The following is a 909849-nucleotide window of genomic DNA, read 5'->3' as shown; positions in this document are numbered from 1 at the left end:
CGCTGCTCGCGATGACCGAGGATGCCAAGGAAGGCTTGAAGGCGTTCGCCGAGAAGCGCAAGCCGGTGTGGCCGGGCAAGTAGCCCGCCGCCGTTGGACGTTTGACGGCTGCTCGGTTGTTGTCGCTGTCATGCTCCGCGAAGGCGGAGCATCCATGATGCGCAAACGCGTTCGTGGATTTGGGATGGACGTATGAGGGCTTCCCACACCCGTGCAACCGATGGTCTCACCATCCGGCCGATGCATGCCGATGAGATTCCGCTGGCCGTCGACTGGGCGGCGGCCGAGGGCTGGAATCCTGGTTTGTCGGATGCGGCCTGTTTCGCGGTGGTCGATCCCGATGGCTTTCTCGTGGCCGAGCGCGACGGCGTGCCGGTCGCGACGGTGTCCTGCGTCAACTATGACGATCGCTTCGCCTTTCTCGGTTTCTACATCGTCCGCCCCGAGCTGCGCGGGCGCGGCTACGGCTTGCGGCTCTGGCAGGCGGCGATGGCGCATGCGGGATCGCGTGTTGTTGGGCTCGACGGCGTGGTGGCGCAGCAGGACAACTACCGGACATCCGGCTTCAGCTATGCGCATGCCAATATCCGCTATGGTGGGCGACCTGTCGCCCTGCCGCCACCAGGGGGCTCATCACGGATCGTCGCCCTGAGCGATGTGCCGTTGGCCGACATCGAAGCGTCAGATGCGACTGTGTTTCCCGCCCCACGCCGTGCATTCCTGCGGGCCTGGATCGACGCGCCCGGTCATGTCGGCCGGGCGCTGATCCGCGATGGCGCGCTGGCCGCTTGGGGCGTGATCCGTCCATGTCGCGCCGGCTCCAAGATCGGTCCGCTGGTGGCCGAGAGGCGCGAGGATGCCGAGACCATGGTCGCAGCGCTGCTGAGCGCAGCCGGCGACTCCGAGGTGTTCCTCGACGTGCCGGCGATCAATCCGGCGGCTTTGGCGCTCGCCGAGAGCCTCGGCCTCAAGCCGGTGTTCGAAACCGCGCGCACGTACACCGGGCCGATCCCGCCGCTACGGATCGAGCGCGTATTCGGCATCACCACATTCGAGCTCGGCTAGCTCAGCGCCCGAGCGGCCGCGCGAAGCTCAGCTCATGGCCGTCGGGATCGGTGAGGTGGAAGTAGCGCTCGCCCCATTCGGCGTCACGCGGGGTGGTCGATGGCGCAAAACCAGCGGCCAGCGCCTTCGCGTAAACGGCGTCGACATCCGCGACGTGGAAGATGATGCGGCCCCACCAGCTCCATTGTTTGTCCTCAGGCATGGCGATCAGGTTGAGATAGCCCGTACCGACGCGGAAGGTCGTGAACGGGGCGTCGCCGCCGCCATACGGAATGTCGTCGAATCCGAGCGACCGATAGAAGGCGACCGCGCGGGCCATGTCGTGGGTGGCGATGGTGATCGCGCTAATGCTCTCGATGGTCATGGAGGCGCTCCGGACCTGTATTGGAAGTCGCAGTGCAGAGAAGCGCATCTCGCTGGCGTGGTGCAAGAGCGGCCTCGTGGCCTGCGGCCTAGCGCCACCGCCGGCTCATCGTCGCCCCCAAGGCAAAGAAGATCGCGGCCCCGATGGCGACGGTCGCCGCGCGTGCCACGTCGCCCGGGATGAGCATGGCCTGCTGCGCTGCGCCCTGGCTGAACGAGCCACGCGTGCGATGCAGGCGCGTCACGGGTTGGTCGAGGTTATCGGGGCGGTCGGGCACCAGCGGGACATCGGTCTGCTGCCCGGCGATCGCCTTGGCGGCAAGATAGCGGTCGAGCAGTGCCGGCGCGACGGCGTTGCCGAGGATCGTGAGCAGTGTCGGCCAGCCGATCCAATATTCGCGGAAGCTGCCGTCGGCGACGCGGTGGACGGCGTCCGCGATCACCTCCGGTTCCACGGGCCGGCCCATCGGCCGCGGCGTATGTGCGAGGTGGGCGCGGGCCCAGTCGAATTGCGGCGTGTTCACTGCGGGCAGATCGACCATGCAGAGCGTGATGCGCGACCGCTCATGCATCAGTTCGGCGCGCAGCGAGTCGGTGAAGCCGCGGATCGCGTGCTTGGCGCCGCAATAGGCCGCCTGCAGCGGAATTCCGCGATAGGCGAGCGCCGAGCCGATCTGGATGATCCGGCCTTCGCCGCGCCGGCGCATCGACCGCAGCGCCGCCATGGTGCCGTGCACGAAGCCGAGATAGGTCACCTCGGTGACGCGGTGGAACTCCTCCGGCGTGATGTCGGCCACCGTCGAGAACACGGTCTCCATGGCGTCGTTGATCCAGATGTCGACCGGACCGAGACGCTGCTCGAGCCGCTCGGCGGCCTCGAACAGCGCCGGCGCGTCGGCGACATCGACGGCCTCGTATTCGGCATGCGCAAAGCGCCCCTGCAGCTCGCGCTGAACGCCGCGAAGCGCCTCCTCGTCGCGTGCGAGCAGACCGACGCGGTCGCCAGCCTCGCCGAAGCGCTTGGCGATGGCGCGGCCGACACCGGCGGAGGCGCCGGTGATGATGATCGTGCGAGCTCGTCTGCGAGGCATGTCCGGGTTCTCCACGCGCCCCCGTTGTACAAACGTGCGGCCGCCGGCAATGTTTCGGGCGGGGAGAACCGCGCTGATGAATCCTTGGTAAGCTCCTGCGCCGCGGTCAGCCCGGCCGCATGTGGTGGCGCCTGTCGTCGGGAACTACAACGGTGTCGAAGTCTCGCGCGAGCTCGGCCAGTGCGCCTATCGGCGTCATGGTCTTGGCGAGCGCCGATGCCGGCAGCGGAATCTGGGACATGTGGCCTCCTCGGTGAGATCACCAAGGAAGCCGCGATCGCCGGAAAGGTTGCCAAGAGGACGAGGAGGCTCAGCCCGCATTCGGCTTGAGGCCGGCGGCCTCGATGCCGGCGATGGCGCAGATCTCGTCATTGTCGCTGGTGTCGCCGGAGACGCCGACCGCGCCGAGCAAAGTGGTGCCGTCCATGATCAGCACGCCGCCGGGTACCGGCACCATACGGCCCTGCGCCAGCGTGTTCACGGCATCGATGAAATAGGCCTGCTCCTGGGCACGCTGGAACAGCGCGCGCGAACCGAGACCGAGCGCCAGCGCGCCATAGGCCTTGCCATGTGCGACCTCGGCCCGCATCAGGCTGGTGCCATCCTGCGCTGCGGCGGCCTTCAGGCAGCCGCGCGCGTCCAGCACGATTACGGCGAGCGGCTTCAGCTTCTTCTCGATCCCCTTGGCCAGCGTCGCGTCGAGGATCTTGCGGGCAGTGTCGAGCGTGAGATCGGCCATATCGGTGTCCTTTGTGATTTGTGATGAATAGTCGGCTTTATCATCCGTCATTGCGAGCGAAGCAAAGCAATCCTGGGCGAAAGAAAAGATCTGGATTGCTTCCGCCGTCACCCTCCGGGCTATGGCGGACAAGTCGTCGCTTCGCTCCTCGCAATGACGACAGTGAGATCATGCTCTGCGGCTTCCAGTCTCGGGAGCTACTGAGATGCCTGCGTACGCTCCAGGCTCATCGCCAGGAGTTGCGCAGCGTGCACGGCGCCGCGGGCCGCGCCGTCCTGAATCTGGTGACGGCAGGAGGTGCCGTCGGCAACGATGAAGGTCGTGCTATCAGCTTTGCGAACAGCCGGCAGCAATGAGGCTTCCGCCATCTGCAGCGACACTTCGTAGGTGTCCGCGCCATAGCCGAACGCGCCGGCCATGCCGCAGCAGGAGGATTCGATCGTCTCGACCTCGAGCTCGGGGATCAGCCGCAGCACCTGTTCGACCGGTTTGAAAGCGGCGAAGGATTTCTGGTGGCAATGGCCATGCAGCAGCGCTTTGCCGGGCAGGGGACCGAGCGGCAGTGCCAGCCGGCCGCTCTCCGCCTCGCGCGCCAGAAACTCCTCCAGCAGCAGCGCATGCGCGCTGATCGTCCGGGCTTTGGCGTCGCTGCGCAGCGACAGCAGCTCGTCGCGCAGCGTGAGAAGACAGCTCGGCTCCAGGCCGATGATCGGCACGCCGCGGGCGGCGAACGGCGCGTAGGTCTCGACCAGCCGCTGCAACTCGGACTTGGCTTCATCGACGAGCCCGGCGGAGAGGAAGGTGCGGCCGCAGCACAGCGCGCGGCCGCCATCGACCGGCCTCGGCACATAGACGCGGTACCCCCCGGCGATCAGCACGCGCAGCGCGGCGTCGAGATTCTCGCGCTCATAGATGCGGTTGAAGGTGTCGCCGAACAGCACGACTTCGCGGCCGTTCTCGGGGCCGAACGCCTCGGCGTCGACGCGGAACGTGTCGCTGCGGAACGCCGGCAGCTTGCGCTTGGCGCTGATGCCGGCGACGCGCTCCATCAGCGCGCGCAGCGGTGCGCTGTGATTGCGCAGGTTCGCGAGCGGTGCGAAGCGTGCAGCGAGATCAGCATAGCGCGGAAGATAAGCGACGATCCGGTCACGCAAGATGAGGCCATGGCTGGTCGCCCGTGCCGCCAGCACCTCGATCTTCATCTTGGCCATGTCGACGCCGGTCGGGCACTCGCGGCGGCAGGCCTTGCAGGAGACGCAGAGCTTCAGCGTCTCCATCATCTCGTCCGACGACAGCGCGCCTGGACCGAGCTGGCCGGAGATCGCGAGCCGCAGCGTGTTGGCGCGGCCGCGCGTGACATCCTTCTCGTTGCGGGTGGCGCGATAGGACGGGCACATCACGCCGCCGTCGAGCTTGCGGCAGGCGCCGTTGTTGTTGCACATCTCGACCGCGCCCTGGAAGCCGCCGGCAGCGCCGGGATAGGCCGACCAGTCGAGCACGGTCTTGATGTCGTCGATGCGATAATCCGGCGGATAGCGGAACAGCGAGCGATCGTCCATTCTGGGCGGATCGACGATGCGGCCGGGGTTGAGCACGTTCGCCGGGTCGAAGCGCTGCTTCACTTCCTCGAAGTCGGCGACAATACGACTGCCGAACATCTGTTCGTGGAATTCCGAGCGCACGATGCCGTCGCCATGCTCGCCGGAATGCGAGCCCTTGTACTCGCGCACCATGGCGAAGGCTTCCTCGGCGATGGCGCGCATCGCCTTGACGTCCTTCTCCAGCTTCAAATTCAGGACGGGGCGGACGTGCAGGCAGCCTTCGGAGGCGTGCGCATACATCGTGCCGCGGGTGCCGTGTCTGGCGAAGACCTCATTGAGGCGCGCGGTGTAGTCGGCAAGATGCGGCAGCGGCACCGCGCAGTCCTCGACGAAGGACACCGGCTTTCCGGCCTCCTTCATCGACATCATCACGTTGAGGCCGGCGGCGCGGAAGTCGGCGACGGCCGTCTGCAGGGCAGGCTCCGATATCTCGACCACGCCGCCCCATTTGCGCGGTTCGTTGGTCCAGGAGAAGCCGAGATCGCCCATCAGCTCGGAGAGCAGCTTCAGCTTGGCGAGGTTCGCGTCGACAGTCTCCTCGGCGAACTCCACCACCAGGATCGCATCGGGATCGCCGCGCACGGCCGCCGCAATCACCGGCTGGAACATTGCGATGTCGCGGCCGAGCCCGATCATGGTGCGGTCGACCAGCTCGACCGCGATCGGCTTCAGCTTGACCAGATGCTGGGCCGCGTCCATCGCCTCATAGAAGCTGCCGAAATGGCAGACGCCGAGCACCTTGTTTCGGATGAGCGGCCACAGCTTCAGCTCGATCCGGGTGGAGAAGGCCAACGTGCCTTCGGAGCCGACAAGGAGATGGGCGAGATTGTTGGCGGCGTTGCGCGGCGTCAGCGCGTCGAGATTGTAGCCGCCGACGCGGCGCTGCACCTTGGGAAATCTGTCGCCGATCTCGGCCGCCTCACGCTCGCCGAGCGCCAGCATGTCACGAAACAGGGCGCGGGCCTTGTCCGGCGCGTTCACGTCGGCGAGGTCGCGCGGCACCTCGGCGAAACGCGCCTGCGTGCCGTCGGCCAGCGCGGCGTCGATGGCGATGGTGTTGTCGCGCATCGTGCCGTAGCGCAGCGAGCGGCCGCCGCAGGAATTGTTGCCGGCCATGCCGCCGATCGTGGCGCGCGATGCCGTGGAGACGTCCACGGGAAACCACAGGCCATGCGTCTTCAGCTGGCGATTGAGGTCATCGAGCACGATGCCCGGCTCGACCACGCAGGTCCGCCCGGCGACGTCAAGCGAGACGATGCGGTTGAGGTGCTTGGAAAAGTCGACGACGATTCCCTCGTTGACCGTCTGGCCGCATTGCGAGGTGCCGCCGCCGCGCGGGGTGACGATGCGGCCGTCATCGCGGGCGATGGCCAGCGCCCGTAAAGCCTCGTCCATCGTGCGTGGCACGACCACGCCGGCCGGGATGACCTGATAAAATGAGGCGTCCGTGGCGTAGCGGCCACGATTGAAGCGATCGAAAAAGACGTCGCCGGTGATCTCGGCGCGGAGCTTCTGTTCCAGCCTGGACGGACCGGCTTTGGCGTTCGGCATGATGGTCCCTGGTCGGCCCTGGTCTGGTCGCGGTTCCCCACGCCTCGGCCCGGTGTCAATCATTTGCAGCGTACCGTCAACCAGATTGCATGCAATTTGAGAAGGCCATTCTCAACCTTAGTCTACTCCAACCGGCTTTCCGCCGGGTGGGGCGGCGACGGCCTGCCCCTCGGCAAAGTAGGCGATCGCGGCCGCCCCCTTGTTGCGCAAATGCTGGAAGAGGATGTCGGACAGCTCGCTGCCGGCTCGGCGGCGCAACGCGTCGAGGATCTGCTCATGCTCGCGCATGGCCTCGCTCCAGCGTTCGCGCTTGCGGGCGAAATTGGCTGAAAAGCGGACCCGACGGATGCGTCCGGCGAGGCTCTCATAAGTCGCGTGAAGGGTCGCATTGGCGGCGGCATCGACGATCGCGCGATGGATGAGCTGGTTCACATGAAAGTAACCATGCATGTCCTGCCGAATGTAGAAGCCGTACATATCGTGATGAAGTTGCTCGATATTTTTGATGTCTTCATCCGACATTTTCTCGCAGGCGAGGCGTCCGGCAAGACCCTCCAGGCCGCCCATCAGGTCGAACAATTCGCGAATGTCTGCGGCGCTCAGGGGGCGCACCCGCGCGCCGCGATTGGGCAGCAGCTCGACCAGCCCTTCCGCCGCGAGCACCTTCAGGGCTTCACGCAAGGGCGTGCGGGACACCCCCAACATCTCGCAGAGCTGCCGCTCGGACAACCGCCCGCCGTCGGGGACATGGCCCTCGACGATGTAGTCGCGCAGCCTGGCCAGGATCTCGTCATGCAACGAGGTCTCGTCCCGCGCTGATGTCGTGCGGCTGCCTGGCTCGGCAGAGGGGGGCATTTCGATGTCGGGAATCATGGAGCTCATGCCACAGCATTGTAGCGGTGATTACAGATTGGGTCGATCTCATATATGAATTCGTTATGTGCCTTGCGCAGTCAAAAATTGCATGCAATCATAGGTGCTGCAATGCCGCTGTCGTCTGGAGTTTTCCTTTGACCCGTCACCAAGGCCGCCATTTCCTGCACATTCCGGGACCGAGTCCGGTGCCCGAGCGGGTGCTGCGGGCGATGGACATGCCGGTGATCGACCACCGCAGCGCCGAATTCGGCGAACTCGGCAAGGCCGTCCTCAGCGGGTCGCAGAAGATCTTCAAGACCGCGAGCCCGGTGATCATCTACCCGTCCTCCGGCACCGGTGCCTGGGAGGCTGCGATCGTCAACACGCTGTCACCCGGCGACAAGGTGCTGATGGTCGAGACCGGCCATTTCGCCACGCTGTGGCGGCAGATGGCGGCGCGCTGGGGGGTAGAGGTCGACTTCATTCCGGGCGACTGGCGGCGCGGTGTCGACCCCGCAATGATCGAAGAGAAGCTCGCGGCCGACACGGCGCATCAGATCAAGGCCGTGATGGTCGTGCACAATGAGACCTCGACCGGCGCGACCAGCCGGATCGGCGAGGTCAGGGCAGCGATGGATCGCGCCAAGCATCCGGCGCTGCTGATGGTCGATACCATCTCGGGCCTCGCCTCGGCCGACTTCCGCTTCGACGAGTGGAAGGTCGATGTCGCTGTGTCCTGCTCGCAGAAGGGTTTCATGCTGCCGCCGGGGCTCGGCTTCAATGCGGTTTCGGACAGGGCGCGGGCGGTTGCCAAGACCAACAAGATGCCGCGCTCGTTCTGGGATTGGGAAGACATGCTGAAGCTGAACGCGAATGGCTTCTTCCCCTATACGCCTGCGACGAACCTGCTTTACGGCTTGCGTGAGGCGATCGCGATGTTGCTCGAGGAAGGCCTCGACGAGGTATTCGCGCGCCATCAACGGCTGGCAGCGGCCACCCGTGCCGCGGTCCAGCATTGGGGGCTGGAGGTGCTCTGCCAGGAGCCGAGGGACTATTCGCCGGTCCTGACCGCCGTGCTGATGCCGCCGGGCCATGATGCAGATCAGTTCCGGCAGGTCGTACTGGACAATTACAACATGTCGCTCGGCTCGGGCCTCTCCAAAGTGGCCGGCAAGGTGTTCCGTATCGGCCATCTCGGCGAGTGCAACGAGTTGACCCTGATGGCCGCGTTGAGCGGTGTCGAGATGGGGCTGCGTGTCGCCGGCGTGCCGCATCGTGCCGGCGGCGTCGATGCTGCGATGGCGCTTCTGGAGCAGCCCATGCCCGGCAATGCGCCGCGGCACCTCGCAGTTGTGAATTGAGGCGAAATCGCGTGCGGTTGCGGGTCAAATCCGCCGGTGCCGCGCTGCACAGCAGAAGGAAGCCCGTGTGCATCTGAGGGATGTCAGCCCGAAGCGATCGGTGCTTGCGTCTTCTGTGTTGACGCCAGCGGTCTGGCGGGAGAAAAGCGCGGCGAGCGCGTGGCATGCCACGTCCGCGCACCAACCAAACGACCGGGGATGGACGCCAATGACTGTGCACACAGGACGGCATTTTCTTCAAATTCCGGGGCCGACCAACGTGCCCGACCGCGTGCTGCGCGCGATGGACATGCCGACGATGGATCATCGCGGTCCCGAGTTCGCCGAGCTCGGTTTTGCTGTGCTGGCGGCCAGCCAGCGGATCTTCCGCACCAAGCAGCCGGTGATCATCTATCCGTCGTCCGGCACCGGCGCCTGGGAAGCGGCGATCGTCAACACGCTCGCGCCCGGCGACAAGGTGCTGATGGCCGAGACCGGCCAGTTCGCGGTGCTGTGGCGTGGCATCGCCGACAAGTTCAAGCTCGACGTCGACTTCATCTCCGGCGACTGGCGTCATGGCGCCGACATCGCGGCCATCGAGCAGCGCCTCGTCGAGGACAAGGCGCACAAGATCAAGGCCGTCTGCATCGTGCACAACGAAACGTCGACCGGCTGCCTCACGCCGCCGCTCGAGGTGCGCAAGGCGCTCGATCGCGCCGGCCATCCGGCGCTGCTGATGGTCGACACCATCTCCGGCCTCGGCTCGATGGAGTACGAGCATGACGCCTGGGGCATCGACGTCTCCGTCGCGGGCTCGCAGAAGGGCCTGATGCTGCCGCCGGGACTCGGCTTCAATGCTGTCTCGGAGAAGGCGCTCGCCGCCGCCAAGGCCAATCCGGGCATGCGCTCGTATTGGGATTGGCAGGAGATCATCAATTTCAACAAGCTCGGCACCTTCCCCTACACGCCAGCCTGCAATCTCTTGATGGGCCTCAACGAGGCGCTGAAGATGCTGGAGGAGGAGGGCCACGAGAACGTGTTCGCCCGTCATCGCCGCCACAGCCTCGCCACCCGCGCCGCCGTGAAGGCCTGGGGTCTCGATACGCAGTGTCAGGATCCGCAGGCGCATTCTCCGGCGCTGACCGGTGTCGTGATGCCCGAGGGCCATGATGCCGACCAGTTCCGCAAGCTCGTGCTCGAGCACTTCGACATGTCGCTCGGCACCGGCCTGAACAAGATCAAGGGCAAGGTCTTCCGCATCGGTCATATCGGTCACTTCAACGACCTGATGCTGATGGGCACGCTCGCCGGCGTCGAGATGGGCCTCGCGCTTGCCAATGTGCCGCATCGGGCCGGTGGCGTGCTCGCGGCGATGGACGTCCTGAAGGCGCGCGAGGCCGCGCCGATTTCGAAGGTGGCCTGATGAACGCACCTGCGACCGGATCCGACGATCTCATCTATGCCGTCGACGACGGCATCGCCAAGATCACCTTCAACCGGCCGCAGGCGCGCAACGCGATGACATTCGCGATGTACGACCAGATGGCCTCGATCTGCGAGGCCATCAATGCCGACCGGTCGATCAAGGCGCTGATCCTGACCGGCGCCGGCGACAAGGCGTTCGCCTCCGGCACCGACATCTCCCAGTTCCGTGCCTTCAAGACCGCGCAGGACGCGCTCGACTATGAGGCGCGGATCGATCGCGTGCTCGGCACGCTTGAGCTCTGCCGCGTGCCGGTGATTGCGGCGATCGCCGGCGCCTGCACCGGCGGCGGCGCCGGCATCGCCGCCTGCTGCGACATCCGGATCGGCACCGAGACCACCCGCATCGGCTTTCCGATCGCACGCACGCTCGGCAACTGCCTATCGATGTCGAACATCTCGCGCGTGGTCTCCCTGATCGGACCGGCGCGGACCAAGGACCTGATCTTCAAGGCGCGGCTGGTCGAGGCGCCGGAGGCGCTTGCGCTCGGCCTGCTGAACGAGATCGTTCCCGACGTCGAAACCCTGCAGACGCGCGCGCTTGAGACGGCGAAGCTCGTCGCGTCGCATGCGCCGATCACGCTCGAAGTGACCAAGGAGGCGGTCCGCCGCATCCGCCGCACGTTGACGCGCGACGAGGGCGAGGACCTGATCCTGCGGGCCTATATGAGCGAGGATTTCCGCGAGGGCATGGACGCGTTCCTCAACAAGCGGACACCGAACTGGAAGGGCAAGTAGCGCATGCCGCGGCTGCGACCTTATGCGGACATCGCGATGCGGCATTTTCCTTGTCATCTTGAACTCATCACAATAAGCCAGCAGTATCCTGGTAGGATGCAAGCAGGCGCTTCGAACGGGGAAGAAAACACGTGCGCAACCTGATCAAAATCGCGGCCGCAACGGCGGTTCTTTTCGGAAGTGCGCCGGCCTTTGCCGGCTGGGAACCGACCAAGCCGGTCGAAATCGTCGTGGCTGCGGGCGCCGGTGGCGCATCCGACCAGATGGCCCGCATGATGCAGGCTGCGATCCAGAAGAACAATCTGCTGAAGCAACCGGTCGTCGTGTCGCTGAAGGGCGGGGCGTCCGGAGCCGAGGCGCTGATGTACATGAAGTCCAGCGATGGTGACGCCAACAAGGTCCTGATCGCCTATTCGTTGATCTATATGCTGCCGCTGTCGGCCAAGCTGCCGTTCGACTGGCATGAGCTGTCGCCGGTCGCGGTGATCGCGCTCGACCAGTTCGTGTTGTGGGACAATGTCAATGGTCCGAAGACGGTGAAGGAGTTCATCGAAGCCGCCAAGGCATCGAGCTCGCCGTTCAAGCTGGGCGGCACCGGCTCGAAGCGCGAGGATCACGTGCTCACCGTGTTCCTGGAGAAGAAGACCGGCGCGAAATTCTCCTATCTGCCTTACAAGTCGGGCGGCGAGGCTGCGACGCAACTGGTCGGCGGCCATACCGAGGCGAACGTCAACAATCCCTCCGAGAACCTGGAGGTCTGGCGCGCCGGCCAGGTGCGTCCGCTCTGCGTGTTCGACAAGGAGCGCATCTCCTACACCGCCAAGGTCACGGAGACGCAGTCCTGGAATGACATTCCGACCTGCAAGGAGCAGGGCCTGGACGTGCAGTACCTGATGCTGCGCGCGATGTTCTTGCCAGGCAAGGTGACCCAGGAGCAGCAGGAGTTCTACGTCGACCTGTTCAGCAAGCTGGTGCAGACGCCGGAATACAGGGACTACATGGAGAAGCAGGCGCTCAAGCCGATCTTCCTTACCGGCAAGGACATGGTGCAGTTCCTGGAAGAGGACGGCTCGCTGAACAAGCAACTGATGACGGAAGCCGGCTTCGTCGCCAAGTGAGGCCGGGCGAGGCGAGGGGATGAGGAGGATCGATGTCCAACGCTGAGCTCGAGATCGCGGTCGACGATCCGACCGCGCCTGAGGAGGATTCTCCTTCCGTCACCTCCAACCGGACCGTCGACGTCGGTGTGTCGCTGCTGCTGCTCGCGCTCGCCGTCGTGCTCGCCTGGGACAATTGGCGGACCGGGGCGTCCTGGGACTCCACCGGTCCGGAGCCCGGCTACTTCCCGTTCTATCTGTCGGTGATCCTCGGCGGCGCCAGCCTTTACGGCATCGGCGCGGCCTTCCTGTCGCGCAAGGAGGCGGTCGAGACCTTCGTCACGCGGGCGCAGTTGCGCCGCGTGATGGCGGTGTTTGTGCCGACGCTTCTGTTCTGCATCGCCATGCAGTTTCTTGGCATCTATGTCGCGAGCTTCCTGCTGATCGCCGGCTTCATGCGTATCGTCGGCAGAATCGCGATCTGGAAATCTCTGCTCACGGCGTTCCTGTTCAGCGCCGTGATGTTCGTGACCTTCGATATCGTCTTCGACGTGCTGATGCCCAAAGGACCGCTCGAAGCGGCGTTCGGGTACTGACACTGCTATCTCTCCCTGTCATTGCGAGGAGCGAAGCGACGAAGCAATCCAGGGCTTCACACGCGACTCTGGATTGCTGCGCTCGTAATGACGGAAACCGAGCTGGAATGAAATCATGGAAGCCTTGGGTCTGCTGCTGCATGGGTTCGCGGTCCTCCTGACGTGGAAGACGCTGGCGCTGATGATGGTCGGGCTGGTGCTCGGCGTGTTCGTCGGCGTGCTGCCGGGACTTGGCGGCCCCAACGGCGTCGCGATCCTGCTGCCGTTGACCTTCTCGATGGATCCGACCTCGGCCATCGTGATGCTGTCCTGTATCTATTGGGGCGCGCTGTTCGGCGGCGCCATCACCTCGATCCTGTTCAACATCCCCGGCGAGGCCTGGTCGGTGGCGACCACCTTCGACGGCTATCCAATGGCGCAGCAGGGCAAGGCGGCCGAGGCGCTGACGGCGGCTTTCACCTCGTCCTTCATCGGTTCCCTGGTCGCCGTGCTGCTGATCACCTTCCTGGCGCCGTGGATCTCGTCCTTCGCGCTGAAGTTCGGCCCGCCCGAGTTTTTCGCCGTCTATCTGCTCACCTTCTGCTCCTTCGTCGGTCTCGGGCGTGAGGACAAGCACAAGACCGTCATTGCGATGGCGCTCGGGCTGCTGCTTGCCGGTGTCGGCATGGACACGGTCTCGGGCCAGCTGCGCATGACCTTCGGCTCGACGGATCTGCTCCGCGGCATCAACTTCCTGGTCGCCGTCATCGGCCTGTTCGGCATCAGCGAGATCCTGCTGACGATGGAGGAGCGCCTCGCGCTGCGCGGTCACGCGGCTTCGATCTCGCTGCGCACGGTGCTTGCGGTGTGGAAGGACCTGCCGAAATACTGGATGACCCTACTGCGCTCCTCGGTGATCGGCTGCTGGCTCGGCATCACGCCGGGCGGCGCGATCGCCGCGTCCTTCATGGGCTACAATCTCGCCAAGCGCTTCTCCAAGGACCCGGACAGTTTTGGCAAGGGCCGCATCGAGGGCGTGTTCGCGCCTGAGACCGCCGCGCACGCCTCGGGCACCGCGGCGCTTTTGCCGATGCTGGCGCTCGGCATTCCCGGCTCCGGCACCGCGGCGATCCTGCTCGGCGGTCTGATGGTGTGGGGCCTCAATCCTGGACCGCTGCTGTTCGTCGAGCACAAGGATTTCGTCTGGGGCCTGATCGCCTCGATGTATCTCGGCAACGTCGTCGGCCTCGTGCTGGTGCTCTCCACCGTGCCGATCTTCGCCTCGATCCTGCGGGTGCCGTTTGCGGCGGTGGCGCCGATGATCGTGGTGTCCTGCGCCATCGGTGCCTATGCGATCCAGAACGCGATGTTCGACGTCTGGCTGATGCTCGGCTTCGGCGTCGTCGGCTACGTCTTCAAGAAGATCAAGATTCCGCTGGCGCCGTTCACCTTGGCGCTGGTGCTCGGCAGCCGCGCCGAGGACGCGTTCCGCCAGTCGATGATCATCTCCGGCGGCAACATGAAGGTGTTCTGGGCGAACGGTCTCGTCGGCACCATCACGACGCTCGCGATCCTGCTGTTGTTCTGGCCGCTGATCGATCGGCTGGTCGCGAGCGTCAGCAAGTCGAGCGCGCCGGCTGCGAAGGCCGAGGCGTAGGCGGCGGACCGCAGGCCGCGACGTTCGGGGCCTCATGGTTCGAGACGCTCCGCGCGCAACAGTTGGTGGAGTCCACTACCTTTTGAGGCGCGGCGCTCCTCACCATGAAAGGTGAGATCGTGCTGCGCATTCACACCTGGTCCGGAGGAGCCCGCCGCAGGCGGGCGTCTCGAAGGACGGCCGCAGGCAAGATGAGCCGCGCCGACCACGCGTTCTGCGCTGGGGCGGAGGCGCCGCCGCTGGAATGGCAGGACGCCACAACAAACACGCAAGAATTCGCGTGATTGCGACCACTGGCTCGATTGGGCCTTGGCGTGGATCGAACTGGACCGTGGCACCGTTGCCACATCAGGGAGGAGGCTGGCTTCGCTGCGACGGACCGTTGTTCAAATCCTTTCCGCGCTTCTCCAGAGGTTGTGTCTTTGCGATGACAGCTTTTTAGGCAGGGCGGTGGTAGGCTTCATTCATGGGCAGACGTTGTGCTGCTCACGCGCGGTGCCTGATCTCTGGTCATCGCGTCCTGATGTTTCCTCCCGAGACGATCCCTTGCCCGGCGCTTGCGTCGGGCTTTTTTTGCGTTCGGCGTGTTCTGACAAGGATGCCTGTTCGCTCCTTGCCTCATTCTGCGGTCCCGAATGAAAAAGCCTTCGTCCGGATTGTCCGAACGAAGGCCTCGGGACGCGTTGATATCAGACGAGAGCGTTGAACTCAGGCAGCTCAGCCTCAGTTCACCTTCTCTGCGACGGGCATGTGGTACCAGTCGGACTCGTTATCGAGCATCGTCTCGTCGAACAACAGAGCACCAGGAGCAGTCACAGCGGCCGCGTTGACGTCGCGTACGATGTCCATCGCCGTCAGGAATTCATTCAACTCGGTCGCGCTCATGGTCCGCTACTCCTCACGCGCGCGGGCCCCATGAGGTCCGCGATCAACTGATGCGAAGAGGTTAACGCGGTCTTGCCTTGGCCTCAATCCGGCCAAGTTGGAAGTTCCAACGTGGTGACATCTTGGCCACAGCGGCGGGATGCCGCAGCTTGGTCATATTGCACCTGCTCACACGACGCGATGCAGGCGAAGATCAGCGATTTCGCCGTCGGTGAAGCCGAATTCGGAGAGGATCTCCTCGGTCTGCTCGCCGAACTCCGGCGGCCGCGCCGCCATGCGACTCGGCGTGCGCGACAATGTGAAGGGCTGCGCCACCAGCGTGATGTCGCGGCCGTCGTCGCTGGCGACCTGCTGCGCCATGCCGAGGTGCTTGACCTGCGGGTCCTCGAACATCTGATCGATGGCGTAGATCGGGCCGCAGGGCACGCCGGCGGCGTTGAGTTCGGCGACCCATTGCTCGCTCGTCTTCGCCACCGTTCGCTGGTTGATCTCGGCGTTCAACGCGTCGCGGTTCTTGGAGCGTGCCGGCGCGGTCGCGTAGTCGGGATTATCGATCCATTCCGGTGCGCCCAGCGTGTGGCATAGCCGCTCCCAGATCCGGCCGCCGGTCGCCGCGATGTTGATGTAGCCGTCGGAGGTCTTGAACACGCCGGTCGGGATGCTGGTCGGATGGTTGTTGCCGGCCTGCGGTGCGACGTCCTTCTCCATCAGCCAGCGCGCGGCCTGGAAGTCGAGCATGAAGATCTGCGCCTGCAACAGCGAGGTCTGCACCCACTGGCCTTCACCGGACACCTCGCGCTCGAGCAGCGCCGTGAGAATGCCCATCGCGCAGGACAGGCCTGCGGAGAGATCGGCGATCGGGATCCCCGCGCGCATCGGCCCTTCGCCGGGCGCGCCGGTGATCGACATCAGCCCGCCCATGCCCTGCGCAATCTGATCGAAGCCCGGCCGCTTGGCATAGGGGCCGTCCTGGCCGAAGCCGGAGATGCTGCCATAGACGATGCGCGGATTGACCTTGCGAACGGCCTCGTAATCGATACCGAGCTTGGTCTTCACATCCGGCCGGTAGTTCTCGATCACGACGTCCGCCTGCTTGGCCAGCCGCATGAACACGTCGACGCCCTTGGGGTCTTTCAGATTGAGTGTCATCGCGCGCTTGTTGCGATGCAGGTTCTGGAAGTCGGCCCCACGGCGCGGGCCGCCGAGCGCCTCGCCGCCATCCTCCATCATGGCATCGATCTTGATAACGTTGGCGCCCCAATCGGCAAACTGCCGCGCGCAGGTCGGGCCGGCGCGCACGCGCGTCAGATCGAGCACGGTGAAGCGGGACAGGGCTTTGGACGCGCGCGGGAAGGCCATGCGGACGAACTCCGAGAGAGCGTGACATGGCTGTATAGGAGAGGGCGCGGGAGGCGACAATTGCGCATGGTCCGTGCGCACCCCGCCGCTCATGCCGCTGCTGCAGGGCTACGCTTCGAGCTGGAACCTGGCTCAGCGCTCGTCTGCGATCACCTTGCCGTCGTTGGGCAGCGTTCCCGGCGCGACCAGCTCGACCTGGCCGCCGAGCTTGGTGACGCTGCGCAGGCTGGTGGCGAGCGCGTCCTGCAGGCCATCAGATGGCGCGGCGCATTCGGCCTTCAACGTCATCGCGTCGGTTTCCCCGGCGCGGGTGACGACCAGCCGCAGCCGGCCGAGCTCCGGATGGCGCTTGCCGATCTCGGCGATCTGCTCGGGTCGCACGAACATGCCCTTGATCTTGGTGGTCTGGTCGGCGCGGCCCATCCAGCCCTTGATGCGCATGTTGGTGCGGCCGCAGCGGCTGACGCCGGGCAGGGCGGCGGTGAGATCGCCGAGTGCGAGGCGAATCCAGGGATGGGCAGGATCGAGCGAGCTGACGACGATCTCGCCGACGTCGCCCTCGGCCACGGGATCACCCGTGCCGGGGCGGACGATCTCGAAAATGAGATCCTCGTTGACCACCATGCCCTCGCGTGCCGAGGTCTCATAGGCGATGATGCCGAGATCGGCGGTGCCAAAGGCCTGGTAGGCATCGATCCCGCGCGCCTTGATCTCGGCCTGCAAGGACGGCGGAAAGGCCGCGCCCGACACCAGTGCACGCTTGATCGAGGAGACGTCGCGGCCGGCGCTCGCCGCGCCATCGAGCAGGATCTTGAGGAAGTCGGGCGTGCCGCTGTAGCCGATCGGGCGATAGGCCTCGATCAGCTCGAACTGTGCCTCGGTGTTCCCCGGTCCGGCCGGGATCACCGCGCAGCCGAGCGCGCGCGCCGAGGCATCGAAGATGAAGCCGCCGGGCGTCAGATGATAGCTGAAGGTGTTGAGCACGACGTCACTGCTGCGGAAGCCGGCCGCGAACAGCGCGCGCGCGCCGCGCCAGGGATCGGTGTGGGCCGCCTCTGGCTCGAAGATCGGGCCGGGCGAGGTGAACAGACGGGAGAACGCGCCAGGCGCCTGCGCGACGAAGCCGCCGAACGGGGGAGCGGCCTTGTGCAGGGCCGGCAGCTCCGACTTGCGCAGCACGGGCAATTGCGCCAGCGCGGTGCGGCTCGTGATGTCCCGGGGATCGATGCCCTGCAGCAGCGCGGCATAGGCGGGCGCCTTGATCGCTGCATGCAGCACGTCGGGCAGGCGGCCGAACAGATCCTGCTCGCGTTCGGCGGGATCACGGGTCTCGAGGGCGTCGTAGTGGGTATTCATGCCCAGTCCTTCGGTCTTGCACCGTCATGCCCGGGCTTGTCCCGGGCATCCACGTCGTTCGTCGTTCCGGCTCGCGCGTGGATGGCCGGGTCAAGCCCGGCCATGACGAGCAGATAGTTCGCTACAGCCACCGCTTCCGCCGCTTGAAACTCTTCAGGTTCTTGAAGCTCTTGCGCTGGTCGCCGGCGCCGCCGAGGTAGAATTCCTTGACGTCCTCGTTGTCGCGCAAACTGTCCGCGGTGCCGTCGAGCACGACTTTGCCCTGCTCCATGATGTAGCCGTGGCTGGCGACCGACAGCGCCGCGCGCGCGTTCTGCTCGACCAGGAGGATGGTGACGCCGAGATCACGGTTGATCTCCTTGATGATCGCGAACACCTCCTTCACCAGCAGCGGCGACAGGCCCATCGAGGGCTCGTCCATCAGGATCATCTTCGGCCGGGCCATCAGCGCGCGTCCGATCGCCAGCATCTGCTGCTCGCCGCCGGAGAGATAGCCGGCGAGGCCCGTCCGCTCCTTCAGCCGCGGGAAATAGTTGAACACCATCTCGATGTCGCTGTTGACCTCACGGTCGCTGCGGGTGAACGCGCCGAGCTTGAGGTTTTCGAGCGAGGTCATGTCGGCCACGATGCGCCGGCCCTCCATGACCTGGAAGATGCCGCGGCGGACGATCTTCTCCGGATCGATGCCGTCGATGCGCGCGCCGTCGAACATGATCTCGCCGCGCGTCACCTCGCCATCCTCGGTCTTGAGCAGGCCGGAGATCGCCTTCAACGTCGTCGATTTGCCGGCGCCATTGGCGCCGAGCAGCGCGACGATGGCGCCCTTCGGCACATCGAGGCTGAGCCCGCGCAGCACCAGGATGACGTCGTCATAGACGACCTCGATGTTGCGAACGGAGAGCAGGGGGGCGGCTAAGGCGCTGCCTGCGCCGGCTCGCGGAGTGTCGAGTGTCTCGGTCATTGTGGTTGTCCACCGCTGTCGTCCCCCGCGAAGGCGGGGGACCCAGTATTCCAGACACGCCGATGCTTCACCGAGAAGCCGCGGCGTCCTGGATCCCCCGCTTTCGTGGGGATGACGATCGTGCGTGGAGTTGCTGCCGAGCTCATTCGGCATCAGCTCAGCAACTTACCAACCCGCCCATTCGGCCTTGCGCGGCAGTTCGATGGTCTTGACCTTCTCGAGCTTGATCACGCCCTTGGCCATCAAGTCGTTGAGGTCGCCATCGGTCGGTCCCGTCACGCGAGCGCGATAAAGGTCGACCTTCATCGTGCCACGGTGGTCCTTCTCGGTCCAGGTCGAGGGGCTGCAGACGCCTTCCATGCCGGCCGGCACCCAGTCCTTCTTCTGGTGGAAGCCCTTGGCGACGTTCTCGCCGGTCGGGCCGCCATTTTTCACCGCCCACTCGATTGCTTCCTTCATGTAGAGCGAGGAGCAGACCGCGGCGACGTAGTGCACCGGCCGATAGACCTTGCCGGTGGGATCGGACATCTTGGCGATCTCCTGCACCGTCTTCATGCCCGGTGCATCGCCGCCCCAGCCGACCGAGGTGCGCAGCGGGAAGATCACGCCATCGGCGGCATCGCCCGCGGTCTTGGCGGCGTTCTCATCCATGCCCCAGACGTTGGACAGGAACTGCACATCGACGCCGGCGTTCTTGCAGGCCTTCATCACCGAGATGTTGGAAGCGGCAGTGTTGCCGAGATAGGCGTAGTTGGCGCCGGAGCTCTTCAGGCTCAGGCATTGCGCACTGTAGTCGCCGGGCGCCAGCGCGAACACCAGCGGCGGCAGCACCTCGAAGCCGAGCTCGGTGGCGAGCGCTTCGCCCGCGGCCTTCGGCGCGTTGGGGTAGGGATGGTTGGCGCCCATGTGCACGAATTTGGGCTTGCCGGGCTTGCCCTTGGCCTTCCAGTCCTCGGCCGCCCAGGTCAGCTCGGCGCGCAGCGCGTCCGAGTAGCTCGGTCCGTAGAAGAAGTTGTACGGCGCCGGCTTCGCCTTGCCGCTGGTGCCTTCCGGATCGGTCAGCGCGGCGGCATAGGAGCCGGACATGTCCGGGATCTTGTCATTGGCGAGGAAGCCGGTGAGCGCCTCGGTGTCGGCCGTGTCCCAGCCCATGATCGCGGCGACCTTGTTGTCCGGCGCCGACCACTTCTTGTACAGCGCGATCGCGCGCGGTACCTGGTAGCCATAGTCGTTGCTGTCGACCGCGAGTTGCTTGCCGCCGATGCCACCGTTCTTGTTGACCCAGGCGAAGGTGTCGACGACGCCCTGGCCATAGGGCGTGCCGACGTCGGACGTGCCGCCCGACAGATCCTGCAGATGGCCGATCGCGATCTGCTGCGCGTTCGCCGATGCGGCGAAGGTGCCTGCGAGCAGCGCGAGCGCCGCCGAGCCGAGCCATGATTTGATCGTCATAGTGCTTCCTCCTGTGGTGCATCCGGGCCGGATTGTCGCCGGTCCCTGTTGGTTGGAATCAATGTGAGAACGGGTAGAGCTTCCAGTATGTCTTGATCTGTCGCCAGCGATGCGCGAGCCCGTCCGGCTCGAACATCAGGAAGGCGATGATGATCAGGCCGATCGCGATCTCGCGCAGGAAGGTGATGTTGTTGTTGAGCGCAAGCGCCTTGTCGATGGAGCTGCCCTTCAGATTGTGGCTGAGCCACTCCATCGACTCCGGCAGCAGCACGACAAAGGCAGTTCCCATCAGGGTGCCCATGATCGATCCGGTGCCGCCGATGATGATCATGGCCAGGAACAGGATCGAGCGCTCGATGCCGAAGCCCTCCTGTGAGATCACCAGCTGGTAGTGCGCATAGAGCGCGCCGGCGATGCCGGCGAAGAACGCGGCCAGGCCGAACGACAGCGTGCGGTACTTGGTCAGGTTGATGCCCATGATCTCGGCCGAGAGATAGTGGTCGCGGATCGCGATCAGTGCGCGGCCGTCGCGGGTGCGCATCAAATTGGTGACGAGCAAATAGCAGACCAGCACATAGGCCAGCACGACGTAGAAATATTGCCGGTCGCCGCGCAGCGTATAGCCGAAGATCGAGAACGGATTGGCCGAGGCCGGCACCGAGCCGCCGGAGAACCATTCGGCGCGGGAGAAGAAGTCGAGCAGGATATATTGCGCGGCGAGCGTGGCGATGACGAGATAGAGGCCCTTCAGCCGCGCCGCGGGAAGGCCGAACACCAGCCCGACCAGCGCCGTGATCACGCCGGCCAGCGGGATCGCGAAGAACACCGGAATGGCATAGGTGTTGTTGATATAGGCCGAGGTGAAGGCGCCGAGCAGGAAGAAGCCGGCCTGGCCGATCGAGATCTGCCCGGTGAAGCCGACCAGGATGTTCAGCCCGAGCGCCGCGATTGCGAAGATGCCGATCTGGATCGAGACCGACAGCCAGTATTCGGAGAACACAAGCGGCGCGAAGCACAGCAGGATCACGCCGGCGATCGCGAAATTGCGGCTGGTCTTGGTCGGGAAGATCGTGGTGTCGGCCGCATAGGAGGTGCGGAAGTCACCGGCGGGGATGGTGGAACGTGCGACCATGGCGGCCCTATCTCGCCTGAAGCTTGAGTTGCGTCATGGGCTCGCCCTTCGCTTTGGCTTGAGCATGATCGTTACCGAAAACCGGTCTCCACTTTTCGGCGATCATGCTCATATCCGCTCGATGTCTTTGGTGCCGAACAGGCCGTAGGGCTTGATCATCAGGATGAGGATCAGCACGTAGAACGGCGCGATCTCGTAGAGATTGCCCCAGTGCAGGTATTGGCTGTCGACATATTGCGCGATGTTTTCGAGCAGGCCGATGATGATGCCGCCGAGCACGGCGCCGCCGACCGAGTCGAGGCCGCCGAGGATCGCCGCGGGAAACACCTTGATGCCATAGGCGGACAGTCCCGACGACACGCCGTTGACGACGGCGACGACGACGCCGGCCACGGCGGAGACGGTTGCCGAGATCGCCCAGGCCATCGCGAACACGTTCTTGACGGAGATGCCGAGCGATTGCGCGACCTGCTGGTTGAAGGCGGTGGCGCGCATCGCGAGGCCGTATTTCGAGGCTTTGAAGAACCAGGCCATGCCGAGCATCATCGCGACCGAGACCGCGAGGCTCATGACATAGACGGTCTGGATCTGTAGCCCGAACAGATCGACTGCCTTGCTCGCGAACACCGGCGGGAACGGCTGCGGATTGACGCCGAACATCCATTTCAGCGCCGCCTGGAACACCGTCGACAGGCCGATCGTCACCATGATGACGGAAATGATGGGCTCGCCGATCATGGGACGGAGGATCACGACCTGCACGGCGATGCCGAACGCGAACATGAAGACGAGCGTCAGCGGCATGCCGACCCAGAACGGGACTTGATATTTCGTCAGCAGCAGCCAGCACACCCAGGCGCCGATCAAAAGCAGCTCGCCTTGGGCAAAATTGACGACCTGCGTCGCCTTGTAGATCAGCACGAACGACATCGCGACCACGCCATAGAGCGTGCCGACCACGAGGCCGTTGACGAGGAGCTGGATAAGGAAGGAGGTGTTCATGATCGTTCTCACGCGTCACCGCCGGGCTTGACCCGGCGATTCATCGCGAAGGAGGTTTTCGGAAGAGGATGGATGCGCGGCTCAAGCCCGCGCATGACTGTCTCTTGTGACGGAAGGCGCATCACTCCGCGGCCTCCGCCATGGGTCCGTGGCCTCCGAGATCCACCACCCTCAACGTCGTGCGGATGCGCTGGGTGGTGCCGTCCTGAAAACGGATGACGGTGTCGACAGGGATAGCCGGCTTGCCGCCATAGATGCCGTCGATAATATCGGCGTATTTCTCGTTGATGACGCTGCGGCGGACTTTGCGGGTGCGGGTCAGTTCGCCGTCATCGGCGTCGAGCTCCTTGTAGAGCAGCAGGAAGCGGGCGATACGCTGCGCAGCCGGCAGATGCGCGTTGACGGTCTCGACCTCCTTCTGCAGCAGCGCATAGACCTCGTTGCGCGAGGCGAGATCGGAATAGGTGGTGAACGCGATGCGGTTCTTCTCCGCCCATTTCGAGATGATGGAGTAGCGGATGCAGATCATCGCCGCGAGATGCTCGCGGCCGGCGCCGAGTACGACCGCTTCGGCGATATAGGGCGAGAACTTCAGCTTGTTCTCGATATATTGCGGCGAGAAGCGCTCGCCGCGCGCGGTCTCGGCAAGATCCTTGATGCGGTCGATGACGACCAGCTGCTTGTGGTCGTTGAAATAGCCGGCATCGCCGGAATGCATCCAGCCGTCCTTGACGTCGGCGGCCGAGGCTTCAGGGGCCTTGTAGTAGCCTAAGAACATGTTGGGATGGCGCACCAGGATCTCGCCGATGCCCTGGCTGTCGGGCTGGTCGATCCTGATCTCGATGTCCTCCGACATCGGTACGCCGGTCGTGTCGGGATCGACCTTGTCGGCAGGGTGCAGCGTGTAGGCCCCCAGCAGCTCGGTCTGGCCGTAGAGCGTGCGCAGCGGCACGCCCATGGCGCGGAAGAACTTGAAGGTGTCAGGCCCGAGCGCGGCGCCGCCGGTCGCGGCCGAGCGCAGCCGGGTGAAGCCGAGACGGTCGCGCAGCGCGCGGAACAGCAGCATATTGGCGAAGCTCGAATGCTGGCCTTTCTCCAGCGCCGCGAGACCGGTCGACATGCCCAGATGATACAGCCGCTGCTTCAGCGGCGAGGCGTCCATGACGGCGGCGCGGACGTCGGCCGCGATCTGCTCCCAGACCCTTGGCGCGAACAGCACGAAGGTCGGCGCGATCTCGCGGAAGTCGTTCATCATCGTATCCGGCTCTTCGACGAAGTTGACCTTCATCCGGCAGAGCAGACCTTTGCCGAGCACATAGACCTGTTCCATGATCCAGGGCAGCGGCAGCACCGAGACATATTCGTCTTCGGGCCCCTTGGGGTCGAAGGCGAGATAGGTGGCGCAATGCTTGAGCACGCGCGCGGCTGAGAGCATCGCGAGCTTCGGATGCGAGGTCGTGCCCGACGTGGTGCAGAGGATCGCGACGTCGTCGCCCTGGGTGGCATCGACCATGCGGTCATAAAGATCCGGCTCGCGGGCGGCCCGGTTGCGGCCGAGCTCGGCGAGCTTGTCGGCCGGCATCAGCCTGGGATCGTCATATTTCCGCATGCCCCGCGGATCGGAATACACGATGTGCTTCAGCGCCGGCACGCGATCGGCGAGATTCAAGAGCTTGTCGACCTGCTCCTCGTCCTCGGCGAATACCAGCCGCGCTTCGCCATAATTCAGGAGATAGGCGGCCTCGTCGTCGAGCACGTCGCGATAGAGGCCGAGGCTGAACGCCCTGATCGCATGGGTGGCGATTTCGGCTGCGACCCAGTCCGGCCGGTTGTCGCCGATGATGCCAATGACGTCGTCCTTGCCGAGCCCGAGCGCGACCATGCCGAGCGCGAAATCACGGACGCGGGCCTGGTAGTCGGCCCAGGTGAAGGTGCGCCAGAGGCCGAGATCCTTCTCGCGCAGCGCGATCTCCTGGCCGTGCTCCCTGGCATTCAGCCGCAGCAGCTTCGGATAGGTGTCGGCCTGTCTGACGCGACCCGCATAGTCCATCATGCCGCGTCCTCCGCAATGGAGGGCGCCTCGTCGGGATCGACCAGCAGTTCGTCCTCCTCGCCGAGATAGGCGCGCTTGACGTGGGGATCGGCGAGCACGGCGGCCGGATCGCCCTCTGCGATCTTGCGGCCGAAATCGAGCACCATGACGCGGTGGGAGATGTCCATGACGACGCCCATGTCGTGCTCGATCATCACGACGGTCATGCCGTATTCCTCGTTGAGGTCGACGATGTAGCGCGCCATGTCCTCCTTCTCCTCGAAGTTCATGCCGGCCATCGGCTCGTCGAGGAGGATGAGATGCGGCTCGAGCGCCATGGCGCGGGCGAGCTCGACGCGCTTGCGCAGGCCGTAGGAGAGGGTGCCCGCCGGCGCCTTGCGCACCGACTGCAGGTCGAGGAAGTCGATGATCTCTTCGACCTTCTCGCGGTGCTTCAGCTCCTCGCGCCGCGCGCCGGTGAGCCAATAGAGCGAGCCGGTGAGGAAGTTGTTCTTCAACAAGTGATGCCGCCCGACCATGATGTTGTCGAGCACGCTCATGTGGTGGAACAAAGCGAGGTTCTGGAAGGTGCGGCCGATGCCGATCTTGGCGCGCGCATTCGGCGGCAGACCGGTGATGTCGTGGCCGCGATGGAACAGGCGGCCTTCGGTCGGCTTATAGCGCCCGGAGATGCAGTTGACGATCGAGGTCTTGCCGGCGCCGTTCGGGCCGATGATCGAGAACAGCTCGCCCTCGCGCACGCCGAAGCTGACGTCGGTCAGGGCTTTCACCCCACCGAAACGCAGCGACACCCCGCGCGCTTCCAACGTATAGTCCAAGTCGTCCTCCCGAAGTCCTTGCCGGCGCTTGTTGCGCTCTTCAAGCCCTGGTGTCGCGACGTAGGCTCGCCGCTGTCGTCGAACTCTATCCCGCCCGCCTGTTCCGCGCCATCCGACGAATGACGGGCGGTTACGGCAGGCGCATTTTGCCGCATGCCGGTCTTTCGCGTCATCCGGGCTGGGGATGAACCCGAGAGGCCCGAGTCGAATGCGGTGGTCCTGGATAAGGGAAAGCGCTATTAGGAACTGTCTTGCGCCTGACAATTCCCGGGCAAAATTCAAGACGTGATTGTTGCGATGCAATACGGTCGCGGGATTCGAAGTAACGAGACGACGGCTTGATCTCCTCCGACACCCTGCTGCGCATCGCGCCCTGGTCGCGCCATCTCAAGCCCGAGGAGATCGACGCTGCCTCGGCCGGCATCGTCGAGCGCTCCTTTGCGGCCAACGAGCACATCTTTTTGCGTGGCGATCAGTTCGATTATTGGACGGGCATCGTCTCGGGTCTGGCCCGCATGAGCACGGTATCGCGGGGCGGCAAGGCGACGACGTTTGCGGGCATGTCGGCCGGCGCCTGGTTCGGCGAGGGCAGCGTGCTCAAGAACGAGCCGCGCCGCTACGACGTGGTCGCGCTGCGCGATACCCGCGCGGCGCTGATGGAGCGGCAGACCTTCATGTGGCTGTTCGAGAACAGCGTCGGCTTCAACCGCTTTCTGGTCACTCAGCTCAACGAGCGGCTCGGCCAGTTCATTGGCCTCGTCGAGGTCGGCCGCACGCTGGATGCGACGGCGCGGCTGGCCCGCAGCATTGCCGCGCTCTTCAACCCGATCCTCTACCCCAACACGACCCGTCACCTCGAAATCACCCAGGAGGAGATCGGGGCACTCTCCGGCCTGTCGCGGCAGAACGCCAATCAATGCCTCAAGACCTTGGAGCGCGACGGCCTGTTGCGGGTGGAATATGGCGGGGTGACCGTGCTCGATCTCGACCGCCTGCGCTGCTACGGGGATTAGACCTACCTTTGCATCCTATTTCTACGCCATTGATCTGACATATGTTTTCCATTGAGCTTGACCGGCGGCGGCGGCTATGGACTGCTCGTGGGGAACGCGGCCTGCAGGGGCGGTGGCGATGTTGGAGTGGTGATGGCGGGCAAGGATTGCAGCGGCCGGGTGGCGCTGATCACCGGCGTGACCGGGCAGGACGGCGCTTACCTCGCCGAGTACCTGCTCGGGCTCGGCTATACCGTGCATGGCATCAAGCGACGATCGTCGTCGTTCAACACCGGACGGGTCGATCACCTCTACCAGGACCCGCACGAAGGCAATGTGCCGTTTCTGCTGCATCATGGCGACATGACCGACTCGACCAATTTGATCCGGCTGGTGCAGCAGATCCGTCCCGACGAGATCTATAATCTCGCCGCGCAGAGCCATGTCGGCGTCAGCTTCGAGAGCCCGGAATACACTGCCAATGCCGACGCGCTCGGTGTTCTTCGCCTGTTGGAAGCCATTCGCATTCTCGGCATGGAGAAACAGACCCGGTTCTATCAGGCATCGACGTCCGAGCTTTACGGGCTGGTCCAGGAGATCCCGCAGCGGGAGACGACGCCATTCTATCCGCGCTCCCCTTACGGCTGTGCCAAGCTCTACGGCTACTGGATCACCGTGAATTACCGCGAGGCCTACGGGATGTTCGCCTGCAACGGCATCTTGTTCAACCATGAGAGCCCGATCCGCGGCGAGACCTTCGTGACGCGCAAGATCACCCGCGGCGTCGCCCGCATCGAGGCCGGTCTGGAGGAGGCCATCTATCTCGGCAATCTCGAGGCCAAGCGTGACTGGGGCCATGCCCGCGACTATGTCGAGGGCATGCACCGGATCCTGCAGGCGGATGTGCCGGATGACTTCGTGCTGGCGACCGGCGAGACGCATTCGGTGCGCGAGCTGGTCGAGCTTGCCTTCGCCGAGGTCGATCGCCGGATCGAATGGCGCGGTGAGGGGGTCGAGGAGACGGGTATCGACTGCCGGTCCGGCAAGGCGGTGGTGCGCATCGATCCCAATTATTTCCGGCCCACCGAGGTCGATCTCCTGATCGGCGATTGCAGCAAGGCGCGTGACAAGCTCGGCTGGACGCCGAAGACCAGCTTTGCACAACTGGTCAAGGAAATGGTTGCGAGCGACCTCGTCGCGGCGCGGCGGGAGGCGGCTCGTGGCAGCAACACGCTTTGAGCTCGCGGGAAAACGCGTCTTCGTCGCCGGCCATCGCGGCATGGTCGGCAGCGCGCTGGTGCGGCGTCTGGTGCGCGAGAACGTCGCGCTCATGACGGTGCCGCGCAGCGAGGTCGATCTGCGCGACCAGGCCGCCGTGTTCGCATGGTTTGCCCGCGCCAAGCCGCAAGTGGTGTTCCTGGCTGCGGCAAAGGTCGGCGGCATCGTCGCCAACAACACGCTGCGGGCCGAGTTCATCTATGACAATCTCGCGATTGCGACCAATGTCATTCACGCCGCGCATGTGAACGGCGTCGAGAAGCTGATGTTTCTCGGCTCTTCCTGCATTTACCCGAAGCTCGCCGCGCAGCCCTTGCGCGAGGACGCGATGCTCACCGGCGCATTGGAGCCGACCAACGAGCCCTATGCGATCGCCAAGATCGCCGGCATCAAGATGGTCGAGGCCTATCGCAGCCAATATGGCGCCGACTTCATCAATGTGATGCCGACCAATCTCTACGGTCCGGGCGACAATTATCATCCCGAATACAGCCATGTCGTCGCGGCGCTGATCCGGCGCTTCCATGAGGCGAAGCGAAGCGACGCCGCCGAGGTCGTGGTGTGGGGCACCGGCACGCCGCGGCGCGAATTTCTCTATGTCGACGACATGGCCGATGCCTGCCTGCATCTGATGAAGACCTTTTCGGCGCCCGAACTGGTCAATATCGGCACCGGCGAGGACATCACCATCGCCGATTTCGCCCGTGTGGTCGCGGCCGCGGTGGGCTATCGGGGCCGCATCAGCTTCGATCCGTCAAGGCCGGATGGCACGCCGCGCAAGCTGCTCGACGTCTCGCGCCTCGCCGCGCTCGGCTGGCGCGCGACGACGCCCCTGGAGGAGGGGATCAGGCTCGCCTACCAGGCGTTCCTGCGCGAGACGGGGCAGGGCTAGTTCTCCGTCATTGTCATTGCGGGGCGAGATTGCGCCGACGCAATGACGCCTCCAACTGCGGGATCAGGTCCGCTGCGCCTTCACACCCAGCGCCGTCGCCATCGCCGAGATCAGCGGCTTCATGAAATAGGCCTCTCCCGCCGGCACGATCGATGGCGCAAGCCCGTGCGCGGCGAGCTCCTCCGTCACCACGGGCCCCACGGACGCAATCTGCGTGCGCGCCAGACCCTGTCGCAGCCGGTCCTCGACGCCATGCGCCTTGGCGACGTCGAACAGCCGACGCGGCTGGCCGGAGCTGGTCAGTGCGATCGCATCGACCTTGCCGGCGGTCATCTCGTCGATCGCGGTCAGGATGTTCGCGTCCGCCGCCTTGGCATCATAGACATAGGGCAGCACCGGGTCGACGTCGGCCCCTTCCGCCTGGATGGCGCCGATCAGCGCCGAATGATCCTTGTCGGGATAGAGCTGCAAGCCAAGGCGATGGCCTTTCAGATCGTATCGCGCCAGCAGTTCGGCGACGCCTTCCGACGTCGGTTTCTCGGTCGTCACCTGGGACTCGAGCCCGAGCTCGCGTAAGGCGCGCCCCGGCTTCGGCCCGCGGGTGAATTTGCGGGCCTTGCCCAGCGCCGCGATGAATGCGGGCTCGACGCCGATTCGGCGCACCACCGTCATCAGCCGCCGCAACCCCTCGCCGGTCATCAACACCAGATCGTCAAGCGGCCGTTCGATGCAGCGATGGATCCAGGCCTCGACCGGAGCCGGGTCCGGCGCGTCCTGGATCGTGAACATCGGACATTGCAGCACGTCGGCGCCTTGCTCGGCGAGCAGCCGGGAGAACTGCGCCTCCTCGCGGGTTTCCAGGATCAGGATGCGGTTGCCGGTCAGCCGGTCTGCCATGGCCATGCTCGAAGCTTGAGGAGTGATCTTTTGTTCATCCTGCCCCCGCGCCGAGCGTTGGCGCAAGCGTGCAGAGGGTGGTAGAGCAGGGCCCGAACGGGCGCCAAGCTCGGCTCCTCATTCATCTTCAGCTCATCCGTCCGGTGACGTCATCGCCATGTCCGACCACCAATATGTCCTGACCCTGTCCTGCCCGGATCGTCCCGGGATCGTCTCGGCCGTTTCGACCTTCCTTGCCCATAACGGTCAGAACATTCTTGACGCCCAGCAGTTCGGCGACTTCGAGACGGATCACTTCTTCATGCGGGTGGTGTTCACGGCCGCCGATCTCGCTGTCAACCTGCCGGCGCTGCAGACCGGATTCGCGGCGATCGCCGAGCGCTTTTCGATGGACTGGCAGATGCGCGACCGCGCCGCGCAGCGCCGGGTGATGCTGCTGGTCTCGAAGTTCGACCATTGCCTGGTCGATATCCTGTATCGCTGGCGTACCCGCGACCTGTCGATGATCCCGACCGCGATCGTCTCCAACCATCCGCGCGAGACCTATGCCGGGCTCGATTTCGGCGACATTCCGTTTCATCACATGCCGGTCACCAAGGAGACCAAGCGCGACCAGGAGCAGGCGATCCTGAAGCTGGTCGAGGAGACCAAGACCGATCTCGTCGTGCTCGCCCGCTACATGCAGATTCTCTCCGATGAGATGTCGGCAAGCCTGTCGGGCCGCTGCATCAACATCCACCACTCGTTCCTGCCGGGCTTCAAGGGCGCCAAGCCTTACCACCAGGCCTATGAGCGCGGTGTCAAACTGATCGGCGCGACGGCCCATTACGTGACCCGCGATCTCGACGAAGGCCCGATCATCGACCAGGATGTCGAGCGCATCAGCCATCGCGATACGCCTGATGATCTCGTCCGCAAGGGGCGCGACATCGAGCGTCGGGTGCTGGCGCGGGCGATCCGCTACCACCTTGAGGACCGCGTCATTCTCAACGGCCGCAAGACCGTCGTGTTCATGGATTGACGCAGCCGTCAGCGGCCGGAGCCGGTCGCCTGGGCGTTGGCGTCGGGCTGCGTCCCCTTGTCGCGCTCGGCGGCCGGCAGCTGCCGTTGCCGCTCGCGCTCCTGCATGAAGCGGTCGTATTCGGCGGTGCCGGGGCGGGGTGGGGCGCCAGCCGGCAGGCCGCCCGCCCATTGCGGCATCAGGTCGCCCATGCCGGCGCCGACCGTCGCGTTGATGGACGAGCAGCCGGATAACGCCGGGACGAGGGTGGTCAGCACCATCATGGCCGTAGCCATTCTTATTGCGGATCGGCGGCTGGCCGGCATCGACGGATGACCTCTCATGCTGCGGGCACCCCGCGGCCCCGACCCTAACGGCTTGCCATCAAATGGTAAAATTTGGCCGATCCATGGTGAGAGTATCATTATACCTCGTATAGCTCCGCTGGTCGGTTTCAGAAACCGATCGTCCACGAAGCCTCCCATGATCGCCATTGACAAGAACGTGCCGAGTCCGCAGCGATGCGCGCGCGATATCGTGAACGAGATCGCACAGGTGAGACAACAATGGCCGGGGGCTGCGGTCCTGATCCGACCAGGGAGGTAGTTTCAATGTTCGTGCGAAACAAGACACTGACGCTCGCTAGTGCGGCATTGGCCGCGGCTGCGCTCGCGTCCGGTGCGGCGCGGGCCGAGGACGTGTTCAAAATTGGCCTGATCGTGCCGATGACCGGCGGCCAGGCGTCGACCGGCAAGCAGATCGACAACGCGATCAAGCTTTACATGCAGCAGAACGGCGACACCGTCGCCGGCAAGAAGATCCAGGTCATCCTCAAGGACGACGCTGCGCTGCCCGACAATACCAAGCGGCTGGCGCAGGAGCTGATCGTCAACGACAAGGTCAACGTCATTGCCGGCTTCGGCGTGACCCCGGCGGCGTTCGCTGCCGCGCCGCTCGCCACCCAGGGCAAGATCCCGGAGGTCGTGATGGCCGCGGGGACTTCGATCATCACCGAGAAGTCGCCTTACATCGTCCGCACCAGCTTCACGTTGCCGCAGTCCTCCACCATCATCGGCGACTGGGCGGTCAAGAACGGCATCAAGAAGGTCGCGACCCTGACCTCGGACTATGCGCCGGGCAATGACGCGCTGGCCTCGTTCAAGGAGCGCTTCACGGCCGGTGGCGGCGAGATCGTCGAGGAAGTCAAGGTTCCGCTCCAGAACCCGGACTTTGCGCCGTTCCTGCAGCGCATGAAGGACGCCAAGCCGGATGCGATGTTCGTGTTCGTGCCGGCCGGGCAGGGCGGCAACTTCATGAAGCAATATGCCGAGCGCGGTCTCGACAAGAGCGGCATCAAGGTGATCGGGCCGGGCGACGTCACCGACGACGACCTGCTCAACGACATGGGCGACGCCGTGCTTGGCGCGGTGACGGCGCACATCTATTCGGCGGCGCATCCGTCGGCGAAGAACAAGGAGTTCGTCGCGGCTTACAAGAAGGCCTACAACAGCCGTCCGGGTTTCATGGCGGTTGGCGGCTATGACGGCATTCACCTGATCTATGAGGCCCTGAAGAAGAGCGGCGGCAAGAGCGATGGCGACTCCCTGCTCGCGGCGATGAAGGGCATGGCCTGGGAGAGCCCGCGCGGCCCGATCTCGATCGATCCGGAAACGCGGGACATCGTCCAGAACGTCTATATCCGCAAGGTCGAGAAGGTCGACGGCGAGCTCTACAATGTCGAGTTCCAGACCTTCGAAGCTGTCAAGGATCCGGGCAAGGCGAAGAAGTGAGGCTGCGCTCGTAGCGTCGGGCGCACGGGCGGCGCTCCCTCCCCCCGCTTGCGGGGGAGGGCTGGGGTGGGGCGCTACACGGCACATGGGTCGTGTGGAGAGACGTTCCCCACCCGTATCGCATCTGTCGATGCGATCCGACCTCTCCCGCACGCGGGGGAGGCGCAGACCGAGCAAGCGTTGTAGGCGTTCCCTTCGTAGCAAGGGATGAGACCGGGGACTGAACCAGACTCCATGACCGCCATCCTCACCAATCTGTTCGACGGCGTCGCCTATGGCATGCTGCTGTTCGTGCTGGCCTGCGGGCTGGCCGTGACGCTCGGCCTGATGAACTTCGTCAATCTGGCGCATGGCGCCTTCGCCATGGCCGGCGGCTATGTCTGTGCCGTGCTGGTCAACCGGGTCGGCTGGCCGTTCTTCGCCGCGCTGCCGCTGGCTTTCGTCGCGAGCGCCGTGATCGGGGCGCTGCTGGAGCGGACCCTTTATCAGCATCTCTATGCGCGCAGCCATCTCGATCAGGTCTTGTTCTCGATCGGGCTGGTGTTCATGACGGTCGCCACGGTCGACTACATCATGGGCTCGTCGCGCATCTTCATCAAACTGCCCGAGATTCTGCAGGGCCAGTTCGACATCTTCGGCGTCGGCATCGGCCGCTATCGGCTGATGATCATCGTGATCTGCGGCCTGCTCACGGTGGGGCTGCAACTCGTGCTGTCCAAGACCCGGTTCGGCAGCCGGCTGCGCGCCGCGGTCGATGATCCGCGCGCCGCCAGCGGCCTCGGCATCAATGTGCCGCAGGTCTTTGCCTTCACTTTCGCCTTCGGCTGCGGGCTCGCCGGCCTCGGCGGCGCACTCAGCGCGGAAATCCTCGGCCTCGATCCATATTTCCCGCTGAAGTTCATGATCTACTTCCTGATCGTGGTCACTGTCGGCGGCTCGTCCTCGATCACCGGGCCGTTCCTGGCTTCGCTGCTGCTTGGCGTCGCAGACGTCGCCGGGAAATATTACGTGCCGAAGCTCGGCCCATTCGTCATCTACACCATCATGATCGTGATCCTGATCTGGCGCCCGAACGGCCTGTTCGGTCGCACGGCGACGCGGTGAGGATCGCATGACCACGAACGCACAAACCGAGGTCGGTTTTCATGCCAGGCAGCACGGCCGCTGGCACTGGAGCGAGTTCGCCTTCTGGATCGTCGTGCTGGCGGTCGGACTGGCATTCCCGTCGCGCTATCTGATCATGACCGAGATCCTGCGGCTGGCGCTGTTCGCGCTGTCGCTCGACCTGATCCTCGGCTATGCCGGCATTGTCTCGCTGGGCCACGCCGCCTTCTTCGGCGTCGGCGCCTATTGCGCCGGCCTGCTGTCGGTGCACGGCCTCATCAATGAGCCGGTGCTGGCGTTGATCGTGGCCGGCCTGGCCGCCACGGTGCTCGGCTTCGCCACCAGCTTCCTTGTGATCCGCGGCGCCGACCTGACGCGGCTGATGGTCACGCTCGGCATCGCACTGTTGATGGAAGCGCTGGCGGAGCGCTTCTCCAACATCACCGGCGGCACCGACGGCCTGCAAGGGATCGACATCCAACCGATCTTCGGCGTGTTCGCCTTCGACATGTTCGGCAAGACCGGCTTCTTCTATGCGCTCGCAGTGCTGTTCGTGCTGTTCCTGCTGGCGCGGATGATCGTGCATTCACCGTTCGGCCTGTCGCTGCGCGCGATCAAGAACAATCCGTTGCGGGCGGCTGCGATCGGCATTCCCGTCAACAAGCGCCTGATCGCGATCTACACCGTCGCGGCGTTCTATGCCGGCATCGCCGGCGCGCTGTTCACCCAGACCACGGCGCTCGCCTCGCTCGACGTGTTCTCCTTCGAGCGGTCCGCCGATCTGGTGCTGATGCTGGTCATCGGCGGCTCCGGCTATCTCTATGGCGGGCTGATCGGTGCTGCGGTGTTCCGGATGCTGCAGGAGCTGTTCCAATGGATCACGCCGCAATACTGGATGTTCTGGATCGGCCTGGTGCTCGTCGTCATCGTGCTCGTCGGCCGCCATCGCATTCACGCTTATGCGCTATGGTTGCCCAATCTCGTCCTCCGGCAGATCGCCGGCCGCAAGGCCGCGGTGGCTCTCACCGATAACGAGGCGCCATGACCTACGCCTTGGAAACGCGCGGCCTCGACAAGCATTTCGGCGGCCTCCACGTCACCCGCGATCTGTCGCTCAAGATTGCGCCCGGCGCGCGGCACGCGCTGATCGGCCCGAACGGCGCGGGCAAGACCACCGTGATCAATCAGCTGACCGGGGTGCTGGAGCCGAGTGCAGGGCGTATCCTGCTGGAAGGGCAGGACATCACCGATCTGCCGGTGCACAAGCGGGTGCTGCGCGGCCTGTCGCGCACCTTCCAGATCAACCAGCTCTACCCTGACCTGACTCCGTTGGAGACGATCGGGCTGGCTGTCTCCGAGCGGCTTGGCGGCGGCGGCAATTGGTGGCGGCGCATGGGGACGCGCGACGACATCAATGCCGAGATCGCTGAGACCCTGGAGCGCTTCCGGCTGCTCGACGTGATGAATGACCGCACCTCGACCTTGCCCTATGGCAAGCAGCGCCTGCTGGAGATCGCAGTCGCGATCGCGGCCAAGCCACGCGTGCTGCTGCTCGATGAGCCCGCCGCAGGCGTGCCCGAGGGCGAGCGCAAGGACATTCTCGCTGCCGTCGCCGCGCTGCCGCGTGACGTGACGGTGCTCTTGATCGAGCACGACATGGACCTCGTCTTCTCCTTCGCCGACCGCATCTCGGTTCTCGTCTCCGGTGCGCTGCTGGTCGAGGGCGCGCCCGATGAGGTCGCGCGCGACCCGCAGGTCAAGGCCGTCTATCTCGGCGAGGCCGCGTGATGACCGATCTGCTCGCCATCGAGAACCTGCGTGCCGGCTACGGCCAGGCGGTCGTGCTGCCGAACATGTCGCTGAGGCTCCCGGAAGGCCAGGTGCTGGCGCTGCTCGGCCGCAACGGCACCGGCAAGACCACGCTGATCAACTCCATCGTCGGCGTGACCCGGCGCTTTTCCGGCAAGATCGCGCTTGCCGGCACCGACATCTCCGGTCTGCGCGCCGACCAGCGCGCCCGCGCCGGCATCGGCTGGGTGCCGCAGGAGCGCAACATCTTCCGCTCGCTCACCGTGGAGGAGAACATGACCGCGGTGGCGCAGCCGGGACCATGGACGGTGGAGCGCGTCTACGCGATGTTCCCAAGGCTCAAAGAGCGCCGCAACAATTTCGGCAACCAGCTCTCGGGCGGCGAGCAGCAGATGTTGGCGATCGGCCGCGCGCTCACCCTGAACCCGAAGGTGCTGCTGTTGGACGAGCCGACCGAGGGGTTGGCGCCGATCATTGTCGAGGAACTGCTGACGGCGATCGGCACCATCAGCCGCGCCGGCGGGCTGTGCTCGATCATCGTCGAGCAGCATGCGCAGAAGCTGCTCACGCTGGCCGATCGCGTCGTGATCCTGGAGCGCGGCACCATCGTTCACGACGCGCCCTCCAGTGCGCTGAAGGCAGATCCCGCGCCGCTGGAGCGGCATCTGGGGGTTGCGAGCGCGGCGGCGCACTGACGCTCAGGCGCCTCGGGTGGTCCACCGGACACCGGGGCAGGACCATCGCAGCGAGAGGCGAGGGGTATTCTGTATACCGGAACGGAGGCCCAGATGATCGCCGGGTACGCGCGTCCTGGCAGCGGAATTACGGAATGAGGCGTAGGGCCAGGATCCGAGCCGCTGTCCTGTGCGGAACGACCGCAGCGTGCACAATCCTGATCGGAACGGAATTGTATACTGACCGGATACGCGGTAGGGCTGCCCGTGGCCTTGAGGACGCGCAGGCACCGGCCAGGAGCAGCTCGTCTAGGTAGATGATTTAACCGATCCAACAACCACATCCAAGACGTCGACACTTCCAAGGAGTGAAGAGATGCAACGCACCAAGCCCCCGTTCCGCGCCGATGAAGTCGGCAGCCTGCTGCGCCCGCAGAAGATCAAAGAGGCCCGCGCCAAGCTCGAGAAGGGCGAAATTTCGGCCGACGATCTCCGCAAGATCGAGGACATGGAGATCGAGAAGGTCGTGCACCGCCAGGCCTCGACCGGCCTGAAGCTTGCGACCGACGGCGAGTTCCGCCGCTCCTGGTGGCATTTCGACTTCCTGGCCAAGCTGACCGGCTGCGAGCTGTTTCATCCCGACACCGGCATCCAGTTCACCGGCGTGCAGACCCGCCACGACTCGGTGCGCGTGATCGGCAAGCTCGACTTCCCGGACGATCATCCGATGCTCGATCACTTCCGCTTCCTCAAGAAGCACGCCGACACGGCGCATGTGACAGCGAAGATGACCATCCCGTCGCCGGCGGTGCTGCACTTCCGTGGCGGCCGCAAGTCGATCTCGAAGGAAGTCTATCCCGATCTCGACGCCTTCTACGAGGATCTCGGCAAGACCTACCGCAAGGCCGTGAAGGCATTCTACGACGCCGGCTGCCGCTATCTGCAGTTCGACGACACCGTCTGGGCCTATCTGTGCTCGCAGGACGAGCTGAAGAAGGCGCGGGAGCGCGGCGACAATCCGGACGGCCTGCAGCAGATCTATTCGCGCATCATCAACTATGCGATCGCCGAACGTCCGGCCGACATGACGATCACCACCCATGTCTGCCGCGGCAATTTCCGCTCGACCTGGATCTCCTCGGGCGGCTACGAGCCGGTCGCCGAGACCATGCTCGCCAACACCAACTACGATGGCTACTTCCTGGAGTATGACAGCGAGCGCGCCGGCGGCTTCGAACCGCTGCGCTTCCTGCCGAAGGGCAATAAGGTCGTCGTCGTCGGCCTCGTCACCTCGAAGGTCGACGAACTCGAGAAGAAGGACGACATCAAGCGGCGCCTGGAAGAGGCGTCGAAGTTCGCCCCGCTCGACCAGCTCGCGCTGTCGCCGCAATGCGGCTTCGCCTCGACCGAGGAAGGCAACATTCTGAGCGAGGAAGAGCAGTGGGCCAAGCTGCGCCTCTGCGTCGAACTCGCCGAGGAGATCTGGGGCAAGTAGATCTCACGCTGGGTGAGGGATGATGAGGCCGGATCAGGCGCTGCCTGGTCCGGCCTTTTTTCGTGTCTTGGGTCATGATGAGTTTCCATAGAAGCGCATCATGACCCAGACTCTGCTTGAGCATGATCCTTTCGGGAAACCGGCTTTCCGTCAGTTCGCCCGCGTCCAGGTCGAGGATCGGCAGATCACGCCGCCGAAGGCACAGCCCGCAGTCGTCAGCGTGCTTCCCGACAGCGTCATCTTGGCATCGTAGGTCTTGCCGTCATCGGGATTGTTGTAGCTGCCCGCCCAGGCGTTGGGGCCGGTCGACTTCATGTCGGAGAACAGCCGCTGGCCGACCTTGGCCGGTGTATCCGTGCCTTCCTTGATCCAGACCAGCGTGCCGCAGACGGCGCCGCCGCAGGGCGCGAATTTCACCTTCGACGCGCCGCTCTCGCGCAGCCAGACGCCGGCGACGTCGTCGGCGCGTGCCTGGCCTGCGGCCAGCGCGAGCGAGACACCCACGCCAAGACCTACGCCAAGGATCAACCGACCGATCATGCGAGCCTCCCTGCAATATTCGCGACGCCAACATTGCCGGCGGATCGTGTCGGCAGAGCGGCATGCCGACGCCGCTCGCGTCGTCTTTCATGGCGCGTCAGGGATAACAGGATTCGGTCGTTCCGGGCGATGACGGTGCGGCGACCGGGGCGGCGGGCGGGTTTCGGTTCCGGAGCGCTGAGTCCTATCCGGTGTGTTGCGCCCGGAGAGGCCCGGGGGCAGGCCCTTTCCAAAGGTGGGCAGAAGGTGCTAGGACGTTGGGCCAGCGGGCTCTGGCCCACCCACATTTCCCACCGTTGTGGCCGGATGAAGAACGACCAGCTGCTCGCTCAGATCACGGAGTTCTGCCGCCAATCGGACATGGCGGAATCAACGTTTGGCCGCCGCGCGGTCAACGACGGCAAGCTCGTGCACCGGCTGCGCGAGGGCAAGCGCATCACCATCGACACGCTCGATCGCATTCAGGCCTATATCGCGGCGTCGACCGGTACCCTGCCGCCGCCGCGGCTCGATGTTGTTCCCGAGAAGCGCGATCCCAAGAGCAATTTCCGCTTCTTCGAAAACCGCCAGAAATACCTCCTGTTCGTGCACACCTGTAGCGAGAAGCGGGTGGTGGCCGAGCGCGTCGGCCTCGAGCTCGCCAGCATCCATCCCAGGCCGCCGGCGCTGCGGCTGTTCGACGCTGGCGTCGGCGACGGCACCGTGCTGTCGAAAGTGCTGCGCACCATGCACGGTCGTTTTCCACACATTCCGTTCTATGTCGCCGGCAAGGAGCTGAGCCTGGAGGATGTGCGGCTGACGCTGGAAAAGGTGCCGGACCGGCTGTTCGAGCATCCGGCCTCGGTGTTCGTGATCACCAACATGAACTATGCCGAGGCGCCCTGGCTGACGCCGGCCTCGCCATCGGTCGCCGCCTCGATGATCTGGCACGAGGTCGTGCTGCAGGGCGATTCGTCCGGGGATTTCGAGGCCCAGATCACTGCGCTGAAGCCGTTCCTGGAGCAGAATTGGCGCGCCAATGTCTCGCCGCGGACCGGCATGCCGGTCTATGAGCGCCCGGTGGCGCTGGTGCTCTACCGCGAGGACCACCGCTTCCTGCTCGACGGCATCATCCCGCGCGCCGGCCGGGTCGAGGCCAATTTCGATCTGATCATCGCGTCGCAGCCCTACCGCGCCCGTTCCTCGGTCAATTTCCGCGCCAAACGCATCATCGCGCCGCTGGCGCGGGCCTTGAAGCCGGGCGGCCGCCTGATCGGAATCCACTCCCACGGCCATGATCCGGGGTTGGACATCATCCAGGCGGTCTGGCCTGGAGAAAATCCTTTCTCGGTCAGCCGTCATGAGCTATTGCGCGCCGTGAAATACGAGCTGGGCTCCAGTGGGCGAGACCTAAATTTTAACGCCTATGCGGACAATCGCTCGATTTTCAGGTATGAGATGGAGGCTCTGCCCAACGAGGTCACCGGTGCGATCGGAACCTCGACGGCCTTTGCAGCCTGGAACGCGGCGGTGTATGTCGCGCAGATCGAGGAAGACCGCCTGACCGAGGTGGCCCACTCGTCTCGTGCGCTCGACGCCGCCAGAGAGGTTCTGCGAAAGCACAACGGGCTGTGGTTCTACGACGAATCCTACGTCATCTCGCGGCGTCGCGACTGACATCCTTGGGATTACTTGGGATCAATACAACGACCGCCGTGGGCGGCGAAGAAGGGGTTGCTTGATGCGCGCGTCATATCTGTTCACCTCGGAGTCGGTGTCCGAGGGCCATCCGGACAAGGTCTGCGACCGGATTTCCGACGAGATCGTCGACCTGTTCTACCGCGAAGGGCCGAAGGCCGGCATCGACCCCTGGCAGATCCGCGCCGCCTGCGAGACGCTCGCCACCACCAACAAGGTCGTGATCGCCGGCGAGACCCGCGGCCCGGCCTCGGTGACCAACGAGCACATCGAGCACGTTGTCCGCGAGGCCATCAAGGACATCGGCTACGAGCAGGCAGGCTTCCACTGGAAGACCTGCGACATCGAGATCCTGCTGCATCCGCAGTCGGCCGACATCGCGCAGGGCGTCGATGCGCTGCAGCCGGGTGAAGTGAAGGAAGAGGGCGCCGGCGACCAGGGCATCATGTTCGGTTACGCCTGCAACGAGACGCCTGATCTGATGCCGGCGCCGATCTTCTACGCCCACAAGATCCTGCGCCTGATCGCCGAAGCCCGCCACTCGGGCGTCGAGAAGGTGCTGGGCCCGGATTCCAAGAGCCAGGTCACGGTGCGCTACGAGAATGGCAAGCCGGTCGGCGTGCGCGAAATCGTCGTCTCGCATCAGCACCTGGTCGAGGACATGACCTCGGCGCAGGTCCGCGAGCGGGTCGAGCCCTATGTGCGCGAGGCGCTGCCGAAGGACTGGATCACCAAGGACACGATCTGGCACATCAACCCGACCGGCAAGTTCTTCATCGGCGGTCCCGACGGCGACACCGGCCTGACCGGCCGCAAGATCATCGTCGACACCTATGGTGGCGCGGCCCCGCATGGCGGCGGCGCGTTCTCGGGCAAGGATCCGACCAAGGTCGACCGCTCGGCGGCCTATGCCGCGCGTTACCTCGCCAAGAACATCGTGGCCGCCGGCCTCGCCGACCGCTGCACCCTGCAGCTCGCTTACGCCATCGGCGTGGCGCGGCCGCTGTCGATCTATATCGACACCCATGGCACCGGGAAGGTCTCCGAGGACAAGCTCGAGAAGGCGGCGGCCGAGGTGATGAACCTCACCCCGCGCGGCATCCGCAGCCATCTCGACCTCAACCGTCCGATCTACGCGCGCACCGCGGCCTACGGCCATTTCGGCCGCACGCCCGACAATGAGGGCGGCTTCTCCTGGGAGAAGACCGATCTCGCCGAAGCGTTCAAGCGCGCGGTGTAATTGTTGCCAACCTCTCCCCGCTTGCGGGGAGAGGTCGGATTGCATCGTGAGATGCAATCCGGGTGAGGGGGACTCTCCACGCCCCGAGCTCGTGGAGACTCCCCCTCACCCCGACCCTCTCGCCGCAAGCGGGGAGAGGGAGCAGACCGCGTCGTGAGGCGTGCGGCGTGCCTTGTGCTGCCAATCTCAATTCATCCGACCAGGAAAGTTTCACATGACCGCCAAGCCAGGTTTCAACGACTACATCGTCAAGGACATTTCGCTCGCCGAGTTCGGCCGCAAGGAGATCTCGCTCGCCGAGACCGAGATGCCCGGCCTGATGGCGACGCGCGAGGAGTATGGCCCGAAGCAGCCGCTGAAGGGCGCGCGCATCGCTGGCTCGCTGCATATGACCATCCAGACCGCTGTGCTGATCGAGACGCTCGCAGCGCTGGGCGCCGACATCCGCTGGGTGTCCTGCAACATCTATTCGACCCAGGACCATGCGGCCGCGGCGATTGCCGCCGCCGGCATTCCGGTGTTCGCCGTCAAGGGCGAGACCCTGGCCGATTACTGGGACTACACCGCCAAGCTGTTCGACTGGCATGGCGGCGGCCATCCCAACATGATCCTCGATGACGGCGGCGATGCCACCATGTACGTCCATCTCGGCCTGCGCGCCGAGAACGGCGACACGGCGTTCCTCGACAAGCCCGCCTCCGAGGAGGAGGAAGTGTTCTTCGCGCTGCTCAAGAAGCAGCTCAAGGAGAAGCCGAAGGGCTATTTCGCGGCAATCGCCGCGTCCATCAAGGGCGTCTCCGAGGAGACCACCACCGGCGTGCATCGTCTCTATGACATGCAGAAGGCCGGCACCCTGCTGTGGCCGGCGATCAACGTCAATGACAGCGTCACCAAGTCGAAGTTCGATAACCTCTATGGCTGCCGCGAGTCGCTGGTCGACGGCATCCGTCGCGGCACCGACGTGATGATGTCGGGCAAGGTCGCGATGGTCGCCGGCTTCGGCGATGTCGGCAAGGGCTCGGCCGCCTCGCTGCGCCAGGCCGGCTGCCGCGTCCTGGTCTCCGAGATCGATCCGATCTGCGCGCTGCAGGCGGCGATGGAGGGCTATGAGGTGGTGACGATGGAGGACGCTGCGCCGCGCGCCGACATCTTCGTGACCGCCACCGGCAACAAGGACATCATCACCATCGAGCACATGCGCGCGATGAAGGATCGCGCCATCGTCTGCAACATCGGCCATTTCGACAACGAGATCCAGGTCGCCTCGCTCAAGAACCTGAAGTGGACCAACATCAAGCCGCAGGTCGACGAGATCACCTTCCCCGACGGCAAGCGCATGATCCTGCTGTCGGAAGGCCGGCTCGTGAACCTCGGCAATGCGATGGGCCACCCGTCCTTCGTGATGTCGGCGTCGTTCACCAACCAGACCTTGGCGCAGATCGAGCTCTACGCCAACAACAAGGACGGCAAGTACAAGAAGGAAGTCTACGTGCTGCCGAAGTCGCTCGACGAGAAGGTTGCGCGCCTGCACCTCGCGAAGATCGGCGTCAAGCTCACCGAGCTGCGCCCCGACCAGGCCGCCTATATCGGCGTCAAGCAGGAAGGCCCGTTCAAGTCGGACCACTACCGCTACTGAGATCCGGCACCACGCGCGGCGGCGGAGACGACGAAGGCCGGGGCATTGCCCCGGCCTTTTCTATTTGCGTCCCTGACGCTCCGACAATAAGGCGCCGTCATTGCGAGCCGCCGGGTCCGCGGGGATGCGCGGCCTGATGACAGGCTCTGTGTTCAGCCCGGGGACATGGCTGACAGGTGTTCGGAGACATGGTTGACACCTCAAAATCGGCTCGATTCGTCAAGCAAAGGGGCGAGCGATGCCGTGGCGAGAGGTGTCTGTCATGGACCAGCGACGAGAGTTTGTGATGCTTGCCAAGCAGGAGGGCGTGAACCGGCGGAAGCTGTGCCGTCAGTTCGGCATCAGCGCCGAGACCGGCTACAAATGGATCCAGCGGTATGACGCCGGCGATACGACGCTGGCGGACCGGTCGCGGCGGCCGCATCGGAGTCCGGAGCGCACGGCGGCTGCGACTGAGCAGCAGATCGTCGCGTTGCGCGACGCTCACCCGGCCTGGGGCGCGCGCAAGCTCGCACGTCGTCTCGCGCGCGACGGGCAAACTGTCCCGGCGATATCCACCGTGCACACCATCCTGCGCCGCTACGATCGCGTGAGCGAGCCTGCAGGCACGCCGGGGCAGCCGTACAGGCGTTTCGAGAAGGATGCGCCCAATCAGCTGTGGCAGATGGACTTCAAGGGGCACAGTGCGCTGGAGAACGGCGTGTCCTGTCACCCGCTGACTGCGCTGGACGACCACTCGCGCTTCTCCGTGTGCCTGGCGGCGTGTGACAACGAGCGCGGCTCTACGGTCAAAGGACATCTGGAGACGACGTTCCGCCGCTATGGACTGCCGGATGCGATGTTCGTCGATAATGGTGGTCCCTGGGGCTTTACTCTCGAAGACCCCTGGACCGCGCTGACGGTCTGGCTTCTGAAGCTCGGCATTCGAACGATCCACAGCCGGCCGTATCATCCTCAGGGCCGCGGCAAGAACGAACGCTTCCACCGCAGCCTGAAGGCCGAAGTCTTTGCCTTCAAGCGCTACAGGGACCTTGACGACGTCCAGCGGGCGCTCGACGAATGGCGGGCCGTCTACAATCTCGACCGGCCCCACGAGGCTCTCGACTTCGATGTGCCGGCGAGCCGCTACCGGCCCAGCCCGCGAACGATGCCGGATCGCCTTCCGACGGTGGAATACGACGAGGGTGAGATCGTCCGTTCGGTGTCGAGCACCAAGGCCTATGTCAGTTTCGAGGGACGGCTCTGGAAAGTCCCGCAAGCCTTTCGCAGCGAGCGGCTCGCTATTCGCCCGCTCAGCCAGGACGGAAAATTCGGAATTTTCTTTGCCGCGCATCAGATCGCAGCGATCGATTTGCGCGACCCCAAAAGTGTCAACTATGTCCCCGAACAGGTGTAAGCCATGTCCCCGGGCTGAACACTCTGCGAAGCAATCCAGAGTCGTGGGCGGGACTCTGCTTCGTCGCTGCGCTCCTCGCAATGACGGAGACTGCGTCGCGCGCTACGACATCACTCGAGAGTCGCCACGCGCTGCGACGAGATGATCACCCCGTCCGCCGCGACGCCAGGGCCGAGGCGCGCACGGCCTTCGCACGCTTCGCCGCATGATGCTCCGGCCGCGCGGCGATCCGATTGTGCTTCTTGGTCTCCGCCGCCGCCACCTTCACGGCCGGCGCGCGGTGCTTGGCATATTCCTGGCCGTCGACAGGTCCGACATGCGGCGGGTCGCGATCGAGATAGGGGCGGCCGACGCCAAAACTCTTGCCGTTGGCGTCGACCCATTTCCACAGCTGCTCCGTCGCCACCCAGCGCTGCGCGCGCGTCGCGCCGTTGACGCTGACGATGTCCGCGGCGAGGCCATGGCCGTAGCCGCCGCGCAGGCTGCCGCCGTGATAGGAGCGGTTGGTGGCGGCTTTCAGCCCGCTGGCGATCTCCTGGCGGTAGTCGTCGCGGAACGCGCTGGTGATGCCAGGTGCGAGCCCGGCGGCTTCGGCGGCATGCAAGGTGTGAAACAGCTTCAGCTTGAAGCTGCGGTCCATGCCGCCGATCACGTAGTCCTTCATGCTGAGGCCGACACGCTCGGCGGCCTTCGGATCCTTCCAGGTAAAGTCGTTGTCGACCAGCCTGGTAAAGCTGCGCGTCACCTTGACCATGCGGCCCTTGCGCTTGACCGTGACGACGCGCCGCTCGGTCTCCTTGATCTTGTCGAGCTTCGGCGCGCGCTCATACAGCGCCCACAAATAGCGGTCGATACAGGCGTCGATGTCGAGGCATTCGTCGAGGATCTCGATGCGGTCGGCGCTGGCCACGGTAGGCTTGGGCGCATCATCAGCCGCCTTGGGCGCGGCCAGCTCGTCGGCAGGCAGATTGGCCGAGGGCGCGATGGAGGCCGTGGTGAGCGCGGCGTCTGCGGCCGGCGGCTGCGCCGAGCTTGCAACCGGCTCGGTGACGACGGGCGGCGTCGCCGCCTCGATCTCGGCGGCCCAAGCGGGCCACGCCGCGATGGAAGCTGCAAGGACGACGGACCGATACAACGCACGCGTGACAACCGACGGCGAGCTCATCATCCGGTCTCCTAAAATCCAGGCCCCTGCGAACAGGCGCGGTCAGGCATCCGATACCTGCGATTGTTCGGCGCTTGGCGGCGGGGCGCAATAACGCAGCGCGTGTCGTCAGCAGCTTTTGCGGGAACTGTGGCTTGTGCGCAACGATGCGGGATTGTGAGTTCCGGGTGTCGCTTATGAGCCCGCTTTCGGGCTCGACACCGGCGCGCCACGAATGCTCCGCCGCAGCAGCTTGCGCCCGGTGAGCATGGCGCGCGCGAGATTCTCGCGCTGCAGCCGGCTGACCAGCACGACGCCGGCGACGTGTAGGACGACAAGCGGGATCAAGATATACGACGTCACCTCGTGGGTGTCCTCGACCCACCAGATACCGAAGAAGCGCACGGTGACCTGCATCGCGCCTGATACGGCCGAGACGATGAGGAGCAGCAGCAGCGCAAGCTGCATGGCCGTGCCGGCCGGGTTGAGGCCGAGATAGCGGCCGGTCCTGCCGCGCCGCAGATTCCACAGATAGGCCGGCGTGGCGCGCAGCCGGGCACGGAGGCTGCGAAAGCGTGAATGACGCGTGCCGATCAGGCCCCAGATCAGGCGGAAGGCGAGCAGCCCGAGGATCGCATAGCCGGCCAGCCGATGCAGCTCGTCATGGACGTTCGGCGTCACCCAGGCGACGAGCACCAGCACAGCCAGCAGCCAATGCCATAGGCGCAACGGCAGATCCCAGACCAGCACGGTCTCGGCCGGGTCCGGGTCTTTCACGGTGGATCTCGGAGCTGTGCCGTGCATGGCCGTTGCGTCACGGCGTGCAGCGGTGCTGCACGCCGTCTGCCGGGGATCTGGAAGCTTACTTGGCGATCGTGTGCTTCAGGCTGAGATCCTCCGGGCTGTAGAACAGCTCGTACAGCTTGCCTTCCTTGACGCCGTAGACTTCGTAGCAGGTGCCCTCGACCTTGGAGCGGCGCACCTCATAGCCCAGCGCCTTCGCCTTGGCTTCCGCCTCGGCCGCCGGCTTCCATGACGCCTTGTCGAGCTTGGTGCAATCCTTGTAGCCGTCGGCCAGGGCCGGCGAGAAGGCGAATCCGGCAAGTGCGGCGCCGAGCACGGCGGCGGTGGTCAGTCTCATCAATCCCTCCAATGAGCAAATTCAAACACGATGCATCGTGGGATCAGGGAAGACGGCAACCGGCCGAATGTGTCAACGGAGCGGCCGCTGGAATCGCTCTTAGAGCTTTTCCAAATTTGTGTCGGGCCTATAAAACAATGGTCTCGGCGACGATCATCGGATCCGCGACGTTAGGTCTCGCTCCCACGCTGCTGCACGTCAGCAGGCGGGCGGCTGACCCCACGACGGCTTCGGCAGCGCTCCTGTCGATCTGCGGCTGGACTGGATTACTTCGCTTGCAATGCTGCGTGCGGCACCAGCTTCATCACCTCGGCGTGCCCGACGAGATCTGCAAGGCGGGGCTGCGCGCGCGCAATGCGGAGGGACAGCATGGGTTCACTGTGACGGACGAGGCGTTCGATCTGTTCACCTTTTACTTGGTGGCGCCCGCGCCCGAGGAGGGATTCGATGTCGTCGTCCATCGGCCGGAGAGCTGAGGCTGGGGCCGTCGCCCGGATGAGCTCAGCGATATCCGGGTTCAGCGTGACGGCGCGTGAGACCCGGATGTCGCTGCGCTCATCCGGGCTCCGCGTCGCGAGCCGATGCGCGACGCGTCTACGCGCCCAGCATCCCGATTCGAAGCCGCCGGTTCTGCCGGCCCTTGTTGTCGACCTTCAGAATGCGAATCCGCCGCGCCCGCGCGGTCGACGCCAGGTGCGTGCCGCCGCAGGCCTGGCGGTCGAGACCGTCGATGTCGACGATGCGGATCAGGCCGTCGGCTTGGCGCGGCGGGGCGACGGATTTGGCGCGGAACAGGCCGGCGGTGGTCTGTGCAGTGTCGTAATCCATGTCGAAGGTGCGCACCGGACGATCGTCGGCGATTGCGGTGTTGACGGCATCCTGGACGGCGCGCAGCTGCTCTGGCGCCACCTTCGGCAGATCGAAGTCGACGCTGAATTCGTCGGTTTCGGTCATGCGGACGCCGGTTAGCAATGCGCCGTCGAACAGCGTGTAGACGGCGCTATTGACGAGATGCGCCACCGTGTGCTGTTCGCACATCCGCTGGCGGAAGGCTTGGTCGACGCGCAGCTCGATCATCCCGTCGGGAATGGCGTCGTCCCCGATCAGGTGCCAGAGGCCGTCAGCCGTCACCTCGAAGCCCACCACTTCGCGCACGATGCCATTCCAGGCGATCGTGCCGCGGTCCGGCAATTGGCCACCGCCGCCCGGATAGAATGGTGACCGCGCCAGCAGCACGGCGCCGGGGCGCGCGTCCAGCGTCGCGACGTCGAGCGCCAGGACCTCGGGATGGTCGACGGAGAAGGGGCGCGGAAGAAAGTCCGTCATGCGAAACGATTTGCCGCCGTGGCCCGGACGAGCGCAGCGACATCCGGGTTCACCGAAATCGCGTGAGACCCCGCATGTCGCTGCGCTCATGCGGGCTACGAATTCTACGCAGCGTCGTTCGTCCGTGCAATGTGCCTGCCGCCCTCACCGGCACGCCGCCACGCCGAACCACGCCATCCGAAACGCCCCGTCGCGCAGACGCAGGCACACGGTGTCGCCGGGCTGCAGCTGCTCGTACAGCGCCTGCGGCACATGGGCCTCCGAGGGCCTGGCGAACGGCCCCCAGGGCTCCAGCGTCACCTGGTAGGTGGCGAGCCTGCTATGGCCGAGATGCTTGGCGAGCACCCGGCTGCGCAGCAGCGCCGGGGCCGAGCGGTCGAGCGCGGTGTTGAACTGGCCGAGCGCGCCGAACGCATAGGCGCCGACGAACAGCGCCGCGAGCAGCAGCCGCCAGCCGCGCCGGCGCAGCTGGGTTTCGAACCGTGCGGCGACGATCAGGAAGATGATCGCGACCGCGATCGCGAAGGCCGTGAGCGGCAGCCAGCTGACGAGGTTGATGTCCGACAGCGTGCGCGCGGCGAGCGTGCCGGCGGCCACGATGCAGCCGGTGCCGAGATTGGCCGCCGCGTAGCCCGCGCCGAGACCGATGCGGAACCGGCCGGGAAAGCGCAGCGTGAGGATCAGTGCCAGCAGCGGAATGACGGTCACGACCGCGATCAGCTGCCCGGCCGGAAAGCTGGGGAAGAGCGACCATCCCGCCAGCCCGATCGCGGCGAGGGTGAACCCCAGGGCGATGCGCTGCGCCTGCGCGCTCCCGCGGTCCCGGCTGACGTCGTTGCCGGGCGTTTCGTGCTGCGGGGCGAGGTCGTTCATCACGAGATCCGTCTGAGGATGATCCTGTTGATAGAGCAGGAGGGTTGATCGAATGCGAACGCGCGCACGATTTGACAGGAACAGGCAGGGTTGCGACTGTCCGCCACCGGCGCAAGACGCTGGACCAGGGAACGCCAGGACCGCCTCATGTCAACAGAGCATGTCGACGTGCTGATCGTCGGCGCCGGACTGTCCGGCATCGCCGCTGCCTATCACCTGCAGCACAAATGTCCGGGCAAGCGCTTCGCCATCCTGGAGGGCCGCGGTGCGATCGGCGGCACCTGGGACCTGTTCCGCTATCCCGGCATCCGCTCCGACAGCGACATGTACACGCTCGGCTATTCGTTCAAGCCGTGGACGGATCCGAAGGCGATCGCCGACGGGCCGCAGATCCTGAACTATGTCAAGGACACCGCGACCGAGAACGGCATCGACCGCCACATCCGCTTTCATCATCGCGTCCGCCGCGCTGCGTGGTCGAGCGCAGACGCGCGCTGGACGGTGGAGGTCGAGCGCCGGACCGAGCAGGGGACAACGGAGACGGTGCTGATCACCTGCGGCTTCCTGTTCATGTGTTCCGGCTATTACCGCTACGAGGCGGGCTATCTGCCGGACTTCAAGGGCATGGCCGATTTCAAGGGCCGCATCGTGCATCCGCAGGCCTGGCCTGAGGATCTCGATTATGCCGGCAAGCGCGTCGTCGTGATCGGCTCCGGTGCCACCGCCGTGACCCTGGTGCCGGCGATGGCCAGGACCGCGGCGCATGTGACGATGCTGCAGCGCTCGCCGACCTATGTGGTGTCGCGCCCGGCGCAGGACGCGCTCGCCAACAAATTGCGCCGGCATCTGCCGGCCAGCCTCGCCTATCACCTGATCCGCTGGCGCAACGTGCTGTTCGGGATGTATTTCTTCCAGCTCAGCCGGCGCAAGCCGCAGCGTGTCAAGCAGCTGATCCTGGGCGGCGTGCGGGCCGCGCTCGGCCCCGACTACGACATCGCCACCCATTTCACGCCGCGCTACAATCCGTGGGACCAGCGGCTCTGTCTGGTACCGGATGGCGACCTGTTCAAGACCATCCGCGAGCAGCGGGCGTCGGTGGTGACGGCCGGGATCGAGAGCTTCACCGCGCGCGGCCTGCGCCTGTCGGATGGCCGCGAGCTCGAGGCCGACGTGATCGTGACCGCGACCGGGCTGGTGCTGCAGGTGCTCGGCGGGATCGAGGTGATGGTCGACGGCCGCAAGGTCGATTTTGCCAAGACGCTCAACTACAAGGGCATGATGTATTCCGACGTGCCGAATCTCGCGGCCACGCTCGGCTACACCAACGCGTCCTGGACTCTGAAATGCGACCTGACCTGCGAATATGTCTGTCGTCTGCTCAATTACATGGATCGGCACGGCTATCGCCAATGCATGCCGCATAATGACGACGCCTCGGTCACGCCGCTGCCGTCGCTGAGCTTCAGCTCGGGCTATGTGCAGCGCGCGGTCGCCGACCTGCCGAAGCAAGGCTCGAAGCGGCCGTGGCGGCTGTACCAGAACTACGCGCTGGACATCATCTCGCTGCGCTTCGGCAAGGTCGATGACGGCGTGATGCGCTATTCGTGAGGGCCGGGGGCAGGCGTACTGAGGTCGAACCTGCTTCTCTCGGCGCCCCGACCTCTCCACCCTCATCCTGAGGAGCCCGCCCGAAGACGGGCGTCTCGAAGGACGAGGCCCGTGTCACCTCGGCCTCATGGTTCGAGATGCGCCGCCATTGAGAGCCTGCGCTGTCGCGGTGTTCGGTGCGCGGCGCTCCTCACCATGAGGATGTGGCGTCGGAACGGCGCTGCCCACGGACCATGAGCGGCGTGATCACCGCTCGCTTGCTCCCTCGCGTAACGGCGCGCGGCTGAGCTCGTTGCCGGCGGCGATCGCCTTCTGCATCAGGCGGACCAGCTCGCGCGCCTCCGCATCGCTGAGGCCGCGCACCATCAGCCGCTGCGCCGCCTCGACCGCCGGCGTGATCGCGTCCAGCGTCCGCCGCCCTTCATCGGTGATCAAGAGCTCGCGCGAGCGGCGGTCGCGCGCGCTCGCCTGGCGGACGACCAGGCCCTTCTGCGCCAGCCGATCGATCACCCCGGTGATCGTGGTGCGGTCATAGGCGATCAGCCCGGCCAGCGTGATCTGGTCGATCGACGGGTTGGCGGCGATCGCCGCCAGGGCTGCGTATTGCACCGGCGTCAGGTCGAAGCCGGCCGCCTCGACCTCCGCCAGGAATACCGCCACCGCGATTTGCTGAAACCGGCGCGCCAGATGGCCCGGCATGTCCTTCATCTCGCTCAACCCGGTTCTCCCCCACGCTTGCTTGACAAGCATACTGATGATCAGCATACTGATCAATAATGAATGTGAGGGAGGGTGGTCACGTGCAGTTTCATCTCAATGGCTTCCAGCCGGGCGATCCCGAGATCTTCGATGCCGCCGAGCGTGTCACCAGCCACGGCGCGACCGGTCCATTGCCTGCAGAGGTCGACGTCCTGATCGTCGGCTGCGGTCCTGCCGGGCTCAATCTCGCCGCTCAGCTCTCCGCCTTCCCGGACATCAAGACCTGCATCGTCGAGCAGAAGCCGGGCCGGCTGCTGCTGGGCCAGGCCGACGGCATCGCCTGCCGGACGATGGAGATGTTCCAGGCCTATGGCTTCGCCGACCGCGTGCTGAAGGAAGCCTGCTGGATCAACGAGACCACGTTCTGGAAGCCGGACGACGCCAACAGCGCGCACATCGCCCGCAGCGGCCGCGTGCAGGACGTCGAGGACGGCCTGTCGGAAATGCCGCACGTGGTGCTCAACCAGGCCCGCGTGCACGACTTCTTCCTCGACGTCATGCGCCGCTCGGCGGCGAAGCTCGAGCCGCATTATGCGCGGCGGCTGCGCGATCTCGAGATCGATCATGCCGAGGACGCCGGCGATCACGGCGTGACCGTCCGCTTCGACCGCATCGATCCGGCGCATGAGGGCGAGGTCGAGACCGTGCGTGCGCGCTATGTCGTCGGCTGCGACGGCGCCCGCAGCATGGTGCGCAAGGCGATCGGCCGTGAGCTGCACGGCGATTCCGCCAATCATGCCTGGGGCGTGATGGACGTGCTCGCCGTCACCGACTTTCCCGACATCCGCTTCAAATCGCTCATTCAGTCCGCCCATGACGGCAGCCTGCTGGTGATCCCGCGCGAGGGCGGCTATCTCGTCCGGCTCTATGTCGAGCTTGCCAAGCTCGAGGTTGGCGAGCGCGTCGCGGGACGCAACATCACCGTCGACGAGGTGATCGCCAAGGCGCAACGCATTCTCGTGCCCTTTACGTTGCAGGTGAAGGAGGTCGCGTGGTGGTCGGTCTATGAGATCGGCCAGCGTATCACCGACAAGTTCGACGACGTGCCGGCGGCCGAGGTCGCGACGCGGCTGCCGCGCGTGTTCATCGCCGGCGATGCCTGCCACACCCACAGCCCCAAGGCCGGACAGGGCATGAACGTGTCGATGCAGGACACGTTCAATCTCGGCTGGAAGCTCGCAGCCGTGCTGGGTCGACGCTGCGCGCCCGAGCTGCTGCACAGCTACTCGGCCGAGCGCCGGGCGATCGCGCAGGAGCTGATCGACTTCGATCGCGAATGGGCTGCGATCCTGGCGTCGGCCGCCAAGCAGGGCGGTGCCGATGCCGCCAAGACGCAGGATTATTTCGTTCGCCACGGCCGCTACACCGCGGGAACCGCCACGCATTATCGTCCGTCGGTTCTCACCGGCGACGCCACGTTCCAGCAGCTCGCCACCGGCTTCGTCATCGGCAAGCGCTTCCATTCGGCTCCGGTGATCCGGTTGGGCGATGCCAAGCCGCTGCAGCTCGGGCATGTCGTGCAGGCGGACGGCCGCTTCCGCCTGTTCGCCTTCGCGGGCGCCGAGGATCCGACGGCTCCGAACGCGGCCATCCGCCGCCTGTGCCGATTCCTGAGCGACGATCCAGCGTCGCCGCTGCGGCGCTACACGCCTGATGGCGCCGACATCGATTCCGTCATCGATCTGCGGGCGGTATTCCAGCAGGGACATCGCGATCTCGCCATCGAGGCGATGCCGGAGCTGCTGCTGCCGCGAAAAGGGCGCCACGGCCTCATTGACTACGAAAAGATGTTTTGCCCCGATCTCAAGGGCGGCCATGACATCTTCGCGATGCGCGGCATCGACCGTGCCGCCGGCTGCCTGGTGATCGTGCGTCCGGACCAATACGTCGCCGACGTGCTGCCGCTCGACGATGTACAACGGCTGGCCGCGTATTTTGCCGGCTTCATGCGGCCGGTGCGTTGAGGCGCGCGCGGAGACGGTAAACGAAATGCAAATCGCTCCGCCGGATTCCCGGCCCTCACGCTAGCCAGTTCCAAATCTTTGCCCGTTAGAAACGATGTCTCCGGATGGACGACTGAGTGGGTGAGACCTCGAGATGTTGATGTTGGCGAACCGTCGCAAGAGCGAACGTCGGCTGTGCCGGAGGCTTGCGAAGATCTATTGGGGCACCGGCACCTTGCCGCGGGACTGCACGATCACTGATATTTCCGATGGCGGCGTCAAGGTGGTCGCGGAATTCGTCGAGATTCCTCCCGAATTCACGATCATTTTTGCGCCAGATCACCAGCGCAAGTGCAGGTTGCGGTGGCGGATCGGCTGTGAGTTCGGCGCCGAATTCATCGATTGAGGCGCCAACGACGGACCGCTTAACGGGACCTTAGGGTTAAACTGCCAGCCTGCGCGGCATCTGGTCCCGAAGTAGTTCAGTTGCATGCGTATGCGGCCCTCTCGTTGTTCTCCTGTGTTGCGGCCGGCTGCGTTCGCGCTGTCCTTTGCCGTCGTGCTGCTCGGCCTCGGCGCCTGCCAGACCACCGATCTGCAAGAGGTCACGGGGGCGCTCGGCGGCGGCGCCGACAAGACGCGCGCGCCGGGCGGCGATCCGCGCGCCGAGCTCGACCAGCTGCGCGAGCGCTTTCGTGCCACGCCGAACGATCCCGATGTGGCGCTGCGCTACGGCACCGCGCTGCGCGGCACCGGCCAGCGGTCGCAGGCGGTCGCCGTTCTGGAGCAGGCGACGATCGCCAATCCCAGCAACAAGGCGCTGCTGGCGGCGTATGGCCGCGCGCTGGCCGACAACGGCAATTTCCAGCAGGCCTTCGACGTGCTGAGCCGGGCGCATTCGCCCGAGGATCCCGACTGGCGCATCCTGTCGGCGCAGGGCGCCACGCTCGACCAGCTCGGCCGCCATGACGAGGCCCGGCAGTATTACGCGACGGCGCTGAAGATCGCGCCCGACGATCCCTCGGTGCTGTCCAATCTCGGTCTGTCCTACGCGCTTTCGAACGAACTGCCCAAGGCCGAGGAGCAGCTGCGCAGGGCCAGCGCGAACCCGGATGCGAGCCCGCGGGTCAGGACCAATCTCGCCGTCATCGTCGGGCTGCAGGGCCGCATGGGCGAGGCCGAGAGCATTGCGCGATCAGGTCTGCCGCCGGCGCAGGCCAACGCCAATGTCGCTTATGTGAAGCGCATTCTCGAGCGCCGGCAGGTCGCCCAGCGCGAGCTGGCGACGCGGCGCGATCGCCCCGCCGCGGGCCAGACCGACAAGGCACTCGCGCGCGCGCTCAGCCGCGCCGACGACTGAGCCTATTTCGCCCCGAGCAGCCTGGCGATCGGCGCCAGCAGCGAGCTGCGCTGCGGCTTCGGGTCGACGCGGCCGGTGAGCCGGTTTGCGATCTCCAGGAACAGCTTCGGCGTGCGGTTGAGCGCTGCGATCTCCGCGATCATCTGGCCGTTATTGGCGGCGGTGCCGAACAGCTTGCAGTCGAACGGAATCACCGCGACCGGCTCGGCCTCGACGGTCTTGGCGAAGCGCTTGAGGTCGATCTCCGGCCGGCGAGGCATGCCGACCTGGTTGAGGCAATACAGCGGCGGCCGGTCATTGGGCCGCGACGCCTTGAGCACGCCGAGCAGGTTCTTGGCGTTGCGCAGATTGGCGAGGTCGGGCTCGGCGACGACCAGGATGTCGTCGGCATTGATCAGCGCATGCCGCGTCCAGGCCGACCATTGATGCGGCACGTCGAGCACGATGCATTGCTGGGTCATGCGCAAGGTGTCGAAGATCGCGTCGAACGCATCGGCGCCAAAATCATACACGCGCTCAAGCGTCGCCGGCGCGGCGAGCAAATTGAGATGCTCGGTGCATTTGGCGAGCAGGCGATCCATCAGCGCCGTGTCCGGCCGGTCGGGCTGGAACACGGCATTGGCGATGCCCTGCATCGGATCCTGGTTGTAGTCGAGCCCGGCGGTGCCGAACGCCATGTCGAGGTCGATGACGACCGAGTCCAGCGTCAGATCGCGCGCCATGCTCCAGGCGACGTTATGCGCGACGGTGGATGCGCCGACGCCGCCCTTGGCGCCGATCACGGCGATGATGCGGCCGGTGATCACCGCTTCCGAGGCCGAGAACAGGCTGCAGATCGAGCGGATCACGTCGATGGTCTCGACCGGTCCGACCACATAATCGTTGACGCCGCGCCGCACCAGCTCGCGATAGGCGACGCCGTCGGCCGGGTTGCCGATCAGCACCACGCGGGTGCCGGGATCGTAGACGCTGGCGAGATCGTCGAGCCCGCCCAGGATGTCGCCGCCGGGCTTCGTCTCCAGCACGATCACGTTGGGCGTGGGCTGCGAATGGTAGGTCTCGATGGCGCGCGGCATGCCGCCCGCCTTGATCGTGATATGCGCCTTGCCGAGCCGGCGGTCCTGGCTGGCGGCGAGGATCGCCGCCGAGGTCTGATCGGTTTCGCAGAATGCCTGCACCGAGACGCGCGGCACCGGCGCGATATGGTCGTTGAGCGCCGCGCCGCTGGGGCCGGCGGTCTCCTCCTGGCTCTGACGGGACGCGTTGATCATTTGCCTGTATCGCTGAGCTTGGCCTTCTCGGCTTCCGGATAGGTCACGGCCGTCGATTCGCCCTTGCGGTATTTCTCGAACAGCGCGGAGCGGCGCGGCGTATAGGCCGCCACCTCGGCGCGCGGCTGCTCGAGATCGGCGGGATTGTCGATCATCGCAGCCAGGTTGCGCTGCGTGGCGCAGCCGAAATTGTGATAGTGCTGATTGTTGCTGTAGCTGGGATTGTCGATGTTGGGTCCGAGATCATCGGGCCACAGGCCGCAGGGACCGGCGACGGCCGCGATCTTCGGATAGCTCAACCGCACCGCGGCCAGCAGGCGGGGATCGTCCGGCGTATAATGCCGCAGCGTGATCGACCGCGAAGGCACGCCGCCGCTCGTCAGCATCGCATGGATCTCGCGATAGGTGTCGGCGGCGGCCCGGGCGTTCGGCGTGTCCGCGGGCACTTCGGCGACGATGGCGCCCGTGCCTTCGCGCTGCCAGGAGCGCGCGAGCCCGGCCACATCGGCGCGCTGCTGATAGGTCAGGCCGCCACGTCCGCTGCCGACGAACACGACGATCGATTGCCGGCCTTCCTCGACCGCGATCGGATGGCGGATCTTGTAGTCGTCCGGAATGGTCGCCACGACCTCGCCGGTCGTGGCGTTGCAGGCGCCGAGCGTCAGCGCGAGACCGATGATGGCACCACACCGGCGCATTGCGCGGCGGCCATTCTCTGCGTTTGTGTTCGACATGATCATTCCCCCGTCCCCGTGATCCCGCCGTCTCAGTCGATGATGAAGCCGAAGCCGGCCGGCTCGCCCGTGGCCGTGTCGACTTTTGCGGCGATGCCGTAGAGCCGGTTCATGCGGCCGAGCAGCGCCGATTCCGAATCCGTCGCCGGCGCGAAGCCGTCATCCGGACGCGCCAGCTCCTTCTGCGCCACGGCGCGCACGACATAGGGCGTCACCAGCACCATCAGCTCGGTCTCGTTGTTGACGTAGTCCTTGCTGCGGAACAGCTGGCCGAGCACCGGCAGCTGGTCGACGCCGGGCAGGCCGTTGATCGCCTGCTTGGTCTGGTTCTGGATCAGGCCGGCCATCGCCATCGAGCCGCCGGACGGAATCTCCAGCGTGGTTTCGGCGCGACGGGTGCGGATCGCGGGGATCGTGACCGACGAGCTCGACGTCGAGGTCAGCGCATACGACACGGTGATCGCGTTGTCGTTCGACAGTTCCGAGACTTCGGTCATGACGCGCAGGCTGATGCGGCCTTCGCTGAGCACGACCGGCGTGAAGTTGAGCGAGATGCCGAACTTCTTGTAGGTGATCGAGGTGGTGCAGACCCGCGTGGTCGGATCGCAATTATAGCCGCCGGGAACCGGGAATTCGCCGCCGGCGATGAAGGTGGCGGATTCGCCGGATATCGCGGTCAGATTCGGTTCGGCCAGCGTCTTGGTGACGCCCGCCGTCTCCATCGCGCGCATCGTCGCCGAGACCGACGACAATCCGCCGCCGGAAACGTTGAGGGCGTTGCCATTGACCAGCGACTTGCCATAGGCCGTGAACGGATTGGTGTTGTTGAAGTTCACCACCGCGGTGCCGTAGGTCATGCTGGCGCTGAGATCGATGCCGAGCTGCTTGACGATCTCGCGCCGCACTTCGGATACGTTGACCTTCAGCATCACCTGGTCGCGGCCGCGCACGACGATGGAGTTGACGACCTTGTCGGAGCCGCCGACCAGCCTGCTTGCGATCTCACCGGCCTGCTGCGCCTCGACGGGGCTCGACACCGAGCCGGTCAGGATGACACCGTCGCCGACGCCATCGATCTTGACGCCGGGAATGCTCTGGCTCAGCGCCTGGCGCACGCCGTTGAGATCGCGCTTGATCGCGATGTCATAGGCCGCGACCTGCTGTCCCTCGCCGTCGAAGAACACGACATTGGTCTGACCGACCGCGGCGCCGATGATGTAGGCGCGCCGCGCCGAGCGCACCACGGCGTTGGCGATCTTGGGGTCGGCGACGAGTACGTCCTTCACGTCCTGCGGAAAGTCGACGACGACGGACTTGCCGATTCCGAGCGACAGATAATGCACCTTGGACGAGCCGACCGAGACGACCGGCGTGTCCCGGTCCTCGGCCGCGTGGACCGGCGCCAGCGCCGGATTGATCGCGAGGCCGATCGCCGCCGCGGTCGAGAATGCGCGGACGAGCCAGGTCGCCGTCCTCACACGATGCTGATACCCACCCCTCATGGTCCCCGTCCTTTCGATCACTTCTGCGCCGTGAGCGAGCTGGTGATCCCGTAGCGAATGATCTCGATGGCGTTGCCCCGTCGCGCCATCTGCGTCTCGTTCTTGTTGCCGTCGGCCGCGTTCACGTCGGCGATGCTGCGCAACGCCAGCGCCAGCGAGCCGGACTGTCGCGCGCGCGCCAGCGTCTCGGCCTGCTCGGGCTTGAGCTCGAGCGTGACCGTCTTGCCGACCACCGTGTTCTGGCCTTCCTTCTCCTTCGGCGCCTGGTCGATCGCGAGCACGCGCACATTGGAGAGAATGATTTCGGAGCTGACGTAGTCCGGCCCGCCAGGCTTGTCCGGGTTCTTGTCGCGCTTCGACAGGATGACGTCGACGCGGTCGTTCGGCAGGATGAAGCCGCCGGCGCCGGTTTCGGGCGATATCTCGGTGGAGATCGCGCGCATGCCCGCAGGCAGGATCGCCGCCATGAAGCCCGATCCATCGGACTTCACCAGCTTCTGCTCGCGGATCGGCTCGCCGATCACGAACGGCGCGCGCGCGATGGTGCCAACGAGCTGGTTGGCGGCTTCCGGACGATCGCCGCGGCGGATGAAGATGTTGCTCGCCGCTTCCGGCCAGGTCTGCCAGACGAGGTCGCCGGGCTTGATCGCCTGTCCAAGGCCGATGTCGTTCTTGGCGACCAGTACCTCGACCGTCGGCAGCTGCGCGACCGGCGCGACGGCAACAGGCTGCTGGCTTTCCGAGGTGCTGACGAGATAGGCCGCGACGCCGCCTGCGCCGAGAGCGATGGTCAACACCACGATGCGTGCGGTCATCATACGCGTTACTACTTTCAACTCATGCGCCGGAGCAGCCGATCATCAGCTAACAGCGCGTGCCGTCCTTCATGACTAAGCGGCAATGGTATAAGCGAACTTGCACAAGGCAGGGCGCAGCGGCCGGCCAAAGCACCGATTGCGCAAGTGGTGAATCCGGCGTTAGCAGGCTATTCGTACAATTTGTCGAGCATGTTAGATGATTAACGCTGGCCGCGTCTGCGCGGGGAAGTAGTTGGTTCCGGTGCTTCGGCAAACCAGGGGTTGCCAAGCGTGACGAGCGGCGCGCCGGCGCGGTGCCTCGTTAAGCTTGTTGGTACAGACGCGCGATCCTCGGACCACCGTAGTCGGACGGGATCGCATCTTCAGCAACCGGAAACGGGTCGGACATACGATTCCGTTGGCCGGAAATCTCACCTCAAAAAACAGACTTTCTTAGCAATTATGCGCGCAGGTTCCGCGCATGATGGCTGGTACCTTTCTACTTATGATGGTGCGTTCAAAAATACACGCAAGGATTGCAAGATGCGTGTCGCACTGCTGCGAAAGCGGGGCAAGCGCCAGCCGGAGGACATGCAGGGCGATCGCATGTTGAGAGCAGCGCGGGTTGGCTGGACCTCGCTTCCGCTCTTCGGGCCGCCCGCCTTTGGCGGGCGCCCGAGGACGCGGGCAGATGTTGCGATGAGATCCAGGAGGCTGATGGTCGGGAGCGCCGTGCACGGCGCGGTGAGGCGACGCGGTTGCATCGCCCTGAGAACCATGAGGCCGGCAGCTGATTGCGCCTGCCGACACATTACACGCGATGGCCCCATCACATTTTCGGTTGGTTCATGGGGAGGCGTGGGATGTCGGTTGCCCGATTCCTGAAACAGCGCGCGGTCAGGATTCAGACGGTTGGATCGTATACGCTGCCGAACTGGTACGATCCGGAAGGAAAGCTGCGGTCATTCGCGTGTCGCACCACGCGCGTGTCGCCGTTTCGCGCCTTGCTGGACGTGCCTGTCGTCGGCAAGATCGGCGACCGCCTCACCAGCTATTTCCGCGAGTTCGGCAAGTTCGAGGGCCAGATCAGCGACACGGTTCATGGCGGCTTTCTGCTCGAGCTGGAGATGACGCGCGCCGAGCGCGCCAAGCTTGCGGAGAAGCTGGTCTGGCTGGAGAAGAGACAGCGCGATCCGACCATTCGCGACGCGCGCCGCGATGCGCGCTACGTGCCGGACAGTCCGCATTCGGCGCTGATGCTGGCCGATGGCAGCAGCATTCCCTGCCTGGTGATCGATGCCTCGATGTCCGGCGTCGCCGTCTCCTCGGAGCTGCAGCCGGAGATCGGCACGCCCCTGGCGGTGGGCAGCTGTGTCGGCCGCGTGGTCAGGCATTTTCACGACGGGTTCGCCGTCCGCTTCGTCGACCCGCTGGCGAGCATGACCGAGCTTGAACGGCGCGTGGTCACGCAGCCGACGCGGCCGACGCGGCAGCGGCTCGCCGCCCATGCCGATGACATCGTCGAGTCCGCTGACGAGTTTTTCGTGGTGTGATTGCGGCGGCCTCGTGCCGCCTTCGTCATGCGGTCGGTCCGGCATCCGCGGTTTCGCGTATTGGGGACGGGCGGGAATCGAGGCATGGAACGCCGAGCCCTGTGCACGGTTAACGCGGTGTTAAGCCCGACCGTGGACGCTTGCAGGGCCGGGTTCGCACGCCAGGAGGATTGAGTCCCATGGAGGCCCAGAAGACCGCAGTGGACGCCATCGTCGTCCTGACCGGTTGCGATCGCGACGCCGTGGCCGCCTGCATCAGGCGCATGTATCAGGCCGGCGTCCGCGACCCCAAGCGCCTGACCTTCAAGGGGCTGCAGGAGATGGCCAGGGGCTAGCTCTGGCGAGCTCCGGCGTCACGACCACTCAGGGCTGTTGCAGCCAGGGCACGCCCAAACAAATTTACCGGATCGTTCTGTTCACAACTTGCATCCGAGGGATGCAGCCCGCGGGGCTTCCCGCTATGCTGCGACCTTGCGGCTGCATCAGGTACCGTTTCAATCGTCGTCCGGGATGGCGACGTGGTTCTGCGCACTACGCTCTGAGCGGCCGGGTCATGGGAACCGGATATGCTGAGACAGCTTTTTGCGCCCCAGCTCGTGGGGCTGTACATCCTGATCGGGGCAACCATCTACGTCCATTTCCGCGGCAAGCAGCGGCTTCGCTTCGCCCGGCAGCTCGGCGATCACTCCACCTATCTCGCGCCTTACAATGTGCTGATGTATGCCGGCTCGGCCGTGCCGAACACGCCGGTCATTCCGGTCGAGCAGTTTCCGGAGCTCAAGAAGCTGACGGACAATTGGCAGGAGATCCGCGAGGAGGCGGTGCGCCTGTTCGACGAGGGTTTTATTCGCGCCGCCGCCGCCAATAATGATTGGGGCTTCTACTCGTTCTTCAAGAGCGGCTGGAAGCGCTTCTATCTGAAATGGTATGACGACTTCCTGCCCTCGGCGCGCACGCTGTGCCCGAAGACCGTGGAGCTGCTCAACTCCATTCCGAATGTGCACGGCGCGATGTTCGCGATGCTGCCGCCCGGCGGCAAGCTCGGCGCCCACCGCGACCCCTTCGCCGGCTCGCTGCGCTATCACCTCGGCCTGGTGACGCCGAACTCCGACAAGTGCCGCATCCTGGTCGACGGCGTGCCCTGCGTCTGGCGTGACGGCGAAGCCTTTATGTTCGACGAGACCTTCATCCACAGCGCCGAGAACGGCACCGACCAGAACCGCATCATCCTGTTCTGCGACGTCGAGCGCCCGATGAAATACGGCGTGATGACCGCCATCAACCGCTGGGTCAGCCACCACATCGTCAAGGCCTCGGCGACGCAGAACGTCGAGGGCGAGCACGTCGGCGTGCTGAACAAAGTGTTCGGCAAGCTGTATGAGTTTCATCTGGCCACGCGCAAGGTGAAGGCATGGAACCGAACGGTGTACTACGCGGCGAAGTACACGCTGACGGTGGCGATCGTCGGCGCGATCGTGGTGTCGGCGTTTCGGTGATGGACGGAGGAGTAGGGCGGGTTTGCGGAGTGTAATCCGCCGACCTTCGTCATGAAAGACGGCGGATTGCGCCTTCGGCTAATCCGCCCCACGCTTGCTAACGGGACCAGCGTCAGGCGCCGCCGTCCTCTTTGGTCATATCCAAGAGGTCGGCTTCCTGCTCATCGATTGGGTACTTGGAAAGCAAGTAGGTCTGCTTAAACGCGAGGTCAGCCAGCATATTCTTGTATTCATGTGCCAAATCCAGGAACTGGGCTGTTGCCCATTCGCTCTGCTTCACGATGAATACGCTAGCTAAAAAATCGCAACGCGCCCAGAGATACTGGAAAAAGGCTGTTTTTAGTTTATCGAGAGATGTGTGCTGACGGTCGTCGCACTGAGCTTTGATGTGGTCAAATGCGCCTTCAATTTCCGCACATACTCGTTGAACCGCTTCGTCAGTGCTCTCGTTGTCCTTGATCGAGCCGTACTTAGGGCTAATCAAAACATCGCTGTACTGTATTTCAAATTGAGAGGTCAACCAAAGTGCATCCTCCACGCACTGAAGCGGGTCATCATCGCTATCTTTGAGAAAGCCGAGAACGTCAGTTTCGTGAATAAGCTTGTGGCGCGCATCGAAGACACGCTCTAAGCGGTCAAGCTTCGCTGCATACTCCTTATTCAGCGAAATGTCGCCGTCTGTGTGGATGTTCACGGAGTCCCATGGAAAATCGTGCGGTTTGCCGAGGAGTACGGTAAAGAAGTGACACGCTCTATCGCGATAAGCCGCCAAGCTCGAAACCGAAATGTTTGCCGCGACGATGTCAGCTAGGCCAAAAGTCTTAGTTGTTGCTGAAATCAACGTATCGGTGTCGACGTGAATGTCCTTGTAAAGTTCCCTAAGCATATCCGGAAAATCATCGAATACTTCCGCTGCGGCTGCGTAAAAGTACCTAATGTGGCTTTCTAGGCAGGTGCAGATACCGACAAGAAGATACTTTCGGTACGAGGCTGGAGCGTTTGCATAATCCTCTTTAAGTTGCCAAAGACGTTCTTCTGCAGCTCCGGCAGCATCATGGTAGCTAGCACCACCTCTGCGTTTAGCGAACTCGGCGATCTTTTGTTGAGATGCGAGACGCTTCGGACTTTTAGACATGGACGCCTCTCAAGTGGTGGTAGATCTTCATTGATCATCCCAACAGGTCAGGCAGGTACCATCCATGGAGATCACATTAGATTTACACTCAGGATGAGCGCAAGCTTGTCGTTGTATTTCGTGAATTTCGTCGCACGCCATACAAAACAGAGTTCGGCTTTTAGAACTGTTAGGCCGGAGATGCGCTGTTCGATAGGGGTCGGCTTCCGAATAGCGAGCGCAACTTGGGCAGTAATATCGACGAGCTTTCTTGTCGAAACCAAAGAAGAAGTTGAGTTTGGCTGCTCCAAGGAGATCAATTACGGCTGCTGCCTCGCTGCAGAGTTCGTCTGATACGTGGTCGCTGGAGTATGCAACCGAAAAGTGATCACTATTCTTGTATTCAGATCGCTGTTTCATCCAGCGAGTTGACGGTGCAAGCCGCGCGACGCATGTCAAGATCGCCTCTAGTAGTTCGGTAATCTGGATGGGTCGTCGATCTTTTCCGTGATGTATGATTTGATTTCGTCTCTTTCGAATGAGATCGAATCGCTCGATAAATGCTGGCTCCAATTGGTCTGCAGAGATGCTATTGTGAAGCTTGATGAGGTCTGCCGAGTCAATCGTCCGAAAATCGGAAAATGAGATGTCTTTCTTGTCGGAGGCGGGCCAGTCTCTTAGATCCTTGGATAGGAGAAGGTAGGGGCTTACTGCGGCGATTCTCGATTTAAGCGATAGTTCGAACCCTTGTTGAACGAGAATTAGAGCGTTGCCGAGGGGGGCTTGCGATTTCTGCCAATATTCATCGGTGACATCGCCGTCTGAATCCCAGTCCGAGACTTTTGCGTTTTTGAGTTCGAAGTGAAGTTGAATTATTATGGACCATGCTAAGTTGAGTGAATTCAAAGATGCGGTCATAAAGTCAGACGATGTGGGGACCTCAATGATCAAATTGCAGCTCCTTGAGGGTCGATCCGCTTAAACTTACAAACCGTCGCAGGTGGTCAGCGACAGCTCCGTTTGTCGACCGTCGGGCAAATCACATCCCCGACTTGATAACCTGTCAATGGCTTCCGAAAAACATAAATCACTTTACCGCTTCGCCAAATCAGCACTATTGTCCCCGCCATCCCGTTGCACGGTAGGGGACGGTTCGCGGTCGTCACGGACGTTGGCAGCGGGGAGCGGTGGACGCGGGTCGGCGCAGTGCTGTCAGCACGGACGAACGTCGGCTCGCGGACGGTGAAGGCGCGTGGTTCTGATACTCCGACGCTAGTATCAACCTGGCGATGATGCCTAACGGCATCGCGTTGGGGATGGTGGCCAGAAAGCCCGGTGCACCAGGAAGAGCGCGCTATAGCCTGTTAAAACTATCGCGTGGGGAAGGCCGGGTCTGTCCGGCTGTACCTGTGGTGACTGCCGCCTGCTTTTTTGTCTAGCAGGCGGGCCACGGGCCTCAGCCGAGGTCCGGCCTTCCTCGCGCCCTCCATTCTCAAGAGGGCGGGACTTTCGGGCATCACTCGGGCGCGGGATGCGTCGCGAGAATGTGGGTGCTCGTGTCTCTGATCAGCCCGATGCTGTTTGAGATTGTGGATCAGACGAGACTGCTTGCGCGGTGCTCACCCTCCCCTGGAGGGGGAGGGTCGCTCGCGCGCGCAGCGGGCGAGCGGGGTGGGGTGATCTCTCCGCGGGCGCCGGTGCCAGAGGAGAGATCACCCCACCCCGCCTCACGTTTCGCTTCGCTCCTCGTGAGGCGACCCTCCCCCTCCAGGGGAGGGTCATCCCGGTGCTTGGCTGCGATCTCGGGCGCGAGACCAAAAAAAGCCGCGCAGGGCGCGGCTTTTGGACTTGTTGCGAGGACCGTCGGCGCCGCTTACGCCGCCGCAGGCCCGATGCTCACCTTCAGCGTGCCGACGCCGTCGACGCCGCATTCGATGTTGTCGCCGGCGACGAGCGCCGCGACGCCGGCGGGGGTGCCGGTCATGATGATGTCGCCGGCGGCGAGTTCGACCTGCTGGGAGAGCTTCCAGATGATCTCCGGCACGTTCCAGATCAGCTCGGAGAGGTCGCCGGTCTGCTTCTCGGCTCCGTTGACCGACAGCCAGATCTTGCCCTTCGCCGGATGGCCGATCTTGGCCGCCGGCTGGATCGCGGAGCAGGGCGCCGAATGGTCGAACGACTTGCCGACCTCCCAGGGGCGCTGCATCTTGCGGGAGGCGAGCTGCAGGTCGCGGCGGGTGAGGTCGATGCCGACGGCGTAGCCGTAGACGTGGTCGAGCGCCTTGTCGGTCGGGATGTTCAGGCCGCCGCTCTTCAGCGCCACCACCAGCTCAACCTCGTGATGCAGGTCCTGAGTCAGCGGCGGGTAGGGGATCACGGCGCCCTCGGGCGCCAGCATGTCGGCATGCTTGGCGAAGAAGAACGGCGGATCGCGCTCGTCATTGCCCATCTCGCGGATGTGCTCGAGATAGTTGCGGCCGACGCACCAGATGCGGCGGACCGGGAAGACACCGGCTTCGCCGACGACGGGAAGAGAAGGCTGCGGGAAGGCCGGAATGACGGTGGAGGCGCTCATGAAATGGATCTCGGGTGCGGTGAAATAAGCGGGTCAGGAGGTCGCGGTCACGATGTCGCAGTCATGGGGATGACGTTCGGCCCCATGTCACGCTGTTGCAGGCGGAAGAACGAAGCATAGCGGCCGCCCCGGCGCAACAGATCGTCATGCCGGCCGCGCTCGACGATCTCGCCGGCCTCAACCACCAGGATGGCATCGGCGTTCATGATAGTGTGCAGGCGGTGCGCGATGACGAGGGTGGTGCGGTTCTGGCAGAGATGCTCGATCGCCTCCTGCACCTGGCGCTCGGATTCGGAGTCCAGTGCCGCGGTGGCTTCGTCGAGCAGGATGATCGGCGCGTTGCGGATCAGCGCGCGGGCGACCGCGATGCGCTGGCGCTGGCCGCCGGAGAGCTGGGTGCCGTGCTCGCCGACCGGCGTGTCATAGCCGAGCGGGAAGCTCATGATGAAATCATGCGCGCAGGCCGCCTTTGCGGCCTCGATGATCTCGGCCTCGGTCGCGCCCGGCTTGCCGAAGGCGATGTTGGCGCGGATCGAGTCGCGGAACAGATAGACGTCCTGGCCGACATAGGCCGTCTGCTCGCGCAAACTGCGGCGCGAGACCTGCGCGATCGACTGGCCGTCGATCAGAATGTCGCCCGCGGTCGCCTCGTAGAAGCGCAACAGCAGCGCCAGTACCGTCGACTTGCCGCCGCCGGACGGGCCGACCAGCGCGGTGACCTTGCCGGGCTCGGCGACAAAGCTCATGCGGTTGAGCACCGGCTCGTTGTCGCGATAGGCGAAGGAGATGTCGCGCAGCTCGATCTTCGCCTGCGTCAGCTTCAGCGCCGGCTTGTCGTCGTCGGGCTGCTCGCTCGCGGGGCTGTCGACCACTTCGAGCAGCATGCGGGCGCCGACCAGCTGGCTGTTGAGGTCGATGTTGAGGCGTGCGAGCCGCTTGGCCGGTTCGGTCGCCATCAGGAAGGCGGTCATGAAGGAGAAGAACTGGCCGGGCGTGGCGTTGAGCGCGACCACGGCATAGCCGCCATACATCAGGCAGCCCGCGACCGCGAAGCCGCCGAGCATCTCCATCAGCGGATTGGAGCGGTTGGAGACGCGGGCCATCTTGTTGGCGTTGCGCTCGACCACAGCGATGTTCTCGGCGATGCGCGCGCGCATCGCGTCCTCGAGCGTGAAGGCCTTGACGGTGCGGATGCCCTGCAGCGATTCCTGCATCGTCTCGAGGATGTCGGCATTGCCGGTGAACTGGCTGTGCGCCAGGCCCTTGATGCGCTTGACCAGCTTGCGCAGCACCAGCATCGCCGGCGGCACGACGACGAGGCCGAGCAGCGACATCCAGGGGTCCTGCGCGACCATCACAGCGATCATGCTGATGAGCAGCAGGAGGTCGCGGCCGATCGCGTTGATCAGCATGGTCAGGACGTCGGTGATCGACTTGGCGCCGGCGGTGAGGCGGGCGAGGAACTCCGACGAATGGCGCTCGGAGAAGAAGCTGATGCTCTCGCTCATCAGCTTGGCGAACAGCTGGCGCTGATTATTGGCGAGGATCGCGTTCGAGATCTTCGACAGGATCACCGCATAGCCGTAGGTCGAGACGCCCTTGACGAACAGCAGCAGCACGGTGACGCCGGAGAGCATGGCGATGCCCGGAATGCTCTTGTCGACATAGGCCTTGTTGATGACCTGGCCGAGGATGTACGCCGCGCCGGCGCTGGCGCCGGCCGAGACCGCCATCAGCGCGAAGGCGGTGAGATAGCGGCGCCAGTAGACGATGCCCTGTTCCATCACCAGTCGGCGGATCAGGATCGCGGCGCCATAGGGATCGTCGGTGATCTTCTTCGGAAAGTCGGCCATTCTGGTCCCTGGCCGCCGGGACAAATCGCCGGGCGGCCAAGTGTGCTTGCCCGCTCGGGGCGGCTTTTTCAAGCCCCCCGGCGTCCGGCTAAGTCGTTGATTCTAGGCCGTGGCCCGCTGCAGGGCGCCGCTGTGGCGTTCCAGGAACAGTTTCTCCTCCCAGGCCAGCGCGTGGTCGGCGATTGTTTCCAGATTGTCATAGGCCGGGGTCCAGTCCAGCAGCGCCTTGAGACGCGTGGTATCGGCGACCATGGTCATGATGTCGCCCGGACGGCGCGGCGCGTATTGGGTGGGGATGGCGCGGCCGGAGACGCGGCGGACCGCCTCGATCGTTTCCAGCACGGAATAGCCGCGGCCATAGCCGCAATTCAGCGTGACCGAGGAGCCGCCGGTGCGCAAATAGGCAAGCGCCGCGCGATGCGCCTGGGCGAGGTCGCTGACATGGATGAAGTCGCGGATGCAGGTGCCGTCGGGGGTCGGATAGTCGGTGCCGTAGATGTCGATCTTGGCGCGCTGGCCGGTGGCGACCTCCATCGCGATCTTCATCAGATGGGTGGCGCCGACGGTGGCAAGCCCGACCCGGCCCTGCGGATCGGCGCCGGCGACGTTGAAATAGCGCAGCACGACGTAGTTGAGCTCATGCGCCGTGGCAACGTCATGCAGCATGATCTCGGCCATCAGCTTCGAGGTGCCGTAGGGCGAGGTCGGCCGCGTCGGTGCGGTTTCGGTGACCGGAACCTGCTCCGGATTGCCGTACACGGCCGCGGTCGAGGAGAAGATGAAGCGGCTGACGCCGCGCTTGACCGCGGCGTTGAGCAGGCTGCGGGTGGTCATGGTGTTGTTGCGGTAATACAGCAGCGGATCGCGCACCGATTCCGGCACCACGACCGAGCCCGCGAAATGGATGATGCTGTCGACGCCGTGCTGGCTGATGACGCCATCGACGAGATGTTCGTCGCCGGCATCGCCGATGAACAACGGCACATTCTCCGGCACGAAGGCGGAGAAGCCGGTCGAAAGATTGTCGATCACCACCACGTTTTCGCCGGCTTCCGCCAGCGCAAGCACCATGTGACTGCCGATATAGCCGGCGCCACCCGTCACGAGCACGGTCATTGTTTGACGCGATCCCTGGTTTGTTTTCCGGCACACTAGCGCCAGCGAGATGAAGGACGAGTTGAGCGGGATGCGAACTGGCGGGGGTGCCTAATCTTGCGTATAGGGAAACGTTACAATTGGAGTGAGTTGTGCCTGCCGAGCCGTTTTCCGCCGCCGATCTCGACGTGATCGTGCCGAACCTGCACCGGCGCTATTCCGGCGTGACGGCGACGAACCGCATGGTGGCGCCGAAGCTCGCGCGCCGGGTGCGTGCGGCATGGCTCGGCACCTACGCGCCGGACGGGATTGCGCGCATGCAGGCGAGCGATCTCGTCATGCTGTGGCGCCGCCGCCGTCCGCTGATCTGGCATGCGCGCCGCAACAACGAAATGATTGCCGGCGTGATCCTGCGCGCGCTCGGCTGGCCGCTGAAGCTGGTGTTCACCTCGGCGGCGCAGCGTCATCACAGCTGGATCACGCGCTGGCTGATCCGCCGCATGGACGCGATCATCGCCACCAGCGACATCTCGGCGTCCTATCTGAAGCGCGAGGCGACGGTGGTGACGCATGGCGTCGATACCGACATCTACGCGCCGCCTGCGGATCGCGCCGCCGCCTTCGCCGAGAGCGGCCTGCCGGGACGATACGCGATCGGCTGCTTCGGTCGCGTGCGTGCGCAGAAGGGCAGCGACGTGTTCGTTGCCGCGATGTGCCGGCTGTTGCCGCGCTATCCGGATTTTTCGGCCGTGCTGGTCGGCGCCGTCACGCCGGAGCAGCTGCCGTTCGCGGGCGAGTTGCGCAAGCAGATCGCCGCGGCGGGCCTGGAGCAGCGCATCGTCATCACCGGCGAGCTCGACATCGCCGAGGTGCAGCGCTGGTATCAGCGGCTGACGATCTACGCCTTCACCTCGCGCAATGAAGGCTTTGGCCTGACCTTGATCGAGGCGATGGCCGCCGGCGCGGCGCTGGTGGCGGCGCGCGCCGGTGCTGCAGAGATCGTGGTCGAGGAGGGCGTCACCGGCGTGCTGGTGCCGCCCGGCGATGTCGAGGCGCTGGTTGCGGCGCTCGAACCGCTGATGCGCGATCCAGCCGCGGCGCGCGCGATGGGAGAGCGGGCGCGGACACGCGTCATCGAGAGGTTCAGCCTCGAGGCCGAGGCCGACAAGATCGCCGCCGTCTATCGCCGGCTGGTCTGAGCGATGATGTCGGCGACGAACGCATCGAGGTCGCCGCCGGCGAACAGAAAACCGGGCAGGCCGGCGGCCTCGGCGGCCGCGATGTCGGAGGCACGGTCGCCGATCACGAAGCTGCCCTCGCGCTGGACCGGCCAGTGCTGCATCAGATCGAGGATCATGCCCGGCGCCGGCTTGCGCCAGGGATGCTCGCGCAGATACCGTTCGACGGTGCCTTCGGTGTGATAGGGGCAGTAGCGGATGTCGTCGATCACGGCGCCCTGCGCCGTGAGCTCCGTGCGCATCCAGTCATGCAGGCTGAGGACATCGTCCTCCGTAAATAGCCCGCGGGCGACGCCGGACTGGTTGGTGAACAGGAAGACGTGATAGCCGGAGTCATTGAGCCGCCTGATCGCAGGGGCCACATTCGGCATCCAGCGGATCCGCTCAGGGCTGCCGATGTAGTTGTCGTCATGATTGATGACGCCATCGCGGTCCAGGAATGCCGCCGGCTTGAGCTGGGCTTTCGTCATGTCAGCTGAGATCCTGCATCAGCGCCGCCTCGATCGTCTCGCAGATGCCGTGCGCAGTCGCCAGGTGGATCTGCTGGATCAGCGGTGTGTCGTCGCTCGGCGCCACGAGCAATTCGTCGCACAGTTCGCCCATCGCAAGGCCGTTTGCGCCGGTGAATCCGATGGTGGTCAGGCCGCGCTCGCGCGCCTTGCGCAGCGCGTTGAGGATGCTCGGCGAGCGCCCGGAGGTCGAGATCGCCAGCAGCACGTCGCCGCTGGTGCCAAGTCCCTCGACCTGCCGGGCGAAGACGTGATCGAATCCGTAATCATTGCCGATCGCGGTCAGCGCCGAGGTGTCGGTGGTGAGCGCGATCGCGGCAAAGGCAGGTCGCTCCTGCTTGTAGCGGCCGACGATTTCCGCGGCAATGTGCTGCGCATCCGCCGCGCTGCCGCCATTGCCGACGATCAGGAGCTTGCGGCCGCTGCGCAGGGCCGTAACGATTTTGGCGGCGATCCGCCCGGCGCTGGCCAGCAGCGCCGTATCCTGGGCGGCGCGCGCCATCGCCGCGTGAGAGCGGGCGAGATGGCTGGCAATGAGATCGTCGGCTGCGCGGTTCACGATGGCGGCTCGGGCTGTGGTGAGGCCGGTGTATTGGGCGGGCGGCCGCTTCGCAAGCTAATGCGCGACGCTCGCCGCCGCATCCGCCAGCACCTGCCGGGCAATGGCCGCGACATCGCCGGCGGGGATGTCGCGCATGCAGCGGTGGTCGTTCATCCGGCAGACCGGACGGTGGCACGGCTGGCAGGGGACCTGCGTCTTGGTCTGGACGGTCGCCGCTAGGCCGTTCAGCGGCGCCCAATGGTACGGGCTGGTGGGACCGAAGATGCCCATGGTTGGCGTGCCCAGCGCGGCGGCGATGTGCATCAGGCCCGAATCGTTGGAAATCGCTACACCGGCCGCGGCCATGGCGAGAATGCCGTTGCGCAGGTCGGTCCCGGTCAGATCACGGACGGCAGGTCCGCCGGAGGCGACGATCTCGGCGGCGAGCGGCTTCTCGCCGGGGCCGCCGACCACCCAGACGTCCAAGCCGGCGTCGCGCAGCAGCCGCGCAGCCTCGCCGTAGAACGGCCAGCGCTTGGCCGCGCCGACCGAACCGGGCGCCAGCGCCACCGCCGGCCGGCTGCCCAGCCCCTGGGCTTCGCGCCAGCGTGCGACCTGCTCCGGAGGTACCCGCAGCTGCGGGACCGGCCATTCGGGCGGCAGCCCCGCACCGTCAGGCAGGGCCAGCGCGGCGTTCTTGTCGATGAAGCGGGGCAGGGCCTTCTCGCCCCAGCGCCACTGGTTGAGCAGCCCGAACCGGGCCTCGCCGACGAAGCCCACCCGCTCAGGGATGCCGGCAAGCGCCGGCGCAAGTGCCGCCTTCCAGGTCCGCGGCATCACCAGGGCGGTCCGATAGTGGCGTTGGCGCAACAGGCTGGCGAGCTGCCACTGTTTAGCGAGCGCCAGCCGGCTGCGCGGCAGGTCCCAGACAATGCCGGAGCGGACGCCGGGCATGTAATCGACCAGCGGGGCGCAGAGCGAGGTCACCAGCAGGTCCACAGGACGGTTCGGCCAGCGCTCCTTGAGCACCCGCACCACGGTGTGGCCGCGCACGAAATCCCCGATCCACATATAGGGAATGATCAGGATCGGGCTGGTGTCCGTCTCGTCCACCTCGATTTTGGGCGAATTGGAATTCATTCTTTGATTGCCTAGCTTCGGGCCGCTGGTAGCCGCTCGGCCGCCGCAGGTAAAGTGGGCCCGGCGCGTCGTCACCAAAGCGCTTACACTTTGCCGCCGCATGCGCTACGCGAGGGCCGGGTTTTTCGGGATCAGGGACTGGTTACGGAATGTTGCTGGTGACCGGCGGCGCCGGCTTTATCGGATCGAATCTGGTTGCGGCGCTGAACGATGCCGGCCGCACCGACGTCGTCGTGTGCGACACGCTCGGCAGCGAAGGCAAGTGGCGCAATCTCGCCAAGCGTCAGCTGGCCGATGTGGTGCCGCCCACCGAGCTCGACGCCTGGCTGAAGGGCCGGCGGCTGGATGCGGTCCTGCACATGGGCGCGATCTCCGCCACCACGGTGACCGATGGGGACCTGGTGATGGAGCGCAATTTTCGGAGCTCGCTTCGCCTGCTCGACTGGTGCACCGCGAGTTCCACCCCGTTCATCTATGCGTCATCGGCCGCGACCTATGGCGATGGTCGCCAAGGCTTCCAGGACGATCCGTCGCTCGCTGCGCTCAAGGCGCTGCGGCCGATGAATCTCTACGGCTGGAGCAAGCAGCTGTTCGACACCGCGATCGCTGCGCGTGCCGAACGGGGCGAGGCGCTGCCGCCGCAATATGCCGGATTGAAATTCTTCAACGTGTTCGGTCCCAATGAGTACCACAAGGGATCGATGATGAGCGTGCTCACCCGTCGCTTCGACGACATCAAGGCCGGACACACGCTACAGCTGTTCAAGTCGCACCGCGAGGGCATCGCCGACGGCGACCAACGCCGCGACTTCATCTATGTCGACGACGTCGTGCGCGTCATGATGTGGCTGTTGGCCTCGCCGTCGGTGTCCGGCCTGTTCAACGTCGGCACGGGCCAAGCCCGCAGCTTCAAGGAGATGATGCTCGCGGCCTATGCCACGCTCGGAGCGACACCCCGGATCGAGTATATCGACATGCCCGAAGCGATTCGCGGCAGCTACCAATACTTCACCCAGGCCAAGATCGACCGTCTGCTGGCCGCCGGCTACAATGGCGGCTTCACGCCGCTCGAGGACGCGGTCGCCCACTATATCAGGGGCTATCTCGATTCCGCCGACCGCTTCCGATAGACGAGTCCCGATTGGTCCCACTTGCACCGAGACTGCCGCTGATGTTCGACTTTGACGATCTCTCGCAAGCGATCGCCCGCCAGACGGTGCTGTGCGTCGGAGACCTCATGCTGGATGAGTTCGTCTATGGCGAGGTGTCGCGGATCTCTCCCGAAGCGCCAGCGCCGGTGATTGCCGTTCAGCGCAGCGAGATCAATATCGGCGGTGCCGGCAACGTCGCACGCAACATCGCAGCGCTTGGCGCACGCTGCATCTTCGTCGGCCTCGTCGGCGATGACGCGGCGGCGGCCCAACTCGAGGCGGAACTGGCCAGGGAGCCGGGCATCGAGACCGTGCTGGTGCGCGATGCGTCGCGGCCGACGACGCGCAAGGTTCGCTTTGTGTCCGAGCATTTCTCCGCCCACATGCTGCGCGCCGATTGGGAGCGCGCCGCGCCGGCGTCCGGCGAGATCGAGCAGAGGCTGATCGATGCGATCGTGCCACGGCTGGCAAGGGCGGATATCGTGTTGTTGTCCGACTATGCCAAGGGCGTGCTGACGGCGCGCGTGCTGCGCAACGTGATCGATGCCGCGCGCCGGGCCGGCAAGCGTGTGATCGTCGATCCCAAGAGTGCGAATCTTGCGATCTACCGCGGAGCGAGTGTGTTGACGCCGAACCGCAAGGAGTTTTCCGAAGCAACCCGCAGCCGTGCCGAGACGGAGCAGGAGATCGCTGCGGCGGCGCAGGATGCGATCTATCTCGCCGATTGCGAGGCCATTCTGGTGACGCAGAGCGAGCGCGGCATGACCTTGGTGCCGCGCCAGGGCGATGCAATCCACGTCCCGGCCTATCCGGTGAAGGTGCGCGACGTCTCAGGGGCTGGCGACACTGTGGTTGCCGTCCTCGCCGCGACGCTTGCGGCCGGTGCGGGCTGGGAGGAGGCCTTGCGCATGGCGAGCGCCGCAGCGGCCGTGGCGGTCAGCAAACAGGGAACTGCCAGCGTGACATCGGCCGAACTGCGCCGGAAGATTCTTCCTCACGCCTATCGCGCGGCCGAGGAAAAGATCATCGCGGGCGACGGCGAAATCCTGGCTCGGGTCGAGGGCTGGCGGAGCGAGGGACTGCGCGTCGGTTTCACCAATGGGTGCTTCGACATTCTGCATCCAGGCCATGTCAAGGTGCTCACGGCTGCCCGCGCCGCCTGCGACCGGCTGGTGGTCGGGCTGAACAGCGATGCGTCGGTCAAACGGTTGAAGGGCGAGAGCCGTCCCGTTCAGGACGAGCGTGCCCGCGCCGAGGTGCTGGCTGCGCTCGAGGCGGTGGATCTCGTCGCCATCTTCACGGAGGATACGCCGCTTCGCCTGATCGAGCTGGTTCGCCCGAGCGTGTTGGTGAAGGGCGGTGATTACACGCGTGAGCAGGTGGTCGGACACGAGGTCGTGGAGGCGGGCGGCGGTGAGGTGATCCTGATTGACATCCTGAAGGGGCACAGCACGACGGCGCTGGTCGATCGGGCACGGAGCGACGGCCGATGAGCGCCTTGGCTGGTCATCCCGCTCCGACGCTGCTGGCACGCCGTTGGCGCGATCCCGCGGCGTGGCGAACCACCGTCGATGTCGTTGCCATCCTGCTGGCGGCCTCTCTGCCATGGTCGACATCGCTGGTCTCGATCCTCGGCGTCGTGATGTTGATCACGATGCTGCCGTTCCTCGACCTGGCACGTCTGCTGCAGATCCTGAAGCGTCCGATTTCGCTGGCACCGATCGCTCTGTTCCTGCTCGCCCTGGTCGGAACGCTGTGGTCGGATGCGGCGTGGGGAGCGAGGCTCTATGCCGTCGGGCCTGCAGCCAAACTTCTGGTGCTTCCCGGCTTGTTCTACCATTTCGAGCGGTCCGAACGCGGCCTCTGGGTGTTCACCGCGTTTCTGGCCTCCTGCGTGCTGATGGTCGGGATGTCGACGGCCGTGGCGTTCAATCCGGCGCTGGCGCTCAAGGCCAATGCGGATCGCGGCATCTTCGTGAAGAACTATATCGACCAGGGCCAGGAATTCTCGCTCTGTGCGGTGGCGCTGGCCTATCCGATCGCGCAGCTGCTGCGCGCCCGCCGGTTCGCGCCGGCCGCCCTGCTGACCGCGATCATGATTGCCTTCCTGGCCAACATGATCTTCATCGTCGTCTCGCGCACCGCGTTGGTGACGATCCCGATCCTGCTTGCCGTGTTCGGCCTGATCCACCTGAAATGGCGGGCCAATCTGCTGATTGCGGTCAGCGCGCTCGCGCTTGGTCTGGCGGCGTGGTCGGTGTCGCCGCAACTGCAGGCCAAGGTCGCGACCTTCACGAGCCAATATCAGGACTACAGGAACGACCGCGGCGTCACCTCGATCGGCGAACGGCTGGAATTCTGGCGCAAATCTCTGCGCTTCTTCGCCGATGCCCCGCTGATCGGACACGGCTCAGGCTCGACCCGCCATCTGTTCGAGCTGGCGGCAAGCGAGCGCTCGGACCTCGCCGCCGGAACGGTGGTCGGCAATCCCCACAACCAGACGCTCAACGTCGCCGTCCAGTGGGGGACGCTTGGGGTCATCATCCTCTACGCCATGTGGGCGGTGCATCTGCTACAGTTCCGGGGCGATGGCCTCGTGCCCTGGATCGGGCTTCTCGTCGTCGTGCAGAACATCTTCACCTCGTTGTTCAACTCCCATATTTTCGATTTCCACGAGGGATGGATGTATGTGATCGGCGTCGGCGTCGCTGGCGGTATGCTGCTGCGATCGAAGCCAAAGCCCGATGAGACCCAGGGACCGGCCGTGACATGACGCGCCTGTCCCAACTAACCTCCCGCAACCTGCTGATCGCCGTCCACGACCTGCTCGTCAGCGTCGTCGCGCTGTTTGCCGCGTTCTATATCCGTTTCGAAGGCGCCAGCAGTTTCTGGGAGCGGGTCCCGCTGCTCCTGCAGCTCCTGCCTTATTTCATCGTCTTCAGCTTCGTGGTCTTCTATTTCTCCAACCTGCTGACCACGAAATGGCGCTTCATTTCGCTGCCGGACGCGCTCAACATCGTGCGCGTCGCGACGGTGCTGACGCTGGCCCTGCTGGTGCTGGACTACATCATCGTCGCTCCGAATGTCCGCGGCACCTTCTTCTTCGGCAAGCTCACGATCATCCTGTACTGGTTCCTGGAGATCTTCGCGCTGAGCACGCTAAGGTTTGCCTATCGGTATTTCCGCTACACGAGGGTGCGCCACCACGCGAGATCCGAGGATGCCGCGCCGGCGCTGCTGATCGGCCGCACGGCGGACGCCGAGGTGGTCTTGCGTGGCATCGAAAGCGGCGCGGTCAAGCGGATCTGGCCGATCGGAATCCTGTCGCCTTCGATGGCCGACCGTGGTCAGTTGATCCGCGGCGTGCCGGTGCTGGGCGGCATCGACGACATCGAGGACGTCGCCACGGACTTTGCCCGCAGGGGCAAGCCGATCGCGCGCGCGCTGATGATGCCGACCGCGTTCGAGCCGGACTGCCATCCGGAGACCTTCCTGATGCGCGCCCGACGGCTGCGCTTGATCATCAGCCGGCTGCCTTCGCTGGAGAGCGGCGATGCTCCGCGACTGGCGCCGGTGGCGGTCGAGGACTTGCTGCTGCGGCCGAGCGAGAAGATCGATTACGGACGGCTCGAGGCGCTGGTGAGAGGCAAGGCGGTCGTCGTGACCGGCGGCGGCGGCTCGATCGGCGCCGAGATCTGCCAGCGTGTGGTGGCGTTCGGCGCGGCGCGGCTGCTCATCCTGGAGAATTCCGAGCCGGCGCTCTATGCGATCACCGAGGTACTCGCGGCCGCCCCCGAGGCCAAGGTCGCCGTCGAGGGACGGATCGCCGACATTCGCGATCGCGACCGGGTGTTCGCGCTGATCGGCGAGTTCAAGCCGGATCTCGTGTTTCACGCGGCCGCCCTGAAACATGTGCCGATCCTCGAGCGTGATTGGAGCGAGGGCGTCAAGACCAACATCTTCGGCTCGATCAACGTCGCCGATGCCGCGGTGGCGTCGGGCGCGGAGGCGATGGTGATGATCTCGACGGACAAGGCGATCGAGCCGGTGTCGATGCTCGGACTCACCAAACGTTTCGCCGAGATGTATTGTCAGGCGCTCGACCGCCAGCTTGCGGAGCGCCCGATCGGCCGGCCGCCGATGCGGCTGATCTCCGTGCGCTTCGGCAATGTGCTGGCGTCGAACGGCTCGGTGGTGCCGAAGTTCAAGGCCCAGATCGAGGCGGGCGGCCCGGTCACGGTGACTCATCCGGACATGGTGCGCTACTTCATGACCATTCGCGAGGCCTGTGACCTCGTGATCACCGCGGCCTCGCATGCGCTGGCACCGGAGCGGCCGGGGGTCTCGGTGTACGTGCTGAACATGGGCCAGCCGGTCCGCATCGTCGAACTGGCGGAGCGCATGATCCGCCTCTCCGGACTGCAGCCGGGCTACGACATCGAGATCGTGTTCACCGGGATTCGTCCAGGCGAGCGCCTGAACGAGATCCTGTTCGCGAGCGAGGAGCCGCCGGTCGAGATCGGCGTCGCCGGCATCATGGCCGCCAAGCCGAACGAGCCGCCGATGCAGACTCTGAAGGGATGGATCGCGGCGCTGGACCAGGCCATTGCGCGGAACGATCCGGTGACGATCAAGGCGGTGCTGAAGGACGCGGTGCCTGAGTTCGGTTCAAGCGCCGCCTGACGGCCGGACGCGCGGCTGCGAGAACCGACGCAGCACGACGGCCACAGCGCCGAGGCCGACGACGATCAGGATCACGTCAGCCGCAACCGAGCGCATCACGACCGACGTGCCGGCCAGCACTGCGAGGCCGATGTTGAGCACGAACACGTCGCCGACGACACCGGCTACGGTGAAGCCGTTGTCGGTGGCACGCTGATAGAAATGCGTGCGGTGCGCGGCCCAGAACGGCTCGCGCCGCGCCATCCGCCGCAGCAGGGTGAGAGTAGCATCGACCAGATAATACAGCGGCAGCAGCAGCGCCGCCGCGATGGATCCCTGCCAGGCCAGTTGCAGCAGCGACCAGCCGAGCAGCAGCCCGATCGGCAGGCTGCCGACATCACCGAGGAAGACCTTGGCCACGGGCCGGTTGAACGGGGCGAAGCCCAGCATGGCGCCGCCGAGCGCCGCGGCGATCGCCGTTACCGGCCATGGCAGCAGGCCGAAGATGCCGAACAGCACGAGCATCGCGGTGACCGGCACCGCTTCGGCCACGGTCATCAAATCGAGCCCGTCCATGAAGTTGACGAGGTTGACGAACCAGAGACCGGCGATCAGCAGCAATGTGCGCTCGATCGCCAACGGGATCGGCAGCAGCCTGAGATCATCCGGCGCGGTGAAGACGACCAGGCCGACGGCCAGCCCTTGCAGGACGAACCGCGGCAGCACCGGGATCGGCCGGATGTCGTCGACCAGGCCGACGAGTGCCAGCAGGGGCACCGCGACGAACAGGGATGTCAGCGGCGCAAACCCGTTGACCGACGCAAAAGCGCCGCCGCCGACGAGGGTTGCGCCGATCACGGCAATCCCGGCGCCCTGGGGCGTTGGGATCTTGTGCGAGGAGCGGGCGTTCGGCCGCGCCAGCGCGTAGCGCTGCAGCACCGGCCGCAGCAGTACGATCAGCACCGCGCAGATTGCGGCCGCAAGCAGAGTGACGGAAACAGCGATGGCGGCGGGGTTGGCGATCATCGATGCGGACCCGATGCGGTTGCGAGGCCGTCATAGAGTGCGACCACGGAGCGCCCGATGATCGTCGCAGAGAGTTTGTCCTCGACGAGCTGCCGCGCGGCTTTGCCATAGCGGGCGCGCAATTCCGGCGAGGTCGCAAGCTGCGTCATCGCCTGCGCCAGGGCGGCCGCATTCTCGATCGGGACCGACAGGCCGGTCTGGCCGTGGATCGCGATCTCCCGACAGCCGGGCGCGTCGGTTGAGATCAGAGGGCGGCCGCAGGCGGCCGCTTCCAGCAGGCTCACAGGAAGTCCTTCACGATGTGACGGCAGCACGGCGATATGGCTCCGTCGCCAGAGCTCGGCGATGTCCTTGACGTGGCCGAGCAGGGTGATGCCCGGCTCGTGCCGCCAAGCCTCGATCTCCTCGGGGGAAACCGAGGCCGGGTTGGCCGGGTCAGGGGAGCCTGCGATCAGCAGCTGATCGTCGCGGCCCTGCTGGCGCAGCATCCGGTGGGCGGCGACCAGGGCGCGGATGCCCTTGTCGGTCAGGAGCCGCCCGGCAAAGCCGAAGGTGATCGGTCCGCTCGGTTCGGGCAGTGGCCGGAAGCGGTCCGTGTCCACACCGGAGCCCGGGATCAGCGTGATCTTGTCGCCCCGGACGCCCATGGCCTTCAGGGCCTCGCGGTCATCCGGGTTCTGCACCAGCACACGGCTCGGTGCGCGGTTCATGAGCCAAGGCATCAGCCACAGCATGCCCTGCTTGAGAAGGCGCGAGCGCCAGCTCGCCGAGGTGAAGATATAGCCCAGGCCGGTCATGGCGTTGACGACCGGTGTGGCGCGCCCGAGCGCGGCCAGCGAGCCGAGCACGCTGGATTGCAGTCCGGAATGGTGCACCACGTCCGGACTGATGGCCGCCTCGACGGCGCGGATGGCGCGGATCGTGGGCAGCGCCGACGAGGGGGACAGGCCGCCGCGCTGGAATGGAATCGGGTGCAGGACGAAGCCCTCGGCCCTTATCGCAGCAGCGCCCGCATTCACATTGGTCGCCACATGCACCTCGTAGCCGGCGTCACGCGCGGCACGCGCCATCGGCAGGCGATGCATCAGGAAGGCGTAATCTTCGTTGGCCACGTAAAGCAGGCGTCGCGGCGAAGCGGAGCGGGGCGAGGGCATCAAACTCACGGTCTTGGACGGTCGGACCGCCGTATAGGCCAAGTGCGAGCGTTGCGCGAGCCGTTATCTGCCTGCCCCCGCGAAGCAGCAGCCGCGGCCCCTCGGGATGTTACCCTGCGGCTGCCGATCGTCTTCCTGAATGCCGCTTGCCCGGTCAGACCAGGTGGAAGCTCGACTGATGCGACAACAACTCGGCCGTGGACACATGCTGGACAGTGATGGTGTCCTGTGCCGCATCGGTGATGACGGCGTTGCCGGAGGCGTCGTCGTGGATCGCAGCCACGAGCGCAGACTGGTCGGCAAACAAGTTGTGGCTGATCATGATCGTGTCGATTCCGGGGGTGAAGCCGGAGAGGCTCGCTTGTCCGAAATGGTCGGCGAAAACGAAGGCGTCATGCCCCTGCAGCACAACGGACTGCGGAGCCGTGCCGCTTGCCGAGGTCTGGATCCCTGCGCCGGAGATCAGGGTGCCCCCCTGTCTGTCTGCCGCGAAGTGGAAGCTATCCTGCGACAGCTGGCCGATGAAGTGCAGGGAGGTGCTGTGGGTGCCATCGGTCAAAGACAAGACCCCATCGGGGGCGCCGAACTGCGTCCGCAGGGAGGCAAAGGTCACGTCCTTCACATCGATCTGGTCAGCCGTGCTCCCGAAGCCGATCAGCTCGCCGCTGAAGCCGGACGATATGACGAGCGTATTGCCGGAGGCCGCTGGCTGGGTGGCGGATTGCGCGGCAGCCGGGATCGCCGAACTTGGCGATCCGATGACGCCGTCGCCGTTCAGATCTTGGTGAAAGATCGTCTCGAAGGATTTCACGCTCGTCGTCGACCCGTCGACGAGACCGGTCAAATTCCCGCTGTAGCTGCCGTTGGCATCGGTGGCCCAGAACGTGAACTGAGTGGTGCCTGGAATCTTCCAGGCAACGTCAAAACCGGTGGCTGTCTTGATTGCGCCGACCGGCGCGATCGATCCAAACTGCCCGACGGTCACCGCTGCTCCGCCATATTTGAGCTGCGGGCCGGTTCCGTTGACGTACATGTAGTAGTTGTCTGCAATATGGAGCAGATTCGTCGTATCGTTTGTCTGCACCAGCGACGCGGTTACGCCGATCGTGCCGTCGCCGTTGAAATCCTGACCGAAGGTCGTTTCCATCGATTCGGTCGCGAAGCTGCCGCCGGACACCAATCCCACGAGGTTGCCGGTGTAGTTGCCGTTCTTGTCGGTGGTCCAGAAGGTGAACTGGTTTGTCGCCGAGTCCTTCCAGGCGACGTCGAATGTGCTGCCGACCTGGATTGCTGCGATGGGCGAGATCGTCCCGAACTGGCCGACCGTGAACTGACCTCCGCCATACATCAATTGCGGGCCGGATCCGTTCACATACATGTAGTAGCCGTCAGCAATCTGCAGCAGACTGGTCGCGCCATTGGAATGCACGAGCGATGCGGTGACGCCCACCGTGCCGTCGTGATTGAAATCCTGGCCGAACGTGGTTTCCAGCAACTCCGAGGTCAGGCTGCTACCGGAGACGAGCCCGGAAATGTTGGATTTGAAGTTGCCGTTGCTGTCCGTCATCCAGAACGTGAACTGATTGGTGCCCGGGATTTGCCACGCGACGTCATATCCGGAGCCGGTCTTGATTGCTCCGATGGGTGCGATGCTGCCGAACTGCCCCGAGGCGACGGCCGTGCCGCCATACTTCAGCGTTGGTCCGGTGCCGCCGGAAACGCTGTTCAGATAATAGGAGCTTCCGACCAGCGTCAGGCTCGTATCACCATTCGTCTGGATCACCGTTCCCGTGGGGCCGGTCAGATGAAAGCCGAGCGCGACGAGTTGCTTGAGGTCGACGGATGTCAGCGTCTGTATCGTGCTGCCGGTGTAGAACTCGTTGAACGGGTCGTTGCCACCTTGAACGCCGCTGTTGAGGAAGTCGCTCGGGTCGGAGGATTGGCCGTAATCCCCGAGCTTGGTGTAGCCGCCATCGACCGAGAAATAGGCGGTCGATGCCGTCGCGCCGCCCGTCATCAGCCGGTTGCCTGCGCTCGAGAAGCGGAACAGATCGAAGATGTCGGGCTGCGGCCCGTAGGGGACGCGGCCGAAGGCGTGGGTCAGCTCGTGCAGTGCGACGCCGACCAGCAGGTTCGGATTGATGTCTGTTGCAAAGGTGGCTGCGCCATCGTCGGTCGTCGCATCGTTGGCGCCGAGACCGCCCCACAGCTTCAGCTGCGAATTCCACACCGCAACGTAGGACTGGCCCTGGATGCTGGAGCCGGCCGGCAGCGCATTGAACGTCGTATCGCCAGGGGTGGCATTGTTGATCAGATTGCTCCGGACGCTGGAGTAGCTCATCCACTGTCCGCCGTCGGGACCGGCCGCGGCGCCGCCGCCCGTTCCGCTATAGTCGATCTTGAGGTTGACCGTGATCCGATCGGAGATCATCGAGGTGAGGATCGCGGCGGCCTGCTGGATGCCGGCCCGAAAGCTCGCGGGGGCATTCATCGCCGCCGTATCGAACAGCAGGTTGATCGTCAGTCCGCCGGAACTAACGGCGGTCACGGCGCCGATCCCGGCGAAATCGCCTTGCGCCAGCTGGGCTTCGACCGCCTCTTCGGGCAGCTCGACGGGGTCGGTCGGAGGCAGTTCTATTGGGGGCGAGTAAGCCACATCGGGCGGGGACACTTGCGAGTTGGTCGCCTGACTCATACCACAGCTCCAGCCATCCGCGCGAACGGTGCAGGGGGACCGGGTTCGACTGGCTGCCGAGCCGATTGCGACCGTACCGGCCTAGTTATGAGATCAGCTGTCTTGCCTGCCGGTTAATGAGTATCGCGGGTTCCAGAGGAACGACCGGCATTTGCCTGGTCCGGGCGCAGATCGAACCGGGACTCGGCGCTGCGTTCAGTGCAGCAGCTCGGGCAGCCGGTCGAGGAATGCCGGAACCGGTAGCGCGGCACCGAAATTGTAGGGATTGTCGGCGAGGGCGGTGCGGTAACGGTCGAGCAGGCTGCCGCCATTCCGCAACGGCTGGCAGGCCTCATCGAGGCAATCGAGCTTGTAGCGAACCGCTTCCGTGATGTCCTGCCGGGTGTTGGGATGAATCTCGAGCCCGTGACGGCCGAGCACCGCGGTGTCGATCAACAACGCCTGCAGCGGTTGGCGATAGGTTTCCCGCAGCGACAGATAGCGCCGGGCGCGGCGGTCATAGACCGGACGTACGGTGAAGTCGGTGCGCTCGTGCCAGAACTGGCAGTCGTTGGAGATGCAATTGACCAGCAGCATCGGCGTTCCCAGCGCCTGCACCGCCGTTGTCAGCCCCGATGTCGTGCCGACGAAGAAGCGTGCGGCGGCACAAAGATAGAGGTCCATCTCCGCTGATTTGATGTCGCTGTGAGCGTAGTCGAATACGCCGGTGACGCCACCGAGCGGCGTCATGCTGCGATCGCCGAGGCGGACGACAACGCCGCCGCGCGCGGTAATGGCGGCGATCGCGTCCATGTAGTCGCCGACATTGGCTGAGCGGTGCTGGCGCGTCGTGCCTGGACCGTCACCATGATAGCCGCCCTCGCGGATGTGCATCGCGACAAACCAGTCAGCGGTGACGCCGGCCGCGCGCAGCCTTGCTGCGCCGGCCTCCATCAGGTTCGACGGAACCTTCACGATGGGGCCGCGCCTTTGTGCGGCCCAGGCGACTTGCGCGCGGGAGGCGGCGTGAGCCCACGGTTCGGCCAGGCCTTCCTTGCCCCGGACGGCGATGAACTGATCGCCGACCAGCCGCTGATAGGGCAGGAGATCGTCGACCAGAACGGGGTCCTCGACGATCGTCACATGCGGTGCGAACAGCCTGAGAAAAGGCTGGTTGACCACTTTGTCCGCCGGTGCGAGCAGGACGTAATTGGCGCGCGGCAGCATGCCCAGTGCGGCCATGCGCAGGTGGCAATCGATGAAGCCGATATGGCCGATCAGCGTGACCCATTCATAGCCGAGCAGCCGCACCGGCAGGTCAGCCTTGAAATGGCCGCTGACGGCGGCGATGCGCTGGATCAGCGCATCGGGGATCGACCATTTGTCCGCCAGCGCGTCCTGATGATCGAGCGCGGCTTGATAGCAGCGGAACGTATCCTCGTAGCGGCCCTGGTGATAGAAGTTCTCGCCGAGCTGGATCAGATTGTCGTAGATCAGGAGCTCGCCGGCATGCTCCAGCTCCCACGCACTCGGGCTGTACGTCGATGGATCGTAGCCGCCGGCATAGTTCTGGTGCGCCATCACCGAGCGCGGATCGCGGGCGACGGAAGCGTTGAAGCAGGCTGCGGCCTGCGCAAGCTCCCCCGCCAGGGCGTGGACCGCGCCGAGCTTGCGCAGCGCGTTGCTGTCGCCGGACGCCGATGCCACCTGCAGGAAATGCGCGGCAACGGGAAGGTTGCCGCGATACATGTGGGCAACACCGACCGCGAAATTGATCGCGAAGCTGCCGATCGACTCGGCCTGCGGAACGTCGCGAACGATGCGGTCATAGGCGCTGCAGAGAGCGAGGGTGGCGAAATAGGCCTGTGCACCCATCCCCGTCCGCGACTGCACGTCGCTGCGAAAGATCAGGTTCAGAATGCGGACTGCGCGCAACGCGCTCGGCTTGCGGCTGGCGGCGAGATGAAGCTGGGCTGACGCGGCGAGCGTCGTCAAGGTCAAACGCGCCAGCAGCCGGCCGAGCAGCGTTCCGCGCGCAAGCTGCCGGTCCATGAGACGGAGCAGTCTCGTGCCCGCAGGCGCGACGATGAGCGTGCGGTCGACGATGTTGGCGGCGCGCGTGGTGAGCGGCAGCAATTGGCGGCGCCGGGCGCTCAGAAAAGCATAGAGGCGGAACGCGGAGCCCGTCAGCCAGGCCTTCAGGGGCGATGTGCGGCGCGCGCCAGCCTGTGTCGGACCCGCGGTGGGGACGGCCGGACGGTCTGTGGCCGCAGTCTTCCGCGGCTTGCGCAGCCGATGCCGGAGAGAGCCGAAGGGAGCAACGGGCGTCATGGTGCGCGGTAGCCCGGCGTTGCCGACACGATCGCGCGCCGCGCACGCCGCTGCGCAACCAGGCGCGTCAGCGACATGGGCCGTGTCCGCAGGGTGACCCATGCCAGCGCGGCAAGCCGGCCGCCGGCGCCCAGACGCAGGAGCGACTGCAGCAGATGCCTGTCGAACGATGTGCCATCGAGCAGCGCTGCGGCGCGCTCGGCTTTGGCCGAGCGAGCTGTCTGGCTGCCGAGCACCATCCGCACCGCGCCGAAGCGGTTGCGCCGCGCGAACAAGGCGGCATAGTTGTCCGGGAACAGCCCGCTGTCGGTGATGAGCGCGCCGATCTCCTTGAGCTTGGCATCGAGCGATCTCGGGTCGGTCGCCGTGGCCGTCGAATAGTTCTGGCCGTGGATGCGCCAGTAGCCCAGGATTTCGGCGATGAAGTAGCAGCCAAAAGTCAGCGCGAGGCGTCGCGCGAGAAATGCGTCCGAGAACGAGCCGAGCTTGACGTCGAAGCCGCCGAGCGCCTGCAATGCGCCGCGCCGATAGAGCGACGTGGTGCCGGAGAAGTAGTTGTCGCCGACGCGCAGGATTCGTCCGACGTCCGCAGGCGTCAGCATGGTCGATAGGGCGGCGGGGAGCATCATCGGTCGCAACATCCGTCTTCCGGAAGCGCCGTTCGGTCCGATGATCTCGCAGCAGGCGACGATCAGCCCTGCATCGGGGTGATCCGCCGCGTGTGCCATGGCCCTTTCGAGATAGCGCGGGTGCAAGGCGTCGTCGGCACCGAGAAAGCCGATCCAATCGGTATCCGCGATCGCCAGCGCTTCGTTCTGGCCGCGCACGACGCCCTGGTTCTTCTCATGGCGGATCAGTTGCCAGCTCGGTCGGTCCGCGAGAAACCGGGAAATCACCTCGATGCTGTGATCGGTCGAGCAGTCATCGATGATGATGACGCGGTCCGGCGCCCGGGTCTGCCGGACGATGCTGCCGAGCGACTCTGGCAGGTAATGGGCATGATTGAAGTTCGGAACGACCAGGGTCGCGGTCGGCGAGGCGGCAGGGCTGGTCGTCATGGTCATGGCTCAGCGAACATCCTGCCGCAACATGGTCGGTTCGGCTGCTCAGGCCGGCGGCAGTTCCTTCAGAACATCGTCCAGCGCTCCGAACGCCCGCACGCGCCCGCCATCCAGATACAGGCCGAGATTGCAAGTTTCGCGGAGCAGCCCGAAATCGTGGGACGCCAGCACGACGATGCCCGAACGTTGCGTGATCTGCTGCAGCCGGTCGTGCGTCTTCTTGCGGAATTGTGCATCGCCGACCGCGATCCACTCGTCCATCAGGATGATGTCGCCGTGGATCGAGGCTGCGATCGAGAACACCAGGCGCAACAGCATGCCCGAGGAATAGGTTCGGATCGGTAGCTCCAGATAGTCACCGAGTTCGGCGAACTCGGCGATCTCCGGCACACGCTCCTCGATCTCTTCGGGACTGAGGCCGAGAATGAGGCCGCGGGTTCGGATGTTCTCGTAGCCCGACGCTTCCTCATCCATGCCGAGGCCGATGTCGAACATCGGGACGTTCCGGCCGACCACGCGCAATGAACCTCGCGTTGGCTCGTAGATGCCGGCCAGCACGCGGATCAGCGTGGTCTTTCCGGCGCCATTGTGGCCGACGAGGCCGAGCCGATCTCCCTGCTTCAGGCTGAAGCTGATCTCGTCGAGGGCCTGCACGAACTGGAACGAACCCTCGCCCTTCGAGACCCGGCCGCCGACGCGCGACGCGGCCTTGATCGCAAGATGCCGGAAGGAGCGCGCATTCGGTGGCGCGACAGGAAATTCGATGCCGATCTGCTTGGCTTCAATCAAAGGCATGAGAGGTGAATCCAGAGAACTTGGCCGCTCCGACGTGACGTCGTCCCGTTGCCGATCGGAAGTGCCGCAAAGCGTGCTGCGAAACAAAGACGGGGCAATGGATCAGGCCCAGTACACGACGCGCGAGCGATAGCGCGTGTAGATGTAGATCATCGCAGCCGTCAAGACGGCTACCGATCCGATGGCACCGGCCCAGGTCGCGAGGTTGGGGACGTCTCCCATCAGCGGGCCACGCGTGACCGCCAATAGATAGGCGATCGGATTGAGGGCGACAACCAACTCGCCTCCCTGGATCTTCGACGGCTCCCAGATGATCGGAGAGATGAAGAACAACAGCTGCAGCACGGCTGCCATCACCGGCGGCACGTCGCGATAGCGCACGCAGATCATCGATACGATCACCGACGCGCTGACGACGAAGACGTAGACGATCATCAAGCCGGCGATCGCGAGCACGGCACCGTATCCGACCGACCAGGGGTAGACGAGCCAGATGAAAGGAATGACGGCGATGTTGTGCAGAAAGATGATCAGATTGCGCTGAACCATGCGCATGACGTGGATCAGGATCGGCATATCCACCGCTTTGATCATGCCGCCCGCATTGATCATCGTGAAGCAGGATTCGCTGAGCGACGAGGAAATGAAGCTCCAGATCGTCATGCTGACCATGAAGTGCGGCAGATAGGTCTTCATGTCGGCGCCGAGGAACCGGCCGGCCACGGTGCCCATGATCAGCGCCGTGATCGCGTTCGTGGCCGTGATCCACCACGGGCCGAGCAGCGTGCGGCGGTATTTCGAACGGATATCGCCGGCGGCGAGTGCGCGCCAAGTGACGTGACGGGTGACGAACGGGGCGATGTCGTTGCGGCAGCGCGCCCAGGAAAAGCGGCGCTGCTCCGCAACCACGAGCCGCTCGACCTGTCCATCGGTCAGGGTGGTCATCCTGCTACCTCGCGAGTGCCGTAAGCGTCTGTTTCACCAGCCGAAAATCGTCCGCCCCCGGCATGCCGGCAGCCGATTATCAGGGTTTGCTGGACCATGTTATGGACAGGCTGTCAACCTGTCAGCTTGGCATGGGCCAGCCGCCGCCCGTTTGGCCTGCTCAGATCGCGCGTGTCCCCGAAGCGTCGACGATGCGCGGTTCCGGAAGCGGCACCAGGAAGCGGCCGCCGGCGTCGAGATAGGCCTGATTGCGCTTGAGGATCGGCTCCGCATAGATCCAGGCCAGGATCACCACGACGTCAGGTTTCCTGGCTGCAAGCTCGCTCGAGGGCAGCACCGGAATGTGCGCGCCGGGGCTGAAGCGGCCGTGCTTGAGCTGATTATCGTCGACGATGAACTTGACCCGATTCTCCAACTCGAAGTGGTAGAGCAGGGTGGTGGTCGTGGTCGATGCGCCGTAGGCGGCGATCAGCTTGCCATCGCTGGCGGCCTTTTCGAGATAAGCGAGCACCTTGTGCTTGCACTGTTCGATGGCGGCAAACCAGTCGCGGTAGATCTGTGGCTTGGTGACGCCGCGGCGTTCCTCCTCGGCGATCAGCTGCGACAGCTCCGCCGAGCGCGGGCGTTTGGCGGTCGATTTCGGCTGGGCGAAGGCCCGGATGGATCCGCCTTTTGTGCCGGTGCGCGCGACATGGAACAGCGTCATGTCGTGCCGGTTCAGGAAGGTCTCCAGCGGGATCAGCGCATGATGCGACACATGCTCGTGGTAGATGGTGTCGAACACCATGTTGTCGATCATGTCGACGATGTAGGACACTTCGAACACGAAGGCGCCGTCATCGGCGAGCAGCAGCCGTATGCCCTTCACCACATCCGACATGTTGTCGATATGGGCGAACACGTTGTTGGCGCAGAACAGCTTGGCTTCGCCCTGTTCCGATTTGATCTTGGCCGCCAGCGCGCTGGTGAAGAAGTCCGGGATGGTCGGAATGCCCTCGCTGGTGGCGGTTGCGGCGATGTCACGCGCCGGGTCGATGCCCTGCACGCGCATGCCTTCATTCTTGAAGGCCTTGAGCAGCGATCCGTCATTGCTGCCCATCTCGACGACGAGGCTGTCCTTTGGAATGGCGAGTGACGAGACGACGGATTGAGCGTAGCGCTTGAAGTGCTCGACGAGTCCGAGCGACACGGACGTCCGATAGGTGTAGTCACGGAACAGCACGTCGGGATCGACGACGTCGAGGTTCTGCAGGTGACCGCAGGTCAGGCACAGATAGCAATCGAGCGGATAGAGGTCCTGCTTCTCGCTCAGCCGGTCCGCCGTGACGAAGGCATCGCCGATTGCGGAGGCCCGGATCGGCAGGACATGCTCGAGCGAGGTCGAACCGCACAGGCGGCAATCGGTCTTGTGCTTCACGTGCTGCATGAATAGGCGATCCTTGGTTGGCGATCCCTGCGGGGGGAAGGTGGCCGAAACGAGATTTGCGGCGCGTTTTACAGGCCCGCGAAGCTCTTGGCGACCTCTTCTTGCCAGACTGTGGACACGCCCCCATCCAGGAACAGGCTCTGCCCGTTGATGAAGGACGCGCGCTCACTGCACAGGAAATCGAGCGCGTCGGCGCATTCTTCCGCCGTTCCGAGCCGGCCAAGCGGGACCAGCCGGCGGTAGGTGTCCATCAGCCGCTCATTCTGCTCGTAGAAGACGCGCGATTCGCGCTTTAGATATGTCAGCGGCATGATCGCGTTGACGCGAATGCCCTGGCGGCCAAGGGTTGCCGCGTAATGACGCACCATGGCATTTAGGCCGCCCTTCACGACATGGTAGCCGACGGGCTGGGAGCTGCCGACGAATTCGGCATAGACGGAGCTGACGACGCCGATCGCGCGGTCACCGGACGGGGCAAAATGTCCGGAAAACCCCTCGATCAGGTCGCGAGAGGCGGTCAGGCCGACCTGGATCTCGCCCGCCCAGGGATCGCCCTGGCCACGGAAGCGCTGGCTCAGCACCAGATAGCGGATGGGGCCGCCAGCCTCTGCGATCCGGGTCCACAATCCGGCATAGCCTTCGCTGTGCTCCAGATCCGCCGGGAAATGGCGCAGGCCGGGCTGGTCGGGAAAGTCGGCCGGGCGCTGGCGCGAGACGACGCTGACCGCACAGCCGCGGGCCAGCAGGCGCTCGACCACCGCGCGGCCAAGACCCCGGGTGCCCCCGATGACGACGGCATGCACGGTCATGCGCTGGCGCCCTGCAGCGCGGCGACACGCTGGACCAGCTCGGCCTGATAGGCTTCGGCCTTGTCGGCGTCGCGGTCCTCTGGCGCGAAATCCGCGAACACGGTGGCGGACGGGCGAAACGGGCCGTTGGTGATCTCGTGCACGATCAACAGATCGCTGCGGATGATCAGCGTGTGGAAAAAGGCATTCGACATCCGATAATAGAATGGACGGCGGCCGCCGGGCGGTCCCAGCTCCACGATCCGCTCGATCTCGCCGTCATCCTTGAACACGACGATATCGACCTCGCCCTCGACGATGTGGAAGGCCTCGCTCTTGCCGGGATGTTTGTGCGGCCGGATGTAGGAGCTGGCATCGATCGCGATGATCATCTCGTGCAGCGAATCATCGCCGTCGGGATGGGCATTGATGCGGGCGCGCCGCTTGGGGCTGGCCTCGACCGCAGCCTTGAGGGTCTCGATTTCGGCCGGCCCGACGGCTGCGATCGGTCCTTCGGCCAGGAACACCTCCGGAGATTTCTGGACGAGGCTCATGGGGCAGGGTCCTTCATGATGGAATTGTCGAGCGCTGCATAGATCGATCGGAATGCCACGCCGCGCGCCGTAAGAGCTGCGAGCTTGTCGCGCACCTTGCCCTCGATATGCGGCGCCACGGCGAACAGGCACAGCCTGATCCGCTCATCCGCTAGCAGCGCCTCCGATCCTACCACAGGGACGCGCCAGCCCGGCGGGAAAAAGCCGTTTTTGTCCGCGTCATCATCCACGGCGAGCGCGATCAGGTCCGAAAGGCCGAAGGCGTTGACGAACATGATGGCGTGGTGGCCGACGCCGAACAGCGCGATGCGGTCGCGATCTGGACCAGCCAAGGCTGTCAGCTTGCTGCGCACCCCGGCGCGGATGCCGGCAAATTCGTCACGATAGGTTTGGAACAGGCGTGAAGGTCCCTGGGGCGCGACCGGCGGCGGCGGTCCTTCCGCAGTGGTCAGGACTGCAACCAAAGCGTCCTCTAGGGCACCCGGATAGCGCAGCAGAGCCAGCACGCGACAGCCGCTGACCTCGGCCAGACGACGCAATGTGTCCTCGACAAAATAGCTGCTGTGTTCCTCCCACAGGAAACAGTAGTCGCGGGCAGCCAAGAACTTGCTGCTGTCGGGAACCTCGATCAGCAGCAGCCCGTCGGGCTTGACCAGAGGTTTCAGGGCCCGGAGCGCGCGCACCGGGTCCGGCGTATGCTCGATCAGGTAGCGGCACGAGACGATGTCGAACGGTCCATGCCGCGCCGCTGCCGCCGACAGCTGCGCCGCATCGAGCCTGGCCTGCCAGGTCTCGAGATAGGGATAGCGGCCGGGCGGGGAGGCGCCGTCGAGGGGCAGCAAGTCGGTGGTGAAGTGACGCGTCTGCAACCTTGTCAGCAAGGGCTGTTCGAACGGGCCAGCGCCGAACGCCGTCGTTGCCTCGGGTCGTAATCGGATCAACTCGTCGACGAGCGCGTCGAGATGGCCCTCCGGTTCGCGGTAGCGAATCCAGGGCACCTCCGGCATCAGGCTTTCAGGGCCAGGCGCGGCAGCGAGCTGGATCAATCCGCAGCTCTCGCATTCGACGATGTCCAGGTCGACTTGCCGCTCGACGCGGCCGTCCTGGCCAAACGCGTTGCATACTGGAAGGCGGCCGAGAGCCAGGGCAGGGACCGTGGTGGAGGTGCTACACATGCGGCATCGGAAAGACATTGCAGCGCCCGTAGCTTCGACAGTCGGTGTCATCTCGCAGAGCTCAGCAAGAAGGTGCCGCCGTGGTGTCTTGTTTCCCTATCAATCCCCCATGCGGGAGGCAGGAAGGCTCTTTACGATGTCCTCGCCGGAAAGGCAATTCATCAGCTCCCTGCGCAATTTGGTACATTGTCTGACGCCCCGACCGGGATGGCTGTTGATCAGGCTGCCGTGCCGAAGTAATCGTTTCGAATGAGTCTTGAGTGACGGCCATGTGGCGGAGTAGCGATTGTCGATACGATCCCAGACGGGGATCGCCGCTTTGGCTGCTTGCAGAGGCAACTCAGGAGCCGGGCAAAGCGGGGGTCTGCGGCTTGCCCGTATCGCCTACCGCGCCGTCGCCGATCATATCGTCGCAACCAACCGGTTGCAACTATCGGATGCTGAATGTGGATATTCTCTCATGCGGCGAGCTAACATGTTCATGAGAACGGTCTCAGGCTCTGTCTACGTCGCCAAGAGCTTTGTCATTCTGATGGCCATGGTTCACGCGCTGAGTTTTTTGGATGTCTGATTTTTTTGGGGGGCCGTTGTGGTCGAGCTACACCTGCTTCAACGCAGCAGGTACCCATTTCGAAGCGACATGATCGAATGTTCGGCTCGAACAGTTTGAAAACGCCTTCGAGCTGAGGCCTGCACACGCTTTCCGAGCTGATCTTGCGCGTTCGTCTCAGTGAGAGCTTCGACATAGATTGATGACCGGCTTCGCCTGCTGGTCTTCTGTTGCATGAATCTGCAGTGGCAAAAGGGGAGCAACTGCGTGAGAGAGACGGTTCTTGTCCTAAGGACAATTCTACGGATGATCTGCGTGAGCACGGCGTGCTTTTCCGTGTTCCTGGCGCTGGGGGGGGGATTCTTCAACTCCGCCCTGGCGGGGCTTACGACGTTCATCTTCATTTCAGTCGGACTCGGCCGGAGGGTGCTCGAGCGGCTGGTTCTATGGTCCACCATCCTGCTCATTGTTGACCGGGCAGGCCTCTTGCCGATTGCCGCGTGGTTGCATCGGATAGTTGCAATAGTTGATCGTACGTTGACTTGATGGCGCAATCGAGAGGGCGGCCACATTGCTCGTTGGCTGTTTTGAGGCGCCGCTTTCAATGCTGGCTTGGCTCTTGAACCCGCACAAACGCCTTGATGGCGTTCCAGTCCTGGTCCTCGACGGGGACTGACGAGTTTCTTGAGAGACAGGCCAAGTCGTCAACCGGAGACAGAGTTGGAGCATCCGATGCAGCTCTTAAGGGCGAGCTTCGAATTTATGAGCCCAAAGCGTACACACGGATTAGCTGAGCGGTCGCCCGCGATCATGGCCTTGTCGGCCGGACTTGCGCGTTCGAGAGAGTTGTACTCGCTGAAGTCACAGCAATGGGCACGCATGTTGAGCGCCTGGGCCGCCAGGATGCTCGGCCTTCTGCCGCCTCGTCTGGCTTTCCTGGTCCTCGTACTGCTCGAAATCGAGCAACTGCGGGGCCGGCATCTGCTCGAAAAGGCTTATCGGGTGCACGTCGCCGCGATGCTGGCGCAGAAGCCGGACCAGACCTTTTCGGGACTTGCGCGGCGATACTTCCCGGTCCAGTCGGCGGAGATCCTGTTGCGGCTCGGAGCCGATCGCGAGGCGTATGATCTCATCGTGCAGGATCAGCTCGCGGCTCGCTCGCTGGACTTGGCAAACACGATGATTCGTTCGCTGATCGAGCTCGCAGAGTTCGAAAAGGCGCATCAGGTTGCCTCACAGCTTCCTCTGCTCGCGGGGCCTGAGCTGGTGGCCCATCTGACTTTTCTCAAGGCCATGCTGGAAATCATAGCCGGCGACGAGACCTGCGCGATCGAAAGCATGACCAGCGCCTGTCAAAGCCTTCCCAGCTACATGCGTCCTCATCAGAACATGGCATCGCGGCCAGCGCGAAACTACCATCCCAATCCACTCGACTTTGCCTGCGGCTCTTTGGGCAGATTGTTCGATCTCTGCAACTTCGTAGGCCAGCGCGTCACTCATGTCGGCCGAGGCGAACTCGGTATCGACCTGTTTGCAAGGGCGCTTGCGGCGCAATCAGAGTTGCGCAGCAAGATCGTGCCGCCCTTGTCGGCGGAAACCAGCTATGTGTTGAGAAGGCTGTCCATTCCACTGGACGAATTGCGGGTCATTCCGGAGGAATGGACGACGCAAATCGGTCACCTCGGGATGCTCGACATCCTGTTCCGGATGCGTGACCTGGGATGGTGGTCGGGGAGGGCGCTGATCGTCGTGCGTTCGAACCTCGTTGCTAACAGGACGTTCTTTCGCCTGTTTGAAGGATTGGCCGACGTCGTGGTGATCGGAGAGACCGTCTCGCACGCGGTCGGTGAGGAGCTGCTGTCACTGCAACGATGGTACGGCATGAACTTCAATGTGTTTCGGCTGCCGAATGGCGAGGTCGTGCCGTGGCAGGAAGCCGGCGCTCTCGCCATCATGCAATGGGAGACGGAAGGGCGGGGCCACGTTTTGCGCGACGCATATGACCGGATTTTCGGGGCGACGCCGCAGGTCCAGGACGTGTTTCGACGGATGCGCAAAGCCTGGGGCATGAAGCCGGACGATTGGTATGTGTGTCTGCATACCCGCGACGCGTCTCACTATGCCGAGGTCGATGGGACCGGTCAGACCCATCGCAACTCGCCGATCGAGACCTACCTTGATGCGATCCGCGCGGTCACCGACAAGGGAGGCTGGGTGATCAAGCTCGGTGGTCCGAATTCGCCCAGGCTGCCGTCCCTCGATCGCACAATTGACTATGCATTGAGCGACTTCCGCTCCGAATTGATGGACATCTGCCTGATCCGGAACGCCAGGGCGTTCATCGGCACGACCTCTGGATTGACGAATGTTGCGATCAGCTTCGGTGTTCCGAGCGCCCTCGTCAACTGCATCACGACAGATCCGCAGTTATGGAACCGCGACGTTCGATTTGCGCTAAAGCCCGTGCGCCTGGCGGACGGCACGATGCTGACGCAGGCGCAACTGACAACGGCCCCGTGGCGGTGGCGGCTGTTCGATGCCGGTGTTCTCGATCGTAATGGCGCGCATCCGCAGAACAACACCGCGGACGAAATTCGCGCTGTAGCCGAAGAGGTGGTCGATCTGGCCTCGGGGCGTCACGTGAATGGCGGCTCGCAACGTCTCTTGGCGCGCTGGCAGGAACAGCTGCCCACACCCCACTATTACGGCACCAGCAGAATCAGCGCCTATTATCTCAGCAAGTATGAAGCCGCCCTCCTGTAGCCGCCGCGGAGGGGTCGATCTGCCCAGGGGTCTCTCAGCAGGTTTCGGGCGTGCTTCTCCAGGAAATATTTGCTCGGCCGCGAGCTGCCGAAGAAACCTGGCACCTGAACGTGGCGCTCCCAGCCGACGTCCACCTCGGGGACAGGGCCTGTGCGCTGGGGATCCGAGATGTCGAGGACCTCGCGTACGGTCTCCAGGATCTCGTCCGAGCTGCTCTCGCTGACGACGAGTTCGGCGCGCGCTACGGACTCATATGTCGGGTAGGCCCAGCGATACTGCTCTGACGTCCACTCGCTGAGGGACAGCATGCGGCCGTCCGTCCTGTGCACCGGCTTGAGCGCGAAGCGGGTGTCCGTTGACCACAACAGGCCGATCGAGCTCAAGGCGTTCACCATGGCCGTCGGGATGCCGAAGCTCGTTGCCACATAGGCAAAGCCGGAGGTGGTTCCAATGAACATGCGGGCGCGGCGCATCAGATGGATGTCCATCGCCGGAAACTGGTCATCGCTGCGGGCATAGTCGATCACCCGCGCCATCTTCGGAAACGGGGGGACCTTGCGACCGCCCATCCGCACCACCCAGCCGCCGCATTCGGTGATGTGGCGGACCGCCTCGATATAGGTTGCGAGCGAGGCGTTGCGGATGGATTCGCCGACGCCCTCGGTATCGTTGCGCGTCTGGGCATCCCGCACATGGAGGCAGACGAACCAGTCGCCGTCAGCCATGCCCCATCGCCGTCGATAGTCCTGGTAGGTTTGCTCGATGCGAGAGTCGGCGAGCAAGCGGCGGTCGTAGATGTCGCGCAGCGGAAAAGTGCGTTGCCGGCTTTCCCACTGCTTGAGCGCCAGTGATCCCGCATCGTTCCAGTACACGGCGCGTCCGTCCTCGAAGCGGAAGGCCTGGTGCGAATCGCCGAGGAAGGGCGTCAGGCTGGCGAGCTCGTGCCAGACGCCCGGACTGGCGTTCTCGCCCAATGTGAGCGTCGGGCAGATGTCGGAGAACAGCGACAGGAACGGCTTGTTGGCGATCCGGTCCTTGTCGGCGAGCAGCAGGGGCTGACCTTGCCACCAGCCCATTTCCCGCATCATCAGGTGCACGTTGAGATGGCCATTGTGGCCGATGAGCGCGCTCCAGTCCGGAGAGAGCAGCTTGACGTCGGGCAGATCGGTCTCGAGCTTCTTGAGAAGGACCTTGAGCTCGGCGCTGGGAGCCGGCAAATGACGGCGCAGCCGCTGCTGGGTATCGGTCAGCTTGATATAAACCTGGGGGACATGAAAGCCCTCGCCGCTGTGATAGGTCGTCAGCAGCAGGTTGCGATAGGCGTAGAACAGGTTGATCTCCGCCAGGACCTCCCGCTGGGGATGGTCGGCAGGAAACCGCTCCCAGTACTGGCCGTGGTCCTCGCGTGCGACAAGGATGTCGTCGTGCCTGGGCAGGTCGAGCTGATGGACCAGCGTCTCGATCAATTCCTTGTCGCAGAAGTATTCCGGGACGTAGCGGTCCAGAGGGGCTTCGAACAGCTCGGGGTCGCCGTCTCGGCGGGCGTCGGCCTGTCGCCCCTCGAAACTCTTCTGCTCGAACCGGAAACTCCGGTGCTCGAGCATAACTTTGATCATCCCGGCAAAGCGGCGCAGGTGCTGCGGGCGGAGCGCAGTCCAATTGATCGTGTGGGCCTGCGCGAGCAGCTCCATGAAATAGCCCGACATCAGCTTCTTGATCAGCTGGCCGATCGACTCCATGAACTCATCGTCGACCCGCTCCCAGTCGATGTTGGGAAACAGCTCAAGAACGCGCTTTTCCTTCTCGCAGATCAGCAGGAACAGGATCAGCTCGTTGCAATACTGATCCGAGCGCGGCTTGGAGAGCACCCATTGCATTTCCTTTTCCAGATGGGGGCCGCAGAAATAGCGAAACTGCCGGTCGAACTCGTTGCGATGCGCATGGCGGCGAAAGATCAGGGCGACCATGAAGGCCTGTCGGAACGTCAGCAGCGCAAAGATCAGGTCCTTGAACGGTTCGGCACGGTCTCCGGCTGCATTGAGGTACCAGCTGATCGCCTTCACGACACGTGCGGCCAGGCTCCCCTTCCATGATCGGATCACACCCGTCGGGCTTGGCGCGGGCTGGCCGGCCGGAATTGGAGGAGCGGACACGAAGGACATTTTGGAGCCCCATACATGAGCGCGACAGTTGTATAATTCATGATTATACTCGTTTTTGAATATAGAGCTATTCAGCTGACCGCAAGCCGCGGGGCAGCGAGGCTCGGCGCAGCGAAAGAGGTGGACGGCATGGAGATCAGTCTTGACTGTCGCCGTGGTGATGGCGGTTCCTTCGGTATTGTCATGCTTGTCAGGGAACCGGCCGACCGCTAGCTTTTGCCGGCGTTTCATGAGTTGTGGTCGGCGCCAGCCGTTGCGGAGGTCGCCTCGCAATCAGGAGGCTGCCGCTCTTGCGACGCCGGTCGGCCAAAGAGGGCGAGGGCATCCTGACGTATGCCTATGGATCCACAGACCGCCGGCCAAGCCTGTTGTTAGCAGCGCTGATTGCCACCAGGACGGTCGATGAGTTCCTGGAAAAGCGTGTGAATATCTCCGAACTTGTCAGCAGCCGGCGGCTGTCGCGCTGCGTCCTTTGGACGCAATCGATTGTTCTCCCGAAGTTGTCCTGGAGCGACCCGAACCGATGAACTTTGTTCAGCCGAACCTTGCCTTTGACAAGGCCCGCGCGACGCCGCTCGGCTATCGCAAGGATATTGACGGCCTGCGCGCGATCGCCGTGCTGCCGGTTCTCATTTACCACGCATTTCCCACCGCAGTCCCGGGTGGCTTCTACGGGGTCGATATCTTCTTCGTCATCTCCGGCTATCTGATCACCGGAATCATCCACAAGCAGATGCTGTCGAGCACGTTCAGCATCGCGGATTTCTATGTCCGCCGGGTCCGCCGCATCTTTCCGGCGTTGATCACGGTGGTGCTGGTCACGTTTCTGATCGCATGGTTCGTGCTGCCGCCGCGCGAGCTGAAATCGCTCGGCACCAACATCGCGGGCGGCGCCGTCTTCATCCAGAACTTCATTCTGCTCGGGCAGGTCGGCTATTTCGATCTCGCCGCCGAAAAGAAGCCGTTGCTGCATCTCTGGTCGCTCGCGATCGAGGAGCAATATTACATCGTCTGGCCGATCCTGTTGTTGTTGATCGGGAGCCGGCGCCGCAGAAGCCTGGCGATCACGCTTGCGCTGGCGGCGGCGTCGTTCATTGCCTGCCTGATCGTGCAGCCTCGTGCGCCCGATTACGCGTTCTATTTGCCGGTGACGCGGGCGTGGGAGCTGCTGGTCGGCTCCGGTCTGGCACTCTGGCTGGATGGACGCGATGCGGAGGCTCGCCCGCAGCGGCTGATCGACCACCGGCTCGTGCGCGAGCTCATCGCATGGGCCGCGTTGCTCGCGATCGTGGTCGCGTTCTGGCGCTACGGTCGCCCGACGCCGCATCCGGGCGTTCACACGCTGCTGCCGGTGCTCGGCGCCGCCGGCCTGATTGCGACCAGCGGCACACTGGTGCATCGCTACATTCTCTCCTCGATGCCCGCCGTCTTCGTCGGCCTGATCAGCTATCCGCTCTATCTCTGGCACTATCCGCTGATGGCCTATGCCCGCATCCAGTTCGTCGATGCGGTGCCGGCGTGGGTCATGATCGCCATCATCGCAGCCAGCCTGGCGTTGGCCTGGGCGACCTACCGCTTCATCGAGCGGCCGATCCGCTTCGGTCGCCAGCTGGTGCCGCTCAAGGTCGGCGGCCTGCTCGGAGCCATGGCGGCCCTGGGCATCCTCGGTGTCGTGGCTGACCAGACCAATGGTTTGCCGGTCCGGATTCCGGCCGAGCTCCGCGGCTTCATGCTCGACGGCAGCGAAACTGCGCGCTTCTGGCGGTCGGAAAAGTGCCTGCTGAAGCCGGATCAGAGCGCGTCCGAGTTTTCACCGGACTGCGCAGGCACTGGCCGGCATCCTCTCATCCTGGTGTGGGGGGATTCCTATGCGGCATCGCTCTATCCGGGACTGGCCCATTTCGGTGCAGAGCGCGGATTCGAGGTCGCGGAGTTCACGGCTTCCGCCTGCCCGCCGCTGCTCGGTTTCGTCCATCCGGAGCGGCGGTTCTGCAAGGGTGCGAACGACTTCGTCATCCAGAAGGTGGCGGAGCTCAAGCCGGATCTGGTGCTGTTCTATTCGACCTGGAGCTACAGCCCGGACGCCCTCCGCGACGGACTCGATAAGACGGTGTCGGCGTTGAAGGCGCTCAATGTCCCGCGGATCGCCCTGCTCGGACCGCCGGCGACCTGGCTCGGCGACAGCCTGCCGGCGAATATTCTCGACTATTATTTCCGGACGCACACCGTGCTGCCGGCGCGCACCAAGTTCCGCTCGAACGACAACTGGACGCGGGCGCTGGATGAATTTCTGGAGGCGCAAGCGCAGCGCGTCGGCATCCAATACATCTCGGCGCGCCGGATGATGTGCAACGACGACGGATGTCTCGCGCGGATCGGCGCGGATGGAGCCGACCTGACGGCCTATGATTCCGGCCATCTGACCAATCCAGGCTCGGTCTTCATTGCCAGGCAGACGCTGGAGGCGTTGCCTGGCTTCGATAAATAAGCCGTCGTCCGAGCGCCTGGGGCCGCGATGGATGATCCGATGGAGCTGACCGGTCGCGCCGGCGAGAAGGCCAGGGCCGGGGGCCTCGGTCCAGCTGGACGACGCTATCTCGGCTGCCTGCTCGGACTGACCGCGGCGATGCTGGGCGGCCTCGGCGTCTGGCTGGGGGCGCAGGGCGGCGACCATTTCAGTGCGATCAGCAGGGCGGACGACCGGGCGTGGTATCGCAATTTCGGCGGCGACAGCGTCACCGAGATCCAGGACCAGGATCTGTTCTATCATCACATCGGCCGCTCGATCGACCATGCGCGCCAGGCCGACGTCATCATCCTCGGATCATCCCTGGTGTCGTTCGCGGTCGACCAGGCCATCATGCGCGAGCGCCTCGAACAGCGCTACGGACTGAAATTCTACAACATGGCGTTTGTCGGCGTCGCCAGCGGCGAGTTCGTGCGGCAGATTGCGAACAAGCATCACATCCGTCCGCGGCTGTGGATCGTGAATGCCGATGACGGCGGAGGCGGCGGCAACTTCTTCCACCGGAACCTGATGCGGTCCTTCGGCGCCGACGCCCGCCAGATCCCGAGCATCAGGCTCAGCCGCTTCGGGGCGTATTATGAGGTGTTAAGGCGCAATCTGCGATGGCGGCTGGAAGACGCGACGCGGGATGTTCGTCGCTCGTTCGCGGCGCCGAGAGCCAACGCGATTCCGCCTTTCGAACGCGACGACCGGACTGGAGCCGCTGACATGCGCGCGTTCCCGCGCTTTCTCGCCGACGGCAATCCGGGTGTGAAGATGACGCGCGATCCGGACTGCCATACCACGCCGGACGTGATTGCCAATGCGCGCGAGTTCGTACGGTCGCTCGGCGCGCCCGTCGTGATGACCTTGGTGCCGAACTTCCACGGCTGCAGAACTCAGGTACGCGAGGTCGCGGACGCGATTGGCGTCGAGATGGCGATGCCGGCACGCAACGACTATTCGAGCTGGGACGGCGGTGGCCATCTCGACCACAGGGGCGCCGCCGACTTCACCCTTGATCTCGTCAGCGCGCTGGAGAAGACGAGCGCGTTTCAGCGGATTCGCGAGAATGACGATCGCCAGCAGCGTTGAGCTCCGAGCCGCGGGCTCCGCCTCGTCGTCGCGCAGCACGGCGCAGGCGTTGACCTATCGGCCCGACATCGACGGGCTGCGCGCGGTCGCGGTGATCGCGGTGCTCATCTACCACGCCTTTCCGCAGCTGCTGCCGGGCGGCTTTGCCGGCGTGGACGTCTTCTTCGTGATCTCGGGCTATCTGATTACCGGGATCATCGATCGGCAATGCGCCGAGAAGAGCTTCAGCTTTGCAAGGTTCTACGCCCGCCGCATCCTGCGGATCTTTCCGGCTTTGATCGCCGTCGTGCTGGCGACATTCCTGATCGCGTGGTTCGTGCTGTCGGTGGCCGAGATGGAAGCGCTCGGGACCAACATCAAGGGCGCCGCAGCGTTCGTCGAAAACTTCATGCTGAACGAGCAGATCGTCGGCTATTTCGATCCTGGCGCCGAACGCCTTCCGCTGCTGCACCTGTGGTCGCTGGGCATCGAGGAGCAATACTACATCATCTGGCCGGCTGCCTTCGTGCTGATTGCCCGATGGCCGTCGCACAAGGTGGCCATCATTGCAGCCTTGGGGATCGGCTCCTTCGTGCTCTGTCTCGCGACACCGGCGCAAGATGCGGCCTGGGCGTTCTACTCCCCGACCACGCGGGGGTGGGAGCTGCTGGCGGGCTCGCTTGTGGCGGTCTGGAGGACTCCGCGCCCGATTGTTCAAGCGGCCCCGTTGGCCGGCAACCTGCTCGCCGGCTTCGGCGCGGCCGGACTCCTCGTCGCATTTTTCCTCGTCAGCGGCAACTCGCCCTGGCCCGGCGTTCGCACCATCGTCCCCGTGGCGGCGACCATGGCACTGATCGCGACCGGCGGCACATTCGTGCATCGCATGCTGGCTCAGCCTCCGCTGGTCTTCGTCGGCCTCATCAGCTACCCGCTCTATCTCTGGCATTATCCGCTGATCGCCTTCATGAAGCTTCAGGTCGGTGGAGCCGCCCCGGCTTGGATGCTGCTGATGATGCTCGGGCTGAGCGCCGTGCTGGCATGGCTCACCTACCGCTTCATCGAGCTGCCGATCAGGTTCGGCGCGGCGCCCATGTCCTGGCGGGTCTGGCCGTTGCTGGCCGCCATGACGGCCACGGGAGCGGTCGGAATCCTTGCGACGAGCACGCGCGGCCTGCCGGTCCGGTATGCCCCTGAGATCAGGGGCTTCTTGCTGTCCGGCAGCGAGACGTGGTCGCACTGGCGTCGCGGCCGCTGTCTGCTTGTTCTGCAGCCGGCTTCGGCCTTCGGCGCCGACTGCGCCGGGCAGGGCGGTCGGCCGCTGCTGCTGATCTGGGGCGATTCCTATGGCGCGGCGCTCTATCCAGGCTTGCTCCATTTCTCAGTGGAGCGCGGCTATGACGTCGCGCAGTACACCGCGTCCGCCTGTCCGCCGCTGATCGGCTACACGCTGGACGCTCGGCCGTTCTGCAAGAGCATCAACGACGACGTCGTGCTGCGGATCGGGCGCCTGAAGCCCGACGTCGTCATTCTCGACGCCACCTGGGGCTATGCCGAGGCGGTGCTGCGCGAGGATCTGCCGCGTACGGTCGCTGCGCTCAGGGCAAACGGCATTGCCAGGATCGTGCTGATGGGCCCGCCGCCGAGCTGGCTGGGCGGCGGCCTGTCCGCCAACGTGCTGGACTACTACCGGCAAACCGGACAGCTGCTGCCGGAGCGGACCCTGTTCCGCTCCAACGATGAATGGACGCACGGCCGCGACGCCCTGTTCCGCGAGCTCACCCGTGAGCTCGGCATCGACTACATTTCGGTGCGCGACGTGTTCTGCAACGACGAGGGCTGTCTCAGCCGCATCGGTCCCGGCGCCTCGCAACTGACGGCATTCGATCCGGGGCACCTCACGGTGCCAGGTGCCATCTTCTTGGCGGGCCACACGATCGGCGACCTCTTAGGTTCCGCCCGGCGGCCGTCGCCGTAAGCCGGGTCAGATCGGATCGGCCGGAATGCCACGATAGGAATGGATCAGGAAGCGCGTGCCGCCGACCGAGTAGTCGCCACTGTTGGAGGCCTCGATCGCGAACATCTCGACCAGCTCCTTCCAGGCTTGCCGCTCGCCGGTGGTCGGGATCGCGCGATTGGCATTCCAATCGTCGAAGCAGATGACGGCGCCGATCGAGATCATGCCGCGCTCGAACAACGGGACCAGCGCATCCATGGTCGACTGATACAGGTCGCCGTCGAAATGGATCATCGCAAAGCGCGTCTCCGGCGGCAGCGTCTTCACGGTATCGGCGAACCAGCCCTCATAAAGTTCGAAACGGTGCGGCGGCAGGATCTTGCCGATGCGCTCGCGCAGCTCGGGCGCCGCCAGCACCTTGCAGCCGCCCTTGGCCCACGCGCCGGAAATCACATGCGGCGCGACCTGATCGATCGGAGAGGTGATCTCGGGCAGTCCCTCGAAGCTGTCGAACAGCCGCAACACGCGAAACGGGTTTTCGCCCGAGGCGCTCTTGGCAAGCGGCTGACGCTGAAGATCAAACACCATCGACATCGCCAGCGTTGCCGCGCTGAAGCCGCCCATCGTGCCGAATTCCGCGACGTCGCCGTTCACATGCGCGCTGTTGATGTATTGAACGCTGAGCGTGAGCGCCTTGGCGATCTCCTTGGCGGGCAGGATCAGCACGTCCTCATAACCGTAATAAGACGCAGGCGAGGGGAGCTGCTTGGCCTTGTATTTCTCGAGCGCAATGTCCTGGATCACCCGCCCGTCGTCGCTGCCGTGAAAAGCGGGAGCTGCGATCGCGATGGCCGGTGTGATGGCGGACGCGCTCGCTTCATCCGGACCATATGGCCAGGGCAACGGCGGCTCGAACATGATGGCGCGCTTGACCGACCGCAACCAATAGAGCGCCGGCGGCGGCAGCACATTGGCAAGCCCATTCTTCAACGCGGTAAGCATTGACACATCTCCGATGCGGTCCAAGCCAATAGCCACGCGACCTTACAACAAGCGGCTGTTGCGCGAGCTGCGGCCTAGCCATCTCGCTTAACGGCCCCAGGAGGGCTCTGCAAGGGAAAGGTCAGTCGGCGGCCTAGCAGCTGCGGACCGCGGTCCGTTTCATTTCGCAGGAAAGGCAGTGCGTTGTCGCGCTCCTGGGGCGCATTCTCTCGACACGTCCGGGCATTGGACAAGTCTCCGGAGACCTGCGACAACAAGGTCGTCGACAGGCATGGCGACCGGGAGGGGCAATGGGACTGATCGCAGCCGGAAAAAATGCCACTAACCAGATGTTGCGCTCGTTTGGTTTGCAGTTGGTCCGAACCGAGACGATCGACCGGCTTGCAGCGGTCGCACGCGCCCCGGTGGTGCCAGAACCGCAGCCGCCGGCTGCAGCCGTGGTTACCCCTGCGGCGCCTGTCGTGGTGGACCCCGTTGCTCAACAGGTGGAGATAGCGTTTCAGAGCAGCGTCGAGGCCAACAAGTTCCGCATGACTCCCCGGGATGGCGAACCTGTAGAGACCGTCAGCCGGGCCTATCTCACGACGTTGCAGCGTGAGTCGGCTGCGCTCCGTGCACAGGGCGACGAACTGGTGCGCCTGCGCCGTACGGTCGAACTCTTGTCGGCCGGAGGAGCGTCCGCGCAGTCGCCATCTTCGCCCTCGGTCGAGGTCGAGCGTCCGGCGGGCGACGGCATATATGTTCCGGTCTACGATTTCGACGGGTTGCGCAACGATCCCTACATTGTTCACAACCACGACTTCATGCGGGATCCGCGCTTCGTTGCCGCCTACAAACGCGCCGTCCAGGCGACCGTCATCGATCATCGCTATTACTGGCGCGTCCATGTCGCGCTGTGGTGTGCGAGCCTGGCGCTGCGGCTGGACGGCGACTTCGTCGAATGCGGCGTGTGGAAGGGACTCCTGAGCACCGCCATTGCCTCCTATTACGATTGGAACAAGGTGGGCCGGAAGTTCTTCCTGTTCGACACGTTCCGGGGCGTCGACGAGACTCAATTGGCGGACGAGGAGCTGATCAACATTCCGCATTTCCGCATCGGCTATGGTGAGGACATCTATGACCACGTCGTCCGTAATTTTGCGGAATTCAAGGACGTCGTGATCACCCGCGGCAGCGTTCCGGAGACGCTGACCAGCGTCGACATCGGCAAGGTCGCCTACCTCTCGATCGACATGAACAATGCGGCCCCCGAGATCGCCGCCGCGACCTATTTCTGGGACAAGCTGTTGCCGGGCGCGCCGATCCTGCTCGATGACTACGGGTTCGTGCGCTACGAGGCCCAGAAGGAAGCGTTCGACAAGTTTGCAGCGGAGCGGGGCGTCGCCATCCTGGCGCTGCCGACCGGACAGGGCCTGATGATTAAACCCTATTCCTGATCCCAGACGAGCGGACGCCGCGTCAGTCCATCCGCGGCTTCATGCCGCGGTAGGAATGGATGATGAACTTCGTGCTCTGGATCGCGTAGTCGCCGGAGTGGCTGGCGACGATATTGAAACGACTGACCAGATCGGCCCAGGCCTTGCGCTCGCCGGCGTCCGGGTCGGCTTCGTTGCAGTTCCAGTCGTCAAAGCAGATCACGGCGCCCTTGGAAATGAAGCCGCGTTCGAAACACGGGACCAGCGCATCCATGGTCGACGAATACAGATCGCCGTCGAAATGGATCAGGGCGAGGCGCGTATCGTCAGGCAGCTGCTTGACGGTATCAGAGAACCAGCCTTCGTAGATCCGGACCCGGCTCGGTGGAATGATCGCCTCGACCATGGTCCGCAGTTCGTTTGCACTGAGGATCCGGCAACCGCCTTTTGACCAGGTTCCGGACTTCACGTGCTGCGACTCGAGGTCGACTTTGTCGGTGATCTCCGGCAGCCCCTCGAAACTGTCGAACAAACGCAAGGTGCGCAGCGGATGGTTCGGCTGGTAGCGCGGATCGAACACCATCGCGTTGGCCAGCGTTCGCGCGGTGAAGCCGCCCATGGTGCCGAATTCGGCGATGTCGCCCTTTACGTCGGCGCTGTTGATGTACATCACGCTCAGGGTCAGCGTGCGCGCGATCTCCTTGGCCGGCAGGATCAGCACGTCATCGACGTCGAAGAACAGATACGGCGCGCTGATCTTGTGGGCGTCGAGCCGTTCCAGCGCCTCGGTCTGTCTCGTCCGCGGTTCATGCGCAGCCGGTTGCACCTCATCAGTGGGCGCGGAGACGGCTTCGGATGCAGGCGCGGGCGCTTCGGCCGCTTGCGGGCGCTCCGGCGGCGGCTGCCCCATCAGGGCGCGCTTGATCGAGCGCAGCTTGAAGAGCGTTTGAGGTGGCAGTCCTTCAGCAATCGCAACCTTCAATGACTTCGTCATTGGCAGCCCCGTCCCGTGCTCTTGCCTCTGGAAGCACATTTATAGAGACATTCTGCAGAGATCGCAAAAGCGCCATCCCCCCCAGACGGTGTGGGTCTGCTTTCGCTCCGCCGACACCTGCCGCGGGGCCTTCACGAGGCGGACTATGCTCGATCGACCGGAATTCGCCGGGTCGTCAGCGCGATGAGCCCTGTGCCGCCCTCGCGCCCTCCCGGTGAGAGGGCGAGGGCCAGCTTGTCGGGCGACGGTGGAAGAGCCGGCCGCCGCCCGTCGTTCCGTCTCATTCGAAGAAAATGAATTCGTGGTCGCCGGTGTAGCCCGAGCGCTTGAACTCGAACGCCCATTCCTCGGGGGTGTGGAAGATGCGGCAGGTGAGCTGCCAGTACATCAGGTTCACCTTCTCGCGCTCGTTGCGGTAACCCTCGACGCAGAGATATTTGGCGCCGCGACTGACGCGCTCCATCTCGCGCAGCGCGGCATCGAGATCGTAGTTGTAGAGATTGTGCAGCGTGTTGATCGAGATGACGAGATCGAAATACTTGTCGGGGTAGGGCAGCTTGGCAGCGCTGCCGACCTGGCAGAACGGCTTCACGCTTTCCATCGTATGCTCGACTCCATAGGAGGAGATGTCGATGCCGGCGACCTCGAGATCCGGGATGGCCTCGCGGAAATCGTGCAGGATGAAGCCCTTGCCGGAGCCGACGTCGAGCACGCGCATGCCCGGCTTGATGCCGTAGGTCTCGATCATGGCGTCGGCGACCTTGCGCCAGCGGCCGTCATATTTATAGCCGCCATAGCCGGTCTCGCGGCTGCCGTCCCAATAGTCATAGTCGAACTTGATCGCCATCTCGGCGACATCGGCCTTGTCGCGCTGGGTGACGCGCGCGAGATAGTCGCGCTTGGTCGATTTGTGGACGAGACTGACGAACTCGCGATAGGCCATGAAGATCTCCGGGCGTTACGATATCGGTTAGTCGGATGTGGCGCCGATCAGGCCGAGCTGCGCTTCGGCCTTGGCGAGCTGCACGGCGCAGCGTTGCGCCCAGGCGCCGGTGTCGGCGAAGGCGCGTCTGACGGCGCCGAGCGGCAGGAAGTCGTTCAGGATGATGCAGGTCCACTTGACCTGGTAGGCGTCGAGCAGCAGGCGGCAGCGTGCGACGCTGGCCGCGTCGAGTCCGAGGCCGTCGGCCAGCCGGTCGATGAAATGCTCGTGCGCGGCGAGCGGCACCGGCACCTCGGGCTGGCAGAAGAAGTCCGACACCAGCTTGGCCGGGTCGTCGCGGCCGGCATATTCGAAATCCAGGAAGGTCAGCTTGCCCTGGTCGTCGATCAGCGCGTTGTGGAAGCCGAAGTCGGATGGGGACAGGCAGACCTGATCGGCCGGAATGGCTGCATCGAGGGCAAGGCCTTCGGCCGCGGCGCCGCGCAGAATGGTTGCCTTCACCTCTGCCCAGGCCGGCTGCAGCCGCGTTGCGACGAACTGCCTGGCCTCGGACACGTGCGGCACGTCGGCATCGAGCGTCGCAAGCCGGGCCACGCGGCGCTCGACGGTCGCGATGTGCTCGGCGAGCGAGAAGCAGGCTTCCGATCCCGGCGCCAGAGTGGGGCGCGGCGGGGCATTCACCGCGAGCACGAAGTCAATCGCGGCATCCACATGAGCCGGCGCCAGCTCGGCGGCGGTCAGCTTGCGTCCTTCGACGAAGCTGTAGAGCCCGGCCTGCACGGCGCGGTCGCAGGCCATCGGCTCGGGCACGACGCGAACACCGCGCGACCAGGCATGGCTGATGAAGCTCCACTCGGCGCCCAGCCGGTCGCGGCTGTCGCGGGCGTCGGTGAAGTAACGCTTGAGGACGAGGGGGCCAGCCTCGGTGTCGACGCGAAAGACCTGATTGTTGCGGCCGCCGGCCAGACGCGTCAACGCCGTGGGGGTGGCCTTGCCGGCCTGCGCAGCGAGGCGCTGCGCCAGCGCCAGCAGGGCGGCATCGGTGTCCGCGCCGGCCTCAGCCGCGGTCACGGACGACATCCGCCGCGATCTCGACCCAGGAGGCGCGACGCTCGTAAGGCACGGGCTTGGCTGCGAACTGGTTTTCCGGATCGAACAGCACCTTGCGCATCCCGTCCGGAAATCCGCTCATCGCCAGGATCTCCGGCAGATCGTCGACGAACAGCTCGCAGGCCAGCGCATGGGCGCGAGCCACCTTCTCGTCCTTGGTCAGTTCGAAGAACACCCTGTCGGGCGCGATCTGGCCGGACGCTTCGCCCATCAGGCCGCGGTCGGTCAGGAAGCCGCGCGCGGCGGCATGCATGTCGTGCTTCGGGCCCAGAATGGGGTGCTTGGTCTTATGGCTGACGATGAACAGGTCATGGCCGGCGGCCCGCGCCGCGGCGACGAACTCCGCGAAGCCGGGGTAGGGCGACACCAGGTCCATGCGGGCGCCGTAGACGTAGCCCTGCAGCTCGGTGAAGTCGTCCTTGCGGCCGCTGCCGTTGAGATGGTCGCGGACGCTGTTCTTGTCGCGGCCGAGATCGGCCGGGATCAGGCCGCGCTCGAGGGCTGCCGCATGAAACACGCCGTCATAGCAGGCGATCGTGTTGTCGAAGTCGATCCCGATCCGCATGGCCTGGACTTAACGCAGCGACATGTCGATCAGCGGACGGCCGACCTTGCCGGCGGCGAGATCCTGCAGCGCCTGATCGGCCTGGGCGAGGCTGTAGGGCTTTGACAGGAGGTCCCGCACCGGGAAACGGCCGGAGTTCAAGAGCCGCCCGTAGCGCCCGTAGTCGCGATCCGGCATGCTGTCGCCACCCCAGGTGCCGAGCAGGCTCTTGCCCTGGTTGAAGACGCCCGGATTGAGCGACAGCACGGCGCCGTGCTTGGCATTGCCGATGACCACCGCTCGGCCGCCCTGCTGGCGGGTGGCGTTGATGGCCTGCTCCATCACGGCCGGAATGCCGGAGGACTCAACCGCGAGATCAACGCCCTGCGGCACGATCTTCTTGATCTCGGCCAGCACGTCGCCGGAGGCGTCGATCACATGGGTCGCGCCGTAGATCTGGGCGAGCGCACGTCGCGTCGGGTTGGGGTCGATGCCGATCACCGGCATGGCGCCGGCGAGTGCGGCGGCCATCAGCGCGTTCAGACCGATGCCGCCGGTGCCGAACACGGCGACCGCATCGCCGGGCTGGACCTTCAGCACGTTGTAGACCGCGCCCATGCCAGTCGGAGCGGCGCAGCCGAGCAGCACGGCGACATCCATCGGCAGGTCCGGCGGCAGCAGGGTCAGGCGGTTTTCGCTGACCACGGCATGGCGCTGGAAGGTGGTGACGCCGCCGGCGTTGACCTTCTTGCCGTCCCAGTCATAGACGGCGCCGCCCGCCTCGATGCCCGTGCCCTTGATCCAGGACAGTACGACCTTGTCGCCGACCTTGACCTTGGTGACGGCGCTGCCGGCTTCGATCACCGTGCCGGTGCCTTCATGGCCCAGGCAATGCGGCACCCATTTGTCCTCGCCCTTGTCGCCGCGCCACTCCATCACCTGCGTGCCGCAGGCGCCGGAATAAGCGATCTCGACCAGGACCTGCCCCGGCTTCAGGGCCGGCGTCTCGATCTCGGCCAGGACGAGCGGCTGGCCGGTCTGGACCAGGAGGGCAGCTTGGGTCTTCATGTGATGTCTCAGCTCAACGCGTGGATGATCTTGTCCGCGATCTGGTGGCCGGTCAGTCCCAGCACCTCGCGAGCATATTCCTGTTCGCCTGATTTCTTGAAGAAGGCGTCCGGCGTGCCGAAGCGCAGGAACTTCTGGTGCTTCGTCTCGGTATCGGCAAGCCATTCGGACACGGCCGAGCCGAAGCCGCCGATCAGCGAATGCTCCTCAATGGTCGCGACTAGCTTGAAGCGGCTGAAGGCCTGCTTGAGCTTGTCCTCATCCAGCGGCTTCACGGTGTGAAAGCTGACGACCTCGGCGGAGATGCCCTTCTCCTTCAACTTGTGTGCGGCCTCAATGACTTCCGGCAGCATGTTGCCGGTCGAGAGCAGACACACATCGCTGCCTTCCTCGATCGTGATCGCCTTGCCGATCTTGAAATCCGCAATCGGTCCCTTGTGAACGACCGGCTCGCCCTTCTTGCCCATGCGGATGTAGACCGGCCGGTCCTGCTGCATCGCCGCGCGCAGCGCACCGCGCACCTCGAAAGCGTCGCCGGGGCAGATCACGACCATGTTCGGGATCGAGCGCAGGAACGAGATGTCCTCGCAGGCGTGGTGGGTCGGGCCGAGACCGGAATAAGCGAGGCCGGCGCCGACCGCGACGATCGTGACTGGCGCCTCGTGATAGCAGACGTCGGTGCGGATCTGCTCCAGGCAGCGCGTCGTCACGAAGGGGGTGATGGTGTAGGCGACCGGGCGCAGGCCGTTCATGGCCATGCCGGCGGCAACGCCCATCATGTTGGCTTCGGCGACGCCGCAGTTGAAGAAGCGGCTCGGATGCTTGTCCTTGAACTTGTCGAACAGCCGGTTGCCGATGTCACCCGACAGCATGACGACGCGGCTGTCCTCGTTGCCGAGCTTGGTCAGTTCGTCCGCGAATGCGTTTCTCATGACAGGCCGAGCTCCTTGAACGACTTGACGACTTCCTCAGCGGTGGGGGCGCGGTAATGCCAGTTGTTGTCGTCCTCCATGAACGACACGCCCTTGCCCTTGACCGTGTGGGCGATCAGCGCCACCGGCTTGCCCGACCCGTTCGGAATGTTCTGCATGGCCTCGGCGAGCGCGCCGACGTCATGGCCGTCGATCTCATGCGCGTCCCAGCCGAAGGCGGCCCATTTGTCGCGCAGCGGCGCCAGCATCAGGGTCTCGTTGGAGCGCGCGGTGGCCTGCCACTTGTTGTAGTCGACGACGACGCAGACATTCTCGAGTTTCTGGGCGGCGGCGAACATCGCGGCCTCCCACACCGAGCCCTCATTGTTCTCGCCGTCCGACAGCAGAGCGAACACGCGGAAGCTCTCGCCCTTGATGCGGCCCGCCAGCGCCATGCCGCAGCCCAGCGGCAGGCCGTGGCCGAGCGAGCCGGTCGCGGCCTCGACGCCGGGCAGAAGGTTCGCCGGCGGATGTTCGGCGAGCCGGCCGCCGTCCTGGCAATAGGTATCGAGCTCCTCGATCGGGAAGTAGCCCTTCATCGCCAAGGTCGCGAACAGCGCCGCGGCGGCATGACCCTTGGACAGGATGAACCGGTCGCGCAGCGGATCGGTGGGGTTTTTCGGGTCGATGTTCAGCACGTGCCAATAAGCAGCAGTCATCGCATCGGCGCAGGACAGCGACGAGGCCAGATGCGCGGCCTGGGCCTTGTGCGACATCTCGATGATCTTGCCGCGCAGCCTGGCGGCCTGCGCCTTCAGGGCGGCGACGTCGGGCTTGGCCGCGGTGCTCCGGACTGCAACGTTCATCGTGCTCTCCAGTCGCGCTTCCCGTCAGGAAGCGCAGGGGTCGATCAGGGTGTCGATCAGGGTTTATGTTCGTACTTGGTCGGCAGCTTGGCCATGACATTCTCGAAGCGTCGCGCCCAGGCGATGACGTCGTCGATGCCCTGTTCCAGCGAGTAGGTGTCGCGCCAGCCGAGCTCGGTGCGCAGCTTGAAGCTGTCGAGCGTATAGGCGGTATCCTTGCCCGGCCGCTCCGGGCCGATCTCGACGCAGTCTTCGAACGACTTGCCCAGCCGGGCCAGGATCATCTCGACCAGGGTGCGGATCGAGACCAGCTCATAGCCGGAGATGTGGTAGGTCTCGCCGAGCTTGCCGCTGCGGCCGATCTTCACCGTCGCGTCCGACACGTCGGTCATGTGGATGAACACGCGCACCGACTTGCCGCCCCCGTCGAGCCGCAGCTTCTGCCCGGTCATCGCGGCGACGATGGTCCGCGGCACGATCCGGTAGAGCTGCTGGCCCGGGCCGTAGACATTGGCGGCGCGGGTGAAGACCACGGGGAATTGGTAGTTGGCGAAATAGGTGCGCAGGCTCATGTCGCCAGCCGCGCGCGACACCGCGTAGGGCGTCGACGGGTTGAAGGCTGCGTCCTCACGGACCCAGCCCTCGGTCGAGCCGTAGACTTCCGGCGTCGTGACGTGGACGTAGCGGTCGAGGCCGTCATAGTTGCGCAGGATGTCGTGCAAGCGGACGGCCGAGACGACGTTGGTCATCATCCAGTGGTCTGGATACAGCCAGCTCTCGCCGACCATGCTTTGGGCTGCGAAGTTCACGACATGGGTCGGCCGCTCGGCCGCCAGCAGCGCCTTCAGCGCATCGAGATCGTGGTTGAGATCGACGCGCTTGAAGCGGACATTGCCGGGACGCTTCTGCCACTTGTAGGGCAGGAACGCCTCATGCGGCTCGTCCGAGCGGCTGGTCGCGATGACGTCGTGACCGGCCGCAGCCAGGAAATCGACGAAGGTTGCGCCCGAAAACGAGTTCGAGCCGAGGATCAGGTACTTTTCGTTCGCAGCCATCGTCCTTGCCCGTCAGACCTCGCGCGTCGTGATGATCTCGCCGCGCTGGGCGTACAGCCACTGCATGATCATGTGGCCGATCACCATCTGCGCATCCTCGGCGATCTGCATGTCGTTGACCGCGAAGTGGATCGGCACGTCGGCAAGCGCCTTGGCCTTGCCGCCGGAGAAGCCGAGCACGGCATAGCTGGTCATACCGACCGTCTTGGCCTCTTCGAGCGCCTTCAGGATGTTCGGCGAGTTACCGGAGCCGGAGAAGGTGATCAGCACGTCGCCCTTGCGCGCGAGCACCGCGAGCTGCAGCGAGAACACCTGGTCGTAGCCTTCGTCATTGGCGAGGCAGGTGATCACGGACGGGTTCGACGACAGCGAATGCACGCGCAGGCCCGAGCCCGGCGTCTTCGACAGCGCGTAGAGGAAGTCGTTGGCGAGGTGGTTGGCGTTGCCGCCGCTGCCGCCATTGCCGCAGAAGAACACCTGCCGGCCGGTCTGCCAGCAGTCGCGCAGATCATAGGCGAGCTTCTCGACGGGAGACCAGTCAAAGTCCTTCAGCACGGTGCTGAAGCGGCTGGTGTAGTCGGCGAACAGGCTGCTGGGGGTCTTGAAGGTGAGGGCGTTCATTTCACGACCTCCTTCTCCATCCATTTCAGATTGTACCAGCGGTCGTCATTCTTCAGCTGGCCCTGCGAATACATGCCGATGATTTCCTTGATCGCGTCCTCCACCGTCTTCTTCGGGCGGAAACCGGTCGCGAGCAGGCGATCGGAATTGACGCGGTAGCTGCGCGGATCGTTCGAGGGCGTCACGACGACCTCGGCCGGCACGTGCTTGGTGACGAGCTTGGCGATGTCGAGGATCGAGATGTTCTCGAAGCCGGCATTGTAGACGCCGGTGTGCTCAGGATGATCGAGCAGGAACAGATAAAGGTCGGTGATGTCGTCGATGTGAATGTTCGGCCGGGTCTGGTCGCCGCCGAACACAGTGATTCGGCCATTCATCAATGCCTGCATCGTCAGCATGTTCACCGACACGTCGAGGCGCTGGCGCGGAGAATAGCCGCACACGGTGGCAGGACGGACGATCTGCACCACCATGTCGTCCTTGTAGGACAGCACAATGCGCTCGCCGCACATCTTGGTCTTGTTGTATTCGGAGATCGGCAGCAGTTCGAGATCCTCAGTCACCTGCTCCTCTTCCTTGACGCCATAGACGCTGCCGGAGGAGGCGTAGATGAAGCGCTTGATCCCGTGCCGATAGGCGCGATCAGCGAGCTGCATCGTGGCGAGGCAGGAGATCTCCCAGGTGAGCTTCGGATCGAGATCGCCGCAAGGGTCGTTGGCGACGCTGGACAGATGAATGATCGCGTCGACGCCGGTCAGGTCGATCGCGTCCGGATTGCGGACGTCACCCTGGACGACCGTCAGGTCCGGATGTGGCTCCAGGAAATTGCCGAACCACATGATGTCGAACGCGACGACCTTGTGGCCGGCCTTCAAGAGCTTCGGCACCAGCACGCTGCCCTTGTAGCCGCACGCTCCGGTCACGAATATTTTCATCTGCAGAATCCCCGTGGCTCGCCTGTCGTCTCGCCGGCTGGTGCGTCGTTCGCACCCTTATACAAATTGGCAGAGGTGGGCGACCAACCCAGCGGCCAAAGCCGCCCGTCAAGCGTCCTCGCCACGGCGCGGTCTGTGATTAAACTCCAAATGGGCCCGGCGCAAGCTTTCCGGGTTACCGATATCCCGATGATAACCGCTCGTTTCCACGCATAAAATGCGTCCCAGATAGTTGGGGATGACCTCGGTCGAGAGATCGACGACGCTCTTTCCGAGCGCCGCGATGTCGTCGATGACAGCAGGCTCGAACACATAGACCGCGCCATTGGCGAGGTTCCCAGGCGGATTTTTGACCTTCTCGTGGAAGGCGAGCACCCTGTTCTGCTGATCCAGCTCGAGGATACCGCATGAACTCGGATCGTCAGTTCGGAATGCGAGCATCGTCATGATACAGCCGGACGGCCGGTTGCGATGCGCCGCGAGCAGCCCCTCGACGTCGAAATCCGTGAGATTGTCGGCATGGGCCACGAGAAATGGCTGGTCGGCGAACCAGGCCCGGTTGGCGAGCACGGTGCCACCCGTGCCGAGCAGTTCATCTTCGTGAACGAGGTCGATCCTGTCGCGCCACCGCGACTGGGCGACATGAGCTTGCACCTGCTCTGCGAGCCAGTGGGTGTTCAGGAGCGCCCGCTCGACGCCGCCCTCAAAAACGAGGTCGAGCCAATAGTCCAAAAGCGGCCGGTCGTGCACACGGACCAAGCATTTCGGCGTCGTGTTGGTCAGCGGGCGCAGCCGGCTTCCGATGCCGGCGGCGAGCAGAAGGGCACGCATGACGGCATCCTACTCGTGGCTGAAGCCGGTTTCGTCGATTTCCTTGACCAGTTCCGCGGTCGTCAGCGGCAGGTTGCCGACCCGGGAGACCTGGAGAGCTGCGGCCAGTGAGCCGAGATAGGAGGCTTCCCAGATATCGGCTCCCGCGCGCAGGCCCATCGAGCAGGCCATGAAGAAGCTGTCGCCCGCGCCGGACACATCCTTCGGCGACGGATTGAACGCGGGCAGGCGGTCGGAGGTGAAGATACCCTCAGCCATGGTGTTGATCAGCGCGCCTTCGGCGCCCAGCGTAATCACCAGGTTCTTGGTACGGGCCCGTTCGACCAGCCGTTCGCTGATGACAGCCAGGCCCGAGATGAAGTCGTTCAACGCAACGCGTGCCTCGCGCTCGGTCGGGGTCAGCAGGGTCATGCCCTTGAAACGGGAGACGTCGCCGGTCTGCGACGACACCTGGCTGTCAGCCGCCATCATCACGCCCTTGGAGCGGGCGCGATCCGCCACCGCGTCGACCAGATCCTGCGGCAGGCAGCCGTAGTTGAAGCAGGAGAACAGCAGCAGATCACAGGTCTTCAGGGCGCGCTCGACCGAGGTCAGCATCTGCCGCTGCAGATCCGCGTCGGAGGCGTGCTGGCGCAGATGATTGACCCGCAGCAACGTCTTATTCAGCGCGCGAAAGCGCTGCTTTCGCGTGGTCGGGCGCGTCTGGTCCGTGAAAGCGTTGAAACTCACGCCATGCTGCTCAAGCGTGTGACGGGCGAAGCGCGCCGCCTCGTCGTCACCGACCAGCGTGAAGAACTGCACGTCGGCGCCGAGACCATGTGCATGCGCTGCCACTGCGCCGGCGCCGCCGACAAAGGTACGGGTCATCAGCGGCGTCACGACGATGGTCGGATCCTCCTGGGACATGCCGACGGCGTCGCAGGTGACGTACTCGTCCACGATCAGGTCGCCGATGACGGCCACCCGCATGCCGGCAAGCTTGCCAAGCAGATCCTTCAAGGCCCCGATCTCGAAACCGTGGCGCTTGGGGAATTCCTGCGGCTTGCGGACGGTTGAGATATCGACGTTTGCGTCCCGTTCCAAAAGGGACAGGGAGGCGAAACGCAACTCGCCGGATGAGAAGATCAGCCGGCCGCCATAGGAGTCGACTGCCTCCTGTTCGGGATTGGCGCGGTCCTCGAACTCCTTGCCCTTGACGACGACGGTCGGCTTCAGGTGCGAGATGAACTCGGACGCGGACGTTTCCAGCCGCACGGCATGGTGCACAAAGGCGATGGAGCGTACATTTTCCAGGCGCATGTCCTGCGCCAAAGTCACGCCCGGTGTGGAATCGGGGTTGACCCCGACGACGAGCACATCTGCCTGTTCAGCCGCGAATTTCAGCAGTCGCAGATGTCCGGGGTGCACGACGTTGAAATTGCCCGATACGAAGGCAATCGTCTGCCCAGGCTCACAGGACGTGCGAATAGTCTGACAGGCCAGATCCGTCTGGGTCATATCGATCACCTGATCCAAGATTCGTCTCCGGCTCAGCCGCGCTGCGACAACTGAGATGACATTGCAGGTCTCACGCGAGCAGGATGACCGAATCGCTGACGTGAAATGCATGACCGGCTTGGCGTCCCGGCGTCGGGACACGCCGTTCCATCAAGCACGTGGCTGCTCGCGGACGTTGATTTCATTGTAAAAAGTCGAAGCATTCTCATGATCTGAAGCAATGAACCGGCGGCATCCAGGTTTTTCGGCCCATCTCTTTAACAGGTGTGCGCAGCAGCACAAACCCCTGGGCACAACGGACTGAGATTCGGGCTGCCACTGCAACGGATGGTTGTTTCACCTGCTTACGCGAACATGACATTCGGCACACTGCGGCATTCGCCAAGAAAATTGTGGTTTTGCTAAGGGATGATAGCGCCTCGAGGGAGCGGCCGCTGGTCCAGCTGATGCCGCGGCGACGCCGCTGGTTGCATTCGCTGCGATCTCGCGCGAAAATCCCGTCCCGGCACCGGATCACCAGCTTTGCCGCGGGCTTGCCTGTAACGGATCGATCGAGGCCAAGCGCAGTGCTCACCCGCCACTGGTCCCGTGGCGACCGTACTCATGCTGGTTCCGCGGGACCAGACTTGGAGGTGGCGTCCTCGTCGCGGGCGGCGAATCAGCTGATTCGCGGTGTGAACGCGCCGGGGCAACTCAGTGGTAAAGGTCGAACTGCTCGTTCTGTCCGCGGTCGAGGTCTGCCGCCAAGCTGCTGCGGTCAATCCGCGGAAGGTATTTGGCGAAGTCGGGCTTTTCCAGCAAAGCGAGATACGTCTTCAACATGCCCCGTTCGGAGGGATGCGCAGGATCAAAGAAATTGTTGGGGTCCTGCGAGGTCTGTGTGCGACTCATACCGAAGAACGAAATTCCGAGCCTGGCGAATCTGTTTGCCGTCTGCTCACTCTTGAGGTCGCGCCAGATCCCTGAATAGGGCCAATAGGACTCGTTTGTATCGAGGAAGGCTGCGGCGCTTTCAAGAAACGGATATTGGATCGCGATGACCTGGAACTGGCGTTCATGCGCGAGGCGTGACAGACGCTCGATCTCGCCGAACTGCCGTTCGCTGAGCTGCGGGGCTCCAGGAAACGAGGACGTCACATATTGGGGGCCACGTGACAATGTCTCGTCCGCTATTCGCCGATAGGGGGGAGCAACCATCACCGAACCGTCCTGTCGGAAGCCGAACTTGCCGCGGATCGCCTCTGTTCCAACCAGCCTGTTGCCATCCACCGGTTCGGTCTGCGGCGCCGTGACAGCCGCCAGGATCGCATCGCGATCTCCGTTGTTCCGGATCACGAAGTCGGCGACGTCGTGCAGCTTACGCCGATGAGAGTCGAGGCCCTGGCTGAAATCCATCGTCCGCTCCTTCTGCCAGGCTTCGGCGAGAAAGTCGCCGAACAGGAAGTAATCCAGAGCGACAATGACGATTCGGGGCTTCGCGACCCGGGTTGCGCGGTCAATGAAATCGACGACATGCGTCAGTGGCCACGCCGTGAGGCAGGCGTTGTAGGCGACATAAGGACGGAACATCTGCGCGCGAGCCTGACCGCAGCGCGAGCTTCCGACCAGCAGCACCTCAGGCTGGACCCGCTTGATGCGTTCGAGCTTGTAGGGAGCATAATCCTTGAACGAGCCGAGCCAGACAACCCGTTCAGTTTGCGACTGCTCGGAGGCGATCGTCGACAGCGGGATCGTTGCGCCCAATCGCCAGCCCGCCCACTCCAAGACCACCAGCAGCGGAATGAACGCGGCGACGAAAAGCGCAATGACGATCGCAACATATCGCGCCACAACAAACGTCCAATTTGCCGGTATCGTTCGCTTCTAATTGCGGACAATTAGGCCCGCAATCCGTGTTTCTCCGGGCTTGATTGTGGCGGCAGTTACGAGGTCGGGAGCGCCGGCTCACGCAGATGGCTACCGAGCTGCGCGGCATTCGATCAGGTCAGAATGCAACTCGATCCGGATCGATCCTGGGAAACAATGCTCGAAAATCCGGATTCTTCAGCAGATGAAGCATGACCCTGGCTGCACCGTCTTCGGCGAGATGGTAAGCGTCGACGAAGCTGGAGGGCTCGTCGGCCATCGTGAGTCGAGCCAGGTCGAACAGCGGAACTCCAAGGCTGCGTAGCCAGACACGGGTTTCCTCAGTCGCGAATTCACGCCAGGCTCCGAAGCCGTTGGCTGCATTCTGCTCGCGATCCAGCAACGCGACCCCCGAACGGATGAATGGCAGCTGGACGCCGACGAGCCTCACCCCGCGCTCCCGCGCGATCTCGGCCATTCGAACGATCGGCTGCTTGAGCCAGGATGACAGGCCTGGTGCGCGCGGCAGGGTCTCCGCGAGCGTTTCGGCGTTCATATAGCGCGACCGGGCATCGGCGAGGTGGGCGGGCGAATAGACGTAAGAGCCGTCATTGCGGAACCCCTCCTGGTGAAGGATGGACTGGGTCCCGACGAAGGCGCTCGGCGCGGTCAGATAATCTCTGAACGTCCCGGGATGACGCGTCGCGGTGCGGGCGAAATCCAGCAGGCTTCCCCTCAGATAGGTGAGGGGATGATCGTATTGCATCTCTCGCTTGATCGCGAACCACTCTTCCCAACGGTCGGCAAACAGGAAATGGTCCAGCGAGAGAATCGCAGCCCGTGGTCGGTGCAGCCTGGTGGCGCGCTCGAACAGTTCGGCCGTCTGGCCCGTGGTCCATGCCGTGAAGGACAGGTTGTAGAAGCTGTACGGGGCAAACAGGTCCGCGCGAAATGTTCCTGCGCGCGAGGTGCTGATCCAGACGACCTCGGGGCGTTCCTGCGCCATCCTCGCCAGCTTGAATGCCGCGTTGTGGCGCAGATCGTAAGGCAGGACGATCTGCTCCGGATGATTTCGTTGCGAGTCCGCCAGGTCCTGCAAGCTGGCTGCTGCACCGAACGGATGTGCCGCCTGAAACAGGCAAGCCGGCGGCAGATAGCCCGCAACGGCCGAAGCGGCCAGAACACCCATGAGATATCGCCGTGTCACACCGGCAGCTGGCAGGGCATCTGTTGAGCCTGGCGGATCGATCATGCGGCGGTCACTTGCACCGTTGCTGGTCGTGATCGCGCCTTGGTTACGCGGTTTGCGACTGTTCGCGAATTAGAACTGAAAATACAGGAACTGGGACGTATCCCCCGCGATGATGTTCATGAGTACCGCGGCAACCAGCGCCACCGACGTTCCCACCGCCCACGGCAGGGATGGCCGCCAGTTCAGGCTCAGGATGCTCCAGGGCCGCGGATTGTGATAGGTCTCGAGCCCGACCTTCCAGCGTTCGAACATCCCGTTGACGTTGGGCAGTGCGAGGCATGCAACGTAGCCCAGCAGGATCGCGATCATCACCCGGCCATCGACCAGGTTCGTCATCGTGATCTTCTCGGGGTTCGACAGGCCGATCATGCCCTTGATCAGCCGGACGGCCGCATTCGGATTGTCGGCGCGGAAGAAAACCCAGGCCAGCACGACCATGATCTGGGTCAGAACCAGCGCCGCCGCGGCGTAAGAGAGGGTTCCTGACCAGCGGGCAAGCGCCGGCTGCCTCTCCACGAACTTGCTCCAGCGATGATTCACAATGAGGAAGAGGCCGTGCAGCGCTCCCCAGATGATGAAGGTGAAGCCGGCGCCGTGCCAAAGGCCGCCGAGCAGCATCGTCATGAACAGATTGACGTTGCGCCTGTGCTGGCCGTGGCGGTTGCCGCCGAGCGGAATGTACAGATAGTCTCGTAGGAAACGCGATAGCGAGATGTGCCACCGACGCCAGAATTCCACGATGCTTTGCGACTTGTAGGGCGAATCGAAATTGAAAGGCAGCTTGATGCCGAACATGATCGAGATGCCGATCGCCATGTCCGAGTATCCGGAAAAGTCGAAATAGATCTGAAGCGAGTAGGCGAGCGCGCCGCCCCAGGCGTCCATAAGATGGAGATGGCTTGAATTGGCGGCCTGGAAGACCGGATTCGCGACCAGCCCGAATCCGTCGGCGATGAATGACTTCTTGAACAGGCCGATCGTCAGGATCGTGAGGCCGATTGCCACGTTCTCGATGGAGATCTTTCTGCTGTCCTCTGAGCCGAACTGCGGCATCATCTCGCGATGATGGAGGATCGGTCCCGCAACCAGATGCGGAAAATAGGTGACGAAAAGACCGTATTTGACGAAGCTCCGCTCGCTGGCGTAGCCGCCATAAACGTCGGCAAGGTAGGCGATCTGGGTAAAGGTGAAGAACGAGATACCCAAGGGCAGCACGATGGCAAGCGAAGGGTACTTCGATGCCGTGAGCGCATTGAGGATCTGAATGCCGAAATTCGTGTATTTGTAGAAAGCGAGCGCTCCCAGGTTGAGCGCGATCGCAGCCGCAAACAGTCCGTTGCGCGCCTTGCCGCTCTGTCCCGCGATCAACAGGCCCATTGTGTAATTGAACACGATGGAGACCAGGATGATCGGGACAAAATGGATGTCCCAGTAGCCGTAGAAGGTCAGCGACGCCGCGGCGAGCCAGCTCAGCCGCGCGACCGGCGACACGAAAAAGCGCGCAAGCAGGAAGTATCCGGCGAAGGTCACCGGAAGGAACAGGAACAGAAACTCAAACTGCGTGAAGAGCATAACAAGTTTCTTGATGTTGCGGCGCGTCGCGTTGCTTTACCAATGATTACCGACGCTGCCAAGTTGCTCCTGGGATCAAGCCAGGAAAGTCTGTGGGATTGTGTCATCGCCGCAGACTGTTGTGCCCCGCTAAAAAGACGCTGAGGTCGCATTTGGCCGCTTTTCGGCTCAACATGCGAAGCTGCCCCCCCCTGGATTGCGGGCAAATGGATTTGCCGTTCGGGGTCATGCACCCAGGCGTGTTGCTCCGGATGGGGCGGTGCTTCTTCCTATCCGGTACGATGCCTTGGCAGGACTTTTCCGCGCTGTCCTTCTCGTTTCAGTGACGCACCCACAGGCATCTGGAGCCTTGGCTTGAGTTGACTGGGCTGCCGCTGTATTCGAGGCCGGGTAAAGTGTTCCCTTGTGGGTCCAAAGTCAGTCTAAGCGAGATCTTGCGATGTCGACAGTCACCGGGGCGGGCCTGAAGGCAACGTCGGGAACGCTCGCGGCCGGGCGCTATCTTGCCGTCGTCGGTGTTTGCGGACTTGCTCTGCTCTTCATCTTCTCCGCCAGCCTGTCGTTGCTCTCGCATGACGGCTGGATGTTCGGCGACTACTTTTCGCAGATTCCTCGCGATGGCAACGCGGAGTGGTATCGCAACTTCGGGGGGCGCAGCGTCCCGCAAATCCAGGATCAGGATATATTCTACAGCAATGTCGGGTCCTCGGTGGCCGCGGCCAAGAGTGCAGACATCATCTTCCTGGGTCCGTCCTTCGTCAGTTATGCGCTCGACAGGCGAACTCTCGAAGCCGCTCCTCAGTTCGACCAGCTGAAGATCTACAATATGGCGTTCGTCGGTCTGCGGGGCGGCGAGTTTTCGCGCCGGGTGATCAACCGCTGGAAGATTCATCCGCCGCTTTGGGTGATCAATGCAGATGATCAGTTCGTCCATTTCTTCAGCAATGATCTGAATGTGACCCTTGGCCCGCAGAAAATGCCGATCGTTGCGGTCGAGCGCAGTCGGCTGCGCGGTTACTTGACCGTGGTTGGGCGCAATCTGCACTGGCGGATCGAAGATCTGGTGGCCGCATTCAAGAGCGGGCAGTTCACGCAGACCGGACTGTACCGCAACATCGCTAACGGTGACATGGGGCTGGATGCCAACCCATCCTACGTCGCCCAGGGCAACAAGCCGATGTTGTCCGCGCGCGATCCCAACTGTCACACCACTCAAGCCATCATCGATTACGCAAGGACACTCTTGAAGGAGATCGGCGGCCGCGTCGTGCTCACCCTGGTTCCGCATAGCCAATCCTGCGTGCAGCAGGCGGACGAGCTGGCCAAGGCCCTGAACCTGGAGTTGGTTGCGCCGCCGTTTGATGGAATGACCACGGTTGATGGTGGTGGCCATCTCGACCGGAATGGCGCGGAACGGTACACCAGCTTTCTCGTCCGTGAGATCGTCAAGACCGAGGCGTTCAAGCAGGCGTTCCCAAATTGGTTCAGCGCGACCAAGTGACTTCCTGAGGAGCCAGGGCGCGCTTATCCGGTACGCCTACGGACAGGGCGCTTAAGGCTATCAGCGCGGCGATCCCGACCGGCAGCGATCCGGCTGAATCAGGCTGGCAGTCTAGGGGGAACCGATCCGCAAAGCCGGTCGGCTTTCTGAGGTGACTTCTCGAACATGCTGCTCGGTCCTGACCGGGTCGATGTCCGGAAAGATCGCGCGAAATCCAGGAAGGTCGAGCAGTCGTTGGATGACGCGCAGCGCTCCGAGCTCGCTGACATGATAGGAGTCGACGAAATTCGCCTTATCATCGTTGATCGGCGAGCGTGCCAGGTCGAAAAACCGAATGCCGAGTGTCTCGAGCCGGTTGCGATTTCGATCACTTTCGAACTCGCGCCACACGCCCGCGTAGTCCCGGTAGGATTCGTTGTGATCAAGATAATCGATTCCGGCGCGAATGAATGGCAACTGCACGCCGACGAGCGTGATGCCGCGCTGCTTCGCCATCTCGGCGATCCGGCCGATTGCCGCCATCTGGCGCTCCGACATTTCAGTGCCCCCGGGGATCGCCTGTACCAGCGTTTCCGCGGTCTGATGGCGTTGGCGTGCATCGTCGATATGGGACGCGGAGAACTGATACGAGCCGTCCCGGCGAAACCCTTCTTCCTGCAGAAGCGCCTGCGTGCCGACAAACGGCCCCGCCTCAAACAACGCCTTCTGCAGAATTCGCGGGTGCTTGAGTGCAGTTTGGAGGAAATCCGCGATGCTCGAGCGCAGATAGGTCCATGTCTGTCCGTAGATCATTGTCCTGGAGCCGGCATTTGCCTGCTCCCAGGCGTCGGTAAAGAGAAAATAGTCGAGAGAGAGGATCACGACGCGAGGCTTGGTGTCCCGGGTCGCGCGTTCGAAGACGTCCGCGATCTGGTCGGTCGTCCACGCAGTGAACGACATGTTGTAGAAGCTGTACGGCTGGAACGCATTCGAACGGAAGGTGGCGGCGCGCGAAGACCCGATCCAAAGGATATCCAGGCCGTGCGACGGCAGGCTGTGCAGCTTGTAAGCACCATTGTATCGGAGATCGAACGGCAGAAAGATCGCATCGGAACTGGTCGAGCCGAACGGTCTTGCGGCGAAAAACAGAACTGCTCCTGCGATTGAAGTAAGCGCCAGTATAACCACCAAGTAGCAATTCGCGCGGCGCATGTAGGCTTCTCGTCTCGATCAACGCCACGCAATTTAGGCGGCGGAAGGTGGCATTGCCGATATCGGCATCTGTCGCGTCGTTGTCGACGTCAAGAATGAGGTCAACAAGCGTTGGATAGATTCAGGGGAGCGATCCTAAGTCGATTGCGGCTTCGGAACAAGCGATTCGGGCTTGCGTCGGATCTGCTTGAGAGGCTAGCTCCGGCGTGATGAAGCCCGTATGCCGAGCTAATATCGTCGACAATGGTGTTCCCATGGGGGTCTGTCCAGGATGGCCGTTAGCAGAATGCAGGGAAGGGGCCGCCTTGAGGGAGTCGGCAAATGCCTTGGGCGGGCAGTGGCCCAGATGAATGATGCTTCAGAATTCGACTGGTGAGGGCGAACCGATCCTCAGGCATGTTGTCGTCAAGGGGGGAGGCGAAGACCATTGGCTGAAACCGTCAAGCGCGTCCTCGGCCGTCCAGGATCTCCGTTCCCATCTCGCTCAGGGGGCCGTGCCTTGTGTTGTCAACAGCGGTCCAGGACGGTCGCTCGATCGGGACCGCGGGAATGGCGGTCATGGATTGTGCAGCATACAAAACGGATTGGTTCTGATCCGTAGGTCCGGCTTGGCTTGGCAGGACCCGCTCTGCTATAGTTCTGCTGGCACGATCGATGCAGCTCTTGATCACCCCCCGCCAAGCCGACCATCTCGGCAAAGACGCTTTCGCTTGGACTATGCGCGTTCATTATCTCAACATCGATAGTGATTTCGAGCAGGGCCTTGCTCCGCAACGCGCTGGGTAGGTCTTCCAATCTCGGTCTCGCTTCGGACGCTAGAGAATGAAGAGCCTTGGCTCTGTTGGGACTTTGTTGGATGAAATCGCTTCAGATATTCAAGCGCGCTCGCTATCGCCGGTTCGTCTATCTTGTATTCGTGATGTTCGGCACGACGCTCAATCTGCTGCCGAGGCGTGCCGTATTTCTTGGTCTTGTCATCGCTGAAGTCGTGAGAGTTCCGCTTCGCGAGCGCATGTATCAAGCCTATTTTCCCTATGCCACCTCTCATCTGGCAGACGAGCCGGGTTTTCGCTTTTCGACGGCTTTGAGCCGTCGCTTCTATTTTGCATGCGTTCATGTTCTGCATAGGGTTGGCGCCTATCGGGAGGTCGTCGACGTGGTCCGCCGCGAGACGCTGCCGCGGGATGAAACGAGCGTCCGCTATGCACTCGTCCGGTCGCTGTTCGAGCTCGGTGAGTTCGAGGCCGCGCGGGACGCCGCGTCCGGCGCGACGAATGATGAGCTGTGCTCGATGACCGATCTCGCCTACCATAAGGCGATGGTCGACATGATCTGCGGAGACGAGCAAAGCGCGTTGGACGCGATGTTCTGGGCGTGCAGGAGCAGCTTGCACTTTTTCCGCCCGCATCAGAACATCGCCGCGCGAGGTTCGATGCTCTACCGTCCCAACAGCTTCGATGTGCTGTGCGGCTCGGAGGGCCGCTTGTTCGATTTGTGCAATTTCACGGGACAGCGGGTGACCCATGTCGGTCGCGGAGAGCTCGGAATCCGGCTGTTCGAACGTGCTCTGGAGGCGCAGCAGCGTCTCCGCAAATCGCCTCCGCCGCTGTCGGCGGAGTTGACGCAGCTGTTCGAGCGGCTTGATGTCAGCTTCGACGAATTGCGGCTGGTTCCCGAGGAATGGGCCACCCAGATCGGCCATCTCGGGATGCTCGACATTCTGTTCCGGATGCGTGAGCTCGGCTGGTGGTCGGGCAAGGCGGTGATCGTCGTACGTCCGGGATTGATCGCCAACGCCGCGTTCTTCGAGCTGTTCAAAGGGTTCGGCCGGGTCCTCGTCATCGGTGAGACGATCTCCGAGCGTGTGGCTGAGGAGTTGTTGTCGCTTCAGCGCTGGTGCGGTCTGAGCTTCAATGCTTTCCGGCTACCGGACGGCCGAGCCGTGCCTTGGCAGGATGCGGGCGCGATCGCGCTCGAACAATGGGAGCGGGAAGGACGATCGCATCCGCTGCGCGACGCCTACGATGCATCCATTTCGGATGTTGCCGCCGAGCGGTTTGTTCAGCTCTGCTCCAGGTACGGCATGAAGGCCGACGACTGGTATGTTTGTCTTCACACGCGCGACGCTGCCCATTATTTCGAGTTCATTGGAACCGGGCAGACGCATCGTAACGCGCCGATCGAAGCATCCCTCGACGCGATTCGCCTGATCACCTCACGCGGGGGATGGGTCATCAAGCTCGGAGGTCCGAACTCTCCCAAGCTGCCGCCGCTGGCGCGGACCATCGATTATGCTCTGAGCGAATTCCGCTCCGAGCGAATGGACATTCACCTGATCCGACATGCCCGCGCCTTCATCGGCACCACGTCGGGCTTGACGAATGTGGCAGTTAGCTTCGGCATTCCCTGTGCCATCGTCAATGCGATCACCACCGACGCTCAGTTGTGGAACGCGAATGTTCGTTTCGCGCTCAAGCCAGTCAAATTGGCTGACGGAACCATGCTTACGCAACGGCAGCTGACAATGGAGCCGTGGCGATGGCGGGTGTTCGATGCCGCAGTGCTGGGCCGCAGCGCCGCTCACCCTGAGAACAACTCGGCTGAAGAGATCTGTCAGGCCGTAGAGGAAGTCCTGGCGCTGGCGGAGGGGCGGTCTGCGGCATTCGAGACCGGTTATGATACCGAGCGGCTTCTGGCGCGTTGGAAGCGGGCGCTTGCGCTGCCCTATTTCTATGGCCCGAGCCGCCCCAGCCTTGCGTTCCTCGCCAGGCACGAAAAACACTTCCTTCCCGAAGTGGCCGAGGGCGGGTGAGCGATGCCACTGAGCGACGGCGCATCTGAGGGCGCGTCATGTGCGGCATAGCCGGCCTGTTCAGACCGGGAGGGGCGGACGACAGCGCGCTGGCCGGGATTGTCGGGCGGATGACAGCCGCGCTGGCGCATCGCGGTCCCGATGCGTCCGGCAGCTGGGTCAGCGGCCGGCAGGGCATTGCGTTGGGACAGCGGCGCCTTGCGATTCTCGATCTGTCGGAGGCCGGCGCGCAGCCGATGCACAGTGCTTGCGGCCGCTATACGATCACCTTCAACGGCGAAATCTACAATCATCTCGATCTGCGTGCCGAGCTCGAGGACGCCGCCGCCGCGCCGAACTGGCGTGGCCATTCCGACACCGAAACGCTGCTCGCCGCCATCAGACAATGGGGTCTCGTCCCGGCGCTGCAGCGCCTGATCGGGATGTTTGCCTTCGCGTTGTGGGACGCTGAAACGAGGCAGCTGATCCTGGCGCGGGATCGGTTCGGCGAGAAGCCGCTGTTCTATGGCTGGAGCGGCGCCGACCTGGTGTTCGGCTCCGAGCTCAAGGCGCTCGCGGCCCATCCCGGATGGGCACCGTCGCTAGATCGGGCCGCGCTCACCGATTTCATGCGCTATTCTTACGTGCCGGCGCCGGCTACCATCTGGCGCGACGTGCGCAAATTGCCACCCGCTTCTTTCGTTGCCTTCGTCGCCGACGCTGGACCTGGGACGTCGCCCACCGCGCAATCCTATTGGTCGCTGCGTGATACCGTCGTCGCCGCCCAAGGTGATCGGATCAGCGGCGAAAGCGAGGCGATCGCGCGGCTGGAGCAGCTGTTGTCGACGGCGGTGAAGCGGCAGTGCCTGTCGGATGTGCCGCTCGGCGCCTTCCTGTCCGGCGGCGTCGACTCCTCGACCATCGTGGCGCTGATGCAGGCGCAGGCGAGCCAGCCCGTTCGCACCTTCAGCATCGGCTTTGCCGAGGGCGGTTACAACGAGGCCGAGGACGCGCGCAAAGTCGCGCAGCATCTCGGCACCGATCATACCGAGCTCTATGTTGATGCGCGGACCGCGATGGAGGTGGTGCCGAAGCTGCCGCGGATTTACGACGAGCCGTTCGCCGATTCCTCGCAGATCCCGACCCATCTTGTGGCGCAGCTGGCGCGCCGGCACGTCACCGTCGCGCTGTCGGGCGATGCGGGTGACGAGCTGTTCGGCGGCTACAACAGGCATGTCTGGGGTAGCGCGCTGCAGGCGCGTCTCGGTCGCGTGCCGATGCCGTTGCGGCGGGCGATCGGAGCCGCGCTCGGCGCCATCGCTCCGGAGCCGGCCGATACGCTGCTCAATATGTTGCAGCCGGTGTTGCCCGCCCGGCTCAGGGTCCGGCATGCTGGTGATCAGGTCGCCAAGCTCGCCCGCATCGTCGCCGCCGACGGCTTCGATGGCCTGTATCGGACGCTGTGCTCGATCGACCAGGATCCGCGCGCGACGGTCGTCGCGGGCGAGGAGCGGGCGAGCTGGGCTGCGAGCGAGATGAAACAGCTGAGGGGGCAGATAAGCCTGCTCGATCGCATGACGCTGGCGGATTCCCTGAGCTATCTGAGCGATGACATCCTGCAGAAGGTGGATCGTGCCGCGATGGCCGTGGCATTGGAGACGCGCGTGCCCTTCCTCGACAGGGATGTCGTCGAATTCTCGACCCGGGTGCCTGCGAGCATGAAGGTCCGCGACGGTCGTGGCAAATGGCTCGTCCGACAGGTCCTGTATCGCCATGTTCCTGCTGACATGATCGACCGGCCGAAGACCGGTTTCAGCATTCCGCTCGATGCCTGGCTGCGCGGGCCGCTGAAATCATGGGCCGGCGATTTGCTGTCACCCGCACGACTGAAGCGGCAGGGCCTGTTCGCTCCCACGCGCGTGACGCGCATGTTCGAAGAGCATCTCAGCCGCCGTCACAATCATGCGTACTGGCTCTGGAACGTGCTGATGGCCGAGGCCTGGTACGACGAATGGGGCCGCGCCGGATAGCCTTACTCTTCGACGGTCGCCGGAACGGTCAGGCTGCCCGCGCCTTTTTCGGCGCTGAGAATCCACACCAGGCCGCCCATGCCGCCGACGATGAAATAGACCGCGCCGAACAGGATCGAGACCACCGTGCCGTCGGCCGGCGCGAGGCCGGCATAGCCGAAGGCCACCATCATGGTCGCCTCGCGTACGCCCCAGCCGGCGATCGAGATCGGCAGCATGGTGATGAGCATGATCGGTGGCGTCAGCAGGAATAGTTGTTCGAAGGCAGCCGGGGCTGCGATCGAGCGCACGGCGCACCATGCGATCACGACGGCGAGCACATGGATCGAGAGCGACAGGACTGCGATCTTGGCGGCCGTCGTCCTGCCCAGGATCACCTTCCTTGCGATCACCGAGCAGGCATAGACGTGCCGGGTCGGCCACCACGCCTTCATCCACGCGGCTGGCAGATAGCCGATCGTGAGAAAGCCGACGCCGGCAGCCAGCGCGGCCGCATCGACCAGCACCAGGGCCAACCGTCCCTTGTCGTCGGCGATCATGCCATAGCTCCACGGCAGGCTCGCCACGATGATGAGGGCCAGGGCGATGAAGCCGACTGCGCGATCGGTCAGGATCGAGTAGCTGGCGGCACGCCAGCCGGCACCGGTCCGGCCGATCAGCCACAGGCGCACGGCATCGCCGCCGATGGAGGAGGGCAGGGTCTGATTGAAGAATGCCCCGATCATGTTGTAGCGGAATGCCTGCAAATCCGTCAGCGGCGCGCCGCACAGCGCTGAAATCTCCCGCCATCGCAGCGCGCCGATGAAGATCTGGAACAGCGTGATGCCGACCGCCAGCACGATCCAGCCGATGTTGATCTGGCTGAGCCGCTCGCCGATCGCCGCGAAGTTGATCCCGCGCAGCGCGAGATAGAGCAGGGCGAGCGACACCACGATCCGGAGGAGGAGAATGAGAATCGCACGCATGCCGGCTCGGCTTCGCTGTCTGGTTTGAAAACGGCCCAAGCCGAGTGCGAGACGCGCAACTCCCCGTCCTGGCAAGGTGACCGGACCTCGGTGGGGAGCCGAGCCGTGATGGCGGCGCCCCCTTGCGGTCCATGAGCCCCGGTGGCTAAACAGTCGCAGGGGTGGCGTCAATGGCCTCCGAAACGACCGGAATATCAATTTATGTCTCATGGCCGGAAGATCGCGGTGATAGGCCTTGGTTACGTCGGCCTGCCGGTTGCCGCAGCGTTTGCACGCGCAGGCGGCCCCGTCCTTGGGTTTGACATCGATGCCAAGCGGGTCGCCGAACTGAGGGATGGGCAGGACCGGACCTGTGAGGTCGATGCCGCCGATCTCCGCCATCCCGGGCTGCGCTTCACCAGCGACCCGGCAGATCTCGGCTCTGCCGATTTTTTCATCGTCACGGTTCCGACCCCGATCGACAGCGCGCGGCGGCCGGATCTCGGCGCCATGCTCGCCGCCACCCGAAGCGTGGCCGCCGTGCTGAAGCGGGGCGACATCGTGGTCTATGAATCGACCGTCTATCCAGGTGCCGTCGAGGAAGACTGCGTGCCGCTGCTGGAAAGCGGCTCGGCGCTCAAGGCCGGGACCGATTTCAATGTCGGCTATTCGCCGGAGCGCATCAATCCTGGTGACAAGACCCATCGCTTCGAGACGATCACCAAGGTGGTGTCGGCGCAGAACCCGCACACCCTGCAAATTGTCGCGGAGGTCTACGGATCGGTCGTCATCGCCGGGATTCATCGCGCCCCCTCGATCAAGGTGGCGGAGGCGGCCAAGGTCATCGAGAACACGCAGCGCGATCTCAACATCGCCTTCATGAACGAACTGTCGCTGATCTTCCAGGCATTGGAGATCGATACCGGCGACGTCCTCGCGGCGGCCGGCACCAAATGGAACTTCTTGCCGTTCTCGCCCGGACTGGTGGGCGGGCACTGCATCGGTGTCGATCCCTATTACCTGACGTATCGCGCCGAAAAGGCCGGGTATCATCCCGAAGTCATCCTCGCCGGACGTCGCATCAACGATGAGATGGGCCGTCGCATCGCGCGGGAATGTATCCGTGGGCTGCTGAAGCGCAGAGGGCGAAGCGGCGTCGTCACCATTCTCGGCATGACGTTCAAGGAGAACGTGCCGGACATCCGCAATTCGCGTGTGATCGACATTGTCCGCGAACTGCAGTCGTTCGGTGTCGAGGTGCAGGTCGCCGACCCTCTCGCCGATGCAGCGGCGGTGCATGAGGAATACGGCATCGACCTCACCGCGTTCGCGGCGCTGCGCCCGGCCGATGCGGTCGTGCTCGCGGTGTCCCACGATCAGTTTCTGGCTGGCGGCTGGTCGTTGGTTCAGGCTCTCCTGCGCGAAGGCCATGGCCTTGTGCTCGACGTCAAGATGAAGCTCGACCGCGCGAGCAAACCCGGCGCCATCGAGCTGTGGCGGCCCTGAGAGAGCGATATGGCAGACGATCCCATCCTTGTGACCGGCGCGGCCGGCTTCATCGGCTTCCACCTGGCGCAGCGGCTGCTCGCCGAGGGGCGGCAGGTGATCGGCATCGATAACATCAACGCCTATTACGACCCGAAGCTGAAGCAGGCGCGCCTCGATCGTCTGGCCGCCCAGCCCGGCTTCATTTTCCACAAGCTCGATCTGGTCGATCGTGCCGGCGTCAAGGCGCTGTTCGCAGCCCACCATTTTCCGGCGGTTGTGCATCTCGCCGCCCAGGCGGGCGTGCGCTACTCGCTGGACAATCCGCACGCTTATGTCGATGCCAATCTCGAAGGCTTCATCAACATCCTTGAGGGCTGCCGGCATCACGGCTGCGCGCACCTGCTGTTCGCCTCGTCCTCGTCGGTCTATGGCGCCAACACCAAGCTACCGTTCTCGGTGAAGGACAATGTCGACCATCCGATCAGCCTCTATGCGGCGAGCAAGAAGGCCAACGAGCTGATGGCGCATTCCTACAGTCATCTGTATCGGCTGCCGGCGACGGGCCTGCGCTTCTTCACCGTCTACGGGCCCTGGGGGCGGCCGGACATGGCGATGTTCATCTTCGCCAAGGCCATCCTGGCGGGCCAGCCGGTCAGACTGTTCAATCATGGCCAGATGCGGCGGGATTTTACCTATATCGACGACATTGTGCAGGCGATTCATCGCCTGATCGGCCGCCCTCCGCAGGGCAATCCGGACTGGGACGGAACCCGGCCCGACCCCTCCAGCAGCCGGGCGCCCTGGCGAATTTACAATATCGGCAACAATCACCCCGAACAGCTGATGGACGTGATAACGCTGCTGGAGAAGGAGTTTGGGCGGCCGGCGATCAAGGAGATGCTGCCGATGCAGCCGGGGGACGTCGAAGCGACCTATGCGGACGTGAGCGATCTCGAGCGCGATATCGGCTTCCGGCCGGCAACCCCGATTGCCGACGGCATCGCGCGGTTCGCGCGTTGGTATCGCGAGTATCATCAGATTTGAGGGCATCATTTCATGACCAGACGCATCATTCCTCTCATCATGTGCGGCGGCGCCGGAACCCGGCTTTGGCCGGCCTCGCGGGAAGTGCGGCCCAAGCAGTTCCTGCCGCTGTTCGGCACCCGGTCGACCTTCCAGGATACGCTGCTGCGTGTGTCGGATGCGGATCTGTTTGCCCGCCCGATCATCATCACCAATGCGGCCTATCGTTTCATGGTGCTGGAGCAACTGGCCGAGATCGGAATCGAAGCCGACGTGCTGCTGGAGCCGATGCGCCGCGACTCCGGACCCGCCATCGTCGCCGGAGCCGCCTTCGCGCAGACGCGTGATCAGGACGCGGTGGTGCTGGCGCTGGCGGCCGACCACGTCGTCCGCGACAGCGCGGCCTTCCTCGCAGCCTGCCGCGCCGGGCTGGCTGCGGCCGAGACCGGCCTCATCGTGACCTTCGGCATCAATCCCGAACGCGCCGCCACCGAATACGGCTATATAAGCCCCGGCGCGCCGGTCTCGGGAGACGTGCGGGCGGTCGCAAAGTTCGTCGAGAAGCCGGATCAGCCGACCGCCGAGCGCTACATCCGCGAGGGGTATCTCTGGAACAGCGGCAACTTCATGTTCCGGGCCGGCGTCCTGCTCGATGAGTACCGAAAATCCGATGCGGGCAGCGTGCAGACGGTCACCGATTCCGTGACCAAAGCCGGCCGCGATCTCAGCTTCATCATCCTGGAGTCCGATGCCTTTGCCGCGGCCAAGCCGATCTCGATCGACTACGCCGTGATGGAGAAGACCGAACGGGCGGCCGTGGCGCCGGTCTCCTGCGGCTGGTCGGACGTCGGCTCCTGGCATGCGGTGTGGGAGCTGTCCGACAAGGACGAGCAGGGCAATGCCGCGCGGGGGACCGCCGTGTTCGAGGATTCCCGCAACTGCAACGTGGTCACCGACAAGGCGCTGGTCGCGCTCGAAGGCGTGGACGATCTCGTCGTGGTGGCGGCGCAGGACGCGGTCCTGGTCTCGCGCCAGCGCGATGCCAACGGGCTGAAGCGGCTCGTCGCGAAGCTGAAGACGGTAGCGCCCGAGGTGACCGAGGCGCACATCAAGGTGCACCGCCCCTGGGGCAGCTATCAGTCGGTCGACAATGGCGAGCGCCACCAGGTGAAGCGTATCGTCGTCAAGCCCGGCCAGCGCCTGTCGCTGCAGCGGCACTATCACCGCTCGGAGCACTGGATCGTGGTGCGTGGAGCTGCCCGGGTCACGGTCAACGAGACGGTCAAGACCGTTCACGAAAACGAATCGATCTACATCCCGATGGGCGCGGTGCACCGCCTGGAAAATCCCGGTAAGATCCTGCTGGAGCTGATCGAGGTCCAGACCGGCTCCTATCTCGGCGAGGACGACATCATCCGCCTCGAGGACGATTACCGTCGCGAATAGGGCGCAGATCGCCTCGAATCACGCGAGCCGTGCTAGATAGCTCCCCGACGTCGTCCGCCGGAGAGCTTCCTTGCAAAGCACGATCGGATCGCGCGCGTTCCAGAACGCGCGCATGCAGAAGAAGAACCGTAAGCAGGCCGACGGCCTGCTGACGCAGGCGGTCGCAGCCTACCGCGCCGGCCGGCATGCGGACGCGCAGGCGGTCTGCGGGCAGATCCTGGCCCTTGTGCCGGATCATTTCGACGCCCTGCATCTCCTCGGCGCTTCGGCGCTCGACAATGGTCGGCTGGATCTGGCTGAGCAGGCTCTGACCCGGGCCGTCGCCGTCGAGCCGCGCAATGCCGAGGCCCAGGCGAATCTCGGCCTCGTACTCTCCAGCCTGAAACGTTACGAGGAGGCGCGCGCCGCCCAGGAGCGCGCCATCGCGCTCAAGCCGAATTTCGCCACCGCGCTGACCGGCCTCGGCAACACCCTGATGAACATGCGGCTGTTCGCGCAGGCGATCGAGGCCCACGACCGCGCCATCGCGCTCAAGCCCGATTTTGCCGATGCCTATTGCAATCGCGGCATGGCGCAACTTCTGCTCCTCCGAAACGAGGAAGCCCGCCAGAGCTTCGAGCGCGCTTTGGCGCTGGCGCCGCGGCATATGCAGGCGACTTTCGGAAAGGGGCTCGTCAGCGTCAACCTGCGGCATTTCGATCAGGCGCTCGTGGCGTTCAACGCGGCGCTTGCGCTGAAGCCGGGGGCCGCGGCCGTCATCGCCCAGCGAGGGCGCCTCTACGTCCAGATGGGGCGGTTCAAGGAGGCCGAAACCGATTTCGACACGGCCCTGACCGCCGAGCCGATGCTGGAAGCCGCGCTGCTCGGCAAGGCCCATGTGTGCGTGCTCACCGACCGGATCGCGCCGGCCATGGCGGCGTGCAAACGGGTGCTGGAGCATAATCCGGCCTCGGAGATCGCGCTGGCCTGGCTCGGCGCCTGCTTTGCCAGGCAGGGCGATACGGCCGCGGCCATTCAGCATTTCGACCGCGCGCTGGAGATCAAGCCGGATTTCGATGACGCGATCCTCAAGAAGATCTTCGCGCTCGATTTCTATCCCGAGGCCGATGTCGCCATCCACCAGGCCGCCAGGCGCGAATGGTGGGAGCGTATCGGCGCGCCTATTCCGCGACGTCAGCTCGCGGCTGTCGACCGCGATGCCGATCGTCGCGTCACGGTCGGTTACGTGTCGTCGGATTTTCGCAGCCATTCGGCCGCGCTGACCTTCCTGCCGGTGCTCCGGCATCACGATCACACAGCCTTCCGGGTCATCTGCTATTCCTGCTCGCCGCTGGTGGATTCCGTGACGGAGCAGTGCAAGGCCGCGGCTGATGGTTGGGTCGATGCTTGGCAGCTGTCGGATGATGAGCTCGCCGATCGAATCCAGGCGGATCAGGTCGATATTCTGGTCGACCTCTCCGGGCATTCGGCCGGCAACCGCCTCGCCGTGTTCGCGCGCAAGCCGGCGCCGATCCAGGTCACGGCCTGGGGGAACGCGACGGGGACCGGTCTGCCGACCATGGACTACTTCTTCGCCGATCCGGTCACCGTGCCCCCAGCCGTTCGGCCGCTGTTCGCCGAAGAGGTCTATGACCTGCCGGCGCTGATCACGACCGATCCGCTGCCCGGCGCTGAACCGACGCCGCTGCCGATGCTTCGCAACGGCCATGTCACCTTCGGCGTCTTCAACCGGATCGACAAGATTTCGGCCCAGGTCCTCAAGGTCTGGGCAACGCTGCTGCAGGCGCTCCCGTCGGCTCGTGTCGTGATAAAGAACGGTGCGCTCGACGACGCCTTCCTGCGTGACGGCCTGATCGCGCGCTTCGTGGCGCATGGCATCGACGAGAGCCGGCTGACGTGTCTCGGCTCGTCGATGCGGCAGGAGCACATTGCGGCCTTTGCCGACATCGACATGTCGCTGGACCCGTTCCCGCAGAATGGCGGTGTGAGCACCTGGGAGTCGCTGCAGGCCGGGGTGCCCGTGGTGGCCAAGCTGGGCAACAGCTCGGCCTCCCGCGCCGGCGGCGCGATCATCAAGGCGATCGGGCTCGATGAGTGGGTCGCCGAGGACGATGATGGCTATGTCGCGATTGCCATCAAATATGCCGGCCAGCCCGCTGAACTGGCCAGGCTGCGTGCCGAGCTGCCGGCGCGGGTCGCGAACTCTCCGGCCGGCGACGTCAAGACCTACACGCGCAAGGTCGAGGAGGGCTACCGTCAGTTCTGGCGTCGGTATTGCGCCGCCGGCTAGCGCGGTTTCGGGCGGCATCAGGCGATCCGCAAATGCACTAATCTGCTGCGTAGATCTATGCGTCACCTCGGGAGACCGCCTTTGGCAAGCGACGTCGGTTCACGCGCGTTCCAGAATGCGAGGCTGCAGAAGAAGCACCGCAAGCAGGCCGATGCGCTCATGCCGCAGGCTGTCGCCGCCTATCGCAGCGGTCGCCGCGCCGAGGCCCAGGCGATCTGCGGACAAATTCTCGCATTGCTTCCTGATCATGTCGATGCGCTGCATCTCCTCGGCGTCACGGCTCTCGATGGCGGCCAACTGGATCTGGCCGAGCAGGCGCTGGCGAAGGCGGTGGAGGTCGATCCGCGTCACGCCGAGGCGCTGTCCAATCTCGGCCTCGCCCTGTTCAGCCGCAAGCGCTTCGAGGAGGCGCGGAAGTGCCAGGAGCGGGCGGTCACGCTGAAACCCAACCTTGTGGTCGCGCAGACCGGCCTCGGCAATACGCTGATGCGCCTCGGCCGTCCCGATGAAGCCGTCGCGGCGCACGACCGCGCGATTGCGCTGAAGCCGGACTACGCGGACGCCTATTGCAATCGCGGCATGGCGCTGCTCACCCTCAACCGCAATGCCGAGGCCAATCAGAGCTTCGACCGCGCGCTGTCGCTCAATCCGCGCCATATGGAGGCGATGTTCGGCAAGGGCCTCGCCAGCGTCAATCTGCGCCACTTTGCCGACGCGCTCGCGGCGTTCGATGCCGCCCTGGCCTTGAAGCCCAATGCCGCGCAGGTGCTGGCGCAGCGCGGCCGGCTGCATCAGACCGCCGGACGTTTCGACCAGGCGCGGGCGGATTTCGCGGCTGCGCTGGCCCATGATCCGATGCTGGAAATGGCGCTGCTCGGCTCGGCGCAGCTCGGCCATTTCAGCAATGTCGCGCAGTCGATCGATGCCTGCCGCAGGGTGCTGGAGCAGAACCCGTTGTCCGAGGATGCCTGGCTGTGGCTCGGCGTCTGCTGCGGCAAGCAGGGCGAGGTCGCTGCCGCCGTCGCGCATTTCGATCGCGCGCTCGAGATCCGGCCCGATTTCGCCGAGGCGATGACCGCAAAGATCTTCACGCTCGAATTCATGCCCGATGCCGATTTCGAACTGCATCAGGCCGTCAGGCGCGAGTGGTGGCAGCGGATCGGCAGCCGCATCCCGCGGCGGGCCTTGCCGCCGCGCGACCTCGATCCGGAGCGGCGTCTCACCATCGGCTATGTCTCGTCGGATTTCCGCAATCATTCCGCGGCGCTGACCTTCCTGCCGGTGCTGAAGCATGCCAACCGCCAGGATGTCCGGATCTGCTGCTACGCCTGCTCGCCGGTGCAGGACGCGGTGACGGCGCAGTTCCGCGCCTGCGCCGATGTCTGGGTGGATGCCTCGCAGATGTCCGACGACGAGCTCGCCGATCGAATCGAGGCGGATGCGGTCGATATCCTCGTCGATCTCTCCGGCCATTCCGCGGGCAACCGACTGCCGTTGTTTGCGCGCAAGCCCGCTCCGGTTCAGGTCTCCGCCTGGGGCAGCGGCACCGGCACCGGCCTGCCGACGATCGACTATTTCTTCGCCGATCCGGTCACGGTGCCGATGGCTGCGCGGCCCTTGTTCGCGGAGCAGGTCCACGACCTGCCTGCCGTGATCACCACCGAGGCGCTGCCTTGCATCGCGCCGACGCCGCTGCCGATGCTGCAGAACGGGCATGTGACCTTCGGCGTCTTCAATCGCCTGGACAAGATCTCCGATCCGGTGCTCCTGGTCTGGACCCGCCTGATGCGGCAGCTGCCGGACTCCCGGATCGTGATCAAGAGCGGTTCGCTCGACGATCCGCTGTTGCGCGATCGGTTGCTGGCGCGCTTCGCCGCTCAAGGCGTCAGCCAGGACCGCATCACCTGTCTCGGCTGGTCGACGCGCGAGCTGCAGATCGCGCAATTCGCCCAGGTCGACATTTCGCTCGATCCGTTCCCGCAGAACGGCGGCGTCAGCACCTGGGAATCCTTGCAGGCCGGCGTGCCGGTGATCGCCTTGCTCGGGCGCAGCGCCGCCTCGCGCGCCGCCGCAGCGATCGTCACGGCGGTCGGGCTTGAGGACTGGGTTGCGGAGGACGACGACGGCTACATCGCGATGGCCATCAAGCATGCGAGCCGGCCCGATGTGCTGGCGAGGCTGCGTGCCGAGCTGCCGGGGATGGTTGCCAATTCGGCGGCCGGCAATGTCGAGACCTATGCGCGCAAGGTCGAAGAGGGCTATCGCCTGTTCTGGCGCCGGTTCTGCGTGGCCGCAGGATGAAGGTGGCCTGTCCGGCACGGTGCGATGCCGGGGACAAGTTGGTTCGCGTATCCAGTTCTTGACGTCACGCCGGGAGGTCATCATTTGGCCAGCAATGTCGGGTCTCGCGCGTTTCAGAATGCGCGGCTGCAGAAGAAGCATCGCAAGCAGGTCGACGAGCTGCTGCCGCGGGCCGTCGCGGCCTATCGCGCCGGCCGCCCAGCCGAGGCGCAGGCGATCTGCGGACAGATCCTGGCGCTCTTGCCCGAGCATTTCGATGCGTTGCATCTGCTCGGCGTCGTCGCCCTCGACAGCGGCCAGCTCGATATGGCCGAGCAGGCTCTGACCAAGGCGGTCGAGGCTGAGCCGCGCCATGCCGAGGCGCTTTCCAATCTCGGCCTCGCGCTGTTCAACCGCAAGCGCTACGAGGAGGCGCGCAAATGCCAGGAGCTGGCGGTCGCGCTGAAGCCCAATCTCGTGGTCGCGCTCACCGGCCTCGGCAACACGCTGATGCGCCTGGGACGGCCGGAGGAGGCCATCGTTGCCCATGATCGGGCGATCGCCCTGAAGCCGGACTATGCCGACGCCTATTGCAATCGCGGCATGGCGCTGCTTCCGCTCAATCGCAATGCCGAGGCCAATCAGAATTTCGATCGCGCGCTGTCGCTCAATCCGCGCCACATGGAGGCGATGTTCGGCAAGGGGCTGGCCAGCATCATTCTGCGTCACTTCGACGATGCGCTGGCGGCGTTCGATGCCGCGTTGGCGATCAGGCCCAGAGCCGCGCAGGTGCTGGCGCAGCGCGGCCGGCTGCACCAGCAGGCCGGGCGGTTCGATCCGGCGATGGCGGATTTCCAGGCGGCGCTGTCGATCGATCCCCGCCAGGAGGTGGCGCTGCTCGGCTTTGCCCAGCTCAGCGTGATCAGGGACAATGTCGCGCCGGCGATGGACGCTTGCCGCAAGGTGCTGGAGCAGAATCCGGCCTCCGAAGTCGCCTGGACCTGGCTCGGCGAATGCTTTGCCAAGCAGGGCGACCTCACGACGGCCTTGCAGCACTTCGAGCGCGCGCTCGAGCTCAAGCCCGATTTTGGCGATGCGATCACCGCCAAGATTTTCCTGCTCGACTTCATGCCGGAGACCGATTTCGTCCAGCATCAGGCCGTGAGGCGGCAATGGTGGAGCCGGATCGGTGCCCAGATCGCGCGCCGGCCGCCGCCGCTGCGCGACCGCGATCCCGAACGGCGGCTGACCATCGGCTATGTCTCGGCGGATTTCAGGACGCATTCGGCCGCCTTGGTGTTCCTGCCGGTGCTGCGCCATCATGACCACCAGGCCTTCAAGGTCGCCTGCTATTCCTGCTCGCCGCTGCAGGACGTGATGACGGCGCAATGCCGCGCAGCCGCCGATCTGTGGGTCGATGCCTGGCAGATGTCCGACGAGGAGCTGGCTGACCGCATCGAAGCAGACGGCGTCGACATCCTCGTCGACCTCTCCGGCCATTCCGCCGGCAACCGCCTGCCGGTGTTCGCGCGCAAGCCGGCGCCGGTCCAGGTCACGGCCTGGGGCAGCGGCACCGGCACCGGCCTGCCGACCATGGACTATTTCTTCGCCGATCCGGTGACGGTGCCCGAGGCGGTACGCCCACTGTTTGCCGAGCAGGTCTACGATCTGCCGGCCGTCATCACCACCGATCCGCTGCAGGGATGGCAGCCGACATCGCTGCCGATGCTGCGCAACGGCTACGTCACCTTCGGTGTCTTCAATCGCATCGACAAGATCTCGGAGCCCGCGCTCGCGCTCTGGTCGCGGCTGATGGCCGCGTTGCCGGACGCGCGGATCGTCATCAAGAACGGAGCGCTGCAGGACCCGTTGCTGCGCGATGGCCTGGTCGCCCGCTTCGTGGCGCATGGCATCGCGCAGGATCGCATCACCTGCCTCGGCCTGTCGACGCGCGACCAGCACATCGCGCAGTTCGCCGCGATCGATATGTCGCTCGATCCGTTTCCGCAGAATGGCGGCGTCAGCACCTGGGAAACGCTGCAGGCCGGCGTGCCCGTGGTCGCCAAGCTCGGCCGCGGTGCGGCGGGGCGGGCGGCTGCCGGCATCATCACGGCAGTGGGGCTGCATGATTGGGTGGCCGAGGATGATGACGGCTACATCGCGATCGCCTTGGCGCATGCGGGCCGGCCGGCCGACTTGGCGAAGCTGCGCACGGAGCTCCCGTCGATGGTCGCGAGCTCCGCCGCCGGCAATGTCGAAACCTACACCCGCCGCGTCGAGGAGGGCTATCGCCTGTTCTGGCGCCGCTACTGCGCCTCTGGCTGAACAGGCCGGCGTCCATCACAGCCGCGCGGCCCCGACGATGCGTCCGTCTGCGGTTTCGAGAAGCACGGCCGCATCCTCGCCCTCCGGCAGTGGCGCGACGAGACGCAGCGCGGTGCCGGTCCACTCGCCGAGGGCGCGGACCGAGCGGACCACGTTCAGCTCCTCGAGCGTGCGGCCGTCATTCTCTCCGCGCCGGATCGCCGTCTCATGCCGGTGATCGAATCCGACCAGCACGACGCGTCCGCGTCCTTCTCCGCCGCCGACCTCCACCGTGAGCGTCTCGCCGCTGCGCGCGAGCTTGACGATGGCCGCGGAGGACGCTTGGCCGCGTGCGCGGTCGATCGCCGGTCCGATCTCGGCCCTGTTGGAGCCGACATGGCTGCTGAGGCCGTCGACGACGATCTCTGGCGTGTAGGAGCCGTCGCCGAAACGGCTGCCATAGCGGGCCTGGCGATCGGTGGCGGCTGCAAGCGAGAATGGATCCTTCCAGCCGAGCCGATCCCAATAAGTGACGTGAAAGGCGAGCGGCAGCACGTCGCGTCGCTGCCGCACCATCTCGTTGAGATAGGCATTCGCCGGCGGGCAGGAGGAGCAGCCTTGCGAGGTGAAGAGTTCGATCACCACGGGCCGGTCCACGGCTGCGGCCGAGGGCGCCCAAGGGGCAAAAGCCGCCAGCATCACGGCGAGGTGAGCGATGTGGCGGAACGAGACGAGGCTTCGGACCATGGGCGTTCTCCAGCGATTGGGTCTCAGCTCCTTCGCTCGCCGCGCCATCGTGTTACCTCCTCACGCGAGCTACACGCAGCTGTGACAACAGCTCACGCGTTGCAGCGGCTCCCTGCATCGCGGCGTGAGGAGCGGCCTGCCGTACGCGAAGTCCGCCCCGCAGCTCGTTCAAAACACACCGTTTTTTCCCGGTGTCGAATGTAACTTTCTGAATCAAATCGTGTCCTGAAAGAGGTTTCCGCATTCGCCTCGCTTGAGGCGACATGCTAGGAGAACTGCGTCCGGCTGATTTGCAGTTCGTTAACTGTTATGGCCAGTCCGTGGCATCGCAATTCCGGAATACCGATGGGGTCGTCGATATGAGTTCCAAGGGGGCAGGCCACAAGGCCGATCTGAGGCAGGCGCTGCGAGTCGGCGTGATCGGAGCCGGCGTGATGGGCAGCAATCATGCCCGCGTGCTTGCCGGGTTGCCCGATGTGCATCTCGTCGGCGTCGTCGATCCGCTTCCTGCCCATCGCAGCCGTGTCACCGAGCTCGCGAACTGTCCCACATTCGAGACCCTCGACCAGCTCGTCGCCGAGGGAGTCGACGCGGTCACCGTGGCGGCTCCGACCCATCTGCATCACGAACTCGCGCTCGCTTGCATTGCGCGTAAGGTGCATCTGATGGTTGAGAAGCCGATCGCCTCCACCGTGGAGGAGGGCAAGGAGATCGTCACGGCCGCGCATCGCGCCGGCGTCACCTTGATGATCGGCCATGTCGAGCGCTTCAATCCGGCGGTCGCCGCGATCAAGAAGGCGATCGCGGGCGAAGACCTCCTGTCCATCGCGATCACCCGCGTCGGCCCGTTCCCGCCGCGCATGTCGAATGTCGGCGTCGTCATCGATCTCGCCGTGCACGACATCGACCTGATCCGCTGGTTCACCGAATCCGACATTGTCGAGGTGCAGCCGCAGCTGTCGAGCGCGGTGGCCGAACGCGAGGACATCGCGCTCCTGCAGTTCCGCACCGCCTCCGGCGTGCTCGCCCACATCAACACCAACTGGCTGACGCCGTTCAAGGCGCGCAACGTCACGGTGGCGACGCGCGGCAAATATATCATGGGCGATCTCCTGACCCGCCAGGTCACCGAGTGCTTCGGCTTCAAGCCGGACGGCAGCTACTCGATGCGGCATCTGCCGGTCGGGCATGACGAGCCGCTGCGCGCCGAACTGATCGCGTTCCTGCACGCGGTGCGCTCGGGCACCTCTCCGGCCGTCACCGGCGACGAGGGCGTCGCGAGCCTCGCCATCGCCACGCAGTGCCTGGAGACGTCCAGCCATCGGCCGGCCGAGGCCGCCGCCACCAAGCGTCGCGCCGCCGGCTGATCGACCCGGCTGCCGCTTCACCCATTTTTTCTTTTGCGAAACTTTGTCAGACCTCATGAACCAGCACCTGCGTCATCAGCCCATTCCGTTCATCGACACCGCCGCGCAGCGCCAGCGGCTCGGCAAATCCCTCGATGAGGCCGTCGCCCGTGTCCTGGCGCATTGCCAGTTTCTCGGTGGCCCCGAGATCATCCAGCTCGAAGCCGAGCTGGCGGCCTATTGTGGTGCCAAATATGCCGTGAGCTGCTCCAGCGGCACTGACGCGCTGCTGATGGTGCTGATGGCCCAGGGCATCGGCCCGGGCGACGCGGTGCTGTGCCCGTCCTTCACCTTCTGCGCGACCGGCGAAGCGGTCGCGCTCACGGGCGCCACGCCTGTCTTCGTCGACGTGCTGGAAGAGACCTTCAACATCGATCCGGCCTCGCTGCGGCGTGGCATCGTCACCGCGAAGCGGCTCGGCCTGAAGCCCAAGGCCGTGATCCCGGTTGATCTGTTCGGTCAAAGCGCGGACCACGACTCGGTCGCCGCAATCGCCGAGGCGGAAGGGCTGTTTGTGCTCGACGATGCCGCGCAGGGGTTTGGCGCCAGCTACAAGGGGCGCCGCATCGGCACCTTCGGGCTGGCGACCGCGACCAGCTTCTATCCGGCCAAGCCGCTCGGCTGCTTCGGCGACGGCGGCGCCATCCTCACCGACGATGCCGGCCTCTTGGAGCGCCTGCGCAGCGTCCGCGCCCATGGCGGCGGCAGCGACAAATACGACAATGTCCGTCTCGGCCTGACCGCACGGCTCGACACCATCCAGGCCGCGGTCCTGATCGAGAAGCTCAAGATTTTCGAGGACGAGATCGTCGCGCGCAACGTGGTGGCCGAGCGCTACACGGCCGCGCTGGCGGATGTCGTGAAGGTGCCGCGCCTCGCCGAGGGCTGCACCTCGGTCTGGGCGCAATACACCATCCGCCTGCCCAAGGGCGTCGACCGCGATACCTTCGCAGGTGCGCTCAAGGCGCAGGGCATTCCGACCGCGATCTATTATCCGAAGTCGATGCATCAGCAGACCGCCTACCGCATCTTCCCGAGCGCCGATGGCGGCCTGCCGGTCAGCGAGCAGCTGTCCGCCGACGTCATCAGCCTGCCGATGCACGCCTATCTCGACGAGCCCACGCAAGCCCGCATCATCGACGTCGTTCGCAGCGCATTGGCGGGTTGAAGCCTCACGCATCACTCACCTCACCCCTACGCTGCGCAGGCGGCAACGCGGTGCAGGTGATCTGCCCCGCGGCAGCCCCAATGACCATATCGTCCGTGCGAATGCAGGGACCTTTGCGCGTGATGTCTGAAAGGGGCAGGCGGTCCGATCCGCGCGCCCCATCGACTGCACGCGGGATCCCGGATCGGCGTCCGCCGACGCGTTGTGCCAGCAGGGTTGTTCCGGGTGACAGCGTCGTGTGGGAGCCGCTCTCGTGTGCCTCGTCGGCGAGGACGATCGGCATCAACTGAGCGCCCATTTCAAAATGCACAGTTGCGTCGGATTTGCAGCCGCATGGTGACTATGTAGCCATGGGATCACGCGTAAGTTGTGCGGCAACTAAAAGAAACAAGCGTACACAATAGCTTACTTCGGAATCCAATTCCCTAGTGCAACCAAGAGTCATCATTTACAAAAATTGCTCCATTCATAATAGTCCTGGCCGGCAGAAGCCCAGAGGTTAGGCGCACGAATGAATCTCGTCCTCAATTATGAAAGTTCCGCTCTTGCGGCTCCGCAGAGCTTCAGGGACGCGATGCAGACTGCGGCCAACATTCTGGACGTAGAAATCCTCGACAACATCACAGTTACAATTCTTGTCGGGTACGGCGATTGGAACAACGGCGCGTTCACAACCAAAAAGGGACAAGCGCTCGGCGGATCTTTGGACGACCTTTTCGTTAATTATTCGGATCTGAGGTCCGCGCTCGCAGCCCACGAGACCTCGGTGCTCGATCAGTCGGTCGTGAACTCATTGCCGAACACGTCGACCATCGATAACCACTATGCTTTTGGCGTAAGCTCTGCGGTTGCGAAAGCTTTGGGTCTGATGTCGCCAACGGCCTCCGTCATAGATGGAGCCGTCGGCTTTGATCCCTCGATTCCGACCAATCTGCTGGTCGGCGCCGCTCTGCACGAGTTGACCCATGCGATGGGACGGGAGCCCAGTTCTGGCGTATCTGGTTCCGGCGCCGCAATTGCCGCAGGTACTTTTGATTTTGTACGTTTCACGAGTGCGGGCAACCACCTTTATTCGACAGACGGCACGGCGGTCCCCGCCTATTTCTCGATCGATGGCGGGAACACGAAGCTGGCCGATTTCGGTCAGACCTCGGATTCGAGCGATTTTCTGAATAGCGGCGTGCAGGGACCGAACGATCCCTTCAACGAGTTTGGCAATTCGAAAACAATCCAGTCGCTCACTGCGGTGGATAGGGAAGTGCTCGATGCGATCGGCTTCAACACGACGCCTGCTATTCTTCAGACCGATGGATCAACGAGCCTTGCTCAAGGTGGGAACCACTACCTGCTGATTAGTGGCAGCACCGAATCCGGGCTCATGTACAGTGGCGCGCCAGTTACCGCGGGCCAGTTCGGCAGCATCAGTCCGATCGGTGCGGTTCAGACCGCGAACGGCTACGACATCGCCTGGAAGGTTCCCGGCAACAATGAGTTCACGTTCTGGTCGACAGATATCAACGGCAACTACACCTCGAACCTTTCAGGCTTGGTGTCGGGCAACAGTTTCGCAGTCGAGCAGTTTGAGACCGTCTTCGGTCAGGACCTGAACGGCGATGGTACAGTCGGCGTTACGTCATCGCTGATCCAGACCGCCGGGTCGACCAGCCTGCTGGCGATCGCGGACAATTACTATATCTACACCCATGGTTCGGGGCCTGAACTGAACTACGGCGGTGCCCCGGTGGTCGCCGGCGAGTTCGGCAATATCAATCCTATTGGAGCGATCGCGACCTCCAACGGCTATGAGATCGTCTGGCAGATTCCCGGCACCACAGAGTTCACTTTCTGGACGGTCGACACGAACGGCAACTACGTCGGAAACATCACTGGCTTGGTGCACGGGACCGCCTTCCTGGTCGAGTCGGCGGAAGCTGCCTTCGGCCGGGACCTGAATGGCGACGGCAGCACTGGTGTCACGTCATCGGTGATTCAGACCGATGTAGCGACCAGCCTGCTGGCGATCGCCGACAACTATTACATGTACATCAACGGATCGGGGCCCGAGTTGAAATATTCCGGCGCTCCCGTGGTTGTCGGCGAGTTCGGCAGTATTGCTCCCGTTGGAGCGATTCAGACCGCGAACGGCTACGACATCGCCTGGAAGATCCCAGGCACCAACGAGTTCACGTTCTGGTCGACGGATAGTAACGGCAACTATACCGGCAATTTGACGGACCTCGTATCCGGGACGAGCGCCGTCGCCGAACAATTCGAGACGATCTTCCACCAGGACCTCAACGGCGACGGCGTGATTGGCGTGCCGAGCAGTTCCAGCGTCGCAAGCTCGGCGACCTTCACGCCTGTTTCAGGGTCATCAGCGGACGTGACGCTCAAAGGAACGAACCCTCCGGTTACGCCGTCTGCGTTGAGCGCTGTTATCGTCGGAAACGGCTCCGCGGGGGCCGATCAGATCGAGCTTCGCGGCCTCGACTCTAGTAAGGCTCACTCCACCTTCGACAATTCCTCCGGTACACTTTCCGTGACCGACGGCTTGACCACGGCGTCTCTCCATGTCCTCGGCCTGTATTCGCAGGACAGCTTCCATTTCGCGAGTGACGGCAACGGCGGAACGCTGATCGCTGTCGCGCCATCTTCTGGGCCGACCGGAGCCGCAAGCCAGGTCGCCGACTCGACCGCGCACGACACGTTCGTGTTCGCACCGAATTTCGGTCAGGTCATCCTTGCGAACTTTGCGCCCGCAACGGATACTCTTCAATTCAGCAAAACCGTATTTTCGGACGTCACCGCACTGCTGGCAGCAACACATGATGATGCACTCGGCAACGCCGTGATGACAGACGCCGCGCACGATACGATCACGCTGCAGCATGTCACGACCGCGCAATTGTTCGCGCATCAGAGCGACTTTTATTTTGCATAGAAGATCGCTGGCTCGGTCCGAATTGGCGGGTCCCGGTTCTCCGGTCTCTCGGGCGCGGTCGAGCGCGGCCACGGACAGTCGTCGTCGGCCGCGAGCGCGCCAGGGATTGCTTTCGCCTTGGCCCTGCGGGTTGAGGAAGCCCGTCAGCAGCCTTTCCCCGCTCGGTTTGAGGGCTCATTGGGAACGAGCGGCGCCGCAAACATCGGTCGAGCTCGATATTGCGTTCCCCGAAGCTGACATAGGCGCGGGCCATGCTCCAAATGGGGTGGCCTCTTCAGCCAAGGCCGCCCGCGGGAGCCGCGGGCTCGTTGCCACACTCTCGCCGCAAGCCGGACCAGCCCACGTTCTCTGCTTCAAACTCCCCGCCCAATGCTCTAGAAGCCCCCCATGCTTGGACGGATCTTCACGGTTGGTGGCTATACGCTGCTGTCGCGGCTCACCGGCTTTGCCCGCGACATCATGCTGGCGGCGATACTTGGCGCCGGGCCGGTGGCGGACGCGTTTTTCATTGCGTTCCGGCTGCCGAACCATTTTCGGGCGATCTTTGCCGAGGGCGCGTTCAACGCCGCTTTCGTGCCGGCCTATGCGCATGTCCATGGCGAGAAGGGGCCGGCACAGGCCGGCCTGTTTGCCGACCGCATCTTCACTTTGCTGCTGGCCTCGCAAATCGTGCTGCTGATCCTGGCCTGGGCCTTCATGCCGCAGGCCATGACGGTCCTGGCGCCTGGCTTCACCGACGATCCGGCACAGCGCGAGCTTGCCATCACGCTCACCCGCATCACCTTTCCCTATCTGCTCTTGATCACGCTGGTGACGCTGTATGGCGGCATGCTCAACGTGATGCAGCGCTTCGCCAGCGCCGCGGCGGCCTCGATCTTCCTCAACCTCGCGATGATGGCGACCCTGGCGCTGGCAGCGTTCTTCCCCGGCGTGGGCCATGCCGCGGCCTGGGGCGTGCTGATCTCGGGCTTCCTGCAGTATTTTCTGCTCGCCGGCGATCTCGCCCGCCATGGCGGTCTGCCGCGCTTTGCGTCGCTCAAGCTCGACGACGACATCCGCGCCTTCTTCCGCGCGCTGGGACCGGCCACGTTGGGCTCGATGGGCACGCAGGTCGCGATGTTCGCCGACACCATCATCGCGACGTTCCTCCCCGCCGGCGCGATCTCGGCGTTGTATTATGCCGACCGTCTCAACCAGCTGCCGATCGGCGTGATCGGCATTGCCATCGGCACCGTGCTGCTGCCGGAAATGTCGCGGCGGCTGACGGCTAATGACCACGAAGGCGCCATGGAGCAGCAGCGCCGCGCCTTCGAGTTCACGCTGTTGTTCTCGGTGCCGTTCGTGGCCGCCTTCCTCGCCGTGCCCGATGTCATCACCCGCGCGATGTTCGCGCGCGGCGCCTTCACCAAGGGCGATGCCGCTGCGGCCGGGGCAACGCTGGCCGCCTATGCCGTCGGCCTCATTCCCTTCGTGATGATCCGCAGCGCGGTCTCGACCTTCTATGCCCGCAAGGACACCGCGACGCCGGTCAAGGCGTCGCTGACCGGCCTCACCGTCAACGTGCTGCTCAAAGTGCTGCTGATGGGGACCTTGGCCCAGGTCGGGCTGGCCCTGGCGACGGCGGTCGGCGCCTGGATCAATCTGCTGTTGGTGCTCGGATTCGCGGTGCACAAGGGCTATCTGCGGTTCGACCGGCGGCTCACCTCGTCGCTGCTGAAATTCGCCGTGACCGGCCTCGTGCTCGCCGCGGCCCTGTGGTCGACGGCCTTCTTCGCGGCGCCTCATCTCGCATTTCTGGGCCGCCTGCAGGACGAGGCCGTGCTCGGCCTGCTGATCGCGGCCGGCGCCGTCATCTATGCCGGAGCGATCCTCGCATTGTTCGGTCCGCGCTGGCTCAAGGCGCTGGTGCGGCGCTGATCAGACGGCGTCGTGTGGCGCCGACGGTGGCCGCCGCGCGAACTCATCAGAAACCACGCGCGTCGTTGTTGCCGGCTTGCGCGTGCGCAGCGCGCCGAATATGGTCCCCGGTGGGGAGATCGGTGTGTGAGACGACGGCGACACAATGTAGCGTGGGCGAGGAGGGCGGTCAGCATCATGGCCGCCTATCTGATCGCGCTGCAGATGGTGCTCGCCGGCGCGATGTCGGCGCAAATGGCCGCGGCGGCCTCCAGCGATCTCGGCGTCATCTGTACGGATGCGCAAGGCGGCACGACGCATGATCCAAGCGCGCCGGCCTCAGCCGTTCTCCACAAGGATTTCTGCGCCGTTTGTGCCTTTGCCGCCCATGCCGCGCCTGTACCGACAGCGGCCGCGGAAACGCTGGCGCGCAGCGCCGCGGAATTGCGGCTCGCCACCTTCGTGGCCTGGGCCGCGCGCGACTCCCGCCTCCGTGAACCGCGACTGTCGCAAGGACCTCCCGCGAACGCCTGATTGAATTTTCCATCAGGTTTCGTTCGTCCAGAGGTTCATCATGTCCCGTTCCGTAACCGCGCTGTGCGCGGCGACGTGCTTTGTCACGTTGTCTTCTCCATGTTTCGCCCAGGCCCAGCAGGCCCCGACGCTTCCGACGGTCACCGTCGACCCGGTCAAGCGCACCGCCGCGCGCCCCGCCAGACCCGCCACCGATCGACCCGCGCCGGGCCCGCGGGTGCCGCGGGTGGGGGCCGCGCCGCAGACCGCGGCCGCTGGTCCTGCTGGCCCCGCGGGTTCGGCGCCGAGCCTGACCGCGCCGACCACGCAAACCGCGACGCAGCGCATCCAGCAGACGCCGGGCGCGGTCGCCGTCGTGCCCGACACCTCGTTCAGGAATGCTCCGGCTCAGACCATCAAAGATGTGCTCGACTACGTGCCCGGCGTGTTCGCGCAGCCGAAATGGGGCGACGACACACGGCTGTCGATTCGCGGCTCCGGCCTGTCGCGCAATTTCCATCTGCGCGGCACCCAGCTCTATCTCGACGGCATTCCGATCAACACCGCCGACGGCTATGGCGACTTCCAGGAGATCGACCCGACCGCCTACCGCTATGTCGAGGTCTATAAGGGCGCCAATGCGCTGCGCTACGGCGCCAATTCGCTCGGCGGCGCGGTCAATTTCGTGACGCCGACGGGGCGCGACGCGTCCGCGTTCGACAGCCGGCTCGACGGCGGCGCCTTCGGCTATCTGCGCGGGCAGGCCTCGACTGGCGGCGTCAGCGGCCCGCTCGATTACTTCGTCACCGGCTCGGCCTCGCGCACGGATGGCTATCGCGATCATAGCTGGGGCACGGCCGAGCGCGGCAGCGCCAATGTCGGCTATCAGGTCTCGCCGGATTTCGAGACCCGCTTCTATCTGAATGCCAACTCGGTGCGGCAGCGCATCCCGGGCGAGGTGACCAAGACCAGCGCGCTCAACTCGCCGCAGACCGCTGCGGCCAACAACGTCCTCAACGACTGGCAGCGCAACATCGACACGGTCCGGGTCGCCAACAAATCGACCCTCCGGCTCGACAACACCGACATCGAGTTCGGCGTGTTCGCGGTCGACCGGCATTTGATGCATCCGATCTTCCAATGGCTCGACTACCGCTATCACGACTATGGCGGCTTCGTGCGCGCCGTCGACGACCGGGAGATCGGCGGCCATCGCAACCGCTTCACGGTCGGGCTCAACATCCAGAACGGCACGACGGACGCGAATCAGTACGTCAACATCGGCGCCAACAAGGGCGCGCAGACGCTCGCGGCCGTGCAGCGTCCCGAGAACTACACCCTCTATGCAGAGAATGCATGGTACGTCACGCCCGCGGTGTCTCTGATCGCGGGGGCGCAATATCTGCATGCCGTGCGCGAGCAGCAGGTCGACTTCACGACCAATCCGGCGACGAAGTCCGGCACCAGCACCTTCGACCTGTTCAGCCCGAAGATCGGCCTGCTGTGGGATGTCGATCCGGGCTGGCAGGTGTTCGCCAACGTCTCGCGCAGCGGCGAGGCGCCGAGCTTCGGCGAGGGCAACGGCACGGCCGTTCCATTCTACAACATCAAGGCGCAGACGGCGACGACCTACGAGATCGGCACGCGCGGCCGGCGTCCCGACGTCACCTGGGACCTCGCGCTCTATCACGCCGATATCAAGAACGAGCTGCAGTGCTTCTTCTCGACGTTCGGCACCTGCAACGTCACCAATGCCGACAAGACCATGCATCAGGGCGTCGAGGCCGGGCTCGGCATCAGCCTGTTCAAGGGATTGGCCGTCAACAGCGATACGCCCGACCGGGTCTGGCTCAATCTGGCCTATACGTACAGCGACTTCCGCTACAGCAATGATGCGACCTGGGGCAACAACCGCCTGCCTGGCGCGCCGCCGCACTTCCTGCGCGCGGAGCTGCTCTACAAGCATCCCGCCGGCTTCGCCGTCGGCCCGAATGTCGAATGGGTGCCGGAGTCCTATTTCGTCGACAGCGCCAACACGCTGAAGACAGAGCCCTATCTGTTGTGGGGCCTGAAGGCGACCTACGACGATGGCAAGCATTTTTCGGCCTATCTCGAGGGCCGCAACCTCGCCAACAAGGCCTACATCGCCACCACGAGCATCATTGATCGCGCGACGGCGACGTCCACTCTGTTCAATCCCGGCAACGGCCGCGGCGTCTATGCCGGCATCCGCTACAAACTGTGAGGGGCGCGCGATGCGCAATGACGAATCTCATCTGACAACTGAAAGGACATCCGTCGTGAAAGCGATGCTGGTTGGTCTCATGGCCTTGTCGGCTGCCGTGTGCGGAGCCGCGGCGCATGCCCATGTCGTGCTCGACAAATCGGAGGCGCGGATCGGCAAGTCGTTCAAGGCGGTTCTGGCCGTCCCTCATGGCTGTGACGGGTCCGCGTCGGTGCGGCTGACCGTGCAGGTGCCGGAGGGCATGATTGCGGTGAAGCCGATGCCGAAGCCGGGCTGGTCCATCGACATCAAGAAGGGCGCGTATGCGCGCGCCTACAATTTCATGCATGGCGCGCAGCTCGGCGAAGGCGTCAAGGAGATCAGCTGGAGCGGCCGCCTGGAGGATGGCTTCTATGACGAGTTCACCTTCACCGGCTATATCGCCGATGCGTTCAAGCCCGGCGATACGATGGCCTTTCCCGTGGTCCAGGAGTGCGAGACAGGCGTGGCCAAATGGGTCGAGACGGCTGCCGCCGGACAGGACCCGCATACGCTCAAATATCCGGCGCCGTTGCTGCGTCTCACTGCGGCCGATGCGCCGCGCGGCGTGTCAAAGGGCGACATCACCGTGTCCTCGGGCTGGAGCCGCGCCACGCCGGCGGGCGCCAAGGTCGGCGCCGGCTATTTCGCCATGACGAATACCGGGCGTGAGCCGGACCGCCTGGTTGCGGCCAGCAGCGATTTGGCCGAGACGGTCGAGATCCACGAGATGTCGACGCGCGACGGCGTCATGGTGATGCGGCCGCTCGATCAGGGGCTGACGATATCAGCGGGACAGACTGTCGCGTTGACGTCGGGCGGCATGCATCTGATGCTCACCGGCCTCAAGACGCCGCTCGTCGAGGGCAAAACAGTGGCCGTGACGTTGCAATTCGAGCGGGCCGGCAAAATGGCCGTGCTGCTCGACGTGCTCGCGGTCGGCGCGCAGGGACCGGGTGGTCAGCAGGGCATGGCCGGCAAGGCGGAACATGCGCAGCATTGAGTGCTGATGGCGGGGGCTCCGGGCCATGTCGAATCGGCCCGGAGCTCCGACCGCAGCGCAACATGCCGCGCGTGGCGCTGGCCGAGAGTTGACCGCGCCGCGGCGAATGACGTTTGCGCAGGCTCGCAATCCGCTGCAAGATGGCGTCAATATCGCCAAAACGAAGCGGGACGTGAAACCAGATGGCAGCTCCAATCAAGTTCGGTGTCGGACAAAGCGTTCTCCGGAAAGAGGATGACGCGCTCATCCGCGGCAAGGGCCGCTACACCGACGATCTTGCGCCGTCTGCCGCGTTGCATGCGCTGGTGCTGCGCTCGCCGCATGCGCATGCCACGTTCACCATCGATGTCGCCGCGGCGCGGCTGCTGCCCGGCGTGGCGTTGATCCTGACCGCCGAGGACACCGCTGAACTCGGCGGATTGCCGTGCCTGTTCAACCTCGAAACCGATCCGTTCACCGCGCCGCCTTATCCGATCCTGGCCAAGGAAGAGGTGCGTCACGTCGGCGATGCCATCGCCTTCGTCGTCGCCGATTCGCTCGACCATGCGCGCGACGCCATCGAGGCGATCAAGGTCGAGTGGACGACCTTGCCGGCCGTCACCGGCGTCGTCAACGCGATCAAGCCGGATGCGCCGCAGGTGTGGGCCGAGCACAAGGGCAATGTGCTGTTCGACGTCTCGATCGGCGACAAGGCGGCGGTGGACGCGGCCTTCGCCAAGGCGCACGCCGTCGCCGAGATTCGCATCGTCAATCCGCGCGTCGTGGCGAGCTTCATGGAGACCCGCGCTGCGGTCTGCGAGTACGACACCAAGCGCGACCATCTGACCCTGACGGCCGGCAGCCAGGGCAGCCATCGGCTGCGCGACATTCTCTGCCAGAACGTGCTGAAGATGCCGACCGAGAAGATGCGGGTGATCTGCCCGGATGTCGGCGGCGGCTTCGGCACGAAGCTGTTTCCCTACCGGGAATACGCGCTGCTCGCGGTGGCCGCGCGCCGCCTGCGCAAATCGGTGCGCTGGGCCGCCGATCGCTCCGAGCATTTCATGGGTGATGCGCAGGGCCGCGACAATGTCACCATCGCCCGGATGGCGCTCGCCGAGGATGGCAAGTTCCTGGCGATGGACGTCGATCTGATGGGCGACATGGGCGCCTATCTCTCGACCTTCGCGCCCTACATCCCGCATGGCGGCGCCGGCATGCTGCCGGGCCTTTACGACATCCGGGCCTTCCACTGCCGTGTACGCACGATCTTCACGCATACCGTGCCGGTCGATGCCTATCGCGGCGCCGGCCGCCCCGAGGCGGCCTATGTGATCGAGCGCCTGGTCGACGCCTGCGCGCGCAAGCTCGACATGACGGTCGATGCCGTCCGGCGCAAGAACTTCATTCCGCCGCGCGCGCTGCCCTACAAGACCGCGACCGGCAAGGTCTACGATTCCGGCGATTTCAGCGCGCATCTCAAGCGCGCGATGGAGATCGCCGAGTGGAAGGAATTTCCGAAGCGCGCCAAAGCGGCCAAGAAGCACGGGCTGATCCGCGGCATCGGGCTTGCGAGCTATGTCGAGGTCTGCGGCACCATGGGCGAGGAGACCGCCAATGTCCGGCTCGACCCGAATGGCGACGTGACCATCCTGATCGGCACGCAGTCGAGCGGGCAGGGCCATCAGACCGCCTACGCCCAGATCGTCGCCGAGCAGTTCGGCCTGCCGCCGGAGCGCATTCACATCCATCAGGGCGACACCGAGGAGATCGCGACCGGCCTCGGCACCGGCGGCTCGGCCTCGATCCCGTCGGGCGGCGTCAGCGTGCAGCGCGCCACCCATGAGCTGGGCGACAAGCTCAAGCAGATCGCCGCCGAGGCGCTTGAGGCCGGGCTCGGCGATCTCGAGATCGCCGACGGCGTGATCCGTGTCGCCGGAACCGACCGCGCGATCTCGTTCGCCGATCTGGCCAAGCGTGCTGGCGCTGATCCCGCCAAGCTCAATGGCAGCGCCACCTTCGCCAGCGCCGACGGCACCTATCCGAACGGTACCCATGTGGCGGAAGTCGAGATCGATCCCGCCACCGGCATCATCAGAATCGTCAACTACGTCATCGTCGACGATTTCGGCGTCACGCTGAATCCGCTTCTCCTGGCTGGCCAGGTGCATGGCGGCGCGGTGCAGGGGATCGGCCAGGCGCTGATGGAGCAGGTGGTCTACAGCAACTCCGACGCCCAGCTGGTCACCGGCAGCTTCATGGACTATGCGCTGCCGCGCGCCGCGGATGCGCCGTCCTTTACCTTCGAGACCCATAACGTGCCCTGCAAGACCAACCCGATGGGCGTCAAGGGCGCGGGCGAAGCGGGCGCCATCGGCTCATGTCCGGCGGTGGTCAATGCCATCGTCGAAGGGCTCTGGCGCGAGTACAAGATCGATCACATCGACATGCCGGCGACCCCCGAGCGGGTCTGGATCGCGATCCGGGAGCAGCATCGCCGTCACAGTCTCTGAGTACCCTTCCTCCGTAGCCTCTCCGATATCCGCCTCAATTCCGGAATAACCCGCGGGCTGAGGGGTTGACCGAACCGAACGATCCGTTCAGGTGGGCTGGATGGATTGTGACAACAAAGGAGCGAATTGATGAAGCGGACTGTCGTGGCAGCAGCAGCGTTGCTGCTCGGGGCCGGCGCCGTGATGGCACAGCAGGATCTGGTCAAGCAGAGCCAGGACACCATGAAGGCGAACGCCAAGAATCTCGGCGGGGTCCTGATCGCCATGGTGAAGGGCGAGAAGCCCTACGACCAGGCCGCCGTCAATGCCGCTCTGGCGCAGCTCGACGAGACCGCCAAGAAGCTGCCGACGATGTATCCGGCCAGCCTGAAGGCCGCGAAGTTCGAGGGCGATTACGGCCCGTCGCCGAAGATCTGGGAAGACCAGGCCGGCTTCAAGGCCAAGATCGAGAGCTTCGCCAAGGTCGTGACCGAGGCCAAGGCCAAGATCAAGGATCTCGACAGCCTCAAGGCGACGGCGCCGGCGATCGGCAAGGAATGTGGCGGCTGCCACGAGACCTTCCGCGTCAAGAACAGCTGATCCGACATGATATCGACCGGGGCGGACGCGGTGGCGCGTTCGCCCCGTTTGTTTGGGTGTCTCGGGCATCCTATGCTCATGGCTGCCGCATGATCCGGACGTGAAAGCCGGTCTTCCGAACAGATCGTGATCCAAGGTCCGGGACGATGCACGATTGCGCTGACGACGTCCTTTCGCCGTGACGGAGCCCCCATGCGACGACGCCTCCTGCTTGCCTTCTGTGTGCTCGGTGCCGCAGGACTTGCGACGTTCTGGTGGCTGACCCGGCCGACGACCGTCGCGCTCGCGGCGGCGACGCGCGCGCCGGATCTCGCCAACGGGCAGGAGATCTTCAACATCGGCGGCTGCGCGTCCTGCCACGCGGTGCCGAACCAGCAGGATCGTCTGAAGCTGGGGGGCGGGCTGCCGCTGGCCTCGCCGTTCGGCACATTCTATGCGCCCAACATCTCGCCGGATCCCAAAGACGGGATCGGGCGCTGGAGCGAAGCCGATTTCGTCAATGCGGTGCTGAAGGGCGTCTCGCCCGGCGGCAGTCATTATTATCCCGCGTTTCCCTATACCTCCTATGCCGGCGCCAAGATCGATGATGTCCGCGATCTCTTCGCCTATATGAAGACGCTGCCGCCGGTCGCCGGCCCGTCACGCCCGCACGATCTGCCGTTCCCGTTCAACATCCGCCGCACCGTCGGCGTCTGGAAGCTGTTGTTCTTCGCCGACAAGCCGTTTGTGGCGGACAGTGCGCGCTCGGCGGAATGGAATCGCGGCGCCTATCTGGTGAATACGTTCGGCCATTGCGCCGAATGCCACAGTCCGCGCAATCCGCTCGGCGGCATCGTCACCGCGCAGCGCTTTGCCGGCGGCCCCGACCCGGAGGGGCAGGGCTTCGTGCCGAACATCACCCAGAAGGGCCTGTCCGACTGGAGCGAAAGCGACATCAGCTATTTCCTGGAGACCGGCCAGCTGCCTGACGGAGACAGCGCCGGCGGATCGATGGCGCGCGTCATCCGCAACACGTCCCAGTTGACGCCCGACGATCGCAAGGCGATGGCGGTCTATCTGAAATCACTGCCGCCGGTCGAAGGTCCGCCGAAGCCGAAGAAGCCGGCGAACTAATCGAGCCAGTGCGGGCTTTCCGATCTTCTTCGACCAGGCCTAGCTAGATCGGCTTGAAACTGCCGTCGCTCTGGATCACCGTCAGCGTGACCTGCGGCGGATTGTCTTTGCGCGCGCTGCCGAAGTTGACGACCAGGCCGCCAATATCGAACTGCCCGACCTCGTTGATGATCCGGAGCAGATCGGCGCGGGTCGGATTGGGTCCGGTCATCGCCAGCGCTCGCGCGACCAGACGGCCGGTGATGTAGCCCTCCAGCCCGATGAAGTCGGGCGTCTGGCTCGGATCCAGGGATTTCATCGCGGCCTGATAATCTGAGACGACGCGGCGGTCGGTGTCCCACGGGAACGGAACGACCTCGGACACGATGACGCCGCGGCCCTCGGCGCCGAGCTCTTTCGCCAGTGCATTGGCGCCGACGAAGGAGACCGCCGTGAAGGTCGGATTGAAGCCACTGCGATGCGACATCTTGATGAACTCGGCGCACGGCCCGTAGGTGCCGACGAGGATCACCGCCTCAGGCTCTGCGCGACGGATCACCTTCAAGGCCGCGCCGACGGCGCGCGTGTTTCGCTCGAAGGTGCCTTCGGCCGCAAGCTCCAGGCCCCGGCGGTCGAGATGGGTCTTCACGCCCGCCAGCACGTCGCGCCCGAACGCGTCATCCTGATAGAAGATCGCGATCCGCGTCAGGCGGAGCTCTTCCGTGAGATGCTTGATCGAGGCTTCGGCCTCCGCGGCGTAGCTGGCGCGGATGTTCACGATGTTCTGGAAGTCCGGTGTCCGCAGGAACTCTGCGCCGGAGACCGGGCCGATGAAGGGCACGTCGTTGGAGGCGGCGATCGGCGCTGTCGCGATCGAGGTCGGTGTGCCCACGGCGCCGATCAGCGCGAACACCTTGTCCTCGTAGATCAACTTGATGGTCTCCACCACCGATCGATCGGGATCGTAGCCGTCGTTGCGGCTGGCGAGCTTGAGTCGTCTGCCATAGACGCCGCCTTTTGCGTTGAGCTCGTTGAAGGCGGCCAGCAGGCCCTGCCGCGCCGCCTGACCTAACGCGGCCGACGGCCCCTCCAGCGCGGCCACCTGTCCGAACAGGATGGAGTCGCTGGTGACGCCGAGCTCGTCGGCACGCGCGGCGCCGGCATGCAGCGCGCCAGCCAATAGCACGAGGGTGAGAGAACTACGGAGTTCCGAAAGCCACTTCATAGCGATGTTCAACACGCACGGGACAGACTGACCATGCCGCAACCTAACCGCTTTCAATGAAGACCTCGCTAAAGACGCATTGCGGCCTTGATCGCGTTTTCGGCGGCACTCAACAGTGAGGTGTTAACCAAGCCGCGGCGTCCGATCCCGAACGCGTGATCTTCTTTGACCGTCCTTAACTTCGAAGATGTCTCATCCGCTGGATCGGAATGAGGGGCAGCCGTTTGGCGGGGGCCATATTGCAGGTTGAAGAGTACAGTGCATCAACCCTGACTGAGAGGAGCGAGACTCGCGTCGGCAGCGGCCGCGAGAAGTTGCTTTCGTCCTTATCACGCTACCGCCTCTATCGTCCTGCGGTCATCGCCGCATGTGTCGGCGTGGTGCTGTCGGTGGTCGAAACGGTCGCGGTCGGACGCTGGGAGAACCGGCTCGCGCGCGCCGATTTCGAAGCCGTGGCCGAAGCCCAGGCGATCCTGGTTCAGAACGGCGTCAATGAGTATGTCAGCCGGCTGACCGCGCTGCGCACGCGGTTCGAGTCGGCCAATGACGACATCACGCGTAGCGAGTATCAGACCTTCAGCGCGCGGCTGTTCGAGGCGCATCGCGGCATGCTGCGCCTGGCATGGCTGCCGCGGATCAAGCGCAAGGAACGCGGCGAATACGAAGCGGCGGCGATCACCGACGGCGTTCCGGCCTTCCGCATCAAATCCTTCCCCGATGGCACGGTCGCACCGGAGAGCGACGAATATTATCCGGTCTACTTTTCGACCGAGGCGAAGACCTCCCCGGTCTATGGTCTGGACTATTGGAGCATCCCGGACCACCGGGCCGTGCTCGAGCAGTCGCGTGACTACGACATGATCGGCGCGTTGCGGACGCGGCAAAATCTCATCAATCAGAACGAACGTCCCAACGCCGTGATGATCGGTATCCCGGTCTACGCCAAGGGCACCTCGCGCACCACGGTCGCCGATCGACGCCGCAACCTCACCGGTTTCATTATCGGCGTGTTCGATCTGCCGATGCTGCTGCAAGCCGTGCGGACCAACAATCCCAACAGCTCGGCGCTGGCGATCAACCTGCTTCCGCCCGAGCGGGTCATCAACGCCTCCGGCGTGGACCCGCAGCGCTGGCCGGCTGATCCCAATATCTGGTCGACGACTTTGCGGATCGGCGATGCCGATTGGGTGTTTCAGGCCGCACCTGCCGGCGGCGCGCTGATGACCACGCATAATCGGGCGCTTGCCTTCTATGCCGCGGGCATCGCGACAACGCTCTTCTTCGCCGTCTATCTTGTGCTCTCCAGCCGTAACGCGCGGCAGCTGGCACTCGCCAATCGCCGCGTGCTCGAACTGGCGCAGACCGATGCGCTGACGGGGCTTGCGAACCGCGCCTTCTTCCTGGAGGAGATGGAGCGCATCAACGACGAGAAGGGCGGCCGCTTCACCGTCTTCCTGCTCGACCTCGATCGCTTCAAGAACGTCAACGACTCGCTCGGGCATGGGGCGGGAGACGAACTGCTGGTGCAGGTCGCCCAGCGCCTGAGATCGCAGCTGCGTGAGGAGGATGTGCTGGCCCGGCTCGGGGGCGACGAATTCGCGTTGATCCAGGCCGGGTTCTCGGATCAGCGAGCGTCCGCGACCGAACTGGCGCAGCGGATCACGCGGCTGATCGCCGAACCGTTCCAGATCAGCGGCCAGCGCGTCGAGATCGGCACCAGCATCGGCATCTCGCTCGCGCCGCAGCACGGCCGCGACCAGGAGCATCTGCTCAAGAAAGCCGATCTTGCGCTGTATCGCTCGAAATCCGCGGGGCGCAGCTGCTATACGATGTATGACGACGTCATGTCGGCGGAGCTCGAGGCGCGCAACACGCTCGAGGGCGATCTGCGTGACGCCATCGCGCAGTGTCAGTTCGAGGTTCACTACCAGCCCTTCTACGACGCCGAGACGCGCCAGCGCCGCGGCGTCGAGGCGCTGGTGCGCTGGCGCCACCCGGTCAAGGGGCTGGTGCCGCCCGACAAGTTCATTCCGCTGGCGGAAGCCACCGGCCTGATCGTGCCGCTCGGCGAATGGATCATCGGCCGGGCCTGTGACGACGCGACGTCATGGCCCGACGACATCAAGGTGGCGGTCAATCTGTCGCCCGTTCAGTTCAAGCAGGCGGAACTGTTCGACGTCATTCAATCGGCGCTGGCGCGCTCCGGGCTCGATCCGAAGCGGCTGGAGATCGAGATCACCGAGTCGGTGCTGCTAGAGCGGGCGGCCGAGAACGAGAGCTTCATCGACAAGCTCAAGGGGATCGGCATTTCGCTGGCGCTCGACGATTTCGGCACCGGCTATTCGTCGCTGCGCTCGCTGACTGCATTCCCGTTCAACAAGATCAAGATCGACAAATCCTTCATCGCCAATCTGAGCGTGCGCGAAGAAAGCGCGGCCGTGATCTCCTCCGTGGTGACGCTGGCGCGCGGGCTCGGAATTCAGATCACGGCTGAAGGCGTCGAGACCGAGGAGCAGCTTCGGCACCTCTGCACGCTGGGGGTCAACTTCGCGCAAGGCTATCTGCTGGGGCGGCCAATGCCTGTGGAGCAGCTCGAGCAGCATCTGGAGATCACGCGCGCCGCGCCCGAAACCGACGAGCTGATCGGTGAAGCGTCGGAGGAGGCGGATCCGCGCTCTGCCGAAGTCGTCGCGCTCATTCCCCGGTCCGGGGCGCCGCTATCCTTCGCATCCAACGGCTGATCGGCGAGGCGACGTCGTCCTGCCCGCGGACGGGCGGATGCCGCAGTCCGAGCGTCGCCGCCTCGCGTGCGGCCCGCGGCGTGATGCCATAGGCGGTCTTGAACAGCCGGGTGAAATGCGCGTCGGTGCCGAGCTGCCACCGCCGTGCCACTTCGCTGATGCGCACAGTGCGGGATCCGGTCGCGGCGAGATCGAAAAACGCACGGTGCAGCCGACGGCTGCGGATATAATCGGCGATGCCGCCGAGCGGCGCGAACAGCCGATAGAGCGAGGCCCGCGATAGGCCGAAATGCGAGGCCACGGTATCGGCGCTGAGCTCGGGGCTGGCCAGCTGCGCCTCGATATATTGGCGGATGCGCAGCAGCGAGGCATCAGCGGTGACGCTGCGATCGGCGGCGCGGCGTTCGAGCTCGCCGCGCAAACAGGCCGCGATCAGCGCGATCGTGCCGTCTATGGCGGCCTGGCATTCGTCCACGCTCATGCGGGGGGCAAATTCGAACAAGGCGCTCAAGTGCCGCGCCAGCAACGGCGCGAGCGCGCCGTCGTGCGGCAGCACCAGGCCATGCAGATCCTCCACCTGCGGCAGGCGCGCGTCGAACATCGGTCGCGGGACGACCAGCGTGATGGCTTCGAACGGCGTGGCGCGGGTTTCCAGTGTCTGCGCCAGATCGAGCACGCAGAGATCGCCAGCTTCGACCTGGATCGGATGAGGCCCTGCGACGCCGTGATAGCCGCCCGTCACATAGAGCTGCAGAATGATGTGATCGACGCCGCTGCGTGCGATCGTCTCGGCCGTCCGTCGGAAACGCTGGCCGCTGGCACGCGCCGAGCCGAGCAGGACCGGGCCGAGCGCATAGGACAAGACGTCGGCGTGAAAGGGCGCGACCTCGCCTCCGGCGAGTTCGTCGACGTCGAAGAACGTCGAGGTGGCCTCGCGCCATGCCGCGATATTGGCCTCGGGGTCCATCTGGCTGGCCGAGAAGCCGTAGCTCGGCAACAAAGATGAAATGGGTTGAATGTCGCTGTTCACGCTGCGCGCCGCCGGCTCGTCTTGAGCTTTCGTCTCAACTTCTTGACCGATCGTCTCGATCGGCTCACCCGCATTGACCCGGTGCGCCAGCACCGTCAATAGAGCCGTATCGCCAAGTTGCTGAAAAAGAAAGCCGGCCGCTTCGACGGTCCCCTATGCCCCTCACTCGCGAAGGGGCCGGCTTTCCCAGCGCATCAGCTGCGCCACGGAGACGTGGCGGGGGATATTCAGAGACGGTCCGACATCGAACGATCGGCCGCAGCAATCGGGACGCCCGGCGTGGGTTTTCGATCAGCTATCGCCCTTTTATGACGAAACCATGCTTGTCTGATTTCAAAAACCTCGGCGCCCGTCGGCAACGACGGGCGCTTTTATCTGCCTGGGCGTGCCCATTTCGGCCGGCGCTTTGCGGCTAGACCGCGCCGAACGCCTTGAAGGTGATGATGGTGTGGGTGTCCTGGATGCCGGGGAGCACCTGGACCTTCTCGTTCACGAAGTGGCCGATATCGGTATCCTTGTCGACGTAGAACTTGACCAGCAGGTCGTAATTCCCGGCAGTGGAGTAGATCTCGGACGCGATCTCGGCCTCTGCCAGCGCATTGGCCACGACGTAGGACTGGCCGAGCTTGCACTTGATCTGGACGAAGAAGGGAACCATTGCCGATTGTCTCCGGACGACGTTTCGGGCCTCAATATAACCTTTTCCGCCGAAGTCGATACGCTTTCTCGACGGCCGGGCGGCTTGTCGGGAACGACCGGCGCGCGCTAGGAAGGCGGCATGAGCACGCCCGTAGCCCTTACTATCGCAGGGTCCGACTCCTCGGCAGGAGCCGGCATCCAGGCCGATCTGAAGACCTTTGCAGCCTTGTCGGTCTACGGCGCCTCGGTGCTGACCGCGCTGACGGCGCAAAACACCAAGGGGGTGACCGGGGTGCACCTGGTGCCACCGGATTTCGTCAGCGCTCAGATCGACGCCGTGTTCGACGATCTCGCCGTCGGCGCGGTCAAAATCGGCATGGTGGCGCAGGCACCGATCGCCGAGGCGATCCATGCCAGCCTGGCACGCTGGCGGCCGGCGCATGTGGTGCTCGATCCGGTGATGGTCGCGACATCGGGCGCCCGGCTGCTGCCCGAGGAGGCGATCGAGGCGCTCCGCAGCCGGCTGATCCCGCAGGCGTCGCTGATCACGCCGAATCTGCCGGAGGCGGCTGCGCTGCTCGGCGAACCCATCGCGACCTCAGAGCAGGCCATCGCGGAGCAGGGCCGCCGGCTGCTCGCGCTCGGCTGTCCGGCCGTCTTGATCAAGGGCGGGCACGGGCAGGGCGCGGAGAGCATTGATTACCTGATCACCTCAGGAACCAGCATCGCGCTGCCAGCGCCGCGCGTCGCGACCAAGAACACCCATGGCACCGGCTGCTCGCTGTCGTCAGCGGTGGCCGCGGGGCTGGCAAAGGGCGAGAGCCTGGAGACGGCGATCCGCCATGCGAAGGATTTCATCTCGGGCGCCATCGCCGCCGCTGATCGCTTCACCGTCGGACACGGCCATGGGCCGGTGCATCACCTCTACCGGTTCTATTGATCGCATGGCCGACTTGGCGGGCCATGCTGCGGTTTCCGTTACTCAGCAAAGGATCTGACACGATGCGACAACTTCTGATCGCGATGACGCTGGCGGCTGTGGCAGCGATGTCTGCGCCGGCCATGGCCCAACGCGCCTACACCCCCGAAGAAGAGCGTAACAAGGCGATCGTGCTCGACTTCTACGACCAGGGCCTCAACCGCAAAGACTTTGCGGCCGCCTCGAAATATCTCGGCACTTACATCCAGCACAATCCGAATGCCGAGGACGGCCCTGAAGGCTTTCGCAAATTCATCGAGTTTCTGAAGGCGAAGTATCCTCAATCTCACAGCGAGATCACGAATGTGCTGGTCGACGGCGATTTCGTCATCCTGCGCGTGCATGCCATCCGTGAGCCTGGCACCCGCGGCAACGCCATCGTCGACATCTTCCGTCTCAAGGACGGCAAGATCGAAGAGCATTGGGATTCGGTGCAGCCGATTCCGGAGCAGTCGGCCAATTCCAACGGCATGTTCTGAAGCCAGCCTGCTGATACGTCCCGCGGACGCAAGCTAGGCCCCGCGCGCGAGCGATTTGTCCTGGCGGTGGCCGTTCATCACGCGCGTGCGGTATTCGCCCGGCGACTCGCCGAACCATCGGTTGGAGGCCCGGAAGAACGTGCTCTGGTCGGAATAGCCGAGCAGATAGCCGATGTCGGTCAGCGTCAGGCGCGGGTCGGCGAGATGACGCTGCGCGAGTTCGCGCCGCGTGCCGTCGACGAGATCGCTGAAGGACAGGCCCTCGTCGGCAAGGCGGCGCTGAAACGTGCGATCGCTCAGGCCGAGCGCGGCCGCAATCGCCGAGCGCAGCGGGCTGCCATCGGGCAGCAGCCGCGCGATTGCGGCCCGCGCGCGGTAGGCCGTATCGGTCTTGACCAGCCGCTCCAGCGCTTCGTCGGCGATGCGATCATGGATCGCGGTCAGCTCGGGGGCTGATGTCGTGAGCCTGCAGGCGAGATCCTGCTCCGATACCAGAAAGCCGTTGAACGGCGCATCGAATTCCAGTGGTGACTGGAAGGCGTTGTTGTAGGCGGCAATCGAGAGCGGCACCGCGTGCGAGAAGCGGGTGGCGAGCGGCGTCAGCGGACGGTCCAGCATCCACCGGCAGAGATTGAGCAGATTGACGACGCCGTAGTCGTAGCGCTGTCGCGGGATCGGACATTCGCCGCCGAACACGTCGGTCCGTACCCAGCGCCCGCCGTGGCCGTGCTCGAGCGTAATGGTCACGGCGTCGCTCACCAGGCACATATAGCGGATCAGGCGCGTCAGCCCGGTCAGCAGGTCGGGGCTCGACATCATGGCGTAGCCCGCGACGCCATAATGATCCGGCCGCGGCGCGTCGACATTCGCCAGCCCGATATCGGGATTGCCTGACCGTTCCGCCGCCAGCACCCACAACCGGCTCAGCGCCTCGGTCGGCCAGCGCCGATCGCAATCGTCGAGATCCTCGATCGACAGGCCGACTTCCGCAAACAGCATGGCCGCATCGAGACCTTGCTCCTTCAGCGTGGTCGCCACGCCACGCATCCAGGACGACGATGTGGTTCGGATCTGCTGCGCCATCCCTTGGCCTTCTGAAGCCAGTCCTTTGGCACCCTCGGATCATTGTGCAGGTGCATATGAGACTGCATAGCACCTGGGATTGGCGATCGCGATACGAAATTTGTCGAAGTGGTCGCGCGGCTGGCGCTCGGGAGAAGATCATGCCTGTTCTGAAAACCAATGACGGCACGGAGATTTACTACAAGGATTGGGGCTCCGGTCAGCCGATCGTGTTCAGCCATGGCTGGCCGCTGTCATCGGACGATTGGGATGCGCAGATGCTGTTCTTCCTCAATCACGGTTTTCGCGTCATCGCCCATGACCGCCGCGGCCATGGCCGCTCCAGCCAGGTGTCCGACGGCCATGACATGGACCATTATGCCGACGATCTCGCGGCGCTCACGGCGCATCTCGATCTGAAGGGCGCGGTTCACGTCGGTCACTCGACCGGCGGCGGCGAGGTCGTGCACTATCTCGCGCGTCATGGCGAGAGCAGGGCGGCCAAGGCCGCGATCATCGCCGCGGTGCCGCCTCTGATGGTGCAGACAGCCGCCAATCCGGGCGGCCTGCCGAAATCGGTGTTCGATGACTTCCAGGCCCAGGTCGCCACCCGCCGCGCGGAATTCTATCGCGATGTCGCGGCCGGCCCGTTCTACGGCTACAACAAGCCCGGCGCCAAGCCGTCGGAAGCCGTGATCCAGAACTGGTGGCGGCAGGGCATGATGGGCAGCGCGAAAGCGCATTATGACGGCGTCGTCGCCTTCTCGCAGACCGACTTCACCGAGGATCTGAAGAAGATCTCGTTGCCGGTGCTGGTCATGCACAGCGAGGACGATCAGATCGTGCCTTACGCCGATTCCGCGCCGCTGTCGGCCAAGCTGCTCAAGAACGGCACCTTGAAGACCTACAAGGGTTTTCCGCACGGCATGCCGACCACGGAAGCCGCGACCATCAACGCCGACCTGCTGGCCTTCATCAAGGGCTGACGCCCGCATCCCATCGCTGTCACGGAGATCCCATGTCGAAGCTCGAAATGCTCACGCCGCAGAACTGTGCGGTCGCTCTGATCGACTATCAGCCGGCCATGTATCAAGGCGTCCAGTCGCACGACCGTCTGGGCGTGTTCAACAACATCCAGATCGTCGCCAAGGCGGCCAAGCTGTTCAAGATTCCGACCGTGCTCACCACCGTCGCCAAGGACTCGTTCTCCGGCCCGTTCATGCCGGAGGTGACCGAGCTGTTTCCCGATCACGACATCGTCGATCGCACGGCGATGAACTCGTGGCTCGATGCCGGCTTCCGCAAGCAGGTCGCGGCGACCGGCCGCAAGAAGTTCATCATCGCGGGACTCTGGACCGAGGCCTGCGTGCTGTTCCCGACGCTGGACATGCTGCGCGAGGGCTACGAGATCTACATCCCGGCCGATGCATGCGGTGATCTCTCGCTCGAGGCGCATAACCGCGCGATGGATCGCGCGGTGCAGGCCGGCGCAGTCCCGATCACCTCATGTCAGTTCGCCTTCGAGCTGCAGCAGGATTGGGCGCGCGCCGAGACCTATGACGGCATGATGGAGATCCTGAAGGCGCATTCGCCCTACGGGATCCAGATCCGCTTCTCAAAATGGGCGCTCGGCGAGCACGCTTCCGAGGGCGGCGCCAAGGTGGCCTGAGGCACGTCATGAAGATCTATCTGTTCTCGCTCGGGGCAGGGCTGCTGGTCGGCGTGATCTACAGCCTGCTTCAGGTCCGCTCGCCGGCGCCGCCGCTGGTGGCGCTGGTCGGCCTGCTCGGCATCCTCGTGGGAGAGCAGGTGATCCCGGTCGGCCGGCAGCTGCTGACCGGCACGAGCCTCGCGGCGGCCTGGCAGAAGGCCGCCTGCGCCACGCACATCTTCGGCCTGCTGCCCGGCCATCACGGCCGGGCAGCGACGACCGACTCTCCTGCACAAGACAAGAAGGCCTCATGAGCGATCATCCCGATCTCATCCTGCATCGCGGCCTGTTCACGACGCTCGACCGTTCCAACCCGCAGGCCAACGCTGTCGCGATCAAGGACGGCGTGTTCACAGCCGTCGGCCACGAGCAGGACGTGATGAAGCTCGCCGGTTCCTCGACGAAGCTGATCGACCTGAAGGGGCGGCGGGTTCTGCCCGGGCTGATCGACAATCACCTGCATATCATCCGGGGCGGGCTCAATTTCAACATGGAGCTGCGTTGGGACGGCGTGCGCTCGCTCGCCGACGCGATGGCGATGCTGAAGGCGCAGGTCGCGATCACCCCGCCGCCGCAATGGGTGCGCGTGGTCGGCGGCTTCACCGAGCATCAGTTTGCCGAGAAGCGGCTGCCGACCATCGACGAACTGAACGCCGCAGCGCCTGATACTCCGGTGTTCCTGCTGCATCTGTATGACCGCGCCATCCTCAATGGCGCCGCCTTGCGCGCCGTCGGTTATGACAAGGATACGCCGCAGCCGCCGGGCGGTGAGATCGTGCGCGATGCGAACGGCAATCCCACCGGGTTGCTGCTCGCCAAGCCCAACGCCGCCATCCTCTATGCGACGCTCGCCAAGGGCCCGAAGCTGCCGTTCGACTATCAGCTCAATTCGACGCGGCACTTCATGCGCGAGCTGAACCGGCTCGGCGTCACCGGCGCGATCGATGCTGGCGGCGGCTTCCAGAACTATCCGGACGACTATGCCGTCATCCAGAAGCTCGCCGATGACGGCCAGCTCACCATCCGCCTCGCATATAATCTGTTCACGCAGAAGCCGAAGGGCGAGAAGGACGATTTCCTGCGCTGGACGCAGAGCTCGTCCTACAAACAGGGCAATGACTATTTCCGCCACAACGGCGCCGGCGAGATGCTGGTGTTCTCGGCCGCCGACTTCGAGGATTTCCGCGTGCCGCGGCCGGACATGCCCGCCGAGATGGAAGGCGAGCTCGAGGAGGTCGTGCGCATCCTGGTGCAGAACAAGTGGCCGTGGCGGCTGCATGCGACCTATGACGAGACCATTTCGCGCGCCCTCGACGTGTTCGAGAAGGTCAATCAGGATACGCCGCTCGACGGACTGCATTGGTTCTTCGACCATGCCGAGACCATCTCTGACCATTCGATCGACCGGATCGCCGCGCTCGGCGGCGGCATCGCCGTGCAGCACCGCATGGCCTATCAGGGCGAATATTTCGTCGAGCGCTACGGCTTTGGCGCAGCAGAGGCGACGCCGCCGGTGAAGACGATCCTGGAGAAGGGCGTCAAGGTCTCCGCCGGTACCGATGCGACCCGCGTCGCCTCCTACAATCCCTGGGTCTCGCTGTCCTGGCTGGTCACCGGCCGCACCGTCGGCGGCCTGCGGCTGTACCCGCAGCGCAATTGCCTCGACCGCGAGACGGCGTTGCGGATGTGGACGGAGAACGTCACCTGGTTCTCCAACGAGGAGGGCCGGAAGGGCCGCATCGAAGTCGGGCAGTTCGCCGACCTGATCGTGCCGGATCGCGACTACTTCGCCTGCGCCGAGGCTGAGATCGCCGACATCAGCAGCGATCTCACCATGGTCGGCGGCCGCATCGTCTACGCCGCGTCCGACTTCAAGTCGCTCGACGCCGCCGCGCCGCCGCCGGCGATGCCGGATTGGTCGCCGGTGCGCCGCTTCGGCGGCTACGGCGCGTGGCTCGCGAAGGGCGATGATGGCGCCGTCCGCGCCCAGGCGATGCAGATGTGCGGCTGCGCCAATGCGTGCGGGGTGCACGGTCACGACCACACACGCTCATGGTCGAGCAGGCTGCCGGTCTCCGATCTCAAGAGCTTCTGGGGCGCGCTGGGCTGCGCCTGCTGGGCGGTCTGACATGACGGCAACATCCGACACGCCGCGGTCAATCGCTGCGGTGCTGGATTGGCGGTGGCTGTGGCCGCTGGCCCGGCTCGCGCTGGTCTCGGCCTATCTGATCGGCGGGGTCCAGAAGCTTGCCGACTTTTCCGGAGCGATCGCCGAGCAGGCTCATTTCGGCCTGCAGCCGGCCTGGCTGTGGGCCGTGATGGCGATCGTCGTCGAACTGATCGGCGCGGGGCTCGTGGTGGTGAATCGGTTTGTCTGGCTCGGCGCCGGCGCGCTGGGCGTGCTGACATCGGTCGCGATGCTCACTGCCAACGACTTCCGGCACATGGACGGCCACGACCGCTTCATGGCGCTCAACGCCTTCTTCGAGCATCTCGGCCTGATCGCCGGGCTGGTGCTCGTTTCCATCCTCTCCTGGCGCGCGCGCCGCGCCTGATCCGTTTTATCTGACCGAGGTCGTCATGATCAATTCCCGCCATCTGCTCGGCGCCGTCGTCGCCACCACGCTGCTCGCCGCGCCCGCGCTCGCCAAGGATGCTGCGTCGCTGATCGGGGTCGGCGCGCAATACGACACGACGCATGTCTACGTCGCGCCCGATGATGTCGACAAGTTCGTCGCCAGCTTCCTTGCGACGTTCGGTGGCCAGAGCACGAAACAAGTGATCGCGACGGTGACGCCTGCGCCGAGCAGCACGACCTCGCAACTCGTGCAGACGCCGGTCGGCACGGTGTCGCTGTTCGGCTTCAAGACGCCGATTCCCTATCCATTCGGCGCGGAGCGTACCGGCTATCTCGTCAACGACATGGATGCAGCGATCAAGGCGGCCAAGGCCGCCGGCGCTGACGTCGTGGTCGCGCCGTTCCCCGATCCGATCGGCCGGGACGCGGTCATCCAATGGCCCGGCGGCGTCAACATGCAGCTGTATTGGCACACGACCAAGCCGTCCTACGCGGCGTTTCAGACCGTTCCCGAGAACCGGGTCTATGTTTCGCCCGATCGCGCCGAGGCCTTCACGCGCGCGTTCCTGCGCTTTGCCAAGGGCAAGGTCGTCTCCGACGAGGCCAAGGCGCCGGGCGTCGAGATCGGCCGGCCCAACGGTCACTACCGCCGCATTCGCATCGAATCGGTGTTCGGCCGCATGACGGTGCTCGTCACCGACGGCCATCTGCCATATCCGTTCGGCCGTGAGATGACCGGCTATGAGGTCGCAGATCTCAAGACGACGCTCGACAAGGCCAAGGGCACGGGTGTGACGGTGCTGGTCGAACCGTTCACCTCCGACAGGCGTGAACAGGCATTGGTGCAGTTTCCAGGTGGCTATGTCGCGGAAATCCACGCGCTGTTAAAGTAGGCCGATCGGCGGATGGCGGTGCGCGTGCGGATGGGGCAGGCATTGACGAGGACGGTAGCCGCGGCGGCGCTGCTGGCGGCGCTCGGGCCCGCCGGTGCGGCTCTCGCCGAGGACGCCGCCACACGTCCCGCGATCCGCACCAATCGCTGGCAGGAGGATTGGTCCGCCCTGGCCAATCCGGCGCTGCGGACCGCGGCATTCGATCCGATCAAGTACATCCCGCTGCGGCCGGGCGCGCCGCAGAGCTACGTCTCGTTCGGCATGACGCTGCGCGAGCGCTTCGAGAGCCTCGATGCGGCGAGCTTCGGCATCGGTGGGACAAGGCCGGATTCGCATCTCCTGCAGCGGCTGCAGATCCATGCCGACGCGCATCTCGACGCGCATTGGCAGCTGTTCGTGCAGTTCGAGGACGACCGCGCTTTCGGCAAGGCCGCTATCACAGCGGTCGACCAGGATCCGCTCGATCTCCGGCTTGCCTTCCTGGCCTACGTCAACGCGACGGAGCAGGGGACCTTCAAGGCGCGTGTCGGCCGGCAGGATTTCGACTTCGACCTGCAGCGCTTCGTGTCGTCGCGCGACGGCCCGAATGTGCGCCAATCCTTCGATGCGATCTGGGGCGATTGGGAGACGGGGCCCTGGCGCTTCATCGGCTTCGTCAGCCAGCCGGTGCAATACAATCTGTTGCATCCGTTCGACGACATGTCGAACGGGCGCGTCCTGTTCCACACCTTCCGCGTCGAGCGCCAGGTGCTCGGCAGCAACGAGCTGTCATCTTATTATTCCTATTATCAGCGCGACAATGCGCGCTTCCTCGATGCAGGGGGCACCGAGCAACGCCACGTGCTCGACATCCGTTTCGCCGGCAAGCTCGCGGGCTTCGACTGGGATCTCGAAGCGATGGGGCAGGCGGGTTCGGTCGGGTCGAAGCAGATTCGCGCCTGGGGTGCCGGCGCGCGTGCTGGCTATACCTTTGCGGATGTCGCCGGGCAGCCGCGCATCGGCCTGCAGGTCGACGGTGCCTCCGGCGATCGCCACCCCGGCGATGGCCGGATCGAGACGTTCAATCCGCTGTTCCCCAACGGCTATTACTTCACGCTCGCCGGCTTCACCGGGTACACCAACCTGGTCCATGTCAAGCCGTCCCTGACGGTGAAGCCGATGGCCGATCTGTCGGTCATGGCGGCGATGGGCCTGCAATGGCGGGCGACGACGGCGGACGCGATCTATGTCCAGCCCAATGTCGCGGTCGCCGGCACGGCCGGGCAGGGCAGCCCCTGGTCCGGCGTCTACGCGCAATTGCGCGCCGATTATCGCTTCAACGCCAATCTGACCGGCGCGCTCGAAGCCGTTCACTACCAGATCGGCGATACGCTGCGCCGCGCCGGCGGCCACGACAGCGACTACATCGGCATCGAACTGAAATACGCGCTGTGAACAAGGAGGCATTCCATGGCTGCGACTGAGTCCCGCATCGTGCCGCTGCTGCTCAGCGTCAATGCCGGCTATGTCGATACCGCGGGTTTCCTGGCGCTGCAGGGCCTGTTCACGGCGCATGTCACCGGCAATTTCGTCACGCTCGGCGCGGCGCTCGCCTTGGGCACGTCCGGCGCGGTGGCCAAGCTGCTGGCGCTGCCGGTGTTCTGCGCGGTGGTGATCGCGACCCGCCTGACCGGTACGCTGCTGTCGCGCAGATGGCCGCGGGCTTTCGAGATCCTGCTGGGGGTGAAGCTGGTGCTGCTGGTGCTCGGCGCCGCGCTCGCGATCCATTTCGGCCCGTTCCATGAAGGCGACAGCCGCGAGGCGATCATCACCGGCATGGTGCTGGTGGCGGCAATGGCGATCCAGAACGCGGTGCACCGGATTCACCTGCCGAGCGCGCCGCCTTCGACCTTGATGACCGGAACCACGACCCAGGTGATGATCGATCTCGCCGACCGGATCTATGTCGGTGACAAGGGCCCGGCGGCGCCGCCAGCGCGGCTCGTGCAGATGGCGGTGAATGTGCTGGCCTTCGCCCTCGGCTGCGGCGCGGCCGCGCTGTTGTTCGTCCGTCTCGGCAGCTGGTGCTTCGTCGTCCCGCCCGTTGTCGCTGCGCTGGCCCTCGTTGCCCGCATGGCCGGTCCGCAGCCCGCGCGCTGAGTTCCCCCGACCGGCATCGGGGGCGTCATCTCATCGTTGCCCAAGATGAGATGACGGAAATTTTAGGTAGGGATCACAAAAGTTATCGATCCTGAAGCCGGGCTGAGGGCTTGCCTGTCCAGAACCATCCCCCATTTAAGAACGAAACAGTATCGTTCTGTTCGGAGCGCCGTATCGCTATGCAGTCGTCGTCCACCACCGAGTCCACGCCACCGTCCAGACCAACCGATCAGGCCGTCCCGGCGCGCGAGCGCGCGCTGAAGCAGTGGCGTGGCGATGCCGCGACGGAGCTTCGTCGCGAAGCCGACAAGGAGGCGCGCCAGCCGGACAGGCCGGCGCACGCACCGGATGGACAGAGCGGGCCGGACGGCCAACCCCGGCGGGGTCTGCTGCGGCGCCATCCCATGAGCGCGGCGCTCGGGCTCGTTCTGCTACTGGCCGCGGCGGCTGGAGGTTATGTCTATTACGACGCGGCTCGCCGTTTCGAGAGCACCGATGACGCCTTCATCGCGGCCCGCCAGTTCTCGATCGCCCCGAAGGTGTCCGGCTACATCACCTCCGTTCCGGTCACCGACAACCAGCACGTCAGGGCTGGCGACGTGATCGCGCGCATCGATGAGCGAGACTACCGAACCGCGCTGGCTCAGGCCGAGGCGCAGGTGAGGTCGGCGGAGGCGGCGATCCACAACATCGACGCCCAGATCGCGGTTCAGCAGGCGCAGATCAGGGCGGGGCAGGCCCAGGTGGAGCAGGCCCAGGCGGCCCTGACCTTCGCCGAGCAGCAGGCCAAGCGTTATCAGGACCTCGCCCGCACCGGCTCCGGCACGGTGCAGAGCGAGCAGCAATATACGTCGCAGCTCGAGCAGCAGAAGGCGGCGCTGACGTCTGCGCAGGCCAACCTGCAGGTTGCGCAGCGGCAGCTCGAGTCTCTGAATGCTCAGCGCGAGAGCGCCGACGCCAATCTCGCGCAGGTGCAGGCGCAGCGCGACCAGGCGCAGCTCAATTTGTCCTACACCACCGTCACCGCCGCGCAGCCGGGCCGAATCGTCAATCTCAGCGCCGCCGACGGCCAGTTCGCCGCCCAAGGCACGGCGCTCTCGATGTTCGTGCCCGACGACGTCTGGGTCACCGCCAATTTCAAGGAGACACAGCTTGACCAGATGCGTCCCGGTCAGCCGGTGACGTTGCAGATTGACGCCTATCCGGAGCGCGAGATCCGCGGCCATGTCGCCAGCGTGCAGTCCGGCTCGGGCCCCGCGTTCTCGCTGCTGCCGCCGCAGAACGCGACCGGCAATTACGTCAAGATCGTCCAGCGCGTCCCGGTCAAGATCGAGATGGACGATCCGCCGGCGGACGTCGCGCTTGGGCCGGGCATGTCGGTCGTTCCCACCGTGCGCGTCAATCCCAAGCCGTCGCTGTATGAGCGGCTGAGGGCCTCGCTATGAGCGGGGCTGCTGCCCTGTCTCAGCCGCGATCCGCCACCAATCCGTGGCTGATCGCGGTGCTCGTCGCGCTGGCGACCTTCATGGAGGTGCTCGACACGACCATCGCCAATGTCGCGCTGCCCTACATCGCCGGTGGCATGGGTGTGAGCCAGGACGAATCCTCCTGGGTGGTGACGACCTATCTCGTCTCGAATGCCATCAGCCTCACGGCATCCAGCTATCTGGCGAAACGCTTCGGCCGGAAGTCCTTTTTCCTGATCTGCCTCGGCCTGTTCACGACGAGTTCGGTGCTGTGCGGCTTCGCCTGGAATCTGAACACGCTGCTGGTCTTCCGCATCCTGCAGGGCCTCGGCGGTGGCGGCATGGTGCCCGTTGCGCAATCGATCCTCGCGAGCTCGTTCCCGCCAGCCAAGCGTGGCCAAGCCTTTGCACTGTTCGGAGTCGCCGTCGTCGTGGCGCCGGTGGTCGGTCCGACCCTTGGCGGCTATCTCTCCGACAACGCGTCCTGGCACTGGTGCTTCCTGATCAACGGTCCGGTCGGCGTCGCCGCGATGCTGCTGATCGGATTGATCCTGCAGGAGCCCGCAAGTGAGCCTGGCAAGCAGCAGAATGAGGGGTTCGATGTCATCGGCTTCGTGCTGGTGGCGACCTTCCTCGGCGCGCTGGAACTGATGCTCGATCGCGGCCTGGAGGACGACTGGTTCGATTCGCGCTTCATCATCGCCACAGCGGCGGTCTGCGCCGCTGCCTTCGTTGCGATGATCCCGTGGGAGATGAATCACAAGAATCCCACGGTGGACGTGCGCATGCTGGCGTCGCGCCAGTTCGGCGCGAGCTTCCTGGTGATGCTGGCGACCGGCGCCATCCTGCTCGGTACCACCCAGATGCTGCCGCAGATGGTGCAGCAGGATTTCGGCTATACCGCGACCTGGGCCGGTCTCGTGCTGTCGCCGGGCGGCCTCGTCACCATGGTGATGATGTTCGTCGTCGGGCGCCTGTCGGGCAAGGTGCAGCCGAAATACATGATCATGGCCGGCGCCACGATTGTCGCGCTGGCCATGTATGATCTCACTCGCGTCTATGCCGATGTCGGTTTCTGGTTCTTCGCCGATTCGCGCATGCTGGTCGGAATCGGGCTGCCGCTGATCTTTCTCTCGATCACCACGGCGTCCTACAATGGCATCCCGCCCGAGAAGACCGACCAGGCGTCGGCGCTGATCAATGCCGCGCGCAACACCGGCGGCTCGATCGGCGTCTCGCTCGCCGCCAACATCCTGTCGCATCGGGCCCAATTCCACCAGAACCGGCTAGTGGAGACCGTGATTCCGTCGAACCCGGCCTATCAGGACACTCTGCATCAGATGACGAACTACTTCACCGCCCATGGCAGCTCGCTCGTCCAGGCGCAGCAGCAGGCGATCGCATGGATCGGCCAGACCGTACAGATGCAGTCGTCGCTGCTCGCTTATGTCGACGTCTACTGGGCCTTGATGCTGATTTCGCTGTCGGCGATTCCGCTGGCGCTCACCTTGCGCAAGGTCAAGCTCGGCGGCGGCCCGGCCATGGCACATTGAGGAGCGCGACTACGGTGGTGATGAACAGGCCCTCTCCCACAAGGGGCGAGGGCGCTGCATTGTACAGTGCGCCGGACGGCTCGTTGGTCCGGAGTATCTCTCTGCCAGGCGGGGCACGCTGCCGCTTGGCGGCGGCTTTGCCTACCCGACATGATCACGTCGCGCTCAGGCCTGTTCGTCCGCGATGCCGTTGCGCAACAGGCCGATACGGTCGATTTCGACCTCGACGACGTCGCCGGGCTTCATCCAGAGCGGGGGCGTGCGGCGGGAGCCGACGCCGCCGGGCGTACCGGTGGCGATGACGTCGCCCGGCTCGAGCCGGGTGAAGGACGAGCAATATTCGATCTGGCGCGGGATATCGAAGATCATCTGGCTGATCGTCGCCTCCTGCACCACCTCGCCATTGAGCCGGGTCTGCAGCTTGAGCGGGCCGAGATCGTCGATCTCGTCCGATGTGACCATCCAGGGGCCGAAGGCGCCGGTGTCGGGGAAGTTCTTGCCCGGTGTGAACTGATGGGTGTGGCGCTGGAAGTCGCGCACGCTGCCCTCATTGTAGCAGGCATAGCCGGCGATGTGCTGGAAGGCCTCGCTGCGCGGAATATAGCGGCCGGGCTTGCCGATGATCACGGCGAGCTCGCCCTCGAAATCGAGATCGGTCGAGACGCGCGGTCGAATGATATTGCGGAGGTGCCCGGTCTGGCTGTTGGCGAAGCGGCCGAACACCGTGGGATTCTCGACCTCCGAGCGACCGGTCTCCTTGCGGTGGGTCTCGTAGTTCAAGCCGATGCACAGGATCTTGTCCGGGTTCGGGATCACCGGCAGGAAGGTGATCGCTGAGAGCGCATGCCGTGTGGCCTTGGCCGCCGCAGCCGCCGCCTCCGTCAGCGCGTTGGCCGCGATCGCCGATTTCAGGTCTGGGAAGCGGTCGCGCAGGAGGGCCCCGAGATCGGCGATCTCGTCACCTTCGACCAGTCCCCAGGACGGCGCGTCGTGAATTGTGAAGCTTGCAAATTTCATCTGATGTCCTTTGGTCAGGTCGAGGCCGCCGCGACGGCGGAGGAGGAAGACGGGTCCTGCGTCGTCCTCGCGAAGCGCGCAATCGTGCGCTCCGGGAAGATCAGCGCAAAGGCCGAGATAGCGCCGGTGATCAGCACGCTGGCGGTGAAGGTCATGGCATGGGCATAGCCGAGCGGGACGTTGCTGCCGGCCTCGCCGACGATCCAGCCGGTGAGCGCGTTGGAGACCAGCGCCGAGGCAGCATTGCCGGAGTAGATCACGACGATCAGCCGGCCGCGCTGCACGGCGGGCGCGATCGCGCCGAGCGCAACCGGGCCGAAGATCGTAGTGAGGCTGGGCGCGGCGAACGCGATCGCGACGCAGGCGAGCTGCAGCGGGCCTGTCGTGACGATGCTGAGCAGCAGCGCGCATCCGGCGGCGAGCAATGCCAGACCCGAGGCATGGCCGAGGCAGGCGCGCAGGCTGAACCCCTTGCGCTGCAGATATTGCGTCAGCCAGGAGCCGCCGAGCAGCAGCGGCGACTGGAACAGATAGATGCCCGAGATGACCCAGCCGACGTCGACCTGCTTGTAGCCGAGCCCGAGCTGCAGAAAGGGCGGCAGCCAGGTCGCGGACATGCCGACGATCCAGTACGACGCGGTGGACATGATGATGACGCCGATCACGGTCGCATCGCCCCACAGCACGCGCACGGGCAGCGCCTTGTCCTTGGCGGCCGTGGCTTCAGGGCCGTGCGCGGCCGAATAGGGGCCTTCGCCGCCGATGAAGAACCAGCCGGCCATCCAGACGAGACCAAGCAGGCCGCAGAACAGGAAGCCGGTGCGCCAGCCGTAATTGACGATGACATAGGTCAGGATCGGACCGCCGGCCAGGAGACCGACGCTGATGCCCTGCAACACGACGGCGCTCGGCACGCTGCGCCGGTCGGCTGGAAACCAATTGTAGCAGGCATGCAGCGCGGTCGGCAGGCCCGGGCCTTCGCCGGCACCGAGGATGATGCGGCAGAGCACCAGCACGGCGATCGAGCTCGAGAAGAAGATCGGGAGCTGCGTCGCCGACCACACGCCGGCCATGATCAAGAGCAGCCATTTCACCGGAAAACGTCCGACGACGAACATGCCAACCGCCATGCCGGACAGCGAGAACAACAGAAAGAAGCTGCTGCCGATCAGGCCGAACTCCTTCGGGCTCAAGCCCAGTTCCTTCATCATCGGCACGGCCGACAGGCCGAACACCAGCTTGTCGAAGAAGTTGAGCGTCTGGAACAGGAACAGCATGATGAGGACGGCGATCGCACGTCCTCCCATCAGTCCGCTTCTGGCCTCGGTTGATGTCGTCATGGCGCTTCCCCGTTTGATATTCTTGTTGTGATTAGTTCAGTCGTTCGGTCAGCTCGCTCAGCAGTGCCGCGAGTTCCGGCGTGTCCTTGGCGACGCCGTAAACATAATGGTCGGGCCGGACCAGCGCGGCGCTGCAGCCGTGGCGCTCGAACCAGCGTGCGACCACGCCGCTTTCTTCGGGCAGGCCGCTGCCGCCGATACTGACCGTATGGATGCCGGCCGCGCCGGTTGCAGCATCGCTCGCGCGGAGCTCGCTGCGTCCGTCGAGGATCAGCCGCCATCCGGCGCCGGCCAACCGATCGAGCAGGGCCCGTTCGCCGTCGCACAGAATCCAGGGCTGCGGAAACAGCGTGCCGTTGGCCGCGTTCGGCTTGGTCGCCAGCAGGCCGGTGGTCAGCGGCGGCACGATCTCCTGACGGGTGATGGTGCGCGGCACGCCGCCGCCCTCGGCGAGGATGCGCGCATCGCGGGCCGCGGCGGCTGCCGGATCCTGCTCGCAGATGACGCGGCCGATCGCCTTGATGCGGGTGGTGAGCTCGCGCACATGGGTGCTGCGCTCGGCCTCATAGCTGTCGAGCAACGTTTCGCGCGACTGTCCGCGCAGCACGCGGCTGAGCTTCCAGCAGAGATTGGCGGCATCGCGCAGCCCCTGGCACATGCCCTGGCCGATGAAGGGCGGCTGCTGATGCGCGGCGTCGCCCGCGAGCAGCACGCGGCCCTGGCGCCAGCGGCTCGCGACCAGCGCATGGAAGCGGTAGCTCGCCGCGCGCCAGAGTTGGCCGTCTTGCGGCGCGAGCCAGGGCGACAGCAGCTGCCAGACGTGCTCCGGCTGCGCCATCGCATGGCGGTCTTCGCCCGGCCGCAGCATGATCTCGAAGCGCCGATGGTTGCCGGGGCCGAGAATGTAGGTGGTCGGGCGCGCCGGATTGCAGAATTGGGCCGCGGTTGCCGGCAGCTTGCGCACGCCGCTGTCGTTGACCCTGATGTCGACGACCAGCCAGGGTTCGTCGAAGTCGAGATCATCGAAGGTGATGCCGAGCTTCTGGCGCACGGTGCTGGAAGCGCCGTCGCAGGCGATGACGTAGTCGGCCGTGACCTCGCGCGTGGCGCCGTCCTCGCGTGTCAACACGACGGTGGCGGCGTTCGCGTCCTGGCGGATGTCGACCAGGGTCGTGCCGAGCTCGACCGTCACGGACGGAAGGCCGGCGACATAGTCGCGCATCACCTGCTCGACCGGCGGCTGCGTGAACACCATGCTCGGCGTGTAGCCGAGCGGGTAGGGCTCACCGATCATGTCGATGCGCCGGATCAACTGGCCCTGGGCGCCGAAATGCTCCGATGCCGGAAACGGCGCGACGTAGCGGCTCACCTGCTCGGCGATGCCGAGATTGTCGAACAGCCGCATGATCTCATGATCGAGCGCGATCGCGCGCGGCTTGTCGTAGATCTCGCGGGCGCGGTCGATCGCGAGCGTCGTGATGCCGTCGCGGCCGAGCAGGCTCGCCGCGATGGCGCCGGTCGGACCGAAGCCGACGATGACGACCTGATAATGGTTTGCGTCTGACATGAATGACATGAGTCCCGGCGCTCTCGGCGTGAAGAAGGATCAGGCGGCGAAGCCGACCGCGAGCTGCGCGGCCTTGACGTGTTCGGCCTTGGGCGGCGCGATGCCCCATTGATCGGTGCGGCCGGGCGGCCAGACCCAATGCTCGGGCCCGCGCACGACATAGTCGTCGTCGACCTGCAGCACCTCGGCGGTGTATTCGATGACGGTGCCGACGGGATCGATGAAATAGGCAAACACATTGTCGCCCGGGCCATGGCGGCCGACGCCCCAGGCGATCGGATAGCCGGCATCGATCATGCGGCCCGATCCGCGCATCACGCCCTCCCAGGTCGGCATCAGGAAGGCGACGTGGTTGAGTCCATTGACCTTGGCCGCGGCGATCACGACAGCATGGTGGTCGGAATTGCAGCGAACGAACGCCATCGCCGCCGAGCGGTCGGTCAGCTTGAAGCCGAGCGCCCGCGCGTAGAATGCGGCGGTGCGATCGACATCGGTGCTGTTGAGATTGACGTGGGCCAGCCGCTCGGGGAGCTCAGGCCGTGACGGCCTGGCATCGTGCCTGATATCGCCATGGACAAAGCGCAGCAGGCCGCCCTCGGGGCTGCGGAGCGTCATGATCGTCCCGCCGTCGGGCGCCATATTCGCCGCCGGCGCGGCGATCAGCGTCGCGCCTTGTTCAATGGCATTGCGAGAGATCGCCTCGAAGTCATCGGCGTCGGCAACGCGGAAGGTCACCGCTCTCAGCTCGGTGCGCGCGCTCCGATGCAGCGCGACGACGTGATGATCGCGTCCCGTTGCGCGTAGATAGACGACGCCACCTGCCGTCCCGACGCGCTCCAGCCCCCAGACCTCCCGATAGAACGCTTCCGAGCGTGCGAGATCGGGCGTGCCGAGATCGACGCTGCGCAGAGCCGTGACCGGAAACCGGGTCATGAGCGTGTCCTCCCGCGCAATCACCTCAGGCGACGCGCCATGTTTCTTATGCCGTGGGCCAGCGAGCCGGCTGGAGCGTTTTATTACATAAAAAATCGAAATCAACCAGAATTTATAAATTTTACGTTCTCGGATCGGGCTCTATATATGTTGCGCGATTCAGAGGAGATCGAACGTGGACGCAGCGGTAGCTGTCGAGGGGCAGGTCCCGGCGACCCAGGCAAGCCATGTCTATGATCGGCTGCGCGAGGACCTACTGTCCGGGCGGCTTGCACCGTCGCGCAAGCTGCAGATGCGTTTCCTGACCGAGACCTATCAGACCGGGCAGACACCGCTGCGCGAGGCGCTCAACCGGCTGACAGCTGACGGCTTGGTCGAGGTGCGCGAGCAGCGCGGCTTCTACGTCAAGGACATCAGCCGCGCCGAGCTCGCCGAACTGACCAAGACGCGCTGCTGGGTCGAGGCGCTGGCATTGCGCGAGTCGATGGCGGCGGCGACGCCGCAATGGGAGGAGCAACTGGTGCTGGCCCAGCATCGCCTCAGCCGGGCGCCGCGCTCGCTCAATGCCACCGCGTTCGAGGACAATCCGGAGTGGGAGCGGCTGCACCGCATCTATCACCGCGTCCTGATTTCGAACTGCGGCTCGCAATCCCTGATCGGCTTCTGCGGCCAGCTCGCCGACCAGCTCTACCGCTATCGGCGGCTGTCGATCCGCAAGGCGTTTCCGTCACGCGCGGTCGGCGACGAGCACGCTGCGATCGTCGAGACGGTCCTGAACGGGGATATCGAGCGCGCGGTGCAGCTGTTGACGGCGCACTACCAGCGCACCGCCGACGTCATCCTGCAGGACGAGACCATCTTTCCGGAGCTGCGAGACCGCGGCCCCGGGAAAGGTGAGTAGTTGCTCACGTTGATGCGGCCAGGAAGAAGTCGACGCGCTCTTCGACATAGGTCTGCGCTTCCTTCTTCAGCGCGCGCACGTCCTCACCGAGCAGGGCGCGAAACAGCATGGAGAAGACTGCGAGGTCGATGAAGATCCTTGCGGTCTCCTCGATCCGCTCCGCCGCGAACGCGCCCCTGCCGTACAGCCCCTCTGCCCGCGCCAACTCGGCGATGACATGGCCGACATTGCGCGTGGCGCGCTGGCGCGCCGAATCCTGGACTTCCAGCGTGAGGTCGGGAAAGCGCGGACTCTCGGCAATGGCCGTGCGCATCAGGCCGATCGTCTCGTCCGCAAAGGCGCGTTCGATCAGCGTCACAGCGAGGTTGACGAGCCGCGCGCGGAAGGTGCGGCCCTGCGGCACCAGATTCTCATATTGTGTGTTGTTCGCGGCCTGACGGCCGATGACCGCCGCGAACAGCGCCGCCTTGCTGGGGAAGCGCGCATAGATCGTGGGCTTTCCGGCGCGGGCGGTCTGCGCGATCACGTCGACGCTCGCCCCTTCGAAGCCATGGGCCAGGAACACCGTCTTGGCGGCATCGAGAATGCGCTCCTCGACCTCGCCAGCCCGTTCGAGCGGCGGCCGCCCGACCTTGCCACGCGCCGTCTTGGGAACTGCCATCCGATCTGCCATCGCTTTCTATCGAGCTCGTTGAGATTTCAGCCCTCTTTGGCACACCAGCCGGGATTGATCAATCAAGGGCGCTGCTGCGGCGCGGGCTTTGGCCAGTATCGCCTTGCATCGCCCTTCCAGGGCGTCCTCGCCCGCCAGACCGCTGAATACGGCTGTGGACCCCCTGCATCCGCCAACGCTCAGGCCGCCTTGTCAGGCGCAGGGCTCGGCATCGGCGTGTCTGCGCGCTCTGCCGAGAGCAGCATCAACGCCGCCAGCGCCGACAGGCTGAGGCTCGCTGAGACGAGCAGCACCATTCGGCCGAGCGCGTCGATCAGCAGGCCGAACACCAGCGGCGCAAAGGCCTGGCAGATCCGCGATGGTGCGCCGATCAGGCCGAGCCGGTAGGCGTAGTTGGCCGGGCCGAAGATCGCGAGTGGCAGCGTGCCGCGGGCGATGGTCAGGATGCCATTGCCGGAGCCGTGCAGCAGCGCGAACGCCGCGGCCGCTCCGCCGCCGAACAGCGCGATGGTCAGGGCGCCGATCGGATGGGTGATGCAGGCCAGCCGCGCCGAGGCGAGCGGATGAAAGCGGCTGAGAAAGCCGGCCTCGACCACGCGCGCGGCGACCTGCGCCGGCCCGATCATCATCCCCGCAAACAAGGCCTGCGCCGGCGTCGCGCCGAACGCCTGCATCAGCCGCGGTAGATGCACGGCCATCGCCGCGGTCACCGTCCAGGCCGCGGCCATCGCGAAGGCGATCAGGACCATCGGGCGGTCGAGCGGGATCTTCGGCTTGGTGGTCTGCTCCTCGCCCGCCGCGATCTGCGTCGCGCGCGGCAGCGAGAGATTGAGCGGCAGGCCGATGACGAGATGCGCGATGGCCCAGGCAAAGCAGGTCTCGCGCCAGCCGATCGTCGCCAGCCCCCAGGTGCTCAGCGGCCAGCCGACCGTCGAGGCGAAGCCGGCGATCAGGGTGATGCCGGTGATCGCGCCGCGGGCGTCCTTGCCATAGATGCGCCCGAGCGTGCCGAACGCGGCGTCATAGAGGCCGAGCCCCATGCCAACGCCGAGCCACAGCCACGCCACTGCCATCACCCAGAGCGAATGCGACAGGCCGAGCAACGCGAGTCCGATCGCGAGCACGATGTTGGAGGCACACAGCACCTGCCGGCCCCCGACGCGATCGATCTGGCGGCCGATCCGCGGACCCAACAGGCCGGAGATGATCAGCGAGGCGGAGAACGCGGCGAAGAACCAGTTGTTGGACAGGCCGAGATCCCGGGCGATCGGATCGGCCAGGATCGCCGGCAGATAGTAGCTCGAGCCCCAGGCCAGGGTCTGGGCGGTGCCGAGAGCGATGACCACGCCCAGCCGTCGTGCCTGCATTGTCAGATCTTTCGCCAGTTCGCGTTACGAGCAGCCACAGCCCGCGCGCCCCGCCGCCTTGGCCTTGGCGTCGTCTGCGCAACAACTGTCTACGCGCGACGGAGCAGGGCCGCCACAGCAGCCGGACAAGGCAGCAATGCTCTCCAGTCCGCCGCGGGTGCAGACACCGGTCTCGGGCAGTTGCAGCTCGACCCGTGCGGCCGCCGCCTTGTCGCCGGCGATATCTGCGGTGATCGAGCGGACCTGCTCATAGCCGGTCATCATCAGGAATGTCGGCGCCCGGCCATAGCTCTTCATGCCGGCGAGGTAGAGACCCGGTTCATCGGCTTGCGCCAACTCGCGTGCGCCGTGCGGCCGGACCGTGCCGCAGGAATGTTCGTTCGGATCGATCAGCGGGGCCAGCGCCACCGGAGCCTCGATCGCCGGATCGAGCCGGACGCGCAACTCCGACAGCAGCGACAGGTCGGGGCGGAAGCCGGTGGCCACGATCAACTCGTCGGTGCTGACGGTTCGGCCGCTGCTCGCGACGACCTGCAACTGGCCATCCTGTCCGGCGATCTGCGTCACATGAAATCCGGTCTCGATCCGGATGCGTCCTGAACGCACCAGCGCCGCAAACGCCATGCCCAGCTCGCCGCGTGCGGCGAGCTGGTCGGCGCTGCCGCCGCCAAAAGCGCGCGTCGGATCGTCGCCGCGCAGCAGCCAGATCGCCTGCGTTCCCTGCGCCTCTTCGGCGAGGGCGGCGAGCTCCATCAGCGTGCCGATCGCCGAATGGCCGCTGCCGAGCACCGCGACGGTCCTGCCGGCATAGCGGCCGCGCTGCGCGTTCAGCACGTCGGGCATTGCATAGGCGATATGGTTGCGATGGTCGATCTCGCCGCGCGCGGGCAGGCCATTGCTGCCGGCCGGATTGGGCGAGAACCAGGTCCCGGACACGTCGATGACGGCATCGGCCTGCATGGCCGCCTCGCCGTCGCCGTTGCGATAGCGGACCTCGAACGGCACCGCCGCGCGTCCTTTCGACTTGGCCTTGTCGAAGCCGACGCGGCTGATCGCGGTGACGCGATGCGAGGTATGCACGACCTCGCGCAGCGCCGTGCGGGTCGCCAGCGGCGCAAGATACGCCTCGATCAGTTCGCGCCCGGTCGGATAGACCTCGGGAGCGGGCGGAGTCCATCCGGTCGCGGAGAGCAGCCGCGCCGCCGCCGTATCGATGTTGTATTTCCACGGCGAGAATAGCTGCACATGCTGCCATTGCCGGACCGCATGGGCAGCCTCCGGACCTGCTTCGAGCACTACAGGTAACAGACCGCGCGCGAGCGCATGCGCCGCAGCCGCGAGTCCGACCGGCCCGGCGCCGATGATCGCGATCGTCTTTACTCCCGTCATGGCTTATCCTTTTATATTTCTAGAATTATCGAATAATGAGGCAAATGATCACGCCGCCGGTCTGGCCGAGCCACAGCCGCTTTCGTCCACGCAGCATTCCGAGACCAGAAATCCGACCAGTGAGCGCATCATGTCGTACTCGGCATGGCAGACCAGGGTGGTGCCCTCGCGCAGTTGCGAAATCAGCCCGACCGCGACCAGCGTCTTGACGTGATGCGACAGTGTGGATGCGGGGATCTTCAGCCGCTCCTGCAGTCGACCGACCGGCATGCCGGCATGACCGGCGCGCACCAGAGCCCGGTAGATCTTCAGGCGCGTGGTGTTGCCGAGGGCTTCCAGGCGGGCGGCGGCATCGTCGAGCTTCATGATCCCAAGCTTGCCGCACGCGGCCGGTGGGAGTCAACGCTATTTCTAAAATATTCGAAATAGCGGGTGAGAGTGCCAGTCTGGGAGGCTTGACCTCCGGTCATTATATCGGTAATTCTGGATATATGGAAAACGAACAAGCCGTCCTTGCTTTGGCCGCGCTGGCTCAGCCGACCCGGCTGCAGGCTTTCCGCCTGCTGGTGCAGAACGAGCCGCAGGGGCTGCCGGCGGGCGAGCTCGCGCGCCTACTTGAGGTGCCGCAGAACACGCTGTCGGCACATCTGGCGGTGCTCGCCCGCGCCGGGCTCGTCCGCTCTCAGCGGCACAGCCGCTCGATTGTGTACCGCGCCGATCTTACTGAGCTCCAAGCGGTCACCTTGTTCCTCCTGCAGGATTGTTGCGGTGGCCGGCCTGAGATCTGCGCCCCCGTGATTGAGAGCCTCACCCCGTGCTGTCCGCCCAAACGCAAGGACAAGAGCCGTGCCTGATCGCATCTACAATGTGCTGTTTCTCTGCACCGGAAACTCGGCGCGCTCGATTCTGGCGGAATCGATCCTGCGCAAGCAGGGCGCCGGCCGCTTCCGCGCGTTTTCGGCCGGCAGTACGCCGAAGGGCGCTGTGCATCCACTGGCGATCGAGCTGCTCGCGCGCATGGATTATCCGACCGATGATCTGCGTTCCAAAAGCTGGAGCGAGTTCGCCGTCGCGGGCGCGCCGGTGATGGACTTCGTCTTCACCGTCTGCGACGCCGCGGCCGGCGAGGCCTGCCCGATCTGGCCGGGGCAGCCGATGACGGCGCATTGGGGCATCGAGGATCCGGCGGCGGCCGAAGGTACGGAGCTGGAGCGGCTCGCCGCGTTCACCACCGCCTTCCGCTATCTGAACAACCGCATCGGCGCCTTCATCCAGCTGCGGCTCGATCGCATCGACAGGCTGTCGCTGGGGACGCGGCTGCGCGAGATCGGAACCCGTGAGGGGGCTACATCCTCGCGCTCCGACGTCGCGTGATCCGATGACAGTGTTCGAGCGCTATCTGACGATCTGGGTCCTGCTCTGCATCGTTGCGGGCATCGGCTTTGGCCATCTGATGCCGGACGTCTTCGCTGCGGTGGCGGCGGCGGAAATCGCCCGGGTCAACTTGCCGGTGGCGGCCCTGATCTGGCTGATGATCATCCCGATGCTGTTGAAGATCGATTTTGCCGCGCTCGGCGGTGTCAAGGCGCATTGGCGCGGCATCGGCGTCACCTTGCTGGTGAACTGGGCCATCAAGCCGTTTTCGATGGCGCTGCTCGGCAGCGTCTTTATCGGCCATGTCTTCGCGCCGATGTTGCCGCCCGGGCAATTGTCGTCCTACATCGCCGGTCTCATCCTGCTCGCCGCCGCGCCATGCACGGCCATGGTGTTCGTGTGGTCGAATCTCTGCGAGGGTGAGCCGCATTACACGTTGAGCCAGGTCGCGCTGAACGACGTCATCATGGTGTTTCTGTTCGCGCCACTGGTCGGCCTGCTGCTCGGCGTCGCCTCGATCACGGTGCCCTGGACCACGCTATTGCTGTCGGTGCTGCTCTACATCGTGGTGCCGGTCATCGTCGCTCAGCTTTGGCGAGCGGCCTTGCTGCGGACGAAACACGGGGCGTTAGAGCGCACCTTGCAGGTTTTGCAGCCGGTCTCGCTGGTCGCGTTGTTGGCGACGCTGGTGCTGCTGTTCGGCTTCCAGGGCCAGCAGATTCTCAGGCAACCCGTGGTCATTGCGATCCTGGCCGTGCCGATCCTGATCCAGGTCTATCTCAATGCGGGCATTGCCTATTGGTTGAGCCGTCGCCTCGGGGTTGCCTGGTGCGTCGCCGCGCCGGCCGCCTTGATCGGCGCCAGCAATTTCTTCGAGCTGGCGGTTGCGGCTGCGATCAGCCTGTTCGGGCTCGATTCTGGTGCCGCTCTGGCGACGGTCGTCGGGGTTCTGGTCGAGGTCCCCGTGATGCTGTCGGTCGTGCGCATCGTCAAGGCGAGCCGCGGCTGGTACGAAGCGGGGCAGGCGGCGTAGCGACGTCTCACTTGGTGCAGGATCCGGAAAAGCGGAAACCGGTGCTCCGAACCGATCATGCTCGAACAAGAGTGAGATCTGATGCGCTTTTGTGGAAACGCCTCATGATCGAGGCCGAGCGACCCAGCAGGCCGTCTCAGCGGCGCGGCTCGTCCTCGTCGTCATCGTCACCTTCGTGATCTCGCTTGCTGGGCTCGTAACGCAGGTCTGGCTCCTCCGGCAAGGTGTGCAGCGCCGCCAATTGCAAGTAGGCCGGTCCAGCTGGATCGATGCGGGCCACGGGCACGAGATTGGGGGAGCCATCTGCTGCAGCCAAGGTAAAGGCCAGCATGCCGCCAAGTCCCGCCACCAGCGTGGCGAGTGTCAAAATATCCCGCACGACTACCCTCCTCATGACCAGGGCAGGCATCGATACAGCCGTCGATACCTGCGCCGGTAGGATTGTGTCGCACCGACCCTTACCGTAGCCTGTCGCGCGGCGTCAGCGAATTGTAAGCTTCCCTGGGGCAGGATGCCGCTGTGGACGACATTTCGCCGCCTGCATTGGTTGAGCTCAATTCCGACATCGGAAAATCAAACTAATATCCGTACCAGCTCCCTAGCATTTGCAAATGCGCCGCGATCCGAGTTCGGCAACCGGGAGCGGTGCAAGCCATGACCGTTTCGATAACTTCGATAACCAAGGCGCTACGTCCCAGGAAGTCCATGCATTTGCCTCAAATTGGACAGTTCATGCGCATCATGATGCTGGCGATGTTGATCTCGACGGCGGCATCGGCGGCGACGGTCGCGCGCGAGGACGATCGCGAGCGTCGCGACGCGATGCGCCGCGCGGTTGAATCTGGCGATGCCATGCCGCTGTCGCAGATTCTTCCCAAGCTGCGCAGCCGGATTGCCGGGGATGTGACCGGCGTCGACGTCGAGCGCCAGCGCGGCCGCTGGCGCTATGAGTTTCGCATCATCGGCCGGGATGGCCGCGTGCGCGATGTCTATGTCGATGCGCGCAGCGGCGAGATCGAGCGGATCGAGGAAAAGTAGATGCGTGTGCTGCTGGTCGAGGATGATCCGCGGCTGTCGTCCGACCTGTCGCGGACGCTGCAGGCGGCAGGTTATCTGGTCGAGACATCCGATAATGGCGAGCAGGCCTGGTTTCTCGGCGATACCGAGGATTACGGTGCCGTGGTGCTCGATCTGGGCCTGCCGGGCATGGACGGCCTCTCGGTCCTGAAGCGCTGGCGCACGGCCGGTCGGCACATGCCGGTGCTGATCCTGACGGCACGTGCGAGCTGGGCCGAGCGGGTCGACGGTATCGATGCCGGCGCCGACGATTATTTGCCGAAGCCGTTTCGCAACGAGGAGCTGCTCGCGCGGCTGCGGGCGATCGTGCGGCGCTCCGCCGGCCATGCCGCTCCGGTGCTCTCGTCCGGCGATCTCATGCTCGACGAGCGCCAGATGAAGGTCAGCCTAGCCGGCGTGCCGGTGCCGCTGTCTCAGCTGGAATATCGTCTCATTGCCTATCTGCTGCGGCAGAGCGGCCGGGTCGTGCCGCAGCATGAGCTGGAGGAGAATGTCTATGGCCTCGGCCATGATCACGACTCCAACGCGCTGGAGGTGCTGATCCGGCGCGTGCGCAAGAAGCTCGGCGCCGAGATCATCGAGACCCGGCGCGGTTTCGGCTACATGATCCCGGAGACGGCTGAATGAGGTGGGGCTCGCTGCGGCTGCGGCTGGTGGCGGCGGGCACCATCGCCCTTCTGGTCGCGCTCGGTGTCGCCGGCTTCGGCATGGTCGTGCTGTTCAAGCGCCACGTCGCGCGGACGCTCGCCGCCGACCTCGATATCCACTTGCGGCAGCTGTTGAACGGTCTCGAGCTCGATCCGGAGGGACGGATCATGGTGTCCCGCCCGCCGGCGGATCCGCGTTTCACGGTGCCGCTGTCGGGGCTGTACTGGCAGATCTCGGACGATCGCGGCCAGCTGCTGCGCTCGCGCTCGTTATGGGACGCGATCCTGCCGCTGCCGATCGATGAGCCGGGGCCGACCGACGTGCATCAGCACGAACTGGCCGGCCCGGACGGCGCGCGCGTGCTGGTTGCCGAGCGCGGCATCCTGATGAATCCGGAGCGCCAGAGCCGGGTGCGGGCGGCCGTGGCCTACGATCTCGATGGCGCCACCAGCGCGGTGCGCACCTTCGCCAAGGATCTCTCGATTGCGCTCGCCGTGCTCGCGTTCATCCTGGCCGTGGGCACCTCGGTTCAGGTCAGTCTCGGTCTGCGTCCGCTCGCGGTGCTGCGCCGGGGCGTTGCCGAGATCCGCAGCGGCAAGCGCCGGCATCTTCCGGTCGAGGTGCCGACCGAGGTGGCGCCGCTGGTCGAGGAGGTCAACGCGCTGCTCGACGCCCAGCAGCGCGAGATCACGCGGTCGCGCAGCCGCGCCGCCGATCTTGCGCATGGCTTCAAGACACCGCTCGCGGCGCTGGCGGCGGACGCCGCCCGACTGAGGGAGCTCGGCCAGCTGGAGCTCGCACGCAATGTCGAGGATGTTGCCGACGCGATGAGCCGGCAGGTCGATCGTGAACTGGCGCTGGCGCGGCTGCGCGGCAAGGTGCGTGGCGGGCCCGAGGCTGCGACGGAGCTGGCGCCGCTTGTCGATGCCCTGCTGGGGACGCTCGGCCGCACGCCGGCCGCCGCTCACGTCAGCTTCGACGGTGCGGTGCCTCCGGGCATGCGCTTGGCGATGGATCGCACCGATCTCGCCGAGGTGCTCGGCAATCTCCTGGAGAACGCCGCGCGACATGCGGTGAGCACGGTTCGCATTTTCGCCAGTGTGAGCCCGCTGTTCGTATCCGTCGAGGACGACGGACCAGGAATTCCGGATGCGCAGATCGGCCGCGTGCTCGAGCGCGGTGGTCGGCTCGACGAGCAGGGGCCTGGGAGCGGATTAGGGCTCGCGATCGTGCAGGACGTGCTCGAGGCCTATGGCTGGCGGTTGCAGATCGGCCGCTCCGAGCTCGGCGGAGCCAGGATCACCATCGCGCCGGCGCTGACGTCAGCGGCGGGCCGGCCCGCGCCGAGCCGGCAGCGGAAGGAAATGCGGTCCATCCTGACAGCAGGCTGACGTCCCGCGTCAGCGCCGCGACGCCTGCGCTGCTTTATCCCTCGGACATGCCACCCCGCGCCTCGGCTCGCCAGCACGGAGGTGCTCCACGCATCGACGAAGGATCTGTCTCATGCGCCTACGAAACTCTGCCAAAACCTACGGATCTGTCGCAATCGGACTGCACTGGATTGTCGCAGTTCTGGTGCCCGCCGCCTGGATATCCGGTCATCTCGGCGACATGCTGCCGCGCGGGTCGCACGATATGGGCCTGTTCATGCACGTCTCGCTCGGACTAGCGATGCTCGGCTTCGCGCTGGCGCGCCTGGCGTGGCGGCTGGCCGATCCGCCGCCGACGCCGGAAGCGACCAAACTCGGACCGTGGACCGTTCATGCCGGCGAGATCGTGCATCTCTTGATCTACGGCATCATGTTCGCAATTCCGATCCTGGGGATTCTCACCCAGTTCGCGCGTGGCTACGGGCTGCCGGTGTTCGGCCTGTTCGAGATCGCCTCGCCCTGGGTCGGTGATCGCGGCTTCGCCCATGACATGAAGGAGATGCACGAGGCCTTGGCCAACGGCCTGATGATCCTGATCGGCCTGCATGCCGGCGCGGCCCTGCTGCACCATTATTGGCTGCATGATCGGACCTTGAAGCGGATGGTGCCGGGACTGCGGTGATCCTTCCTGTCATACAGGCAGGCTAGAAGCTTCGGTCGAGGACCGAACCGGAGGACTGCATGCCTGCGACGCCGCATCTCGAAAAGCACTTCACCGCTACAGAAGCCGTTCGTGACGTGGTGATCGGGATGGCGGATGGGCTGACCGTTCCGTTTGCGCTGGCGGCCGGTTTGTCGGCCGCCGTCACCTCGACCGGCGTGATCGTGACGGCCGGCCTCGCCGAGGTCGTCGCGGGTGCGATCGCGATGGGGCTGGGAGGCTATCTCGCGGCCCGGACCGACGCCGAACATTATGCGGCCGAGGAGAGGCGGGAGAATGACGAGATCGACCGCCTCCGTAGTCGGGAAATCGAAGAGGTGGCGGCGATCTTCAGAGATTACGGGCTCAAGGGCGACGCCCTGACGACGGTGGTCGAGGCGATTGCGGCCGATCGCAAGCGCTGGGTCGACTTCATGATGCGCTTCGAGCTCGGCCTCGAACGTCCCGATCCCAAGCGCGCGCCGGTCAGCGCGGTGACGATCGGCGGCTCCTACGTGATCGGAGGGCTGATCCCGCTGATCCCCTACATGCTGGTCCACGACATTTCGGGCGCGCTGCGCATCTCCGTGATCGCGACCGGCGCGGCGTTGCTGATCTTCGGCGCCATCAAGGGCCACTTCACCGGCGTCAGCAAGGTCAAGTCGGCCTTGCAGACCGCGCTCGTCGGCGGCCTCGCCGCCGGCGCCGCATTCTGGCTGGCCCATCTGTTCGGGTAGGCAGGGGCGGCCAGCCTCGATTCCAGGCCGCTGCCCGTCGCTGCCGGGAACCAAACTCCGCAGCCACGGTTAGCTGGCATGCAGGAGGACTCCCATGCGCCGCGCCAAGATCAAGCCGACCCGCAACAAGCTCGACATGACCGACGAGGCCCAGGTCCGCGTTGTGACCAAGCGGCTCAAGATGTCGCCCGCCGAGCTGGCTGAGATGGTCGGCCGCATCGGCAATTCCATCACCGCGATCAACAAAGAGGTCACGCAGCAGCGCGCCGCGAAGCTGGCAGCGCCGGCCGGCGCGGTGATCGCCTCGGTGACCGTGACCGAGACGAAGGCGGAAGTCATCATGCCGGACGACACGCCGCCGGCCACCTGACAGCCGGCAAGTCCTAGTCGACACCTGATATCCGCATTCGGGCTTTAAACAAGGGGCAGACGATGGATCAGCGCACCGATCGGGGTGACGCGTTGACGCGGGCAGCACTCAACCTCCGCAAGGCCAAGATCAGCGAAGGGCGGCCGTTTCCGCTGGGCGCCACTTGGGACGGTCTCGGCGTCAACTTTGCGATCTTTTCCGCGCACGCGACCAAGGTCGAGCTCTGTCTGTTCGATGAGACCGGCGACACGGAGCTCGAGCGCATCGAGCTGCCCGAATACACCGACGAGGTCTGGCACGGCTATCTGCCGACGGCGCGCCCGGGGACGGTCTATGGCTATCGCGTGCATGGACCTTATGAGCCGGATGCCGGCCACCGCTTCAATCCCAACAAGCTGGTGATCGATCCCTATGCCAAGCAGCTGATCGGCAATCTGCGCTGGGGTCCCGAGCTGTTCGGCTACCAGCTCGACCATGCCGACAAGGATCTCTCCTTCGATGATCGCGACAGCGCGCCCCTGATGCTGAAATGCCGGGTGATCGATCCGGCCTTCACTTGGGGCACCTCGCGCAAGCCGGAGATTCCGTGGGAGCGGACCATCTTCTATGAGATGCACGTCAAGGGCTTTACCAAGCTGCATCCGCTGGTGCCGGAGGCCGACCGCGGCACCTTCGCCGGCCTCGCGCATCATGACATTCCAGCCTATTTGCGCTCGCTCGGCATCACCTCGGCCGAGCTGCTGCCGATCCATGCCTTCATCGACGACAGCTATCTGATCGAGAAGGGGCTGCGCAATTATTGGGGCTATAATTCGATCGGTTTCTTCGCGCCGGAACCGCGCTATTTGAAGACGCCGCTCGCGACCGAATTCAAGACCATGGTCAACCAGTTCCACGCCAACGGCATCGAGGTCATTCTCGACGTGGTCTATAACCACACCGCCGAAGGCAACGAGCTCGGTCCGACCTTGTCTTTCAAGGGCATCGACAACGCCAGCTACTACCGGCTGATGCCGGAGCAGAAGCGCTACTACATCAACGACACCGGCACCGGCAACACGGTGAACCTGTCGCACCAGCGCGTGCTGCAGCTGGTGGCGGATTCGCTGCGCTATTGGGCGACGGAGATGCGGGTCGACGGTTTCCGCTTCGACCTCGCTACCATCCTGGCACGCGAGCCCTATGGCTTCGACGAGGGCGGCAGCTTCCTGGACGCCTGCCGTCAGGACCCGGTGCTGTCGAGTGTCAAGCTGATCGCCGAGCCCTGGGACATCGGTCCCGGCGGCTACCAGGTGGGGCAGTTTCCGCCGGGCTGGGCAGAGTGGAACGACAAGTTTCGCGACACTGCGCGGGCGTTCTGGAAGGGGGACGGCGGCACGCTCGCCGATTTCGCGAAGCGCATCTCCGGCTCGGGCGACCTCTTCAACAAGCGCGGCCGTCGGCCCTGGGCGAGCGTGAACTTCATCACCGCCCATGACGGCTTCAATCTCAACGACCTCGTCTCCTACAACGACAAGCACAATGAGGCGAACGGCGAGGACAATCGCGACGGCCACAGCAACAACCATTCCTGGAACTGCGGCGTCGAGGGACCGACGGACGATCCCCAGATCATCGGCTTGCGCGAGCGGCAGAAGCGCAACCTGCTCGCCACGATGCTGCTGTCGCACGGTACGCCGATGCTGCTCGCCGGCGACGAGTTCGGCCACTCGCAGGGCGGCAGCAACAACGCCTATGCGCAGGACAACGAGACCACCTGGCTCGACTGGATGGGTATTGCGCCGCAGGGGCGGGCTCTGCGCGAGTTCACACGCAAGCTGATCGCGATGCGCAAGGCGTTTCCGATTCTCTACCGCAGCCGTTTCCTGGTCGGCTCGCACAATGAGGACCTCGGCGTCAAGGACGTGACCTGGCTCGCTCCCTCAGGCGAGGAGATGACGACCGAGCAGTGGACCGACGACAACGCGCGCTGCTTCGGCATGCTGCTCGACGGCCGCGCCCAGGAGACCGGTGTCAAGCGCCGCGGCTCGGACGCGACGCTGCTTTTGATCTACAATGCGCATTTCGACGTGGTGAACTTCACGCTGCCCGCGGTGCCCGAAGGACACAATTGGCTGGCGCTGATCGACACCAACCAGCCTGATGCGCAGCTCCAGTCGTTTTCCTTCGGCCATGTCTATGCGGTCACGGGACGGTCGATGCTGGCGCTCGGCCTGTCGTCCGAGCAGCAGCCGATGCGCAGTCTGCGCCACGGCCTCGGTGCCCTGCTCGACATCGCGGAGGCGCCGCTGCCGGGGTAGGGGTCTTCGCGGGAGATCGCGGTTAAAGGACGTGGAGGCCAGACGCTTGCGGCCGTCCGAGCCATGAGGCCGAGCTGCCGCGGCATCAGCCGGCGGCCGCTGTCCGGCGTGCTTCACGCCCCCCGCGCGTATTTCGCAAGCCGCGCGTCCAGCACGCCGAGCATGGCCTCGCGCGCCGGATCGCGCGAGCCGCGCAGCCATGCCGCGGCCAGCGGCAGTCGTCCCGCGGTGCCGCCGCGCTGCAGCCGCAGCGGCACGAAGCGCACGCCCGACACCGCGAGCCGCGAGGTCCAGCGCGGCACGATGGCGATGCCGAGCCGGGCCGCGACGAGATGCACGATGGTCTGCTTCTCGTCGGCGAATTGCGCCACGTCGGGCGACAGCCCGGCCTGGGCGAACAGCTTCATCGTGAGGTCGTGGCTATGCGGGCGCGATCTCCGGTCCGGGACGATCAGCGGCTGGTCGGCGATGTCGGCGAGCGAGACCGAGGCGCGCCCGGCCAGCCGATGCCGCTGCGGCAGCGCCACAACGGCGCTCTCGCTGAGCAGAGCACGGAATTCCAGCCGGGGGTCGGTGCGTTCGGGCGGCCGCACGAAGGCCAAATCGAGAGCACCCGAGAGGATCTTGGGCAGCAGCCGGATGGTCTTCTCCTCCATCAGCTGCACCGCGATGTCCGGATGGGCCTCGCGGAAATCATGCAGCAGCTGCGGCAACAATCCGGCGGCGGCGCTGTCGATGGCGCCGACCCGCAGCCTTGGTGCCTTGGTGCTGCGGGCGCGGCGGCGGAAGGAGGTCTCGACCGCCTCGACCTTCGCCAGAATGCTGCGGGCGTCGCGCAACAGCATCGTGCCGTGTTCGGTCAGCGATACCGCCCGCGTCGTGCGCGCGAACAGCGGCGTCGCCAGATCCTCCTCCAGCAGCTTGATCTGGCGTCCGAGCGCCGAGGGCAGCATCTGCAGCCGCTGCGCGGCCTTGCCGAAATGCAGCTCCTCGGCAGCAGCGATGAAGCAGCGGAGTTGGTGCAATTCCATCAGCAGCGATCCCGGGCAACGACGATTATATCATTTTTTTGTATAATGCCGCCGACATTGAAGCCAGTCCCTTTTACCGCCTACGGTCCCTCGATCAACGACAAGACGGGACGAGGGAGGTGACGATGGCCGGAGAGCTGGAGACGCGCGTGCTGCGCAAGATCACGTTGCGCATCGTTCCTTTCATCATGCTGCTTTACTTCGTGGCCTTTATCGACCGCGTGAATGTCGGTTTCGCGGCGCTGACCATGAACAAGGATATCGGTCTGTCGGCGTCCGCGTACGGCTTCGGCGCTGGCATCTTCTTCTGGGGCTATTTCCTGTTCGAGGTTCCCTCCAACCTCGCGCTCGACAAGTTCGGCGCACGGATCTGGATCGCGCGGGTCATGATCACCTGGGGCCTCGTCTCCGGCGCGATGGCGTTCGTGCAGGGCCCGATGAGCTTCTACGTGCTGCGCTTCCTGCTCGGCGCCGCCGAGGCTGGATTCTTCCCCGGCATCATCCTCTATCTCTCCTACTGGTTTCCGGCGCGGCAGCGCGCCGCCGTCACCGCGCTGTTCATGGCGGCCGCGCCGCTGTCGACGGTGCTTGGATCGCCGGTCTCGGGTGCGCTGTTGGAAATGGACGGCATTCTCGGCTTCAAAGGCTGGCAGTGGCTGTTTCTGATCGAGGCGCTGCCGGCAGTGTTGCTCGGCTTCGTCGTGCTCGGCTACATGACGGACCGCCCGGAGCAGGCCCGCTGGCTCGCCGACGAGGAGCGCGACTGGCTGGTGCGCACGATGAATGCGGAACTCGCGAGCAAGGCTGCGACCGCGAGCCACAGCATCTGGCGTGGCCTCGCCGACATCCGTGTGCTGGCCTTGGCGTTGGTCTATTTCGGCACCTCTGCCGGCCTCTACACGCTCGGCGTCTGGGCGCCGCAGATCATCAAGCAGTTCGGCCTGTCGTCATTTGCGGTCGGCTTCCTCAATGCCGTGCCGCCGACCATCGCGGTCGTCGTCATGATCCTGTGGGCGCGGCATTCCGACCGCACCGCCGAGCGCACCTGGCATGTCGTGCTGGCCTGCGTCGTCGCGGCCGTCGGCCTCTGGCTGGCCGGACTGTCGACCAGCGTCGCCGCGGTGCTCGCAGCGCTCACTTTGGTCAATGTCGGCATCTCATCGTCGAAGCCGCCGCTGTGGAGCATGCCGACCATGTTCCTGTCCGGTTCGGCTGCCGCGGCCGGCATCGCCACCATCAATTCGATCGGCAATCTCGGCGGTTTTGTCGGTCCGGCCATGATCGGATGGATCAAGGACCAGACCGGCAGCTTCAACGGCGGCCTCTATTTCGTCGCCGGCCTGCTGGTGGTATCGGCAGTGCTGACCCTGTTGCTGGCGCGATCACAAAGCGCGAAGGCCGAGCAAGCGGCCACGCAGTCCTGACCCTCATACGGAGCCTCTTGTCATGCGCACTCATTCCATCGCCGCCATTCCCGCCGACGGCATCGGCCCCGAAGTGATCTCGGCCGGCGTCCGAGTCCTGGAGGCGCTCGCCAAGCGCTCGGGCGACATCAGCTTCAACGTCAAGACCTTCGATTGGGGCTCGGACTACTACAAGAAGAACGGCGTGATGATGCCGGCCGACGGCCTCGCCGAGCTGAAGAAATTCGACGCGATCTATTTCGGCGCGGTCGGCGCGCCTGACGTGCCCGATCACATCACGCTGTGGGGCCTGCGGCTGCCGATCTGCCAGGGCTTCGATCAATATGCCAATGTGCGCCCGACCAAGATCCTGCCCGGCGTTTCTTCGCCGCTGCGCAATGTCGGCGTCGGCGATCTCGACTGGGTGATCGTGCGCGAGAACTCCGAAGGCGAATATGCCGGCATGGGCGGACGTGCGCATCGCGGTCTGCCGGAGGAGGTGGGCACCGAGGTCGCCGTCTTCACGCGCATCGGCGTCACCCGCATCATGCGCTTTGCCTTCAAGCTCGCGCAGTCGCGGCCGCGCAAGTTCCTCACCGTCGTCACCAAGTCGAACGCGCAGCGCCACGGCATGGTGATGTGGGACGAGATCGCCGCCGAAGTGGCGCGCGAATTCCCCGACGTGACCTGGGACAAGATGCTGGTCGATGCGATGACCGTGCGTATGACCCTGCAGCCGAAGAGCCTCGACACCATCGTTGCGACCAACCTGCACGCCGACATTTTGTCGGATCTGGCCGGCGCGCTCGCCGGCAGCCTCGGCGTGGCGCCGACCGGCAACATCGATCCGGAGCGCCGCTTCCCGTCGATGTTCGAGCCGATCCATGGCTCGGCCTTCGACATCACCGGCAAGGGCATCGCCAATCCCGTTGCGACATTCTGGACCGGCGCACAGATGCTCGAACATCTCGGCGAGAAGGAGGCCGCGACACGGCTGATGGCGGCGGTCGAGAAAGTGTGTGCGGCCGGCATTCTGACGCCCGATGTGGGCGGCAAGGCGACCACCAAGGAGGTGACCGACGCTGTCATCGACGCGATTCACGGCTCCAACGTCTGAGGCGAGCCGGTCTCCCGTACAATCTCGGCGTGTTCGGGGTTGCGCTTGCAATGGACACTGCGGGGCGTATATCAGCGCTTCCGCTGCGTCCGCGCATGCCAATCACATGCACGTCATACAGACGCGACAAATGAAGCGGGGGAGAAAGGACACATCATGCGTCGTCACCGTCGAGCCAAGATCGTCGCAACAGTTGGTCCCGCCAGCAATTCTCCGGAGATGCTGAAGGCGCTGTTCCTCGCCGGTGTGGACACTTTCCGTCTCAATTTCAGCCATGGCACGCAGGCCGACCACGCCAAGGTACACGCCGCGATCCGCGCGCTGGAGAAGGACGTGCAGCGGCCGATCGGCATTCTGATGGATCTGCAGGGGCCGAAGATTCGTGTCGGCACCCTGCGCGACAAGAAGATCCAGGTTGAATCCGGCGAGACCATCCGCTTCGTATTGAACGGCACCGAGGGCGACAAGACCTCGATTCCGTTGCCGCATCCGGAGATCTTTGCGGCGGTCGCGCCCGGTCACGATCTTCTGATCGATGATGGCCGCGTGCGTGTACGCGTCACCGGCCTCGGCGACGACTGGATCGAGGCCAAGGTGATCGTCAGCGGGACGATCTCCAACCACAAGGGCATCAATCTGCCTGGCACCATCCTCGAACTGTCGCCGCTGACACCGAAGGATCGTTCCGATCTCGCTTTCGGCCTCGAACTCGGCGTCGACTGGGTGGCGCTGTCGTTCGTCCAGAAGCCGTCGGACGTGCTGGAGGCGAGGGGCCTGATCAACGGCCGCGCCGGAATCATGTCCAAGATTGAGAAGCCGGCGGCGCTCGACCGCATCGATGACATCATCCAGCTGTCCGACGCGATCATGGTCGCGCGCGGCGATCTCGGTGTCGAGATTCCCAATGAGGACGTGCCGGGCAAGCAGAAGGAGCTGGTGCGCGCCTGCCGGCTGGCGGTGAAGCCGGTGATCGTCGCGACGCAGATGCTGGATTCGATGGTGGCGACGCCGACGCCGACGCGCGCCGAAGTGTCCGACGTGGCGACTGCGATCTATGACGGGGCCGATGCGGTGATGCTGTCGGCGGAATCGGCCAGCGGCCAATATCCGCGCGAGGCGGTGGCGATGATGGACAGCATCATCAAGGCGACCGAAGGTCACAAGATGTATCGCTCGATCGTCGAGGCGACGCAGCCGGGCGAGGAGCAGACGCCGCCGCACGCCGTCGCGACGGCCGCGGCCGATCTCGCCTCGGCGATCCATGCCAAGGCCATCGTGGCCTACACGTCGAGCGGCACCTCGGCGTCACGCGTCGCGCGCAAGCGGCCGAGCCTGCCGATTCTCGCGATCACGCCGAACGAGGATACGTCGCGCCGCATGTGCCTGCTGTGGGGCGCGCACAGCGTCCTGTCGCAGGACGTGCAAAGCTACGAGGAGATGGTCGAGCGCGCGACGTTCTTCGCGGTCCAGGAAGAGTTCGCCCAGACTGGCGACCTGCTGGTTGTCGTCGCCGGCATCCCGTTCGCACAGGCTGGCACCACCAACAATCTGCGTGTCGTGACCGTGCCCAGATAGGAGGCAGCGAAAATCCCGTGCGTGCGGGCCGCCTGTCGCCTGTTTGTCGCACCCCGCTGGTATCGCGGGAATGTGACGAGGACATCGCGAGTCGTCATACGAGCGGCGTCAGCAGCAGTCCGAAAGGGTCAGCTCTGTGATGCGGCCGGTCGTCATCGCAGTGTCATCAGGGACTGTTAGGTGGGCGCGCATGGGACTTGAGACTGCTGGTGAAGAAAGCCCGACCCGGCGCTTTCGTACGCTCTTCATCTCCGATGTTCATCTCGGAGCCCGCGGATCGCAGGCCAATCTGCTCGTCGATTTCCTGCGCCATCACGACGCCGACACCATCTACCTGGTCGGCGACATCATTGACGGCTGGGCGCTGAAATCGAGCTGGCACTGGCCACAGTCACACAACGATCTCGTCCAGAAGATGCTGCGCAAGGCGCGCAAGGGGGCGAAGATCGTCTACGTGCCTGGCAATCACGACGAGTTCCTGCGCGGCTATTACGGCACCCATTTCGGTGGCATCGATGTCGTCGAGAACATCGTGCACACCGGCAAGGATGGGAAGCGCTACCTCGTCATTCACGGCGACATCTTCGATCTCGTGGTCCAGAACGCCCGCTGGCTCGCCCATCTCGGCGACAAGGCCTACGACTTCGCGATCCAGATGAACCGCCTGGTGAACTTCTTCCGTCGCATGTTCGGCGTGCCCTATTGGTCGCTGTCGCAATGGGCCAAGCAGAAGGTCAAGAACGCCGTGAACTATATCGGCGCGTTCGAGACCGCGCTGGCGGCCGAGGCGCGGCGGCACGGCGCCGATGGCGTGATCTGCGGTCATATCCACTGTGCCGTGATCCGCGACCAGGACGGGATCCGCTACATGAATTGCGGCGACTGGGTCGAGAGTTGCACGGCGCTTGTCGAGCACGAGGATGGCAGCTTCGAGATTCTGACTTGGACCGATCCGTTGAAGCAGGCAGCCCCGGTTCCACAACTGACGGCCCGCGCCGCCTGAGACGATCTGAGCCTTCCCTTGATCTGAGCCTTCCCTTGCCTCCCGGCGATGGGGCGCGGTAAAATGGGGGATGACAGCCCATTCCCCGATCCTGCCCGTGACCGCTGCCGACATCGATGCCGCGGCGGCCACGCTGGCGCCCGTGGCGGTGCGGACGCCGCTGCTGCCGGCCCCTGTGCTCAGCGCGCAGTTCCAGGCGAATGTCTTCGTCAAGCCGGAGGTGCTGCAGCGGACCGGCTCCTTCAAGTTCCGCGGCGCCTACAACAAGCTGGCGTCGATCCCGCAGGCAGAGCGTGCCAACGGCGTCGTCGCATTCTCCTCCGGCAATCATGCGCAGGGCGTCGCTCATGCCGCGACGCTGCTCGGCATGCACGCGACGATCGTGATGCCGTCGGATGCTCCGGTGGCCAAGCGCCAGCGCACCAAGGCGTTCGGCGCCGACGTGGTGCTGTACGACCGCGACCGCGACGATCGCGAGGCGATCGCCCGTCACATCGCCGGCAAGCGCGGCTCGACAATGGTGCCGCCCTATGACGATCCCTACGTCATTGCCGGGCAGGGCACGGTGGGGCGCGAGATCGCCGAGGATCTCGCTGGGCTCGGCCTGTCGCCCGACGTGGTGATCGTGCCGGCCTCTGGCGGCGGATTGCTCGCCGGTGTGTCGACGGCGGTGAAGGCACGCTTTCCAGAGACGCAGATGATCGTGGCCGAACCCAAGGGCTTCGACGACCATGCCCGCTCGCTGCGGGCGGGCCACCGCGAGGCGCATGAGGCCAAGGGGCGCACGATCTGCGATGCGTTGATGGCGGCGATCCCCGGTGAGATCACCTTCGCCATCAACAGCCGGCTGTTGTCGGCGGCGGTCGAGGCCTCCGATGAGGAGGTCGGGCGCGCGGTCGGTTTCGCCTTCCGTGAATTGAAGCTCGTCGTCGAGCCCGGCGGTTCGGTCGGGCTCGCGGCGCTGCTGGCCGGCCGGCTCGACGTCGCCGGCAAGACGGTGGTGATCGTCTTGTCAGGCGGCAATGTCGATGCCGATCTCTACGCCCGTCTGATCGCTTGAGGATGGATGATGGTCTCAGCGGAAGCTGAGGCCACCCCGCGCCAATCCTCCACCACCTGGACGCGGTCCGGTCTGTGCGAACTGCGGCGTGCTGGGGCCTCGCATCGGACCGCGTGCCAGCGCGGGACGTTGCGCGGTGAAGCCCGGCTTGAATGGCCCGGAATTGCCAGGGAAGGGATGCCGGACGTCGCGGCTGTCGAACCGACGGCCGGGCGCGCGCTTCAGCGGGTCGCGCTGGATCTTCGCAACCGCAGGAGGGATCGGTGTCGGCATGGTCTTGTCGCCGATCTTGCTCGGACCGACCGGCCGTGGGTCGACGATCTTGCCGGCGGCGGGGGTGGCGATGGGCTTGCCGTTGGTGATGACGGTGGGCGGCAGCGTCGGGCGCGGCGGCAGAGTATTGGCCGGCGGATTGTTGTTCGGCAATTGCGGCAACGGGCCGGGACGCGCCTGCATCTGAGCGCCAGGGTTGAAGGGACGCGTCACCGGCCCCATCTGCGGCGGCATCATCAGGCGGCTCGGCTGCAGCACCGGGATCGGACGCGGCTGAGCCTGCAGCCGCAGCGCGACCGGCGCATACGGACTGTCGGCATAGGTCTCGCTGAAGCTCTTGTAGGCCTCGGGTGAATTAGCGAGCACCGTCCGGTGCCACGCTGCGGCTTGCACAAGGCCGGTGAGCAGGGCGCGGATGCGGTCGGCAAGCGGATCGCGCGGATACATCTCGATGAACTCGCGATAATATTGCGGGCGGTTCTCGGATAGGACGTAGTCGTAGGCCTGCCGCACGGACCGGCTAGGCAGGTTGGCTGCCATCTGGACCACCGGCGCGTTGTCGGCCGGACGCGCCGCGGCGACCAGCGTGTCGCCAAAGAATGTGAAATCGCTGGTGAGCGACGAACTCTCCCACGGCGTCTGCCGCCCATCGGTCACCTGGTTCACTTGCAGACGAATGCGCTTGAACAACTGCTCGATCGGCAGGTTCGGCTGTCGTGCCAGATTCAGGAAGGCCTGCGTATAGGGGCTGTGCTCGCCACGTCCGTCGAGCGCCTCTTCCCCGGGCGAGGTGGAGTAGCCGACGATCGAGCCGTTGGGCGCATCGACGATGGCGAGTCCGCGCCCGGCATCGCTGACGGTCGGGAACGGGTTGTTGCGGCAGGCATCGAGCACCACGATCCGCATGCGGCTCGGAATGGCATCGAGCGTGGCCATGAGATCGACCAGTCGGATCGTGCTCGTCGTCAGATCGGAGGGCGCGGAGATGCGGGCATCGATCGGAATCAGATAGTTCTCGCCCGCAAGCTGAATGCCGTGGCCGGCATAGTACACCATGGCCACCGCGTTCGGTCCATGCGCGGAGACGCGGCTTGAAAAATCCTGCACGACCTTCAGCATCTCGCTCTGCGTCAGGTCGGTTGCGGTGATGACCTCGAAGCCGGCCGAGTGCAACAGCCTGGCGACCGCATGGGCGTCGTTGTCGGGATTCGCAAGTGGCGGTGCATTTTGATAGTTCGCATTGCCGATCACGAGGGCGACGCGCGGTTCGACCGCTTGGCCGGTGTCCAGCTTTGTGGTGTCAGCTGTCCCCGGCGTGGCGGTGGCCAAGGCACGCGGCGGCGTTTGCAGGCTGTCGATGTCATTGGCGGCGCGAGCCAAGCTCGGGCCGAAGCAGGCGATCAGGCTCACCAGCCCGATGACGAGCAGGGAGTTCCAACCCGGCAAGCGAAAGCGGGACAGCGGAGCGGACACGGCGTTCTCCTCAAGCAGCGCGAAATGGCGCGAGAAGCACGCTACGTGGCTCGAACGGAGACGTACGTGACCGATGTCACCCAGCGGATATCGGCGGATCTGCCCCGGCCCATGACAGCCGGGCGGATCTCAGGAGAAGAACGCGATCTTCTCCGGCTGGCTCATGCGGCGGATCGGCGTCAGCGGATCGTTGCCGGACGGTTGTTGGCGCTGCAGCAGGCCGTTCGACAGCAGGGTCGAGCCCAGCGAGGGTTCATAGGCCGGCTTGGGCATTGCCTGGGCGGTGGAGCTGACGAGTGTCGCGAGCGCTTCCCGGTCGAGCGCGGCATTTGAAGGCTGCGGCACGGGCGTGCGCTGCGCGGCCGGGACGACTTCGACGCTGATTTCCGTGTCGACCGCGACTGATACTTCGAGGGTCGACGGTCCGACACGAGCCGCTGGCGTGCTCGGCGCCGGCATCGGCGCAACGGCCGGAGCTGGCGATTCGACAAGAGGCCTCGCTGCGGCGAGCTTCGCCGGTGCAGGCGCGGGCTCCGGCGCCATGGGTTCCAGCGCTATGGGCTCGGGCGCCAAAGCAGCCGCCATCAAGGGGGCCGCTGCCAAGGGCGCCGGCGTCATCGGGGCTTGCGTCGTCGGGGCAGGTGTCACCGGCGCATCAGTCATTGGAGCAGGCGTCAGCGGAGCAGGCGTCAATGCGGCTGGTTCGCTGAAGCTTGCGACGATGTCGTCATCGATTGCGGTGGGTTCCTCGATGTCAAAGCCCAAAGTCCGCGCGCGGCTGAACTCCTCGTCCTCGAACGGATCGGGCGCACCCATCTCGGCGGCGACCAGTTCCAGGATGGCCTGATCCTGCGCCTCGGCTGCCGCGGCCTCGTCGAGAGCTTCAGCGGGCACCGGCTCCGCGATCTGCTCCAACTCAGGCTCGAGCGCCGGGATCGTCTTGGCAGCCTCGCGCTGTGCGACATCGCTGTCGTTCGATGCGGGCGCCGGGGCCGGATCGGCAGGGGCGGCCGGCATGGCACCGGACGCTGTGGGCGGGTTGTCGGCCTGTTCGATCGCGGCGACGGCCGCGACGAGCTGGGACATGGCGGCCTGGACCTTCTGCGCGGCCTCCGGCTGCGTGGCCGGCTGGGCGGCCTCCTCGGTTGGAGGCGCTGCTGCCATGTCGGCGGTCGCCGTTGCCGCGGCCGTCTCAGGTGTCCGGGCCGCATCCGTCTGGGGGGATGCGCTCTCATCGCTCCCAGGCGTGATCGGCCCGTCGCCGCGATCCAGCTCCGCGAGGCGGGACTTGATGATCTCGAAGGCTGCCATCAACGCAACCTTCGGGTCGGTGCTGGCGAGCTGCTCGCAGGCCGCCTCGATCGACGTCACCTGCGAATCGATCAGATCGCAGATTCGCGAGTCCGCGCCGATCTCGCGCCAACGCCAGGAGATCTCCTTGATGATGCGGGTTCCCTTGCGCACGGGCGCGAGGTTCTGCTCAACAGCCAGGCTGTCGACCGCCGACGCAGCCGCAAGCGCGGCATCCTCAACCGCCGCGCGGATCGCGGCCAGCGCTTCCGGCAGCGCTTTGTCGTCGGTGCGTTCGAACTCCTGCTGCTGCTGACGTTGCGAGGCCAGGGCATGTTCGATGCGTGCGACCGCGTCGAGCACCATGCTGGTGTCGGCATTGCGGTTGCGCTTGGCGTACTCGCCGAGGAACCAGCGGCCGCGCGAGGTCTCCATGAAGGCGTCCCGGATCGCCTCGTAGTCGGCCTCGTTCGGCTGTGCCGCGCGGGCGGAGATAGGCGAGAGGGCGAAGACTTCATCGACCATGGCAAACCCATCGCGCAAATTGCTGCGCGTTGGCATAACGATCACCATGATATTGACCGAATCGCAATTGAATTGATGCCACTATCCCGACAAATCTCCACCACATCGCCGGCCGTGGCGCGGCGATTCGCCGGCCGCCTGGGACTGTTTTACGGCGCGGTGTTTGCGTTGTCGGGCACGCACCTGCCGTTTTTTCCCGTGTGGCTACGGGCGATCGGGCTGGATGCCGCCTGGATCGGCATCGTCATCGCCGTCCCCGCGCTGACCCGGTTCACCGTCCTGCCATTGATCACCACATTGTCCGAGCGCCGCCAGGCGCTGCGCGGCGCCATGCGGCTGACCACTTTCGCAACGGCGTCAGGCTTTGCGATGCTCGGCTTTCAGCACGATCCCTGGCTGGTCTTCCTGGTCTATGTGGCTACCTGCAGCCTATGGACACCGGTCGTTCCGCTGACCGATGCGTATGCGCTGTGCGGCGTGATGAGCTACGGCTTGAACTATGGACGGCTGCGGCTGTGGGGCTCCGTCGCTTTCATCGTTGGAACGCTGCTCTGCGGCGCGCTGGCTGACGTTGTTGCGGCGCCGGACCTGATTTGGATCATCGTCTCGATGGCGCTGGTCGGGGTCGCGAGCGGCCTGCTGCTCGAGCGGCTGCCGCCGTTGCCGCGCGGCAGTGGCCCGGCGCGGGAGGGACGGCATCTGCTGAGCGATCCCGCCTTCCTGTGCATCATCATCGCGTCGGCCCTGATCCAGGGCAGCCACGCGGCCTATTACACGTTCTCCGCGATCGAATGGAAAGCACAGGGGCTCAGCGGGCTCATGATCGCCTGGCTTTGGACCATGGGCGTGCTCGCTGAGATCGTGGTGTTTGCTCTGTCGTCACGCTTCACGCTGGCGCCTGCAAGCCTGGTGATGATCGGTGCTGTCGCGGCCGTGCTGCGCTGGACGCTCACCGCCATGGAGCCGCACGCCATCGGGCTCACCGCGGTCCAGCTCAGCCACGGCTTCACCTTCGGACTGACCCTGGTCGGGACCATGGGGCTGCTGATCCGCCAGGTGCCGGCGCACGTGACCGCCCGCGGCCAGGGCTATTACGCAGCTGCCAGCGGCATCGTCGGCTCGGCCGCTTCAATGGTGTCGGGGCCGGTCTATGCGCAATACGGGCCCGGCGTCTATTTCCTTATGGCGGCGATGGCCGGATCCGGCGGCCTTCTGGTCTGGGTCGCGCGGCATCGCCTGGCGCATCAGCCCCACAGCGCTGCATCGGGCGGGTAGACGAGGCTGTCCTGATAGTACAGCCCGTGCTCGCAATCCTCGGCCAACAGCAGCGGCCCATCCAGATCGACAAAGCGCGCGAGCGGGGTCAGCAGCATGGCCGGGGCCATCGACAGCGACGTGGCGACCATGCATCCGACCATGATGTCAAAGCCCAGCGCACGCGCCGCATCGGCCATTGCGAGCGCCTCGGTCAAGCCGCCGGTCTTGTCCAGCTTGATATTGACGGCGTCGTAGCGACCGCGCAACGCTTCGAGCGAACCGCTCGCATGAACACTCTCGTCGGCGCAGATCGTGAGCGGGCGCGTCATCTGGGCCAGGGCATCGTCTCGTCCCGCCGGCAGCGGCTGCTCGACCAGCGTGACGCCGGCGGCGACGCAGGCGGCGAGATTGGCCTCCAGGTTCGCCTCGTTCCAGGACTCGTTGGCGTCGACGATCAGTTGCGATTGCGGTGCCGCCGCACGAACCGCGGCGATCCGCGCTGGATCACCATCTCCGCCGAGCTTGATCTTCAGCAGCGGGCGGTGCGCGGCCTTGGCCGCCGCCTTGGCCATGACCTCGGGGGCGCCAAGCGAGATCGTGTAGGCCGTCACGCAAGGCTCGGGCGCTGGACGTCCAAGCAAGTCCCAGATTCGCCGGCCGCTGCGCTTGGCCTCGAGATCAAGCAGCGCGCAATCGAGCGCGTTGCGTGCGGCGCCGGGTGGCATCGCCGACTGCAACGCGTTGCGATCGAGGCCGGAACTGACGGCGTCGCGCATGGCCAGCAGGGCGCTCAACGATGTCTCGGGCGTCTCGCCATAACGCGGATAGGGCACGCATTCGCCACGGCCTGTGAGCGCGCCGAGCCGGACCTCGGCCATGATGGTGACGGCTTCGGTCTTGGCGCCGCGGCTGATCGTGAAGCTGCCGGCGATCGGCCAGTGGCCGAGACGTGCGTCCAGTATTGGGAAACCGTTGGAAGTCATCTGGAAATCTGGCGATTTGTGAACCGGGATGAGGCGCTGGGGACTTGCGCGAGCGGAGCGACTATGGCTGTTGATGGGGGTCTCCGGCAAGGTGGTGGCGACGCGGTGGGATTTCTCTCGTCAAGGAGCGAACGTCCTGGGCTCCGAGGATGGTCGTCGTGACGGGCGACCCTGATCTGCAACGCAGTGGCGAGGGCAGTGCACTGTCGCTGCGCGCGACGGGCGCCTGGACCGCGCCGTTTGCGCCGTCGCTCGAGCGGCTCGTCGCCGATGCGGAGAAGCTCGCCGGCAAGAAGATCGATGTGTCCATCGATGTGTCGGAGGTCTCCAGGCTCGATACGTTCGGCGCCTGGCTGATCGAGCGGCTGCGCCGCAGCTTCACGACGGGAACCGCCGAGGCCAGGATCGATGGCCTGTCGGCGAACTATGCCAGTCTGGTCGACGAGGTCCGCCGCGTCAGCGCCGCGCCCGACGGCGATGCGACGGCGGTGACCATCACCGGCATGCTCGGCCAGATTGGCCGCAGCGTCGCCGGCATCTTCGGCACAGTGGCCGCCCTGATCGACATGCTCGGCGCCGTGATCGTCGCCAGCGGCCGGGTGTTCATCCATCCGCGCAGCTTCCGCCTGACCTCGACGATCCATCATCTCGAGCAGGTGTGCTGGCGCGCTGTTCCAATCATTGTGCTCATCACCTTCTTGATCGGCTGCATCATCGCCCAACAGGGCATCTTTCATTTCCGCAGGTTCGGCGCCGACATCTTCGTTGTCGACATGCTCGGCGTGCTGGTGCTGCGCGAGATCGGGGTGTTGCTGGTCGCGATCATGATCGCGGGCCGGTCGGGCAGCGCCTATACGGCCGAACTCGGCTCGATGAAGATGCGCGAGGAGATCGATGCGCTCAGGACCATGGGCTTCGATCCGATCGAGGTGCTGATCCTGCCGCGCATGCTGGCGCTGGTGATCGCGCTGCCGATCCTGTCCTTCCTGGGCGACATCGCTGCGCTCTATGGCGGCGGGCTGGTGGCGTGGTTCTATGGCGGCGTCGATCCCGAGGCGTTCCTGCTGCGCCTGCGCGAAGCGATCTCGATCGACCATTTCACCGTGGGCCTGCTCAAGGCGCCGGTGATGGCGGCGGTGATCGGGATCGTTGCCTGCGTCGAGGGGCTCGCGGTGCAGGGCAGTGCGGAGTCCTTGGGGCGCCACACCACGTCCTCGGTGGTCAAGGGAATCTTCTTCGTCATCGTGATGGACGGCGTGTTCGCGATCTTCTTTGCGACGGTCGGGATGTAACATGACGCAGGACGTGACAGATCCGATCATCCGCGTCCGCGGCGTCACCGTGCAGTTCGGCGCGACGCGCGTGCTCGACGAGCTCGATCTCGACGTCAAGCGCGGTGAGATCCTCGGCTTCGTCGGTCCATCGGGGGCGGGCAAGTCGGTGCTGACCCGCACCATCATCGGCCTGGTGCCGAAGCTGGCGGGGCGCATCGAGGTGTTCGGCGTCGATCTCGATGCCGCGGACCGCGCCAGCCGCCGCGCCGTCGAGCGGCGCTGGGGCGTGCTGTTTCAGCAGGGCGCATTGTTCTCCTCGTTGACGGTGCGGCAGAACATCCAGTTTCCGGTGCGGGAGTATCTCAGGGTCTCGCAGCGCCTGCTGGACGAGATCATGGTCGCCAAGCTGGTGATGGTCGGATTACGGCCCGATGTTGCTGATCGTTTCCCGAGTGAGCTGTCCGGCGGCATGATCAAGCGCGTGGCGCTGGCGCGCGCCTTGGCGCTCGATCCGGAACTCGTGTTCCTCGATGAGCCGACCTCGGGGCTCGACCCGATCGGCGCCGGCGATTTCGACGAACTGGTACGCACTCTGCAGCGCACTTTGGGACTGACTGTTTTCATGGTAACGCATGATCTCGACAGCCTCTACACGGCCTGCGACCGCATCGCCGTGCTGGGCAACGGCAAGATCATTGCCGCGGGATCGATGGCTGACATGCAGGCCTCGGAGCATCCATGGCTCCGGCAGTATTTTCACGGCAAGCGCGCCCGCGCGGTGGTGGGGGAGAGTGCCGCGACTGCGGTTCGTTAATTTGTGAGCGGGAGTGGCGACTCCCGCGACAAAACAGATGGGGCAGGTGCCGAACCCGGCGCCGACCGAAAGGCACGGCAGCGCGGGACATGATCGTCGCCGCGACATGCCGGTACCGGAGTTGATAATGGAAACGCGGGCGAATTACGTCCTGATCGGTTCATTCACGCTGGCGGTGATCGCTGCGGCGGTCGGGTTCGTCCTCTGGTTCCAGAGCCTGCATACGACCAAGCAGCGCAGTCCCTTGCGGGTGGTGTTCGAAGGCCCGGCCGCCGGCCTGCGCAATGGCGGCAGCGTCAATTTCAACGGTATCCGGGTCGGCGAGGTGATCTCGGTCAAGCTCGACAATCCGCGCCGCGTGGTGGCGCTGGCGATGGTTGAGAACAATGCGCCCATCCGCAAGGACACGCTCGTCGGGCTTGAGTTCCAGGGTCTGACCGGAGTCGCCGCGATCGCGCTCAAGGGTGGGGAGGAGGCGGCACCGCCGCCGCCCCTGGATGAAGACGGTGTGCCGGTGCTGCGCGCCGACCCGACCCGGCTACAGGATGTGACCGAAGCGATCCGCGCCACGCTGCAGAACATCAACAAGGTGGTGGCTGACAACCAGGATGCTGTGAAGAACTCGATCAAGAATCTCGAGGTCTTCACCCAGTCGCTGGCGCGCAATTCCGAACGCATCGACGGCGTCATGAGCCGGGTCGACGGCATCATGGGCAAGGCCGATACGTTGATGCTCGGGCTCAATTCGCTGGCCGGCGGCAAGGATGGCGGCGAGTTGTTCCTGACAGTGAAGTCGATCCGCGAGCTCGCCGAAGATTTCGACAAGCGCTCCGGCGCGCTGATGGCTGACGGGCGGCGGACCTTGTCCGACATCAGCCGGGCCGTGAACAATTTCGACCGCAACCCGACCCGCGTCCTGTTCGGCGCCAGCAATTCAAGTCCGAGCAATGCCCAGGCCTCGCAGCCCGCACCGGCGCCCGCGCCGCCGGCCAGCAGCAGGCGATGAGACCCGGCGAAGAGCAGGCTTCGTGGTCGCAAATCGTACGGGGCCTGCCGCGCCGACCTCGATTGATTGCTCCCGGCCGGCTCCCTTAGTGACCTCGCGGTCCTGCTGAAGCAGGGCGTGACTGGCGGGGCCGATTCTATTGCAGTCCCCAAAGCGAAACGGAGGCCTTGCGGCCTCCGTGTGTTGTCGTTGCGCGGCGCGCTACTCGCCCATTCGCTACTCGCTCTTCGCCCCACCGATCACGCCAGCCGGCCGGCGGCGTGGGCGAGCAGGGTGTAGACGAGGCCCGTCTCCGAGGTCAGCTGGCCGCGCAGAGCCTGCGGATTGCGATCGTCGCGCGCGACGTCATCGAGCAGCCGCTCGAACTCGGTGATGTAGCGGTCGACCGTCTGCTTGAAGGTGCGGTCGGCGCGATATTTGCGGGCGACCTCGTCGAACGCCTTCTGACCGGCCGGCGTATACAGGCGCTTGGAGAACGCCTTGGTCTCGCCGCGCTGATAGCGGTCCCACATCTCGGCTGCGAGATTGCGGTCCATCAGCCGCGCAATGTCGAGCGACAGCGATTCCAGCGGATTGCCCGGCTGGGCCGTCGCCGATCCGCGGCCGCGCGGCGCCGTCTGTCCGGCCGTGCTGTTGTCGGCGCGGTTGAGCAGGTCGGACAGCCAATTGTCGCGCCCCTGATCGGCGACCGGACCCATCGGCGGCGCCTCGACCCGGCGCGGCTGGGGCGGCGGAGGCGGCGCCGGCGGCTGCATGCCGAGATCCGGAGGCGGCAGGTTGGTGACGCTGGTCGAGCTCGACTCGCGCAGCCGCATCTCGGGCCGTGCGCCGACGGCGGCTGCCGCCACGATCGGCTCCTCCTGGCGCACGACGGCAGCGGGCGCGACTGCGACGGCAGCGGGGCGCGCCGTGCTGACGACATCCAGGCCGCGGCCGTGATGCGCGACGATACGGTTCAGCTCCGCCAGCGCCTCGATCTGGTCGACGATCACCTTGCGCATCTGCGCGGTGCTCTCGGCCGCTTCCTGAGGCATTTCGAGCACGCCGCGGCGAAGCTCGCCGCGGGTCGCTTCGAGCTCGCGGTGCATCTCGGCCGTCATCTGCTTCATGCTCGAGACCAGCGCGGCGAACTTCTCCGCCGACTGCTTGAACATCGCTTCGGCTTCCTGCGTGCTCTGCTGGTAGATCTCCTGCATCGAGGAGGTGGTCAGGCGGCGTTCCTCCTCCGCATTGGCGCGGATGGCTTCGAACTGACGGCTGATCGCGGTCGAGCCGGCGCCGGCGGTCTCGGCCACCACGCGCGCGATGTCGCGCGCCCGCTCCTCGGCCGCGGCCAGCGACTCGTCGAGCAGGGAGGTGAAGCGCGACAGGCGCTGATCGAGGTCCGCGGTGCGCAGATCGATGGTGGTGATCAGCGATTCCAGCGTCGACTTGCGCTCCGAGATCGAGACCGTCGCATCGCGGTTGCTCTGTTCGACCACCGCGGCCGCCTCGATCAAGGCCTTGCCATGGGCGTCGAACTGGCTCGACAGCGAGTTGAGGTCTTCCAGCGCCCGCGTCGTCTTCACGTTGAAGACGTTGAGCTGATCCTCGAGGTTCTGCGTCGCAGTGCCGTTCCGCGAGGTCACGTCGTTCATGGCGGTGACGAAGTCGGCGACGCGCGTCACCAGCGCCCGTTCGAGCGAGTTGAGGTTGTCGTGGGCGCCGGTGAGGACTTCCTGAAGCAGGATGTTGCCCTCGCGCAAACGCTCGAACAGAGCGACGGTATCGGTGCGCAGGATCTTGCTGGTTTCCTGCATTTCGGTGACGGCCGCGACCGAGACCTGGCGCGACTGCTCGATCGCCGCGCGCGAAGCCTGCTCCAGCTCCCGCAGCGACTTGGTGATCGCCGTGGTCGCGAGTTCGCCGGCCGAGGTGATGTTGCGGGCCACGTCCGAACCGTTGCCGCTGACCGCCTGAGCGAAGGCCTGGCCGCGCGCCTCGATCGACTTCAGTGCGTCCGCCGTGACGCGATCGACCTCGATCGTCAGCTGGTTGGTCTTCGAACTCAGCGTCTCGACCAGGGTGCCGCGCTTGCCATCGAGGATCTGCGACAGACGCTCGGTCTGCTGCTGCACATAGGTGACGATCTCGTCGGTCTTGCCGGTCATCGCCGAGCCGAACGAGTTGCTGGCTGCGAGCACCGAGCGCTCGATTTCGGTCGAGGTCGATTTCACGCGCGTGGAGACCTCGTTCGAGGCGGCGACGAGCGCGCTCTGCGCGTTCAACGCACTGTTCTGGATCGCATCCGTCGTGTTCGCCGCGACGCTGTTGATCGAGCGCTCGATCTCCGAGGAGATCGCCTTGAGCTGGCCGGCGGTGTCCGTCGAGGTCGCGGTCAGCATGTCCTGCGCCTCGCGGGCGCCGCTCACGATCACCGAAACGGTCTCGGTCGTGGTCGTGGTCAGGATGGTCTGCGCCTCGCGCGCGCTGCCGACCAAGGTCGCCGCCGTGTCGGCCGAGGTTGTCGTCAGCGACATCTGGGCCTGACGTGCGCTGTTGAGGATCGAACTGGCCGTGTCGGCGCCCACCGAGGACAGCGTCCGCTCGACGTCGACGGCGAGCGATTTGACGTGCTCCGCCGCCTCGGTCGAGGCCGAGATCAGCTTGGACTGGACGTCGCGGGCGCTGTCGATGATCACGGTGGCCGTGGTGGTGCCCACCGTCGCCAGCGTCCGCTCGACATCGATGGCCAGCGACTTGACGTGATCGGCCGCCTCGGTCGAGGCCGCTACCAGCTTTGACTGGACGTCGCGCGCGCTGTCGACGATCGTCGCAGCGGTGCTGGTGCCGACGGAAGCGAGCGTCCGCTCGACATCGGCCGCCAGCGACTTGACGTGATTGGCTGCGTCCGAAGAGGCGCTGATCAGCGTCATCTGGGCTTCGCGCGCGCCGCTGGTGATGGTTTCGGCCGTCGTGGTGCCCGCGATCGAGAGCGAGCGCTGCACATCGACGGTGAGCGCCTTGACCTGGGTGGCGGCCTCCTGGGAGGCGGCGAGCAGGGTGGACTGGGCTTCGCGGGCGCCGGCGGTGATGGCTTCGGCCGTCGCGGTTCCGACGCCGGTGAGCGAGTGCTGCACGTCCGCCGCGAGCGATTTGACGTGGTCGGCGGCGTCCGAGGAGGCCGATACCAGCGTGCTCTGGACTTCGCGCGCGCCGGCAAGGATCGAGGCTGCGGTGGCAGAGCCCGCCGCGGTCAGCGTGCGTTCAACGTCGGCCGTCAGCGACTTGATCTGGGTCGCCGTCTCGCCGGAGGCCGTCAGCAGGGTCGCCTGGGCCTCGCGTGCGCTCGACAGGATCGCATCGGCCGCGTTGCTGCCGGCGCCGGCAAGGGCGCGCTCCACCTCGGTCGAGGTCGTCTTCAGCTGCGAACCGACATCCGTCGAGACGTTGAGCAGGGCCTGTTGCGCATTGCGTGCGCCGGTCTGGATCGTCTCGCTCGTGTTGACCACCAGGTCGGTGAGAGCGCGCTCGGCGTCCTCGACATGCGACCTGATGCTGGCCGACAGCAGCTCCGCGCGGGTCATCAGTTCGTCGCTGGCCTGGCGGCCGCTGCTTTCGATGCGGCCGGCCACGGCCTCGACGCGCGATCCCAGCAGATCCTCGAATTGCGACACGCGCTGGTCGATGTCCCGCGCGATCGAGCCGACCCGGGTCTCGATGCTCTGGTGAATGTCCTGGAACCGTGCGGTGACGGTCTCGGTCAGCTCGGAGCTGCGGCCGTCGATGATGTTGGACAGGCTGACGATGCGCCCATCGATCGCTTCAAGCGCCTTCTCGGTGCCGTCGGCCAGCGATGAGGTCAGAACATTGAGGCGGGAATCGATCGACTGGATCGCCTGGGCCGAGCCGTCGGTCAGCGAGGTGGTCAGCACGGTCAGCCGCGAGTCGATCGCGCTCAGCACCTGGGCCGCGCCGTCGGTCAGCGAGTTGGAGAGGGTGCCGAGGCGTCCTTCGATCGTTGCGGTCACCGAGGTGGCGCGGTTGTCGAAGCTTTCCTCGAGCGTCTTCAGGCGTCCCCCGACAGTATCGTCGAAGGTCTTGATCTTCGAATCGAGCGAGGAATCGAAGCTGGTGATGCTGGTCTGCAGGTTGGTCTCGAACTGGCTCAGCCGCTGGTCCAGCGTCGCCGTGATCTCCCCGCTGTTGGTCGACAGCCTTGTATCGAACGTATCGACATAGGTCTTGAGATTCTCGGAGATCTCCTGGGTGCGCTGGCCCATGCGCTCGACGATCTCGCCGCCATAGGTCTTCACGGTGCGGTCGAATTCGGTGATGTGCCGGGTGATCAGCGCGCCGAGTGTCGAGCTGTCGCGCGCGAAGCGCTCTGCGAGCTCGGTGCCCTGGTTCTTCACCAGCTCATCGAAGGCACTGATCTGCGTCGAGAGCGTGTCATGCGTGCTCTCGGTCTGGCTCACTACCTTTGCCACCAGCGTGTTCACGGTGGCATCGAGGGATTCGCTCGCCTTCTCGCCGCTCGCCAGGATCTGGCTGGACAGGCGCTGGCTCGCCTCATCGATCTTGCTGACGAGGTCGCCGCCGCGCAGCTCAAGCTCGAGCAGCAGCGAGTCGCCGGAGGCCTTGAGCGAATCGTGAACCTGTTCGGTGCGCACCGAAATGCCGTCGACGATGGCCGCCGTGCGCTGCTCGAATTCGCTGGTGATGCGGTCGATGCGCTCGTTGAGCATCTCGTGGACGCGGTCGGACAGGTCGGCAAACTCGTCGTGGACGTGGCCGGTCTTGAAATTGAGGCTGGTCGTCAGCCGCTCGGACGCGTCGAGCACGGCGCGGGTGGTTTCCGCGCTGGCCTCCTCGAGCCGGTCCAACAGATCGCCGCCGCGCTCGCCGAGCGCGAGGATCATGTTGTCGCCGGCATTGCCGAGGGCCGCCGTGATGTGGGCGCCGCGTTCTTCCAGCGCGCCGGTGATGCTCTTGGCGACTTCGTCGACGCGCGAGGCGATCGCGTCCGAGATCAGCGCGATGTCGTGGCGCAGGTCGATCTGCACGCCCGAGATGGCGCTGCGCACCTGTTCCGCCTGGCCGACGAGATTGTCGCGCTGATGGGCGATGTCCTGGAGCAGGGCGCGGATGCGAACCTCGTTGTCGCTATAGGCGCGCTCGAGCGCGGCGACCTCGTTGGCGACCAGCGTTTCCAATTCGCCGGCGCGCGCGATCGCGCGCTCGACACCGTCGCCCATCGCGGCGACCTCGCGGCGGATCGCCTGGCCGACGGTGACGATCGAATCGCTGGCGGCCCCTTCCGGCTCCGAGAAGCGGATCGCAACCTGCGCCATCGACTGCGCGATCATGCGCAGCTCCTGGCCCCGCCAGGCGAGGCTGGCGAGGAAATAGAACAGCAGCACCGGCGCAAAGAACACCGCGGAGAGGCCGGCGAGCACGAGCACGCCGCCGCTCTGTCCCAGCAGCGCCTGCAGCGACGGCAGGAAGCCGATCGTGATCAGGGCACAGCCGACGATCCAGATGCCGGCGAACGCGGTGGCCAGCGTGTAGACGCTGCGCGTCGGGCGGCCCTTCTGGATGGCCTGGAGAAGCTGGCCGATGGTTTCGCGGTCGTCATTGGCCGGCCGTCGCACGGCCAAAGGCGGTGGTTCGATGTCGTCCAGCGTCCCGCGGTCGGCGCCCGGACGGTTGTCGAACGAATCATAGGAGGAGGCGCCGGCGGACTTCCCCGACGCGGCCCCGTCAGCTTGGACCGGACCCTGCTGTTCCAGGGGCGCGGACGTGTCGCTGATGTTCAAAGCCTCCTGAATGGCGGACAGCGCAACTTCAGTCGGGTCTTTGACCTTTTTAGGGGTGTTCGCCATGTTGAGTCCGAGCCCTCGTCTTAATTTCGATCCGGCGAGCCGCACACGAGTGCCCCCTCGAATGGCTCAAACCGGACGTCATCCCTCTACAGGGCAACCTGAGGTGGCAAATTCCGCCAGGTGGCCCATTCCATCCGAAGGAGCATCCTATTGGCTGCGCCATTTGAAAGAAATGGGCGTGGTTAAGAGATTCTTAATCATCGTTAACAGCAGCTGTCGTTAACACTTTAGAAGTCCTGCGAATTCTCGTTTCAGCCGCGATTGGGGCGGAGCGAGGTCGAAATCGCGGCAAACCCGCGGCAATTGGGGCGCTAACGAAGCGTTAACCATTGTCGTGCTTGGCTTGCGGACAGAGGCGCCATCGGCGCCGCCGCACCGGACCGCCGCCATGATTCCCGACCTGCAACGGATCGAATGGATGCCTTCGCCCCCGCTGGTGCCCGATGATGGGCCGATCAGCCTGGACCTGTTGCGGCGCATGACGCTGGGGGACGCCGACCTTGAGCGGGAGGTCCTCGGCATGTTCTCCAACCAGGCGGTTCGCCTGTTGGAGCGGCTACAGGTGATGCCCGAAGACGCCGCCGCTGTGGCCCACACCTTGAAGGGCTCGGCCCGCGCCATCGGCGCACTCGATGTCGCCGACGCCGCCGAGGGCCTGGAAGCGGCGCTGCGCGACGGCGATCCGGCCGGCGCGTTGGCCTGGCTCGGCACCGCGGTCGCACAGGCGCGCGCGGCCATTGCCGACATGCTCGGCGTCGCCTGAGCCGCCGGCCGCAGCACTAGCGCGGAGCGGAGCGGTCCGTTATAGGACAGCCCGACTTCATTTCCTCCGCAGCATGAGCGCACATGGCCAAGATCACCTTTGTCGACCATACCGGCGAATCCCGAACCGTTGAGATCGAGAACGGCGCGACCGTCATGGAAGCGGCGATCCGCAATGCCATTCCCGGTATCGAGGCCGAATGCGGCGGCGCCTGCGCCTGCGCGACCTGCCATGTCTATGTCGACGAAGCCTGGCGCGAGAAGGTGGGTCCGCCGACCCCGATGGAAGAGGACATGCTCGATTTCGGCTATGAAGTGCGGCCGAATTCGCGTCTGTCCTGCCAGATCAAGGTGTCCGACGAGCTGGACGGCCTCGTGGTCGCGACGCCCGAGCGTCAGGCCTGACCCGTCCGGGGGCCGTCCGCCGGGACGGCCTGTCCTGAGCCTCGCTCCCGCGCTCATGCCGACGGCGTCAGCGTTACGCCCCGCCGGGCCCAGGGCTGCAGCGCCTGGACCAGCTGCACCGCCAGCGGCGCCGGCTTGCGTGTCACCTCGTCGATCAGCACCATCACCGCGGTGGCCGAGGCCACGCAGCGCCCCTCCGAGAACACGACCTGCTCGCAGGTCACCGAGGTGCGCCCCAATCTGACCACGCCCAGCCCGAGCTCGATCGTCCCCGGCCAGCGCAGCTCGGCGCGGAAATGCATGTCGAGCCGCACCATGATCCAGGCCAGCCCCTCCTGCAGGAGGCCATGGCGCGGGTCCTTCATCAGCGTCACTCGGCCGGTCTCGAAATAGGTCGCATAGACCGCGTTGTTGACGTGCTGGTTGGGGTCGAGATCGCCAAACCGCACATTGTCCGTGAGACGGTACGGGAAGTCTTCAAGGCGGGGCGTCTGGTCGCGGCGGGCCGTCTCTGTCACCGATTGATCTCCATCATTTCACCTCTCCTTCAAACCCCGCTACGCTCGGCGCTGCAAGCGGCGGCCGGCGAGGGGGGCTTTTGTGCCTTCCCTGACACTGGCCCGTTGGCTACAAATTCGGGACCGCCACCTGCCGCCACCACCGAGCGGCGCCTCTCAACGAGAAGAGCGACATGAGCGAAGCGATCAAGACCGACGTGCTGATCATTGGCGCGGGCCCTTGCGGACTGTTTGCCGTGTTTGAACTGGGGCTGCTCGACATCAAGGCGCATCTGATCGACATCCTCGACAAGGTCGGCGGCCAGTGCGCCGAGCTCTATCCGGAAAAGCCGATCTATGACATTCCGGGTGTGCCGATGGTGACGGGGCAGGGGCTGACCGATCAGCTGATGGAGCAGATCAAGCCGTTCAGCCCGACCTTTCATCTCGGCGAGATGGTCGAGAAGGTCGAGAAGATCGGCGATCCCGGCTTTCGCGTCACCACCGACGCCGGCAAGGTGTTCGAGTGCAAGGTCGTGGTGATCGCCGCAGGCGGCGGCTCGTTTCAGCCGAAGCGGCCGCCGGTGCCGGGCATCGAGGCTTATGAAGGCACCTCGGTGTTCTACGCCGTGCGCAAGATGGAGCAGTTCCGCGACAAGAATGTCGTCATCGTCGGCGGCGGCGATTCCGCCCTCGACTGGACGCTCAATCTGCATCCCCTGGCCAAGCGCATCACCCTCGTGCATCGTCGCGACGATTTCCGCGCGGCGCCTCACAGCGTCGAGCAGATGCGCGCGCTCGTCGCAAGCGGCAAGATGGATCTGCGGATCGGCCAGGTCAGTGCGCTCGAAGGTGCCAACGGCGTGCTCGCCGCCGCTTCCATCAAGGGCAACGACAATTCGGTCGAGACCGTCGCCTGCGATATGATGCTGCCGTTCTTCGGATTGACGATGAAGCTCGGTCCCGTCGCCGATTGGGGCATTGCACTCGAGAACAATCTCATTCCGGTCGAGACCTCGGCGTTCGAGACCAGCGTGCCCGGCATCTTTGCGATCGGCGACATCAATACTTATCCGGGCAAGATCAAGCTGATCCTGTGTGGATTCCACGAGGGCGCGTTGATGGCGCAGAAAGCGCACCGCTACGTGTATCCGGAGAAGCGGCTGGTGTTCCAGTACACGACGTCGTCGTCGAGCCTGCAGAAGAAGCTCGGCGTCAACTAATTCGTTGGTGAGGTGGAACCCGACGTCGTCCATCCAACTCAAATGTGAAGAAATGTTTCCTTTGTGCGCCGGTTTCACCGGCGCGCAAGACCTGTTATGGGCTGGAGCGACGCTCGAAAGGCCCGGACTGGCGGGCCATTCGATTTGTGGATTGGTCAAGGTGAGGTGATGATGCTGAATGCGTTTTCCCGGCTTCGGTTGGCATCTGGCGTGGCGAAGCTCGCGATCGGCGCGCTTGTCGTTGCCGGTGCGCTGCTGACGCGGCCTGCGCTCGCAGCGGAGCCGTCCGCGGCGGGACTGTGGCAGAAGGTCGAGAACGGTCAGCCGGTGCTCTACGTGCTTGTCGTCGACCACAACGGGGTCTTCGAAGGCGTGATGGCAAAGCTGTTTCCCAAGCCGACCGATCCGCCGAACCGGGTCTGCGACAAGTGCACCGACGATCGAAAGAATGCGCCCTGGCTCGGTCTGTCCTTCATCCGCGACATGAAGCGCGACGGCCTGAAGTACGAAGACGGCAATGTGCTCGATCCCCGCGACGGCAAGATCTACAGCGCCAAGATGACCTTGAGCCCCGACGGCCAGTCGTTGACGCTGCGCGGCTATATCGGTTTCTCGCTGCTCGGCAGGGACGAGACCTGGGTGCGCCTGCCTGATACGGCCATGGCGCAGATCGATCCGGCGGTCATCGCCAAATATCTGCCGCCTCCCGCGGCCCCCGCGATTCCGGCGGCGAAGCAGGCAGCCCCGCCGATGATGAAGAAGCCGGCGCCAGCGAAGTAGTCCGCTGCCGGGCCGCGGCTCGGCGGTTGCTGATGAGCATGGTGTCGCGATCTCGCGGCGCATGGCGTCCGAGCCTTGCAGCACTTTCACCCTCTGAAAGACGAGGGCGCGGGGAATGCCGGGTGAAGGCCTCACCCATGGCCCGCCTGCAACAAGATAAGCAGGCGGCAGTCACCACAGGTTCAGCCGATCACCGGCATTCCCCGCGCGATGGCTTGACGGCTTATACGGACTCTCCCCGGGGACCGGCTTGTTTGCCCCCGTCACAGGCGGATCATCATCACCGCCGGCTTGGCCTCAGCATCGGGAGACCAGGACCATACGATTTCACCGTGCGCCGCCGATCGTTCGTCGGCATGATCGGATCACGCTGCGACCGGTGGCGCCCACCGCATCCCGCGCTCCACGTTCGTGACGATCGCGACGCGCCCCTCTGTGAGCACGGGATGCGTGAGCAGAGCATAATTTCTGTAAAAACGAAAGGGCGAAATTCGGCCCGGCGCCAGCGGACAGGATGATCCTTCTGACGAGGTTGCCGATTTTCGTTCATGGGCGCGCACGACGCGCGGCGTGTTCGCGGCGCTTGGCGGCCGGTCGACCATCCCAAGCGCATGCACGGACGCCCGACGGGCAAATCGATGTCAGGCCGGCGTCACTGCCGCACCCCGCCAGCGGGTGGCAGCGGCTGGCTGGTAATCTTGGGCTCCGGGGCATCGAGGTCGAGCACTTCCGCCGCGGCCGGAAACGCCGCGTCTGCCATCGCGGCATGGCCTTCGGCGCTCGGATGCACAGCGCCGCCATAGACCGCCGACAGCACGCCCCAGCTCGCATCGTGAATGTCGGCCGGCTGCATCGCCGCGGGCAGGCCCTGCGGATAGGTCATGGCCGAGAAGTAGCTGTCATTGGCGTCGCGGATCCAGCGTGCGCGCGGCAGATAGGGACGATACTCGCTGGCGCCGCGACCGCACAGCAGCGGTTCATTGGCGGCGCTGACGATATTCGGATCGAAGCTGTCGCCGGCCTGCGAGAAGCATTCGCGGTCGAAGGGCGGGTCCTGGGGCGAGCGCGCGCAGAAGCCGTGCTGGGCGAAGGCGGCCTGATGCGCATCGACGAACGTCATGCGATCGGTGCCGGGATCGCGGCACAGCACACCCGCGGTGCATTGCGCAAGCCCGCGCAGCGACGGCAGGAACTCGTTCTCGACGAACCCCGCGACCTTGGCGAGCCGCTGCGGATTGGCATTGAACGAGGGATGCACCTCGAAGCCGGCCGGACCGCCGGGGCAGGGAACCCCAGGCCCGCTCAGCGCCGGATTGCCGTAGGCGGTGTAGATGACGTGCGAGAGGTCGCCGACCAGCGGCTTCAACGCCTCGCGCAGCTTGGCGAAGCCCTGCGGCAGGTCGCGCGCCAGCTCGCTGCGCGACTCCTCCACCGAGCCGATGACGCCTGAGCGCTTGAAGAGAGTGCGTTCAGTCGGCGTGTCGACGATGACGTCGGCGACGAGGCCGGAGAAGTTGATGTCGTTGGCGCCGATCGACAGCAGCACCAGATCGAGCCGCCGATCCGGCTGGCGGCGCTTGGCCGCGGTGAGCGCCTCGCGCAACTCGCCGATCTGGCCGTTGACGCCGCCGGCGCAGGTGGTCACCGAGCGGCCAGGCGTGCATTCGCGCGCGCGCTGGCTGCCGAACAGGCCGTCGGCAATGGTCGCGCCGGTGCAGGCGAGCGGCAGATAGGTGACGGCGACGTGCGGATAGCGCACCGCGAGCGCCAGCGCGGTGCGGGTCTGGTAGCTGTAGAGCGAGCGGTGGCAGGCGGCGTTGAACCACACCGCACTGTACTTCTGCCAGTTCTGCAGCGTGTCCGGCGCCTCACAGGCGCGGCCACCTTTGAAGCCGGCGCGGCTCGGCCGATAATATTGCGCGGTCGGCCCGCCGAGATAGGAGCGGAAGCAGAAACCCTCGTCAGCGAGCGCGATCGGGCGGTCGGGATTGCCTTCACCCGACGCGATGCTGTCGCCGAGACCGGCGATGAAGACGTCGCGGACCTGGATGCCGGTCGAGACCTGTCGCGTGCCTTCGGCGCTGGTCACATCCACGCTGGCAACGGTCTGGCGGCCATAGCGGACGCGCAAATTGACCGGCTCGGCGCAGTCGAAGGTCGATGTCTGCGGCCCGTCGCCATCGTCGAACGACCAGGCGCAGGTGGCGCCGACCGGCACCGGCCCGGTGAGGCGCACCGTGACGGGATGGTCGATCGGCGTGAGATAGCTTTCTTTCACGTTGTCGCGCGTGCACGGTTCGTTGACGTGGCCGGCCAGGTCGATGCACAGCCGGTTGACGACGTTGCGGGCCCAGCCGCGGCCGTCGCTCTGCACCCCCAGGCCCTGCTCGGCGGCGAGAATCGAGCGATCGCGCGTGCTCTCGGCATGGAGCAGAAAGTCGCGCTCCTCGCGGAACAGGCGGAAGCGATTGCGCACCTCCCAGCTGATCTGCAGCGGCGGGGCACCGAACTGCGCAGCCGCCTGGGTGGCCGCGAAAGGGGCGAGCAGGCCGGCCAGCACGCCGGCCGCGAGCATCGGACGAAGGGACATTCGGGTCATACGCGAGGATTCACGTCAGCGATGGGGCGGAAATAAGAGGCCAGCGCGCAACGTCAACTGCGCCTATGTCCTCTCGCTGCGGGCATGATGCGATATCACGGGATCGCATAAGGCTCTCAGCCCTTTGTTTGAGCATGATCGCTGCGGAAACCTGTTTCCACGACCTCAGATCATGCGCGCGGGCGTCGCTCACCCCTGGGAGTGCCGTCGCTTGATGCGATGGGGAACGGCCGCCGTAGCTGTCGCAGCCGCGCGCTTGGCGGCGACCTCGTCGTCGCAGGCGGATTGCAGCCGGCGCCGCTCCTGCCAAGGCTTCACGACGTTGAGCCAAAGCTCGCGCACGCCCATGATCGAGATCGCCGTCGCAAACGGAATGACGAAATACAGCACGCGGAACACGAGCAGGGTGGCGAGCAGCTGCTCGCGGCCGAATTGCGGCAGCGCCACGAGCATCGCCGCATCGAAGACGCCGATGCTGCCCGGCGCATGGCTGGCGAAACCGAGCAGGGTGGCAAGGATGAACACCACCGACAGCGACAGGAAGTCGATCGGCGGATTGGACGGCACGAGCAGGTACATCGCCAGTGCGCAGAAGCCGAGATCGACCACGCCGATCAGGATCTGCACCAGTGTCAGCTGCGCCGAGGGCAGCACAACCTTCCAGCCGTTCTGGCCGAGCTGGCGGCGGTTCTTGCCGGCGGCGAGCCAGCCGAGATAGGCGAAGATCGCACCCAGGATGCCGATCGCGATCAGCTGGTTCACGGCCGGGGGCAGCTGGTCCATCGACGAGGCGGCGGCCGGATGCAAGGTCATGCCGATGCCGAGCACGAACAGATTGCCGAGCCAGAAGGTCAGCCCCGACAGGAAGCAGATCTTGGCGACGTCGATCGCCGAGAGCCCGTAATCCGAATAGATGCGGAACCGGATCGCGCCGCCGGTGAACACGGTAGCTCCGATGTTGTGGCCGATCGAATAGCTGGTGAAGGCGCTCATCGCCGCGATGCGATAGGGCACATGTTTTTTGCCAATCGTTCGCAGTGCAAAATAGTCGTAGAAGGTGAGCGTGCAGAATGCGCCGATCACACACAATGCCGCGAGCGCGATGTGACCGGGCGGGATTTCGGTCAGGGCGGTCAGGATCACGCTGCCGTCAACGCCCTTCAGCGTGCGGATGAGCGTCGTGACCGCGAAGGCGATGATCGCAAGGCTCGCTGCAATCCCCAGCCGCTTCCAGCCGATCCATTTCTTGAAGCCACGCGAGAGCGTGGTCAGCAGGCGCTGCATTCATCCTCCCGGCGGGGCGGCACTAGGTCTTGGAAGAGAGACGAGATCATTGATCGATGAGGGCGGGCAATCCGTGACAGCCTGTTCCTTAAGCTAAAACGTGCGTCTTGTGCAGTCCTTGACACAGCGCAGCTCCGACTTCGTCCTGCGGGTCTGTCACACTCCAGTCACATAGCTGCGACCGCCTTAGTTCGGTCTCAAAGGTTACCCGCGCGGTTCAGTCGCAAACGTCCCGCCGTCGGCACGAGTTCCGCTCAGCCCCGGGGGCGCAAAGCCGGAACAACCGGGTCCTCAACCGGTTAGCCGCAGGCAAGACCTACAGCGAACATGGTCGCGACGGGTCGGGGAGGGACCGCCATGTTCCGAACCGAGAGGACGTGAGGAAAATGGGACTGTTCACCAAAGACATCAAGACAATGAATGACCTGTTCGTGCATCAGCTGCAGGACATCTATTACGCCGAGAACCAGCTGGTCAAAGCGCTGCCGAAAATGGCCGAGAAGGCCACTGATCAGCAGCTCAAGCAGGGCTTTCTGACCCATCTCGACGAGACCAGGACGCACGTGCAGCGGCTCGAGCAGGTGTTTCAGATGCAGGGCATCGCTCCCAAGGCGGTCGATTGCCCGGCCATCGACGGCATCATCGAGGAGGCCGAGGAGGTCGCGGGAGAGGTGGCGGACAAGACGGTGCTCGACGCTGCCCTGATCAATGCCGGCCAGGCCGCCGAGCATTACGAGATCACCCGCTATGGCAGCTTGATCGCCTGGGCCAAGCAGCTCGGCCGCAGCGATTGCGCCGCCGTTCTCCAGAAGACCCTGGACGAGGAGAAGGCGACTGACATGAAGCTGACCAAGCTTGCCGAGACCACCGTCAATCTGCGCGCGGCCAGCTGATCACCTGATCGCGTCACGACAGCTCATGAGACAAAACGCCGCGCCCTTGCGCGGCGTTTTTGCGCCGCACTGGCCGTGACGGGCAGGAGATCTTCCATCATTCGATCGATATCGAAGCATGCTTGTCTTTGGTGGGGTAGAGTAAGGCGGTCTTTCGGCGCCAGCAGGAGGTCCGGCATGAGACGAGCATCAACTGCGACAACAGCCCGCATGGCCGCGGCGCCCGCGCTGCGGCCCCCTCGGGGTCTACGGCCTGCGGCTGTCGCTGGTGATCTCCGGTACGCTGATGCTTACGGCCGCCGGCGTGATCCGCTGGGGTGCGTCGACGCGCCCGCCACAATGAAGCCTCAGGTCTTGAGCTTCAGGTCTTAAGTCTCAGGTCTTGCGGAGCGCGAAATTGGCGCCGCAGAACGCCATCAGCGCGCCGAGGCCGAGCGCGGCGAGGCCGGCCAGCACGCCGGCCGCCGAGGGCACCGGGCTCGGTCCGGAGATCGCCTGGCCGATGCCGGCGAGCATCAGGACGCCGACCACGACCAGGAAATTGCGCATGCGCTGCGGAATCTCGCCCGACACCGCACTGTGCATGATGTTGGCGATGAAATAGCCCGACGAGAAGCCGACGGTGGCGATCAGCCACCAGGCGATCGCCGACCCGGCCGGCATGAAGGCGCCGTCCTCGGTCTGCCACAAGCCGCCGAGATCGAGCCCGTAGCGGGCGCCGAGCATGTGCACGGCGAGCGCCAGCAGCACGCCGGCCGCCATGGCGCCGGCCAGGATCAGATGGCGGGGGAAATAGACCGTTTCGCTCATGGCTCGTTTGTAGGATAAGGCGCGCGGGCCACGCAACAGGACCGAGCCATTTCCGGGGACACTACCACAGCCGACGGCCAATTGATCCGCTACGCCTATAAGGCGTCGCTGATCGGCGCCGCGCAGCAGTTCGAGCTGACGGAGGAGGGCCTGTCGTGGCGGTTCGCGGGCCGCACGGGTCTGTGGCCCTATGCCGATATCACCGCCATCCGCCTGTCCTATCGCCCGGTGTCGATGCAGGCGAAGCGGTTTCGCGCCGATGTCACCAACCGCGATGGCCGCCGCCTCAGCATCATCTCGACGTCCTGGCAGACCGCGGCATTGATGGCGCCGCAGAGCGAGGCCTATCGGGCTTTCGTCGTCGGTCTGCACGCGCGGCTCGCCGCAAGCGGCAGCACTGCGCGGCTCACGGCCGGCCTCGGCCGCTTCGCCTATGGCGCGGCGCTGGCCGCGATTGCGCTGTTCGCGCTGGCGATGGTCGGGCTTCTGCTCCGCGCGCTGCTGATCGGCGAGTGGCCGGGTGCGCTGTTCCTGGTCGGCTTCGCCGCCATGTTCGCCTGGTATGTCGGCGGCTTCCTCACCCGCAATTTGCCGCGCAGCTACACGTTCGCCGACATTCCGCCGGCGCTGCTGCCCTGATCACGCGGCGTCATCCCGGGTCATCGAATGTGACCGCGCGATGCCGTCGCGCCATGCGAGAATGAGCGGCCCGCCTCAGGGACAAAGAGGACAATGATGGCTGATCGCACGCTGCGCATGCCCGACGACGTCGAGATCGCGGCGATCTCGACGCGGCACTTCGCCGACACGCCGCTGCGTCCCGCCGACCTCCTGTTCGTGTTCGGCACGCGGGTCGAGGAGGAGCTGCGCGCGGCCACGGCCGCGCGGCTGTGGGAGCAGGGCTATTTCCGTCACGCCATCGTCAGCGGCGGGGTCACACCGGGAGCTGAGGCCTCCGAATGTGCGCTGATCAAGGATGCGATGGTCAGGCGCGGCGTTCCCGCCGACCGCATTCTCGAAGAGCACCACGCCATGAACACCGGCGAGAATGTGCTGCTCTCGCTGCCGGTGATCGACACGGCGCTCGGCCTCGCCAATGTCCGGACCGTGATCTGCCTCGGCAACAGCTGGACCGCGCGGCGCTATGCGATGACGCTGCAGCGGCACTGGCCGGAAGTCGAGAAGATGCTCCTGACGGTGGATAGTTTCGGCGTGCCGCGCCAGCTCTGGCACACCCATCCCGAATTCCGCCGCCGCGTGCTCAGTGAATGGGACAAGATCGCGCCGTACAAGGCGAAGGGTTTCATTGCGGATTGGCCGTGATCTCAGAGGCGAAGCGTGAACGGCAGCAAAAATCCCCGTCATTGCGAGGCGCGATGCGACGAAGCCATCCAGGGTTTCGCGCGCGGCCCTGGATGGCTTCGCTGCGTTCGCAATGACGCCGTGGAGCTCGGAGCAGGTCGCGAGACAGCCGCGATTTGCTGATCCTGGGGGCCGACGAAGCCGCGCGCCTACGGCCTGACCACCAGCACCGAACATTTCGCGTAGCGCACCACGTGCCCCGCGTTGCTGCCGAGGAAATAGGTGCGCATCGCCGGGCGGTGCGAGGTCATCACGATCAGGTCGGCCTTGACCTTGGCCGCCTCCTCGAGGATCTCGTGATAGATGCCGCCCTGGCGGACCGCGTAGCTGACGCGCTCGGCGGGGATGCCGGATTCGCGCGCCACGATCGACAGCGCTTCCTCGGCGGTCTCGCGCTGCTGCGTGTCGAAATCGGCCGGGACATATTCGGCCAGCATCACCGGCGTCATCGGCATGACGTTCAGCAGATGCACCGTGCCCGCCCATGTCTCCGCCAAGGTGGCAGCGGTCGCGATCGCGGGCTTGGCAAGGTCGGTATCGGCCAGATCGATGGGAACCAGAATCGATTTGAACATCGCGAGGCCTCCTCACTGCCGTGACATTACGCGCCCCGGGAGGCCGGCCTGTCAATCGGAGCCCTGCTTGAGGAGCTTCGGGGTCACGAACATCAGGAGATTGCCGCGCGTGAAGCTCACATCGCCCCAATCCTCGGTGTCGAAATCGAGCACGGCGAGCCCCGCCGTCGGCATGTTGCGCATCAACTCGTGCCGGCCGTCCGGGTCACCCTGGCCGGTGAGCGCCAGCGCGAGCTCGTGCATGCCCGGATTGTGGCCGACGACCAGCAATTGCTTCGGATCGAGCGCGGCCGCGAGCCGGATGTGATGCAGGATCTGCATCGGCTCGGCGCCGTAGAGCTCGGGCACCGTCTCCACCTGCGGAGCGGCGACGCGTCCGTTCATCGCCGCCCAGGCGAGTTCCCAGGTTTGCTGCGCCCTGACCGCGGTCGAGACCAGCACGAGCTCCGGCATGGGCGGATGGCTCGCGATGAAATCGCCGATCATGGCGGCATCCTGGTGCCCGCGTTCGTCGAGACGGCGGTCCTGGTCGCGGCCGGTCGGTGCGTCAGTCTCGGTCTTGGCGTGGCGCAGCAGCATCAATCGGCGCATGGAATCCGGTCTCGAATCGTTCAGGCTATGTCAGGCTGTACCACGTCTCTTTATCGCCACTAAAAGCGTCATGACGTCCGGCGCAGGGTTGGCTAAGAAAACGCCATGAGCGAGACTTTCACAAGCGCGAACGATGACGCGGGTGCCGCAGGCGCAATCGGCCGCATCAGGCTGAATTTCGACCTCGACGTCGATGTCTGCGTGGTCGGGGCGGGCCTGGCCGGTTTGACCACGGCGCTGTGCGCGGCCCGGCAGGGGGCCAGCGTCGCGGTGCTGGAAGGCCGTCATGTCGGCTGGAACGCATCTGGCCACATGGTCGGCACCGTCCTGCCTGGATTCGACCTGCCGCTGCCCGATCTGATCGAGCGCATCGGGCTGGCGCATGCCCGGGCGCTGTGGGCGTTGTCCTGGGCGGGCTGCGAATTCATCCGCGCCCAGGCCAGCGAGGCGTCGATGCCGGGCATCGGGCTCAGCGAGGGCGCGCTCGAAGTCTCCAATGTCGATGCGGGCGATGCCTTGATCCGACGCCTGCAGATGCTGCACGAGGATTTCGACACCGACGTCGAAGGCTGGCAGGTCGAGCGGGTCAGGACCGAGCTCAAGACCGATCGCTATTTCCACGGCGTGTATTACCCGAAGGCTTTCCAGCTTGACGGCCGCAAATATGTCCACGCGCTGGCGCGGCTCGCCCGCAAGGCGGGCGCACGGATCTTCGAGGACACGCCGGTGGTCAGCATCGACCCGTCAGGCGTGCGCAAGCGCATCGTCACGCCGTCGGCGCGGATGCGCGCCTCGCATATCGTGCTGGCCGGCAACGTCCATCTCGGCGCGCCGCTGCAACGATTGTCGGATACGCTGCTGCCGGTGTGGCGCTATGGCGGCGTGACCGCGCCGCTCGGTGAGCGCCTCGCGGAGGCCATTGCCTTCAAGGGCTCGGTCAGTGACGCCGACGGCGTCGACCATTTCCGCGTCGTCGATGGCGACCGGCTGATATGGGCGAGCCCCGAGACCACCTGGAACGCGCGGCCGAGCGGGTTCGCCTCGGCGCTGCAGCGCCGCATCCGCACCGTGTTTCCGCAGCTCGGCAATGTCGAGATCGCCGAGACCTTCGGCGGCGTCACCGGCCAGACCGTGCACGGCATGCCGCAGGTCGGTCAGCTGCGCAAAGGCCTGTGGGTCGCGAGCGGCTTCGGCCGGCAGGGGATGAACACGTCGGCCATGGCGGGGCAGCTGATCGCGCAAGGAATCCTCGCCGGGGATGACCGCTGGAAGCTTTTCTCGCCGTTCGAGCTGGTCTGGGCCGGCGGCGTCAGCGGCCGGGTGGCGGGTCACGTCGTCAATCTCTGGGTCCGCGGCCGGGCGGCGGCCGCGGGGACGCTGGCGCGGCACCGCGAGCGGGCGCGGGCGCAGGAGCGGGCCCGCGAGCTCAGGGCGGCCGAGGCCCGTCGCCAGGCGGCCCAGCGCCCGGGCGCGCGGCTGCCGCTGCGGCCGCAGCCATCCGACCTCACCCGTCGTCCCGATGCCGGGGAGGGCTGAGACCTCGCAAGAAAGTGAGGCGCCGGACCGGCGCCTGACGTAACTTCGCGGCATCCCATCCGTAATTCCGGCAACCCCCGCCGCACGGAGACCGCCATGATCGACCGCCGCCTGATGCTCACCACCGCTGCCGGACTGTTCGGTTTCGCCGCCTTGCGCTGGTTCGGCGGCTCCGCGCCCGCCCGCGCCGCCGAGAAGTTCGAGATCGAGAAGACCGAGGCCGAGTGGCGCGCCCAGCTGACCCCGCAGCAATATGAGATCCTGCGCGAGGAGGGCACCGAGCGGCCCTGGACCAGCCCGCTGCTCAAGGAGCACCGCAAGGGCATCTTCGCCTGCGCCGGCTGCGACCTGCCGCTGTTCTCCTCGGAGACCAAGTTCGACAGCGGCACCGGCTGGCCAAGCTTCTTCAAGCCGCTCGACAATGCGGTGGGCACCCGCCAGGACAAGACCTACGGCATGGTCCGCACCGAGGTGCATTGCCGGCGCTGTGGCGGCCATCTCGGCCATGTGTTCGATGACGGCCCCAAGCCGACCGGCCTGCGCTACTGCATGGACGGCCTGTCGCTGGTGTTCCATCCGGCCAATCCCTCCTCGACCTGACGAATCTGCGCCCGGATTCGCCGGCGCGCCCGTTCAAGCCTGGACAAGCGGGTCTGACGACGCGCCGGCGCGTGCAACATGCAGCTGAGCCGGGGCGCGATTGCGCGCGTCTGGCCCGGCAAGAACTGCCGGCTCGGCAATTGTTCACCACTTTTGATACTCGTTTTTTGACGTTGTCATTTCGCAAGTCGCTGATTTCGCAGCGAATTCATATTTGGCACGGCGATTGCGACACTCTCCACGAAAACGCGGCCAGGGGCGGACCGGCGGCCGGGTCAATGTGGAGAGAATGGTATGGGTATCTTCGACGCGATGAACACCTCGGTGAGCGGTCTGTCCGCTCAGTCATTCGCGCTGCAGAACATTTCCGGTAACATCGCGAACGCGTCGACCGTCGGCTACAAGGGCATCGGCACCAGCTTCGAGGACCTGATCCCCAACGCCACCAACCCGACCCGGCAGAATGCCGGCGGCGTGACCGCCTTCGCCAAAGCGACCATCACCACCCAGGGCACCGTCTCGACGTCCTCGGTCGCCACCAACATGGCGATCAATGGCGACGGCTTCTTCAACGTCCAGAAGGCCTCGTCGGTGGTCGACAACGTGCCGGTCTTCACCGGCGTCACCAACTACACCCGGCGTGGCGACTTCCAGCTCAATGCCAACGGCAACCTGATCAACGGCGCCGGCTACTACCTGATGGGCGTGGCGGTCGACCCGAAGACCGGCAACGCCACAGGCAACGTGCCGACCGTGCTGCAGTTCGCCAACAATTTCGTGCCGGCGCAGGCGACCACCGCGATCCAATATGCTGCCAACCTGCCGACGCAGCCGAAGACCGGCGCCAGCGGCAACGCGGCCACGGGCACGCTGGTCGCGGCCGGCGGCCTCAACTCGGCCGACCTCTCCAACGTGCCACTGCCGGTCGGCACCAATTTCTACGCCGACTCCACCGTCACCGGCGGCACCGCCGTCAACAAGAATGCGGCGAACATCACCACATCGACCTTGCTGTCGGGCGCGGCGGCGACCGACTCGATCACGACCAACTTCACCGCCGGCGACACCATCACTCTGACCGGCAGTGCTGGCGACGTCGTCACCTTCACCTTCGTCGCCTCCGGCGCTTCGGGCACCCAGATCAATGTCGGCGATTCCGTCGGCACGCTGCTGGCGAAGATCGCCGCGGTGACCGGCGTGCAGCCGACCATCACCGCCGGCAAGATCACGCTGCATTCCGGCAGCGGCGAGAATTGGAGCCTGAGCAGCGCCTCGGCCGGCTTCACCGCGCTCGGCTTCACATCGCCGGTGGCGCTGAACCGCACGGCGAGCGCCGGCACCGGCATCGTGATCGGCAACGACCTTACCAATTTCAACAACGAGACGATCTCGGGCGGCGCGGTCACCGCCTACAACTCCGCCGGTACGCCCGTGAACGTGCAGCTGCGCTGGGGCAAGGTCGACAGCTCGACGCTCGGCACCGGCCACAAGGATATCTGGAACCTGTTCTATCAGACCAATTCGAGCGCGACCGGCTCGACGGTGGCCTGGCAGAATGTCGGCACCAATTTCACCTTCGCCTCCGACGGCTCGCTGACCTCGCCGACAACGTCGTCGATCTCGATCCCCAACATCGTGGTCGACGGTACCACGCTCGGCACCGTCAGCCTCAACATCTCCTCCGGCGCGCTGACGCAATATGCCAGCACGATCGGCTCGGCGACCATCAACAACATCACGCAAAACGGCTTCGCCGCCGGCCAGTTGCAGTCGGTCGCCGTCAACAACAGCGGCATCGTCACCGGCACCTTCTCCAACGGCCAGACCATCAACCTCGCCCAGGTGACGCTGTCGCACTTCAACGGCACCAACTATCTGAAGGCGCTCGACGGCGGCGCCTATGAGGCGACCGACCAGTCCGGCCAGGCCATCATCGGCGCGTCCGGCAAGATCTCGGGCGGCTCGCTGGAAGGGTCGAATACGGACATCGCCGACGAGTTCACCAAGCTGATCGTGACCCAGCAGGCCTATTCGGCCAACACCAAGGTGATCACGACGGCCAATTCGATGGTGCAGGATCTTCTGAACGTGCTGCGCTGATCGCGCTGAGACGTGGCAGTTGAATTGACATAAGGCAAACGAACATGGGTTTGAGTTCAGCCCTCTCGACCGCGATGTCCGGCCTGCGCTCGACGCAGGCGGCGCTGTCGATCATCTCGTCGAACGTCGCCAACGCGAACACGCCTGGCTACGTCGCGCAGAACCCGAACCAGATCGAGGTCGCCAGCGGCGGCTTCGGCTCGACGGTGATGACGACCGGCGTCAACCGTCAGCTCGATTTGTTCGTCCAGAACCAGCTCCGCACCGAGACCTCGGGCGGGGCCTATGCCGATCAGATCGCCAACATCCTGAAGCAGCTGCAGAGCGTGTATGGCACGCCTGGCGGCAGCGGCACGTTGGAGACGTCGCTCAACAATTTCACGACGGCGCTGCAGTCGCTGTCGAACAATCCGAGCAACCAGTCGGCGCAATCGGTGGCCATGTCCGCCGCGCAAGGCCTGGCGCAGCAGCTCAATGCGACCACCAAGGGCATCCAGACCCTGCGCAGCAATGTCGAGCAGGACATCGGTAACTCGGTGACGCAGGCCAATGCGGCAATCTCCCAGATCGCCACGCTCAACACCCAGCTGCAGGGCCTCAACACCTCCGATCCGCTGTCGGCGACGCTGCAGGACCAGCGCGACAACGCCATCAATACGCTGTCGAAATATGTCGACATCCGCGTCGTCTCGGACGGCAGCAACGGCGTCAGCGTGTTCACCAATTCGGGCGTCCAACTGGTCGGGGCGGGCCTCAGCTCGCAATTCACCTTCTCCTCGCCGGGCACGCTCGACGCCACGTCGCAGTACAACAGCAATCCGACCAAGAGCGGCGTCGGGCAGCTCAACATCAAGCTTTCAAACGGCGTCTCGCTCGACGTCGTGTCCAACAATCTCCTGAACTCCGGCCAGATCGCGGCCGATCTCAAGCTGCGCGATCAGACCCTGGTACAGGCGCAGACCCAGGTCGACCAGCTCGCAGCCACCATGGCCTCGGCGCTGTCCGACAAGACCACGGCCGGCACGGCGGTCGCTGGTCCTCCGGCCGGCTTCGACGTCTCGACCACGGGGCTGCTCGCGGGCAACACCATCAATCTGACCTACACGGATTCGAGCAACGTTCAGCGTCAGGTCAAGATCGTCAACGTCAACGATCCCGCGGCGCTGCCGCTGCAGAACGCCACCAATGCCAATCCCAGCTATGTCGGCGTCGATTTCTCGCTCGGCATGGCCTCGGTGGTGTCGCAGCTGAACAGTGCGCTCGGCAGCGCGCATCTGCAGTTCTCGAACCCGTCGGGAACCACGCTGCGCATCACCGATGACGGCACCAGCCAGGCGACCGTCAAATCTGCCTCGGCGACCACCACGGTGCAGACGCTCGCCAGCGGCAGCGCGCAGCTGCCGGTGTTTACCGATGGCGGGGCGCTCTACACCGGCACGATCACCGCGTCCGGCTCGCAGATGACCGGACTGGCCGGGCGGCTCAACGTCAATCCGGCGCTGCTCAACGACCCGACCAAGCTGTCGACCTATTCGACCTCGCCGCAGACCGCGGCCGGGGATTCGACGCGGCCCGATTTCCTGTTCGCGCAGCTGACCTCGGCCACCTTCACCTATTCGCCCAAGACCGGCCTCGGCTCAGCAGCCCAGCCGTTCCAGGGCACGGTGTCCGGCTATCTGCAGCAGGTCGTCAGCCAGCAGGGCAGTGCGTCGACGCTTGCGACCCAGCTCAGCCAGGGGCAGAGCGTGGTCGTCAGCACGCTGAAGGAGAAGTTCAACTCGACGGCCGGGGTCAACATGGACAGCGAAATGTCCAACCTCATCCAGGTCCAGAACACCTACTCGGCCAACGCCCATATCATGTCGGTCGTGCAAAGCATGATGCAGAGCCTGCTCCAGGCCTATCAGTAAGGCGCGTGTAAGATGTCGATCAGCAGTATCAACTACGGAAGCTCTCTGCTCGGCCTGTCCGTGCGGAACATCACGAGCCAGCTCGCGGACCTTTCGACGCAGCTGTCGAGCGGCACCAAGGCGAACAACTATGCCGGCATGGGGCCTGACGAGGGCTTTGCGATCGCGGCGCGGGCGCAGCTGTCGAACATCTCGGCGTTCTCGCTGACCATGACGCATGTCAACACGGTCATCGGCGCGGTCAACACCTCGCTGCAGTCGTTGTCCAAGATCGGCGGCCAGGTGCAGAGCGGGGCTTCGGCCACGCCGCAGAACCTGACCAGCAGCGGACAGACCACCGGGCAGCAGACTGCATCGTCGAACCTGTCGGCCATCGTCGGCATCCTCAATACGCAGGTCGGCGACCGCTTCATCTTCTCCGGCAGCGCCACCGACCGGCCGGCGCTGGCTTCGGCCGACGACATTCTGAACGGCACCAATACCCAGGCCGGCCTGAAGCAGGTGATCGCGGAACGGCGGCAGGCCGATCTCGGGCTGAACGGTCTCGGCCGCCTCAACCTGTCGGCATCCGCCACCATGCCGATCACTCTGTCGGAAGATGTCGCGGGCTCGCCCTTTGGCTTCAAGCTCGGCTCGGTGACCTCGTCGCTGACCAATGCCACCGTGACCGGCCCCTCCGGCTCGCCGGCCGGCATCTCTGTCGATCTCACCGCCGGCAATCCCAATGCCGGCGACCAGATCAGCTTCACCTTCAAGCTCCCGGATGGAACGTCCGAGTCGATCAAGCTGACGGCCTCGACCACGACGCCCGCGCCGGCCAATACATTCGCGATCGGCGCGACGCCGGCGGCGACCTCGGCCAATCTGAACGCGGCGCTGAACACGGCGCTGTCGACCCTCGCGGGCACCTCGCTGGTCGCAGCCTCCGCGGTGACGGCCGGCGACAACTTCTTCAATACGGCAAGCTCTGTGTCGGGCACCGCCGTCAACAACAAGGCCGCGACGCCGGCGCCGATCACCGGCGCCACGCTGCTGTCCGGTGCGGCCAGCACCGACTCGATCGCCACCAATTACACCGCCGGTGATACCATCACCGTCAACGGTCAGACGCTCACCTTCGTCGCCTCGGGGGCGAACGGCAACAACCAGATCAACGTTACCGACAGCGTGCAGACGCTGCTGTCGAAGATCGATGCGCTCAGCGGCACCTCCAAGCCTTCGACGGTGAGCGGCGGCGTCATCACCCTGCGCACCGACGATGCCGCGAGCTTCTCTGTCTCCAGCTCCAATGCGGGTGCCTTCGCCGCGCTGGGGTTCTCAGGCACCGTGACGGCGGCGACACCGCCGCTGCGCGTCTCCGGCTCGCCGCTGGGATCGGCGACTAGCCTCGTCAACGGCTCCGCCACCACGGTCAACTGGTACACCGGCAATAGCGGACCAGGCACGGCGCGGTCGAGCTCGACCATCCGCATCGACACCGCGCAGAGCATTCAGTTCGGCGCCCAGGCCAATGAACTCGCCATCCGCAATCTCGTGCAGCAGACCGCGGTCTACGCCGCGGTGAACACGCCGCCGGCCGCCACCAATGCCGGCCCGCAGATCGCCGCGCTCAGCCAGCGGATCGCGGCCAACCTGACGCCGCAACTCGGCCAGCAGTCGATCTCGGACATCCAGACCGACTTCGCCAACGCCCAAACCACGATGAAGGATGCCACCGCGCGCCAGACCCAGGCGAAAGCGGCGATGCAGAGCCTGGTCGACCAGACCGAGGGCATTTCCCAGAACGAGGTCGCGAGCCAGATCCTGCAGCTGCAGACCAACCTCCAGGCGTCCTACCAGACGACCGCGATGCTGGCGCAGCTGTCGCTGGTGAAGTTCCTGTAAAATAGCGGGAGGCGTCGGTTAGGCTTTCGTTAACCACGTCTCTTTAGCTTTTATTCAGATCCGGGGCGGGAGCCTCTTCATCTGGAGGCTGACGTGAGCGACGTGACCGACGAGCGGATTCATTTGGTGATCGCGACCCCGTGCTTCGGCGGCCAGGTGTCGAGCATCTATGCGAGCTCGTTGTTCGCCCTGCAGCGGGAGCTGCGAACCACGTCGAATGTCGACCTCACCGTTCACATGCGCGACGGCGACGCGTTGATCACGCGGGCCAGGGCCAATCTGGTTACGCTGTTTCTCAACGATCCGACTGCCACGCATCTGCTGTTCGTCGATGCCGACATCGGCTTCACGCCCCGGCAGGTGTTCCGGCTGATCGAGTCCGGCGGCGACATGGTTGCCGGTGTCTATCCGATCAAGAAGGTCAACTGGACCAAGGCGCGTCGGGCCATCAGCGACAACCGCATGGACGTGCCGGCGGCGGCGCTGGATTACGTTCTGGAGATCGACAATCCGGATCACGTCGCGGTGGTCAATGGTTTCACCCGCGTGCGATACGCCGGCACCGGCTTCCTGATGATCCGCCGCCGCGCGATCGAGGCGATGATCGCCCATCCGGGCTATGCGCCGCTGCGGTTCTTGCGCGAGCATTCGCAGGATGCGCTGGCCGGCAGCCCCAACCGTTTCGCACTGTTCGAATGCATGATCGAGCCGGAGACCGGCACCTATCTCAGCGAGGATTTCGCGTTCTGCAGGCGCTGGACCGATCTCGGCGGCGAGATCTGGGCCGATCTCGACAGCCGGCTCGATCACGTCGGCCCAGCCGTATTCTATGGCAATGTCGCCTCGCAATTCGCGTCGGCAATGGCGGTCCCGACCGCTGCTGCAGTCGATGCGGCCTGATGATCGCGCGATGAATTCGGCTGCGACCCGGTCGGAAATCAGGGACTCGTCGGGGGCCGATCGGCCGCCGCAGCGCGCCGGGGGTGGGCTGCGCGACCTGTTCGCCTTGCTCGGCGATCTTCTGATCGATGGCGGCGACACCCGCCTTGCCTTGGACCGGCCCTGGGGCCGCAGCGCCTATGGCTGCGGGCCGGCGCCCATGCCCGACCTGCTGTGCTTTGCCTCGAGCACGGCCTCGCCGATTTCCGAGCGCGCTTATGCCCATGTGGAGCGCGCACGCGAGCAGCTGATGCATGCGGCGATCTCGATCGGCCTGGAGGCGGCGCTCGACCGGCGCACCGAGGAGATGCGCTGCGAGTTGCGGCAGCATCTCGCTCTGCCCGATGATGTCGACATCGTCTTCTCGCCATCCGGAACGGATTCGCAGCTGCACGCACTGGCGCTGACGCGGGCATTGCTCGGTGATGCCGTGACCAGCGTGATCGTGGCGTCCGACCAGACCGGCAGCGGGACGGCGGCCAGCATGCGCGGCAGCCATTTCAGCACGCGGACGGCGAATGGCGTGGCTGTGACCAGGGAGGCGCCGATCGAGGGCCTGTCCGGTGAGGCCGTGCCGCTGCCGCTGTTGGACGGCGGCACGCTGCAGCCGCGCAGCGACATCGACGCGGCGGTGCTCGGCGCCGTCGATGCCCTGGTTCGCGATGGACGCCACGTGCTGCTGCAGGTGATGGACGCCTCGAAGCTCGGCTGGCAGGCGCCGGGGCGTGAATGCCTCGAGGAGGTGGCACAGCGCTGGCCCGGCCGCGTTCAGGTCGTGGTCGATGCGTGCCAGATGCGGCTTGGCGGGCCGCGGCTGCGCGACCATCTCGCGCGCGGCCATCTGGTGCTGATCTCGGGCTCCAAATTCTTCGGCGGTCCGGCCTTCAGCGGAGCGCTGCTGGTGCCGCGCGCCGTGTCGTCGGCGTTGCGCGACGGCGGTCCGGTGGCGTCCGGCGTGTTCGACTACGTCAATCGTTCTGACTGGCCGGTGAACTGGACCGATCTGCGGGCGCGCTCGGTGCCGCGCGCCAATATCGGTCAATGGCTGCGCTGGGAGGCGGCCCTCGAGGAGATCGCGGCCTATCACCGTGTGCCCGTCGCATTTCGCCGCATGGCGATCAGGCAGCTCGGCGAGGCGATCGACAGCCTGCTGGTGCTGTCACCCGTGCTGCGTCCGATCGCGCGCCGCGAGCTGGCTGCGGACGACGACAATGGTGAGTTCGGCTTTGCCACCATCTTCCCGTTCGCGCTGCAGCGCCACGGGCAACTGCTCGGCGTCGGCGAAACTCAGGCCGTCTATCGCGCGCTGCAGTTGGATTTGAGCAGCCGCTTCAGCGGGCGCCTGGCCGGTGTCGCGGCCCGTCAATGTCTCGTCGGCCAGCCGGTCCGCATCGAACGTCCCTGCGAAGCGCCGATCGCCGCGCTGCGGCTGTGCATCGGCGCTCGCCAGGTGACCGAGGCGTGGTGTGACGACATCACCGGCTGCCGCATCAATCTCGAAGCCGAGATCGACCATATCGTCGACGTCGTCGCCAAAACAGAGCTGCTCGTGTCGGATGTGAGCAGCCAGGATCTCAGGGATATCTGCAATGCCAATTGATTTGCTCGCGCTCGCAGACTCGGCATGCGCAGGGTGTGCCGACCGGATCGGCATGGCCAAGATCGCCAAGGCCGCGTTCGACGGCCAGGATCTCGAGCCGCAATGGACCGCATTGCTGGCCAAGCTGCTCGGCGGCACCGCCGCGCCGGGGGAAGGGCTCGACCTCGCGCTGATGGCGCAGCTGCGCGGCGACAAGGCATCCGGACTGGCGATCCAGCACGACGTGCTGCAATCGCATCAGCTCTATCGCGTGGCGGGCGGCAATGCGCCGCCGCGGCTGCGCGTGCTGGCGCTCGCGGCCGCCACCGACATGGGCAGCAACACGCCGATCGAGTTCCTGCTCGAAGACAGCGACATCGAGTTGATGCTGCTCTACATCGTCCCGGGTGCGGAGCTGCCGTCGCCGCTGCCGGCCCACGACGTCGCCATCGTCATCGCCTCGGATTCGGACGATTGCCAGCATACGCTGCGCGAAATCGACGCCGTCGCGGCGCGCTGGCCGCGCCCGCTGCTCAATCCGCCGCAGCGCATCTGGCATCTCGATCGCGACAAGCTGCATGCGCTGCTCGAAGGCATCGAGGGTCTCTCGATCCCGGCCACCATTCCGGTCAGCCGCGAGCGGCTGAACGAGGTCGCGGAGGAGCGCGAGCCGATCGAGGACGTCGCTGCCGCGCTCGGCTTTCCGATTATCGTCCGGCCGCGCGGCTCGCATGCCGGCGTCGGCCTGGAGAAGGTCGATGAGCCGATCGAGCTCTCGCTTTATCTCGACGAGCGCGAGGAGCAGGAGTTCTTCGTGTCGCGCTTCATCGATTATGCGAGCGAGGACGGCCTGTTCCGCAAATATCGCGTCGTCTTCGTCGATGGCGTGGCTTACGCCTGCCACATGGCGATCGCGCGGCGCTGGGACATCTGGTACCTCAACGCCGGCATGGCCGCCAGCGAGGCCAAGCGCCTCGAAGAGGCGGCGTTCATGCAGACGTTCGACATCGGCTTCGGCCGCCGTCACCGCTCCGTGCTCGCGGCCATCGCCGAGCGCATCGGCCTCGATTATTTCATCATCGATTGCGCAGAGACCAAGAACGGGTCGCTGCTGGTGTTCGAGGCCGACAACACGGCGGTGGTCCACAACATGGATCCGCCGGACGTCTTTCCCTACAAGCCGCCGCAGATGCAGAAGATCTTCGCGGCGTTCGCCGCCATGATCGCCAAGCGGGCCGCTGCGGCGGCCGAGCGCGCCGCGTGAGCACCGCCGCGCGCATCGATCATCTGTCGCGGCCGGCGGCGACGCTGGACCCGCAGGACTGGGACGAGCTGCGTGCGCAGGGGCACCGCATGCTCGACGACATGATCGATTACGTCGCCGGCATCCGCGACCGCCCGGTCTGGCAGCCGATGTCCGAGGCGACACGGGGGCGCTTTCGCAGCGAGTTGCCGCGCGCTCCGACCGATCTCGCCGACGTCTATCGCGACTTCAACGAGCTCGTCGTTCCCCACGCCACGGGCAACGTCCATCCCGGCTTCATGGGCTGGGTGCATGGCGGCGGCACAGTGGTCGGCATGCTTGCCGAGATGCTGGCGGCCGGATTGAACGCCAATCTGGGCGGCCGCGACCATGCGCCGATCGAGATCGAGCGGCAGGTCGTCGATTGGACGCGGCAGCTGTTCGGCTTTCCACAGGGCGCCAGCGGACTTTTCGTGACCGGGACCTCGATGGCCAATCTGATGGCCGTGCTGGTGGCGCGTCGCGCGGCGCTCGGTGCCGCGGTCCGGCAACAAGGGCTTGGCGAGCCCGGCAGGAGGCTGCGCGCCTACACGTCGACCGCCGCGCATGGATGCATCGCCAAGGCGCTGGACATTGCCGGCCTCGGCAGCGATGCGCTCGGTTGCATCCGGACCGACGCCGCGCACCGCATCGACATTTCGGCGCTCCGGACCGCGATCGCGCAGGACCGCAACGCCGGGCTGCATCCGTTTCTCGTGGTCGCTTCGGCGGGCACGGTGGACATCGGCGCCATCGATGATCTGGCGGCCGTGGCCGAGTTCTGCCGCGGCGAGGGCCTGTGGTTTCACGTCGACGGCGCCTTCGGTGCGCTCGCGATGCTGTCGGCCGAGCTCGCACCGAAGCTTGCCGGGATCGAGCAGGCGGATTCCATCGCGCTCGATTTTCATAAATGGGGGCAGGTGCCCTACGACGCCGGATTCCTGCTCGTGCGTGATGGCGAACGGCATCGGGAGACGTTCGCGTCGCCGGCGGCCTATCTGCGGCGCGAAACGCGCGGTCTCGCGGCGGGCGCCGAATGGCCGTGTGATCTCGGGCCGGATCTGTCGCGGGGTTTCCGGGCGTTGAAGACCTGGTTCACGCTGCGGACCTTCGGGGGCGATGCGCTCGGCACGATGATCGCGAACAGCTGTGCGCTTGCACGCGAGCTCGAGGCGCTCGTCCTGGCCGAGTCCGAGCTGGAGCTGCTTGCGCCGGTCAATCTCAACATCGTCTGCTTCCGCTACCGCGCCGACGATGCTGACTTGATCAATCGAGAGATCGTCGCCGACATCCACGAATCCGGCATTGCCGCACCGTCGACGACCACGCTGGACGGACGGCTCGCAATTCGTGCGGCGATCGTGAATCATCGGACGCAGCGCGCCGACATTGCGAGGCTGGTCGCTGCGGTGCTGAGCTTCGGACGGCAGCGCGCCGCCGGCCTCACGCCGCTGTTGCAGATCGAGTCGCCGCCGCTGGCCTTGTGATCGCGTCGCGCATCGCACCGTGAAAGGCGCTTGGTGCGGGAGCGCTCGGAACCTCTTCAAAGGTGGTTTACGGGACGTGAAGAACCGGCCTGTTTGGTAAATCCGTGAGCCTTTTCAACGGGCCTTCGTGGCCGGCGCGGATGCGCCTGACCGCACTAACTACCTGTCTGTGGAATTGAAACGGAAAGTCGCTGCAACCGCTTCAGCGTTTGTTAGCCACTGCCGTTCACCGTGACGCCCGTCGCCAAGGTCGACACATTCGGCCCGCAACGACGCTCGATCTCGAAGGGATCGGGTCATTTGCTTCACACCAGAAGGGTATGAAAATGTCAGGTATCGTTCTCTCGGCGTCGGTGCGCCAGAACCTGCTGTCGCTCCAGTCGACGGCGCAGCTTCTCGCCACCACCCAGAACAATCTCTCCACGGGCAAGAAGGTCAACTCGGCACTCGACAATCCGACCAACTTCTTTACCGCCCAGGGCCTCGACAACCGCGCTTCCGACATCTCCAATCTGCTCGATGGCATCGGCAATGGCGTGCAGGTTCTGCAGTCTGCCAACACCGGCATCACCTCGCTGCAGAAGCTCGTCGACAGCGCCAAGTCGATCGCCAACCAGGTGCTGCAGAGCGCGGTCGGCTATTCCACGAAGTCGAACGTGACCTCAGCTGCGCTGACCGGCGCGACCACCACCAGCCTGATTGGCGCCAGCTCGACCGCCGTCACCGGCTCCGTCGTGCTGAACGACAACACCTCGACCGCGGTGGCGATCACCGGCTCGACCAAGCTGTCGGGTACGCCGAGCACCTCGTCGAACGACCTGGCCTCCAGCATCACCACCGGCGACACGCTGGTCGTGAACGGCACCACCTTCACCTTTATCGCCGGCACGTCCTCGTCCGGCACCAATATCGGCGTCGGTGACAGCGTTACGAACCTGCTGTCGACCATCCAGAGCGCGACCGGCGTCACCTCGTCGATCACGGCTGGCGCGATCACGCTGACGCCGCCGGCGGCAGGGCTGACATTGTCCGGTACGTCGCTGGCCAAGCTCGGTCTCAGCGCGGTCGGCAATTCGCTGTCCGGGCAGACGCTGACAATCGCCGCCACAGGAGGTGGCACGGCGACCAGTGTCACGTTCGGTCTGGGAACAGGGCAGGTCAACTCGTTGAACGACCTCAATGCGAAGCTTGCGGCCAACAACCTGCAGGCATCGTTCGACACGGCCACCAGCAAGATCACGATCTCGACCACGAACGATGCGGCCTCGGCGACGATCGGTGCGATCGGTGGTACGGCGGCGGCGTCCAGCCAGTCCTTCAACGGTCTGACGGCGGCGGCTCCGGTGGCTGATGCGACCGCGCAGTCGCAGCGGTCGAGCCTGGTCGCGCAGTACAACAACGTGCTGGCGCAGATCAACACGACCGCAGCTGATGCCTCGTTCAACGGTGTCAACCTGCTCAACGGCGACACGCTGAAGCTCACCTTCAACGAGAACGGCAAGTCCACGCTGTCGATCACCGGCGTGACCTTCAACACCGGCGGCCTGGGTCTGTCGACCCTGACCGCAGGCACCGACTTCCTCGACAACAACTCGGCGAACAAGGTGATCGGCGTGCTCAACACGGCGAGCTCCACGCTGCGCAACGAGGCGTCGACCTTGGGTTCGAACCTGTCGGTGGTGCAGATCCGTCAGGACTTCAACAAGAACCTGATCAACGTGCTGCAGACCGGCTCGTCGAACCTGACCTTGGCCGACACCAACGAGGAAGCGGCCAACAGCCAGGCGCTGTCGACCCGCCAGTCGATCGCGGTGTCCGCGCTGTCGCTCGCCAACCAGTCGCAGGCAAGCGTGCTGCAGCTGCTGCGCTGAGGCACGGTCGCATCATCGAAGAAAACCGAAAGCGGCGGGGGAAACCCCGCCGCTTTTTTCATGCGCTCGCCGTCGAGGAGAGGGCCGGTTCCGTCGCGGGGCCGCGCCCTTGCGATTGGGAAGAGAGGCGGCTCAGGCCGCCGAGCTTACAGGCTTGTTCTGCGCCTCGGCTTCGGCCTGCTGTTCGGCTTCGGCCTGTTCGATCAGCTTCTTCTCGTAGGCGACGAGCTTCTTGGCCTCCTTCAGCGCCTGATAGAGGTCGCCGTTGAGGATATGGCCGTTGATGGCCTCGATGATCGGCCACGCGCTCGGCACCGTCGTGATGATGTCGCGCAGCAGATTGAAATAGGTGCCGTGATTGGTGTCCGTTCCGGGGGAGATGTACATCAGCTGGACCGCCAGATAGACGAGCTTGGCCGGCGTATCGGCGGTCTCGGGCGTCAGAATATCCTTCTCGCGCAGGATCGGAATGTTGTCGCCATCGATCAGGAGCCGCGCGCGCTGGTCGGTGTTGGTGATCACGCAGGAGCCGATGATGATGCGTTCATGCGGCTTCAGTTCGACTTTCAAGGCCATTCTCGTTCTCCGTTGCCGCGATCGGTGCGGCGCCGAACCTGCTTCCTCGAGGCCGGCGGCCATGCGGCGGCCGGTGCAGAATGTGCGAAGAGCCTGCGGCGCGATCAGTCGGCGCGCAGCAATCCTTTCCGAACATGGTTAATGATCGGTAAACATCAGCATTTGCCGCGAAAAATCGCTGATTTTTGAGACGATTGGTTGCGTGCGGCCGACTTGGCGGGGCTTCGCACCCGCACCCGGAACGGTCTGCGCGAGGGCAGGGTTTCACCTTTTGTTAGCTACCCCTGTTTACCTTAACGGACGTCGCCCGGTCGCGCAGACGATCGCGGGCGTCGCCTTGATCCTGAAGGGATCGGGCAGTTTGTTTCACACCAGAAGGGTATGAAAATGTCAGGTATTGTTCTCTCGGCGTCGGTGCGCCAGAATCTGCTCTCGCTCCAGTCGACGGCTCAGCTCCTCGCCACCACCCAGAACAACCTCGCCACGGGCAAGAAGGTCAACTCGGCACTCGATAATCCGACCAACTTCTTCACCGCCCAGGGCCTCGATAACCGCGCTTCCGACATCTCCAATCTGCTCGATGGCATCGGCAACGGCGTGCAGGTTCTGCAGGCCGCCAACACCGGCATCACCTCGCTGCAGAAGCTCGTCGACAGCGCCAAGTCGATTGCCAACCAGGTGCTGCAGAGCTCGGTCGGCTACTCCACCAAGTCGAACGTGACCTCGGCAGCGCTGGCCGGTGCGACCGCCTCGAGCCTGATTGGCGCCAGCACCACCGCCGTCACCGGTTCCGTCGTGCTGAACGACAACACTTCGAGCGCGGTGGCGATCACCGGCACGACCAAGCTGTCGGGTACGCCGGGCACCTCGTCGAACGACTTGGCCTCCAGCATCACCACCGGCGACACGCTGGTTGTGAACGGCACCACCTTCACCTTTATCGCCGGCACGTCCTCGTCCGGCACCAATATCGGCGTCGGTGACACCGTTACGAACCTGCTGTCGACCATCCAGAGCGCGACCGGCGTGACCTCGTCGATCACGGCGGGCGCGATCACGCTGACGCCGCCGGCGGCAGGCCTGACATTGTCCGGTACGTCGCTGGCCAAGCTCGGTCTCAGTGCGGTCGGCAATTCGCTGTCCGGGCAGACGCTGACAATCGCCGCCACAGGAGGTGGCACGGCGACCAGCATCACGTTCGGATTGGGAACGGGACAGGTCAACTCGCTGAACGACCTCAACACGAAGCTTGCGGCCAACAACCTGCAGGCCTCGTTCGACACGTCGTCCGGCAAGATCTCGATCACCACGACCAATGATGCGGCCTCGGCGACGATCGGTGCGATCGGTGGTACGGCGGCGGCGTCCAGCCAGTCCTTCAACGGTCTTACGGCGGCGGCTCCGGTGGCCGATGCGACTGCACAGTCGCAGCGGTCGAGCCTGGTCGCGCAGTACAACAACGTGCTGCAGCAGATCAACACCACCGCAGCCGACGCCTCGTTCAACGGCGTCAACCTGCTCAACGGCGACACGCTGAAGCTCACCTTCAACGAGACCGGCAAGTCCTCGTTGTCGATCACCGGTGTGACCTTCAACATCGCAGGTCTCGGCCTGTCGAACCTGACTGCGGGCACCGACTTCCTCGACAACAACTCGGCGAACAAGGTGCTGAACGTGCTCAACACGGCCAGCTCCACGCTGCGGTCGGAGGCGTCGACCCTGGGTTCGAACCTGTCGGTCGTGCAGATCCGTCAGGACTTCAACAAGAACCTGATCAACGTGCTGCAGACCGGCTCGTCGAACCTGACTCTGGCCGACACCAACGAGGAAGCGGCCAATAGCCAGGCGCTGTCGACCCGCCAGTCGATCGCGGTGTCCGCGCTGTCGCTCGCCAACCAGTCGCAGGCGAGCGTGCTGCAGCTGCTGCGCTGAGGCACGGCCGCATCATCGAAAAATCAAAGGCGGCGGGGGAGACCCCGCCGCTTTTTTGCGCCTGATCCGGGGCGCTGGCCCGTATCAATACTGGTTCGACGACGAAGCGCGGGCAGCAGGGAGAATGGTAACCATTCATTAAGCAACAAATTTAAAGCGCCATTAACCATGTTTTAAAAGTGGGTGGATTAGAACCTCCTGGTGAATAACTAGGAAGGTTTCACACACATGTCCGGTATTGTTCTTTCGGCTTCGGTTCGCCAAAACCTGCTGGCCTTGCAAAATACGGCATCGCTGCTGGCCACGACACAAAACAACCTGGCCACCGGCAACAAGGTCAACACTGCGCTCGACAATCCCACCGAATTTTTCACTGCGCAATCACTCAACAATCGTGCGAGCGACATCGCGAACCTGCTCGATAGCATCGGCAACGGTGTGCAGGTTCTGCAAGCCGCGAATACCGGCCTGACCTCGCTCCAGAAGCTGGTCGACAGCGCCAAGTCGATCGCGAGCCAGGTCCTCCAGGCCCCCACGGGCTACACCACAAAGTCGAGCATCACGTCAGCTGTCATCCCCGGGGCGACGGCGAACAACCTGCTCGGCAGCTCGTCGAACAATTTCGTGACCGGCAGCACGGTCAACAATGACAATCTGAGCTCCGCCGTCGCGATCACCGGTTCGACGCGACTGTCCGGTACCCCGAGCTCGACCTCGAACGACCTGGCCTCCAGCATCACGACCGGCGACACCCTCGTGGTCAACGGCGTGGTGTTCACCTTCGTCGCCGGGTCCGTGTCGGCCGGCACCAATATCGGCGTCGGCGACACCGTCAGCAACCTTCTCGCCGCCATCGACTCGGTGACCGGCGCGACGGCCACCCCCTCCAGCGTCACCGGCGGCAAGATCGCGCTGGCGACAGGCACGGCGCAGGATCTGACGGTCTCGGGCACGGCCTTGGCCAAGCTCGGATTGACGGCCGCAACGACGACACGCAATGCACCGGCATTGTCAGGACAGACACTGACAATAGCCTCGACAGGAGGCGGTGTCGCGACGAACATCACCTTCGGCACCGGTGCGTCGCAGATATCGACCCTGGCGCAGCTCAACACCGCGCTTGCCTCGAACAATCTGCAGGCCAGCCTGAGCACAACCGGTCAGCTCACGATCCTGACGACCAACGAGGCGGCCTCGTCGACGATCGGCGCGGTCGCCGGTTCGTCGACCGCTTCCAGCATGGCCTTCAACGGCGTGACTGCATCGACCCCGGTGGCCGACACCAACTCGCAGACCACGCGAGCCGGCTTGATCGCGCAGTACAACAACGTGCTCGCGCAGATCAATACGACCGCGCAGGACGCTTCGTTCAACGGCATCAACCTGCTCAACGGCGATACGTTGAAACTGGTCTTCAACGAGACCGGCCGCTCGACACTGAACATCACCGGCGTGACGTTCAACAGCACCGGCCTCGGCCTGTCGGCGCTGGTGGTCGGCACCGACTTCCTCGACAGCAATTCGGCCAACAAGGTCCTGAGTACCTTGAACAGCGCTTCGACCGCGATCCGCTCGGAAGCGTCGTCGCTCGGTTCGAACCTCTCGATCGTGCAGATCCGTCAGGACTTCAACAAGAACCTGATCAACGTGCTGCAGACTGGCTCGTCGAATCTGACCTTGGCCGACACCAACGAGGAAGCGGCCAACAGCCAGGCGCTGTCGACCCGCCAATCGATCGCGGTGTCCGCGCTGGCGCTGGCCAATCAGTCGCAGGCAAGCGTGCTGCAGCTGCTGCGCTGATCGTCTCGATCTCCTTCTTCGAAGCGGCGGGCATGGCCCGCCGCTTTTGCTTTGTCTGTGACGCTGATGCGGCTGGCGCGGCGCAGACGCGAGCGCGCGAGCGGCGCAATATGCGACGAAATTCGTGTGGCTGAAGGCGGTCAGGCCGCGCTGCACGGCATCCTGTTCGTGAGATTTTGTCTCACGGCGTTCGCAACAAATTAAGACGTCCAGCAGGGCCGGCGATTCCGCGGTGTCCTGCAACGGTTGGATGTGAAATGCGCTAACAGCTGCTAACCATATTTTAAAGGCAGCCAACGTACAAAACCTGAGCAGTTTGGTCGTGTCCCCGCGTCAGTCCGGAGTATTTGATGTCATATGCCGCTCAAGCCTATGCACGCACGTCGCAGACGACGGCATCACCACGGGAGATCGAAGCTCAGGCATTGTTGAAGGCGGCGCGGCAGCTGCAGGACGTGCAGGCCAATTGGAATGGTCCTGACCGCAACATGTACAAGGCACTGCTGTTCAATCGTCGTCTCTGGACGATCTTCATGAGCGCAGTGGAGATGAACGATAATCCGAATTCGATCGAGATTCGTCAGAACATCGCCAATATCGGCGTGTTCGTCATGAAGCAGACGATCGAAATGCAGATGGATCCCGATCCGGCGAAGCTGAAATCGCTGATCGACATCAACTGCCATATCGCCGCGGGCCTGTCCGGACGCAGCTGATCGATCGGGAGCGGGCAGAGGAGAGGCATAGCCATGGCTGATATCACCGGCATCCTGTCCGCATCCTACAAATCCAGCGTGCTCAATACCGCGCATGGCAGCGGCAGATATGTCGCGGTCGATCCGAGCCTGTATCAAGGCAGCTGGAGCGGCAAATACGCCAACGGCAAGTCGTTCACGGTGTCGGTCTCCAATGTCGACGGCTTCCGCGCCAAGGTTCGCTATCAGAGCGAGGGCGTGAGCAAATATCAGGAAGTTCTGATCAAGGACAACGCGTTCAGGGTCGGCGATACCAAGTTTACCTTGACGGCCAAAGGCAAGGCCCAGATCAAGAACGTGGTGACGGACGCGGCCTCCGGCCAGACCTATCTCGACACCGCCTACGCCACCCAGAGCAGTTGATCCGGCCGGCATTGCAGCCGTGCCAGAACGCAGACGTCGCCCGTTGGGGCGGCGTTTTTGTTGCGGTGGGCGATGACCAATGCGGCTCAGGCGGTTCGGTCGGTGGGCATCACCCGCGGCAGATCTTCCTTCTGCAAGTCCTTCTGCATGTCCAGCGTGTTGAAGTAGGCGCGGCGTCGCAGAACGGCCTCGTCGGGATATTGGGCCACGACTTGATCGGTCTTGCGGTTGACGACCTGGAACACCAGCGCGGCAGCGGCACGATCATAATAGGCCTGATGCGACACCGAGAGGTCGTTGGCAACGTTGGTCGGCACGTCGTTGCGCACAGGAGTGCTGCCCTCGGCCGCGGTCACGGTCTGGCTCGGAGGAAGATCCGTCGGAACAGCGTTCACCACCGCCTGGCTCGACGGTTGGAGTATCGGAGCAGGTGAAGGCGCTCCTACCGGTCTCACGCTGAAGTCGGAACTCATGGCAGCCTCCTCATGGCCATCGAGTCAATTCCCAACCCATCCCGAGTGCAACTATGCACGTGACCAATCAACGTTATGTTAGGAAATAGAATGAACGTCGCGTTGCTACACCTGCCGGGCTTTTAAGCTTATCCGACCATTCAACGGCAACAGCCGCGCGGCCTTGGCGGCGGCGCGGCTGTTGAACGTCGAAGCCGGAAGGGCGTAGCAGGGATCAGAGCGTCCGGCTCACCGCGAGCGGAGTGAGGTGCCGCGCACCGGGTGCAGCGCGCCGGCCACCGGCCGTATAGGTGTTGGGGACGTTGCGCCGCTGGATCTCCGCGTTGACGCCGCGAACGATCTTTTCGGAGATCGCGTGCGCGGTGGCCAGCACGGTCAGGTTCACCTGGAGCATCGCGCGGAAGGTATCGTGGTGGCGGTGCAGGGTTCCCAGCAGCTCGGGCGTCGTCTGCTTCATGAAGGGCTGGCTGGCCTTCAGACGGCCCACCGTGGTGACGTAGTGACGCGAGAGCTCGGTCTTTCTCGGACCGAACGCCATGCCCTCACGCAGCTTGCCGGCGCGGACCAGCTCGGTCTCCTGCTCGATCACGGTGAGCAGTTCGCTCATCACGCCGATCATCTCGTCGGCGAGCGCGCGCGCCTCGGCCGCGCTGGCGGTAGCTGCATAGGTGGTTGGCTTCGCCTGGCCCGGTGCGGTCATCTCGTAACTCCTGTCGGCGCGAGTCGGCACGGACTCCCGCGATGTGAACGCCTACGTCTACGCTTTGCCATTGTCGGCGCCCGAACCGCTGCTCTTGGCCTGCTGCAGGATCAGGGTGCGGAAGACGTCGTTGGAAAGGCCGACGCCGCCGGCTTTGGCGAAGTTCTTCGAATATTGCTCCATCAGCATCGAACGCCATACGCCGGTGCTGGGGGTGTCGCCGAACGGGCCGTCACCCTTCACGCCGCTGGTCATCTGCGCGAACATCGAGTTGAGGAACATGGCCTCGAAATCGGTCGCGGTCGCCTTGGCTTTGGCCTGCGCTTTTGGCGATACTTTGGTCAGGGCGTCGGCGAGATCGAGATCGGCGTGCGGCTTGGTCATGGCCGCGGCGCTCGGCATGCTCAGCGGAACGCGACCGCCGTAGGAATCGACGAAGGAGGTGGCCATTACATCACCTCGATGTCGGCTTCGATGGCGCCGGCCGCCTTGATCGCCTGCAGGATGCTGATCAGGTCGCGCGGACCGATGCCGAGACCATTGAGGCCGTCGACCAATTGCTGCAGCGACACGCCATCCTTGACGACCGCGAACTTCTTGCCGTCCTCGGTGACGCCGACGCTGGTGCGCGGGGTGACCACCGTGCGGCCCTGCGACAACGGGTTGGGCTGGCTGACCTGCGGGCTCTCGGAGATCGTGACGGTCAGATTGCCCTGGGCCACAGCGACGGTGGCGACGCGGACGTCACGGCCCATCACGATGATGCCGGAGCGTTCGTCGATGACGATCTTGGCGGCCAGATCGGGATCGACCTGCAATTGCTCGATCTCGGTCAGGAAGGCGACGACGTTGCCTTTGAATTCCGGCGGAATGCTCAGCTGCACCGTCGACGGATCGATCGGCTCGGCGGTCTTGACGCCGAGAAAATCGTTGATGGCGGCGGCGATGCGCTTGGCGGTGGTGAAGTCGGCATTGCGCAGCGCCAGTCGCACGTTCGGTAGCCGGTTCAGCGCGAACTCGATCTCTCGCTCGATGATGGCACCGTTGGCGATGCGCCCGACCGTCGGCACGCCGCGCACGATCTTGGCGGCCTCGCCCTCGGCCTGGAAACCTGAGATCGCGAGCGAGCCCTGCGCCACGGCATAGACATTGCCGTCGGCGCCGAGCAGCGGCGTCACGAGCAGGGTGCCGCCCTGCAGATTCTTGGCGTCGCCGAGCGCCGACACGGTGACGTCCATGCGCGTGCCCTGGGTGGCGAATGGCGGCAGGTTGCCGGTCACCATGACTGCCGCGACGTTGCCGGTGCGGATGGTGGCGCCGCGGATGTTGACGCCCATGCGTTCGAGCATCGCCTGCAGCGACTGCTTGGTGAATGGAATGTTGTTCAGCGTATCGCCTGTGCCGTTGAGGCCGACCACCAGGCCGTAGCCGATCAACTGGTTCTGGCGCACGCCTTCGATATTGGCGAGATCCTTGATCCGCGAGGTCGCATGCGCGGACATGGCAGAAGATGCCAACGCCACAATAGCGGCGCAGGCGACCTGAAACAGGCGCGTAGTACGGACGCGGCGCATCCTATGCTCCCCTCGAGCTCTTCAAGAGATCAATTGGCCACTCCCATGACCGCATGATCGGAGTTAACTATGCGAGGGTCGTGCCAGGCGGATGCTCCTGGCTAACTCATTGAAAGAGTGTGAAATCAATCGTGAGCTTTGTCGCGATCCAGGGTTACTCCGGGGGAACGAAGCTGCCGCCCCGGCAGAATTTGCCGGGCCGTTTACGCCGCATTAACCACGGCGCAGCCAATCTCCGTGCCGACACGCAAAGCTTGCGGGGAGCCATCGATGCGCATCTACGGTCCGAACGGCACGACGCTGGGCACGTCCACGAGCTCCACGCGTAAGACCTCGTCGGGCGGGTTCAAGTTGCCGGATGCCGGCACGACGCAGGAGACGCGCGCAACGCTGGCGCCGAAGCAGACCGCGAATATCGACGCGCTGCTGGCGCTGCAAGGGATCGAGGAGGATCCGGCGGAGCGGCGCAAGCGCTCGGTCCAGCGCGGCAAGCGCGCGCTCGATGTGCTCGACGATCTCAAGCTCGCGCTGTTGTCCGGCAAGCTCGACACGCGGATGGCGCTGCGGCTGCGCGACGCCGCGGCCGACCTCAAGCAATCCTCGGGCGATCCGCGGCTCGACACCATCCTCTCCGAGATCGAGCTGCGCGTCGAGGTTGAACTCGCCAAGGCCGGGCAGGGCTGAGGTCGAGACGCGCTTACGCCGCCTTCGAGGTCTGCTGCGCGTCATAGCGCCGTTGTGCGGCGCTGACGTCCTTCAGATGCCGCTCCGCCCAGTCGCGCAATGGATCGACCGCGGCGGCCAAGGTCAGACCGAGCGGCGTGATCGAATATTCCACCGTCACCGGCACCGTCGCGATCGCGCGCCGCCGCACCAGCCCGTCGCGCTCCAGGCTCTTCAGCACCTGCGACAGCATCTTCTGCGAAATGCCTTCGATTGTTCGGCGCAACTGGTTGAAGCGCAAGGGTTGGTTGCGAAGCAGGATCAGGATCAGCACCGCCCATTTGTCGCCGACCCGATCGAGGATCTGGCGGGTCGGGCAGTCGGCCGAATAGACGTTCGCGGCTCTCATCGGTTACTCCGGCGTGACCAGGTGATCTTGAAGTGCGCTCTTAACACCAGCAGTCGTTCAGCTATCTAGTTCCTATCGGAAACCGGGGACGCCCGTCCAGGGCTCCGCTCCGAGCGAACCAGACCGAACCTAAGGAGTTGCAAGATGAAGATCGCCGTCGCCGGCGCGTCCGGCCGTGCCGGATCCCGCATTACTGCCGAGCTCGCCGGCCGTGGCCATCAGGTCACGGGCATCGCCCGAAATCCCGACAAGATCCTGGCGCACCCCAATGTCACGGCAGTCAAGGGCGACGCCAATGACCGCGCCGAGCTGGCGCGGCTCTGGGCGGGCCACGACGTCGCGATCAGCTCGATCCATTTCTCGGCCAGCGATGCCGAGACCCTGATCGGCGCGGCAAAGGACTCCGGCGTATCGCGTTACCTCGTGGTCGGCGGCGCCGGCTCGCTCGAGGTCGCGCCGGGCGTGCGGCTGGTGACGACGCCAGGCTTTCCGGCGGCCTACAAGGCCGAGGCCGAGAAGGGCGCGGCGTTCCTTGACCGTCTCCGACAGGAGAAAGAGCTCGACTGGACCTTCCTGTCGCCGTCCGCAATGATCGATTTCGGCAGCCGGACCGGCAAGTTCCGCCTCGGAACGGACCAGCTGCTGGTCGATGCCGAGGGCAAGAGCTTCATCTCGTTCGAGGACTTTGCCGTGGCCATGGCCGACGAAATCGAGCGTCCGGCGCACCGGCGGGCCCGTTTCACGGTCGGTTATTGAGGTTGCCCCACAGCCCCCGCCGGCAGGCCGCGAATTTGCCTGTGCAACGGCGGGGTGCCCGTCTCGATGGAAATATTGTCTGTCACATGAGGCCGCTATATAACGCGGCCGCGAACGGGCGTATTCCGTCCGCCGGTGCCGAGACCGGCGCCAGCACGTACAGATGGGCTGACCTTGGAAAAGTTGAAGAACTACAAACCTTCCGAAAAAGAGCCTTTCATGAACGAACGCCAGCGCGAGTATTTTCGCGCCAAGCTGCTGGCATGGAAGGAGGAGATCCTGCGCGAATCGAAGCTCACCCTGCAGGCTCTGCAGGAGGAGAACGTGAACCATCCCGACCTCGCCGATCGTGCGTCGTCGGAGACGGACCGGGCGATCGAGCTTCGCGCCCGTGATCGCCAGCGCAAGCTGATCTCCAAGATCGACGCTGCGCTTCAGCGCATCGAAGACAATACCTATGGCTATTGCGAGGAAACCGGCGAGCCGATTTCGCTCAAGCGGCTCGAAGCCCGGCCCATCGCAACGCTGTCGGTCGAGGCGCAGGAGCGCCACGAGAAGCGCGAAAAGGTCTATCGCGACGAGTAATTCGCGAGGCCGGTGAGAGCAAGCGGGGATTGCGGCCGCCCGCCGGGTGCGGTCGTATCGCTGCGCTCTGGGTCTGACGGTATTTTCGTGGGCTGAATCGAGCGCAGTCCCGCAGGGGGCGTCCCCGCCGTTCCCCTTGGTTCAGCCTTTCCCCACGTTGCAAGGAACCTTTCGGCTATTCCCGAGTTGGTGGCAGTTCCATCTGGGAACACGCCGCGGGGGATCATGCGCGAGCCGGAAATGCCAAGGCGCTTGCTCGGGCGCTTACTCCCGATGCTGCAGCGTTCCTATGGCGGGATGAGCATCAAGGGACGGCTGCTGTTGCTGGCGGGCATTCTGTTCCTGCCCTGCGTCGGCCTGATTGCCTATGTCATCGCCTCGCTGGCGCAGTCGGCGGACGATTCGATCCGGCGCGGCCTTTCTTATGCAGCCCAGACGATCTCCGGCGCCGTCGATGCCGAGTTGCGCCGCTATATCGCGCTGGCGGAGGTGCTTGCAAAGTCGCCCGAGCTCAGCGCAGCGGATCTCACCGACTTCGAGGCGGAGGCGCGCCGCGTCGGTGCCGTCAGCGGGGACGGCTGGATCATCGTTTCGGATGTGGATGGCCACCTCCTGCTCAACACGGTGTCCGCGCCGGGCAAGCCGCTCGGAGAGCGCACGCCGGAGGGCCGCCGCTCCCAGGACCGCGCCTTTCGATCGGGACGGCCATCGATCTCGGACATCTTCACGGGGCCGAACTCCGGCGCGTGGGTCGCAACCGTCGATATTCCCGTCTTCAAGGACGGCAAGCCGTTCCGTTGCCTGTCGATCGCCATGCCCGAGTCGAATTATACCCGGCTGCTGGCCCAGCAGCAGCTGCCGGCCGATTGGCTGGTCGGCATCATGGACGAAAGCGGCCGCTACATCACCCGTATCCCGAAGAACGCCACGAGCACGGGCCAGCTCGCATCGGCCGGCTGGCGGGCGCATGCGTCGGTCGACGGCATCGCGGAGTTTACCTCGATCGAGGGGGATCGCGTCATCAATGCCAATGCGCACCCGCAGCTGAGCGGCTGGACGGTCGGAGTCGGCATCAAGCAGGGCGCGTTCACGCAGGCGATCTCATCGACCGTCAAGACCGCCACGATTGCGGCAACGACCATTTGCGGGCTCGCGCTGCTGCTCGCGGCCGCGATCGCCGCCAGCATCGCCAGGCCGCTCGGCAGCATCGCGGTCAGGAACTCCATTCCCGGCGAGGCTGCGGCGTCCGATCCACCAGAGGTGCGGGCGCTGAACGCACGCCTTGCCGCAGCCGAGCGGGCACAGGCGGAGAGCGCGCGCATCCTTCAGGAGAACTTCAGGATGCTGGCCAAGGCCAGGGACGATGCATCGCGCAGCGCAGAGCAGCTTCGGCTTGCAGCCAAATATGGCCGGCTCGGGACGTTCATCTGGGACGGCAAGTCCAACACCAGCCATTGGTCTGCGGAGATCGAGGAGCTCTACGGTCTGGCTCCGGGGACCTTCCCCGGCACCTATGACGACTGGCTGGCGCTCGTGCACCCCGAAGACCGGGACCGCGCCGACCGGGATAATCGGAAGGCCCTGATCAGCGGCGAGCTCGATTCGGAATGGCGGGTGCCGCTGCCGGACGGTTCGGTGCGCTGGATCGAGGCGCGCGCCCGCATGCTGTCCGGGGAGGGCAGCAGCGATCTGCAGATGATCGGCGTCAATATCGATGTGACCGCAGCGAAGGAGGCCGACCGGAGGCGCGAGCTGCTGGTTCACGAGCTGGCGCACCGCGTCAAGAACAGCCTCGCCGTGGTCCAGTCGCTGGCGCATCAATTGCTGCCGCGCCAGGACGTCAAGGTCCGCAATTTCATCTCGCGCCTGCATGCGCTGGCCACGGTACACACCAGCCTCGCCGAGAACGACTGGCAGGGCGCCGATCTCGCGGCGCTGATCCAAAGCCAGGTCGCGCCCTTCGCCAGCACGCCCGATCAGCTCGTGATCCACGGTCCGACCATCCTGGTCCCCGTCGAGCTGACGACCCAGCTGGCGCTGGTCGTTCATGAGATGGCCTGCAACGCCAGCAAATATGGCGCGCTCTCCACCCCGGACGGCCACGTCAACGTCAGTTGGTCGCTCGGTGCCGACGTTCTGCACGTCCGCTGGCAGGAAAGCGGCGGCCCGCCGGCACGTGAACCGCCGGTGGTCGGCTTCGGCAGCCGGTTGCTGACGCGCACCGTCAGACATCTGCAGCGCAGCTTTGGCGAGACCGGGCTGACCTGCCAGTTCGACATGCCCTGGCTGGAAACGCTCGGCCAAGGCCCGGCCGCGGCCGTTGGCGAGGCGACCTGACGGCCCGCGCAGCTGTGGATGGTGGGTGACGGCTCTGACATGGAGGCGCCATCGCGTTCTGTCACAACATGGAGCTCGCAGGAGGACAGGTGAGGGGCAGGCGCAATGAGCGAGGTTCTGGTTACCGGCGGCTCCGGCTTCATCGGGACGCATGTGATCCTGCAGCTTCTGGCCGCCGGCCATCGCGTCCGCGCCACCTTGCGCACGCCCGCTCGGCAGAGCGAGGTGCTGGCGATGCTTCAGCGCGGCGGGGCGACGGACACCGGCCCGCTGTCGTTCTACGCGGCCGACCTCACGCGTGATGATGGCTGGGCCCAGGCCGCAACCGGCTGCGATTACGTGCTTCACATCGCCTCGCCGCTGCCGGCCCATGTGCCGAAAGACGAAAACGAGCTGATCGTGCCGGCGCGCGAGGGCACCTTGCGGGTGCTGCGAGCCGCGCGCGATGCCGGCGTGAAGCGGGCGGTCGTGACCTCGTCCTTTGCCGCGATCGGCTACGGGCACGTGAGGCGCAGCCATCCGTTCGACGAGACCGATTGGAGCGAGCTCGATGGTCCGGCCGTGCAACCCTATCCGAAGTCGAAGACCTTGGCGGAGCGCGCCGCCTGGCACTTCGTTGCGCAGGAAGGTGGCGGCCTGGAGCTGGCGACGGTCAACCCGGTGGCGGTGCTCGGTCCGGTGCTGGGGCCGGACGTCTCGACCTCGATCGCCATGGTGCAGGCGCTCCTCGCCGGGCGGATCCCGGCCGTGCCCCGCATCAGCTTCGGCCTGGTCGACGTCCGCGACGTCGCCGATCTGCATCTGCGGGCGATGACGGCGCCGGCCGCCAAGGGCGAGCGCTTCCTGGCCATCGCCGGCCCCCCGATGTCACTGCGTGAGATCGCCGAGCTCCTGCGGGTGCGGCTGGGGGCGTCAGGGCGACGGGCGCCGCGCTACGAATTGCCAGACTGGCTGGCGCGCGCGCTGGCCCTGGCAGTCCCGCAATTGCGCGCCGTGTTGCCGCTCGTGGGGCGCTATTGCGAGACCAGCGCCGACAAGGCGAAGCGTCTGCTGGGGTGGAGCCCGCGGTCCAACGAGGAAGCGATCCTGGCCACCGCGGAGAGCTTGATCGGGCAGCTGGCGCGATGACCTGCGTTGCGACGCCGGTTGCGCCGTCGGGCTGCGTCTTCAGGCTGCAGATGAAGCTGAGACGGGATTCGAAATCTCGTTTATAAACAATCTCTTCACCATAAATCCTGCAGCGCCGGTTGGAGCTGTCGGCAAGCGGAGTTGAACGTCCATGGAAGCTGATGCCGCGGCTGCCGCAGCTGCAATGATCGCCCGCGCCAGGGCCGCATTGACACCGCTCGGAGCCTTGCCGCCTGAGCTTCAGCCTGAAGATGAAGCCGCAGGCTATGCCGTGCAGCGCGCTTTGCATGAGCAGGTTGCGGTCCGCCAGGGCGCCCGCGTCGGTTACAAGATCGGCTGCACCAGCAAGGTGATGCAGGACTATCTGCAGATCCCGCACCCATGTGCCGGCGGCGTGTTTGCCACCGGGGTCCATAGCAGCGGCGTGAGCCTGCCGACGACCGGCTACGTCCGGGTCGGTGTCGAATGCGAGATCGCGACGCGGCTCGCGCGGAACCTGCCGCCCGAGGCGGCGCCGTTCACGGCGGAGCGCGTTGCGGCCGCCGTCGGCGCCTGTCACCCGGCCATCGAGGTCGTGGACGATCGCTACGTCAGATGGGAAACGTTGGGGGCACCGACCCTGATCGCGGATGATTTCTTCGCCGCCGGCTGCGTGCTCGGCGCCGCGGTTGCACACTCCGCTCTGCCGGATCTGCTCACCGTGAGGGGACGCGCCATGATCAATGATGAAGTGGCGGGCGAGGGCACCGGAGCGGATGTGCTGGGCCATCCCTTCCATGCGCTCGCTTGGCTCGCCAACCATCTTGCCGCGACCGGGCAGGGGCTGAAGGCCGGCGAACTGGTGCTGACCGGGAGCCTGGTGAAGACGGTCTGGCTGAAGGCTGGCGACCGGGTGCGCATGGAGCTGGACGGGCTCGGTGTGGTCGAGGCCGCCTTCGTGTGAAGGGGACGTCGCAAGCCGGCGTCCGCTCGGCAGCGCCTTCGATCAGTGATGCGCGCAAACGAACACGGCCTCCGGCAGGGGAGCTACCGGAGGCCGCGTATACATTGCCCGCTGCGCCTAGGTTCGCGTTGGACAATGTGGGAGCTCGTGCTCAGGAGAAGGGCGGCGGCTGCGGGAGATGATCCGTGTCGCGCTCGGCCGTTCCTTGCCTGACCCTCCCGCAGGGGGAGGGATTTTCATGCGGGTCCTTCGTTGTTGTCCCGGCGACCGACCGCGGATCGGATCAGCTCGGCGGTGTCTTCATGCGACCGGGCGTGGTGCATCCGCCCGGTCGTCCGCTCATGATCTCTGCCTCAGAACGGCAGCAGGATGTCCATCACCTGCTGGCCGTAGCGCGGCTGCTGCACGTCCGTTATCTGGCCGCGGCCGCCATAGGAGATGCGCGCCTGGGCAATCTTGGTGGAGTCGATCGTGTTGTCGCTCTGGATGTCTTCCGGGCGCACGATGCCGGCCACGATCAGCTCGCGGATCTCGTAATTGACCCGGATCTCCTGCTTGCCTTCGACGACCAGATTGCCGTTCGGCAGCACCTGGGTCACGACTGCGGCGACGCTGGTGGTCAGCGATTCCGAGCGCTGGATGGTGCCCTTGCCGTCGGAGGACGAGGTGCCGTCGGCGGTCAGGATGCGGCCGGGCAGAATGTTCTTGCCGGTGGCGCCGAGCGTCTTCGAGCCGACGAAATCGGTGATCCCCGAGTCTTCTTTGTTGGTGCGGCTGCGCTGCGTTTCGTTGGCGATGTTGGCCTTGTCGGAGATGCTCACCGTGACCGTCAGGAGGTCGCCGACCTGGCGGGCGCGCTGGTCCTTGAAGAAGGCCCGCGAGCCGTTGCGCCACAGCGAGTTCGGCGCGTAGGACACCACCTCCGGCTTCGGCATCGGCATCTGCACCGGCTTGTAGCCCGGCTGTGTCGTCGGATTGTCGATCTCGGTCAGCTTCGGCCGCTCGCCGATCTGCGAGATGCGGTCGATCGAGGAGCAGCCGCCGGCGAAGCTCAGCACTGCGAAGGACACCGAGACCAGCGCGACCCGCCGCAAGCCGGAAGAGTTGTGCGCAACAAGCTTGAACATGGACATGGAAGTTACTCGGCTTTCGGGGTGGCGGAGGCTGGAAGGCGGCTGGCGACGGCGACGGGCGCCGGCATCACGGCTTCCGACGTCTGCGCGGGCTTCGCGACGGCGATGTCGACCGAGACCTGGCCGCGGCCGGTGACGCGGCCGGTCACCGTGCGCTTGGACTGCAGATTGAGAACGCTGACGACGTCGCCATCGGTGCCGGCTTCCAGCGCCTTGCCGCGGGTGGTGAGGTAGATGCCGGCGGTCTGGTAGATCAGGGTGACGGTCTGGTCGCGCTGCACCAGGTCGGGCTTGGCGAGGTCGGTCGTCTTCAGCGCCTGGCCGGCGCGGACCGCCCGGCGCATCTGCATGCCGACCGCGAGCTCGCGCGAGGCGGGCTCGCCGCCGGCGAGCTCGGCGCGGGGCCGCCGCTCGATCTGCAGGTCGGAGGAGCGGATCATCTCGTTGCGATCGACATTGCGGATCAGCACGACCGTCTCGACCGTCTCGACCGCGACGCCGGTGTAGCGCAGCTTGATCGGGGTCGCGCCGTTGCCATTGCCGAGCTCGAAATTGACGTCGAACCGGCCGCTGCGCGGATCGAAGCGCACGCTCGTCGGCGCCAGCGTGCCGCTGGCCGAGGCATCGAATTTCAGGTCCTGCACCGGCTGGTCGAAGCTGACGCTGAGGCTGGCCGCGTCGCCCAGTCCGTTGCGGTGCTCGAGCGCCTGGGCCACGGCGGCGCTGACCTCCTTGGCATCGATCGCACGGGCCAGACGGCTGACCGCGACCTCCTTGATGTCGCGGACATCGACGCCGATGACCTGGTGATTGCGCAAGGCTGCGATGACCTGGGCCGTCGGCAGCAGGCCGGTGGTGCCGAGATCCGGGGCGCGATAGACGGCGATGTTGGCCGCTGCCCCGGCATTCTCGATCAGATCGCCGACGCGGACAATATCGCCGGTGACGTTGACGGTGGCGCGCAGGACGGGAGCCTTGATCTGCGTGTCGGCATCGCCGGCGAGCGCCGACATCGCAGTCGAGGCGAGCAGGGCTGCGGCGAGGACGAGCGAGTGGGCGGTTCGGGTCATCATGGCGATCTCCCTTCAGGCCTCAGCGGAACAGCGCGGTGGTGGACTGCATCATCTGGTCGGCGGCGGAGATGACCTTGGCGTTCATCTCGTAGGCGCGCTGGGCGGCGATCAGCTCGCTCATTTCGCTCACGACGTCGACATTGGCCTGTTCGAGGCTGCCCTGGGTGATGCTGCCGAGACCATCCTGGTTGGCGACGCCGTCCTGCGGCGCGCCGGAGGACGGCGTGTCGGTGAACTGGTTGTTGCCGACCGGCTGCAGGCCGGCCTTGTTGATGAAGCGCGTCAGCTGGAGCTGGCCGACGATGTTCGAGGTCGTCGACCCCGGCAGCGTCACCGACACCTGACCCTGCGCATTGACCGTGATGCCCGACGCGTTCTGCGGGATGCTGATCGTCGGCTGCACCGGGTTGCCCTGGGCCGTGACGATGCGGCCCTGATTGTCCATCTGGAACGTGCCGTCGCGGGTGTATTGGAAGGTGCCGTCGGGCATCAGGATCTTGAAGAAGCCTTCGCCTGAGATCGCGAGGTCGAGGCTGTTGCCGGTCTGCGACAGCGTGCCTTGCGTCATCGAGCGCGGCGTGCCGACGGTCTTGACGCCGCCGCCGATGTCGATGCCGACGGGCAGGATCGTGCCCTGGTCGGAGGACTGCGCGCCGACGCGGCGCACATGGTCGTAGATCAGGTCCTGGAACGCCGCCGTCTGCTTCTTGAAGCCGGTGGTGCGGAGGTTGGCGATGTTGTTGGAGATCACCTGAACATTGAGTTCCTGTGCCGCCATTCCGGTTGCCGCGGTGTGAAGCGCCTGCATGTCACGTCTCCTTCAAATCTGTCGCGGTCAGGCCGGAACGTCGGCGAGTTTCTCGATCGCATTCTTGCGCATGTCGCTCTGGACCTGCAGCATGTTGGCGACCTGGGTGTAGCTGCGCATCACTTCGACCATCCTGCTCATCTCGCCGACCGCGCTCACGTTCGACTTTTCGATGTAGCCCTGCTGGACGGTCGACTTCGTATCCGGCTGCGGCGTCACGCCGCCGGCGGCGGAATAAAGGTTGTTGCCTTGCTTCTGCGCCTGTTGCGGGTCGGCGAAGCTGACGAGCTTCAGCTTGCCGCGGATCGAATCGGTGCGGTTGACGCCCTCGACCACCGTGACGGTGCCGTCGGGGGAAATGTTGATGTCGTGGTCGGTCGGCTGCAGCACGATCGGGCCGCCGGTGCCGAGCACGAGATCGCCCGCGGCGGTGACGAGCTGGCCGAGATTGTTCATGTGCAGATTGCCGTCGCGGGTGTAGCGCTCGCCGGCGGCGGTCTGCACCGTCAGGAAGCCGTTGCCCGAAATGGCGACGTCGAGCGCGTTGCCGGTGTGCTGGGCCGAGCCCTGCGAAAAGTCGCGATAGGTGCCGCGGTCCTGGACATAGGACACCTTGCGGCTCGCGCCCGGAAAATTGTCCTCGTGAGCCTTGGAGGAGAGATACTCCTCGAAGAGCTGCTGATCGGCCTTGAAGCCGTTGGTGTTCACGTTGGCGACGTTGTTGGCAACGACGTCGAGTTGTCGCTCCAGCACCATCTGCCGCGACAATCCGATGAGAAGCGCATTCTCCACCGGTCGATCTCCCCTTTTAACGAATACCGCTTTCGGTGCCTCTCCCAAGGCGGCGTCCAGCGGGTCTTCCTGAACCGTTCAGCTCTCCCAAGCCGGCGGGTTCGAGAGGAGTACAGCGAATGTCGTGCCAACTCTAAAAGTCTAGTAATTTCAATGGTTTGAATTTCTCGCCGCGCCCGAAACACCCGGCAATAACGGCTTATCAACCATAATTGCCCGGCAAGATTTTCCCACCGCCTCAACAAAAGAAAGCTTCCGTTAACCATTGTTACCGTAGCGTTCCCTCAACGAAGCGCAGATGCGCTGGGAGCGTTGGTTTCGCGTCATTGTGCTTTCTGGCGGCATCGGTTCGACTTCCCGTGATTTTCCTTGGGGATCCCGAAGGCCATGGCTGAGAATGAAGGCGGAGCAGGCGAAGGCGAAGAACAAGCCGGCGCGCCGAAGAGCAAGCTCAAGCTGATCATCATGATCGTCGGTGTCCTGGCGCTGCTCGGCATCGGCGGCGCTGCGTATTTCTTCTTCTTCAGCCACAAGAACGACGAGCATCACGCCGAGGCGGCGCCGGCGCCGAAGCCGCCGGCCTTCGTCGAAGTGCCGGATCTCTTGGTCAACCTCGTCGGTAATCCCGGCGACCGCGTCCAATATCTAAAAGTGAAGATCGTGCTCGAGGTGAAGGAGGAGAAGCAGGTCGAGCATATCAAGCCGACGCTGCCGCGCGTCACCGACATCTTCCAGACCTATCTGCGCGAACTCCGCCCGAGCGATCTCAATGGCTCGGCGGGCCTGTTCCGGCTGAAGGAGGAGCTCACCAAGCGGGTCAACGTCGCGCTGGCGCCCAACCAGGTCAACGCGGTGTTGTTCAAGGAAATCGTGGTCCAGTAAGGCACGGAAGCGCAAGATCATGGCAGGCAACGATCCAGTCGACCAAGATGCGATAGCCGCGCAATGGGAAGCCTCGCTCGATTCGGAGGATCCCGCAGAGGCCGCGGAAGCCGCAGCAGCTAACGAGCTCACCGAATCGATGGCCCTGCAATGGGCCGCGATGGTCGAGGACGGCAGCCGCGATTTCGGCGCCACCAAGAACGGCGGCGAGCGGGTGCTGTCGCAGGAGGAGATCGACAACCTCCTCGGCTTCACCGCAGGCGAGGTCAATCTCGACGACCATTCCGGCATTCGGGCGATCATCGATTCGGCGATGGTCTCCTACGAGCGTCTGCCGATGCTCGAAATCGTCTTCGACCGCCTGGTGCGGCTGATGACGACGTCCTTGCGCAACTTCACCTCCGACAACGTCGAGGTCTCGCTCGACCGCATCACCTCGGTGCGCTTCGGCGACTACATGAACTCGATCCCGCTGCCGGCCGTGCTGTCGGTGTTCAAGGCGGAGGAGTGGGAGAATTTCGGGCTCGCGACCGTCGACTCGACCCTGATCTATTCGATCATCGACGTGCTGCTGGGCGGCCGCCGCGGCAATACCCAGCTGCGCGTCGAGGGCCGGCCCTACACCACGATCGAGACCAATCTGGTCAAGCGCCTGATCGAGGTGGTGCTGAGCGACGCCGAGCAGGCGTTCCGGCCGCTGTCGCCGGTGCGCTTCACGATCGACCGTCTGGAGACCAATCCGCGTTTCGCCGCGATCAGCCGGCCCGCCAATGCCGCGATCCTGGTGAAGCTGCGGATCGACATGGAGGATCGCGGCGGCAATATCGAACTCCTGCTGCCCTATGCGACGATCGAGCCGATCCGGCCGGTGCTGTTGCAGATGTTCATGGGCGAGAAGTTCGGCCGCGACCCGGTCTGGGAAGGCCATTTCGCCACCGAGATTGCCCAGGCCGAGGTCGCCGTCGACGCGGTGCTCTACGAGGCCGACGTGCCCCTGAAGCAATTGATGCGGCTCAAGGTCGGCGACACCCTGCCGCTCGACATCCGCCCGGATGCGCTGGTCGCGGTCCGTTGCGGCAGCACGATGCTGACGGAGGGACGCATGGGCCGGGTCGGCGACCGCGTCGCGATCCGTGTCACCAAGAATTTGCGCAAGCCCAATACTACACTCGCAATGTTTGAAGGCGCCGAAGGCCAGAACAAATTGATGGAGGCCCAATGAACCACTCGCTCGGATTGATCATCGAAAGCCTGGTGGCGGTCCTTCTGGTGCTGACCATCGGCTATTGCATGCTGCTGAACTCCAGACTCAAGCGGCTGAAGGCCGACGAACATTCGCTCAAGGCGGTCATCGCCGAGCTGATCACCGCGACCGAGATCGCCGAGCGGGCGATCGGCGGCCTCAAGCTTGCGGTACGCGACGTCAACGAGAATCTCGGCAACCAGCTCGCGGCCGCGACGCAGATGTCGGATCAACTGCGCAAGCAACTGGCCGAGAGCGACGGCGTCGTGCGCCGGCTGTCGCGCATCGCCAGCGCCGCGCGGCCGATCACCGCGCCTGAAGCCGCGTCGGAGCCTGCGCCCGCGCCGGTGCCGGCGATCACTGCCGAGCCGGTCCGCGTCTCCAGCGCCAAGGCGGTCGCCGCAGCGGCTCAGGCATTCTCTGAACGTCGAAGGACCGGTGGCCTCGCTGCATGAATGCGTTTCGTAACATCCGAGTCATTCCCGTCGTCCTGATTGCGGTGGCCTGCCTCGCGGTCCTGAAGGTGGCCGGCCTCGTGATCGATGGCGGCTACGTCTTCGAGTACAATCCGCAGGCGACCAAGCGGTCCTGGGCGCAGGAAAACCTGGGCTATCCGGGCCGCGAGGACAATGACCTCGTCACCGGCTCGACCCATGGCGAGCCGAAGGAGAAGAAGGAAGAGGCGCCGAAGCCGGCCGCCCCGGCGACCAAGCCGGACGGCGTCGTCATCAAGCCGGAAGAAAATCAGCAGCAGGTGTCGCCGGCAGAGAAGGCGATCCTCGAGCGGCTGCAGTCGCGCCGCCAGGAGCTCGACGCGCGCGCCCGCGAGATCGACATCCGCGAGAGCCTGTTGCGCGCCGCCGAGCAGCGCATCCAGTCCAAGACCGAGGAGATGAAGGCGATCGAGAGCCGGATTTCCGGTGCGCAGGCGGCGAAGACGGAGGCCGACAACGCCCGCTTCAAGAGCATCGTCACGATGTATGAGGGCATGAAGCCGAAAGACGCCGCCAAGGTGTTTGACAGGCTCGACATGTCGGTGCTGATCGAGATCGCGTCCCAGATCGCCCCGCGCAAGATGTCCGACATTCTCGGCCTGATGACGCCGGAGGCGGCCGAGCGGCTCACGGTGGAGCTGGCGCGCCGGGCGGGCGCGGACAAGCCCGACACCAGCGCCGAACTGCCGAAGATCGAAGGCAAGATCGTGCCGGTCAGGACCAATTGAACCGCATGTTTAATGCGCCCTTAAACGCCGGCTCCTAGACTTCCGGCGTGGCGGGGCAGGCGTATCCGTCGCGTTACGGATGACGAACTGGAAGCTTGTGACCATGGCGCGCATGACTCCCATCGGATTGCGGTCGCAGGTCCGCGCGCGCATGCGCGCCGGCATTGCGTTGGCGTCGGCCATCATCATCGGAATGCTGCTGTCGACGGTTGCGGCCGGCGCGGCGCCGGTGTCCGGCGAGGCGAGCCTGTCGGCCCAGAACGGCTATGCGCGTCTGGTGCTGAAATTCGCCGAGGACGTCGGCGCCGAGGTGACCACGGCCGGATCGATCCTGCTGATCAGGTTCGATCGGCCCGCGAATATCCCGATCGATCGCTGGACGGATGCGGCGCCGGACTACATCGCCTCGGCGCGTGGCGACCCGGACGGCTCGGCGTTGCGGCTATCGCTGTCGCGCAAGGTGCGCGTCAACACCATGACCGCGGGCGAGCGCGTCTTCATCGACCTGTTGCCGGACAGCTGGACCGGCCCGCCGCCGCCGCTGCCGGCCGAGGTGGTGCGCGAGCTCGCCGAGCGCGCCCGCGCCGCCGAGCGTGCGCTGCGGCTGCAGCGCGCAGAGGCGGAATCCAAGAAGCGCCCGCCGATCCGGGTGCGCGCGCTGGTGCAGCCGACCTTCGTGCGCTTCGTGTTCGAGATCCCCGACGGGGTCGGCATCTCCTCGGTGCTCAACGACCAGAAGCTGTCGCTGTTCTTCACGGCGCCCCTGTCGTTCGATCTCGCCGACGCCAAGATCGTGGCGCCGCCGAACGTCGCCGCGATCAATCAGCGCATCGACGGCACCAGGACCGTGGTCGAGATCGGCATGATCGGCGAGGTCGACGTCCACGCCTTCCGCGACGAGAAGAACTACAATATCGACGTGGCCTATGTGCAGCCGGACAAGAAGGTGGCCGCGGTCTCCTCCGATACGCTGCCGGGCGCCAATGCGGCCGCCGCCGAGAAGCCCAATGGTGACAAGCCGAATGGCGAGAAGCCGAAGCAGGCCACCCTGCCGGAGATCGTGCCGCCGACCTCCGAGACGATCGCGAAAGAGATGAAGGCCGAGGCCAAGCCCGCGCCGGCCATGGCCACGCCAGCGACCGAGACCGCCGCCGCGCCGGCCATGGCCGAGAAGGCCGAGCCGGCCAGGCCCGAAGCTGCCAAATCCGAGCCGCCGCAGGCCGAAGCCGCCAGGGCCGAGCCGAAGCTTGAGGCTGCCAAGCCCGAGACGATGAAGTCCGAGACGACGAAGTCCGAGACGGCAAAGTCCGAGGCAGCGAAGCCCGACATCGCCAAGGCCGAACCCGCCAAGCCGGTCGAGAAGATGGCCGAGAAGCCCGTGGAGACGACCGCGAACGGGGCCGCCACGCTCGAAGCGCTGCGCGACAGCGACGGCCTGCGGCTCACCTTCGGCTTCGGCCAGGTCACGCCGGCGGCGCTGTTCCGCCGCGGCGACACCGTGTGGATGGTGTTCGATTCGACCAAGCCCGTCGATGTCGAGCCGATCAAGGCCAAGGGCGGCGCCATCGTCGGCGAGGCCAACCGGATGCCGCTCGACAAGGGACAGGCGATCCGGATCAGGCTCAACCGGCCGCAGATGCATTCGCTGTCCAGCGACGATGGCGGCCGCAGCTGGACGCTGGCCTTTGCCGACAAGGGCCAGAGCAACCAGCAGCCGCTGATGGTGATGCGCAATGTCACCGATCCCGCGCTGGCCAATGTCATGGTGCCGCTCGCCAATCCCGGGGCAGGGTTGCTGCACCGGCTGACCGATCCCGATGCCGGTGACACGCTGCTGGTGGTGACCGCGCCACCGCCGATCCGCGGCTTCATCAAGCGCCAGGATTTCGTCGACCTGTCGCTGCTCGATTCCATTCACGGCATCGCGGTGCGCCCGAATTCGGAGGATGTCGCTGTCGAGATCGCGCCCGACAAGGTGATCCTTGGCCGTCCCGGCGGCCTGACTTTGTCCTCGATCGGCTTCTCGCCGGAGCGCGCGCCGACCGCCGTACGGCCGATGTTCGACATCGACGAGTGGCAGCGCAACCAGAACCAGCCTTTCCTGGCGCGCCAGGACGCGCTGATCAAGGCCGCCGCCGATGCGGAGCCGGAGCGGCGCGCCCAGGCGCGGCTCGCGCTGGCGCGCTTCTACATGGCGCGGGCGATGTATCCAGAGGCGCGCGGCGTCACCAACCTGATGATCTCGGACGGTGATCCGCGCACCGACGAGACCGCGATGCTGATGATCCATGCGGTCGCCAGCATCCTGATGGGGCGGCCCGATCAGGGCCTGAAGGATCTCGCGACGTCCTCGATCGGCAACAATTTCGACTCGCAGATGTGGAAGGGCCTCGCTTATGCGCGGCAGGGCAAGTTTGCCGACGCCCGCGAGAAGCTGAAGAATGTCGAGTTCGCCATCGCCTCGCTGCCGCTCGATCTGCAGCGCATCGTGATCGCGGATGCGATGAAGTCGGCGCTCGAGATCAAGGATTTCGCCGGTGCTGCCAAGCGGCGGGCCGAGCTCGACGTGACCGGCGTGTCGCCCGACATGAAGCCGGACGTGGCCGTGCTGCGCGGCCGGCTGGCCGAGGCCATGGCGCAGGAGAAGGATGCGCTCGACGAGTATCGCGCCGCGATCAATTCCAGCGACCGGATGGCCGCGGCCGAAGCCAAGCTCCTGGAGATCAAGCTGCTGCAGAAGCGCGGTGAGATCAAGCCGGCCGATGCGCTGAAGGAGCTGGAGACGCTGCAGGCGATCTGGCGCGGCGACGTGGTCGAGGTGCAGGCCTTGCAGATGATGTCGCAGCTCTATGAGGAGGCCGGCCGCTATGCCGACTCGCTCGAAGCCGCGCGCATGGCGACCCGCCTGATGCCGAATTCGGACATGGCGCGCCAGGCCCAGGACAATGCATCACGGCTGTTCTCGCAGCTGTTCCTCAGCGGCAAGGCCGATGACCTGCCGCCGGTCGACGCGCTCAGCATCTTCTACGGCTTTCGCGAGCTGACCCCGATCGGCCGGCGCGGCGACGAGATGATCCGCAAGCTGGCCGATCGCCTGGTCGGCATCGATCTGCTCGATCAGGCCGCCGAGCTGCTGCAGTACCAGGTCGATCGCCGTCTCGAAGGCGCGGCGCGGGCCCAGGTGGCGGCGCGCCTCGCCATGGTCTATCTGACCAATCGCAAGCCGGATCGCGCCATCGAGGCGCTGCGCACGACCCGCATTGCCGATCTCTCGGGCGAACTGCGCCAGCAGCGGCTGCTGCTGGAGGCACGCGCCAACAGCGACATCGGCCGTCATGATCTCGCCCTCGACATCATCACCAACGTGATCGGTCGCGAGGCGATCCGGCTGCGCTCCGACATCTACTGGGCGTCGCGGCGCTGGCGCGAGGCTTCCGAGCAGATCGAGCTCTATTACGGGGACCGCTGGCGCGATTTCCGCCCGCTCAATCCGGCCGAGCGCGGCGACATCCTGCGCGCCGTCGTCGGCTATGCGCTGGCTGACGACGCCATCGGCCTGGCTCGCTTCCGCGAGAAATATGCGCCGCTGATGACCGGCGAGGCCGACAAGCTCGCCTTCGACGTCGCCAGCAAGCCGGCGAGCGGATCCAGCGCCGAGTTCGCCCAGATCGCCAAGATGGCGGCGAGCGTCGATACGTTGGACGGCTTCCTGCGCGATATGAAGGCGCGCTTCCCCGACGCGACCGGCAAGTCGTCGCCGGAAGGCGGCAAGGATGCCGCCAAGGTCGAGCCGGAGACCACCGGGAGCCTGCCGCGCATCAAGGGCGTCAAGCAGGCGATCGTCGGCCGTTGAGGTCGACGCATGGCGCACGGGCGGGAGGACATGATCAGATGACCAAGCCGACCAAGACCGAAGCCGAGCTCATCGCGATGGCCAAGGAGGAGCTGAAGGCGCGGGTCGATTGTCCCGCCGGCATGGCGATCTCGGTGCTGCGCTGGGGCACCAAATGGGAGTTCCGCGCCAAGGCCGACCCGGGCACGGCGACGCTGCCGGGCTATCCCGAGAGCGTCGCGATGCTGGTGAAGATCGGCGATCAGCTGAGCAAGCAGTACGACGTCGCAGGCTGAGGCGAAGCAGCTGCTCGCAGCTGGGGCCGGGGGCCGCATGACCAGGGCGCGGGCGCCCCGGTGCGGTGGACCAGGCCAGGCATGGAGAGCTACTTCTTCGGCCGGATGGCGTCGGCCGTGGCCTGGATGAAGGCTTGGATCTTCACCACGTCCTCCTCCTTGAGCTTGTCGGTGAAGTCGGGCATGCCGCGCTCGCGGAACGGTCCGTTGAAGACGATGTCCTTCAGCTTGGTGATCTCTTCGGCCGGCACGTAGCCGAGATTGCGGATGTTGCCGCCCTTGTCCACGCCGGGCACGCCGTGGCAGGTGGCGCAGGCGGCGATGTAAAGCGCGGTGCCCTCGGGCACGTCCTTGGGATCATATTTCACGCCCTGCAGCAGTCCCTCGGTCTGGTACTTCACGAACTCCGGCAGCTTGGCCTTGGCGCCGACGGCAAAGGTGTAGACCGTGCCCGGAGTCCGCAGTTCGGTGGCGCGCTGCGCCAGCCCGTAGACACCGCCCCAGCCGACGGCGATCGAGACATATTGCACCCCGTCGATCATGTAGGTCGAGGGGGCCGCGACGACGCCGGTGCCGGTGGGCGTCTCCCACAGCATCTTGCCGTTCCGCGCATCATAGGCCACGAAGCGGCCATCGGCGGTGCCCTGGAAAACCAGATTGCCAGCCGTCGTCAACGTGCCGCCATTCCAAGGCGAGACGTGCTCAATGCGCCAGACTTCCTTCTGCTGCACCGGATCCCAGGCCAGTAGGCGTCCGAACGCCGGGGCCTTCGGCGGCGTCGCGTTCAGCATGAAGCCGAGATTCCACGCCGTGACCCCGCCGAACTTGCCCGGCGTCGGCGCATTGTTCACGAAGCTCTTCTCCGGTGTGAGGTTGACCGGAATGTTCTGCGCCGGGAGATACACCAGCCCCGTCTGCGGATTGAACGACATCGGGTGCCAGTTGTGGGCCCCGTAGGGGCCGGGAACGGAGTCGTAGGGATCATCGCCGCGCGCGGCGGGCACTTCGATCGGACGGCCATTGGCGTCATAGCCGGTGGCCCAGTTCACATCGACGAAGTTCTTGGCCGAGATGAACTTGCCATTGGTGCGGTCGATCACGAAGAAGAAGCCGTTCTTCGGCGCGTGCAGGATCACCTTGCGCGGGGTGCCGTCGATGGTGATGTCGGCGAGGATCATCGGCTGGGTCGAGGTGTAGTCCCAGTGATCGCCGGGCGTCTCCTGATAGTGCCAGACATATTTGCCGGTGTCGGCATTCAGCGCGACGATCGAGGCGAGGTAGAGATTGTCGCCGCCGGACGGGCTGCGGATCTTGCGATTCCACGGCGCGCCGTTGCCGGTGCCGAGATAGACCATATTGAGGTCGGGGTCGTAGGTGATCGTGTCCCACGGCGTGCCGCCGCCACCATTGATCCAATATTTGGTCGACGGATCCCAGGTCTTGGCGGCCGTCGCCATCGACTCGTCCTCGAACGGCTTCGATGGATCGCCGGGGATGGTGAACCAGCGCCATAGCTGATTGCCGGTCTCGGAGTCATAGGCGGTGATGTAGCCCCGCGCGCCATATTCCGCGCCGCCCTGGCCGATCACGACCTTGCCGTTGAAGGCGCGCGGCGCGCCGGTGATGGTGTAGGAATGCTCGTGGTCGATCAGCGTGTCCTTCTCCCAGACCTTCTGACCGGTCGCAGCATCGAGCGCGATCAGTCGGCCGTCATAGGCGCCGACGAACACTTTGCCCTTGTAGACCGCGACGCCGCGATTGACGACGTCGCAGCATCCTTTGTAGCCCAGCTCGCGTTTCACGCCGGGATCGAAGGTCCAGATCTTCTTGCCGGTGCGGGCATCGATCGCATGGACGACGCTCCACGAGGCGGTTTGATACATGATGCCGTCGACGACGACCGGCGTGGCTTCGACGCCGCGCTCGGAGTCGAGATTGTAGCTCCACGCGAGCCCCAGATCCTTGACGTTGTCGGTGTTGATCTTGTCGAGCCTGCTGAAGCGCGTCTCGGCATAATCGAGGCCGATCGTCGGCCAGTCCTTCGATGTCGCGGTATTGGCCTTGATCATGGTGCTGTCGACGGCGGAGATCGCTGCCTTGATGCGATCGGCCGACAACTCCTCCGCAGTCGCGTGGTCTGCCGGCATCGTCACAGCGACACATAAGGCCGCTGCCGTGCTCCAGGCAGCATGAATCCAGGCCGGACGCGGGCACTTCGTCACTTCCATATCGTTCCTCCGTGGATCTCTCGCGGATCCTGCGATGATCGTAGAGGGCGATCAAAGTCTGCGTCAAGAACGACACGCCCGATGCAAGGCTGAAGTTGCGCGCTGAGACTATTTGTTGATCGTGTAGTTGCGGACATCGCGCGTCATGTCCGAGCCTCCCTGAATTGTTAGGAAAAATTCCCGATCATGAGATGTAATAACTCCGCCGTTTTCGTCTCCAATTTCTGGCTTCACGATCGCCGTACGACCAGCTAGTGTCTTCGCATCATCTTTCCGAACCACTCACCTTCGTCTCCGGCCTCCCAGTCCGGAGACTTTTTCTTTTGTGGGGGGAATGCCGAGCTTTCACGCTCAGCGATGCGACGCGCTGCTGATTCAATGAAGGCGTGCTGACCGCGGGTGGTTGTGATGCAGAAATTGTGACGCAGAAATGGAGGCGCGGCGCGTCGGTCTCGACCGGAGCCGCTCAGCCGTGAGTGCCAAGGATGAAGTCGCGGATCACGGCGAATGCGCGCTCCGGCTGATCGGACACGACGCCATGTCCGCAATCGGCGAAGCGTTCGAAGCGCACGAGGTCGGGACGCAGCGCGGCGGCGATGTCGACCTGGCACGCGATCGGCGTCATCGGATCGTCCTCCCCGCCCATCACCAGCGTCGGGCAGCTGATGCGATGAAGATCGGGCACGAGGTCGAACGACGTCACCTCGCCGCCCGGCCGGGTGAACCATTGCAGCACCGCGGGCCGGCGCAGGGCGCGGGCCATCATGTCGGGATCGTGCCCCTTGCGGGTGTAAAGCGGCAGCGCGAGGCGCTGCCACGCCTCGACCGACGCCTGATCCTTGTGTCCGCCCGTTTCGAGGAAGCGGCGCCGCGCCAGCGCGCCGACCTCCGGTCCGCCCAAACTCTCGAACAGCGCCACGCGCTGTTCGAGGTAGGACTGGCCCTTGGCCTCGGTCGAGATCAGGATCAGCTTGGCCGGGTGCTCCGGATGCCGGGTCGCATAGGACATCGCGACGAAGCCGCCGAACGAGACGCCGAGCACGATCGGATCGACGATGCCGACGATGTCGCAGAACGCTTTGACGTCGTCGCCCCATTGGGCGAGCGTCCAGAGCTCCTGCGGCCCGTCCTCGCTGCGGCCGTTGCCGCGGTGGTCGAGATAGACGAGCTGGGCAATGTCGGTGAGCGCGGAGTAGGCGGGCTTGTAGCTGGTGTGGTCGAATCCGGGGCCGCCATGCAGCAGCAGCACCGTCGGCTTCTGCCGCATCGCCGGACCGTCGGGGACGAGCGCGGCCCCCTCGACGTCGAAGTATAGCCTGACGCCATTGACGAGAACGCGCATGTAGGCCTCCCGGAGGTGTCGGGATAGGCTACGCGATCCTGGGGGGCGACGATAGCGGCGCGCCGCGGTCTACCCGCCGTAGCTCTGCACCAGGCTCCCGGCCACCAGCGACCAGCCGTCCACCAGCACGAAGAAGATCAGCTTGAACGGCAGTGACACCACCACCGGCGGCAGCATCATCATGCCCATCGACATCAGCACGGAGGCGACCACGAGGTCGATGATCAGGAACGGCAGGAATAACAGGAAGCCGATCTCGAAGGCGCGTTTGAGCTCCGAGATCATGAAGGCGGGCACCAGGATGCGCAGCGACAGCTCGTCGGGCGTCGCCGGCGGCGCCTCGCCCGAGAGATCCATGAACAGCTTGAGGTCCTTCTCGCGCACGTTCTTCTGCATGAAGCCGCGCAGCGGCACCGAGGCGCGCTGCAGCGCGTCCTCGACGCCGATCTGGTTCTCGATCAGCGGCCGGACGCCGTCGTCATAGGATTTCTGCAGCACCGGTCCCATGACGAAGGCGGTCAGGAACATCGCAAGCGCGATGATCACCGCGTTCGGCGGCGCCGTCGCGGTCCCCATCGCGGTGCGCAGCAGCGATAGCACCACGACGATGCGCGTGAACGACGTCATCATGATCAGGATCGACGGTGCGATCGACAGCACCGTGAGCAGCGCGATCAGCTGGACCGCGCGTTCAGTCACGCCGCCATTGCCCGGCCCAAGATTGATGCTGATGTCCTGCGCAGCCGCGCTCCCCGCCAGTGCGCCGGCGGCCATCAGGACAGCAATGAAAAGAACTCTACGCGGGGCGAAGCCGCCTCTCACTGAGACGACTTCGGACGGCCGAGCAGCGAGGCCATCTCGTCTTCCAGATTCTCAAAGCTCGTCTTGGCCGGCGGTGTCGGCGCCGGCTCGGCGCGCGCCGCCTGGCGCAGCGGCGTGCCTTCGGCCGGCGCGGCCGGTGCATCGGCGGAGGGACGCCGCAAAGCGGCCTCGAGACGTTGTGCCATCTCCGCGAGGTTGGCTTCGGCGCTCTGCTGCGACGGTGGCGGCGCTGGCGGGGGCGGCGGAGGTGCGGCGGGCATCTGGGCGACCGGGGCGGGAGCCGGGGCCGGCGGCGCTGCGGGCGGCTCGGGCCGCATCGGACGCCGAAGCGGCGGTAGCTTCGCCGGTGCCTCCGGCTGACGTGCTGCCTCGCTCTGCTGCGGCGACTCGGCCGGCCGCAGCGGACGCGGGATCAACGGCTCACGCGGCGCCTCACTGCGCGGCAGACGCTCGGGACGCGGCTCAACGCGCGTCTCCTCCGAACGCGGCTCAGGGCGTGGCTCCGCCCGCGGCTCGCCGCGACGGGCGAGTGGCGGCGGCTCCGGCGCAAACGCCGCCGGCTCGCGCCGTTCGGCCGCGGCCGGGGCGGTGCGGCGGACCTCGTCGATGAAGGATGGCCGGGCCGGGCGCGGCGGCAGCTCCGGCATCTGCGGCTCGGGCAACTCGACCGGCTCGCTCTTCGGCTCAGCATCGGGCCATGGAGCGGGCTCCGGGAGCGGAGCGATCCGCGCGGCCTGCGGCTCGGCGCTGAGGCCAGGGCGCTGCGGCAGCTGCTCCCGCGCCGGCATCGCACGCACAATGTTCGATTCGACCACGATGTCGGTCGGTCCGCCGATCATCAGAAGATGCTCTATGTTATCACGGCGCACCAGCACTAGGCGGCGGCGGCCATCCACAGCGGCGGCGTCGATCACGGCGAGACGGGGCATCCGGCCGCGATTCGGGTTGGTTCCCAGGCGATTCCCGGCGAATCGACGAACCAGCCAAGCGGCCAGGCCGATCAGCGCCAGCACGGCTACGAATGCAAAAAAGAACGTCAGCGCCTGCATCTCTGTCCCCGGCAAATACCGCGTCCTTTCGAAGTCTCTCGTCTGTCCAACGCATCGCCGGCAGCGAACGGAGCTTCAGAACCGGAACCACCTGTTAACGCATGACGGCAGGAACTGCCGCCCGACATCTTAATAGCCCATGAATCGGCGGGGCCAAAACGACTTCTTGGCCGGGGCTGCCGTCCCGATTTGATGCATAGCTCGGCGGCGAGCCCTGCAGATTCCTAAGAAAGCGTCAAAAACCCGGGTTTCTCCCGGGGTGCAGCGCACCGCTTTTTAACTGTTCGTTAACCATATGCACGGCAATTTCTACCTACCGAATCCGTCCGATAGTCGGACAGAACTGAGCAGCGCCATGTCCATCAACGATCTGCCCGTGCTGTCGGCGTTGCGTACCAAGATGCAATGGCACCAGGAGCGCCAGCGCGTGCTGGCCGAGAACGTGTCGAATTCCGATACGCCGAACTTCAAGCCGAAGGACCTGGTTGAACCGAAATTCGATGCAACCGGGCAGGCCGTCGGCGGCTTCGCGCCGCTCTCGCTGGCGCGCACCAGCACGGCGCATATCGCGCCGGCGTCGGGCGAGAGCGCAAGCTTCGACCAGAACCGCAAGGTCGGATTCCTGACGCGGCCGGCCGGCAATGCGGTCAGCCTCGAAGAGGAGATGCTGAAGGTCTCCGCCAACCAGATGGACTATGCCGCTGCGACCTCGCTCTACGGCAAGAGCCTGCGTCTGCTGAAGACGGCGATAGGCAAGGGCTGAGCCCGATTGAGGATGGAGACCGACTCGCATGGCCAATGACACCAGCGACTTTGTACGCTCGATGAGCATCGCAACCTCCGGCCTGCGCGCGCAGGCGGGGAGGATGCGCGTGATTTCCGAAAACATCGCCAATGCCGATTCGACAGCCGCCAAAGCCGGTGGCGACCCGTATCGCCGCAAGGTCCCGACATTCTCTTCGGCGCTCGACCGGGCGCTGGATGCCAAGGTGGTCACTCTTGGCAAAGTCGTCCCTGATCAGTCTTCGTTCCGCGTCAAATACGATCCGAGTAACCCGGCCGCGGATGCGTCCGGCAATGTCAAGTACCCGAACGTCAATCCGCTCGTTGAAATGACCGACATGCGCGACGCACAGCGGTCCTACGAAGCGAATTTGAACATCATCGGTGCCACGCGCCGGATGATCCAACGCACGCTCGACATTCTCAAGACCTAGGATAGGAACGAACGTCATGGCCTCCCCAATTTCCGCAGCGAACGCCTATGCAAATTCCGCCCGCGTGCTGGACACCGGCGGTTCGAGCAATGCCTTCGGCAGCCTTGCACGCGTGCGCGATGTGCTGGGCAATGGCAATGGCGCCGACAAGGGCGGTCCGTCGTTCAGCGCGGTGCTGAAGGATGCGATCGGCAGCGTCATGGAAACCGGCCGCAAGTCCGACAGCCAGGCCGTCGCGATGGCGGCGGGCAAGGCGAATGTGATGGATGTCGTCACGGCGGTCGCCGAGACCGACGTCGCGGTGTCGACCCTGGTCTCGGTGCGCGACCGCGTGATCCAGGCCTATGAAGACGTGATGAAGATGACGATCTGAGCTCGCTCGGATCGTGCAGGCCGATGGCGCGCGAGGGGGCGCGTCACGTTCTATCAGTTGACATGACACGGAGGGGCCGGATGTGCCGGAGCCCCACGCAATCCGAGGGCGCCAAAGCGCCCGCTGACGATGAGGGGCGGTTGGGACATGACCGGGGCTGAAACGCTCGACGTGGCGCGCGATGCGATCTGGACCATCGTGCTGGTGTCGTCGCCGCTGATGGTGGTCGGACTCGTGGTGGGCGTGGTCGTGTCGCTGTTCCAGGCGCTGACGCAGATCCAGGAGCAGACGCTGGTGTTCGTGCCGAAGATCATCGCGATCTTCGTGACGCTGCTGCTGGCCCTGCCGTTCATGGCCGATGCGCTGCATTCGCACATGATGCGGATCTCGTCGCGAATCATCGGCGGATGAGGCAATGTGCGGCGCGGCAGAGCTGTCCCTTGCAAGGGCGCTGCGACCGGTCGTGACGCGCGGCGCGGGGGGCGCTGCTGCTTTCGATCGGGCGCGAGCGGCCGTTGTGCTCGGCGCCTCTCTGGTCGCCTCGTCGCAGGCGATTTCTTCGCAGACCGGCGAGCCGCAGCATCCTGCGGCGGTCCGGGCCGGGGCGGCCGACGATGCGTATCGACATCTCGTTTCTTCCGACCCTGGCGGCCGTGTTCATGCTCGCCTTCGCCCGCATCGGCGCGATGGTGATGCTCCTGCCGGGGCTGGGCGAGGTCAATATCCCGGTCCGCATCAAGCTGGCGACCGCGCTGCTGCTCACGATGATCGTGCTGCCGCTGCATCGCCAAGCCTATCAGGTCGACCTGCAGGCCCTGTCACCGCTGCTGGTGATGATGGTGCACGAGATCGTGATCGGGATCGTGCTCGGCGCGACCGCGCGGGTGACGCTGTCGGCGCTGCAGGTCGCCGGCTCCGTGATCGCGCAGCAGATGGGGCTGGGCTTCGTCACCGCGGTCGATCCGACGCAGGGTCAGCAGGGCGTGCTGATCGGCAACTTCCTCACCATGCTGGGCGTGACGCTGCTGTTCTCGACCGACAGCCATCACCTGGTGATCGCGGCGCTCAGCGACAGCTACAAGATCTTCGCGCCGGGGGAGGTCATCCCGAGCGGCGACGTCGCCTCGCTGGCGACCCGGGCGTTCGCCGCCGCCTTCAAGATCGGGCTGCAACTGTCGGCGCCGTTCCTGGTGTTCGGCCTCGTCTTCAATATCGGGCTCGGGGTGCTGGCGCGGCTGATGCCGCAGATGCAGGTCTATTTCGTCGGCGCGCCGCTCTCGATTCTGATCGGATTCCTCATCTTCGGTCTGGTTCTGGCCGCGATGATGGGCACGTTTCTCGGCTATTTCGAAGGCGTCATTCACGAGATGATGCCGCGGTGAGGAGTGCCTGACCGATGGCCGATGAGGACGATTCCGAGGACAAAACAGAAGACCCGACGCAAAAACGCCTCGACCAGGCGCTCGAGCGCGGCGATGTCGTCAAGAGCCAGGAGCTGAACACCTGGTTCGTGATCGCCGCCGCGACCTTGGTGATGTCGACCTTCTCCGGCTCGATCGGCACCGCGGTGCTGGTGCCGATGCGCAACCTCATCGCCAATTCATGGATGATCCATACCGACGGTGCGGGCCTGCTGGCGCTGGCGCGCAGCCTGTCCTTCGCGGTGATCGCGGCCATCGGCGTGCCGATCCTGATGGTGATGCTGGCGGCGATCGCAGGCAACATGATGCAGCATCGCCTGGTCTGGTCCGGCGAGCCGCTGAAGCCGAACTTCGGCAAGATCTCGCCGCTGGCCGGGGCCAAGCGGCTGTTCGGCAAGCAGGCCGCGGCCAATTTCGCCAAGGGCATCTTCAAGCTCGTCCTGCTCGGCACGGTCATGGTCATGATCCTGTGGCCGGAGCGGCTGCGCCTCGAATCGCTGCTGCATATGGACGTCAGCGAATTGCTCGGCGTCACGATCTCGCTGACCAAGCATCTGATGGGCTCGGTGGTCGCGCTGCTCGCGCTGGTCGCGATCGGCGACTACCTGTTCCAGTACCGGCAATGGTACGAGCGCCAGAAGATGTCGGTGCAGGAGATGAAGGAGGAGTTCAAGCAGTCGGAAGGCGATCCGCACGTCAAGGGGCGCATCCGCCAGATTCGCCAGCAGCGCATGAAGAAGCGCATGATGGCGGCGGTTCCCAAGGCCTCCGTGATCATCACCAACCCGACCCACTATTCAGTCGCACTGGCCTATGAGCGCGGCATGTCGGCGCCGGTCTGCGTCGCCAAGGGCGTCGACAATATCGCCTTCAAGATCCGGGAGATCGCCAAGGCGCACGACATCCCGATCGTCGAGAATGTTCCGCTGGCGCGCGCGCTGTATGCCACCGTTGAGATCGATGCCGAGATCCCGGTGGAACATTATCACGCGGTCGCGGAGATCATCAGCTATGTGATGGGACTGCGGCGCACGCTCTCGGGGCATCCGCGATGACCGTCGATTCGGTTCGAGATCCAGCCGCAAAATACGGATAAATCATGGAATATCGGCTTGACGGGCTTGCGCTTGACCCGTCGATTCAGGCAGGTGGAAGCGGGGGCCGCCCGGATCGACCGAGGCTCCCAGCCGACAGGTCGCGTCCTTTTGCCATGAGCGCCGAACCAGACAACGATGCGTTACAGGACCAGGTGAACCTGCCGGAGCGGCCGCGCCGCAGCGGCAGCATTCTCTTGATCCTGCTCGTCGCGTTCGGCCTGGTCGCCGTGGCGATCGCGCTGATGACGATCGGCCGCGCCCAGGCGCAGCCCTATATTCTAGGCCTGCTGTCGCTGCTGGCCACCGTGGGCCTGTTCAATCTGTTCGCTTTCGCCGCGGGGATCGTCCGCTTCGCCGACAAGACGACCGACGATCCGGTGATGGGCGCGATCGCCGACCACGCCTTTGACGGGCTGGCGGTCACCGATCCGCGCGGCCACGTGGTCTATGCCAACGCCGCCTATCTCGCCATGACAGGGGCGGCGAGCGCGCAGGAGGCGCGTCCGGTCGAGCGCGTGTTCATCGGCAATCCCGACGTCTCCGAGGCCGTGTTCCGCCTGCTCAAGGCCGCGCGCGAGGGCAAGCGGCAGCAGGAGGAGGTGCGTATCACCGCTGCCGAGGGCGGCCAGGCCCGCTGGCTGCGGATGCGCGTCCGGCCGCTGGGCCAGACCAAGCGCTATGCGCGATATGCGGTGTGGTCGATCGCCGACATCACCCGGGATCGCGAGCGCCAGGAGGACGTCTTCCAGGAGCTGCAGCATGCGATCGAATATCTCGACCATGCGCCCTGCGGCTTCTTCTCCGTCAGTCCGGAGGGCAGCCTCGTTTATGTCAACGCGACCCTTGCCAACTGGCTGGATTACGACCTTGCCGAGATCGCGTCGGGGGGCCTGAAGCTGTCGGACGTGGTCTCCGGTGACGGCGCGTCATTGCTGACATCGATCGTGGCGGTGCCGGGCGAGGTTCGGACCGAGGTATTCGACATCGACCTGAAGATGCGCAGCGGCAAGACCATGCCGGCGCGGCTTTATCACAAGCTCGCCTTCGGCGCCGACGGCAAGCCGGGTGCCTCGCGCACCCTGGTCATCAGCCGCGCCCGCGACGAGCGTTCCGATCCGGAGCGCGCCGCCGAGGTGCGCTTCATGCGCTTCTTCGACCACACGCCGATGGCCATCGCGACCGTCGACCGCGGCGGCGCGGTCGTCAGGGCCAATGCGCGCTACGCCAAGCTGGCGCAGAGCGTCAGCGGCGATGCGGCGGCGGCGAAGTCGATCTTCCGCACCGTCAGCCAGCGCGACCGGCACCTGTTGATCGCCGCGATCAATCAGGCGGCGGAAGGGCAGGCCGACATTCCGCCGGTCGAGGTGATGCTGGACGGCGCCAAGGAGCGGTTCGGCCAGTTCTTCGTCACCGCCGTCGAGGAGGACGAGCGCGAGACCGAAGCCGCGATCGTCTACATGCTCGAGACCACCGAGCGCCGCGCGCTGGAGAACCAGATCAACCAGTCGCAGAAGATGGAGATGGTCGGCCAGCTCGCCGGCGGCATCGCCCACGACTTCAACAACGTGCTCTCGGCCATCATGATGGCCAACGATTTCCTGCTGAACGCGCATAAGCCGACCGACCCGTCGTTCCAGGACATTATGCAGATCAAGCAGAATGCGACCCGCGCCGCCACCCTGGTGCGGCAGTTGCTCGCTTTCTCCCGCCGCCAGACCTTGCGGCCGCAGGTGCTGGATCTCGGTGACGCGCTGTCCGATCTGACGATGCTGTTGCGCCGGCTGATCGGCGAGAAGGTCAAGCTCGACCTCGTGCACGGCCGCGATCTGTGGCCGGTCAAGGTCGACGTCTCGCAGTTCGAGCAGGTGGTCGTGAACCTCGCGGTCAATGCCCGCGACGCCATGCCGGACGGCGGCAAGCTCTCGGTTCGCACCGCCAATGTGTCGGCGGACGAGGCGGCGCAGGGCGCCTATAAAGGCATGCCGGTCGCCGACTATGTCCGCATCGAGATCAGCGATACCGGCACCGGCATTCCGGCCGAGATCCGCGAGAAGATCTTCGAGCCGTTCTTCTCGACCAAGGAGGTCGGCAAGGGAACCGGCCTCGGCCTGTCGACCGTCTACGGCATCATCAAGCAGACCGGCGGCTTCATCTATGTCGACAGCGAGGTCGGCAAGGGCACCACGTTCCAGATCTTCCTGCCGCGCCATCACGTGGTGGCGGAGGTCCCGGCCGAGCCGCAGGCCAGCAATGGCGCCGCCAAGGAAGCGCCTGCCGCCGAGGCGCCGAAGCCGCGGACCGATCTGACCGGGCAGGGCACGATCCTGCTGGTCGAGGACGAGGAGGGCCTGAGGGCGCTGAATGCGCGCGGCCTGCGCTCGCGCGGCTACAGCGTCATCGAGGCCTCCAATGGCATCGAGGCGATGGAGGCGCTGGAGGAATGCAACGGCGCGCTCGATCTCGTGGTGTCCGACGTGGTGATGCCGGAGATGGATGGGCCGACGCTGCTGAAGGTGATGCGTGAGAAGAATCCCGACATCAAGATCATCTTCGTCTCGGGCTATGCCGAGGACGCGTTCGAGAAGAGCCTGCCGGAGAACCAGCAATTCGCGTTCCTGCCGAAGCCCTTCACGCTCAGCCAACTGGTCGCGGCGGTGAAGGAAACGATGGCGCCGCAATAGGTTAGGGGAAGGGTCGGACAAGGCGGTCGAGGGCATTCAAGCCGCGACCCAGCGTCGCAGCCGCGCGGCCTCGTGCCGCCTTTCTTTTTGGCCCGCAGTGCCCATCTTACGGGCATCCCCATTCCGGGGAGTCATGGGAAACAAAGATGAGCTTCATGCAGCGCAAAAGCGGCCTCCTCAAGGCGATGGCCGTGGCCCTTTCAATCGCGCTGCCGACGGTGCTCGCCGTCTCGGCAGCTGACGCCCGGATCGGCGGCGGCTCCAGCTCGGGCTCCCGCGGCACGCGTACCTTTTCCGCGCCGCCTCCGACCACGACGGCGCCCGGATCGGCGTCACAATTCAATCGCACCATCACCCAGCCGGGTCAGCCGGGCGGCTTCAACACGGCTGCGCCCGCGCGTGGCGGCCTGTTCGGCGGTCGATTCGGCGGCATGCTCGGCGGTCTCGCCGCGGGCTTCCTCGGCGCCGGCCTGTTCGGCATGCTGTTCGGCGGCGGCCTGTTCTCGGGGCTCGGCGGCTTCGCCTCGATCCTCGGCCTGATCCTGCAGATCGTGCTGGTGGTGTTCCTGGTGCGGATGGCGATGGCCTGGTGGCAGCGCCGTAACCAGCCGGCTTACGCCGCTGGCCCGTCGCCGGCCGACGGACAGCAGAGCTTCCGGTCAGGCCTGAGCGGGCTTGGCAGCGGTCTCGGCGGCTTCGGTGGCTTCGGCGGTGGCAGCAACCAGCCGCCGCTGCAGATCCAGCCGGCCGACTATGAGGCGTTCGAGCGCCTGCTCGGCGAGATCCAGCAGGCTTGGTCGAATGAAGATGTCGGCCGCCTGCGGCTGTTGTCGACGCCCGAGATGGCCTCGTATTTCGAGCGCGATCTCGAACAGAACCAGGCCCGCGGCGTGGTCAACAAGGTCTCTGGCGTCAAGCTGTTGCAGGGCGACCTCGCCGAGGCCTGGCGCGAGAACGGCGCCGACTATGCGACGGTCGCGATGCGCTTCACCCTGGCCGACAAGACCACCGAGCGCGCCTCGGGCCGCGTGGTCGAGGGCTCCGACCAGCCGCAGGAGGTCACGGAGATCTGGACCTTCCTGCGCCATCCCGGCGCCGACTGGCAGCTGTCGGCGATCCAGCAGGTCAGCTGAGCCGAAAGGTCGGACGATCATCATCAAGCGCCGCGGAGCCATCCGCGGCGCTTTTGCGTGTGCGCCCGGCGCGGAATATTCCAGCGTGTCATGGGTTCCTGAAGACGCGAACGACATCGCGCCCAAGCGATGCGCCGGCATCACGTCCACCAGGGAGGACACCATGACATCGATCCGCAGCATCCTGATCGGCAGCGCGCTGCTCGCCGTCGCACCCGGCCTGATCGCGACTGCGTCGGCTGACGGCGCGGACATGAGCTTCTTCCTCACCAGCAACGGCCCCGGCCAAGGCGGCAATCTCGGCGGCCTTGCTGGTGCCGACAGGCATTGCCAGACCCTGGCCCAGGCGGCTGGCGCAAGTGCCAAGATCTGGCGCGCTTATCTGTCGACGCAGGCCACCGACGGCCAGCCGGCGGTGAACGCGCGCGACCGCATCGGCAAAGGCCCGTGGCGGAACGCCAAGGGCGTCGTCATCGCCAAGGACGTCGCCGAGCTGCACAGCGGGTCGAACAATCTCACCAAGCAGACTGCGCTGAGCGAGAAAGGCGAGGTCATCAACGGCCGCGGCGATACGCCGAACCGCCACGATGTGCTGACCGGCTCTCAGGCCGATGGAACCGCCTTCGCCCCCGGCGAGGACCGCACCTGCCGCAACTGGACCAGCGCGACAACCGGTGCGGCCATGGTCGGCCATTCCGATCGCATCGGGCTGCGCGACGACGAGCCGTCGAAGTCCTGGAACGCGTCGCATCCCTCGCGCGGCCCCGATGGCGGCTGTTCCCAGGCCGATCTCAAGAGCACCGGCGGCGACGGGCTGCTATACTGCTTTGCGGCGAACTAACAACCCGCGTCCTCTCCGTCGCAACACGTATGGGCGCATCAGATCGAGGATGGCCCATGCGCTACGAGCTGTATTACTGGCCGATGATCCAGGGCCGCGGCGAATATGTGCGGCTCGCGCTGGAGGAGGCCGGCGCAGCCTATCGCGACGTCGCGCGCGAGGAGGGCATCGCCGCGATGACGACGATGCTGCAGGCGGACAGCGACACGCCGCCCTTCGCGCCGCCGTTCCTCAAGGCCGGCCGCCGCGTCATCGGCCAGACCGCCAACATCCTGTTGTTCCTTGGCAACCGCCATGGTCTTGCGCCGAAAGCCGAAGCAGGGCAGCTCTGGGTGCACCAGCTGCAGCTGACGGTGACCGATTTCGTCGTCGAGATCCACGACACCCATCACCCGCTCGGACCCACCTTGTACTACGAGGACCAGCGCGCGCCGGCCAAGAAGCGCACCGCCGAGTTCTGGAACGAGCGGGTGCCGAAATTCCTCGGCTATTTCGAGCAGATCCTGGCCAACAGCGGTGGCGCCTACGTCACCGGTCGTCGCCTAACCTATGTCGACCTGTCGCTGTTCCAGATCATCGCCGGCCTGCGCTATGCGTTCCCAAATCGGATGGCAGCCTTCGAGCGCTCCATCCCGGGCCTGGTCGCGCTGCATGACCGCGTCGCGGCGCGACCGAACATATCAGCCTATCTCGCCAGCGAGCGCCGCATCGCCTTCAACGAAGACGGCATCTTCCGCCATTACAAGGCGCTGGACGCGTGAAGCCGGGCGCGCGCGGCGCTCTTTATCGAGCGAAGGATGAACGTGGCCGCCGGTGTCGAACAAAGAGGCCCCCGACGGCCAAGCGCGCTACGCCCACACGTATAGCGGCGGACGCTTGACGCGCCGCCGCTATACGAAGTTGGCCTGATGGAGTGGGGTCGTCAGGCGAGAATGTCGACGCGCGTGCCCTGGCCGGGCGGAAGCGGCGGACGGGAGGCCTGCTTCTCGGCAGCGGCTTCGTCGCCGGTCTTCTCGGGCTTGAAGGACTGAGTCTCTTGGCTCTGCGTCTGTTGGGTCTGCGGCTTGTTCGTCTCGGTCGAGACCGGCGGCGGTGAGGGCGGCGGTGATGACGTCGAAACGCTCGAAACGGACATGGTCCAGCTCCTCGCTTGGTGTTGGACCAAGCGTGAGCATGGGGCGCGAAAACTTCGTCAATTGGATCGTTCGAATTGTCTGCAACTGTGGGCGGCGGCCACGATAGTGAATGGGGCGCTGACACGCGTAAAGAAAGGCTGCGGTATCAGCGTATCCAGGCCTATTGATCCTTGCTGCGTGTGATCGTGATCGACGACTCCGTCTTGGTTCGCGCGCAACGCATGTCGAGTCGCCGGTAGCGGCTTGCGACATCGTCGCCGCGGAAGATCCCGAGCCGGCGGTAGCAGCGGGTGACGCCGCGCTGCATGTCGTCCTTGGGCAAGGTGAATACGATCGCGGCCGCGCTCGCCATCAGCTCGACGAAGGCCGGCGTCGGCTTGCGGTCGGATTTGCCGAACAACTGGTTGCTGAAATTCTTCGATGAGCAGCCGAGCGTGATCTCGCGCGCTTTGGGATGCGCCAGATAAACCGTGCCGGCCGCCGTCTGGCCGATCCTGATGCCCTCGATGCCGTTCTTCAATTCCTTGGCGAGGTCGTCGCAACGGTCCGCGCGGGCCGGTTGCGACGTCAGCGCCATGCTCAGCGCAACGAACGTGGCGAAACCAGCGGCCCGGCCAAATGCCCAATGATATGAATGCATTCCAAATACCCCCGCGGCATTGAAGCGTGCACGGGCCGGTGATGCAAGCGCTTGGGCGGATCGCTGCGGCAGCCAACAGTCAGGTGTGGCAAACCGGCCGTGCGTGCAGGGCAGCCGATCGCCAGGCTCGATGCCGCCATGGCGCGTGGAGCCGCCGGCTCGACCGGCGCGCGACGCGCGAGCCTCGTCGGCCTTGTCACTCCCGGCCAGACGTGTTCTACTGTAGGTATTTATTAGGTCGTTTGCAGCTATAGATTTATCAGTGGAGTTGCGACATGGCCGCTCCCCCCGTCAAGCTTCATTACGTGCCCGCGATCGCCGCCGAAGCGGCCAAGCGGTTCAAGTCGCGCAACGAGCCGCGCCGCAGGCGGATGACCGCTGCCAACAAGGGCGAATACACCAAGGTCGAATCCAAGGAGCGGCTGGTCAATCACGTTAACAGGCTGCTGAGCGAGCTGGCGAGTTCGACCGCCGCGCCGGATCCGGCGAGCGCGCAGGAGACGTTGCGGCGCGAGGCCCCAACGTTGAAGGGCCTGCCGTCACCGGGCCAGGTCACGGCGAGCGACATCAACGATCGTTTTGTGGAGCGCGTGATCGGCAAGACGCGCGACTTCCTCGCGGTGCAGTTCTTCGATCGCGGTGCACGGGCGAGCCGCGCGGTGTGCCGGATAGTCACGACCTTTCCTGAGGGCGAAGCCTTCGGCACCGGTTTCCTGGTCACGCCGCGGCTGCTGATCACCAATCATCACGTGTTCACCGATGATGACGTGGCGCGGCGCAGCAGGGCCGAATTCAACTATCAGCTCGGGGGCGACGAGACGCTCGCGGTCGAGACCTTCGCCTTCACGCCCGACGTGTTCTTTCTCAATGACAAGGGGCTCGATTTCGCGCTGGTCGCGGTGGCCCCGAGCTCGGCCAAGGGGACGCCGCTCGATCATTTCGGCTTCTGTCCGCTGATCGGCGCCGAAGGCAAGATCATCACCGGCCAGCCGGTCAACATCGTGCAGCATCCGAGCGGCGGGTTGAAACAGGTCGTCGTGCGCGATAACCAGCTGATCGACCTGCCGGAGAACGGCTCGGCGGTGGATCAATACGCCTATTACGAAGCCGACACCGAGCCGGGCTCGTCGGGCTCGCCGGTCTTCAACGATCAGTGGGAGGTCATCGCCCTGCATCATTCGGGCGTGCCCAAGACCAACCGCAGCGGTCAGGCGCTCGACGCCAGCAACAAGGTGGTGCCGTCCGACGGCGACCAGACTCGCGTCGAATGGATCGCCAATGAAGGCATCCGCACCTCCCGTCTGGTCAAGTTCATCGCCAATGCTGGCGTGGCGCGCGGCAAGGAGCTCAAGGACGAGTTCGTCAATATCAGCGCCGGGCAGGTGGTTCGGCCGCCTCCCAACCCGCCGGTGGAGAGCACGCCAGTGACGCCCGAGCCTCCGCCATCGCCGCCGCCTCCCGCGCCTGAGCCCGTGGCGGCGTCGCCAGCCGGCACGGTCTCGATCACGGTGCCGCTGAACATCACGATCAGCCTTGGCGCGGCGGCTGGCGCCACCATCGCCGCGCCGGCGGGAGTGCTCACGGCGCCGGCCGGCTCGGATCTGCTGGAGCAGGCGCGGCCCGAGCCGTTCTCGACGCCGCGCCCGGGGTTCGATGCGAAGTTTCTCGGCTTCGATGCGCCATTGCCCAGGCTTGCGCCGCCCGCAGCGGCGGCGGCGGCGAAGCTCGCCAATGGCGGCATCGAGCTGACCTACTTCCACTACAGCGTCATCATGAATGCCCAGCGCAGGCTCGCCTTTGTCTCCGCGGTCAATCTCGACACAAAGGCGAAATTCCAGGTCAAGCGCGACGGCAAGGACAAATGGTACTATGACAGCCGCATCCCGCGCGAGGCGCAAGCGGGCCCCGAGCTCTACGCCGACAACCCGCTCGACTTCGGCCATTTGACGCGCCGCCAGGACGCGGCCTGGGGCGCCGACGAGGACGAAGCCAACGCCGCCAACAGCGACACCTTCCATCTGACCAACTGCTCGCCGCAGCATTCGGTGTTCAACCAGAGCAGCCTCGCCAGCCACAATGGCGTGCTGCTGTGGGGCAACCTCGAAATGTATGTGACGGCGCAGGCGAAGAAGGACACGCCGCGGCTGTCGATCTTCAACGGCCCGGTGTTCCGCGCTACCGACCAGCTCTATCGCGGCATCCTGTTGCCGCGCGAGTTCTGGAAGCTGATCGTGTTCACGCGCGCCGATGGCCGGCCCGGCGCGGTCGCCTTCGTGCTGAGCCAGGAGAGCCTGATCCGCAATCTGCCGGCCGAGGAATTCGTGGTCGGGCCCTACCGTCCGTTCCAGCTCCGTATCGCCGATCTCGCCGCGCGCACCCAGCTCGATTTCGGCAAAATTCAGAGCTACGACCGCATGGGCGATGTCCGCCAGGAGAGCCTGATGGAGGGCGCGCGCAGTCCGGTGGTGTCGATCGGCAGCTTCGCCGACGTGGTGATCTGAGCGGGCAGGGCGGCCGGCAATTCAGACCAAAGTAGGCATGGTTCGGCCCCGGTGCCGCCATGCCGATACATAGGTTGCGCGCCTGGAAGATGGTCGATATCAGACCTGTCAAGACCGCTTTGGGCGGCCCTTTTTAGAACCCCACGAGCTCGCCATGAACGCGCCCACCGCCTTTCCCGACCAGTCCAAGCCCGTTCCGCCGTACAAGCACACGCCGTTGTTTCCGCTGGGGCCGGACACCACGCCCTACAAGAAGATCACGAGCGAGGGCGTGCGGGTCGAGAAGGTGCTGGGCCGCGACATGCTCGTGGTGTCGCGTGAGGCGCTGCGGGCCTTGTCCGAGGCCGCCTTCGGCGAGATCAACCACTTCCTGCGTCCCGGCCATCTGAAGCAGCTGCGCAGCATCCTGGAGGATCCGGAGGCCAGCCCGAACGACAAGTTCGTCGCGCTTGATTTCCTGAAGAACGCCAACATCTCCGCCGGCGGCGTGCTGCCGATGTGCCAGGATACCGGCACCGCGATCATCATGGGCAAGAAGGGCTGCAACGTCATCACCGATGGTGACGACGAGGCGGCGTTGAGCGAAGGCGCCCGCGACGCCTATCTGCGCCGCAATCTGCGCTACTCGCAGGTCGCGCCATTGTCGATGTATGAGGAGAAGAACACCGCCAACAACATGCCGGCGCAGACCGAGATCTACGCCGAGGGCGAGGACGCCTACAAATTCATGTTCATGGCCAAGGGCGGCGGCTCGGCCAATAAGAGCTTCCTGTTTCAGGCGACACCCTCGGTGCTCACCAAGGATCGCCTGCTGGCCTTCCTCAAGGAGAAGGTCCTGACGCTCGGCACGGCGGCGTGCCCGCCCTATCATTTGGCGATCGTGATCGGCGGCACCTCGGCCGAATTGTGCATGAAGACGGTGAAGCTGGCGTCGGCGCGTTATCTCGACGCGCTGCCGACCCAGGGATCGGCCGATGGCAATGCGTTCCGCGATCTGGAGATGGAGCAGGAAATCCATAAGATGACGCAGAGCCTGGGCGTAGGCGCCCAGTTCGGCGGCAAATATTTCTGCCATGACGTCCGCGTCATCCGCATGCCGCGCCATGGCGCCAGCTTGCCGATCGGCCTCGGCGTATCCTGCTCGGCCGACCGCCAGGTGCTCGGCAAGATCACCAAGGACGGCGTCTATCTCGAGGAGCTCGAGCATCATCCGGCGCAATATCTGCCGGAGGTCGAGCAGGCGCTCGGCGGCGAGGTCGTGAAGATCGACCTCAACCAGCCGATGAAGGACATCCTCGCGACGTTGTCGAAGAACCCGATCAAGACCCGGCTGTCGCTGACCGGCACCATGATCGTGGCGCGCGACGCCGCGCATGCCAAGCTGCGCGAGCGGCTCGATCGCGGCGAGCCGCTGCCGGACTACTTCAAGAACCATCCGGTCTACTACGCCGGTCCCGCCAAGACGCCGGATGGCTACGCCTCCGGCGCGTTCGGTCCGACCACCGCTGGCCGCATGGATTCCTTCGTCGATCAGTTCCAGGCTGCCGGCGGCTCGATGGTGATGGTCGCCAAGGGCAACCGCGCGCCGGCGGTGCGCGAGGCCTGCAAGAAGCACGGCGGCTTCTACCTCGGCTCGATCGGCGGCGCCGCGGCGAACCTCGCCGAGCACTGCATCAAGAAGGTCGAGGTGGTGGAATATCCCGAGCTCGGCATGGAAGCGATCTGGCGCATCGAGGTCGTGGATTTCCCGGCCTTCATCATCATCGACGACAAGGGCAACGACTTCTTCAAGGAGCTGAACCTGGGTTGAGGTTCTCCGAGACGGATGCGAGGACCGCATGGTCGAATGGTTCGATGACCTCACGATCGGGATGACGTTCAAGAGTGGTGAAGCGGTGGTGTCGCGCGAGGACATCAAGCGCTTTGCCGCCGAATTTGATCCGCAGCCGTTTCATATGGATGAGGAGGCGGCGGAGAAGACCATTCTCAAGGGGCTGGCCGCTTCCGGATGGCACACCGCGGCGATCGCGATGCGGCTCGCGGCAGAAGCCCGCCCGTTCGGTCCGCATCCTCTGTTCGGTGCCGGAGTCGACGAGTTGCGTTGGCTGAAGCCGGTGCGGCCCGGCGATACGCTTCATCTCGAAGGCGAGGTGGTCGATCTCGTACCGTCGCAAAGCAAGCCGCAGGGCATCGCGCGCATCCGATGGACCGCCTATAACCAGCACGGCGAGGCCGTCTATACCTTCAATCCGATCGCGATCGTACCGCGGCGTCCGGCCTGATCGGCACGCCGGCGGAGCGCGAGCTGCATCGAGACAGCATGTTTCTCGGGCTTGATGGTTTCCGCAACGGCTGGGTCGCTGTCCGGATCGACGGCGAGTGTCGGGCGATCGAATTCCGTCCTGACGTCGCGGGGGCACTGGCGGCGCCCTTCGTGCGCGCGGCCATCGATATTCCCATCGGCATGCGTGACGACGGCGCGCGCGCCTGCGACCTGCTCGCGCGCGACAGGCTCGCGCCGCATCGGTCCCGCGTCTTCACCGGGGCGCGGCGCTGGTTGTGGGAGGACTACACCGATCCCGATCAGGCCAATGCCGAGGCCTCCCGGCGCGGGCAGACGCGCGCCTCGCGCCAGCTTTGGCATCTCGGCCGCAAGATCATGGAGGTCGACGCCTTCGTGCGCGGGCATCGCGAGCTCGACATCCGCGAGGCGCACCCTGAAATGGTGTTCCTGCGCCTGCACGGCGCGCCGCTGCCGCCGAAGAAGACGCATGAGGGCGCCAGGCTGCGGCGCGACCTGTTGTTTGCGGATGGTTTTCACGACATCGACGAGTGGGTCAGCCGCGCCCACATCGGCACCGGCGCCAAGGCGGACGACGTGCTCGACGCCTGTGCCGTGGCACTCGCTGCCCGCGACTGCGCCGGCTGCGTGCCGGAGGGCGATCCGCCATGCGACGCGCATGGCCTGCCGATGCAGATCTGGTTTTGAGAGCTGCTGCTTCGCCGCCGCAGGGCGGTGGCGTGCCACTGTCGGCCGGCGGATGTTCGAGCGAATGGTGGGCATGGCGCGCGACAGGCCGTCACGTGATCGGGACGGCGAAGCGCGCCTTTGCCAAGGCTACAGACAAGGCTACTGAATAGGGTTCAGCCCCGCGCGCCAGTGAACGGGAAGCTGCCCATGAAGCCGATGCCCATCTCGCCGGAGATGGTGTCGCCGGCCACCTTGCCCTTGAAGTCGAGGGTCAGCGGCATCGGGCTGGTGATGGAGACCTTCCAGGCGACGTCGTCGCCGTTCACGGTGCCATCGAAAATCTCAGCGGAATCGCCCTCCGCGGCCTGGGTGCCGGTCAGCGTCGTGCCGGAGCTCTTCAAGCTCAGGGTCGCGCTGCGCTCGCCCATCGGCGTGTTCAAGGTCAGATTCCAGTTGCCGTCCACTGCCATCGATCGTTCTCCTGGCGTTGCCATCCCGCGCCCCGAAGCCGCCTTCGAGGGTGCCTTGGGGCGCCCCTATAGCGCATCTTTGCGCGTAAGCCCAATACGACGATCGCGAGGCCTCAGGCGCGGGCCGCGCGCAGGCGATTGGCCACCACAAAGCGGAAGGCGATGAACTGCAGCGCGAAGGCCGCGACCTTGGCGCCGCCAGCGATCACGGTGATGTAGAGCACCCAGAGCTTGATGTCGCCGTGCATCGCCATGGCGACGGTGCCCAGGCCGAGCGCGAACATCAGCGCCGCCCAGGCGTAGCCGGCGGCCGTGACATATTCCGGGATGGTCTCGGAGACGATCGGCGGCACGTAGCGCAGCATCCAGCCGCGCTTGAGCATGATGAGGCCGATCGCGAAATGGCCGATCGCAGGTTTGGCGAACATGAAGCGCGGATCGTTGGTGAGCAGCGTGACGCCGCCGAGCACGATCACGAGGCCGACGCTGGCATAGGCCATGAAACTCAGGCTGACGCCCCTGACGCGGGCATAGACCACCTGGACCACAGCCACGGCGACCGCGGCGGCTGTCGCCAGCACGACGTCGTCGGTTGCGATGTACAGGATGAAGAACACCGCGGCAGACAGGAAGTCGGCCGTCAGCTTCGCAAACACGTCTTTCACGCACGTCCCCCTGGGGCAGAATCGTCAGGAATCTTGGCCGGACATTACGGCAGCACTCTGCGCCGCCATGTCCTTCGTCCTACGGTACTCAGGATACCAACGCGTGAAGTAAAGTGCACTGTTGCGCGCGGCAAAAGCAATGGCGAGGCCAGTCCAATAGGGCAGCCCGGGAACGTAGAGCGTCATCAGATTGCCGATCATCATCAGCAGGGCCGCCAGCGTCCAGGCGCCGGTGATCACGTAATTTGCGCGCATAAAGCCGGGAATCGCGGCAATTTCCGGCGGGACCTTCTCCAGCGCATATTGCAGGGTGAATGGCACGCGCAGCAGCATCGACCCGAGCGACAGCGCGAAAATGCCGCAGTCGACCGCAAGACGCACCCCGGAGACGCTCATGCTTGGGTCGATGAGATTGAGGTACGCTGCTACGCCGGCGAACACGATGGCAGAGCCGAGGCCGAGGATCTTGACGGAACGCCCGTTGATCATGTCGAGCGCAACCACGGCCAGGCACAGCCCGGTAGCCACAGCCAGGCTGAGGGTCGCAGAGACCATCGTCAGCAACGCGGCGTAGACGCCGTAGGGCGCGAGAATGAATAAAAGCGTCATTGACGGCTGCTCCCGAGCCAATCTTTACACCGACAAGATGAATAGAGGCGGCACGGCTTCCGGTCAAGCCAAATCTTGACAGTGTCAAAATATCGTGACGGCGCAGGTTAATGGTGGACAGTCAATGACTTGTCGTCAGGCGCCGACCCAATTGCCGTGAAAGCCGTCGGGGACGCGATGGCCGAGATGGACCAGCGCCACCGGTCCGCTGGCGATGTCGGTGGCGTTCAAGACCGCGAGGTCGGAGGTGTTGGTCGCAGCGCGCCACACCACCGTGAGCAGCCAGCCGTCACCTTCCGCCGCATCGGCGCGGCGCGGCACGAACACCGGCTCCGACAGGCTGTCGCCATCCGGCAGCAGGTAGGTCGCACGCCGCGTGCCCGCGGCGCCGTCGACCTGCGCAAGGCCGGAGAGGGCGCCGAACAGCGGGCCGTCCGGATTGGCGCAGGCGTACCAGCCGTGGCGGCTCGGAAGTCCGGCGCGGCGGTCGTCGATGCGGGGGAATTCGCCGGTGAGATCGTCGAGATAGGTCTGTGTGAAGCGTTCGCTGGTGCCGGCGAGGTCGAAGCTCCAGCGGCAGAGCCGCGCGCGCGACTTGGCCGGATCGGTCGGCCGGCCGTCGGGGTGCGGAAACAGCGGCGGCTCGTCGAACTGCATGACGTCGGCGATGATGTGGTGGCCGTCCTCCCAGGCGTTCATGACATGAAAGACGTAACAAGCCTCGCCGCGATACCAGACGATGTCCTTGACGGCGCCGCCGCGCTTCATGATGCCGACATAGGCACCCTTGTCGGGCTCCCAGGCATAAGGCGGCCTGCCGGACATTGCGCGCTCCAAGCTTCCGGTGAGCGGCATGATCGGAAACAGCACGTGATCAGCGGTGACGACGAAATCATGCACCATGCTGGCATAGGGGGCGTCGAAGCGATCGAGGCGCGTCAGCCGGCCAGAGGCGTCGACGGTGCCGTAGGTCAATGCCGGCGTCAGCGGCCCGGCGGCGTTGTAGCCGAAGAACAGCAGCTCGCCGCTGACCGGATCGGTCTTCGGATGCGCGGTGAAGGCGCCGCGCAGACGGCCGCCGAAATCGTGATAGCCCGATGTCGCCAAAGTGCCCGGCTCGATCTCGGTCGGCAGATGCGCCTCCTCCAGTGCAAGCAGGCGACCGGCATGGGCGATGATGTTGGTGTTGGCGACGCCGCCATCCGTGACGTCGGCCGGCGCGTCCGGGAGTTTGCGGCCGAAGCCGCCGAACAGCGCGCGTCCCGCGCGGCGCTCGGCCTCGAATTTCGGCGTCCGGACCCAGCGGTTGCGATAGGAGGCGCGGCCGTTTTCGAGATGGAACGCGTGCAGCATGCCGTCGCCGACGAACCAATGTGCGCCCGGCGACGAGAATTGCGGGTTCGGACCGTTGCGATACAGCGTGCCGTTGAGCTCGCGCGGCAGCTCGCCGCTGATCTCGAGGAACGGCGCATCGCATTCGAACGGGATCGGCGCGAGGTTGCTACGGTCCGTCCGGGGCGCGGCAGGCGTCTGCGTCATGGCCGTTCCTCAGCTTATCTTTACGATGTAAAGATAAGCTAGCGGGACTTCCTGAGCTGGTCAAGTTCAATCTTTACGATGTCAAAATCGCGAGTATAAGGAGTCCATGACGATCAAACCGGAACAGGGGCGGACGCGCACACGACGCCCGACCGCAGCAACGACACGCGGCAAAGCGCGCCGCGGGGCCGGCACCGCCGGCGATGCGGTCGCACCCTATCATCACGGCGCGCTGCGCGATGCGCTGCTCGAAGCGGCCGAGCGCGTGCTGGAGCGCGACGGTCTGGCGGGGCTCACATTGCGGGCGGTGGCGCGGGAGGCCGGCGTGTCGCATGCGGCGCCGACGCATCATTTCAAGGATCTCACCGGTCTGGTGAGTGAACTCGCCGCGATCGGCTTCACGCGCTTCAATGCCGCAATGAAGGCGGCGGGCGAGGGGCCGGGCACGCCGATCGAGCGCGCGATGGCGCGGGCGCATGCCTATGTCGCCTATGCGCAGGCCAATCCCGGCATGTATGGACTGATGTTCCGCACCGAGCGGCTCGACTATTCGCGTCCCTCGCTGCACGAGGCGGCCGAGGCGTCCTTCGCCGGTCTTGCTGGTTCGGTGGCCGCACGCAGCGGAGACCAGGTCGGCAATGAGGAGCTGACGATCGATCAGGCCGCGGCGATCGCGCGCGCCTGGTCCCTGGTGCACGGCTACACGATGCTGCTGCTCGACGGCCGTCTCGCCGACATCCTGCGCCGTTCACCGCCGGGCACCAATGCCGAATCGCTATTGGAGGCGATGCTGCGGGCCACGGTGCCGAAGCTGCCGCCGGGCGCGTAGCTCGACACAGCGGAAACCGGGCGGCGGATTGCGCGTTGGTGGGGCATGGCACGAACACCACGCGCTCCCTGGACGAAGCCCAATCCGCGCAAGCGCGCCGGCAAGGCTTCGACGCATCTCACCCCCGCCGAAAAGGCGACGGCCAAGGCGCGCGCCCGCCGCGCCGGACGGCGCTATCCCAATCTGGTCGACAATATGCGGGTGGCCGCCAACAAGGCGGCCAACACCAAGACCAGCGGGCGCAAGCGCGCCGCGACGTCAAAGACCAAGCGGCGCCCTGCATCGTCTGCCAAGAAACCGTCCGCCAAACCCGCCACGAAACGCGCCGTCCCCCGCGCCACAGCGAAAGCGCGCAAGACAAGGGGGCACGCGCAGGAGAAGGATCCGCGCGGCGGCTTGACCGCAGCGGGACGCCGGGCGTTCGCCGAACGCGACGGTGCGCATCTGAAACCGGGCGTCAAGAAAGCGGTATCGCAGATGACGCCCTCCGAGATGCGCCGCAAGGGCAGCTGGGCGGTGCGGTTCTACGGACGCAAACAACTGCCGCCCTTGGTCGACGCAGAAGGGCGGCCGACCCGGCTCGCGCTGTCGGCGCATGCCTGGGGCGAGCCGGTGCCGCGCACGGTGAAAGCCGCGCGCCGAATTGCGGCCAAGGGCGAGCGGCTGCTCGCCCGCTATCATCGCATCAAGGACCGCGGTGCGCGCAGCCCGCGCTAGGGTCGCGCCAGGCCGATGACGCGGCCGCGCGTGCCGACGATTCTCACTTCGTCCTTGCTGCAGATGAAGCTCCGTGCGGTCTCATCGGCGGCCTGCCGCGCCAGTTCATTGGCGTTCGCGTTGGCGGTCGCATCGACATAGGCAACGTGGCACACCGGCCCTGGCGGTAGACGCGTCACCACCAGCATCGGCTTGTCCTTCGGCCCGCTCTTGCCCTGGTCGTCATTGTCGGCGATCTGCCAGCGCTGGATGATCGCGAACGGCCTGCCGTCGGCCACGCGCCATTCGACGGTGTTGCCGGCGGAATTGAACGGACCGAACCAGGTTTCGGCTGCGGGCTCCTTCGCGGCGGCGCGCGCACTACGTCCCACCGAGACCGTCTGGCGAAGATCGCCCTCGTTGACGAGCAGGATCAGCCCGTTCTTGCCGGGGCAGATCTGCGTCGAACTGTCACCGTCCTTCTTGCCGCTGATGGTACGGCAATCCTTGGCGGCGGCCGAACTGTAGATGCTTCCGATTGTCTCGGCTGTAGCCTGGCTGCCGCACGCGCCGGTGAGGAGGAGTGCTGTGCCGATCCAGGCCAGGACCTGTGAGGCGGAGAGGGCGGTCAGTTGTTGGGCAGGAGACATCAGGAACTCGCCGTTAGGCCTGCGCAAGCTGGGGAAGGATCGGCGCGACGGCTTGAAACACCTGACAGCACCATGAATTTGTCCTAGAACGACCGCCTTGTACCATCCACTTATCAGCTCTCGGTCATGCCTGCCATCCCGCCGACCAAACCCTATCGCATCGGCCGCTCCAAGACGGGGCTCGGCCTGTTCGCCACCAAGCCGATCAAGAAGGGCACCAAGATCATCCGCTATTTCGGTCCGCTGCTGGATTCGAAGAAGGCGGATGAGGACGCGATCGAGAACAAATATCTGTTCGAGCTCGACAAGCGCTGGACCATCGACGGCTCGATTCGCGAGAACGTCGCGCGCTACATCAATCACTCTTGCAAGCCGAACGCCGAATCCGACGTCAAGCCGCGCAAGAAGAAGATCTTCATCCGCGCCATCAAGGACATCGAGCCGGGCGAGGAGATCAACTACGATTACGGTACCGACTATTTCAAAGCCTATCTGAAGCCGATCGGCTGCAAATGCGAGGCCTGCGAGAAGAAGCGGGCAAAGAAGAAGGCTGAGGCGCGGGCCGATCGCGTTCTTCAAAAGGCGAAGGACGAGCGCAAGGCCAAGAAGAAGGCCGAGAAGCTCACCAAGGACACGGCGAGGGATCCAGCGAAGGACAAGGCCAAGCAGCGTTCCAAAGCCAAAGCGAGCACCAAGGCCGGAGGCGATGCCCAGGCGCGCGGCAAGGCCAAGAGCCGGCGGCCGGTGCCGACCGTCGGCAAGCGCGTGAAGACTAGGTCCACCGTCAAGACGCTGACCAGCCGCGCCAAGGCGGCCTGAGGCGGTCAGCCTGCGTTCCTTGCCTCGTCACGCGGGCTTCTGAAAGCCAGCGTCGTCCAGGTGACGCCCGCGGCGCGGTTCTCGGCGCCGCGCGACGCGCCATCTTGGTTGAACACGAGGCTCATCCCGAGTTTTCGCGCAGGCTCGATGATCGCCTCGGCATCGATCTCGAACATGCGGCGGCCCGGAGGCACCGGCCCGTGCCGCAAGGTCATGATCAGCAGGCCGCCGGGAGCGATTCGTGCCGCGATGTTGGGAAGCGCTTGTCGCCGCTGCGCGTCGTCGAGATGCATCAAGACGGCGGTCGACATCACGAGATCAAACTGTTCTCCGCGAGCGGCCAGAACTGCGAGGTCCGGGAGGCTGTCGTCGATCCAGGTGATGGCGGGGCAGGCATGCAGCTCGATTGCGCCGATGCGCAGCTCATGAGTCGGCTCGACGGCCACCACCTGATGTCCCAGGCTCGCAAACCAGGCGGCGTCACGCCCCGTGCCCGCGCCGATGTCGAGCACGCGGGCAGGAGTCTCCGGAAGCAGATGACGCACGGCCGCATGGACCTGCTCCGCGGGGATGCTTTCATAACGGATCAGGAGAGTGTCGGCCTCGGCGGCGTAACCTTCCGTTCCGCTCACATGCGGCTGCATCGCTGCGCTCCCCCTTACGTTTTCGATCCTGCAGGGGACAGTTTCGCCGCCCATGTGCAGCCGTCAACCGGGTAGGAACGCCGGCCATCCGATCGCCATGGCCGGCGCCCATCTGCGTTTGCCTCATGCCATGATCGGACCCGCACTGCGGCGCACACCATATATTGCAGCTCGGCGAACACGCCGGTGCCCACCGCCTGGGCCGCGACAAAGATCTCGCCGAGCGCGTTCGGGGCAACCAGGCCCGAGAACAAGAGGCCGATGCTGCCGACCGTCCACGCCGCGTTGCCGGCGATGACGAGCAGCACCAGCGGCCTGGGCGCCGTTGCGCGCGAGGCGAGCCAGCCGACGAGGATCGTGTAGGCGATCAGGAACAGGCCGGTCTCCCGCAGCAGCGCGTCAGGCAATTGCATCAGCGTCGCGAGGGGACCAGCGTCGACCGTGAGGACGAGGCCGGCGACGCCGCTGAAGATGGCGTCGGCGAGCAAGGCGCGGCGGAGCAGGGTGGACGAGGTGATCATGTTGTGTCTCCTTCGGTTGGGGGAACGGCATGGTTCAACGGAACCAGGCGAGGAGCTGACGGCGCAGGCGCCTCGGGCACAGCGAGCGTGCCGCCCGCGTCTCGATGGCGTAGACCTGCGCGAAGACGAGGCTGCCCGTGGCGTGCAGCAGCGGCTCCGGCATGTTCAGCGAGCGTGCCAGCAGAGAAGTCGCGAGGCCCGCCAGCCAGCTGCTGTGCGCCGTGAATGGAGTGCTCTCGGGATCCTGCTGCCTGCTCATGGTCTGCTCCTGTGAGCATCACGATGATCGGTCGCGGGAGGCTTTTCGATTACCTCGCACGTCATGGTGGCGCTGACGTCTGCGTGATAGATCTCCGCTCATGATGAACCAGCTCGCTTCGGCGCGCGCCGACCGCGCCAAACCCGTTCATGTCGGCGAGCATCTGCGGCAATGGCGGCAGCGGCGGCATCTCAGCCAGCTCGATCTCGCGCTCGATGCGGAAATTTCCGCCCGGCATCTGAGCTTCGTGGAGACCGGCCGGGCGGCGCCGTCGCGCGACATGGTCCTCAAACTGGCGGAGCGGTTGGACGTGCCCCTGCGTGAACGCAATGTGCTGCTGGTCGCGGCGGGCTACGCGCCCGCCTTTCAGCAGCGCCCGCTGGACGATCCGGCGCTGAAGCCGGCGCGCGAGGCAATGAACCTGGTGCTGACGGCGCATGAGCCCAATCCCGCGCTCGCGGTCGATCGGCATTGGAACCTGGTCGCGGCGAACCGCATGATCGCGCCGCTACTCGCCGGCATCCCGGATCACCTGGTGGCGGCGCCGCTCAACGTGCTGCGGGTGGCGCTTCATCCGGAGGGCCTGGCGGCGCGGACGGTGAACCTGGCCGAATGGAGCGGACATCTGCTGGAGCGGCTGCATCGGCAATGCGAAGCCACGGCCGACGCCGATCTGCTGGCGCTCTATCAGGAGCTGCGATCCTATCCGTTCCCGGCGCGATCCGGGCCGCTGGCGGCCGACAGCGTCGCGATTCCGCTGCGGCTCCGGGTCGGCAATGATGTGCTGAGCTTCTTCTCGACCACCATGGTGTTCGGCACGCCCGTGGACATCACCCTGTCGGAGCTGGCCCTGGAAACCTTCTTCCCGGCCGATGAGCTCACGGCGAGCAAGCTCAAGGAGATGGTTACCCTGCTGTGACCCCGGCTTGTGCTGGCGGGGCACGGGTTTATCTTGGGCGAATGCAAGCGAACCCGGAGCGACGCGCATGAGCCCCTTGAAGCCGCTGACCATCGATGTCGTGTCCGACGTCGTCTGTCCCTGGTGCTACATCGGCAAGCGGCGGATCGAAGAGGCGTTGAAGCTGGTGCCGGACGTGCCGGTCGAGGTGAACTTCCGCCCGTTCTTCCTCAATCCCTGGGTTCCGCGGGAGGGCATCAGCCGCGAGCAATATCTGACGACCAAGTTCGGATCGGTCGAGGCCTACAAGGGGATTGCGGGCCGGGTGGTCGCGGCTGCCGCGCAGGAAGGGCTGAGCTATCATCCCGAGCTCGTCGCCCGTCAGCCCAACACGATCGATTGTCATCGCCTGATCCGCTGGGCTGGCGACATCGGCAAGGCGCCCGAGATGAAGCAGCGGCTGATGGAATTGTATTTCCGCGACGGCGGCGATCTCACCGATGTGAACGTCCTGGTGCAGGCCGCAGCGGATTGCGGGCTGTATGCCGACGTCGTCCGCAAGATGCTCGCCACCGACCAGGATGTGGAGCTGGTCTCGGCGCAGGCCCAGGAAGCCGCAGAGAAAGGTATCTCGGGCGTGCCTACCTATGTGTTCGCGCAGAAATACGCGGTTTCCGGCGCACAGGATCCGCAGATGCTCGCACGGGCGATTCGCCAGGTGTCCGCCGAGGTCAACGCTGCGGCTGCGGAGTAGCGGCCCGGTTCTTTCGGCTGCCGCGCAGCGCATGCACAGTTCGGCGTGCAGCGGCGAGGCCGCCGCGGCGAAGCACCAACGCCGCATGGATGATCTCGGCCACCGGATCGCGCCTGTAGAGCGGAATCAGCACGTCGCCGATGGCCAGGCGTCCGCGCCAGATCGGATTGATCATCGGATGGTCGGGACCGGCGGTGGAATCGGCAGAGTTGATAGCCGGGTCACTGCAGAGGTGCCGTGTCAGATCAAGCGTCAGCTGCACGCCTGGGGAATATCTCGCGAAATGCTCGTCGACGCCGAGCTTGAAGAAGAAGGCGCGGTGCGCGTGGCGTAGCACGATGCCGGCGGCCACCGTCGTGTCTCCGGCCACGAGGCTGATGATCTCGCAATCGCCGTCCTGAGCCAATGCTGATGCCGCGCGCCGGATGAAGGCCGCGTCGCCATCGTGCTGAACAAGCGCCGTGCCACGGCGTCCCTTCCAGCCGCTCGCCTCCAGCCTCAGAAACGTCTCGAGCGCAGGAGCAATCTCGCCAGCCGACCGCGCGACCTCGAACCGCACGGGACCGTGCTCGGCCAGTCGATGCCGCTGGCGGCGTAACTCCTTCAGCTTCTTGGGGCCGAGAGCGTCCTGGAGCACCTTCTCACCATTGCCGGTCGCATCCAGGCACGCCCGCTCATAGGATTGCAGGATTCGCGGCGACAGGCCGTCACGACGAAGAGCCGTCGTGAACGCCTGCATCACGGGCCCCGCGATCGACATGTCACGGAGCAGGATCGCGCGTGCGCCGGTGCGTCGTGCCTCGTCGAGCAGTCGGGCCGCGGCCGGTTCCGCATGCTCACGATCGAGCAACGGCGTGCACAATGTGCCGTAGGGATGGCCGCTGGCGAGGGCAGGCAGGGGCAGCTTGCAGGCCTTCCATAGCGAGGTGACCGGCATCAGACCGGCGAGAGAAGAGGGCTGAGCCTCATCGGAGGCGCAGAGCGCCGAGGTGCCGGTGCGGCCGCGGGCAGAGGCGTTGACCGCGAGCTCCCATCCGGGAAGATAATAGCCGTTGGGCTCTAGGGCGCGCGCGGCCAGATCCCGCCAGGCCTGCGGCGCTACGCTGTCGAGCGGAAGCGGCCGCGCGATCGGCGCGCGCCGTTCGCGATCCATGCCACGGTCCTCCGCTGCCGAAGGCGCATGGGCAATCGTACGATCGATGATCTCGGTCACGTCCCGCTGGTCCCCTCGCTGCACGCACATCGCGCAGCTTGGTCGAATGGTAATTGCGAAGCTGCCAAGATAGGCCTTGCCGATCAGCTCGAATTTACCCGGCCGACTTCACAGTGCATTCACCACCCGGAGCAGCTGGGATCAGCGGATCAGGGCCACGTCGCGGAACGCGCCGATCAGCGGCTTCTCAAGCTTGCCCTCCATGCTCTGCAGGATCTCATAGGCCTTGTCGCGGGCCATCACCGGCTTGTAGCTGCGATATTCGATCAGCGCCGAGAAGATGTCGGAGATGGTGAGAATGCGCGTGAGGTCCGGGATGCTGTCGGCCATCAGCCCATCGGGATAGCCGCTGCCATCGAGAAACTCGTGGTGATGACGGACCGCATCGAGCACCTCGGTCGTGATCGCCGGGGTGCCTTTCAGGGCGTCATAACCTGCCGCCGGATGGGTCTCGACCAGCGCGCGTTCCTTGGTATCGAGGCGGCCCGGCTTGTCGAGAATGGCCAGCGGGATCTTCGCCTTGCCGATGTCGTGAAACATCGCGGCCATGTAGAGCCGCTCCAGATCCGTACTATGAACGCCAAGGCTCAGGCCAAAATCGACGGTAATGCCGGTGACCAGCAGACAATGCTGATAGGTGCCTTCATGATGACGGCGAACCGTCGCAAGCCAATCCGACAAGCCGTTCTCGGCGATGCAGTCGGCGATCCGCTTGCCGGCACGTCGGGTCTCGTCGACGTCGATCGCGGCGCCGCCGAGCACCGCCGCGAACATCGAGGCGATGCATGAAGCGCCTGCAAACGCGGCCTGGCGATCGTCGGCCGCAACGCTCTTCGCATTGGATTGCGGGCGGGCATCGAGCAGTTTTCCCAGCAGCTGATTGCGGGTCGGCGTACTCGACAAGACGCTCGTGGCACCGAGCGCATAGGCCTGCACGGTCGACAGGCGTGACTTGTGGTTGGTCAGGAAGATGCGGCGCGGAATGCGCGCCAGCCGGTCGGAAATTTCTTTCAACGCCGTGATGTTGTCGACATCGCGCAGATCTGCGGATACGACGATCGCGTCAATGTCACCGCCGCGTATATCGGCGTCACCAATCAATTCAGATGTGAGCGAGCAGCGTTCGGCCAGCATGCCGCGTAGCAATGCGAGCTTGGCTGTATCGTCGCCAACGAGGTGAACGTTCATGTAGAACAGGTCCAGTGATCGTTCTGCACTTTAATGGGACCTGATGTTCCGCGAGAATCGTTAAATTTGAGCCATTCGTTCGGTCTCCGGCTACGGGTTTACGTTAGCTAAGAACTAACACTATTCTCTTTGAGCGGTAGCTGGTTCCGCCGCATCGTTGCTGCTGATCAGTTCAGGTGAGCGTCTTTGGCGTGTCTCGTCTGTAGGTTGTATTATTTGCTCGCGAGGACGGCGTTGTATTTTTGCGACATGCAGTCGTCGCCGGAGCCAGCGCGTCGGCGGTCGATGATCTCGTTCTGCTTGATCGTGAGCCGATACGTCTGGCGGCGGAGGGGAGCTCCGCTCGCGGAGATGATCTGGGCGCGCACACAGGCCGTCCATGCGTCACTCTCGTCGGCCCGCCGGGCTATGGAAGCTTCCAGCTCGCGGGGCTGCGTTGTCGCGACGAAAATCATGTCGAGGTTCTTGCGGACCAGGAGCGGAACGTCGGGGGGACTCTCGGGCGGCGACGGGGCGGCCTCCTTGGCGCGCATGAACGCCGGAAGACTGGAATGGCTGTCCGCGGCGCAGCCTGCGAGCAGCAGGGCAGCCAGTAGCGCCAATCGCGATGTGATCCGCCTCACTTTCGACCCGCCTCGCATCACCCGGGCGATCTAATCGGCGATCACGGCAAGGATGGGGGGATCTCGTGTCTGAACACGTCTGAACCATTGCGCTTTGCGTCCAATGTCGCGGCGGCGACGCGGCGGAGTTGCTCGCCGCAATGAACCGGGCCGCAAGCGACGTCGACCAACGGACATACCGCGCCCAGATTGGAGATCGTCATGTTCCGCCACGCTCTCGCAGCCGCCTTGCTTGCGGGCAGTCTGCTTGCCGGGCTGACGCCGGCTTTGGCCGAAAGCAGCCGGCTCGCGCTGGTGATCGGACAGTCGGCCTATCGGTCCGTGATGCCATTGCCGAACCCGGCGAATGACGCCAATGCCATGGCCAAGATGCTGGGAGAGGCCGGTTTCGATGTGACGATCGTCGTCGATCTTTCGCAGAAGGATCTCAACCGCGAGGTCGGTGATTTCGCGGCCAAGATCGCAACCAAGGGGCCCGAGACGGTGGCGCTGGTCTTCTATGCCGGCCATGGGCTGCAGATCGACGGCGAGAATTACCTGGTTCCCGTCGATGTCGATCCGCGGCGCGAAGCCGACATTCCTTTGCAGGCCGTGCGTCTCAACGATGTTCTCAACACGCTCAATTCAGTGCCGAGCCGGATGCGCATCCTGCTGCTCGATGCCTGCCGCAACAATCCGTTCCCGTCGATCAGCCAGAGCGCCGGCCGCGGTCTCGCGTTGCTCGATACGAAGAGCGGAGCACCCGGCACGTTTCTGTCCTATTCGACATCACCGGGCGCAGAGGCCGAGGACGGCAATGGCGCCAACAGCCCTTACACCACGGCCGTGCTCCAGGCCGCGCGCGAACCGGGCTTGCCGATCGAGGAGGCCTTCAAGCGGGTGCGCGTCGCCGTCAACAAGGCGACCGAAGGCCGGCAGACGCCCTGGGATTCCTCGTCGCTGACCGAGGATTTTCGTTTCGTCGGTGCAACCGACGCCAGCGCGGCCAATGCCGGGCCGCGGCCGGTGGTCGCCAAGCGCAGCGTCGACGAGTGGAAGCGCAACCTGCAGGGCAAGCCGATCGAGGCTGCGAACGAGATGATCGTCGGTGACGGCAGCGTCGAGGCCTACGAAGCTTTCGTCACGCTCTACACCGCGCCGCCTTTTGGCCCGCAGGCACGGCAATGGCTGGACCTTCACAACCGGATGGCGGCCTGGAACGAGGCCGTGCTGATCAACACGGTTGCGTCATATCAGACGTTTCTCGACCGTTATCCCGACAGCGACCTGACGCCGACCGCGCGCAAGCTGATTGAACGGCTGCGCAACCGTCCGGTGGTGACGCCGGTCGCCGCCGTAGCCAATGCGGCCATCCCCGTGAGTCCGCCCGTCGTGCCGACCAATGCCGCCCTCGGGCCGACCTGTCCGTGCTCTCCGTCACCACGCAAATTGGATACGCCCAAGCGGGCGGAAGAGAAGCCGGCGAAGAAGCGTGTCGAGGATCCGCCCAACAAGCGCGCCAGCCGCGCCCCGCGCTACCGCGATCCCGGCGATGATGTCGTGGTCTACGCGCCGCCGCCGCGGGACTATTATCCACCTCCGGTGCGGGTGGTGCCGCCCGCCGGCATCAGTATTGGCATCGGAATCGGTGGGGGCTATGGCGGCGGTGGCTACGGGCGGGGCCCCGTGACCTCCCCGACCCAGCGCGGCTACGGATATTGATGCCGGCTGACATCTGTGCCGTCGCGGTGGCCGTCCGAAGGGGCGGCCATTTTCGCGCGGCTCAACAGACGCCTCATCCAGCGATCCCGGTGGGTCTGCCAGCCGCCCCGCAATGATTCCGCTCGTCCCGCAGGCTCCGCCGCCCGTCCCATTGATGTCGACGCCGGGCTTGCCGCCAGCATCATGGTGCTGCGCGCCGCTCGCGGCGTTGTTCGCGACAAGGGAAAAGACATGGCGTTACGTCGGGATGCGATCGCAATTGTTGTCATCGTGGCGCACGGCCTTTTGGTGCAGGCGGCGGTTGCCTCAGCGCGGGCGTGGCCGCAATGGGGCGGTGATGCTGGCGGCACGCGGTTCTCACCGCTGGCGCAGATCACGCCGGCCAATGTCGACAAGCTGGTGCGGGCCTGGGACTACCACACCGGGGACAGCACGGTCCGGCCGCCTGCAGCGGCCCTGCGCACCAAATTCGAGGCGACGCCGCTGCTGATTGACGACAGCCTGGTGTTCTGCTCGCCGTTCAACGAGGTGATTGCGCTGGATCCTGGCACGGGCGTCGAGAAATGGCGCTTCGATCCGAAGCTCGCGAACGATCTGAGGCCGGCCAATCGATACGCCTGCCGCGGCGTCGCTCACTGGGTCGATGCGCAGGCGCCGGCTGACGCGGTCTGCCGCAGCAGGCTGTTCATGGGCACGGTCGACGCGCGGCTGATTGCGCTGGACGCCCGGACGGGCCGGCCCTGCGCGGGCTTCGGCGTCGGCGGAGAGGTGCGTATCGACCTCGGGACGGACCTGCTCTGGCCGGGCGAGTTTCAGATCACCTCGGCGCCGGCGGTCGGCCGCAATATGGTCGTGGTCGGCTCGTCGATCGCCGACAATCAGCGAGTCGCGGCGCCCCCCGGCACGGTGCGTGGCTTCGATGCGCGCACCGGCGCGTTGCGATGGAGCTTCGATCCGTTGATCCATGACGGCATCACGGCCGGCCACGCCAATGTGTGGGCGTCGATGTCGGTCGATGACGAACGTGGTCTCGTGTTCCTGCCGACGTCCTCGCCAAGCCCCGATTTCTTCGGTGGCGCGCGTCCCGGCGACGATCGCCACTCCGACTCCGTCGTCGCGCTGCGGATCGAGACCGGCGCGCTCGTCTGGTCGTTTCAGACCACGCATCACGACGTCTGGGACTACGATTTGCCGGCGCAACCGGCGCTGGCGAGACTCGAGACCGGGCAGGGCGCGCGCGACGTCGTCATGCAGCCCACCAAGCAGGGCTTCGTGTTCGTGCTCGATCGCGACACGGGAGCGCCGATCTGGCCGGTGGAGGAGCGTGCGGTGCCGCAGGGCGCTGTCGATGGCGAACGGCTGTCGCCGACGCAGCCATTCCCGACCCATCTGCCGCCGCTCCTCGCGCAGCGTTTCACATCGGAGGACATCTTCCGTGTCGTGCCGCGCTTCGTCGATTCCTCCTGCGAGGATCAGCTCGCGCCGTTACGGAATGATGGCCTCTACACGCCGCCGACCACGCAAGGCACGTTGATCTATCCGATGACCGGCGGCGGCGTGAATTGGGGTGGCGCGGCGTTCGATCCCGTCCGCCAGATCCTTTACGCCAATGTCAGTCGGGCCATTCACATCGTCAGGCTGATCCCGCGTGACCAAGCCGACCGCATGCGATCTTAGCCGGGGATCGAACTGGGTCTGCAGCGCGGCGCGCCCTTCGCCGTGACGCGGGCGATCGCGATGTCCAAACTCGGCCTGTTGTGCAATCGGCCGCCCTGGGGCGAGATGGTCGCGCTCGACCTCAAGGCGGGCAAGGTGCTTTGGCGGTCGACGGTCGGCACCACGGAAGACCGCGCGCCACTCGGGCTGGCCTTCAAATGGGGGACCCCGCTCGTGAACGGCCTCGTCGTCACCGCCGGAGGACTCATCTTCACCGGCGCGATGGATGCGTATTTGCGCGCATTCGATGCGGGCTCGGGCGAGGAGCTGTGGCAGGGGCGGCTGCCGGCCCCTGGTGTCGCCAATCCAATGACCTATCAGTGGAAGGGCGAACAATATGTGGTGATTGCTGCGGGCGGCCATTCCGAGGCGGGTACGACGCTCGGCGACGGCGTCGTGGCGTTTCGGCTGGCGCGGGTTGGCGAGTCGCCGTCCCTCTGGTCCCGCACCATCGACAGGCCGGGCGGCCGGCTCGCCGGCAGCGCGATGATGGCGGGCTTCGTCCTCGCCGCGCTGCTGCTGGCATGGTGGCAATGGCGTCGACGTCGCCGGCGCGCCTAGCGCATGATCCGCAAAGATGAAGACTGGCTCTCCGACGAGATCATGCTCAAAAAGAGCGATGAGATCGTGATGCGCGTCTGCGGAACGCATCATCATCGAAGTCCAGCCTCGCCGCGCCGCGCGGTCAGTCGAATGCGACGCCGATCCGCTTGTCGTGGCTCCACACCGCATGGCAGCGCCGCGTGAACTTGTCGGAGGGGATCACCAGCGTGAAGGCTCCGGGCAGGCCGACCGGATTGACAACCTCGACGCGCGCGCCGGTATTCGACATGTTGCGGACCATGCAATCGACGGCGCCGCCGCCGTCGAACGCCAGCCTGCCTTGCTTCAGCACCCGGTGCCGGGGTGCGATCCGTTTCTCGTCTGTCTCGCTCATGGCCGTAACCCGATGCCGCTTGGCGCCGCCTTTCGCTTCAAATGCGCCTAAAATAAACCAGGGCCGGGTTTCATCGAGATAAATGCGGCTCGCGAAGATCGGCGTGCGATCTTCATCTTCTGTTAACGCCCGTAGCTTCCCGGATCAGAGCATCGCGAATGCGCTCGACACCATCGCGACGGGCTTGCCGTCAGTGGCGCTCGTCAGCGTGACACGGCCGAAGCTCATGGTGCGGCCGAGTCGGACAACGCGCGCATCGGCGAGCACATCGGAGGAGGCGACCGCGCGCATGAAATGCGTGGTCTGGTCGACCGTGGTCATCGGCCGGTAGCCGCTATTCGCCGTGACCATGGCGATCACCATCGCAGTGTCGGCGAAGGCCATCATCGCCTGTCCGCAGACGACGCCATTGTCCCGGCACAGACGTGACGAGAACGGCATGCGCAGAATGGCGCCGGGCTCGCCCTGCGGCGTCGGCGCAATGTCCTCCACGGTCAAGGCAAGATCCTTGATCCAGGGCGCGAACACGTCGTCCAGGATTCGGCGCGCGTCATCGAGGGTGAAGTTCAGGGCGTCAGTCGGCACGTACGGAGCCTCCCATGTCGTGTCATTTCGCCAGCCTTGATCGGGCGGGCAGCCGACCGATTGCCGCAGGCTGGCGGCTTGAAAAGGTCGGAGTTCGAATCCTATGATGAATGGCGGGCCGATGACAGCCGGCAGTGGATGGCCGGATTCGGCGCGGCGGCGTGGCTTGGCGCAGGGCGAAAGACTTGGCGCATGGCGAAGCGATGCTATAAGGCCCGCCACTATCGGGAGTAACCAATGAAGAAGCTGATTGTGACGATGGCGCTCGCCGTGGCTGCTGGCTGGGCTGTCCCGGCCGTGGCGCAGATGCCGAACATCAATCTTCTCGCTGACGGTCCCTCCAAGACGCCTGAGGAGAAGGAAGCCGAGGCGGCGCGCGAGAAGGCCTACAAGGACACGATGCGCAAGATCCCCGACGCCAAGACCTCCGCTGACCCATGGGGCAATGTTCGCGCCGTGGAACAGCCGAAAACGGCGCCGGCCGTGAAGACCACGGCGGCCAAGAAGCCCAAGGCGAACCCTACGACCAACTGAGCGCTGCCGCACTCGGCCGCCTGTGCCGTCCAGGCAAGATCGGCGATAGGCCCGGGTGGCAGTATGCCGGACTCGGATTCCGCGCGGCCTCGTCTATATTGACGGGGTGTAACGCGCTGGAGTTCGTCGATGGGATTGCGTCCGCGTGACATTGCCAGCCGGATGGCGGCCCGGCGCCGTATGGGCGACGGCTATGTCCGTGACACGTTCAAGTTGCCGCGCGAGGAAGCACGCGCCAAGGCTCGCGACTATCTCACCCGATATCCGAAGGCGGGCTATATGAGCGCCGTCGAAAGCTGGCGCGAGCTGCCCGACGGGGCCATCGAGTTTACGATGCGGCGCCTGCCGAGCGCCGACTGAGCCGCTGCGAGACGATCATTCTTTTTCGCCCAGCAGTTTGCGCGTGTCGCGATTGATGAAGTGAAGCCGGGTACAGGCCTTGCAGACCACCGTTTCATACGCGCAGGCCGGGTCGCCTGGCTTCGGCTCTTCCAGCCAATGCTGCACGTTCATCCCGGTTCGCGGACATTTGAAGATCAGATTACCCATACAAATTTAAATGTCTGCCAGGACGGGAACAGGCATTTTGATCTAAATCAAAGTCTCACGAAGAATGGCCGGTCGCTCTACGTTCGCAACAGGCAATGATTGAATCTCAATTGCTGTTTCTACCTGGGAGATATGAATGGCCGCTATCACGCCTGATCGAGGGATTCCGCGACGATCCTGATCCGGAATACGGGCTGCCTCGCTTCGTCGAGCAACTCCATCTGCCATTCGGAGTTTTCGGCAAGCTTTCGCGAGATGCTGCTCGCCATGTCGGCGCAGACAGTGGTCATCTCTTTCCAGGCTGCATTCCGATCGGCACATTCGGTGCCATACTCGGACGCGCCGGAGAAGTGGCCATTACGGATACGAAAGAAATAGAGCGGCATTGCCAAAACCGTTGACCCCTGACCGCCCCAGGCCGCTGGGTTTGATGAACGCAGGGTAAATGGATGCGGAAAACCCAATCGGATCAATTCCGGTAAAATACGGTCGATGACGACCGCACCGGCACAGCGGAAACGTGTCCGCGGTGAAGCCTCACCCCTGATCTGCTGTAATCTTGGGCGGCCTGTGCACTGAAACAAGTGAGCCTCGGACCGCTGCGGTCCGAGGCTCCGCGTCAACGTCGTAGCTTCCCGACGGGGCAGTTCGGCAATGACAATTGCAACTATATGACAGGGCGTGCGCGCATGCTTTGCGACAGGTCAACGCTCGTCGCATAGGGGACCGACACCACATCCGCCGCGGCGTTTTCCCGAAACAGTCAGGGCCATCAACCGGTCTCAGCGATCGATGATCCGCTCCGGCGCGACCGCCAGGCGGTACGCGACGGCGGTCGAACCATCCGGCGTTTCGAGCAGCGCGTCGCATAGAGGGCAGCGCACGTCACCCGGTGGGCACGCATATGACCGCAGTTCGATGCGCTGCAAACCGGCTCTGCAGGAGAGGCACATGACCTCATCTTGTTTCATCCCCTCATGATGCACGAGCGGCACGATCAGTTCCGCGCGGATTGCGCCGGGCTGTATGACAACACCGTGCGGGGAGGCGGACGATCCAAAACGTCGAAAGCCCCGGACGGGGTCCGGGGCTTTCTCTCGCCCTTTGGCGCGGATGGTTTCAGGGCCGTGCGCCTAGAGGTGACAAAGCGCGGCCGTAAATCATGTGCTGATATCGGCCAGCTATCATCGCAACAAACAAACAAATTCGGGGCTGATCAAAAATCTGTTCGTGTCCGACAACCGAACCCATATATCGCAACCAAGAGTTTATGACAATGCTTGTTGTCCGATCCACTCCAGAGCGACTTGCGGGTCAGTGTTGCGCAGCGCGCGGTTCCGCCCCCGGGGCCATCCCTTTCGGCTGGCGTGGAAGAGATCGCTCTTTGCGGCCTGCGGCGCTTTATCTGCTGACCATCATATCGCGGCCATGGAACAAGCTGAGGGGGGCGCGGGGCGCATCGCATGGAGCGCATGACCGATGAAGCTCAGGCAGAAACGGATCGGATTGCACGAGAAATAAGCTGTCGCACGCGCTACGAGCCGAACAAAAGCAGAAGAGCGGTTGGAACTTCGTTCTTCTCAGGAGAACCACGGAGGTGCGGTCAGCGCACGCGCGCAGAAGTTGGTTGTTTCAAGGAAAAGTCTTGACCAGCACGATCGGACCGACAATGGCCGCATTGAACTCAGCAAGGTGCTCGCTCGGAATCCAGTACTCGAGATGATCGCGTCCGCCGGCCTCGCGTACCTCATAGCGATCGACGAAAGTGCGCAGCACCTCGAAGCGCAGCACGTGACCGCTGCCGCTCGCCGGCACGTTCCAGTCGCGCGCGATCTTCACCGCGTAGGCCTCGGTCAGCACGGGATAGAAGATCGGCTGCTCCGGCAGCCGCGGCGGAAACGCACGCATGCCCGACGCCGCGATCAGTGCGAGTTCCTTCGGACCCACCGGGCGCCATAGGGTGATCGTCGGGTTGGCGATGGTCATGTGGTTTCAAGGGAGGCCGGTGATCTGGTCTCTCCAGACCAAGCAGAACGGCACGGCTCCGGCAAGTTTTTCGTCATTGTCTCAATCTGTGATTGTCGTTCGATCTGCTTCGGTGGGGAGATGTGGCACCGAGCCTGCGGTCTTGTCCTGATCAGCGCCCGCCGATCATGCCCCCGCGCAGCGCCTGTGCCTCAGCGGGCAGCCCTGGCGCTGGGAACCGGTGCGTACTGCCGGGCGCGAGCGCGCGCCGGTCTGGCTCAGGCTCGGGATGTCCAGCGACCAGGGCACCTGGCTCTCTCGGGGCGCTATGAGCCGAAGCTGTAAATGCCCCCGAATGCGAGAAAGAACATATTGCGAACAAAGAACAGATCGGGTACATTCACCTCAAGATTGTTGCCCGGCCTCGTTAACCATTTGTCCATCCCGCGAATCCCCGCCATAAGGAGCGCCAATGTCCGCCACCGCCCTGCGTATCGTCGAAGGTTCCTCAATGGATAAGAGTAAGGCGCTCTCCGCTGCGCTGTCCCAGATCGAGCGTCAGTTCGGCAAGGGCTCGGTGATGAAGCTGGGCAAAAACGACCGCTCGATGGATGTCGAGACGGTGTCGACCGGTTCGCTCGGGCTGGACATCGCGCTCGGGATCGGCGGTCTGCCGAAGGGGCGGGTGATCGAGATCTATGGGCCGGAATCGTCGGGCAAGACCACTCTGGCCTTGCACACCGTCGCCGAGGCTCAGAAGAAGGGCGGCATCTGCGCCTTCATCGATGCCGAGCATGCGCTCGATCCGGTCTATGCGCGCAAGCTGGGCGTCAACATCGACGAGCTGCTGATCTCCCAGCCGGATACCGGCGAGCAGGCGCTGGAGATCTGTGACACCCTGGTTCGTTCCGGCGCGGTCGATGTGCTGGTGGTCGACTCGGTGGCGGCGCTGGTGCCGAAGGCCGAGCTCGAGGGCGAGATGGGCGAGTCGCTGCCGGGCCTGCAGGCCCGCTTGATGAGTCAGGCGCTGCGCAAGCTCACAGCCTCCATCAACAAGTCCCATACCATGGTGATCTTCATCAACCAGATCCGCATGAAGATCGGTGTGATGTACGGCTCGCCGGAAACCACCACAGGCGGCAACGCGCTCAAATTCTACGCCTCGATCCGTCTCGACATCCGCCGCATCGGCGCGATCAAGGAGCGCGATGAGGTGATCGGCAACACGACCCGCGTCAAGGTGGTCAAGAACAAGCTGGCGCCGCCGTTCAAGCAGGTCGAGTTCGACATCATGTATGGCGAGGGCGTGTCGAAGATGGGCGAGATCCTCGATCTCGGCGTCAAAGCCGGCATCGTCGAGAAGTCCGGTGCCTGGTTCTCCTATGACAGCCAGCGGCTCGGGCAAGGGCGCGAGAATTCGAAGTCGTTCCTCAAGGCCAACCCCGATATGACGGCGAAGATCGAGGCCGCGATCCGCCAGAACTCCGGCCTGATCGCCGAGCAGATCCTGGCCGGCAACGCGGAGCGCGATGCCGACGGTGAGGAGCCGGCGGAGGAGTAGGGGGACGACGGCGGCGGGGGCCGTGGACGTGAGTAGCCGACGTTCCGGCGCCCGCTTGCAGATGTGTGGTGCTCTATCGAAAACCGCGGCTGCTGCGTTCCCGAGTGCCGCGAGTATCCGTTTCTGAGCGCCGGATAAGATCTTCAACGCGACTAACTTAAAGTGCGCGCGGGCGGACCGGATCCGCGCGGCGGCGTTGCGATTTCCGACGCCAATCCTGGGCGTCGGGCGTCGATCGCGAACGTGTTGCTCGCGCCTTGAGCCAATCAGGTCGTCCCGGAGCCAACAGCATGACGCGTTTGTTTCTAGTGGCTGACGATCCCAGCGCCGGAGCGCTTCGGAGGAGCGGCTTTGCCGATCTGGTGGTACCAATTCTCCATCGTTTCGTGTGGGGACCGTTGCCATCCGACGCCGAGTTGTCGGCCAATCTCGCCCAGCGCACCGCGCGACGGAAGCGGGGGCATTGGTTGGACTTCGCCTCGCGTGGCGACTTCAAGGCGGTCGGCGGCCGAAGTCACAGTTTTCTCGAACTTGTCGACCGTTGCGATAGCGTCGAACTGTGGATGGGGACCCGTCCGAACGACCAGTTGGTGCTGATTTGGCTCTTGGACTATCTGCGCGATCACGCGGAGATCGCGACGAAGATCGTATTGCGGCATGTCGATGTCCCGCTATTCGATGCCCCGGCCGGGCGACGCGCCGGTCGGATGATGGCCGGCGTCGAGCTTGCACGTGCGCATCTCGACCTGGGTCATCTGGCATGGCAGGCGTTTCGTGCGCCGACGCCGCAAGCCTGGTCCGATCTGTTGAAGCAGGATCTCAGTGCGCTGCCGCAGCTTCGCCGCTGCGTGCAGGAGATGCTCGATGAGCTTCCCGGTGTTGCGACGGGCCTCGGAGCATCGGAGCTGAGAATCCTCGAATTGCTGTCAGCCGGCTATCAGCACCCGTTCGACCTGTTGCCGCATCATCGGGATCGCTTTCAACGCCGCGTCTATGACTATTGGGAAGGAGGCACGTTGCTCGACGGTCTGGCGCTGGCACGGGTGCCTGCAATTGCCGGCCTTGCCGAATGGCCATTCTCGGTCGAGATGCACGACCGCCGTGAAAGCCTCGAGCGCTACACGGCCAGCACCCTGTCGCTGACACCGCTCGGCAAGGCAATCCTCGCCGGCGAGGAGGATTTCAGCAGCCATAATCCGATCCGGCGCTGGTGGGGCGGCACCGAATTGACCAACGCCAATCTCTGGCGTTGGCATGCGGTGCTCGTCGCGCCGGATCCCGGCATGCCTGACCTCATTGATTGTCGCGAGCCGTGGCGCGCGATCTCTTGGGACATGCGTGAGGAGGCTTACTCCGCGGCCTGTGCGTAGTCGCCAATCGGCGGACACGAGCAGACCAGGTTGCGATCGCCATAGACATTGTCGACGCGTCCGACGGGGCACCAATATTTGTCGGTGCGCGAGGTGCCCTCTGGGAAGCAGCCCTCGCTGCGTCGATAGACGCGGTTCCAATCGTCATCGGCGATGTCGTGCACCGTGTGCGGCGCGTGGCGCAGCGGTGAGGCCTCGATGGTGAAACGGCCCTGTTCGACCGCGGCGATCTCCTTGCGGATCGCGATCATGGCATCGCAGAAGCGGTCGAGCTCGGCTTTCGATTCCGACTCGGTCGGCTCGATCATCAATGTGCCCGCCACCGGGAAGCTCATCGTTGGCGCATGGAAGCCATAGTCGATCAAGCGCTTGGCGATGTCGTCGACGGTCACCCCGCAGGTCTGCTTCAGCGGCCTGGGATCGATGATGCATTCATGCGCGACGCGGCCGCGTTCGTTGCGATAGAGCACCGGGAAATGCGGATCGAGGCGCGCCGCCACGTAATTGGCGTTGAGGATCGCGATTTCGGTGGCGCGGGTGAGGCCTTCGCCGCCCATCAGGAGCATGTAGATGTAGGAGATGGTCAGGATCGAGGCCGAGCCGTAGGGCGCGGCCGAGACCGGTCCGACGGGAGACGGCGTCGCGGCGTCGGTCGCGGGGTGACCCGGCAGGAACGGCGCCAGGTGCGCCTTGACGCCGATCGGGCCCATGCCCGGGCCGCCGCCGCCATGCGGAATGCAGAACGTCTTGTGCAGGTTGAAATGGCTGACATCGGCGCCGTAGTCGCCGGGCCGGGAGAGGCCGACCTGCGCATTGAGATTGGCGCCGTCGAGATAGACCTGGCCGCCATGGGCATGGACGATGTCGCAGATGTCGCGGATATGCTCCTCGAACACGCCGTGGGTCGAGGGATAGGTGATCATGATCGCCGCGAGCTTGGCGCTGTGCAGCTCGGCCTTGGCCTTGAGATCGGCAAGATCGACATTGCCGTTGCTGTCGCAGCCGACGACGACGACCTCCATGCCGACCATGTGCGCAGAGGCCGGGTTGGTGCCGTGGGCGGAGGAGGGGATCAGGCAGATCGTGCGATGACCCTCGCCGCGTGCGGCGTGATAGCCGCGGATCGCGAGCAGGCCGGCATATTCACCCTGTGCGCCCGAATTCGGCTGCAGCGACACCGCGTCATAGCCGGAGATCCGGCACAGCCAGTCCTGCAGATCGGCGAACATCGTGTGATAGCCGGCGGCCTGCGCGCGCGGCACGAACGGATGCAGGCTGGAGAATTCCGGCCAGGTCAGCGGAATCATCTCGGTGGTCGCATTCAGCTTCATCGTGCAGGAACCAAGCGGAATCATCGCGCGGTCGAGCGCGAGATCGCGGTCGGCGAGCTTGCGCAGATAGCGCAGCATCTCGGTTTCGGAGCGATGCGCGTGGAACACCGGATGGGTCAGGAACGGCCGCTGCCGCTTCAGCTCGGCCGGGACAGCGTCGCGCGCCTCGGCTTCGATGGCCGCGTAGGAGAGCTCGCCGCCAAAGGCGCGCCAGACGGCTTCGACGACATCGGCTGTCGTGGTCTCGTCGAGCGCGATCCGCAGCCGGCTGCCGTCGCGCCCGAGATTGATCCGCTGGCTTTCCGCACGCGCGATGATCTCATCGCAATTGGCGCCGGCCTCGACGAGGACCGTATCGAAGAAGCTGTCGCTCGCCGGTGCGAAGCCGAGCTTGCGCAGCCCGGCTGCCAGCACCGCAGCTCGGCGATGCACGGTCCGGGCGATCGATTTGAGCCCGTCGGGACCATGATAGACCGCGTACATCGCGGCGATCACCGCGAGCAGCACCTGCGCGGTGCAGATGTTCGAGGTCGCCTTCTCGCGCCGGATGTGCTGCTCGCGGGTCTGCAGCGCCAGGCGATAGGCGGGAGCACCGCGCGAATCGACCGAGAGGCCGACGATGCGGCCGGGCAGCGACCGCTTCAGCGCGTCGCGCACCGCCATATAAGCGGCATGCGGTCCGCCATAGCCCATCGGTACGCCGAAGCGCTGCGCCGAGCCGATCGCGATGTCGGCGCCGAGCTCGCCGGGCGAGGCGATCACCGTCAGTGCCAGCAGGTCGGCGGCGAGAATCGCCAGCGCACCCTTGTCGTGCAGCTTGGCGATATCGGCGCGCGGATCGCGCAGCGCGCCCGTGGTCTCCGGATATTGCAGCAGGCCGCCGAACACCTCGGCGCCGTCCAGATCCTTGACCGGATCGCCGACGATCAGCTGCCAGCCCAGCGGCTCGGCGCGGGTGCGCAGCACGGCCAGCGTCTGCGGATGCACGTTCCTGTCGACGAAGAACGCCTTGGTCTTGGCTCGCGCCGAACGCTCGGCGAGCGCCATCGCCTCGGCCGCCGCAGTGCCCTCGTCGAGCAGCGAGGCGTTGGCGACGTCGAGCCCGGTGAGGTCGCAGATCATGGTCTGAAAGTTGAACAGCGCCTCCAGCCGGCCCTGGCTGATCTCGGGCTGATACGGCGTATAGGCCGTGTACCAGGCCGGGTTCTCCAGGATGTTGCGCTGGATCACCGCCGGCATGATCGTGCCGGAATAGCCTTGGCCGATCAGCGAGGTGAACACCTGGTTCTGTGCGGCCAGCGCCCGCATGTGGCCGATCGCCTCGACCTCGCTCAAGGCCGGTTCGAGCGTGAGCGGCGTGGCCTGGCGAATCGTGCCGGGCAGGGTCTGCGCCATCAGTTCGGCGACGCTCTTGGCGCCGACGGTCTCCAGCATCGCCGCGACATCACGGGGCGATGGACCGATATGGCGGCGGGCGAAGCTGGTGGCGGCATCATCGAGCGGCTTGAGCGGCGTGGTCATGAGGGCCTCGCTGGAAGATCCAAAGTTGGTGTCATCGTCCGTCCCACGGTCTCGCCTGCGGCGAGCCCGTGGACAGGCTGCAGCGGACGATCCAGTACGCCGAGGCGTCTCTGGTCGACCGCTGCCGCTGGTGAGTACTGGATGCCCCGCCTGCGCGGGGCATGATGGCGGGTGTGGTGGCCCGCAGGGGTCTCACGCCGTATGCGCCTTGTAGGCGGCCTCATCCATCAGGCCGCCGAGCTCGCTTTTGTCGGCGATCTTGAGCTTGAAGAACCAGGCCTTGCCGCCGGCGTCAGTGTTGACCAAAGCGGGCTCGTCGACGATGGCCTGGTTGACCTCGACCACCTCGCCGGTGATCGGCGCGTAGACGTCGGAGGCGGCCTTGACCGATTCGACCACGGCGGCGGCCTCCGTCTTCTTCAGCGCGCGGCCGATCTGCGGCAGTTCCACGAAGACGACGTCGCCGAGCTGGGCCTGCGCGAAATCGGTGATACCGATGGTGGCGACATCGCCCTCGATGCTGAGCCATTCATGGTCGGAAGTGTAGAGCGTGGTCATGGACGTCCTTCAGCGCTTTGCAGGGGTCAACGTTTGTAGGTGTTGGGAACGAACGGCGTGGCGGCGACGCGCAGCGGCAGTCGCTGGCCACGCACGTCGGCGAAAAGCACGGTGTCCAGTGCGGAGAGAGCGGTCGGCACATAGCCCATCGCGACCGGTGCATTCAGCGTCGGACCGAAACCGCCGGAGGTCACCTTGCCGATCGGCTCGGCCGAATCGGCCGTCGCGAACAACGTCGCGCCCTCGCGGACCGGCGCGCGGCCTTCGGGCTTCAGACCCACGCGGCGGCGGGCCGCGCCACTATCGAACTGCGCCAGGATCTTGCCCGCGCCCGGGAAGCCACCCGCACGGGCGCCGCCGCTGCGGCGGACCTTCTGCACCGACCATTCCAGCGCCGCCTCCACGGGCGTCGTAGCCGTGTCGATGTCATGTCCATAGAGACAGAGCCCGGCTTCGAGCCGCAGGCTGTCGCGGGCCCCGAGCCCGATCGGCAGCACGTCCTTGTCGGACAGCAGCGCTTCGGCGAGTTGCTCGGCCTTGTCGGCCGGGACCGAAATTTCGTAGCCGTCCTCGCCGGTATAGCCGGAGCGCGAGACGTAGCAGGTGAGCCCGTCGACGTTGCGCGGCCCCGCATCCATGAACCGCATGGCCTCGGCGTCCGCACAGAATTTCGCCAGCACGGACGCCGCCTTCGGGCCTTGCAACGCCAGCAGCGCCCGGTCGGCGAGAGGCTGCACGTCGCAGACGTCCGAAAGTCCGTCGCGCAGCAGCTGAATGTCGGCGTCCTTGCAGGCAGCGTTAACGACCAGCACCAGATGCTCGCCGAAATTCGCCACCATCAAGTCATCGAGAATGCCGCCCTCGGCATTGGTGAACTGGGCATAACGCTGGCGCCCGGGCGGAATACCGATGATGTCCTGCGGCACCAGCCGTTCCAGCGCGGCTGCGGCGTCGGCGACTGTGCCGGATTTCGGCACCACAGCGACCTGGCCCATATGGGACACGTCGAATAGTCCAGCCGCGGCGCGGGTATGGAGGTGCTCCTTGAGCACGCCGGGCGCGTATTGCACGGGCATCTCATAGCCCGCGAATGGCACCATCTTGCCGCCGAGGCTGACATGCAGCGCATAAAGCGGCGTTCGCTTGAGAGGAGAGGCGGGAGTAGCAACGGGTTCAGCCATGGATCAGGGGTCCTCGCGCGGTTCCTCGGGACCAGTCCCGAAAAACGCCACCGAAGCCCCATCTGTCGCTGTGCCTGAGAGTATTATCCCGTCGGCGGACGCTTCCCGGGATCAGGCCCGGCCAGCGTCTCTTTCCAGATGCAGTAGCAGTCGCGAGGGTCCTTTTGCCTGAGAGTTTCCGGGGCGGTTGCTCCTTCGGCGCCGATCCTTGAAGTTCAAGCAGAACCTCAAGAGAGCGGTCTCTCCCGACGCGACTGTCGTCAACGCCGCCGACCAAACACCAGGGCGCGCGAACTGTCAACGCGTCACGCTGGCTTTCAACCAGCTTTAGGAGCCGTGCAGCAAGCCCATGATGTTTCTGCACAGTTTCTGGACAGGCGAAGTCCGCTTGTCTAAAAGCAATGCCGCCGAATTCCCGGACTTCTTCGATTGGATTGCTATGAGCGGCGTCAACGAGATCAGGTCGACCTTCCTCAACTTCTTCGCCGCGAACGGCCACGAGATCGTGCCGTCCTCGCCGCTCGTGCCGCGCAACGACCCGACCTTGATGTTCACGAACGCCGGCATGGTGCAGTTCAAGAACGTCTTCACCGGCGTCGAGAAGCGGCCGTACCACCGCGCCACCACGTCGCAGAAATGCGTTCGTGCCGGCGGCAAGCACAACGATCTCGACAATGTCGGCTACACCGCCCGGCATCACACCTTCTTCGAGATGCTCGGCAACTTCTCCTTCGGCGACTACTTCAAGGAGAACGCCATCGAGCTCGCCTGGAAGCTCGTTACCAAGGAGTTCGGTCTCCCCAAGGACAAGCTGACCGCGACCGTCTATATCGACGACGACGAGGCGTTCGGCCTCTGGAAGAAGATCGCGGGCCTCCCTGAGTCGCGTATCATCCGCATCGCGGGCTCGGACAATTTCTGGCAGATGGGCGACACCGGCCCGTGCGGCCCGTGCTCGGAGATCTTCTACGACCATGGCGACAAGGTCTGGGGTGGCCCGCCTGGCTCGCCGGAGGCCGATGGCGACCGCTTCATCGAGATCTGGAACCTCGTGTTCATGCAATACGAGCAGCTCGAGGGCGGGGTCCGCAATCCCCTGCCGAAGCCGTCGATCGACACCGGTGCGGGCCTCGAGCGCGTCGCCGCGGTGCTGCAGGGCAAGCACGACAATTACGACATCGACCTGTTCGTCGCCCTGATCCGCGCCATCGCCGACCTCACCAATGCCGATCCGCAGGGCCCGCAGAAGGCGAGCCTGCGCGTCATCGCCGACCACCTGCGCGCCTCGTCGTTCCTGATCTCGGACGGCGTGCTGCCCTCCAATGAAGGCCGCGGCTATGTGCTGCGCCGGATCATGCGCCGCGCGATGCGCCACGCCCAGCTGCTCGGCGCCCGCGAGCCGTTGATGCACAAGCTGGTCGGCGCGCTGACCCGCGAGATGGGCCAGGCCTATCCGGAGCTGATCCGCGCCGAGGCGCTGATCAAGGAGACGCTGCGGCTCGAAGAGACCCGCTTCCGCAAGACCTTGGAGCGCGGCCTTGCGATCCTCGACGAGAAGTCGTCCACCCTGAAGAAGGGCGACATGTTCGACGGCGACGTCGCCTTCACCCTTTACGACACCTATGGCTTCCCGCTCGACCTCACCCAGGACGCGCTGAAATCGCGCGGCATCAGTGTCGACCAGGCCTCCTTTACCGACGCGATGGAGCGTCAGCGCGCCAAGGCGCGCGCGGCCTGGGCCGGAAGCGGCGAGGCGGCGACCGAGAATGTCTGGTTCCCGCTGCGCGAGAAGCTCGGTGCGACCGAGTTCCTCGGCTACGAGACCGAGACGGCGGAGGGCGCCGTCACCGCGCTGGTCAAGGACGGTGCCGAGGTCGAGGGCCTCAAGGCCGGCGAGAGCGGCGCGATCGTGCTGAACCAGACGCCGTTCTATGGCGAGTCCGGCGGCCAGGTCGGCGACACCGGCGTGATGAGCGGCGACGGCGTTCGCGTTCGCATCACCGACACCCAGAAGAAGGCCGGCGACCTGTTCGTGCATATCGGCACCGTGGAGCAGGGCACGCTCAAGCTCGGCGCCGCGCTGCAGCTCGAGGTCGATCACGGCCGCCGCTCCGCGATCCGCGCCAACCATTCGGCGACCCACATCCTGCACGAGGCGCTGCGCCAGGTGCTTGGTGACCACATCGCGCAGCGCGGCTCGCTGGTCTCGCCCGACCGGCTGCGCTTCGACTTCGCCCATCCCAAGCCGATCTCGGCGGAGGAACTCGCCCGCGTCGAGGACATCGCCAACGACGTCGTGCTGGAGAATGCCGAGGTCACGACCCGGTTGATGGCGCTCGACGATGCCCGCGAGGCCGGCGCAAGGGCGCTGTTCGGCGAGAAATATGGCGACGAGGTTCGCGTCGTCTCGATGGGCAACGCCGCGCGCGACCAGGCCTCCAATGCGCAAGCCTCCAATGCAATGGGCTGGTCGGTCGAGCTGTGCGGCGGCACTCATGTCAAGCGCACCGGCGATATCGGCCTGATCGCGGTCACCTCGGAGAGCGCGGTGTCATCCGGCGTTCGCCGCATCGAGGCGCTGACGGCGCGCGGCGCCCGTGCCCATGCCAACCACAATCTCTCGCTCGCCAAGGCCGCCGCGGCCGAGCTGCGCACCACCGTCGACGAGGTGCCGGCGCGCATCGCGGCGCTGATGGAGGAGCGCAAGAAGCTCGAGCGCGAGCTGTCGGATGCGCGCAAGAAGCTTGCGATGGGCGGCGGCGCCGCGGCCGGCGGGTCCGCTTCCGGCATCCGTGAGGTCGCCGGCGTCAAGCTGATGGCCCGCGCCGTCGAGGGCGTCGAGATGAAGGATCTCAAGTCGCTGGTCGACGAGGCCAAGAAGCAGCTCGGCTCCGGCGTCGTGGCCATCGTCGGCCGCGCCGAGGACGGCAAGGCCGGCGTGGTCGTCGGTGTCACCGCCGATCTCACCGCGCGCTTCAACGCGGTCGAGCTGGTGCGCGCGGCATCGGAGGCGCTGGGCGGCAAGGGCGGCGGTGGCCGTCCCGACATGGCCCAGGCCGGCGGTCCCGATGGTTCCAAGGCGGAGGCCGCGCTCGCCGCGATCGAGAGCGCGATCAGCAGGGCGGGCTGATCGTGCCGCCGCTCGGGCCGGGGCAGAGCATTCGCGATCCCGACCTGCGGGACCGGCTCTACGAGCTGCTCGAGCACGACCATCTGCCGCTGTCGGTCGGTTCGCGCCTGGTGCGGGCGGTCGTCATCGTGATCTTTGCCGACGTCCTGGCGACGGTCCTGGCCTCGGTGCCGCATCTCGACGCCCGCTTCGGCGCGACCTTCACCACGGTGAAGGTCATGGCCGTGCTGGTGTTCGGCTTCGAATATGTCGCCCGTCTCTGGAGCGTCGCCGGCCATACGCCGCTGCATGTGTCGCCGTTGCGCGACCGTCTGCAATACGCCTTCTCCGCGCTCGGCCTCATTGATCTCTGCGCCTTCCTGCCGGCTGCCCTCGTGCTCGCCTTCGGCGATCACGCCACGCTTGCAGTGCTGGTCGTGCTGCCCTTCCTCAAGCTGGTGCGCTATTCGCCGGCGATGCGCTCGCTGCTGGCCGCGATCCAGGCCGAGCGCCGCACCTTGGTCGGCTGCATCGCGATCCTGGCCGGCGCCGTGCTGCTGTTCGCCTCGCTGCTCTACGCGATCGAGCGCAACGTGCAGCCCGACAAGTTCGGCACCATCCCCGACGCGATGTGGTGGGCGATCGTGACGCTCGGCACCGTCGGCTATGGCGACGTGGTGCCGGTGACGCCGCTCGGCAAGGCGATCTCGGTGTTCACCATCGTCGGCGGCCTCGCCATGATCGCGCTGCCGGTCGCGATCATCTCCAGCGCCTTTGCTGATGAGGTGAAGCGGCGCGACTTCGTCGTCACCTGGGGCATGCTGGCGCGGGTGCCGCTGTTCTCGCATCTCGCCGCCGCCGAGATCGCCGACATCATGCGGCTGTTGCGCGCGCGCACCATCGAGGCCGGCGAGATCCTCGTCCGCCGCGGCGATGTCGCCTCGTCGATGTATTTCATCACCGCGGGCGAGGTCGAGATCGAGCTGCCGACGCAATGTGTGCGGCTCGCCGACGGGACGTTCTTCGGCGAGATCGCGCTGCTGCATCGGACCAAGCGCTCCGGCACCGTCAAGGCGACGCGCAAGACGCGGCTGCTGGTGCTCGATGCGCAGGATTTCCACGCGCTGATCGCGCGCATGCCGGCGCTCGCCGCCCACGTCACCACCACGGCGAAAGCGCGCATGGCCGATTCCGGCGACCTCGCCATCGCCGAACTGTCGCAGGTCGAGCACGACGACCAGCCGGGCGGGTAGGGAACGCGACACGTCCGCTGCCATCCTCCCCTGGAGGGAGAGGGTCGGCTCACATGAGCGCAGCGCATGTGAGCCGGGGTGGGGTGGTCTCTCCACGCGCACCAGCGTTCCCGCCATCCACGTCGTTCGGCGCCCTGAGAGCGACGTGGATGCCCGGGACGGAGCCCGGGCATGACGCCTTGGAGGCCGGTTCGCGAAACGACTCAGATCGTCCTGTGGGACAGAATGAGATATGCGTTTCGACGCGAGCCCAGGGCGGCGCCGACACAGGCGAACGCATCCCATCTTCCAACCAGTCAAACAGCCGGGCGTGCAGGCGCGATCCCGCGGCGCGTGGCGTCCGGGAGATGCAGCGGCGTCCGCCCTCGACAATGATGAGGGCGCAGGGAATGCCGGGCGAAGGCCTCGCCCATGGCCCGCCTGCGAACAAAAATGCAGGCGGCAGGTACCACAGGTTCAGCCGAACATCCGGCATTCCCTGCGCGGCAGTTTTAACGCTTATACGCGATCTCCTCGGTGCACCGGGCTTGTTGGCCACCGTGGCGACGACGCGCGTCACGCACGCCATCGCGGGACACCAGCATCGGGGTGTCAGGACCACGCGACTTCACGTCCGCAAGCGCATCATTCGTCCGCACCATTGAGGTGCGCTGATGCCCTCACGTCCACCGCATTGCCGGCCCAACGTCTCGTGACGACGCGTACGCCCCTCATCCGGACCGGAACGCGCGCAGCATATGCATGGAATGCTGATTTTCGGAAGATATTTATTTCTCCGCGAAGCTCTTGAAACGGACGATGGCGTTGAAGCTGCGGATGAAATACGCCGTTCGCCGCGAGGTGATCCGGGGGCAATCGGGACCAATTTCGCTGCGCACACGGCAGGCACGCTGCTCGTCGGGCAAATCGGCGAACGGCAGGTCACTGCAGGACCTGCGTCCAACTCGAGCGATGACAAGACCGATTGTGAGGCAAGCGGACCAAACCGCGATTTGCCAGTGACGGTCGCTTGTGACCAGCCGTCTTGGTGACCCGGTCTTAGCCTTGGCAATCGCCCTTGACCAAATCATCGGATATCGTAGGACGGAATAGGGTCTCGTGAGGGGCGAATGAGACGGCGCCGGTTTATCTCACTTCTGGGCGGAGCCGCGTTGGCGCCGTTCAACGCAATGCCAGTGTTCGCGCACCCACCCGATAGCTGCGGCGTCCCGCTTGCGCGGGAGGACGGCTGGCCCATCGCTCTCGTTGGCGAGGACAAACTCATAGACCACGCCGCGCTGTGCCGGATAGCGGAGCGGCTCGCCGCCCTCGGCAACCCCAATGTACATGCCGTGCTCGTCGTCCGCGCTGGCAATTTGGTGTTTGAACAATACTTCAAGGGTTCGGACGAGGTGCCCGGCCGCTTTTACGGCAGCAGGGTGGCAGATATCAACTTCGACGCCGATACGCTGCATAACGTGAAGTCGGTCTCGAAGAGCGTCGCGTCTCTCGTCCTCGGGATCGCGGTTGACCGCGGGCTGGTAAACAGCGTCAACGATCCGATCTTCAGCTTCTTTCCCGAATTGTCTGACTTGCGATCTCCCGAAAAGGAACGCATTCAGTTGTCGCACGCGCTCTCCATGTCGATGGGTCTAGAGTGGGTGGAGGCGACCCCGGCCACTGGAGACAATAACGACGAGGTGCGCATGCATAGGTCGCCCGATCCGTGTCGTTACGTCCTCGGTCTTCCAGTGAAGACTCCAGCCGGAACAGAATTCTTGTACAACACCGGCGCGCTCACTCTGGTGTCTGCCATCATCCGCAAGGCGACCGGACGCCCGCTCGACGAATTTGCCCGAGAGAACTTGTTCGAGCCGTTAGGCATCACCAAGGTCGAGTGGACGCGGATAAAGGGGGATACCGATGCTGGCGGAGGATTGCGCTTGCGACCGCGCGATATGGCAAAAATCGGCCAGCTAGTTCTTGCGGGCGGCTGCTGGAACGGCCGCCAGATCGTGTCCAAGGCATGGATCGAGACCTCGACAGCCCCTAGGATCAAGATCTCGGACGGTCGATCTTATGGATACCTTTGGTGGCTTGGTCGTTCCCTGGTCAACGGGCGCATGTTTCACCGGGCTGAGGCGCTTGGCCGAGGCGGGCAGCAGATTCGCATCGTTCCCGAACTCGATCTCGTTGTGGTGGTCACCGCAGGGTACTACCAGGACTATAGTCCCCGAGCCTTTCAAGTGCAGTCCGATGTTTTCAGAGACGTCTTACGGGCGATTTCGTCTTCTGGCTGACATACAAGCGCCACCACCAGCCTGCGTGCCGGATTTCCGCTTCTGGACCCAAAGGCGACATAGTCGCTTGGTCCAACGTGCCTTATTGTGAAGAGTCTTAGGCTATCGGAGCCAATGATGCGTAGCACTAAATTCGTGTTCGCCATCTGCTTCCTCTTCGGACTGACAGCGGCGAAAGCCGCGGGGGTCAGAAACTTTGACATTCCCGCTGGCGCGACGGGGCCGGCGATCAGACTGCTGGTCTGGACGCCGTGCGCGGAGTCGCCACAAGAAATGGACGCACGTGGAGCCATTTTCTTCGCCGTGCCCGGATGTCCAGTGACGGGCGAAAAACTCCCGCTCATCGTGATTTCGCATGGCAGGCGCGGATGGTTCGGCGGTCACCATGACACGGCCGCGGCGCTGGCCGATGCCGGTTTTGTCGTCGCCGCGCTCAACCATCCTGGTGACACCTGGCGCGACACCAGCCGCACTGACAGCCTTTCGGTGCTCGTCGAGCGCCCGGCGGATATTAGCCGGCTGATCGACTACATGCTCGATGGCTGGCCGGATGCGCCACGCATCGACGCCCAACATATTGGTCTCTACGGCTTCTCGTTTGGCGGCTATACGGGGCTTGCTGTCATCGGCGGCAATCCCGATTTACGAAAGGGTCTGCCCAATTGCGCGACGTCGAGCCTGTTGGCCTGCAAGCAACTCGAAAGCGGCGAGGCGCCCGGTCAGCTGATCAAGCCTGATCCGCGCGTCAAGGCCGCTGTCATCGTTGATCCATATCCCGCTTTTGTCTTCCCCGAGAAGAACCTGAAGAGAACAACGATTCCCGTGCAACTGTGGAGTTCCGATCCGGCCCAGAATGCTGACGGTCTGTCAGGATGCTGCGCGGCAGCGGTCAAACAAGGGCTCCCGGTGCCAGACTATCACTTCGTGGCAAACGCCAGGCACTTCTCGTTCCTTGCCACCTGCACCCTAAAGGAAGCGCAGGCAAATCCCGCCGTTTGCACCGATGCGCCGGGTTTCGACCGCGTCGATTTTCATCGGAATCTCCACGCTGATATCGTGGCGTTTTTCCGCAAGCACTTCGCTGAAAGCGCGAACCCGTAGTCATCTCGCCGTGGCTGCCCCGACATTGGGGTTCTCACACACACGTCACCCTTCGTGTTCTGGTCGTGCAAACGTGGCGCGATCTCTCAGCGGTTCGGTCTCGCGGTCTCTCGATGTCGCCTGTTGGCCCAGGACGTAAGTGCTGGCCCGGATGGGGGATTTACGGAGCTGGGGGCACACCGGCCGTGCCACCGGCCGACCGGCCACAGCCGCCCTTGACCCGGACCAGACATTTGGCGAGCTTTGAGCATCACAACATCCATGCATTCGTATACCATCGCTTGCCTAACGGGGGAGATAGATGGGTAAGCTCGATGTCGAGATTGATGCGGTTTTCGCCGATATGGATAAACCGCAGCATCCTGGCGCTGCGCTTCTCGTCGTCGATCGTGGGGAGATAATCTGCCGCAAGTGTTATGGCCTTGCCGATCTGGAAGCAGATCGGCCAATTACGACGGACACTTCGTTTTATCTGGCGTCGATCTCCAAGCAGTTCACCGCCATAGCGATCATGCTGTTGGTGAATGATGGGAGATTGAGCTACCAAGATCGCCTATCGACTTTCTTCCCGCAGCTTCCCGCTTGGGGCGCCGAAATTTCGATACGTAACCTGCTGCATCACACGGCGGGGCTTCCCAATTATCTGGAGTTCCTCAATTCCAGCGGACGGACACCTGAGTGGACCGGTGATGTCCTTAGCGTGACCAACGAGGCCGTGCTTGAATGGATCACCCGGCTGCCGACACCCGACTTTCCTGTCGGATCCCGGTTCACCTACAGCAACACGGGCTACGTCCTGCTGGCGATGATTGTGGCCACTGTTTCTGGTCAATCCTTTGCAGCTTTCCTGAAAGCCAATGTGTTTGATCCGCTCCGCATGAGGCATACGGTCGTCTACGATGCGACCCGCCCCACGCTGTATAGGCTAGCGCATGGCTACTTGAACGAACATGGACTATTCAAGCGGTGGGATTATCCCCTGTTGACGGCGGGCGACGGAGGTCTTTTCTCCACGCTTGATGATTTATTGCTCTGGGATCAGGCACTAAATGCCGAACTCTTGCTCCCAAGAGCCGCGCTCTTACAGAGCTTCACATCCGGCGCAAGCAACGATGGCACATCAGTCGGCTATGGATTTGGCTGGATCACGAATGTCTTTCCCTATTGCTCTGCCGCTGAGCGTGAACAATTGCTCGCACTGGGCGTTGATTTCCGACACGTCGCTCACGGGGGCAGCTTGGGCGCCTACTGCAACTACATCATCCGCTTTCTCGACGCCCAACGCACAATCATCGTTCTGTCGAACGATAAAGGCCTATCTCCGCGCATCCGGGCGCATCAGGTTGCGAAGATTGTTTTTAGCAATTCTACAAAAGCAGGAGTTGAGCCTGGCTGAACGTCTGCTATTGGCGCCAAAGGCGAATAGCCAGAGGCCAGCCCTGTTGGTCGGCTGTCCGGGGCAGACCGGGCGTTGTCTCGGGATGCTCGGCCGCCGGCCGTGACCCAACGCAGACCACTATCAGACCGCACGAGGTGCATCAGTCTCAGTAAGCCGATCTCGCCCGTGAGCAAACGCCTTGCACAAAGCAGCCTCAATTTGGATGCGCATGTAGTCCGCACGATGCTCTTCGGGTAAAGGAAGTCCCACGTCACCCAGCGCAGATCGAGCTTTTCGAGACGTGGAAGCTCGATCAGCGTTTCCGGCAATGCGGCGAGAGGGGTCCCTCTCAAATCGATCTGGCGCAGCTCCGCCATTGAACCGATCTCTTCCGGCAAATGGGGCAAGCTGTTGGTCCTGCGATACAGCTCACGCAGCCTTGAATCAGCTGTCCCTGACTCCAGGGGATTATCCAGCACGCCGCCGTTCCAACGACGCGCTCTCCTTGTCGTTGCGAGCGCAGCAGCGAGGCAGCCCAGACTGTCTCGCCTGAGAGGGGATTCTGGATTGCTTCGCTCGCGCTCGCAATGACGCGTGGAGACATCGTGCTTCCAGGCCAGCCGCCCGTGACCCGTCGCCTCACGCGAACTGCGCGAGGCCGTGGCCGACCGACCAGTTTTCCTTGGCGGCGTCGAGGATGACAACGAAGACGTCCTCGGGCCGGAGGCCGGGGCTGTCGCCGAGCAGCGCGGCGATGCGTCGGAACAGCGCCGTCTTCTGCTCTGGCGTGCGGGTGTCGAAGACGGTGATCTGGATGTAGACGAGATCGTCACTGCGGTTGACGTCGAAGGCGTTGCCATAGCGGAAGTTGGAAGGATCGTGCTCGGTGATGATCATGAACTGATCGTCCTCCGGCACGTCGAGCGCCTCGCGCATCGCCCGGTAGAGGCTGTCGAAGATCGCCTGCCGGTAGGCCTCCGGCTTGCCCGCGCGCAACGAGATGTGAAGCAGCGGCATCCCTGGTCCTTTCATCCGCGACGTCGGCTGATCATCCGCGACGTCGGTTGAGAGATTAGATGCGGCGGTGCGGTTCGGGTATGCTGAGGATCGAGATATCAGTCATAATGGCTGGAAATGACCGAACATCCGCTCGACCTGGACGAGGTCCAGGCCTTCGTCCGTATTGCCGAGCTCGGCAGCTTCACCCGCGCCGCCGAGGCGATGCAGACGACGCAGGCCGCGATCAGCCTGAAGCTGCGGCGGCTCGAGAACCGGCTGGGGTGCCGGCTGATCGAGCGCACGCCGCGGCATGTGCAGCTGTCGGAGCGGGGCAGGGTGTTTCTCGATCCGGCCCGTCAGCTGCTGGCGGCGCACGACCACGCGCTCGCGGCGTTTGCCGGCGTGCGGCAGCGCCTGATCATCGGCATCAGCGACCATGTCGCCGGGCCGGAGCTGCCGGCGCTGATCGCGCGCATGAACGACCATGATCCGCATCTCGTGGTCGAGATCCGCATCGGATCGTCGGGCGATCTGTTGCAGAGCTACGACCGGCGCGAGATCGAGGCGGTGATCGTTCGCCTGCATGCCGGGCGCAGCGATGGTGACCTCGTGACCGAGGAAAAGTTTGGCTGGTTCGCGAGCCCGAACTGGCAGCCGCGCGCGGGCGAGCCGCTGCCCGTCGCGACCATGGCGGAGTCCTGCGGCGTGCGCGCGATGGCCGCGCAGCATCTCGACGCCGCCGGCGTGTCCTGGACCGAAATCTTCGTCGGCGGCGGCGTTGCGGCGGTCGTGGCCGCTGTCACGGCCGGGCTCGGCGTCGCCGCGCTGGCGCCGCGCATGCTGCCATCGGGCGCGGTCGATGTCGGCGCAAGGCTCGGACTGCCGGAGCTGCCCCGGCTGCCGGTCCTGCTGCACACGCGGGTGCGGGAGGGGCGGGCGCGCGCGGCGCTCGATGCCCTGGTGGACGCCTACCGAAGCGCGGTGCAGGCGTGACCCATGCGGCGTCGGGGAGGGATCCTGGAGCTGATCATGGCTGCGGATCCTGCCTCGTAAATTTCCGTTGGCTTTGCTATAAGTTAGCAGGCGGCTCTGACCGGGCGTCGCGTCCTGGAAACCACCGATGTCTGAAACCAAAGCCCGCGTAATGCCCTCGGCGCTTCCGTCCAGCGAGGTGGAGCTCGCGGAATGGAACGCGTTGACCCGCGAAGAGCAGATCGCACGCGTCAGTGGATTCTTCGCGCATCCCGATTGTGAAACGTTCACCGACGAGACCGCTCAGGACATCATTGCGGCCGCTCGGCAGCGAGCTGCGGCGCGTCGTGGGTCGCTACCGGCTCTCGGTCCGCGCGCGAGACCAGCTCGCGCAGATCTTTGACTATACTGAGATCGAGTTCGGTCTCTATCAAGCCGAAGCCTATGCATCCGGAATGATCCGAGTTGCTCGCGGATTTTCCTGCCGTCGGTCAAGCCGACGAAGAGTTTCGGCGCGGACTGCGTCGGTTTCGTTTCCAGGCGCACGTCATCTACTACACGGTGTCGATCGACATGGTCGAGATTCGAGGCGTGTTGCACCATGCGCGTCGGATCAGGCCAAGCATGTTCGACTGATGCATTGGTTATGGACGGCCGCTTCAACTCGTCGGCGATAGTCCCCTGCAACTGCTCGGCCTGGCGCTGTTGTATCGCGAGCGGGGTGCCGATTGGTGTGCGGCCGACGAGGACATTGAAGCGTTCCTAGCTCGTTTCTGTTCCTGATCGCACGTCGGAACAAGGCGGCAGTGCACTCATGAAAATCATCTTTGATCCCGACCTCGGCGCGCTCCGGAGCAGTCGCCTCGGCAGGCGACTGGGTGCACGTCAAATTCCGCATCGCAGCATGTGACACTCATGTCACAGTTACTTTTATACCGACTCCCAAATATAATATGACTATTCAAAGGCATCTCGACGCTTGCTAGGGTCGCAGTCCAATCTCAGGTTGATGAACTTGCTCAGCTAACGAGCGACGCCGGGATTGAGCCGAGGGGAAGCGCGCACCGGGACGACGGCTTTGGGGCCGGGGCGCGACATAAAAACAACCAGAGCCTGGGGCGCTGCGAGGAGCAGAGAAGATGAATGGGTTTGTGACGACCGCACGCATGTGCGGCGTGGGTGTTGCTTTGTCTCTGGTGGGGTGTGGGGCGTATGCGGCGGATATGCCGACCAAGGCGCCGATTCCCTATGCCGGTGTCGATGATTTCTGGACGCGGCCATATCTGTTCGGCGATCTCGGCCGGACCAAATTGAAGGAGCAGGGCATCTCGCTCGCGCTCACGCTCGGCGACGAAGCCGTCACCAATCTCTCCGGCGGCTCGCGCAACACTTCGGCCAATGCCGGGCAGTTGTGGTTCCAGGCCAAGTTCGACATGGCCAAGCTCGCCGGAATCCCCGGCGGCACGATCGGCATCACGCTGGTCGATCGCTTCGGCAAGAACCTCAACAGCGAGGCCGGCATCCCGGCGCTGCAACTGACCAACGAGGTGTTCGGCCGCGGCAACATCCTGCGCCTGACCGAGTTCTACTACTCGCAGAAGCTGCTCGGCGACCGCCTCGAACTGAAGGGCGGCCGGCTGCCGGTCGGCTCCGACTTCTTCTTCGGCCAGTGCGAGTTCATCAACCTGACCTTCTGCGGCGGCCAGCCCGGCAACATCCAGGGCGGCTACATCTACAACTGGCCGGTCAGCCAATGGGCCGGCGTCGTGCACTACAATTTCACCAAGGAGTGGAAGCTGTCGGTCGGCGTCTACGACGCCAATCCGAACTATCTCACGACGTCGGATGCGGGCGTCTATTTGGCGCCGGGCATTCCGCGCTCGAACCCGGCCGCGGGCGTGCTGGTGCCGGTCGAAGTGGTGTGGGAACCGAGCGGTCCGCTGAACGGCACCTGGCGCTTCGGCGGCTGGTATGACAGCGCCTCGTCGATCGACGGTGGCCTGCCCGGCATCATCGGCGTTGTCCGCGGCGGCCCCGGCGTCGGCGACCAGAACCTCAGCAGCCAGCGCGGCCGCTACGGCTTCTACGAATCGATCCTGCAGCGCCTGACGGTCGACGGTCCCAAGGCTCAGGGCTGGTACACCTTCCTCAACACCAGCGTCGCCGATCACCGCACCTCGTATCAGGACTACCAGATCGCCTGGGGCATCAAGCACACCGGCACCTTCTCGTTCCGTCCCGAGGACGAGGTCGGCTTCGCGGTGGGCACGACACACGTCAATTCCGCGGCGCTGACGCCGAATGCCGGCGGCAACGAGATCCCGCTCGAAGCCTGGTACGGCTGGCAGGCGACCGGTTGGATGAACATCAAGTTCGACGCGCAATATGTCATCAATCCCGGCGGCCGCGGCTTCAACGGCGCCGGCGTGAAAACCAACAATGCCGTGGTGCTCGGCCTGCGCACCGTGGTCCACTTCTGATCCGATGCTCAATCGAGGGGCGGATGGCCACATCCGCCCCTCAGCGGCGCTGGAGCGCGCGATGGCGTTGCTGCGCGGATGAGCCGCCGCAGGGCTGCCCATCCGGGCAGGGGCGCGATGCGCGGACGCCGATTGACTCTTCCACACTGCGGCACGACATCTCCTGAAGCGCCGAGCGCGAGTCCGAGGGAGATCGCATGACCGTTTCAGACGCCCATTTCGTTCCCGGTCAACTGGTTCCCAGCCAACGCCGCGGTGACGACGTCGTGGACTGGCTTACCAACGGCACCCGCGACGAACGCTTCATCGACAACATCTTCGCCCAGATGTGTATCCGGCTGCAGCGTGCCGGCATCCCGGTGAAGCGCGCCTCGCTGCACGTCCAGATCAATCATCCGCTCTGGCTCGGCGCGCGCATCCTGTGGAGCGACGGCATGGAGGGCTCCGAGATCGACCGCATCGACTACGACGTCGGCGCGCGGTCCGAATTTATCGGCAGCCCGGTGAGCGAGATTTTTCATGGGGCCGACGAGATCCGCGAGACTCTGACACGCGACCGCGCGCTTGGCCGCCAGCATGCGGTCTATGACGACATGCGGGCCCAGGGTCTGACCGACTATGTCGCCTGGCCGATCTTCCACACGCTCGGCAAGCGGCACTGCGTCACCTTCGCGACCGACCGCCGCGACGGCTTCGATGAGGCCGATATCGATGCGTTGAAGCAGCTGCTGCCGGTGCTGGCGCTGGTCAGCGAGATCCGCATCAAGAACCGCCTGGCGCGCACCCTGCTCGAAACCTATGTCGGGCCGCATGCCGGCGAGATGGTGCTCGCCGGCGCCACGCGGCGCGGCAGCGGCACCACGGTGCGCGCGGCCATCATGATCTGCGATCTGCGCGACTTCACCAGGATCTCCGACAATTGGCCGCGCGACGACGTCATCGATCTCCTCAACGGCTATTTCGACGCGATGGTGGAGCCGATCACCCAGCATGGCGGCGAGATCCTGAAATTCATCGGCGACGGCCTGCTCGCGATCTTCCCGCTCAGCGACCCGCAGGCCTGTGCCAAGCTGCTGTATGCGGTGACCGATGCGCGCAAGGCGATGGCGGCCCTCAACGCACGCAATGCTGAAATCGGCCGCGCGCCGCTGAACTACGGCATCGGCGTGCATCTCGGCGACGTCATGTACGGCAATATCGGCTCGCTCAGCCGGCTCGATTTCACGGTTATCGGCCCCGCGGTGAACATGGCCTCGCGCATGGAGGCGCTGACCAAGCAGGTCGGCCGCAACGTGCTGCTGTCGCGCGCCTTCGCCGAGCACCTCGAGGGCGAGTTCGCGCTGGAGCGCGTCGGCGAATATCCGGTGCGCGGCTTCAGCGAACCGATCGAGCTGTTTGCGTATGAGGGGTAGGGGACGCGCGTATCCCGGATGAGCGCAGCGACATCCGGGTTCAACTAACGAAATCGAGCATCGCGAGGCTTCGCCGTCAACTCTCATCCAGATACGGCGCCACCACCTCGCGGGTCTCGGCGCTGGTGACCACCGGCACGATCTCGAAGGTCATGCCGGTGTCGCGGGCATTGGCGAGAATCCACTGTTGCAACAGCCGTGCGTCGTCGCATTCCATCAGCTGGAAGCAGCGGTCGAAATTCGGCTCGATCCAGCTCCCGAGATATTTCAGCCCGTCGGGAAATTTGATTCCGGGATCGCGCACCCGGCGATAGACCGGGATCGGATCGCGGTCCTTGAAACGTTCGATGACCATGAACAGCATGCGCGCCTCCCTCTGGGTCGCGCGCATTGTGAGCGGGATTCAGCTCTGATGCCAGATCGCACCGGTTGTCTCGCTGTTCGACCAGGCCGGGCTGCAGCCGCGCGGCGTCGTCCGCTCACCGCCGTCCGGCCATCATCCGGCCGATGCGAGGAGATGGCCTGAACCATCTCCCCCTGAGATCGCGCTGTCCTCCGCATGATGAGAACCGCGCGTTGGTCCGCAAGAACGCAGTCGCGTGTCAGTCCTTGACGATGCGCACGGCGCCCTTGGCGGCGCTGGAGGCGAAGGCCGCATAGGCCTTGAGCGCGGTCGAGACCTTGCGGGCGCGCGTCTTCGGCTTCCAGGCCTGGTCGCCTTTGGCCTCCATCGCGGCGCGACGCCTGGCCAGCTCCTCATCCGACACCGCGAGATGGATGGTGCGGTTGGGAATGTCGATCTCGATGCGGTCGCCGTCCTGCACCAGCCCGATCAGGCCGCCTTCGGCGGCTTCCGGCGAGACGTGGCCGATCGACAGGCCCGAGGTGCCGCCGGAGAAGCGGCCATCGGTGATCAGCGCGCAGGCCTTGCCCAGGCCCTTCGACTTCAGATAGCTGGTCGGATACAGCATCTCCTGCATGCCGGGGCCGCCGCGCGGGCCTTCATAGATGATGACGACGACGTCGCCTTCCTTGATCTTGTTGGTGAGGATCGCTTCCACCGCGGCGTCCTGGCTCTCCATGACGCGCGCCGGACCTGCGAATTTCAGGATCGAGGCATCGACGCCGGCGGTCTTCACGATGCAGCCGTCGCGCGCGATGTTGCCGGTCAGCACTGCAAGGCCGCCGTCCTTCGAATAGGCATGGTCGATGTCGCGGATGCAGCCTTTCTCGCGGTCGAGATCGAGCTCCTGGTAACGGCGGTCCTGGCTGAAGGCGACTTGCGTGGGCACGCCGCCGGGGGCGGCCATGTAGAAATTCCTGACGCTGTCGCTCGCCGTGCGGCGGATGTCCCAGCGCTCCAGCGCAGCCTCCAGCGAGGCCGAATGCACGCTCGGCAATTCGGTGTGCAGCAGGCCGGCGCGGGCGAGCTCGCCGAGGATGCCCATCACGCCGCCGGCGCGATGCACGTCCTCCATGTGCACGTCGGCGACAGCGGGCGCGACCTTGCACAGGCAGGGGACCTTGCGCGAGAGGCGATCGATGTCGGTCATCGTGAAGGGGACCTCGCCCTCATGCGCGGCGGCGAGCAGATGCAGCACCGTGTTGGTCGAGCCGCCCATCGCGATGTCCATGCTCATCGCGTTCTCGAACGCCTTGAAGTTGGCGATGTTGCGCGGCAGCACGCTGGCATCGTCCTGCTCGTAATAGCGGCGGGCGAGGTCCACGATCAGATGCCCGGCCTCGACGAACAGGCCGCGGCGGTCGGCATGCGTCGCCAGCACCGAGCCGTTGCCGGGCAGCGACAGGCCGAGCGCCTCGGTCAGGCAGTTCATCGAGTTGGCGGTGAACATGCCCGAGCAGGAGCCGCAGGTCGGGCAGGCCGAACGTTCCATCACCTCGACATCCGCATCCGACACCTTGTCGTCGGCGGCCACAATCATCGCGTCGATCAGGTCGACCTTGCGCAGCTTGCCCTGGATGTTGACCTTGCCGGCCTCCATCGGACCGCCCGAGACGAACACCGCAGGAATGTTCAGCCGCATCGCGGCCATCAGCATGCCCGGCGTGATCTTGTCGCAATTGGAGATGCAGACCATGGCGTCAGCGCAATGCGCGTTGACCATGTATTCCGTGCTGTCGGCGATCAGCTCGCGCGAGGGCAGGCTGTAGAGCATGCCGTCATGGCCCATCGCGATGCCGTCATCGACCGCGATGGTGTTGAACTCCTTGGCGACGCCGCCGGCCTTCTCGATCTCGCGGGCGACCAGCTGGCCGAGATCCTTGAGATGCACATGGCCGGGCACGAACTGGGTGAAGGAGTTGACGACGGCGATGATCGGCTTGCCGAAATCCTCATTGGTCATGCCGGTGGCGCGCCACAGGCCGCGGGCGCCGGCCATGTTGCGGCCATGGGTGGAGGTGCGGGAGCGATAGGCGGGCATGACGGTTTCCTCAGGCGTTCCTCGAGAACAGGCAATGTTGGTCCGGACAGGCGGGCAGCAGGCCACGGCCGCCGTCCGGCCAAGGACGCCGCGAGGCATACAGCGAAGTCCTTGACGATTCGACCCTAAATTTCGCCGCATCGGGGATGCCAAGCGGGCAGGGCGGCGGTCCGCTGCCCGCCTGTCCGGCGGCGGCCGTCCACAGGCTGGCGGCGTGGTCACAACTTTGTGCCTATTTGTGGAACGCGCGCACGCCGTACATTAGAACGGAGCGGTTCTGTTCCTGGCCGGGAAAGCCGGACAGGTCCGCCATCAGCCTCGGTCGTTTGACTCCAGCTTCTAGAAACCAGCCGTTTGAGCCCAGTCGCTTGATCCCAGTCGCTTGATCCCATGTCGTGCATCACCCGATCCCTTCACCTGCCCGTCATTGCCGCATTGCTGCTGGCCTGTCCCGGCACGGCGTCCGCGCACGCCATCATCGTCACCTCGCAGCCCGCATCGGGCGCGACCATCGACAAGGACGCGGTCGCGATCCGGCTGCGCTTCAACAGCCGCATCGATCACGCCCGGTCGCGGCTCAAGCTGCGCGCCCCCGATGGCGCGGAGCAGGCGCTGATTCCGGCCGCGGATGCGCCGGCCGACGAGATCGATGCCGAAGCCCGGGCGCTTCGCCCCGGCGCCTGGCACCTGCAATGGCAGGTGCTGAGCGTCGACGGCCACATCACCCGCGGCGACATCCCGTTCAACGTGCGCTGAGCGCGCCATGGCGCTGTTCCTCGACATTTTCGGCTATCTCTCGGTGGTGCTGCGCGGGCTGACCTTGCTGGCGCAATCCTTCACCATCGGCGGTCTCGCGTTCCAGCTCCTGCTGCTGCGGCCGCTGCAGGCCGAGCTCTCCGCCGCGGCGATCATCGTCGGCAAGCGCGGCCAGCGGCTGCTGCGCCTCAGCGCGTTCGGGTGGTTCGCCATCGTGCTGGCCGCGCTTGCGGTCAACATGGCGGCGCTCACCGGCACGCTGGAGCTCTCGCTGGGCGAGGCCGCAGGCGCCGATTTCGCGCGCTCCGGTTTCGCCGTCGCGGCCTGCGCGCTCGGCATCGCGTGGCTCGCCCGCACCGGCCATTGGGGGAGAGCGCGCGCGATCATGCTGGTCGCGCTGGTGGGTCTCGCGCTCGCGATGCAGCTCAATCTCACCCATGCGGCGAGCCGGCTCGACGTGCGCTGGCCGCTGCTCGCCGCCGACTTCCTGCACATGCTCGGCGCCGGGATCTGGATCGGCGGCCTGCCTTATTTCCTGCTGGCGCTGAACGGCTGCAGGTCAGAAGACGACCAGCGCCGGATCGGCCGGCGCTATTCGCTGATGTCGATGGCCTCGGTCGCCGCCATCGTGCTCGGCGGCACCATCATGGCGATGGCCTATCTCGGCTCGTTCGCGGCGATCTATGGCACCGCCTATGGCGTGATGACCTCGGCCAAAGTGGCCATGCTGCTGATGCTGCTGGCGCTCGGCGCCGGCAATTTCCTCGCCGTCGAGCGCCTGCGCCGCCGCGATCCGGCAGCACCGCTGCTGCGGATGAAGCGCTTCGTCGAGGTCGAGCTCGGCATCGGGCTCACGGTGCTGCTCACCGCGGGATCGCTGACCTCGCTGCCGCCCGGCATCGACCTCAGCCAGGACCGGCTGAGCTGGAGCGAGATCGTCGAGCGCGCCACGCCGCAATGGCCGCGGCTCTCCAGCCCCTCGGTCGACCAGCTGACGATCTCCCAGCTGCAGGCCAAAATCGACGCCGCCGACGCCCAGCGTGTGACCGCGCCGCAGGCCTATGTGCCGGGCGAGGGCATGATCCTGCCGCGCAGCGCCGCAGACATTGCCTGGTCGGAATACAACCACCATTGGGCCGGGATCTTCGTCGTGCTGATCGGCGTGCTGGCGCTGATCGAGCGTTTCTCCTGGGGCCGGTGGGCGCGGCATTGGCCGCTGCTGTTCCTGGTGATGGCGGCGTTCCTGTTCTTCCGCGCCGACGAGATGGCCTGGCCGCTGGGCCCGATCGGCTTCTGGGCCTCGTGGCGCGATCCCGAAGTGGCGCAGCACCGGCTGTTCGTGGTGCTGATCATCCTGTTCGGCCTGTTCGAATGGCGGGTGCGGCTGCGCGGGCAACAAGCCGGCCGGGCGGCGCTGGTGTTTCCGCTGACGGTCGCCGCCGGCGGCGCGCTGCTGCTGACGCATTCGCACGCCATCGCCAACATCAAGGACCAGCTGCTGATCGAGATGAGCCACACGCCGCTGGCGCTGTGCGGCATCACCGCCGGCTGGGCGCGCTGGCTGGAATTGCGCCTGGATGGCCGGATCAGCCGCGCCGCCGCCTGGGTGTGGCCGGTGGCCTTCGTGATGGTCGGCTTGATCCTGCTCGATTATCGCGAGGCCTGAGGCGATGGGACGGCCGCGCCCGTGCCAGCCTCAGGCCATACGATCTCGATATGCTCGTTGTTGAAGTCGGGGTCGTTCTCGTCGCCGCGCCGCCAGCAGGTCATTCCGGCCGGCAGCCCGGCCAGCCGGATCGGCTGGCCGTCCGGCACCCGCGCGCCGAAGGCGAGCAGGTCGATGAAGCGGTTGACGAGGTCGAGAATGGCCTCGCGATGCTCTGTGCGGACCCGGTGGATGCTGAGGTCGGGACGGCCGAACTTGCGCATGCCGCGGGTGTGGACCCACTCCGTGCCGTCTCCGTCCGGAGAGATCAAGGTCACGACGTGATGCCGGGGTGCGCAATGCCCGACATTGAAGGCGCGCGTGCGCCATTCGGTCGGACTCCACCATTTCAGCATCTGCGGGTCGTAGATCGCGACGCCGCCCACATCCAGGCAGAAGGCCAGGAGGCCGATCACATCGCGGAAATAGCTCAGCGTCGGCGGATCGGCGATGTCGCCTTTCACCACCAGGCAGCAATCCTGCGCGGCCACGATCGCCGCCAGATCGGGATCTTCGGCGATGAGCCGGGTCCAGGGATGTCCGGTGCGAAAGCGCCTCACGACGTCGGGATGCTCGGTCGGACCGTAGGACAGCAGGTCGATGCCGTCAGGCACGCCGCTCGACCGATAGGCGCTCCTCGACAGCGGCCGATCGAGATCCACCCAGCCATAGACGACGTAGATCAGGAACGGGTTGTTGCCGCCCGCCACATAGTGAGTTCGCGGCCACTCGGCGAGCAATGGCGTCATGCGCGATGCTCCTGACATGGTGCCGGCTTGGCTTCGGCCTGGTCGCCCGCGCCACGTTGCATCCGCTCACTCCTTGCGGAGGAAGACATAGTCCGCGGAATAGGCCACGCTGCGGAACTGCCCCGCGGTCTCGCAGGCGCCTTCCAGTTTGCCGCCGGCGGTGTTGATCCGCTGCACCGTGGTGACGTCGGAGAGCACGCCCTTTCCGCCGCGGTGCGGGACCACTTCGAGCTTCAGCCAGGGAATGTCGTTGTCGGTGGCGCCGATCGCGGTGCCCTGCACCCGGCCGCCGATGATCGAGCCGTCCTGATGCTCCCAGCTCGGCCCGGCAGAGTGGCGGCCGACGGTCTTGCCGTCGGCGACCAGCGTGGCGATCGGCTCGCGGAACGTCCAGGCGAGCTTGCCGTCCTTATCGGTCTTGCATTCATAGACCTGGGCGCCCTCGGCATGCAGCGTCAGCACCGGCTTCTCGCCGGCGGCGACGAGGGCATCGGGAAGCGCGGTCTCGGCGGCATAGACCTGGACGGTCAGGGCGCCCAGCAGCAGCAGCGACAGCGTGGGGATCACGCGCATGGTCAAGTCCTCGATCATAGCGAAAACGGAAACGGGCCGCGCTTGCGGCGCGGCCCGTCGATAGGTGACCAAACCAGAAGGCGAAAGTGGGGAGACTTACGCCGCCGCCATCGCCTTGGTCAGGTTCTCGGCGATCTTGTCGAGGAACCCGGTGGTCGACAGCCAACGCTGGTCGGCGCCGACCAGGAGCGCGAGGTCCTTGGTCATGTAGCCGGCTTCGACGGTGTCGACGCAGACCTTCTCCAGGGTGGCGGCGAACTTGGCGAGCTCGGCATTGTTGTCGAGCTTGGCGCGGTGCGACAGGCCGCGGGTCCAGGCGAAGATCGAGGCGATCGAGTTGGTCGAGGTCTCCTTGCCCTTCTGGTGCTCGCGGAAATGGCGGGTCACCGTGCCGTGGGCGGCCTCGGCCTCGACGGTCTGTCCGTCCGGCGTCATCAGCACCGAGGTCATCAGGCCGAGCGAGCCGTAGCCCTGTGCCACGGTGTCGGACTGCACGTCGCCGTCATAGTTCTTACAGGCCCAGACATAGCCGCCCGACCATTTCAGCGCCGCGGCGACCATGTCGTCGATCAGGCGGTGCTCGTAGGTGATTTTCTTGGCCTCGAACTTGTCCTTGAACTCCTTGTCGTACACCTCCTGGAAGATGTCCTTGAAGCGGCCGTCATAGACCTTGAGGATGGTGTTCTTGGTCGAGAGGTAGACCGAATAGTTCTTGGCGAGGCCCATGTTGAGCGAGGCGCGGGCGAAGTCGTAGATCGACTCGTCGAGATTATACATCTCCATCGCGATGCCCGGGCCCGGCGCCTTGAAGACCTCCTTCTCGATCACCGTGCCGTCGTCGCCGACGAACTTCATCGTCAGGACGCCCTTGCCGGGGAATTTGAAGTCGGTGGCGCGGTACTGGTCGCCATAGGCGTGGCGGCCGATGATGATCGGCTTGGTCCAGCCGGGGACGAGGCGCGGCACGTTCTTGCAGATGATCGGCTCGCGGAACACGACGCCGCCCAGGATGTTGCGGATGGTGCCGTTCGGCGACTTCCACATCTCCTTCAGGCCGAACTCCTTCACCCGGGCCTCGTCGGGGGTGATGGTGGCGCACTTCACGCCGACGCCGACCTTCTTGATGGCGTTGGCGGCATCGATCGTGATCTGGTCGTTGGTCTTGTCGCGGCTCTCCATCCCCAGGTCGTAATACTGCAGGTCGATATCAAGGAACGGGTTGATCAGCTTGTCCTTGATGTACTGCCAGATGATCCGGGTCATCTCGTCGCCGTCGAGCTCGACGACCGGGTTGGTCACCTTGATTTTTGCCATGATCGATGGGGCCTTCTTGGGAACAGCGCGCCAGGAATGGAAAGCGCTTGTGAAATCAAGCGCGTCATAGCACTGCTGCACCGCGGGCGGAAGCGCACCCGGTATGCGCACGGTGCTGATTTTCGCGGCCCGCTCATGCAACGGGCGAAGACGGCGGGGCGGCCTCCCTCCGGCTTCGCGCAAACTGCAAAAATCCGGCTTAAGCCGATTATTTTGCTTGAGAATTCTCTCCAGCCGGGCCAACGGAGCGGATCGGGCGCCGCGCCGGCGCTTGACCATGATGTGGAAGTTGAGGATCGACCGTGTCGGGCACCGACAAGACCAAGGCAGGAATGGAGATCGCAGGCCCGGTGGTGATCCTGGTCGAGCCGCAGCTCGGCGAGAACATCGGCATGGCCGCCCGCGCGATGGGCAATTTCGCGCTCACCGAGCTGCGCCTGGTCAATCCGCGCGACGGCTGGCCGAACATCGCCGCCCAACGGGCGGCGGCGGGTGCCGACCACATCATCGACCACGTCCGGCTGTTCGCGACCCTGCCGGAGGCGATCGCCGATCTCGACCTCGTCTTCGCGACCACCGCCCGCTCTCACGACCAGGCCAAGCCGGTGATGGGGCCGGAGGCCGCCGCCCGCGAGATGCAGGGCCAGATCGCCGCCGGCGGCCGGGCCGGCATCCTGTTCGGCCGTGAGCGGTCGGGCCTGACCAATGAGGAGGTCGCCCGCGCCAACCGCATCATCACCTATCCGGTCAATCCAGGCTTCGCCTCGCTCAACCTCGCCCAGGCCGTGCTGCTGATGGGCTATGAATGGTTCAAGCTGGTGACCTTCGGCGCGCTGCCCTTCACGATGCCCGAACGCTCCGAGCGCGCCACCCAGGAGCAGCTGGAGGCGTTCTTCGAGAACCTCGTCCGCGAGCTCGACCGGGTCGAATTCCTGCGGCCCGCCGAGAAGCGCGAGACCATGCTGGTCAATTTGCGCAACATCTTCTTCCGCATGGAACCGACGAAGCAGGACATCCACACTTTGCACGGCGTGGTCATGGCGATCGCCGAAGGGCGCAAAGGACCGGCCAAGGGCGGCGTGCTCGACAGCACCCAGGCGAGCCGGCTGCGGGCGCTGATCGCCGAGCAGGGCACGGTGGCCAATTTGCCGGATTCGCGCGGCTCGCTGCGCGGGCTGGCGCGGCTGCTCCGCCGCAACCCGACCGACGCCGAGCGCGCGTTGTGGCACGCGCTGTCGCGCGACCGCCGCTTCGCCGGCCAGTTCAAGCGCCAGACCCCGGTCGGCCGCCACATCCCCGACTTCGTGTCCTTCATCCACCGCCTCGCCATCGAGCTGGTGGGCGACGACGAGAGCGAGGGCGTGGTTGCGGATCGCGCCCAGCGCCGGGCGTGGCTGGAAAGCCGCGACTACCGCGTGACCGAGGTGAAGGGCGCGGACGTCGAGGGCGATCTCGAGGCGGAGCTGAAGCGGCTGCAGGCGCTGATCGCGGAGCGAAGATAGAGTAGAGACCATTCGGGCACCGTACGACTACGGCCTCCGTATCATTTGCCGCCGATCTGTAAGATCCCACCGATCGAACGGTCGTAAGATACAGTTGATCGCGACAAATCCCTAAAATTCGAACGGATCGCGCAGCTTTGCCGCAAGGCCTGGTGCGAACGATGGCGGGCCGATCGCAATGCCGATCGCCCGAAGATCACATCGTTCACGGAGAGCCTCGACCAATGCCGATCCAGCCGCAGGGCCTACGCAAGCCGCAGACCGACCCAACCAGCGACCAGACCGGAATGTTCGAGACCGACAGTTGGCTCACAGCTGATCTGACGCCACTCTGGCTGGCCGCCCGGACCGCGGCGGCAGCGCCGACGGCAACGTCGAGCGCCGATCCATCGGCCGCCATCGCGATCTATGGTAATTTCTGCAGCGTCGCGGCGACCTTGACCACGACGTCGAGCACGACCTCGAGCGTCACCGCGAAAACCACCACCTCGACGGTCGCCGCCACATCCACCACCAAGACGACGGTGCCGGCCTGGGTCAACACCCTGACCAATGCTGCGATCAAGGCCGACATGACGGCCGCGATCACCAATGGCACGGTGACGTATGCCGGCCTGCTCAAGGTGTTCACCGACATCGATGCCTCGTTGGCCGCGACCAAGACCAAGCTGAGCGCCAGCCAATTCGCCGATCTCAAGACGATCGTCGCCAATCTCAACAATGGCGTCTCGACGTCGAGCTATCTGACCTACATCGCCCAGTCCTTCGTCAACGGCAACGCCGCGAACGCGACCTGGACCGGCGGAGCCGCCAGCGCGGTCGCCCTCGGCAATCTCGCCGCCGGCGCGACCGAGCTGCAATTCGCCGAGCTGATCGGAAAGTGGTTCCTCGGCACCGACCTGCCGTCTTCGAAGGTGATCCTCGGCAGCACCCAGTTCTCGGTGTCCTATTCGAACTCGACCAAGCCGCTGTTCTCGGCCGCCGGCGCCAGCATGAACGACATCAACCAGGGCTATCTGGGCGATTGCTATCTGCTCGCAGGCCTCGCCGAGGTCGCCTACAAGGAGCAGTCGGTGATCTCGTCGATGTTCACGGCCAATGGCAACGGCACCTATGGCGTGCGCTTTTACGTCAACGGCGCTGCGCGTTACGTCACCGTCAACAGCGCGCTCGCCAATGGCGGCACCATCTTCAACAATGGCGGAACCGCCATCTGGGCGAGCCTCGCCGAGAAGGCCTATGCCGAGCTGCAAGCCAGTGGCGTCTACACCGGCAACTCGATCAACTACGGCAATTCCTACACCACGATCGGCAATGGCGGTGCCCCCCAGATCGCCCTCGAGGCGATCACCGGCGCCACCCAGATCACCGACTTCCGCGCCATGGGCGGCTCCTGGGGCAAGGTGGTCTACAACTCGTCCTTCGGCGTGACCGGCTATACGACCGGTAATTCGACGTCCAGCGTGCTGGCAACCATCGCCGCCAGCCTCGCCGCGGGCGACGACGTCATCCTGTCATCCTACACCAATGCCAAGGATTCGACCGGCAAGACCACGCTCGTGGCCAGCCACGCGATGTCGATCTACGGCTACAACAGCGCCAACGGCATGCTGCAGGTCCGCAATCCCTGGGGCTCGGCGGCCGGCCAATATTGGCAGACCACCTTCGAGGTCAGCCTGGCGACCCTGCTGGCCGCCGGCGACACCATCACCATCGACAATGTCGGCGACGCCAAGAAGCTGGCGGCGAGCACCACCACGTCATCCTCGGGGCTGAAGCTCGTCTCCGACATCAGCGATCTCTCGGGAGCCGCATCCGGCTTCGTCCAGGCGATCGCCTCGCTCTCCGATGGCGGCGCGTCGAACGTCGCGTTCACGCAATCGCTGGCCTCGCAGCAGCACACCTTGGCGATGCCGCTGGCGGCGTGATCCGCCCCTGATCGCCGGGACGCGCACATGTGACGGATTCGCGATCGGCTCTCTGCACACGTCATGGCCGGGCTCGTCCCGGCCATCCACGTCGCGCGGCTTCCTGGGAGGGACGTGGATGCCCGGACAAGCCCGGGCATGACGAGCAACTCATTAAGAGGTTGTCCGTGTGCGCGGGCGCTCGTCCGTGAGTTTGCGGCCGGTTCGGCGGTGCAGCCGGCACGGTCTCTTCGTACCAGACCGCCGCCGCCATGCGTCACCTGTTAAGCATCCGATTTAACGTCGCGCCAACGCGAGCCGCGGAGGGTGTCGCGGGGATGTCGAACCACGAGGCGGGATCATTCGATGCAGGCGTGTACGGATCAGGGCGCATGGGCGCTGGCGCTGTCGCTGCATCTGCTCGGCATCGTCGCCGATCCCGGCCGCATCCAGCACGAGGCTGGCCGCAGCGACGCACTCTCGGTTGATGATCTCCTGCGCGCCACCGCGCGCTTTCCGGTCAAGGCGAGGCTGGTCACATCGAAGATCGCACGCCTGAAGACGACGCCGCTGCCGGCGCTCGCCGTGCTCAAGGATGGCGGCTTTGCCGTGATCGGCAAGGTGACCGAGACCGCTGTCCTGATCCAGGGGCTTAGCGATGCGGGGCCGCGTCTGCTGGCCTTTGCCGAGTTCGAAACGCTGTGGTCCGGCCAGCTCATCCTGATCGCCAAGCGCGCGGAGCTGTCGGACACCGCGCGCCGGTTCAATCTTGGCTGGTTCGTTTCAGCCATCGGCAAGTACCGGCGTATCCTGATCGAGGTGCTGCTGGCGTCGTTCGTGATCCAGCTGTTCGGCCTGGCGACGCCGATGATCTTCCAGGTCGTCATCGACAAGGTGCTGGTGCATCGCGGATTGTCGACGCTTGAGGTGATGGTTGCGGGCCTCGCGCTGATCGCGCTGTTCGAGGCGGTGCTGTCGGGCCTGCGCACCTATCTGTTCACCCACACGTCCAACCGCATCGATGTCGAGCTCGGTGCGCGGCTGTTCCGGCATCTGATGCGGCTGCCGCTGGCCTATTTCGAGAGCCGTCGCGTCGGCGACAGCGTCGCGCGGGTGCGTGAGCTGGAGACCATCCGCCAGTTCATCACCTCGTCCTCGATCACTTTGGTGCTCGATCTCGCCTTCGCCGCCGTCTTCATCGGCGTGATGTTCCTCTATAGCTCCACCCTGGCCTGGATCGTCTGCGCGACCCTGCCGGTCTATGCACTGCTGTCGCTCGCCACTACGCCCGCGTTCCGGACACGGCTGGACGAAAAATTCCGTCGCGGCGCCGAGAACCAGGCGTTCCTGGTCGAGAGCGTCACCGGCGTCGAGACCATCAAGGCGATGGCCGTCGAGCCGCTGATGCAGCGGCGCTGGGAGGAGCAGCTCGCGAGCTATGTCGGCGCCTCCTTTTCGGCGTCGCAGATCGGCAATTGGGCGAGCCAGGCCGCCAGCCTGCTCAACAAAAGCGTCGGCGCTCTGACGCTGTTCGTCGGCGCCGGCCTCGTGATCGCCAATCGGATGACGGTCGGCGAACTCGTCGCCTTCAACATGCTCGCCAACCAGGTCTCAGGCCCGGTGCTGCGGCTGGTGCAGGTCTGGCAGGATTTCCACCAGGTGCGGCTGTCGGTCGAGCGGCTCGGCGACATTCTCAACACGCCGGTCGAGGCGCAGAGCGGCGGCGCCGAGCAGAACCTACCGCCGCTGCAGGGCGCGATCGAGTTCGAGCGCGTGACTTTCCGCTACGGGCTCAACACTCAGCCGGTGCTGCGCGATGTTTCCTTGAAGATCGGGGCAGGGCAGGTGGTCGGCATCGTCGGTCCCTCGGGCTCCGGCAAGAGCACGATCGCCAAGCTGGCGCAGCGGCTGTACCTGCCGGAAGCGGGCCGGGTGCTGGTCGACGGCGTCGACACCGCGGTGCTCGATCCGTCCTGGCTGCGCCGCCAGATCGGCGTGGTGCTGCAGGAGAACGTGCTGTTCAACCGCTCGGTGCGCGAGAACATCGCGCTCGCTGATCCAGCGTTGCCGATGGAGAAGGTCGTCGAGGCGGCCAAGCTCGCCGGCGCGCATGAGTTCATCTGCCGGATGCCGCAGGGCTATGACACGGTCATCGGCGAGCGCGGCGTGTCGCTGTCCGGCGGCCAGCGCCAGCGCATCGCGATCGCGCGCGCGCTGGTCGGCGATCCCCGCATCCTGATCTTCGACGAGGCGACCTCGGCGCTCGACTACGAGTCCGAGAGCATCATCCAGGCCAATATGCGCGACATCGTGCGCGGCCGCACCGTGCTGATCATCGCGCACCGGCTGTCGACGGTGCGCAGCGCCGACCGCATCCTGACGATCGAGAACGGCGTGATCATCGAGGACGGCACCCACGATCAGCTGGTGGCCGGCGGCGGGCGCTATGCGACCTTGCACAGAATTCAGTCCGCGGGCCGCTGAGGAGAAGGCAATGAGCACACCTGCAAGCCTTCTGCGAAGCCTGTCGTTCGGCGGCGGCAACGTGTCGGAACGCGAATTCCTTCCCGCGGCCCTCGAAATCACGGAGACGCCGCCCAATCCGCTCGGACGCATCACGGCGCTGGCGCTGTGCACCGTGACCTTTGCGGCGCTCGGCTGGGCGTTCCTCGGCAAGGTCGATATCGTCGCGGTCGCCAGCGGCAAGGTGATCTCTCACACCCGGACGCAGGTGGTGCAACCGTTCGAGACCGCAAGCGTCAAGGCGGTGCTGGTGCAGCCGGGGCAGCGCGTGCGCGCCGGCGACGCGCTGATCGAGCTCGACAAGACGTCGGTGAGCGCCGAGGCCGATCGCGCCCGCAGCGACCTGATCGCGAGCCTGCTCGACGAGGTACGGCTGGCGGCGTTCCTCGACGGCGTGAAGATCGGGCCATTCGACCTCGTGGTCGGCGTCGATCCGCTCGACCGCGCCCGCGCCCAGGCCCAGCTCACGGCGCAGCTGGCAATGCGCGCCAGCCAGTTGGCGGCGCTCGCGCAGGAGCGCGCCCAGCACATCGCCGAGCGCGAGGCGCTGCAGCAGACGGTTGCCAAATATGAGCAGACCCTGCCGATGGTCGCCGAGCGCGCCGAGATCCGCACCAAGGCGAGCGAGATCGGCAATGCCTCGATCATCGCCCGGCTGGAAAGCCAGCAATTGCTGGCCGAGACCCGCGCCGAGCTCGCGATCAACAAGGCCAAGATCATCGCGCTCGACGCCACGATCGCCGGGCTCGATCAGAAGATCGCCGCGACCGAGGCCGAGATCCGCGACAAGGCGATGCGCGACCTCGCCACCGCGCGCGAGCGCGCCCGCGCCGCCGGCGAGGCCTTGACCAAGGCGACGCGCCGCGCCGAGCTGCAGACCCTGCGCGCGCCGATCGACGGCACCGTGCAGCAGATGCACGGCGCCGCCGCGGGCGCCGTGGTGACGCCGGCGCAGCAGCTGCTGTCGGTCGTTCCCGACGACGACAGGATCGAGGTCGAGGCGGTGGTCGAGAACCGCGATGTCGGCTTCGTCGAGGCCGGCCAGCGCGTCGAGCTCAAGGTCGACGCCTTTCCGTTCACCCGTTATGGCCTGCTCGGCGGCCAGGTGACCTCGGTCGATCGCGACGCCGAGGCCGCGCCGGTCAATCCCAATGGCGTCCAGGGCGCCGAGCGCCAGGCCGACCAGACCGACCGCGTCGAAGCCAGCGAGCGGCTGCGCTACATGGTGCATATCGCGCTCGACCGCAGCACGCTGGACGTCGATGGCCGCACGGCGGCGCTGGTGCCGGGCATGTCGGTGAAGGCCGAGATCCTGACCGGCAAAAGGCGCATCATCGATTTCCTGCTGGCGCCGTTGCGGGAGCACCTCCACGACGCGATGCGCGAGCGCTGAGCAACGGCCCGGGCCGCCGGGCATGCTTAACGCGCCCTTGCGCATTTGACCGAAAAACCACGATCAAATCGTCACGCGCCCCGTTACGGAACACTCGCGTTCCGGCGGTATGAGTGCCGTACTACATTTTTTTCGCTGTGGCTGGCGGCTTTGATCATGAACGAAACACATTCCATATTGCAGGATCTTGAGGATGCGATCGCGCGGGGGACGGCTGACAGCCGCGAGCGCGCGCTGTGGCACGCGACCGATCTTTTGATCGCGGGACGTTATTGCGAAGAGGAGATCGCCACGTTCGGCGAGGTGATCGGCCGGCTCGCCGACGAGATCGAGACGGAAGCGCGCGCCAAGCTGGCGCATCGGTTGGCGAGGATCGAATATTCGCCGGCCAGCGTCGTTCGCAAGCTCGCTTTCGACGACGCGATCGAGGTCGCCGGCCCGGTGCTGCGCGAATCCGAACGGCTCGACGATGTCGCGCTGCTGGAGAACGCCCGCACCAAGAGCCAGGCGCATCTGCTCGCGATCGCCGAGCGTAAGAGCCTGAGCCCTGCCGTGACCGACGTGCTGGCCTCGCGCGGCAACAGCGCCGTCGCCAATGCGGTTGCGCGCAATCAGGGCGCGCAATTCTCCGGCTCGGGCTTCCTGCACATGGTGCAGCGTGCCGAGAACGACTCCATCCTGGCCGAGCATCTCGGCCGGCGTCTCGACATCCCGCGCCATCTGTTCCAGCAATTGATCGCCAAGGCCTCCGACGACGTCGGCAAACGGCTGGCGGAGGAACGGCCGGAGCTCGTCGGCGAGATCCACAGCTCGGTCGCCAATATCGCCGGCGATCTGCAATCCAAGTTCGGCCCGGGCTCGCGCAACTACTTTGTCGCCAAGCGCACTGTCTCGATCCAGCATCGCCTGGGCAATCTGCACGAAAGCACCATTGCCGGCTACGCCGTCGCCCACAAGGTCGAGGAGGTGATGATCGGCCTGGCGCTGTTGTCCGGCCTGCCGGCCGATGTCGTCGAGCGGGCGCTGTTCGACCGTAATCGCGAGATGCTGCTGATGTTGGCCAAGGCGCTGCATTTCAGCTGGGACACGACCATGGCGCTGGCGTTCCTCGGCGCCCGCGAGCATCGAATCACCGCCGGCGAGCTGCAGGATCTGGAGCGCGACTATGCCCGCCTCGACATGCAGGCCTCGCGCAGCGTCATCGATTTCTATCAGTCACGGAAGAATCCCGCCAAGACCGGACGCGAGCCGCGTGCTCTCGCCCACTGACGTCGTCATCGAAGGACGGTGTTATGAACAGCATGGATCTACACGGCTCCGCACGACGACCGCTCCGCCGCGAGCCGGCGGCCGACCGCAGCGTGGCGGAGGCCGCCTGGCTCGTGCTCGAAGCCGCCAACGAACTCGGGGATGAGGATGCGGTGGCGGCCTGCCGGCGGGTCATCGACGCGGGCCTGAACGGGGCAAAGCCTCTGCCGCGCGACCTCGACCTTGTCGGCGATTATTTCCGCTGAGGGCGGCAGCCGCGGCGGCTACACCGCGGCGAGCTGAGCATCCGGCCTGCTGCTGCGCTTTCCGGCCTTCAGCCTGACCGGCTCGAACAGGGTGCTCGCGGCCAGGCCCGCGGTGTCGGCGACCTCGGGATTGCGCGACACCATGGCGGCGACGATCGCGCCGTCGATCAACAGCGCCAGCTGATGCGCGAAGCTTTCGGGATCCTGAGCGCCCATCTCACGGGCCAGTTTTTCGATATGGGCAAGCACCACCTTCTTGTGGCGCATCGCGATGGTGCGGAACTGCTTCTGGTCCTTGTCGTGCTCGCCGACTGCGTTGATGAAGGGGCAGCCATAGAAGCGCTCCTCGCCGAACCAGCTCTTCAACGCCGGAAAGATCCGCGCCAGCTTGGTCTCGGCATCGCCGCCGCCGGCCTCGATCGCGCCGATGAACCATTCCCGCCATTGCTTGCCCTCGCTCTCCAGCACGGCGGTGACGAGCGCGGTCTTCGATCCGAATAATTTGTAGAGTGTGGTCTTCGCCGTCCCAGCCTCGCTGATGATGGCGTCGATGCCGGTGGCGTTGATGCCGTTCTTGCAGAACAGCCGCGTCGCCGCGCCGAGCAAGCGGCCACGCGCCGAGTCCTCGTCAACCGCCGCAATCGTCCGCACGATCGCCGGCTTCTTGCTTGTCTGTTTGCCCGCAGCTGACTTGCCCATGCGCGCGAGCTTAATCGCTGTGCGCGTGAGCAAGCAAGTGTGCTCGCGGCCAACAGGCGGACTTGCGCTCAATTTCATCGTGACGAGCAGCATTGTGCATCGCGCTTGGGCAGACAAGGTCGGGCCACGTTCTGCCATCTTGTCCTAAGCCGCGAGGATCATTCCGCCTTTTGATTTCCAGCCTCCCTGGCACGCTTCGTGCAGGAAACAGACCGTTCGGTATCCTCGATCCCAGGGAGAGAAATCAGATGACCGCTGTTGTTCAGAAGACGGCCCTCACGGGCTGCCTCGCACCGATCGATAAAGGCGGGCTCGAACAGCTCATCGCCAACGGCAAGGCCAACCCCAAGGTCATCAAGACCCTGAAGTGCAAGACCGTCGCGGAGGGCAAGTTCCGCCACGCCAACTACATCCGCAATCTCGCGCCTTACATCGTCGACGAGCCGCCGGGGCTGCTGGGCGACGACACCGCGCCGAATCCGTCGGAGGCCTCGCTCGCCGCGCTCGGCTCCTGCCTCGCGGTCGGCCTGCACGCCAATGCCGTGCATCGCGGCTGGATCGTCAACAAGCTCGAGCTGGAACTCGAGGGCGATCTCAACATCACCGCGGTCTGGGGCACGGGCGACGTCAGCGAGAAGCCGGTGGGCTTCACCGATGTGCGGGTCAAGGTCGACATGGAATGCGAGGGCATTTCCAAGGAAGAGGTCCAGGCCCTGATCGATCACGTCAAGAAGTGGTCGCCGGTGGCCAACACCTTCACGCGTCCGGTCAATCTCGAAGTCGGAATCTGAGTTGGGCTGACGGCCTGAAGCAGCGGAGGACGCGTCATGGGTTCACTCGGACAGCATCTGGCGGTCGATGGGGCGGGCGTGATGCCCATGCCGTCGACCGTCGAGCAGGTGGCGGCGATCGCGCGCAATGAGCTCGCGCCGCTGGCCGCTGGCATCGACGCCGGCACGGTGTATCCGGCCGAGGTGCTCCGCCGCTTCGGCGAGGTCGGCGCCTGGAGCAGCCATGTGCCTGACAATGGCGAGGCTGATCTGAACAGCGCGATCGCCGCGATCGCGGCGATCGGCGAGGTCTGCGGCGCCTCGGCCTTCATGGCGTGGTGCCAGAACACGCTGGTCTGGTACATCGCGAATTCGAGCAACCGGGCGCTGGTCGATCGCCTGCTCGACGATGCGGCCTGTGGCCGGCTGCTCGGCGGCACCGGGCTCTCCAACCCGATGAAGAGCTTTTTCGGCATCGAGAAGCTGAAGCTGAAGGGGCGGAAGGTCGAGGGCGGCTATGTCGTGCGCGGCGCGCTGCCCTGGGTCTCCAATCTCGGGCCCGACCACATATTCGGCACGATCTTCGAGCGCGAGGATGCGCCCGGCGAGATCGTGATGTTCGTGGCCGATTGCGCCGATCCGGCGGTGACCCTGCAGCCATGCCAGCCGTTCCTGGCGATGGACGGCACCGGCACCTATGGCATCCAGTTCCGCGACCTGTTCGTGCCGGACGAATTGATCCTCGCCGATCCCGCGGGGCCCTTCGTCAAGAAGATCCGCGCCGGCTTCATTTTGCTTCAGGCCGGCATGGCGCTCGGCCTGATCAAGGACTGCATCAAGATCATGCAGGAGGTCGAGGCGCCGCTCGGCCACGTCAACCGCTATCTGCCGCAACAGCCGGTCGACTTCAGCGCGCTCGCCGACGAGCTCGCCAAGGAGACGGCCATCCTGGCCAGTGACCCCTACAACACAGACGAGACCTACTGGCGCAAGGTGGTCGCGCTGCGCCTGCGGGCCGGCGAGGCCAGCGTTGCTGCGGCTCACGCCGCGATGCTCCATTGCGGGGCGCGCGGCTACATCAAGGGCAATCGCGCCGAACGTCGCCTGCGCGAGGCCTATTTCGTCGCGATCGTCACCCCCGCGACCAAGCAGCTCCGCAAGATGCTCGCCGACGGCTGACGCCGGCGAGAACGGCAAACCAACACATCCACCAGGAGAGGCCTGCCATGACGGACGTTCTGATTACTGCCGGCGAACTCGCTGAACTCATCAAGACCGAGCCGTGTGTCGTCATCGACACCCGCAATCCCGATGCCTATGGTGCGGGACATCTTCCCGGCGCCGTCAACGTCCATGAGATCTTCACCTATCTTGCGACGTCGACGCCGGAGGGCATCGAAGAGCTGAAGACGAAATTCGCCGACGCCTTCGGCGCGGCCGGTCTGTCGGGCGCCGAGACGGCCGTGGTCTATGAGCAGTCGATGAACTCCGGCTTCGGCCAGTCCTGCCGCGGCTATTTCCTGCTGACGATGCTCGGCTATCCCAAGGTGAAGGTGCTGCATGGCGGCTACGACGCCTGGGTCGCGACGGGCTTGCCGATCACGACCGATGTGCCGACGCCGGCGAAGGCTTCGTTCAAGATCGTGCCGGAGGCGGGCAGCATCCTGATCGATGCCAAGGCCATGCTGGCGGCGGTCGGCAATCCTGCGATCGCGATCCTCGACGTCCGCGACGTCGATGAGTGGATCGGCGATTCATCCTCGCCCTACGGCAAGGATTTCTGCCCGCGCAAGGGCCGCATCCCCGGCGCCGTGTGGCTCGAATGGTACCGCATGATGAAGCCGACCGGCGAAGGCCCGCGCTTCAAGTCGAAGGACGAGATCCTCGCCGAATGCGCCACCGTCGGCATCAACGTCGACACGCCGGTCTATCTCTACTGCTTCAAGGGCGCGCGGGCGTCGAACACGTTCCTCGCGCTGAAGAACGCCGGTGTGAAGGATGTGCGGATGTATTTCGGCTCGTGGAACGAGTGGTCGCGCGACCCGTCGCTGCCGATCGAGGAAGGCCTGCCGATGCCGGCGATGACCAGCAAAGCGGCATAGAAGCTGCATGTTATGCACGTCCGGCCGCTGAAAAATGCGGCCGGACGAGCTGTTCGAAGGCGCTGATAGCGCGGGTGTGACAAAGGGGCGCAGCACATGTCGATTTTCGATGATCCGTTCGATGCCGATTCACGCGTGAATGCCGGTTGTATTTGCGGCCAGCATCGCAGTCCGGCCGAACATGAGCACGCCCTGCGCGCGTTGCGCTGTGAGCCGGTGGTGGAGTCCGCGGAGAAGCGCTACGAGAACGTCGTCGCCTCGGCGGTGCTGCGCGCCGTCTTTCCGCAAGCCGCCACGCGCCGCGCGTTCCTGAAATCGGTCGGCGCGGCCACCGCGCTGGCCGCGGTGTCGCAATTCTTCCCGCTGAAGACCGCGACCGAAGCCTTCGCCGAAGCGGGGGCACCTGAGAAGAAGGATCTCAAGGTCGGTTTCATCCCGATCACCTGCGCCACGCCGATCATCATGGCGGCGCCGCTCGGCTTCTATGCGAAGGCTGGCCTGAATGTGGAGGTGGTGAAGACCGCGGGCTGGGCCGTCATCCGCGACAAGACCATCAACAAGGAATACGACGCCTCGCATATGCTGGCGCCGATGCCGATCGCGATCTCGCTGGGGCTCGGCGCGCAGCCGATCCCCTTCACCGTGCCCGCGATCGAGAACATCAACGGGCAGGGCATCGTGCTGTCGATGAAGCACAAGGACAAGCGCGATCCGAAGGATTGGAAGGGTCTCAAATTCGCGATTCCCTTCGACTATTCGATGCACAATTATCTTCTGCGCTATTATCTCGCCGAGCACGGCATCGATCCCGATACCGACGTGCAGCTGCGTTCGGTGCCGCCGCCGGAGATGGTCGCCAACCTCAGGGCCGACAACATCGACGGCTTCCTTGCGCCCGACAACATCTGCCAGCGCGCGATCTATGACGGCGTCGGCTTCCTGCATATTCTGTCCAAGGAGATCTGGGACGGCCATCCCTGCTGCAGCTTCGCCGCCAGCCGCGAGTTCATTACATCCGCGCCGAACAGCTTCGCCGCGCTGACCCGCGCCATCGTCGATGCCACGGCCTACGCGTCGAAGGCGGATAACCGGAAGCAGATTGCGGAGGCGATCGCGCCGGCCAACTACATCAACGCGCCGGTGACGGTGCTGGAGCAGGTGTTGACCGGCACCTATGCCGACGGCCTTGGTGGCGTGAAGACCGACCCGAAACGAGTCGATTTCGATCCGTTCCCGTGGCAGTCCTTTGCGGTGTGGATGCTGACCCAGATGAAGCGCTGGGGCCAGATCAAGGGCGATGTCGACTACAAGGCGGTCGCCGAGCAGATCTATCTGGCCACCGACACCCGCAAGGTCATGACCGAGATGGGCCTGACGCCGCCGAAGGACTCCTACAAATCGTTCTCGGTGATGGGCAAGCCGTTCGATCCGACCAAGCCAGATGATTACGTCGCCAGCTTCAAGATCAAGAAGGCCTCGTGATGGGGGCGATATGCGCGGCGCTGCTGACCTCCCCAATGGTGTCGTCCCCGCGAACGCGGGGACCCCTACGCAGTGACCTGCCTTGGGGCAGGGGCGGTCGCGATTGTCTTATCCATCAACTGACGACGGTGGCCATGGGTCCCTGCGTTCGCAGGGACGACACCGTGGGTGGAGCGACGGCATGACCGCCTCCCTCCGTCTGCGCGCCGCCGTCGTCTCGATCGTACTGCTGGCCGTCTTCCTCGGTGCCTGGCATCTCGCCACGCGCAGCACGGGGACGGCGGCCAATATGAGCCCCGAATACGCCAAGCTGATGGGCATGACCGCCACGCAGGGCAAGTCGGCGATGCCCGGGCCGCTCGATGTCGGCGCCAAGCTGTGGGAGCATCTGAAGCGGCCGTTCTATGATAACGGGCCGAACGACAAGGGGCTCGGCATCCAGCTCGCCTTCTCGCTCGGGCGGGTGATGCTGGGCTATCTGATCGCGGTCGCGATCGCGATCCCGCTCGGCTTTCTGATCGGCATGTCGCCCTTGATGAGCAAGGCCCTCGATCCGTTCATCCAGATCATGAAGCCGATCTCACCGCTCGCCTGGATGCCGCTGGCGCTCTACACGATCAAGGATTCGAGCCTGTCGGCGATCTTCGTGATCTTCATCTGCTCGGTGTGGCCGATGCTGATCAACACCGCCTTCGGCGTCGCCAGCGTCCGCAAGGAGTGGATCAACGTCGCGCGCACGCTCGAGGTCGGCAATGTCCGCCGTGCCTTCACCGTTATCCTGCCGGCGGCGGCGCCGACCATCCTCACGGGCATGCGAATCTCGATCGGCATCGCCTGGCTCGTCATCGTCGCCGCCGAGATGCTGGTCGGCGGCACCGGCATCGGCTACTTCGTCTGGAACGAGTGGAACAATCTCTCGATCACCAACGTGATCATCGCGATCCTGCTGATCGGCGTCGTCGGCATGGTGCTGGACCAGATCCTGGCCCGCGTGTCGCGGCTCGTGACGTTTCCGGAGTAGGCGAGCCATGACCGACAAGTTCATCTCGATCGAAGGCATCGCCAAGCGCTACGACGGCGCGCGCAGCACGACGATCTTCGAGAATCTGTGGCTCGGCATGGCCCGCGGCGAGTTCGTCTGCGTGATCGGGCATTCCGGCTGTGGCAAGACCACCGTGCTCAACATCCTGGCCGGGCTGGATGTGCCGAGCGAGGGCGCTGTCATTGTCGACGGCCAGGCCATCGAGGGACCGAGCCTCGACCGCGCCGTGATCTTCCAGAGCCATGCGCTGTTGCCGTGGCGGACGGTGCTCGGCAATGTCGCCTATGCGATCTCGTCGAAATGGCGCAGATGGGATCGCGCCAAGGTCAAGGCGCATGCGCTCAAATATATCGAGCTGGTTGGCCTCGCAGGCTCCGAGCACAAGCGGCCGTCCGAACTGTCCGGCGGCATGAAGCAGCGCGTCGGCATTGCCCGGGCGCTGTCGATCACGCCGAAGATCATGCTGATGGACGAGCCGTTCTCGGCGCTGGACGCGCTGACGCGCGGCACCTTGCAGGACGAGGTCCGGCGCATCTGCGTCGAGACCGGCCAGACCGTGTTCATGATCACCCACGACGTGGATGAGGCGATCTATCTCGCCGACAAGATCGTGCTGATGACCAATGGGCCCGGTGCTGTCCTGGCCGAGATCGTCGAGAATCCGCTGCCGAAAGACCGGCTGCGCGGTGACCTGCATCGCCATCCGCTGTATTACGCGCTGCGCAACCACATCATCGACTTCCTGGTCAGCCGCAGCAAGATCTTCACCGCCGAGACGCCGGATCATGATCCGCGCAAGGTGCCGGTGGTGAAGATCGGCCGGACGGAGCCGACGATCGTCGCATCCAAGCCGGTCGACAGCGATGCGCCGCAGGCGGTCGCGCGCTGACAATCAGAAGAAACCCGTCAACGAAGGCCCAGCAAGGGAGACCAAGCATGAAGCGATCCGACCTCACCGAGAAGCTGCTCGACATCAAGCGCGAGAAGGGCTGGAGCTGGAAGTACATCTGCGAAAAGATCGGCGGCTATTCCGAGGTGCTGATCGTCGGCGCCATTCTTGGCCAGATGAAGCTGACGAAGCCGCAGGCCGCGAATGCCGGCGAGCTGTTCGGCCTGTCGAAGTCCGAGATCGCGATGCTGAACGAGACGCCGATGCGCGGCGAGGGCGTGCAGATGCCGCCGACCGATCCTTTGATCTATCGCTTCTATGAGCTCGTGATGATCAACGGTCCGGCCTGGAAGGAGCTGATCCAGGAGGAGTTCGGCGATGGCATCATGTCGGCGATCGATTTCGACATGGTGATGGAGCGCCTGCCCAATGCCAAGGGCGACCGGGTCAAGATCACGATGTCGGGCAAGTTCCTGCCCTACAAATATTACGGCGCCAGCGGCAACGTGCCGGAGTACGGCTTCAAGGAAGAGTGAGCCAGGGGCGAATAGGGAGCGGCGAATAGGGGGACTCTATTGGCCGCTCGGTTGCGTGACGTCGACGTGGTTAAGCGAGACTGAAGTGGCCGATGAGTTTGACAGCATGTCGATTCGTCAATCTGCAATCCGCAATTGATAGGAGATGAACGCGCCACCTCAATGTCGGAGTATCGAATGCCGCGCCTTCAATTCTCGCTTGCTGCTGCAATCGCTTTGCTTGTCGTTGCACCTGCCGCAAGCCAGGCACAGGGACAGCGCATCATTGTCGAACAAGCCGGCGCCAGCCCGCGTCAGGAAGGTCTTGTACGGGTCCAGAGTTCAGTGAACTTCTTCGTCGCAGGGCCGACCGGAGACGGCGACGAGGCCCAGAAACTGCGCGATCGCGCGCGCCGCACGGTGTACGAGATGGCGGCGCGCGAATGCGACCTCTTGCGCGAGGTCCTCGCCAAGGACTGCCGGATGGAGTCGGTCAGCACCAACATCAACCGGCAGTACGGCCAGCAGCAGCAGGAGGGCTTTAACGTGAACGGCGCGATGAATTTTCAGATCAGCATCAAATAGCCGTTCCGTCGCAGGGCGATTATCCCGCCTTGATCTGGGCGACCGCGGTCGCCAGCAACTCGCTCATCTTGGCGCGGACCTCGGCCTCGGTCACGGCCGCGCCCTTGGCGGAGAGATCGCCGAGCACCTTGCGCAGCACGTCGGCGTCGCCCGCTTCCTCGAAATCGGCCGCGACGACCTCCTTGGCATAGGCATCGGCGTCAGCGCCGCTCTTGCCGAGCTTTTCGGCGGCCCAGAGGCCGAGGAGCTTGTTGCGGCGGGCTTCCGCCTTGAATTTCAATTCCTCGTCATGAGCGAATTGCTTCTCGAACGCGTCCTCGCGCTTGTCGAACGTGGTCATAGCCGGAACTTCCAGTGTTGCCGAAAAGGGTTAACCGCGCAGGCGGTTGCGGGGCGGTGGCCGCACGCCTAAATAATTGGAACACCTTGTCAATACAACGGGCACGAGGCCGCAGGGAAGGGCGGTAAAACTCCGCTTCCGTGGTCTGGATCGATTGTGCTCGGGACACCAATGGGATAGGTTTCCCACAGGCCCGGTTCCTGTTCTGTTTCCGTCAGAATCCAGGCCCTCGCGGCAGCTCCGTCGTGGTCCTGTCCAAAGTCATCCGGAGCCCACCATTTCATGGATTTCAACAAAACACGGTACATCCCAATGAGCCGTCGGCGTCGCATTTATGAAGGCAAGGCCAAGGTCCTTTACGAAGGTCCCGAGCCCGGCACCCTGATCCAGCACTTCAAGGACGACGCCACCGCCTTCAATGCCAAGAAGCACCAGGTGATCGAAGGCAAGGGCGTCCTCAACAACCGCATCTCGGAGTACCTGTTTCAGCACCTCAACGACATCGGGGTGCCGACCCACTTCATCCGCCGGCTCAACATGCGCGAGCAGTTGATTCGCGAGGTCGAGATCGTGCCGCTCGAGGTCGTGGTGCGCAATGTGGCGGCGGGCTCGCTTTCGCAGCGCCTCGGCATCGAGGAAGGCACCCAGCTGCCGCGTTCGATCATCGAATTCTATTACAAGAACGACCAGCTCAACGACCCCATGGTGTCGGAGGAGCACATCACGGCGTTCGGCTGGGCTACTCCCCAGGAGATCGACGACATCATGGCGCTGGCCATTCGCGTCAACGACTTCCTGACCGGGCTTTTCCTCGGCATCGGCATCCGTCTGGTCGATTTCAAGATGGAATGCGGCCGGCTGTTCGAGAACGAGATGATGCGGATCATCGTCGCCGACGAGATTTCCCCCGATTCCTGCCGGCTGTGGGACATCAAGTCGAACGAGAAGCTCGACAAGGACCGCTTCCGTCGTGATCTTGGCGGCCTTCTGGAGGCCTATACCGAGGTCGCCAAGCGGCTCGGCATCCTGATGGAGAACGAGCGTCCGGCGGGCTCCGGCCCGGTCCTGGTCAAGAGCTAAAGGGAAGCAAGACGTGAAAGCGCGTGTCACGGTGACGCTGAAATCCGGCATCCTCGATCCCCAGGGTAAGGCGATCGAGGGCGCCCTCAAGTCGCTCGGCGTCGACGGCGTCGCCAGCGTGCGCCAGGGCAAGGTGTTCGACATCGAGCTCGCAGGCGACGACAAGGCCAAGGCGGAGGCGGCGCTGAAAGCCGCCGCCGACAAGCTGCTCGCCAATACGGTGATCGAGAATTACCGGGTGGAGCTGTTGGGGTAGGCGATGGTCGTGACCGACCGCGAGATCTACGAGCTGGTGCTTGAGGTCTCGCGTGATCTGGTCCGGGTCGAAGCTTCAGTCGATGAGCTGCTTGCTGGTGTGCGAGCGTTGAACCGGGAGCTCTCGTCAGACTCACATACTCTCGCGACGCTGCGAGGGGATCATTCTCGAGCAAGCACGTAGAACATGAAATCCGCCGTCCTCGTCTTCCCAGGCATCAACCGCGAACGCGACATGGCGCGGGCCTTGCGCATGATCTCCGGCCATGAGCCGGCGATGGTCTGGCACGCCGAGACGGCGCTGCCGAAGGGAACCGACCTCGTCGTGGTGCCCGGCGGCTTCTCCTATGGCGATTATCTGCGCTGTGGCGCGATCGCCGCGCGGGCGCCGGTGATGGATGCGGTGCGCGATCACGCCGCCAAGGGTGGCCTCGTGCTCGGCGTCTGCAACGGCTTCCAGATCCTGTGCGAGTCGGGCCTGCTGCCGGGCGTGCTGATGCGCAACGACCGGCTGAAGTTCATCTGCAAGGACGTGCATCTGCGCGTCGAGCGCTCGGACTCGCCGTTCACCCGCGGCTACAATGCCGGCCAGGTCATCCGCGTGCCGGTCGCCCATGGCGAGGGCAATTACGCGGCCGATGAAGAGACGTTGAAGCGGCTCAATGGTGATGGGCGCGTGCTGTATCGTTACTGCTCGGCCGATGGCGAGGTCGGCGACCTCAGCAACATCAACGGCGCCGCGCATTCCATCGCCGGCATCGTCAACGAGAGCGGCAATGTGCTCGGCATGATGCCGCATCCCGAGAATCACGTCGAGGACATCATGGGCTGCACCGACGGCCGCGGCCTGTTCGCCGGCCTCGTCGCGCATCTCGACCGCGCGGCCTGATCCTCTCTCAGCAGCAGCGCCCGTCACGTCCGGGGCGGGACGCTCGGCAGCCGGACCAACAAACGATCGATTGGCGGCGGAGGGATGAGGGACGTTCCTCCAACTTTGGATCGTCCATGACCTCCGCCCTTGCCTTGATCCCGACGGTGCCTTGATGTCGACGCTGCCTGCTACCCGGCGCACTCTGCGCTGGCCTTTCGTTCTGATGTTGCTCTTGGCCGTCCCGGGCCTCGATGCCGTCCGGGCTGAGACTCCGTCGCCTGCTGCGCCGAGTCAGCCGGTGGCTGTGCGCGGCTGGACACCACAGCGACCGAACGGCACCGACGTGACCTTCTTCCTGTGCGAGGATGCCAAATGCGGCCCGGGCTCGAAAGTGAGCTATCGGCTCTATGCGCCCAACACGACCTTGACGATCGAGCAATTCCGCGCGTCACAGGAACAGACGGTCAAGCTGCTGGACCAGCGCGTGCCCGGCCAGAAGACCACAATTCTGCGCGTGGAGGGCGACAACGGCACCGGCGTGCCGCGGGTGTTCCGGGTGCGCCGTCTGAAGGTGGCGCCGGATGGGACCAAGGAATATCAGGTCAGCGGCGTCCTGTTTGGCGCAAAGGGCAGCGCAAGTCTGATCAGCACGGCGAGCAGCGAAACGGGCAGCACCGCCAACTTTGCCCAGTTTGCCATTCCCGTCATGGCCCTGCTCGGCCCGTCGTCGCGGTAAGGCGTGCGAACGCTGCCGCTCCATAGAGCGGCGGCCCGCGCGGCCGCAGGCGGTTCTTGGCGGTCGATGAAGACGCCGTTCATCGAAATCGTTCCGCAGTTTTTTCTCGCGCCGCCCGGCAACGCCGAGCGGCTGTTCGCGTTGTCCGCCCGCGAGTGGGGCAGGGAACCAAGGAGGTTCTCTTATGACGACGAAACATTGGCTGGGAACGGCCGCGATCATCCTGGCGATCGGCACGGCATCAGGTGCTGCATCGGCGCAATCGGACACGAAGCGCGAGGGCGGTGCTGCCGCTCCCACGGCGCGCGAGGCGACTCGGCCCGGCAGCGAAGCCAAAGGCGAGGTCAAAGGCGGCGGCGCCGCGGCTGCTGAACGCGGCGCATCCGAGACGCGGCAGAGCGCTCAGGAGCCGCGCCGGGGCGAGCCGTCCTCCGCGGCGGGCCGCGAGCAGGCCCAGGAGCGTTCCTCGGAGCGTTCCTCGGAACGGTCGGCGCCTGATGCGAAGCAGAGCGCCGAAAGCAAGGGCGAGCGCGGGCCAGCTGCCGCCGAGCGCGGCCGCGACGCCAAGGAGAGCGCCGAGACGAAGTCGGCAACCGACAGCAAGCAGGCTGACAAGCAGCCGGACAGCAAGACCAAGGCGGAGTCCAAGCCGCAGCAGGGACGCGCCGAGGATCAGCGCAAGGGCGAGGACCGCGCCGCCGAAACCAAATCGGGCGCGACGGAGCGCAAGTCGGATCGCGAAGCCGATCGCAACGACCGCAACGGTGCCGACAAGAACCGGCAGAGCCAGGACGAGCGCAAGCCCGGCACCTCCGACCAAGCGGCCGGCAAGCAGGCGACGGACAAGCAGTCGACTGACCGCAACAAGCAGGCCAATCAGCCGACTGGCGCGGACAAGGCTTCCACCGCGCAGCAGAACCAGCAGCCGGGTTCGACCACGGCCGACACACGTCAGCAGAATGCGACCGGACAGGCCAACAATCCAGCCCAGCCCGGCGCCAACCGCTCCAGCACGCAGGTCTCCGTCAACGCGCAGCAGAAGACCCGCGTGGTCGATCAGCTCAAGCGCGATCACGACTTCGATCAGGCGCGGACCAATGTCGACATCCGCATCAATGTCGGCGAGCGCCTGCCGGAACGCGTCCGGCCGCGTCCGCTGCCGTCGGACATCGTGACCATCGTGCCGGAATATCGCGGCTACGAGTACACCGTCGTGCATGACGAGATCGCGATCGTCGATCCGCGCAGCCGCGAGATCGTCGACATCATCCCGCAGAACGGCATGCGCGCTGATCGGGGCTACGATCGCGGCGGCTATGGCGTGGGCTCGACCCGTATCGTGCTGTCGGACGACCAGCGCCAGATCCTGCGCCGCGCCGCCACCGAGACCAGCACGGTGGGCTCGACCACATCGTCGTCCTCTTCGTCCGGCGCGAGCTGCCTGAGCCTGCGTCGCGTGCCCGACGAGCTCGCCCGCGCCAATCCGGAGCTCGCCAACTACCAATATCTGGCGATCGGCGATCAGGTCGTGCTGGTCGACCCCCGCGACCAGAAGGTGGTGCAGGTGATCGACCAGCAGCAATAGGCGCGCTGCGGAGACCGAGTGGAGGGGCGGGAGCGCAAGGCGGCGCTTCCGCCTTTTTCCTTTCCTTGGTGCTGACGAGCAGCCCTATCGTGCAACGCTCCGCTACGGCGAATTCGCCGCGTCCGGTGTGCGCCGCTTCACCCGCTTGATCGTGCCGGAGAATGAGAACAGCGGCCGGGTGCCGGAATGCAGCATGCCGCGGAGGAAGATCAGCGAGGCGCCGGCGCGGGTGACCTCGCCGGTGGCTTCGATCAACTCACCCTCGCGTGCGGCGTCGAGGAATTCCGACGAGAACGACACGGTCACGCCCGGGCCCTGCAGGATCGGCGCGGCGAAGGCGAACAGGCAGTAATCGGCGAAGGTCATCAGGCAGCCGCCATGGACGTTGCCGCCGCCATTGAGATGCTTCTTCTCGACCCGGAAGGCGCAGCGGATCGAGCCATCCTCCTCCATCCGGTGCCAGAACGGACCGGTATGGGATTCGTAGCTGTCGCGCAGCCAGGTGCGCCAGCCGGCGAACTCGCCGTCGGTCGCGATGTGGATGCCGGGTCGGTTCTCGAAGGCGGAACGGGACAGGTCGTGCACGTGTCAGGGCCTTTAATTGTTGATTTACCGTCTTAAATCCGATTGGCCGCCAATCTGCAAATATCCCGCCTGGCGGGGCGGGCCAAAGCTCTGGACAGGGCGGAATAGGGCCGTAAAAGGCCTTTTCCGCTTCTGACTCTGTATCTATGAAGCAGGGTTTAAGGGACCAGCGGCCCACGGGGCAAAGGCATTTCTCCATGCGCAATGAACCGCAGATCACCCCCGACCTCGTCGCCGCCCATGGCCTGAAGCCCGACGAGTATGAGCGCATCCTGAAGCTGATCGGGCGGGTGCCGACCTTCACCGAGCTCGGCATCTTCTCGGCGATGTGGAACGAGCACTGCTCGTACAAATCGTCGCGGATCCATCTGCGGGGCCTGCCGACCAAGGCACCCTGGGTGATCCAGGGTCCGGGCGAGAACGCCGGCGTGATCGACATCGGCGACGGCCAGGCGGTCGTGTTCAAGATGGAGAGCCACAATCACCCGAGCTATATCGAGCCGTACCAGGGTGCCACCACCGGCGTCGGCGGCATCCTGCGCGACGTCTTCACGATGGGCGCCCGCCCGATCGCCTGCCTGAACGCGCTGTCGTTCGGCGCGCCGGAGCATCCCAAGACCCGGCACCTGGTGTCCGGCGTGGTCGCCGGCATCGGCGGCTATGGCAACTCGTTCGGCGTGCCGACGGTGGGCGGCCAGACCCGTTTCCACACCCGCTATGACGGCAACATCCTGGTCAACGCGATGGCGGTGGGCCTCGCCGATGCCGACAAGATCTTCTATGCGGCGGCCTCCGGCGTGAACATGCCGATCGTCTATCTCGGCTCCAAGACCGGCCGCGACGGCATCCACGGCGCCTCGATGGCCTCCGCCGAGTTCGACGACTCCTCCGAGGAGAAGCGCCCCACGGTGCAGGTCGGCGATCCCTTTGCGGAGAAGCTGCTGCTCGAAGCGTGCCTCGAGATCATGGCCGCCGACTGCGTGATCGCGATCCAGGACATGGGGGCGGCGGGCCTGACATGCTCGGCGGTCGAGATGGGCGCCAAGGGTGATCTCGGCGTCGACCTCGATCTCGACGCGGTGCCGACCCGCGAGACCGGCATGAGCGCCTATGAGATGATGCTCTCGGAAAGCCAGGAGCGCATGCTCATGGTGCTGAAGCCGGAGAAGGAGAAGGAGGCCGAGGCGATCTTCCGCAAATGGGGGCTCGACTTCGCCGTCGTCGGCTACACCACGCCGAGCAAGCGCTTCGTCGTCAAGCACGGCGGCGACGTCATGGCCGACCTGCCGATCAAGGAACTCGGCGACGAGGCGCCGCTCTATGACCGTCCGCACGTGGCTTCGCCAGCGCTGCCGGTGATCCATGCCCGCGAGGTCAAGGCGCCCATGGACATCATCCCGGCGCTGGAGAAGCTGATCGCAACGCCAGACCTGTGCTCGAAGCGCTGGATCTGGGAGCAGTATGATCACGTCATTCTCGGCAATACCGTGCAGCGTCCGGGCGGCGATGCCGCCGTCGTGCGCGTCCAGGACGGGCCGAAGGGCCTGGCGCTGACCGTCGACGTGACGCCGCGCTATTGCGAGGCCGATCCTTATCAGGGCGGCATGCAGGCGGTGGCGGAGGCCTGGCGCAACATCACCGCGGTCGGCGGCCGGCCGCTCGCGATCACCGACAATCTGAATTTCGGCAATCCGGAGCGGCCCGAGATCATGGGGCAGTTCGTCGGCTGCCTGAAGGGCATCTCGGAAGCCTGCCGCGCACTCGACTTCCCGGTCGTGTCCGGCAACGTCTCGCTCTACAACGAGACCAACGGCCGCGCGATCCTGCCGACGCCCTCGATCGGCGGCGTCGGCCTGCTCGACGATTTCACCAAATCGGCCAGCATCGCCTTCGAGGCCGAAGGCGAGGCGATCCTGCTGATCGGCGAGACCCATGGCTGGCTCGGTCAGTCGGTGTATCTGCGCGACGTCTGCGGCCGCGAGGAGGGCGCTCCGCCGCCGGTCGATCTCGCCGCCGAGAAGCGTATCGGCGACGTCGTCCGGGGCATGATCCATGCGGGCACGGCGACCGCTGCGCACGATCTCTCCGACGGCGGCCTGCTGGTGGCGCTGGCCGAGATGGCCATGGCGTCCGGCATCGGCGCCCGGCTGCTGGCCGCCCCCGCTTCGATCGTGCCGCACGCTTATTGGTTCGGCGAGGACCAGGCCCGCTATCTGGTGACGGTGCCGGAGACCGAGGCCGGCCGCGTGCTCGCCAAGATGCGCGGTGCGGGCGTGCCATGCACCCGTATCGGCACCACCGGCGGCTCGGCGCTTGCCATCGCCGGCGAGGCGTCGGTCGAGGTCACCACGCTGAAGACCCGGTTCGAGAGCTGGCTGCCGGGCTACATGGGCGGCGCTGCCTAGTCCATCGCGGTCGTCCCGGACAAGCCACGGCGGCGCCCCGCGCCGACGGGGCGCCGATCCGGGACTCATACGCCGTGCGCACGAACGCGTTGCGCGGGCTGATCGTTGACCCACGCCAACAACAAAGTCCTGTGGCGATGGGGACCCGCTTTCGCAGGGACGACAGCGGAGTTCGTTGTCCGAGCAGTGGTTACCCTTGGCGTCATTGCGAGCGAAGCGACGCAATCCGGAGTTCCGGCGGGACCCTGGATTGCGTCGTCGCTTCGCTCCTCGCAATGACGGACGAGACAGGGGCGTCCTACAACACGTTCTTCGCGCCCGGAATTTGCCGTAACACCCAGGTCGCGCCCCAGCTCAACAACACGCTGCCGACAAAGGCGATCGTGGCCTTGACGATGGCCGGCAGGCTGAGGTCGAACAACCAATATTGGATCCACAGCACGATCGGATAGTGCACCAGGAACATGCCATAGGCGTCGGCCTGCAGCCGGTCGAGCACGGAGAATTCCGAACGGCGGTTGTTGAGGAAGTAGGACAGGATCGCGAACATCATCGCGGCGCTGAAGATCACGAAGAAGAAGCCATATGCCGCCTCGTACCAATGCGGCAGCTCGGGCGGATTGCCGAGCACCTGACGCTTGATCGTGATCAGCACCCAGAGCAGCGCGTAAGGCACGATCGTGACCACGATCCATGCGCCGAGCCCACGCTGCGACATCTGCCCTTCGGCAGCCAGCAGGCCGCGCTCGAAATTGGCCGAGCCGATCCCGGCGCCGACGAAGAAGTAGGCGGCGTAGAGCAGCACGCGGCTGGCCTGGACCGAGAGCGGACCAAGTTCGAACCAATGCGTCGGTCCAAAATACAGCCGCGCCGGGATGTAGAGCACGCCGGTGATCAGCAGGAAGATGAAGAAGAAATCGCGCGGATGAGCGAAGGCGCGCAGCGACAGCCGGTTGATCGGATCGAGCAGGTGCGGCGAGACGCGGTAGAGCAGCGCGGCCGCAAGATCGAACGCCAGGAGCACCCAGATGAACCAGATCGGCCCGCTCGGCCAGGGGCCGACGGTGACGGTCTTCCACCAGAATGCGGCGAAGGTCGCCTCGGGATTGGCGCGCAATTCGATCGCATAATAAGCCAGCGGAATAACGGTCAGGGCAGCGATCACGAAGGGCAGACCAAGCCGCAGCAGCCGGTCGCGCAAGTGCTGCAAGGTCGATTTGTGGGCAAGGCCGGACCACACGAACAGGCCCGACAGGAAGAAGAACATCGCCATGAAGAAGCTGTCGGTGGCCAGCACGATGCCATCGAAGCCGATGAACGAGGTCGGATCGGTGTGGCCGAAATAGGTATAGGGAATCACGGCGTGATGCAGCAACACCACCAGCGTCAGGAATGTTCTTGCATGGTCGAGCGCTGCATTGCGCGCCCGGGCCCGAGGCCTGGCCTGAAGCTCGACCTTCGCGGCCGCCGCCGATTGCGTAACCGATATGACCATATACCCCCCTCAAATGCCCCTGCGTCAGTTCGCCGACCTCGCTGGACGATTGCATCCGCCCTCATCGCCAAGGCCGTCGGCAAGATCGGTCCGACCTGCGTGAGCAAGAATTGAATGATCGCGTGCAACATTGGCAGCACTCGCGCCGAGCAGCGGATGACCCCGCCGGGACACCCGATCTCATCGCCGATGCTGCAAATCAGCAAGCGCCGCGACCCGCAAGCCGATTTCTCACACAGTTGAACATTTCTCGTCATCGATCATTACGACGAGCGGCGCTCAAAGTTACGGGCCGGCGGTCCCGGTTGCGAGATTCTTCCGTCCGAGGCGCGATCGCTCCAGGAACCGGTTCCAGGCACCGTCGTTAGTGAGGCGAACGCGCCGGCACGGCGCCGGACTGGAGGACCATACCGTGACTATTCTCAAATGGGCGCTGCTGTTCTTCGTGATCTCGGTGGTTGCCGGTATTCTCGGCTTCACCGGCATTTCAGCAGCTTCCGCCGACATTGCGCGGATCCTGTTCTACATCTTCCTGGTGATCTTCCTCGTGCTCCTGATCCTCGGATTGACGATCTTCAGGGTCTAGACATTCAGGGTCGAGGCACCATGACGTCAACGACACCGCGTGCGGTTCGGCCCCTGCGCCGCCCGCGCGGCATATGACGATCAATCAGCCACTTCCTCGATCCGCACCTTGTCCGGATAGAACGCCAGATGACCCGCAATCTCGGTCATCGCGGGGAAGGGGGCCTCGTAGCTCCAGATCGCATTGTCCAGAGTGGTGCCATTGGCGGCGATGCTGAAATAGCTGGCATCCCCCTTATACGGACAGTGGGTGACGCGAGCCGTCTTCTGGAGGGCTGCCATGTTGGCGTCGGCCCGCGGCACATATTGGACAGCCGGGTAGCTCGCCTCTTTCAGCGTCAAGGCGCGGGTGGTGTCGGCAATCACGGCCCCGCCGGCAAGCACGCGCACGCGCTTCGGATTGGGCGTGATGGTGATCGGGTGGTCCGGACCGGGAAGCTTCATGTTGCGCGTCCTCATCTGGTCGACCGGGTGCGGCACCCGGTCCTGCCATTTTGTTGTATCCAGCTATATAGTGGCTCCGGACGTGACCTCGAAAGCAGTTCGCGCTAATTTCGGCCATCACGGTCGCGCGAGAGTGCCTTGATTCGTTGCATTCGACGGCCCACGCCAGGGTCGGGCGCTGTATCACCAAGGTGCCCTCGGACCGAGCACAGAAGGAGATTGATCGGATGCCCATGGATGCCCACGATATCGAGCAGATGATCAAGGCCGCCATCCCCGATGCGCAGGTGACGATTCGTGATCTCGCAGGCGATGGCGATCATTACGCCGCCACGGTGATCTCGGAGACCTTCCGCGGCAAGTCCCGCGTGCAGCAGCATCAGCTCGTTTATCAATCGCTGCGTGGCCAGATGGGAGACGTGCTGCACGCCCTCGCCTTGCAGACAGGGGTCCCAGATCAGCGCTGACGCCGCGGCGCACACCTTGGGGGAGGTGGGAGTGGAGAATCCGCGAGGTGCGCTGTTCCGGGTTCTGGAGCCGAACCGGCATAGCCGTGTGACGTTCGTCGAGCTGTTCTTCGATCTCGTCTTCGTCTACGCGGTGACGCAGATCTCGCATTATCTGATTGGCCATTTCACGCCGCTCGGCGCCGCGCAGACGGCGATGCTGTTCCTCGCGGTCTGGTGGGTCTGGGTCTATACCGCCTGGGTGACCAACTGGCTCGATCCTGAAAAAGCGCTTGTTCGCGGCCTGCTGTTTGCGTTGATGCTGGCGGGCCTCGTACTGTCGATGTCGATCCCGCGGGCATTCGAGGATCGCGGCCTGTGGTTCGCGATCGCTTACGCCGCGATGCAGGTCGGCCGCACCGCCTTCTGGTTGACAGCGACGCCGCCGCAGCGATCGGCCGTCCGCCGCAACGCCGCCCGCATTCTGGCCTGGCTCTGTGCATCCGCCGTGCTCTGGCTGCTCGGCGGCCTGGCCGAGGGGACATCGCGAATGGCGCTCTGGGGCGCTGCGCTTACGCTGGAATACATCTCGCCGGCCGTTCGCTTCTGGGTTCCGGGTCTCGGCAGCTCGACCGTGGAAGACTGGATGGTCGAGGGCGGCCATATGGCGGAGCGCTGCGCGCTGTTCATCATCATTGCGTTGGGAGAATCGATCGTCGTCACCGGTGCCACTTTCGCGGAGCTCGACTGGTCCGGCGCCAACATCGCCGCCTTTGCCAGCGCCTTCATCGGTACGGTCGCGATGTGGGCGGTGTATTTCAATCGCGGTGCCGAGGCAGGCTCCGAGATGATCTCGCGATCCACCCAATCCGGGCTCGTTGCCCGATCGGCCTACACCTATCTGCATATGCCGATCGTCGCCGGCATCATCGTGTCGGCCGTGGCTGACGAGATTGTCCTCAAGCATCCCCTCGGACATAGCGACTTCAAGACCGTCGCCGTCACGATCGGAGGACCATTCGTCTTTCTCGTCGGGACCATCCTGTTCAAGCGCGAAGCGCGCGGATTCCTCCAGCTGTCTCACGGCGCGGGCCTGCTTGCGCTGGTCGGACTCGGCTGGTTAGCGCCTGCGCTGTCGCCGCTGCTCCTCTCCGCGCTGACGAGCGCGCTGCTCGCGATCGTCGCGCTGTGGGAGACGCTGTCATTGCGAGCGAAGCCGGAGCCTCACGCCTCGGCGACCAGCGCCTGAACCGAGAACATTTCGCTGGCATCTGTCCACACGGTCTGCACGCTCCAGCCCGAGCCGCGCGCCAGCGCGCCAAACCGCGCGATGCTGTATTTGTAGCTGTTCTCGGTGTGAATGCTCTCGCCGGCCCGGAACGCGATCGTTGTGCCGAGCAGGCGCACGGTCTGCGGCTTGCGCGCAACCAGATGCATCTCGATGCGGTGCTGCTCGCGATTGTAGATGGCACGGTGGGCGAAGGCGGACAGGTCGAAATTGCCGCCGAGCTCGCGGTTGATCCGCAACAGCAGATTAAGATTGAAGCGGGCGGTCACGCCGGCTGCATCGTTATACGCCGCATGCAGGATCCGCTCGTCCTTCTCAAGGTCCACGCCCACGATCATCAGGGCGCCGGTGCCGAGGATCTCCCGCGCGGAGCGCAGGAAACGGCAGGCTTCATGCGGCTCGAAATTGCCGATCGTCGACCCCGGAAAGAAGCCGACCTTCGGCTTGCCGTCGATTGCGCGGGGCAGACTGAAGGCCGTGGTGAAGTCGGCGATGACGGGGTGGACCGCCAAATCGGGGAAATCGTGCCGCAAGCTCTCGGCCTGCGCGGTCAGGAAGTCGCCGGAAATATCGACGGGGACGTAGGCTGCAAAGCTGCAGTTTTCGAGCAGCAGCCGCACCTTGGTGGTCGCGCCGGCGCCGAACTCGATCAGGGCCGCATCCTCTGGGATGATCGCGGCAATCTCGGCACCCCGATCTCTGAGAATGCCAAGCTCGGTGCGCGTCGGGTAATACTCCGGCAACCGTGTGATCTGCTCGAAGAGATCCGATCCGGCGGCGTCGTAGAAGTATTTCGGTGACAATTGCTTGGGCTGCTGCGTCAACCCAGCCAACACATCTGACGCGAAGGCCGATGTCTTGGCGTCCGGGAGATGAGCATTGGCCAAAGCATTGACGTGGACGTTCATGATACTCTCCAGGACGCGCATGGGCGCGGTTGTCGGGATTTGACGCTGACGGCTAGTCGTAATCGGCGAGCCTCAGCCCCGTGAATTGCCAGCGATGATGCGGATAAAAGAAGTTGCGGTAGGTGACGCGGCTGTGGCCCGCCGGCGTCGCCAGCGATGAGCCGCGCAGCACCAGCTGGTTGACCATGAACTTGCCGTTGTACTCGCCGAGCGCCCCTTCGATGGCCCGATAACCGGGGTAGGGGCTATAGGCGCTGCGCGTCCATTGCCAGACCGTGCCGAAGGCATCGTTGAGGTGATGGCCGCGCGCGGCGACTTCCCACTCCATCTCCGTCGGAAGATGCTTGCCGCGCCAGCGCGCGAAGGCGTCCGCTTCGTAATAGCTGACGTGGCAGACCGGTGCGTCGGGGGCGACGGGCTGCAGGCCGCCGAGCGTCATGATGCGCCATTCGCCCTCGACCTTGTACCAGTGGCCGGGTGCCTGCCAGCGTTCGCGCGTGGCGGTGGCGAAGCCGTCCATCAACCACAGCGTCGCCATCTCGTAGCCGCCGGCGTCCATGAAGGCGAGCCACTCGGCGTTGGTGACGAGGTTGCGCGCGAGTTTGACCGGCCCAACCAGCGCCCGATGCGCCGGACCCTCATTGTCGAAATGATAGCCCCCGCCAGCATGGCCGACGGTGTGGATGCCCTCCGGGAGGTCAACCCACGTTTCGCCGGTGGCCGCCTGGCCGGGGAAGCGCCAAGCCGGATCATAGGCCGGGGCCGTCGGATTCTGTGCGAATGCGTGCAGGATGTCGGTCAGCATCAACTCCTGATGCTGCTGCTCATGATTGAGGCCGACCTCGACGAGCGGTGCGACCGCCTGCAAGGTGGCCGCATCGGCGCGGCCCAGGAAGTCGACCATGGCGGCATCGACATGGCGGCGGTAGGCGGTGATGTCGGCCACTCCGGGGCGAGTGATCAGCCCGCGCTCGCCGCGGGTATGCCGCGGGCCGGCACTCACATAATAGGAATTGAACAGGAAGGCATAATCCGGGTGGAAAGGGGCGTAGCCGCGGCAATGCCCGCCGAGCACGAATTGTTCGAAGAACCAGGTCGTATGGGCCCGGTGCCATTTCGCCGGGCTGGCATCCGGCATCGACTGGATCACCTGATCTTCGGGGCTGAGCGGTGCGGCCCGTCGCTCGGTTTCGCCGCGGACCACCAGAAAAGCCTCGATCAGGCTTCCGGCCAGGGAGCCGTGGCTCGATGTCGGCAAGGTGGCTGGGGCGGGGGACGAGGCCGTGGCGGAGGCTGAACTGGTCACGCGGGTCTCCGTTTGGGTGGAGAGAACGTTGTTCGCAGGAACAAGTTCCTCCGGACAGTTCGTCCTAAATGGGGGCTTGGTTACGGGATGAAACCCTCGCGGCGGCTATAATATTGCTGCCGTCAGCCCATGGCGGGGCGGGGGCTGGCCTTGGGGTGGTTGATCCTCGGCATTTTACTATGGCTGAACAACGGTTTGCGCTACATATAGGGGAGTGGCCTGTCAGCCGGGACGGAATGCGTCCCTGGTGCAGGACGGCACCGAGCCCCAGGCGTTCCTTGAGGCGCCCTAGAGGAAGCGAAGATGAGCATTGAGCAATTCATTGACAACGAAGTGAAGTCGAACGACGTCGTCCTGTTCATGAAGGGGACGCCGCAATTTCCGCAGTGCGGATTTTCCGGCCAAGTCGTCCAGATTCTCGATCATGTCGGCGTCGGCTATAAGGGCCTGAACGTGCTGGAATCCGCCGAGCTCCGCAACGGCATCAAGACGTTCTCCAACTGGCCGACCATCCCCCAGCTCTATGTGAAGGGTGAGTTCATCGGCGGTTGCGACATCGTGCGCGAGATGTTCCAGAGCGGCGAGCTGCAACAGCTGTTCACCGACAAGGGCATTCCGGTCGGCACGGCAGCCTCGGCCTGAGCTATCCAGTCCGAAAGATCGGCGCGACCCGGTTCGAGGTCATCACAGCCGACATCACCAAGCTCGGCGTTGACGCCATCGTCAACGCCGCGAACTCGTCGTTGCTCGGCGGTGGCGGCGTCGATGGCGCAATCCATCGCGCGGCGGGGCCGGAGCTCGTCATGGAATGCCGCATGCTCCATGGCTGCAGGACCGGCGAGGCCAAGATCACCCGGGGCTACCGGTTGCCGGCCCGCCACGTGATCCATACGGTGGGTCCGGTGTGGCAGGGCGGCGAGCGCGGCGAGCCGGAATTGCTGGCGTCGTGCTATCGTCGCTCGATCGAGCTGTGCCACAAGCATTTGCTGGACTCCGTCGCGTTTCCCGCGATCTCGACCGGAATCTTCCGCTTCCCCGCCGATCTTGCCGCCTCGATCGCGGTATCGACCGCGGTCGATGCGACCCGCGAGGAGACGTCGCTGTCGCAGATCGTGTTCTGCTGCTTCTCCGAACAGAGTGCCGAGCTGCACGACCAGGCGTTGAGCGAGGCCATCATCGACCGCGGCCACGCGACGTGAATGCGGCCGATCGCTGACGAACCCGCTTGCAAGATCCGGCTGCTCTCGCGCCGCGCGCTGCTCGGTGGGCTTGTCGCGGCGCCGATGCTGCCGGTCCTGGCGCGGACGGGCGGGGCCTCGCGCCAGCTCGATCGGGCGCGGCTCGATCGCGTTTCCGACTATTTCCGAAACGAGGTCTCCTCCGGCAACATTCCCGGCGCGGTCGTTCTGGTGCAGCAGCACGCCGCTCCGGCGTTACTGCAGAGCTTCGGCTTGCGCGATCCCGCGACCCGCGCGCCGATGACGGCGGATGCGATCTTTCGCATCTACTCGATGACCAAGCCGGTCACGTCGGTGGCGGCGATGATGTTGGTCGATGACGGCAGGCTCAGCCTGAATGACCCGCTGTCGAAGTTCATCCCTGCCTTTGCCGAGACGACGGTCGAGGGGGCGCCGCTGGCGCGCCCGATCACCATTCTCGATCTGCTGCGTCACACCTCGGGCATCACCTACGGGTTCTATGGCGAGACGGCGGTGCGCCGACTCTATGCCAATGCGCATCTGTTCGATGGCGACATCGACAACGCCGCCTTCGTCGCACGCCTCGCCAGGCTGCCGCTCGCCGAACAGCCCGGCACGTTGTGGGACTACGGCCACTCGACCGACGTGCTCGGGCGGGTGATCGAAATCGTCTCCGGCCGCTCGCTGTTTCAGTTCGAGACCGAGCGGCTGCTTGGGCCGCTCGGCATGCGCGAGACCGCGTTCGTCCTCGCCGACCCGAGCCAGCGCAGCCGCGTTGCCGAGCCGTCGCCGCGCGATTGGTTCGATCGGCCGATTGCCGGCCTCGACGATCCCATTCGGCCGCGGCGCTGGGAGTCCGGCGGAGCGGGCATGATCGGCACCATCTCCGACTATGCGCGGTTTGCGCAGATGCTGCTGAATGGCGGCGCGCTCGACGGCAAGCTCTATCTGAAGCCCGAGACCGTCGCGTTGATGGCGCAGGATCATGTCCTGGCGGCGGGAATTCGTCGTGATGATCTTTACTTTCCGGGCGCGGAGAGCGGTTTCGGTCTGGGATTCTCGGTGCGCCTTGTTGAGAAGCCGCCGCGGCCGCGAGGCGAATATGGCTGGGACGGCGTCGGCGGAACGTTCTTCTTCATCGATCCCGCCGACGATCTGTTCGTCATCGTCATGATGCAGGCGCCGTCGCAGCGGGGCCGCATCGCCAACGAGGTGCGGCAGCTGGTCTACGAGGCTCTGACGTAGCCCAGGTGAGCGGAGCGTCCCCCGGGCTCCTTCATGCCCCGCGCACGATCTCCCTGACATGGCCGATCGTTTCCTCGATCATGGCGGCTGAGACGTCGAGATGGGTGCAGGCGCGGATGCGGCCGTCCATCATCGCGAGCAGCACGCCGCGCCGGCGCAAGTCACTCACCATCCTGTCGCCGGAGACGCCGGCGCCGTCGGGCCTGAAGAATACGAGATTGGTCTCGGGCTCCTGCACCTCGATGCCCTGGATCTGCGCCAGCCCGCGCGCCAGCGCGCGCGCATTGGCGTGATCCTCGGCCAGCCGGTCAACGTGATGATCGAGCGCGTGGATGCAGGCGGCTGCGATTACCCCGGCCTGGCGCATCGCGCCGCCGAGCCGCTGCTTCCAGCGCCAGACCTCGTCGATGAAGGCGGCGCTGCCGGCGAGCACGCCGCCGATGGGGGCGCCCAAACCCTTGGAGAAATCGATCCAGGCCGAATCCCAGCCTGCGGTCATCTCGGCCGCCGGAATGCCGGTGGCGACGGTGGCATTGAGCAGCCGCGCGCCATCCATATGCGTCGCCATGCCATTCGCCTTGGCGATCGCGACGATCTCGTCGAGTGCGGCCTTCTTCCAGATCGTCCCGCCGCCGATATTGGCGGTCTGCTCGACGCTGACCACGGTCTGCGGCGGCTGATAGCGCGAGCGCGGATGCAGCGCGGCGCGGAACGTCTCCGGCGTGAACTGGCCGTCCGGTCCTTTCAGCTGCGTCACCTGGAAGCCGCCGAGCGCGGCATGCGCGCCGCCTTCGCGCGAGATGATATGAGCGGTCTCATGCGCCAGGATCTCGTCGCCGGGCCGGCAATGCACCAGCGTCGCGGCGACGTTGCACATGGTGCCCGACGGCATCAGCACAGCGGCCTCCTTGCCGAGCAGCGTGGCGACCCGCCCGCACAATTCATGCACGGTCGGATCGTCGCCGATCTGCTCATCGCCGACCTCGGCCCGCGCCATCGCCGCGCGCATCGCGGCGGTGGGGCGGGTCTGCGTGTCGGACAACAGGTTGACGCGCACGGGCGGCGCCTTGGGATCGCGCGGGGGCGGGGTGTAGTACATCGGCAGTCCTCGTTCGGCTTTCAGACTGCGACCTTACCCAACTCGTGCCCTCCCGGCAAAACGCGCCGCCATCCCGGTCATGCTGCGAGCCAGATATCCGGCCGCAGCGGCCTGGAGATATCGATGGGCTTGGTCACCAGCAGCGGCGCCTTCGCACAATCGAACACCCAGGACTCCAGCGGGCTGCGTCGGGACGGTGAAAGAAGCAGAGCGGCGCCCGGCCGCTGCCGCTTGATGTTCCAGCCCATGTTCACCGCGGCCCAGCCGACCAGCATGGTCTGCCAGTCGTCGGGCTGGTCGTGGGCCTCATCGAAACAATGGAGAAGCTCGAGCGCGAACGGATCATAGCCGAGTTGCGCGTCGGCAAAGGTGAGCCCGGTGCCGAGATGGCGGATCACATGGGCTGTCGCATCGGACTGGACGTGCCAGCAGGAGCGTTCAAGAATGTCGAAGACGGTCGAAGGATAGACGCCGTCGTTGAACCGGTAGCGGATCCCCGACGGCCGTGCGCGTAACGGTGGCGAACGCAACGGCGGAAGAGCCGGAGCGCCGACCGCATCGGTCGGCAATGCGCCGAAGATGATAGTGCGCCTGTTGAACTCCATGGCGAACGCCCCGCTACTTTACAACTGGCGACAGTGAATCACGGGACGGCGGAGCTGTCAGCCCAGGGTGAGGCGAATTCGTGGCAAGTGTGGCATTCGGGAATCTGTTCGCCTCATCCGAAATTCCAAAAGACAAAGGCCCCGGCGCGTGCCAGGGCCTTCGGAATATCAGATGTGATCGGACCTGGGTCCGGTCAAGATCAGCGCGAGTAGAACTCGACGATCAGATGCGGCTCCATCTGCACCGCGAACGGCACGTCCGACAGCGCCGGGATGCGGATGAACTTCGCGGTCATCTTGGAGTGATCGGCCTCGATATAGTCGGGCACGTCACGCTCGGCGAGCTGGGTGGCTTCGAGCACGATGGCGAGCTGCTTCGAGGCTTCCTTGACCTCGATCACGTCGCCCGGCTTGACCTGGTAGCTCGCGATGTTGACCTTGCGGCCGTTCACCTTGATGTGGCCGTGGTTGATGAACTGGCGCGCGGCGAACATGGTCGAGACGAACTTGGCGCGGAACACCACGGTGTCGAGACGGCGCTCGAGAATGCCGATCAGGTTCTCGCCGGTGTCACCCTTCAAGCGGCCGGCCTCGACATAGATGCCGTGGAACTGGCGCTCGGAGATGTTGGCGTAATAACCCTTCAGCTTCTGCTTGGCGCGCAGCTGCACGCCGAAATCGGAGAGCTTGCCCTTGCGGCGCTGGCCGTGCTGGCCGGGGCCGTATTCGCGGCGGTTCACGGGGCTCTTCGGGCGGCCCCAGATATTCTGGCCCATGCGGCGATCGATCTTGTACTTCGCCTCACTGCGCTTAGTCATCGCGTCCTCTTCAAGTCTTGCGTTCGGGTTTGAGGAAACGCGCCCTCCTGTGTGTCCGGGAACCCCGGTCCACCGACAGGCCGATCCCCAAAGCGTGAGGAGACGAGGCCACGGGTCGCGAAACGCAACGCGGGCCGAAAGCGGCCCGCGAGCAGGGCGGTTCTTAAGGGAGAAACCGCTGACTTGTCAAACCTTAACCGCCGCGCCGGCCGGTAAATCACCGCTCCGGCGCCTGCGGGACGGCGATTTTCTCCCGCGCGGCGGTGCAATTCCGGCCAGCGTCCGCTGCTCCGCGGCCGGCCGCCCTCAGCTCGGCCGCGAGCTCGCCGTTCAGCACCTGGGCGAGCCGGATGGCCGTCCTGGCGATCATGGCCCCATCGGTGACGCGGTGGTCCCAGCGGATCAGGAGGCGGATCGTCTGATCCGGCTGGACGAGGTCGAAATTGATGATGAACGGCCCCGGGCTCAGCGCCAGCAGCTCACCGCCGCCACAGGCGGCGACGCTGGTCACGGAGAAATTGCCGAACCAATTGGCCCGTTGCCGGCCGAAACTGAGCCCTACCCACCAGGCGAAGCGGCGCAGCGGCAGCGGTAACCGGGTCGCCCGCATGATTTTGCGGAACATCGGGACGTCGCCGAGCGGCGCCTCCTTGCCCTGCCGGATCATGGCATCGATCTCGGCCAGGGTCATGTTTTCCGGTCCGGCGATGCGCTGCGGCAGCACGCAATCCTCGCCATTCTCGACCCGGGCGATGGTCACGGTCGCGACGCTGCGCGGCAGCTCGTAGAAGCAGGGCCACGGCCATTTGACATAGAGCGTGCGCAGCACCGGCTCGTCGCGGGCGACCAGCGCGAAGGCCTTGACGAACAGCGCGGCGAAGCCGGGCGGGCAGGCGGTCGCGGCCCGCGCGTCCAGCAGAGGGCCGATAGCAATCGAGCGGGACAGCGACACGAAGGGCACGTCGCGCGAGGCACGCATCAGATCGATGATCAGACGGCGGTGCAGGGAAATCGGCCTGGTTGTTCCGCGCATCCTGAACCCGTCACTCCCGATCCGTATTTTGTGGCCTGTCCGTCGCCCCGGCGGCGGCTGCTGTTAGCACCTAGCGACGGGGCAACGAAAGCCCTCGCCTATGGCGCGGGCGAGGCGAGCGGCCTGGTCTTGTCGACGACGTAAACACCGAGCACTTTCAGGCCCTTGTCGCCATGAACCTTGGCGTCATGGACCACGCCCGCGGGAATCTGGAACGAATCACCCGGTTTCAGGCGTCGGTCCGGCTGTCCCTCGACGATCAGATCCGCCTCGCCCTCCAGGATATAGGCGGTCTCGACGCCCGGATGGGTATGCCGGCCCGCGGCGCCGCCGGCCGCCACCTCGGCGATCGCCTGGACGATGGTATAACCGTCCGGAAAATCGGTCTTCTGCAGCAGCGTGCGCTTGATCGCCGGCTGCTGGGCCAGCGCCGCGCCAAGTCCGAACACGGTCAGCGACAGGCCGAAAATCGTCTTTTTCATCATGGTCTTCTCCCCAAATGTTGTTTTTCGTTGGAAAGTTGAGGCGCGCCGCAGACGGCACCGAATCAGCGTTTGATCCCTTCGAAGCTTGCGGCAATGCCGCGCTGGAACAAGGACCAGTCGAAACCCAGCGCCAGCGCCACATAGCCGCGTTCGATCATCGCATTGGCCTGCTCGGCCGAGCGCGCCGCGCCGCCGATCGGCACGCCGGATTTGAGGATGCCGGCCTCGGCACGGGCGATCAGGGATGTCACTGCGGGATCATCGAGCTGGCCGCGCTTGTTGATCGAGGTGGCCAAGTCGCCGGGGCCGATCACCGCGATGTCGATGCCGGGCGTGGCCATGATCTCGTCGATGCGCTCGACGGCCTCGACATGCTCGATCGTCACCATGCAGACCATGTCGTCATCGGCGGTCGCCATGTACTCGGCCATCGACACGTTCCAGTGGAACGGCGCGTGGAACGGTCCCCACAGCCGGTCGCCGCGGGGCGGATAGCGCACGCTGCGCACCGCCTTCTCGGCCTCTGTGCGGCTGGAGATCATCGGGAAGTTGATGCCGAGGGCGCCGAGATCCATCGGCGCTTTCGCCAGATGCGGCTCGTTGGCCGCGATGCGCACCAGGGGGACGCAGGGTGTGCCCGATGTGGCCGTGATCATCGCATGCGCGGTGGAAAGATCGATCGGCCCGTGCTCGAGGTCGACGATGATCCAGTCGAGCTGCTGCGCCATGATGCGCACGGTCTGAATGCTCGGGATGGTGGCGATCGCGCCGAAGGTGGGTCTCTTGTCGCGCCAGGCCTGTTTGAGGCGGTTGAGCGGTTTGGGCGTCGCAGACATCGCAAGGTCTCCGTCAGGCCGGCACGCGGCCGCCGAAATAGGACGTCAGCGCCTGGCTGAGTTGATGCGGCTTTTGCGAGGTGAAGATCATGGTGGCGCCGCAATCGCCGGCGCTCGCGGTCGCCGGCCCCAGCAGATCCACGACACGGCGCGCGATGGCCGGCGCCGGGTCGATCCAGGCGACCGGCCATGGCGCCAGCCGTTCAAGGCGATCGAGCAGCAGCGGATAATGCGTGCAGGCGAGTACGACCGTGTCGGTGCGGCCTGCGGGATCGGTGGCATCGCCGACGAAGCAGGGCGCGATCTCGGCCGCGATGGCCGCGTCGCTGACGCTGGTTCCGCTGAGCGCCGCTTCGGCCAGCGAGGCCAGCTCCGGCGAGCCGACCAGGGTGACGGCGCAGCCTTGCGCAAAGTCGCGGATGAGGGCGTGGGTGTATTCGCGCTGCACGGTCGCCTTGGTGCCGAGCACCGACACGCGTTTGGTCCGCGACTGCGCGCAGGCCGGCTTGATCGCCGGCACCGTGCCGACGAACGGCGTGGCGTAAGCGGCGCGCAGCGGCGCCAGCGTCTGCACCGACGCGGTGTTGCAGGCGATCACGATCAGGTCCGGCCGATGTCCGGCGATCAACTCGCCCATCAGCGGCACCACGCGGGCGATCAGCGCCTCCTGGCTGTGATGGCCGTAGGGAAAGAACGCGTCGTCGGCGACATAGACGTAATGCGCATCCGGGCGGGCGCGCACCACCTCGCGCAGCACGGAAAGGCCGCCGAGGCCGGAGTCGAAGACGAGAATCGTAGGGCGGTTTGTCACGTCGCAAGTGTACCGGATCGGGGAGGGTGGTTCAGTCGGTTTTTCTGCGGGGTTGGGCAGGAGTGAGGCGTCTCGGTGTGTTCCGATGGCGGGAGTAAAGGTTCAAGCATACATCCGTGAGCCCCCCGCAGCCCCCAAACATTCGGTGTCATCCCGGCGCACGCCGGAATCCATAACCACCGTCTTGCATGGGGCGAAGGCTGCATGCTCCATCATGCCTCACACGACCGCCGCGGAGTCCGGGTCCCGGGTCGGCGCCGCGCCGCTGCGCGGCGTCGCGGCTTGCCGGGACGACGACAGTAGAGAGGGGCGCCATTGCGAGCGAAGCAATCCAGAGTCCCGCGACGACGCTGGATTGCTTCGTCGCTGCGCTCCTCGCAATGACGGTGGTGAAACATGCGTTCTCATCCTCGCACCCGCTTTCGCGTCCGAGTGTTGCTCATCTGATCGCCCTCTCGAGAATGAGGGCGCGGGGAAGGCCGGGTGCCGGTCGGCACCCATGGCCCGCCTGCAGCAGAAAAAGCAGGCGGCAGTCACCACAGGTACGGGCCGGATCATCCGGCCTTCCCCGCGCGATGGTTGGAACGGCTTATACGTGCTCTCCCCGGGGACCGGCGTTTTGCCCCCGTCGCCCGCGCGCTCGTCGAACGTGGCAGCGCGAACTTGGTCTCAGCACCGGGAGACCAGGACCACACGATTTCGCCGTGCGTATCGGATCGTTCGTCGGCATGATCGCTCACGCTGCAACCCGACACGCCCACCGCATCCCGCACCCCACGCTCGTGACGATCGCGATGCGCCCCTCAAGTGAGGCGGGATGGCGAGATCATAGCATTGATTTCCGAAAAACAGAAGGTGTATAATTCGGATTTTCGGTTGGGGTCTGCTGATCGCGCCGGCCCTGCGGGCGGCCCGTGCAGGGGACGGGCAATCGCATATGGCGATTCTTGGTTCGCGCTCGTCTGCTTCCCCGCCGTCATGGCCGGGCTTGTCCCGGCCATCCACGTCGGTTTGGCGTGGAAAGAAAGCGTGGATGCCCGGGTCAAGCCCGGGCATGATGCAGTAACTCATTGTCGGGCTCCCTCGGAGCGCGCCGATGTCTGCTCATATCCGACAGCCCTGCTGGAAGGGGTAGGCGGATCGCGAGGGGAGGTCGTCAGGGGGCCGTCGCTCCGATAACAATAGTATTAACTAATTAATTAGTGGCGGCTATTTATTCGGCATGATCCAGGTATTACGGTGACAGTGCATTTAATTTGACATCCGTCGCCCGAACGCGCAGGATGGCACATGGCCCGCCTTGCCCGTGTCGTCGTCCCCGGTCTGCCGCATCATGTCACCCAGCGCGGCAATGGTCGCGCACGCACCTTTTTCGGTGACGACGATTACGCGCTCTATCGTGACCTGCTTGCGACCCATTGCCAGGCGGCCGACGTTGCGGTGTGGGCGTGGTGCCTGATGCCGAACCATGTGCATCTGATCCTGGTGCCGTCGGATGCCGATGGCCTGCGTCGGGCGCTGGCGCGGGTGCATCGTGTCTATGCCGGAATCATCCAGGCGCGCCGCAAGCGCAGAGGGCATTTCTGGCAGGGGCGGTTCGGCGCGGTGGCGATGGACGAGGCGCATCTGGCGGCGGCGCTGCGCTATGTCAGCCTCAACCCGGTGCGGGCGCGGCTGGTGACACGCGCCCAGGACTGGGCGTGGTCGAGCACGCGCGCGCATCTGCGCGGGCGCGACGACGGCGTCACCGCGCGTGAGCCTGTCAAGACGATGTTTCCGGACATGGTCGGCCTCCTGAGCCGCGCGCCCGAGGATGAGGAGGAGCTGTTCGCCCGCCTGCGCGCCGCCGAGAGCATCGGCCGTCCGATCGGCAGCGACCGTTTCCTCACCCGAATCGAGAAAATGACCGGGCGCGTGCTCAAGCCGGCCAAACGCGGGCCGAAGCCGGCAGCGGAGGATTGAGCGGAGACAGGCCGCGCAACGAGACTTGCGCAGTTCTGTGCACTGTCTCCGTAAACTTGCACCGTAACAACCCGTAATAGCGCCGAGATCAACACGATCCCGGGAGCACGCAGACCCAAACCGGTCCGCGAAACGTATCCGACTTAAGGGCTGAGATCGGCCGTTCCCGAAGGAGATCCGGATGGAGCCGGAGCGCGCGACGTCGACCGTTTATTATGACGGATCCTGCCCGCTGTGCAGGGCGGAGATCGGTTACTACAGCCGCACGGACCAGGACGGCGCGCTGTGCTTCGTCGACGTCTCCGCGGCGGGGGCCGCGCCTCCGGAGGGACTGACCCAGCGCGAGGCCATGGCGCGGTTCCATGTGCGCGCCGGTGACGGACGGCTGCTCTCGGGCGCGGAAGCATTCGTCGAGGTCTGGCGGCGGCTGCCGCGGTGGCGCTGGGCGGCGCGGCTGGCGTCGCTGCCGGGCGTGCTGGCGGTGCTGGAATTGGGCTACCGGCTGTTCCTTCCCGTGCGGCCGTTCATCTCCCGCGGCGTCGCGCGCCTCCAGCAGCGGGCCGCTGGCTCGGAACGCGGGTGACAGGGCGGGGGGAGGGGGCCAGCGCATGGAACGACACGCGCCGCTTGAATAAGTCTGAGGGACATCCATATACCATCCATGCACCATCCAGTGGGATGGCAAGATGGATGCCGTCACGATGCCCGATAACGTCCAGCCGCTCCGCGCCAAGGCGCCCGACACCGAGAAGATCACGGTCAATCTCGGCTATGTCGATCTCGGTCAGATCGACCTGATGGTGCAGGAGGGGTTCTATTCCAACCGCACCGATTTCATCCGCACCGCGATCCGCAACCAGCTCGACCGGCATGGCGACGTGGTCAAGCAGTCCACGCTGCGCCACAGCCTGGATCTCGGCCTGCGCAACTTCAGCCGCGCCGATCTCGAAGCGGCGCAGCGCGCCGGCCAGATGCTGCAGATCAACGTCCTGGGGCTCGCCACCATCGCCGCCGACGTCACGCCCGAACTGGCCCGCGCCACCATCGCCTCCGTCGCGGTGCTGGGCGCGCTCCATGCCACCCCCGCGGTCAAGGCCGCTCTCGCCGACAGAATGAGGTAGCGTCATGCTCGATCAGGATATCATGCGCGAAGCGACGCGACTGACGCGGGCCGGTCAACTCATCGAGGCCACGGCGCTGCTGCAGCGGATGCTGCGCGGCGCCGGCGCTCCGGCTGCGGCCTCGTCCGCGGCTGCGCGGCCGGCGCCAAGGCGGTTGTCGGCGCCGACCATCGACGGCGAGGCGACGCGTATCGGCGAGCGCGCGCGTTCTGCCGCGCCGGACGCGGCGGCGCAGGTGCGCACTGCGGAACGCACGGCAGCGCAAGACTCCGACATGCCATTGCGAGGCGCGTCCGCTTTGGCGCGCAAGCGCTTCGTCCGTCGTGACGGCCTTCGCGACCTCCCGGGCATCGGCTTGCGAGGTCCTGCTCTGCGCATGCCGGCCGCGCATGAGATCGCGCCGGAGGGCGCGCGCTTCATCCAACGCAGCTTCAGCAATGCGGCCGGGCACAGGTCCTACAAGCTGCTGATCCCGAGCAGGACGCACGGACATCCGTTGCCGCTGATCGTCATGCTGCATGGCTGCACGCAATCCCCCGACGATTTCGCCGCGGGCACGCGGATGAATTTTGCGGCCGAGGCGCAGGGCTGCTTCGTGGTCTATCCCGAGCAGCCGAGCGGCGCCAATCCGTCGAGATGCTGGAACTGGTTTCGTACCGGCGATCAGCAGCGCGACGGCGGCGAGCCGTCGCTGATCGCCGGCATCACGCGCCAGGTGATGCAGGACCATGCGATCGATCCCAAGCGCGTCTACGTCGCCGGCCTGTCGGCTGGAGGCGCTGCGGCTGCCATCATGGCCGCGACCTATCCCGACCTTTATGCAGCCGCCGGCATCCATTCGGGCCTCGCATGCGGCGCCGCGCGCGATCTGCCCTCGGCGCTGATGGCCATGCGTCAGGGCGGCGCCGCGCCGGCGGCCGCGCGCAGCGCGGTCGTGCCGACCATCGTCTTTCATGGCGACCGCGACACCACCGTGCATCCGGCCAATGGCGACCAGATCGCGCAATCCACCAATGGGCGCGGGACGGCGTCGGTCGCGCGCGGCCGCGTGCCCGGCGGCCATGCCTACACGCGCACGGTTCTGACCGACCGCGGACAGGTGACGTCGGAGCACTGGATCATCCATGGCGCCGCTCATGCCTGGTCCGGCGGCAGCCCGGCCGGCTCCTACACCGATCCGAACGGCCCGGACGCCACGCGCGAGATGCTCCGCTTCTTCCTCGCGCATGCGCGAGGCTGATGAAATCAGGGGCGCATGACGGTGATGCCGTACTGAATTGCGCCCGCCGCCAAGCAGCTCATTCACATCGAACGCCGGTGGTGCGATGCGCCGATTGCTGGATTGGTTGTTCCGAAATCGCCAGACCGGCGAGATCACGATCGCACAGATGCCGAACCCCGCGCTGTGGATCGTGCTGGTGGGAAGCGTTGTCAGCTGGGTCTGGCATCCGCCAGGGCGGATGGGTCTCAATCTGGACGGCCTGGTCAAGGCCAGCCTTGTCGTGTGGGCCGTCGACGAACTCTGTCGCGGCGTCAACCCGTGGCGACGCTGCCTCGGCGCGGCCTTGCTGGTCTATGTGATCGCAACCGTCGAATGGACATAGGGAGGCGTGAGTTCAAGCCTCGGCGCCGGGAATGCCGACCGCTTGACCTGCATCAACGGACATTGGCGCCTGCTGGCCGATGCTTGGTGATGTTGTCCGGTGTCACGGGAACATGCATGGGACGTTCGACGCGTGCCTTGCGGCAGGAACCACAGTTTGATGAGTCCCTCGATCATCAACGACATGAACGCTGCCGCGCGCTTCGAGGGGCCGGGCGTCTCGCCGGTGTTTCGCGCCCGCAAGCTCTCCAAGACCTACCGCATGGGCGAGGTCGAGGTGCATGCGTTGCGCGACGTTGATCTCGACATCATCGAGGGCGAATTCGTGGTGCTGCTCGGGCCCTCTGGTTCAGGCAAGTCGACGCTGCTGAACATCCTCGGTGGGCTCGACAGTCCGACGTCGGGCGACGCGCAATGGCGGGATCATCAGCTGGTCGGCGCCGGCGATGCCGAGCTGACGCGCTACCGGCGCGAGCATGTCGGCTTCGTGTTCCAGTTCTACAACCTGATCCCCAGCCTGACCGTGCTCGAAAATGTCCAGCTGGTCACCGAGATCGCCGACAGGCCGCTCGATCCGCTGGAGGTGTTGAAGCTCGTCGGCCTCGAGCGGCGGATCGACCATTTTCCTTCGCAACTGTCCGGCGGCGAGCAGCAACGGGTCGCGGTAGCCCGCGCCATCGTGAAGTCGCCTGACGTGCTGCTGTGTGACGAGCCGACCGGTGCGCTCGACTACGAGACCGGCAAAGTGGTGCTGGCCGCGATCGCGCGCGCCAACGAGCAACTCGGCACCACCACCATCGTCATCACCCACAATGCGGCGATCGCCGGGATGGCCGACCGCGTGCTGCGGCTCGGCGGCGGCCGCATCGTCGGCGAGACGCGCAATCCGCGGCGGCTCTCGGCCGAGGAGGTGACGTGGTGAGCCTGCTCAACCGCAAGCTCTGGCGCGATATCGGCGCCATGCGCGGGCAGGTGATCACCATCGCGCTGCTGGTTGCGGCGGGTGTCGCCGTGTTCGTCGGCTCGGTCTCCACCTATCAATCGCTGCGCGCCGGCTGCGAGCTGTTCTATGCAGAGGCGCGGTTTCCGCAGGTCTTCGTCACCTTGAAGCGCGCGCCGCTGACGCTGGTCGCCCGCCTCAACGCTGTCGCCGGCGTCCTGGCGGCTGAGCCGCGGATCGTGCGCGAGGTCATCGTTGACGCGCCCGCCGCGGCGCAGCCGGTGTCGGCGCGCCTCGTCTCGCTCAGCCGCGCCGGTGATGAGCCGCTGGCGCGGTTGCATCTGCGCCGCGGCACGGCGCCCGCGCCTGGCGACGCGCGCAGCGCCGCGGTCAACGAGGCCTTTGCGGATGCCAATGGCGTCAAGCCGGGCGACGAGATCCGCGTGCTGCTCAACGGCCGGCTGCAGGCGTTCCGGGTTTCCGGCATCGTGCTGTCGCCGGAATATGTCTATGCGGTGCGTCCGGGATTGCCGATCCCGGACGATCGCCTCTATGCGATCCTGTGGGTCGACCGCAGCGCGGCCGAGGCCGCCTTCGACATGAAGGGCGCGTTCAACGACGCGGTGGTCGCGCTGGCACCGGGGGCCGATGCACAGCCCGTCATCGAGGAGCTCGACCGGCTGCTCGAGCCCTATGGATCGATCGGCGCGATCGCGCGGCGCGACCAGCCGTCGAACCGGTTTCTCGAGGACGAGCTGAACCAGCAGAAGGTGATGTCGATCACCATTCCGATCATTTTCTTCGGCGTCGCCGCCTTCCTGCTCAACAGCGCGCTCGGGCGGCTGGTCGCCGCGCAGCGCGAGCAGATCGCAGCCCTGAAAGCGCTCGGCTTTCCGACCTCGGCCTTGACCCTGCATTACCTCGCGCTGATGCTGGTCATCGTGCTGATCGGATCGGCGCTCGGCATCGTCGGCGGCCTCGGCTTCGGCCAGGCCATGATCACGAGCTACCACGGCTTCTTTCGCCTGCCGGAGCTGCCGTTCCGGCTTGCGCCGTGGTCGATCCTTGCTGGCGTTGCGATCAGCACGGCGGCCGGGTCGCTCGGTGTCATCACGGCGCTGCAGGCGGTCGTCGGACTTGCGCCTGCGGAAGCGATGCGGCCGGCCGTCCCGATGGGGTTTCGCCGCTCCTGGATCGAGCGGATCATGCCCGGCGTGGCGCGCCGCGCACGGCGGATGATGATGCTGCGCAACGTCGCGGGGCGTCCGTTCCGCTCGCTGTTCACCGTCGTCGGTATCGCCTTCGCGGTGCCGATGATGGTGCTCGGAATCTTCTGGCGCGATGCGATCGGCGAGATGATCGAACTGCAGTTCAACCTGGTCGAGCGCGGCAACGCCTCCATCACCTTCCCGCATCCGGTGGATCGCGCGGTGTTGCGCGACCTGGCGCGACAGCCGGGCGTGCTCCTGGCCGAAGGTCAGCGTATCGTGCCGGTGCGGCTGCGCGCCGGCCAGCGCAGCTACCTGACCTCGGTGATCGGGTTGGCGGCGGCGGACGAGCTGCGCCGTCCGCATGATGCGGCGCGCCGCCCGATCGTGGCGGCGCCCGACGGCATCACGCTGACGCGGCGGCTCGCCGAGCGGCTGGCCTTGAGCGCGGGCGATCTCGTCACCGTGGAGGCGATGGAGGGCCGCCGGCGCCGCCGCGATGTGCCGGTGAGCGCCATCGTCGACGAGGCGATCGGGATGGCGTCCTACATGGACATCGACACGCTGAACCGCTTCACCGGTGAAGGCAAGGTCATCTCGGCCGCCAGCCTGCATGTCGATCCGGCGGCGCTGCCCGCGCTCGGCGCGCGGTTCAAGAATCTGCCGATGATCGAATCCGTCTCGATGAAGGCCTATGCCGTTGCATCCTTCATCGACAAGATCGCGGGCCTCGTCTTCGTCACCGCGGGAATCCTCACCGGCTTCGCTGCGATCATCACCGTCGGCGTGGTCTACAACAGCGCCCGCATCAGCCTGCAGGAGCGCGCCTGGGAGCTCGCCAGCCTGCGCGTGCTCGGCTTCACCCGCGGCGAGGTCGCCGGCATCCTGTTCGGTGAATTCGCGCTCGAGATCGCGCTGGGGATTCCGCTCGGCCTGTTGCTGTCACGCGGCATCATCGCGCTGATCGCGCGGCTGCATTCGAGCGAGAGCTTCCAGATTCCCGGCGTGATCGCGCCGCGGACGTACCTGATCGCGACAGCGGTGGTCTTGGCCAGCGCCGCGATCAGCGCCATCATCGTGCGCAGGAGGGTCGATCGGCTCGATCTGGTCGCCGCCCTCAAGACCAGGGAATGAGCATGCGTCCTGTGTTGCGCCGTGTCGTCATCGCGTCGATCGCTCTGGCGGTCGCTGCCGCCGTCGGCTGGATGGCGATGCCTGGTCCCATTCCGGTGGAGACGGCTGTGGTGACCAAAGGGCGGTTCGTCGCGACCGTGGAGGACGACGGCAAGACGCGGGTGCGCCAACGCTATGTCGTGGCCGCGCCGCTCGCCGGACGGCTGGGCCGTCTCCGCTTCAAGGCCGGCGATCAGGTCAAGGCCGACGACGTGGTCGCCACCATCACGCCGGCGCCGGCACCCTTGCTCGATCCGCGCGCCCGCCGCGAGGTCGAAGAGCGGCTCGGCGCGGCCGAGGCCAATGTCGAACGCGCCAAGGCGGTGGTGGCACGGGCGCAGGCGCAGAGCGCGCAGGCGGCGGCCGATCTCGCGCGCACCATGGCCCTGGCCGCAAGCGGGGCTGCGACGATTCAGGCGAAGGAGCGCGCCGAGCTCACGATGCGCGTCGCCGAACGCGACCTGCGCGCCGCCGAATATGTCGACCACGCCGCCCAGCACGAACTCGGACAGCTCCGGGCGATGCTGGCGCGTTACGGCAGCAACACCGATGCGGACGTGCCGGCGGACAGCTGGAACGTGACGGCGCCGGTCGGCGGGCTGGTGCTGAAGGTGACCCAGGAAAGCGAGACCATGGTGCAGCCGGGCACGGCGCTGCTCGATCTCGGCGATCCCCATGATCTCGAAGTGGTCGTCGACGTGCTGAGCACCGATGCAGTCGAGATCGCTCCCGGCGCTGACGTCACGATCGACCGTTGGGGCGGCGCGGGCCGCCTGCCGGGGCGGGTTCGCCGCGTCGAGCCGGCGGCCTTCACCAAGATCTCCACGCTCGGCGTCGAGGAGCAGCGCGTCAACGTGCTGATCGACATCGTCTCGCCGGCCGACCAATGGCAGCGGCTGGGCGATGCCTATCAGCTCGATGCGCAGATCGCCGTCTTCACCCAGGACGATGCGACCATCGTGCCGACCGGCGCGCTGTTCAAGCGTGGCGACGACTGGTCGGTGTTCGTGCTCGAGGACGGCCGCGCCGCGTTGCGCAAGTTGCGGATCATCCGCCGCTCGGGCCGGTTCGCGGCGGTGGCCGAGGGCGTGTCCAGCGGCGACGTCGTGATCATCTATCCCGGCGACCGGGTGGCGGATGGCGTCAAGGTCGCGCCGCGTTGACGTGACGCGCGCAGAAGCGTCCTCAGCGCTGTGACGCCAGCTGCCTCAGCCGCGCATGCCGCGCCAATGCGTGCGCGATCAGGGCGTCCATCAGCGCCGGCTGGGGCAGGCCGGTGGCCTCCCACATCTTTGGATACATGCTGATATTGGTGAAGCCGGGCAGGGTGTTCACCTCGTTGACGTAGACCTCCTCGCCGTGGACGAAGAAGTCGACGCGCGCGAGGCTCTCGCAGCAGAGCACGCCGAACACCTCGGTCGCCATCTTGCGGATGCGCTGCGCCAGGCCAGGCTCGACCTGCGCCGGGACGTGCAGCGAGGCCCCCGATGCATCGGTGTACTTCGCCGCGTAGGAATAGAAACCGTGGCTGCTCGCGGGCACGATCTCGCCGAGCTCGGAGGCTTTGACCTCGCCATCGGCATGCTCCAGCACGGCGCATTCGATCTCGCGCACCGGGGAGATGCAACGTTCGATCAGGATCTTGCCGTCGAAGCGCAATGCGAGATCGCAGGCGGCGGCGAACTCCTGCGGGGTGCGCGCCTTGGAGATGCCGACCGATGAGCCGAGATTGGCCGGCTTGATGAACAGCTCAGAGCAGCCCACGGCATGGACGGCGTCCTCGTAGCTCACCGGTGCCGCTGCCGTCATCGTGACGAAGGGCACGATCGGCAGGCCGGCATCGCGCAGCAGGCGCTTGGCGACGTCCTTGTCCATCGCCGCCGCCGATCCCATCACCCGCGCGCCGACATAGGCGACATCGGCGAGTTCCAGCGCCCCCTGCATGGTGCCGTCCTCGCCGTTGGGACCATGCAGCACCGGGAAGATGACATCGAAGGTGAGTTCGCGCGGTGCGGCCGCGCCGTCGCCGAGCACCAGCGCGCGGCCCTGGCCGGCCGGCAGCAGCACGATCTGCGGACCGTCCGGCGGCACGGTCAAAGCCTGGGCTGTCCTGGCGTTGACGGCGTCGGCCAGCACCCAGCGCCCCTCCGGCGTGATGCCGATCAAGGTGACGGCGTATCGGCTCGCATCGAGCGACCGGAAGATGTTGGCGGCCGAGGCGCGGGACACGTCATGCTCGGCCGAGCGCCCGCCGAACAGGATCGCCACGCGCGTCGTGTTGTGTGCCATGACGTCAATCCATCCCACCAGCTTCAGCCTCTGCGCCGCAGCGTATCGCGGCTGACCCGAACGTGGCAATCACCGCGACGAGATCCGCGCTCGCAATGACGGATGATGCAGAGTTCGCTCTGATGGCGACGTCTCGCCCGCACTCATCGCCAGCCGGTCGCGCCTTCCGAGCAGACGGACCGCGTGCCGGCGGCGTGCATGCAGCTGCGATAGAGTGACGGCTCGACGAAGCGGCCGGACCACACGCCGCGCCCGGCACGGCGGGCTGCGACCTGATCGGCCGCGTAATGACCGTGGGAATATTGCGGCTCCTCCAATGCAAGCCCGCGCGACACCATGAACTGGCCGAGATCGACACCGCCGGCCGCGCAGCGCGCGACGACGCGGCCATAACGGTCGCCATCCACGGGCATGCAGCGGATGGTCTTGCCGCGGGTGAACGCGTCGAGCGTGTTGGCGGCGAGCGCGCCGCAGCGATATGGCTTGCGGTCGCGGCCGCGGCACAATTGCGCGCTCTCCGGCGCGTCGATGCCCCACAGACGAATGCGCTGATCGTGAAGATCCAGCGTATCGCCATCGACGATGCTGCCGCGGCCAACAAGGTCGCGCGCGACGGCAGAAGGCGCGGCAGCCAGCAGCAGAGCCCCGCAGACGAAGAGAAGTGAATATCGCAAGATCGGCACCGTGCACTGGGGCGTCAATTCGCCGAGCGGCGAATCAGATGCTGCCCGTGAGGTCTTATAGCGAATAGCTAAGCCGAGCAGCGCGATCCTATGGCTGCCGAGCGAGATCACGCCAAGATGCGCCACATCGCGCGCGTTCGCGGTGCGGACGTCATGGGGGGAGGCGACATGCGGCCGTGATGCCACATCGCCGTTGGGATCAGCTCGCCGGGGGGATCAACTCGCCGGCCTGCTGCTCCGCGCCGCATGCTCCACGTCGGCGGCCAGCGCGCTCAGATGCGCGGCGAGGCGCGCGAACAGCTCGCGCTTGTCGCGGTCGGTGGCGAGGTCACGAATGATGGCGCATTCTGCCGCGTCGGCCCGCAGCTTGTCGGGCTCGGTCATCAACTCTGACATAATTCGCTTCCCTGCCGCGCTGGCGAAATGTCGAAACGACGAGCAGGCGAGATTGTTCCGGGGGGCCGAGAAAGAATTTCGGGCCTCACTCGTTGTCGGATCTGAATACCGTCGCACGGCTATCGCTCTCCGGGCCACCATGTCGAGGCGGGATGGGCGGCCGAGATCTTGGTCTCGCGCAACGCCACCAACGCGCTGCGCTTGTAGGGATGACCGCGCAGCCGCGAGCAATCCTGGCACCGCATGTAGCGCTCCAGCTCGTGGATCGGCGTCGTCTTGGGCCGTCTGATGATGTCGAGCGCGACGGTCTGGTTGGTGTCGCAGCCGAGGCAGCGCACTTCGAGATAGAAGTAGCCGGCATTGAGGGCATCGCCGAGCAGCGGCGAGGGTTGCGCCGGCCCCTTGTAGCCGAGCATCCGCTTGTTCCAGGCCGCGCAGGCGAGGCGGTCCGCTTCCTTGCGCGCGCGGGCGGCCTGTTCTTGCGCGATCCTGATGCCGGCGCCGTAGAGTCTCTCGCGCGATCTGGTGGTCATGAGCGCCATGATCGATCCCGCGGCGTCGCGCAGCAAGCCGCTAGGTTTGGGGCTGCAGGAACCGTGGGACTACAAGCTCATCCACAGGGGAGCGTCATGATACCGCATTCATTGCCGCCACGCGTCGGATCGCGCGCGGGCTGCGCGTGAAGGCAGGTGACATTCTTAATGATCGGCGGTCACGATCGTCACTGCCGGCCGCACGCGGCGTCTTATTCTGCAACATGAGCGGTCGGTGAGATGCCTTGCGCGCGGCTGCAGGCCGCGGCCCGCAAGTTCCATGGCGCGCCTCGTAACGCAACTACTTAGGAAAAGTTCCAAAGTTTTTCTCGCGCATCGGCAGTTCCTTCAGCTTGTTCCCCTCGGCGCGGGACGATAGACGTGAATGCGGTGTCGAACGTGCGCGCGGGTCGGAGTTTGTCAGATTGGGTGTTGAGACGCAGGCCGTGGTCAGCGACCACGTTTCTGCTGACACTTCTTGCTGTCGCCCTATCGAGCGCCGCGCGCGTTGCGTTGGATCTGCTCGGTGCGAGCCTGCCTTACGCCACCTTCTACCCCGCGGTCGTGTTTTCGGCGTTGTTCGGTGGCATCCCCTCGGCGATTTTTGCCACGTGGTTGTCGGCGACGGTGGTGCTGGTCGCTTTCACCGACCGGCCGGGACATGGTGAAGCCGTCAATCTCGTCGCATTCCTCGGCACGGCTGCGCTGGTCATCTGGCTGGCCAATCTCTGCCGGAACGCGCTGCTCGAGCTCAAGCGTAGCGAGCATGCGCGCGAATTGCTGCTTGGCGAGCTCCGCCATCGCGTGAACAACCAGCTCGCGGTGTTTCAGTCGATCGTCCGGTCGAGCCTGTCGGGCGAGGATCATGACAAGGGCGAGGCGATCTCGCTCAGGCTCGAGGCTGTGGCGCGTGCCAACACGCTCGCCTGGTCCGACCACCGCATCATGACGCTGCGCATGCTGATCGAGATGGAGCTGCAGCCCTATCGGGTGCCGGGCGTGATCGCGGTGGAGGGAGCCGATGTGCAATTGGGGCCGGACGCGGTGCGCAATCTTGCGCTGGTGTTCCACGAACTCGCGACCAACGCCGTCAAATATGGTGCGCTGCGCGGCGATGGCGGCCGGCTCGAGGTGCAGCTGGCGCAAGACGGCGGTCGCACGGTCGTGACCTGGCGCGAGCTGTGTGCGCATGCGGTCGAGCCGCCGCTGCGCGAGGGATTTGGCATGCGCATGATCCGCGCAAGCCTTGCCGCGATCGGCGGCAGTGTCGAGCAGGATTTTCGCGCCGACGGACTGCTCTGCCGGATCAGGTTCGAAGCGGGCGCATGAGGCGCGGGCTGCGATCAGCTGCGACGGATGTCGCGGATTGAATGCGAGCAGCGATGTCGCCCGCGGATCATCCGGTAAGCCGATCGAGAGCCGCAGGCGCGGGTTCCAATGGTTGACGCCGCAAATCGATGCGGCCGGCCTGAAACGGCCGCAGCGCTGCCGCGTAGTTCTTCAATGAATCGACGCGACATGTTGCTCTTGGCCGCGCTGCTGCTGATCTCGCTGATCGTGACCTGGCTGGGCACGGACTATGTGCTCAACCATGTGGTGATCCCGCTGATCGAGGATCGGCAGCCTGGCCCTGACCTGCCGGCATCGTGACGAGTCGATGCGCGATCGACCGCCATTGCGCACTGCGCTTGCCGCATGTTTGTCCGCCGCGCGGAACGCGGCGCGGCTTGATCGCCGGCGCGAAACGCTCCACCATCCCGCGACGAAGCGCGAAACGCGCCGCGGGCAGGAGACGTCGGATGAAATGCTATGAGCTGCAGGGACCGGGCGGCATCGAGGCGCTGGCACTGGTCGACAAGCCCGTGCCCGCGCCGGGCCAAGGCGAGGTGCTGGTGCGGCTATCTGCCGCCAGCATCAACTATCGCGACCTGCTGACGGTGAAGGGGGGCTATGGCGCGCGGCAGAAATTTCCGCTGGTGCCGCTGTCCGACGGCGCCGGCGTGGTCGAGGCGGTCGGCGACGGCGTGGTGGGGGTCGCGCCCGGCGAGCGCGTGATCGGCAGCTTCTTCGAGAGCTGGAGTGCTGGCGAGCCGAGTGAAGCGAAGATGCGGGCCGCGCTCGGCGGCGCGGTCGACGGCACCTTGAGCGAATATCGGATCTTTCCCGCGCATGCGCTGGTGAGGACACCGGCGCATCTCAGCGATATCGAGGCGGCGACCTTGCCCTGCGCCGGCGTCACGGCCTGGAGCGCGGTGGTCAAGCTCGGCGGCATCCGGCCGGGCCAGACGGTGCTGACGCAAGGGACGGGCGGCGTTTCCATCTTCGCGCTGCAGATCGCCAAGATGGCCGGCGCGCGAGTGATCGCGACGTCCTCGAACGAGGCCAAGATCGCGCGGCTGGAGGCGCTCGGGGCCGACGTCACGCTGAACTACAAGACGTCGCCGGATTGGGGCAAGAAGGCGCGGGAGATCACAGGGCAGGGCGTCGATCTCGTGGTCGAGGTCGGCGGTGTCGGCACGCTCAACGAATCGATCCGGGCCACCCGTATCGGCGGCACCATCGCCTTCATCGGCGTGCTCGCCGGCGCGCCGGCCGCCGAGCTGCGCCTGCCTTTGATGGTGATGCAGCAGCAGCGGCTGCAGGGTGTCACGGTCGGCTCGGTCGAGGATCTGCAGGCGCTGGCCAATGCGCTGGCGCTGCACCAGGTCAAGCCGGTGGTCGATCGTGTGTTTCCGTTCAGCGAGGCGCGCGCGGCGTTCCACTACATGTCGAGCGGCGCGCATCTCGGCAAGGTGGCGATCGCGATCGGCTAGATCATGATGCGTTTCCACGGAAACGCATCATGATCTTTCCTTTTGTTTGAGCATGATCTTTTCGGAGAACCGTTTTCCACTTTTTCAGATGATGCTCTATGCCGCCTTGCGCGCCGGCAGCGTCATTGCGACGACGCCGACGACGACGCAGGCGAGGCCGATCCAGGCCGTTGGTGCCAGCTGCTCGCCGAGCCCGGCCACGGCGATGGCGACGCCGATCGGCACGCGCAGATAGGATTGCGCGGTCGCGCCGATCGAGCCGAGGGTCTGCACCAGGCGGAAATAGATCACCATCGCGGCGGCGGTCGAGACGGTCGCCAGCGCGACCAGCGCCAGCACCGAGCGCAGCGACGGCTGCAGCGTCCAGGGATGGTCGACGATGAGCGCGAGCGGCATCAGGATCACGGCGCCCGACAGCAGCGAGCCGGCCGCGGGCAGCATCGGGTCGAGCCCCTTGAAGCGCTTGCCCATGATTGCCGCTCCCGCATAGCAGATGGTGGCGGCGACGATCGCAAGCTGGGCCCACAGCTCGCGGCCAAGCCCGCCCAGCGCCTCGGTCCCCACGATGAGGCAGGTGCCGGCAAGGCCGGTGGCGATGCCGCCGAGCTTGCGCCGCGTGACCGGCTCGTGGCGCGTGACCAGCGTCGTCAGCAGGAAGGCGAAGATCGGCGAGGTCGCGTTCAGGATCGTGGCGAGCCCGGCCTCGACGGTGCGCTCGGCCCAGGCGATCAGCGTGAAGGGCACGACGCTGTTGAGGCCGGCCTGAATCAGAAAGCGGCGCCAGGTCGCGCGCTCGCGCGGCCAGCCGAGGCCGCGGCTGCGGATGATCGCGGCGAGCAGCAGTCCTGCGATCAAGGTCCGTGCAGCGATCAGGGTCAGCGGCGGGATGGTCTCGACGCCGATCTTGATGAAGGTGTAGGAGGCGCCCCACAAGGTGGACAGCACGAGCAGGAGGGCGAGCTCGCGGGTGAGATCGGAGCGGGTCTGCATGTGGCCTCGCGGGCGGGAGAAGGATCACCTTCTCCTAGCCGCGAGGCCGCGCTCGACGTTTCGATAGGGAACGAACCGTTCTGGTCTGGAATGAAGTCCGCGCCATGCCGGTTCGTGCACTGGGCCCCTGGACCGCTTCGCTGACGCTCGCGATGACGGAGCTTGTGGGGCTTCCGGTGCTCGCCACGGCCGCCATTGCGAGCGCAGCGAAGCCATCCAGGCTGTCGATCCGATGACGATCCTGGATGGCTTCGTCGCCTGCGGCTCCTCGCAATGACGCTGCGGGGAACTGATGGGATTGCCCCCGATCAGTTCGCCGGCATGCTCTTCTCGACCAGCTTCACCCAATAAGAGGCGCCGGCGCTGAGGATGTTGTCGTTGAAGCGGTAGGCCGGGTGGTGACATTCATTGCCCGGACCCATGCCGATGAACACGAACGCGCCGGGGCGCGCTTCCAGCATGAAGGCGAAATCCTCGCCGCCCATCAAGGGCGTGGCGCGGTCATTCACGCGCTCATTGCCGGCGACGTCGCGGGCCACGTCGGCAGCGAAGGCGGCCTGCGCGGCATGGTTCATCGTCACGGGATATTTGCGCTCATAGATCGCCTCGGCCGAGCCGCCATAGGCCCGGGCAGTGGCCTCGGTGACCTCGATGATACGCTTCTCGACGAGGTCGCGGATGTCCGGATCGAGGGTGCGCACGGTGCCGAGCATCTCGACCGTCTCGGGGATGACGTTGAAGGTGGTGCCGCCATGGATCGAGCAGATCGAGATCACCGCCGATTTCAGCGGGTCGACATTGCGGGCGACGATCGACTGCAGCGCGTTGACGATCTGCGAGGCGATCAGGATGCTGTCGACCGCCCGGTGCGGACCGGCGCCGCCGTGGCCGCCCTTGCCGGTGACCTTGATGTGGATCGCGTCCGCCGACGCCAGCATCGCGCCGGGTGAAATCTCGAAATGGCCTTCGGGAATGCCGGGCATGTTGTGCATGCCATAGACCTCCTGGATACCCCAGCGCGTCATCAGCCCGTCATCGACCATCGCCTTGCCGCCGGCGCCGCCTTCTTCCGCAGGCTGGAAGATGACGACCGCGGTGCCGTCGAAATTGCGCGTCTCGGCGAGATATTTTGCAGCGCCGAGCAGCATCGCGGTATGGCCGTCATGACCGCAGGCATGCATCAGGCCGGGCGTCTTGGAGGCGTAGGGAACGCCCGACGTCTCCTCGATCGGCAGCGCGTCCATGTCGGCGCGTAGGCCGATGGTCTTGCCGGAGGCCGATTTGCGGCCCCGGATCACGCCGACCACGCCGGTGCGGCCGATCCCGGTCACGACCTCGTCGCAGCCGAATTCGCGCAGACGGTCCGCGACGATGCCGGCGGTGCGGTGCACCTCATAGAGCAGTTCGGGATGCTCGTGAAAATCGTGCCGCCAGGCGGCCATTTCATCTGACAATGCGGCGATGCTGTTGAGGATGGGCATGAGGAAGGAACTGCTCGCGATGTGGAATTTGGACGCTGCGGTCCACGCGGCCAAGGACGGCCGCGCGGGGCTCTCCGCACGATCGGACGACTATGACGTGGTCCAAAAATCCCGGCAAGCTGCTGCCCGCCATGGCGCCATGCAGAGATGCGCGGCAACGGGGCCACGTCGCATTGCGCGTTCCGGATTCCGGAACGAAGCTGTCAGGCGAAGCAGGACGGGGTCGGCACGCGCGGATATTTGTGCTCGGGCGGCACCACGAGCCGGAAGGCGCGCAGGCTCGGCTCCTCCCACGCGACCAGCAGCGTTCCACAAACGCCGCAATCGGCCTGGCCGGGGCTGCCCAGGGCGGATGTCGATTCGGCGATCTCGTAGGCCGCATGGCAATGCGGGCAGGTCACGCTGGATATCTTCATAAGTTCACACTGACACACATCGCGATCATGCGTCTTGAAGCAGATCAATGCGATCACAATGATGACTATGCCGGCGGCCCTGGCGCTACGCCTCCTCGGAGCCCCAGGGAGTCGGCGCTTTCGCGAATGCACGCCACGCCTCGCGTAGCGGTTGCTCGACGCCGGCCATCGCATGGGCGTGCCAGCCGGTGATTGCGGCCGCGGCGATCGCCGCATCGGTCGAGGTCGTGCCGAGATCGGCGATGACGCCGGCGGTCACCGCCATGTCGTTGTAATAGCCGAGCTGCTCCTGCAGGTCGGCGAGGGTCCTGGCATATTTCCTGGCCGGCTTGCTTGCGCCGTAGAGCGGCAGCAGGAAGTCGATGCTGTAGCGCAGCTTCTTCAGCGCCAGCCGCACCCGATGGCGGCGCTCGGCCGGCAGCTTCTTGAAACGTCGGCCGCGCTTGAGCACCGTCTGATGCCGCTCCGCCAGCACGTGTCCGGCAAAATCGAGCGCCGGCCCCGCGAGCCGCCCAAGCTCGTCTGGAGAGACGTCGTTGCGCCAGCCACGCGTCGCGATCAACGCGCCGAGACCGAGCACGAAGGCGGCGCAGCGGCGGTCGGCGACCGCCATGCGCAGCTTGCGATAAGCAAGCGCGCGCTGCCGCTCGGCCAGGCTCTGCAGCGTGTCGAAGCCGGCGACCGTCGGACAGGCTTCGGCGATCTCAGGCAATGTCTCGGTCAGGAAGACGTCGAGATCGCGCGCCGTGGACAGATTCTGTGCGAGCCAGCGTGCATCGGTCTCGAGGCTCTCCAGCGTCGCCGAAACCCCGAGCGGCCGCATCAGATGCAGCGCCGCGCGGAGCCGCCGCAGCGCCACCCGCATCTGATGAACGCCTTCCGGATCGCGGCCATCCTCGGCTGCCGGCAGCGCCTGCAGCAGATGATGGAAGCTGCCGCGCAGGATCACCGCGAAGGCCTCGTCCAGCGAGACCGCGGGATCCAGATGAAGCTTCTGCGGTTTCTCGGCGCCTGGCGCTACGCTTGCGGCGAGATCGAAACCGCGTGCCGACTTGCTGCGGATCGAGGGCCGCACCGGACCGTGCTCGGCGAGCCGCAGCGCCGCCTCGTAGATCGTCGCGGGGTTGCCGCTCTTGAGTTCCAGCTCAATCTCGCTGACCGTCTCGCTGTGCTCACCCGCCTTGATCACGCCGCTGTCAAAGGCGACCTCGAGGGTTGCGTTGGGCAGATCGAGCAGCCGCGCATGACGATGCACGTCTGCCGTGAACACCGGCTCGAGCGGCGAGTCGGTCACGGCTGCGCGCAGTTCCTCGGGCAGCAGTGCCGCCGCCAATGCCGTGTCCGGCGCGAGCGAGGTGACGCTCGCTTCCCATTCGCCGCGCTTCAGCGGGTCGTCGCTCTGCTGGGACTTGACGGTCTGCACGAAACGCGAGCCGCTCTGGCGCACCCGCAGCGTGAAGCCGTTCTTCCAGAGCTGTCGTCGCGGCGTATCGTAATAGACGGATGTGAGATGCTTGCGCGTGCCCTTGTTGCGCGCATGCGCTACGACGATCGGCGCATTGTTGAAATCGGCGAGCTGCTCGGGGACGACGAGCAGCTTCAGCTCGATCTCTTCGCCGGAGATTGCGGGATCGGGCAATGCGGGTCGCGCGGGATCGAGAGGCGCCGCGCCCGCATCTGCAGCTGCCGGATCCGCAGCCCCCGAATCCACAGCCAAAGAGACCGGCTGGCCAGCAGTGTCGATCCGACGGGAAGGTGCAATCCCACTTGGAGGGTCCGCCGTGCAGTCTGCGTTGCTGCTCGTCGCATCTTGTACGCTTGATCCAGGCATAACGCAATCGCTGCCTTGGATCGACGCGGCGTTCGAATCCGGCATGTGTTGGTTCATTGACGGTTTGATGACTGTTGCCCCGAAACATAACCGAAATTAGCAGGATGAGACAGCAGGAATTGTTCAGCGTGATGACGGGCATTGGCATACCATATGACATCAAGCTGATTTTCCCTCATTCCATCAATGCCAACGCCCTGCGGCCGGGCCGCGAGGCGCCTCACGAAAAAATGTTTGCGGCGCGAGAACCCCTGTGGCGGGACGTCGCGTCTGGCGGGGGACCGCTCAAATCCAGGCCGTCAGCATCAGGCGCGTGGCGATCAAGATCGCCGCCGCCCCCGTGGCGATGGTCGCGGCCGCGACCAGGCCACGCCCGCGCCGCGCCATCGCGCGCGAGCGCTCCCGCGGGTCCTCCGTCGGATCGAACAGGCCGCGCCGGCGACGCCGGTGACGCGCCGCCTGAACCCAGAAGGCCAGCGCGGTGAGCCCGGCCGCGACCGCGCACCCGGTCGCAACGCCGGCAGCGAGGCCGAGATCGACGCCCAGACTCTGCATCATGCTGCGCAGATGAAGGCCCAGATGCGTCAGCAGCGTGGCCGCGTAGTCGGCTGCGGCCGCGCCGGTGTAGAGCAGCACCGCCGTCCACACCACGGCGGCCATCGCGATCAGCATCGACACCAGCACGGCCAGGCCGTCGCCGGCCATGAAGCCGATCGAGGCGGCGATCAGCGCCAGAGCCGGCATTACATTGCCCATCGGGATGGGAAGAATGATCGTGACCGCCATCAACAGCAGCGGTAGCGCCAGGACCATGCGCGCGGTGCGGCCGGTCAGCCAGACCAGGCGGTCCTCGCGCAGGGCGCGCTCGGCAACGCCGGCCCAGTCGAGCCCGGCCCGGATGACCTTGCGCAGCAGCCGCTGCGGGACTGGCCGGCGCCGCACCGTCTCCGGCAACCATAGTCGCTCGGCGCCGAACAGGATCTGCAGCGCCACCACCGCGACGAAGGTGCCGAACACCATGCCGAACGGGCCGGGCAGCGGGATCAGCGCCGGGATCGTCAGCAGCAGCAAAGTGAGGCCGAGACCTTCCGACTCCAGGCGGTCGAACAACTCGCCGACCGACGGCTCCTCCGATCGCACCGTGCGCGCGATCGCGAGCAGCCGCCGGCTGATCGGGCCATTGTGCCGGCGTGGCGCCGCCGAGACCTCATCATTGGATGCGCCATCGTTCATCGCCACGCCGTGACCTCGTGTCCTCTGCGTGTTCTTACTTCACCTGCTCGGCCGCGGGCCGCGTCTTCCACAATGAATAGCCGATGCCGGCGCCGAGCAGGCCGAAGGTGATGCCGAGCGACAGCGCCGGCGGAAACTTCTCCAGCCCGAGCAGGTCGGCGAGGAAGATCTTCGAGCCGATGAAGATCAGCACGGCCGCAAGCGCCAGCTTGAGATACTGGAAGCGATCGACCATCGCGGCCAGCGCGAAATAGAGCGCACGCAGACCCAGGATCGCGAAGATGTTCGAGGTGTAGACCACGAACGGGTCGGTCGAGATCGCGAAGATCGCGGGCACCGAGTCGACGGCGAAGATGACGTCGGCGAACTCGATCAGGATCAGCGCCAGGAACAGCGGCGTCATGAACCAGGTCATCTTGCCGCTGGCGTTGGGCTGACGCACGAAGAAGTGCTCGTCATGCAGCCGGTCGGTGACGTCGAAGCGGCGCCGCATCCAGGCCAGCGCCGGGTTGGAGCCGACGTCATGCGGCTTGTCCTTGAACACCAGCATCTTGACGCCGGTCGCGACCAGGAAGAGCGCGAACACGTAGAGCACCCAGCTCGCCTGGGCGACGATCGCGGCGCCAAGACCGATCATGATCGCGCGCAGCACGATGACGCCGACGATGCCCCAGAACAGCACGCGATGCTGATAGGCGCGGGGGATCGCGAAATAGCTGAAGATCATCGCGATGACGAAGACATTGTCCATCGCCAGCGCCTTCTCGATCGTGAACGCGGTCAGATAGGCCGTGCCGGCCTCGCCGCCGAGCTGCCACCACACCCAGCCGCCGAAGCCGAGGCCGAGCATGATGTAGATCGCGCTCATCACGAGGCTCTCGCGCACCGATATTTCGCGCGTCTTGCGATGCACGATGCCGAGGTCGAAAACGAGCAGGGCGAGCACGATTGCGAGAAAGGCAAGCCACATCCAGACAGGCTTGCCGGCAAACGCGATGAACAGGAAATCCACGACGGGTCCTCTTTGAGCCAGTGTGATTGATGTCGTCAGGTCCGACATCGTGAAAGCACCGGCAGCTTCACCAGAGGGGCCCGGACCAGGGTTACCCCACCATGTATTCGCCTGCCGCGCGATTTCAAGGGGACGCGAGGCCGCGCCGCTGAATGTGACGCCACCGAATGCGACCTCACCGAATGCGACAGAGTGTCATGCGCCTTGCGGCGCTGAAAACCCGAACTAGGTGTGATGAACCGGAGATCCGGGCCCCTCTGATAGTCTGCACGGCTATGATGTCGGACTCTCTTTCGTAACAAATACCAATGACGGTATTTCGCTCTTCGGAGCGCAAATGGGAGTTTGATGAGATGCGGCCACACGTGTCGCTTGTGACCATGGACCTTTGCTGCTCTTGCTCTCCGTATGCTTCGACCAACGCATCTTGTAACGTCGCACGACCGTCGCCGGATCGGGGCACCAAGGCCGATCGTGATGGAACCCGAACGGCTGCTCGCCGCTTTGTGAGGCAATCGCGCCTGGATACCCGGGCGTGCTGGTATGTGGTGTACGGGAGCAGGTCGTGACGGCGGGGGATGAGAAGGTATTGGTTGCGACGGCGCCACCGTCCCGACCGCCAGTCGCAACGCGCCGACTGCTGGTGATCATCAACCGCGGCAGCCGCTCCGGCGGCACGGCGGCCGGAGTGGCCGTGTCGCGGCTGAGCGGGGCGGGCTACGATCTCGTGATCTCGGCGCCGCATAGTCCGCGCGAGGTCGCGCCGTGGATCGAAGCCCATGCCGACGGTGCGCACGCCGTCGTCATCGCCGGCGGTGATGGCAGCCTCAACGCCGCCGCACCCGCGCTGGTGAAGACCGGGCTGCCGCTCGGCATCATTCCCGCCGGCACCGCCAATGATCTCGCGCGCACGCTCGGCCTGCCCGAGGACATGGAAGCGGCGGCCGACGTGATCGCGGCCGGCCATCGCCGCAATATCGATCTCGGCGACGTCAACGGGCACCCGTTCTTCAACGTTGCGAGTCTCGGCCTCAGCGCCGATCTCGCGCGCCAGCTGACCAAGGAGACAAAGCGCCGGTTCGGACGGCTCGGCTACGCGATCACGGCGCTCAAGGTGCTCACCAATGCGCGGCCGTTTCGCGCCATGATCGTGTCCTCGGATGGCGCGGTGCGCGTGAAGACATTGCAGATCGCGGTCGGCAACGGCCGTTATTATGGCGGCGGCATGGCCGTCGAGCACAGTGCGGAGATCGACGATTCTCATCTCGATCTCTATTCGCTGGAGATCGGCCGCGTCTGGAAGCTGCTGGCCATGGCCTATGACTTCCGCAAGGGCCGCCACGGGCTGTGGCAGGAGGTGCGGGCCTCGCGTGACACCGCGTTCGAGATCCGCACCCGGCGGCCGCGTCCGATCAACGCCGATGGCGAACTCGTCACCTTCACTCCGGCACGCTTCAACGTGCTGCCGCGCGCGGTCACCGTGTTCGTGCCCGAGACGCCATCCCAGGACCGCAACTGACCGCCGGCCAATCCGCAGCCTGCGGTCACGCGTTACTTATTCGTTCACTCCGTTGAGAGACCCATGACCAAGCAGACCCGCTTCAATCTCTGGTATGCGATCATTGCGATCTTCGTCGCGATGATGATCCACAATGCGTGGACGAGCTATCGCCAGGTCGCCGTGATTCCCTACAGCCAGTTCCAGGACCTCCTGGCCGCCGGCAAGGTGAAGGAGGTCGGCGTTTCCGAGAACTATCTCGAAGGGACGTTGAAGGAGCCGCTGCCCAGCGGGCAGACGCGCTTTGCGACAACGCGCGTGGACCAAGAGTTCGCCAAGGAGCTTGCCAAGGCCAACGTCACCTTCACCGGCCGGGTCGAGAGCAACATTCTCGGCGACATTCTCTCGCTGGTGATGCCGATCGCGCTGTTCTTCGGCGTCTGGTACTGGCTGTCGCGGCGGATGATGGGCGGCGCAGGTGGGCTCGGCGGCGGCCTGATGCAGATCGGCAAGAGCAAGGCCAAGGTCTATGTCGAGGCCAATACCGGTGTGCGCTTCGAGGACGTCGCCGGCGTCGACGAGGCCAAGGACGAGCTGCGCGAGATTGTCGCCTTCCTGAAGGATCCGAAATCCTATGGCCGTCTCGGCGGCCGCATGCCGAAGGGCGTGCTGCTGGTCGGCCCGCCCGGCACCGGCAAGACCTTGCTCGCCAAGGCGGTCGCGGGCGAGGCCGGTGTGCCGTTCTTCTCGATCTCGGGCTCGGAGTTCGTCGAGATGTTCGTCGGCGTCGGTGCGGCGCGCGTGCGCGACCTGTTCGAGCAGGCGCGCGCCAAGGCGCCCGCGATCATCTTCATCGACGAGCTCGATGCGTTGGGGCGCGCCCGCGGCATGGGCCCGTTCGCCGGCGGCCATGACGAGAAGGAGCAGACCCTGAACCAGCTGCTGGTCGAGCTCGACGGCTTCGACTCCTCGGTCGGCCTTGTGCTGCTGGCGGCGACCAACCGCCCTGAGATTCTCGATCCGGCGCTGCTGCGCGCCGGCCGCTTCGACCGCCAAGTGCTGGTCGATCGTCCGGACAAGCCGGGCCGCATCCAGATCCTCAACGTGCATCTGAAAAAGGCCAAGCTCGCCGCCGACGTCGATCCGGAGAAGGTGGCGGCGCTGACGCCGGGCTTCACCGGCGCCGATCTCGCCAATCTCGTCAACGAGGCGACCTTGCTGGCGACGCGGCGCGGCGCCGATGAGGTCACGCTCGACGACTTCAACAATGCGATCGAGCGCATCGTGGCCGGCCTGGAGAAGCGCAACCGGCTGCTCAATCCGAAGGAGCGCGAGATCGTCGCCTATCACGAGATGGGCCATGCCATCGTCGCGATGAGCCTGCCGGGCACCGATCCCGTGCACAAGGTCTCGATCATTCCGCGCGGCGTCGGCGCGCTCGGCTACACGATCCAGCGGCCGACCGAGGATCGCTTCCTGATGACGCGGGAGGAGTTGGAGAACAAGATGGCGGTGCTGCTCGGCGGCCGCGCCGCGGAGCTCGTGGTCTATGGCCATCTGTCGACGGGGGCGGCCGACGATCTGCGCCGCGTCACCGACATCGCGCGCTCGATGGTGACGCGCTACGGCATGTCGGAGCAACTCGGCTCGGTGGCCTATGAGCGCGACAACCAGTCGTTCTTGGCGCCCGGCACCTCGCGCAGCGCCGACTATGGCGAGGCCGCCGGCGACGCGATCGACGCCGAGGTGCGCGCGATCGTGACATCGGCGCTGGAGCGCACCCGCAAGCTGCTGCAGGACAAGCGCGACGTGCTCGAGCGCGCCGCCCGCCGCCTGCTGGTCAAGGAGACGCTCGACGAAAGCGAGCTCGCCGCGCTCCTGAAGCAGGACCAGCGCGCCGGCGACCTCGTCGCGGCGGCGCAGCCGGTGTAGGTTCGTCGTCTGCATGAGCGATAGCCGACGCCCGGAGGGCGTCGGCGACAGCGACATGCAGGGTCTCACGCGGTGCTGCGATGACCCCGGATGTCGCTGCGCTCATCCGGGCTACAGCACCTCCTTTCACCGCCGCGGCCACATCCGGGCCAGTGTCTCGTCCTTGACGATGAACGCGTGCCAGAGCGTCGCCGCGATGTGCAGGCCGATCACGAGATAGACCAGATAGGCCAACGTATCATGCGCGATCTCGCCGGCATGGGCGATCGCCTTGTCGCCGGCGAATAGACGCGGCCAGCTGAAGGTCCAGAAATAGCGCAGCGAGTAGCCGCCGGCCGACGAGAACATGTAGCCGGTCACCGGCATGATCAGCAGCAGCGCATAGAGCGCCCAATGATTGAGCTGTGAGAGCGCCCGGACGAGCGGACCGAATGTGGCAGGCGCTGGCGGTGCCGTGGTTCTCGACCTCACGACCACGCGAAGCAGCGTCAGCAGAAACAGCGTGATGCCGAGCGATTTGTGGATCTCCAGCAATTCGCGGCGCGGCGACGTTCCCGCGGGCTGCAGGCCGCAATACAGCCCGATCAGCATGGCTGCGATGAACAGCACGGCTGTGACCCAATGGATCCATCGTAGCAGGGGATCATAGGCTTTATTCGTTTCAGTCACGATTGCATCTCGCCTGGACAAAGCAGGCGCCTGGATAGAGCGACGCGTCCACGTTGTCGAAGGACCAGAGGTCGACGGCGCGCGGCGCGGCAACTGGATGAGGAGGTCTTGCGATCATTTTTGGGTGATGCGCCTGGCATGGGTCGTCTCGGCAGAGGGCTCGCATGATCCGCCCTTGCGGCGGGCGCGATTGGGAGGCGCGCCGGCGGTGGCCGCTCATGACGGTGTCGCCCCTCGCTCAATGATTGTGTCTTGCTTTTCCTGCAATTGGGGACCAAGCTCGACACGACATTCTGGTCGGGGGGCCTCATGTCCAACGCTGCGCCGAGAAATATCGTGCTGCTGTCGGATGGGACCGGCAACAGCGCCAAGGCTGTGTTCAAGACCAATGTCTGGCGGCTGTTCCAGCTCCTGGACCTGCGTGATCCGGGCCGGCAGATTGCATTCTATGATGACGGCGTCGGTACGTCGTCGTTCAAGCTGTTCGCGGCGCTTGGCGGCATCTTCGGCTTCGGCCTGAAGCGCAACGTGATCGCGCTCTACAGCTTCTGCTGCCGCAACTACCGTCCCGGCGATCGCATCTACTGCTTCGGCTTCAGCCGCGGCGCCTTCACCATCCGCATCGTGGCGGCGATGATCGCGGGGCAGGGGCTTGTCGACTACAACAACAACGAGGCCGATCTGGCGCGCTTCGCCGGCGATGCCTATCGCCGCTACCGCCAACGCTACAACAGCGGCATCCTGAAATATCTCGGCAAGATCGGACTCGATCTGCGCGGCATTCGCGACTGGGGCATCCGGGAGCTCCGCAGCTGGCGCGGTCTGTTGCCCGAGCCGCCGCCGATCGAGGTGGAGAGCGTGCACTTCGTCGGCATCTGGGACACGGTCGATGCCTATGGCGGACCGATCGAGGAAATGATCCGGGCGATCGACTACTGGGTCTGGCCGCTCTCGATGCCCGACCGGTTCATGAGCGCCAAGATCCATCGGGCCTGCCATGCGCTCGCATTGGAGGAGGAGCGTGACGCGTTCCGGCCGGTGATCTGGGACGAGCGCTATGTGCGCGCCCGGGCCGTCGTTGACGGCAGGCCCGACAAGACCGACTGGCTGTTCGACATCGACCATGATCCGCGCAGCGCGGCGGCGAAGCTTGCCGAGCCGGCGCCGCGGCTGCGCACCGATTTGCCGCCGCGCGACCGCGAGCGCATCAGCCAGGTCTGGTTCACCGGCGTGCATTCCGACATCGGCGGCGGCTATCCGCAGGATGGGCTGTCCTATGTGACGCTCGACTGGATGCTCGACCGCGCCAAGGCGTATGGCCTGATCTATCTCGACGAACGACGCCGGGTGCTCTACGACCCCGAGATTGACGCCAACGACAAGCTCAACAATTCGCGCGAGGGGCTCGCGGCCTATTACCGCTATAAGCCGCGCAATCTCCTGGAGATCTATGCGGCGCCGCCGTACAAATTGTCGTTTCGTGCCGACGTCAAGCGCGTCTGGCGCCTGATCAGGAAACAGCCCGATCCGCAGGTCGAGATTCTCGCCGATCTGCATCCCAGCATGTCGCAGACGGTGCTGCCGCCGCCAAAGCCGACGATCCATCGCACCGTGTTCGAACGCATCGCAACGGGCACCGATCGCTACGTTCCGGTGGTGGTGCCGAAGACCTACCGCGTCACCGACGCGACCGACACGCCGGTCGATACATTGCACCCGGCGGACCCGGGCGCCGCGCGATCGAAGGTGCAGGACGACGTCTGGAACTGGGTCTGGCTGCGGCGCGTGGTCTATTTCTCGACGATGTTCGCGCTGCTGTTCGTAGCGGCGATTCCCCTGTTCGTGATCTATGCGCCACGCTTCGGACACGACACCTTCGGTCCCTATGTGAATCCGATCGTCAATGCCGCGGCGTCGTTCCTGCCGAAGCTGCTTGATCCCTGGTTCGTGGCGTTCCGCGACGGCCCGGGGTTCGTTCTGATCGGTGTCATCGTGCTCGCCGTGCTGAGCCTGTGGGGCACGAGGCTGCAGCAATCGCTGCGCGACGTCGCGCGCATCGCCTGGCATGAGCCTCACACTTTTCCGGCGCTCAGCGGCTGGCACAGCGCGGTCTATCGCCTGCGACGGCTTGGCATCTACAAGGCGTTCTTCTACGTGCTCACGCATTGGATCTTTCCAACCGCGATCATGTGGTGGCTGTTCTGGTGGCTCGCATTCGGCACCGCCAACACGCTCGGCCTGTTCTGCAAGGGGACGGGCGAAGGCATTGAGGTCGGTGATACGCCGATCGAGGCCAGGAAGAGCGTGCGCTACAAGAATGGCTTCGAGACCAGCCAGCTCTGCTACGCGACCGGACTGAGCGTTGCCCAGGACGAGACTTATGTGATCACGCTGGATGTCGCGACGCCGTGGTCGGATGCCGAGATTCCGGCGTCACCCACCGGCTTCGGATACGGGACGCTGGCCCAGGTGCCGGGCATCCCGTTCAAGCGGCTGATCTGGTCGAACTGGTTCGCGCCGATCGTCCGGGTCGGCGGCACCGGGCTGGAGGAGCATCTGCCGGAATTCAAGCAGGATCCGGCGAACGCCAGTCGCTGGACCGCCGAGTTCATCGCCCGCAGCAACGGCGAGGTGTTCGTCTATGTCAACGACACCTCGATCTTCCTGCCGTGGTTCTGGCACGCGTTCTACGACAACAACCACGGCAGCGCTACGGTGTCGCTGCGCCGGAAGGCGACCGAGCAATAGGCTCTTCAGCCTTCGCCGAACACGCGGCGGAAGATCGTGTCGACGTGCTTGAGGTGGTAGCCGAGGTCGAACTGCTCGTCGATCTCGGCGTCCGTGAGATATTTCTTCACGTCGGCATCGGCCTTCAGCAAGGTCTTGAAGTCACCTTCGCCGCGCCACACCGGCATCGCGTTGCGCTGGACCAGCTTGTAGGAGTCCTCGCGGCTGGCGCCCTTTTGCGTCAGCGCGATCAAGAGGCGCTGCGAGTGGACCAGGCCGCCGAGCCTGTCGAGGTTCTTTGCCATGTTGGCGGGATAGACCAGGAGCTTCTCGACCAGGCCGGCGAGGCGCACCAGCGCGAAATCGAGCGTCACCGTGGCGTCGGGGCCGATCATGCGCTCGACCGAGGAATGCGAGATGTCGCGCTCGTGCCAGAGCACGACGTTCTCCATCGCCGGCGTCACATAGGCGCGCACCATGCGGGCGAGGCCGGTGAGATTCTCCGACAGCACCGGGTTGCGCTTGTGCGGCATCGCGGAGGAGCCCTTCTGCCCCTCGGAGAAGAACTCCTCGGCTTCCAGCACTTCCGTGCGCTGCAGGTGGCGGACCTCGGTGGCGAAGCGTTCGACCGAGGAGGCGATCACGCCGAGCGTGGCGAAGAACATCGCGTGGCGGTCGCGCGGGATGACCTGCGTCGAGATCGGCTCGGGGCTGAGGCCCATCGCCTTGGCGACGTGCTCCTCGACGCGCGGGTCAATCTGGGCGAAGGTGCCGACGGCGCCGGAAATGGCGCAGGTCGCGACCTCCTTGCGGGCCGCGACCAGGCGCTCGCGGGCGCGGCTGAACTCGGCATAGGCATAAGCGAGCTTGAGGCCGAAGGTGACCGGCTCGGCATGGATGCCGTGCGAGCGGCCGATGGTCGGCGTCATCTTGTGCTCGAAGGCGCGCGTCTTGAGCGCGGCCAGCACGCGGTCGAGATCGGCCAGCAGCAGGTCGGCGGCGCGCGTCAGCTGCACGTTCAGGCAGGTGTCGAGCACGTCCGACGACGTCATGCCCTGGTGCACGAAGCGCGCCTCAGGGCCGACGATCTCGGCGAGATGGGTGAGGAAGGCGATGACGTCGTGCTTGGTCTCGCGCTCGATCTCGTCGATGCGGGCGACGTCGAAAGTGGCGTCCTTGGCCTTGGCCCAGATCGTCTTGGCGGCGTCCTTCGGGATCACGCCGAACTCGGCCAGCGCGTCCGCCGCATGCGCCTCGATCTCGAACCAGATCTTGAACCGGGTCTGCGGCTCCCAGATCGAGGCCATTTCGGGGCGGGTATAGCGGGGGATCATCGATGGCGCTCCAGGCGGGAGGGAAGGCGGGCCGGAAGCGGCCAAAGCGGCCCCGGCAGCGTTTTACGCCGTGCCTTAGCAGAGGGATGTTCGCGACACAAACGGTGGGTGACGGCGGGGTGGGGTGGCTGAAAACGGGATTGTGATACCAATTTTTGAGAATCTCGCTGACAGATATTGAAATCTGTCAGCGAGACGGTGTATGTTGATCTCAGCGAAGGATTACTGTCTGACCATGGGTTCAGCGGTTTGAACTGCGAAGGACCGCTTCGATGAAGATTGAAAAGCGACTATTGCACACCCAATTCCAGGACTGGTTGAATCAGCAGATCGCCCGTCATCTGGAGGCCCAGGCGGCCCGGTTGGGGGCTGATCCGGCCACCGCGACGGCTAAGCCGATCCAGATCAAAGCGCATCCGGCGGATGCCGATATGGTGCACGCATGAATGAGGCCGTGGTTCTGACATCCGAGCGCATCCTCGAAGTCACCGAGGACGTGTTGCGCCGTTACGGGCTCGCCAAAGCGACGGTCGTCGACGTCGCAAGGGCGCTCGATGTCAGCCACGGCTCCGTCTACCGTCATTTTCCGAGCAAGGCGTCGCTGCGTGAGGCAGTGGCGAAACGCTGGCTCGAGCGCGTCAGCAAGCCGCTGGCGCAGATCGCCGCCGAGCCGGGGCCGGCCCCGGCCAAGCTGGAGCGCTGGCTGCGCGAGCTGTTCGGCGCCAAGCACAAGCGGGTCTGCGAAGACCCCGAGATGTTCGCCACCTATCTGACCCTGGCGCGCGAGGCGTGTTCGGTGGTCAAGGCGCACAAGCAGGATCTGATCGCCCAGGTCGAGGGCATCATTGCCGAAGGCGTCGCCCAGGGCGCGTTCGAGGTCGCCGATCCGAAAACTGCGGCCGCTGCGATCTTCGACGCGACCAGGAGCTTCCATCATCCGGCTCACGCCGACGAGTGGGGCGAATGCACCTGCTCGGCCCGGGTCGATGCCGTTCTGACCCTGTTGTTGCGCGGATTGCAGGCGCGATAGCCGACGGGCACGAGACCTGTCGGTGAGCGCTCGCTGCAGGCGTCCGATGTCCGTGTGGCGACACTCTCCTTACAACGTCATTGCGCGCGCAGCGACGCAATCCAAGGGGTGTCCAAGGGGTGGGCGTGACTCTCGATTGCTTGGCTGCGCCGCTGCGCTCGCAATGACGGGTTGAGAAACGTCGCCTGCCAACGACCGGCGTGCTAGGATGAACTCCGCTACAGATCCGTCAGGCCGCTGGTCACCGCCAGCCGCACGAGTTGCGCGTCGGTCTGCAGCCCGGTCTTGGCCTTCACCAGATAATGATAGTTCTGCACCGTCTTGACGCTGAGGTGCAGATTGGTGGCGATCTGTTCGGTGGTCAGCCCCGAGGCGAGCTGGCGCAGGATCTCGATCTCGCGCTCACCCAAGCGGTCGAGCACCGTCTGCATCGGATCGAGGCTGTCGGCTGCCAGGACATGAGCGACGTCGTCGCTGAGCGCGCGCTCGCCGCTGATCACCATGCGGATGGCGCGGACCAGGGCGGAGGGTTCGCTGCTCTTGGTCACGAAGCCGCTCGCGCCGGCCGCAAACGCCGCCTTCACCAGCGGCGCCTCGCCATGCATCGAGAACACCAGGATGCAGGCGCGGTTGTCGCGGGCGCGGATGTTGCGGATCGCCTCCAGCCCGCTGGCGCCCTTCATCGAGATGTCGAGCACGACCACGTCAGGCGCATGGACCTTGAACGCGGCATAGGCTGCGGCGGCGCTGTCGGCCTCGGCGATCACGCGAAAACCGTCCTGGCTTTCCAGCACACGGCGATAGCCCTGGCGCACCACCGGATGGTCGTCGACCAGCAGAATTGAAATTGCTGTCGGCTCGGCCATTCAGTGACCTCAGGCCGCGAGCGGGATGGTCGCCGACACGCTGAGCCCGCGGGCGGCCGGCGCGATCGACAGCGAGCCGCCGACGGCGGCGATACGCTCGCGAATGCCGGTGAGGCCGAAGCCGGAGGATTGCGCCAGCTGCGTGGCGTCGCCGCCGCCATCATCCTCGATCGAGATCAGCAGCGCGCTGTCAGGGCCGGGGCGCCGCTCGACCCGCAGCGACACCTCGCTGGCATCGGTGTGACGCAAGGCGTTGGTCAGGCATTCCTGCGCCATGCGATAGGCGGTCACCGCGACCGGACCCTGGATGTCGGCGAGATCGCCGTGCAGGTCGAGCCGGATCGCGGGGCGTGCCGCGTGCTGGTAGTTCTGCGTCAGCGCCACCAGGCCGGCTTCGAGGCCGAGCTCCTCGGCGAGCGGCCGGCGCAGCCGGCTCAAGGTGCCGCGCAGGCAGGCCATCAGATGGGTGACGGACTGCGTGATCATGCGCGCATCCTGCGCCATCTGGTCGTTGCGGTCCTTGCCGGCGCTTTCGATCGTCGAGGCGAAAGCGAGGATGGCGGTGAGGTTCTGGCCGAACTCGTCATGCAGCTCGCGGGCGAGCGCGCGCCGCTCCTCGTCGCGGATGTCGAGCAGGCGCTCGGTCAACGCCGCGCGCTGCTCATTGGCCTGCGCCAGCCGGTCGCCGAGCTCGCAGACCGCGCGGCCGATCATCGCGAGCTCCATCGAGCGGAAGCGCGGCAGCGCCGGGCGGTGCTCGCCCTCGGCCAGACGCCGCAACGCCTGCACGATGCTGCGCGCGGGCGCCAGCGCATGGGCGATCGCCAGCGACGCGAGCACACCGATGGCAACCGCCATCGCCAGCGCCACGCCGAAACTGTCCTGGATGCGCAGCCAGGCGAGCTGGATCGCGGCATCAGGATCGGCCACGGCCGACACGGTTCCCGCCGTCGTCGCCCGTGCGCTGATTGCTTGCGCCACCGCCGCGTGATCGCCGAGGATCGTCTCGACCAGCCCTGAGAACCAGCGCGGCGGCACCGCGCCGAGGCCCTTGCTCTGGCCACACAGCGGCTTTTCGAAGGCGGCTTCCGGCTTGAACTGCACGCAGATGCCGGGCGCGATCAGCTTCATCGTCTCGGTCGTGCGCCAGTCCGGCACCGGCAGCAGATGGTCGCGCGTCCGGTTGCTGCGCAGCAGCAGCTCGCGCCAATACAGCGCCTCCAGCGCCTGTGAGACGCGTTCGGCGGAGGCCGTGGTGGCGCGATCGACGCTGCGATAGGCGTCGACGGTGACCCAGATGGCTGCGGCCGCCAGGCAGAGCAGAACGATCAGCGCCAGGCGGGCGATGAGCTGGAGCACGAGACGCATGCGATCTCTCCACGGCTTCGGCCGCAGCGTAACAACGTGCCGCTGCGCCGCCAAGCAAATGCACTGCAGCAAGCGCAAGCTTGGGAAATTTTCCCAAGGGCAGCGAGGCAGATGTCTTTGGACGCTGTTCCGCCGCTCTGCTTAACTTCGCTGTCAAGGCGCCGGCCGTCACGGCGTGTCACCGGGGAGTTCATGCATGAGCGTGGTCAGCAGTGCCGACAGAGTGGAACCTGCGCGGGACGCAGCCGAGCGCGGTCCGCTGCTGCTCTGGATGATCTTTACCGGGCTCACCGTGTTCGCCGCCGTGGTGCTGGCGCGCTACGGCTATTTCCATCTGATGGTCGCCTCCGACCGTACCTACATCTCCAGCGTCGTCGCCGTGCTCTATCTCGTGACCTGCTGTCACTGCTTCTGGCGGACGAGGGCGATCGCGCGCGAGGCGGATGCGGCGCGGCGCTGCCGTGCGGTCTTGATCGGGGCCGATGCCGAGCGCGCGCTCGAACCCGATGCGCAATTGCTGCCCAAAGGGCTCGTCACCAACCACATTTACAGCCTCGTCACCAAGGCGCGGACGCAAGGGGCAGGGCGGCTCGACCAGACACTGCTGTTGCGCACGCTGGCCGACCGGCTGCGCGGCTCCAACGGCTTCGGCGGCTTCGCCTCGGATACTTTGATGAAGCTCGGCCTGCTCGGCACCATCATCGGCTTCATCATCATGCTGGCGCCGATCGCCGGCCTCGACGTCAACGACAAGCTGGCGATGAAATCGTCGATGGGGCTGATGAGCGACGGCATGGCGGTGGCGATGTACACGACGCTGGCCGGCCTCGTCGGCTCGATCCTGGTGCGTATCCAGTACTACATGCTGGACGCGGCGACGGGGCGCGTGTTCTCCGATGCCGTGATGCTGACGGAAACGCGGGTGACGCCGCGGCTCGAGCGCGCGATGGACCGCGCCGCGGAGCAGGGCGCATGATGGACGATTTCGGACTCTTTCCGCGCGAGGAGCAGTTCGACCCGTTCAGCGTGATGCTGTTCAAGGCGCTGCAGATCGTCGCGTTCTTCTTCTTCATCGCGGTGCTCGCGATCTCGCCCGACGCCAAGGACGGCAAGGTCGACTCGAAGGCCGAGTTCCTGATCACGATGGACTGGCCGGACAACCACCCCGACGATCTCGACCTGTTCGTGCAGGACCCTGTCGGCAACATCGCCTGGTACAGGCATCGCGAGGCCGGCTTTCTCACCCTCGACCGCGATGATCGCGGCGGCGCCAACGACTTCATCCTGGTCAACGGCCTCAAGATCCCGTCGCCGATCCGCGAGGAGATCGTGACGATCCGCGGCATCGTCGCCGGCGAATACACCGTCAACATCTCGCATTTCCAGAATGTCAGCGGCGCGCCGGTCGAGGCCAAGGTGAAGGTGCAGAAGCTCAACCCGACCGCGCAGGTGATCTTCGACGACAAGGTCGTGCTCGATCATTCCGGCGATGAGAAGACGGCGCTGCGCTTCAAGCTCGACGCGACCGGCAAGGTGATCGACGTGCAGCGCCGGCCGAAATCGCTCTTGGAGACGTTCCGCAATGTCCGCGCCAACGGCGCCGATATCGATCCCAAGACCGGCGTCAGGATGATCAGCCGATGATGAGCCATTTGCAGACCGTCATCGTCACGCTCTCCGTGTGCTATGCGCTGATCGGCGCGCTGCTGCTGCTGGTCTTGGTCTATGCGCGGCTGCCCTGGCAGGCCAAGGCGGCTGCGGTGATCGTCACCAGCGCGTTCTATGTCGGCAGCTTCGTCGGCGCCCGCGGCCTGCTCGGCTGGGCCAGCATCGACCGGCTGCCGAAGACCTTCAAGGTGCTGCAGGTGCGCATCGTCGATCCGCACACACTCGATGGCGATCCCGGCGCGGTCTATCTGTGGGTCGAGGCGCTCGACGCCGACAACCGGCCAAGCGGCGTGCCGCGCGCCTACAGGATTCCCTACAGCGATGCGCTCGCGGAGAAGGCCCAGCACGCCGCCGACCAGATCGCCGCCGGCCATCCGCAAGGCGGCCGTGCCGCCGATTTCGGCACCGGCGACGGCGGGGTCATCGATGCCGCGCGCGAATACATCCTGCCCAAGACCATCATCGAGACGGCCGGCGGCGATCCCTCGACCGGCGAGTTCAAGGCCGCGCTGAAGGCCGGCGACGGCGTCTCCTTCACGCCATTGCTGCCGCCGCGCATGCCGCCGAAGGATGAGCAGTGATGCGGCCGGCGCGGTGGTCTCCCGCGTTTGCGCGCGTCACTCCGTTCGGCGCGAACGACGCCAAGCCGCTATTGCAACATCAACGTGCGCTTTTGGGCCATTGGCTGAGCGCGATCGCCGCGACGCGGCGCAGCTCCGCGTGGCTGGCGCCGCCGACGGACTGCACCGCCATGCCGTAGATCACCACCGAGAGATAGCGCGCAAGATCTGACGGACTTGCATTGGGCGGCAGGTCGCCCTCGGCCTTGGCCCGCGTCAGACGCCGGCGGATGGCCGCCTCCCCGGCGATGCGATGCGCGCTCATGTCGCGGCGGATCATGGCGGCCTCGTCGCTGCAGGCCAGCGCGCCGTGCACGCCGAGGCAACCGACCGGATTTGCCTTGTCGCCGTGGAGCTCCGCTGCGCCTTCCAGGAGTTGCCGCGCGACCTCAAGGGCCGTCGGCGCCTTGAGCGCCTTGGTGCGGTAGGCGCCTGCCTTCGCCTCGTAGCGTTGCAGTACCAGGCGGAACAAGGCTTCCTTGTTGCCGAAGGCGGCGTAGAGGCTCGGCCGCGTGATGCCCAGCGTCTCGGTCAGATCGGAGAGCGATGTTCCTTCGTAGCCCTTTTGCCAGAACAGCGAGGTCGCCAGTTCAAGGGCCCTTTCAGTGTCGAATTCGCGCGGCCGTCCGGTCGGCATGGAGAAGGTTCCTCATCGATATTCAGCTTGACTTCGCCCGTCCACTGCGGAGACTAATATACCGATCGATATAGAACGATGCGAGGGTCGAACATGAGCTGTATTAGCATATCCGGGACCCGCAAGTGGGCCACGGAATTGGCGTATGTCCTGCTGACGTCCCTCGCGGCGATGCTCGGCGCGTCGCCGGCGTTTGCCATCGAGCCGTTTCCAGCGGAGTTCAAGACCCAGAGCATCGCGGTGAACGGCGCCACACTGCATGTCCGCGTCGGCGGCAAGGGCCCCGCCGTGGTGCTGCTGCACGGCTTCGCCGACACCGGCGATATGTGGGCGCCGCTCGCCGGGGCGCTCGACAAGGACCACACCGTCATCGTTCCCGACCTGCGCGGGATGGGTCTGTCGTCGCAGCCGGCCGGCGGCTACGACAAGAAGACGCAAGGCGTCGACATCGCCATGGTGATGGACAAGCTCAACGTCCAGAAGGCCGATCTGGTGACGCACGACATCGGCAACATGGTCGGCTACGCGCTCGCTGCGCAATATCCCGATCGTATCACCAAATGGGTGGTGATCGATGCGCCACTGCCCGGTATCGGTCCGTGGGACGAGATCCTGAAGAGCCCGTTGCTGTGGCATTTCAATTTCCGCGGGCCCGATGTCGACCGGCTCGTCAAAGGCCGTGAGCGGATCTATCTCGATCGCTTCTACAATGAGCTGTCGGCCGACCCGAAGAAGATCGACGAGGCGACGCGCAGGCATTATGCAAAGCTCTATGCGCGGCCGGGCAACATGCACTACGCCTTTGAGCAGTTTGCTGCCTTCAACCAGGATGCCAAGGACAACAAGGTCTTTGCCGAGAAGAAGCTGCCGATGCCGATCCTGGCCCTCGGCGCCGAGAAATCGTTCGGCGATCAGGAGGCGGCGGTCATTCGCAACGTCGGCAGCAACGTCCAGGGCGGCATCATCACCGGCTCAGGGCACTGGATCATGAAAGAACAACCGGCGCAGACCGTGCAGAAGGTTCGCGCCTTTCTCGAGGGCAAATGAGCGGCCGTCGCCAGGACGCCGCCCCATGAGGATCATGCGTCGACGCCCGGTTGCGGCTGTTCCGTGGAGGTGTCAATAATCCCAGAACGCCGTCACCCAGCGGAAGACATCGCCGCCGCCGGCTATGGACTGGCAATGGCGCGCCACCGCGCTGAATGCGGCCGACCGGTGAGCGATCGGCAGGCGAGGGCGCGGCATGTGACCCGGTGACTACGTTCAGCCTCTCGCACGGCGAAATTGCCAAGTGCCCCTGTTCGCGTTAGCCTGCGGATCATTTGCTGATTGCATGAAATTCGTTGTTCGTTTGATTGGATAGTGAGGGAGCGTTGCGATGCGCAGGCTGACGATCGCATTGGCCGCTGCGTTGCTGTGGCCGGCCGGACAGGCGCTCGCCTGGTGGGACGAGGGCCATATGCAGATTGCCTATGTGGCCTACAAGAAGCTGACGCCCGCGGCGCGGGACAGGGCGGATGCGCTGCTCAAGCTCAACCCCGACTATTCCAGCTGGATCGCTGGCGCGCCGGCGGGCCAGGAGAAGCTGTACGCCTTCGTCCACGCGGCGACCTGGCCCGACGACATCAAGATGAAGACGGACTATTATGACGATCAGGTGACGGATTCGACGGCCAGGCAGCTCGTTCCCTATGGCCACCTCAAGCACGCTTATTGGCACTACAAGGATACGCTGTTGTCGGCGGACGAGACGCCGCTGCCGCGCCCGGATCCGGTCGACGCGGTGTCGCAGCTCAAGCTGATGATCGCCAAGCTGCCCGCGAACAGCGACGCCTCCGATGCCCTGCGTTCATATAGTCTGAGCTGGATGATCCACCTGGTCGGGGATCTGCACCAGCCGCTGCACGCCATCGCCCGCTATTCGGCCGCCTTGCCGGACAAGGGCGGCGACCGCGGCGGCAACGAAGTGCAGGTCGTCGCCGCCAACGGCGAGAAGCTACCGCTGCACTTTTATTGGGACAGGATCTTTGGCGGCTATTCCTCCGTGTTCGGCGCGATCCGTGACGCCGACCAGGACAGCGGCCTGTCCGCGGTCGCGCCGGATGCCGGAAAGGCCCAGATCGTCGATCCCGCGACATGGGCGCAGGAGAGTTTTGAGCTCGCCAAGACCGTCGCCTACGCCCCGCCTGTGCGCGCCGACAAGCAGCCGGCCGAGCTGACCCGCGACTACGAGACCAACGCCCGCGAGACGGCGCGCAAGCAGGCCGCGCTCGCCGCCGCACGGCTGGCCAATCTGCTCGAGGCGTTGCTGCGGTAGGCGGGCGAGGGGGCCGAAGAGGAGTATGACGGCTTGAGGAGATCTGTTCGTCTCCGTCCGTCGGCAGCGTGACCGGCTGATGCCGTCGGCTTGGCGCCTAGTCTGATCTGCCGGGCGGCGCTCCGATCAATGTGATCGCCAGTCCGCACGACCGCATGCGATCGATGCTCATCGAATTCACCCAACAACGCTCGATCTGATCCGCGCGTCTCGTGACAAACAAACCAAATCGATGCCGTGGTGTGGTTATTCGATTTCGGTGACAGTGCGTTCCACTTCAAACGCCGAGCAGGTGGCTGCCACACGGGTCAATTGCACGATCACCGAAATCCTGAATCCGGCTGCTGCGGCGTGTCCGCGCGCAGCCAAGGCGAGGGCCGGGTTAGTTCGGACGCTTTGATCGCCTGGCTTCGGCGACCTGGACCTGGAACTTGTTGCCGGCCGAGAGGCTGCTGCAGATCCAGTAGGCTCGGTTGCGGTACTCGCCCAGGAACACCTTGGTCTCGACGCAATCCACGTAGGATTTGTAGGTGAGGCTGTCCCGGCACGTCGGCGAGAACGGGGCATTTGTCTGTCCGCCGCCGGACTCGCTACAGCCGACCCAGGGATCCTTGCCGTGTGGCATGCTGGATTCGCAGCCGCCGTTGCAATTGCTCGCGACTTTCTCGTACTTCGCAATCCTGCCCAACACGGTGTCTGGCGCCGGCGACGCTGTCCGCGCGGCTGATGTCGACACGCGCGTGGTCGACGACGTCCGGTGGGACGTCCGTGTGTCTGTGCCACGCTCCACCCGGTGTGGCCTCGCCGCCGGCTTCGGTGCATCGACCGTGACCGGGGGCAGCGTGGCAGCGGAGCCTGTTGGAACTTGCGATACTGCCGGGCCGCTGAGCAACACGGCAGACACGACAACGATGGCGGACGACGCGACAAAGCTCGACGACAATCTCATGCGCCGTGTCCTCCCAAGGCCGGAGCGGTGGTCCCGGCCGATGAACGATAACATACATCCATGGACGAACAACCTTCGATTGCGGGAGTGCCCGGCGCATGACACGTCGTCGTCGAGCTGTCAGCTCAGCGATGCACGAGCTGTCGTCACGACATATGGGGCGGGTTGATGGACCAAGCGCAGCCGTGACAGCCTTCATTGTCGTCGTCTAGCATGTGGCGATGATCCAGCAGGCGATACGAACCGCCACGACGAGTGCCGAACATGTTCGCCGCTTCGCCAAGGGGCGCACTCATCAAGCCTTGCGATCATTGCCTTGTAGACCCCTCCTGATTATTGAAAGAGTTCCGGGGGAACGAGGATTGGGGGGGCGTGATGTTCAGGCTTTGGGCGGGGCTGTGTTTGACCGCAGTGCTGTTATCAGGATGCGCGACCGACAAGGTCGTGACGGATGTTGCGGCCACGATGCAGCGAGTTGGACAGCCGGCGGCGGGAAAATCCCGTGTCGTCGTGCTGGCCGCACAGAAAAGGGGCCTTCTTTTCCAGGGGACCGTCTGTGATGTGACGCTTGATGGGGCGCCGCTTGGGGAGCTCAAGATCGGCACTTATATGCACATTGATGTTCCCGCCGGACGTCATCAACTCGGAGCGACGCAGACCCTGTTTGCGGGGCAGACTCAGACCGACGTGACAACCCAGGCTGGTCGAGCCTATTACTTCCGTGTCCAGCCCAGCCAGCGCTCCAAGGCCATTTCGGCAGGCGCGATGGTTGGTGGTGTTGCCGGTGCGCTGGTCACCTCGGCGGCCTCGTCCGGAAGCGACAACCCCGGACCCGTCGATTTTGTGCCGCTGGACGAAGCGGCGGCCCGGGCCATGATCGAAGAATTCCAATTGGTGGATGCAGAAGGCAGGGGCGGGTGAGCCGGAGGCGGGCTGCCCCGTCGGGCCCCGCTTGAGTCACGGGTCTCGTCTATTCGCGCGTGAACAATCAAACGCCCGCGACAGGGCGAATAGCGTCGCGCCTGCTTCTTCCCCCGCAGCACCCAAGCAGCCTGTCCGGCGATACGGCCTGCAGGCGCTGGTGTACGGCGCGCACGGGCAAAGGCGGTCGACGCTGACGGGACGCTTCACGTCGGCTCTTTCACTCCTCGTCGTGCCTGCCCGCAAAAACCGCTTGCTCCGGCGCGTCCGGTTTGATGTTGCTCAAATTCCGTGCGAAGCCGGCTTGTACGGTGCAACCGGGAGGACAGGGTGCTGCTGGCGATATTCACCGACATCCATGCCAACCGGCAGGCCTTTGCTGCCTGCCTGGAGGCGGCGCGCGCCCGGGGCGCCGACCGCCTGATCTGCCTCGGGGATATCGTCGGCTATGGCGCCGATCCGGAATGGTCTGTCGACACCGTGATGGAGATGGTCGCCGCTGGCGGGCTCGCCGTGCGCGGCAACCATGACAACGCCGTCTCCACCGCGAGCGAGACCATGAATGCCGAGGCACAGGCGGCGATGGAGTGGACGCGCGGCCGGCTCAGCGCCGAGCAGCGGCGCTTTCTCGCCGAGCTGCCGATGAGCGTCGGGGACGAGGACCGGCTGTTCGTGCACGCGGAGGCGTCGAGCCCGCCGCGCTGGCGCTATGTGCAGAGCTCGGCCGATGCCGCGCGCAGCATGATCGCGACCGAGGCGCAGGTCACGTTCTGCGGCCACATCCACCGTCCTGCGCTGTACTCGATGTCTGCCACCGCCAAGATGACGAGCTTCACGCCGACGGCCAACATGCCGATTCAGCTTTTGCGCGGCCGGCAATGGCTGGCCGTGGTCGGTTCGGTCGGCCAGCCGCGCGACGGCGATCCGGCGGCGTCCTTCGTGACGTTCGACACGAAAAGCCGCGAGCTGACCTATTGCCGTGTGCCCTATGACGTCGAGGCGGCGGCGCAGCGCATCCGCGACAACGGCCTGCCGCCCTGGCTGGCGCAGCGGCTGTCGATGGGGCGCTAGCGCATGCCGAGATCAAAGCTCCAGCCGGGCGTTGTCATCGACGGTTTCACGGTCGGCGAATGCGTCCATTCCGGCGGCATGGCGACGTTGTGGAGCGTCACCCGGCCGGACATCGACCGCCCCGTCCTGATGAAGGTGCCGCGCGTCTCCGAGGGCGAGGATCCCGCGGCGATCGTCAGCTTCGAGATGGAGCAGATGATCCTGCCAAAACTGTCCGGCCCGCATGTGCCGGCCTGTTTCGGCACCGGCGATTTCGCCACGCAAGCCTATGTCGTGATCGAGCAGATTCCGGGCGAGACGCTGTACAAGCGGCTGCCCGAGCTGCCGCTGGGTTATGAGGAGGCGCGGGGGCTGGTCGCGAAGATCGCCACCGCGCTCGCCGACATTCACCGGCAGCATGTCATCCATCACGACATCAAGCCGTCGAGCATCATGTTCCGTCCCACGGGCGAGGCGGTGCTGATCGACTACGGCCTGTCCTGCCACAAGCATCTGCCGGACCTGCTGCAGGAGGAGTTCCGCCTGCCTTATGGCACCGCGCCCTATATGGCGCCGGAGCGCATGATGGGCACGCGCAGCGATCCGCGCAGCGATCTGTTTTCACTCGGCGTGCTCTTGTACTTTTTCACGACCGGGGTGCGACCGTTCGGCGAGACCGAGACCCTGCGCGGCATGCGCCGGCGTCTCTGGCGCGATCCTTATCCGCCGCGCCAGTTGAAGCCGGACTATCCGCCATGGCTGCAGGAGATCGTGCTGCGTTGCCTGGAGATCGAGCCGGTCTGGCGCTATCCGACCGCGGCGCAGCTCGCCTTCGATCTTGGCCATCCCGACCAGGTCAAGCTCACCGCGCGCGCCGAGAAGGTCAAGCGTGATCCGATCACGACCGTCTGGCGCCGCCGCTTCAATCGTGGCCTGGTGCAGCCGGAGCAGAAGACATCCGACGTCGCGCTGCAGATCGCCTCGAGCCCGATCGTGGCGGTGGCGATCGACACCTCGGAAGGCGGTGAGGAGCTCAACGGCGCGCTGCGTCTGACCGCCCAGCGTATTCTCGCCACGCTCCCCGCGGCCCGGCTCGCCTGCGTCAACGTGCTGAAGCTCGGCCGCCTGACCATCGACCGCACCCTGGACGAGGAGGGCAACAACAAGCATATCGACCGCATGGTGGCGCTGAAGCACTGGGCGACGCCGCTCAAGCTCGACGCCGGCCGGCTGACGGTGCACGTGCTCGAAGCCGTCGATCCGGCCGCCGCCATCATCGAATTCGCCGAGGTCAACCAGATCGATCACATCATCATCGGCGCCCGCCGCGACTCGGTGCTGCGCTCGCTGCTCGGCAGCGTGTCGGCGAAGGTGGCCGCCGAAGCCGGCTGCACGGTGACCGTGGTGCGCACGCGCCACGCGGCGCGCGAGGCGGAAGACGACGATGATGACGTGCCGGCGAAGGTCGTGTCGGGCGAATGAAGGAGGCGACTTGTCCTCTCCATGAGGGGCAAAAGCCGAGGCACTGCACACCTCGTGGTTTGTATGCAGCGCCAGTTGGCGCACGCGACTCATGGTGAGGAGCGCCGCTGGCACGTCTCGAACCATCAGGCCGATCCTGGCCGCGCCTTCCGAGACGCCCGCCTTCATCGGATCGATTCTTTCACCTTTCAACCATGACGTCCGAAGCGGCATCTCCCGCATGAATTTGAGGCGCAGCTGCGATTGCCTTTCCCAAGTTCCGCCGCCACAGTGACATTGTGACGCGCGTCGGGCGCGCCGTTTCTGTTTGACGAGGGGGAGATCGATGGCGGCAACGGATGTGAGCATGGCGGGGACAGCTGCGCCGAAGCGAGGCCTGTTCGGCTCGCTGTTCTTTCAGGTCGTGGCTGCGCTTGTGCTCGGCATCCTGATCGGCGTCTTGGCACCCGAGACTGCACAGAGTCTCAAATTCTTCAGCGACGCGTTCCTGCGCCTGATCGCCATGGTGGTGGCGCCGATCGTGTTCTGCGTCGTCGTGCATGGCATTGCGAGCGCCGGCGATCTCAGGAAAGTCGGCCGCGTCGGCGTCAAGTCGCTGGTCTATTTCGAGGGCATGACCACGATCGCGCTGGCCTTCGGCCTGGTGCTGGCGCTGGTCTTCGGCCCCGGCCACGGCATGGACATCGACGTCGCCAAGCTCGACGCCAAGCAGCTCGCGAGCTTCGCCGACAACGCCCACAAGCTGCAGGGCGGCGGCTTCGGCGGCTTCATCCTCAACATCATTCCGCCGACGGCGTTCGACGCCTTCGCCCGCAACGACGTGCTGCAGGTGCTGTTCTTCGCGGTGATCTTCGGCGTCAGCCTGGCGCTGGTCGGCGAGCCCGGCAAGCCCGTGGTCGACCTGATCGAGTCCATCGCCAAGGTGCTGTTCAAGGCGATGGGGCTGATCGTGCGCGTGGCGCCGCTCGGCGTGCTCGGCGCCATCGGCTTCACTGTCGGCAAATACGGCGTCGGCTCGCTCAAGCAGCTTCTGGCGCTGGTCGTGCTGTTCTACGTCGCGGTGGCGCTGTTCGTGGTCATCGCGCTCGGCCTCGTGATGCGCATGGCCGGGCTCAGCCTGTTCAAGTTCCTGCGCTACTTGAAGGAGGAGCTGCTGATCGTGCTGGCGACGGCGTCGTCCGACTCCGTGCTGCCGCAGATCATGCGCAAGCTCGAGGCGATGGGCGTCAAGCAGGAGGTCGTCGGCCTGGTCATCCCGACCGGCTATTCCTTCAACCTCGATGCGTTCTCGATCTACCTGACGCTCGCCGTCGTCTTCATCGCCCAGGCGACCAACACGCCGCTGTCGGTCAGCGACCTCTTGCTGGTGCTCGGCGTGTCGCTGGTCACGTCGAAGGGCGCGCATGGCGTGCCGGGCTCGGCCATCGTCATCCTCGCCGCGACCCTCGGCGCGGTGCCGGCGATCCCCGCCATCGGTCTCGTGCTGGTGCTGTCGGTCGACTGGTTCGTCGGCATCGCGCGCGCTGTCGGCAATCTGATCGGCAATTGCGTCGCCACCGTCGTGGTGGCCGCGTGGGAGGACGATCTCGACCTCGCCAAGGCCAAGGTCGTGCTCGACCGCGGCACGGCGGAAGAGGTGGAGTATCAGGGAGCGTGATTGCTCCACGCGTCATTGCGAGCGAAGCGGAAGCAATCCAGAGCTACGCCAGACGACTCTGGATTGCTTCGTCGCTACGCTTCTCGCAATGACGGAGCAACAGGACCGCCCCGCTTCTCATCTCACCGGAACGGCCGCAGCTTCATGTGGCGGTTGGAGTCCTTGTAGAGCAGGTAGCGGAAGCGGCCGGGGCCGCCGGCGTAGCAGGCCTGCGGGCAGAAGGCGCGCAGCCACATGAAGTCGCCGGCCTCCACCTCGACCCAGTCGCGGTTGAGCTTGTAGACCGCCTTGCCTTCGAGCACGTAGAGGCCGTGCTCCATCACATGGGTCTCCAGGAACGGGATGACAGCACCCGGCTCGAAGGTGACGATGTTGACATGCATGTCGTGGCGGACGTCGAGCGGATCAACGAAGCGGGTGGTGGCCCAGCGGCCATCGGTGCCCGGCATCCCGACAGGCGCGATCGCCGCCTCGTTGGTGACGAAGGCGTCCGGCGCGGGGATGCCGGGGATGGCTTCATAGGCCTTGCGGATCCAGTGGAAGGTCGCGGGCGCCGCGCCGTCGTTCGTCAGCGTCCATTTGCAGCCCGGCGGCAGGAAGGCGTAGCCGCCTTTGCCAAGGCGATGCGCGGTGCCGGCGATGGTCAGCGCGATCTCGCCTGACACCACGAACAGCACGCCTTCGGCCTCCGGATCGGGCTCGGGCTGGGCGCTGCCGCCGCCGGGCGAGACCTCGACGATGTATTGCGAGAACGTCTCGGCGAAGCCCGATAGGGGACGCGCGATCACCCAGGTCCGGGTCTTGTCCCAGAACGGCAGCACCGACGTCACGATGTCGCGCATCACGCCCTTGGGAATGACGGCATAGGCCTCGGTGAACACGGCGCGCCCGGTGAGCAGATCGGTCTGCGGCGGATGGCCGCCCTGCGGCACGAAGTAGTTCGGCTTGTCCATCATCGTCTCTCCAAAACGCGCGCGAATCGTTCCATCGGGCGCGCCGTCAGTCGTCAGGGAATGCTCAAGACCAGCGGTCGCTCGAGCCACACTTCCTCAAGATTGTCGGAGGTCATGCGATCGACGACCATGAAGCGCGAGGCCTCGTCGAACACCAGCAGCGGATGGTGCCAGACGTTGCGGGCGTAGTTCACGCCCTGTCGCCCGGTGGCCGTGAAAGCCTGATAGCTCGCGGCATCGCGCGGATCGTGGCAGACGAGCACTAGCCAGGGCCGGTCCTGCAGCGGCATGAACAGCTGGCTGCCGAGCGGGTGCCGCTCCATCAGCTTGATCTCGATCGGCAGCGGGCGGGGCTTCGCCTCGAACAGGCTGATGTTCACGGCGGCGCCGCCCGAGGTCACGTCGATATTGGCGAGGCCGTTGCAGCGGCGGGCAAAACCCTGGTTGATCTCGATCGGCGCGGCGCCGTCGGTTTCGACAACGTCGCCGAAGGCAGCGAAGGCTGCCTTCGTCAGCGGTTGCGGCGTGAGGGAGGGCATCCGTCGTCGCGCGTCTCAGATCGCTTCGCCGCGCGCCGACGCCGCGGCGCTGCGGATGGCGGAAATGTTGCCGCGATAGGCCTCCATCGTGCCACCCTTGAACACGGCGGAGCCGGCGACGAAGGCATTGGCGCCAGCCGCGGCGAGCGCGCCGGCATTGTCGCGGCCGACGCCGCCATCGACCTCGATATCGATCGGCCGGCCCGCGGTCATCGCGCGCAGATCCTGGATCTTGCCGATTGCCGAGGGGATGAAGGCCTGGCCGCCGAAGCCGGGGTTGACCGACATGATCAGCACGAGGTCGACCAGGTCGAGCACATACTCGATCACGTTGAGCGGGGTCGACGGGTTGAGCGACACGCCGGCCTTCTTGCCGAGCGCGCGGATCGCCTGCAGCGAGCGATGCAGATGCGGGCCGGCCTCGGCATGCACCGTGATGTGGTCGCAGCCGGCCTTGGCGAAGGCTTCGAGGTAGGGATCGCACGGCGTGATCATCAGATGTGCGTCGAAGATCTTCGTGGTGTGCGGGCGCAGCGCCTTGATCACATCGGGGCCGTAGGAAATGTTCGGCACGAAATGGCCGTCCATCACATCGAGATGGATCCAGTCGGCGCCGGCGGCATCGACGGCGCGCACCTCCTCGCCAAGCTTGGAAAAATCGGACGCCAGGATCGATGGCGCGATGACGAGCGGACGCGGCGTGAAGGACTGGGTCATGGGCAAGCTGTTCCAGTGCGATCGGGTCTGTCGCCGTATCATGCAGGGGCGGCTGCGGCAACGCGAGCGGGAAAAATCTGCCGGGCGCGGCATGAATTGCCCGGCTCTTGCGACCGCAACATCGCGAAATATCCGGACATATCAGCACGTTGGTGCTGGCACGGCGATTGCGAGCGTCGTGGGGAGAAGGTTTGCCGCGCAAGTTGCGGCATTGCAGGAGTTTCGCCATGTGGTTTGCGCTGGGGGCCGCCTCGTCGGTCCTGGATGGCCTGCAGTCGTTGGGATCGACCAAGTCGGGATCCGGCAAGTCGGGAACCGGCGGAGGCCTGTTCGGCCTGAATGCCGGCGGCTCCGGCAGCTCGGGCCAGGTCAGTCCGTGGTCGAGCTCGTCGAGCAGCGGTTCCGGACAGATTGCGCCGGAGACGATGAATGCGCTGCTCGCGGCGCAGAGCCAGTCCGGTACGTCATCCAGTGCAGGCGCGGCCGATCCGCTGCAGGACCTGTTCTCGCTGATCGACGGAGATGGTGATGGCAAGATCACCAAGTCCGAATTCGAGTCTGCCCTCGGCGCCGGCGGCACCAATCTGGCCAATGCCGACAAGGTGTTCGGAAAGCTGGACCGCGACGGCGACGGCAATGTCAGCTTCAACGAGCTGGGGTCGGCGCTGAAGGGCGGCCATCACGGCCGCCGTCACCAGGCGGGCAATGCGGGTGCGGGCACCGGCGCGAGTTCGTCCGTGGGCGGGTCCAGCAGTGCGGGCGCCGATGCGCTGATGCAAGCGCTCTCGGGCGCATCAAGCTCGTCGTCCACCAACAGCGACGGCTCGACAACCACCACCATCACCTATGCCGATGGGTCCAAGACGACGCTGATTACGCCTGCGGCAACCACCGGGTCGAATGCCGCGATCTCGTCGTACAATATGATCGAGCAGCTGATGCAGCGGCAGCCCAAGCTGCGGGGCTCCACCACATCGACGACGTCGGTGACCGCGTAACGTTCAGCCGCCGAAGCGGTCCTGCCAGGAGGGCAGGGCGCCTGCGAACGGCAGCCGCTTGGCGTGATAGACACCGCGCGCGATCGCCCGCGCCAGCACGTTGGCCGCCACCATGCCGAGTTCGCTCAGCTCGACCAGCGGCTCGATCGGCCTGGCGCAGGTCGCCGCCGCGAACACGATATCGCCGTCGAGCGGCAGATGGACCGGATAGATCGCGCGCGCCATGCCGGTCTGCGCCATCATCGCGAGCCGCTTGGCCTGAGCCTTGGTCAGGACGGCATCGGTCACGACCAGGCTGATCGTCGTATTCTCCGCGCTCGATGCGGCCGGACCGCCCTTGATGCGCATCGCCAGCATGTCCGGCGTGAACGCCGCCGGCAGGCCGCGGCCACCGAACTCGCCATCCACCTCATAGGGCGCGGCCCAGAACCACGGACCATCGCCGACGGTGACGCTGCCGACCGCATTGACCACGGCGATCGCCGCGACCTTGACGCCTTTGGTGGTCGTGGCCGATGCCGAGCCGAGGCCGCCCTGCAGGTTGGCGGTGGTGGCGCCGAGCCCGGCGCCGACGCTCCCCAGCGCGAAGCCGGGGCCGGCGGCGGCCGCCGCCCGATAGCCGAGCTCGCGATACGGCGCATAGCGGCCCCAGGCCTTGTTGCCGCCATTGAGCAGGTCGAACACGATCGCGCCGGGCACGATCGGGATCAGCGCATCGCGCACCGCAAAGCCGCGGCCCTGCTCGGCAAGCCAGGCCTGGATGCCGCTCGCGGCCTCCAGCCCGAATGCCGAGCCGCCTGACAGCGCAATGGCGTCGATCCGCTCCACCGTGTTGGCGGGATCGAGCAGGGCATCCTCGCGCACGCCCGGCCCGCCACCGCGAATGTCGATCGCGGCCACCGCGGGCTGATCGAACAGGATGGCGGTCACGCCGGAGGCAAGCGCGGCATCATCGGCGTGGCCGACGCGGACGCCTGCGATATCGGTGAGGAGGTTCTGCACGGTCGACCTCGGCAGCAGATGATGATGCCGAATGGATAGCGCGGCCGGCGCAGCGTCTCAATGCCGCGCGCACGCGATGGCCAGCCTGGTGCAGCTGTGGGGAGTGCCGCGCGAGCCTCCGCCGCCCCTGCGGCCTCACGCGTCCAGGGCGATGCGGATCATGCGGGCGAGTTCCGGCTTGCGATAGGGCTTGGCGAGCAGCAGCACGCCGGCGTCGAGGCGGCCGTGATGCACGATCGCATTCTCGGTATAGCCGGACGTGAAGAGCGTTTTCAGGCTGCGCCGCTGCTTCTGGGCCGCCTCGGCGAGCTGCCGCCCGTTCATGGCGCCGGGCATGATGACGTCCGTGAACAACAGGTCGATCTCCGGATGGCGCTCCAGCACGTCGAGCGCCTCGGCCGCGTTGCCTGCCGCCAGGGTGCGGTAGCCGAGGCTCGTGACCTGGGCGATGACGTGTTGCCGGACCAGCGGGTCATCCTCGACCACCAGGACCGTTTCGTCGCCGCCGCGATAATCCGGCGTGTCATGACGGGCAGTGGCGGCCGTTGAGGACGCGGCCGAGCGCGGCAGATAGAGCTTGATCGACGTGCCGTGGCCGACCTCGCTGTAGATCTTGATATGGCCGCCGGATTGCTTGACGAAGCCGAACACCATGCTGAGGCCGAGTCCGGTGCCCTTGCCGACGCCCTTGGTCGAGAAGAACGGATCGAACACCTTGTCGAGATAGGCCGGCGGAATGCCGCAGCCGGTGTCGCTGACCGCGATCATGACATAGTCGCCGATCGCGACCTCGCTATTGGCATTGGCGTAATCCTGATCGAGCGCGACATTGGCGGTCTCCAGGGTGAGCTTGCCGCCTTGCGGCATCGCGTCGCGGGCATTGAGCGCAAGATTGACGATCGCCGTGGCAAGCTGGTCCGGATCGGCCAGCGCCGTGCACGGATCGTCCGCTAGGATGCGTTCGATCTCGATCTGCTCGCCGAGTGTCGGTCGCAGCAAATCGGCCGTCTCGACCAGAAGCGCATTCACGTCGATATCTGCTGGCTGCAGCGGCTGCTTGCGTGCGAAGGCCAGCAATTGCTGCGTGAGGCGGGCGCCGCGGTCGGCGGAGTCGTCGATCAGCTTCGCCAGCGACGCCAGCTCCGGGCGATCGGCGACGGACTCGGCAAGGATGCCGATGCTGCCGGTGATCACGGTCAGGATGTTGTTGAAGTCGTGCGCGACGCCGCCGGTGAGTTGACCCACCGCTTCCATCTTCTGGGCCTGGCGAAACTGCGCTTCGGCGGCCCGCTTCTCCGTGAGGTCGCGCCCGATGAAGAAATGGCGTTGCACCGGCTCGGACCAGCTCGCCATCCAATTCAGGATGACCGCACGGCCTTCCTTGTGCAGGAACTGGGCCTCGAAATTGTGGATGTCGTGTCCGCCCCGACAGGCAAGCATCTGGCTGCGAAACGACTCCAGCTCGGGCGGATAGACGAAGTCGCCGGCGTCGCGACCGACCATCTCCTCGGGCCGATAGCCAAGGATGGCGTTCGCGCTCGGGCTCACCTGGATCAATGTACCCTGCGAATCGGCAATCAGGATGAGATCCTGCGACGTCTCGAAGATGCGCCGTCGCTCCTCGGTTTCGCGGCTCAGCGCGTGACGAGTCCGCTTGCTCTCGGTGATATCACGGGCAACCTTGGAGGCGCCGATCACGGTGCCCCGTGCGTCGAGAACAGGAGAGACGCTCAACGACACGTCGAGCTCGTGGCCATCCTTGTGACGGCGCATGGTCTCGTGATGCTCGATCTTCTCGCCCCGGCCAATGCGTTCGAGGAGTCGATCGACCTCGCCGCGCCGCTCGGTAGGCACGATCAGCCCGATGTCGCTGCCCAGCGCCTCGCTGCCGTCATATCCGAACAGCTGCTCCGCGGCGCGATTCCACGACGTGATCTTGCCGTGCAGGGTCAGCGTGATGATCGCGTCGTTGGACGATTCGACGACGGCGCTGAGCAGCCTTTCGCGGGCGATGAAATGCGCCCGCTCGTTCTGGCTTTGTCGGTGCTGCTGCTGCAAGAGGCGGGTGAGCTTCGACTGCAGTCCGACATTGTCGGCGAGCAGAACGCCCAGCACGAAGCTCGCTGCCAGCAGCCCGTAGAGCCGGCCGGCATAATAGCCGAGATCGAACCGCGCGGCGTTGAGCAGCGAGGACAGCGCGAGATCGAACAGCCAGGCGCAGAGCACGACCATCACCCAGAGATCGAGGATGGTGTAGGGCCGTCGCTGAGCGAGCAGCAGCAGCGCGGCCAGGGTCACGCACCAGATCGCGCCGACCACGACCTTCAAGGCAAAATTGGCGGTTCCGCCGCTGATGAGCGCGGGAAGCGCGGCCTCATAGGTGATCACGAACCAGACCAGGGTCGTCAGCGCGATCGAGACCCCGACAATCGCGAGCAGCAGCGATCTCGACACCGACGCGACTTGGAACGAGCGCTTGATCGAGTCTTGGACCGACTCGTGGATCGAGCGGCGGCTGTGCAGCGCATAGGCGGCGACGAACAAGGGAAAGCCGCCATGCCAGATCATGTAGATCCACACCGCCGTCTGCGGTCCGGAGCCCATCAGGCCGGTCGGCGAAAACAGTCCAGGAAATGCCAGCGTGTGCAGAAACGCAGCCGGCGCGGTGAACAGATAGCCGCTGGCGAGCCAGAGAAGGGCCCGCGAGCGGAGCAGGACGAATTGAGAGAACAGCAGAAGCGCCGTGATCAGATCGTTCAGCGCCAGCGCCGATTGATAGCTCGCCACGAATGCAGGCATCGCCGCGAGCTGCACCTTGGCAAAGGGAGCGGCGGCAACGAACAGGCTTGCGGAAATCGCGACAGCGGCGAGGGCAACGAATTGGTCACGGCGCGTCGCAGGGCTTGCTGATAGAAAAATCTCCCGCGTATCTTCGACGTTTTGCATCTACAGGGCCCCGCGCGACAGGCATTAACGTGCGAGCCGTAGCTCTGACGCAGCGCTTGCGCGAAAAAAGATTATTCAAATAGAGGTTGCATAATACCCCGCATGGAACCGCGGTGGTCCGACTCGAAAACTGAAGTAACTGTACCTTTACTGCAAAAGGGATAAATATACCGGTAGTTGTAGCTGATTTCTTTTTATGTTGTAGGCTGTCCAACGAAAAAGTTTTGGAGAAGTTGATGTCGCGGATTCTGGTGGTCGACGATCAGAAGGATGTGCGGGCCATGATCAGCATGGTGCTCCGCGTCAATCAGTTCGAGGTGGTCGAGGCGGGAACCGCGACCGCTGGGTTGCAGCTGTTCCGCGACCAGGCCTTCGATGCCGTGATCGTCGACATTTACCTCGATGATTCGAATGGTCTCGATCTGGTCAGCGGGATGCGGGCCCTGGTTCCCGATGTGCCGGTCGTGGCCGTCTCCGGCATGAGTGCATTCGATGGGGCGGCGATGTCGGAGGAACTGACCCGTGTGGTCTATCTGCAGAAGCCATTCCGGCCGAACGAACTGATGCGCGCTGTCGAGACGGCGCGCAAAGCGGTGCGGGACAGGCCTGCAGCGACGCTCGCTGCCTGCGCGGGCTGATCACGCTGGCGCCAAGCAGGCGATCGCGATCCAACTCATCTCAGCAGAACGCCCCGGCCGATGACCGGGGCGTTTGCATTTGCGTGGGTGACCGGGCAACAATCAGGGATCAGGAGCCCTTGCTGCCGAGCTCGGCGTAGCCGCCCTTGGCGTCCCACTTGTAGACGACGTAGTCGATCTGCTTGATGTCGCCCTTGGCGTCGAAGCCGAGCTTGCCGAGAACCGTGTCCCACTCGCCGGCCTTGATGGTGTCCATCACCTTCTTGGCGTCGGTGGTGTTGGCCTTCTTCACGGCCTGCGACCAGACCTGGATGGCGGCGTAGGTGTAGAGCGTGTAGCCCTCGGGGTCGATGTTCTTGGCCTTGAACTTGTCGACGATCGCCTTCGCGGTCGGCTTGTTGCGCGGCTCGGGGCCGAAGGTGAACAGCGTGCCTTCGGCGGCCGGGCCGGTGATCGACGCGAATTCCTTGTCGTTCATCGCATCGCCCGCCATCAGGATGGTCTTGAGGCCCTGATCGCGCATCTGGCGCAGGATCAAGCCGGCTTCCTGATGATAGCCGCCGACATAGACGAGGTCGATGTTCTCACGCTTCAGGCGCGACACGATCGCGTTGAAGTCCTTGTCGCCCTTGTTGTACGACTCGAACATCTTCTCGGTGACGCCGGCCTTGTTGAGCGCCTTCTTGGTCTCGTCGGCGAGACCCTTGCCGTAGGTGGTCTTGTCGTTGAGGATCGCGATGTTCTTGCCCTTGAAGTTCTTCGCGATGTAGTTGGCGGCGACGAGGCCCTGCTGATCGTCACGGCCGCAGACGCGCGCCACGTTCCACAGCTTGCGCTCGGTGAACAGCGGGTTGGTCGAAGCCGGGGTGATCTGCAGCACGTTGCTGTCGGCATAGGCCTCGGAGGCCGGGATCGACGACGACGAGCAGAAATGGCCGGCGACGAACGGAATGCCGGAGCCGGCGAGCTTCTCGGCGACCGAGCGGGCCTGCTTCGGATCGCAGGCGTCGTCACCCACCTGCAAAGCGAGCTTCTTGCCGAGCACGCCGCCTGCAGCATTGAGATCGGCGATCGCCATCTCGGCGCCGTTCTGCATCTGGCGGCCGAAGGCCGACTCGCCGCCGGTCATCGGGCCGGCCACGGCGATGGTGATGTCTTCGGCGTAGGCGGCGGTCGAGAGCGCAAGCGACGCGCCCAGCGCCAGACCAATGAGTTTGAGTGGTTTCATGAGAAATCCTCGCGGGGGTAGGTCGACACGGAACGGCCCGAACGGCGGGCCGCAGACCGCGCGCATTGTGGCTGATTTTCCGCCGAAGTCACCGGCATTTTTCGGGCAGATCGACGAAGGGCTAAGGCCATTTCGGCCGGAATGCGAGGGCCCGCCTCAGTGGCGGCCGCCCTCGAGATAGGCGGCGCGGATCTCCGGGCGCTGCAGCAGCTCGGCGCCGCTGCCCGACAGCGTGATCAGTCCGTTGACCAGCACATAGCCGCGATGGGCGAGCTTCAGCGCGTGATTGGCGTTCTGCTCGACGATCAGCACCGTCAATCCATCCTGCCGATTGAGCGTCCGAATGGCGTCAAAAATCTGTCGCGCGATCAGCGGCGCGAGCCCGAGCGAGGGCTCGTCGAGCAGCAGGAGCCGCGGCCGGCTCATCAGGGCCCGCCCGATCGCCAGCATCTGCTGCTCGCCGCCGGACAGCGTGCCGCCGCGCTGCTCGAAACGCTCCTTCAACCGCGGGAACAGCGCGAACACGCGATCCAGCGTCTCGGCGCGCTGCGCTTCGGTGGTGGCGCCGGCGTCCGCGCCCATCTGCAGATTTTCCGCAACGCTCATGCGCGGGAAGATGCGGCGGCCCTCCGGCGATTGCGCGATTCTGAGCCGGGCGATCTGATGCGTCGGCACCTGCGTGATGTCGCTGCCATCATAGACGATGTGTCCGGAGCTGGCGCGCGGCCGGCCGAAGATCGACATCATCAAGGTCGATTTGCCGGCGCCGTTGGCGCCGATCAGCGCGACGATTTCCCCGGCCTTGATGTCGAGATCGACGCCCTTGAGCGCTTCGATCTTGCCGTAGGAAGCACGCAGATTGCGAATCTGGAGCAGGGACGCGCTCACGCCTCGGCCTCCAGGACGGCTGCGGCCTCTTCCTCGTCAGTGCCGAGATAGGCGGCGATGACCTTGGGATCATCACGGATGTCGCGCGGCGTGCCTTCGGCGATCTTGACGCCGTAATCCATCACCACGATGCGGTCGGAGATTTCCATCACGACGCTCATGTCATGCTCGATCAGGAGGATCGACGTGCCGTGATCGCTGCGGATCGACAGCAGCAGCTCGCTCAGCGCGGCGCTCTCGCGCGCGTTCAGGCCGGCGGCGGGCTCGTCGAGGCAGAGCAGGGCGGGTCCGGTGCACATCGCACGTGCGATCTCCAGCCGCCGCTGATCGCCGTAAGCAAGATTGCCGGCAGCATCGTCGGCGCGGTCGAGCAGGCCGACGCGCTTCAGCCAGAACACCGCATTGTCGATTGCGCTCTGCTCGGCCGTGCGCCACGAGGGGACGCCGAGCAGTCCGAGCAGCGTCAGGCCGGAAGCGCGCATCAGCGCGTTGTGCTGCGCCACCATCAGGTTCTCCAGCGCCGTCATGCCGGGAAACAGCCGGATGTTCTGGAAGGTGCGCGCCACCTTGGCCTGCTTGGAGATGTTGAAGTCCTTCAGCTTCTGCATCTCGTATTGCGTGCCGTCATCGTGCGTCAGGCGGATCACACCCGACGTCGGCTTGTAGAAGCCGGTGATGCAGTTGAATACGGTGGTCTTGCCGGCGCCGTTGGGGCCGATCAGCGCCGTGATCTGCTTGCGCTGGGCGGAAAACGACAGCGCATTGACGGCGACGATGCCGCCGAAGCGCATGGTGAGGTTCTCGAGCGCGAGAATGGGAGCGGAGCTCATCCGTGGCCTTCCTTGACGAGGTCCGAAGAGATGCTCTTGGATTTTTCGAGGAACACGGTCGGCGAGCGATGGCCGACGATGCCGCGCGGACGCCAGATCATCACCAGCACCATGGCCAGACCGAACACCAGCATGCGGTAGACCTCGAGGCTTCGGAACAGTTCGAAGCCGCCGATCATGGCGAGCGCCGCCAGCGCCACGCCGAGCTGCGACCCCATGCCGCCGAGCACGACGATCGCGAGCACCAGCGCCGATTCCTGGAAGGTGAAGGACTCGGGACTGATGAAGCCCTGGCGGGTGGCGAAGAAGGCGCCGGCGAAGCCGCCGAACATGGCGCCGGTGGCGAACGCCGTCAGCTTGGTGGTGGTGATGTTGATGCCGAGCGCGCGGCAGGCAACCTCGTCCTCGCGCAGCGCTTCCCAGGCGCGGCCGATCGGCAGCCGGCGCAGCCGGATCGTGACCCAGTTGGTGAGCAGCGCCAGCGCCAGGATCAGATAGAACAGGAACACGATGCGATGCGTCGGCGAGAACGGAATGCCGAGCATCGCGGCGAGTCCATCGGGGCCGGGCGTCAGCGGAATGCCGAACAGGCTCGGGCGCGGAATGCCGGAGATGCCGTTGGGGCCGCCGGTGACGTCCTGCCAGTTGATCAGCACCAGGCGGATGATTTCGCCGAATGCGAGGGTGACGATCGCCAGATAGTCACCGCGCAGGCGCAGCACGGGGAAGCCGAGCAGCACGCCCCAGAACGCGGCGAGGATGCCGGCGAGCGGCAGGCAGATCCAGAACGACAGGCCGAACGTGGTCGAGAGCAGCCCGTAGGAATAGGCACCGACCGCGTAGAACGCGACATAACCGAGGTCGAGCAGGCCGGCGAGGCCGACCACGACATTGAGGCCCCAGCCCAGCATCACATAGGTCAGGACAAGGATGCCGAGGTCGAGAATGTAGCGCTGATTGTAGAAGATCACCGGCACTAGCAAGGTGAAGATCAGCAGCGCCGGGGCGAGGTAGCGGCCGGCGACCGACAGGCCGCTCTGCACGGAGGCGGGCACAAAACTGCCGAGGCCGCCGCGCGGGCCGAGCCACAGCCGCAGCAGCTCGACCACGATCGAGCCGACGAAGACAGCGCCGACCAGGCTCGCGAGCTCGCCGAAGCGGGTCCAATATTCGAGCTGCCCGCTCTGGCCGGCCTCGGTACGGACGCCGACCATCAGCGAGAACAGGCCGAGCGCGACGAGCGCGCTGAGGACGGCCTTTTTGAGGATGAAGCCGGCTCCGACCGGTTCGGAGCCATTCGAGGCGGGGGGCGAAGAGGCTGGAAGGGACGCGCTCACACGGGCTCCGTCGTCAGACTTTTTCGACTTCGGGACGGCCCAAGAGGCCGGTCGGCATGAAGATCAGCACCACGATGAGGATCGAGAACGCCGCCACGTCCTTGTACTCGACCGAGAAATAGGCCGACCAGAACGTCTCGATCAGGCCGATCGCGAGACCACCGAGCATCGCGCCGGGCAGCGAGCCGATGCCGCCGAGCACGGCGGCTGTGAAGGCCTTGATGCCGGCGACGAAGCCCATGAAGAAATCGACCAGGCCATAATATAACAGGTACATCATGCCGGCGACGGCGGCGAGCGCCGCACCGATCACGAAGGTCATCGAGATGGTGCGGTCGACGTCGACGCCGAGCAGTGCCGCCATCGTCTGGTCCTGCTCGCAGGCGCGCATGTCGCGGCCGAGCCGGGTGCGCGACACCAGCCAGGTGAACAGGCCGAGCAGCACGATCGTAGTGATCACCACGACGATCTGGATGTTGGACAGCTGGACGACAAAGCCGCTCTCGCCCTCGTGCAGCGTGTAGCCGCCTGTGACGATCGGCGGGACCGGCTTGACGCGCGCGCCCTGCGACACCTGCGAGAAATTCGTCAACACGAACGACATGCCGATCGCCGACAGCATCGGCGCCAGCCGGAAGGAGTGGCGCAGCGGACGATAGGCGATGCGCTCGATGGTCCAGCCATAGAGCGCGGTGATCGCCATCGAGACCAGCAGCACGATCAGCAGAATGACCGGCACTGCGGTGAGCCCGACCGACACCAGGACCAGGAACGAGATCAGCGCGATGAAGCCGCCGATCATGAACACGTCGCCATGGGCGAAATTGATCATGCCGACGATGCCGTAAACCATGGTGTAGCCGATGGCGATCAGGCCGTAGATCGAGCCGAGGACGAGGCCGTTGATGAGCTGCTGGGCGAAATAATCCATGAACTGCCGTGACTGAGAAGAGCTGGAACGTCCGAGACTGGTTCGCAACGCGGCGGGGGCCTTCCGGTCGAGTGCTGGCTGGCCATACACCCGCGACGGGAGGCGACGCGTCTTGCAGTACTAACAGCTAGGAACCGGGTGCCGCAACAGCGTGCAGTGCCGCAATTGCGGGCTTATCCCGCCTGCTTTGATGGCGTGGTTCCATCGCCATGATTGAGGCAGACGACCGCGAGCGAATCCAGGCCGAGCGTGCGCGGCCCTGCAACACCGCACCCTGTTCCCGCATTGGTTGTGACTGCGATCACCCAGGGAGCCTCGCATGAGCAGCCTTACCGACAAGAATCAGGGTCACCAAAATCCGGGACAGAATCAGCAGGGCCAGACCCAGGGCAAGGCGATCCGCCAGGACGAGGGTCAGGCGCCTGATCCACAGCGGCACGATCCACAAGGCGGGGAGTGTGGCAGCACGTCGCGCGGTTGAGCCGCTGCCGGCGCGGGCAGGGCGCAAAGCGGCGGCGACGTCGGGGTGCATCGCGGCGGGGCATGAGACCCCGCATGTCGCGTTCGCCTTCGCCCTTTCGGGCTGCGGCTGTCGCTCATGCGGGCTACGGGCTTCGGCTCCGGAACCACCGGCGCGTCACGGCCGCCCATTAAGGTAAACAAAGGGTTTAAATTGCCCGGTGCGTTTGCCGCGCGTTAGCTCGTCAGGAACCAGCCCGAGGGGCGGGAGCGTGACGCGGGGCGTGACATGATCAAGATCGACGCGATCAGGAACTGGCGGCTGAGCTGCGTCAACGGTGTGCTGCTGGCGCTCTATTTCATTCCGGTCTGGACCATCATTGCCTTCCACATCATGGTCGCGCCGGTCCAGGGATTGTTCGAGCGGCCCAACATCGCGGTCGCTCTGTTCATCAGCGATCACCTGCATCTATCGGCCATCGACACGGTCCGTGCCGCCTGGTTGCTGGCGCTGGCGCGGCTGACGGTCGCAGGCTTCTTCGCGATGTTCCTGGTTCTGATCCTTGTGCCGCAGGTGCGAAGGGTGGCGGGCTATGTCGAGGCGCTGTCGATCGGGCTTGGTCTGGGCAGCGCGCTGAGCTTCTTCAGCATGATCATGGCGGCACAGATCGGGGAGGCACAGGCGTTGCGCCTGCATGCCACCGAGCTCCTGATGCTGTTGGGCACGGCCATCGTCCTCTTGGTGGAGAAGCCGGTCAGTCAGTCCATGCCGGCCTCTGCAATCGTCCCCGCGAAGTCGCTGCAGCCGACCGCGGCGCATGGCACCGCCGGCGCCAAGGCCTGATCCCGGCAGCGCTCAGCGCTGCGTCAGAAAGCCCAGCACGGCGTCGTTGAACGGACCTGCCGCCTCGACATTGGAAATATGCGCGGCGTCGACGATCGTCATGCTGGCGCCGGGGATCCGACTGCGAATCGCTTCGGCCATCGCGATCGGCGTCGATTTGTCGTAGCGGCCGGCGACGACGAGCGTCGGGCTTTTGATCCCAGGCAGGTCCTCCCGCAGATCGAGCGCCCGCAACGCCTCGCAGCAGGCGAGGTAACCTTCCACCGGTGTCGCCACCAGCATCGCTTTCATGCGATCGGCAACGTCCGGATTACGGTCGCGGAACTCTTGGGTCAGCCAGCCTGCGATCACCATGTCGGCGATGCCGGCGAGCCCTGTCTCCTGAACAGCCTTGATGCGCGCACCCCAGATCGCCGGATCCGGGTAGTAGCAGGTGGTGTTGGCCAGCACGAGCTTGCCGATCCGCCCGGGGGCGTGGGCCGCGAGCCATTGCCCGACCATGCCGCCCATCGAGACGCCGCACCAATGCACCTTCTCGATGTTGAGATCGTCCAGAATGGCCAGCGCATCGCGGCCGAATCGTTCGATGGAGTAGGGGCCGGGCGGCACCTGCGATTTGCCATGGCCGCGCCGATCATAGCGGATGACGCGAAACACCTGGGTGAAGGCGCGCATCTGCGGCTCCCACATCTGCAGGGTCGAGCCGAGTGAGTTCGACAGCATCAGGGTCGGCCCGCCGTCGCGGCCCTCGACGGTGACATTCAGCAGGCAACCGTCGGCATCGATCATCGGCATGGGCGTGATCCTTCGTCGCAGGCGGCCGCGCCGCCGGAGGAATCGTGCAGATTTGAGGGCGAACTAACCACTGCCGCAGCCGTCTGCCAATCAAAACCCTGGGGCGACGGACCCGCAATGCTGCGGTGCTCCTGCGAATCTGCAACGCTTCCTGGCGCTGCTTGCCCTTCCTTTTGGGCCCCCGGTGCTTTACTTGAATGCCTCTAACCGCGCCAATCGGGGGGAGATGCACATGGCAATGACGATGACGGGCGAGGTCCAGCTGGCGGCTCCGCGAGAGTCGGTCTGGGCCAAGCTGAACGACCCGGAGGTGCTCAAGGCCTGCATTCCCGGCTGTGAGGAACTGGAAAAGACCGAAGACGGCGGCTTCCGCGCCGTCGCCAAGATGAAGGTCGGGCCGGTGTCCGCGCGCTTCAAGGGCAAGGTCACCTTGAGCGATCTCGATCCGCCGAACGGCTACAAGATCTCCGGCGAGGGCGAGGGCGGCGTGGCCGGATTCGCCAAGGGCGGCGCAGTCGTCGCGCTGGCGGAGAAGGACGGCGGCACGCTTCTGACCTACAATGTCGAGGCCCAGATCGGCGGCAAGCTCGCGCAGCTCGGCCAGCGCCTGATCAACGGCACCGCCAAAAAGCTCGCCGACGAGTTCTTTGCGAACTTCGCCAAGGCCGTCCAGGGCTGACCGCAGACCTCAGGCGCGTCCGGTGGCCAGGTTGCCGGCTGCCGGGAGCGCCCATATGATGGTTTTCGAATGATTTTGCTGGGCTGCGCTGCAGTGCAACGCTGTGGCGCGGATAATAGAGAGTCCTGAATGGCCAAGATTTCCATGATTGTGAACGGTAATCCCGTCACGGCGAATGTCGATCCGCGGACGCTGCTCGTGCAGTTCTTGCGCGAGAATCTGCGCCTCACCGGCACGCATGTCGGCTGCGACACGTCGCAATGCGGCGCCTGTGTCGTGCATCTCGACGGCAAGGCGGTGAAGTCCTGCACCACCCTCGCGGTGATGGCCGATGGTCATGAGGTCAGGACCATCGAAGGGCTGGCAGCCGACGGCGCGCCGTTGCATCCGATGCAGGAGGCCTTCCGCGAGCACCACGGCCTGCAATGCGGTTTCTGCACGCCGGGCATGATCATGACGGCAGTCGACCTCGTTCACCGCAAGGGTCACGATCTCAGCGAAGAGGTCATCCGCGAAGAGCTCGAGGGTAATCTCTGCCGCTGCACCGGGTATCAGAACATCGTGCAATCGATCGCCGCCGGCGCCAAGGCCATGGCGAAGTCGGACCTCGCCTAAGCCGCCCGCCGCGCACAGGACATCCCCATGTACGAATTCAAATATCACCGGCCGGCCACCGTGCGCCAGGCCGCCAATCTCCTGACCAAGAACGAGGATGCCAAGCTGGTCGCGGGCGGCCACACGCTGGTGCCGGTCATGAAGCAGCGGCTCGCCAGCCCGCCGCATCTGGTCGATCTGTCGCATATCGAGGGGCTCGATACGATCGAGCTGAAGGGGCGCAACCTGGTGATCGGCGCGATGGCGCGTCACGCCGATGTGGCGAACTCCGCCACGGTCGGCGAGGCGATCCCCGCGCTCGCGCATCTGGCGGGCCTGATCGGCGATCCTGCCGTGCGCCATCGCGGCACCATCGGCGGCTCGATCGCCAACAATGATCCGACGGCGGACTATCCGGCGGCCTGCCTCGCGCTCGGTGCCACCATCGTCACCAACAAGCGCAAGCTGAAAGCCGAGGAGTTCTTTCTCGGCCTGTTCACCACCGCGCTGGAGCCGGACGAGATCATCACCAAGGTCAGCTTCCCGCTGGCGAAGAAGGCGGCCTATGTGAAGTTCCGCAACCAGGCCTCGCGCTACGCGCTGGTCGGCGTATTCGTGGCGCGCCGCCCGTCGGATGTGCGCGTCGCCGTGACCGGCGCCGGCGGCAATGGCGTGTTCCGCGTCACCGCCTTCGAGGAGGCGCTGCAGAAGCGCTTCTCGCCGAAGGTGCTGGAAGGCATCCACGTTTCGCCGGAAGGTCTCAACAGCGACATCCACGGCAGCGCCGAATATCGCGCCCATCTGATCGGCGTGCTTGCGCGTCGCGCTGTCGATGCGGCCAATGCCGAAGCCAAGGCCTCGACCGGATCGGACGCCACCGAATCCGATTCGGCTGCGCCCGAGGCTCCGGCGTCGTGACGGGCGAGGGCGGTCAAGGAAGGCGGTCTCGCTCATGAGTGCTGCAGCGCTGCCGGCATCGGTCGATGCGATGCTCGAATTGTTGTCGTCGCGCGGCTATCTGGCCGAGCGATCGCTGGCGACGGTGACCTATCTGTCGCTGCGGATGGGCCGGCCGCTGTTTCTCGAAGGCGAGGCCGGCGTCGGCAAGACCGAGATCGCCAAGGTGCTGTCGGCGGCGCTTGGCCGCAAGCTGATCCGGCTGCAATGCTATGAGGGCCTCGACGTCGCCTCCGCGGTGTATGAGTGGAACTCGGCGGCGCAGATGATCGCGATCCGGCTGGCGGAAGCCGGCGGCGAGGTCGACCGCGACCAGTTGTCGTCGGACATTTTCGCCGACCGTTATCTGATCAAGCGTCCGCTGCTGCAGGCGTTGGAGCCGGATGTCGCGGGCGCCCCCGTGCTGCTGATCGACGAGCTCGACCGCGCCGATGAGGCGTTCGAGGCCTATCTGCTCGAAATTCTCTCCGACTTCCAGGTCACGATCCCCGAGTTCGGCACCGTCAAGGCGCCGCATCCGCCGATCGTCATCATCACCTCGAACCGCACCCGCGAGATTCACGACGCGCTGAAGCGGCGCTGTCTGTATCACTGGGTCGACTACCCATCGGCCGAGCGCGAGCTCGCCATCGTCAAGACGCGGCTGCCCGGCATCTCGCAGCGGCTCTCGCAGCAGATCGTGCGCTTCGTCCAGGCGCTGCGCAGCCAGGACTTCTACAAGTCGCCGGGCGTCGCCGAGACGCTCGACTGGGCCACCGCGCTGACCGAGCTCGACGCGCGCTCGCTGAATGCCGAGGTGGTCGGCGACACGCTCGGCGCATTGCTGAAGTATCAGGACGACATCGCGCGCATGCAGGGCGATGCGTTGCAGAAGGTGATCAAGGACGCGACCAGCGAAACGTAGGTCACGCTGGTGCCCACAGGGGGGCGTGTTGCCGGGGCACAGCGAGGTCGGCCCGTCTCACGCCCTAACAAAAGTCGTCATTGCGGGATGCGCCGCAGGCGCAGGCCCGGAATCCATAGCCACGATCGTGAGTATGGATTCCGGGCTCGCCCTCCGGGCACCCCGGAATGACGAACTCAATTTGAGGCGTGTGCGAAGCGACGAGGGATCAGAACGTGCCCACCAGCATCAATCACCTCGCACCACCCACCGGCGGCATTGCCGACAACATTGCAGGCTTTGCGCGGGCGCTGCGTGCAGCAGGTCTTCCGGTCGGGCCAGGCGCTGTGATCGATGCCATGACCGCGCTCGAGGTCATCGACATCGGCAAGCGCGCGGACGTCTTCACCACGCTGGAATCGATCTTCGTCAAGCGCCATGAGCACGCGCTGATCTTCGCCCAGGCCTTCGACCTGTTCTTCCGCCCCGCCGAGGAGTGGAAGTCGATGCTCGATTCCGTGCCGCTGCCGGATCACGCCAAGAAGAAGCCGCCGCCGGCGTCGCGCCGGGTGCAGGAGGCGATGGCCCAGCCGCAGATGCATGAGGAGCCGAAGGCGCAGGAGCAGGATCTGCGGCTGTCGGTGTCCGACCGCGAGGTGCTGCAGAAGAAGGATTTTGCCCAGATGAGCGCGGCCGAGATCGCCGAGGTCGCGCGCGCGATCGCCAAGATGCGGCTGCCGCAGGCCGAGCTGAAGACGCGCCGCCACACCACAGATCCCCGCGGCCACCGCATCGACATGCGCAAGACCTTGCGGCAGGCGCTGCGCACCGAGGGCGAGATCATCAACTTCCATCGCCTGGGACGGATCGAGAAACCGGCGCCGATCGTGGCGCTGCTCGATATCTCCGGCTCGATGAGCGAATACACCCGCCTGTTTCTGCATTTCCTGCACGCCATCACCGACGCCCGCAAGCGCGTGTCGGTGTTCCTGTTCGGCACCAGGCTGACCAACGTGACGCGGGCGCTGCGGCAGCGCGATCCGGACGAGGCGCTGGCGAGTTGCTCGGCCAATGTCGAGGACTGGGCCGGCGGCACCAGGATCGCCACCTCGCTGCAGACCTTCAACAAGCAATGGGCGCGGCGCGTGCTCGGGCAGGGCGCGATCGTGCTCCTGATCTCTGACGGGCTCGAGCGCGAGGCCGACAGCAAGCTCGCCTTCGAGATGGACCGCCTGCACCGCTCCTGCCGCCGCCTGATCTGGCTCAACCCGCTGCTGCGCTATTCCGGCTTCGAGGCCAAGGCGCAGGGCATCAAAACCATGCTGCCCCACGTTGACGAATTCCGCCCCGTACATAACTTGACCTCGATCGAGACGCTGATCTCGGCGCTGTCATCGCCGCTCCCGCCGCACATCAGCCGCGTGATCCGGCCCGCCGCCTGAGACCCGTCCTTCCGAAGGAGACAGCCATGCTGAACCGCGACGAAGACATCCTCAAGGCCGCCGAGGACTGGCGCACATCCGGCCATGGCGTGGCGCTCGCCACCGTGGTCGAGACCTGGGGCTCGGCGCCGCGGCCAGTCGGCTCCAATCTGGTTATCAATGACGATGGCACGTTCCTGGGCTCGGTATCTGGCGGCTGCGTCGAGGGCGCCGTCGTCACCGAGGCGCTCGACGTGATCTCCAGCGGCCAGCCGAAGATGCTGGAGTTCGGCGTCGCCGACGAGACTGCCTGGAATGTCGGACTGTCCTGTGGCGGCACCATCCGCGTGTTCGTCGAGAAGGTGGGCTGAGAGATGCAGCTTTCAACGCTCGCCGAACTCAACGCCGAGCGCGCCGCGCGCCGCCCGGCCATCCTCGTGACCGACATCGCCTCCGGCGAGCAGCGCCTGGTCAAGGCCGCCGACATCGCGGCTGATCCCCTGCGCAACGAGCTCGCCACGCATCTGCGCATGGGCAAGAGCGGCATGGTCGAGGCCCAGGGCAAGCGGCTGTTCCTGAACGTCTACGCACCGACGGCGAAGCTCGTCATCGTTGGCGCGGTCCATATCAGCCAGGCCTTGGCGCCGATCGCCAAATCGCTCGGCTATGACGTCACGGTCGTCGATCCGCGCACCGCCTTCGCCAGTCCCGAGCGCTTTCCCGATGTGCCGCTGATCGCCGAATGGCCCGACGTGGCGCTGCCGCCGCTGAATGTCGATCACTACACGGCGTTCGTGGCGCTGACGCATGATCCGAAGATCGACGATCCGGCGCTGCTGCACGCCTTCTCGCGCGACTGCTTCTATATTGGCGCGCTCGGCTCGCGGAAGACCCATGCCAAGCGCGGCGACCGGCTGCGGGCGCAGGGCGCCAGCGACGCCGACATCGCCCGCATCCATGCGCCGATCGGGCTGGCCATCGGCGCGGTGTCGCCGTCGGAGATCGCGGTGTCGATCATGGCCGAGATCACCGCCACGTTGCGGCTGCCGGCCAAGGAAAAAGAGCAGGCGGCATGAAATTCGGTCCTGCCAGTCCGGCTGAGGCGATCGGCGGGGTGACCGTGCACACCCTGCGCAAGGGATCATTGGTGCTCAAGAAGGGCACCTTGATCGGCCCCACCGAGGTCGAGGCGCTGGTCAGGGAAGGCGTCAAGGAGATCGTCGTCGTGAGGCTCGAGGCTGGCGACGTCTCCGAGGACGAGGCCGCCGCTGACGTCGCCAAGGTGGTGGCGGGCGAGGGCATTCATGTCGATCGCGCCTTCACCGGGCGCGCCAATCTGTTTGCGGCGCAGGCCGGCGTGCTGGTCGTCGACCGCGCCGCCGTCGATCGCATCAACGAGGTCGATGAGGCGATCACCTTCGCGACCCTGCCGGCGTTCAAGCCGGTGGTCGAAGGCGAGATGGTCGGCACCGTCAAGCTCATTCCATTCGGCGTCGAGGGCCGCCTGCGCGATGCCGCCGTGGCGGCGGCCGGAAAGGGTGCGCTGAGGGTCGCGCCCTATGTCGTCAAGCGCGTCGGCGTCGTGTCGACCATCTTGCCCGGGCTGGCTCCGAAGGTCATCGACAAGACGCTGCGGGTCACCGCTGAGCGTCTGGCGCCGGCGGGCGCGGCCGTCATCGCCGAGCGCCGCGTGCCGCATGAGCAGGCCCCGCTGGCCGCTGCCATCAAGGACCTGCTCGGCCTTGGCGCCGAACTCGTCATCGTGTTCGGCGCCTCGGCGATCGCCGACCGCCGCGACGTGATCCCGGCGGCCATCACCGGCATCGGGGGGGCCATCGCGCATTTCGGCATGCCGGTCGATCCCGGCAATCTGCTGCTGATTGGCAGCGCCGCTGGCGTGCCGGTGCTGGGCGCCCCCGGCTGCGCCCGCTCACCAGCCGAGAACGGCTTCGATTGGGTGCTGATGCGGCTGCTCGCCGGGATCAAGGTGACGCGGGCGGAGCTGACGGCGATGGGCGTCGGCGGCCTGCTGATGGAGATTGTGACGCGGCCGCAGCCGCGGGCCAAGCCGGAGGTCGAGGGCGAGCGCAAGGTCGCCGCCATCGTGCTCGCGGCCGGGCGCTCGACCCGAATGGGCGGACCGAACAAGCTTCTGGCCGAGCTCGACGGCAAGAAGCTGGTGCGGATCGTCACCGAGCAGGCGCTGGCCTCGAAGGCCAGCGAGGTCATCGTCGTCACCGGGCATCAGGCCGAGCTGGTCGAGCAGGCGCTGTCGGATCTCGACGTCCGCTTCGTCCGCAATCCCGATTTTGCCGGCGGTCTTGCCAGCTCGGTGAAAGCCGGCATCGCCGCGGTGCCCGATACGGTTGATGGCGCGGTGGTCTGTCTCGGCGACATGCCGATGGTGTCGTCGGGCCTGCTCGACCGCCTGATAGCCGCCTTTGCACCGGATCGCGGCAATTTGATCGTCGTGCCCGTCTCCGAGGGGCGTCGCGGCAATCCCGTATTGTGGTCGCGCCGCTTCTTCGCCGAGCTGATGACCCTCGATGGCGATGTCGGCGCGCGGCATCTGATCGCCAAGCACACCGAGGCCGTCGCCGAGGTGCCCGTCGACGGCGACAGCGCCTTCCTCGACATCGACACGCCGCAGGCCCTGGAAGCCGCGCGACGCGGCTGAATCGTGTAGATGGGGTAACGGGCCGACCACCCGAGCGGCACGCTCACTCCTGCGCTATTTGGGAGCGCGTTCGCGTGCCGCCCGGTTGGCGGAAAGGTGGTCGTCCCTCAAATTGATGGTGTTCAACGGAGTCGGGCAAGCCCGCTCCTCGCATCATTAGGGGACGACCATGAACCACTATGCCGGAATTGACGTGTCTTTGAAATCCTCGGCGGTCTGCATTGTCGATGGGGCGGGCAAGATCGTTCGGGAAGCGGCAGTCGAGAGTGAGCCGGCAGTCTTGATCGGCTGGTTCAAGCAGTTCGGCATCGAGGTTGAGCGGATCGGTCTGGAGGCAGGGCCGCTGTCGCAATGGCTGTATGCGGCGATGCAGGAGGCGGGTCAGCGGGTCGAACTGCTGGAGACGCGGCACGTGCGTGACGCCTTCAGGGCGATGTCGGTGAAGTCCGACCGCAACGATGCAAGGGGTATTGCCCAGCTGATGCGGCTTGGCTGGTTCCGTCCGGTTCATTGCAAATCGATCGAGGCGCAGGAGATGCGTGCGGTTCTTACGGCACGCAAGCTGCTGCAATCGAAGCTGCACGACGTCGAGAACTGTTTGCGCGGCGTGCTACGGGGCTTCGGCTTGAAGGTCGGCAAGACCACCGATCGCAGCTTCGCGACGCGAATCGAGGCGCTGGTGGCTGGCCATTCGGGACTGACGCTGGTCGTGCAGGCGCTGCTCGAGGCTCATACGGTGCTGCTGCGCGAGTTCAAGAAGCTGGACAAGCAGGTGCAACAGCTCGCGAAGGCCCATCCGCAGGCCAAGCTGTTGATGACCACGCCGGCCGTCGGCCCGATCGTCGCGCTGACCTACATGTTCGCAATCGACGACCCCAAGCGCTTCCGATCCTCCAAGGCGACAGGCGCGCATTTTGGCCTCACGCCGAGACGGTACCAGTCCGGCGAGACCGACTATAGCGGCCGCATCACGAAGGTCGGCGATGCGTCGGTGCGCGAGGCGCTCTATCAGGCGGCGCACATCATGCTGACCAAGCCGGTCAAGAACTGCTCACAGCTGAAGAGCTGGGCGATGCGGGTCGCCAGGCGCGCCGGCCCGCGCAAAGCCAAGGTGGCTCTGCCGCGCAAGCTTGCCGTGATCCTTCACCGCATGCTCGCCGACAACATGCCGTTCAACCCCGCGGCCAAGGCTGCCGCGACCTAGGGGAGCATCGATCGAGTTCTGGGCGGGCCACGACACCAGGCTCTCCCCGAGCAGGGTCCCTTCGCCGGGACGATGGATCCGGTCAGGCCGCCATCCGGGCAGTCGGTTCAAAACCACGCTCTCCGTAGATTGGCCGGCCGGTTCCTCTTACGCAGCCCAACAGGTGGCGGCCATGCGCCGACCCCGTACAGAAGCAAGGGCCCGGCGAGAGGACATGCAGAATTGGGATTGACAAACCAAGGCCCGTTACAGAAGCCCGGATGAGCCGCTCATGCGGGCTACGGACCTCGTCACCGAGACTCGCGCTCGCCCCTCAACCTCTCATTCACCAAGTCTCAACAACCCCCGGCTAGATTTGCCGACATTGGGCCTCGGGGGAGGAGAGAGTGATCGTTTCGACGGCCGCGCGACGTTTCGCGCTGTTTGCATTTGGATTGACCGTGATCGTCGGTGCCGCACGCATTGTGAGCGACGCCGCCATCAGCCCGGCGCATGCCGCCGGCGCCTTTGCCATCGGCCGCTGTGCCGCCTTTGGCCAGGCCTTCGACTATCCGGCCGAGCATCTCGCCAAGGCCGCGGCGCTCAAGCAATGCAAGGGCGAATGCACCGCCGTGACGATGAAGAAGGCCTGTGCGGCGTTCGCCGTCGACCTGACCAATCCCTGCGGTCCACACGGCTATGCGGTCCGGCCGAAGATCTCGGCCTCGCTCAACGACGCGACGCGCGAATGCTACAAATATGGTGGCAAGGAATGCGTGATCCGCGCCTGGGTCTGCGACGCCAAGGGCTGATCCAGGCGCTGCCGGCCGGGGACTATCAAGTTCCACGGCCATCGCTTGCATTGTCGATGCTTCACGCCCGGAATGGCTCGGCTATTCTGGGCGCTTGCGCATATCGAACCCTTGGAAGTGACATGCAATTCGATACGAAGATCGCACTCATCATCCGCAACGACCTTGCGGCCTGGCAGAAGTTGAACGTGGCGGCGTTCCTCGCCAGCGGCATCGCCGCTGCCTTTCCCGAGTGTATCGGCGCGCCCTATGAAGATGGCTCTGCGACGAACTATCACGCGCTGATCGGACAGCCGATTCTCATCTATGGCGCGCCTGATCGCGCGGCGTTGGCGCGAGCTCTGGATCGCGCATTGGCGCGCGAGGTGAAGCCGGCGCTCTACACCGAGGACATGTTCACGACCACGCATGATGAGGCCAACCGGGCGGCCGTGAAGGCGGTGGCGCGGATGGATCTCAACCTGGTGGGACTGGCATTCCGCGCCGAGCGCAAGGTGGTGGACAAGATCGTCGACGGGCTGAAATTTCACGCCTGAGATCGCCGGCCGCACGGTGGCGCTGTCATGAGATTGTTACATGCTGCGCATCAAAGCAGCACCGTCTTTTGATACCGATCAAGACCGCGACAGGTCGGCTTGGATAGTTTGCGCCTCAACATGAGGAGCAGACAGATGCAGACCATGAAAGCCGCCGTCGTCAAAGCCTTCGGCAAGCCGCTCGTCATCGAGGACGTCCCCGTTCCTGTGCCGGGGCCGGGCGAATTGCTGGTGAAGCTGAAAGCCTGCGGCGTGTGTCATACTGATCTTCACGCGGCCTCCGGCGATTGGCCGGTCAAGCCGGTGCCGCCGTTCATTCCTGGCCATGAGGCCGCCGGCGTGGTGGCAGCACTTGGCCCGGGCGTGACTGATTTCAAGATCGGCGACGCCGTCGGCGTGGCGTGGCTGCACGATGCCTGCCTGCGCTGCGAATATTGCGAGACCGGCTGGGAAACGCTGTGCGAGCATCAGCACAACACCGGCTACAGCGTGAATGGCGGCTTTGCGGAATATGTCATCGCCTCGGCGGCCTTCGCGGCGCGCCTGCCGGCGAATGTGAACTTCGCCAAGATCGCGCCGATCCTCTGTGCCGGCGTCACCACCTACAAGGGCCTGAAGGAGACGGATACCCGTCCGGGCGAATGGGTGGTGATTTCCGGCGTCGGCGGTCTTGGTCACGTCGCGATCCAATATGCAAAGGCGATGGGGCTGAAAGCGATCGGTCTCGACATTGCCGAGGACAAGCTGAAGTTGGCGCTGGAGGCAGGCGCCGATCACGCCGTCAACGCGCTGGACAAGGATGCGGTCGAGCGGGTCATCGCCTTCACCGGCGGCGGAGCCCATGGCGTGCTGGTGACGGCGGTGTCGACGCCCGCTTTCGCGCAGGCGCTGAAGATGGTCCGTCGCAAAGGCACGGTCAGTCTGGTGGGGCTGCCGCCGGGTGAGTTCCCGACGCCGATCTTCGATGTCGTGCTCAAGCGCATCACCGTGCGCGGCTCGATCGTCGGCACACGACGCGATCTCGATGAGGCCGTGGCCTTCGCGGCAGAAGGCAAGGTGAAGGCCGAAATCACGACAGCGCCGCTGTCGGAGATCAACACCATCTTCGATCGCATGAAGGCCGGCAAGATCGACGGGCGCGTGGTGCTGGATTTCACCTGAGACGAGGTGCGTGGCCCGGATGCGCTGGCGCCTGCGAAGGCGGAAGCGCATCCGGGCCACTGCCACAGGAGCGTCCTCGTTGACGGGCTCTCGCGACGCGTCATTGCGAGCGCCGTGACGCAATCCAGCTATTGCCGATGTGGAATTGCCGATGGCTTCGCTGCGATCGTGACCCCGCATGGAGGCAAAGTAGCGATCGTCGTCGGCCGTGTGGGCGGCGCGCGTGCAATTGCGCTCGGAGCCAAAGCCGGACCGATCGTGGACATGCCCGATCCGAGGAGGCAGTTCCGCAGCGTTCAAAGCTTCCTTGACAATGACTGACCGGTCAGTCATACATGTTTCATGTCGGACTCCTCACCATCAATCAAGCGGCGGGGGCGCGCTGCGGGTGGCTCCGCCGCCTCGCGCGCCGATCGCGCGGCCGAGCGACGCGCGGCGATCGTCCAGGCGGCGATGGACGAGTTCATCGCCCGCGGCTTTGCGGCGACCCGGCTCGACGACATCGCCAGGCGCGCCGGCGTCGCCAAGGGCACGATCTACCTGCACTTCAAGGACAAGGAATCGATGTTCGAGGAATTGATCCGGACCGCGATCGTGCCCTTCGTCAGCCGTCTCACCACACCGCCGGCGCCGGGCGGCTCGGTGCGCGACATGGTCGAGGCGCTGGCGAAGATGTTCCTTCAGGAGGTCGCGGGCACGCGGCGCGCCGATCTCGTCCGGCTGATCATCGCGGAGGGGCCGCGCTTCCCGGCGATTGCCGACTTCTACTATCGTGAGGTCGTCTCGCGCGGTCTCGCCGCGATGCGCGCGCTGATCCAACTCGCGATCACGCGCGGGGAAATCCGCGAGCCAAACCTCGTCGCGTATCCGCAATTGATGATCGCACCGATGATGGTCGCGGTGCTCTGGAAGAGTCTGTTCGAGCGCCATGCGCCGCTCGATGCGGAAGCGATGCTGCAGACCCATCTCGATCTGATCTTTGGCGCAAGGAGGCCGCAATGAGCCTGCTGCACTGCCTCGCCGTGCTGGTCACGGCCTTCACCTTCAACGGCTGCAAGGAGACGCGCGATCCTGGTTATCAGGGCTGGGTCGAGGCTGACATGATCTTCGTCAGTCCTGACGAGGCGGGGCGCGTGACCAGGCTGAACGTCCGCGAGGGCGACGAGGTCAAGGTCGGCGATCCCCTGTATGCGGTCGACGACGATCTGCAGCAGGCCGATCTCAACCAGACCAAGGCCACGCTCGCCAACGCGCAGCAGACCTATGATCGCGCCGCCGCCTTGAGCAAGACGGGAGCCGGCACGCAGGCCACGCTGGATTCCGCGGTCTCGGCCCTGCGCGTGGCCGAGGCCCATGTCGTGACCTCGCAGACGCGATTGGCGCGGCGCAAGGGCGTTGCGCCCGTCGCCGGGACCATCCAGCAGATCTATTTCCGCGAAGGCGAGATGGTCGCGGCGCAGCGCCCCGTGCTGTCGATCATGCCGCCCGGCAACATGAAGCTGCGCTTCTACGTGCCGGAGACGGAGCTGCCGAAATTCGCCATCGGCGACGAGGTCCGCGTCACCTGCGACAATTGCGCCGCCGATCTCACCGCGCGGGTCTATTTCCTGGCGACGACGGCGGAGTATACGCCGCCGGTCATCTACAGCCTCGATGAGCGCAACAAGCTCGTCTATCTGATCCAGGCCCGGCCATCTCGGCCAGATGCGCTGCGCGTCGGCCAGCCGGTCAGTATCTATCCCAATCCGAAGACCCCGGTGGCGGACCAGCGATGACCGAAGCGGCGGCCGAGATCGCGATCGACGTCAAGGGACTGAGCAAGTCCTTCGACGGCCGCGAGGTTGTGCATGATCTGTCGATGCAGGTGAAGCGGGGATCGATCTATGGCTTTCTCGGTCCGAACGGCTCCGGCAAGACGACGACGATCCGGATGCTGTGCGGGCTGCTGACCCCCGATAGCGGCGAGGGCACCTGTCTCGGCTTCGACATCCGCCGCGATGCCGACAAGATCAAGCGCCGCGTCGGTTACATGACGCAACGTTTCAGCCTCTACCAGGATCTCTCGGTGCGGGAGAATCTCGAATTCGTCGCGCGTCTCTACGGAATGCCGAATCCGCATCAGGTGGCGCGCGACATGGTACAGCGGCTTGGCCTCGGCGGACGCGAGCGGCAGCTCGCCGGCGAATTGTCGGGCGGCTGGAAGCAGCGGCTCGCACTCGGCGCCTGCACCTTGCCGAATCCGCAATTGCTGTTGCTGGACGAGCCCACCGCCGGCGTCGATCCCAAGGCGCGGCGCGACTTCTGGAACGAGATCCATGCGCTGGCGGGCGAGGGGCTGACGGTGCTGGTCTCAACCCACTACATGGACGAGGCCGAACGCTGTCACGAGATCGCCTACATCGCCTATGGCCATCTGTTGGCGCATGGCACGGTCCCCGAGGTGATCGCGCAATCGGCGCTGGCGACATACACGGTCAGCGGCAATGACCTGCGCGACCTCGCGGCCGATCTCGCCGGCAAGCCGGGCATCGACATGGTGGCGCCGTTCGGCACCAGCCTGCATGTCTCAGGGCGCGACCATTCGGCGCTGGAGGCCTCGATCGCGCCCTGGCGCGAGAAGCCGGGATTGCACTGGCAGTCCGCCGCGCCCTCGCTCGAGGACGTCTTCATCGATCTGATGAACCGCTCGCGGGACAATTTCCGATGAAGGGCGCCTCCGTCCAGCATCGCTTCTCCGAGCCGCGCTTCGGCTTCTGGCGCCGGACCTATGCGATGCTGGTCAAGGAGTTCATCCAGCTCAGGCGCGACCGGGTGTCGTTCGCCATGATCGTGATGCTGCCGGTGATGCAGCTGATGCTGTTCGGCTATGCGATCAACACCACGCCGCACCATCTTCCCGCGGCAGTGCTTCTGCAGGAGGACAGCGATCTCGGCCGTTCGATCCTCAAGGCCATGGAGAATACCGCCTATTTCCGCTTCACCCGCGAGGTGCATGACGTTGCCGAGTTCGACGATCTGCTGCTCTCGGGCAAGGTGCTGTTCGGCGTCGAGATCCCGCGCGGCTTCGAGCGCGCGGTCCGCCGCGGCGATCGTCCGGCGCTGCTGGTGGCGGCCGATGCCACCGATCCCGTCGCCGCATCCTCGGCGCTGTCCTCACTCGGCATGATCGTGCAGACCGCGCTGGCGCATGATCTCTACACCGGGGACCCGGTCTCGGCGCCGTTCGAGATCCGGGCTCATGCCCGCTACAACCCAGCCGCGTCGTCGCGGCTCAACATTGTGCCGGGCCTGGTCGGCACCATCCTGACCATGACCATGCTGATCTTCACCGCGCTCTCGGTGACGCGGGAGATCGAGCGCGGCACGATGGAGAGTCTGTTGTCGATGCCGATCACGCCGGTCGAGGTGATGCTGGGTAAGATCATCCCCTACGTGCTGGTCGGCTTCCTGCAGGCCTCGATCATCATCGGCATCGGCGTGTTCCTGTTCGGCGTGCCGGTGATGGGCAGTCTGCTGCTGCTCGCGCTGCTGTCCACGCTGTTCATCGCGACCAATCTCTCGATCGGCTACACGTTCTCCACCTTGGCGCAGAACCAACTGCAGGCGATGCAACTGTCGATGATGTTCTTCCTGCCAAGCATTCTGCTGTCCGGCTTCATGTTCCCGTTTCTGGGCATGCCGCAATGGGCGCAGATCGTCGGTGAATGCCTGCCGCTGACGCACTACCTGCGGATCGTCCGCGCCATCATGCTGAAGGGCTCGACTCTGGCGAACCTGCAGCACGATACGATCGCCCTGTTCGGCCTCATGCTGTTCGCCATGACCGTGGCCGTCCTGCGCTTCCGCCGCACCCTCGATTGAGGCACTATGCCCCGGAGGAGCAGGGGGCGCCGGGGGCATGATTCGGATCCGAGGAATGGCAGAGGCCGCAGGGCCTGCGGACGCGTCGGCCGAGTTCAACGCTGCGCTGATGCGCCAGACGTTGAACACCGAGCTGTTGCGGGTGAAGGCCCTGATCGCGACGGCGCTGATCTTCCTGGCGATATCGGCCGTCACGGACGTCTTCGAGCCGCGGATCGTACAATGGATCTGGCCGAGCACCGTCGGCGTGCTCGCCGTCTACGGGATCATTGCGGCGTTCGTCGCGTTCGAGACGCTCGTCCTGTTCAGGATCAAATCCGACATCCGTCATGGCCGCGACGTGCCGATCGTCTGGCGCTATGTCAGCGTGCTGGTCGAGACGTCGCTGCCGACCTTGGTCCTGATGATGCAGATCGAGGGGATCGGACCGGACAAGGCGCTCGGATTCGGTGCGCCGCTGGTCTACTTCATCTTCATCATTCTTTCGACGCTTCGCCTGGATTTCTGGCTGTCGAGCTTCACGGGCCTGGTCGCGGCGGCGGAATTGCTGACGGTGGCGCTTTTGGACCGGCCGTCGATCGATGTCAGCCAGAATCCCGAGATCTATTATCATGGCGAGCGCAGCTTCATCATTTTCCTGGGTGGCATCCTGGCGGGAGCCGTCGGCGTGCAACTGCGGCGCCAGTTCGCGGCGAGCATCGCGGCCGCCTCAGCGCGCGACCGCGTGACCGATCTGTTTGGTCAGCACGTCTCGCCCCAGGTCGTCGAACGACTGATGAAGGAGGGGACCGCGGAAGCGCGCGACATCCGCGAGGTCGCGGTCATGTTCGTCGATTTCCGCGGCTTCACCGCGGCCTCGCGCTCGAAGACGCCGCAGGAGATCGTCGAGCGGCTCGACGGCGCCTTCGCCGTGCTGGTCGACATCCTCGAGCGCCATGGCGGCATCGTGAACAAGTTTCTCGGCGACGGGTTCCTGGCGCTGTTCGGTGCACCGTTCGAGACCCGCGATGCGGCGCCGCAGGCGGTCGCCGCTGCGCGCGAGATGGTCGAGGCGATGGATCGCGTGAACGTCACATCGTCCTGGCCGCTGCGGATCGGGATCGGCATTCATCTTGGCGAGGTGGTGGCCGGCAGCGTCGGCTCGCCGCGGCGCAAGGAATACACCGTGATCGGCGACACCGTGAACTTCGCCTCGCGGCTGGAAGCGCTCAACAAGGAGTTCGGCTCGCATCTCCTGATCTCGCGCGAGGTGCGGGACGCGGCCGGCGATGGCGCGCGCGATGCGGTCTTCCACGGCGAGGTGGCGGTGCGCGGCTACGACCGCAGGTTCGAGGTCTGGCAATTGCAATGATGAAATAGCTTTCTGGAAAAATCGGGCAACACAACAGGCGGCCGAGCGAGCGTGAAGCGGACCAGCGGAGATCGATTCCAGCGAAACATCACGATTCCTGTCCGCGGCGCGCGGTCGATCCGGGTGGGCACGCGTCATGCCTGTTCGCCGATTTACATCGTCGCGGCTTCGGGCTTAATTGCCGGCAACGAACAGGAAGGACAGGGGGAGACGGCATGATCCGAACTGGGGCGTGGGTGTTGGCGGGATTGAGCCTGGTCGGCACTGCGACGACGGCTCGGGCCGAGGAGGGCGGCTGCAGCAAGGTGACTGCGGAAGCGCTCAACATGCCCGGCCTGACCTTGACCGGATCGAAGCTGCAGGAGGCGGGCGACGGCCTGCCGCGGCACTGCATCCTCTCCGGCAAGGTCAACGAGCGCACGGGTCTCGACGGCCATGCTTATGCGATCCAATTCGAGATCCGCCTGCCCGAAAGCTGGAACGGTCGCTTCCTGCATCAGGTCAATGGCGGCAATGACGGCGTCGTGCTGCCGGCTCTCGGCGACAAGGCGGACGGCTTGGTGAGCGGTGGCGTGACGCCGCTCGCCCGCGGCTTCGCCGTGCTATCCTCCGACAGCGGTCATTCCGGCAACGATCCCGCCAACAAGCCGCGCGGGCTCGCAGCCGGCTCGGCCTTCGGGCTCGATCCGCAGGCGCGGCGCGACTATGGCTATGCCGCCGACATGACACTTGCCCCGATCGCCAAGGCGATCATCGCCGCGCATTACGGCAAGAAGCCCGATTATTCCTACATCGCGGGATGCTCCAATGGCGGGCGTCACACGATGGTGGCGGCCGAGCGCATGCCCGAACAATATGACGGTTTCCTGGTCGGCAATCCCGGCTTCAACCTGCCGCGTGCGGCCGTGCAGCACGCCTGGGACGTGCAGGCGCTGACCAAGGCTGATGCCGACATCCGCAAATCGATCACCCGCGAGGACGCCAAGCTGATCTCGTCCAAGATCATCGAGGCCTGCGACGGGCTCGACGGCGCCAGGGACGGGCTCACGGCAAACCTGAAGGCGTGCCAGAAGACGTTCAGTTTCGACAGCCTGCGCTGTGTGGCCGGCAGCACCGAAGCGTGCCTGCCGTCCGCCAAGGTCGATGCCTTGAAGAAGGTCTTCGCCGGGCCGCAAAATTCGAAGGGCGAGGCGCTCTATTCGGATTGGCCGGTCGATGGCGGCGTCGGCACCGGCAATTGGCGCGCCTGGAAGGTCGAGAGCCCGGTCGCGCCTTGGAACAATCTGCCGATCATCGCCACCATGGGCGGGGCCTCGCTCAACTACATCTTCTCGACGCCGCCGGTCGAGGTCGAAGGCTCGCCCGACAAGCTCGTCGAGAAGCTGCAGAGCTACGACTTCGACAAGGATGCGCCGAAGATCTTCGCGAAGGAAGGGCCGTTCACGGAGTCGGCGATGGAGTTCATGGCGCCGCCTGCGGTCGACAATCCGACCCTGCCGGCGTTCCAGGGCGGTGCGCGCAAGATGCTGATCTATCACGGCCAGGCCGATCCGGTGTTCTCGGTCAACGACACGATTCGCTGGTATGAAAAGCTGAATGCCAATGTGGCGGGCAAGGCCGACGGCTTCGCCCGCTTGTTTGCATTGCCGGGCGAGACGCATTGTGGTGGCGGCGTCACCTTGGAAAAGTTCGACGCGCTCGGCGCGTTGATGGACTGGGTCGAGAAGGGCAAGGCGCCAGAGGCGATCACGGCCTCGGTCAGTGCCGCCAACAAGGAGCTGCCTGCGGGCTGGAGCCCGCAGCGGACGCGGCCTCTGTGCCCGTGGCCGAAATTCGCCAAATATACGGGCGGTGATGTCGAGCAGGCGTCGTCCTTCACCTGCGCCACGGAGTAGGGCGGTGGCGCATCAAACCTGCGGCGCGACCAGATTCTCGACCCGGACCTGATCGCGGTCCTCGATGATCTCCGCAATCCATTGCCGGTGGCAATGGGCATGGTCGCGCTCATAGCACAGCAGGCACACCGGGCCCGCGCTCTTCACAAGCGCGGCCAGCTCGTCCATCTGCTCCCTGGCCTGTGGCGTCTTCAGATGCGCGCTGTAGATCTTGTGCAGCGTGTCGTATTGGCCGCTGCGGGCGGCCTCGCGGCCTTCCTTCGGCGTGCCGAGCCTGCGCAGATGGACATAGGCGATGCCGCGCTCGTCGAGCCCCGCGGCCAGTTGGCTCTTGGAGAAGCCCGGCCGGCGCGACGCCGCCACCGCGCGCACATCGACCAGCAGCTTGACGCCGGCCGCCTGCAACTCGTCGAGCACGGCCTTGGCGGGGGTGTGCTCATAGCCGATCGTGAAGAGAGTTTTGGTCGCGCTCTTGGTCGCCGTCCTGGTCGCAGCCTTGGCCTTGGTCATCATGGTGCACCTCAGCTGACACGTTCGATCAATTCCATCGCGCCGGCCGGCGCGCGCACCTTTCCTTCGTGAATGACATAGGCGAAGACATCGCGCGGCGTCTTGTTCGCCGGCGTGTCGTCGACCCGCGGCAGATCGTCCGGCTCGCCACCCTCGGCCCACATCTGCAGGCGCTTGGCCCAGGCGTCGAGCTGCTTCGGCGGGTAGCACGTCTTCAGCTCGTCATTGCCCTTCTGCAGCCTGACATAGACGAAGTCCCCGGCGACATCGGCGATCGCGGGATATTTGCCGTGCTCGGCGAACACGACCGGCGTTGCAAACTCGCGCAACAATTTCACGAAGCCGGGCACGCAGAAACTGTCGTGCCGGACCTCGACGACATGGCGCAGCTGACGGCCGTCGAGCTCACGCGGCAGGAGCTCCAGAAACTTGCCGAAATCGGCCTCGTCGAACTTCTTGGTCGGCGCGAACTGCCACAACACCGGGCCGAGCCGGTCGCCGAGTTCGAGCACGCCGGTGTCGTAGAAGCGCTTCACGGAATCGCCGGCCTCGGCGAGCACGCGGCGGTTGGTGGCGAAGCGCGGCCCCTTGAGCGAGAAAATGAAGCCGTCGGGCACCTCGCGCGCCCATTTGCGAAAGCTCTCCGGCTTCTGCGAGCCGTAATAGGTGCCGTTGATCTCGATCGATGTCAGTTGCGACGCCGCATACTCCAGCTCCTTCGATTGCGGCAGCCTGTCCGGATAGAACACGCCGCGCCAGGGCGCGAAGGTCCAGCCGCCGATGCCGATATAGATGTGGCTTTTGGGATGCGCTGCGCGTGCAGGAGCTTTGCTCACGACCGGTTCCAATGCTGATGCGAAGGGGACGACTGCGACACTAGTCAAGCCGATCGGTTCTGGCCAGTTCGACGCCGCGCGCTGGCACTCTTCCAGCCGCCGAAAGGCTCGTGTATCCAGGGAACAGGGCCGGGTGAGGAGATCAGCACATGAGAGCAGAATCGGTTGGTGGCGCGCTGGGCGCGATTGTTGCAGCCGCCGTGCTTGCGGCCGCGTTCTATTATGTTCCCGTTGGGCCGATGGCGCGCCCGGTCCAGCCCGCCAGGGTCGAGGTGCCGCCGACGCAGGTGCAGACGGTTCCGGTGGCGCCGGCGCCGCGTGGACCTGTCGTCCGCGAGGTTCCGAACTAGGCCGTTTCGGCCCTTGCAATCCGGCCGGGGCACCCCATCTAGAGAGAGACGGTGACGTCGAGCTTTGGGGCTCCGGCACCGAGACGACCACGGCAGAGCGGTTGCGCCGGATGTACGCGCGCCCTTTGATTGTGGTCGTTGGCATTTGTGGCGCCCGCATTGGGGCGGTGCAAGGCGGCACCACAGGCCGGTCTTTTGCACCTCCCGTCGGCTGTAGCGCTTGGCAGTGTGGGATGCGGCAGATATACGCATCCGCACCATGAACGAAGCCCTCAGACCGGCCCCGCCTGTGTCGCCGCAACCCTCTGATATTCCGATCGTTTCGGTGGTCGTCCCGACCTTCAATGAGCGCGACAATGTCACCACGCTGTACCGGCGGCTGGAGACGGCGTTCAAGGATGTTCCCTGGGAGGTCGTGTTCGTCGACGATAATTCCCCGGACGGGACCTGGCAGGTGGTGCGTGACTTGTCGCGCAATGACCCCCGTGTGCGCTGTATCCGCCGCATCGGCCGCCGCGGCCTGTCCGGCGCCTGCATCGAGGGCATTCTTGCCGCCAGCGCGCCGTTCGCGGCGGTGATCGACGCCGACCTGCAGCATGACGAGACCCAACTGCCGAAGATGCTGGCGCTGCTTCAGAGTGGCGCGGCCGAACTGGTCGTCGGCAGCCGCTATATCGAGGGCGGCAGTGCCGCGAGCTTCGACAGCAAGCGGGCCGGGGCCAGCGCCTTCGCCACCGAGATCGCGCGGCGCGCGCTCAAGGTCGAGGTCAACGATCCCATGAGCGGCTTCTTCATGATCCGCCGCGATCGCTTCGAGGAGATCGCGCCGAAGCTGTCGACGCAAGGGTTCAAGATCCTGCTCGACATCATCGCCAGCGCCGAGGGCGGCCTGCGCACCGTCGAGGTGCCCTATACGTTCGGCTCGCGCCTGCATGGCGAGAGCAAGCTCGATTCCATGGTCGCGCTCGACTTCCTCGGTCTCGTCCTTGCCAAGATGACCAACGACGTGGTGTCGCTGCGCTTCCTGCTGTTCGCGATGGTCGGCGGCACCGGCCTGGTCGTGCATCTCGCCACGCTGTTTCTCGGTCTCAATCTGTTCGACCTGCCGTTCGCGGAAGCGCAGGCGCTCGGTGCTTTCGTCGCGATGACCTCGAACTTCATCCTCAACAACTTCCTCACCTATCGGGACCAGCGGCTGAAGGGTCTCGCCATCCTGCGCGGCCTGCTGATGTTCTATCTGGTCTGCTCGGTCGGCCTGCTCGCCAATGTCGGTGTCGCCTTCTCGGTCTATGATCAGGAGCCGATCTGGTGGCTGGCGGGCGCGGCCGGCGCGCTGATGGGCGTGGTCTGGAATTACGCCATCTCCGGACTGTTCGTCTGGCGCAAGCGATGACTCCTGCGGCAGGCGCCGACGACGCCCGCTTCGTCCGTAATGTCTGGCTGACCGTTGCGGGCCTCGTCGTGCTCCGGTTGATCGCCGCAGCGGTCACGCCGATCACCTTCGACGAAGCCTATTACTGGATGTGGTCGAAGCATCTGGCGGGCGGCTATTACGACCACCCGCCGATGGTCGCATGGGTGATCCGGCTCGGCACACTGCTCGCCGGCGACCGCGAGCTTGGCGTGCGCCTGGTCTCGGTCCTGCTCGGTCTGCCGATGACCTACGCGGTCTATCGCAGTGCTGAGATCCTGTTCGGCAGCGTGCGGGCGGCCGCGACTGCGGCGCTGTTGCTCAACGTCACCTTGATGGCGGCGGTCGGCACCCTGATCGTCACGCCCGATGCGCCGCTGCTGGTGGCATCGAGCTTCGTGCTGTTCTTCTGCGCCAAGGTCCTGGAGACCGGCAGGGGCGTCTGGTGGCTCGCCGTCGGTGCGGCGGTCGGCGCGGCGCTGCTGTCGAAATACACCGCGATGTTCTTCGGCGCGGCCATCCTGATCTGGCTTGTGGCGGTGCCGAAGCTGCGGCCCTGGCTGGCGTCGCCCTGGCCCTATCTCGGCGGCCTCTTGGCGTTTGCGATCTTCTCGCCGGTGATCCTGTGGAATGCCGATCATCAATGGGTGTCGTTCATCAAGCAGCTCGGCCGTGCCCGGATCGAGGACTTCCGTCCCGTCTACATCGCTGAGCTGATCCCGACCCAGTTCGCCTTCGCAACGCCGCTGGTCTTCATTCTCGGCGTCATGGGGCTGTATGGACTCGCGCGGCGCCGGGCAGGCGAGGCGCCTGCGCGCGTGCTGGTCGAAGCCATGGTCTGGCTCATCGTGGCCTATTTCTGCTGGCATTCGCTGCATGCCAGGGTCGAGGCGAACTGGTTCGCGCCGATCTATCCGGCGTTCGTCGTGGCGGCGGCCGCCGCCGCGCACCTCGTCGTCTGGCACCCGCGCGAGCAGCGCACCGTGGCGTTCTGCCTGCGCTGGGCCGCGCCCGCCGGCATCGTGATGTTCGTCGCGCTGATCGTGCAGGCCAATACCGGCTGGCTGTCAGGCTACCGGCGCGATGCGACCGTGCGCAGCGTCGGTGTCGGCTGGCAGCCGCTGGCCGCCGCGGTCGAGGACGCGCGCAAGCGCGCCGGCGCGTCCTGCGTGCTGGCGATGGATTATGGCACCACGGCGTGGCTGTCGTTCTATCTCCCGAAGGGCACCTGCGTGCTGCAGCCGATCCAGCGCATCCGCTGGGTGAATTTTCCGGAGCCCGATCCGCGACAGCTTTCAGGCACGCAATTGTTCGTCGATGAGGCGCAGATCGGCCTGCGGTTCTACGTCACCGAGACCTTCGCCGCGATTGCCAAGATCGGCGAAGCCGAACGCCGGCGCGGCCCGCTGACGATCGAGACCTACGCATTCTATGCGGTCAGCCGGCCGCAGCGCGAGGTCCTCGACCGCACGCCGCCGCCGGAGCTGCAGCGCTGACCTGCCTCAAGCCTGCTGCGGAATGATGTCGGGCAGCGCCTTGTCCTGCCCATGGATCGCGACCATGTTGATGCCGGCGTCGACGATTCTGTAGCCGCGGCGATCGAGCCATTGCCGCAGCGCCTCCGCATCGGTCTTGATCTTCTCGATCAGCATGATCGGCGCGCAGTGCTCGATCGTCGCCGCAGCACCTTCGAGTGCCTCGAGCTCCATGCCCTCGACATCGAGCTTGATCAGGTCGCAGCGCGGCAGGTTGAAATCGTCGAGCGGAAGCCTGCGCACCTGCACGGTGTCGTTGGCGTAGTCGATGGCCTGGCCGATGAATTCGGTATTGGGACGTTGGCGGAGCTCGAGGCTGCCGAAGCTCGATGGCGTCAGATAGTTCGGGCTGGGGATGTCGAGCACGCCGCCCTCCGAGGACACTGCCGCGTGGATGGCGATCGCGTTGAAGCAGTTGTTGATCGCGATGTTGCCGGCGAGCGCGTAGTAGATGCGCTCCTGTGCCTCGATCGAGAGCACCGATCCCCAGCCGGTCATCGCCTTCGCCCATTCGACGGTGTGGACGCCGATATTGGCGCCACAATCGATCGCGACCGCGCCATCACCATAATGACGACGACGCACGCCGAGCATGCGGACCGCGAGCTGGATCTCGGCGGGATCGAAGGCGCCGGTCTCGAGCATCTGATAGCCGACGCCGTAGCCTCGGTTGGCGTCGACCATGCGATAGTCGAGCCGGTTGACGATCATGGTGCCGTGATTGGTGGCGGCGAGCACAAAGGCAAGCTTGCGGTCGGCGGTCTGCATGAGGGCCTCTTCAATGGTCGCGGCAGGGGCGGACGCAATACGATTGCCGACGGAATGTTGTTGGGAATCGTTCACTACCATATTGCCGCGGCTGGTCGCAGCTCCGGGACTCCGGATTGTTACGGATGGTCCCCCGCGCGGCCGTCGTCGTCATGGCTCCGCGACTGTCGCCGCTTGTCGAGAGCCGATCGCTGGTGTCCGCCGCGCTGGCTCATTGGTTAACGAGACCGGTGGCTTCTGATGAATGCTCTGGGACAGAAAACAGCCGCGACTCCGCAATTGTCCGGGCGGTTTTCTGGGGGCTCACGGTCGTTTTGCCCTGTTTCTGCCCTGTTTTCCGGCAAAACAACCCTTCATGGTTAACTCGCCCCTAATTCGCCAAAACTTAATCAGCATTTAACTAAAAGTCGCCTTAATGAAGCTCTGTGCTTCTGCGAGATGCAAGTGGTAACCCGCGACGCATCGAGCCGAATAGTCAAGTCTTCGTTCGGGCGTGAGTGATGAGTAACAGTCGAGCTGCGTTGGCCGCACGAAACCGCAGGAAGTCCTCCCTGACAGCGTTCTCTCACAAATTGATCGGTGGCGCGGCAATCGCATGCCTGATCGGGGGCTGCGCTGTGACGGTCTACACCAAGATCATCGCGGCCGATGCCTATCCGACCTTGGGCAGTATCGAGCAGGATGAGCCGGTCGTGCGTCCGGCGCCACGGCTGGCCACGCGCAGCGCGTCGGATGCCGTCAGCGACGCGTTCTCCGCCTTCCCGCAATCGGCGCCGGTGACCAGCGTCGCAGCGATCACTCCGCAGATGTTCAACGACCGCTTTGGCGCGGCCGTGCCACAGGGTGTCGCCTCCAATGCAGCCGCTGGCGCGCCGCCGCTGCCGAAGTTCGCCGAGGCCGCCCCGCTTCAGCCTGAGACAAAGCAAGCTGAGACAAAGCAAGCTGAGACAAAGCAAGCGGAGACCAAGCAGGCAGAGACGAAGCCGGCCGAGCCCGCCAAGGTCGCCGAGGCCCCGAAGAAGGACGCCCGCCCGCCGATGCGGCTGGCGCTCGCCAACACCAATGCCAAGCCGACGGCTCAGCCGCAGGCCGCCACGCCTGCCCAGGCAGCCGAGGCCAATGGGCCAAAGGACGGCTTCTCGCTGCGGGCGATGACCGAGCGCGCGAAGGCCGCGGTGCTGTCGATCGCCGGCGAGCGGCATTCGATCCAGGAGAAGCTCTGGGGCAAGCCGGAGACCCAGGATGGCGGTCTGCTGGCCTATGCCTCGGCTGATTCCAACATCACCGCGACGATGGCCAAGGACCCCACCAGAGGCGGCCGTCCGCCTTATGATCTGAGCACCGCGGTCTATGACATCTCGGCCAAGGCGGTGTACCTGCCGGACGGCACCAAGCTCGAGGCGCATTCGGGCCTGGGCGATAACCTCGACAATCCGCACTCGGAAAAGATCAAGATGCGCGGCGTCACGCCGCCGCACATCTATGAGCTCAAGCCGCGCGAGGCGCTGTTCCATGGCGTGCCGGCGCTGCGGCTGAACCCGATCGGCGGCGAGGACGCCATCCATGGCCGTAACGGCCTGCTGGCGCATACCTTCATGCTCGGACCGAACGGTGACTCCAACGGCTGCGTGTCGTTCCGCGACTACTACGCCTTCCTCGATGCCTACAAGAACAAGGGCATCCGCAAGCTCGCCGTCCTCGCCCGCATCGACTGAGCGCACACGCGTTCTTCGGTCGGCATTCCGTGACGGGCCAAAGCGCGCGGGCTCTCGACGGGGTGTGGGACTTTGACGCGACGCCAGTCGCGTCGGCGACGCTTATCAGGAACAGTGCTGGGGAGGGGAGTGTCGGCGCCGGACAGATGTCGCGGCGGCGTTGTGATTCGCCTGCAGCTTGACGGCTTCAAAGAAATCTGCGCATAGCTCTGCCCCATCGCAATGACCGCCGACATTGTCGGCGCGCTCTTGAGGACCACGACCGTGTTGAGCCTACGCTCACATCTCGCGAACGCCGCCACCAACGAACGACCGTTTAATCGGTCGGGCGATTGGTCGGGCATGCGTGTCGCCTGTCAAGGTCCGAAAGGTCTGTTGACGGTCCTGACCTGGTCGGGACCCCGGATTCCAACAAGAGCATAACAGCGGCGGGACCTCACCCTCCGCACCATCGAGCGGAGGGTCCGATGACCCGGACAAGCAGCGAACACATCGACACTTGCGACATTGCGCGCCTGCTGGCTTCGCCGGTGGCGACAGCCTTCGTGCGCATCGTGATGTCGTGCCGCGGCGTCACCGAGGCACGCGCCCGGCAGATCTATCTCGACTACATCAACCGGGTCGGGCCCGCCGGCGCGCCGTCGGCGCCCGACTGATCGCTCGCGTCCGGACCGTCATCCGCGCGCCAACGAATCTCGTTACGGTTCAATGCAAAGGAGGTCGACGATGTCAGTGCCTCATCCAGCTCTCGTTCTCAACGCCGACTTCCAGCCGCTGAGCTACTTCCCGCTCTCGGTGTTCAGCTGGGAAGACGCGATCAAGGCTGTCGTCAGCGAATCTCACGTCGTCGTCGCGGAATACGATCGCGTCGTTCGCAGCCCGAGCGTCACGATGCGGCTGCCGTCGGTGATCGCGCTGCGCGATTATGTCAGGCCGGCGATGCGCGTGCCGTTCACGCGCTTCAACGTCTTCCTGCGCGATCGCTTCACGTGCCAATATTGCGGCGGCCGTTATCTCCATGGCGAGCTGACGTTCGATCACGTGGTGCCGCGCGCCGATGGCGGCGAGACATCGTGGACCAACATCGTTGCCGCCTGCAGTCCCTGTAACGCGCGCAAGGACCGGCGCCACCTTAAGCCGCGGCGGCCGCCGTTCGAGCCGACGCGGCACGAGCTGATGGCAGCACAGCGCCTGTTCCCGCCGCGATTCCTGCACGACACCTGGCAGGACTATCTGTACTGGGACGCGGAGCTGGAGCGGTGACCGCCGCGTAGCCCGGATCAGCCCACGCCGCCGACCGAAAGCGGCGGTGTGGGCGACATCCGGGGTCTCACGCGGCGCGCGTGTGAGCCCGTATGTCGCTGCGCTGATGCGGGCTACGGGGCGCATGCCATCCCGCGATCGTGGATGGTGAATGGTTCTAATTCGTCAGATGATGGAGCGGATTGGCATCGCCGTAAATTCGGTCTCATTATTTCGGATGAACCCGCTACGCGGCTGCCCCCGGAATCCATAACCACAATCGCTTGTGATGTGCGCCGACGATGCCACATCGGCACGATGAAACGTCCGCCACGCGCGTCTCAGTTTACAAACTCAATAATTCCTGTAAGAGCACGCGCCAATATTCGTCAGCGGACATCCGCAGTGAGAGAGCCATGCCGAACCTGAACGCAGGACTGATACAGACCATCGCGCTGCCGCATTGCGGCCGCCGTGATCTGTTCGTGCGCGTGCCGGCGGTCTCCGCAAGCGCCGCGCTGCTACGCACCGATCAACCAGCAGCATAATTGAGGCAGCGGTCCGTCCCTCTGCCTTCGAGGCCAGAGAGACGATCCACTGGACGACCTCCCTTCGCGGGACAGCATCCTCAAAATCATCTCTCTGCATAATTGGTCATCCGGCCCCGGGGCCGTGTGACGTCAATCGCGGCGGCGCCTGTTGGCGTTGTCGTGTCATGCATGAACGAGACGAGGAGGATCCGATGCGAGCCGATCCCTACAAAGACCGTGCGCGAGAGCTGGCCATCGAGGCCGGGCTCGATCCGGATGCGCGGATCGAGCGGCCCGGGCAGCGCGCGATGCCGTTGTGGTGCACGTTCCGCGACGCCGCGCGCAAGGAGCAGCTCGCGCGCGAGGCCAAGGCGCTGGCCGATACGGTCGCGAGCCGGCCGCAGGCGGCGCAGTATCAGAACAGCCCGCTGAAGGTGTTCGGGAGCCACGAGGAGGCAACCATCGCGCAGATGAAGAACTGCATGAGCGTCGGCAATGCTGTCGCCGGCGTGATCTGTGCCGACGGTCACCTCGGCTACGCCCAGCCGGTCGGCGGCGTGATCGCCTATGAGAAGCAGATCAGCATCTCCGGCGTCGGCTTCGACATCGGCTGCGGCAACATGGCGGTGCGGCTCGACACGCAGTTCACCGCGATCGAGGACAAGGTCGGCACGATCATCAAGGACGTGTCGAAGGTGATCTCGTTCGGCGTTGGCCGCAAGAATGCTGAGCGTGTCGAGCACGAGCTGTTCGACGATGCCGATGCCTGGCGGGAGTCCGACATGGACGCCTACCGGCAGAAGGCGGTGGCGCAGCTCGGAACGGTCGGCTCGGGCAACCACTATGTCGATCTGATGCGCGACGAGAAAGGCTTCGTCTGGGTCGGCGTGCATTTCGGCAGCCGTGGCCTCGGCCACACTTCGGCGACGCGCTACCTCAAGGCCGCCGGCGGCAAGGACGGCATGAACGTGCCGCCCGCCGTCGTCGACGAGGAGTCGGAGATCGGGCAGCGCTACATCGCCGCAATGCAGCTCGCCGGGCGCTATGCCTATGCGGGCCGCGAGTGGGTGGTGGAGCGCGTGCGCCAGATCATCGGCGGCGCGGTCACCGACAGCGTGCACAACCACCATAACTACGCCTGGCGTGAGACCCACGACGGGCGTGATCTGTGGGTGGTGCGCAAGGGCGCCACGCCGGCCTTTCCGGGCCAGCGCGGCTTCGTCGGCGGCTCGATGGGCGACGACGCGGTCATCATCGAGGGCGTCGAGTCGGAGGAGGCGAAAGCCTCGCTGTACTCGACGGTGCACGGTGCTGGCCGTCTGTTCGGACGGCGCGAGGCGAAGCGCCGCTTCACGCGTGTGGAGATGGACGAATGGCTGCAGAGCCGCGGCGTCACCCTGATCGGCGCCGACCTCGACGAGAGCCCGATGGCCTATCGCCGTCTGCCCGAGGTGCTGGCCGAGCACGCCGGCTCGGTGAAGGTCGTGCACACGCTGCAGCCGTTCGCCGTGGTGATGGCCGGCGAGGGCGAGTTCGATCCGTTCAAGGATTGAATGGATCCAAGTAGCCCGCGTAGCCCGCATGAGCGCAAGCGACATGCGGCTTCACCGACGCGGCGCGTGAGACCCCGGATGTCGCCTCCGCCTGCGCCCTGAAGCGCGCAAGCGGAGGCTCATCCGGGCTACGCAACTACGATGTGTTGTGAAGAGGATACGATCATGACCGAGCTGACCTGGCGCGTCGAGAACATCGAGACGATTGCGAATTTCCTCTCGGCGGCAGAGTGCGACGACTATGTAAGCTGGGGCGAGGCCATCGGCTTCAAGGACGCGCCGATCTCGACCTCCATGGGCATGATCATGGCGAAGGACGTGCGCAACAACGAGCGGGTCATGGTCGACGATCGCGACCGTACGCAGGCGCTGTATCAGCGGCTCGCCGGCCACCTCGCACCGTCCTTCCAGCACCGCTGGCAGCCGGTCGGGTTGAACGAACGGCTGCGGCTGTATCGCTACGATGTCGGACAGAAGTTCGACTGGCACCGCGACGGTCATTTCGCGCGCGACAATGGCGAGCGCAGCCAGTTCACCTTCCTGATCTATCTCAACGACGATTTCGAAGGCGGCGCGACGTCGTTCTGCGACGACACCGGCCTGATGCCGGATGGTCCGCTGCGGGTGACACCGGAGAAGGGGATGGCGCTGCTGTTCCATCACCCCATCATGCATCGTGGCGATCGGGTCACACGGGGACGCAAATACGTCCTGCGGACCGACGTGATGTATCGGCGGATAAAGTAGGAAGACGCCATCGGATACATGAGCAGCCGCGGACGGCGCATGAACGCGGTCGCCGCCTGCGGCAGCCCATGGGATGGGCCGCATAGGTTGAAGCGTAAACAGGCCGAGCCGATGAAGACGACGCGCCCTGGAGGAAGCAACGAGACGCCGGACTGCGTCAGCAAGGCTCCTTCGACAATGCCAATGCAGCGCTACGCCAGGGCCGTGCTGTCGCGGGCGATGATGGCAAAGCGGTCGGACAGCTCGGCCAGCGCGACGTCGTGCACCAGGGCGGCCGCAAGCATGCCGCCGCGGCCGTCGGGCAGATCCCGCGTCGCGCAGCTGTCGGCGTCGATGGTGACGCGGTAGCCGAGATCGAGTGCGGCGCGCGCGGTCGACGACACGCACATATGCGTCATGAAACCGGCGAGCAGCAGGTTCTTGCGGCCCGAGGCGGACAGCCGCGCCGACAGATCAGTGCCGGCAAACGCATTCGGCAGCGTCTTCTCGATGACCGGCTCGTCGGCGCGCGGCGCCAGCGCATCGACGATCGCGCCGCGCGGGGCGGTGCGGTCGAACAGGCCGCCCTCGCGGCCCTGATGGGCGATATGAAACACCTGCGCGCCGGCCGCCCTTGCGCGGGCCAGCAGCCGCGCCGCGCAGGCGATCGCGGGCTCGGCGCCGGGCAGGGCGAGCGGCCCGTCGCGGTACTCGTTCTGGATATCGATCAGCACGAGGCAGGACTCGGCGAGGGACGGCAGGCTGAGGTCGGCGCCGGCGAGCTCGAGCAGGGTCTTGGGGGCGGTCATGGATATCGTCTCCGGGGAGCGGTTGGCATCATCCTAGGCCGGGGCGCGCCTGCAGCAACGCAGGATCATGCAGCCGATGGCTGCGGATTTGCAGGTAGGCCGCAAGGCGTGTTACGGCTCCTGGATGAACTGGGACGATCTGCGCATCATCGCGGCGGTGCGCGACGCCGGCAGTTATGCTGGCGCCGGCGGCCGGCTGCGCATCGACGAGACGACGGTCGGGCGACGGCTGTCACGCATCGAGGCCGCGCTCGGCGTGCGCCTGTTCGAAGCCGTGGATGGCGCACGGCGCCCAACCGCGGCCTGCACAACGGTGCTGGCGCATGTCGATGCGATGGCCGGTCATGCCGCGGCGATCGCGCGGAGTGCGGCGGATCAGTCGGGACCGAGCGGCCGGTTCCGGATTGCCACGACCGCAGCGGTTGCAGAGAACGTGCTGGCGCCGCGCCTGGCATCGCTGCTCGCGGCTCATCCCGGTCTGCTGCTGCATCTTCTGACCGCCAGCCAGAATGTCAGCTTCTCGCGCTGGCAGGCGGATTTCGCGATCCGGCTGCGCAAGCCGGAGAAGGGCGATTTCACCATCACCCGGCTCGGCACCATCGCGCTCTTTCTGATCGAGCCTGCCGGCGCCGCGCCGAGCTTCGTCTGCGCCTATCCGGACGATCTCGACGGCATCCCGGAGCAGCAGGTCCTGAAACAGCGCGGGCTGTTCGCTGCGGCCCGCTGCGTCACCGACAATGTCCGCGTGATGTCGGAGCTGCTGCGGAGTGGCCACGCCGCTGCCGTGCTGCCTGAACATGCCTGCCGCGATCTGCTCGCCGATCAATCATTGCGCGTGACACAGCTGCCGCGTCGGCGCGATGTCTGGCTGCTGGTGCAGACCCATCTGAAGCGCGATGCGGCGGCGCGGATCGTGATTGGCTGGCTGCGCGAGTGTCTTGCAGCGTATCAGGCGCGGGATTGAGGCCTGCTCAAGGTCGACGGCGACGGCGACGTCGGTCGCGGTGCGCGGCGTGTCAGGCGGCGTCGCGTGGCACGATCTTCTTGTAGTTCTGGGTCTGCTCCGCCTTCGAGAGGTCGTGGGCGGTCTGCAGGTTCATCCAGAAGCGCGGGTCGTCGCCGAAATAGCGGCCGGGCCGGATGGCGGTATCGGCCGCGTGACATCGCGGGTGCCGCGCATGATCTCGGTGATTCGGCAGGCAAAGAAAAAGGGCGCAGCTTGCGCTACGCCCTTCCTGTCTCAGAGAGGAACAGACCTTAGAAGTCCATGCCGCCCATGCCGCCGCCCGGAGGCATCGCGGGGCCGCCAGCGTTCTTCTTCGGCAGCTCGGCGACCATCGCCTCGGTGGTGATCAAGAGGCTCGCCACGGAGGCGGCGTTCTGGATCGCGGTGCGCACGACCTTGGTCGGGTCGATGATGCCCTTGGACACCATGTTCACGTAGTCACCGGTCTGCGAGTCGAAGCCGTACGCATACTGCTCCTTCTCGAGGATCTTGCCGACGATGACCGAACCGTCCTCGCCCGCGTTGATCGCGATCTGGCGGGCCGGAGCGGAGAGCGCCTTGCGGACGATCTCGACACCGGTCTTCTGGTCCTCGTTCTTGGTGCGCAGGCCCTTGAGCTGCTCGGAAGCACGGAGCAGGGCGACGCCGCCGCCCGGCAGGATGCCTTCCTCGACAGCCGCGCGGGTCGCATGCATCGCGTCATCCACGCGATCCTTGCGCTCCTTGACCTCGACCTCGGTCGCGCCGCCGACGCGGATCACCGCGACGCCGCCGGCGAGCTTGGCGAGACGCTCTTGCAGCTTCTCACGGTCGTAGTCCGAGGTGGTCTCCTCGATCTGCGCCTTGATCTGGGCCACGCGCGCCTCGATGTCGGCCTTCTTGCCGGCGCCGTTGACGATCGTGGTGTTCTCCTTGTCGATCATCACCTTCTTGGCACGGCCGAGCATCGAGAGGTTGACGTTCTCGAGCTTGATGCCGAGGTCTTCCGAGATCGCCTGGCCGCCGGTCAGGATCGCGATGTCCTGCAGCATGGCCTTGCGGCGATCGCCGAAGCCCGGAGCCTTGACGGCCGCGACCTTCAGGCCGCCACGCAGGCGGTTGACGACGAGCGTGGCCAGAGCCTCGCCCTCGACGTCCTCAGCGACGATCACCAGCGGCTTGCCGGTCTGCACCACGGCCTCGAGCAGCGGCAGCAGTTCGTTCAGCGACGACAGCTTCTTTTCGTTGATGAGGATGTAGGCGTCGTCCATCTCAACGCGCATCTTGTCGGCGTTGGTGACGAAGTAGGGCGAGATGTAGCCGCGATCGAACTGCATGCCCTCGACGACGTCGAGCTCGGTCTCGAGCGACTTGGCTTCCTCGACCGTGATCACGCCCTCATTGCCGACCTTCTTCATGGCGTCGGCGAGGAACTTGCCGATCTCGGAGTCGCCGTTGGCGGAGATGGTGCCGACCTGGGCGATCTCGTCGTTCGACGTGACCTTCTTCGAGTTCTTGACGAGGTCGGCCACGACCGCCTCGACCGCGAGGTCGATGCCGCGCTTCAGATCCATCGGGTTCATGCCGGCGGCAACGGCCTTGGCGCCCTCGCGGACGATGGCCTGGGCCAGCACGGTCGCGGTGGTGGTGCCGTCGCCGGCCGCGTCAGCGGACTTCGAGGCGACCTCGCGCACCATCTGTGCGCCCATGTTCTCGAACTTGTCGTCGAGCTCGATCTCCTTGGCGACGGTGACGCCGTCCTTGGTGATGCGCGGCGCGCCGAACGACTTGTCGAGGACGACGTTGCGGCCCTTCGGACCGAGCGTGACCTTCACGGCATTGGCGAGAATGTCCACGCCGCGCAGCATGCGGTCGCGGGCTTCGACGCCGAACTTTACGTCTTTCGCTGACATATTGGGTTTCCCTGGGTTGAACTTTGCTCCTCGTCCTGAGGAGCCTGCCATGGTCGATTGAACCTTGGGCAGGCGTCTCGAAGGACGAGATGGGGAGGTGGTCGAGGCCTCATCCTTCGAGACGCCGGCTGCGCCGGCTCCTCAGGATGAGGGGCAACAGCGCTTAGGCGGCCTTCTTCTTCGACGCGGTGTCGGTGAGCACGCCCATGATGTCGCTTTCCTTCATGATGAGCAGCTCCTGGCCGTCGATCTTGACCTCGGTGCCCGACCACTTGCCGAACAGCACGCGATCACCGACCTGGACGTCGAGCGGGACCAGCTTGCCGCTCTCGTCGCGGGCGCCCGGGCCCACCGCGATCACTTCGCCCTGCGAGGGCTTTTCCTTGGCCGAGTCGGGGATGATGATGCCGCCAGCGGTCTTCTCTTCGGCGTCGATGCGCTTGACCACGACGCGGTCGTGAAGCGGACGGAAAGCCATACAGTCCTCCTAAGCTATTGAGGCGATTGTCAGTTTCTGGAATTTTGGCAGTCGCTGCCGGCGAGTGCCAGCACGCCGGCTGGATTTAGGGGAGAGTTGGGGGCCGGGCAAGGGTGTGTAGCAGAAAAATTAGCAGTCAACTGCGCGCTCTGCCAAAGCGTTCCGATAGCGTTAACAGGGCCGGAACAGATCGTGAAACCCCGTATTAGCACCCGGGCTAAGTCGCTGCTAATGCAGCATTTTTCAACATGCCGTTAAACATTTAAGCTTGAGATGGATTGAGAACATGCGTCACATTTCGAAGCAGTGAGCGCATCTTTGCCGGGTGGCTCCATCCCGGTTGGCCACACGGACATGCGCTCCAGAAACGGAGGTTGGCATGGTGTCGAGGGTTGAGGTTTCCGAGGACTTTCGGAAACAGGTCTTGGGTTACGGGCTGACGACCGCGCAGATCCTGTATCGGATGCCGGACCATCGCTCGCTGTTGCAGACCTATGTCTGGCAGAACTACGACCTGTTTCCGAAATTTCCGGCGCTGCAGGATTTCCTGGCGTTCTGGCAGGAGAAGATCGAGGGCCCGCTGTACTCGGTCACGGTGGCGCATTCCAAGCTGATCAAGCCCGCCGAGCTGCGCGCCGTCGACGGCGTGTTCCGGCTGAATTGAGCTGACAGCCGATCAGACGCCACAACCGCCGTTGTCATTCCGGGGCGCGCGCAACGACGAGCCCGGAATCCATCGCGCGGCAACACGTGCGAAGGAATGGATTCCGGGCTCGTCGCTGCGCGCCGCCCCGGAATGACGACCTCTTGCGGAGCTCCTGCGGAGTTCTTCCAACTGTGATAGCCTCAGAGCGAGGAACGCAGGGGAGCGCCATGGCCAAGAAGAGCCGGACCACCAAGTCAGCATCACGCGCCGCCGCGAAGGCCGCGCCGCGCAAGACCGCAAAGACCAAGCCGACTGCAAAAGCCGCAGCCAAGACGCTCGCGAAGCCGGGCCGGGCGGCGTCGTCGGCGCGCAAGGCGCTTGCCAGCCAGGGACGGCCGGCGCCGGCACCGCGGCGGCCGAAGCAGAAGGTCGCGATCAGCCATCTCAACGAGGCGGACTTCAAGGCCGACGGCCTGCGCGCCTATGCGCATTACCGCGATCTCGGCATTGCGGCGGCCACCCATGGCCTGGCGCGGGCGCATGTCATCCGCATGCTGCCGCCGTGCAACCCGCAGGAGGTCTCGAAGCTGCACACCCATGCCGTCGACTTCCAGATGGTCTACGTGCTCAAGGGATGGGTGAAGAGCTATCTTGAAGGCGTTGGCGAGACGCTGATGAAGGAGGGCAGCTGCTGGACGCAGCCGCCGAAGATCCGGCACATGATCCTCGATTATTCCGACGACGTTGAGCTGCTGGAGGTTATCCTGCCGGCCGACTTCAAAACGGTCGAACTTACGACGTAAAGCCGACAGAAACGGATGGAAACAATTCGCGCGCGATGGACGGCGGTCGCATCGCACGTGTGTTGACGTCCCGCTCGACCGGGCGGGATGGGCTCAGGGCAGATGTGTGCGCATGCCGCATTCGCCTGTGGGCTTGTCCGGGGCATGTCCATTCCGTTGCCGCCGCTTGTGTCCAGATTTCGTCAGGCTGCGATTTTCAGCTCGGCGGCCGGCCGGCCGGGCCCCGCCCGCGTCGCGGGCGCCAGCACGGGGCTGGGCCACCGTGAGGATATCGACTGGCTGCGCGCGATCGCGGTGCTCGCCGTGGTCGGCTTCCATTTCGAGGCGCCGGCGATCTTCGGCGGCTTCGTCGGCGTCGACATCTTCTTCGTCATCTCCGGCTATCTGATCACGGGAATCATTTCGGCCGAGATCGTAAGCGGCCAATTCTCGTTCGCCCGCTTCTACGAGCGCCGCGCACGGCGGCTGCTGCCCGCCCTCTATGTGATGGTCGCATGTGCTGCGATTCCGGCGTCGCACGAGCTGCTCAGCTCCGAACGCGCCGAGTTCTTCGAGTCTGCCGCCGCCGTCGTCACCTTCACCTCGAACGTCTTCTTCTGGCTGCGGTCCGGCTATTTCGACCATGCGGCGGTCGAGAAGCCGCTGCTGCACACCTGGTCGCTCGCGGTCGAGGAGCAGTTCTATCTGGTGCTTCCGGTCGTCGTCTGGGGGGTGCGGCTGCTGGCGCAGGGGCGCAGGCTGGTGCTGCCTGGGGTCCTGGCGCTGTTCGCCGCGGGGTCGTTTGCGCTCGGCTTGCTCTTGTTGCGTAACGGCGCATTTGCGAGCGCTTTCTTTCTCAGCCCGCCGCGGGCGTGGGAATTCCTGCTCGGCAGCCTGCTGGCCGTGTCGCGCCTTCCTGCGCCACCGCCAGGCGTGGTGCAGCGCGCGGCGCGCGGGCTGTCGCTCATCCTGATGGCGATCCCGATTCTGGCGTTGCGTCCCGGGCCAGGCTCTCCCGGCCTCAACGCACTCGCGCCCTGTCTCGGCGCGGCGCTGTTTCTGTGGAGTGGGACTGGCGTGGCCAACGTGCCGCGCCACCGGATGTCACCGCTCAAATGGGCGGCGTTCGTCGGCCGCATCTCTTACTCGCTGTATCTCTGGCACTGGCCGCTGTTTGCGTTCGCGCGCTTCGCCAAGCCCGGCCTCGCGCTCGACGGCTGGGAGCGGGCGGGCCTGTTCGTGCTGACGGTGGCCGTGGCCACGCTGTCCTGGCGCTATGTCGAGCAGCCGTTCCGGACTCGTCAGCTCGGAGCCACGCCGCGCGCCGCCTTCAGCCTTGCGGCGCTGGCGAGCCTGCTGCTGCTGGCGGGCAGCGGCGTGGGGCTGCTGGGTAGTGGTGCGGTGTCTGAGGCCGACCGCGCCGCGCAGCGCTTCGATGCCTATAACAGCTACGACATGAAGCCGGTCTATCGCTATGGCGCGTGCTTCACGACGCCGGATGGGCGGGTCGCCGAGGACTGCCTGCGTCCTGTCTCGGGCAAGACCAACATACTGCTGTGGGGCGACAGCTTCGCTGCGCATTATTTTCACGGCCTCAGAGCTCACCTTGATCCGAAGACGGTCCATATCATGCAGGCGAGCCAGCCCACCTGCATGCCGACCTTCAGCGCCGAGACTCAGGGCGTCGGCGTGTGCCGGGCGTTCGCGGTTCAGATGGGCGAATATTTCGCGCAGGCACGACCTGACCTGGTCGTGATGTCGGCGGATTGGCTCGAGAATGCCCGGCCGCCGCGCTTCGCGGGTATGGTGCGGGACCTCCGGCGAACCATCGGGCGTCTGCGCGAAGCTGGCATTCCGGTGGTTCTGTTCGGTCCTTCCGTGCAGTTCCGGGCGCGGCTGCCATCGATGCTGGCGCGCGCCACGCTGCGCGGCGTGACACCGGAGTCCGCGGCGTTCGTCCGCTCGGACATCTTCGCGCTGGACGCGGCGATGCAGGCGGCATTGCCGCCGCGAGAGGGACTATCCTACGTGTCGATCCTGTCAGCCATCTGCGAGGACCGGCGCTGTCCGCTTACGGCCAGCAACGTCCCGCTGTCCTTCGACCATGCGCATCTGACGGCCGAGGGCTCGGAGCATGTGATGGCTGCGGTGGCGCCACGCCTGTTGCCTGACACGACCGACTTCAGCTCACGTGAGCAGGCCCGCGAGCGCTCCGATCAGGCAGGTGATAGCGGAACCCGAGACGATTGATTGGAAGGCGAACACATCGTTGGCGCTGGGGCCATCGTGCTCGAGTGTCACGCATCGATCGCGACAAAGCACGATATCCGCGCAACCGGGCGGTTACCAATCGGATAATTTCAACCGCTGTCACAGGGCACGACACCAATTTTGCGAAAGTATTCCGCGCTAGGTCAATCCTGTCAGAATGCGGGGAAGCTTTCATGGCGACGAACACGTTTGGCCGACGCGGTGTCGTGGCATCGCCCCCAAGAGCCGCGTTTCAGCCCGTCGCCGCGCCGATTGCTCCAGCCGCCGTGACCGATCGCGATGCGTCCGATGAGGAAACGCTGTTTCGCGGCAACAAGCTTCTGGCCGATATTCCTTTCGTCACCATCAGCCTGATTGTCGTTCTGCTCCTGATCTTCGCGCTGCAACGCCGTCTGGCGATCGACGTTGCGCCGGACGGTTCGCTCGATGTCCGCTCGCTGATTGCGTATGGCGCATCCAGCTACGACTTGATCGTTGGACGGGGAGAGTGGTGGCGGATCGGCCTTGCGCCGCTTCTGCATGGCAGCGAGGGGCACCTGATCGGCAATTGCGTCGCGCTGTTCATCGTCGGCGTCAGGCTGGAGTCGCTGATCGGCCGGGGCTGGTTTTCGCTGATCTTTGTGGCCAGCGCGCTGGCCGGGACGGTGGGCTCGCTCTCGGGCAATGCTCCCGGCATCGTCAGCGTCGGCGCGTCCGGCGCCATTACCGGGCTCATCGCCGCGCTGTTCGTCGCGAGCTTCGATCCCGAAGCGGACGCCGATCAGACGATGTCGAGACTGAAGACGTCGCTGTTCTTCGGCGTTCCTGCCTTGCTGCCGTTGGCCTTTGGCGCCTCCGGCAATGTCGACTATTTTGCCCATGCGGGTGGGGCGCTGGCCGGCGGCGCGCTTGCCGTCATGCCGTGGCTCGTCTTCTGGTCCTATGACAGCCTGCCGCGGCGCTGCAGCATGACCCTGCTCGCCGGATGCGCTGTCTGTCTCGTGTGCGCCGGTTTCGCCGCTGCGCATTATTCGTTCTATATGGCCGATGCCCAGAATTACATCCGCGCGTCGGAGCTGCCGGCGAATGGCAGCGAGATCACCAGGCGGTCTCTCGATCTCGTCACCCGCTATCCGAAGGATCCGCGAAGTCATTTGTTCCGTGCGATCTACTTCATGGACAAAGGCAGCTTCGCATCCGCCGAGACGGCAGCGCGCGCCGCGATATCGCTCTCGGCGTCGGATGTGGCGGGCGGGCCGGTGCGTTCCGGGGCGTCGGCCCTGATGGCCCTGGCACTGTACGCGCAGGGACGGGACAAGGAGGCGAAGGCTCTGGCAGCGGAGTCGTGCCGTGCCCAGCTCGGCGACATGCGTCGGATCCTGAAGAAAACCAAGCTGTGCGCTTGACCGGACCGTGGAGCTTTCGAGCATGATCCGCAAAATTGGGAGCCGGTCTTCCGAAACGATCATGCTCCAACAACGAGATAAGATGTGGATGCGTTTTCGTGGAAGCGCATGGTGATCCGGAGCAACCTTGTTTGTCGCTGATGCCTCTCTGAATTGCGCCAGCTGTCGCTCGTCCGTCCCTGACGGACACGCGGTTGCGCATGCCATCGCGGGCGAAGAGGTGCGTTGCTACGTCAACACCCCCACGATCGCCCCCATCAAGCATGTCGTCAGCGTGCCTGAGACGATCGATTTCAGGCCGAGCGCGTTGATCTCGTCGCGCCGCGTCGGCGCCATGGTGCCGAGGCCGCCGATCATGATGCCGAGGCTGGCGAAGTTGGCGAAACCGCACATCGCATAGAGCATGATCAGCCGTGCGCGTGGATCGAGCGCCGCGGCGTCGAGCTTGGACAGCTCGACATAGGCGATCAGCTCGTTGAGTACCGTCTTGGTGCCCATCAGGCTGCCGGCGGTGACGGCCTCTGACCATGGCAGGCCCATCAGCCAGCACACCGGCGCCATCACCAGGCCGAGCAGCCGCTGCAGCGAGATGGCGGCGCCGCCGATCGCGGGCAAGAGCGACAGGATGGCATTGGCGAGATGCACCATCGCCACCAGCACCAGCAGCAGCGCGATGATGTTCATCAGCAGCTCGAGCCCGGCGCCGGTGCCCTTGACGATGGCGTCCATAGTCGAGGAGGCCTGCATGTCGGGATCGCCGAGCGCGCCACCGGTCAGCTGCTTCGAGGTTTCCGGCACCATGATCAGGCTGATCAGGATCGACGCCGGTGCGCCGAGCACCGAGGCGATAACGAAATGCGCGGCGGCGTCCGGGATGAGCGGCGCCAGCAACGTCGCGTACAGCACCAGCACGGTGCCGGCGATTCCGGCCATGCCGCCGGTCATGACCAGAAACAATTCGCTGCGCGTCATCTGCGCCAGATAAGGGCGGATGAACAGCGGCGCCTCGACCATGCCGAGAAAGACGTTGGCCGCCGTGGAGAGGCCAACGGCGCCGCCGACGCCGAGCGTGCGCTCCAGCAGCCAGGCCATGCCGCGCACCAGCGGCGGCAGCACCCGCCAATAGAACAGCAGGGTCGTCAGCACGCTCATGACCAGCACGATCGGCAGCGCCTGGAAGGCGAGCACGAAGTCGGCGCCGGGTGCCTTCAGATCGAAGGGCAGGGCGCCGCCGCCGACATAGCCGAATACGAACGAGGTGCCGGCGCGCGAGGCCTGCGAGATCGCACCGACGGCGTCGTTGATGGCGCCGAAGGCGCGGGCCACCGCGGGCACCTTCAGCAGGACGACTGCGGTGAGGATCGTCACCATCAGTCCCAGCGCGGCCTGCTTCAGCGACACCGCGCGACGGTTCTCGCCGAGCGCCCAGGCGATCGCGAGCAGCGCGACGATTCCGAACGCCGATTGCAGCTGAAGCATCAAATCCCCCAAACCACCTGGTGAATTATGAGCGCAGGGAACCGCTCCGCGCAACGCCATGCCGCCATGCGGGACTTGCGATTGACAAGCATCTGGGCCTGCGTCACGCAGGCCCATCATGTCGACCACCGTCCCGATCGGCGCGCGCGATCTGTTGAAGCAAAGCGCGTTCCTGTTCTTCCTGTCGTCCCGCAGCCTGTCGCGCTTCGCGAGCCAGATCGCGGCGGTGGCGATCGGCTGGCAGATCTACGATCTGACGGGACGGGCCTTCGATCTCGGCATGGTCGGGCTGATCCAATTCCTGCCCACGGCATTGCTCGTTTTCGTCGCCGGCAGCGCCGCCGATCGTTTTCAGCGCAAGCGCGTGGTGCAGCTCTGCCAGCTCGCTGAGGCGCTCACCGCGCTTTATCTGTGCTGGGGGGCCTCCGCCGGCCAGCTCGGCGAAATCCAGCTGTTCGCAGCCACCTTCGTGCTCGGCATCGCCGGGGCATTCGAGAGCCCGGCGACCGCGGCGCTGCTGCCGCTGATCGCGCCGGAAGGCACGTTGCAGCGGGCGAGCGCGCTGTCGAGCGGTGCAGCGCAGCTCGCGACCATCGCCGGCCCTGCCATCGGCGGCTTCGCCTATGCGGTCGCGCCCGGACTGCCCTATGGCGTCATGATGCTGTTCTGGCTCGCCGGCATGGCGCTGACCGGCCTGATGCAGGTGCCGGACGACGTGCCGGCCGAGCGCCTCGATGGCAGCAAGGATGACCTGTTCGCCGGCGTCCGCTTCATCCGCGCCAACCCGGCGATCCTCGGCACCATCTCGCTCGACCTGTTTGCGGTGCTGCTCGGCGGCGTCACGGCGCTGCTGCCGATCTATGCGCGGGACATTCTCGACACCGGGCCGTTCGGCCTCGGCGTGCTGCGCGCGGCGCCCGCGGTCGGCGCGCTGGCGATGACGGCTGTGCTGGCGCGCTATACGATCAGGCGGCGTGTCGGCCTGCGCATGTTCCAGGCCGTGATCGTGTTCGGTGCCGCCACGGTCGTGTTCGCCCTGTCGCATGTGATGTGGGTGTCGGTCCTCGCACTCGCCGTTCTCGGCGCCGCCGACACGATCAGCGTCGTCATCCGCTTCTCGCTGGTGCAGCTCGCCACGCCGAACGAGATGCGCGGCCGGGTCGGCGCGGTGAACTTCCTGTTCATCAACGCCTCCAACCAGCTCGGCCAGTTCGAGAGCGGCGTCACCGCCGCGCTGTTCGGCGCCATGCCCGCCGCCGTGCTCGGCGGCCTCGGCACCATCGCGATCGCGCTGTTGTGGATGAAGCTGTTTCCAACGCTGCGCAAGGTCGAGCGGCTGGAGTAGCACTCGTAGATGGGGTAACGGGCCGACCACCCGAGCGGCACGCTCACTCCGGCGCTATTTGGGAGCGCGTTCGCGTGCCGCTCGGGCGGTCGGCCCGTTACCCCATCTACAAAGCTGTCACCCCCGTCCGACGAACGGCATCTTGGTGGCCATCACGGTGATGAACAGGACGTTGGCGCTGAGCGGCAGGCCGGCCATGTAGGCGACGGCATCGCCGACGGCCTTCACGTCCATGCGCGGCTCCGGCATCATGCGGCCGTCCGGCTGCAGCACGCCGCCGACCATGCGCTCGGTCATCGGTGTCTCGGCATTGCCGATGTCGATCTGGCCGACCGCGATGTCATAGGCACGGCCGTCGAGATTCGACGCTTTCGTCAGGCCGGTGATGGCGTGCTTGGTCGAGGTGTAGGGCGAGGAGAACGGCCGCGGCGCATGCGCCGAGATCGAACCATTGTTGATGATGCGACCGCCACGCGGCGACTGGTCCTTCATGATGCGGAAGGCGTGCTGCGTGCACAGGAACGGCGCGGTGAGGTTGGTCGCGACCACCGACTGCCACTGCTCCATCGTGAGATCCTCGAACGGGACCGGCGGCGCGCCCATGCCGGCATTGTTGAACAGAACGTCGAGTCGGCCATAGGTCGACTTGACCATGTCGAACAGCGCCGCGATCGAGGCGGGGTCCATCATGTCGGCGGAGACGGGCAGGCTCATGCCAGCCGGGCCGAGCTTGGCGGTCTCCTCCAGCATCTCCTTGCGGCGGCCGGCCAGCACCACGGTGAAGCCGGAATTCATCAGCGCCAGCGATGCGGCGCGGCCGACACCCGTGCCTGCGCCCGTCACCAGCGCGATCTTCTTTGCCGCTTCAGCCATGTTTCCTCACCTTCAGTTTTCACGTTTTGCAGTTTTGAGCGTTGTGCCGCGTCAGTGCTTCACTTCGCTCTGAGTCTTATAGGGCGGCCGCGGAATGTTGTTATGCGCAGCGCGCAGGGCCGCCGACCAGCGCGAGCGGAGGTCATGGAAATAGGGCTCACCGGCCTCGATGCGATGGTTGAGGTCGGCCTCGCAGGCGTCGGCGCGCACCACCAGCACGTCGATCGGCAGGCCGACGCCGAGATTGGAGCGCATCGTCGAATCCATCGAGATCAGGCCGGTCTTCAGCGCCTCGTAGAGTTCGACATCGTAATGCATGGCGCGGTCGAGCACCGGCTTGCCGTATTTGTGCTCGCCGATCTGCAAATACGGCGTGTCGGTGGTGCATTCGATGAAGTTGCCGGCGGTGTAGACCATGAACAGCCGCATCCGCGAGCCCTTGATCTGGCCGCCGAACAGGAAGGAGACATCGAAGGAGATGTCCTCGGCCTTCAGGGCCGGACCTTCGGTCGCGTGCACCATGCGGATCGCCTTGCCGATGCGCTGCGCGGCCTGGAACATGGTCGGCGCGTTCATCAGCGTCTCGACCTCGCCGGTTTCGGGGTCTTCCATGCCTTCGGTCAGGGTCGATAGCACGGACTGGCTGATGGCGAGATTGCCGGCGCTGGCGACCGCCACGATGCGCTCGCCGGGATTGGAGAAGATGTGCAGCTTGCGGAAGGTCGAGACATTGTCGAGACCGGCATTGGTTCGGGTGTCCGCGATCATGACGAGCCCGTCACGCACCAGAATTCCGCAGCAATAGGTCATCGTCAGTCCCCCGAGCCAGAGCGCGAATTAGTAGCGAAATTCGGTCGAACGTCCAACCCTGCAATGCCGTAGCCCGCATGAGCGGCAGCCGGCGCCCGGCAGGGCGCGGGCGGGAGCGATATCCGGGGTCTGACGTGCTGTCTTGGCGAACCCGCATGTCGCTTCGCTCATGCGGGCTCCGAGAGCCGTCCCGGATTTCAGGACTGCCGCTGCGACTGCGATTGCGACTGCCCGCCGCGGCCGACCTGCTCGACCTTCACCTTCACGGTCAGCGTCTCGGTCCCGCCGCCGTAACGGGTGCCGCGCACCGGCGTCGCGCCGAGATAATCCAGCCCGATCGCCACCCGAACGTGGGCGTCGGTGGTGCAGATGCAGTTCGCGGCGTCGAAACCCACCCAGCCGAGATTCGGCACATAGGCTTCGGCCCAGGCGTGGCCAGCTTCCTGATGCACTGCACCATCGGAGCGCAGGAAGTGGCCTGACACGAAGCGGGCCGGGATGCCCGCGGCGCGTGCGCTGGCAATGAAGATGTGGGCGTAATCCTGGCAGACGCCCCGCTTCAAGGCAAAAGCCTCGGCTGCCGAAGTGCCGCTGTGGGTCGGGTCTTCGTCGAAGGTCATGTGCTCATAGACCTGCGTCATCAGGGTGTGCAGGAAGCCGAGCGCGTCGCTCTCGGATTCCGCGCGCAGGTCGCGCACCACGGCAGCCATGGCGGCATTGGCCGCCGTCAGCGGGGTGGTTCGCAGGAAGAAGCCGGGCGGAAACCGCTCATCCGCGCCTTTCAGCACACCGCCGGTGTCGTGCGTCTCGACCAGGCCTTCGGCGGTGATCGTGAGGTCCTGCAGCGCGCCATGGGTGATCACATGGGTCACGTTGCCGAACGCGTCCTCGTGCATATCGAGCCGGGAATCGGTCGACACATCGATCTGCCACTCCGCCACATATTGGCCGTCATGGCTGCCGGGCGTCATGCGGATGATCTGGATGGCGCCAGTCGCCGCCGGCTCGTAGCGGTAAGTGGTGGAATGGGAGATACGCAGGCGCATGGCGGTCGACCGGTTTTCGTCAGTGTGCTGTCCGCGGTAGCTCGTTTCAACTCTCCCTGAAAGGGGGAGAAGGGTCCTCAAGCGGAGGGATTGGTGCCAAGCCCGGGGCCGTGGTGTTGCGGACACAGCTCGGCAGCACGCCTTTTCGTCTTTCTGGCGGCAGAGCCCAGGGCTCGGCCGTACAGCGGCTCAGATCAGATATTGCTTGGTGATGATCTCCCCCAGCCGCGAATTGTCGCCGATGAACTCCTGGATGAACTCGTGGACGCCGCGCTGGAAGATGTCGTCCATGTTGGAATGCTCCAGCCGGTTGCGGACGCCGCGGGCATGGCGCTGCGCCGCCCCCTGGCGGCCATAAGCGACGCCGATCTGGTCGAGGTTGCGCACGAGGTTGCCGTAGCAGCTGGCGAGTGAGCGCGGCAGCGTGTCGTTGAGGATCAGGAGGTCCGCGATCAGCCAGGGTTTCAGCGTCTCGCGATACACCCAATGATAGGCGGTGAGCGCCGAGACCGAGCGCAGGATCGAGGTCCATTGGTAATAGTCCAGCGGGCCGCCGACATGTTCCTCCTCGGGCAGCAGCACGTGATATTTCACGTCGAGAATGCGCGCGGTGTTGTCGGCGCGCTCCAGATGCAGCCCGAGCCGCGAGAACCAATAGGCGTCGTTGCGCAGCATGGTGCGGTAGGCCGAGCCGTCGAAGCGCAGCGAGGTCTCCTGCACGAAGCGCAGGAAGCGCGCCAGCTCCTCGCGCGTCTTGGTGCCCTTGCTCCATACCTCCTGAAGCTCGATCCAGGAGCCGTTCAGGGTGTCCCACATCTCGGAGGTGAGCGCCGTGCGCACCGAGCGGGCATTGAGGCGCGCAGCCTCGATGCAGTTCTTGATCGAGGACGGGTTGGACTGGTTGAAGGACAGATATTCGATGACGTTCTGCTCGTTGGCCTCGGCATAGACCTCGTAGAAGCTGACATTGACGCCGGCGGTCATCAGCGCCGATTCCCACTCATTGGTCTTGCCGATATAGGCCGCGGGAAGGGCGGTGACGCGCAGGGTGGCGTCGATGGTGCGGGCGAGATACTCGGCGCGCTCGACATAGCGGGCCAGCCAGTACAGGTTTTCGGCGGTGCGCGAGAGCATGGGCAATCTACAAGGTGCGGAGTGAAGCTGCCCCGGCGACGGGGAAGGCAGGCACAGATCCGGGGAATCGTGTGGTCGAGCGTTTGCGACGAACGCGCCTGCGGCCGTCCTTCGCGACGCACGCCTGCGGCGTGCTCCTCAGGACGAGGGCTGCAGGTGAAGCGGGATCCGAGGCCCTCATGGTGAGCAGCGCCGCTTGCGGCGCGTCTCGAACCATGAGGCCCTGGTGCGTGTTCTCCGCCGCGGGCCGGAAGAGGTGAGAGCGAGCTGGCGGCTCCACGCGCGCAAACCGACACTCACTCATCCAGCACCCATGTGTCCTTGGTGCCGCCGCCCTGGCTGGAATTCACCACCAGCGATCCCTCCTTCAGCGCCACGCGGGTCAGGCCGCCAGGCACGATGGTGGTGCGGTCGCGCCCGGTCAAAACGAACGGACGCAGATCGACATGCCGCGGCGCAAGCCCGGAGGTGACGCAGGTCGGGCAGGTGGACAATGCGAGCGTCGGCTGGGCGATGAAGCCCTCCGGCTCGCGCTTCAGCTTGTCGCGGAACGCCTCGATCGTGGCCTTGGTCGCGGCCGGTCCGATCAGCATGCCGTAGCCGCCGGAGCCGTGCACCTCCTTGACGACGAGCTCGCCGAGATGGTCGAGCACGTAGGACAAATCCTGCGGCTCGCGGCAGCGCCAGGTCTGGACGTTCTTCAGGATCGGCTCCTCGTCCAGGTAGAACTTCACGATGTCCGGCATGTAGGAATAGATCGCCTTGTCGTCGGCGATGCCGGTGCCCACCGCATTGGCGAGCGTGACGTTGCCGGCGGCATAGGCCGACATCAGGCCGGGCACGCCCAGCGCCGAATCCGGCCGGAAGGTGAGAGGATCGAGGAAGTCGTCGTCGACGCGGCGATAGATCACGTCGACCCGCTTCAGGCCCTCCGTCGTCCGCATGAAAACCTCCTCGTTCTTGACGATGAGGTCGCGGCCCTCGACCAGTTCGATGCCGAGCTTGTCGGCCAGGAACGAGTGCTCGTAATAGGCGGAATTATAGATGCCGGGCGTCATCAGCGCGACCGTCGGCTCGGCCGAGGCGCTGAGCGGCGCCACCGAGCGCAGCGCCGACAACAATTCGTCCGGATAACGCTCGACCGGGGCGACGCGGTGGCGCGCGAACAGGTCCGGAAACAGCCGCATCATGATCTCGCGGTTTTCCAGCATGTAGGACACGCCCGAGGGCGTGCGCGCGTTGTCCTCGAGCACGATGAAGTCGTTGGCGTCGACGCGGACGATATCGATGCCGGCGATGTGGACATAGACGTCGTGTGGCACGTCCTGGCCGTTCATCTCCGGACGGAATACCGGGTTCTGGAAGATCAGGTCGTCCGGCACGACATCGGCGCGCAGGATGTCGCGGCCGTGATAGATATCGCGCAGGAACATGTTCAGCGCCTTGACGCGCTGCTTCAGCCCCTTCTCCAGCAGCGCCCATTCCTTGCCGGAGAGGATCCGCGGGATGACGTCGAACGGGATCAGCCGCTCCTGCGCCTCCGCTTCGCCATAGACGGCGAAGGTGATGCCGATTCGGCGGAACAACAGCTCCGCTTCATGGCGGCGATATTCCAGCGCCTCCGGTGGCGTTTCCTTCAGCCACCGCGACAGCTCCTGATAGGCCTGACGGACGTCGCCGCCCGGCTCGTTCATTTCGTCGAACGCAACTGCCATAGATGCCCGTGTGTCCCAGCTTCGTCATACACTGCATGACTCTGCATGATGGTAGCAAGGGCTGGGCCAGCGCGATATGCATTCTCCTGCGGCATTTCGTGGGGTGCCGGGAAGCCTGCCTTAAAAACCGGCTGCATGATGCTCAAATCCGCGGCATAAGCCGCGACGTTACGGATGACATTGGCTTCGGCGCGGGCCAAAAGAGACGTCAGATGCGAGGAGAAACCATGAGCGAGATCGTCACCGCGGGGTTGCTGGTCATCGGCGACGAAATCCTGTCCGGCCGGACCAAGGACAAGAATATCGGCTTCATCGCCGAATACCTGACCAATCTCGGCATCGACCTGAAGGAGGTGCGGGTCGTCGCCGACGAGGAGCCGGAGATCATCGCAGCCCTCGACGCACTGCGGCACCGCTACACCTATGTGTTCACCACTGGCGGCATCGGCCCGACCCATGACGACATCACCGCGGACGCGATCGCCAAGGCGTTCGGCGTCGGCATCGACCATCATCCCGAGGTCGTGGCGCGATTCCGCGAGCGCTGGAGCGAGCAGGACCTCAACGAGGCACGGCTGCGCATGGCGCGCATTCCCGACGGCGCCGAGCTGATCCAGAGCGCGACCATCCTGGCGCCGGGCTTCAAGCTCGGCAATGTCATCGTCATGGCCGGCGTGCCCTCCATCATGCAGGCGATGATGGACATCGTCGCGCCGAAGCTGAAATCGGGCGTGCGCATGCTGTCGGAGACCGTGCGCGCCAATGCGCGCGAGGGCGACATCGGCGGCCCCTTGCGCGAGATCGCCAAGGCGCATCCCGACACCATCATCGGCAGCTATCCGTTCATCGACGAGGACCAGAAGCCGAACACGCATCTGGTGGTGCGCTCGCGCGACCAGGACAAGCTGTCGGCGGCGATGGCGGCGGTGAAGGAGATGCTCGCCGGGCTCAACGTGACGCGCTAAGCAGAAGGCGGCTTCGAGAACAGACGGACCAGACGAGATGGCGGACAAGACGTTGACGGCAGAGGAGCGGGCGGGGCGGGCCTTCCCGGTGTCCTGGGACCAGTTCCACCGCGATTGCCGGGCGCTGACCTGGCGGCTGAACGATGCCGGTCCGTTCGCCGCGATCATCGCCATCACCCGCGGCGGGCTGGTGCCGGCGGCGATCGTCGCGCGAGAGCTCGGCATCCGCGTGATCGACACGGTCGGCATCGCCAGCTACGACCACACCCGCCAGGGCGAGCTGAACATCCTCAAGGCCATCTCCGAGGATACGCTCAAGCTCGGCAGCGGCACCGGCAAGGGGCTCCTGATCGTCGACGACCTCGTCGACACCGGCAAGACCGCTCAGCTGGTGCGCGAAATGCTGCCTGACGCCCATTTCGCCACCGTCTACGCCAAGCCCAAGGGCCGGCCGCTGGTCGACACCTTCATCACCGAAGTGTCGCAGGACACCTGGATCTTCTTCCCCTGGGACACCGCGCTGTCCTTCGCGCCGCCGCTGCGCGACGGGGCGGCGTGATGAGGGGGGAATAGGGAGTAGGGAGCAGCGAACAGGGGGGCGGGAGGGCGGCCGAATCATGGGTTGCTCGCCATTTGCCGCTCCGCAGCCGCAGGCGGAGGAGCCGATGCCTCTGCAGAACCGTGTCACGCCGACAGGCGAGATTGTCGCCACGCCGCACCGCGGCCTGTTCACTGGCAATCGCGGCATCATCCATGATCCCGCGACGAGGACGTTGTTGCGGAAGCGCTGGTCGAGCCAAGCATGGCTGGTCTGCCTGTGCGATTTCCGCGGCCGCCGCCGCGAGGTGATGGCGACGCAGAGCTGGACCGAACTGTTCTTCCTCGACGAGGCCACGGCCCTGGCCGGCGGACATCGGCCATGCTTCTATTGCCGCCGCGATGACGCCAACCGGTTTCGTGCGGCGTGGCAGCAGGGCAATGCTGTCAGCGGTGTTCGCGCCGCCGACATCGACAGGGTGCTGCATCGCGAGCGGCTCGACCATGGCCGCAAGCGGCTGCACCCGCTGACGGTGCCGGTGGCCGATCTGCCTGACGGCACGATGGTGCAGGCGGGCGAGGAGAGTCTGCTGATCGTTGCGGGCCGCAGCCGGCCATGGTCCTTCGCCGGCTACGGCGACCCCCGCGACGACGTGACGGCAGTGTGTCTGCTGACCCCTCCGTCGACGCTTCGCGCGCTGCAAGCCGGCTATCGCCCGGTGCTCCATCCGAGCGCTTAAGCCCCGTGGCCCCAATCAGCGGACGCCTGCGCCCGCAAGGCGAAGGCGGCAGCGACATCCGGATTCTGCGACATGGCGCATCAGACCCCGCATGTCGCTGGCGTCGTCGCGCATGCGGCGCGCCAGCTGTCGCTCCTGCGGGCTACGGACTACGACGGCCGAGGGACTGCGCGGCCCTCGCGTCACCATGCGTAGCGCACGACGCCCTTGCCGGCGTAGCTGCGGGTCACGTCCGAGAACTCGCCTTCGAAGCTTGCTGCGGCTGACCAGCCGTTTCTCCACTTCATTTCCGCGGCGACCGTCGTCAGCGCCGAGTTCTGCGCCAGCCGCGCGCCGTTGACGACGAAGGATGCGCCGGGGAGTGTCTGGAACGTGGCTCCGACCGAACGGCTGGGATTGAAGTCATAGGCCCAGGCGAAGCGGCTGCGCAGCGTGAACACGCCGTCCGTCAGCGCATAGGCCTTGTCGGTGCGAACACCCAGCTCCGACCTCGTATCGGTCAAGCTCTGCGATCCGAAACGGAGCGCGAAAGTGTTGGCGCCGGCGACCGCGCTCTCGGCATAGCCCGGCAGGTTGAAGGTGGTGAACTGCGCGGCGGCGTAGGGCGTGATGCCGAACCCCATCCATGGCGAGATGAAGCGATAGCCGCCTTCGAGCCGGCCGGCGAAGGTGTTGGCATCAAAATTGGCTCGCAACTGATCGACGCCAGCCACCGTCACCGTGCGGTTGGTGGTGACGTTCTGCCATCCATAGGCCAGTGCCCCCGAAACATAGCCTGCGCCGATCATGTGCCTGACGAAGGCGCCGGCCTGGAACAGGTCGGAGCGCCCGCTGCCGCCATTGGCGACGTTGAATGTGGTGCCGCCGCCCGCCAGCGAAAAGCCGGCGATCGTGAAAGGCGAGAAGCGATAGTCGGCGCCGACGGCCGTGCCGTAGATGTTGCTGGTCGTGTTGTTGGAGCCGAGCGCGGTGTTGCCGTCGGTGCTCTGCGAGCCGCCGAAGCCGGCCGCCCACACGCTCCAGTTCGGCCTTGCCACCGGCGCGGCCGGCGCCTTGGTATAGATCGCCGCCAGGGCGTCGTTCGGATTGCGCTTGGTCGCATAAGCGAGCGCTTCTTCGGCATAGCCGATCGCGCCGGCGGGCGCAGAGCCCTGGTCGCCGCGGCCGCCGAGGAACGGATCGGTCATGATGCCCATGAACTGGGTCATCGCAGTAAAGGTCGTCTGCTGCGAGCCGGTCGAGGTCTCGCCCGAGATCTGTGTCAGCCCCGTCGGAGTCAAGCCGGTGAATACGACCGGAATGCTGCCGTTCCTGTTGAAATAGTTGGTGAGCGCGTTGCTGACGTTCTGCTGGTTGATGCTGCCCGACGCCGTGTTCATCGTGAGGTCGATGAACGCATTGTTGCTGTCATAGCTCAGCGTGGAGGAGAAGCCTGCCGGCAGGTTGGTGTTGGTCACGCCGCTGAAGGTGCCGCTGACGCCGCCGGTCGCGGTGAGAATGGTGTACTTCTTGGAGATGTAGGTGCCGTTGGCGTAGTTCGCAGTGACCGCAGCGCCGGTAAGATTGGCGGTGCCGGTGATCTGGGCAAGTGAGGCGGTCGTCGGGTTGAGCTGCACCAGATAGACCGCACCCGACTGGAATGCGAGGTTTCCGGTGATTGCCATGGACGAGGCCGGGTTGCCATTGCCGGGCGTGAAAGTGCCGGCGATCGTCACATTGGCGCCGGTCACGGCGCCGTCGCCGCTCAGCGTGCCGAAGGTCTTGTTGAAACCGTTGAGATCCAGCGTGCCGCCGGACAGCACGCTGAAGACGGTGCTGGCGCCGAATGCGTTCGCCGTACCCGCGCGCAGCGTACCGCCGATGACGTTGGTCTCGCCGGTGTAGGTGTTGGTGCCCGACAGCAGCAGGATGCCGCCGCCCGCTTTTACCAAGGTGCCGGCGGAAGCGCCGTTGGAGACAATGCCTTGCAGCGTGGTCGTGGTCGCTGAGGTCACATCGATCGTCGACAGGCCGGCAATCTTGAAGTCGCGACCATTGGCGAGGGTGGTCGTGCCAGTGACCGCTAGCGTGCCGCCATTGGAAATGATCACGTCATTGGCAACGTTGCCGAGGTTCGCGGTGGCGCCGATCGAAACAGTGCCTGCGCTGATGTTGACGTTGCCGGTGAAGGTGTTGGTCGCTGACAGCACCAAGGTGCCGGCGCCGGTCTTGTTGATGGCGGTGTTGACGCCGCCGGTCGTCAGTCCGGTGCCGCCGATGGAGTCGCCATAGGTCACGCTGCCGCCGGACACGCCGATATTGGCCGTCACGCCGCTCAGGAAGATGCCGGCGCCCTGCGCTGCGCCTGCCGCTGCTGAAAATCCATTGATGGCGCTTGGCCCGATCCCGATGCCGGGGGTGCCGGCGGCGCCACCGGCGACGGTGTTGCCGGAAATCGGCGAATCGAGAATCGTCAGCGTACCGCCGGTGGCGACGTAGATGGCGCCGCCATTGGCGGCGCCGCCATTGCCGCCGGCGCCGCCGTCGGAGCCGGGCCCGGGGCCGCCCGCGCCGCTGGCATTCGTCGCGCCGTCGCCGCCGCTGCCGCCGTTGCCGCCGTTGGCGTTGCCGCTGCCGCCGGGATTGTTGTTGGTGTAGGTGGTGCTGTTGGTGGTGCCGGAGCCGCCGCCGCCGCCGCCGCCGTCACCGAGCGAGGCGCCCGCGGTGCCGGCCGTGCCTTGTCCGCCGGCATGTCCGCCGGTGCCGCCCGCGCCGCCGCCGCCGCTGGCGCCGCCATTGTTGGCGGCGCCGCCCGCGCCACCATTGCCGCCATTGACCGGGTCAGCCGCCGCGTTCTGAGCGCTGCCGCCGTTGCCTCCATGGCCGCCGGTGGCGCTGTTGCTGGTAAAGGTCACCGCGGCAATCGTGACGTTGGCGCCGCTGCCGACCAGCAGGCCGCCGCCTGCACCGAGACCGCCGCCGCCGCCGCCGCCGGAGCCATAGGCCAAGCCGCCGCTATAGTAACCGTTCTGGCCATTCTGGCCGTTGCCGCCGATCGCAGCGGTGTTGGTGATCGACAGGCTGGAGATATTCACGGTCGGCGCATTGGCACCGTTGACGACGATGCCCTGAAACGAGGAGGCGCCGTTGATCGTCTGGCCATTGCCGGTGATGTTCACCGTGACGTTGCTATTGGCGGCTTGCAGTTGCGCAAGCGAGCTGGACAGGGTGAAGCCGCTGGTGATGTTGATTGTCACGGTCGAGTTGGCGCCTGCGGCTGCGACCGCCGCCACTGCCGTATTCCAGTCGGCCTGATTGGCGACGTCGATCGCCAGGGCCTGGGTGCTCAGAAACGTGCCTGCAAGGAGGAAAGAGAGCGCGAGCCAGCGCCGCGGCTTTGAATTCGGCACAGCAAAGTTCGTTCTCGCAAAGCAAGTCATCCCCATCCCCAGCAATGAAGGCAAGTGAAATCAGAAGCCGATTCGAGCGGCAGGCTTGGCCGCGACTACACCAAACAGTAGCAATCAAATGAAATGCCCGGACATCAATTGTCAAGCGCAGCAGAGACACAGCGCGTCTCGAAAACTGTGCGCGGGGTATCGCCGAAAGAATCGTGGGAGATTTGCCAGTAAGACAAACGCATGTCGTGCTGGTCAGCGCTGTTCAATGTACAACAAGCTGCACAAGAAAAGCCGCTGGTGGCGACGTCGACGTCGCGCGCGTGACTTCATCCGTTGTCTTACGGGGTCTTGCGAGACCGCACGTCGCACGCTGCGCGTCCGCGCGCGATTCGTATGAATCGCTTGAGCGATGACGCCAAGACCTGCACGCAATTCACCACATGCCGGCGGTGAGACATGGGCAGCAGGCGCTGACGGAGCGCTCGCGTCTGCCGCCCGCAGCCGATCAAGCGAACCTTTGACGCGCCAGCTTCGCGCCGGTGCCGAGCGCACTCAGCTTGGCTTCGGCGACCTCGCGCCGCATCGGGGCCATGCCGCAATTTGTGGTGGCGATGATGTTCTCCTTCGGCACCACCTTCATGACGTCCTCGATGGTCTTGCAGACGTCCTCGGCGGTCTCGATCTCGTCGCTGGCGACATCGATGACGCCGGCCTGCACAATCTTGTTCTTCAACAGGCCGAGCAGCTCGATCGGCACCTTAGAATTGCGGCATTCGACCGCGACCTGCTGGATCGAGCTGGCGTCGATGACCGGGAAGGTCTCCTCATACTGTCGCCACTCGCTGCCCAGCGTCTCCTTCCAGTCGGTGTTGGCCTTGATGCCATAGCCGTAGCAGATGTGGACGGCGGTCGGGCAGGTCAGTCCTTCGGCCGCGCGCTCCAGCGCCTTGATGCCCCAATCGCGCACCTCGTCCATGTAGACATTGAAGGCGGGCTCATCGAACTGGATCATGTCGATGCCGTCGTCGTGCAGCGCCTTGGCCTCCTGGTTCAACAGTTCGGCGAAGGCGAACGCCATCTTGACGCGGTCGCCATAATAGTTGTCGGCGATGGTGTCGATGATCGTCATCGGACCGGGCAGCGTGAACTTCAGCGCGCGCGTCGTATGCGTGCGCGCGATCCGCGCTTCATCGCCGTGGACGCGGCCCTTCAGCGCCAACGGCGCCACCACCTGCGGCACCATCGCCTTGTAGCGGTCCTTGCGGATTCCCATCTCGACCTTGTGGGCGAAGTCGATGCCGTTGACGCGCTCGAGGAAGCCGTGCACGAAATGCTGCCGCGACTGCTCGCCCTCGGTGAGGATGTCGATGCCGGAATCCTCCTGTAGCTTGAGCGCCAGGATCGTGGCATCGCGTTTGGCGCGGGCGAGCTCCTCGCCCTTCGCCTTCCACGGGGCCCACAGCACGTTCGGCTCGGCCAGCCATTCCGGCTTCGGCAGCGATCCTGCAATGGTCGATGGAAACAGCATGGTCGAACTCTCCGGCACAGGGGGCGGTCAGGCTTGAGCGCCTGTGTGCCATGGCTTACCCTTCAGGTACAGAAGAACGAAGCCGGCGCTTGCGTTCCGCAGCGCGGCATAATGGTCCGGGCTGTACAGAGGCGGGACAACGGGAAAGGGAAGCGGGAAGGCATGATCGATCTCCATTACGCACCGACGCCGAACGGCTGGAAGATCTCGATCATGCTCGAGGAACTCGGGCTGCCTTACAAGGTCATTCCCGTCGACATCCGCGCCGGCGACCAGTTCAAGCCGGAGTTCCTGGCGATCAGCCCCAACAATCGGATCCCTGCGATCCTCGATCATGCGCCGGCCGATGGCGGGGCACCCTTCTCGGTGTTCGAGACCGGCGCGATCCTGATCTACCTCGCCGACAAGACCGGGACGTTCCTGCCGCAGGAGATGCGGGCGCGCTCGCGCGTGATCCAATGGGTGATGTGGCAGATGGCCGGGCTGGGGCCGATGATGGGCCAGCATGGACATTTCGCGCTCTATGCGGCCGAGAAGATCCCTTACGCGATCCAGCGCTATCGCGACGAGGTCGCGCGTCTGTTCCACGTGCTCGATGTGCAGCTCGGCAGGACCGGCGCTTATGTCGCAGGAGACGACTACTCGATCGCCGACATCGCCTGCTTTCCCTGGATGATGACGCACAAGGCGCAGGGGTTCACGCTCGACGACTTCTCCAACATCAAGCGCTGGTACGCGACCTTGCGGGCCCGGCCGAAGCTGCAGGCCGGGCTTGCGATCGGCAAGTTCGTCAAAGAGCCGTTTAACGAGAAGACACGCCACGTGATGTTCGGTGGGCAGGCGAAGGAGATGATGGGGAGACAGTGAGCAAACTTTGCGTTGCTGCGAGGAAGGCAGCGACAAACCATTCAGACCCTTTGTTGCCGCCCCTGGATTGCTTCGCTGCGCTCGCAATGACGGTGGAGCGAACTGGCCTCACGCTCTCCATCATTGCGAGGAGCGCAGCGATGAAGCAGTCCAGGGGCGGCACGACCAGTCTGCGTTGTTTGCCGCGCACCGTCGAACCTGTTGAGACATTGAGGACAACCGATGATCGAATTCTTCTTCGACTGCTCCAGCCCCTGGACCTATCTCGCCTTCCACAACATCCAGCCGCTCGCGAAGGAATTCGGCGTCGACATCGTCTGGCGGCCCATTCTGGTCGGCGGCATCTTCAACACTGTCAATCCCAGCGTCTACGCCCAACGTGAAAAGCCGGTGCCGGCCAAGGCGGCCTACATGCTGAAAGACCTCGGCGACTGGGCGCGCTCGGCTGGGCTCAAAATCAAGATGCCGCCATCGGTGTTCCCGGTGAACAGCGTCAAGGCGATGCGCGGCTGCATCTGGCTGGGGCAGGACATGGTGCCGTTCGCGCGGAGCGTGTTCGAGATCTACTGGGGCGAGAACCAGGACATTTCGCAGGACGCGGTGCTGACCGAGGCGTGCCGGCGCGTCGGCATCGATCCGCAGGCGTTCTTCGACGGCATCGCCCAGCAGGGCATCAAGGACCAGCTGCGCATCAACACCGAGGAGGTGGTGAAGCGCGGCGGCTTCGGCTCGCCGACCATCTTCGTCGATGTCACCGACATGTATTTCGGCAATGACCGGCTGCCGCTGATCCGCGAGGCGCTGGCGAAGCGGCGGACGGCCTGATGCCGCGGGCGATCGTCTGTCGCGAGCTCGGGCCACCGGAGGCGTTGCGGCTCGAAGATCTGCCGCCGCGCGCGCCAGGTGAGGGAGAGGTGCGGGTGAAGATCCGCGCCGCCGGCATCAACTTTCCGGACATTCTGATGGCGGCGGGCGAGTATCAGCTCAAGCCCGAGCTGCCGTTCACGCCGGGCGTGGAAGCGGCCGGCGATGTCATCGAGACCGGCACCGCTGTGACGGGGCGTTCCGTCGGCGACCGTGTCATCGTGCGCATGCGCTTCGGCGCCTATGCAGAAGAGGCGGTGGTCGCAGCCCGCCAGCTCACGCCGCTGCCCTCGACCTTCGACTACGCTGAAGGCGCGACCTATCTCGCCGGCCACGGCACCGCGTATCATGCGCTGGTCGATCGCGGCCAGCTCAGGTCCGGCGAGACGCTGCTGGTGCACGGCGCCGGTGGCGGCGTCGGCCTGGCCGCGGTCGAGCTCGGCAAGCTGCTGGGCGCCACCGTCATCGCGGCGGCCTCGTCCGAAGAGAAGCTCGCGGTGGCCCGCGCGCGCGGCGCCGATCATCTCGTGCTGTATGCGCGCGAGCCGTTTCGCGATGCGGTCAAGCGCATCACCGATGGCCGAGGCGTCGATGTCGTGTTCGATCCTGTCGGTGGCGAGGTGTTCGAAAACAGCGTCCGCTGCATCGCCTGGGGCGCGCGGCTGCTGGTGATCGGCTTCACCGGCGGCATCGGGCTGGCCCGCACCAATCTGATTTTGATGAAGGGCGCCAGCGTCCTCGGCGTCCGCGCGGGCGAGGCCGTGCGCCAGGATCCCGCGCTCGGCGAGCGCCGCATGGCCGCGTTGCTCGATTTTGCGGAGCAGGGCAGACTGCGCCCCAATGTCTCACACCGCGTACCGTTTGCGGATTATGCGCGCGCGATGCGACTGCTGATCAACCGCAAGGCCATCGGCCGCGTCGCGCTGGTGATGGATTGAGGCGCGGCGCGCGCGTGCTTGTCCGGGACGACAGCTCCTGTTTGGTGCCGTCATTGCGAGCGCAGCGAAGCAATCCAGGGGCTTCGGAAAGAGTCTGGATTGCTTCGTCGCAAGTGCTCCCCGCAATGACAGCGCGTAGCCCGCATGAGCGTAGCGACATGCGGGGGCTCACGAGCTGGGTCGATGAACCCGGATGTCGCCGCGCTCATCCGGGCTACAAGCTGCGCCGCTCCTCGCAATGACAAAGGAGGCTATTTGTACTCCCGCTCGTCCCACCACGGGAAATAGTCGGGCATGTCGGCAGTGACGGTGTTCTTGAACTGGGCCGGGCGTTTCTCCAGGAATGACACCACGCCTTCCTTGACGTCATCGGAGCGGCCGCGCGCGTAGATGCCGCGGCTGTCGATCTTGTGCGCCTCCATCGGATCGTCGGCGCCCATCATGCGCCACATCATCTGGCGGATCAGCGCGATCGACACCGGCGCCGTCTTGTCGGCGATCTCGCGCGCCAGGGCACGCGCGGTCGGCAGCAGCTCGTCCGGCGGCACGACCTTGCTGACGAGACGGCCTGCGAGCGCCTCCTGCGCCGGAAAGACGCGACCGGTGTAGCACCATTCCAGCGCCTGCGAGATGCCGACGATGCGCGGCAGGAACCAGCTCGACGCGGCTTCCGGCACGATGCCGCGCTGGGAGAACACGAAGCCGAACCGCGCCGCGTCCGACGCAATGCGGATGTCCATCGCGAGCTGCATGGTGACGCCGATGCCGACGGCGGGGCCGTTGACCGCGGCGATGACCGGCTTGAGCGACTTGAAGATCCGCAACGTCACCTGGCCGCCGCCGTCGCGCACCTGCGGATCGGAATAGTCGACGCGGCCATCGGCATGGCGCTTCACCGGTCCCCGTTTGGCATCGCGATCGAACGTGTCGGCGCCGGAGGAGAGGTCGGCGCCCGCACAGAATGCGCGGCCCGATCCTGTGACGATGATCGCCCTGATGCCGTCGTCCCTGTCGGCGCGATCGAAGGCATCGATCAGCTCCTGCTGCATCGTCGCGGTGAAGGCGTTGAGCTTCTCCGGGCGGTTCAAGGTGATGGTGAGGATCTTGTCGGCGACGTCATAGAGGATGGTCTGGTAGGCCATGGGGGTTTCCTGATCCGTTGTTGTTCTTAGTTAGGCGAGCCAAAAATGCCGCTGTCATTCCGGGGCACGGCCCGTAGGGCGTGAGCCCGGAATAACGACGCAACCAAGACCCGCGACATGAACACAATAGTTCAGCGTGACGCCGTGGCAAAGTCCCGCGGAATCATTCCGCAGCATGGAACGGCGCGCGACGGCGTGCCCATCCGCTGGCCGCAGGACGCGCCGAAAAGCTCGGTGCCATCCTGTACTTCTGCGAACGGGGCCGTAGCGATGCGCCATGCTCTCTCCCGGTCATTGCGACACGACGCTCGCAATGACGCGTGGAAACATCTCCTTCTCAAACAAAAAGCCTAGTGCACGCAGGAGCGTCGCGACATGCGGGGTCTCACGCGCTGCGTCGGTGAACCCGGATGTCGCTGCGCGCATCCGGGCTACAAGGCCGGCGGCGCCGGCCACGGCCGCTGCTCGCCACGCAGGCCCTCGAACGTCTTCGCCAATCCCAGCACGCCGACATCGTCGAAGCGGCGGCCGACGATCTGGAGGCCGATCGGGAAGCCGTCGGCGTCGTAACCGGCATTGACCGAGATCGCCGGGTTCTCCGACATGTTCCACGGCACGGTGTACGTGATGTGTTCGAACGGCGCCTGCGGATCGTTGACGGGGGACGCGAACTCGGCCGGAAACTTCACGCCGGGCGAGACTGGCGAGATGATGTAGTCGTATTCGGTGAACAGTCTGGCCGCCGCCGCGCGCAGGGTCATGGTGACGTTGAAACCCCTGATCACCTCCACGCCGGACAGTGTCGCGCCGCGCTCGGCCCATTGCAGGATGTAGGGCAGGGTCTTGGCGCGGACCTCGGGCGCGAGCCGGGCCAGATCGTCCCACAGCCGCGCGCGCCAGAAATTGTCGAGGCCGTCGAGCATCTCGCGCGTCAGGAAGCCCTTGACCTCGCTGACGACGGCGCCGGCGTCCGCGAAGGCTTTTGCCGCGGCCAGCGTCGTGGCCCGCACCGGCTCTTCCAGCGCCTGGCCGACGCCGCCGACATCGAGCATCAGGCCGATGCGCAGCTTGCGCACCGGCTTCTCCGCGATCTTCCAGTGCAGGTCGGACGGCGGCAGGCTGGTGCCGTCGCGGCGGTCCGGCTTCGACAGTACGCTCATCATCAGCGCGGCGTCGTCGACGATGCGGGTCATCGGGCCGGCGACGCGGCCGACATAGGGCGGATCGAGCGGCACCCGGCCGAAGCTCGGTTTCAGCCCGACCAGGCCGCACCACGACGCCGGCAGCCGGATCGAGCCGCCGATATCGGTGCCGACATGCAGCGGGCCATAGCCCGCCGCCGCGGCCGCGCCCGCGCCGGCGCTGGAGCCGCCAGGGTTCATCCGGAGATCCCACGGATTGCGCGTCAGCGGATGGAAGCTCGACAGGCCCGACGACAGCATGCCGTAATCGGGCATCGTCGTCTTGGCGAAGATGATCGCGCCGGCCTCGCGCAGCCGTGCCGCCGGCGGCGCGTCGGCCGCGAGCGGCGCGCGCGTGACGCTGGCGGCGCCGAGCGGCATCGGCTGGCCCTTGGTGGCGATGTTGTCCTTCACCGTCGCCGGCACACCGTCGAGCACGCCCGTCGGCTCGTCATTGGCCCAGCGCTCGGTCGAGAGCTTGGCGGCGGCCCGCGCGGCGTCGACGTCGAGCAGGTACAGCGCCTTGATGTGCGGCTCCCAGGCCGCGACATGCGCCAGCACATCCTCCATCACCTCGGACGGCGAGAACTGGCGCGCGCGGTAGCCGGCGATCAGATCGACCGCGGAGAGGTCGTGCAGCGAGGTGACATCATCCGAGGCGGGCTTGTGCATGCTGAAACTCCGTTGCCGAACTTCGTATGAGATCGCCACCCGCTCATGGACGCATGTCAGATCATGCTAAGCTGCCGGCATACGGGTTTCGATGATGCGGGCGAACATGCTGGCGCCGATCGGCAGGATCTTGTCGTCGAGCACGTAGCCTGGATTATGCACCGGCACCGAGCCGTCATGGCCGACCCAGAAATAGGCGCCCGGGATGGTCTGCAGCATGTCGGCGAAATCCTCGCTGCCCATCTTCGGCGTCGAGCGCGTCAGCACCTTGGAGGGCTCGACCACGGTGCGCGCGACCTCTTCGACGACCTTGGACTGTTCCTCCTGGTTCACCAGGACGCTGAACGTGTCGCGGATGTCGACATCGATCTCGCAGTTGAACGCCGCGGCCATGCCGGCGCAGATCGCGCGCATGCGCTCGCGCACCAGCGCACGGACGGAGTCCGAGAACGCGCGTACTGTGCCGCACAGCCAGGCGTCGCCCGGAATGACGTTGTAGGCCGAGCCGGCATGGATCTGGGTGATCGAGACGACGGCGGCCTGCAGCGGCTCGACATTGCGGCTGACGATGGTCTGGATCGCCTGCGCCACGCTGGTGGCGATCACCACCGCGTCCTTGGAGCGTTCGGGCATCGCGCCATGGGCGCCATAGCCGGAGATCTTGATGTCGAAGAAGTCGGCGCCGGCCATCGCCGGGCCGGGCAGGATGGCGATCTCGCCATGCGCGAGATCAGGCGCATTGTGCAGGCCGTAGAGCTCGTCGCAGGGGAATTTCTGGAATAGGCCGTCCTTGATCATCGCCCGCGCGCCGCCGAGGCCTTCCTCGGCCGGCTGGAAGATGAAATGCACGGTGCCGTCGAAATTGCGCGTCTCGGCGAGATAGCGTGCGGTGCCGAGCAGCATCGTGGTGTGGCCATCATGGCCGCAGCCGTGGAAGCGGCCGGGGATGGTCGAGCGCCAGGGCAGGTTGGTGTTCTCCTCCATCGGCAGCGCGTCCATGTCGGCGCGTAGGCCGATGCGCTTGCCGCTGTCGCCCTTGCCCTTGAGCACGCCGATCACGCCGGTGCCGCCGAGGCCGCGATGCACCTCGATGCCCCATTGCGACAGCTTCTCGGCGACGATGCCGGAGGTGCGCGTCTCCTCGAAGCCGATCTCGGGATGGGCGTGCAGGTCGCGGCGGATGGCGGTGAGTTCGTCGGCGTAAGCCTGGATGCGGTCGATGGTGGGCATGTGGGGTTCCGTTGGAGCTTGGTGAGATGTTCTTATGATGTGAGGAGTGGCTGGTCTGCGAGCGCGCTTGCGGCCCAGCCTGCGAGACGCCCGCCTGAAGGCGGGCTCCTCAGGATGAGGATGGGTATGCGGAGATGGGGCCCCCGAACGCCGGGCCGTTCGGCTTGAGGCGGATGCCCGGGCGAAGCCGCGTCCAGGGCAAAGTGGAGGGATCGGCGGGCATCGCGCCGGGCGCGGCGCAGATCAGCAGGGCTTCGGCGATCGGTTCGAAATCGGCGCGGAAATGCACCGAGCTCTTGTTGACCAGGATCGCCTGTTCGGTGGGCTCGATGCCGACGAAGCGGTACATCTCCTGGTCCGCGAGCTGGGATTTGTGCGAGGCCACGACGACGCGGACATCGCCGATGCGCAGGCACGCCGACGGGCCCATCTCCATCCTGCGGCCGCCATAGAACGGGCCGGGCGCGATGAAGCGGCCATCGGAGATCGTCTCGACGATGAAGCTCTCCTCGAACGGCGCATCGCCGGGAATGCCGCTCTTGCCGCCGAGCGACAGCGTGACCGTCGCGCCTTCGCCGGCGGCATGCGCAGCCAGTGCGGCCTGCGGATCGTAGATCATGCCGATCGCCGCGCGGCTGGCGCGGTTACGTACCAGCGCGCGCAGCATACCCGTCGTATCGGAATCGCCGCCGGCGCCGGGATTGTCCTGGGTGTCGGCGATCACGATCGGGCGGCGCGCCGTCTTGGCCAGCATCATCGCATGGCGCACGCCCTCATCCGGGGTGTAGATGCGGCCGTCGAAATCATTCTCGTGGCCGGTGACGATCGCCGCGATCGCATCCGCCGCCGCGTCCGCGTCCGCCTGTGTCAGGCCATAGGCGAACACGCTGGGGCCGCAATGGGCGAAGTCGGCGGCGGGAAAGCCAGGGGCGAAAGACAGCGTCGGCACCGCCTCGCTCTGCAGCGCCGCGAGCTGCTCATAGATGCCCTTGGTCGGCTGGTCGTTGGTGCACTGCCAGCTGATCGGGATCAGGAACGGCAACTGCCGGAAAGCCTTCGCCAGCGGCGCGCGCGTGCGCAGCAGCCGTGCGAGATGCTCGGCGCAGGCGCGGCCGGTGTCGGCCATGTCGGTGTGCGGATATTTGCGATAGGCGATCAGCGCATCGGCCTGCGCCATCATCTCGGGCGTGACATTGGCGTGCAGATCGAGGCTTGCGACCAGCGGCACGTCGGGACCGATCACTTGGCGCACGCGGGCGAGAATCTCGCCCTCGCCATCCTCGCGATGCTCGGTCACCATGGCGCCGTGCAGATCGAGATAGACGCCGTCGAGCGGGCCGGCGGCCTTGATGCGGTCGACCATCGTTGCAGTGATGCGCTCGAACGCCTCCTCGGTCACATGCGCCGAGGGGCTGGCCGCGCAGGCGATGGTCGGAACGATGTCCCAGCCATTGGCGTCCGCGACCGCGATGAAACCGGCCTGGCCGGCATTGATGCCGCGCATGGTCGTGAGCACGCTGGCTGCATCGTCGATCGAGGCGCGGCCGCCGCCATGCATGAAGGCGTCGTAATCAGCCTTGGTCGGTGCGAATGTATTGGTTTCGTGCAGGAAGCCGCCAATCGCGACGCGCGCCATTCCTTAACCTCAGGCCGTTGATTTGGGCTTGACGTTAGACCGGCGCTCGCGGCGCAGGCAAGCGAAGGAGCGATGCCGTTTTGCATGCGGGCCACGATGATGGAACGTGCAGTGACGTGTAGGGTGGGCATAGCAGCCGCCGCAGGCGGCAGCGTGCCCACCGTCGATCAGCGTGTTCGGCGGCGAGACGGTGGGCACGGCGCCACCGTGATCTCGCGCGTGGAAACGGCACGGCAGCGCCTTTGCCCATCCTACGGCACCGGCGATGTCGTGCGTTTCGTAGCCCGGACGAGCGGACGACGGAGCCCGCAGGGCGGAGGTGGGAGCGATATGCGGGGTCTCACGAGAAGCGCGTGAGACCCCGCATGTCGCTATCGCCTGCGCCCTTCGGGCGCACGCTGTCGCTCATGCGGGCTACGCGACTTACGCCACGGCCTCCGACACCGGGCGGAAGTTGGCGAAATCCCAGTGGCGGCCGGGTGCGGCTTCGAGCAGGGACCTGGTGTAGGCTTCCTTCGGATGGGTCAGGATCTCGCCGGCCGGACCCTGTTCGACGATGCGGCCCTTCTGCATCACCACGACGTCATCGCAGATCTGGGCGGCGACACGCAGATCGTGGGTGATGAACAGGATCGCGATCCCGAGCCGGCGCTGGATCTCGTCGAGCAGCTCCAGCACCTGGGCCTGCACCGAGACGTCGAGCGCGGAGACCGCTTCGTCGGCCACCAGCACGTCCGGATCGAGCGCGAGCGCGCGCGCGATCGCGATGCGCTGGCGCTGGCCGCCGGAGAACTGGTGCGGGTAGCGCGAGATCGCGTCCGCGGGCAGGCCGACCAGCTCGAGTAGCTCGCGCGCCCGCGCCATCGCCTTATCGTGCGAGGTGCCGTAATTGACCGGGCCCTCGGCGATGCTCTCGCCGACCGTCAGCCGCGGGTTGAGCGAGCGGTAGGGATCCTGGAACACGATCTGGATGCGCTTGCGGTGCGGCTGCAGCAGCCGGCGCGTCAGGATCGAGATCTCGTTGCCCGCCAGACGGACGCCGCCCGAAGTCGGATCGATCAGGCGCACGATGCAGCGCGCCACCGTCGACTTGCCGGAGCCGCTCTCGCCGACGATGCCGAGCGTGCGGCCCTTGCGCAAGGTGAGGGTGACGTTCTGCGCGGCGACGACCTCGCGCGCTTTGCCGATGAACGAGCGCTCGCGATAGACCTTGCCGAGCTCGTTGGTCTCCAACACCACCGGCTCGCTGGTCTCGGGCCGCGGCGGCCGCGGGATCAGGCTCGGCACCGCGGCGAGCAGGTTGCGCGTGTAGTCCATTTCCGGGCTGCGCAGGATCTTGTCGAGCGGGCCGGTCTCGACCAGGCGGCCCTGGCGCATGACGGATACGCGATCGGCGATCTCGGCGACGACGCCCATGTCGTGGGTGATGAACAACACCGCCGTGCCGTGATCGCGCTGCAGTTCGCGGATCAGCGAGAGGATCTGCTTCTGCGTGGTGACGTCGAGGGCAGTCGTCGGCTCGTCGGCGATCAGGAGCTTCGGCTCCAGCACCAAAGCCATCGCGATCATGATGCGCTGGCGCTGGCCGCCGGACAGGCGGTGTGGGTAGGAGGCGAAGATGCGCTCGACGTCGGGCAGGTGGACCTGCTCCATCATGTCGAGGATGCGCTTGCGGCGCGCCCTTGCGTCGAGGGACGTATGCGCGCGCAACACCTCGTCGATCTGGCGGCCGACCGGAACGACCGGATTGAGCGCGGTCATCGGCTCCTGGAAGATCATCGCCATCCGTGTGGCGCGCAGTTCGCGCAGCCGGCGATCGCTGGCGGTGAGCAGTTCCTCGCCGACCAGCTTGACGCTGCCGCCGACGGCATGCAGCGCGTTCTTCGGCAACAGGCCCATCGTGGTCAGCGAGGTCACGGACTTGCCCGAGCCGCTCTCGCCGACGACGCACAGCGTCTCGCCCTTGGCGACCTTGATCGACACGCCGTCGATGATGCGCGGCCCGTTCGGGTTCTTCGTCTTGCCGACGGTGACGACGAGATTGTCGATGTCGAGGATGGTGTCGGTCATGTGTTCAGGCCTCAGTCGCCGTGGCGAAGAATGCGTAGCCCGGATGAGCGCAGCGATATCCGGGGTCTCCTGTTTCCTCCGTCATTGCGAGGAGCGAAGCGACGACGCAATCCAGAGTCCCGGGTGCGGCCCTGGATTGCTTCGCTGCGCTCGCAATGACGGCAATAACGTTGGTCACTTGCCGGCCTCGCGCTGCTTCATGCGCGGGTCGAGTGCGTCGCGGGCGGCGTCGCCGATCAGGTTGATCGAGAGAATGGCGATCGACAGCAGCAGGCCCGGCCAGAAGATCAGCGACGGCTTGATCTGGAAGTAGGAGCGACCCTCGGCCATGATGTTGCCCCAGGTCGGCGTCTCCGGGCTGATGCCGGCGCCGAGGAACGACAGGATCGCCTCGGTCAGGATCGCGGCGGCGCAGATATAGGTGCCCTGGACGATCAGCGGCGCGATCGTGTTCGGCATCAGATGCCGCCACATGATCTTGGGCATCGAGGTGCCCAATGAGATCGCCGCTTCGACATAGGGCTCCTCGCGCGCGGTCAGCACGACCGAGCGGACCAGGCGCGCGACGCGCGGAATCTCGACGATGGTGATCGCGATCATCACGGTGGCGACGCTGGCGCCCGACAGCGACACCACGGCGATCGCGAGCAGGATGCTCGGGATCGCCATCAGGCCGTCCATCACCCGCATCATGATGGCGTCGACCCAGCGGAAGAAGCCGGAGACGAGGCCGATCACCAGCCCGATCGCGATCGAGATAACGGCGGCGCCGACGCCGACCAGCAACGAGATCCGGCCGCCATAGATGGTGCGCGACAACAGGTCGCGGCCATAGGCGTCGGTGCCGAGCAGGTATTGCGCGCTCGACGGCTTCAACCGCTGTGCCGGCGCCAGCAGCACCGGATCATGGGGCGCCAGCAGCGGCGCCAGGATCGAGACCAGCACGATCAGCGACAGGCAGATCGTGGCCACGGCGATGATCGGGGTCGAGGTGAGAAAGCCGAATTTGGGCCCCAGTCGCGTGGTGACCGGAATCGACGGCTCAGGAGTGGTGACGATTGCCATCGGAACAAGGCCTCAGTAGCGGATGCGGGGGTCGAGCAGCGTATAAGCGAGGTCGATCAGCAGATTGACCGCGAGATAGATGAAGGAGGTCAGCAGGATCATGCCCTGAATGACCGGATAGTCGCGCGCCAGCACGGCGTCGACCGTGAGCCGGCCGATGCCCGGCAGATTGAACACGCTCTCGGTGACGACGACGCCGGAGATCAGCAGCGCGAAGCCGGAGCCGATCACGGTGATGACCGGCACCGCGGCATTGCGCAGCGCGTGGCGCAGCAGCACGGCGACCTCGCTGACGCCCTTGGCGCGCGCGGTGCGCACGAAATCCTCGCCGAGCACGTCGAGCATCGCGGCGCGCGTCATGCGTGCGATCAGCGCGACGTAGATGAAGGACAGCGCGCAGGTCGGCAGGATGATGCGCTCGAAGAACGGGCCGAAGCCGACCGTGATGCTGCGGAAGCCCTGGACCGGGACCCAGCGCAGATTGATCGCAAACATCTGGATCAGGATGTAGCCGATCACGAAGACGGGCACCGAGAAGCCGAGCACCGACAGGCCCATCACGAAGCGGTCGATCCAGGTGCCGTGCTTCCATGCGGCGATGACGCCGAGCGGGACCGCGACCAGGATCGAGAGGATGATGGTCGAGATCGCAACCGAGATCGACGGCTCGACGCGCTGGCCGATCATCTGCAGCACCGGCACCTTGGAGATCAGCGACACGCCGAGATCGCCATGCAGCAGCTGATTGATCCAGGTGAAGAACTGGATGTAGAGCGGCTCGTTCAGGCCGAGCGTGGTGCGGATGCGCTCGAGCTGCTCGGGCGTTGCGTTGTCGCCGGCGAGAATCGCTGCGGGATCGCCGGGTGTCAGGCGCAGCAGCAGAAAGACGAACAGCGCCACCACGCCCATCACCGGGATGGATGCGAGAATGCGGCGAAGCAGATAACCGATCATCGTGAGAGAACCGTGTTCATGATCCCTGGGGAAGGCAGATTGCGCGACCGAGTCTGCATGTCACTGATGTCCATCGCTTTCAAGGTCTCCGCTGTCCGGCCGACGGATGCGACATTTCGCGATCATAGCGCTTCATCGCATGTGCGAAGGAGCTCGCGCAAACTTTGCAAGGCCCATGCCATTACTTGCGCGCCGACGCGAGAATGTCCACCGGCGCTGTCGCCGTCCCGTAAAATGAAACTAAACTGCTGCGCAGCAGCGCCCGGAGTTGCGTGGTGCCGTTTGGCATGGCCGCGCGTCAATCAGCGTTGGCGAGAGGATGAGCGCGCCGCCTCATCCATGCACAGCTGCAGGGCTGCTGCGGCGCGTCCAGCGTCATGATCTCGTCACGATCTAGGCGAGCGTGGCGAGCAGGCCGGCCATCAGGCGGCCGCGCTCGGCAAGGCTGTCGACCTCGATGTGCTCGTTGAGCGTGTGCATGTCGCCACCGCGCACGCCCAGACCGTCAAGCGTCGGGATGCCCAATGCGCCGGTGAAATTGCCGTCCGAGCCGCCGCCGGCCGAGCCATGCGGCAGTGACAGGCCGAGCTGCTCGGCGATGCCGCGCGCGTGTTCATACAGCGCCATGGTTCCGGAATCCGGCTCCCAGACCGGACGCGTGACGCCGCGGGTGACCGTGAAGCTGACATCGTCATGGGTGCCGGACAGCGCCAGCATGCGTTCGACGCCGCGATCGAGATCGGCCTGTCGCTTCGCCATGCTGAGCGCCTCGCCGGTGCAGGTGGTGGCGACGCAATTGACCCATTGGCCGCCATGCACGATGCCGACGGATAAGGTGCAATCCTCGCCGGTCATGGCGTCGATCGCCAGGATCTGGCGGGCCATTTCCCGGATGGCGGAACGGCCGGCGCCGAGCCGGGCGCCGGCGTGGCTCGGCCGGCCGACCGCTTCGAGATTGAAGCGTGCAATCGCATAGCGGCCGGTCACCACGCCATTGTCGGGGCGGCCGGGCTCGGGCACCAGGACGTATTTGTTGCGCTGCGCCTCGGCCTCGATGATGTCCCGCGTCGACGGCGTGCCGACCTCCTCGTCGGGCGTGAACAGCACGGTGATCGGCAGCGGCGTCGTCACCGACGCCTTGATGAGCTGGCGGATGGCCTCCAGCGTGATGTAGTTGCCGCCCTTCATGTCACAGATGCCGGGACCGTAGCATTTGTTGCCCTCGCGGCGAAAGGACAGCTTGGCGAGGGTGCCGACGGGGTGAACCGTGTCCATGTGGCCGGCGATCAGGATGCCGGGCTGCCCCTGGTTCGGATGCGGGAAGCGGGCGCGGACGCAGCCGGCGAATCCCTGGCGTCCGGCGATGCGCTCGATCGTCGCACCCATGATCGCCATGTCGCGCGCGGCGAGGTCGAGCATCCGTTCGACGGCGGCCGCATCCCAGGTCGGACTTTCGCACTCCACCCAGCCGCGCAAACCCTGCAGCATGGCCTCGGTATCGAACGGAAGATTGGCTGGATTCATGTTGCTCTCTTCAAGGTTTGGTCACGATCGGCGCACACGAGATGGAGTCGCGCAAGCTTTGTAAAGCGAAAGCTATGCAGTCGTTAACGGCGTTGCCGGCCATTGTTGCCATGCAGCGAATGCGGATTGACGAGCAGGGCAGCCAGTGCAAGTGTTGAATCTCAGCGGCTTGCGTCTGTTAGTTCGCACAAGGATTGACCGCTCCGCTCAACGAATGATCTGGCTCTGATCAGTTTGGCATCAAAATATCCCCGTCAGGAGACTCCGTAATGTTCCACATCCCGCGCTGGAAAGGTCTTACGCTCGCCACGAGCCTGGCCGTTTCCGTGCTTTCGCTGTCCACGGCGCTGAGCACCCAGGCGCTTGCCGCCGCCAAGAAGACGATCACGGCGGTGATGCATTCCGACCTGCGCGTGATCGATCCCGGCTTCACCACCGCCTATATCACCCGCGACCATGGCTACATGGTCTACGACACGTTGCTGGCGGTCGATTCGAACTTCAAGATTCAGCCGCAGATGGCGGACTGGAAGGTCTCCGACGACAAGCTGACCTACACCTTCACCCTGCGCGATGGCTTGAAATGGCATGACGGCACGCCGGTCACGGCGGAGGATTGCGTCGCCTCGCTGAAGCGCTGGGGCCGCAATGACGGCATGGGCCAGAAGCTGATGGACTTCACCGCGAGCCTGGAAGCTCCGGACGCCAAGACCATCGTGCTGAAGCTGAAGGAGCCTTATGGCCTGGTACTGGAGTCGATCGGCAAGCCGTCGTCGCTGGTGCCGTTCATGATGCCGAAGCGCCTCGCCGAGACGCCGCAGGGCCAGCAGATCCCGGAGCAGATCGGCTCCGGCCCGTTCAAATTCGTCAAGGCGGAATTTCAGCCGGGCGTGAAGGCGGTCTACGAGAAGAACACCGACTACGTGCCGCGCAAGGAGCCGGCGAGCTGGACCTCCGGCGGCAAGGTGGTGAAGGTCGACCGCGTCGAATGGATCACGATGCCGGATGCGCAGACCGCGGTGAACGCGCTGCAGTCGGGCGACATCGACTTCATGGAGAACCTTCCCTACGACATGATGCCGGTGCTGGAAGCGAACCCGGATCTGAAGATCGATGTGCTGAACAAGTTCGGCTACCAGACGCTGGGACGGATGAACTTCCTCAATCCGCCGTTCGACAATGTGAAGGTGCGCCGCGCGGCGTTCCTGGCGCTGAACCAGAAGGACGTGCTCGACGCGCTGGTCGGCAATGCCAAATATCAGAAGATCTGCGGCGCGGTGTTCGTCTGCGGCACGCCGCTGGAGACCGATGTCGGTGCGGAGACGCTGATCAAGGGCAACGGCATGGCCGAGGCCAAGAAGGCGCTGGCCGAATCCGGCTATGACGGCACGCCGATCGCGATCATGGCGCCCGGCGACGTCACGACGTTGAAGGCGCAGCCGATCGTGGCCGCACAGCTCTTGCGCGAGGCCGGCTTCAAGGTCGACCTGCAGGCGACGGATTGGCAGACCGTGGTGACGCGCCGCGCCAGCCAGAAGCCGGTCAAGGAAGGCGGCTGGAACATGTTCTTCACCAACTGGGTCGGCGCCGACGTCGCCAATCCCGTGGTGAACGTGTCGATCGGTGGCCGCGGCACCAAGGGCGGCTGGTTCGGCTGGGCCGAGGATGCCGAGATCGAGAAGCTGCGCGACGCCTATGCGCGCGCGTCTTCGCCGGACGAGCAGAAGAAGATCGCGACCGAGATCCAGAAGCTGAACTATGAGCGTGTGATCTACATCCCGCTCGGCCAATATCTGCTGCCGAGCGGCTGGCGCAAATCGCTGACCGGCGTGCTGGACGGCCCGGCGACGCCGATCTTCTGGAACATCGACAAGAGCGAGTAGGGCGCCACCACGGCTCTGCCATCAGCACACGACCCTGCGGCGGAGGCAACTCCGCCGCATTTGTTTTCGGTGACCGTGAGAGTAGACAAAGCGGCTGCGATGCGTGCCTCTCGCTGCAATCGCAAGATGGCCTGCACCATTGCGAACGCAGCGACGCACCGCAGAACCCCTCCGCCGAGGCCGTCCACATTGCAGCGCGCGCTGCGCTCGCAATGACAACGGAGCCAGCGCATCGGTCCGGATGGTACGGGGAGACCCGCAGGTCGCCTTGCGTCGGCCGACGACGGGGCCGCCGCCCTGCATGGCGCCCGTTCAAATGGCATGCCTGTACCAATGCTCATCTTGCGGGAGCGGCGGGGCGCTGGCCGTGCGGCCTGCGCCAGCAAAGCCGATTGACGGGCACCAGAACTGTTGCAACTCTTCGGCTGCGGAATGAACGCTGAGCCGAGGATCGCAGAACGCGGCCGCGACGCTCGGCGGATCGCCGTGTCTCGCTGAGTTCCGAGGCAGTCGTTCACCCCGTCACGTCAAGAGAGATCGCATGTCACCTCATCCGCGCCGGGCTCATTCCGTGCTCGCATCCTGGCTTGTTGCGTCCGCTGTTTTGCTATCGCCCTGTCTTGCGCCGCAGGCGCTCGCCGCTGGCAAGACAACCATCGCCGCCGTGATGCATTCCGACCTGCGGGTGATCGATCCCGGCTTCACCACCGCCTATATCACCCGCGATCATGGCTACATGGTCTATGACACGCTGCTCGCCACCGATGCTAACTTCAAGATCCAGCCGCAGATGGCGGATTGGAAGGTCTCGGACGACAAGCTGACCTACACCTTCACCTTGCGCGATGGCTTGAAATGGCATGACGGCACGCCGGTCACGGCGGAGGATTGCGTCGCCTCGCTGAAGCGCTGGGGCCGCAATGACGGCATGGGCCAGAAGCTGATGGACTTCACCGCGAGCCTGGAAGCTCCGGACGCCAAGACCATCGTGCTGAAGCTGAAGGAGCCTTATGGCCTGGTGCTGGAGTCGATCGGCAAGCCGTCGTCGCTGGTGCCGTTCATGATGCCGAAGCGCCTCGCTGAGACGCCGCAGGGCCAGCAGATCCCGGAGCAGATCGGCTCCGGCCCGTTCAAATTCGTCAAGGCGGAATTTCAGCCGGGCGTGAAGGCGGTCTACGAGAAGAACACCGACTATGTGCCGCGCAAGGAGCCGGCGAGCTGGACCTCCGGCGGCAAGGTGGTGAAGGTCGATCGCGTCGAATGGATCACCATGGCCGATGCGCAGACCGCGGTGAATGCGCTGCAATCGGGCGACATCGATTTCATGGAAGCGCCGCCCTATGATCTGTTGCCGGTGCTGGAAGCGAACCCGGATCTGAAGATCGATGTTCTCAACAAGTTCGGCTTTCAGACGCTGGGCCGGATGAACTTCCTCAATCCGCCGTTCGACAATGTGAAGGTGCGCCGCGCGGCGTTCCTGGCGCTGAACCAGAAGGACGTGCTCGACGCGCTTGTCGGCAATGCCAAATATCAGAAGATCTGCGGCGCGGTGTTCGTCTGCGGCACGCCGCTGGAGACCGATGTCGGTGCGGAAACGTTGATCAAGGGCAACGGCATGGCCGAGGCCAAGAAGGCACTGGCGGAATCCGGCTATGACGGCACGCCGATCGCGATCATGGCGCCCGGCGATGTCGGTGCACTGAAGCCGCAGCCGATCGTGGCCGCGCAGCTGCTGCGTGAGGCCGGCTTCAAGGTCGACCTGCAGGCGACGGACTGGCAGACCGTGGTGACGCGCCGCGCCAGCCAGAAGCCGGTCAAGGACGGCGGCTGGAACATGTTCTTCACCAACTGGGTCGGTGCCGACGTCGCCAATCCCGTCGTCAACGTCTCTGTCGGCGGCCGGGGCACCAAGGGCGGCTGGTTCGGCTGGGCCGAGGATGCCGAGATCGAGAAGCTGCGCGACGCCTATGCGCGCGCGTCTTCGCCGGACGAGCAGAAGAAGATCGCCGCCGAGATCCAGAAGCTGAACTATGAGCGCGTGATCTACATCCCGCTCGGCCAGTACCTCCAGCCGAGTGTCTGGCGCAAATCCTTGACCGGCGTGCTGGACGGTCCGGCGACGCCGGTGTTCTGGAACATCGACAAGAAGGAGTAGGCCGGCGTCGTGATGTGGATGAGCAGCGGCTTTCGCCGGTGATGGCGCAGGCTGTTGCTCATGCGGAGACCGATCTGACTGGATCGACGCGGCCTGCTTGGAGCCAAGATCGCGCCCCGCGTCATTGCGAGCACAGCGACGCCGCGCTCGCAATGACGGCGGAGAGCAGGCGGGAGCCCGCAATCGCGATCGCCCACGCGACTTCGCACCCTGTCGCCCATGAGCGACCAGGCCCTCATCAACAATGTGGATCGCGGACGGCCTCCACGCCGTCGACGATCAGTGGCGGCGTGACCGGATCCTGGGATGGCGGCCGAGGCGGCGGCGGTGTCGGGCGATTGCGCTCGGGGGCGGCGGCTTGGTTGGGCATCAAGAGCTCCTTGCGTTGGCTGGAAAACGAGCGAGCAGCCGCCGAGTTCCAGAACGCGGGACGTGATCGTCACGCCGGCATGCCATGCATCGTTGGTCGTCGCCGCCCATGCGTCTCTGGCGATTGACGCGCGGGGGAACTGCTGCAAGTCTCGGCGACGAAGGACGGCTTGCGCCTGCGCCAAGCGGTTCGATGAAAGCTTCACGTCAAGAGAGATCGCATGTCACATTCTCCGCGCCGGTCGTCCTCCGCGCTCGTTTCATGGCTCGTCGCCTCAGTCATGGCGCTGTCCTCGGCAGGGCTCGCGCCGGGGGCACTCGCGGCCGGCAAGAAGACGATCACGGCGGTGATGCATTCCGATCTGCGCGTGATCGATCCGGTGTTCACGCCGGCCTACATCACCCGCGATCACGGCTACATGGTCTACGACACCTTGCTCGGCACCGACGCCAATTTCCAGGTGCAGCCGCAGATGGCGGAATGGAAGGTCTCGGACGACAAGCTCACTTACACTTTCACTCTGCGCGACGGCCTGAAATGGCACGACGGCCCGCCGGTCACTGCGGAGGACTGCATCGCCTCGTTGAAGCGCTGGAGCGTCAATGACAGCATGGGCCAGAAGCTGATGGAGGCGACGGCCTCGCTCGAGGCCACCGATGCCAAGACGATCACGCTGAAGCTGAAGCAGCCTTACGGCCTGGTTCTGGAATCGATCGGCAAGCCGTCGTCCTACGTGCCGTTCATGATGCCGAAGCGTCTGGCCGAAACGCCGGCCAATCAGCAGATCACCGAGCAGGTCGGTTCCGGCCCGTTCAAATTCGTGAAGAGCGAATTCCAGCCCGGCGTGAAGGCGATCTATGAGAAGAACACCGACTACGTGCCGCGCAAGGAGCCGCCGAGCTGGACGGCCGGCGGCAAGGTGGTGAAGGTCGACCGCGTCGAATGGATCTCGATGCCCGATGCGCAGACGGCGGTGAATGCGCTGCAGGCCGGCGACATCGACTTCATGGAATTTCCGCCGATGGATCTGGAGCCGGTGCTGGCCGCCAATCCCGATCTCACCATGAACGTGCTGAACAAGTTCGGCTATCAAACGCTGGGCCGGATGAACTTCCTGTTTCCGCCATTCGACAATGTGAAGCTGCGCCGCGCGGCGTTCCTGGCGCTGAACCAGAAGGACGTGCTCGACGCGCTGGTCGGCACGCCGAAATTCTACCGCGTCTGCGGCGCGGTGTTCGGCTGCGGCACGCCGCTCGAGACCGATGTCGGCTCAGAGACCCTGGTCAAGGGCAATGGCGTCGAGCAGGCCAAGAAGCTGCTCGCCGAGGCCGGCTACGACGGCACGCCGGTGGTCATCCTGGCGCCCGGTGATGCGATCACCTTGAAGGCCCAGCCGGTCGTCGCCGCGCAGCTGTTGCGCGCCGCCGGCTTCAAGGTCGATCTTCAGACCACCGACTGGCAGACCGTGGTGACGCGCCGCGCCAGCCAGAAGCCGCCGAAGGAAGGCGGCTGGAACATGTTCTTCACCAATTCGGTGATCGCCGATTCCGGCAATCCGATCGGCAGCACCTTTGTCAGCGCCCGCGGCCAGAAGAGTCCGTTCGGCTGGCCGAACGATCCGAAGATCGAGGAGCTGCGCGACGCCTTTGCCCGCGCTCCCGGCCTTGCCGAGCAGAAGAAGATCGCCGCCGATATTCAGCAGGAGATCTACGATCAGGTGATCTACGTCCCGCTGGGCCAGTGGTTCGCACCGAGCGCCTGGCGGAAATCGATCACCGGCATGTTGGAAGGGCAGGCGGTGCCCGTGTTCTGGAACGTCGACAAGAGCGAATAAGGTGGCCTTGCTTGCGAGCAGGGGCATTCCCGGCCGATGGGCGCGGCCGTGACGGCCGAACCCCGGCGCCTGGCGATGCGGATGGTACAGGGAGACCCCGCATGTCGCTGTCGTCAGCGCGGTTCGCGCGCGCTGGCTATCGCTCATGCGGGCTGCAAGAGACTATGCGAGACGAGGCTTATACTCTGATCTGATCCAGCGCCGCCAGCACCTCGGTCGAGGCGATCTCGACCTTGCCGATCTCGTTGAGCGCCTCGTCGATGTGGCCCGCGCTGAACAGCCGCGCGGCTTCCTTGCCGTGGCGGTGCACCGCTTCATGCGGGCGTTCGAGGCGGCGGAATGCGGCGTCGCCGGCGAGGCGCTGGCCGGCCTCGCCATAGTACCATTTGCCGAGACGGCAATTGTGATGGTCACTGAGTTCGTCGGTCCTGAGCTGCAGCCGACCGACGGACATGTCGACCAGCCGCTTCTTCCAGATCACGTGGTCGGCCTTGGCGAGCCGCACCACCTGATTGTCGAGTGAGAGCTTGGCGATCTCGTTCAGCATGTTGCCGACCTTCGCATCGGTCTTGCCCATCGTGTCGGCCAGCGACATCACCTCGTTCGCATTGGCCGTGGCCAGATCCGCGATGAGGGTGATGCCCTGCGCCACCTCGTCGGTGGCCGCGTTCTGCTCGGTGAGAATGCCGGAGATCTCGTCCATCTTGGCGCTGACCATGGCGGTGCGGGTTCCGGCCTCGTCGATGGTCTGTGCCAGATTGGTCATTTCGGTCATGCCGATCTCGACGGCCTTGGCTCCGCCGGCCATCGCCTCGACGATGCCGCTCATCTCCGCCTGCAGCCGTTCGATGCGGCCCTTGATGTCCTCGGTGGCCTTCGTGGTCTGCTGTGACAGGTTCTTCACCTCGGCGGCGACGACGGCAAAACCCCTGCCGAACTCGCCCGCGCGTGCGGCTTCGATGGTGGCGTTCAGCGCCAGCAGATTGGTCTGATTGGCGATCGCATCGATGGTGCCGACGATCGAGCCGATCTCTGCCGAGGCCGCGCTGAGATCGGCGATCTTGGACGAGGTGTCCCGCACCGAGCTCGCAATTCCGTTCATGGTCTGCAGCGTGTGACGCACCGCCGTCACGCTATCCTCCACCGCCCGCCTGGTCGCGGCCGCCTCATTGGCTGCTACGGTCGTCGTCGCGCTGATGGTCTGGACCGAGGCCTGCAGCTCGACCGACGCGGAGGCAAGACTCTGGCAGCGCTCCGATTGATTGTTCGAGGCGCCGATCAGGCGCGCGGCGCTGATCGAGGCCTCGTTGCTGTTGATGCAGAGATCGACGATGGAATCCAGATCCTGGGAGGCGCGCGCGGCAAGCGCAGTGCTCAGGCGATGGATTGCCTCGATGAGTTCAGGCTTGATCTTGGCGCGCAGCGCTGCCGCGTTGAGATCGGCGACGTCGCGGTCGAGCTTGCCCGCGGCCCAGTCGTCGAGGCACTGCGCCAAAGTGTCCTGGAAGGCCTCGAGCGCGGCGTCCAACAGGGCAGGAGCATCCGTTTGGTCGTTCTTGCGGCTGCGGAAACCCAGCATGTGTCCTCTCCAGCGATGACCGCTGCACGCGTTGCATGCCGTCGACTCGGCTGGCGGCGACCCTCGGCTCCAACTTGCTGGCAGTTTGGTTACCAAATGGTTTCCCGCTGCAACTGCCGGTGGTGAGATCTGCTCGGCCTTGCTTTGGCGACGCGCTTGACATGATGTAAGCCGTAACTTACGGTAAGTCATGGCTTACGGAACGGCATTGACCGTGCTTGCAGATCCGACGCGGCGGCAGGTGTTCGAGCGCCTTCGCGACGGCCCTCGGCCGGTCAACGCCATTGCGGCGGGATTGCCGGTGTCGCGGCCCGCGGTGTCGCAGCATTTGAAGGTGTTGAAGGACGCTGGCCTGGTCGAGGAGCACAGCGAAGGCGCCCGTCGCATCTACGCGCTGCGAAGGGAAGGGCTCGCCGAGCTGCGTGAGTGGCTCGATGGCTTCTGGGACGATGCCCTGCTGGCGTTCAAGATCGAAGCGGAGCGATCGCACCGGCAGATGAAAGGCAAGACGGATGAATGAGCGAGCGATGATCGCGCCGGTGCAGAAGCAGGTCCGTGTCAGGGCGCCGATCGACCATGCCTTCGCGGTCTTCACCAGCGGTCTGACGCAATGGTGGCCGCATACGCATGGCGTCGGCCGAAAGCCGATCAGCAAAGTGCTGATGCAGCCCAGGCTCGGCGGCCGTTGGCTGGAGATCGCCGAGGACGGTACCGAGACGGCGGTCGCGACCATTACGCTCTGGGAGCCGCCGCATCGCTTCGTCATGCTGTGGCAGGTCGATGCGCAATGGAAGCCGGATGCGGCGATGCGTTCGGAGGTCGATGTGCGCTTCTTCGCCGAGACCGCCGAGACAACGCGGGTCGAGCTGCTGCACCACAGATTCGAGACGATGGGCGAGGCGGCCGGCGCATCGATGCGCAGGGATGTGGATGGCGGCTGGCCGGGCCTCCTGCAGCGCTTCGTGGCAGAGGCGGAACACCAGGCTAGGCCGTCTTGAGCAACTCATCATCAACGTGGAGATCGTGATGTCCGAGTTCGTCGTTCACTCCGTGCCGGGAAGTCCGTTTGGGCGCAGCGTGCTGATTGCGCTGGAAGAGAAAGGCGCACGGTATCGGCTCGCGGCGCTGGCGCCGGGCGACTCCAACACGCCGGCTCATCTCGCGCGCCATCCGTTCGGCCGCGTGCCGACGCTCGATCACGACGGCTTCGTGCTCTACGAGACCCAGGCCATCCTGCGCTATCTCGATCGCGTGTGTCCCGAGCCTGTCCTGACGCCCGCCGATCTGAGGCAGGCGGCGCGGATGGATCAGGTGATGAACATCAGCGACTGGTACCTGTTTCAAGGTGTCTGCAGCGTCACCGCCTTTCAGCGCATCGTCGGCCCGCAGCTCTTCGGCACCACGCCGGATGAAGCTGTGATCGAGCGTGCCATGCCGCAGGCCCGGACCGTGTTCGCGGAGCTGTCGCGGCTGCTCGGAGACCAGCCCTTCATGGCCGGCGGGCAGCTGTCGCTCGCCGACCTCCAGGTCGCGCCGCAGGCGAGCTTCTTGTCGTTGACGCCGGAATGGACGAGCTTGACCGCCGCTTATTCCAATCTCGTCGCGTGGATCGAACGGCTGGAGGCACGGCCGAGCTTCCAGGCCACCACCATGGCGCGCTTGATGGCCGGTGCGGGAGCGGCCTGAGATCAGCACGCCGCGGCCGTGCTGATGAGAATGATCCGGCCGCGGCGGCGGGACTCTTGATGAGCCGAGCCGGTGCGGACTGATCCCTGCAGTTGCAGGCGCACAAGAGAGGTGCATTGCCGCCTCGCCCGGGGCGCGGTCCGTGCGCTCCTCGCACCCTGCGCCAGCCCCGATCGGCGGTGTTCCGGCCTTATTGATTATTGCTGGCATCAAGGCTAGCGTTTGCGATCGGCATCCGGACTTCAGGATCCGCATCTGCGTCGAGCTGGGGGCGCTTTGCTGATCGCCGGAGAGTTGAGCGTGCAACTCGCATGACCATGCGGAAAAGCGCCCTACGACCGGAGGGACTGTCAGTGCCGCCTGAATCCCAGCCTCTACAGACGTTCGCGCCACGCTTCGTATTGCGGCAATCGGAGGATGCCCTCGATCAGGTGAAGAGTCTGGGCGGATGGAAAATTCGCCTGCAGCAACTCTCGCCGGGGCGGCTGAAAGCCGAGGTTGCTGGGCTGCATCTCGACAATATTCAATTCATTCGCGAGCGGACGACGCAGGCGCTGTTGAAGGAAGTGGAGACAGGCGACGATCAGATCGTTTTCTCGCAGCCTCTGCAGGCGTCCGGGCCGGGCTACGTCAATGGCCACATGATCGGGTACCCAGACCCTTGTCTGCTCGGCGGCGGAATCCTTCCGTCCATTCGGACCCCGCAATATCTCGATGTCGCGAGCTTGGCGGTCGACAAGGCCCACCTCCTGCGTTGGTTGACAGAGCTCGGCGAATCCGAATTGGCCGACACGCTGATCAGCAAGCGACAACTTGCTTGTCTGCAACTCGAGCCGACGAGTCTGTCGATCGTCAAGGATGTGAGTCTCCAGCTTTGCGGCGACAGCGGCATCACCGAGCGGGTTTTGGATTTCGAACAATGCCGGCGCACGCTCGAGGACGATTTGTTGCATGCCTTTATGCGATCTTTGCGCGTGTCGCGACGACGGTCGTTGACGAGCTTGACCTTGCAACGCCGCTTGGCAGATCGCGCCCGGGAGCTCGTTCTGGCCTGTCCAGACGCGGCGCCGACCATTTCCGATCTGTGCCGGCAACTCGGTGTCAGCCGCCGGAGCTTGCAGGACGGCTTTCAGGGAGCATTCGGGTTGGCCCCGACGCAATTCCTGCGTGTGGTTCGACTCAACGCCGTTCGCCGTGAACTGCGGGCATTGGCCGGCAACAGCGTGCAGCCCTCGATCGGAGATATCGCGGCGCGGTGGGGGTTCTGGCATTGGAGCCGCTTTACGTCCTACTATCGTGGGTTGTTCGGCGAGCTGCCCTCCGAAACTTTTCGGCGGTTCGGGGCACGGGCGAAGCGGGACTAATCGTCGTTTCACGCCGGCTCGACCGCAAAACATGATGTGCGCGGCCCCGCGCTCCATGCCTGCTGCGGTGCGCGCCTCTCCCCACGGGCCATCGCCGCTTCGATCGGCTCCTGGAGGATTTTTCGCTGATGCAGCGATCCGTTGCCGATTTCGGATAACACGTCTGTGTGGTCCGTTCATAACTTCGTCATCTTGAGAGCATGCGTATGGCGCGGCCGCCCAGGGGCGAGCCGCGACCGGGAAAGCGCGTCTGTCAAGCCGGGGCGCCGGCGAGCTTGCATTCGACCAGATCTCTGGGGAGAACATCCGTGGGTGATATGATCAAGTCTTCGACGAAGGTGGGCCGCCGCATGAGCCGCCGGCAGTTGCTCAAGGCGGCGGGTGCGCTCGGGCTCGCCGGCTCGGGCAGCGTGACGTTCGCCAACATTGCCAATGCCGCCTCGAGCACGATCAAGATCGGTTGGGTGGGGTGCTTGTCAGGCATTCGTGCGCCGTTTGCGGAGCCGGATCCCTGGATTCAGGAGCGCATGAAGACCCATCTCAAGGATGGCCTCAAGATCGGCGGCAAGACCTACAATGTCGAACTTGTGATCAGGGACAATCAGTCGGAGCCGAACCGATCTGCGACTGTGGCGAGCGAGCTCGTGCTCAGAGAGAAGTGCGATCTCATTCTCGTGCAGGATGGCGATGCGCAGATCCCGGTCGGAGAACTCGCCGACGCGCGTGGTGTTCCGGCGATCTCCACGATGTTGCCCTGGCAGGCCTGGATGTTTCCCCGCAAGTCGACGCCGGACAAGGGTTTTCCCTACACGTTCCACTTCTTCTGGGGGGCAGATGATGTTGTGAAGAACTTCATCGGCATGTGGCAGTCCGTGGAGACCAACAAGAAAGTAGGAACGCTGTACATCGACAATTCGCCCGGTGTGGCCTTTGCAGATCCAAGCGAGGGTCTGCCAGCGGGACTCGCGCAAGCCGGATATCGCGAAGTTCCGGCAGGCCTCTACAAATTGACGACCGATGATTTCTCCAATCAGATCTCGGCGCTCAAGAATGAAGGCGTCGATATCGTATCCGGATTTGCCTATGGCCCGCATTGGGTGACGCTGTGGAATCAGGCGGCGCAGGCCGGTTTCAAGCCGCAGATCTGTACGATCGCTGCGGCGTTTCTGTTCCCCAGCGCGGTCAATGCCCTGGGCGACCGGGGCGACGGAATGTCGACCGAAGTCTGGTGGACGCCGGCCTATCCGTTCAAGTCGTCCCTGACCGGGCAGAGCGCCGCCGAGCTCGCCGCCGATTGGGAGAAGACGACCGGACGGCAATGGACGCAGCCGATCGGCTACGCGCATGCGCTCTGGGAGGTCGGGATCGCCGCGCTTCGCAACAGCGATCCGAAGGACAAAAAATCTCTGCGCGATGCGATCGCCGGCCTCGACCTGCAGACCGTGGTTGGTCCCGTTAACTTCAAGGACAGCCCGATCAAGAATGTTGCCGTGACCTCGCTGGCCGGCGGTCAGTGGCGCAAGGCGAAGACAGGCAAGGCGCCATATGAATTGCTGATCGTCCATAACGGGACGGCGCCGTTCATTCCCAAACAGTCGGATCTCACTCTGCTGTCAAAGCTCTCGTAAGCGGCCGGCGGCAGAGCGCGATACATGGTCGAAGTGTTGAACGTCAGTTCGCTGAGCAAGAGCTTCGGCGCCATCAAGGTCGCAGACGATCTCAGTTTTCAGCTCGAACTGGGGGAATGTCTCGGCGTGATCGGTCCGAACGGCGCCGGAAAGAGCACGCTGCTGAACCTGATCGTGGGCTTGATCCGACCTGACTCGGGTCGCATCATCCTCGACGGCAGCGACATCACCGGGCTGCGGCCGCACCTTCGGGCGCGTCGCGGCATCGGCCGGGCTTTTCAGATCCCGCAGCCTTTCCCGCATCTGACCGTCTACGAAAACGTTCTCGCAGCAGCCACCTTTGCCGGCGGAATGCACGAGGATGCTGCTGCGGAAGCGGCCATCGAGGTGCTGCAACTGACGGCGCTGTTCGCCAAGGCGGAACTGCTGGCTGGCGGGCTGCCATTGATTGATCGCAAGCGGCTTGAATTCGCCAAGGCGTTGGCATCCCAGCCGCGGCTCATCCTGCTGGATGAAATCGCGGCCGGCTTGACGGAGCCGGAGGTCGCGCGTCTCACCGAGGTGATCGGCGGGGTCAAGGCCGGTTACGCCATGATCTGGATCGAGCACATCCCGCACGCACTGCGCGCGGTGGCGGACCGCATTCTCGTGCTCGATTTCGGTCGCAAGGTGCTCGAAGGCGCGCCGGGCGAGGTCATGGACAGTCCCGCGGTCAGGCGGATCTATATGGGGTTTGCGGCTGATGACGTTGCTTGAAGTGTCCGGGCTGAACGTCTTTCACGGTGATCTCCAGGCCATCTTCGATCTTGACCTTCGCGTCGGCGAAGGTGAGGTGGTTGCGCTTGTCGGTGCGAATGGCGCCGGCAAGACAACGATGATGCGCGCGCTTGTCGGCCTGATTGCCAGCAAGCAGGGACGAATCCGCTTCGATGGCGCCGAGATTTCCGCTGCATCCGCGGAGGACATCGCGCGCGCAGGACTCTGCATGGTGCCCGAAGGGCGCATGTTGTTCGACAGCCTCACCGTGTTGGAAAATCTGATGATGGGGCAGGTGCTCAGGCGCCGCGGGTATTGGACCTTGGAGCGGGTCTTCGAACTGTTTCCGATCCTGGCCGAGCGGCGTAGCGCGATGCCGCGTCACCTCTCGGGCGGCCAGCAACAGATGGTCGCGATCGGCAGGGCGCTGATCTGCAACCCGCGGCTCCTGCTGTGTGATGAGATTTCGCTCGGGTTGGCACCGCTCATGGTCGAGCAGATTTATGCGGCATTCGCGCAGATCGGCAAGCAGGGCACGGCCCTTGTGCTGGTCGAGCAGGATGTGAAGCGCGCCTCCGCCGCCGCTGACAGGCTTTATTGCCTGCTCAAGGGCAGGATTTCGCTGGAGACCGCCGCAGGTGCCGTGAGGGTCGAGGATCTGACACGCGCCTATTTCGGCGCTTGAGAGCGGGGCAGGTTGGCATGGCGTGGATCGAAACCGTGGTGAACGGTCTGCTATTGGGTGGCCTTTACGGCCTGATCGGAATCGGGCTTGCCCTCGTCTTTGGAGTCATGCGGGTGGTCGACGGCGCCCAAGGCGAGTTCATGGTGATGGCGGCCTTCTTCGCGGTGATCGTCTTAGCGGCGGCACCGGATCTTCACCCACTGATCATTTTTGGCCTCGCCATCCTATTCTCCTTCTGTGTCGGCTATGTGTATCAGAGCTGGATCGTCAATCGATCCATGCAGTCTTCGGATCCGCTCGCGCCGCTGCTACTCACCTTCGGGGTGTCGATCATCCTGCGCAGCGTGATGGTGGAGGTGTTCGGCGCCGATCTGCGCGGGCTGCAACTCGGGTCGCTGTCGCGCGCCAGCATCGCGATCTTCAATATCAACATCGGTGTCATGCCGCTGCTGACGCTCGCCACCTCGATCGCGCTGTTTCTGCTCCTGCAATGGATGCTGAAACGAACGTCATTCGGACGGATCATTCGCGCAACAGCCGATCGCCGCGACATCGTTCGACTGTTCGGCGTGAAGCCCGACCGGGTGTACGCCTGCGTGATGGCGATGTCTGTGGCGCTCAGCGCAATCGCCGGCCTCTTTCTCGCAGCGCGTGCGAGCTTCACGCCATTTTCCGGCGTCGAACGCTTGCTCATTGCGTTCGAGGTCGTGGTGCTGGGCGGCATCGGCTCGTTCTGGGGGCCGTTGATCGGTGGTCTTGCGCTGGGCGTCACGCAGCTCGTCGGTCTCAAATGGGATCCCAATGCTGGCCTGCTTTATTGTCACTTGCTGTTCTTCATCATGATCCTGATCCGCCCGTCCGGGCTGGTGGCGAGCCGGAGCTGACGATGCATCTCCGTCTGGTATCCGGTGTCGTCGCGTCGATCCTGCTCAGCGCCGGTGCACCCTTCGTGCTCGGCGACGGCGCGCTGCGCCTGTGGACAGAGGCTCTGCTCATTCTCACGATGGCGCAGATGTGGAACCTGCTCGCGGGCTATGCGGGTCTTGTCTCGTTCGGCCATCAGGTTTTCGTGGCGGCCGGTGCTTACGCTCTGTTCCTCGCAGCTGAGGCGTTGAACGTCTCGCCCTATTGGGTGTTGCCCTTGGCCCCGCTGGCGGCCGCGTTCCTGGCAGCGCTGGTCGCGCTGCCGCTGTTTCGGTTGCGCGATGCCTATTTCTCAATTGGGATTTGGGTGTTTTCCGAGATCGTCGCCACTCTCGTCACGAAGTCATCCCTGACCGGCGCGACGGCCGGCCTGCCGCTCAAGACCAGCAGCCTGATGGACCTCGACTGGTTCGAGCCGACGCTGTTCTGGATTGCGAGCGTGCTGGCGCTGGCGGCGACGGCGGGGCTCTTGCTGTTGATGCGATCGGAATTCGGTCTCGGGATCATGAGCGTGCGCGACAATGACGTTGCGGCCATGAGCGTCGGCGTCGACGTCCAGCGCAATCGTCTCATCGTCTTCGTCATCTCGGCTGCCGGATGCGGCGCGGCGGGCGCCGTCAACTTTCTCAGCAATCTCTATCTCAGTCCCGCTTCGGCGTTCGACGTCAGCTGGGTCGTCAATATGATGTTCATCGTCGTGATCGGCGGCATTGGAACGTTGGAGGGGCCGATCATCGGCACGCTGCTGTTCTTCGCGCTGCGCGAGATCGTCACCGGTCAGCTCGGACTGTCGGGAGGCTGGTATCTCGTTGCCCTGGGGAGCGTCGCGGTGGGCACGATGCTGTGGTCGCCGCGCGGCCTCTGGCCGGCGCTGAGTGCGCGCTGGGGCCTGCGTTTCATGAGCGTCGAACGCAAGGCTCCGCGCCTTGCGCTGCAGGACAAACCGAACAACGACTGACCAGGGAATCCCGGATTATGACGAACACGTATTATCTCAGCGCGACGGCGCAGTTGAAGATGCTGGCGGAGCGGCGCATCAGTGCGACCGAACTCCTGGACCTGCATCTCGACCGCGTGCAGCGGCTCAATCCGGAGTGCAATGTGGTGGTTGCACTCGATGAGGAGGGCGCGCGGCGTAGCGCGCGCGCCGCCGACGAGGCCATCGCCCGAAACCCGACCGCCGGGCGTCTGCTTGGTCTGCCGATGACGATCAAGGACTCGTTCGCGGTGACGGGAATGGCGGTGACCTGTGGCATGGAGGAATTTCGCGACTACCGGCCGCAGCGGGACGCTGCGGCGGTGGCGCGGATCCGGGCGAACGGAGCGGTCATCTTCGGCAAGACCAATGTCCCGGCCGCGGCCAAGGACCATCAATCCTACAACACGCTGTTTGGATTGAGCCGCAATCCGTGGGATCTGACGCGCACCGTGGGCGGCTCGTCCGGTGGCTCGGCTGCGGCCTTGGCTGCAGGCTTCACCCCGCTGGAACTCGGCAGCGACATCGGCGGTTCGATCCGCGTCCCGTCTCATTTCTGCGGCGTCTATGGACACAAGTCGAGCTACGGTCTGATCGATATCGCAGGACACCTTCCGCCCCCGCCTGGACATGTTGCGCCATCCGGGCTCTCCGTGGTCGGACCTCTCGCGCGCAGCGCCGAGGATCTGGAGCTGCTGTTCGACATCCTGCTCGGACCTGCGGAGATCGAGCGCGCAGGAGCCGAGCTGCGATTGCCGGCCCCGCGTCACGACGACCTGAAAAGTTTCAGGGTCGGGGTGTGGACGGACGCCTTTCCGCTCGATCCCGGTTATGCTGCGGCGATCGACCAGCTTGTCGGCCGTCTCAGGCGCTGCGGAGTTCAGGTCGATGAAGCGGCCCGGCCGGCCATCGACGCTGCAGCCAGCCACCGGGCCTACATTCAGACCCTGTTCGGGATCATCGGGGCCGGCCTTCCGCCCTCGGCCAAGGAGGCCCTGTTCGCGGAAGGGGATGCGGCCGAAGCCGGCAGCTATCCGCGCCAGGTGGCCGATGCCATTCGGCAGCCGTTGCAGAGCTATCTCGCGATCAGGGAGGAGCGCCATCGGCTCCGCCAGGCGTGGAGCTATTTCTTTGCCGATTACGACATCCTGATCTGCCCGGTGACGCCGACTGTGGCGTTCCCGCATGACGTCGAGCGCTCCGATTTCGCGGCCCAGTTCGTCCGCACCTTGGCGGTGGGCGATCGCCGGATCCCCTATCTCGACAATCTGGCATGGCCGGGCCTCGCCACGGTCGCCTATCTGCCGGCGACCGCGATGCCCACTGGCGCGCTGGTCGGTTCGGTGCCGGCAGGCGTCCAGATCATCGGACCGTTCCTGGGCGACCGCACCACTTTGCGGTTTGCCCGTCTGGTCGAACGCGAGCTCGGCTCCTTCCAGGCACCGCCCGGCTATTAGCCGGTATGGCGGACGATCCGGCCGGGTGACTTCATCGTCTGTCTCATCAGACGACCGGCCGGCGCACGCCGTGCAGCCGTCGACGCTGCAGCAATCTCGCATCATGCACAGGATGAAACGGCGAGGGCCTTGGTGCGGGCGGTGGGACTCGAACCCACACGACGTTGCCATCGAGGGATTTTAAGTCCCTTGCGTCTACCAATTCCGCCACGTCCGCGTTTGGGATCAGAGACCTAGCCCAGCCTTCGTGCAGAAGGAATGAAGCTTTCGGTGCCCTGAGGCTCATCCTCCTGCTTAAGCCAAGGCGGTCGCCTTGGTAAAGCCTCAATCCGGCCGTCACCAGCTGCTTTGAGATGGCATCTGATCTGAAGCAAGCGAGCCAGGTCATTCAACAGCTGCGCCAAAGGGCACTTGCAAGATGCGGATGTCGTTCTGAAATCGGGCGCTCGGCAGATCCAACTGGCGGGGCGGGTGAGCCGGATCCGGACGGGGCGGGCAATGTCGATGCTGCGGATCGTGCGGTCGGCGAGGCCAAGCCCGATGCGCTTCCCTTCGGGGCGAGACGATGCTTTAAGACGGCTGCTTTAACGAGGCTGCATGACCACTGACTGCCACCGCCCAGGCCATCGGCGCCTTGCGCTCGCCGCGGGATTGATCGCTTTGGGATCGCTGCTGTCCGGTTGTGCCGGCATGAGCGACAACATGTCGACGGCTTTCGCCGATCCGGCCAAATACGATCTGTACGACTGCAAGCAGCTCGAAACCGAGCGCAAGTCGCTGGCTGCGCGCACCGCCGAGTTGCAGGGCCTGATGGCCAAGGCGGAGACCGGGACCGGCGGTGTCGTGGTGGCAGAGCTCGCTTATCGCAACGATTACGTCGCGATCCGCGGCCAGTCGCAATTCGCCGAAGAGGCGTGGCGCCGCAACAAGTGCCAGGAAAGCCCGCCGCCGGCGCCTGCGGCCGCCAAGGGCGGCAAGCCGGCCAAACCGGCGCGTCCGGCGCGGCCGATGGCCTCCACCGGTTCGACCGGTCCTTCGACCCTGCCGCGGGACGGTTCGGTCTATTGAGGCCGCAAGATCAGATGGTGATGCGTTTCCGTGGCAACGCATTCATGCGCTAGAGCCGCCAATCGTAGATCCAGCTTTGCCGCGCCGATAGCCGTTGCGGGCCGAGCGCCTTGATGCTGAGGTCGCGTGCCAGCGCCAGCGGACCCGTCATGTGGTAGACGCGCCCTTGCTGGCGCGCCGTGCGCTGCACCCGGCCGACGCGGGGGCGACGCAGCCTGGCGTAGCGCTGCAATGCCCCCTCGATGGCGCCAGGGCCATCCGGGCGCGCCTCGCTCAGGGTCTTGGCGAGCACGGCTGCGTCCTCGATCGCCATGCCCGCGCCCTGCGCGGCGAAGGGCAACATCGCATGGGCGGCGTCGCCCAGCAGCGCGACATTGCCTGCGGTCCACGCGATGCCCTCGGGAACCCCGAACAAGGCCCATTTGCGCCAGCCATCGACCGCATTGAGCAGCAAGCGGGCCGTGGCCGGCCAGCGTGGCGGGCCGAACGCCGCCTTCAGCTCCGCTGGATCGCCCTCGGCGCTCCAGCCCGGCCGGTTCCAGGTGCCGGGCACCACCGCGACGACGTTGACCTGCCGCCCGGCTGAGATCGGGTAGGCGACCAGATGAGCACCGGGTCCCATCCAGAGCTGCACCCGCGCGCTGGCATGGTCGCGGGGCAATTGCCGGGCGTCGAGCGTGCCGCGCCACGCGATCAGGCCGGAGAATTCGGCGCGGACCTGGGGAAACAGATGATGCCGCACTGCCGACCAGACGCCGTCGGCGCCGATCAGCGCCAGCGCCACGTCCTGCCGGCGTTCATCGCCGCGGCGATGCACCACGGTCAAGCCCTTGGCGTGGGCCGCCACATCCTCGAACTGGCAGCCCAGGCGCAGCTCGACATCCGGATGCGCCATCGCCTCGGCCGCCAGGGCCGCCTGCAGATCGGCGCGATGCACGACCCAATAGGGCGCGCCGGCCGCCTCGCTCGCCGCCGCGCCGAGCGGCAGCCGCGCGATTTCACCGCCGGCCCGGGCGCTGAGGATGCTGACGGCCTCGGGCACCACCACGCGGGAGGCAAGCCGCGGCCCCAATCCGAGATCGATCAGAATGCGACTGGCATTCGGGGACAGTTGCAGCCCGGCGCCGACCTCTTCGAGCCGCTCGGCCTTTTCCAGCACGACGACACGAAAGCCCTTGGTGGCCAGTGCGAGCGCTGCTGTCAGGCCGCCGATCCCGGCGCCTGCAACGAAGATGGTACGCGATGCCACGATCGGACGATCAGGCCACGTCCTTGAGCACGCATTCCGGCGGCCGCGCTTCGCCGGCGGCGAGGTCAGGCGCGTAGCGGTACAGCGTCGAGCAGTAAGGACAGATGATTTCCTTGTCGTTGCCGAGATCGAGGAACACGTGCGGATGATCGAACGGCGGGTTCGCGCCCACGCACATGAACTCACGCGAGCCGATCTCGATGACGGGCACACCGGCATCGTTGTGGAAATGCGGGACGATGTTATCGGCCATCGGTTTCACCTCGAGTGGCAAGAAGAGCAGAGCGGATCAGCACGGGGAATCGGCCGACGGGACAGGAACGATACGCCGTGCCGTCGCGAAACGGCGGCGCACCATACTGAGCCATAAGGCCAATTCCTAGGATTGGGAACCTGCGTTGGGTGTGACGCACGCCGTTATTTTTGCGCTTGTGGATTCGACACAAACCAGATGCGCCCGAGAAGCCCTTCTTTCGTCGGGGCCGTTGTGTGCCGGGCCGGACATCCTATGTCTTCACCTGAATATCCACGCGAAAACGTGAACACGGCGTGATCTCGAATCGAATCAATCGCGGTATCGGTCTGGCCGTGGCGGGCCTTGCCATCAGCATCGCCATCGGCGCGGCGCTGTATCCGCATGCCTATCATGCCGGAGCCGTGCTCGACGCGGCAGACGATCCGGCGCGGCTGTCGGAGCTGCAGATCGCGCCGCTATTGCAAAGCGATCCGACGCGCATCTCCACCGGTATCGAGGAGGCGCTTGCCGCCGGCGATCCCGATCTCGCCGACAGCTTCGTGGCACTCGCAAACGCTCATCATCTCGCCCTCGATGAGAGTCAGGTGCAGCGGGTGACCGAAGCCTTGGCTGCGGAGAAGGCGCCGGCGAGCGTGGCGAAGCGCTTTGCGACCGGGCTCGTTACCGGTCAGGCCGATGATGTCGCCAGCCTCTCCGGCACTGTCGCCGGCGATCTGTTCGTGTTCGGTGACATCCGCGACGCCGTGCGCGAAGGCAAGCATCTGGTGATGGGCGAGGAGACCGACCGCCTCGTGCTGGGCCTTGCCGCGGCTGGCCTTGCCGTGACCGCCGCGACCTATGTCTCCGCCGGCACCGCGGCGCCGGTGCGCGCCGGTCTGACCCTGGTGAAGGATGCCCGCAAGGTCGGCCGGCTCGGCGAGGGACTGGCGGCCTGGGCCGGACGGTCCGCGCGCGAGGTGGTCGATGCGCCGATGCTGCAGCAGGCGGTCGCCTCCGGCTCGGTGCTGCGTCCCGGAGAGACCGCGACCGCGATCAGGGCGGCGTTCCGGGCCGAGAAGGCCGGTGCCCTGGTGCGGCTCGGCAAGGATGTCGGCCGCATCACCGAGAAGGCCGGAACGCGAGGCGCGCTCGATTCGCTCAAGCTCGCGGAGGGGCCGAAGGACGTTGCCCGTGCGGCCCGTCTGGCCGAGGCCAAGGGCGGCCAGACGCGCGCGATCCTCAAACTGCTCGGCCGCGGCGCGCTGCTGCTGACGGCGGGCGCGTTCAACCTCGCGCTCTGGCTGTTCGGTGCACTGATGACGCTGTTCGGGATGCTCGGCTCGCTCAAATCGATAACAGAGCGCGCCACCCAGTCCGCGATCGATCGCGGCAAGCGGCGGCGATTGCGGCAGGCGCAGGCCGCTGCGGCCAGACCCGAACTGGTCGCCGCCGCCTCCTGCGGCTAAACTCCGTCGCAGCATCTTCATTCTCAACTCCGGGACCGCAGGCCGATGCCGAGCTTTCACAACGGCGCCGTCGAAATCGCCTTCATCGATGAGGGGGAGGGCGATCCGATCGTGCTCGTCCACGGCTTCGCGTCGACCAAGAATGTCAACTGGGTCTATCCAGCCTGGGTGTCCGAACTGCGCAAGGACGGCCGCCGCGTCATCGCGCTCGACAATCGCGGCCATGGCGACTCGGCCAAGCTCTACGATCCCGCGAGCTACGCGATCGCGGAGATGGCCAGTGATGTCACCGCGCTGATGGACCATCTCGGGCTCGCAAGCGCCGATGTCATGGGCTACTCGCTGGGCGGTCGCATCGCCGCCCATATCGCCCTCGCCAGGCCCGAGCGCCTGCGTTCGGCGATCTTCGGCGGCATCGGCATGGCGATGATCGAGGGCGGCGGGCCGGGCGAGAACGTCGCCGCGGCGCTGGAGGCGCCGTCGATCGACGAGGTGACCGATCCCGTCGGACGCACCTTCCGCGCCTTTGCCGACCAGACCCGCTCCGACCGGCTGGCCCTGGCCGCCTGCATGCGCGGCTCGCGCGGATTGATCTCGCGCGAACAAGTCGGCCGCATCGCCGTGCCGGTCCTGGTCGCCGTCGGCACTGCCGACGAGGTCGCAGGCTCCGGGCCGGCGCTCGGCGCGCTCATTCCCGGCGCGGAGGTGCTCGATATTCCCAACCGCGATCACATGCGCGCCGTCGGCGACAAGGTCTACAAGGCTGGCGTGATCGATTTCCTGTCACGGCGTTGACGGTCGATCCGAGCGCGAGCTGATGGGCCGGCAGCCGGCCGGGGCGCTCGCGTTGGGTCACGGCCCGGTCGGAGATCCAGATCAGCGCTGGCTCTCTCCTCCGCCATTGCGAGCGAAGCGAAGCAATCCAGGGTTCTGGTGGGTCCCTGGATTGCTTCGCTTCGCTCGCCTCGCAATGACGTGGGGAGAGATTGTGCCCACCAAACAATTGCCGCCTGGACGGCCGCGGTGCCCGCGCACTACGGCGCTGCGTCGATGCGTTCGCCGCCGAGCCAGCGTGCCGCGGCGATCAGCGCGGTGAAGCTGGCGATCCAGACCAGGCGGGCGCCGTAGCGGTCATGGGGACCTGAGATCACGCCGCAGATCACGGCGTTGCCGAGCAAAGCGAGCGTCACGGTCACGGCCAGGAGGGCGACATCATCGCGGCGCCGGCGCCAGATCGCATGGGCGGCGATGGCGGCCACCGCCAGCATGGATCCGAGCGCGACCGGCACGTGGAGCCAGTTCACGACCGCGAAATTGATCTCCCAATGCTGCTGATGCGCCGCGCGCATCTGCTTTGTCTGGGACGGGATGTAGCGCTCGATGATGCCATAGGTGTGCGGCACCCAGCCATTGGTGCCTTCGTCGGTCGCCACATGCAGCAGCTGCTCGACCGTGGCAACCGCCGCCGCCTTGGCCTGCCACAGCGGATAGGCCGCGAGCGACTGCTTCACGATGAACCCCATCTCGTCGTTCATGCCCTCGAAGCGGCCGAGCTTGTTGAACATGCTGTTGCCCCACAGGAAGTCATCCGCTGTGGGCGGCAGCTCGTTGCGATAGGGGCAGAGCTTGAGCTTCTCGCGTGCGCAATGGTCTTTCAGGTACTGCGCGACGATGCCGTCCTGGAGCATGCGGCCAAAGGCGACGCCGGTGCCGCCCGGTGTCCATGCCAGCTGGCCGGACAAGGCGACGTTGGCCGCGAGCAGCATTGCGGCTCCGGCGACGATGGTCAGGCTGGCCTGCACCAGGCCGGAAAGCGCGATCTGCCGACGGAGCCACGGATAGGCCATCCAACCGGCGCAGCACAGGCCGAACAGCACGCCGAGCGTGGCGCTGTGGGTGGCGGAGGCGAACGCGACGAAGCCGAACAGCGCGCATTTTTCGAGCGGTGAGATGCGCTGCGCCTGCGTGACCAGGATGAACAGCGCAAGCACCGACAGTCCGGCAAAGATGTCGGTCAGCAGCATGCTGGCAATCCAGGGCAATGCAGTGGTCAGGATCAGCAGCAGGCCGATCCAGAGCAGGCGCAGCGGCTGGGCGAGCCCGAGCACACGCAAGGTCAGCTGCAGGATCCACAGCGTCGCCAGCGCCTGCAGGCCGAGATTGAGCCAGAAGCTGGAGCCTTCGCCCCAGTGCAAATAGAGCCCGAACACGGTCGAGCGGCTCGGCACCAGGTAGCCCTCATACCAGCGCGCGAGATAGCCGCCGGTGTCCCACTGCAGCAGCGGATAACCGTTCCACAGCGCGGGCGCCACCAGGAAGATCGGAATGACGATCAGGGGGAGCCAGGCCGATCCGGCCTCACTCGCGCGTTCGTCGAGGATCTGAGTGTTGCTGATGCCTGCGTCCCCCGGTTCGGAGCACCATGGCCAAAACATGGCCCTTGCGGTATTCATCAATAGACGCAGCATGATGGATGGTAAAGCCGACCCCGTGTTCCAGCGGGGGACGGCCGGCCATCTGTCCTGCCTTGGTTCCTTTTGCGCAACGGGCGGGGCCGAGACGCCTGGACTTGTCTCGCACCAAGCTGACGTCAAGCTGACGTCAAGTCTCTCAAGAAGGCGGAACCCGCCACCGCGAGGGCTTGCCCCGCCTTGATTTCCGGTTCCGACCGACCAATTTGAGCCGACGCGGGGCCGCTGGACCCCGCGGTATGGCCGGCAAGTAACGGAAATGTCTCAATCCCATGTTCTATGGGGGCGAGGCAGGCTGGAATGGATCGGTCACCCCGAGCAGCTCGCGGAGGACACCGTTTCACGCGCTGTGCTATAATCCCTGCCGATTGAATATGCGAGAAGCTGCCATGGCCATGCATCAGACCAACCCACAGGGCGGAAAGCTTGCTGCGCTCGATCCGATCTGGGATCGGATCCGCCACGAGGCCGAAGAGATCGTCCGCCGCGAGCCGGAGCTCGCGACCTTCATCTATTCGACCGTGCTGCATCACAGCAGGCTGGAAGATTCGGTCGTGCATCGTGTGGCCGACCGACTCGATCATTCCGCGTTGTCGGGCGACCTGATCCGCCAGACCTTCGACGACGCGCTGCGCGACGAGCCGGACCTCGGCCACGCCTTTCGCGCTGATCTCGTCGCGGTCTATGATCGCGATCCGGCCACTGCGCGCTTCATCGATCCGTTGCTCTACTTCAAGGGCTTCCATGCCCTGCAGACCCATCGTCTGGCGCATTGGCTGCATCGCAAGAACCGCAAGGATTTCGCGTTCTATCTGCAGAGCCGCTCCTCGGCGGTCTTCCAGACCGACATCAATCCGGCGGCCCGGATCGGCCGTGGCATCTTCCTCGATCACGCCACCGGCTTCGTCTGCGGCGAGACCGCCATCATCGAGGACAACGTCTCGATTCTGCATGGCGTGACGCTCGGCGGCACCGGCAAAGAGAATGAGGATCGCCACCCGAAGATTCGCCATGGCGTGCTGATCGGCGCAGGTGCCAAGGTGCTCGGCAACATCGAGGTCGGTCATTGCGCGCGCATTGCTGCGGGATCCGTCGTCGTGAAGCCGGTCCCGAACAACGTCACGGTTGCAGGTGTACCGGCGAAGATTGTGGGTGAGGCGGGCTGCGCGGAGCCGTCGCGCACTATGGACCAGATGATCAACGCGATCGGGATCTGAGCTGGAAGGCAGCTGCGTCAATCTCGAAGTCAAGAGCTTTTCAACCGCGGAATTTCGTGCGAACACACTGACCGTCTGTGGATCTGACGATCCGTCATTGTCTCGGCGGAGTGAATGTGAGATCCACGGCGTCCCCTTCAGCTTCGTTCGATAACGCTTGGTGCGACAACGCTTGGTTCGACAACGCTTGCGCTGCCTCGCCAAGATCAACGGGCTGGATGATCGAGCTCAAGGACACGGGCGTGTCGCTCCGTCACGTCCTTCAGACAACACGCAAACCTCGCTGCAATTGGAGATTCACCCGTGGACGTTCAGGAAGTCAGGAAGCTCGACGCGTATTTGAAGCGCGTGTTCGGCAATCCGAAGATCCGTGTTGTGCCGCGGCCGAAGAAGGAAGACTCCGCCGAGGTGTATATCGGCGAAGAGTTCATCGGCGTGTTGTTCGTCGACGACGAGGATGATGATCGTTCGTTCCAATTCCAGATGGCCATCCTGGAAGACGATCTCGTCGAGTAGGACGCGCGCGCTCAGGGATTCTGCGTCGGTCCGGGCGGCGTCGCCTGCATGAGCGTGAGCCGGAGCCCGGCGGGCTTCGGCGCAAGCGACATGGGGTGCACCGGGAGAGTGCATGAGATCGCGAATGTCGATCCTGTCGACATTCCAGGCGTCGCCAGGCAACGCTGCAGCGCGAACTACCTGGTCGGGTGCATCTGCGTGGTCAGCCGCTCCATCGCGGCCGCGACGTCCTGCCATTGCGACAGCCAGCTGCGCGGAAAGCGGAAGATGAGATCCGCTCCCTCGACCCGGCGTTCACTCAAGCACATCCCCGGCGTCGCTGCGTCACGTGTGCATCGCGCCACCAGCATCGGCTGCTCTGCGAGGAACAGATCCTCAACATCGTAAGGCGTACCAGAGCGGAAGTTGCGCATGCTCAACCCGTCCTGCACCGACACGACATTCGGGTTGAGATAGCGCGGATAGATCGTCTTCAGCCGCGCCTCCGGCGACAGCGCATCGTGATGCGCTGCGATCGACACGAAGATGCGATCGATCGGGTGCGGTGCCTGATCGATCTGATCGGCGCTGACGTGATGCGGTGCCTCCGGCGGCGTCAGCGACGGATAGTCGAAGCCGAGATCGACGCGCTCCTGCGGGCCGGTGTGACGCTGGATCTTCACCCGAATGGCTGCCGCGGGCACGTTGAACACGGTGCCGCCAATGCTGACCGGCAGGCGCTCCGGTCCCTTGAACGCGCTGGCGCGCCATGTCGGCCACAACAGATAGGCAACCAAGGCCGCCGCCAGCGTCGCCAGCACGGCGCCGGCGATGATCGGCACGGCATGACCATGGCCGTTCGAAGGACGGGCACTGCGGACCGAAAACATCGTCATGGCGGGCAGGGGATCTCTGGACCGAATCAGTCCAGACTATGCCACGGCGAGGCGGTTTCTGCAGACCCATGCCGTCAGGTGGCCGCGCGCCTCGCGCGGGCCAAATTAACCCTTCCTTAAGGCTAATGTGGCGGGCGGACGGGGATTTTGCCAACCTGTCTCGGCAAGTTCTGCAGTGTGAGGGTGCGTTCGATGTCGGCCGAGGCGTTCAATTCCCTGTTCTCGCTTCTGATCGGTTTCGCCCTGGCCGGCGCCTTGGCGAGCGGCTATCAGGCCTATTCCGAGCGCCCCGCCGGCTTCGAACTGCTGCAGCAGGGGGTCACGCCGCAGCGCTTCGCCGCCGTGCCTTTCCTGGTATTTGCCGCTCCCTTCATCATCATGCGCAACACGCTGCGAGGCGCCCGCATCGAGCGCCGCCGCTTCGAGTTCGTGATGCTGGCCACCGTGATCGCCGGCTTCTGGAGCATGATGTCCGGCACCTTCGTCGTGATGACACTCCGTGCCGCGGGGGTGCTGACCTAGTTCCCTGCGTTGTTGTTGTCGGCTCCGCGGTTGCTTGATCATCGCGTCAAGGCTGTGCGAAGGTCCTCCGCGAATGGGAGACCTCGATGGCCATTTACGAACTCGACGGGCAGGCGCCCGAGCTGCCGGCGGACGGACATTACTACATCGCCGACAACGCGACCGTGATTGGCCGTGTTCGTCTCGCCAAGGAGGTGACCGTGTGGTTCGGCGCGGTCATTCGCGGCGACAATGACTGGATCGAGATCGGCGAGGGCTCCAACATCCAGGACAACGCGACCTGCCATGTCGATCCCGGCTTCCCGCTGCGTGTCGGCAGGAATTGCACCGTCGGCCACAATGTGATCCTGCATGGCTGTACCGTCGAGGACGACGCGCTGATCGGCATGGGCTCGATCATCATGAATGGCGCCCATATCCGTCGCGGCAGCGTCGTCGGGGCGGGCGCCATCATCACCGAAGGCAAGGACTTTCCGGAATATTCGCTGATCATCGGCGCGCCTGCGCGCGTCGTTCGCACGCTGGAGCCGGAGCAGGTCGAACGGATGGGCATTGCCGCGAAGGCCTATATTGCCAAGGGGCCCCGCTACACCAAGGGCCTGAAGAAGATCGGCTGAGGCCTGCCGCGCGTTGCGCGGTGGGCTCGCTTCACGTCCCCTCGGACTCATTCGCCTCGCGCGCGCTGGCAACGCGCTCATGGCCGCTCGCCCACAGCGCATGCTGCTCGCTGCCGTCCTGATAGGGATTGGCCTCGGCCGGAATGTTCTCACGCGCGGCGCGCTCGCCCTGTTCGAATGGATCGGGGTCGGTGCTCATGCCGATACTTGGCTCCTCGTCGTCGGTTGGCGGCCCGCTTTGCCCGCCAACGCGCCGCGATCAGCAGCGCTCTTGCGCAGGCATGTTTCAGGCCCTGCCTGCGCAGCGCCTCTACTGTCCTCATCCCATCAATCCTGTTGGATCCAACTTGGTTCCGGAACGCGGCCTGCGCGGTCGGGTTGAAAGGGGAAAGGGAGAGCATCCTATGGCCAGATTTTCATTGGGCACTTTGATCGTGATTGCAGGTCTCACCACGGCGACCGCCGTGTTCGCGCAAGGCGGCGGTGGTGGGGGTGGCGGAGCAGGTGGTGGTGCCAGCGCCGGCGGGGCCGCATCTGGTGGCGGCGCAGGCGGCGGAGCCGTATCGGGCACGACGACGAGCGGGAGCGCGGCTGGTGCTGCTGCGGGCACCGCAGGCGGCGCCAATGCAGCAACAACCGGCATTGGAGCGAGCGGCATCGGCACCAACGGCGCCAGCAGTGGCGCGGCGCTGTCGCAACCGGGCGCGCCCGGCACCAATGGCACCAACAGCCTCGGCACGGCGCAGTCCTCAGGCTCGGGCGGATCGGGCTCCAATGCAGGTGTCACGACCGGCGCTGGACGTGGCGCGGGAGGCACGGCGGCCACGGGCCCCAACCGTGCCGGCGATTCGACCGATGCGACGATCCAGCAGGAGAACAGCACCGTTGATCGGAAGGTCAAGAGCATCTGCCGCGGTTGCTGAAGATTGCCCGCTGCGGCAGCGGCTATATCGAGATACCAAGATCGCGCAGATGTGAGCGGGCCTGCCTGCGTCGTGTTCCAAATCCGGCTTAAACGATGCGGTGACGCAATGATGCTGTCATTGCGTGGGTTGGATTTGGAGACGCATCGATGCGCATGAGATTAATGGGATTGCTGGCCGGCGGCGTGCTGGCGATGATGCTTGCACCGGGGACGGCCTCGGCGCACGGGCCGGGCGGCTTTCATCACTTTCATCACGGCGGATTCTATCACGGCTTCGGTCCCGGCTTCGCGCTCGGGTTCGGCTTCGGTTCGCCCTATTACTACGGTCCTACCTACTACTACCCCTACACATACGAGGATCTGGGCGGCTGTTATGTCGCGCGCAAGCGCGTGCGAACAGCGCACGGCTGGCGCTATCGCCGCGTCGAAGTTTGCGAGTGAACCTGAGCGCGGGGTGACGCGTTGGGCGATCACCCGACGTTAATCACGACCCTTCTTCCTTGATCGCCGCGGCGCTGGATTGAGCGGCGATCGGGACAGAGCTGGCGCACTGCTTGCATCGAACGAAACCCTTGCATGGGACACAGGCATGATGAACTCACTCACATCCCCCGAACTCACGATGCTGTTCATGGGCGTCGTCCTCAGCCTCGGCACTGCGCTGGTCTGGATGGTCTATGAGCTGGAGCAGGGCGCGCGGCAGCCGGCGAAGATCCGCCGCGACCCGCCCCAGATCGGCTGATTGCCAAGGCCGCTGGTTCGCCGACGTACGAAGCGGGATGCGCCCGGTGCTGCTGTACCGGGCGAAATCTTGATGGCGAGCGCGTGGTCGGCAGGCGCGCTCAGCTCAGAACGCCGTACTTCTTGAACCAGGCCTGCATCTGGGCCCAGGCATCCTCCGCGGCGTCCTTGCGATAGCTCGGGCGGTAATCGGCATGGAAGCCATGCGGCGCGCCAGGATAAATCTTGAACTCGGCGGTCTTCTTGTTCTCCGCAAGCGCCGCCTTCATCGCCTCCACGCTGGCCACGGGAATGCCGGTGTCGGCTTCGCCGTAAAGACCGAGCACGGGCGCCTTCATCTCGGGGGCGAGCTGCGTCGGGTTCTTCGGCCAGAGCGGGTTGGGCGCATCGGTCAGCGGACCGTAGAACGCGACGGCGGCCTTCAGCCCGGCATTGTGGGCTGCATATTCCCAAACATTCCGGCCGCCGCGGCAGAAGCCGACGATGCCGAGCCGCGAGGTGTCGCCGCCCTGTGACTTCGCCCAGGCCACCGTCGCGTCGAGATCCGTCAGCAGCTCGGCATCCGGTTTTGCATTCACGATCGGCAGCAATTCTTTGATGTCGGCGATCTTGGTCAGGTCGGTGCCCTTGCGGAAATAATAGTCGGGTGCGACCGCGAGCGCGCCGAGCTTGGCCAGGCGGCGGGTGACGTCCTTGATGTATTGGTGCAGGCCGAAGATCTCCATCGCGACCAGGATGACCGGAGGATTGCTGGCGCTGGCGGGCCTGGCGAAATAGGCCGGCATCTCGCCGTCGGCAACCTTGATCTTGGCGTCGCCAGCGTTGAGGCCGTTGGTATCGGTGGTGATGACCTCCGCCCTGACCGGACCGGCGGCCAGCGTGTAGCCCGCGGTGACGGCCGCAGAGGCCGTCATGAAGCCACGGCGCGAGAAGGGAGCGGCTTTGGTCAGTCCGATGACATCGGACGTCAGGGCAGGTTCGACGGACATGGGGGAGCTCCTCTGCATGGGGGTGGTATTGAGCAGAGAATGATCGGTGAAAAGCAAGTCACCAGCCGGCGAGCCGGCCGCCCTCAATCAGATCCCTGTCGCTCTGCCAAATTCCTGTTGCGCCGCAAAGGGAGCTCAAAAAACAAGGCCGTCGGCGCAGTATGACGCCAACGACCTTGCCAGCCCCGGATATTGAAATTGGCCCTGCGCCATCCTGAAATTGGCTCGCCATCCGGTAAGCCGAAGATGGCCCAACTCGTGGCGGGGTTTTGTGAAACACTTCACAAGACCCCGGAAAAATTCGGCAGCAGTTCTACCGTTTGGTGTCAGGATCGGCTGCGGCGATGCCGGTGACCGCTGCGGCTGGCATGGGCGCGGCTTCGGATGTTGCGATTCCGGGGCGCGGCTGAGGCCTGCTCCGACGCCTGGGTGCTGGCGAAGGACTGCCGAAGCCCGTCGACCGTGTCTTTCAAGGTCGAGACCTGGTCAGTCAGGCGCTTGGTATCGGCCTGCTGGGCGGCCAGCAGGCGGCGCATGCTCTGCAGCTCCTCCTGCATGCTCTGCAACTGATCGATCGATTCCTGCTGGCTCGCTTCGAGGCCCTTGGTCTTCTCCACGAGCTGCTCGGACGCCTGCACCGTCCGGGCCTGGATCTGTTTGGTCAGTGCGACGGCGCGTTCGGTCTCGGGTGGGCTACCGCCATAGGCTCGCCATAGCATGATACCGCCGATGCCGGCGATCAGCACCGCCAAGGTGGCGGCCGCGAGCGCGATCGGGTGCGAGCTCCTCGCGGGGCTGGTGCTGGATTTGTCGAGATACAGTCTGGTGTCGCGCGTCACCGGGTTCATCACGAAACCACCCTAATCGAAAACAGGTTCTCGGATTCACTCCCGAAATGCGGGAGAGGCGGAAAGCTCGAGCAAAGGATGTTGTCCGCTCAGCCCGGATCATTGGTGCCTAACGGACGAACCAAGTCCTGAGGGTTTGATCGGGGAATCCGACAAAAGAGAGGCTCGTGCGTCCAAAAAACGGCGCCCGTGCCGTGCGCCCGCGCCTGCGGTCGCGAACTCGGGCGGAGTTGGACGCGGCGGGGCAACCGCACGGCCGCGTCGTGCCGATATGTTGCGGTCGGTGCCGGGGCCGGCGCCGCTTCAGGCCGTCAGCGCCAGCAACGTCGGAGGGGCAGTGTCTATTGCGAGGAGTTGCAGTTCCGGCAGATCGTGAGCTTCTGCTTCAAGCGCGCCTCGTCGGCGAGGTCGGCGGCCTGTTCTTCCTCCCAGCTCATCCGGCCGCGGGAGGCCGAGCCTGATTGCGAGGACATCACGTCGACCCGCGAGTCGCCTCTGCTGCGCTTGCCGCCTTTGCGCGGCGAGCTGATATCCGGCTCCGTGACCAGATCGGTATCTGAGGAGGCAAGCCGTCCGTCCAGATCGGCCGCAGCGATGGCCGTCTGCGGGCCGGCGCCGGTCGGCGCAGCCGCCATCGCTGGAGCTCCCGCGGGCGCGTCGGCCGAGGCCAGCGGCCCGGTGCAGCCGGTTCCCGACATGCAGCAATTCGCCAGTGTCAGGGCCACGGCCAGCAGCGTCGCGCTTCGCAGGAGGATCATCATGCCAATCACCTGACCCCGACGGTTCCGGGAAAACAAAGTTGGGTTGGCCGAGTCGGCCCGAGCTTGAACCTACACGCGAAGCAAGGCCGAAAAAAGTTGCAGCCAACGTTTGCAGCGGCGCTCGGCCAGGACTGCGTGCCTTCGGCGGCGCGCTGCGTGGCGTTCGAGCCCGCCATGCGAAGCTAACAGGGGCTGCTTGCCACGACCACGCCGAACCCTCTGGTCGCGACCCCATGCACCGACCGCCACATCCATTGGCGGCCTCCAGATGTCGCCATCGCGCTGGTCGATGTCTGCCGGCCGGAGCAAGCGCGCTGCGGCTTGGCGTCCGGGCCAAGCAAGGCCTGAAAAAAGTTGCGGCCAGGCCTTGGGGGAGGCCTGGCCGCGCGCGAACCGGTCTGGGACGGGGAGGGGTGGGGATGTGACCGGGTCGCGTAACTCGAATGATGTGGTCTCGAAGCCTCTCTGATCAGCGCTCCTTCGCGCTGGCGGTTGCCACGGCCGGGCGACCGTCGCCGAGCGAAACCCAGACATTCGGGTCGCTCTGCGACTGCCGCTTGACGAAGCGGTAGCCGGTCTCGGTCCAGGCGACGACATTCTCGTTCTGATTGTCGAGAACGTACTCGCCCTTGTCGGTCTTCACGGTGAGGACCGCGTGTCCCTCACCCTTCTTGTCGCGCACCACCGTGATCAGCAGCGCCTCGCGGGGCCAGCCGGCATCGATCAGCAGCTTGCGCTTCAACAGCACGTAATCCTCGCAGTCGCCGTAACCATCGGTCGGCAGCGACCATTTCTCGACCACGCCCCAATGGTCCATGTCGGTGATGGGCTTGACGTTCTCGTTCACCCAGCGATTGACTTTTATCAGGTCGCGCCACGCCGTCTGGGACAGCACGATGTCGCGGGGCTGTGACGCGCCGCCGCGGCACTCCTCAGGGGTCTCGGTGCAGAACTCGATCCAGCCGATCGGGGCCCGCGTGGTGTCGCCGAGGCTCGCATACAGCACCCGGTCATCACCGGCATGCGCAGCTGCCCCCATCGCCATCAGGATGGCGATCACCGCCAATCCTTTCGCCTGTCCCGTCCGCTTGACCATTTTGGCCCCCGTTTTGTTGGGACCATGTGTCTCACAAAGATTTTTCGCTGCCGCTAAATCGCCACGATGGATTTGACGTAAATCCAAATAAAACAAAGGGATAATTCGAATCCCTGTTGAATCGAATAAGCCTAAAATTTGAATCGATCGCAGTTAGTTCAAATGCGCTGCATTAAGCCGCGCAGGGCTGTTATTGCAGCGTCGCGCGCGCTCTCAGCCGCGCTCATTAACTGCGATGGACGGCTTGGGCGGTGGTCGAACGCGACACGGCGCCCGCGATGGCGGACGCCGTGTGCCCCGTGGAGTTGCGGGATTTGCGGAACTTGCGGCTTTACCGCGCGGTAACGCTCTCTTCGAGCGTTTCGGCAAGCTGCGGATGGACAAACTCGATGGCGAAGCCGCCTTCGAGATTTCGCACCACGCGCGCCTGCACGCGGCCGAGCATCACCTGCGATTTCATCGGCGGCCGGGTCTCGGCGGCAATGGCCGCGCCCGACAGCGACATGTCGATGATGCGGCAGGTCATCTTGGTGCCGTCCTCGAGCGTCAGCACCGCGATCGGGTTGCGCGGAATGATGCGGTCGTGGCGGCGATCCTCCGGCAGATTGAGTATGTCGCGATTGGCGAGCCAGGTGAGCTGAGCGGCGAGCTTGTCGCGCTTGCGCGCGGTCGCGCCGATCGTCATCGCAAAGCCGTTGTCGATGATGCGGGTGATCTTGCCCTCGACACGGCCGATATGGTCGAGATAGGCGATCACGCGGTCGCCGACATTGCCGATGCCGGGCGCCAGCAGCGCCAAGCCGCCGGGCGACATGTTGATCACCTGGCAGGGAAACTCACGGCGATCCGGCAGCATGTAGCGGCCGAGCAGGTGGACCTTGACCCGCTGGAAACGGCGACGCTCCTCGGCGGCCGGCAGAGACAGTTTTTTGTTCGGCAACGCCATGTTTCGTCACTCAAAGCCGGCTCTTAACAGGGCCGGACGATCCAGCAACGAAACTAAATGCTGCAGGGTTAATTCAGCGTTATCGCAGCACCGCGCTCATGCATGTGGTTCGCGTTTTGCGGGAACTATGTAAGCCAAGGTGAGCGCGGGCCCGCATCAGTCGGGGGCGCTTCGGGCGACGACAGCCCTCAGCGCAGCCCTTCATAGACCATCAGGCCGCGGGCGAGGGCGAGCTTGCGCAGCGCGCGCGGCACGATCGGCTCGGTTGGCACATGGAGGTAACGCCAGGACGCGATCTCCAGCGGTCCGAGCGCGCCTTGCGGCGTTTCGAACGGCGCGAGCAGGCCGGTCAGGCTGATCGGTTCATGCGCCCGCGTGGCGAATGGCAGCAGCAGCAGCTCGAAGTGGGCGGTCGTACGATCGGGGGCCTGTGCGGTCACGCCCGCAATGGCGGGCAGCGTCTCCTCGCAGACGACGGTCGTGATCTCCTCGATCTCGCGGCGGCTCGCCGGCGCGAAATGCGCCGGAAAGCTCTTGTCCTTCACATCGCCGCCGAGCAGGGCGCACAGCCGGGTGCCGGCCATGCGGAACGGAAAGCCGCTGTCGGCATCGCAGGACAGGACAAAGCTGTCGCCGAGCAGTTCGCGCACGGCAGCGGGTTCGAAGTCGCCGCGCTCCGGCGCCTTGGCATGGCCGCGCCGATCGTTCCAATAGGCGAAGAACTCGCGATTGGACGGATGTTTCATCTGGATGACCCCTCGCGCCGTCGACGCTCCCGAGACATCGCTGTCTCGTTTTCGTCCAGGCGCCTCCCTGGTTTGTTGTGCAGGAGGGGCTGTGCAGCGTCCATGCCGATGGTGCGATCGTGCCGGCCTTCTCCTCGGCTTCCGCGCGTTAAGGTTAAATTAACGATGTGCTTGGCGAAGGCGTTGGGGCCGTTAAGATCGCGTTCACCAAATCGCGGCGGAAGGTGGAAGGTCCGCCGCGGATCGGTTGAAGACACGAGGCGGCGTCAAACAGTCCGGTCACCGCGACGGGGAGGGGTGGGGAACGACCCCCGGGCTTCCCGCGACGGAAAGGCTGGCGGATCTCGAGGGAGGGTTTTCTCAGAACCCTCCCTCTTTCATTTGGTCGCTTTGATTGGTCCCATTCATTTAGTCCATTGTTTTAGTCGCTTGGGTCGCGGCTCGCGCCGCCGGCCGCGCTCGTCATCAACTCTGCATGTGCGCGCTTGCGCAGATCGGCGGAAGCCGCCTATCTGACGGGTCTGTTCCTCCCGTGGAAGGCTTTCGTTTTGGATTCCCCGTCAGACCTCCCGCAAGATCCGCCGCTGGCCACGCCGCGGGAACCGATCCTGAACCTGCCGGGGGCGCTGACCGCCTACATCGTCCTGATCGCGGCCATCCATCTGCGCGTCCTGCTGCCGGAGGATTGGGACACGTTGATCATCGACCTGTTCGCCTTCGTCCCGAAACGATACGACCCCACGCTGATGGATGGGGCGTTTCCCGGCGGGACGCCGGCCAAGGTCTGGACGTTCGTCACCTATTCGCTGCTGCACGCCAATCTGACGCATATCGGCTTCAACGTGCTGTGGCTGCTGCCGTTCGGCAGCGCGCTGGCGCGCCGCTTCGGCGCATTCAGGTTCTATCTGTTCATGGCGGTCACGGCGGCCGCCGGCGCGCTGGCGCATCTGCTCACCCATGAGCACGCGCTGGCCCCGATGATCGGCGCCTCGGCCTCGGTGTCCGGGACGATGGCGGCCGCGATGCGCTTTGCGTTCGTGAAGGGCAGCTTTCTGTCCTTCAGCCGCGGCGATGCGGATGTGGCGGCGCGCGTGCCGGCGCTGTCGCTGTCGCGTGCGCTGCGCAATCCGCGGGTGCTGGCGTTCCTGGCGATCTGGTTCGGCGTCAACATCGTGTTCGGCGCAGGCGGCCTGTCGATCGGCGCCGAGGGGGCCAATGTGGCTTGGCAGGCCCACATCGGCGGCTTTGTCGCCGGCCTCATCCTGTTCGCGCTGTTCGATCCGATCCCGCATGTGCGTGATGATGCTGCACCTGCGCTGCCGTCGGATGTCATCGATCGTTAGTTGCCGCGATCCTGCGCTTGCGAGCGGCGCCGATTTCATTCATCATTTGCGACAGGTGCAACCGGGGCACGACTCCGGGCGAACAGAGCAGGCTGTTTTCATGAGGTCATGATGCAGCCTGCCGGCGCGATGCAACCAGAGCGCGACTGGGGCATTGCCAGACTGTCGATGGACGCAGACCCTCGATGGACGCTGCGTGAGACGCGGTCCGAGACGCATGGTGCGGCTCGCAGCCACGTTGTCGACCAAGTTCTCTAAGACCAACTTCTCTAAGACTCGCTACCTCAATCTCTAAGACTCGCTACCTCAAGACTCGCTGACTGAAATCTGCTGCAAGCATCGGCCGTCACGACGCCTCGATGAGAAGGGCGCACCGGCCTTCCAAGGAGACGAGCAATGACAGTACGTGCGATCCTCGACATCAAGGGCCATCAGGTCGAGAGCGTCGAGCCCCAGACCACACTTGCCGACGCCGCCAAGCTGCTCGCCGACCGCAAGATCGGCGCGGTGCTGGTGATGTCGGGCTCGCGGATGGAGGGCATCCTTTCCGAGCGCGACATTGTGCGCTCGCTCGGCGAGCGCGGTGCCGCGGTTCTCACCGAGCCCGTATCCGGCGTGATGACGCGCCGCGTCGTCAGCTGCCGGCCGGCCGACACGGTTGCGTCGATCATGGAGACGATGACCACCGGCAAGTTCCGCCATCTGCCGGTCATCGACGGCGGACTGGTGGTCGGGCTGATTTCGATCGGCGACGTCGTGAAATGGCGCGTCCAGGAATATGAGGCCGAGCAGGAAGCGCTGCGTCAGTACATCAAGACGGCGTAGCCCCGCTGCCGGTGGTCGGCGCTGCGGCTCCGGTCGGCTGGCCGATCGCCTCCTGGATCGAATCCAGCGCACGTTCGGCCGCCCTGGTGCCGAACGCGATCAGATCGGCTGCGCGATGAAAATCGAACCAGCCGATCTGGCCGACGCGTGGCGAGATCAACAGGTCCGGCGGGTCGCCGGCGAGGCGGGCACGGGTGATGCGGTCCTGCATGATGTTGAAGGCGTCCACCATCACCGAGGAGATGCCCGGCCGGCCGCCGCCGCCGAAGAACTGCCGCTTCACCGCGCGCTCGGGCGAGAACAGCTTGCCGAAGCGGCGCCGCGGCGGCGCGCTCTCCATCACTGTCTCCGGCACCTCGACCGGCTGGCCATGCGAATAGATCGTGGTCGAATGCGTGAACACGTCGCTCGACAGGTTGGCGGCGATCACGATCTCGGCGCCGAGCGCGCGCGCGGCCGACACCGGCACCGGATTGACCATGGCGCCGTCGACCAGCCAGCGGTCGCCGATCAGCACCGGCGCAAAGATGCCGGGCAGGGCATAGGAGGCGCGCATCGCGTCCACCAGGCTGCCATGGGTCAGCCAGATCTCATGTCCGGTGCGAATCTCGGTCGCGACCGTGGCGACCTTCATGGGCAGTTCTTCGATGGCGACCCGCCCGAGCGACGCCTCGAGCTGGGCGGCGAGCTTCTCGCCGCCGATCAGGCCGGAGCCGTTGAGACGGATGTCGAGATAACCGAGCACGTTGCGCATCTGCAGGCTGCGCGCCCATTCCTCGAGCGTGTCGAGCTGGCCGGCCGCATAGGCCCCGCCGACCACGGCACCGATGGAGGTTCCGACGACGACATCGGGCACGATGCCATGCGCCATCAGAGTCCGGATCACCCCGATATGGGCGAAGCCGCGGGCTGCGCCGCCGCCAAGGGCGAGGCCGATCACCGGCTTGCGAATCGTGCCAAGACCGACATTGTTTTCCTCTGCTCCGCTCTGGCGGCGTCCCATCAACATGTCCAGCACGGTCATCTCCACGCATACGCCATTCGGGGACGAGGAACCGGCCCGCGGCACATCGTCACCGAGTCTCAAGCCAATCCTACCAGAAGCACATTTTATACCGGTTGACGGCGCTACGAGATGCCGCCGATTTGATGTTGCCGCAATGAGCGGCCGCGCGAGCTGACAACAGGCGCGAGCGGGGATGCGCGGCGGGGGTTCTCCGGGTGCGCTCAGTAGAGGCTTGAATTTGCCGCGTTTTCGGTCAAAAGCAGGATGATGACGACAGGTCGCGGGTTCTCCAGATTCCGGCGCAGCGGGCGGCTTTGGCTGGTGCTCGCTTTGTCGTGCCCGCTCACCGGCCTTGCGATATCGCCCGCCGCAGCCCAGCTGTTCAGTGATCGGCCGCCGCCGGTTCCGCCCGCGTCGGTGCCCGACCCCGGGCCGGCGATCAATCTGGCGCCGCCTTCTGGCCCCGGTGCCGGTCCTGTCGCGCCTCCACCAGCCGTGCCGCAGGCCTTGCCGGGGCCGCCGGTCGCCGCGATTCCGCCGGGCGCGCCGGCTGGACCGCCGCCGGTCGCAGCCCCGCCGCCGGCGGCGCCCAACCAGGGCGTCTTGTCGCTGTCGGCGCGCTACGGCAAGGATCTGCCGAACATCAATGGCGGTCTCGTCTGGCGCGTCTTCGCCGACCGGCCGGACGAGAGCGGCGCCTTCAAGATGCTGCGCGAGGATCGTGGCGCGACGCCCAATATCGTGCTGCCGCCCGGCAATTACGTCGTTCATGTCGCCCTCGGTCTCGTCAGCGCCGTCAGGGCGGTGAACCTGAAGGCGGAAACCGATCGCGAGTCGTTCGTGCTGCCGGCCGGCGGATTGCGGCTCGAAGGGCGGGTGGGAACCAGCAAGATCCCGCCGAACCAGATCTCCTTCGCCATCTACAAGGGCAGCCAGTTCGACGGCCGCGAGCGGGCGCCGATCGTTCCCAACGTCGCGGCCGGCGACGTGCTGATGCTGCCCGAGGGCACCTACTACATCGTCTCCAATTATGGCGACGCCAACTCGGTGGTGCGCTCCGACATTCGCGTCCAGGCCAGCAAGCTGACGGACGTCACCGTCACCCACCGCGCCGCCGTGATCACCTTGAAGCTCGTCTCCGACAAAGGCGGCGAGGCGCTCGCCAACACCGCCTGGTCGGTCATCAACCCCGGCGGCGACGTGATCAAGGAATCGATCGGCGCCTTCCCGAAGGTCGTGCTGTCCGAAGGCGACTACCGCGCCATCGCCAAGAACGAAGGCAAGGTGTTCGAGCGCTCCTTCAGCGTCGTCAACGGCGTCGACGGCGAAGTCGAGGTCCTGGCGCGCTGAGCGCGCAGGTGCCGTAGCCCGCAGAGCCGCTCATCCCGTCGCGCTCTTAGCCCATTTGGGTCATGCCGGATCACGCCGGCGGTGGCACTGCTCAAGCTCGTCGGTGGGCTGGGAAGAGCGATATCTTGGACAGGCTGGACCTTTCGGATCTGGAGCGCGAGGTTGCCGCGTTCTGCCGGTTTTTCGCGTCGATGCCGACGAATCCGGCGGAGGCGATGCACGGCACCGTGTCACACATGCACGCGCTCTGCGCCGCGCTGGCGCGGCATCCGCGGGAGCTGTGGCGATCGCCCGACATCCAGGACGTGCTGCAGGCTGCGATCAGGCTGCAGGCCGCATCGCCCTTCGTGCGCCGCCTGCGCGAATGGCCGCGGGGCTATCCTGGCGATTTCGAGACCATAGAGCTTCTCGTCCAAGGAGCCGAGCTTCCCACCGGCGCCGACCCCCGCAGCTGGATCGATTGGTATGCGCTGAACACTGTGATCGGCCAACAGCACCGCAACAAGATCTGGTGGCAGTATCAGCGGATGAGCGCCGTCACGCCGGCCAACATCCTTGCGCTGGGATGCGGCGGCGGCGCTGATTTCAACCTTGGCCCGCATCGGTTCGAACGGTCGCACATCGTGCTCCTCGACCTGGATCAGGACGCGTTGCTGCTCGCCGAGGATCGGCTCCGGCGATATTGCGACGTTCGTACCATCTGCGCAGACGTCCGCAGGGGGCTGCGCAAGGCTCAGGACGACGGCCCGTTCGAACGCGTCGTGTGCGGCGGGGTGTTCGACTATCTGGACGATCGCATGATCGTCGTGCTGCTCAAGGACATCCGGGAGCGTCTCCTCTCCTTCAGGGGATCGGTTCTGTTCACCAATATCGCCGAAGGCAACCCGTTCCGGTGCTGGATGGAGGCGATTGCGAACTGGCACCTGATCCACAGGTCCGAGGCCGACATCGCGCGGCTGGTCGCAGAAGCCGGCTTCGACCTGTGCGGGCTGAGGATCGCGCGCGATGCCACCGGGCTGACGCTGCTCGTCGAGGTCGCTCTCGACCCTCTGGCATGACCTGCCTTCGGGCACGAACGTCTTGCCGATGATCTTTCCTTGCGCATGATCTTCTCGGAAAACCGGTTTCCACTTTTCCGGATCATGCTCTAGCGCAGCACCAGCCTTGCCAGCAGACCCACCAGCTCGCTCTGTCGGGAAATGCCGACCTTCTGGAACACCCGCTTGAGCACGTTGCGCGCCGTGTCTTCGGCGATGCCCAGCCGGTTGGCGGCATCCCTCGGCGGCAGTCCGGCGCCGACCAGGGCGGCGACCCGGGCCTCGCCCAGCGTCAATCCGAGGACGTCGCGGACGACGGCCGGATCCGCCGGCTCATCGAGCTTCTGCTGGATCGCGAGCACCATGGTGCGCGCATCGGAGAACAACATCTGGGCCGGGCTCGCTTGCGGCGAGATCGGCAACAGATACACGACGAGCCGGCTCGTCGTGCCGGAACTGACGAGGATCGGCTTGGGGTCGGCAACGACATGACGGTGATCGTCGCGCGCGGCAAGGGCGATCATGTCGTCGATCGCCGCGCCTGTCGCACCGGTTCGGATGCGCAGCCGATCGCGCGCGATCTGCAGGTCGCCCCCCAGCAGAGCCTGTCCGGCAGGATTGCAGAACACGACGCGGCCAAGGGAATCGAGCACGAACACGCCGATGCCGAGCCGCGCCAGCGCATCGCCGAGCCCGAACTTGGCAAGCTCCGCATCGATCAGCCGGATGGTGAGGCGAAGTGATTTCTCGACATGCCGTCCGATGCGGCTGAGCAAATCGAGCTCCGCATCCGAATAGTCGCGCCGGCCCACCTTGCCTTGCAGGCTGAGCAGCACGCCGATCTCGGCATCGGGCGACACCGCCACGCCGGCGAAGGGGCCGAGACCATGCCTGATCCTGAACTGCACGAAGAACGAATCGGTGTCGATTTCCTGCTCCGAGCAAAGGTGGCGGGTTGCGTAGGGATGTCCGCTGAAAAAATAGCCGCGCTCGGTGGCCCGCAACGCGCCCGTGTCGCGCATCATCCAGCCGTTGGCTTCGTAGTCCCGCTGAGCCTCGACGAGATCAGGTGACACGATCGTGGCGTAGGAATTGTCGGCTCGGCGCCACATCAGCAGGGCGCCGGCATCGCCGAACTGGTCGGCGATTGCCTTCAGCGCCTGTGGCCAGCGCAGCGGATCCGATGCCGCGTCATAGATCGATTCAATGACTGCAATGAGCCGGCCGTCCGCCGGACCTGTATCCACCTGGACCGCTCACAATAATGGTCTTCGTGACGTGAAAAGACGTAACATGAAAAGAGATGTGCGACATGGCCGTCACAATCGTCAGGCTAACACCGCCGGCCGGACCTTGCCAAACGAAAATATCAGGAGCGCGCGGGCGCCGGGATCAGCGACAGCGCGGCGCCGCCGTCTCGCGCGCTCTCTCTCGCGCGAGACCACGGTCACCGTTGTCGCTCAGCGAACCGGCTGTGCTTTCGGCTTCGGCTTAGGGCGCGACGGCGGCCGGGCTGGAGGTCCATCGACACGTCCTTGGCCCTGCATCAGGCCCGTTCCTGCCAGCGTCAGAACCCGGCGGATGACGTCATTCCGATCGTCACCGCGGACGATCTGGCCGTCAACGAGAAGCAATCCGAGTCCATGCACGAGCGCCCACAGAAACAATCCCGCAATCGGCAGCTCGGCAGCGGGCAGCCGGGATGCGAGGCTTACCTTCATGATCTCGTAGCCGCGCGTCCGCAGCGCTCGGATCGCTGGGCTGTGCTGCGAGACGGCCGGGAAGCCCTCGCCGAACATCAGCCTGTAGAGCGCGGGGTTGGCCCGCACAAACGCGACATAGGCCTCGCCATAGGTCAGGAGCGAGCCGCCTGAGTTCGGGGGGCGTAGTGCGTCGTGTCGTCATAGTCGCTAACGCGCACTAACCATGGAAACACTTAAAACTGTCATAGTTGCGCGTGGCCTGCAGAACGCACCCCGCCTTTACAACTCATTAGACGCACTCGACGCATGGGTACGCAGGAACCGTCTGCAGGGCGGATCGTACTGAAGACGTGAGGAATGCAATGAGTGCCGCCAAGACGATGTCAGAAAAGATCAGCAACGATCTCTTCGACGATATCCCGGTGCTCAAGCGCAAATGGCAGGCGGCGTTGAAGCCGGGCCAGACATTGCCGCGCTATGAGGACGTGATGCTCGGCAGCCTCGGTCGTCTCGCCGATCACATCGCGGTGTTGAAGAATGACGGTGGCGTGCTGGAGATCTCGCGCAGCGGCCGTTATGTCCAGCATTGGCTGCAGGACGAGCGATGGGACATCGCCGTCGCAGCCGTGTCGCCGGATTGCGCCACGGTGCTGACGGAGGCGGCGAGCTCCGCGCTGTCGAGCCGGCAGCCGCATGCGGCGACGGCGCATTGCGTGCGCGATGGCATGGTTCGCACCTATGATGTGCTGGCGCTGCCGACCAGCTCGCGCTGGGGCAGCACGCTGGTGGGGACCTATATCAACGAGCGCTCCGCGCAATATAATCTGCTCGATGCGATCTTCTCGACGACGGACGACGGGGTGATCTCGCTTGCGACCATCCGCGACAGCGCCGGTGCGCCGCGCGATTTCCAGGTTGTGCATCACAATCGCGCGGCGGCCGAGCTGCTCAGGCTGCCGTCGAGCGACCTGCAATGGCACCGCCTGAAGCAGGGCGGCCATGTGCTGTGCGGCCCGGACGTGATGGCGCGGCTGTTCGAGGTCGTGGCGCATGGTGGAAGTGACCAGTTCGAGCTCGACAGCGACGACCGCAATCTCCGGCTTGGCGTCCATGCGTTCGGTGACATCGTCTCGATGACCATTGCCGACGTGACCGCGCTCAAACGGCGTGAGGCCTCGTTCCGGCTGCTGTTCGACGCCAATCCGATGCCGATGTGCATCCTCGACGGGAAGACTGCGCAGATCCTCAACGTCAACGATGCGATGCTCCGGCATTATGGTTACAGCCGCGCGGATCTCCTGTGCATGAACGTGTGGGATCTGTGGCCGCCGGGCGAGTGGGGCGCGGTCGACGATGCATTGACGCGGCTGGCCGATGGCGATCTGTTTCACCGCGACTGCCGCCACTGCAAAGCCGATGGAAGCGAGATCGAGGTCCTGACCTACGGACGCGAGATCAATTACGACGGCCGCGACGGCGTGCTGATGGCCATCGTCGACATTACCGAGCGCCGTCGCGCCGAGGCGCGGATTGCCTATATGGCGCATCATGACGGTCTCACCGGCCTGCCGAACCGGGAGTTTTTCCAGCAGCGCCTGGCGCAGGAGCTCGATGAAGCCGCGTCAGGGGCGAGGCCACTCGCCGTATTGTGCATCGACCTCGACCTGTTCAAGACCGTCAACGACTCGTTCGGCCATCCGATGGGCGATCGTCTGCTGCAGGCGGTCGCCGGCCGCCTCAAGCAGCAGATGCACGGCGGCAATCTGGCGGCGCGGCTCGGCGGCGACGAGTTCGCCGCGATCGTCAGCCAGGACGGCGCTGATGGGTCCGGCGAGTTCGCGGCCCGCCTGATCTCGGTGCTCAGCGCGCCCTATGACATCGACGGCAATGAGCTCGTCATCGGGGCCTCGATCGGCATCGCATTGTCTCCGCTCGACGGCACGAGCTGCGAAGAGCTGATGAAGAATGCCGACATGGCGTTGTACCGCGCCAAACAGCACGGCGGCCGCGTGCACCGCTTTTTCGAGCGGGAGATGGATCTGCAGGCGCAGAAGCGGCGCGACATGGAGCACGATCTGCGCCGCGCCTTTGCGCAAGCCGAGTTCGAGCTGCACTACCAGCCGCTCATCGATGTCGCCAGCAATATCATCAGCGGATTCGAATGCCTGCTGCGCTGGCGCCATCCGGACAAGGGCATGATCTCGCCGGCGGAGTTCATTCCTGTTGCCGAGGACATCGGGCTGATCGTCCCGCTCGGCGAATGGGTGTTGCGCGAGGCCTGCCACGAGGCGGCGACATGGCCCGATGGCATCAAGGTCGCGGTGAACCTGTCGGCGGTGCAGTTCCGCAGCCGCAACCTGGTGCAGGTCGTGATGCAGGCGCTGGCGCAATCCAGCCTCGCCCCGGAGCGGCTCGAGCTGGAAATCACGGAGTCGATCCTGCTCGCCGAGACCGATGCCAATCTGGCGACCTTGCATCAGCTGCGCCAGCTTGGCGTCCGCATATCGATGGACGATTTCGGCACCGGCTATTCCAGCCTCAGCTATCTCAGAAGCTTCCCGTTCGACAAGATCAAGATCGATCGTTCCTTCGTGAAGGACCTGGCGCAACGCTCCGACTGCCTGGCGATCGTCCGCGCCATTTCCGGCCTGGGCCGCAGCCTGAACATCATCACCACGGCCGAAGGCGTCGAGACATCAGAGCAGCTCGACTGGCTGCGCGCCGAAGGCTGCAATCAGGTGCAGGGCTATCTGTTCAGCGCTGCCAGGCCTGCCGCGGAGATTGCAGGTCTGTTGGCGCGGTTCGGCGCACGATCATCGAAGGCGGCGTGATGGGAGGCTGATAGATCAACGCTGTCGGCCACACGTTCCCTGTCGTCCCCGACAGGTGCGCTGCAGGCGCGCGCCAATCCGGGATCCGTAACCACAGGGTCAAGTGGCGACCGGCGGTGCCGAACGAGCGTCTGTCGCCGAGGCCGCCGGTGGTCATGGGTCCCTGTGTTCGCGGGGGGACGACAGCGGAGCTTGTCGCCGTCAGAACCGCGTCACGATGTCCGCGAGCGCCGGGCGCGGGCGGTCCTCGCTCGGCTTGGTCGGCTTGCCGATATGAATGAGGCCGGCGAGCTTCTCCTCCGGCTTCAAGCCGAAGCCGTCGAGCACGTCGCGGTCGAACATGAACCAGCCGGACAGCCAGCAGCCGCCATAGCCGAGCGCGGTCGCGGCGGTCAGGATGTTCATCGCGCTGGCGCCAGCCGAGAGCTCCTGCTCATAGGCCGGCACCTTCGGATGCGGCTTGGTGAAGCTGACGAGGCCGATCACCAGCGGCGCCTCCATGAAGCGGTTCTTCTCGACCTCGAGCTCGGCGGCGGTCGCCTGCGGGTGCGTCTTGGCGAACACCGATGCTATCACCTCGCCGGCGCGGCGGCGGCCGTCGCCCTCGAACACGATGAAGCGCCAGGGCGCGAGCTTGCCATGGTCCGGCACGCGGGCGCCGATGGTCAGGATGGTGTCGAGCTCGGCGGGCGAGGGGCCGGGACCGCTCATCTCGCGTGGCTTCACGGAGCGGCGGGTCTTGAGGAGTTCAATCGCGTCGGGCACGTCGGTGGGTCTCTGTTGCGTTTCGGGGCAGAGATAGCATGGGCCAGGGCCGGCAACGAGACCGCGGCACGGCGTTTTGATCGGTTCTCGGCTTTGCGCCGGCACTGCCGGTCGGCGGTCAGCCGTCCGCGCGAGCCAACCCCGCCGCGATTGTGGACCATCGGGCTGATCGGTAAAACGATGACGACACCGTCCGGCCCTGGCCGGCAAGCGCCCGGATTTGCCGTAGGAATGACCCCGCTGACACTGTCACCTGACGCCGTGCTCCGTCTTTGCAGCCAGCCTGGCTTTCCCGATGCGATGCGGGCCTCGGCCGCCGCGGCTGTCAACCTGTACCGCGGCGATCGTATCCTCAATGCGCTGTTGAGCGACCGGGCGCGGGCGCTGCTTCCCCATATCGTGCTGTACCTGCACTATGCCGGGCCGCGTGAGGGCGAGCGCGGACTGACCGTCGGCGCCATGAAGGACATGTGCGTGCGGCTCGATCTATGCAGCCCCGGCCGCTGCGAGGCGATGCTGGCGCTGATGCGTGCCGTCGGTCTCGTGGCGGCGGCCCCGCGTCAGGATCGACGGCGGCGGCCGCTGGTGCCGACCGAGCGGCTGATGGCGCTGCATCGTGAGCGCTGGGGCGGGCAGTTCGACGCCATGAGCGCCGTCATCCCGGCTGCTGTCGCCTATCGGGCGGCCTTGCGCGATTCCAGCTTCGTCAGGACCTTCGTGCGCGAGCTCGGCCAACGCTTCATCGCCGGGCTTCGCTTGCTCGACGGCGCGCCAGAGCTGGAGCCGTTTGCCGAGCGCACGGCCGGCATGGTCATTCTGTTCGGCCTGGCTTTGGCCGGCGCCGCGGACCGGCCGTTTCCGCCTGTGGACGCCGTGCCGTTGTCCATCAACGCTCTCGCGAAGCAGTTTTCGGTGTCGCGCAAGCACGTGCTGACGCTGCTGCGCGAAGCCGAGGCCAATGGACTTCTCAGACGTGGCGGCGCCGCGATGGACGCCATCACCATCCTGCCGCGCGGACGCGAGGCGCTCGCGCACATGATGGCAACGATGTTTATCTACATGGCAGAATGCGCCGAGATCGCGCTGCAGGCGGCGGGCAGGGAAGGGCGTGGGGCGGATGCTGCGGCCAGCCTGTCGGCGTAGCAGGCGTCGCCCGGCCGCCCGGGTCTCACGGGCCCTGGCAGAGAACCCGCATGTCGCTTGCGCCGAAGCCTGTTGGGCTTCGGCGGGCGCTCATGCGGGCTACGCCTCGTGCGGCCATTCAGGCCTCACGCCGCCTCGCGCTGGCGGCGCTGGACGTCCGGCGGCGTCGCCTCGTCGACCAAGGCGGCGATCGCGTCCGCCGTCGGCATCACGGTCTGGCCGTCGCGGCCGAGCCGGCGGACGGAGACCGAATGCGTCTCGGCCTCCTTCTTGCCGACGACGAGCAGAGCCGGGATCTTCTGCATCGAGTGCTCGCGGACCTTGTAGTTGATCTTCTCGTTGCGCAGATCGATTTCCGCCCGCAGCCCCGCCCGGCGCAACGCCGCCAGCACCTGCTTGGCGTATTCGTCGCCTTCCGAGGTGATGGTGGTGACAACGACCTGGGTCGGCGCCAGCCACAGCGGGAAGCTGCCGGCATAGTGCTCGATCAGGATGCCGATGAAGCGCTCCATCGAACCGCAGATCGCGCGATGCACCATGACCGGCGCCTTCTTGGCGCCGTCGGCGTCGATGTAGAAGGCGCCGAACCGTTCGGGCAGGTTGAAGTCGACCTGCGTGGTGCCGCACTGCCAGTCGCGGCCGATGGCGTCGCGCAGCACATATTCGAACTTCGGCCCGTAGAACGCGCCTTCGCCCGGGTTGATCTCGGTGCGGATGTTGTTGCGCTGCGCCTTGATCTCGTTCAGCACGGTGGCCATCACGCGCTCGGCATGATCCCACATCTCGTCGGTGCCGACGCGCTTCTCCGGCCGGGTCGACAGCTTCACCGTCAACTCGCCCTCGAAGCCGAAATCGGAATAGGTCGAGAGAATGAGATCGTTGATCTTCAGGCATTCCTCGGCGAGCTGATCCTCGGTGCAGAAGATGTGCGCGTCGTCCTGGGTGAAGCCGCGCACGCGCATCAAGCCGTGCATCGCGCCGGAGGCCTCGTAGCGGTGCACGACGCCGAATTCGGCGAGCCGCAGCGGCAGATCGCGATAGCTCTTCAGCCCATGCTTGAAGATCTGCACGTGACCCGGGCAGTTCATCGGCTTCAGCGCAAACCAGCGCTTGTCCTCGGCCTCGTCGCCGGCGGACTGCGCCGCGAACATGTTCTCGCGGTACCAGTTCCAGTGACCGGAGGTCTCCCACAGCGACTTGTCGAGGATCTGCGGCGCATTCACCTCGTCATACTCGCCGGCGAGGCGCCGCCGCATATAGGCGATCAGCGCCTGGAAGATGCTCCAGCCCTTGGGGTGCCAGAACACGACGCCCGGACCTTCCTCCTGGAAATGGAACAGATCGAGCTCGCGGCCGAGCTTGCGGTGGTCGCGCTTCTCCGCCTCCTCGATCTGCTTGAGGTAGGCGTCGAGCTGCTCCTGCCTGGCGAAGGCGGTGCCGTAGATGCGGGTCAGCATCGGATTGTTGGAATCGCCGCGCCAATACGCGCCCGCCACCTTCATCAGCTTGAAGGCGTTGCCGATCTTCCCCGTCGAGGTCATGTGCGGGCCGCGGCACAGATCGAACCAGTCGCCCTGGGAGTAGATCTTGATCGGCTCGTCGCCCGGAATGGCGTCGACCAGCTCGACCTTGAACGCCTCGCCCTTGTCGCGGAACACCTGCTTGGTCTTCTCGCGATCCCACACCTCCTTGGTGAAGGGCTTGTCGCGGCCGATGATCTCGCGCATCTTTTTCTCGATCGCGGCGAAATCCTCGGGGGTGAACGGCTCGTTGCGGAAGAAGTCGTAATAGAACCCGTTCTCGATGACAGGGCCGATCGTCACCTGGGTTCCCGGCCACAGCGACTGCACGGCCTCGGCGAGCACATGGGCGCAATCGTGCCGGATCAATTCCAACGCGCGCGGATCGTCGCGGTCGACGAGCTCGAGCTTGGCATCCTCGGTGATGGGGTCGTTGAGGTCGGCGAGGTCGCCGTTCAGCGCCATCGCGACGGTGCGCTTGGCGAGCGAGGGCGAGATGCCCTTGGCAATATCGAGGCCGGTGGTGCCCCGCGGATATTCGCGCTTGGCCCCGTCGGGGAAGGCGATCGTGATCTTCTCGACCGGGGCGGCGGGCTTCAGATTGCTGAGGCTGTACTGGAAGCCGGATTTGGAATGGTCGGATTTCGAATCGGGGGATTTCGAGTCAGGCATGTCTCTCTCCTTGAGCTCACTCCTGCGAACGAGCGCAGGTAAGCGGGAGCAAGCGGTATAGCAGGGGATTCGGAGGCTGCAACCCGGGGCAGGGCGGGAAAACCGGTCGATCCGACCCGGTGGGCCGCTGCGGAGATTGTCGCGGCGGGCTGGTATGATACAACTTCAAGTGTTTGGGATATGGGGACGCGTTGGCGATGGTGTCTGCAGGGGAGGCGCCGCTGTCTGTTTTCTTCCGGCGGGGCCGCATTCGGGTTGCAGCCGTGCTGATCGCGCTGATGTTGCCGGGCGCATCGCTGCAGGCGGCGGTCGCGCCGACGGGCAGATCCGCAGCGCCGGCCAGGTCAGCCGTCCAGGTCAGACCTGCGTCCCAGGCGAAGCCGGCCGATCAGGCCAAGCCAGCAATGCAGGCCAAGCCGGCGTCTCGACCGGCGGCGCCCGCGCGTCCGAGCGGGGATGGGGCCGCGGCGATTTCCTTTGCTCTCGTCAAAGGCGCGCCTGACGCCTGCGGACCGGGCTGCGACAGCTGGATCGCAGCCGAAGGCAAGATCGACAACAGCGCCGCGGCGCGTTTCCGCAAGTTCATGAAGCAGATCGGCGACCGTAAGCTGCCGATCTACTTCAACTCCCCAGGCGGCAATCTCGAGCAGGCGCTCGCAATCGGCAACATTCTGCGTGAGAAGAAGGCCACCGTCCGGGTGGGCCGCACCACCCTGCAAGAGTGTGGCTTTGAGCCCCAGGAGGGCGAGGCCTGCACCAGGTTGAAGCAATCCGGGCGCGAGCTGCACGGCGATGTCTGGACCCGCGGCGCGATCTGCAACTCGGCCTGTCCCTACCTCATCCTCGGCGCGTCCTCGCGCGAGATTGCTCCGGACGTCACGCTCGCGGTGCATTCGCCGCGGGTCATCCTGAACTTCACCGGCGGGGTGCCGAGCCGCGAGCTCAGGGCGCAGGCCATGCAGCGGGCGATGGAGCGCTCCGACAAGATGGTGCTCGGGTACATGGCTCGGCTCGGCGCGGACCCGGGTCTGCTGACGGTGGCGCGATCGGTGCCGTTCGAGGGCATGCGCATCCTGACCCGGGAGGAGATCGCGCGGTTTGCGCTCGATCGCCGCGACCGTGTGGAAAGCTCCTGGATGTTCGAGGCCGCTGCCCGGGGCATTGTCTACAAGACCATTCTTTCGCGCCAGGACGGCGAGACCTCGTTCCGTACCATGCGGCTGCAGCTGGTCTGCTTCGACCAGGATCGCTTCGAGCTGGATGTCGAGCGCAACGCGCCCACCGGACTTGGCGGTGCCGGCCTGGTCTTGGCGAGCGGCAATGCCAAGCTCAACTTCCTGTGGCCGCCGCGACGGTCCGGCGACCGCGAAACCTGGGGCGTCTTCCTGAACGCTGGTCAGATCAGGGCGTTGGCCGCGGCGCCGCTGGTCGAGTTCGGCGATGCCGGAGCGAATGCTGCGCGTCCCAAGCTCGGGCCGTTCCCTGTTGCCAGCGACGGGCTGCAGAGCGCGCTGAAGCGGCTGGCGGACACCTGTCCGCCGTCAAAAGCGGTCGCTCAACCGCCCGGGGCGGCGGTTCCCCGGACGCAAGGCTCGTCCCCACAGGCGGCGGCTCAGCCGGCGCCATGAGTGCGATCGAAGAGAATGTCATGGCCGCCATGAAACAATTTCATGCAGGTGCATGAAATTTTCTGCTATTGAAGTGCGATGACGTCCCATCAAACTTCCCCCCGCTTCGCCCCGACGGCACTGATGCTCGGCAACATCGTCACCGGCTGTTCGGTGCTCGCGCCCGCCGGCATGTTGCCCGAACTCGCCGCCGGTCTCGGGATCGGCATTCACACCGCGGGCCTGCTGATCACCTTCGGGGCGGTGGTGCTCTGCATCTGTTCGCCTTTGACGGCGTGGCTCACCAGCCGCTTCGATCGCCGCCTGCTGCTGGCGGCGACCCTGCTCGTGCTGACCCTGGGCAATCTCGGGTCTGCATTCGTGCCGGACTATGCAGGCCTGCTCGCACTGCGGTTGCTGATGCTGGCGGTCGGTGCGCTGTATACGCCGCAGGCCGCGGGCACCGCAGCCTTGATCAGCCCGGTGGAGACACGCGGCAGCACCATCGCTTATGTGTTTCTCGGCTGGTCGCTGGCGGCCGCCGTCGGACTGCCGCTGATCACCTTCATCGGCAGCCATTCCGGCTGGCGGGCGGCCTATCTCGCGGTGGGGGCGGCCGGCGCGATCAGCCTGCTGCTGCTGACATGGCGCCTGCCATCGGGCTTGAAAGGCGCGCCCGTCGCGCTCAAGACCTGGACCGAGCTCGCCCGCAACCGCATGGTCGTGCTGCTGCTTCTGATTACGACGCTGCAGATGTCAGGACAGTTCGTCATCTTCACCTTCATGGGACCGCTGTTGAACAGGCTGACCGGTGCCGATGCCAACCAGGTCGGGCTGGTGTTCGCGATCTACGGGGCCTGCGGCTTCCTCGGTGTCGTCATTGCCACCCGGATCGTCGACGGCTGGGGGGCCTATCGGACGTCGCTCCTGTTCAGTTGTCTTCTGTTCGCAGGAATCGCGGTCTGGACCCTCGGCGCGGGATCCTATTCCCTCATGGCGGTTGCCGTGGCGATCTGGGGCCTGGGCTTTGCGTCCACCAATTCCATGCAGCAGGTCCGCCTCGTGGCGGCGGCCCCGCCGCTGGCGTCAGCCTCTGTCTCGCTCAACACCTCCGTGCTCTATATCGGCCAGGCGATCGGTTCCGCGCTCGGCGGCAGCCTGTTCGCGCGCGGTTGGCTCGATGCCACCGGCTATGCCGCGATGGGCTTCGCAATGCTGGCGCTGCTCGCCATCCTGGCCAGCCGGCCGCGGCTGCCCGTTGCCGTCCTGGCCTGAAGTCCCCCGCGATCAGCGGCTTGGCGCTTGGCAAAACCGGTCGGACCGGATTAAAGCCGCTGTGGTGGGAGGCTGTGGGGCGGAGATGGCGCCAGAGGAGGCGGATCATCTCGACCGGGTCGATCTCGCGCGCCCACGGTTTGGATGAAAGAGACATGGCATGAAAAAGACGATATTGAGCCTTGCCGCAGCGCTGTTTTGCACCTCTGCGCTGGCCCAGAACGCGCCGATGGTCGGTGATCGCCCGCTGGTGCAGGTCAAGCCGAAAGGTGCGAAGACCGCGGCCGCCGCGCCGGCCAAGCCGCAATCGGCCGCAGTGAAGCTCCAGGCGTGCCTGGAGATCGACGACGGAACCAAAGAGCGGTTGAACTGCTATGACGCCGTGATCCCGCCGGCCGCCAAGCCGAAGGCGATGAAGGCGAAGACGGTGGCCGACTGCAAGTTCACCAAGGAGGAGGACGAGCGGCTGGCCTGCTTCAATGGTTTCGTCGAGAACATGCCGAAGCTGCCCAAGACGTGATGCCAGGTCCGGGGAGGGCGAGGCCTCCCCGGCAAGAGGTTGGCCGCATTGTGAGGCGCGCGGGGCGAGCCGAACTACTTGTCAAGCTAAGAAAACGCAAGATTGTGCGGGCGCGCGCCCGCCGGTGATATGGCCTCCCGTAACGACGAGGGTTCGGAGGCTGCCCCGTGATAGAGCGGCCTATACTTGCCGTCTTCGGCGTCTCGAAGACCTATCCGAGCAGGCATGGTGCGCTGCCGGTTCTTCAGGACGTCTCTCTGGTGGTCTGCCGATCTGAATTGTGCGCGATCAAGGGGGCGTCCGGCTCCGGCAAGAGCACCTTGATGAGCCTGATCGGGTTGCTGGATCGACCGGACGCGGGTCGGATCGAAATTACCGGCCTCAGGGTGGACCGCCTCGGTGCGGACGAGCAGGCCAGGCTGCGCAATCGGCTGATTGGCTTCGTCTTCCAATCGTTCAATTTGCTCCCGGGGCTTTCGGCGCTTGAAAATGTCGCGCTCCCCCTGCTGTACCGCGGCGTGTCACGACCTGCGCGCCGGGACATTGCGAGATCCGCTCTGGCGCGGGTGGGTCTCCAAGACCGGATCGACCACCGCCCGAACCAGATGTCTGGAGGGCAGTGCCAGCGCGTCGCCATCGCGCGCGCGTTGGCAGGGCAACCGGCCGTCATTTTGGCCGATGAGCCGACCGGGAGCCTCGATACAGCGACATCCGAGAGCATCATGAATCTGTTTCTCGATCTCAACAGGAATCACGGGACCACGATCATTCTGGTGACGCACGATCCGACGGTGGCCGCGCGCTGTCCGCGTCGAATCGTCGTGAGTGACGGTCGCGTCGTCGACGACAATCGCGATGAGCTGCGCGATGCAGGACCCTGTTGAGGGGACCGAGGTATCGACGTCTCCGCTGCTGCTGGAGCTCATCAGAGAGGCGATCGCCGACGTGCATCTCCTCAGAGGCCGAGCGCTGCTGGCACTGATTGGAATCGCAATCGGGACCGCCGCGGTGATTGCGATGCTTCACATTGGGCACACGGCACGCGTCGAGTCGATGCGTCGTTTCCAATCCCTGGGAATTGACCGGTTGAGCATCGTTGCGGTGGGGACGGCAACCCGGCTCCCGGCCATTCCGGAGAGCTTCGTCCACATGCTGTTGCAGCCGTCTTTTGGAATCGCAAGCGCAGCTCCGATCGTCAGCGCCGGGACGACGCTTCATGTCGGGCGCCAACGCATTGGTGCGACCCTTATCGCATCCAATGATCAGTTGTTCGAACTGGCAAAGGCGGACTTTGCGCGCGGGCGTGCGATCTCGGACCTCGATGGATTTGCGCCGTTCGTGGTTCTTGGAGCTGGTATTGCCCGGGAGGTGCGAGCTGCGACAGGGCAGGAGCCCGGTCCGGGAGATCAGATCAGGATTCAGGATCAGATCATGACGGTCGTCGGTGTTCTTGAGCCGACGGAACAGAACTTCGTCCTCAACCTCGATCTGAGCCGGTCCGTCGTCATTCCGCTGATGGCTGCGCGGCGCTTGGTGCCGGCGTCGGCCGTTTCGATCTCGCGCATTGCTGCGAAGTTTTCGGCAGGGGTCGACGGTGCTGTCGCGAGTTCGGCGATCGCTGCGGCCTTTCGGCAGCAAGTGCCGCAGGGCGGCGCGCTGCAGATCCAGACCGCGCGGCAACTGATTGCCAGTGTCGACGAGCAGGTGCGGATCTACAGCCTGCTGCTGCTTGCGATTGGCGCCGTCTCTTTGATCGTCGGAGGCGTCGGAGTCATGAACGTGATGCTGATGAGTGTCATGGAGCGGCGGCGCGAAATCGGCGTCAGGATCGCGATCGGCGCCCGGCAGCAGGACATCGTGGTGATGTTCCTGACCGAGTCGATGTTGTTGTCGGCGATCGGCGCCGTCGTGGGGACGATCATCGGCTCGGCCGTCGGATTTGCCTTCGCAAAGATCAGCGGCTGGACATTCTGCCCGGCATGGGCCGCCCTGCCTCTCGGCGTCGGGATGAGCGTCTGTGTCGGGCTGTTCTTCGGTCTTTATCCGGCCGTCAGAGCCGCCAACCTCAATCCCATCGATGCGTTGCGAGCGGAATGACATGGTGCTCAGGCCGCCAGCCGCGTCGTTCCGCCATCCCCGCAGCCGGCGCGCGCCGCATGGCTTTGCCCGGCTTGGACTCCGCGCGCTGGTTCTGGGCGTGACCGTCAGCGCCTGGTGTCAGGCGGCGCCGGCCGAGGGGGCGGGAGCCCAGGCGCATCGGTCCAGCCGTCCACCTCCGATGCCGCAGAAGCGCGCCGCCGATGAGCAGGACAGTCCGATCAAGGGCGCCACGCTGACGCTCGCCGACGCCGTCTTTCTCGGACTGCGCGACAACCGCGCCATCAGGAGCGCCTATATCGACAGGATCGCGCAGAAATTCGATCTTCGCGTCGCTGAGGATCGTTTCTCACCGCAATTGGGCGTGTCCGGATCGGCGGTACGCCAGTCGATCGGTGCGATCGGCACCAGCACCGTTCAAGTCTCGCCGGGGGCCAGTATCTTGCTGCCGACCGGCGCGACTCTCGGCTTCGCATGGAACACCTCCTTCACCGACGTCGCGGGGACCCAGACGCGACGATCGACCGCCGACGTGACGATCAGCCAGCCTCTGCTGCGCGGCGGAGGCACCGAGGTCACCATGGCGCCGCTCGGAATCGCGCGCCTGACCGAACGGATCAATCGGCTCAATCTCAAGCGGACGGTCTCGAACACGATCGGGCAGGTCATTCTTGCTTACCGCAGTCTGCTGCAGGCGCAGGAAAGCTGGCAATTGGCGCAGAATTCGCTGAAGCGCGCCCGCGAGCTCGTCGACGTGAATCGGTCGCTGATCCAGGCCGGCCGCATGGCGGCGGTCGAGATCGTCCAGAGCGAGGCCAATGTCGAGAACCAGCAGATCCGCGTGCTCGCCGCGGCCAGGAGCATCGAGATCGCGCGTTTGAATCTGCTGCAATTGCTGTCGATCGATCTGGGGACTGCGGTGATCGCGGGAGAGAGCACCAGCCCTGAGCGCCTCCGCCCCGATCTGCGCAACGTCATGCGGATCGCGTTGTCGGAGCGACCTGACTTCCTCGGGCAGCTCTGTGTGGTGGAGCAGAACAGGCTCGGTCTCACCGTCGCTGAGAACCAGAAGCTGTGGGACCTCTCGGTTTTCGCCAGCGGCAGCTTCGGCGGCAGAACAGTCACCAGCGCTGCGGCCAAAGACAGCCAGCGCATCGCCGATGGGGTCATCGGCGTGCAGTTCAACATGCCGCTGACCGGACTGCAGCGCGAGCAGCCGGCCGTACAGGCCTCGACCGCACTGCGAACCTCCGAACTGCAACTCGCCGCGATCCGGCAGGGTGTCGAGCTTCAGGTGCGCTCAGCGGTGACCGATATCGAGATGTCCTGGAGTCAGCTCGAAGTGGCAAGAAAGGCCCGCACTCTGGCTGAACGCGCGCTCGCCATCGAGAACGAAAAGCTCCGGGCCGGCCGGTCGTCGGCGTTTCAGATCCGCGCGTTGGAGGCCGATCTTCGCGATGCCGAGCAGCAGCAGCTGAACTCCGCCATCGCTTACCTCAACGCTCTGACCACGCTCGACATGGCCCTCGGAACGACGCTGAAGACATGGCACATCGATCTCGCGGACTAGAACTCCGCGACCCAATCGCCGGACCTGTTCCGCTGCTGCACGATGCCGATCCGGGGACCCGCTCCGGGCCATTCGCCGCAAGCGCGAGCTCGCCTCGGGGCCGGCACGGCTTGATCATGGCCGGCGCTGCGCTGCTCATCCTGAGCGCCGCTGCCGCATGGCTGGGAGCGCCCTGGGGCAACAAGGCTGGCAGCACCGCGCCGCCATCCCCGGCGCTGCGGTCGGTCCGGGTCTCGGCCGGGACGGCGACCCGACAGCTCGTGGCCATGGGCACCGTGGCGCCTGCGCGGAGCGTCGCCGTTACGGCGCCCTATGACGGTTCGATCGCTGAGAAGAAGGTCGCGCTCGGTGACACCGTCGCCGAACGGGACGTTCTGATTGTCATGAATGCGGAGGACATCCAGAGCCGGGGGCGGGAAGCCAGGTCGGCGACCTTGAAGGCTGCCATTGCGCTCGACGCGTTGACGCATTGGGAGGCCGGACCCGAGGTGACGCGCGCCAGGCGAGGCGTGGAGGCTGCCCGGACCGTGCTCGCCCGGCTCGAGCGCAAGGTAAACGACACCAGGCAACTCTACGACCGCGGGATCGTCTCGCGGGTCGAGTTCGAGGCGGCCGAGCAGGAGCGCGACAATCAAGCATTCACCGTCGCGACGGCGGAGCAGGACCTGACCGCGACCCTGGCGCGGGGCGGGGCCGATTCCCGGCGTCTCGCCGAACTCGAGCTGGAAAATGCGAAGGCGAGATTGGCGGACGTTCAGCGTCAGGCGGACGGCACGATTGTCCGTGCGCCGGTTGCCGGCGTGATCGTGAAGCCGCCAACGGTCAATGCGAGCGGAGCGGTGCCGCAGACCGTCGAAACCGGCGCACGCGTCCAGCGGGGCCAAACGCTGTTCTCGGTCGCCGACCTGTCGAGCCTGATCGTGGACGGCAAGGTCGACGAAATCGACGTCAATCAAATCCGCATCGGCCAATCTGTCGCCATTTCCAGCGATGCATTTCCGGGTCTTCCCCTGCGAGGACATGTTGTGGGCGTCAGCTCCGAAGCAACCCAGGACAGCGCCAATCAAACCGCGATGTTCAACGTTCGTGTTCTGATCGACGACACCAAGAAGGACGACATCCGGATCGGAATGTCCGCGCGCATGACCATCGAGCTGGATGCTCGGCCGGGAGCGCTGTTCGTTCCGATCGGGGCCGTCCGGCGCGGCCCATCCGGCGCAACAACCGTGAAGCTGATCGATTCGACGTCAGGACAAGCGCAGGAGCGTTCAGTTCGGCTCGGGGTGACGACGCCGACATCGGTGCAGATTCTCTCCGGGCTGGAGGACGGAGATGTCGTGGCGGTCGAGTGAGGCAGCCAACGAGCTCATTGCGCGGAGGGAGCCCGTTCGCGAGAAGAGCCTGCTCGCAATGTCATGGTCTGCAGAGCGGCTGTCGATACGGCCCAGGTGCCCAGCATGAGACGCCCGAATTCCGGCTTGGCAACGGCGATCTCACGGGGCTCCCAGCCGACACGGCGATAAATGCGGGTCATCCCGGAGGTGTACAGCCCGATGACCTCGCGAATGCCGTTGGCAAGCGCGAATTCACAGAGCCCGATCATGAGCTCTGAGGAGACTGCATTTGGCTTCGATGACGTCTGGTCGCCGTGAACGCAAAACCGGGTGCATTCCAGGATCTCCGCGCTCCGAATGACAATGGGAGGTGAGAAGAAATCGCGGAATTCGTTGTCCAGCATCGTTTCGCCGACAGCGCGGAGCAGGCGCAACGAGCCGACCACCTGTCCGGCGCTGTCGATGGCCATGAGATAGATGGTCCGCTCGTGCTCATCGTAGCGGTCCATTTCGCGGCCGTCTCTGACGACCACCCGCCATCGGAGGCGTTCATGGAACACTTTGGCGCGGCCGCGAAACATTTGATCGAACCAGGCGGGAACGCGCGGCTCATCTGCTCTCGTGAGAATCTCGATCATCAGATACTGACCAAGTCCTGTCGTGACCGAGTCCTGTCGTGACTAAGTCCAGGCGTGACCAAGTCCAGGCGTGACCAAGTCCAGGCGATAGATGGGGTCGCGTTGCCGGATCGGACCAAAGAGCAATCGATTGAATCGGTTCGTTTTGGCAACGGTCGACACATCACGCGTCCGAGGTCTGCTCGTCGCGCCGTTGCAGCGGATCAGGCGCGGATGAGATCGAGGCTGATGGCTTTGGCAATCCCCTGCGTCAGCGTGGTGCATTCGAGCTTGGTCCGCGCGGTCTGCAGATAGAGCCTGACAGCTGTCGTGGAAACGCGCAGATCGGCGGCAATCTGCTTCGGTGCGAAGCCGCGGGCCGCCAGCTGAAGCGTCTCGCGTTCTCGGCGCGATAGCGGGCGTCCCATCCCCGGAAGATCGCGCATGCCGCTGAGCCGCACGGCCTGATCGTGAAAGAAATACGCGATGATCATGAAGTCACGCATCATCGCGAGACGCGTGGTCTGCCATTGGCCAGCAGAGAGATTGCTCGTCAGCGAAAACAACGCGCGCTCTCCATGAGGACCGCGGATCGGAATGGTCATGCCGTTGCGGCCGACGCCGAACGATCGGGCTTCACGGAAGAACGCGCGCACGTCGGCCTCGCCGCTCTCGAGGTTGCTCCAGTCGAGCGGAAGCAGGCTCGCCAGGCCGTGTTTGATCACGGGATCGATCTGGAAGTAGTCCTGGGTCTTGTAGCGTTGGACCCATTCGGCGTCATAGGTGAGCAGCAAGAGCGGATTCGGTTCCTCCGTCCGGGGCAAGTGTCGCGCATTGTAGACGAGATGTGCGAGCTCATATTCGTGACGGGTTTCTGACAGCACGTTCGAGAGCTCGCTCAAGGAGGTGGTCCGCACAATTCGTTCACATGCCGATTCGCATTTGCAACTCATCGTTTTCCTGCCTGTAAGCGCATTTTTCTCAAGCGTAGATGTGGCTCGCGCTGCTGAATGCAATGTTAGTAGATGAAGCTTTGCGGTGACAAGATCGAACGGTGATGACTTCTGCGTTAGACTGCAATCGATCGGAGTCGCGAGCACAGTTGCTTCAACCGTCGGTTGATTATTTATGGAGCTGTGCCGGGTGCGAGTTTGATGCGGATACAAGGGCGTTGCGATAGGCGAACGAACGCGTTGGCATACAAGATGATGTCGATGTCGGAATCACAAGCGCTGAATGCGTGTATTGAACTGTTCAGCTTTGCAGAGGAACCGCGTTCCATGGCACCGTTTGAGTGTCAAGTTGATAAAACCTAAGATTGAGTGATGAAGGTCCGGCGTGTCTATTCGCCGCGTCGATTTGAAGGTCTTGGTGTTGGTCTCATTCTCTTTCTGCCCGCGTCGGCCAATCGAGTCGATCAGATCGGCGAAACGCCGGATGGCAGTTCATGGAATGGCGTTTTCTCCGAGGTCGGATATCGACATGAGATCAGCGCAAGGTGGACCTTAGGAGAGTTAAATGAACAAGTATGGATCGAGACGGGCGTGCGTTGCGGCTCTGGCGGCCGCGATCGCAGTTGCCGGTGCTGGCAGCGCGTCGTCACAATCGGCGCAGACGGTAAGCGTCAACTACACGGTGACGAATTCGTTTGGGGCGGCTATTACTCTGGATACGTCGAGCTGCACGCCGAGCACCACCTTCTCCCCGCCGGCAAGCATCGCCAGCGGCGCCACGGTGACGTTCAGCGCATCAGCAGCTTCGAGCGATCTGCAATGTTCGGTCAGCTATCAGAACGGCGCGAACGGTTGTCGGTTCGACTTGCAGTATCAGTCCCAGGGGCCATTCGGACCATTCCCGGTCGCCCTCGTGTCGGTCTCCGCCTATAAGGGGACCGGTGGTCGTCCGAATTGCAGCGGAAATGGAACGACGGGCACCAACGCGGCGTCCGGCACCTTCACGATGCAGTAGCGTGCACGATGCAGTAGCGTGCACGATTCAGTAAGCGTGCACGTACAGTAGCGCGGACGAGTCGTTCCGACGCTGGATTGAAGTCAGGGAGCGCGGCAAGGTCTGGCCTGCCGCGTTCCGCTTGTGGAATTTGCATGCAACTCCAAACCGCGCCACATTGCGTGCACGCGCTATATGGCGGCTATATGGCGTGAATTGCCTCTCGGCGCCGATCTCTGAGTGGTGGCAATCCTTGTTCGGTGTTCGGTGATTTCTTTTGAGAGATGCCTTTATCTGCGTTCGAAAGTCTCTGTTCGAAATCTCTCTTCGAAGCCTGCAGCGTGTGTCAGCGATCTCAGCTCATGCTTGAGCGTCTGTGCGGGGCATTTATCTCGCGTCGTTATCTGTTGCGCGTCTCAGGCGTGCTCGCGGCAATCCGGATGGGTGGCTGCGCCGCCGCCATTTTCGTCAGTACGTCCTTGATCGGAAGTCGCGTCCACGCCTGCGTGACATAATCCCGATGCGTCATGGTTTCATCGGTCTCGACAAAGACGACGCTGCCCGGACGCAGTGGCCGATCCTGCCCCTTGAGAACGTCGCCTTCGAGAACGTCGATGCCCCGGCTGCGCAGCATGGCCATCAATTCTTGATCGTGGTGCGCGGTATAGCGGGTGTAGGAGCTGATAAAGAAGCCTGAGCGATGGCGCTCGATCCAATTGGCGAATTTATCGAGTTGGCCGTACACCGCGTCGAGCAGCACGACGCCGCGCACACGGTCGCTGATGCCGCCGACCTCGAGGCTCCAGGCCGTCGGCAGGAAGCCGCCGCTATAGCCGACGATCACGATCGGCATGCTGGCGAAGGTCTTGACGTTCGCCGGATCTCCGGTCAGGCGGGCGAGATGCACCGCGGCCTCATCCATGAAGCGCTTGAGGCCGCCGGGCTGCCAAAATTTGCCAGCGCTCGAATCGGCGGCGTCGACGGCCATTTGCGGGGCGAGCAGCACCGCATTGACGCCGGAGTCGGTGATCTGCTGCGGCACCATCTGCCGGTCGCGCACGTCGCGCTCCAGCGTGGCCCCATTGCCGTGGAAGAACACCACGATCACGCCGGGCTTGCGGGCGTCGAATCGTTCGGGGACATGCACCAGCACGCGGTTGTCGTTGTAGGTCTGGTCCTGCCAGTAGACCCGCCCCGAAAAGCTGCGGTGGCCGCGGCGGTCGCCGCTCGACACGTTGAGGAAGGGGGCGTCGGAGGCCGGATTGTTGCCGAAATAGGGAAAGGCCGACGACGCCATGCTGACGAGCGTGGTGACGTTGTCGCGCTGGGGAGGCGCCGGCGCCTGCGGTTCGAGCGACACAAGCTGAGCGGGCGGCGGCTTGGGCGCAAATTCAGCTTGTGTGTGAAGCGCGAGGCTTTCGCTCGCCGTTGGAAAGCGATCGCGAAATTCGGGGGGCGGGAAGCGCTGTTCGAAGGTGAACTCGCTGGCTGGCGCGGCATTGGCGGCCAGCGCTGCGGGCTCGGGCGCCTGGCTGCCTTGTGTCAACGAGAGGCCGAGTGTCAGGCCCAGGCCGAGCGCCGCAGCAGCGGCGCCAAGGGTTGCGCGTCGAGAGGGGGGAGTCGAGCGGGGGGCACGCAGACGCGGCCGCGCTGCGGCGCGCTGCTGCTGACATCCCGACGATCTCGAACCGGTCCCGACCATGCGTCCCCAGGAAACGGGCCGGATGTCGGCCCGCAGACAACGGTTTCGCTCAATTTGCGCCGGCGTCATTGAGGTTGCGTTAAGGATACCCTGGCGCAGCACCGACGACACACCACGCGATTGTGTCGCGATTGTGGGAGGCATCGCCCGATGCAGGGCGCCGCGCCCGGCGAGCGCCATCGGTTCGCCATGACCATTCAACGAACGAAGCCCGCCATATTTAACGCGCGTTAACTATGCTTGAATGCTTCGGCCGGAACATGGGCCCGAAAGCAGGGGAAAGGGACGCTTGGCGTCCCTGATCGAGATGGCTGCATCCGAGATGGATCAGGCGACCTGGGCGGGCCGGTCAGGCAGTTCCGTCGTGGCGTCCGTGTCATGGCCGGTCGCGACCGCCGTCGTGATCGCGGACATGATCGGCGTCGGCGTCTTCACCAGCCTCGGCTTTCAGGTCAAGGACATCCCCTCCGGATTTGCCATTCTGGTGCTGTGGGCCGTCGGCGGCCTCGTCTCCCTGTGCGGTGCGCTATCGTACGCCGAGCTTGGCACCATGTTTCCGCGGTCGAGCGGCGAGTACAATTTCCTAACGCGGGCGTTCCACCCGGCGGTCGGCTTCATGGCCGGCTGGGTGTCGGCGACCGTCGGCTTCGCAGCGCCGGTCGCGCTCGCGGCGATGGCCTTCGGCGAATATGGCCGCGCGGTGCTGCCGGGCGTGTCCCCGCTCATGCTCGCGGTCGGCGCGGTGTGGCTCGTGACAGCCGTGCAGCTCGGCGGCATCCGCCGGTCCGGCCATTTCCAGCTGCTGTCCACGGTGCTGAAGCTCGGCCTGATCGTGGCCTTCCTGATCGCGGGCTACGTCATCACGGTCCCGCAACCGGTCTCGTTCCGGCCTGCGGCGGCCGATATCGGCCATGTCACCAGTGCCGCGTTCGCGACCGGCCTGGTATTCGTGATGTATGCCTTCTCGGGCTGGAATGCGGCCACCTACATCATCGGTGAGCTGCACGCGCCGGAGCGGACCTTGCCACGCGCGCTGCTGGTCGGCACGGCGGTCGTGCTGGTGCTCTATATGGCGCTGAACGCGGTGTTCCTCCGCGCTGTTCCGATGCAGGATCTCGCCGGCCAGCTTCAGGTGGCCAGCATCGCCGGCGCTCACATCTTCGGCGAGACGGGTGGGAGGTTCGTGGCCGCGATGATCTGCGTCGGGCTCATTCCCTCGATCGCCGCGATGATGTGGATCGGTCCGCGCGTGCTGATGACCATGGGCGAGGACGTTCCGGCGTTGGCGGTCTTTGCGCGCCGCTCGCGCGACGGGGCGCCGACTTACGCGGTCCTGTTTCAGCTCGCCGTGGCCACCTTGATGCTGTTCACCGAGAGCTTCGAGGCGGTTCTCGATCTCGTCCAGTTCTCGCTGTTGTGCTGTTCGTTCCTGACGGTGCTCGGCCTGATCACATTGCGCGTCACCAAGCCCGATCTCGCGCGCCCGTACCGGGCCTGGGGCTATCCGATCACGCCGTTGGTCTTCCTCGGCGTCACCGGCTTCATGATCTACTACCTGGTCACAGCGCGGCCCTGGCAGGCGGGGCTCGGCGCACTGGCCATGGTCTCGGGACTGCTGATCTATTGGTTCGCTCACGCGCGACCGGGCCGGGCCGCCGCCGCAGCCGTGTCGGGATCGGAGTGAGCATGGGCGTGCTGACGAAAGCCTGGCTGGTCCTCGCCTGTCTGCTCGTCTCGATGAGCGGTCCGGTGCGGGCGCAGAACGTCACGGCCGACGACACCGCGCGCGTGCTGGCGGGGATGGCGCCGTCAGCGGGATCGCCGCTGGCCGCCGTGACGGAGGACCCGGCGTGGCGGCGCCATGCGGCCTTCCTCAACAATGCCTTCAACCTGCTCGAACAGCGGCAATTGTCGCGAATCCGGAGCTGGGCCGATCTCAATCTCGCGGCACCGCGCCCGGCCATGTTCTATTTCTTCTCAGGCCCGGATTTTCTCTACGCCGACGCCTTCCATTCGAAGGCCACGACCTATGTGATGGCCGCGCTCGAACCGACGGGTCCGGTACCGGACCTCACGAGATTGCCGCCCGGCAGCATCGGACCCGCGCTGTCCTATGTCGAGCGCTCCTTGCAGTCGATCCTGAGCTTCTCCTTCTTCATTACGAAGAACATGAAATCGGATCTGCGCGACGGCGAGATCGAGGGGACGCTGCCGATCCTCTACGTGTTCCTGGCGCGCACCGGCAAGACCATCCGAAGTGCGAGCCTGATCTGGCTGGATGAGAGCGGTGGATTGCATGCCGGCAACGAGCCGGCGACACGCAACGCGACCAGGGGCGCCCGCATCAAATTCGCCGGCGCCGATGGCGTCGAGAAGACACTCGATTACTTCTCCACCGACCTGTCGGACTCCGGAGTGAAAGCGAGCGGCTTTCTCAAGTTCTGCGAGCCGCTGGCGCCAGCCAACAGCCTGCTGAAGAGCGCCTCCTATCTGCTGCACGAGCGCAGCTTCTCGCAGGTCCGCAGCTGGCTGCTGAAGAACAGTGCCACGATCATCCAGGATGATTCCGGCATTCCGCTTGCGAGCTATGATCCGAGGGCCTGGCGGTTCTTTCCGTTCGGCCGCTATCTCGGGCCGATCGACAAGTTTCCCGACAAATATCAACCGGGCTATGCCGCGCTGTTCGAGCACGCGCCGCCTTTGGATTTCGGGATCGGTTATCGCTGGCGGACCCGGGAATCGAACCTGTTGCTGTCGGTCAGAACGCCGTCGAGCGACACGACGATCTCGGCCGAGGCGACCGGCCCCGCGGACACGAGCTATCAGCCGCCGCGTGCGCGCCGCGCGCCGCGTCCGCCGGAGTTCATTCCCATGTATCCGCCGCCGCCGCGCCGCGACGATTTCATGTTCTGGCCGCGCTGGTGAGGGCGCGTCGCCTCCTCACGCACGCCTCACCAATGGACGCTCTGACTCGGAACGATGTAGGATGTCGTGGTCGGGGGCAGGGTGGTGCTGTCGGCCAGATAGCGCCAGGCGCCGATGATGACGATCACAAGGGCGATGATGCAGAGCATGTCCAGCTGGCGCGGGTCGTGCTCCGTTCCGTCATGGCCCGGGCTCTTGTCGGACCGGCCAAGTCCAGGGCTGATTGTCCAGCGCATCGTTGTTTCCTCCCGACAGGAAGTGTCACATCAATGCAGAACCGAATGGCGGCGTTCCTCTTGGCGGCGCCGCCTCTCATCTCATCGCCATCATCATAGCGCGATTTTTTGCCCAACTGACTTGCTGCAGATCAAGCAACGCGGAGGCCGCCTGCTGCGATGCACATCAGGTCGGCCCGTTGACTCCGCGCCAGCGCGCATAGCGCCAGGGCAGGTACCAGCGGGCGCGGGGAGGGATTTCGGCCGGGATGTTGTCGATGCCGGAGGTGCCGAACGGCTGGCAGCGCAACAGACGGGCGAGCGTCATCCAGCCGCCGGCCCATAGTCCGTACGCTTCGATGGCCTGATCGGCATAGACCGAACAGGTCGGCAGATGCCGGCAGTTGTAGCCGACCAGCGGCGACAGGCTGTGGCGATACAGCCAGATCAGCCCGCGCGCGGCGCGTCGCGGGAGTCGGGCCAGCAAGGCCGGAGACGGTTGCAGCGGATGGCCGTCGGGATGAGAACATGAGGGCTTCATGAGCGCCGTGCCGGATCGATGAGCGAACGTTTGATCGGTTCCCGGGCAAGGAACCTCAGCTCGCGCGCTTTTGTGGTGACGTGATGCAACAATGACAGGTTTTCAGCGGCGCTGCAGCACACCGCAGCTGGACGGTCGGGGATTGCCCGGATACGTTTCTCGACAAGGATGTGACAGACTAATAACGGATTTGAGGCCAGTCTGTCAGGTCTTGCCGCGAAGGAAACGATGAACTGCGTACCGAGCTTTGCGAGGGGGGCGGATTGGGCGTGAAATTGCTGCGGTCGCGTGAAATGCGCTGGATGCTTCTCGGTGTCGCTGCGCTTGGGACGGTGCTCGGTGGGGCGATTACCGTCATGTCCAACTCGGCGCGCGCCGGGGGCGCGCTCGAAGAGCGCAAGCTGCCGATGCGGTTCGAGTGGGTGGCCTGTGAGCCCAATTGCGGCTGGGTCAGCGCGGTCGGCATCGTCACCGGTGACACGCCCAAGGATTTCGAGGAATTTGCCAGGGAGCGTGATTTGAGCGGGGCGAGCCTCGTGCTCGATTCCAGCGGCGGTTCGGTCAACGACGCCATCACTCTGGGACGGCGGTTCCGCGCTCTGAAGCTGCGTACCACGGTCGGCACGACGTTGCGGCCGAGCCGGACCAATGACCGGCCGCGGGTGGCATCGGAAGCCTATTGCGAGTCGATGTGCGTGTTCCTGCTGCTGGCCGGCACCACGCGCTACGTCCCCGACGCGGCTCATGTGCGCGTCCACCAGATCTGGATGGGCGACCGTGCCGACGACGCCAAGGCCGCGAGCTACACGGCGCAGGACCTCATGATCGTCGAACGCGACATCGGCCGTCTCGCCAAATACACGTTCGACATGGGCGGGGCGGGGGATCTGCTGTCGCTGGCGCTGAACGTGCCGCCGTGGGAGGATCTCCATGAGCTGTCGCGCGCCGAGCTGCGGCTGACCAATCTCGTCACCACCGACATGATTGCCGACGTGCTGCCGTCCAAGGGGACGGTGCCGGTGGCCGAACTCGCGCCGAAAGCACCCGAGAAGGCCAAGGACAAGCAGCAGGACCGTTTCCCGGTGGCGACCGATCGCGACAAGGCACAGCTGTCGCGCACGGCGGAAGCCTTGCCGCCAGCCACGGTCGCGGCGACCCCGCAACAATAAGCGGGCCCCTCAGGCTCTTTCGATCCGTCGTACAGACAGAAGCGAGGGCCGGGGCTGTCGTGCCCCCAGGACTTGAGAAGAAACGGTCCGCCGTTGCGCTTTCGTGAACTGCGCCAGGGCTCCATCCAATGGGCATGAGCGACGTGTCACATTTGTCCTTGCCCGCGGCGTTTGCCGTCGTCATGGTCGCCGGCTTCGCGGGTCTGGGCATGCCGGCAGCATTCGCGGCTTGCGATGCTACGTTGCGCGGAGAGCTGCTTCCGGACCCCGGATCACAGTTTCGAGGCTTTCGAATCCGGCCGACAAAACTGCTGTTCTTCTCGCTTGATGAAATCCGGGAAGATCGCGGCGACAGGGGCGCCGTGACCTTTCAGTCGTTCAGGGTCACGAAAGCCAGGACAAGATTCCCGATTCCCTTCGAATTGACGATCCATTCGTCAAAAGATTGCCCGCAGGAGCTGAGATTGAGTGTCGCCGGCTCCGACCGCGACGGTCTTCATTACGAGTACCCGTTGTCGGGTTCGAAGCAGATTCGGTTGGAAAAGCAGGAATTTGAGAGGGTGATCGTCCACTGGCCGAGCTTCTGAGCGCCAGGTCGCGCTCGGCTGGGCTGGATGCGGCCTCAGCCCTGGGCTGTCGCCGCCGCCGTGCTCTGCGTCCTGTCCTGGGCCTTGTCCCCGGCCTTGGCTTCGATCTGGTTGATGGCATCCACGACCGCGTCGAACGTCAGCAGGGTCGAGGCGTGGCGCGCCTTATAGTCCCGCACCGGCTCGAGCAGGGCGATATCGGCCCATTTGCCTTCCGGGGGGGCGCCATTCTCCTTGAGCATCCGGCGGACGGTCTCGCGCAATTCGCGCAGCTCGGCCGCGTTGGAACCGACCACGTGGCGGGCCATGATCGAGGAGGAGGCCTGGCCCAAGGCACAGGCCTTCACGTCATGGGCGAAGTCGGTCACCACCGGGCCGTCCATCTTGAGGTCGACCTTGACGGTCGAACCGCACAGCTTGGAATGGGCGGTTGCGGTCGCATCGGGGTGGTCGAGCCGCCCGAGCCGCGGAATATTGCCGGCAAGTTCGATGATCCGCTTATTGTAGATGTCGTTCAGCATGTGCCTGACGTCCCCGGAATTACCGGCGGTCGGCCTTGGCGGCCGGGTTTCATCGCCCTATATTGCGATTATATGGAAACGATTGGCAGGAATTCCAGCCACATCCACAGGCGTCCGGCGCGACAAGCGCCAAGCCTGCGGGTCACACCTCTGCAGGTGACGCCCTCAAGGTGACGCTCTGCCGGTGACACTCCGGTCGGATCTCCGGCCGGTCGAACGGAGATGAGATGGACACTTTGATCAAGACACTGCGCGCGAACAAGCCGGAGACCAAGCCGTCCGAGGCCAACGCCCGAGCTGCGGAGCTCGACCCGGCCGAGTTCCTGGCCGCCGCTGTGCGGGCTGATCGTCCCCGGCCGTCGCGCGCCGAGGCCGAGGCCGCGGTCTATACCCTGCTCAATTATATCGGCGAGGATCCGACCCGCGAGGGCCTGGTCGATACGCCGCGCCGCGTCGTCGAAGCCTATGACGAACTGTACCAGGGCTATCATCAATGCCCGGCCGAGGTGCTCGACCGCACCTTCGGCGAAACCGCTGGCTATGATGATTTCGTGCTGATTCGCGACATTGAGTTCACGTCGCAATGCGAGCATCACATGATGCCCTTCTACGGCAAGGCGCATATCGCCTATACGCCCGTCGAGCGGGTGGTGGGCCTGTCCAAGCTGGCGCGGCTGACCGATATCTTCGCCCGCCGCCTGCAGACGCAGGAGCATCTCACGGCGCAGATCGCGGCGGCCATCGACGAGGTGCTGAAGCCGCGCGGCGTTGCCGTCATGATCGAGGCCGAGCACACCTGCATGTCGGTGCGTGGCGTTGCCAAGCATGGCGCGGTGACCTTCACCAGCCGCTTCACCGGCATGTTCCGCGATAATCCGGCCGAGCAGAGCCGTTTCCTGTCGATGGTGCGCTCGCCGCAACGGTGAGCTGCGCCCGGATTTCAAGCGAGAGTTCCCTTGTCTTCATCCTCAGCCGAGCGCGAGGAGGGCGTGGCCTTCCTGCCGAAATTCGACGCGGGCGGCCTCGTCACCTGCGTCACCACCGATGCTGCCACCGGCGACGTGCTGATGGTCGCCCATATGAACGACGAGGCGCTGCGCCGCACGGTCGCGACCGGCGAGGCCTGGTATTTCAGCCGCTCCCGCAACGCCTTGTGGCGGAAGGGCGAGAGTTCGGGCCAGACCCAGCGCGTGATCGAGATGCGGACGGATTGCGACCAGGACGCGGTCTGGCTGCGTGTCGAGCAGACTGGGGCTGCCTGCCACACCGGGCGTCGCTCCTGCTTCTATCGCCGGGTCGAGCGTACCGAGGCGGATGGCGGGGCCCGTCTCGTCTTCGTCGATGCCGACAGGCTGTTCGATCCCGATGCGGTCTATCGCAAGTAGGTCAGAGACCTGCCTGCGCTGGCGCACGGCTCGTCCATTGGCCTGATCCGGCCGCCGGGTTAACCGAGCATTAACCATAACGGCCGCATTTTGCCTGATGTTTCCGGCGCGTTCGTCTGCCAAACAGCGGGTCATCTCATGTCGGTCGACGCCTCCAACTCATCGCCCACCGGAATTCTCGATGGCGTCCGCGCCCGGGTTGCCGGCGCGATCAAGCAGGCGGCCGACAGCGTCGGCGCCAGCTTCGAATATCTGCTGTCGACCGCCAAGATGGAGTCGGATTTCAATCCGACCGCAGGGGCATCAACGTCTTCGGCGCGCGGGCTCTACCAGTTCATCGACCAGACCTGGCTCGGCACCGTCAAGGAAGCCGGCCCTGATCTCGGCTATGGCCAATATGCCGACGCGATCACCAAGACCTCGTCCGGCGACTACACGGTCAGTGATCCGGCGATGCGACAGGCGATCATGAAGCTGCGCGACGATCCGCAGGCGTCGTCGGCGATGGCGGCCGCGCTGACGCAATCCAACAGCTTCCAGCTGACGGCCAAGATCGGCCGGCGGCCGACCGATGCCGAACTCTATATGGCGCATTTCATGGGGGTCGGCGGGGCGGCGAAGCTGATCACCAGCGCTCAGGAGACGCCCAACGCGTCCGCGGCCCAACTCTTTCCCAGCGCCGCTGCGGCGAACCGGTCCATCTTCTACGATCGCGACGGCCAGGCGCGCAGCGTCGGCCAGGTCTATTCGGTCCTGAACGCGCGCTATGCCGGTGCGGCCAACTCCTCGACAACCCGCGGCGCGTTGGCGCTCTATGGCGGCGGGACGTCCGCCAATGCGGCGGGCGGTGGGGCGCTGCCGACCACGGACACCGCGACCTTCCTGTCGATGTTTCCGGACGCGCGGGGGTCCGGTGCGGCCGTCACCGCCGATGCATCGCGCGCGAGCCGGCCGGCGGATCCGACATTCCGTTCGCTGTTCCAGGTCGACGGCCAGTCGAACCAAGCGGTCTCCGCGACCGTGCGCGAATTGTGGGGCCGCTCGTCGGGGTCCACCGCGGCCAATGCCGCGGGCGAGGGCAGCAATGGTAGTGCCAGCGCGTCGCGCCGGCTCGATCTGTTCAGCGATCCCAGCGGGACTTTCTCGGGCGAAGGCTAGCGGCTTGGTTGGCCCGCGCGAGAGCCAAAGCAATCTCGTTCCGGTCCGCACTGGATCGCCGGGTGGGGATGTCCTGGTCCTGGCGGGACGATCGTTGTTTGGCTGATTGACGGCGCATCCTCCTGGTTCCGGGCGCGGCGAGGGAGTTGGCCGAACGCCGTGCGGCGGCAGGCCCACTTGACCAACAGATGCTTTTTTTGCCGCTCGGTTTGCGCCCTGCGCCGCCGCTTGCAGCCGCATTTTCCCCGTCCAATTACGGCAAAACGGTGCATTGAGCGGTATCATAAGGCAGAAATTGTGCCCGGTCTTAACAAAACATCAACAAAACCAGTCACTTATGGTGAACGCTTTGTTAAGCGTCGTGGTTTATTTTCGGTGCTGTTGAGGCCCTCGTGGCCTTGTTTTGCAAGTTGCGTAAGCCGGAAAGACCATGATCGTTCGGCAGTTTCTCAGTTGGGTCAGAACCGCGCCCGCCGGTGAGCGGGCAGAGGCCACCCGGGCTCTGGCCCGTGCGTGGTTGCTGTCGGATCTCTCTGATGAGGATCGGGGCGCCGCCGAGGGCGCGCTCTTGATGCTCCTCGACGATCCGTCGCCGCTGGTGCGCCAGGCCATGGCGGAAGTGTTCGCCCGCTCGGCGGATGCACCGGCCGCCATCGTTCAGGCGCTCGCCACCGACCAGCCGTCCGTCGCGGTCATCATCCTCGAACATTCGCCGCTGTTGATCGATGCCGACCTCGTCGACATCGTCGCGACCGGCAATTCTGAAACCCAATGCGCGGTGGCGCGGCGCATCGGCCTGCCGGCGCCGGTCTGTGCCGCCATCGCCGAAGTCGGCAGCGCGGCGGCCGCGCTCGAGCTGATCGAGAACGCCTATGCTGAACTGCCGCCGTTCTCCTGGGACCGCATCGTCGAGCGCCACGGCCATCTCGCCGCGATCCGCGAAGCCATGCTGGTGCTGGACGATTTGCCCGCCGCGACCCGTGCGGCGCTGGTCGACAAGCTCTCCGAGACTCTGGCGCAGTTCGTGGTCGCCCGGAACTGGCTCAGCGCCGACCGGGCAGGGCGCATCACCAGCGAGGCGCGCGACCGCTCGACGATCACGATTGCCGCGCGGTCGGGCGGCGAGGAGCTGCGTGGCCTCGTCCAGCATCTGCGGGCGACGGCGCAACTGACCGCCGGCCTCATCCTGCGCGCGCTGCTGTCGGGCAATGTCGAATTGTTCGAGACCGCGCTGTCGGAGCTCGCCGACATGCCGCGCGCGCGGGTGTCGTCGCTGCTCAACGATCGCGGCCGCGCCAGTTTGCAGGGGCTGTTGCGCAAGGCCGGGATTCCCGACACCACCTTCGAGGCCTTCGCCATCGCGCTGGATGTCTGCCGCGAGAATGGGTTTGCCGATACGTTGAGCGGCGCGGCCATCCTGCGCCGCAAGATGGTCGAACGCGTGCTGACGCATTGCGCGACCGACCGCGACGCGGCCGAGCCGCTTCTGATCCTGCTGCGCCGCTTCGCCACCGAATCCGCCCGCGACGAGGCCCGCGAATTCTGCGACGAGGTGATCGCGGAGGATTTCGTCGCCGGACTGGAGTTCGGCCTGATCGCGGCCTGAGGCGTGGCTCCATGCCGTAGATGGGGTAACGGGCCGACCACCCGAGCGGCACGCTCACTCCGGCGCTATTTGGGAGCGCGTTCGCGTGCCGCTCGGGTGGTCGGCCCGTTACCCCATCTACGCAGTCTGCCCATCATCATTGCGAGCGCTGCAATCCAGAAATCTTCCGTGGCGATGCGCCGATGCGCTGCCCGTCAGCCTAGGGCAGATCGCTCGGCACCAGGCTCGGGGCCAGAATCGCTTCCAGATGCTCCGGGCGGTTGCGATTCACCTGGATCAGGTAATCGTCGGCGACGCGGCGGAGCCGCCGGCTCAACTCGGCGGCGACGGTGGGGCTGTGATATCTGGTGTGGTCATGCACGATCGCCTGGACGGCGTTGACGTGATGCTCGAACAGTTCGGCGGGGACCTTGTCGAGGTCGGGCGCATGCTCGATGATCCGGCACAGGCTGTCGGCGACTTCGGCGGCGGCGGGATAACCGAAGGTCGCGGCATCGCCCTTGATGTCGTGGGCGGCGCGGAACATCTCCTCGCAGGCGTCGTCGTCAAAGCCGGTCTTGAGCACGGCCGCGTAGGCTTTCGTCAGGCGCTCGGCCTCGGTGTCCATCCATGACTTGAACTCGCCGGACAATCCGGCGAGCGCGGCTTCGGCGCGTGCGACGGGATCATCGAGATCCTTTTCCTCCGCGCGGCTCAGCACCTTCTTCAGCGGATTGGGCTGGGTGATCACATGATGCGTAGGATAGCTCTTGACCTGGATCGCCGGGGCTTTGTCTTTCGCCATCTCGATGTCCTGCATATGCCGACCAGCGCACTGTGAGTGCCGTGAACATTAGCCGAGGATGCGGGCGCGCTGGTCCGCGATCCCCGGACGCCGTTAACAGAGGCTCACTGCCGCGGCTTCAAACTGCGGAGCGCGCTTTATCCAGAAGTGATGGCTGCTGGAAGATCTCCGCCTCGCCGCCGACGCGGCGCTCGGGGCCGATATAGGCAGTGTTGGTGTTGCGGCGCCGGTCCGGTCCAAAATAGGTCTTGGTCTTGATGAAGGGCCGGGGATTGGCGACCACGTTGAGAATGCGCTGGTAGAGGCCCTTGGCCGAGATCGGCTTGGCCAGAAACTCGGTCACGCCGGCATCGCGCGCCACCGTCACGCGGCGCTTCTCCGAATGCCCTGTCAGCATGATGATCGGGGCATAAGGATTGCCCTTGGCTTCCGGCTGGCGAATCATCTGTGCCAGTTCCAGGCCGTCGAAGATCGGCATCGCCCAATCGGTGATCACAATATCGGGCGAGAAATGGGTGTACATTTCGAGCGCGGTGGCGCCGTCCTCGGCTTCATTGACCTCGCGGGCGCCGAACGAGTGCAACAGCGTGCGCAGGATACGGCGCATATGCGGGTTGTCGTCGCAGACGAGGAAGCGCAGCTTGTTGAAGTCGATGCGATACATTTGGCCGGCCTGAAGGCATCACCGGTGACGGTGGTCAACGCGCATTAACCATACGGAGTGCCGGGTTAACAAAGCGTTGCGGCCCGGGCTGTTTCGGGCGCGCCGGGACGACGTGCGCCGTGCTCGTCAGTGTCTTGCGACTCTCTCCCGTCATTGCGAGCGCAGCGAAGCAATCCAGAGTCGTGGGCGGGACTCTGAATTGCTTCGCTGCGCTCGCAATGACGCGTGGAGGGATTTCGGCTCGAACGAGACGCCGGCCCGGATCTCGCGATTGCCCGCGTCCTGCCGGCTCCGGCCGTCGCCCATCCGTGCCAGGGATATGACGGGTCTGCCGCTAATACCCGAACTGCTCGCTCAGGATGCGTTCTTCGAGGCTGTGACCGGCGTCGAACAGCATGCGCATCGAGATCGTCTTGTCGGAGAGCACCTCGACGCGCAGGACGTTGCGGACCTCGTCATGGTCGGCCACCGCCGCCACCGGGCGCTTGTCGCCTTCGAGCACCTCGATGATCACATAGGCGGTGTTCGGGAGTAGGGCGCCGCGCCAGCGCCGCGGCCGGAAGGCGCTGATCGGGGTCAGCGCCAGCAGTGCTGCATTGATCGGCAGGATCGGACCCTGCACCGAGAGATTATAGGCGGTGGAGCCCGCGGGGGTCGCCACCAGCACGCCATCGGCGATCAGCTCCGGCATGCGTTCGCGCTCGTCGATCAGAATGCGCAGCCGCGCGGTCTGCGCGGTCTGGCGGAACAGATAGACCTCGTTGATGGCGTGGTGAATGTGAACCACGCCGCTGGCGTCGGTGGCCCGCATCAAAAGCGGGTGGATCACCGATTCCTGCGCCGCCGCCAGCCGCCCATGCAGGTCGTGCGTGCTGAATTCGTTCATCAGGAAGCCGACCGTGCCGCGATGCATGCCGTAGATCGGCTTCCCAGAGCGCATATGGTCGTGCAGCGTCTGCAGCATCAGGCCGTCGCCCCCAAGCGCGACCACCACCTCGGCGAGATCCGGATCGGCATTGCCATAAAGGGCGGTGAGCTGCGCCAGCGCGGCCTGGGCCTCGGCACTCGGGCTCGCGACGAAGGCGATCCGCTCATATCGCTTGGGCGTGGTCATGCGTCGCAGGGCTCGCTGGTCGGTTGCCGGTAAGGCGCCGTGTCGTCTAGCCGACCTTGGCGGTCCTTGTCCATCGGGAGCGGTAGGGCGGCAATGCGGCGGCGGAACGTCGGCGTGGCCGAATGACGACGCCGACGCAAGCGCGTTGAGCGCCGGCTGGCACTCATTTCGGCCAAGAGCATGTCATCGGCCTGTCATTTCGTAAGCCTGTCATTTCAAAAAACTCTCATTTCTCCTGCAGCGCGCGCACTGGGTCCCAGGCGGCGGGGCCGGCCTGACAGGCGGCGGTGACGCGGGCGGCAAACAGCGCGCTGGGCGTGTCGACCGCTGCGGCAGCAGCAAAGCACTCCCCAGCCTGCGCAAGCTCTCCGGCGCGCCAATGTGCAAGACCGGCGGCGTAGCCGTCGAGCAGGCGGCGGTCCTGAGGCGTCAGCGCGTCGGCGCGGCCATGCAGCTCGTAGATGCTCAGCGACTGCTCACGTCCTTTGACGCGGATCGTGTCGAGCTCGCGCCAGGCGAATTCGTCGCCCGCGAGCTTTACGGTGCTGTCGGAGGCGATGATCGTGGTGCCGTAGAACTTGTTGGCGCCTTCGAGCCGCGAGGCCACGTTCACGGCATCGCTCATGACCGAATAGTTGAAACGCCGTTGCGAGCCGAAATTGCCGACCAGCGCGGCGCCGCTGTTGATGCCGATGCGCTGCGCCACCTTGATGCCCTGGAACGCCGTCGATGTGCGGTTCAGCTCGGCGAGCCTGGCCCGGCAGTCGAGCGCGGCCCGCGCGGCGCTTCGCGCATGGTCGGGGTCATCGAGCGGCGCACCGAACATCGCGACCACGGAGTCGCCGATGTATTTGTCGACATAGCCGTCATGGCTTTCGATCACGTCCGTGATCGCCGACAGATATTCGTTGGTCAACGCCATCAGCTGTTCCGGCGACATCTGCTCGGCGATGCGTGAGAAGCCCTCAATGTCCGAAAAGAACACGGTGACCTCGCGGGTCTCCCCGCCGAGCTGCGGCAGGCGGCGCGAGGCCAGCATGCGCTCGATCTCGCGCGGCGCCAGATAATACGCGAAGCTCTTCTGCAGCAGCCTGCGGTCCTTGTCGGTGACCATGAAGCGATAGCCGGTGGTGGCCGCCAGCGCGAGCACGCCGGCTGCGAGCGGCTCCGCAAGCGGCAGCGCATAAGCGTGATTGAAGAGGGCGGTGGCCAGCGCGGTGTAGAGGACGGCCAGCAACGCCAGGATCGCGGCGGCAGAGGCCGGCCGCAGCACGCGGGCGAGCGCTGCGGCCAACAGCGCCAGCGCGGTGGCGATCGCGACCACCGCCGGCCGCTTCAGCTCGATCGCGGCATCCTGCCGCACCAAATTGTTCACCGCGGTCGCGTGGATGTAGACGCCGGCAATCGTGCTGCGCGCGAAGCTCTGCGGCACCGCGCGCTCGCCCAGCACGCAGCGGGGCCGCCGCGCTCCTTCCGCCCGGGTCGCGAACCGCTTGGAGGTCAGCCGGCGATCCTCGATGCCGACGGTGCCGATCAGGACGACCTTGCCGGCAAACTCGCGGCGGAAATAGTCCTTGTCACCGTTCAGCGCGCAGCTCCGCAAATCGGCGAAGGAATAGGTCGGGATATCCTGCGCGCCACCGGCGAAATTCAGCGTCATGGTGCCCGCCACGCTGCCCGGGACCGTGTAGTCGCCGAGCGTCACGCCATCGGGCGCAATGCGCGGCGCGAGCCCGAGGCTGCGCGCCGCCAATTCCAGCGCCATGCTCGGCACAGCCTTGCCTTCGGCCGACAGCGTCAGCGGGTGCCGGCGGACGACATCGTCGCTGTCGGTGTAGGTGTTGAGCGGTCGCAGATTTTGCTGCTGGCGCACCGCGATGCGCTGGCCGGGAGCGGGCAGGATCGGCGGCTCGCCGAAGATCTCACCGAGCACGACCTTGCCGCCGCCGGCGGCAGCCGCCAGCGCGCGCAGGAAATCGCGGTCGAAGCCGCGGGTCTTCTCGCCGAGCGTGGCGTCTCCGAGCGGAATTTCGGACTGCTCGATCGAGGTCTGGAACACCATGTCGAAGCCGACCACCTTGGCGCCGCCGTCGAGCAGCGCGGTCAGGACGCGGCCGATTTCGCCGGTCCAGGTCAGCAGCGGGGCGCCCTTGAACGGGGCCGCCTGGTAGCTCTCCTCGTCGATGGCGACCACCACCGCCGGACTTGTTGCGGCGTCATGCCGGTTGCCGAAGGCCTCGAAGCGCAGCCATGTCAGCGCATCCAGCGACAGGCCGCGGGCGCGCTCGAACGCCGGCGACGCAAACAACGCCGCGCAGGCCAGCGCGATGGCGATCACGGCGAGCGCGTCGCGCGTCCGGCGTCCGATCGCCACCGCCACCTGCGTTCAGTCTCAGTTGAGCCGGATCAACCGCCCGACCGCAGGGCCGGGGCCCGCTTTGGCCTGTGCGTCGACCTTGAAGACGATCCGGGACGGCCCGAAGCTCGCGGCATAGATACCACCCGGAGTCAGAGGGTGGCTGGTGCCGGCAAAATCGTAGAAGCGGCCTTTGAATTGCCGGCCGGAGAGCTCGACCTGCTGACGCTCGCCGGGCTGGTCGATGCGCTCGACGATCAGGGTGCCGCGGCCCTTGGCTTCAAAGATCGGTGACGCGCCGTAGATGACCGCCTGTGCCACCGGCGCGCTATCCGGCCCGACGCTGCGTACGATCGTCGCCGCGACCTCGCTGGTCTCGCGGGAGGTTGCCTGCGCGTGGCTGGCGTCGCAATTGACGATGTCGCTCTTGAGCGTCGCGCCGTCGACCTTGCTCTCGGAGGAGCCGACCGTGACGCTGCCGGCGCCGCTGACGCTCTCGCGGCGGCAGGATTTGAGATAGCTCATGACCACCGCGCCATCGGGGCCGAGCTTGATGACCTGTCCGGGCGCGACATAATCCATCAGCTCGGCGCCGGCGACCTCGCCCTGGACGTCCTCGACCAGAGCGGCGGCGGGCCCGGCCCAAGCCGTCGGCGGCCCGGCAAGAGCCAGAGCGGCGAGCCCGGCCAGGGCTGCGACGATGAACGTCGGTAATTTCATGATGAGCTCCGTGATCGCAACCGGCGGCGCCTTGTCCCCAACCGCATCTGTCCCAGTGGTGGGACGTCGGAGGGGATCGAGAGGTTCGAGCGCATAGCATACCCAGGGGAAACAGGCATCGCCCCGATGTGACCTGGATCACGGAAGAGTTGGTTGAGGTTGGTCCCAAGCCGCGGTTGATGCGCTGCATGAGGTCGCGACCGCGTTGATGCGCAGCTGAGGGAGTGAGTTGATGGCGGGTTTGAAGTCGATGGTCGTGCGGCCGAGTCTTTCGGTTTCGGGGCTGGCGGTCTCGGCTCTGGCGGTGTTGGCTCTGGCGCTCTTGGTTGCTGGCCCGGCCCTGCATGCCCAGGATGCGCCGGCAGCCGCGCAGGAGCACGCGGCGTCCGGCAGCGGCCCGCGCAGCGGTTCCGCCGGCAACCGCGCCGCCAACGCGCCGGCCTCGCCGTCGGCTGCCGAGCAGCACAAGCTGCCGGCGGATTCCACGACCAGCCAGACGATCGAACTGCCCGGCCGCACGCTGTCCTTCAGCGCGACCGCGGGATCGATCCGCCTGTTCGACGACAAGAGCGAGCCGCAGGCCGACATCGCCTACACCTCGTATCAGCTTGAGGGCACCGAGCGCGCCAGCCGCCCGGTCACGTTCTTCTTCAATGGCGGGCCCGGCGCGTCCTCGGCCTATCTGCAGCTCGGAAACGCCGGGCCGTGGCGGATCTCGATCGATGCGGCCAGCATCACGCCCTCATCGAAGCCTGATCTGATGCCCAATGCCGAGACCTGGCTCGATTTCACCGATCTTGTCTTCATCGATCCTGTCGGGACCGGCTACAGCCGCTTCGTCGCGTCCGGCGACGAGGTCCGCAAGCGCTTCTTCTCGGTCGATGGCGATGTGCGCTCGCTGGCGCTGGTGGTGCGCCGCTGGCTCGAGAAGCACGACCGGCTGGCATCGCCGAAATTCATCGCGGCCGAGAGTTATGGCGGCATTCGCGGTCCGAAGATCGTGAACAACCTGCAGCACGATCAGGGAATTGGCATCAATGGTCTGATCCTGCTGTCGCCGCTGATGGATTTCCGCGACTATTCCGGCTCGAGCCTGATGCAATATGTCGCCAGCCTGCCAAGCTATGCCGCCGTGGCGAAGCAGCTCAAGGGGCCGGTGACCCGCGCCGATCTCGCCGACGTCGAGCGTTACGCCAGCGGCGATTTCCTGCTCGATCTCGTCAAGGGCGAGGCCGATCTGGACGCGACCAACCGGCTCGCGGACAAAGTTGCAAGCCTGACCGGGATCGACCCGGCGGTCAGCCGCAGGCTGGCCGGCCGCTTCGACGTCTCCGAGTTTCGCCGCGAGTTCGATCGCAAGAACGGCCGCATCGCCGGGCGCTATGACGGCTCGGTGCTGGGCATCGATCCCTATCCGGATTCGAGCCGGTCACGCAGCGCCGATCCCTCCGGTGACGTGCTGACGGCGCCGCTCACCAGCGCGGCTGTCGAATTGACGACCCGCAAGCTGAACTGGCGGCCCGACGGATCCTACGAACTTCTGAGCGGGGCGGTGAACCGGTCGTGGGATTTCGGCCGCGGCATCAGCCCGCCGGAGTCGACCAGCGAACTTCGGCAGATCCTCGCGCTCGATCCCAAGCTCAAGCTCCTGGTCGGACATGGTCTGTTCGACCTCGCGACGCCGTATTACGGCTCCAAGATCCTGCTCGATCAATTGCCCGCCTTCGCGCGGCCGCCGCGGGTGAAGCTCGTGGTCTATCCGGGCGGCCACATGTTCTATTCGCGCGACGATGCACGGCAGGCGTTCCGCGGCGAGGCCGAGGCGCTGATGAAGTAGGGCAGGCAGGTCGCCAATGCGGGAGGGCTTCGTCCATCGTCGTTGCGAGCGCAGCGAAGCAAACCCGAATCCCGCGCACGACTCTGGATTGCTTCGCTGCGCTCGCAAGGACGGTGGAGAGAGCGTCGCGCACAGCATGACCCCGGATGCCGCGATCGCTCTGCCGGTGATCGCGGCTATATCGTCTTCTTGCGGCGGCCTTTCGGGTATTTGCGTTCCATCTCTGCCCGGAGCACGCGCTCCGGCCGGACCCGCGCACCGGCCAGCCAGATCTCGCTGATGCCGGACTTGGTGCGGACACGTCTCACCGCTTCGCCATGGCTGGCATAGCCGGCGGCCTGCACGATGCGGCCGGCATCGCGGCCGGTGACCTCGATGCGGGCGGCATCCAGGAATGGGTTGATGAACACCGGATTGGCGACCATCACCTGCGTGTTGAAAGGCACGAGATCGACGGCGCCCCACAGCGTCCACCAACGTCCGGTCCAGTCACGGGTGGTGCGCGAGGGCGCGCCATGGGTGGCGAAGGCCTGCAGGATGAACTTGACGCCGTTGGCCCAGCCGGGCGCCCAGCCATCGATGGCGTTGGTCAGCACGGTGATCGCGATCTCCCGTGCAGGGATCACCGAGGTCCGCGAAATATAGCCCTGGAAGCCACCGCCATGGCCGAACCAGTCGAAGCCCGCGGTGGTGCCGCTCATCAGCGCGAGGCCGTAATAGGCTTCCTCGATATCCTGCGGGACGCGCCATTGCCGGCGGATCATTTCGCGGCGGCTTGCCACGGATAGCAGGCTCTTTTTTGAGTTGGGCGCGAGCTGGGCGAAGAAGCGCGCGGTGTCGGCGGCGGTGGCGACCACGCCGGCGGCGGCCATGATGGCCTGGGTCGGGTTGTCGCCGGGAATGACCACGCGGCGGCCCACCGGCACGGTGCGCGAATGACCGCGGGCGAACGGGACACCTTTGCCAAGCAGCGTCATGTCGGGCGCGCTCTCGCGCAAGCCCAGTGGCGTCATGATCTCGCGCTGCAGCCAGGAAGGGTAAGGCTCACCGGTGATCTGCTCGATCACGAGACCGAGCAGGCCATAGCCATGGTTGGAATATTTGAAGCGGCTGTTCGGCTCGATCGCCGGCGCGAGCCTCAACTCGGCGAGCAACTCGTCCTTGTCGAGGTAAGGCCGCCCATTGGTGAACTGCCCAGAATCGTTTCCATCCCGCAGCAGGCCCGCGGTATGCGACAGCAATTGGCTGAGGGTGGCCGTGGCGACGTCCGGATGCAGATCCTTGACGTAGTCGCCGACCGGATCGTCCAGCTTCAGCCGCTTCTGCTCGCGCAGCCGCATGATGCCGGCGGCCGTGAACGCCTTGGTGTGCGAGGCGATCCGGAAGCGATGCCGCGGCGTCAGCTTCTCGCCGCTGTCGAGATTGGCGTGGCCATAGGCCGCCTCCAGGACGATCTCGCCGCGATGAGCGATCGCGAGGATACAGCCGGGCTGGCCGGAGACCTCGACCTGGAACGCCAGCCAATCCTTGATGTAACCGAGGGCGGCGCCGAGCCAGGGCTCCACGAGGCAATCTCCCGTTCAAAGGACGAAATGAAAATGGACTGCAGCCATCCCCCATCCTTAGCCGACAAGTGGCGATCAACAAACGAAAATGGCGCAACCCTTTCGGGTTGCGCCACTGTCGAGATCGGCTCTGGTCCGATCGCGTCTTAGTAGACGAGGCCGGTGCCCGGCTGCTTCTCGAGCGCGTCGGCCAGCGAGCGATATTCGGCGCTGTTGGTACCGGCGAGCTGCGCCACCTTGTCGAGGTGGTACCTGGCCTGCTCGCGGTTGCCCTGCTCGAGCTGCCACAGGCCGTAATACTGCCAGGTGCGCACATGGTTCGGATCATCCGCCAGCGCCTGCTCGTAATACTGCTTGGAGGCCTGGTAGTTGCCGAGCTTGCGGTAGGAGTAGCCAATGAGGTTGGCGACGTCGGCGACGTCCTCACGGTTCAGCGCCTTGAGCTGTTCGATCGCGGTGGCGTAGTCGCCGCGGTCATAGATCGAGGTGTAGGCCGTGCGATAGGCTGCGAGGAACTTCGGATCTTCGATGCTCGAGCTCTTGTCCTTCTTCTTCTTGGACGAATCCGAGGCCGGCGGCGACGACGGGGTGTCGCTGCCCGCGGCATAGGCCTTAGACAGAAGCAGCGGCCCGGAGGCCACGGCCATCGAGAACAGCGCCAGCGTGGCGATCCTGATCGCAGACTTTTTCATTCGTATCTCCCGAGTTGTCGATCCAACAGGTGACTGCATGCGGAGAAGAACTTCCGCAGCTGCGAAATATTCCCGGCCATTTGCGCGGATTTTGCGCCGCGATCGGTGCATTATACTGGCCACTTGATGACAGGCTAGTCATCTCGATGACCATCCCTTCATGTCGATGAACCGAAATCCCCGCTTTACTTCAGGGTGGGTTCAGCGCCGGTTCCTTATCGTCGTTTCCATGATCACGAGCCCATCCAGACGGGATGGTGCCTCCAGATCTTCACATCACGGAGACGACCATGCTGAAGAAAATGTCCGTCGCGCTGCTCGCCGCTTCCATCCTGGCTGCGCCTGCCTTCGCCGCTGGTCCTGCAAAAACCGATACGTCCGCGAAGTCCACGCAGACCACGGGCACGGCCAAGCCCGATGCAACGAAGACCGAGGCGACGAAGACCGATGCCTCCAAGACCGTCGGCGGGACGCAGGCTGGCGACAAGAGCAACGAGATGAAGCCGGCCGTCGACAAGGCGAAGGGCAAGCCTCATGCGTCGCTGCTCCGCCACAAGCATCGCCACGTTGCTCACCTTCGCCATCACCACAACGTGAAGGTCTCGCACGCCGCCGTGAAGAAGTCGGCCCACGCCAAACTGAGCCTCAAGCGTGTGACCCCGGCGACCCGCCGCGGGTGAGCGGCGATCCCTGGACACGGATACGGATAGAGTGGAGTCTGCCGCCGGAGCGCCTTGGGCGCGGCCGGCGGCAGCCGGCTGACGCCGGTGTGAGGCGTGACGGATAGGCTCGCGGCCTGCTTTGGGCTAGAAGCACCCGTGGAGAGGTCTTCAGGGTCGGGCGCTGTGGGCATGGGGAAAACGAGCTGGTGGCCGGCGTTGCTGGCGCTGCTGCTGATGGGATGTGCGAGCGGCGGTCCCGCGGCGTTCATGAGCGAGGATAGCCGCGGTATCTCCTACACGGGCGATCGCGGCGTCGGCAGCCAGCCTTTTCCGCCGAACTACCGCAGTGAAATCCTGGCCTATCTGAAAACCTATCTGAACAATCCGGTCGGTGTGCGCGACGGCGTGATGGCAGAGCCTGTGCAAAGGACCGTCGGCGGCCGCCTGCGCTATGTCAGCTGTCTGCGCTTTGCGGCGCGCGAGTCCGACGGGAGCTACCGTTCGCCGCGAGAGCGCGCGGCGGTGTTCGTGGACGGCCGTTTCGATCGCCTGATCGAGGAGGCCGGTGAGCTTTGTGCCGGATCGACCTATGTTGCGTTTCCGGAACTGGCCAGCCTGACCCGGTAGTGCGCGCCCAATCGCCGCCGTCGCCCGGATGAGCAGGCGCCGATCGGCGCCGGCGGAAGCAACATGAGGGGGCCGCGGGCAGACTTGGCGGGCTGCTCGCTCCCTGCAGCTTTGCATCTCTGCCACGTCGTCGCAGGGGCTTGTCGGGGCGGCCTGTCGATCACAACTCCGAGACGGGTTCAAACGCGTTGCCGCCTCATCTCGACCAAATGTCGGGCGAGGCGTGCAGCTTCACGAAATATTCGGGAAGCCTATGGAACAAAAGGCCTTTGTTGCTCGCTGGTGACATGCGCGGACCAATCACAGCTGCGTCAGCGCCATCGGGCAACCCAAATGCGGCCATGATGTTCGATAGATGTCGCAAACGAAGAACGGGGACGTCCCATGAAGCGCGTTTTTTTGAGTGCAGTGGCTTTGACTGTTTTGGCTGCGCCGGCATTCGCCGCGGACATGCCGGCCCGCACCTACACCAAGGCGCCGGTCTACACCCCGCCACAGGCGATCTACAACTGGACCGGCTTCTATATCGGCGGTCATCTCGGCGGCGCTTTCGCGGGCAACAACAGCCTGGAGGGCAACAACGGCCGTTTCCTCGGGGGCGTCCAGGGCGGGTTCGATTACCAGTTCGCGCCGAATTGGGTGCTGGGTATCGAGGCCCAGTACAGCTGGATGGATCGCAACACGACCAATTTCGGCTTCCCGGGGGCCACTGTGGTGAGCTCGACCGGGGCCAACCAGCTCGGGTCGGTCACCGGCCGGTTGGGCTACACCTGGGGACCGGCGCTGCTCTACGCCAAGGGCGGTTATGCTTGGCGTGACGGCAATGCGCTGGGCGTGAACGTCGCCGGCGTGCCCGCCGGGTTCACCACCAGCGGCAACACCAAGGATGGCTATACCGTTGGCGGCGGCCTGGAATACATGTTCGCGCCGAACTGGTCGGCCAAAGCCGAGTATCAGTACTATAATTTTGGCAATACCACCTTTACGGGAGGTCCAGCCCCGGTGGTGGGGAGCCGCTTCAACAGCGACGAGCATACCGTCAAGGTCGGTGTGAACTATCGCTTTGGCTGGAGTGGCCCAACCAGCAAGTACTGACCGCGTCGCGGACCCCCAGGGGGCGGCGATATGGACTTCAAAGAATTGGAAACGCCCGCGCAAGCCGCGGGCGTTTTGCTGTCCGGCGGGGGCGCGGGGGCGGTGGTTTCGAAGCCGCTCACGCACTGCAAAAAAATTTTCACACCGTCGTGAAACTTTCGACACGAGTTGTTATTATGAGTCCGCCGGTTTGATGGATCATCCCACATGCGTATCTTGGTGTCCGTGCTGTTGTTGTCCGCGGCTGCTTTGCCGTGCTCCGCCCAGACCGTCTTGAAGTCCGAACCGTTGATGCTGGCGCCTTACGAGGTCGCGCTGGTGCAAGCCGCGTCCTGCCCGTCAGGGAAGGTGCTGAAGGTGACCGGGGCGATCCGCGGCGTCAGCCGCAAGCGTTCCTGTGTTGCCCTCCCGGCCGAAACCGCTTCGCTGGCAACTGCGACGCCGTAAGGTCTGCTTCGTAACGGTCTGCTTCATGGCGACTATCCGGCGGGCTGCTCCCAGGGCTGCCCGGCGGCTAGCTTTATCCCGATTACAGGCTCCATCCCGCTACGGGGCTTCGGTGCGCGATCTCCTGCGTCAGGACGCGAACGGGATGTTGAACTCCTGCTCGGCTTCGGCGCGGTTCTGCCAGGGATCCTCCTCCGGCTCCGGCGCGCAGGCCCGGATCTCGTAATCATTGTCGAGCTGCAGATGCACCGATGACCGGCGGGCGCTGATCGTCACGTCAACCACCAGCCCGCTCTGCCGCGCCAATCTCCAGACATCCCCCTCGGTTGGATAGGCCTTGCTCAACTTGGCTTCGTTACAGAACAGGGCATAGGGCATTCCAAACAGCTCCAGAGAGGCGAAGGATGAACCGAGGATGAATGGCGGTTGCAGCAAGAGACGGGCGTGTTCTGGGCCGGAAAGCGGCCTTTTCGGTTCGTCCGAGTCGTAAACGAGTCCTAAATTTTTGGAAAAATAAACCGTGGGACTCCCGGGCTAGAATCGCCAGATGGTTAAGCCATGGGAACCGATCTCCACATCTTTTGCGGGCGGATCCAGCTCACGCTCGCCTTTGGGCTGTTGCTCGCCTTTGTCGCCAATGTGGCGCTGCTGTGCGCGTGGCTGTAGCGCAAGCACGTCGATGTCCGGCTTCATTTCGATCGTCATGGTGGCGTGGTGGTTCAAGACAGGCGGCTCCGGGCCGCCTCAATCCTCGGGGATCACGGTCCCGTCGGCCGAGGCCTTCAGCCGTTCAAGCGTCGCGCTGAAATATTCCTGGCGTTCACGATTGAAGCGCTCCTGGTGAGCCCGGAAACGGGCGACCCGGGCGCGAATTTCCGCCTGCATGTCGCGTTGCAGATCGAGCTGTGAGGCGATGCTGGTGAAGGCCTCGCGCCGCGGCCGATCTGCCCGCGTGAGATCGAGGCGACGCGTCTCGGCGTCCGCTGTGAGGTTGAGGTCGGATGGCTCAGCTTGGCCCGATCGCTCGGGGACCTCACGCGGCGGCTCGCGCCACTCCGGAGCCGGAGCCAAGGACGCCAGTGCGGCCGTCGTCGACGCGGTGCGCGCCGCATCGGGCAACGGTGTGACGGGCAGTGCGGTGACGGGGAGTCCGGTGACGGGCGGTTGTGGTGAGACCGCTGCTTTCGTCGCCGCAGACGGCAGTTCGAACTGCGAGAAGTCAGCCGGCTTGCCGGTGACCGCCTGCACGAACGCCATCGTCTGCGCGATCAAGGCGTCGCGATCTTCCTTCCAGGTCATCACGCTCGTCCCCCGTCGCTGCCACAATTGCAGCAAAGCCAGAGATTCAAATCAAGCTGACCTACCAGCAGCTTCTGGGGACAAATGAGAGTCGGCTATGAGATGTGGCAACAATATCGCCACAGTTGAGGCGGCCATCGAGGTCGCCTACCCAAAGCGGTATGCCCAACGCAAAGCGCGTTGAGATCGTTCCCGTGCATATAGGCTTTTTCTGCTTGGCTTGACAGAGCAGGGTGGCTCTCGTCATGACGTGCCAGGCAGCCCGGACGTCGGGAGGCCTGCAGCTCGCAACCTGGACGCCTCCGGCGCACCCCGCAATTTCCCAATGGACAACCCGTCGCGCTCCGAGCGGTCGCGCAAGGCCGCGCTCACCGCCGCTCTCACCATCATCGCTCGCGATGGGCCGGGGCGGCTGACGCTCGACGCGATCGCGCGCGAGAGCGGGCTGAGCAAGGGGGGGCTGATGCACCAGTTTCCCAACAAGGAGGCTGTGCTTAAGGCTCTGCTTGAACAGCAATTCGCGCATTTCGACGAATTCGCTCGCAAGTTCAGGGCTGAAGCAGGACCAGCGACGAACCAGCCTGAACTGGCCACGCAGATCGCGATTTCGCGCGAACTGATCGCCCAGCAATATTCGGTGGCGCAGGCCATGCTGGGCGCGCTCGCTCAGGAGCCCGGTCTGCTCGCCGACGCCCGCGCCAAGGATGGCGAGAGGGTGGCCGAGATCCGCGGTGAGGCTCAAGACGCCGATCTTGCCGTGCTCCGCTGGGCCGCGGCGCGGGGGCTGGCGTTGATGGCGATGCTGCGCGTCTCGCCTCTGGAGCAGGTGGATCTCGACCGGCTGTTCGCGCGCCTGCTCGATGACACCCAATGGGCCGGATTCGCGCAGGCCGATCGCCCGCGCTGAGGCCGCGCTCGGCCCGGGAGCCTCCCGCAATGTCGCCGGGATGCAACCGGGGCCAGAGCGAGACGAGCCTGTCCCCGGAGGAGAGTTGATTTCGCACCCGACATTGTTTCCCTTTACAAACCGTCTGGTCGGTTTTATTGATGGCAGTTGTTGTGCTACGCAACATCCAGAGCACCCGAGGGAGATGATGATGACGGTTCGAGTCCGCGCGTCCGGTGCTGCGGCGCTCGCCGTGGCAGGGCTTTGCGCCGGCTGCAATACGGTGACGCCGGTCGCTTATTCCGAGGTGGCTTCGGCGCGCTATCTCGCGCCGAACGCCGCCGATGCCTCGGGGCGGATGCCTTATCGCTACAGCGCGCCTGCCGACTGGCGCAGCTACGACAAGGTGATGCTCGATCCCGTCGTGATCTATCGCGGCAGGGACCACCAGTTCGGCGACATGTCGGAGGCAGACAAAGCGAGGCTCGCCGGCTACATGCGGACGCGCTTTCTGGACAGCCTGTCGGCGCGCTTCCAGCCGGTCCATCGGCGCGGGCCGAACACGCTGCGGGTGCGGCTCACCTTGACGGGCGCCGTCGCCAACACGCCGGTGCTCGGTACGGCCTCGCGCTTCGATCTCGCCGGCGCCGTCTACAACGGCGTGCAGAGTGCACGCGACGGCGAGGGACTGCTGACCGGATCGGTGTTCTACGTCGCGGAGATCTTCGATGCCGCGGATGGTCGGCTGCTGAACGCCTTCGTCAGCAAGCAATATCCCACCCCCTACGACATCAAGGCCAGTGTCGGCGCGCTCGCGGCCGCCGAAGCCGGGATCGACAAGGGCGCCGATGTCCTGGTCGCCCAGCTGCAGTGAGCGGCCGCCGGGCGCCGGCGCGCGCATGTCAGTGCCTGCCGCGTCGTGCCGTGCCTGGGCTCGCAGGGGTTCGGGCAGGGCTTGGAGCGGGGATTGGAATTGAAGGCACCGGCATCGCGACCGACCGTCCGCGGAGCAGCCATGCGGCACGCCAGCCGCACCATCGCAAGCGCCGCCTGAGTGCGTGGCTCGAGGCGGTGGAGACCATGAGGGTCCTGGACATGACATTGAGATTCGTCTTGCGCGTCGGCCTGCGCATCGTCGTCAGCCTGCTCCTGTCCATGGCGGAGGGCCGCGGTCATGCTGCGCCCGTCAGCGATCCGCTCGGCACCTGGCTGACGGAGGACGGCCGCGCCCGGATCCGGATCGAACGCTGCGGCGCGATGACGGACCGCATTTGCGGCTACGTGGTCTGGATGAAGGAGACGGCCGACGCCAAGGGGCAGCCATTCCGCGACCGGCTGAACCCTGATCCAGCGCGGCGCAGCCGGCCATTGCTCGGCCATCAGATGCTGCTGGGCTTGAAGTTGAACGCAGACGGTCGCCATGCCGGCGAGGTCTATAATGCCGAGGACGGCAAGACCTATAGTGTCTCGATCTGGCGCGAGGGCCCGAAGATGCTCGCCGTCAAGGGCTGCCTGCTCGGCCTGTTCTGCGCCACCCAGGGCTGGGCGCTGACGACGGACCTGGTGCCGGGTCAACTCGTCGCCGCAACCGGCGAGGGCGGGGGGCCGGTGGCCGATCCGGAATGGGCCGCGCCAAAGCTGTCCCCGGCCGTCAAGCCCCCGGCGGCGGCACCGATCAAGATGAAGGCGAATTGAGCACGAGCTGCGGGCCGAGCCCTGATCCGACCGCGCTGAGCGATGGTGCCGGCTGAGGGGATTGAACCCCCGACCTTCGGTTTACAAAACCGCTGCTCTACCGCTGAGCTAAGCCGGCGAATGGTGCCAGGAAGCGCACCATGAGAGGTTGCACGACTGGCGCGGACGTCTCGCGCTCAAATCGCGGGTGCGAGGCTCCGAAGCGCGGTGTTCCTACCAGAGTTGTTCGGCGGAGGCTACTGCCGTCGCATCGGCTTGGCGGTCGCTTGCAGGCCATAACTTGCGGGTCATAAAAAGGGCGGCCTCGCGGCCGCCCTTTACGACGCTGTCCGTGGTGGACGTTATTGGCAGATGTGCATGGCGCCGTCGCTGCCCTTGAACATGGTGCCGGGACGGCAGACCAGGCCGTTGCGGGTGGCGTAGTTGTTCCAGTCGCCGTAATAGCCGTTCGGACCGCGATCATAGGTCGGCTGGCCGTATCGGTAGGGACCGGCATCGTAGGCATAGGCGTCAGCGGTGCGGAACGGCGCCGTGGCGATGGCGCCAGCGGTTCCGATGGCCGCGCCAGCCACGCCGGCGGCGGTGCCAACGGCCCCGGCCGCGATATCGGCCGGCCAGAAGCCGGTGCTGCGGCGGTTCCAGTCATTATTCCAGCCGTTGTTGTTCCAGCCCTCATCGCCGCGGCGTTGCATCATCCCGGCGTCGCCGCGGCGCTGCATCATCCCGGCGTCGCCGCGCCGTTGCATCATTCCGGCATCGTCGTGCTGCTGCATCATCGCGGCGTCGTGGCGGGCCATGTGACGGTGTTGCATGTCGCGCGCCATCGCGGGGCCGGCCAGGGCCGTCGCGACAAGGGAAGCGCCGAGAATTGCTGATCGGATCATTTGTAACTCCGTCGTTGCGCCCCGACTCCTAAGCACGTGATCGTTGTGATGTTCCGCCGCACCCCGATGTTTTTGATCGGCCACGCGCGCGATCGGGCTGCGCAAGGTGTTCACCACGACGCGCGCATGATGGTGAGTCGTTAACCGTCCGTCGCGAAGCCGCCTTACGCTTTAACTCGGATGAATGGCCGACGCGTTAGGCTTACCGGCAGATTGAGCCGTGCTCTTAACCCATCGGAGCGCGCGCTGCGGTAATTCTGGTAGGGCAACCGGGGCGTGAATTCATGCGTTTTGCAACAGCTATTGCAATTCTGATCGGCACGGCGCCGGTCGCGCTCGCCAGCGAAGGCTTCGAGATCGTGATTCCGCAGCGCCCCGGCGTGCCTGTCGTCATCAATGGCATCGACGCGTCTTACGCCGTGGTCGAAGGCCAGTACGGTCTCGGCCGAGGCAACTACATGCAGCCCATGATCTATGGTGGCCGGTCGGTCGAGCCCGAGCCGCATGTCGGCCACTACTACCCGAGTCTCGGATCGAAGCCGGGCTATGGCCGGATGGAAATCGAGCCGCCGGCCGAGCGCAAGCTGCCGAAGCCGGCCGAGAGCTATTCCCGCTCATGGGGCGCCGAATCCATGATGCAGCCGGCTGAACCCCAGGTGCCGATGTATCCGCCCGCCGTCATCCTTGCGCCGGAGCGGGGCGGGCCGCGCGGCTACGACACGCCACCGCGGCCCTATCGACGTTAGCGCAGCCTGATGCGCCGGTTGAGTTGACGAAGTTCGAAACAAAAAAGCAGATCCAGGAGAAAATAATGCGTCGCGTGATTTCAGGACTGATCGGCATTGCCGGCCTCGCTCTTGCGGGCAGCGCGCCCGCGATGGCCTGCGGCTATTCCTCATGCGCGCCGTGCGGCTATGCGAGCCCGTGCGCGCCGAGCGTCGCCCATCAGCCGGCCTACACCTACCAGCCGGCCTACAGCTATCATTACGGCCACGCCTATGGCGCGGCGGGCTGCGGCAGCTGCGGCGTGCGTTACGAGCGTCTCGCCGAGCCGACGCATCAATACTACTACGTCAACCAGGGGCCGACCTACACCGGTCCGGGCGCGTTCGCGCCTTATCCCGTCTACCAGGAGAGCGCGATCCCGGTTTATCGCTATCACCATCGCCACCACGCCTATGAGGAGACCCGCGTCGCCCCTCCCATGGTGTATGGCCATCCCCGCAGCGCCTATCGCTGGGGGGCCTCGTCCTATTATCACGGCCACCGCGTGCTGCGCCGCTACTACTGAGCTTTTCGGCTGAGCTGATCGCAAACGCCCGTGCGCTCCGGCGCGCGGGCGTTTCGTCATTTGGGCATCAATCCAAGCCGGCTCGCGCCGATATAGAGCGCGAGCACGGCGGCATTGGAGACGTTGAGACTCTTGATGGCGCCGGGCATGTCGAGCCGGGCGACCACGCTGCAGGTCTCGCGCGTCAACTGCCGCAGGCCCTTGCCCTCGGCCCCGAGCACCAGCGCCAGCGGCTCGCGCAGCGCCACCGCGGCGATGTCGGTCGGGCCGGCGCTGTCGAGGCCGACCGTCTGGAAGCCGCGCTCGTCGAGCCGTGTCAGCGCGCGGGCGAGGTTCTGCACCGTGATGATCGGCACCAGCTCCAGCGCCCCGGACGCGGACTTCGCCAGCACGCCGGTGGCCTCCGGGCTGTGGCGCGCGGTGGTCACGATCGCCTTGACGTCGAACGCCGCCGCCGACCGCAGGATGGCGCCGACATTGTGCGGATCGGTGATCTGGTCGAGCACCAGGATCATGCCCTCGGCCGCCAGCGTGTCGATGTCGGGCGAGGGCAGGGGATCAGCTTCGGCGAGCAGGCCCTGGTGCACGGCGTCCGGGCCGAGCCGCTGGTCGATCTGGCTCGGACGCACGATCTCCGGCGTCACTCTGGTCTCGATCCGCTCGTCGGCGAGCCGGCGCGCGGCGTTTTCGGTCAGATACAGCTTGCGAATCCTGCGTTTCGGATTGCCGAGCGCCAGCGTCACGGTGTGCCAGCCGTAGAGGATGACAGGGCCGTCCGACCCCTGTTCGCGGTCCCGCCACGGCTGCGGACGCTCGAATTTGCGCGGCTTGCCGGCGAATTTGCCGGAAGATTTGCCGCCTTGGCGGGGAAATGGGGGCTTTCGGTCGCGGTCGCTCATGCCAGAGCTTCTGTCACGGCGAACGGATTCTGGCAATTTGGCACCGCCAAGGCGGGAAAAATCGTTGTCCTTGGTTGACTTTGAGGGGCCGGTTCGATCATAAGGGCCCCGGCCGCGCACGCCCCTCATTTGGGCTCCGCGGTCTTACCGTCTCCATGGCGCTGATGGTCCCCAACCGCTGTTCCGCGGCCGGCCTTCAACTGCTATCGACACGGGGGAGTGTCCCGAGTGGCAAAGGGAGCTGACTGTAAATCAGCCGCCTCATGGCTTCGCAGGTTCGAGTCCTGCCTCCCCCACCATCCAATGCCTCCTAAAGATCGAGCTGATCGAGAAGCCGCCGAAAGACGGCAGCGTGCTGACTAAATCGCATCCGGGTCTCGGGCGGGATCAGCCAGTGTCCGCCGTAAGCTTCCGGCGAGGACCATATCCCCAACTTGCGACAAAGGCCCGTCGCTCCCCGATGTCCCGAAGGATGATTCGCGACCAGGAGGGGGAGGGCATGGTGGCCGGCTCGCCCCGCATGCTTTGAACGGGCTGGTCGAGGTCTTCAAGCGCAGTGCCGCCCTGTCGGTGATCCCTGGTGGTGACGGTTGCGTCGGATTGCCGCTGCGAGCTCATCGCGAGCCCCACCAGCGAAATCATCAAGAGCCGCAGCCATTGGCGAGACAAAAGTCCTCGGTTCGAAATCAGAACGAATATCCGAGGCAATAAAGGCCGCTTGCGTCGGGAAGACCGCCGGGGCTTCACGTCAAATTCGGCGGAAGCGAAAGCTTTGCCCGAAGCCGGCGGGAGTCGTCGAGTGCAGAGCGGCAGGGCCCGAGCCCGATTGTCTCTTGACGGGTTCAAAAATAGAACTGTAGGCTCTCGTCCAGGTCGAACGCGATGGCCATGCTGTTTCGCTGTGCGCGCTCCCTCGTGGGGAGACGCCGGCGAGCCAAGAACAATCGTGTACCACGCGCCAAAAGGTGCGGGTTTGGGAGGACAACGAATGAAGACACAGTGGATTCTCGCCGCGGCGCTGTCGCTCGTCGCCGGGCAGGTGGCCGTCGCCGCAGACACGCCCGGCGTCACGGCGACAGAAATCAAGATCGGCGGCGTATTCCCCTTCAGCGGGCCGGCGTCGTCGCTTGGTCTCGTTGGTCGCGGGCTGATCGCCTATATCCAGTCGCTCAACGATCGCGGCGGCATTAATGGGCGCAAGATCAACTACATCACGTATGATGACGGCTACAGCCCGCCCAAGACGGTCGAGCACGTCCGCAAGCTGGTCGAGAGCGACGAGGTCGCCTTCATGTATGGCCAGCTCGGGACGGCAGGAATCTCGGCCACGGCGAAGTATCTGCGGACGAAGGGGGTGCCCAGCATCGCCATCATCAGCGGCTCGGCCAAGTTCACGAATGTCTCGGACTATCCGCTGATCACCACCGGGCTCGTCAGCTACGACACGGAAGGAAAGATCTACGCGAAGTACCTGACGAAGGCGCTGCCGAACGCCAAGTACGCCATTCTTTATCAGAACGATGATCTTGGGAAAGACTACGTCAACGCCTTCAAGTCCTATCTCGGCAAGAACTTCGACAGCAAGGTCGTCAGCGCCTCCTACGAGGTCAGCGAGCCGACCATCGATTCGCAAGTCACCAACCTGAAGAGCTCGGGCGCTGAGGCGCTGGTGATCGCCGGCACGCCGAAATTCGCCGCGCAGGCGATCCGGCAGGCCTATTTGATCGGCTGGAAGGCCACGGTGATCGTCAACTTTCCCTCCGGATCGGTCGGCGGGACGCTGGCGCCTGCTGGGCTCGACAAGTCGGTCGGCGTGATCGTCGGCAGCACCAACAAGGACGCTCTCGACGAGTCCTGGAAGAGCGATCCGGGCGTGCAGGCCTACCGGGCCTTTTTCGACAAATATCTGCAGGGCGCGGACCTGTCCAACGGCAGTTATCTGACCGGCTATCAGCAGGGCCTGGTGCTGGAACAGATTCTCAAGCAATGCGGCGACGACCTGTCGCGCAAGAACATCCTCGCCCAGGCCAAGAGCCTGCGCGACTTCGTCGTGCCGACGGCGCTTCCGGGAGTCAAGGTCAACACGAGCGAGACGGAGAACATGATCTGGACCCAGATGCGTCTGCAACGCTGGACCGGTTCGGCCTGGGAAGCCTTCGGCGACGTTCTGGACGCCAAGTCTGACTGATGAGTCTGAGCTGACAAGTCCGACCGATCCTTCGCACAAGTCGGGTGCCGCCGAGGCGGCATCCGTGCCGGTGGGACGTGTGCCGCCTGATTGCGACGGTGTGCATCCTTGCTTGCGGCCGTCGCCGCGCCCGGCCGTGCTTTTTGTGTTTTGCTGCAGTCCGGGTGGGAGATCTCAATGTCGAAACATACGCTGACATTTGCGCCGAGGGAGCTGTCGATCGACACTCGGTCCGATGGAACGCTGATTCTGCGCTCGCCGATCGCATGGAGTCCGTGCGAATGGCGGATCACCGATTTTCTTCCGCACTGGGCCGGCGCGGCTTCGGACCGCGTCTTTCTCGCGCAACGCAACCAGGCAGGCGGGTGGGACGAGATCAGCTACGGCGAAGCCTGGCTGCAGGTACAGGCGGTCGGCCAAAGCCTGATCGACCTGGGCGCCACGACCGGCGACCGGCTGGCGATTCTGTCCGGCAACTCGATCGAGCATGCAATCGTGGCGTTCGCCGCAATGTCGATCGGCGTGATTGTGGCGCCGGTGTCGCCGAACTACTCGATGATGCCGGGCGGGCTGGCGCGCTTGAAGGACATCGCCGAGGTGCTGCAGCCGCGCTTCGTGTTCGTGCAGAGCGGCCCGCAATTCTCTGCAGGGCGCGCCATTCCAGAATTGGCCGCAGCGACGTGGATCAGCGTCGACGGTGCACCCGAGACGATCCCCTTACGCGCGCTCGCCGTCAAGGCGCCTGGAGACGGGTTCGCCCAGGCTGCCGCAGCATTGTCCTGCGACGCCGTCGCCAAGGTCCTGTTCACCTCGGGCTCGACTGGCCTGCCGAAGGGCGTCCTGAATACCCACCGCATGATGGCCAGCGCGCTGCAGATGGGCATCCTGCTGGTTTCGCCTTCGCCGCATCCGATCCAGGTCGAATGGCTGCCCTGGCATCATACCATGGGCGGCAACGTCATTCTTCACGGCATTCTCAAGAATGGTGGGACGCTCTATATCGACGATGGCCGGCCTTTGCCGCAACTCTTCCACAAGACGATCGCCAATCTCACCGAGATCTCGCCGACGGCGATGTTCAACGTGCCCGCCGGCTACAATCTGTTGTGCGAGGCGATCGAGCGGGATGCGGACATCGGTGCGCGGGTGTTCAAACGCATGGACCGGCTGAGCTACGCCGGAGCCGCCATCTCCGAGGGGACGCTGGAGAAGCTTTATCGGCTGACCTCGTCGATCACCGGACGCCAGATTCCGGTGATGTCGGGCTATGGCACGACCGAGACCGCGCCGACCATCAGCACGACGCACTGGGCGACCGATCAGCCGGGCGAGATCGGCCTGCCGGCGCCCGGGCTGCAGCTGAAGCTGATCCCGGTGTCCGACACTTACGAGGTGCGGGTGAAGGGGCCGAACGTCACGCCGGGCTATCTCGGTCGGCCCGATCTCACCGCGATGGCGTTCGACGAGGAGGGGTTCTATCGCATCGGCGATACGGTCTCGTTCATCGATCCGGACCGGCCGGAGCGCGGGCTGCGCTTCACCGGGCGCATCTCGGAGAACTTCAAGCTGGCGAACGGCACCTGGGTCTCGATCGGCGCGATGCGCGCCTCGATCCTGGCCGCGACGCGCGGCGTGCTGCTGGACATCGTCGTCGCCGGAGAGAACCGCGACTCCTGCACCCTTTTGTGCTGGCTCAATCCGGCCGAAGCGAAGCGCGTGGCGATGGATCCCGACTCCGACCTGACCGCCGACCCCGGCGTGGCCGCATTCCTCAAAGACAGGCTCAGCGAGTACAACGCCACGGTCGGCAGCAGCGAGCGGGTGTGCGCGTTCCTGCTCTTGAAGGAGCCGGCGTCGATGGCCGCGGGAGAGATCACCGACAAGGCCTATGTCAACCAGCGCGCGGTGCTCAAGCATCGCGGCGAGCATGTCGAACGACTATACGCTGCCGAGCCGGTTCGCGAGGTGGTCCGGTTGTGAGGCTAAGCCGGCACTGGGCGTGAGAACTGCCCCGGGCCGGCTCAGGCCGCCCGGGTGCGCGACTTCGCCTTGGGCTGGACGGTCTTGGAGCGGGCGGCTTTGGGGCCGCCGGTGGATGGCTCGGAGGGCAAATCGGCCGGCGGCGGTACCGAAGCGGCCCAGCCACCCGGGCCCGGATGGGTGTGGACTTCCTTGGCCAGCAGCGGCTCGCCGCATTCCGAGCAGATCATGACCGGCTCGAAGAGCTTGCCGCATTTCTTGTGCTCGTGCAGCACGGGCCGGCCGCGCTCGTCGACCATATGGGTGTCGCCCCAATGCACGATCGCCATCATGATCGGGTAGAGATCGAGGCCCTTTTGCGTCAGAATGTATTCGTGGCGCTTCGGCGACTCCTGATAGGGGACGCGGCGCAGAATGCCCTGGCGCACCAGCTTCTTCAGCCGTTCGGCGAGCAGGTGGCGCGTGATGCCGAGTGAGGACTGAAACGCCTCGAAGCGTCGCTTGCGCAGAAAGCACTCGCGCAGGATCAGCAGAGTCCAGCGATCACCGATCACCGCGATCGTCCGCGCCATCGAGCACGGTTCTTCCTCGAGTTCCTTCCACTTCATGCACGTCTCCAGCCGACCCCGCCGGAGGGACCGAGCCGCATCGGCTTCCCCCGGATCATCCATTCTAGAACGGTACTGAGCCCCGGACAACCCCGGTGCTGTCAGCCGAGGGGCCGGCCTGTTCTGATGGCGCGCGGAAAGCGCGGCCTGAGCAAAGCTATGAAAGCAAGTGGCCGAGAGGACCTCGCGTTCGACGGCCCGATCGCGCAGGCGTGAAAAATCCTGTCATAATGAGTTTGACAGTTCTATTTTAGAACCATAAGAATGGCGGCCAGATAATCGGTCGGGCATCTGCGCCAGACCATAAACGCGGTCGGGGAGAAGGCGGTCATGACTGTGAAGGTCGAGTTCCTGTTCGATTTCGGTAGCCCTAATGCCTATCTGGCGGAGGTTGCCATAGCCGGTATCGAGCAGCGCACCGGCGTGAAGTTCGACTACGTGCCGGTGCTGCTTGGCGGCATCTACAAGGCCACCGGCAACATGTCGCCGTTCGAATCGCTTCGCGGCATCAAGAACAAGCCGGAGTATCAGGCGCTCGAAACCCAGCGCTTCATCCGTCGCCACGGCATCGTCAAATTCCGCTCCAATCCGTTCTTCCCGGTCAACACGCTGATGCTGATGCGGGGCGCTGTCGCGGCGCAGTTTGAAGATGTGTTCGAACCGTATTTCCGGGCCGCCTATCATCACATGTGGGAAGAGCCCAAAAAGATGGATGATCCCGCGATCTTCCGCAGCGCCTTCCTGTCGTCGGGGATCGACATCGACAGGCTCGCTGCCCGGGCGCAGCAGGACGACGTCAAGAAGAAGTTGATCGAGCTTACCGAAAATGCGGTCCGTCGTGGTGCGTTCGGTTCGCCGACCTTTTTCGTCGGCAACGAAATGTTCTTCGGCAAGGATCAGCTTCGCGACGTCGAGGAATCGATCGTCGAGCAGACCCGGCAGCCGGTGTCGCAGACGGCCTGAGGCGCGGCCGCGCGAGCGGTATCTCGCAGTCGGTGGCTGTCGCGGACAGCAGGGAGCCCGTCACGATCCACATGATGATGGGTTCTGAAAAAGAATGATGTAGCTCCACAAGCGCGCCGGTCAGGAATTTGGCGCGTGTCGGTCGGGAGGTTGCCATGCCGGGAGTTTCAGCCGCAGCGACGCTCGCATCCATTCCGATGATCCGGCGCGGCGTCCAATGCCGCGCCGGCTGAGCGCGGCGCACTGCCTTTGCCCATCCATTTAACCCAGCGGGAGAAGACCCTTGCAGAAGAGGAACGCAACTGTCGCCGTGATCGGCGCCGGCGACTATATCGGCGGCGAGATCGCCAAGAAGTTCGCCGCGGAAGGGTTCACGGTGTTCGCCGGGCGCCGCAACGGCGCCAAGCTCGAGCCTCTCGTCAAGGAGATCGAGCAGGCCGGCGGCGAAATCCACGCGCGGTCGCTCGACGCCCGCAAGGAAGAGGAGGTCGTCGCGTTTCTGCAGGACGCCGACAAGCACGCTCCGCTCGATGTCTGTATTTTCAACATCGGCGCGAACGTCAATTTTCCGATCCTCGACACCACCGAGCGGGTCTTCCGCAAGGTCTGGGAGATGGCGTGCTATTCCGGCTTCCTCGCCGGACGCGAGGCTGCGCGCCTGATGGTGCCGCGCGGGCAGGGCAACATCTTCTTCACCGGTGCGACCGCCAGCCTGCGCGGCGGTGCGGGCTATGCGGCGTTCGCCAGCGCCAAGTTCGGTCTGCGCGCCGTGGCGCAGGCGATGGCCCGCGAACTCGGGCCGAAGAACATTCACGTCGCGCATCTCATCATCGATTCCGGCGTCGATACCGAATGGGTGCGGCAGCGCCGGCTCGAGGCACTCGGACCGACCGCGCTCGACAATCCCGATCTCTTGATGCCGCCGTCGTCGGTCGCCAGTTCGTACTGGCAGCTCTATCAGCAGCCGCGCAGCGCCTGGACCTTCGAGCTGGAAATCCGCCCCTTCGGCGAGAAATGGTGACGGGGAGCCGGAGCGATGGAGCTGAAGCTGTCGAAGGAAGACGCGGCGTTCCGCGATGAGGTTCGCGCCTTCATCGCGGAAAACTATCCGGCCGAGATGCGCGTGCCGAATCCGGAGACGGATCTCACCAAGGAGCAGTCGCTGCTGTGGCATCGCATCCTGTATCGCAAGGGATGGATTGCACCGCTCTGGCCGAAGGAATATGGCGGTCCGGGCTGGTCGATCACGCAGCGCTTCATCTTCGAGCAGGAGACCTCGCGCGCCGGCACGCTGCCGCCGCTCGCTTTCAGCGTCACCATGGTCGGACCGGTGATCTACACCTTCGGCAATGCGGCACAGAAGGCCAGGTTTCTGCCGCGCATTCTCTCCGGCGAGGACTGGTGGTGCCAGGGCTATTCGGAGCCGGGGGCCGGCTCCGATCTTGCCGCGGTGCGCACAAGGGCGGTGCGCGACGGCGATCATTACGTCGTCAACGGTCACAAGACCTGGACCACGCTGGCGCAGCATGCCGACTGGATCTTCTGCCTGGTGCGGACGGATCCCGCCGCCAAGCCGCAGGCGGGCATTTCGTTTCTGCTGATCGACATGAAGACGCCCGGCGTGACCGTCCGTCCGATCATCACCATCGACGGTTCGCACGAGGTCAACGACGTCTTTCTCGAGGATGTCCGCGTCCCTGTGGAGAACCTGATCGGCGAGGAAAACAAGGGCTGGACCTATGCCAAGTTCCTGCTGGGCAATGAGCGCACCAGCATGGCCGGCATCGGCCGCTCGACCCGCTACCTGCAGCGGCTGAAGCAGATCGTCAAAAGCGAGATCGCCGAAGACGATCCCACATATCGAGATTTCATCAGGGAGATCGCGCGGGTCGAGCTCGATCTGCTCGCGCTGGAGGCGACCGAGCTGCGCATCGTCGCGCAGATGGCGCGCGGCATCGATCCTGGCCCTGCGGCGTCGCTGTTCAAGATCCGGGGCACCGAGATTTTCCAGCGCATCACCGAATTGACGCATCAGGCGATCGGCAATGACGGGCTGGCGCTGCGCGAGCAGCCGTCCAGCGCCAACCGGTTTATGCCCGGGCCTGACTACGGCCACACCGCGACCGAGAAATATCTCAACGCGCGCAAGCTCAGCATCTACGGCGGATCGAACGAGATCCAGCACAACATTATCGCGAAAGCGGTCCTCGGTCTCTGACCGGTTCGCACGAGGCTCCGATGGACATTCAATTCACCGAAGAACAAGAGCTGCTGCGCGCCAGCATCCAGCGGCTGCTGCACGATCAGTACGCCTTCGACGCGCGCCGCAAGATCGTGGCAAGCGATGAAGGCTTCAGCCGGAGGCATTGGACGGCACTCGCAGACCTCGGACTCTGCGCCGCGCCATTCGACGAGAGTGTCGGCGGCCTGGGCGGCGGCGCGCTCGCCACCATGATCGTGATGCAGGAGTTCGGCCGCCATTTGGTGGTCGAGCCCTATTTCGAAACGGTGGTGCTCGCCGGCGGCCTGATCGCCGCCGTAGGCAGCGCCGCGCAGCGCGCCGCCTACTTGCCGAAGATCATGGACGGCAGCACGATCTGGACCCTGGGCTGGGCCGAGCGGCCGTCGCGCTACGATTTCGACAAGGTCGAGACCACTGCCCGGCGCGATGGAGAGCATTACGTTCTGAGCGGCAAGAAGGTCGCCGTGACAGCCGCGCCCTGGGCCGACAAGCTGATCGTCTCGGCGCGGACCGTGGGTGACAGCGGCGACGGCACCGGGCTCAGCCTATTCGTGGTCGACCGTCATGCCGCTAATCTGCATCTGCAGAGCTTTCGGACCATCGACGGACGGCGCGCCGCCGAACTCGTGCTGATGGATGTCAGGGTTCCGGCGGACGACAGGCTGGGCGCCGAAGGCGAGGGGACGGCCGCGCTCGAAGCCTGCCGCGACCGTGCGATCGCCGCCCAATGCGCCGAGGCCGTCGGGGCGATGACCGAGCTGAACGCCGCGACCTTGGCGTACAGCAAGACCCGCAAGCAGTTCGGCGTGACGCTCGGAACGTTTCAGGTGCTGCAGCACCGGATGGTGGACATGTTCATCGCGCTCGAGGAGTCGATCTCGCTCACCCAGCACCTGAACCTCAGTCTTGCGTCGAACGAACCGCACCTCTCGCGGTTGGCGTCGGGAGCCAAGTCCAAGGTCGGAACAGCCGCGCGCTTCGTCGCCGATCAGTCGGTCCAGCTGCATGGCGGCATGGGCATGAGCGATGAGCTCAATGTGGGCCATTACTTCAAGCGGATCAGCGCGATCAACATCCAGTTCGGCGATCCTGCATTTCATCTGATGCGTTACGCCCAGCAGAGCTGAGCTTGCCTCATCGACCCCAAGGCCTGGCCTCAACCGGAGAACTACAAGTGACCGAAGCTGTGATCGTTTCGACGGCCCGCACCCCGATCGGGAAGGCCTATAAGGGAGCACTCAACCACACCGGCGGCGCGACGTTGCTCGGCCACGCGATCTCGGCGGCGTTGTCCCGCTCCGGGGTCGATGGCGCCGAGGTCGAGGATGTGGTGATGGGCTGCGCGATGCAGCAGGGGACGACGGGCTCCAACATCGCCCGCAAGGCGCTGCTGCGGGCTGGCCTGCCGGTGAGCGTCGCCGCGACGACGATCGATCGCCAATGCGCCTCCGGCCTGCAGGCGATCGCGCTGGCGGCGCGTTCGGTCCTGTTCGACGGCGTCACGGTGGCGATCGCCGGCGGCGGTGAATCGATCAGCCTGGTTCAGAACGACAAGATGAACGCGTTCCATGCTGTCGATCCGGAGCTTCACGCGATGAAGGCGGACGCCTATATCGCCATGCTGGACACCGCGGAGGTGGTCGCCGAGCGCTATGGTATCTCGCGGGAGCGGCAGGATGAATACAGCCTCGAGAGCCAGCGGCGCACCGCGGCGGCGCAGCAGGCCGGTCGCTTCAATGACGAACTTGCGCCGATCAGCACCACCATGGCGGTCGCCGACAAGGCGACCGGCACCATCTCCTATCAGCCGGTGACGCTGTCGACCGATGAGGGGCCGCGTCCGGACACGACGGCTGCGGGGCTCGCCGGGCTCAAGCCGGCCAAGGGACCCGGCTTCACCGTGTCCGCCGGCAACGCCAGCCAATTGTCCGACGGCGCCAGCGCGGCCGTGATCATGAGCGACACGCTGGCCGCGCAAAAGGGCCTGAAGCCGCTCGGCATCTTCCGCGGCTTCGTCTCGGCGGGCTGCGAGCCGAACGAGATGGGAATCGGCCCGGTCCTCGCCGTACCGCGGCTGCTGGCGCGCCACGGGCTGAAGGTCGACGACATCGATCTGTGGGAGCTCAACGAAGCCTTTGCGGTGCAGGTGGTGTATTGTCGGGACAAGCTCGGCATCGACCCGGAGAGGCTGAACGTGAATGGCGGCTCGATCGCGCTCGGCCATCCCTACGGCATGACCGGCGCGCGGCTCGTGGGCCACGCGCTGATCGAGGGACGGCGGCGCAAGGCGAAATACGCCGTCGTGACGATGTGCGTCGGCGGCGGCATGGGGGCCGCGGGTCTGCTCGAAATCGTGCACTAAGGGCCGCCCCAGGGCTCATCGACAACAACAGACATTGGAGAAACGCGCGTGAAGACGGCCATCACCGAAATGCTTGGGATTGAACATCCGATCGTCCAGGGCGGAATGCACTATGTCGGCTTCGCCGAACTCGCCGCCGCGGTATCGAATGCCGGCGGGCTCGGCATCATCACCGGCCTGACGCAGCGCACGCCCGAACTGCTCGCCAAGGAAATCGCGCGCTGCCGCGACGTGACCGACAAGCCGTTCGGCGTCAATCTGACGTTCCTGCCGACGTTCACCGCGCCGCCTTATCCGGAATACATCGCCGCCATCAAGGAAGGCGGCGTCCGCGTCGTCGAGACGGCGGGCCGCAGTCCGGAGCAGTACATGCCGGCGCTGAAGGCGGCAGGCATCAAGGTGATCCACAAATGCACTTCGGTGCGGCACTCGCTGAAGGCCCAGCAGATCGGCTGCGACGCGGTGAGCGTCGATGGTTTCGAGTGCGGTGGTCATCCCGGCGAGGACGACATGCCGAACATGATCCTGCTGCCGCGCGCCGCCGACGAGCTGACGATTCCGTTCATCGCGTCCGGTGGGATGGCGGACGGACGCAGCCTGGTGGCTGCGCTGGCGCTCGGCGCGGCCGGCGTCAACATGGGCACGCGCTTCATTGCGACCAAGGAGGCGCCGGTGCACCAGAACGTCAAGGACGCCCTGTTGAAAGCCACCGAACTCGACACCAGGCTGGTCATGCGGGCGCTGCGTAACACCGAACGCGTGCTGACCAACAAGGGCGTCGAGCGTCTGATCGAGATCGAACGCGAGAAGGGCAAGAACCTCACCATCCAGGACATTCACGACGAAGTCGCCGGCGTCTATCCGAAGGTGATGGTCGACGGTGACATGGACGCGGGCGCCTGGAGCTGCGGGCTGGTGGTCGGCCTGATCCACGACATTCCGACCGTCAAGGAACTGATCGACCGGATCATGGCGGAAGCCGAGCGCCTGATCCGCAGCCGGCTGACCGGCTTCCTGGACGGTGACATTTCGGGCGCGCGGAAGGTCGCGTAAGCGCTGAGCTCATCAGGACATGCAAGACGCCCCGCCGAGGCAATCCGGCGGGGCGTTCGCATGTTCGGGGTTCGCCAACCCGCATCAGGGGTTGGTGCCGGACTGGTGCTGAGCATTGACCATGAACGGATCGTAGCCTGGATGAGCGAACGACTGCGCCCGGAGGGCGGAGGCGGACGCGACATCCGGGTTCTCACGCGCTGTCGCCGGTGAACCCGGATGTCGCTCTCGCCGACGCCGAAGCGGCGTCAGCTGGCGCTTATCCGGGCTACGAGGAGCCAGCTCACCGCTCTGTCAGCCGACCCGCTTGGCGTAGCGCGCGGCCGGCCGGCCGGACTGCGTCAGCGCGCGGATCAGCTCGCCGCGAGCGGCTTCGTAGGCTGTCCACGCCGACAGGTCCTGCAGCGCGGGGAGGCAGATGAGTTCGTCCTGATCCAGCGCCGTGAGCGCCGTGTCGACCAGTTCCTCGGACGTCATGAACAATTCGTCGGGGAAGGGCGCCTGCTTCAGGCCGGAGGCTTCGAAGAACTCGGTGCGGACCGGGCCGGGAAGGACGGCCTGGACCTTCACCTTGGTGTTTGCCAGCTCCATCTGCAGCGATCGGGTGAAGTTCAGCACATACGCCTTCGAACCTGAATAGCCCGCGCCGGTCGGGGTCGGCATCAGCGCGATGATCGAGGCGATGTTGATGATCGTGCCGCGGTCGCGGCGCAGGAAACCAGGCAGCGCCGCATGGGTCAGGCGCGTCAGCGCCTGAACGTTGATCTTGATCAGATTGTCGAGTGCCGCGGCGGACACCTGAGCGGTCAGGCCGAGCGCGCCGAGGCCGGCATTGTTGACGAGAAGATCGATGTCCTCGCGCCCCTCGATCAGCGTGGCGACGCGCGACAGGTCGTTGCTGTCGCCGAGGTCGGCCGTCACGATCTCGACCGTGACATTGGTCTTGGCGCGAATGTTGCGCGCGGTCTCTTCGAGACGCTCGCGGCGGCGCGCGACGAGGATCAGATAATAGCCGCGGGCGGCGAGCCGCTCCGCATAGGCGACACCGATCCCCGACGACGCGCCGGTGACAACTGCGAAACGCTGGTGATCACTCATTGATCAATTCTCCGATTGAGCGGCTGGAGCCGGGTCTTGAATGGGGTAGGGCACCGGCTTGTTCTCCTGAACCCACAGCTTCTCGTGGTCGGAATGCGGCGGTGGCGGCGCGATGCCCTGGATCTGCCAGAGATCGAATGGGGTTTCGTCGATGTGGATTTCCCAATCGTAGCCCCTGTCCTTGATGTAGGGCGCGAGAGCCGCTTCAGCCCAGCTCAGCCATTTGGCTTTCCGCTCCTTGGCATCAGGCGGGAAGGACCGGGCGATATGGTCGACCCAGATCCGAACGAAATTGCTCGCCTCTTCGCCGCCCTTGTAGAACGAGTCCGGCGCCACCTCCTGAAACACGACGATGACGTAGAACTTCGGTAGCCCGCGATAGCAGCCGGTGATGCGCTCCGAGAGAGCGCGCTTATCCTCGGCGGTGAACGCTCCCACCGGATGATAGATCTTCCAGAACGGCATGACACCTCCCTCGTGGCCCGTGGCGGCCTCTCAATGATGACGATCATCATCATTGTTTCGGCGGTTGTCAATCTCCATTGATGACGTCTATCATCGTTGTGGGAATGGTAATTGGAGGGATGATCGGTGCGGATTACCGAGAGCCAGACGCTGAAGAACAGGCAGAAGGTAGTCGCGAAGGCGGCCCGGCTGTTTCGAGAGCGCGGTTTCGAAAATATTTCAGTGGGGGCGCTGATGAAGGCCGCCGGCTTCACCCATGGCGGCTTCTACAATCATTTCGAGTCCAAGAGCGCGCTGGCCGGCGAGGCGCTCGCGCATGCGTTCCACGAGATGGAGCGGGTCCGCGAAACCATGCCGGGGCGCGAGGCCTTTGTGAAATCCTATATGTCGGACGCGGCCCGCGACGCGCCCGGAGCGACGTGTCCGGCCGCCTCGCTGGCTGGCGATATCGCGCGGCAGCCGGACGCCATCAAGGAGGTCTTTGCCGAAGGCATCGAACGCATGATCGACTGGATGCAGAACGCGTCGTCAGCGACGCCCATGGCGCGTGAGGAGGCGGTGGACCTGATCTGCCGCATGGTCGGGGCGCTGATGCTGGCCCGCGCCATGCCGGCGTCGAGCGATCTCCGGCGCGAACTGCTTGTGACAGAGACGCAGCAATGTCTGATCGACCTGCCGAAATCTGCCGGCGAGCCGCGCCGTCGTCCCAAATCGCCGCGATCCGCATAACCGCGAACTGATCACCGCGGTTGGCCGCAACAACGTCCATCTCGCTCCGGGTCGGGCGGTGGGAGTGGTTTGCCGCGTTGCGCTGACGCGTGGGCGCAAGATGCGCAACGATCGTAGATAGTCTAGTTTTAGAACGAACGTGATCCCGCCGCGCACCGCGTGGGCGGAATATCTTGGCTTTCAGGCGTGGATTGTGGCTCCGCAAATGATCCGCCGGCTTCCACAAGCAGGTAACATTATTTTCCCGCCAATAATCATCTCTCCGACGATCATCAACGCGAGCCCGCATCGCTGCTGCCGGAGAGATCCGGCGCCATAGCGTCACCTCCGCCGGTTGGTCCGTTCGAATGATGCTTGCTTGACGAGTTCGAAAAAAGAACTTTAAATGCCTGGCGGCGATCAGGAGGCGGTTGGTCGGTGGTGCGCCGAGATCGGCAAGGCTCTGCTGCCGCTTGGAGATCGGCGAAGGTCCGTCGGAAGCGACGGGGCACGCTCGCTCCTACAAACGATAACAAACAAGGAAACGTCCATGACCAAGGTGGGACTGCATCAATATCCTCCGATGGAGCAGGTCATTTTCGGCAAGCCGGCGGGCCTCGCGTTGCGCGAGGAGGCCGAGCGGAAGGGCGCGCAGCGTGTCTTCCTGATCGCAAGCCGGACGCTGAACACGACGACGGACGAGATCGACAAGATCAGGTCGGCGCTGGGCGAACGCTATGCGGGCACGTTCGATCAGGTGCCGCAGCACACCACGCGGGATTCGGTGGTCGAGGCCGCCGGCCATGCCGCGCAGGCGAAGGCCGATCTCGTCGTCGCGATCGGCGGCGGCTCGGTGGTCGACGCCGCCAAGATCGTGCTGATGTGCCTCGAGCACAGCATCACGGATGCGTCCGGGCTCGATGGTTTCGAGCTGGTCTCGACGCCCCAAGGACCGCGTCCGGGGCCATTCCGCAATCCCAAGGTGAGGATGATCGCCATCCCGAGCACGCTGTCCGGCGGAGAGTACAATGCCGGCACGCTGGTGACCGATACACGTCGCAAGCTCAAGCAGATCTTCGTGCATCCGCTGATGATGCCGATCTCGATCATTCTGGATCCGGCCATCACCGTGCACACGCCGAGAACCCTGTGGCTCGGCTCGGGCACGCGAGCGATGGATCACGGCATCGAGGCGGTTTGCTCGCCCCGCGGCAACCCGCTGGTCGAGAGCGTCTGCCTGCGCGGTCTCCGCTATCTCTATGATGGTCTGCTGGCCTATGCCGACAACGCGGACAGTCTCGAAGCCCGCCAGATGTGCCAGCTCGGATCCTGGCTGTCGGCCTTCGGGCTGCAATGCCGCGTGCCGATGGGCGCCAGCCACGCGATCGGGCACGTCCTCGGCGGGACCTGCGACGTGCCGCATTATCTGTGCACGGCAGTGATGATGCCGAGCGTGCTGAAATACAACAAACCGGCGACCGGCGCCGCGCAGAAGCTGTTGGCCGAGGCGTGGCACGAACCGGAGGCCGACGCCAGCGAGGTCTTCGCACGCTTCATCGCCCGCCTCGGATTGCCGACGCGGCTGGCCGATGTCGGCGTCACGGAGGATCGCTTCGGCCTGATCGGAAACAACGCGATGCTCTCGGTCTTTACGCCCGCCAACCCGCGGCCGATCAAGGGGCCGGACGACGTCGTCGAGATTCTTCGGCTGGCGGCATAGCGTCCGCGGCCTCGCGCCGGCCGACACGCGTTGCTCCACGCCGCCCGCGAATGCGAGGGTGGCGTGGAGCGTCAGGCGGGGACGTCGGCGCTCTCGATATGAATTGAAGACGTCATGAACTGAAGAGGGCGGGGAGCGCGTCCCGGCGCCGCGCAACATGCCAGCAAGACGGCCTCGCGGAGTCGTCTCAGGGAGGGCCAGGTCAGGCATGCGACCCGCGTCGGCACGGCCGCCGGGTCGGAGGGCGGGGCCCTGAAGCTGCATCGTCGTCAGGACTGGCGGGCTCTCTGAAGAGCGCGGCGGCGAAGTCCGGCCGGCCGTCTGTTCCCGTCGGGCGTTCGGCCGGTGACCTCGTCGATCGGAACTTGTTGGAGAGATCTCGGGGGAATCGCAGGGCGGGCCATTTGGGTGTTCTGCTCATCGTGCGGCCTGCATGGAGAGAGAACTCGTCGCTCGGGCCGGGTCTCGAAGGTCATATTTTCTGCAGGCGTCTCGCAAATAAAAATCCTCCTCCACTTCCAGAAGCCGTCCGAAAGAGAAAGAATGGTCTGTCTACTTTTGGAGGGCCTCGTGAAGCTGCTTGAACCCGTCCGGATCGGCCGGCATCTGCTGAAAAACCGCATTGTGATGGCGCCGCTCGCCCGAGCGCGGGGAGACGAGCGTCGCGCGCCGAAAGACATTGTCGGCACGTATTACAGTCAGCGGGCGACCGCCGGGCTGATCGTCACCGAGGCCTGTCACGTCTCGCCGACGAGCGCCACCCGTGCGCGCGCCACTGCGAACCACGACGCCCATCAGACGCTGGCCTGGAAGCAGGTCGTCGACGCCGTCCATGCGGCGGGAGGGGTCATCTTCCAGCAGATCTATCACGTCGGGCGGAAATCACTGCTGTCCGGAATGCCGAATGGGCAGGTTCCCGTGGCGCCATCGGCCATTGCCGCTTACGGCGGGATCATGAAGGAGGATGGACTCGAAGAATTTCCTGTGCCGCGCGCGCTCGCACTGCATGAGATCGCACCGATCGTCGAGGATCATCGACAGGCGGTGCGGCGAGCCGGTGAGGCGGGCTTCGATGGCGTGGAGATCCTCGCGGGCAATGGCTTCCTGATCGATCAGTTCTTGCGCGACTCCACCAACAAGCGCACCGACAGCTACGGCGGTTCGAAAGAGAACCGCGCCCGCTTCCTGTTCGAAGTGGTGGATGCGGCGATCGCCGAGCTGGGCGCCGATCGTGTCGGCGTCCGTCTGTCACCGCATTTCCGCGCGGATCATATCGACGACTCCGATCCGGTCGGCACGTTCTCCTATGTCGTGTCGGAGCTGGACCGGCGCGGCATCGCCTTCATCCATCTGCTGGAAGGTACCAGCTACGACAATTCCGGTGATATTCCGTTGTATCAGCGACTGGTGAAGAAACCGTCGGCAGGCGGCGGCGGGGCAGGGCCGCGCAGCGGCGAGCCGTTTCTGGCGCCCATCCTGCGGCCACTGTTCCGGGGGGCGCTGATCCTGAACAGCGGCTATACGCGTGACAGCGCGGAGCAGGCCGTGCGCAGTAGCGCCGCGGACGCGATTTCGTTCGGCCGCCTCTACATCTCCAATCCCGACCTTCCGGAGCGCTTCCGGCTGAACGCGCCGCTCACCGAGCCGGACACCGCGACCTACTACACCAACGGGCCCGAAGGCTACATCGACTACCCGTCGCTCGGCGATCGCGTAGCTCGGGTCCCCGCAGCCTGACGATTTGACGTCTTCAGCTCAGCTCCGAAAGAATACACCCATGCTGTCTTTATCCGGCACGTCGTCCGACCCGATCCTGACCGATCAGTTGCTGTCCGAACTGCGTCAGGAGTTTGCCGCGACCGCCGCCCAGCACGACGCGGATGGAAGTTTTCCGTTCGCCAATTTCAAGAGGCTGGCCGAAGCCAGGCTGCTGGCACTGACCGTGCCCAAGCGCTTCGGCGGGCTCGGCGGCGGAATCTCCGAGGCCGCGCGCTTGGTCGCCGCGGTCGGGGCCGGCGAGGCTTCCACAGGGCTCGTGCTGCAGATGAACTGCATGATGCATTATCTGCTCGGGCGGCGTCAGCCGCCCGGCTACGACGCGATCGCGCGCGCGGCCGTCGCAGGCACCGGCACGGTGAACGCGCTTCAGGCCGAGCCGGACCTCGGCTCGGTGGTCCGCGGCGGACTGCCCGGGACCGTTGCGTCGCGATCCGCCGATGGGACGTGGCGGATCAATGGCCGCAAATCCTATGCGACCGGCAGTCCGATCGTCGGATGGTGGCTGACATTGGTGCGCACCGACGAGGATACGCCGCGCGTCGGCACCGTCATCGTGCCCGCAGCTTCGCCGGGCATCAGCGTGGTGCCGAGCTGGAATCACGCCGGCCTGCGCGCCACCGCCAGCCACGAATTGCGGTTCGACAATGTCGTCCTGCCCGCGGGCGCCGATCAGGCGCTGCTGCCGGCCGGTTCGCCGGAACAGGTCGCCGGTCGCGCGCTGGTCGACGAATGGTTCTGCCTCCTGACGGCGGCCTTGTACGACGGCATCGCGAGGGCGGGGCGGGACTGGCTGCTGCATTTCCTGCATTCCCGCGTTCCCAGCAATCTCGGCCAGCCGCTCGCCACCGTGCCGCGCCTGCAGGGCGTCGTCGGAGAGATCGAGTCGCTGCTGCTGATCAATCGCTCGCTGATCGACGACGCGATCCTGCGCGCGGAGGGCGCATCGGAGCCCGATCAGCTTCGCGCGCAGCTGGTCAAGCATGTGGTCACCAACAATGTCGTGCGCGCGCTCGAACTCGCGCTCAGCATCACCGGCAATCACGGCCTTGACCGCGCCAATCCGCTGGAACGGCACTACCGCGACGCGCTGTGCGGGCGTGTGCATTCGCCGCAATCCGATTCCATCCTCACCAATGCCGGACGCGCCGCCTTGGCGGCCTGATACTCCGCTTCATCTCCAGAGAGACCCATCATGGCCTTGACTGCCTTTCCCGCGTGGACGGATCGGCGAACCGTGTGTGCGATGCTGATCGGCATCGCGCTCGCCCCAGGATTGGCGCGCGCGGAGACTCCTGTCAGGGGAGGCACCCTTGTCGCGGTGTCGAATCCCGGCGAGCCGAATGTCCTGACCACCGGCGTGGGCCAGGCGGGAGCGGTCCTCGCAGTGTCCTCGAAGATCTTCGACGGGCTGCTCCGCTACGGCGAGAACTTCGCACTCGAACCCGAACTCGCGACCGCCTGGGTGACCAGCGCCGACGGCAAGGAAATCCGCTTCACCTTGCGGCCGAACGTGCGTTGGCACGACGGCGCTCCGTTCACGTCTGCCGATGTGAAGTTCAGTTTCGAGCAGGTGTGGATGAAGGTCCATCCGCGTGCACGCGCGACCTTTGCCGCGGTCGAAGCGGTCGAAACGCCCGACCCGCTGACCGTGGTGTTCAAGCTCCGCAATCCGTCCGGCGTGATCCTCAGTGCGCTCAACAGCACCGAGTCCACGGTGCTGCCGAAACATCTCTACGAAGGCACCGACATCCTCACCAATCCGTACAACGTCAAACCGGTCGGCACCGGCCCGTTCCGGTTCGTCGAATGGGTGCGCGGCGAACGCATCGTGCTGGAGCGCAACCCCGATTATTGGGACACCGGCAAGCCGTATCTCGATCGTGTCATCTATCGCATGATTCCGGACGCGACCGCGCGCTACGCCGCGTTCGAATCCGGGGCGGTGCATCTCGGGGTCCATTCGCCGATCTCGATCAACGATCTGGCGCGGGCCGAGAAGAACCCGGCCCTGCGCGTCGAGTTTCGCGGCTATGAGTGGCTGGGTTCGTCGATCGTCGGCGAGTTCAACGTGCGCCGTCCGCCGTTCGACGACGTCCGGGTCCGCCGGGCTGTGGTACACGCGATCGATCTGCAGGCCTTCTCGCGCGTGACGATGCGTGGCATCGGCAAGCCGGGTACGTCGCCCGTGCTGTCGTCGCAGACCAAGTTCTTCGTCGAGAGCGGCCTTGCGAGCTATCCGTTCGACCGCGCCAAGGCCGAGGCGCTGCTGGACGAAGCCGGGTATCCGCGCAAGGCCGACGGCAAGCGCCTGGAGATCACGCTCGACTGGCTGCCGTTCGGCGAAAGCTTCCAGCGCTTCGGCGAATTCCTGAAGCAGTCGCTGAAGGCGGTCGGCATCGAAGCGACGCTGCGGAGCCAGGATCTGCCGCAGTTCTTCCGCAGGGTCTATTCGCTCAACGATTTCGATTTCATCGTCACGCACCATTCTGGTTTCGCGGATCCGCAGATTGGGCTCGATCGCGTGTTCTGGTCGAAGGCCATCCTGAAGGACGTGCCGTGGTCGAACGGATCGGGTTATGCCAGCCCGGCCATGGATCGGCTGATCGAGGCCGCGCACATCGCCGCGACGGAAGACCAGCGCGTCGCGCTCTACAAGCAGGTGCAGGCGCAGGCCCAGCTTGACGTTCCGCGGTTCACGCTGGCGGAAAACCGGCAGTACACCATCGTGTCGGCCCGGGTCCGGGACCTCGATACCGGGGTCATCGGCATCTATGATTCGCTCAAGAACACGTGGCTGGCGCCATGACATCCGCAGCACCGGCAGCGACGGGACCGTCGGCACGGCCGCATTCGACTGGCCGCTATGTCGGCCTGCGTCTGCTGCAGATGGTGCCGACATTGCTGCTGATCCTGGTCACGGCGTTCCTGTTGCTCAAGCTCGCGCCGGGCGATGCGGCTCAGGTGCTGGCGGGAGACAGCGGCGGCGGCGACGCTGCCTATATCGCGACCCTGCGCCAGCGCTTCGGGCTCGACCAGCCGATCGCGATCCAGCTCCTGCTGTACGCGCGCAATGTGCTGACGGGCGAATTGGGGTTCTCGTTCCGCAACAACATGCCGGTTGCCGAGTTGATCGCCGCGCGGGTGGTGCCGACGCTGCTGCTGACCGGGCTCGCATTGTTGGTCGCCGTTCTGCTCGGCGTCGCCGGCGGCGTGACCGCGGCGCTGACACGGGGCCGGCTTGCCGACAGGCTGATCGGAGCGATCGCCTTGCTGCTCTATGCGACGCCTGGTTTCCTGCTCGGCATCGGCCTGATGATCCTGTTCGGCGTCGTGCTGTTGTGGCTGCCGACCGGCGGCTATGCCGACGCGAACGGAGCCGCGGAGGGATGGGCTCATGCGGGGAGCGTGGCGCGTCACCTGGTGCTTCCCGTGGTCACGCTCGGGATGCTGTATGCGGCGATCTACAGCCGGTTCACCCGCAGCGCGATGATCGAGATCTATGCCCAGGACTACATCCGGACCGCGCGCGCAAAAGGCCTCGCGCCCGCCCGCATCGCGTGGCGGCACGGCGTGCGCAATGCGCTGTTGCCGTTGGTGACGATCATTGGACTGCAGGCGGGCTCGCTGCTCAGCGGCGCGATCGTGGTGGAAACCGTGTTCGCCTGGCCCGGTCTGGGACGTCTGGCATTCGAGGCTGTGCAGCAGCGCGACTATAACCTGCTGTCCGGTCTCGTTCTATGCACCGGCGCGCTGGTCGTGATCACGAACCTGATCGTCGATCTGTTGTACGCCACGCTCGATCCTCGTGTGCGCCTGCGATGACGCTGATCTCCGACATCGCTGCGCCACGGACGCTGCTGCGCCTCGATACGCTGCGGCGGCTGCCATTCGCGCTGCGTTCAGGTCTCGTCATTCTCACCGCCGAGGTCGTGATCGCCGTCCTGGCCAATTGGCTCTATCCCGGCGATCCGTTCGATCTTGCTGGTGCGCCGTTCCTTGCGCCGGGCGACGATCCGCAGTTTCCGCTGGGCACCGACATTCTCGGGCGCGACATTGCGGCGGGGCTGGTGCACGGGGCGCGGATCTCGCTGATCGTCGGCTTTTCCGCCACGGCGCTGGCGGTGACGGTCGGGACGACCGTCGGGCTGCTGTCCGGCTATCTCGGCGGCTGGGTGGATCATGTCCTGATGCGCGTGACGGAGCTCTTCCAGGTGATCCCGCATTTTCTGCTCGCGATCATCCTGGTCGCGATCCTCGGGGCGCGGATCGAATTCATCGTTCTGGCGATCGGCCTGACGAGCTGGTCGATGGTGGCGCGGCTGGTGCGGGCGGAGACGCTGGCGCTTCGCGAACTCGACTATGTCCGCATCTGCGTGGCGATGGGCGGCGGCCCGGTGCGCGTGATGCTCACGCATATTTTGCCCAACGTGCTGCCGCCGATCATCGTGGCGGCCTCCATCCTCACGGCGCTCGCTGTGCTGACCGAGGCCGGACTTGCGTTCTTCGGTCTCAGCGACAGCAATCACATCAGTTGGGGAGGGATGATCGGCGCGTCGCGCGACGCGCTGCTGACGGCACCCTATATGACACTGATTCCGGGGCTCGCCATCGTCGTGACCGTCATGGCGCTCAGCCTGATCGGCGACGGCTTGACCGCGTTGCTGCGCCGCGGAGACGGCGCGTGAACGCGGCTCCGGTTCTCAGCGTGCGCGATCTGAAGGTCGGCGTGCGCAGCGCCCGCGGCGAGGTCGACGCTGTGCGTGGTCTCGATCTCGACGTCGCCCGCGGCGAGACGCTGGCGCTGGTCGGCGAGTCCGGTTGCGGCAAATCGTTGACGGCGCTCGCGCTCGCAGGCCTGCTGCCCGACGGTGCGCGGATCAGGTCCGGCACGATCGTGCTCGGCGGCGTCAGCATCGAAGGGCTGCCGGAGCGGCGGCTTCGCCGTCTGCGCGGGCAGCGCGTCGGCATGGTGTTTCAGGATCCCATGGCGGCGCTCAATCCGGTGCTGACCATTGGCGAACAGATCGTCGAGGCGATCCGTGCGCATCGCAGCGTCTCGCGCGCGCAGGCGCGCAGCGAGGCGGAGAGTCTGCTCGCGCGGGTGCGGCTTCGCGAGGGCGCGCAATTGTTGCAGGCCTTTCCGCATCAGCTGTCGGGCGGGATGCGACAGCGGATCCTGATCGCGATCGCGATCGCCAACCGGCCTGACGTACTGATCGCCGACGAACCAACCACGGCACTCGACGCCACCGTCCAGGCCGAGATTCTGGCGCTGCTCGACGAATTGCGCCGCGACAGCGGCATGGCACTGGTCCTGATCACCCATGATCTCGGCCTCGTCTCGCGCTGGGCCGACCGGGTCGCGGTGATGTATGCCGGCCGCGCCGTGGAAACCCGGTCGGCCGCGACGCTTGCCGACGCCGCGCATCCCTACACCCGCGCGCTGCTGGCAGCTCGGCCGCGCCGTCGTCCGCTGCGTGGCCCGCGGCCGCGTCTTGCGGAGATCTCCGGCCGTGTGCCGCTTCCCGGAGAGGCGATCAGCGGCTGTGCCTTCGCGGACCGTTGCGCCGCCATGACCGCCTTGTGCCGCCGGCAAGCGCCGGAAACGCAGCGCCTCGGCGATGCCGGTGTCGCCTGCCACCATCCGTTTGCACCGAGGCGGGAGGTTGCCCTGCCATGACCCTGGCGCTGGCGCGCAGCGAGCCGCTGCTGCAGGCGGACGATCTGTCGGTCACCTTCGCCACGGCCGGGCGGCGCGTCGAGGCCGTCCGCGGCGTGTCGCTCGCGGTGCATCGGGGCGAGGTTCTGGCCGTGATCGGCGAATCCGGATCCGGCAAGTCGACACTGGCCCGCGCCATCCTCGGGTTGACCCCGCCGCACAGCGGGACGCTGCGGCTGGACGGCGAACGGGTGCCGCTTGCCGTTACCGCACGCAGCAGGGTTCAGCGTCGCAAACTCGGCATGGTGTTTCAGGATAGCGGTGCCGCCTTCAATCCGCGGTTCTCGGTGGCACGGATCCTCAACGAACCGATCCGGTTGCTCGGCGGCGACGCGGGCAAGGGCGCGGCGGAGGAACTGCTCGACGCGGTCGGTCTGTCCGGCGCATTGCTGGGGCGGCGTCCGCATGAACTCTCCGGCGGCCAGCGCCAGCGCGTCGGGATCGCCCGCGCACTCGCGGGCAATCCCGAGGTCCTGATCTGCGATGAGGCGGTCTCCGCGCTCGATTTGTCGGTGCAGGCGCAGATCCTCAATCTCCTCGCCGATCTGCTGCTGCGCCGCGGCCTCGCCATTCTGTTCATCACTCACGACATCTCGGTTGTGTCCTATCTTGCCGACCGGATTGCCGTCATGCATCAGGGAACGATCGTGGAATCCGGACCGGCAAGTGCTGTTCTCGACACGCCGCGGATGGCGTATACGCGGACCTTGCTGGCGTCCGCGCCCGAACCCGTCCTGAGAGGCTAGCTTCGTTACGATTGGATTCGCTCATGCCCCTAGACATTTTGCCTCCGATCGCCGAGCACATCATCGACGTCGCTGGCGGCCTGTTCTATCGCGAGGGCATCAACGCCGTCGGCATCGATCGCATTATCCGCGAAGCGGATGTGGCCAAGGCGACGATGTACCGCCATTTCGAGAGCAAGGACGATCTGATCGCGGCCTGCCTGACCCGCCGCCATGCCGCCGTCGTCGCGGCGCTCCAGGACGGGTTGCGTCGCTCGCGTGCCAAGGGGATCGACAAGGTCCTCACGATCTTCGACCTGCTCGCGGTCAAGGCGCGATCCGACACGTTCCGCGGCTGCGCATTCATGATCGCCACCGCGGAGAGCGGTGGCTCGGAGACGGTGCGGAAGATCGCGCGCGAGCACAAGGACGCGGTGCGGGCGATCTTCTCGGGTCTTCTTCCGGTTACCTGGTCGCACCGCGACAAGGTCTCTGCGCGGCTCAATCTGCTGTATGACGGCGCGCTCGCTCAGATCCTGATCTATCAGGATGACGGAGCCGTGCGCACTGCGCGCGATTGTGCAAAGGTGATCCTGGAGGACGCTGCGCGCACCGCCTAGTCGACTGCATGCCTGCGCGGTCCGGCGCAAGCGGCACCTGCGCATCGGCCGGGGGACGGACTTTCCGGCCTCCTCAATCCACGGAATCCGTGGTAGATGGCCGCTACTCCGGGAGAAGCTCAACGAAGTCAGCTTCCCAGGACCGTGCATCAGGATGCTGAGAATTGCGACATGGACCGACGGCAAACCCGCCCGCATGACATCCGCGGTCTTGAAATCCGCCGTCATGGCTTCGTGGCTTCACGTCCTGGTTCGACCATCCTTCGGCTGCGGCCGGCCCCATGACGTCTGGACGTTGGGCCAAACATAGCCGTTCCCGCCATCTTGTCAGCACCGCCCGGCCAATGTCCTGCCTCGCGACACCAATGATGCGGGCCGATCGGGTCGATCTCTTGATGCCCTCCCGGCTGAAGGTTCAGCCAGCGCCGCGGCGTCGGTTGTTCGATCGATCTTGATATGGCCGTAAAGAGCTCTGGCGCGTATCGCGCCGATATTGACGGTCTGCGCGCCATCGCCGTCGCCGTCGTCGTGTTGTTTCACCTCAAAGTGAGCGGCTTCGGTGGAGGCTTCGCCGGGGTCGACATTTTTTTCGTCATCTCCGGATATCTGATCACCGGACACATCCTGCGTGACCTCGACCGCGGCAGCTTCTCCTTTGCCGCATTCTACACCCGCCGCGCGCGCCGCATTCTGCCGGCCCTCATCGCCACCATCATGCTCAGCGTCGCGATCGGCTGGCTGTGGCTTCCGCCCGACGCGTTGCGTCAGCTGGCCAAGGAGGCGACGCACGGCCTGTTGTCGATCGCCAACATCCAATATTGGCGCGAGGCCAACCAATATTTCGCCCCGAGCTCGGACCAGCTCGGCCTGCTGCATCTGTGGTCGCTGTCGGCCGAGGAGCAGTTCTATCTCGTCAGTCCCCTGATGCTGGTGCTGTTGAACCGGACCCGGCACGTGTTTGCGGGCATCGCGCTGGCAGGAGCGGTGTCGCTCGCGGCGGCGATCCTGTGGCTGCCGAGAGATCCCGAGGCCGTGTTCTTCCTCACGCCGTTCCGCGCGTTCGAATTCGTGCTCGGCGCGCTGGCGATCGTGTTGGAGCGGCGGATCGCGACCAGGCCGACGGCGCGCACCGTCGCCGCCTGGCTTGGCTATGCCGTGCTCGGCGGAAGCCTCCTGGTCATCGAGCGGTTCCAGCGCGAGGCCGGGCTCGGCGCCTTGCCCCCGAGCCTCGCGATTGCGGTCATCATCGCCGCCAACCGGCCGACAGGGCTGTTCGCCAATCGCGCCGTTCTGGCCGTCGGGCGCTCGTCCTACTCGCTCTATCTCGTGCATTGGCCGGTGATCTATTTCGCCCACTTCATCTTCGGCGAGCCGGCAGGCAGCGCTCTCGGCGTGGTGACGCAATTGCTGGTCATGGCGGCGCTCACGGCCGCGATGTTTTTTCTCGTCGAACAGCCGGTTCGGCAGATGCGGGGCGTGCAGTGGAAGCAGGCCTGCGCCTTCGCGGCAGTGATCGTGATGTGCGCCGCGGCCACCCATGCGACGTTCAAGGCCGATGGCGTGACCTGGCGCTTGCCCGCGGAGCAGCGCGCCCGGCTCGAGCTGCAACGCTTCGGCATGAGCCCGTGTACGCGGACAAGCGATTTCTGCCAGTTCGGCGATCCCGCAGGGGCAGGCCAGCTGGAGCTTCTGGGCGATTCCTACGTTCACCACTACGTGGCCGCGCTGGATGACGCACTCAAGCGGCGCGCCATCCGCGGCACGACCTCGACCGTCGGCGGCTGCCCGATGCTTCCCGGCGTTGCTCCGCGTCCGCCCCGTGTCGCCGAATGCGTGGCCCTGCGCGACCGCGAGCTGTCGCGCGTCAGAGCGTCGTCCGCCGATGTCGTCGTGGTCGGGCAGGCTTGGCACCTGTATCTGGACGGCACCGACGCCGACAAGGCGCGACAGGCGGCAGAGATTCGCGACGGGCTGCAGGCCCTGCTGCGCCTGCTCGATCGGCCGGGGCGGCGCTTCCTGATCATCGGCGGCCAGGTGCGGCCAACGGACTGCAGCTTCGACTCGGTGCGCATGCAACCCGGCCCGTTGTGGCACGCGCCGCCGGCGCCCTGTCGGCCGTTGGCAGCAGCCAGCGCGCGTGCCGACAGCCGCGAGATCGATGCTGTGCTGGCGGCGGCGCTCGAGCAACGCAGCAATGCCGAGCTGCTGCGGCCGGCCGAGATCTATTGCGGCGAGAGCTGTCCCATCGTCCGTGACGATGGCGTCTGGCTGTTCCTCGATGCCGGCCACTTCACCGTGGCGGGCGCGCAGCTGATGGGCCAACGGGCGGTCGCCCAGATCTCCCATGTCTTGTCCGGCGTGTCGCAACCCTAGCTGACGATCGCCGGCCGTCGCGCGGAGCTGCGGCCGCCGATCGCCACAGCCTTTCTGGTGTCCAAGGCCGCTCTTATGCGCGGCGGCTCTGCCTCAGGCCCGCCTGTTGTCCGACACCACATTGGTCCGATCGCGTCACGACTGTTTCCCGCTGTTGCCATTCGTGTCTGCGCATCTCGTCCGCCTCGAAGGATGCACGGGGTGGACCACATTGCAACGCAATCATCGTGCTGACATCGATGGCCTCCGGGCCATCGCCGTCATCATCGTCATTCTCTTCCACCTGAGAATTGCGGGCTTCGAGGCGGGCTTCGCCGGCGTCGACATCTTCTTCGTCATCTCCGGCTATCTCATCACCGGCCAGATCCTGCGCGATCTCAGGGCCGGACGGTTCGCGCTGTCGGAGTTCTATCTGCGGCGCGCGCGGCGCATCCTGCCGGCGCTGATCACGACGATTGCCGCGAGCTTTGCGGTCGGCTGGCTGTTCCTGTCGCCCGAAGCCCTGCGCCAGCTGGCGAAGGAGGCGACGCACGGGCTGCTGTCGATCGCCAACGTGCAATATTGGCGCGAGGCGAGCGCCTATTTCGCGCCGAATGCGGACCAGCTGCCGCTGTTGCATCTGTGGTCGCTGTCGCTGGAAGTGCAGTTCTATGCGTTGGCGCCGCTGCTCCTGATGTGGATCGGCCATGGCCGGGCGGTGTTTCGCGCCATCGCGGCCGTCGGATTGGCGTCCTTCGTCCTGGCGATCCTGTACTTGCCTTATGATTCCGACGCCGTGTTCTTCCTGACGCCATTCCGGGTGTTCGAGTTCGCGCTCGGGGCGCTCGCCATTCCGCTGGAGGCGCGTCTCGCATCGGCGCCGCGGGCCCGCGCCGTCGCGGCGGCCTGCGGCGATGTCGTCCTGCTCGGCAGCCTCGCGGTGATCGGGCGCTATCAGGCCTATGCAGGCGTGGCCGCGATCCTGCCGTGCCTCGCGGCCATGATCATCATCGCAGCCAACGCGCCGACATCGCTGATGATGGCTGGTCCGGTCCGTGCCATCGGCGCGGCGTCCTACTCGCTCTATCTCGTGCATTGGCCGGTGATCTTTTTCGCCGGCTTCATCTTCGGCGACGCCGCGCAGACATTCGCGGGACTTGTCGCACAGCTTGCGCTGATGGCGGCACTGGCGGCGCTCATGTTCGTCGCGGTCGAGCAGCCGATGCGCCGGCTGCGCTGGCCGCGCTGGACGCAGGTGGCCGGCTTCGCGTCCGTTCTGCTCGCCGTCACCGCGGTCACCCATCTGACGTTCCGCGCCCATGGCGTCGTCTCGCGGCTGCCGGCAGATCAGCTTGCGCTGTTCCAATTGCAGGGCTTCGGTCTCAACAAATGCGGCCGCGCGGTCGATCGCATCTGCGTATTTGGCGACCTCGCGGGCACGCGCGGCGTCGAGCTGCTGGGCGATTCCTATGTGCAGCAATATGTCGCCGCACTCGATACGACCCTCAAGACCCGCGGCATGATCGGACATGTCTCGACGATGAGCGGCTGTCCGGTTCTGTCGGGTCTGAGCGCCGAAGGAGCGCGCGCACGGGTCTGCGCGGAGCTGCGCGACAGCGAACTGCCGCGGGTCCGGCAATCGCAAGCCGATTACGTCGTGATCGGCCAAGCTTGGCAGAACTATCTGGATCTCGGTGACGGCCCAGCGGCCGAGGCCCGCAACGCCGAGGTCGCGGCCGATCTGGTCGAGACGATCCGTCTGCTCGACCGGCCGGGCCGGCATTTCCTGGTCATCGGCGGCCAGGTCAGGCCGGTGAATTGCGGCTTCGATCAGCTGCGCATGCTGCCGGGACCGCGCTGGCATGCGCCGGCCAAGCCGTGCGATCCCGTGCCGAAGGCCGAAGCCGTCGCCGCCAATCGCACCATCGATGCCGTGCTGTCGCAGGCGATCAGGCCATTGGCCAAGGTGGCGCTGCTCAGGCCGTCCGAGGTTTATTGCGACCGGGACTGTCCGGTCGTGCAGGACGGCGTGTGGCTGTTTCAGGATGCCGGTCACTTCACCGTGGCAGGAGCGCAGCGCATGGGCGAGCGCGCCGCCCCGATCTTTGCGCGGTTCCTGGCAGACGACTAGCGCGATTGCGCAGCGCCTTGTTCGCCGATGGACGTTATGGTGCCGGCCGAGCTCAGCGCCGGCGACGCCGCGACGATGCGGGTGGCCGCAAGCTCCGATCCCTGCGCGGTGAAGTGGCCGTCGTCCCAGGCGAGGGGAGCGCCGTCCGCCGTCTGCAGCACGCAGTGCTTGTCGGGGCAGAGCAGATCAAGCAGCGACACGTAGTCCGTCTGCGGCATGGTCTTCAGCAGGTCGCGAAGGAAGGCGTCGACCGCGAAGAACATCGCCGGCACATGGCCGTCGCTGTCGACGCCGAAGCGCGATGAAGCGATCAGCAGATAAGGCAAGGGCCGGTCGAATTGCGGGCTCGGCCCGATCACCACGACGCGGCTGCCGGCGGCCGTCGCCGCGGCGATCGTGGCAAACAGATCCGCGCGCGCGGCCGGCGCCATCACGCTGCGCGTCCAATTGCCGGAGAGGATCACGATATCAGGCGCGTGCTCGCGCAGCAGCTCAGGCAGGCGGCGATTGAATTCGCCGCACGCCGCCGACTGGCCGCGTTCCAGGTAGGGAACGCACTGCGCCATCGTGGCGCGGCGCAACGTCGCCTGCGGCATGGCCCGCTTCAGCCCGTCAACGAGGTGCGCGGCATGGCTGTCGCCCCACAGCAGGATGTTGGAGCCGGGACCGCGCGCGAGGCACGACGGCTGCAACGCTTCGAACGTCTGACCCGGGCTCAGGAAGCAGGTGCCTTCCTCATAGACGCCGCTGTGGTCGTAGTTGATAAAACCCGCCAAAGCCTGCTGTTGCGGCGAGAAACGGCCGGGAAAGCCGGCGGACCAGATCGTGATGACCGCAATCAGCAGCGCCGCGGCGCCGCTCGCCGCGAGCCTCCGCGCCGTGACCGGCCATTCGGCGCGGCGTGCCGGCTGCTCGACCAGATAGAAGCTCGCCAGCGCCAGCGCGGTGCAGGCGGCGAGCAGACCGAGCTTGTCCATCGCCGAGCTCGGCGGACCCCAGATGGCGGTTGCGAAGGAGACGACCGGCCAGTGCCAGAGATAGAGCGAGTAGGACCACAGGCCGACGGCGATCATCGGGCGTGTGGCCGCGAGGACGAGCCTGTTCGGTGTCGGCTGGGCCCAGATCACCGCGGCCGTGCCGAGGCAGGGCAGCAGCGCGGCGACGCCGGGGTAGGGCGTGCGCGGCGAGAACACATTGACCGAGGCGCCGAGCGCGATCCATCCCAAGGTCGCCGCGCCGATACGAAGTCGCTGGCTTCGGAGTGGCGGCACGATCTCGACCGCGAGCAGCGCGCCAAGCGCGAGCTGCCAGGCGCGCGCCGGCAGCAGATAGAAGGCGGCTGCCGGCTGGATCCGGGTCTGCACCACGCAGAGCAGGAACGAGGCGACACAGATCGCAACCAGGCTCGCCAGCATCAGCGACCGCCGTCGTGCGAAGATGGCCGGCGCGAGCGCGGGGAAGATGAAGTAATATTGCTCCTCGACGCCGAGCGACCAGGTGTGCAGCAGCGGCTTGGTGATGGCGGCCGCGTCGAAATAGCCCTGCTGGGACCAGAACAGGATGTTCGAGCTGAACGCCAGGACGGAAAGCGCCTGCTGCGCCGCGGACAAGGTCTGCTGCGGCAACAGGACGACGCACGCCGCCAGCAAGGTGGCGCACAGCATCGCAAAGGCGGCCGGCAGGATGCGGCGGGCGCGACGCCGATAGAAGGCCGCGATCGAAAACGTGCCGGCACGGGTCTCCGCGCGGATGATCCGGGTGATCAGAAAGCCCGAGATCACGAAGAAGACGTCCACACCGACATAACCGCTGCGGAACGGCGAGATGTCGTAATGGAATGCGATCACCGACGACACGGCAAACGCGCGCAGGCAGTCGATGTCGGGACGATACTCGGTCGAACTCACGATGGTGTCCGGGCGCTGCCACACGCCGACCACACGGCCGGTCCTCGCATTCGAGGCGCCCTCATGAGCTCGGATTGTCGCCATATTATGAGAAGAATCTCGCACGAACTGGATCATGTCGGCAAGCCACAATGCCGATGAATTGACGGGGGCGCGGGCCTCTGCGGCTTGCCTTCACAGACTTGCCTCAATGGCGTGGTGGCCTCGTTGCAGTTTGTGCGTCGAGCGAGCGTGTCATGCGTACATTGGGGCGGAATGCCGGTTATGCCGGCTTGTTATGCGGCGTTGTTCTATTTCAGGTTGCTTTGACGGCCGTCCAAGCGCAGGGCGCGGAACCCGGTGGAGGCGCAGCCGCAGCCCCCGTGGGTGAGGTCGCCAAGGACGCGGCGACGACGGATGCGCTCAAGGACAGTGGCCCATTCGGTGGCTGCGAGCCGATCGGCATGACCGCATCCGGCGAACTGGTGTTTCCGCTCGACTGCAAGAAGGTGATCAAGAAGCCAGCCGCGGCGCCGGTGGCCGAGGACAAGCCGCCGGGAGACGACAAGACGGCATCCACGGATGCGAAACCGAACCCGCCGAGCCAGGCTGCCGTGGCCGACACGCCTGCCGCTGCCGAGACCAAGCCTGCGGGCGAGGCGACCGCGCAGGCCCCCGCGACGCCCCCCGAATCGAAGCACCCGGCGACCTCCGACAAGGTCGGGCCGGCCCAGAAGGCCGCCGCCGATCCCGTCGCGGGGTCCAAGCTTGCAACGGGCAAGGCGGCCGCGAGCGCGAGCAAGAGCGCCACGAGCAAGGCAGCGTCCAGCAAGGCGATGCCGGACGAGCCGGGGGCGGGTCATTTGACGCCGGGTACGATGCCGCCGGGCAGGGCAGCATCCGGCAGGACGGCCGCGGCGACCAAGGACCCGTCGGTCAAGGGCGGCCAGCCCGCCGCGCCGAAGGGGGCGAGTGAGGATCGGGGCAAGGAGGCCAAGGCCGGGGAGAAGGGCAAGGAGGCCAGCAAGCGCACGACGGCGTCTGACAAGAAGCCGCTGATCGTGATGGCCAAGCCGGCTGCCGTCACCACGCCGGTGGCGGCGCGCCCGCAAGCGGAGGAAACGCCAAGGCTCCGCACCGCCGGCATGCCGGCCTGTGTCCAGTTCCGCAGTTATAATCCGACGACGCGGAGCTATCGCGGCTTCGACGGCCATGTCTATGAGTGCAAGTGAAACCGGCTGAAACCGGCGGCTGAGCCGCGGCTTCCTCCAGCGGCCCCGTTAAAGGGGGATGCTGCTTGGGCATCGGCGTGCCGCCGGTCGGCAAGCGGGCTCCGGACATGCTATAGACCGGAACCGACTTGCCTCCTGCGTGCGCCTGCCGACCTGACATGACCGATCCTCAATCCGACCTGTTCGAGATGCGCCGGCTGGAATCGCTGTCCAACACCATTTTCGGTGTGGCGATGACGCTGCTGGCCTACGACCTGCCGAAGCCGAATTTCGCCCAACTGCCCGGCTGGACGGAGCTGGCGCACACCTATTCGGGCCGGCTGGCCGGGCTGGTCCTGAGCTTCATCATCGCTGGCGTGTTCTGGATCAGCCATCACCGCAGGCTGGCGCGGCAGCCATTCGGCAGCCGATTCATCGTGATCCTCAATTTGTTCTTCCTGCTGTCCATCGTGCTGCTGCCGGTGACCAACGGCCTCTATGGCAGCTACCGTCTCTCGAGCGCGGTGGCCGTGCTCTATGGCGTTCACCTGACCATCATCGCGGCGTTGAACGCCGCGCTGTGGTGGCTTGCGCTTCCGGGCGCCCGCTCCGCCGAGATCGTCGGCGCCGTCTTCCCCGTCATCGTGTTCGTGCCCGGGATCGCGATCGCGGCGTTCTCGCCCGATTATGTGCAGTATTTCTGGATGCTCGGCTTCGGCGGGTTCCTCGCCCGGCGCTGGGTGCGCCCGGCGCCGGCAAAGGCGGCCGAGAAAATTCCTCAATAAAAAACGCGGCGGGCCGTTGGACCCGCCGCGCTTCCGATCTTGAACTCGCTGGTCCAGGGCTGAGATCGCCCCGTTGCCGAGCCGCGATGGCGCTGCGACGCTGACGAATCACGCGCTCATCGCATACTGCTCATCGAGAGCCGCTGCTCAGCGGGCGATCCCAGCGAGGTGACAGCGCTTGGTGAAAGACACTGGATCACCTCCTTTCGTTGTTGACGATAAAACCAGTATAGGGCGCTCCCGGCCGCCTGGGTAGGGGGGACGATTACGGAACCCGATGACCCACCCCTCCGTGCTGCGTTGCGGTTTGCTGGTCGGCGTGACCGCTGATTCGGGCGTCCATTGGGGACAATTGATCCGATTCAATCCGCTGACCAACCTGTCCCGAAGAGGTTGAGACCCGGCGCGGACCATGTTAGGGAACGCCCCGATGCGGGTGTAGCTCAATGGTAGAGCAGCAGCCTTCCAAGCTGAATACGAGGGTTCGATTCCCTTCACCCGCTCCATCCCCTCCCATCGTCGGAGGGGGCATTCGGCGACGCGCCCGCCATTCGGCCGACTAATCGCAATAGATGTTGTTGCCGATCCGCCGGCATGTCCGGCCGTCGCTGAAATAGGTCGTGTTGCCGATCGTATGGGATGACTCGCCGTCGCTGTAATAGGTGTGATTGCCGATCTGCTGCGAGCTGGAGCCGTCGCTGTTGTAGGTGAATGGCCCGATCTGCCGCGACGAGGAGCCGTCGCTCCAATAGGTGTTGTTGCCGATCCGTTGCCCGGATACGCCATTGTCGCAAATGATCTGATGGCCGAGCAGCTGGCAATTCTCCGCCACGGCCGCGGTTGTCATCGACAGGCTGACGGCGATCGCGAAAACATGGCGCATGGGGAAGTTTCCTTGGATTGCGGCATCAAAACGCAACCTCGGCGAGCGCGCAACAGAAAAGCGGTCGGCAGTCGCTGTCAGCGGCGGGTCGCGCGCGGCTTCATCTTGGCGGCCGGCTCGCCGGCCCGGAAGGCCCGCATCTGTCCGCTCAGGAAGCGCAGCAGCTGACCCGCGGCATGCGGCAGCTCGCGGCCGCGGCGGGTGATGACGCAGGCTTCGCTCGACGACAGCAGGCGGTTGTCGATCGGGATCGCTGCAAGCGAGCCGTCGGCGAGATCGGCGGCGATCGAGAACGCCGGCAGCAGCGTCAGGCCGAGGCCGCTCTTGACGAAATGGCGGAGCACATTGATGGAGCTGGTGGTGAGCTTGGGTGCGAGGGCGATCCGTTCCGCCGCCTCTGCCATGGCCAGGATCTGCCGCGTGCCATAGCTTGGATGCATCAGGCCGAGCGGGTGATCGACGAGCTCGTGCAGGCGCAAGGGACGGTTGAGGCCGGCCAGCGCGTGACCGGGCGGCAGGATGGCGCACAGCGGCTGCCGGCTTGCGGTCGCCACGCGGATGCGAGGATCGGCGCTCGGGTTGAACACCAGGCCGATGTGATAGCGGTCCTCGGCCACGGCGTTGACGACCTCGTTGGTGCCGGCGAGATCGAACGCCATGGTCAGATCCGGATGGCGCAGCCAGAAGCGGCCGAGCGGGCCCGACATCAGGTCGCTGACGAAGCCTTCGCCGAGCACGATGTCGACATGGCCGCGTTTGAGCCCCTGCAGCTCGCGCAGCTTCGCAACCGTGTCGGCCTGGTCGGCCTCCCATTTCCGGAAACGCTCGACCAGCAGCGCGCCGGCTTCGGTGGCGCGAATGCCGCGACTGAGGCGCTCGATCAGGCTGAGCCCCAGCTCCTTCTCCAACAGCGCGATCTGTCGGCTGACCACCGAGGCGTTGATGTCGAGCGCTTCCGCTGCGGCGCGCACCGAGCCCAGCCGCACCGCTTCATGGAGATATTGCAGACGATGATGGTCGAGCAGGACGGCGGACATGATGCATCGGGAGTGTTGACCTGCAGTCAACACTAGCGCGACGCGCCGCTGATGTCTGCCGCAAATCGAGGCGGCTACGCTTCGCAGGCAATCTCGGCAGGAGGCGTCGTGACCGCAGTCGGTATCATCGGACTTGGCAATATGGGGCGGGGCATGGCGCTGACCCTCAAGGGCGCGGGCTTCGCCGTGACCGGCTATGACGCAGCCGCGGCCACGCGGGAGATGCTGGCCGCCGAGGGCATCGCGATCGCCGACGGGATCGACGCGGTGGTCGCCGCGGCCGATATCGTGATCCTCTCGCTGCCGACCGCCGAGATCGTCGAGCGCGTGGTGGAAGGCGCCGGCGGCATTCTTGCGCATGCGCGGGCCGGTGTCATCATCGTCGACACCTCGACCTCCCATCCCGAGACCTCGCGCCGGCTGGCGAGCCTGCTCAAGGCGTGCGGCATGGGCTTCGTCGATGCGCCGGTCAGCGGCGGACCGAAGGGCGCCGCGACGGGCACCATGACCATGGTGATCGGCGCCGACGACGCCGATCTCGCTTGCGTCCTGCCGGTGCTGGAGCGCATGAGCGCCAAGCGCGTGCATGTCGGCGGGGTCGGTGCGGGCAACGTCGCCAAGATCGTCAACAACCTGCTATGCGCGGCGCATCTGCTCACCGCCGCCGAGGCGCTGCGTATCGCCAAGGCCGCCGGCGTCGATGCCGGGCGGCTGCTCGAAGGGCTCAACGCCGGTTCGGGGCGATCGGGCGTCACGCTCGTCAACGTGCCCAACTGGATCCTCAACGGCGCCTTCGATTCCGGCTTCACCATGCAGCTGATGCGCAAGGACGTCCGGTTGGCGGCGCAGTTCATCGGCGAGCTGGGCCTGGCTCTGCCCATGGCTGCCGATACAGCGCGCATCTGGGCGGAGAGCGCAACCCGCATCGCCGATCCCGAGGATTTCAACCGCGTCGTCGAGCTACAGCTCGGTCCGATCGCGAAGCCATGAGAGTAGCCATGACCCATTTCATCGATTCCCGCTTGCGCGACGCCGCGCTGCCGTTCTGGCCTGATGTCGCGAGCGTCGGCTCGCATGTCGGCGGTGATCTCGTCATCGGCCGCGGCGCGACGATCTCCGTCAATGATCCCGCCACCGGGCAATTGCTGTTCAGCTATGCGGATGCCGGCGCCGACGTGGCGGCCAAGGCCGCGGCGGCGGCCGTGGCGGGGCAGGCCGAATGGGCGCGCCTCACGGCGGCCGGTCGCGGCCGCATGATGCAGGCGATCGCCCGCGCGATCCTCGCCGCCGCCGAGCCATTGGCGCAGCTTGAAGCCTTGTCCGCCGGCAAGCCGATCCGCGACACCAGAGGCGAGGTCGCCAAGGTCGCGGAGATGTTCGAATATTATGCCGGATGGGCCGACAAATTCCACGGCGAGGTCATCCCGGTGCCCTCGAGCCATCTCAACTACACACGCCGCGAGCCCATGGGCGTGGTGTTGCAGATCACGCCGTGGAATGCGCCGATCTTCACCGCCGGCTGGCAGATCGCGCCTGCCATCAGCATGGGCAATGCGGTCATCCTCAAGCCCTCGGAGCTGACGCCGCTGACCTCGCTGGCGCTGGCGCTGATCGCCGAGCGCGCGGGCCTGCCGAAGGGCGTCGTCAACGTGCTCGCCGGCTTCGGTCACAGCACGGGGCAGGCGGCACTGGCGCAGCCGGCGGTCAAGAAGGTGGTGTTCGTCGGCTCGGTGCCGACAGGGCGGCTGATCGGCGAGGCTGCGGCGCGGCGGCTGTTGCCGTCGGTGCTCGAGCTCGGCGGCAAGTCGGCCAATATCGTGTTCGCCGATGCCGATCTCGAACGCGCCGCCATCGGCGCGCAGGCGGCGATCTTCGGCGGCGCCGGGCAGAGCTGCGTTGCGGGCTCCCGGCTGCTGGTGCAGAGCGCGGTCTATGACCGCTTCGTCGATCTGGTCGCGCAGGGCGCGGCCAAGATCAAATGCGGCGATCCGCTGTCGGCCGAGACGGAGATCGGTCCCATCAACAATGCCAAGCAATATGATCACGTGCTGTCGTTGATCCGCGAGGGCGCGGACGAGGGCGCCGAGATCGTGGCCGGCAGCAATGGTGAGAGCACGCCCGGCGGCTACTACGTGAGGCCGACCGTGCTCAAGAACGTCACCAACACGATGGGCATCGCGCGCAAGGAAGTGTTCGGCCCCGTCGTCGCCGCGATCCGCTTCGAGACCGAAGAGGAGGCGATCGCCATCGCCAATGACAGCGAGTTCGGCCTCGCCGGCGCGGTGTGGACGACGGATGTCGCGCGCGCACATCGCGTGGCCGCACAGGTCAAAGCCGGCACGTTCTGGATCAACTCCTACAAGACGATCAACGTCGCCTCACCCTTCGGTGGCTACAATCACAGCGGTCACGGCCGCTCCTCCGGCGTCGAGGCGCTGTATGAATATACGCAGGTGAAGAGCGTATGGGTCGAGACCGCGGCGGAGCCGGCGGTGGCGTTCGGCTACGCGCCGGGCCTGCGCGAATGAGACGGCTTGCGCGGGCGCCGCTCCATGGCATGATCAGTGCAAGAGCTGCGCGCCCACATCACGACAATTGAGTTCCGGAATAAGGAACGGATCATGCCGCGCTTTGTCAACGTCGCCATCGGCCAGCTCGGCCCCATCGCCAGGAGCGAGCCGCGCCACGCGGTGGTCAGGCGGCTGACGGCGTTGATGCGCCAGGCGCACGCCAATGGCTGCGACCTCATCGTCTATCCCGAGCTCGCGCTCACGACCTTCTTCCCGCGCTGGTACATGGCCGATCAGGCCGAGATCGACTCGTATTTCGAGCGCGAGATGCCGGGGCCGGAGACGCAGGCGCTGTTCGCACTCGCAAACGAGCTGCGCATCGGCTTTTGCTTAGGCTATGCCGAGCTCGCGGTCGAGGACGGCGTCGTGCATCGCTACAACACCGCGATTCTGGTCGACAAGTCCGGCCAGATCGTCGCGAAATACCGCAAGGTGCATCTGCCCGGGCATGCCGAGCACGAGCCGTGGCGCAAGTTCCAGCATCTCGAGAAGCGCTATTTCGAGCCCGGCAAGGCCTTCGGCGTTACCGATGCGTTCGGCGGCGTGATCGGCATGGCGATCTGCAACGACCGCCGCTGGCCCGAGACCTATCGCGTGATGGGGCTGCAGGGCGTCGAGATGGTGCTGATCGGCTACAACACGCCGGTGCACAATCCGCCGGCGCCGGAGCATGACGACCTCTCGCTGTTCCACAATCGCCTCGTGATGCAGTCCGGTGCCTATCAGAACGGCACCTGGGTGATCGGCGTCGCCAAGGGCGGCATCGAGGAAGGCGTCGACCACATCGCCGGCAGCTGCATCATCGCACCCTCCGGCGAGATCGTGGCCGCATGCGCCACCAAGGGCGACGAGATCGCGCTGGCGCGCTGCGACCTCGATCTGTGCAACTCCTATAAGCAGACGATCTTCAATTTCGACGTCCATCGCCAGCCGCAGGCCTATCGCATGATCGTCGAGCGCAGGGGCACGACGCGGATGGCCGATGGCGCGCCGGTGCGGAAGCCGTGATGGGCGATGTTGCTGCACGGCACAGTGCCGTAGCCCGCATGAGCGCAGCGACATGCGGGTTTACACGAGCTGTACTTGAGAACCCGGGGTCGCTGCGCTCGCCCGGGCTACGACATCCTTGCACCCCATGCCTCATTTGCGTTCAAATGAATGCACTCCGGGCGCATGGCATGGGCCTTGCTTACATTTTCGGCAGTTGAACTCAGGCACGTTGCATCAGTTGCATCAGGAGAGAACATGGATCGCAGAACGGTATTGAAGGGGTTGGCGGGCGCGGGTGGCCTCGCTCTGACCGGCGGCTTCGCGGCGCCGGCGATCGCGCAAGGCGCTGCCGCTCGCACCCTGCGCTTTGTGCCGCAGGCCAATCTCGCCAATTTCGATCCGATCTGGGGCACGCAATATGTCGTGCGCAACGCGGCGGCGATGGTGTGGGACACGCTGTATGGCATCGACGACCAGTTCGTGCCGCAGCGCCAGATGGTGGAATCGGAAGAAGTCTCCTCCGACGGCCTGACCTGGACCTTCAAGCTGCGCCCGGGGCTGAAATTCCATGACGGCACGCCGGTGCTCGCCAAGGACGTCGTGGCCAGCCTGACACGCTGGTCGGCGCGCGACCCGATGGGCCTGATGCTCAAGGCGCTGCAGAACGAGCTCACCGCGGTCGACGACAAGACCTTCAAATGGGTCCTGAAGCAGCCTTATCCGAAGATGCTGTTCGCACTCGGCAAGGGCAATGCGCCCTGCGCCTTCATCATGCCCGAGCGCATCGCGCAGACCGATCCGTTCAAACAGATGACCGAATATGTCGGCTCTGGCCCGTTCAAATTCGTCAAGGGCGAATGGGTGCCGGGCGCCAAGGCCGTGTTCGAGAAGTTCACCGACTACGTGCCGCGCCAGGAGAAACCGGTATGGCTCGCCGGCGGCAAGCAGGTGCTGGTCGATCGCGTCGAATGGGTGATCATGCCGGATCCGGCGACCGCTGCTGCCGCGCTGCAGAATGGTGAGGTCGATTGGTGGGAGAACCCGATCACCGATCTGGTGCCGGTCCTGAAGGGCAACAAGAACATCGGCGTCGACATCGGCGATCCCCTGGGCAATGTCGGCGCGTTCCGCATCAATCATCTGCATGCGCCGTTCAACAATGTGAAGGCGCGCCAGGCCATCCTGATGGCGATGAGCCAGGAAGATTACATGCGCGCGCTGGTCGGCGACGACAACTCGCTGTGGAAGCCGCTGCCGGGCTTCTTCACGCCGGGCACGCCGCTCTACACCGAGGCCGGCGGCGAGATCCTGAAAGGCAAGCGCGATCTGGTGGCGGCGAAGAAGCTGCTCGAGGAAGCCGGCTACAAGGGTGAGCCGATCACCTGCGTGGTGGCGCAGGACCAGCCGATCACCAAGGCCTTCGGCGATGTCACGGCCGATCTGCTCAAGAAGCTCGGCATGAATGTCGACTTTGTCGCCACCGATTGGGGCACGGTCGGCGCCCGCCGCGCCCAGAAGACGCCGCCCGCGCAAGGCGGCTGGCACATGTTCCACACCTGGCACGCCGGCGCGGACTGCATCAACCCGGCGGCCTACAACGCGCTGCGCGCCAATGGCGACAAGGCCTGGTTCGGCTGGCCGACCAGCGAGCCGGTCGAGACGGAGATCACCAACTGGTTCAACGCCAAGTCGCTGGACGAGGAGAAGGCGGTCGCCGCGCGCATCAACAAGGCCGCGATCGACGACGTTGTGTTCGCACCCACCGGCTTCTTCCTCGGCTACACCGCGTGGCGCAAAAACGTCTCCGGCGTGACCAAGGGGCCGATCCCGCTGTTCTGGGGCGTGTCGAAGACCGCATAACGCATGATCCGGAAAGTGGGAACCGGTTGTCCTCGCGACGAGCGCCGATGGCGCTCGTTGCGGAGATCATGCGCAAGGTGAAAGACATCTGATGCTCGCTTATGCGCTTCGACGAGTCCTGTCGACCTTGCCAGTGATGGCGATTGTCGCGCTGTTCGTCTTCAGCCTGCTGTACATCGCGCCGGGCGATCCGGCCGTTGTCATCGCCGGCGACCAGGCGAGCCCGGCCGACGTCGAGCGCATCAGAGCCAATCTCGGACTGGACCAGCCCTTCCTGGTCCAGTTCGGCAGCTGGGTCTGGCGCCTGCTGCATTTCGATCTGGGCACCTCGATCTTCACCAATCTTCCAGTGTCGGCGATGATCGCCCAGCGCATCGAGCCGACCCTGTCGCTGATGATGGTCACCCTGGTCCTGACCATCCTCATCGCGGTACCGCTCGGCGTCATCGCGGCGTGGAAGGCGGGCACCTGGATCGATCGCGTGATCATGGCGTTCGCCGTGTTCGGCTTCTCGGTGCCGGTGTTCGTGGTCGGCTACATCCTCGCTTATGTGTTTGCGTTGAAGTTCGACCTGCTGCCGGTGCAGGGCTACACGCCGCTTGCGCAGGGGTTCTGGCCCTGGCTGCAGAACCTGATCCTGCCGGCGGTGGCGCTCGGCTGCGTCTACATCGCGCTGATCGCGCGCATCACCCGCGCCGCGATGCTCGAAGTGCTGCAGCAGGACTATATCCGCACCGCGCGCGCCAAGGGGCTCGGGCAGGGCGGTATCCTGTTCATCCACGCGCTGAAGAACGCCGCGGTGCCGATCGTCACCGTCGTCGGCATCGGCATTGCGCTCTTGATCGGCGGCGCCGTCGTCACCGAGAGCGTGTTCGCCATTCCCGGCCTCGGCCGGCTCACCATCGACGCCATCCTGCGCCGTGACTATCCGGTGATCCAGGGCATCGTGCTGCTGTTCAGCTTCGTCTACGTGCTCGTCAATCTCCTGATCGACGTCACCTACACATTGGTCGACCCGAGGATCCGCTATTGACCGCCACGACCACAACATCGCCGCCGCCGGGCCTCGTCGTCGCGCCCCGCCTGCCGGACCTGATGGCCGCGCCGAAGATCCGGCGCGGCACGATCGGCTTCCTCCGCAACCATCCGACGGTGGCGATCGGCGGCGCGCTGCTGCTGCTGCTCGTCATCATCGGCGTGTTTGCGCCGTTTCTGTTCACCGTCGATCCCACCGCGATCGCGCCGGCCAAGCGCACGCGGCTGCCGTCGGCGGATTTCTGGTTCGGCACCGACGCGCTCGGTCGTGACATCTATTCGCGCGTGCTCTACGGCACCCGCGTCTCGCTCACGGTGGGGTTGGCGGTGGCGCTCGCGGCCTCGCTGATCGGACTCTCGATCGGCCTTGTCGCCGGCTTCGTGCGCTGGGCCGATGGCGTCCTGATGCGCTGCATGGACGGGCTGATGTCGATCCCGCCGATTTTGCTCGCGGTGGCGCTGATGGCGCTCACGCGCGGCAGCGTCGGCAACGTGATCCTCGCCATCACCATCGCCGAGATTCCGCGCGTCGCGCGGCTCGTCCGCGGCGTGGTGCTGTCGTTGCGCGAGCAGCCTTATGTCGACGGCGCGGTGGCCTCGGGCACGCGCACGCCGATGGTGATCCTGCGCCACATCCTGCCCAACACGATGGCGCCGATGCTGGTGCAGGCGACCTATATCTGCGCCAGCGCCATGATCACCGAGGCCATCCTGTCCTTCATCGGCGCCGGCACGCCGCCGACGATTCCGTCCTGGGGCAACATCATGGCCGAGGGCCGCGCGCTGTGGCAGGTCAAGCCCTACATCGTGTTCTTCCCGGCCGCGTTCCTCTCGGTAACCGTGCTCGCCGTCAACCTCGTCGGCGACGGCCTCCGCGACGCGCTCGATCCGCGCATGGCGAAGAGCCCATGAGTGGGGTGATTTCAAAAGTTGACGCCCGAGTTGGGGCCTCGCCCTTCGAGACGCTCGCCTTCGGCGAGCTCCTCGAGGGGAGGGGGGAAAGCGTTGTCCCTGGCGGCCGCAAAGCACCCGTTCCGCAATTGAGTTCACATGGTGAGAACCATGCCTCTTCAAGACCGTCCTCCCCACCGCACGCAAATGCGCCAAGACTGCTCCCTCCGTCATTGCGAGCGCAGCGAAGCAATCCAGCGTCTTTCCACGGTGGGATCCTGGATTGCTTCGCTGCGCTCGCAATGACGGACAGACCGGATGCGAAACCAGACCCTCTCCACGAACACGCCTCTCGGCGTGTTCGTAGTCCGGTGTGCAGTGCCTCGGCTTTTGCCCCTCATGGTGAGGAGCGCCGCGCCGGGCTGATCGTGAGACTGATCAGCCGCAATGCGCGGCGCGTCTCGAACCATGAGGCCCCAACCTACGGCCAGGAGCACCTGTAAATGCCATTGCTCGAGGTCGAGAATCTCCAGGTCCACTTCCGCACCCCCACCGGCATCAACCGCGCCGTCGACGGCGTGTCGTTCCATGTCGATCCCGGCGAGACGCTGGCCATCGTCGGTGAATCCGGCTGCGGCAAGTCGGTCACCTCGATGTCGATGATGCGGCTGATCCCGGAGCCGCCCGGCAAGATTGCCGGGTCGATCAGGCTCGAGGGCAGGGACATACTGGCGCTCTCGGACCGCGAGATGCGCGCATTGCGCGGCAACGACATTTCGATGATCTTCCAGGAGCCGATGACCAGCCTCAATCCGGTGCTGACCGTCGGGCGCCAGATCGGCGAGACCCTGCGGCTGCATCAGGGGCTCGACCAGGCGCAGGCGGAAGCGCGCGCGGTCGAGATGCTGACCCTCGTCGGCATTCCCGAGCCGGCCCGCCGCGTGCGCGAATATCCGCACCAGTTGTCCGGCGGCATGCGCCAGCGCGTGATGATCGCGATGGCGCTCGCCTGCAATCCAAAGCTCCTGATCGCCGACGAGCCGACCACCGCGCTCGACGTCACCATCCAGGCGCAGATCCTCAAGCTGATGCTGGAACTGAAGCAGCGCGTCGGCGCCGCGATCATCCTGATCACCCATGATCTCGGCGTCGTCGCCGAGGTCGCCGAGCGCGTGATGGTGATGTATGCCGGACGCAAGGTCGAGGAGGCGCCGGTGAAGCAGCTGTTCCGCTCGCCCCGCCATCCCTATACGCAAGGCCTGCTCGGCGCGCTGCCCAAGCTCGGCTCGTCGCTGTCGGGCGAGACCAGGCGCCTTGCGGAAATTCCCGGCCAGGTACCCGACCTGAAGCAGCGCATCGAGGGCTGCGTGTTCGCCGGCCGCTGCGCGCTCGCCACCGATCTCTGCCGGCAATATGCGCCGGGCCTCGAGCAGAAGGCACCGCATCACATCGCCGCCTGTCATTTCGCCGCCAAGGAGCAGGCCGCCGCATGACCATGCCGCTGCTCCAGGTCAACGACCTCAAGAAGCACTTCCCGATCTCGGGCGGCCTGTTCGGCCGCACCAAAAGCAAGGTGCATGCGGTCGACGGCGTATCGTTCGAGATCGCGCGCGGCGAGACGTTGTCGCTGGTCGGCGAGTCCGGCTGCGGCAAGTCGACCGTCGGCCGCGCCATCCTCAGGCTGTTCGACATCACCGCCGGCCAGATCGTGCTCGACGGCCTGCGCATCGACGATCTCGGCCCGCATCGGCTGCGCGAGATGCGCCGCCGCGTGCAGGTGGTGTTCCAGGATCCGTTCTCCAGCCTCAACCCGCGGATGCGGATCCGCGACATCCTGGCCGAGCCGATCAACAATTTCGGCCTCGCCAAGGACGCTGCCGAGCGCGATGCGCGCATTGCCGAACTGATGGAGATCGTCCGGCTGCCGCGCGACGCGGTGAACCGACGCCCGCACGAATTCTCCGGGGGCCAGCGCCAGCGCATCGGCATCGCCCGCGCGCTCGCCGCCAAGCCCGATTTGATCGTCTGCGACGAGGCGGTGTCCGCGCTCGACGTCTCCGTCAAGGCGCAGATCGTCAATTTGCTGCAGGACCTGCAGCGCGAGTTCGGGTTGGCGCTGCTGTTCATCAGCCACGACCTCGCCATCGTCGAGCACATGACGCACCGCGTCGCCGTGATGTATCTCGGCAAGATCGTCGAGATCGCGCCGCGCCGCCAGATCTTTGCCTCGCCCGGCCATCCCTACACCAAGGCGCTGCTCTCAGCCGTGCCGATCCCCGAACCCGGCGCCGAGCGCACCCCGATCATCCTCAAAGGCGACGTGCCCAGCCCCGTCAACCCACCCAAAGGCTGCCGCTTCCACACCCGCTGCCCGCTGGCCTTCGACCGCTGCCGCGTGGAAGCGCCGGAGCTGCGGCTGAAGGGCGAGGACCAGTGGGTGGCGTGTCATCTGGAGAATGCGACGTAGTTGCGTAGCCCGCATAAGCGACAGCCGGCGCGCGGGACGCGCGGCGGGGCCAGCGACATGCGGAGTCTCACGAACTGTGTCGGAGAACCCGGATGTCGCTGCGCCCGTCCGGGCTACGAGCTATCGTCGCGGATGTGAGGCGGTTCGCAGTACAAGCCGCACACTGGCGTGCCTACGGTGCCAAGTGCGATGACAGTTTGATGTCCGAGACCGCCGCGCCAATCGTCATTGCGAGCGCAGCGAAGCAATCCAGGGTGGTGTGCGGGACTCTGGATTGCTTCGCTGCGCTCGCAATGACGGAGGAGAGATAGTGCGTTCCTCTCGACGACGTTTTCAGGATGCATTTCACGGTGCCGCGAGACTCAATAAGGCCCTCGCGCGCGCGCCAACCTCCGCCGTCGTCCGGGCAAGCCACGATGGCGCGAAGCGGCGGCGGGGCGCTGGCCGAGGGCGCATACTCCGTGTAAGCCGCTGACTTATGCAAGCCGTGCCATCCCGCGCGACGATTTCGGCCGGTGGTGATGGATCCCTGCGTGCGCAGGGATGACAGCGGCGTTTGTGGAGGCGGCGGGGCTCTGCAGAGACGACGTGGAGCCGATGGCTCGGTGTGTGGAGGCCCAGCCTGCGACCCATCGGCCACACCAGCATCGCCAATCGTCAGGCCAGCGCGCCGTCCCCAGCGCGGTGCATTGTCAGCCTCCCCCTCGGCGACTAGAAATTGATCTCGTTGAGGAATCTCAAGTCCACGCCGCGCCGGGAACCAAGCCTCCCGTGCGGCCTGTCCCGCGTTCGATGAGGCCGCCATGCATCTCGCCCACGATCCCACGGCACAAGCGGCAGCCCAGATCAGCTTCGACCAGTTCCTGAGCGTGGACATCCGGGTCGGCACCATCGTCGCCGCCGAGCCTTATCCGGAGGCGAAGAAGCCGTCGCTGAAGCTGACGATCGATTTCGGCCCCGGTATCGGCACCAAGCGCTCGAGCGCCCAGATCGCCACGCTCTACGATCCCGCGACACTGGTCGGCCGCCAGGTCGCCGGCGTCGTCAACTTCCCGCCGCGCCAGATCGGCAAGTTCATGTCGGAGGTGCTGACGCTCGGCTTTCCGGACGAGGCCGGCAATGTCGTGCTGTTCCAGCCCGACAAGGCCGTGCCGAACGGCGCGCGGCTGTTCTGAGCGCCGGGGAGAGTGACCGCCATGGATATGCTGCTGGAACCTGTTACGCTGCCGCCATTCCCCGAAGGATTGAGGATTTCGCTGCGGCAGATGCATCTTCTCCAGGCTCCCATGGGCGGTACCCTGGTGACCGGCGGCGCCACGTTCCGTGTGTTCGCGCCGCATGCCAGGGCGGTCTACGTCTCCGGCCCGTTCAACGATTGGGCGCAGGATGCGAGCTGCCGGCTGGCGCCGATCGGCAACGGCCATTGGGCGGTCTTCATCCCCGGGCTGAAGGACGGCGACGCCTACATGTATTTCGTCGAGGGCGAGGGCTCCTCGGGCTACAAGCGCGATCCGCATGCGCGCCTGCTCACCGTGGATCCGCCATTTCCACAGGCGCATTCCGTGCTGCGCAATCCCCAGGCGTTTCCCTGGCACGATACTGACTTCACGCCGCCGCCGTGGAACGAGCTCTTGATCTACCAGCTTCACGTCGGCAGCTTCGACATGAAGGCGGGCAATCCCGACGGCTGCTTCTTCGACGTGATCGAGCGCGTGCCGCATCTGGCCAGGCTCGGCGTCAACGCCATCGAACTGCTGCCGGTGCAGGAATTCCCGACCATGTTCAGCATGGGCTACAACGGCACCGATCTGTTCAGCCCGGAAACCGAGTATGGCGAAGCCGAGGAGACACATCTCGCGGCCTATTTCACGCGCACCAACGAGATCCTTGCGGCGGCGGGCGCCGCGCCTTACGCTGATATCAATGTGGTCAGACATTGCGACGACCAGCTGCGCGCGCTGATCGATGTCTGCCATGTCCATGGCATCGCCGTGCTGTTCGACGTCGTCTACAATCATGCCGGCGGCGGTTTTGACGAGAACAGTATCTGGTTCTTCGACCGCCAGCCTTACGGCGATCCCAATCGCAGCCTGTATTTCACCGACCAGGGCTGGGCTGGCGGGCAGGTGTTCGCCTATTGGAATGCCGATGTGCGGCAGTACCTCGTCGACAACGCCATCATGTTCTATCGCGAATATCACGCCGACGGCCTGCGCTTCGACGAGGTCAGCGTGATGGATCGCTTCGGCGGCTGGGCGACCTGCCAGCAGCTCACCGAGGCGCTGCGCGCCGAGAAGCCGGACGCGATCCAGATCGCCGAATACTGGCCGGTCAATCCCTGGGTGGTGAAGGACATCGCGCAAGGCGGCGCCGGTTTTGACGCGACCTGGAGCGATGGCCTGCGGCTCGCCTTGCGCGGCGCGATCGCCAGCGCGGCCGGCGGCGCGGGAGCGCTCGTTCCAATGCAGCCGATCGCAGCCGCGATCGCCGATCTCAGCCTCGACAAGCGGTGGCGCGCGGTCAATTCGATCGAAAACCACGACATCGTCTATGCCGGCCGCGAGCCGCGCATCCCGCGTCTCGCTGATCCGGTGAACAGCCGCTGCTGGTATGCGCGCAGCCGCAGCCGCGTCGCCACGGGATTGCTGCTGACCGCGCCGGGCATCCCGATGCTGTTCATGGGCCAGGAGCTGTTCGAGGACCGGCCCTGGAGCGACACGCCGAGCCTGGACACCACGATCCAATGGCCGCTGCTCGACGGCGAGGACAAGATCACGGCGGACGCCGTGCGCTTCACGGCCGAGCTGATTGCCATCCGCCGTTCCCATCCGGCGCTGACCGCCGAAGGCTGCGCCATCGTCCACGCCCATGACGGCAACCGCGTGCTCGCCTTTCACCGCTGGGACGGCCAGGGCGACGACGTCATCGTCATCGTGAGTTTGAATGAGACACCGTGGCGCGACTACGCGATCGGCTTCCCGGCGCCTGGGCAGTGGCACGAGGTGTTCAACAGCGACGTCTATGATAACTGGGTCAATCCCGGCGTCGTCGGCAACAACGGCGCGGTGACCGCCAGCGGCCCCGCGCTGCATGGGCAGCCGAGCTCGGCCATGGTGACGATCCCGGCGAACGGTCTGCTGGTGTTTGCGCGGGGGTGACGGACGGTCGCTCCGCCGTCATTGCTGGATGCGCGGAGCGCGATGCGGGACGGGGACACAAGCTCTCTCCACCGTCATTGTGAGCGCAGCGAAGCAATCCAGACCGTTTCCGCGCAGGGATTCTGGATTGCTTCGCTGCGCTCGCAATGACGAATTGAGAGCGGGGGCATTCCATAAGCAGCGTGGCATTCAGGACCGTACTACACGATCAGCCGTCCCTGCCGTTCCGCGATGCCAATCACCGCCTCCGTCCCCGCATTGAAGTCCAGATGATCCGCCTCGATGCCGTCGGAGAAGATGACGCCGTTCTCGGGCATCAGCGAGCGCAGGCGCAGGGTTTCCGCGCCGTTAAGGCCGCCGCACACCAGCGTCGTCTGCGACGTCTTGCTCGGGAATGGCTCGCGCACGGCGAACCGAAGCGCGCGGGCGTCCCAGGGCAGGGCGGTGTAGTCGCCGTCGCCATGTCCGCCATAGCTGCCGGCGATGGCCAGCGCGCCGGTGACGATGCTCTTGAACCAGGCGGTCGAGCCGAGGCCGGTCGTGACGATCAGCCCGCTGGAGGACTGCCGCTCATGGCCATGGTTTGTCGCGATCTCGTAGCGGGCCGAGACATGGGTGCGGGCGCCGATGAAGAGGTCGTTGACGGCGTGCAGCACCTGGCCGTCGGCGAGGCTCGCGCGTGCCATGGTCACGGTCTTGGCCGCGCGCTTGTCGGCGGCGACCTCGGGCAGCAGGGGAGCGAGGTCCTTCGGCGCGAACGGCAGCAGCACGCCGTCATGGCGCTGCGCATCCGGGTTGAGTCCGAGCAGCGGCTGGCCGTCGAGATATTTCATGGTGTTGGCGATCAGGCCGTCCGGCCCGAGCGCCGCGACGATATCTGCGGGACCGAACAGGAAGTTCGGCAGGAAGCTGCGGTCGACGATCTGGTAGCGGCCCCAGCGCTCCAGCGTCTGCGTCGCGGTGGCGCGCGCGGCCTGGTAGGCCGCGTGCTCGCGTTCGTAGTCGGAGAAGTCGGCGCCGAGATGCTCGACATAGAAGCGGGCCTGGTCCGCGGTGAGGAATCTGGCGATCAACTCCTCGAGCCGCGTTCTCCTGGTGACCAGCACCACCTTGCGGTCATTGCCGGACACGGGCAGCCTCCGCGGGCTTCTGCATCAGGCTGTTCAGAAGCTCCGGCGACACGTTGAGCTGCCCGATCTTCTCGGCCTTCTCGGCGAGCCCTGAGAAGGCCTGCGCGATCAGCTGACCCGGCTGCATGCCGGTCGCGGCCAGCGCCTGGATCACGCGGGTGTCGACGCCCTCGAAGATCTTCATCAGCGCCCCGACCCGATACGCCTCGGCATCGGCGAGGGTGCGGGTGTTGGCCGCATTCAGCGCCACGAAATCCTTGCGCCTGGCCTCCAGCCCGATGTCGGCGACCATGCCGGCCTCGCGCAGCTCGTTTGTCTTTGCCGCGACGCTGGCCTCCGCATCCATCTGCGTCTCGCGGATCGCCCGCTTCTTCTGCTCGACCGCGATCTCGGTATCGAGCTCGCTCTCGCGGATCGCCCGCTCGCGCTCGACCGCGAAATTGCGCCGCGCGAAGATGGCCTCGTCCGCCGTCTTCAGGATCGCCTCGCGGGCTTCGGCCTCCAGCGCCTTGGCGGTCTCCGGCGTCGGCTTCACCGCGCGGACGGCGACGCCGAGGATCTCCAGCCCCAGCGCATCGATATCGGCGCGGCGCTGCAGCCCCGTCGCGATTGCCTCGGCGATGCGGTCGGACGCCCGCAGTGCTTCCTTCAGGGTCATGTCCTTGACCGCCTGCTGCGCCAGCACCTCGACCGCGCCTAATACGCGCTGCGGCAACTCCTCGGGATCGTCGGACTCATACGTCTTGCCGTCGCGCTTGAGCGTGAAGTTCAGCATCGCCGCCGCCTTCTTCGGCTCGCCGATGCGGTAGGTGACCTGGCCCTGGATCGTCAGCGTCTGAAAGTCGCGGGCGATCTGCTGGAAGATGAAAGCGGCGTCGCGGCTGCCGATCGGGATCGCGACCAGCGAGGTGGCGGGCCCGTAATAGAAGGTGGAGAGCCCGGCGCCTTCCTCGACCACCGCTCCGGCGCGGTACTTGAGCAGATAGGTGGTGGGCTGGGCCTTGATGAAGCGAATGCCGAACATGGCGGCCTCCTGACATTGACCGGCGTAAGTGTGTCACGACAACTAAGTAAGTTGGACAGTACAACTAAGTTTGTTAGTGTCAAGCGGCATTTTGGCGGGGCGAGCGGTATGGCGGGACGGCACGGGCAGGGCGATGCGGCGGGGGATCAGGGGCGGAGCGGCGCGAAGGCGCCCGGGCTCGATTTCCCGCGGCCATTGACGACGGTTGACATCGTCATCTTCACGATCCGGCAGGAGGCGCTGCAGGTGCTCCTGGTGCGACGTGGCAGCGGACCCGGCGATCCGTTCCCGGGCACCTTCGCCTTGCCGGGCGGCTTCGTCGACATCGCCAGGGATCGCGATCTCGAAGCCTGCGCGCGGCGCAAGCTCGCCGAGAAGACCGGCGTCGTGAGCCCCTATCTGGAGCAGCTTGGCAGCTGGGGCAGTGCGGACCGCGATCCGCGCGGCTGGTCGGCCACGCATGCCTATTTTGCGCTGATCCCCGGCTCAGCGGTGGAGGCGGCGCTCGCAGCCGATGTGCAATGGTTTCCGCTCGAAGGCACAGGCGTGACGCCGAAGCTCGCCTTCGATCACGCCGAGATCCTGCAGGCCGCCGTGCAGCGGCTGCGCAACAAGGTCGAGTACACCTCGCTGCCGGCCTATCTGATGCCCAAGGAGTTCACGTTGCCCGAGTTGCAGCGGACCTATGAGATCGTGCTGGATCGTGCGCTGGAGAAGAGTGCGTTCCGCACCCGCATGCTCTCGGCCGACCTGATCGAGCCGATCGCCAAGATGCGGAAAGGGCCGAACCGGCCGGCGCAGCTCTATCGGCTGAAAAAGACGGCCGCGCCGGTGTATTTCGCAAGGACGTTCAACGCGCCGGAGTAACGGTCCGTAGCCCGCAGGAGCGCAGCGACATGCGGGGTCTCGCGGGCGGTTGCGATGATCCCGGATGTCGCTTCCGCCGCCGCCCTGGCGGGGGCCGGCCTGCGCTCATCCGCGCTCCGCGGCGCGTCACCGGTCCGTCAGGCCGAGAAGTCCACCACCAGCGATTTGCTGGTCGTGCTCGACGAGCTGCTGCCGTTGGCGCTGTAGGACGAGGTTTTGCTGCTGTTCGAACTTTGCAGCGCTTCGAGCAGCTTCTTCAGGAGCTCTTCGAGGTCGGAGGACGTGCTTGACGACGACGAGGAGGACGACGAGGACGACGTGCTCGAGGTGGTGTCGCTGCTGCTGTCGTCGGCCGGCGGCGGGCCGCCGGCGCCGCCCGGACCGCCGGAGAAGGCGTTGGCGAAGACGTTCTTCAGTTCGCTCGCCTGGTCGGCGGTGAGCTTGCCGCTGTCGACTTCGCTCTGGATGAGATCGTCGATCTTCGACTGCATCTCCTTGGGCGAGGGCGGCGTGCTGGAGCTCGTCGTGGACGATGAGCTGCTGCTGCCGCTCTGCAGTGCGGAATCGATGTCGTCCAGCGCCGACGACAGCGCCGTCTGGTCGGTGGCGCTGACCTTGCCGGCCGAGACTTCCTTGGCGAGTTCCTGCTTGAGCAGGTCGAGCGGCGAGTAGCCGCTCATCGAGGAGGCAGAGATCGATGTCATGGCATGCTCCGGGGTTGGGACATCAAACCTGCGTCCAGGTGCGACGGTAACTTTTAACAGCTCCTTGTTGCGTATGTCCCGATGTGTCTCGAGTCCCGTCGCACACAAAACGAAGCAAGAAAGTTGGTCGATCTCCGTAGAAATGCGGGGGAATGGCCCTGCGGGAGCGCCGCTATGCTTACTAACGGACTTACATAGGACGGAAAATTAATCAGCCCCCCGGATTCTCCGACCAACAAGTTCACGGGTGGGATTCGATAGATGCGACTCTTCATCGGCCTGACGATACGAACCATGCTCGGGGTGATCATCGGAGCCCTGGCCCTGTTGTTGATCGGTAGCCTGGCGAGCGGACTGCTCGACGCCTTCAGCCGCACCCAGTCGGCCCAGCGCATCGCCCGGCTGGCGGGAGCGGACCAGCAGCTGTTCAACACGTTGATGGGCTTCCGGCTGGAGCGCGGCACCTTCCTGGCGACGCTGGTGGCGGAGGGCACGGCGGATGCGGCAGCCGACACCCGCATTGCGACCAATCGCCAGATCTCGGAGACCGCCTACAAGCAGGTCCAGGAGGCGTTGTCCGGCTTTGCCGATGCCCGCATCGCTGGCCGGCTGAGCAGCCTCGTCACCGCGCATGACCGTCTCGCAGGCGTGCGTCCCGACGCCGAACGCGCGATCCATCAGCCCAAGGCCGCGCGCGACATGCAGGCCGCGGATGCGTTCCGCAAGGCCGCCCAGGACTATCTCGACGCGCTGCTGGTGATCGCCGCCGATCTCGAGGAGACCATCAAGCTCGTCGATCCCGTCGTCGACCAGATGGTCCAGGTCAAGCAATCGGCCTGGGCCGCACGCAATTTCGGCGGCCAGTTTGCCGTGCGCATCGAGAATGCCGCGGCCTCCGGCAAGCCATGGAGCGTGGCGGACATTGTCGGCGGCGCCGAGGAATCCGGCCGGCAGATGCAGGCCTGGAGCCAGGTGGTCGCCGCCGCCGCGCGGGCCGATGCTCCGGCCGCGCTGGTCGAAGCGGTCAACCGCTCCAGGCGGTCCGATGCGGTGGCGATGGCCGAACAGCAGGCCGGCCTGGTCAAGGCGTTGCGCAACAACCAGACCATCGAGTTCAAATTCGCCGAACTGTCCAAGCTCAACACGGCTCTGCTGTCCTACAGTGTCGATGCCGCGAATGCCGCGCTCGCCGAAATGGTGGCGGTCGCCGGACGGCGGATCAGCGAGGCGCGTGAGAGTCTCATCCTCAATGCCGTGATGATGGTGCTGGCGCTGGCGGTTGCGCTGGTGGGCCTGGCGGTGGTGCAGCGTCGCATCTCGGCGGCGATCCGCTCTCTGGATGCGGCGATGCGCCGCCTGGCCGATCGGGACTACACGATCGAGCTCGCCGGGCTCGATCGCCGCGACGAGATCGGGGAGATGTCGCGCGCGGTCGCCGTCTTCAAGGACAGCATGATCGCGGGCGACCGGCTGGCGAGCGAGAGGGAGGCCGAGCAGGGCCGCCGCGAACGCCGCCAGAGCACCGTCGACCAGCTGATCCGCCAGTTCGAGGCGACCGTCACCTCGTCGCTGCAGACCTTGACCTCGGCTTCGAATGAGCTGAACGCGACCGCGCAATCGATGTCGACCATCGCCGACCAGGGGCGCGCCAAGGCGTCCGCCGTTGCCGAGGTGTCGCACCGCGCCTCCGGCAATGTCCAGATGGTGGCGGCGGCGACGGAGGAACTGTCGGCCTCGATCACCGAGATCAGCCGTCAGGTGACCGAATCGACCTCGATCGCCAGCGCCGCGGTGACGCAGGCCGAGAAGACCAATGACGAGGTGCGGGCGCTGTCGGATGCCGCGCAGCGCATCGGCGATGTCGTCGCGCTGATCAGCGGCATCGCCGAGCAGACCAATCTGCTCGCCCTGAACGCGACCATCGAGGCGGCGCGCGCCGGCGAGGCCGGCAAGGGCTTCGCGGTGGTCGCCGCCGAGGTCAAGACGCTCGCCAACCAGACCGCCAAGGCGACCGAGGAGATCACCTCGCAGGTCGCCGGCATCCAGGGCGCGACCAAGGCCTCGGTGGAGGCCATCCAGGCGATCTCCACGACCATCCAGCGCGTCAACCAGATCGCCTCGGCGATCGCAGCCGCGGTCGAGCAGCAGGGGGCGGCGACGCGCGAGATCGCGCGCAATGTGCAGCAGGCCTCGGAGGGAACCAACGCGGTGTCGGACAATATTTCCAGCGTGTCGGAGGCAACCGCCGCCACCGGCCAGGCGGCCGGCGGGGTGCTGGAGTCGGTGCGCACGTTGTCGAAGCTGTCCGCCGACCTGCGCCACGACGTCGACCAGTTCGTGAGCCAGCTCCGCGCGGCCTGACGCGCGGCCGCCGGCAGGGCGGCATGCCGAGAGCGCAGTGCTCCCGGTGCCAAAATGGTGTATCCGCGAGGGCTCGCGCCTGATCCTGCCGGTTCAGTCCGCGACAAGGAATATGCTCCCGGAGGAACATCCATGTCGGCCCTGCCGCTGTCTGGCATCAAGATTCTCGACCTCACGCGCGTGCTGGCCGGACCGTTATCGGCCCAGATGCTGGCCGATCTCGGCGCCGAGGTGATCAAGATCGAACGGCCCGGCACTGGCGACGATGCGCGCGCCTTCGGGCCGCCTTATCTCAAGGATCCGGACGGCAAGGCCAACAACAACAACTCGTTCTATCTCTGCGCCAACCGCAACAAGAAGTCGGTCACGGTCAACATCGCCTCGAGCGACGGGCAGGAGATCATCCGCGCCCTGGCGAAAGATTGCGACGTGTTCATGGAGAACTACAAGGTCGGCGATCTCAAGCGCTATGGCCTCGACTATGAGGCGATCAAAGCCGTCAATCCCGACGTGATCTATTGCTCGGTCACCGGCTTCGGCCAGACCGGGCCCTATGCGCCGCGCGCCGGCTATGACGCGATCTTCCAGGCGATGGGCGGGCTGATGAGCGTGACCGGCCACATGGACGGCGAGCCGGGCGCCGGGCCGATGAAGGTCGGTCCCTCGATCGTCGACTACATGACCGGGATGAACACCTCGATCGGCATTCTCTCGGCGCTGTATCATCGCGACGTCAATGGCGGCGGCGGCCAGCATGTCGACGTCTGCCTGTTCGACACCGTGATCGCCTCGCTGTCGCACTACGCCCAGATCTTCCTGGTCAACGGCAAGTCGCCGCCGCGCCGCGGCACCTGGGGCAATGGCGGCATGCCGGCCGGCGTGTTCCGCTGCACCGATGGCGAATTGATGCTGGTGGTCGGCAATGACGGGCAATTCGCCCGCACCTGCGCCGTGCTCGGCGCGCCGGAGCTCGCCACCGATCCGAAATTCGTCAAGAACAACGACCGCGTCGTCAACGGCAAGGAGATCATGGCGATCTATGCCGGCCTGTTCCTGAAGAACTCGGTCGCGCATTGGCTGGAGCAACTGGAGAAAGCGGGTGTGCCTTGCGGCCCCGTCAACGATTTCGCCCATGTGTTCGCCGATCCGCATGTGCGCTCGCGCGGAATGGAGGTGAAGGTCGAGCACCCGTTCGAGCCGCAATTGTCGCTGATCCGCAACGCGCTCACGTTCTCCGGTACGCCGATCACGGAGTACCGCGCGCCGCCGCTGCTCGGCGCCGACACGCAAGACGTGCTGTCGAGCCTCGGTTATGACGACGCGAAGATCGCCGCGCTGAAGCAGCAGGGTGTGGTGTAGGACGCTGCCGCGGCCATTCTCTCCATCCGTCATTGCGGTGCGCACGACGCGCCGATCTTTCCGCATGTCGTGTTGAGTATCGGATTCCGCGGCTTTTCCGCGTCGTTGCGAGCGCAGCGAAGCAATCCAGAGTCCCGCCCACCCCCCTGGATTGCTTCGCTGCTGTTCAGCCCGGGGACATGGCTGACAGGTGTTCGGAGACATGGTTGACACCTCAAAATCGGCTCGATTCGTCAAGCAAAGGGGCGAGCGATGCCGTGGCGAGAGGTGTCTGTCATGGACCAGCGACGAGAGTTTGTGATGCTTGCCAAGCAGGAGGGCGTGAACCGGCGGAAGCTGTGCCGTCAGTTCGGCATCAGCGCCGAGACCGGCTACAAGTGGATCCAGCGGTATGACGCCGGCGATACGACGCTGGCGGACCGGTCGCGGCGGCCGCATCGGAGTCCGGAGCGCACGGCGGCTGCGACTGAGCAGCAGATCGTCGCGTTGCGCGACGCTCACCCGGCCTGGGGCGCGCGCAAGCTCGCACGTCGTCTCGCGCGCGACGGGCAAACTGTCCCGGCGATATCCACCGTGCACACCATCCTGCGCCGCTACGATCGCGTGAGCGAGCCTGCAGGCACGCCGGGGCAGCCGTACAGGCGTTTCGAGAAGGATGCGCCCAATCAGCTGTGGCAGATGGACTTCAAGGGGCACAGTGCGCTGGAGAACGGCGTGTCCTGTCACCCGCTGACTGCGCTGGACGACCACTCGCGCTTCTCCGTGTGCCTGGCGGCGTGTGACAACGAGCGCGGCTCTACGGTCAAAGGACATCTGGAGACGACGTTCCGCCGCTATGGACTGCCGGATGCGATGTTCGTCGATAATGGTGGTCCCTGGGGCTTTACTCTCGAAGACCCCTGGACCGCGCTGACGGTCTGGCTTCTGAAGCTCGGCATTCGAACGATCCACAGCCGGCCGTATCATCCTCAGGGCCGCGGCAAGAACGAACGCTTCCACCGCAGCCTGAAGGCCGAAGTCTTTGCCTTCAAGCGCTACAGGGACCTTGACGACGTCCAGCGGGCGCTCGACGAATGGCGGGCCGTCTACAATCTCGACCGGCCCCACGAGGCTCTCGACTTCGATGTGCCGGCGAGCCGCTACCGGCCCAGCCCGCGAACGATGCCGGATCGCCTTCCGACGGTGGAATACGACGAGGGTGAGATCGTCCGTTCGGTGTCGAGCACCAAGGCCTATGTCAGTTTCGAGGGACGGCTCTGGAAAGTCCCGCAAGCCTTTCGCAGCGAGCGGCTCGCTATTCGCCCGCTCAGCCAGGACGGAAAATTCGGAATTTTCTTTGCCGCGCATCAGATCGCAGCGATCGATTTGCGCGACCCCAAAAGTGTCAACTATGTCCCCGAACAGGTGTAAGCTATGTCCCCGGGCTGAACACTGCGCTCGCAATGACGGGGAGAGAGTACGAACTCCCGTGATCACCGCGTGTGGTGATGACGGTGCCGCTTCGCCTTGTATCGTGGGGAATGATAGCGCGGCTCTGCCACGAAAGGGGCCGGCGGCGGCGCGCCGAGCTGCTGTCGCGATTCCTGCAGGCGGCGCTGATAGCCCGGTGAGTTCATGATGTTGGCGGCGGCGCCGCGGGCCAGCACCGGCTCGCTCGCCGTCACCATCGCAAGCGCCGTCGCGACGACGGCCATGATCAATCGCAGACACTGCGGCATCAGGGGGCTTCCTTCTTGTCCAGCGAAGCGAGGTCTAGCGCGCCTCGCGCGCTGCGACCTTGACCTTCGACTTTGCCGCCTGATCGCGCGCGGTCAAGCCGAGCACGGCGCCGCGCACCACCCGCGCGATCACATCCTCGACATCGTCGAGATCGCATTGCCCGTCGGACAGCTTGGTCAGCCGCTCGCTCTCGCGAATGGTGTGATGCGCCATGGCGAGCGCGAAATGCAGGCCCCAGAACAGGTCGACCTCGGCGCTGTCGGGCAGGGCGCGCCGCATCGCGCCGGCGAATTTGCGCAAATGGTCGATTTCCTTGGTCTTGATGCGGCGGATCGGCGGCACCGACTCGATCGAGGCGCGGATCATGAACTGCGCCACCGGCGAGCGCTGGTTCTCCGGTCCAAGGCAGCCGCGCAGGATCGGGCCGACCAGCGCGCGCAGGATGTCGCTGATATCGGCGCGGCCGCCGCCGGCCTCCTCGGCCGCGCGCAGCTCGCGCAGGCGCTCGCGGTTGAGCGCGATCGAGCGGGTCACGAACAGTTCGGCGATCAATTCGTCCTTGGAGCCGAAATGATAGTTCACCGCGGCGAGGTTGACGTTGGCCTCTGCCACGATGTCGCGCAGCGTCACCTCGGAAAAGCCGCGCTCGGCATAGAGCCGCTCGGCGGCGGTCAGGATCGCAGTCCGGGTCTGGTCGGTCGCCATGGTCGCTCCCGGGGAGTTGCGTTTCAAACAATTGTATGAAACTATTGTTTGAGACGGCCGGAATGTCAATCGCGGTGCTTCCGCGGGACGAGATTTCGGCGCTGCAGCGACGCCCTCGCGCGGTCGTGTCGCGCAAGATCGCACTTGCGCGGACGCCGTGAGCGGGCCGACACTGCGGCCAAAATTCCAGAGGAAACGCTCAAGGAGAGTCCCATGGACTTCACGATGTCGGCGAAGCAGCAGGAATGGCTGGAGCGCGTGCGCAGCTTCATGACCAAGCATGTCCGCCCGGCGGTGCCGATCTACAAGCAGCAGGACGCCGAGGGCGACCGCTGGAAGGTGATTCCGATCCTGGAGGATCTCAAGGCCAAGGCGAAGGCCGAGGGTTTGTGGAACATGTTCATGCCGCCGTCGCCGCATGAGGACGACGAGTTCCGCGGCGCCGGCCTGACCAATCTCGAATACGCGCTGCTGTCGGAGGAGATGGGCCGCATCTCCTGGGCGTCGGAGGTGTTCAACTGCTCGGCGCCGGACACTGGCAACATGGAGGTGTTCATCCGCTACGGCACCAAGGAGCAGAAGCGCAAATGGCTGCGCCCGCTGATGGACGGCGAGATCCGCTCGGCGTTCCTGATGACCGAGCCGGCGGTGGCGTCGTCGGATGCCACCAACATCGAGACGCGGATCGTGCGTGACGGCCATCATTATGTCATCAACGGCCGCAAATGGTGGTCGTCGGGCGTCGGCGATCCCCGTTGCAAGATTGCCATCCTGATGGGCAAGACCGATCCGTCGGCCGCCAAGCATCAGCAGCAGTCGCAGATCCTGGTGCCGCTCGACACCCCCGGCATCAAGGTCGAGAAGATGCTGCCGGTGTTCGGCTTCGATGACGCGCCGCACGGCCATGCCCAGGTGCTGCTTGAGAACGTTCGCGTCCCTGCGGAGAACATCCTGCTCGGCGAGGGCCGCGGCTTCGAGATCGCGCAGGGCCGCCTCGGTCCGGGCCGCATCCATCACTGCATGCGGACCATCGGCAAGGCCGAGGAGTCGCTGGAGAAGATGGTGCGCCGGCTGATGACGCGCACCGCCTTCGGCAAGAAGATCATCGAGCATTCGGTGTGGGAGCAGCGCATCGGCGAGGCCCGCACCAACATCGAAATGTGCCGGCTGTTGTGTCTCAAGGCCGCCGACATGATGGACAAGGTCGGCAACAAGACCGCCCAGGGCGAGATCGCGATGATCAAGGTCGCCGCCCCGAACATGGCGCTCAAGATCATCGACGACGCCATCCAGGCGTTCGGCGGCGCCGGCGTGTCTGACGATGCGGGTCTTGCCAAGGACTATGCCAACATCCGCACGCTGCGTCTTGCCGACGGTCCCGACGAGGTGCACAACCGTGCCATCGCCCGGCTCGAGATGAAGAAATACGCCAACGAGCCGCGGCATTGAGCTTAAACTCGTAGGGTGGGCAAAGCCTCCGTCGTCGCGCGAAGCGCGATGATGGAGGCGTGCCCAGACCGCAGGTCCGGGTCTGCCGGCATGGTTTGTACGCGACGCTCGCAATCACGAACTCCGTCATTGTGAGCGTCGCGAAGCAATCCAGAGTCCCGGCGTATCCCTGGATTGCTTCGCTGCGCTCGCAATGACGGAAGGAACGACCGGCGAGAATGGCCGCCGATCGTGGGATGAGACGTAACACCAAGGGAGTTCGTCGTGGCCGACGGCGTCAAGAAGGACGAAGAATTCTCCGGCACCAAGCCGGTCGAGGAGCGGCATCGCTTTGACGAGGCCAGGCTCGCGGCCTGGATGGACCAGCATGTCGAGGGCTATGCCGGCCCGCTGACCGTCGAGCAGTTCAAGGGCGGCCAGTCGAACCCGACCTATCGGCTGAACACGCCGGGGCGCTCCTATGTGCTCAGGCGCAAGCCGTTCGGCAAGCTGCTGCCGTCGGCGCATGCGGTCGACCGCGAATTCCGCGTCATCGCAGCCCTCGGCAAGCAGGGCTTTCCCGTCGCCAAGGCTTACGCGCTCTGCAACGATGATAGCGTCATCGGCGCCGCCTTCTACATCATGTCGATGGAGGAGGGCCGGGTGTTCTGGGATCCGACCCTGCCGCATGTCGACGCCGCCGAGCGCCGCGCGATCTTCACCAGCAAGATCGAGACCCTGGCGAAGCTGCACACCTACGATCCCGCCGCGATCGGGCTGGCCGATTTCGGCAAGCCCGGCAACTATTTTGCCCGGCAGGTCGACCGCTGGACCAAGCAGTATCGCGCCTCCGAGACCGAGCATCTGCCGGAGATGGAGAAGCTGATCGAATGGCTGCCGCGCACCTTGCCGGCGCAGCAGCGCGTCTCGATCGTGCATGGCGACTACCGGCTCGACAACATGATCTTCCACGCGACCGAGCCGCGCGTCATCGCGGTGCTCGACTGGGAACTGTCGACGCTCGGCGATCCCATGGCCGACTTCACCTACCTGCTGATGCAGTGGATCATGCCGGGCCTCGACGGCGTGGATCTGAAGGCCAGGAACATCCCGACCATGGAGGAGGCGGCCGCGATCTATTGCGCTGTCACCGGCGTCGTACTGCCCGACCTCAACTGGTACTTTGCCTACAATCTGTTCCGTCTCGCCGGCATCCTCCAAGGCATCATCGGCCGCATCCGCGACGGCACCGCCGCCAACGACAAGGCGATCGAATCGGTCAAGCGCATGGTGCCGATGACCAAGCAGGCCTGGGCCTACGCGCAAAAGGCCGGCGCGACCTGACCGACCGCGACAGAGGGCGGTGAGACCGGGCCTGCGCGTTGCGCGGCCCTTCGCGCCTCCGCTCTCCTCCGTCATTGCGAGAGCTGCGCTCGCAATGACGGAGGAGCGTCCGCCCCGCCGCCCGACCATCGCTGTCATTCCGGAGCCCGAGCCCGGAATCCGTCGGCCGGCAGAGCGCGGGAAGGATGAGATTCCTGTCTCTGGTGTCACTGTCATGGCGGCCTCGTTTGGAGCGGCGGCGGAATGCTCACGATTTGGGAGCACCGCAGGCGAGGCACGGCCACGTTACCCGGATGAGCAAAGGCGATGTGCGGTTCATCGCCAAGTCCCTTAAGACCCCGACACCGTCTGCGCCTCGCGCCGATCTTTCCGGCTGGCGCATCGGCATGGCTGTTCCCATATCCCCGGATCACGAGGAGCCGCCATGATCCATCAACTTCGCATCTACGAGATCTTCGAGCACAACAAGGCGGCGTTTCACGCCCGCTTTCGCGACCACGCCGCCCGCATCATGCGCACGCGCTACGATTTCCAGATCGTGGCGATGTGGGAGAGCAGGTTCGGCGAGCGGACCGAGTTCGTCTACGTGCTGGAATGGCCTGACGAGGCCGCGAAGACCGCGGGGTGGACGGCGTTCATGGCCGATGCCGAATGGGCCGAGATCAAGCGCGTCACCCATGTCGAGCATGGGCTGATGGTCGGCCAGATCGAGGACCGTTTGCTCGCGCCGGTGGATTATTCGCCGGCGTGGGGGCACGGCCTGTTGGCGCGAGCTTGACGGCGAACGATCCGGGGGGCACGGAGCACGTCGAGTCGGGAGGCGCGCGGGCCGTGGCCTCGTGGATGCTGTCTGGCCGCCGGGAGCTTCGATGTCATGTCTCCGATCGTCATCAAGCCTGATCTCGCGATTGATCTTGCCACCGCCGGCGCCGTCGTCGCCCGGACCGGCGTCGACGGGCAGATTGCGGCGATCTCGTTGCTGTATGGCGGTGAGATCAGTGCGGTGTACGAGCTGGCTCTGGCTGGAGGCCTGCCGCCGCTGGTGCTGAAGATCTATCCCGACAGCATGAGCTGGAAGATGCGCAAGGAGGCGCGCATGCTCGATCTGGTACGGGACAGGTTGCCGGTGCCGGCGCCCCGGCTGCATCTGGCCGACGCCTCGCGTGATCTGATTGGCCTCGATTACGTCGTCATGAGCAGGCTGGCGGGCGACAGGCTCGGTCCGCTCGAGCAGCAGCTGCCGCCGCCGCTGCGGCAGTCGGCATTCCGGCAGGTCGGCCGGTTATCGCGTGCGTTCCACGACATTGCGATGGAGGCCTTCGGCTATATCGGCCCCGACGGCGTCTGGACCGCGCATGCCGACAATCGCACCTATCTCACCGTCCAGTTCGACCGCAAGCTGACCGAATTCAGCAGCCGCGGCGGTGCCCCCGATCTCGCGCTGCGCATCGCGCGTCACGTCGAGGCCTGCAGCGGTCTGTTCGAGGCCTGCGCGGCGCCCGTGCTCTGCCACAACGATCTGCATCCGGGCAACATTCTGGCGCGCGCCGACGACGACACGGTGACCCTGACCGGGGTCGTCGATTTCGAGGGCGCGCTGGCGGGCGACCCGCTCAAGGATGTCGCCAAGGCGCTGTACTATCTGTCGGCCGGGCAGCGCGAGGCTTTCCTCGAAGGCTACGGTCCGATGACGCGCACCGAGGTCGGCGCGACGCTCGACATCTACCGCCTGCTGTTCTCGCTCGAGCTGTGGTGCTGGTACGCCCAGTTCGACGCAACGGACAAGCTCGCGCCGCTGATCGCCGACATGGAGCTCCTGCTGCGCTCGCAATGAGTCGGCTCGCCCGGATGAGTGACAGCCGGCGCGCGGGACGCGTCGGCGCCGGCGAGATGCGGGGTCTCACATGCGGTGTCGGAGAACCCGGATGTCGCGCTCGCCTGCGCCCTGCGGGCTTTGGCGTGCGCTCATCCGGGCTTCTGTAACGGGCCTTGGTTTGTCAATCCCAATTCTGCATGTCCTCTCGCCGGGCCCTTGCTTCTGTACGGGGTCGGCGCATGGCCGCCACCTGTTGGGCTGCGTAAGAGGAACCGGCCGGCCAATCTACGGAGAGCGTGGTTTTGAACCGACTGCCCGGATGGCGGCCTGACCGGATCCATCGTCCCGGCGAAGGGACCCTGCTCGGGGAGAGCCTGGTGTCGTGGCCCGCCCAGAACTCGATCGATGCTCCCCTAGGTCGCGGCAGCCTTGGCCGCGGGGTTGAACGGCATGTTGTCGGCGAGCATGCGGTGAAGGATCACGGCAAGCTTGCGCGCCAGAGCCACCTTGGCTTTGCGCGGGCCGGCGCGCCTGGCGACCCGCATCGCCCAGCTCTTCAGCTGTGAGCAGTTCTTGACCGGCTTGGTCAGCATGATATGCGCCGCCTGATAGAGCGCCTCGCGCACCGACGCATCGCCGACCTTCGTGATGCGGCCGCTATAGTCGGTCTCGCCGGACTGGTACCGTCTCGGCGTGAGGCCAAAATGCGCGCCTGTCGCCTTGGAGGATCGGAAGCGCTTGGGGTCGTCGATTGCGAACATGTAGGTCAGCGCGACGATCGGGCCGACGGCCGGCGTGGTCATCAACAGCTTGGCCTGCGGATGCGCCTTCGCGAGCTGTTGCACCTGCTTGTCCAGCTTCTTGAACTCGCGCAGCAGCACCGTATGAGCCTCGAGCAGCGCCTGCACGACCAGCGTCAGTCCCGAATGGCCAGCCACCAGCGCCTCGATTCGCGTCGCGAAGCTGCGATCGGTGGTCTTGCCGACCTTCAAGCCGAAGCCCCGTAGCACGCCGCGCAAACAGTTCTCGACGTCGTGCAGCTTCGATTGCAGCAGCTTGCGTGCCGTAAGAACCGCACGCATCTCCTGCGCCTCGATCGATTTGCAATGAACCGGACGGAACCAGCCAAGCCGCATCAGCTGGGCAATACCCCTTGCATCGTTGCGGTCGGACTTCACCGACATCGCCCTGAAGGCGTCACGCACGTGCCGCGTCTCCAGCAGTTCGACCCGCTGACCCGCCTCCTGCATCGCCGCATACAGCCATTGCGACAGCGGCCCTGCCTCCAGACCGATCCGCTCAACCTCGATGCCGAACTGCTTGAACCAGCCGATCAAGACTGCCGGCTCACTCTCGACTGCCGCTTCCCGAACGATCTTGCCCGCCCCATCGACAATGCAGACCGCCGAGGATTTCAAAGACACGTCAATTCCGGCATAGTGGTTCATGGTCGTCCCCTAATGATGCGAGGAGCGGGCTTGCCCGACTCCGTTGAACACCATCAATTTGAGGGACGACCACCTTTCCGCCAACCGGGCGGCACGCGAACGCGCTCCCAAATAGCGCAGGAGTGAGCGTGCCGCTCGGGTGGTCGGCCCGTTACCCCATCTACGGGGGCGTTCCTCGTGGCGGTCGGCTAGATCGGCTTGCCCGCATACGGCATCGACGCGGTCAGGCCGCCGTCGACCGGGAAGGCCTGGCCGTTGACGTAGGAGGCTTCATCGCTGGCGAGGAACAGGCCCATGGCGGCGATCTCGTGCGGCTGGCCGGCGCGCTTCAGCGGATTGAGCTGGCCGATCTTGCCCTCGGTGCCGCGCTCCTTGGCGCCGTCGAAGATCGGCTTGGTCATGCCGGTCTCGATCAGCCCCGGACAGACCGCGTTGATGCGCACGCCGGTGCCGGACAGCGAATAGGCCGTGGTCTGCACCAGGCTGATGACGCCGGCCTTGCTCGCCGCGTAGGGATGGCCCGAGGCACCGGACTTCAAACCAGCGACCGAGGCCGTGCAGACGATGGCGCCGCGCTGCTGGCGCACCATGTGCGGCATCGCGTATTTCACCGCCAGGAACGGGCCGATCAAATTGATGCGCAGGATCTCCTGCCAATGCTCGACCGTCTGCTCGGCGATCGGCTTGAGCCCGCCGGAGATGCCTGCATTGGCCCAGATCACGTCGAGCTTGCCGAAGGTCGCGACCGCGCGATCGATGAAGCCGGAGACGTCGGCCTCGGAGCCGGCGTCGGCGAGCACGGCTTCGGCGATGCCGCCCTGCTGCTTGACGAGCTCGACCGTCTCCTTGACGGCCTCGCTGCGATCGACCGCGATGAGCCGCGCGCCTTCGCGTGTGAACAGCAGCGATGCGGCGCGGCCGATGCCACTGCCGGCGCCGGTGATGATGACGGATTTTCCCTCGAGACGGCCCATGTTTCCTCCTGCTTCGTTGTTGATCAGTTGCGTGCCGCGCAACGGAATTCAAACGCCGTTTCAAACGCGCTGAGATCGCGATGCGGCTTGAGACGATCTGGGCCTTCACGTACAGCGAGAGGCCAGCAGAGGGAAGGGTGAGCGATGACGGGTGATGGAAGCAAGCCTGCTGTGGTCACCACGCGCTGGTGGTGGGTGCGCCACGCGCCGGTGCGCAGCGACGGCGGCAACATCTACGGTCAGTCCGACATCGCCTGCGACACGTCCGATCGCGAGGTGTTCGCAGCGGTGGCCAAGATCCTGCCGCGCAGCGCGGTCTGGTATGCGAGCAACCTGATGCGCACGCACCAGACCGCCGAGGCGATCTGGCAGGCGGGTTTCCCGCGCCCCGCGACGATGATCCGGGAGGCCGCCTTTGCCGAGCAGCATCTCGGGCAATGGCAGGGCATGAATCGCGCCGCGTTCCTGGCCAGTCGTCCCGTGGGCAGCCATTGGTTCGCCGCCATCGATGAGCCGGCGCCGGGCGGCGAGAGCTACATGGATCTGTACACCCGCGTCACCGCCGCGATTGCGCGCATCACGGTGTCCGAGGCCGGCCGCGACATCATCGCCGTCGGCCATGGCGGCACCATCAAGGCGGCGGTGGGATTGGCGCTCGGCGGCCTCGTCGAGAAGGGCCTGGCCTTCGACATCGACAATTGCTCGGTGACCCGGCTCGATCATATCGCGAGCGGCGAGACCAGCCTATGGCGCCTGCCGATGGTCAATCAGCAGCCCTGGATCGCGGATGCCGCGCACCGCGCGATGCACCAGCCGGCCGGGCCGGAAGTGACGACGAGCAAGCTGGCGTGAGGGGGACGGTGCTACACGCGTCATTCACAGACCTCGCTCGCCACACGGGCAGTGCACCCTCTCCCCTTGTGGGAGAGGGCGCGGTCACTGGCATCGTCAACAAGTCGTGCCGACGGTGTGACGCTCTTTGAACAACCACTAATAACCAGGAGGAACTTCCCATGACCCTGTTCGACATGACCGGCAAGGTCGCCGTCATCACCGGATCCACCCGCGGCATCGGGCTCGCGATTGCCGAGCGCATGGCCGAGCACGGCGCCAAGGTGGTGATCTCCTCGCGCAAGGCCGATGTCTGCGAGGCCGTGGCCAAGGAGATCAACGAGCGCTTCGGCGCCGGCACGGCGGCCGCGGTCGCCGCCAACATCTCCAGCAAGGAGAATTTGCAGAATCTCGTCGACGAGGCCAACCGCATCTACGGCCAGATCGACGTGCTGGTCTGCAACGCCGCCTCGAATCCCTATTATGGTCCGCTCGCCGGCATCTCCGACGATCAGTTCCGCAAGATTCTCGATAACAACATCGTCGCCAACAACTGGCTCATCAGCATGGTCGTGCCGCAGATGATCGCGCGCAAGGACGGCTCGATCATCATCGTCTCGTCGATCGGCGGCCTGAAGGGCTCGACCATCCTCGGCGCCTACGCGATCTCCAAGGCTGCCGACATGCAGCTGGCGCGCAATCTCGCCTGCGAATACGGCCCGCACAATGTGCGCGTGAATTGCATCGCGCCCGGCCTGATCAAGACCGACTTTGCGAAGGCGCTGTGGGACAATCCGGAGACCCTGAAGGCCTCGACCGCCCGGTCGCCGCTCTTGCGCATCGGCATCCCCGACGAGATCGCCGGCGCCGCGGTGTTCCTCGGCTCGGCGGCCGGCAATTTCATGACCGGCCAGACCATGGTGATCGACGGCGGCGCGACGATCAGTTGAGGCAAGCCGTGGGTGTGGCCGGCGGTGCGGCGACACCCACCAACGTCGTCCCGGCGAACGCCGGGACCCAACCCGCGTGATCTGTCGGGGGATGTCACTGCCAGTTGCCTGTCACATTCCCGGCGGTGGTTATGGGTCCCGGCGTTCGCCGGGACGACAGCTGTGGTTGTCGCGCCACCACGGCAGACGATGGTCCTGCGTGTACCGGAACAGCGAGGGGGCCGCCGCCTTCACTCCACCGCCGCGTACACCACGTCGCGCACCAGCGTGCGCAGATAGTCCCGCTGCCCTGGCGCCTGGGCCATGAAGACGCAGAACAGCTCCTCTTTCGGATCGATCCAGAAGAACGTGCCGGCGATGCCGCTCCAGAAGAAGGTGCCGGGCGAGCCGGGGAAGGGGGCGATGCCGGCCTCGCGGCGGACGGCGAAGCCGAGGCCGAAGCCGTGACCGGGCGACAGCAGGGTACCGACCGTCTTCACGTCGGGACCGAGATGGTCGGAGGCCATCAACTCCAGCGTCTTGCGGCCGACCAGCCTTGTCCCATCGAGGCTGCCCTTGTTGAGCAGCATCGCGCAGAAGCGGGCATAGTCCATGGTGGTTGCGACCAGGCCGCCGCCGCCGGATTCCATCACCGGCTGCTCGGTCATCTTGAACACATTGACCGCCTCGCCGGTCCAGGGATCCTTGGCGAACGGCTCGGCGAGCCGGCCGGCATTGGCCTCGCTCGTGAAGAAGCCGGTCTCGTTCATGCCGAGCGGCGACAGGATGCGCGCCGACAGGAACGCCCCGAGCGACTGGCCCGCGACGACCTCGATGATCCGTCCGAGAATGTCGGTTGAGCGGCTGTAGTTGAACTCGGCGCCCGGCTGGCAGATCAGCGGCAGGCCGGCGACGATCGAAGCGTGCTCGGCATTGCTGATCTTGCGGCTGCGCACCCGCGATTGCTGGTAGAGCTGGTGCACCGGCGAGGAGCCCGTGTGCTCATAGGCCAGGCCCGAGGTGTGGCGCAGCAGGTCCTGCACCGTCATCGGCTGGGCGACCGGCACCAGCTCGAGCTTGCCGGCCTTGTCGATGCCGACCTTCTGGTCGGCGAATTCCGGGATGAACTTGGCGACGGGATCGGACAGCAACAGCTCGCCGTCCTCGACCAGCATCATGATCCCCAGCGAAACGATCGGCTTGGTCATCGAGAAGATACGGAAGATCGAATCCGGCCGCATCGGTATGTCCGAGTCCGGCGCCTGGCGGCCGATGGCGTCGAACCAACCGATCCGGCCGCGCCGGCCGACCAACAGGGTGGCGCCGGGGAGGGTTCCCTTGTCGACCTCGCGCTTGAAGGCATCCGAGGCCCGCTGCAGCCGCGCGGTCGAGAGACCGAGAGCCTCCGGCCGATCATCGGGCAGCGGGGGGCTCAGGGAGCGCAGCGCGGAAAAGGGCACGCTGGGGGCGGCGGTGGACGGGGTCATGGGCTCTCCCTGGGCAATGTTTTCGGTTTGCATCAAGTCTGGCGCGGAAGTTGTGGTCTGACCAGTCGATTTGTCCCATTGCACCCTTGCATTGGAGGGGAGGTCTATGCTTGAAAGCGCCCGAACCGGCGACGCAGTCCCGGCTCGCTAGGAGTGTAGCTCAATTGGTAGAGCACCGGTCTCCAAAACCGGGGGTTGGGAGTTCGAGCCTCTCCACTCCTGCCAGCTAAGTATCTGATATCCTGAAACATTTTGTCACGCATGGTCTGGCGCTCGCCAGCCATTCGCGCAAGCCAGCGTGACCGCGTCGGGTTGAGCCTGGCTCAGCAGGGCACGAACATCGGCACGCGCTGGCCGTCGGCGCTTGGCACGAACTGCACCCGCACCGGCTGTCCTATGCGCAGGCTGTCGAAATCGTCGGTCAGGATGTTGGTCAGCATGATCGGTCCCTCGGCCAGCTCGACATAGGCGATGCAGTAGGGCGGCTGAGCCCGCGGCAACACGCTGAACGCGTACAACGTGCCGGTGCCGCTGGCCTCGAACCACTCGGTGTTGAAGCTGCCGGTGAAGGGACTGTGCAGGCGAGGATAATGATAGGCGCGGCCGGTGTCGCAGCAGCGGCGCAGCAGCAGGCGGCCCTCATTGGCGGCGGCCCAGTATTCCGCCGTCTCGGGCCAGACCTGTGGCGATGGCGGGATGCGAGTGTCCATGCTCTAGGCCTCTCGTTCCAGGATCAGGGTGGCGCTGCCGTGCCGCGCGCCGAGTTGGCCGCCCGTGCCATGCGCCAGCGCCAAGCGGCAGTTGCGCACCTGCACGGCAGGGTGGGCTTCGCCACGCAACTGGCGAACGGCCTCGATGACCTTGGTCATTCCGCCGCGATTGCCCGGGTGGTTGCTGCACAGGCCGCCACCGTCGGTGTTGACCGGCAGCCGACCCACGCCGCTGATCAGGCCGCCATCGGCCACGAAGCGGCCGCCTTCACCAGCCGCGCAGAAGCCGAGATTCTCAAGTTGCACAAGCACCGTGATGGTGAAGCTGTCGTACAGCGAGGCGTACTGAATGTCGCTCGGGCTGACGCCGGCCTGGGCGAAGGCTTCGCGGCCTGTCTGGACCGCGCCGGAAGCCAGGATGTCGAAGTAGCCGCCATTCAGATGCTTGACCGCGAAGCCTGTCCCGATCGGCGTGACCAACGGGCGCGTCAGGCTGCGCGCTATCTCGGGATGCACCACCACCAGCGCGCCTCCGCCGTCGCTGATCACGCAGCAATCCAGCCGGTGCAGCGGTGTGGCGACGATCGGCGAGTCCAGCACGTCCTGCACGGACACGACCTTGCGCAGCATGGCGTGGGGATTGTGCTGCGCGTGATGCGAGGCGGCGACCTTGATCCAGGCCAGTTGCTCCGCGGTGGTGCCGTGCTGGTGCATGTGGCGCATCGCGCACATGCCGTAGACATTGGTGACGACCGGACCGTAAGGCGCCTCGAACTGGGCCTCGGCCGCCGTCTGCGCCTGTTGGCGGTGGCTCGCCTCGGGCGAGACCTTCTCGGCGCGCGGGCGTCCGGCCTGGGTGATCAGCGCGACGCGGCACTTGCCGGCAGCGATCGCCTGCACGGCGTGCGCCACATGATTGAGGTAGGCCGATCCCCAGCTCTCCGTCGTGTCCAGGTGTCGCAGCCTGAGCCCGAGATACTCGACCATCGACAGCGGACCGGCACCTTGGGCATCCCAGCCGGGCACATCGCCGGCGCAGAAATAGCCGTCGACGTCCTGCCACGACAGCCCGGCATCGGCCAGCGCGCCTGCCGCGACCTCGGCGTGTAGCTGCCCAAGTGATTTGTCCACGGCGTGGCGCGTGGGGTGTTCATAGGCGCCGACGATGTAGGCCTGTCCCTTGAGTGACATGGGGTCAGCCCTGCGTCCGCTGGCGGCGCTGCGTCTGGGGCTGGAGCGGCGTCCTGCTCAGAGCCATGCTGTGATGGGGCATCGGAGTCCTCCGGAAGCATTCACTGCGTGACGATCAGCGCGTCCAACGCGACCACGCCCTGTCCGCGGCCGTAGGCGACCAGCGGGTTGATGTCGACTTCTGTCACCTCGGGATATTGCAGCATGAGCTGGCCGAGCAGCGCGACCACGTCGGCGACAGCATCGAGATCGATGGGGGGCGCGCCGCGGAAGCCGTCGAGCAGCTTGGCGGCCTTCAGACGGCGCAGCCGTTCGATGATCGCCGCGCGCGGCAGGTCGGGCGCGAGCAACTGCACGTCGCCCAGCGCTTCGACCCAGATGCCGCCGAGACCGACCATCAGGATCGGGCCCCATTGCGCGTCGCGGCTTGCGCCGACGACCAGCTCCAGGCCCCGCTCGCCCATCTTCTCGACCAGTGCGCCATCCAGCACCAGGCCGGGTTGGGCGCGCGCGACGTTGTCATGCAGCCGCTGCCAGGCTGCACGCAACGCCGTTTCGTCGGCGATGTTCAGCAACACGCCACCGACCTCGCTCTTATGCGCCAGTGTGGCCGCCTGCGCCTTGAGCGCGACCGGATAGCCGATGTCGGCGGCGATGCGCGCCGCATCGTCGGGGCTGGTGGCCAGCGCGCCGGCCGGAACTCGCACGCCAAGGCGGGCGAGCAACTGCTTGCCGACCCATTCGGCCTGCGTGCCGCGGCCCAGGCCCAGCGGACCTTCGATGCGTGCAGGCTTCACGGCATCGGCTCCGCCTGCGGCGGCGCGCCAACGCCCGAACCGCGTGACGCGGGCCAGCGCTCGCAGCGCGCGCTCGGGTGAGCGCATCACGATCGCACGGCGTTGCCGCGCCTCCTCGATGAAGGCCGGCGGCAATGGATCGTCCTCGTTCTGCATCACCAGGATGGAAGGCTTGCTGCTGCCTTCGATGCCCTCCAGGTATTGCCGCAGCCAGACCACAGCGGTGTCGTCTCCAGGCATGGGCAGCGACACCAGCAGGCTGCCCAGCTGGGCGTCGGCCAGCAGCGCGCTGATGCCGAGCGAGATCAGCTCGGGCTTCCAGGCGACCAAGGTGCCGAGGTCGAGGGGGTTGCGCGGCGGGGTGTACACCGGCAGGTGTTCGCGCAGCTGCTCGGCCTGCTGGGCCGATAGCGCGGGCAGGTCCAGGGCGAGCGGCTCTACATAGTCCTGCGTGATCCCGCACAGCGCGCCGGAGGCGGCGACCAGGCCGAGACCGCCGGTCGGTGCATGCGGATAACGTAGCAGCAATTGGCCGAGGTCGATGGCCTCTTCCAGACTGTCGACCGTCACCACGCCGACGTGATCGAGCATAAGCTGCATGGCCGCATGATTGCCGGCCAGCGCGCCCGTATGAGACTGCGCCGCGGCCTGCGAACGCTCGCTGCGGCCCGGATGCAGCAGCACCACCGGCTTGCCCGCCGTCCGTGCACGCCGGGTCGCGGCCAGAAAGTCCGGCGCACTGCGGATCTGCTCGGCATAGACCACGATGGATCCGGTGTGTGCGTCGTCGACGAAGAAGTCGATCATCTCGGCAAGACCCAGCTGGGCCTCATTGCCGGTGGTCATCATGTATGACAGCGGCACGCCGCGCATGCGCAGGGATGTTGCGAGATGAGCGCCGATGCCGCCGCTTTGCGCGACCACCGCCACCGCGGGGCCGGCGGCGGGATCCAGCCTTGGTGGCAGATTCTGCTCGACCATGAAGACGTGGAAGGCGTCGACATAGTTGAAATAGCCGACGGTGTTCGGCCCCAACAAAGCAAGGCCGCCGTCGCGCGCCACGTCACCGATGCGGCGCTGCTGCTCCCGACCCTGTTCGCCCATCTCAGCGAAGCCCGAGGCGAAACAGATCGCGCCGCGGACCCGGCGCGCGACGCAGGCCTCGATGCCGGCCAGGACAGCATCGGCCGGCAGCATCAGGATGGCCAAGTCCACGCCCTCCGGGAGCTCCGACACCTCGGTGAGCACCGGATAGCCCATGATCTCGCCGCCGCTGCGGCCGACGAGATGAATCGCGCCGGTGTAGCCGCCTTGCAGCAGGTTGCCCAGCACCACCTGGCCGGCGGAGCCGGGCTTGGCGGACATGCCGATGATGGCCACCGATGTGGGCCGGAAGATCGCGGCGAGGCTTGGGCGCGGGGAAACACCGGGTGCGGCAGGATCTTGGGTGTGTGGCGTCATATCGAAATCCTCCCGGGTCGTGTGTTTTGGTGTTTGATAGGGTCAGGCTGGACCAACCTTGGCGGCCCGCTTGTTCAGGAAGGCGTTGACGCGTTCCTTCGCCTCGGGCGCACTCTGGGTCACCGTCGCCATCAAGGCCTCGGTCATCAGGCCGTGCGACATCGGTTGCTCGGCAATCAGCGGCAGCGCGTTGAGGATGGCGAAATTGGACAGCGGAGCGTTGGCGGCGATGCGTTCGGCCAGCTCGCGCGCCTTGCGCATGCCTTCGCCGGGGGGCACCACGTAGTGCGCCAAGCCGATCGCGTGGCCTTCACGCGCATCGACCACATGGCCCGTGAGCATCATCTCGGTGACCCGCGAGAAGCCGATCAGCTTGCTGACGCGAACCGAGCCGCCGCCGCCGAGGAAGATGCCGCGCTGGCCCTCAGGGAGTGCGAAATAGGCGCTTTCCTCGGCAATGCGCACATGCAGACAGGACGCCAGCTCCAACCCGCCGCCAACGACCGCGCCTTGCAGCACGCCGATCACCGGCACCCGACCGAATTGGATCTTCGAGAACACCTCGTACCAGGCGAACGAATGTTGCAGGCCGTCGGCCGTATCGGCATCCGACAACTCCGACAGGTCGAGGCCGGCGCTGAAATGCGGACCAGCTCCGGCAACAATGGCCACGCGCACACTGGCGGGCAGTTCGGCAAAGCAAGCGCGCAGACGCTCGATCACACTCAGGCTGAGAGCGTTGCGCTTCTCGGGCCGGTTGAGCACGATGGTGGCAACGGGACCATCGATATCGAGGGTCACCAAGCGGGTCTCGTCGGGAGTCGGTACGTTCAAGGCTGGCTTCTCCGGTTGGGGCATGGCCTGATTGCGGCCACGGCAAATGGATCGCTCACCGCCAAGCGGATCGAACGCGCGCCATGCGCGGACTGTCTTCGGGTTCAGGCTGGGGATCAGACAGGAGGCGGATAAGTCCGGCATTTCCTGCCGCTCGCCCCGAAGCAAGCGGCGTCCTGACGCCGATCCGCTGCACAGGTGCCCGGCATCAGCGACCAGCTGACAGCCACGCGCAAGCCAGCCAAAGCAGCGCGGCTTGCCAAAAGCTGGCAGTCGGGCGCTAGTTTCGACGCGGTCCTGACCACCATCATGGACACAACCATACCGTTAGCTTGGATTACTGTTTACCTGGTAAACATTAATGCCGGTAAATTTATACGTCAAGCCCCGGAGTCGGAGTCGCCTTAGTGGAATCGAAACGAGCCAAGGACGCAGCGCATGCTGTGCAAACGGAACGAGGGGCACGTCGCTCGCTCCAGGCGATCGGGCGGGCCGAGATGTCCGACGGCGGTGCTGGGCCTGCGGAATTGGACCTGCGGCAGGACTCCCTCGGCTATGCCATCAAGCGCGCACAGGTGCGCACCTACGAGGTGCTGTTTGCCACCCTTGGCCCGGACGCGATTTCACCGGCACGGATGACGGCTCTGTCCATCATCGGCGCGCAGCCGGGCATCAACCAGTCGGCGCTGGCCGAGCAGCTTCGCGTCACCCGCCCGAGCATGGTGAAGGTGATCGATAGTCTTGAGGGGCTCGGCCTGGTGGAGCGTCGCGCGATCCCGGGAGACCGCCGCAGCTACTCGCTGGCGCTCACCGAGCAGGGACGACGCGAACTGCGCGACATGCACGAAAAGACTCGGCAGTACGAGGCACGCATTGCCGAGCGCTTGACGGCGCAGGAGCGCGCCCTGTTGATCTCATTGCTGGAGAAGGTCGCAGTGTCCGCGGTCCCGCCATCCGCGCCAGAGCTTGCGGCGGGCAAAGCGGAAGACCAGGGACCTTAGCGCGGTGATATGGCCGGCCCGCAACGGGCGCAGCCGGCCACGCCAACCTCATTCTTCACGTCAAACCTAGTTCTTCACATACGGACAGTTGCCGTCCTTCAGCGGCCGGAACGCCTGGTCGCCGGGGACCTCGGCCAGCACCTTGTAATAGTCCCACGGGCCTTTCGATTCCTCCGGCTTCTTGACCTCGAACAGGAACATCGAATGCACCATGCGGCCGTCCTCGCGCAGCACGCCGTTGTCGGTGAAGGCGTCGCGCACCGGTGTCTCGCGCATCTTGGCGAGCACCGGCTTGGTGTCGCGGGTGCCGGCGGCCTTGACGGCGTTGAGATAGTGCAGGGTGGCGCTGTAGGTCGCCGCCTGGTTCATGGTCGGCATCCGCTTCATCTTGTCGAAGAACTTCTTTCCGAAGGCGCGGGTGCGGTCGTTCAGATCCCAGTAATAGGCCTCGGTGATGATCAGGCCCTGCGCCAGCTTCAGGCCGAGGCTGTGGATGTCGGAGATGAACATCACGATGCCGGCGAGGTTCTGGCCGCCGGCGACGATGCCGAACTCGGCCGCCTGCTTGATGGTGTTGATGGTGTCGCCGCCGCCATTGGCCATGCCGATGATCTTGGCCTTGGAGGCCTGCGCCTGCAGCAGGAAGGACGAGAAGTCCTGGTTGTTGAGCGGATGGCGGGCGCTGCCGACCACGGTGCCGCCGGCCGCGCGCACGACGTCGCCGGTGTCGCGCTCGATCGAATGGCCGAACAGATAGTCGGCGGTGATGAAGAACCAGCTGGTGCCGCCATTCTTGACGATGGCGCTGCCGACCGTATGCGCGTTGCCGTAGGTGTCGTAGGTCCAGTGCACGGTATAGGGCGAGCACGACTTGCCGGTGATGTCGGAGCTTGCGGCGTCCGTCACGATCATCAGCTTCTCGAACTGTTTCGACATCTCCATGCCGGCGAGCGCCGTCGCCGAGGTCGGCATGTCGATGATCATGTCGACGCCTTCGTTCTCATACCATTTGCGCGCGATCGAGGCGGCGATGTCGGCCTTGTTCTGCGGATCGGCGCTGATCACCTCGATCGGCTTGCCGAACATGGTGCCGCCGAACTCCTCGACGGCGAGCTTGGTCGCCTCCAGATTGCCTTGGCCGCCGATGTCCGAATAGACCGATGAGAAGTCGCTGAGCACGCCGATCTTGAGCGGCGCCTGGGCGCGGGCAGGGGCGGCGGTGAGGGCGAGCGCGGCAAGGCTGAGAGCGGCGAGGCTGAGACCAGCAAGACTGACGGCGGCAAGATGCGTCCGTCCCTTGCGCGGGGCAAAGGTCATTTGTTTCCTCCTGATTATTCTTGTGCCGATGAGCATGAGCGGGTGGCGCAGGTCCGGCAAGAGCCGGAACTGCTCCGCCACGGGCATTTCGTCGCGGCACCTGCTCAACCTGCCGCCCTGCGGAAATGGCGCCCCACGACACGAAAAACCGGCGTGAGGCGGGACAGACGGGGCCTGCCATGGAGGGGATGTGCAGGCCGGGGCTGCCCATATCTTGACCTTTGGCCGGTCCGACAGTAGATGTTGTGCACCTGCAGCCGGCCCGTGGAACGCGGATATCCGGCGCGGCTTTTTCACTCCCCGAACAAGCGAGCCCGTGTATCGGCTCATCTCTCCGACAAGAGGGTGGGCTAAGGACGGCTGTTCGGTTTTCCCTGTAAACTCTTCAATCGTCTGATGACGGACGCGGACCCCTGACGATGGCTATCAGCCCGTTCAAATTTCTGCAGGAAGTGCGCTCGGAGACCGCAAAGGTCACCTGGCCGAGCCGCCGCGAGGTCACGATCACCACGATCATGGTGTTCGTGATGGTGGCGCTGGCTTCGATCTTCTTCTTCGCCGCCGATCAGATCATCCGCTACCTCATCACCCTCGTGCTGGGCATTCACTGATGGCAACCGCAACGCATTCGTCCGACAAGCGCTGGTACATCGTCCACGCCTATTCGAACTTCGAGAAGAAAGTCGCCGAGTCGATCCGCGAGCAGGCCAAGCAGCGCAACCTCGAGGACCTGTTCGAGCAGGTCCTGGTGCCGCTCGAGAAGGTCACCGAAGTGCGCCGCGGCCGCAAGATCGACGCCGAGCGCAAGTTCTTCCCCGGCTATGTGCTGGTGAAGATGAAGCTGACCGACGAGGCGTTTCACCTGATCAAGAACACGCCCAAGGTGACCGGCTTCCTCGGCGCCGAGAACAAGCCGATGCCGATCTCCGAGAGCGAGGCGATGCGCATCCTGAATCAGATGCAGGAAGGCGTGGAGCGGCCGAAATCCTCGGTGTCGTTCGAGATCGGCGAGAATGTGCGCGTCGCCGATGGCCCGTTCGCCTCGTTCTCCGGCGTGGTCGAGGAAATCGACGAGGCCCGCTCGCGGGTCAAGGTCGCCGTGTCGATCTTCGGCCGCGCCACCCCGGTCGAGCTCGAATTCAACCAGGTCGAGAAGATCGTCGGCTGACGCCGGCCATCAGCTCTCGCCGTCATTCCGGGGCAGCCCGAAGGGCTGAGCCCGGAATCCATACCCCAAGGCGGGGATTGGACGGCGAAGTGCCACCTCCGGCGTGCCTCGAACCACGCTCCGTGGCTATGGATTCCGGGCTCGCCCTTGCGGGCGCCTCAAATGACGGGAAAAGGATGTTCAGCCCTCAACCCTTTCCTTTTCGTCCGATCTCGTGTATCGGGCGCGCTTCGCTCCCCGAATGGGGGGCGATTTCGTTCGTGGGAGGCGTGACCGGCTTTGCCAGCCGGATCCAGCGCGCCGGACCACGGTCCCAAACCTCGCTTTCGGGTTTTGTCGCCCGGCGGCGGTGCGTTCGCATCAGGCAGAATCGCGAACGCGTTGGAGAGTCATAATGGCAAAGAAAGTAACCGGTTACCTGAAGCTTCAGGTTCCGGCCGGCGCGGCCAACCCGTCGCCGCCGATCGGCCCCGCGCTGGGTCAGCGCGGTCTCAACATCATGGAGTTCTGCAAGGCGTTCAACGCCCAGACCCAGAAGGAAGAGAAGAACACCCCGATCCCGGTGGTCATCACCATTTATGCGGACCGGTCCTTCACCTTCGAGATGAAGACCCCTCCGATGTCCTACTTCCTCAAGCAGGCTGCCAAGATCCAGTCGGGCTCCAAGGCCCCGGGTCGCGACAAGGCCGGCAAGGTGACCAAGGCGCAGGTGCGCGAGATCGCCGAGAAGAAGATGAAGGACCTGAATTGCGACTCGATCGAGTCGGCCATGAAGATGGTCGAGGGCTCTGCCCGCTCGATGGGTCTGGAAGTTGCGGGGTAAGCGCCATGGCGATCGGAAAGCGTTTGAAGAAGGCCCGCGAGGGCATCGACCGCACCAAGCTGTATCCGCTTGCTGACGCGATCAAGATGATCAAAGAGCGCGCGGTGTCGAAGTTCGACGAGACCATCGAGGTCGCGATCAATCTCGGCGTCGATCCGCGTCACGCCGACCAGATGGTCCGTGGCGTCGTGATGCTGCCGAACGGCACCGGCCGTACGCTCCGCGTCGGCGTGTTCGCCCGCGGCGCGAAGGCCGAGGAAGCCAAGGCCGCTGGTGCCGACGTGGTCGGCGCTGAGGACCTGGTCGAGAAGGTGCAGAACGGCAATATCGATTTCGACCGCTGCATCGCCACCCCCGATATGATGCCGCTGGTCGGCCGTCTCGGTAAGGTGCTCGGTCCGCGCGGCATGATGCCGAACCCGAAGATCGGTACCGTGACGATGGACGTCGCCGGCGCCGTCAAGGGGGCCAAGGGCGGTTCGGTCGAGTTCCGCGTCGAGAAGGCCGGCATCATCCAGGCCGGCGTCGGCAAGGCCTCGTTCGCCGAGGACAAGCTGGTCGAGAACATCAAGGCGCTGGCGGACGCGGTCGTGAAGGCCAAGCCGGCAGGCGCCAAGGGCACCTATGTCCAGCGCGTCGCCGTGTCGTCGACGATGGGCCCGGGCGTCAAGGTCGAGCCGGGCACCGTGCTGGCGTAAGCCGACGGACACTGGCAGATAAGCAGGGCGGGATCGTTCATCGGTCCCGCCCTTCGCATTTGGTGGTACCCAACGACATGCCCGACAAGGTCCTGATCTATTCCCGCCTGCCGAAGTCAATGACCCAGCGCTTCGCCGACCGCTTCGACCTGCTCGACAGCGGCGGCCGACCTGCGCACGAGGTGTTTCCGGCCGAGGAGGTGGCGCGGGTCAGGGCGCTGATCACGGCCGGCGCCACGCCGCTCGGGGCGGCCAACATGGACCGGTTGCCGTCGTTGGGGGCCATCGTCTGCTACGGCACCGGCTATGACGGGGTCGATCTCAAGGCCGCGGCTGCCCGCAACATCGCAGTCGGCCACAGCCCGGGCGCCAATGCTGCGGCGGTCGCCGACGTCGCGGTCATGCTGATGCTGGCGACCACGCGGCGGCTGGTGGTCGCCGATCGCTATGTCCGCGACGGCAGTTGGGCCGAGGCCAAGCCGTCGCCGCTGATGAAGCCGCCGCCGAGCCTCGGCGGCTGTAAGGTCGGCGTCTATGGCATGGGCGCGATCGGCCGCAAGATCGCCGCCCGTGTCGCCGCGTTCGAGACCGACATCGGCTATTTCAGCCGCACCCGCTACGATGACCTGCCGTACCGATATTTCCAAAGCCTCGATGCGCTCGCGGAATGGTGCACCGTGCTGATGATCGCGGTCCGCGCTGGTGCCGAAACCACCCATGCGGTCAACGCCGACCTTCTGAAGAAGCTCGGTCCGGACGGTCATGTCGTCAACATCTCGCGCGGCTCGGTCATCGACCAGGCCGCGCTGCTGTCGGCGCTCAAGGACGGCAGTATCGCGGGCGCCGGCCTGGACGTGTTCGAGACCGAACCTCATGTGCCGGATGAACTGACCGCGCAGCCCAACCTGGTGGTGACACCTCATATTGGCGGCAACACCCACGAGGCGCATGTTGCGATGCAGGCCTGCGTCGTCGCTAATCTTGCGGCGTTTTTCGCCGGCGAGAAGCTGCCATATCAGGTGAAGTCGTAAGCGGGCCGGGTAAAGTCCTGCCCCGGGCGATCAACGGGGCGCGGGGCAGTCGCGATCGCATCTGAGGGCTGGGGCAGGGCCGAGTCCCCTGTGAACCCACGAAACTGGTGCGAAATTTGCTCCCAGGGTCTTGGCAAGTCGCCATCGACCCGTTAAAGAACCGTCTTCCAGGCGGGCCGGCTGTTGCTGGCGCGCCTGTGCGTGCATTCCGAAAGACTTGGAGAGGGCTAGAATTCCTTTTGAGGATATCCGTCAGGATGACTCGGAAGGAAGAGGGATCTTTCTGCTCTCGAAATGCCGCAGGGGAGGTCGGTCCGCCGATCACCCCGATCCTGTCCGAGACTGCAGGCGCCAGCGCGGAAATGCAATTTCCTCAATGGCTTAATCGTATGGCCTGCATAGACGGGTGAAGACCGGATTTCGGCATGTTCACTGCGGATCGCGGTGGCATGCAGGTTTGGTTCGAACCTCGACACTCCGCGAGCTCATGGGCTTTGCCTGGGCTTTCGGAAGGGCAGGCTAATCGTCGCCGTCTTGCCTTGCGTGTCCTCGGGGTTATCCGTCCGGAGGTCAGGTGTGGTGGGGCGGCGGGTGCAACCCGGCGGTCCCGCCCTTGGGCTAAGGTCTTGGGCGAAGGCCGCCAACCGGAGAGAGCTTGCTGTGGAACGAGCGGCAAAGAAAGAGGCGGTCGAGCAGCTGCACGAGGTCTTCAAGACCACGGGCGTTGCCGTCGTCGCTCACTATTCCGGCCTCACCGTGGCCCAGATGCAGAACCTGCGCAAGCAGATGAAGCAGGCTGGCGCGTCGGTGAAGGTCTCGAAGAACCGTCTCGCCAAAATTGCTCTTGAAGGCACGGACGTCGTCGGCATCGGTCCCCTGTTGAAGGGGCCGACCGTGATCGCAACTTCGAACGATCCTGTCGCGGCGCCCAAGGTTGCCATCGAATTCGCCAAGGCGAACGAAAAGTTCGTCATCCTCGGCGGCTCGATGGGCTCAACCGTCCTGAATGTCGACAGCGTGAAGGCTCTGGCCTCGCTGCCGTCGCTGGACGAACTGCGCGGCAAGCTCGTCGGCCTGATCCAGGCCCCGGCGACCAAGCTGGCCCAGCTCGCCAACGCTCCCGCGGCCAAGGTCGCGCGCGTCATTCAGGCTCATGCCTCAAAGGGCGAAGCGGCCTGACGCCCTTCGCAAACACTCACAACCTGGTTTCGAACCGAACCAAATCAAGGAACTACATCAATGGCTGACCTGCAGAAGATCGTCGACGACCTCTCGGCCCTCACCGTTCTCGAGGCCGCTGAGCTCGCCAAGCTCCTGGAAGAGAAGTGGGGCGTGTCCGCCGCGGCTGCCGTGGCCGTCGCCGCTCCGGGCGCTGGTGGCGCCGCTGCCGCTCCGGCGGAAGAGAAGACCGAGTTCACCGTTGTCCTGGCTTCGGCCGGCGACAAGAAGATCGAGGTCATCAAGGAAGTCCGCGCCATCACCGGCCTGGGCCTGAAGGAAGCCAAGGACCTCGTCGAGGGTGCGCCGAAGCCGGTCAAGGAAGGCGTCAACAAGGACGAGGCCGAGAAGATCAAGGGTCAGCTCGAGAAGGCTGGCGCCAAGGTCGAGCTCAAGTAATCGGCGATCGCCTGTGGAGCGTCCCGTCATCTGCTGGCAGAGGCGGGGCTCTCCGGACGATTTTGGTGACCGGGCGGTAACATCGCCCGGTTACCTTGAAGGCCAAGATATTTGCGGGGGTGTCGGGATCGGCCGGAATCACTGCAAAAGGCGTGCAACGGAATCGTCCGCTGTGGGCCGTACACGGAAAAGTGTAGAGATTTGGGGGCTTCGTTCTCGAATCTCGGCTATTGTCAACCCATATTGGGTCGGCAGCACGAAAAGCCGGTTTTAGCGGTGGAGTGGCGTCTCCGTCGTAAGCCGTTGGGAGATAGGCAATTTCGGGCTTTTGCAGTCCGTGACGAGATGGTTGTGACGAGCGGGTGCGTCCTCGCGCCTCGCGCGTCGTTTTGCGTTTTGCTGGTCTGAAGAACAGATCTGGGACGTTTCCGTTCCGGGCCCTGGGCTCAGATCCTCGAAATGGATCGAAATTCAACCCGGAAGGGCGGCGGCAGCCGCTGTTTCGGAAGGTTCGCCCCTCCGGGCGACGAAATGAGAGGCCACGATGGCGCAGCAGACATTCACCGGTCGCAAACGCGTTCGCAAGTTCTTTGGACACATCAAGGAAGTCGCGGAAATGCCGAACCTCATCGAGGTTCAGAAGGCGTCCTACGACCAGTTCCTGATGGTCGACGAACCCACGGGTGGGCGGCCGGATGAGGGATTGCAGGCGGTGTTCCGCTCGGTGTTCCCGATCTCCGATTTCTCGGGCACCTCGATGCTGGAATTCGTCCGCTACGAGTTCGAGCCGCCGAAATATGACGTGGACGAGTGCCGCCAGCGCGGCATGACCTTTGCCGCGCCGCTCAAGGTGACGCTGCGCCTCATCGTGTTCGATATCGACGAGGAGACCGGCGCCAAGTCGGTCAAGGACATCAAGGAGCAGGACGTGTACATGGGCGATATTCCGCTCATGACCATGAACGGCACCTTCATCGTCAACGGCACCGAGCGCGTCATCGTCTCGCAGATGCATCGCTCGCCGGGCGTGTTCTTCGACCACGACAAGGGCAAGACCCATTCGTCGGGCAAGCTGCTGTTCGCCGCCCGCGTCATCCCCTATCGCGGCTCCTGGCTCGACATCGAGTTCGATGCCAAGGACATCGTGTTCGCGCGCATCGACCGTCGCCGCAAGATCCCGGTGACGTCGCTGATGTTCGCGCTCGGCCTGGATGGCGAGCAGATCCTGTCGACCTTCTACAAGAAGCTGATCTACAAGCGCATCAAGGAAGGCTGGCGCGTTCCGTTCGACGCCAACCGTTTCCGCGGCTATTCGACGGTCAACGATCTCATCGATGCCGACACCGGCAAGGTCGTGCTCGAGGCCGGCAAGAAGCTCACCGTCCGCACCGCGCGCCAGCTCCAGGAGAAGGGGCTGAAGGCGCTGCGCATGTCGGACGAGGAACTGCTCGGCAATTACATCGCCGAGGATCTCGTCAACCCGAAGACCGGCGAGATCTACGCCGAGGCCGGCGAGGAGATCACCGACAAGCTGTTCAAGGTGCTGAACGAGCAGGGCTACAAGGATCTGCCGCTGCTCGACATCGACCACGTCAATGTCGGCCCCTACATCCGCAACACGCTGTCGGCCGACAAGAACATGACGCGTGAAGACGCGCTGTTCGACATCTACCGCGTGATGCGTCCGGGCGAGCCGCCGACGCTGGATTCCGCCCAGGCGATGTTCCAGTCGCTGTTCTTCGATGCCGAGCGCTACGACCTCTCCGCGGTCGGCCGCGTCAAGATGAACATGCGTCTCGAGCTCGATGCGCCGGACACCCAGCGCACCCTGCGCAAGGAGGACATCCTCGCGGTCATCAAGACCCTGGTCGACCTGCGCGACGGCAAGGGCGAGATCGACGACATCGACCATCTCGGCAACCGCCGCGTCCGCTCGGTCGGCGAGCTGATGGAGAACCAGTACCGCATCGGTCTGCTCCGCATGGAGCGCGCCATCAAGGAGCGCATGTCGAGCGTCGACATCGACACCGTGATGCCGCAGGACCTGATCAACGCCAAGCCGGCCGCGGCCGCGGTGCGCGAGTTCTTCGGCTCGTCGCAGCTGTCGCAGTTCATGGACCAGACCAACCCGCTGTCGGAGATCACCCACAAGCGCCGCCTGTCGGCGCTCGGACCGGGCGGTCTGACCCGCGAGCGCGCCGGCTTCGAGGTGCGTGACGTGCATCCGACGCATTACGGCCGCATCTGCCCGATCGAGACGCCGGAAGGTCCGAACATCGGCCTGATCAACTCGCTCGCGACGTTTGCGCGCGTCAACAAGTATGGCTTCGTCGAGACGCCGTACCGCAAGGTCAGGGACGGCCGGGTCACCGACGAGGTGGTCTATCTGTCGGCCATGGAGGAGGGGCGTTATCGCGTCGCGCAGGCCAACGTGCCGCTCGATGCCAAGGGCCGCTTCACCGAGGACCTCGTGGTCTGCCGTCATGCCGGCGAAGTCGTGCCGATGACGCCGGACAAGGTCGACTACATGGACGTGTCGCCGAAGCAGCTGGTTTCGGTCGCCGCGGCGCTGATCCCGTTCCTGGAGAACGACGACGCCAACCGCGCGCTGATGGGCTCGAACATGCAGCGCCAGGCGGTGCCGCTGGTGCGCGCCGAGGCGCCGTTCGTCGGTACCGGCATGGAGGGCGTCGTCGCGCGTGACTCGGGTGCTGCGATCGCGGCGCGCCGCTCGGGCGTGGTCGACCAGATCGACGCCACACGCGTCGTCATCCGCGCCACCGAGGATCTCGATCCGACCAAGTCGGGCGTCGACATCTACCGGCTGATGAAGTTCCAGCGCTCCAACCAGTCGACCTGCATCAACCAGCGTCCGCTGGTGAAGGTCGGCGACATCGTCAAGAAGGGTGACATCATCGCCGACGGTCCGTCGACCGATCTCGGCGAGCTCGCGCTCGGCCGCAACGTGCTGGTCGCGTTCATGCCGTGGAACGGCTACAACTTCGAAGACTCGATCCTGCTCTCCGAGCGGATCGTGAAGGAGGACGTCTTCACCTCGATCCATATCGAGGAGTTCGAGGTGATGGCCCGCGACACCAAGCTGGGGCCGGAGGAAATCACGCGCGACATTCCGAACGTGTCGGAAGAGGCGCTGAAGAACCTCGACGAAGCCGGCATCGTCTATATCGGCGCGGAAGTGCGCGCCGGCGACATCCTGGTCGGCAAGATCACGCCGAAGGGCGAGAGCCCGATGACGCCGGAAGAGAAGCTGCTCCGCGCCATCTTCGGCGAGAAAGCCTCGGACGTGCGTGACACCTCGCTGCGGGTGCCGCCGGGCGTGCAGGGCACGATCGTCGAGGTCCGCGTGTTCAACCGCCACGGCGTCGACAAGGACGAGCGTGCGCTGGCGATCGAGCGGGAAGAGATCGAGCGTCTGGCCAAGGACCGCGACGACGAGCAGGCGATCCTGGACCGCAACGTCTACAGCCGTCTTGCCGACATGCTGGACGGCCGCCAGGGCATCTCCGGTCCGAAGGGGTTCAAGAAGGACACCAAGATCACCCGCGCGGTGCTCGACGAGTATCCGAAGTCGCAATGGTGGCTGTTCGCCTCGGCGAACGACAAGCTGATGGCCGAGATCGAGGCCATGCGGAAGCAGTACGACGAGTCGAAGAAGGGGCTTGAACAGCGCTTCCTCGACAAGGTCGAGAAGCTGCAGCGCGGCGACGAGCTGCCGCCGGGCGTGATGAAGATGGTCAAGGTCTTCGTCGCCGTGAAGCGCAAGATCCAGCCGGGCGACAAGATGGCCGGCCGTCACGGCAACAAGGGCGTCGTGTCCAAGATCGTTCCGATCGAGGACATGCCGTTCCTCGAGGACGGCACCCATGCGGACATCGTGCTGAACCCGCTGGGCGTGCCCTCGCGCATGAATGTCGGTCAGATCCTCGAGACGCATCTCGGCTGGGCCTGCGCCGGCCTGGGTAAGCGCATCGCCCAGACGGTCGATGCCTATCTGTCGAAGCAGGACGTCAAGCCGCTGAAGGAAACCCTGAAGCGGATCTACGGCGAGGACGAGACCATCAAGTCGCTCAACGACAATGAGCTGCTCGAGCTCGGTCACAATCTGAGCCGCGGCGTGCCGATCGCCACCCCGGTGTTCGACGGTGCCAAGGAGGCCGACATCGAGGAGATGCTGAAGCTCGCCGGCATGGACGCGTCCGGCCAGTCGACCGTCTATGACGGCCGCACCGGCGATCCGTTCGATCGCAAGGTCACGGTGGGCTACATCTATATGCTCAAGCTGCACCATCTGGTCGACGACAAGATCCATGCGCGTTCGATCGGCCCGTACTCGCTGGTCACCCAGCAGCCGCTGGGCGGCAAGGCCCAGTTCGGCGGCCAGCGCTTCGGCGAAATGGAGGTGTGGGCGCTCGAAGCCTACGGCGCGGCCTACACGCTGCAGGAGATGCTGACGGTGAAGTCGGACGACGTCGCCGGCCGCACCAAGGTCTATGAGGCGATCGTGCGCGGCGACGACACGTTCGAGGCCGGTATTCCGGAATCGTTCAACGTGCTGGTCAAGGAAATGCGCTCGCTCGGCCTGAACGTCGACCTGCACAACTCCAAGCTCGGACCGGCGCCGACGTCGGAAGCCGCCGAGTAGTTCAAGAGATCCGGCCTGGCCGTCTTTGACGGCCGGGTGCCGGCGCCCTTGTCCCACGGGTCAGGACAGGGCGCCCCCTGCAAGAGATTTTCGAATTTGCGGCCGACCCCCGATCGGCACGCGAGGAGAATACGATGAACCAAGAAATTATGAATCTCTTCAATCCGACGACCCCGGCTCAGGTCTTCGACCAGATCCGGATCTCGATCGCGAGCCCTGAGAAGATTCTGTCCTGGTCCTACGGCGAGATCAAGAAGCCGGAAACGATCAACTACCGGACCTTCAAGCCCGAGCGCGACGGCCTGTTCTGCGCCCGCATCTTCGGGCCAATCAAGGACTATGAGTGCTTGTGCGGCAAGTACAAGCGGATGAAGTACAAGGGCATCATCTGCGAGAAGTGCTCGGTCGAGGTGACCCTGTCGCGCGTCCGGCGCGAGCGCATGGGCCATATCGAGCTCGCCGCCCCCGTCGCGCACATCTGGTTCCTGAAGTCGCTGCCGTCGCGCATCGGCCTGCTGCTCGACATGACGCTGAAGGATCTCGAGCGGATCCTGTATTTCGAATATTACGTCGTCCTCGAGCCGGGTCTCACCGCGCTCAAGGACCGTCAGCTCCTGTCCGAGGACGAGTACCTCAAGGCGCAGGACGAGTATGGCCAGGACAGCTTCACCGCCATGATCGGCGCGGAAGCCATCCGTGAGCTGCTGCGCGGCCTCGAGCTGGAGAAGCTCGAGCAGACGCTGCGTGCCGAAATGCAGGAGACCGACTCCGACATCAAGCACAAGAAGCTCGCCAAGCGCCTGAAGATCGTCGAGGCGTTCCGCCACTCCGGCAACAAGCCGGAATGGATGATCATGACCGTCGTGCCGGTGATCCCGCCGGATCTGCGGCCGCTGGTGCCGCTCGACGGTGGCCGCTTCGCGACCTCCGACCTCAACGACCTCTACCGCCGCGTCATCAACCGCAACAACCGCCTGAAGCGGCTGATGGAGCTGCGCGCGCCCGACATCATCATCCGCAACGAGAAGCGCATGCTTCAGGAAGCGGTGGATGCGCTGTTCGACAACGGCCGCCGCGGCCGCGTCATCACCGGCGCCAACAAGCGTCCGTTGAAGTCGCTCGCCGACATGCTCAAGGGCAAGCAGGGCCGCTTCCGTCAGAACCTGCTCGGCAAGCGCGTCGACTATTCGGGTCGTTCGGTCATCGTGGTCGGTCCGGAACTGCGCCTGCACCAGTGCGGCCTGCCGAAGAAGATGGCGCTCGAGCTGTTCAAGCCGTTCATCTATTCGCGGCTCGACGCCAAGGGTCTGTCGACCACGGTCAAGCAGGCCAAGAAGCTGGTCGAGAAGGAGCGTCCGGAGGTCTGGGACATCCTGGACGAGGTCATCCGCGAGCATCCGGTGCTGCTGAACCGCGCCCCGACCCTGCATCGTCTCGGCATTCAGGCGTTCGAGCCGGTGCTGATCGAGGGCAAAGCGATCCAGCTGCATCCGCTGGTCTGCTCGGCGTTCAACGCCGACTTCGACGGCGACCAGATGGCCGTGCACGTCCCGCTGTCGCTCGAAGCGCAGCTGGAAGCGCGCGTCCTGATGATGTCGACCAACAACATCCTGCATCCGGCCAATGGTCAGCCGATCATCGTGCCGTCGCAGGACATCGTGCTCGGCCTGTATTATCTCTCGATCATGCGCGAGGGCATGAACGGCCAGGGCATGACGTTCGGCAACATGGCCGAGCTCGAGCACGCGCTGCATGCCAAGGCGATCCATCTCCACAGCAAGATCAAGTACCGCTGGGAGGGCATGGACGAGACCGGCAAGATCTCCAAGCGCTGGATCGAGACCACCGCCGGCCGCGTCATGCTCGGCAACGTGCTGCCGCGTCATCCGCGCATTTCGTACGAGATCATCAACAAGCTGATGACCAAGCGCGAAATCTCCGGCGTGATCGACCAGGTCTACCGTCACTGCGGCCAGAAGGAGACGGTGATCTTCTGCGACCGCATCATGGCGCTCGGCTTCTACAACGCCTTCAAGGCGGGCATCTCGTTCGGCAAGGACGACATGGTCGTGCCGGCGGGCAAGTGGAAGATCGTCGACACCACCCGTACGCTGGCGAAGGATTTCGAGCAGCAGTACAATGACGGTCTGATCACCCATGGCGAGAAGTACAACAAGGTCGTCGACGCCTGGTCGAAGGCCTCGGAAGAGATCGCCAAGGAGATGATGAAGGAGATCTCCGTCACCAAGAAGACGGCGACGGGAGCAGATGCCGACATCAACTCGATCTACATGATGTCGCATTCCGGTGCCCGCGGTTCGCCGGCCCAGATGCGTCAGCTCGCCGGCATGCGCGGCCTGATGGCCAAGCCGTCGGGTGAGATCATCGAGACGCCGATCATCTCGAACTTCAAGGAAGGTCTCTCGGTTCTCGAGTACTTCAACTCGACCCACGGCGCCCGCAAGGGCCTCGCGGACACCGCGTTGAAGACCGCGAACTCGGGTTACCTGACCCGTCGTCTGGTCGACGTCGCGCAGGACTGCATCATCACGCAGGACGATTGCGGCACCCATCTCGGCATCAAGATGCGCGCCATCGTCGATGCCGGTACGGTGGTGGCATCGCTCGGATCGCGCATCCTGGGCCGCGTGCCCTGCGACGACGTGCGCGATCCCGCGACCAATGCGGTGCTGGTCAAGGCCGGCACGCTGATGGAGGAGAGCCACATCGACGCCATCCAGCAGGCTGGCGTGCAGGAGGTGAAGATCCGCTCGGCGCTGACCTGCGAGCTGGTCAACGGCATCTGCAAGATGTGCTACGGCCGCGACCTCGCGCGCGGTACGCCGGTCAACCATGGTGAGGCTGTCGGCGTCATCGCCGCGCAGTCGATCGGTGAGCCCGGCACCCAGTTGACGATGCGCACCTTCCACATCGGCGGCGCAGCGCAGCTGAACGAGCAGTCCTTCGTCGAGTCGAACTTCGAAGGCAGGGTGGTCATCAAGAACAAGGCGATCGCCCGCAACAGCGAGGGTCACCTGATCGCGATGGTCCGCAACATGGTCGTGACCATCGTCGACCCCGACGGTTCGGAACGTGCGACGCACCGCATCCAGTACGGTGCGCGCATGCATGTCGACGACGGCGACATGATCAAGCGCGGCCAGCGTATCGCCGAGTGGGATCCGTATACCCGTCCGATCCTCACCGAGGCGGAGGGAACGATCGGGTTCGAGGATCTGACCGAAGGTCTGTCGATCTCCGAAACGCTCGACGAGTCCACGGGTATCGCCAAGCGCGTGGTCATCGACTGGCGTGGAACGCGCGGTGGCGCGGATCTGCGTCCGGCGATCGTGATCAAGGGCAAGGATGGCAAGGTGCTCAAGCTCGCCCGCGGTGGCGATGCCCGCTACATGCTGTCGGTCGACGCGATTCTGTCGGTCGACGTCGGAACGACGGTGAAGCCGGGTGACATCCTGGCGCGTATCTCCACCGAGAGCGCCAAGACGCGCGACATCACCGGCGGTCTGCCGCGGGTGGCGGAGCTGTTCGAAGCGCGCAAGCCGAAGGATGCCGCGATCATCGCTGAGATCGCCGGCACCATCCGGTTCGGGCGGGATTACAAGAACAAGCGTCGCATCTCGATCGAGCCGGTCGACAAGACCGAGGAGCCGCGTGAGTACCTGATCCCGAAGGGCAAGCACATCCATCTGCAGGATGGCGACATCGTCGAGAAGGGGGACTTCATCGTCGAAGGCAACCCGGCGCCGCACGACATCCTGGCGATCAAGGGCATCGAGGAACTCGCGGCCTATCTGGTCAACGAGATCCAGGAGGTCTACCGGCTGCAGGGCGTGCTCATCAACGACAAGCACATCGAGGTGATTGTCCGTCAGATGCTGCAGAAGATCGAGGTCACCGATCAGGGCGACACCGACATGATCGCCGGCGAGCAGGTCGACAAGATCGAGTTCGACGCGCTGAACGCGAAGGCCGTGGAGGAGGGCAAGAAGCCCGCCACCGGCAATCCGGTTCTGCTCGGCATCACCAAGGCGAGCCTGCAGACCCGGTCGTTCTTCTCGGCGGCCTCGTTCCAGGAGACCACCCGCGTCCTCACCGAGGCGGCGGTCAATGGCAAGATCGACCCGCTTGAGGGTCTCAAGGAGAACGTCATCGTCGGCCGCCTGATTCCGGCCGGCACCGGCGCCTCCATGGCCCGCATCCGCGAGGTTGCGCTGAAGCGCGACAAGCTGATTCTCGACGAGCGCGAGAAGCAGGCGGCGATCGTGCCGTCGCAGCCCGAGCCGCAGCCGCTGGCGCTGCCGCCGGCGGAGTAAATCGAGCGGAGCGGCAGCAGCTGAGGTGTCAGGTGCTGCCGTTCGTTCATCGACGATAGAAAAGGCCGGCGGTTGCCGGCCTTTTTTTGACATTATCTTCTCCCGTTGCCGCGCTGCTGCCCGGTTGTTCATCTATCCTTCAGGCACAAAGGCGCTTCTGGGAGCATCAGATCCGCTAGGCTGATGTCCTTGTCCGTCGTGGCGATGCGCCGATTTGCTCAGGCGCAAACTCCGAGCGGCTCGGGCGCGCTATGGCCGATCGAGCCCCAAGGGTGGCGGGACCCGTGATACGGACGACCGGCGATGTCGTTGACAGCCGGAGATGGCGGAACTTCGATGCTTGACCTTGCGATTGTTGGTGGCGGTCCGGGCGGCCTGATGAGCGCCTGGTACTTGAGACGGAAGCTTGGCGATCTCTGCAAGGTCACGATTTTCGAAGCCTCCGACCGGCTCGGCGGCAAGATCGTGACGCGAAAATTCGATACGGCGCCGGCGATGTATGAAGCGGGTGTCGCTGAGATCTACGACTACTCGATGACCGGGCCCGATCCGCTGCGCGAGCTGATCCAGCATTTCGGCCTGCAGACGATTCCGATGGACGCGCTTCAGGTGCAGCTCGACGGCGAGCTGCTCGACGACGTGCCGGGCCTGCGCCGCAAATACGGGCCGAAGACGGCAGCCGCCGTCGAGGCGTTCCGCAAGCGCTGCTCCGAGGTGATGTCGCCGGTCGAGTATTACGAGGGCGTCGGCGCGCACGACAACGAGCACCCCTGGGCCTACAAGACCTGCGAGGAGCTGCTCGACGAGGAGGTCGAGGATCCCACCGCCAAGCGCTTCTTCAAGGTGATGTCGCGCTCCGACATCGCAACCGAGGCCCACAACACCAACGGCCTCAACGCGCTCAAGAACTTCGTGATGGATATCGACGACTATATCGGTCTGTATTCCATCCAGAACGGCAATGAGCAGCTGATCGAGTGCCTGCGCTCGGAGGTCGACGCCGACATCCAGCTCAATCATCGTGTGCTGCGCATCGGCAAGACCGAGCAGGGCCGCTACCGGCTCAACATGATGAACGGCAAGGGCCCGGAGACCCGCGAGTTCGATCTCGTGCTGGTGTGCCTGCCGCATTCCTGGCTGTCGACGGTCGGCTGGGAGGGCGAGAAGCTGCGCCGGTCGATGGTCAAGCACATCGCCTATTTCGACCGTCCCGCGCATTACCTGCGCGTCTCGATCCTGTTCGATTCGCCGTTCTGGGGCGACAAGATCCCGGGCTCCTGGTTCATGTCCGAGGCGTTCGGCGGCTGCTGCATCTACAATGAAGGCTCGCGCCACGACGTCGGCAAGCACGGCGTGCTGAACTGGCTGATCGCCGGCTCCGATGCGCTGGCCTTCGCCAATCTGTCCGATCAGGAGCTGATCGACGCCGCGCTGAAATCGCTGCCGGCGGCGCTCGGCGATGCGCGGGCGCATTTCATGGAAGGCAAGATCCATCGCTGGCTGTCGTCGGTGAACGCGTTGCCGGGCGGCCTGCCGGTGCGCGACGTCATGACGAATCACCGGCCAGAGCCGAAGGAGCATCCCGGCATCGTCGTGGTCGGCGACTATCTGTTCGATTCGACGCTCAATGGCCTGCTCGATTCGTCGGATGCCGCCACCGACATCATCCTGACCGAGATGATGCGGCTGCGCCGCGCCCGCGCGCAGGCGGAGAAGCCGCTGTCGGACAAGATCGACCGCGACTATTTCGACAATTACCGCGGGCAGGGGCCGTACAGTGAAGCCTGGTCGCAGTTCACCGATCCGGACTATCTGACCAGCCTGATCAAGATCGTCTGGAACAAGGGCAAGGGCAAAGGCTACAAGCTTCTCGTCGCAGGCTCTGCCAGTGGCGAGCTGGTCGGTGCGCTGCGCGACCGCGGCATCGATGCCTGGGGCATCGAGAACAACCGCTATATCCACGGCAAGACGCCGAAGGCGCTGAAGAAGTACAACAAGCTCGGCACGATCACCGACCTGCCGTTCAAGGCAGGTGAGTTCGATTTCGTGTTCGAGACCAGCCTCTGTCATCTCGGCGACAAGCAGGTGGCGCGGGCGATCCGCGAACTGAACCGCGTGGTCAAGACCGGCCTGGTCTTCGGGTCGATCACCTCGGACATGGCGCCGGCGCTGGTCGACCGCTACGACCTGCTGCGCGGCGTCAAGAAGCTCGGCACCTGGTGGGAATGGTCCGAGCTTTTCTTCGGCAATGGCTTCGACCTCGCGATGCACCGCCGCGACTGCACCGACGAGGTGTGGGCCGCGACGCTCGCTGCCAACAAGGGCCCGGGCCAGTGGTACGCGGACGCTGACAGCCTGCGCTACTCCTTCTTCGACAAGGTCGAGGACGACGAGGACTAGGGCTTGTCGTCTGACGTCCCGTCATCCTGGGGTAAGGCTGCGGGCCTTGTCTCCGAACGGCGGCGGTCGCTGGTTGCGTGACAGCCGCTGGCTCGGCCGCGGCTGCGGCACCGTGTCGCGAGAACGCTGGCGGCCGGCGGACACAGGTGTTAAAGCCGGACCGCTTTTATCCGTTACGGTCCTATGGCCGTGCAGGATCGGTTCGTTGAATGGCGCCCAAATCTTCACCGCCGGAAAATCAGAAATCAAGGCCGGCCGCTGATCCGGCCGATACCCCGGACAAACCGGGGGCGACGGCCGCAGCCGTCCCCGTGGTTCCCAAAACCGGAACGGCAAAGACGTTGCCGAGCGACAAGCCGCCGCTCGTCGAGGACGAGGATGACGACGAGGAGGACGGCGATACGGCCGGCCTTGAGCTCGACGATGATGACGACGACGAGGAGCTCGTCGTCTATACCGCGCGAGAGGCCGCCGGTGCGCTCGCCACGATCTATGGCTTCGTCTCGCCGCTGCTCGCCAAATACAAGAAGATGCTGGCCTTCGTGACGATCGGCGTCCTGATCGAGACGCTGTTCAACGTCATCATGCCGCTGAGCCTCAAGTTCCTGATCGACGACGCGCTCGGCGAGGAGGATTTCGAGGCGCTCTATCGCATCCTCGGCGTGCTGGCGGTCGCCGGCATCTTCACCTCGATCGTCGCGGTGCTCTATGAGCGCTGGGATGCGCGCCTGGCAGCTGGCATCATCTCAGACGTCCGCACCCGTCTGTTCGATCACGTGCAGAACCTGCCGGCGGCCTATTTTCAGCGCACCAAGCGCGGCGAGATCCTGTCACGCTTCTCGGTCGACATGTCGGCCTTCGAAGGCGTGGTCAAGACCTTCGCCAACAGCGCCGCGTTGCCGCTGCTCGAGCTCATCGCCGGCATCATCCTGATGCTGTTCCTCAACTGGCAGCTCGCCGCGATCGCGCTGTTGGTGTTCCCGATCACGCTGATCGGCCCACGCATCCTGACGCCCAAGGCGGTGCAGGCCAATTACGAGCAGAAGCTCAACGAAGCCTCGCTGCTCGGCGTGATCCAGGAGAACATCGCTGCCCAGGCGGTGATCAAGGCGTTCAGCCTGCACCGCAAGGTGTTCGGCTGGTTCAGCTTCCGCAACGACGAGGCCCGGCGGAAGATCGCGGACGCAATGTTCCTCTCGACCATGGTCGAGCGCACTGTGACGATCGCGGTGCTGCTGCTGCACCTGGTCGTGCTCGCGATCGGCGCCTATCTCGCCACCAAGGGCCAGATCACGGTCGGCACCTTCGTTACCTTCGAGAGCGCGTTCTGGGAGGTGTCCTACAACATCGCCCACGTCATGCACTTCCTCCCGGTGTCGATCTCCTCGGCGGCCGCGATCCGCCACATGCAGGAGCTGCTGGACGAGCCGACCCGCGGCGCCGACCGGCCGGGCGCGCCGGACCTGCCGCGCATCAGCCACGACATCACCTTCGAGCGCGTCAGCTTCCAGTATGAGGGCAGCGAGACGCCGGTGCTCGACAATCTCAGCCTCAAGCTCGACGTCGGCAAGCGGATCGCCATCGTCGGCCCGTCAGGCTCCGGCAAGAGCACGCTGCTGAACCTGATCCTGCGGCTCTACGTGCCCGATGAGGGCCGCGTCACCATTGATGGCGTCGACATCCGCAAGGTCACGCGCGATTCGCTGCGCGGCAGCATGGCGGTCGTGTTCCAGGACAATATGCTGTTCAACATGTCGCTGCGGGAGAACATCCGCCTCGGCAAGGAAGGCGCTACCGATGCCGAGGTGGAGGAGGCGGCCAAGAAGGCCGAGATCCATCGCTACATCATGAGCCTGCCGCAGAGATACGACACCATCGTCGGCGAGCGCGGCGACACGCTGTCCGGCGGCCAGCGCCAGCGCATCGCCATCGCCCGCGCCATCATCCGCAACCCCTCGGTGCTGCTGCTCGACGAGGCGACCTCGGCGCTCGACCAGACCACGGAGGCCGCGATCAACCGCACGCTGCTGAAGGTCGCCAAGGGCCGCACCATGATCTGGTCGACCCACCGTCTGACCTCGGTGGTCGAGATGGACGAAATCATCGTCATTTCCGGAGGCCGCGCCATCGAGCGCGGCAGCCACGCTGAGCTGCTGGCTAAGAACGGCGTCTATCGCAAGCTGTGGGACGACCAGAGCCACCAGCCGAGCCGGCAGGATCAAGCCGACGACGACAGCGATGACGATGACGACGATGACGAGGAGGATGACGACGAGGAATAGGCGTTCAGCGGTCCGCCGCTCGTCGCCAGCCGGTGCCGCACGCCGCGGCCGAGTGACACTGCGAAGCGAGCCCAGCGCTGCGCCAGCCAATAGGGGCCGGTGCCTGTCGAGATGTCGCGGTACCGCCAGGCCTTCTGCAGCGACCACGCATCGCAGGCCGTCTTGACCGGATCGTCATAGAACGCGGCGATCTTGCCCTCGCCCATGCCGTCGGTCGCGAGCCAGCGCGGGATGTGGACGTTGCAGAGCCGCTCGACGTCGGTGAAGACCTTGTCGGAGCCGGTGCCCGTGACGGGGCAGGTGGTGCAGAAGGCATCCCCGATCAGCACCACGCCCGGCATGCGGACGCCGCTGTTGACCATGAGGTCGGCCGGCCGAACCTTGACCTCGCCGGTGACAGCGTAATCGCCGGTGATCCGCCGCAGGCCAGGCAGGGCGGCGTCCAGCGTCTCAGCCGGGTTACGCCGGATCGCCCGCACCCAGGGATCATCGGCTTCGCGATAGGCGAACAGATTGGCGCGCATCCGCTCGCCGATCGGGAACAACGTGATGTAGGGAACGCGCGCGCTGGCCCGCTCCTGGAAATAGGTCATCGCGGGAAAGGCGAAGGCGGGGCGCCCGACGGGCGCGAGATCGAAGCCGACCGAGATCGAATGGGATGGGCTGGTGATCTTGCGGGTGATTCCCAGCATATGTCGCAGCCCGACATTCAGCCCGTTGGCGAGCACGACCAGTCGCGCCGACACCGTCTGCCCGTCGGAGAGGGTGACCTCCTGCCGCTCCTCGCTCGCGGTGATTGCGACCGCCTTGGCGACGATTCGCGTCACGGAATCGGGAATCTCCTCCCGCACCGCGGCCACCAGCGCGTCGTACATGATGCCGTATTGCGGGACTGGCGCCCGGTCCAGGACGTAGCCGAATCGGGCGATCCAGTTTTCCGCCGCCAGCGTCGCCTGGCGCAGGGCCTTGTCGGCGACTCCGGTGCGCCGGAATCGCGCGATCTGCTCAGCGCCGGAAATCTTCTCGATTCGGAAGTCGGGCGGGTAGACGGTGTGGGGATCGAGCAGAATCGCGGCGATTCCAGCCCTCCCGAGCATGCCAGCGGCAATCGAGCCGGCCAGGCCGCCGCCAATGATCGCAATGTCGGTGTATCGGGTCATCTGGCGCCTCGTCGGGGCCATCCTTGGCGCTGAAACCCGAAAAAAGCCTTATCTTCATTGTTTCCGATCATTACCGAGGCTGCTTGAGGCGATCTGACCGGCGCGAAGCGGGTCCCTGGATACCTCACGGCCCGCCGAGCTGGGGACCGGCTGAGACGCGGCGAAGCGGCGATGCCCTGTTTGCGCAGCCTGCGGCGTCGTTTTGCTTGACTTGGATATTTACCGCTTATAAAAGGCGCGCACTCAACGACAGGCGGTGAGCTTCGCCAGCGTCGGTACGGATCACCCGGACCGCCCTCAACAGGGCAGAACGGGCACCAACCTCGACGAATGCCGCTCAAACGCTGTCGATCATAGCTAGGCAATGCCAGAACGATTTTAGATCTCTCGAGCCCGTTCTCTTGAGACCAATTTCGGATGCATGACCTCGGTAGGCCGCCGTCAGCGCAAGCTTGATGGTGGTGATCGCGGTCCTCTGTGGTGTCGAGCGCTTTCCGTTCAGCGATGAACGGTTGGCGCGCTTTCGTTTTGCGCGGATTTTCGTCGCGCTGGGCGGACCGGTGAGGCGGGGAACCTCGAACAGAATTTGCGGAAATCCATCGCGGTTTCCGTGCGAACGTTGAGAAGGGTGAAGGCCAAGATGCCGACGATCAACCAGCTGATCGCAAATCCGCGCGAAGTGCAGAAGTCGCGCAAGAAGGTGCCGGCGCTGCAGCAGTCGCCGCAGAAGCGTGGTGTTTGTACGCGCGTCTACACCACGACTCCGAAGAAGCCGAACTCGGCGCTTCGTAAGGTCGCCAAGGTGCGCCTGACCAACGGCTTTGAGGTGATCGGCTACATCCCGGGTGAGGGCCATAACCTGCAGGAGCACTCGGTGGTTATGATCCGCGGCGGCCGCGTCAAGGACTTGCCGGGCGTGCGCTATCACATCCTGCGCGGTGTGCTGGATACGCAGGGCGTCAAGAATCGTAAGCAGCGCCGCTCGAAGTACGGCGCCAAGCGTCCGAAGTGATCTGAGCGGAGCGAAGATCGTTCCCGGGTCGGGCCCGGGGATATCAAACGAAGGATTTAATCGGAGGTGGTCGGGGTGATCCTCGCCATCACGAGCAAGAAGAGACAACCCAGATGTCGCGTCGTCATTCTGCCGAAAAGCGTGAAGTTCTGCCGGATCCGAAGTTCGGGAACATCATCGTCACCAAGTTCATGAACTCCGTGATGTATGCCGGCAAGAAGTCGGTCGCCGAGAGCATCGTCTATGGCGCCTTCGGCATCATCGAGAGCAAGACCAAGCAGAACCCGCTGACGGTGTTCGAGCAGGCGCTCGACAACGTCATGCCGACCATCGAGGTCCGCTCCCGCCGCGTCGGCGGCGCGACCTACCAGGTGCCGGTCGAGGTTCGCTCGACCCGCCGGCAGGCGCTGGGCATTCGCTGGCTGATCTCGGCGGCGCGCGACCGCAACGAAAAGACGATGACCGAGCGGCTTTCGGCGGAGCTGCTCGACGCCTCGAACAACCGGGGGAACGCCGTGAAGAAGCGCGAAGACGTGCACCGGATGGCTGAAGCCAACCGCGCCTTCTCGCACTACCGCTGGTAACAGCGGCCCGAACGGAAATCAGGGAACAGATCCATGCCCCGCCAACACGCCATCGAAGACTATCGTAACTTCGGCATCATGGCGCATATCGACGCCGGTAAGACCACGACGACCGAGCGCATCCTGTATTACACCGGCAAGAGCCACAAGATCGGCGAAGTGCACGAAGGTGCCGCGACGATGGACTGGATGGAGCAGGAGCAGGAGCGTGGCATCACGATCACCTCCGCTGCCACCACCGCGTTCTGGAACGGCAAGCGCCTGAACATCATCGACACTCCCGGCCACGTCGACTTCACGATCGAAGTCGAGCGGTCGCTGCGCGTGCTCGACGGCGCCGTGTGCGTGCTCGACTCCAACCAGGGCGTCGAGCCGCAGACCGAGACGGTCTGGCGTCAGGGTGACAAGTACAAGGTGCCGCGCATCGTCTTCGCCAACAAGATGGACAAGACCGGTGCCGACTTCTTCAAGTGCTTGGCCGACATCGTCGACCGCCTGGGCGCGAAGCCGGTTGCCATCCAGCTGCCGATCGGCGCGGAGAACAACTTCAAGGGCTGTATCGACCTCGTCACGATGAAGGCGATCGTCTGGAACGACGAGTCGCTCGGCGCGAAGTTCGACCATGTCGAGATTCCGGCTGAGCTCGCCGACCAGGCCAAGGAATATCGCGAGAAGCTGGTGGAAGCCGCCGTCGAGCTCGACGACGACGCCATGTCGGCCTATCTCGAAGGCACCGAACCGGACGAGGCGACGCTGAAGCGGCTTATCCGCAAGGCCGTGCTGTCCGGCGCGTTCTATCCGGTGCTGTGCGGCTCCGCCTTCAAGAACAAGGGCGTGCAGCCCTTGCTCGACGCCGTCGTCGATTATCTGCCGTCGCCGCTCGACGTGCCCGCGATCAAGGGCACCGACGACAAGGGCAACGAGGTCGTGCGCAAGGCGGACGACAAGGAGCCGCTGTCGCTGCTCGCGTTCAAGATCATGGACGATCCGTTCGTCGGCACCATCACCTTCTGCCGCATCTATTCGGGCATCCTGACCTCGGGCACCGGCGTCGTGAACTCGACCCGCGAGAAGAAGGAGCGCATCGGCCGCATGCTGCTGATGCATGCGAACAACCGCGAGGACATCAAGGAAGCCTATGCGGGCGACATCGTCGCTCTCGCCGGCCTCAAGGAAGCCCGCACCGGTGACACGCTGTGCGATCCGAACAACCAGGTGATCCTGGAAAAGATGGAATTCCCCGAGCCGGTCATCGAGATCGCGATCGAGCCGAAGTCGAAGGCCGACCAGGAGAAGCTGGGCATCGCGCTGGCGAAGCTCGCCGCCGAGGATCCGTCCTTCCGCGTGTCGACCGATCACGAGTCGGGCCAGACCATCCTCAAGGGCATGGGCGAGCTCCATCTCGACATCAAGGTCGACATCCTGAAGCGCACCTACAAGGTCGATGCGAATATCGGCGCGCCGCAGGTGGCGTTCCGTGAGCGCATCACCAAGCCGGCCAATGTGGACTACACCCACAAGAAGCAGACCGGCGGTACCGGCCAGTTCGCGGCCGTGAGCCTCGTGGTCGAGCCGAACGAGCCGGGTGGTGGCTACGTGTTCGAGTCCAAGATCGTCGGCGGTGCGGTTCCGAAGGAATACATCCCCGGCGTCGAGAAGGGCATCGAGAGCGTGCTCGGCGCTGGCGTGGTCGCCGGCTTCCCGGTGGTCGACGTCAAGGTCGCGCTGGTCGACGGCAAGTATCACGACGTCGACTCGTCGGCATTGGCCTTCGAAATCGCTTCCCGCGCGGCCTTCCGCGAGGCGCTGCAGAAGGGCAAGTCGGTTCTGCTCGAGCCGATCATGAAGGTCGAAGTGGTCACGCCGGAAGACTACACCGGCTCGGTCATCGGCGACCTGAACTCGCGTCGTGGCCAGATCCAGGGCCAGGACATGCGCGGCAATGCCAACGTCATCAACGCGATGGTGCCGCTCATGAACATGTTCGGTTACGTGAATAACCTGCGCTCGATGAGCCAGGGCCGCGCAACCTTCACGATGCAGTTCTCGCACTACGCTGAAGCGCCGGCCAACGTGTCGGCCGAAGTCCAGAAGAAGTTTGCCTGATTGTCGTTAGCTCAGCTTAGCGACTGAACGGAGAGTCAAATGGCCAAAGCTAAATTTGAACGTAACAAGCCCCACTGCAACATCGGCACCATCGGTCACGTCGACCATGGCAAGACGTCGCTGACGGCTGCCATCACCAAGATCCTGGCCGAGACCGGCGGTGCGACGTTCACTGCCTACGATCAGATCGACAAGGCGCCGGAAGAGAAGGCTCGCGGCATCACCATCTCGACCGCCCACGTCGAGTACGAGACGCAGAACCGCCACTATGCGCACGTCGACTGCCCCGGCCACGCCGACTACGTGAAGAACATGATCACCGGCGCCGCCCAGATGGACGGTGCGATCCTGGTCGTGTCGGCCGCTGACGGCCCGATGCCGCAGACCCGCGAGCACATCCTGCTCGCCCGCCAGGTCGGCGTTCCGGCGCTGGTCGTGTTCCTCAACAAGTGCGACATGGTCGACGATCCGGAGCTGCTCGAGCTCGTCGAGCTCGAGGTCCGCGAGCTGCTCTCGAAGTACGAATTCCCGGGCGACAAGATCCCGATCATCAAGGGCTCGGCGCTGGCCGCTCTTGAAGATTCCGACAAGAAGCTCGGCCACGACGCCATCCTCGAGCTGATGCGCAATGTCGACGAGTACATTCCGCAGCCGGAGCGTCCGATCGACCAGCCCTTCCTGATGCCGGTCGAAGACGTGTTCTCGATCTCGGGCCGCGGCACCGTGGTGACCGGCCGTGTCGAGCGCGGCGTCATCAAGGTCGGTGAGGAAATCGAGATCGTCGGTATCCGTCCGACCCAGAAGACCACCGTCACCGGCGTCGAAATGTTCCGCAAGCTGCTCGATCAGGGCCAGGCTGGCGACAACATCGGTGCGCTGCTCCGCGGCACCAAGCGCGAGGACGTCGAGCGCGGTCAGGTGCTGTGCAAGCCGGGTTCGGTCAAGCCGCACACCAAGTTCAAGGCTGAGGCTTACATCCTCACCAAGGAAGAGGGCGGCCGTCACACGCCGTTCTTCACCAACTACCGTCCGCAGTTCTACTTCCGCACGACCGACGTGACCGGCGTCGTTCACCTGCCGGAAGGCACCGAGATGGTGATGCCGGGCGACAACATCGCGATGGAAGTGCACTTGATCGTGCCGATCGCGATGGAAGAGAAGCTGCGCTTCGCCATCCGTGAAGGCGGCCGCACCGTCGGCGCCGGCGTCGTCGCCTCGATCATCGAGTAACAAAGCGAATAGGGAATGGCGGGTGGCGAATGGAGATATCCATTCGCCGTTCGCTACTCGCCACTCACTACTCAAAGAAAGATACGGCAATGAACGGCCAGAATATCCGCATCCGTCTCAAGGCGTTCGACCATCGAATCCTCGATACGTCGACGCGCGAGATCGTCAACACGGCGAAACGGACGGGCGCGCAGGTTCGCGGACCCATTCCGCTGCCGACCCGCATCGAGAAGTTCACCGTGAACCGTTCGCCGCACGTCGACAAGAAGAGCCGCGAGCAGTTCGAGATGCGCACCCACAAGCGCCTGCTCGACATCGTCGATCCGACCCCGCAGACCGTCGATGCTCTCATGAAGCTCGATCTGGCGGCCGGCGTCGACGTCGAGATCAAGCTCTAAGTTTTTGGATTCACGTCCGCCTCATCGCGGACATAGAGAAGAACAGGAAGCACGCCGATGCGCTCCGGAGTGATCGCACAAAAGGTCGGGATGACGCGGGTCTTCACGGAGACCGGCGAACATATCCCCGTGACCGTGCTGAAGCTCGGCAATTGCCAGGTGGTCGGTCACCGCACCACCGAGAAGAACGGCTATGTCGCGCTGCAGCTCGGCAGCGGCAGCCGCAAGACGGTCTACATGCCGAAGGCCGAGCGCGGCCAGTTCGCGGTCGCCAAGGTCGAGCCGAAGCGCAAGGTCGCCGAGTTCCGCGTCAGCGAGGATTCGCTGATCCCGGTCGGCGCCGAGATCCTCGCTGACCATTTCGTCGTCGGCCAGTTCGTCGACGTCACCGGCACCACGGTCGGTAAGGGCTTCGCCGGCGGTATGAAGCGCTGGAACTTCGGCGGTCTGCGCGCCACGCACGGTGTGTCGATCTCGCACCGTTCGATCGGTTCGACCGGTGGCCGTCAGGACCCCGGCAAGACCTGGAAGAACAAGAAGATGCCCGGTCATATGGGCGTCGATCGCGTCACCACGCTGAACCTGCGGGTGGTGCAGACGGATGTCGAGCGTGGCCTGATCCTGGTCGAAGGCGCGGTGCCCGGCTCCAAGGGTGGCTGGATCTCGGTGCGCGACGCCGTGAAGAAGCCGCTGCCGAAGGAAGCGCCGAAGCCCGGCAAGTTCAAGGTCGCGGGTGAGCAGGCTGCCGAAGCGCCGGCCGTGCAGGAGGGCGCATAAATGGAACTGAAAGTCACCACGCTTGAGGGCAAGGACGCTGGCTCTGTCCAGCTGTCCGACGCCATCTTCGGTCTTGAGCCGCGCGTCGACATCATCCAGCGCTGTGTTCAGTGGCAGCTGAACAAGCGTCAGGCCGGCACGCACAAGGCCAAGGGCCGCGCCGAGATCTGGCGCACCGGCAAGAAGATGTACAAGCAGAAGGGCACCGGCGGCGCCCGTCACGGCTCGGCGCGCGTGCCGCAGTTCCGCGGCGGTGGTCGTGCCTTCGGTCCGGTCGTGCGCTCGCATGCGACCGACCTGCCGAAGAAGGTGCGCGCGCTGGCGCTGAAGCATGCGCTGTCGGCCAAGGCCAAGGACGGTGATCTGGTCGTGCTGGAGAACGCCACCCTCGAGGCGGCGAAGACCAAGGCGCTGATCGGCCACTTCTCGGGTCTCGGCCTGACCAACGCGCTGATCATCGACGGCGCCGAGCTGCACAACGGCTTCGCCGCTGCGGCCCGGAACATCCCGAACCTTGACGTGCTGCCGATCCAGGGCATCAACGTCTATGACATTCTCCGCCGCCAGAAGCTCGTTCTGACCAAGGCGGCGATCGATGCGCTGGAGGCGCGCTTCAAATGAAGACCATCGATCCGCGCCACTACGACATCATCCTCGCGCCGGTCGTGACCGAGAAGGCGACGTTCGCCTCCGAGCACAACAAGGTTCTGTTCAAGGTGGCCGCCAAGGCGACCAAGCCGCAGATCAAAGAGGCGATCGAGAAGCTGTTCGACGTCAAGGTCAAGAGCGTGAACACGCTCGTCCGCAAGGGCAAGACCAAGGTGTTCCGCGGCCATTTCGGTTCGCAATCGGACAGCAAGCGGGCGATCGTGACCCTCGAAGAGGGCCACCGGATCGACGTCACCACCGGACTGTAAGGCTCAGCTGCCATGGCATTGAAGACATTCAACCCCACGACGCCGGGCCAGCGCCAGCTGGTCATGGTCGATCGTTCGGCCCTGTACAAGGGCAAGCCGGTCAAGGCGCTGACCGAAGGCAAGCTGTCGAGCGGCGGTCGCAACAACACCGGCCGCATCACGGTTCGCTTCCTCGGCGGCGGTCACAAGCAGTCGTACCGCATGGTCGACTTCAAGCGCGACAAGGTCGACGTTCCCGCGACCGTCGAGCGCCTGGAGTATGATCCGAATCGCACCGCCTTCATCGCCCTGGTCAAGTATCAGGACGGCGAGCTCGCCTACATCCTGGCGCCGCAGCGCCTGGCCGTCGGCGACACCATCGTCGCCGGCAACTATGTCGACGTGAAGCCGGGCAATGTCATGCCGCTCGGCAACATGCCGGTCGGCACGATCGTGCACAATATCGAGGTCAAGATCGGGAAGGGCGGTCAGCTGGCGCGTTCGGCCGGCACTTACGCCCAGATCGTCGGTCGCGACCAGGACTACGTGATCGTCCGCCTGAACTCGGGCGAGCAGCGCCTGGTGCATGGCCGTTGCCGCGGCACCATCGGTGCGGTGTCGAACCCCGACCACATGAACACCTCGATCGGCAAGGCCGGCCGCAAGCGTTGGATGGGCCGTCGCCCGCACAACCGCGGTGTCGCGATGAACCCGATCGACCATCCGCACGGCGGCGGCGAAGGCCGTACCTCGGGCGGTCGTCACCCGGTCACTCCGTGGGGCAAGCCCACCAAGGGCAAGAAGACCCGCACCAACAAGTCGACCGACAAATTCATTCTCTTGAGCCGCCACAAGCGGAAGAAGTAAGGAACGACGGACATGGTTCGTTCAGTCTGGAAAGGCCCGTTCGTCGAGGCGTCGCTGCTCAAGAAGGCAGATGCGGCGCGCGCGTCCGGCCGTCACGACGTCATCAAGATCTGGAGCCGCCGCTCGACCATCCTGCCGCAGTTCGTCGGCCTGACGTTCGGCGTCTACAACGGCCAGAAGCACGTGCCGGTCGCGGTCAACGAGGAAATGGTTGGCCACAAGTTCGGCGAGTTCTCGCCGACCCGCACCTTCCACGGCCATTCGGGCGATAAGAAAGCCAAGAAGGCTTGAGGATTAAGCGATGAGCAAACCAAAGCGCGAACGGAGCCTCCCCGACAACGAGGCCAAGGCTGTGGCCCGGATGCTTCGGGTGAGCCCGCAGAAGCTGAACCTGGTGGCGCAGATGATCCGCGGCCGCAAGGCGTCGGCAGCCCTCGCCGACCTGCAGTTCTCGCGCAAGCGGATTGCGGTCGACGTGAAGAAGTGCCTGGAATCGGCGATCGCCAATGCCGAGAACAACCACGAGCTCGAGGTCGACGATCTCGTCGTCTCGCAGGCTTTCGTCGGCAAGGGAATCGTGATGAAGCGTTTCTCGCCGCGCGGTCGTGGCCGTTCGGGCCGGGTTTTCAAACCGTTTTCGCAGCTGACGATCATTGTTCGTCAGGTCGAGGCGAGCGCTTAAAGAGCGCTAGGAGAATACGATGGGTCAAAAGATCAATCCGATCGGTCTGCGTCTCGGCATCAACCGGACCTGGGATTCGCGCTGGTTCGCCGGCAAGGCCGAATACGGCAAGCTGCTGCATGAAGACGTCAAGATCCGCGAGATCCTGCACAAGGAGCTCAAGCAGGCGGCCGTCGCCCGCATCGTGATCGAGCGTCCGCACAAGAAGTGCCGCGTGACGATCCACTCGGCGCGTCCGGGCGTCGTGATCGGCAAGAAGGGCGCCGACATCGACAAGCTGCGCAAGCGGGTCGCTGACATCACCTCGTCGGACGTCGTCATCAACATCGTCGAGATCCGCAAGCCGGAGCTCGATGCCACGCTGGTCGCCGAATCGATCGCCCAGCAGCTCGAGCGCCGCGTCGCGTTCCGCCGCGCCATGAAGCGCGCTGTGCAGTCGGCGATGCGTCTGGGCGCCGAGGGCATCCGCATCAACTGCTCGGGTCGTCTGGGCGGCGCGGAAATCGCCCGCATGGAATGGTACCGCGAAGGCCGGGTGCCGCTGCACACGCTGCGCGCCGACATCGACTACGGTGTGGCCACTGCGTTCACCACCTTCGGCACTTGCGGCGTGAAGGTCTGGATCTTCAAGGGCGAGATCCTCGAGCACGATCCGATGGCACAGGACAAGCGGATGAACGAAGGCGGCGGCGAGAGCTCGCAGCCGCGCTCGCGCCGCGACGCGGCCTGATCGATCAGCCGCGACAAGACAGGTTTGAGGGCTCAAAGCCATGATGCAACCAAAGAAGACCAAGTTCCGAAAGGCGCATAAGGGCCGTATCCACGGCGTTGCGTCCTCGGGCGCGACGCTGGCCTTCGGCCAGTTCGGGCTGAAGGCGATGGAGCCGGATCGCGTCACCGCACGCCAGATCGAGGCTGCCCGTCGTGCCCTGACCCGTCACATGAAGCGCGCCGGCCGCGTCTGGATCCGCGTGTTCCCAGACCTTCCGGTGTCGAAGAAGCCGGCCGAAGTCCGCATGGGCTCCGGCAAGGGCTCGCCGGAATTGTGGGTGGCCCGCGTCAAGCCGGGCCGGGTGATGTTCGAGATCGACGGCGTGAGCAACCAGATCGCGCGCGAGGCGCTGCTGCTGGCGGCCGCCAAGCTGCCGATCAAGACGCGGTTCGTCGAACGCATTGCGGAGTAATGGTCATGGCCGAGATGAAGATTGCCGACATTCGCGCGATGAGCCCGGACCAGATGGACGATGCGATCGTCAATCTGAAGAAGGAGCGCTTCAACCTGCGCTTCCAGCGCGCAACCGGGCAGCTGGAGAACACCGCTCGCCTGCGTGAGGCGCGCCGCGACATCGCCCGTATCAAGACCATCGCCGCGCAGCAGCGCGCCAAGACGAAGTAAGAGGCTCGACATGCCGAAACGGACCCTCCAGGGCGTTGTCGTCAGCGACAAGCAGGCCAAGACCGTGGTCGTGCGCGTCGACCGGCGCTTCACCCACCCGATCTACAAGAAGACCATCCGCCGCTCGAAGAACTACCACGCCCACGACGAGAGCAACGAGTTCAAGCCGGGCGACATGGTGTGGATCGAGGAGAGCAAGCCGATCTCGAAGCTGAAGCGCTGGACCGTGGTCCGGGGCGAGCACAAGAAAACCGCCTGAGGCGCGGAACGCGGCCCTCCCAAGGGGCCGGTTTCGCTTTCGGGACCAAACAAGGCGCAGCTTTCCTGCGCAGCAGATGAAGAGGACGAGGTGCATCAATGATTCAGATGCAGACCAACCTCGACGTGGCCGATAATTCCGGCGCACGCCGTGTCATGTGTATCAAGGTGCTGGGCGGCTCGAAGCGCCGCTATGCCACCGTTGGCGACATCATCGTGGTGTCGATCAAGGAAGCCATTCCGCGTGGCAAGGTGAAGAAGGGCGACGTCATGAAGGCCGTCGTGGTGCGCGTCCGCAAGGACATCCGCCGCGCCGACGGCTCGGTGATCCGCTTCGACCGCAACGCGGCCGTTCTGATCAACAACCAGTCGGAGCCGGTCGGCACCCGTATCTTCGGGCCGGTGCCGCGCGAGCTGCGCGCCAAGAACCACATGAAGATCATTTCGCTGGCCCCGGAGGTGCTGTGATGGCTGCCAAGATCCGCAAGGGCGACAAGGTGATCGTCCTGACCGGTCGCGACAAGGGTCGCACCGGCGAGGTGTTCGAAGTGCGTCCCGATGCCGGGACCGCGCTGGTGCGCGGCATCAACCTGGTCAAGCGTCACCAGAAGCAGACGCAGAACCAGGAGGGCGGCATCATCACCAAGGAAGCGCCGATCCACCTGTCCAACGTCGCTTATGTCGGCAAGGACGGCAAGCCGACGCGCATCGGATTCAAAGTTCAGGCGGACGGCAAGAAGGTCCGCGTTGCCAAGAGCTCGGGAGTTGAGATCGATGGCTGAGACCGCTTACACCCCGCGCCTCCGCACGGAATATGATCGCAAGATCAAGAGCGCGCTGACCGAGAAGTTCGGCTATGCCAACGTCATGCAGGTGCCGCGGCTCGACAAGGTCGTGCTGAACATGGGCATCGGCGAGGCCGTCAACGACCGCAAGAAGGCGGAGACGGCGGCGGCCGATCTGTCGCTGATTGCCGGCCAGAAGGCGGTCGTGACCTATTCGCGCGTCGCCATCGCGACCTTCAAGCTGCGTGAGAACCAGCCGATCGGCTGCAAGGTCACGCTGCGCAAGGCCAAGATGTACGAGTTCATCGACCGCCTGATCAACGTCGCGCTGCCGCGCGTCCGCGACTTCCGCGGCCTGAACCCGAAGAGCTTCGACGGCCGCGGCAACTACTCGCTCGGCATCAAGGAGCACATCATTTTCCCCGAGATCGACTTCGACAAGGCCGGGGAGAGCTGGGGCATGGACATCACGGTGTGCACCACCGCGGCGACCGATGACGAGGCCCGTGCCCTTCTGACCGCATTCAATTTCCCGTTCCGGCAGTGAGCAGCTGACCAGCTTCTCAAACGCGGATACCCAGGAGCCAAGCATGGCAAAGAAGAGTTCAGTCGAGAAGAACAACCGGCGCAAGCGGATGGCGAAGAACGCCGCCCCGAAGCGCGCCCGGTTGAAGGCGATCATCGCCGACAAGACCAAGCCGATGGAGGAGCGCTTTGCCGCGACCCTGAAGTTGGCCGAAATGCCGCGCAACTCGTCGGCGACCCGCATCCGCAACCGGTGCGAGCTGACGGGCCGTCCGCGGTCGAACTACCGCAAGAACAAGCTGAGCCGCATCGCGCTGCGCGAGCTCGGATCCAAGGGCCTGGTTCCGGGCCTCGTGAAGTCGAGCTGGTAAGGAGGGTCGAACATGTCAACGCACGATCCCATCAGCGATCTGATCACCCGCATCCGCAACGCGCAGATGCGCTCGAAGTCGAAGGTCACGACCCCCGGCTCGAAGATGCGCGCCAGCGTGCTCGAGGTGCTGAAGTCGGAAGGCTACATCCGTGGCTATGCCACGCTGGAGCATCCGTCCGGCCGCAGCGAGATCGAGATCGAGCTGAAATATTTCGACGGCGAGCCCGTGATCCGCGAGATCGAGCGCGTCTCCAAGCCCGGCCGGCGCGTCTACACCTCGGTGAAGAACCTGCCGCGCGTGAACAACGGGCTCGGAATTTCTGTTTTGTCGACGCCGAAGGGAATCATGGCCGACCATAGCGCGCGTGACGCGAATGTCGGCGGTGAAGTTCTCTTCACGGTGTTCTAAGAAGGATTGAGCCATGTCACGTATTGGCAAGAAGCCTGTGACGGTGCCGTCCGGTGTGACCGCAACCGTCGACGGCCAGACCGTCAAGATGAAGGGGCCGAAGGGGCAGCTTCAGTTTATCGTCCATGACGACGTGGACGTGAAGTTCGAGAACGGCCAGGTCAGGGTTGCCCCGCGCAGCGAGACCAAGCGCGCCCGGTCGCTGTACGGCACCGCGCGCGCCCAGATCGCGAATCTGGTTGAAGGCGTCACCAAGGGCTTCGAGAAGAAGCTCGAGATCACCGGCGTCGGCTACCGCGCCGCGATGCAGGGCAAGAACCTGCAGCTCGCGCTCGGCTACAGCCACGACGTCGTCTACCAGATCCCGGAAGGCATCACGATCGCCGTGCCGAAGCCGACCGAGATCACCGTCACGGGCATCGACCCGCAGCGCGTCGGCCAGGTGGCCGCCGAGATCCGCGCCTACCGGCCGCCGGAGCCCTATAAGGGCAAGGGTGTGAAGTACGCGGGTGAATTCATCTTCCGCAAGGAAGGCAAGAAGAAGTAACGGAGCCGGACATGTCGAGAGCCAAGGTTACGAATGCCCGGCGCAAGCAGCGCGTGAGGCTGTCGCTGCGCCGCTCCGCCGGCGGCCGTCCGCGTCTGTCGGTGTTCCGCTCGTCGAAGCACATCTACGCTCAGGTCATCGACGATCAGAAGGGCGAGACGCTCGCCTCTGCATCGTCGATGGAGAAGGAGATGCGCTCGTCCGGCAACACCGGCGCCGATATCGATGCGGCCAAGGCGGTGGGCAAGCTGCTCGCCGAGCGCGCGGTGAAGGCGGGGATCAAGGAAGTCGTGTTCGATCGCGGCGGCTATCTCTATCACGGTCGCGTCAAGGCTCTGGCCGACGCGGCGCGCGAGAGCGGGCTGAGCTTCTAACATCATTGGATTTGGGCGTCAGAGCCCCTCAGAAGATTGGATAGCACCATGGCAGGTGAACGGGAACGAGGCGGTCGCGATCGCAAGGAGCGTGAGGAGCGCGACAGCGAGTTCGTCGACAAGCTCGTCCACATCAACCGAGTCGCGAAGGTCGTGAAGGGCGGTAAGCGCTTCGGCTTTGCGGCGCTCGTCGTGATCGGCGATCAGAAGGGCCGGGTCGGCTTCGGCCACGGCAAGGCGCGCGAGGTTCCGGAGGCGATCCGCAAGGCGACCGACTCCGCCAAGCGTAACCTGACCCGCGTCGCGCTGCGCGAGGGCCGGACCCTGCACCACGACATTTTCGGTCGTCACGGTGCGGGCCGCGTCTATCTGCGTGCAGCGCCAGCCGGTACCGGCATCATCGCCGGCGGCCCGATGCGTGCCGTGTTCGAGACGCTGGGCATCCAGGACGTGGTGGCGAAGTCGATCGGGTCGTCCAACCCGTACAACATGGTGCGCGCGACCTTCAACGCGCTGAAGCACCAGGACAGCCCGCGCTCGGTCGCCGCGCGCCGCAACATCAAGGTGTCGACCCTGCAGGCCCGCCGCGTCGGTGGCGATGCCGAAGCAGCTGCCGACTAACGAACGCGCGCCGCCTCTGGCTGGCGCATCTCGGAGTGAGGACAATGGCTGACGCCAAGACGATCAAGATCGAGCAGATCGGCAGCCCGATCCGCCGGCATCACTCGCAGCGCGAGACGCTGATCGGGTTGAAGCTCAACAAGATCGGCCGCGTGACCGAACTGCCTGATACGCCGGCGGTCCGCGGCATGATCACCAAGGTTCATCATCTCGTCCGCATCGTCGACGAGAAGTAAGGAGAAGGGCGATGAAGCTCAGCGATATCGCCGACAATGCCGGTGCGCGCAAGAAGCGCATGCGCGTCGGCCGTGGCATCGGCTCCGGCAAGGGCAAGACCTCCGGCCGTGGCGGCAAGGGCCAGACCGCACGTTCCGGCGTGCGCATCAAGGGCTTCGAGGGCGGCCAGATGCCGATGCATCGCCGTCTGCCGAAGCGCGGCTTCAACAACATCTTCGCGCTCGATTTCGTCGAGATCAATCTCGACCGGATCCAGCAGGCGATCGATGCCAAGAAGCTGGATGCCGGCAGCGTGATCAACGCCGAGGCGCTGGTGAAGTCGGGCGCGCTGCGTCGCGCCAAGGACGGCGTGCGTCTGCTCGGCCGCGGCGAGATCACCGCGAAGGTCAACATTGAGGTGCATGGCGCTTCGAAGTCGGCGATTGCGGCGGTCGAGAAGGCCGGCGGCACCGTCAAGCTCCTGGCGCCAGCCAAGGACGAAGGCGAAGCGGCGTAACTTCTGCGTCATCGCCCCGCCGCAGGCATCAGCCTGGCGGGGGAGGGCGATGGACAGAATGCGTCGGCGCACCAGATAATATCCGAACGTCTGCCCAAGCCCCGCGAGCCCTCGCGGGGCTGATGTGGTCAAAAAGGGCGGCGGGAGAAAGTCAGATATGGCCTCAGCAGCGGAACAACTGGCGGCAAACCTCAATTTCGGCGCGTTTGCGAAGGCCGATGAGCTCAAGAAGCGCATCTGGTTCACCCTCGGCGCGCTGCTGGTCTACCGCCTCGGTACCTACATCCCGCTGCCCGGCATCGATCCGAACATCTGGGATTCGGTGTTCCGCACCCAGGCCGGCGGCATTCTCGGCATGTTCAACATGTTCGCCGGCGGCGGCATCCACCGCATGGCGATCTTCGCGCTGAACATCATGCCGTACATCTCGGCATCGATCATCATCCAGCTCCTGACCACGGTCTCGCCGCAGCTCGAAGCCCTCAAGAAAGAGGGCGAGGCGGGCCGCAAGATGCTGAACCAGTACACCCGCTATCTCACGGTGATTCTGGCCGCCGTCCAGTCCTACGGCATTGCGGTGGGGCTCGAAGGCGCCGGCAATGTGGTCGCCGATCCCGGCCTGTTCTTCCGCCTGTCCACCGCGATCACGCTGACCGGCGGCACCATGTTCCTGATGTGGCTGGGTGAGCAGATCACCTCGCGCGGCATCGGCAACGGCATCTCGCTGATCATCCTGTCCGGCATCGTGGCGGAGCTGCCCTCGGCGCTCGCCAACATGCTCGAGCTCGGACGTCAGGGCGCGCTGTCGACCGGCTTGATCCTGATCGTCATCGTGATGGCGGTTGCCGTGATCGCCTTCATCGTGTTCATGGAGCGCGCCCAGCGCCGGCTCCTGATCCAGTATCCGAAGCGCCAGGTCGGCAACAAGATGTTCGAGGGGCAGTCCTCGCATCTGCCGCTGAAGCTGAACACCTCGGGCGTGATCCCGCCGATCTTCGCGTCGTCGCTGCTGCTGCTGCCGACCACGGTCGCCAATTTCAACGCCGGCAAGGGCCCGGAATGGTTCCAGTGGATCACCACCCAGCTCGGCCACGGCCGGCCGCTGTTCCTGGTGCTGTATCTGGCGCTGATCCTGTTCTTCGCCTTCTTCTACACTGCCATCGTGTTCAACCCGACCGAGACGGCGGACAATCTGAAGAAGCATGGCGGCTTCATCCCCGGGATCCGGCCGGGTGAGCGCACCGCGGAATATATCGATTACGTGCTGTCCCGGATCACCGTGCTCGGCGCCATCTATCTGGCGATCGTGTGTCTGATCCCGGAAATTCTGATTTCCTACGCTTCCGTCCCGTTCTACTTTGGTGGCACTTCGCTTCTGATCGTGGTCAGCGTTACGATGGATACCGTGGCGCAGGTTCAGGGTTATCTGCTCGCCCATCAGTATGAAGGGTTGATCAGGAAGTCGAAATTGCGGGGGCGCCGCCGCGGCTAGCGGCGGATCGCGGCCCGGGAGCCAAAAGCCAAGAACAAGGTGCGCGGGAGGATCGCTCACCGTGTGCCGGGGGGCGGACATTCAATGAGACTCATTCTTCTGGGACCGCCCGGCTCGGGCAAGGGAACGCAGGCGCAGCGCCTGGTGCAGCAATATGGCATCGTGCAGCTGTCGACCGGCGACATGCTGCGCGCAGCCGTGGCGGCGCAGACCCCGATCGGGCTTAAGGCCAAGGACATCATGGCCGCCGGCGGTCTGGTGCCGGACGAGGTCGTGGTCGGCATTATCGCCGACCGGATCGAGCAGCCCGACGCCGCCAACGGCTTCATCCTCGACGGCTTCCCGCGCACGGTTCCGCAGGCCGAGGCGCTGGATGCGCTGTTGAAGCAGAAGCAGATGACGCTGGACGCGGTCATCGAGCTCAAGGTCAATGAGGGGGTGCTGCTCGAGCGGGTCGAGCGCCGGGCGGCCGAGACCCGCGCGCGGGGCGAGCCGGTGCGGGCCGACGATACGCCGGAGGTCCTGACCAAGCGGCTGGCCAGCTATCGCGACCAGACCGAGCCCCTGATCCACTATTATTCCGACCACCGGATGCTCGCGACGGTCGACGGCATGATGCCGATCGAGCAGGTGACCGCGGAGATCGGCCGGATCCTGGCCGCGGTCGGGAAGGGCGGTACGAGTCGGGCGGCCAAGAATGCCAGCCCCGCCAAGCGCAGTGCCAAGCCCCCCACGAAGGCCGCCAAGACATCGACCAAGACAGCCACGAAATCGGCAGCCGCGGCCAAAAAGGCCGGCAAAACCGCCAAAAAGGCTGTCAAGACCGTGAAAAAGGCCGCCAAGAAAGCGCCGGCCAAGGCTCCCAAAAAGGTGGCCAGAGCTCCTGCCAAGGCACGCAAGGCCGCCGCCAAGGCGAGCAAATCCGCAGCCAAGGCCACCAAGGGGACCCGGAAAACCTCGGCGAAAGCCGCAAAAAAGCGCGCAACGAGGTGACCGAATCTTCTAGGAGCGGTTGACGACCGCCGTGTGAATCCATTAATAAGCCCGCATCCAAGTCGGATAGTTTTCGAAAGATGCCGGGCCCCACGAATCGAGGGGTGGGCGTCTTGTTCGCGTTTGCGGACACCTGCCCGAGATAGCGAGAATGAAGGCCGGTCCGTCCTGGGATCGGCGACAGGAGAGAAGTCCGTGGCCCGTATTGCCGGTGTCAATATCCCGACCAACAAGCGCGTCCTGATCGCGCTCCAGTACATCCATGGCATTGGCCCGAAGATCGCGAGCGAGATCATTGAAAAGGTCAAGATCGCCGAGGATCGCCGTGTCAACCAGCTGAGCGACCAGGAAGTCCTGCAGATCCGCGAAATCATCGACCGCGACTACGTCGTCGAGGGCGACCTGCGGCGCGAGACCGGCATCAACATCAAGCGGCTGATGGACCTCGGCTGCTACCGCGGCCTGCGTCATCGCCGTGGCCTGCCGGTTCGCGGTCAGCGCACGCATACCAATGCGCGCACGCGCAAGGGTCCTGCCAAGGCGATCGCCGGCAAGAAGAAGTAATCTGGTGAATTGCGAGTAGCGGGTGGCGAGTAGGGGCGATCCCTATTCGCTACTCGCTATTCACCATTCGCATCTTCGGTGTAGCCGCTGGCACTACGGCGGCGTTGAGATCTCAAGAAAGGTACCTATATGGCCAAGGAAGCCACACGTGTCCGCCGTCGTGAGCGCAAGAACATCGCCTCCGGCGTCGCCCATGTGAACTCGTCGTTCAACAACACCACCATCACCATCACCGATGCGCAGGGCAACACCATCGCCTGGTCGTCGGCTGGCACGATGGGCTTCAAGGGATCGCGCAAGTCGACCCCATACGCGGCGCAGGTCGCGGCGGAGGACGTGTCCAAGAAGGCCCAGGAGCACGGCATGCGCACCCTCGAGGTCGAGGTCGCCGGTCCGGGCTCCGGACGTGAATCGGCGTTGCGCGCGCTGCAGGCCGCTGGCTTCACCGTCACCTCGATCCGCGACGTGACGACGATCCCGCACAATGGTTGCCGTCCGCGGAAGCGTCGTCGCGTTTGATCTGAAGGAGGCGGGCAGCATGTCCGCCTCGTCTTGCTTTTGAACCATTTCGATTGCCGCGATCCGATGCGCGGTTCTCCAACGCCAGTCAGTCGCAGCCGACGGACTGGCCCATGGGTGAAACAGTGACGATCCAGAAGAATTGGCAAGAATTGATTCGGCCGAACAAGCTCCAGGTCACGCCGGGCTCCGACGCGACCCGTTTCGCCACCGTGGTTGCCGAGCCGCTGGAGCGCGGTTTCGGCCAGACGCTGGGCAATGCGCTCCGCCGCATCCTGCTGTCGTCGCTGCAGGGCGCCGCAGTGCAGTCGGTGCACATCGATGGCGTGCTGCACGAGTTCTCCTCGATCGCGGGCGTCCGTGAGGACGTCACCGACATCGTGCTGAACATCAAGGATATCTCGATCAAGATGCAGGGCGAGGGCCCGAAGCGGATGGTCGTGAAGAAGCAGGGTCCGGGCGCCGTCACCGCCGGCGATATCCAGACCGTCGGCGACATCGTCGTGCTCAATCCCGACCTGCAGCTCTGCACCCTGGACGAGGGCGCCGAGATCCGCATGGAGTTCACGGTCGCGACCGGCAAGGGCTACGTGCCGGCCGAGCGCAACCGTCCTGAGGACGCGCCGATCGGCCTGATCCCGATCGACAGCCTGTTCTCGCCGGTCCGCAAGGTCTCCTACAAGGTCGAGAACACCCGCGAGGGCCAGATCCTCGACTACGACAAGCTGACCATGACGATCGAGACCAACGGCGCGATCTCGCCGGAGGACGCGGTGGCCTACGCCGCTCGCATCCTGCAGGATCAGCTCAACGTCTTCGTCAACTTCGAAGAGCCGCGCAAGGAAGTTGCCCAGGAGATCATTCCGGATCTCGCCTTCAATCCGGCGTTCCTCAAGAAGGTGGACGAACTCGAGCTGTCGGTGCGTTCGGCGAACTGCCTGAAGAACGACAACATCGTCTATATCGGCGACCTCGTGCAGAAGTCGGAAGCGGAGATGCTGCGCACCCCGAACTTCGGCCGCAAGTCGCTGAACGAGATCAAGGAAGTGCTGGCTCAGATGGGTCTGCATCTCGGCATGGAAGTGCCTGGCTGGCCGCCGGAGAATATCGACGAACTGGCCAAGCGCTTCGAGGATCACTACTGAGCGAATGGCGGGCAGGGAGTGGCGAATAGGGACGAAACACTCCTCGCCATTCGCTATTCGCCACTCGCTATTCCACCGGGCGAACGCAGGCAGCCCACCTGAGCAACATGTCCGACGAACCGTCGCGGCAGATTGAAATGAAGGACTAAGACAATGCGTCACGGCAAGGTTCATCGGAAGCTCAACCGCACCGCCGAGCATCGCAAGGCGATGTTCGCCAACATGTGCGCCGCGCTGATCAAGCACGAGCAGATCGTCACCACGCTGCCGAAGGCCAAGGAACTCCGGCCGATCGTCGAGAAACTGGTCACGCTCGGCAAGAAGGGCGGTCTGGCGCTGCGCCGCCAGGCGATCGCCGAAATGCGCGACGTCGACCAGGTCAAGAAGCTGTTCGACGTGCTGGCGCCTCGCTACAAGGACCGCAATGGCGGCTACACCCGCATCATCAAGGCCGGCTTCCGCTACGGCGACAACGCGGCGATGGCCGTGATCGAGTTCGTCGATCGCGACGTCGATGCCAAGGGCCAGGATTCCGGCCCGGTGCAGGAAACCTCGGAAGCCGCGTAAGCAGGCATCCGAGATAGGGTTACAGAGCGGCGCCTTCGGGCGCCGTTTTTCGTTTTGGACGCCGTTTTCGTTTCATGGTCCCGTCGCCCGGACAGTATCGTGCTCAGACCAACAGGAGAGATCATGATGCGGGCTCGTGCAAACGCGCCATGATCCAGGCGTGCGCACTCACCCCGCGCGGATGGTGCGGACGAAATCGTCGAGCTCCTGGCGCAGGCGATCATTGCCATCGGTCAGCAGCCGGGCCGCATTGAGGACCTGGGACGAGGCCACGCCGGTGATGGAGGCGCCGTTCGTCACCTCGCCGATGCTGTGCGCGACCTGGGCGGTGCGCTCGGACGCGCTTTGGATGTTGCGGGCGATGTCACGCGTGGCGTGGCCCTGGCCTTCGATGGCGGTTGCGACGCCCGAGGCGATATCCGAGATGCGGCCGATGATGGCGACGATCGCGCCAATCGCACCGACCGATTCCCGCGTCGCGGTCTGGATGCCGGCGATCTGCTCTCGGATGTCCTCGGTGGCGTCGGCGGTCTGCTTGGCGAGCGTCTTGACCTCCTGGGCGACGACGGCGAAGCCGGCGCCGGATTCGCCGGCCCGTGCCGCCTCGATCGTCGCATTCAGCGCCAGCAAATTGGTCTGCTGCGCGATCGTGGCGATCAGTTGGATGACGCTGCCGATGCGGTCGGCCGCGGCTGCCAGCAGCGCCATCCGTTCGTCGGTCTGCCTGGCCTGATCGACGGCGTCGCGGGCGATCCCTGCTGAGATGTCGACCTGCCGTCCGATCTCCGCAGCCGATGCCATCATCTCGTCGGTCGCGGCCGCGACCCGCTGCACATTCAGCGAGGCTTCCTGGGAGGCTGCGGCCACTGCCGCCGACAGCGCTTGGGTATGGTGGGCGGTCTCGGTCAGGCCATGCGCCGACTGGGTGAGCTCCTGCGAGGCCGACGACACCGACATGATGACGTGGCCGGCCGTGGCCTCGAACGACTCGGCGAGCCGCGCCAGCTCTTCACGATGGCGCTCGGCGGCGCGGCGATCCTCCTCGCGGCGGCTTTCGAGCTCGGTCTCGGCACGCCGCCTGGCGGTGAGCTTGAAGGCTTCGACGGCCTGCGCCATCTCGCCGATCTCATCATTGCGCCCCAGGCCGGGGAGCACGACGTCGAACCTGCCGGCCGACAGCTCGTGCATGGCGGCGCTCATGCCCCGGATCAGCCGCGCCACGCGGCGTCCGAACAGCACCGCGGCGAGTGCCAGCGCGATCGCGGTCGCTCCGGTGATCCAGCTCAGCATCCGCTGCACCTCGGCCGCCCTGCGTTCGGCGGCCTCGCCGCGCAACTGGGCGGCGGTAGCCGCCTGGACCAGAGCAGGGTGGATGCGATCGAAGATCTGTTCGAGGTCCTCGACCTGCTCGTCCAGCGCCTGACGCGACACCGCGCCCCCTGCAAACGCCTGCTTGTAGGCGCGTGCCAGCGACAGGAGTTCCGATCGGGTCGGAGCTGCGAGCGCCGCGCCAGCCAACACCGTCTCGAATCTGCTCTCGGTCTCGTCGAACCGATCGCCGATCCTCTCCTCGCCGCGCAGCATGAACTCGTGCTCCAGCCGGCGCATGGCCTGCATCAGCAGCGTGAGCCCGGGCTCGCCGGCCGCCGTGACCGCACTCTCGAAGCCGCGGGCGGCATCCCGCAATCTGCCCTGCAGCCCGTCGCCCTCGCGCAGGCCGAGCACGCGCTGCGCGCCGACGATATTCTGGAATCGTGTGGCATAGAGATTGATGCCGGTGCGCAGCGACCCGACCTGCCTGATCGGATCGTTATCCGCCGCGGTCGCGGCATAGGCTTCGACGGCGTCGAGCACCTGCAGCTCCTGCGCGACGCGATCGGCGTGCTGGGTGATGAGGCGTTCGTCGTGGCTGCGCAGGAAGCGGGTCGCGAGCCATTGCGTCTCGAGGAAGCCTTGCGAGAGCACGGCAATGTCCATGCGGAACCGCATGCCCTCGTCGGAGATGTGCTGGACCCGCGCGGCATGATCGAGCCCGCCAAGGCAGAGTGTGCCGACCACGACCACGCCGGCCGTGCCGAAAGTTGCGATCTGAGTGGCAAGGCGTGGACGCAGCCGCCGCGAAAGCAAGGCGCGGAGGGCGGTCATGGGCGCAAACATCGATTACTGCGTTCCTGTCAGGTCGGTCGAGGCGAGCGGGGGCATCGCACGCAAGGCTGCGTGCATGGGCGCCTCTCCACCAGCGCGACTACGTAATTACCTCTTTCGTCTTGAACCTTTCGTGACAGATCGACCGCCGGAATACGCAAATTTTTCAAATTAATCAGTCGGATAGGTGATTATTTGCGCTCTACATCTCAGGGGTTGTGCAACGCGGCGATGACTGGCCCGCGGGCGACCCAGCGGGTCATCACGGTCACGCCTGAGTGATGGCGGCTTGCCGCAGCCGCGTGCGTTGCCGAGCTGTCCAGGATCTCACGAAGGAGCTTTCGCATGCACATCGACCTTTCCGGCAAGACTGCTCTCGTCACCGGATCGACCGCCGGCATCGGCTTTGCCATCGCCAAGGGATTGGCCGCCTCGGGTGCCGAGGTCGTGCTCAACGGTCGCGCTCAGGACCGCGTCGACGCCGCTCTCATCCGTCTGCAGCAGGCAGTTCCCGCGGCCAGGCTGCACGGTATCGCCGGCGATGTCGCTCAGATCGACGGCGGTAACGCCGTGGTCAGAGCGCTTCCCGAGGTCGACATTCTCGTCAACAATGCCGGCATCTTCGAGCCGAAGGACTTTTTCGAGATCGGCGACGAGGATTGGGACCGTTTCTTCGAGATCAATGTCATGTCCGGCGTGCGCATGTCGCGCGCCTATCTGCAGGGCATGCTGAAGCGCAATTGGGGACGCATCATCTTCATCTCTTCGGAATCGGCGCTCAACATCCCGACCGAGATGATCCACTACGGCATGACCAAGACGGCTCAGCTTGCGATTTCGCGCGGCCTCGCGAAGCTGACGCGCGGCACCGGAGTCACCGTCAATGCGGTGTTGCCGGGGCCGACGCTGTCGGAAGGCGTCGAGACCTTCGTCAAGGATCTGGCGCGCCAGAACCGCCAGTCGGAGCAGGAGGCCGCGTCGTCCTTCGTCAAGCAGCACCGGCCGGGCTCGCTGCTGCAGCGCTTTGCTGCAGTCGACGAGGTCGCCAACATGGTCGTCTACGTCGCCTCTCCGCAGGCCTCCGCCACCAACGGAGCCGCGCTGCGCGTCGAGGGCGGGATCATCGACACCATCGCCTGAGGCCGGGCCATGGCCGCTTACGTCATCTCCGAGGTCGAGGTGCGCGACCTCGATTCCATGGAGCGCTACCGCAACTGTGCGGCGCGCTCGATCGCGCTCTATGGCGGGCGCTACCTGGTGCGCGGCGGGCCGGCCGAAACGGTCGAGGGCGGCCCGCCGGCCAAGACGCTGATCATCGTCGAGTTCCCGTCGATGGCCCGGCTGCGCGAATGGTATGCATCGGCCGAATATGCCGTAGCCTTGAACGAGCGCTGGAACGCGCTGGACCGCCGGTTGATTTTCGTCGAGGGTGCTGCACCTGCGTAAAGACCGGACTGGCGCCCCGATGCTGACAATCACACCCCGCCGCAAGCGTTGGCTGAAGCTGACCTCGGCGAGGTGGCAGCGGCGGGTCCTGTTCGTTGCAGGCGGGCTGGTCGTGGGCGCGGCGGCGGTGGCGCTGGCGGTGCTCGCCGATCAGGCCCAGCTTGCCTTTAATTGGCTGTTGTCGAGGTCGCGCTACGCGTCGCTGATCGTGACGCCCGCCGGCTTCGCGCTGTCGGTCTATCTGACCCAGCGCTACTTTCCCAACGCGCAAGGGAGCGGCATCCCGCAGGCGATCGCCGCGCGTCACCTGACGGATCCGCGGTCGCGGAGTCCGCTGGTGTCGATCCGCATCGCCATCGGCAAGATCGTGCTGACCTTGCTCGGCCTGTTGTGCGGCGGCTCGGTCGGCCGCGAAGGGCCGACGGTGCAGATCGGCGCCTCGATCATGTTTGCGCTGGGCCGGCTGTCGCCACGGCGCCAGCCCGGATTGATCCTGGCCGGCGCCGCAGCTGGCGTCGCCGCCGCCTTCAACACGCCGCTCGCCGGCATCGTGTTCGGCATCGAGGAGATGAGTCGCACCTACGAGACGCGCACCTCCAGCCTCGTCATCGCCACCGTGATCGCCGCCGGCCTGACCTCGCTCGCGCTGATGGGCAACTACGCCTATTTCGGCACGACTCCGATTGCGCTCGGCAAGGGCATCGATTGGCTCGCAGTGCCGCTTTGCGGCATCATCGGCGGCGCCGCTGGCGGCCTGTTCAGCCGGATCCTGATCGCGATGGCCCGCGGGCTGCCAGGCGCGGTCGGTGGCGCCATCAGGCGGCAGCCGCTGCTGTTCGCGCTGGCCTGCGGATTTGCGGTTGCGCTGTGCGGCCTCGCCTCGGGCGACACGATCTACGGGACCGGCTATGCGCAGGTGAAGGCGGCGCTGGAGACCGGCACGCCACTGCCGCAGAATTTCAGCGTGCTCAAGTTCCTCGCCACCACCTTCGCCGCGATCAGCGGCATGCCCGGCGGCATTTTCGCGCCGTCGCTCGCTGTCGGGGCCGGCATCGGCGCCAATATCGCAAGCCTGTTTCATGAGACGCCATTGGCGCCGATCATGCTGCTCGGCATGGTCGCGTATTTCGCGGGCGTGGTGCAGGCGCCGATCACCGCCTTCGTCATCGTGACGGAGATGACCGACAATCACGCGATGGTGGTGCCGCTGATGATGGCCTCGCTGATCGCCTATGGGACCTCGAAGCTGGTCTGCGAGGAGGGTCTCTACCACGCGCTCGCCAAGGGCTTCGTGGCCAGAGCCGAAGCCAACAAGGCGAGCACGCGCGAGCCGCCGCCGGTGGCCGCTGCCGGCTGACCTTCATCAGCTCGCGGCAGCGTGCCCACTATGCGCCGGTACGCGCACGGCACGGGGTGGGCACGGCGCACCGCGATCCCGGACGTGGAGAGACTGCGGCTGCGCGTTTGTCCACCTGTGAGAGACGGCTATCAGCCCCACCCCTCGAGCACGATCTTGCCGCGGGATGTGTTGCTCTCGATCAAGGCATGCGCGCGCTTGAGGTTGGCCGCGTTGATGGAGCCGTAGTGATCGCCGAGCGTGGTGCGGACGACGCCCTTGTCGATCAGGTCGGCGACATCGTTGAGCAGATTGTGCTGGGCGATGATATCAGGCGTCGTGAACATCGAGCGCGTGAACATCGATTCCCAATGGATCGATATCGCCTTGCCCTTGAAGGCGGCGATCGAGAACTCGGCGGGATCGTCGATCAGGCCGAACTTGCTTTGCGGCGCCATGACCTCGACGATGGCCTTGTAGTGCTGGTCGCTGTGGGTCAGGCTGGCGACGAGGCCGACCGGCGGCAGCTTCAGCGCCTCGATCTGCTCCTTGATCGGCTTGCCGTGATCGACGACGGCATGGGCGCCGAGCGACAGGCACCAGTCGCGCGATTCCGGCCGCGTCGCGGTGGCGAGCACCGTGAGCCCGGTGAGGCGGCGCGCCAGCTGGATCAGGATCGAGCCGACGCCGCCAGCCGCGCCTGTGATCAGCAGGGTGCGATCGTCGAGGCTCTTGCCGGGCACGGCGCCGAGCCGGTCGAACAGCAGCTCCCAGGCGGTGATCGAGGTCAGCGGCAAAGCGGCGGCTTCGGCGAAGGACAGGGTCTTCGGCTTGCGGCCGACGATGCGCTCATCGACGAGGTGGAATTCGGCATTGGTGCCCTGGCGCAGGATCGAGCCGGCATAGAACACCTCGTCGCCGGCCTTGAACAGCGTCACCTCGGGGCCGACCGCCTCGACCACGCCGGCGGCGTCATAGCCGAGGATCTTGGTTTCGCCCGCCGGCGGCGCGGCGCGCTTGCGCACCTTGGTGTCGACCGGATTGACCGACACCGCCTTCACCGCGACCCGGATGTCGCGCCCGGTGGGCTCGGGTTTGGCGGTTTCGAAATCGAACAGCGCGCGCTCCTCCGTGATGGGCAGCGACTGCTGGTAACCGACGGCCTTCATGACAACCTCCTGGCTGGAATTTCCGAATAGGGCCTACTTGTCCTGCTGGCGTCATGTTCGCAAGTACTGTAAAAACAGGGAACTAGTCCCCGTTTGGATACTATTGGACCGAAAGCCGATGAAACGGAAGAATTTCGCCCGCCGCCCGGGCTGCGCGGTCGAAGCCACGCTCGACCTGATCGACGGCAAGTGGAAGGGCGTGATCCTCTACCACCTGCAGGGCGGCAGCCAGCGCTTCGGCGAGCTGCGCCGGCTGATGCCCGGCATCACCCAGCGCATGCTGACCAAGCAGCTGCGCGCGCTGGAGGAGGATGGGCTGGTGGTGCGCAAGGTCTATGCCGAGGTGCCGCCGCGGGTGGATTACAGCCTGTCGGAGATCGGCGAGAGCCTGCGGCCGGTGATCGAGGTCCTGCGCAGCTGGGGCGAGCGCCACCACGAACGGCTGTCCTGCGGCCCCGTTGCAGACACCATCAAAACGCCGCATCAGGCCGCCTGAGCTTGGCCCGACCTGCCGTTCCGCCTATATGCATGGCGTCATTTTCCAGGATTGTTCGCATGACGTTGATTCGCTCCACCGTGGTTCTGCTGCTGTCGCTGCTGGCCGCCACTCCGCTCGCGGCGCAGGAGCGGCGCGTACCGCAATCCCCGGCCGAGCTGCGGCTGTCCTATGCGCCGATCGTGCAGCGCGTGCAGCCGGCGGTCGTCAACGTCTACGCCGCCAAGGTGGTGCAGAACCGCAATCCGTTCCTCGACGATCCGATCTTCCGCCGCTTCTTCGGCCTGCAGGGCGGGCCGCAGGAGCAGATGCAGCGCTCGCTCGGCTCGGGCGTGATGGTCGATGCGTCGGGCCTGGTGGTCACCAACGTGCACGTCATCGAGGGCGCCGACGAGGTGAAGGTGTCGCTGTCGGACAAGCGCGAGTTCGAGGCCGAGATCGTGCTGAAGGACAGCCGTACCGATCTTGCCGTGCTCAGGCTCAAAGGCACGCGCGAGACCTTTCCGACGCTCGACCTCGCCAATTCCGATGACCTCCTGGTCGGCGACGTCGTGCTCGCAATCGGCAATCCGTTCGGCGTCGGCCAGACCGTCACGCATGGCATCGTCTCGGCGCTGGCGCGCACCCAGGTCGGCATCACCGACTATCAATTCTTCATCCAGACCGATGCCGCGATCAATCCCGGCAATTCCGGTGGCGCGCTGGTCGACATGACCGGCCGTCTGGTCGGTATCAACACGGCGATCTATTCCAAGTCCGGCGGTTCGCAGGGAATCGGCTTCGCGATTCCCGCCAACATGGTGCGCGTCGTCGTGGCCTCGGCCAAGAGTGGCGGCAAGGCGGTGAAGCGTCCGTGGCTCGGCGCGCGGCTGCAGGCGGTGACGCCGGAGATCGCCGAGAGCCTGGGTCTGCGCTCACCCACCGGCGCGCTGGTCGCCTCCGTCGTTCCGAACAGCCCGGCGGCGAAAGCGGGCATCAAATCGTCGGACCTGATCGTGTCGATCGACGGCCAGACCGTCGATGATCCGAACGCCTTCGACTATCGCTTCGCGACCCGTCCGCTCGGCGGCAACGCGCAGATCGAGGTGCAGCGGAGTGGCAAGCCGGTGAAGGTCGCGGTGGCGCTGGAGACGGCGCCTGACACCGGGCGCAACGAGATGGTCATCAACGGCCGCTCGCCGTTCCAGGGCGCCAAGGTGGCCAACATCTCGCCCGCGGTGGCCGATGAGCTGCATCTCGACGCCGACACCGAAGGCGTCGTCGTGCTCGAGCCGGGCGACGGCACCACGGCGGCCAATGTCGGCTTCCAGAAGGGCGACGTGATCATGGCCGTCAACAACCAGAAGATTGCCAAGACCGCCGATCTCGACAAGGCCTCGCGCGAGTCTGCGCGCATCTGGCGTATCACCGTGCTGCGCGGTGGCCAGCAGATCAACGTCACGCTCGGCGGATGAGTCCGAAGCGTCCCCAGCCGGGAGGCCCGAGCCTCTTCGCCGCGGCGGGGATGGAGCACGATGCGCCGCGGCCACTGCCGGAGCGGTTGCGCCCGCATAAGCTGTCCGACGTTGTCGGCCAGGATCACATCCTCGGCCCCGACGGCGCGCTGACGCGCATGCTGGAGACGCGCACGCTGGGCTCGCTGATCTTCTGGGGCCCGCCGGGCACCGGCAAGACCACCGTGGCGCGACTGCTGGCTGACGCCACCGAGCTGCATTTCGAGCAGATCTCGGCGGTGTTTTCCGGCGTCGCCGATTTGAAGAAGGTGTTCGACGCCGCGCGCGCCCGGCGCGAGACCGGGCAGGGCACGCTGCTGTTCGTCGACGAGGTGCATCGCTTCAACCGCGCGCAACAGGATTCCTTCCTCCCGGTGATGGAGGACGGCACGGTCGTGCTGGTCGGCGCGACGACGGAAAATCCCTCGTTCGAGCTCAACGCCGCTTTGCTGTCGCGCTCGCGCGTGCTGGTGTTCCACTCGCTGGATGCGGCTGCGATCGAGCGGCTCTACAGCAACGCCGAAGCCGTCGAAGGCCGCAAGCTGCCGCTCGATGACGAGGCGCGCGCGGTGCTGATCCGCATGGCCGATGGCGACGGCCGCGCCGCGCTGACGCTGGCGGAAGAAGTCTGGCGCTCGGCGCGCAAGGACGAGATCTTCAACGCCGTGCAATTGCAGGAGATCCTGCAGCGCCGCGCGCCGATCTACGACAAATCGGCCGACGGCCACTACAATCTCATCTCGGCGATGCACAAATCGGTACGCGGCTCCGATCCCGACGCGGCGCTGTACTACTTCGCGCGCATGCTCGACGCCGGCGAGGATCCGCTGTTTCTGGCCCGTCGCATCGTGCGCATGGCGGTCGAGGACATCGGCCTTGCTGACCCTCAGGCGCTGGTGATCGCCAACGCCGCCAAGGACGCCTATGATTTCCTCGGCTCGCCTGAAGGCGAGCTCGCGATCGCGCAGGCCGTGATCTATGTCGCGACCGCACCGAAATCCAATGCCGCCTACAAGGCCTTCGGCGCCGCCAAGCGCGTGGCGAAAGAGGGCGGTTCGCTGCTGCCGCCGAAGCACATCCTCAATGCCCCGACCAAGCTGATGCAGGGCGAGGGCTACGGCACCGGCTATCAGTACGACCACGATGCGCCGGACGCCTTCTCCGGCCAGGACTACTTCCCCGAAGCCTTGGGACGCCAGCACTTCTACGATCCGCCCGAACGCGGCTTCGAGCGCGAGATCCGCAAGCGGCTGGATTATTGGGCCAAGCTCAGGAAGGAGCGGGGCGGGTAGCGCAGCAGAGGTGACGTCGCAAGCCGCTCCTGCACGAATTGGCGAGGACGAGGTCAGGCTTTGAAGACGACGCGCGTCCCGGTGTTGATCCGAATGAGCTTGCCCGGCATGTCATGTTCAACGAGCCTCGTGAACAACTCGCCGGTGCAATGCATGGGCAAGACAAAGTCGGGATTGATTTGCTTGATCGCCGCTACCGTCTCCTGAACGTACTCGTCCTTTTCCGGGGCAAGATGGAAGCCCCCCATGACGGCATGGATCCGGTCGACGCCCGTGGCAGCCATGGCTTGCTTCAGTGTGTTGACGATGCCGCGGTGGCCGCAGCCCGTAAACACGACGAGGCCGTGCCCTCTCAGGTTGACGCAGGGCGCAATCTCATGGCTGAAGTCATCGGGGATTGACCTTGCGGTGCGCTTCGCCTCCGGCATCTGCTCCGGGAAACAACCGTAGCCGTCCTTGAGGCCGACGCTCATGCGGGTGGGCGCGGTCACATGCTCAAAGCTTCGCTCCCCGATCGGGCCTGTCGCCACGACATGATCGGCAATGAGCGCCGGTTGATCGGCCAACACGACCTTCACGCCTGCGCTCTGTAGAGCGTTCCGGTCCAGCGCACCAAAGTTGTAGGATTGCGGAGGCGTCGCCGGCACGACGATCTCGCGGGTACAGAACGCCTCTTCGCCGCCCAGATAGAGCGCAATGCTCGGCTTGAATCGCCCTTTGCTCGCCCCGAGGAACCCCGCCATTCCTCCGAAATGATCGAAATGACCATGCGTCAGCAACATGGCATCGAGCATCTCGGGTCGAATCTGCAGGATGGCCATGTTGTTGATTAGCGTTTCCGGCGTGTATCCGAAGTCGACGAGCACGGCACGCTGCGCGGTCCCGGACTGCGTTTGAAGCAGCGCCGAGACGCCCCATTCGCTTTCCAGGACATTGCGTGGAGGCTTGTCCGTGAGCCCGAGCGAAAACGGCTGCACCTCAACATTGCCCATGCGGGCCGGCGCCGCGAAGACCTGCTGAAAACTGTCCGTGATGACGCGAATGGAGAGCGAGTCGACCTCCGGCATGGGCGTGGTGAGCTTCTGCGCCCGGGCGGGTTCTGCGCCGCCGACCAGACTCGCGATGGTGGCCCAGAGCGCGGCAGCGCCCATGCCGCAAAGCGCATCGCGCCGGTCGAGGCCGCCACTCGAACGATCCTGAATGGAGCCGTCGTCGGCGCGGAACCGTCCGCGTCTTGTCGCTGATGAGGGCGAGGGACCACAAGTGCAGCCACGGAAGAGCATGTCACCCTCCTGACAGGAGTGTCGTCACCGCATGCGCCCAACCAGCCCGGACTATCGATCAGCCTCAAGGAGAGGTCTTGACCTGTATCAAGGCCGGTCTGTCTCCGGCAGATTGATCGCCCTTCTCAGTCGCGGAACCTCGCTGTCTTTGCTGCGTCGCGATGTCTGAATTAGATGACTATTTGCGGGTGGTCACGAACTCCGCGATCTCCCGCGTCAACCGGTCGTCTTCGGTGTTGATGGAATACACTTCCGACATATGGCTGTGCTGCGGCAGCATCACGCTTCGCGCGCAGCCGGATGGGCGTTTGCAGGCGGCCTGCTTCAACAGGTCGAACTGCTCGACAAAGCGCGGCGGGTCGAGCTCGGCGGAGGCGATCATCAGCGGCAGGGACGAGGCCTGCAAACCTGATAAGGACGAGCGCTCCTTGAAGCGCGAGGGATCGGTGCCGAAATAGGCCATCTCCTGGTCGCCGAGCGGCGTCGCGGTGAGGTCGTAGATGCCGGACAGCATGATCGCGCCGGCCAGTCCGCCGCCGCCGATCTTGTGGAATTCGGGATGCGCCACATAGGTCGCGACATGCACGGCGCCGGCGGAATGGCCCATCAGGTAGATGCGCGCGGGATCTCCGCCGTTCTCGGCCGCGTGGGCGACGACCCATTGCACCGCGCTGGCGACGTCCTCGACGCCCGCGGGCCAGGGGAATTTCGGCGCCAGGCGATAGGTGATGTTGACGCCGACGAAGCCGCTCTTCGCGGCCCAGAGCATGATGTTGTCGTAGAACGGGCTGTCCGGCGTGGTGCGCTTGTTGCCGCCGATGAAGGCGCCGCCATGCACGAAGATCAGGACCGGGCGCGGCTCGGCCGCCGTATCGGGTGTGAACACATCGAGCAGATTGCGCTCGGCCGTGCCGTAGCGGATATCGCGCTGCACCTTGACGCCGGCGTAAGGCTCCCTGGCCTGCAGGGGCGCGTAGATGGCAGCCGTCTTAGGCGGGTCGATCGCGCGGCCGATCTCGATCAGCTTCCAGGCGATGTCGTCGGGCATCGGGCTCTGCTGCGCCTGCGCAGCGCTCAGCGTCAGCGCGGTCGCGAGGATCGTCAGGGCCAGTCTCGTCAGCATCATCAGGTCAGCTCCGATCACGTCCGATTCGCGAGGGCCAGCGCCTCGCCGGGCCGATTTATCGTGATTTCGCCGTGACTGGCAGGGGCTTTTGCGATAGGCACCTCGCATGAGCCGCCGCATCAAGCGAACCCAGACCCGATCCGACCGACCGACCGACCGTCGCAAAGGCGAGCGGCCGAAGGCCGAAGCCGTGCGGAGCGCGCCTGCCAAGCGCGATTCGCCGAAGCGTGAGGCGAGCAAGCGCCCGGAGAGCGACCGTCCGCGGCGCGAGCGTCTTGGCGGGGAACGCGAGGCCGCGTCGCGCAGCGAGTTCGGGCGCGGCAAGGCACGTCCGCCCCGTGCCGAGCGCGACGAGCGTCGGGAGACGTTCGAGCCGCGTGGCAAGCGCGTCGCCGCCGGCAAGCCCGTGCGGTTCGGCGCCGAGCGGGCCGAACGCAAGCCCGTCGCCGCACCGCCACCGCAGAAGGCCGAGCCCGAGACGCCGCTGCTGCCGACCAAGGTGCAGACCGTCGTGGTGACGGCGGACGAGAACAACATGCGCGTCGACCGCTTCCTCGAGGCGCGCTTTCCCGGCCTGTCATTCTCCCACATCCAGCGCATCGTCCGTAAAGGCGAGTTGCGCGTCGACGGCAAGCGCGCCGACAGCAAGGATCGTCTGGAGGAGGGCCAGACCGTCCGCATTCCGCCGCTGAAGCTCGACGCGCCGAAGGAGCGTGCCGGCCTCTCCGAGGCGGAGCGCAAGACGCTCGAGAGCCTCAAGGCGATGACGCTGTACGAGGACGACGACGTGCTCGTCCTCAACAAGCCGGTCGGGCTTGCGGTGCAAGGCGGCTCCGGCATGACGCGCCATATCGACCAGATGCTGGAGGTGATGCGCGACGCCAAGGGCCAGAAGCCGCGGCTCGTGCACCGCATCGACCGCGAGACCTCGGGCTGTCTCCTGATCGCCAAGACCCGCTTCGCCGCGACGCATCTGACCGGCGCCTTCCGCAGCCGTTCGGCGCGCAAGATCTATTGGGCGCTGGTGGCCGGCGTGCCCAAGCCGAAGCAGGGCCGCATCTCGACCTATCTCGCCAAAGACGAGGGCGAGGACGACACCATCATGCGGGTCGCCGCCCATGGCGACGAGGGCGCCAGCCACGCCGTGACCTATTATGCGGTCGTCGAGGCCTCGGCCAACAAGCTCGCTTGGGTGTCGCTGAAGCCGGTGACCGGCCGCACGCATCAGCTGCGCGCGCATATGGCCCATATCGGCCATCCCATCGTCGGCGACCCCAAATATTTCAACATCGAGAACTGGGCGCTGCCCGGCGGCCTGCAGAACCGGCTGCATCTCTTAGCCCGCCGCATCGTCATCCCGCATCCGCGCGGCGGTGTCATCGACGCGACCGCGCCGCTGCCGCCGCATATGCTGCAATCTTGGAACCTGCTCGGCCTCGAGCACGACCGCTTCGACCCGATCGAGAACGCGCCGGAGGAGTGAGCCGTGCGGCGCTCAGCCTCTCTGTTCGACGAGCTGAATGCCTGCATCCCGCAAGGCGCAGAAGATGTCTTCGATGTCCTCGGGCGGCATGTCCGATCCGCACAGCGCGTTCAATTCGTCGAAGCTGATCTCGCCATCCGGCTCGCTCATCGCGATGGCCCGGCGAATGATCTCCGACACGAGCATGGTCTTCTCCTGCTGAAATTGGGCGCATCTACCCAAGGGGGAGACGAATCGGCTGCCAGGCCGCCTCAGTTCCGGAACTGCTCCAGGAACAGCCGCAGCGAATCGTGTGGGGTCTCGACGTCGAGGATGACCCAGCCGTCCGGTCCCTTCACGACGATGAAGTTCATGGTGACGCGCCGGCCCTGATTGTCGAAGGCGGCCGCGACGTAGGTCTTGTCGAACTGCTTGCGCATGATCGAGATCGCGACCGGACCGAGCTTCCAGCGCGGGCTCTGCACCAGGAAGTCGTAGGGCTCGCGCCGCGGCGCCGCCCACGCCTTGGCGAGGCTCGGGTCGAAGAATTGCCGCGCCGCCTCGGCGGTCCGCGGCAGGCCCGCGGAGAGGTCCGGCTGGCCCTGGCCATAATGCGCATAGACATTGCGCACCAGCGATTCCGGTGAGCCGAAGCCGGCCGCGGCCGGGAGCGGGCTCCAGAGCAAGGCGAGGACGGACAGCAGGACGCGCATCGGCAGCTCGCATTTCGGGCGGATCGGCCTTATCTAGCGCGCAACCACGGATCCTGTGTGATCATCCCGCGAGAGGACCGGAATTCGATGCGTGAATTGTTCGACGAGGTTGTCGGCCAGGGGAAGCCCGATCCGCAGGAGGCGGCGCGCCAGGCGATGCGCGCGCCCCAGCGCAAGCGCTTCTACAAGGACGTCGGCACAGCCGCAGTCGATGGCGGCTATCACGTGACGCTCGATGGACGGCCGATCCGCACGCCCTCGGGCCGCGTTGTTGTCGTTCCCGTGCAGGCGCTGGCGGAGGCGGTGGCTGCCGAGTGGCAGGCGCAAGGCGAGATCATCGATCCCGCCACGATGCCGCTGACGCGCTTCGCCAACAGCGTGGTGCAGTCGGTGATCGACCGCACCGATGACGTCCGCGAGGACATGGCCAAATACCTGCAGTCGGACCTGTTGTTCTACCGCGCCGGCCATCCCGAAGGGCTGGTCGCCCGCGAGGCCACGCATTGGGACCCGGTGCTGGACTGGGCGCGCGATACGCTTGGCGCGCATTTCATCCTGTCCGAGGGCATCATGCATGTGACCCAGCCCGACGCCGCGGTGCAGGCGGCGCGCAATGCGCTGCCGACCGGCCCCTGGGCGGTGGCGGCCGCGCATGTGGTGACGACCATCACCGGCTCGGCGCTGCTGGCGCTGGCGCTGGCGCAGCGCGTGCGCGACGCCGACCAGGTCTGGGCGGCCGCAAATGTCGACGAGGACTGCAATGTCGAACAATGGGGCGCGGACGAGGAGGCGATGCGCCGCCGCGCCGCCAAGGAGATCGACTACCAGGCTGCCGTCCGCATCCTCCAGGACGTTGGCCCCGCCAGCTGAGGCCGGTTAACGCTGGGTTTAGGGCAAAGGTCTAGGCTCTGCGCGTAACCCGAGTACGCGTATGGTCCAGAGTATCACGCCGTCGCCTTCCGTCAGCGCCGTCCGTGGCGTCGGCAGCTCGCCGGCCGGAAACGCCCCGCAGGCCGCTGCCACGCTGCAGGCCGGTGCGCTGCTCAGCGCCCGGGTGCAGCAGGTGCTCGCCGAGAACCTGGTCCAGGTCGCGATCGGAAATCTGTCGATGGAGCTCGCCAGCGAGCTGCCGCTGCAGGCTGGCCAGACCGTGCAGGTCGCGGTCTCGCAGACCGGGCAGGGCCTGCAGCTCGCGATCGTCGGTCCTGGCAACGGCGCCGCCGCGGGCACATCCGGCACCAGCACGCCGGCTGCCACCGTTGTCGACGTCACCGGTCGGCTCGCACCCACGCTGGCCCCGCCGGCCGATCCCCTCACCGGCCTGGAGCGTCTCGCGCTGTCGATCGCCAGCGAGGACGCCGCGACCCGGCAGGGCAGCCAGGGGCAATTATTCGCCGATCTCCAGGCGGTCGCCGATTCACCCAATTTGCCGCCCGCTCTGCGGGCCGCGGTGGCGCAGGTCCTGGCCCAGCAGACGGCGCTGTCGCCTGGGCTGACGGGCGAAGACATCCGCAATGCCGTGCAGAATTCCGGCCTGTTCCTGGAAGCATCGCTTGCCAAGGGCAGCACCGCATCGGCTCCGTCGGATCTGAAGGCGGCCCTGATCGTGCTGCGCCAGACGCTGGCGACGGTATTGCAGACCGTCGATCCCGGCACGACGGCGTCAACCTCACCGCCGCCGGGCGCATCCTACGCCTCGGTGCTGTCCGAGGCCGGCCGTGCCGCGGCTGCGCAGCAGAACGCGGCCCCCTCATTGGTTCCGGACATCGAGATCGAGCTGCCGCCGCAGCCCTGGGTGATGGGAGCAGGCCGGCCGGATGCGGCATCCGCGGGCTTCACCGGCTCGGCGCTGATCGAGACCCTGAGCCAGGCCAAGGCGCAATCGATGACGCCGGGCGCGGTGCTGGCCGTGCTGCAGGAAGCCCAGCAACAGATCCCGCGGGCCGCGGGCCTGGTTCCCGGACGCAACGCCAATGGCGACGTCGCCCGCACCAACACGCCGCCGCCGCCGTTCCGCGGCGGTGCTCCGATGCCGCAGGCCGTGGCGACGCCGACGCTCGGCCCGGATGCGCCGCTGCAGGCGATCGCGCATCGGCTGCTCGACGAGACCGACCAGGCGCTGTCGCGGCAGGCCTTGCTGCAGGTCGCCTCGCTGCCCGACCGTCCCGACGCATCGACGGCGCGCACCGATCCCACGCTGCCGCGCTGGAACTTCGAAATCCCGTTCGCGACGCCGCAGGGCACCGCGATGGCGCAGTTCGAGATCTCGCGCGACGGCGGCACCCAGGCGCCTGAGACGTCCAAGCGCGTCTGGCGCGCGCGCTTCTCGCTCGATGTCGAGCCGGCTGGTCCGGTGCATGCGCTGGTCTCGTTCAATGCCGAGCGCACTTCGGTGCGGATGTGGGCCGAGCGTCCGGCCACCGCCGCGCGCCTGCGCGCCGGTCTGTCGGATCTGGGCCAGGCGCTGATCCGCGCCGATCTGTCCCCGGGCGATCTCGTGGTGCAGGACGGCGCGCCGCCAGCGGTGATGCCGCCCAAGGCCGGCCATTTCCTGGATCGTGCGCTATGAGCATCGACGTGAAGGCCGCAACCAAGATTCCAGCCAAGACCCAGCTCGCGGTCGCGCTGCATTACGACAAGGGGCAGGGCGGCGCGCCCCGCGTGGTCGCCAAGGGCAAGGGCACGATCGGCGCCAAGATCATCGAGGTCGCGCGCGCACACGACATTCCGATCGAGGAAAACGAGGTGCTGGCCGGCGCGCTCTCCAATGTCGAGCTCGGCGACGAGATCCCCGAGGAGCTCTACAAGGCGGTCGCCGAGGTCCTGGTGTTCGTGCTCAACCTGTCGCGGCCGGTGCGCTGATCCGCCACGCGCCGCAACAATTGTGATCTCCGTCCTGCTTCGATCGCCAACGCCCTGTGATAGGCAGGGCCGACTGTCGACGGAGAGACCTGCCATGCCCCTGATCAGCCGCCGCCATGCGCTCGCTTTGATGGCCGGCGCCAGCCTGGTGCCGGCGCGCGCATCCGCCCATGTCGCGCCGCCCCGCAACGAGATCCGCGCCGGGCTCGCTCAACGCTTCACCGACATGGGCACCCAGGGCACGTTCTTCGCTTATAAGGTCGAGGAGTATCTGATCATTGCCAGCGACACCGAGCGCTCGGGCGCGGCGAAGCTGCCGGCCTCGACCTTCAAGATCGCGAACGCGCTGATCGCGCTGGAGACCGGCGTCGTCGCCGATCCCGACACCGACATGTTCAAATGGGACGGCGTCACGCGATCGATCGAGGCCTGGAACAAGGATCATACGCTGCGCAGCGCGATCGCGGTGTCGGCGGTGCCGGTGTTTCAGGAGATCGCGCGGCGCATCGGCCCCGAGCGGATGCAGAAATATCTCGAGGAGCTCGATTACGGCAATCACGACATCGGCGGCGGCATCGATCAGTTCTGGCTGACCGGCGCGCTTCGCATCGATCCGGTGGAGCAGGTCGACTTCATCGACCGACTCAGGCGTGGTGCGCTGCCGGTCTCCAAGCGCAGCCAGGATCTGACGCGCGATATCATCCCCGTGACCAAGGTCGGTGATGCCGTCATCCACGCCAAGTCCGGCCTGCTCGGCAAGGAGCAGGGCTCGCTCGGTTGGATGGTCGGCTGGGTCGAGAAGGGTGACCAGCCGACCGTGTTTGCGCTCAACATGGATTGCCCCGAGCCACGCCATGTCAAAGCGCGGATGACGCTGACCCAGGCCTGCCTGAAGGATATCGGCGCATTGTGAGCGTGTGACGGTACATCATCGGCAGCGGCGCACGCTGCCTTGATGGTGGAGAGCGTTGCTGGATCAGCGCCGCGACAATTGGAGATCAACCGCGGTGATCTCCGCGCCCGCGGGCCGGATCGACACCGTCTGCCGCTTGCCGCTGGTCGTCAGCGCCAGCCCGGCCGAGAAGGTCTGGCCGCGCGCCTGGGCCTCGATGCGATTGCCGACGGCGCGCCCCTCGATCGTGCCGGACGCATTGTGGCTCGACTCGGTCCATTGCCCGGAAATCTCACCGCCGCGATAGGCGACGTCGCTCGAGAGATCGATATTGTAGCTGTCGCTGGCACAGCGGATGTTGAGCCTGAGCTGCTCGCCGGTGCCGCCGACGTCGTAGGCGGCGCGGCAGCGCAGCCGCTCCTGGTTGCCGTCGGACATGCTGATCACGCCGCCGCCGCTCCACGAGCCTTCCAGTGCCCGGAATGGCGAGGCGGGCGCCGCATGGGCCGTGACGCCCCAGGCGAGGGCCGTCAGCAAGGTGGGAATCGCAAGGCGAGAGGCGCGCATCATCGGGCTCCGTTTCATCGTCGAAAAGCGAGCGACAACGCAGGAACACCCAATACGTTCGATCTGTCACTTCAACAATTGATCGAAATCGTTCTATTTTACTCACGACAGTTTGAACAGCGTGCGCAGGAAGTCCGTCACGGCCTGGCGCGCCGCCTCCGCGGTCGCCGGATTGCCGCCGACATGCGGATCGAACTCGACACAGGCATCCTGATAGGTGAAAGGCTGCTGCGTCTCGGCGTTCATCAGCAGGCCGCCTTCGCCTTCGGTGATCCGGCAATTGCGCACGGTCTGCGCCTTGGGCGAAATCGCCAGCATGTTGGCGCCGAGCAGGCCGATATCGAAGCCGTGCGGCGAGTCCGGGTATTCCGTCAGCTCGACGTCGCGGCCGGCCGCCTTGAGCCGCTCGACGAAGGCCTTGCAGGTCCGCACCGGATTGTAGTCGTCCGGTCCGCCGTGGAAGATCCGGATCGGCCGCGCCACCAGTTCGGTGTCGCCGCGATAGGTCGTCGAGCAGTCGGGATAGAACGGGAGATAGGCGGCGAATTGCAGCCCGGATCTGTTCCAGCGCTTGTGGAAGCGCTCGAGGCTCGCATAGAGCGCCGCCTGTCCGCCGCGCGAGAATCCCATCAATACGATGCGCTCGGGATCGACGCGCGGATGTTTCGCGAGCACCTCGAGCCCGTGATAGATGTCCATGATCAGGTTGAGCCGGCCGAGCTGCGCCTGGTTGGTGCTGGTCGCGGTGATGCCGCGACCGCTGAAGCCGTCGATGACGAAGGTCGAGATCCCCATCGCGTTGAAGGTGCGGCTCCAGGCCGCGATGTTGCCGCCGACGCCGCCGGACCCATGCATCAGCACCACCACCGGCAGCCGGCCGCTGCCCTGCGCCACGCGCAGTTCGCCGACCACGGTGACCGGAGTGCCGCCCTCGTCGCCGGAGAGGAATTGCCGATCGGACAAAGTTACCGAGGCGATCGGATACATCTCGACCCGCGCCGGCACATCCTTGGTGATGCCCTGCGCGCTCGCGCTGTTGGCGAGCGTGAGGCCAAGGGCTGCGAGCACCGCAACGGCCGCCATCGCGATCGCGCGTCGGGATCGCGGACGGACGCGCCACCTTGCACAACTGGCAGCGCGATTCCTGCACGTGCCAAACATCGTCGGCGTGCCACTGACGCGTCGCTCCATGGCCATCCTCCTGCATCGCTGCTTATTTTGCAGCTTTGAATGCGAGTAGAACGGCGCTGCCTGGTTGTGTCAAACCATGAGCTGAGCTGTGCGCGTGCAGGGCGGTGGACAACGTCGCCGACCAGCCCGCTGGGAATCCGCCGCGGCGCGCCTGCGCTCAGGCCGCCGCCCGTCCGATCCGGCCGAGATGAGTGAAGCCAAAGCCGTCGGCATATTTCAGCCCATAGCCGGCCAGTCGGTCGACGCCGACATGGGCGAGCCAGATGGTGGCAAGGCCGGTGACCAGCGGCGGTCCGGCCCAAAGCCCGATCGCGAGCAAAACGGCGGGGGCCAGCGTGCTGTGCACAGCATTGTAGACCGCGGCGCCGACACGCGGTCCAGCGAGATAGGCGGCGAAGCTGATGTCGGGCGCCAGGAAGAGGGCGGCGAACAGCCACCATGATCCGCCCTGATGGGCATAAAAGGCGGTCGCGCCGGCCGCCAGCACCAGCCCTTCGAGCCGCAGCAGCGTGCGGACGCCGCCCGAGGCGGCGTCCCGGGACGGGCCTCCAGCCTCAATCACAGCATCCGTATTGATGGTCATATCCATGATTCTGCTTCCAATTCCGAACTGCGGGAGGATCAGCGGTGCTGCCGAAAGCTGCTTTTCGCCTCCGAAATAGCCGTGTTAGAAGGCCGCCAACACTCACGACATCGGGAACGGGCGGGAAGCGCATGAAGGACATCCTGGACACCCTCGAAACGCGGCGCGCGGGCGCGCGGCTGGGCGGCGGCGAGAAGCGCATTGAGGCGCAGCATGCGCGCGGCAAGCTGACGGCCCGCGAGCGCATCGAGCTCCTGCTCGACAAGGGCTCCTTCGAGGAGTTCGACATGTTCGTCGAGCACCGTTCGACCGAGTTCGGCATGGAGAAGACCAAGGTCCCCGGCGACGGGGTCGTCACCGGCTGGGGCACCGTCAACGGCCGCAAGACCTTCGTCTTTGCCAAGGATTTCACCGTGTTCGGCGGCTCGCTGTCCGAGACCCATGCGCTCAAGATCACCAAGCTGCAGGACATGGCGATGAAGGCGCGCGCGCCGATCATCGGCCTCTATGATGCCGGCGGCGCCCGCATCCAGGAGGGCGTCGCGGCGCTCGCGGGCTATTCCTATGTGTTCCGCCGCAACGTGCTGGCGTCCGGCGTGATCCCGCAGATCTCGGTCATCATGGGTCCCTGCGCCGGCGGCGACGTCTATTCGCCGGCCATGACCGACTTCATCTTCATGGTGAAGAACACCAGCTATATGTTTGTCACCGGGCCCGACGTCGTGAAGACCGTCACCAATGAGGTGGTCACGGCGGAAGAGCTCGGCGGTGCCTCCGTGCATGCGACGCGCTCTTCGATCGCCGACGGCGCCTTCGACAATGACGTCGAGACGCTGCTGCAGATGCGCCGTCTGATCGACTTCCTGCCGTCGAACAACACCGACGGCGTGCCGGAATGGCCGAGCTTCGACGACATCGAGCGCGTCGACATGTCGCTGGATACGCTGATCCCCGACAATCCGAACAAGCCCTATGACATGAAGGAGCTGATCCTGAAGGTCGTCGACGAGGGCGATTTCTTCGAGATTGCCGAGGGCTTCGCCAAGAACATCGTCACCGGCTTCGGTCGCATCGCCGGCCGCACGGTCGGCTTCGTCGCCAACCAGCCGATGGTGCTGGCGGGCGTGCTCGACTCGGACGCCTCGCGCAAGGCCGCGCGCTTCGTCCGCTTCTGCGATGCCTTCAACATCCCGATCGTCACCTTCGTTGACGTGCCGGGCTTCCTGCCTGGCACCGCGCAGGAATATGGCGGCCTGATCAAGCATGGCGCGAAGCTGCTGTTCGCCTATTCGCAGTGCACGGTGCCGCTGGTCACGGTCATCACCCGCAAGGCCTATGGCGGCGCCTTCGACGTCATGGCCTCCAAGGAGATCGGCGCCGACATGAACTACGCTTGGCCGACGGCGCAGATCGCGGTGATGGGCGCCAAGGGCGCGGTCGAGATCATCTTCCGCGCCGATATGGCGGACCCGGAGAAGATTGCCGCGCGCACCAAGGAATATGAGGACCGCTTCCTGTCGCCGTTCATCGCCGCCGAGCGCGGCTATATCGACGACGTGATCATGCCGCACTCCACCCGCCGCCGCATCGCCCGTGCGCTCGCGATGCTCAGGGACAAGAAGATGGAAATGCCGGCGAAGAAGCACGACAATCTGCCACTGTAAGCGCTGGTCGGAGATGATGGAGAGGGCGGCTCGCCGGCGTCCCGGCTGGGCCGCCCTCTGTTTTGACGGCCTGGTTTTTGACACGCTCGGCGATCGCGACGCGCCGCCAGCGGGGCGACGCGGCAATCTGGCGCCTCTGGCGGCCCTGGCGTTAAGCTTGCGGCTTAACTAAGCTTTAACGATGGGTTTGCGGGAACTGGGCCGCTGGCCTAGCTTGCTGGCCAGCCTGGGCGACGAGCCTTGGCGGATCGCTGGTGGGTCAGAAGAGTAGGGTTTGCGTATCATGGCTGATAGAACATCGGCGTTTCGGAAGATGAGAGTTCTTTTCCTCGGTGCTTGCGCGGCCGCGCTGATGTTCTCCTCCGAGGCCGCATCGGCCCGTTCCGGCGCTGCTGTGGCCGCGCCGACTGCCGCGCCCCCCGCTGCGCCGAGCCAGGTCACCCCGCCGGCGCCGGGCCCCGGGCCCGCGATCCGTCATCATCACCCTCGCGGCTACCGCGCCTATCTGCCGGCGGCCGGCGCCTTCGCCTATGGCGGTGATGGCGGGCCGGCACCGCAGCAGATCCCCGAGCACACATCGGCCGACGTGCGTTACACTTATACCTACGACGTCCCGTGGGATTGGGCGCACCGCTACCCGCCGAATGTCGTGCCGTCCGATCGCCCTTATGTATCGAGCTGCCCGATGCAGACCGTGACCGTGCCGGGACGGCACGGCGGCGATCACAGCGTCACGATCACCCGCTGTTACTGACGTCTTGAGCTAGCTCAAGGCAGGGCAGGTGATGGCGCAATAGCTTCCAACGAATACCGACCGGCTTCGCTCGCGCGAGGTCGCGAGGTGACGAGGCCCGGACTCCTAGGCACTCCGGGCCTCGTTGTTTTCTGCTAGTCTCTTTCCATCCGCGCGAGTCGGAGGGAGGCTGCGATGGTCAGGCTGACAAGCCAGCCGTGTCGTGTGATCGTGCGTATCTGTCTGGCGCTGACGGTGTCGCTGGCAGTCGGCGCGGCGGCGCGCGCCGACGAGACTGTGACGATCGGCGGCTCGCGCGTGGCGCTGATCAGGCCGAAGGCGGTGCGCGCCAGCGTCATCCTGCTGCCCGGCGGCGACGGCGCCATCAATGTCGGTGATCGCGGCGACATTCATGGCCTGCTCGGCAATCAGCTGGTACGCACGCGCAACGCCTATGCGGCGCGCGGACTCGCCGTCATGGTTGCGGACGCCAACACGGATCTCAAGGCCGCCGTCGACTACATGGCCGCGATCAAACGACCGGTGACGGTGATCGGCACCAGCCGCGGCACCTTGCGCGCGGCGGAGGGGATCGCCCGCGGCGCCCGGCCGGATGCGCTGGTGCTGACCTCCGGCTTTCTCAGCCCGGAATCGGGCAGCTCATCGAATGTGATGTCGATCCTCGGCTCGCCATCGGCGCTGCCGCGTACGCTTGTCATCCACCACACCAGCGACGGCTGCAAGGTCACCTTGCCGGCCGGTGTCGATCCCTTCATCAAATGGTCCGGCGGCCGCGCCCGGGCGAAATGGTTGTCGGGCGGTGCGGAAGAGGGCGATCCGTGCCAGGCCCGGGGGCATCACGGCTTCAACGGGCTCGATGGTCAGGTGGTCTCGCTGGCCGCAGGGTTTCGTTGAGCAGCTGATTGCGGCCAGGCTTCGGCGACAGCACCAATCATATCATATCCAGAGGAAACAATGCCCTCCGCCATCTTCGTCGTCCGCGCCACCGTGCCAGATCCTGCCAAGCGCGATGAGTTCGATCGCTGGTATCGCGACGTGCATCTGCCCGATGCGATCAGGAGCTTCGGCGTCGCCAAGGCGTGGCGGGTCTGGAGCCTGTCCGATCCGGCGGTGCACCAGGCGATGTATCAGTTCGACGATGTCGCCGCGATGGAGCGCGCCGTGAGCGGCGCGGAGATGCAGCGGCTGATCGCGGATTTCAACCGCGATTGGCCGGACGTCACAAGGACGCGCGAGAGCTTCGTGCTGGCGCAGACGGTCCCCGCCTGAGCGGCGCGGAGGGCCGCGCAGCCGACAAGCGCTCCGGGGAGGTGATCTGCAGCAGCTGCCCGCTATCGGCTCAGGAAGTCCTTGAGCAGCGTATCGTATTTGTCCGACGCATCCAGAAACACGAGGTGGCCTGCATTGGCGATCACCTCGGCGCGTGCATCGCGCATCCGGCCCGCCAGGCTCTTCGCCAATTCGGCGTTCTGGCCCATCTGGGCGCGCAGATTTTCCGGCGCGTTCGGCCGACCCGGCGCGTTGTGATCGTCGGCCCCCATGATGAAAAGAGTCGGCTGTCCGATCAGCGGGATCTCGTGCACGACGGGCTCGCGGTAGATCATCTGATAGGAGCTGACAAAGCTCTTCAGCCAGCGCGGATAGTCGGCGCTGCCCTTGAGGTTGAAGCGGGCGTCGATGAAGGGCGTGACCTGCTCGGGCGAAAGTTTCAGCGCATAGTTGCTCTCCAACTGCTTGCGATAGCCTTCGGCGGTGAGGCGGTCCTCGGTCTCCATGATCTTCTCTGACGCGATCGGCGGCACGTAGAGGCGGTAGTCTTCAAGCCCGATCGGCGCCGTGAGCACGAGATGCGCGACCCGGTCGGGAAAGGCGCGTGCGATGCGCACCGCCAGCATTCCGCCCATCGAATGCGCCACGATATCCACCTTGGCGATGCCGAGATGATCGAGCAGGGCCACCGTGTTGCGCGCCAGCGTGTCGAAATGCAGCTCGCCGGATGGTTTGGTTGATTTCCCGAACCCGACCTGGTCGGGCACAACGACCCGGAAGCCCTGCTCGGTCAGCGTCTTGATCACCGGGGCCCAATAGCTCGACGGAAAATTGCGACCGTGCAGCAGCAGCGCGGTGCGCCCGTTCGGCTGCGCGGGGGCGACATCCATATAGGCCATGCGCAATTGCTCACCGTCATTGACCAGCGGCAGCAGGTTGACGGGAAAGGGATAGGGGAACCCTTCGAGATTGATGCCATAGGGCTCGCGCGGGCCTTCCGCAGCCGGAGCGATGGCAGGCAAGAAGGCGAGCAGGGCAGCGCAGAGCGCGACGGCGAAACGGGACATGGGGACTCCAGGACGGATGGCGACGGCATGATCAGCCACTCCGCGGTGGCCCGCGTTCGCGCCAGGCGCAAGTCGTCGCGGGCCGCTGGCGATAAACAGCGCGTGATCGTCAGTCGCCGGTCGGCCCGAACAGCGCCGCGAAATGCTTTTCGCCGGCGCGGCTGAAATTCACCACCCGGCTGCCCGGCGTCGGATCGCGCGCCGCCCATTTCAACTCGGTGAAGCGCTTCATCAGCGCCGCACCGAGCGTTCCGGCCAGATGATGCCGCCTTGCGCTCCAGTCGAGGCAGGCCTTGCAGACCGGCCGGCGCGGGTGCGCCAGCATCTCCGGGGAGATCCGCAAATGGCGCGTCAGGAATTGCTCTCCGTCCTCGGTCAGGACGATCTCCTGCTTGCGCCGTCGCACCAGCTTCTGGCTGACCATGCTTTCGAGCATCTGCACGCCGAGGTCGCCCGCGAGATGGTCGTAGCAGATGCGGGCGCGGCGCAGCTCCGGCTCCTTCGGTCCGGTGCGCACCCGCATGTGACCGGCGCGCGCGGCAAGTCCGGCCAGCTTCTCCAGCACGTCGGCGACGTCAAGGTCGGCAAGCCGGTAGTAGCGGTGGCGGCCCTGCTTCTCAGGCTCGATCAGGCCGCCGCTCTCGAGCTTGGCGAGGTGCGAGCTCGCGGTCTGCGGCGTGACGCCGGCTTCCTGCGCGAGCTCGGTCGCGGTCAGGGCGCGACCCGACAGCAGGGCGGTCAGCATGTTGGCGCGGGCGGGGTCGCCGACCAGCGCAGCCACCATCGCGATGTCAGGTCCTGATTTCATAGTTCGATGCTAACCGAAGCATCGTCGTCGGGCAAGCAGATAGTGTCGATGCCGCAGAACACACCCGAGGTTGTCATGTCCATCACCGTCTTCATCCGCTATCGCATCGACCCGTTCAAGCGCGATGTCTTCGAAATCTACGCAAAGCAGTGGCTGTCGATCATCCCGCGCTGCGGCGGCGATCTGATCGGCTATTTCATGCCGCATGAAGGCACCAACAACATCGCCTACGGGCTGATTTCCTTCGACAGCCTCGCAGCTTACGAGCGCTACCGGACAGCGCTTCGCGGCGATGCCGAGGGCCGGGCGAATTTCGCGCTGGCTGAGGAGCACAAGCTCATTCTGGGCGAAGAACGAACATTTCTGCGCAATGTCGTGGCAGTGCCATGAGTGCGGTATTATCCTGGGGCAACGACGACGCAGGGAGGACGACATGGCGGTGACCACGGCAGACAAGCGCGCGGCGTTTCGCAGGCTGCATCAGGCGGGCTGCTTCATGCTGCCGAACCCGTTCGACATCGGGACGGCGAAGATGCTGCAGCAGCTCGGCTTCCAGGCGATCGCCTCGACCAGCGCCGGCTTCGCATGGTCTATCGGCAAGCCGGATACGGGCGTCGAACTGGAGGAGATGCTCGCGCATCTCACCTCGCTCAGCGCCGCCGTCGACATTCCCGTGAACGCCGATTTCGAAGGCGGCTTCGCCGACGCGCCGGACGGCGTCGCGGCGAATGTGACGCGCGCGGTGGCGACCGGGATTGCGGGACTCTCCATCGAGGATTCGACGGGCGATGCGTCGCATCCGCTGTATGAGCGCGCCCTCGCGGTGGAGCGAATCCGTGCGGCGCGGCAGGCCATCGATGCGACCGGCGCTGACGTGCTGCTGACGGGGCGCTGCGAGGCCTATCTGTGGGGACGCAAGGATCTTGCGCTGGTCATCGACCGTCTCTGCGCCTATGCGGAGGCCGGCGCCGATTGCCTCTATGCGCCCGGGATCACTACGCCTGAGGACGTTGCTGAGATCGTGAAGGCGGTGGGCCCGAAGCCGATCAATCTGTTGAACGGTGGAGGCGCATTCAGCCTCCAGCAGGCCGAGGCGCTCGGTGTTCGCCGCATCAGCATCGGCGGCGCTCTCGCGCGGATGGCCTGGGCAGGCGTGATGCGCGCCGCGAAGGACATGGCGGAGCAGGGCAGCTTCGCTGTGCTCGCCGACCGCTACACGGGTGATCTCGACGCGATGTTCAAGGCGTGACCAAAACGACGACAGCGGGCGAAGCATCGCCCGCTGTCTGCCGTTCGTCGCGTAGTGGCGTTGTGCTAATAGCGGTCCGTTCCGATACCGACGCTCACGCCGGGGGCGCGAATGCCGATGCCGCCGCGGTCCTCATAGCTGCGCCGCTCGATATAGCGTTCGCGCGGTGCATAGCCGTAGGAATCGCGGTCCTCGTCCTGAATGATGACGCGGCGTTCGCGACGTTCGCGCCAGCAACGGCCGTCCTCATTGCAGATCATCCGGACGTTGTGGATCTCCCTGTGCGGAAGCATCGAAACGTCGGGAGTGACGGGAGCAGCGGACGCGGCGGTCATCACGAGCGTGCCTGCTGCGGCGGCGAGAGCGAGAGCCTTCATCACATGCCTCCTCGGTTCAAATCCAGTCTGGTGACGCAGAGCCAATCGGTGTGGCTGCCGATCGTTCCACCTCATCCTTGCTAGCTGTTCTTTTAGTTGGTTCGGATCGGAAGGAACTTGCCGAACGGGATGACATGGAAAAGAGGGCGGCGGGTGGCTTGACACCCGTCGCCCAGTTGGCCGGCGGCTAAGGGCCGCCCGCGAGATTACTTGCCGCTGTTGGTCTGGCCGGCCGGCGCTGGCGGCGGAGTCGTCCGGTCACCCGCTGCGCCGGTCGTGACGCCCGGCGAACTGTTCGAGGCACCGCCATTGCTGGTCGAGGCCGATTGGGATGCCGGCGCGGTGCTCGCCTGGTCGTTACGCATTGACATGTTGTTCAGGCCATAGAACACGGCGCCGAGCAGGATGGCGATGCCCAGGGCATAGGCCGCGATGCGGCCGGTCGACGACCGGCCTTCGGTCAGTTCAGGATCCGGCTGCAGCCGGCTGTCCATGCGCGCTGCACGCTCATACTCCGGACCCGTCACGCCGGCGCCGGTGATATCGGCTCCAGGCAGATCCGCTCCGGCGGGCCGGCCCGCCATGTCCGGGCGATTCATGCCATCAGGATAACGCTCATTCGGTAGCCGTTCATTGGCCATGTGATCCTCCTCTTGATGTGCCTCGACAACCAGCGGCTCCCCGGGTCCGTTCCGCGAAACCTTGCGAAAACCCGTGCTGGCCTGCCGCATGCTGCGCGCTAAGGTTCCTTGCGCGCGCTTTGCGATTCTTGGAGCTTGTCGATGTGGAACCTGCCGCCGGCCGATAGCGTGCTGCATCTGTTGTCGTGGCTGGCGCTGGCCGCACAGGCGATGACGGCGGCGCTGGCGGCCGGTCGTCGCAGCATGGACTGGATGGGCGTCTGCCTGCTCGGCGCGATCACTGCGCTCGGCGGCGGCACCTTGCGCGACGTATTACTGGGACATTATCCGCTCGCCTGGGTCGAGCGGCCGTCGTTGCTGCTGCTGACCGTGTTGGCCCCCTTTGTCACCATCGCAATGGCGCGTCTGGTGCATCGGCTGACGATGGCCTTCCTTGTCCTCGACGCGATCGGCCTGGTCGTCTTCACCATTGCCGGCTGCGACATCGCCTGGCAGATGAACGTACCGATCGGCATCGTCATCGTCGCCGGCATGATCACGGGCTGCGCGGGCGGGGTGCTGCGCGACATCCTGTGCAACGACGTGCCGCTGCTGTTTCGCGCGGAGCTCTATGCCAGCGTGTCGTTGCTGACGGGCCTGCTTTACGCGGGCGGGCTCTCCCTCGGACTCGCAGGCGGCATCCTGACGGCGCTGAGCTTTGCGTTCGGGCTGGCGTTTCGGTTGCTCGCGATCCGTTACAAATGGAACATGCCGCGCTTCGTCTTCACCGGCGAGGAGCAGCGCTGAGGCTCGGCAGCCATTATCTCGCGTTGCACAACGGGGCGGCGCAGGAATCACCGCGCTGAAACGGTTCGGTAACCGTCCGCCGGTGGCCGGAAAGCGATGGCGCGCATCATCCCATTTCGTCCGGGCCGTGGTTTTCGACAGAAAGCGCAAAAGCCGTGGCACCGCCCGCCACGAAATTGCGATTTCGGTTGGCTGCCCTGCGTCCGCGAGATTTGTAATGCGCATTCTGCAAAAGCCGACATAAATGATTGGCAGAACGCGCGCTTCCGCCGGCGGCGGCATCCGCGCACCCTGATAAAGCACGGCAAGAGGGCGGAATGGGCATCAACGAGAGCGAGATCAATCTCGACCAGAAATACACCGCTGATACCGGCCATATTTTCCTGACCGGCATCCAGGCCCTGGTGCGGCTGCCGATGGCCCAGATCCGGCGCGACCGCGCTGCCGGGCTCAACACTGCGGGCTTCATCTCCGGTTATCGCGGCTCGCCGCTCGGCGGCTACGATCAGCAGCTGTTCTCGGCCCGCAAGCATCTCGAGCAGTACAACATCAAGTTCCAGCCGGGTGTGAACGAGGACCTCGCGGCCACCGCGATCTGGGGCTCGCAGCAGCTGCATCTGTCGCCCGGCGGCAAATATGACGGCGTGGTCGGCATCTGGTACGGCAAGGGCCCGGGCGTCGACCGCTGCGGCGACGTGTTCCGGCATGGCAACGCCGCCGGCTCCGCCAAGAACGGTGGCGTGCTGTGCCTCGCCGGCGACGACCACGGCGCCAAGTCCTCGACCGTGCCGCATCAGTCCGACCATGCCTTCATGTCGGCGTTGATGCCCTACCTCTACCCGTCGTCGATCCATGAGATGATCGAGATGGGCCTGCTCGGCATTGCGATGTCGCGCTATTCCGGCTGCTGGGTCGGCATGAAGGTGATCACCGAGACGGTCGAGACCACCGCCGAGATCAACCTCAACGACGAGATGACACCCTTCGTCATTCCCACCGATTTCGAGATGCCGCCGGGTGGCCTCAATTTGCGCTGGCCCGACGACCGCTTCGACCAGGACCGCCGGCTACAGGACTACAAGGGCTTTGCCGCGATCGCCTTCGCCCGCGCGAACAAGGTCAACCGCGTCACGATGGATAGCCCGAACGCCCGCTACGGCATCATGGCGTCGGGCAAGAGCTATGAGGACATCCGCCAGGCGCTGCGCGAGCTCGGTATCACCGAGGAGGTTGCCGCCAAGATTGGGCTCAGGCTCTACAAGATCGGCATGCCCTGGCCGCTGGAGCCGGAGGGAGTGCGGCAGTTCGCGGTCGGCCTCGAGGAAATCTTCATCGTCGAGGAGCGCCGCGAGATCGTCGAGAACCAGGTCAAGCAGGAGCTGTTCAACTGGCGCGACGACGTCCGTCCCCGCATCGTCGGCAAGATGGACGAGCACGACAAGCGTTTCCTGCCGTTCGCCACCGAGCTCTCCGTCGCCTCGCTCGCCACGTCGCTGACCGAGCGTCTTCTCCGCCTCGATCTCAACCCCGAGATCAAGGCCATGCTGCGCGCCAAGGCCGACTGGTTCAACGGCCGCGACGCGTCGCAGATGCAACTGGTGTCGCCGGTCGCGCGCACGCCGTATTTTTGTTCCGGCTGTCCGCACAACACCTCGACCAAGGTGCCCGAGGGTAGCCGCGCGCTGGCCGGCATCGGCTGTCACTTCATGTCGTTGTGGATGAACCGCAACACCGAGACCTTCACCCATATGGGCGGCGAAGGCGTGCCGTGGGTCGGTATCGCGCCGTTCACGAACGAGAGCCACATCTTCGCCAATCTCGGCGACGGCACCTATTTCCATTCCGGCAGCCTCGCGATCCGCCAGGCGATCGCCTCCAAGGCCAACATCACCTACAAGATCCTCTACAACGACGCGGTCGCGATGACCGGCGGCCAGCGCCATGACGGCGACCTGTCGCCGCAGCAGATCACCTTCCAGCTGCACGCCGAGGGCATCCGCGAGATCTATTTGGTCTCGGAGAATCCCGACGCTTATCCGGCGGACAGCATCGCGCCGGGCGTCAAAACAGCGCATCGCGACGAGCTCGAGAACGTCATGAAGACGCTGCGCCAGACCAAGGGCGCCTCGGCCATCGTGTTCGTGCAGACCTGTGCGGCCGAGAAGCGCCGCCGCCGCAAGCGCGGCACGATGGAGGATCCGCAGCGCCGCGTGTTCATCAACCCGGCCGTCTGCGAAGGCTGCGGGGACTGCTCGGTGCAGTCGAACTGCATCTCGGTCGAGCCGCTGGAGACCGAGCTTGGCCGCAAGCGCGTCATCAATCAGTCCTCCTGCAACAAGGACTATTCCTGCGTGAAGGGCTTCTGCCCATCCTTCGTCACCATCGACGGCGGCAAGCCGCGCTCGCGCGCGCCGGCCGAGCTCGGCGACATCGGCGAGATGCCGGAGCCGCTGACCAAGCCGTCGCTGGACCGGCCCTACAACGTCGCGGTCGGCGGTGTCGGCGGCACCGGCGTGCTGACCATCGGTGCGCTGCTCGGTATGGCCGCGCACATCGAGGGCAAGGCTTCGATGATCCTCGACATGTCGGGCCTCGCGCAGAAGGGCGGCGCGGTGCTGAGCCACGTCCGCCTGTCGCAGAACACCGCCGACGTGACCTGCTCGCGCATCGTCACCGGCACCGCCGATCTCGTCATCGCCGCCGATGAGGTGGTGGCCGGCGCCAAGGAGACGATCACGCTGTGCGATGCCGAACGCACCCATGGCGTGATCAACAGCCATCTGATCCCGACTGCCGACTTTGTGCTCAATCGCGACTTCAACTTTCAGAACCGCAAGGTGACGAGCCTGCTCGAGACCGCGCTGCGCAAGGACTCCACATTCTTCGATTTCACCAAGCCAGCCGAGGCGCTGCTCGGCGATTCCATCGCCACCAACATGATGATGATGGGCTACGCCTATCAGAAGGGCCTGCTGCCGCTCTCGGCCGAGGCGATCGAGAAGGCGATCGCGATCAATGGCGTTGCGGTGAAGATGAATACCGAGGCGTTCCGGCTCGGCCGTCTGGTGGTCGTCAATCCCGAGCGCGTCGCCGCGATGATGACCGGCCAGGACGAGACGGTGCCGCCGAAAGCGCTCGACGCCATGACGCTGGACGAGATCATCGCCCATCGCATGACCTATCTCACGGCGTATCAGAACGCACGGCTCGCCAAGCGCTATCGCAAGCTGGTCGACCAGGTTCGCGACGCCGCCGACAAGGGTGGCTATGGCGAAGCGCTGCCGCGCGCGGTCGCGATCAATTACGCAAAACTGCTCGCCTACAAGGACGAGTACGAGGTGGCGCGGCTGTTCTCAGACGGCACCTTCGAGAAGCAGCTGCACGACGCCTTCGAGGGGGATTACAAGATCTCCTTCAACCTGGCGCCGCCGATCTTCAATTCCGGCCTGGACCCGCAGGGTCGTCCGAAGAAGAAAAGCTATGGCCCGGGCATGATGAAGATGTTCCGGCTGCTGGCGAAGCTGAAGAGCCTGCGCGGTACGCCGCTCGACATCTTCGGCTATTCCGCCGAGCGCAAGATGGAGCGCGACCTGATCGCCGGCTACGAGAAGGACGTCGCGACCGTGCTGAGCCTGCTGTCGCCGGCCAACGCCGACATCGCGGCCGAATTCCTGTCGCTGCCCGACAAGATCCGCGGCTACGGCCCGGTCAAGGAGAAGGCGGTGCAGGACGCCAAGGCGCGCTACGCCCAGCTCGCCGCCGACCTCGCCAGCCCGCCGCCCGCGCCACGGCAGATGGCGGCGGAGTAGGGCTTGGCCTCTCCGTCATTGCGAGGAGCGGAGCGACGAAGCAATCCAGAGTCCTCGTGACGTCCTGGATCGCTTCGCTGCGCTCGCCGAGAGTCGGCGTCCGCATGAGCGAAGCGCCACGAGCCCGCCAGACGCATCAATTCGCCATCCGCTCCCGGCTCATGCGCAGCGTCACGACGAGGCCTTCGGCGGACCAGTCGAAGGCGATGGTGCCGCCGAGCTGGGCGCTCATGCTGCGATGGATCAGTTTGCTGCCGAAGCCTTCGGTGGTGTCGGCCGACTTCGGCGGCCCGCCGCGCTCGGTCCACATGATCACCACTTCGTCGTCATGCGCGCTGCACGACACGTCCAGCGTGCCGCTCGAGACCGACAGCGAGCCGTATTTCGCCGAGTTGGTCGCGAGCTCGTGGATGACCAGTGCCAATGTCGTGCTCGAGCGTTCTCCGACATTCATCTTGGGCACCGACACGCGGATGCGGACGCTGGCGCCTTTCTCGTCGTAAGGGGCAAGCAGCACGGAGACGAGATCGCCGAGCAGGGCCGCAGCGCTCGTCCGGCCTGGCCTTGAATGGATCAGGTCCTGCGCACGGCCCAGCGCGATCAACCGGCTGGCGAGATCATGGGCCATGTCCTCCTTCGTCGCCGCCGTGCGCGACGTCATCTGCGTCAGTGCCGTGGCGATCGTCAGCAGGTTCTTGACCCGGTGGCTCATCTCGCCTGCCAGCAGCTCGTTGGCTTCTTCGGCCTGCTTGCGCTGGGTCACGTCGAGGAAGATACCGAACATCAGCCGGTCGGCGATGTCGGCGTCATCGCCTTGGCCGCGCGCTGAGATCCAGCGGACCTCGCCATCAGCCAGAATGCGGAAATCGATCTCATAGGCGCCGACGATGGATCGCGTCGCGGAGAACGCCGATCTCACCCGCTCCAGATCGGCCGGATGGATGTTCCGCGACAGGACCTCGAACGTGATCTGGCCGTGGGTTTTGGACACCTCCCACAGCTCATAGGCACGCTCATCCATCGTGATGGCGTCGGTGTCGACGTTCCACGACCACAGGGCGACGCCAGCCGCTTTGGTTGCGGCGCGCAGATGCTTTTCGTGCCAGACTGGCATGCTCGCGCCCTCGGCGGGCATCACAATCGCTCCCCCTTGTCGTCGCGGCCTCCGCGCCCGCGACGCGCGGTGCGGCGGCAGCCCTTCGGGCTAGGCCGCTGCGGCCACCTCGTCGATCGAGGACATGACGGCCTCGGTCGCCGTCTGATGAACCATGTGGCCAGCGCCGCGAACCCGGCGAAACGTGCTGTGGCTGATAGCCTGATGCAGACGCCGGGATTGCGCGTCGATATCGATCAGGCGGTCCTGGTCGCCGGCAACGATCACGACCGGCATCTTCAAGTCACCGTAGGCCTTCCTGAAGCGGAATGCATCGGGAATCATGAGGGCGGCTTCTGCGGCGGAGGCGCGGATCTGCGACGGGCGGACCGCCAGTTCCTTCGGAAAACCGGCAAACTTGGCCGGCACCGACCGGGGACCGAACAGCTTGGCCATCAGCAGCGGCCACATCATGCGGCTGATCAGGGGAGAGATCGTGTAGCGCAGAATGTCGCCCAGCAGCGGAATGGCGGGAGCGGATCCTGCCACCACGTCGGAACGGAAGGTCGGATAGTAATAGCCGGAGGCGAGCACCATGCCCTTGACCATGGCGGGATGTTCGAGGGCCAGCGCAACCGCCACGGAGGCGCCCCAGGAGTGGCCGAGGACGAAGGCCTCCGACACGCCCAACCGGTCGAGCGCGCTCTTGATCAAGCCGGCCTGCGCCGTCGGCGTCCAGACGACATTGCGCGGCCGGTCGCTGTGGCCGAAGCCCGGCCGATCGAACGCGATCACGCGGTAGTTCTGCGCAGCCAGGTCGATCAGCCCGCTTGAGGCGAAGTCCTGGATCATGCTGCCGTTGCCATGCAGCAGCACCAGCGGCATGCCGGTGCCGCGCTCGACATAATGCAGCCGGACGCCGTCGACATCCATGAACTGGCCGGCAGGCGGATTGGCCCGTTCGGCGGACTTGGCCAGCCGGCGATTGATCAGGGCGGTGACGACCAAGGCGGCCGTGGTCGCTGCTGCTGCCAGCAGAAAGGGATGAGTCTTGGACAGCGACTTGCCGCGACGCGCCAGAGGCCTCAAGGATGGAACTGGGCTGGCAAGGAGGCTCGGCGTTGATGCTGCCAGTGCACGTGCCGTGGTCCGGGCTGCGGTCATGATCTGCCCTCATGGAAAGGCGTGCATGACAGCCGGAGGATCCGGGAAATGATGCAGCGCAGGGGCAACGGCCGGTCACGCGCTTCGTTCCGTGACGCCGCTTGCGCGATTTGAGCTGACGCGGGGTGACCCGAGTGACGTCCGGGACATTTCGGTCACGGGACGGAGGAGAGATGCCAACACTCGCAAGCTCAATTGCGCTGTTTGAGCTGGTTGATCACTGCATCGACATCGACCGTGTTGCGAGGGCAGTTCGTCCGCATCGAGAGGATCCCCCGATCTCGCAATCGGCGAACCTCGAGGGCGGACTTCGTGACAAAGCAATCCAGAGTTTGGGCAGCTCTGGATTGTCGTGCTGATCGCATTGCTCAGGAGCAATGCGATCGAACGTGCGATGAGTGCACGTCCTCGATCGATGGACGCCACGGACCTATCTGCCGCTCGTTGCGACCTTGGGCGCGCTATCGTTTGGTGAACGTGTAGCCGTCCAGCTTGGCGCCGTTGAAGTAGGTCCCCGGGAAGTCGCCGAACCGGACCACGGATTCGCCATTGGCAGGGTCGAGGATCAGCAGGCTGTCCCCGAGCACCCCGGCGATCGCCACCACGTGTGAGCCGGAGTTGTCACGCCAGGTGATGTCGACCGCGATCGGCCGGCCCGCATTGATCTGGGCCGCAATCTGCTGGAGGCTGAGGTCGGCGCCGTGATAGCTGTCGAAATTGCCGGTGACCTTCAGTGGATCGGTCACGCCGCCGGATTTCAGATAGCGGCGATCTATCCCATAGGCGGCGTCGTCGAGGATGAACTCGACTGCCTTGTCGTAGGGATTCGCGAGGGCCTTGGCGAGCGCCGGGTGGTCCCTGAGCACCTGCGCGCTGGGGCATGCGCTCGTGTTGGAGGGGAAGCCGTTGATGTTATGCCCCACCACCGTCATGATCTGGCACTGCGTCCAGGTGCTTGCCGGATTATAGAAATGGTTGATGCTGGTCGCGACGGCCATCCAGCACCACTCATTGGATTCCTGGTACTGCATGCGCAGTCCCATATTGTTAGGTCGCGGTGGCAGGTAAGTCTGGACCTCCAGCGGCTTGGCGTCGAGCACGGTGATGTCGGTGACGACGTTGATGGCTGAGCCCCAGTCGGCATTGACCACGAAAGTGACGCCGTGGTTCGGATCGTAGGGCGGGCCGTGAGGCGCGATGTTCGATACAGTAATCGATGCCGCTCCGATGAAGCGGGCGTGCTGGGCGTTGTATTCGGAGGCGGTGACCAGAACGACGGAGTCGTGGTCGATCGCCGGCCAGTTGAAATTGAGCGTCTCGCGGCCACGGAACGCTCCCCAATATTTTCGAATCGTACGGGGCATGTGCCTGTTCCTGGTTCGATCAAGAAACTACAGCTGCACTTCGATGGGCGGATTATCGAGGACGGTGATGTCGGTGACGATCGGCAGCGGGCTGCCCCAATCGACCTTCACCACGAAGGTCACGCCATGGTTGGGATCGAAGGGTGGTCCGTGCGGGGCAATGTTCTCGACCGTGATGTTGGCGGCGCCGATGAAGCGGTGCTCGTTGCTGGGGGGCGTTGTCGTCTGATACTCGGCTGCCGTGATCAGCACGACGGAATCGTGGTTGATAAGTGGCCAGTTGAAGTTGAGCGTCGCGCGGCCCTTCATCGGACCCCAGAATTTGCGGATCGTCCTCGGCATTGCTCTCTCCTGTCGGTAGATGACGTGATCGGCCGGAACTGTGTTTCAGCAACGGAAGATGAGATCGAGCCGGAGCGGCGGGGCTCGAACTTTCGACGTTGAGCGATCCGACGGTCGCGCAGCTGGCATGCACGATGCGGCATCGTCGAACACCGTTCGGCGATCGGTCTTGGCTGTCGGCGGCTCGTATGGCAGCCTGCCTCAAGTTGTCGGGCTGAGCCCGGATTGGGTTCATGAAGAAAGACACGTCGGCCATTTCTGCAACTTCGGGTCGTCGCATGCCGGCGGAGCGCGGGGCCCAGTCTTGACTGACGCCAGCGTCGCGTCGCGCAGCCAACGGCCCGTCGGGCAGATGGCGCTTTACGAAAAACAGAAATCATGTTCTACTGCGCCCATCCCGCCTCACTCGGAAGGGGCGTTGCGCGCGATCGTCACGACACGCGAGGCGGGGAGCGATGGCCGCGATCGAGCCGCAGCGTGTCCTACACGGATGCGCGGACGAACGGCTGGGCGTGGACGTGAAGTCGCAGCGTGCCGACACCCCGATGCTGGTGTCCCGCGCAGTGCGCTGAAGTGCATTGTCGCGAATGGTGGCCAACAAGCCGGCGCACCAGGCAGACTGCGTATAAGCGTGAAGACCGTCGCGCAGGGAAGGCCGGTTGTTCCGGCTGCACCTGTGGTACCTGCCGCCTGCATTTTTTCTCAGCAGGCGGGCCGCAGGCGTCAGCCGACGCCTGGCCTTCCCTGCGCCCTCCGACTTGATGAGGGTGAGCGAGAGCAGCATGACCCGGGCAGTGTCTGCCGCGGGAATGCGAGGTCATGCGTAGTTCGATATGGGCAAGATCGCGCGTCATCACCGGTGTCGTCCCGGGCTTGACCTGGGACGACAGCGGAGAAGGGCAAGACCACGGCTCATCTCCACCGCGCGGAATATTTTCCGCGCTTGCCAAGGCTCGTGCGAGGGTCCAAAAAATCTCCAACCATTCGGGACGAAACGACAGGAAGCGGAGACGGAATTGACCATCAAAGGCAAGGCCTACATTGCCGGGATCTATGAGCATCCGACCCGGCACGCACCCGACAAATCGACCGCGCAGCTGCATGCCGAAGTGGCCAAGGGCGCGCTCGAGGATGCCGGGCTCAGCGCCAAGGATGTCGACGGCTATTTCTGCGCCGGCGATGCGCCGGGCGGCGCCTGGCCGATGGTCGATTATCTGGGCCTGAAGGTTCGGCACATCGATTCCACCGAGACCGGCGGCTGCTCCTATCTCATTCACGTCGGGCACGCGGCCGAAGCGATCGCAGCCGGCAAATGCTCGATTGCGCTGATCACGCTCGCCGGCAAGCCGCGCACCGGGCCGATGCCGCCGCGCGCCGCCGGCGCTGAGGCCGATTTCGAGCTGGCCTATGGCGCCACCACGCACAACGCCTATGGCATGTGTGCGATGCGCCACATGCACGATTACGGCACCACCTCGGAGCAACTCGCCTGGATCAAGGTCGCTGCCTCGCATCACGCGCAGTACAATCCGCATGCCATGCTCAAGGAGGTTGTCACGGTCGAGGACGTCCTCAACTCGCCGATGATCTCCGATCCCCTGCATCGCATGGATTGCTGCGTCGTCACCGATGGCGGCGGCGCGCTGATCGTGACCACGCCCGACATCGCCAAGAGCCTGAAGAAGCCGCTGGTGCGGCTGATCGGCCATGGCGAGGCGATGAAGGGGCCGCGCGGCGGCAAGGATCTCGATCTGACCTATTCGGCCGGCGTCTGGTCCGGCCCGCGCGCCTTCGCGGAGGCGGGCGTGACGCCCAAGGATATCAAATACGCCTCGATCTATGACAGCTTCACCATCACGGTCTTGATGCAGCTCGAGGATCTCGGATTCTGCAAGAAAGGCGAGGGCGGCAAGTTCGTCGCCGACGGCAACCTCATCTCCGGCGTCGGCAAGCTGCCGTTCAACACCGATGGCGGCGGGCTCTGCAGCAACCATCCGGTCAATCGCGGCGGCATGACCAAGGTGATCGAGGCCGTGCGCCAATTGCGCGGCGAAGCCCATCCGAAGGTCCAGGTGCAAAACTGCGACCTCGCCATTGCCCACGGCACCGGTGGCCTGCTCGGCGTGCGCCACGCCGCCTCGACCTGCATTCTGGAGCGCGTGTGATGTCTGAAGCGAAGAAACTGCCGGCCCCGATCACCAATCCCGAGACCAAGCCGTTCTGGGATGCCGCCGCCGAGGGCAAGTTCCTGATCAAGCGCTGCACCGCCTGCGGCGAGGCGCACTACTTTCCGCGCTCGATCTGCCCGTTCTGCTTCTCTGATCAGACCGTATGGGAGCAGAGCGCGGGCGAGGGGGAGATCTACACGTTCTCGATCATGCGCAAGTCGCCGACAGGACCGTATGCGATCGGTTACGTCACCTTGAAGGAAGGACCATCGCTGCAGACCAACTTCGTCGATTGCGATCTCGACAGCTTGAAGATCGGCCAGAAGGTGAAGGTGGTGTTCAAGCCGACCGACGGAGCCCCGCTGCCGTTCTTCACGCCGGTGTAGGTGAGGAGAAGAGATGCAGCCCCGCGTCATTGCGAGGAGCGAAGCGACGAAGCAATCCAGAGTCGCGGGCGAAACTCTGGGTTGCTTCGCGTCGCTCGCAATGACGGTGGGGATCGAGCGGCGAGTGCCACGAGTCATGGGAGAGGCATGACGTCGTAGGGTGGGCAAGGGTGCGGAGCACCGTGCCCACCGTTCTACCGCGATGAAGATGGTGGGCACGTTTCGCTTTGCCCACCCTACGAAGAATGCGTTTCCGGGAGGACACCAACAACATGCCGATCAACTACGATGAGCTGATGGCGATGCAGGCGATGGGGCAGCCATATGCCTACACCGATCGCGAGGTGATGCTGTACGCCTATGGCATCGGCATGGGCGCCGACCCGATGGATGAAAGGGAGCTTGCCTTTGTCAACGAGGCCACCGCCGAGCCGCGGCCGCTGAAGGTGGTGCCGACCTTCGCCTCGGTCGCCGCCTGGGGCGCAGGCCCGGGTGACATGAAGCTCAACCGCGTGCTGGTCGTCGATGGCGAGCGCGACATCACGTTCCACCAGCCGCTCGCCGTGGCAGCGAAGATCACCGCCGATTCCTCGGTGCTGGCGGTGTCCGACAAGGGCAAGGACAAGGGCGCCGTCATTCGCCATCAGACCATCCTGCGCGACGAGAGCGGTGCGCCGCTGGCGACCCTGGTGGCCTCGCGCTTCGCCCGTGGCGATGGCGGCTTTGGCGGTCCCTCCGGCGGCATCCCGGAGCCGCATCCGGTGCCCTCCCGCGCGCCCGATCGCAGCGTCGAGATTTCGACGCGGCCCGACCAGGCGCTGATCTACCGCCTGTGCGGCGACCGCAATCCGCTGCATTCGGATCCTGAGTTTGCGCGCCGCGCCGGTTTCCCGCGCCCGATCCTGCATGGCATGTGCACCTATGGCCTGACCTGCCGCGCCGTGCTGCAGACCTATGCCGACTATGATGCCTCGGCGTTCAGGCAGCACGCCGCGCGGTTCTCCTCGCCGGTGTTTCCCGGCGAGACCGTGACGGTCGATCTGTGGAAGGACGGCCATGTGATCTCGTTCGAGGCGCGCGTGAAGTCGCGCAACGTCACCGTGATCAAGAACGGCAAAACCGTGCTCGGATGATGCTTGGCATGTGAGGCTCGCCTGTTTGTTGTCGTCATGCCCCGGGCTTGACCCGGGCATCCACGCGATGCCTCCTCATGAGATGGATGGCCGGGTCAAGCCCGGCCATGACGGAGAACAACAAACAGCTCTGCGGAGGCACACATGGGACTGCTCGACGGCAAGGTGGCGCTGATCACCGGCGCTGGTGGTGGCCTCGGCGAGGCCTATGCAAGGCTGTTCGCGCGCGAGGGCGCGGCGGTGGTGGTCAACGATCTCGGCGGCCCGCGTGATGGGTCCGGCTCGGATCTGTCGATGGCCGGGCAGGTGGCGGCCGCGATCACGGCCGAGGGCGGCCGCGCCGTCGCCAATGGCGCTGACATCTCGACCATGGCGGGCGGGCAGTCGGTGTTCGACGATGCGATCCGGCATTTCGGCCGCGCCGACATTCTGGTCAACAATGCCGGCATCCTGCGCGACCAGACCTTTGCCAAGTCCAGCGAGGCCGATTGGGACAAGGTGATCCAGGTCCACCTCAAAGGCACTTTCTGCTGTACCTTGCCGGTGTTCCGCTGGATGCGCGACAATGGCGGCGGCGTCATTGTCAACACGTCCTCGACCTCCGGGCTGATCGGCAATTTCGGCCAGTCCAATTACGGCGCGGCGAAGGGCGGTATTTGGGGCCTGTCCAACGTGCTGGCGGTGGAGGGCCGCAAGTACAACATCCGGGTGTGGACCCTGGCGCCGGGCGCGCTGACACGGATGACCGCCGACCTGCCGCGCTACAAGGAAAATCCGGGCGCCGCACTGACGCCCGAAGGCATCGCGCCGGCGGTGCTGTATATGGTCAGCCACCTCTCCGGCGATCAGACCGGCAAGGTGCTCGGCGTCTCCGGCCCGCGCGGCGTGCGCGAGTTGCGCATGATGGAAATGGACGGCTGGAAGCCGCCATCCTCGGCCTGGCGGCCCGAGGACATCGCTGTTCATGCAGAGGAGATATTCTTTTCGGAGGCCGACATTCAAAAGTCCGCCCGGCGGTTTTGATGTATTCAGATGGTCATTCCGGCCTGCGCCTGGCGCAAACCCGGACTGAGACCAGAGATGTTGGAGAGCTGACGATGAAACTCACCGCCGCCGCCAAGGGCACCTTCGCGATCGCGCCGACGCCGTTCCACGATGACGGCCGCATCGACGAGGCCTCGATCGACCGCCTGGTCGATTTCTACGCCGAGGCGGGCTGTGACGGCATTACCGTGCTGGGCATCATGGGCGAGGCACCGAAACTCGATGCGGCTGAATCCGCCGAGGTTGCCATCCGTTTCGTCAAGCGCGCGAAAAACCTGCAGATCATCGTCGGCGTGTCCTCGCCCGGCTTTGCGACGATGCGCGCGCTGGCCCGGGCCACGATGGATGCGGGCGCTGCCGGCGTCATGATCGCCCCGCCGCCGAGCCTGCGCACCGACGACCAGATCACCGGCTATTTCAAGCAGGCGCAGGATGCGATCGGCGAGGACATTCCCTGGGTGCTGCAGGACTATCCGCTGACCCAGCAGGTCGTGTTCACGCCGGCCGTGATCCGCAAGATCGTCATGGACAGCGCCTCCTGCGTGATGCTCAAGCACGAGGATTGGCCGGGCCTGGAGAAGATCTCGGCGCTGCGTGCGTTCCAGAAGGACGGGTCGTTGCGGCCGCTGTCGATCCTGTGCGGCAATGGCGGCCTGTTCCTCGATTTCGAGATGGACCGCGGCGCCGACGGCGCCATGACCGGCTATGCCTTCCCGGAAATGCTGGTCGATGTCGTCAAGCTGTCGCAGGCCGGAAAACGCGATGCCGCGCATGACCTGTTCGATGCGCATCTGCCGCTGGTGCGCTACGAGCAGCAGCCGGGGGCAGGGCTCGCCGTCCGCAAATACGTGCTGCAGAAGCGCGGCGCCATCGCCTCCGCGGCGCAGCGCAAGCCGGCCTCCGGCATCAGCGCCGCAGCCAAGGCCGAGGTCGACTATCTCCTGTCGCGGGTCGCACGCTACGATGCCCGGGCCAATCTGCAACCCCACGCCAGCGCCGCGGAGTGACCATGGCCGACATTGCCGCCGTCCGTCCCGCCTCGACCGTGCTGTTGCTGCGCGACAACGCAGCCGCCCGCGAGATCGAGGTGTTCATGATGGTGCGTCACCATCAGATCGAGTTCAACTCGGGCGCACTGGTGTTTCCGGGCGGCAGCGTCGACAAGGGCGACCGCGAGATTGCCGGGATGCCCGAACTCTATGCCGGCGGCGATGCCGTTCAGGCCGAGGCGCTCGGCTTCCGGATTGCCGGCATCCGCGAGACGTTCGAGGAAAGCGGCATCTTGCTGGCGCGGGCCAGGGGCTCTGGCGCGCTGATCGATGCGGCGGCGGCGCGCGAGATCGAGGCCGCGCACCGGCTGCCGCTCTGCGAAGGCAAGGTCAGCTTCCTCGAAGTGCTCGAGCGCCATGGCCTCGTGCTGGCGCTCGATGCGCTGGTGCCCTACGCGCATTGGATCACCCCGGAGGGGATGCCGAAGCGCTTCGACACCTGGTTCTTCCTGGCGGCAGCGCCGCCGGACCAGCTCGGCGCCCATGACGGCCGGGAATCGACCGACTCGATCTGGGTCTCGCCGCGCGAGGCGCTCGCGGGCGGCGAGGATGGCCGTTTCAAGCTGCCGTTCCCGACGACCCGCAACCTGATCCGGCTCGGCAAGCAGCCGGCGGTGGCGGATGCACTCGCGGCGGCCCGGGACATGGACATCGTCACCGTCATGCCGGTCATGACCAAGACCGCGGATGGCGGCCGGCAGCTGCGCATTCCGCCGGAGGCCGGCTATGATGGGGAGATCTTCGAATTCGGTGCGGCCGGTTAACCGCACACGCCATTTTTCGTCTTGCGGAGTGCGTGCGGATCGGTTCTGTTCCTGATATGTTCAGTTGGCCGCATCGCGGCTCGTATATATTGCGGTTCCGAGCACCGGACCCATGAGTAAACCAGTTGATTTCGGCACCGCCTGCAGTTCGCTCCGATCGATGACGATCGGTCGGATGATTTTTGGCAGCTTTCTGCTGCTGCTCGCCGTGATCACCGCCACCAGCATGGCGAGCGTCATCGCCATTCGCCACATCGATTCCACCTTTGCCGAGCTGCAGCGGCTGCAGGGCGTCGGCGATCTCGCCGAGGAGATCGATCAGCGCATGAACGAGCTGCGGCTCGCGGCGCGCGATTTCGTCACGGATCCAGCCTCGCGCTCCGACCGCGTCATGGAGGCGGCGACCGAGCTCAGCGCCTTGTTGAAGAAGACGCGCCTGCAGCTCGCGCCGGAGCAGCAGGCGACGATCGATGGCGTGGCGCAGCGGCTCAGCAATTATCGCGAGGGTATCGACCGGATCAGCGCGCTGATCGCACAGCGCGCCGAGTTGCTGTCCGGCCTGCCGGCGGCGCGCGAAGGCTTCGAGGAGGCGATCGCGGGCGTGACCGAGCGCGACACCGCGCGGGCGCTGTTCAAGGTGCAGAACCAGATCGGCGCCGCGCTGCTGGCGCGCGATCCGGCCGGCGCCGAGCAGGCGGCGCGCAGTATCCGCGCGACACCGATCCAGGACAAGGCGCTGCGCGCGGCAGCGGATCGTTACGCCGAGGCGATCATCGCCATCGCCGGCACCGAGGACGAAATCGCGCGGCTCGACAAGGAGGTGCTGGGCATCGAAGGCCGGCTGATCGGCCGCGTCACCGAGCTGCTGCGGGCGCTGAGCGCGAGCCAGGGCAAGGTCCTGGCGCGCGACTTCGCCCGCACCCTGGCGGAGACCAAATGGCAGAGCATCATTTTCGGCACGGCCGGGGTTCTGATCGGCATTTTCGCCGCCTCCTTCGTGGTCCGCCGCACGGTGCGGCCGCTGGCCTCGATCGCTCGCTCGATCCGGGCGCTGGCCGCAGGCGAGAAGTCGACGGCGATTCCGCAGACCGACGTGCAGAACGAGATCGGCGACATCGCCCGCGCCGCGGAGGTGTTCCGACAGACCTTGCAGGACGCCGACGCCGCGCGCGAGGCGGCGGTGCGCGCGCTGGCCGAGCAGCGGCTGGCCGAGGAGAGCTATCGCAAGCTGTTCGAGGCTTCGATCGACGGCATCTATGTGACCACGCCGAGCGGGCTCGTGCTCAATGCCAATCCGGCGCTGGCGCGGATCATGGGGTACGATTCGGCGAGCGATCTGATCCAGAGCGTGAGCGACATCGCCGACACCATCTATGTGCACCCGCTGGCGCGCAAGCGCTATCAGAAGCTGATGCAGCGCGATGGCATGGTGCGTGAGTTCGAGTACCAGGTGCGGCGGCGCAATGGCGAGATCCGCTGGCTGTCGGACAGCGCCACCGTCGTGCGCGACGAGAGCGGCGAGGTGCTGCGCTACGAAGGCGTCGTTCGCGACATCACCGATCAGAAGCGCGCCGAGACGGCCATCGCCGAAGGCCGCCGATTGCTGCAGCAGGTCATCGACACGGTGCCGGCGGTGATCAACGTCAAGGATCGCGAGCTGCGCTACGTCTTGATGAACCGCTACATGGCCGGCATCTTCAATGTCGAGCCGGAGGATGCGCTCGGCCGCACCACCGGCGAATTGATGTCGCGCTACGGCGCCAGCAAGACCGACTCGAACGACAAGCGCGTGCTGGCGACCAAGGCCGGCCTCGGATTCTACGAAGAGGAGTACCTCGATTCCTGCTGCGTGATGCGGCAATGGCTGGTCAACAAGCTGCCGCTGCTGGATGCCGATGGCGAGGTCGACAAGATCGTCACGGTGGCGCTGGACATCGGCGAACGCAAGAAAAGCGAGCTGGAAATGCGCAAGGCGAAGGAGGCTGCCGAAACGGCGCTCCGGAACCTGCGCGAGACGCAGGCCTCGCTGATCGAAGCCGAGAAGCTCGCCGCTCTCGGGCGCATGGTTGCGGGCGTCGCGCATGAGGTCAATAATCCCGTCGGCATCAGCCTGACGGTGGCCTCCGCGCTCGAGCGCAAGACCGAGCGCTTCAGCGAGGCCGTGAGCCGCGGTGAACTGCGCCGCTCGAGCCTCAACGAGTTCATCGAGACCAGTCGCAACGCGGCCGGGCAACTGGTCGCCAATCTCAATCGTGCGGCCGAGCTGATCCAGTCGTTCAAACAGGTCGCGGCCGACCGCAACTATTCGGACCAGCGGACCTTCGATCTCGCCGATCTCACCGAGCAGGTGATGCTGAGCCTGCGGCCAGGCCTGCGCAAGCAGAACCTGACGCTGAACGTGAACTGCCAGCCCGATCTGGTGATGAACAGCTATCCCGGCCCTTACGGCCAGGTCCTGACCAACCTTTTCCTCAACGCCGTCGCGCATGCGTTCCCGGATGGCCGGGGAGGCACGATCGAGATCCAGGCCCGCGAGTCCGGACGCGACAATGTCGAGATCATCTTCTCCGACAATGGCTGCGGCATGAGCCTGGACGTCCGGCGCCGCGCCTTCGATCCGTTCTTCACGACGCGGCGCGATCAGGGCGGCACCGGCCTCGGCCTGCACATCGTCTACAACATCGTCACCAATCGTCTCGGCGGACGGCTCGATCTCGAGTCCGAGCCCGGGGCGGGGACGCGCATCCAGATCGTCCTGCCGCGTGTCGCGCCGCTGGAGCAGGCGGCCGAGTAGGCCGATCGACCTCGATCTCCTGCGTAAGACCCCGGATTGACTCTCACGAAGCCGCGATCGAATCGCAAACTGGCCCGGTTGATGCATCGCCATCCGCGCACCCTTGGGTGGTGCAAGAGCAGATGGACCAGACGGCAATGAGCAAATGGATCGTGTCAGGCGGCCATGAGCCGCATCGAATTGAGCCCGGGACGACGCGCCGCGCGCGATGGCGGGACAAGTGCAGGACGCCTCCCATCCAGATGACGGGGGCAGCTCTGCTGATCGCACTTTCCGCGCCACCTGGGCTGGCGCGCGACCGCGGTCAATACGCGAACTCGTCGCCGGAGTTGAAGGCCTGGTTCGATGGGCTGCGAAGCGGAAAGGGTCCCTGTTGCTCCGATGCTGACGGCAGCGCCGTCAGCGACGTCGATTGGGAAAGCAGAAATGGCCATTACCGCGTGCGCATCGAAGGCGAATGGCTCGACGTGCCCGACGAGGCCGTCATCACCGAGCCCAACCGGGTCGGCCGCACGATGGTCTGGCCGATGCGGGGCTATCAGGGCCTCTCGATCCGCTGCTTCATGCCCGGCAGCATGACTTAGCGATGTGCCGCGGCTCAGGTGTATTTCTTGTCGCGCTCCAACAGCTCGATGGAAATACCCTGAGGGCCGCGGATGAAGCAGATGCGCACGCCCGGACGGATCGTGGTCGGTTCGGTCGTGAAGGTGACGCCCTTGGCCTTCAGCGCCGCGGCGGCGGCGTCAATGTCCGTTACGGTGAGACCGAAATGATCGAGGCCCTGATAGGGTGTCTTTGGGGGCTCATGGACGCCGTCACCGGGCTCGACCTTGGCGATGAACACGCTGGCGCCGCCCAGCCTGACATCGATGCGGCCGGGATTGCGAATGATCTCGCCGCCGAGAACGTCATGCAGCCAGTTGGCCGTGGCTTCAGGGTCCGGGCTGCGGAGGTGAATATGGTCCCAGGTGACATTCAACATCGTCGAGATCTCTCAAAAAGTGAAACGTCTTTGGACGTAGCAGCGTAGCTGCTGCATCGGCAACGATCCCGATGTTTATCGGCTCGACCTCGGCTGCGCCAGTCCGGTCCGGTCATCGAACCGGTGGCCGGGGCCAGCCCTCCAAATGTCGGTTTTGCGTGCAACTCTGCCGACGTTTGCAGATTGAAAGTTTCAGAGTCCTGACCGGCAGCCATGGGGCGGACATGAGCGTGGGTCTTTCTGTTTTGCTGCGACGTGCGACCTCGCCGGTGCTTACTCGGCAAATTGCACCGCAGGTTCCCTGGAGACCGGCGTTGCTCGGCCTTGCCGCGCTCGCAGGCGTGATCGTGGCGGCGGGCTTGCTGATGATGTCCCTCGATGACGCTGAGACCGCCGATGTCGGCCTTGCCCCGCTCACGTCGGATCAGGCGAGCAACGCCGATGCGGGTGATGAGGACGGGGCAGGGACATCGCACGGCTTGCCGCTGGCGGTGACGGTTGGTGCGGGCGGCTCCGGCACGAGCATCGGCTCGCCGCTGTCGTCAGCGGCCAGCCCAGGCGGCAGCGTTTTGGACGCCAATGCGAGACTCACCTCGGCCGCGCAGCCCGGCTTGCAGGATTCATCCGTCCTGTCGGGCGTTCGGATCAGCTCCCAGTCGTGGCGGCGGGGCGGATTGGGATCGCGGGCGCTCGTCACCTTCACGCTGCGGAATACCCACCCATTCGCGATCAAGGATGTTGAGATCAACTGCGCTTTCGGCAGAGATGACGGCGGACCGCTCACCGCGCGAAGGCGTGTCGTCCCCGGCCTAGTGAAGCCAGGGGGCCGCCGGACCTTCGTGGGGGTCCATGTTGGATTTGTCAACGTTAACGTCAGCTCGGCAAAATGCGCGCTGGTTGCAGCGACGAAAATCTAATTATGTCGCGCTAGTTTCCGGCGGTGCTTGAACCTGTCGGTTTGCCCGGGAACATACTTCCATGGTCCTCCGTTAGGTGGATAGTCGGCCGAGGGCGCGCCGACGGAGCGGTAAATTATGCCTATCTTGCGTTATTTTCTGTTTGTCGGCGGAACTTTGTTCGCGCTGCTGGTCCTCGCGGACGCGGTGCTTCCCAGCGTACCTCTCCCAGCCAGCCTGACCTCCGCAGCGGATCTGCCGCCGGTTCGTATCCAATCCACCCGGAAGTGGCCGGAGCGGATCGTCATCGATACGTCAATTGCGACGCCAGCCCAAACCAAAGTTGCGACGGTCGAGCCGCCGGCGGTTGTGGCCACCGCTCAACCCGCGAAGACCGCTGCCCGCGACGCCTATGCGCAGCTGAATGTCGCCGAGGCCAAGGCGCCCACGGCAGCCGCGGTCGAGAAGCCGCCGGCGCGCGCGATGAAGAGCTCCGAAACCGCAGCCAGGCCGGCAGACGCCAAGAAGCGGAAGGTTGCGAAGACGCATCCCGGCAAACCCATGATTCTGGTGGCGCAACAGCCGCATTTCGGACTGTTCAATTCGACCTGGTAAGACGCTTCCGATGCCGGCTGGTCGCTGCCGAGCGCGATCGCTGATTGGTCGCCAGGGGCGTGTACGCGCCGCCAGACTGCCTTGATCTTGCGCAAAGTGCGCTCGCTTCAGAGCGCCTAGCGTCATCTCCAATGAGGACCAGGCGCGTTTGCCCTCGGACCTACGGAGACGCCGCATGACCGCAACCCCGCCCAACCTCTCGATCTCGCCAGAGAAGGTCGCCTTCGTTGTCACGAAGATCCATCAATATGAGATGGAAGCCACCGAACCCGAGCTGCTGGCCGATCTGACAGACGACGATTCCGCGCCTGGCACCGGCGGCCGAGGCGCGACCACGGATCGCTCTGAGCTCGTCAGCTTCATCAGGGGGCTGAATGTCGACGAACAGATCGATCTGGTCGCGTTGATGTGGCTCGGCCGTGGCGACGGCTCTCTCGACAATTGGGATGAGCTGCGCGCCCAGGCGGCACAGGCACACAACAACCGCACGGCCACTTATCTGATCGAAACGCCGATGCTGGGCGATTACCTGGAAGAGGCCTTGTCCGAATTCGGCTTGTCCCTGGAGGATTTCGAAGAAAGCCTTTGATCCGGCGCCGTGTCAGAAGATGCGGAGGCTGCGCTGAAGCGGAAGCCCTTGGCGCGGTCTGGGTTGGCCGCCCACGACATGGTCACGCCCACGGCCCCGTGTCGACTACGAATAGCAAGCGAAGTGCTCGCGCATCGCGCGAGGCAAGGATGGAGTAGCTCAATGGACAAGATGAAGGTAGGAACCGGTGACTGGGTCGTGGTTTGCGACGGACGCAAGGCGCTGATCCTCGAAAATATCGGAGACAGCATGTTTCCGAACCTGCATACCAAGGAAGTCCATGAGCATGTGAATGAACGGACCAGCGCACAGGGAACCGATGCCCCGGGATCAGTGCAACAGTCCGTCGGCCATATGCGGAGCTCGGTCGAGCAGACCGATTGGCATGACCAATCCGAACGCGCTTTCCTCAAGCAATTGGCGGACCGCCTGCATCACGCCGTCCAGGGCGGCGAGACCAAGGCTGTGACGATGGTGGCGTCACCGCGGGCTCTCGGAATGATCCGGGCGGATTATTCCGACGCCGTGCGCAAGGTGCTGCACGGCGAGATCCACAAGGACCTGGTGAAGCTCCCGGTCTACGAGATCGAGAAGCAGCTGCTGGCCTGATCGATCGTTCAATTTCAGCCGCCCTGCAATTACATGGTCCGCGCGACCTCCGGCACGGACTGCGGCTCGGTGGGCACCAGGCTCGCATCGGTATGCTGCGAGCCTCTTTCCACGATCTCGTAACCACATTCATCGAGCCATGCGATGAGACGGTCAGCCATGGCATAGTCCCAGCTGGGATAGGAGCGGGCAATGACTTGGCGCGGTGTGAGCTTGCGAGTCATCCTGGATTCCTTCGCTGATCGAACGCAAATTCTTCAACACATCTAATTTTCGGGGCTGTCTTCTTAACCCCAGCGTGACGCGACGGTTCCTGCCGCTGGCCGCAAAAGGCTCGGTTGCCGGCGTTGGAAATGCCGCCGCAGAGCCACAGCGGAGGCTGGCCTTATGCGTCAACGGTCTCTGAGGTCTCTTCGTCGGCAGCATGCAGGGCAAGACTGCGCTGCTTCTTTTCGACGATCTCGTAACCACAATGATCGAGCCAGGCGATCAGCCGGTCGGCCATGTCGTAGTCCCAGGTCGGGTAGGATCTGGCGATGGCTTCGCGCACCGTGAATTTACGAGACGTCATGTTGACCGTTGCTCCCTCATTCTCGGCCAATCCTTTGTCCCCCCCCCAGATGCTCATCGACTCGGCAGTCCTTCCGGAAGGCCGCCGCCGTATTCAGGACGAGCAGGCGTCAATTCGACCGCAATGATGCTCTCGCTCTGAACCTAAATCCGCTCTCTGCAATGGTCTTGGCCGTGCCGACTTTGCTGTTGTTTGGGCCGTAAGTGGTAACTGTCGCCTTGCGCCCGGTTACCGGACCGAGCGGTCTTCCCGCATATGGTGAATCGTCTCGCGCCCTTGATTCTCTGCCCAATTCGATGCCTGACTTGTGGTCCTGTCGTGCAAGGAAGATGGCGGCTCCGCGGCTCGCGACGCGGCCTTTCGTCACAGAGATGGTTGATGAACCCTCGCGCGTGCGCCGAGGCAGCATGCGCGGAGTGCAACGAGCACTGGAACGCGGAAGGGGCGATGTTGTTTCTGTTGCGCTTCGCAATTCGACGCGGGATGGAGCGCAAATGAGATTGAAGTTTTTGATGGTGCTGCCGATCGCGGGGCTGCTGGTGGGGCTTCAGCCCGCCCAGGCGAACGACTCCTGCGGTCCCGGCTGCCACGTGGCGCCGAATGGCGGATGTGTGGTGAATGGCTGGGAAACTGGCGCGGCAGTTTGGAACGAGTGTCCTGCCGGCGCCCGGCCAAGACCTCCCTGCGGAGCGGCCCTCAAATGGAGCAGACGAGCGAAGGCCTGTCTCATCAGGTGATCCTCAGGGCGGACCACCCCCGCATTTCAGCAGCGGCGCAGATCGTTCGGCGCCGCTCCGTTCAAGTGCTCGACGAGCGGGGCGCTTCGGGCGACAGGGCTTCGATGTCCAACGTGAACAGGCGTTGTTCGTCGGTGCTCTCGGCACGCGCCAGCACCTGTTCGAGCAGCGCAATCACCGCATTGGTTCGAGCGTCGTCATTGGTGTCGTCGTAGCTGGTGGCGGCAAGGAGGGAGCCGTTTGCTTCGCACATCGCCTTGATCTGAATCTTCATCACTGCATCTCACGCCATGATTGGATGACCGAGCGTGGCTGCAATCGTGTTAAATTCGCGCAAAATGTTCTGATTAAACTGGTGGTAGCATGGCACTGGCGCACGCCCCCCAGTCGGTCGTCCAAGCTTAGCCGGACTTCGGATGGAGAACCTCGCGTGGCGGGCGGGTGCGGAACGCCTTGCGCAGCCATGAGCGCGATGGCGCCTCGATCAGCGCGTAGGTGACCCATGCCACGGCCGTTGCAATGGCGACGAACAACCCCAATCGAAGCATCAATTCCAACGCGCCGGGATCTTCGGACTTGCCGAGCATCGCGAGCCGGATCAGGAACGGGTGCAGCAGATAGATCGAATAGCTGCATTCCCCGCCGATCACCAGGGCGCGGGATGACAGCCAGCGACCGTGGCCATAGCGGCTGGTCCCGAGGAAGACGACGGAAAATCCGACGATCTCGAGGAGACACACGGCAAGCTCGATCGAGAATGACCAACCCGGAAGGCGCGGCTCCAGGAACAGCAGCACAGGCGAACAGGCGAGGCCCGCGGCCGCCGAATAGAACATGATCGCAACGCCGGAACGTTCTGTACTGCCGATCGCGGCTTCGGCTCGGTTCTGATAGATCATGGCAGCAAGACACCCGGCGACGAATTGCGACAGGTGCAGGAACGGCGAGTAATAAGTGAGCCACTGCATCCCGCCGTGCTGGAGGGACGGAGCTATGACCTGTAACACCCGCTCGCCCCACGTGAAGAAAGCAATGATGGTCATGGCAAACAGCAGAATGTTCGCGAGGGCGATCCAAATCATCGTCCTCAGTTTGTCGACGCCGGAGAACAGCAGGCAGACGAAGGGGAAGAGGAGGTAGAAAAACAGCTCCACGCTGATGGACCAGAGGTGCTGCAGCGGCGGAACGACCGCCACCAGCATGGTCCCGTTCTGCACGGGAAACCAAGCTTGCGTCATCGTCAGAATGAATCCCAAGGACGGTGCGGACACGCCCCTGACGATCATCAGAAAGGTCACGATGCTGAGAACGACAACGACGTACATCGGGTAGAGCCGAGCGAGTCGCGCAATCATGAATTCGCGCAAGGCGGAGCGTAGCGATTGTGACTGGAAGCGCTTGGCATAATTGAGCCAGAGAACGAAGCCGCTCAGCACGAAGAACATCGTCATGCCGATGCTGCTGACCTGGGCGATCAATTCCGGCAGCGCGCCACGCGCCAATGATGGCGCACCATGCCCGACGACGACCGTCGCGGCCGCGACGAAGCGCAGGCCGGTCAGCGAGCCGATGAAACGCTGGTCATTCACGCTGGAGGAATATCCGGCTGCGTCGAGAGGATGGAAATCTGTTCGTCTCGTTCTAGGAACCGCGGGGGCGGGAGGCAATCCAGATCTCACGTGGCCGCAGGATCTCTGTCGGCGGCGCGAAGCTCGGCGCACGCGGATCTCCGGGGCGACGCGCGGCGGCTGTCCACCGCGGGACGGATGGTCTTCGGCACGCCGGCCCTCAATCCAGGTTTCGCGCCCATTGTGGGGCTTCGATCGGCTCGAAACGCATTCCGTTCGGATATTGGCAGTCTCGACAACGCGGGCGTTCATAGCCGCCTCGCTGAGCTTTCCAACCCCCCTGCAGAGACCGCCTGGCCGAGCCAAGGGGCACGTGCGACCGGCTGGGCCGGATATTGAGCCGGCAGAGGAGGACCGGATGGCGCGCTCGGAGAGATTCGAACTTAGCTGCTAAACGATTAATCTATATATACTATCTCGCAAGAGCTTTGTTCGAGGGGCAAACCAAGGGATAGGTCGTTCCGTCTTGGAGTTATCAACAAGCTTCTTGCTCGAAGGCTGGTGCGCCGAACAAAGCGCGGATTGCGGGGAGGGGAGCTGTTGCTCCTAGTCACTCGATCGGTCGCCACCGATAGCCACATCTTCTGAAGGCGATCAGCCAGCGGGCGTGGCCACTTGCTCTTCCGCTGGTATCATCGATCGTACGACTTGGGCCAGCCACGGGCGCATGCGTGGCCCCGAACGTTCTCGACGGCGTCGGTTACCGCGCTCGCCATTTGCACACGGAAGGGCAAGTCGCTGTTCTAATTGCCACATCTCCGGCTAGTCGTAAGCCCCCGGTGACGGCCGCCTTGCGTCGGCAGTGAGGCTTCGCGAAGCCGTAGGACTAGTCCTGGAGCTAGTCCTATGGCCAAAGCGGAAGTGGAAGTGATCACGTTGGAGCGGCGACGGCGGCATTGGTCGCGAACTGACAAGGAGCGCATCGTCGCTGCAGCGTTGCAGCCGGGTGCGACGATCCTGGGCGTGGCGCGCGCGTTCGGCGTGCATTCCAGCCAGGTGTTTCGCTGGCGCCAGCAGCTGTGCGGCAAGGAGACTGCCGTGCCCGGCTTCGCCGCTGTGACGATTGCAGCCAATCCCGATCTTCATGCAGCGGCAGCTCCGCCTCAGGGGCTGATCGAAGTCGAGATCGGGATTGAGATCAAGATCCGGATCAGCGGCGCGGCGGACGCCGCGACGGTGACAGCGGTGATCGCGGCGCTTCAGGCGGGCTCGCGATGACGATCCCGATCCCCTCCGGCACCCAGGTCTGGCTCGCGACCGGCCATACCGACATGCGTAAGGGCTTCGACGGTCTGGCGCTGCTGGTCCAGGAGACCCTGAAGCGCGATCCGCATGGCGGCCACCTGTTCGTGTTCCGCGGCCGCAGCGGCGGCTGATCAAGGTGCTGTGGCACGACGGCCAGGGCATGTGCCTGTTCGCCAAGCGGCTGGAGCGCGGCCGCTTCATCTGGCCACAGGCTGTGGACGGAGCGGTGACGATCACGCCGGCCCAGCTCGGCTATCTGCTCGAAGGCATCGACTGGCGGCATCCGCAGCGGACGTGGCGCCCGGAAGCTGTTGGTTGAGCGCTCGAACGTAACGGCACTGATGCGTGCCGGGCGGAGCTGTGATTCCATCCTTGACGATGATCACAGCCGATTCGCTCCCCGATGATGTCGCGACGCTGAAGGCGCTGGTGCTCGCCGGCCAGGCGGCGCAGCTCGCGGCGGAAGCCAAGGCGCGCAATCTCGAAGCCGAAGTCCGCGCCCGCACGCTGCTGATCGAGCAGATGAAGTTCACGATCGCCAAGCTCAAGCACGAACAGCACGGCCAATCCTCCGAGCGCGCCTCAGTGCTCGATCAGCTCGAGCTCGAACTCGCCGACCTCGAGGAGGATGCATCGGAGGCCGAAGCAGAGGCGCATCTGGCAGCCGAACGCGCCAAGGCTGCGAAGATAGACGTGCAGCCATTCGAGCGGCGGCGTCCGGCGCGGCGGCCGCTGCCCGAGGACCTGCCGCGGGAGCGCGTCGTTCATCCCGCGCCGGCCAATTGTCCATGTTGCGGCGGCGACAGGCTGCGCAAGATCGGCGAGGACGTGACCGAGATGCTGGAGCTCGTGCCGCGGCATTGGAAGGTGATCCAGCACGTGCGCGAAAAGTTCTCCTGCCGCACCTGCGAGGCGATCAGCCAGCCGCCGGCACCATTCCATCCGATCTCACGCGGACGTGCCGGACCGCGTCTGCTGGCGCACATCCTGTTCGCCAAATACGGGCTGCATTTGCCGCTCAACCGGCAGAGCACGACGTATGCGCATGAGGGCATCGCGCTCGATGTCTCCACACTCGCGGACTGGGTCGGCGCGGCGGCTGCGACCTTGATGCCGCTGGTCGAGGCGATCAAGGCGCATGTCCTCGCTGCCGAGCGCATCCATGCCGACGACACCACAGTGCCGGTTCTGGCCAAGGGCAAGACGCGCACCGGGCGCGTGTGGACCTATGTCCGCGACGATCGTCCTTTCGCCGGCCACGCGCCGCCGGCCGCCGTGTTCTTCTACTCGCCCGACCGCTCCGGCACCCATCCAGAGGCGCATCTTGCGACCTATGCCGGCCCCATGCAGGCGGATGCCTATGCCGGCTTCAACCGCCTTTACGAGGCGGCGCGCAAGCCTGGTCCGGTCATCGAGATCGGCTGCTGGGCGCATGCACGGCGCAAGTTCTTCGAGATCGCACGGCTGAAGAAGGCGCCGATCGCGATCGACGCGATCGCCAAGATCGACGCCCTGTTTGCGATCGAGCGCGAGATCAATGGTCTACCGCAGCACGAGCGCGAAGCCGTGCGCAACGCGCGCAGCCGTCCGCTGGTCGATGAGCTTCACACATTCCTGCACGAGCGCCGCGCCAAACTCTCCGGCAAGAGCGAGACCGCCAAGGCGATCGACTACAGCCTCAAGCGCTGGGAGGTGTTCACGCGCTTCATCGACGATGGCCGGCTGTGCATGACCAACAATGCGGCCGAACGCGAGCTGCGTGCTGTAGCCATCGGCCGCAAGAACTGGACCTTCGCCGGCTCCGACGAGGGCGGCCGCCGTGCCGCCGCCATCTACACCCTGATTCAGACCGCCAGGCTCAACAACGTCGACCCGCAGGCCTGGCTCGCCGACGTGCTCGCCAGACTGCCCGATCATGCGGCCAGCAGGATCGCAGACCTGCTGCCCTGGAGCTGGAAGCACAGCGCCATCCCTGCCGCTGCCTGAGCGCTCCGATCAATCGTCCATCCGCGCGGGCTACTCCGACTGTGGTCTTCACCGGACGCGTACGGCTAGTCCCATTAACAGTAAGACTTCCCAACATGCCTGATCATGCTTGATGGAAAAAGAGAATCAAAGACCAGATTGTCATGCTCGCAGCGCCTCTAGTTGGGGGGAGATGCCATACTCAATCTTCCTCGCGCAAAGGAGGTAAGAGGCGGCTTTCTGAGCGCGAAGCGGACGGTCGCTGCCAATTTCGGCGATCTGATCCAGGTGCGACGTCCGATCTGCTAATCACAAAAAGACACAAGTAGCCAAGCTGAAATCTCTAGTTTGCGTCGTTGTGATCATCGCACGAATACCAAGTCTTGATATCGCCGTTCTTTAAATATCTACAGAATCGAAAATATCTCGGCTCTGAGAAGATATCGAGATAGTAACTTGCTCCCCAGAACACATATATTTTGGTACCCCGTTGGAAATCTCTCAAGTCTTGTGAAGAGTACTCTTTCGATTTGTCTTTACAGTTATCGCGATCGGGAATGGTACTCTGAGACACGCCCGAGCCAAGAGCTGACTCTTGTGACCACTCTTTCAAAGTTGTACTAAAATAGGTTGGTGATTTGACGTCGTATACGTCTGGTAGAATATCTTCGCATCTCCTAGTCCACACACTATATGCGGGTGTCTGACCGACGTTTTTGACGATTAACCTAACTCTCATGGACTTTGATGCGAAGTCCACAATGTCATAGTCATCCAGGGTTATGTAAGCACGCAACTGCCGCGTTTGGCCGAGTTCTGCTAGCCTATTTGACGCTTTCATTTGTGAGACTTGATCGTTCGCCGCTTTGATTGACCTTTCAACCTGCTCAGAGGATTTTCTCATCTCGCCAAGTTGCTCCGCAGCTGCGATCTTGAGTTCGTTGGTGGAGTAGGCAATCCAGATTGAAATGCCGATACCAATGGCGCTTAGAAGTGCGGCCATCCAGGTCGCAAAGGTGAGCCAGCGAGTGTAGCTTGCAAGCTGGCCTGTATATTTGGCGACCAGCTCGTCTGTGTGTTCGGACATTGGTCGTCTGCTCGCAATTGACGCCTAAATGAATTGTCGCATTTCGAATTGGTTGAAACAACTATAATGCCGTGCAACAAGCAAGGCCACCCAAGATTGTAGATCACTTTGCGATCGACTTGGGAAGATCCATCAGACGAGAGCTGGAAAGAGACCGGCTGACGATGCTCCAATACACCGCCAAGTAGCCGCGCGGAAGCATCGTTCACACCAGGATACAACGTACGGGCCGTCGCATATCTGGACCGACACGAGATCAGCTGTCACTTATTGTTGGATGAACAGAGACGTGAAAAGCGCTCGTTATGTCGGGATGACGAGCAGAGTTAGACGAGCCAAGTCGATGATGCAGGGGTAGGCAGCGTTTGAGAGTGATTGTCCAGGAGCATTGCAAGGATGCCATCTTCGTAGGTTGCCCGCGTTAGCGCCGTGCTCCCAGCGCGTCTGGAAAAGTACAGGATACATCGAGTGATGTTCGCTATCTATTTGGACTCCTTGCGGCGAGAGCCTGGCGCCGGCACAGAGGTGGTTCCGAGCGGCCGATGGACCTGGGGCAGCTGATGGGCGGGAAAATAGAAGCCGCTCACGGGCCTCGACAGACCCGCCGTACGGCTGTGAGGGGTTGTTAGCGGAGGTCCGCGTGGAAGCGGATGACTTGCCGCCTAGAATAGATGCCAAATTCCGTAGTTATTGGACGCTCGGGCGAGCGCCAAGGTTGACTCGGCAATAGATAGGGGGGGGCCTTATCCTGGGTTGTTGACGCTGGCGATACAACTGCTAGATTTTCTTGACACTGCGACTCAAGCAGGGAGAGCTTTTGGTGAGCATTCGAAATTCCGCTACGGCCGCAATAGCCTCTCTCTGTCTCCTCGCTCAGCCTGCCAAAGCGTCTATCGTAACGGTCAGCTTTACCGGCATTGTTACGAATAGTTTCGATTACTCCGGTGAATTCGGTAGCACTGGAGGCAACAACGTATATGACGGAATGACTGCGACCGCTAGATTCATCTTCGATACGTCTACACTGTCGGCAAATGCGCCTTACATTGCAGGAGGTGGCGTTTACGGCGGAATATCGCCTGCGCTCAGCGCGAGCTTCTCGGTCAATGGTGTCACTCAATATCTTGCCGGTGCATCGGGAAACTTAAACCCACCAGGTTTGATCGGCTTCTTTGGCCCTTTGGGCAACAGTGGATCTCTGTCGAGCGATTTTCATTCAGCAGGAGTGCAGAAGCGCGTCGATAGTCCTTATCTTCTCTTTTACAATCAGGAGATTTCAGGTTTAGCAGGCGACGGTGTATATTATGCAATCTACAGCTACGGAATAGGGCCGCTGGCCACGGATGCCGACTATCGCTCTGCACGCGTATACGCTTCAAATTTTACCTCGTTTGAGGTGCAAAGTGGTATCCCTGAAGCGTCTACGTGGGTCATGGCTATAATAGGCGCGCTGAGCTTGGGCTTGATCGCATATCAACGGCAAAGTGCTGGTCCTCCTGCGGGTAGGCCGTAGCCGGTCTCAAAGAGTGGACGGAATTCGTCAGACTGGCGGAGGGCTGCTTCTAGCAACAATCCGATGGAGAGTTGATAGCCAGCGGCGCGAAGGTGACTTTGGCAAGCGTCTCGAGACATAGGTCTGCGGTCTAAAAAGATCTCCGCCGCAGCTCATCGTTTTTCCGCGGGGGAGGCGCGGCGTACCTCGGAGGTGAATGGCGCTTTAGCCTTACCGTGACAACCCTCAAATGATAGGCTTACGTCTGTAGTATATTCCCTCGCCTCCTGCGACACGACCAGATAGTTACCTTCCCGCCATGTTGCGGCTCTAACGTTTGTTGCGTCGGTACAGTATAGAATGGAAGATAGCTCATCGTCACAAATACCCGCGCGCCCACAAAGTGAAACCTTGGTAAGGTATGCAATTAGAGGATCAAGCTGCTTCTTCGCTTCCTCCTCGGAGGGAAACGGGTTGGGGCAATAGACTGCCGCTTTGGACCAGCGCCTGGCGTAGCGCCGGACGGCGTCGTAGCTGCCGTCATAGCCTTGGCCCGCAGCTCCTCGAATATCCGGATCAGCGTCAGCTGTTCGCGTGACGCCTTTGGACTGCACCCCTCAAGTGAGACACGATAATCTCAGTGACAGGCATTCCGAGGATGACCTGTGGCAGCAAGAGGGAAGACCCGTCGGTTTCCGACGGCTTATAAGCTGAAGGCGATCAAGCGTGTCGAACGAGGCGAAGGCGTTCTGCCTGTGGCTCGGGACCTTGGGATATCGCGCAAGATCCTGCATGACTGGATCAAGGCCTGGAAGGCGCAAGGGCCGGACGGATTGAACCGCAAGCCAGGGCCGAAGCCCGGTCCCCGGAAGCTCAAAGCTCTGGCAACCTATGACGACAAGCGGTCCACGCTGGCGCGGGCCAATCCCCGCATTGCTGAGCTCGAACGACTGGTCGGCCGTCAGCAGATGGACCTCGATTTTTTTCGGCAAGCCTTGCGCGCACTGGAGCGGCCGGCAGCGCAAGGCAAACCCGTATCCGCATCATCGAAGTCATCAAAAGCATGACCGCGGAGACAGCCGACTCTCACGTATGCGTCCGGCGTAGGCCGCAGGCGAGTTGGATTATTCGGACGGCCAGCGCTTAAGCAATCCCGGACTTTCTTTGTACATCCGGACGAGTTCGATCAGGTTTTCGATTCCGAAGTTGGTGAACGCCTGGACGCCGTCTTCTCCGACGCCATAGACCCAGATGACGCCGTCCTCGATCTCCATTTCGTTGGCGACGTCACGTAGCCAATCCTCATCTTCGCCGAGGTCTTTCGCGACCTGAGTGATGGTGGTGACGTGATGGACCTTGTTAACATGGATGGTCATGCGGCTTGAGCAGAGATTGTTGGTGCTGGCGTCCAATTCCAGGGCAGAAGCTCGTCCAGCCGATGAGCCGGATGGGCGGCGATGCGAGCGAGGATATCCGTAAGCCACGCCTGCGGATCGATGCCGTTCATTTTTGCCGTGACGATCAAGCTGTACATGGCTGCGGCACGTCGCCCTCCGCGATCAGACCCGCAGAACAGCCAGGATTTTCGTCCAAGAGCAATGCCTCGCAAGCCTCGTTCGGCGGCATTGTTGGAGAGACACACGCGTCCATCGTCCAGGAACAGCGTGAAGCTTGCCCATCGCTTCAGGATATAGTTGAACGCCTTGGCCAGGTCGTGACCGCGGGACAGTTTGGCGAGCTGTTCGCGCATGTAGACCTGAAGGTCCTCCACCAGAGGCCGGCTCAGCATCTGTCGCACCTGAAGACGCCCTTCGGGGCTCCTGCCATTGATGGAACGTTCGATCTCGAACAGCTCATCGATCCGCCGCACGACCTCGATCGCGATCGGAGAGAGCGGGATTTCCTTCTTTCCGGCGCCCTTGCGCCGCGCATTCTCTTCGATGTCGGCCATGGCAAAGAACGGGCGCCTTCCATGTGACCAGCAGGCAGCCTCCCGGATCGGTCCGGGCTGGCGCCCGGCCAGATAGAGCTGGTTGTAGCCGTCATAGGCGTCGGCCTGCAGGATGCCGGCATACCGGGCCAGATGCCCCTGCGGATGCTCGCCCTTGCGGTCGCGTGAGTAGTAGAACATCGCTGCTGGTGGACCCGCGCCCCCAAACGGCCGGTCGTCCCGAACGTAGATCCAGCACCGTCCCGTGTCGGTCTTGCCCTTGGCCAGGACCGGCACCGTCGTATCGTCGGCATGAAGGCGCTCGGCTGCCATAACATGGGCTTCCACCAGGCGCAGCAGGGGATCCAGCGACGTACAGACCGCCCCCACGGCATCGGCCATGGTTGATAGCGCGATCGGCACCCCTTCCAGGGCATACCGCTCGGCCTGGCGGTTCAAGGGCTGATGCTGGCCGAACTTCTCGAACATGATCATGGCCAGGAGGCTCGGGCCGGCCCATCCCCGCGGGATGGCATGGAACGGCGCCGGGGCCTGGCTGATCTTCTCGCAATCGCGGCAGGAGAACTTCTCCCGTACCGTCTCGATCACCTTCCACTGGCGCGGCACTACCTCCAGCGTGCGCGTCACGTCCTCGCCGAGCTTGCGAAGGCGATTGCTGCCGCAACATTCACAAGCTGCCGGCGGATCGATCACCACCCGTTCCCGTGGCAGATGCTCGGGGAAGGTCTGACGCTCGGGGCGCTTGCGTGTAAATCCACGCACTGTCGTCGTCTTCGCCACGGCCCGTTCCGCCGCCAGCTCGTCCTCGGTGGCGTCGGCTTCCAGCTCTTCGAACGTCAGCGCCAACTGCTCGATCAGCCGCGCCGAACGTTCCGACCGTGGCCCATAGATCTGATGTTTCAGCTTGGCGATCTGCAACTGCTGCTGGGCGATCAGCGCTTCGTCTTCCGACGCTTTCGCGCGGGCGACCGCGAGTTCAGCGGCGATCTCCAAACCCTTCGCGCGCTCGACTGCCAGCGCCTCCTTCAGGGCGCCAACGTCATCCGGAACAGCGTCGCGATCAGCATTCATGCGACGCAGTGAATCATAGATTGAATGCGTTGGGACTCCTCAAAATGCCGGCAGCCGCAGATTTTCCTGAATCAGCCAGCGCTCTGCGGCCGCCAGCTTAGTTGGGGATTCCTCCAGTCGATGCCCTCGAGCATGTAAGCCATTTGCGCCGCCGAGATCGATACCGCGCCGTCCGACGCTGAGGGCCAGATGAACTTCCCACGGTCGAGGCGCTTGGCGTAGAGCGACATGCCCAGCCCATCGTGCCAAAGAATCTTGACGAGGTCACCGCGGCGGCCCCGGAAGATGTAGAGATCGCCGGCATGGGGATCGCGCTTCAAGGTCTCCTGAACCGTAAGAGCCAGGCTTTGCATGCCGCGACGCATGTCGGTGTGGCCAGTGGCGATCCAAACCCTGACGCCGCTCGGAATCGGGATCATCGTCGCCGCAGCAGCTCAAGAATTCGCTGCAGCGCCTCAACGTCCACGTCACGGTCAACGCGAACGCGACAGCCGCCGCCAAGCTCGATCTCGATGATTCCAGCCCTTGCACGCTGCGCAGGCGGTGAAGATACTCGTTGTGGCGCGTCGCTCGAAGTCGGAGCCGCCATCGGTGTGATCTCGACGGGAACGAGAGCTGGCACAGAATCTCCGCCCAGTCGACCCTGGCGCGCCTGTCGACGCCAAGTGAACAGCAGGCTGTGAGCCACCCCATGCCGGCGCGCGACGCCGCAGACCGTCTCGCCAGCCTGCAAGGTTTCTTCGACAAGGCGAACCTTCTCGTCGTAACTCCATCGCCGCCGACGCTCGGCGCCCAACACATTGACCTGCATTCGCCAGGTGACCTTAAAGCTAGACTTAAGGTCAAATCCTCGGCCCGCCAATCAAACTACACAAGGCGGCCGCCGCCGGGGGGATACACTCTCACGCTCACGTGCAGCGACTTTGCGCGTTGGCAGGCCTGGCGCGGGCGACCTATTACCGGCATCTCAGCAGACGCAGCCGTGCTGAGGCCGAGTGCGAGTTGCGCGATCAGATCCAGCGCATCTGCCTCAAGCATCCGTTCTACGGCTATCGGCGGGTGACAGCCGCGCTTCGGCGCCTAGGGATGGTCGTCAATGCCAAGAAAGTCCTGCGTTTCATGCGTCAGGACAATCTTCTCGCGCAGCGCAAGACGCCGTTCCTGAAGCCGCCGACCGAGAGGCCGACAGGCGTGATCGTCATTCCCAACCTGATCCGCGGCCTCGCGCCGTCGGCTCCGGATCAGATCTGGGTGGCGGACATCACCTACGTCCATCTCGCCAAGACCTTCGCCTATCTCGCCGTCATTCTCGATGGCTTTTCCCGCAAAGCAGTTGGCTGGGCCTTCGACGACACCCTCGACGCCTCACTCGCGATCGCTGCGCTCGACAAAGCGCTTCAATCTCGGAACCCCAAGCCCGGCAGCCTGATCCACCACTCAGACCGTGGCGTACAGTACTCCTCGATTGCCTATCGGGAGCGGCTGGCCAAGCGCGACATCAAGATCAGCATGAGCAGTCCCGGCAACCCGTTCGACAACGCCAAGGCCGAAAGCTTCATGAAAACGCTCAAGGCCGAGGAGATCAACGGCAAGAGCTTTGCCGACGTCAACGACGCCCGGCGCCGGATCAACAGCTTCATCGCCGAGATCTACAATAAGGAGCGCTTGCATTCGGCCCTCGGCTATCGATCTCCCCTCGAGTTCGAAGCCGCGTTCAAGCAAAACACGATGCGATGACTTCACCCACTGTCACTGAGATTATCGTGTCTCACTTGAGGGGTGCAGTCCACCTTTGTCACGTTGACCGACAATAATGGCTCGATTTCGTTCGTCCATTCCCCAAGCTTTGGCCGCGGCTGCACCACCCGCTCGTACTCGAATCATGTCTCGCCCGACCGCAGCACCTTGCGGACAGTGTTCCGCGAGACCTTGAGGTCCCGCGCAATCTCCTTGATCGTCTTGCCATTGACGAAGTGCTCGCGCCTGATCCACGCAATCGTCTCCACAAGCAGCATCCCCCTGACCACCCGCTTCAACCCGAAGCGGGCAGCCTGCTACGGCCAATAATCGGGGGGCAATTTTGGACGCCGATCCCCGGCTTAGGGGGTCAAATTCGCACGCCGCTTGACCGCGGCCGGCTAGACATGCCGACCGCAAGATTTGTGTTTCTCGGCACCTGGGATTGCGCTGAGTCGTAAGCCGTGACACGCACCGAGAAATTGGAGGAAGGTTTAGGGAAGCGAAGGAAAGAAGTTTTCATACCCTACGCACCAGAGTGCAAGCTCCACGGTGGGCGACTGCCCAGCTAGAGCGTCCCCAGGAACCAGGTGGCGGTAACAAGGTGTGTCCTCTGAGTGTTGCGCAACCCCCGTAGATTTTCCCTACCTTAGATGGAACAATTCGCTATACTTGAGACTGCTGTTGGGCTCTAGTACGGCTTTAAACGCAATGGAATCAAGGAAGTGACACGCGCACCCAGCCTCTCTCTTTTGATGGCGCTCGCCGCGATATCTGGTGATGCTGGCACGGCCGTCGCCGATATTTCCGAAACCTCTCCCGTAATTGAGCGGCTCGATGCAATTCGAGCGCGCTATCTTAATTCCATCGGAGACAGGGCGTTGCCGCAGACAGATGGCTCAACGCACCTTGCGCAATTTCCGAACTTCCCGAACTTCCCGAACTTCCCAAACTTTCCAAATTTCCCCAACTTCTCAAATTTCCCAAATTTTCCAAACTGGTTCAATGGCTGGACCAACTATTGAGAGCGGTTGTCTGAGGGGCGCCACCCGGCTGCTGATCATGCAGCCGACGGCGTTTTGCAACGTCGATTGCGACTATTGCTACCTTCCTAACCGAACCGACCCGCGGATCATGAGCCACGATATCGTCGCTGCGGCGGCAGATTTCGTGTTCCAGGGAGGGCTGGACGCGAGCGATTTCACCGTAGTGTGGCATGCCGGCGAACCCTTGGTCGTTCCACCGTCGTGGTATCGTGAAGCGTTTGCGAGGATTGGAGCGGCGGCACCGGCGAACAAGGCCGTTCCTCATGCCATCCAGACGAATGGGATGCTGATCAATGACGATTGGTGCGACCTGTTTCTCGCGCACGGCGTTCGAGTCGGTGTCAGCATCGATGGTCCTGCGTTCTTGCACGATGCACGTCGCCGCACCCGCTCCGGTAAGGGGACACATGCTGCGGCGCTGCGTGGGCTGCGGAAGCTCAGGGAGCGCGGCGTGCCAAGCCACGCTATCTGCGTCGTCACCAATGCAACCTTGCCGCATGCGCGCGAACTCATTGCTTTCTTCAATGAAGAAGGCGTCACGGATCTGGGCTTCAATATCGAGGAAGTGGAAGGCGCCAACACGGCGTCAAGCCTGGCACGCCCCGGCTCGATCGAGGATTTTCGGGCGTTTTTCGAAGGCGTGCTGGAAGCTGCCGACAGCGCGAGTCCGCCGCTGCGCATCCGCGAGTACCGAAACATGCTTGCAATGCTCAAGCACCCGGCCTTTGGCCGCTTGAACGCCAATTCCCAGAACATGCCCTTCGCCATGCTGACTGTCGCGACCGGCGGTGAGCTTTTCACCTTCTCGCCGGAATTGGCCGGCTTGCTGCATCAGGACTACGGCAACTATGTTGTGGGCCGGTTGCCGCAAGCGCGTCTGGGTGACGTGCTCGCCAATCCGGTATTTCGCCGCATGCTCGACGACATCTGGGAGGGGATCGCGCTGTGCCATCAGAGCTGCCGATATTTCGACATTTGCCTCGGTGGGTCGCCCGTCAACAAGATGTCGGAGTGCGGGAGCTTCGTGGCTACGGAAACCCTTGCCTGCAAGCTGGTCCATCAGGTCGTCGCCGACGTATCGCTCGCCCATCTGGATCGGCGGATGTCGGACGAGCGTATTGGGGCCTGAGTGGCGCGATAGAGCGTGGATAGCCGGCGCTGGTTGGCGCATCGAGGCTGGGCAAGAACTCAGTGTTCCCGGTATGATTTGGAGCATGATGAATCGTCCGTTCAAGAGCGGCGAGAGCCGTGATCAAGAGAGCCTGCTGCCGCCTCGGATTGAGGATTATGTGGGGCCGGACAATCCGGTTCGCGCGATTGACAGCTACGTCAACGCTCTCGATCTGGCCAAGCTTGGCTTCCGCAACGCCAAGCGGGGAGGATCGGGTGTCGGGCAGCCGCCGTACGATCCGGCGGACCTGCTGAAGCTTTATCTCTATGGTTATCTGAACCGGATCAGATCGTCGCGCCGGCTCGAGCGTGAAGCCGGCCGCAATCTGGAGCTGATCTGGCTGTTGAGGAGCCTCAAGCCCGGCTATCGAACGATTGCGAACTTCCGGAAGTAGAACTGGGCTGCCTTGAAGGCGGCGAACCGTAGCTTCGTCCTGTTGCCGCAGGAGATCGGGCTGATCGGCGGGACCTTGGTCGCGGTCGACGGCTCTCTGTTCCACGGCAAACGCCGGTAAGGACAGCATCTTCACGCGCGGGAAGCTCACCAAACAGGTCGCCAAGCTCGATGAGGAGATCGAGGCGTACGGCAAGTCTCTCGACACCAACGACGCGGCGGAAGCCAAGCAGCCGGGCGACGGCAAGGATGGCAACAAGGATGGCGGCGATGTCGGGGACAAGATCAAGGAGCTGATGCCCAGGCGTGAACGCGCACAGTCCGATCTGGAGAACCTGGACAAGGGCGACAGGGACAGGTCTCAAAGACCGATCCCGATGCGCGACTGCTGAGCGAGGGCGACCAGACGATCGCAGGCTACAACGTCCAGAGCGTCGTCGACGATAAGCATAAGCTGATCATCGAAAGCGCATCAATCGCAGCGATGCAGGACACCTGCATATGATGGCGAAGGCGGCCAAGGAGGGCCTCCAGGTCGAGGCGCTGCAGATCCTGGCGGACGCCGGCTATTACAACAGCGAGGAAATAAAGGCTTGCGAGGATGACGGCGTCGCCGCCTATGTCCCGCTGCATCGCGGCAATGGCAAGAAGCACGATCGCTTCACGCGAGGTGCCTTCACCTACGATTCCGCGACCGACACCTACCAATGTCCCGCAGGCCAAGCGCTGCGTCCAACGAAGAAGCTCTGGAAGAATACGAGCGGCAGGGTACGCATCCGGTGAAGACCACAGGCTGAGCAACCGGTCTGGACGGTCTGAGCGGTTCGATCAGGCGGCGGCCGATGCTTGGGCGGCCTGCCAACTCCAGGGCAGCAGATCGGCGACCTTGCTGGCCGGATGATCGGGCAGCCTGGCAAGGACGTCGGCGAGCCAGGCCTGCGGGTCGACGTCGTTGAGCTTGGCGGTCTGGATCAGCGAGTAGATCGCGGCGGCACGGCGGCCGCCCTCGTCGGAGCCGGCGAAGGTCCAGTTCTTGCGGCCGACGGCCACGGCGCGCAGTTCGCGTTCGGCGGCGTTATTGTTCATGCACAGCCGGCCATCGTCGATGAAGCGTGTGAACACCTGCCAGCGCTTGAGACTGTAGTCGATCGCCTTGGCGGTCTCGCTCTTGCCAGAGAGCTTGGCGCGGCGGTCGCGCACGACGCGCCTCGTCTTGGTTGACGAGCTTGGCGATAACCGGATGCGTCAAAGTCAGAACCCTGCCGATCTCGACCGTCCCGATAACTTTGCGGATCCGATCGCGAACCAGCACGATGTACTCAGAAAATTCAGGCGGATTGGCAATGGGCCCAGCAGTTCTTCGTCGGTTAGCGACCCCTCCCCGTAGCGCCCGCCAAGAAGGATTTCGTCGCTTATCCCCGGGGGTCCCGCGCTGGGAGTGGCATCTTGGCAGTCGGCTTGCCGGCCTTAAGTCTGGCCCAATAGCCTCTCGACGGGACGGGGATGTCGAATTTGATGCAGGTGTTTTTTAGACCAGGCGCGGACACGCCAAATCGAGTGGTCAATTCGCGCTGAGTTATTGACCATGCAAGTCGTACAGCTTTGCGCGCGTTGTGCGCTTGGACAACCGCAAACAAAAATCCTGTACCAAACTCAAAATCACCTCAGCACCGACGGAAGCTATGGAATATTGCGTTGCCCCGTGCGGCCTTATTGCGCGTTGGGCAACTCGGTGCATACGCCAAACGCCTCCGGCCCTGCATTGCCCTGCGGGCTTTCGAACGTAAGCTGATAATAAGCCGGTACCGATAAAGGGGCGAGGTAGAAGCGCAGCCGACTGATCTGAGGCCCGCTATATTCGAGCGGCATGCGACGAACCTCTTCGCCCGCGGTACTATCCCCGATTTTCCGCAGAACCAGCTGGCCAGAAATCGTGCCAAAGGCGCCTTGCGAATCTTCGACGCCGGCTTCCGTATATAGCAGCACTTCGATGCTCTGGCCTGACGTTACTATTGGCGCTTCTATCGAGAGAGCAAATTTTAAAGTCATGTCTTCGAGGGCGGCCCCTTCATCACCACCCAGTAACCGCACGAATACCCTCCGAAAAGCTTCGCCCTTGAAAGCAGATGCGTGTTCGTTCACGGCGATGTGTCGCTGGCCGGCCCGTGGCAGCGCGCTGAACATCGGAACCGTACCGTCTCCGGCGTCGATTGTGCGCGTGAGCACGGTCTGGTCGGCCAAGAATACTCCGTTCTCTGCGCGAAACACGTTCACACGGGTGGGCGTGCGATGCCCAGTTGCGGCGAAGAAAAAATAGCGAACCGCTGCCGGCGCGTTACCGCCTCCGAGAACGTCATGGAGGGCCCTCGCTCGACCGAGCAGCGTGAGGTTCAACCCGAGCGCATCAGCCACGTCGGGATCATAGATGTCGAGGCTGGCGAGTCCGGGGTCTGCCTGATTCCAGCACGTCGCCTCGCCCGGAGGCGGCAGGAGCTGATAGGCCGACGGAAACGCCTCGTTGTTGGCGAGCCAGGCGAAATCCTTGCCGCTGATTCCAAGCGCAGCGTCAACACCCAGGATTCGCCCGAGCGCGAGCGGAGCGCCCAAATGCGGCGTTGAGATCGCAATCAATTGCATGACGGAAGCGAACCAGGGGCGGCCTCTCCACGTGTCGGCTTCCAGCAGCAGGCGACAGACGAGCCCCCCCATCGAATGCGCGACGAGCGATATTTGCGAGGCGCCGGCCGCATGTGCGCCGTCGAGTGCGTCGGCGAGAGCAGCCGCCGTATCGAACAAATCCCGCCGCCAGTCATATGGAAAGGCAATGACTCTTTGGTCGGCGCCATCCGGCGTGAAGCCCAGATCGCGAACGCAGTCGAGCAGAGGTGCATAAAAATCGAAGCAGAGGACGTTCAGAATGATATTGCCTGGCCTTGCCTTCGGGCTGGCGAGCTTGTCGCGGCGCCTATAGCCAAACTGCGTTTCCGCAGCCGTCGGAGGCCAGACTCGTTCTGCGCCGCCGCCCTCTTCGTGGAGCAACAGTTCGGTGCCCATAATGCCAGGGACGACGACGACGACGTGCATTCTTCAGCTCCCCAACGGATGGGCGCGAGCAGCGCTCGATTGACTGGCTGCCCAAGCGCAAATTTGGACTCGCCTTTGCCTATTCGTCATAGTAGCATTAACATGCTACACGTGCTTGGGTAGCATTCGCTTTTTGTTAGATTTTCGAGAAACCATTGGGTGCATCGCTGCCAGGCCAGCTCGGCGGCATTTCAAGAGGCGCATTTCACCGCCCTAAAACTGGCCTAGCCGGATGTGCCGATGCCGCGCGAAAGATCGCGGATCACGGGGGTGAGCGTTGAAGCTGCGATTGAGCGGGCCGGATTTGCGAAAGATCAGGGACGCCATCATTGATGCATACGGCGGCTCTCAAAACTCGCTCGCTTTGCTCAACAGCGCCGTCACGGGCTATTTCCCACGTCGACACGTCTTCAGTCACATTGCCATTGCGTCGCCTTTCGACCTTCAGGTCGCGGACTTGCTGGTTGCGGCAAACAACGAGGGCTGGCTCCCGGGCCTCATCGGCGCCCTGCAGCAGAACCAGCCCGACAACGAGGAGTTGCAGAGCGTCCTGCTTGAGACATTTGGCACAGTATCCGCACAAAAGGTCCTGAACCTGTCGACGGAGGGTGTGAACCTTCCGGACAGGCTTCAGGCGGATCTGCAACGTGTTTTGCCGGGCCGCGGCGTGCTGCTGAGTCCGCAGACGCTTCACCGCCGCATCCGAACGGTCTGCCGCATCGACTATGCCGACCTGAGTCCGCCGGGCTTCGGCACGGGCTTCCTGGTTGGTCCGGACCTAGTGCTAACGAATTGGCACGTCGTGGAGCGGGTCGAGAGGGCACCCGAGAACGTCCGGCATGACGTCGCAAATCAGTTGCGATTCCGTTTCGATCTGCTTGAACGCGCTGCCGCGGAAGACGGTAGAGGCCGGGTCGCACTGGCGCAGGTCTCCGATGGATCACCGCTACTTCGAACGAGCCCGGCCGGGGGCATGGAGGTTCGCGGCCGTAGCGGAGAGCCGAGTATGACCGAACTCGACTATGCGCTGATCAGGCTAACCGAAGACGTCGGCAACGATCCCGTTGCGTCAACCGCGCTTGGTGAAACTCGCGGTTACATTCAATTGCGCCCGAACATGCCATTGCCGACGGTCAACTCTGCGCTGATGGCGTTGCAACATCCCATGCGCGGTGAACTCCAATTTGCCATCGGGATCGCGTTGGGTCCCAACCAGACGGGCAGTCGGGCCAAACATACGGTTGCAACGCAGGAGGGCTCGTCCGGGTCTCCGGTGCTGGACGAGTATCTTTCACCGATCGCGATGCACAACGGGACTCGTTTTGGCACCGCGCGAGAAAGGCAGGCATATAACACGGCGGTCCCTCTAAGCCATATTGTAGCCGACCTAAGGAATAGCGGCATCACCGAGATGCTTCAGGATTAGCCACATGCTCACTCCAGTCCAAATTCAAAAACTTCATCCGCTACTCGTCTCTAATTTTGAAGGTAGCTACGCCGACCAACTGCTTGCAAATTTTTCGTTCCTGAGGGTCGGGATCCCCTTAAATACCGTTACGGCTAACAACAACCTGTTTCAAACAAAAGTACTTGACTTTCTCCAAAAGTTGAATGGGTACCAGCTGTACAAGGCTTTGAACGAACTGAAGTTGGAATACCCGGACAACGATGAACTCGAAAATGCCGTCGACGACATCCTCAAAGAGCTGAACGCGCCGCCCCTGAACGGAGTAGAGAGCCCCCTCGCGTCGCACAAGCAGCAACCAATCCGTAAGCTTCTGGTGGCCAATGGCATGATGGACAGGAAATTCGCGCCTGACATCAAGAAGCATCTCCAAGAAGTGATGGAGGGCTGGCAGATCGTCGGAAGCTGGGAAACTGGGTCAACATCCGTGGATAGCATCCAAGAGCACGCCGCAGTCATCGCGCTGCTGACGAACATCGCACCGCAAAGGGGCGTCCTAGACCCTCCTTTAAGTATCGTCAACGCCGCATTGCGCAATCTCGGCCGTCAGCATTGGCTCGTGCTTCTCGCCTATGATTCACGGGCTTTGAAGTGGATACAGGAGCAGATCAGTCTCTTAGATCTAAAGGAATTCGTCGAAACCGAGCCCTTCTTCGACGCGGACGACCGGCCGCTTTTCTTTAGCCAGGCAGGCGAATTTCGGGCTGCCGAGGTTGAATGGCGCGTCAAACAGATCGGATACAAGCTGTCCGGCCGATTTCAACAGGCTAGTACTGAACCGGATGGGGAAAGCAGTGGGCCTGTCGCCAGTGCGACGATACGTCGGCTGACCGTTCCTATAATCGTCCTTGGCGAGCCGGACGGGCCATCAGACCCCGACGTAAAAGCCTCGACCAATGCGCTCAAAGCAGCGCTTAACAAGAGTGGCCTGGAATTCGACTATTGGAAAGATGGTTGGCGAAACGGGGGCGCGCGGCCGTCAAGTCTTTTGTCCAGGGACCCGATCTTCATTCGTGTGGCGGCGGATGCCGAAAATAACACTTTGAGAGTCGCACAAGAGCTGGAAAGAGCGCTTCGATCGGTATTCGCTCCAACTCCAGCAGCAATGAAACTTCTTTCGGGCTGCCGCCAGATTTTGTGGCGTGCGGCCGGCTCGCCTTGGGAGCTGGTCGACGAAAGCTCCGATCCTAGCCGTTCAAGCGACGACCTCGATACGATTGAGACGCGCGTGACTTCCCCCGACAGGTTCGTCAAATGGCTTGAACGTTTTGCTGCGCCTGCTGCCGTTATCTTCCATGAAGCGCTCGCCGAGCAGCGGCCCGCCGGTCTTATTCGCATGCTGCGCGAGACGATTGTGGAAAGCCTGTCGATCCCCACGCGCAAGGCGCTAGTCCGAGTACGGGCTTTCGAGGAGTTACCGAATTTCGGAAACGACCCCTTGACAATTGTCGCGGTCGACGACCTCCCGATCGCGGCAAGCGTCGACTTTTGCGAGAAGACCCGCGCGCGTCTCAGTCAGTTCAGCTACAAAATCGATCGAATTATCGAACAGAAGGGCGAAGATACCAGCGGTCCGGCGGTTCTTCGGGTTGCCATACTAACTCAGGAGTCGCCGCTTTACAACGACAACTCCGGGGGCCAGGGCAACCTCCTCCAGGGATGGAAGCCACTCCGGGTTAGGCGCGACGGAGCAATCGATTTTCGCGCCCACGCCGACGACGCTAAGAGTTTGATCGGCTCTATCAGACACTTGATCAAAAGCGGCGAAGCCCCCGGATCGAACCTATGACAGACACTCTGGCCGCCGCCTCGATCCCTCCGGTTTCAGCATCGATCGGAAACCTAACGTCTCTGAAACCTTATCCGGGCCTGAGGAGCTTCACGCAGGACGAAGCCTTGCTCTTCTTCGGTCGAGAAGTGCAGGTGCGCCAGATACGCGACATCCTCGCGAATCGCAATCTACTGGTCGTGCTCGGCGGATCCGGCTCCGGCAAATCCTCCCTGGTGCGCGCGGGCCTGCTGCCGAAGCTCAACAGCACGGCTCCCATTCCGAAGCGGAGCGGAGCCTGGTATGCGGTCGAATTCCGTCCATTGACCAATCCCATTGCAGAGCTTTTCGAGGCCATATTCGTACAGATCTTTCAGCCGCTGTTGAATACGCCCTCTTCCGTCGCGGGGACGGGAACGGAAGGCCAGCCGACGCAGACCGGTTTGGAAGAAAACAGGCGCCTCGCGGCTGTAAGTGCTGCATTGGATATCGACCCTGCACTCCAGCCGAGCGAAGACATCGAGAAACGATGCAGAGAGCGGCTGCGAGAGCGTCTGTTCAAAGGTCGGACGATCGACATCGGCTCGCTTTTCGCATTTGCTGAGCAAACAATCGTAGTTCTCGACGAGAAGCTTGCCGCGGGCCCTCGCTCGGGGAAAGCGAATCTTCTGATCCTGATCGACCAGTTTGAGGAAGTCTTCTCATTGCCGGCCGAAAACAGGGAAGACGGGCAGAGCATGGTGATGTCGCTCGTTACCGGCATCCAGGCATTCCGGCCCGACAACCTTTTCCTGATCGTCACGATGCGGAACGAGTGGCTGCACCGATGCAGCGAGATTCCCGGAGTGGCCGAAGCGATGAACGGCTCGACCTATCTGGTCGATCTTCTGAACGATTCCGAAATCAGAAACATCATTGTCGAACCGGCCCGTTCGGTCCTGCGCGCGGCGAGACTCGATCCGGGGCCGTCCAGTCGCGGACCCTATTCCCTAGACGTACTTCGCCTCCTCCAGCAAGCCTTCGACGATACCGCAGCCGTGCCGGATGCGTCGGATCGCCTTCCGCTCCTGCAGCACTTGCTGCAGCTGCTGTGGGACAGCGCGGATCCGACCAGGCCCCACTTTTCGATCGAGACCAGACACCTCGAAGCGATACCAGGCTGGGAAGAGAAAGCAGGCTGGAAGTTGAAGGGACTTCCCGGTTGCCTCAACGCCCGCGCCGGACAGGTCTTGAAAGCCGCCGTCGAGGCCGCGTCTCAGTCTTCGCCTCTGCTCGGCAAAGACGGCGCCGAAAAGCTGATTCGGTCTGCGTTCGTCAGCCTTGCAATCCTCGACGAGAAAGGGATCGTTCGGCGCAATCTCGTGACCATCGACGAGATACTCGACTCAAGCGGCTTGGTCGAACGGGCCACCCGCAGCAACAGGACAGAGACTCGATATGTGCTCGCAGGTTGGCGCATTGACGCGACCACGGTCGAGAAACCCGACTCAGCTGAGGAGTCCGAACGGGCCGCTCGCAACCTGGCAGAGATTCGAAATGCGCTCATAGGGATGCTCGCGCAGTTCAAGGCGGCTTCGCTGGTCGGCTCCAAGCAGACAGCCAAGGGCGAACTCTTCGATATCAATCACGAAGCGCTGGTTCGAAACTGGGATACCTGCGCCAGCTGGATCAGCCAGGCAAAACTAGTCAAGGATCGGCTGCGCGCCATCGACGAGAAGATCCGACAGACAAACGTCGCGCAAAAAGGTTGGCTTGCGCGGTTCACCAATCTGCTGTTCGCAACTGATCTCAGCTCGGCCCACGAGCAGGTCGGAAGCGAAACGGCCAAAGCCCTCCGCGACGACGTGTTCGGCGATCAGGCGACTTTTAGCAAATCCTGGGCGCGGCACGTTCTGGGGAACGACAATGTGGCTCAAATTGGCCACCGCGTTGCCGATGCACAGCGCTTCGTTGACAATCCGCTGCATAGATACCGCCCGCTGGCAGTGTTCATCGCTGCGCTTGCTTTGGCCGGACTTTTGACCATCGTCACTAGGCAGCTATTTATTCGCGATATGGAGCAGTTCGTTAATCTTCAGAGCATCGTCCGACGGACCGACCTTTCCCAGGGAACCGTTACGCCGGCCGGACCGCCTGAGACTTACGCAACATTCAAAATTGCATTTGGCAAACTGAACAGAGTACTCACACCCGATGTCATGCGACGGCCTTTGGCCGATATGCTTGTCGGCCTCGAGGGAAACTGGAGGTCGCATTTTGGGCGCTCCATATGGCTCAAATCTTCGGCGGCACAACATCCGACCTCGATGAGCCTCCACGGATCAGTGGAGAGCAAGAAGGCGATTTGCATCACCCCGCGCCCGGAGAGAAAGCTACAAATCCGGAAGGATGAGCGAACCCAAAAGAACGAACTCGAATGGGGCGCGGTCCAAATAGGCTCCAAAACAGATTCGGGGTCTGTCCAAGCCGCTCAGAAGACGGTCTGGAGACCAACAACTCCAGCAATCGACAAGGAACCGACAGTCAAATCGAATCTATACGGCGGAGAGGAATGGCCCGATGGCTCGGTGGTCTGCACGTCTCCCGACGGAAGGTGGCAGCTGAAATGGATCAATGATAAGCCTACTCCGAAATGGCCTTCCATCCGCTATACCCTGGTGAACAAGCTGACACCGCCTCAAGGCGAGCCAGGATTCTATGTTGAGGTAGGGAGCGAGCGATACTTCACTGACGAGCAAACGAGCGGTGCATACGGACGCGAGCTTCAATCGTCGCTTCCGACCGTGTCAGACAGTGTAAGCAATCCCGGGAACACAAATACCAAGGCCATTCAATTTGTGCGCGATGGGCATTGGGTCGGCTTCTCGATCCCGGTGGAGGGCGGCAAGGCCGTTACGCTATGGACCACCGAAGGCATCGCTGAACCGCAGGAAACCTATGCACCTCCAAGCAGCAGCAAGCCTTGCGCACGGAAAAATGGCGACCTGCTTCGCTGTACGATTGGGTCTCTCACGTACGGCGAGAATGTCTATGATGTCCGGGTAACTTCCTTTCCCCCAAGCCAGGATTCGCCAGATTGCTTCTCTGCGGGGTCAACCTGCGCAACGTTCATCGATCTCCTTTTCGTCGATCAATCGACTGACAAGGTCGGTCAACCGGCTGACAAGAAAGTCCGCGCGGTCGATCCACAAGACGACATCATCAGTGCCAGATTAAGCTTCCCCAAGAGGCAGATCAAAAGCGGAACAATCACCGCGGAGGGTTATCTGGTTTTGACGGATATCGCTAACCAGACGTGGCGGTATTTGATCGACGGCAACAAGCTGGCCGAGCTGCAAAAGGATACATGGCGCGAGAGCAATCTCGAAAACGCTGCGTGGAGCGCTCCCTGCAGGAAGTTGCAATGCGACGACATGATCCGGCGCTGAAATCACAATGAGGCCGGAGGCCACATAGGCAAACAGGCGCATGGGTCTTGTCCGGGAAGAGTTTGGATGACGAGGCTAGGCAAGAATCCGAATTAAGAGGTTGAGAGGGCTCGGCGCGGTGCAATTTCGAGCCAGGACTGCATGATGGGCCAGAATCGGATCAGGGCAAGCGAAATCGGCTTACAGGCGCCCATGGGCTCGCTAAAAGTAGCATGTAAAGCTGCAAGAGCCGATTCGGCGATGCGCCTAACGAAGTCGTCGAAGCCGAGAATGTTGACCGCGCGAGAGAAGTTGTAGGAGAGCGCCGTGAGGCTCCACTCTCCGCGAACCTTGTCGAAACCGCGGAAGTGCTGATAGCCGGCGCGGCACTTGAGTGTACCGAACGGGTGCTCGACGATGGCCGAGCGGCGGCGCATCAATTGGCCGGCGTGTTCGCTCGCCATCCTCTGGCGGTTGGGCTGAGGTGTGTGTGATCGAGCCGTCATAGCTCGCCATCACCGGCCATACGAAGCCACCCTGGTCGATGCGTTTGGTGAACAGACAAAGGCCGTTTCCGTCCCAGAAGAGTACCTTCAGTATCGATGCCCTCTTGCAGCGGAAGGCAAACAGATGACCGGAGAACGGATCCTTCTTGAGCGTGTCCTGGACCAGCATTGCGAGCCCATCCATGCCTTTGCGCATGTCGGTGTAGCCGAGCGCCAGGTGCACTTTCACGCCTGCAGGAACGAACATCATTGTGCGGCCTCTTTGCTCTCGATCTGCGCTCGCACGGCGTCCGGATCGCTGCCGGAGGGAGCGAAGACACGCCGTCCATCGACGAGGTCGACGGCCACCATGCCCTCCGGTGGACGCACGAGATCGCGCAGGGCGCGTACGGTGGGCATGTCGTCGGGCAGCACGACACGGGCGAGTTTGGAGCGCCTCTTTTGCGCGATGCCGAACTGCGCGCGCCAGCGGAACAGCAGCCCGGTGACGATGCCATGCTTGCGGGCAACGGCAGAGACCTTGACGCCCGGCAGCTCGGTCTCCCTGGCAATTGCGAGCTTCTCCTCATCGCTGAAGAAGCGCCGCGCCGGCATTTTGGGCGCGGCCGGATCGCCGATCTCGGCGGCTGTGAAGCGTCGTTCGGGCTGTGAGTTCCTAGCACTAGTGCTAACGGCGGGACGGGCGGAGGGATGAAGATGGGCGCGCTGGTCGATCGTGACCTCCCCGGTGGCCAGTCGGTCGCGCCATTTGCGCAGGGAATGCGGCGACAGCTGCATCACCGAGGCATAGGCGCGGAGCTCCATTTCGCTCCAGTTCAGCGCCTCGACATGCATCGCCCAGAATGCCTGGGACGCCCGATTGCGCACATCCGAGGTGATCGTGAACCTGCGCTGCTTCTGCTTTCGGAGCGCCTTTTCTCGCTCTTCCCGGGCGCGCTCGCGGCGCAATTCCGTCTGATATTTCTTGAGCTTAAGCGCAGTCTCGTTGCCGGCCAGCCGCTTCAGCCAACGCCGCAACGTGTTCTCGGTTAGACGTTGCTGCTGGCAGTATTTGGGGATCCCGAGACCACTGCGACGCCACGCTTCGATGTGCAGCGACCACCATTCGCGGCGCGCTCTGTTCTCGAAATGTTTGGGTCCCACCGGAGATTCTCCACAGCAGCAGAGAACCCGAAATGGAACGACAACACACGAGGGGGAAGGTGTGCAGAGACCGGACGCTTACGGGGCGACGTTCTAGGGCAAGATAAAAGAAGATCGCCGGATGAACGCCAAGCCATTGACATGGCTTGTGTTCAACCGTGCCGTCGGTCGGAGGGCGTGCCGCCATTGAGATTTTTGCCAGCAAAGTCAAAGATCACTTCGGCACTGATCGTGCTGTAGCGAACTCTGGCGAAAGACTCGGATCATTCCGCGCCAAGGGCAGAATCCGCTACGCGGTCTGCGCCGGCGGATGAAGCCATATCGCGGCCGTCGCGCCTGAGAGTCTGCGCTGACGCATTCGGCCCGTCAGGCGCGAGAGCGGTCTTAGCTCATGCCTCTGATCGCGCGTTCAGGCGGTGTCGCTGCTGCCGCCTTCGGCCTGCTGTGTGGCCGCATCGACCTCGGACCCTTGTCGCTCTAGCCAGAGACCAGGTGCTTGATACCAGACCCGCTCGGACTCGGTGGATGATGGAGTGCCGCGGTGGAGTGCTTGGATTGGAACATTCATCATCGTCAAATTTTCGAGGGCACTCTTCAGCCGGCGACTGGCGTTCTCATCGCGGCCGTTTGTGCAGGGAAAGATGCTGACCCCGCCGATTGACGTGGCCTCGAAGGAAGCACCGCGGCGGACCACGCGCAGCAGGAAGCCGGACCAATCTTCGCTGGTCAGCGGGAGCAGCAGCCGGCCGTTGTCGGCGAGGCCATCCAGCCATTGCGGAGCGGGGTGCGTGCAGCCTGCGAACACGATCACGACGTCATGGTCGCTCGCGTCGGCATGGACATCTCGGCCGTCGCCCGAGATCACCTGGACCTGCGGCCAGCTGTTGAGGTTGGCGTGAGCTCGAGCGGCGAGAGCCGCGTCGACTTCGACCGCCGTCACCCGCCCGGCGCGCCCGACCATCTCGGCGAGCACGGCTGAATAGTAGCCGCTGCCCGCTCCGATCTGCAGCACTCGTTCACCTCGGGCGATATCGAGGTGCTCGAAATTGCGCGCCCAAAAGCTCGGCATCCCATTGTTGAGTTTCCGGCTCGGGTCGATCGAGACCAGGACGTCGTGATAGAGCCAACGCGGATCGTCGTCCGGGGTGATGAATGGCTCCCGGTAGGGGTAGGGTATGATCCACCAAGGACCTGGGCCGACGAACGCCTCTCGCGGGACAGCGCCGAAGGCCTCGACGATGTGTGGGTTGCGCCGAATAGGCGTCTTGCAGCGTAGGTCCTCGGCATACCAGCGGCGTGCTTTTGCGATCTGATCCACGGTTCTCTCCTTTCAGCATGGAGAGGATGCGGATCTCGGATCGGTCGCGCGGACACGGCGGAAAATTTTTCCCGAGGCTGTCCGCAACGGATTTGCTCGGCCGCATAATAGGGGTGATGGAACGATCGATTGGCAGCCCTGGAGTTGGCTCGAACGCCGGTCGCACCGTCGCCGATGCGGCGGCGGCGATCGAGGCCTTGTCCGAGACCGATCTGGTGCGGCTGAAAGCTCTGGCGCAATTGTGGAGCCGCGGGCTGCCCGGAGGGATCGGCTGGACCGACGTGCTGCATGAGGCCATTCTCCGCGTTCTCGACGGATCGCGGGTCTGGCCGCTGGGTGTACCGATCCTGGCTTTTCTGTCCGGCGTCATGCGCAGCCTCTGCCACGATTATTGGCGGCGCGTTCGGAGCGAGCAACGGCTGCTGGTCAGCCGCGATGATCCCGGCCAGCACAGCGTCCCAAGCGATCCCGTTGACGAATTGGCCGATACCGAACGCGTGGCCGTGGCGGTCGCAGGGCTCGCCGAGGTGTTCCGGCTGTTTGCAGGAGATCGGGTCGTGTTGCAGATCATCGACGGGCTGGCCAACGGCCTCACGGCAAGGGAGATCTGCCGGGCGTATGGCATCTCGGCTATCGATTACGATACTGCGCGGCGGCGAATGCGGCGCGCGCTGCTCCGCCACCAACGGAATTGGAGCACGCCATGACACGTTGGCACCCCCGCCTCGAACTCGCGCGCCTGCTCCAGGCGCTCAGCGATGACGTGATTGCGGCGACTGACGAGGAGCTGCGGGAGATCCAGGGACGTGCCCTGGCCGGCACGGCACGGCAGGTCAGGCGTCTCGTCAAAGCGGCGCAGGCTGCCGAGAGCGGCGAGCCCCGCATTGTTAACTCTAGCGATCCAGAACGCGACCTGGAGCCTATCCTATCACATCACAATCGGCACTGATTGGGTGGGAGAAGGCCTGGAAGAGGAGGGGAGCCGGTCTCTGTGAAGGACAGTCGGCTGAGCAGGGCTGCCGGTTTGGGGACAGCATGTGGTCCACGGCGAGCCTTGCACTGGCGACGCTCATCTTGGTTGACGCCTCTCGCGTTGCCTAGACCTCCGCGGCCTGTCGATCGCATGGCGGCGTAGCACAGCGAAGACTCGGCGATATGCGAGTCCGGAGTTGCTGTGGCACAATCGACATATGTCGTCGTGCGGCCGTTGCCTGAGTGAGTTGCGCGCTCCGACCAATGCGAGGTCCGGCAAGCTCCTGAACGGGGCGTATCCTCTCGTGAGCTTCGTACGCCGTTTCGTCGAGGTAGGGTGCCGTCGGCCGGCTGAAGTTCGCGCCTATTTGCATGGGCTCACCTGGATGGTCACCAGCCGTTGACCATTGTCCGTCGCGAGCACAGGGCGCAGTTCACCATCGTCCCGAACGCGGTCTTCGCGGATGCCCGCCTCTCTGTCGAGGCCAAGGGTGTCCTCGGCTATCTCTTGTCGCGCCCCCACAACTGGCATGTCCGCCTCGATCATATCGGGCGAACCCTCCTGGTCGGCCGCAAGAAGCTCCAGCGCATTTTCCGAGAGTTGATCGCTGCCGGCTACGTCACACGCGAAGCGCAACGAATTGTCGACGGACATCGGTTCGGTGAGATCGATTACGTCGTCCGTGACGTGCCGGCGGCTGTGGATAAGTCGGCGCGTCCGCGGGGTCGAAAGGGACCTGCGGCTCCGCGGGTCCAAAAGGGACCTGCGTATAAAGACTCACCGCGGGGCCCTGAGGGACCTGCCTATAAAGAACTATATAAAAACAGATCTGCATTGCCGGCGGGCCTCCCTCTTGAGGGGCGGCCGGAAACCATCGGCGTGATGCGCGATCAGATGGCCGGGCTCCAAGATGACGCTCGCCTTGATCCAGGGATTGTCGCGCTCTTCGACGACGTTGCTGAAGGTTGGGAATTGATCGCCGCGCTCCCGGACCCCGCGCGGGATGAGTTGCGTCAACGCTACAGTCGGGGTGAGCTCGACCGGTTTGCGATCATGGAGCTCCGGACCCGATACCGACATTTGCTGGGTGGCGGTCGGCCGAAAGGCGGGTAAGGGAGCGGGCTGTCGCGGGGCGCCCAGATTGTGCTGGCTGCAGTGAAATGACGAAGCTCCAAAACGCTGGGACGAGCCGGCGGGCGGTCCAGAGGGCTGAACCGGAAGCTATGCTGTGTATCGTCCTGATCTCTGCCTCCTCGTGAACATGCGCTGCAAGGGCCAGAGCGGGCGCAGGAGACTGAAGCGAATGGATCGGCCCTATCCGCGCCGATCTCCTTTGAGGCACTCCAAGGACGTCCGGAAGGATTTGGAGAGCTGTGGAGCCGAGGGCGCAGCAAAGGGGAGCAACAGTCGCCACGCTACGTCGACACTGCGGCTGCCTTCTTAGTTGGCGCTGGCGTCCGCGGAGTGGTTTCACTGCCAGGCAGTTCAGTCAGGATTCTCAACTATCCCAATTGTACGACATCGCATCCGAAACTCCGCCTAAGAGATTTCGGATGTTGCCAAGCATTCGCTGAGCCGTCATCCGTCGAATCTGCGTGCCTTCGATGTCGCCGCGGCAATCAAATGAGGCGAGACCACCCCTGGATGCCAAAGCGCGAACCGATGCTTCGAAACGCTGCGGAAAAGCTCGCCCTCACCGTTCCTGAGGCTGCGCTACTGTCTTCGCTGGGACAAACGTCCCTTTACAAGGCCATCAAAGAAGGGCGGCTGCGAATCCGAAAGTATGGCACGCGTACGATCATCACGCGCGCGGATCTCGCCTCCTTCTTGGAAGGCCTGCCCGACGCGACCAAGCAGCCCGAGCTGTGACATCCTCGGCGGGGCAGGGGATAGTCTGAACTTTCAGGCGACCTTCATCGGGGTCACATTGCTCCTTGGTGGTTGCGTTGCGTAGTCTGCGAACGTCTGCATCACATGCAGTCGCTTCTTCAGGGCCTCGCCGCGTTTATAGGCCTTTTCGGCATCATCGCCCGTAATGTGGTGCAGGCAATGCTCGACGATCTCCTCCTCGAAGTGGGTCTGCTCCTGCGCCCAGGTTCGAAACGTCGTGCGGAAGCCGTGCACGGTCAGGGAGTCGTCTCCGGTGAGCTCCTTGAGATATTTGAGCATGGTCATGTTGCTCATCGGCCTCTTTAGACTGCGACCGGGAAATACGAATTCGTCATTGACGCGGCTGTCGTAAGCCTCGCGCAAATAGGCCAGCGTCTGCCGGGGCAACGGCGTGCGCTTCAACCGCTCGTTCTTGGTGCCGAGAAAGCCAAGATCCCAGATTCCGTTGTCGAGATCGAGTTGCGCCCAGCGCATGGTCTGAACTTCGGCGGTTCGTCCCAGGGTCAGGATGATGACCTCGAGCGCCCGGGCGCTTTGCGTCGAGATGGCGCTGAGCTTGTGCATGAACGCCGGCAGGTCTTGGTAGTCCATCGCCTTGTGGCCGCCCCGTATCGTGCCACGCCGCCGTTGTCTGGGCATGATCGGTTGCAGTCGGCTGGCCCAATCAGCGGGGTTGTCTTTCGGTCGCAGGTTGTGGGCGATCGCTGCGTCGAGAATCTTCTTGATGATCTGGCGAGCGGAGCGCGAGGTCTCAGGCTGCTGCCAGATCGGCATGAGCACGTTGACGACATGTGCGGTTTCGATCTCGTGGACCCAGTGCTTGTGGAGCGGGCGACAGATGACCTGCACGATGCGCTTCAGCTTTGCTCTGGCGGCCTTGTGCCTCATGCCGGTCTCGTAGGTCTGCCTCCATTCTTCGGCGAACTCGCCGAAACGGCGCGATCCCTGGGTGCGACGTTTCTCGTCGTCGCGGTGCTCCCGCGGATCGGTCCCCTTGGCCAGCAGCCGCAGAGCGTCAATCGCCTTGTCCCTGGCCTCGGACAGCTTCAGGCCGGTTTCCTTGGCCGAACCGAAACCCATCTTCTTGACGATGCCGTTGCGCTGGTAGCGGAACGCCCAGCGGCGGCCGCCGCTTGGGGTGACGATCAGGTAGAGATTGTTGCCGCACGGGTATTCGCCGGGCCCGACGGAGAGATAGTTCTTGGCGGTGATCTCGGGCTTTTGAGTTAGAAGCTGCATGGGAGATTCGAACTCCTGTCCCTCGCTGAAAAATGCAGCGTTTCAGGTCAGGGGGATTCTAACTCAGATCGAGGGATGGCCAAATGGACGGTCTGGTGGAGCTCGCCGGCGATCGCCGATGGTACGCTGCAGTCGCCGACAGTACGAAAAATCACGATCTTACAAAGTGTTATCGTGCGCTTCGGTGATGGTCGGCGATGGCGGGCGAAGGGTGGCGAAGAAAGGCCTGGCGCGCTCGGAGAGATTCGAACTCCCGACCCTCGGAATCGAAATCCGATGCTCTATCCAGCTGAGCTACGAGCGCAATCCAAACGAAAACAAGAGCTTATGCCGTTTCGACAAACTGGCAATCCGGCTCATCGATGCTCCTGAGTAAACCGCTAGGTAAACGAACACGCCGCCCGCGGTCCCAGCGCTGGTTTTAGAGCAGGTCGGGCTCCGTTCGTCAACGACGGCCTCCTGAGGTCGGCTGACGGTATCGGAAATCCTTGACCACCTTTGCCTCTCATGCATCTACGAGCATAGAGGGCGGGTGTGATGAGCGATTCGTTCAAGTTCTGGTGGCGTCCGATCTGGAGGGCATGTCGAAAAATCGGGATGCCGAGGGCTGCAGCGGGCAAGTCCAAGGTTCTGGTCCTTAAACCCCGTTTTCGTTGGCGCAGTCAGCTCAAATCGTACTTGCGACCGGAGGAACTCGTTCGGTGGGCGCGTAGAGCGATCAGGCGGGGGAGGGGGCTCGCACTGTACCTCAACCGCACCTGGCGGCCCAAGGCGTCAGAACGAGCGCGGAGATGCTTGGCAATCCTTGATCAACGCTTGTTACGTTTTCGGTACAACGTTCAAAGCAAAGTTGAGAGACACTCCCGAGTCGTTGTTGTCGCTGCGTTGGGTCTCGCAGTGATTTTGAGCTTTTTGCTGGCGCCCGTGATCCAGAAATCGACGGGGGACTATTTTAATCCCGAGCGTTTCGCTGCCCTGCGATCTCTACTCGCTACCATCGGTGGCGCACTAGTGGGGGCGACTGCCATCGGCTTTTCTATCGTAATGATAGCAGTCCAGCTGAATTTTGCCCGTATGCCACATGGATTGTTCCGGCGCTTAAGTGCAGATCCAAGATTACTCAGCGCTTTTGCCAGCACCTTTATATTGGCGATAGTTATCTCGGCCCTTTCGATAGTTCCAGATAGCAGTTGGGCGATCGTTGCTCTGGTTGCAGCGTCTTGGGGAACGCTGCTGATCTTGATCTTGTTCTTATATGGCTATTGGCGTGCTCTTGACCTCATCAATCCAGCTGTCCAACTCCGTTTGTTGGTGGATGATGCACGAACGGACTTGAAAAGGTGGGCGCGACGCGCAGAGCGCATGGCACCGCTTGTGAATTTCTCCGGCAAAGACGGTAGCGAGGACTCTCGATCAACGCATGATTTGCCGCGGTTAGCGTTTTTTCGGGCTAATCCGCAATGGACGGTGACAGCAAGACGCGCCGTTGCCCACGCGATATCGTTCGCTCGCCGTTATGCCGAACAAGATGATTTCGCGGTGTCTGCTCGTGCACTAGAGGCCGTGGTTCTCGTAAATGCGAGCTATGTGGCAGCAAAAGGAAAAACGTTCTTCCAGGCGAATCCAATAATCGAGATACCCGAAGCAACTGACGCGTTCATCAATGATACGCTTGAGCACTTGCGACGACTTTCGCGCGTTTCAATAGGGCGTGGAGACGAAGAAGGCACTCGTCAGATCCTTACGACATTCGGCGGTCTGGTTCAGACATATTTGACCATCGACTATGCGGCTACTGGGTTCGATACAAAGCAGCATGCTCAGCTTGCAGCGAGTTACCTGACCGACGCTGTTGAGCAGGTCTTTCCGCGAAATTTGCCTGATCTGGCTATGGAAGGACTTCGGCTAATGGGAACAGCGGCAAGAAGCATTCTGGTCGCTGGTGATCCCAACGAAACAACTACTCTGGTGGATAAAATAGCTATCTTTTCGGTAGTAGGTGCTGTGAAGCAACAGTATCGCCCAGTGACGCTCACAGGCATGGAGCAGTTTGCCAAAATCACTTTTGATTTGCTCCGCACCCCAGAGCGAGACATAGGCTTTGCTGCAAGTCAGCTCCGCAACTCTGTAGAGCTGGTGGTCAGAGCGTTTCTAGAGGTGCCAGATACAGCGCTGGAGAATGCGCATGGCGCCTACTTGGCGCCGTACTACTCGCTAACCAAGTCGAATACTTTGGGTGAACAGCTCACTTCGTTGTGTGATGCGGTCATTGCGGCGAAGGAGGACGACGAAGCCGCAGAAGCGGTCCTACGCAACTTCGAGACCTGGTCAGAGGAGCTCTACCGCACGGAAAAGACTCTGCTCCTCCTCGCTATCGAAAAGAGATCTCACTTCACATTCGACAGTCTTCATTGGATCCAGCGTCTAACTATGCTTTTGGTCGCTCTTTCAAAAGCGCCAGCCGCAAATGACTACGTTGCCGAAGAGCTGGAGAAGCATGCCGTCGGGCTGATCTCGGTGATCTCTTGGATACCCGAAGACATCGGGGCAATCCAGTTTGTCGAGACCTTCTCAATCCCAGAACTCCTCTTTGGGACAGCGCTCGATGCAATACAGCGTGAAAGTCATCCCGTCTTGGAGCGGTGCCGAGAACTCTTGATGGGGTGGGGTTTCAAAGCAGCCGCGCATACAAGTCGGGGTTCGCTAGAGCGCACCATGCTTGCTCTCGTAACGCTTGCGTTGTGGAAGGAGGATCTGGGTTTAGATACTTGGCTCAAAGGAGCAATCGGAGCTAGGCTCAAGACGTCTTCTCTTGGCCAAGAACTGCTAGATCGAGCGGCTCGCGGCCTGCGTCGTGATGCAGCATCGCTTCGTCGTCGCGAGTTTGAAGTGGACCGCATCCGCCACGCCATCAACCAACTCGATCGGCTTAAGGTTCGCGTGCTGTTGAAAGAAGTCGCAGATCTTTTGTCGCCTAACACTGCCGGAGAGAAGGTAGGTAGTGAGCCATTTTAGTCAGCATATGTCGTAGATAGAGCAGCGTAGATCTGCGCCGATCTGATCACGCCGCAGGTCCAATTTCCAAGTCTGAGGCGCGTTTTTTGAATCCGGAGCTATGCCAGCTGTGCGAGTACCGCGCCGAGCGCTGCGTAGTTCGATGCGTCGCCGCCGCCTGACGGATGATGGGCGATGATCTGCTTCAGGACTGCCTGGAGCTCGATCGTGTGTTGCTGGGCGAGCAATAGCAGGGCTGCGAGATCGGCCCCCTTGGCCGCAACAACAGTCTTGGCGTTTTGACTCAGGCTGAGCGCCTTGAGGTCAGTGAGCACGGTCATCGTCGTCATTCCTTTCGTTTGCAGGGCCGATGAGGTCGTCCAGTTTGGCTTCGGTGTCCTGGCTCAGGCGGTTGCGCGCCTCCAGCCAATTTGCCGTCGCGTCTTCCACCGCGATGTCTGCAGGCCGGTGGGTCATGGTCGGCAGGAACTCGTTGGGATCGGCGACTGACGGCAGGTCGAAGCGGGGCACCTGGATGGGCGTCGAACTCATCCTGATCTCGCCGCCGTGCTCGCCGGTCGCGGATAGCGCGGCGGAGATGCCGACGAGTTGGTCGTGGGAGCGGCAGAGCGCGTCGAAGATGCGCTTGTACTGGAGCGCAACGTGGTCCGCGCGCTGCTTCAGGTACCGGAGCGCTTCGTCGTGCTTCTGCTGCTCCAGGCGCGCCACCTCGTTGCGCGCACGGCTGAGCATGTTCTGGACGTTGGGTACGGCGTCACGGGCGGCGGCCGCAGCCTTGGCAGTCGTCTCCTTGGCCTGGACGAGCTGGGCAATATCGCTGTCCTGGGCCCTGCCTGCGGCGTACTCGGCGAGCCCCACGCCGCCGTCCTCGGCGATGGCCTGCTGCAGGGTGGCTTGCGCCAGCTCGGCGTCCTGGATGATGCCGGTGAGCCGATCCAGGCGCACCTCCAGCTCCGCCACGGCCTCGTTGGCCTTGACCAGCTCGTCCGCGAAGAAGCGCAGCCGCTCCCGCCCGTCCGGTCTGGCCTCCGCCTGTGGTGCCAACGTCGCTTCCCTTGCCTTGGTCTTGAAAATCATGCCCATGCTCCAATCCGCTCCTAAGTATCGTTTGGTGCTTCGCGCCTCACCGCTTCAAGATGCCGTTGCGATCCATGGCCGCCTTGATCTTGAGGCGATCGCCGATGCCGAGGTCCGTACGCGCGAGCGCCGCGTCCACCTCCTGGATCGTGTAGGCGTGCCCGCTGGCGCGCAGCGCGCCGCCCGACGCCGCCGCGGCCGCAAGGCCGGTCGGCACCATGAGGTTGAGCCGTCGCAGGGCGTCCACGAGCGCGTTCGGGTTGAGGTTGTTCGGGACGTAGGCCAACTTCGGCGCGTCAACCGAGACGGCGTGGATGCGGCTAATCGTGTGGGACATCATTTCTGCTCTCCTTTGGCAGGCTGTTGGTTGCTGTACTGGTTGCGCGGCACCTCGCCCCCGGCGTCGTTCGGCGAGCGGACCGTGCCCGACGAGTGCCTGTACGGCTCGATGCCCTTGGGGGTGGGCCTGTGTTCGTTGATCTTGGTGTTCATCAGACTTCTCCTTCTCTGGTCAGCCAAACAGCAGTTGCGGTCGGCGGTCGGCGGCGGACGCCGTGATGAGCGCGCCAGCCGCGCTGTTGCACAGGTCGTCGTGGCCGCCGGGGCCGTGGTCGATGCGGTCTCGCCCGACCGAAGAGGTGTGGCGCTCCAAGGCCGCGAACTGCGAGACGAGTCTGCGGTTGTCGAGCAGGCGCACCCGTCCCGACGTGAAGAGAGGCAGGACGTCTTGGTAGATCGCGGAGCGGTCGCGCGGCGAGTTGCGATAGGTGATGCCGCAGGAGGCGAACGCGGCGACGTTGAACTCGGCCGCGTAGCGGTCGCCCGTCGTCTCGTTCAGGCCGTACTCGCGCAGCGTCCGCGCGATCTGCCCAATCGCCTCCATCGGATTGAACGGCGGCTTGATCTCGATGAGGCAGTCGAGCACGGCGCTGCCGTACTCCTCGTGCGCGATGGCGCAGGTGAAGCTGTCGCCCCGCGCGCCGCTGGGGTCGCAGAAGCTGCGGTAGATGTGGATGGGCTGCGGCGGTCGGACCATGACGCCCTGGTCCACGGCGGACTCGATGACCTCCAGCGGCAGCCAACCTCCGATGTCGTCGCGGAACTCGCCCATCCACTCGGCCGAGGCGGCGGCCGGGTCCTCGGCCAGCGCGCGATCGATAATCTCCTGGGGGATGGTCGGGTTGAGCGTGCGGGTCGGCGCCTGGATGACCAGGACGTCGCCGTCCTTGCCGAAGTGGCTCTTGAACTTCTTGTAGAGCAGCCCGGACTTTCGGTAAGGCGAGCTGATGCCGATGATCATGCTGTTGGACAGCGTCGCCATGGCGGGTGTGATGGCGCGGTAGAGCTCCTCGTCTGGCTTCGCAGTGTTCTCGTCGCGCCAGAACGCCACCTCGTCCAAGACGGCGAGCAGGATAGGCCGGCCGCGCACGGCGCGGAAGCTGTTGGTGGCCACCGCCACGTCCACGCCGTTGCTCAGCTCAAACCCCTCGGCGGTCTCCCGCGTCACCATGCCCGCGAGGAGTGGCAGGTCGGTGAAGTAGCTGCGGATATAGTTGAGGATAATCCTGGCCTGGGCGCGGTCGCAGGCGAGGCACATGACCAGGGCGCGCTCGCCTGGACGCAGGCGGTTTTCCTGGTCGAAGAGCGCGGCGGCAGAGGCCGCGATAAGGGAGGCCACCGCATCCTTGCCGCCGCGCCTGCCTACGACGCACCACATCTCCCGTACCCTGTCAGGCGGCGGAGCGCGGTCGCCCGCCACGGTTCGGAAGAAGGCGTGCTCGGGGTCTGACATGGGCAGGCCGTAGGCCGCCTTGAGGACGGCGCGCCAGCCGTCCCAAGACTCCCCTCGGAAGAACGGCTCGAAGAGCGCCGGATCGTCCATGGCCGTGATGATGCTGGGGGGCGCTAGACTGGCCCTTGCGCGCGGCCCGCCGGTCTTGGGCTTGGTCGCCTTGGCCATCAGTCCTCAGCTTCCTCCGCGTCGTGCGCGGGCTCGGCGTGGCGGGACAGGTGCTCGTGGATGGAAAGCGGCGCAGGCGCCTGAGCCTCCGCCTTGCGCCGTAGGTCCGCCAGGACGCGCCGCTGCTGGCCGGCTAGCTTGGTGATGGTGTCGGCGTCTACGGCCTCGCCCCGGACCTCGGCCGCCTGCAGGTGCTCGCTCTTGAGGGCCAAGAGGGCCGCCTGCCTGATCAGGCTGCGATCTGCCTCCGTTGTGCTCTCGAACTCGCTCTCGTAGCTCCGGACGAGGTCCCGGAAGCGCCGCGCCTGAGCGCTCCGGCCATCAACCCCCATGAGCAGCCGCGTCCCGTTCGTCACGCGGGAGCGGTTGGTGCTTGAAATGTCAGTGACTGATTTGCGAACCTGCTGCATGATTGCCGCCTAACGGGCAAATCAGCTCCTTGGCAATCACCTCATCGATATAAAGATTTTACCCTATGCTACAGAGCCCTGGACCTTTTCCCAGGGCCATCTTCGCTTGTTCCGAAGCGTCTCAGCTCTCCTTTACGGCTGGTCTTTGAGGATTTCCTCTAGTCCCGCGCAGATCTCCTCTCCGTCCTGCGCCAGCTGTCTTAGTAGCGTCACAAATTGCGCTGCTCCTGCGAGCACATGTTGCCCATCAGAGAGCTCAACCAAGGAATTGTACTCATCTACGGTGTTGATGAGCCTCGCGGCTTTCATGCGGAGAGGCTGAGGGAACGACATAACCGCGACACCCGAGGAGCGTAAGCTTGGGGATACGGTGATCATAAGATCTTTTCCAGGAACCCCGCCAGAAATAGCACGGCTTTGTTGGCGCGCTTTTGCCGCCGCTACGATCCGGCGAATCTCGAGGAGTAGGTCCCATGCAATACCAAACTTCTTGCCGAACTCTAGGCTGCGAGCGATCATGTCACGGATCTCATTGTCTTCCATGACGAGTTTGGTCGCATCGTGGCGCCTGTAGTACAGCTTGTCATCCGCCTGATGCGGTGCGTTCTTATGCGCCTTGGGGATGGAGATAACGAAGGCGCATGATCCCTTGCCTTTGGAATTCAAGTCTATTCGATGGACGACGAAGCCTTCTACGCGCGGATTGATGTTGGATAGGATGATCTGCTCGATCTGCTCGGCGCTGACCATCTTGGGGTCCGCTCCGTCGTCAATCCCATCAGGGTAGCCGCCGTTGCGCTCCCTAATGCCGTAGATTATCAGGCCACCCTCCGCGTTGGCCATCGCTGCGACGTCGCAAATCAGATCATGTCGGTGCTTTTCCCCGAGGGTGCCTTTTGAGTTCTTGAGTGGGGTCTTGTCCTTAAAGGCAAGCGCCGCCGAACCCTTGTAGTCGAGGGTGGTCGTTTCCTTTTGGTCCGCTGCGACTAGGTCATCTAAGTCGTTCTCGTTCCACTCGCGTACATCCTTCATCTCTCTTCTCCCAGAGCCGTCGGAAACCCAATTACTATCTTATGAGCCGAGCAAGTTCGCGGCACTCTCCGCCCGCGTGGATCATTGCGTGACAGTTCGCGCACACGATAGCCAGGTCCGACAGCTTTATCTTGCGCCCCTCAGGAGGAGCCTTGTGGAGAGGAGTCAAATGGTGGACTTGAGCGTAACCCTTACCTAAGCTGCCGTAGCGAGCCTCGAAATCAAATCCGCACTTGGGCACCTCACAGACCAATTTGCCAGTTTTGCTGAGTGCTTCGCTTATCTTCGCCCGGCGCATCGCACCTTCGCGTCGGCGATGGATTACAAATCGGCTTCTCTCGGTGCCCTCGAAGCCAGACAGTTCAAGATCTTCTGCGCTAATCTTGACTGGGAGCGGCGCTGTACCGCGAACCATAACGCAGCGACCGGTGGCGAGGTCGTACTCAGTGATTGCCCAAGCAGTGTCGTCGAGTCGGCGGGCGTTGACCTTAGACGGCTTAGTGCCATCGGACTGTGGGCCATCAACGAATATGACGCGAAGCGGAAGAGCCTCGCTGTAGGCGAGCCAGAGATGCTGGTCAAAATCGTTTGCTCGCTTGTTTGAGCTGCCAGTTCCGGGCTCGGTTCGAGGCTTAATCCACTTGCCTCGATTGATCTCGTAATAGAGCTCGCCGCTGCGCTGCTTGAGGCTCTCATACCAAAGGCAGGCGACGACAAATTCGCCTGGTTGAAGGAAAGACCAGTTGTAGCAGTATTTAGGATTGCTGGCCGCACGGGTAGCCCCACCCTTCATGTCGGCCCATTTCGACACATCCATGCCGAGGGACTGCAAGATATCCATGACAAGGAGGCGCGTCTTCGGTGCGAGGTCGGCGCGAGCGGTCATTCACTATCCGATTGGAAGAAGGTTGGGCCTCAATTTAGCTTTGCCTAGTTGTAAGGCAAGGGGTCGAAGCTACGATGGATGCTCAAGCGTCCCGAATTCGTCGGGGCGGACTCGGTCGGCCAACTACCTTGGGCGTTTGCCTTTTCAACTACCTTTTTTCAAGAGGAGAGGCGGCTTAGCACCCTCTTGACGGTCGCCGCGTGCCATTGACCGCCTTGCGGTGCAGGAATGGTGCGCGCGTTGAGCTCCGATGCCATCTTGGCGGGGGACAAACCAGCGAGTTCGGCGAGCACGGGACGCAACTGCTCGGCGCGCCGCAGTGCCTCCTCGCGGTTGGCGATGCCCTTGGCGTTGAGGCCGCCGAGCTTGACGCCCTGCGCCTTCTTGGCCGCGAGCGCGTCGCGCGTGCGCTGGCTGATGAGGCGGCGCTCCTTCTCGGCGAGGGCTGCGTAGACGTGGAGCATGAACGGATCGGCGTCGGCGCCGAGCTCCGCCACGATGAAGGGCGTCCGGTGCATCATCAGGCCGCTGATGAAGTGCACGTCGCGGGAGAGCCGGTCCAGCTTGGCCACGATGATCGGCGCCTTGTGCTTCTTCGCCGTCTTGAGCGCGGCGGCTAGCTGCGGGCGGCGTTCAAGGGCGTCAGCGCCCTTACCGGTCTCAACCTCGGTGAACAACTGGACGAACTCGTAGCCCTCGGCCTCGGCGAAGCGGGCGAGCGCCGCCTGCTGGGCCTCCAGGCCAAGGCCGGACTTGCCTTGCCTGCCGGTGGAGACGCGGACGTAGGCGACTGCGGGCTTCATCGTGGGGCTCCGTTGAGACATAGCGACCAGGGTTGACCCGTTCTGCCGGTTGCCATTTTTTCCGTACACCGCAGCGAACGCGGTGCTGCATCGCGTCGGATGCGGCCCTGGCGATTAGCGCATAGGCGCGGTGGGCGCGGCGCTTCGCTCTGGGTCACATCACCAAGGGCGGGACGCTGAAGACGCACCGGCGCGCGTCTAATGCGATCTGGTTGGCCATGCCGGTGCTACGGGACTCGGAGGAGCGCGGTACAGGAGCAGTGGGGTGGTTGTGCTGCCAGGGGCAGCGAAGTCGCGCCGGTGGGCTCCTAATGCGATCTGACGCCCCGGCGCGGGCGGGGGCCAGGGCTCATTTTCTTTCTGGCTTGAGGTTTTGGAAGTTCGTGCCCGGGGAGAGCCATAGGGCTGGGGACTGACGCACCGTCGCGCTCCGTGCCGAGTATCCGAGAACGCTGACGTCTGCCTGCAATGCGGGGGAGGGCTTTGCCCGCCCGACCTCGCCCGACCACGCCTTCACAGGTCGGGCGAGAAAAATCGTAGCCGTTGCAGTCATTTGCCCGACCGCCCAACCTCGCCCAACCATTATATAAGACTTACTACGGATGCAGCTTGCGCACGACTGTGCAGGAAAGCGGCGATCCCAATTCGTAGGGACTATAGGCGCACAGGCCGGGCGAGGTTGGGCGGGTTGGGCAAGCTACTGTTCTGTCGTCATTTTTTGCCGCCCGACCTATGGATGCGCGGTCGGGCGGGTCGGGCGCGCAGGCCGGGCGAACGGAGTAGGCCTTACTCCTCACGTTGGGGCAGAGAGCGCCAATAGCCTCGAACACGCTGCCCGTCGATGACCAGCTTGTCATGGTGGCGCTCCCACCCGACCTGCTTCATGGTTGTGCTCAGCCGCATCGTTATCGTCTGCGTTTGCCGCTCGCGAGGCACCTGAAGCACGTGCTGGAGCAACGTTGCGGTGGCGACGCACTGCCGGTCGCCAACAACATGAATTATGCGAACGGCGCCGACGGGCTCCTGCTCTCCCGGACGGACGCGGATATGTTCCGCATGTCCGTTCTGGTCGATGTACGCATGCGTCGGCATGTCGTCCAAGATATCCTCCCAGGGATCACGGATGCGGCGCGCATCCTGCTCGACACCTGCTGCGCTCCATAGTGAAGGATCGAGCGTGATCGCCTCTCCGCGTTTCTCGTAGGCTGCGGCCTCCCCGAGCAGTTGGATCCGGTCGCGCTTCAGCTTGTCCAGATCTATCGGGGCGAGCACTTTGATGGGCCAGAACCGGCGATTTCCCGTTTGCGATTGTAGGTAGGTGTCTGCGTTCGTCGTGCCGACATCGATCGAGTGCCTGGGCTGCCGCTTGACCACCCGACCGTAGGCTGGGCGGGCAATATCTTCTTGACGGCTCGCGTAGGCCTTCACCGTCTCGACTTCCTGCTTCTTCATGCCCGCGAGTTCGGCATTCTCGTGGATCCATACCGTCGAGAGTTGTTCTTGAATTTCGCGGGACTGCCGGCCGATGATGCTCTCGTCGGAATAAAACTGGTCCCCGGCGATGACCCGCCAGAAGCCGCTCTTGTTCCAGCCCTCCGGGCTCTCGAGAACGGTGATGTTGTCGAACTTGCAGCCTGGATGCCTCGCCCGCCGGACCGCGGCGATCATGGTCTTGCGAATGAATGCTCGGTTGACCAGTGTATCCTCGGCGTTGAGGTAGTCCACCGCCATACGATCCAGGCGGGGTTCTCCGTCCCACGCGGCTTCTGCCTCGTCCAGCATATCGCAGACGGGATCGTACTGGTGATCGATCGCGATCGACCGGACCGCGTCCAGCATCACCTCGCTGCCGAAGTTGGCGCCGAAAGCATCGGACGCTATTCTACGCAAGGCAATGATCGCGTCGTCCGATAGTTCTCCGGCCAACTGCTGAACCTCGTGCGAGACTTCGCCCGTGTGGCCGATGAAGAGGCGTGATTGAAAGACATCTTGCTTGCACTTGATCCCGAGCGCGTTGAGCGCGACGCGGGCGTTGTGCAGCGTGGGCTTCGGCTCACCGGTCTTGAACTGCTCCCGCCACCTCGGCCGCGACGCTCCCTCTCGCCGCTTCCAGTCTGGGCAGGTTTCGTTTGCATAGTGGAAAACCGTGCCGATCGTGCATTGCGTCAGCTCCTTGCAGTCCTCCCACTTTCGCTCGACTTCGCGATTGTCGTACTTGTCGGACTTCGCCGACCATCGGTCGAATAGGTCGAATCCTTCGTCCCCGAATTCGTCATGCAGGGCAGCGCCGATCCTGAGCCATACTTGGTAGTCGTCGCTTGCAATGACTTCCAATGCACGCTCGACCTCCGCGCGGTCCGCCGGAGCGGTGTTCTTGAGCGGTCGGCCGCGTTCGCGCTGTGGTGAGCCGACTTCGGCCGGAGACGAGCAGGCGTCGGCCAAGACGATATCGGCGAAGTCGCCATCGACGATCTCGGTCCTGACCGGAGTCCCGTCCACCCAGACGCCTTTGCTGATCTCGATCTTGCGGGCCGTGCCGTAGTAGAATGCCTGCGAGAGCGTATAGCTCTCGGGTCCGACCTCGATGTCGAGTTTTGCGGCCGCCGCCCGCGACAGGCTGGCGTACTCTGACGGCGGCCGCTCGCGGGAAGTTGGTAAAAGCAGGCGCAACCTTGGCCGGTCCGTCGTATAGCTTGGGCTGCTGTGGACTATTCCGCGAATGCCGGCGGCCTTCAGCCGAGCTACCGCATCTTGGAACGACATCTGTTCCTTGTCGTAGTCAAGATGGACCATGCTGAACGAAAGCACGTTCGCGTTGTGCCGTAGGCTGCGTGTCTTGGGATTGCGGTCGTCGCCGAACCGACTGCCCCTAAGGAGGGGCAACTGCTGCTTTGTCGGAGCCTCCGCTGACCATATGCGCTCGGCGAGCTCGCCGAGCGTCACTTCCTCAGAAGTCAGTTTGGTCCCCCGCTCGTTGTTGAAGAAAGCGACGGGCATCCTGTGGTCAGAAATGGCGATGGGGTACCGCTTCGGTGTGGCGTCGAGAAGGGAGACAGCAGATACTGACCCTACAGTAAGTCCAACTTCTTCTGTGCTAGCTGGATTGTGAGGGGGCTCGGCGCGAATTTGTTCGAGTGGCGCGGGACTTCGGACGCGGCTGACAAGGACGTCGGAAGTCGGCTCCGCTTCATCAAGGTGATCGGGAAGCCAGTCGGCGTATCGCAAGAAGGAATTTTCGGCTCCTGATCCAGCCGATGGAAGCGCAGCCCTCATGACGAGCGCTCCATCACGGCCGACGTCAATTCGATCCACTTGTTCCGTCTGCAATCGAAGAGTGCGAGTTGAAGCTGCGCAATGCGAGCAGCCCGCTCTCTGCGCGTCAGGAAGGGCAGCGTGTGGCCTGCGCGCCTCTTCGACGATAGCGGAGACTTGCGTCCTCCGCCGCTTCCCGATACATCGTTCTTGCTCATGAATATTCTCCACTTCGCCGCGCCCGGGTGTGCCAACCCTGGCGCGGCTTTTCGTTTGCGCAGAGCCGCGCACGCGGCAGCGCGTGTTGATCTGAACCTAAGTGGGGGACTGCAATGGACCGCTTCCGGCTTGGGTGATGCAATGGGCGCGATCCGCGGTACGATCGCGCAGGCCGGTGGATCTAGCTGCCGCGCGTGCGCGGCAGGCCTTAAGCTGCGCTCGTTGCAGCCAGTTCAGTGTCTGCGTCGATGCGCTTGAATTCGACGCGCCACCGCCGCTTCATCGTCGCAGATATCTTGGCCTTCGTCTCTGGACTGCATGCGCGGCCTCTCTTCGACTCGCTGATCTTCCTCTTGGCTGCTTCGGTGTGCCGCCACTTGGGCATGGTGTATTCTCCTCGCTTGGATTTAACCCTTGCTAGTTCTCACTGCTTCGTATTGTTTTGCAAACCTGCATTTTTGCGGGTGATTTATGGGTAGACAGAGAAAACGCATAGCTGCGCCTAGTAAATCTAGGGGGCTTTGGCTGCGTTCTCTACGGGCGCGGTCAATGCGGCCGATCGGGAGGAACGAGGGGCAGGCCATCATCTCCGTCACCGGCAATCTCCCTGTACTTCTTAGCCATGCGCAAGGCCATAAGTCCGATCTGACAGTGATCAAAATTGGCAACCTCGACGGGGTCGGCCTGAGCAATAGCTTGCTCGCAGCCTATGATATTGCGCTGTAGGGTGTCGCGTAGGTTTGGGTCGATAATGTTCGAAGCGAGCTGATTGCGAAACTGCCCGAGTAGGATCTGCAGGGCTTCGCGCATCTTCAAAAGTTTCGCGCGCTGGATATCCAAGGTCTGATCTGACATCTTCCTTGCCGTTCTCAGTGTGGTCCCTTGCTATCCGCCGGGAGCGCGTAGAATTTGAATGGTCCGCGCGGGATTGATTGCGCAGCTTTGCGACTGTTGCGGCGTACCTCTTCCTCAGTTGCCAGCAACTCGCCGGCCAACGAATAGAACGCGTTCAAGATCGGATCGACTGGGCCATCCATAAGTTCAGCTATTTACAGTGAGCGCCTTCGCAGCAGTCCGCACTTCGCACAGTCGCTCGTACGCCTCGATAGCGGCCAATTCGAAGAAGCGGATGCGATTGGCGAAGTAGATCGGCCGGGGCATGTCGGGATCGCGAGCGAGCATGCGCGCCAGGGTCGTAAACGAGATGCCGCCCAAGCGGTCGCAGTACTGGCGGGCCGTGATGAACTTTGCGTCTGCGGGGACCGGGACGGGCGCGCGCAGGCCGAACAAGGCTCGTGGTCTGGCCGTCTCTAGGCGAGCTGAGACGCGCGTAGCGTTGTTGAGATTTGGAAGTTCTAGATCATGGTGCGCGGAGCGCCTGCCTGCCGTCGCCATTCCTGCGGTCCTCAGTTGCGCCTTGCGGCTGTCTGAGAATCAGTACGGCGGACGTGGAAAAGATGCTGCCCCTGGAAGACTAGGGTCTTTTGGGGGATTTTGCTCGGCGATGGGACTTCTTTAGTTCGTTGAACAAGGCTTCTTCGTTTGTATCCCACCGGTCCGCCGCGATGCTCTCTGCGGACGGCTCGGTCGTACGCTTTACCTTGCTGTAGTGCTGTTTCCAAAGTGCACGGATGCGCCGGACGTCTTCTGCTGCTCGCTTGGTCGGATTGTACTGACGGGACGGGAGGCGCTTGCCGTGTCCCTTCTTTGGCAATCGTAAGAACCGAGCAAGGTAGGGCAGTGCGTCTTTCAAAGGTCTAATGTCACGTTCAATATCTGCTTGCTCTATCGCCCATTCTAGATAGTTCGCGGGATCAATGGCGTTTTTACCAGAGAGGTCTCGCTGGAGTTCTTCAAGGTCCATCATGTTGAGCTGATGGTTGACCCATTGGGTCATCGCCAACTTCTCGCGAGCGGTATTACATTCCCATTTTGGAAGTTCATCGCTCACGACACGACCCTCCGCAGGTGCTCCGCCCACTTCTCCAGCGCCTCGCGCTTTTCATTTGCATAGGCAGCGCGATTGTAGATCCCGGCCACGCTCGCCTTGTGTCCGCTGATGTGGTTCAGGATCGCCTCGATGACGTGCGGCTGGATGCCGATCTCGGCCATGCCCGTTGCCGCCGATCTGCGGAGGTCGTGGAACACCCAGGGCTCGATGTTGAGCAGGTCGTCTATCCTTGACTTTGCCTTGGAGAAGCCGCTCACGGGCGCGCGGCCGTTCGTGCTGAACACGTACTTGCTGTTCGGCACGCGCTGCACCTCCGCCAGCACTTCCTTGGCGAGCGACGAGAGCGGCACGTCGTGGGGCAGGGCGTTCTTCGTGCGGCTTCCCGGAAGCCGGATTGCCTCGTCCGTCAGCTCGGTGTCGTGCAGCCTTGCGATCTCGTTCAGCCGCTGTCCGGTGAGCAGCAACAGCTTCAGCATGGGGCCGAACGGGGAGCCGAGGGTCGTGCACGCCGCCCAGAACTTCTTGATCTCAGCGTCGCTCAGGAACCTGCGCCGGGACGGAGAGTTCGGCGGCTTGCTCAGGCCAAGAACCGGGTTGACCTTGATGCGCCGCTCTCGGTGCAGCCATTTGAACAAGGCGGACAGGGCGGCGGCCATGTGCCGGCCGCGCGCGTCGGATGGAGCGGCGCTCCTGCGAGCCATCCCCGGAACGCCGTGTCGCCGCGCCTCGGCGATCAGCGCGTAGATTTCGTCGCCGTCGAAGTCCAGCACCGGCTTGTCGCGGAAGCGGTCCGCCAAGCCGCCCTTGACGATCGCAGGCTCGTCCTTGGAGAAGTCCCAGCCGAGGAGGCGTGCCTCCTCGATCCAGCGGCGGGGCTTCTCGCCGGTCTTGCGGGTCGTCCGCTCCTGGATGAAGAGCTTCGCCGCGTCTGCGAAGCTGTTGGCGCTGCGCTCTTCGATCTGGAGACGCTTGCGGTGCCGGTCGCTGCGCTGGACCGCGATGACGTCGATATCCTGCGCGCGCTGCCGGGCGATCTCGTTGGCCAGCACGCGAGCGGCGGTCAGGGTGAGGGGGTGGCCGATCTGCGGAGCGCGGGTTTCGTCGCCGGTCGTGTCCAGGGGTCCAAGGGTCAGATTGCCCTGCTTGCCGCCGGGGCGGCGGAAGCGCATCGCCCACACCTTGCGCCCGCTCGGGTGAACCACGAGGCGCAATCCAGGGGCGCCCGAGTCGGGCACCTCAACCCGGTGCTCGCCCGGCTTGAGCTTCAGCACGGCCGTAGCCGTGAGCATTCCTTTCGCCATCCGATGCTCTCCCCCAGCCTAAGAGCACCCTCGCGCGCGTAAACCAAGCGTAAACAAATGAGGGCGTTTTGGACTGCGGCTCATTGATAGCACCAATGAGCCACACTATGCCATATCCCCTGAAAAACATGGGGTTTTTGGCCGTCGGGGAGGGGTGTTACTGAGGGGGAGTGTTGCGCCTTGAAGGACGATGTCGGCGCAATCGAAATCCGATGCTCTATCCAGCTGAGCTACGAGCGCAAAATGTGCAGGCCGAACCGGCGAGGCCCTCGATATCAGACTTGGCGGGGCAAGGCCAGCCTTCGCGGCGCTCGGGTGCACGACATTCGAGATCGGCCGAATGCGCAGACTGCCGCAACGGCGTCGATAACCCCATCAGAAGCAGGGATGGCGGCGGCGGTCCTGGCCGATATAGGTCGCCGCGCTCTGGTAGCAGTGATTGGTCGAAGGGCCGTCATAGAAGGCGAAGGTGCCAGGCAGCGGACCGGGCCCGTAATTGTGCAGGAAGCTGATCGTGTAAGGCAGGCCGTGATGGTGGTGGTGGTGACGATGATGACTGCGGGCCTCCGATGCCGCGGGAACCAGGGTGGCTGCAGCCAGGATCAAGGCGGCGACGAACATGGGAAGCTTGCTCATGTGGTGTCTCCAAGGAAGCAGACGACAGCAGGTCGCCTGCGCAGTCTAACGTCAAAGGGCCGGGGAGGGAGGCACAATACGGCATCTCTTGCCAAATCTTCGGCAGCCAATCAGCCTCTGTCCAAACCCCATCGTTACCTTGGTGGTTGCGCACCTTCGAACATCGAAAAAGGTCGGAGCCCAGCCCGGGACGATGTTCCGAATGCAGCAGCCTGAGGCGGCAACCCGGCCAATCGCCGCGTGGCGATCGTCAATTGTCCGCTATCAGCTCTGCGGACGCCGCTGTCCAAACTCAGCGTCTTCGTATCGAGCAATCCACGAAACAATCCAGCGCCAGATCGTCCCCACTACCGGGCACTGGATTGTTTCGCCGAGACCGGCAGTGCAAGCGATCGCCTGCTGCCTTCAGTCCCGACCAAGCGGATTAGCGCTTGGCCTTCTTCGTCTTCTTGGCGACCTTTTTCGCCGTCTTCTTCGCAGTCTTCTTGGCGGCCTTCTTCACGGTCTTTTTGGCCGACTTTTTGGTCGCGACCTTCTTGGCTTTGGCGGCGGCCCGCTTGGGTGCAGCCTTCTTGGAGGTCTTCTTCGCTGCCTTCTTGGCCGCGCGCCTGGCCTTCGGGGCCGCCGCGACCACCGGATCCTTCGGCGGCTCGGCGGGCGTGCTGGTCTCGGTCACGGTAGGGTCAGAGAGTGGAGTGTCGTCCATATCGGTCCCCCGATGTGTTGGAAACACGGCAACGATAGCTGGATTCTGCCGGCTGTCAAAGCGCACCGCAACTAATCACTTGTGCGCAGGCTCGCATAGGCGGCCAACGCACGCTCCCGTCCGTGCCTGTGATCGACGACCGGCGCCGGGTAGGAGCGGCCGAGCACGACGCCGGCCTCGGCGAGCTCGAGCGGTTTGGCCGCCCAGGGCTGATGGATCAGGGCGGCCGGAAGCCGCGCCAGTTCCGGAACCCAGCGTCGCACATAGGTCCCGCTGGAGTCGAACTTCTCGCCCTGCAGCACGGGATTGAAGACGCGAAAATAGGGGGCTGCGTCAGCGCCCGAGCCGGCCACCCACTGCCAGCTCGCCGGGTTGCTGCCGGGATCGGCATCAACCAGCGTGTCCCAGAACCATTGTTCGCCGAGTCGCCAGTCGATCAGGAGATGCTTGACCAGCAGCGAGGCTGCGACCATGCGGACCCTGTTGTGCATGCTGCCGGTGTGCCAGAGCTCGCGCATCCCGGCATCCACGATCGGATAGCCGGTTTGCCCGCGCTGCCACGCCCGCAACGCCGCAGCATCCTGCGACCACGGAAATGCGTCGAAGGAGGGCTGCAGATTGCGGGTTGCGAGGTCAGGATTGTTGAACAGCAGGTGGCGGCTGAACTCGCGCCAGCCGAGCTCGCTCAGGAACTTGTCGATGCCGCGCGCGAAGGCCGGCTGCTGCTCGGCGGCGAACCGCGCCGCGTGCCAGATCTGACGCGGGCTGATTTCGCCGAAGCGCAGATGCGGCGATAGGCGCGAGGTTGCCTCGATGTCCGGCCGGTCGCGATCGGCGGCGTAGCCGCGCACGGTGGTCTCGAGGAACTTTGCCAGCCGCGCCTGCGCGGCGCGCTCGCCGGCGCGCCAGGTCGTGCGCAGACCGCCGGCCCAGTCGGGGCTGGTCGGCTCCAGCGCCAGCTTGTCGACCGTGAGGCTCGCAACGCCCGATGGCGACGACAGCCGCACCGGAACGGGCAGCGGCTTCGGCGGATCGCCCAGGGCGAGCACGCGCTTCCAGAATGGCGTGAACACACGCGGACCGCGGCCATCCTTGCCGCGCAGTTCGGCCGGATCTATCAGCAGGTCGTCGGCAAAGACACGCGACTTGACGCCGATCGCATCGAGCGCCGCCTCGACCTCTGCGGCCACGGCGCGCGGTCCGGTCTGGGCCACATCGTTCCAATAGACCGCGCTCGTGCTCGCCTCGCGCGCCAGCTCGCTGATCGCCTTCGCCGAAGGTCCGCGCCGGATCACGAGCTTGACGCCAAGCGCGTCGAGCTCGTCTTGAAGCGCGCGCAGTGATTGCGCCAGCCACCAGCGCGACGCGCCGCCGAGGGGGCGAAGCGCAGCACTCTCAGTATCGTAAACGTAACAGCATATGACGGGCGCGCCGGACGTGGCCGCTGCATGCAACGCCGGGTGGTCCGACAGGCGTAGGCTCTCGCGAAACCATACTACGATGGGGGAAAAAGACATCACTAGGTATCTGGTTGCCGTTTTCAAGGAGGCACGAGGGTATTCTACGCGCCGGAAAATAACTGGTTGGAAACCAACTACGGGCAGTTTGAGATTCAGTTGCAGTTCCCCAGAAGGTTTCTGACGTGTCTCTCAAGTTGAAGCTCGGCACCAAGGCGCTGATCGGCGCCGCGGTCGTGATCGCTTTGAATACAGCTCTCGTGGTCGGTGCCGCCTATTGGTCGCTGTCGTCCGATTTCGCCGATCGTGCCAAGCGGGACATTGAAGGCAATCTGCGCACCTTCGCCTTGACCTTCGCCGAGACGTTCAAGGACGCCAAGGTGAGCATGCAGAACGGCGCGGTCACCCGTATCGAGGTCCCCACGATTTCCGACATCAAGGACCATGCGATCGTCGATCGCGCCACGTCCTATGTCGGTGGCAGCGCCACGCTGTTCGTCGTCGATGACAACGGGCAGTTTGTGCGGCGCTCGACCAATGTGAAGAAGGAGAATGGCGACCGCGCGGTGGGCACCCAGCTTGCCGCCGACCATCCTGCGCAGCCGCTGCTGCGGCGTGGCGAGGCCTATAAGGGCCCGGCGGTCCTGTTCGGCAAGCCGTTCATGACCGCCTATTTCCCGGTGACGAATCCGGCCGGCAAGGTCATCGGCATTCTCTATGTCGGCGTGCCCATGGCCGAGCTCGACGCCATGCTGTCGCAGGTGATGCAGACCATGATGGTCGCCGCCGCCATCGCTGCTCTGCTGGTGCTTGGCTTGACCATGCTCGCCGTGCGGCGCGTCACCAAGCCATTGACCGCTGTGACAGAAGCCCTGACGGCGATCGCCGACGGCCGCGAGCACGTCGAAATCGGATCCGACGACCGCAGTGACGAGATCGGCGAGATCGCCCGCAGCCTCATGTTCTTCCGCAGCGCCGCCGGCGAGCGGCGGCGGATGCGCGAGGAGCAGGCGGCCGCGGCTGCGGCTGCCGTCGAACAGCGCAAGACCGAGTTGCAGCGCTTTGTGAATTCGTTCCAGGCCAGCATCGGCGGCATCATCGAGAACGTGCTGACGTCGGCGAGCGAGTTCGAACGCGAGGCCCGCCAGCTGACCCAGGCCGCGCGCACCACCGCCGACCTGTCGGGACAGTCGGCCGGCGCCTCCGAGACTGCGTCCGAGCACGTCCGCACCGCAGCAGCCGCCTCGGACGAATTGTCCGGTTCGATCGCCGAGATCATCCGCCGCGTGCAGGAATCCAATGCGATCGCGGCCGAGGCGGTCAACCAGGCTACCGCCACCGACCAGCGCATCAAGGAGCTGTCCGACGCCGGCAACCGTATCGGCGACGTCGTCAAGCTGATCACCTCGATCGCCGAGCAGACCAACCTGCTGGCGCTGAACGCCACCATCGAGGCCGCCCGTGCCGGCGATGCCGGGCGCGGCTTCGCGGTGGTCGCCCAGGAGGTCAAGACGCTCGCCGGGCAGACGGCCAACGCGACCGAAGAGATTTCCAGCCAGATCGCCAATATGCAGACCGTGACCCAGGAATCGGTCGACGCCATCAAGGCGATCGGCGCGACCATCGAGCGCATCAACGGCATCGCCGCATCGATCTCGGCCGCGGTCGAGCAACAGCGCGCGGCCACGCAGAATATCACCCAGAGTGTCCGTTCGGCCGCGAGCGGGACCGCCGAGGTCGTCAACAACATCCGCAGCGCGGCGCGCGGGGCGGGCGAGACCGGCGAAAGCTCCAACCGGATGTTCGCCTCGGCGCAAGCGCTGTCCGGCGAGAGCCTGCGGCTGAAGGCCGAGGTCCAAAAATTCCTCGACAACATGCAGGCGGCCTGACACGGCGGCTCACCCATACAGCAGCCGGGGCAGGATCGTCACGATGCCCGGGAACAAAGTGAGCAGCAGCACGAAGGCGATCATGATGATCAGATAGGGGGCGGTTACGCGGGCGATATAGCCCAGGCCGTCCTCGGTCAGGCCCTGGATCACGAACAGGTTGAAGCCGACTGGCGGCGTGATCTGGGCCATCTCGACCGCGAGCACCAGGAAGATGCCGAACCAGACCTCGTCGAAGCCCGCGCCCTTCACGATCGGCAGCACGATCGGCAGGGTCATCACGATCATCGAGAAGCCGTCGAGGAAGCAGCCGAGGATCAGATAGAACACGATCAGCACGGCGATCAGCATGAACGGCGACAGGCCGAGCCCCTTGACGAAAGCGGCCACCGCCTGCGGAATGCCGAGGAACGCCGCAGCATTGCCGAGGATCGAGGCGCCGAGCACGATCAGCGCGATCATCGAGCAGGTGATGACCGAGCCGATCATCACATCCCGGACCACCTGCTGCGACATCGCGCCCTGGAAATACGCCACCAGCGCCGCGCCGAGCACGCCGACGGCGGCGGCCTCTGATGGCGTGGCGAGCCCGCCATACATCGAGCCCAGCACGCAGGCGATCAGGAACAGCGCTGGCGCCAGATCCTTCAAGGCTGCGAAGCGCTCGGCCCAGGGCACAAGCGACAGCTGTGCCTCGGCATTCGGCACCATCGCGGGCTTCAGCGTGGTGTGCAGCATGACCCAGCCCATGAAGGTGCCGGCCAGCAAGAGACCCGGCAGCACGCCGGCCGTAAAGAGCTTTAGAATGGAAACATCGCCGAGCACGCCATAGATGATCATGATGTTCGACGGGGGGATCAGGAAGCCGAGCGTGCCGGCGCCGGCCAGCGAGCCGATCGCGATGTCGCGCGAATAGCCGCGGCGCAGCAGCTCGTTGAGCGACATCCGGCCGATCACCTGCGTGGTCGCCGCCGACGAGCCGGAGATCGCGGCGAAGATGGTGCAGCCGATGACGTTGACGTGGAGCAGGCGGCCTGGCAGCAGCCCGGCCCATGGCGCCAGGCCCTGGAACAGCGAGCGCGACAGCCGGGTGCGGAACAGCAGCTCGCCCATCAGGATGAACAGCGGCAGCGCCAGCAGCTCCTGGGTGGTCAGGATGTTCCAGGCATATTGCGGAAGCAGCTTGTCGAGCGGGATCGAGCGGAACATTGCCAGCAGCAGCGTGGCGGTGAAGGCGAGCGTGAGCCCGATCCACAGCCCGCCGGCGAGCAGCGCGAACAGGATGACGAAGAGAGCGATGACTTCGATGGTCATGGGGAGGGGGAGTCCGCGGTGAGGATGGCGGGCGGGAGGAGTCCGGCGGAGGAGGGGGCAGCAGCATCAGTTGCTATCTGGCCGAGGTGGGCACAGAGGCTGCGGCGAGCGCGGTGCAACCTCGCCCCGCTTGCGGGGAGAGGTCGGATTGCATCGCTAGATGCAATCCGGGTGAGGGGGGCCCTCCGCACGGTCGGTGGGCGTGGCTGCCCCTCATCCCAACCCTCTCCCCGTAAGAACGAGAGGGAGCGCAGCGCGTGCGGGGTGAGAGCTCGCCTATTCGTTAGCTGGCGACGACGGATGTCGGCTGCCGCCAAAAGCAAAGTGACCCTCGTCGTGTCGGATCGCCCCTTCATTCGACCGGCGATGCCTTCATGCGGTGGTCCTCCAGCGGCAGTCCCAGCGCCGCCTGGATCGCGCGGGCGAGGAATTGCAGGGTCAGCAGCAGCATGCCGAACGTCACGACGGCCTGCGGGAACCACAGCGGGGTGTCGCTCGAGGTAGAGACCTGGCCGCGGACGAAGGAGCTCCAGGCGAACTTCGTCATCGCCGAGGTCAGGAACGCCATGAAGGCGAAGCCGGCGGCGGCGGCCAGCACCTCCAGCGCGCGCTGCAGCGGCGCCGGCACGTTCTTGAGCAGCAGCACCACGCGGATGTGGCCGCCGACGCGGAGCGTCATGGCGGCGCCGAAGGTGAACGAGGCGGCCATCAGGTAGGACGAGTACTCCCAGGCGATCGAGATCGTCGGCGGGAAGAACGGCAGCACGTTCGACAGCGCCCGCGTTGTGACCTCCGCCAGCATCAGCGCGGTCAGCGTCAAGAGACAGCCGCCGCCGATCCAGCCATCGAGCCGGCCGAGCCGGTCGATGACATCGAGCATGATGCGCAGCGGCGCGGGCGCCGCTGCATTGAGGCTCGCTCGTTCGCCCGGCGAGGGGGCTTCAACGATCTCAGCCACGCTTCATCTCGGCGAGATAGGCCTTCACCGGCGCGTCCGCTGCGGGCACCCGCTTCAGGAAGGCTTCCATCTGCGGCGCGGTCTTGGCGCGGATCTCCGTCATCATCGCGTCCGAGACCGGCACCACCTCCATGCCGCCTTCCTTGAGCCGATTGAGACTGTCGACATCGGCCTTGAGCGAGTTGGCCCAGAAGGTCGTCTCCATCTTCGCTGCGACGTCGCTAACGATCTTCTGCTGCTCGGGCGTCAGTGCTTTCCAGGAATCGAGGTTGACGTTGAGCATCTGCGACGACCAAACATGATTGGTCGGGTAGACATATTTGAGGAACTCCCAGAACTTGCCGTCGACGCCGGACACCGACGAGGTCGAGACGCCGGCGACCGCGCCGGAGGCCAGCGCCGGGATGGTCTCGCCCCAGGGAATCATGACCGCGGCCATGCCGATGGCGTTGAGCATGTCGACCGCGTTCTTGTCGGGCACGCGGATCTTGATGTTCTTCAGCCCGGCGACGTCGGAGGTCTTGACCTTGAGATGCAGGTACTGCGTCGGCCACGGCACGATGTAGAGGATCTTCTGGTTGTTGCGCGCGGCGATCTTCTCGTATTCCGGCCGCACATATTTGTGCAGCACTTTGAGCTCGTCCATCGAGCCCGCGAGGAAGGGAATGCTCTCGACGCCCATGAACGGTTCGTCGCCGACCTGCTGGATGTTGAGCACGTCCGCCAACGGCACCAGGCCGTCGCGCACCGCGCGCAGATGCTCCGGGCCCTTGAAGCCGAGCTGCCCGCCGGCCTTCACGGTGATGTTGACCGCGCCATTGGTCTGCTTCTTCACCTCCTCGGCGAAGGCCATCGCGTTCTGGGTATGGAAGTTGCCGTCGGGCCAGACCGTGGACATGTCCCAGTTGGTCGTGGCGGCGCGGGCTCGGGTCGAGACCTGTGTTGCGGCGAGCAGGGTGGCCGCACCTGCCGTGAACGTCCGTCGCGTGATCATGGGTGTCTCCGCTTCGTTGCTGAGTTACGAAAAATGGAAGAGGCGTGGCGAGCTGTGTGGTCGCGGCCATCCTTCGAGACGCCCGCCTGCGGCGGGCTCCTTAGGATGAGGACACGTTGCGCGGCCAGATGCTGATCATCTCCATGGGGACTTTTCTCATGGTCAATGTGCAGCATCGATCTCGGTACTAAACCCTCATGGTGAGGAGTGTCGCCCTTGCGACGCGTCTCGAACCAGGAGGCCACAAATGTCCTGGCGGGCATGAGATTTCACCGCGCCTGTCCGTAGAGCTTTGCCGCATTGTCCGCCGATACCAGTCCGCTCTCGACATCACCTTGCACCAGCTCCGCGCCGCGTTCGCGGGGATCGCCGATGCCGGCGCCGCCCGGTGTCAGCACCACCAGCCGGTCGTCCGGCGGTACCGTCTGAAAACCCTTGCCGCGCAGCTTCTTTCCCGATTTGAGGCCGACATAGCCGGCCTCGCCATTGTGGCCGCCGTCGCGGCCGCGGGGCGGGTGGTCGATGCGGTCGAAGGCGGCGAGGATGTCGAACGGCGCGTCGACGCCGCTGCCGACCTCGATGATCTGGCCGAGGCCGCCGCGGGTGCGGCCGGGGCCGCCGGAATCCGGCCGCAGCTCCTTGCGCCAGAATATCAAGGGCGTCTGCGTCTCCGCGATCTCGACCGGCGTGCCGCGCACGCCGGAGGGGTAGGCGGTGGCCGACAGCCCGTCCTTGTCGAAGCGGGCGCCGGTGCCGCCGTTCGAGGTCACCGCCATCGAGAACCCGTAATTGCCGCCGGCGCCGGAGCGGGTCTGGCCGCGGACGTTGAGATTCCACAGGCACGAGGTGCCTTCGGCCGGCACGCGCTCCGGAATGATCTGACGCAGGCAGCCGAACACGACGTCGGGCAGCATCTGGCCGATGACGTGGCGCGAGGCGACTGGCGCCGGCTTCGGCGCATTGAGGATCGCGCCCGAGGGCGCCGAGACGGTGAGTGGCGACAGCGAGCCGGCATTGTTGGGGATCGCGGACGCCACCACGCAGCCGAGCCCGAACACGGTGTAGGCCGTGGTGTAGGACAGCGGCACGTTGATGCCGAACTTCGAGGCGGGCGAGGTGCCGTCGAAATCGACATGGATGCCGTCATCGCTGATGGTCAGCGCCGCCTTCAAGGTCACCGGCGCATCATAGCCGTCGACCACCATCTCGTTGCGCCAGCTGCCCTTGGGCAGCTTCGCGATCTCAGCCAGCACGGCCTCGCGCGAGCGGTCGCAGATGTAGTCGCCGAGTTCGTCGAGCGAGGCGATGCCGAACTCCGTCATCATCTCGACCAGGCGCTGGCAGCCGACATCGTTGCAGGCGGCGAGCGAATAGGTGTCGCCCTCGGTGTCGACCGGCAGTCGCGTGTTGGCGCGGATCATCGCCATCAGCGTCTTGTTGACGACGCCCTGGTCGATCAGTTTCAGCATCGGGATGTACAGCCCCTCCATGAACACGTCGGTGCCATCGGGGCCGAAGCCGATGCCGCCAATGTCCATCAGATGGCTGGTGCAGGAGAACAGTGCGACCGGCTGGCCGTCCTTGAAGCAGGGCGTGGTGACGACGAAGTCGTTGAGATGGCCGGTGCCCATCCAGGGATCGTTGGTGATGTAGGCGTCGCCCGGCTTCATCGTATGAATCGGAAAGTGCGCGATGAAGTGTTTCACCGACTCGGCCATCGAGTTGACGTGGCCCGGCGTGCCGGTGACGGCCTGCGCCAGCATGCGCCCCTTCAAGTCGAACACGCCGGCGGAGAGGTCGCCGCATTCGCGCACGATCGGGCTGAAGGCGGTGCGCAGCAGCACCTGGGCCTGCTCCTCGACCACGGCGATCAGCCGGTGCCACATGATCTGCAGGTCGATCAGACTGGTTTGTGATGCGCTCATCTTCAGGCTGCCTTCCGTTCCATGACGATGCTGCCGGCGCCGTCGATATGCGCGTCGAAACTATTGGAGATGAAGGTCGAGGTCTCGTCCTCGGCGATCACGGCGGGGCCGGCGATCACGGCACCCGGCGCCATCTGTTCGCGGCGATACAGCGGGATCTCGACGAACTGTCCGGCACGGCCGTCGAAGAATTTGCGATAGCCGGCGGCTTGTCCTGCGGGTCTGCGCGTCACCGCGGCGACGGCCGGCGGCTGGCGCGCGTCCGTCGTCGCCAGCACCGACCAGCTCAGCACCTCGATCGCGGCGCCGGGAATGGCCCGTTCGAACAGCGCGGCGTAGCCGGCCTCGAAGGTCTTACGCAGTGCGGGCAGATCATCGACGGTGAGTGCACGGTTCGGCAGCTCGACGCTGATCTCGTGGCCCTGACCGACATAGCGCATGAAGGCGGCGCGGCGCTCGCGCACCGGCGCACCGGCCGCACCCGGCTCGACCAGGGCACGGGCCTCATCGGCCATCTCCTGCAGCAGACCGGAGACGAGCGCCGTGTCGAAATCATCGAGCCGGGCGTGGCGGCTACGCACCAGCTCATAGGCGATGGGCGCTGCGAGGAAGCCGACTGCCGAGCCGACGCCGGCATTGGAGGGGACGATCACCCGGGAGACGCCGATCTTCTCGGCGACGCGGGCGGCATGCAGCGGCGCGGCGCCACCGAACGCAATCAGCGTGTGCTGGCCGATGATGGCGCCGCGCTCGACGGCGTGGACGCGCGCCGCGCTCGCCATGTTCTCGCACACCACTTCGTGCACCGCGTAGGCGGCGGTCTCGGCATCGAGGCCGAGCGGCGCGCCGACGTCGCGGAGCAGGGCCTGTCGCGACAGCTCGGGATCGAGCTTGATGGTGCCGCCGGCGAACGCGTCGGGATCGATCATGCCGAGCGCGACGTCGGAATCGGTGACCGCCGGACGTTGCCCGCCGCGGCCGTAGCAGGCCGGTCCCGGCTCGGACGAGGCGCTCTCCGGGCCGACGGTGACACGCTTCATCGCGTCGATACGCGCGATCGAGCCGCCGCCGGCGCCGATTTCGACCATCTCGATGACGGGAATGCGCACCGGCAGGCCGGAGCCTTTGAGGAAGCGCGCGGCGCGGTCGACCTCGAACACGCGTGAGCTCTCCGGCTCGAAGTCCTCGATCAGGCAGATCTTGGCGGTGGTGCCGCCCATGTCGAACGACAGGACCTTGCGCTCGCCAAGCCGGGCCGCGATCTGGCCGGCGAAGATCGCGCCACCCGCGGGCCCGGATTCGACGAGCCGCACCGGAAAGCGCCGTGCGGTGTCGATCGAGGTGACGCCGCCGCCGGAGGTGACCAGATAGATCGCGCCGCGGAACTGCTCGATCCGGAGCGCCTGCTCCATGCGCGCGAGATAGCTGTCCATCAGCGGCTGCACATAGGCGTTGGCCACCGCGGTCGAGGTCCGCTCATATTCCCGGATTTCGGGACAGACCGCCGAGGAGAGCGTGATCGAGACGCCGGGCATCTCTGCGGCCAAGATCTCGCCGGCGCGCCGCTCATGGGCCGGATTGGCATAGGCGTGAAGGAAGGCGATGGCGATGCTGGTGACATTCTGCGCGCGCAATTGTGGAACCAGCGCGCGCACTGCCGCTTCATCGAGCGGCAGTCTGACGTCACCATGGGCATCGACGCGCTCGGGCACGGTGAAGCGCAGGGCGCGCGGCACCAGCGGTTTCGGCTTGTCGATCGAGAGGTCGTACTGATCGTAGCGGCTCTCGGTTCCAATATCCAGAACATCGCGGAAGCCTGATGTGGCGATCAGCGCCGTCCTGGCGCCGCGGCGCTCGATGATTGCGTTGGTGGCGAGCGTGGTGCCGTGAATGAAGACGTCGATATCGGAGATGCGCGCCTTCGCATCGGCGAGGATCAGGCGCGTGCCATCCAGCACGGCCTGCTCGGGCTGCGTCGGCGTCGTCAGCACCTTGCGTGTGCGGCGAAGCTCGCCGATGTCGAGAACGATATCGGTGAACGTGCCACCGATATCGACGGCCAGCCGGACTTCGGCTCCTTCAAGCATTCGATAGATCTCCGCAACGAATTGGTGGACGAGTTGAGCAAGTCCTATGCCATTGCGCCAGCGGAGATGTGTCTTGCTGCTCTGCATTTGTGCGGTGCGGACTTGAGGTCGTGATAGGGGGCGCGCTCAATCTTGCTGATCGACGATGTCGTTGTTCGCTCGTGCGTCGACGCGACGTCGCGTGCAGCGCTTCGCTGCCGACCCTACGCCCCGCCGTCGTCCCGGCGAACGCCGGGACCCATAACCCCAGGGAGTCGTTTGGGGCAGGCTGGTCGTTTGCCACCTTTCGCCTCATGTCCGCCGCGGCGGATGGGTCGCGGATCAGCGCCGCGTCGCGCTGGCGCGCGCCGCGGCTTGTCCGGGACGACAGCGGAGATTGCAGCGCGTGCTGAGCAGCTCGAACACAAGCGTTCTCGTTCCCGCGGCACTTCACGCCCGAGTTCTGCGATCAGTTCACCCTCACACAAAATGAGAGGGCGCAGGGAATGCCGGGTGAAGGCCTCACCCATGGCCCGCCTGCGAAAGAAAATGCAGGCGGCAGGTACCACAGGTTCAGCCGAACATCCGGCATTCCCTGCGCGGTGTCTTCACGCTTATACACAGTCTCCCTGGTGCGCCGGGCTTGTTGGCCACCATGATCCGCGCGATGCGTCAGCATCGCTGCGAACGTAACACCAGCTTCGGGGTGTCAGGACGCTGCGACTTCACGTCCGCTGGGCATGCCGGTCGTCTGCGCATCGAGCGCGTCCGGCATGACCTGCGGCACCGCACCTCACCCCGACGTTCGTGACGACGCGTACATCCCTCTGCATGGGGCGGGACGACGCGGATCATACATCATTTCCGAGAAAGCGAAAGATCAAAATTCGACTTTGTCGAAATGCTCGCGGCGGCGGTGCGCAAGCAGGGACCAGGCGCGCTTGATCGCGGTTCAGTCTCCGTGGGCCGGCCGCTGCAGGGCCGCATAGACCACCCCGAGAACCAGACTATAGGCCTCGACCATGGCCAGCGAAAACAGGCCCGGGCCCGCGCCAAGTCCGAGCGAGATGCCGAAAGGCCCGAGACCGATGGCCGGAAACAGCACGATCCCGAGCAGCAGCCAGCCGGCAAGTCCGAGCAGAAAGCCCTTGGCGAGGCCGCTCCGCCCGGGCAGGCGGTGGAAGACGTAGCCGAACAGCAGGCCGATGAGGAAGGCGCCGTTGAGCTGCGAGAGCAGCCAGACCGGCGCTTGCACATGCGTGACATTGGCGAACAGCGGCGGGAGCGTCTCGAGCAGCGCGGACGACGGATCGAACTGCGGCAGGATGTGCAGCGCGGTCTTGAGCTCCATCAGCCCCATATGCGCCAGCGTCCCGCAGCCCGACGCCACCAGCGACGATCCTATCCAGCGATAGCTGCGCGTCATTGTCATCGCGTCATTTCGTCCGAAGCGCATCACGGTTCCGTTGATCCTGCTCAACTACGCGAACGCGCCGCCCGCTTAGTTTGCGCAAACTCATTGATGCCACGTCAAGGGAGTTCCGCCATGCGAGCAGATCCACGTGCGTTGATCCTGGCCGCCGTCGTGATGGCCACCGTTGCACCGTCCGTTGCCCAGCCGGGTGCAGGCGGACCGCCGGGCTGGGGCCCGGGCATGATGATGGGGCCGGGGATGATGGGCGGGCGGGGCTTCGGCTTTCTCTGCAATCCCCGCATGGCGGGCTTTGCCGAATGGCGCCTGTCGCAGATCGAAAGTGCGATCAAGCCGAACGAGACGCAGCGCGCGCGGCTCGACGATCTCAAGGCCGCATCGGCCAAGGCGGCCGAGCTGATCACCAAGGACTGTCCGACAGCGCCTCCCGCCAAGGCGACCGAGCGTCTTGCGCTGGCGGAGCAGCGGCTCGACGCGATGCAGCAGGCGATCAAGCTGGTCCGACCGGCGTTCCAGGCACTCTACGATTCGCTCGACGACAAGCAGAAGGCTGCCATGGACGCCAGCGGTCCGCGCAATTGGGGCTGGCATCATTGGCACTGGCCGTGGAGCGAGGAGTAGTCGCGGACAGGCGGCGGGTTTCGCGCCATCCGGTTCGGATGATCTCCGAAAAAGAGGAATGAGAATTTTCGGCAGCCTGACAGGCGTCTCTGGGCGGCCTACTGCGTCGCTCGGCGGCTCTCGTCCTCGAATGGCGGGCGGCTCACATGACGGGTCAACCGACCTTCGCTTCCCCAGTTGTATCGTCGTGCGAACGGCTGGAACGCGAATGACAGCAGCCCCAAGGCCATCAAGCCCAACACAATGTAGGGAGCGAAGTAAACGCAGGCGAAGACGATGGCGACGGTCAACCAGAATCGGTGGGGACGGACGCGAGAATCGCGCGCAAGCGCAGCAAGGCTGTGTCGCAGGCCTGGACGCCATGGTCGAGGCCCAGCCTCGACGGGAGGACGGACAATTTCCTTGATCCGAACGAGGATGGACATGACCAGGACGATCGATCCGAAGACCACCGCCAGGATGAGCAGACACGCGCCTACGAGTTGAAGGGCCGACAGCATGTAAAGTCACTGGTTCGCTGGATGGCGGAAACATCCCTGGCGCAGGATGGTATCGGTAAGAATTTAACCGGCGGCTCAGGAAATGCTGCAAATTCACCAACGGACCCGCATGGACGTGGAATTTGGAGTGGGGGCGGGCATGGTGATTTCGTCCTGCTTAGCGTAAAGCAGCCGAAATCAACCGAGGTTTTCCGTCCATTGTCCTTTCCCGCTACAGTTCCGCCGCTCGCCCGCGCGCTCGCCGAGCGCAATTATGAGCAGCCGACCCCCGTTCAACTCGCCGTGCTCGATGACGAGGCGGTCGACCGCGACCTGCTGGTCTCAGCCCAGACCGGCTCGGGCAAGACCGTGGCCTATGGGCTCGCGATGGCGACGAACCTGCTGGGCGACGCCGAGCGGTTCGAGCGGGCCTCGGCGCCGCTGGCGCTGATCGTTGCGCCGACGCGCGAGCTGGCGCTGCAGGTCCAGCGCGAGCTGGCCTGGCTGTATCAGCATGCCGGCGCGCGGGTCGTCTCCTGCGTCGGCGGCATGGATCCGCGCCGTGAGCAGCGCGAATTGGAGGCGGGGGCGCACATCGTCGTCGGCACGCCCGGGCGGCTGTGCGATCATCTGCGCCGCGGGCGCCTCGACATTTCGGACTTGAGGGCGGTGGTGCTCGACGAGGCCGATGAGATGCTCAATCTCGGCTTTCGCGAGGACATGGAATTCATCCTCAAGACCACGCCGGAGACGCGCCGGACCCTGCTGTTCTCGGCGACCTTTCCGCGCGGCATCGTGGCACTGGCCAAGCAGTATCAGGACGACGCCTTCCGGATCGAGGTCGAAGGCGACGAAGGCGGGCACGCCGACATCGAGTACCGCGCCGTCCGCATCGCCCCCGGCGATGCCGAGCATGCGGTGGTCAATCTGCTGCGCTTCTACGAGTCGCCGAGCGCCATCGTGTTCTGCAACACCCGCGAGGCCGTCAGGCATCTGCAGGCGGCGCTGCTGGAGCGCGGTTTCTCGGTGGTCGCGCTATCCGGCGAATTGACCCAGAACGAGCGGACGCTGGCGCTGCAGTCGCTGCGCGACGGGCGCTCGCGCGTCTGCGTGGCGACCGATGTCGCGGCGCGCGGCATCGACCTGGCCAATCTCGATCTCGTGATCCATGCCGAGCTGCCGAACGATCCCGAGGTGATGCAGCACCGCTCGGGCCGCACCGGCCGCGCCGGCCGCAAGGGCGTGAGCGTGCTCCTGGTGCCGCCGGCCCGGCGGCGGCGGGCGGAGACGCTGCTGAACCTGGCCGGCATCGAAGCCGTGTGGGGAACGGCGCCGCAGGCCGACGAGATTCGCAGGCTCGATCACGAGCGCATGCTGCACGATCCGGTCCTGAGCGAGGAGACGACGGCGGAGGACCAGGCGCTCGCCCAGGCCTTGCTTGCGGAGCGCTCGCCCGAGGAGATCGCCGCCGCGCTGGCGCGGCTCTATCGCGCCCGGCTGCCGCCGCCGGAGGACATTCTCGATCCCGCCGAGGAGCGCGGGCGCGGCCGTCACGAGCGCGATCGCGACAACGGGCGGCCGGGGCGCGGCGAGGAGCGTCCGCCGCCGGTACCGCGAACCAAGACCGGAAAGCCATCGGCGCGTCACGGCATGGGGGAGCCCAGCGTCTGGTTCCGCGCCGCGATCGGTCGGAAAAAGAACGCCGAAGCCCGCTGGCTGCTGCCGATGATCTGCCGTCGCGGCGGCATCGAGAAGCTGGACATCGGCGCCATCAAGATCTCGGACACGACGACCGAGTTCGAGATCGCCGCGCGCGTGGCCGACGCCTTCGCGGCCAACATCCGCCGGCCCGACAAGGAGGATACGATCCGCATCGAGCCGCTCGCTGCCGCACCGTCGGGGCAGGGGGCATCGGAAAAGCCGCGTCCGGACAAGCGGCCGCGCCGCGCAGCCGAGGAGAGCGCGTACCACCCGCTGCGACGCGATGAGCCGCGCAGCGGCAACGATGCCAAGCCCCGCGGCAAGCCGCATCGCGACGGTCCCTCGAAAAAATTCGGAGACGAACCGGCCTTCGCGAAGAAAAAGCCGCATCGCGAGAAGTCCAGCCGCAGCGGACAGACGTTCCAGTCCCACAGTGCGCGGTCGAAGGCGCCGGTTGGCAAGAAGCCTAAGGACAAGCGCCGCGGTTGATGGGTCCGGTCGAAATGAGGGGCCGGTTGCGCGAACAGTCGGGAGGAGCCGCATGAGCCGCTACGCCGTTCTATACTTTGCGACGCTGGCGGTGCTGCTCGGCTTCGACATCCCGTTCCTCAGCATCGTCGCCAAGGGCTTCTTCCAGTCGCAGGTCGGCGAGATGCTCGGCGAGATCCGCCCCGTGCCGGCGGTGCTGTTCTATCTGCTCTATATCGCCGGCGTGCTGATCTTCGTCAGCGGCACGGCCGATGCGACCTGGCGCTCGACCTTGCTCTATGGCGCGCTGTTCGGCCTGTTCTGCTACGCGACCTTCGAGCTGACCTCTCTGGCCATGCTCAAGCAGTGGACCTGGGCGGTGGTCGTGGTCGACATCAGCTGGGGCGTGTTCGTCACCGCGGTGTCCGCCACGGTGGGACTGCTGATCGCGGACTGGGTGACGCCACGGGGGTAGAAGGTGTCTGCCGCGGGCGATTCGGCGCGACCGGGATATTTCGGGTCAAGTCCCCCGGCAATCGCATGAAGTCGTGCCGCGGAACAACCATGCCGACCCGAAACGTCGCGCTGACCGGCCATCAGGACAAGATCATCGAGACGCTCGTCCAATCCGGACGCTACGGGAGCGCGGGGGACGTGTGGCGCGCGTTCGTCTCGGTGCACCGGGCGTACGAACGCGTCATGTCGCGAGACACGGCCGAGCCGGGCGGCATCTGCTGCTTTATCGTGCGCGCGGCGAGCAGATCATCGAGATCGGTCGCGTCCTGCATGATCGCATGGATCTGTCGCGGCATTCGCCCTTCTCCGAGGAGAAGGGCGAATGACGGGCTGAGTTCGCCCTCACTTCGGCTGCGGCACCACGCGCAGATACGGCTTCGGCGCCTTCCAGCCGTTCGGATAGATCGTCTTGGCCTCGTCGTCGGACACCGAACCGGCGATGATGACGTCGTCGCCCTGCTTCCAGTCGGCGGGGGTGGCGACGCGATGCTTGGCGGTGAGCTGCAGCGAGTCGATGACGCGGAGAATCTCCTGAAAGTTGCGGCCCGTGGTCATTGGATAGACCAGGATCAGCTTGATCTTCTTGTCCGGGCCGATGATGAAGACATTCCGGACGGTCTGATTGTCGGCCGCGGTGCGCTTGGCCGGATCGCCGGAAATCGCTGCGGGCAGCATGTCGTAGAGCTTGGAAACGTTGTAGTCGGTGTCGCCGATCAAGGGATAGTTCGGCGCCGCGCCTTGCGTCTCGCGGATGTCCTCGGCCCACTGCGCGTGCTTGTCCACCGGGTCGACCGAGAGGCCGATCAACTTGACGCCGCGCTTGTCGAATTCCGGCTTCAGATGGGCGAGAGCGCCGAGCTCGGTGGTGCAGACCGGGGTGAAATCCTTCGGGTGCGAGAACAGCAGCGCCCAGCTGTCACCGATCCAGTCGTGGAATTTGATCTTGCCTTCGGTGGTTTGCGCCTCGAAGTCCGGAGCGACGGAGCCGATTTGGAGAGCCATGACGACCTCAATTCATTGCAGGTGACGGGAATAAATTCTTCTAAGCACTATAGGAAATACCACCCTCTAAGGGAACCGTTCCGCGAAAAAGAGAAAATCGTCCTGTCTCAGCTCACGCGCGCAACAACTTGTTTTGAGTTCCCGGCCTGCGGCGAAACATCCGTAAGACCACCGGCTGCCCAGATTTCGCCACGTCTTGGTCGCAACACGCCGCCCCCGCCGACGGGCGCTTTGAACCGTGATCCGGGTCACTGCGGCAAATCGGCAACCGAGACAAAAACCCACTGCAGCGTTTCGAACCGTTAACCACTCGTTCAGACGCGGACCGACAAGGTGGGTCAACACAGCAACTGAGAAGAGAACATGTCTGCCTCTGCACCAAAAACCATCGGTTCCCTCGATGGTCTCGAACCGTCCTCCTGTGAAACCGCCGCCTCCGCGCTCGCCATCGTGCGCGACGGCGTGATCACCGGTGAGGGCCCGACCACAGCGGGACGCGTGCATTTTTCCCGCGTGCTTGATGCCGACGACGTGGCGTGGTGCGCGCGCATCCTGACGGCGGCGGCCCTGAACGACACCCCGGTCAGCCGCGCCGAGGCCGAGGCGCTGTTCGAGATCGATGCTGCCGCGACCGAGCGCAAGGACGACGGCCGCTTCGAGGATCTGCTCGCCAAGGCGGTCGCACATCACACCGCCGCGGCGTCGGGGCTGCCGGTGCCGCCGCGCAGCGTGGCGCTGGCGGCGGAGACCGCCATCGAAAGCTGGGCGCCGGTCAATGCACGCGGTGTGCGCACAGACGCGCTGGAATGGGTCGCCAAGCGCATGCGCGGCAAGCGTCAGGCCAACCGTGTGCTGCGGGCGATGGTCGCGACCTTGGTCGGCGTGAGCGTGCTGCCCCTGGCGCAGCTGCCCTCGATGATCGATATCGGCATGTGAGCGCGACGCGCTCGTCGGACACTCCCCATTCAAAGAGCGCGATGATCTCATCGCGCTCTTTTCTTTTGCGCCGGCGTTCGATTGCTCCGGCGTGATCGGCTCGACGGGAGGGGCCGGGCCTCTTGATGAAGCCCGCTGGCCGGTGAATAGATCGGCCGGCATGGATCTGGCCTGGAGCACGGAGATATCGAGATGAGCCGATGGAGCTTTGCCGCGCGCCTGTTGGCGGTCGCGGCGACGGCGCTGCTGCTCATGATGGCGTGGCAGACTTTCCCGCTGATCCAGGCGGAGATCCTGGGCCTGCGCGCCAAGCCCCGCGAGATCACGGCGCGCGGCGACCTCGCCGCCGACGAAAAGAGCACGATTGCGCTGTTCGAAAGCCGCAGCGGCTCGGTGGTCTTCATCACGACCGTTCAACAATCAGTCAATGCCTGGACAGGCGATGCGCAGCAGGAGCGCTCCGGCACCGGCTCCGGCTTCGTCTGGGACGATCTTGGCCATGTCGTCACCAATTATCACGTCATCGAGGGCGCGACTGAAGCACTGGTCAGCCTGACCGATGGCCGCTCGTTCCGCGCGGCCCTGGTCGGCGCCAACCCGGAGAACGATCTCGCGGTGCTGCTGATCGGCGTCGGCACCGACCGGCCGAAGCCGTTGCCGATCGGGACCAGCGCCGATCTCAAAGTGGGGCAGAAAGTGTTCGCGATCGGCAATCCGTTCGGCCTCAGCAGTACGCTGACCACGGGCATCGTCTCGGCGCTCAACCGCAACCTGCAGGTCACGCAGGAGCGCACCCTCAACGGCTTGATCCAGACCGATGCCGCGATCAATCCCGGCAATTCCGGCGGGCCGCTGCTCGACAGCGCCGGACGGCTGATCGGGGTCAATACCGCGATCTACAGCCCGTCCGGGGCGTCGGCCGGGATCGGCTTCGCCGTGCCGGTCGACAAGGTCAACCGCATCGTGCCGCGGCTGATCGCGAGCGGCCGCTATGTCAGCCCGAGTCTCGGGATCCGGACCGATCCAAAAGCCAATGAGGCGCTGTCGGCCCGCCTCAATATGTCGGGCGTGTTCGTGCTCGATGTCGAGCCGGATTCGGCGGCGGAGAAGGCGGGGCTGATCCCGGCGCGCCTGACCCGCGACGGCGGCTTCGCGCTTGGCGACGTGCTGCTGGCCATCGACGGACAGGTGGTGGATTCGCCCGACGACATGACACGGGCGTTGGAGACCAAGACTCCCGGCGACCGCGTCGTGCTGCGGGTCAGGCGCGCCGGCAAGACGATCGAGGTCCGGGTGACGCTCGACGTCGCGCGGTGAGGGACACGATCAGCGACGGGGACGCGAGATTGTCGCCGGCATGAGCGCCGCGACATGCGGGGATGGTCGTCCCGGCTGTCGCTGCGCTCACACGGACTACGGCCCCTCGTTCTGCGGAAACAAAAGTGCCCCGCTTTCGCGGGGCACCTGGTCATCACAGGCAAGCGCGGATCACGAACGGGCTACTTCGCCGCCGCGGCCTTCTGCTTCGGCGCCTCGTCGTCGAGGCCGACCGTGCGGCCGGGGAAGCCGGCGGCGTCGAAATAACGCTGGCTGCCGACGCGCTGAAGCTTCAGCACGGTGCGCAGGCCGCCTGAGGCCGGGTCCGACTTGATGACGTCGGACACCGCCTTCGGCGTGGCGCCGTTCGGCATTGCCTCGGTCATGACCCGGCCGATCAGTCTGCCCTTCGGCGCGACCTTGAGGTCGAGCAGCCTGGCGGCGGTGATGCCGACATCCGCATTGCTGACGGGCAGGGGATCGATGAAGCCCGCCTTGAAGTCCGGACCGATCGCCGCCATGAAATTGTAGGTGTCGCCGCGGCTGAACGCGCCGTGCATGCCCTGGCCCTGGCGCAGCACGGTGTCGGCGACCTCGACCGAGCAGTTGCTCGGCACGTCGCAGCCCGGTGCGACATAGGAACGGAAATTGACGACGATCGCCGGGTGCGGCGTCACCGCCTTGCCCTGCAGGTTGATCTGCGACAGCGGCAGCGTGCCGGGGATCTCGCCGAGCTTGTCGTCGACAAAGATGCCGGAGACGTAGTCCTGCGCCAGCAGCGCCTTGACGGTGCGGCGGGCGAGCTTCTTGTCGCCGTTCGGCAGATAGATCAGGTCCGAGCCGCCATTGGTGGCGACGACGAGATCGGGCTTGGCCGGGTCCTTGCCGAGTACGCCGTTGCCGGCCTTCGGATGCTTGCCTTCGGGCACGGCGGCATTCTTGTCGTTCGGATCGAACAGCGGCAGATCGAGCGCCTTGGCGAGGTCGATCGCCAGGAAGCCCATCGGCAGGAAGTCCTTCGGCGTGTCGTCATAGCTGACCTTGGCGGAGGGCGAGGTCTTGCTTTCCTTGGAGATGGTCGAGAAGCCGTGGTCGGCCTGGACCATGATGTTGGTCGAAGCAGCCAGCCCGAGATCGTCGAGCGCCTTGCGCAGGGCCGCCAGATTGTCGTCGGCGTTCTTGATGCCGGCCATCGAGGTCGGGCCGTTGATGCCGGGCGTGATGGTGTTGAGGCTGTCGCCATGATTATGCTGGCTGCCGTCGGGATCGCGTGACCAGAACACCAGCACGAACGGCTTGTTGCGGGCCTTGAACATCGGCAGCACCACCTTGGTGGCGACGTCGACCATATAGGCCTGCTGCGCAACGTTGGCCGAGGTCGTACCGGGGGTCTTGGCGTCGCCCGCCTTGCCATTGTCGCCGCGCGATGGCGTCGCCAGCGGCAGCCCGGCCTTGCCGATTGCGTCCTTGACCTCGTCGGTCAGCGCCACCCCGTTCTTGCCGCCCGTGGAATCGTCGATCACGATCGAGGATGTCGCGCCCGGCTTGCAGGGGCAGGCGGTGTGGTCGAACAGATAGGTCGGGCCGAGCTTGCCGATCGCGGCCGTCGAATAGCCGGCCTTGCGGGCGAGCTTCAGGATCGTGTCCTCGTTGAGATAGTCGCCGTTGAAATGCTCGTCGATGTCGCCGAGCACGGCATCGTTCTCGATGAAGGGAACGACGGTGTCCCCGGCGGGGACCGAGGTGTAGCCGGTGAAGATCGTGTTCGAGAATGTGCCGGTGTCGCCGAGATAATGGCCGGTGGCCATGGCCGAGCCGTTGGCCATGGTGAAGGTCGGAAACAGCGAGTGCGAGTTCTTGAAGTTGACGCCCTTGTCGCGGACAGCTGCCATGGCAGGCGTCGCGTCCGGCGTTACCTTCGCGGCCCGCAGGCCATCGGGAATGAACAGGATCAGGTTATGAGGCGTGGCGTTCTGCGCAAATGCGGCACTGGACGACAGCAGGGTCAGTCCGGCGCACAGCAGCACGAGCGGGCGGCGCATTGAAAACTCCTGAAAGCAATCGGCGGAATCGCGGCGTCTCGCCGCAGGGAGGAGCTTTAGTTTTGCCGGGTGACAGTTTCGTTACAAGAGGGTTGCGGGTCCTCGACGCCGCTCCGGCCAGGATTTTATTGCGACGGTCCGGGATGGCAGGAACCAGGGGGTGGCTGTCCGGTTGTCGGCTCACATCAACCCAGGGAGCACACCATGCCTGCAGACAAGGACCTCAACGAGCTCTTCCTCGATACGCTCAAGGACATCTATTACGCCGAGAAGCAGATCCTGAAGACCTTGCCGAAGATGGCCAAGGCGGCGCAGTCGGAGAAGCTGTCGGCGGCGTTCGAGAAGCACCAGGAGGAGACCGAAGGCCAGATCGAGCGTCTCGAGCAGATCTTCGAGCTGCTCGGCAAGCCCGCCCGCGGCAAGAAGTGCGACGCGATCGAGGGCATCATCGACGAGGGCAAGGAGATCATGGACGAGTACAAGGGGACATCTGCGCTCGATGCCGGCCTGCTCGCTGCAGCGCAAGCGGTCGAGCATTATGAGATGTCGCGCTACGGCACTTTGAAGGCCTGGGCCCTCAAGCTCAACCTGCCGAAGGCGGCCAAGCTGCTCGACCAGACGCTGAACGAAGAGCGGAAGACGGACGAGACGCTGACCAAGATCGCCGAAACGGCGGTCAACTATGAAGCCGCGGCCTGACCGTTTCCTCAAAGTCCGTTCGATCCTACCACATGGCCGCCGCCAGCGCTGCGATCAGCGCCGGCGGCGTTGCCACGAGTCCGATCTTCAGGAATTGCCAGGCCGACACCTGGATCTTCTCGCGCCGCAGCGCGGTCAGCCACAGGATGGTGGCGAGCGATCCGGTGACGGAGATGTTCGGGCCGAGATCGACCCCGATCAGGATGGTCCGGACGACTTCGTGAGGCAGGTGATCGCTGGCGGCGACCGAGCCTGCGACAAGACCGACCGGCAGATTGTTGGCGATATTGTCCGCGACAGCCGTGATCAGGCCGGCGGCCCACGCCGTTCCGGCCGGCGAGGCGGTGACGCCCTGGTGCAGCCACGCACTGAGCTGGCCGATCGCGCCGGCGCGGCTCAAACCCTCGACCATCACGAAAAGTCCCGCGACCAGCGGCAGCACGCCCCACGACACACCCTTGACGACCGGCCATGGCGATTGCCGGCCGGCCAGCAGGATCGCGGCCGCCGTGACCACGCCGCAGACGAAGGTCGGTAGCCCGAGCTGGATGTCGAGCGCAGACGCCGTCAGCAGCACGGCTGCGATCGCGAGGATGCCCATCGCCGCGAGCCGGCCTTCGCGGCTGAGACGCGGCTTGTCGACATCGGTGCGCAGCGTCTCCGCGTGCAAGGCGCGGCGCTGCGTCAGCCATAGCGCGGCATAGGTGAGGGCAATGGCCGTGATCGAGGGCAAGGTGAATTGGCGCAGCCACTCCGTCAGATGCGGCATGCGCGCGCCGAACACGACCAGATTGGCGGGGTTGGAGATCGGCAGCACGAAGCTCGCGGCATTGGCGATGAACGCGCAGACATAGAGATACGGCAACGGCGAGGCGCCGGCGGCGCGCGTTGCGGCATAGACCGCGGGGGTCAGCACGATCGCAGTCGCGTCATTCGAGAGCAGCACGGTGACCAGGGTGCCGACAACATAGACCAGCAGGAACAGCAGTTGCGGTGAGCCGCGCGCATGCTCCACCGCATAGGCGGCGAGATAGTCGAACAGCCCCTCGCGGCGGGCGAGCTCGGCGATCAGCATCATGCCGATCAGGAACAGATAGACGTCGAGACCCTTGCGGATGCCGGCGAGGGCGTCCGTTGTCGTGATCAGGCCGAGCGCGACGAGCAGGATGGCGCCCGCCACGGCCCAGACCGCTTCGGGCAGCCGAAACGGGCGGATGATGACGCCGGCGGTGGCGGGGATGATGATGGCGTAAGCGAGCCAGGGATCGTGCAGGGACATGGTCAGCGCTGGATAGAGCAAATCATTCGGCGGCGATAGCGGGCGACGGGACGGGGTTCGGCGGTGATGCCGTGGCTCCGCTGCTCTCCGGCAGCAGCAGCCAGCACACGATCCATGCGAGCGCGGCCGTCGCTCCGAGCGTCAGGAAGGCGGCACTATAGCCGGCCTCGACCACAACAAGCCCGGCAAGCGCCGTCGAAAGCGCTGCACCGATGCTCTGCGCGGTGATCACGGCGCCCTGGGCGACGTTGAAGCGGCCGGTGCCCCGCATCAGGTCGGCCACGATCACCGGCATGATCGCGCCGAAGATGCCGGCGCCGACGCCGTCGAGCAGCTGTACGCCGACCAGCCAGGCCTTGTCGTCCGACAGCGTATAGAGCGCGGCGCGGAGCGGCAGGATCAGAAGCGCCGCCAGGAAGAAGCGCTTATGGCCCCAGCGGTCGGCGCGGGCGCCGACCAGGAGCGCCATCGGCACCATCACGAGCTGCGCCGCGGCGATGCAGGCCGACATCAGGCTGGTGCCGAGATTCTTGTCCTGCAGTGCGAGCTTCTGCCCGACCAGCGGCAGCATCGCCGCATTGGCGAGATGAAACAGCGCGACGCAGATCGCGAAGATCAGCAGGGGCCGGCAGGTCAGCAGAATGCTGAGCCCGGACGGCTGCTCATCTCGTGTCTCGGCATCGCCTGCCTTGCGATCGGACAGGCCGCGCGCGACCTCGTGGTCGATGGCGCGCGCGGGAATGGCAAGCACGCTGATGAGGCTGCCGACCGACATCAACGCCATGAGATAGAACACGGCCGACGGTCCGAGTGCATAGGCGGCCGCGCCGGCGATCACGGCGCCGACGGCGTTGCCGGCGTGATTGAAGGTCTCGTTACGGCCGATCCGCGCGGTGAACGCGCTGACACCGAAGATTCCCAGCGAGACGGCGGCGATCGCCGGGGCGAAGATCACGCCGGCGGCATGCGCGATGCTCTGCGAGATCGCCACTGGCCAGAAGCTCGCCATCAGCGGCAGCAGCAATGAGGCCGCCGTGACGATGAGCGCCGCTGCAATCATGATCAGGCGCTTGGCCCTCGTGGCATCCACCATTGCGCCGGCCGGAGTCTGCGCCACAATGCCGGCGATCGTCGCCAGCGACATTACGAGGCCGATCGCGGCCTCGTCCCATTTCTGTTCCGTGAGCAGATAGATCGCGAGATAGGGCCCGAGGCCGTCGCGCAAGTCCGCCAGGAAGAAATTGGCCGCGTCGAGCGCGTGGCCGGCGCGGCGCGTGATGGTCTCATCCTGGGACATGGTGACGGCCTCGAATCAGGTGATGTCGTGAGCAGTGCGATCACGCGTGGGCGTGATCGTGCTTGGGTCCATGCTTGGGCTTCGGGCCGTGCTTGGGTCCGTCCTTCGGGCCGTGCTTGGGCTTCGGGCCATGCTCATGCTTGGGGCCTGGCTTGGCGTGCTTGAGCGGTGCGAGAGAGTTCAGGCTCGCGCCGGCCTCTCGGGCATGGATGACCCGGCCGAAGCGGGTGTCGATGCCATCGCCGCGGACCGCCAAGGTGGCCTTCGGCGCCAGCAGCTCGGCCATGTCAGTCGCTTCTTTCGGCCCGATCCGCACGACGGTGTCGTCGGTGAGCAGGGCGCCGCGCAATTCGCCCTTGGGACCGAACAGCGATAGCCGCACCGTGCCTTCCGCGTCCATCGTGTGATGGTCGTGCTTGGGATGCTCGCGCTCCTCGTCCGGCCCGTGATCGACGATCTCCCGGCCATTCGCCCCGGTCACAGCGACCGCGGCGAGCACGTCGGCACCGCGTGGCTTGACCGCGCGCACGTCGACTGGATCGCCAGCCTTGATGTGGCGTGTGAGTTCCGCCTCCATGTGCGGAGGCGTGTGAACGAGCACATCCTTGTCGCCGGTGCGCATGACGAAGCCGTCGACCTCGCCATGGGGATTGAGCACGAAGCGTTCGAGAATGCCGGTCACGGCGGGCAGGCTGCTGGGATCAATCCAATGCATGATTGTCTCCTGGATTTGTTTGATGGGGGTTCGAGGATCAGCCGCGCGGTGGAGGTGGCGGACCCAGCCGATCGGGACCCGCCTTCGGGCCGCGCGGCGGCCGTGGGGCCTCGATCTCGGTCAGTTGATCCGGCGAGGTGCCGATCGCCCTGACATCGACGAGCTTGCCGAGCGCGGTCTCGAGCAGGTCGCCGCGCACCGAGATCGTCTGTCCAGCGCGCAACGTGTCGCCGAAGCGTTCGGCCTCCGGCGGCGGCAGGCGCAACTCAGTGCCGTCCTCGAGCACAGCGCCATTGACCTCGCCGCGCTTGCCGTGCAGCACCGTTGTGATGCGTCCGCTGAGGGTCTGCTCGCCGCCGCGTCGTCCCGGTCCGTCGGGCGGGCCGTTGTCGATCACGCTCTTGCCAGTCGCGATGTTGGTGATCTGGGTGGCATCGACCAACGGCAGCGCACGGGCGCGCAAGCCGCGGACCGAGACGCCATCGCCGGGGCGGATCGCGAACACGATCTGCGCAGTCAGATGCGGCGGCAGCTTCACCTCGGTGCCGTCATTGAGGATCAGCCCGTCGACGTCGCCGCGCGGCGTCAGCGTGTACTGCTTGACGATGCCGCGCGTCTCCGGAAGCTGCGACGAATCCCAGGTCGCATCCGGCGGGGACAACGGCGCTTGGGCGTTGCTTGAACAGGTGCCGATGCCTGCGATGGCGAGCACCAGCGCGCTCATGATCGGCGTCATCTTTCGTGTCATCCTGGAACTCCTGATCGAGGGTGGTGACGCGATCTGCTCCGCAACAGCCATGCCAGGTGCGGGATGACCAGAAATCAATAGGTTGCATGAGAGATGGGGACGCTAGCCGTCGTCTTTCGCGACGGCGCACGTCAGATTTCCTGACGTGGCGTCCTCGACGAGGCCGTAGCGCTGCATCTTGGTGTAGAGCAGCTGCCGGTTGATGTTGAGCTGCCGCGCGGCTTCGGTGCGGTTGCCGCCGCAGGCCGCAAGCGCACGGCGGATCATGCCTTCCTCGAGACGCGCGACCGCGGCGGGCAAGTCCGTCGCCGGTTCTGCCTCGTCGTTCGCCGGCACGGCGCCGATGTCGATGTCATCGGCATCGATCAGGGCGCCGCGTGTCAGCACGCAGGCGCGTTGGATCGCGTTGCGCAGCTCGCGCACATTGCCCGGCCAAGGCGCATGCACGAGCTTGTCGATGGCGCGATCGCTCAATTGCGGTTGCGGCCGGCCGTCCGAGCACTGCGCCAGAAAATGATCGGCGAGCGGCAGGATGTCCTGGGTGCGTTCGCGGAGCGGCGGCAGCTCGATCGGGATCACGTTCAGACGGTAATAGAGATCCTCGCGAAATGCGCCGCTCGCCACCTGCCTGGCGAGATCGCGATGGGTCGCGGCAACGACGCGGGCGGCGACCTTGATCGGCTTGCCGCCGACCGGCGTGATCATCCGCTCTTGCAGGGCCCGCAGGATCTTCGCCTGCATCGACAGCGGCATGTCGCCGATCTCGTCGAGGAACAGCGTGCCGGCACCGGCATCGCGGAACGCGCCCGACCGGTCCGAGGCGGCGCCGGTGAACGAGCCCTTGATGTGGCCGAACAGTTCGCTTTCGAGCAGATCCTGCGGGATCGCTGCGCAGTTGAGGGCGACGAAGGGAGCCGTGCTGCGGCGGCTGTGGACATGCAGCGCGCGCGCGACGAGCTCTTTGCCCGTGCCGGTTTCGCCGCGGATCAGCACCGTCGCATCGGCATCGGCGGCAAGCCCGATGGTCTTCTGCACCCGGCGCATCGCTTCGCTGGTGCCGATCAGTCCGCTGTCGCCAACCCGGCCGCTGTCGCGCCGCTGACGCCGGCGTGGCGGCAGCCGCTCGATCAGCTCACGCAACGCATCCCGGCCGATCGGCTTGAGCAGATGATCGAAGGCGCCGAGCCGCATCGCTTCGATCGTGTTCTCCGGGCTTGCATAGGCGGTCAGCACGATCACCGGCGGCGCGTCGCCGCCGGCGCGGATGCGGCGCAGGGTCTCGATGCCGTCGATCCCGGGCATGCGGAGGTCGAGCAGCACGGCATCGGTGTCGGACGACAGCATGCCGATCGCTTCGCGGCCGGAGGCCGCCGTCACGGCGCGATGACCGAGATCCGTCACCGTCTCCGCGAGACCGTCGCGCAGCGCGGCGTCGTCATCGACGATCAGGATGGTTGCCATGGCAGGGAAATCTCGAAGCTGTTGCCGTGATGGGTCTGTCCGAGCCGAGCTTCGCCCTGATGCGCCCGCGCGATCTCGCGGACGATGGCAAGGCCAAGACCGGTGCCGTCCGCGCGGGTGCTGACGAACGGCTCGAACAGGCGATCCCTGATGCCGGCGTCCACGCCAGGGCCGCTGTCGGTGACACGAAACAGCAGGCGTCCACCGTGGATCTCCGCCGCGACGACGATCTCGCCGCCTGCGGGCGTGTTCTGGATCGCGTTCAGGATCAGATTGTCGAGGGCGCGCTGCAATTGTGAGGGATCGAAGCAGGCGGCACGCGGGGAAGAGCAGACGCTGCGGAGTGCGAGGGCATGATGGGCGGCGAGCTCGCGATGCGCGTCGATCGTCGACCGCAGAAAGCCTTCGAGCTCGACATTGCGCGGCGTCGGCTGGACGGCCTGCGTCGTGGCGAGCAGATCGCGCAGCAGCGCATCGAGTCGCGCCACCTGTTGCAGGATCGCTTCGAGGGCGCTGCTTTTGCGCGCCGGGTCGGAGGAGGCGAGCGCATTCTCCGCCTTCAGCCGCATCGCTGCGATCGGGTTGCGGATCTCGTGGGCGAGGTTGGCGGACAGCCGCCCGACGGCGGCCAGCCGCTCGGCTGCGGCGGCGCGCCTGCGCTCGGCCGAGAGACGGTGGCCGGCATCGTTGACGGCGTCGACCAGGCGATCAAGCTCCCGTGCGCCGGTCTGCGGCAGATGTGGCAGGTCGGCCGTACCGGTCGCGCCGCCCAGCGCCGTCTCGATGGCTGCGATCCGACGCGACCACGACACGAGAATCCAGGCGAGCCAGATCGCCGAGCCGAGCAGCGTCAGAGCGAGGACGATGAGCCCGATGAGCAGATGCGTATAGGCCGGGCCTTCGGCGGTTGCGGCCCGGGTCATCGTCCAGGCGGTGACGTCCTGAAGAGGGCCGCGCAACGGGCAGGCATGGACGATTAGGCTCTGCGAGCGGCCGTCGTTCCGGATCGTCGCGGGACGCCCGCTGCGCCTGGCTTCGGCATTGACCTGTTCGATCACGCCGAGCTCGGCGGCCGGCAGATCGGTTTTCGGCCCCGTGCCCTCATAGGTCGGGTAGCCATAAGCGAGCGAGCCGCTTTGGGCCTGCCAGATGCCACCTTCGACGCCGGGCGCGCCTGCCAGAGCCGAGCGGATCACCGGCAGCAGGTCCTGCCGGAGCCTGTCGTCGATGGACGCGCTGCCGCTCCAGCCGGTGACAAAGAACTGATAGCGGTCGGCGATGTCGCGGCAACTGCGGACGACGAGGTCCTGCGCCCGCGCCACGCGCGCTTCGGACGATTGTTGAAACGATTCGAGCAGGAGATAGGCCGTCGCTGCGCCCGACATCGCCAGCATGAGCCAGAGCGCTGACAGCCGCGAACGAAGGGAGCGCATCGAATGGTCCGCAGTGACATCGGATGACTGAGCCTGCAGCGCAATGCGTACGACGCCGGCCACTGCTTCTCATGCGGAACAGAACGCATCACCCGCAATTTTGGTTCCCGCCCTGCAACCCTGCGGGCGGGGATCACCGCGGCAGCGGCGCCTTCTCGGCCATCGCCTTGCGCAGGATACGTGACAGCGACTCGACCGAATAGGGCTTCTTGATCAGCTCAAAGCCGTGATGGGCGTTTTCCGCCAGCACGTGGCTGTAGCCTGACGTGAGCACGACGGGCAGGCCGGGATAGCGGTCGCGGATGATGCCGGCGAGTTCGAGGCCGTTGATGCCGGGCATGATGACGTCGGAAAACACCAGGTCGACAGCAAACTCGTCGGTCTCCAGGATCGCCAGCGCATCATGGGCGTTGGCGACGCGGCGCGTGACATAGCCGAGGTCCTCGAGCAGCTCGGTGGAGAACTGGCCAACCTCGTCATTGTCCTCGACCACGAGCACGCGATAGCCGCGGCCGATGGTGGCGGGCTCGCTGCGCGCATGTCCGGCCTCCGGACCGGATTGCGGTGCCGCCGCCTGCGGCAGATAGATCGTGAAGGTCGCGCCCTGGCCGAGCCGGCTCTCGACCGCGATATCGCCTTCCGACTGCTTGGCGAAGCCGAAGGCCTGGCTGAGGCCGAGGCCGGTGCCCTTGCCCACCTCCTTGGTGGTGAAGAACGGCTCGAAGATCGCGTTGAGATGCTGGGGCGCAATGCCGGCGCCGGTGTCGGCGACGGAGATCGCGATGAAGGCGCCGGGTCGTGCGCTCTGGCCGCGAAGCGCCGGCAGCGTGTCGGTGCTGCGCATGCTGATCGTAAGGCGTCCCTCGCCATTCATGGCGTCGCGCGCGTTCACGGCGAGGTTGATCAGCGCGGTCTGGAATTGCGCGATGTCGGCCAAGGTGAACAGGCTGGTCTCGGTCACCGCGAGCTCGATCTGGATCCGGCTGCCGACCAGCGGGCGGATCAGCTGCACGACGCTTTCGACCTGCTCGCCGACATTGAACACCTGCGGCGTCAGCGGCTGCCGGCGCGCGAACGCCAGGAGCTGCCCGGTGAGCTTCGAGGCCCGCTCCACCGTCTCCGAGATCGCGTCGACATAGCGCCGTCGCCGTTCTTCCGGCAGATCGCGGCGGCGCAGGAAGTCGGTGGCCGAGCGGATGATCGTGAGCAGATTGTTGAAGTCGTGCGCGACGCCGCCGGTGAGCTGGCCGACCGCCTCCATCTTCTGGGATTGCCGCAGCAGCTCCTCGCCCTGGATGCGCTCGGTGATGTCGACGGCTTCGGCGACCGCGCCCATGATCGCATCATGCTGGTCGAACAGCGGCCGCATCGACAGTTCGAAGTGGCGGTCGCCATTGGCGAAGTCGAGCCGCACCTCGGTGCGGAAGCTGTCGCCGGCGAGCACCCGCGCAAACGCCTTGCGCAGCATCTCGCTCACGCCGGGCGTGTGCACGAACCAGGGCGCGTCCCACAGCGGATGGCCGATGACATCGACGCCGCCGGCGCGCATGCCGTCGACCGCGATGCGGTTGACATGCGTGATCCTGCCCTCGGTGTCGAGGATGGCCTGATACTGATTGCTGGTGTCGAAGATGGCGCGCATCCGCGCCTCATTGGCTTCGAGCTGCGCGGTCCGCTCCCGGATGCGCTCTTCCAGCGTCTCGTTGATACGGCGGAGCTCGATCTCGCCTTGCTTGGCGGCGGTCACGTCATGGGCGACGCCGATGAAGCCGATGTGCTGGCCGTTGGCGTCCCAGCGTGGCTGCGACTCCGAGCGCAGCCAGCGCCAATGCCCGTCGGCCCGTCGATAGCGCGCCTCGAGGAAGAACGGCTTCAGCGAGCACTCGCCCGTCTGCTGCTGGGCAAGAATGCGCGGCAGGTCCTCGGGATGCAGCGCCTTGCGCCAGTCGAAGGCGAGCGCCTCGTCGTGAGACAGGCCGAGGAAATCGACATAGGCGCGATTGACGAAGGAGCGGGTGCGGTCGAGCCTTGTCAGCCAGATCGGCACCGGCGCGCTGTCGGCGATCAGCCGGAAGCGCTCCTCGCTCTCGCGCAGCTTGGCCTGTGCGAGCATCTGGTCGGTGACGTCGATATGCGCGCCGACCAGGCGGATGGCACGACCGTTCCAGTCGCGCTCGATGCGGGCGATGACGCGGATCCAGCGGATCTCGCCGTCGCTCGGCCGGATGATGCGGTATTCGGTGGTGTAGTCTTCCTGCTTGCTGTTGACCGCGGCGATGAAGTCCTGCTCGGCCTTGATGCGATCGTCAGGATGCACCCGGTTGACCCAGTCCTCGTGGGTCTCGTTGGCAGCCTCTTCTGGCAGGCCGTGAATGATCAGGTATTCGGGTGAGCGGCGGTTGCGAAAGCCTTCCCGGAGATCGACCTCGACGCCGCCGACCCGCGCGATGCGCTGGATGCGTGCCAGCTCGGCCTCGCGCTCCTGCAGCGCTCGATAGGCCTGGTCGCGATCGCGCGCGATCTCCTCAATATGCTGGCGCAACGCGGCCGCGCCGGCAATATCGGGGACGACTTCGTCTCGTGGCGCGTCCGCGCTGTTCATGCTGACCTGCATCGGGAAGGCAAGTGGTCGCCAGACCATTTCACCGCAGGTGTTCGGAAGCGTGGCGACATTGGGTTGAGGGACAGCAGATTGGCCAGCGATTGAGGCGGACGAACGCCCGCAGGACGAAAACGTTGAGGCAGATAAAAAGTTCCGCAGCCCCGGAACGGACTGTTACTGTCATGCGTCGTCAGGCGCTAGACACCGCAACGCGTAGGTCCATACCGTGAAGCTCTTCGTCTGTCAGGCCTGCAAGAATATTCTGTATTTCGAAAATCGCAGCTGCGGGCGCTGCGGCCATCGGCTCGCCTTCATGCCGGAGCGCCAGACGCTCTCGGCGATCGAGCCGGCCGGCGAGGGCTTTCGGACCTTGGCCGACGGCGGGGAGGGGAGGTTCTTCTGCGCCAATGCGGAGCACGACGCCTGTAACTGGCTGCTGGAAATCGGCGAGACCGCCGGCTTCTGCCGCGCATGCCGGCATAATGGCACCATTCCCAACCTGTCGGACCCGGTGCAACTCGCCGGATGGCGCGAGCTGGAGGTGGCCAAGCACCGGCTATTCTATTCGCTGATCCGCTGGAAGCTGCCGGTGAAGACGCGAATCGAGGATCCCCAGCATGGCCTGATCTTCAACTTCCTGGCCGACGATCCCGCCGGCCAGCAGAAGGTGATGACCGGCCACGACCATGGCCTGATCACGATCGCGCTGGCCGAAGCCGACGACATCGAGCGCGAACGGCGCCGGCTTGAAATGGACGAGCCGTACCGGACCTTGCTCGGCCACTTCCGCCACGAGGTCGGCCACTATTTCTGGGACGTGCTGGTGCGCGATGCCGGCAGGCTCGAGGCATGCCGTGCGATGTTCGGCGATGACTCGCAGGACTATGGCGAGGCGTTGAAACGCCACTACGACGAGGGCGCGCCGGCGAACTGGCAGGACAATTTCGTCTCGGCCTATGCGACCACACATCCGTGGGAGGACTTCGCCGAAACCTGGGCGCACTATCTGCACATCGTCGATACGCTGGAGATGGCCTCGGAATTCGGCATCGAGATCGATCCGCCTGCCGACCAGATCGGCGGGCTCACTGCGCGCGTCACCTTCGATCCCTATGTGGCTGATGATTTCGATGCGATCGTCAACGCCTGGCTGCCCTTCACCTTTGCCATGAACAGCGTTGCGCGGGCGATGGGTGCGCGCGATCTTTATCCGTTCATCCTGACACCGCCGGTCATCGCCAAGCTGGGCTTCATCCATGAGCTGGTGCGGCAGGGCGCCCGCGCCAAGCCGGCGGCAGCACAGACGATGCCGGCCGGGCAGGAGCAGGAGGAAGAGATCGGGGCGGCGTGATCCGGCTTGACTCCTGAGAACATAAAGTGAACATGATGGCTGACCGGAAGCGAGGGGCTGTCGCCACGCCATGCCGTCTGAATTCCATGCCAAAACCGATGCCATGACCGAGCTCAGCGAAGACCTTGCGCTGGACGCCGCCATGGATCAGGCGATTGCAGCCTGTGGTGGTGACCTCAGGGCCACCATTCGCGCGCTGATTGTTGCAAATGATTATCTTGAGACCGAGGTCACCGAGCTGATGAAGGCCGTGTCCCACGCCTATGCTCGCGGACGTTTCCACAGCTATTCCGGGTGACGGGACGCAGCGGGGCTGGCATGCCTGACCGTCTGTATCCGGGGGATGACAGGCAGGTTGCGCGCGGCCGATTTTGCTATAGACGAACCGGTCAAGCTCGCGGTCCATGCGCCTGCGTCGCGAGCGGGGAGCCCGCCCAAAGGTATCAAGAAAAAACATGTTCAAGACCATTCTGATCGCGAACCGCGGCGAGATCGCTTGCCGGGTCATCAAGACCGCCCGCCGCATGGGAATCAGGACCGTTGCGGTCTATTCGGAAGCCGATCGTGATGCGCTGCATGTCGAGATGGCCGACGATGCCGTGCTGATCGGGCCGCCTGCCGCCGCCGAGAGCTATCTCCTGATCGACCGCATCGTCGAGGCCTGCAAGAAGACCGGCGCGCAAGCCGTGCATCCCGGCTACGGCTTCCTGTCCGAGCGCGAGGCGTTTCCGCGCGCGCTGGCCGAGAATGGCATCGTCTTCATCGGACCCAACCCCGGCGCCATCGCCGCGATGGGCGACAAGATCGAATCGAAGAAGGCCGCCGCCAAGGCCAAGGTCTCGACCGTGCCGGGCTTCCTCGGCGTCATCGAGGACGACAAGCACGCCGTGCGCATCGCCGACGAGATCGGCTACCCCGTGATGATCAAGGCCTCCGCCGGCGGCGGCGGCAAGGGCATGCGGATCGCGCATTCGACCGCCGAAGTGACCGAGGGCTTCAACCTCGCCAAGGCCGAGGCCAAGGCCTCGTTCGGCGACGACCGCGTCTTCATCGAGAAGTTCATCGTCGATCCCCGCCACATCGAAATCCAGGTGCTCGGCGACAAGCATGGCAATGTGATCTATCTCGGCGAGCGCGAATGCTCGATCCAGCGCCGCAATCAGAAGGTCATCGAGGAGGCGCCGTCGCCGCTGCTCGACGAGGAGACACGGCGCAAGATGGGCGAGCAGGCGGTCGCACTTGCCAAGGCGGTGAACTACGATTCCGCGGGCACCGTGGAGTTCGTCGCCGGCCAGGACAAGAGCTTCTACTTCCTGGAGATGAACACCCGCTTGCAGGTCGAACATCCCGTGACCGAACTCGTTACCGGCATCGATCTCGTCGAGCAGATGATCCGGGTCGCGGCCGGCGAGAAGCTCGCGCTTGCTCAAAAAGACGTCGCGTTGACCGGCTGGGCTGTCGAATCCCGCGTCTATGCCGAGGACCCGTTCCGCAACTTCCTGCCCTCGATCGGCCGCCTCGTGAAGTATCGTCCACCGGCCGAGAGCAAGGTGGATGGCATCACCGTGCGCAATGACACCGGCGTCCAGGAGGGCGGCGAGATCTCGATCTACTATGATCCGATGATCGCCAAGCTGGTCACCCACGCGCCGTCGCGCGCTGCCGCCATCGAGGCGCAGTCGACCGCGCTCGACGCGTTCTATGTCGACGGCATCCGCCACAACATTCCGTTCCTGTCGGCGCTGATGAACCATCCGCGCTGGCGGGAGGGCCGGCTGTCGACCGGCTTCATCGCCGAAGAGTTTCCCAAGGGCTTTGCCGCGCGTGCGCCGGAAGGCGAGATCGCGCGCCGGCTTGCGGCGGTCGGCGCGGCGATCGATCACGTGCTCGGCGAGCGCAAGCGGCAGATCTCGCAGCAGATGATCGGCCGGCCGGTGAAACGTCAGGGCCGCCGCGCGGTGTGGCTCGGGCGTGACGAGATCCTGCTGGATATTGCCAGGGACAACGGCGCGATCACGGTCCGCTTCGTCGGCGCCGACGGCAAGGTCGGCGCGCCGCATCAGCTGGCCTCCGACTGGAAGCCGGGCGATGCGGTTTGGCACGGCACCATCGACGGCGCCGAAATCGCGGTCCAGACGCGGCCGATCCCGAACGGTGTACGGCTCGCGCATCAGGGCGTCGAAGCGCCGGTCTACGTCTACACCGAAGCCGAAGCCGCCGCGGCGCGGCTGATGCCGGTCGTCACCGCCGGCGACAGCGGCAAGAAGCTGCTGTGCCCGATGCCCGGCCTCGTTGTCTCGATCGCCGTGACCGAAGGGCAGGAGGTCAAGGCCGGCGAGACGCTGGCCGTGATCGAGGCGATGAAGATGCAGAACGTGCTGCGCGCCGAGCAGGATGGCACCGTGAAGAAGATCCACGCGACGGCCGGCGCCACGCTGGCGGTCGACGCGCTGATCCTGGAATTTGCATAAGCCAACTGCTGTCCTTGCGAGCGCAGCGACGCAATCCAGGGACGGCAGGCGACTCTGGATTGCTTCGTCGCTGCGCTCCTCGCAATGACGAAGAGCAAGAGGGGGCGAGGATGACCTTCCGTGCACGTCGAGAGGTGCTCCGCACGATTCTGACAGGTGAGCGCTGCATCCATCCCGGCTCGGTCTATGACGCGATCTCGATCAGGATCGCTGAAGACCTCGGCTTCGAGCTCGGCATGTTCGGCGGCTCGGCCGCCTCGCTCGCCGTGCTCGGTGATCCCGACATCGCGCTGATCACCTTGACAGAGCTCGCCGACCAGATGCGGCGGATGTCGCGCGCCGCGACCCTGCCGGTGCTGGTCGATGCCGATCACGGCTACGGCAATGCGATGAATGTGCGTCGGACCGTGCAGGAGCTCGAGGCCGCCGGCGCCGCTGGCCTGACGATCGAGGACACGCTGCTGCCGCAGGCGTTTGGGGCCGCCAAGCCGCAGCTGATCTCGTTGGCCGAGGGCATCGGCAAGGTGAAGGCCGCGCTCGAGGGCCGCGGCGATCCCGCGCTGGTCATTCTCGGACGGACCGGCGCTGTCTCCGTCACCTCACTCGACGACGCGATCGCGCGTGCCAGGGCCTATGAAGCCTGCGGCGTGGACGGGCTGTTCTTCACCGGCATCACCGCGCGCGATCAGCTCGACGCCATCGCCGCTGCCACGACCTTGCCGATCGTGCTCGGCGGCGCGCCTGAGCACATGTCCGATCTCGGCTATCTCGCCGCGCGCCGCGTCCGCGTTGCGCTGCAAGGCCATGCGCCGATCGCAGCCGCGACGCAGGCCGTGTACGAGACGCTGAAGGCGCTGCGCGGCGGCGCCGCGCCCAAACAGCTGAAGGGCCTGCCATCGGCCGAACTGACGGCACAGGTGATGCGCGAGGCCGAGGTGAAGCGGCGCCTGCGCGTCTATCTGGAGCCGGGATCATGAGCGACGATGCGATCGTTCACGTCACGGTCCGCGGCCGTGTCCAGGGCGTCGGCTATCGTGCCTGGGTCGAGGACCAGGCCATCCTGAACGACCTGCAAGGCTGGGTGCGCAATCGCGCCGATGGCAGTGTCGAGGCGGTGTTTGCCGGCCCCGCCGATGACGTCACGGCCATGGTCGCGGCCTGCCACAAGGGACCGCCGGCCGCGCGGGTGAACGCGGTGGTGGATGAGCCGGGCACGGCCGACCAGCTCGCGCTGCGACGGCCCGGCGAAGCCTTTTCGGTGCTGCCGACGCTCTAATTCCAGCTCACGCATGATCCGGGAAGGTCGAAACCCGTTTTCCGAAGACGGCGTGCAAACAGAGGGAATGGGGCGGGATCCGTTTCCCCGGAAACGCATCATGACCTCGCCGACGAAACAGGCCGCCGCTCAGGCCGCTGAAATCACCAGCGCCTGAATCCGTCCCTCGACCGGTCCGCTGCCGAACCGCCGTTCAAGTGCATCCGCCACGACCTGCGTCGCCGCGGCCAGGTCCAGTGTCCCGCGCGCCTCGATCTCGCCGCGCATCGGTGTGCCCTGGCAGTAGGCGGTGGCGGGGTGCTGCGGCGAGGCAGCGCGGCTGCGATGGGTGACGGTGCCGATCTCGACGTCGGTGAAGCCGGCCTCGTTCAGATCGGCCGTGATCCGCTCCGGGTCGTAATAGCCGTGCGGCGTCCGGGTGAAGAATTGCGGCGGGTCGTTGGGAAAGATCTGCTGCAGCGCCTCATGCACCACATGCGCGAACTCATTGTCCTCGATCCGGTCCCAGACATTGAAGATGAAACGGCCGCCGGGCCGCAGCACGCGGCGGGCCTCGGCGTAGCCTTTGATACGGTCGGGGAAGAACATCACGCCGAACTGGCATGCGACGGCGTCGAAGCTCGCATCGGCAAAGGGCAGGGCCAGCGCGTCGGCCTGCTGCCATCCGATGCGTGCCGCATCGCCAAGATGCGACTTCGCCCGCATCAGCATGGGCTCGTTGAGATCGGTCGCGGTGATCCGGACCTCCGGCGGCAGCCCGGCGTGCAGGGCCCTCGTGACCGCGCCGGTTCCCGCCGCCGTCTCCAGCACGTCGCGAGGCTGGCGACGATCGATGCGCGCTGCGAGGTCCTGGGCATAGGGCGTAAAGATCAGGGGAACCAGCAGTTCGTCGTAGATCTGCGGGATCGATCCGGTGAAAGCCTTGTCGGATGCCGTCATGGCTTGCTCCTGTTCCAAGGGGCAGGGGGAGTGCGATCGGCGGTCATCCGCCGCTGGCGAAAGGAGCCCCTTCGTCTCCGTCTTGCCAATCAGCTGCGCGGTTCACAGCAGAACCGCTCTTGACATTCATGCTCATCGGTCAGATATTTCTGTCATGACAGAAACAACCGGCAAGAAGAAACTTCCTCCCGCCGTCGAGCGCTTCATCCTCAATTGGGGCGACATGGGTGACCAATGGGGCGTGAACCGCTCGGTGAGCCAGATCCATGGTCTGCTGTATCTGGCGGAGAAGCCGATGACGGCCGAGGACATCGCCGACACGCTCGGCATGGCGCGCTCCAACGTCTCCAACTCGCTGAAGGAGCTGCTCGCGTGGGATCTGATCCGCCGGGTGCCGATCCTCGGCGACCGCCGCGACCATTTCGAGGCGGAGACCGACATCTGGGAGGTGGCGCAGCGGATCGCGGCGGGGCGCAAGGAGCGCGAGATCGATCCGGCGATCGCGGCGCTGCGCGCCTGCGTGGCGGAGGCCACCGGCGATCCCGGCATCAGCCCGGTCGCAAGCAAGCGGCTGAAGGACATGCTGGCGTTCACCGAACTTGTCGACCGCTGGTACGTGCAGATGCTGAAGGTGCCGCGGCCGCGCCTGGTCGCGCTGATCAAGCTCGGCGAGAAGATTGCAAACCTGCTGCCGTCGGGACGATCCCGGTCCGGCAGCGATTAGTCGAGGAGGGCGCCATGGTGAGCCTACGACATCTCGGACTTGCAGCGCCCTCCAACGCCAGGCTCCACGACGATCACAGATTTCGTGCGCTGCTGTCGCCCGAGGATTGGGGCCGGCTTCCGGTCTCGATCTGGCGCCGGTTTTCCAAGCGTCTCGCCGAGGGAGCGACGGCGGTCTATGTCGGTGAGGTCGACGAGGCCGAGATCAGCCCCGCCGGCTTCTGGTTCGCGCAGCTCGCGCGGCTGATCGGCGGACCGTTGCCGACGCGGGCGGATCTCGGCGTGCCGATGATCGTCGCGGTGACCGAGGATGCGGCGAGCGGCGGCCAGATCTGGACACGCATCTGCGGCCGTCCTCACGGCTTCCCGCAGGTGATCCATTCGGCCAAGCGCTTTGCCGGTCCGACCGGGCTCGAAGAGTATCTCGGCTGGGGTCTCAGCATGAGCCTGCGCGTCTGCGTGACCGATGGCGCGCTCGTCTTCCAGAGCGCCGGCTTCACCTTCGAGTGCGCTGGCCGCCGCTTACGCTTGCCAGCCTGGCTGACGCCCGGTGATCTCACCGTGACCCATGCCGATCTCGGCGCCGGCGCCTTTCGCTTCACGCTGGAGATCATCCACCCGCGCTTCGGGCGCATCATCCGCCAGAGCGCAATGTTCCGGGAGTCCGCGCCATGACGCCGCTGCTCTGGTCCCTGATCGCCCTCCAGATCGTGATGGGCGTGTTCGATACCTTCTACCATCACGAGTTCACCGAGCGTCTCGCCTGGCGGCCGTCCCAGCAGAGCGAGCTCAAGCTCCACGCCGTCCGGAACCTGCTCTACGCGCTGCTGTTCGCCATCCTCGGCTGGTGCGAGGTGCATGGGTTGTTTGCCGCGCTGGTGCTCGCGGTGCTGGTCGCGGAGATCGCGATCACCCTGACCGATTTCGTCGAGGAGGATCTGACCCGCAAGCTGCCGCCGAGCGAGCGCATCAATCACACGCTGCTCGCGATCAATTACGGCGCCGTATTGATGCTGCTGGTGCCGTTGCTGATCGACTGGATGATGCAGCCTTCTGCCATCGTGCCGGCCTATGCTGACCTCTTGAGCTGGATCGCGGCCGCAGCGGCGATCGGCGCCGCTCTGTGCGGGCTGCGCGACGTCGCCGCGGCACGGCGGCTGGCACGGATGTCGCAGCCTGATGCGGCCGAACTGCTCGCCGCATTGCCGCCGGCGCAGACGGTCCTGGTCACGGGGGCCACCGGCTTCGTTGGTACGCGGCTGGTGGCGGGACTCGCGGCTTCAGGCCATCACGTCATCGCGCTGGTGCGCGATCCGGCCAAGGCCCGTGCGTTGCCGCCGCCATTGACGCTGATCACCAGCCTTGACCAGATCGCGTCCGACACCCGCATCGACGCAATCGTCAATCTCGCCGGTGAGCCGATCGGCAACGCGGCCTGGACCGCAGCGAAGCGCGAGAAGATCCTGCAGTCGCGCCTTGCCACGACCGAGGCCGTCGTGGCGCTGATCGCACGGCTCGCGCGCAAGCCGCAGGTGCTGGTGAACGGCTCCGCGATCGGCTGGTACGGCCTGTGGCAGGACCAGCCGCTGACGGAATCGGCGAAGGCGCATGACTGCTTCAGCCATGAACTCTGCGAGGCGTGGGAGCAGGCCGCTCGTGGCGCTGAAGCCCATGGGACGCGCGTGGCGCTGCTGCGCATCGGTCTCGTCGTCGGCCGCGACGGCGGCGTTCTATCGCGCATGCTGACGCCGTTCGAGTTCGGACTCGGAGGTCCACTTGGTTCCGGGCTGCAATGGATGTCCTGGATCGAGCGCGACGATCTGATCCGGCTGATCGCCCATGTCATGGCCACCGACGCAATCACCGGACCCGTCAACGCAACGGCGCCGCTGCCGGTGCGCAACGGCGCCTTCACGACCGAGCTGGCGCGTTGCCTGCGGCGTCCGGCGCTGCTGCGCGTTCCTGCCGGCCTGCTACGCCGGATCGGCGGCCAATTCGCTGACGAGCTGTTGCTCGGCGGTCAGCGCGTGGTGCCGAACAAGGCGCTGTCGACCGGCTTCGTGTTCCGTCACCAGAGCCTGCGCAGCGCGCTCGAGGCGATCCTTTGAGCCGTCCGAATCTTTGACTCGGCTAAGCGTCAGGAGCGTTCGGCGCGCGCCATCGTCACTGATGGCAGCTCGCCGAACGTGGCGCGGTAATAGCGCGCGAAATGTCCGGGATTGGCAAAGTTGCAGGCGGCGGCCGCCGCCGCAACGGTGACCGAGGGATCGCCCGAGCGCAGCATCTCATGCGCGCGGCGCAAACGGACAGATTTGGCAAATGCGATCGGCGAATAGCCCCGGACGCGTTCGAACACGCGGAAGATCGATCGGGCGCTGACGCCGGCCTCGCGCACAAGGCGCTCGATCGTGATCGGCTCGCGCCAATTGGCCTCGATATAGTCCTCGAGCCGCTTGACCAGACCGAAATCCGGCATCGGGGCCGGATCGATCAGCGCGTCGCGGAAGCGATGGCGGCTGGCGCAGAGGAAGGCGACCTGAACGGCTTCCTCCAGTTCTCGGTAGACGGCGGCCGGGAAGGCGGCATCCTGCTCGTTGAGCTGGGTGCCGAGGAAATCGAGCAGCCGCAGCAGGCTGCGGGCGTGCGGATCGTTGGCCGGAATCGCGGAGCCGATGGCATAGTCGGCGCGCGGCTGCACGCCGACCAGCGCCGCCAGCCGTTGCCGCAAGGCCTGCGGTTCGAGACGCAGAGTGAGACGGCGGTGGCCGCCCTGGCAGGCCATCTGCCAGGGGACGCCGGCTGGCGCGACGGCGATCTGCTGATCGGTGACGTCGGTCGCCTCGCCGCGGGCGCAACTGACCGCGCGGCCTGTCATGGCAATCTGCACCCTGATGAAGTCGGCGGCGCGATGGTCGCTGACCATGTCGCAGCTCGTCGCGCCGAAAGCGAGCCCGATGCTGTCGAGCTCGATCAGGTTGACGACGGCTTCGAAACGGTTGGCGCTTCTGAAGTCGATGCGGTCGGCGCCAAGCAGACGGCTGCCGAGATCGCGCAGCAGTTCGGCGTTGGAGGTTCGGATCAGAGCGTGGCGGTGCAGCGGTTCCAGGCCGAATGTGCCCGGCGCCGGGCTCGGCTGTGGTGCGGCGCTGACGATGTCAGCTGCAGCTGCGGTCAAGAGACGGTTCAAGCCGCTGCTCCTGAACTCCGGAAATTAACCCATGCTACAGGACCGCGGGTCGCCGTCAACTAATTCGCGTGCGACGCGCTTCGCAATGCCGCAGCCAGCGTCCGCAGCGCCGCACGTTTGGCAGCATCGCTGACCTTGGCGTGGAGAATGACCTTCGATCGTCCTAGCCTGGGCAGGCCGAGGGCTGGCCCGACATCGACGAGGCCAGGTGGCGCGATTCGCCTCGCCAGGGGCGCGATCGCGAGTCCGGCCTGTGCGGCGGCGGCCACAGCAGCGACACCGCCGCCGACAAAGCTCTCGACAAAGGGCAACCGCGCTTTGTCGAGCGCGCGGACCGCGATGGCGCGGACGCCGCAAGGCGCGGCCAGAGTCGCCAGCGGCACGGGACTTCCCAAAGCAAAGCCGAAGCGCGGACTCGCATACCAGCCGAATTCGTCCTCGGCCAAGGTCTCGCCGCCGCGCCGCGAGGCCTCCTGCCGGACGATGACCGCGTCGAGCGTGCCCGCATCGTAGAGATCGAGCAGGTCGCGCGAGAACCCGATGCTCACCGACAGAGCCAGCTCCGTCGTGCTGGCCTGGAATTGTCGCAGCATCGGCACCAGCTCCGGGCCGGCCGCGTGATCGCTGATGCCGAGCGAGAGGCGGGGGCGGATGCGGGCGGGGCCGGCCACGGCAAGATCATGTGCGGCCACGAGCGCGCGCGCGTTCTCCACGAAAGCCGCCCCCTCGGCCGTCAACCGGACCGCGCGCGGCGAACGCTCCAGGAGGCGTTTCTCCAAGGTTGCCTCCAGGCGCTGCAGCTTCAGGCTGACGGCCGCCTGGGTGGTGCCGAGCGCTTCCGCCGTCCGCGTGAAACTCTGCAGGTCGGAGACCAGAAGAAAGGCCCGGACCGCACCGATGTCGAGCGTGATCTTCATTACAAGTGCTTATCATTGATATCGTCAGCAATAGCATACCGAAATCATAACGGGAGGGCTAGGTTCTCGGGGCAACGGCGGCATTGCCGCCCTGAACGGAGAGACCCCCATGCCCCTGATCACCATCGTCTATGCCAGCCAGCGCCGCTCCCTTTCGCTGAAGCGGGAGATTGCCGAGGCCGTCACCGCGCTGACGGCACAGATCCTGCGCAAGGCCCCCAAGGTCACCGCCGTCATCGTTTCGGAGGCCGATGCGGCGGACTGGTTCGCCGGCGGCGCCTCGCTGGCCGAGCAGGGGCTTGCCAGCTATTGGATCGACGTCCATGTCAGCGAAGGCACCAACACCAAGGACGAGAAGGCCGCTTATCTCGCGGCGGTGTTCGACCGCATGGCGTCGCTGATCGGCCCGCTGCATCCCGAGACCTATCTGCATGTCGACGAGGTGAGGGGAGATGCCTATGGCTTCGGCGGGCTGACCCAGGAGCGCCGCTATGTCGCAGCCAGCCTCGGTGTCCCGGCGCATCAGCGCGAGGTCTGAGCTAGGCCGTCTCCGGCAGGCTGGCGCGGGTTGCGCCAAAGACGCTCTCGAAGGCCTGCCGGAGCGCGAGGTCGACATCGGTCAGCGTGACCGGCAGGCCGAGATCGACCAGGCTGGTGACGCCGTAACGCGGGTCGGTGACCCCGCAAGGCACGATCGCCTGAAAATGCGTCAGGTCCGGCTCGACATTGATGGCGATGCCGTGGAAGCTGACCCAGCGCTTCAGCCGCACGCCGATGGCGGCGATCTTGTCCTCATATCCTTCGCCCTTGTCGGGTCGCCGGACCCAGACGCCGACGCGGTCCTCGCGCCGTTCGCCACGCACATTGAAGGCGTCGAGGGTGCGGATGATCATCTCCTCCAGCGCCGCGACATAGGCGCGCACATCCGGTCGGCGCCGTTTCAGGTCGAGCATGACATAGGCCACGCGCTGTCCCGGACCGTGATAGGTGACCTGGCCGCCGCGCCCGGTCGGCACCAGAGGAAAGCGCGGATCGCGCAGGTCTTCCGGCTTGCCCGAGGTGCCCGACGTGTAGACCGGCGGGTGCTCGAGCAGCCAGACCAACTCCGGCGCCTCGCCCGCGGCGATCGCGGCCGCCCGCGCCTCCATGAACGCGAGGGCTGCGGCATAATCCACCCGCGAATCCGAGATGCGCCAGTCCACGGCATTGCCGGCAGGGCCGACGAAGGTGGTCAGATCGAGCGTTTCGCGGCTGTTAACCATTGGCTAACCACAACATGGTGATGTCTTCGGTAACGGAATCTAGTCGTGACTTCGGTGGTCCTGCAGTGTCAACCCTCGACAAAGTGACAGTCGACCTGATGGTCGTTCTCGGCACCTGTTCTATGCCTATCCACCAGGTTCTGCGCCTGTCGCGAGGCGCTATCATCGAGCTGGACGCCACCGAGGCCGACGACGTCAAGGTGCTGGCCAACAACCTGCCGATCGCGAATGGCGTCGTGCTGGTCGATCGCAACCGCATTGCGGTGGAAGTCAAGGAAATGCTGCCGCGGTCGCCCACGGCGCATTCGCGCTAGCGGAACGGGCGGAGCAAAAAACCGTCCACAATCCCGGATTTAGGGCCTGTGCGGCCCTTGTCCCCCCGGCATCGATTTGATACACGGGCGCCACTGATCCGGTGCCTCTCTCTTCTGGTTCCGGCTTCTCCTTAGCGCTCGTGGCGGAATTGGTAGACGCGCTGCCTTGAGGTGGCAGTGGGTAACACCGTGGGGGTTCGAGTCCCTCCGAGCGCACCATCCAACCTCACCCCAAAGCTGAATCTGTTTCCGATTTGTTCTGGTCCCGCGCTCGGCTCGTTTTGCGCCGAGGCTGACCGCACGCGAAGCGCGGGACGCGGAGGTCTGGCCGAGCAGCGCTGCGTCGATCGGGACGACGGCTTCCCGGATCAGCCGCGCTGCATGCCCCAGCGCCGGACGGTCACGGCTTCGATGGCGCGGAACAGACCGAACTCGACGATGAGGCCGATCAGGATCACCATGATCAGGCCCGCGAACACCTTGTCGGTGAACAGCTCGTTGCGGTTGCGGAAGATGAACCAGCCGAGGCCGCCCTGGCTGGCGCTGACGCCGAACACGAGCTCGGCGGCGATCAGCGTCCGCCAGGCGAACGCCCAGCCGATCTTCAGGCCCGACAGGATCGAGGGCAGGGCGGAGGGAATGAGGATGGAGCCGACATAGCGGGCGCCGGTGAGACCGTAATTGCGCCCGACCAGGCGATGGGTGTCCGGCACCGACTGGAAGCCGGTGAAGGTCGCGAGCGCGAACGGCCATAGCACCGAATGCACGAGCACGAAGATCAGACTGGTCTCGCCGAGCCCGAACCACAGCATCGCCAGCGGCAGCAGCGCAATCGCGGGCAGCGGATTGAACATCGCCGTCAGGGTGATCAGCGCCTCCCGGCACAGCGCGTTGGCTGTGGCGAGCGAGACGAAGATGAGGCCGAGCAGCAGCGCCAGCAGATAGCCCTTGATGAGGATGCCGAGCGAAGCGGCGGTGGCCGAGGCGAGGTTCTCGTGCAGCAGTCCGTCCCACAGCGCCGTCATCGTCTGGGTGAAGCTCGGTAGCAGCAGCGGGCTCGCGGTGAAGGTCGCGGCCAGCTGCCAGAGCAGGGCGAGCGTTGCCAGCACCAGGACGCGGCGGACCATGGCGGAGCGGCGAAGTGCGCTCCAGTGCAGGCGCCGCGCGCTGCTGCCCGTTGCGGCGATCGGCGCCTCGGCAATGTGATCCGTCATGCGGCAGCTCCCGACCTGCGCCCGAACAGGGTGTGGCGGATCTCCTCGGACAGCGCGCGGAACTGCGGCGAGCCGAGCTGCGCCGCGCCGATGCCTGACGTGTCGAAGGTGGTGATGGTGCGTCCGGGATGGGCGCTGAGCAGGTGCAGCCGGGTGCCGATCAGGATCGCCTCGTCGATCGAATGGGTGACGAACACCAGCGTGAACTGCAGCTCCTCAGCGAGCGCGAGCAGATCGTGCTGCAAGGTGCCGCGCGTCAGCGCGTCGAGTGCGGCGAACGGCTCGTCCATCAGCAGCACCTCGGGCGAAGCGGCCAAAGCGCGGGCGATCGCGGCGCGCTGCTTCATGCCCCCGGACAGCGTATGGGGATAGTCCTTGATCACCCGGGCCAGTCCGACCTTGGCGAGCGCCGCTTCCGCGAGCGCCCGCGCTTCAGCGCCCGATTTGCCGCGGGCGACCTTGAGCGGGAAGGCGACATTGTCGCGCACGGTCTTCCAGGGCAGCAGTTGATCGAACTCCTGGAACACCACCAGACGGTCGGGGCCCGGCTTCGTCACCGCGCGGCCCTCGACCAGGATGTCGCCGCTGCTCGGGCGGATGAAGCCGGCGATGCTCTTCAGGATCGTCGACTTGCCGCAGCCGGACGGGCCGAGCAGCACCAGCCGCTCGCTGCGCGCCACCGTGAAGCTGACATTGTCGACCGCGCGCACCGGGCCATGCTCGGTGTCGTAGTCGATACTCAGCCGGCGGGCCTCGATCACGGAAGACATCGCTCAGTCGCCCTGCTTGTCGTGCAGCTCTTCGAACGTGTAGTCCTTCCAGCTCGCGGGCCTGGTCTTGATGGCGCCGATCTTGGCGAGGAACGCGGCGTATTTGAACGTGCCTTTAGGGACCGTCGTGAAGCTGACCTCGGGGCTATCGATGACCGATTTGACGAAGGCCGGGTCGAGCTTGGACTGCTCGATGCGGATATAGGTCTCGGCGGCCTCCGCCTTGTGGCTCTCGATCCAATGTGAGGCCTCGTTCAGCGCGTCGTAGAACACCTTGAACGTCCGCGGATTCTCGTTGCGAAACTTCGAGGTGGCATAGAGCAGCGTCGGCGTGATGCGGCCGCCCATGATGTCGTAGGAGCTCAGCACCTTGTGGATCTTCGGATCCTGCAGCGCCTGCTCCTGATAGGGCGGATTGGAGAAATGCGCGGTGATGGTCGACGACCCCGACAGCAGGGCGGCCGTCGCATCGGGATGCGGCAGGTTGACGGTGAGATCGTCGAGCGCGTTGAATTTTCTCTCACCGAACTCCTTTTCCGCCGCGATCTGCAGCAGGCGCGACTGCTGCGATACGACCACCGCCGGCACCGCGATCTTGTCGGTCTTGGTGAAGTCCTTCAACGTCTTGACATTGGGATTGCTGGTGATGAGGTAGTTCGGCTGCTCGCCGAGTGCGGCGATGATCTTGACGTCGGCCGATCCGCGGGTGCGGTCCCACAGCACAAGCACGGGGCCTGCGCCGGCTGCGCCGATGTCGACGGCACCGGAGATGAGGGCGTCATTGATGGCGGCGCCGCCGCTCAGCTTGGTCCATTCGACCTTGATCTCGAGGCCGGCCTTCTGGCCATGCTTCTCGATCAGCTTCTGGTCGCGCAGCACGTGCAGCGGCAGATAGACGGTGCCGAACTGCTCGACGATTCGAATCCGTCCCTCGGCGTAAGAAGGAGTCGACGCGACCACGCTCAGCAGCAGCGCGGCGCTTGCAAGCCATTTCACAATCATCAGTTCAATCCCGGTCCGAAGCAAACAAGGCTCGATTTGCCGGGAATGTCGTGCTGGTTGCAATTACGTAAAGTGCAGCGATCGGAGCCGAACCTTCTTGGTCGCGCACTTAGAAGGGAAAGTTATTTCCTGAAGTCCTCAGCGATCGCCATGCCGTCATTTCGGCGGCACGTCGGGACGCGGATCCCGGGTGAAGCCGTTGCGGTTGGGCATCTCGACCTTCGCCAGGGACGCGGCATCGAGCGTGGTATCCTCGGACACGATGCCGTTCAGGAACAGCAGATAGGCGGTGACCGCGTAGACCTGGTCCGGCGTCAGCGATTGCGGCGCGTTGAACGGCATCGCGCGGTTGACGTAGTCGAACACGGTCGGCGCATAGGGCCAGAAGCTGCCGATGGTCTTGACCGGCTTGGCGGTGGCCAGCGTGCCGCGGCCGCCGACCAGTGCATCGGCTGCGCCGCCCTGGCCCTTGTCGCCATGGCACGCCGCGCACGCCTCCGCGAACAATGCGCGGCCCTCGGCGACGCTGCCGCGGCCGGCGGGCAGGCCGGCGCCGTCGCCGGAGACGTCGATGTTCCAGGCGGCGATCTCGTCGGCGGTGACGGCGCGGCCGAGATTGGTGCGCTCCGCGGCGACGCCCGCGACGGAGCAGACGACGATCAGCGCCGCCGCTGCCGCGATGGATCTAAACGACATGGGTGACCGCTCCCTCGGCATTGAGCTGCCAGCCATAGACCGCATTGAAGTGATAGTTGGAGTTCAGCCCACGGGCGCGGATCAGCTGCTCCTTGGTCGGCTGCAGATAGCCGGTGGAATCGGTGGCGCGGCTCTGCAGCAGCGCCGGTCCGCCATCCCATTGCCATGGCAGCCGGAAGCGCGTCAGGCATTTCGACAGCACTGGCTGCTGCAGCTCGGCCTCGCGCCAGGTCTGGCCGCCGTCGGTGGAGACCTCGACCTTGCTGATGCTGCCGCGTCCCGACCAGGCCAGCCCACGGATCTCGTAGAGGCCGCGCTCGCGCAGCTGATGCCCGGAGGAAGGCTGCGTGATCACGGATTTCGCCTCCATCGTGAAGGTGAACTGCCGTGCAGTGCCGTCCGGCATCAGGTCGGTGTATTTCGAGGTCTCCTCGCGTGACTGGAACGGTTTGTCGCCGACCTTGAGCCGTCGCAGCCATTTGACGCTGAGATTGCCTTCGAGGCCGGGCAGGAATAGGCGCAGCGGATAGCCCTGCTCGGGCCGCAGCCGCTCACCGTTCTGCGCATAAGCGAGAATGGCGTCGTCGAGCGCGATCTCGATCGGCACGCTGCGCGTCATCGCCGCCGCATCGGCGCCTTCCGCGAGGATCCAGCGGCCCTCCGGCTTGACGCCCACTTCCTGCAGCACGGTCGCGAGTGGCACGCCGGTCCATTCGCTGCAGCTGATCAGGCCATGGGTGTCCTGCACGGTCCATTTCGGATTGCCGCCGCCCCAGGTCGAGGTGTTACCCGAGCACTCCATGAAATGAATGCGCGAGACCGAGGGAAACCGCAGCAGGTCATCCATCGTGAACGCCAGCGGGCGCTCGACCAAGCCATGCACGACCAGCCGGTGCTGATCGGGATCGATGTCGGGCACGCCGGCATGGTGGCGCTCGTAATGCAGGCCGGCCGGGGTGATGATGCCGTGGAGATGCTGCAGCGGCGTGCCGCTGGAGGCCGCCGTCGGAATCGGCGGCGGCGTGCGCGGGCGGCGCTTGATGCCGTCCTCGAACCGCGAGGGCACACCATAGGCCGGGCTCGCCACCGGCGATCCTTGCTGGCGCGTCCAGACCGGCACCTGCAGCCGGCCTTCTGCGGCACCCGCCGTGCCGATCCATCCGCCCGCGGCAGCGGCAAGACCGCCCAGCAACGATCTCCGGTCCGGACTGAAGACCATCACCACGTCTCCTGGAACATGCATTCGCCTGACGTCGCAGACCATGCGCCGCGCATGATGGTCAAGCCGGTGAGACCAAATAAGAAGAAAACGATTGCTGACGATCGAATGCATCAATGATCGTTTCGTCGACCCCCTGCGAGCGGGCAATGGCCTTCCATCGGCGATCTGCCGGAGAGTCTCCGCGCGACGGCTGCAACGCGATCGCGTGAAAGCAATTTATTGCGGGCAGCTCCGTCCGCGCTCGGGTAGGTCATCGAGCCAATGGAGCAGAGCGAGTGAGCTTGGAACCTGAGCTGATCGAGATCGTCGACGAGGCCCGCCGCCTGGCGGTGACCTGGCCAGACGCGCGGGTGTGCCTTGATGCGGCAGCGTTGCGACAGGCGAGCCGCGCGGCGTCCGAGCTGCGCCGGCAGATCGACGGCATTGCGCTTGTCCTGCCGGCCGATCTGCATCTGACCGGGCTGCAGCCGATCGGCAATTATGCCGTCCGGCTGCTGTTCTCCGATGGCCATGACCGCGGCATCTATCCCTGGTCCTATTTGCGCGAGCTCGCGGACCTGGCGCCCGACGACCGAACCGACCAGAGGCATTCATGGACGACATCACCGACGGCCTGACCGAGGTCTCCTGCGACATCCTGGTGATCGGCGGCGGTACGGCCGGGCCGATGGCCGCCTACAAGGCGAAGCGGCGCAATCCGCAGGCGCGCGTGGTGTTGCTTGAAAAGGCCAACGTCAAGCGCTCCGGCGCGATCGCCATGGGCATGGACGGGCTCAACAACGCCGTGGTGCCGGGCTATGCGACGCCGGAGCAGTACACCAAGGAGATCACGATCGCCAATGACGGCATCTGCGATCAGGCGCCCGTGTTCAAATATGCCTCGCGCTGCTTCGACATCATTCAGGAGCTCGACAGCTTCGGCATCCGCTTCCAGAAGACCGAGAATGGCGACTACGACGTCAAGAAGGTGCATCATCTCGGCACTTACGTGCTGCCGATGCCGAACGGCGACACGGTCAAGCGGGCGCTGTACCGGCAGTTGCGGCGCGAGCAGATCCTGATCTCCAACCGCTACATGGCGACGCGGCTGCTGACGGGGCGGGACGGCGAGATTGCCGGCGCGATCGCGGTGAACACGCGCACCGCCGAATTCCTCGTGCTGCGCGCCAAGGCCGTCATCCTCTGTGCCGGCGCCGCCGGACGGCTCGGCCTGCCGCAATCCGGCTATCTCTGGGGCACCTACGAGAACGCAACCAATTCAGGCGACGGCTATGCCATGGCCTATCACGCCGGTGCGGGGCTCGCGAATCTCGAATGCTACCAGATCAATCCGCTGATCAAGGACTATAACGGCCCGGCCTGCGCCTATGTCGCCGGCCCGTTCGGTGCATATACGACCAACAGCGAGGGCCGGCGCTTCATCGAATGCGACTACTGGTCCGGGCAGATGATGCAGGAGTTCTACAGCGAACTGCAATCCGGCAAGGGTCCGGTGTTCCTCAAGCTCAACCATTTGCACAGCGACACGATCGGCAAGATCGAGGCGATTCTCCACACCGTCGAGCGGCCCTCGCGCGGCCGCTTCCACGAGAACCGCGGCACCGATTATCGCGAGCGCATGGTCGAGATGCATATTTCGGAAATCGGCTTCTGCTCGGGCCATAGTGCGTCCGGCGTGTTCGTCGACGAATTCGCCCGCACCACCGTCACCGGTCTCTACGCGGCCGGTGACATGGCGAGCGTGCCGCACAATTACATGCTGGGCGCGTTCACCAATGGTGCGGTCGCAGGCGAGCATGCCGCAGAATTTGCCGCCGGGCGCGACCTGCCGGACTACGATCCGTCTGATGTCGAGCAGGAGCGGGCGCGCGTGTTGGCGCCGACACGGCGCGACGACGGTATTCCGCCGAACCAGATCGAGTACAAGGCGCGACGGATGGTCAACGACTATCTGCAGCCGCCGAAGGTCACGGCCAAGATGAAGCTGGGGCAGGAGCGGCTGGCGGAGGTGCGCGAGGATCTCGAAGGCGCGATGGTCGCCCGCGATGCCCATGAATTGCTGCGCTCGCTGGAAGTCGCCTCGATCCTCGACTGTGCCGACATGGCCGCTGCTGCGTCGCTGTTCCGCACCGAGAGCCGTTGGGGACTCTATCACTATCGCGTCGACCACCCCGAGAAGAACGACGCCGACTGGTTCTGCCACAGCATCCTGCGCAAGCAAGACGGGCGGATGATGCTGGAGAAGCGGCCGGTCGCGCCGTACATCGTGCCGATCGAGGACGAGGAGCGCTCGGCCTATGATCGCCAGCGCATCCGCGAAAGCGCCTAACGAGGAGGCCCGCTTGCCCATTGCATACACGCCGACCACGCTGCCCGTGGTCGTGGACGAGGCCAAATGCATCGCCGACAAGGGCTGCACGGTCTGCGTCGACGTCTGCCCGCTCGACGTGCTGCGCATCAGCGACCTCACCGGCAAAGCTTACATGAAATATGACGAATGCTGGTACTGCATGCCGTGCGAGACGGATTGCCCCACCGGGGCCGTCACCGTGAACATTCCCTATCTGCTGCGGTGAGCTGAGATGTCGGAGCCCTTCGAAGCGTTCGGCGATGTCGAAGATCTTGCGGCCGACCTGGCGAGCCCGGATGCCACGGTGCGTCGGCTCGCCGTGATGGCGCTCGCCGAAACCTCGGATTGGCAGGCGGTGCCGCATCTGGTCGCCGCGATCGCTGACGCTGCGCCCGAGGTGCGTGAGCAGGCGGCGCGGGCGTTGGGCGAGTTCGACGGCCGCGCCGTCGGCGAGGCCCTGGCGCGCGCGGTGACCGACTCGGTCGCCGCGGTTGCCGCCGCTGCAGCCGAGAGCCTCGCGGAGCTGCGCGACGCGGACGCGGGCGGGGCGCTGCTGGCGCTGGTGGCCCATCCGTCGCCTTTCGTACGTACGGCCATTTTACGCGGCTTGAAGGCGCTGCAGATCGAGGCATCCCTGCAGCCGGCGATCACGGCGTTGAGCGACGTCGAGCCGGCCGTACGTGTACAAGCGGTGGGTGTCATCGGCTATCTCAAGCGTCAAGAGACTCTGCCGGCCCTGATCGGCGCGGCCCGCGACGGCAGCGCCGAAGTCCGGCTCGCGGCCGTCAAGGCGCTGTCCTTCGCCGATCAGAGCGCTGAGGCTGCGGCGGCGGTGTCGGCTGCCTTGAAGGATGCCGCCTGGGAGGTGAGGGCGGCCGCGGCCGAGACCCTCGGCCGTCTCGGCGTGTCGAGCGCATCACCCGCGTTGGTGGCGGCCCTGGCGGACGAATTGTGGCAGGTGCGGCAGAAGGCGCTGCAGAACCTCGGTCGTCTTCGTGCGCGCGAGGCGCTGCCGGCCATCATCGCGCTACTCGGCGATGATAATCCATCGCTGCGCAAGGACGCTGCGGCCGCGCTGGGCGAGATCGCCGATCCCGCGTCGCGTGAGGCACTCGCTACGCGCGCCCAGGACGCCGATCCCGATGTGCGCAAGACGGTGGCCTGGGCGCTCGGGCGTCTGTGAGCGAGGCCCGCGGCTCAATCCTTTGACAGCATGGTTTCGAGCAGATCGACGCGCCTGATGCGGATGCTGGAGCCTTCGATGGCGATGATGCGCTTGGTCTGAAAGCGCTTCAGCATCATCGTGACCCATTGCCGCGTCGAACCGACCATGGCTGCGATCTGGTCGTGTGTGATCCTGCGGTTGATCAGGACGGTCTCACCGTCCCTGACGCCATGTAGCTCGGCGAGGTTGAGCAGATGCTGTGCCAAGCGCTCGATGACGGAGCGGGTGCCGAGCATCTGTGCCATCGACGAGTAGCATTTTCCTTTGGCCACGAGGCCATCGATCAGCGCGAGCGCAAAGCTCGGCATCTCGGCCAGCAGCGTCTGCACACTTGCGCCTGGCAGCGCCGTGATCTCGCACGGTTCCACCGCAACGCCCGACCACATGTGGACGCCGCCGCCGGAAATTTCCGGGCCGCCGATGAAATGCCCCGGCGTCCAATAGGCCAGCGTGACCTCGCGGCCCGAGGGCGCGGTGTAGTAGACGCGGACCTGGCCGCGCCGGATGATGAAGATGCCGTCATGCGCATCGCCCTGGTTGAACACGGTACCGCCCAGCGGCACGACCACGTCGCGGCCAGCCGCTGCGATCCGCTGTCTCTCGGCATTAGAGAGGCGATCGAGGAAATGGGCTCCGACATTGAGCCCCGCGACACCTTCGCTCAGGAACAGCGCCGAATCGCCTGAGAGCTTCACGGTTGGCTCGGTCACGGCCTGGCGTTCGACCGCCGCACGCTTGGGGCGCACCTCGTTACGGGATTCGACGACCGGCGGACGCAGGATCGGATCCGGAATTCGTAGTGCGCGCGTGGTGTCCACCGTCTCCAGATCCTTCTCGTCCGTTGCTCACGATTGTCAGCCGCAGAGTAGAGGCGAGCAGCAGAAGAAGTCCACGCCTTTGCTGATGGTACGGTGCACTTGGCAAGCTTCGTGCTCAATTGGCCGGTCTATAAGAATGTTTGTTTCGATGAAGAGATATTCATGAGAATGAATTGGCAGCAGGCCACGTCCAGCCTACCTGGATGTGAGGCTCTGTGTCGGCAGGCGGCAACTAATTGCTTCAGCGATCCCGTGCGTCCACTGAATAGTCCGGCTTCTCGGAACGGGCGGAGGAGGATGCCGCTCGCCGATCTCAGCAAGGACCGACGCATGACGCTTCATCGATACGCCGCACTTTCTGCCGTCGTTCTGGCGATGACGCTCGGAACCGCGAAGGCCGAAACCATCCGCGTCGCGATCGGTACGCAGGACACCACCATCAATTGCGCGACCGGCGGGCTCCTGATCCGGGAGTTGAATCTGCTCGACAAATATCTGCCGCATGATGGCAAGTACAAGGATACGACCTATGACATCCAGTGGCGCAACTTCACGTCCGGCGCGCCGCTGACCAACGAGATGGTGGCCGGCAAGCTCGATTTCGGCGCCATGGCCGACTTTCCGGGCTCGCTGAACGGCGTGGCGTTCCAGAAGGCGGGTCGCCGCAGCCTGTTCATCTCGGTGCTGTCGGGCAGCACCAAGGGCAGCGGCAACGGCATCGTGGTGCCCAAGGACTCGCCCGCGCGTTCGCTCGACGATCTCAAGGGCAAGACCATCTCGGTGCCGTTTGCATCGACGGCGCACGGCATGCTGTTGCGCGCCATCGAGGCCAAGGGCTGGAATCCGGACACCGATGTCAGCATCATCACCCAGGCGCCGGAGGTCGCAGGCCCCGCGCTGCAGGCCAACAAGGTCGATGCCCATGCCGACTTCGTTCCGTTCGCCGAGCTGTTTCCCTGGCGCGGCTTCGCGCGCAAGATCTTCGACGGTTCGCAAGCGAGCACACCGACCTTTCACGGCGCGCTGGTCGACGGCGATTACGCCGACAAATATCCGGAAGTCGTGACAGCCTATCTGCGGGCCGCGCTGGAGGCCGACCGGCTGATCGCCTCCGAGCCGGAGCGCTACAGCGAGCTGATCTCGAAGGTGACAGGGATCGAGGCCGAGGTGGTGTATCTGTTCCACGGCCCGCTCGGGCTGCAGACCCGCGACGCCACCTGGAAGCCGGAATTCCGGCAGGCGGTGGCGACGTCGATCAAGACGCTGAAATATCTCAAGCGGGCCGACAGCGATCTCGACATCGACAAGTTCGTGACCGACAAGTTCGTCAGGGCAGCGCTGACCCAGGCTGGCCGCGACTACGACGCGGAGAAGACCAACTACGCGCAGTTGCCGCTGAAGGCCAAGGATGCGGCATCGGGCGCCGAGATCACCGATGTCAGCCGCGTCGCGCAGATCTGGCTGAAGGATGAGCCGCAGGTTCGTCATTACGCGTCCCCGGAGGCGGCGTTGAAGGCGCTGGCGGCGCTGGAGAAGGATGGCAGGACCGCCCGGGTCGTCTATGCGCAAGATCGCGAGAGCGGCATCAAGCTGTTCGCGAGCCAGGCCTGGTTCGTGCGCAGCTCGTCGGGCGAGCTCAGTGCGTTCCTGCTGAAGGAGGGCGCCGAGCGCTGGGCCAAGGCGAAGGGCGGCGACGTCGTCGATTTCGCCGCGGCGCGCGACGCGCTGGTCGCCAGCCGGTAAGGGATCCTGCGCCATGGCGACGAGGCCGCGACAGGCGGTGCGATGGGCGATCCGCGCCGCCTCGATCGGGGCCTGCCTCGGCCTCTGGCAGTTCGCCGCGACGGCGCATCTGAATCTCGGCGCGGTCACCTTCCGCAACGTGCCGCCGCCGACGGAGGTGGCCGAGGCGGCAGTGGTGCTGCTCAGGTCGCCCAAGCTGATGGCGCATCTCGGCAGCAGCCTGGCGCGAGTGTTCGCCGGTTATGGCGCAGCTGCGCTGCTCGGTATCGCGCTCGGCATTGCGATCGGACGCTCGCGCGCCGCGTCCGATCTGCTGCTGCCGCCGCTGGAGCTGCTGCGGCCGATCCCGGCGGTGGCCTGGATTCCGCTCTCGATCCTGATCTTCACCTCGTCAGAAGTGTCGATGATCTTCATCACCTTCATCGGCGCGCTGTTCCCGATCATCCTCAACACCGTGCATGGCGTCGCCAATGTCGACCAGCGGCTGATCGCCTCGGCGCGCAGCCTCGGCGGCAACAGGCTCGCCATCCTGCAGGAGATCGTGCTGCCGGGCGCGGCGCCAGCGATCGTGACGGGGCTCGCGATCGGGATGGGCACGTCCTGGTTCTGCCTCGTGACCGCGGAGATGATCTCCGGACAGTTCGGCATTGGATACTACACATGGGAAGCCTACACGCTGCAGAACTACGCGGACATCGTCGTCGGGATGCTGGTGATCGGCCTGATGGGAATGGGCTCGAGCTGGGCCCTGACCTCGCTCGGCCGCGTCCTGATGCCGTGGCACCGGCCGTCGGCGGTGCGATGAGCGGAGACCCCGCGGACGGTCATCGCCGTCCGAGCGGCCACGTGAAGGTCAGCCGCGTCTCGATCATGCTGGGCGAGAGCGACAAGGCGTTTCGGGCGGTCGCCGATCTCTCCTTCGAGGTCGCGCCCGGCGAACTGCTGTGTCTGCTCGGGCCCTCCGGCTGCGGCAAGTCGACCGTGCTCGGCGCGCTCGCGGGTCACCTCGAGATTGCGACCGGGGCGATCACGCTGGATGGCGAGCCGGTGGCCGGGCCGAGCCCGGATCGCGGCCTCGTGTTCCAGCAGCACACGCTGTTTCCGTGGAAGAAGGTCCGGCACAACGTGGCGTTCGGCCCGAAGATGCGCCGTGTCGCCCGGCGCGAGCGCCTGAAGGCCGCCGACGACTTACTCGCGCTGGTCGGCCTGGCTGGCTTCGAGGACTTCTACCCGGCGCAATTATCCGGCGGGATGCAGCAGCGGGTCGAGATCGCTCGCGTGCTGATCAATCATCCGCGCGTGCTGCTGATGGACGAGCCGTTCAGCGCGCTGGATGCCTTGACGCGCGCCCGGATGCAGCAGGTGCTGCTGGACATCTGGACCCGCATTCCGACCACGACCGTCTTCGTGACCCATGACATCGATGAAGCGCTGTTTCTCGCCGACCGCATCATCGTCATGAGCCACCGGCCCGGCCGCGTGATCGACGACATCAGGCTGCCCTTTGCGAGGCCGAGACACGCCGATCTCGTGACCGAGCCGGACTTCGTCCGGCTCAAGCGCCACGTCATGGGTCTGCTGCGCCATCGCGACACCTGAGCGCGGCGGTCGTGCCCGCGGCTCAGCGATCGAGCCAGGTATCGGAGAAGTCTCCGGCGGTCAGGTCGACGCTGTTGTAGATGTCCTTCACCCGATTGCTGGAGACGATGACCGTCCGCAGCGATACCAGCGGCAGGGCGGGCAAGTCCTCGCTCGCGATTGTCTGGAAGGCGCGGAACTGCTGGGCGCGCTTGCTTTCGTCGGCTTCGGTGCTCGCCTGGCGGAAGAGATCGTCGACCGCCGGATTGTTGTAGTGGGCGGCGTTGACATAGGGCAGGGGATTCTTGATCCCGTCCGACCAGTAGATCCGCTGCACGCCGACGGTCGGATCAAACAAGAGGCCGAGGCCGTTGATGTTGAGGTCGAACTGATGCTCGTAATAGACCCGCTTGATGAAGGTCGCGAGATCCCCCTCGAGCACCGTGACCTTGATGCCGATCTGGCTCAACGCCGAGCGCAGATAGTCCGCCGTAGTCTTGAAGGCGGGGCCGGGAATGAAGGTGAGCCGGACGGAAAAGCGCGTGCCGTCACGCCCACGCGTGACGCCGGCCTCGTCGAGCAGCCGGTTCGCTCTGGCGATATCGGTCGGATAGTTGAAGCCTGCGGGATCGTGATAGGCCTGGAAGATCTCGGGGATCGGCGAACGGATATGGTCGGCGTGGCCGTAATAGATCGAGTCGCGGATGAAGTTGCGGTCGATGGCATGGGCGATCGCGTGGCGAACGGGCGTCTTGGCCAGCTCGGTGTGCTCGAGATTGAACTCCAGGACGGAAGCGTTGTTGAGATAGCCGTCGCGCCGTGACGAGATCTGTAGCGTCTTGATGCCGCCCAGGCGCTCCAGGTCGGAAAATGCCACGTTGGCGTCGATGTCGATCTCGCCGGTCTCCAGCGCCGCCGAGGCGGCCGCGGCGTCGCCGATGAACTTGACGACGATGCCGTCGAGATAGGGCCGGTCAGCGCGCCAATAGGACGGATTGCGCTTGAGGCGAACATAGGCGCCGCGCTTCCATTCTTCGAAGATGAAGGGACCGGTGCCGATCGGCGCGTTGTTGTTCGGGCTGGCGGCAAGGTCGTCCGAAGCATAGGCGTGCTTCGGCACGATCGGCGATTCAGCCGCGGTCAAGGCCTTCAGGAAGTAGGGCGTCGGCTTGGCGAGCTTGACGAGGACCGTAAGCGGATCCGGCGTCTCGATGTCGGCGATGTTGGCAAAGCTGATGCGTCCGCGCGGCCCGACCTTCTTCAATGCGAGCAGTGAGAATTTGACGTCCTCGGAGGTGAAGCTGGTGCCATCGTGCCATTTGACGTTCGGCCGCAGCTTGAAGGCATAGTCCAGCCCGTCCGGAGACACCGTCCATTCCGTCGCCAGCAGCGGCTTCGGATTGAACTGCGCGTCGAAGGTCAGCAGCCCCTCGGTGACCTTGGTGCTGATGTTGCGGGTCAGCGTGTTGGTGTCGAGCAGGGGCACCAATGTCCGCGGCTCCGCCTGGGTGGCGATGGTCAGGATGCCACCGCGCCTGGCCTCCGCGACGGCGCGACCGGGAAACAGCTGAGCTGCGGCGAGGGTAAGAGATGCGGTCAGTACCTCGCGCCGGCTGGCGCGCGGGTTGAAACGGTCGGAGACAGTCATGGGAGGTTTTGCTCGAGAGAGTGAGTTGGCGCGATCGAACGCGGACCACAAGACTAACGGGCTGATCGTTCGGTGCAACGGATGGATATTTCGTTGTTAATCCGTGACCGAGAATTGTTGATCGGCGCAGGTCGCCTCGCCCGTCGAATTTTTGCTCGCGTCACACCTGCGCAAGCCCTTGACGATGCGCAGAGTCGAGGCGTCGCGACGAGAGACGATCGGGGCTGCTATCTCCGCGGTCTCAACGCCGCATCTAGGTTGCGTGATTTCTAGGCAGGCGGCCGCGTGGCCTCATGGCAGCCTGCGTGAAACATCGATGCCATGAAGATGGATGGCTCCGGCAAAGCTTGCTACCAGCGGCAAAGCGGCGGTGGTTTTGTTGTTTTCTTTCCCGGCGGCTTGTCGCCGTCGCCGCTTGGATTACCATCTGATGACGGCATCACCCAAGAGATCACCCAAGAGCACGAGCGCTGACGTGGCGAGCACTGCTGACATCATCGATTTGGACGCGTATCGCGCGCGGCGGCAGCAGCGGGTGACCGGGATGCGAGCCGCGCCCGAGGGCGCTGGCCAGGCGGTGCCTGCGCTGTGGGCGTGGTGGATCTGGCCGGCCTTCGTCTGGGTCCCGGTGCCCGTCGGATCGATCGCGCCGGCGTGGGAGCGGGGATGAGCGAGCAGGTCGAGCGGACGCCGGAGAACGGCGCGTCGCTCTCGCCCAGTGGCGCGTTGCCGCCGGACTCGCAGGCCGATCTTCACATCGTGCTCGGACGCAATTTGCGCCGCTTACGCACGCGGCGCGGCCATTCGCTGGAGCGGCTGGCGCGGCAGTCCGGGGTCAGCCGGGCCATGCTCGGGCAGATCGAAACCGGCAAGAGCGTCCCGACCATCAGCGTGCTCTGGAAAATCGCCAATGCGCTGGATGTTCCCTTCGCCCAGTTGCTCGAAGGCGAGACGTCCCGCGGTCCCTGCATCCTGCGCGGCTCCGACGCCAAGCTCTTGAGCTCGAATAGCGGCAAGTTCATCTCGCGGGCGCTGTTTCCGTTCGAGGGCAGCCGGACCGTGGAGTTCTACGAGCTGCGCATCGCGCCGCTGCACCGGGAAACCGCGGAGGCGCACGCACCGGGGACGCGGGAGAATCTGTTCGTGGCGAAAGGCGTGATCGAGATTGCGGTCGGCAGCGACAAGCCGATGACGCTCGCCGAAGGCGATGCCGCGCTGTTCGAGGCCGATGCGCCGCATGTCTACCGCAACCTGGTGACCAGCGAAGCGGTGCTCTATCTCGTTATGACCTATGCCGAGCGCGTCTCCTGAGGCGGAGACAGGAGACAGCGCGATGACGGATTGTTTCAAGACAGGTCGAGCGGCAGGCCAAGCCGGCACCGCCGCTCTCGCCGAGCAGCTGGGATCAGCTCGCCGCCTTCATCGGCATGCACATCATCATCATGCCGCCGCAGCTCATCATCATCGGCATGCCCATCTGCATCATCGACATCATCGATTCGCAGCACTTCATGAACATGTCCTTCATGGCGGCGTCCATCGGCATCATCTCGCAGGTCATGCCGGTCGGGGTCATCGTGCACTTCATCTGACAGGCCATCATCGGCATGGCCATCATGGGCATGCCGGGCATCATGCCGCCCATCGGGGCCCCCATGGGCATCATGCCGCCGGACATCGGCATCATGCCCGACATCATCGGGTTCATCATTCCGCCCATCATGGCGGGCATCGGCATCATCTGCATCGCGGCGTTCATCGAAAGTCTCCAGTCGCTGAGAACGATCGTGCTGTCGTTCTTCTATTATGGAGACTAATCCTGCTACGGATACCGGCAAGAATAGATGAATACCACTTTGCGCTTTCCTCCGGGAAAGCGACGGGCTTGCGCAGTGCAGCATCGACTTTGGCTGCGATGTCAGAGTTTCGTCCGTTATAACAGATGTGACGAGTGACAGAGACGATGTCGCTATTCGGGTCGGCCGCCAGCCCCACGTCATTGCGAGCGAAGCGAAGCAATCCAGGGTCCCGCCCACCACCCTGGATTGCTTCGCTTCGCTCGCAATGACGGAGGAGAGGACGGATCGAGTCGCGCCTCACTCTATTTGGAGACGCCGCAGCTCACACGGTTCGGACAAGTTCAAACAAAAATTCTCCGGCCTCACCGCTGCCGAGCACGCGGCTGCTCGCAATCGGCGAACTGTGGAATTGCCTGGATTGCGTCGCTGAACGACGATGTCGCACCCGATTGTCCATCGATGAATAGTCCGGAGCTTGCTCATGGTTGCTATCAGGCCGCGCGCGGAGAGGCGCAACGATTCGAATGGCGGCGTCTCGTTCGATGCCGATGTGCTGGTGCTCGGTGGCGGCCCCGCCGGCACATGGGCGGCGATCAGCGCCGCCGAGCGTGGTGCGCGCGTCGTGCTCGCCGACAAGGGATTTTGCGGCACGTCGGGCGCGACGGCGCCGTCCGGCACCGGCGTCTGGTATGTCGACCCGGCGCCGGCCCAGCGCGAGGCGGCGATGGCCAGCCGCGAGGCGGCGGGCGGCTATCTGCAGAGCCGCCACTGGATGGCACGGGTGCTCGACGAGACCTACGCGCAGAGCAACCGCCTGGCGGAGTGGGGCTATCCGTATCCGGCCGGCGACGACGGCCAGCCGCGGCGCAATTCGCTGCAGGGTCCGGAATACATGCGGCTGATGCGCAAGCGGACCAAGTCGGCCGGCGTCACCATCCTCGATCACAGTCCGGCGCTGGAGCTGCTGGTCGACGACAGCGGCGCGGTGGCCGGCGCGAGCGGCGTGCGGCGCCAGCATGAGGACAGCTGGACGGTGCGCGCGGGCGCAGTCGTCGTCGCCACCGGTGGATGCGCGTTCCTGAGCAAGACGCTCGGCTCCAACGGGCTGACCGGCGACGGCTATCTGATGGCGGCGGAGGCCGGCGCCGAGTTCAGCGGCATGGAGTTCTCCAACGCCTATGCGATCTCGGCCGCGTTCGGCTCGGTCACCAAGACGCTGTTCTTCGGCTGGGCGACCTTCACCTATGAGGATGGCAGCGTCGTTCCCGGCGCGGCCTCCAAGGGCGGACGCAAGGCGATCGCGCGAGCGCTGCTGCACGGACCGGTCTATGCGCAGCTCGACAAGGCGGACGAGCAGGTGCGCGCGACGATGCGCGCCTCGCAGCCGAATTTCTTCCTGCCCTATGACCGCACCGGCATCGATCCGTTCACGGAGCGCTTCCCGATCACCTTGCGGCTGGAGGGAACGATCCGCGGCACCGGCGGCCTGCGCATCACAGACGACAGCTGCGCCACCACGGTGCCGGGCCTCTTTGCGGCCGGCGATGCCGCGACGCGCGAGCTGATCTGCGGCGGCTTCACCGGCGGCGGCAGCCACAACGCCGCCTGGGCGATCTCCTCGGGCAGCTTTGCCGGCCGCGGCGCGGCGGACTACGCCCTGCAGACAAGGCGGGCGCCGGCAACGTCGGTGCGGCGCGCCGGCACGGCCGGCCTGCAGGCGGCGCCCCGGCGCGCGCTCGATCCGGCGCAGCTCGCCCGCGCCGTGCAGGACGAAGCCTATCCGTACGAGACCAACTATTTCCGCAACGCCGAGCGGCTGACGGCCTCGCTCGGCCGGCTCGACCGTCTCTGGCGCGAGGTGACGGAGGCCGACGCCGCGGCGTGGCCGGACCTGATCCGCACCCGCGAAGGCGCGGCGATGCTCGCCACCGCGCGCTGGATGTATCGCAGCGCGCTGGCGCGCACCGAAAGCCGCGGCATGCATTGGCGCGAGGATCATCCGCAGCTAGATGCGCGGCAGCGTCACTACGTGACCTCGGGCGGGCTCGACGAGGTCTGGACCGAGCCGCGCCCGCATGACGAGGGCGCGCTGGTGGAGGCCGCGGAATGATCGAAATCATCGATCCCGAGCGCTGCACCGCCTGCAACATCTGCGTGACGGCCTGTCCGACCAACGTCTTCGACAAGACCGAAGGCCTTCCCGTGATCGCCCGCCAGGCCGATTGCCAGACCTGTTTCCTGTGCGAGCTCTATTGCCCCGAGGACGCGCTGTTCGTCTCCCCCTTCGCCGAGCAGCCTCAGGGTATCGACGTGGTCGCCGCCCGCCAGAGCGGCCTCCTCGGCAGCTACCGCCGCGCTGTCGGGTGGACGAAGGACAGCGAGCATCTGCGCGAGGCGGATCGGAGCTTTCGGCTGTTTGGGCAGTGAGGGGAGTTACGCCAGCGGCTCGGCCGGAATCTCACTTTCCGACGTTATCGCCATTGCAGTCATTCTGTTGCTCACCGAGCAAAGCGTATTGCCGCCCTATTCCAAATTTCGTCGCTTTCCAAGTCTACCCATCAGAGTCCCGATTGTCGTTTTGTTTTGGGAAGTCCAGGTAAGACGAAGAGGTGCTGGCTTTGGGAATAGGTTCTTTGCTCGCAATGTATTTGTGAAGATCGGGTGGTGTGATATTCTCAAATGTATGCCTAGCCGCGCTAGGAAAGTAAGAAAAAGAAGTTCCATTGGTGATTAGTTCAGCCCACGTATCGGTGCGAAGACCGATCTTCCAGTGACCTGCCAGCATGAAATCCCTAGAGCCCGACCACTTGATCTGAAGTTCGATCTCGGTGGTTTCCTGCACTACCGGAAGGTCCCAACGTGCCTCAAAAATCAGATGCTGTATGACGGTCGACTTTGGCAGTATCGGCGTGGACATCCACTCTCTTGGTCTTAGATGGTCGATCCACTCGAAGCGATTCCGACTTATCTTCTGGGCGTCGTCTGCGTTGATCTCCCATGTTACGGGAAGAACTTCACCGTTGTTCGGAATGGGCACCTGAGGAAAACTAAGTCGTAACCGTACGGCCGATAGTAGGAGAGGTTGAGCTCCTGGGTTGCAAATTGACAGGGGTAAGTCAAAGCTCACAATGTACCAACGCTCGCCGCTATTCTTTATAGGGTAGACGCGTAGCCTCAGCCGGCTCGTATTGAGAATTGGCTTTGGCATAGCAAAGTGGGTTCGCCACAACGACAATGCAGAAATACTGAGAGCTGCAAGTGCTATGGCGGTCGAGATCAGCGCGAGATAAAGAGGATCCATATTTGTTTTCCCGAGTCAGCTGAGTGCTCAACCGCCTAGAATCGGTCGCCCGTACGCAATGAATATCCCGAGATTTACTCTCCGTCTGGTTGCACGACCACGCTCGGCCAGATCATCGGGCGGCCAGGGTCCTAATGCGGCAACGGACTCCCGTGCACATTCTCCTTGCATAGCCCCGGCCATTGGCCGTACACTAGCGGTGGAGGCCTCGCCATGTCCAAAACCCCATCTCGTGCAAGCGAGGGCCGCGTCCGGGCGGAACGCCTGGAGACGCGGGTGACTGCTGCTCAGAAGAGCCTGATCGAGCGCGCTGCGGCCTTGCAGGGGCGGAGTGTGACGGATTTCGTGCTGGCTAGCGTGCAGGACGCCGCGCGGCGGACGATCGAGGAGCATAGTCAGCTCACGCTCTCGGTGCGCGACAGCGAGGCCTTCGTCGATGCGCTGCTCAACCCGCGGCCCGTCAACGACCGTCTCCGCGATACCGTCCGGCGCTATCGCGAGCGGACGGGCGTTTGAGGTGTGGCCGACGATGGCGCGCTATTGCGGTTCGAAGCGCTCGCGGCCCATCACGATCGATCGGGGTTCGATTGCGGCGTAGCGCCGCTGGATCGATATTTTCGCACCCAGGCGGGACAGGACGCGCGCAAGAACATGGCCGCGCCGTTCGTGCTTGTGCTGTCCGACGACACGATCGCAGGCTACTACACGCTATCCGCGACCTCGGTCCGGCTCGCCGAATTGCCCGATGCGCTGGTCCGTAAGCTGCCGCGCTATCCGCTCGTCCCGGCAACGCTGCTCGGTCGTCTCGCCGTTGATCGGCGGCAGCAGGGCAAAGGCTACGGCCGCCTGCTGCTGGCCGACGCGCTCTATCGTGCAGCGCGCAGCGAGATCGCATCGTTCGCTGTCATCGTCGATGCCAAGGACGACAACGCGCGTCGCTTCTACGAGCGCGAAAGCTTTCTGTCGCTACCCGACCATCCGATGAAGCTGTTTCGACCGATGGCCGATATCCGGCGTCTGTTCGATGAGGGATGACCTGCTCGCCCTCGGCGTCGCTCGCTGACGCGATCGCGTATGATGCCGATCGGCTGCATGATCATCCGCCCGACGGGCAATCCTTGCATGCCCCGCATGCACCAACTGCCCGTCGTGGCAGTTTGTCGCGGACTCTTCCCTTGCCTCGCCGAGGCTGGGCAATAATTTCGGGCGTTTTCCGTTGCGAGATGTACGATTCGGCTTATGACGAATCGCCCTTTCAAGAGCGGTGAGAGCCGCGAGCAAGCCAGCCTGTTTCCACCGCGGATCGAGGATTATGTCGCCGCGGACAATCCGGTTCGTGCGATCGACGGCTTTGTCGACGCGCTCGACCTGGCCAGGCTTGGGTTTCGGCACGCAGACCGGCGCGCGACGGGAGCGGGGCAGCCGCCATACGCCCCGTCAGATCTGCTGAAGCTGTACCTGTATGGCTACATCAACCAGATCCGGTCATCACGCCGGCTGGAGCGTGAAGCCTGTCGCAATCTGGAACTGATCTGGGGATTACGGTGACAGTGCATAAAACTCGGCGTCGTCGAGCGGCGATGCGCGCCTCGGGGCGAGATGGCCGTGGGGCTGCCGGGACGATCGCGGCGGCAGGCAGCGGTTGTCTCGGGTCCGGACCTCCTGATTGCAGCTTCAAATTGCTGGATTTCCACAGATCTTTTCCGACCCGGATTGGCTTGTCCGTGGCCCGCGCCAACCACGCTGGCAGGTGTTGGCTGCGGTAGCAAATAGTGGTAATTTATACTCCACAATGGTGGAGCGATCCGATGGCATCTGTCGAAAAGCTGAGCGTTGCGCTGACCAGTGAGCAGGTCGCCGCCCTCAAGACAGCGGTCGAGTCGGGCGAATATGCCACCACGAGCGAGATCGTCCGGGAGGCGGTACGCGACTGGCAGTTGAAGCGCGAGTTGCGGCAGGAAGACATCAGGCGCTTGCGACAGGCCTGGGACGAGGGCCTTGCCAGCGGCTCTGCCGGCAAGGTCGACATGAAGCAGCTGCGCAAGGAGGCTCGCGACCGGTTGAAGGGGGCAAAGAAAGCATCCCGCCGTGCCGATTGAGCTGATCTGGTCCAATCAGGCGCGGGCCGATCTGATCGACATCTATTTGCTGATCGGGCTAGAGCAGCCGGCTGCGGCCGAACGCTATCTCGATCGTATCGAGACGCGACTCGAGCTGTTGAGATCGCAGCCACGAATGGGCGTCCGCCGGTCCGATATCAGGCCATCTGTGCGTATGCTGGTCGAGACGCCCTATGTGCTGCTCTACCGGACCATTCCGGACTCGGACGAAGGTCCAGTCGACGCCGTAGAGGTCATCCGCGTCATCGACGGCCGCCGCAATCTCCACGGCCTTGTCTGAGGTCGGCGCCGGAATAGGCTGTTGCGGTCGTTGTCCAGCCGGCCGTCTGCCCGACGGGCAATCGTTGCATGACCCGCATGCGCCAACTGCCCGTCGTGCCAGTTTGTCGCGGACTCATCCCTTGCCTCGCCGGGCAAATCACCTCCACATTTCCGCGCATCCCGGCTCGCGGAAGAGGGACGTTTCGCGATCGTCACGAGCGTCGAGTCGGAAGATGCGATGGGCGTGTTGCTCTGCAGCCGGGTGTTAAAGCCCGCGCCGACGAACGGAGCGATGCGACGGCGAAATGGTGTGGTCCTGGCATCGCGGTGCTGATGCCAAGCCGGTGGGGATGATGATCCGCTGGTGACGGGGGCAAGACAGCCGATCCCCGGGGAGAGCGCCTATAACCCGCAAAACCGTCGCGCAGGGAAGGCCGGATATTGGGCTGAACCTGTGGTTCTCCCGCGTGCTTATTTGCTGCACGCGGACCGCGGGTATCAGTCGATACCCGGTCTTCCCTGCGCCTCTTCTTCGAGAGGAGAGGTTCACTTCGGACAAAACTCGGGCGGAGATGGCCGCGAGATCGCGAAGTCGTGCCTGCTGTTTGAAGCGTGGAGAAAGCGTGCCGCACGATGTCCCGCGCCTTCGTCGCACAAAAGCGTGGCGCCGTCTCCCCGGCCTGCGTCCGACCCACGAGCAGAGCCGGTCAGGAGACCAGGGCCGGCTCCGCATGATGGCAGGCGACGTGATGGCCCGCTGCGGCGGCGCGCAGCGCCGGGTCCTGCGTCCTACAGATCTCGGTTGCGATCGGGCAGCGCGGCGCAAAGCGGCAGCCGCCGCCGACGCTGCGGGGGTCGGGCAGGTCGCCCGGCAGCGGCGCGGCATAGCGGCGGCGGGTTGGGTCGGGCACCGCGTCGATCAGCGCCTTGGTGTAGGGATGCAGCGGCCGGTGCCAGATCTGCGTGTGGCTGCCGCTCTCGACGATGCGGCCGAGATACATCACCAGCACGCGGTCGGAGAGATAGCGGACGACGGACAGATCGTGCGAGATGAACAGCAGCGACAGATTGAGACTCTGCTTCAGCTCGGCGAGCAGGTTGAGGATCTGCGCCTGCACCGAGAGATCGAGCGCCGACACCGGCTCGTCGCAGATGATGAGGTCGGGCTCCAGGATCAGCGCGCGGGCGATGCCGATGCGCTGGCGCTGGCCGCCGGAGAATTCGTGCGGATAGCGTCGCGCGCTGTCCGGCGGCAGGCCGACGCGCGCCAGGATGTCGTCGACGCGGCGCTGCCGTTCCGCGCGCGATTTGACGCCATGGACAGCGAGCGGCGCGCTGAGGATCTCGCCGATGGTCTGGCGCGGATTGAGCGAGGCGAACGGATCCTGGAACACCATCTGCAGCCGCTTGCGCCGGCTGCGCAGCGCGGCTTCCGAAAGCGCGGTGAGGTCCTCGCCGTCGAACAGGATGCGGCCGCCCGACGGCTCGACAAGCCGCAGGATCGTCTTGCCGAGCGTGGACTTGCCGCAGCCGGATTCGCCGACCAGGCCGATCGTCTCGCCGCGCGCGATCTCGAGCGACACGCCATCGACGGCATGCACGGCGCTGCGGCCTGAGGTGTAGGTGGTGGTGAGGTCAGAGACGGACAGCAGCGTCATGAAGCGATGGTCCTGTTGCAATCGTCGGCGTCACGGCATGGCAGGCGACGCTGCGGCCGAGGCCGGCCATTGTCGTATCAGGGAAGACGGTGCGGCAGACGTCGCGGCGCTGTGGGCAGCGCGGCACGAACGGGCAGCCTTTCTCCTTGACCGCGGAGCTAATGCTGCCGGGAATTTCCGACAGACGGCTGTCGCGATAATGCAAATCGTCGTGCAGGCGCGGCGAGGCCGCGAGCAGGCCCTGCGTGTACGGATGCAAGGGATCGTTGAACAGCGGCTCGGGCGGCGCCTCCTCGACCTTGCGTCCCGCATACATCACGACGACGCGGTCCGCCCATTGGCCGACGACGCCGAGATCATGGGTGATCAGCAGCAGCGCCAGCGACAATTCGCGCCTGAGACGGTCGAGCAGCTCCAGCACCTGGGCCTGGATGGTGACGTCGAGCGCGGTGGTCGGCTCGTCGGCGATCAAGAGCTTCGGCCGGCAGGCGACCGCGATCGCGATCATCACGCGCTGGCGCATGCCGCCGGAGAGCCGGTGCGGATAGTCGTCGAGGCAGCGGTCGGGATCGGGAATGCGGACGAGATCGAGCAGGTCGCGCGCCTCGCGCCGCGCCTGGGCGCGCGTCAGTCCGCGATGCAGCCGCAGCACCTCGACGATCTGGCGTCCGATCGTGAGCACCGGGTTGAGCGAGGTCATCGGCTCCTGGAAGATCATCGCGATGTCGCGGCCGCGGCGCTCGCGCATCGCGGGCTCGGGGATGTTGACGAGATCCTCGCCGGCGAAGCGGATCGATCCGTCGGTGATATCAGCCGTCTTCGGCAGCAGCCGCATCAAGGCGAGCGCGGTCAGCGACTTGCCCGAGCCGGATTCGCCGACGATGGCGAGCGTCTCCGCCTCGGCGACCTGGAAGCTGAGGTCCTTGACCGGCGTCGCGTTCGGAAAGCTGATCGTCAGCCCTTGGATGTCGAGCAGGGTCGCCATGGTCAGCGCTCCACGCCGGTGCGCGGATTGAGCACGTCGGTCAGGCCATCGCCGATCAGGTTCAGCGCCAGCACGGTCAGCACGATGACCACGCCGGGCAAAGCGGTGAGATACCAGGCAGTGCGGATCAGCTCGCGCCCGGAGCCGATCATGCTGCCCCAGCTGACGACGTTGGGATCGCCGAGCCCGAGGAACGACAGCGCGGCCTCCATCAGGATCGCGGTGGCGACCATAACGGACGCTGTGACGATGATCGCCGGCAGGGCGTTCGGCAGGATCTCGCGGATCACGATGCGGCCATGGCCGAAGCCGAGGCTGCGCGCGGCCATCACGAAATCCTTCTCGCGCAGCACGCGGAATTCGGCCCGCACGAGCCGCGCGATGGTCGGCCAGGTGACGAGACCGATCGCCCAGGTCACGGTGAGGATCGACGGCTGCGCGATCGCGACCAGCACGACCAGCAGGATGAAGCTCGGCACGGTCTGGAACAGCTCGATCACGCGGACCAGCACATCGTCGATCCAGCCGCCGCGATAGCCCGCGGTGGCGCCGACGAGGATGCCGACGCTGACGCCGATCGAGGTGGCCACGACGCCGATCAGGAGCGACACCCGCGCGCCATGGAACAGGCCAGCGGCGACATCGCGGCCGAGCGAGTCGGTGCCGAACGGAAACGCCGCATTCTGGCCCGGCCACAGCAGCGGCCGCGCCACCATCGAGAGCGGATCGCCGGGATACAGAAAGGGCGCCAGTGCTGCCGCGATGATGATCAGCGACAGCAGCGCGCCGCCGGCGGCGACGGAGGGATTGCGCAGCAGGCGGAGCACGGTCAGGCGGCGAATATTGTGGCTGGTCGCGCTGACGACATGGGTGTCGGCGGCGTGCAGGTTCGGCCAGGACGACGGGCTGACTTCGGCCGAGACGGCGATCGGCTGCGTGTCGGCTTCCGGCTGCAGAAGGGTGGTGCGCGTGTTGATCTGGAGCATCAGCGGGTCTCGATACGCGGGTCAAGCCAGGCCTGCACGAGATCGACCGTCACATTGGCGATGATCACGAGCAGTGAGGACAGCAGGAGAATGCCGAGCAGCACGCTGAAATCGCGGCTCATCACCGCCTCGAAGGCGAGGCGGCCGAGCCCGGGCCAGCTGTACACGGTCTCGACGACGACGGCGCCGCCGAGCAGGCCGCCGAGATGCATGCCGGCCACCGTCGTCACCGGGAGCAGGGCGTTGCGCAGCACGTGGCCGAAGGTGATCGCGAACGGCGAGAGGCCCTTGGCCGCGGCGGTGCGGACATAGTCCTGGGTCTGCGCATCGAGCATCGCCGCGCGCGTCAGCCGCGAATAGATCGCGATGTAGAACAGTGCGAGCGACAGCGCCGGCAGCACCATGTAGCGCGCCCGGTCGATGACGAGCGCGAAGCCGCTGACAGTGGTGCCGATGGTGCCGGAGCCGCCGCTCGGCAGCCAGCCGAGCTTGACCGAGAACAGCAGGATCAGCATCAGGCCGATCCAGAAGCCGGGGATCGAATAGAACAGCGTGATGCCGACCGAGATCAGCCGGTCCGGCCAGCGTCCGGCATAGGTCGCCATCACGGTGCCGAGCGTGATGCCGAAGGCGAGGGCGAGCGCCAGCGCCGTCAGCATCAGGATGACGGTGCCCGGCAGCCGCTGCGCGATGATGTCCGACACCGGCAGATTGTAGCGCGGCGAGAAGCCGAGGCTGAAATGGGCGAGGTTGTCGAGATAGGCGATCAGCTGAACCAGCACCGGCTGATCCAATCCGAACCGCGCGCGCAGGGCCGCAACGGTCTCCATGGTCGCCGACCCCGACTCGCCGGCGAGCACGTCGGCGGCATCGCCCGGAGCCAGCTGCAGCAGCAGGAAGTTGAGGATGACGATGCCGATGACGGTCGGCACCGCCTGCAGCGTGGTCCGCCGCAGCACCTTGGCAAGACGGGTCATGGTCGACATGTCGTCCCCCGGATGATGGATGGTGTCTGCATGATTGGTTCAGACCGACGCCAGCGCCTGCGCGCGCGACGCTGCCGCGTCGAAACGAAAGCGCGCGGCTGGGTGCGTGTCAGGCAGCCGCGCATGTCCGGCGCCAAAAGTCTTCTCGCGGAGCGTGCCGGGCGCGTAGTCCGTCTTGTAGACGCCGCGGCGCTGCAACTCCGGGACGACCAGATCGGCAAAGTCTCGATAGCCGCCGGGCGTGATCGCGTAGCTCAGATTGAAGCCGTCGAGATCGGTCTCGGCGATCCAGGACTGCAGCTCGTCGGCAACCTCGGCCGGCGAGCCGATCACGACCGGGCCGCGGCCGCCGATGAAATTGTGGGTGATGATGTCGCGGATGGTCCAGGCGCGCTCGGACGCCGCGAAGGTGTCGATCATCGAGGTGACCGCGTTGTCCTTCTTGATGGTCGGGAACGGGTCGTCGAGGCTGTAACGGGACAGGTCGATGCCGGTCCAGCCGGACAGCAGCGCCAGCGCACCCTTCGGGTCGGTGTAGCGCTGATAGTCACGATATTTCGCTTCGGCCTCGGCACGGGTCTCGCCGACGATGACGGTGATCAGGCCGAAGAAGCGGATGTCGTTTGCGTTGCGGCCGAACGCCTGGGCACGCGCCCGTGTTTCCGCGACATTGGCGGCGGTGCGCGTCTTCGAATGCTCGCCGAGAAACACCGCTTCGGCATGGCGCGCGGCAAAGTCCTTGCCGCGGTGGGAGGCGCCGGCCTGGAACAGGAACGGCGTCCGCTGCGGCGACGGGTGCACAAGATGGATGGCGTCGACCTTGAAATGCTGACCCTGGTGATGGACCTTGCGGATACGGCTGGGATCGGCGAACACGCCGCGGTCGCGATCGGCGATGACCGCGCCGTCGTCCCAGCTGCCTTCCCACAGCGCATAGACCGCATCGAGGAATTCGTCGGCGAGATCGTAGCGCGGATCATGCGCCATGATGTCGGCACGGCCGACCGCCCGCGAGGCCGCCGCGGAATAGCCGGTGACGATGTTCCAGGCGATGCGGCCGCGTGTCAGGTGATCGAGCGTCGAGAAGCGGCGCGCCAGGGTGAAGGGCGGCTCGTAGGAGACGGATGCGGTGATGCCGAGGCCGAGATGCTCGGTGACAGCAGCCATGGCCGAGACCAGCAGCATCGGATCGAGCTTCGGGATCTGCGCCGCCGTGCTGAGCGCGGCGTCAGCATTGCCGGCATAGACGTCATGAATGCCGATGCCGTCGGCGATGAAGATCGAATCGAACCTGCCGGCCTCGAGTGTCCGCGCCACGTCGGTCCAATAGCGGAGCGTGTCGAACTCCAGCGAGCGGTCGTCCGGATGGCGCCACAACCCGGGCGACAGATGCACCGGGCTGAAGATCGCGAAGCCGTTCACGGCGATGGTCTTGGGTGTCCTGGGCAAGGATCTCTCCTGCGATGCGCCGCTATTGAAACGCAAACGGCTCGGGATCGGCGCCGGTCATCGCTATGCCTCGAGCCAGACATCGGCGAAGTTCGCCGATGGGCCGTCGATCGTGGTGGTGTGGTCGCGCACCTTGCGATTGGCGATGGTCAGGTTGGCGCCGGTGACGAGATTGACGTCGGGCAGGTCGGTGGCGACGATGACCTGGAAGGCCTTGAACAGTTCGCGTCGCCTGGCCGGATCGCTCTCGACTGCGGCCGCTTCGAGCAGCCGGTCGACCTCCGGATTGCTGTAGCCCGAGCCGTTGGAGAATGGCACGCCGGGCTTGAAGTTCTTCGACCAATACAGCCGCTGCACCCCGACCGTCGGATCGAACGAGTTGCTCATGCCGTTGCTCATGAAATCGAAATCGCGGTTGGTGTAGGTCCGTTTGAACCAGGTCGGGACGTCCTGCGCCCGCAAGGTCACGCCAATGCCGATATTGGCGAGCGCCTGGCGCGTGTAGGCGCCGAGCTGCTGGTAGGCCTCGCTGTAGGGCATGTAGTCGTGGAACACCTTGAAGCGGATGCCGTCTGGACCGCGTGGATAGCCGGCGGCATCGAGCAGCGCCTCGGCCTTCTTCGGATCGAAATCGTGGCGGGGAATGTCGGGGTTGTGGAACTGCTTCAGGGCAGGGCTGATTGCGCTCGGCGCATTCCGGCCCCAGCCATAGAACACGACGCGGGTGATCGCGTCGCGATCGATCGCGTGGGCGACGGCGGCGCGCACCTCGCGCTTGGCGAAGTATGGATTGGCGAGATTGAATTCGAGGCGGTAGACGATCGGCTGGTAATCGTAGCCGCGGGTCTCGATCAGCAGCGCCGGGTTGGACTTCAGCGCTTCGATCTGTCCGAGCGGAACCGGCGTGTCGGGCGCCAGATGGATCTCACCGGTCTCCAGCGCGACGGCGCGTGCATTGGCATCGGCGATGAAGCGGACGACGATACGGTCGAGATAGGGCTTGCCCGGGTCCCAATAAGTCGGATTGCGCTCGAGAATGATGTGGCTGCCCTGCTGCCACTCCTTGAACACGAACGGACCGGTACCGATCGGCGCACGCCCGTTCGGATTGTTCAGGGGATCGCTGCCCTCATAGACATGGCGCGGCACGATCGGCGATTCCGAGGCCGTCAACGCGGCGAGCAGATAGGGCGCCGGCTTGTCCAGCGCGATTGTGGCGGTGTGCGCATCGGGTGTCTCGACCTCGCGGACGGACGACAGCGTGCCGCGGCCGCGCGGGTGATGCTGCTTGAGCAGGCTGATGGAGTAGGCGACGTCGGCCGAGGTGAAATCCCGGCCGTCATGCCACTTCACGCCGCGCCGCAGAGCAAAGGTGTAGCGCAGGCCGTCGTCGCTGACTTGCCAGTCCGTCGCCAGTTGCGGCCGCGGCCTGAAGTCGAGATCAAAGGTGAGAAGACCTTCCGTGATCTTCGGGCTGACCCGCGTCGTCGGCCCTGCGGTATGAGTGAGGCTCACCAGAATCGGGGGTTCGGGCTGAATGACCAGGTTGAGCGTTCCGCCACGCCGCGGCTCTGCGGCCTGCGACGTGCGCGCATGGCCGGCGGCGGCAGTGATCGTTCCGAATAGAAGGGTCTTGCTGAGATTGCGACGCGTGAGGAGCATTTATTCTCATCAGGTGATAATCGATCGCACGAGTAATTCATCAAACAACTGATCAATCAATCCGATTTGGTCGGCCAATCGCAAATGAAAAGAATGCAGCTGCTGACACGTGACAATGCGAATGCGTTCGCGCGCGGGTGTCGCCAACAAAAAAAGCAAATTCTCTGTCGCTCGTGTCTATCATGACGCATCGGTTCGGTCGGTCATCAAGCGCTGACAACGCGTGATGATCAGATCACGACGCGCGGATGTGACTGTCGATCGCGCCCTCGAACCTGGCTCAATGGTGACGCGATGAAGCTCGATCGCCGCGACTTTCACTTTGGCATGCTCGCGTCGGCTGCGGCGTTGCTGCTCCCGCAGCATGGCCAGGCCGCCGCCGACAAGCCAGTTTCGGGCGGAACGCTCAATTGGGTCTACTACCCCGATCCATCGGCCTTGATCGCGATCAACACCTCGTCGGGCACCGGCCAGACGATCGGCACCAAGGTCAACGAAGGCCTGCTCGCCTACGACTATGATCTCAATCCGAAGCCGGTGCTCGCGACGTCCTGGTCGATCAGCGAGGACGGCAAGCGCTATACGTTCAAGCTGCGGCCGAACGTGAAATGGTCGGATGGTCAGCCGTTCACCTCGGTCGACGTGGCGTTCTCGGTCGAACGCCTCAAGATCGCCCATCCGCGCGGCCGCATCACTTTCGCCAATGTCGAGGCAGTCGAGACGCCGGATCCGCTGACGGCCGTCATCGTGCTGGCGAAGCCCGCACCGTTCCTGATTTCGGCGCTGGCCGGCGCGGAGTCGCCGATCGTGCCGCGGCACGTCTACTCGACGTTTAAGCCGGACGAACAGCCGAAGCTGGAGCAGATGATCGGCACCGGCCCCTTTATTCTCCACGAATGGGTGCCGGGCAGCCATCTGCTGTTCGTCCGCAATCCCAACTACTGGGATGCACCGAAGCCCTATGTCGATCGCCTAGTGCTGAAGGTCGTGCTCGACCCGGCCGCGCGTGCCGCGGCGCTGGAGGCCGGGGAGGTCGATATCGGTGCGACGCCGGTTCCCTATGGCGACATCGAGAGGTTCAAGGCCGACAAGAGGTTTGTCGTCGATACGACCACCTATGCCTATTCCGGACCGCAGCAGCAGCTGTTCTTCAATTTCGATACGCCGGCGCTGCAGGACCGGCGCGTCCGCAAGGCCATCGCGCATGCGATCGACCTGAAGGCGCTGCTCGACGTTGTCTATTTCGGCTATGGTCTGGTCTCGCCGTCGCCGATCAGTACGGCGCTGCCGAAATTCTACGATCCCAAGATCCAGGGATGGCCCGTCGACCTCAAGGCGGCGGAGCGTCTGTTGGACGAGGCGGGCCTGCCGCGCGGCGCCGGCGGCATTCGCACCAAGCTCCGGCTGACGCAGAATCCGTTCCTGCCGCCGAGCTTCGCCGATTTTCTTCGCAACGCGTTGCGGCGCATTGGACTCGATATCGAGATCCAGCGTTTCGACCTCGCGACCTATCTCAACGTCGTCTATCGCGACCGTGCGTTCGATCTGACGATCGAGAGCCTGTCGAACACGTTCGATCCGACGCTTGGCGTGCAGCGGGCTTATTGGTCGAAGAACTTCCGGATCGGCCTGCCATTCTCCAACGCCGCGCATTACAGCAATCCGGAGATCGACCGGCTGCTGGAGGCCGCGGCGATCGAGACGGATGTCGAGAAGCGCCGTCAGCTGTGGTCGTCATTCCAGTCCATCATCCATGAGGACGTGGCGTCGGTCGATCTGGTCGCTGCCGGCGGCGTCATCATCGCCAACCGCAAGGTGCGCAATTTCGCGCCCGGTGCTGAGGGGCTGAATGGGAGCTTCGCCGATCTCTGGATCGACCCCTCGGCCTGATCCTAACAGCCTTTTCAAACCTCGTCTCGGAGATTTCTGATGGCCCGCCGCAAGGACAAGCTTTCGCTCGGTGCATTCCTCCTGTTCACGGGCCATCACGTCGCGGCGTGGCGCTCCAAGGATGCCTCCGACAGCCAGACACTGCAGGACTTCGTGCAGTTCGCCAGGCTTGCCGAGGACGCCAAGTTCGACGCGGTGTTCCTGGCCGATCAGGTTGGCGTCAAGATCGACCGGCTCAATGCGGCGAGCCGCAAGGCGCATACCGGCGTCTACCCGTTCGAGCCGCTGACGCTGCTGTCAGCGTTGTCGGCGGTGACGTCGCGGATCGGTCTCGTCGCGACGGTGTCGACCAGTTACAACGAGCCGTTCAACGTGGCCCGGCAGTTCGCCTCGCTCGATCGGCTGAGCGGCGGGCGCGCCGGCTGGAATCTCGTGACCTCGACCGATGCCTCGGCCGCGCTGAACTTCAATCATGACGGACTCATCCCGCATGCGGATCGTTACGCGCGGGCCGAAGAGTTCGCCGATGTCGTCAACGGGCTCTGGGACAGCTGGGAGGAGGGTGCCTTCCTGCGCGACCGCGCCGACGGCCGCTATTTCGATCCGGCCAAGCTGCATGTCCTCGATCACCGCGGCCGGCATTTCAAGGTGAGGGGGCCGCTCAATATTCCGCCAGCGCCGCAGGGCCGGCCGGTCGTGGTGCAGGCCGGGTCGAGCGAGCCCGGCAAGGCGCTGGCGGCCCGGACCGCAGAGGCCATCTTCACGGCGCAGCAGACGCTCGCCGATGCTGTGGCGTTCTATGCCGACGTCAAGGGCCGGCTGGCGAAGTTCGGCCGCCGGCCCGATGACCTCAAGATTCTGCCGGGCGTGTTTCCTGTGGTTGGTGAAACCGAAAGCGAAGCAAAGGAGAAGTTCGACTATCTGCAATCGCTGATCTCACCCGAGGTTGGCCTCGACCTGCTCGCGACCTTCCTCGGCACGACCGAGATCCTGAACGCCGATCCCAACGGTCCGGTGCCGGCCTTGAAGGAGACCGAGGGCGGCAAGAGCCGGCAGGCTTTGCTGGTCGATCTCGCCCGCCGCGAGGGCCTGTCGTTGCGTGACCTCTATCTGCGCATCGCCGGTGCTCGCGGCCATTGGCAGGTGGTGGGCACGCCGAGCCAGATCGCCGATCAGCTCGAAGAGCGCTTCGAGAACTACGGTGCCGACGGCTTTAACATCATGGCGCCGACCTTGCCGACGGGTCTTGAGGACTTCATTCGCCTGGTCGTGCCGGAGCTGCGCCGTCGTGGCCTGTTCCGTGAGGAATATGAAGGCCGCACCTTGCGCGATCATCTCGGCCTGCGCCGGCCGCAGCGGCGAAAGCCAGCGGCTGTTGCAGCCGAGTAGCTGCCGGTGATCGGCAGGCAGCCTGTCCCGCAGCCGTGGCCCCCTATGCCCAGATGCCGCGATGATGCCGTCCGGCAGCACGGCCAAGACTCCGCGCCGAGTGCGCGTCACCACTAGAACATGACGAATTGGAGATATTGCCCGATGAAGCGTTTCCTGTTGTCGATCTTCGCAGGACTGGCTCTGTTTGCTGCGCCGGCGCTGGCTGATCAAAAGATCAAGGTCGGAATTTCCGGCGGCGATGCCGAGATTCTTTGGGCGAAGGTGAAGGAGATCGCGGCCAAGGACGGGCTCGACGTCTCGGTCGTCGTCTTCAACGACTATCTGCTGCCGAATGCGGCGCTCGATGCCGGCGATCTCGACGCCAATGCGTTCCAGCATCGACCGTTTCTCGACAACCAGATCAAGACGCGGGGCTACAAGATCGTGCCGGTCGGCACCACGATCATCGCGCCGATCGGCCTCTACTCAAAGAAGGTAAAGTCGGTCGAGGAGATCAAGCCGGGCGCGTCGATCGGTATTCCGAACGATCCCTCGAACGGCGGTCGTGCGCTACTGCTGTTGCAGGCCCAGAAGTTGATCAAGGTGAAGGACGGCGTCGGCCTGCTGCCTACGGTGCTCGACGTGGTCGACAATCCGCGCAAGCTGCAATTCCGCGAGATCGACGCGGCGCAGCTGCCGCGCAGTCTCGGCGATCTCGATGCCGCCGTGGTCAATACCAACTATGCGGTTCCCGCGGGCCTTATCCCGGGCAAAGATTCGATTGCGATCGAATCGCCGGTCGACAATCCCTACAGCAACTTCATCGCGGTGCGCGAGCGCGACAAGGATGCGCCCTGGGTACCGACCCTGGTCCGTGCCTTTCAGAACGACGCGATCCGCCAGCTGATCAAGGACCGGCTGCCCGGACAGATCGCGGCATTTTGAGCCGGCGGCCGCGCGCGGCATGATCGACGTGGATCGTGACGATGATCGATCTTGAGGAGAATGGACATGACGCAGATCGAACTCGGCTGGGGCAGTGGCCCCAGCGCCCGCTACGAGCAGCTGGCCGAGCCGTTCAGGCCGCTGTTCCAAAAGATCCGCGCGAGCGCGGTGGAGCGGGATCTCGAGCGGAAGCTGCCGTACGACGAGATCAAGGCGCTGCGCGCTGCCGGCTTCACCGCCGTGCGTGTGCCCGTGGAGTTTGGCGGCGGCGGCGCGACTTTGCCGGAGCTGTTCAACCTGCTGATCGAGCTGTCCGAGGGCGACTCCAACGTTACCAATGCGGTGCGCGCGCATTTCGGCTTCACTGAGGATGTCCTGAACGCGCGCAATCCGCAGCGCCGCGCGCTGTGGCTCGGGCGCCTGGCCGAGAAGACGTTCTTCGGCAACGGTCACACCGAGATCGGCGACGCCAGCGTCAGCGCGTTCTCGACCGTGGTCTCGAAGAAGGATGGACGTGACGTCCTCAACGGCCGCAAATACTATACGACCGGCACCCTGTTCGCCGACTGGATCAATGTCGCGGCACAGCTCGAGAATGGTGAGCCCGTCGGCGTCGTGGTCTCGCGCCATGGCGGCGGCGTCGAGGTGCTGGATGACTGGAACGGCTTTGGCCAGGCGACCACCGCGAGCGGCACCGCAATCTTCACCGATGCGCCGGTCGAGCCGGACCAGATCGTTCCGGTCAGCGAACGCTTCAAGTATTCGAATCCGTTCTATCAGCTGGTCCATCTCGCGACCTTGGCCGGCATCGGCCGCGCCGCGGCCGGGGACGTCGCCCGTCTGGTCCGCGAGCGCAAGCGCGTATTCAGCCATGGCAATGCGTCGACCGTGGCGGCCGATCCGCAGATCCTGCAGATCGTGGGGCGTGTCCGCGGCAATGCCTATGCGGCCGGCCTGATCGTGCTCAAGGTCGCCGAGGCGCTGCAGCGCGCCCATGAGGCGTATCTCGGCGGTGACGAGGAGCACGCAGTCGCGGCGATCGCGATTGCGGAGATCGAGCTCGATCAATCGGTCACCGTGGTCTCGGATCTGATCCTGCAGGCGACCACCATCCTGTTCGATGCGCTCGGCGCCTCCTCGGCCGCGAAGCCGCTCGCGCTCGACCGCTACTGGCGCAATGCCCGGACCATCATCTCGCACAATCCGCGGGTCTATCGCGACCGCATCGTCGGCGACTTCGCCGTCAACGGCACGCCGCCCCCCGGCCAGTACCGGATCGGCACAGCGGGGTAGGGGCCGGCCGTGGTGTGATGGTCGGCGCGATGCTCGCGGCGTGCGCCTCGACGCATGCTGCGTGCCTGAGATCGTCTGGAAAGGTCGAAGTGAGAAACATTCTCCTTCGATCCTCATCGACGATAGCTTCATTCCATCTCAGCTTGCCAAATTGCCAGCAAAGTCTGCGAATCCTCGCATAAGGTGCAGGAAAATTCTTTGTGAGAAGCCGGCCGGCGCAGCCCGGAACGATGCGGCTCACCACTTCAGGAGATTGATCATGTCGGATGGTTTGCGAACCCCGGCTCCGTCCCGGCGTGCCTTTCTCGCCGGCACTGCGTCGCTGGCCACGAGCGTGGCGCTTGGCAGCGGCGTGGGAGCCGTGCAGGCGCAGGGGACCGCGCCCGTCACCGGCGGACGGTTGGTCTATCTCGAGCAACAGGCTCACACCAATCTCTATCCGCCGGCCGGCGGTTTCTATCCGAACGGCGGCGTGCTCAATCAGATCACGGACAAGCTGACCTACCAGAATCCGAAGACGCTGAAGATCGAGCCGTGGCTCGCCGAGAGCTGGAGCTTCAACGCCGACCGGACGGAGTATGTCTTCAAGCTGCGTAAGGGCGTGACGTTCTCCGACGGCACCCCGCTCGATGCGGCGGCCGTGGCCAAGAATTTCGACGTCTACGGCAAGGGCAGCAAGGAGCTGCGTCATCCGGTCTCCGAGGTGATCAACAACTATGCCGGAAGCGAGGTCGTCGATCCGCTCACCGTGCGGTTCCGCTTCAGCAAACCGTCACCGGGCTTCCTGCAGGGGACCTCAGTGATTGGCTCCGGGATCGTATCGCCGGCGACGCTGGATCGTCGTTTCGATGAGCTCGGCGACGCCACGAAGATCATCGGCAGCGGCCCGTTCGTGGTGGCAAGCGAGCAACTCGGTCGCGAGTTGGTGCTGGCCGCGCGCAAGGACTACGCCTGGGCGCCGGCCAGCTCGGCCAATCAGGGCCGACCCTATCTTGACGAGATCCGCTATATCGTGACCGGCGAGGACAGCGTCCGCATCGGCGCGCTGCTCGCCGGCCAGGCCGACGTCATCCGCCAAGTGCAGGCTTATGACGAAGCCCAAGTCGAGAAGGCTGGCTATCGGATCTACGCGCCGTCGACGCGCGGCGTGAACAACAGCGTCGTGTTCCGCCCCGACAATCCGCTGGTCGCCGACATCCGCGTGCGCCGCGCGCTGCTGCATGCGACCAACGCCAAGGAGATCGTGGAGTCGCTGTTCTCGGAGCACTATCCGCAGGCGACCTCGGTCATCGCCTCGACGGCGCAGGGCTATGTCAACCTCTCGGACAAGCTGACCTTCGATCCGGCCAAGGCGCAGGCGCTGCTCGACGAGGCCGGTTGGAAGCCTGGCCGCAACGGCGTGCGCCAGCGCGGTGCGCAGGAGCTCGCTCTGACGGCCTATGAATCGCTGCCGCAGCCGCAGAACCGCGCGACCTTGCAGCTGATCGCCCAGCAATGGGCGCGGGTCGGCGTGAAGCTCACGGTGCTCGCCGGCGATTCCGGCAGTCGCGCCACCGACGATCTCGATCCGCTCAAGACGCCGGTGTCGCCGGCCATGGTCGGGCGCGCCGATCCCGACGTCATCAAGAGCCAGTATCACTGGGAGAACCGCGACATGCTGCGGCAGAAGCCGGGCCGCGGCAAGGTCAACGAATTCGTCGACGCGAAGCTCAATGAGCTGCTCGAAGCCATCGCAGCCGAGGTGAATGAGGAGAAGCGGCTCGACTACGTGGTGCAGGTGCAGACCTATCTGCTCGACCAGGCCTATGTCATCCCGATCTTCGAGGAGCCGCAGGCGTTCGCGGCGGCGCCCTATGTCCAGGGGCTCGGCTTCGAGGCGGTCGGGCGGCCGTCGTTCTACAACACCTGGCTCGCCAAACGCTGATCGGGATAGGGGCACGCGATGGCGCGCTACATCCTCACGCGGCTGCTGCAGGCGGTGTTCGTGCTCTGGGCCGCGTTCACGGTCAGCTTCATCCTGCTGCAGGCGTTGCCGGGCGACGAGATCCTGATCAAGTTCGAGAACCCGGATCTCGGACTCTCGAAGCAGCAGATTGCCGACATCCGGCTCGCTTACGGCGCCGACGTGCCGCTGCATCAGCAATATCTGTTTTCGCTCGGCCGCGTGCTGAGCGGCCAGCTCGGCAATTCGATCCAACGCGGCGTGCCGGTGATCGATGCGATCGCCGCCAACCTGCCGTCGACCCTGCGCTTGACCGTCCTCGGCTTCGTGACCGCGGCAAGCCTGGCGCTCGTGATCGCGTTCCTCGCCACGCTGACGCCATTCGCGTTCCTGCGGTCGCTGCTGCGCGGCCTGCCGTCGCTGTTCATCTCGCTGCCGGTGTTCTGGCTCGGCATCGTGCTGATCCAGGTCTTCTCGTTCCAGCTCAAGCTTATTCCGGTGATCGGCGCAGGGCCGTGGGAAGGGTTGGTGCTCCCGGTGCTGGCGCTGGCCGTTCCGATCTCGGCGCCGCTCGCCCAGGTGCTGGTGCGTTCGATCGACGAGGTCGAAACCCAGGGCTTCGTGGCGGTCGCCCGCGCCAAGGGCGCGTCGCGGCGCTGGGTGCTGTGGCGCCATGTGTTCCGCAATGCCGTGCCGCCCACTCTGACCATCGGCGGCGTGCTGTTCGGCGAGCTGCTCGCCGGCGCCGTCGTCACCGAGACGGTGTTCGGCCTCAACGGTCTCGGCCGGCTGACCGAGCAGGCCGTCAACCTGCAGGACGCCGCCATTCTGCAGGCCATCGTGCTGATCGCAGCGCTCGGCTTCGTGCTGGTCAATCTCAGTGTCGACCTGGTGATGCCGATCCTCGATCCGCGGCTGCGCAAGGCATTCGGGGGCGCATCATGAGCATCGTGCAGTCTCCGGAAGGCTTCGCGACAGCGGATCAGCCATCTGTCTCGTCGGAGCGTTGGCGCGCCAGATTGCGCCGGCTGCGGCCGGGACTTGTGCTGGCGTGGGCGACGGTCGCGATCGCGGTGGCCTGGGCAACGCTGCCCTGGCTCTTCACCAGCTACAGCCCGGTCGATGGCGTTCCGCGGCAGCGGCGGCTTCCCCCGGGCGCGCTGCACTGGTTCGGCACCGATGAGCTTGGGCGCGATCTCTATGCGCGTGTCGTCCATGGCGCGGTCCACACGCTGAGCGGCGCGCTGATCTCCGTCGCCGTCGGCCTGGCCATGGGCACGCTGATCGGCCTGATCGCGGGCTCGGTCGAGCGGCGGCTGGACGATGCCATCATGCGCGTGATCGATGTGATGCTCGCCGTGCCCGCGCTGCTGCTGTCGCTCTCGATCATCATCATTCTCGGCTTCGGCACCGTGAACGCGGCCATCGCGGTCGGCGTTGCCTCGATCGCGAGCTTTGCGCGGCTGGCGCGGTCCGAAGTCGTGCGCGTCCGGCGCATGGACTATGTCGAGGCGGCGTTCGGCAGCGGTGGGCGGTTCTTCGCCGTGCTCTGGCGCCACGTGCTGCCGAACTCGCTGACGGCGGTGCTGGCCCTGGCTGCGCTGCAGTTCGGGCATGCGGTGCTCGCGATCTCCACGCTCGGCTTCCTCGGCTACGGCGCGCCGCCGCCGACGCCGGAATGGGGACTGTTGATTTCCGAAGGCCGCAACTACATCTCGACCGCCTGGTGGCTCACCGTGTTTCCCGGCCTCGTTGTGGTCGCGGTGGTGCTCGCGGCCAACCGCATCGGTCAATCGCTCGTGCGGAGGACGCTGTGACGGCTGCACCCAACGTTCCCTCCCTGCTGGCCGTCGACAATCTCGCCATCTCCTATGCGAGCGGGGAAAGCCGCCAGCAGGTCGTGCATGACGTGTCGTTCGAGGTGCGCCCCGGCGAGTTCGTGGCGCTGGTCGGCGAATCCGGCTCCGGCAAGACCACGATCGCGCAATCCGTCATCGGCCTGCTGCCGCGCAACGGCCGGATTGAGGCCGGCGCCATCCGCCTCAACGGCATCACGATCTCGGACTGGAACGACACGAGGCTGAATTCGCTGCGCGGCGCGCGCATCAGCCTGGTACCGCAGGATCCCGGCCAGTCGCTCAATCCGACGCGGACGATCGGTGCCCAGATCGGCGAGATCTTCCGCATCCATGGCCAGCGCGACCGCGCCGAGATCAGGCGGCGCGTCATCGAGCTGATCACCCGGGTCGGGCTATCCGATCCTGAGCTGCGCGCCGGGCAGTATCCGCACGAGCTGTCGGGCGGCATGCGCCAGCGCGTCCTCATCGCCATCGCCATCGCGCTCAAGCCCGAGCTGATCATCGCTGACGAGCCGACCTCGGCGCTCGACGTCACCGTCCAGCGCCGCATCCTCGATCTGATCGATGATCTCAGGCGCGAGATCGGCACCGCGGTGCTGCTGATCACCCATGATCTCGGCATTGCCGCCGACCGCGCCGACCGTATCGTCGTGCTCAGGCATGGCCGCATCCAGGAGCAGGGCGAGACGCGGCAGCTGATCGCTGCGCCGCAGAACGTCTACACCCGCCAGCTCCTCGCCGACGTGCCGGTGCTGGCGGAAGCCGTGCTGCGGCCTGCGCCGTCGGCAGCCGCGGCCGACGCCGTCCTGGTCCGCAACCTGACCGTGGAATTCGGGACCGCTTGGAGCCGGACGCGGTTCCGTGCGGTCGACGACGTCTCGTTCAGGGTCGCCAAGGGAACGACGCATGCCATTGTCGGCGAGTCCGGCTCGGGCAAGACAACCACGGTGCGCGCCATCGTCGGTTATCAGCGCCCTACCTCCGGACAGGTGATCGTCGCGGGCACCGAGCTGTCCTCGCTGCGCGGCGAGCGGCTGCGCCAGTTCCGGCGGTCGATTCAGCTCGTCTACCAGAACCCGTTCGGCTCGCTCGACCCGCGGCAGGACATCCGCGACATCATTGCCGAGCCGCTGCTGAACTACGCGCCGGTCCTCCGCCTCGAACGGCAACGAAAGGTCGAGGCGATGCTCGACCGCGTCAAGCTGCCACGCGCCGTCCTCGACCGGCGTCCGGCGGCCCTGTCCGGCGGACAGCGCCAGCGTGTCGCCATTGCCCGCGCCTTGATTCTCGATCCGCCGATCCTGGTGCTCGACGAGGCCGTGTCGGCGCTCGACGTGACCGTGCAGGCGCAGATCCTGAAGCTGCTCGACGAGCTGCAGCGTGAGCTGTCGCTGACCTATCTGTTCGTCTCGCACGACCTCGCTGTCGTCAGGCAGATCGCGGACACCGTCTCGGTGTTCAAGAACGGCCGGATCGTCGAGAGCGGTGCGGTCGAATCCGTTTTCCATCATCCGCGCGATCCGTATACGATCGACCTCATCGCCGCCGTGCCCGGCCGCAATCTGCCGCGACGCGTCGCGATTGCGGCCGAATGAAACTGCAGACTGGACTCAATCGTCATGACACAACCTACCAAACGTCTCGGCTTCTTCTCGCGCCTGCTGGACCAGACCACCGCGGCCGAGCGCTACCGCCTCGCAGCCGAGCAGATCGTGCACGCCGAACGTCACGGCTTCGACAGCGCCTGGGTCGCGCAGCATCATTTCCACGAGCAGGAGGGCGGGCTGCCATCGCCGTTTCCGTTTCTTGCCTATGTCGCGGCACGCACCTCGCGCATTCGTCTGGGCACCGGTGTCATCACCCTTCCGATGGAGGATGCGGTCCGCGTCGCCGAGGACGCGATCGTCACCGATCTGCTCTCCGACGGCCGTCTGGAAGTCGGCCTCGGTGCAGGGTCTACGCCGGCCTCGTTCGAGGCCTTCGGCCTCTCCGCCGAGCAGCGCCACGAGGCGTATCAGGCGCGTCATAAGATTTTGTTGGACGCCTGGGCCGGCGAACCGCTCGGGCATGACGAGAACCGGCTCTACCCGGCCGCGCCGCATCTCATCGAGCGGGTGTGGCTGGCGAGCTTCTCCGTTTATGGCGGGGTTCAGGCGGGCCGCGCCGGTGACGGGCTGATGCTGTCGCGGACGCAGCCGAGGCCGGCCGAGCAGCCGCAGCTGCGCCTCGACGAGATCCAGAATCCGATCATCGATGCCTATCTCGAGGCGTTGCCCGCAGGGCGCGCGCCGCGCATCATGGCCTCGCGCAGCCTGTTCGTGGCGGATGATCGCGCCGAGGCCCTGCGGCTCGCCGAGATCGGGCTCGCCCGCGTCGCGCATCGCTTCGCCAAGCAGGGGCATCGCATCGGCAGCGGCTCGTTGCAGGACGTCATCAAGGCGCTCGATGTGCATGTTGGCACGCCGGACGATGTCATCGAGACGCTGCGTGCCGACAGCGTGCTGGCGCGCGCGACCGACCTCGTGTTCCAGGTCCATTCCGTCGATCCGCCGCATCCTCACATTTTGCGTTCGATCGAGCTCACCGCGGCGCATGTCGCGCCGGCGCTGGGCTGGGTCAACCGGCATACGCCCGCGAAGCCGTTGCTCGCGAGCGTCGGCTGATCGGAGTCCGCCATGTCCATCAAGATCGACGTCATCGACCAGCTCGTCGGCATTGTTCCGGGGTCCTCGCTTGATCTGATCCGGCGACGCCGGGGGCAGGCGCGCGACAATGCGCAGGCGAGCTTCGATGCGCTGTTTGCGCCGGCGACGCCGGGTGAAGTCTCTCGGATTGAACGCTTGGCGGTCGCCGCCTTCGTTGCAGGATTGACGGGCGAGCCAGCAACGGCGTCGTTCTATCTCGCGGAGACCGCTCGCCTCGGCGCTGCGACGGGCGAGGCGGTGGGCCGTGAGCTTGCGCAGGGCCGGACCAAGGGGCCTTATGGCCGCTATCCCGACGGTCCGCTGTCGCATGAAACCGTCGCCGGTCCCGTCTACGAGCCCGATGCAGCGGCGCGCGAGGCGCTCGGCACGCGTCTCGCCGCGGCGTTCCGTCATGCGCATCTCCTGGTCCTGCATCCGCGCGATGCCGCTCCGGCCGATCTGCAGGCGCTGCTCGACGCCGGCTGGACCACGCCGTCGATTGTCACGCTGTCGCAGATCATCGCCTTCGTCTCCTTCCAGTCGCGTGTCGTCGCCGGCCTGATCGCCCTGAACGCCACTGCGGCCGAGCCGCGCTCCGAGGAAGCTGCCCATGTCTGACACCGTCGTCACGCATTCCGGCCACGTTGCGCCGGAGGTTTTCACCCAGGCGCAGCTCGACTGGCTGCCCTGGCTGCAGCCGCCGGCGGAAGAGAGCCTCAGCGCCGAGCAGCAGGACGCGCTGATCGATCGCGCCCGTGCCAAATCGGCCTATTTCCGGCTGCTGGCGAGCGATCCTGCGATCCTCAAGGCGCGCACGCTGACCGACAAGGACATCTTCTACAACAGCGATGCCGGATTGCCCCGCGCCGAGCGCGAGCTGGCTGCGGCTGCGGTGTCGCGCTTCAATGGCTGCATCTACTGCGCCTCGGTCCATGCGCGCTTCTCCGCCACCTATTCCAAGCGCGGCGAGGATATCGAACGCTTGTTGGCGGAAGGCGTGACCGTCGAGCTCGACGCGCGCTGGAAGGCGATCGTCGCGGCCTCGGTCGCGCTGACTGAGACCCCGGTTGCGTTTGGCCAGGACGAGATCGCCGCGCTCCGCGCAGCGGGTCTCGACGACCTCGCCATTTCCGACGCGATTCACGCGGCGGCGTTCTTCAACTGGGCCAATCGGCTGATGCTGACGCTCGGTGAGCCGGCGCTGCCTTCGGCGGGGTGACGACCTCGCATCGGGGGCAGCTCGTCTATGGGGGCGCGCTGCTCTCGCTGCGGTCACGAGCCGATGTCGACCCTGCCGGCCGGTACTGGCCATGTTGGGTCGGTAAAGCGCCGGACGTCGCTGCGCGCGATCCTCGTCTGACGCGATCCAGAGGCTGTATTGCTCCTCCTCGTCCCTTGCCTTGCGCTCTCTGCCGGCAGCGGTCGTCCGCCATGGCGCGAGAAAGAATGACCGTTGCGGCGGGGTGCCATTTCGAGAAGAGATATTTCACAATCTCGCACTTTTACGCGCCAAATATCAGCTTGAATAGAATATGCTTCTATGCAGAGTTCTTGTGGTCAAGTTATTAGAAGAAAGTTTCCCGAATGGCGGATGTTGCTGTGTCCTCGTCGAATGCGTCAAGGCGTATCGACACCATCGATCGCAAGATCCTGACGGTGCTGCAGGAGAATGCGGCGCTGTCGGTCGCCGAAATCGGCGAGCGTGTCGGCCTGTCCTCGACGCCTTGCTGGAAGCGGATTCAGCGCCTGGAGGCCGATGGCATCATCAAAGGCAAGGTCGCGCTGGTCGATCAGAACAAGATCGGTCTCGGATTGTCGGTGTTCGTGTCTGTCGAAAGCGGCGATCATTCGGACGCATGGCTGAAGACGTTTGCCGAGGTGGTCAGCGCAATGCCGGAAGTCATGGAATTCTACCGCATGGCAGGCGACGTCGACTACATGCTGCGCGTGGTCGTGGCCGACATGCAGAGCTATGATCTGTTCTACAAGAAGCTGATCGGTGCCGTAGCCTTGAAGAACGTGACGTCAAGGTTCGCAATGGAGAAGATCAAATCAGTGACGGCGTTGCCTGTTCCGGCGGTCGAGGCGGCCTAGCCGATCTGGTTCGATGTGGGAGGGCAGCGTTGGAGGGCAGCAATATGGTGCCGTCTGCCCTCTAAAATGTCCATGTTCGCTCGCGCGGAGCCGTTTGCCCTCGAACCCTTACGTATGTCACTCGGCCGCGTCTCTTGCGTGGTGACTGGACTGCAAGGTTGCAGGATCGCGATAGCCGGCGCCGGGATGCGTCGTGTGCAGCAGGGGGCCGCGGCCGGGGAATAGCTTTTCTCGCAAGGTGCTGTCGCGATAGGCCGTCTTGTACACGCCGCGCGACTGCAGTTCCGGCACCACCAGATCGACGAAGGCTTCGAGGGATTCCGGCGCCACCAGGCGGAACAGGTTGAAGCCGTCGACGTCGGTCTCGTCGGCCCAGGCGATCAGCTCGTCGGCGACGTCCTGCGGTGAGCCGACGACGAAGGGCGAGCGCGCGCCGGCCCGGCTCAGGGCGGCGAGGTCGCCGATGCGGACCGGACGCTCGCTGCGCACGGTAAAGTTCTCGACCATCGACTGGATGGCATTGCTCTCGACATAGCGGATGGGATCGTCCGGATTGTAGGTCGAGAAATCGATGCCGGCCCAGCCCGAGAGCAGCGCGAGCTGTCCGGCCTGGTCGACATAGGCTGCGTAGTCGGCGAGCAGGTCATGCGCCTCGGCCCGCGTCGGCGCCACGATGACGGTGGCGCCTGCAAACAGGCGGATGTCATAGGGATCGCGGCCGGCGTCCTTTGCCGCCTCCCGGATCTCGCGCACGGCGCGCGCCAGCACCGGCCGCGTCTGGCCGTTCAGGAAGATCGCCTCGGCATGCCGGGCGGCGAACGCGCGGCCGCGCGTCGACGTGCCGGCCTGGTAGAGCAGGGGCGTGCGCTGCGGCGAGGGCTCGGCGAGATGGATGCCGTCGACCTTGAAATGCGCGGCGTCATGCCGGACCCGGTGCACTTTCGATGAATCGGTGAACAGGCCCGCGGCGCGGTCGCGGCGCACCGCGCCGGGCTGCCAGCTGCCCTCCCAGAGCTTGTAGACAGCGGCGAGGAACTCATCCGCCGCATCGTAGCGGTCGTCATGGGCGCGGTTGTTCGGCAGGCCCATGCCACGCGCGCCGCTGTCGAGATAGCCGGTCACGATGTTCCAGCCGATCCGGCCGCCGCTGAGATGATCGAGCGTCGAGAAGCGCCGCGCGAACTGGTAGGGGTGCTCGTAGGTCAGGTTCGCGGTGATGCCGAAGCCGAGATGCCGGGTGACGAGCGCCATCGCCGACACCAGCAGCGTCGGCTCGGCGTTCGGTAGCTGGATCGCCTGCGCCAGCGCGGTGTCGGGGCTGTTACCGTACACGTCATAGACGCCGAAGACGTCGGCGAGGAAGATGCCGTCGAGCAGGCCACGCTCGGCCGTCCTGGCATAGTCGACCCAATAGTCCAGCGTGTTGTAGTCGACCGAACGGTCGCGCGGATGCGACCACAGTCCGCCCCAATTGTGGCTCGGCGCCATCATGTTGAAGGCGTTGATCCGGAGCTCACGCGGCTTGGTCATAGGCGATTTCCAGTGTGCGGCTAGACGTGCGGCTCAACGCGAGTCCTACGATATGGCGCTGCCTGTCTGCACCGACGATAGCAGCTCACGTGGAGCACGTTGTTTCGATTTCAAGCCGGCCTAATAGCAATCCTTCTGCCGTCATGTGCCGAAACGACATGGTTTAACCGGCGGGCAGAAGCCTCGGCATAAGCCCCGCAGTAACGCGTCTGATCGGCTGATGAGCAGAATATGTCGTGCGATGCAGGCGGGGGAACGTGAAACCGAACAACAAATAAGTCCTTCGATGCAGCGATCAGGGAAGAAACCGGCCACGCAACCGCGCAACAAAGGACGCGCATCGTTTTTTCTCGCAGGTGCTCGACAGGCACGCGGTCCCTGCACATCATTGTTAGCCCGGCGGTCGATGCCGCCCGCGACCATGAGGATGTGATATTGATGAAGATGTTGTTGCGCGTGGCGCTCGCCTTGGGCCTCGTATCCGGACTTTCAGTGGCAGGTCGCGCTGATGAGCCGCTCAAGATCTCGACCAGCGCCGGCCCGATCGGGCAGCTCGTCGGCTTCGCCGCCAAGCTCGCCAAGGAAAAGGGCCAGGACGTCAAGGTCGTCGAGCTGTCCGATTGGGTCGCGATCAACGAGGTTGTCAATTCGGGTGACGTCGATGCCAATCTGTTCCAGCACGCCACCTATCTCGCCCTGCAGAACAAGCAGCGCGGCTATAATTTCGTGCAGGTCGACAAGGTCGGCGTGATCGCGCCGGTCGGGCTGTTCTCGAAGAAGATCAAGGCGCTCGACGAGGTCAAGGAGGGCGCGTCTGTCGCCATCCCCAATGAGCCGCTCAATGGCGCGCGCGGGCTGATCCTGCTGGAGCGGGCCGGCCTGATCAAGCTGACGCCGGGCAAGGGGTTCTCGGTCTCGAAATTCGACATCATCGAGAACCCGAAGAATCTGAAGATCGTCGAGCTCGATCCCGCGCAGACCTACCGCTCGCTCGACGACGTCACGCTCGCTTTGGTCAACATCACCTATCTGATCCCGGCCGGCGGCGATCCGAAATCCGCACTTATCATCGACCGGACGATCGACGATGGCCTGGTGCTGCGCTTCACCGCGCGCGCCGACAAGAAGGACAATCCGAAGCTGAAGGCCTTTATCGAGGTCTTCAAGTCGCCGGAGGTCAAGCAGTTCATCGAGGAGAAGCTGCCGGCGTTCATTCCGGCCGGCTTCGACACCAAGGCGTCCTGAACAGGATCGGCGGCTGCGTCTCGGGAGCGAGCTCCGCCGGCTCCCGAGGCGCAGCGACCGGAAGAGGAATGAGAGACATGATGTCGACGCGCAAGCAATTCTCGATCGGGCTGGCAGCAGCGCTGGCCCTCGGTCTGCTCAGCCTGGCAGAGGCCGCAGCCGAGCCGCTGACGGTGCGGATCGGCTTCGCCTCGGTCGGGGCCGACAACCGGCAGTTCTCCGGCGGCTCGTCGGCTGCGATCGCCCATGCCGAGCGCTATGTCGAGCAGGAGCTGCGCGACCTGCCGGACGTCAAGATCGAATGGTCGTTCTTCAAGGGCGCGGGCCCCGCCGTGAACGAGGCCTTCGCCAATAACCAGCTCGATTTCGCTCTGCAGGGCGACCTGCCGCAGATCATCGGCCGCGCCAACGGGCTGAAGACGAAGATCCTGCTGGCCTCGGGCGCGCACGCGCCGATCTACCTTGCCGTGCCGAAGGACTCCCCGATCCGCAAGGTCGCCGACCTCAAGGGGCGCAAGGTCTCGATCTTCCGCGGCACCAACAACCATCTCGCGGCGGTGAAGGTGCTGGCGGGCTATGGCCTGCAGGAGAAGGACGTCCAGGTCATCAACATGGATACGGCGACGACCAATGCCGCGCTGACGTCGCGCGACATCGACGCGGCCTTCGGGAACTTCCCGCTGGCAAGCCTGGTGGAGAAGAACATCGCCGACATCATCTACACGACCAAGGGCGATAATCCAGCCTACGAGCGGCACTCGACCTTGATCGGGCAGGAGAGCTTCATCACCACCCATCCCGACGTGACGCAGAAGATCGTCTCGGCGATCGTGCGCGCGGCGCGCTGGTCGTCGGACGAAGCCAATCGCGAGGCGTTCTTCGAGATCTCGGCGCGCTCCGGCTTCCCGGCGGCGGGCTATCGGTTCGACTTCAAGGACCAGGAGCTGAAATACCGCAACACGCCGATCATCGACGCCTCGATCATCGAGAGCTATCGCGTCCAGGCGCGGCAGGCCAAGGAGTTCGGCCTGCTCCGCCGCAACGTCGAGATCGACGGCTGGTTCGACCGTTCCTTCCTCGACAAGGCGCTGAAGGAGCAGGGGCTGGTCGGATACTGGACCGAATTCGGCGCGGACGGCAAGCCGGTGGCGGCAGGCCAATGAGCCGCGCGGCTGAACGGGCCATTCGTGCCGAGACGCCGAACGCAGATCAGGCGGCCGCCCGCGGCCGGCTGGAGGTGCGTGGCGTCTCCAAGGCGTTCACCGTCAATGGCGCGCCGATCGCAGCACTCAACGATGTCTCGCTGACGGTGAGGCCCGGCGAGTTCGTCGCGCTCCTGGGCCCCAGCGGCTGCGGCAAGTCCACCTTGCTGCGCCTGATCGCCGGGCTCGATCGCGATTACAAGGGCTGCATCGTGCAGGACGGCGAAGCCGTCACCAGTACGAGCCTGGAGCGCGGCATCGTGTTCCAGGAGCCGCGGCTGTTTCCCTGGGCCACGGTCCGCCAGAACATCGCGCTCGGCCTGAAGAACGCGCCGATCAGCGAGGCCGACAAGCGCGCGGCGGTCGCGGCACATATCGCGCTGGTCGGCCTCGACGGCTTTGCCGAGGCCTATCCGCATCAGTTGTCGGGCGGCATGGCGCAGCGTGCGGCGATCGCGCGCGGGCTGGTCAACCGGCCGCGGCTGCTGCTGCTCGACGAGCCGTTCGGTGCGCTCGATGCGCTGACGCGTGCCCGGCTGCAGACCGAGCTGCAGCGGATCTGGGCGCATGAGAAAATCACCATGATCCTGGTCACCCACGACGTCGACGAGGCGGTGTTTCTCGGCGACCGTGTCGTCGTGCTGGCGCCGCGGCCCGGGCGCATCTCGCGCATCTTCGATGTTCCGGCGGCCCGGCCGCGCGCACGCAGCGACGACGACCTGGTCCGGCTCCGCAACGAGGTGCTGCGCACGCTCGAACATGACAGCGCGGCCGATCCGCAGCTGAGTCCCGGCAGCCGGAGGGACGCATGAGCGATGCGGTTATCGAGACGGCTCTGAGTACGAGGCGTGCGTTCGCCGCGCGGGGCTGGCGCGAATGGTCTGGCACCATGATGTTGTTGGCGCTGATCACGCGCGCGAAGGCGACAGCTTGGCTCCTGATCGTCCCGGCCGTCACGCTGCCGATCTGGATCATCGGCAGCGAGCGCGGCTGGCTGGCCGAACAGATCCTGCCGCGGCCGGCCGACGTGTTGCATACGCTCAACGAGATGCTCGCGAGCGGCGAACTGGCGCAGCATGCCGGCATCAGCCTGCTGCGGGTGCTGCTCGGCTTTGCGGTCGGCGCCGGCGCGGGCCTCGCGCTCGGCGCTGCGATGGGCCTGTCGCGGCGGGTCGACGATCATGTCCGCCCGCTGTTCACGGCGATCGCACAGGTGCCCGCGCTGGCCTGGATCCCGCTGGCGATGCTGTTGCTCGGCATCGGCGAGACTTTGAAGATCGTGGTCATCGCCAAGGCAGCGTTCGTGCCGGTCGCGATGAATACCAGTGCCGGGATCGCCAACGTGCCGCGCGCGCTGGTCGAGGTCGGCGAGACGTTCCGCTTCTCGCCGCTGCAGATGCTGCGCCATGTCGTGCTGCCCGGTGCAGTGCCGCCGATCTTCACCGGCCTGCGCTACGGACTGACCCATGCCTGGATCGCGCTGGTCAGCGTCGAGCTGCTCGCCTCGTCCGAGGGGCTCGGCTATCTCCTGGTCTGGGGCCGGCAGATGTTCTGGCTCGACACGGTGCTTGTCGCGATGATCGTGATCGGCATCATCGGCTTCGCCAGCGACAAGCTGCTGGCGGCGGTCGAGGCGCGGCTGCAACGGTGGCGCACGGATGGCGTCTGAGAATATCGCGACGCCGTCAGCCACGACTGCCTTGCGGCGCGGGCTTGTGCTGCCGCTGCTGCTGCTCGTCGCCTGGGAGATCGGCAGTCATTCGGGTCTGGTCAATCCGCAATTCCTGCCGCCGCTGGAAAAAGTCGCCGGCGTTGCCTGGCAGGAGGTCGCGAACGGCGAATTGCCTCACGCGCTGGCGGCCAGCCTGAAGCGCGATCTGCTCGGCTTCGCGCTCGGTGCCGGCGTCGGCATCCTCGTCGGCCTGCTGCTCGGTCTCTCCAGCATTGCCGATCGCATCTTCACGACGTGGTTCAACGGCCTCAAGCAAATCGCGCTGCTGGCCTGGATTCCTCTGATATCGCTGTGGTTCGGCTTCGACGAGGCGGCCAAGATCGTGTTCATCGCGCTCGCCGCATCCATCCCCGTCATCCTCAACACGGTCGAGGGCGTGCGCTCCACCTCGACCAAGCTCAGGGAAGTCGGCGAGGTCTTCCGGTTCAGCGGGCCTCAGCTGGTGTGGTCGCTCTATCTGCCGGCGGCGACGCCCTCGGTGCTGACGGGACTGCATCTCGGACTGATCTATGCGTGGCTGGCGACCATCGGCGCCGAGTACTTCATGGCCGCGGGGCCGGGCATCGGCGGCCTGATCATTTCGGGGCGCGAGCGTTTCGAGATGGCCTTGGTGATGTTGGGGATCGTCGTGGTCGGCCTGGTCGGATTCGCTGTGGACCGCAGCGCCAGCTGGATCGAGCATCGGCTGGTGCGTTGGCGTCAGGCCTGAGATGTGAGCACAGACCGCGACAAGCTGAACTGCGCCTGCGTTGTTCTCACGGAGCTATTGCGAGGCGATGGTCTCTTTCTTCGGAATTGACAAGTTTGAAAGCCAATTCTGCCGGCTTGCGTATAGCCTTCGATGAGCGTCGCTGATCCAGACATCTGCGATGTCAGATACAACGACGTCCCACACCAGAAACGCACCGGGAGCCTGCCATGGCCAGCGTCCATTCAGTTCCGCAATCCAGTCCGACCGCAGGGCGGTCGATCCAGGCCTCCGACGTCTCCAGGCTGTCGGCCCGGATCGGCGCCGAGATCCGCAATGTGAGATTGTCTGGAGACCTGCCTGATGCACTCGTCAAGGAGATCAACGATCTCCTGCTGCAGCATCGCGTAATCTTCTTCCGTGGCCAGGATCATCTCGACGATGCCGAGCAGGAGCGCTTTGCTAAACGGCTCGGTGATCTCGTCCCGCATCCGACCGTCGGCGCGATCAAGGGGACGGCCTCCATCCTGGAGCTCGATTCCGGTCGTGGTGGTGGCCGCGCCGACTCCTGGCATACCGATGTGACCTTCGTCGATGCCTATCCCAAGGCGGCCGTGTTGCGGGGCGTCGTGATCCCGGAGTTCGGCGGCGATACGATCTGGTCGAATACGGCCGCCGCCTATCAGGATCTCCCGGCGCCGCTGCAGCGGCTGGCCGATGAGCTGTGGGCAGTTCACAGCAATGCCTACGACTATGCAGCGACGCGGAGCCGGGCGACCGAGGCCGACCGCAAGCATTTCGAGGAGGTGTTCACCGGCACGATCTACGAGACCGAGCATCCTGTCGTTCGCGTGCATCCGGAGACCGGCGAGCGCACGCTGCTGCTCGGCAATTTCGTCCAGCGCTTTGTCGGCATCCGTAAGGCCGACGGTCAGAAGCTGTTCGACCTGTTCCAGTCCTACATCACCGCGCCGGAGAACACCGTGCGCTGGCGCTGGAAGCAGGGCGACATCGCGATCTGGGACAACCGCGCGACCCAGCACATCGCCGTCAACGACTACGGAGATCAGCGCCGCATCGTGCGGCGCGCGACCATCGACGGCGACATTCCGGTCGGCGTCGACGGCCGCAAGAGCGTGACTCGTGTCAAGGCGCCGAAGCCAGTCCATCGGGCTGCCTGACATCGGGTGTCAACATGCGAGCGGCGGCCCGTGACGCGCGCGGGCCGCCGCTTGACGTTTGCCGTGACGCAGTCGAACTAATCCGGCTTGCGCGCGAAAGCGTAGCGCAGGTAGCGGGCGAGCTTCAGGCCTTCGGGGGTGCGATGCGCCTCGACCAGTTCGGCGAAGGCCGCGCGAATCCGCTTGCCTTCGGCATAGGAAAAGCCGTCCAGGAAGTTGCCGAAGGCGCTGCTCTCGGACCAGCCGAGCAGCTCGTCGGCGCTGCCATGCGTCTCCACCAGGGTCCGCAGCTCGCTGCGATAATCGACGAATCCCGTCTGATCGAACAATGCACGCAGCTCGTCGTCGGTCGCGGCGTGAACGCCATGAGCGGTCAGTCGCCCAGCGTCGAGCCCGGACTCGGCCACCGCGCGCCGCAGCAGGAGTCGGGATTGGTGCGGCGCCGTCGGGTCCTGAATGGTGAGCCCGATGCGGCCGCCCGGCCGCAGCACCCGTTGAGCCTCGGCCAGCACTGTGCGCTTGTCGGCGATCCAGTGCAGCACGCTGTTGAAATAGATGACGTCGAATTCGCCGGCCGCGAAGCGGGACAGATCCTCGGCACGGCCGGTGTCGAACACGAGGTTAGTCGACTGGCGTAGCCGGGCGATGGCAATGCGGCTCTCCAGCGGATCGATGCCGACGACGTGGCCTTTGGGGCCGACCAGATGGGCAGCGAATTCGGCAAGCCGGCCGGTTCCGGTGCCGACGTCGAGCACCCGCTCGCCGGATCTCAGCGCCAGCGGTTCGAGCAGCAGCTTGCCATGGTTGAACTGGATGACGCCGAGCTGCTCATAGGCGCGGGCGAGCTCCGGCGTGTCCTGTTGAAGGCTGATGACGGCGATAGGGTCTGGCATGGCGATATCCGTTGAGACGCTGCGGCGCAGGAACGTGGCGTGAGCCGGCTGCGCAATATTCGAAACTCTAGCTGTGTGCTGCTGATGCTGTCGATGAAATGGATTTGCCTTCTTGCCCGCGATGCGAGCACGAATGCGTCGTTGATGGCACTTCGTCTGGAAGGCGAATTGCCCGCGTCGACGGATGCGAAGGCTAGCCGCGATCGGCGAGCTCACACTGAGAAACGCGAATTGCTAACGCGGCATATGGATCGTTTCACGATCGCCATCCTCATCAGTCGATCGTTGCATCAACGCGCAAACAAAGCATGTTCTGTTTCATTGACCGCATGCCGATCGCTTCTAGGATGAGACCAATGCGTCGATCCTTTGGTGATACTCCAGCATGAGCGGCGATCGGCTTTTCCTTCTCGCGCCGGGATTTCGCGACGTCGCGCGTCCTGGACGCTTCTTCGTCTGCCCGCACTGCAATGCGATCGAGGGGCTGCTCGGGTCGTTCCCGGGCCTTGCGACGCAGATCGAGGTTTATCGTCTGCCGTTCGATCGGCCGCGTGAGGCAGTCGTGGCGCTGCTCGGCGAGCCGCATCAGTCCCTTCCGGTGCTGATCTTTGCCGATGACAAGCCGGTCCCGGCCGACGTGCAAGTGGCGAATGGCCGCCGCTTCATCGACGATCCCGGCCGAATCCTCAGCTATCTCGCAGAACGCTACGGCTTTCCCTACGTCCACTGATACCAGCTCCGGAGACGATAGATGTCCCAACCCAATCTCGATGGTCCCGCGCGCGACACGCTACGGCTGATCGGCCCCGATCCGCAGAACTGGGTGCCTGATCGCAACGGCGTCGATCATAACGTCGTCGTGGTCGGCGGCGGACATTCCGGCAGCACGTTTGCGTTCGCGTTGCGTCGCTCAGGTATCGGCAAGGTGGCGGTGATCGACGCGGCGAAGGATGCAGCCAACAGCGGCATCTGGCTGACGACGGCACGCATGAAGAGGCTGCGCACGCCGAAGACTCTGCCGGGGCCGGAGCTCGGGCTGCCGGGTCTGAGCTTCCAGGCCTGGTATGAGGCTCGCCATGGCGAGGCCGCCTATGCCGAGATCGACCGCATCGCGCGGGTCGACTGGGCGGCTTATCTCGACTGGTACCGTTCGGTGCTCAACATCAAGGTCCAATATGGCACGCGGCTGCTGCGCATCGAGCCGGCGGCCGATCATCTCAAGCTGCATATCGAGCGCGACGGCAAGAC

837 protein-coding genes, 7 tRNA genes, 8 pseudogenes and 1 riboswitch (2 of these 853 only partly in view) are annotated in these 909849 nt (G+C 65.1%); of the genes and pseudogenes, 506 read left to right on the top strand and 346 right to left on the bottom strand.

Annotated features, from left to right (window positions below; genetic code table 11):
- Both BBTA_RS26810 and BBTA_RS26805 read left to right on the top strand, forming a co-directional pair.
- On the top strand, positions 1-83 hold the end of the coding sequence (locus BBTA_RS26810) for an enoyl-CoA hydratase/isomerase family protein (RefSeq protein WP_012045647.1). It extends 697 nt beyond the left edge of the window; only the last 83 of its 780 coding nucleotides appear in the window; its start codon lies off the left edge, out of view; its stop codon occupies positions 81-83.
- Between the two features lie 109 nt (positions 84-192).
- The gene (locus tag BBTA_RS26805; protein WP_012045646.1) at positions 193-1065 is read left to right on the top strand and encodes a GNAT family N-acetyltransferase; all 873 of its coding nucleotides are present in this window, start codon (positions 193-195) and stop codon (positions 1063-1065) included.
- Between the two features lies 1 nt (position 1066).
- Here BBTA_RS26805 and BBTA_RS26800 read toward each other — a convergent pair whose 3' ends face one another.
- From BBTA_RS26800 to BBTA_RS26780, 6 genes are all read right to left on the bottom strand, one after another.
- Positions 1067-1429 (bottom strand): VOC family protein, encoded by a 363-nt coding sequence (locus tag BBTA_RS26800; protein WP_012045645.1) that lies wholly within the window; start codon positions 1427-1429, stop codon positions 1067-1069.
- 88 nt (positions 1430-1517) lie between these two features.
- Entirely contained in the window at positions 1518-2519 is a 1002-nt protein-coding gene (locus tag BBTA_RS26795; protein ID WP_012045644.1) for an SDR family oxidoreductase, read from the bottom strand.
- 106 nt (positions 2520-2625) lie between these two features.
- Positions 2626-2760: a hypothetical protein gene (locus tag BBTA_RS41675; protein WP_256374672.1), complete on the bottom strand. Its 135-nt coding sequence runs from the start codon at positions 2758-2760 to the stop codon at positions 2626-2628.
- Positions 2761-2829: 69 nt separating this feature from the next.
- Entirely contained in the window at positions 2830-3258 is a 429-nt protein-coding gene (locus BBTA_RS26790) for a heme-binding protein (protein WP_012045643.1), read from the bottom strand.
- A 197-nt stretch (positions 3259-3455) separates the two neighbouring features.
- On the bottom strand, positions 3456-6410 hold the full coding sequence (locus BBTA_RS26785) for an FAD-binding and (Fe-S)-binding domain-containing protein (protein WP_012045642.1): 2955 nt from the start codon (positions 6408-6410) through the stop codon (positions 3456-3458).
- Between the two features lie 117 nt (positions 6411-6527).
- Positions 6528-7292, bottom strand: a complete 765-nt coding sequence (locus BBTA_RS26780; protein ID WP_041750915.1) for a GntR family transcriptional regulator — start codon at positions 7290-7292, stop codon at positions 6528-6530.
- Between the two features lie 128 nt (positions 7293-7420).
- Here BBTA_RS26780 and BBTA_RS26775 point away from each other — a divergent pair, with 128 nt between their 5' ends.
- From BBTA_RS26775 to BBTA_RS26750, 6 genes are all read left to right on the top strand, one after another.
- Complete coding sequence (locus BBTA_RS26775) at positions 7421-8626, top strand: alanine--glyoxylate aminotransferase family protein (protein ID WP_012045640.1); 1206 nt, start codon at positions 7421-7423, stop codon at positions 8624-8626.
- 208 nt (positions 8627-8834) lie between these two features.
- Positions 8835-10028, top strand: a complete 1194-nt coding sequence (locus tag BBTA_RS26770; RefSeq protein WP_041750914.1) for an alanine--glyoxylate aminotransferase family protein — start codon at positions 8835-8837, stop codon at positions 10026-10028.
- A complete protein-coding gene (locus BBTA_RS26765; RefSeq protein ID WP_012045638.1) occupies positions 10028-10825 on the top strand; it encodes an enoyl-CoA hydratase/isomerase family protein in 798 nt (265 codons plus the stop codon). Before BBTA_RS26770 ends, BBTA_RS26765 begins: the two co-directional genes overlap by 1 nt.
- 131 nt (positions 10826-10956) lie before the next feature.
- Positions 10957-11943 (top strand): tripartite tricarboxylate transporter substrate binding protein, encoded by a 987-nt coding sequence (locus BBTA_RS26760; RefSeq protein WP_012045637.1) that lies wholly within the window; start codon positions 10957-10959, stop codon positions 11941-11943.
- 32 nt (positions 11944-11975) lie between these two features.
- A complete protein-coding gene (locus BBTA_RS26755; RefSeq protein ID WP_012045636.1) occupies positions 11976-12518 on the top strand; it encodes a tripartite tricarboxylate transporter TctB family protein in 543 nt (180 codons plus the stop codon).
- 115 nt (positions 12519-12633) lie between these two features.
- Complete coding sequence (locus tag BBTA_RS26750) at positions 12634-14154, top strand: tripartite tricarboxylate transporter permease (protein WP_012045635.1); 1521 nt, start codon at positions 12634-12636, stop codon at positions 14152-14154.
- 723 nt (positions 14155-14877) lie between these two features.
- On the opposite strand, the gene BBTA_RS40910 is transcribed toward BBTA_RS26750, so the two are convergent.
- From BBTA_RS40910 to BBTA_RS26710, 9 genes are all read right to left on the bottom strand, one after another.
- A complete protein-coding gene (locus BBTA_RS40910; protein ID WP_012045634.1) occupies positions 14878-15039 on the bottom strand; it encodes a hypothetical protein in 162 nt (53 codons plus the stop codon).
- A gap of 168 nt (positions 15040-15207) precedes the next feature.
- A complete protein-coding gene (locus BBTA_RS26745) occupies positions 15208-16398 on the bottom strand; it encodes a CaiB/BaiF CoA-transferase family protein (protein WP_012045633.1) in 1191 nt (396 codons plus the stop codon).
- Positions 16399-16530: 132 nt separating this feature from the next.
- Positions 16531-17754: a phenylacetate--CoA ligase family protein gene (locus tag BBTA_RS26740; protein WP_012045632.1), complete on the bottom strand. Its 1224-nt coding sequence runs from the start codon at positions 17752-17754 to the stop codon at positions 16531-16533.
- 121 nt (positions 17755-17875) lie between these two features.
- Entirely contained in the window at positions 17876-18715 is an 840-nt protein-coding gene (locus tag BBTA_RS26735) for an ABC transporter ATP-binding protein (protein WP_012045631.1), read from the bottom strand.
- A 165-nt stretch (positions 18716-18880) separates the two neighbouring features.
- Positions 18881-20167, bottom strand: a complete 1287-nt coding sequence (locus tag BBTA_RS26730) for an ABC transporter substrate-binding protein (protein ID WP_012045630.1) — start codon at positions 20165-20167, stop codon at positions 18881-18883.
- A gap of 58 nt (positions 20168-20225) precedes the next feature.
- Complete coding sequence (locus BBTA_RS26725) at positions 20226-21299, bottom strand: branched-chain amino acid ABC transporter permease (RefSeq protein ID WP_012045629.1); 1074 nt, start codon at positions 21297-21299, stop codon at positions 20226-20228.
- A gap of 108 nt (positions 21300-21407) precedes the next feature.
- Positions 21408-22301: a branched-chain amino acid ABC transporter permease gene (locus BBTA_RS26720; RefSeq protein ID WP_012045628.1), complete on the bottom strand. Its 894-nt coding sequence runs from the start codon at positions 22299-22301 to the stop codon at positions 21408-21410.
- Positions 22302-22422: 121 nt separating this feature from the next.
- A complete protein-coding gene (locus tag BBTA_RS26715) occupies positions 22423-24354 on the bottom strand; it encodes a long-chain fatty acid--CoA ligase (protein ID WP_041750913.1) in 1932 nt (643 codons plus the stop codon).
- Entirely contained in the window at positions 24351-25172 is an 822-nt protein-coding gene (locus BBTA_RS26710; RefSeq protein ID WP_012045626.1) for an ABC transporter ATP-binding protein, read from the bottom strand. Before BBTA_RS26710 ends, BBTA_RS26715 begins: the two co-directional genes overlap by 4 nt.
- A gap of 338 nt (positions 25173-25510) precedes the next feature.
- Between BBTA_RS26710 and BBTA_RS26705 the strand changes: the two genes are divergently transcribed.
- From BBTA_RS26705 to BBTA_RS26695, 3 genes are all read left to right on the top strand, one after another.
- Positions 25511-26185, top strand: a complete 675-nt coding sequence (locus tag BBTA_RS26705; RefSeq protein ID WP_012045625.1) for a Crp/Fnr family transcriptional regulator — start codon at positions 25511-25513, stop codon at positions 26183-26185.
- Between the two features lie 132 nt (positions 26186-26317).
- Positions 26318-27403 carry a GDP-mannose 4,6-dehydratase gene (gene gmd / locus BBTA_RS26700; protein WP_012045624.1) on the top strand — a complete coding sequence of 362 codons (1086 nt, stop codon included), beginning with the start codon at positions 26318-26320 and terminating at the stop codon, positions 27401-27403.
- A complete protein-coding gene (locus BBTA_RS26695; RefSeq protein WP_012045623.1) occupies positions 27384-28334 on the top strand; it encodes a GDP-L-fucose synthase in 951 nt (316 codons plus the stop codon). Before gmd ends, BBTA_RS26695 begins: the two co-directional genes overlap by 20 nt.
- A 63-nt stretch (positions 28335-28397) precedes the next feature.
- Here BBTA_RS26695 and BBTA_RS26690 read toward each other — a convergent pair whose 3' ends face one another.
- Entirely contained in the window at positions 28398-29231 is an 834-nt protein-coding gene (locus BBTA_RS26690) for a uroporphyrinogen-III synthase (RefSeq protein WP_012045622.1), read from the bottom strand.
- 157 nt (positions 29232-29388) lie between these two features.
- Between BBTA_RS26690 and purU the strand changes: the two genes are divergently transcribed.
- A complete protein-coding gene (gene purU, locus BBTA_RS26685; RefSeq protein ID WP_012045621.1) occupies positions 29389-30252 on the top strand; it encodes a formyltetrahydrofolate deformylase in 864 nt (287 codons plus the stop codon).
- An 8-nt stretch (positions 30253-30260) separates the two neighbouring features.
- On the opposite strand, the gene BBTA_RS26680 is transcribed toward purU, so the two are convergent.
- Positions 30261-30515, bottom strand: coding sequence for a hypothetical protein (locus BBTA_RS26680; protein WP_244424131.1), 255 nt, complete (start codon positions 30513-30515; stop codon positions 30261-30263).
- 327 nt (positions 30516-30842) lie between these two features.
- On the opposite strand from BBTA_RS26680, the gene BBTA_RS26675 reads away from it, so the two are divergent.
- From BBTA_RS26675 to BBTA_RS26650, 6 genes are all read left to right on the top strand, one after another.
- Positions 30843-32021, top strand: coding sequence for an ABC transporter substrate-binding protein (locus tag BBTA_RS26675; RefSeq protein WP_012045619.1), 1179 nt, complete (start codon positions 30843-30845; stop codon positions 32019-32021).
- A 234-nt stretch (positions 32022-32255) separates the two neighbouring features.
- Positions 32256-33125, top strand: a complete 870-nt coding sequence (locus tag BBTA_RS26670) for a branched-chain amino acid ABC transporter permease (protein ID WP_012045618.1) — start codon at positions 32256-32258, stop codon at positions 33123-33125.
- A gap of 7 nt (positions 33126-33132) precedes the next feature.
- Entirely contained in the window at positions 33133-34170 is a 1038-nt protein-coding gene (locus BBTA_RS26665; protein ID WP_012045617.1) for a branched-chain amino acid ABC transporter permease, read from the top strand.
- Positions 34167-34913, top strand: coding sequence for an ABC transporter ATP-binding protein (locus BBTA_RS26660; protein WP_012045616.1), 747 nt, complete (start codon positions 34167-34169; stop codon positions 34911-34913). Before BBTA_RS26665 ends, BBTA_RS26660 begins: the two co-directional genes overlap by 4 nt.
- On the top strand, positions 34913-35629 hold the full coding sequence (locus BBTA_RS26655) for an ABC transporter ATP-binding protein (protein WP_012045615.1): 717 nt from the start codon (positions 34913-34915) through the stop codon (positions 35627-35629). Before BBTA_RS26660 ends, BBTA_RS26655 begins: the two co-directional genes overlap by 1 nt.
- Positions 35630-35984: 355 nt before the next feature.
- Positions 35985-37103, top strand: a complete 1119-nt coding sequence (locus BBTA_RS26650) for a cobalamin-independent methionine synthase II family protein (protein ID WP_012045614.1) — start codon at positions 35985-35987, stop codon at positions 37101-37103.
- A 150-nt stretch (positions 37104-37253) separates the two neighbouring features.
- Here the strand turns inward: BBTA_RS26650 and BBTA_RS26645 are convergent, their stop codons facing one another.
- The gene (locus BBTA_RS26645; RefSeq protein WP_041750910.1) at positions 37254-37643 is read right to left on the bottom strand and encodes a DUF2147 domain-containing protein; all 390 of its coding nucleotides are present in this window, start codon (positions 37641-37643) and stop codon (positions 37254-37256) included.
- 306 nt (positions 37644-37949) lie between these two features.
- Here BBTA_RS26645 and BBTA_RS26640 point away from each other — a divergent pair, with 306 nt between their 5' ends.
- The 4 genes from BBTA_RS26640 to BBTA_RS26625 all read left to right on the top strand — a co-directional run bounded on the left by BBTA_RS26640 (position 37950) and on the right by BBTA_RS26625 (position 43592).
- A complete protein-coding gene (locus BBTA_RS26640; RefSeq protein ID WP_012045612.1) occupies positions 37950-39299 on the top strand; it encodes a hypothetical protein in 1350 nt (449 codons plus the stop codon).
- A gap of 64 nt (positions 39300-39363) precedes the next feature.
- On the top strand, positions 39364-40560 hold the full coding sequence (metK, locus tag BBTA_RS26635; protein WP_041750909.1) for a methionine adenosyltransferase: 1197 nt from the start codon (positions 39364-39366) through the stop codon (positions 40558-40560).
- A gap of 214 nt (positions 40561-40774) precedes the next feature.
- A complete protein-coding gene (gene ahcY / locus BBTA_RS26630) occupies positions 40775-42196 on the top strand; it encodes an adenosylhomocysteinase (protein ID WP_012045610.1) in 1422 nt (473 codons plus the stop codon).
- A gap of 238 nt (positions 42197-42434) precedes the next feature.
- Entirely contained in the window at positions 42435-43592 is a 1158-nt protein-coding gene (locus BBTA_RS26625) for an IS481-like element ISBrsp4 family transposase (protein ID WP_083780649.1), read from the top strand.
- A gap of 145 nt (positions 43593-43737) precedes the next feature.
- On the opposite strand, the gene BBTA_RS26620 is transcribed toward BBTA_RS26625, so the two are convergent.
- The 3 genes from BBTA_RS26620 to BBTA_RS26610 all read right to left on the bottom strand — a co-directional run bounded on the left by BBTA_RS26620 (position 43738) and on the right by BBTA_RS26610 (position 45877).
- Positions 43738-44760 carry a hypothetical protein gene (locus tag BBTA_RS26620; protein ID WP_041750908.1) on the bottom strand — a complete coding sequence of 341 codons (1023 nt, stop codon included), beginning with the start codon at positions 44758-44760 and terminating at the stop codon, positions 43738-43740.
- A 171-nt stretch (positions 44761-44931) separates the two neighbouring features.
- The gene (locus tag BBTA_RS26615; RefSeq protein ID WP_049795404.1) at positions 44932-45540 is read right to left on the bottom strand and encodes a cytochrome b/b6 domain-containing protein; all 609 of its coding nucleotides are present in this window, start codon (positions 45538-45540) and stop codon (positions 44932-44934) included.
- Between the two features lie 58 nt (positions 45541-45598).
- The gene (locus BBTA_RS26610) at positions 45599-45877 is read right to left on the bottom strand and encodes a PepSY domain-containing protein (protein WP_012045607.1); all 279 of its coding nucleotides are present in this window, start codon (positions 45875-45877) and stop codon (positions 45599-45601) included.
- 11 nt (positions 45878-45888) lie between these two features.
- On the opposite strand from BBTA_RS26610, the gene BBTA_RS41440 reads away from it, so the two are divergent.
- Complete coding sequence (locus BBTA_RS41440) at positions 45889-46353, top strand: ATP-binding protein (protein WP_244424129.1); 465 nt, start codon at positions 45889-45891, stop codon at positions 46351-46353.
- Positions 46354-46471: 118 nt separating this feature from the next.
- Here the strand turns inward: BBTA_RS41440 and BBTA_RS26600 are convergent, their stop codons facing one another.
- Positions 46472-47203, bottom strand: coding sequence for an alanyl-tRNA editing protein (locus BBTA_RS26600; RefSeq protein WP_012045605.1), 732 nt, complete (start codon positions 47201-47203; stop codon positions 46472-46474).
- Between the two features lie 144 nt (positions 47204-47347).
- Positions 47348-48076, bottom strand: a complete 729-nt coding sequence (locus BBTA_RS26595) for a hypothetical protein (protein ID WP_012045604.1) — start codon at positions 48074-48076, stop codon at positions 47348-47350.
- 96 nt (positions 48077-48172) lie between these two features.
- On the opposite strand from BBTA_RS26595, the gene BBTA_RS26590 reads away from it, so the two are divergent.
- Positions 48173-49684 carry an NAD(P)/FAD-dependent oxidoreductase gene (locus tag BBTA_RS26590; protein ID WP_256374722.1) on the top strand — a complete coding sequence of 504 codons (1512 nt, stop codon included), beginning with the start codon at positions 48173-48175 and terminating at the stop codon, positions 49682-49684.
- A 246-nt stretch (positions 49685-49930) separates the two neighbouring features.
- On the opposite strand, the gene BBTA_RS26585 is transcribed toward BBTA_RS26590, so the two are convergent.
- On the bottom strand, positions 49931-50383 hold the full coding sequence (locus BBTA_RS26585; RefSeq protein ID WP_012045602.1) for a MarR family winged helix-turn-helix transcriptional regulator: 453 nt from the start codon (positions 50381-50383) through the stop codon (positions 49931-49933).
- A 101-nt stretch (positions 50384-50484) separates the two neighbouring features.
- Here BBTA_RS26585 and BBTA_RS26580 point away from each other — a divergent pair, with 101 nt between their 5' ends.
- The 3 genes from BBTA_RS26580 to BBTA_RS26570 all read left to right on the top strand — a co-directional run bounded on the left by BBTA_RS26580 (position 50485) and on the right by BBTA_RS26570 (position 53746).
- Positions 50485-52407, top strand: a complete 1923-nt coding sequence (locus BBTA_RS26580) for an FAD-binding monooxygenase (protein WP_012045601.1) — start codon at positions 50485-50487, stop codon at positions 52405-52407.
- 139 nt (positions 52408-52546) lie between these two features.
- The gene (locus BBTA_RS26575; protein ID WP_041751628.1) at positions 52547-52792 is read left to right on the top strand and encodes a PilZ domain-containing protein; all 246 of its coding nucleotides are present in this window, start codon (positions 52547-52549) and stop codon (positions 52790-52792) included.
- Between the two features lie 84 nt (positions 52793-52876).
- Complete coding sequence (locus BBTA_RS26570; protein ID WP_041750905.1) at positions 52877-53746, top strand: tetratricopeptide repeat protein; 870 nt, start codon at positions 52877-52879, stop codon at positions 53744-53746.
- Positions 53747-53748: 2 nt separating this feature from the next.
- On the opposite strand, the gene BBTA_RS26565 is transcribed toward BBTA_RS26570, so the two are convergent.
- From BBTA_RS26565 to cpaB, 4 genes are read right to left on the bottom strand one after another with little or no spacing between them, the layout of a single operon-like run.
- Positions 53749-55017, bottom strand: a complete 1269-nt coding sequence (locus BBTA_RS26565) for an AAA family ATPase (RefSeq protein WP_012045598.1) — start codon at positions 55015-55017, stop codon at positions 53749-53751.
- Positions 55014-55751: a CpaD family pilus assembly protein gene (locus BBTA_RS26560; RefSeq protein WP_041751627.1), complete on the bottom strand. Its 738-nt coding sequence runs from the start codon at positions 55749-55751 to the stop codon at positions 55014-55016. Before BBTA_RS26560 ends, BBTA_RS26565 begins: the two co-directional genes overlap by 4 nt.
- A 32-nt stretch (positions 55752-55783) precedes the next feature.
- The gene (locus BBTA_RS26555; RefSeq protein ID WP_012045596.1) at positions 55784-57253 is read right to left on the bottom strand and encodes a type II and III secretion system protein family protein; all 1470 of its coding nucleotides are present in this window, start codon (positions 57251-57253) and stop codon (positions 55784-55786) included.
- A gap of 17 nt (positions 57254-57270) precedes the next feature.
- Positions 57271-58071, bottom strand: a complete 801-nt coding sequence (gene cpaB / locus BBTA_RS26550; protein WP_012045595.1) for a Flp pilus assembly protein CpaB — start codon at positions 58069-58071, stop codon at positions 57271-57273.
- An 842-nt stretch (positions 58072-58913) separates the two neighbouring features.
- Between cpaB and BBTA_RS26545 the strand changes: the two genes are divergently transcribed.
- From BBTA_RS26545 to BBTA_RS26540, 3 genes are all read left to right on the top strand, one after another.
- Entirely contained in the window at positions 58914-59603 is a 690-nt protein-coding gene (locus BBTA_RS26545) for a PilZ domain-containing protein (protein WP_012045594.1), read from the top strand.
- A gap of 179 nt (positions 59604-59782) precedes the next feature.
- Entirely contained in the window at positions 59783-59938 is a 156-nt protein-coding gene (locus BBTA_RS40905; protein WP_012045593.1) for a hypothetical protein, read from the top strand.
- 231 nt (positions 59939-60169) lie between these two features.
- Complete coding sequence (locus BBTA_RS26540; RefSeq protein WP_012045592.1) at positions 60170-61099, top strand: aspartyl/asparaginyl beta-hydroxylase domain-containing protein; 930 nt, start codon at positions 60170-60172, stop codon at positions 61097-61099.
- Positions 61100-61211: 112 nt separating this feature from the next.
- Here the strand turns inward: BBTA_RS26540 and BBTA_RS26535 are convergent, their stop codons facing one another.
- The 5 genes from BBTA_RS26535 to galE form a co-directional block, all read right to left on the bottom strand.
- Positions 61212-62234, bottom strand: coding sequence for a hypothetical protein (locus BBTA_RS26535; protein WP_041750904.1), 1023 nt, complete (start codon positions 62232-62234; stop codon positions 61212-61214).
- 27 nt (positions 62235-62261) lie between these two features.
- Complete coding sequence (locus tag BBTA_RS40280; RefSeq protein WP_148221507.1) at positions 62262-63164, bottom strand: hypothetical protein; 903 nt, start codon at positions 63162-63164, stop codon at positions 62262-62264.
- Between the two features lie 922 nt (positions 63165-64086).
- A complete protein-coding gene (locus BBTA_RS26530) occupies positions 64087-64788 on the bottom strand; it encodes a fumarylacetoacetate hydrolase family protein (protein ID WP_012045590.1) in 702 nt (233 codons plus the stop codon).
- Positions 64789-64835: 47 nt separating this feature from the next.
- Entirely contained in the window at positions 64836-66641 is a 1806-nt protein-coding gene (locus BBTA_RS26525; protein ID WP_012045589.1) for an ABC transporter ATP-binding protein, read from the bottom strand.
- A 102-nt stretch (positions 66642-66743) separates the two neighbouring features.
- On the bottom strand, positions 66744-67757 hold the full coding sequence (galE, locus tag BBTA_RS26520; protein ID WP_012045588.1) for a UDP-glucose 4-epimerase GalE: 1014 nt from the start codon (positions 67755-67757) through the stop codon (positions 66744-66746).
- A 131-nt stretch (positions 67758-67888) separates the two neighbouring features.
- Between galE and BBTA_RS26515 the strand changes: the two genes are divergently transcribed.
- Positions 67889-68935 (top strand): glycosyltransferase family 4 protein, encoded by a 1047-nt coding sequence (locus BBTA_RS26515; RefSeq protein WP_012045587.1) that lies wholly within the window; start codon positions 67889-67891, stop codon positions 68933-68935.
- Here BBTA_RS26515 and BBTA_RS26510 read toward each other — a convergent pair.
- The 3 genes from BBTA_RS26510 to waaF all read right to left on the bottom strand — a co-directional run bounded on the left by BBTA_RS26510 (position 68917) and on the right by waaF (position 71164).
- Complete coding sequence (locus BBTA_RS26510) at positions 68917-69444, bottom strand: HAD-IIIA family hydrolase (RefSeq protein WP_012045586.1); 528 nt, start codon at positions 69442-69444, stop codon at positions 68917-68919. The genes BBTA_RS26515 and BBTA_RS26510 overlap by 19 nt on opposite strands.
- 1 nt (position 69445) lies before the next feature.
- On the bottom strand, positions 69446-69985 hold the full coding sequence (locus BBTA_RS26505; protein WP_049795403.1) for a D-sedoheptulose 7-phosphate isomerase: 540 nt from the start codon (positions 69983-69985) through the stop codon (positions 69446-69448).
- 114 nt (positions 69986-70099) lie between these two features.
- Positions 70100-71164 (bottom strand): lipopolysaccharide heptosyltransferase II, encoded by a 1065-nt coding sequence (gene waaF, locus BBTA_RS26500; protein WP_012045584.1) that lies wholly within the window; start codon positions 71162-71164, stop codon positions 70100-70102.
- Between the two features lie 149 nt (positions 71165-71313).
- Here waaF and rfaD point away from each other — a divergent pair, with 149 nt between their 5' ends.
- From rfaD to BBTA_RS26480, 4 genes are read left to right on the top strand one after another with little or no spacing between them, the layout of a single operon-like run.
- Positions 71314-72294, top strand: coding sequence for an ADP-glyceromanno-heptose 6-epimerase (gene rfaD, locus BBTA_RS26495; RefSeq protein ID WP_012045583.1), 981 nt, complete (start codon positions 71314-71316; stop codon positions 72292-72294).
- Between the two features lie 41 nt (positions 72295-72335).
- Complete coding sequence (gene rfaE1, locus BBTA_RS26490) at positions 72336-73808, top strand: D-glycero-beta-D-manno-heptose-7-phosphate kinase (protein WP_012045582.1); 1473 nt, start codon at positions 72336-72338, stop codon at positions 73806-73808.
- Positions 73805-75088 carry an O-antigen ligase gene (locus BBTA_RS26485; RefSeq protein WP_012045581.1) on the top strand — a complete coding sequence of 428 codons (1284 nt, stop codon included), beginning with the start codon at positions 73805-73807 and terminating at the stop codon, positions 75086-75088. The genes rfaE1 and BBTA_RS26485 overlap by 4 nt, the downstream gene beginning before the upstream one ends.
- Positions 75085-76998: a nucleoside-diphosphate sugar epimerase/dehydratase gene (locus tag BBTA_RS26480; RefSeq protein WP_012045580.1), complete on the top strand. Its 1914-nt coding sequence runs from the start codon at positions 75085-75087 to the stop codon at positions 76996-76998. Before BBTA_RS26485 ends, BBTA_RS26480 begins: the two co-directional genes overlap by 4 nt.
- Here BBTA_RS26480 and BBTA_RS26475 read toward each other — a convergent pair.
- The 11 genes from BBTA_RS26475 to BBTA_RS26425 all read right to left on the bottom strand — a co-directional run bounded on the left by BBTA_RS26475 (position 76984) and on the right by BBTA_RS26425 (position 90957).
- Entirely contained in the window at positions 76984-78003 is a 1020-nt protein-coding gene (locus BBTA_RS26475) for a glycosyl transferase (protein ID WP_012045579.1), read from the bottom strand. The genes BBTA_RS26480 and BBTA_RS26475 overlap by 15 nt on opposite strands.
- Entirely contained in the window at positions 78000-79157 is a 1158-nt protein-coding gene (locus BBTA_RS26470) for a glycosyltransferase family 4 protein (RefSeq protein ID WP_012045578.1), read from the bottom strand. Before BBTA_RS26470 ends, BBTA_RS26475 begins: the two co-directional genes overlap by 4 nt.
- A 154-nt stretch (positions 79158-79311) precedes the next feature.
- Positions 79312-81852, bottom strand: a complete 2541-nt coding sequence (locus tag BBTA_RS26465) for an NF038122 family metalloprotease (RefSeq protein WP_012045577.1) — start codon at positions 81850-81852, stop codon at positions 79312-79314.
- 195 nt (positions 81853-82047) lie between these two features.
- A complete protein-coding gene (locus BBTA_RS26460; RefSeq protein WP_012045576.1) occupies positions 82048-84162 on the bottom strand; it encodes a TIGR04372 family glycosyltransferase in 2115 nt (704 codons plus the stop codon).
- The gene (locus tag BBTA_RS26455) at positions 84159-85226 is read right to left on the bottom strand and encodes a glycosyltransferase family 2 protein (protein WP_012045575.1); all 1068 of its coding nucleotides are present in this window, start codon (positions 85224-85226) and stop codon (positions 84159-84161) included. Before BBTA_RS26455 ends, BBTA_RS26460 begins: the two co-directional genes overlap by 4 nt.
- 42 nt (positions 85227-85268) lie before the next feature.
- Complete coding sequence (locus BBTA_RS26450) at positions 85269-86018, bottom strand: ABC transporter ATP-binding protein (protein ID WP_012045574.1); 750 nt, start codon at positions 86016-86018, stop codon at positions 85269-85271.
- A gap of 102 nt (positions 86019-86120) precedes the next feature.
- Positions 86121-86963 carry an ABC transporter permease gene (locus BBTA_RS26445; protein WP_012045573.1) on the bottom strand — a complete coding sequence of 281 codons (843 nt, stop codon included), beginning with the start codon at positions 86961-86963 and terminating at the stop codon, positions 86121-86123.
- A gap of 160 nt (positions 86964-87123) precedes the next feature.
- Positions 87124-88389, bottom strand: coding sequence for a class I SAM-dependent methyltransferase (locus BBTA_RS26440; RefSeq protein ID WP_012045572.1), 1266 nt, complete (start codon positions 88387-88389; stop codon positions 87124-87126).
- 68 nt (positions 88390-88457) lie between these two features.
- On the bottom strand, positions 88458-89198 hold the full coding sequence (locus BBTA_RS26435; RefSeq protein WP_012045571.1) for an SDR family NAD(P)-dependent oxidoreductase: 741 nt from the start codon (positions 89196-89198) through the stop codon (positions 88458-88460).
- A complete protein-coding gene (locus tag BBTA_RS26430) occupies positions 89195-89731 on the bottom strand; it encodes a WbuC family cupin fold metalloprotein (RefSeq protein WP_041750903.1) in 537 nt (178 codons plus the stop codon). The genes BBTA_RS26435 and BBTA_RS26430 overlap by 4 nt, the downstream gene beginning before the upstream one ends.
- The gene (locus BBTA_RS26425; RefSeq protein ID WP_244424128.1) at positions 89728-90957 is read right to left on the bottom strand and encodes a class I SAM-dependent methyltransferase; all 1230 of its coding nucleotides are present in this window, start codon (positions 90955-90957) and stop codon (positions 89728-89730) included. Before BBTA_RS26425 ends, BBTA_RS26430 begins: the two co-directional genes overlap by 4 nt.
- Positions 90958-92176: 1219 nt before the next feature.
- Here BBTA_RS26425 and BBTA_RS26415 point away from each other — a divergent pair.
- Positions 92177-94219 carry a TIGR04372 family glycosyltransferase gene (locus BBTA_RS26415; RefSeq protein ID WP_244424126.1) on the top strand — a complete coding sequence of 681 codons (2043 nt, stop codon included), beginning with the start codon at positions 92177-92179 and terminating at the stop codon, positions 94217-94219.
- Here the strand turns inward: BBTA_RS26415 and BBTA_RS26410 are convergent.
- Positions 94186-96612 carry a TIGR04372 family glycosyltransferase gene (locus BBTA_RS26410; RefSeq protein WP_244424124.1) on the bottom strand — a complete coding sequence of 809 codons (2427 nt, stop codon included), beginning with the start codon at positions 96610-96612 and terminating at the stop codon, positions 94186-94188. The genes BBTA_RS26415 and BBTA_RS26410 overlap by 34 nt on opposite strands.
- A gap of 292 nt (positions 96613-96904) precedes the next feature.
- On the opposite strand from BBTA_RS26410, the gene BBTA_RS26405 reads away from it, so the two are divergent.
- The 3 genes from BBTA_RS26405 to BBTA_RS26395 are packed head-to-tail and all read left to right on the top strand — an operon-like array spanning position 96905 to position 101936.
- On the top strand, positions 96905-98869 hold the full coding sequence (locus BBTA_RS26405; protein WP_012045565.1) for an acyltransferase family protein: 1965 nt from the start codon (positions 96905-96907) through the stop codon (positions 98867-98869).
- Positions 98870-98908: 39 nt separating this feature from the next.
- Positions 98909-99982, top strand: coding sequence for a hypothetical protein (locus BBTA_RS26400; protein WP_012045564.1), 1074 nt, complete (start codon positions 98909-98911; stop codon positions 99980-99982).
- Entirely contained in the window at positions 99960-101936 is a 1977-nt protein-coding gene (locus tag BBTA_RS26395; protein WP_041750902.1) for an acyltransferase family protein, read from the top strand. The genes BBTA_RS26400 and BBTA_RS26395 overlap by 23 nt, the downstream gene beginning before the upstream one ends.
- 6 nt (positions 101937-101942) lie before the next feature.
- Here BBTA_RS26395 and BBTA_RS26390 read toward each other — a convergent pair whose 3' ends face one another.
- On the bottom strand, positions 101943-102917 hold the full coding sequence (locus tag BBTA_RS26390; protein WP_012045562.1) for a TylF/MycF/NovP-related O-methyltransferase: 975 nt from the start codon (positions 102915-102917) through the stop codon (positions 101943-101945).
- A 290-nt stretch (positions 102918-103207) separates the two neighbouring features.
- Here BBTA_RS26390 and BBTA_RS26385 point away from each other — a divergent pair, with 290 nt between their 5' ends.
- Complete coding sequence (locus BBTA_RS26385) at positions 103208-104353, top strand: TylF/MycF/NovP-related O-methyltransferase (protein ID WP_041750901.1); 1146 nt, start codon at positions 103208-103210, stop codon at positions 104351-104353.
- A 22-nt stretch (positions 104354-104375) separates the two neighbouring features.
- Here the strand turns inward: BBTA_RS26385 and BBTA_RS26380 are convergent, their stop codons facing one another.
- From BBTA_RS26380 to BBTA_RS26310, 15 genes are all read right to left on the bottom strand, one after another.
- Positions 104376-105326, bottom strand: coding sequence for a TylF/MycF/NovP-related O-methyltransferase (locus BBTA_RS26380; RefSeq protein ID WP_012045560.1), 951 nt, complete (start codon positions 105324-105326; stop codon positions 104376-104378).
- 280 nt (positions 105327-105606) lie between these two features.
- Positions 105607-106269 carry a class I SAM-dependent methyltransferase gene (locus BBTA_RS26375; RefSeq protein WP_012045559.1) on the bottom strand — a complete coding sequence of 221 codons (663 nt, stop codon included), beginning with the start codon at positions 106267-106269 and terminating at the stop codon, positions 105607-105609.
- Positions 106270-106296: 27 nt separating this feature from the next.
- Positions 106297-107349, bottom strand: a complete 1053-nt coding sequence (locus tag BBTA_RS26370) for an aminoglycoside phosphotransferase family protein (RefSeq protein ID WP_244424122.1) — start codon at positions 107347-107349, stop codon at positions 106297-106299.
- Positions 107327-107944, bottom strand: coding sequence for a hypothetical protein (locus tag BBTA_RS26365; RefSeq protein ID WP_012045557.1), 618 nt, complete (start codon positions 107942-107944; stop codon positions 107327-107329). Before BBTA_RS26365 ends, BBTA_RS26370 begins: the two co-directional genes overlap by 23 nt.
- A 9-nt stretch (positions 107945-107953) precedes the next feature.
- Positions 107954-108991, bottom strand: a complete 1038-nt coding sequence (locus tag BBTA_RS26360; RefSeq protein WP_012045556.1) for a zinc-binding dehydrogenase — start codon at positions 108989-108991, stop codon at positions 107954-107956.
- Positions 108992-108999: 8 nt separating this feature from the next.
- Entirely contained in the window at positions 109000-109923 is a 924-nt protein-coding gene (locus BBTA_RS26355; RefSeq protein ID WP_012045555.1) for a transketolase family protein, read from the bottom strand.
- Positions 109920-110768 carry a transketolase gene (locus BBTA_RS26350; protein WP_012045554.1) on the bottom strand — a complete coding sequence of 283 codons (849 nt, stop codon included), beginning with the start codon at positions 110766-110768 and terminating at the stop codon, positions 109920-109922. Before BBTA_RS26350 ends, BBTA_RS26355 begins: the two co-directional genes overlap by 4 nt.
- Positions 110769-110824: 56 nt before the next feature.
- Entirely contained in the window at positions 110825-111823 is a 999-nt protein-coding gene (locus BBTA_RS26345) for an NAD(P)-dependent oxidoreductase (RefSeq protein ID WP_012045553.1), read from the bottom strand.
- Between the two features lie 12 nt (positions 111824-111835).
- Entirely contained in the window at positions 111836-112444 is a 609-nt protein-coding gene (locus BBTA_RS26340) for an SIS domain-containing protein (protein ID WP_012045552.1), read from the bottom strand.
- A complete protein-coding gene (locus BBTA_RS26335) occupies positions 112441-113379 on the bottom strand; it encodes an NAD(P)-dependent oxidoreductase (RefSeq protein WP_012045551.1) in 939 nt (312 codons plus the stop codon). The genes BBTA_RS26340 and BBTA_RS26335 overlap by 4 nt, the downstream gene beginning before the upstream one ends.
- Before the next feature lie 108 nt (positions 113380-113487).
- Positions 113488-114210, bottom strand: coding sequence for a nucleotidyltransferase family protein (locus BBTA_RS26330; RefSeq protein ID WP_012045550.1), 723 nt, complete (start codon positions 114208-114210; stop codon positions 113488-113490).
- 9 nt (positions 114211-114219) lie between these two features.
- Positions 114220-115707, bottom strand: a complete 1488-nt coding sequence (locus tag BBTA_RS26325) for a PfkB family carbohydrate kinase (protein ID WP_371260213.1) — start codon at positions 115705-115707, stop codon at positions 114220-114222.
- A gap of 693 nt (positions 115708-116400) precedes the next feature.
- Positions 116401-117537, bottom strand: coding sequence for a hypothetical protein (locus tag BBTA_RS26320; protein ID WP_012045548.1), 1137 nt, complete (start codon positions 117535-117537; stop codon positions 116401-116403).
- Positions 117538-117691: 154 nt separating this feature from the next.
- Positions 117692-118741 carry a hydrolase gene (locus BBTA_RS26315; RefSeq protein WP_244424120.1) on the bottom strand — a complete coding sequence of 350 codons (1050 nt, stop codon included), beginning with the start codon at positions 118739-118741 and terminating at the stop codon, positions 117692-117694.
- A gap of 132 nt (positions 118742-118873) precedes the next feature.
- Positions 118874-120376 carry an MBOAT family protein gene (locus BBTA_RS26310; protein WP_012045546.1) on the bottom strand — a complete coding sequence of 501 codons (1503 nt, stop codon included), beginning with the start codon at positions 120374-120376 and terminating at the stop codon, positions 118874-118876.
- A gap of 439 nt (positions 120377-120815) precedes the next feature.
- Between BBTA_RS26310 and BBTA_RS26305 the strand changes: the two genes are divergently transcribed.
- Entirely contained in the window at positions 120816-121877 is a 1062-nt protein-coding gene (locus tag BBTA_RS26305) for a hypothetical protein (protein WP_041750900.1), read from the top strand.
- A gap of 111 nt (positions 121878-121988) precedes the next feature.
- On the opposite strand, the gene BBTA_RS26300 is transcribed toward BBTA_RS26305, so the two are convergent.
- Positions 121989-123068: a hypothetical protein gene (locus BBTA_RS26300; RefSeq protein WP_012045544.1), complete on the bottom strand. Its 1080-nt coding sequence runs from the start codon at positions 123066-123068 to the stop codon at positions 121989-121991.
- A gap of 856 nt (positions 123069-123924) precedes the next feature.
- Here BBTA_RS26300 and BBTA_RS26295 point away from each other — a divergent pair.
- Both BBTA_RS26295 and asnB read left to right on the top strand, forming a co-directional pair.
- Complete coding sequence (locus BBTA_RS26295; protein WP_148221505.1) at positions 123925-125880, top strand: TIGR04372 family glycosyltransferase; 1956 nt, start codon at positions 123925-123927, stop codon at positions 125878-125880.
- A 38-nt stretch (positions 125881-125918) separates the two neighbouring features.
- Positions 125919-127889, top strand: coding sequence for an asparagine synthase (glutamine-hydrolyzing) (gene asnB / locus BBTA_RS26290; RefSeq protein WP_012045542.1), 1971 nt, complete (start codon positions 125919-125921; stop codon positions 127887-127889).
- 2 nt (positions 127890-127891) lie between these two features.
- On the opposite strand, the gene BBTA_RS26285 is transcribed toward asnB, so the two are convergent.
- Complete coding sequence (locus tag BBTA_RS26285) at positions 127892-128854, bottom strand: lysylphosphatidylglycerol synthase transmembrane domain-containing protein (RefSeq protein WP_012045541.1); 963 nt, start codon at positions 128852-128854, stop codon at positions 127892-127894.
- A gap of 201 nt (positions 128855-129055) precedes the next feature.
- Here BBTA_RS26285 and BBTA_RS26280 point away from each other — a divergent pair, with 201 nt between their 5' ends.
- The 6 genes from BBTA_RS26280 to BBTA_RS26255 all read left to right on the top strand — a co-directional run bounded on the left by BBTA_RS26280 (position 129056) and on the right by BBTA_RS26255 (position 139685).
- Positions 129056-130339, top strand: coding sequence for a nucleotide sugar dehydrogenase (locus BBTA_RS26280; protein WP_012045540.1), 1284 nt, complete (start codon positions 129056-129058; stop codon positions 130337-130339).
- A gap of 9 nt (positions 130340-130348) precedes the next feature.
- Positions 130349-131365, top strand: coding sequence for an NAD-dependent epimerase (locus BBTA_RS26275; protein ID WP_012045539.1), 1017 nt, complete (start codon positions 130349-130351; stop codon positions 131363-131365).
- A gap of 12 nt (positions 131366-131377) precedes the next feature.
- On the top strand, positions 131378-132790 hold the full coding sequence (locus BBTA_RS26270) for a mannose-1-phosphate guanylyltransferase/mannose-6-phosphate isomerase (RefSeq protein WP_012045538.1): 1413 nt from the start codon (positions 131378-131380) through the stop codon (positions 132788-132790).
- 70 nt (positions 132791-132860) lie between these two features.
- Positions 132861-135080 carry a tetratricopeptide repeat protein gene (locus tag BBTA_RS26265; protein WP_012045537.1) on the top strand — a complete coding sequence of 740 codons (2220 nt, stop codon included), beginning with the start codon at positions 132861-132863 and terminating at the stop codon, positions 135078-135080.
- An 81-nt stretch (positions 135081-135161) separates the two neighbouring features.
- A complete protein-coding gene (locus tag BBTA_RS26260; RefSeq protein ID WP_012045536.1) occupies positions 135162-137381 on the top strand; it encodes a tetratricopeptide repeat protein in 2220 nt (739 codons plus the stop codon).
- An 84-nt stretch (positions 137382-137465) separates the two neighbouring features.
- Positions 137466-139685 (top strand): tetratricopeptide repeat protein, encoded by a 2220-nt coding sequence (locus tag BBTA_RS26255; protein ID WP_012045535.1) that lies wholly within the window; start codon positions 137466-137468, stop codon positions 139683-139685.
- A gap of 15 nt (positions 139686-139700) precedes the next feature.
- Here the strand turns inward: BBTA_RS26255 and BBTA_RS26250 are convergent, their stop codons facing one another.
- The gene (locus tag BBTA_RS26250) at positions 139701-140411 is read right to left on the bottom strand and encodes a thioredoxin family protein (protein ID WP_012045534.1); all 711 of its coding nucleotides are present in this window, start codon (positions 140409-140411) and stop codon (positions 139701-139703) included.
- Between the two features lie 359 nt (positions 140412-140770).
- Here BBTA_RS26250 and BBTA_RS26245 point away from each other — a divergent pair, with 359 nt between their 5' ends.
- From BBTA_RS26245 to BBTA_RS26195, 10 genes are all read left to right on the top strand, one after another.
- Positions 140771-141778, top strand: a complete 1008-nt coding sequence (locus BBTA_RS26245) for a Gfo/Idh/MocA family protein (protein WP_012045533.1) — start codon at positions 140771-140773, stop codon at positions 141776-141778.
- Positions 141779-141833: 55 nt separating this feature from the next.
- Complete coding sequence (locus tag BBTA_RS26240; RefSeq protein ID WP_012045532.1) at positions 141834-142985, top strand: DegT/DnrJ/EryC1/StrS aminotransferase family protein; 1152 nt, start codon at positions 141834-141836, stop codon at positions 142983-142985.
- Between the two features lie 511 nt (positions 142986-143496).
- Positions 143497-145926, top strand: a complete 2430-nt coding sequence (locus BBTA_RS26230) for an NF038122 family metalloprotease (protein WP_012045531.1) — start codon at positions 143497-143499, stop codon at positions 145924-145926.
- 387 nt (positions 145927-146313) lie between these two features.
- Entirely contained in the window at positions 146314-147843 is a 1530-nt protein-coding gene (gene murJ / locus BBTA_RS26225; protein WP_012045530.1) for a murein biosynthesis integral membrane protein MurJ, read from the top strand.
- Between the two features lie 177 nt (positions 147844-148020).
- The gene (locus BBTA_RS26220) at positions 148021-148356 is read left to right on the top strand and encodes a DUF2946 family protein (RefSeq protein ID WP_148221504.1); all 336 of its coding nucleotides are present in this window, start codon (positions 148021-148023) and stop codon (positions 148354-148356) included.
- Between the two features lie 40 nt (positions 148357-148396).
- Positions 148397-150580: a TonB-dependent receptor gene (locus BBTA_RS26215; RefSeq protein WP_012045528.1), complete on the top strand. Its 2184-nt coding sequence runs from the start codon at positions 148397-148399 to the stop codon at positions 150578-150580.
- 55 nt (positions 150581-150635) lie between these two features.
- On the top strand, positions 150636-151601 hold the full coding sequence (locus tag BBTA_RS26210) for a DUF1775 domain-containing protein (RefSeq protein WP_012045527.1): 966 nt from the start codon (positions 150636-150638) through the stop codon (positions 151599-151601).
- A 182-nt stretch (positions 151602-151783) separates the two neighbouring features.
- Positions 151784-154093 carry a xanthine dehydrogenase family protein molybdopterin-binding subunit gene (locus tag BBTA_RS26205; protein ID WP_012045526.1) on the top strand — a complete coding sequence of 770 codons (2310 nt, stop codon included), beginning with the start codon at positions 151784-151786 and terminating at the stop codon, positions 154091-154093.
- 129 nt (positions 154094-154222) lie between these two features.
- Positions 154223-154672 carry a cytochrome c gene (locus BBTA_RS26200; protein WP_012045525.1) on the top strand — a complete coding sequence of 150 codons (450 nt, stop codon included), beginning with the start codon at positions 154223-154225 and terminating at the stop codon, positions 154670-154672.
- A 192-nt stretch (positions 154673-154864) separates the two neighbouring features.
- On the top strand, positions 154865-155785 hold the full coding sequence (locus BBTA_RS26195) for a cytochrome c (RefSeq protein ID WP_012045524.1): 921 nt from the start codon (positions 154865-154867) through the stop codon (positions 155783-155785).
- Between the two features lie 43 nt (positions 155786-155828).
- Here BBTA_RS26195 and BBTA_RS26190 read toward each other — a convergent pair whose 3' ends face one another.
- Complete coding sequence (locus BBTA_RS26190; protein WP_012045523.1) at positions 155829-156989, bottom strand: ABC transporter substrate-binding protein; 1161 nt, start codon at positions 156987-156989, stop codon at positions 155829-155831.
- A 239-nt stretch (positions 156990-157228) separates the two neighbouring features.
- On the opposite strand from BBTA_RS26190, the gene BBTA_RS26185 reads away from it, so the two are divergent.
- Entirely contained in the window at positions 157229-159730 is a 2502-nt protein-coding gene (locus BBTA_RS26185) for an EAL domain-containing protein (RefSeq protein WP_012045522.1), read from the top strand.
- Here the strand turns inward: BBTA_RS26185 and BBTA_RS26180 are convergent.
- Together BBTA_RS26180 and BBTA_RS26175 are read right to left on the bottom strand one after the other, a co-directional pair.
- Positions 159684-160748 (bottom strand): helix-turn-helix domain-containing protein, encoded by a 1065-nt coding sequence (locus BBTA_RS26180; protein ID WP_041751623.1) that lies wholly within the window; start codon positions 160746-160748, stop codon positions 159684-159686. The genes BBTA_RS26185 and BBTA_RS26180 overlap by 47 nt on opposite strands.
- A 424-nt stretch (positions 160749-161172) precedes the next feature.
- Positions 161173-161418, bottom strand: a complete 246-nt coding sequence (locus BBTA_RS26175) for an Lrp/AsnC family transcriptional regulator (protein WP_012045520.1) — start codon at positions 161416-161418, stop codon at positions 161173-161175.
- A gap of 120 nt (positions 161419-161538) precedes the next feature.
- Between BBTA_RS26175 and thiD the strand changes: the two genes are divergently transcribed.
- Both thiD and BBTA_RS26165 read left to right on the top strand, forming a co-directional pair.
- The gene (thiD, locus tag BBTA_RS26170; RefSeq protein WP_012045519.1) at positions 161539-162339 is read left to right on the top strand and encodes a bifunctional hydroxymethylpyrimidine kinase/phosphomethylpyrimidine kinase; all 801 of its coding nucleotides are present in this window, start codon (positions 161539-161541) and stop codon (positions 162337-162339) included.
- A 62-nt stretch (positions 162340-162401) separates the two neighbouring features.
- Positions 162402-162857, top strand: coding sequence for an ester cyclase (locus tag BBTA_RS26165; RefSeq protein ID WP_012045518.1), 456 nt, complete (start codon positions 162402-162404; stop codon positions 162855-162857).
- A 33-nt stretch (positions 162858-162890) separates the two neighbouring features.
- Here BBTA_RS26165 and BBTA_RS26160 read toward each other — a convergent pair whose 3' ends face one another.
- Positions 162891-163940, bottom strand: coding sequence for an AraC family transcriptional regulator (locus BBTA_RS26160; protein WP_012045517.1), 1050 nt, complete (start codon positions 163938-163940; stop codon positions 162891-162893).
- Between the two features lie 140 nt (positions 163941-164080).
- Between BBTA_RS26160 and BBTA_RS26155 the strand changes: the two genes are divergently transcribed.
- The 10 genes from BBTA_RS26155 to BBTA_RS26110 all read left to right on the top strand — a co-directional run bounded on the left by BBTA_RS26155 (position 164081) and on the right by BBTA_RS26110 (position 174259).
- Positions 164081-164905, top strand: coding sequence for an alpha/beta fold hydrolase (locus tag BBTA_RS26155; protein WP_012045516.1), 825 nt, complete (start codon positions 164081-164083; stop codon positions 164903-164905).
- Positions 164906-164937: 32 nt separating this feature from the next.
- Positions 164938-165588, top strand: coding sequence for a hydrolase (locus tag BBTA_RS26150; protein WP_012045515.1), 651 nt, complete (start codon positions 164938-164940; stop codon positions 165586-165588).
- 8 nt (positions 165589-165596) lie between these two features.
- Positions 165597-165884 (top strand): XapX domain-containing protein, encoded by a 288-nt coding sequence (locus BBTA_RS26145; protein ID WP_012045514.1) that lies wholly within the window; start codon positions 165597-165599, stop codon positions 165882-165884.
- Positions 165881-167758: an amidohydrolase gene (locus BBTA_RS26140; protein WP_012045513.1), complete on the top strand. Its 1878-nt coding sequence runs from the start codon at positions 165881-165883 to the stop codon at positions 167756-167758. The genes BBTA_RS26145 and BBTA_RS26140 overlap by 4 nt, the downstream gene beginning before the upstream one ends.
- Position 167759: 1 nt before the next feature.
- Positions 167760-168185, top strand: a complete 426-nt coding sequence (locus BBTA_RS26135) for a DoxX family protein (RefSeq protein WP_012045512.1) — start codon at positions 167760-167762, stop codon at positions 168183-168185.
- Between the two features lie 25 nt (positions 168186-168210).
- Positions 168211-169101, top strand: coding sequence for a hypothetical protein (locus tag BBTA_RS26130; protein ID WP_012045511.1), 891 nt, complete (start codon positions 168211-168213; stop codon positions 169099-169101).
- Positions 169102-169113: 12 nt separating this feature from the next.
- Positions 169114-170535, top strand: coding sequence for an alginate export family protein (locus BBTA_RS26125; protein WP_012045510.1), 1422 nt, complete (start codon positions 169114-169116; stop codon positions 170533-170535).
- Between the two features lie 15 nt (positions 170536-170550).
- The gene (locus BBTA_RS26120) at positions 170551-171240 is read left to right on the top strand and encodes a YoaK family protein (protein WP_012045509.1); all 690 of its coding nucleotides are present in this window, start codon (positions 170551-170553) and stop codon (positions 171238-171240) included.
- Between the two features lie 173 nt (positions 171241-171413).
- Positions 171414-172685 (top strand): HlyD family secretion protein, encoded by a 1272-nt coding sequence (locus tag BBTA_RS26115; protein ID WP_041751621.1) that lies wholly within the window; start codon positions 171414-171416, stop codon positions 172683-172685.
- A complete protein-coding gene (locus BBTA_RS26110; protein WP_012045507.1) occupies positions 172682-174259 on the top strand; it encodes a DHA2 family efflux MFS transporter permease subunit in 1578 nt (525 codons plus the stop codon). Before BBTA_RS26115 ends, BBTA_RS26110 begins: the two co-directional genes overlap by 4 nt.
- 165 nt (positions 174260-174424) lie before the next feature.
- Here BBTA_RS26110 and BBTA_RS26105 read toward each other — a convergent pair whose 3' ends face one another.
- From BBTA_RS26105 to BBTA_RS26090, 4 genes are read right to left on the bottom strand one after another with little or no spacing between them, the layout of a single operon-like run.
- Positions 174425-175276 carry a fumarylacetoacetate hydrolase family protein gene (locus BBTA_RS26105; protein WP_012045506.1) on the bottom strand — a complete coding sequence of 284 codons (852 nt, stop codon included), beginning with the start codon at positions 175274-175276 and terminating at the stop codon, positions 174425-174427.
- Positions 175277-175290: 14 nt separating this feature from the next.
- The gene (locus tag BBTA_RS26100; RefSeq protein WP_012045505.1) at positions 175291-176616 is read right to left on the bottom strand and encodes an MFS transporter; all 1326 of its coding nucleotides are present in this window, start codon (positions 176614-176616) and stop codon (positions 175291-175293) included.
- A 31-nt stretch (positions 176617-176647) separates the two neighbouring features.
- Entirely contained in the window at positions 176648-178192 is a 1545-nt protein-coding gene (locus tag BBTA_RS26095) for a bifunctional 3-(3-hydroxy-phenyl)propionate/3-hydroxycinnamic acid hydroxylase (protein ID WP_012045504.1), read from the bottom strand.
- 30 nt (positions 178193-178222) lie between these two features.
- Complete coding sequence (locus tag BBTA_RS26090) at positions 178223-179116, bottom strand: VOC family protein (protein WP_012045503.1); 894 nt, start codon at positions 179114-179116, stop codon at positions 178223-178225.
- Between the two features lie 175 nt (positions 179117-179291).
- On the opposite strand from BBTA_RS26090, the gene BBTA_RS26085 reads away from it, so the two are divergent.
- Positions 179292-180017, top strand: coding sequence for a GntR family transcriptional regulator (locus BBTA_RS26085; protein ID WP_012045502.1), 726 nt, complete (start codon positions 179292-179294; stop codon positions 180015-180017).
- 4 nt (positions 180018-180021) lie between these two features.
- Here BBTA_RS26085 and BBTA_RS26080 read toward each other — a convergent pair whose 3' ends face one another.
- The 4 genes from BBTA_RS26080 to BBTA_RS26065 all read right to left on the bottom strand — a co-directional run bounded on the left by BBTA_RS26080 (position 180022) and on the right by BBTA_RS26065 (position 183812).
- Complete coding sequence (locus BBTA_RS26080; RefSeq protein ID WP_012045501.1) at positions 180022-180678, bottom strand: TetR/AcrR family transcriptional regulator; 657 nt, start codon at positions 180676-180678, stop codon at positions 180022-180024.
- A gap of 191 nt (positions 180679-180869) precedes the next feature.
- Complete coding sequence (locus BBTA_RS26075; RefSeq protein ID WP_012045500.1) at positions 180870-182057, bottom strand: MFS transporter; 1188 nt, start codon at positions 182055-182057, stop codon at positions 180870-180872.
- Between the two features lie 24 nt (positions 182058-182081).
- The gene (locus BBTA_RS26070; RefSeq protein WP_012045499.1) at positions 182082-183446 is read right to left on the bottom strand and encodes an NAD(P)-binding domain-containing protein; all 1365 of its coding nucleotides are present in this window, start codon (positions 183444-183446) and stop codon (positions 182082-182084) included.
- 48 nt (positions 183447-183494) lie between these two features.
- Positions 183495-183812 (bottom strand): helix-turn-helix transcriptional regulator, encoded by a 318-nt coding sequence (locus tag BBTA_RS26065; protein ID WP_012045498.1) that lies wholly within the window; start codon positions 183810-183812, stop codon positions 183495-183497.
- A 125-nt stretch (positions 183813-183937) separates the two neighbouring features.
- Here BBTA_RS26065 and BBTA_RS26060 point away from each other — a divergent pair, with 125 nt between their 5' ends.
- The 3 genes from BBTA_RS26060 to arsB are packed head-to-tail and all read left to right on the top strand — an operon-like array spanning position 183938 to position 185853.
- Positions 183938-184300, top strand: a complete 363-nt coding sequence (locus BBTA_RS26060) for a helix-turn-helix transcriptional regulator (protein ID WP_041750898.1) — start codon at positions 183938-183940, stop codon at positions 184298-184300.
- Positions 184293-184820 carry an arsenate reductase ArsC gene (locus BBTA_RS26055; protein ID WP_012045496.1) on the top strand — a complete coding sequence of 176 codons (528 nt, stop codon included), beginning with the start codon at positions 184293-184295 and terminating at the stop codon, positions 184818-184820. Before BBTA_RS26060 ends, BBTA_RS26055 begins: the two co-directional genes overlap by 8 nt.
- A gap of 4 nt (positions 184821-184824) precedes the next feature.
- A complete protein-coding gene (arsB, locus tag BBTA_RS26050; RefSeq protein ID WP_012045495.1) occupies positions 184825-185853 on the top strand; it encodes an ACR3 family arsenite efflux transporter in 1029 nt (342 codons plus the stop codon).
- A gap of 136 nt (positions 185854-185989) precedes the next feature.
- Here arsB and BBTA_RS26045 read toward each other — a convergent pair whose 3' ends face one another.
- Positions 185990-186232 carry a hypothetical protein gene (locus tag BBTA_RS26045; protein ID WP_244424118.1) on the bottom strand — a complete coding sequence of 81 codons (243 nt, stop codon included), beginning with the start codon at positions 186230-186232 and terminating at the stop codon, positions 185990-185992.
- Between the two features lie 353 nt (positions 186233-186585).
- Between BBTA_RS26045 and BBTA_RS26040 the strand changes: the two genes are divergently transcribed.
- The 7 genes from BBTA_RS26040 (at position 186586) to glgX (ending at position 193055) form a co-directional block, all read left to right on the top strand.
- Positions 186586-186891 carry a PepSY domain-containing protein gene (locus tag BBTA_RS26040; protein WP_012045493.1) on the top strand — a complete coding sequence of 102 codons (306 nt, stop codon included), beginning with the start codon at positions 186586-186588 and terminating at the stop codon, positions 186889-186891.
- Complete coding sequence (locus BBTA_RS26035) at positions 186892-187557, top strand: response regulator transcription factor (RefSeq protein ID WP_012045492.1); 666 nt, start codon at positions 186892-186894, stop codon at positions 187555-187557.
- A complete protein-coding gene (locus BBTA_RS26030) occupies positions 187554-188969 on the top strand; it encodes a sensor histidine kinase (protein WP_012045491.1) in 1416 nt (471 codons plus the stop codon). Before BBTA_RS26035 ends, BBTA_RS26030 begins: the two co-directional genes overlap by 4 nt.
- Before the next feature lie 112 nt (positions 188970-189081).
- Entirely contained in the window at positions 189082-189630 is a 549-nt protein-coding gene (locus BBTA_RS26025; protein ID WP_012045490.1) for a cytochrome b, read from the top strand.
- A gap of 59 nt (positions 189631-189689) precedes the next feature.
- Positions 189690-190385, top strand: a complete 696-nt coding sequence (locus BBTA_RS26020; protein WP_012045489.1) for a VIT1/CCC1 transporter family protein — start codon at positions 189690-189692, stop codon at positions 190383-190385.
- A 94-nt stretch (positions 190386-190479) separates the two neighbouring features.
- Positions 190480-190755, top strand: coding sequence for a DUF3606 domain-containing protein (locus BBTA_RS26015; protein WP_012045488.1), 276 nt, complete (start codon positions 190480-190482; stop codon positions 190753-190755).
- Between the two features lie 62 nt (positions 190756-190817).
- Positions 190818-193055, top strand: a complete 2238-nt coding sequence (gene glgX / locus BBTA_RS26010) for a glycogen debranching protein GlgX (protein ID WP_012045487.1) — start codon at positions 190818-190820, stop codon at positions 193053-193055.
- A gap of 113 nt (positions 193056-193168) precedes the next feature.
- Here the strand turns inward: glgX and BBTA_RS26005 are convergent, their stop codons facing one another.
- Positions 193169-194086: a LysR family transcriptional regulator gene (locus tag BBTA_RS26005; RefSeq protein WP_012045486.1), complete on the bottom strand. Its 918-nt coding sequence runs from the start codon at positions 194084-194086 to the stop codon at positions 193169-193171.
- A 125-nt stretch (positions 194087-194211) separates the two neighbouring features.
- On the opposite strand from BBTA_RS26005, the gene BBTA_RS26000 reads away from it, so the two are divergent.
- The 5 genes from BBTA_RS26000 to BBTA_RS25980 all read left to right on the top strand — a co-directional run bounded on the left by BBTA_RS26000 (position 194212) and on the right by BBTA_RS25980 (position 200244).
- Positions 194212-195510, top strand: a complete 1299-nt coding sequence (locus BBTA_RS26000) for an MFS transporter (RefSeq protein ID WP_012045485.1) — start codon at positions 194212-194214, stop codon at positions 195508-195510.
- A 22-nt stretch (positions 195511-195532) separates the two neighbouring features.
- A complete protein-coding gene (locus BBTA_RS25995; protein ID WP_012045484.1) occupies positions 195533-196606 on the top strand; it encodes a tartrate dehydrogenase in 1074 nt (357 codons plus the stop codon).
- A gap of 156 nt (positions 196607-196762) precedes the next feature.
- A complete protein-coding gene (pyk, locus tag BBTA_RS25990; RefSeq protein WP_012045483.1) occupies positions 196763-198181 on the top strand; it encodes a pyruvate kinase in 1419 nt (472 codons plus the stop codon).
- 190 nt (positions 198182-198371) lie between these two features.
- Positions 198372-199184, top strand: a complete 813-nt coding sequence (locus BBTA_RS25985) for a UDP-2,3-diacylglucosamine diphosphatase (protein ID WP_012045482.1) — start codon at positions 198372-198374, stop codon at positions 199182-199184.
- A gap of 70 nt (positions 199185-199254) precedes the next feature.
- Complete coding sequence (locus BBTA_RS25980) at positions 199255-200244, top strand: threonine/serine dehydratase (protein ID WP_012045481.1); 990 nt, start codon at positions 199255-199257, stop codon at positions 200242-200244.
- Positions 200245-200259: 15 nt separating this feature from the next.
- On the opposite strand, the gene BBTA_RS25975 is transcribed toward BBTA_RS25980, so the two are convergent.
- Entirely contained in the window at positions 200260-201990 is a 1731-nt protein-coding gene (locus BBTA_RS25975) for a caspase family protein (protein WP_012045480.1), read from the bottom strand.
- A 129-nt stretch (positions 201991-202119) separates the two neighbouring features.
- Complete coding sequence (locus tag BBTA_RS25970) at positions 202120-203805, bottom strand: hypothetical protein (RefSeq protein ID WP_041751620.1); 1686 nt, start codon at positions 203803-203805, stop codon at positions 202120-202122.
- Between the two features lie 75 nt (positions 203806-203880).
- Here BBTA_RS25970 and BBTA_RS25965 point away from each other — a divergent pair, with 75 nt between their 5' ends.
- The gene (locus tag BBTA_RS25965) at positions 203881-205080 is read left to right on the top strand and encodes an MFS transporter (protein ID WP_041750897.1); all 1200 of its coding nucleotides are present in this window, start codon (positions 203881-203883) and stop codon (positions 205078-205080) included.
- Here BBTA_RS25965 and dgcA read toward each other — a convergent pair.
- On the bottom strand, positions 205050-206045 hold the full coding sequence (gene dgcA / locus BBTA_RS25960) for an N-acetyl-D-Glu racemase DgcA (protein ID WP_012045477.1): 996 nt from the start codon (positions 206043-206045) through the stop codon (positions 205050-205052). The two genes, BBTA_RS25965 and dgcA, sit on opposite strands and share 31 nt — an antisense overlap.
- Before the next feature lie 158 nt (positions 206046-206203).
- Between dgcA and BBTA_RS25955 the strand changes: the two genes are divergently transcribed.
- The 3 genes from BBTA_RS25955 (at position 206204) to BBTA_RS25945 (ending at position 209139) form a co-directional block, all read left to right on the top strand.
- Positions 206204-207337, top strand: a complete 1134-nt coding sequence (locus BBTA_RS25955; protein WP_012045476.1) for an ABC transporter permease — start codon at positions 206204-206206, stop codon at positions 207335-207337.
- A 1-nt stretch (position 207338) separates the two neighbouring features.
- Positions 207339-208133, top strand: a complete 795-nt coding sequence (locus BBTA_RS25950) for an ABC transporter ATP-binding protein (protein ID WP_012045475.1) — start codon at positions 207339-207341, stop codon at positions 208131-208133.
- Between the two features lie 127 nt (positions 208134-208260).
- The gene (locus BBTA_RS25945; RefSeq protein WP_012045474.1) at positions 208261-209139 is read left to right on the top strand and encodes an MlaD family protein; all 879 of its coding nucleotides are present in this window, start codon (positions 208261-208263) and stop codon (positions 209137-209139) included.
- Positions 209140-209378: 239 nt separating this feature from the next.
- Here the strand turns inward: BBTA_RS25945 and BBTA_RS25940 are convergent, their stop codons facing one another.
- Positions 209379-215003, bottom strand: coding sequence for a hypothetical protein (locus BBTA_RS25940; protein WP_012045473.1), 5625 nt, complete (start codon positions 215001-215003; stop codon positions 209379-209381).
- A gap of 388 nt (positions 215004-215391) precedes the next feature.
- Here BBTA_RS25940 and BBTA_RS25935 point away from each other — a divergent pair, with 388 nt between their 5' ends.
- Complete coding sequence (locus tag BBTA_RS25935; RefSeq protein ID WP_041750896.1) at positions 215392-215766, top strand: Hpt domain-containing protein; 375 nt, start codon at positions 215392-215394, stop codon at positions 215764-215766.
- An 83-nt stretch (positions 215767-215849) separates the two neighbouring features.
- Positions 215850-216170, top strand: coding sequence for a 2Fe-2S iron-sulfur cluster-binding protein (locus BBTA_RS25930; protein ID WP_012045471.1), 321 nt, complete (start codon positions 215850-215852; stop codon positions 216168-216170).
- 53 nt (positions 216171-216223) lie between these two features.
- Here the strand turns inward: BBTA_RS25930 and BBTA_RS25925 are convergent, their stop codons facing one another.
- The gene (locus BBTA_RS25925) at positions 216224-216688 is read right to left on the bottom strand and encodes a thioesterase family protein (RefSeq protein ID WP_012045470.1); all 465 of its coding nucleotides are present in this window, start codon (positions 216686-216688) and stop codon (positions 216224-216226) included.
- Positions 216689-216861: 173 nt separating this feature from the next.
- Between BBTA_RS25925 and BBTA_RS25920 the strand changes: the two genes are divergently transcribed.
- Both BBTA_RS25920 and BBTA_RS25915 read left to right on the top strand, forming a co-directional pair.
- Positions 216862-217890, top strand: coding sequence for an NAD(P)/FAD-dependent oxidoreductase (locus BBTA_RS25920; RefSeq protein WP_012045469.1), 1029 nt, complete (start codon positions 216862-216864; stop codon positions 217888-217890).
- 171 nt (positions 217891-218061) lie between these two features.
- A complete protein-coding gene (locus BBTA_RS25915; RefSeq protein ID WP_012045468.1) occupies positions 218062-218670 on the top strand; it encodes a DUF2147 domain-containing protein in 609 nt (202 codons plus the stop codon).
- 652 nt (positions 218671-219322) lie between these two features.
- Here BBTA_RS25915 and BBTA_RS25910 read toward each other — a convergent pair.
- Both BBTA_RS25910 and BBTA_RS25905 read right to left on the bottom strand, forming a co-directional pair.
- The gene (locus BBTA_RS25910; protein WP_041750895.1) at positions 219323-221269 is read right to left on the bottom strand and encodes a hypothetical protein; all 1947 of its coding nucleotides are present in this window, start codon (positions 221267-221269) and stop codon (positions 219323-219325) included.
- Between the two features lie 189 nt (positions 221270-221458).
- Positions 221459-222553, bottom strand: coding sequence for a YbhN family protein (locus BBTA_RS25905; protein ID WP_012045466.1), 1095 nt, complete (start codon positions 222551-222553; stop codon positions 221459-221461).
- Positions 222554-222939: 386 nt separating this feature from the next.
- On the opposite strand from BBTA_RS25905, the gene BBTA_RS25900 reads away from it, so the two are divergent.
- Positions 222940-223446 carry a ferritin-like domain-containing protein gene (locus BBTA_RS25900; RefSeq protein WP_012045465.1) on the top strand — a complete coding sequence of 169 codons (507 nt, stop codon included), beginning with the start codon at positions 222940-222942 and terminating at the stop codon, positions 223444-223446.
- Between the two features lie 375 nt (positions 223447-223821).
- Here the strand turns inward: BBTA_RS25900 and BBTA_RS25895 are convergent, their stop codons facing one another.
- The gene (locus tag BBTA_RS25895) at positions 223822-224256 is read right to left on the bottom strand and encodes a hypothetical protein (RefSeq protein ID WP_012045464.1); all 435 of its coding nucleotides are present in this window, start codon (positions 224254-224256) and stop codon (positions 223822-223824) included.
- An 81-nt stretch (positions 224257-224337) separates the two neighbouring features.
- On the opposite strand from BBTA_RS25895, the gene BBTA_RS25890 reads away from it, so the two are divergent.
- Together BBTA_RS25890 and BBTA_RS25885 are read left to right on the top strand one after the other, a co-directional pair.
- Positions 224338-224895, top strand: coding sequence for a hypothetical protein (locus tag BBTA_RS25890; RefSeq protein WP_085972636.1), 558 nt, complete (start codon positions 224338-224340; stop codon positions 224893-224895).
- Between the two features lie 96 nt (positions 224896-224991).
- On the top strand, positions 224992-225579 hold the full coding sequence (locus BBTA_RS25885; RefSeq protein WP_012045462.1) for a YdcF family protein: 588 nt from the start codon (positions 224992-224994) through the stop codon (positions 225577-225579).
- A gap of 188 nt (positions 225580-225767) precedes the next feature.
- Here the strand turns inward: BBTA_RS25885 and BBTA_RS25880 are convergent, their stop codons facing one another.
- Both BBTA_RS25880 and BBTA_RS25875 read right to left on the bottom strand, forming a co-directional pair.
- Complete coding sequence (locus tag BBTA_RS25880; RefSeq protein ID WP_012045461.1) at positions 225768-226193, bottom strand: universal stress protein; 426 nt, start codon at positions 226191-226193, stop codon at positions 225768-225770.
- A gap of 51 nt (positions 226194-226244) precedes the next feature.
- Positions 226245-226784 (bottom strand): histidine phosphatase family protein, encoded by a 540-nt coding sequence (locus tag BBTA_RS25875; RefSeq protein WP_172241625.1) that lies wholly within the window; start codon positions 226782-226784, stop codon positions 226245-226247.
- A gap of 105 nt (positions 226785-226889) precedes the next feature.
- Between BBTA_RS25875 and BBTA_RS25870 the strand changes: the two genes are divergently transcribed.
- The 10 genes from BBTA_RS25870 to BBTA_RS25825 all read left to right on the top strand — a co-directional run bounded on the left by BBTA_RS25870 (position 226890) and on the right by BBTA_RS25825 (position 241972).
- Positions 226890-228320, top strand: coding sequence for an FAD-binding oxidoreductase (locus tag BBTA_RS25870; RefSeq protein ID WP_012045459.1), 1431 nt, complete (start codon positions 226890-226892; stop codon positions 228318-228320).
- A gap of 96 nt (positions 228321-228416) precedes the next feature.
- Positions 228417-228920 carry a peptide-methionine (R)-S-oxide reductase MsrB gene (gene msrB / locus BBTA_RS25865; RefSeq protein ID WP_012045458.1) on the top strand — a complete coding sequence of 168 codons (504 nt, stop codon included), beginning with the start codon at positions 228417-228419 and terminating at the stop codon, positions 228918-228920.
- A 294-nt stretch (positions 228921-229214) separates the two neighbouring features.
- A complete protein-coding gene (locus tag BBTA_RS25860) occupies positions 229215-231020 on the top strand; it encodes a flagellar hook-basal body complex protein (RefSeq protein ID WP_012045457.1) in 1806 nt (601 codons plus the stop codon).
- 44 nt (positions 231021-231064) lie between these two features.
- Positions 231065-232930, top strand: a complete 1866-nt coding sequence (gene flgK, locus BBTA_RS25855) for a flagellar hook-associated protein FlgK (protein ID WP_041750893.1) — start codon at positions 231065-231067, stop codon at positions 232928-232930.
- Between the two features lie 12 nt (positions 232931-232942).
- On the top strand, positions 232943-234814 hold the full coding sequence (locus BBTA_RS25850; RefSeq protein WP_012045455.1) for a flagellar protein: 1872 nt from the start codon (positions 232943-232945) through the stop codon (positions 234812-234814).
- Positions 234815-234907: 93 nt separating this feature from the next.
- Positions 234908-235714, top strand: coding sequence for a hypothetical protein (locus BBTA_RS25845; RefSeq protein WP_012045454.1), 807 nt, complete (start codon positions 234908-234910; stop codon positions 235712-235714).
- 10 nt (positions 235715-235724) lie between these two features.
- Positions 235725-237353, top strand: a complete 1629-nt coding sequence (locus BBTA_RS25840) for a hypothetical protein (RefSeq protein WP_012045453.1) — start codon at positions 235725-235727, stop codon at positions 237351-237353.
- Positions 237354-237405: 52 nt separating this feature from the next.
- On the top strand, positions 237406-238596 hold the full coding sequence (locus BBTA_RS25835) for a RimK family alpha-L-glutamate ligase (protein ID WP_012045452.1): 1191 nt from the start codon (positions 237406-237408) through the stop codon (positions 238594-238596).
- Positions 238593-240101, top strand: coding sequence for an aspartate aminotransferase family protein (locus BBTA_RS25830; protein ID WP_012045451.1), 1509 nt, complete (start codon positions 238593-238595; stop codon positions 240099-240101). Before BBTA_RS25835 ends, BBTA_RS25830 begins: the two co-directional genes overlap by 4 nt.
- A gap of 326 nt (positions 240102-240427) precedes the next feature.
- Entirely contained in the window at positions 240428-241972 is a 1545-nt protein-coding gene (locus BBTA_RS25825; protein ID WP_041751618.1) for a flagellin, read from the top strand.
- A gap of 132 nt (positions 241973-242104) precedes the next feature.
- Here BBTA_RS25825 and flbT read toward each other — a convergent pair whose 3' ends face one another.
- Complete coding sequence (gene flbT / locus BBTA_RS25820) at positions 242105-242548, bottom strand: flagellar biosynthesis repressor FlbT (RefSeq protein WP_041750891.1); 444 nt, start codon at positions 242546-242548, stop codon at positions 242105-242107.
- Positions 242549-242935: 387 nt separating this feature from the next.
- Here flbT and BBTA_RS25815 point away from each other — a divergent pair, with 387 nt between their 5' ends.
- The 4 genes from BBTA_RS25815 to BBTA_RS25800 all read left to right on the top strand — a co-directional run bounded on the left by BBTA_RS25815 (position 242936) and on the right by BBTA_RS25800 (position 247398).
- Positions 242936-244480 (top strand): flagellin, encoded by a 1545-nt coding sequence (locus tag BBTA_RS25815; protein WP_012045448.1) that lies wholly within the window; start codon positions 242936-242938, stop codon positions 244478-244480.
- A 228-nt stretch (positions 244481-244708) separates the two neighbouring features.
- Positions 244709-246280, top strand: a complete 1572-nt coding sequence (locus BBTA_RS25810) for a flagellin (protein ID WP_012045447.1) — start codon at positions 244709-244711, stop codon at positions 246278-246280.
- 350 nt (positions 246281-246630) lie between these two features.
- Positions 246631-246996, top strand: coding sequence for a flagellar biosynthesis regulator FlaF (gene flaF / locus BBTA_RS25805; RefSeq protein WP_041750890.1), 366 nt, complete (start codon positions 246631-246633; stop codon positions 246994-246996).
- Between the two features lie 33 nt (positions 246997-247029).
- Positions 247030-247398 carry a hypothetical protein gene (locus BBTA_RS25800; RefSeq protein ID WP_012045445.1) on the top strand — a complete coding sequence of 123 codons (369 nt, stop codon included), beginning with the start codon at positions 247030-247032 and terminating at the stop codon, positions 247396-247398.
- Positions 247399-247484: 86 nt separating this feature from the next.
- On the opposite strand, the gene BBTA_RS25795 is transcribed toward BBTA_RS25800, so the two are convergent.
- From BBTA_RS25795 to BBTA_RS25780, 4 genes are all read right to left on the bottom strand, one after another.
- Positions 247485-247871, bottom strand: a complete 387-nt coding sequence (locus BBTA_RS25795) for a hypothetical protein (protein ID WP_012045444.1) — start codon at positions 247869-247871, stop codon at positions 247485-247487.
- Positions 247872-248085: 214 nt separating this feature from the next.
- Positions 248086-248571, bottom strand: a complete 486-nt coding sequence (locus BBTA_RS25790; protein WP_012045443.1) for a hypothetical protein — start codon at positions 248569-248571, stop codon at positions 248086-248088.
- 57 nt (positions 248572-248628) lie between these two features.
- Positions 248629-249021 (bottom strand): flagellar assembly peptidoglycan hydrolase FlgJ, encoded by a 393-nt coding sequence (gene flgJ, locus BBTA_RS25785; RefSeq protein ID WP_012045442.1) that lies wholly within the window; start codon positions 249019-249021, stop codon positions 248629-248631.
- The gene (locus BBTA_RS25780) at positions 249021-250145 is read right to left on the bottom strand and encodes a flagellar basal body P-ring protein FlgI (protein ID WP_012045441.1); all 1125 of its coding nucleotides are present in this window, start codon (positions 250143-250145) and stop codon (positions 249021-249023) included. The genes flgJ and BBTA_RS25780 overlap by 1 nt, the downstream gene beginning before the upstream one ends.
- Before the next feature lie 270 nt (positions 250146-250415).
- Between BBTA_RS25780 and BBTA_RS25775 the strand changes: the two genes are divergently transcribed.
- Positions 250416-250829: a flagellar assembly protein FliX gene (locus BBTA_RS25775; RefSeq protein WP_012045440.1), complete on the top strand. Its 414-nt coding sequence runs from the start codon at positions 250416-250418 to the stop codon at positions 250827-250829.
- 13 nt (positions 250830-250842) lie between these two features.
- On the opposite strand, the gene BBTA_RS25770 is transcribed toward BBTA_RS25775, so the two are convergent.
- Complete coding sequence (locus BBTA_RS25770) at positions 250843-251217, bottom strand: helix-turn-helix domain-containing protein (RefSeq protein ID WP_012045439.1); 375 nt, start codon at positions 251215-251217, stop codon at positions 250843-250845.
- Between the two features lie 144 nt (positions 251218-251361).
- Here BBTA_RS25770 and BBTA_RS25765 point away from each other — a divergent pair, with 144 nt between their 5' ends.
- The 5 genes from BBTA_RS25765 to BBTA_RS25745 all read left to right on the top strand — a co-directional run bounded on the left by BBTA_RS25765 (position 251362) and on the right by BBTA_RS25745 (position 256966).
- The gene (locus BBTA_RS25765) at positions 251362-251973 is read left to right on the top strand and encodes an NAD(P)-dependent oxidoreductase (RefSeq protein ID WP_012045438.1); all 612 of its coding nucleotides are present in this window, start codon (positions 251362-251364) and stop codon (positions 251971-251973) included.
- Between the two features lie 219 nt (positions 251974-252192).
- Positions 252193-252558 carry an RNA polymerase-binding protein DksA gene (dksA, locus tag BBTA_RS25760; protein ID WP_172114412.1) on the top strand — a complete coding sequence of 122 codons (366 nt, stop codon included), beginning with the start codon at positions 252193-252195 and terminating at the stop codon, positions 252556-252558.
- Positions 252559-252831: 273 nt separating this feature from the next.
- Positions 252832-254895, top strand: coding sequence for a sensor histidine kinase (locus BBTA_RS25755; RefSeq protein WP_244424116.1), 2064 nt, complete (start codon positions 252832-252834; stop codon positions 254893-254895).
- Positions 254896-255000: 105 nt separating this feature from the next.
- A complete protein-coding gene (locus BBTA_RS25750) occupies positions 255001-256023 on the top strand; it encodes an aldehyde reductase (protein WP_012045436.1) in 1023 nt (340 codons plus the stop codon).
- 151 nt (positions 256024-256174) lie between these two features.
- On the top strand, positions 256175-256966 hold the full coding sequence (locus BBTA_RS25745; RefSeq protein ID WP_012045435.1) for a 2-keto-4-pentenoate hydratase: 792 nt from the start codon (positions 256175-256177) through the stop codon (positions 256964-256966).
- A 353-nt stretch (positions 256967-257319) separates the two neighbouring features.
- On the opposite strand, the gene flgH is transcribed toward BBTA_RS25745, so the two are convergent.
- From flgH to flgF, 4 genes are read right to left on the bottom strand one after another with little or no spacing between them, the layout of a single operon-like run.
- Positions 257320-258099 carry a flagellar basal body L-ring protein FlgH gene (gene flgH, locus BBTA_RS25740; RefSeq protein ID WP_012045434.1) on the bottom strand — a complete coding sequence of 260 codons (780 nt, stop codon included), beginning with the start codon at positions 258097-258099 and terminating at the stop codon, positions 257320-257322.
- Positions 258100-258104: 5 nt separating this feature from the next.
- On the bottom strand, positions 258105-259172 hold the full coding sequence (flgA, locus tag BBTA_RS25735) for a flagellar basal body P-ring formation chaperone FlgA (RefSeq protein WP_012045433.1): 1068 nt from the start codon (positions 259170-259172) through the stop codon (positions 258105-258107).
- 19 nt (positions 259173-259191) lie between these two features.
- Positions 259192-259980, bottom strand: a complete 789-nt coding sequence (gene flgG / locus BBTA_RS25730; protein ID WP_012045432.1) for a flagellar basal-body rod protein FlgG — start codon at positions 259978-259980, stop codon at positions 259192-259194.
- Positions 259981-260007: 27 nt separating this feature from the next.
- Positions 260008-260772 (bottom strand): flagellar basal-body rod protein FlgF, encoded by a 765-nt coding sequence (flgF, locus tag BBTA_RS25725; RefSeq protein WP_012045431.1) that lies wholly within the window; start codon positions 260770-260772, stop codon positions 260008-260010.
- Between the two features lie 387 nt (positions 260773-261159).
- Here flgF and fliL point away from each other — a divergent pair, with 387 nt between their 5' ends.
- From fliL to BBTA_RS25695, 6 genes are all read left to right on the top strand, one after another.
- The gene (gene fliL / locus BBTA_RS25720) at positions 261160-261654 is read left to right on the top strand and encodes a flagellar basal body-associated protein FliL (RefSeq protein WP_012045430.1); all 495 of its coding nucleotides are present in this window, start codon (positions 261160-261162) and stop codon (positions 261652-261654) included.
- Positions 261655-261673: 19 nt separating this feature from the next.
- Positions 261674-262876: a flagellar motor switch protein FliM gene (gene fliM / locus BBTA_RS25715; protein ID WP_012045429.1), complete on the top strand. Its 1203-nt coding sequence runs from the start codon at positions 261674-261676 to the stop codon at positions 262874-262876.
- Positions 262873-263352 carry a DUF6468 domain-containing protein gene (locus BBTA_RS25710; RefSeq protein WP_012045428.1) on the top strand — a complete coding sequence of 160 codons (480 nt, stop codon included), beginning with the start codon at positions 262873-262875 and terminating at the stop codon, positions 263350-263352. Before fliM ends, BBTA_RS25710 begins: the two co-directional genes overlap by 4 nt.
- Positions 263349-264119: a MotE family protein gene (locus BBTA_RS25705; RefSeq protein ID WP_012045427.1), complete on the top strand. Its 771-nt coding sequence runs from the start codon at positions 263349-263351 to the stop codon at positions 264117-264119. Before BBTA_RS25710 ends, BBTA_RS25705 begins: the two co-directional genes overlap by 4 nt.
- Before the next feature lie 103 nt (positions 264120-264222).
- Entirely contained in the window at positions 264223-267972 is a 3750-nt protein-coding gene (locus BBTA_RS40900) for a hypothetical protein (RefSeq protein WP_012045426.1), read from the top strand.
- Positions 267973-268010: 38 nt separating this feature from the next.
- Positions 268011-268247 carry a hypothetical protein gene (locus BBTA_RS25695; RefSeq protein ID WP_012045425.1) on the top strand — a complete coding sequence of 79 codons (237 nt, stop codon included), beginning with the start codon at positions 268011-268013 and terminating at the stop codon, positions 268245-268247.
- Between the two features lie 89 nt (positions 268248-268336).
- Here the strand turns inward: BBTA_RS25695 and BBTA_RS25690 are convergent, their stop codons facing one another.
- The 4 genes from BBTA_RS25690 to BBTA_RS25675 all read right to left on the bottom strand — a co-directional run bounded on the left by BBTA_RS25690 (position 268337) and on the right by BBTA_RS25675 (position 273688).
- Entirely contained in the window at positions 268337-270475 is a 2139-nt protein-coding gene (locus BBTA_RS25690) for a PQQ-dependent dehydrogenase, methanol/ethanol family (RefSeq protein ID WP_012045424.1), read from the bottom strand.
- 466 nt (positions 270476-270941) lie between these two features.
- On the bottom strand, positions 270942-271817 hold the full coding sequence (locus BBTA_RS25685; protein ID WP_012045423.1) for an alpha/beta fold hydrolase: 876 nt from the start codon (positions 271815-271817) through the stop codon (positions 270942-270944).
- Between the two features lie 69 nt (positions 271818-271886).
- The gene (fliP, locus tag BBTA_RS25680; RefSeq protein WP_012045422.1) at positions 271887-272591 is read right to left on the bottom strand and encodes a flagellar type III secretion system pore protein FliP; all 705 of its coding nucleotides are present in this window, start codon (positions 272589-272591) and stop codon (positions 271887-271889) included.
- A gap of 44 nt (positions 272592-272635) precedes the next feature.
- A complete protein-coding gene (locus BBTA_RS25675; RefSeq protein WP_012045421.1) occupies positions 272636-273688 on the bottom strand; it encodes a flagellar biosynthetic protein FliO in 1053 nt (350 codons plus the stop codon).
- Positions 273689-274043: 355 nt separating this feature from the next.
- Here BBTA_RS25675 and flgB point away from each other — a divergent pair, with 355 nt between their 5' ends.
- The 10 genes from flgB to BBTA_RS25625 all read left to right on the top strand — a co-directional run bounded on the left by flgB (position 274044) and on the right by BBTA_RS25625 (position 283212).
- On the top strand, positions 274044-274451 hold the full coding sequence (gene flgB / locus BBTA_RS25670) for a flagellar basal body rod protein FlgB (protein ID WP_012045420.1): 408 nt from the start codon (positions 274044-274046) through the stop codon (positions 274449-274451).
- Between the two features lie 28 nt (positions 274452-274479).
- Positions 274480-274905 (top strand): flagellar basal body rod protein FlgC, encoded by a 426-nt coding sequence (gene flgC / locus BBTA_RS25665; RefSeq protein WP_012045419.1) that lies wholly within the window; start codon positions 274480-274482, stop codon positions 274903-274905.
- Positions 274906-274921: 16 nt separating this feature from the next.
- Positions 274922-275278: a flagellar hook-basal body complex protein FliE gene (fliE, locus tag BBTA_RS25660; RefSeq protein WP_012045418.1), complete on the top strand. Its 357-nt coding sequence runs from the start codon at positions 274922-274924 to the stop codon at positions 275276-275278.
- A 147-nt stretch (positions 275279-275425) separates the two neighbouring features.
- Complete coding sequence (fliQ, locus tag BBTA_RS25655) at positions 275426-275689, top strand: flagellar biosynthesis protein FliQ (protein ID WP_008965881.1); 264 nt, start codon at positions 275426-275428, stop codon at positions 275687-275689.
- A 203-nt stretch (positions 275690-275892) separates the two neighbouring features.
- A complete protein-coding gene (fliR, locus tag BBTA_RS25650) occupies positions 275893-276660 on the top strand; it encodes a flagellar biosynthetic protein FliR (protein WP_012045417.1) in 768 nt (255 codons plus the stop codon).
- 14 nt (positions 276661-276674) lie between these two features.
- Positions 276675-277754: a flagellar biosynthesis protein FlhB gene (gene flhB, locus BBTA_RS25645; protein ID WP_012045416.1), complete on the top strand. Its 1080-nt coding sequence runs from the start codon at positions 276675-276677 to the stop codon at positions 277752-277754.
- 155 nt (positions 277755-277909) lie between these two features.
- A complete protein-coding gene (cckA, locus tag BBTA_RS25640; protein ID WP_041750888.1) occupies positions 277910-280477 on the top strand; it encodes a cell cycle histidine kinase CckA in 2568 nt (855 codons plus the stop codon).
- A gap of 155 nt (positions 280478-280632) precedes the next feature.
- Positions 280633-281610 (top strand): Tim44 domain-containing protein, encoded by a 978-nt coding sequence (locus BBTA_RS25635; protein ID WP_012045414.1) that lies wholly within the window; start codon positions 280633-280635, stop codon positions 281608-281610.
- Between the two features lie 163 nt (positions 281611-281773).
- Positions 281774-282451, top strand: a complete 678-nt coding sequence (locus tag BBTA_RS25630; protein ID WP_012045413.1) for a hypothetical protein — start codon at positions 281774-281776, stop codon at positions 282449-282451.
- A 56-nt stretch (positions 282452-282507) separates the two neighbouring features.
- On the top strand, positions 282508-283212 hold the full coding sequence (locus tag BBTA_RS25625) for a glutathione S-transferase (protein WP_012045412.1): 705 nt from the start codon (positions 282508-282510) through the stop codon (positions 283210-283212).
- A 161-nt stretch (positions 283213-283373) separates the two neighbouring features.
- On the opposite strand, the gene BBTA_RS25620 is transcribed toward BBTA_RS25625, so the two are convergent.
- Both BBTA_RS25620 and BBTA_RS25615 read right to left on the bottom strand, forming a co-directional pair.
- Complete coding sequence (locus tag BBTA_RS25620) at positions 283374-283586, bottom strand: hypothetical protein (protein WP_012045411.1); 213 nt, start codon at positions 283584-283586, stop codon at positions 283374-283376.
- Positions 283587-283747: 161 nt separating this feature from the next.
- On the bottom strand, positions 283748-284227 hold the full coding sequence (locus BBTA_RS25615) for a hypothetical protein (protein ID WP_012045410.1): 480 nt from the start codon (positions 284225-284227) through the stop codon (positions 283748-283750).
- Positions 284228-284502: 275 nt separating this feature from the next.
- Between BBTA_RS25615 and BBTA_RS25610 the strand changes: the two genes are divergently transcribed.
- The 4 genes from BBTA_RS25610 to BBTA_RS25595 all read left to right on the top strand — a co-directional run bounded on the left by BBTA_RS25610 (position 284503) and on the right by BBTA_RS25595 (position 289717).
- Positions 284503-286728 (top strand): DNA/RNA non-specific endonuclease, encoded by a 2226-nt coding sequence (locus tag BBTA_RS25610; protein ID WP_012045409.1) that lies wholly within the window; start codon positions 284503-284505, stop codon positions 286726-286728.
- A gap of 154 nt (positions 286729-286882) precedes the next feature.
- Positions 286883-288538: a fumarate hydratase gene (locus BBTA_RS25605; protein WP_012045408.1), complete on the top strand. Its 1656-nt coding sequence runs from the start codon at positions 286883-286885 to the stop codon at positions 288536-288538.
- Between the two features lie 28 nt (positions 288539-288566).
- Positions 288567-289010, top strand: coding sequence for a MaoC family dehydratase (locus BBTA_RS25600; protein ID WP_012045407.1), 444 nt, complete (start codon positions 288567-288569; stop codon positions 289008-289010).
- Positions 289011-289048: 38 nt separating this feature from the next.
- Positions 289049-289717, top strand: a complete 669-nt coding sequence (locus tag BBTA_RS25595; protein WP_012045406.1) for a DUF429 domain-containing protein — start codon at positions 289049-289051, stop codon at positions 289715-289717.
- Positions 289718-289872: 155 nt separating this feature from the next.
- Here BBTA_RS25595 and BBTA_RS25590 read toward each other — a convergent pair whose 3' ends face one another.
- The 4 genes from BBTA_RS25590 to BBTA_RS25575 all read right to left on the bottom strand — a co-directional run bounded on the left by BBTA_RS25590 (position 289873) and on the right by BBTA_RS25575 (position 292982).
- Positions 289873-290169: a hypothetical protein gene (locus BBTA_RS25590; RefSeq protein ID WP_012045405.1), complete on the bottom strand. Its 297-nt coding sequence runs from the start codon at positions 290167-290169 to the stop codon at positions 289873-289875.
- Positions 290170-290282: 113 nt separating this feature from the next.
- Entirely contained in the window at positions 290283-290834 is a 552-nt protein-coding gene (locus tag BBTA_RS25585; protein ID WP_012045404.1) for a septation protein IspZ, read from the bottom strand.
- A gap of 24 nt (positions 290835-290858) precedes the next feature.
- Positions 290859-291443, bottom strand: a complete 585-nt coding sequence (locus tag BBTA_RS25580; protein ID WP_012045403.1) for a hypothetical protein — start codon at positions 291441-291443, stop codon at positions 290859-290861.
- 135 nt (positions 291444-291578) lie between these two features.
- Positions 291579-292982, bottom strand: coding sequence for a carotenoid oxygenase family protein (locus BBTA_RS25575; protein ID WP_012045402.1), 1404 nt, complete (start codon positions 292980-292982; stop codon positions 291579-291581).
- A gap of 106 nt (positions 292983-293088) precedes the next feature.
- Between BBTA_RS25575 and BBTA_RS25570 the strand changes: the two genes are divergently transcribed.
- Positions 293089-293811, top strand: a complete 723-nt coding sequence (locus BBTA_RS25570) for a TetR/AcrR family transcriptional regulator (RefSeq protein ID WP_012045401.1) — start codon at positions 293089-293091, stop codon at positions 293809-293811.
- Between the two features lie 45 nt (positions 293812-293856).
- Complete coding sequence (locus BBTA_RS40895; RefSeq protein ID WP_012045400.1) at positions 293857-294528, top strand: DUF6321 domain-containing protein; 672 nt, start codon at positions 293857-293859, stop codon at positions 294526-294528.
- On the opposite strand, the gene BBTA_RS25560 is transcribed toward BBTA_RS40895, so the two are convergent.
- Positions 294525-295157: a hypothetical protein gene (locus BBTA_RS25560; protein WP_012045399.1), complete on the bottom strand. Its 633-nt coding sequence runs from the start codon at positions 295155-295157 to the stop codon at positions 294525-294527. The two genes, BBTA_RS40895 and BBTA_RS25560, sit on opposite strands and share 4 nt — an antisense overlap.
- Before the next feature lie 126 nt (positions 295158-295283).
- Between BBTA_RS25560 and BBTA_RS25555 the strand changes: the two genes are divergently transcribed.
- Positions 295284-295976, top strand: coding sequence for an SET domain-containing protein (locus BBTA_RS25555; RefSeq protein WP_012045398.1), 693 nt, complete (start codon positions 295284-295286; stop codon positions 295974-295976).
- Between the two features lie 5 nt (positions 295977-295981).
- Here the strand turns inward: BBTA_RS25555 and BBTA_RS25550 are convergent, their stop codons facing one another.
- The 3 genes and pseudogenes from BBTA_RS25550 to BBTA_RS25540 all read right to left on the bottom strand — a co-directional run bounded on the left by BBTA_RS25550 (position 295982) and on the right by BBTA_RS25540 (position 297400).
- Positions 295982-296620, bottom strand: coding sequence for a bifunctional 2-polyprenyl-6-hydroxyphenol methylase/3-demethylubiquinol 3-O-methyltransferase UbiG (locus tag BBTA_RS25550; RefSeq protein WP_012045397.1), 639 nt, complete (start codon positions 296618-296620; stop codon positions 295982-295984).
- A gap of 123 nt (positions 296621-296743) precedes the next feature.
- Positions 296744-297141 (bottom strand): annotated as a pseudogene (locus BBTA_RS25545) (hypothetical protein).
- A gap of 34 nt (positions 297142-297175) precedes the next feature.
- Positions 297176-297400, bottom strand: coding sequence for a hypothetical protein (locus BBTA_RS25540; protein ID WP_012045395.1), 225 nt, complete (start codon positions 297398-297400; stop codon positions 297176-297178).
- A 103-nt stretch (positions 297401-297503) separates the two neighbouring features.
- On the opposite strand from BBTA_RS25540, the gene BBTA_RS25535 reads away from it, so the two are divergent.
- Complete coding sequence (locus tag BBTA_RS25535; RefSeq protein ID WP_012045394.1) at positions 297504-298319, top strand: helix-turn-helix domain-containing protein; 816 nt, start codon at positions 297504-297506, stop codon at positions 298317-298319.
- Positions 298320-298386: 67 nt separating this feature from the next.
- The gene (locus BBTA_RS25530; RefSeq protein ID WP_012045393.1) at positions 298387-299052 is read left to right on the top strand and encodes a DsbA family oxidoreductase; all 666 of its coding nucleotides are present in this window, start codon (positions 298387-298389) and stop codon (positions 299050-299052) included.
- Here BBTA_RS25530 and BBTA_RS25525 read toward each other — a convergent pair.
- The 3 genes from BBTA_RS25525 to BBTA_RS25515 form a co-directional block, all read right to left on the bottom strand.
- The gene (locus tag BBTA_RS25525) at positions 299030-300205 is read right to left on the bottom strand and encodes a GNAT family N-acetyltransferase (RefSeq protein ID WP_168167959.1); all 1176 of its coding nucleotides are present in this window, start codon (positions 300203-300205) and stop codon (positions 299030-299032) included. The genes BBTA_RS25530 and BBTA_RS25525 overlap by 23 nt on opposite strands.
- 201 nt (positions 300206-300406) lie before the next feature.
- Positions 300407-301453 carry an HD-GYP domain-containing protein gene (locus BBTA_RS25520; protein WP_012045391.1) on the bottom strand — a complete coding sequence of 349 codons (1047 nt, stop codon included), beginning with the start codon at positions 301451-301453 and terminating at the stop codon, positions 300407-300409.
- Between the two features lie 212 nt (positions 301454-301665).
- Positions 301666-302055 (bottom strand): hypothetical protein, encoded by a 390-nt coding sequence (locus BBTA_RS25515; RefSeq protein WP_012045390.1) that lies wholly within the window; start codon positions 302053-302055, stop codon positions 301666-301668.
- Positions 302056-302277: 222 nt separating this feature from the next.
- On the opposite strand from BBTA_RS25515, the gene BBTA_RS25510 reads away from it, so the two are divergent.
- A complete protein-coding gene (locus tag BBTA_RS25510; protein WP_012045389.1) occupies positions 302278-303777 on the top strand; it encodes a caspase family protein in 1500 nt (499 codons plus the stop codon).
- Positions 303778-304008: 231 nt separating this feature from the next.
- Positions 304009-306054, top strand: a pseudogene (locus tag BBTA_RS25505) (pyrroloquinoline quinone-dependent dehydrogenase).
- Positions 306055-306178: 124 nt separating this feature from the next.
- Here the strand turns inward: BBTA_RS25505 and BBTA_RS25500 are convergent.
- Positions 306179-306430: a PilZ domain-containing protein gene (locus tag BBTA_RS25500; protein WP_012045388.1), complete on the bottom strand. Its 252-nt coding sequence runs from the start codon at positions 306428-306430 to the stop codon at positions 306179-306181.
- Between the two features lie 144 nt (positions 306431-306574).
- Positions 306575-307015 carry a PaaI family thioesterase gene (locus BBTA_RS25495; RefSeq protein WP_012045387.1) on the bottom strand — a complete coding sequence of 147 codons (441 nt, stop codon included), beginning with the start codon at positions 307013-307015 and terminating at the stop codon, positions 306575-306577.
- Positions 307016-307252: 237 nt separating this feature from the next.
- On the opposite strand from BBTA_RS25495, the gene BBTA_RS25490 reads away from it, so the two are divergent.
- Complete coding sequence (locus BBTA_RS25490; protein WP_012045386.1) at positions 307253-307549, top strand: hypothetical protein; 297 nt, start codon at positions 307253-307255, stop codon at positions 307547-307549.
- Positions 307550-307678: 129 nt separating this feature from the next.
- The gene (locus tag BBTA_RS25485) at positions 307679-307909 is read left to right on the top strand and encodes a hypothetical protein (protein ID WP_012045385.1); all 231 of its coding nucleotides are present in this window, start codon (positions 307679-307681) and stop codon (positions 307907-307909) included.
- A 15-nt stretch (positions 307910-307924) separates the two neighbouring features.
- Here BBTA_RS25485 and BBTA_RS40890 read toward each other — a convergent pair whose 3' ends face one another.
- The 4 genes from BBTA_RS40890 to BBTA_RS25470 all read right to left on the bottom strand — a co-directional run bounded on the left by BBTA_RS40890 (position 307925) and on the right by BBTA_RS25470 (position 310084).
- On the bottom strand, positions 307925-308098 hold the full coding sequence (locus BBTA_RS40890; protein ID WP_012045384.1) for a hypothetical protein: 174 nt from the start codon (positions 308096-308098) through the stop codon (positions 307925-307927).
- Positions 308099-308244: 146 nt separating this feature from the next.
- Complete coding sequence (locus BBTA_RS25480; RefSeq protein ID WP_012045383.1) at positions 308245-308484, bottom strand: hypothetical protein; 240 nt, start codon at positions 308482-308484, stop codon at positions 308245-308247.
- Between the two features lie 396 nt (positions 308485-308880).
- Positions 308881-309093, bottom strand: a complete 213-nt coding sequence (locus BBTA_RS25475) for a hypothetical protein (RefSeq protein ID WP_012045382.1) — start codon at positions 309091-309093, stop codon at positions 308881-308883.
- A gap of 637 nt (positions 309094-309730) precedes the next feature.
- Entirely contained in the window at positions 309731-310084 is a 354-nt protein-coding gene (locus tag BBTA_RS25470) for a hypothetical protein (protein ID WP_041750887.1), read from the bottom strand.
- 451 nt (positions 310085-310535) lie between these two features.
- Between BBTA_RS25470 and recA the strand changes: the two genes are divergently transcribed.
- Together recA and BBTA_RS25460 are read left to right on the top strand one after the other, a co-directional pair.
- A complete protein-coding gene (gene recA / locus BBTA_RS25465; RefSeq protein ID WP_012045380.1) occupies positions 310536-311624 on the top strand; it encodes a recombinase RecA in 1089 nt (362 codons plus the stop codon).
- A gap of 290 nt (positions 311625-311914) precedes the next feature.
- Entirely contained in the window at positions 311915-312994 is a 1080-nt protein-coding gene (locus tag BBTA_RS25460) for a DUF1835 domain-containing protein (protein WP_012045379.1), read from the top strand.
- Here the strand turns inward: BBTA_RS25460 and gcvP are convergent.
- The 3 genes from gcvP to gcvT all read right to left on the bottom strand — a co-directional run bounded on the left by gcvP (position 312973) and on the right by gcvT (position 317585).
- Entirely contained in the window at positions 312973-315846 is a 2874-nt protein-coding gene (gcvP, locus tag BBTA_RS25455; RefSeq protein WP_012045378.1) for an aminomethyl-transferring glycine dehydrogenase, read from the bottom strand. The genes BBTA_RS25460 and gcvP overlap by 22 nt on opposite strands.
- A gap of 192 nt (positions 315847-316038) precedes the next feature.
- Positions 316039-316404, bottom strand: a complete 366-nt coding sequence (gene gcvH, locus BBTA_RS25450; RefSeq protein ID WP_012045377.1) for a glycine cleavage system protein GcvH — start codon at positions 316402-316404, stop codon at positions 316039-316041.
- Between the two features lie 26 nt (positions 316405-316430).
- Entirely contained in the window at positions 316431-317585 is a 1155-nt protein-coding gene (gene gcvT / locus BBTA_RS25445; protein WP_012045376.1) for a glycine cleavage system aminomethyltransferase GcvT, read from the bottom strand.
- Positions 317586-317731: 146 nt separating this feature from the next.
- Positions 317732-317843, bottom strand: a riboswitch (glycine riboswitch).
- A 181-nt stretch (positions 317844-318024) separates the two neighbouring features.
- Between gcvT and alaS the strand changes: the two genes are divergently transcribed.
- The 6 genes from alaS (at position 318025) to BBTA_RS25420 (ending at position 326723) form a co-directional block, all read left to right on the top strand.
- Positions 318025-320715 (top strand): alanine--tRNA ligase, encoded by a 2691-nt coding sequence (alaS, locus tag BBTA_RS25440; protein ID WP_012045375.1) that lies wholly within the window; start codon positions 318025-318027, stop codon positions 320713-320715.
- A 2-nt stretch (positions 320716-320717) separates the two neighbouring features.
- Positions 320718-321947: a cyclic nucleotide-gated ion channel gene (locus tag BBTA_RS25435; protein ID WP_012045374.1), complete on the top strand. Its 1230-nt coding sequence runs from the start codon at positions 320718-320720 to the stop codon at positions 321945-321947.
- 746 nt (positions 321948-322693) lie between these two features.
- Positions 322694-322978 (top strand): hypothetical protein, encoded by a 285-nt coding sequence (locus BBTA_RS40265; RefSeq protein ID WP_148221502.1) that lies wholly within the window; start codon positions 322694-322696, stop codon positions 322976-322978.
- Positions 322979-323098: 120 nt separating this feature from the next.
- A complete protein-coding gene (locus BBTA_RS25430) occupies positions 323099-324226 on the top strand; it encodes a serine hydrolase (RefSeq protein WP_244424113.1) in 1128 nt (375 codons plus the stop codon).
- Positions 324227-324343: 117 nt separating this feature from the next.
- A complete protein-coding gene (locus BBTA_RS25425) occupies positions 324344-325327 on the top strand; it encodes a dienelactone hydrolase (protein WP_012045373.1) in 984 nt (327 codons plus the stop codon).
- 301 nt (positions 325328-325628) lie between these two features.
- Positions 325629-326723 (top strand): serine hydrolase, encoded by a 1095-nt coding sequence (locus BBTA_RS25420; RefSeq protein WP_012045372.1) that lies wholly within the window; start codon positions 325629-325631, stop codon positions 326721-326723.
- Between the two features lie 621 nt (positions 326724-327344).
- On the opposite strand, the gene BBTA_RS25415 is transcribed toward BBTA_RS25420, so the two are convergent.
- The gene (locus BBTA_RS25415) at positions 327345-327722 is read right to left on the bottom strand and encodes a tautomerase family protein (RefSeq protein WP_012045371.1); all 378 of its coding nucleotides are present in this window, start codon (positions 327720-327722) and stop codon (positions 327345-327347) included.
- Positions 327723-327839: 117 nt separating this feature from the next.
- Here BBTA_RS25415 and BBTA_RS25410 point away from each other — a divergent pair, with 117 nt between their 5' ends.
- The 4 genes from BBTA_RS25410 (at position 327840) to BBTA_RS25395 (ending at position 332568) form a co-directional block, all read left to right on the top strand.
- Positions 327840-328697, top strand: coding sequence for a LysR family transcriptional regulator (locus BBTA_RS25410; protein WP_012045370.1), 858 nt, complete (start codon positions 327840-327842; stop codon positions 328695-328697).
- A gap of 444 nt (positions 328698-329141) precedes the next feature.
- Complete coding sequence (locus BBTA_RS41435) at positions 329142-329312, top strand: type II toxin-antitoxin system RelE/ParE family toxin (protein WP_244424111.1); 171 nt, start codon at positions 329142-329144, stop codon at positions 329310-329312.
- Between the two features lie 503 nt (positions 329313-329815).
- Positions 329816-331156 (top strand): carbohydrate porin, encoded by a 1341-nt coding sequence (locus BBTA_RS25400; RefSeq protein ID WP_012045368.1) that lies wholly within the window; start codon positions 329816-329818, stop codon positions 331154-331156.
- 197 nt (positions 331157-331353) lie between these two features.
- Positions 331354-332568: an adenylate/guanylate cyclase domain-containing protein gene (locus BBTA_RS25395; RefSeq protein WP_012045367.1), complete on the top strand. Its 1215-nt coding sequence runs from the start codon at positions 331354-331356 to the stop codon at positions 332566-332568.
- 76 nt (positions 332569-332644) lie between these two features.
- On the opposite strand, the gene BBTA_RS25390 is transcribed toward BBTA_RS25395, so the two are convergent.
- Both BBTA_RS25390 and ilvD read right to left on the bottom strand, forming a co-directional pair.
- Positions 332645-332932, bottom strand: a complete 288-nt coding sequence (locus BBTA_RS25390; RefSeq protein WP_012045366.1) for a DUF3303 domain-containing protein — start codon at positions 332930-332932, stop codon at positions 332645-332647.
- A 238-nt stretch (positions 332933-333170) separates the two neighbouring features.
- On the bottom strand, positions 333171-335012 hold the full coding sequence (ilvD, locus tag BBTA_RS25385; RefSeq protein WP_012045365.1) for a dihydroxy-acid dehydratase: 1842 nt from the start codon (positions 335010-335012) through the stop codon (positions 333171-333173).
- A gap of 390 nt (positions 335013-335402) precedes the next feature.
- On the opposite strand from ilvD, the gene BBTA_RS25380 reads away from it, so the two are divergent.
- Together BBTA_RS25380 and BBTA_RS25375 are read left to right on the top strand one after the other, a co-directional pair.
- Positions 335403-335768 (top strand): copper resistance CopC family protein, encoded by a 366-nt coding sequence (locus BBTA_RS25380; RefSeq protein WP_041750885.1) that lies wholly within the window; start codon positions 335403-335405, stop codon positions 335766-335768.
- Positions 335769-335775: 7 nt separating this feature from the next.
- Positions 335776-337434, top strand: a complete 1659-nt coding sequence (locus tag BBTA_RS25375; RefSeq protein WP_012045363.1) for a copper resistance D family protein — start codon at positions 335776-335778, stop codon at positions 337432-337434.
- On the opposite strand, the gene BBTA_RS25370 is transcribed toward BBTA_RS25375, so the two are convergent.
- From BBTA_RS25370 to BBTA_RS25360, 3 genes are all read right to left on the bottom strand, one after another.
- A complete protein-coding gene (locus BBTA_RS25370; protein WP_012045362.1) occupies positions 337419-338222 on the bottom strand; it encodes a hypothetical protein in 804 nt (267 codons plus the stop codon). The two genes, BBTA_RS25375 and BBTA_RS25370, sit on opposite strands and share 16 nt — an antisense overlap.
- A 66-nt stretch (positions 338223-338288) precedes the next feature.
- Entirely contained in the window at positions 338289-338795 is a 507-nt protein-coding gene (locus tag BBTA_RS25365; RefSeq protein ID WP_012045361.1) for a DUF3455 domain-containing protein, read from the bottom strand.
- 96 nt (positions 338796-338891) lie between these two features.
- Positions 338892-340109: an NADP-dependent isocitrate dehydrogenase gene (locus BBTA_RS25360; protein WP_012045360.1), complete on the bottom strand. Its 1218-nt coding sequence runs from the start codon at positions 340107-340109 to the stop codon at positions 338892-338894.
- A gap of 302 nt (positions 340110-340411) precedes the next feature.
- Here BBTA_RS25360 and BBTA_RS25355 point away from each other — a divergent pair, with 302 nt between their 5' ends.
- The 6 genes from BBTA_RS25355 to BBTA_RS25330 all read left to right on the top strand — a co-directional run bounded on the left by BBTA_RS25355 (position 340412) and on the right by BBTA_RS25330 (position 348948).
- Positions 340412-341611, top strand: a complete 1200-nt coding sequence (locus tag BBTA_RS25355; RefSeq protein ID WP_012045359.1) for a TrmJ/YjtD family RNA methyltransferase — start codon at positions 340412-340414, stop codon at positions 341609-341611.
- Between the two features lie 224 nt (positions 341612-341835).
- Entirely contained in the window at positions 341836-343539 is a 1704-nt protein-coding gene (locus BBTA_RS25350) for a C2 family cysteine protease (RefSeq protein WP_012045358.1), read from the top strand.
- A gap of 345 nt (positions 343540-343884) precedes the next feature.
- Entirely contained in the window at positions 343885-346002 is a 2118-nt protein-coding gene (locus tag BBTA_RS25345) for a type I secretion system permease/ATPase (RefSeq protein WP_012045357.1), read from the top strand.
- 10 nt (positions 346003-346012) lie between these two features.
- The gene (locus BBTA_RS25340; RefSeq protein ID WP_012045356.1) at positions 346013-347434 is read left to right on the top strand and encodes an HlyD family type I secretion periplasmic adaptor subunit; all 1422 of its coding nucleotides are present in this window, start codon (positions 346013-346015) and stop codon (positions 347432-347434) included.
- A 156-nt stretch (positions 347435-347590) separates the two neighbouring features.
- Positions 347591-348703: a DUF2336 domain-containing protein gene (locus BBTA_RS25335; protein WP_012045355.1), complete on the top strand. Its 1113-nt coding sequence runs from the start codon at positions 347591-347593 to the stop codon at positions 348701-348703.
- 23 nt (positions 348704-348726) lie between these two features.
- On the top strand, positions 348727-348948 hold the full coding sequence (locus BBTA_RS25330) for a hypothetical protein (RefSeq protein ID WP_012045354.1): 222 nt from the start codon (positions 348727-348729) through the stop codon (positions 348946-348948).
- A gap of 18 nt (positions 348949-348966) precedes the next feature.
- On the opposite strand, the gene BBTA_RS25325 is transcribed toward BBTA_RS25330, so the two are convergent.
- Positions 348967-349647 (bottom strand): TetR/AcrR family transcriptional regulator, encoded by a 681-nt coding sequence (locus BBTA_RS25325; protein WP_041750884.1) that lies wholly within the window; start codon positions 349645-349647, stop codon positions 348967-348969.
- 248 nt (positions 349648-349895) lie between these two features.
- On the opposite strand from BBTA_RS25325, the gene BBTA_RS25320 reads away from it, so the two are divergent.
- From BBTA_RS25320 to BBTA_RS25285, 8 genes are all read left to right on the top strand, one after another.
- Positions 349896-350438: an OsmC family protein gene (locus tag BBTA_RS25320; RefSeq protein WP_012045352.1), complete on the top strand. Its 543-nt coding sequence runs from the start codon at positions 349896-349898 to the stop codon at positions 350436-350438.
- Between the two features lie 36 nt (positions 350439-350474).
- Entirely contained in the window at positions 350475-351596 is a 1122-nt protein-coding gene (locus BBTA_RS25315; protein ID WP_012045351.1) for an acyl-CoA dehydrogenase family protein, read from the top strand.
- A gap of 47 nt (positions 351597-351643) precedes the next feature.
- On the top strand, positions 351644-352519 hold the full coding sequence (locus tag BBTA_RS25310) for a sulfurtransferase (RefSeq protein ID WP_012045350.1): 876 nt from the start codon (positions 351644-351646) through the stop codon (positions 352517-352519).
- A 96-nt stretch (positions 352520-352615) separates the two neighbouring features.
- On the top strand, positions 352616-354001 hold the full coding sequence (locus BBTA_RS25305) for a CmpA/NrtA family ABC transporter substrate-binding protein (RefSeq protein ID WP_012045349.1): 1386 nt from the start codon (positions 352616-352618) through the stop codon (positions 353999-354001).
- 181 nt (positions 354002-354182) lie between these two features.
- On the top strand, positions 354183-355022 hold the full coding sequence (gene ntrB, locus BBTA_RS25300; protein ID WP_012045348.1) for a nitrate ABC transporter permease: 840 nt from the start codon (positions 354183-354185) through the stop codon (positions 355020-355022).
- Between the two features lie 7 nt (positions 355023-355029).
- On the top strand, positions 355030-355932 hold the full coding sequence (locus BBTA_RS25295) for an ABC transporter ATP-binding protein (protein ID WP_012045347.1): 903 nt from the start codon (positions 355030-355032) through the stop codon (positions 355930-355932).
- Positions 355933-355979: 47 nt separating this feature from the next.
- Positions 355980-356468, top strand: coding sequence for a cyanase (cynS, locus tag BBTA_RS25290; protein WP_008962883.1), 489 nt, complete (start codon positions 355980-355982; stop codon positions 356466-356468).
- 177 nt (positions 356469-356645) lie between these two features.
- Complete coding sequence (locus tag BBTA_RS25285; RefSeq protein WP_085972725.1) at positions 356646-357032, top strand: hypothetical protein; 387 nt, start codon at positions 356646-356648, stop codon at positions 357030-357032.
- Between the two features lie 19 nt (positions 357033-357051).
- Here the strand turns inward: BBTA_RS25285 and BBTA_RS25280 are convergent, their stop codons facing one another.
- Entirely contained in the window at positions 357052-357372 is a 321-nt protein-coding gene (locus tag BBTA_RS25280) for a DUF1476 domain-containing protein (RefSeq protein WP_012045345.1), read from the bottom strand.
- A 312-nt stretch (positions 357373-357684) separates the two neighbouring features.
- Between BBTA_RS25280 and purC the strand changes: the two genes are divergently transcribed.
- From purC to BBTA_RS25250, 5 genes are all read left to right on the top strand, one after another.
- Positions 357685-358452, top strand: a complete 768-nt coding sequence (gene purC, locus BBTA_RS25275) for a phosphoribosylaminoimidazolesuccinocarboxamide synthase (protein WP_008974302.1) — start codon at positions 357685-357687, stop codon at positions 358450-358452.
- Positions 358453-358465: 13 nt separating this feature from the next.
- On the top strand, positions 358466-358708 hold the full coding sequence (gene purS, locus BBTA_RS25270; RefSeq protein ID WP_012045344.1) for a phosphoribosylformylglycinamidine synthase subunit PurS: 243 nt from the start codon (positions 358466-358468) through the stop codon (positions 358706-358708).
- A gap of 186 nt (positions 358709-358894) precedes the next feature.
- Complete coding sequence (gene purQ, locus BBTA_RS25260; protein WP_012045343.1) at positions 358895-359596, top strand: phosphoribosylformylglycinamidine synthase subunit PurQ; 702 nt, start codon at positions 358895-358897, stop codon at positions 359594-359596.
- Between the two features lie 154 nt (positions 359597-359750).
- Entirely contained in the window at positions 359751-360314 is a 564-nt protein-coding gene (locus BBTA_RS25255; RefSeq protein WP_244424108.1) for a hypothetical protein, read from the top strand.
- Between the two features lie 184 nt (positions 360315-360498).
- Entirely contained in the window at positions 360499-361899 is a 1401-nt protein-coding gene (locus BBTA_RS25250) for a DUF1236 domain-containing protein (RefSeq protein ID WP_012045341.1), read from the top strand.
- A gap of 102 nt (positions 361900-362001) precedes the next feature.
- On the opposite strand, the gene BBTA_RS25245 is transcribed toward BBTA_RS25250, so the two are convergent.
- The gene (locus BBTA_RS25245; RefSeq protein ID WP_012045340.1) at positions 362002-362484 is read right to left on the bottom strand and encodes a PaaI family thioesterase; all 483 of its coding nucleotides are present in this window, start codon (positions 362482-362484) and stop codon (positions 362002-362004) included.
- Positions 362485-362681: 197 nt separating this feature from the next.
- On the opposite strand from BBTA_RS25245, the gene purL reads away from it, so the two are divergent.
- Entirely contained in the window at positions 362682-364889 is a 2208-nt protein-coding gene (gene purL, locus BBTA_RS25240) for a phosphoribosylformylglycinamidine synthase subunit PurL (protein WP_012045339.1), read from the top strand.
- A 298-nt stretch (positions 364890-365187) separates the two neighbouring features.
- Here purL and BBTA_RS25235 read toward each other — a convergent pair whose 3' ends face one another.
- Positions 365188-366384 carry an acyltransferase gene (locus tag BBTA_RS25235; RefSeq protein WP_012045338.1) on the bottom strand — a complete coding sequence of 399 codons (1197 nt, stop codon included), beginning with the start codon at positions 366382-366384 and terminating at the stop codon, positions 365188-365190.
- 412 nt (positions 366385-366796) lie between these two features.
- Between BBTA_RS25235 and BBTA_RS25230 the strand changes: the two genes are divergently transcribed.
- Positions 366797-366970, top strand: a complete 174-nt coding sequence (locus BBTA_RS25230) for a DUF1328 domain-containing protein (RefSeq protein WP_012045337.1) — start codon at positions 366797-366799, stop codon at positions 366968-366970.
- 80 nt (positions 366971-367050) lie between these two features.
- On the opposite strand, the gene BBTA_RS25225 is transcribed toward BBTA_RS25230, so the two are convergent.
- The gene (locus BBTA_RS25225) at positions 367051-367413 is read right to left on the bottom strand and encodes a DUF427 domain-containing protein (protein ID WP_012045336.1); all 363 of its coding nucleotides are present in this window, start codon (positions 367411-367413) and stop codon (positions 367051-367053) included.
- A 227-nt stretch (positions 367414-367640) separates the two neighbouring features.
- Here BBTA_RS25225 and BBTA_RS25220 point away from each other — a divergent pair, with 227 nt between their 5' ends.
- On the top strand, positions 367641-367880 hold the full coding sequence (locus BBTA_RS25220) for a BolA family protein (protein WP_012045335.1): 240 nt from the start codon (positions 367641-367643) through the stop codon (positions 367878-367880).
- Positions 367881-367905: 25 nt separating this feature from the next.
- Positions 367906-369108 carry a low temperature requirement protein A gene (locus BBTA_RS25215; RefSeq protein ID WP_012045334.1) on the top strand — a complete coding sequence of 401 codons (1203 nt, stop codon included), beginning with the start codon at positions 367906-367908 and terminating at the stop codon, positions 369106-369108.
- On the opposite strand, the gene egtD is transcribed toward BBTA_RS25215, so the two are convergent.
- Positions 369084-370055: an L-histidine N(alpha)-methyltransferase gene (gene egtD / locus BBTA_RS25210; RefSeq protein WP_012045333.1), complete on the bottom strand. Its 972-nt coding sequence runs from the start codon at positions 370053-370055 to the stop codon at positions 369084-369086. The two genes, BBTA_RS25215 and egtD, sit on opposite strands and share 25 nt — an antisense overlap.
- On the opposite strand from egtD, the gene BBTA_RS41880 reads away from it, so the two are divergent.
- Positions 370020-370139: a hypothetical protein gene (locus tag BBTA_RS41880; protein WP_371260153.1), complete on the top strand. Its 120-nt coding sequence runs from the start codon at positions 370020-370022 to the stop codon at positions 370137-370139. The two genes, egtD and BBTA_RS41880, sit on opposite strands and share 36 nt — an antisense overlap.
- Here BBTA_RS41880 and egtB read toward each other — a convergent pair.
- Positions 370108-371361, bottom strand: a complete 1254-nt coding sequence (gene egtB / locus BBTA_RS25205) for an ergothioneine biosynthesis protein EgtB (protein ID WP_012045332.1) — start codon at positions 371359-371361, stop codon at positions 370108-370110. The two genes, BBTA_RS41880 and egtB, sit on opposite strands and share 32 nt — an antisense overlap.
- Positions 371362-371664: 303 nt before the next feature.
- On the opposite strand from egtB, the gene grxD reads away from it, so the two are divergent.
- The 3 genes from grxD to BBTA_RS25190 are packed head-to-tail and all read left to right on the top strand — an operon-like array spanning position 371665 to position 373805.
- Positions 371665-372003 (top strand): Grx4 family monothiol glutaredoxin, encoded by a 339-nt coding sequence (gene grxD, locus BBTA_RS25200; protein ID WP_008961081.1) that lies wholly within the window; start codon positions 371665-371667, stop codon positions 372001-372003.
- The gene (locus BBTA_RS25195; protein ID WP_012045331.1) at positions 372000-372560 is read left to right on the top strand and encodes an O-acetyl-ADP-ribose deacetylase; all 561 of its coding nucleotides are present in this window, start codon (positions 372000-372002) and stop codon (positions 372558-372560) included. The genes grxD and BBTA_RS25195 overlap by 4 nt, the downstream gene beginning before the upstream one ends.
- The gene (locus BBTA_RS25190; RefSeq protein ID WP_012045330.1) at positions 372561-373805 is read left to right on the top strand and encodes a serine hydrolase; all 1245 of its coding nucleotides are present in this window, start codon (positions 372561-372563) and stop codon (positions 373803-373805) included. It abuts the gene before it with no gap.
- A gap of 31 nt (positions 373806-373836) precedes the next feature.
- Here BBTA_RS25190 and BBTA_RS25185 read toward each other — a convergent pair whose 3' ends face one another.
- The 7 genes from BBTA_RS25185 to murI form a co-directional block, all read right to left on the bottom strand.
- The gene (locus BBTA_RS25185; RefSeq protein WP_012045329.1) at positions 373837-374904 is read right to left on the bottom strand and encodes a low specificity L-threonine aldolase; all 1068 of its coding nucleotides are present in this window, start codon (positions 374902-374904) and stop codon (positions 373837-373839) included.
- A gap of 77 nt (positions 374905-374981) precedes the next feature.
- Complete coding sequence (locus BBTA_RS25180) at positions 374982-375509, bottom strand: hypothetical protein (protein ID WP_041750881.1); 528 nt, start codon at positions 375507-375509, stop codon at positions 374982-374984.
- A 200-nt stretch (positions 375510-375709) separates the two neighbouring features.
- Positions 375710-376327: a 30S ribosomal protein S4 gene (gene rpsD / locus BBTA_RS25175; RefSeq protein WP_012045327.1), complete on the bottom strand. Its 618-nt coding sequence runs from the start codon at positions 376325-376327 to the stop codon at positions 375710-375712.
- A gap of 217 nt (positions 376328-376544) precedes the next feature.
- Entirely contained in the window at positions 376545-377360 is an 816-nt protein-coding gene (locus BBTA_RS25170; protein WP_012045326.1) for a hypothetical protein, read from the bottom strand.
- Positions 377361-377458: 98 nt separating this feature from the next.
- Positions 377459-377845, bottom strand: a complete 387-nt coding sequence (locus tag BBTA_RS25165; protein WP_041750880.1) for a cupin domain-containing protein — start codon at positions 377843-377845, stop codon at positions 377459-377461.
- 62 nt (positions 377846-377907) lie between these two features.
- Entirely contained in the window at positions 377908-378681 is a 774-nt protein-coding gene (locus tag BBTA_RS25160) for an HpcH/HpaI aldolase/citrate lyase family protein (RefSeq protein WP_012045324.1), read from the bottom strand.
- 13 nt (positions 378682-378694) lie between these two features.
- Positions 378695-379492 carry a glutamate racemase gene (gene murI / locus BBTA_RS25155; RefSeq protein WP_012045323.1) on the bottom strand — a complete coding sequence of 266 codons (798 nt, stop codon included), beginning with the start codon at positions 379490-379492 and terminating at the stop codon, positions 378695-378697.
- 1290 nt (positions 379493-380782) lie between these two features.
- Here murI and BBTA_RS25150 point away from each other — a divergent pair.
- The 8 genes from BBTA_RS25150 (at position 380783) to BBTA_RS25115 (ending at position 388662) form a co-directional block, all read left to right on the top strand.
- Complete coding sequence (locus tag BBTA_RS25150) at positions 380783-381454, top strand: transposase (RefSeq protein ID WP_012045322.1); 672 nt, start codon at positions 380783-380785, stop codon at positions 381452-381454.
- 181 nt (positions 381455-381635) lie between these two features.
- Positions 381636-382037, top strand: coding sequence for a thiol-disulfide oxidoreductase DCC family protein (locus tag BBTA_RS25145; protein ID WP_012045321.1), 402 nt, complete (start codon positions 381636-381638; stop codon positions 382035-382037).
- Positions 382038-382155: 118 nt separating this feature from the next.
- Entirely contained in the window at positions 382156-382575 is a 420-nt protein-coding gene (locus BBTA_RS25140) for a CopG family transcriptional regulator (protein ID WP_041751609.1), read from the top strand.
- Positions 382576-382579: 4 nt separating this feature from the next.
- A complete protein-coding gene (locus BBTA_RS25135) occupies positions 382580-383815 on the top strand; it encodes a PHB depolymerase family esterase (RefSeq protein WP_012045319.1) in 1236 nt (411 codons plus the stop codon).
- Between the two features lie 85 nt (positions 383816-383900).
- Positions 383901-384179 (top strand): hypothetical protein, encoded by a 279-nt coding sequence (locus BBTA_RS25130; protein WP_012045318.1) that lies wholly within the window; start codon positions 383901-383903, stop codon positions 384177-384179.
- A 159-nt stretch (positions 384180-384338) separates the two neighbouring features.
- Positions 384339-385100, top strand: coding sequence for an ABC transporter ATP-binding protein (locus tag BBTA_RS25125; protein WP_012045317.1), 762 nt, complete (start codon positions 384339-384341; stop codon positions 385098-385100).
- Positions 385094-387460, top strand: coding sequence for an ABC transporter permease (locus BBTA_RS25120; RefSeq protein ID WP_012045316.1), 2367 nt, complete (start codon positions 385094-385096; stop codon positions 387458-387460). The genes BBTA_RS25125 and BBTA_RS25120 overlap by 7 nt, the downstream gene beginning before the upstream one ends.
- Before the next feature lie 2 nt (positions 387461-387462).
- Positions 387463-388662, top strand: a complete 1200-nt coding sequence (locus BBTA_RS25115; protein ID WP_012045315.1) for an efflux RND transporter periplasmic adaptor subunit — start codon at positions 387463-387465, stop codon at positions 388660-388662.
- A 22-nt stretch (positions 388663-388684) separates the two neighbouring features.
- Here the strand turns inward: BBTA_RS25115 and BBTA_RS25110 are convergent, their stop codons facing one another.
- The 4 genes from BBTA_RS25110 to BBTA_RS25100 all read right to left on the bottom strand — a co-directional run bounded on the left by BBTA_RS25110 (position 388685) and on the right by BBTA_RS25100 (position 391400).
- Positions 388685-389788: a D-alanine--D-alanine ligase family protein gene (locus BBTA_RS25110; protein WP_012045314.1), complete on the bottom strand. Its 1104-nt coding sequence runs from the start codon at positions 389786-389788 to the stop codon at positions 388685-388687.
- 143 nt (positions 389789-389931) lie between these two features.
- Entirely contained in the window at positions 389932-390462 is a 531-nt protein-coding gene (locus tag BBTA_RS25105) for a thermonuclease family protein (RefSeq protein ID WP_012045313.1), read from the bottom strand.
- Between the two features lie 225 nt (positions 390463-390687).
- The gene (locus BBTA_RS40885; protein ID WP_168167918.1) at positions 390688-390855 is read right to left on the bottom strand and encodes a hypothetical protein; all 168 of its coding nucleotides are present in this window, start codon (positions 390853-390855) and stop codon (positions 390688-390690) included.
- Positions 390856-390986: 131 nt separating this feature from the next.
- On the bottom strand, positions 390987-391400 hold the full coding sequence (locus BBTA_RS25100; protein WP_012045311.1) for a hypothetical protein: 414 nt from the start codon (positions 391398-391400) through the stop codon (positions 390987-390989).
- Between the two features lie 513 nt (positions 391401-391913).
- On the opposite strand from BBTA_RS25100, the gene BBTA_RS25095 reads away from it, so the two are divergent.
- From BBTA_RS25095 to BBTA_RS25090, 3 genes are all read left to right on the top strand, one after another.
- Positions 391914-392729 carry an HWE histidine kinase domain-containing protein gene (locus BBTA_RS25095; RefSeq protein WP_012045310.1) on the top strand — a complete coding sequence of 272 codons (816 nt, stop codon included), beginning with the start codon at positions 391914-391916 and terminating at the stop codon, positions 392727-392729.
- 189 nt (positions 392730-392918) lie between these two features.
- Entirely contained in the window at positions 392919-393050 is a 132-nt protein-coding gene (locus BBTA_RS41670; protein WP_012045309.1) for a hypothetical protein, read from the top strand.
- 149 nt (positions 393051-393199) lie between these two features.
- Positions 393200-394213, top strand: coding sequence for an NAD(P)-dependent alcohol dehydrogenase (locus BBTA_RS25090; RefSeq protein ID WP_012045308.1), 1014 nt, complete (start codon positions 393200-393202; stop codon positions 394211-394213).
- A gap of 96 nt (positions 394214-394309) precedes the next feature.
- Here the strand turns inward: BBTA_RS25090 and BBTA_RS25085 are convergent, their stop codons facing one another.
- The 6 genes from BBTA_RS25085 to BBTA_RS25060 all read right to left on the bottom strand — a co-directional run bounded on the left by BBTA_RS25085 (position 394310) and on the right by BBTA_RS25060 (position 401176).
- Complete coding sequence (locus tag BBTA_RS25085) at positions 394310-395203, bottom strand: DMT family transporter (RefSeq protein WP_012045307.1); 894 nt, start codon at positions 395201-395203, stop codon at positions 394310-394312.
- A 308-nt stretch (positions 395204-395511) separates the two neighbouring features.
- Positions 395512-396684, bottom strand: a complete 1173-nt coding sequence (locus tag BBTA_RS25080) for a M20 aminoacylase family protein (RefSeq protein WP_012045305.1) — start codon at positions 396682-396684, stop codon at positions 395512-395514.
- Between the two features lie 203 nt (positions 396685-396887).
- Positions 396888-397100: a hypothetical protein gene (locus BBTA_RS25075; RefSeq protein ID WP_041750878.1), complete on the bottom strand. Its 213-nt coding sequence runs from the start codon at positions 397098-397100 to the stop codon at positions 396888-396890.
- An 85-nt stretch (positions 397101-397185) separates the two neighbouring features.
- Positions 397186-398976 carry a CYTH and CHAD domain-containing protein gene (locus BBTA_RS25070; RefSeq protein WP_012045303.1) on the bottom strand — a complete coding sequence of 597 codons (1791 nt, stop codon included), beginning with the start codon at positions 398974-398976 and terminating at the stop codon, positions 397186-397188.
- Positions 398977-399216: 240 nt separating this feature from the next.
- Positions 399217-400170 (bottom strand): exopolysaccharide biosynthesis protein, encoded by a 954-nt coding sequence (locus BBTA_RS25065; protein WP_012045302.1) that lies wholly within the window; start codon positions 400168-400170, stop codon positions 399217-399219.
- 28 nt (positions 400171-400198) lie between these two features.
- Positions 400199-401176 (bottom strand): TerC family protein, encoded by a 978-nt coding sequence (locus BBTA_RS25060; protein WP_012045301.1) that lies wholly within the window; start codon positions 401174-401176, stop codon positions 400199-400201.
- A gap of 565 nt (positions 401177-401741) precedes the next feature.
- Here BBTA_RS25060 and BBTA_RS25055 point away from each other — a divergent pair.
- Both BBTA_RS25055 and ftsH read left to right on the top strand, forming a co-directional pair.
- Complete coding sequence (locus tag BBTA_RS25055) at positions 401742-402695, top strand: lipid kinase (protein ID WP_012045300.1); 954 nt, start codon at positions 401742-401744, stop codon at positions 402693-402695.
- Positions 402696-402758: 63 nt separating this feature from the next.
- Complete coding sequence (gene ftsH / locus BBTA_RS25050) at positions 402759-404606, top strand: ATP-dependent zinc metalloprotease FtsH (protein ID WP_012045299.1); 1848 nt, start codon at positions 402759-402761, stop codon at positions 404604-404606.
- 126 nt (positions 404607-404732) lie between these two features.
- Here the strand turns inward: ftsH and BBTA_RS25045 are convergent, their stop codons facing one another.
- Complete coding sequence (locus BBTA_RS25045; protein WP_012045298.1) at positions 404733-405275, bottom strand: cytochrome b; 543 nt, start codon at positions 405273-405275, stop codon at positions 404733-404735.
- Positions 405276-405584: 309 nt separating this feature from the next.
- Here BBTA_RS25045 and BBTA_RS25040 point away from each other — a divergent pair, with 309 nt between their 5' ends.
- Positions 405585-408023, top strand: a complete 2439-nt coding sequence (locus BBTA_RS25040) for a DUF2235 domain-containing protein (RefSeq protein ID WP_148221499.1) — start codon at positions 405585-405587, stop codon at positions 408021-408023.
- 5 nt (positions 408024-408028) lie between these two features.
- Here BBTA_RS25040 and purB read toward each other — a convergent pair whose 3' ends face one another.
- Entirely contained in the window at positions 408029-409336 is a 1308-nt protein-coding gene (gene purB, locus BBTA_RS25035) for an adenylosuccinate lyase (RefSeq protein ID WP_012045296.1), read from the bottom strand.
- A 272-nt stretch (positions 409337-409608) separates the two neighbouring features.
- Here purB and BBTA_RS40880 point away from each other — a divergent pair, with 272 nt between their 5' ends.
- Together BBTA_RS40880 and BBTA_RS25030 are read left to right on the top strand one after the other, a co-directional pair.
- Positions 409609-409782: a hypothetical protein gene (locus BBTA_RS40880; protein WP_012045295.1), complete on the top strand. Its 174-nt coding sequence runs from the start codon at positions 409609-409611 to the stop codon at positions 409780-409782.
- Positions 409779-410366, top strand: a complete 588-nt coding sequence (locus BBTA_RS25030) for a TetR family transcriptional regulator (RefSeq protein WP_012045294.1) — start codon at positions 409779-409781, stop codon at positions 410364-410366. The genes BBTA_RS40880 and BBTA_RS25030 overlap by 4 nt, the downstream gene beginning before the upstream one ends.
- 218 nt (positions 410367-410584) lie before the next feature.
- On the opposite strand, the gene BBTA_RS25025 is transcribed toward BBTA_RS25030, so the two are convergent.
- Both BBTA_RS25025 and BBTA_RS25020 read right to left on the bottom strand, forming a co-directional pair.
- Positions 410585-411232 carry a response regulator transcription factor gene (locus tag BBTA_RS25025; RefSeq protein WP_012045293.1) on the bottom strand — a complete coding sequence of 216 codons (648 nt, stop codon included), beginning with the start codon at positions 411230-411232 and terminating at the stop codon, positions 410585-410587.
- A gap of 9 nt (positions 411233-411241) precedes the next feature.
- Positions 411242-412600: a histidine kinase gene (locus tag BBTA_RS25020; protein ID WP_012045292.1), complete on the bottom strand. Its 1359-nt coding sequence runs from the start codon at positions 412598-412600 to the stop codon at positions 411242-411244.
- Positions 412601-412796: 196 nt separating this feature from the next.
- On the opposite strand from BBTA_RS25020, the gene BBTA_RS25015 reads away from it, so the two are divergent.
- Genes BBTA_RS25015 through BBTA_RS25005 form a run of 3 tightly spaced genes read left to right on the top strand, consistent with a single transcriptional unit; the run spans position 412797 to position 414849 of the window.
- Positions 412797-413576: a MotA/TolQ/ExbB proton channel family protein gene (locus BBTA_RS25015; RefSeq protein WP_012045291.1), complete on the top strand. Its 780-nt coding sequence runs from the start codon at positions 412797-412799 to the stop codon at positions 413574-413576.
- Positions 413573-414244, top strand: a complete 672-nt coding sequence (locus tag BBTA_RS25010) for a hypothetical protein (RefSeq protein WP_012045290.1) — start codon at positions 413573-413575, stop codon at positions 414242-414244. Before BBTA_RS25015 ends, BBTA_RS25010 begins: the two co-directional genes overlap by 4 nt.
- Positions 414241-414849 carry a hypothetical protein gene (locus tag BBTA_RS25005; protein WP_012045289.1) on the top strand — a complete coding sequence of 203 codons (609 nt, stop codon included), beginning with the start codon at positions 414241-414243 and terminating at the stop codon, positions 414847-414849. The genes BBTA_RS25010 and BBTA_RS25005 overlap by 4 nt, the downstream gene beginning before the upstream one ends.
- 79 nt (positions 414850-414928) lie before the next feature.
- Here BBTA_RS25005 and BBTA_RS25000 read toward each other — a convergent pair whose 3' ends face one another.
- A complete protein-coding gene (locus BBTA_RS25000) occupies positions 414929-415525 on the bottom strand; it encodes a TetR/AcrR family transcriptional regulator (protein ID WP_012045288.1) in 597 nt (198 codons plus the stop codon).
- Positions 415526-415618: 93 nt separating this feature from the next.
- On the opposite strand from BBTA_RS25000, the gene BBTA_RS24995 reads away from it, so the two are divergent.
- Positions 415619-416572 (top strand): alpha/beta fold hydrolase, encoded by a 954-nt coding sequence (locus BBTA_RS24995; protein ID WP_012045287.1) that lies wholly within the window; start codon positions 415619-415621, stop codon positions 416570-416572.
- 331 nt (positions 416573-416903) lie between these two features.
- Positions 416904-417842, top strand: coding sequence for a S1/P1 nuclease (locus tag BBTA_RS24990; protein WP_012045286.1), 939 nt, complete (start codon positions 416904-416906; stop codon positions 417840-417842).
- 382 nt (positions 417843-418224) lie between these two features.
- Here BBTA_RS24990 and BBTA_RS41430 read toward each other — a convergent pair whose 3' ends face one another.
- Positions 418225-418467, bottom strand: coding sequence for a hypothetical protein (locus BBTA_RS41430; RefSeq protein ID WP_244424103.1), 243 nt, complete (start codon positions 418465-418467; stop codon positions 418225-418227).
- A 699-nt stretch (positions 418468-419166) separates the two neighbouring features.
- On the opposite strand from BBTA_RS41430, the gene BBTA_RS24980 reads away from it, so the two are divergent.
- The 4 genes from BBTA_RS24980 (at position 419167) to BBTA_RS24965 (ending at position 423901) form a co-directional block, all read left to right on the top strand.
- Positions 419167-419712, top strand: a complete 546-nt coding sequence (locus BBTA_RS24980; protein WP_012045283.1) for a DUF2846 domain-containing protein — start codon at positions 419167-419169, stop codon at positions 419710-419712.
- A 330-nt stretch (positions 419713-420042) separates the two neighbouring features.
- Positions 420043-420783 carry a metallophosphoesterase gene (locus BBTA_RS24975; RefSeq protein ID WP_012045282.1) on the top strand — a complete coding sequence of 247 codons (741 nt, stop codon included), beginning with the start codon at positions 420043-420045 and terminating at the stop codon, positions 420781-420783.
- 3 nt (positions 420784-420786) lie between these two features.
- Positions 420787-422244, top strand: a complete 1458-nt coding sequence (locus tag BBTA_RS24970) for a bifunctional serine/threonine-protein kinase/universal stress protein (protein ID WP_012045281.1) — start codon at positions 420787-420789, stop codon at positions 422242-422244.
- A 325-nt stretch (positions 422245-422569) separates the two neighbouring features.
- Positions 422570-423901: a dicarboxylate/amino acid:cation symporter gene (locus tag BBTA_RS24965; protein ID WP_012045280.1), complete on the top strand. Its 1332-nt coding sequence runs from the start codon at positions 422570-422572 to the stop codon at positions 423899-423901.
- Positions 423902-424023: 122 nt separating this feature from the next.
- On the opposite strand, the gene BBTA_RS24960 is transcribed toward BBTA_RS24965, so the two are convergent.
- From BBTA_RS24960 to rpe, 3 genes are read right to left on the bottom strand one after another with little or no spacing between them, the layout of a single operon-like run.
- The gene (locus BBTA_RS24960; protein ID WP_012045279.1) at positions 424024-424854 is read right to left on the bottom strand and encodes a bifunctional allantoicase/(S)-ureidoglycine aminohydrolase; all 831 of its coding nucleotides are present in this window, start codon (positions 424852-424854) and stop codon (positions 424024-424026) included.
- A gap of 53 nt (positions 424855-424907) precedes the next feature.
- Entirely contained in the window at positions 424908-425393 is a 486-nt protein-coding gene (locus BBTA_RS24955) for an ureidoglycolate lyase (RefSeq protein WP_012045278.1), read from the bottom strand.
- Between the two features lie 15 nt (positions 425394-425408).
- Positions 425409-426110, bottom strand: a complete 702-nt coding sequence (gene rpe / locus BBTA_RS24950; RefSeq protein ID WP_012045277.1) for a ribulose-phosphate 3-epimerase — start codon at positions 426108-426110, stop codon at positions 425409-425411.
- 227 nt (positions 426111-426337) lie between these two features.
- On the opposite strand from rpe, the gene BBTA_RS24945 reads away from it, so the two are divergent.
- Complete coding sequence (locus BBTA_RS24945) at positions 426338-427108, top strand: EF-hand domain-containing protein (RefSeq protein ID WP_012045276.1); 771 nt, start codon at positions 426338-426340, stop codon at positions 427106-427108.
- Positions 427109-427111: 3 nt separating this feature from the next.
- On the opposite strand, the gene BBTA_RS24940 is transcribed toward BBTA_RS24945, so the two are convergent.
- Both BBTA_RS24940 and BBTA_RS24935 read right to left on the bottom strand, forming a co-directional pair.
- Complete coding sequence (locus BBTA_RS24940; RefSeq protein ID WP_012045275.1) at positions 427112-428110, bottom strand: P1 family peptidase; 999 nt, start codon at positions 428108-428110, stop codon at positions 427112-427114.
- A 135-nt stretch (positions 428111-428245) separates the two neighbouring features.
- Positions 428246-431056: a PAS domain S-box protein gene (locus BBTA_RS24935; protein WP_012045274.1), complete on the bottom strand. Its 2811-nt coding sequence runs from the start codon at positions 431054-431056 to the stop codon at positions 428246-428248.
- A gap of 236 nt (positions 431057-431292) precedes the next feature.
- Here BBTA_RS24935 and BBTA_RS24930 point away from each other — a divergent pair, with 236 nt between their 5' ends.
- Complete coding sequence (locus BBTA_RS24930; protein ID WP_012045273.1) at positions 431293-431694, top strand: response regulator; 402 nt, start codon at positions 431293-431295, stop codon at positions 431692-431694.
- A gap of 109 nt (positions 431695-431803) precedes the next feature.
- On the opposite strand, the gene BBTA_RS24925 is transcribed toward BBTA_RS24930, so the two are convergent.
- From BBTA_RS24925 to BBTA_RS24905, 5 genes are all read right to left on the bottom strand, one after another.
- Positions 431804-432922, bottom strand: a complete 1119-nt coding sequence (locus BBTA_RS24925; protein ID WP_012045272.1) for a branched-chain amino acid ABC transporter substrate-binding protein — start codon at positions 432920-432922, stop codon at positions 431804-431806.
- Positions 432923-433078: 156 nt separating this feature from the next.
- Positions 433079-433810, bottom strand: a complete 732-nt coding sequence (locus tag BBTA_RS24920) for an ABC transporter ATP-binding protein (RefSeq protein WP_012045271.1) — start codon at positions 433808-433810, stop codon at positions 433079-433081.
- Complete coding sequence (locus BBTA_RS24915; RefSeq protein ID WP_012045270.1) at positions 433807-434640, bottom strand: ABC transporter ATP-binding protein; 834 nt, start codon at positions 434638-434640, stop codon at positions 433807-433809. The genes BBTA_RS24920 and BBTA_RS24915 overlap by 4 nt, the downstream gene beginning before the upstream one ends.
- Positions 434637-435977 (bottom strand): high-affinity branched-chain amino acid ABC transporter permease LivM, encoded by a 1341-nt coding sequence (gene livM / locus BBTA_RS24910; protein WP_012045269.1) that lies wholly within the window; start codon positions 435975-435977, stop codon positions 434637-434639. The genes BBTA_RS24915 and livM overlap by 4 nt, the downstream gene beginning before the upstream one ends.
- Positions 435978-435990: 13 nt before the next feature.
- Entirely contained in the window at positions 435991-436908 is a 918-nt protein-coding gene (locus tag BBTA_RS24905) for a branched-chain amino acid ABC transporter permease (protein WP_012045268.1), read from the bottom strand.
- 319 nt (positions 436909-437227) lie between these two features.
- Between BBTA_RS24905 and BBTA_RS40875 the strand changes: the two genes are divergently transcribed.
- Together BBTA_RS40875 and BBTA_RS24895 are read left to right on the top strand one after the other, a co-directional pair.
- Entirely contained in the window at positions 437228-437389 is a 162-nt protein-coding gene (locus BBTA_RS40875) for a hypothetical protein (protein ID WP_168167917.1), read from the top strand.
- Positions 437390-437656: 267 nt separating this feature from the next.
- Positions 437657-438211 (top strand): hypothetical protein, encoded by a 555-nt coding sequence (locus BBTA_RS24895; RefSeq protein ID WP_012045267.1) that lies wholly within the window; start codon positions 437657-437659, stop codon positions 438209-438211.
- Between the two features lie 12 nt (positions 438212-438223).
- Here the strand turns inward: BBTA_RS24895 and pcaD are convergent, their stop codons facing one another.
- Positions 438224-439006, bottom strand: a complete 783-nt coding sequence (gene pcaD, locus BBTA_RS24890) for a 3-oxoadipate enol-lactonase (RefSeq protein ID WP_012045266.1) — start codon at positions 439004-439006, stop codon at positions 438224-438226.
- 232 nt (positions 439007-439238) lie between these two features.
- Between pcaD and BBTA_RS24885 the strand changes: the two genes are divergently transcribed.
- The 18 genes from BBTA_RS24885 (at position 439239) to BBTA_RS24795 (ending at position 457016) form a co-directional block, all read left to right on the top strand.
- Entirely contained in the window at positions 439239-439685 is a 447-nt protein-coding gene (locus BBTA_RS24885) for a carbon monoxide dehydrogenase subunit G (protein WP_012045265.1), read from the top strand.
- Positions 439686-439814: 129 nt separating this feature from the next.
- Positions 439815-440300 (top strand): (2Fe-2S)-binding protein, encoded by a 486-nt coding sequence (locus tag BBTA_RS24880; RefSeq protein ID WP_012045264.1) that lies wholly within the window; start codon positions 439815-439817, stop codon positions 440298-440300.
- A 27-nt stretch (positions 440301-440327) separates the two neighbouring features.
- Positions 440328-441197, top strand: coding sequence for a xanthine dehydrogenase family protein subunit M (locus tag BBTA_RS24875; protein ID WP_012045263.1), 870 nt, complete (start codon positions 440328-440330; stop codon positions 441195-441197).
- Positions 441198-441231: 34 nt separating this feature from the next.
- Positions 441232-442140 carry a MoxR family ATPase gene (locus tag BBTA_RS24870; protein WP_012045262.1) on the top strand — a complete coding sequence of 303 codons (909 nt, stop codon included), beginning with the start codon at positions 441232-441234 and terminating at the stop codon, positions 442138-442140.
- A gap of 215 nt (positions 442141-442355) precedes the next feature.
- Positions 442356-443561 carry a VWA domain-containing protein gene (locus BBTA_RS24865; protein ID WP_012045261.1) on the top strand — a complete coding sequence of 402 codons (1206 nt, stop codon included), beginning with the start codon at positions 442356-442358 and terminating at the stop codon, positions 443559-443561.
- A gap of 26 nt (positions 443562-443587) precedes the next feature.
- The gene (locus BBTA_RS24860; protein WP_012045260.1) at positions 443588-443911 is read left to right on the top strand and encodes an XdhC family protein; all 324 of its coding nucleotides are present in this window, start codon (positions 443588-443590) and stop codon (positions 443909-443911) included.
- A 3-nt stretch (positions 443912-443914) separates the two neighbouring features.
- Positions 443915-444616: an XdhC family protein gene (locus tag BBTA_RS24855; protein ID WP_012045259.1), complete on the top strand. Its 702-nt coding sequence runs from the start codon at positions 443915-443917 to the stop codon at positions 444614-444616.
- A complete protein-coding gene (locus tag BBTA_RS24850) occupies positions 444613-446217 on the top strand; it encodes an NTP transferase domain-containing protein (protein WP_012045258.1) in 1605 nt (534 codons plus the stop codon). The genes BBTA_RS24855 and BBTA_RS24850 overlap by 4 nt, the downstream gene beginning before the upstream one ends.
- Before the next feature lie 169 nt (positions 446218-446386).
- Positions 446387-447421 (top strand): IS110 family transposase, encoded by a 1035-nt coding sequence (locus BBTA_RS24845; protein ID WP_012045257.1) that lies wholly within the window; start codon positions 446387-446389, stop codon positions 447419-447421.
- Positions 447422-447807: 386 nt separating this feature from the next.
- Positions 447808-448212, top strand: coding sequence for a DUF4189 domain-containing protein (locus tag BBTA_RS24840; protein ID WP_041750876.1), 405 nt, complete (start codon positions 447808-447810; stop codon positions 448210-448212).
- A gap of 122 nt (positions 448213-448334) precedes the next feature.
- Complete coding sequence (locus BBTA_RS24835) at positions 448335-448748, top strand: DUF2000 family protein (RefSeq protein WP_012045255.1); 414 nt, start codon at positions 448335-448337, stop codon at positions 448746-448748.
- Positions 448749-448883: 135 nt separating this feature from the next.
- The gene (adhP, locus tag BBTA_RS24830; protein ID WP_012045254.1) at positions 448884-449909 is read left to right on the top strand and encodes an alcohol dehydrogenase AdhP; all 1026 of its coding nucleotides are present in this window, start codon (positions 448884-448886) and stop codon (positions 449907-449909) included.
- A gap of 342 nt (positions 449910-450251) precedes the next feature.
- Complete coding sequence (locus BBTA_RS24820) at positions 450252-450911, top strand: TetR/AcrR family transcriptional regulator (RefSeq protein ID WP_012045253.1); 660 nt, start codon at positions 450252-450254, stop codon at positions 450909-450911.
- Positions 450908-451684, top strand: coding sequence for an HlyD family secretion protein (locus BBTA_RS24815; RefSeq protein WP_012045252.1), 777 nt, complete (start codon positions 450908-450910; stop codon positions 451682-451684). The genes BBTA_RS24820 and BBTA_RS24815 overlap by 4 nt, the downstream gene beginning before the upstream one ends.
- Entirely contained in the window at positions 451681-452616 is a 936-nt protein-coding gene (locus BBTA_RS24810; protein ID WP_012045251.1) for an ABC transporter ATP-binding protein, read from the top strand. The genes BBTA_RS24815 and BBTA_RS24810 overlap by 4 nt, the downstream gene beginning before the upstream one ends.
- Complete coding sequence (locus tag BBTA_RS24805; RefSeq protein ID WP_012045250.1) at positions 452613-453770, top strand: ABC transporter permease; 1158 nt, start codon at positions 452613-452615, stop codon at positions 453768-453770. Before BBTA_RS24810 ends, BBTA_RS24805 begins: the two co-directional genes overlap by 4 nt.
- A 55-nt stretch (positions 453771-453825) precedes the next feature.
- Positions 453826-455121, top strand: a complete 1296-nt coding sequence (locus tag BBTA_RS24800; RefSeq protein ID WP_012045249.1) for an adenylate/guanylate cyclase domain-containing protein — start codon at positions 453826-453828, stop codon at positions 455119-455121.
- Positions 455122-455336: 215 nt separating this feature from the next.
- Positions 455337-457016, top strand: coding sequence for a tannase/feruloyl esterase family alpha/beta hydrolase (locus tag BBTA_RS24795; RefSeq protein ID WP_012045248.1), 1680 nt, complete (start codon positions 455337-455339; stop codon positions 457014-457016).
- Positions 457017-457028: 12 nt separating this feature from the next.
- On the opposite strand, the gene BBTA_RS24790 is transcribed toward BBTA_RS24795, so the two are convergent.
- Together BBTA_RS24790 and BBTA_RS24785 are read right to left on the bottom strand one after the other, a co-directional pair.
- Positions 457029-457529, bottom strand: a complete 501-nt coding sequence (locus tag BBTA_RS24790; protein WP_012045247.1) for a DUF488 family protein — start codon at positions 457527-457529, stop codon at positions 457029-457031.
- Between the two features lie 8 nt (positions 457530-457537).
- Complete coding sequence (locus tag BBTA_RS24785) at positions 457538-458362, bottom strand: DUF72 domain-containing protein (protein WP_012045246.1); 825 nt, start codon at positions 458360-458362, stop codon at positions 457538-457540.
- Positions 458363-458511: 149 nt separating this feature from the next.
- Here BBTA_RS24785 and BBTA_RS24780 point away from each other — a divergent pair, with 149 nt between their 5' ends.
- The 3 genes from BBTA_RS24780 to BBTA_RS24770 all read left to right on the top strand — a co-directional run bounded on the left by BBTA_RS24780 (position 458512) and on the right by BBTA_RS24770 (position 461619).
- Positions 458512-458712: a hypothetical protein gene (locus BBTA_RS24780; protein ID WP_012045245.1), complete on the top strand. Its 201-nt coding sequence runs from the start codon at positions 458512-458514 to the stop codon at positions 458710-458712.
- A 259-nt stretch (positions 458713-458971) separates the two neighbouring features.
- Positions 458972-460105 (top strand): glycosyltransferase family 2 protein, encoded by a 1134-nt coding sequence (locus BBTA_RS24775; protein WP_012045244.1) that lies wholly within the window; start codon positions 458972-458974, stop codon positions 460103-460105.
- Positions 460102-461619 (top strand): glycosyltransferase family 39 protein, encoded by a 1518-nt coding sequence (locus tag BBTA_RS24770; RefSeq protein WP_012045243.1) that lies wholly within the window; start codon positions 460102-460104, stop codon positions 461617-461619. The genes BBTA_RS24775 and BBTA_RS24770 overlap by 4 nt, the downstream gene beginning before the upstream one ends.
- A 6-nt stretch (positions 461620-461625) precedes the next feature.
- On the opposite strand, the gene BBTA_RS24765 is transcribed toward BBTA_RS24770, so the two are convergent.
- Positions 461626-462426, bottom strand: a complete 801-nt coding sequence (locus BBTA_RS24765; protein ID WP_012045242.1) for an FkbM family methyltransferase — start codon at positions 462424-462426, stop codon at positions 461626-461628.
- Between the two features lie 500 nt (positions 462427-462926).
- Between BBTA_RS24765 and BBTA_RS24760 the strand changes: the two genes are divergently transcribed.
- From BBTA_RS24760 to BBTA_RS24740, 6 genes are all read left to right on the top strand, one after another.
- Positions 462927-464141, top strand: a complete 1215-nt coding sequence (locus BBTA_RS24760) for a DUF2778 domain-containing protein (RefSeq protein WP_012045241.1) — start codon at positions 462927-462929, stop codon at positions 464139-464141.
- Between the two features lie 467 nt (positions 464142-464608).
- Positions 464609-464797, top strand: coding sequence for a hypothetical protein (locus BBTA_RS24755; protein WP_041750873.1), 189 nt, complete (start codon positions 464609-464611; stop codon positions 464795-464797).
- Positions 464798-464867: 70 nt separating this feature from the next.
- On the top strand, positions 464868-465404 hold the full coding sequence (locus BBTA_RS24750) for an HNH endonuclease (RefSeq protein ID WP_012045240.1): 537 nt from the start codon (positions 464868-464870) through the stop codon (positions 465402-465404).
- 395 nt (positions 465405-465799) lie between these two features.
- Complete coding sequence (locus BBTA_RS41665; protein WP_256374668.1) at positions 465800-465931, top strand: hypothetical protein; 132 nt, start codon at positions 465800-465802, stop codon at positions 465929-465931.
- Positions 465932-466125: 194 nt separating this feature from the next.
- Positions 466126-467466, top strand: a complete 1341-nt coding sequence (locus BBTA_RS24745) for an RtcB family protein (protein WP_012045239.1) — start codon at positions 466126-466128, stop codon at positions 467464-467466.
- 165 nt (positions 467467-467631) lie between these two features.
- Positions 467632-468213, top strand: a complete 582-nt coding sequence (locus tag BBTA_RS24740; RefSeq protein ID WP_012045238.1) for a 2OG-Fe(II) oxygenase — start codon at positions 467632-467634, stop codon at positions 468211-468213.
- A gap of 191 nt (positions 468214-468404) precedes the next feature.
- Here BBTA_RS24740 and BBTA_RS24735 read toward each other — a convergent pair whose 3' ends face one another.
- Positions 468405-469001, bottom strand: a complete 597-nt coding sequence (locus BBTA_RS24735) for a cysteine hydrolase family protein (RefSeq protein WP_012045237.1) — start codon at positions 468999-469001, stop codon at positions 468405-468407.
- Positions 469002-469125: 124 nt separating this feature from the next.
- Here BBTA_RS24735 and BBTA_RS24730 point away from each other — a divergent pair, with 124 nt between their 5' ends.
- On the top strand, positions 469126-469965 hold the full coding sequence (locus tag BBTA_RS24730; protein ID WP_012045236.1) for a LysR family transcriptional regulator: 840 nt from the start codon (positions 469126-469128) through the stop codon (positions 469963-469965).
- 293 nt (positions 469966-470258) lie between these two features.
- Here the strand turns inward: BBTA_RS24730 and groL are convergent, their stop codons facing one another.
- Complete coding sequence (gene groL / locus BBTA_RS24720) at positions 470259-471899, bottom strand: chaperonin GroEL (protein WP_012045235.1); 1641 nt, start codon at positions 471897-471899, stop codon at positions 470259-470261.
- A gap of 163 nt (positions 471900-472062) precedes the next feature.
- Positions 472063-472377, bottom strand: coding sequence for a co-chaperone GroES (groES, locus tag BBTA_RS24715; protein WP_008966485.1), 315 nt, complete (start codon positions 472375-472377; stop codon positions 472063-472065).
- Positions 472378-472756: 379 nt separating this feature from the next.
- Here groES and BBTA_RS24710 point away from each other — a divergent pair, with 379 nt between their 5' ends.
- From BBTA_RS24710 to BBTA_RS24695, 4 genes are all read left to right on the top strand, one after another.
- A complete protein-coding gene (locus BBTA_RS24710; protein WP_012045234.1) occupies positions 472757-473041 on the top strand; it encodes an usg protein in 285 nt (94 codons plus the stop codon).
- 209 nt (positions 473042-473250) lie between these two features.
- A complete protein-coding gene (locus BBTA_RS24705) occupies positions 473251-473826 on the top strand; it encodes a cupin domain-containing protein (RefSeq protein ID WP_012045233.1) in 576 nt (191 codons plus the stop codon).
- Positions 473827-473994: 168 nt separating this feature from the next.
- A complete protein-coding gene (locus BBTA_RS24700; protein WP_305727950.1) occupies positions 473995-476055 on the top strand; it encodes an acyltransferase family protein in 2061 nt (686 codons plus the stop codon).
- 194 nt (positions 476056-476249) lie between these two features.
- Positions 476250-477461 (top strand): rhomboid family intramembrane serine protease, encoded by a 1212-nt coding sequence (locus tag BBTA_RS24695; protein WP_083780702.1) that lies wholly within the window; start codon positions 476250-476252, stop codon positions 477459-477461.
- Between the two features lie 228 nt (positions 477462-477689).
- Here the strand turns inward: BBTA_RS24695 and BBTA_RS24690 are convergent, their stop codons facing one another.
- Positions 477690-478940, bottom strand: a complete 1251-nt coding sequence (locus tag BBTA_RS24690; protein ID WP_012045230.1) for a NupC/NupG family nucleoside CNT transporter — start codon at positions 478938-478940, stop codon at positions 477690-477692.
- A gap of 118 nt (positions 478941-479058) precedes the next feature.
- Here BBTA_RS24690 and BBTA_RS24685 point away from each other — a divergent pair, with 118 nt between their 5' ends.
- Entirely contained in the window at positions 479059-480285 is a 1227-nt protein-coding gene (locus BBTA_RS24685) for an MFS transporter (protein ID WP_012045229.1), read from the top strand.
- Between the two features lie 117 nt (positions 480286-480402).
- Here the strand turns inward: BBTA_RS24685 and BBTA_RS24680 are convergent, their stop codons facing one another.
- The 5 genes from BBTA_RS24680 to BBTA_RS24660 form a co-directional block, all read right to left on the bottom strand.
- Positions 480403-481158, bottom strand: a complete 756-nt coding sequence (locus BBTA_RS24680) for an SDR family oxidoreductase (RefSeq protein ID WP_012045228.1) — start codon at positions 481156-481158, stop codon at positions 480403-480405.
- Positions 481159-481209: 51 nt separating this feature from the next.
- Positions 481210-481968, bottom strand: a complete 759-nt coding sequence (locus tag BBTA_RS24675) for a proteasome-type protease (RefSeq protein WP_012045227.1) — start codon at positions 481966-481968, stop codon at positions 481210-481212.
- A gap of 197 nt (positions 481969-482165) precedes the next feature.
- Entirely contained in the window at positions 482166-483014 is an 849-nt protein-coding gene (locus tag BBTA_RS24670) for a transglutaminase family protein (protein ID WP_012045226.1), read from the bottom strand.
- Between the two features lie 189 nt (positions 483015-483203).
- Positions 483204-484148, bottom strand: coding sequence for an alpha-E domain-containing protein (locus BBTA_RS24665; protein WP_012045225.1), 945 nt, complete (start codon positions 484146-484148; stop codon positions 483204-483206).
- A 296-nt stretch (positions 484149-484444) separates the two neighbouring features.
- Positions 484445-485863 (bottom strand): circularly permuted type 2 ATP-grasp protein, encoded by a 1419-nt coding sequence (locus BBTA_RS24660; RefSeq protein ID WP_012045224.1) that lies wholly within the window; start codon positions 485861-485863, stop codon positions 484445-484447.
- 227 nt (positions 485864-486090) lie between these two features.
- Here BBTA_RS24660 and BBTA_RS24655 point away from each other — a divergent pair, with 227 nt between their 5' ends.
- The 3 genes from BBTA_RS24655 to BBTA_RS24645 all read left to right on the top strand — a co-directional run bounded on the left by BBTA_RS24655 (position 486091) and on the right by BBTA_RS24645 (position 488105).
- Positions 486091-486828 (top strand): molybdopterin-binding protein, encoded by a 738-nt coding sequence (locus BBTA_RS24655; protein WP_012045223.1) that lies wholly within the window; start codon positions 486091-486093, stop codon positions 486826-486828.
- 37 nt (positions 486829-486865) lie between these two features.
- Entirely contained in the window at positions 486866-487387 is a 522-nt protein-coding gene (gene gpt / locus BBTA_RS24650; RefSeq protein WP_012045222.1) for a xanthine phosphoribosyltransferase, read from the top strand.
- Positions 487388-487493: 106 nt separating this feature from the next.
- Complete coding sequence (locus tag BBTA_RS24645) at positions 487494-488105, top strand: hypothetical protein (protein ID WP_012045221.1); 612 nt, start codon at positions 487494-487496, stop codon at positions 488103-488105.
- 182 nt (positions 488106-488287) lie between these two features.
- Here BBTA_RS24645 and BBTA_RS41745 read toward each other — a convergent pair whose 3' ends face one another.
- The gene (locus tag BBTA_RS41745) at positions 488288-491494 is read right to left on the bottom strand and encodes an autotransporter domain-containing protein (protein ID WP_305727949.1); all 3207 of its coding nucleotides are present in this window, start codon (positions 491492-491494) and stop codon (positions 488288-488290) included.
- A 496-nt stretch (positions 491495-491990) separates the two neighbouring features.
- Positions 491991-493013, bottom strand: a complete 1023-nt coding sequence (locus tag BBTA_RS24635; protein ID WP_012045219.1) for a methionine synthase — start codon at positions 493011-493013, stop codon at positions 491991-491993.
- A 162-nt stretch (positions 493014-493175) separates the two neighbouring features.
- Here BBTA_RS24635 and BBTA_RS24630 point away from each other — a divergent pair, with 162 nt between their 5' ends.
- The 3 genes from BBTA_RS24630 (at position 493176) to BBTA_RS24620 (ending at position 495682) form a co-directional block, all read left to right on the top strand.
- Positions 493176-493880 (top strand): glutathione binding-like protein, encoded by a 705-nt coding sequence (locus tag BBTA_RS24630; protein WP_012045218.1) that lies wholly within the window; start codon positions 493176-493178, stop codon positions 493878-493880.
- 222 nt (positions 493881-494102) lie between these two features.
- On the top strand, positions 494103-494705 hold the full coding sequence (locus BBTA_RS24625; RefSeq protein WP_012045217.1) for a 2-hydroxychromene-2-carboxylate isomerase: 603 nt from the start codon (positions 494103-494105) through the stop codon (positions 494703-494705).
- Entirely contained in the window at positions 494705-495682 is a 978-nt protein-coding gene (locus BBTA_RS24620; protein WP_012045216.1) for an NADPH:quinone oxidoreductase family protein, read from the top strand. Before BBTA_RS24625 ends, BBTA_RS24620 begins: the two co-directional genes overlap by 1 nt.
- Positions 495683-495933: 251 nt before the next feature.
- On the opposite strand, the gene BBTA_RS24615 is transcribed toward BBTA_RS24620, so the two are convergent.
- The 8 genes from BBTA_RS24615 to BBTA_RS24580 form a co-directional block, all read right to left on the bottom strand.
- Positions 495934-496824, bottom strand: a complete 891-nt coding sequence (locus tag BBTA_RS24615) for a crotonase/enoyl-CoA hydratase family protein (RefSeq protein WP_012045215.1) — start codon at positions 496822-496824, stop codon at positions 495934-495936.
- Positions 496825-497255: 431 nt separating this feature from the next.
- Positions 497256-498677 carry an amidase gene (locus BBTA_RS24610; RefSeq protein WP_012045214.1) on the bottom strand — a complete coding sequence of 474 codons (1422 nt, stop codon included), beginning with the start codon at positions 498675-498677 and terminating at the stop codon, positions 497256-497258.
- A gap of 66 nt (positions 498678-498743) precedes the next feature.
- Entirely contained in the window at positions 498744-499907 is a 1164-nt protein-coding gene (locus BBTA_RS24605; RefSeq protein WP_012045213.1) for a M20 aminoacylase family protein, read from the bottom strand.
- A gap of 109 nt (positions 499908-500016) precedes the next feature.
- A complete protein-coding gene (locus BBTA_RS24600; RefSeq protein ID WP_012045212.1) occupies positions 500017-501543 on the bottom strand; it encodes a M81 family metallopeptidase in 1527 nt (508 codons plus the stop codon).
- Positions 501544-501966: 423 nt separating this feature from the next.
- The gene (locus BBTA_RS24595; protein WP_012045211.1) at positions 501967-503613 is read right to left on the bottom strand and encodes an ABC transporter ATP-binding protein; all 1647 of its coding nucleotides are present in this window, start codon (positions 503611-503613) and stop codon (positions 501967-501969) included.
- A 174-nt stretch (positions 503614-503787) separates the two neighbouring features.
- Entirely contained in the window at positions 503788-504678 is an 891-nt protein-coding gene (locus BBTA_RS24590; RefSeq protein ID WP_012045210.1) for an ABC transporter permease, read from the bottom strand.
- Between the two features lie 12 nt (positions 504679-504690).
- Positions 504691-505632 carry an ABC transporter permease gene (locus BBTA_RS24585; RefSeq protein WP_012045209.1) on the bottom strand — a complete coding sequence of 314 codons (942 nt, stop codon included), beginning with the start codon at positions 505630-505632 and terminating at the stop codon, positions 504691-504693.
- A 393-nt stretch (positions 505633-506025) separates the two neighbouring features.
- Complete coding sequence (locus tag BBTA_RS24580) at positions 506026-507156, bottom strand: M20/M25/M40 family metallo-hydrolase (protein WP_012045208.1); 1131 nt, start codon at positions 507154-507156, stop codon at positions 506026-506028.
- A gap of 269 nt (positions 507157-507425) precedes the next feature.
- Here BBTA_RS24580 and BBTA_RS24575 point away from each other — a divergent pair, with 269 nt between their 5' ends.
- Both BBTA_RS24575 and BBTA_RS24570 read left to right on the top strand, forming a co-directional pair.
- The gene (locus BBTA_RS24575) at positions 507426-509039 is read left to right on the top strand and encodes an ABC transporter substrate-binding protein (RefSeq protein WP_012045207.1); all 1614 of its coding nucleotides are present in this window, start codon (positions 507426-507428) and stop codon (positions 509037-509039) included.
- Positions 509040-509580: 541 nt separating this feature from the next.
- Positions 509581-511194 (top strand): ABC transporter substrate-binding protein, encoded by a 1614-nt coding sequence (locus tag BBTA_RS24570; protein WP_012045206.1) that lies wholly within the window; start codon positions 509581-509583, stop codon positions 511192-511194.
- Positions 511195-511432: 238 nt separating this feature from the next.
- Here BBTA_RS24570 and BBTA_RS41660 read toward each other — a convergent pair whose 3' ends face one another.
- Positions 511433-511564: a hypothetical protein gene (locus tag BBTA_RS41660; protein WP_256374667.1), complete on the bottom strand. Its 132-nt coding sequence runs from the start codon at positions 511562-511564 to the stop codon at positions 511433-511435.
- Positions 511565-511784: 220 nt separating this feature from the next.
- Between BBTA_RS41660 and BBTA_RS24565 the strand changes: the two genes are divergently transcribed.
- Positions 511785-513398: an ABC transporter substrate-binding protein gene (locus tag BBTA_RS24565; protein ID WP_041750872.1), complete on the top strand. Its 1614-nt coding sequence runs from the start codon at positions 511785-511787 to the stop codon at positions 513396-513398.
- A gap of 178 nt (positions 513399-513576) precedes the next feature.
- Here the strand turns inward: BBTA_RS24565 and BBTA_RS24560 are convergent, their stop codons facing one another.
- Positions 513577-514977 (bottom strand): methyl-accepting chemotaxis protein, encoded by a 1401-nt coding sequence (locus BBTA_RS24560; RefSeq protein ID WP_012045204.1) that lies wholly within the window; start codon positions 514975-514977, stop codon positions 513577-513579.
- Positions 514978-515167: 190 nt separating this feature from the next.
- Here BBTA_RS24560 and BBTA_RS24555 point away from each other — a divergent pair, with 190 nt between their 5' ends.
- From BBTA_RS24555 to BBTA_RS24510, 10 genes are all read left to right on the top strand, one after another.
- Complete coding sequence (locus tag BBTA_RS24555; RefSeq protein WP_012045203.1) at positions 515168-515497, top strand: helix-turn-helix transcriptional regulator; 330 nt, start codon at positions 515168-515170, stop codon at positions 515495-515497.
- On the top strand, positions 515490-515975 hold the full coding sequence (locus BBTA_RS24550; protein ID WP_063719763.1) for an SRPBCC family protein: 486 nt from the start codon (positions 515490-515492) through the stop codon (positions 515973-515975). The genes BBTA_RS24555 and BBTA_RS24550 overlap by 8 nt, the downstream gene beginning before the upstream one ends.
- Positions 515976-516003: 28 nt before the next feature.
- Complete coding sequence (locus tag BBTA_RS24545) at positions 516004-516663, top strand: glutathione S-transferase family protein (RefSeq protein WP_012045201.1); 660 nt, start codon at positions 516004-516006, stop codon at positions 516661-516663.
- 353 nt (positions 516664-517016) lie between these two features.
- Positions 517017-518027, top strand: coding sequence for a helix-turn-helix domain-containing protein (locus tag BBTA_RS24540; protein WP_168167916.1), 1011 nt, complete (start codon positions 517017-517019; stop codon positions 518025-518027).
- Positions 518028-518344: 317 nt separating this feature from the next.
- Positions 518345-519655, top strand: coding sequence for an ABC transporter substrate-binding protein (locus BBTA_RS24535; protein ID WP_244424484.1), 1311 nt, complete (start codon positions 518345-518347; stop codon positions 519653-519655).
- 24 nt (positions 519656-519679) lie between these two features.
- Positions 519680-520411: an ABC transporter ATP-binding protein gene (locus tag BBTA_RS24530; RefSeq protein WP_012045198.1), complete on the top strand. Its 732-nt coding sequence runs from the start codon at positions 519680-519682 to the stop codon at positions 520409-520411.
- On the top strand, positions 520398-521096 hold the full coding sequence (locus BBTA_RS24525) for an ABC transporter ATP-binding protein (protein WP_041750870.1): 699 nt from the start codon (positions 520398-520400) through the stop codon (positions 521094-521096). Before BBTA_RS24530 ends, BBTA_RS24525 begins: the two co-directional genes overlap by 14 nt.
- 17 nt (positions 521097-521113) lie before the next feature.
- Entirely contained in the window at positions 521114-521980 is an 867-nt protein-coding gene (locus BBTA_RS24520; RefSeq protein WP_012045196.1) for a branched-chain amino acid ABC transporter permease, read from the top strand.
- A gap of 2 nt (positions 521981-521982) precedes the next feature.
- Positions 521983-522978: a branched-chain amino acid ABC transporter permease gene (locus BBTA_RS24515; protein WP_012045195.1), complete on the top strand. Its 996-nt coding sequence runs from the start codon at positions 521983-521985 to the stop codon at positions 522976-522978.
- 17 nt (positions 522979-522995) lie between these two features.
- Positions 522996-524453 carry an amidase gene (locus BBTA_RS24510; RefSeq protein WP_012045194.1) on the top strand — a complete coding sequence of 486 codons (1458 nt, stop codon included), beginning with the start codon at positions 522996-522998 and terminating at the stop codon, positions 524451-524453.
- Between the two features lie 130 nt (positions 524454-524583).
- Here BBTA_RS24510 and BBTA_RS24505 read toward each other — a convergent pair.
- A tRNA-Leu gene (locus BBTA_RS24505) sits at positions 524584-524670 on the bottom strand.
- Positions 524671-525050: 380 nt separating this feature from the next.
- On the opposite strand from BBTA_RS24505, the gene BBTA_RS24500 reads away from it, so the two are divergent.
- Positions 525051-525521 (top strand): hypothetical protein, encoded by a 471-nt coding sequence (locus BBTA_RS24500; RefSeq protein WP_041750869.1) that lies wholly within the window; start codon positions 525051-525053, stop codon positions 525519-525521.
- A gap of 49 nt (positions 525522-525570) precedes the next feature.
- Here the strand turns inward: BBTA_RS24500 and BBTA_RS24495 are convergent, their stop codons facing one another.
- Together BBTA_RS24495 and BBTA_RS24490 are read right to left on the bottom strand one after the other, a co-directional pair.
- Complete coding sequence (locus tag BBTA_RS24495; protein ID WP_172238043.1) at positions 525571-526773, bottom strand: FAD-dependent monooxygenase; 1203 nt, start codon at positions 526771-526773, stop codon at positions 525571-525573.
- Positions 526774-526780: 7 nt separating this feature from the next.
- A complete protein-coding gene (locus BBTA_RS24490) occupies positions 526781-527023 on the bottom strand; it encodes a zinc-finger domain-containing protein (protein ID WP_012045191.1) in 243 nt (80 codons plus the stop codon).
- Between the two features lie 296 nt (positions 527024-527319).
- On the opposite strand from BBTA_RS24490, the gene BBTA_RS24485 reads away from it, so the two are divergent.
- Both BBTA_RS24485 and BBTA_RS24480 read left to right on the top strand, forming a co-directional pair.
- Entirely contained in the window at positions 527320-528471 is a 1152-nt protein-coding gene (locus BBTA_RS24485; RefSeq protein ID WP_012045190.1) for a hypothetical protein, read from the top strand.
- Between the two features lie 45 nt (positions 528472-528516).
- Positions 528517-529266: an alpha/beta fold hydrolase gene (locus BBTA_RS24480; RefSeq protein ID WP_012045189.1), complete on the top strand. Its 750-nt coding sequence runs from the start codon at positions 528517-528519 to the stop codon at positions 529264-529266.
- Between the two features lie 239 nt (positions 529267-529505).
- Here the strand turns inward: BBTA_RS24480 and BBTA_RS24475 are convergent, their stop codons facing one another.
- Positions 529506-530906 (bottom strand): hypothetical protein, encoded by a 1401-nt coding sequence (locus BBTA_RS24475; RefSeq protein ID WP_012045188.1) that lies wholly within the window; start codon positions 530904-530906, stop codon positions 529506-529508.
- A 425-nt stretch (positions 530907-531331) separates the two neighbouring features.
- On the opposite strand from BBTA_RS24475, the gene cysE reads away from it, so the two are divergent.
- Together cysE and BBTA_RS24465 are read left to right on the top strand one after the other, a co-directional pair.
- Positions 531332-532159 carry a serine O-acetyltransferase gene (gene cysE / locus BBTA_RS24470; RefSeq protein WP_012045187.1) on the top strand — a complete coding sequence of 276 codons (828 nt, stop codon included), beginning with the start codon at positions 531332-531334 and terminating at the stop codon, positions 532157-532159.
- A 303-nt stretch (positions 532160-532462) separates the two neighbouring features.
- Positions 532463-532675: a DUF3126 family protein gene (locus BBTA_RS24465; protein WP_006611186.1), complete on the top strand. Its 213-nt coding sequence runs from the start codon at positions 532463-532465 to the stop codon at positions 532673-532675.
- 176 nt (positions 532676-532851) lie between these two features.
- Here BBTA_RS24465 and BBTA_RS24460 read toward each other — a convergent pair whose 3' ends face one another.
- Positions 532852-533550: a hypothetical protein gene (locus tag BBTA_RS24460; RefSeq protein ID WP_012045186.1), complete on the bottom strand. Its 699-nt coding sequence runs from the start codon at positions 533548-533550 to the stop codon at positions 532852-532854.
- 192 nt (positions 533551-533742) lie between these two features.
- On the opposite strand from BBTA_RS24460, the gene BBTA_RS24455 reads away from it, so the two are divergent.
- Both BBTA_RS24455 and BBTA_RS24450 read left to right on the top strand, forming a co-directional pair.
- Positions 533743-534072, top strand: a complete 330-nt coding sequence (locus BBTA_RS24455; RefSeq protein ID WP_012045185.1) for a hypothetical protein — start codon at positions 533743-533745, stop codon at positions 534070-534072.
- 86 nt (positions 534073-534158) lie between these two features.
- The gene (locus BBTA_RS24450) at positions 534159-534689 is read left to right on the top strand and encodes a gamma carbonic anhydrase family protein (protein ID WP_012045184.1); all 531 of its coding nucleotides are present in this window, start codon (positions 534159-534161) and stop codon (positions 534687-534689) included.
- Positions 534690-534720: 31 nt separating this feature from the next.
- Here BBTA_RS24450 and BBTA_RS40870 read toward each other — a convergent pair whose 3' ends face one another.
- Positions 534721-534888 carry a hypothetical protein gene (locus BBTA_RS40870; protein ID WP_012045183.1) on the bottom strand — a complete coding sequence of 56 codons (168 nt, stop codon included), beginning with the start codon at positions 534886-534888 and terminating at the stop codon, positions 534721-534723.
- 205 nt (positions 534889-535093) lie between these two features.
- Between BBTA_RS40870 and BBTA_RS40865 the strand changes: the two genes are divergently transcribed.
- The 3 genes from BBTA_RS40865 (at position 535094) to BBTA_RS40860 (ending at position 536356) form a co-directional block, all read left to right on the top strand.
- Positions 535094-535612, top strand: a complete 519-nt coding sequence (locus BBTA_RS40865) for a hypothetical protein (RefSeq protein ID WP_012045182.1) — start codon at positions 535094-535096, stop codon at positions 535610-535612.
- Positions 535613-535761: 149 nt separating this feature from the next.
- Positions 535762-536055 (top strand): hypothetical protein, encoded by a 294-nt coding sequence (locus BBTA_RS24440; protein WP_041750868.1) that lies wholly within the window; start codon positions 535762-535764, stop codon positions 536053-536055.
- Positions 536056-536203: 148 nt separating this feature from the next.
- Positions 536204-536356: a hypothetical protein gene (locus tag BBTA_RS40860; protein WP_012045180.1), complete on the top strand. Its 153-nt coding sequence runs from the start codon at positions 536204-536206 to the stop codon at positions 536354-536356.
- Positions 536357-536456: 100 nt separating this feature from the next.
- Here BBTA_RS40860 and BBTA_RS24435 read toward each other — a convergent pair whose 3' ends face one another.
- From BBTA_RS24435 to BBTA_RS24410, 6 genes are all read right to left on the bottom strand, one after another.
- Entirely contained in the window at positions 536457-537344 is an 888-nt protein-coding gene (locus tag BBTA_RS24435; protein WP_041750867.1) for a dienelactone hydrolase family protein, read from the bottom strand.
- A 326-nt stretch (positions 537345-537670) separates the two neighbouring features.
- Positions 537671-538192 (bottom strand): hypothetical protein, encoded by a 522-nt coding sequence (locus BBTA_RS24430; protein WP_012045178.1) that lies wholly within the window; start codon positions 538190-538192, stop codon positions 537671-537673.
- A gap of 341 nt (positions 538193-538533) precedes the next feature.
- Positions 538534-538953 carry a hypothetical protein gene (locus BBTA_RS24425; RefSeq protein WP_012045177.1) on the bottom strand — a complete coding sequence of 140 codons (420 nt, stop codon included), beginning with the start codon at positions 538951-538953 and terminating at the stop codon, positions 538534-538536.
- Positions 538954-539422: 469 nt separating this feature from the next.
- A complete protein-coding gene (locus BBTA_RS24420) occupies positions 539423-540049 on the bottom strand; it encodes a transglutaminase-like cysteine peptidase (protein ID WP_012045176.1) in 627 nt (208 codons plus the stop codon).
- Positions 540050-540380: 331 nt separating this feature from the next.
- Positions 540381-540995 carry a PilZ domain-containing protein gene (locus BBTA_RS24415; RefSeq protein ID WP_041750866.1) on the bottom strand — a complete coding sequence of 205 codons (615 nt, stop codon included), beginning with the start codon at positions 540993-540995 and terminating at the stop codon, positions 540381-540383.
- 188 nt (positions 540996-541183) lie between these two features.
- Positions 541184-541741, bottom strand: a complete 558-nt coding sequence (locus tag BBTA_RS24410; protein WP_012045174.1) for a PAS domain-containing protein — start codon at positions 541739-541741, stop codon at positions 541184-541186.
- A gap of 548 nt (positions 541742-542289) precedes the next feature.
- On the opposite strand from BBTA_RS24410, the gene BBTA_RS24405 reads away from it, so the two are divergent.
- Positions 542290-543084 carry a rhomboid family intramembrane serine protease gene (locus tag BBTA_RS24405; protein ID WP_012045173.1) on the top strand — a complete coding sequence of 265 codons (795 nt, stop codon included), beginning with the start codon at positions 542290-542292 and terminating at the stop codon, positions 543082-543084.
- 396 nt (positions 543085-543480) lie between these two features.
- Positions 543481-543909 carry a CBS domain-containing protein gene (locus BBTA_RS24400; protein ID WP_012045172.1) on the top strand — a complete coding sequence of 143 codons (429 nt, stop codon included), beginning with the start codon at positions 543481-543483 and terminating at the stop codon, positions 543907-543909.
- Here BBTA_RS24400 and BBTA_RS24395 read toward each other — a convergent pair.
- Positions 543896-544927 carry a patatin-like phospholipase family protein gene (locus tag BBTA_RS24395; RefSeq protein WP_012045171.1) on the bottom strand — a complete coding sequence of 344 codons (1032 nt, stop codon included), beginning with the start codon at positions 544925-544927 and terminating at the stop codon, positions 543896-543898. The two genes, BBTA_RS24400 and BBTA_RS24395, sit on opposite strands and share 14 nt — an antisense overlap.
- A gap of 252 nt (positions 544928-545179) precedes the next feature.
- Between BBTA_RS24395 and BBTA_RS24390 the strand changes: the two genes are divergently transcribed.
- A complete protein-coding gene (locus tag BBTA_RS24390; protein WP_041750865.1) occupies positions 545180-546265 on the top strand; it encodes a hypothetical protein in 1086 nt (361 codons plus the stop codon).
- 62 nt (positions 546266-546327) lie between these two features.
- The gene (locus BBTA_RS24385; protein ID WP_012045169.1) at positions 546328-547323 is read left to right on the top strand and encodes a methyltransferase; all 996 of its coding nucleotides are present in this window, start codon (positions 546328-546330) and stop codon (positions 547321-547323) included.
- A gap of 89 nt (positions 547324-547412) precedes the next feature.
- On the opposite strand, the gene BBTA_RS24380 is transcribed toward BBTA_RS24385, so the two are convergent.
- Both BBTA_RS24380 and BBTA_RS24375 read right to left on the bottom strand, forming a co-directional pair.
- On the bottom strand, positions 547413-548549 hold the full coding sequence (locus tag BBTA_RS24380; protein ID WP_012045168.1) for a helix-turn-helix transcriptional regulator: 1137 nt from the start codon (positions 548547-548549) through the stop codon (positions 547413-547415).
- 213 nt (positions 548550-548762) lie between these two features.
- Entirely contained in the window at positions 548763-549101 is a 339-nt protein-coding gene (locus BBTA_RS24375; protein ID WP_012045167.1) for a hypothetical protein, read from the bottom strand.
- A 266-nt stretch (positions 549102-549367) separates the two neighbouring features.
- Between BBTA_RS24375 and BBTA_RS24370 the strand changes: the two genes are divergently transcribed.
- Positions 549368-551836 carry a bifunctional diguanylate cyclase/phosphodiesterase gene (locus BBTA_RS24370; RefSeq protein ID WP_012045166.1) on the top strand — a complete coding sequence of 823 codons (2469 nt, stop codon included), beginning with the start codon at positions 549368-549370 and terminating at the stop codon, positions 551834-551836.
- Between the two features lie 201 nt (positions 551837-552037).
- Here BBTA_RS24370 and BBTA_RS24365 read toward each other — a convergent pair whose 3' ends face one another.
- A complete protein-coding gene (locus tag BBTA_RS24365; protein ID WP_012045165.1) occupies positions 552038-552601 on the bottom strand; it encodes a nitroreductase in 564 nt (187 codons plus the stop codon).
- Positions 552602-552832: 231 nt separating this feature from the next.
- Here BBTA_RS24365 and BBTA_RS24360 point away from each other — a divergent pair, with 231 nt between their 5' ends.
- Positions 552833-553744 (top strand): hypothetical protein, encoded by a 912-nt coding sequence (locus tag BBTA_RS24360; protein WP_041750864.1) that lies wholly within the window; start codon positions 552833-552835, stop codon positions 553742-553744.
- Positions 553745-553869: 125 nt separating this feature from the next.
- Here the strand turns inward: BBTA_RS24360 and thrS are convergent, their stop codons facing one another.
- The gene (gene thrS / locus BBTA_RS24355) at positions 553870-555936 is read right to left on the bottom strand and encodes a threonine--tRNA ligase (protein WP_012045163.1); all 2067 of its coding nucleotides are present in this window, start codon (positions 555934-555936) and stop codon (positions 553870-553872) included.
- Between the two features lie 404 nt (positions 555937-556340).
- Here thrS and BBTA_RS24350 point away from each other — a divergent pair, with 404 nt between their 5' ends.
- The 7 genes from BBTA_RS24350 (at position 556341) to BBTA_RS24320 (ending at position 564357) form a co-directional block, all read left to right on the top strand.
- Positions 556341-557564: a hypothetical protein gene (locus tag BBTA_RS24350; protein ID WP_012045162.1), complete on the top strand. Its 1224-nt coding sequence runs from the start codon at positions 556341-556343 to the stop codon at positions 557562-557564.
- Positions 557565-557642: 78 nt separating this feature from the next.
- Positions 557643-558818, top strand: coding sequence for an MFS transporter (locus BBTA_RS24345; RefSeq protein ID WP_012045161.1), 1176 nt, complete (start codon positions 557643-557645; stop codon positions 558816-558818).
- Positions 558819-558978: 160 nt separating this feature from the next.
- Complete coding sequence (locus tag BBTA_RS24340) at positions 558979-559338, top strand: hypothetical protein (protein ID WP_012045160.1); 360 nt, start codon at positions 558979-558981, stop codon at positions 559336-559338.
- A 167-nt stretch (positions 559339-559505) separates the two neighbouring features.
- Positions 559506-560222, top strand: coding sequence for an ABC transporter ATP-binding protein (locus BBTA_RS24335; protein WP_012045159.1), 717 nt, complete (start codon positions 559506-559508; stop codon positions 560220-560222).
- Complete coding sequence (locus tag BBTA_RS24330) at positions 560194-561435, top strand: ABC transporter permease (RefSeq protein ID WP_049795399.1); 1242 nt, start codon at positions 560194-560196, stop codon at positions 561433-561435. The genes BBTA_RS24335 and BBTA_RS24330 overlap by 29 nt, the downstream gene beginning before the upstream one ends.
- 1 nt (position 561436) lies before the next feature.
- Positions 561437-563005, top strand: a complete 1569-nt coding sequence (locus tag BBTA_RS24325; RefSeq protein ID WP_012045157.1) for a TolC family protein — start codon at positions 561437-561439, stop codon at positions 563003-563005.
- Positions 563006-563121: 116 nt separating this feature from the next.
- Positions 563122-564357 carry an efflux RND transporter periplasmic adaptor subunit gene (locus tag BBTA_RS24320; RefSeq protein ID WP_012045156.1) on the top strand — a complete coding sequence of 412 codons (1236 nt, stop codon included), beginning with the start codon at positions 563122-563124 and terminating at the stop codon, positions 564355-564357.
- Between the two features lie 14 nt (positions 564358-564371).
- Here the strand turns inward: BBTA_RS24320 and BBTA_RS24315 are convergent, their stop codons facing one another.
- A complete protein-coding gene (locus tag BBTA_RS24315; RefSeq protein WP_012045155.1) occupies positions 564372-564977 on the bottom strand; it encodes an acyl-homoserine-lactone synthase in 606 nt (201 codons plus the stop codon).
- Between the two features lie 203 nt (positions 564978-565180).
- Positions 565181-566056: a LuxR family transcriptional regulator gene (locus tag BBTA_RS24310; protein WP_244424098.1), complete on the bottom strand. Its 876-nt coding sequence runs from the start codon at positions 566054-566056 to the stop codon at positions 565181-565183.
- Between the two features lie 418 nt (positions 566057-566474).
- Here BBTA_RS24310 and BBTA_RS40245 point away from each other — a divergent pair, with 418 nt between their 5' ends.
- Positions 566475-566924, top strand: a complete 450-nt coding sequence (locus BBTA_RS40245; protein ID WP_012045152.1) for a hypothetical protein — start codon at positions 566475-566477, stop codon at positions 566922-566924.
- A gap of 379 nt (positions 566925-567303) precedes the next feature.
- On the opposite strand, the gene BBTA_RS24300 is transcribed toward BBTA_RS40245, so the two are convergent.
- Entirely contained in the window at positions 567304-568449 is a 1146-nt protein-coding gene (locus tag BBTA_RS24300; protein WP_012045151.1) for an alpha/beta hydrolase, read from the bottom strand.
- 463 nt (positions 568450-568912) lie between these two features.
- Here BBTA_RS24300 and BBTA_RS24295 point away from each other — a divergent pair, with 463 nt between their 5' ends.
- Positions 568913-570289, top strand: coding sequence for an APC family permease (locus tag BBTA_RS24295; RefSeq protein WP_012045150.1), 1377 nt, complete (start codon positions 568913-568915; stop codon positions 570287-570289).
- A 2-nt stretch (positions 570290-570291) separates the two neighbouring features.
- The gene (locus BBTA_RS24290) at positions 570292-571530 is read left to right on the top strand and encodes a hypothetical protein (protein ID WP_012045149.1); all 1239 of its coding nucleotides are present in this window, start codon (positions 570292-570294) and stop codon (positions 571528-571530) included.
- 26 nt (positions 571531-571556) lie between these two features.
- Here the strand turns inward: BBTA_RS24290 and BBTA_RS24285 are convergent, their stop codons facing one another.
- Together BBTA_RS24285 and yidD are read right to left on the bottom strand one after the other, a co-directional pair.
- Positions 571557-571766: a hypothetical protein gene (locus tag BBTA_RS24285; RefSeq protein ID WP_012045148.1), complete on the bottom strand. Its 210-nt coding sequence runs from the start codon at positions 571764-571766 to the stop codon at positions 571557-571559.
- Positions 571767-571932: 166 nt separating this feature from the next.
- Positions 571933-572286, bottom strand: a complete 354-nt coding sequence (gene yidD / locus BBTA_RS24280) for a membrane protein insertion efficiency factor YidD (RefSeq protein WP_041750862.1) — start codon at positions 572284-572286, stop codon at positions 571933-571935.
- A 263-nt stretch (positions 572287-572549) separates the two neighbouring features.
- Here yidD and BBTA_RS24275 point away from each other — a divergent pair, with 263 nt between their 5' ends.
- Together BBTA_RS24275 and BBTA_RS24270 are read left to right on the top strand one after the other, a co-directional pair.
- Positions 572550-573455: a hypothetical protein gene (locus BBTA_RS24275; RefSeq protein ID WP_012045146.1), complete on the top strand. Its 906-nt coding sequence runs from the start codon at positions 572550-572552 to the stop codon at positions 573453-573455.
- Positions 573456-573583: 128 nt separating this feature from the next.
- On the top strand, positions 573584-574042 hold the full coding sequence (locus BBTA_RS24270) for a hypothetical protein (protein WP_012045145.1): 459 nt from the start codon (positions 573584-573586) through the stop codon (positions 574040-574042).
- 35 nt (positions 574043-574077) lie between these two features.
- On the opposite strand, the gene BBTA_RS24265 is transcribed toward BBTA_RS24270, so the two are convergent.
- A complete protein-coding gene (locus tag BBTA_RS24265; protein ID WP_012045144.1) occupies positions 574078-574563 on the bottom strand; it encodes an iron-sulfur cluster assembly scaffold protein in 486 nt (161 codons plus the stop codon).
- A 227-nt stretch (positions 574564-574790) separates the two neighbouring features.
- On the opposite strand from BBTA_RS24265, the gene folE reads away from it, so the two are divergent.
- The 4 genes from folE (at position 574791) to BBTA_RS24245 (ending at position 578712) form a co-directional block, all read left to right on the top strand.
- Positions 574791-575489: a GTP cyclohydrolase I FolE gene (gene folE, locus BBTA_RS24260; protein ID WP_012045143.1), complete on the top strand. Its 699-nt coding sequence runs from the start codon at positions 574791-574793 to the stop codon at positions 575487-575489.
- A gap of 30 nt (positions 575490-575519) precedes the next feature.
- Complete coding sequence (hisI, locus tag BBTA_RS24255) at positions 575520-575948, top strand: phosphoribosyl-AMP cyclohydrolase (RefSeq protein WP_041750861.1); 429 nt, start codon at positions 575520-575522, stop codon at positions 575946-575948.
- Between the two features lie 138 nt (positions 575949-576086).
- A complete protein-coding gene (locus BBTA_RS24250; RefSeq protein ID WP_012045141.1) occupies positions 576087-577106 on the top strand; it encodes a lytic transglycosylase domain-containing protein in 1020 nt (339 codons plus the stop codon).
- Positions 577107-577536: 430 nt separating this feature from the next.
- Complete coding sequence (locus tag BBTA_RS24245) at positions 577537-578712, top strand: DUF2336 domain-containing protein (RefSeq protein WP_012045140.1); 1176 nt, start codon at positions 577537-577539, stop codon at positions 578710-578712.
- A gap of 199 nt (positions 578713-578911) precedes the next feature.
- On the opposite strand, the gene BBTA_RS24240 is transcribed toward BBTA_RS24245, so the two are convergent.
- From BBTA_RS24240 to BBTA_RS24220, 5 genes are all read right to left on the bottom strand, one after another.
- The gene (locus tag BBTA_RS24240) at positions 578912-579496 is read right to left on the bottom strand and encodes an Hpt domain-containing protein (RefSeq protein ID WP_012045139.1); all 585 of its coding nucleotides are present in this window, start codon (positions 579494-579496) and stop codon (positions 578912-578914) included.
- Positions 579497-579614: 118 nt separating this feature from the next.
- Positions 579615-580160, bottom strand: a complete 546-nt coding sequence (locus BBTA_RS24235; RefSeq protein WP_006612921.1) for a response regulator — start codon at positions 580158-580160, stop codon at positions 579615-579617.
- A gap of 334 nt (positions 580161-580494) precedes the next feature.
- On the bottom strand, positions 580495-581274 hold the full coding sequence (locus tag BBTA_RS24230) for an NAD kinase (RefSeq protein WP_012045138.1): 780 nt from the start codon (positions 581272-581274) through the stop codon (positions 580495-580497).
- A 226-nt stretch (positions 581275-581500) separates the two neighbouring features.
- A complete protein-coding gene (locus BBTA_RS24225; protein WP_012045137.1) occupies positions 581501-583654 on the bottom strand; it encodes an adenylate/guanylate cyclase domain-containing protein in 2154 nt (717 codons plus the stop codon).
- 12 nt (positions 583655-583666) lie between these two features.
- Positions 583667-584350: a hypothetical protein gene (locus BBTA_RS24220; RefSeq protein ID WP_012045136.1), complete on the bottom strand. Its 684-nt coding sequence runs from the start codon at positions 584348-584350 to the stop codon at positions 583667-583669.
- A gap of 232 nt (positions 584351-584582) precedes the next feature.
- Here BBTA_RS24220 and BBTA_RS24215 point away from each other — a divergent pair, with 232 nt between their 5' ends.
- Positions 584583-586187 carry a S10 family peptidase gene (locus tag BBTA_RS24215; protein ID WP_012045135.1) on the top strand — a complete coding sequence of 535 codons (1605 nt, stop codon included), beginning with the start codon at positions 584583-584585 and terminating at the stop codon, positions 586185-586187.
- A 176-nt stretch (positions 586188-586363) separates the two neighbouring features.
- Here the strand turns inward: BBTA_RS24215 and BBTA_RS24210 are convergent, their stop codons facing one another.
- Both BBTA_RS24210 and BBTA_RS24205 read right to left on the bottom strand, forming a co-directional pair.
- A complete protein-coding gene (locus BBTA_RS24210; protein WP_012045134.1) occupies positions 586364-587752 on the bottom strand; it encodes a serine hydrolase in 1389 nt (462 codons plus the stop codon).
- A 146-nt stretch (positions 587753-587898) separates the two neighbouring features.
- Complete coding sequence (locus BBTA_RS24205; protein WP_012045133.1) at positions 587899-588444, bottom strand: tetratricopeptide repeat protein; 546 nt, start codon at positions 588442-588444, stop codon at positions 587899-587901.
- A gap of 290 nt (positions 588445-588734) precedes the next feature.
- Between BBTA_RS24205 and BBTA_RS24200 the strand changes: the two genes are divergently transcribed.
- The 4 genes from BBTA_RS24200 (at position 588735) to BBTA_RS24185 (ending at position 591275) form a co-directional block, all read left to right on the top strand.
- The gene (locus BBTA_RS24200) at positions 588735-589124 is read left to right on the top strand and encodes a hypothetical protein (protein ID WP_012045132.1); all 390 of its coding nucleotides are present in this window, start codon (positions 588735-588737) and stop codon (positions 589122-589124) included.
- 165 nt (positions 589125-589289) lie between these two features.
- Positions 589290-589733 carry a hypothetical protein gene (locus BBTA_RS24195; RefSeq protein ID WP_012045131.1) on the top strand — a complete coding sequence of 148 codons (444 nt, stop codon included), beginning with the start codon at positions 589290-589292 and terminating at the stop codon, positions 589731-589733.
- Between the two features lie 384 nt (positions 589734-590117).
- Positions 590118-590828 carry an outer membrane protein gene (locus BBTA_RS24190; protein ID WP_012045129.1) on the top strand — a complete coding sequence of 237 codons (711 nt, stop codon included), beginning with the start codon at positions 590118-590120 and terminating at the stop codon, positions 590826-590828.
- A 207-nt stretch (positions 590829-591035) separates the two neighbouring features.
- A complete protein-coding gene (locus tag BBTA_RS24185) occupies positions 591036-591275 on the top strand; it encodes a DUF6719 family protein (RefSeq protein WP_012045128.1) in 240 nt (79 codons plus the stop codon).
- A 129-nt stretch (positions 591276-591404) separates the two neighbouring features.
- On the opposite strand, the gene BBTA_RS24180 is transcribed toward BBTA_RS24185, so the two are convergent.
- From BBTA_RS24180 to BBTA_RS24170, 3 genes are all read right to left on the bottom strand, one after another.
- Positions 591405-591653, bottom strand: a complete 249-nt coding sequence (locus BBTA_RS24180; protein ID WP_012045127.1) for a hypothetical protein — start codon at positions 591651-591653, stop codon at positions 591405-591407.
- Positions 591654-591809: 156 nt separating this feature from the next.
- Positions 591810-591998, bottom strand: a complete 189-nt coding sequence (locus BBTA_RS41145; protein WP_201767737.1) for a hypothetical protein — start codon at positions 591996-591998, stop codon at positions 591810-591812.
- Positions 591999-592019: 21 nt separating this feature from the next.
- Positions 592020-592574: a hypothetical protein gene (locus BBTA_RS24170; protein ID WP_012045126.1), complete on the bottom strand. Its 555-nt coding sequence runs from the start codon at positions 592572-592574 to the stop codon at positions 592020-592022.
- Positions 592575-592899: 325 nt separating this feature from the next.
- Between BBTA_RS24170 and BBTA_RS24165 the strand changes: the two genes are divergently transcribed.
- The 3 genes from BBTA_RS24165 to BBTA_RS24155 all read left to right on the top strand — a co-directional run bounded on the left by BBTA_RS24165 (position 592900) and on the right by BBTA_RS24155 (position 595155).
- Positions 592900-593481: a TetR/AcrR family transcriptional regulator gene (locus BBTA_RS24165; protein ID WP_012045125.1), complete on the top strand. Its 582-nt coding sequence runs from the start codon at positions 592900-592902 to the stop codon at positions 593479-593481.
- A gap of 187 nt (positions 593482-593668) precedes the next feature.
- Positions 593669-594334 carry a DUF3313 domain-containing protein gene (locus BBTA_RS24160; protein ID WP_012045124.1) on the top strand — a complete coding sequence of 222 codons (666 nt, stop codon included), beginning with the start codon at positions 593669-593671 and terminating at the stop codon, positions 594332-594334.
- Between the two features lie 221 nt (positions 594335-594555).
- A complete protein-coding gene (locus BBTA_RS24155) occupies positions 594556-595155 on the top strand; it encodes a DUF2147 domain-containing protein (RefSeq protein WP_148221495.1) in 600 nt (199 codons plus the stop codon).
- 43 nt (positions 595156-595198) lie between these two features.
- Here BBTA_RS24155 and BBTA_RS24150 read toward each other — a convergent pair.
- Together BBTA_RS24150 and BBTA_RS24145 are read right to left on the bottom strand one after the other, a co-directional pair.
- A tRNA-Thr gene (locus tag BBTA_RS24150) sits at positions 595199-595273 on the bottom strand.
- Positions 595274-595496: 223 nt separating this feature from the next.
- Positions 595497-596039 (bottom strand): hypothetical protein, encoded by a 543-nt coding sequence (locus tag BBTA_RS24145; protein WP_012045122.1) that lies wholly within the window; start codon positions 596037-596039, stop codon positions 595497-595499.
- Positions 596040-596323: 284 nt separating this feature from the next.
- On the opposite strand from BBTA_RS24145, the gene BBTA_RS24140 reads away from it, so the two are divergent.
- Positions 596324-596785, top strand: coding sequence for a hypothetical protein (locus tag BBTA_RS24140; RefSeq protein ID WP_012045121.1), 462 nt, complete (start codon positions 596324-596326; stop codon positions 596783-596785).
- Positions 596786-596850: 65 nt separating this feature from the next.
- Positions 596851-597330, top strand: coding sequence for a hypothetical protein (locus tag BBTA_RS24135; protein ID WP_012045120.1), 480 nt, complete (start codon positions 596851-596853; stop codon positions 597328-597330).
- Between the two features lie 56 nt (positions 597331-597386).
- On the opposite strand, the gene rlmB is transcribed toward BBTA_RS24135, so the two are convergent.
- On the bottom strand, positions 597387-598229 hold the full coding sequence (rlmB, locus tag BBTA_RS24130) for a 23S rRNA (guanosine(2251)-2'-O)-methyltransferase RlmB (RefSeq protein ID WP_012045119.1): 843 nt from the start codon (positions 598227-598229) through the stop codon (positions 597387-597389).
- Between the two features lie 213 nt (positions 598230-598442).
- Between rlmB and BBTA_RS24125 the strand changes: the two genes are divergently transcribed.
- The 3 genes from BBTA_RS24125 to BBTA_RS24110 all read left to right on the top strand — a co-directional run bounded on the left by BBTA_RS24125 (position 598443) and on the right by BBTA_RS24110 (position 602397).
- Positions 598443-598528 (top strand) — tRNA-Tyr (locus tag BBTA_RS24125).
- 689 nt (positions 598529-599217) lie between these two features.
- Positions 599218-600417 carry an ABC transporter substrate-binding protein gene (locus tag BBTA_RS24115; protein WP_012045118.1) on the top strand — a complete coding sequence of 400 codons (1200 nt, stop codon included), beginning with the start codon at positions 599218-599220 and terminating at the stop codon, positions 600415-600417.
- Between the two features lie 177 nt (positions 600418-600594).
- Positions 600595-602397: an AMP-binding protein gene (locus BBTA_RS24110; RefSeq protein WP_041750857.1), complete on the top strand. Its 1803-nt coding sequence runs from the start codon at positions 600595-600597 to the stop codon at positions 602395-602397.
- A gap of 41 nt (positions 602398-602438) precedes the next feature.
- Here BBTA_RS24110 and BBTA_RS24105 read toward each other — a convergent pair whose 3' ends face one another.
- Positions 602439-603005 (bottom strand): helix-turn-helix domain-containing protein, encoded by a 567-nt coding sequence (locus tag BBTA_RS24105; RefSeq protein ID WP_012045116.1) that lies wholly within the window; start codon positions 603003-603005, stop codon positions 602439-602441.
- A 330-nt stretch (positions 603006-603335) separates the two neighbouring features.
- On the opposite strand from BBTA_RS24105, the gene BBTA_RS24100 reads away from it, so the two are divergent.
- The 6 genes from BBTA_RS24100 (at position 603336) to BBTA_RS24075 (ending at position 609625) form a co-directional block, all read left to right on the top strand.
- The gene (locus BBTA_RS24100; protein WP_012045115.1) at positions 603336-603968 is read left to right on the top strand and encodes a 2-hydroxychromene-2-carboxylate isomerase; all 633 of its coding nucleotides are present in this window, start codon (positions 603336-603338) and stop codon (positions 603966-603968) included.
- A gap of 283 nt (positions 603969-604251) precedes the next feature.
- The gene (locus tag BBTA_RS24095) at positions 604252-604989 is read left to right on the top strand and encodes an SDR family oxidoreductase (protein WP_012045114.1); all 738 of its coding nucleotides are present in this window, start codon (positions 604252-604254) and stop codon (positions 604987-604989) included.
- Between the two features lie 15 nt (positions 604990-605004).
- Positions 605005-606186: an acyl-CoA dehydrogenase family protein gene (locus tag BBTA_RS24090; protein ID WP_012045113.1), complete on the top strand. Its 1182-nt coding sequence runs from the start codon at positions 605005-605007 to the stop codon at positions 606184-606186.
- A 20-nt stretch (positions 606187-606206) separates the two neighbouring features.
- Complete coding sequence (locus BBTA_RS24085; RefSeq protein ID WP_012045112.1) at positions 606207-607337, top strand: acyl-CoA dehydrogenase family protein; 1131 nt, start codon at positions 606207-606209, stop codon at positions 607335-607337.
- Positions 607338-607384: 47 nt separating this feature from the next.
- Entirely contained in the window at positions 607385-608572 is a 1188-nt protein-coding gene (locus BBTA_RS24080) for an acetyl-CoA C-acyltransferase (RefSeq protein WP_012045111.1), read from the top strand.
- 48 nt (positions 608573-608620) lie between these two features.
- Positions 608621-609625, top strand: coding sequence for a nitronate monooxygenase family protein (locus tag BBTA_RS24075; RefSeq protein ID WP_012045110.1), 1005 nt, complete (start codon positions 608621-608623; stop codon positions 609623-609625).
- A 294-nt stretch (positions 609626-609919) separates the two neighbouring features.
- Here the strand turns inward: BBTA_RS24075 and BBTA_RS24070 are convergent, their stop codons facing one another.
- On the bottom strand, positions 609920-610723 hold the full coding sequence (locus tag BBTA_RS24070) for an SDR family oxidoreductase (protein WP_012045109.1): 804 nt from the start codon (positions 610721-610723) through the stop codon (positions 609920-609922).
- 3 nt (positions 610724-610726) lie between these two features.
- Entirely contained in the window at positions 610727-611188 is a 462-nt protein-coding gene (locus BBTA_RS24065) for a tautomerase family protein (RefSeq protein ID WP_012045108.1), read from the bottom strand.
- Positions 611189-611314: 126 nt separating this feature from the next.
- Between BBTA_RS24065 and BBTA_RS24060 the strand changes: the two genes are divergently transcribed.
- The 12 genes from BBTA_RS24060 (at position 611315) to BBTA_RS24005 (ending at position 626942) form a co-directional block, all read left to right on the top strand.
- Entirely contained in the window at positions 611315-611917 is a 603-nt protein-coding gene (locus tag BBTA_RS24060) for a TetR/AcrR family transcriptional regulator (protein WP_012045107.1), read from the top strand.
- Positions 611918-612446: 529 nt separating this feature from the next.
- A complete protein-coding gene (locus BBTA_RS24055) occupies positions 612447-613616 on the top strand; it encodes an iron-containing alcohol dehydrogenase (protein WP_041750856.1) in 1170 nt (389 codons plus the stop codon).
- Positions 613617-613961: 345 nt separating this feature from the next.
- Positions 613962-615353, top strand: coding sequence for an alkene reductase (locus tag BBTA_RS24050; RefSeq protein ID WP_244424093.1), 1392 nt, complete (start codon positions 613962-613964; stop codon positions 615351-615353).
- 40 nt (positions 615354-615393) lie between these two features.
- On the top strand, positions 615394-616557 hold the full coding sequence (locus BBTA_RS24045; protein WP_041750855.1) for an acyl-CoA dehydrogenase family protein: 1164 nt from the start codon (positions 615394-615396) through the stop codon (positions 616555-616557).
- 30 nt (positions 616558-616587) lie between these two features.
- Positions 616588-618201: an ABC transporter substrate-binding protein gene (locus BBTA_RS24040; protein ID WP_201767736.1), complete on the top strand. Its 1614-nt coding sequence runs from the start codon at positions 616588-616590 to the stop codon at positions 618199-618201.
- Positions 618198-619217, top strand: coding sequence for an ABC transporter permease (locus BBTA_RS24035; protein ID WP_012045102.1), 1020 nt, complete (start codon positions 618198-618200; stop codon positions 619215-619217). Before BBTA_RS24040 ends, BBTA_RS24035 begins: the two co-directional genes overlap by 4 nt.
- Positions 619214-620080 (top strand): ABC transporter permease, encoded by an 867-nt coding sequence (locus BBTA_RS24030; protein WP_012045101.1) that lies wholly within the window; start codon positions 619214-619216, stop codon positions 620078-620080. The genes BBTA_RS24035 and BBTA_RS24030 overlap by 4 nt, the downstream gene beginning before the upstream one ends.
- On the top strand, positions 620077-621075 hold the full coding sequence (locus BBTA_RS41140; RefSeq protein ID WP_012045100.1) for an ABC transporter ATP-binding protein: 999 nt from the start codon (positions 620077-620079) through the stop codon (positions 621073-621075). The genes BBTA_RS24030 and BBTA_RS41140 overlap by 4 nt, the downstream gene beginning before the upstream one ends.
- A complete protein-coding gene (locus tag BBTA_RS41135) occupies positions 621072-621860 on the top strand; it encodes an ABC transporter ATP-binding protein (RefSeq protein WP_012045099.1) in 789 nt (262 codons plus the stop codon). The genes BBTA_RS41140 and BBTA_RS41135 overlap by 4 nt, the downstream gene beginning before the upstream one ends.
- Positions 621861-621883: 23 nt before the next feature.
- On the top strand, positions 621884-622459 hold the full coding sequence (locus BBTA_RS24015) for a TetR/AcrR family transcriptional regulator (protein WP_041751588.1): 576 nt from the start codon (positions 621884-621886) through the stop codon (positions 622457-622459).
- A 456-nt stretch (positions 622460-622915) separates the two neighbouring features.
- Complete coding sequence (locus tag BBTA_RS24010; protein WP_012045097.1) at positions 622916-624832, top strand: acyltransferase family protein; 1917 nt, start codon at positions 622916-622918, stop codon at positions 624830-624832.
- Positions 624833-625043: 211 nt separating this feature from the next.
- Complete coding sequence (locus BBTA_RS24005) at positions 625044-626942, top strand: acyltransferase family protein (protein WP_012045096.1); 1899 nt, start codon at positions 625044-625046, stop codon at positions 626940-626942.
- Here the strand turns inward: BBTA_RS24005 and BBTA_RS24000 are convergent.
- Complete coding sequence (locus BBTA_RS24000; protein ID WP_049795509.1) at positions 626939-628849, bottom strand: acyltransferase family protein; 1911 nt, start codon at positions 628847-628849, stop codon at positions 626939-626941. The genes BBTA_RS24005 and BBTA_RS24000 overlap by 4 nt on opposite strands.
- Before the next feature lie 362 nt (positions 628850-629211).
- On the opposite strand from BBTA_RS24000, the gene BBTA_RS23995 reads away from it, so the two are divergent.
- The 3 genes from BBTA_RS23995 to BBTA_RS23985 all read left to right on the top strand — a co-directional run bounded on the left by BBTA_RS23995 (position 629212) and on the right by BBTA_RS23985 (position 631330).
- A complete protein-coding gene (locus BBTA_RS23995; protein ID WP_012045094.1) occupies positions 629212-630060 on the top strand; it encodes a hypothetical protein in 849 nt (282 codons plus the stop codon).
- Between the two features lie 158 nt (positions 630061-630218).
- On the top strand, positions 630219-630824 hold the full coding sequence (locus BBTA_RS23990; protein ID WP_012045093.1) for a TMEM175 family protein: 606 nt from the start codon (positions 630219-630221) through the stop codon (positions 630822-630824).
- A 432-nt stretch (positions 630825-631256) separates the two neighbouring features.
- Positions 631257-631330, top strand: a tRNA-Gly gene (locus tag BBTA_RS23985).
- A gap of 53 nt (positions 631331-631383) precedes the next feature.
- Here BBTA_RS23985 and BBTA_RS23980 read toward each other — a convergent pair.
- Both BBTA_RS23980 and BBTA_RS23975 read right to left on the bottom strand, forming a co-directional pair.
- Positions 631384-631707: a hypothetical protein gene (locus BBTA_RS23980; RefSeq protein ID WP_012045092.1), complete on the bottom strand. Its 324-nt coding sequence runs from the start codon at positions 631705-631707 to the stop codon at positions 631384-631386.
- Between the two features lie 77 nt (positions 631708-631784).
- Positions 631785-632744: a LysR family transcriptional regulator gene (locus BBTA_RS23975; RefSeq protein ID WP_012045091.1), complete on the bottom strand. Its 960-nt coding sequence runs from the start codon at positions 632742-632744 to the stop codon at positions 631785-631787.
- Positions 632745-632852: 108 nt separating this feature from the next.
- Here BBTA_RS23975 and BBTA_RS23970 point away from each other — a divergent pair, with 108 nt between their 5' ends.
- The 10 genes from BBTA_RS23970 (at position 632853) to BBTA_RS23925 (ending at position 645715) form a co-directional block, all read left to right on the top strand.
- Complete coding sequence (locus tag BBTA_RS23970) at positions 632853-633734, top strand: NAD(P)-dependent oxidoreductase (protein ID WP_012045090.1); 882 nt, start codon at positions 632853-632855, stop codon at positions 633732-633734.
- A gap of 8 nt (positions 633735-633742) precedes the next feature.
- Positions 633743-635272 (top strand): aldehyde dehydrogenase family protein, encoded by a 1530-nt coding sequence (locus BBTA_RS23965; RefSeq protein WP_012045089.1) that lies wholly within the window; start codon positions 633743-633745, stop codon positions 635270-635272.
- 93 nt (positions 635273-635365) lie between these two features.
- Entirely contained in the window at positions 635366-636322 is a 957-nt protein-coding gene (locus BBTA_RS23960; RefSeq protein WP_012045088.1) for an N-carbamoyl-D-amino-acid hydrolase, read from the top strand.
- A 237-nt stretch (positions 636323-636559) separates the two neighbouring features.
- Entirely contained in the window at positions 636560-638164 is a 1605-nt protein-coding gene (locus BBTA_RS23955; protein WP_012045087.1) for an ABC transporter substrate-binding protein, read from the top strand.
- 91 nt (positions 638165-638255) lie between these two features.
- Positions 638256-639197 carry an ABC transporter permease gene (locus BBTA_RS23950; RefSeq protein WP_041750852.1) on the top strand — a complete coding sequence of 314 codons (942 nt, stop codon included), beginning with the start codon at positions 638256-638258 and terminating at the stop codon, positions 639195-639197.
- Positions 639194-640111, top strand: coding sequence for an ABC transporter permease (locus BBTA_RS23945; RefSeq protein WP_012045085.1), 918 nt, complete (start codon positions 639194-639196; stop codon positions 640109-640111). The genes BBTA_RS23950 and BBTA_RS23945 overlap by 4 nt, the downstream gene beginning before the upstream one ends.
- Positions 640112-640593: 482 nt before the next feature.
- On the top strand, positions 640594-641583 hold the full coding sequence (locus BBTA_RS23940; protein ID WP_041750851.1) for an ABC transporter ATP-binding protein: 990 nt from the start codon (positions 640594-640596) through the stop codon (positions 641581-641583).
- Positions 641580-642557 (top strand): ABC transporter ATP-binding protein, encoded by a 978-nt coding sequence (locus BBTA_RS23935; protein ID WP_012045083.1) that lies wholly within the window; start codon positions 641580-641582, stop codon positions 642555-642557. The genes BBTA_RS23940 and BBTA_RS23935 overlap by 4 nt, the downstream gene beginning before the upstream one ends.
- An 803-nt stretch (positions 642558-643360) precedes the next feature.
- Complete coding sequence (locus BBTA_RS23930) at positions 643361-643732, top strand: tRNA-binding protein (RefSeq protein ID WP_012045082.1); 372 nt, start codon at positions 643361-643363, stop codon at positions 643730-643732.
- Between the two features lie 21 nt (positions 643733-643753).
- On the top strand, positions 643754-645715 hold the full coding sequence (locus tag BBTA_RS23925) for an alpha amylase C-terminal domain-containing protein (protein WP_012045081.1): 1962 nt from the start codon (positions 643754-643756) through the stop codon (positions 645713-645715).
- Between the two features lie 200 nt (positions 645716-645915).
- On the opposite strand, the gene BBTA_RS23920 is transcribed toward BBTA_RS23925, so the two are convergent.
- Positions 645916-646845, bottom strand: a complete 930-nt coding sequence (locus tag BBTA_RS23920; protein ID WP_012045080.1) for a sugar kinase — start codon at positions 646843-646845, stop codon at positions 645916-645918.
- Positions 646832-647869, bottom strand: coding sequence for an SPFH domain-containing protein (locus BBTA_RS23915; protein WP_012045079.1), 1038 nt, complete (start codon positions 647867-647869; stop codon positions 646832-646834). The genes BBTA_RS23920 and BBTA_RS23915 overlap by 14 nt, the downstream gene beginning before the upstream one ends.
- A 108-nt stretch (positions 647870-647977) precedes the next feature.
- On the opposite strand from BBTA_RS23915, the gene BBTA_RS23910 reads away from it, so the two are divergent.
- The gene (locus tag BBTA_RS23910) at positions 647978-648736 is read left to right on the top strand and encodes an NUDIX domain-containing protein (protein ID WP_012045078.1); all 759 of its coding nucleotides are present in this window, start codon (positions 647978-647980) and stop codon (positions 648734-648736) included.
- A 137-nt stretch (positions 648737-648873) separates the two neighbouring features.
- Here BBTA_RS23910 and BBTA_RS23905 read toward each other — a convergent pair whose 3' ends face one another.
- Positions 648874-649440, bottom strand: coding sequence for a hypothetical protein (locus tag BBTA_RS23905; RefSeq protein WP_012045077.1), 567 nt, complete (start codon positions 649438-649440; stop codon positions 648874-648876).
- Positions 649441-649701: 261 nt separating this feature from the next.
- On the opposite strand from BBTA_RS23905, the gene BBTA_RS23900 reads away from it, so the two are divergent.
- From BBTA_RS23900 to BBTA_RS23890, 3 genes are all read left to right on the top strand, one after another.
- Positions 649702-651801 carry a methyl-accepting chemotaxis protein gene (locus tag BBTA_RS23900; protein WP_041750850.1) on the top strand — a complete coding sequence of 700 codons (2100 nt, stop codon included), beginning with the start codon at positions 649702-649704 and terminating at the stop codon, positions 651799-651801.
- A 132-nt stretch (positions 651802-651933) separates the two neighbouring features.
- The gene (locus BBTA_RS23895; RefSeq protein WP_012045075.1) at positions 651934-653160 is read left to right on the top strand and encodes a CaiB/BaiF CoA-transferase family protein; all 1227 of its coding nucleotides are present in this window, start codon (positions 651934-651936) and stop codon (positions 653158-653160) included.
- Positions 653161-653412: 252 nt separating this feature from the next.
- Entirely contained in the window at positions 653413-654570 is a 1158-nt protein-coding gene (locus tag BBTA_RS23890) for an IS481-like element ISBrsp4 family transposase (protein WP_083780649.1), read from the top strand.
- A gap of 62 nt (positions 654571-654632) precedes the next feature.
- Here BBTA_RS23890 and BBTA_RS23885 read toward each other — a convergent pair whose 3' ends face one another.
- Together BBTA_RS23885 and BBTA_RS23880 are read right to left on the bottom strand one after the other, a co-directional pair.
- Positions 654633-654878: a hypothetical protein gene (locus BBTA_RS23885; RefSeq protein ID WP_012045074.1), complete on the bottom strand. Its 246-nt coding sequence runs from the start codon at positions 654876-654878 to the stop codon at positions 654633-654635.
- 34 nt (positions 654879-654912) lie between these two features.
- A complete protein-coding gene (locus tag BBTA_RS23880; RefSeq protein WP_012045073.1) occupies positions 654913-655584 on the bottom strand; it encodes a TetR/AcrR family transcriptional regulator in 672 nt (223 codons plus the stop codon).
- Positions 655585-655797: 213 nt separating this feature from the next.
- Here BBTA_RS23880 and BBTA_RS23875 point away from each other — a divergent pair, with 213 nt between their 5' ends.
- From BBTA_RS23875 to BBTA_RS23860, 4 genes are all read left to right on the top strand, one after another.
- Positions 655798-657033 carry an acyl-CoA dehydrogenase family protein gene (locus BBTA_RS23875; RefSeq protein WP_012045072.1) on the top strand — a complete coding sequence of 412 codons (1236 nt, stop codon included), beginning with the start codon at positions 655798-655800 and terminating at the stop codon, positions 657031-657033.
- Positions 657034-657297: 264 nt separating this feature from the next.
- The gene (locus tag BBTA_RS23870; protein WP_012045071.1) at positions 657298-658356 is read left to right on the top strand and encodes a phosphotransferase family protein; all 1059 of its coding nucleotides are present in this window, start codon (positions 657298-657300) and stop codon (positions 658354-658356) included.
- 424 nt (positions 658357-658780) lie between these two features.
- The gene (locus BBTA_RS23865) at positions 658781-659134 is read left to right on the top strand and encodes an NIPSNAP family protein (RefSeq protein ID WP_012045070.1); all 354 of its coding nucleotides are present in this window, start codon (positions 658781-658783) and stop codon (positions 659132-659134) included.
- Positions 659135-659230: 96 nt separating this feature from the next.
- Entirely contained in the window at positions 659231-660190 is a 960-nt protein-coding gene (locus BBTA_RS23860; protein ID WP_012045069.1) for a phosphotransferase family protein, read from the top strand.
- A 395-nt stretch (positions 660191-660585) separates the two neighbouring features.
- Here the strand turns inward: BBTA_RS23860 and BBTA_RS23855 are convergent, their stop codons facing one another.
- Both BBTA_RS23855 and BBTA_RS23850 read right to left on the bottom strand, forming a co-directional pair.
- Entirely contained in the window at positions 660586-661620 is a 1035-nt protein-coding gene (locus BBTA_RS23855; protein WP_041750297.1) for an IS110 family transposase, read from the bottom strand.
- 188 nt (positions 661621-661808) lie between these two features.
- Positions 661809-662594, bottom strand: coding sequence for an SDR family NAD(P)-dependent oxidoreductase (locus tag BBTA_RS23850; RefSeq protein WP_012045068.1), 786 nt, complete (start codon positions 662592-662594; stop codon positions 661809-661811).
- 144 nt (positions 662595-662738) lie between these two features.
- Between BBTA_RS23850 and BBTA_RS23845 the strand changes: the two genes are divergently transcribed.
- Both BBTA_RS23845 and BBTA_RS23840 read left to right on the top strand, forming a co-directional pair.
- Positions 662739-663446, top strand: coding sequence for a histidine phosphatase family protein (locus BBTA_RS23845; protein ID WP_012045067.1), 708 nt, complete (start codon positions 662739-662741; stop codon positions 663444-663446).
- A 161-nt stretch (positions 663447-663607) separates the two neighbouring features.
- Positions 663608-664375 carry an SDR family NAD(P)-dependent oxidoreductase gene (locus BBTA_RS23840; protein ID WP_012045066.1) on the top strand — a complete coding sequence of 256 codons (768 nt, stop codon included), beginning with the start codon at positions 663608-663610 and terminating at the stop codon, positions 664373-664375.
- 230 nt (positions 664376-664605) lie between these two features.
- Here the strand turns inward: BBTA_RS23840 and BBTA_RS23835 are convergent, their stop codons facing one another.
- Positions 664606-665841, bottom strand: coding sequence for a serine hydrolase (locus tag BBTA_RS23835; RefSeq protein ID WP_012045065.1), 1236 nt, complete (start codon positions 665839-665841; stop codon positions 664606-664608).
- A gap of 149 nt (positions 665842-665990) precedes the next feature.
- Here BBTA_RS23835 and BBTA_RS23830 point away from each other — a divergent pair.
- Positions 665991-666066, top strand: a tRNA-Trp gene (locus BBTA_RS23830).
- A 98-nt stretch (positions 666067-666164) separates the two neighbouring features.
- Here the strand turns inward: BBTA_RS23830 and BBTA_RS23825 are convergent.
- The 4 genes from BBTA_RS23825 to BBTA_RS23810 form a co-directional block, all read right to left on the bottom strand.
- On the bottom strand, positions 666165-666551 hold the full coding sequence (locus tag BBTA_RS23825; RefSeq protein ID WP_012045064.1) for a Zn-ribbon domain-containing OB-fold protein: 387 nt from the start codon (positions 666549-666551) through the stop codon (positions 666165-666167).
- A 3-nt stretch (positions 666552-666554) separates the two neighbouring features.
- Entirely contained in the window at positions 666555-667742 is a 1188-nt protein-coding gene (locus tag BBTA_RS23820; protein ID WP_012045063.1) for a thiolase domain-containing protein, read from the bottom strand.
- Between the two features lie 101 nt (positions 667743-667843).
- The gene (locus tag BBTA_RS23815; RefSeq protein ID WP_012045062.1) at positions 667844-670000 is read right to left on the bottom strand and encodes an acetate--CoA ligase family protein; all 2157 of its coding nucleotides are present in this window, start codon (positions 669998-670000) and stop codon (positions 667844-667846) included.
- 42 nt (positions 670001-670042) lie between these two features.
- Entirely contained in the window at positions 670043-670858 is an 816-nt protein-coding gene (locus BBTA_RS23810) for a crotonase/enoyl-CoA hydratase family protein (protein ID WP_049795398.1), read from the bottom strand.
- Between the two features lie 473 nt (positions 670859-671331).
- Here BBTA_RS23810 and BBTA_RS23805 point away from each other — a divergent pair, with 473 nt between their 5' ends.
- Positions 671332-671835 (top strand): MarR family winged helix-turn-helix transcriptional regulator, encoded by a 504-nt coding sequence (locus BBTA_RS23805; RefSeq protein WP_012045060.1) that lies wholly within the window; start codon positions 671332-671334, stop codon positions 671833-671835.
- 66 nt (positions 671836-671901) lie between these two features.
- On the opposite strand, the gene BBTA_RS23800 is transcribed toward BBTA_RS23805, so the two are convergent.
- A complete protein-coding gene (locus tag BBTA_RS23800; RefSeq protein ID WP_012045059.1) occupies positions 671902-673152 on the bottom strand; it encodes an ABC transporter substrate-binding protein in 1251 nt (416 codons plus the stop codon).
- A 419-nt stretch (positions 673153-673571) separates the two neighbouring features.
- Here BBTA_RS23800 and secE point away from each other — a divergent pair, with 419 nt between their 5' ends.
- The 11 genes from secE (at position 673572) to BBTA_RS23745 (ending at position 692168) form a co-directional block, all read left to right on the top strand.
- Positions 673572-673763: a preprotein translocase subunit SecE gene (gene secE, locus BBTA_RS23795; RefSeq protein WP_041750849.1), complete on the top strand. Its 192-nt coding sequence runs from the start codon at positions 673572-673574 to the stop codon at positions 673761-673763.
- On the top strand, positions 673763-674320 hold the full coding sequence (nusG, locus tag BBTA_RS23790; RefSeq protein WP_012045057.1) for a transcription termination/antitermination protein NusG: 558 nt from the start codon (positions 673763-673765) through the stop codon (positions 674318-674320). The genes secE and nusG overlap by 1 nt, the downstream gene beginning before the upstream one ends.
- 394 nt (positions 674321-674714) lie before the next feature.
- Positions 674715-675143 (top strand): 50S ribosomal protein L11, encoded by a 429-nt coding sequence (rplK, locus tag BBTA_RS23785; RefSeq protein ID WP_012045056.1) that lies wholly within the window; start codon positions 674715-674717, stop codon positions 675141-675143.
- A gap of 5 nt (positions 675144-675148) precedes the next feature.
- Positions 675149-675841 (top strand): 50S ribosomal protein L1, encoded by a 693-nt coding sequence (rplA, locus tag BBTA_RS23780; protein WP_012045055.1) that lies wholly within the window; start codon positions 675149-675151, stop codon positions 675839-675841.
- A 77-nt stretch (positions 675842-675918) separates the two neighbouring features.
- A complete protein-coding gene (locus tag BBTA_RS23775; protein ID WP_041750848.1) occupies positions 675919-676872 on the top strand; it encodes a 2-hydroxyacid dehydrogenase in 954 nt (317 codons plus the stop codon).
- 660 nt (positions 676873-677532) lie between these two features.
- On the top strand, positions 677533-678051 hold the full coding sequence (rplJ, locus tag BBTA_RS23770; protein WP_008963452.1) for a 50S ribosomal protein L10: 519 nt from the start codon (positions 677533-677535) through the stop codon (positions 678049-678051).
- 60 nt (positions 678052-678111) lie between these two features.
- Positions 678112-678489, top strand: coding sequence for a 50S ribosomal protein L7/L12 (rplL, locus tag BBTA_RS23765; protein ID WP_012045053.1), 378 nt, complete (start codon positions 678112-678114; stop codon positions 678487-678489).
- 544 nt (positions 678490-679033) lie between these two features.
- The gene (rpoB, locus tag BBTA_RS23760; RefSeq protein WP_012045052.1) at positions 679034-683152 is read left to right on the top strand and encodes a DNA-directed RNA polymerase subunit beta; all 4119 of its coding nucleotides are present in this window, start codon (positions 679034-679036) and stop codon (positions 683150-683152) included.
- Positions 683153-683286: 134 nt separating this feature from the next.
- On the top strand, positions 683287-687486 hold the full coding sequence (gene rpoC / locus BBTA_RS23755) for a DNA-directed RNA polymerase subunit beta' (protein ID WP_012045051.1): 4200 nt from the start codon (positions 683287-683289) through the stop codon (positions 687484-687486).
- A 336-nt stretch (positions 687487-687822) separates the two neighbouring features.
- Positions 687823-689886 carry an FAD-dependent oxidoreductase gene (locus BBTA_RS23750; RefSeq protein ID WP_012045050.1) on the top strand — a complete coding sequence of 688 codons (2064 nt, stop codon included), beginning with the start codon at positions 687823-687825 and terminating at the stop codon, positions 689884-689886.
- Positions 689887-690095: 209 nt separating this feature from the next.
- On the top strand, positions 690096-692168 hold the full coding sequence (locus BBTA_RS23745) for an ABC transporter ATP-binding protein (RefSeq protein ID WP_012045049.1): 2073 nt from the start codon (positions 690096-690098) through the stop codon (positions 692166-692168).
- Here the strand turns inward: BBTA_RS23745 and BBTA_RS23740 are convergent.
- A complete protein-coding gene (locus BBTA_RS23740) occupies positions 692105-693328 on the bottom strand; it encodes an NAD(P)/FAD-dependent oxidoreductase (protein WP_012045048.1) in 1224 nt (407 codons plus the stop codon). The two genes, BBTA_RS23745 and BBTA_RS23740, sit on opposite strands and share 64 nt — an antisense overlap.
- Positions 693329-693968: 640 nt before the next feature.
- Here BBTA_RS23740 and rpsL point away from each other — a divergent pair.
- The 31 genes from rpsL (at position 693969) to rplQ (ending at position 713181) form a co-directional block, all read left to right on the top strand.
- A complete protein-coding gene (rpsL, locus tag BBTA_RS23735; protein WP_006611834.1) occupies positions 693969-694340 on the top strand; it encodes a 30S ribosomal protein S12 in 372 nt (123 codons plus the stop codon).
- 113 nt (positions 694341-694453) lie between these two features.
- Positions 694454-694924: a 30S ribosomal protein S7 gene (rpsG, locus tag BBTA_RS23730; RefSeq protein WP_012045047.1), complete on the top strand. Its 471-nt coding sequence runs from the start codon at positions 694454-694456 to the stop codon at positions 694922-694924.
- A 33-nt stretch (positions 694925-694957) separates the two neighbouring features.
- On the top strand, positions 694958-697030 hold the full coding sequence (gene fusA, locus BBTA_RS23725; RefSeq protein ID WP_012045046.1) for an elongation factor G: 2073 nt from the start codon (positions 694958-694960) through the stop codon (positions 697028-697030).
- A gap of 39 nt (positions 697031-697069) precedes the next feature.
- Positions 697070-698260, top strand: a complete 1191-nt coding sequence (gene tuf, locus BBTA_RS23720; protein ID WP_008963462.1) for an elongation factor Tu — start codon at positions 697070-697072, stop codon at positions 698258-698260.
- A gap of 89 nt (positions 698261-698349) precedes the next feature.
- The gene (gene rpsJ, locus BBTA_RS23715) at positions 698350-698658 is read left to right on the top strand and encodes a 30S ribosomal protein S10 (RefSeq protein ID WP_002712302.1); all 309 of its coding nucleotides are present in this window, start codon (positions 698350-698352) and stop codon (positions 698656-698658) included.
- 57 nt (positions 698659-698715) lie between these two features.
- Positions 698716-699435: a 50S ribosomal protein L3 gene (gene rplC / locus BBTA_RS23710; RefSeq protein ID WP_012045045.1), complete on the top strand. Its 720-nt coding sequence runs from the start codon at positions 698716-698718 to the stop codon at positions 699433-699435.
- Positions 699436-700056, top strand: a complete 621-nt coding sequence (gene rplD / locus BBTA_RS23705; RefSeq protein ID WP_012045044.1) for a 50S ribosomal protein L4 — start codon at positions 699436-699438, stop codon at positions 700054-700056.
- A complete protein-coding gene (locus tag BBTA_RS23700; RefSeq protein WP_012045043.1) occupies positions 700053-700352 on the top strand; it encodes a 50S ribosomal protein L23 in 300 nt (99 codons plus the stop codon). The genes rplD and BBTA_RS23700 overlap by 4 nt, the downstream gene beginning before the upstream one ends.
- A 12-nt stretch (positions 700353-700364) precedes the next feature.
- Positions 700365-701198: a 50S ribosomal protein L2 gene (gene rplB, locus BBTA_RS23695; RefSeq protein ID WP_012045042.1), complete on the top strand. Its 834-nt coding sequence runs from the start codon at positions 700365-700367 to the stop codon at positions 701196-701198.
- Between the two features lie 12 nt (positions 701199-701210).
- Positions 701211-701489, top strand: coding sequence for a 30S ribosomal protein S19 (gene rpsS, locus BBTA_RS23690; protein WP_008963465.1), 279 nt, complete (start codon positions 701211-701213; stop codon positions 701487-701489).
- Between the two features lie 10 nt (positions 701490-701499).
- Entirely contained in the window at positions 701500-701880 is a 381-nt protein-coding gene (rplV, locus tag BBTA_RS23685) for a 50S ribosomal protein L22 (RefSeq protein ID WP_006611843.1), read from the top strand.
- A 19-nt stretch (positions 701881-701899) separates the two neighbouring features.
- A complete protein-coding gene (gene rpsC, locus BBTA_RS23680; protein ID WP_012045041.1) occupies positions 701900-702610 on the top strand; it encodes a 30S ribosomal protein S3 in 711 nt (236 codons plus the stop codon).
- Between the two features lie 40 nt (positions 702611-702650).
- A complete protein-coding gene (gene rplP, locus BBTA_RS23675) occupies positions 702651-703064 on the top strand; it encodes a 50S ribosomal protein L16 (RefSeq protein ID WP_008963467.1) in 414 nt (137 codons plus the stop codon).
- A 5-nt stretch (positions 703065-703069) separates the two neighbouring features.
- A complete protein-coding gene (rpmC, locus tag BBTA_RS23670; protein ID WP_006611846.1) occupies positions 703070-703276 on the top strand; it encodes a 50S ribosomal protein L29 in 207 nt (68 codons plus the stop codon).
- A 10-nt stretch (positions 703277-703286) separates the two neighbouring features.
- Complete coding sequence (rpsQ, locus tag BBTA_RS23665) at positions 703287-703535, top strand: 30S ribosomal protein S17 (protein ID WP_006611847.1); 249 nt, start codon at positions 703287-703289, stop codon at positions 703533-703535.
- 98 nt (positions 703536-703633) lie between these two features.
- Entirely contained in the window at positions 703634-704002 is a 369-nt protein-coding gene (rplN, locus tag BBTA_RS23660; RefSeq protein WP_006611848.1) for a 50S ribosomal protein L14, read from the top strand.
- Positions 704002-704316: a 50S ribosomal protein L24 gene (rplX, locus tag BBTA_RS23655; RefSeq protein WP_012045040.1), complete on the top strand. Its 315-nt coding sequence runs from the start codon at positions 704002-704004 to the stop codon at positions 704314-704316. Before rplN ends, rplX begins: the two co-directional genes overlap by 1 nt.
- Complete coding sequence (rplE, locus tag BBTA_RS23650; protein WP_012045039.1) at positions 704309-704866, top strand: 50S ribosomal protein L5; 558 nt, start codon at positions 704309-704311, stop codon at positions 704864-704866. The genes rplX and rplE overlap by 8 nt, the downstream gene beginning before the upstream one ends.
- 43 nt (positions 704867-704909) lie before the next feature.
- Positions 704910-705215, top strand: coding sequence for a 30S ribosomal protein S14 (rpsN, locus tag BBTA_RS23645; RefSeq protein WP_012045038.1), 306 nt, complete (start codon positions 704910-704912; stop codon positions 705213-705215).
- 12 nt (positions 705216-705227) lie between these two features.
- Complete coding sequence (gene rpsH, locus BBTA_RS23640; protein ID WP_012045037.1) at positions 705228-705626, top strand: 30S ribosomal protein S8; 399 nt, start codon at positions 705228-705230, stop codon at positions 705624-705626.
- A 13-nt stretch (positions 705627-705639) separates the two neighbouring features.
- Complete coding sequence (rplF, locus tag BBTA_RS23635; protein WP_012045036.1) at positions 705640-706173, top strand: 50S ribosomal protein L6; 534 nt, start codon at positions 705640-705642, stop codon at positions 706171-706173.
- 11 nt (positions 706174-706184) lie between these two features.
- On the top strand, positions 706185-706547 hold the full coding sequence (gene rplR, locus BBTA_RS23630) for a 50S ribosomal protein L18 (RefSeq protein ID WP_012045035.1): 363 nt from the start codon (positions 706185-706187) through the stop codon (positions 706545-706547).
- A 48-nt stretch (positions 706548-706595) separates the two neighbouring features.
- Positions 706596-707168, top strand: coding sequence for a 30S ribosomal protein S5 (gene rpsE, locus BBTA_RS23625; RefSeq protein ID WP_006611855.1), 573 nt, complete (start codon positions 706596-706598; stop codon positions 707166-707168).
- A gap of 44 nt (positions 707169-707212) precedes the next feature.
- Complete coding sequence (rpmD, locus tag BBTA_RS23620; protein WP_012045034.1) at positions 707213-707404, top strand: 50S ribosomal protein L30; 192 nt, start codon at positions 707213-707215, stop codon at positions 707402-707404.
- A gap of 11 nt (positions 707405-707415) precedes the next feature.
- Positions 707416-707901 carry a 50S ribosomal protein L15 gene (gene rplO, locus BBTA_RS23615; protein WP_012045033.1) on the top strand — a complete coding sequence of 162 codons (486 nt, stop codon included), beginning with the start codon at positions 707416-707418 and terminating at the stop codon, positions 707899-707901.
- 157 nt (positions 707902-708058) lie between these two features.
- Entirely contained in the window at positions 708059-709393 is a 1335-nt protein-coding gene (gene secY / locus BBTA_RS23610) for a preprotein translocase subunit SecY (RefSeq protein ID WP_012045032.1), read from the top strand.
- Positions 709394-709477: 84 nt separating this feature from the next.
- Positions 709478-710386: an adenylate kinase gene (locus BBTA_RS23605; RefSeq protein WP_041750847.1), complete on the top strand. Its 909-nt coding sequence runs from the start codon at positions 709478-709480 to the stop codon at positions 710384-710386.
- A gap of 195 nt (positions 710387-710581) precedes the next feature.
- On the top strand, positions 710582-710950 hold the full coding sequence (gene rpsM, locus BBTA_RS23600; RefSeq protein WP_012045030.1) for a 30S ribosomal protein S13: 369 nt from the start codon (positions 710582-710584) through the stop codon (positions 710948-710950).
- Between the two features lie 129 nt (positions 710951-711079).
- Positions 711080-711469: a 30S ribosomal protein S11 gene (gene rpsK / locus BBTA_RS23595; RefSeq protein ID WP_012045029.1), complete on the top strand. Its 390-nt coding sequence runs from the start codon at positions 711080-711082 to the stop codon at positions 711467-711469.
- Positions 711470-711582: 113 nt separating this feature from the next.
- Positions 711583-712614, top strand: coding sequence for a DNA-directed RNA polymerase subunit alpha (locus BBTA_RS23590; protein ID WP_011926060.1), 1032 nt, complete (start codon positions 711583-711585; stop codon positions 712612-712614).
- Between the two features lie 153 nt (positions 712615-712767).
- Positions 712768-713181, top strand: coding sequence for a 50S ribosomal protein L17 (gene rplQ, locus BBTA_RS23585; protein WP_006611863.1), 414 nt, complete (start codon positions 712768-712770; stop codon positions 713179-713181).
- 168 nt (positions 713182-713349) lie between these two features.
- On the opposite strand, the gene BBTA_RS23580 is transcribed toward rplQ, so the two are convergent.
- Entirely contained in the window at positions 713350-715326 is a 1977-nt protein-coding gene (locus tag BBTA_RS23580; protein WP_041750846.1) for a methyl-accepting chemotaxis protein, read from the bottom strand.
- A gap of 345 nt (positions 715327-715671) precedes the next feature.
- On the opposite strand from BBTA_RS23580, the gene BBTA_RS23575 reads away from it, so the two are divergent.
- From BBTA_RS23575 to BBTA_RS23565, 3 genes are read left to right on the top strand one after another with little or no spacing between them, the layout of a single operon-like run.
- The gene (locus tag BBTA_RS23575) at positions 715672-716466 is read left to right on the top strand and encodes an SDR family NAD(P)-dependent oxidoreductase (RefSeq protein WP_012045027.1); all 795 of its coding nucleotides are present in this window, start codon (positions 715672-715674) and stop codon (positions 716464-716466) included.
- A gap of 9 nt (positions 716467-716475) precedes the next feature.
- Entirely contained in the window at positions 716476-716772 is a 297-nt protein-coding gene (locus BBTA_RS23570; protein ID WP_041750845.1) for a DUF1330 domain-containing protein, read from the top strand.
- A gap of 19 nt (positions 716773-716791) precedes the next feature.
- Complete coding sequence (locus tag BBTA_RS23565) at positions 716792-718129, top strand: chloride channel protein (protein WP_012045025.1); 1338 nt, start codon at positions 716792-716794, stop codon at positions 718127-718129.
- A 131-nt stretch (positions 718130-718260) separates the two neighbouring features.
- Here BBTA_RS23565 and BBTA_RS23560 read toward each other — a convergent pair whose 3' ends face one another.
- A complete protein-coding gene (locus BBTA_RS23560; protein ID WP_012045024.1) occupies positions 718261-719277 on the bottom strand; it encodes a zinc-binding alcohol dehydrogenase family protein in 1017 nt (338 codons plus the stop codon).
- Between the two features lie 118 nt (positions 719278-719395).
- Here BBTA_RS23560 and BBTA_RS23555 point away from each other — a divergent pair, with 118 nt between their 5' ends.
- The 3 genes from BBTA_RS23555 to BBTA_RS23545 are packed head-to-tail and all read left to right on the top strand — an operon-like array spanning position 719396 to position 722558.
- The gene (locus BBTA_RS23555; RefSeq protein WP_012045023.1) at positions 719396-719773 is read left to right on the top strand and encodes a helix-turn-helix domain-containing protein; all 378 of its coding nucleotides are present in this window, start codon (positions 719396-719398) and stop codon (positions 719771-719773) included.
- A 59-nt stretch (positions 719774-719832) separates the two neighbouring features.
- Entirely contained in the window at positions 719833-721227 is a 1395-nt protein-coding gene (locus BBTA_RS23550) for a DegQ family serine endoprotease (RefSeq protein ID WP_012045022.1), read from the top strand.
- Positions 721224-722558 (top strand): replication-associated recombination protein A, encoded by a 1335-nt coding sequence (locus BBTA_RS23545; RefSeq protein WP_012045021.1) that lies wholly within the window; start codon positions 721224-721226, stop codon positions 722556-722558. The genes BBTA_RS23550 and BBTA_RS23545 overlap by 4 nt, the downstream gene beginning before the upstream one ends.
- Before the next feature lie 53 nt (positions 722559-722611).
- Here the strand turns inward: BBTA_RS23545 and BBTA_RS23540 are convergent, their stop codons facing one another.
- Positions 722612-723841, bottom strand: a complete 1230-nt coding sequence (locus BBTA_RS23540; protein ID WP_012045020.1) for an MBL fold metallo-hydrolase — start codon at positions 723839-723841, stop codon at positions 722612-722614.
- Between the two features lie 178 nt (positions 723842-724019).
- Complete coding sequence (locus BBTA_RS23535) at positions 724020-724967, bottom strand: alpha/beta hydrolase (protein ID WP_012045019.1); 948 nt, start codon at positions 724965-724967, stop codon at positions 724020-724022.
- A gap of 106 nt (positions 724968-725073) precedes the next feature.
- On the opposite strand from BBTA_RS23535, the gene BBTA_RS23530 reads away from it, so the two are divergent.
- Positions 725074-726450 carry an RluA family pseudouridine synthase gene (locus BBTA_RS23530; protein WP_012045018.1) on the top strand — a complete coding sequence of 459 codons (1377 nt, stop codon included), beginning with the start codon at positions 725074-725076 and terminating at the stop codon, positions 726448-726450.
- 12 nt (positions 726451-726462) lie between these two features.
- Here BBTA_RS23530 and BBTA_RS39740 read toward each other — a convergent pair whose 3' ends face one another.
- Both BBTA_RS39740 and BBTA_RS23525 read right to left on the bottom strand, forming a co-directional pair.
- The gene (locus BBTA_RS39740) at positions 726463-726636 is read right to left on the bottom strand and encodes an RNA polymerase sigma factor region1.1 domain-containing protein (RefSeq protein WP_085972632.1); all 174 of its coding nucleotides are present in this window, start codon (positions 726634-726636) and stop codon (positions 726463-726465) included.
- 65 nt (positions 726637-726701) lie between these two features.
- Positions 726702-727142, bottom strand: coding sequence for a hypothetical protein (locus BBTA_RS23525; RefSeq protein WP_012045017.1), 441 nt, complete (start codon positions 727140-727142; stop codon positions 726702-726704).
- 87 nt (positions 727143-727229) lie between these two features.
- On the opposite strand from BBTA_RS23525, the gene BBTA_RS23520 reads away from it, so the two are divergent.
- The 4 genes from BBTA_RS23520 (at position 727230) to BBTA_RS23505 (ending at position 730917) form a co-directional block, all read left to right on the top strand.
- On the top strand, positions 727230-728012 hold the full coding sequence (locus BBTA_RS23520; RefSeq protein ID WP_012045016.1) for an ATP12 family chaperone protein: 783 nt from the start codon (positions 727230-727232) through the stop codon (positions 728010-728012).
- Positions 728013-728073: 61 nt separating this feature from the next.
- Entirely contained in the window at positions 728074-729711 is a 1638-nt protein-coding gene (locus BBTA_RS23515) for a flagellar hook-length control protein FliK (RefSeq protein WP_012045015.1), read from the top strand.
- Positions 729708-730004 (top strand): EscU/YscU/HrcU family type III secretion system export apparatus switch protein, encoded by a 297-nt coding sequence (locus tag BBTA_RS23510; RefSeq protein WP_049795397.1) that lies wholly within the window; start codon positions 729708-729710, stop codon positions 730002-730004. Before BBTA_RS23515 ends, BBTA_RS23510 begins: the two co-directional genes overlap by 4 nt.
- Positions 730005-730098: 94 nt before the next feature.
- A complete protein-coding gene (locus BBTA_RS23505) occupies positions 730099-730917 on the top strand; it encodes an oxacillin-hydrolyzing class D beta-lactamase OXA-1091 (RefSeq protein WP_012045014.1) in 819 nt (272 codons plus the stop codon).
- A 63-nt stretch (positions 730918-730980) separates the two neighbouring features.
- Here BBTA_RS23505 and BBTA_RS23500 read toward each other — a convergent pair whose 3' ends face one another.
- The 3 genes from BBTA_RS23500 to BBTA_RS23490 form a co-directional block, all read right to left on the bottom strand.
- Positions 730981-731466: a hypothetical protein gene (locus BBTA_RS23500; RefSeq protein WP_012045013.1), complete on the bottom strand. Its 486-nt coding sequence runs from the start codon at positions 731464-731466 to the stop codon at positions 730981-730983.
- A gap of 99 nt (positions 731467-731565) precedes the next feature.
- The gene (locus BBTA_RS23495) at positions 731566-732546 is read right to left on the bottom strand and encodes a dienelactone hydrolase family protein (RefSeq protein ID WP_012045012.1); all 981 of its coding nucleotides are present in this window, start codon (positions 732544-732546) and stop codon (positions 731566-731568) included.
- A gap of 265 nt (positions 732547-732811) precedes the next feature.
- Positions 732812-733243: a DUF4260 domain-containing protein gene (locus tag BBTA_RS23490; protein WP_012045011.1), complete on the bottom strand. Its 432-nt coding sequence runs from the start codon at positions 733241-733243 to the stop codon at positions 732812-732814.
- Positions 733244-733368: 125 nt separating this feature from the next.
- Here BBTA_RS23490 and BBTA_RS23485 point away from each other — a divergent pair, with 125 nt between their 5' ends.
- The 4 genes from BBTA_RS23485 to BBTA_RS23470 all read left to right on the top strand — a co-directional run bounded on the left by BBTA_RS23485 (position 733369) and on the right by BBTA_RS23470 (position 736924).
- The gene (locus BBTA_RS23485; RefSeq protein WP_012045010.1) at positions 733369-734901 is read left to right on the top strand and encodes an acyl-CoA carboxylase subunit beta; all 1533 of its coding nucleotides are present in this window, start codon (positions 733369-733371) and stop codon (positions 734899-734901) included.
- A gap of 313 nt (positions 734902-735214) precedes the next feature.
- Positions 735215-735655 (top strand): hypothetical protein, encoded by a 441-nt coding sequence (locus tag BBTA_RS40855; protein WP_041750842.1) that lies wholly within the window; start codon positions 735215-735217, stop codon positions 735653-735655.
- A gap of 174 nt (positions 735656-735829) precedes the next feature.
- Positions 735830-736549, top strand: coding sequence for an alpha/beta hydrolase (locus tag BBTA_RS23475; RefSeq protein ID WP_012045008.1), 720 nt, complete (start codon positions 735830-735832; stop codon positions 736547-736549).
- Positions 736550-736609: 60 nt separating this feature from the next.
- On the top strand, positions 736610-736924 hold the full coding sequence (locus tag BBTA_RS23470) for a hypothetical protein (protein ID WP_012045007.1): 315 nt from the start codon (positions 736610-736612) through the stop codon (positions 736922-736924).
- A gap of 62 nt (positions 736925-736986) precedes the next feature.
- On the opposite strand, the gene BBTA_RS23465 is transcribed toward BBTA_RS23470, so the two are convergent.
- Both BBTA_RS23465 and BBTA_RS23460 read right to left on the bottom strand, forming a co-directional pair.
- Positions 736987-737991 carry an alpha/beta fold hydrolase gene (locus tag BBTA_RS23465; protein WP_012045006.1) on the bottom strand — a complete coding sequence of 335 codons (1005 nt, stop codon included), beginning with the start codon at positions 737989-737991 and terminating at the stop codon, positions 736987-736989.
- 109 nt (positions 737992-738100) lie between these two features.
- Positions 738101-738799 carry a winged helix-turn-helix domain-containing protein gene (locus BBTA_RS23460; RefSeq protein WP_244424087.1) on the bottom strand — a complete coding sequence of 233 codons (699 nt, stop codon included), beginning with the start codon at positions 738797-738799 and terminating at the stop codon, positions 738101-738103.
- Positions 738800-738874: 75 nt separating this feature from the next.
- Here BBTA_RS23460 and BBTA_RS23455 point away from each other — a divergent pair, with 75 nt between their 5' ends.
- The gene (locus tag BBTA_RS23455; RefSeq protein WP_012045004.1) at positions 738875-739189 is read left to right on the top strand and encodes an NIPSNAP family protein; all 315 of its coding nucleotides are present in this window, start codon (positions 738875-738877) and stop codon (positions 739187-739189) included.
- Between the two features lie 43 nt (positions 739190-739232).
- Positions 739233-740048, top strand: a complete 816-nt coding sequence (locus BBTA_RS23450) for an oxaloacetate decarboxylase (protein WP_012045003.1) — start codon at positions 739233-739235, stop codon at positions 740046-740048.
- A 65-nt stretch (positions 740049-740113) separates the two neighbouring features.
- Here BBTA_RS23450 and BBTA_RS23445 read toward each other — a convergent pair whose 3' ends face one another.
- Together BBTA_RS23445 and BBTA_RS23440 are read right to left on the bottom strand one after the other, a co-directional pair.
- Entirely contained in the window at positions 740114-740425 is a 312-nt protein-coding gene (locus BBTA_RS23445) for a hypothetical protein (RefSeq protein WP_012045002.1), read from the bottom strand.
- A gap of 206 nt (positions 740426-740631) precedes the next feature.
- Positions 740632-741066, bottom strand: coding sequence for a hypothetical protein (locus tag BBTA_RS23440; protein WP_012045001.1), 435 nt, complete (start codon positions 741064-741066; stop codon positions 740632-740634).
- A 141-nt stretch (positions 741067-741207) separates the two neighbouring features.
- On the opposite strand from BBTA_RS23440, the gene BBTA_RS23435 reads away from it, so the two are divergent.
- Both BBTA_RS23435 and BBTA_RS23430 read left to right on the top strand, forming a co-directional pair.
- The gene (locus BBTA_RS23435) at positions 741208-741852 is read left to right on the top strand and encodes a trimeric intracellular cation channel family protein (RefSeq protein ID WP_012045000.1); all 645 of its coding nucleotides are present in this window, start codon (positions 741208-741210) and stop codon (positions 741850-741852) included.
- Positions 741853-742169: 317 nt separating this feature from the next.
- Positions 742170-745661: an indolepyruvate ferredoxin oxidoreductase family protein gene (locus tag BBTA_RS23430; protein WP_012044999.1), complete on the top strand. Its 3492-nt coding sequence runs from the start codon at positions 742170-742172 to the stop codon at positions 745659-745661.
- A gap of 136 nt (positions 745662-745797) precedes the next feature.
- Here BBTA_RS23430 and BBTA_RS23425 read toward each other — a convergent pair whose 3' ends face one another.
- The 4 genes from BBTA_RS23425 to BBTA_RS23410 all read right to left on the bottom strand — a co-directional run bounded on the left by BBTA_RS23425 (position 745798) and on the right by BBTA_RS23410 (position 749624).
- Positions 745798-746775, bottom strand: a complete 978-nt coding sequence (locus BBTA_RS23425) for a sensor histidine kinase (protein WP_041751583.1) — start codon at positions 746773-746775, stop codon at positions 745798-745800.
- Positions 746776-746865: 90 nt separating this feature from the next.
- Positions 746866-747918, bottom strand: coding sequence for an alpha/beta fold hydrolase (locus BBTA_RS23420; protein WP_012044997.1), 1053 nt, complete (start codon positions 747916-747918; stop codon positions 746866-746868).
- 461 nt (positions 747919-748379) lie between these two features.
- Complete coding sequence (locus BBTA_RS38490; RefSeq protein WP_012044996.1) at positions 748380-749282, bottom strand: papain-like cysteine protease family protein; 903 nt, start codon at positions 749280-749282, stop codon at positions 748380-748382.
- A 27-nt stretch (positions 749283-749309) separates the two neighbouring features.
- On the bottom strand, positions 749310-749624 hold the full coding sequence (locus BBTA_RS23410) for a hypothetical protein (RefSeq protein WP_012044995.1): 315 nt from the start codon (positions 749622-749624) through the stop codon (positions 749310-749312).
- A 1016-nt stretch (positions 749625-750640) separates the two neighbouring features.
- Here BBTA_RS23410 and BBTA_RS23405 point away from each other — a divergent pair.
- From BBTA_RS23405 to BBTA_RS23370, 8 genes are all read left to right on the top strand, one after another.
- Positions 750641-751789: a thiolase domain-containing protein gene (locus BBTA_RS23405; protein WP_012044993.1), complete on the top strand. Its 1149-nt coding sequence runs from the start codon at positions 750641-750643 to the stop codon at positions 751787-751789.
- Positions 751789-752178, top strand: a complete 390-nt coding sequence (locus BBTA_RS23400; RefSeq protein ID WP_012044992.1) for a Zn-ribbon domain-containing OB-fold protein — start codon at positions 751789-751791, stop codon at positions 752176-752178. Before BBTA_RS23405 ends, BBTA_RS23400 begins: the two co-directional genes overlap by 1 nt.
- A 272-nt stretch (positions 752179-752450) precedes the next feature.
- Positions 752451-753311, top strand: coding sequence for a MaoC family dehydratase (locus BBTA_RS23395; RefSeq protein WP_012044991.1), 861 nt, complete (start codon positions 752451-752453; stop codon positions 753309-753311).
- 144 nt (positions 753312-753455) lie between these two features.
- The gene (locus tag BBTA_RS23390) at positions 753456-754334 is read left to right on the top strand and encodes an SDR family oxidoreductase (RefSeq protein ID WP_012044990.1); all 879 of its coding nucleotides are present in this window, start codon (positions 753456-753458) and stop codon (positions 754332-754334) included.
- Positions 754335-754408: 74 nt separating this feature from the next.
- On the top strand, positions 754409-755362 hold the full coding sequence (locus BBTA_RS23385) for a dihydrodipicolinate synthase family protein (RefSeq protein WP_012044989.1): 954 nt from the start codon (positions 754409-754411) through the stop codon (positions 755360-755362).
- A 2-nt stretch (positions 755363-755364) separates the two neighbouring features.
- The gene (locus BBTA_RS23380) at positions 755365-756168 is read left to right on the top strand and encodes an NUDIX hydrolase (protein WP_012044988.1); all 804 of its coding nucleotides are present in this window, start codon (positions 755365-755367) and stop codon (positions 756166-756168) included.
- Positions 756169-756280: 112 nt separating this feature from the next.
- Positions 756281-758962, top strand: a complete 2682-nt coding sequence (locus BBTA_RS23375; protein WP_012044987.1) for a PAS domain-containing protein — start codon at positions 756281-756283, stop codon at positions 758960-758962.
- Between the two features lie 137 nt (positions 758963-759099).
- On the top strand, positions 759100-759546 hold the full coding sequence (locus tag BBTA_RS23370) for a hypothetical protein (RefSeq protein WP_041751581.1): 447 nt from the start codon (positions 759100-759102) through the stop codon (positions 759544-759546).
- Positions 759547-759560: 14 nt separating this feature from the next.
- On the opposite strand, the gene BBTA_RS23365 is transcribed toward BBTA_RS23370, so the two are convergent.
- Positions 759561-759944: a VOC family protein gene (locus tag BBTA_RS23365; RefSeq protein ID WP_012044985.1), complete on the bottom strand. Its 384-nt coding sequence runs from the start codon at positions 759942-759944 to the stop codon at positions 759561-759563.
- 314 nt (positions 759945-760258) lie between these two features.
- On the opposite strand from BBTA_RS23365, the gene BBTA_RS23360 reads away from it, so the two are divergent.
- From BBTA_RS23360 to BBTA_RS23345, 4 genes are all read left to right on the top strand, one after another.
- Entirely contained in the window at positions 760259-760861 is a 603-nt protein-coding gene (locus BBTA_RS23360; protein ID WP_012044983.1) for a hypothetical protein, read from the top strand.
- Between the two features lie 117 nt (positions 760862-760978).
- A complete protein-coding gene (locus BBTA_RS23355; protein WP_012044982.1) occupies positions 760979-761455 on the top strand; it encodes a hypothetical protein in 477 nt (158 codons plus the stop codon).
- 175 nt (positions 761456-761630) lie between these two features.
- On the top strand, positions 761631-762044 hold the full coding sequence (locus tag BBTA_RS23350; protein WP_012044981.1) for a DUF3775 domain-containing protein: 414 nt from the start codon (positions 761631-761633) through the stop codon (positions 762042-762044).
- Between the two features lie 162 nt (positions 762045-762206).
- Positions 762207-762653 (top strand): host attachment protein, encoded by a 447-nt coding sequence (locus BBTA_RS23345; RefSeq protein WP_012044980.1) that lies wholly within the window; start codon positions 762207-762209, stop codon positions 762651-762653.
- A gap of 29 nt (positions 762654-762682) precedes the next feature.
- Here the strand turns inward: BBTA_RS23345 and BBTA_RS23340 are convergent, their stop codons facing one another.
- Together BBTA_RS23340 and BBTA_RS23335 are read right to left on the bottom strand one after the other, a co-directional pair.
- Positions 762683-762877, bottom strand: coding sequence for a hypothetical protein (locus BBTA_RS23340; protein ID WP_012044979.1), 195 nt, complete (start codon positions 762875-762877; stop codon positions 762683-762685).
- A gap of 161 nt (positions 762878-763038) precedes the next feature.
- Complete coding sequence (locus BBTA_RS23335) at positions 763039-763224, bottom strand: hypothetical protein (RefSeq protein WP_041751579.1); 186 nt, start codon at positions 763222-763224, stop codon at positions 763039-763041.
- Between the two features lie 494 nt (positions 763225-763718).
- Between BBTA_RS23335 and BBTA_RS41875 the strand changes: the two genes are divergently transcribed.
- Positions 763719-763961, top strand: a complete 243-nt coding sequence (locus tag BBTA_RS41875; RefSeq protein WP_012044977.1) for a GCG_CRPN prefix-to-repeats domain-containing protein — start codon at positions 763719-763721, stop codon at positions 763959-763961.
- Positions 763962-764022: 61 nt separating this feature from the next.
- Here the strand turns inward: BBTA_RS41875 and BBTA_RS23330 are convergent, their stop codons facing one another.
- The gene (locus tag BBTA_RS23330; protein WP_012044976.1) at positions 764023-764235 is read right to left on the bottom strand and encodes a hypothetical protein; all 213 of its coding nucleotides are present in this window, start codon (positions 764233-764235) and stop codon (positions 764023-764025) included.
- A gap of 127 nt (positions 764236-764362) precedes the next feature.
- Positions 764363-765841 (bottom strand): acyltransferase, encoded by a 1479-nt coding sequence (locus tag BBTA_RS23325; protein WP_244424085.1) that lies wholly within the window; start codon positions 765839-765841, stop codon positions 764363-764365.
- A gap of 594 nt (positions 765842-766435) precedes the next feature.
- On the opposite strand from BBTA_RS23325, the gene BBTA_RS23320 reads away from it, so the two are divergent.
- The 3 genes and pseudogenes from BBTA_RS23320 (at position 766436) to BBTA_RS23310 (ending at position 768820) form a co-directional block, all read left to right on the top strand.
- Positions 766436-766807 (top strand): transposase, encoded by a 372-nt coding sequence (locus tag BBTA_RS23320; RefSeq protein WP_041750841.1) that lies wholly within the window; start codon positions 766436-766438, stop codon positions 766805-766807.
- Positions 766804-767153 (top strand): annotated as a pseudogene (tnpB, locus tag BBTA_RS23315) (IS66 family insertion sequence element accessory protein TnpB). Before BBTA_RS23320 ends, tnpB (BBTA_RS23315) begins: the two are co-directional and overlap by 4 nt.
- A gap of 59 nt (positions 767154-767212) precedes the next feature.
- Positions 767213-768820, top strand: a complete 1608-nt coding sequence (locus BBTA_RS23310) for an IS66 family transposase (protein WP_012044973.1) — start codon at positions 767213-767215, stop codon at positions 768818-768820.
- A gap of 322 nt (positions 768821-769142) precedes the next feature.
- Here BBTA_RS23310 and BBTA_RS40235 read toward each other — a convergent pair whose 3' ends face one another.
- Complete coding sequence (locus BBTA_RS40235; protein ID WP_012044972.1) at positions 769143-769886, bottom strand: hypothetical protein; 744 nt, start codon at positions 769884-769886, stop codon at positions 769143-769145.
- 820 nt (positions 769887-770706) lie between these two features.
- Between BBTA_RS40235 and BBTA_RS40230 the strand changes: the two genes are divergently transcribed.
- Positions 770707-771399, top strand: a complete 693-nt coding sequence (locus BBTA_RS40230) for a hypothetical protein (protein WP_148221494.1) — start codon at positions 770707-770709, stop codon at positions 771397-771399.
- 434 nt (positions 771400-771833) lie between these two features.
- On the opposite strand, the pseudogene BBTA_RS41870 reads toward BBTA_RS40230, so the two are convergent.
- Positions 771834-771988: pseudogene (locus BBTA_RS41870) on the bottom strand (IS21 family transposase); the annotation flags it as partial.
- A 55-nt stretch (positions 771989-772043) separates the two neighbouring features.
- Here BBTA_RS41870 and BBTA_RS23305 point away from each other — a divergent pair.
- Positions 772044-772445: a helix-turn-helix domain-containing protein gene (locus BBTA_RS23305; RefSeq protein WP_012044970.1), complete on the top strand. Its 402-nt coding sequence runs from the start codon at positions 772044-772046 to the stop codon at positions 772443-772445.
- A gap of 57 nt (positions 772446-772502) precedes the next feature.
- Here BBTA_RS23305 and BBTA_RS23300 read toward each other — a convergent pair whose 3' ends face one another.
- From BBTA_RS23300 to BBTA_RS41865, 4 genes are all read right to left on the bottom strand, one after another.
- Positions 772503-772754 carry a hypothetical protein gene (locus tag BBTA_RS23300; protein ID WP_012044969.1) on the bottom strand — a complete coding sequence of 84 codons (252 nt, stop codon included), beginning with the start codon at positions 772752-772754 and terminating at the stop codon, positions 772503-772505.
- Positions 772751-774400: an IS66 family transposase gene (locus tag BBTA_RS23295; RefSeq protein ID WP_012044968.1), complete on the bottom strand. Its 1650-nt coding sequence runs from the start codon at positions 774398-774400 to the stop codon at positions 772751-772753. Before BBTA_RS23295 ends, BBTA_RS23300 begins: the two co-directional genes overlap by 4 nt.
- Positions 774401-774471: 71 nt before the next feature.
- Positions 774472-774819: an IS66 family insertion sequence element accessory protein TnpB gene (gene tnpB / locus BBTA_RS23290; protein WP_041750840.1), complete on the bottom strand. Its 348-nt coding sequence runs from the start codon at positions 774817-774819 to the stop codon at positions 774472-774474.
- Positions 774816-775211 (bottom strand): transposase, encoded by a 396-nt coding sequence (locus BBTA_RS41865; protein WP_083780697.1) that lies wholly within the window; start codon positions 775209-775211, stop codon positions 774816-774818. Before BBTA_RS41865 ends, tnpB (BBTA_RS23290) begins: the two co-directional genes overlap by 4 nt.
- Before the next feature lie 35 nt (positions 775212-775246).
- On the opposite strand from BBTA_RS41865, the gene BBTA_RS23285 reads away from it, so the two are divergent.
- Entirely contained in the window at positions 775247-776137 is an 891-nt protein-coding gene (locus BBTA_RS23285; RefSeq protein WP_148221493.1) for an IS3 family transposase, read from the top strand.
- A 62-nt stretch (positions 776138-776199) separates the two neighbouring features.
- On the opposite strand, the pseudogene BBTA_RS41860 reads toward BBTA_RS23285, so the two are convergent.
- A pseudogene (locus tag BBTA_RS41860) lies at positions 776200-776415 on the bottom strand (IS21 family transposase); the annotation flags it as partial.
- A gap of 447 nt (positions 776416-776862) precedes the next feature.
- On the opposite strand from BBTA_RS41860, the gene BBTA_RS40225 reads away from it, so the two are divergent.
- From BBTA_RS40225 to BBTA_RS38250, 4 genes are all read left to right on the top strand, one after another.
- Positions 776863-777162: a hypothetical protein gene (locus tag BBTA_RS40225; RefSeq protein WP_012044965.1), complete on the top strand. Its 300-nt coding sequence runs from the start codon at positions 776863-776865 to the stop codon at positions 777160-777162.
- The gene (gene grrM, locus BBTA_RS23280) at positions 777143-778312 is read left to right on the top strand and encodes a cyclophane-forming radical SAM/SPASM peptide maturase GrrM/OscB (protein WP_148221492.1); all 1170 of its coding nucleotides are present in this window, start codon (positions 777143-777145) and stop codon (positions 778310-778312) included. Before BBTA_RS40225 ends, grrM begins: the two co-directional genes overlap by 20 nt.
- A gap of 85 nt (positions 778313-778397) precedes the next feature.
- Positions 778398-778748 (top strand): transposase, encoded by a 351-nt coding sequence (locus BBTA_RS23275; protein WP_049795508.1) that lies wholly within the window; start codon positions 778398-778400, stop codon positions 778746-778748.
- A 500-nt stretch (positions 778749-779248) separates the two neighbouring features.
- Positions 779249-779530 carry a hypothetical protein gene (locus BBTA_RS38250; protein WP_049795396.1) on the top strand — a complete coding sequence of 94 codons (282 nt, stop codon included), beginning with the start codon at positions 779249-779251 and terminating at the stop codon, positions 779528-779530.
- A 45-nt stretch (positions 779531-779575) separates the two neighbouring features.
- On the opposite strand, the pseudogene BBTA_RS23265 reads toward BBTA_RS38250, so the two are convergent.
- Together BBTA_RS23265 and BBTA_RS23260 are read right to left on the bottom strand one after the other, a co-directional pair.
- Positions 779576-779953 (bottom strand): annotated as a pseudogene (locus tag BBTA_RS23265) (transposase); the annotation flags it as partial.
- Positions 779954-780457: 504 nt separating this feature from the next.
- Positions 780458-781831, bottom strand: coding sequence for a hypothetical protein (locus BBTA_RS23260; RefSeq protein WP_012044961.1), 1374 nt, complete (start codon positions 781829-781831; stop codon positions 780458-780460).
- Positions 781832-782108: 277 nt separating this feature from the next.
- Between BBTA_RS23260 and BBTA_RS23255 the strand changes: the two genes are divergently transcribed.
- From BBTA_RS23255 to BBTA_RS23245, 3 genes are read left to right on the top strand one after another with little or no spacing between them, the layout of a single operon-like run.
- Positions 782109-783257, top strand: a complete 1149-nt coding sequence (locus BBTA_RS23255; RefSeq protein ID WP_012044960.1) for a trypsin-like peptidase domain-containing protein — start codon at positions 782109-782111, stop codon at positions 783255-783257.
- 4 nt (positions 783258-783261) lie between these two features.
- Complete coding sequence (locus BBTA_RS23250; RefSeq protein WP_012044959.1) at positions 783262-785085, top strand: hypothetical protein; 1824 nt, start codon at positions 783262-783264, stop codon at positions 785083-785085.
- A complete protein-coding gene (locus BBTA_RS23245; RefSeq protein ID WP_012044958.1) occupies positions 785082-788492 on the top strand; it encodes an AAA family ATPase in 3411 nt (1136 codons plus the stop codon). The genes BBTA_RS23250 and BBTA_RS23245 overlap by 4 nt, the downstream gene beginning before the upstream one ends.
- 92 nt (positions 788493-788584) lie before the next feature.
- Here BBTA_RS23245 and BBTA_RS41855 read toward each other — a convergent pair whose 3' ends face one another.
- The 4 genes and pseudogenes from BBTA_RS41855 to BBTA_RS23230 all read right to left on the bottom strand — a co-directional run bounded on the left by BBTA_RS41855 (position 788585) and on the right by BBTA_RS23230 (position 791438).
- Entirely contained in the window at positions 788585-788935 is a 351-nt protein-coding gene (locus BBTA_RS41855) for a transposase (protein ID WP_041750838.1), read from the bottom strand.
- 37 nt (positions 788936-788972) lie between these two features.
- Positions 788973-789224: pseudogene (tnpB, locus tag BBTA_RS41655) on the bottom strand (IS66 family insertion sequence element accessory protein TnpB); the annotation flags it as partial.
- A complete protein-coding gene (locus BBTA_RS23235) occupies positions 789224-790120 on the bottom strand; it encodes a transposase (RefSeq protein WP_012044956.1) in 897 nt (298 codons plus the stop codon). The pseudogene tnpB (BBTA_RS41655) and the gene BBTA_RS23235, both read right to left, overlap by 1 nt.
- 409 nt (positions 790121-790529) lie before the next feature.
- Positions 790530-791438, bottom strand: a complete 909-nt coding sequence (locus BBTA_RS23230; RefSeq protein WP_012044955.1) for a protein-L-isoaspartate O-methyltransferase — start codon at positions 791436-791438, stop codon at positions 790530-790532.
- 26 nt (positions 791439-791464) lie between these two features.
- Between BBTA_RS23230 and BBTA_RS23225 the strand changes: the two genes are divergently transcribed.
- The 4 genes from BBTA_RS23225 (at position 791465) to BBTA_RS23210 (ending at position 794280) form a co-directional block, all read left to right on the top strand.
- Positions 791465-792145, top strand: a complete 681-nt coding sequence (locus tag BBTA_RS23225) for an RNA polymerase sigma factor (RefSeq protein WP_012044954.1) — start codon at positions 791465-791467, stop codon at positions 792143-792145.
- The gene (locus BBTA_RS23220) at positions 792142-792387 is read left to right on the top strand and encodes a hypothetical protein (protein ID WP_012044953.1); all 246 of its coding nucleotides are present in this window, start codon (positions 792142-792144) and stop codon (positions 792385-792387) included. The genes BBTA_RS23225 and BBTA_RS23220 overlap by 4 nt, the downstream gene beginning before the upstream one ends.
- A gap of 423 nt (positions 792388-792810) precedes the next feature.
- Entirely contained in the window at positions 792811-793524 is a 714-nt protein-coding gene (locus BBTA_RS23215) for a hypothetical protein (RefSeq protein ID WP_012044951.1), read from the top strand.
- A 531-nt stretch (positions 793525-794055) separates the two neighbouring features.
- On the top strand, positions 794056-794280 hold the full coding sequence (locus BBTA_RS23210; protein WP_012044950.1) for a helix-turn-helix domain-containing protein: 225 nt from the start codon (positions 794056-794058) through the stop codon (positions 794278-794280).
- Positions 794281-794313: 33 nt separating this feature from the next.
- Here the strand turns inward: BBTA_RS23210 and BBTA_RS23205 are convergent, their stop codons facing one another.
- Both BBTA_RS23205 and BBTA_RS23200 read right to left on the bottom strand, forming a co-directional pair.
- Positions 794314-795540, bottom strand: a complete 1227-nt coding sequence (locus BBTA_RS23205) for a site-specific integrase (protein WP_012044949.1) — start codon at positions 795538-795540, stop codon at positions 794314-794316.
- A gap of 227 nt (positions 795541-795767) precedes the next feature.
- Positions 795768-795844 (bottom strand) — tRNA-Arg (locus tag BBTA_RS23200).
- A gap of 491 nt (positions 795845-796335) precedes the next feature.
- Here BBTA_RS23200 and BBTA_RS40220 point away from each other — a divergent pair.
- Positions 796336-798555 (top strand): DUF2254 domain-containing protein, encoded by a 2220-nt coding sequence (locus tag BBTA_RS40220; RefSeq protein ID WP_148221490.1) that lies wholly within the window; start codon positions 796336-796338, stop codon positions 798553-798555.
- Between the two features lie 98 nt (positions 798556-798653).
- On the opposite strand, the gene BBTA_RS23190 is transcribed toward BBTA_RS40220, so the two are convergent.
- From BBTA_RS23190 to BBTA_RS23120, 18 genes are all read right to left on the bottom strand, one after another.
- Positions 798654-798875 (bottom strand): hypothetical protein, encoded by a 222-nt coding sequence (locus tag BBTA_RS23190; protein WP_041750836.1) that lies wholly within the window; start codon positions 798873-798875, stop codon positions 798654-798656.
- Positions 798859-799632 carry a hypothetical protein gene (locus BBTA_RS23185; RefSeq protein ID WP_148221489.1) on the bottom strand — a complete coding sequence of 258 codons (774 nt, stop codon included), beginning with the start codon at positions 799630-799632 and terminating at the stop codon, positions 798859-798861. Before BBTA_RS23185 ends, BBTA_RS23190 begins: the two co-directional genes overlap by 17 nt.
- Positions 799633-799678: 46 nt before the next feature.
- Complete coding sequence (locus tag BBTA_RS23180; protein ID WP_012044945.1) at positions 799679-799972, bottom strand: hypothetical protein; 294 nt, start codon at positions 799970-799972, stop codon at positions 799679-799681.
- Positions 799969-800124, bottom strand: a complete 156-nt coding sequence (locus BBTA_RS40850) for a hypothetical protein (protein WP_168167913.1) — start codon at positions 800122-800124, stop codon at positions 799969-799971. Before BBTA_RS40850 ends, BBTA_RS23180 begins: the two co-directional genes overlap by 4 nt.
- Positions 800125-800143: 19 nt before the next feature.
- Positions 800144-801592 carry a hypothetical protein gene (locus tag BBTA_RS23175; protein ID WP_012044944.1) on the bottom strand — a complete coding sequence of 483 codons (1449 nt, stop codon included), beginning with the start codon at positions 801590-801592 and terminating at the stop codon, positions 800144-800146.
- Positions 801592-802002, bottom strand: coding sequence for a hypothetical protein (locus BBTA_RS23170; protein WP_012044943.1), 411 nt, complete (start codon positions 802000-802002; stop codon positions 801592-801594). The genes BBTA_RS23175 and BBTA_RS23170 overlap by 1 nt, the downstream gene beginning before the upstream one ends.
- A 132-nt stretch (positions 802003-802134) precedes the next feature.
- A complete protein-coding gene (locus BBTA_RS23165) occupies positions 802135-803034 on the bottom strand; it encodes a helix-turn-helix domain-containing protein (RefSeq protein WP_012044942.1) in 900 nt (299 codons plus the stop codon).
- Between the two features lie 34 nt (positions 803035-803068).
- On the bottom strand, positions 803069-803920 hold the full coding sequence (locus tag BBTA_RS38245; RefSeq protein WP_012044941.1) for an HNH endonuclease: 852 nt from the start codon (positions 803918-803920) through the stop codon (positions 803069-803071).
- Positions 803921-804078: 158 nt separating this feature from the next.
- Positions 804079-804723 (bottom strand): recombinase family protein, encoded by a 645-nt coding sequence (locus BBTA_RS23155; protein ID WP_012044940.1) that lies wholly within the window; start codon positions 804721-804723, stop codon positions 804079-804081.
- Between the two features lie 786 nt (positions 804724-805509).
- Entirely contained in the window at positions 805510-807720 is a 2211-nt protein-coding gene (locus tag BBTA_RS38240) for a VapE domain-containing protein (protein WP_012044939.1), read from the bottom strand.
- Positions 807721-808402: 682 nt separating this feature from the next.
- Positions 808403-808579, bottom strand: coding sequence for an NUMOD3 domain-containing DNA-binding protein (locus BBTA_RS41850; RefSeq protein WP_083780693.1), 177 nt, complete (start codon positions 808577-808579; stop codon positions 808403-808405).
- 161 nt (positions 808580-808740) lie between these two features.
- Positions 808741-809049, bottom strand: a complete 309-nt coding sequence (locus tag BBTA_RS23145) for a hypothetical protein (protein ID WP_012044938.1) — start codon at positions 809047-809049, stop codon at positions 808741-808743.
- A 186-nt stretch (positions 809050-809235) separates the two neighbouring features.
- Entirely contained in the window at positions 809236-809484 is a 249-nt protein-coding gene (locus tag BBTA_RS23140; protein ID WP_012044937.1) for a hypothetical protein, read from the bottom strand.
- A 184-nt stretch (positions 809485-809668) separates the two neighbouring features.
- Positions 809669-810145, bottom strand: coding sequence for a hypothetical protein (locus tag BBTA_RS40215; RefSeq protein WP_148221488.1), 477 nt, complete (start codon positions 810143-810145; stop codon positions 809669-809671).
- Positions 810142-811446, bottom strand: coding sequence for a site-specific integrase (locus BBTA_RS38235; RefSeq protein WP_012044936.1), 1305 nt, complete (start codon positions 811444-811446; stop codon positions 810142-810144). The genes BBTA_RS40215 and BBTA_RS38235 overlap by 4 nt, the downstream gene beginning before the upstream one ends.
- A 375-nt stretch (positions 811447-811821) precedes the next feature.
- Complete coding sequence (locus tag BBTA_RS23130; RefSeq protein WP_012044935.1) at positions 811822-812082, bottom strand: hypothetical protein; 261 nt, start codon at positions 812080-812082, stop codon at positions 811822-811824.
- Positions 812083-812506: 424 nt separating this feature from the next.
- Positions 812507-812758, bottom strand: coding sequence for a histone (locus tag BBTA_RS23125; protein ID WP_172235939.1), 252 nt, complete (start codon positions 812756-812758; stop codon positions 812507-812509).
- Positions 812759-812859: 101 nt separating this feature from the next.
- Entirely contained in the window at positions 812860-814305 is a 1446-nt protein-coding gene (locus BBTA_RS23120) for a deoxyribodipyrimidine photo-lyase (protein WP_012044933.1), read from the bottom strand.
- Between the two features lie 125 nt (positions 814306-814430).
- Between BBTA_RS23120 and BBTA_RS23115 the strand changes: the two genes are divergently transcribed.
- Positions 814431-816134 (top strand): Cache 3/Cache 2 fusion domain-containing protein, encoded by a 1704-nt coding sequence (locus tag BBTA_RS23115; RefSeq protein WP_012044932.1) that lies wholly within the window; start codon positions 814431-814433, stop codon positions 816132-816134.
- 9 nt (positions 816135-816143) lie between these two features.
- On the opposite strand, the gene BBTA_RS23110 is transcribed toward BBTA_RS23115, so the two are convergent.
- The 6 genes from BBTA_RS23110 to BBTA_RS23085 form a co-directional block, all read right to left on the bottom strand.
- Positions 816144-817448: a TRAP transporter large permease gene (locus BBTA_RS23110; RefSeq protein WP_012044931.1), complete on the bottom strand. Its 1305-nt coding sequence runs from the start codon at positions 817446-817448 to the stop codon at positions 816144-816146.
- 352 nt (positions 817449-817800) lie between these two features.
- Positions 817801-818406 carry a TRAP transporter small permease subunit gene (locus BBTA_RS23105; protein ID WP_012044930.1) on the bottom strand — a complete coding sequence of 202 codons (606 nt, stop codon included), beginning with the start codon at positions 818404-818406 and terminating at the stop codon, positions 817801-817803.
- Positions 818399-819400: a TRAP transporter substrate-binding protein gene (locus BBTA_RS23100; protein ID WP_012044929.1), complete on the bottom strand. Its 1002-nt coding sequence runs from the start codon at positions 819398-819400 to the stop codon at positions 818399-818401. The genes BBTA_RS23105 and BBTA_RS23100 overlap by 8 nt, the downstream gene beginning before the upstream one ends.
- Positions 819401-819669: 269 nt before the next feature.
- Positions 819670-821325, bottom strand: a complete 1656-nt coding sequence (locus BBTA_RS23095; protein ID WP_012044927.1) for a hydantoinase B/oxoprolinase family protein — start codon at positions 821323-821325, stop codon at positions 819670-819672.
- A gap of 2 nt (positions 821326-821327) precedes the next feature.
- Positions 821328-823412 (bottom strand): hydantoinase/oxoprolinase family protein, encoded by a 2085-nt coding sequence (locus BBTA_RS23090; RefSeq protein ID WP_012044926.1) that lies wholly within the window; start codon positions 823410-823412, stop codon positions 821328-821330.
- 931 nt (positions 823413-824343) lie between these two features.
- Positions 824344-824823: a DUF6789 family protein gene (locus tag BBTA_RS23085; RefSeq protein ID WP_244424083.1), complete on the bottom strand. Its 480-nt coding sequence runs from the start codon at positions 824821-824823 to the stop codon at positions 824344-824346.
- A 114-nt stretch (positions 824824-824937) separates the two neighbouring features.
- On the opposite strand from BBTA_RS23085, the gene BBTA_RS23080 reads away from it, so the two are divergent.
- The 3 genes from BBTA_RS23080 (at position 824938) to BBTA_RS23065 (ending at position 828567) form a co-directional block, all read left to right on the top strand.
- Positions 824938-825444 (top strand): Spy/CpxP family protein refolding chaperone, encoded by a 507-nt coding sequence (locus BBTA_RS23080; protein WP_041750834.1) that lies wholly within the window; start codon positions 824938-824940, stop codon positions 825442-825444.
- Between the two features lie 698 nt (positions 825445-826142).
- A complete protein-coding gene (locus BBTA_RS23070) occupies positions 826143-828113 on the top strand; it encodes a DEAD/DEAH box helicase (protein ID WP_012044923.1) in 1971 nt (656 codons plus the stop codon).
- A 52-nt stretch (positions 828114-828165) separates the two neighbouring features.
- Entirely contained in the window at positions 828166-828567 is a 402-nt protein-coding gene (locus BBTA_RS23065; RefSeq protein ID WP_012044922.1) for a DUF2177 family protein, read from the top strand.
- A 160-nt stretch (positions 828568-828727) separates the two neighbouring features.
- Here BBTA_RS23065 and BBTA_RS40845 read toward each other — a convergent pair whose 3' ends face one another.
- Both BBTA_RS40845 and BBTA_RS23060 read right to left on the bottom strand, forming a co-directional pair.
- A complete protein-coding gene (locus BBTA_RS40845) occupies positions 828728-828904 on the bottom strand; it encodes a hypothetical protein (protein ID WP_168167912.1) in 177 nt (58 codons plus the stop codon).
- A 46-nt stretch (positions 828905-828950) separates the two neighbouring features.
- Entirely contained in the window at positions 828951-829610 is a 660-nt protein-coding gene (locus BBTA_RS23060) for a peroxiredoxin (protein WP_012044921.1), read from the bottom strand.
- Between the two features lie 363 nt (positions 829611-829973).
- Between BBTA_RS23060 and BBTA_RS23055 the strand changes: the two genes are divergently transcribed.
- Both BBTA_RS23055 and BBTA_RS23050 read left to right on the top strand, forming a co-directional pair.
- Positions 829974-830546 carry a hypothetical protein gene (locus BBTA_RS23055; RefSeq protein WP_012044920.1) on the top strand — a complete coding sequence of 191 codons (573 nt, stop codon included), beginning with the start codon at positions 829974-829976 and terminating at the stop codon, positions 830544-830546.
- Between the two features lie 192 nt (positions 830547-830738).
- Positions 830739-831863, top strand: coding sequence for a S1C family serine protease (locus tag BBTA_RS23050; protein WP_012044919.1), 1125 nt, complete (start codon positions 830739-830741; stop codon positions 831861-831863).
- A gap of 182 nt (positions 831864-832045) precedes the next feature.
- On the opposite strand, the gene BBTA_RS23045 is transcribed toward BBTA_RS23050, so the two are convergent.
- Positions 832046-833905, bottom strand: a complete 1860-nt coding sequence (locus tag BBTA_RS23045) for an alkaline phosphatase family protein (protein WP_012044918.1) — start codon at positions 833903-833905, stop codon at positions 832046-832048.
- Positions 833906-834109: 204 nt separating this feature from the next.
- Between BBTA_RS23045 and BBTA_RS23040 the strand changes: the two genes are divergently transcribed.
- Complete coding sequence (locus BBTA_RS23040; protein ID WP_012044917.1) at positions 834110-834604, top strand: ferritin-like domain-containing protein; 495 nt, start codon at positions 834110-834112, stop codon at positions 834602-834604.
- A gap of 25 nt (positions 834605-834629) precedes the next feature.
- Here BBTA_RS23040 and BBTA_RS23035 read toward each other — a convergent pair whose 3' ends face one another.
- The 7 genes from BBTA_RS23035 to BBTA_RS23005 all read right to left on the bottom strand — a co-directional run bounded on the left by BBTA_RS23035 (position 834630) and on the right by BBTA_RS23005 (position 844151).
- Positions 834630-835883: an arsenic transporter gene (locus BBTA_RS23035; RefSeq protein WP_012044916.1), complete on the bottom strand. Its 1254-nt coding sequence runs from the start codon at positions 835881-835883 to the stop codon at positions 834630-834632.
- A 22-nt stretch (positions 835884-835905) separates the two neighbouring features.
- A complete protein-coding gene (locus BBTA_RS23030) occupies positions 835906-837180 on the bottom strand; it encodes an MFS transporter (RefSeq protein WP_012044915.1) in 1275 nt (424 codons plus the stop codon).
- A 40-nt stretch (positions 837181-837220) separates the two neighbouring features.
- On the bottom strand, positions 837221-837895 hold the full coding sequence (locus tag BBTA_RS23025) for a hypothetical protein (RefSeq protein WP_012044914.1): 675 nt from the start codon (positions 837893-837895) through the stop codon (positions 837221-837223).
- A 37-nt stretch (positions 837896-837932) separates the two neighbouring features.
- Entirely contained in the window at positions 837933-838631 is a 699-nt protein-coding gene (locus BBTA_RS23020; RefSeq protein WP_012044913.1) for an OB-fold nucleic acid binding domain-containing protein, read from the bottom strand.
- Positions 838632-838745: 114 nt separating this feature from the next.
- Entirely contained in the window at positions 838746-840104 is a 1359-nt protein-coding gene (locus BBTA_RS23015; RefSeq protein WP_012044912.1) for a sigma-54 dependent transcriptional regulator, read from the bottom strand.
- Positions 840089-841537, bottom strand: a complete 1449-nt coding sequence (locus BBTA_RS23010; protein ID WP_041751568.1) for a HAMP domain-containing sensor histidine kinase — start codon at positions 841535-841537, stop codon at positions 840089-840091. Before BBTA_RS23010 ends, BBTA_RS23015 begins: the two co-directional genes overlap by 16 nt.
- A 133-nt stretch (positions 841538-841670) precedes the next feature.
- Positions 841671-844151, bottom strand: a complete 2481-nt coding sequence (locus BBTA_RS23005) for a PAS domain S-box protein (RefSeq protein ID WP_041750833.1) — start codon at positions 844149-844151, stop codon at positions 841671-841673.
- A gap of 214 nt (positions 844152-844365) precedes the next feature.
- Here BBTA_RS23005 and BBTA_RS23000 point away from each other — a divergent pair, with 214 nt between their 5' ends.
- The 5 genes from BBTA_RS23000 to BBTA_RS22980 all read left to right on the top strand — a co-directional run bounded on the left by BBTA_RS23000 (position 844366) and on the right by BBTA_RS22980 (position 849237).
- Positions 844366-845490 (top strand): putative zinc-binding metallopeptidase, encoded by a 1125-nt coding sequence (locus tag BBTA_RS23000; RefSeq protein WP_012044909.1) that lies wholly within the window; start codon positions 844366-844368, stop codon positions 845488-845490.
- 70 nt (positions 845491-845560) lie between these two features.
- Positions 845561-845788 (top strand): hypothetical protein, encoded by a 228-nt coding sequence (locus tag BBTA_RS22995; protein WP_012044908.1) that lies wholly within the window; start codon positions 845561-845563, stop codon positions 845786-845788.
- A 157-nt stretch (positions 845789-845945) separates the two neighbouring features.
- Positions 845946-847961: an acetyl/propionyl/methylcrotonyl-CoA carboxylase subunit alpha gene (locus tag BBTA_RS22990; RefSeq protein ID WP_012044907.1), complete on the top strand. Its 2016-nt coding sequence runs from the start codon at positions 845946-845948 to the stop codon at positions 847959-847961.
- Positions 847962-848071: 110 nt separating this feature from the next.
- Positions 848072-848938: an oxaloacetate decarboxylase gene (locus BBTA_RS22985; RefSeq protein ID WP_012044906.1), complete on the top strand. Its 867-nt coding sequence runs from the start codon at positions 848072-848074 to the stop codon at positions 848936-848938.
- Complete coding sequence (locus BBTA_RS22980) at positions 848935-849237, top strand: acylphosphatase (RefSeq protein ID WP_012044905.1); 303 nt, start codon at positions 848935-848937, stop codon at positions 849235-849237. Before BBTA_RS22985 ends, BBTA_RS22980 begins: the two co-directional genes overlap by 4 nt.
- Positions 849238-849366: 129 nt before the next feature.
- Here the strand turns inward: BBTA_RS22980 and BBTA_RS22975 are convergent, their stop codons facing one another.
- Complete coding sequence (locus tag BBTA_RS22975) at positions 849367-850176, bottom strand: methyltransferase domain-containing protein (RefSeq protein ID WP_012044904.1); 810 nt, start codon at positions 850174-850176, stop codon at positions 849367-849369.
- Between the two features lie 154 nt (positions 850177-850330).
- On the opposite strand from BBTA_RS22975, the gene BBTA_RS22970 reads away from it, so the two are divergent.
- Genes BBTA_RS22970 through BBTA_RS22960 form a run of 3 tightly spaced genes read left to right on the top strand, consistent with a single transcriptional unit; the run spans position 850331 to position 853007 of the window.
- Entirely contained in the window at positions 850331-850900 is a 570-nt protein-coding gene (locus tag BBTA_RS22970; RefSeq protein ID WP_012044903.1) for a GbsR/MarR family transcriptional regulator, read from the top strand.
- A gap of 14 nt (positions 850901-850914) precedes the next feature.
- The gene (locus BBTA_RS22965) at positions 850915-851574 is read left to right on the top strand and encodes a DUF4166 domain-containing protein (RefSeq protein WP_012044902.1); all 660 of its coding nucleotides are present in this window, start codon (positions 850915-850917) and stop codon (positions 851572-851574) included.
- Complete coding sequence (locus BBTA_RS22960; protein WP_012044901.1) at positions 851571-853007, top strand: TIGR01777 family oxidoreductase; 1437 nt, start codon at positions 851571-851573, stop codon at positions 853005-853007. Before BBTA_RS22965 ends, BBTA_RS22960 begins: the two co-directional genes overlap by 4 nt.
- Positions 853008-853036: 29 nt before the next feature.
- On the opposite strand, the gene BBTA_RS22955 is transcribed toward BBTA_RS22960, so the two are convergent.
- Positions 853037-854086 (bottom strand): AraC family transcriptional regulator, encoded by a 1050-nt coding sequence (locus tag BBTA_RS22955; protein ID WP_012044900.1) that lies wholly within the window; start codon positions 854084-854086, stop codon positions 853037-853039.
- 59 nt (positions 854087-854145) lie between these two features.
- A complete protein-coding gene (locus tag BBTA_RS22950) occupies positions 854146-855003 on the bottom strand; it encodes a LysR family transcriptional regulator (RefSeq protein ID WP_012044899.1) in 858 nt (285 codons plus the stop codon).
- A 109-nt stretch (positions 855004-855112) separates the two neighbouring features.
- Between BBTA_RS22950 and BBTA_RS22945 the strand changes: the two genes are divergently transcribed.
- Complete coding sequence (locus BBTA_RS22945; protein WP_012044898.1) at positions 855113-855541, top strand: 4-oxalocrotonate tautomerase family protein; 429 nt, start codon at positions 855113-855115, stop codon at positions 855539-855541.
- 1 nt (position 855542) lies between these two features.
- Here BBTA_RS22945 and lipB read toward each other — a convergent pair whose 3' ends face one another.
- Complete coding sequence (lipB, locus tag BBTA_RS22940) at positions 855543-856265, bottom strand: lipoyl(octanoyl) transferase LipB (protein WP_012044897.1); 723 nt, start codon at positions 856263-856265, stop codon at positions 855543-855545.
- Between the two features lie 65 nt (positions 856266-856330).
- Here lipB and BBTA_RS22935 point away from each other — a divergent pair, with 65 nt between their 5' ends.
- Entirely contained in the window at positions 856331-856579 is a 249-nt protein-coding gene (locus BBTA_RS22935) for a FliM/FliN family flagellar motor switch protein (RefSeq protein WP_041750832.1), read from the top strand.
- A 134-nt stretch (positions 856580-856713) separates the two neighbouring features.
- Positions 856714-856798: transfer RNA gene (locus BBTA_RS22930), tRNA-Leu, on the top strand.
- Between the two features lie 149 nt (positions 856799-856947).
- Here the strand turns inward: BBTA_RS22930 and BBTA_RS22925 are convergent.
- The 5 genes from BBTA_RS22925 to soxC form a co-directional block, all read right to left on the bottom strand.
- On the bottom strand, positions 856948-857793 hold the full coding sequence (locus tag BBTA_RS22925) for an ABC transporter permease (RefSeq protein WP_012044895.1): 846 nt from the start codon (positions 857791-857793) through the stop codon (positions 856948-856950).
- Entirely contained in the window at positions 857790-858563 is a 774-nt protein-coding gene (locus tag BBTA_RS22920; protein WP_012044894.1) for an ABC transporter ATP-binding protein, read from the bottom strand. The genes BBTA_RS22925 and BBTA_RS22920 overlap by 4 nt, the downstream gene beginning before the upstream one ends.
- 3 nt (positions 858564-858566) lie before the next feature.
- The gene (locus BBTA_RS22915) at positions 858567-859565 is read right to left on the bottom strand and encodes an ABC transporter substrate-binding protein (RefSeq protein WP_012044893.1); all 999 of its coding nucleotides are present in this window, start codon (positions 859563-859565) and stop codon (positions 858567-858569) included.
- A 156-nt stretch (positions 859566-859721) separates the two neighbouring features.
- Positions 859722-860261: a c-type cytochrome gene (locus BBTA_RS22910; RefSeq protein WP_012044892.1), complete on the bottom strand. Its 540-nt coding sequence runs from the start codon at positions 860259-860261 to the stop codon at positions 859722-859724.
- Positions 860251-861480, bottom strand: a complete 1230-nt coding sequence (gene soxC / locus BBTA_RS22905; RefSeq protein WP_012044891.1) for a sulfite dehydrogenase — start codon at positions 861478-861480, stop codon at positions 860251-860253. Before soxC ends, BBTA_RS22910 begins: the two co-directional genes overlap by 11 nt.
- 278 nt (positions 861481-861758) lie before the next feature.
- On the opposite strand from soxC, the gene BBTA_RS22900 reads away from it, so the two are divergent.
- The 4 genes from BBTA_RS22900 to BBTA_RS22885 are packed head-to-tail and all read left to right on the top strand — an operon-like array spanning position 861759 to position 865016.
- Positions 861759-862100, top strand: coding sequence for a gamma-butyrobetaine hydroxylase-like domain-containing protein (locus BBTA_RS22900; RefSeq protein WP_012044890.1), 342 nt, complete (start codon positions 861759-861761; stop codon positions 862098-862100).
- Positions 862076-863812, top strand: coding sequence for a fumarate reductase/succinate dehydrogenase flavoprotein subunit (locus tag BBTA_RS22895; protein ID WP_012044889.1), 1737 nt, complete (start codon positions 862076-862078; stop codon positions 863810-863812). Before BBTA_RS22900 ends, BBTA_RS22895 begins: the two co-directional genes overlap by 25 nt.
- Before the next feature lie 13 nt (positions 863813-863825).
- On the top strand, positions 863826-864059 hold the full coding sequence (locus BBTA_RS22890) for a ferredoxin family protein (RefSeq protein ID WP_012044888.1): 234 nt from the start codon (positions 863826-863828) through the stop codon (positions 864057-864059).
- A 6-nt stretch (positions 864060-864065) separates the two neighbouring features.
- Complete coding sequence (locus tag BBTA_RS22885) at positions 864066-865016, top strand: HEAT repeat domain-containing protein (protein ID WP_012044887.1); 951 nt, start codon at positions 864066-864068, stop codon at positions 865014-865016.
- A 14-nt stretch (positions 865017-865030) separates the two neighbouring features.
- Here the strand turns inward: BBTA_RS22885 and BBTA_RS22880 are convergent, their stop codons facing one another.
- Positions 865031-865753, bottom strand: coding sequence for a Crp/Fnr family transcriptional regulator (locus BBTA_RS22880; protein WP_371260212.1), 723 nt, complete (start codon positions 865751-865753; stop codon positions 865031-865033).
- Between the two features lie 453 nt (positions 865754-866206).
- Here BBTA_RS22880 and BBTA_RS22875 point away from each other — a divergent pair, with 453 nt between their 5' ends.
- From BBTA_RS22875 to BBTA_RS22865, 3 genes are read left to right on the top strand one after another with little or no spacing between them, the layout of a single operon-like run.
- Positions 866207-867619: an ABC transporter substrate-binding protein gene (locus BBTA_RS22875; protein WP_041751564.1), complete on the top strand. Its 1413-nt coding sequence runs from the start codon at positions 866207-866209 to the stop codon at positions 867617-867619.
- 13 nt (positions 867620-867632) lie between these two features.
- Positions 867633-868424: an ABC transporter permease gene (locus BBTA_RS22870; protein ID WP_012044884.1), complete on the top strand. Its 792-nt coding sequence runs from the start codon at positions 867633-867635 to the stop codon at positions 868422-868424.
- Positions 868421-869218: an ABC transporter ATP-binding protein gene (locus tag BBTA_RS22865; RefSeq protein ID WP_012044883.1), complete on the top strand. Its 798-nt coding sequence runs from the start codon at positions 868421-868423 to the stop codon at positions 869216-869218. The genes BBTA_RS22870 and BBTA_RS22865 overlap by 4 nt, the downstream gene beginning before the upstream one ends.
- 22 nt (positions 869219-869240) lie before the next feature.
- On the opposite strand, the gene BBTA_RS22860 is transcribed toward BBTA_RS22865, so the two are convergent.
- A complete protein-coding gene (locus tag BBTA_RS22860) occupies positions 869241-870845 on the bottom strand; it encodes an ABC transporter substrate-binding protein (RefSeq protein WP_041750831.1) in 1605 nt (534 codons plus the stop codon).
- Positions 870846-871166: 321 nt separating this feature from the next.
- On the opposite strand from BBTA_RS22860, the gene BBTA_RS40840 reads away from it, so the two are divergent.
- From BBTA_RS40840 to BBTA_RS22850, 3 genes are read left to right on the top strand one after another with little or no spacing between them, the layout of a single operon-like run.
- On the top strand, positions 871167-871319 hold the full coding sequence (locus BBTA_RS40840; RefSeq protein WP_168167911.1) for a hypothetical protein: 153 nt from the start codon (positions 871167-871169) through the stop codon (positions 871317-871319).
- A 1-nt stretch (position 871320) separates the two neighbouring features.
- Entirely contained in the window at positions 871321-871515 is a 195-nt protein-coding gene (locus tag BBTA_RS40210) for a hypothetical protein (RefSeq protein ID WP_148221487.1), read from the top strand.
- Positions 871512-872156, top strand: a complete 645-nt coding sequence (locus tag BBTA_RS22850) for a helix-turn-helix domain-containing protein (RefSeq protein ID WP_012044880.1) — start codon at positions 871512-871514, stop codon at positions 872154-872156. The genes BBTA_RS40210 and BBTA_RS22850 overlap by 4 nt, the downstream gene beginning before the upstream one ends.
- Positions 872157-872250: 94 nt before the next feature.
- On the opposite strand, the gene BBTA_RS40835 is transcribed toward BBTA_RS22850, so the two are convergent.
- Positions 872251-872604: a hypothetical protein gene (locus BBTA_RS40835; protein ID WP_083780692.1), complete on the bottom strand. Its 354-nt coding sequence runs from the start codon at positions 872602-872604 to the stop codon at positions 872251-872253.
- 521 nt (positions 872605-873125) lie between these two features.
- Between BBTA_RS40835 and BBTA_RS22840 the strand changes: the two genes are divergently transcribed.
- Together BBTA_RS22840 and BBTA_RS22835 are read left to right on the top strand one after the other, a co-directional pair.
- Positions 873126-874754: an FAD-dependent oxidoreductase gene (locus BBTA_RS22840; RefSeq protein ID WP_012044877.1), complete on the top strand. Its 1629-nt coding sequence runs from the start codon at positions 873126-873128 to the stop codon at positions 874752-874754.
- Entirely contained in the window at positions 874751-875071 is a 321-nt protein-coding gene (locus BBTA_RS22835) for a ferredoxin family protein (RefSeq protein WP_012044876.1), read from the top strand. Before BBTA_RS22840 ends, BBTA_RS22835 begins: the two co-directional genes overlap by 4 nt.
- A gap of 124 nt (positions 875072-875195) precedes the next feature.
- Here the strand turns inward: BBTA_RS22835 and BBTA_RS40200 are convergent, their stop codons facing one another.
- Positions 875196-875945 (bottom strand): hypothetical protein, encoded by a 750-nt coding sequence (locus tag BBTA_RS40200; RefSeq protein ID WP_148221486.1) that lies wholly within the window; start codon positions 875943-875945, stop codon positions 875196-875198.
- 213 nt (positions 875946-876158) lie between these two features.
- Here BBTA_RS40200 and BBTA_RS22830 point away from each other — a divergent pair, with 213 nt between their 5' ends.
- The 5 genes and pseudogenes from BBTA_RS22830 (at position 876159) to BBTA_RS22810 (ending at position 878345) form a co-directional block, all read left to right on the top strand.
- A complete protein-coding gene (locus BBTA_RS22830; protein WP_012044875.1) occupies positions 876159-876461 on the top strand; it encodes a DUF1778 domain-containing protein in 303 nt (100 codons plus the stop codon).
- Positions 876462-876464: 3 nt separating this feature from the next.
- A complete protein-coding gene (locus BBTA_RS22825; protein WP_012044874.1) occupies positions 876465-876980 on the top strand; it encodes a GNAT family N-acetyltransferase in 516 nt (171 codons plus the stop codon).
- Between the two features lie 204 nt (positions 876981-877184).
- Positions 877185-877481, top strand: a pseudogene (locus BBTA_RS22820) (transposase); the annotation flags it as partial.
- Between the two features lie 272 nt (positions 877482-877753).
- Positions 877754-878044 carry a type II toxin-antitoxin system ParD family antitoxin gene (locus BBTA_RS22815; RefSeq protein WP_012044872.1) on the top strand — a complete coding sequence of 97 codons (291 nt, stop codon included), beginning with the start codon at positions 877754-877756 and terminating at the stop codon, positions 878042-878044.
- On the top strand, positions 878034-878345 hold the full coding sequence (locus tag BBTA_RS22810) for a type II toxin-antitoxin system RelE/ParE family toxin (protein WP_012044871.1): 312 nt from the start codon (positions 878034-878036) through the stop codon (positions 878343-878345). The genes BBTA_RS22815 and BBTA_RS22810 overlap by 11 nt, the downstream gene beginning before the upstream one ends.
- A gap of 688 nt (positions 878346-879033) precedes the next feature.
- On the opposite strand, the gene BBTA_RS22805 is transcribed toward BBTA_RS22810, so the two are convergent.
- The 6 genes from BBTA_RS22805 to BBTA_RS22780 form a co-directional block, all read right to left on the bottom strand.
- The gene (locus BBTA_RS22805) at positions 879034-879984 is read right to left on the bottom strand and encodes an ABC transporter ATP-binding protein (RefSeq protein ID WP_012044870.1); all 951 of its coding nucleotides are present in this window, start codon (positions 879982-879984) and stop codon (positions 879034-879036) included.
- On the bottom strand, positions 879962-880969 hold the full coding sequence (locus tag BBTA_RS22800) for an ABC transporter ATP-binding protein (protein WP_012044869.1): 1008 nt from the start codon (positions 880967-880969) through the stop codon (positions 879962-879964). The genes BBTA_RS22805 and BBTA_RS22800 overlap by 23 nt, the downstream gene beginning before the upstream one ends.
- Before the next feature lie 2 nt (positions 880970-880971).
- The gene (locus tag BBTA_RS22795; RefSeq protein WP_012044868.1) at positions 880972-881955 is read right to left on the bottom strand and encodes an ABC transporter permease; all 984 of its coding nucleotides are present in this window, start codon (positions 881953-881955) and stop codon (positions 880972-880974) included.
- The gene (locus tag BBTA_RS22790; RefSeq protein ID WP_012044867.1) at positions 881955-882941 is read right to left on the bottom strand and encodes an ABC transporter permease; all 987 of its coding nucleotides are present in this window, start codon (positions 882939-882941) and stop codon (positions 881955-881957) included. The genes BBTA_RS22795 and BBTA_RS22790 overlap by 1 nt, the downstream gene beginning before the upstream one ends.
- Positions 882942-882980: 39 nt before the next feature.
- Positions 882981-884390 (bottom strand): LLM class flavin-dependent oxidoreductase, encoded by a 1410-nt coding sequence (locus tag BBTA_RS22785; RefSeq protein WP_012044866.1) that lies wholly within the window; start codon positions 884388-884390, stop codon positions 882981-882983.
- A 63-nt stretch (positions 884391-884453) separates the two neighbouring features.
- The gene (locus tag BBTA_RS22780) at positions 884454-886052 is read right to left on the bottom strand and encodes an ABC transporter substrate-binding protein (protein ID WP_012044865.1); all 1599 of its coding nucleotides are present in this window, start codon (positions 886050-886052) and stop codon (positions 884454-884456) included.
- 294 nt (positions 886053-886346) lie between these two features.
- Between BBTA_RS22780 and BBTA_RS22775 the strand changes: the two genes are divergently transcribed.
- The 12 genes from BBTA_RS22775 to BBTA_RS22720 all read left to right on the top strand — a co-directional run bounded on the left by BBTA_RS22775 (position 886347) and on the right by BBTA_RS22720 (position 900130).
- Positions 886347-887942, top strand: coding sequence for an ABC transporter substrate-binding protein (locus BBTA_RS22775; protein WP_012044864.1), 1596 nt, complete (start codon positions 886347-886349; stop codon positions 887940-887942).
- A 39-nt stretch (positions 887943-887981) separates the two neighbouring features.
- Positions 887982-889331, top strand: coding sequence for an LLM class flavin-dependent oxidoreductase (locus BBTA_RS22770; RefSeq protein WP_012044863.1), 1350 nt, complete (start codon positions 887982-887984; stop codon positions 889329-889331).
- 144 nt (positions 889332-889475) lie between these two features.
- On the top strand, positions 889476-890258 hold the full coding sequence (locus tag BBTA_RS22765) for a MetQ/NlpA family ABC transporter substrate-binding protein (protein ID WP_012044862.1): 783 nt from the start codon (positions 889476-889478) through the stop codon (positions 890256-890258).
- Between the two features lie 66 nt (positions 890259-890324).
- Positions 890325-891551, top strand: a complete 1227-nt coding sequence (locus BBTA_RS22760; protein ID WP_012044861.1) for an acyl-CoA dehydrogenase family protein — start codon at positions 890325-890327, stop codon at positions 891549-891551.
- Between the two features lie 259 nt (positions 891552-891810).
- A complete protein-coding gene (locus BBTA_RS22755) occupies positions 891811-893475 on the top strand; it encodes a TIGR04028 family ABC transporter substrate-binding protein (protein ID WP_012044860.1) in 1665 nt (554 codons plus the stop codon).
- An 18-nt stretch (positions 893476-893493) separates the two neighbouring features.
- Positions 893494-894438 carry an ABC transporter permease gene (locus tag BBTA_RS22750; RefSeq protein WP_012044859.1) on the top strand — a complete coding sequence of 315 codons (945 nt, stop codon included), beginning with the start codon at positions 893494-893496 and terminating at the stop codon, positions 894436-894438.
- The gene (locus BBTA_RS22745) at positions 894435-895310 is read left to right on the top strand and encodes an ABC transporter permease (protein ID WP_012044858.1); all 876 of its coding nucleotides are present in this window, start codon (positions 894435-894437) and stop codon (positions 895308-895310) included. Before BBTA_RS22750 ends, BBTA_RS22745 begins: the two co-directional genes overlap by 4 nt.
- On the top strand, positions 895307-896947 hold the full coding sequence (locus BBTA_RS22740) for an ABC transporter ATP-binding protein (protein WP_012044857.1): 1641 nt from the start codon (positions 895307-895309) through the stop codon (positions 896945-896947). Before BBTA_RS22745 ends, BBTA_RS22740 begins: the two co-directional genes overlap by 4 nt.
- A 24-nt stretch (positions 896948-896971) precedes the next feature.
- Positions 896972-898015: a putative FMN-dependent luciferase-like monooxygenase gene (locus BBTA_RS22735; protein ID WP_012044856.1), complete on the top strand. Its 1044-nt coding sequence runs from the start codon at positions 896972-896974 to the stop codon at positions 898013-898015.
- A 12-nt stretch (positions 898016-898027) separates the two neighbouring features.
- The gene (locus BBTA_RS22730; RefSeq protein ID WP_012044855.1) at positions 898028-898654 is read left to right on the top strand and encodes a CMD domain protein; all 627 of its coding nucleotides are present in this window, start codon (positions 898028-898030) and stop codon (positions 898652-898654) included.
- A complete protein-coding gene (locus BBTA_RS22725; RefSeq protein WP_012044854.1) occupies positions 898647-899255 on the top strand; it encodes an alkylhydroperoxidase domain protein in 609 nt (202 codons plus the stop codon). The genes BBTA_RS22730 and BBTA_RS22725 overlap by 8 nt, the downstream gene beginning before the upstream one ends.
- Positions 899256-899620: 365 nt before the next feature.
- Positions 899621-900130 carry an Lrp/AsnC family transcriptional regulator gene (locus tag BBTA_RS22720; protein WP_012044853.1) on the top strand — a complete coding sequence of 170 codons (510 nt, stop codon included), beginning with the start codon at positions 899621-899623 and terminating at the stop codon, positions 900128-900130.
- Positions 900131-900247: 117 nt separating this feature from the next.
- Here BBTA_RS22720 and BBTA_RS22715 read toward each other — a convergent pair whose 3' ends face one another.
- Positions 900248-901660 carry an LLM class flavin-dependent oxidoreductase gene (locus BBTA_RS22715; RefSeq protein WP_012044852.1) on the bottom strand — a complete coding sequence of 471 codons (1413 nt, stop codon included), beginning with the start codon at positions 901658-901660 and terminating at the stop codon, positions 900248-900250.
- Between the two features lie 438 nt (positions 901661-902098).
- Here BBTA_RS22715 and BBTA_RS22710 point away from each other — a divergent pair, with 438 nt between their 5' ends.
- The 6 genes from BBTA_RS22710 (at position 902099) to BBTA_RS22685 (ending at position 907708) form a co-directional block, all read left to right on the top strand.
- Entirely contained in the window at positions 902099-902905 is an 807-nt protein-coding gene (locus BBTA_RS22710) for a MetQ/NlpA family ABC transporter substrate-binding protein (RefSeq protein WP_012044851.1), read from the top strand.
- Between the two features lie 68 nt (positions 902906-902973).
- Complete coding sequence (locus BBTA_RS22705) at positions 902974-904068, top strand: ABC transporter substrate-binding protein (RefSeq protein ID WP_012044850.1); 1095 nt, start codon at positions 902974-902976, stop codon at positions 904066-904068.
- Positions 904065-904919 (top strand): ABC transporter ATP-binding protein, encoded by an 855-nt coding sequence (locus BBTA_RS22700; protein ID WP_012044849.1) that lies wholly within the window; start codon positions 904065-904067, stop codon positions 904917-904919. The genes BBTA_RS22705 and BBTA_RS22700 overlap by 4 nt, the downstream gene beginning before the upstream one ends.
- Positions 904916-905776, top strand: coding sequence for an ABC transporter permease (locus BBTA_RS22695; protein ID WP_012044848.1), 861 nt, complete (start codon positions 904916-904918; stop codon positions 905774-905776). The genes BBTA_RS22700 and BBTA_RS22695 overlap by 4 nt, the downstream gene beginning before the upstream one ends.
- Positions 905766-906548, top strand: a complete 783-nt coding sequence (locus BBTA_RS22690) for an ABC transporter permease (RefSeq protein ID WP_012044847.1) — start codon at positions 905766-905768, stop codon at positions 906546-906548. The genes BBTA_RS22695 and BBTA_RS22690 overlap by 11 nt, the downstream gene beginning before the upstream one ends.
- 209 nt (positions 906549-906757) lie before the next feature.
- Positions 906758-907708 (top strand): TauD/TfdA family dioxygenase, encoded by a 951-nt coding sequence (locus BBTA_RS22685; RefSeq protein ID WP_012044846.1) that lies wholly within the window; start codon positions 906758-906760, stop codon positions 907706-907708.
- Between the two features lie 77 nt (positions 907709-907785).
- On the opposite strand, the gene BBTA_RS22680 is transcribed toward BBTA_RS22685, so the two are convergent.
- Positions 907786-908601 (bottom strand): class I SAM-dependent methyltransferase, encoded by an 816-nt coding sequence (locus BBTA_RS22680; protein ID WP_012044845.1) that lies wholly within the window; start codon positions 908599-908601, stop codon positions 907786-907788.
- A 39-nt stretch (positions 908602-908640) separates the two neighbouring features.
- Here BBTA_RS22680 and BBTA_RS40195 point away from each other — a divergent pair, with 39 nt between their 5' ends.
- The 3 genes in view from BBTA_RS40195 to BBTA_RS22670 are tightly spaced (at most 34 nt apart) and all read left to right on the top strand, a layout consistent with a single transcriptional unit that may run on beyond the window.
- On the top strand, positions 908641-908952 hold the full coding sequence (locus tag BBTA_RS40195) for a hypothetical protein (protein WP_148221485.1): 312 nt from the start codon (positions 908641-908643) through the stop codon (positions 908950-908952).
- A gap of 34 nt (positions 908953-908986) precedes the next feature.
- A complete protein-coding gene (locus tag BBTA_RS22675) occupies positions 908987-909331 on the top strand; it encodes a DUF3088 domain-containing protein (protein WP_012044844.1) in 345 nt (114 codons plus the stop codon).
- 21 nt (positions 909332-909352) lie between these two features.
- Positions 909353-909849: the start of an FAD-dependent oxidoreductase gene (locus BBTA_RS22670; protein WP_012044843.1), read on the top strand. The gene runs 943 nt beyond the window's last position; 497 of the gene's 1440 nt are visible here — the first part of the coding sequence; its start codon is at positions 909353-909355; its stop codon lies beyond the right edge, outside the window.

It is taken from the genome of Bradyrhizobium sp. BTAi1 (assembly GCF_000015165.1).
Taxonomy (GTDB): Bacteria; Pseudomonadota; Alphaproteobacteria; order Rhizobiales; family Xanthobacteraceae; genus Bradyrhizobium; species Bradyrhizobium denitrificans.
The sequence above is the reverse complement of the archived record's forward strand: the minus strand, read 5'-3'. Positions and strand labels throughout refer to the sequence as shown.

Bases quoted from the DNA above. Each gene is read 5' to 3' on its own strand.
- BBTA_RS26805 (WP_012045646.1), top strand. From the start codon at position 193: ATGAGGGCTTCCCACACCCGTGCAACCGATGGTCTCACCATCCGGCCG.
- BBTA_RS26800 (WP_012045645.1), bottom strand. From the start codon at position 1,429: ATGACCATCGAGAGCATTAGCGCGATCACCATCGCCACCCACGACATG.
- BBTA_RS26795 (WP_012045644.1), bottom strand. From the start codon at position 2,519: ATGCCTCGCAGACGAGCTCGCACGATCATCATCACCGGCGCCTCCGCC.
- BBTA_RS41675 (WP_256374672.1), bottom strand. From the start codon at position 2,760: ATGTCCCAGATTCCGCTGCCGGCATCGGCGCTCGCCAAGACCATGACG.
- BBTA_RS26790 (WP_012045643.1), bottom strand. From the start codon at position 3,258: ATGGCCGATCTCACGCTCGACACTGCCCGCAAGATCCTCGACGCGACG.
- BBTA_RS26785 (WP_012045642.1), bottom strand. From the start codon at position 6,410: ATGCCGAACGCCAAAGCCGGTCCGTCCAGGCTGGAACAGAAGCTCCGC.
- BBTA_RS26780 (WP_041750915.1), bottom strand. From the start codon at position 7,292: ATGAGCTCCATGATTCCCGACATCGAAATGCCCCCCTCTGCCGAGCCA.
- BBTA_RS26770 (WP_041750914.1), top strand. From the start codon at position 8,835: ATGACTGTGCACACAGGACGGCATTTTCTTCAAATTCCGGGGCCGACC.
- BBTA_RS26765 (WP_012045638.1), top strand. From the start codon at position 10,028: ATGAACGCACCTGCGACCGGATCCGACGATCTCATCTATGCCGTCGAC.
- BBTA_RS26755 (WP_012045636.1), top strand. From the start codon at position 11,976: ATGTCCAACGCTGAGCTCGAGATCGCGGTCGACGATCCGACCGCGCCT.
- BBTA_RS26750 (WP_012045635.1), top strand. From the start codon at position 12,634: ATGGAAGCCTTGGGTCTGCTGCTGCATGGGTTCGCGGTCCTCCTGACG.
- BBTA_RS40910 (WP_012045634.1), bottom strand. From the start codon at position 15,039: ATGAGCGCGACCGAGTTGAATGAATTCCTGACGGCGATGGACATCGTA.
- BBTA_RS26745 (WP_012045633.1), bottom strand. From the start codon at position 16,398: ATGGCCTTCCCGCGCGCGTCCAAAGCCCTGTCCCGCTTCACCGTGCTC.
- BBTA_RS26740 (WP_012045632.1), bottom strand. From the start codon at position 17,754: ATGAATACCCACTACGACGCCCTCGAGACCCGTGATCCCGCCGAACGC.
- BBTA_RS26735 (WP_012045631.1), bottom strand. From the start codon at position 18,715: ATGACCGAGACACTCGACACTCCGCGAGCCGGCGCAGGCAGCGCCTTA.
- BBTA_RS26730 (WP_012045630.1), bottom strand. From the start codon at position 20,167: ATGACGATCAAATCATGGCTCGGCTCGGCGGCGCTCGCGCTGCTCGCA.
- BBTA_RS26725 (WP_012045629.1), bottom strand. From the start codon at position 21,299: ATGGTCGCACGTTCCACCATCCCCGCCGGTGACTTCCGCACCTCCTAT.
- BBTA_RS26720 (WP_012045628.1), bottom strand. From the start codon at position 22,301: ATGAACACCTCCTTCCTTATCCAGCTCCTCGTCAACGGCCTCGTGGTC.
- BBTA_RS26715 (WP_041750913.1), bottom strand. From the start codon at position 24,354: ATGATGGACTATGCGGGTCGCGTCAGACAGGCCGACACCTATCCGAAG.
- gmd (WP_012045624.1), top strand. From the start codon at position 26,318: ATGGCGGGCAAGGATTGCAGCGGCCGGGTGGCGCTGATCACCGGCGTG.
- BBTA_RS26690 (WP_012045622.1), bottom strand. From the start codon at position 29,231: ATGGCAGACCGGCTGACCGGCAACCGCATCCTGATCCTGGAAACCCGC.
- purU (WP_012045621.1), top strand. From the start codon at position 29,389: ATGTCCGACCACCAATATGTCCTGACCCTGTCCTGCCCGGATCGTCCC.
- BBTA_RS26680 (WP_244424131.1), bottom strand. From the start codon at position 30,515: ATGATGGTGCTGACCACCCTCGTCCCGGCGTTATCCGGCTGCTCGTCC.
- BBTA_RS26675 (WP_012045619.1), top strand. From the start codon at position 30,843: ATGTTCGTGCGAAACAAGACACTGACGCTCGCTAGTGCGGCATTGGCC.
- BBTA_RS26670 (WP_012045618.1), top strand. From the start codon at position 32,256: ATGACCGCCATCCTCACCAATCTGTTCGACGGCGTCGCCTATGGCATG.
- BBTA_RS26665 (WP_012045617.1), top strand. From the start codon at position 33,133: ATGACCACGAACGCACAAACCGAGGTCGGTTTTCATGCCAGGCAGCAC.
- BBTA_RS26660 (WP_012045616.1), top strand. From the start codon at position 34,167: ATGACCTACGCCTTGGAAACGCGCGGCCTCGACAAGCATTTCGGCGGC.
- BBTA_RS26655 (WP_012045615.1), top strand. From the start codon at position 34,913: ATGACCGATCTGCTCGCCATCGAGAACCTGCGTGCCGGCTACGGCCAG.
- BBTA_RS26650 (WP_012045614.1), top strand. From the start codon at position 35,985: ATGCAACGCACCAAGCCCCCGTTCCGCGCCGATGAAGTCGGCAGCCTG.
- BBTA_RS26645 (WP_041750910.1), bottom strand. From the start codon at position 37,643: ATGATCGGTCGGTTGATCCTTGGCGTAGGTCTTGGCGTGGGTGTCTCG.
- BBTA_RS26640 (WP_012045612.1), top strand. From the start codon at position 37,950: ATGAAGAACGACCAGCTGCTCGCTCAGATCACGGAGTTCTGCCGCCAA.
- metK (WP_041750909.1), top strand. From the start codon at position 39,364: ATGCGCGCGTCATATCTGTTCACCTCGGAGTCGGTGTCCGAGGGCCAT.
- ahcY (WP_012045610.1), top strand. From the start codon at position 40,775: ATGACCGCCAAGCCAGGTTTCAACGACTACATCGTCAAGGACATTTCG.
- BBTA_RS26625 (WP_083780649.1), top strand. From the start codon at position 42,435: ATGCCGTGGCGAGAGGTGTCTGTCATGGACCAGCGACGAGAGTTTGTG.
- BBTA_RS26620 (WP_041750908.1), bottom strand. From the start codon at position 44,760: ATGATGAGCTCGCCGTCGGTTGTCACGCGTGCGTTGTATCGGTCCGTC.
- BBTA_RS26615 (WP_049795404.1), bottom strand. From the start codon at position 45,540: ATGCACGGCACAGCTCCGAGATCCACCGTGAAAGACCCGGACCCGGCC.
- BBTA_RS26610 (WP_012045607.1), bottom strand. From the start codon at position 45,877: ATGAGACTGACCACCGCCGCCGTGCTCGGCGCCGCACTTGCCGGATTC.
- BBTA_RS41440 (WP_244424129.1), top strand. From the start codon at position 45,889: ATGAGCAAATTCAAACACGATGCATCGTGGGATCAGGGAAGACGGCAA.
- BBTA_RS26600 (WP_012045605.1), bottom strand. From the start codon at position 47,203: ATGACGGACTTTCTTCCGCGCCCCTTCTCCGTCGACCATCCCGAGGTC.
- BBTA_RS26595 (WP_012045604.1), bottom strand. From the start codon at position 48,076: ATGAACGACCTCGCCCCGCAGCACGAAACGCCCGGCAACGACGTCAGC.
- BBTA_RS26585 (WP_012045602.1), bottom strand. From the start codon at position 50,383: ATGCCGGGCCATCTGGCGCGCCGGTTTCAGCAAATCGCGGTGGCGGTA.
- BBTA_RS26575 (WP_041751628.1), top strand. From the start codon at position 52,547: ATGTTGGCGAACCGTCGCAAGAGCGAACGTCGGCTGTGCCGGAGGCTT.
- BBTA_RS26570 (WP_041750905.1), top strand. From the start codon at position 52,877: ATGCGTATGCGGCCCTCTCGTTGTTCTCCTGTGTTGCGGCCGGCTGCG.
- BBTA_RS26565 (WP_012045598.1), bottom strand. From the start codon at position 55,017: ATGATCAACGCGTCCCGTCAGAGCCAGGAGGAGACCGCCGGCCCCAGC.
- BBTA_RS26560 (WP_041751627.1), bottom strand. From the start codon at position 55,751: ATGTCGAACACAAACGCAGAGAATGGCCGCCGCGCAATGCGCCGGTGT.
- BBTA_RS26555 (WP_012045596.1), bottom strand. From the start codon at position 57,253: ATGAGGGGTGGGTATCAGCATCGTGTGAGGACGGCGACCTGGCTCGTC.
- cpaB (WP_012045595.1), bottom strand. From the start codon at position 58,071: ATGATGACCGCACGCATCGTGGTGTTGACCATCGCTCTCGGCGCAGGC.
- BBTA_RS26545 (WP_012045594.1), top strand. From the start codon at position 58,914: ATGTCGGTTGCCCGATTCCTGAAACAGCGCGCGGTCAGGATTCAGACG.
- BBTA_RS40905 (WP_012045593.1), top strand. From the start codon at position 59,783: ATGGAGGCCCAGAAGACCGCAGTGGACGCCATCGTCGTCCTGACCGGT.
- BBTA_RS26540 (WP_012045592.1), top strand. From the start codon at position 60,170: ATGCTGAGACAGCTTTTTGCGCCCCAGCTCGTGGGGCTGTACATCCTG.
- BBTA_RS26535 (WP_041750904.1), bottom strand. From the start codon at position 62,234: ATGTCTAAAAGTCCGAAGCGTCTCGCATCTCAACAAAAGATCGCCGAG.
- BBTA_RS26530 (WP_012045590.1), bottom strand. From the start codon at position 64,788: ATGAGCGCCTCCACCGTCATTCCGGCCTTCCCGCAGCCTTCTCTTCCC.
- BBTA_RS26525 (WP_012045589.1), bottom strand. From the start codon at position 66,641: ATGGCCGACTTTCCGAAGAAGATCACCGACGATCCCTATGGCGCCGCG.
- galE (WP_012045588.1), bottom strand. From the start codon at position 67,757: ATGACCGTGCTCGTGACGGGTGGCGCCGGCTATATCGGCAGTCACATG.
- BBTA_RS26510 (WP_012045586.1), bottom strand. From the start codon at position 69,444: ATGACGAAAGCCCAGCTCAAGCCGGCGGCATTCCTGGACCGCGATGGC.
- BBTA_RS26505 (WP_049795403.1), bottom strand. From the start codon at position 69,985: ATGGCGCGCGCCGCCCAGGATACGGCGCTGCTGGCCAGCGCCGGGCGG.
- waaF (WP_012045584.1), bottom strand. From the start codon at position 71,164: ATGAATTCCAATTCGCCCAAAATCGAGGTGGACGAGACGGACACCAGC.
- rfaD (WP_012045583.1), top strand. From the start codon at position 71,314: ATGTTGCTGGTGACCGGCGGCGCCGGCTTTATCGGATCGAATCTGGTT.
- rfaE1 (WP_012045582.1), top strand. From the start codon at position 72,336: ATGTTCGACTTTGACGATCTCTCGCAAGCGATCGCCCGCCAGACGGTG.
- BBTA_RS26485 (WP_012045581.1), top strand. From the start codon at position 73,805: ATGAGCGCCTTGGCTGGTCATCCCGCTCCGACGCTGCTGGCACGCCGT.
- BBTA_RS26480 (WP_012045580.1), top strand. From the start codon at position 75,085: ATGACGCGCCTGTCCCAACTAACCTCCCGCAACCTGCTGATCGCCGTC.
- BBTA_RS26475 (WP_012045579.1), bottom strand. From the start codon at position 78,003: ATGATCGCCAACCCCGCCGCCATCGCTGTTTCCGTCACTCTGCTTGCG.
- BBTA_RS26470 (WP_012045578.1), bottom strand. From the start codon at position 79,157: ATGCCCTCGCCCCGCTCCGCTTCGCCGCGACGCCTGCTTTACGTGGCC.
- BBTA_RS26465 (WP_012045577.1), bottom strand. From the start codon at position 81,852: ATGAGTCAGGCGACCAACTCGCAAGTGTCCCCGCCCGATGTGGCTTAC.
- BBTA_RS26460 (WP_012045576.1), bottom strand. From the start codon at position 84,162: ATGACGCCCGTTGCTCCCTTCGGCTCTCTCCGGCATCGGCTGCGCAAG.
- BBTA_RS26455 (WP_012045575.1), bottom strand. From the start codon at position 85,226: ATGACCATGACGACCAGCCCTGCCGCCTCGCCGACCGCGACCCTGGTC.
- BBTA_RS26450 (WP_012045574.1), bottom strand. From the start codon at position 86,018: ATGCCTTTGATTGAAGCCAAGCAGATCGGCATCGAATTTCCTGTCGCG.
- BBTA_RS26445 (WP_012045573.1), bottom strand. From the start codon at position 86,963: ATGACCACCCTGACCGATGGACAGGTCGAGCGGCTCGTGGTTGCGGAG.
- BBTA_RS26440 (WP_012045572.1), bottom strand. From the start codon at position 88,389: ATGCAGCACGTGAAGCACAAGACCGATTGCCGCCTGTGCGGTTCGACC.
- BBTA_RS26435 (WP_012045571.1), bottom strand. From the start codon at position 89,198: ATGACCGTGCATGCCGTCGTCATCGGGGGCACCCGGGGTCTTGGCCGC.
- BBTA_RS26430 (WP_041750903.1), bottom strand. From the start codon at position 89,731: ATGAGCCTCGTCCAGAAATCTCCGGAGGTGTTCCTGGCCGAAGGACCG.
- BBTA_RS26425 (WP_244424128.1), bottom strand. From the start codon at position 90,957: ATGACACCGACTGTCGAAGCTACGGGCGCTGCAATGTCTTTCCGATGC.
- BBTA_RS26410 (WP_244424124.1), bottom strand. From the start codon at position 96,612: ATGAAACGCCGGCAAAAGCTAGCGGTCGGCCGGTTCCCTGACAAGCAT.
- BBTA_RS26405 (WP_012045565.1), top strand. From the start codon at position 96,905: ATGAACTTTGTTCAGCCGAACCTTGCCTTTGACAAGGCCCGCGCGACG.
- BBTA_RS26400 (WP_012045564.1), top strand. From the start codon at position 98,909: ATGGAGCTGACCGGTCGCGCCGGCGAGAAGGCCAGGGCCGGGGGCCTC.
- BBTA_RS26395 (WP_041750902.1), top strand. From the start codon at position 99,960: ATGACGATCGCCAGCAGCGTTGAGCTCCGAGCCGCGGGCTCCGCCTCG.
- BBTA_RS26390 (WP_012045562.1), bottom strand. From the start codon at position 102,917: ATGCTTACCGCGTTGAAGAATGGGCTTGCCAATGTGCTGCCGCCGCCG.
- BBTA_RS26385 (WP_041750901.1), top strand. From the start codon at position 103,208: ATGGGACTGATCGCAGCCGGAAAAAATGCCACTAACCAGATGTTGCGC.
- BBTA_RS26380 (WP_012045560.1), bottom strand. From the start codon at position 105,326: ATGACGAAGTCATTGAAGGTTGCGATTGCTGAAGGACTGCCACCTCAA.
- BBTA_RS26375 (WP_012045559.1), bottom strand. From the start codon at position 106,269: ATGGCCTATCGCGAGTTCGTCAGTCTCGTCCACAAATCGACCAAGCGC.
- BBTA_RS26370 (WP_244424122.1), bottom strand. From the start codon at position 107,349: ATGTCGTCCGTGACCGCGGCTGAGGCCGGCGCGGACACCGATGCCGCC.
- BBTA_RS26365 (WP_012045557.1), bottom strand. From the start codon at position 107,944: ATGCGGATCGGGATCGACTTCGACAACACGATCGCCTGCTATGACGGC.
- BBTA_RS26360 (WP_012045556.1), bottom strand. From the start codon at position 108,991: ATGAAGACCCAAGCTGCCCTCCTGGTCCAGACCGGCCAGCCGCTCGTC.
- BBTA_RS26355 (WP_012045555.1), bottom strand. From the start codon at position 109,923: ATGAGAAACGCATTCGCGGACGAACTGACCAAGCTCGGCAACGAGGAC.
- BBTA_RS26350 (WP_012045554.1), bottom strand. From the start codon at position 110,768: ATGAACGTTGCAGTCCGGAGCACCGCGGCCAAGCCCGACGTCGCCGCC.
- BBTA_RS26345 (WP_012045553.1), bottom strand. From the start codon at position 111,823: ATGGCTGCGAACGAAAAGTACCTGATCCTCGGCTCGAACTCGTTTTCG.
- BBTA_RS26340 (WP_012045552.1), bottom strand. From the start codon at position 112,444: ATGAACGCCCTCACCTTCAAGACCCCCAGCAGCCTGTTCGCCGACTAC.
- BBTA_RS26335 (WP_012045551.1), bottom strand. From the start codon at position 113,379: ATGAAAATATTCGTGACCGGAGCGTGCGGCTACAAGGGCAGCGTGCTG.
- BBTA_RS26330 (WP_012045550.1), bottom strand. From the start codon at position 114,210: ATGCGTGCCCTTCTGCTCGCCGCCGGCATCGGAAGCCGGCTGCGCCCG.
- BBTA_RS26325 (WP_371260213.1), bottom strand. From the start codon at position 115,707: ATGACCCAGACGGATCTGGCCTGTCAGACTATTCGCACGTCCTGTGAG.
- BBTA_RS26315 (WP_244424120.1), bottom strand. From the start codon at position 118,741: ATGGGTGTTCTGGCCGCTTCGGCCGTTGCGGGCTATCTGCCGCCGGCT.
- BBTA_RS26310 (WP_012045546.1), bottom strand. From the start codon at position 120,376: ATGCTCTTCACGCAGTTTGAGTTTCTGTTCCTGTTCCTTCCGGTGACC.
- BBTA_RS26305 (WP_041750900.1), top strand. From the start codon at position 120,816: ATGTCGACAGTCACCGGGGCGGGCCTGAAGGCAACGTCGGGAACGCTC.
- BBTA_RS26300 (WP_012045544.1), bottom strand. From the start codon at position 123,068: ATGCGCCGCGCGAATTGCTACTTGGTGGTTATACTGGCGCTTACTTCA.
- BBTA_RS26295 (WP_148221505.1), top strand. From the start codon at position 123,925: ATGAAATCGCTTCAGATATTCAAGCGCGCTCGCTATCGCCGGTTCGTC.
- asnB (WP_012045542.1), top strand. From the start codon at position 125,919: ATGTGCGGCATAGCCGGCCTGTTCAGACCGGGAGGGGCGGACGACAGC.
- BBTA_RS26285 (WP_012045541.1), bottom strand. From the start codon at position 128,854: ATGCGTGCGATTCTCATTCTCCTCCTCCGGATCGTGGTGTCGCTCGCC.
- BBTA_RS26280 (WP_012045540.1), top strand. From the start codon at position 129,056: ATGTCTCATGGCCGGAAGATCGCGGTGATAGGCCTTGGTTACGTCGGC.
- BBTA_RS26275 (WP_012045539.1), top strand. From the start codon at position 130,349: ATGGCAGACGATCCCATCCTTGTGACCGGCGCGGCCGGCTTCATCGGC.
- BBTA_RS26270 (WP_012045538.1), top strand. From the start codon at position 131,378: ATGACCAGACGCATCATTCCTCTCATCATGTGCGGCGGCGCCGGAACC.
- BBTA_RS26250 (WP_012045534.1), bottom strand. From the start codon at position 140,411: ATGGTCCGAAGCCTCGTCTCGTTCCGCCACATCGCTCACCTCGCCGTG.
- BBTA_RS26245 (WP_012045533.1), top strand. From the start codon at position 140,771: ATGAGTTCCAAGGGGGCAGGCCACAAGGCCGATCTGAGGCAGGCGCTG.
- BBTA_RS26240 (WP_012045532.1), top strand. From the start codon at position 141,834: ATGAACCAGCACCTGCGTCATCAGCCCATTCCGTTCATCGACACCGCC.
- BBTA_RS26230 (WP_012045531.1), top strand. From the start codon at position 143,497: ATGAATCTCGTCCTCAATTATGAAAGTTCCGCTCTTGCGGCTCCGCAG.
- murJ (WP_012045530.1), top strand. From the start codon at position 146,314: ATGCTTGGACGGATCTTCACGGTTGGTGGCTATACGCTGCTGTCGCGG.
- BBTA_RS26220 (WP_148221504.1), top strand. From the start codon at position 148,021: ATGGCCGCCTATCTGATCGCGCTGCAGATGGTGCTCGCCGGCGCGATG.
- BBTA_RS26215 (WP_012045528.1), top strand. From the start codon at position 148,397: ATGTCCCGTTCCGTAACCGCGCTGTGCGCGGCGACGTGCTTTGTCACG.
- BBTA_RS26205 (WP_012045526.1), top strand. From the start codon at position 151,784: ATGGCAGCTCCAATCAAGTTCGGTGTCGGACAAAGCGTTCTCCGGAAA.
- BBTA_RS26200 (WP_012045525.1), top strand. From the start codon at position 154,223: ATGAAGCGGACTGTCGTGGCAGCAGCAGCGTTGCTGCTCGGGGCCGGC.
- BBTA_RS26195 (WP_012045524.1), top strand. From the start codon at position 154,865: ATGCGACGACGCCTCCTGCTTGCCTTCTGTGTGCTCGGTGCCGCAGGA.
- BBTA_RS26190 (WP_012045523.1), bottom strand. From the start codon at position 156,989: ATGAAGTGGCTTTCGGAACTCCGTAGTTCTCTCACCCTCGTGCTATTG.
- BBTA_RS26175 (WP_012045520.1), bottom strand. From the start codon at position 161,418: ATGGTTCCCTTCTTCGTCCAGATCAAGTGCAAGCTCGGCCAGTCCTAC.
- thiD (WP_012045519.1), top strand. From the start codon at position 161,539: ATGAGCACGCCCGTAGCCCTTACTATCGCAGGGTCCGACTCCTCGGCA.
- BBTA_RS26165 (WP_012045518.1), top strand. From the start codon at position 162,402: ATGCGACAACTTCTGATCGCGATGACGCTGGCGGCTGTGGCAGCGATG.
- BBTA_RS26160 (WP_012045517.1), bottom strand. From the start codon at position 163,940: ATGGCGCAGCAGATCCGAACCACATCGTCGTCCTGGATGCGTGGCGTG.
- BBTA_RS26155 (WP_012045516.1), top strand. From the start codon at position 164,081: ATGCCTGTTCTGAAAACCAATGACGGCACGGAGATTTACTACAAGGAT.
- BBTA_RS26150 (WP_012045515.1), top strand. From the start codon at position 164,938: ATGTCGAAGCTCGAAATGCTCACGCCGCAGAACTGTGCGGTCGCTCTG.
- BBTA_RS26145 (WP_012045514.1), top strand. From the start codon at position 165,597: ATGAAGATCTATCTGTTCTCGCTCGGGGCAGGGCTGCTGGTCGGCGTG.
- BBTA_RS26140 (WP_012045513.1), top strand. From the start codon at position 165,881: ATGAGCGATCATCCCGATCTCATCCTGCATCGCGGCCTGTTCACGACG.
- BBTA_RS26135 (WP_012045512.1), top strand. From the start codon at position 167,760: ATGACGGCAACATCCGACACGCCGCGGTCAATCGCTGCGGTGCTGGAT.
- BBTA_RS26130 (WP_012045511.1), top strand. From the start codon at position 168,211: ATGATCAATTCCCGCCATCTGCTCGGCGCCGTCGTCGCCACCACGCTG.
- BBTA_RS26125 (WP_012045510.1), top strand. From the start codon at position 169,114: ATGGCGGTGCGCGTGCGGATGGGGCAGGCATTGACGAGGACGGTAGCC.
- BBTA_RS26120 (WP_012045509.1), top strand. From the start codon at position 170,551: ATGGCTGCGACTGAGTCCCGCATCGTGCCGCTGCTGCTCAGCGTCAAT.
- BBTA_RS26110 (WP_012045507.1), top strand. From the start codon at position 172,682: ATGAGCGGGGCTGCTGCCCTGTCTCAGCCGCGATCCGCCACCAATCCG.
- BBTA_RS26105 (WP_012045506.1), bottom strand. From the start codon at position 175,276: ATGAAATTTGCAAGCTTCACAATTCACGACGCGCCGTCCTGGGGACTG.
- BBTA_RS26100 (WP_012045505.1), bottom strand. From the start codon at position 176,616: ATGACGACATCAACCGAGGCCAGAAGCGGACTGATGGGAGGACGTGCG.
- BBTA_RS26095 (WP_012045504.1), bottom strand. From the start codon at position 178,192: ATGTCATTCATGTCAGACGCAAACCATTATCAGGTCGTCATCGTCGGC.
- BBTA_RS26090 (WP_012045503.1), bottom strand. From the start codon at position 179,116: ATGACCCGGTTTCCGGTCACGGCTCTGCGCAGCGTCGATCTCGGCACG.
- BBTA_RS26080 (WP_012045501.1), bottom strand. From the start codon at position 180,678: ATGGCAGTTCCCAAGACGGCGCGTGGCAAGGTCGGGCGGCCGCCGCTC.
- BBTA_RS26075 (WP_012045500.1), bottom strand. From the start codon at position 182,057: ATGCAGGCACGACGGCTGGGCGTGGTCATCGCTCTCGGCACCGCCCAG.
- BBTA_RS26070 (WP_012045499.1), bottom strand. From the start codon at position 183,446: ATGACGGGAGTAAAGACGATCGCGATCATCGGCGCCGGGCCGGTCGGA.
- BBTA_RS26065 (WP_012045498.1), bottom strand. From the start codon at position 183,812: ATGAAGCTCGACGATGCCGCCGCCCGCCTGGAAGCCCTCGGCAACACC.
- BBTA_RS26060 (WP_041750898.1), top strand. From the start codon at position 183,938: ATGGAAAACGAACAAGCCGTCCTTGCTTTGGCCGCGCTGGCTCAGCCG.
- arsB (WP_012045495.1), top strand. From the start codon at position 184,825: ATGACAGTGTTCGAGCGCTATCTGACGATCTGGGTCCTGCTCTGCATC.
- BBTA_RS26040 (WP_012045493.1), top strand. From the start codon at position 186,586: ATGCGCATCATGATGCTGGCGATGTTGATCTCGACGGCGGCATCGGCG.
- BBTA_RS26035 (WP_012045492.1), top strand. From the start codon at position 186,892: ATGCGTGTGCTGCTGGTCGAGGATGATCCGCGGCTGTCGTCCGACCTG.
- BBTA_RS26030 (WP_012045491.1), top strand. From the start codon at position 187,554: ATGAGGTGGGGCTCGCTGCGGCTGCGGCTGGTGGCGGCGGGCACCATC.
- BBTA_RS26025 (WP_012045490.1), top strand. From the start codon at position 189,082: ATGCGCCTACGAAACTCTGCCAAAACCTACGGATCTGTCGCAATCGGA.
- BBTA_RS26020 (WP_012045489.1), top strand. From the start codon at position 189,690: ATGCCTGCGACGCCGCATCTCGAAAAGCACTTCACCGCTACAGAAGCC.
- BBTA_RS26015 (WP_012045488.1), top strand. From the start codon at position 190,480: ATGCGCCGCGCCAAGATCAAGCCGACCCGCAACAAGCTCGACATGACC.
- glgX (WP_012045487.1), top strand. From the start codon at position 190,818: ATGGATCAGCGCACCGATCGGGGTGACGCGTTGACGCGGGCAGCACTC.
- BBTA_RS26005 (WP_012045486.1), bottom strand. From the start codon at position 194,086: ATGGAATTGCACCAACTCCGCTGCTTCATCGCTGCTGCCGAGGAGCTG.
- BBTA_RS26000 (WP_012045485.1), top strand. From the start codon at position 194,212: ATGGCCGGAGAGCTGGAGACGCGCGTGCTGCGCAAGATCACGTTGCGC.
- BBTA_RS25995 (WP_012045484.1), top strand. From the start codon at position 195,533: ATGCGCACTCATTCCATCGCCGCCATTCCCGCCGACGGCATCGGCCCC.
- pyk (WP_012045483.1), top strand. From the start codon at position 196,763: ATGCGTCGTCACCGTCGAGCCAAGATCGTCGCAACAGTTGGTCCCGCC.
- BBTA_RS25985 (WP_012045482.1), top strand. From the start codon at position 198,372: ATGGGACTTGAGACTGCTGGTGAAGAAAGCCCGACCCGGCGCTTTCGT.
- BBTA_RS25980 (WP_012045481.1), top strand. From the start codon at position 199,255: ATGACAGCCCATTCCCCGATCCTGCCCGTGACCGCTGCCGACATCGAT.
- BBTA_RS25970 (WP_041751620.1), bottom strand. From the start codon at position 203,805: ATGGTCGATGAAGTCTTCGCCCTCTCGCCTATCTCCGCCCGCGCGGCA.
- BBTA_RS25965 (WP_041750897.1), top strand. From the start codon at position 203,881: ATGCCACTATCCCGACAAATCTCCACCACATCGCCGGCCGTGGCGCGG.
- dgcA (WP_012045477.1), bottom strand. From the start codon at position 206,045: ATGACTTCCAACGGTTTCCCAATACTGGACGCACGTCTCGGCCACTGG.
- BBTA_RS25950 (WP_012045475.1), top strand. From the start codon at position 207,339: ATGACGCAGGACGTGACAGATCCGATCATCCGCGTCCGCGGCGTCACC.
- BBTA_RS25945 (WP_012045474.1), top strand. From the start codon at position 208,261: ATGGAAACGCGGGCGAATTACGTCCTGATCGGTTCATTCACGCTGGCG.
- BBTA_RS25940 (WP_012045473.1), bottom strand. From the start codon at position 215,003: ATGGCGAACACCCCTAAAAAGGTCAAAGACCCGACTGAAGTTGCGCTG.
- BBTA_RS25935 (WP_041750896.1), top strand. From the start codon at position 215,392: ATGATTCCCGACCTGCAACGGATCGAATGGATGCCTTCGCCCCCGCTG.
- BBTA_RS25930 (WP_012045471.1), top strand. From the start codon at position 215,850: ATGGCCAAGATCACCTTTGTCGACCATACCGGCGAATCCCGAACCGTT.
- BBTA_RS25920 (WP_012045469.1), top strand. From the start codon at position 216,862: ATGAGCGAAGCGATCAAGACCGACGTGCTGATCATTGGCGCGGGCCCT.
- BBTA_RS25915 (WP_012045468.1), top strand. From the start codon at position 218,062: ATGCTGAATGCGTTTTCCCGGCTTCGGTTGGCATCTGGCGTGGCGAAG.
- BBTA_RS25910 (WP_041750895.1), bottom strand. From the start codon at position 221,269: ATGACCCGAATGTCCCTTCGTCCGATGCTCGCGGCCGGCGTGCTGGCC.
- BBTA_RS25905 (WP_012045466.1), bottom strand. From the start codon at position 222,553: ATGCAGCGCCTGCTGACCACGCTCTCGCGTGGCTTCAAGAAATGGATC.
- BBTA_RS25900 (WP_012045465.1), top strand. From the start codon at position 222,940: ATGGGACTGTTCACCAAAGACATCAAGACAATGAATGACCTGTTCGTG.
- BBTA_RS25895 (WP_012045464.1), bottom strand. From the start codon at position 224,256: ATGAGCGAAACGGTCTATTTCCCCCGCCATCTGATCCTGGCCGGCGCC.
- BBTA_RS25885 (WP_012045462.1), top strand. From the start codon at position 224,992: ATGGCTGATCGCACGCTGCGCATGCCCGACGACGTCGAGATCGCGGCG.
- BBTA_RS25880 (WP_012045461.1), bottom strand. From the start codon at position 226,193: ATGTTCAAATCGATTCTGGTTCCCATCGATCTGGCCGATACCGACCTT.
- BBTA_RS25875 (WP_172241625.1), bottom strand. From the start codon at position 226,784: ATGCGCCGATTGATGCTGCTGCGCCACGCCAAGACCGAGACTGACGCA.
- BBTA_RS25870 (WP_012045459.1), top strand. From the start codon at position 226,890: ATGAGCGAGACTTTCACAAGCGCGAACGATGACGCGGGTGCCGCAGGC.
- msrB (WP_012045458.1), top strand. From the start codon at position 228,417: ATGATCGACCGCCGCCTGATGCTCACCACCGCTGCCGGACTGTTCGGT.
- BBTA_RS25860 (WP_012045457.1), top strand. From the start codon at position 229,215: ATGGGTATCTTCGACGCGATGAACACCTCGGTGAGCGGTCTGTCCGCT.
- flgK (WP_041750893.1), top strand. From the start codon at position 231,065: ATGGGTTTGAGTTCAGCCCTCTCGACCGCGATGTCCGGCCTGCGCTCG.
- BBTA_RS25850 (WP_012045455.1), top strand. From the start codon at position 232,943: ATGTCGATCAGCAGTATCAACTACGGAAGCTCTCTGCTCGGCCTGTCC.
- BBTA_RS25840 (WP_012045453.1), top strand. From the start codon at position 235,725: ATGAATTCGGCTGCGACCCGGTCGGAAATCAGGGACTCGTCGGGGGCC.
- BBTA_RS25835 (WP_012045452.1), top strand. From the start codon at position 237,406: ATGGCCAAGATCGCCAAGGCCGCGTTCGACGGCCAGGATCTCGAGCCG.
- BBTA_RS25825 (WP_041751618.1), top strand. From the start codon at position 240,428: ATGTCAGGTATCGTTCTCTCGGCGTCGGTGCGCCAGAACCTGCTGTCG.
- flbT (WP_041750891.1), bottom strand. From the start codon at position 242,548: ATGGCCTTGAAAGTCGAACTGAAGCCGCATGAACGCATCATCATCGGC.
- BBTA_RS25815 (WP_012045448.1), top strand. From the start codon at position 242,936: ATGTCAGGTATTGTTCTCTCGGCGTCGGTGCGCCAGAATCTGCTCTCG.
- BBTA_RS25810 (WP_012045447.1), top strand. From the start codon at position 244,709: ATGTCCGGTATTGTTCTTTCGGCTTCGGTTCGCCAAAACCTGCTGGCC.
- flaF (WP_041750890.1), top strand. From the start codon at position 246,631: ATGTCATATGCCGCTCAAGCCTATGCACGCACGTCGCAGACGACGGCA.
- BBTA_RS25800 (WP_012045445.1), top strand. From the start codon at position 247,030: ATGGCTGATATCACCGGCATCCTGTCCGCATCCTACAAATCCAGCGTG.
- BBTA_RS25795 (WP_012045444.1), bottom strand. From the start codon at position 247,871: ATGAGTTCCGACTTCAGCGTGAGACCGGTAGGAGCGCCTTCACCTGCT.
- BBTA_RS25790 (WP_012045443.1), bottom strand. From the start codon at position 248,571: ATGACCGCACCGGGCCAGGCGAAGCCAACCACCTATGCAGCTACCGCC.
- flgJ (WP_012045442.1), bottom strand. From the start codon at position 249,021: ATGGCCACCTCCTTCGTCGATTCCTACGGCGGTCGCGTTCCGCTGAGC.
- BBTA_RS25780 (WP_012045441.1), bottom strand. From the start codon at position 250,145: ATGCGCCGCGTCCGTACTACGCGCCTGTTTCAGGTCGCCTGCGCCGCT.
- BBTA_RS25775 (WP_012045440.1), top strand. From the start codon at position 250,416: ATGCGCATCTACGGTCCGAACGGCACGACGCTGGGCACGTCCACGAGC.
- BBTA_RS25770 (WP_012045439.1), bottom strand. From the start codon at position 251,217: ATGAGAGCCGCGAACGTCTATTCGGCCGACTGCCCGACCCGCCAGATC.
- BBTA_RS25765 (WP_012045438.1), top strand. From the start codon at position 251,362: ATGAAGATCGCCGTCGCCGGCGCGTCCGGCCGTGCCGGATCCCGCATT.
- dksA (WP_172114412.1), top strand. From the start codon at position 252,193: ATGAACGAACGCCAGCGCGAGTATTTTCGCGCCAAGCTGCTGGCATGG.
- BBTA_RS25755 (WP_244424116.1), top strand. From the start codon at position 252,832: ATGCTGCAGCGTTCCTATGGCGGGATGAGCATCAAGGGACGGCTGCTG.
- BBTA_RS25750 (WP_012045436.1), top strand. From the start codon at position 255,001: ATGAGCGAGGTTCTGGTTACCGGCGGCTCCGGCTTCATCGGGACGCAT.
- BBTA_RS25745 (WP_012045435.1), top strand. From the start codon at position 256,175: ATGGAAGCTGATGCCGCGGCTGCCGCAGCTGCAATGATCGCCCGCGCC.
- flgH (WP_012045434.1), bottom strand. From the start codon at position 258,099: ATGTCCATGTTCAAGCTTGTTGCGCACAACTCTTCCGGCTTGCGGCGG.
- flgA (WP_012045433.1), bottom strand. From the start codon at position 259,172: ATGATGACCCGAACCGCCCACTCGCTCGTCCTCGCCGCAGCCCTGCTC.
- flgG (WP_012045432.1), bottom strand. From the start codon at position 259,980: ATGCAGGCGCTTCACACCGCGGCAACCGGAATGGCGGCACAGGAACTC.
- fliL (WP_012045430.1), top strand. From the start codon at position 261,160: ATGGCTGAGAATGAAGGCGGAGCAGGCGAAGGCGAAGAACAAGCCGGC.
- fliM (WP_012045429.1), top strand. From the start codon at position 261,674: ATGGCAGGCAACGATCCAGTCGACCAAGATGCGATAGCCGCGCAATGG.
- BBTA_RS25710 (WP_012045428.1), top strand. From the start codon at position 262,873: ATGAACCACTCGCTCGGATTGATCATCGAAAGCCTGGTGGCGGTCCTT.
- BBTA_RS25705 (WP_012045427.1), top strand. From the start codon at position 263,349: ATGAATGCGTTTCGTAACATCCGAGTCATTCCCGTCGTCCTGATTGCG.
- BBTA_RS40900 (WP_012045426.1), top strand. From the start codon at position 264,223: ATGGCGCGCATGACTCCCATCGGATTGCGGTCGCAGGTCCGCGCGCGC.
- BBTA_RS25695 (WP_012045425.1), top strand. From the start codon at position 268,011: ATGACCAAGCCGACCAAGACCGAAGCCGAGCTCATCGCGATGGCCAAG.
- BBTA_RS25690 (WP_012045424.1), bottom strand. From the start codon at position 270,475: ATGGAAGTGACGAAGTGCCCGCGTCCGGCCTGGATTCATGCTGCCTGG.
- BBTA_RS25685 (WP_012045423.1), bottom strand. From the start codon at position 271,817: ATGCGCGTTCTCGTCAATGGCGTCAGGCTATACTTCGACGTCGAGGGG.
- fliP (WP_012045422.1), bottom strand. From the start codon at position 272,591: ATGGCCGCCGGCGCACTGGCGGGGAGCGCGGCTGCGCAGGACATCAGC.
- BBTA_RS25675 (WP_012045421.1), bottom strand. From the start codon at position 273,688: ATGCAGGCGCTGACGTTCTTTTTTGCATTCGTAGCCGTGCTGGCGCTG.
- flgB (WP_012045420.1), top strand. From the start codon at position 274,044: ATGTCCATCAACGATCTGCCCGTGCTGTCGGCGTTGCGTACCAAGATG.
- flgC (WP_012045419.1), top strand. From the start codon at position 274,480: ATGGCCAATGACACCAGCGACTTTGTACGCTCGATGAGCATCGCAACC.
- fliE (WP_012045418.1), top strand. From the start codon at position 274,922: ATGGCCTCCCCAATTTCCGCAGCGAACGCCTATGCAAATTCCGCCCGC.
- fliQ (WP_008965881.1), top strand. From the start codon at position 275,426: ATGACCGGGGCTGAAACGCTCGACGTGGCGCGCGATGCGATCTGGACC.
- fliR (WP_012045417.1), top strand. From the start codon at position 275,893: ATGCGTATCGACATCTCGTTTCTTCCGACCCTGGCGGCCGTGTTCATG.
- flhB (WP_012045416.1), top strand. From the start codon at position 276,675: ATGGCCGATGAGGACGATTCCGAGGACAAAACAGAAGACCCGACGCAA.
- cckA (WP_041750888.1), top strand. From the start codon at position 277,910: ATGAGCGCCGAACCAGACAACGATGCGTTACAGGACCAGGTGAACCTG.
- BBTA_RS25635 (WP_012045414.1), top strand. From the start codon at position 280,633: ATGCAGCGCAAAAGCGGCCTCCTCAAGGCGATGGCCGTGGCCCTTTCA.
- BBTA_RS25630 (WP_012045413.1), top strand. From the start codon at position 281,774: ATGACATCGATCCGCAGCATCCTGATCGGCAGCGCGCTGCTCGCCGTC.
- BBTA_RS25625 (WP_012045412.1), top strand. From the start codon at position 282,508: ATGCGCTACGAGCTGTATTACTGGCCGATGATCCAGGGCCGCGGCGAA.
- BBTA_RS25620 (WP_012045411.1), bottom strand. From the start codon at position 283,586: ATGTCCGTTTCGAGCGTTTCGACGTCATCACCGCCGCCCTCACCGCCG.
- BBTA_RS25615 (WP_012045410.1), bottom strand. From the start codon at position 284,227: ATGCATTCATATCATTGGGCATTTGGCCGGGCCGCTGGTTTCGCCACG.
- BBTA_RS25610 (WP_012045409.1), top strand. From the start codon at position 284,503: ATGGCCGCTCCCCCCGTCAAGCTTCATTACGTGCCCGCGATCGCCGCC.
- BBTA_RS25605 (WP_012045408.1), top strand. From the start codon at position 286,883: ATGAACGCGCCCACCGCCTTTCCCGACCAGTCCAAGCCCGTTCCGCCG.
- BBTA_RS25600 (WP_012045407.1), top strand. From the start codon at position 288,567: ATGGTCGAATGGTTCGATGACCTCACGATCGGGATGACGTTCAAGAGT.
- BBTA_RS25595 (WP_012045406.1), top strand. From the start codon at position 289,049: ATGTTTCTCGGGCTTGATGGTTTCCGCAACGGCTGGGTCGCTGTCCGG.
- BBTA_RS25590 (WP_012045405.1), bottom strand. From the start codon at position 290,169: ATGGCAGTGGACGGCAACTGGAATCTGACCTTGAACACGCCGATGGGC.
- BBTA_RS25580 (WP_012045403.1), bottom strand. From the start codon at position 291,443: ATGACGCTTTTATTCATTCTCGCGCCCTACGGCGTCTACGCCGCGTTG.
- BBTA_RS25575 (WP_012045402.1), bottom strand. From the start codon at position 292,982: ATGACGCAGACGCCTGCCGCGCCCCGGACGGACCGTAGCAACCTCGCG.
- BBTA_RS25570 (WP_012045401.1), top strand. From the start codon at position 293,089: ATGACGATCAAACCGGAACAGGGGCGGACGCGCACACGACGCCCGACC.
- BBTA_RS40895 (WP_012045400.1), top strand. From the start codon at position 293,857: ATGGCACGAACACCACGCGCTCCCTGGACGAAGCCCAATCCGCGCAAG.
- BBTA_RS25560 (WP_012045399.1), bottom strand. From the start codon at position 295,157: ATGTCTCCTGCCCAACAACTGACCGCCCTCTCCGCCTCACAGGTCCTG.
- BBTA_RS25555 (WP_012045398.1), top strand. From the start codon at position 295,284: ATGCCTGCCATCCCGCCGACCAAACCCTATCGCATCGGCCGCTCCAAG.
- BBTA_RS25550 (WP_012045397.1), bottom strand. From the start codon at position 296,620: ATGCAGCCGCATGTGAGCGGAACGGAAGGTTACGCCGCCGAGGCCGAC.
- BBTA_RS25540 (WP_012045395.1), bottom strand. From the start codon at position 297,400: ATGAGCAGGCAGCAGGATCCCGAGAGCACTCCATTCACGGCGCACAGC.
- BBTA_RS25535 (WP_012045394.1), top strand. From the start codon at position 297,504: ATGAACCAGCTCGCTTCGGCGCGCGCCGACCGCGCCAAACCCGTTCAT.
- BBTA_RS25530 (WP_012045393.1), top strand. From the start codon at position 298,387: ATGAGCCCCTTGAAGCCGCTGACCATCGATGTCGTGTCCGACGTCGTC.
- BBTA_RS25525 (WP_168167959.1), bottom strand. From the start codon at position 300,205: ATGGATCGCGAACGGCGCGCGCCGATCGCGCGGCCGCTTCCGCTCGAC.
- BBTA_RS25520 (WP_012045391.1), bottom strand. From the start codon at position 301,453: ATGAACGTTCACCTCGTTGGCGACGATACAGCCAAGCTCGCATTGCTA.
- BBTA_RS25510 (WP_012045389.1), top strand. From the start codon at position 302,278: ATGTTCCGCCACGCTCTCGCAGCCGCCTTGCTTGCGGGCAGTCTGCTT.
- BBTA_RS25500 (WP_012045388.1), bottom strand. From the start codon at position 306,430: ATGAGCGAGACAGACGAGAAACGGATCGCACCCCGGCACCGGGTGCTG.
- BBTA_RS25490 (WP_012045386.1), top strand. From the start codon at position 307,253: ATGAAGAAGCTGATTGTGACGATGGCGCTCGCCGTGGCTGCTGGCTGG.
- BBTA_RS25485 (WP_012045385.1), top strand. From the start codon at position 307,679: ATGGGATTGCGTCCGCGTGACATTGCCAGCCGGATGGCGGCCCGGCGC.
- BBTA_RS40890 (WP_012045384.1), bottom strand. From the start codon at position 308,098: ATGGGTAATCTGATCTTCAAATGTCCGCGAACCGGGATGAACGTGCAG.
- BBTA_RS25480 (WP_012045383.1), bottom strand. From the start codon at position 308,484: ATGCCGCTCTATTTCTTTCGTATCCGTAATGGCCACTTCTCCGGCGCG.
- BBTA_RS25470 (WP_041750887.1), bottom strand. From the start codon at position 310,084: ATGACCATCGCCAACCCGACGATCACCCTATGGCGCCCGGTGGGTCCG.
- recA (WP_012045380.1), top strand. From the start codon at position 310,536: ATGTCCGCCACCGCCCTGCGTATCGTCGAAGGTTCCTCAATGGATAAG.
- BBTA_RS25460 (WP_012045379.1), top strand. From the start codon at position 311,915: ATGACGCGTTTGTTTCTAGTGGCTGACGATCCCAGCGCCGGAGCGCTT.
- gcvP (WP_012045378.1), bottom strand. From the start codon at position 315,846: ATGACCACGCCGCTCAAGCCGCTCGATGATGCCGCCACCAGCTTCGCC.
- gcvH (WP_012045377.1), bottom strand. From the start codon at position 316,404: ATGACCACGCTCTACACTTCCGACCATGAATGGCTCAGCATCGAGGGC.
- gcvT (WP_012045376.1), bottom strand. From the start codon at position 317,585: ATGGCTGAACCCGTTGCTACTCCCGCCTCTCCTCTCAAGCGAACGCCG.
- alaS (WP_012045375.1), top strand. From the start codon at position 318,025: ATGAGCGGCGTCAACGAGATCAGGTCGACCTTCCTCAACTTCTTCGCC.
- BBTA_RS40265 (WP_148221502.1), top strand. From the start codon at position 322,694: ATGCTGATTTTCGGAAGATATTTATTTCTCCGCGAAGCTCTTGAAACG.
- BBTA_RS25425 (WP_012045373.1), top strand. From the start codon at position 324,344: ATGCGTAGCACTAAATTCGTGTTCGCCATCTGCTTCCTCTTCGGACTG.
- BBTA_RS25420 (WP_012045372.1), top strand. From the start codon at position 325,629: ATGGGTAAGCTCGATGTCGAGATTGATGCGGTTTTCGCCGATATGGAT.
- BBTA_RS25415 (WP_012045371.1), bottom strand. From the start codon at position 327,722: ATGCCGCTGCTTCACATCTCGTTGCGCGCGGGCAAGCCGGAGGCCTAC.
- BBTA_RS25410 (WP_012045370.1), top strand. From the start codon at position 327,840: ATGACCGAACATCCGCTCGACCTGGACGAGGTCCAGGCCTTCGTCCGT.
- BBTA_RS25400 (WP_012045368.1), top strand. From the start codon at position 329,816: ATGAATGGGTTTGTGACGACCGCACGCATGTGCGGCGTGGGTGTTGCT.
- BBTA_RS25395 (WP_012045367.1), top strand. From the start codon at position 331,354: ATGACCGTTTCAGACGCCCATTTCGTTCCCGGTCAACTGGTTCCCAGC.
- BBTA_RS25390 (WP_012045366.1), bottom strand. From the start codon at position 332,932: ATGCTGTTCATGGTCATCGAACGTTTCAAGGACCGCGATCCGATCCCG.
- ilvD (WP_012045365.1), bottom strand. From the start codon at position 335,012: ATGCCCGCCTATCGCTCCCGCACCTCCACCCATGGCCGCAACATGGCC.
- BBTA_RS25380 (WP_041750885.1), top strand. From the start codon at position 335,403: ATGTCGTGCATCACCCGATCCCTTCACCTGCCCGTCATTGCCGCATTG.
- BBTA_RS25375 (WP_012045363.1), top strand. From the start codon at position 335,776: ATGGCGCTGTTCCTCGACATTTTCGGCTATCTCTCGGTGGTGCTGCGC.
- BBTA_RS25370 (WP_012045362.1), bottom strand. From the start codon at position 338,222: ATGACGCCATTGCTCGCCGAGTGGCCGCGAACTCACTATGTGGCGGGC.
- BBTA_RS25365 (WP_012045361.1), bottom strand. From the start codon at position 338,795: ATGCGCGTGATCCCCACGCTGTCGCTGCTGCTGCTGGGCGCCCTGACC.
- BBTA_RS25360 (WP_012045360.1), bottom strand. From the start codon at position 340,109: ATGGCAAAAATCAAGGTGACCAACCCGGTCGTCGAGCTCGACGGCGAC.
- BBTA_RS25350 (WP_012045358.1), top strand. From the start codon at position 341,836: ATGCCGATCCAGCCGCAGGGCCTACGCAAGCCGCAGACCGACCCAACC.
- BBTA_RS25345 (WP_012045357.1), top strand. From the start codon at position 343,885: ATGCAGGCGTGTACGGATCAGGGCGCATGGGCGCTGGCGCTGTCGCTG.
- BBTA_RS25340 (WP_012045356.1), top strand. From the start codon at position 346,013: ATGAGCACACCTGCAAGCCTTCTGCGAAGCCTGTCGTTCGGCGGCGGC.
- BBTA_RS25335 (WP_012045355.1), top strand. From the start codon at position 347,591: ATGAACGAAACACATTCCATATTGCAGGATCTTGAGGATGCGATCGCG.
- BBTA_RS25330 (WP_012045354.1), top strand. From the start codon at position 348,727: ATGAACAGCATGGATCTACACGGCTCCGCACGACGACCGCTCCGCCGC.
- BBTA_RS25325 (WP_041750884.1), bottom strand. From the start codon at position 349,647: ATGGGCAAGTCAGCTGCGGGCAAACAGACAAGCAAGAAGCCGGCGATC.
- BBTA_RS25320 (WP_012045352.1), top strand. From the start codon at position 349,896: ATGACCGCTGTTGTTCAGAAGACGGCCCTCACGGGCTGCCTCGCACCG.
- BBTA_RS25315 (WP_012045351.1), top strand. From the start codon at position 350,475: ATGGGTTCACTCGGACAGCATCTGGCGGTCGATGGGGCGGGCGTGATG.
- BBTA_RS25310 (WP_012045350.1), top strand. From the start codon at position 351,644: ATGACGGACGTTCTGATTACTGCCGGCGAACTCGCTGAACTCATCAAG.
- BBTA_RS25305 (WP_012045349.1), top strand. From the start codon at position 352,616: ATGTCGATTTTCGATGATCCGTTCGATGCCGATTCACGCGTGAATGCC.
- ntrB (WP_012045348.1), top strand. From the start codon at position 354,183: ATGACCGCCTCCCTCCGTCTGCGCGCCGCCGTCGTCTCGATCGTACTG.
- BBTA_RS25295 (WP_012045347.1), top strand. From the start codon at position 355,030: ATGACCGACAAGTTCATCTCGATCGAAGGCATCGCCAAGCGCTACGAC.
- cynS (WP_008962883.1), top strand. From the start codon at position 355,980: ATGAAGCGATCCGACCTCACCGAGAAGCTGCTCGACATCAAGCGCGAG.
- BBTA_RS25285 (WP_085972725.1), top strand. From the start codon at position 356,646: ATGCCGCGCCTTCAATTCTCGCTTGCTGCTGCAATCGCTTTGCTTGTC.
- BBTA_RS25280 (WP_012045345.1), bottom strand. From the start codon at position 357,372: ATGACCACGTTCGACAAGCGCGAGGACGCGTTCGAGAAGCAATTCGCT.
- purC (WP_008974302.1), top strand. From the start codon at position 357,685: ATGAGCCGTCGGCGTCGCATTTATGAAGGCAAGGCCAAGGTCCTTTAC.
- purQ (WP_012045343.1), top strand. From the start codon at position 358,895: ATGAAATCCGCCGTCCTCGTCTTCCCAGGCATCAACCGCGAACGCGAC.
- BBTA_RS25255 (WP_244424108.1), top strand. From the start codon at position 359,751: ATGTCGACGCTGCCTGCTACCCGGCGCACTCTGCGCTGGCCTTTCGTT.
- BBTA_RS25250 (WP_012045341.1), top strand. From the start codon at position 360,499: ATGACGACGAAACATTGGCTGGGAACGGCCGCGATCATCCTGGCGATC.
- purL (WP_012045339.1), top strand. From the start codon at position 362,682: ATGCGCAATGAACCGCAGATCACCCCCGACCTCGTCGCCGCCCATGGC.
- BBTA_RS25235 (WP_012045338.1), bottom strand. From the start codon at position 366,384: ATGGTCATATCGGTTACGCAATCGGCGGCGGCCGCGAAGGTCGAGCTT.
- BBTA_RS25225 (WP_012045336.1), bottom strand. From the start codon at position 367,413: ATGAAGCTTCCCGGTCCGGACCACCCGATCACCATCACGCCCAATCCG.
- BBTA_RS25220 (WP_012045335.1), top strand. From the start codon at position 367,641: ATGCCCATGGATGCCCACGATATCGAGCAGATGATCAAGGCCGCCATC.
- BBTA_RS41880 (WP_371260153.1), top strand. From the start codon at position 370,020: ATGAGCATTGGCCAAAGCATTGACGTGGACGTTCATGATACTCTCCAG.
- egtD (WP_012045333.1), bottom strand. From the start codon at position 370,055: ATGAACGTCCACGTCAATGCTTTGGCCAATGCTCATCTCCCGGACGCC.
- grxD (WP_008961081.1), top strand. From the start codon at position 371,665: ATGAGCATTGAGCAATTCATTGACAACGAAGTGAAGTCGAACGACGTC.
- BBTA_RS25190 (WP_012045330.1), top strand. From the start codon at position 372,561: ATGCGGCCGATCGCTGACGAACCCGCTTGCAAGATCCGGCTGCTCTCG.
- BBTA_RS25185 (WP_012045329.1), bottom strand. From the start codon at position 374,904: ATGTACTACACCCCGCCCCCGCGCGATCCCAAGGCGCCGCCCGTGCGC.
- BBTA_RS25180 (WP_041750881.1), bottom strand. From the start codon at position 375,509: ATGGAGTTCAACAGGCGCACTATCATCTTCGGCGCATTGCCGACCGAT.
- rpsD (WP_012045327.1), bottom strand. From the start codon at position 376,327: ATGACTAAGCGCAGTGAGGCGAAGTACAAGATCGATCGCCGCATGGGC.
- BBTA_RS25170 (WP_012045326.1), bottom strand. From the start codon at position 377,360: ATGCGCGGAACAACCAGGCCGATTTCCCTGCACCGCCGTCTGATCATC.
- BBTA_RS25165 (WP_041750880.1), bottom strand. From the start codon at position 377,845: ATGATGAAAAAGACGATTTTCGGCCTGTCGCTGACCGTGTTCGGACTT.
- BBTA_RS25160 (WP_012045324.1), bottom strand. From the start codon at position 378,681: ATGTCTGCGACGCCCAAACCGCTCAACCGCCTCAAACAGGCCTGGCGC.
- BBTA_RS25150 (WP_012045322.1), top strand. From the start codon at position 380,783: ATGGCCCGCCTTGCCCGTGTCGTCGTCCCCGGTCTGCCGCATCATGTC.
- BBTA_RS25145 (WP_012045321.1), top strand. From the start codon at position 381,636: ATGGAGCCGGAGCGCGCGACGTCGACCGTTTATTATGACGGATCCTGC.
- BBTA_RS25140 (WP_041751609.1), top strand. From the start codon at position 382,156: ATGCCCGATAACGTCCAGCCGCTCCGCGCCAAGGCGCCCGACACCGAG.
- BBTA_RS25135 (WP_012045319.1), top strand. From the start codon at position 382,580: ATGCTCGATCAGGATATCATGCGCGAAGCGACGCGACTGACGCGGGCC.
- BBTA_RS25130 (WP_012045318.1), top strand. From the start codon at position 383,901: ATGCGCCGATTGCTGGATTGGTTGTTCCGAAATCGCCAGACCGGCGAG.
- BBTA_RS25125 (WP_012045317.1), top strand. From the start codon at position 384,339: ATGAGTCCCTCGATCATCAACGACATGAACGCTGCCGCGCGCTTCGAG.
- BBTA_RS25115 (WP_012045315.1), top strand. From the start codon at position 387,463: ATGCGTCCTGTGTTGCGCCGTGTCGTCATCGCGTCGATCGCTCTGGCG.
- BBTA_RS25110 (WP_012045314.1), bottom strand. From the start codon at position 389,788: ATGGCACACAACACGACGCGCGTGGCGATCCTGTTCGGCGGGCGCTCG.
- BBTA_RS40885 (WP_168167918.1), bottom strand. From the start codon at position 390,855: ATGACCGAGCCCGACAAGCTGCGGGCCGACGCGGCAGAATGCGCCATC.
- BBTA_RS25100 (WP_012045311.1), bottom strand. From the start codon at position 391,400: ATGACCACCAGATCGCGCGAGAGACTCTACGGCGCCGGCATCAGGATC.
- BBTA_RS41670 (WP_012045309.1), top strand. From the start codon at position 392,919: ATGTTGCTCTTGGCCGCGCTGCTGCTGATCTCGCTGATCGTGACCTGG.
- BBTA_RS25090 (WP_012045308.1), top strand. From the start codon at position 393,200: ATGAAATGCTATGAGCTGCAGGGACCGGGCGGCATCGAGGCGCTGGCA.
- BBTA_RS25085 (WP_012045307.1), bottom strand. From the start codon at position 395,203: ATGCAGACCCGCTCCGATCTCACCCGCGAGCTCGCCCTCCTGCTCGTG.
- BBTA_RS25080 (WP_012045305.1), bottom strand. From the start codon at position 396,684: ATGCCCATCCTCAACAGCATCGCCGCATTGTCAGATGAAATGGCCGCC.
- BBTA_RS25075 (WP_041750878.1), bottom strand. From the start codon at position 397,100: ATGAAGATATCCAGCGTGACCTGCCCGCATTGCCATGCGGCCTACGAG.
- BBTA_RS25070 (WP_012045303.1), bottom strand. From the start codon at position 398,976: ATGCCGGATTCGAACGCCGCGTCGATCCAAGGCAGCGATTGCGTTATG.
- ftsH (WP_012045299.1), top strand. From the start codon at position 402,759: ATGACCAAGCAGACCCGCTTCAATCTCTGGTATGCGATCATTGCGATC.
- BBTA_RS25040 (WP_148221499.1), top strand. From the start codon at position 405,585: ATGTCCAACGCTGCGCCGAGAAATATCGTGCTGCTGTCGGATGGGACC.
- purB (WP_012045296.1), bottom strand. From the start codon at position 409,336: ATGATCCCCCGCTATACCCGCCCCGAAATGGCCTCGATCTGGGAGCCG.
- BBTA_RS40880 (WP_012045295.1), top strand. From the start codon at position 409,609: ATGAAGATTGAAAAGCGACTATTGCACACCCAATTCCAGGACTGGTTG.
- BBTA_RS25030 (WP_012045294.1), top strand. From the start codon at position 409,779: ATGAATGAGGCCGTGGTTCTGACATCCGAGCGCATCCTCGAAGTCACC.
- BBTA_RS25025 (WP_012045293.1), bottom strand. From the start codon at position 411,232: ATGGCCGAGCCGACAGCAATTTCAATTCTGCTGGTCGACGACCATCCG.
- BBTA_RS25020 (WP_012045292.1), bottom strand. From the start codon at position 412,600: ATGCGTCTCGTGCTCCAGCTCATCGCCCGCCTGGCGCTGATCGTTCTG.
- BBTA_RS25015 (WP_012045291.1), top strand. From the start codon at position 412,797: ATGAGCGTGGTCAGCAGTGCCGACAGAGTGGAACCTGCGCGGGACGCA.
- BBTA_RS25010 (WP_012045290.1), top strand. From the start codon at position 413,573: ATGATGGACGATTTCGGACTCTTTCCGCGCGAGGAGCAGTTCGACCCG.
- BBTA_RS25005 (WP_012045289.1), top strand. From the start codon at position 414,241: ATGATGAGCCATTTGCAGACCGTCATCGTCACGCTCTCCGTGTGCTAT.
- BBTA_RS25000 (WP_012045288.1), bottom strand. From the start codon at position 415,525: ATGCCGACCGGACGGCCGCGCGAATTCGACACTGAAAGGGCCCTTGAA.
- BBTA_RS24995 (WP_012045287.1), top strand. From the start codon at position 415,619: ATGAGCTGTATTAGCATATCCGGGACCCGCAAGTGGGCCACGGAATTG.
- BBTA_RS24990 (WP_012045286.1), top strand. From the start codon at position 416,904: ATGCGCAGGCTGACGATCGCATTGGCCGCTGCGTTGCTGTGGCCGGCC.
- BBTA_RS41430 (WP_244424103.1), bottom strand. From the start codon at position 418,467: ATGCCACACGGCAAGGATCCCTGGGTCGGCTGTAGCGAGTCCGGCGGC.
- BBTA_RS24980 (WP_012045283.1), top strand. From the start codon at position 419,167: ATGTTCAGGCTTTGGGCGGGGCTGTGTTTGACCGCAGTGCTGTTATCA.
- BBTA_RS24970 (WP_012045281.1), top strand. From the start codon at position 420,787: ATGCCGAGATCAAAGCTCCAGCCGGGCGTTGTCATCGACGGTTTCACG.
- BBTA_RS24965 (WP_012045280.1), top strand. From the start codon at position 422,570: ATGGCGGCAACGGATGTGAGCATGGCGGGGACAGCTGCGCCGAAGCGA.
- BBTA_RS24960 (WP_012045279.1), bottom strand. From the start codon at position 424,854: ATGGACAAGCCGAACTACTTCGTGCCGCAGGGCGGCCATCCGCCGCAG.
- BBTA_RS24955 (WP_012045278.1), bottom strand. From the start codon at position 425,393: ATGCCCTCCCTCACGCCGCAACCGCTGACGAAGGCAGCCTTCGCTGCC.
- rpe (WP_012045277.1), bottom strand. From the start codon at position 426,110: ATGACCCAGTCCTTCACGCCGCGTCCGCTCGTCATCGCGCCATCGATC.
- BBTA_RS24945 (WP_012045276.1), top strand. From the start codon at position 426,338: ATGTGGTTTGCGCTGGGGGCCGCCTCGTCGGTCCTGGATGGCCTGCAG.
- BBTA_RS24935 (WP_012045274.1), bottom strand. From the start codon at position 431,056: ATGCAAAACGTCGAAGATACGCGGGAGATTTTTCTATCAGCAAGCCCT.
- BBTA_RS24930 (WP_012045273.1), top strand. From the start codon at position 431,293: ATGTCGCGGATTCTGGTGGTCGACGATCAGAAGGATGTGCGGGCCATG.
- BBTA_RS24925 (WP_012045272.1), bottom strand. From the start codon at position 432,922: ATGAAACCACTCAAACTCATTGGTCTGGCGCTGGGCGCGTCGCTTGCG.
- BBTA_RS24915 (WP_012045270.1), bottom strand. From the start codon at position 434,640: ATGAGCTCCGCTCCCATTCTCGCGCTCGAGAACCTCACCATGCGCTTC.
- BBTA_RS24905 (WP_012045268.1), bottom strand. From the start codon at position 436,908: ATGGATTATTTCGCCCAGCAGCTCATCAACGGCCTCGTCCTCGGCTCG.
- BBTA_RS40875 (WP_168167917.1), top strand. From the start codon at position 437,228: ATGAGCAGCCTTACCGACAAGAATCAGGGTCACCAAAATCCGGGACAG.
- BBTA_RS24895 (WP_012045267.1), top strand. From the start codon at position 437,657: ATGATCAAGATCGACGCGATCAGGAACTGGCGGCTGAGCTGCGTCAAC.
- pcaD (WP_012045266.1), bottom strand. From the start codon at position 439,006: ATGCCGATGATCGATGCCGACGGTTGCCTGCTGAATGTCACCGTCGAG.
- BBTA_RS24885 (WP_012045265.1), top strand. From the start codon at position 439,239: ATGGCAATGACGATGACGGGCGAGGTCCAGCTGGCGGCTCCGCGAGAG.
- BBTA_RS24880 (WP_012045264.1), top strand. From the start codon at position 439,815: ATGGCCAAGATTTCCATGATTGTGAACGGTAATCCCGTCACGGCGAAT.
- BBTA_RS24875 (WP_012045263.1), top strand. From the start codon at position 440,328: ATGTACGAATTCAAATATCACCGGCCGGCCACCGTGCGCCAGGCCGCC.
- BBTA_RS24870 (WP_012045262.1), top strand. From the start codon at position 441,232: ATGAGTGCTGCAGCGCTGCCGGCATCGGTCGATGCGATGCTCGAATTG.
- BBTA_RS24860 (WP_012045260.1), top strand. From the start codon at position 443,588: ATGCTGAACCGCGACGAAGACATCCTCAAGGCCGCCGAGGACTGGCGC.
- BBTA_RS24855 (WP_012045259.1), top strand. From the start codon at position 443,915: ATGCAGCTTTCAACGCTCGCCGAACTCAACGCCGAGCGCGCCGCGCGC.
- BBTA_RS24850 (WP_012045258.1), top strand. From the start codon at position 444,613: ATGAAATTCGGTCCTGCCAGTCCGGCTGAGGCGATCGGCGGGGTGACC.
- BBTA_RS24845 (WP_012045257.1), top strand. From the start codon at position 446,387: ATGAACCACTATGCCGGAATTGACGTGTCTTTGAAATCCTCGGCGGTC.
- BBTA_RS24835 (WP_012045255.1), top strand. From the start codon at position 448,335: ATGCAATTCGATACGAAGATCGCACTCATCATCCGCAACGACCTTGCG.
- adhP (WP_012045254.1), top strand. From the start codon at position 448,884: ATGCAGACCATGAAAGCCGCCGTCGTCAAAGCCTTCGGCAAGCCGCTC.
- BBTA_RS24820 (WP_012045253.1), top strand. From the start codon at position 450,252: ATGTCGGACTCCTCACCATCAATCAAGCGGCGGGGGCGCGCTGCGGGT.
- BBTA_RS24815 (WP_012045252.1), top strand. From the start codon at position 450,908: ATGAGCCTGCTGCACTGCCTCGCCGTGCTGGTCACGGCCTTCACCTTC.
- BBTA_RS24810 (WP_012045251.1), top strand. From the start codon at position 451,681: ATGACCGAAGCGGCGGCCGAGATCGCGATCGACGTCAAGGGACTGAGC.
- BBTA_RS24805 (WP_012045250.1), top strand. From the start codon at position 452,613: ATGAAGGGCGCCTCCGTCCAGCATCGCTTCTCCGAGCCGCGCTTCGGC.
- BBTA_RS24800 (WP_012045249.1), top strand. From the start codon at position 453,826: ATGGCAGAGGCCGCAGGGCCTGCGGACGCGTCGGCCGAGTTCAACGCT.
- BBTA_RS24795 (WP_012045248.1), top strand. From the start codon at position 455,337: ATGATCCGAACTGGGGCGTGGGTGTTGGCGGGATTGAGCCTGGTCGGC.
- BBTA_RS24790 (WP_012045247.1), bottom strand. From the start codon at position 457,529: ATGATGACCAAGGCCAAGGCTGCGACCAGGACGGCGACCAAGAGCGCG.
- BBTA_RS24780 (WP_012045245.1), top strand. From the start codon at position 458,512: ATGAGAGCAGAATCGGTTGGTGGCGCGCTGGGCGCGATTGTTGCAGCC.
- BBTA_RS24775 (WP_012045244.1), top strand. From the start codon at position 458,972: ATGAACGAAGCCCTCAGACCGGCCCCGCCTGTGTCGCCGCAACCCTCT.
- BBTA_RS24770 (WP_012045243.1), top strand. From the start codon at position 460,102: ATGACTCCTGCGGCAGGCGCCGACGACGCCCGCTTCGTCCGTAATGTC.
- BBTA_RS24765 (WP_012045242.1), bottom strand. From the start codon at position 462,426: ATGCAGACCGCCGACCGCAAGCTTGCCTTTGTGCTCGCCGCCACCAAT.
- BBTA_RS24760 (WP_012045241.1), top strand. From the start codon at position 462,927: ATGAGTAACAGTCGAGCTGCGTTGGCCGCACGAAACCGCAGGAAGTCC.
- BBTA_RS24755 (WP_041750873.1), top strand. From the start codon at position 464,609: ATGACCCGGACAAGCAGCGAACACATCGACACTTGCGACATTGCGCGC.
- BBTA_RS24750 (WP_012045240.1), top strand. From the start codon at position 464,868: ATGTCAGTGCCTCATCCAGCTCTCGTTCTCAACGCCGACTTCCAGCCG.
- BBTA_RS41665 (WP_256374668.1), top strand. From the start codon at position 465,800: ATGCCGAACCTGAACGCAGGACTGATACAGACCATCGCGCTGCCGCAT.
- BBTA_RS24745 (WP_012045239.1), top strand. From the start codon at position 466,126: ATGCGAGCCGATCCCTACAAAGACCGTGCGCGAGAGCTGGCCATCGAG.
- BBTA_RS24740 (WP_012045238.1), top strand. From the start codon at position 467,632: ATGACCGAGCTGACCTGGCGCGTCGAGAACATCGAGACGATTGCGAAT.
- BBTA_RS24735 (WP_012045237.1), bottom strand. From the start codon at position 469,001: ATGACCGCCCCCAAGACCCTGCTCGAGCTCGCCGGCGCCGACCTCAGC.
- BBTA_RS24730 (WP_012045236.1), top strand. From the start codon at position 469,126: ATGAACTGGGACGATCTGCGCATCATCGCGGCGGTGCGCGACGCCGGC.
- groL (WP_012045235.1), bottom strand. From the start codon at position 471,899: ATGTCAGCGAAAGACGTAAAGTTCGGCGTCGAAGCCCGCGACCGCATG.
- groES (WP_008966485.1), bottom strand. From the start codon at position 472,377: ATGGCTTTCCGTCCGCTTCACGACCGCGTCGTGGTCAAGCGCATCGAC.
- BBTA_RS24710 (WP_012045234.1), top strand. From the start codon at position 472,757: ATGGTGTCGAGGGTTGAGGTTTCCGAGGACTTTCGGAAACAGGTCTTG.
- BBTA_RS24705 (WP_012045233.1), top strand. From the start codon at position 473,251: ATGGCCAAGAAGAGCCGGACCACCAAGTCAGCATCACGCGCCGCCGCG.
- BBTA_RS24695 (WP_083780702.1), top strand. From the start codon at position 476,250: ATGGCGACGAACACGTTTGGCCGACGCGGTGTCGTGGCATCGCCCCCA.
- BBTA_RS24690 (WP_012045230.1), bottom strand. From the start codon at position 478,940: ATGCTTCAGCTGCAATCGGCGTTCGGAATCGTCGCGCTGCTCGCGATC.
- BBTA_RS24685 (WP_012045229.1), top strand. From the start codon at position 479,059: ATGTCGACCACCGTCCCGATCGGCGCGCGCGATCTGTTGAAGCAAAGC.
- BBTA_RS24680 (WP_012045228.1), bottom strand. From the start codon at position 481,158: ATGGCTGAAGCGGCAAAGAAGATCGCGCTGGTGACGGGCGCAGGCACG.
- BBTA_RS24675 (WP_012045227.1), bottom strand. From the start codon at position 481,968: ATGACCTATTGCTGCGGAATTCTGGTGCGTGACGGGCTCGTCATGATC.
- BBTA_RS24670 (WP_012045226.1), bottom strand. From the start codon at position 483,014: ATGCGCCTGCGTATCTCCCATTCCACCACTTACCGCTACGAGCCGGCG.
- BBTA_RS24665 (WP_012045225.1), bottom strand. From the start codon at position 484,148: ATGCTCTCGCGCACCGCCGAAAACCTGTACTGGCTGGCCCGCTATGTC.
- BBTA_RS24660 (WP_012045224.1), bottom strand. From the start codon at position 485,863: ATGGCAGTTGCGTTCGACGAAATGAACGAGCCGGGCGGCGACGTCCGT.
- BBTA_RS24655 (WP_012045223.1), top strand. From the start codon at position 486,091: ATGAGCGAGATCGTCACCGCGGGGTTGCTGGTCATCGGCGACGAAATC.
- gpt (WP_012045222.1), top strand. From the start codon at position 486,866: ATGGCGGACAAGACGTTGACGGCAGAGGAGCGGGCGGGGCGGGCCTTC.
- BBTA_RS24645 (WP_012045221.1), top strand. From the start codon at position 487,494: ATGCCTCTGCAGAACCGTGTCACGCCGACAGGCGAGATTGTCGCCACG.
- BBTA_RS24635 (WP_012045219.1), bottom strand. From the start codon at position 493,013: ATGCTGTTTCCATCGACCATTGCAGGATCGCTGCCGAAGCCGGAATGG.
- BBTA_RS24630 (WP_012045218.1), top strand. From the start codon at position 493,176: ATGATCGATCTCCATTACGCACCGACGCCGAACGGCTGGAAGATCTCG.
- BBTA_RS24625 (WP_012045217.1), top strand. From the start codon at position 494,103: ATGATCGAATTCTTCTTCGACTGCTCCAGCCCCTGGACCTATCTCGCC.
- BBTA_RS24620 (WP_012045216.1), top strand. From the start codon at position 494,705: ATGCCGCGGGCGATCGTCTGTCGCGAGCTCGGGCCACCGGAGGCGTTG.
- BBTA_RS24615 (WP_012045215.1), bottom strand. From the start codon at position 496,824: ATGGCCTACCAGACCATCCTCTATGACGTCGCCGACAAGATCCTCACC.
- BBTA_RS24610 (WP_012045214.1), bottom strand. From the start codon at position 498,677: ATGCACAAGCCCGCCTCGGATGATGTCACCTCGCTGCACGACCTCTCC.
- BBTA_RS24605 (WP_012045213.1), bottom strand. From the start codon at position 499,907: ATGCCCACCATCGACCGCATCCAGGCTTACGCCGACGAACTCACCGCC.
- BBTA_RS24600 (WP_012045212.1), bottom strand. From the start codon at position 501,543: ATGGCGCGCGTCGCGATTGGCGGCTTCCTGCACGAAACCAATACATTC.
- BBTA_RS24595 (WP_012045211.1), bottom strand. From the start codon at position 503,613: ATGACCGACACCATCCTCGACATCGACAATCTCGTCGTCACCGTCGGC.
- BBTA_RS24590 (WP_012045210.1), bottom strand. From the start codon at position 504,678: ATGGCAATCGTCACCACTCCTGAGCCGTCGATTCCGGTCACCACGCGA.
- BBTA_RS24585 (WP_012045209.1), bottom strand. From the start codon at position 505,632: ATGATCGGTTATCTGCTTCGCCGCATTCTCGCATCCATCCCGGTGATG.
- BBTA_RS24580 (WP_012045208.1), bottom strand. From the start codon at position 507,156: ATGAATCCAGCCAATCTTCCGTTCGATACCGAGGCCATGCTGCAGGGT.
- BBTA_RS24575 (WP_012045207.1), top strand. From the start codon at position 507,426: ATGTTCCACATCCCGCGCTGGAAAGGTCTTACGCTCGCCACGAGCCTG.
- BBTA_RS24570 (WP_012045206.1), top strand. From the start codon at position 509,581: ATGTCACCTCATCCGCGCCGGGCTCATTCCGTGCTCGCATCCTGGCTT.
- BBTA_RS41660 (WP_256374667.1), bottom strand. From the start codon at position 511,564: ATGCCCAACCAAGCCGCCGCCCCCGAGCGCAATCGCCCGACACCGCCG.
- BBTA_RS24565 (WP_041750872.1), top strand. From the start codon at position 511,785: ATGTCACATTCTCCGCGCCGGTCGTCCTCCGCGCTCGTTTCATGGCTC.
- BBTA_RS24560 (WP_012045204.1), bottom strand. From the start codon at position 514,977: ATGCTGGGTTTCCGCAGCCGCAAGAACGACCAAACGGATGCTCCTGCC.
- BBTA_RS24555 (WP_012045203.1), top strand. From the start codon at position 515,168: ATGGCTTACGGAACGGCATTGACCGTGCTTGCAGATCCGACGCGGCGG.
- BBTA_RS24550 (WP_063719763.1), top strand. From the start codon at position 515,490: ATGAATGAGCGAGCGATGATCGCGCCGGTGCAGAAGCAGGTCCGTGTC.
- BBTA_RS24545 (WP_012045201.1), top strand. From the start codon at position 516,004: ATGTCCGAGTTCGTCGTTCACTCCGTGCCGGGAAGTCCGTTTGGGCGC.
- BBTA_RS24535 (WP_244424484.1), top strand. From the start codon at position 518,345: ATGATCAAGTCTTCGACGAAGGTGGGCCGCCGCATGAGCCGCCGGCAG.
- BBTA_RS24530 (WP_012045198.1), top strand. From the start codon at position 519,680: ATGGTCGAAGTGTTGAACGTCAGTTCGCTGAGCAAGAGCTTCGGCGCC.
- BBTA_RS24525 (WP_041750870.1), top strand. From the start codon at position 520,398: ATGACGTTGCTTGAAGTGTCCGGGCTGAACGTCTTTCACGGTGATCTC.
- BBTA_RS24520 (WP_012045196.1), top strand. From the start codon at position 521,114: ATGGCGTGGATCGAAACCGTGGTGAACGGTCTGCTATTGGGTGGCCTT.
- BBTA_RS24515 (WP_012045195.1), top strand. From the start codon at position 521,983: ATGCATCTCCGTCTGGTATCCGGTGTCGTCGCGTCGATCCTGCTCAGC.
- BBTA_RS24510 (WP_012045194.1), top strand. From the start codon at position 522,996: ATGACGAACACGTATTATCTCAGCGCGACGGCGCAGTTGAAGATGCTG.
- BBTA_RS24500 (WP_041750869.1), top strand. From the start codon at position 525,051: ATGACCACTGACTGCCACCGCCCAGGCCATCGGCGCCTTGCGCTCGCC.
- BBTA_RS24490 (WP_012045191.1), bottom strand. From the start codon at position 527,023: ATGGCCGATAACATCGTCCCGCATTTCCACAACGATGCCGGTGTGCCC.
- BBTA_RS24480 (WP_012045189.1), top strand. From the start codon at position 528,517: ATGCCGAGCTTTCACAACGGCGCCGTCGAAATCGCCTTCATCGATGAG.
- BBTA_RS24475 (WP_012045188.1), bottom strand. From the start codon at position 530,906: ATGTTTTGGCCATGGTGCTCCGAACCGGGGGACGCAGGCATCAGCAAC.
- cysE (WP_012045187.1), top strand. From the start codon at position 531,332: ATGGCCATGCATCAGACCAACCCACAGGGCGGAAAGCTTGCTGCGCTC.
- BBTA_RS24460 (WP_012045186.1), bottom strand. From the start codon at position 533,550: ATGACGATGTTTTCGGTCCGCAGTGCCCGTCCTTCGAACGGCCATGGT.
- BBTA_RS24455 (WP_012045185.1), top strand. From the start codon at position 533,743: ATGTCGGCCGAGGCGTTCAATTCCCTGTTCTCGCTTCTGATCGGTTTC.
- BBTA_RS24450 (WP_012045184.1), top strand. From the start codon at position 534,159: ATGGCCATTTACGAACTCGACGGGCAGGCGCCCGAGCTGCCGGCGGAC.
- BBTA_RS40870 (WP_012045183.1), bottom strand. From the start codon at position 534,888: ATGAGCACCGACCCCGATCCATTCGAACAGGGCGAGCGCGCCGCGCGT.
- BBTA_RS40865 (WP_012045182.1), top strand. From the start codon at position 535,094: ATGGCCAGATTTTCATTGGGCACTTTGATCGTGATTGCAGGTCTCACC.
- BBTA_RS24440 (WP_041750868.1), top strand. From the start codon at position 535,762: ATGCGCATGAGATTAATGGGATTGCTGGCCGGCGGCGTGCTGGCGATG.
- BBTA_RS40860 (WP_012045180.1), top strand. From the start codon at position 536,204: ATGATGAACTCACTCACATCCCCCGAACTCACGATGCTGTTCATGGGC.
- BBTA_RS24435 (WP_041750867.1), bottom strand. From the start codon at position 537,344: ATGTCCGTCGAACCTGCCCTGACGTCCGATGTCATCGGACTGACCAAA.
- BBTA_RS24430 (WP_012045178.1), bottom strand. From the start codon at position 538,192: ATGAACCCGGTGACGCGCGACACCAGACTGTATCTCGACAAATCCAGC.
- BBTA_RS24425 (WP_012045177.1), bottom strand. From the start codon at position 538,953: ATGATGATCCTCCTGCGAAGCGCGACGCTGCTGGCCGTGGCCCTGACA.
- BBTA_RS24420 (WP_012045176.1), bottom strand. From the start codon at position 540,049: ATGGTCAAGCGGACGGGACAGGCGAAAGGATTGGCGGTGATCGCCATC.
- BBTA_RS24415 (WP_041750866.1), bottom strand. From the start codon at position 540,995: ATGGCGTTGCCGAACAAAAAACTGTCTCTGCCGGCCGCCGAGGAGCGT.
- BBTA_RS24410 (WP_012045174.1), bottom strand. From the start codon at position 541,741: ATGAAACATCCGTCCAATCGCGAGTTCTTCGCCTATTGGAACGATCGG.
- BBTA_RS24400 (WP_012045172.1), top strand. From the start codon at position 543,481: ATGACAGTACGTGCGATCCTCGACATCAAGGGCCATCAGGTCGAGAGC.
- BBTA_RS24390 (WP_041750865.1), top strand. From the start codon at position 545,180: ATGATGACGACAGGTCGCGGGTTCTCCAGATTCCGGCGCAGCGGGCGG.
- BBTA_RS24385 (WP_012045169.1), top strand. From the start codon at position 546,328: ATGCCGGATCACGCCGGCGGTGGCACTGCTCAAGCTCGTCGGTGGGCT.
- BBTA_RS24375 (WP_012045167.1), bottom strand. From the start codon at position 549,101: ATGTTCGGCGAGGGCTTCCCGGCCGTCTCGCAGCACAGCCCAGCGATC.
- BBTA_RS24370 (WP_012045166.1), top strand. From the start codon at position 549,368: ATGAGTGCCGCCAAGACGATGTCAGAAAAGATCAGCAACGATCTCTTC.
- BBTA_RS24360 (WP_041750864.1), top strand. From the start codon at position 552,833: ATGACCCCGCTGACACTGTCACCTGACGCCGTGCTCCGTCTTTGCAGC.
- thrS (WP_012045163.1), bottom strand. From the start codon at position 555,936: ATGCCTGACTCGAAATCCCCCGATTCGAAATCCGACCATTCCAAATCC.
- BBTA_RS24350 (WP_012045162.1), top strand. From the start codon at position 556,341: ATGCAGGCCAAGCCGGCGTCTCGACCGGCGGCGCCCGCGCGTCCGAGC.
- BBTA_RS24345 (WP_012045161.1), top strand. From the start codon at position 557,643: ATGACGTCCCATCAAACTTCCCCCCGCTTCGCCCCGACGGCACTGATG.
- BBTA_RS24340 (WP_012045160.1), top strand. From the start codon at position 558,979: ATGAAAAAGACGATATTGAGCCTTGCCGCAGCGCTGTTTTGCACCTCT.
- BBTA_RS24330 (WP_049795399.1), top strand. From the start codon at position 560,194: ATGAGCTGCGCGATGCAGGACCCTGTTGAGGGGACCGAGGTATCGACG.
- BBTA_RS24325 (WP_012045157.1), top strand. From the start codon at position 561,437: ATGGTGCTCAGGCCGCCAGCCGCGTCGTTCCGCCATCCCCGCAGCCGG.
- BBTA_RS24320 (WP_012045156.1), top strand. From the start codon at position 563,122: ATGGCCGGCGCTGCGCTGCTCATCCTGAGCGCCGCTGCCGCATGGCTG.
- BBTA_RS24315 (WP_012045155.1), bottom strand. From the start codon at position 564,977: ATGATCGAGATTCTCACGAGAGCAGATGAGCCGCGCGTTCCCGCCTGG.
- BBTA_RS40245 (WP_012045152.1), top strand. From the start codon at position 566,475: ATGAACAAGTATGGATCGAGACGGGCGTGCGTTGCGGCTCTGGCGGCC.
- BBTA_RS24295 (WP_012045150.1), top strand. From the start codon at position 568,913: ATGGCTGCATCCGAGATGGATCAGGCGACCTGGGCGGGCCGGTCAGGC.
- BBTA_RS24290 (WP_012045149.1), top strand. From the start codon at position 570,292: ATGGGCGTGCTGACGAAAGCCTGGCTGGTCCTCGCCTGTCTGCTCGTC.
- BBTA_RS24285 (WP_012045148.1), bottom strand. From the start codon at position 571,766: ATGCGCTGGACAATCAGCCCTGGACTTGGCCGGTCCGACAAGAGCCCG.
- yidD (WP_041750862.1), bottom strand. From the start codon at position 572,286: ATGAAGCCCTCATGTTCTCATCCCGACGGCCATCCGCTGCAACCGTCT.
- BBTA_RS24270 (WP_012045145.1), top strand. From the start codon at position 573,584: ATGGGCATGAGCGACGTGTCACATTTGTCCTTGCCCGCGGCGTTTGCC.
- BBTA_RS24265 (WP_012045144.1), bottom strand. From the start codon at position 574,563: ATGCTGAACGACATCTACAATAAGCGGATCATCGAACTTGCCGGCAAT.
- folE (WP_012045143.1), top strand. From the start codon at position 574,791: ATGGACACTTTGATCAAGACACTGCGCGCGAACAAGCCGGAGACCAAG.
- BBTA_RS24250 (WP_012045141.1), top strand. From the start codon at position 576,087: ATGTCGGTCGACGCCTCCAACTCATCGCCCACCGGAATTCTCGATGGC.
- BBTA_RS24245 (WP_012045140.1), top strand. From the start codon at position 577,537: ATGATCGTTCGGCAGTTTCTCAGTTGGGTCAGAACCGCGCCCGCCGGT.
- BBTA_RS24240 (WP_012045139.1), bottom strand. From the start codon at position 579,496: ATGGCGAAAGACAAAGCCCCGGCGATCCAGGTCAAGAGCTATCCTACG.
- BBTA_RS24235 (WP_006612921.1), bottom strand. From the start codon at position 580,160: ATGTATCGCATCGACTTCAACAAGCTGCGCTTCCTCGTCTGCGACGAC.
- BBTA_RS24230 (WP_012045138.1), bottom strand. From the start codon at position 581,274: ATGACCACGCCCAAGCGATATGAGCGGATCGCCTTCGTCGCGAGCCCG.
- BBTA_RS24220 (WP_012045136.1), bottom strand. From the start codon at position 584,350: ATGAAATTACCGACGTTCATCGTCGCAGCCCTGGCCGGGCTCGCCGCT.
- BBTA_RS24215 (WP_012045135.1), top strand. From the start codon at position 584,583: ATGGCGGGTTTGAAGTCGATGGTCGTGCGGCCGAGTCTTTCGGTTTCG.
- BBTA_RS24205 (WP_012045133.1), bottom strand. From the start codon at position 588,444: ATGAAAAAGTCTGCGATCAGGATCGCCACGCTGGCGCTGTTCTCGATG.
- BBTA_RS24200 (WP_012045132.1), top strand. From the start codon at position 588,735: ATGCTGAAGAAAATGTCCGTCGCGCTGCTCGCCGCTTCCATCCTGGCT.
- BBTA_RS24190 (WP_012045129.1), top strand. From the start codon at position 590,118: ATGAAGCGCGTTTTTTTGAGTGCAGTGGCTTTGACTGTTTTGGCTGCG.
- BBTA_RS24185 (WP_012045128.1), top strand. From the start codon at position 591,036: ATGCGTATCTTGGTGTCCGTGCTGTTGTTGTCCGCGGCTGCTTTGCCG.
- BBTA_RS24180 (WP_012045127.1), bottom strand. From the start codon at position 591,653: ATGCCCTATGCCCTGTTCTGTAACGAAGCCAAGTTGAGCAAGGCCTAT.
- BBTA_RS24170 (WP_012045126.1), bottom strand. From the start codon at position 592,574: ATGACCTGGAAGGAAGATCGCGACGCCTTGATCGCGCAGACGATGGCG.
- BBTA_RS24165 (WP_012045125.1), top strand. From the start codon at position 592,900: ATGGACAACCCGTCGCGCTCCGAGCGGTCGCGCAAGGCCGCGCTCACC.
- BBTA_RS24160 (WP_012045124.1), top strand. From the start codon at position 593,669: ATGATGACGGTTCGAGTCCGCGCGTCCGGTGCTGCGGCGCTCGCCGTG.
- BBTA_RS24155 (WP_148221495.1), top strand. From the start codon at position 594,556: ATGACATTGAGATTCGTCTTGCGCGTCGGCCTGCGCATCGTCGTCAGC.
- BBTA_RS24145 (WP_012045122.1), bottom strand. From the start codon at position 596,039: ATGATCCGATCAGCAATTCTCGGCGCTTCCCTTGTCGCGACGGCCCTG.
- BBTA_RS24140 (WP_012045121.1), top strand. From the start codon at position 596,324: ATGCGTTTTGCAACAGCTATTGCAATTCTGATCGGCACGGCGCCGGTC.
- BBTA_RS24135 (WP_012045120.1), top strand. From the start codon at position 596,851: ATGCGTCGCGTGATTTCAGGACTGATCGGCATTGCCGGCCTCGCTCTT.
- rlmB (WP_012045119.1), bottom strand. From the start codon at position 598,229: ATGAGCGACCGCGACCGAAAGCCCCCATTTCCCCGCCAAGGCGGCAAA.
- BBTA_RS24115 (WP_012045118.1), top strand. From the start codon at position 599,218: ATGAAGACACAGTGGATTCTCGCCGCGGCGCTGTCGCTCGTCGCCGGG.
- BBTA_RS24110 (WP_041750857.1), top strand. From the start codon at position 600,595: ATGTCGAAACATACGCTGACATTTGCGCCGAGGGAGCTGTCGATCGAC.
- BBTA_RS24105 (WP_012045116.1), bottom strand. From the start codon at position 603,005: ATGAAGTGGAAGGAACTCGAGGAAGAACCGTGCTCGATGGCGCGGACG.
- BBTA_RS24100 (WP_012045115.1), top strand. From the start codon at position 603,336: ATGACTGTGAAGGTCGAGTTCCTGTTCGATTTCGGTAGCCCTAATGCC.
- BBTA_RS24090 (WP_012045113.1), top strand. From the start codon at position 605,005: ATGGAGCTGAAGCTGTCGAAGGAAGACGCGGCGTTCCGCGATGAGGTT.
- BBTA_RS24085 (WP_012045112.1), top strand. From the start codon at position 606,207: ATGGACATTCAATTCACCGAAGAACAAGAGCTGCTGCGCGCCAGCATC.
- BBTA_RS24070 (WP_012045109.1), bottom strand. From the start codon at position 610,723: ATGAGTGATCACCAGCGTTTCGCAGTTGTCACCGGCGCGTCGTCGGGG.
- BBTA_RS24065 (WP_012045108.1), bottom strand. From the start codon at position 611,188: ATGCCGTTCTGGAAGATCTATCATCCGGTGGGAGCGTTCACCGCCGAG.
- BBTA_RS24055 (WP_041750856.1), top strand. From the start codon at position 612,447: ATGACCAAGGTGGGACTGCATCAATATCCTCCGATGGAGCAGGTCATT.
- BBTA_RS24045 (WP_041750855.1), top strand. From the start codon at position 615,394: ATGCTGTCTTTATCCGGCACGTCGTCCGACCCGATCCTGACCGATCAG.
- BBTA_RS24040 (WP_201767736.1), top strand. From the start codon at position 616,588: ATGGCCTTGACTGCCTTTCCCGCGTGGACGGATCGGCGAACCGTGTGT.
- BBTA_RS24035 (WP_012045102.1), top strand. From the start codon at position 618,198: ATGACATCCGCAGCACCGGCAGCGACGGGACCGTCGGCACGGCCGCAT.
- BBTA_RS24030 (WP_012045101.1), top strand. From the start codon at position 619,214: ATGACGCTGATCTCCGACATCGCTGCGCCACGGACGCTGCTGCGCCTC.
- BBTA_RS41135 (WP_012045099.1), top strand. From the start codon at position 621,072: ATGACCCTGGCGCTGGCGCGCAGCGAGCCGCTGCTGCAGGCGGACGAT.
- BBTA_RS24015 (WP_041751588.1), top strand. From the start codon at position 621,884: ATGCCCCTAGACATTTTGCCTCCGATCGCCGAGCACATCATCGACGTC.
- BBTA_RS24010 (WP_012045097.1), top strand. From the start codon at position 622,916: ATGGCCGTAAAGAGCTCTGGCGCGTATCGCGCCGATATTGACGGTCTG.
- BBTA_RS23990 (WP_012045093.1), top strand. From the start codon at position 630,219: ATGACCGATCCTCAATCCGACCTGTTCGAGATGCGCCGGCTGGAATCG.
- BBTA_RS23980 (WP_012045092.1), bottom strand. From the start codon at position 631,707: ATGCGCCATGTTTTCGCGATCGCCGTCAGCCTGTCGATGACAACCGCG.
- BBTA_RS23975 (WP_012045091.1), bottom strand. From the start codon at position 632,744: ATGTCCGCCGTCCTGCTCGACCATCATCGTCTGCAATATCTCCATGAA.
- BBTA_RS23965 (WP_012045089.1), top strand. From the start codon at position 633,743: ATGACCCATTTCATCGATTCCCGCTTGCGCGACGCCGCGCTGCCGTTC.
- BBTA_RS23960 (WP_012045088.1), top strand. From the start codon at position 635,366: ATGCCGCGCTTTGTCAACGTCGCCATCGGCCAGCTCGGCCCCATCGCC.
- BBTA_RS23955 (WP_012045087.1), top strand. From the start codon at position 636,560: ATGGATCGCAGAACGGTATTGAAGGGGTTGGCGGGCGCGGGTGGCCTC.
- BBTA_RS23950 (WP_041750852.1), top strand. From the start codon at position 638,256: ATGCTCGCTTATGCGCTTCGACGAGTCCTGTCGACCTTGCCAGTGATG.
- BBTA_RS23940 (WP_041750851.1), top strand. From the start codon at position 640,594: ATGCCATTGCTCGAGGTCGAGAATCTCCAGGTCCACTTCCGCACCCCC.
- BBTA_RS23935 (WP_012045083.1), top strand. From the start codon at position 641,580: ATGACCATGCCGCTGCTCCAGGTCAACGACCTCAAGAAGCACTTCCCG.
- BBTA_RS23930 (WP_012045082.1), top strand. From the start codon at position 643,361: ATGCATCTCGCCCACGATCCCACGGCACAAGCGGCAGCCCAGATCAGC.
- BBTA_RS23925 (WP_012045081.1), top strand. From the start codon at position 643,754: ATGGATATGCTGCTGGAACCTGTTACGCTGCCGCCATTCCCCGAAGGA.
- BBTA_RS23915 (WP_012045079.1), bottom strand. From the start codon at position 647,869: ATGTTCGGCATTCGCTTCATCAAGGCCCAGCCCACCACCTATCTGCTC.
- BBTA_RS23910 (WP_012045078.1), top strand. From the start codon at position 647,978: ATGGCGGGACGGCACGGGCAGGGCGATGCGGCGGGGGATCAGGGGCGG.
- BBTA_RS23905 (WP_012045077.1), bottom strand. From the start codon at position 649,440: ATGACATCGATCTCTGCCTCCTCGATGAGCGGCTACTCGCCGCTCGAC.
- BBTA_RS23900 (WP_041750850.1), top strand. From the start codon at position 649,702: ATGCGACTCTTCATCGGCCTGACGATACGAACCATGCTCGGGGTGATC.
- BBTA_RS23895 (WP_012045075.1), top strand. From the start codon at position 651,934: ATGTCGGCCCTGCCGCTGTCTGGCATCAAGATTCTCGACCTCACGCGC.
- BBTA_RS23890 (WP_083780649.1), top strand. From the start codon at position 653,413: ATGCCGTGGCGAGAGGTGTCTGTCATGGACCAGCGACGAGAGTTTGTG.
- BBTA_RS23885 (WP_012045074.1), bottom strand. From the start codon at position 654,878: ATGCCGCAGTGTCTGCGATTGATCATGGCCGTCGTCGCGACGGCGCTT.
- BBTA_RS23880 (WP_012045073.1), bottom strand. From the start codon at position 655,584: ATGGCGACCGACCAGACCCGGACTGCGATCCTGACCGCCGCCGAGCGG.
- BBTA_RS23875 (WP_012045072.1), top strand. From the start codon at position 655,798: ATGGACTTCACGATGTCGGCGAAGCAGCAGGAATGGCTGGAGCGCGTG.
- BBTA_RS23865 (WP_012045070.1), top strand. From the start codon at position 658,781: ATGATCCATCAACTTCGCATCTACGAGATCTTCGAGCACAACAAGGCG.
- BBTA_RS23860 (WP_012045069.1), top strand. From the start codon at position 659,231: ATGTCTCCGATCGTCATCAAGCCTGATCTCGCGATTGATCTTGCCACC.
- BBTA_RS23855 (WP_041750297.1), bottom strand. From the start codon at position 661,620: ATGAACCACTATGCCGGAATTGACGTGTCTTTGAAATCCTCGGCGGTC.
- BBTA_RS23850 (WP_012045068.1), bottom strand. From the start codon at position 662,594: ATGGGCCGTCTCGAGGGAAAATCCGTCATCATCACCGGCGCCGGCAGT.
- BBTA_RS23845 (WP_012045067.1), top strand. From the start codon at position 662,739: ATGACGGGTGATGGAAGCAAGCCTGCTGTGGTCACCACGCGCTGGTGG.
- BBTA_RS23840 (WP_012045066.1), top strand. From the start codon at position 663,608: ATGACCCTGTTCGACATGACCGGCAAGGTCGCCGTCATCACCGGATCC.
- BBTA_RS23835 (WP_012045065.1), bottom strand. From the start codon at position 665,841: ATGACCCCGTCCACCGCCGCCCCCAGCGTGCCCTTTTCCGCGCTGCGC.
- BBTA_RS23825 (WP_012045064.1), bottom strand. From the start codon at position 666,551: ATGGACACTCGCATCCCGCCATCGCCACAGGTCTGGCCCGAGACGGCG.
- BBTA_RS23820 (WP_012045063.1), bottom strand. From the start codon at position 667,742: ATGTCACTCAAGGGACAGGCCTACATCGTCGGCGCCTATGAACACCCC.
- BBTA_RS23815 (WP_012045062.1), bottom strand. From the start codon at position 670,000: ATGACGCCACACACCCAAGATCCTGCCGCACCCGGTGTTTCCCCGCGC.
- BBTA_RS23810 (WP_049795398.1), bottom strand. From the start codon at position 670,858: ATGCCCCAACCGGAGAAGCCAGCCTTGAACGTACCGACTCCCGACGAG.
- BBTA_RS23805 (WP_012045060.1), top strand. From the start codon at position 671,332: ATGTCCGACGGCGGTGCTGGGCCTGCGGAATTGGACCTGCGGCAGGAC.
- BBTA_RS23800 (WP_012045059.1), bottom strand. From the start codon at position 673,152: ATGACCTTTGCCCCGCGCAAGGGACGGACGCATCTTGCCGCCGTCAGT.
- secE (WP_041750849.1), top strand. From the start codon at position 673,572: ATGGCTATCAGCCCGTTCAAATTTCTGCAGGAAGTGCGCTCGGAGACC.
- nusG (WP_012045057.1), top strand. From the start codon at position 673,763: ATGGCAACCGCAACGCATTCGTCCGACAAGCGCTGGTACATCGTCCAC.
- rplK (WP_012045056.1), top strand. From the start codon at position 674,715: ATGGCAAAGAAAGTAACCGGTTACCTGAAGCTTCAGGTTCCGGCCGGC.
- rplA (WP_012045055.1), top strand. From the start codon at position 675,149: ATGGCGATCGGAAAGCGTTTGAAGAAGGCCCGCGAGGGCATCGACCGC.
- BBTA_RS23775 (WP_041750848.1), top strand. From the start codon at position 675,919: ATGCCCGACAAGGTCCTGATCTATTCCCGCCTGCCGAAGTCAATGACC.
- rplL (WP_012045053.1), top strand. From the start codon at position 678,112: ATGGCTGACCTGCAGAAGATCGTCGACGACCTCTCGGCCCTCACCGTT.
- rpoB (WP_012045052.1), top strand. From the start codon at position 679,034: ATGGCGCAGCAGACATTCACCGGTCGCAAACGCGTTCGCAAGTTCTTT.
- rpoC (WP_012045051.1), top strand. From the start codon at position 683,287: ATGAACCAAGAAATTATGAATCTCTTCAATCCGACGACCCCGGCTCAG.
- BBTA_RS23750 (WP_012045050.1), top strand. From the start codon at position 687,823: ATGCTTGACCTTGCGATTGTTGGTGGCGGTCCGGGCGGCCTGATGAGC.
- BBTA_RS23745 (WP_012045049.1), top strand. From the start codon at position 690,096: ATGGCGCCCAAATCTTCACCGCCGGAAAATCAGAAATCAAGGCCGGCC.
- BBTA_RS23740 (WP_012045048.1), bottom strand. From the start codon at position 693,328: ATGACCCGATACACCGACATTGCGATCATTGGCGGCGGCCTGGCCGGC.
- rpsL (WP_006611834.1), top strand. From the start codon at position 693,969: ATGCCGACGATCAACCAGCTGATCGCAAATCCGCGCGAAGTGCAGAAG.
- rpsG (WP_012045047.1), top strand. From the start codon at position 694,454: ATGTCGCGTCGTCATTCTGCCGAAAAGCGTGAAGTTCTGCCGGATCCG.
- fusA (WP_012045046.1), top strand. From the start codon at position 694,958: ATGCCCCGCCAACACGCCATCGAAGACTATCGTAACTTCGGCATCATG.
- tuf (WP_008963462.1), top strand. From the start codon at position 697,070: ATGGCCAAAGCTAAATTTGAACGTAACAAGCCCCACTGCAACATCGGC.
- rpsJ (WP_002712302.1), top strand. From the start codon at position 698,350: ATGAACGGCCAGAATATCCGCATCCGTCTCAAGGCGTTCGACCATCGA.
- rplC (WP_012045045.1), top strand. From the start codon at position 698,716: ATGCGCTCCGGAGTGATCGCACAAAAGGTCGGGATGACGCGGGTCTTC.
- rplD (WP_012045044.1), top strand. From the start codon at position 699,436: ATGGAACTGAAAGTCACCACGCTTGAGGGCAAGGACGCTGGCTCTGTC.
- BBTA_RS23700 (WP_012045043.1), top strand. From the start codon at position 700,053: ATGAAGACCATCGATCCGCGCCACTACGACATCATCCTCGCGCCGGTC.
- rplB (WP_012045042.1), top strand. From the start codon at position 700,365: ATGGCATTGAAGACATTCAACCCCACGACGCCGGGCCAGCGCCAGCTG.
- rpsS (WP_008963465.1), top strand. From the start codon at position 701,211: ATGGTTCGTTCAGTCTGGAAAGGCCCGTTCGTCGAGGCGTCGCTGCTC.
- rplV (WP_006611843.1), top strand. From the start codon at position 701,500: ATGAGCAAACCAAAGCGCGAACGGAGCCTCCCCGACAACGAGGCCAAG.
- rpsC (WP_012045041.1), top strand. From the start codon at position 701,900: ATGGGTCAAAAGATCAATCCGATCGGTCTGCGTCTCGGCATCAACCGG.
- rplP (WP_008963467.1), top strand. From the start codon at position 702,651: ATGATGCAACCAAAGAAGACCAAGTTCCGAAAGGCGCATAAGGGCCGT.
- rpmC (WP_006611846.1), top strand. From the start codon at position 703,070: ATGGCCGAGATGAAGATTGCCGACATTCGCGCGATGAGCCCGGACCAG.
- rpsQ (WP_006611847.1), top strand. From the start codon at position 703,287: ATGCCGAAACGGACCCTCCAGGGCGTTGTCGTCAGCGACAAGCAGGCC.
- rplN (WP_006611848.1), top strand. From the start codon at position 703,634: ATGATTCAGATGCAGACCAACCTCGACGTGGCCGATAATTCCGGCGCA.
- rplX (WP_012045040.1), top strand. From the start codon at position 704,002: ATGGCTGCCAAGATCCGCAAGGGCGACAAGGTGATCGTCCTGACCGGT.
- rplE (WP_012045039.1), top strand. From the start codon at position 704,309: ATGGCTGAGACCGCTTACACCCCGCGCCTCCGCACGGAATATGATCGC.
- rpsN (WP_012045038.1), top strand. From the start codon at position 704,910: ATGGCAAAGAAGAGTTCAGTCGAGAAGAACAACCGGCGCAAGCGGATG.
- rpsH (WP_012045037.1), top strand. From the start codon at position 705,228: ATGTCAACGCACGATCCCATCAGCGATCTGATCACCCGCATCCGCAAC.
- rplF (WP_012045036.1), top strand. From the start codon at position 705,640: ATGTCACGTATTGGCAAGAAGCCTGTGACGGTGCCGTCCGGTGTGACC.
- rplR (WP_012045035.1), top strand. From the start codon at position 706,185: ATGTCGAGAGCCAAGGTTACGAATGCCCGGCGCAAGCAGCGCGTGAGG.
- rpsE (WP_006611855.1), top strand. From the start codon at position 706,596: ATGGCAGGTGAACGGGAACGAGGCGGTCGCGATCGCAAGGAGCGTGAG.
- rpmD (WP_012045034.1), top strand. From the start codon at position 707,213: ATGGCTGACGCCAAGACGATCAAGATCGAGCAGATCGGCAGCCCGATC.
- rplO (WP_012045033.1), top strand. From the start codon at position 707,416: ATGAAGCTCAGCGATATCGCCGACAATGCCGGTGCGCGCAAGAAGCGC.
- secY (WP_012045032.1), top strand. From the start codon at position 708,059: ATGGCCTCAGCAGCGGAACAACTGGCGGCAAACCTCAATTTCGGCGCG.
- BBTA_RS23605 (WP_041750847.1), top strand. From the start codon at position 709,478: ATGAGACTCATTCTTCTGGGACCGCCCGGCTCGGGCAAGGGAACGCAG.
- rpsK (WP_012045029.1), top strand. From the start codon at position 711,080: ATGGCCAAGGAAGCCACACGTGTCCGCCGTCGTGAGCGCAAGAACATC.
- BBTA_RS23590 (WP_011926060.1), top strand. From the start codon at position 711,583: ATGGGTGAAACAGTGACGATCCAGAAGAATTGGCAAGAATTGATTCGG.
- rplQ (WP_006611863.1), top strand. From the start codon at position 712,768: ATGCGTCACGGCAAGGTTCATCGGAAGCTCAACCGCACCGCCGAGCAT.
- BBTA_RS23580 (WP_041750846.1), bottom strand. From the start codon at position 715,326: ATGACCGCCCTCCGCGCCTTGCTTTCGCGGCGGCTGCGTCCACGCCTT.
- BBTA_RS23575 (WP_012045027.1), top strand. From the start codon at position 715,672: ATGCACATCGACCTTTCCGGCAAGACTGCTCTCGTCACCGGATCGACC.
- BBTA_RS23570 (WP_041750845.1), top strand. From the start codon at position 716,476: ATGGCCGCTTACGTCATCTCCGAGGTCGAGGTGCGCGACCTCGATTCC.
- BBTA_RS23565 (WP_012045025.1), top strand. From the start codon at position 716,792: ATGCTGACAATCACACCCCGCCGCAAGCGTTGGCTGAAGCTGACCTCG.
- BBTA_RS23560 (WP_012045024.1), bottom strand. From the start codon at position 719,277: ATGAAGGCCGTCGGTTACCAGCAGTCGCTGCCCATCACGGAGGAGCGC.
- BBTA_RS23555 (WP_012045023.1), top strand. From the start codon at position 719,396: ATGAAACGGAAGAATTTCGCCCGCCGCCCGGGCTGCGCGGTCGAAGCC.
- BBTA_RS23550 (WP_012045022.1), top strand. From the start codon at position 719,833: ATGACGTTGATTCGCTCCACCGTGGTTCTGCTGCTGTCGCTGCTGGCC.
- BBTA_RS23545 (WP_012045021.1), top strand. From the start codon at position 721,224: ATGAGTCCGAAGCGTCCCCAGCCGGGAGGCCCGAGCCTCTTCGCCGCG.
- BBTA_RS23540 (WP_012045020.1), bottom strand. From the start codon at position 723,841: ATGCTCTTCCGTGGCTGCACTTGTGGTCCCTCGCCCTCATCAGCGACA.
- BBTA_RS23535 (WP_012045019.1), bottom strand. From the start codon at position 724,967: ATGATGCTGACGAGACTGGCCCTGACGATCCTCGCGACCGCGCTGACG.
- BBTA_RS23530 (WP_012045018.1), top strand. From the start codon at position 725,074: ATGAGCCGCCGCATCAAGCGAACCCAGACCCGATCCGACCGACCGACC.
- BBTA_RS39740 (WP_085972632.1), bottom strand. From the start codon at position 726,636: ATGCTCGTGTCGGAGATCATTCGCCGGGCCATCGCGATGAGCGAGCCG.
- BBTA_RS23525 (WP_012045017.1), bottom strand. From the start codon at position 727,142: ATGCGCGTCCTGCTGTCCGTCCTCGCCTTGCTCTGGAGCCCGCTCCCG.
- BBTA_RS23520 (WP_012045016.1), top strand. From the start codon at position 727,230: ATGCGTGAATTGTTCGACGAGGTTGTCGGCCAGGGGAAGCCCGATCCG.
- BBTA_RS23515 (WP_012045015.1), top strand. From the start codon at position 728,074: ATGGTCCAGAGTATCACGCCGTCGCCTTCCGTCAGCGCCGTCCGTGGC.
- BBTA_RS23510 (WP_049795397.1), top strand. From the start codon at position 729,708: ATGAGCATCGACGTGAAGGCCGCAACCAAGATTCCAGCCAAGACCCAG.
- BBTA_RS23505 (WP_012045014.1), top strand. From the start codon at position 730,099: ATGCCCCTGATCAGCCGCCGCCATGCGCTCGCTTTGATGGCCGGCGCC.
- BBTA_RS23500 (WP_012045013.1), bottom strand. From the start codon at position 731,466: ATGATGCGCGCCTCTCGCCTTGCGATTCCCACCTTGCTGACGGCCCTC.
- BBTA_RS23495 (WP_012045012.1), bottom strand. From the start codon at position 732,546: ATGGCGGCCGTTGCGGTGCTCGCAGCCCTTGGCCTCACGCTCGCCAAC.
- BBTA_RS23490 (WP_012045011.1), bottom strand. From the start codon at position 733,243: ATGGATATGACCATCAATACGGATGCTGTGATTGAGGCTGGAGGCCCG.
- BBTA_RS23485 (WP_012045010.1), top strand. From the start codon at position 733,369: ATGAAGGACATCCTGGACACCCTCGAAACGCGGCGCGCGGGCGCGCGG.
- BBTA_RS40855 (WP_041750842.1), top strand. From the start codon at position 735,215: ATGAGAGTTCTTTTCCTCGGTGCTTGCGCGGCCGCGCTGATGTTCTCC.
- BBTA_RS23475 (WP_012045008.1), top strand. From the start codon at position 735,830: ATGGTCAGGCTGACAAGCCAGCCGTGTCGTGTGATCGTGCGTATCTGT.
- BBTA_RS23470 (WP_012045007.1), top strand. From the start codon at position 736,610: ATGCCCTCCGCCATCTTCGTCGTCCGCGCCACCGTGCCAGATCCTGCC.
- BBTA_RS23465 (WP_012045006.1), bottom strand. From the start codon at position 737,991: ATGTCCCGTTTCGCCGTCGCGCTCTGCGCTGCCCTGCTCGCCTTCTTG.
- BBTA_RS23460 (WP_244424087.1), bottom strand. From the start codon at position 738,799: ATGAAATCAGGACCTGACATCGCGATGGTGGCTGCGCTGGTCGGCGAC.
- BBTA_RS23455 (WP_012045004.1), top strand. From the start codon at position 738,875: ATGTCCATCACCGTCTTCATCCGCTATCGCATCGACCCGTTCAAGCGC.
- BBTA_RS23450 (WP_012045003.1), top strand. From the start codon at position 739,233: ATGGCGGTGACCACGGCAGACAAGCGCGCGGCGTTTCGCAGGCTGCAT.
- BBTA_RS23445 (WP_012045002.1), bottom strand. From the start codon at position 740,425: ATGAAGGCTCTCGCTCTCGCCGCCGCAGCAGGCACGCTCGTGATGACC.
- BBTA_RS23440 (WP_012045001.1), bottom strand. From the start codon at position 741,066: ATGGCCAATGAACGGCTACCGAATGAGCGTTATCCTGATGGCATGAAT.
- BBTA_RS23435 (WP_012045000.1), top strand. From the start codon at position 741,208: ATGTGGAACCTGCCGCCGGCCGATAGCGTGCTGCATCTGTTGTCGTGG.
- BBTA_RS23430 (WP_012044999.1), top strand. From the start codon at position 742,170: ATGGGCATCAACGAGAGCGAGATCAATCTCGACCAGAAATACACCGCT.
- BBTA_RS23425 (WP_041751583.1), bottom strand. From the start codon at position 746,775: ATGCCAGTCTGGCACGAAAAGCATCTGCGCGCCGCAACCAAAGCGGCT.
- BBTA_RS23420 (WP_012044997.1), bottom strand. From the start codon at position 747,918: ATGACCGCAGCCCGGACCACGGCACGTGCACTGGCAGCATCAACGCCG.
- BBTA_RS38490 (WP_012044996.1), bottom strand. From the start codon at position 749,282: ATGCCCCGTACGATTCGAAAATATTGGGGAGCGTTCCGTGGCCGCGAG.
- BBTA_RS23410 (WP_012044995.1), bottom strand. From the start codon at position 749,624: ATGCCGAGGACGATCCGCAAATTCTGGGGTCCGATGAAGGGCCGCGCG.
- BBTA_RS23400 (WP_012044992.1), top strand. From the start codon at position 751,789: ATGTCTGAAGCGAAGAAACTGCCGGCCCCGATCACCAATCCCGAGACC.
- BBTA_RS23395 (WP_012044991.1), top strand. From the start codon at position 752,451: ATGCCGATCAACTACGATGAGCTGATGGCGATGCAGGCGATGGGGCAG.
- BBTA_RS23390 (WP_012044990.1), top strand. From the start codon at position 753,456: ATGGGACTGCTCGACGGCAAGGTGGCGCTGATCACCGGCGCTGGTGGT.
- BBTA_RS23385 (WP_012044989.1), top strand. From the start codon at position 754,409: ATGAAACTCACCGCCGCCGCCAAGGGCACCTTCGCGATCGCGCCGACG.
- BBTA_RS23380 (WP_012044988.1), top strand. From the start codon at position 755,365: ATGGCCGACATTGCCGCCGTCCGTCCCGCCTCGACCGTGCTGTTGCTG.
- BBTA_RS23375 (WP_012044987.1), top strand. From the start codon at position 756,281: ATGAGTAAACCAGTTGATTTCGGCACCGCCTGCAGTTCGCTCCGATCG.
- BBTA_RS23370 (WP_041751581.1), top strand. From the start codon at position 759,100: ATGAGCAAATGGATCGTGTCAGGCGGCCATGAGCCGCATCGAATTGAG.
- BBTA_RS23365 (WP_012044985.1), bottom strand. From the start codon at position 759,944: ATGTTGAATGTCACCTGGGACCATATTCACCTCCGCAGCCCGGACCCT.
- BBTA_RS23355 (WP_012044982.1), top strand. From the start codon at position 760,979: ATGCCTATCTTGCGTTATTTTCTGTTTGTCGGCGGAACTTTGTTCGCG.
- BBTA_RS23350 (WP_012044981.1), top strand. From the start codon at position 761,631: ATGACCGCAACCCCGCCCAACCTCTCGATCTCGCCAGAGAAGGTCGCC.
- BBTA_RS23345 (WP_012044980.1), top strand. From the start codon at position 762,207: ATGGACAAGATGAAGGTAGGAACCGGTGACTGGGTCGTGGTTTGCGAC.
- BBTA_RS23340 (WP_012044979.1), bottom strand. From the start codon at position 762,877: ATGACTCGCAAGCTCACACCGCGCCAAGTCATTGCCCGCTCCTATCCC.
- BBTA_RS23335 (WP_041751579.1), bottom strand. From the start codon at position 763,224: ATGACGTCTCGTAAATTCACGGTGCGCGAAGCCATCGCCAGATCCTAC.
- BBTA_RS41875 (WP_012044977.1), top strand. From the start codon at position 763,719: ATGAGATTGAAGTTTTTGATGGTGCTGCCGATCGCGGGGCTGCTGGTG.
- BBTA_RS23330 (WP_012044976.1), bottom strand. From the start codon at position 764,235: ATGAAGATTCAGATCAAGGCGATGTGCGAAGCAAACGGCTCCCTCCTT.
- BBTA_RS23325 (WP_244424085.1), bottom strand. From the start codon at position 765,841: ATGAACGCCCGCGTTGTCGAGACTGCCAATATCCGAACGGAATGCGTT.
- BBTA_RS23320 (WP_041750841.1), top strand. From the start codon at position 766,436: ATGGCCAAAGCGGAAGTGGAAGTGATCACGTTGGAGCGGCGACGGCGG.
- BBTA_RS23310 (WP_012044973.1), top strand. From the start codon at position 767,213: ATGATCACAGCCGATTCGCTCCCCGATGATGTCGCGACGCTGAAGGCG.
- BBTA_RS40235 (WP_012044972.1), bottom strand. From the start codon at position 769,886: ATGTCCGAACACACAGACGAGCTGGTCGCCAAATATACAGGCCAGCTT.
- BBTA_RS23300 (WP_012044969.1), bottom strand. From the start codon at position 772,754: ATGACCATCCATGTTAACAAGGTCCATCACGTCACCACCATCACTCAG.
- BBTA_RS23295 (WP_012044968.1), bottom strand. From the start codon at position 774,400: ATGAATGCTGATCGCGACGCTGTTCCGGATGACGTTGGCGCCCTGAAG.
- tnpB (WP_041750840.1), bottom strand. From the start codon at position 774,819: ATGATCCCGATTCCGAGCGGCGTCAGGGTTTGGATCGCCACTGGCCAC.
- BBTA_RS41865 (WP_083780697.1), bottom strand. From the start codon at position 775,211: ATGCAGGTCAATGTGTTGGGCGCCGAGCGTCGGCGGCGATGGAGTTAC.
- grrM (WP_148221492.1), top strand. From the start codon at position 777,143: ATGGCTGGACCAACTATTGAGAGCGGTTGTCTGAGGGGCGCCACCCGG.
- BBTA_RS23275 (WP_049795508.1), top strand. From the start codon at position 778,398: ATGATGAATCGTCCGTTCAAGAGCGGCGAGAGCCGTGATCAAGAGAGC.
- BBTA_RS38250 (WP_049795396.1), top strand. From the start codon at position 779,249: ATGATGGCGAAGGCGGCCAAGGAGGGCCTCCAGGTCGAGGCGCTGCAG.
- BBTA_RS23260 (WP_012044961.1), bottom strand. From the start codon at position 781,831: ATGCACGTCGTCGTCGTCGTCCCTGGCATTATGGGCACCGAACTGTTG.
- BBTA_RS23250 (WP_012044959.1), top strand. From the start codon at position 783,262: ATGCTCACTCCAGTCCAAATTCAAAAACTTCATCCGCTACTCGTCTCT.
- BBTA_RS23245 (WP_012044958.1), top strand. From the start codon at position 785,082: ATGACAGACACTCTGGCCGCCGCCTCGATCCCTCCGGTTTCAGCATCG.
- BBTA_RS41855 (WP_041750838.1), bottom strand. From the start codon at position 788,935: ATGGCGAGCGAACACGCCGGCCAATTGATGCGCCGCCGCTCGGCCATC.
- BBTA_RS23225 (WP_012044954.1), top strand. From the start codon at position 791,465: ATGCGGATCTCGGATCGGTCGCGCGGACACGGCGGAAAATTTTTCCCG.
- BBTA_RS23220 (WP_012044953.1), top strand. From the start codon at position 792,142: ATGACACGTTGGCACCCCCGCCTCGAACTCGCGCGCCTGCTCCAGGCG.
- BBTA_RS23210 (WP_012044950.1), top strand. From the start codon at position 794,056: ATGCCAAAGCGCGAACCGATGCTTCGAAACGCTGCGGAAAAGCTCGCC.
- BBTA_RS23205 (WP_012044949.1), bottom strand. From the start codon at position 795,540: ATGCAGCTTCTAACTCAAAAGCCCGAGATCACCGCCAAGAACTATCTC.
- BBTA_RS23190 (WP_041750836.1), bottom strand. From the start codon at position 798,875: ATGACCGTGCTCACTGACCTCAAGGCGCTCAGCCTGAGTCAAAACGCC.
- BBTA_RS23185 (WP_148221489.1), bottom strand. From the start codon at position 799,632: ATGATTTTCAAGACCAAGGCAAGGGAAGCGACGTTGGCACCACAGGCG.
- BBTA_RS23180 (WP_012044945.1), bottom strand. From the start codon at position 799,972: ATGATGTCCCACACGATTAGCCGCATCCACGCCGTCTCGGTTGACGCG.
- BBTA_RS40850 (WP_168167913.1), bottom strand. From the start codon at position 800,124: ATGAACACCAAGATCAACGAACACAGGCCCACCCCCAAGGGCATCGAG.
- BBTA_RS23175 (WP_012044944.1), bottom strand. From the start codon at position 801,592: ATGGCCAAGGCGACCAAGCCCAAGACCGGCGGGCCGCGCGCAAGGGCC.
- BBTA_RS23170 (WP_012044943.1), bottom strand. From the start codon at position 802,002: ATGCAGCAGGTTCGCAAATCAGTCACTGACATTTCAAGCACCAACCGC.
- BBTA_RS23165 (WP_012044942.1), bottom strand. From the start codon at position 803,034: ATGAAGGATGTACGCGAGTGGAACGAGAACGACTTAGATGACCTAGTC.
- BBTA_RS38245 (WP_012044941.1), bottom strand. From the start codon at position 803,920: ATGACCGCTCGCGCCGACCTCGCACCGAAGACGCGCCTCCTTGTCATG.
- BBTA_RS23155 (WP_012044940.1), bottom strand. From the start codon at position 804,723: ATGAAGCCCGCAGTCGCCTACGTCCGCGTCTCCACCGGCAGGCAAGGC.
- BBTA_RS38240 (WP_012044939.1), bottom strand. From the start codon at position 807,720: ATGCCCGTCGCTTTCTTCAACAACGAGCGGGGGACCAAACTGACTTCT.
- BBTA_RS41850 (WP_083780693.1), bottom strand. From the start codon at position 808,579: ATGCCCAAGTGGCGGCACACCGAAGCAGCCAAGAGGAAGATCAGCGAG.
- BBTA_RS23145 (WP_012044938.1), bottom strand. From the start codon at position 809,049: ATGTCAGATCAGACCTTGGATATCCAGCGCGCGAAACTTTTGAAGATG.
- BBTA_RS38235 (WP_012044936.1), bottom strand. From the start codon at position 811,446: ATGGCGAAAGGAATGCTCACGGCTACGGCCGTGCTGAAGCTCAAGCCG.
- BBTA_RS23130 (WP_012044935.1), bottom strand. From the start codon at position 812,082: ATGAGCAAGCTTCCCATGTTCGTCGCCGCCTTGATCCTGGCTGCAGCC.
- BBTA_RS23120 (WP_012044933.1), bottom strand. From the start codon at position 814,305: ATGTCTTTTTCCCCCATCGTAGTATGGTTTCGCGAGAGCCTACGCCTG.
- BBTA_RS23110 (WP_012044931.1), bottom strand. From the start codon at position 817,448: ATGACCATCGAAGTCATCGCTCTCTTCGTCATCCTGTTCGCGCTGCTC.
- BBTA_RS23100 (WP_012044929.1), bottom strand. From the start codon at position 819,400: ATGATCACGCGACGGACGTTCACGGCAGGTGCGGCCACCCTGCTCGCC.
- BBTA_RS23095 (WP_012044927.1), bottom strand. From the start codon at position 821,325: ATGAGCGCATCACAAACCAGTCTGATCGACCTGCAGATCATGTGGCAC.
- BBTA_RS23090 (WP_012044926.1), bottom strand. From the start codon at position 823,412: ATGCTTGAAGGAGCCGAAGTCCGGCTGGCCGTCGATATCGGTGGCACG.
- BBTA_RS23085 (WP_244424083.1), bottom strand. From the start codon at position 824,823: ATGACAATGACGCGCAGCTATCGCTGGATAGGATCGTCGCTGGTGGCG.
- BBTA_RS23080 (WP_041750834.1), top strand. From the start codon at position 824,938: ATGCGAGCAGATCCACGTGCGTTGATCCTGGCCGCCGTCGTGATGGCC.
- BBTA_RS23065 (WP_012044922.1), top strand. From the start codon at position 828,166: ATGAGCCGCTACGCCGTTCTATACTTTGCGACGCTGGCGGTGCTGCTC.
- BBTA_RS40845 (WP_168167912.1), bottom strand. From the start codon at position 828,904: ATGCCGCGACAGATCCATGCGATCATGCAGGACGCGACCGATCTCGAT.
- BBTA_RS23060 (WP_012044921.1), bottom strand. From the start codon at position 829,610: ATGGCTCTCCAAATCGGCTCCGTCGCTCCGGACTTCGAGGCGCAAACC.
- BBTA_RS23055 (WP_012044920.1), top strand. From the start codon at position 829,974: ATGTCTGCCTCTGCACCAAAAACCATCGGTTCCCTCGATGGTCTCGAA.
- BBTA_RS23050 (WP_012044919.1), top strand. From the start codon at position 830,739: ATGAGCCGATGGAGCTTTGCCGCGCGCCTGTTGGCGGTCGCGGCGACG.
- BBTA_RS23045 (WP_012044918.1), bottom strand. From the start codon at position 833,905: ATGCGCCGCCCGCTCGTGCTGCTGTGCGCCGGACTGACCCTGCTGTCG.
- BBTA_RS23040 (WP_012044917.1), top strand. From the start codon at position 834,110: ATGCCTGCAGACAAGGACCTCAACGAGCTCTTCCTCGATACGCTCAAG.
- BBTA_RS23035 (WP_012044916.1), bottom strand. From the start codon at position 835,883: ATGTCCCTGCACGATCCCTGGCTCGCTTACGCCATCATCATCCCCGCC.
- BBTA_RS23030 (WP_012044915.1), bottom strand. From the start codon at position 837,180: ATGTCCCAGGATGAGACCATCACGCGCCGCGCCGGCCACGCGCTCGAC.
- BBTA_RS23025 (WP_012044914.1), bottom strand. From the start codon at position 837,895: ATGCATTGGATTGATCCCAGCAGCCTGCCCGCCGTGACCGGCATTCTC.
- BBTA_RS23020 (WP_012044913.1), bottom strand. From the start codon at position 838,631: ATGACGCCGATCATGAGCGCGCTGGTGCTCGCCATCGCAGGCATCGGC.
- BBTA_RS23015 (WP_012044912.1), bottom strand. From the start codon at position 840,104: ATGGCAACCATCCTGATCGTCGATGACGACGCCGCGCTGCGCGACGGT.
- BBTA_RS23010 (WP_041751568.1), bottom strand. From the start codon at position 841,537: ATGCGCTCCCTTCGTTCGCGGCTGTCAGCGCTCTGGCTCATGCTGGCG.
- BBTA_RS23005 (WP_041750833.1), bottom strand. From the start codon at position 844,151: ATGCAGGTCAGCATGAACAGCGCGGACGCGCCACGAGACGAAGTCGTC.
- BBTA_RS22995 (WP_012044908.1), top strand. From the start codon at position 845,561: ATGCCGTCTGAATTCCATGCCAAAACCGATGCCATGACCGAGCTCAGC.
- BBTA_RS22990 (WP_012044907.1), top strand. From the start codon at position 845,946: ATGTTCAAGACCATTCTGATCGCGAACCGCGGCGAGATCGCTTGCCGG.
- BBTA_RS22985 (WP_012044906.1), top strand. From the start codon at position 848,072: ATGACCTTCCGTGCACGTCGAGAGGTGCTCCGCACGATTCTGACAGGT.
- BBTA_RS22980 (WP_012044905.1), top strand. From the start codon at position 848,935: ATGAGCGACGATGCGATCGTTCACGTCACGGTCCGCGGCCGTGTCCAG.
- BBTA_RS22975 (WP_012044904.1), bottom strand. From the start codon at position 850,176: ATGACGGCATCCGACAAGGCTTTCACCGGATCGATCCCGCAGATCTAC.
- BBTA_RS22970 (WP_012044903.1), top strand. From the start codon at position 850,331: ATGACAGAAACAACCGGCAAGAAGAAACTTCCTCCCGCCGTCGAGCGC.
- BBTA_RS22965 (WP_012044902.1), top strand. From the start codon at position 850,915: ATGGTGAGCCTACGACATCTCGGACTTGCAGCGCCCTCCAACGCCAGG.
- BBTA_RS22960 (WP_012044901.1), top strand. From the start codon at position 851,571: ATGACGCCGCTGCTCTGGTCCCTGATCGCCCTCCAGATCGTGATGGGC.
- BBTA_RS22950 (WP_012044899.1), bottom strand. From the start codon at position 855,003: ATGAAGATCACGCTCGACATCGGTGCGGTCCGGGCCTTTCTTCTGGTC.
- BBTA_RS22945 (WP_012044898.1), top strand. From the start codon at position 855,113: ATGCCCCTGATCACCATCGTCTATGCCAGCCAGCGCCGCTCCCTTTCG.
- lipB (WP_012044897.1), bottom strand. From the start codon at position 856,265: ATGGTTAACAGCCGCGAAACGCTCGATCTGACCACCTTCGTCGGCCCT.
- BBTA_RS22925 (WP_012044895.1), bottom strand. From the start codon at position 857,793: ATGACGGATCACATTGCCGAGGCGCCGATCGCCGCAACGGGCAGCAGC.
- BBTA_RS22920 (WP_012044894.1), bottom strand. From the start codon at position 858,563: ATGTCTTCCGTGATCGAGGCCCGCCGGCTGAGTATCGACTACGACACC.
- BBTA_RS22915 (WP_012044893.1), bottom strand. From the start codon at position 859,565: ATGATTGTGAAATGGCTTGCAAGCGCCGCGCTGCTGCTGAGCGTGGTC.
- BBTA_RS22910 (WP_012044892.1), bottom strand. From the start codon at position 860,261: ATGTCGTTTAGATCCATCGCGGCAGCGGCGGCGCTGATCGTCGTCTGC.
- soxC (WP_012044891.1), bottom strand. From the start codon at position 861,480: ATGGTCTTCAGTCCGGACCGGAGATCGTTGCTGGGCGGTCTTGCCGCT.
- BBTA_RS22895 (WP_012044889.1), top strand. From the start codon at position 862,076: ATGGACGACATCACCGACGGCCTGACCGAGGTCTCCTGCGACATCCTG.
- BBTA_RS22885 (WP_012044887.1), top strand. From the start codon at position 864,066: ATGTCGGAGCCCTTCGAAGCGTTCGGCGATGTCGAAGATCTTGCGGCC.
- BBTA_RS22875 (WP_041751564.1), top strand. From the start codon at position 866,207: ATGACGCTTCATCGATACGCCGCACTTTCTGCCGTCGTTCTGGCGATG.
- BBTA_RS22870 (WP_012044884.1), top strand. From the start codon at position 867,633: ATGGCGACGAGGCCGCGACAGGCGGTGCGATGGGCGATCCGCGCCGCC.
- BBTA_RS22865 (WP_012044883.1), top strand. From the start codon at position 868,421: ATGAGCGGAGACCCCGCGGACGGTCATCGCCGTCCGAGCGGCCACGTG.
- BBTA_RS22860 (WP_041750831.1), bottom strand. From the start codon at position 870,845: ATGACTGTCTCCGACCGTTTCAACCCGCGCGCCAGCCGGCGCGAGGTA.
- BBTA_RS40840 (WP_168167911.1), top strand. From the start codon at position 871,167: ATGAAGATGGATGGCTCCGGCAAAGCTTGCTACCAGCGGCAAAGCGGC.
- BBTA_RS22850 (WP_012044880.1), top strand. From the start codon at position 871,512: ATGAGCGAGCAGGTCGAGCGGACGCCGGAGAACGGCGCGTCGCTCTCG.
- BBTA_RS40835 (WP_083780692.1), bottom strand. From the start codon at position 872,604: ATGAACGCCGCGATGCAGATGATGCCGATGCCCGCCATGATGGGCGGA.
- BBTA_RS22840 (WP_012044877.1), top strand. From the start codon at position 873,126: ATGGTTGCTATCAGGCCGCGCGCGGAGAGGCGCAACGATTCGAATGGC.
- BBTA_RS22835 (WP_012044876.1), top strand. From the start codon at position 874,751: ATGATCGAAATCATCGATCCCGAGCGCTGCACCGCCTGCAACATCTGC.
- BBTA_RS40200 (WP_148221486.1), bottom strand. From the start codon at position 875,945: ATGGATCCTCTTTATCTCGCGCTGATCTCGACCGCCATAGCACTTGCA.
- BBTA_RS22830 (WP_012044875.1), top strand. From the start codon at position 876,159: ATGTCCAAAACCCCATCTCGTGCAAGCGAGGGCCGCGTCCGGGCGGAA.
- BBTA_RS22815 (WP_012044872.1), top strand. From the start codon at position 877,754: ATGGCATCTGTCGAAAAGCTGAGCGTTGCGCTGACCAGTGAGCAGGTC.
- BBTA_RS22805 (WP_012044870.1), bottom strand. From the start codon at position 879,984: ATGACGCTGCTGTCCGTCTCTGACCTCACCACCACCTACACCTCAGGC.
- BBTA_RS22800 (WP_012044869.1), bottom strand. From the start codon at position 880,969: ATGGCGACCCTGCTCGACATCCAAGGGCTGACGATCAGCTTTCCGAAC.
- BBTA_RS22795 (WP_012044868.1), bottom strand. From the start codon at position 881,955: ATGCTCCAGATCAACACGCGCACCACCCTTCTGCAGCCGGAAGCCGAC.
- BBTA_RS22790 (WP_012044867.1), bottom strand. From the start codon at position 882,941: ATGTCGACCATGACCCGTCTTGCCAAGGTGCTGCGGCGGACCACGCTG.
- BBTA_RS22780 (WP_012044865.1), bottom strand. From the start codon at position 886,052: ATGCTCCTCACGCGTCGCAATCTCAGCAAGACCCTTCTATTCGGAACG.
- BBTA_RS22775 (WP_012044864.1), top strand. From the start codon at position 886,347: ATGAAGCTCGATCGCCGCGACTTTCACTTTGGCATGCTCGCGTCGGCT.
- BBTA_RS22770 (WP_012044863.1), top strand. From the start codon at position 887,982: ATGGCCCGCCGCAAGGACAAGCTTTCGCTCGGTGCATTCCTCCTGTTC.
- BBTA_RS22765 (WP_012044862.1), top strand. From the start codon at position 889,476: ATGAAGCGTTTCCTGTTGTCGATCTTCGCAGGACTGGCTCTGTTTGCT.
- BBTA_RS22760 (WP_012044861.1), top strand. From the start codon at position 890,325: ATGACGCAGATCGAACTCGGCTGGGGCAGTGGCCCCAGCGCCCGCTAC.
- BBTA_RS22755 (WP_012044860.1), top strand. From the start codon at position 891,811: ATGTCGGATGGTTTGCGAACCCCGGCTCCGTCCCGGCGTGCCTTTCTC.
- BBTA_RS22750 (WP_012044859.1), top strand. From the start codon at position 893,494: ATGGCGCGCTACATCCTCACGCGGCTGCTGCAGGCGGTGTTCGTGCTC.
- BBTA_RS22745 (WP_012044858.1), top strand. From the start codon at position 894,435: ATGAGCATCGTGCAGTCTCCGGAAGGCTTCGCGACAGCGGATCAGCCA.
- BBTA_RS22735 (WP_012044856.1), top strand. From the start codon at position 896,972: ATGACACAACCTACCAAACGTCTCGGCTTCTTCTCGCGCCTGCTGGAC.
- BBTA_RS22730 (WP_012044855.1), top strand. From the start codon at position 898,028: ATGTCCATCAAGATCGACGTCATCGACCAGCTCGTCGGCATTGTTCCG.
- BBTA_RS22725 (WP_012044854.1), top strand. From the start codon at position 898,647: ATGTCTGACACCGTCGTCACGCATTCCGGCCACGTTGCGCCGGAGGTT.
- BBTA_RS22720 (WP_012044853.1), top strand. From the start codon at position 899,621: ATGGCGGATGTTGCTGTGTCCTCGTCGAATGCGTCAAGGCGTATCGAC.
- BBTA_RS22715 (WP_012044852.1), bottom strand. From the start codon at position 901,660: ATGACCAAGCCGCGTGAGCTCCGGATCAACGCCTTCAACATGATGGCG.
- BBTA_RS22710 (WP_012044851.1), top strand. From the start codon at position 902,099: ATGAAGATGTTGTTGCGCGTGGCGCTCGCCTTGGGCCTCGTATCCGGA.
- BBTA_RS22705 (WP_012044850.1), top strand. From the start codon at position 902,974: ATGAGAGACATGATGTCGACGCGCAAGCAATTCTCGATCGGGCTGGCA.
- BBTA_RS22700 (WP_012044849.1), top strand. From the start codon at position 904,065: ATGAGCCGCGCGGCTGAACGGGCCATTCGTGCCGAGACGCCGAACGCA.
- BBTA_RS22695 (WP_012044848.1), top strand. From the start codon at position 904,916: ATGAGCGATGCGGTTATCGAGACGGCTCTGAGTACGAGGCGTGCGTTC.
- BBTA_RS22690 (WP_012044847.1), top strand. From the start codon at position 905,766: ATGGCGTCTGAGAATATCGCGACGCCGTCAGCCACGACTGCCTTGCGG.
- BBTA_RS22685 (WP_012044846.1), top strand. From the start codon at position 906,758: ATGGCCAGCGTCCATTCAGTTCCGCAATCCAGTCCGACCGCAGGGCGG.
- BBTA_RS22680 (WP_012044845.1), bottom strand. From the start codon at position 908,601: ATGCCAGACCCTATCGCCGTCATCAGCCTTCAACAGGACACGCCGGAG.
- BBTA_RS22675 (WP_012044844.1), top strand. From the start codon at position 908,987: ATGAGCGGCGATCGGCTTTTCCTTCTCGCGCCGGGATTTCGCGACGTC.